The sequence below is a fragment of the Paenibacillus sp. FSL R10-2771 genome (assembly GCF_038000205.1).
GTDB lineage: Bacteria > Bacillota > Bacilli > Paenibacillales > Paenibacillaceae > Paenibacillus_AQ > Paenibacillus_AQ phytohabitans.
Genome location: NZ_JBBOBM010000001.1, coordinates 4,210,018 through 5,132,763 on the forward strand (window position 1 = coordinate 4,210,018; position 922,746 = coordinate 5,132,763).

The following is a 922,746-nucleotide window of genomic DNA, read 5'->3' on the forward strand; positions in this document are numbered from 1 at the left end:
ATGTAGCCTAACAGCTTAAAGGCCTGATAGAGTGCGATGTAAAAAGGCAGTGCCGCCCCGTACAGATCGATCATCACGAGAGCCTGTATGTAAGCCATATCCGGATACAGCTCTGCTGCAAACCCCGCGATCTCCGGCACTACAAATACACATAGAGCAAGTGCAGCCAATCCAAACAGCACAATCACTGCCTTCAAAAAAGTGGTCGACCCTGGTTTGCGTTTCATTGTAAAAGCACCTCACTTCAGAATTGTGAGTTTAATTTACCACATAATTTATCGTTTATCAATATATTTAGATTGAAACATGATATTTAATTATTGTTTATCTGTTACTCATTGGCGGCAGATATCAATAAACTGCTGCAGCGCGGCAGGCAGGGATTCATTCTTACGCGTGCAGACAGCAATATGGTTGCTTAGGTGAATCCCCTCCACATGCACACGGGAGAGCTGCTTCCACTCCACATATTCGTGCACTGCGAGAGAGGAGATGAAGTTTGCACCATACCCCGCGATTACTGAACGGATGGCTTCACCCAGTCCGCTGAATTGCAGTGCGACCTCTGGCGGCTTCAGGCCATAAGTCGTACATAACGAGACAAGGCGCTCTCTTGTTGAGCTGCCCTCCTCCCGCATAATGAACGGCTCCTGCATCATCTCCGGCAGTGAAACCGTACGGTCTGCATAGGGATGGGAAGGGGCTACCACGAACCACAGCTCATCCTCGAAAAGCTCCAGCCATTCGACATCCTCCGGTTTCTCCTTGGCTCCGCCCCCATAGAAGGCAACGTCTGCTTCATGCCGCTGCAATTGCTCAAAGGCCTGCTGGGAGTTCATTGTTGTAATCTCGATCCCAATCCCTGGATGTCCCGCTTTGAATCTGGCAGCCCAGCCGGGAACCAGGAAATTAGCCGGCAGATAAGTAGCGGCGATACGCAGCTTCCCTTTTTTGCCCTGGCGGTAGTCTTCTACAAATTCATCCATTTGTTCCTCATAGGTGAAGAGATTCCCTGCCTGCTTCGCCAGTTCTGTTCCAAAGGAAGTAAGTGAAATACCGCGGCCGCTGGGGTTAAACAAAGGCAACCCCAAATCCTTCTCGAACTTCTTGATTTGGCTGGTAACCGCCGGCTGGCTGATATTGAGCCGTGCAGCCGCTTTCGTGACGCTGCCCGTCTCGGCAACATAATAAAATAGTCTTAGTGCATGCAGGTTCATGCAGATCGCCTCGATTCATAATCAAATTATATGCAAACTACAAAAACATATATTAGTTTTATGAATTATTTTACCTTATATTTAAAACAGATCCAATACAACACTTAACCAAACGGAGGGATTCACATGAAAGAACAGAACAAATGGAGTAAGGTTGACGCGTATTTCAATGACAAGCTGCTGGCGGCAGATCCGGTGCTGGACGCCGTTCTGGGCGCTAATGAAGGTGCAGGATTACCGGCGATTGATGTTGCTCCGAACCAGGGGAAGCTGCTGTATCTTCTGGCTAAAATGAAAGGTGCCGTTAATATTCTGGAGATCGGCACGCTGGGCGGCTACAGCACCATTTGGCTGGCAAGGGCGTTGCCGGAAGCAGGAAGACTGGTTACGCTCGAATTCGAGCATGACCACGTAGTCGTCGCTGAGGATAATCTGAGAATGGCAGGGTTAGCGGATAAAACGGAGGTGATTGAGGGGCCGGCACTTGAGACGCTGGTGACACTTGAAGCCCGGGGTCATGGCCCTTTTGACTTCATCTTCATTGATGCCGATAAACCGAACAATCCCCATTATCTGAAATGGGCATTGAAGCTGGCCCGGCCGGGAGCGGTAATTGTGGCCGATAACGTAGTGCGTGATGGTGAAGTCATTCAGGCAAACAGTTCAGATGACCGCGTACAAGGTGTCCGTCAGTTTATGGATCTGCTCTCCGCCGAGCCGCGAATAGAAGCCACCGCACTGCAGACGGTAGGCAGCAAAGGATACGACGGCTTCGTGCTTGGCATTGTTATTTGAATGTCCTCCCCGGATCGAACGGCGGTGCACTTCATGATCCCTTTGCAAGCTATACAATACAAAAGTGCCCCGCAATATCACAGGGCACTCTTGGCTATCGGTTATTTTAAGTAGAATACATCTTTCAAATTCTTGGACACCGGGCTGTGGTCAGGGTTAGTCTCCATTAACGGCTCCATATACACCCACCACTTCCGGCAAATCTCCGTCTGCGACATCTGATCCCACCGCTCTTCGTCTTCAATCTCTACGTAAGCAAACAGGCTGCCCGTTTCTTCATCCAGAAAAATAGAATAATTATGTGCGCCATGGTTCTTCAGCTCTTCAGCCATATCCGGCCAAAGCTCATCATGACGGCGTTTGTACTCCTCATAAGCATCGGGATAAACATGCATAACACTCGCTTTTCTAATCACTGTTCAGCTCTCCAGACATATAGGGGTGTAGTTATAACTTAAATGAACTATTATATTGAACATTATAAAGCACAAGTGAACTTTATTGAATATAAATAAACACAAATAAACTCGAATATCTGACTTAAATCAAGGAATCCCCTATATCGCTGATCAGATGCCGCTTGAGCTTGTCCGCCTCTGTCTGCTGTAGCCCCTTCGCTACCAGTCTGGCCATTTCTATGGCCCCGGCTTCCGAGAAATGCGTGTTATCCTCTGCTCCCTCAGGAAGGTTAGCATATTGGCCCGGTTCCGCCCACAGAAATACTTGCTTGGAACGAGCCTCACCAAGCTCCTCAAAATATACTTTGCTGAGTGAAGCGAGATCCACAAAGGGTACAGCTTCCCGGACGGCCAGCTGCCTCATAGCTTCAATATAATCCCCGTGGGTATTCCGGATGGCCCCATCCTCCTCGAAGAACCGCCGGTGCATGGGCGCTACAAGCACAGGATACGCGCCGGCTGAGCGCGCAAGATCAATATATTGCTTCAGATAGTGCTGATAGGTTGTGAACGGACCCGCACCTTCTTCTGTTTCCTTCTCATCGTTGTGGGCAAATTGTACAAGCAGGAAGTCGCCCTTGCGCAGTCTTTTGGCTATCCGCAGCAGACGGCTCTCCTCAATAAAGGTTCTGGCGCTTCTGCCGGAACGTGCATGATTCGCCACAGCAATGTCTTCATCCAGGTACAATCCGATCATTTGGCCCCAGCCTGTATAAGGGAATTGCCCCGAGGCCTGATCCGTTACGGTAGAATCTCCTGCAAGAAATAGAGTAGGGATGGAGCTTACCCGGTTAACCGTCACCTGCCGCACACTTGGTGCAGCACCGCCGAAAGCCAGCTTGAGCACACCATCCTCGACATGCACAGCAAAGCTGCGGGTGGTGATCTCACCGGGCCCGGTCTTCAGCTCAAGCAGTCTGAGCCGGCCGAGTCCTTCTCTTACGGTAGTAACGGCGGAGGTGTCCGGTGAACCGATCTCCAGCGTTACGGTGTAATTGCCATTCGGCACATCCATCAGCAGTGTCGGCACCGCAGGAGAGAAATAATCTCCGGGCCATGAATCCTTGAGCTCCTCATTCTTCGAGCCTGCCGGCGCAGCGGCAAAGCCATAACCCTGTTCCATGTCATACAGGCTATCCAATGCGGGTACAAACGAATAGTTAAATATCATACGGGCATCCACCTTTCTTTTCCCGTCTACACTAATTCATCCGGGTATAGAAGACAATCGGACTCTTTTGCCGGTTTTGCACTTTTTTATTCCCGGACAATCTCCTCCAGCACTCTCCCGTCGCCATGCCCGAAATCGATCCCCAGAATTCTTCCCAGCGTTGGCGCAATATCGACCATTTCGATGTCGCCGATAGAATAGTCCTGTTTAATCATGCCGCCGGAGACGACAAAATTGCACCGGTAGCCGCTTTTGTCAGGAGAATAACCATGCGTAGCATAACGAATTCCATGTGCCTGCAAATCGACAACCAGCTGCTCCTCCAGACTCTCATCAAAGGAATAGCCGCGCCGCGCTTCAAGCATTACTCTTGTGGAATGGCTTGCATGAAGACGGTCTAATGTCTCTCTGTGGTATACGCTTTCAACCCCTGACATGTCATTCTGCCTACATTCTTCAATAGCCGTGAGCGCGAGCCGCTCTGCTTCTTCGTCTCCCGGCCGGACATGCAGGTACGCTGAACCTCCGCCGCACTGGAAGTATGCCCGCCATTTCATTACGCCGCCCTCTTCATAGATCAGACCCTTTGCCTGCAAAAGCTTGTTCAAATGCACTTTGTAGCGCACATTGAACTGGCCGTGGTCTCCGAGCACCATAATTACCGTATCCTGCCTGATCCCGGTATCTTCCACAGCCTGCAGGATCTCACCCAGCCGGTTATCCATGCGCAGGATGACTTCTTTCACCTCATCGCTGTCTGTCCCATACAGATGTTTGGCATCATCCAGGTCAATCAGATGCATCATGAGCAGATTAGGCTTGTTGCGCTTAATCGTGTCTATCGCACACTTCGTTGTAAAGTCATCCAGATAAGGCTGGGTAATCCCTTGCCTGATCCGGCCGTATTTCAGCTCCATACGGATGCAGTAGGCGGGACTGCCGCTTCTCAGCACCTTAAGTGCCTGATTCTCACCTTTCAGCGCCCTGATTTCCGGGATATTATACCGGATCGAGGACTTGCCCGAAACCGGCCAGAGGAGTCCGGCGGTACTGAGCCCTGCCTTACGTGCAGCATCATAAATTGTCGGTACCTTGACCGCCTCACGGAACCAGAACCAGCGCTGATCCTCCTCCTTCACGAACGGCTGCAGCGGATTGTTGTGGTGAATGCCGTGCTTGTCCGGATGAACGCCGGTAGCGATGGTGGTATGAACTACATAGGTGAGTGTGGGGTATACGCTCCGCAAGCGGTTGCTGTGGGCACCTTGCTTAATCAGTCTGGATAAATTGGGCAGCCGGCTGGCCAGTTCCCAGTTGTCCTCCGAGAAGGCATCGTAGGAAATGACGATGAGATGTTTAGCTAATGGCGTGCGAGGCGTTGTCGGTTCCATGTCAGTTCCCCTTAGGTAGTGTGATGAAGATGAAGAATCCGATCAGAAACAGCGGAATGATGGATAAAATGCTAAAGCGGGCCTCGCCCGTTAACGTCGTAGTCAGTGACATCAGCGCCGGGCCGAGAATTGCCGCGAACTTGCCGAAGATATTATAGAAGCCGAAGAATTCATTGGAATTCTCCTTCGGAATGATTTTGGCGAAATACGAGCGGCTGAGCGCCTGGATGCCGCCCTGGGCCGAACCGATGAGCGCGCCGAGAATAAAGATATGCCACACTGAGGTGATGAAGAAAGCCGCAATACAGGAAATGATATAAGTGAAAATCCCGAAGATAATCAGCTTGCGGGCAGAGTGGGTTTTGGCCAGATTACCGTAGAGAATCGCACACGGAAAGGCAATGATCTGGATGATGAGCAGAATGCCCAGCAGGGTGAAAGTGTCCAGCGAATCCCCGCCCAGCACCGACGTCGCATACGGCACCACCATTTTAATAATGGTATCTACCCCGTCGATATAGAAGAAATAAGCAATCAGGAATACAAATACAATTTTGTGCTGGCGGATATTCATGAAGGTGTTCGCCATTCTTTTGAAGCTGTTTGCAACCGGATTAGGTTCAGGCTCAATATAGTAGCGCTGCTTCACATCTCTGATCATAGGCACAGTGAGCAGCCCCCACCATAGTGCAGTGATGATGAATCCAATCTGATAGCCGATGGCCTTATCCATCCCCATCATGAAGATCAGCAGCAGACTGATTCCGAACGGAATACAGCTGAAGATGTAACCGAAGGCAAACCCTCTTGTGGATACCTTATCCATCCGCTCATCATCTGTAATATCAACCAGGAAGGAATCATAGAAGATATTAGCCCCGGCAAACCCGACCGCTGACAGAATGTAAAAAGCAATCAGCAGCTGCCATTGTCCGCTATCCGGTGACACGAAGGCCAGGGAAGCCGTAGCAAGCACGCCTACCGCTGCGAAGAAGATAAAGAAGCGCTTCTTCCTGTCCTTGTAATCGGCAATCGTCCCCAGGATCGGACTGAGCACCGCCACCAGAATACTGGCAATGGAATTGAAATAGCCCAAATCCATACTGCTGCCCACAGTGGTGAACATGCCGAAGATAATGGGCAAAAGCGCCGTAGTCACCGCCATCGAGTAGGCAGAATTACCGCAGTCATACAGAATCCATGATTTCTCCTCTTTACTCAGCTTCATCTAATCTTCTCCTCCAATAACCGATTGTTTCAGTTATATCACGCGAACATATGAAGCATGTTAATGGGATGTAAAATCACAGAATCTCTGGCTTGGTGGCAATAGCCTTCCCAATATCCTGCAATATACATGGTCATTATAACCTGAATTACCAATGGATAGGGTGAAAAATATAGATTAAGCTCACTAGATTCACGGAATATATATGGGCAGAGGGCGCTGCAGCAGGATGGAGACTTTTCAGTAAACACTGTAGAGATAAATGTTGTACGTTTTACAACTTTGGATCATTGATAGTTAGGTTTCCAGGAGGATTGTTGTATAAAATACAAGAATAATTCGGCTAAGCCGCTTGAAAAAGGTAAAATCCTGCATTTCATACAACAATTCCGGATTTGGGGCGATATCAGAAGGGAAATGTTGTATTATGTGCAGGATTTCATGACAAGTTATCAGAAATCAGCCACAGAAAGCCGATGAAACGGTAAAACCGCAGCTAAGGCGTCTAAGAACACCAGCAATTGAAACGCCGGGACAATACCTAGTCCGCACATAAAAATGGCACCTGTCCCGGAAGGTCCGGGAAGGCGCCATGCTTTTAATATCAGAAACCGGGCAGCCGTTCACGCCGCCTTCCGTTTGTATACGCGCATCGCAAACAGATATGCGGCAACCAGTATCCCCAGGCACCAGGCAAGTGCAGTCCAGATGTCATGTCCGGCAGGCTGCCCCGCCAACAGGGCGCGGATAGTCTCCACTATGGAGGTCACCGGCTGGTTCTCGGCAAAGGCGCGGACAGCCCGCGGCATAGTTTCAGTAGGCACAAATGCGGAGCTGATGAAGGGAAGGAAGATTAGCGGGTAGGAAAAGGCGCCTGCGCCGTCTACCGATTTGGCGGACAGTCCGGCAATCGCCGCGATCCAAGTCAGGGCCAGCGTGAACAGTGCGAGTATACCGGCCACGGCAAGCCATGATAATACGCCAGCCGGAGAGCGGAAGCCCATAAGGAGCGCTACAAGAATGATGACGGCAACCGAAATCGCATTGGACACGAGTGAGGTCAGCACATGCCCCCAGAGCGCCGCCGAGCGCGCAATCGGCATCGAGTGGAACCGTTCGAAGATGCCGCTCTGCATATCCATGAACAGCCGGTAGGCCGTATAGGAGATGCCGCTGGCAATTGCAATCAGCAGGATGCCGGGCAGCAGGTAATTCACATAGTTGTCCGTGCCGGTCTGAATGGCCCCGCCGAACACATAAACGAACAGCAGCAGCATGGCAATCGGAGTGATGGTGACTGTGATGATGGTATCCAGGCTGCGGATAATATGGCGCATGGAACGTTCAAGCATAACGCTCATATCACTGAAGAAGTGTCTCGCTGTCATTTCCATTTTACTTTCCCTCCCTATTACCGGTGATGGCAAGGAATATCTCTTCTAATGTGGGTTGTTTCTCCACGTACTCCACCTTGTCAGGCGGAAACAGCTTCTTCAGCTCCGTGAGTGTGCCGCTCGCAATAATCCTGCCCTCATGCAGAATAGCGATTTGATCGGCCAGCTGTTCGGCCTCCTCCAAATACTGCGTGGTCAGAAATACAGTCGTGCCCTTAGCGGCAAGCTCTTTGACTGTCTTCCAGACTTCGATCCGCCCTTCGGGGTCAAGTCCGGTGGTCGGCTCGTCGAGGAAGATAAGCTGCGGTTCTCCCACAAGGCTCATGGCGATGTCGAGCCTCCGGCGCATCCCGCCTGAATAGGTTGATACTCTGCGGCTCCCGGCTTCAGTCAGGCCGAACCGCTTCAATAGATCGTCTGCTAGCTGAAGCGGATGGTTCAGGTGCCGGAGCCTGGCGATCATGATCAGATTCTCCCGCCCGGTCAATATCTCATCCACGGCAGCAAATTGTCCGGTCAGGCTGATCGACTGGCGTACATGATCAGGCTTCGATGCGACATCAAAGCCGTTTACGGTTGCACTTCCCCCATCCTGTTTCAGCAGCGTAGTTAGGGTTCTGACAATTGTTGTCTTCCCCGCACCGTTGGAACCGAGCAGAGCGTAAATTTCGCCGCTCCGCACCTCAAAGTCGACGCCCTTCAGAACTTCTATATTATTGAAGGACTTTCGCAGACCTTTCACTTCAATGGCATTGCCCATTTCTGCTTCCCCCGTTCACTTTGTTTAGTCCGTTGCCTTTTTCATGGCCTTGGCTACTTCCTGGTCCACAGATTCCTGATAGAGATCAGCGTAGGTTTTGGAATCTTTGATGAGGTCGTCGCAGAACGCCGCTACGTCATTGCCCGTCACTTCAAGCACCCCTTTCCCCAGTGCAGCGCCCTCCTCAAAAAGATCGACAATCCCCGAGAGCAAGCCATTCCCCTCCGTCAGCTCCACAGGACCGACCTTAAACAGATATTTTTGCAGCTCTTTATAGACAATCTGGTAATCCTGCGGCAGTGCTTTGACACGCGCAACATGCGCCCGCCACTCTTTTTTCCCCTCGATCATATCCCGTATTTTCATTGTATCCTCCTCCTACTTCCCTAATTTCCGGGCAATATTATCATTAAGCTGCTGGCGCCACTTGTCGCGGTAAGACTTTGCCCCTTCTTCACCCGCCAGCGCTGAACAGAAGCCCCGGATATCATCACCTAATACCTCCCGGGCATTCTGGCCGTCCGCCGCCGTTTCTTCCAGCAGGCCAAGCACACCGTCAAGAATGGGCATGAGGTTACGGCCGGTGAAATCAGAATGCGGCCAAAGCTCGGCTTTAATTTTTTCCCAGGCCGTCTGATAATCAGGCGGGAGCTTTTTTACCCGCAACTCAAAAGCCTGGAATTCTTTGGTCATATCTCTGCCGGTGATCTTATCCCAAAAATTCATTGATTTCTCTCCTTTAACTCGTTCATTTTGGATGATACAAACTCCCATTTCCCCCAAAACTTCTGCAGCTCCTCACGCCCCGCATCATTCAGCGCGAAGAACTTTCGCGGCGGCCCCATATCCGAAGGTTTCTTAGTGGTATCGACCAGCTGGCTTTTCTCAAGCCGGATCAGGATGGTGTACACCGTTCCCTCTACAACATCGGTGAAGCCGAGGGCATTCAGCTGCCTTGTGATTTCGTAACCGTAGGTTTCGTTGCGGCTTATAATTTCAAGGACACAGCCCTCAAGTACTCCCTTGAGCATTTCTGTCAGATTATCCAGCACAATTCCTCCTCACTACTCTGTATGACTGGTATTCAGTATTACTTACTACCACTACATAGTAACACATAGTAGCAGATTGTCAATAGCTGTTAATCTGATAATTATGCTAAAGGGCGGATTTGTTTAATCCCCCCTCGTCCGTTAAACTAAAGCTGTATTTAGCGGGCTAAAATGTAACATAAGGAGGCTGCATATGGGACGTGTAATTCTGCAGATGAATGTGACACTGGACGGTTGCTGCGACCACACGCAGGTGATAGCGGATGAGGAGCTCCACCAGTATACGGCGGATTTGATGGACCAGGCCGATGGCCTGCTTATGGGACGTAAAATCTACCAGCTGATGGAAGGCGCTTGGCCAGCCATTGCTATTAGCGGTGAAGGACCCCAATTTATGGTCGACTTTGCACATAAGCTCGACCGGAAACCCAAGTATGTCTTCTCGCGGACGCTGGATCACTTGTCGTGGCAGAACTCTTTTTTGCTAACGGGGACCGTATTAGAGGAAGTGCAGCAGCTTACGGCAGAAGGAAAGAGCCTGATCGTTAACGGCGGTCCCGGCCTGGGCTCCACTCTGGCAGGGCTAGACTTGGTGGATGAATATCACTTCCTGGTACAGCCAATTGTTGCCGGACACGGTCCTAAGTTATTGGGGGAAATCCGTGACCGGCTGGATCTGAAGCTGAGCGGAACCACAACCTTCGGCTCCGGCGTCGTGGTGCTCCACTATACGCCCGTCCGTTAACCGCCTGACTGATCACCGAGTTTATGTAAGACGCGCTTCAGCATAGCATACCTGGTTTCTGCCTTTTCCTTTAGCCTCATATAGAGCTTCGTCGGCTTTCTCCAGCATTTCTGCCGGGGCAGATTCCGGAAAAGAAGAAACCCCTACAGAAATCGTTATCCTTAGCTGGGACTGGTCAGGGAGTACAAAGATGCTGTCTTGAACCGAGGAACGCAGCTTCTCGGCAACCGTAATGCCCTTATCCGCCGTACACCGCAGAAGCAGAACCGCGAACTCTTCCCCTCCTTTGCGCGCACAATAATCGCGTATACGGATACCGGACTGGAGAATATCAGCGAGTTTGGACAGGACCACATCTCCGGCCGCATGCCCGTATGTATCATTAACAACCTTGAAATGATCGATATCTATTAACAGCAGAGAGAACGGTTCATTCTGGAGCGCGCTTATTTCCGCCGTTTTTTTGAAAATCAGATTAAAGGACCGGGGATTATGGAGTCCCGTAAGAAAATCCCGCCGCTCTGCCGCCTCTTTAAACATTTCTAATGCGTCATGGGATTTCTCCAGGTGGTTAATGAGCAGATAATTAAACAGGCATGCCATGAAACAGATCATGTCAAATAAAAGAATCGTGCCTATGTTAGTCCAGCCTACCAGCGGAAGCAGTATACAGGTGGAGAGTATGACCATACCGCAAGCTGCAGCCAGCCACCGGTAAAATGCGGGGATTTTAAGCGAAAAAGCAAAAACGCCCACCAGAAAAGTAATCACGATATTTACAACACCCAACAGGGTCGCTTCATTAATTTGACCAAGGAAAAAAAGCCGGAACAAAGCAATTAAACTTGTCGAAATCATCCCGGTAACAGGCCCGCCAAGATATGTGGATGCCAGGATTGAGACTTGCCGGAAGTCTATAATGGTGCCATCGCCTAAAGGAAAAGCAAAATACAGCTGAACAATGCCAAACAGTCCAAACCCGATTCCGTATAAAGCATGTAATTGAAGCTTGGAGAACGCCCGCTTTCCTTTTAAGAGGGCCAATATCATATCCCCGAAAAAGATAAACGTAGTAAGCAATGAAAAATTGATGAGCAAATTAACAAGCATAACATACCCCTTACAAAATAAGTGATATCCCCTTTTGATTCTATAATGAGGGATAGTTGAAGACACCCCATCAGTATAGCATGGACATTCGTGTAATTCTCTATCAAAATAACCCCCAAAATCGTTTGCATTTTTGTCGAAAGATGGGGTCGTTTTATATAGAAAAAACTTCCTTTAATTGTTAAACTAATTGGAGTCAACTAATACATTAAAGGGGTTTATTATGTCACGTTCAAAAAAAGCTCTCATCATTAGTGCAATTGTTATTTTGTTTGAAATCCTCCTGCTATTATCCTTCCCTTTCCTTGTAGTAATCGCCTTCAATTTCCTTTTCCTTGCCCTCGCCGCCATCCCTGTCTGGTTATTCGGAATGATCTTCCCTCAGAAAGTAATCTGGTGGGGGAATGAGGATCACCGTAACCGGAAGAAGGTTTCAAAGTACGCAGGTATTCAGCTGCTCCTTTGTTTCATTATTGCAATCGTTATTATTCCCAAAACCGAAGATCAGACTTTAAGCGCCGCAGCCCCCTCACCTTCACCAGCTCCTGCGGCCACTACGAAGTCTGTTGCAACAGAGGAGCCGGGTGTCTCAAGAAATACACTTGCCTCCATTCCCACACAGAAACCTGTTCCAACTAAGAAACCCGTTACCACAACCAAACCCAAAGCCACCAACAAACCCGTCACCACAACCAAGCCCAAGGCTACCAACAAACCTGCGGCCACTAAAGCACCTGTCCAGGATGTATATTACAAGAATTGTGATGCTGTTCGGGCGGCAGGAGCTGACCCCATCCGTGCCGGAGAACCAGGGTACTCGCGCAAACTGGATCGGGATGGTGACGGCGTAGGCTGTGAATAAAAATAGGTGAATACACTCAGCAGCATATCAAAGAGGCCCATGCGCAAACCGCATGGGCCTCTCATATTTACATCCCGCCAATAGATCAGATGAGGTTATTGCCCCATCAATATTTTGGCATATGGCGAGTCAATCGGTATCATAATAACCGGCTCATTCTTCAGCGTGGTCACATAACTCTCCAGCGTACGATAGAAGCTATAGAACTCGGGAGACTTTCCATAGGCCTGGTTATAGATTCTGGCGGCTTCCCCTTCTCCTTCAGCAATGATTTTCTTAGAATCAGCTTCGGCCTGGGCCATCAGCTCTCTTGAGGAGCGGTCGGCCTTGGAGGTTATTTTCTTGGATTCCTCGTCACCTTCGGACAGATAACGCGCGGCAATGGACTGGCGGTCCGAAATCATCCGGTTGTACACACTTTGTTTGTTCTCCTCCGGCAGATCCGTACGTTTGATCCGTACGTCAATCACTTCAATCCCGTAATTATCACGGGTTAAGGCGGCAATGACATCATTGGTGATCTCATCGTTAATATTGCCCCGTCCGGTGTCTTCACTGATAATATTCTCATAATTGACTTCCGACAGCTTGCGCCGCACGGAGTTATATACCGCTTCATCAATACGCTGAATCCCGCCGCCTACCGATTGTACGGTTCTCAGGAATTGCGAGGCATTGGTAATTCTCCAGACGGTATAGTTATCAACCACAATCGGCTTCTGGTCCTTCGTCAGAATGCTGGTGGGTGAGCTTTCGTATGTCATCTGATACTTGGGGAGAGCTGAGACATTCTCGATAAAAGGGATTTTCAGCCTCAGTCCAGGCTCCTCAACGGTACGCATCGCTTCACCGAAGCGCAGGACTACCTTGTATTCACCCTCCTTCACTACATACATAGAGCCTGCAAGCAGAATAGCTAGAACAATAGTTGATATCAGTCCGATGATCTGGTTTCTTGTCACTCTGCATCTCCTCCTTGCGGCGTGGCCGAAGCTGCCGGGCTAACCGGAGTGCTGCGCATCAGCTCATTCAGCGGCAGATAATTCACAGTATCGCTATCCGAGTTGGTAATGAAGATTTTGGCGCTAGGTAATATAGTCTCCAGTGTCTCCAGAATCAACCGGCTTTCGGTTACGCTCTTATTGTTGCTATATTCGGCAAATATGGCGTTAAACTGGGCTACATCGCCTTGCGCATTCAGGATACGTGATTTCTTCTCGCCCTCGGCTCTCTCAATCAGCGCCTGCGCTTCACCGCGTGCCTTAGGGATGATATCGTTCTCATATTTCTTGGCGTTGTTAATCTTCGTGTTCTTCTCTTCACGGGCATTGGTAACCTCGCGGAAGGCTTCCTCTACCTGACCGCTCGGCGGCTCAATATCCTGGAATTTGATATCAATGATCTGAATACCGGTGTTGTATTTCTTCTGCAGATCGACGAGCAGCACCCGCACCTTATCCTGAATAACCGTCTTTCCGTCTGTAATGGCATAATCCAGCTTCTCGGAACCAATGACCGCACGGATGGAGGAGCTGGCCGAGTTACGCAGAAATTTGTCCGGGTCATCAATGTTATACAGATAATTGCGGACATTGCTGATCTTCCACTGTACTACAGCATCGGCAGATACGATGTTCTCATCGCCTGTAATCATCATCGCCTCATCTTCAACAGCTACAGCTCCATCTGCCTCCTGGCGGTACCCGATATGTATCCGCTGGGTCAGCTCCGCAGGCACTGTTATCACTTCCTGTATTGGATAAGGCCATTTGAAATGAAGTCCTGCCGAGGACTCGTTGGTGTATTTGCCGAAGGTCAGGATAGCTGCACGTTCCTGCTCCTGCACGGTATAGAATGAAGTTCCGCCAATATAAATCAACACAGCGGCAGCGGCTACCCCTAATCCAATCTTCTTGTACATTCCCGGTTTCAGCTCGGGAAGCTTGCGTCCCGGGATCGGATTATTCCCATCCCCATTCATGAAATTCAAGATGCATCGCTCCTTTTTACGTATTTAAGTCTATATAGAGATACATATACGTAAATAAAACAAAAAAGTCGCAAATTTCGCGACTTTGTTCAATCTTATTGGATTTTACTGCGTTTCTCTTCTTCGCAGTAAGACTAGCGCCGGATATCTGTATGAAGGTTTGCTTTCACAGCAGAAACCAGCCACAGGAATAGCGGAATTCCGATCATATTCACAGGCAGCACATAACGGATCCATACCCCTTTCAGCAGCAGCCCGGCCGGAGGATTCAGAATGATCACCAGCATGGTGAGGATAAACGAGACTGCGGCTACGATCAGGGATATTTTTTTCCAGCTGCCGGTCTTGCCGGTCCACTGGGCCACGCCATAGCTGGTAATGAACATATAGATGGACAGCTTGACAAATATGCAGACCAGCCACACCGCCATCACAAATATATCCATATTCTGAATAAACTCCATCAGATAGACCAGCTTGACCATCTCAAAAAAAGGAAATTGCAGCCTTCCGCTTACAGCCGGACCGAAGGTCATAATGACCCACAATACGCCAAACAGCAGCATTACCGAGGATAAGGCCACTCCCAGCAGCACCGCTTTTCGGGTTCCTTTGCCGGGATGCTCCACAAAGGGAAACAGCATCATGAGCAGAACGGATTCGCCCAGCAGCGAGACCGGTGCCAGGGCCCCTTGCAGGATTGGTCCCGGTCCGGTATCTGCATATACGGGCAGCAGCATCGGCGCATTGAGATTATTGATGGTGAGCGCAAAGGTGAGCGCAAGAATAATCATCAGAATCGGCCCCCACAGCTCACTGACTCTGCCGATGGCTTCAATGCCTCCATGATAGACCGTGTATATAACTACGCCCAGCATCGTTCCGATGACTACCCAGGCAGGTGTTTTATAGAGGACACTCAAGCGTATGAACAAGAATTCATCGCGCAGAATGAGACTGATCACCCAGAACCATTGGAGAATGAACGGAATGACAATCAGCTTGCCGCCCCATTTTCCCAGAATAGTCACACTGTACTCTATCAAGGTCTGCCGGGGATACCGGGAGCTGAGCTTGGACGCAATATAGGTAATGACCAGACCCGCGCCTCCAGCCAGAATGTAGGAAATCCAGGCGTCCTGCTTGGCATAAAGAATCGTTGCTGTCATCGAAATCAGCAGGTTGATCCCGATTTCCAGCATCATAATCATCCAGAACAGCTGCCGGTTGTTGATCTTCATTTCCCTTCACCGCCGTCTCTCGTTGGCAGCAGCGATTGTCCTGTCAGGCCTGTTCCGGTGAGGTTCAGCTTAACGGTAACGTCCATATCAATATCCGGAAAGATCGTATCCCAATCCGCAGCAAGCTTCTTCCACTGATAAGGATGGCGGTGATGAATCGTATCTCCGAAACCGAAGATATCGCATTTGAAATCCTTCTGCACTTTGGTTAAGACTTTCTTAATCCTCGCTTCAAGGTATTGATTCATCCGGGCTTCGACCTTTTGCACATTGTCCGGCCTCGAGAGATTCAGCGGTGAATTATTCTCTTCAATGAACCCTTTTCCCTCCAGCAGAATCCGGAATTTGGGCAGAGCTCCGGTCATAACCGGCGTAATTTGACTCTTGAAGGTGTCCACATTAATGCTCACGGTCTTGCCTCTGGTTGCTCCAGAGAGGGCATCCGCTGCCGCTCCCCCCGGCTTGTCAGCATCAATAGAGTTGATAATTGTAGTGAAATTCCGGAAGGCCAGCCGGTTCGTAATCCAGAGTCTGACCCAGAATTCATCATAATTCAGATATCCCGCCAGCTTCAGCTTCTCATTAAAAACAGCCGCCCCGTATAAACTTAAGGTCGTCTGCGGCGGGCTGTCCTCCGGTGTCTTCTTGTCCGTATTTACTTCCGGAGTTTCAATCGAGAGTGCAGGCATGACGCCGCAACCGGTGCCATTGGCCATGATGAAGAAGTCCAGCAGTGAGCGGCTGATGGGTGCCCCGCTTTTCTCCTGAATCTTCTGCACGGCAATTGCCGGATTGGCTTCAAGCTGATAAGCAATGCTCATCGCCTCCTGCGCAGTCCCGCCCTTGACAACAAAAATATTCGACCGCGGGCGGACCATCGGGCTTCGGCCATACTCGTCCATGATGGAGAAGACCCCCTTCTCCGCCAGCTTCTCCCCGATAAAGATATTCCGCCGGTGTCCCGGAAACAGTACCCGCGAAAGCTTTCTCTGCATATTCTGTTCGGCATCCCTGTTGTTCTTGCCGAAGGCACTTTCGGTCATGAACCCGGATGTGCTGCTCTGTCCTCCGCTTTCCTGACCGCCTGATTTGGATACCAGCGGCAGCACAAGATTGGCCGTAGCCAGATATTCTCCGTTCTCCATCAAGTCCATGCCCCAGCCCAGGACAATCGCCTGGTCGTTCAATTCCTGACGGTCCCAGCAGCCGGTCAGAATCAGGGATAAGGCGAGGAACACAGAGCTTATTTTCCTGAACATATGCCCCCGTCCCTTCCTGCCGGTTATTTGGTGCGTTTGGGGAACCGCTCAGTCTTGCCATTGGCCAGCCATGGCATCAGCCTGCGCATCTTATATTTGGGTGCACGTACAAGCACATCATTCAGATTCTCCATAGACAGCGGCGCATAAGGCGCCATATAAGGTATCCCAAACGGCTTCAGCGTCACCATATGCACCGAAAGCATAATCAGAAACAATACAATTCCATAGAAGCCGAGAATTCCGGCGGCAATGAGCAGAGGAAACCGGAGCATCCGGTAGGCAGCTCCCAGGTTATACAGCGGAAAAGCAAAAGAAGCGATCCCCGTCAGAGACACAATGATTACCATGGGTGTAGATATGATTCCCGCAGCTACTACCGCTTGTCCAATAACAAGGGCTCCGGCAATACTCACCGCAGGCCCTACCTGCTGGGGCAGCCTGATCCCTGCTTCACGCAGACCCTCGAAGATAAACTCCATAATCAGAGCCTCAAACACTGCCGGAAGTGGAACGCCTTCTCTGGCAAAGGCAATACTGACCACGAGCGGTGTAGGCACGACCTGCAGATGGTAAGTGGTCAATGCCACATAAAGGGAAGGCAACAAAAGTGAAGTATGGACGAAGGTATATCTGATCCAGCGCACAAAGGAGGCATACATAAATCTGTCGGTATAATCATCTACAGCCTGCAGCCCGGACCAATAGGTCATTGGAACGATGAGCACAAACGGCGTGTTGTCCGTAATAATAATAACCTTGCCTTCCAGCAGGCTGGAGACCGCCACATCGGGCCGCTCGGTATTCTGAATCTGCGGAAAAGGCGAGAACACGTTATCCTCAATGTATTCTTCGATATTGCTGGAATGAATGATCCCGTCAATTTGGATTTTTTGCAGACGGGCTCTCACTTCCTTGATCAGGCTCTCCTTGACGATACCCTCCATATAGCCGATTACAATATCCGTTTCCGTGATACTGCCGAGTGTCATACTTTCCAGCTTCAGCTTGGAGGAGCGGATACGCCGCCGGAGGAGGGAGGTATTGGTCCGCAGCGTTTCCATGAATGCATCCCGCGGGCCGCGGACAACCTTCTCCGAAGTAGCCTCCTCAATCGAACGTTTCTCCATCTTGATCAGGCTGGCCACCATCGCAAAAGCATTGCCCTCTGTGAAAATAACCGTCTCCCCGCGCAGAACGGCCTGGATGACTTCCTTCGTATCATAGACTATGCGGATTTGCAGCGTCGGAATAAAGACCTCTTTCAGCTCTGCCTCTCTGCCTTCATTGACCTTAGTGCTTCTGCGGAAATGCTCCAGCAGCGGCTGCAGCACAAATTCATCCACGGCATGCGTATCGCACATCCCGTCCACATAGATCAGTGTTGCCCGGTTGGTCCCGTCAATGCTGCAATTCCGGTACATAATATCAGAGCAACCCAGAAACTCCAGCTCCATCCGTTCTACGTTGAACGCAAGATCCGGATACAATCTCTCTGGCTCATTATGCTCTTTGGCTGTTTGTTGTTGTTCCATGCGGCATCCATCCCCCTCCTGTTGGTATTTGCTGGAGGGGACGAAATTATGCATAGATCCAGGACATTCACCGTTTAAGCCAGCTCAGTCCCAATCCCCATTTCTCTCGCCTTTTTAACATAATGCACCGCCACAGCGATATCAAAAACAGCCATGCCCATCGGACAGAAAAGGATTGGATCATCGGCGGCGAATGTACTGAGACTGCGGCGGCAGACGACATCGGCAAGCGTCTGTGTTCCGGAACGGGTCAGCCCCTGTTCCAGGTGAAGCTGCTCGATATCCGTATTCTCCCGGCATACTTCCTCCCAGTCGTCGACGATGATCGCTTTCAGTGAAGCCAGCGCCTCCGGCTTGTAATCACGCAGTGAAACATTCAGCAGCAGCATGCCTTTGGCGGGGGGAATATCAATATACCGGTGATCGGGCACTGTACAGGTGATAAGAATATTAGAATGCAAGTAGACATCCGCCCACGTCTCTGCCACTTCCATCCGCTCCATGTATGGAGATGGAATTCCTGACAAGTCTGCTCCCCGTATATCGTAGATACGGACCCGTTCAATCCGGTCTCCGAACAGAGCCATAACCATCTGACAATGATATTGCCCGATAGGCCCCCAGCCGATAATGCCAAGCTGAATCCGCTCCATTGAACGGCTCTGCAGCACATGGCGGATCATCAGCCCGCTGACAGAAGCCGTTCTGACGATGCTCGGAAGCGGCGAGTTCAGAATAGCTGAGGGCTGGCCCGTACCCTGGTCATTTAATACGATGATACTATGCGCACGCGGGAGACCCGACCTGATATTGTCAGGGAAGCTGGAAATCCATTTGATCCCGGCTGTATTGACATTCCCCCCGGCATAAGCCGGCATGGCAATGATCCGGTTACGGGGATTCTTGTACCTCAGGTAGGGCTTTACCGGCTGCACATAATCACCGGTATGAATGAGGTGCACCGCAGCTTCTGCTGATTCTGCAAGAGCAGCCCAATTCAGGCCCACTGCCCGCAGATCCTGGTCATTTAAGTACAGCAACCTGTCTCCTCCTTATGCGCTCAAGTTAGGAACTCTTCATCTGCTGGCGGCAGCTGTTGTCCGAACTGGCTCTGAACCCAGGAATCCGAGAATACCGTATCGAGATAACGTTCACCCTTATCGTGCAGAATAGCGGCGCAGACAGCTCGGGGAGTGAGCTGCTGCTTCATCTGCCGGATGGCCGCAAGAACTGCCCCGGAGGACGCTCCGGCCAGAATGGATTCCTTCCGCGCAAGCGCCCGGCAGCCCTGAACCATATCGGAATCGTTAACATGCACAATATGGTCAATCAAATCTGTTCTGCAAAAAGGCGGCACAATGCCGGCACCAAGTCCGGGGAACCGCCGTTTCTCCTGATTGCCGCCAAAAATTGCGCTGCCCGCCGCATCAACAGCCACAATCCGGGTCTGCAGCCCGTTGTCCTTCACGTATTCTGCAAGCCCGCGGATCGTCCCGCATGTACTGACAGCACAGAACAGATAATCCACCTGTCCAAGCTCAGTCACGATCTCTTTCATGGTTGTATGATAATGGGACAGATAATTATTGGGGTTCGCATACTGGTTCGGCCAGTAGCTGCCCGGCACCTCCGCGAGCAGCTGCTGCACTCGCTTCAGTCTGGCCGGCAGAAATTCCCCTGTTTCGGGATCGGGACAGGCAACATAATCGATGGTTGCGTCCAGGGCCCTCAGAATCTGAAGATTCATCTCTGTCGTCCTGGAATCCACAACACTGATGAAGCTCATTCCCAGATATTTGCAGATCATAGCCAGGCTGATCGCCATATTTCCCGAACTTGATTCAATGATGACTGTACCCGGCCCGATGAGCCCTTCCTTCCAAGCCTCCCGGATCATCCACAGTGCCGGACGGTCTTTCGCGCTTCCTCCCGGGTTCATCAGCTCCATCTTCGCGTATACGCTGAACCCGCCTCGCGGAAACAGATGGTCCAGCCTGATCAAAGGCGTCTTGCCGATGGCCGACAAGATACCGGTGTCCAGGTTCAGCTCTGCCCTGTCATTGACTCCATCCTTCTGATAATACAGCTTCTTGTTCTTCACCTGTCCGGTCTGGAGCTTCCCGTCCTCTGCTGCCAGAATGACGTCAATATCGTCAAGCAGATGATTGCGGATCATCAGACCGATTTCCGGAATGCATTCCCTGATTTCTTCCCTGATCGCCGGAACTGCGGATGGAACCGCAGATCTGCTCTGGATATACACAGTTAAAGCATTATTGCTGACCTGGACCCGGATCATTGCATCCTGGAGATGACGGTAGACCACCTGTTCAATATCGTAGATACTGATCTTCTCCCCGTGCTTCAGCTCGCGGCCCACCCGTTTGACGATAGATCCGAAGCTCTGCTTCTCCGTCCCGTCTATCTTCACTGTCCTGAAATCCCTTACGACATCATAGGTAACAAAACGGATAGCGGGCAGCAGCCTGCGGACAGCTGAGGTAAGCACCAGGATGCCTTCGCCAACTCCCAGAGGGTCCAGCCCTTCCCCTAATGCCTCAGTTCCGATGACTTCCGCAACAATTCCGTCAGCAAAGATATACCGGCCCAGATCATGCGAATAGTACGCGATTGTGCCGATTTCAATAGACCCGTACGTATCGGTAATGTCCTGCGGCTCAAGGCCGAACAGCCGGGCCATATTCCGCTGCCACTCCACTGTAGCGATCTCACCAACCAGAATGATCTTGCGGATTCCGAGCGAACGCGGATCTTCAGCAGCATATACGATATGGTCCAGAATAGAGGGCATCGTATACAGCAGGTCGGGCTTAAATGCCTGAATCCGCCCGATATGCTGCTCTATCGGCAGCTCGAAGGGGATTGAGCTGTTGACAAGTCCCAGCCGTTCGAAAATGGCCAGCGCCGTATTCGCAGCATGTCCGGTTCCCATATCGGCCAGCGCCCTAGTACATCCGCTTCCTGCAATCAACTCACCGAACAGCTTGGTTTTGATATTGATATAATGGGCGTCATCTTCTTCTGAGTAGACTATAGCCTTACGCCGGCCTGTACTTGTACCCGATGTCCGGTATACGGCGAGCGAAGCATCGGGTGAGCTGCTATAATAATGGGTTTCAAGAATGTCCGAGGTCATCAGGGGAAGGTTCTGCAGACTGTAATTCATAGTCTCACTGCTGCTAATAAGCCCCTTGTACCAGGGAAACTGCCCGATGACTTCAAGTACTTTATCCCGCCAATTGTCCATCAGCATCATGGATGCCTCCTGCTCCGGCTGCATGCCGCAGCCTCTTGGATTCACACCTTCAATAACATATGTAGCAATCTCCCGGTGTGTTCTGCCCATCACGTCTGCCCAATCAAAAGCCCGCTCTCTGCCGTACTATGGCCTATAAGAAGCTACCGGACGGAGGGTTACGATGAAGAAGCAGATCAGCCGGATTTCCAGTAAACTGACGAAGACAAGAGTACTGGCGGAGAAGCCGGAATTAAAGAGGCATATCCCGGACACACGAAGAATGAGCCGGAGTGTTCTGCATGCAATGCTGCAGAAATACCAGATGGTATATATTAAGCCCTGCTGCGGCTCACTTGGCGAGGGGGTTATCCGGGTTGAACAGAGGACACCTGCAAGCCGGGGCAGCTCTGGCGGGAGAGATTCTGTCGTGACGCAAAAATGCACCTACCGCTATCAGGCAGGTACACGGGTGAGCACATTCGCTGATTATGACAAGGCATATCAAGCAATCATGGAGGAGACCGGAGGGAAATCCTATTTAGTACAGAAGGGTATCCGTCTTCTGACATACGGCGGGCGGCCGTTTGATATCCGCGTAATGGTGCAGCGCAATCCTCAGGGAAAGTGGGAAGCTACAGGAGCGGCAGGACGCGTCGCGCATCCGCAGAAGGTGGTTACGAATGGAAGTCAGGGCGGGACCATATATCCGGTCGAGGAACTGCTTGGCGTTCACACCAGCCTGAAGAAGCACAGCGCTCTGATTACGCAAATGAACGAACTTGGCGTGAAGTCTGCCATTCAGTTAAGCTCTGCCTATCCGGCGCTGAATGAAATCGGCGTAGATTTCGCCTTAGACCGGCGGCTTAGCCCATGGATTCTGGAAGTGAATACCGCCCCCGATCCCTGCCCGTTCACCAAACTGAAGGACACCCGTATGCTTGACCAAATGATCAGATACGCCAAAGCCTACGGCCGCACCTATAATCTGAAGTGCATGAAGGCAAAACGCGGGATGAGATGATAGCATGAATCCCGCATTCTGCTCGCCGCCCCTCCGGGCTAAGGCTTCAATGCGCCTCCCGGTAGGCACCCGGTGTACTGCCGGTATATTTCTTGAATACTTTATTGAAGTAATGCTTATTCTCATACCCGACCCGGCGCCCGATCTCGCTAACTGGCAGATCACGGTGGGCACTAAGCAGCTTTTGCGCTTCTTTGATCCGGGTGGCATTCAGATAATTCACAAACGTATCGCCGGTCACCTTCTTGAAGAGGTTGCTGATGTAGTTGGGATGAAGCTTCATCAGGTCGGCCAGATGATCGAGGGAAAGGTCGTTCATATAATTCATTCGGGTATACGCAAGAATCCGTTTGGCATGAGGAGGACAGTCCGTGCTGTCCATAGAGGGAAGATCCCGGTTCACTTGACTCAGCAGACGGGACACCTCCTCCTTGTCCACTGGCTTCAGCAGGTAGTCCACCACGCCGTAACGGAGCGCCCGGCGGGCGTATTCAAAATCATCATATCCCGTAAGAATAATGAAGCGCTCACATAAACCGTTCTCCTTGGCCTCCTCCATCATTTCAAACCCGTTTTTCTCCGGCATATGCAGATCGGTTACCGTAACATCCGGCATGTATTCCTTCATGATCCCAAGAGCCTCGAAGGCGTCGCCGGCCTCCCGGATTTCAGTTCCGACCGGCGCGGCTGCGCCAATCACCTTGACCAGTCCTCCAAGGATGATCGGCTCATCGTCTACTATTAAGATTCGCATGCTCGCTCGCCGCCCCTTTCGCTATGATAATAGTCAAGCAGGTACCCTTGCCCTCCTCACTCTCCAGAACCAGCCGGGAAGCTCCGCCATAGAACGATTTAATCCGCTCGCTGACGTTATACAGCCCCACGCCTCCTTCCGCCTCCTCCCGGGGCTTCACCTCATCTCCCTGGGATAACCGGCTGTGGATCTGCTGCAACCGGTCTTCGGGAATCCCTATGCCGCTGTCCGACACACTTATCCTTATCTCGTCCTCCGTCTCGGCGGCCTGAATGCGGATATGGACAGGCCGGAGCGTCACGGAGGCTCCATGGATGATGCTATTCTCGACCAGCGGCTGGAGGATGAACCTTGGACAGCTCATCTGCTCGGCAGCCACAGCGATATCGACCTCATAGGTCAGTCTCTTCTGCAGCCGCATTTTATGAATATTGAGGTAGAAGACCACAGTCTCAATCTCTTGGGAGAGGACCGTATGATCCTCTTGGGCGGACAGGCTGTACCGCATCAGCTTGCCAAACCAGTACGAGATTTCAGCCACTTCCTGGTCGTTGTTGGATTCCGCCAGCATCCGGATCGTCTCCAGCGTATTATAGAGGAAATGCGGCTTGATCTGGGCCTGAAGGACTTTGTAAGCGGCTTCCTTATTGCGCAGCTCCGCACGGTGGACATTGTTGATCAGCTCATCCATACGCAGGAGCATGGAATTATAAGTCTCGGTGAGGAAACTGATCTCATCCTTGCGGCCCGGCTTGTCTTCCTTGCTGATCGACTGCTTCAGATTATCATCATTCAGGTTGCGCATATGCCGGGCCAGCCGGAGGACGCGCTTAGTGATCGTCGCAGCCAGCGTGTAATAAGCAAAAGACAATAACGCCAGCAGGACGGCGAAGGTGGTAATCATCACGATCTCCTGGCTCCTGATCGAACGGAACACCTCGGATACCTTGCCGATCACGGCGACCCGGACACCCAGCTCCTGAATGAACAGCTGGTTGACGATGACCTTACGGTTGATGAAATACGTCTGCGACTCCTCCGATGCCATTCTTGCCCAGGTTGCAGGATCAACCGCCGAGGGAATGCCTTCCCTCTCCGGCGGCAGAAGCAGCGCGGTCCAATCCCCTCCGCCTGTCGCCCGGTAGAATTTGCGGATCAGCTCACTGCCGACCCGCAGCTCCAGCAGTCCGACAATCTCGGTAAAGTCATGATTATATATGTTCTGATAGAACACCAGCGGGGGTGCTTCGACCTTGGAGTCGGGGAGTATCCATTTGCCCTGTCCCGGCCGCAGCATACGGGTAGCCTCGGCACCCTGTTCATCCAGCGCTGATAGTTCGAGCAGCCGGTCAGTAATGGGCAGCACGCCTTGCTTGGTTATATAGATTCTGAACGTGTCGATCTCCGGACTGATATTAAGCGATTGCAGAATCACCGGATTAATATAACGGTTATAGGCATATATGCTCTCTGAGTCCGTCTCATAGCTGCCGTCCAGATAGTCAGTGACATACGGGTTGTACTGGAGCATCCGCTGGGTGGAATCGATCCGGGCCAGATCCGCCTTCATATTGGAATAGGCCTGCTCCAGTATCTTCTGACGGCTCTCCACAAACTGTCTGCTTACACTGTCATAGAGCTTGCTGTAATAATAATAGCCGAAGGTAACGACCGGAATAAAAATCAGCAGGATATATCCTAATATCATTTTGCGTACAATGCTCACGGCAGCCTGTCCCCCCCCGGTGCCCGACTTCTTTTTTTCTAATCCTACCATGAACATGTAAAACCCGGTAGAGACAGGTCTCTACCGGCAGGAATTCCCTTACTTGAATAATTCTTTTTTCTTCTGATAGGTTGTATTCGCCCAGTCGGTGAGCTTCTGCAGCCCTATGTTCTCTGCATTCTTCAGCATATTCTCATAGGCTGCCACTGCCGCCTCCTCCGATTCTGCCAGATAGATCTTGACCTTCTCATTCTTGACCATCTCGTCAATCTTCGTCTTGATGGTCTTCTCCTGTGAATCCGGCTGGGTCTGGATCAGCCCGATCTCCGGCTTATAGATTCTGACGGACTTCAGATCCATCAGCGCCTGCGTCTTCTGCAGCTCAGGAACATAAGACAGCATGCCCTCGGTAACCCCATCGTTATAGAGATACCACCACTTAATCCCGTTGCTGTTCACAAAATCGGCATCGGACGGATTATATTTGAAGTCGGGGTGGCCCTCTTCATTCCAGGTCCAGTGTACCCCTTCGACTCCGAACATCGTCAGCTTCTTGCCCTCGTCGCTGGCCAGATACTGGATGAATTTGATGGAGGCCTCCGGGTCCCTATTCTTCTTGGTGATGAAGGTTCCGGAGAAGCCGAGTCCTGAGCTGACTACCTTGGCATCCTTCGACAATACGCTTGGCAGCATCTTGAAGGAGAAGTTCCCCTGATTGCTCTTGATCTTGATGTTATCGGTATCTGCGGTGGATACGGTATGGCTATGGGCGAAGGCTTTGCCGCCCGTAGCATATTGATCATCAATCTGGTCATTGGCCAGTGCGAAATTCTCAGCCAGGATATAGCCATTGCGGTACAGGCTATTCATGAACTTGAAGAAGTCCAGCATCTTGGGCTGCCTGATCGCATATTCCACCTTGCCGTCCTGTTCATACCAGCCGTCGAGCAGGGTCTCCGTACCGAACTGGGCCAGGAAATACTGTTCAATCCAGTCCTTGTCCATGATCAGCGGGACCATCTCGGGATATTTCTCCTTGACCATGCCCAGCACCTTGACGAAATCATCCAGGGTCTTGATCGGCGGATTTCCCAGCTCCTTCAGAATATCCTCCCGTACCGCGATGCCCGGGTTGCCGTCGCTGCCTAACGAATATTTACTATTCTTCATCTCCTCCTGGGTCGCAAAGGAATTCCGCACGGTATAGAACTTGCCGTCATCCATGGTATGGATGGCAATCCGGGTCTTGTCAATCTTGAAATCCGGCGCATATTTCTCAATCAGCTCATTCCAGGAATATGACAGCTTCGAGTCGGATAACCGGTCTATGTTGGAAGAGGTGAACACCAGGTCCGGCAGGTCACCGGAGGCAATCATCAGCGGAAGCTGCTTATCATCGGTAGCGACCGTAACCTTGAGCTTCACTCCCGTCTTCTCGGTAATCATGTCGGCGACCGGGCCCTTCCATTCCGTAACCGGGTACCACGACGCATCAATGAACAGGCTCAATTCCTTCACTTCCGCAGGTTTGGCCGGAGAATTCCCGCCTGCTGCTGCGTCCGGACTGACGGACGGGGCGACCTGGACGGCATTTCCTCCGCTGCCGCAAGCGGATAATACGGCAATTGAGAGTGCGGCTGCAACCATCTTGAAGCTTCTGCTTTTGTTCAAGCTAATCCCTCCATGATTGAATTAATAATGGTCTAACCTTTTACCGACCCCAGCATGATGCCATGTACGAAATACTTCTGCAGGAACGGGTACACACAGATAATCGGAACAATGGACACGACCATTGAAGTGACCTGCAAGGAGAAGCTGGTGACACCCGCCGAGACACTGTTGGCTACCGCCAGCGAATCCATCGGAGAGTTGCTCTTGTTGATGACCTCCATCATGCGGAAGGCCAGCGTGCGCAGCTCTTCGGACTGGACGAAATAGGCTGAATCCAGCCAGGAATTCCATTGCCCGACCCCCATGAACAAGGCCATGGTCGCAAGCACCGGTGTTGAGACCGGCAGGATGATGCGGAAGAATATCGTAAGCTCGCCGGCCCCGTCTATATGCGCAGACTCTTTTAGCTCAGCAGGAATCTCGCGGAAGAACGAGATCGCAATGAGCAGGAAGAACGTGCTGAGCATGGACGGGATAATGTACACCGCAAAGGAATTAAGCAAGCCGAGTGAACGCAGCACCACATAATAAGGGATCAGTCCGCCGGAGAAGTACATGGCGAATACGATCACTGTGAAATAGACCTTGCTGAATAACAGATCACGATGGGACAGGCCGTAAGCGACGATGCTGGTGAGCAGCAGTCCGAGCAAGGTGCCGGAAACCGTACGCAGTACGGAGACCAGGAATGCCTTCACCCACTTGGGATCATCCATGAACACCCGGTAATTCTCCAGGGTAAAGTTCCGGGGCCACAGATACACACCGCCCAGCAGCGAGTCCGAGCCTTTATTGAAGGAAGCAATTAACACATAATAGAACGGATACAGCATCGTGAGCATAATAATGAACAATACCACATAGATCACGCTGTCAAAAACAAAATCCTTCTGCCGCTGACTCTTCAGCACAGCCTTTCCTCCTCTCTCTAAAAAAGACTTGAGCCTGACACCCGTTTGGCAATATAGTTACTGGAGAATATCAGGGCTACCGAAATCACTGATTGAATTAAATCTATCGCCGCTGCATAGGAGAACCGCCCGTCGCTTAGCCCCACCCTGAATGCGTAGGTCTGGACAATCTCAGAGGTTGGATTATTGATACTGTTGCCGAACAGGTAGGCCTGCTCGAAGTTGGAGCCCACCAGTCCGCCGCCGAGAATACTTCCGATGGTCAGCACCAGTACAACAACGATGGTTCCCTTCATCCCCGGCAGGGTGATATAGCGGATACGCGCCAGCCTTCCGGCACCGTCAATCTCAGCAGCCTCATAGAGGGAAGGACTGATCCCCGATATCGCCGCCAGAAAAATAATCGTCCACCAGCCCATCTCTTTCCACACCGCACTCCCTACCGCCAGCCCCCAAAAGTAATTCGGACTGGTCAGGAAGGCCAGCGGCTCATCCGTGAAGCCTATCGCCATCAGCGCCTTATTGACCACACCGACATCGGCGGACAGGAAGGCATAGGATACGCCAACCACGACTACCCAGGAGATAAAATGCGGCAGATAGCTGATCGTCTGCACCAACCGCTTGAAGGCCATGTGCTTCACTTCATTCAGCATTATAGCCAGCAGAATCGGCGCCGGGAAGGCGAAGATGACCTTCAGCAGACTAAGGACCAGCGTGTTGCGGACCAGCTTGCCGAATTGATAATCATGCACGAATTCATCGAAATACTCCAAGCCGACCCAGTCACTCGTGAAGATCCCTTTAATCCCGCCGGAGATGCTGTAATCCTTGAAGGCCATCAGAATACCAAACATTGGAGTATAGGCGAAGATCAGCAGATAGATCATGCCCAACCCGACGAACAAATGCAATACCTTCTGTTTTTTGAAACGCTTCCATAAAAACGACCGCCGGCTTCCGCCGGTCCCGGGACTCCTAACCTGTGTTTGCAATTCCATATTCGCTCCTCCCTCGTACCTTTAGTTTACCTTCGAGCCCAGGGAGGGCGTAAGCCAACATTCTTAAGAAAGCGTTATCATTTTTACATGCGGTTATTGAACCGGCGTGGCTATCCATTTAAAGTGCGGTACCGGCTCAGCGATCTATCTTTATTCATCAGATTGCTTTACCCTAGTAGTATCATACTGTTGAAGGATACGGGTGCTGACTATGAACGCTAAGGAATACGGACTCAGCGAGGGTCCGCTGGTGAAGGGGAACGGGTATAAGCCACCCAATCTGCACAGATGGGGACCGGGCGTCCGTGATGTATATGCCCTGCATTATATCGTAAGCGGCAGGGGCTATTTGAAGACAAGCCAGGCGGTTTTTCCTTTGGAGGCCGGCGACAGCTTTGTGATTTTCCCGCAGATGGAGGTGTATTATTACCCTGATCCACAAGACCCGTGGGCGTATTGCTGGATTGAATGTGGCGGAACTGAGGCTTTGCGGTTACTGGATATGATTCATATATCACCGGATCACCCCGTTGTAACGGCTGCTCCGCAGGACCTCAAGCCCATGTTCGATAGAGTCGAGGCGAATGCAATCGAGCCGTATGAACGGGAGCGGTCGGATGCCGGATTTCGCCTGTTGTTAACCTATTACATGGAGTATTATCCAAGCGGACAGGCTTCCCTCAAGAAAGACTATGTAGGTTCAGCCAAGGCATATGTGGAGAGGAACTATTGGAAATCTGCCTTGTCGGTTCTGGATGTTGTAGATTATGTCAAAATCGAGCGCAGCTACTTGTTCCGGCTGTTCAAGAAAGAGACGGGCACCTCCATCTCAGGCTATCTCACCGCCTTTCGGATTCGGCGGGCCTGCGGGCTGCTGGGCGAGTCCCGGTTATCTGTGAAATCCTTGGCTTATTCGGTCGGCTACCACGACCCGCTGTATTTCTCTAAGATCTTCAAGAAGGTTACTTCTTACACGCCGTCACAGTACAGGAAGGTGTATAGGGAGGGGAATGTACTTCCTCCGGCGGATGGGGGTGGGGGGTGAGATTGGCGGATGCCTTGGTGGGCGCGGGGATAACTTACCTGTGCGGGTGAGCGATGTTGGTGCGGGTGCTAAGTTTTTCGCATACATTTGGCCCATACACCTCAGCACCGCCCAATGTGTTCGGTTTTTCGCTTACATTTGGCCCACACGCCTCCGCACTGCCCAATGTGTTCGGTTTTTCGCTTACATTTGGCCCACGCGCCTCCGCACTGCCCAATGTGTTCGGTTTTTCGCTTACATTTGGCCCATATGCCTCCGCAGCGTCCAATGTGTTCGGTTTTTCGCTTACATTCCGCTCGCACGCCCCCGCACTCCCCAATGTGTTCGGTTTTTCGCTTACATTCCGCTCGCACGCCCCCCGCACTCCCCAATGTGTTCGGTTTTTCGCTTACATTCCGCTCGTACGCCCCCGCACTGCCCAATGTGCTCGGTTTTTCGCTTACATTCCGCTCGCACGCCCCCGCACTCCCCAATGTGCTCGGTTTTTCGCTTACATTCCGCTCGCACGCCCCCGCACTCCCCAATGTGTTCGGTTTTTCGCTTACATCCCGGGTTGTACTATTCTTCAGACCAAATCCGGGCTTTGAATGGTACCTATGTACTCGTAGTATGTAACCCGTGGAGATATCCCTCTCGCTACAGGGCGAAATTTCCCCTTATCCACCAGCATACGGCTGTATTTAATAACTGTCGTGTTATGTAGCTCAAGTTCTCTCGCGGCATCACCCGGACGGAGGACACGGTGGTTACGGATGGCTAACCGCATCAGATCTCGTTCAATTCGAGAATAGGATTTGTCTTTTCTTTTATTAGCAGTTCCGGCCGACAAATAAGGAGCCAGAACGTTCCGCATTGTGGAGAGAACAAAAGGCGGATTGTCTTTCATCTCATCCAGCGAGATATAGAGAACCATGTAGTCCTGTGATTGCAGGAAGAGACCGCGATTCAAGTCCATCCGGTATTTGCTCCGGTCCGTGCCATGCGATCCATAATCCATAATCTCAAATGCAATACGCGAGGAACCGACCTTCCACAGTAAATCAATAAAATACGATCTCCCACGCCAGTCCTTAACTTCATATTCCGGATGGAGTCCCTGAAAATATCCAACAAGCGGCCACCACACATATTCCACGAATAAGCGGTTGCCGTAGCTGTGTCCCCGCTTTAGCGCATCAAGCCGCTCCCCCTTTCTTCGTTTCAAATGATTGCTTAACCAATGGTCATGTTCTTCTGTAAATCCCACTCCAATTCCCCCGCTCTGCAATAAAATTAATCTCTAAACGCACAAAACCCCGCCGCCTTCTTAAAGAGAAGGGAGCGGGGCATTCTTTGCCACGTTTACTGCATCTATTACTAGTGTGCCACTTTTGGTCAGCGAACGCAAGATGAAGATCTCAGAAGACCTTATGGTCCAGCTACACAAGTACAATGTGTTCGGTTTTTCGCTTACATTCCGCCCACACGCCTCCGCACTGCCCAATGTGTTCGGTTTTTCGCTTACATTCCGCTCGCACGCCTCTGCACTCCCCAATGTGTTCGGTTTTTCGCTTACATTCCGCCCACACGCCTCCGCACTGCCCAATGTGTTCGGTTTTTCGCTTACATTCCGCTCGCACGCCTCTGCACTCCCCAATGTGTTCGGTTTTTCGCTTACATTCCGCCCACGCGCCTCTGCACTGCCCAATGTGTTCGGTTTTTCGCTTACATTCCGCTCGCACGCCTCTGCACTCCCCAATGTATTCGGTTTTTCGCTTACATTCCGCCCACACGCCTCCGCACTGCCCAATGTGTCGGTTTTTCGCTTACATTCGGCCCTCGCGCCTCCGTACTGCCCATCTCACAAAAAAAGGCTGCTCCCGGCGCGTCTTACCGCGCATGGGGAGCACCCATATTCACGCATCAGAAACAGCCTTGTTCACACTTTGGCAACAGCCCTTATGCTGAAGGCCTGCTTCAGCTTACTCAGCCGGAACGGGTTCCAGCACTGGTTGGAGATCCAGTTGAAGCTCTGGCTCGACCACACTGTCCGGCTGGATCACACTATCCGTGATATCCTGACTGTCCGTTGTTTCCATGAGAGCCGACGAGCCGCCCAGGTATTGCTTGAGCCATTTCAGCGCCGGACGCTCTGATCCGTTAGAATTCAGCAGATGCGTATTCGGTTCCCAGGTCTGATTCTGGATGTAGCCCCAGAGGGTCACGCCTTTCGCCGCAGGATTCTCCCACAGCACAGGGAACTTCTCCTTATATCTGGCCAGCTGTGTATTGTCGTCACCGGTCATATCCAGCTCGGAGACGTAGATAGGCAGGCCTGTTGCGGACAGTTTACCAAGCACAGTATTCATGGTAGAGACACTAACTGTATTCATATTGAAATGATGGCACTGAATGCCGATGCCGTCGATCAGACCTCTGGACTTCAAGTGGTTGATAATCGTCACATATTTATCGGTCAAGCTTGGATCACCAATAATGCCATATTCATTGATGAGCAGCTTGGCGTTCGGGAACGCGGCTCTGGCCTGCTGGAAGGACCAGATCACCCAATCCCAGCCAGTACTTCCGTCGCCGCCGATGGCGTTGCGGTAAGAGGGCTTGGCATGCAGCGGTTCATTGACGACATCCACGAAGGCCGACTTAGGATAACGCTGTCCCGCTGCGGTAATCCATGCGCTGACCTCCGACTTCTGTTCTGCCGCCGACAGGCCGGCAACCCATGCAGGCTCTTGGCTTCCCCAGACCAGTGTATGGAACTTGAAGGGGAGGTTTCTGCTTACCGCATAATTATAGGAAGTATCCGCACCGCCCCAGTTCATATTATTGCGGTTGCCTTCAACCGCTCCCCATTTAGTTGCATTCTCAGGCGTCACCTGATTCCAATAGGTGGCGAAGCTCGCAGGAGCACTGCCTGCAATGATATTCCCCAGGAACTTCGGCCCATTGGTAAGCGCAGCACTGGCGTTCCCCGACATGACGGATGAGAGTAATATGCCGGCTAAAGCCAGCCCGCCTACAAGCTTTTTAATATTGTTCTTCAATTTGAATCCATCTCCTTTGGCGATTATAAGCTCCATTCAATATAATCCACAGAAGCATCCCAGGCTCCATTGTCCGTAGTTACGATCAGCTTAACCTCCTGATTTCCGGTGCCGTGGGCCACATTGGACAAGGTCTGCACGGTAGGTGTGGTTCCGCTGAAGTAGAAGGAGCCAACGGTCACCCCGCCAATTTGCAAATCGACCCTGGCTGCGGCGGAGCTGCTGGAAGCCCCACGGACTGAGATATTATGGGTACCATAGGCAAAATATTGATTGAACGCAGCAGCATCATCATTCCCGTACAACGTTACCCCGCTGAACGGAGAAGTGATCTTGCCCGCATAAGTGCCGCTGAGGGTCATATCCTCTGCTTCCACTTTGCTTCCCGTTCCGGGAGCAGTGGTGCCCGTGGAGAACTGCCAGTAATCCAGATTAAACAGATTGCCCGAGCCTGATCCGGTGAATACCAGGTAGAGTCTGTGAACACCTGTCACATTGCTGACAGGGGTCTCAACCTCTTTCCAGGTCTGCGCGCCTCCGGTAGACGGTACATCAAGCGTGCCTGCGAGTGTGCCTGTTGCGCTATCCAGCCGGATTTCAATTTTGCCGCCTGTGGCGGAGGCCACATTAGCCTTGAAGCTGCTTGCCCCGGAACCGAAATCCGCGTTGCCTACGGCAATCCAGTCCCCATTGTTAATGCTGGTCACATTCATATTGCTTACAGGGCCGCCTGCAGCCTGAGTAGCTTCAGTAGCTATGCCTGCATTCCAGCCGATGGTTTCGGCTTCCACTCTGGTGAACGGATTCAGATTGGCAATCTGGGCAATGCCCGCCATGTCTCCCTGAACCTCCTGAATGTTCCCGTTCGCATTATGGACAAGCTTGTTGATATGCGGTGAGCGGTAGCCTTTGCCATCGCCGAGTACAGCCTTCGCTACGGTCTGGGCATGGTACACTACATACCATTGGTTGTTGAAGTTAAATACCGCATGGTGGTTGTTGCCGCCTACTCCGAAGAAGGTGTACGGATTCTTCAGGAAATGTCCGGTATACGTAAAAGGCCCCATCGGGCTGTTGCTCACCATGTACCCGATTTCACCGGCCGGATAGGCAGCCGGGTGTGTGCCGGAGAAATTGAAGCAGTACGAGTAATAATATTTGCCGCCATACTTATGAATGCCCGAATCCTCGAACATATAAGGGGCATCAATGGTGGATGCGCTTCCAACAATACTCGTCATATCCGCACCCAGCTTCAGCACACGGGCTGTCCGGGGATTGGCTATGGATGCCGGGTCCAAAGTGTTGGGGATACCCCCGCCTGCATACAGATATCCGCTGCCGTCATCGTCCACCAGGACAGCCGGATCAAATAGCCAGGTCACCCCGGACATGCCGGGTGTAGCCCCTGTCACCAGCGCTTTGCCCAGCGGGTCCGACCAGGGGCCAATCGGAGAATTCGCCGTTAACACGCCGATGCCTGATGCACCGTTTGCAAAATACAGGAAAAATTTATCCTGGCCGTTAATTTTTTTCACCGCCGCCGAAGGCGCCCAGGAGAGAGAGGCCCATTTGGCAATGCCGGCGCTGCCGTTGACATTATTGGCTCCGGCCACCGGGATGGCGCCGTGATCTGTCCAGTTCACCATATCCGCCGAGGAGATGACATTGATTTTGTTCAGGGCGCTGAAATCATTGTCCTTCACGGTTCCGTTGCTGTTATAGACGTAAGCATCACTGGACATATAGACATAGACTCTTCCGTTATACGTCAGTGCGAAAGGATCGGCACCCAGCTTGTGATCCATCAGGGGATTGGAATTCCCCGGCTGCTTGGCCGTGGCATTGTTTGCAGCAGACACAGACATCAAGGGCAGACCGTTCAGGAATAACACAAGGGTTACTGCAATGACCAAGAGCTTTTTAAACATCGGCATACCTCCATTAAGATTAATTGGTAATCCCTTTCAATCGGCTGCCGCACAAATAACGGTCGCCCGGCAGCCCCTCCCTTCTAGCATTCTTTGGACAAATCTACTAATATTTGTTATCTGAGATCATCTTAATATAGATTCCGGCTTGGAACAATGTAGTTTTTTGTTTGAAAAGTTGAATTTTTTTGGCGTTTTATCTGCAAAAAAAAAGCCGGAGCAAAAGCGCCAGGCTGCTTCTTCAATATTTACGGTTATCTATCTCCCTACCAGCCAGTTCTTGCGTGTAAATGTCCTCCGGCGTTACCATTCGCTTGGGCAGCGTCCGGCCAGCCATAATCTCTTTGACTGCCTGCATCAGCAGGGGACCCAGCATCGGATTGCATTCGACAACAGCATTAATACTTCCCGCCGCCATCTGCTCAAATGCCCGCCGTGTGCCGTCCACTGAAACTATTATAATATCGCTTCCCGGTACAATACCGGCCTCCTTCATAGCCTCCACCGCACCAATAGCCATATCATCATTATGTGCAAAGAGCACCCGGGGCCACTGCTCCTTCGGCTGCTGCAAAAAAGTCCGCATTACCTCACGGCCGCCGCTTTGTGTGAAATCTGCCGGGGCAGTCATTGTAATCCGGAGGTCCTGCTTATCCCCGAGCATCTTCCGGAACCCGCGCCCACGGTCAATCGACGGTGTCGAGCCTACGGTACCCTGCAATTCTGCGATATGGATGGCTTCGCTATGATGGCGCATCTTATCAATCACATATTTGGCTGCCTTTACCCCTTCTTCATAAAAGTCAGAACCGATAAAAGTGACATAGAGCGAGCTGTTCTCCACGTTGACTGAACGGTCCACAATAATAACCGGAATCCCTGCCTGCCTGATTTCCAGAAGAATCGGTTCCCAGCCGGTCTGAACCACAGGAGCAATCGCTATGACATCAACATCGCTCCGGATAAAGGCACGAATGGCATCGAACTGCTGCTGCTGATCCTGTTCGGCGTTCTTCAGGATGAGGGTAATCCCCGCCTCCCCGGCGGCTTCCCGGATCGAAGCGGTATTGGCCTCCCGCCAGGTACTCTCCGACCCAAGCTGGGAGAAGCCCAGCACAATCGGCTTGGCCATGGCTCTATCTGCCGGCGGCAGCAAGCCGGGATTCACTGCAGGAGAATGATGAGGCATCATCAATGCCTGCGTATTGTTGCCTCCGCTGCCTGAGCAGCCGCCCAGCAGCAGTAACAGCAGCAGAACCAGGCACCCCTTGGCCGTTCTCAACAGGACCCCTCCTTCATATGATAGCGATTACAATTATATAGCAAAAACATGGGGAGACAAGAATTATTTGTCTCCCCATCCAATCTTCTTATTCTTTAAGAGTCAACCGCCTTGAGCTTAACACCCGCTGCAGGAGGATAAAAATGAACAGCAGCAGGCCAATAACAATTTTGGTCCACCAAGAGCTGAGTGTGCCCTCGAAGCTGATAATGGTCTGAATCACACCTTGGATGAGTACACCGAAGAAGGTGCCCAGCACATAACCTACACCGCCGGTCAGCAGTGTTCCGCCAATGACGACAGCCGCGATGGTATCCAGCTCAAAGCCTACGGCATGAAGCCCATAACCCGACAGCATATAAAAGGTGAAGACCACTCCTGCAAGTGCCGAGCACAATCCGCTGAGCGTATAGACAAGCACCTTGGTTCTTGCCACCGGAAGCCCCATCAGCAGAGCCGATTGCTCATTGCCCCCAAGCGCATACACATTGCGGCCAAACCGGGTGTAATGGGCGGTGAAGATCGCCACAGCAACGGCAACAAGAGCAATAATGGCGCTGATCGAGAGAAAGCTGCCGCCCGGCAGCGGGATTCTCGTCTGGGCAATGGCGGTATAGAAGGAATTATCAATGGTAATGGTATCAATGCTGATTACATAACATAAACCCCGGGCCAGGAACATTCCCGCCAGCGTTACAATGAACGGCTGGATTGCAAAATAATGAATGATCGCTCCCATAATGCTGCCAAACAACGCACCCATCAGGAGCACCAGCGGAATAACAACAGCCGGCGGCCACCCCTGCTGCTGCACCAGGCTTGCGGAGACCATGGTCGACAAGGCAATGATAGAGCCGACCGAGAGATCAATGCCGCCTGACAGAATGACAAAGGACATGCCAACGGCCGTAATCAGCAGAAAGGCATTGTCGATAAGCAGATTCATCAGCACCTGCAGGGAGAAGAATCCGGTATACCGGAAGGAACCGGCGGCGAACATGACGAGGAACAGCGCGATGGTGACCACAATCGGAATAAACTTGCGGTTAAGAGACATGACGGGTCACTTCCTTCTCTGCGGGATAATGCCGCGACTTCCAGCGGGCGGCAATAGCGGCCCGGAAGGTATCCGACTGGATCAGGCAGACCGCCAGCACGACCAAAGCTTTGACGACCAGTGTAATTTCCGGCGGGACGCCGATCATATAGATGGTTGTGGTCAGCGTCTGGATAATCAGCGCACCGATTACGGTACCTGTAAGATAAAAACGTCCGCCGTTCAACGACGTCCCCCCAATGACTACTGCCAGAATAGCGTCGAGCTCATACCAGAGTCCGGCGTTATTGCCGTCAGCGCTGGAAACATTCGAGCTGAGCAATAGTCCGGCAATGCCGGCACATAAACCGCAGAATACATACACCGACAGAATAACCCAGCGGGCGCGGATACCGGACATGGAGCTGGCCGCCGGATTGCAGCCCACCGATTCTATAAACAGGCCCAGCGCTGTCTTACGGGTAAGCAGCACGGCAATGACCAGAACCAGGGCTACGACAAATATTGAAAATGGCAGCGCAGCAAGTGAGCCGGACCCGATATAGGCATATTTCGTGCTGGTTACCGTAATAATCTGTCCGCCTGTAACCAGTTGGGCGATCCCCCGCCCTGCAACCATCAGAATCAGCGTGGCTATAATCGGCTGAATTCCGGCCCCGGAGACGAGCAGACCGTTCCATGCGCCAAGCATCAGCGACAAACCTGCTGCCAGCAGCACCGAGGTTAGAATCAGACCCAAGGCATTCGGGTCTGAAGCTTGGCTGATGCTCAGGCAGGCAATGGCGCCGGATATAGCGACAATGGAGCCGACAGACAGGTCGATGCCCTTGGTTGCCACTACCAGTGTCATCCCAATGGCCACCAGAATAAGCGGTGCTCCGAAGTTAAGAATATCAATCAGGCTTCCGTATAAGTGTCCGTCATGGATTGTAATCGAGAAGAAGTCCGGCGAATAGCACAGGTTGAACAGCAGCAGTACAGCCAGAACGCACAGCGGCCAGAATAAATGATGTTTTACCAGTTGGCTCATGGTCGTGTCAGCCTCCCGCAATCGCCTGCATAATTTGCTGCTGGCTCATGTCCTTATCCGAAATTTCCTTCACTTTGCGGCGGTCGCGCAAGATAGCGATCCGGTCACTGACCCGCAGCACTTCCTCCAGCTCGGAGGAGATGAACAGGAATGACATGCCCTGCCGTGAGAGCGTCAGCACCAGCTTTTGAATTTCCGCCTTGGCTCCAATGTCGATGCCCCGTGTCGGCTCATCGAGAATGAACAGCTCAGGCTCCGTCAGCAGCCACCGTGCCAGGAGAACCTTCTGCTGATTTCCGCCGCTTAAATTCTTGATCAGCAGGTCGGGATTCGGAGGATTGATATTCAGCATGCGGATATATTCTCCAGCCATCTCCTCCTGCCGCCTGCGGGAGATGGTCTTGAACGTGCCGTACTTGGCCTGCAGCGCAAGGATAATATTCTCTCTTACCGTCAGATCGCCGATAATCCCCTCTGTCTTGCGGTTCTCGGAGCAGAAGGCGATCCGCCGTCCAATGGCCTCCCGCGGCGAATGTACCCCACCTCCTGATTCCGCCAGCTTCAATTGCCCGGAATCCGGTTTGTCGGCACCGAAGAACAGCCGGGCTGCCTCAGTCCGCCCTGAACCGAGAAGTCCTGCCAGCCCTACTACCTCACCCTTGCGGATCGACAGATCGAACGGCTCAATCCCGCCTTTGCGGCCCAGCCCTTCAGCCCTGATCAGCTCATCACCCAGGGCATCCTTGTATTCTGCTGCCAGACCCGGCAGCTCTTCCAGCAAATTAAGCTCCTTGCCGATCATTTTTAAGACCAGATCCAGCCGGGTTAGCTCCTTAACCCTATATTCACCGACAAGTTCCCCCCCCCGCAGGATGGTTACCCGGTCGCAGATTTCGTACATCTGATCCAAAAAATGCGTGACAAACAATATCGACAAACCATCCTTTTGCAGCTTCCTCATAATGCGGAACAGCTGCTCCACTTCATTCTGATCCAGACTTGAGGTCGGTTCGTCCAGAATCAGTACCTTGGCTGAAATATTCAGCGCTCTGGCGATTGCGATCAGCTGCTGAACCGCTACGGAATACATATGCAGCGGAAGGGTAACGTCGATCTGCAGATTCATCCGTTCCCGGAGCAGCTCCGCAGCGCGCAGATTCATTTCCTTCCATAGAATGCATCCGAATCTCCGCGGCTCTCTGCCAATGAAGATGTTCTCGGAAACGGTCAGATTGGGGCACAGATTGACTTCCTGATATACTGTGCTGATTCCCGCAGCCTGCGATTCCTGCGGGCTGTGCAGGGAAATGGGCGCACCCTCCATTTCTACGCCGCCTTCATCAATGGAATAGACGCCGGTCAATACTTTGATCAGCGTTGACTTGCCGGCACCATTCTCCCCCATCAAGGCATGAACCTCACCAGGGAACAGGCGGAGGTTCACATTAGTCAATGCTTTTACACCCGGAAACCGTTTATGAATCCCGGTCATTTGCAGTATGGGCAGCTGCGTGCTCATGGTTGCATCCACTCCTCATTCTCCATAGAAACGCCAAGGTGGTTGTCCTGCCGCCTTAGCCGCGTTCTATTAGGCTTGCTGATTAATATTCCCGGCCAGCCAGCGCTTCCTTGGCCTGCTCGGAAGTGAAGGTTGATTCCTCAGTCACAATCCGGGCCTCAACCGCCTGGCCGTCAACTACCTTCTGCACCACCTGCATCAGCTGCGGTCCAAGCAGCGGATTACATTCAACGATGAAATTGATTTTACCTTCGCTGGCTGCCTGCATTCCGTCCTTCACCGCATCGACAGAGATTATCTTAATATCCTCGCCCGGCTTCAGCCCTGCCGCCTCTATCGCCTGAATCGCCCCGAGTGCCATATCATCATTATGGGCGTACAGCACATCAATATCCTTATTGGCCTTCAGGAACGCCTGCATAACTTCCTTACCTTTGGCCCGGGTGAAATCGCCGGTCTGAGAGGCAATGACCTTGAGATGCGGATTGCTCTTGATGACTTCGGCAAACCCTGCCATACGGTCATTGGCTGGAGCAGAGCCTGTTGTTCCCTGCAGCTCCACAATATTAACGTCCTCTGAAGCGTCTTTATACTGCTCAGACAGCCACTCACCCGCCTTGCGGCCTTCTTCCACGAAATCGGAGCCGAGGAAAGTAACGTATAGCGAGGTGTCTTTGGAATCTACCGCACGATCGGTCAGAACCACCGGAATTCCTGCAGCCTTTGCCTCTTTAAGTACAGTATCCCAACCGGATTCCACGACCGGGGAGAAGGCAATCACATCCACCTTTTGCTGGATAAAGGAACGGATGGCCTTGATCTGATTCTCCTGCTTCTGCTGCGCATCCGAGAATTTCAGCGTATAGCCTGCTTCCTTGGCTGAATCCTGAATGGACTTCGTATTGGCGCTACGCCAGCCGCTCTCTGCACCCACCTGCGAGAAACCGAGCGTAATGTCCTTGGCCTCCGTCTTGGTTCCGCCATTCGCCGCCGGTGCTTCTGTTGCCGCATTCCCGGCCTTTCCGGTATTCGCCTTGCTCCCCCCATTATTGTTGCCGCATGCTCCAAGCATGACCATAGATAAGGTTAGTGCAAGTACTGCTCCCATTTTCCCGAATCTCTTCATACGTATATATTCCTCCCCCTCGGCATTCACCAGGTTCTGGTGTTCTGCCCATTATAAACCGCTTACAAAAGTCCGTTATACGGGCAGCCTTTGGCGTTTGCTTTCTATTTTTGGCATTGTTCTGTCCACGGGAGGATTTTGTGTATTTTTTTATTTAAAAGGTGTGAATTTTGATTGCGCTTTCTTTTCGGGTATCGGCATCCCAGAATTTGTTATAAACTATATATTGAAGCCAAATCTACTCTACTTGCGAAAGGGAACTTCCGATGATGCGGATCACACACTGGATCTCCTCCAGTCTGAGGGCCAAACTGCTGGCTTTGTTTATTGTGCTGTCCACGATACCGCTGATCGCTGTCGGCCTCATTTCTTACCAGAAATCCTATACTTCCATTTCCAGTCACAGCAAGGCTTCAAGTATGCTTCAGGCTGACATGCTGGGAACGAATATCGATAATCTGTTCAAAGATACCGAGCGGCTGCTGGAGCTCAGCAATAACCCCCAGGTCATCCATTTTCTTTTCTCACAATCTGAAACCTATCAAGAGGCCAAGGCAATTCTGCAGACCTTCACACTCTACCGGGACACCTACAAATATGAGGATGTACTCAATATCAGCCTGATTAATCTGTACGGCAAGGGGATCAGCGAGCGGAGGGGCATTTTTCAATCCAATATTAATCCGCTGCGCAATCCGCATTTCCAGACACTGTCCCAGAACCCCGAGCTCATTCTCCGGATTCCTCCGCCCCTGATTTCCGGTTATGACCGGGTTGATGGCTTCACCTATAGGGATCAGGGCGTCATATCGATCATGACAGCCGTCAAGCAGCGGATCACGCATGAGGTGATCGGATTCATCATTGTGGATCTGAACGATTCCTTCATCAAGGAATTCTGCGACAAGATGACGATTGGTACAACAGGGTTCTTCTACCTGCTCGATCAGCAGAACAACCCCATCTATGTGCCGCCTGTTCAAGAAGCGGCTGTGGCCCTGGTTCAAGAAACGGGATTACCTGCCGGGCAAATAAGCGGGAGCGGGAGCTTTGTGCTTCAGACCGCCGGCCCGCCCTGGTTCATTGTCCATACCTCCTCCCTATCGACGGGCTGGAAGATTATCGGCATGGCCCCGCTGCAGGAGATCGTTGCCGAAGCCAACCGGATCAGGCAGCTGATTATAGTCAGCGTAGGCTTAAGCATCATTTTCGCGATAACGCTTAATTATTTGCTTACGCGGCGGCTGACCAGACCCATCCAGCTGCTGCAGCACAAGATGCGCCTGACGGCAAGCGGCTACCTGGAAGCCAAGGTCAAACCGGACGGCAATGATGAAATTGCCGATCTGGGACAAAGCTTCAACATTATGGTCGAGCAGATCAAAGCGCTGCTGGAGCAGAGCATCCGCAAGCAGCAGCAGCTGCAAAAGGCGGAGCTGCGGACGCTGCAGGCGCAGATCAATCCACATTTTTTATACAATACACTGGATTCCATTGTATGGATGGCTGAAGCGGGGAATAACGATGGGGTCATCCGGATCGTGAAAGCGCTATCCGGGTTCTTCCGGCTTAGCCTGAATAAAGGGCGTGACTGGGTACTGATCCGCTCTGAGCTTGCCCATGCCCAGAGCTACCTGATCATCCAGCAGATGCGTTACCGTGACATTCTGGAGTTCAAGATTGAAGTTGCGGAGGAGCTGCAGGAATATCCGATTCTGAATATGACGCTGCAGCCATTGATAGAGAACGCCCTCTATCACGGGATCAAAAATAAAAGAGGCAAAGGGCTGATCAGCATTAGCGGACATACAGACGCGAACTCCATCATGCTCACCGTAGCCGACAATGGAATTGGCATTCCCGGAGAACGGCTGGCGCAGCTCAGAGAATCTTTCGAGCATCCCATTCAATCGGAGGATCCGGACACCGCTCAGAACGGATTCGGTCTGCAGAATGTACATCAGCGGCTGCAGCTGTATTTCGGAGACGAGTATGGAATCCGCTTGGACAGTTCAGAAGGTTATGGCACACAAATTACCGTTCGCATACCCAAGAACAGGGGGACCCGAAGATGAAAAAGGTTATGCTGGTGGATGATGAGATCCTGATCCGTGAAAGTATACGGGAATCCGTAGATTGGGAGAAAGAAGGCTTTATCTTTTGCGGTGACGCCCCCGACGGTGAGCTTGCACTTCCGGTCATCGAAGAACAGCTCCCCGACATTCTCATTACCGACATCAAAATGCCTTTTATGAACGGGCTGGAGCTGAGCTCTGTCGTCCGGCAAAAGTTCCCAAAAATCAAAATCATTATTCTAAGCGGTCATGATGACTTCCAATACGCCAGGGCGGCGCTACGGCTTGGGGTTGAGGATTATTGTCTGAAGCCGTTCAGCTCTGCGGATCTGCTGCAGCTGCTCCATAGTGTCAGCTCCAGGATTGATGAAGAATTGCGGATGAAACAAAAACAAGCCTATACCCCCGAGAATCTGTTCGCCGATCTGTGCGGAGGACTGATCAGTACCGCTGCCGCCATCGAATCGGCGGAACAGCTAGAGCTGATGATTATGGCCCCTTACTATGCAACTGCCATATTTACGTTAAATCCATCGGATAGCGATGCAGGAACGGGTTCCCCAGGTGCGCCGCAGGATGCCGAAGAGCTGCTCGCAGGCCTGCTGAAGGAGCTGGCAGAAGGCTTCATTTATAAGCGCAGCCGCACTGAAACTGTCCTGATCTATAAAGGCAGTAATCCGGCCCAGATGAGCATCGCCCTGGAAGAGATCTGCGGGATTCTGAAGCAGAAGCTGAGAGCGGCTTGCGGCCTGGAGCTATCCGTCAGTCTGGGTGATGTCCGGGAACGGCTGCAGGGCATTCATCTCTCCTATCTGGAGGCCGAGGATGACCGGATGTTCAAGAAGATGTCCAGACTGAATTCAGCAGCGTTGCTTGATGCATATTTCGATCCATCCGCCAGCGGTATCCTGCTCGACCGGAACCGGCTGATCCAGTTTCTGAAGCTGGGTGACCACAAACAGGTTCCCGCATTTCTGCTGGAGCTCTCTGCGGAGCTCCAGCAGATGAATTGGCAATCCGTGTACGCCTATTACCTGATGAACGACATCACCCTGGAGCTGGTGCAGACGGCTAAGAAATGTTTTCGCGCGGCCCCAAATCCTGAGGAGCTCATTAAGGAATTCCAGACACAGCTGAAGCATATTTCCAATACAGATGAAGGTCTGCATTATTTGAACCGGCTATTGGAGCGGCTATGGGAATGGAGATCCGAGGGGGCAGATAAATATCGTGAGCTGATTGACAAAGTTAAGCATTATATCCGTGAGCATTATGACAAAGAACAGCTCTCCCTTAACGACATCTCCAGTCAGGTCAGGGTCAGTCCCAGCCATCTGAGCAAAACCTTCAGCCAGGCGACCGGACAGACGATCACTGAATTCCTGACGGCCACACGCATGGATAAAGCCAAAGAGCTGCTGAAGTCAACGGGACATAAAACGTTTGAGATTGCGTTTAGTGTAGGCTACAACGATCAGCATTACTTCTCCAATCTGTTCAAGAAAGTAACGGGGATGACGCCTATGGAATATCGCAAGCACGGAAATTCCGGGGACCAGCTTCAGCCCAGCCGTAAAGGAGCGGGGAATTAGTGACTTCTTCCAGAATGCGGATCCGGAATGTCTTTATCCTGCTGCTGGCAGCAGGCTTCATCCTTGGCGGCTGCTCCCGTTCCTCCGGAGCCACTAATATTCCTTCGGAGGAAGCCCTGGACTCTTCATCAAGTCGGAGCGGGGAGCCGCCGCTGACTTTCGGTATTATCTATCCCATGGTGAACGCCACCTATGAAATGATAACAGAGAAAGCAGAAGCTGTGGCAAAAAAGCATAATGTAGAGCTGCTGGTTCAAGCGCCTGACGAAGCCAATCTGGAGCAGCAGATCCGGATTATGGAGACGATGATCAAGCGGGGTGTAGACGGAATCGCCATTGCCCCGGCGGATTCCCTGGCGCTTACCAGCGTTATTAACAAAGCGGTATCCCGGGGGATTCCCGTGGTTTGTTTTGAGTCGGATTCGTCTGCCAGCAGCAGAGAAGCCTTCATCGGGGCTGATAATAGAGCAACCGGCGCTACTATTGGACAGACTGTGGAACGCCTGCTTGGCGGAAAAGGGATGATTCTGGTCGAGTCTGGAATGTCCCGCATGCGGGGCACTCAAGAACGGCTGCGCGGATTGCAGGATTATTTGGCGGAGCATACCGAGATAGATGTACTGGAAATCCGTCATAATGACGGCAGTGAGGACAACGCAGCGTTGCAGCTGGAGCAAATGATCTCGGCCCATCCCCATTTCAGCGCTCTGGTCAGTCTGGATTTCGTGTCCAGCTCAAGCTCTGTCCTGGTCTGGAAAGCCAAAGGCCTGACGCGCTATAATATCGCTCTGGGCCTCACGCCTTCGTTGAAGCAGGCGATGGACAACGGGCAGATTACGCGGGTGATCTCACAGAATGAGCAGAATTGGGGAGAGGATATTATCAACACTCTGCTGCTAAGGGCCAAAGGCATAGCTGTAGCCAAATGGATCAATACGGAAATTACAATCATTGGTGAACAGCCTTAGCCCTCCAAAAAGCGGAGGGCCCGGGGTTCCATATTGACACTGCATCACCCTACTGGGCAGATACATTGATACTGTCTACATTCGGTCCTTCCGTACCGGTAGTCACCACTTTTACCGTATTGGTCCCGGCATTCATGGCTGCCTGAACCGTCTTCTCTGCCCAGGTTGACCAGCTCCCCGTTGCTGCAAAGGCGGTATTGCTGATGACCTTGGTGCCATTCACATATACATCCAGATTTCTTGTACCTGACTCCAGCGCATAGCGGAATTTCACATTCTTGGTCCCTGCAACCGCACAGTACACGCTGTTCCATTGAATTGCGGCATCGGTTGCGGCATTAAAATTGACGTAGCCGCTGCCGGTGTAGCCTGCATTGATCGTTTCTGCTGCAGCAGCCGTCAATGCTGTGTCTGTCTCGGCCTCATAGGTGGTGCCCGTTCCGGTGCCACTTCCGCTGCCAAGTGCAGCTACAAAGGTTGTCACACTTTGGGCTGGAAGCTGGGCCGTGAAGGAACCGTTCGACACATTAATGGATGTCCCGGCGGCTACCTTACGGCCGGCATCTGTGATCCAGGCGGATACGCTCGCTGCCGTGCCATTCTGCAGGACAAAGCTCTGGCTTGCAGCCGAAGTGCCTTTGTTAATGGCCACAATGACCACCTTGTTATCCCCTTTGTAGGCCGAGGTGTAGATGTTTGTATTGGGATTTTTGGTGGCGTCTACCCTTACATATCCGGGCCGGATGAATTTGGAGAATTGTGCCATGCTGTCTCCGCGCTTGCTGATCGTGCCATCCTCATTCATCGGACCGTATTGACGGCGGATGTACCACCACACATAGGCCTGGAAATCCGCCTCTGTCATCGCGTTGTGCATATGATAGGCTACTTCCAGTGCTTCCGGCCAAAGATTGGCCGAGTTATTATTGCTGTTGGGGTAGTAGACTTCTGTCATCCACAGCTCTTTCCCTGTCCCCTTCTGTTTGAAAAGAGGATAAGCAAAGTTGTTAAACGAAGTTCCATACGTATGCGCGCCTAGAATATCCATATTGGCAAGCGCCTGTGAATCATTAAGAATAGGGTCGGACATATTCTTCAGGTAAGAGAATGACTCAGGAGCTATAACCCTGCAGTTGATAGATCCGGCATTATTTTTCATGAAAGTAAGCATTTCTGCGGGAGTCCACCAGGTCCAGGTATGGGCATAATCCGGTTCATTCTGAACCGAAATCGCATACAGCTCCACTCCGTTATTCTTCATGTACGTAACGAAATCGTTCAGATGCTGGGCATAGGCTGCGTACTTGTCGTATCTGAGGCGTTTGGCCGATGTATCGCCATCGTGGTTGAAGGTCTCTGTCATATCGCTTGGGGGATTCCAGGGTGAAGCAAAAACAAGGGCTCCCTTAGCAATAGCTGCCTTCGCCGTATCTAATTCCTTGTACCAGTTATTCTTATTGTCATCCACATAGATTCTCAGAATAGAGAATCCCAGCTGGTTCGCACCATTGCCGAAGGCCGTTTCTCTTTGCGCTGCGGTCAGATCGCCTATCCAGGCAGGGAGGTTGATGCCTCCGAAGCCGCGGATCACCTGTTTCTCGGCTGACAAATTCACGTTCACATCGCTTGCTGCTGAAGCCTTGGGAGGTGCGGGTACCATCATAACAGACAGCACAGTTACACAGGCCAATAAGGTGCACAGTGATTTTTTTACCCTTGAAATCATTAATTCCATCTCCTCTTCGTGTAATCTCGGCCAAACCTTGTTCTTATCACCTCCAGTCCGGTCGAAGCGCAGCTGTACCACTCGTATGCTTGTCCAATTTTCTCACAATACTTGCAAACGCTTCCTTTAACTGTATTATATAAATTATTCGCTGTATAATCCTTGCATATTAACGATAATATATTGCGCGAATGCCTATTATTACATTAAATTACATTAAAGGGAATGTTAGCTATGGATCGGGACATACACTATATTTTCACCCCTATTCAGGAAGAATTGCTGTGCTTTCATAAAACAACAGATACCGAGCTCATTAACCCGGCCTTGCCTTATCACCGCCATGATGCTTACGAAATCTATTTATTTCTGAGAGGCAATGCTTATATGTATCTGGAGCAGTCCTGCTACAAACTGGTCCCCGGCGATTTAATCATTATCAGCCCCGGCGAAATGCACCGTTGTATCTGTATTGACAATCAAATGTATGAACGGATAGGGCTGAATATCAAGAAGTCAGCTTTGGAGAGACTTTCAAGCGGCCGCTCTAATCTGTTAGCCTGCTTTGAATCCCATCCCTTGGGACAGAACAATCTTACCCGGCTCTCGCGGGAGCAGACGGTGTTGTACTGCCGCCTTGCAGACCAATTGATTACTTGCCTGGGCTCGGAGGCATACGGACAGGATCTGCTGGCAGAGTCCTATGCAACCCGCCTGCTTGTGTTCATCAACACCTTGTATCAGTCATCTACCTGCTCATCGAACAATCTTATGCCGGCGCTGGTTAGCCATACGATGACCTACATCAAGGAGCATCTGGCCGAAGCTATCTCCTCTGAGCAGCTGGAGCAGGAGTTTCATTACAGCAGCAAATATATAAGCCGGCTGTTCAGGGAGCATACCGGACTTACGGTACGCTCTTACATTATCGATCAGCGCATATCACTTGCCAAAAGCCACCTGTCTGCCGGCAACTCAGTCGCCGAAGCTTGTGAGCTTTCGGGCTTCAGCGATTATGCCAACTTCATCCGCAGTTTCACCAAGATTACCGGAATCTCGCCTGGAAGATACGCCAAAAAAAACGCAAGCCTCCAGGAGTAGAAGGCTTGCGTTGCTCTATTATAAGACATGGAATTATTCAGAATTTATCAATCTTGTACCAGAACAGCGGCAGCGGGAACCAGCCTGTAGGCGCATCCACTTCCATGCAACGGCTGTGTTGTGACAGCAGAAGCGTCTGAGCCTGCAGCCTGTCAAGGACCACAGCTCCCGGCCGGGCAGACCGCTCAACGCTCACGCCCTCTTCGTCCACCCGCGCCGTCACCGGCTGTCCGTCCATCACTGCGGAGAATTCCCCCGGGACCAGACCTGTAGTCTTGAGCTTCAGCGTCAGATAAGCCTTCAGGACATTGGCGAAATCCAGAATATGATACATATCTGAGTTCTCGGTCACAAAGTCTTCGGCAATACCGCCAAGAGCCTTATTCAGCGGAATCTCATATTCCGGCGCGTACATCGTTATTCGCCCTGCTCTGCTATAGGCCATGTATGCCTTAAGCGTCCGCAGAATGTCGTCCGCCTTCTCCAGCGCGAATTCAGCTATATCATCGCCCGCTTCGTTGACAACCAGATAGCCGATCAGCTTACCCTGATCCAGAACGCCAAGTGCCTTTTGACAGAGGGTGCTGAAAATCAGCGGCAATTGCTCTAAGTTACGTTCAACATAAGCAAGGCGCGAGATGTTCAGGTTATGCGCAAATTCTGCTCCTCCTTCAATCTCAAACAGCGGACTGAAGGATATACCGGTGTCATCCACCTCTCTTAAGCCATGGCGCACATTGGCTTCTGCCACAGTATACTTGAACTTGACACCGCCAAGCGTGAAGCCGAAATACTCATATCTCTGCCGCTGCCCATATAATACAACCATATCGCATGTACCCCGCAGCTCTTCAATCCACAGATTCATAAGCGCTTTCATATGCCCTTCACCGCGCGCACGCGGATGGACCGATACGGTCCCCAGATAGCCGGTCCGCAACGTATCCTCACCTACCCGTAGAGACTCGGGGAACACAGCCACCAGTGCGCGCAGCCTGCCCTGCTCATCCTCAGCAACCTTATGCATGGCCGAAGAATCTACACTTTTGTCATAAGCCTTGGGCATCAGGATTTCAAAATCAAAGCGGAATGCCAGGTTGGCCAAATCTATGTATTCCTCGCGCTCATGCGGAGCTGCCGTTCTGTATTTAACCATTTGCCCCATCCACCCTTTCCCTTCCACTTTACACTCTCTCGCTATATAGATAAACATAAAGCAGCGGAGGTAACGCGTTTTAACGGAACAACACACATTTCCCCGACTCCCTGAAGTATTTGATCAGCCGCTCAATCGGCTCGCGCCCGCACTTCAGCTGCTCTCCAAGACAATCGATACACAGGAAATCCTGGGCATTGCGCGTGACCAGCTTCAGGTAAATCGCCACATCATCCGTCATCAGGGGAACACCGCATTGTCTGCATGTTCTATTCATGTTCACGCCCTTCTCTTCTCTACACCAATTTAGCCCGCACAATCAGACAATCATGGGCTGCAACGACCAGAGCATATCTTTCTCTGAATACGCCAAGCTCTTTATGCTCCCAGCAGTCATACAGGGACAGCGATTTGCCGGAGGCATACGGAAGTCCGAAATCCCAGAATTGCAGCGACATCTCTCTCTGTCCATCGCTCAGGTTGAAGAAGCCGATCGCAAGGTCTCCGTCCGACAATACTTTGACCAGCATGAATACATCATCTGCATGGAACCACTGGGGTTCCGGCTTGATGCGGTAAGCCCCGCGGCTCTCCACATCCTGATTGATCGCGATCAGATCCGGGTTCAGCAGAATATTCCTGGTAGCCTCGTTAGCTTTGCGGATATCGCTGCCAATCATCAGCGGAGAACCCAGCAGGCTCCATAGTGAGAAGTGGGTCTTGTACTCCACATCCGTGCAGCCTCCGATCTGGCTGCCGATGAAGTCGCTGTTGCTGCCTCCGTACATGCCGACTACCAGCATATCCAGATCGTTATGGCAGTAGGCGCCGGTGTAGGCGGCTTTATCCAGCTGCGACAGAGCCAGGGTCTTGATGGATTCCCAGCTGTCCTGGATATCTCCGGTAGAACGGTACATATGCGCGCCGGATTCACGAATCCACTGATAGACGTTGTCCTCGCCCCAGTTGCACGCGGAGAACAGAATGTCTCTTCCGCAGTTTTTAAGCGCCAAGCTCATCCGCTTGTACAGCAGCTCTCCCGACATATGTCTGGGCTTGAAGCAATAGTCATACTTAAGAAAATCCACGCCCCATTCGGCCAGCGATTCCGCATCCTGAAATTCATGCTCGAAGCTCCCCGGATACCCGGCGCAGGTATGTGTGCCTACACAAGAGTACATGCCGAACTTCAGTCCCTTGGAATGAATATAATCTGCAAGCGCCTTCATTCCGCTCGGGAATTTAACCGGATCGGCGACCAGCTTACCATCCTTGTCCCGTTCTTTCAGGCTCCAGCAGTCGTCAATGACAATGTAATCATATCCCGCATCCTTGTAGCCGTCTGCCACCAGAGTATCGGCGGCTTCCCGGATCAGTTGCTCGTTAATATCCCAAGTGAAGGTGTTCCATGAATTCCAGCCCATCGGAGGCGTCAAGCCGAGCTGTTGTTGTTTGTCCATAATTCGTATTCATCCTTTCGCATCATTCCAAATGTAGGTTCCAGAGAAAATGCTGTATTCTTTATGTATTTAATCACACACGAACCTTGTAATCTATAGCTTGACGTTGCTTTCATATCGACGAATGTTGCTTTTATTAAACGTGGAAATCAACGGATTGCAGAACAGGCTGACATGGAACGTAAGTGGAAATTGTACAACTAATTATATGATTTAACGCTACTGTCCGGCAGCAAGTGGAAAAACAGCACTTAATTATCCTGTTTATGCCATAAACCAGGATATCGGATTTATTAGTTGTACTTTTTCCACCTAATGATCTTAGATCGAATCATTCGAGAAAATTAAGTGTCCTTTTTCCACTTCTTTTGCGGAGAGGACATGCTCATGATCCCATCCGGATTTCACCTCATAATAGATCAATAAGTGGTGAGGATCGGTCATTGTTAGTAGGTAGATGATAATTTATTATAGATTTCATATATGAAAGCGTTATCAATATAGAAGGGTTAGGGGAAACAATAGGGGAAACAACGAACAGCGCACTCCTCGGGGCCGTTGAAATTGCTTTTGAAAAAGGGGGATGACAGGCAGACTTAGACTTCCAGGAATAGCAGTCCTGGAAAGCTTCAACGAGGCAATTATACAAAGAGAATACGAAGAGGAGTGAAACGATGCGCAGCCAGAGCATTAGAAGCAATTCTTTCCGGAAATTCCTTTACATTTCGCCCTTTATGGTTTTACTTGCTGTCTTTGCGTATTACCCGCTCTACGGATGGGTATATGCCTTCTTTGACTATACCCCGCCCATTCCGTTGTCCCAATCGCCGTTTGTCGGCTTGAAGTGGTTCCACTCTCTGGTTGAGAATCAGGTGAAGGTCGACCAGTTGCTCCAGGTCATCAAGAACACCTTCGGCATTAGCGGTCTGGGCATTCTCTTCTCCTGGCTCCCGATGATCTTCGCCATCTTCCTGACCGAGATCAAGGCTGTGCGTTTCCGCAAATTCATTCAGACCGTAACCACGCTGCCGAACTTTATCAGCTGGGTCCTCGTCTACTCCCTGGCCTTCTCCATGTTCTCCAGTGAAGGTATGGTCAACGGCTTCCTCCACATGACGGGGCTGTCCGATTCTCCGGTCCTTTTCCTTCAGAGCTCGGATCATGTCTGGCTTACCATGTGGTTCTGGGCTACCTGGAAGACACTCGGCTGGTCAGCGATCCTGTATATCGCCGCCATCATGGGTATTGACGAGTCGCTGTATGAAGCGGCTTATGTGGATGGTGCAACCCGGATGCAGGTGATCCGGCATGTCGTATTGCCAAGCATGATGCCGACCTACTTCGTGCTGCTGATGCTCCAGATTGCAAGCTTCCTGAACAATGGACTGGAGCAATATTTTGTCTTCCAAAATGCGTTTAACAAGGACACTATACAGGTTCTCGATTTATATGTGTATAACCTCGCCATGGGCGGCGGCAGTTATTCCGTCTCCGTTGCCATCAGTATGCTGAAGAGCCTGATTAGTGTGGTGCTTCTCTTTTCGGTAAACGGACTGTCCAAATTGTTGAGAGGAGAGGGCATCGTATGAGTGACAGCCAGACGGGTCTTACGCCAAACAGCCGGGATATAGACATCTCCAAAACGGTCAAAATGCAGGTCAGCGCCACCGACAAAATCATTTCCACCGTCATCTATATCCTGTTCTCCCTCTTCGCCTTCATCTGTGTCTATCCGTTCTATTCGATCATTATCAATACCATCAGCGCGAACGATCTCAGTGCCAAGGGTGAGATTATCTTCTGGCCTAAGGGGATTCATTTCCAGAACTATGTCGATGTATTCAAAATACCGGGCCTCGGCAATGCCTTTGTCATTTCGCTGGCCAGAACGGTAATAGGTACCCTTCTCACTGTCGGCGCTTCTGCCTTCCTGGGATTCATGTTCGCGCAGGAGGATATGTGGGGCAAGAAATTCTGGTACCGCTTCACCATCATTACGATGTTCTTCAATGCCGGGATCATCCCGTGGTATCTGACCATGAGAACCCTGCATCTGACCGACAATTTCCTGGCGTATATTCTTCCGTCCGTGGTAGCTCCATTCTTCATTATCCTGGTCAAAACCTTTGTGGAAGCAACGCCCAAGGAGCTGCAGCAAGCGGCCAGCATTGACGGTGCCGGGATCTTCACGATTTTCTACAAAATCATTCTGCCGATCAGCAAGCCGATCCTTGCAACCGTTGCCATCTTCTCGGCAGTCAACCAATGGAACTCCTTCCAGGACACGCTGCTGCTGGTGACGGACAGCAAATTGTACAGCTTGCAGTTCATTCTGTATAACTACATCAATCAGGCAAGCTCCTTGTCCACTATGGTCAATCTGCAGAATGCCGGATCAACGGCGATGGCAACGCTGGCGACCAAGCAGACCTCTACCTCCATCCGCATGACGGTTACCATTATCGTAGTCGCACCTATTCTGCTGGTCTATCCGATCTTCCAGAGATTTTTTGTCAAAGGAATTATAATTGGTGCAGTCAAAGGTTAGTGCGCTTGCGCCATTATGATACATTAATCATTCGGGGGGGCTACACATGAGAACACACATTAAGCTGGGAAGAAAGTCCGCGCTGTTACTCGGGACGACCATTCTTCTGGTAACAACGGTACTAAGCGGTTGTAGTGGAAATTCCAACAATGCAGGACCTGCTGCCGGGACGGCCGAACCAGGGACACCTGCCCAGTCATCCGATTCGGGTACAGGCATTGATCACAGCAAACCTTTGACCCTTACGGTATTTAACAATGCGGCTAACTACCAGGGCGAGCAGACCGGGTGGTACGGTAAACTGCTGAAAGACAAGTTCAATATCACGCTGAACATTCTGGCTCCGCAGGTGGCCGGCGATCAGCTGTACAAGACCCGATCGGCATCCGGAGACCTCGGGGACCTTCTGATTATTGAGAACAGCCAGCTCGAGGAATTGATTCCGGCGGGGATGATTATGGATCTTACGGACTTGATCAAGAATACAGAGCATCTGTCCAAATATGTAGACAATCACTTCAAGCCGTTCAATGTTGCCTTCGAGAAGCAGAATCCGGACGGTAAAATCTATGCCCTGCCGGCCTTCACCGCCGATACTTCGCCAACCACCTTCTCGGAAGAGCTGCCATACTCCAGCCCGATTCTGCCTTGGGACTATTACAAGGGAATCGGCGCGCCGAAGCTGAATAATCTGAACGATCTGATGACCGCCCTGAAGGACATGCAGGCCAAATATCCGAAGACTCCGGATGGCAAGCCTATTGTTCCGATCACGCTGTGGAAGGACTGGGACGGCGGAAGCATGGAGAATGTCCGCTGGCTCAGCAACTGGTATGGCTACGAGCAGCCGAACGGGACTACAACCATTCAACTGAATGCCAAAGGCGATATCGTTCCGATCGTAGACGACAACAGTATGTACAAGAAGATTCTGCAATTCTACTATGACGCTAACAAGATGGGCCTTGTCGACCCGGACTCTCCTTCCCAGGACTGGAACAAGGTGTCCGAAAAGCTGACCAACAAACAGGTTCTTCTCCTGTGGTACTCCTGGCAGAGAGGCTTCTACAACACGATTGAAAGAGGCAATCAGGGCGACGGCAACGTTGCGGTTCCGATTGCGGACACCCACTTGATCCAGAACAGTGATGCTTACTTCGGGAACGGAAGAGTCTTTGCCATCGGCTCCAAAGCGAAAGAACCGGAACGAATCATGGAACTGATGGACTGGATGTCTTCCCCTGAAGGTCTGCGCTATTACACCAACGGCTTCGAAGGCTTCAACTATGAAAAGACGCCTGACGGCAAATTCAAGCTGACCGAGGTAGGCCAAACGGCATTCCAGGAGAATACCCCTGTACCTGATGAGTACGGCGGCGGCGGTTATCAGGACGGCCAGAGTAAGGTGAACTCGATGATTATGAGTGATTTCGTAGTCGACCCGGAAACCAAGGAGTTCTACAACAGCACCTATTGGGCTTCCACCATTGAAGCCAACAAAACAGCGCTGACTACAGACTGGCAGAAAACCTATGACGCGATCACTCCGACCGAATACTATCAGAAGAACAATATGATCGATATTGTACCTAACATCAATACAAGTCTCGGCTCCGATTCTTCGGACGTCAAGAACAAACGCAGCCAGATTTCGGATTATGTGAAGAACACCTCCTGGAAAATGATCTTTGCCAAGGATCAGGGCGAATTCGATCAGCTCTGGACGAAGCTCAAGAGCGATGTCGAAGGTCTCGGCTGGAATGATGTCTTTGCTGTCGACAAAGAAAGAGCAGACAAAATTGTTAAAATGCGTGCCGATGCGATTGCGAATAAATAAGCGTTGACCGGCAAGGCCAGGTATAAAAGAAAAGGCAGCCCCGGAGCCATGTACATGGCTTGGGGCTGCCTTTTTCGCGCTTAAGTGAGTATATATAAGCTAACTTCTCTAGCCAACCTGACCCCTCTTCGGCTAACAGCCTACCCATATCCAACAAATCGCCTCCTCTTCGGCAACCTGCCTACTCCTAACCAACCAAGCGCCCTCTCATCTCCAACCTGCCCACTCCTATCCAACCATGCGTCCCTTCATCCCCAACCCGCTACTCCTATCCAACCTAGCGCTCCTTCATCGCCAACCTGCTTACTCCTATCCAACCAATCAAGCCCCTCTTCGGCAACTTGCATACTCATCTCCAACCAATCGCCCCTCATCGCCAACCTGCTACTCCTATCCAACCAATCGCCCTCGTCAGCAAGCAAGTGGAAAAACGTATCTTAATTAGGAGGATTCCGGCGTTTGCAGACAAGTAAGTGGAAAAAGAGCATCTAATTTTGCTATTTTCTCCATTTAAGGTGAATTGCGATGAATTAAGTGCTGTTTATACAACTACTGTTGCAGCAAGGGAAATTTGTGTATCAGCAAGTGTATAAAATCCAACTATTTCCTCACAACAACCTCAAGGCCGCGTGCAGTGCAGACTTGTGCGATCGGTGGACGAAAGGTGAGTGATTAGAGGCTGATTAGTTGGCGTTCGGCGGACGTTGGGTGTGTTTTTAGTGGGCGATTGATGGGCAAACGGCGGATAATCAGTACTCAATCAGCACTTAATCAATGCCCGATCAGTACTCAATCAGTACTCGGTCAGCGCTTGGATCAACGCTTGCTCAACGGACAATCAGTGTACGTCCGGCAGGACGTTTCGCCGCTACAATAGCAGCACTTCCAGCGGCATACGAGGTGCCCATTCCGAACGCCCCTAACCATTTAAAAAATAAGCTGCGAGAACTGATACAAGCCGTTCTTCCAGACCGGCCAATCATGATCACCCTGTTCTTCAACCCAGATATGCGGCACCGCATGCTCCGCGAAATAGGCATGCGTCCGGTCGCTGACATACTTGAGGCTGTCCCGATCGCCGCAGGATAACCAGAGCAGGCTAAGCGCTGCGGACGTCTGCTGCGGGTCCGGTACCAGCAGCTCAGGCTCCTTCGTATTGGGAGCCGGGGAGAACGCCCCGATCCAGGCGAACCGGTCCAGTTGGCTCAGACCCATGTTGAGCGATTGCCCACCGCCCATGGATAACCCGGCCAGGGCACGGTGCATCCGGTCCGTCAGGACTGAATAATTCGCTTCTATATAAGGAATGAGATCGTTCAGCAAATCCGATTCAAATGTCGCAAAGGCCTGCACCTTGTCGGGGGCGAAAATATCGCCTTCCGCCCGGTCATTCAGCATCGCCCGGCCGTTAGGCAGCACAACGATCATGGGCTTCAGCAGCTGATCGGCATACAGATTGTCCAGGATGATCTGCGGTTTGCCGTGGGTATACCATTCGTCCTCATCTCCGCCAATGCCGTGGAGCAGATACAAGACGCTGTATTTCTCTGCACTGGAATATCCGGGCGGTGTATACACCCGGGCCTTCCGCGTGTTGCCTACTGTCGCAGAGGGGTATTCTATCATCGTGATCTCGCCACGCTTGATCCCTTCCCGCTCCTGATCATACCCTGGCTTTTGTGTTAAATACTTCGGATTATTCCCGTTCAATGTACCTCATCCCTCTCCTTGAATTTATGTATATCCCATACTTAGTTTATTTAATAAACCAAGTGTGGGAGCCTTGCCCGTTATTCTGCGTTACAGCACAATTTTCACCGGACTATCATCTAGCAATTCAAATGGTCCAGGCGTCATATTTTGATCCGGGCGCTGTTTGCCAAAAAAGTCGTGGTCAAAACGGTAGGCGGAGCCATCCGGTTCCTCGTAGTGCATCTCCGCGTGATAGCTTCTGCCGAGCAGCTCAGTCGTAACTACCGCTGGAGCTGCAGCATGCATCATTTCAGGGCTTTTAATATACAACTGCACCTTGTTTACAGCTGGATCGATTTCGATCTCAACACCGTTGTCGACATAGGCCCTTGCATCCGGCTCATGAGAACTGGGGACCGCGCCTTTCAAATACACATTGCCCTGTATCGCGACAGGAAGTGCCATCCTATCAGGCTGGAACGGCTTTCCGGCTTCCTCCATCGCCGCAATTTCTTCCTTGGTGTATTCCCACCACCGCTTGTGCATGGAGTCCGGGTAATCGTTGTACCCGCCAAGCCCCACAGGATGAAGATAACAGCGGGAGTTATCCGGGATACCGTCCATTACCCGGGTACCGCTATCATCCAGATTTTCTCTTGGAGTGAGTGGGAGATGCTCGAAAAAAGTCATCGGCAGCGGCTCGTTGCGCGGATCGTCATCACCTATAAATAGGTTGTTATAATACTTGTCGTCGCCACCCGTGATATTACTGAACCCGGCAACAGCTGTCTCATGAGGCATATGGTAGGGTGTATAACGGGTAAGCTCGGAACGCACCACAAACCTGCCGGCAAACAGATTATGAACAAACGCACCGCCTTGAGCCATATTGCGAAAGTTCATCGGAGACAGGAACAGGTTGTGATCCACCATATAAGGGCCGTGACAGACCTCTACAAAGAGATCCTCGGACAAATTGTCGTAAAAGGTGTTTCGGCTGATACGGGTGCCCTGCGCCTGCCAATCCAGCCAAAGTGCCCGGTAGCAGCTGTAAATGACATTCCCGCAAATCTGGGTATCCAGTGAAGCATGGAGTTTGATGCCTCCGACTTCTGCACCGTGGAAAATACGTTTATGATGGATATTGTAAATGCGGTTCTGATAGATTTGGCTAAAAGCACCTCCTAGATGCCCTACGATTCCAGCCTGTTCACAGTCATGAATCACGTTGTTGCGGACAATATGGCTTCCAATCCGGTCCTTGTGCCAGTCCTTGCGCAAAGCACTGAAAATAACCTCCTGCTCCCGTTGCGTTCCGCCCTTGATCCGGTTCTCCGACCATTCGTTATGCCCGGTGGTGATTTCTTTGCCGAGGCTGATGCCTGTACATTTGGACTCGCTGATCAGATTATCCTCAATAATCCAGCCCTTGCTCCAATGGGGGCCAATGAGCCCTTCCTGCAAAGCTGTTGGCGGAGCCCACTGGGGTGAGGCCTGCCGGAGTGTGAAGCCCCTGACAGTTATGTAGCTGCGGCCGGTCTTCTCCGGCCAGAAGCAATAAGGGCGCACATTGATTTCCACATTCTCTTTGCGCGGGTCCCTGCCGCCGAAGTTCGCCCATATTGTGGTGGCCGTGGAGCTTACTTCCGCATACCACTGCAGCAGAGAGTCCTCCGCATATTTGGCCTGAGGCCAAACCTGGGGATTGCGCAGCTTGTCAACGCCATCACATTCATATAGAGACTTGCCGTCAAGGTATACCTCTCCCAAATGCGGCTGGAACGCGCCTTCAAACAGCCAGTCCCCGTGCAATTTAACCTTATAGGGGTTGCGGACAACAAACAGGGTGTTCGGTACCTCCGTACTCCAGACGCCGTCCCCTTCATCCGTCCAATCGGCCACAGGCTCAGCACCGGTGATAACCACTTCCCCATCCCCGGCAGACTGATATACAATCCGCTGTTCCTCTGTACCTCCATTGGCCGGGCTGACCCATTCCCTGTATATCCCCGCATGTACTGTAATCGTATCTCCCGGCACCGCAAGAGCCGCAGCACGGGAAACGGAGCAGAATGGCTGTTCCGCCGTACCCGGCGCCTGATCGCTCCCTTGAATGGCAACATGATATTCCATAATCAATTCCTCCTCTTCCTTGCAAGTCTTCTGCATATTAAGGGCGTTATCGTCCACAATGATGATCCCGTTCATTCTTGCGTTCACTCTTCCAGGGAGACGCTGATGCGGATAACAGACCCACTAGCTAGCCTACGTTCACTTCCATGGATACCTGCTTCAGCTCCGGATTCAGGTCCTTATCCTCTGTGAGATCCAGAACCGGAGCACCGTCAATGTCAAAATGCACACGGCGGAGGCCGGAGCTTCGCGGTCCGTCAATTCCCGGTCTCGCATGATAGGCGTTCCAGATGACCCCATCCTCGTCCGTCACGTAAGAATTATGGCCCGGACCGTATTCTCCCGGCACACTTCTGGAGGTCAGCAGCGGATAATTGCCTTTGGTCCAGCTCTCTATATCCAGCAGATCCGCCCCCTTATCTGCAGTCAGGAGACCGACAACATAGGTGGCATCCACCGCTGCGCTGGCAAAGGTCACGTAGAGCTTGTCATCCGAATACAGGGCAAAAGGCCCTTCATCTACAAAGGTATGATTGTTGGCCCACCCATAGTCGGGCCGTGTCAGCAGCACCGGATCACTGGTCAGCTTCCACGGCTCCTGCGGATCGATGGTTGCGATATAGACCCAGGCCCCCAGATCGACAGGCACGAACTGGCGCTCCGACCATGCCGCATAGAGCTTGCCGTTCCACCGGATGACAGTCATGTCCAGAGAAATCGTCTTGCCTGCTTCACACAAATATGTGCCGTCCTTCTTCACTACACGCTCCGGGATGGTCCAGTCCGCCGCGTTCATCGGATGACCACCTGCCCGCAGCTTCATCACATGCGACTCTTCATAGAAGAATCCACCAGAGGTTGCCGCATGAAAAATGTACAGCTCATCTTCAATGACATGGAATTCCGGCGCCCACAGCAGATCGCGAATCTGTTCATGGGTGGACGAATCGAGAATCAGCACCTCTTCAGCCGTTACCAGTCCGGGAATAGTATCCGCTTCCCTCATATACAGCGTATGATTCTGATCCGCATCATTGGTGGCAATGAAATAATATTTCCCCTTCCACTGTGCAATGCAGGGGTCTGCACGGTCAAGTGCGATTGGAAACGGATAATGCTCCTGATGGATCTCCCCGGTAATTCTGTAGGTTCCCGACTGGCTCCAGTCGATGGCGCCCATATTCCAATCCACTTTTTTGGACGCCTGCGTACCATCGCTGTATAAGGCCGTTGCCCGCACAGCCTTCACTTCCTCTACCGAAGCCGCACTTACGCGGTCCGGTACCACGATAGCAATGTTCTCTGGAACAGTAAGCTTGCAGAAGAGTCTGCGGGCTGTCTCTGCGGAGACAGAGATCACATTACGCGGCAGAATCCCTTCAATATCGGCAAGCACGGTATCCAGAGTGAACGGCTTTGCTTTTTCCGGAGCCGAGACATTTTTGAGGCTCATGATGTCGGTCATCCAGCTCTCATACCCCTGACCATATTCATCTATCCAGCTGATCAGGTAACCGTTCCGCTCAGGATCGTATTGGCAGTAGACATCGCTTACAAAGGTATCGGCCTTAAGCTCCAGCAGTCCCACCTCGCTGTATTGCAGTAAATCGGCAGAGGAGAACAACAGCACCTTCCCCTTACTCTCTTCATCGGCTTCACCGTCTGCCTCAGTACGCACGGCAATTACGCCGTAATTCCCGTTAGCCAAGTGGAAAAGATACGGATGATTCAGGCTCTTGGCCCGGAGTGTCCCGTCTTCATTCTCCGTCGCCTTGGCGAACAGAACACCCGAGTTATGATTCAATTCCTGAAACAGAAGCCCGTCTGTGCTGTAAGCCAAGTGCATGCTGTGGGCAAGCCTTGAAGCGTACACCATATCCTCCTGCGGCAGCCTTGTATAGCAAAGGATCTGATTCCGATCCTCGTTTCGTTGTGGTATCATTAATCAATAACCTTCCTTCTTATTGATAATTTCTAATAACCAGCAATACACCTTCCACTGTCATTATTCAGTTACGCTCGTGATACACACTATAAATTATAGAGATTGAGCGAATTTCTAACAATGATATTTACTGACCATTAATTGATCTATCCGAAGGAAGGAGAAGCCAATGCCCACAATACACTACGTTGAATATGACGCTGCGCATCAGCATGATTTCGTGTACAGCATTCCGGAAGGGCTGGATGCCTGGCTTCTTGTACTGACACAGACTCCGGCACTGTTTGAAGTCAATGGGGAATTGAAGGAATTCCCCGCTCATTCTGCTGTCTTGTATCCGCCTAAGCACAGCATCTATTACCGGGCCTGCTCCCGGAAGTATGTGAATGACTGGGTCCGCTTTGATGCGGATGAATCTTATATTACAGAGACCGTCTTACCGGTAGGTACTCCGTTCTCGCTGCCGGACCCCGGCTATTGTCATCAGCTGTTTCAACTGCTGACACTGGAGAACTCCTTCCAGAACGATTACCGGGAGCTATCCATTGACTACCTGTTCCGGCTCTTGTTCAATAAGCTGTCCGAGGCGTCCGAGGACAAGCTGACTCCGCAATATTATAATCTTCTGGAGCTGCGCAAGACGCTTTACAGCAACCCCGGCCACCCTTGGACCGTGTCCTCTATGGCCGGGCATCTGCATATAAGTACAGGCTACCTGCAGACCATATACAAATCCACCTTCGGCATCTCCTGCATGGAGGATGTCATTCACTGCCGGATTCGGCTGGCCAAGGAGAAGCTTGGCTATGGCCAGCACAAAATTGCGGAGATCGCCGCACTCTGCGGCTATGCGAATGTCGAGCATTTCTGCCGGCAGTTCCGGCAGCTTACCGGCTTCTCCCCCCGGGCCTACCGCGAGAAGCTTGCTTCCAAACAGGCTGAAACCCGGCAGGAAGAATAGGCAATTGTAGTTATCTCGGCAGTTTTGCTGGAGCGGGTGCGGGCTAGACGACAAGCAAATGAGAAGCATTAACCAATGCCCCTCATTTGTTGATTACGCCACTATTTGCACACCTTTACTCTGTGGCCGCCTCTGGCAGGTATTCTTAAATTGCCCCCTCCGCCTTCAGTATCCCAGGCTTCCGGGTTCGGTTTCAAGACCCGGACTTAGCCTTGTCTGCGATAACGGAAATAATCGAAATCGGCATAACCGCCGGCTGATTGGGTTGCATAATTGAACAAGCCAATCCGGTAGCCCATGAAATGATCCAGTGTATATTTCATATGCAGCGTCCCGCCAATCGCCTTCCAGACCGCCCCGTCCGCCGAATAGAAGAAATGGGCCTGGTCCACGCTATCCTCGAAATTGAAATCGATTCTTAGATATATCCTGTTGCCGGTGAATGGAATACTCTCCACCGTCTGCGGATAGCCGTCTCCGCTGTTGACGCACATATTCACGCTGAACCCGCCCTGCTTCAAGGCCGCAGCCTCGACCGTCCCGTACCCGTTCTGCAGGGCAACCATACCTGCCTTGTCGCCGGTCTGCATGCCTGAGAGATCAATCAGCGTCTCCGCGCTGCACGCCGGACCTTCGGTCCGCTGGGTCAGTGTATTACGCGCCCGCAGAATGCTGTCTGTTGTGCGTCCGGTGCGCAGACGCAGATAACCCGGCCGCTCGGTGAGCGACCATAGCCCGTTGTCGGGATTATGGTTCCACTGCCAGTTCAGCGCCAGCCGGCCGCTGGTATAATCGAACTCATCACTGATCACCAGCGGCTTCGGCTCACCCGCAGGAAGCTTCGTCCGGAACACTTTAGGTGCTTCACCGTTCTCCCCGATCACCGGCCAATCCTGCTCCCAGCTTACGGGGAGGACGCAGGGAATCCGTCCGACAGCCCCATGATCCTGGAATAGCACCGCGTACCAGTCACCGTCCGGTGTATCGACAATGCCGCCTTGCGCGACACCGTTATTCTGGTAGCCCAGATCATCATCCAGAATAACCTTCCGCTCGTAAGGACCCGGCAGCTCACGGGAACGGTAGCATAGCTGCCGTCTGCGCTGATTGCCGGTTCTCGGCCATTCAATGAAGAACAGATAATAATAGCCGTTCCGCTTATGCGCATGACAGCCTTCAATGCGCAGACCGATGTCTTCCCGTTCGCCTTCCAGCAGCAGCTGATCCGTTCCGCCGGGCTTCACAGCCGTCAGATCCGCTGTCAGCTCCTTGAGCATGATGTCCCCGTTCCCATAGATCACATAATTGCGGTTATCTTCATCCAGCAGCAGAGCCGGGTCATGATGAAGTCCCGGAATCACCGAACGCTCCCAGGGCCCATGCTCAATATCTCCGGTCCGGTAGATATAGAACTGGTCCATATCATTGGAGGAGAAGCATACATAGTAGATTCCTTCCTTATAGCGGAGAGAGGCCGCCCAAGAACCGCTGCCGTATATCCCTTGGCCGTCTTCCAGCCGGTGGGCCTCATGATCCTCGAAGGTGCCATAGACATAATTCACTATTTCCCAGTCGTACAGATTCTCTGACTTCATAATCGGACAGCCCGGCATGGAGTGCATGCTGGTGCTGACCATATAGAATACAGGGCCGACCCGGATAACATCCACATCCGGGACATCTGCCCACATTACAGGATTGGTAATGATCGCGGTATTCAATGCTTTGGCCTCCTTGAAGTTAGTTATGCTTCTGTCGTGAATTTCCAAGCTGCCAGCTTGAACAAGTCCTTGCCGCTCGCGCCTGTGAATACCAGATAGAGTGAATGTACCCCTATGGCTCCATGGACCTCCGTCTTCAGCTCCGTCCATTCTGCCCCGTTCGCCGCAGGCACGGACAGCTTGCCGGCGAGCGGGCCAGCCGGGTCATCCAGATGCAGCTCCAGTACACCGCCGGCTTCAAGGCCCAGAACCGAAACCTGGAACGCTTTTGCTCCCCGGCTCCCGAAGTCCACTCCGGATAATCCGATCCAGCCGCCGTTCTCTATATCCGTTACGATCTGCTCTCCCCCGGCAGTGAGAAATTCTGTCTTCACCCCCGCGCTCCAGCCCATTGTTGCCGCCGGAATGCGTTCATACGGGTTCAGTGTGACAAGCTGCTGCACGCCCTCATAGTCCGCATGAATCTCTTGAATGGACCCGTCCTCAAGATGAGTCAGGCGGTTAAGATGCGTGGAGCGGTAGCCGTTCGCAATCCCTTGTGCCTTGGATAAGGTCTGGGCGTGATAAGCAATATACCAGCTGTCATGAAATTCAAACACCGCATGGTGGTTGTTCCCAGAGACTCCGAAGAAATGTCCCGGGTTCTTCAGGATCGTCCGCTGATATGTCCAAGGACCCATGGGACTGTCACTCGTCATATAGGCGATCTCCCCCGCCGGAGGGCTGCCCTCTGGCCGTTCCCCGTCATAAAAGTTCGAGCAGTAAGTATAGTAGTAGACACCGTTCCGCTTATGAATCCCGGCATCCTCGAACATGAATGGCGCCGGGATCACTTCAGCAGTACCCACTACGCTGGTCATATCCTCACCCAGTCTCATCACCCGGGCTGTGCCCGGCTCTGCGAACTGTCCTTCCGGGACACCGCCTCCGAAGTAAATGTAGCCCTTGCCGTCGTCATCGACCAGAACCGCCGGGTCGAACAGCCAGGTCACATCCGCCACCCCCGGTGTGGAGCGCAGAATCAGCGCTTCCCCGATTGGGTCAACCCATGGCCCCACCGGACTGTCACTTGAGAGAACCCCAATCCCGCTGGCATTATTGGCGAAGTACAGGAAGAACTTGTCCTTGCCGCCAATCACCTTATGAACTGCTGCCGGTGCCCAGGATTGGGTAGCCCACTTCGCAGCGCCCTCCGGTCCGGCCACGGCAATCGCGCCATGATCGGTCCAGTTGACCAGGTCGGCAGAGGAGATGACGGTAATGGTATTGATACTGCTGTAAGAGTTCTCTTTCACCACACCGCTCTCATCATATTCCAGCGCGTCGTTGGTCATGTACAGGTAGACTCTGTCCCCGAATACCAGGGCATAAGGGTCGGCTCCGTATCTGTGCGCTACCAGCGGATTACCGTTAGGGGGTACCTTTCCGGTAGCCTGATTCAATTGAGTTGTCATTTAATTCCCTCCATTGTTGTTAGCGATAAGATGGTTATAACAATTAGGATTGCGAAACCGTCCAGCCAGGTATAATCATCGGCCACGCCTCAGAAGATCACCGAATCAATGGAAGCTTTTTATTCCAGCAGAAGGGCGAAGATCTCCGCATAACGCTCCTCCTGGAGCCTCAGCATTTCTAATGTTGGCGCTTTCAAGTCCGTGCGCTTATCCTGATTACGGAACATGGAGATATCCAGCTCCGTAATCAGGATTTTGAGCCCCAAAAGAGGCGTACAGCTCAAGGGCGCTGCGGATTTCTTCAATGGACGGGCCATAGATATTCCAATGGGCCTGCATGCCTATGCCGTGGACCTCCTGTGAATAACAGCATTGTTGGACAGCTATCTCTATCATAGCGAATTTGTATGCGTTTACCATTACCATACTAAATACATGGACCCTAATAAATTAATGGATCTATCCTTTATCAGACTGGGCCTGTTCACGGAATGCCACCGGCTTCAGTGCCGTCCGTTTCTCAAACTCTCTCAGGAAATGGTGATAGTGCACATAACCCACACTCTCCACAATGCTCCTGACTGTGTCGCGGGTTTCGATCAGCCGCTTCTTGGCTGCTTCTATACGCAGATTGTGAATGTACTCCAGAATGCTGATCCCATGCTTTTTGATGAAGGCCTGGCCCAGGTACACCGGATTGATATAGAAATGCTCGGCAATCTCTTTTACAGTCAAATGCCTGGAATAATGATCCCGCAAGAAGCATTCTACGCGGATAAGCGGATGCTCTGAGTTACGTTCCTTGTGCTGCCGGATATAATTCATACTTGTTGCCAGCGCGCTCTGAAGGGTGGCTTGCAGGGCTTCCAGCGATTTGGGCTCCGTTCTGAAAAAATCAAGCGAACCGATCCACTGATCGTCCGCTCCGCCGAATTCCTTCAGCAATTCCATGCTTCTCAGCATGATATCCATGCTGGTCATCTGTACAACTCCCGGATCTGTCCGGTTCTCCTTGAACACGCTGAACATTTCGTTCAGCTTCTCCTGAACCTTCTGCTCCTGCAGCCTCTCCACAGCGCTTATTATTTCCTCGAGCAACTCTGTGGCAGGGAGATTGTAGTTCACCTGGCCCTCGCCTTCAATGGCCGAATGCACCGGACCGCTTCCGTCTGAATAGAAATAGCGGCGGGCCGCAGCCCCTGCCGCTTCCCTGTAGGAGACAGGCAGCTCGCGGAGTGACTGCACACTCGGCCCGATGCTGACGGAGCCCTTCACACCGCTGCGGATCAGCCCGGCATATAGCTGCTCCGCCAGCCCGGCCGCCCCCGCCGAGCTCTCCACAACCAGTCCGGCCTGATCGCCGGGCAGGTCAATGAACAGGGCACCTGCCGGTCCGGCCAGCTCCCGGCAAAGGTCTGTAATATTGCTGCTATCGCCCTCCACATGCAGATACGTCCAGCCCGTAACGGTCTCATCCAGACGGTCCATCTGCTCGGCCGCCTCCTCTTCAGGCTCGGCCCAGTGGCCCTCAAGCATGCGCGCAATCGCCAGCGGCAGCAGCCGGCTCGCCAGCATGCTCTGCTGCATCCTCTGCTTAACGCGCAGCTCCAGCTCATCCGTAATGTCTGTAAGCACCTTATCCCATTCGGCCTCTACGACCGGCTTCAGCAGATAGTGACTTACCCCATAACGAATGGCAGTTCTTGCATATTCGAATTCGCCGTAGCCGCTGAGAACGACGAAGATCGGCTGCTCCATCTCAAGGCTGCGCACGCGCCTTATCAGCTCCAGCCCGTCAATCCCGGGCATACGGATATCTGTAATCACAAGATCGGGCGAGCTTTGTACAATCGCAGCCAGCGCTTCCTCCCCATTCTCGCAGGCTCCGCAGATTTCAAAGCCCAGCTCTTCCCAATCCGTCTGCGTCCGCAATCCCTCTAATGCGAGGGTTTCATCATCCGCGAGTACCACTTTATACATGAGATCCCTCCACTACCAGATCCAGGCTCAAGTCCTCGGGAATCCGGATGGTAATGACCGTCTGTTCATATTCGGTGCTCTCAATGCTGAACCTGGCTCTGCCGTTATAGTACAACATCAAGCGTTTATACACATTGCGAAGCCCGACATTTTGTCCGGAATCCTGCTCCGTTTCCAGATGGGACTTGATCCATTCCAGCTTCTCCTTCTCGATTCCCTTGCCATTGTCCGTCACTACGATCAGCAGGCCAGCGTTATCCCTCGCCGCGGACACGTGGATTTCCCTTGCCCATTTGACCGACTGCAGGCCATGCTTGCAGGAATTCTCCACCAAAGCCTGTATGCTCATCTTGGGAATCCGGCATTTCAGCACCTCCGGCTCAATATCCAGCACATATGAGAACCGGTTCTGAAAGCGGAACTTCTCAATCTGCAGATACATTTCGATAAAAGAGACCTCTTCCTCTACAGTAATAAGATCATCCTTCCAGCTTAGCAGCCTGCGCATAATCAGCGCCAGATTGCGGATGACATCCGTGACTTGTTCATACTTATATTTCTTGCAAATGACCAATATGGCATTCAGCGTATTGAAGAGGAAATGAGGGTCCACCTGGCTTTCCAGATATTTCAGCTCCGCCCGTACCCGTTCAAGCTCCAGGTCCTTCTTCTGAATCTCCAGCTTATAGACATCATTGATCAGATTGCGGATTTTCCCGGTCATCAGATTGAAGCTGCGGATCAGTCCGCCGATTTCATCCTTCCCCTCATACATATCAATGCTCTCGAACTGTTCATATTTGACCAGCTTCATATGCTTGTAGAGCAATCTGACCCGCAGATTATAGGACCTTATAATCACAATCATGAGCAGGGTAGGGAGAATTATAGTTAATAGAGCAAGAATCAGTGAGATCCTTAGGGCATGGACCATTTCATGATTCACCTTCCGGCCCTCCGGAGTTCCGACCAGACGCCAGCCCTTGGTGTAGGCTGCACTGCTGAGCGTACGGACAATCTGCTTGGATCGCTGATCCAGGCTTGTGTCCACATTCAGCAGAGCATTGGTGTCCAGCGAGTAGAAGGATTGACCCGATGCCAGCACGATCCGGTTCTTCTCATCCAGCAGCTTGAAATCCAGATAATCACGCTCCTTCTGGAACAGCTCCTGCACATTGTTCAGCCGCAGATCAATCCGCAAATACTTATTGTAGGGCTGGCCCGTAAAGTTATCCAGCTTGCGGATCAGGCTGACAAACACCTCCTGCTGGGGCGGATTAAGCGGGTTGGTCCCCTGATAGGAGGTCAGCAATACCTTGTCTGTGCTGCTTGATATTTTGCGGTACCATTCACTCTGCTTATCCTTGTCTGACAGAATAAAATAGCTGCTGCCATTCTGGATCGTCGGATTGGAGGTATATATGCCCATCCAGTAGATATAGGAGTGGAGATTGCTGTACTGCCGCAGCTTGTCCTTGAGAAAATCGTTATAGGCATCATAATAAGCCTCATTATCCGGGTAGGCATAATCCATCATCTCCATATAGGGCCGGTCTGCAGCCACCGTATTGCTGATCGCCACACATTCATTCACGATCTGCATCAGATCATAGACCACCCGGTCTACCGAAATCCCCAGATTCTCCCTCTCCCGTACTTCCACGTTGCGGCTGATCTGCACATAAAAAAGGGCGTTGATGCTGAGTATGGGGACGAGAACACACAGTAAGTAGATAAACAAAAACTTGTATTTGAGCGGAATATCATTGATGAAGGCAGACGGCTTCCGTTTATGCTTCATGCAGTCCCCTCCTCCCCTTGATTTAGCTCTTCTTGTATACGGTAGGCGTAACGCCGTTGAGCGCCTTGAACTTGGCAGCGAACACATCAGCGTCCGCATAGCCCACCCGGCTTGAGATATCGGAAATACCCATATCGGTCCGGCGCAGCAGCTTCTTGGCTTCTTCAATGCGGTATTCATGGAGATAGTCGTTAAAAGAGCTGCCGTAATGCTTCCTGAACCGTTGTCCCAGGTAAGCGGAATTCACATGCAGAACTTTCGCAATATCCTGCAGCTTCAGCTTCTCCTGATAATGCCTGCGGACATACTCCGTCACGGCAGACACTATCTGGTCCTCCCGCCTGCCGTCCGCAGCAGCTGCGAACCATTCTGCAGCCTCGCACAGCTCCTCCTCCGTCTGCCTCTCCAGCAGAGGCAGGCAGCTGGCCGTATACCGGGACGGAAACCATTTTTTCACCCACTGCGCATAGTCTCCCCCTCTGGCAGTAATTTCACGTAGCAGCTCAGCTTTGATATTGGCCAGAAAAGCGTCGATCCATGAGCTTGAAGCCACCTCCGCCGAGAATATCTTGAACACATCGCGGAGTTGCCCGCTCAGGTGCTCAAGCTTCCCTTCAGTGACGGATTGCAGCAGCGATCTTCTCAGCTCTGCCGGAAGCATCGCCATCTGAGTCTTATCCTGCTTCTCGAAGAAGCCGGCCGCTCCGCCCTCCGCGGCATCCGGCCTGCACAGCTCAGCAGCCAGCGCATCCTGATAAGCCGAATTCAGAGCTTCCGGTCCGTGATGCTGAAGGCTTGCCGTGAAACAGACCGGAGTGCTGTACAAGGGACGTATTTCATCCATCCAGCTTGTGAGCATGGCCGGGTCAAGCTCCGGTCCTTCCTGCGGGGACACCAGCAAATATCCATGCTTCCCGCTTCCTGCAGTGAACGGATAGACGCTCAGGCTGCACAGCGGCTCCTTGCCGCCCATGGCAGAGACCTGCTCACGCAGCTGAAGACTGTCAGGCGCTGTTCCATGGACCAGTATACAGCATATCCGCGAGGCGGGGGTGATCCCAAGGCTCTTCATCCCCTTCTGCCGCTCCTCTTCCGTGTTCTCCCGCATCAGGAGCCGGGATACCGTATCCGCCTGCATCAGAGCCGAAAGAGCCTCGCGCCGTGAGGACACCTTGCGCTCCTTATGGATTTGGTCGGTTACGATCTGCAGCGCCTCTGTCAGTTCCTTCTCATCCAGAGGCTTGGTCAAATAGTTGGATACCCCGTACTTAAGCGCCCGCTTGGCATATTCAAAGTCGGCGTAGCCGCTGAAGATAATAAACTTGGGCCGGAAATCGGTTTTGGAAGCTCTTTTTATTAGTTCAAGACCGTCAATTACCGGCATGCGCACATCAGTTATAACCAGATCAGGACGGGTGCTGTGAATCAGCTCCAGCGCGTCCTCCCCGTCCAGAGCCTCACCGCATACTTCAAAGTTTAATTTCTCCCAGTCTACCAGGAATCGCAGCCCTTCCAGCATAAGCGGCTCATCGTCGGCAAACAGTACCTTAAGCATTGGATCACCCTCTTTTTTTAAGTATTTTGAGTTCTGCAAGGCTGACCAGTATTGAACAGGAGAAACCGCTTCGGCTTCACCCGAAACGGTTATATTATCCATATTTTTCTTATATCATTCTAAATGACAATTATTCTTTCACACTTCCCAGGTTCAACCCTACCACGAAATACTTCTGCAAGAAAGGGTAGACGAACAAAATCGGGACAGCCGTAACGATCGTGATCGCGGAACGGATGGAAGCCGGTGTAACCAGGGCCTGCACCTGATTATTCTGGCCTCCCGCAAGCATGGAAGGATCATTGTTCGTGCTCATCGTGGAACCCAGCAGCTTCATCATTTCATATTGCAGTGTGCTTAGCTTAAGATCCGAGGAAGCATAGAGGAAGGTATCGAACCAGGCATTCCATGAACCTACCGCAATGAACAAAGCAACCGTTGCCAGTACAGGAGTACACAGCGGGAAGATGATTTTCCAGAAAATCCGGAAATCCCCCGCCCCGTCGATCTTCGCCGATTCGGTTAGACTGAACGGAAGACCGCGGATATAGGTCCGCATAATGATCAGGTTGAATGCGCTGACCAGACTCGGAAGGATATAGACCATGAAGCTATGCAGCAGGCCCATATTCTTGATCAGGAAGTAGTTCGGAATCAGTCCGGCATTGAAATACATGGTCAGGATGAACAGCAGGCCGATTTTTTTGCGAAAAATATATTGTGGCTGCGCCAGTGCATAAGCCAGCATAGTGGTGAGAAAAACACCGAGCAGCGTTGAGATGACCGTGCGGGATACCGAGATAAATGCGGCATGGTAGATCGTCCCTGAAACAAAGACCGCCTTGTAATTCTCCAGCGTCCACGAACGGGGCCAGAGATAGATTCCACCGGCCAGCGTGTCACTGCCGTCGTTGAACGAAACAGCCATCGTGTGGAGGAATGGATACAGGGTTACAGCAACCACAAAGAGCATGAACAGCGTGTTCAGTGTATGAAACACAACCGGCTCTATGCGGCTTGATCCTTTTGCTACAGCTTTCATAAGGGCTTCCTCCTTTAGATTAACCGCTCTTCGCCGAGACGTTTGGCAGTATAGTTGGCCATGAAGACGAGAATAACGCTGACGATGGTCTTGAAGATCCCTGCTGCCGTAGCCAGAGAATAGTTCCCCATAGAGATCCCGTACTTAATGACGAAGATGTCGATGGTCTGCGAATAGTCTATAGTAAGACCGTTGCCGAGCAGGTACTGAAGTTCAAAGCCGGCATCCAGAATATGTCCAATATTCATAATCAGCAGAATCACAAAGGTTGCTTTAATTCCCGGAAGAGTGACAAAACGCATTTTTTGCAGACGCGTAGCGCCGTCGATGGATGCTGCCTCATACAGGGAAGGGTCAATGGAGGTAATCGCGGCCAGATAGATAATCGTACCCCAGCCTACTTCTTTCCACACGTTGGAAGCCCCGACAATGCCCCAGAAATACTTGCCCTCACTGAGCCACATAATCGGATCTTTGATCAGGTGAAGCTTCATTAGAATGACATTGACAATCCCGTCATCAATCGACAGGGAGGTAGCGACAATACCCGCTGCGATAACCCAGGACAGAAAGTGCGGCAAATATGAAATTGACTGGACGATACGTTTGAAGAACTTGAGTCTAATCTCATTCAGCAGCAAAGCCAGGCCGATAGCCGTCACCGTACCGAGTACAAGATTGATGAAGCTCATGGCAACCGTGTTGCGCAACACCAGCATGAAGGTCTCATCGGAGAATAAGAATTTGAACTGCTGGAAGCCTACCCACTCCTGCTGGCCGAAGGACAGCGCCGGGCGGTAATTCTGAAAGGCCATAATCCAGCCCCAAACGGGTACATAGTTAAAAATAATTAGATAGATGGCAATCGGCACAGACATAAAAATAAGCTGTTTCTGTATCTTTAGCGTCTTCCAGCTGAGGCTCACACCGATTTCCGGATCGACTTTGCTTCTACGGGTCTTCTGTTTCTTGACCTGTTTGTCCAGTACGGCATCAGACATGTAGTATTCCCTCCTGTGTAATCGTTCTCTCCACTCCTATTTAGGAAGAGCGGGAAAGTTCATTTCCCGCTCCGTTTCAAGCCTTAGTGCCGCTTACTTGACGCTCCATTTTTCGATACGCTGCTGGATGCCTTCATTAATCCGGTCTTCGTAGGCCTTGATGTCCAGCTTGTGGATTTTGTCCACATAATCCTGCCATACACCTTCGAACTCTGCCGGACTGGCCATAATGGCTTTGGGCAGGAATTTAACCTGAAGGTCATTCAGCTTGGACTGTGCAAGCTGAGCTGGCGAACCATCCTTAAGCACGATGGAGTACGCCGGGAAGTAGATATTGTTCTCTTTGGGTTCCTTGAAGAATTCAGACCAGGATTTCTTGTTGTACGCCTTCAGAATCTTCTGGTCATAAGGCTTCAGGCTGTCGAAGAATTCCTGTGGCTGCGTACCCGGATCTGCTGCATTTCCGTCGCTGTACGTACCTTGAATTTTAGGCATATAACCGTGCATACCTGTGATTTTGTTAGCTACCTGCCAGCTTGTCTTGTCAGCGTTTGCCCGTTGTTCCGGTGTCCGGTAGAACGAACCGTCCGCATTCACTTCATAATCCTCGCCCTTGACTCCCCATTGGATCGTCTTCTGCCATTCCTCAGTGATCATCTGATCCCAGAATTTGATAATGCGCTCAGGGTCCTTGGCATTGATCGAAATGCCGAAGCCGCGGTTGGTGCCGACTGCTCCGCGGTCACGGTACCATTCCTCAGCACCCGGATAGAGCAGAGGGAAGCCGATGTACGTATCTTCGATTTTGCCCTGGGAGATCAGGGAAGTCTCACCGTCCTGAAAGTTCCAGTGCTGGTCAAACATACCGACGACCTTGCCGCTTGCGATTTTGGCCAGATACTGGTCATAGTTCTGCACGAACGCTTCCTTATCCATCAGCCCTTGAGCGTTAATCTCATTAAGCTTCTTGTAGTAATCCTTGGACATATCCTTGTCGGCAAAAATCTGCGCTACATTGTTGTCTACAATAACCGCTCCGTCATTCGGATGTCCTGACAGATGCTCAGGCGCATTCTGCAGCGGAAACACACGCCAGTCGAAGTTGAGCGATTCGAACCCGATGACATCCGGGTGTTTTTCTTTATATTTGGCAATGATATCGAAATATTCATCAAGGGTCTTAGGCGTTGGATAGCCCATTTCCTCCAGCACCTTCTTTTGCAGCCAGAAGCCTGGTCCCTGGTAAGTCGGTTCAGTAATTTTACCTTGATATACGCCATAGCTTGGCAGTACATAGATGTGTCCGTCACTCTCATCCTTGATCTGGTTCCACACATCGGCATAATGCTTCTTCAGGTTGGGCGCGTACTTCTCAATCAGATCCTCCAGCGGAATGTAAGCTTTGGCATTGATAAGCTTGTCGTCCCCTGACATGATGTCCGGATAGTCACCTCCGGCAATCATGACGCCTAGCTTCTGCTGCAGGTCGCCGACCAGGAATTCCATATTGAAGCTGACCCCGGTTTTTTCTTTCATCAGTTTGAGAATTTTGTTGTCAGGCGTAGGCTGCTGCCCGGGACCACTCATAAATACCGAGAATGTTACCGGAGCATTATCGTCTCCGGCTGCCGCCGGACTGGCGTTTCCTCCACTGGCGTTATCTTTGCTTCCGGTGTTGCTGCTGTTGTTGCCAGAACCACAGCCTGTAAGTGCCAGTGTGAGTGCTAATACACCGGCTGCCGCGGCCTTGGCTGAACGTTTTGCCGTTTTGTGCATGTTGTTATGCCTCCCCTTTTTGGCTAATCGCTTATGCTTATAAATTCTCTTGTTGACATCTCTAATTATACGTTTTCAGAATGCGCTTACAATTCATAAACTATAGTACTTCCCCCCGAAAATTCGATAAAAAGAAAACGCTTGCTTGCTGCGCGGCAACTGAATTTCCGTTCTTTAGTACAGGAGCAGCCAGCGGTTGTTGAGCCGCTCCCGGCATTTCAAATGACTTAATGCACCCGCTGGCGATTACACGGCTGCAGCTATAAATGAAGAACAAGACAGATAGTTTACACCTTTCTCTTGCCTGCGCACATCGGACGGATTGAGGGGCACTTTTGCTCCTCATTTCCTCCTTGTCGCCGACTTTCGGCGGATTGAGGGGCACTTTTGCTCCTCGTTTCTTCCTGACGCCGACTTTCGGCGGATTCAGGGGCACTTTTGCTCTTCGTTTCCTCTTGTCGCCGACTTTCGGCGGATTCAGGGGCACTTTTGCTCTTCGTTTCCTCTTGTCGCCCGCTTTCGTTCCTGAACATCGCCGACTTTCGGCGGAATTAGTGGGATTTATCCCTTTCATTTCCGCGTATCGCCCACTTTCGGCGGAATTAGAGGGATTTATCCCTTTGATTCCCGTGCATCGCCCACTTTCGGCGGAATTAGTGGGATTTATCCCTTTCATTCCCGCACATCGCCCACTTCCGGCGGAATTAGAGGGATTTATCCCTTTGATTCCCGTGCATCGCCCACTTTCGGCGGAATTAGTGGGAATTATCCCTTTCATTTCCGCACATTGCCCACTTTCGGCGGAATTAGAGGGATTTATCCCTTTGATTCCCGTGCATCGCCCACTTTCGGCGGAATTAGAGGGATTTATCCCTTTGATTCCCGTGCATCGCCCACTTTCGGCGGAATTAGTGGGAATTATCCCTTTCATTTCCGCGCATCGCCCACTTTCGGCGGAATTAGAGGGATTTATCCCTTTCATTTCCGCGTACAGCCAACTTCGGGCGGGTCTATTTTATACGCAGAATTTCCTGCATAATCACAGAAAAGGATTGGCGCAAATGCGCCAATCCCAGCACAATCTTCTATAATCATCCATTCTGACCGTATCCTGTTTCCGTAGTCTTCTATAATCAGCTACTCTGCCAGCTTCCTGTTTCCGTAGTCTTCTATAATCATCCACTCTGCCAGCTTCCTGTTTCCGCAGTCTTCTATAATCATCCACTCTGCCAGCTTCCTGTTTCCGTAGTCTTCTATAATCATCCGCTCTGCCAGCTTCCTGTTTACGCAATTTTCTATAATCATCAACTCTGCCAGCATCCAGTTTACGCAATCTTCCATAAACTTCTATCCTGGCAGCTTCCGGCTCACGCTTACCGGGTAAACGTATAAGAGCCTCCCGCTTCCCCTATGAAGAAAACGTAATCCAGGCCCGGGCCTTCGATCCGGCAAGGACCGGATACGGTACATGATACCACCGCTTCCGTAACGAGTCCATCGGCCCACGAGAAGTCGAGGGTATAGCCGCCTCTTGCCCGCAGCCCCTTCACACTGCCCTCGCTCCAGCTTGCAGGCAGCGCGGGCAGCAGTCTGATGCTATCCGTGTGACTCTGCAGCAGCATCTCGGCAATTCCCGCGGTGCCTCCGAAATTCCCGTCAATCTGGAACGGCGGATGGTTGTCGAACAGGTTAGGCAGGGTCGAATGCTCCAGCAATGCCCGTACATTCGTGTAGGCTTTGCTCTCGTCCTGTAGTCTGGCCCAGAAGTTAATGATCCAGGCCCGGCTCCAGCCGGTATGTCCGCCGCCGCTTGCGAGTCTGCGCTCCAGCGTAGTCCGGGCTGCTGCAGCCAGCTCCGGCGTATGCTCCACCGTGAATGCGTCCCCGGGGTACAAAGCAAACAGATGGGAGATATGGCGGTGTCCCGGCTCCACCTCTTCGTAATCCTCCATCCACTCCTGAATCTGGCCGTATTTCCCGATTTGCGGTCCAGGCAGCCGGTCCAGCGCAGAGCGCAGTTCTTCGCGGAATGCCTCGTCCCGGCCGATAATCTCGGCACTGCGGACGACGGCCTTGAACAAAGCTTCAATGATCTGGAAGTCCATGGAGGCTCCGGCGCACAGCACGCCCGATTCTCCGCCAGGCAGCTGATACGTATTCTCCGGCGAGACAGACGGGCAGGTAATCAGCCGGCCAGCCTCATCCTCTATCAGGTAATCCAGCAGGAACTGCGCAGCTTCCTTCATGGTATCGTACGCCTGCGCCAGATAATAACGGTCCTGGCTGAACTGGTAATGCTCCCACAGATGCAGGCATAGCCAGGCCGCACCCAGCGGCCAAAAGGACGCCGGGAGATAGGTATCCTGCGGAGCTGTATCTGCCCAGATGTCCGTATTGTGATGCGCCGTAAAGCCTCCGCAATCGTACATCACCCTAGCCGTCACCCGTCCCGGCTCCCGCATCCGTTCAATCAAATCGAACAGTGGCTCATGGCATTCGGCAAGATTACAGATTTCAGCAGGCCAGTAATTCATTTGCGCGTTGATATTGATCGTGAATTTGCTGTCCCAGGCCGGGGTGAAGCTGTCATTCCAGATTCCCTGCAGATTCGCAGGCAGAGAACCCGGACGGCTGGAGGAGATCAGCAAATAACGGCCATACTGGAAATAGGTTGTGATCAGCCCGTGATCCTCCTCCCCCTGCTGAACCCGCTTCAGCCGTTCGCCGGTCGGCAGCCCGTGTAGCTGCGGGTTCTCGGGGAGCGTCAGCGCAACCCGCCCGTACAAGCTGCGGTAATCCGCAATATGACGGGCCAGCAGCTCTTCATAGGGAACCCGGCTCAGTTCTTCAAGCTGCATCTTGGCATGCAGCGCCGGATCGGGATGGCGGAATGTGGTTCCTGCGGCAAGCAGCAGCGTAACCGAGCTTGCCCCCTCCACAAGCAAATATTCTCCGATATTGCGGCAGGTGCCGTCTTCCGTAACTGCCTTCAATACGGCAGCGAAGGAGCTGCCTCCGCGGCCGCCGCATTCTCCGCCCATCACCAGTCCGCTGTTCTGCCACTTCTCCGTCTTCTCCAGCATTCTCCAGTTCTGGCGGTTGAACCTGGCCTTCAGGGAGATTGCGTTCTTCCGGTCGGAGGTCAACCGAACCACTATGGCCTGATCCGGGAAGCTCGCAAACAGCTCACGGGTATACCGGACCCCGCCGGTTGAATAGCTCACCCGGGATACGCCGCGCTCCAAATCAAGCTCCCGTCTATAATCCGCAGCCGGCTGCTCATGCCCGCTGAACGACAGCAGCAGCTCGCCCAGCGGCAGATAATGGCGCTGCGCTTCCGGCAGTCCCGTCATCGTCATCGCGGCGAGTTCCTCCGCCTCCTTCAGCTTCCCCTCAAGGATCAGCTTGCGGAGCTTGGGCAGATGAGGCAGCGCGTCTTCGTTGTTGCGGTCACGCGGACCTCCGTACCATACGGAATCCTCATTGAGCTGCAGCTTCTCCTCGGCTGCCCTGCCGAAGATCATCGCTCCGAGCCGCCCGTTGCCGATCGGCAGCGCCTCATTCCATTCCTGCGCCGGTTCACTGTACCATAACCGCTGGCTCTGTTCCTTGCTAGTCATCGCTATTCCGCTCCTTCGTATTTAATCGAGCTCTACCAGTGCCTTAATTACCTTAGACTCCGGATTCAGCCAGCTCTCGAACTGGCCGGTCATATCTTCGAATGAGCAGCGGTGGGAAATATAGCTGTCCACCTCAATATAACCGTCAGTAATGGCCCGAATCACCTGTTCAAAATCCTCCCGGGTCGCATTTCTGCTCCCCTGCACGGTCATTTCCCGCGCATGGAAATCCGGATCACTAAAGGTTATATCTCCTTTGACCAAGCCGACATAAGTCAACGTTCCTCCATGCCCAACCAGGCCAAAAGCACCCTCCATCGAGGAGATATTGCCGGTGGAATCAATGACATATGGCAGGAAGTTGCCTTGTGTCAGCCCGGATAGCTGCTCCTTCGGTTCGCGCAAGGCGCTCACTGTATGCTCCGCCTGCGCCCAGCCCTTGCAGAATTCCAGGCGTTCATCGTTGACATCCATCGCAATCACCTGCGCACCGGCATATCTGGCCATCGCCATCACACCCAGTCCGATAGGTCCGGCTCCGATAACCAGCACTTGATCACCTGATCCCAGACCCGAACGCCGCACGGCATGCGCCCCGATAGCCAGGGGCTCCAGCATGGCCGCCTGATCCAGCGTCAGTCCGTCTGTCTTCAATAGATTGCCTACAGGCAAGCTCACCCGCTCACGCATTCCGCCGTCCAAATGAACGCCGAACACTCTCATTTTCTGACAGCAGTTCGTTGTGCCGCTCAGACAGGCCCGGCACTCTCCGCAATGCAGATAAGGAATCACACTTACCTGATCACCGGCCCGCAGCCCTTGCGGATTGTCGCCAATGCGCTCAACCGTCCCGGACAGCTCATGCCCAAGCACACGCGGATAAGTGAAATAAGGCTGATTGCCCCGGTAGGCGTGCAGGTCTGTGCCGCAGATTCCGATCCGCCGGATGCTTACAATGGCTTTTCCGTCCTGAAGCTCCGGCTCCGGCAAATCTTCCCGGTATACGAGCTTCCCGATCTCCTCACAAATAATTCCCTTCATTATAATAAATCTCCGTTCCGGCCTTGCATCACGTTCCACTCCGGCTGGCCGCTCGGCCAGGTTGCCCCGTCGATAGGCTTCAGAATGCCCCGTACCTCTGCCAGTAATTGTTCATCCATCGGCTCATCCGTCCATTTAATATTGTTGCGGATATTCTCCGGTGTCGCGGTGCTTACGAGCGTTGTCGGAATCTGTTCATTCGCTGTAGAGAACTGGACCGCCAGCTTGGCGATGTCCTCTCCGTTGTCCCGGCAATATTCAGCGGCGCGCTGACACGCGGCCTGGATCTCTGCACTCGCCGGATGCCAGTCTGGCACTTTACGGTTGCTGAGCAGGCCCATGGAGATAGGCGAGGCATTAATTAGTCCCGTGCCGCGGCTCTCCAGCAGCGGAAGGAGCTGAAGCAGTGTCGTGTCATTCAGCGAATAGTGGCAGTAGGATAGGATTACATCCAGAGCGGTCCGCGACAACACGGTCTCGAAGATAGGAAGGGGCAGGCCGGTCACGCCGGAATAACGGATTTTACCGGATTGCTTCAACTCCTCAAGCGCTGGAATTCCCTCTTCCATTACCTGTTCCAGAGAGCCGAATTCAATATCATGCAGCAGCAAAATATCCAAATAGTCCGTCCCCAGACGGCCCATACTCTCTTCGGCGCTGCGGATAATCCGCTCTCTGGAGAAATCAAACTCATCCTGGCCGTAACGTCCGGCTTTCGTACTCAGGATGTAGCGGTCCCGCGGTACAGTCTGCAGCGATTCTCCCAGAACAGTCTCCGCTTTCGTCAGGCCGTAATAGGGAGAGACGTCGATGAGGTTGATCCCCATATCAAGCGCCGTATGAACCGTGCGGATTCCTTCTTCCTTGGGAACATCCCGGAATACGCTTCCCAGCGACGATGCCCCGTAGCTTAATACGGAGACTTCCAGCCCTGTATTCCCCAGCTTTCTGTATTTCATAGCGTTCTACCTCCTGTAGTTTGATATTGCACTTAAGATTTGAACTTGTAGCATCATCGTCACTGCGGTGAACATTTGGACTTCCGGCCGCTTCTGTGCTTTTTGTTTATTTCTTTAGTGCTTCTTACTATAGTGAATTCAACTTGTAAAATCTCACAGCATTCGCTCCAAAGACCGGCTCCATCTCTTCCGGTGACAGCCGCTCCTGCAGTGCCGTGCGCAAGATCTGAAGCACCTCATCATAGGTTGCCGCCATCAGACACACGGGCCAATCGCTGCCGAACATCACCCGCTCCGGTCCGAACAGCTCCAGCACCGCATGGATATAAGCCGTGAAATCCTCCTGTGTCCAGCCCTCTGGACCGGCTTCCGTTACCATCCCGGACAGCTTGCAGCAGATACCGGGGTGCTTCGCAATCTCCGCCATCCGGCTTCGCCATGGTTCTAATTGGCCCGCTGCAATCGGGGGCTTGGCCAAATGGTCGATGACCCCTCTTAGACCCGGAACCCGATCCAGCAGCCCTATGAGCTGCGGAAGCTGATCTGCCAGAACCAGCAGGTCCACGGGGACATCCTCGTCCGCAAGAAATGTGAGCGCTTCTATATATGGACGGGTCAAAAGCAGGCCGGGGTCCTCCATCTCCTGGATCATCACGCGTAGACCGGTGAACTTCCGGTGCCTGCAAAGCTGCTGATACTGTTCCTTGAAGGAAGGACTCGCAAGGTCCAGCCAGCCAATCACACCGGCTATGGAATCCGCCTGCTCGCTGAGTCCCAGAATGTATTCCGTCTCCTCCACGGTCGGCGCAGCCTGTACCACAATCGAGTGGCTAATCCCGTGCTTGTGCAAATGCGGTTCAAGGTCAGCGGGCAGATAATCCCGGAACAGCACCGGAATATCCGGTGTAATCCATCCGTAATCGTCCCTGTCTATCTTCCAGTAATGCTGATGAGCATCAATATACATCTCAGCACCTCCATTCCACCTTATTTTAAACATCCGATAAAGGAATAAAAATAGCTTAAACAAACAAATTTATACCTTATTTTGATATGATAAGGATAAGAATTCATAGCCTTAGCTAAGGAGGCCGCGTCATGGAACCGATCCGCAAGCATTTCGACAATGAATTGCCGTTCTCTCTGCTTCTGGACTACAAGGAGACCAAAAGCCCGCAGCGCGAGCTGCCCGACCATCAGCACGACTGGTACGAATTCATATACGTATACGGCGGCAAAGGCACCTTTTTCATCGATCAGACCTTTTATGAAATGCGCCAGGGGGATGTTATCGTCGTTCCCGGAAACACGGTGCACCGGGGATTCCCCGACAAGGAGGAGCCGGTGACCTCTTCTGCCGTATTTTTCAGCCCCGGTCTTGTTCTTAACCATACCTACAGCGAATCTTATGCTTATCTGAAGCTGTTTGACGCGGCCAAGAAGAATAAGCAATACAAGTACACCCTATCTCCTGAACACGCCGGAATCTTACAAAACGATATCGATGTCATCCACGGCGAACGGGAGCAGAGCCGTCCGGACGGCGGACAAGCCCTGACGCTGCTGCTCCATCTCACGCTGCTTCACTTGAACCGCTACTGCCTCCCGCAGGCTGCCGAGCCGGTAACCTCAAGCGCCTTGCTGCCGGACTGGTTCCGTGAGGCACTCAGCTATATCAACGACCACCTGGATCAGCCGCTGGAGCTGTCCGCATTGGCGGGGCGGGCGGCGATCTCTCCGGCCCATTTCAGCCGTGTCTTCAAGCAGCGTCTGGGGATGAATGTGACGGATTACATCGCGACCAAACGGATTTTTGCCGCTAAGGACAGCCTGCTGCAATCATGCTATACCATCGAGCAGATCGCTATGGCCTGCGGCTTCGAGAGCATGCCCCATTTCTACCGTACATTCAAAAAGATCACGAAAGTGACGCCGGCCGCCTACCGGAGAAACAGCAGAACGCATTGAGGGCTTCAAAGTCAAAGGTTCAGGTCTGCTTCCCGGACGGTTACAGCTTCACCCTCATAATTTACAATACAGCTTCCGGCCTGTCCGGCGATCTCTACAGTAAATTGTCTGACCGCCTGCATACCGGCATAATCTCCTGCCCGCTTCCCAATCGTCAAGCTACGGGCCGCTTCGCTCCAGGTCATCAAGATCATGGAATAGGAGCCGTGCTCATAATTGTAGTTATCCCCTTCATCTTCATACAGGGTGAAGGAGACATCCTTGCCGCCGTATACCTTGAGGCTAATCACAGCATCCGGCTGTTCATCCGTATATTGAATCTCCGGGCCAAGCGGAACAATCGAGCCGGCGCGGACGAAGAGCGGAAGTGTCTCCAGACCGGCCTTGGCTTCAATCATCTGACCGCCCTCTATCCGTTCATCGCTCCAGTAATCGTACCATTCCCCCGCCGGCATGTAGACACTGCGCTGCTTACAGACACCCTCTAGCTCACGCGAGCCGGGACCGTAATACATTGCCTCCGTTACGGGAGCTGCCATGAAGGCCGGACCGAACATGAACTGGTCGCCGATCGAATGGACCTGCACATCTTCCCGGTAGTCGAAGGCAAGCGCACGGAACAGGGTATAGCTGCGGTGTGCGACGGCTCCGGCCAGTGAGTAGATGTATGGCATCAGCCTATAACGGAGCTTCAGATATTTCACAAGCGTATCGTACATCAGCTCTCCCTCTTCTCCGAACCGCCACACCTCTCTTGGCGTATCCGTCCCATGGGAACGGAACATCGGCAGGAAGGCCCCTAGCTGGAACCAGCGGACGTACAGCTCACGGTATCCGAGATCGGCAACCCCTTCGTCATAATCCCCGTTCGAGAACCACTGCTCCTTCTGCTTCTTCACGAAAAAAGCGCCGATATCCAGTGTCCAATACGGAGAACCTGTCAGGCAGAAGTTAAGGCCGTCAGCAATCTGCTTCCTCAGCGTCTCCCAATTGGCCGCGATATCGCCTGACCATGTAACCGTGCCGTACCGGTGCTGCCCCGCGAAGGCGGAGCGTGTCAGATTGATCACCCGTTTCTCTGAGGTCGCTGCACGCTGGCCTTCATAGATACCTTTGGAATGCTGCATGGAATAGGCATTGATCAGCCCCGGATCGAGATAACGTTTGGATTCCGAGGTGTTGATCAGCAGGCGCTGCTCCGGTTCCGGCTTCACCGCACCCTTCCAGTCCGCCTCAAAAGGCTCCGTGCAATCGCACCACCAGGCATCGACCCCGTGGGAGAACAGCCCGTCATTGGCCTGCTTCCAGTACAATTCGCGCGCTTCCTCCCGGAAGGCGTCATAAGTAGCCTGATTGCCGAGCAGGAAGCCGCTTTCCTTCATCTCCTCATGGTTGGCCCCGCCCGCGCCCATAATCGGCCAGATGGATACCATGAGCTTGGCATTCATGGCGTGCAGGCTGTTCATCATCTGCGAGGGATCAGGGAAACGTTCGGGATCGAAGGTCTTTTGCCCCCACAGATTCCCCGTCCAGGACTGCCAGTCAAGCACAATACAATCGAGGGGAAGCGACCGCTCACGGTACTCCTGCACGGTGGCAATGAGTTCTGCCTGGGAGATGTACCTTTCCTTGGACTGTACATAACCGAAGGACCACTTGGGAAGCATCGGCGCATCCCCTGTCAGGTAACGGATTCCCCCGGTAATCTGATCGAACTCGGGCCCGTAAATGAAATAATAATCCATTTCTTCATCGGCATCACTCCAGAGATAGGAGCCAAAGGCATCATCATGGAAGGTCATGTACGACCCCGAATCTACCAGAATCCCGTAACCGCGCGTAGATACAAGCACCGGAACAACCGCTTTCATATTCTGCTGATACAAGTATTGCTGCCGGCCCCGGAGGTTCATCATCCCTTCCTCGTGGGAGCCAAGTCCATACAGGGCTTCGTCTTCCTGCCATTCAAATTCCAGCTTCGTATGAAAAGCCTCTCTGTCCAGCCTGCGGTTGACCCCTTCGGCTCTCGCGCGCAGACCATCGGCCCCCTGACCGGTCTCAACCGTATCTGCCGAAGCATCGAAGACCGTATGATAGACCTCTGTCCGCTCCAGGGTTTTGCCGCCTCTGGACGGCTCCCGTGTCAGCAGCCTGCCATCCGCATCCCAATAACTGAACGCGCAGGTTAACTTGTCCACCTTAATCTTAAGAAGCACTGTCGAAATTTCCAGATGGCCGGAGTGTTCCTCAACCGTCCACTCTACACTCTCCGCCTCCGGGCGGCTCACTACCATAAGACTCTCTTTCCCGCTTAGCTCCGCATTCAGGGTATACCGGATTCTGGCAATGCCTGGCGTATACATGGCGATATGCATAATCCCCTCTGTAGTCTCCAGCCTTACGCCATCTGTACCGGAGTGTGTAGCGATCAGATTCACAATAGTTCCACCCTTCATTATGACTTCTTTGATTATAATGATATTATTATTAATATCCGTTATCTAGCATATATTTGTGATTTATAAGCACAATATTGCGATTCGCAGGAGGTAATCATGTACGAACACCGTTACCGTGAGAACAAGCTGCATGGTCAGCCTGAATTCCCGCTTCATATCTACAGGGTAGAGCATCAGGCCCGCGTTCATTCGATTCTACCCGTGCATTGGCATAATGAGATGGAGATCATTTATCTGGCGGAAGGCCGGGCTACCTTCCAAGTCGAGAGCCGGGAATTCACCATTCAGGCAGGCGATGCCCTGATCGTTCACCCGGGGGAACTTCATTCGGGCATGGACACCGTCTCAGGCGGCACCTGTTATTACTCCATCGTGTTCAAATGCTCCTGGCTCTCTTCACCGTATCCGGACCGGGTGCAGTCGTTGTTCCTAGACCCTCTATTGCAGGGGACAACCCGGCTGCCCGCCTTGTTATCTGCTGCAGATGATACTCATACTCCATTGCTCTATCTGATAAAAGAGCTGCTGAACCGCTATGAGCATCAGTCTGCGGCGTATGAACTGAGCTTGAAGGCTCTCCTGCTGCTGTTCATTGCAGACAGTCATCAATACAGGCTCACCGGACAGAATCCGGATCCGGAACCCCGCCACAGGCGCGAATACAACCGGCAAATCAGGGAAGTGCTGAGCTATATGGAGCAGCATTCCCGTGACAGGCTGGAGCTGGATCAGCTTGCCTCCGTTGTATCGCTTAGCCGCTCGCATTTCTGCAAGTTTTTCAAAGCCCAGACCGGCATGCGCCCAATGGAGTATTTGAACTATATCCGCATCAGCCAGGCGGCCAGTCTGCTCCGCAGCGGATCATACAACGTGCTGGAGGCTGCACTGGAGTCAGGCTATCAGCATGTCAGCTACTTCTCGAAGTGGTTCAGGCATTATATGAACATGACGCCTTCAGACTACAAGGCCCGTTATTCTTCCGGGGTGTAGCGGTAGTGCGCTTAGCCTAGCTACCTTCATAGCGGCTCGCTCCCTGCTTCCTGCTCACAGCTTGCAGCAACAAAAAGCAGCACCCGGGAACTTCCAAGTGCTGCTTGTGCATCAAGCCATATTCAGCATATTCTCCGGGTTATTTCAGCGTAAACGAAGCAAGCTGGGCGCCGCCGTTGCCGGTGTACGTGAAATACAGCGCCTGAACGCCGTCCGGAATCGCCACTTCCGCAGTGTATTCTTTCCAGACATTCGTGAACCCTACCGGGATACGTCCGAGTGCCGGGCCGTCCCAGGCCGCTTTCACCTCGAACTCGCCGTGGCAATAACCGCGCACCTTAATGGAGACCCGGGTAACCCCTTCACACTTGAAATATTTAAATCCGGCGGTAGCAGAATCGGTCATATTGGCAATATAGCCGGTCTCTTCATCGCCATCCCTGCCGTCCTGGGTAATCTTCGGGAACCGGCTGTCCATCCAGGCACCAATCGGGCCGAAGCCTCCGGTGTACATCTCCTGATCCTTGCAGAACAAATGGCAGGCCAGATAGGCCGGATATTCGCCGCTTCCTTGGAGCGGGCCTCCGTTCGGACCGCAGGAGGTCATCTCCACCTGGGGGATCGTGCCGTCTGCGCGGAATTCAATCCGCTCAATGCAGCCCTGGCGGGAGAATGCTGTCCCGTTGGTATGGCGGTGGTAGAAGATATACCATTCTCCATTAACCTCTACGATACTGCCGTGGTTATTGCCGCCATAATACATCGGCTGGTCCGCAGGCTTATACGTATCAATATGCAGGTCGCAATTGCTTACAATGACTCCCTGATAGACGAAATCCCGGGTCGGATGCTTACTGGTCGCATAACACAGCTCATGCATCGAGATCGAAGAATAGATCAGGTAGTAGATATCCCCTCTTTTGCGGATAGACGGGGCCTCGAAGAACTCATAGCCTTCAAATCCTGTCCCCCCGCTGTAAGGCTGACTCGGCGCTACGAACACAGGCTCCTCAATAATCGTAAGCATATCGGGACCCAGCACGGTAGCCATGGCGCCGTGTCTGGACTTGTCCCCGTATCCGCAGAAGCCGGTGTACAGGTAGGTGGTGTCTCCTTCGGTCAATACCCCCGGATCAAACTGCGGCTCGTCGCCTTCCCGTTCGCCCAGACGCGTACCGTCACCGTAGGTTACATAGCCGTAGAATTCATATTTGCCGCCCGGCTTGCCGCAGACAGCCACCGATACGACAGGAACCTTGTCCAGTACATAGTAGAGATAATACCGTCCGTCCGGCCCCTTCGTCACATCCGGTGCATAGAGGCACATGCTGCCTTCCGGGTTCAGCGGGTCATCCGTAGTCCGGTAGATCACACCTTCATACTGCCAATCGGCCAGATTGTCCTCAGGAGCAGACCAGCAGGCATAGTCGTTCAGACAGAAGGCGTGTCCGTTAAACCGGTCATGTGAGCCATACACATACACTCTGCCTTCAAATACATAAGGTTCAGCATCCGGAATGTATTCACAGGATGGCAGATACGGATTGAATCCCTGTTGTTGCGTCATTTCTGTTGTCCCCCTAGTTGTTCGTTATATACCTGGATATGTCGGGCTACGCCAGCACCGTCACCTGTATGTCCCTATCCCTTTCAGTATAGAGAAGCCGCTTTAGCGAAGTCCATGACATATAGACACCTAAGATTGATCTATCCTTAGATGATTGGACGCGGCCGGACTCACCTATAAATTTCAAGGAAAACGCTTTAATTTCTATACTGCCGGTTATGTTATACTTTGGGCAAAATGCTATCCATTGGAGGATTGTTATGAATTTTTTCACAGAAGGCTCCTTTTATACGGGAAAATACAGAAACCTGTTCCTTGAGAACGGCCTGTCGCCAGAGGCCATTGCTCAGAGGCTTGAAGATACGTGGAACGAGCTTTTCTACGGCGCTCCCGGGGTCCGAATCTACCATCCTATGGGTGACGATAAGGGATATATCGTAGATACCGGCAATACCGATGTGCGTACCGAAGGCATGTCCTACGGGATGATGATGGCGGTTCAAATGGATAAAAAGGAGGAATTCGACCGGCTCTGGAAGTTCGCCAAGGTCTATATGCAGCATACGGAAGGCCGTTACAAGGATTATTTTGCCTGGCACTGCAAGCTGGACGGCACGCGGCTGTCTCCCGGTCCGGCGCCGGACGGTGAAGAGTTCTTCGCCATGGCGCTGTTCTTTGCATCGGCGCGCTGGGGCGACGGCCCCGAGCCGTTCAACTATTCCGGGCAGGCCAGAATCATTCTCCGCGCCTGTGTACACAAAGGCGAAGACGGAGAAGGCGATCCCATGTGGGACCCTGCAACCCGGCTGATTAAGTTCATTCCCGAGACCCCCTTCAGCGACCCTTCCTACCATTTGCCGCATTTCTATGATTTATTCGCTCTGCAGGCAGATGAAGCGGACCGGGCATTCTGGAGGGATGCGGCAACCCAAAGCAGAGCCTATCTGCATAAGGCCTGCCATCCCGAAACCGGCCTGCCGCCGGAATACGCCAATTATGACGGGACTCCGGCTGAACCCCAGCCGCACGGTGACTTCCGCCACTTCTTCAGCGATGCATACCGGGTCGCCGCCAACATCGGGCTGGACTATGAATGGTTCCGCTGTGACCCTTGGCAGGTGGAGCAGTCTAACCGGATTCAGGCGTTCTTCCGTGACACCAAGCCTGAGGATTACCGGCGTTATACCATTGACGGGCAGCCGTTTGACGAGCTTTCCCTGCATCCGGTCGGCCTGCTGGCTACACTGGCTATGGCCTCGCTTGCAGCCGATGGACCGGATGCCGGGCCTTTCGTCAAGCTGTTCTGGCATACGCCGCTTCGTACAGGGGAGCGCCGGTATTACGACAACTGCCTGTACTTCTTCACTATGCTGGCGCTGAGCGGAAACTACCGGATTTATAGATAGACAGGGAACCCGCTCCTGACAGGGGCGGGTTCTTGTATTTGCTATGCTAGTACGCCATGTCTGCCAGGAGGAGAACGCGATGGCCCTTATACACTATGTTGAGTGTAATACTTCACACGCCGGTAATTTTGTTATTGATGTTCCCGAAGGCTCTCATTGGCTGCTTGTTATTACCAAGACTCCAGCAGAGTTCTGGGTACATGGCGGACTTAAGCTCTATCCCGCTCACAATGTAATCCTCTATCGTCCACAGCAAAAAGTCTATTACCGGGCCAGCGCCGGTCAATTCGTCAATGACTGGATCCGCTTCGAATCCGATGAACCTTATATCACGGAATCTCCGCTTCCTTTTGGTGTGCCCTTTGCGTTAAGTGACCCTGACTACTGCCAAAAGCTGCTTGAGCTGATGGTCAGCGAACACAATTTCAACCGGAATTGCAAAGAATCCTCCATCGATTATCTGCTCCGGACCTTATTCAACAAACTGTGGGAATCCTATTTCCAGGATAATATTACACCTCAATATTACAAATTGCTGAAGCTGCGCACGGCTATTCAGAGCAACCCCGGGGATTACTGGACCGTTTCAAAAATGGCTGATTTTCTCCTCATTAGCCCGGGCTATCTTCAGAATATTTACAAAAAAACATTCGGAATCTCCTGCATGGATGATGTCATCAGCAGCCGGATCCGTATGGCGAAGGAATACCTCATTCACAATGCCCAGAGCATTGCCGATGTGGCTTCAAGGTGCGGATATCAGAATGTGGAACACTTCTGCCGGCAATTCAAGCAAATGACCGGGCATACACCGAGAAATTTCCAGAAGCAGGCTAAACGCTAGAATTGGAGCTCTTCAATCAAACCGGTTTATTCGCGGTTCCTGAAATATTGCTGAACAAGGAAATTCATCATGGCCTCCGGTTGTTGTCGGGAAAACTCCGCCTTGTCTGCAAACAGCATCCCGTACGGCGCGTCCGGGGTATACGGTTCCCACCGGGGTAATTCCGCTCCTGTGGAGTCTGGGCCGTTCGGGTCACCGGAACGGATGAAATGGGCCCAATAATTGCACATCTGCCGGGCCAAATCATAATGCTTGCCGGTAAAAGGCCTCCAGCATTTGGCGAGCGTCTCGAAGAAGAACCAGAGATCCACAGAGTGGAAGGTGCCGGGATTATCCCAGCCCGGTATTTCAGCATCGAAATTATAATAGTAAAGCGGAGTTTCGCTGCCGGTGTCGGCATTGGCCCGCGCAGCAATGCGAATCGCATATTCTATTCCGCTAACCGAAGCTCTCTGTCTGGCTTCCTCTATTGGAACGGTCTGATCTCCGCAAAGCTCGAGGAATGTACCGGCATCCTCACCGAACATGTCTGCGGCCAGCTTCTTGAGCTCGTCGAATGTCCCGGCGTCCGGGGTACTAAAGAACTCCGAGGAGGTATGACCCAGCATTACCGGTACCTTCAAGCGCTTGTTCTGAAGAAACAATTCGAACGGGTTGCCTGTCTGGAATCTCTGGTCAGCAACCGTGCCCCAGAATCCCCCGTACTCTACGGCCTTGTCCCGAAGATAGACCGCATCCAGCTGCCGGGCTTCTGCAAGTGAGGATACGCCCAGGTAATTGAAGAACCGGGTACCGTCATGCTCAGCCTCATGCAGATCACTGCGGTGAGGAGGCAGCAGGGTTCCCGGATACAGCTTTGTGAAAATCCCGCTTTCAACAATCGCCCTCTGAAATAGACCTTCGTTCTGTGGTGAAGTGAGCTGGCTCATGACACTCCCGCCGCCGGCTGACTGTCCGCCGATGGTGATATTGTCCGGATCGCCTCCGAATGCCGCAATATTGCGCTTCACCCAGCGGGTCGCTGCCTGTTGATCGAGGTTGCCAAAGTTGGCGGGCGCCTCCGGCGCTTCCGCTGTTATTTCCGGATGGCAAAGAAATCCGAAGGCATTCAGGCGGTAGTTGATTGTCACTACCACTATGCCTCTGCGTGCAATAGGTTCACCGTCAAATTCCATCTCAGCCGGATGGCCTACCTGCAGGCCTCCGCCAAAATACCATACGTATACAGGGAGCTTCTCGTCCGGAAGTTTAGCTGGTGTCCATACGTTCAGGTACAGACAATCCTCGCTCATTGCGATGTCCGGTTCTACGGCCCATTCGCGGGTATAGATGTTATTATCATCCAGCTCTTGCCTCACCTGCATGGAGACCGCTGCGAACTGGTAAGCATGCAGCACACCCTCCCAGTCTGCAGCCGGCTGCGGCGCCCGCCAGCGGTTGTCGCCTATAGGCGGAGCAGCGAAGGGTATCCCCTTGAAGCTTGTAATCCGGGGATCGGCTGCCGGCAGTCCCTGGACTGTCCCGTTTTCGACTTTTACTATTCTAAGCATGTTACCGGCTCCTTTGTGAAGATGAATTCGTTTTCATTAACTTATACTTGAAATTCTAATTTACCGCCCCATCTAAAACAATGATCTAAGCCAAATCATATTTGATGTATTCTAACATTCGAGTGAATCAGAGTTTATGGCTCCACAAAAAAATCCCCCAACAGGTAAGCCGGCGCGTAAGAACATCTTACAGATGTCTTCGTGCGTTTGGCTTCCGTGAGGAGATTTTGCTGAGGAAGTGGTTATTCCGGAAATCCGCCGCTTAAAAAGATATTCGATCTGCCAGCCGGGACAGCAGCGGCAGCCGTCTTCCCCGCAGCAGCGTGTAGACCGGAGCGATAATTAGAACGGCAAGAAGAATGTAAACCAGATAGTATCCGGCATAGAAAGTGATATAATTGATGCCCGGTATGAAATACAACAGCGGCAGTACGAATTTTATAAGGGTAAAAACAACAATGAGTGTAAGAATCACCTTCAAATGATCCTGCAAATATGTATTCGTGATGAATAAATAAATAACACTGAGAATGACAAAGAAGTAGGACAACTTCAGATACGGACCCACCAGCATTGTATATTCATAACCGCCAGACTTGGAATAAATATTGTACAGAACTGGTACCGCCGCCAGAATATAGAGCATAATCATACCTAGCTTAGCGGTTACCACTGGGCCGGAATCATGGTTACTGCCGGAAGACAATTTGACGCTCTCCTGCTCCGCCTTCCCGGCCGGTTCTTCAGGTTCTGCCGGCGGCAGTTTAACCAGAAACAATACCGTCAGCACGCTGACAACCACTGTATAGATCAGATTGGTTGGCCGTAGAATCTGCGACGGGTGCAGGCATAGCTGGTACAGAATAGATATCAGCTCCACGGACAGAAACATCAGCACCAGACTATGCCTTCTCCCAAACCATATCACGCATACAACTGCAGCTATGGCTGCTACTATCGATATTAAGCCAGCCATACTACCGCTAGAACTTTGGTTGTTGTCGATATAAGCGATAAAGCTATAAAACCGGTTACTGAAAAGAGTGAACAGAAGCTGCAAACCAAATAATACATACACTATCGCATTGAGCTTACCCGGGCGAACTCCGCCTGTTTCCAAAGTCATCTTCCCTTTCAAATATAAGGATATACGACCTTTATTCTCTACTCCAGACGATTTCTCCTGCTTTATTGATCAGACATGCGGATTGTTCATTGTTGATATTTGTGAACCCTTTGCCTGCTCCGGCTTTGAAATCCCGTACCTCTGAGAAAGCAGGCTTTACGATCACATCACCTGCCACATTTTTGAAGCCGTACCCGCCGTCCTTATAAGAAATCATGCCATCGCCATAACCATTAATTTGCTCCGCACCCGGAATGGCAATAATATTCCCATTAGCATCAACAAGCCGCTGCTTGTAATCGTGTTCGCCCCCGCTCAGCGTCAGCACAATATAACCGTCATGGAACTGCCCTACGAACCCATTACCAGTACTGAATTCAGGCTTCAGAATCAACTTTCCTTTGGTATCGAGGAGACCGCTTTTGCCGTTCAATGCCGCGGTAGCAACGCCTTCGGAGAACGAACTCGCAGAGTCATAGATTGGCTTGATTGCCCAATTCCCTTTAGTGTCGATAAAGCCGGTCCGGATGACGCTTTTACCGCCGCTTGTGGTACGTACAGTAACGAGCGCCAGACCATTCGAGAACGACTCGCTATTCTGCAGCCCGGATACGCCTGGTATAACTATTTTTCCACTGTGGTCGATGTACAAGGTTTTGCCTCCGGCTACCTTCGCGAGCCCATCCGAGAAATCATACACACGGCTGTAGATTGCCGGAATGACGATCTTGCCTGCACGGTTCATAAAGCCCATTTTCACTGAAAAGCCGCCGCTTCCCGTCTTGACCATATCCTTGAACCAGGCCAGCCCCTCATAGAACTGTCCCACTTGATAATGCGGCGTATCTAACACCAGTTCTCCTGCCCGGTTCATGAAACCAGCCGTATAGGCGGATGTCTTCACCGGAAGCAGTTCTTCATAACCAAAGTCATACACCGGAGTATTGGAAGTCCGTAGTTGCTCCTGCCCCTGATTATTAACAAATACCGTTTTGCCCTTATCCATGAAGTTGAACCAATACTTCTGCTCCAGCTGCTCCTGGGCATCGCCTGACACGGGACGAAGCTGAATCAGATTTGTCCCGGGAACTGTAGAGTGTCCTTGACCGCCCATGGCTCCTGCCAGCGCCAGATCAATAAACCATGCACCGTTGTAGTTGCGGGGAATCTGCGCCATCAGCTGCGTTTTCGAACCGCCGTCATAATCGAGCAAAGCTGTTTTGGTGCCCAGCCGGACTACGGCTCTGTGCCCTTCCGCATTCTTAAGCACAATTTCCTTATTGCTTACGGACACAAAGGTATAGCCAAACCGCTCCGCTATCGGGCGCAGGGGCACCATAACCACTCCGTCAATCTCAATTGGCCCCTCCGGAAAAAATAAATGCTCGCCCTGGTCAAACACCTCCCAGCGGTCCGCATGGGCATATGCGCTGCCAAGCCCGAAGAAAGCGGCCAGCGCGAACAAACCCGCTGCCAAAACTGCCGCCAGCCGGTGATTCTGAATAAACGAACGATGTGAGTACATAGAATAAATCCCCCTGTGAAATGCTCCGAATGGATGATACTGGAATCTATTCTTTTAGACGCGAGTATTGTGAATTAGTTGCTGAGCTGCAATACTCCGGATTAGCCTACCCTCTATGCACCTGTGACTGGCGGAGGATAACCTGCTCCCGGTTCGGGCCGACAGATACCGTCGTAATCCCCACTCCCAGTTCTGATTCTATATAATCGATATAATCTCTTGCGGCTTCCGGTAAGTCTTCCAGCTTTGTAATCTGCGATATATCGCATTTCCAGCCCGGAAACTGTTTATATACGGGTTTGGCCAGGCTTAACTTATCCTGGTAAGGGAATTCGTCTACGACTTCCCCCCCGATCTCGTATCCCACACATACCGGAATCTCATCTAAATAACCCAGGACATCCAGGTTTGTAAGAGCTACGCTGGTTGCTCCCTGGATTCTGCAGCCATATCGCGTCGCGACCGCATCAAACCAGCCTACTCTCCTAGGCCGTCCTGTTACCGCTCCGTACTCACCGGCATCTCCACCCCGGCTTCGAAGCTCATCGCCTTTGCTGTCTTCCATTTCCACAACGAATGGCCCTGCGCCGACGCAACTGGAATAAGCCTTTGTTACCGCTACGATCTTCTCAATCGAATACGGCGGAAGCCCGGCCCCTACTGAAGCATATCCGGCAAGTGTAGAGGATGAAGTCGTGAAAGGATATATCCCATGGTCAGGATCTCTAAGCGCCCCAAGCTGTCCTTCCAGCAGAATCCCTTCTCCTTTCCGATAGGCATTATGCAACAACGCTGTTGTATCGCACAGGTAAGGAGCGATAGCCTCTGCCTGCTCGCTTAACTTGGCTAACCACTCCTCTACCTGAATCGTTGACTGTCCATAAAGATGCCGGAGCAGTATATTTTTACTCTCCAACAGATTTTCCAAACGTTCACGAAGATAAGCCTTGTTGAATAAGCCGGAGATTTGAATTCCAAGCTTTGCATATTTATCGGAATAGAACGGGGCAATCCCGCGTTTCGTCGAACCGAAGCTGCGGCCTCCTAACCGGTTCTCTTCGAGCTCGTCCAGCAACCGGTGCACTGGCAGTACAATTTGGGCTCTCTCCGATATTCGTAATTGAGGGGCCGGGACTCCTCTAACGGTTAATGATTCCAGTTCATGCAGCAGCACTTCGATATCCACAGCCACTCCGGGGCCGATAACATTCACCACATTGGAATAGAAAACCCCGGAAGGAAGCATCCGCAGCGCGAATTTCCCGAAAGGATTAATTATCGTATGTCCTGCATTGCTTCCGCCTTGATATCTCACCACATAAGATGAAGCAGCTGCCATCATGTCCGTCACCTTCCCCTTGCCCTCATCTCCCCAATTTGCACCCACGATTGCTGTTACTGTCATATTCATAGCCTCCAATCCTAATTTGCTTACAAAACTAATGATAATCTAAGCAAAGTATATTAGAATAATGCATATTAGTAATACTAGGTATAAAGAGAGGTAATATGAATGTCTATCAATTTGGAATGGTACCGAGTCTTCTATTGGATTGCCAGAACTGGCAGCTTATCGCGGGCAGCAGAGCATCTTCATATCACTCAACCGGCTGTCAGCCATACCATTAAACAGCTGGAGAACTCCCTTGGTGGACAGTTGTTCTTCCGCACTGCTAAAGGAGTCATCTTGACCAAGGAAGGCGAGGTACTGTTTCATTACCTGGAGCAGGCTTTCAATTTCGTAGATATCGGAGAAAAGGCCCTTGCAGAGATGAATAACTTGAACAGCGGAGAAATCGCAATCGGGGCAAGTGACACGTTGTGCAAATATTTCCTGTTACCGTATCTGGAGCAGTTTCATGCCCTGCACCCCCGGATCAGAATCCGGGTCACTAACCGGACGACACCAGAGACAATAACGCTGCTTAAGGAAGGAAAAATCGACTTCGGTATAGTCAGTCTGCCTGCCTCTGACAAACAGGTCGAATTCTACGAGAGCCAACCGATCCAGGACAGTCTTGTCGGGGGAAAGGACTTTCAGAATTTGGCGGCAGAAGGCCCGCTTGCCATCGAAGCCCTCCATCACTATCCTCTGCTGATCCTGGAGCCGGGAAGCAGCACAAGACGTTATCTGGATCATTATGCCGCTTCATGTGGAGTAAAGCTGGAGCCTGAATTCGAGCTGGGAAGCGTGGATCTTCTCGTGCAATTCGCCAGCAGCGGATTTGGTCTTGCTTTTGTCGTGCGGAATTACATCACCGAGGAGCTGAAGTCCGGTAAGCTCTTTGAAATCCCTTTGAAGCCACCGGTTCCTGAACGGCGGATCGGAATTGCGACGCTGCGGGGAGTCCCTCTATCGTCGGCGACCCGGGCTTTCTTAGAGCTATTACCTAGAATGACCTGAATACGTTCAGGCAAATCGGGTAGGCAATCATAATCCAATCTTCCACTCCGTGTCTCCCTTTGTTACGCAGGAAATTACATTAAATTTGTATGATTATAATTTTCATATCTTCAATTAATGCCAAAAGCTGTCGATATACATTTGACACCTATTTTTGCGCAGCATATTGAGGAGTGGGAAACATGAAAGACACACAGAGAAACCTATTGGGGAGCATGAAGTTGACGATTCGCATGAAATTATTGATGGGATTTCTGGTTGTGGTTGCACTGCTCGCCTTCGTAAGCACCTATGCCTTAAATCAGATCTATGTAATGTCCGAAACCTCCGAGGAAATCGATCAGGAGTGGATGCCGAGCGTCAGCTTACTTGGCATGATGAATGGTGACATTTCAGATGTGGAGCGGTTGGCTCTTGCCGTCATCGTTGAGACGGATCTGAGTGAAATTGCGAAGATGAATGAAGCTTTGGAGCAGCTCAAAGTCAAAATTGAGGATGAGCGCAAACAGCTGTTTACCCTCATTGAGGGCAGTGACGAAGCGATGGTAATGTATGATGCCTTCAGCACCAACTATGATGCCTATATGGCGAAAATGCCTGCCTTTATCGAATTTGGGTTAGCTAACAACTTTGAGGATGCCAGCAGGCTGCATACAGAGGCTTACCCGTTATGGTATACAGCCAATGACACACTCGCTCAGTTAATTGCCATGGGCAGTGATTTATCGGGACAGGCTACAAAAGATTCACTGTCAGAGGCCAATCGTGCATTCATTATCATTTTGGCGGTGACGATTATTTCCTTCCTGATTGCCTTATTTATAGCCTTCTTCATTGCAGCCATGATATCAAGACCCATTCAGAAAATGAATGCTTCGGCGTTGCTTATAGCGAACGGGGATCTAACCGGTGAAACCATCACACTTAAAAACAAGGATGAGCTCGGTACATTGGCTGCCTCCTTCAATACCATGACTGGTAACTTGCGGGCGATGATTCAATCCGTCTCCATGACTTCCGAGCAGGTAGCCGCTTCTTCGGAAGAATTGCTGGCGAGTGCAGAGCAAAATACGAAAGCCTCCGAGCAAATCTCCGAAACCGTCGAGGAACTAGCCTCTGGTACTTCTAATCAGGTGAAGATGGTGAATAATTCTTCACAGGCAATGAGCGAGATGGCCGATGGTTCGGAGCAGATCGCCCTCCTTGCCCAGAGCGTATCCGTACTCGCTGTAGATGCCGCGAATCAATCGGCTGAAGGCAATAAGGTTATCCGGCAGGCAGTGGACCAAATGGGCTCCGTCCGTACTTCCATATCCTCACTGACCGAGCTGGTTACCGGTCTGGGGGAACGCTCTGCTGAGATTGGCAGTATTACCGGGGTAATCAATACTATCGCAAGTCAGACCAATCTGCTCGCATTGAATGCGGCTATCGAGGCTGCACGTGCAGGGGAACACGGCCGGGGCTTCGCTGTTGTAGCCGGAGAAGTACGTAAACTAGCCGAGGAATCCTCGAAATCCGCGCAAAAAATTACCGATCTTGTCCAGCTGATTGAGAATGATACGAACCATGCAATTCTGGCTGTGAAGGTGAACAGCAATGAAACCGAAGCCGGAATTGAGATTGTTACAGCGGCTGGAGAAGCATTCGAGCATATCTACGAAGCCGTGAACAGGGTCGCTGATGACATTCAGGGAGTAACTGCCGGCTCAGAAGAAATGTCAGCCAGCGCAGATGAAGTGGTCGGATATATAAGCCAGATCTCCAGCATTGCCGGGGAAGCATCCGGCGGGGTTCATAATGTATCTGCTGCAACCGAGGAACAGCTCGCTTCCATGGAAGAGATTGCAGCGTCGGCAGAATTCCTCTCTAAGATGGCAGAAGAATTGCAGGGACAGATCAACAAATTTAAAGTGTAGATAGTCACCATCAAATACTGCTCGTATGGAAAAGAGTCAGAATAAACAATATACTAGCTATACAGTTATTTGTTGAGGTGAATATCCAATGGATGAAATCGATGAATCAAAACAACTTGTATTACAAATCGGCAGTGCCTTGAAAAGGTACAGAAAAGAAAAAAACATGAGTCTGGAGGATTTAGCAGAATCAACGGGCGTAAGCAAACTTACTCTGGGTAATATCGAACGCGGAGAGACCAATCCGACTCTGGCGATGATATGGAAAATTTCAAAGGGCATCTCATTACCGCTGTTGGCTTTGTTCAAATCAGAGGACCCCGTCAGCTTGTACCGGGCAGGCGAAGGGCTCCGGTTTTCGAATGACAATAAGAATTGGAGCATAGAGCCCGTCTTCAAAAATGCCAGCAACGATATTGAAATGTGCCGGGCTTATTTAAACCCTAATAGTTCGTACCATCCTGAAGGTCATCATGTAAATACAACTGAAATTGCAACAGTAATGACGGGTTCTATTGAAATTCAGGTCAATGGAGAGCGTTACACCTTGAATCAATATGATACAATCAGTTTTCGTGCAGATAGTCCTCACTCTTATACCAATAATACGAATAGCGAAACAGTACTCCATATAGCCTTGAAATATGGTTTCTAAAATTCAAAGCCCCACTACAATATGCAACTCTGTATTCCATTTATATATGGGAACGCAGCGTTGCATTTTTGTTTTTAACGAATGTAATAATTTTAAATATTCAGGAATTAAATTCCTTAAAATCGTTAATTATAAAATACTTATTGTCAATTTTAATATATTATATTATACTTTCGTTGTCCGCGCGGATATTATACTATACTGTTCTGGTAGGAGAATGAAGAATGCCGAATAAAAAAAATTCACCATCATCTATTGGGCTGCTAATACTCGGCATTATCATTATTGCAGCTAATTTACGTGCTCCCTTAACCTCAGTCGGTCCTTTAGTAAGCCTTATAAGGGATGACGTTCATATTTCCAATACTTTAGCGGGCCTCTTAACAACGGTACCTCTGCTTACCTTTGCTTTATTATCGCCTCTAGTCCCAAAACTGGGACGGAAGCATGGAGTAGAACTTTTAATCTTGATTGCCCTGATCTTTCTGACTGTTGGTATTGGAGTACGTTCTTTATCTGGCGCTGTAAATCTGTATATTGGAACAGCAATTCTCGGATTCGCCATTGCGGTTTGTAATGTATTATTACCGAGTCTAATCAAACGTAATTTTCCTCACAAAATCGGTTCCATGACTGGTATTTTTGCAATTTCAATGAGTATATCCGGAGCCGTCGCATCGGGAATCAGTATACCGCTAGCCGCGGATGCTGGTTTCAAATGGCAGGGGTCCTTGGGAATATGGGGAATCCTAAGCTTTATATCGATTCTCTGCTGGTTACCTCAAATGAGAAATCATACGAAGCAAACAACCCTGACGGGCCAACAGCAGGCTGGCAATGATGTGAATGTCTGGCGTTCACCTCTTGCGTGGCAAGTGACGCTGTTTATGGGTACGCAGTCCATGATTTTCTATGTACTGATCGCTTGGTTGCCTGAAATTCTACAACAGCAAGGCATTGACTTAAACCAATCAGGATGGTATCTCTCAATTATGCAATTAGCGCTGCTTCCCTTTACCTTTATTGTCCCTGTTATAGCCGGGCGTATGTCAAACCAGCGTTCCCTGGTGGTCATCACAACCATTTTACTTTTGACAGGAACGCTAGGAATGCTTTATGGAAGCTCCAATATCATTTTGTTGTGGATTATAATACTCGGAATTGGCGGAGGCTTCGCCTTTAGCTTATCCATGATGTTTTTCGGGTTACGTACTCATAACGCGCATCAGGCAGCAGAACTGTCAGGCATGGCCCAATCGGTCGGATACCTACTTGCCGCAATCGGCCCTGCCCTTATCGGTTATCTGCATGATGCCACAAACAGCTGGAACCTGCCGCTCTTCATTCTGCTTGGAGCTTCAGTCCTACTCTTCATAGTCGGCATAGGAGCAGCAAGTAACCGTTTTGTAGGCAGCAAGTCAAGTCAACGTGGTTAATGGCGGCCACAAGGATGTACAGCACGTAGAACATTAGCTCAAAAAAACAGCGGCAGTCAAGGATATTATTACATCCATGGCTGCCGCTAAATATGCTTTGTAGCTGGTAATCATTGCTTTATCACTCATAGCTACCCAATCCAAACTCCAACCTTATCTTTTTCATGAAGTGCTACCTTTATCATTTCCAGCGCATTTCTTATTCTGAATTCAATAAAGTCTTTAATATAGTCAGTGTGTTGGCTTATAATATCTAAATTATCTAGCAAAATGAGGAATTCACTTTTCAGCTTTTCTATCTCCTCATTAAATACATAAATATCTGTATCTTTTAAAGAATGTACTAATTCACACCCAAGTTCACTAATTAATTCATTTCCCCAGAGCGTTTTTCTGCATGACTCGAAACCAAATAAATCATTGTGTGGTGCTGGTACCTGAGCTTCCAGGAGATTAGTATCTATTAATATACCTCTTTTTTCAATTAAACTAACTGTCAAACTCATCTAGTCCACCCTTTCAGTGAGTTCACTTCACAACGTTCGGCTGTCACTGCTTCCTGATCTCCTGTTTCTGAAGTTAACGCGTAAAATATTTGGTAATCACTCTCGATAATAGACAAGTGGGTGGATGAAATTTCAAAAAAAACCTTCATCTTGATTGTATTCATCATTATATTTCAAGGGTGTTCGCTTAAGGATAACACTACCGAATATCCCGTACTTCCCTACCCACCAGTTATTGTATGGAATAACAAAGCCTACGTAGTTACTGATGACACAATCGCAGCAGAGCGGATAGGCAAAGAAATCGGAACTGTAAAAAGGTACATCGACCCGGACAAATCCTTGCCGGAGCAGGATGGCGATTCAACCATTGCCCCGAAGGGGAGTCCATTTTATGAAGTTGAGGGCCAGGACGAGGCTTCCGTTATCGCTGTCCAGATTGAAGGAGAGTATAGAAAAGCTTTCAGATAACTGCACGGTAATAATCACTGCTGGGAAGCCGCGGCATCGTCAGCCTTCACACAATCAATGGCGACCACAATCGCAATGATGACGGCCTCCATCTCCTCTTTGAATACTTGAACACTGTAGCTATCGCCCCAGGTGAACCACTTCTTGTTGACCTCACCTATGACGGCTCCGCGTTGGATGACCTGAAAATCCATGTCCCACCAATTCCCATGCACCTCAATGTCAGCCGAATCTATCGTATAGCGTGCTTTCAGGAAAGAAAATTCCTTCTTAATCGTGAGCACCTCCCGGCCGTCCACCTCCACAAAAAACTTCGGTAAAAAGCTGAATACCTTCTTGGTAATCAATGCGACTTCCTCATTTGCTGTATTCATAATAGAGAAAGTCTTAGGAATCCTCATAAAGCTGCCTTCTACATAATAGACATCCTGCTCCTGCTGATTCTTCACCGTAAACTTCTCTCTTAGACTGAACACCTTCTGCTTAATAAAAAGCTCCGTCATCCCCGTCTCCTCCTATGTCATAGAGTCTGATTGTTTTCTGAATACTATAAGTATGAGGCAACTATTTAACATTAACCAGCAATGTAGTCATTGACATACGCCCATGTATACAAAAAAAGCCTGAACCCTATGAACAGGCTCAGGCATTCAGGCATTTCAGTCACCGGCCGGGCTTGATGCCTACTTGAAGGTCTCCCTCCAATTCTCTGCGTTCGTCGCGAGATATAACTCCTTCAATTTGCCGTATTTCTTATACGGACAGCAAAATTCCTTACGCAGTACAAGCAGGCAGGCGTTACAGGAAATACAATCCGCCCTGGTGAGTCCTTCCCCGTGCAGCCAGCGGTTAGGCAAATCCGGCTCGGAAATAAGCGGACGGCACAGCGACAGGAAATCGGCGTTTCCGTTCTGCGCGATCTCTTCCATCCGCTCGATATTACGGTGTCCGCCTACCAGGATAAGCGGAATGGAGAGACGGATATCCTTGATATAATCATAATAATACGACTGCTTGGCAAGCCCGCCAATCTTCGTTCTTGCTTCGGGAATCGGGACCGGTGTAAAGCCTAATTCGTCCTCGGACCGGACGAGACAATCCCACATGCCCCCGCTTACCTCGATGGCGTCGACGCCGGTCGTTGCAATTTCGTCCAGCAGCTCCGGGAAGTTGTCCTTGTTAATGCCGCCTTCTACGTGATCGTCGCAGTTCAGCTTGATGAGGATCGGAAAGTCTCCAACTTCCTCTCTCGCCAGCGCAACGATGTCCCGGATAATGTTCGCCCGCTTCTGCACCGAACCGCCGTACCTGTCAGTACGCCGATTCGTATAAGGGGACAGGAAGGAGCTGAGCAAATAGCCGTGCGCCGCATGAAACTGCACACCGTCGAACCCGGCTTTTTGAACCCGGACAATCGCATTGGCGAAATACCGGATGATTTGCCCGATTTCTTCCGGCTGCAGCTCCCGGGCTTTTTTGATCAGAATCGGAGACTCCACAGCCGAGGGCGCGATGCAGTCCGCCGTTACATAGTGATGCACCTGCCGGCCGGGATGGTTTAACTGCGCGATGACGATGCAGTCCGGATCGGTCTCATGAACGGTGTGCGCGATTTTGGCTACCTCGGGAATGAATTCGTCATCGTAGATGCAATATTGGCCCTCCGTTCTTTTGGCCGTCGGCGTTGCCGCCATGGCGCCGGTAACGATGGTTCCGACTCCGCCCAGCGCCAGATCCTTGTACACCTGCAGAACCGATTGCGATATTCTCCCGTCCGTCGACATTTGGCTCTCACCTGTAGCAGAGCGCACCAGCCGGTTTTTCATGACGAGATTGCCGATTCTTCCTTCGGAATATACCTTATAATGCTGCCTGCTCATGAGTAAGTCCCCCATTCTAATGATTCGCCCTCTGTATTTGATTCTCTTCAATTAACGCAGCGATCGCCTCGGCCGGCGGACCTTCCATACGGTACAGCATTCTGCAAAAGGTTCGTACCGCTTCCATCGCGCGCAGATCGGACAACATCCGGTAATGGCTGTCCGATCCGGCCGTCATAACCGACATGCGGGGCAGCCATTCTTCCCACGCCTTCCAGTAAGGGATAGCGTCAGCCGGTCCTGTCCCGTTGTCATCCAGGCAAAAATAAGGCTCCAGCTCTCCATAGAACGACCCGCCCCGGCAGCGGAAATAATAACAGGACGGTTCTTCCGGTGCATCCAGTGGCGCAATAACGTACCGGTCAAGCCCGTAAGCCTCCTGAACCCGAATGCTTTGTTTCAGCCGCTCGCGCCACGCTGCTTCGGACCCGTTCAACCCCCGTGCACCGGCCATCTCTAGCAACTGCTCCAGGAACAACTCCGGATCTTCGTGCAAATAAGCACGGGCCTCGTCCTGATGGATAAGACGGCCCGCCCATGATTTGGGCTCCGGTGATAACGCGGATAAGAGTGCCGAGTTCACCGCCTGCAGCGCAATCGTTTTTCTATAGAATGTCTCGTCTTGAAGCGCTTCCCGGTAAGGGGTGTGCAAATAAGAATCGAGCATGACGATTGTCTGAACGCCCTCTCCAAGCTCTTGAAGCTGCCGGGCAACTTCGTAAGCGATGCGCCCGCCAAGCGAGAAACCTCCGAGGTCATACGGACCTTTCGGCTGAACAGACATGATGATATGGACATAGTACGCCGCCATCGCTTGAATGCCGTGCAGCGGCTTGCGGCTGGACATCCAGCCCCGGGCCTGGATGCCGTACATCGGACGCTCGGCTTCTTGAGCGATCGGCTTGTAACCGCTGACGATGGCGCTTCCTCCGTGAATCCAAAACACAGGACGTCCGGAAGTGCGGTGATTAAGCGCAATCAGCTCGGGAAATAAGGGCCGTGGGCTGGCGGCTTGGCCGGCGGCTTCAGAGCGCTCAGGCAGCTTAATTGGGGCTGCCTGAGCAGTTGCATGCACTTCTTCTATAGGCTCATATACGGGCAACGTGACAATAGGGAAATGTTCCGCAGGGACCGCGGCCGCCTCTGCGTTCACGGCGGAAGCCAGCCATACCGAAAGCTCCCGCAGGCTCGCGTGCGCATGGATATCCTCCAGGGTAACCGGGACGCCGAACCGGTTATGAAGGTCCCGGACCCATTCGACCCCCGATATGGAGTCCAGCCCAAATTGGGTGAACGGCTCCTCCGCGTCCACATCCCCCGGCAACATGTCGAGAACGCCGGCCAAGCTTACCGCCAGCTCTTCCCTCAGCTTCTCCGCAGTTGCGGTTCCCGCTACAGCGCGGGAATGGCCTTCATCTGCAATGCCCGGCAGCAAGGCTTCGGATAAAGGGCGAAGCGTAATGCCGCCCGGCTTCGCGGATGCCAGGGGAGACACTGCGGGCTCCGCTTCCGGTGATAACCGCTGCACCTGGTGACCAGCCACAGCGTTGTCAGAGTAAGAGCGGGCAGCGGACAGCTCCCCGTTCAGCTCTTCAAGCACATTGCCGTGAAATTGCCGCAGCAAATCAAGCGCCTCGGCCTTAGCCAGACGATGCTGTTTCATCTCATTCAACACATATTGCAGGAATTCAGCCATAGGTCCTCCTTTGACGGATCACGTCTCTTATATTCGATTGGATCTCATCGGCCGCACGGTCGATGCTGATGGAATCGTCCATGATCCGATCCAGCAGCTTGCCATAGAAGCTGCTGTCAAATACATCGCTGCTCAAGCCGCTTGCAGCTGTTGACGCCAGCATACCGGGGGTCCCGGTTCCTGCCGTCATGAGCTCCGCGGCTGCCGGTTCATCCTTATGCGGGACCGGGATCGCAAGCGGCTCCGCCGGCGGCTGTTCCGCCTGAGGCTTTTCTGCCAGTGGCTGACCTTGGCTGCTTCCCCCTCCGCCCTCCGTAAACCAATACCGTTCTCTGGCGAACGGATAGGTCGGCAGGCTGATGCGCTGCGGATGCGGGCCGTCGTAGAGCTGTGACCAATGGAGCTGCATGCCTTTGGTCCACAAGCTCAGCAGCTTGTCGAACTTGCGCTGCCGCATCCACTTGCTCAGAACCTCCTGCATTTCATCGTCGGAGCTGAGTGCGGCGATTGTGTCTTTGTTCTCCTTAACCCGTCCCCGGTATAGACCCGGTGCCTCCGAAACACCGTTGCCGAGAAGCTGCAGCACTGCGCCTAATTCTTCAAGTGTTCCGGCAACGCAGGCAGCTCTTTCTTCCATCGCTTCCCGCCCCGTCTGGAGCGTATAAGCGATCCGGCTCAAGTCTGATTCTTTATACCGTCCTTCCTGAATGGCAGACGCAAGCTGCTGCGCGATCAGCTTAAGCTGATCCCCGCTTCTGGCCGACAGCACAATGAGGCACGGCCTGGATGCATCCGTTCTCTGCTGCGGCACGGTGTACGGATTCGGCATATATTCCTCCACGACAAGATGCGCATTGGCGCCTCCCGCCCCAAACGAAGAGATGCCGGCCCGGCGCGGATATTCCCGCCGGGTGCCGTCAATGGTAAGGACAGGCCGGTTCCAATCGGCAAGCTCCTGCTGGACGACGAACGGCGTGTTACCGAACTCGATGCCCGGATTCAGCGTTGTTGCGTGCAGAGAAGGGACGAGCTGCCGGTGGCGGAGCATAAGCAGCACTTTGGTCAGCCCGGCGATGCCGGCTGCGCTCTCAGAGTGCCCGATGTTGGACTTCACCGATCCTAAAGAGCAGAATTGCTTATCTTGCGTATCCCGTTCAAACGCCCGGGTCAATCCGGTGATCTCAATCGGATCGCCAAGCGCGGTTCCAGTCCCGTGAGCCTCTATGCAGCTAATCGTTCTGGCATGGACATTGGCCCGTTTGAGCGCATCTGTAACGACCTCATACTGGGCCAGCGGGTTCGGGACCGTATAACCGTTCGTCCGTCCTCCCGCATTGAGCATGCTTCCTTTAATAACGCCATAGATGTGGTCGCCGTCCCGCACCGCTTTGTCCAGCGGCTTAAGCACAATGGCGCCTACGCCTTCCCCATCAACGAAGCCGTCCGCTCCGGCACCGAACGACCTGCATTGATCCCCGGAGGACAGCATGTTCATGGCCGACAGCCTTAAATAATGGTTCGGAGACTGAATCAAATTGACACCGCCGGCGATTGCACATTCGCTTGTGCCGTTGTTCAGGCTGTCAATGGCCAGATGAATCGCCGTTAACGAGGAGGAACAGGCCGTATCGACCGCCATGCTCGGGCCACGGAAATTGAACAAATAGGAGATGCGGTTCGCGATGGACCAATAACTGGCACCTGTCGGATAATTCCCGTTCATCGCCCCGACATATACGCCTACCTTGCCGCTGGCGCATAGCGTAGCAGGCGTATAGCCCGCATCTTCTATGCTTGCATAAGCGGTTTCGAGGAATAGCCGTTCTTGAGGGTCCATCTGTTTCGCTTCTTTCGGCGAGATGCCGAAGAACAGCGGATCGAACCGGTCGGACCCTTCAATGAATCCGCCCCATTTGCTGTACATCGTCCCTCTTTTGCCGCGCTGCGCTTCATAATAATCCGCCCAGTCCCAGCGATCCTTGGAAATTTCGGTAATGCCGTGTCTTCCCGCCTTCAGCTGCGCCCAGAATTCACGGATGTTTCCGGCACCCGGATAACGTCCCGACAGCCCAACGATAGCGATATCGGCTGACGCCGTTACGGCGGCGGATGTCCGGGCAGTATTCTGCGGAATCGAAGCAAACCGGCTGCCCGGCCGCGGATTTCCGGCTGCGCCTGCAAGGGCCGGCTCCGGCTGTGGCCCTTGGATACCGCCGTCATTAGGCCGTGCCCCGCCGGTCCCGGATTCATCCGGTCCGAGCAGCACCGCGAGCGTCTCCTGATGGGCCGTCAAGAAATATCCGGCAAGCTCTTCGACTGTCTGATATTCGAAGAACACCGTGCTGTTCACGCTGCTGAACTCTTCACTTAACGCATTCGTAAGCTGCACAACCAGAATGGAGTCGATTCCGTAGTTTTCGAACCGCTCCCTCGGATCGAGCTGTCCGGTTGGCATTTTGAGCACCTCCGCTATGCGCCGGCGCAAATACGCAATTGTCTTCTCCCTCAGCGTGCCTGCGTAACGCTCTCCTGCCCCTGCCTTCACCGGCTGGACGGGCAGAACGCTAACCCGATTCTCCTTGTCCGCCGCCTCGCTTTTCTCTTGAACGGGCTTCACCTGCTGCCGTACCGCGCCATCGCTTTCCGCCATAATAATCTGCTGGCCCCATGCGTGGACAGGCTCAGCAGGAAAATGGACCGAACGGAATCCTTCGTCTTCAAGCACGTTCAGCCACATCCCCGGCGATAAACCGGGTGAGCCCGGTATACGAAGCCGGGCGTCTTCATACCGCCACCACCCATCGAGCAGCCCGAAGGTCAGATGCGTAAACATGGATTGTCCGTGCAGCTCGTTCAGCAGCAGCAGGCCGTTCTTTTTGAGTACGGCTTTGGCGTTGCGCAGCGTGTGGCGAATGTTCTTCGTAGCGTGAAGTACGTTAGCCGCAATGGCGATATCGTATTCGCCCGGAAGAATCTGCTGGCCGGATAGCGGTGACTCGACATTGAATAGCTGATAAGTCAGGAATGGATGGTCCGGTCCATATGTCTCCTTGGCATGGATCAGGAAGGCTTGGGAGATATCGGTATAGCCATATTCCTGAATGTTGTCCGCATATGCCTTCAGCTTGCGCAGGACGCCGGCACTCGTGCCGCCGGTTCCCGCCCCGATCTCCAGAATGCGAATGCGGGCGGACGGATCTAGCTGAATCCGCTGCTTCACATAAGCGGCAACGATATCGCCGAGCACTTCATTGAAAGTGTCCGCCACCGGATTATGCTTATAGACGCCTTCTACGAGCTCCATGGATGAATTCGGAAACATAATATCCGTTGCCGGAAGCTTGCCCGATAAAATATCCGGAAGTGCACGCAGCGCCGTCTCCGCGAGCGCAATCTGCGCCGCCATTCCGCCGAAGGCGAGCCATTCCTTCTTTTTGCGGTCCCAGTCGGACCACAGCGCCTCCATCCTGACATTGGCTGGATACAGCCCCTTGCCGGCACTGTCTTGCTGCACACCCTTTCGCTCTCTAAGCAGCGCAATGCTCGCATCAAGCCATCTTGAATACCGGCCATGTACGCCGTTTCCCTGCACGAAACCGGTATTATCCGCTGCCCGCCTGAACATGCCGGACGCAAGCAGCTGCCCTTCGAGCATCCGGCAGAGCTGCGACTCCATGTCCTGAAGCGCCGCATATCCTTCTCCGGTAAGTCCTGCCGTCGCAGCCTCCGGGTCAGGGAGGACGCGGGCAAGCTGCTCCGCCGATTGAACGCTATTGTCCGGATGCAGGAATAGCTGTTCGTCCTGCGAAATGCCCTCGATCGTAAGGCCCCCAGTGGTCTTGAGCAGAGCCAGCTGATTCAGCGGGCCGGACAGAAGTCCGCCGAGCGCCTCCATCGCCTCCTCCGGCTCAATGGAGCCTATCCCCATCTGTGCCATGCGTTCCTGATAAGCATCGGAAGCAACGACACCAACCCCGCCCCAGTAACCCCAGTTCATCGTTTTGACCGGGTAAAGCGAGCGGGCGGCAAGCTGATGCGCATAAGCATCCATGAATGTGCATCCGGCGGCGTAATTGCTTTGACCCGCCGATTTCATGAAGGCATTCATGGACGAGAAGAACAGAACGAAATCGGGCGTTTCCCCGGCGAGCAGCTCCGCCATATTGACGCTTGTATCGACCTTGGCCGCAAGCGCGGACCGAAAACGGGCTTCGTCCATGTTCGCAAGGCTTTGGTCCGCCAGCACGATGGCCGAGTGAACAACACCGTCAATGCGGCTGAACCGTTTCTTCGCCGCGTCGTAGGCAAGCTGCAGGGAGCTGCGGTCGGATGCGTCCCCGGAAATATAGACAGGTGCTTCACCGAAGGCACCCAACCGGTCAAGCTTCGCCTGGATCAGCTCATCCTTCTCGCGTCGTCCGATCCAGACGATATGCGCCTGCCAGGTGCGGATCATATATTCGCTCCATACCTCGCCGATGCCGCCGGCTCCGCCGATCACCACGTAGACGCCACCTTTTCTGTACAAAATCCGTTCCGGGGTATTATTGTTACTCCGGTTGACCGGAATGAGCTTCTGGCGGAACCACTCGCCGCTTCGGTAAGCCCAGGCGTTGCCCTGCCGGTCTGCGGGCAGCGACAATAGCTCCTGAAGCGGCCACTGACCGCCGGACTCCAGATCGATTAGCCGTACGCTCCAGTTCGGATATTCTTTGGCGAGCGAGCCGATCAGCCCATGCACGCCTGCGTGTGCCGCATCGGCCTCTTCTCTCCGGCCTACGCTCTGCGTGTGTCCGGTAATGACCGTCCAGCCGGTCTTGCTGCCTCCTCCGCCTGCAAGCAGTACGGCCTTGATCAGCTTGAACAGCTGGAAGACGCCGGCTTGCTGCGCGCGGGTCAGCGAAACACCGGGCAGCGAGCCTTCGGCAGCATCCGGCGCAATCCAAACGATATGCTCCGGCATCCCTCCGTCCGCAAGCCGCCGGGCGATCTCTTCGATCGTATCCTCCGGCTGGAACCTAAGTGATTGCGCGTGTGGAAGCAGCTGTTCCAAAGCCGAACTGTTCTTAGGACCGGCATCGCCGACAATCGTTATGCGGCTGTCAGGCTTCGGCCACTCCTGAACCCGTTCGACAGGCACGGTGTCCCATACGGGGTGTAACGTCATAAGAGCGGAATGAGTCTGTCTATCCGCTGCCGCCGTTGCCATAATACTCGGCTCCGTCCGTACAGCGGTTACGGCATCGCCATCCATCCCCCTTACCGAATAGCCCTTCAGACTTGCAATAACACCACCCTGCTCATTGCACAGGTCAATGTCCATCTTCCGTACTTTGCCGCTGGCCGTGTCGCCCCCGCTCCAACGGACATAAGCCCATACGACGGAGGAGTAACGGCCGTAAACGGTCAACTCCTCAAGTGTAAACGGAAGCATCGGCTTCAAGCCGGCGTCCTCCTGCCCGATGCCGTCCATCAGACCGATCGCAGCTTGGAACGCCGCGTCCGTCAAGCTCGGATGCAGAATGAACCGGTCCGCCGAAGGGATGGCCGATGCAGGAAGAACCAGCTTCGCAAGCGCGCGCCCGTCACCCGCATACACGCAATCAACAGCCCTGTGGGCTGCGCCGTACTCAATCCCCATCCTTTGGAACGCCGAATAACAATCATCGGCCGTCAGAACGCGAATGCCGCACTTTGCGCGCAGGGACGCCAATTCCAGTGCAGGAGCAATTTCACTGCCGCTCCATTCCGCACGTCCTTGGCTATAGATGTTATCCCCGCTTGCTCCTGCATTGCCGCCGTAGATCTCGAATGCGATGTCCCCGCTCTCCTGCGGGCGCAGCCCGATATGAACGTTCGACGTCCCTTCGCTGATTGTGCAAGGTCTCACCCAGACCACCTCCTTCAGCCGAAGGCCCACCGGAATGCCTTCATTCCTTCCGCTGGCTTGGGCCGCAGCATAAATGGCCATCTCCAGCTGCGCCGCGCCGGGCAGCACCTTCTGCCCCCTGACGACATGATCGGCAAAGAAAAACTCGGTTCCCGTAAAGGCCGAGCTGTAACGCTGCTCAGAGAAGTCGGATGTATTGGCGTACAGCAGCGGATGCAGCAGCTCACCGGCAGGAGCAGCAGACCCGCTTCCCTCGCCTGCGGAGCCGGTATGACCGCCTCCCGCATCCGCCCCCGGCTTCGGAGACCAGTACCGGTTCTTGGCGAACGGGTATAGAGGGAGGGCAATCCGCCGAGGCTTCCGTCCCTGGTACATGCTGCTCCAATCGACCGAAAGCCCTTGCACCCACCAGTCGAGCAGCTTCGTATACTTTCTTTTGGCAAGCCATGCATCGACCGTGTGCTGCAAATCCTCATCTGCCGTTAAGACGGCCGCTGCGCCGTCATTAATTCTTCCCCGGCCGTAGAACAGATCCCCTGTCGTACGGTCTCCTCTCAGGTAAGCGGCCAGCTTGCTCTCAACCTCGCCTATGCTGTCTGCCAGAAGCGCGAGCCGTTCCTCCATCACCTCCCGGCCGGTCTGCAGCGTATGGGCTATACTGGCCAAGTCGGCATCGGTGAACGCTTCTTCACGAACTGCATCCAGCAGCGCCTGCGCAAGCGCGCGCAGCCGTTCCTCGTTCTTGGCGGACAGCACGATCACCGCAGGCAGCGGATAAGCCGCCGCGGGATCCGCACCCGCCTCTGCGGCAGGAATATATTCCTCCACCAGCAAATGCGCATTGGAACCCCCGGCCCCGAAGGACGATATACCCGCCCTGCGCGGATATTCCCGCACCGAGCCGGACTCACGCAGGACCGGCCGCTTCCATTCCGCCAGCTCCCGCTGTACGACGAATGGCGTTGAGGAGAAATCGATGTTCGGATTGAGCACGGAGGCATGCAGGGACGGCGCCAGCTGCCCATGCTTCAGCTGCAGCAGCACCTTCGTCAAGCCGGCAATCCCGGCCGCGCTTTCGCAATGGCCGATATTAGACTTGGCCGAGCCGATGGCGCAAAATGCCTTATCATCCGTATATGCCGAGAACGCGCCCGACAAGCCCGCGATTTCTATAGGATCGCCGAGCGATGTCCCGGTACCGTGAGCCTCGATGTAACTGACCGTTCTCGGGTCGAACCCCGCCCTGCTCAGCGCCTGCTTGATCACTTCAGCCTGGGCATTGGGATTCGGAACCGAGTACCCGTTCGTTTTGCCGCCGTGATTGATTGCACTTGCTTTGATCACGCCGTAAATCCGGTCCCCGTCCGCAACCGCTTCGGACAACGGCTTGAGCAGCACCGCGCCGACGCCCTCCCCGGGCACGTAGCCGTCGCCGCCTTCGCCGAAGCTTTCGCAGCGGCCCTTGCTCGACACGAATTTCCCCTGCGCAAGCATCAGATATTTGTTCGGATGAAGCGACAGGTTGACGCCTCCGGCAACGGCTACGCCGCACTCCCCTTGCTGGATGCTTTGGCAGGCCAGATGAATGGCGGTCAAGGACGAAGAGCACATCGTATCGACGGCTATGCTGGGCCCCTGGAAGTTATACCAATAGGACACCCGGTTCGCAATCGAAGACGGGCTGCCGGCGTAAGCGATTCTTCTGCCCGAAAGCTGCTCCTGCGCCCCGTACAGCTGGTACTCCTCATACATGACGCCGGCATAAATACCCACCGGAATCCGGCGGTTCAGCTTCCGGTTGAACGCAACCGATTCCCTCGTATAACCGGCGTCCTCCAGTGTATGGTAGACGCATTGCAGAAACAGCCGCTCCTGGGGATCCATTACTTCTGCCTCCAGGGGCGAAATCTGGAAGAACAACGGATCGAACTGATCCATCCCGTCCAGGAAACCTCCCCATTTGCTGTAAGTGGTGCCCAGCTTGTTCTTATCTTCGTCGAAATAAAGGGAGTGATCCCATCTTTCCGGCGGGATCTCCGTAATGCAATCCCGTCCCTGCTGCAAATTGCGCCAGTATTCCGCCACGTCCGGCGCTCCCGGGTAACGTCCCGCTATGCCGATAACGGCAATATCGATTGGACCGCCCTGCCCGTGCTGCCTTAATGACGGGGAAGGGCTGCCTGCCGCCGCCAACGCCGGTGAAACCCGGGAACGGGGCTGCCTCCCTGTAGAAGGCCGGATAAGCCCGGTCACCGGAGGTGCTGTCTTGGCAGCAGCTCTGTTATCATCCGCAGGTGGTCTGCCGGAGCCCAGAAGCTCCTTCAGTTTGGCTTGATGCACCCCGAGGAAATAGTCCGTTAAGGCGGCAAGGTTCTGGTATTCAAAAAATAACGTTTTGGACAAGGGGCCGAACACTTTCTCCAGTTCTCCGGTCAGATCCATCACCATAATTGAATCGATCCCGTACTTCTCCAGCGGGACATGCTCGTCGATCCGGTGGGACGGCAGCTTGATCGCAGACGAGAGCAGCTTTTTAAAATATTGGACCGCCTGCTCCCGGAATGCGGCCGGCAAGTCGGCAGGCGCGGAGGAAACCCCTTCCGCATGCACTTCAGGAGCCTCCAGTGGTTCAGCTTCCCTTGGAGTAGGCATACGTTCCGCTAAATGCTCTGCCAGCTGGCGAATGGTCGGATATTCAAGCAGTTCGACTGGCGTTACCTTGAACCCGACGGCCTCGCCTATGCTCACTGCGGCAGTTTGCATCTGATGCGCATCGAAGCCGAATTCGTCCCAATCGGTATCGATATGAATCTCGCTGCCGGGGACGGTGAGCAACCCGGATACGGCACGGACTGCGGCAGCGAGAATCTTCTGCTTCGTATCGCCATCCGTATTCCGCTTCACAGGAGCTGGCGCCGGGGACGGGGTTGCCCCAACCTTTGAGCTAGCCGCCAGCTTGTGCAAGGCGCTCCGCAATTGTGCCGGCTTGCCTTGGACGACCATGACCTGGCTTCGCTCTGAAGCGAAGGCGCGATAAAAGGCGGAGAAGCCGCTGTCCGTCTGAAGCGGCACGAAGCCGAACGTCTCCCGGAGCCTCTTCACCGTGCTTTCGCTCACGCTCATCCCGCCGTCCTTCCAAAGCGGCCAATTGATAGACAGCGTGCGGCCTTGGCGCTGCCCGGCTGCCGCCAGCTCGCTGCGGTATGCAGCGAATGCATCCATATAGGCATTGGCTGCCGCATAATCGGCTTGACCGGCATTCCCCATGCTGCCCGCAGTGGACGAAAACAGCACAAAAAAGTCTAGCTCGAGATGGCGGGTCGCCTCATCCAGATAGGCTAAACCGGTTACTTTAGGAGCCAGTACGTCCGCAAGCTCCTGTATGCCCTTATTCACGATCAAGCTGTCACGCACGATTCCCGCGCTGTGGATAATACCATGCAATTTGCCAAAGCGTTCCCCGATATCCCGTATAAGGCCGAACATGGCCTGCCTGTCGTTCATGTCGGCCTGCCGGTATTCTGCCCGGACGCCTGTGGCGCGAAGCTGCCGGAGCTGCTCCTCCTTATCCGCATCGAGCGGAGACCGTCCGGTCAGAACAAGCGTTGCCTGCTTGGCCTGCCGGCCTGCCTCTCTGGCGAATAGCCGGCCGAGGCCGCCTGTGCCGCCTGTAATTAAGTACACTCCATTCTCTCTCCACGGCTCAGCCGCAAGCCCGCCGGATGCTTCAAGCTCATCCCACCGTAATACATAGCGGATGCCGTTCTGATAGCGGATTCTCGTGTCCTGCGGGCTTCCGCCGTCGTTCTGCAGCTGAATGGCGAAGTCCGGAGCACTGCTTCCGGCTCCGGCTTCCGCTTCGATCAGCTGAACGGCAAGCTTCGGATGCTCCAGGGCGGCCGTCTGCAGCATTCCTGCCAATCCAGACAGCAGCCGCTCTTCGCCCTTGCCGGAGATGATGAGCTGCACCAGAGCCGAGCCGATGGAAGAATCGTTCGCAACGGCTTGCAGCTCGTTCAGTGCCAGCGCTGCGTACCGGCCGAAACTCAGACAGGTTTCTTCCTCCGCAGCAACCAGATTGCAAATGCGCCAGCGGCGGCTAAGCGGCCTGCCGTTCCAGCAAGCATCCAGGCTGTCTGCCAGCTCTTGCTGCCCGCACAGCATGACGAGATGAAGATCGAACGGTGCCGTTCTGCTGCCCTGATCGGATTGGCCCGCTGTTTGCCCTTCCCAGACGGGCTCAAGCAGCAGCGTTTCCATTGAATCTTCTTCCGCCGGGTGATCCAAAGCACGAACGGAGAAACCTCTGATCTTCACGCATACGGCTCCTTGTTCATCGCATAGGTCGGCATCAAGCTTCCGAACGCCGCCGTACACCTCTCCTTCACCTGAGCGGATGTACACCCACATCGACGAAAGGCATGGACTGATCACCTCCACGTTCTCCACGGCAAAGGGGAGAAGCGGGCGAAGGGGCGCCCGACTTTCTTCCCCGATCAGCAGCCCGAGCGACGCCTGTAAAGCGGAATCCAGCATGCCCGGATGCAGAACGAAGGCATCGCCCGTTCCCCATACCATTTCGGGAAGCTTCAGCCTGGCGAGCACCTGTCCCTTGCCGATATACATTTCTTCCAATCCCCGGTGGGCCGGGCCATACCGGATTCCCATCGCTTCGAACCGATCATAGCTTTCGGAGGCAGTTATCCGCGCTGTACCACATTGCGAGCGGATCGCATGCAAATCGATCACGCTCCGCGCTTCGGATGAAGCCTCCAGCATCAGCCGGCCTTGGCTGTGTACGGCCGCAATGTCCCCGGATTCGGCTGAGGAGCCGGTGATCTCGAAGGATACGCTGCCGTCCTCTTCCGGATACAGCGTGATATGAACGTGAACAGGCTCTTCCCCTGCGGCGAGAGGACGGGACCACGAGACATGCTGAAGCCGGATTCCTGCCGTTCCGGCCCGAAGCGATTGCTGTGCGGCAGCATCTGCCGACTTCTCCAATGCGGCCCGGGCCATTTCGAGATAGGCCGATCCCGGCAGGAGCCGCTGGCCGCTGACGACATGATCCCTGAAGAAAAACTCGTCCCCCGTGAACACGGAGGTGAATTTCTGCCCGGCAAGATCGGACGTATTGTGCTGCAGCAAAGGATGACCCGGCGCTGCCGGACCAAAGCCTTCCGCCAAGCGTGTGCTCAAGACAGGCTTGATGTCAGGAATAGCAAACCTTTCCCGGGCAAAAGGATGTGTCGGCAATCCCGCCAGCCGCTTGGCGGCCGTTTGGCGGTACTGGAGGACAGCCTGTCCCACATCGGTTCCGCCAACCCACAGCTCCGCCAATTTTTTGTATTTCCCGCCCGTCAGCAATTGCTGCAGGAATTGTCTGCCTTCCGCCGTGTCGGCGAGATCAGTGCCTTCCTTCTTGCCGGCCGCTCCGGCATAACGGCCCGTTGCCGGTGCCGGTGCAAGCCGCTGCTCCACGGCCAGATCCTCCAATTGCTGCGTAAGCTTGGCTACGCTGCCGGTTACGGCCGCAAGCCGGTATTCCATCGGGGTTCTGGCTGCTTGATACGTATACAGGAAGCTCCCGATGTCCACGTCAGTGTGTGAACGTAAATACGCATGCACAGACCGGGCGTACTCCCGCAAGCTTGCCTCGCTGGCCGCAGAGAGCATGAACAAGCCTTGTTCCACGGCAGCCGGCCTGTCATACGCCAACGGCACGGCTGCTTCATGCGCCTCAACGACGAGATGCGCGTTCGTGCCGCTGAAGCCGAACGAGCTTACCGCAGCGAGCCGCGACGATTTCGCGTTTAGCGGCCATTCCTGCAGACATGTGTTCACGTAGAAAGGACTGCCTGCGAAATCGATATGCTCATTCTCTTTGCGGAAGTGGATCGAAGGCGGCATCTGCATATGCTTGAAGCTAAGCAGCACTTTTATTAAGCTAAGCACGCCTGCGGCGGCGGTCGTATGCCCGATATTGCCTTTCAGCGAGCCGATGGCACAATACTGTTTGTTCGATGTAAATTTGCCGAACGCATGGCTCAGCGCGTGAATTTCAACCGGGTCGCCCAGCTTCGTAGCCGTTCCGTGCGCTTCCGTATATTGAATATCCTCCACGTTGATTCCATACCGCTCATACACCGATTGCTGCAGCTTGCTCTGGGAGAGGAAGCTCGGCGCCGTAATGCCTGAAGTTTGACCGTCCTGGTTGGTGCCGCTCCCGCGAATAATCCCATAGATCGAATCGTTGTCGCGCAGGGCGTCCTCAAGCCTTTTTAGAATGACGATGCCTGCGCCGTCACCGACGACGATGCCATCCGCATCGTTATCGAACGGGCGGCACATTCCCGTAGGAGACAGCATGCCGGCATTGTTCATGAACAGAAAGGCACCGGGATGGGTATAGATCGTTATTCCGCCGGCAATGGCCAGATCGATAGCGCCATTCCGCAGCTTCTCACAAGCAAGGTCGATGGCGACCAGGGAAGAAGAGCATGCCGTGTTGACCGCAAGCGCCGGACCTTTGAGATCCAGGCAATACGCAATGCGGGCCGCCATAATACTCGTGTCGGTGCCCAGCATAGTATGGTGGGAGTAATCCTGCGCGGAGGGATACCCCATCGAGCCTATGAACGTGCCGACCTGTCCGCCCTGGCGGGCATATCCGGCATCTTCCAGCGCCCGGTAGCATTCCTGCAGAACGATGCGCTGCGCCGCATCCATCGCTTCCGCTTCTTTGGGCGATATATTGAAGAACAGCGGATCGAAGTGCTCGATACCGTCCATAGCGCCATACCGGAGGGGCACAGGCGAGGAGGAATGCGCTTGGATGTAAGCGATCCACTCCGGATTGTCCATCATCCGGGTGCAGTCCTTTCCTTGCGAAACGATCTCCCAGAACTCGTCTTGATTAGCAGCCCCGGCGGTCCGGCACGACAGCCCGATGACGGCGATCCGGCCGGAGACGGACCCTGCAGGGTCCGCCTCCGGCGGCCGGGATACACTCCCCTGTTGCTGCGATTGCTGCACCTTCTCCTCCCGGGAAGGTGCACCGGCAGGCATTCCGGCCGGTCCGGGAACCGGAACGAAGTCCACCGCGGGACCCGTTATTTTTGCCGCGTATTCTGATGGCACCTTCGTTACCGGCCCGGCGGACGGCAGAGCACCGCTTGCGTGCAGCTGCCCGGCGACATAAACGGCCAACGCTTCGAAATGATGGCATTCGACGAGAATGCTGGTCGGAAGTGACAAATCGAAGCGGACGTTGATTGCTTCCAGCAATTCGACCAAATTAACGGACGAGATGCCAAGCTCCTTCAGCGATTCCGCCTCCAGCAATTCTTCCCGGTCCAAACCAAGGACCTGCCCGAATACGAGCACCAAGCTTTCTCTAACCACATCCAGCCTTTCTTCAAGTGAATCCGGCCTATTCCCAGAAATCATAAGATTGCTCCCTTCAACGGTCTCTCCTGCTGCGTTATAGACGTCGGCGGATAGCTCTTCTGCCCGAGATGCTTCATTTCGTTCAGCGCTTCCGCGTACGGGGTTTTGTGCGCGATTCTGATTTCGTTGAACGATTTCAGCTCCGCTTCGGTCATCGCCGTCTCCTTGCAGAGCTTGAACAGGCAGTAGCTGGTCCAGCCCCGCTCGAGCGAGATGGCGTTATTGGCGTAGCTGCGCAGCGAATCACGCGCGACCGGAACTAATCCTTCCGTGTTCCGCTCGCAATCCGGATCGTACAAATAATTGGCGACCCGGGACGAAACGTCGATAATCTCCTCGATAGCCAGGCCGCAGTGCGCCAGCACGCCGGCCCATTCCGCCGCAGTCGCAATCGCAATGCCAATGTCCGCATCAACGATCGGCCCGCGCAGATTCGCGATGAAATCCATCAGCAGCACTTGGCCGTCTTCCGCCAAGGAAGCGGCAATATTCGCGAACAAGGCGGTTTTGTCCGGGATGTGGCAGCACACCTCAATCCCGATGACGAGATCGTAGCAGTCAGGGAAGCGGTCAACCGCGCTGTCCCGGTGATAAATTGCTGCACGGGAGCTTAGATTCAGCCCTTCAATCCGTTTGTTGCCCAGCTCCGCCTGTCCCTTCGAAATGGTATACCCGTGCGCCTGGATATCTGGATACAGCGAAGCGATTTGAATGACATCGGTACCATGGCCGCAGCCGATATCCAGTACGGAGCGGACACGGCGGAAATCCGCTTTATAGAACAATACCTGCCGCAGTTCGATCTGTTTATCCTTGACAAGGGCTGCTTCATCCGGATACCGCTCCGGATTCAGCAGCACCCTGCTCATCGAGAAGCCGGGAATCCGCGATTCGAACGGGCAAAACGTTAAATATTCCTCCTGAAATTCCGCCGAGCGGTCGACGGTGTTGAACGAGTACAGCTCCGCCGCCTTATTGCCGCCGTCCGGCCCCGAAGGAGGCAGGCTTACAGCCGTATGCTGAACGGATACGTTACGGTTCTCTTGCGGCCAACATTTTCTTCTTCTGAAAGGATACCCCGGAGCTGAAACGATTCTGGCGCTTCCGGCTTCGTACAGTTCTGCCCACGGAACCTGCATCCCCCCGGCCCAAAGCGAGGCGAGCTGTAGAAGGTCGTGCTCCCTCACCGCCTTACCGGCTGTCCCGGCAGTGGCGGATGCAGGCGTCTGATGTCCGTGAGTTCCCGAACTTCCGCCATAGATGGCAAGCCCGCCGGGAAGCGTTGCGGCCGTTCCTTCGATATAAGCGCTTAAGCCCTGCACCAACGCTTCTTTCGATGGTGTCACAATCGCAAGACGACATTTCATCGCCTCTCTGCCCACGCTCAGCGTATAAGCCAGGTCGCGCAAAGCGATGTCAGCCGAACGGCCGCTGTCCATATAATCTGCTAATTGCCGGGCCGCCGCCTGCAGGCGTTCATCGTTCTGCGCAGACAAAATAACGGCATAAGCCGCCGGTGAAGGGCACTCCCCCTGCGGCTCCGTTAATGAAGGAATATATTCTTCAATCACGGCATGCGCGTTCGTCCCGCTAATTCCGGTCGTGGATACCGCTCCAAGTCTGGCCTGGCCTGGCCGGGATGTCCATTCCCGCACTTCCTGCGCAATATAAAACGGGCTTTCCTTGAATGAAATCAGCTCGCTCAGCGATTCAAAGCCGGACACCGGCACAATCGTCTTCCGGTGTAGTGCCGTCACCATTGCGATTAGACTGACAACCCCCGAAGCGGCGAAGGTATGACCGATCAGCGGCTTGACGGAACCGACAGCGCAGTGGCCTTTTACATCGCTAAGCTTCCGGAATGCAGACGAAAGAGCCTCCATTTCGATCGAGTCTCCGATCTTCGCGCCAACGCTGTGTGCCATCAAAAAACCGATTTGTTCGGGACGTATGCCGCTGCGTTCATAAATCTGCTTAATCAGCTGCTCCTGGCTTAACGGGTTCGGAGCGGAAATGCCATTCGTCCGGCCGTCATAATTGACACCGCTTGCTTTGATCGTGCCGTAGATGCGGTCGTTATCCGCGATTGCCTTCGACAGCGGCTTGAGGACGACAACTGCCGCCGCCTCGCCCGGAACGAGTCCGTTGGCCCGGCCGTCAAATACGCTGCACGTACCGTCCGGCGACAGCATGTTCGCTTTGCCGAGTCCGGCATACATGCGGGGCGATACGGTTAGGCTGACGCCTCCCGCCACCGCCATGTTGCAGTCCCCGCTCCGCAGCGACAGGCAGGCTTGATGCACTGCTACCAGGCCGGAGGAGCAAGAAGCCGTCAACGTGAAATTCGGCCCTTTCAAATCCAGCTTGTATGCGATCCGTGCCGACAAGGTTGCATTCTGATTGGAGCTGATCTGCCCTTCCCCTCCGGTGACATCAGCATATTGGCTCTCTTCCGCTCCCACATACACACCGCAGAGCTTCCCTCTGATCCGTTCGCCCATGTAGCCCGCATCTTCCAGAGCATGCCAGGCTTCTTCGAGGAACAGCCGCTGCTGAGGGTCCATCAGCTCCGCCTCTTTGGGTGAGATCTCGAAGAACAAAGGATCGAACCGGTCAATATCCGGGATGAACCCTCCCCATCGGGACACGCTGGTTCCCGGCTCCTTGCGGGGATCGCCGCTATATTTCCTCCAATCCCATCGTTCGGACGGTATTTCCGAAATGGCGCTTGTTTCCGTCACAAGATTGCTCCAGAAGGTGTCAATGTCGGATGCGCCGGGGAACCTCCCGCTCATGCCGATGATTGCAACCGGCTCCGGAATACCGGCAGTTGAAGCGCCCTTCGGCACCTGCGCCGCCGGCTGCGGCGAACCGGACGATTCGGATACCAGGGCAGATTTCTGTTCACCGGACACCTCACCGGACACCTCGTTGACAACAGGTTCCAGACTTGCCTGCACATCCGCTTCTTCAGCGCGCAGGTAATAGGACCGGACAGCATTCTCATGGCCCGTAAGCAAATATTCTTTTAGCTTCTCAATCGTCGGATAGGCGTAAAATAACGAAGGCCCGAAGTCGATTTCATACTGCTTGGCCAGCAGCCTGGCGAACTGCGTGAGCGAGATGGAATCGAAGCCATAGTCTACGAGATTCTCCCCGGAATCCAGCTTGTTCAGCGGAATGCTGAGCAGGCTGCCGATATGATTCTTCAGATCACGCTCCATGTACTCCTCCAGTCGGAGAGGACCCTGCGCATACTCCGCTGAGCTCCCTGAGCGGACGAAAGATGCAGGCACGAAGTCCGCTGAAGAGGTACCGGTGCCCAGAAAGCGCCCGATTCTTCTGCTGTCCCCGGCAAGTACCAGATAGCGGCCGCCGGCCCTAGAGATGAGATCACTGAATACAGCAAGCCCTTCTTCCGCTTCAAGATACCGCTGTCCGCTCGCTTTCAGATACATGCCGCTCTGCTCTTCCTCCGAGAAGCCCATGCCCCCGTCTCTCCATAGAGGCCAGCCAACGGCAGCCGTATGGCCGCGCCGCAGCCCCTGCTTCCGCAGCGCGTTCCGGTAATCCGCATAAGCCATCTGGAACCGGTTGGCGGCGGCATAGTCACAGGAACCGAAGTCACCCAGTACGGCAGAGGTTGAAGAGAACAGACAGAAGAAGTCAAGCGGCTCCTCCAGCAGCAGCTCGTCCAGGATAGCCGTGCCCTCCGTCTTCGGAAGAAGCACCTGCCGGAATTCCTCCGCACTCTTCTCCATAACGCTGCGGTTCACCTGGATACCCGCAGCGTGAATAACTCCGTTAATCGGGCCGAACCGTGCTTTGGCCCGGGCGATTCCCTCCTGCATACGCGGAAGATTGCATAGGTCTGCCTGCACGTATTCGACACTGCTGCCCAGTGCCTCCAGTGTCCCGAGCTTCTTCTTAATTGTGTCATCCACAGCCGAACGTCCGGTTAGAATAAGCTGAACCCCGTGCGTCCTGGCGGCGTGCTCGGCGAACAGATAACCAAGTCCCCCGCAGCCGCCTGTAATTAAATAGGTGCCCCCCTTCTTCCATACCGGCTGAACACAGACATGATCTGTTGCCCTGCGTACTGTGCAGACGTTACGCTTACCTTCAACATACAGCACATTCCGTACGCCGGAAGAGCGCAGCTCTGCGCCTATTTGCTCCAGCCAATCCTTCATGCCCGCGTCCTGCCCGTGTAATCCGGCCTCCGCCAGCCATACCCCCATAGACGTATCGGGAAGCACATTCCCAAGCGAGCGCTGTATCCCGATCCACGATTCGGCATAGCAGCGCTCAAGCCCGTTCGCAAAGGCAGCCGCAGCTATTAATTTCCGCACCTCGAACTTCGTAGAGGCAAGTGCCTGAATGGTATGAACAAGTGCAGACGGATCTTGAATATGCTGCGGATTTTCGAGCGGCCACATGTAGAGCAGCGCATCAGCGTTACCATACTTGACGGCTATGTCACGGAAAGCATCAGCCAAGGAGGCGCTATCGTCTCCCCGGGCCCTGTACGTATCCTCAAGCCGCTCGCCGCCGTCTGGTTGTTCGCTCACGAAGACGATGCGTGCAGTAGGTGAGCTAAGCCTCACCGCATTGGATAGAATCTGCTGACTCCGGCGGTCCGACAGGAAGCACACAACCGTTTCAAGCTGAACTTGCCCGGCAGCAGGCATTTCTGCCCCGGTCTCTTCCTCCCAGATTTCCTCAAAGATCATGGGTTCGTCTTGCTCCTGCGGCGCCGGGTGACGATTCGGCCTTTCGGCCTGACTGTTCTTCGGGAGTACCAGCTGCGCACCGGCTGTGTCCATGGCAGGTGCCGCAGGGAAGGGACTTCCCTCCATCCAATACCGTTCTCTGGCAAAAGGATAGGTCGGCAGCGATATGCGCCGCGGCTTAGCCGGCAGACCATCATACAGCCCGCTCCAATCCAGACGAAAGCCCTTGACCCATAGGTCGAGGAGCTTGGCGAATTTGCCGTGCCGAATCCATTTGTCCACGGTTTCCTGCATATCCTCATCCGCCGTCAGCGCCGCCAGCACTTCCTGGTTCGCTTTCACATGACCGTGGTGCAGCTCTGGCTGATAGCCGTCCCCGCGCAGATATTCGTGAAGCCGCAGGTGCAGGTCGGCCATTGATAACGCTGTGAACGCTAACCGTTCCTCCATCTCCTCGCGTCCGACCTGCAGCGTATAGGCGATGTCCGCAAGATCGGCATCAGAATAGCCATTCGTTTCGGCCGCCGCTAGCAGACGCTGGACTCTCTCCTTCAGGCGGTCCCCGTTTCTCGCTGACAGCACAATCAGGAACGGACGGCCTGGTGCAGCCGCTGCGGGTCTTTCGCTCCGAACCTCCGGAACAAATTCTTCAACGATCAGATGGGCATTCGCTCCGCCTGCTCCGAAGGAGGAAATGCCCGCACGGCGCGGAAATTCCCTGCGGATGCCGCCGAGCTCCACAGTCGGCCTTTGCCATTCCCTAAGCTCCTGCTGAACGAAGAACGGAGTCTCGCCGAATGTAATATCCGGATTGGTCTCCTGCGCATGCAGAGTAGGCGCAATCTTGCGGTGCTTCAGTTGAAGCAGCACCTTAGCCAGCCCTGCCATGCCCGAAGCGCTTTCCGTATGGCCGATGTTGGACTTCACAGAGCCTATAGCGCAAAACTGCTTGTCGGACGTTTCCCGTTCGTACGCTTTGGTAAGACCGGAAATTTCGATCGGATCGCCGAGCGCCGTCCCCGTGCCATGCGCCTCCACATACGTAACGGTTCGGGCCGGAACGCCTGAGCGCCGCAGCGCTTCTGAGACCGCCCCGCGCTGAGCATCCGGGCTGGGAACCGTGTAGCCGTTCGTCCGCCCGCCTGCGTTCAAGGCGCTTCCCTTCAGAACGCCATAGATATGATCGCCGTCTGCAAGGGCGGCCTCCAGCGGTTTAAGCACGACTGTGCACACGGTCTCGCCATCGACGAAGCCGTCCGCTCCCGCACCGAACGCCCTGCAGGTATCGCCAGGGGAGAGCATGGTTGCGGCCGACAGCTTCAGATAATGGACCGGGTCCGCGATCAGGTTAACACCGCCGACGACGGCGCATTCGCTCATCCCGCTGTAGAGGCTCTCCAGCGCCAGATGCACAGCCGTCAAGGAAGACGAACAGGCTGTATCGACCGCCATGCTCGGCCCCTGAAAGTTCAGCAGGTATGAGACCCGGTTGGCAATCGACCAGTAGCTGGCCCCTGTCGGATAGCTGCCATTCATCACCCCGGCGAATACGCCGACCTTCCGGCTGGTGCTAAGACTTGCAGGCGTATAGCCCGCATCCTCTACGGAAGCGTAAGCAGATTCAAGAAACAGCCGCTCCTGAGGATCCATCTGGGCGGCTTCCTTCGGCGATATGCGGAAAAACATCGGATCAAAGGCATCGATATCCTCAAGAAAGCCTCCCCACCGGGTATACATCGATCCGCTCTTGCCTTTCTCTTCGTTATAATAACTTCGCCAATCCCACCGCTGCGGCGGAATCTCAGAGATACAGCTTCTTCCCTGCTTCACGTTCTCCCAGAATTCGTTCACCCCGCCGGCCATCGGGAACCGGCCGGATAAACCGATGACCGCGACGTCCCGCACGTACGATGGCTTGGATTCCGAATTTGATACCGTCCTCGGTACGGATTCAGGCTCCGTTACCGTCCTGGAAACAAACCGGCGCTTGGTCATCAAGGATGCCGTAGGTGGACGAAGCGGCGCGGAATGTACAGAAGGCGCGGAACCGGCTCCCGGACCGGCAGCAGAAGCTTCCGGTAATCCGGCTGCCACCGCAATGCCGTTCTCCATGCCGACCAGCTTCCGCAATCCGTCCTCCTGCGTCAGAATGAAATGCTCGACCAGCGAATCAATCGTCCTGTGCTCGAAAAACAAGGTTGAGCTGACCGAAGGTAGCGCTCCGCGCAGTGAATCCGTCAGCTGAACGACCAGAATCGAGTCGATGCCGTAGCTTTCGAACGGTTCTGAGGCGTCGATCCGGTGATCCGGCAGCTTAAGCACGTCCCCGATCAGCCGTTTGAAATAGCTGCGGCTTCGCGCGCGCAGCTCCTCCTCCTCCTGCACACGGGTATCCGCAGCCTCCGCAGCAGCCGCAGGTTGGTTCCTTTGGAAGCTAACGGCTTCAACTTTTGCTGCCGCATGACTCGCCTTTACTTCCTTATGAACCTTTGGACTGCCGTCCGGTTGGGCCTGGAGACGTTGCCTTGCGATCCCGTCACTGTGCGCCGCAATAATCTGCTGCCCCTTGTCATGGGCGGCACCGGCCGGGAAGATGATCCGCCCGAACCCTTCCCCGGCGAGAACAGCCTGCCACGTATCTGGAGCAAGCCCCGGACAACCCGGCGCGCGCAGCGCAGCATCTTCATACGCCCACCAGCCTTCCAGCAGACCGAAGGTGATATGGGTGAACAAATCGCTGCGCGTGATTTCGTTCAGCAGCAGAATGCCCCCGCTCCGCAGCAGCGCCTTCGCATTGCGCAGCGCCGTGCGGATATCTCTGGTCGCATGCAGAGCATTCGCCGCGATGACGACATCGTAGACGCCGGCCGCATACCCCTGCTCCTGAATGCCGTTCTCGGCATTAAAGATGCCATAAGCCAGATAAGGATAACGCGGGCCGTATTCCTTCTCTGCATGCTGAAGAAACGCCCGTGAGAGATCCGTATAGGCGTACTCCTGGATCCGGTCCCGGTAAGGCTCCAGCTTGCGAAGCACCCCGCTGCTCGTTCCGCCGGTCCCTGCGCCGATCTCCAGAATGCGGATCTTTGCGGACGGATTGTGCCTGATACGCTGCTCCACATAGGCGACAGCCGTGCCGGCCAATACGCCGTTGAAGTAATCGGCATGGGGATTGTTCTTATATATTCCTTCGACCAGATGCATGGAGGAATTCGGGAACATGACATCTGTGGCCGGCCGCTGCCCGGTTAGAATATCAGGCAGCGCGCGCAGCATCGTCTCCGCCAGGATAACCTGTGCTTCTAACCCTTCGGTGTCCAGCCATTCCTGCCTGCGGCCGCTCCACTCCTGCCAGAGTGCAGCCGTCTCCTCCTCAGGCAATTCATTCAGCGGATCGGACACTCCAGCGTGCTCCGCAAGCAGTTGTACACTTGCCTCCAGCCACTTACCGAACATCGCCTGCCGCTCCAGCCTGCCGTTAGCAAGGGGGGCAGCGGTTGTACGAAGCTGCTTGAGCAGTAGCCGCGCTATCAGCTGTTCCAGCTCACGGGCCGCCGGCCTGCTCAGCGCTTTGGCCTGCCGGGTCTGCCCTTCCTGGATATCATCCGCCATGTGATGGAATATGCCGGCGCCCGGTGAAGCATCCGCTTGTGCGGAATAGACTGAGGCTGCCTGCCGGACATCGATCATTTCCATAGTCCCGGGGTTCGCCGTCCGGACCAGTGCCATCTGATTCACCGGACCGGCCAGCAGCGACTCCAGCGCAGCCATTGCCTCCGGCGGCTCGATGGAGCCGATTCCCCTGTTAGCCATGCGCTCGCTGTATTCCCGGGATGCGACAGCTCCGACGCTTCCCCAATATCCCCAGTTCATCACCTTGACGGCACACGGCCACACTCCTGCCAAATAGCTGGCATATGCATCCTTAAAAGCGCAGCCTGCGCTATAATTGCTTTGTCCTGCGGATCTTGCAAACGCATTGATGGAGGAGAAGAACAGCACGAAATCGAGCGGCTCGTCCCGGAATACTTGGCCTATCCTCACAGATACATCTACCTTGGCGGCAAGGGCCGCCTGGAAACGTTCTTCGTCCATGTTCGCAAGTAACTGATCCCGCAGCACAAGCGCCGCATGCACAATGCCGTTAATGCGGGAATAGCGCTGCTTGATCTCAAGATAAGCGCGCTGAAAAGACTGCAGGTCGGCCGCATCTGCCGTAATATATCCAGGCGCCGGACCCAGAGCCGCAAGCCGGTCGATGCCGGCTTGAATGCCGGAATCCTTCTCCCGCCTTCCAATCCATATCACATTGGCCTGGTAGGTCCGGATCATATATTCGCTCCACGCTTGGCCGATGCCGCCTGCGCCTCCAATTACCACATACACGCCGCCCTCCTGGAAGAGCGTCGGTTCGGAAGCGGCTTCCTGAATCGGGACGAGCTTCTGCTTGTGCCATTCGCCCGTACGGTAGACCCAGGAATTTCCTTGCGGTTCCGCCGGAAGCCTGAACATGTCTTCAACAGGGAACTCCCGGCCCGCTTCCAGATCGACAGCGCGTATCTGCCAGCCCGGATATTCTTTGGCCATTGACCCTGCCAGTCCGTGAACCCCGGCATGTGCCGTCTTCAGCGGGTCACAGGAATGGATGGGCTGCGACTGCACCGTCACCAGCGTCCATTCCAGCGGCTGGCCGCCATATTTTAATTGAAGAAACGCTTTGATCAGGCGGAATACTTGCAGCACCCCGCGCTCCTGCTCCCCAATCCATGCTTCATCAGCAGGGGATTCGATCGTATTCTCCGCTGCAATCCACACCACATGGCGGACCGGACCCTGCGCCTGAAGCCGCTGCGCAATCATATCCGCCGTTTCTCCCCCCATAAGCTCCATCAGGGAAGCACCGGCAAAGTGCTGCATCACCCGGTCGCGTATCACCCCGGGCGTTCCGATCAGTAATAATCCTTCTCCATCCCGTGTATTGTCCTGCTTCATTGCAGGTTTAACGGCATCCCAGACCGGCAGCAGGCTTAATGTCTGCATCTGCGGCTTCGATGCGCTTGCTGCCGCTCCTTCTTCCTGCTGGCGCAGCGCTTCCGGGCCGGTTTTACGAACCGTGAACCCTTTTAACCGGGCACAGACCTTCCCGCTCCGGTCGCATAAATCAATATCGAATTTGTCGGTGCTCCCGTCTGTCTGGCTTCCATCGCTGTAACGGACATGGGCAACCATCCGGGAAGCGCAGGCTCCCGTCACCTCCAGCTCCTCCAAAGCAAAAGGCAGATAGAGCCCCTGGGCGTCCGCTGCCTTTCCTGCGTCAGCCTCAGCGAGGCGCAGTCCTGCCGACGCTTGAAGCGCCGAGTCGAGCAAGCTCGGATGCAGCATATAGGTATCCTCAGTCCCCGCCAGGCAGTCAGGCAGCGTAAGCTCGGCCAGCACTTGTCCTCGGCCGGTGTGCAGCCTCTCGATCCCCCGGTGGCCGGGCCCGTACCCGATCCCCCTCAAGCGGAAGCTTTCATACACGGTACCGGCATCGAACTGCTGCCCGCTGCAGGCCGCATAAAGGGCGTCCAGGTCTAGATGCGGTGCATCTTCTACCGCATACAGCTCCGCCCGGCCGCTGCTGTAGACCGGCGTACTGCCGTCTTCCCCGTTCCCGTATATGTCGAACATAATTTCATCCCGCTCACCGGGATGGAGTCCGATATGCACTTGAACGGGCTGTGTTCCCGCGATAAGCGGGCGGGGCCACGTTACGCCGGACAGCCGGATGGCTGTCGGCTCGTCCGTCAAGCCTGCAGCCGCGTCTTCTACGGCAGCACGTGCCATCTCCAGCAAAGCGGCGGCAGGCAGCATGGATTGCCCGTTCACCACATGATCCTCCAGATAAAATTCCGCCCCCGTAAACAAAGAAGTATACCGTTGCTCTGCCAGATCCGATGTATTGACATGCAGCAGAGGATGAAGATAAGCTTGCCCGGCACTGCCGCCGGATACATCGGCATGTTCTTGTCCGCCGGCAACCCAATACCGTTCTCTGGCGAAAGGATAGGAAGGCAGCCGCAACCGCCGCGGCAAGAAGCCCGAACCGGTGTAAAGCCGGGACCAATCCACTGCCCCGCCCCTCACCCAGAGCCCGAGGAGCTTGTTCCATTTGCCTTTTGCCATCCAATGATCCACTGCAGCAGCCATATCTTCATCTTGGGCGAGCAATGCCATCATTTCTTTATTGCGTCTGATCCCGTCCCGGTATATGTCCAGGGAGGCTGCCGCAGGGTTTTCTGCGTAAGCCGTCAGCTTCTGCACCGCATCCGTCATCGTCGCCGCCGTAAGCGCCAGCCGTTCCTCCATGGCTTCGCGGCCGACTTGAAGTGTATACGCCAAATGCGGCAAATCCGTATCTGACAGTCCTTTGCAGCGTATCGCCTCGACAAGCCGCTTCGCCTGCTCCCGGAGCCTCTCCTCATCTCTTGCGGATAACAGAATAAGAGCAGGATGCACCGGTGTACCCGCAGACTCCCCGTACATTGCCTCCGTGACGGCCGGTACGTATTCCTGAATAATGATGTGGGCATTAGAGCCGCCCGCGCCGAATGATGACAGGCCCGCTGTCCGCCGGTGCTCCTTCGCCGTTCCGTCCAGGTTAAGCAGTGGTCTTGGCCATTCTGCCAGCTCCCGTTGAACGGTAAAAGGCGTATTCGTAAAATCGATATTAGGATTCAGCACTTCCGAGTGGAGCGACGGCACGAGCTGTTTATGCTGCAGCTGCAGCAGCACCTTGGTGAGTCCGGCAATGCCGGCCGCGCTTTCGGAATGGCCGATATTCGACTTGACCGACCCGATCGCACAAAATTGTTTATCCTGCGTATAGGTCCCGAAGCATTTGGCTAACCCCGCGATCTCAATCGGATCGCCCAGTGAAGTGCCCGTTCCATGCGCTTCGATATACGTGAGTTCCCGGGCATCGAGTCCCGCTTCCCTAAGCGCTTTGCCGATGACCTCCGCTTGGGCGTTCGGATTCGGGACGGTGTAGCCGTTCACCTTGCCGCCGTGATTGACGGCCGTTCCTTTAATCACGCCGTAGATCGGGTCGCCGTCGGCAATTGCCTGATCGAGCGGCTTAAGCAGCACGGCGCCGACTCCCTCGCCGGGCACATAGCCGTCTCCCCCGATACCGAAGCTTTCGCATCGGCCTTTGCTCGACACGAACTGGTTTTGCTCAAGCAATATATATTTGTTCGGATGAACCGATACGTTGACGCCGCCGGCTACGGCCATCTTGCACTCGCCAAGCCGCAAGCTTTGGCATGCCAGGTGAATCGCCGTCAGAGAGGACGAGCACATGGTGGCAACCGCCATACTCGGTCCTTGAAAATTGCAATAATACGACACCCGGTTGGCGATGGATGCCGAATTTCCCGAAAGTGCCACCGCTCTTCCCTGCATCTGCTCGCGAACACCATACAGCTGATATTCCTCGTACATGACCCCGACGTATACGCCCACACTTCCCGTATGATACGGGGCGGAGGCTCCGCCTGTCAGGCGCACATAGCCCGCATCCTCCATCGCTTCATAGACGCGCTCCAGAAAGAGCCGCTCCTGCGGATCCATCGTCTCCGCTTCGCGCGGGGAGATGCTGAAGAATAGCGGATCAAATTCGTCGACACCATCGATAAAACCGCCCCAACGTTCAGTGTTCCGGCCTTCGTTCCCTTGGCGGTGGCGGCTGTTATCCCAGCGTGCAGCCGGAATTCCGGTAATACAATCCCTGCCGTCCTTCAGTACCTGCCAGAACTCCTCCAAGTCCCAGGCTCCCGGGTAACGTCCCGACAAGCCGATAATGGCGATATCCTTTGCGGCAGCCGGCAGACCCGCCGCTTCTGCAGCGGTATCCTCGCTATTACCGCGGTGCAGTCTGCCGGATGGCCGGGAGCGGGGCGTGAGCCTCTTCAACGTGCCGTCTTTTGCAGTCTCAGCCGGAACCTTGGCGGCTGCTGTCTCCTTCAGCCCGGCCGGTTCGCCTGACAATGCGGATATCCTGCCCGGGTAAGCTTTGGTCAGATATGCCGCCAATTCCTGCAAATTCCGGTATTCGAAGAACAGCGTCTTCGGCAGCGTCCCGAATCTTTTCTCCATTTCAGCAGTCAGCTGCATCGCTACGATCGAATCCATGCCGTACTCCTCCAAGGAGGTGACGTCATCAATCCGGCTGACCGGCAGCTTGGTCACTTCGGCCAACAGCTTGGTGAGGTACCGTACTGCAAAGCTGTAAAGCACATCTATTTCGGCCAAAGTCCCGTCAGCACCGGCGCCGGTCTGTTGTTCCCATGTGGCGGACTGCTGCTTATCGATGTCCAGCATACGGGCAGCGTCTCCCTCAAGTACCAGTACATGATCCTTCTGTGCAGCCCATGCCCGGTACAATGCCCGGATGCCGGAGGCCGTCCGCAGAGGAATCAGGCCTTTGCTTCCAAGCAGTGCTGTCTCCGCTTGTGCCTCCAGCCTCATTCCGCCTTCCGCCCACAGCGGCCAGCCAACCGACAGCATCCGGCCGTTCCGCTTGCCGGACTGGTAGAGCGTATTGCGGAACCCGGCATAAGCATCCATGAAAGCGTTGGCCGCCGCATAATCCGCCTGACCGGAATTGCCAAGACTCCCGGCTGCCGATGAGAAGGCGATAACAAAGTCGAGCGGAAAGCCGGTGCTGGCCTCATCCAGATGAACAAGCCCGTCCACCTTCGGTGCCAGCACCTCCTGCAGTTCCGCAGCCGTTTTGTGCATGAGCATACGGTCACGAACCAGGCCCGCGCTATGTACGATGCCGTTCAGCGTGCCATATTCAGAGCGGATGCTGTTCATTAGACTGCAAACTTCCGTAAAGTCGCTGACATCTGTCTTCACGTAACGGACGCGGGTACCGCTTCTGCGCAGCTCGTCAAGCTCCGCCTCCTTTGCCTTGTCCAGCTCGGAGCGTCCAGCCAGTATAATTGACGGGTCGTTAACAGAACGTGCAATTTCCCTGGAAATAATCAGGCCAAGCCCGCCCGCTCCGCCGGTGATTAGATAGACGCCCCCATCTTTCCAAGGCAGGGAATGAGGGGCATCTCCGCCGGAAATGTCAACCGCCTGGCGAATGGCAACATGCCGCTTCCCATGCTCGTAACGGATATGTTCGTACTCCAAATCTGTGCTGTCCTGCTTCAATTTGTACGCGAGGGAACCCGCATTGTCCCCAGGCTCCAGCTCAATCAGCTGCACGGCCAGACCGGTGTTCTCCAGCTGCATCGTTTTCAGCATCCCGAAAAGTCCGGCATACAGCCGGAGCTCACCCTGGTTCGGGACCGCGAGTTGAATAAGCAGTCTCCCCGCCGGAGAGCTTGGGCGTACGCGCTGAAGAAGCTCGAGCAGAGCGGCCGCAGCCCTGCGGTAACTGGCGGCGGTCCCCTCCCCTTCATGAGGGAATTGGACGCATTCTGCATCACCCAGATTGGCACGAAGGGCGGCTAAATCGAACGCCTCCTGTCCGGTCAGGACAAGGAGATGCTTAACGTACGAGCCGGATAATCCATGCGTGAAGGCAGCCGGCCGTTCTTCCCATTCTTTATGCAGCAGCAGTGTGGAAGCCGGTGCTGACTTCGTACCCGTAAGCGTTTCAAGCTCCAGCGGACGAACGGATAAGCCTTTTAGCTGAATGAGCACACTGCCCTGATCATCGCAGAGGTCCAAATCATATTTGAGCAGCGGAGAGCCAGTCCCGCTTCCCGGGCTATAGCGGGTCCAGACCCACATCCGTTCCGTGCAGGCACCGTGAATAACCAGCTCTTCCAGCGCGAATGGAACCAAAGGCTTGCCTGCCGCGCCTGCCGCCGGAGCAAGTCCGATGCAGGCTTGCAGCGCCGCATCCATAGAGCTCGGATGCAGGACATAGGCCTCTGAAGCAGCCGCTTCCGCCGGCAGCGTCAGCCGCGCAAGCGCCTGGCCCTCGCCTAGCTGAAGCCTGTCCACTCCGCGGTGGGCTGCGCCGTATTCGGTTCCCATCGACCGGAACAGCCCGTATAGTGCTGGCGCATCCAGACTATCCTCCGCACATTCCGAGCGAACCCGGTCCAGATCCATCCGGGCGGCTTCTACGGTGCCGGAAGCAATTACCGCAGTTCCCTGACAGTACACAACCGGCTCCTCTCCCGGCGCATGACTAAAGATATCGAATGTAATTTCATTGTCCGTCTCAGGAAAAAGCGCGATATCGACACTTGCCGTTCCTTCGCCTGCGATGAAGGGGTTAGACCAGACAATATGCTTCAACCGGATACGGAGCGGCCCTTCCGGCATTTCGCCGGCAGACATCGCCACAGCGGCCCGGACCATTTCCAGGTATGCTGTGGCGGGAAGCATACGCTGTCCGTTCACAATATGATCTGCCAGAAAAAACTCGCTGCCGGTAAAGACCGTCCGGAAGCGCTGCTCCCGGAAGTCCGAGACATTCTCGTGGAGCAGCGGATGCAGCAAGGACGAAGCGGACAGCCTGGCACCCGCTGGATGGCCGGATACCGGTACCCAATACCGTTCTTTGGCAAAAGGGTACGATGGCAGGCTCAGGCGAAGAGGTACGGATTCACCGTACATCCTCTTCCAGTCGACTTCCCGTCCGTGGACCCATGCGGCGGCAGCGGAAGCCAAGCTTTCAGCAGCCGCCTCCGGAACGAGCCGGTCCTCAGCCGCGTCAAATTCCGACCGGCCAAGCCATACGGAGCCGATGCTGTCTTCTCCCCCTGCCAGCAGGCGCAGCCCGGCGACAAGCTCTGGTAAATCCCTCACCAGGAAGGCAGCGCGTTCTTCCATCGCCTCACGGCCGACTTGAAGCGTGTAGGCCAGCGCATGCAGATCAACGGTGCGGTAATCCGAATCCGGCTGTAAATGGCCGGCCAGCTTGCCGGCATATGCGTGAAGACGTTCCTTGTTTTTGGCGGAGAGCAGTACAAGTGCGGGACACTGGCCGTTCTCACCAAGTGGCGGATTGACCGGGACCGTGCCTGCCGCGTGAGCCGCAGGGTCGTATTCTTCAAGCAGGAGATGGGCGTTGGAGCCGGTGGCTCCAAACGAGCTGATGCCCGCCCGCAGCGGCACGCTTATCTCCTTGCCCTTATCCGTCACAACTGGCCGCTCCCATGCCGCGAGCTTCCGCTGTACATAGAAAGGAGACCGTTCAAAATCGATATATGGATTAAGCTCCTCCGCATGCAGCGAAGGCACCAGCATCCGGTGGTAAAGCTGCAAAATGACTTTCTGAAGCCCGCAAATGCCGGCAGCCGACTCTGCATGGCCGATATTCGATTTTACGGAGCCGACCGAACAGAACTGGGTATCGTCCGTATGGGAGCGGAATGCTCTAACGAGTCCCTCCATCTCTATCGGGTCGCCCAGCGGCGTCCCGGTCCCGTGAGCCTCGATATACGAAACCGACCGCGCGCCGATACCGGCCTTCTGGAGACATTCACCGATCAAATCGGCATGGGCCACAGGGTTAGGCACAGTAATGCCGCTCGCCGAGCCGCCGTGATTGATCATGCTTCCTTTCAGAACAGCATAAATATGATCACCGTCCGCAATCGCCTTGCTGAGCGGCTTGAGCAGAACGGCGCCGACTCCTTCTCCCGACACGTAGCCGTCTCCGCCGCTGCCGAACGTGCGGCAGCGCCCGTCGCTGGCCTGCATGTCCATCATGCCGTAAGTGGCATATTTGGCCGGATGGAGCGACAGATTGACGCCGCCTGCCAATGCGGCTTCGCAGTCTCCGCTCCGAATGCTCTCCATGGCCAGATGAACCGCAGTCAGCGAGGAGGAGCATACCGTATCGACGGCCATGCTGGGTCCATGAAAATTGCAAACATACGACACGCGGTTCGCTATGGGGGCATAGTTCAGCGATAGCGGAAACGGGTGCCCCTGCGCCGCCGCTTCCGCCCCGAGCAGCGCGTAATCCTTATGCATCACACCGACAAATACCCCGACGCGGCGGCGCTGATGCGGCCCTGCCGGTACTGCCAATGAATCCGGCGTATAGCCCGCGTCCTCGATGGTCTCCCAGCAGGTTTCCAGAAACAGCCGCTCCTGAGGGTCGAGCGTCTCCGCCTCTCTCGGCGTAATTCTAAAAAATTGCGGATCGAAGCAATCCGGATCGTCGATGAATCCGCCCCAGCGGGACATCGGCTTCCCCGAGGCGGAACGAAGGCCCGCCAGCCGCTCTGACTTCCAGCGGGAAGACGGAACCTCGCGGATACAATCTTTGCCGGCCGTCAGATTCGCCCAGAATTGTTCCAGGTTCGCAGCGGACGGATATCGCCCGGCCATGCCGATGACCGCGATGTCATCACCGCGAGCAGACGCGTGCGCTGCCGGTTCAGCCGCACCGGAATTCACAGGCCCTACGCCGCCGTCTGCAGCCGGCAGATTCGTGCTCAGCTCCGGCTCCTCCGGACGAAGCTGCTCCGGATAGGCAGCTCCCAAATACTGCGCTAAGCGTTCAACCGTCGGGTACTCGAATAGAAGCGTCGGGGAGATGGCCGTCCCGAGACGGTTCTCCACAGCCTGGGCCAGTGTAAGCATGGAGGCCGAATCAAGCCCCATTTCAAAATAGCCCGCCCGCACATCAATCTGTTTCTCGTCCCGGTCCATCCGCTCCGCAATCAGGCTGACGAGAAAACGGCGTGCGGCGGCAGCCGCGCTCTGAGCCGCTTCCGTTACGTCCGGCAAAGCTTCTTGCGGCTGCCGGGGAAGGAGCTGACCAGGGCCCTCTGCCTCCCCGCCGCGGACCAGCTTGTTCGTAATATTCTTCAGCTCGCCGATTTGCCGGCCATCCCGGTTAAAAAACGCCAGCGTAAACGACAATAGTCCATCCCGTTGAATTACCGATGAATGCTTGACTACGGCCATACAGTTCGCTTGAATCAGCTCCGCAGCACAAAATGATTCGATGTAGACAGGCAGAAACAGCCGCCGGTCCTCCGCCAATTGCGTGAAGTGTGCCCCGGCCCCGACGCAGCTTCCGTCGAGCAGTGCCGGGTGGAACATGAAGCTATCTGCTTCCCCGAGGCTATCCTGCGGGAGATCCAGGTCCAGCAAGAGCGAATCGGCCTCGTCAAACAGCCTTCCTTCCGCCTTCATGAATCCGGAATGTACAAGTCCGAGAGCCCGGCACTGCTCATAGAGCAGCGCCATATCTGTCCTGCTGCCGGCCAAAGAACGGATACGGTCCGCATCGACCGAATGCTCGAACCGCACCGGCGGGCAGCGGTGCATCTCGGCGGTCATGAAAGGCCCGGCGGACTCTTCCTCCGTCCCGGTAATTTCGCCTTCCACCCGGATTTGCCATTGTCCCTTCTGCGCTTCCACACAATGAAGCTGCAGCCGGATCTCCTCGTTCTCCCGGACGGTTACGGGGCGGAAGAGGGTAACCTGGCGCAGCTCCAGCTCTGCGCAATCATATCCCTGCTCCCTGAACCATTGGTAACAGATATCAATGTAAGCCAATCCCGGCAGGATGCCGCTGCCCATCACCTGATGATGGGCCAAGATCGGATGATCGCTTTGAAACCGGAATTCTGTTGTTGTCATCCCGCTTAACCCTCCAGTCTTAATCTCTCTGCTCATCCTCGAATCTCATCAGCCGCTTTGGTCTGCTTCAGCCACCAGTTCGGCTTAACCGCGCCTGCGCCGGCATGCTGTTCAATGGCCTCCTCCGGCAACGGAAGCGGACGGCGGACTGCACTCGGTGCGCGCAGCTCCTCCCAGCTCTCCATGATGACATGCGCGTTCGTGCCTCCGTCTGCAAAACTGTTCAGCGCAGCGGTTCTGCGGCCCGGCCATTCGGCGCAATCCCTGCTGAAATAGAAAGGTGACGCTTCGATATCAAAGTGCTTCATCGGCCTTTGGCCGGACAAATACGGAACTTGCTCTCCATGATTCAGCATCAGCACCACCTTGATCAATCCGGCAATTCCTTCTGCACATAAAGGATGACCGATATTCGGCTTGACCGACCCGATGCCAAGCGGCACTCCGCCGTCCTTGCGGTACACGGCCTGAATTGCCTTCAGCTCCAGCAGATCGGTCACTACCGATCCGGAGCCGTTCGCCTCGATGTAACCGATCTCCTCCGGCCGCTTGCCGCTTCTGGCCAGCGCCTGGCGCATCACTTCCTTCTGTGCCTGCAGGTTCGGTACGGCAGGACCTGCCGTCCTCCCGTCATTGTTCACGGCGGTTCCTTTAATGACCGCGTAGATCCGGTCCCCGTCCTTAACCGCCTGCTCTACAGGCTTGAGCAGCACGACTCCCGCTCCTTCCGACAACACCACGCCCTGCGCGCGGCTGTCAAACACGTGAAAGTTCGGCTCCGGGCTTAAGATGCCCCGCTGCTGAAACAGCCGGTGTATCTTACTGGAGGTCAGCAGGCTGACTCCGCCGACAAGCGCACATTCGATTTCTCCGCTGCGCAAGGCCTGGACCGCCAGATTGAGGCCGACAAGCGCCGAAGAGCAGGCGGTATCCAGGACGAGACTCGGGCCGTGGAGATCGAAATACTGCGAAATGTTGGCGGCCAAATAATTCGACCCGACCGCCAGAATCGGATTCCGGGCTTGAAGCAGACTTGCTTCATCAGGATCATGCTTGCTGCGCGCACCGATGTATACGCCAACTGAACGCTCTTTGATCTCCTCCGGCGTATAGCCTGCATGATGCCATGCCTTGAGGCTTTCTTCGAGCAGCAGCAGTGCCTGCGGGTCCATCGCTTGCGCATCTTCATTCGATAAGCGGAATACAGAAGCCGGCATCGCCCGCGGCCGGCCGAGCAGACCGGCATAATACAGCTCCGGCCCCGGCCAGCGCCCCGCCGGAACAAGGCGGATGGCGGAGCTTCCCTCTGACAGCAGGCGCCAGTAGTCGTCCAGCGTCTCCGCTCCGGGAAAGCGGCAGGACAAGCCGATGACCGCGATATTCGGCGCATCCGTGCACGAATCTATCATTCGGCCTGCGGCAGCAGTCTGCGGCAGCGGTCCTGATAACGGTACCGGCGGCTGCTTCAAAGCGGCAGCCGGTTGAAACAGGCGGCTGTCCCCTTGGCCCGGCAGCTCCATCGCTTCCCTGCTGTGAGCAGCGAACGAATCACCGTGATTGTCTGCAAGCCACGCTGATAAGGAACGGATGCTCGGGTGTTCATATAGGATTGACGGGTCCAGCTCAGTGCCGGCCCCCTGCTTAATAATTCGCAGCACCTGCGCCAGCATAATGGAATCCACGCCATATTCGGCAAAAGGCAGTTCGGGATCAAGCCGCAGCGGGTCAAGCTTCAGCTCTTTCGCGAACACGCCCGTTACGAATGACCGTACCGCCGGCAGCACATTCTCTGCGTCCCGCTCTTCTTGCGGCGCAGGCTTCCTTGCCTCAATCCGGGCATCCCCCAGCTCACGCAGGCTGCGCAGCAGCAGCCTCTCCGGCTTCCAGCGCCGGGGATCGACCACGGCCGGCAGCACAACCGGTCCCTGGCCGCCGGACAAAATACGGTCCAGCATCAGTAAGCCCTCGGCATCCGTATGCGCAAGCATTCCCGTCTGTTCATAAGCACGGCTCTTAACCTCGCCAAGGCCCGTCTCCTTCCAGCTCGGCCACTGGATGCTGATCACCGGGCATTCCCTGCTCCATGCCTGTGCGGCGTAATCCATATACGCATTAGCCATCGCATAATCGCTCTGCCCCGCTGCCAGTGTCGGCACGATCGCTGACACCGACGAGAACAGCACAAAAAACTGCAGGGGCTCCTCTCTCATGCAGCGGTATAAGACATTAAGGCCCTTCACTTTCGGCGCCCACACCTCTTCCATCCTGCCGCCTGATTTGCGGATAAATGCCGGCGTGTCCAAATTGCCCAGTCCGGCGCAATGAAGCACGCCGCCGACCCCGCCCCAGGCCGCCTTCACCTCGCTTATGCAGCGGCGTACGGCCGCCTCGTCGGTCAAATCAAGGGCCAGCACCTTCACCTGAGCCCCGAGCGACTCCAGTTCGCGGACCATCCGTATTTTCTGCCCGGTCGGACTGGCCTCGTCCGCCGTATAGTCATCCCACTGTTCGCGGGGCGGAATGGCTTCGCGTCCTGTCAGCACCAGCCTGCGTACACCCCGGCTTCTGACAAAATGCTTCGCGCATAAGGCCCCAATGCCGCGGGTGCCTCCTGTAATCCATAGCGTATGCCCCTCCGGAAACGGGCCGGGCGCCTCTTCTCCGCAATCCTTAGGCAGCTCAGCCAGGCTGGCGCGGTACCGCATCCCTTCTAGATAGCGTACCTCGGCATCTTCGCTGTCTGTCAGCAGCTCAGCCGCAATCGTCTCCGCCATAACGTGCCCCCCGCAATCCGGCGCGAAGTCGACGTGGCGAGAACGCAGGTGGCTGTATTCACTCTGCAGCATCCGGTATAAACCCGCCCGCATAGCCCCGGCCAGATTGACCGGGCCCTGCTTCTGCCCATGCGTTGCTTCCAGACCCGTGGTCACGCCCAGAAGCATCATGCCGTCACGCGTCCCTTGCTCTATCAGCCGCTGAAGCCAGGGAATCCAGCCATCCGGCTCGTCAGTCTGTTCTTTCCCACAGCCGGTCAAGTCGACGACGTATGAGTAGACATGCTCATCCAGCTCAGAGCGAAGCTCTTCGGAGCCCAGTATCCGGGCAGCTGGCAACTGCCGGGCAAGCCGGAGAGCAAGCGGTCTTGTCTCCTCCGTCGTGAGAATAGCCACAGCTCCGGACAGGCTGCAGATAGATGCTGGCGGTGAACACGGCTCCCACTGCTTTTGCAGCATCCGCATGCTCCGCTCGGCCGGTAGAGCCCCGCCATCACGGCGGGCAGACATAGGCGGCCATCCCTGTTGTCCAACTGCATGATCGTCTGGAACAGCCATTGAAGGCAGCCAGTACCGTTCCTTCGCGAACGGATAAGACGGCAAGCTGAGCCGTTTCGGAACATTGCTCCCATACAACTGTTTCCATTCAATACCGACGCCGTTTACCCAAAGCTGCGCGATTTTTTCCAGCTGTCCTTTGCTCAGCCACCGCTGCAGCAGCTCGCCGAAATCTTCATCCGCCCGGAATACGGAAGCCAGCTCGCTGCTTGGCTTGACCGCCCCCCGGAACACCGATGCAATATTCTTCTCTTTCCCCTGCGCAATTTGTTCGAGCTGAAGGATCAGCTCCCGGCTGCTGCGGGCAACGCAAATCACGCGATCGTTCATCGGCTCGCGTCCCACTTGCAGTGTATAGGCTATAGCTTCAAGGTTCTCTGCATCCAGCCGGCCTGAACCTCCGGACTTTTCAACGGCGGGTGAAGCGTCTTCCTCTTCTATACCCGCCGCCCCTTCGGCAATCCGTTTCGCCACGGCGGCAGCCGAACGAAGCGCCAGGATCGTCTCGCTGCCGAGCTCTATGCCGAAGGCAGTCTTTAATTTATCGTGAAGCTGGATGAAATGGACCGGCTCCAGTCCGTATTCGGACCAGTCCTGCTCCGCATCGATGATTCCGTCCTTCATCTGAATGATGTCCGAGACGATGCTGCATACCCGGTGCTCAGCCGTTTCCAGAATAGCGGCGCCATGCTGCTTCCCGCCCGCTGCCGCCTTCTGTTCAGGCAAGGAGGCTTGCAGAAAAGCAGCCAGCTTGGCGGCATAAGCTTGCAGACGCTCCTTATTTTTGGCTGACAGCGGTATCAAATATAGCCGTTCTCCCGGCTCAAGGCCTGCTGCGTTTACTGGCTTCACCATGTCCGGTTCCGGCATGTATTCTTCAAGGATGATATGGGCATTCGATCCGGTCGCCCCGAACGAGCTGATACCAGCGCGCCGCGGGAAGACCGTCTCCTTGCCGCCGATAACGGCCTTCGGCCGCTCCCAATGCTTCAATGTCCGCTGAATATAAAAAGGTGAGCCGGCAAAATCAATATACGGATTCGGCTCCTCCGCATGGAGTGAGGGCACCAGCTTCTCGTGGTACAGCTGCAAAATTACTTTGTGCAGCCCGCCGATGCCGGCTGCCGATTCCGCATGTCCGATATTGGACTTGACCGAACCGATTGAGCAAAACCCGGTGTCGGATGTGTAATCCCTGAACGCCTTGACAAGCCCTTGCATTTCAATCGGATCACCAAGTGACGTCCCCGTCCCGTGCGCCTCGATATAAGAGATCGTCCGCGCGTCGATGCCCGTTTTGTCCAGGCATTCGCTGATCAATTCAGCCTGGCCGACCGGACTGGGCACCGTAATTCCGCTGACCGTACCTACGTGATTGATGACGCTGCCTTTAATAACAGCATAGATAGAGTCTCCGTCCCGGACCGCCTTCCGAAGAGGCTTGAGCAGCACGGCGCCGGCGCCTTCACTGGACACGTATCCATCCCCGCCCTCGCCGAATGTACGGCATCGGCCGTCGCTGGCATGCATATCCATCAGGCCGTAGGAGACGTATTTATTCGGATGCAGGGACAGATTCACGCCCCCTGCCAATGCAACCTCACACTCTCCGTGCCGGATGCTCTCAGCCGCCAGATGAACCGCCGTCAGTGAAGAGGAGCATACTGTATCGATGGTCATGCTGGGACCGTGGAAATTGCAAAAATAAGAGACCCGGTTAGCAATCGGCGCATAATTGAGCGACAAAGGAAACCTATTGCCCTTCGCCGCCTCTTCCGCTCCAAGCATCGCATAGTCCTTATGCATCACGCCGGCGAATACACCGACCGGCTGCCGCTTATGGCGGCCCCGGGGTTGAACGAGCGTACCCGGTGTATACCCCGCATCCTCAATCGTTTCCCAGCAGACTGTTAAAAACAAACGTTCCTGAGGATCCATCGTCTCCGCTTCCCTTGGGGAGATCCGGAAAAATTGCGGGTCAAAGCAATCCGGATCGTCGATGAAGCCGCCCCAGCGGGACACCGGCTTGCCCGAAGGCGAAACAATATCCTTATAGCTTTCCCATTGCCAGCGGGTGGACGGAACCTGGCGGATACTATCCTTGCCCGACTTCAAATTGTCCCAAAAGGCGGCTAGCCCGTCCGCGTCGGGATACCTTCCGGCCATCCCGATAATAGCAATGTCGCCGTCTGCACCGGCATCTGGCGATGGCAGGGCGTTCGCTGCCGCTTGTTCCCGGCCTTGCGGCTCGCCGGCGGACCTGAAGGACGGGATGTTCCCATACGAATCCTTCACGTACGTTTCCTTCTCGTACGCCTCCTTCCCGTACGTATCCTTCCTGCCAAAACAACCAGAATAGGCCGATGCCAAATAGTCGGCCAGCTGCACGGCCGTCGTATGCTCGAACAGCAGCGTTGGCGGCACAGCGTCTCCGATCTCATTTTCGATGGCATTCGCAATGGCAAGCAGGCCTGCCGAATTCAGACCCAGCTCGTAATAGCCGGCATGGGGATTCAGCTCCTCTTCCGTCTTCTGCAGCTGTTCCGCCAGAAGCTTCCGCACGAGCTTCAGCGCTGCCGCAGCCCCCGCCGCATGGCTCTGCTGCTGTTGTCCGTCCGGGTGAGACTCCCCGATAATAGTTTCCGCTCCCGTATTGTCTTGGCGGATCAGCTTCATTGTGAAGTTCGTCAGCTCCGCTACTTTACTCCCTTGCTTATCGTAATAACTGATCGTCATCGACAGCAGCTCTCCCCTTTGTTGGACGGACGAGGAGAGTACCTTGGCGGCACAGCCGGTCTGCAGCAGTCCCGAAGCGCGGAACGATTCGTAAAATAACGGCAGCAGCAGACCTTTCCCGGTCTGTAATCCACCCTTGAACAAGCCTCCGAGAATCCCGGCCCCGCTTCCGTCAAGGAGTACGGGATGGAACATAAATTTGTCCGCCGTCAGGAGCGCCTCCCCGCTGACAGCCGTTTCCATGATATAGGCTTCGTCTGTTTCCCATAACGTTCCCGCAGCTTTCATGAAACCGGTATGCAAGACGCCGCGCTGCGTCCACTCCTCGTACATCCTGCCCAGATCCCAGGAACGCGCCGGGGCCGACTTGTATTCGTCCGGATAGAGCTTATCGTCGAACAGTACCGGCCTGGTCCGGTGCATTTCTGCCGCTGCATATAAAATTTCCTCACCGGAGCATATTCCGCTGCGCCGGCTCTCGCCCCCGAAGCGTACCGCCCAGCGGCCTTCCGCGGTTTCCGTCACCTGGATGGTGAGCACAATATCCTCGCCGGGCCGGGCGGTCAATGGCTGATGGATAGACAGATTGCGCAGTTCAAGCTCGTTGAACCGGTATTTGTACTTCCGGAAGATTTGATACAGTATATCGATATAGGCCTGGCCTGGCAGAAGCGATTGTCCGCAGACCTGATGATGCCGAATCATCGGATTATTTTGATTAAAGACCAGCTGCTGCTTCATTCGTGATCCTCCTTTAGGCGTACGATTCCCAGATGATCGGTTCGCTCTCCGCTTCACCCGGCTGCGAATCGTCAGTCCCCTCAAGCCCAGTGATACCGCCCGGCCCTCCATCCGGCTCCATAGCCGGCAGCGGCAGCGGACGGCGGAGCGCATCCGGCCCGCGAAGCTCCTCCCAGCCTTCGAGGATGATATGCGCGTTCGTGCCTCCATCCGCAAAACAGTTCAGCGCTGCGGTACGGGGACCCGTCCACTCCTGATGCTCCCTGCTGAAATAAAAAGGCGAAGCGCCGATATCGAAATGCTTCATCGGCGTATGGCCGGACAGGAACGGAACATACCCCCGGCGGTCCAGCATCAAGACAAGCTTAATCAAGCCGGCGATGCCTTCTGCACACAGCGGATGTCCAATGTTGGGCTTGGCAGACCCGATGCAAAGAGGCGGTCCGCCTGCCTTGCGGTACACGGCTTGGGTCGCCTTCAGCTCCAGCAGATCGTTCACCTCCGATCCTGACCCGTTCGCTTCGATGTAGCCGATCTCCTCCGGCTGCTTGCCGCTCCGGGCCAGTGCCTGGCGCATCACTTCTGTCTGCGCCGTATAATTCGGCGCGGCCGGTCCCGCCGTCCGTCCGTCATTGTTCACGGCAACGCCCTTAATGACCGCATAAATCCGGTCTCCGTCTATCAGCGCTTGCGCTACAGGCTTAAGCAGTACGATTCCTGCTCCTTCCGACAGCACCACGCCACTCGCTTTCCCGTCGAAGATATGGAATTGCGGCTCAGGACTCAGGATGCCGCGCTGCCGGAACAGCCGGTGCGATTTATCGGATACGAGCAGACTGACACCGCCGACAAGCGCGCATTCGATCTCGCCGGCAAGCAGTGCCTGTACCGCCACGTTCAAGCCGACGAGCGCCGACGAGCAGGCCGTATCCAAGACCACACTCGGACCCCGAAGGTCAAAATATTGCGAAATGTTAGCCGCCAAATAGTTCGTTCCGACCGCCAGAATCGGATTCCGGGCCTGGAGCAGGCTGGCTTCGTCCGGCTCGTGCCGGCTCCGCGCGCCGATATAGACTCCTATGCTGCGCTCCTTGATCTCTTCCGGCACATAGCCTGCATGATGCCATGCCTTCAGGCTCTCCTCGAGCAGCAGCAGCGCTTGAGGGTCCATCGCGTTCGCGTCTTCCTCGGACAGGCGGAAATGTGAGGCAGGCATCGTGCGCGAACAGTCAAGCAGCCCTGCATAATCAGCTGCTCCACCCGTCCAGTTATCCCGGGTTACCGTTCGGATCGCCGACCTTCCTTCTGACAATAGCCGCCAGTAGCCGTCCGGTGTCTCCGCTCCCGGGAAACGGCAGGACAGGCCGATGACCGCGATATCGGCCGGCCCCGTTCCTGTCCTCACTGCCGTGGCAGGAACGGGGTCTGCCTTTGGTGCGAGAGTCGGTTGAACCGGCTGCTTCTCCCGGCCGTTTAGCGTCGCTCCGAGAATACCCTTGTCCTTATCCGAAGCTTCTTCTTCCGGATTCGTTGCTGCCCCCAGGGAGAACGATGCGCCGTGTTTATCCGCCAGCCATTCCGACAGCAGGCGGATAGTCGGATATTCATATAGTACCGACGGGTCCAGATCAATGCCGGCCGACTGCCGTACGGTCCGCAGCACCTGGGCAAGCATTATGGAATCGACGCCGTATTCGGTGAACGGCGTATCGGGATCAAGCCGCGACTGTGCAAGCTTCAGTTCCTTCGCAAAGATGCCGGTCAAGAGTGCCGACGCGGAATACAGAAGGCCTTCTCTCCCGTCTTGTCCGTTATTATGGGCCGTCCCCTGCCGCACAGGCTGAGACTGCGGTTCCCCCTGCCCGCTCCCCAGGCTGCGCAGCAGCAGCTGTTCCGGCTTCCAGCGCTGCGGATCGATGACGGCCGGCAGCACGACCGGTCCAAGGCCCCGGGCTAGAATACGATCCAGCAGCCTTAAGCCTTCGTCATTCGTATGCGACAGCAGACCACTTTGCCGATAGATCCGGCTCTTCACTTCGCCTATGCCCGTTTCCTTCCAATTGGGCCACTGGACGCTGACAACCGGGATTTCCCCGCGCCATGCCTGTGCCGCGTAATCCATATAAGCATTCGCCATTGCATAATCACTCTGTCCGGATGCAAGCGCCGGCACAATGGACGACACGGACGAGAACAGCATGAAGAACTGCAGCGGCTCGCTTTTCATGCAGCGGAGCAATACATCCAGCCCCGCTGTTTTTGGAGCCAGCACCTCCCGGATGCCGCTGCCTGATTTCCGGATAAACGCCGGCGTCTCCTGATCGACGATCCCGGCGCAATGAAGCACGCCGCCGATCCGGCCCCAGGCGGCTCTGACTTCATCGAAGCAGCGGCGTACCGCCTCCTCATCGGTCAGATCAAGGGACAGCACTTTCACCTCGGCCCCCAGTGCCTCGAGCTCTTTTACGGCCCGGATTTTCCGCCCGATCGCGCTGTCTGCGTCCGCCTCATATGCCTCCCACTGCTGACGGGGCGGAAATGCTTCCCGCCCCGTCAGCACCAGCCGCCTAACACCCCGGCGGTTGACGAAGTGCTTCGCACAGAGCGCCCCTATGCCGCGGGTACCCCCGGTAATCCACAGCGTTTGCCCTTCCGGAAACGAGACGGGCGTAGCTTCTCCGCTATCCATAGGCAGCTCACCCAAGCAGGCGCGGTACCGCGTCCCGCTTAGGTAGCGCACCTCGGCCTCCTCACTATCCGCCAGCAGCTCGGCGGCAATCGTCTCCGCCATAAAAGGCTCACCGCAATCCGGCCCGAAGTCGACATGCCTTGAACGAAGATGACTGTATTCGCTCTGCAGCATCCGGTACAAGCCGGCCCGCACAGCACCCGGCAGATTGGCCGGGCCATTCTCCGCCTCCAGCCCCCGGGTTACGCAGATCAGCGTCAGACCGTCCCGGCTCCCGAATTCGACCAGCCGCTGAAGCCAGGTTATCCAGTCTTCCGCCTCACCGCTCCGCTGCTTCCCGCAGCCGATTAAATCAATGAGACCCGAATAGGCCGCTTGCTCCGGTGCGGGCTTGTCCAGCTCGCCGCACAGCTGCTCGGGGCAGATGATCCGGGCCGGAGCAAGCTTATGCGACAGCAGCAGCGCTAACGGCTTCGTCTCCTCCGACGCCAGAATGGCGACCGTTCCGCGGTTGCTGCCCGGCTCTGCCCGGAGAGGGCAAGGCTCCCATTCCTTCCTCAGCATCCGCAGACTGCGCCCGGCAGGCTCGTCTTCGCCATTACGCTCCGCCTCCTGCCGGTGCTGTTCCGCCGCCGCGATGTCCCCGGCACCTTGTACAGTAGGCAGCCAGTACCGTTCCTTCAGGAACGGATACGTCGGCAGGCTGATCCGCCGGGGCTTGCGGTCCCCATACCATGCGTCCCAGTCCGCCGCCGCCCCTTGCACCCACAGCTCAAGCGCCGGCTTTGCCTTCTTTTGCCGGATACAGCGGTTCATCAGGGGTGTCAGCTCCTGCTCCAGCAGGCGCCGGTCGGTGAGTGCGCAGCCTGTAATCATATCGTCTCCCCCGCCAGCAGACAGGTAACTGTTCAATGCATCAATAACCGCTTTTCTGGAATCCGCCTGAAAAGCAAGCCGTACGTCCATTGCATCACGGCCAGTCTGCAGCGTATAGGCAACATCGGCCAAATCGATCTGCTCCCGGGAAGCGACCACAACAGCCAGGCTTCGGGCGTAGTCCGCCAGCTGCTCACCGCTTTTGGCAGACAGCACGAACAACGGCTGAACGCCCGTCCCGGCGGAAGGTCTCTTGTCGGTATATTCCTCAAGGACAAGATGGGCATTGGTTCCGCTGAAGCCAAACGAACTGACCGCCGTGCGGCGCGGCGCACCTTCGCGGCTCTCCCAGTCCTTCGTCTCCGTATTCACATAGAACGGCGAATCTTCGCAGGAATAATGCTCATTCGGCACCCGGTAGTGCAGCGTCGGGACGAGCTTCTTGTGACGCATAAGCAGCACGGCCTTCTGGATGCCGGCGATGCCGGCTGCCCCGGATGTATGGCCAATATTGCTTTTCACGGAGCCGATAGCGCAATAGCCTTTACGGTTCGTTCGTCCCTTAAATACGGCCGATATTGCCTCAAGCTCGATCGGATCGCCCAGCTTGGTGCCGGTTCCGTGCATCTCCACATAACCGATGCTCTCCGGATCAATGCCGTATTTCTCATAGATATCCCGCACAAGCTCCATTTGGCTGCTCAAGCTCGGCGCGGTGATGCCGTTCGTTCTCCCGTCCTGGTTGATGCCCGATCCGAGAATGACACCATGAATGGAGTCACCGTCCGCCTCTGCGTCTCCCAGCCGTTTCAGGACGATGGCGCCGACTCCTTCGCCGGGTACGAACCCGTTGGCACTGTTATCGAAGGCTTTGCACTGCCCGTCAGGTGAGAGCATGCCCGCATCGCACATCGAAACGTACGTTTCCGGGGTCAAATATAAGCTCACGCCGCCGGCCAGTGCCATATCGGTTTCCCGGTTCAATAACGCCTGGCAGGCCAAATGAACAGCAACAAGCGAGGAGGAGCAAGCCGTATCAATCGGAATCGCCGGCCCCTTCAGGTTCAGGTAATAGGCCAAGCGGGCGGCAGCTATGGCGTAGCTGCTTCCTGTCGTATGGGCAAAGCCAAAGCCGGAAGACATGTCCGCCTTTCCCCTCTCTCTGCACAGCGCGCCGTATTCGCTGCTCATGATGCCGAGATATAGACCGCACTTCATGCCGTCCAGCCGCTGCGGGCTATATCCGGCGTCTTCAAACGCCTTGTACCCTTCCTGCAAAAACAACCGGTGCTGCGGATCCATCCATTCCGCTTCCGTCGGCGATATATGAAAAAAGAGCGGATCGAAATCCGCAAAGTCTTCGAGCATTCCCAGCCATTTGGCATATATTTTTCCTTTTTGAGGATGCGGATTGTAGTAGTTGCCCGTATTCCAGCGCGACGGGGGAATCTCCTTGACGGAATTCCTTCCCGCCGACAAATTGTCCCAATACTGCGGCAAATCGTCAGCCTCCGGATATTTGCCGGACATTCCGACAATCGCGATGGCTTCCCGGCCGGCAACCGTCCGGTCCGCAGGCTTATTCCGCCGCCCGTCTATGTTCGTATACGATTCGGCTGCGGCTGTCTGTCCTTTGCCGGATGCCAGAAGCGCCTTGGCTTCATCCGGCCGGATTTCCTTTCGCATCAGCGCCTGCAATATATGTTCCGCATTCATCGGCATTCCCTCTTTTGCCATAAATTCAATTCCCGAACAAGTTCATAATCCGGTCCCGCACTTCATCCTGAAAGAACGTCTTGGTGTGCATGTCAAGCTCCTGCTGCACAACTTCCGGAAGCTCCCTGCGCAAAGAAGCGGTCAAATGGTCTTTGAGCGTTGTTAAGGATATTCTTGGTTTCTCCGCTAACTGTCTGGCCACGCTGTACGCATGCTCCAGCACTTCATTCCTTGGCAGTACAGGGAACGGAATACCTCTTCTCTGCAGCTCCGCGCCCCGATAGCTGCCTGCGCTGAGGAGCATTTCCTGCGCCAGGCTCATGCCCAGCTTACGGGGTACGATCAGCGTGGAGCCGAAGCCGGGCGTAAAGCCGTATTTCATAAAATTGGTATTGTATACGCTTTCCAAACTAAGAATGACTATATCTGAAAATAACCCGAGCACGAATCCGCCGCCAATTCCGTGACCCTGCATGGCGGATATCACCGGGATTTTGCAATTTAAGGCCAGGCTATACACATCGAGATCGGTGAACCGGGCGCGGCCTTCATGAAGGCTTAGCAGTGACTCACGGGTACCGCCGGAGGCGAAGTAGCTGTCGTATCCGGTCAGAATGACCGCTTTGCCGTCCGAATTGGCATCGATCTCCGCAAAGGCCGACCGCAGCCCGGTGATCAGCTCTCCGGAGAACATATTCCGGTTAGCACGATCCTCCATCGTAATTTGGAAAATGCCTGCTTCCGCTTCATCCAGCCGAACGACCGAAGAGAACATTGCCATCAGACCCCCCAGCTGTATTCACGGTGATAATCCCGGACCTGCACAAGCTCCAGCCGGCCTTTGCCCCGCAGTGCCTGCCAAGCCTCCGGGATCAGCTGTGAATGGGGTTTCGCATTACGGGTTCCGAATTTGATCGCCTGCGTATCCCGCAATAGCTCATCGTATTCCGCCATTGACAGCGGATAACGTTCGCCCAGCGCCCGTTCGATGCCGAAACGCCGCTGCCGCCGCTGGCCTTCCGCCGTCACGACACCGCTATAAAACTCGGAGCAGCATCCCGAGCCGTAAGAGAAACAGCCGATTCGCCCCGGCGTCTCGAAGCTGCCCTGGTCGATGGTGCCGGCGAGAGACAGAAACAGGGTCGCCCCCATAATATTGCCTACCCGCTGGCAATAACTGATTCCCGGCATAACACGCCGGAGGAAATCCTCCTCGATTTCAGCCTGCCCCGCCTTTGCTTCCTTTCGCATCATGGTGCGGTGGGCACCTTTGACCATTCCGCCGAATGGCGTATGGCTGGCCAGATATTGGAACGTACTCCGGTAATCCGCACCGATTACCCGCTTTTTGTATTCATGGAACGTTTGCTGGCAGCAATCCAGGTAGGAGAGCAAGGATAGATCCACATCGCCCGCCTCCGTATCCGGAACGGGGCGGCAGGTATCCATCACTTCATATCCGTAATAACCGTTCGCTCCGATATCGGCTTCGAATACAGCCGGATTCTCGCCGACCAGCACCGCTGCTGCACCGGAGCCTCCGCTCGGTTCAGCGAACGACCAGTCCGCCCCTTCGGCCTCGGCAGCGTCAGCTGCCGAGAACCGGAGATGTCCGTCGCGATCACCAGCGCCTTGGCTCCGGGCGAGGTTTGCGACAATACGAAATTGACGGCCATCTGGAATCCTGCTGTACCGGAATAACAGGCCTGTTTGATTTCGAATAGCCGGCAGTTCCGGCTTAAGCCCAAATAATGATGGATGTAGGTGCTGAGCGATTTGCCGAAATCGATGCCCGATTCCGTGCAAGTCACAAGCAGCTCTATCCGCCCGATCTCCTCCGGTGTCATATCATCGAGGAGCGGTTTGGCGGCGTTGACGCCGAACGTAACTGCATCCTCGTAGGGCATCGCCACCGTTTTTTCCTTCACCAGCAAATTCTCGAACCGGGAGGTGTCCAGGCTGCGGAATTTGGCCAGCTCGAGAACATCCAGGCTGGCTGACCCGCCGTACACATTCATCGCTTCGATTCCAACCGAGACCATCGTATCGCACTCCCATCGTTTATTTTGAAGCTTCCGTATAGCGAAGCTGCTGCAAGTAATGACCGGCTTGGCCGCTGTCGAGCGTCCCCGTGTATACCTTTTCCAATATCTCGTCGACCGACAGCTCGGCCTCAGCCGTGCCCGCGTTAGGCGGACCTTCCTTTTCTGCCTGCGTTTCCTGTACGTATTCCGCAAAATCATACAGTGTCGGATAGGCGTAGATTTGGGTTGCCGTTATTGCTGTACCGAACAGGCGGTTAACCGTCTGAATCCATTCCACGCCGATGACCGAATCCAGCCCCAAATCAACAAATTTCCGGGAAGGATCAATCTCTTCAGGCTTCATATACAAAGCTTCCGCCAAGCTTAAAGCCAGCTGCTTCAGCAGAACCGACGGCCCTGCGGATGGGGCGGACACCGGCGGGTGAAGGACCGCTTCTTCCTTCGGCAGATCAGCAATACGCCCCTCGGATGATGGGGATATCAGCTGGACCAAATACCCGGAAAAATCCCGTAGTGTCGGATACTCATACACTTTCGTTGCCGGAATTTTCGTGCCGTACCGTTTGTTAAGGGTCTGAATCCATTCGACCCCGATAATGGAATCCAGCCCGAAATCAACAAACTTCCCACGCGGGTCGATTTCGCTGCGCTTCATGTAGAGCGCCTCAGCCAAGCTAAGTGCCAGTTCTTCCTGTAACGCGTGCTCGTTACCGGCTTCGCACAGGTCCGGCCTGCGCTGCGGTTCCCTGCTGCTGGACGCTCCGGCAGTAGGGGGCAGCAATTCGGAGGAAGGCTTGAGCGAGATGAACGGTCTGGAACGGTCTGCCGCTTGTACGGTGCTCTTAGACCCGTATTCGGTTACCGGCCGCAACGCTGTTATCCCCCGCAGCTCCGAAACTTCCTGCGTGCGGGCGTCAGCCGTTGAAGCCGTCTGCGGCTCTACATGCGGCTTTGCCGAGGCCGGAGCGGAGACCGCCGGGTATGAACCGGACTCGTACCCAACCGGCGCAGTGTCCGGCGCTTTCGGCTGCTCCGAGGCCACTTTGCCCCTTCTGTCACCAATCCAATACCGCTCCCGCTGGAACGGGTAGGTCGGCAGTCCAATCCGGGGAACGGGAACGCCGGCGTACATCGCCTGCCAATCAAGATCGTAGCCTGCCGCGTACAGCTCCGCCAACGCATGAAGGCCGTTCTCCAGGGCCGCGCCCCGTACCGTTTCTATTTCCCTGATAATGCCCTGTCCCAGCTCTTCGAAGAGCGGTTGACGGCGGAATTTCCCATTCACACCAAGGTGCCCGGCACTGAAATACCCGCCCGAATCGCGTCCTTCAAGCAGCGCCTCAAGCTTATCCTTCATGACTTCCCCGCTCTGAACGACGAAGGCGGCCCGTGCCCCTGCGAAATGCTCCCTGCCGTTCAGCAATGCGGCGCATACTTCGGCGATCCGGTACGATCCTCCATTCCGTTCTAGCCATAGCAGTAAATCTCTCGCCCGGTTCTGTAACGCTTGCTCCGATTTAGCGGAGATGCACAGCAGTTCGTGTGAACGGTCCAGCGGGGACAGAATCTTCCGCTCCGGCGCTTCTTCCACCAGCACATGGGCATTCGTACCTCCGGACCCGAAGCTGCTGACGCCTCCCCTGCGCAGCGGATGACCATCCGGCAAAGGCCAGGACTGCTGCTCCGAGGCAACGAAGAAGGGGGACTGGTCCAGCGAGCAATGCGGATTCAGCACATGAAAATGCAGTGAAGCCGGAATACTCCGGTTCCGCATGCTGACCACAAGCTTAAGCAGCCCGGCGATCCCCGCAGCTCCCTCGAGATGTCCGATATTCGTCTTAATCGAGCCTAAACCGCAGTAAGGCTGCGGGGAATCCTCCGTTTTACCGCCGGACAGCCTGGTGAACGCCTCCTTCAAGCCGCCGATCTCCACCGGATCACCGAGCGAAGTGCCCGTTCCGTGCGCTTCGATATAGCCGACCGTTTCGGGAGCAAAGCCAGCCTTAAGAAGAGCGGCGGCTACCAGATCGGCCTGCTTGGCCGGATTCGGAACCGTAAGTCCGCTGGCCTGGCCTCCATGGTTAACAGCCGTGCCTTTGATAACGGCAAGGATGGTATCCTGATCCCGCAGCGCTTGATCAAGCGGCTTCAGCAGCACCATGCCGGCTCCTTCCCCGCGCACGTATCCGTTCGCTTCGGCATCAAACGTGCGGCAGGCGCCGTCCTTCGACAGCATCCCCGCCTGGTAATAGGTGATGCTGTTGGCCGGGTGGCACATCAGATGGATGCCGCCCACAAGCGCCTGCCCGCATTCTCCATCAGTCATGGAACGTACGGCCTCATGTATGGCTACAAGCGAGCTGGAGCAGGCCGTATCGATCAACAGACTCGGACCATGCAGATTAAAATAATACGAAAGGCGGTTCGGCAGGGCCGCCATAGAAGCGCCGGGACCGTAGTAAACCTCGTGCTTATCCAGCAGCCTCTGATAATCAGAGCCGCTGGCCCCGATAAACACACCCGTATCGCTACCGGCCAGCTCCTTGGCCGGATAACCTGCGTGTTCGAAGCATTCCCAGGCAAGCTCAAGCAGCAGACGCTGCTGCGGGTCAATCCATTCGGCTTCCTTCGGGGAGATCCGGAAAAACGAAGGATCGAAGCCCGAAATATCGTCCAAAAAACCGCCCCTATCGATCCCCCTATGGGATTGAGCCGTATCGACGGAATCCGGCCACTCCCATCTGCCGTCCGGCATACGCCCGACGGCGTTTCTTCCTTCCTGCAGCAGCTCCCACAGTTCATCCAGATTGGACACGCCTCCGGGAAACCGGCAGGCGGCGGCAACGATAGCGATACCGTTATCCGGTGCCGCTTCGCCAATCCTGGCAGCAGCTTGACGCAGGTTCCCGCTATCCGTGCAATCCGGAGCATCAACGGACTTCACAGCGGCAACCTCCTCTTCGGCTTGCGGCTCCTGAGGGGCAGCCTGATCCTCCAAGTAAGCAACGATGAGCTGCGGCGTATTATATTGAAAGAAAAAGGCCGGCTCCAATCGGACAGAAAACTCGTGGCTGATCCGTTCGTTCAGCTCCAGCAGATCCGCCGAATCCAGTCCCATCTCCATCAAAGGCTGGTCCATGGAGAATTCTTGACCGCCCCCCAGGACGAGACCGATAACCTTCGTCACGTAGTCGCGGATCAAGCCGTTTCGGGATGGGACATTTCTGGCCGGCTGCGGCATCTGCACTGCGGGTAACGCTTTCACTTCTTCAGGCGAAGGCGATGCTGCATACTTAAGCTTCTGATGCCGGTGCTGCAAATCGTATTCGATCCAGACGCCTTGACCCTCGTTCGCGGTATCGAGCGGCCGGTAGCCCGGTATCAATTGCTTGATCTCCGCCCCATGCCATTCATGAAATCTTAAATTCGGGTCCGCCGGGCTGCCATGCTCGTTGCGCAGCCGGATATAATCCTCCAGCGGGACCCCGGAATTCCGCGAGTAATTCTTGCACCGGGTAATGCCTGCTACGGTATGTACTCCGCTAATCAGGCTGCATCGCAGCAGCATAAATTCCAGCAGCTGGTCCCCCAAATTCCGGTGCTGCATCCCGGGCAGAATGTTCAGTCCAAGCAGCTGGACTACCGGTCCATTCTCCTCTTGCAGCTCTTCCAACCGGCCGAAGGAAGCCTGCCTCAGCTGCCCGGATGCTCCAATTCTCTGGGAGTATACCGCTCCGGCTATTCTTCCATCCACTTCAAGGACAAGCTGACCCGCCGGGTCCTGCTCCCATCTGCGCCGGATAGAGGAGGGCGGCGTCCGTAGATCCGGCTCCCAGCATGCCTCCTCCAGCTCCTCTAGAGCCGGCATATCGTCCAGACGGGCATACCGGATTCTATAGTCTCTCCGTTCGAACCGGTTCAAGGTAATACGGCCAAAGGGCATCGTCTTTGGATATTTGCGGAAATAATTTGAATCCGGAAACAAGCCCGCCTCGGATGCGGCCATTAGAAACTGCTCTGCACCTACTAGAAGCTGCTGGGAGAAAGCGTGGTAAGCATCGAAATGCAAGCTTTCGCATTTGCTTATATAATCGCGTACAGTCCGCGTCTCCAGGCCGTGTACCTCCAGGATGATTATACCGTCCTTACCCATGACGGATGCCCAGCGTTCCAGATGCTCCACCAGGCTTTGAAACACGTCGGTTCCCGGAATTTCATTCCCTTCCGAATCGGTATACGGCTGGTCGAAACGGACCCGCGAGCGGGCAGCGGCCGACACCTGATCTGCCGGCGGCAGGTAGGGGCGGTCATGATCGAGAAACGAACGGACATGCAGAATATGCTCCGGGTCCCCGATCCCCAGCTCCCTCAAATCCCGGATCACCTGGGCCGGATCGCCAATATTGCCCTTGAGCACCAGATGCTCCGTCCCCTGCAGGGTCAGGCTTGTCGCGTCCAGCGCCTTCCCGTTATAATCGATGCCGATCAGCTTAAGCGGATATTCCTGCAAATGCCGGCCCCGGACCGTTTTATCCCGGATGATGGCATGCATCTTCTTCAGCAGGGAGCCGTCCCCGCATCCCATGTCGGCGATATATTTAGGCTGCTCCGCGAGCGGCTCACGGTTGAATATCGCCAGGACGATTTCCTCCATATCGGAGAAATATTTCTCATGCTGAAATCCGCTGCCCACGACATTCAACGTCCGGTCGATATGCAGCTCATGCCCTTCCCCGTCATGTCCGAAGACTGCCCTGGAATCCCCGAACAGAATCTCGTCCATACTCATGAGCATCGGCCGGTAGGCGGCCATCGCCGCGGTAATGAAAATACGGTCCACCATAAAGCGGCCCGTATCAGTCAGGCAATCCTCTTCCTTAACTTGCGCCAGCCAGCCGTGATGTGAAAAGTAACGCTTAATCTCCTTACGGGTGCGCGCCCCCATGTTCTTCAGCAGCAGCGTGTTGCTTCCGTCTTGCCCGTAGCTTAGCTGGCCGTTTTCTTTCAGTGCCAGGAGGAGCGGAATCACCAGCAAGCCGTCCATAAACCGGGCCATGACCGGGTTCTGCATATCCCACTGCCGCTCCGACCGTTCGATCCAATGCTCCAGTGTGAGCTTGGATGGGTTTCTTTTTAAATATGATTTCATCGGAAAAGACAACAGCGGCACGCCTTCCTCCCGCATCTGTTCATGAACATCGGCCGAAGCCGTGCGGATATAAGCATCCCCTTCGCTTCTCTCCACCCAATGCATCGATTCAAGCATGTTCAGCGCGATGCGTAAAAAACCCTTGTTGGCGTTCAGTTTCCCGGAAAGCTCCTGAAAAGAAACCGGGTCCGTCAAGGACAGCTCCGCGAAAAGTCCCTGCTTGCTGCATGCTGCAATGACGGGAATGGCTACATAGCCATTGCTATAATCGTTCAAAATCGTCAGCATAGATTATTCGTCCTCCCAAGGAAATTGTCCCTTCTCCACATAGCGGTAAATCTTCTCCAGATTCCGGGGGTCCGCGAAAATCTTCTCGTTAGCCGCCAAAGCTAACGGTTTGGATGTCGTCAATATCCCGCGCAGCTCGTTCATATAGGTTTTGTAATGCGCAATCGCGGGTTTCGGCAGCTTCTTGAGCCGGAGTAAATGCCTGCGGAGCAGCATTTCGCTGTCCGGGCCGTACCCGTCCACAATCCCCCACGCATGCGCTTCCTGTACCGGAATCGGCTTCGTTGTAAGGGTCATGTAATGTGCCTTCTGAAAACCCGTCCGCCGAATGAGAAACGGTAATACGCAAGCAGGAAAAAGCCCGAACAGAAGCTCGGACAAGCTGAACTCCGCCTTCTCGTCTGCCAGCACGATATCGCAAGCGGCTGCGAAGCCTACCCCTCCGGCGTTCGCTTTGCCTCTGACATGGGCAATCGTAATGAATGGACCTGTCGCCAGCTTCTGCCACAGGGCATACAAAGGCTCCGGACGATTGTCCAGCGGCTCCCCCGCTGTCAGCTTGGCATGTATACCCTTGAAGTCAGCACCCGTGCAGAAAATACCGTCCATGCCTTCCAGTACAATGACCGACGCACTTTCCTCACATTGCGCCAGGGCGTGTGAGCATTCTTCGACCAACCGGTCGTTTATCGTATTGCCGGCTTCCGGACGGTACAGCTGAAGATAACAGACCTGCCCCTCAACCCGGACCTTAATCGTGTCATAGTTCATGAGGTCCACCTGTATTCCCGGTGATATTCCCGGATTTCCTCCAGAACGAGGCGTGCACTCCCGCTTACAGACTTCAGTGCGCCGGGCAGTACTTCCGGATCAATCTTCAGATTGCGCGTGCCGAACCGAAGCGCGTTCGCAGGCTGGAACAACGATTCATATTCGTCAATCGATAGCGGATAACGCTCATCGAGCTGTTGGCCGATCATGAAACCGCGCTGAAGCTCCTGCCCCTTAGCTGAAGCAACTCCGCTAAAAAATTCGGAGCAGCAGCCGGAGCCGTAAGAGAAGCAGCCGATTCGGCCCGGCGTATCGAGAATTGCATGATCGATCGTACTCGCCAGCGAGAGCAAGGCCGTCGCGCCCATAATATTGCCTACCCGCTGGCAGTACACCATACCGGGCCTGACCCGCCTTTGGAAGTCCGCTTCAATTTCAGGCGGCTTCGCCTGGGCCAGCTTCCGCATCATCGACCGGTGGGCGCCCTTCACCATTCCCCCGAAAGGGGTATGGAAAGCGAGATATTGAAAGGTCTCCCTGTAATCGGCTTCCGGCACCCTTTTTTTGTACTCCCGGAATGTCTGCTCGCAGCAGTCCAGATAAGACATCAAGGATAAGTCGGCATCGCCGGCTTCGCTGTCGGGAACCGGGCGGCAGCTGTCCATCACTTCATAGCCGTAATATCCGCTCGCCCCTACGTCGATCTGAAATACATACGGACGGGAGCTGACCAGCACAGCAACAGCGCCGGCCCCGGCGCTCGGTTCGGCGAACGACCAATCAGCCGTCAGCACCTCCCCCGGCTCCACAGTCATGAAGCGGGAGATATCCGTCGCGACAACGAGCGCCTTCGCACCCGGTGATGCTTGAGACAGCACGAAGCTGATGGCCGTCTGCAGGCCCGCGATGCCTGAGTAACAGGCCTGCTTGATCTCGAATAACCGGCAGTTCCGGTTCAGACCCAAATAATGATGTATATAGGTGCTAATCGACTTGCCGAAGTCGATGCCTGATTCCGTACAGGTGATAAGCAGCTCAATCCGATCCTTTGCTTCCGGCCGCAACGCATCAACTAGCGGCTTCGCCGCATTCACGCCGAATGTGACCGGATCTTCGAACGGCAGCGCGACAGCCTTCTCTTTCATCATCAAATTGTCGAACCGGGTTGTATCCAATCCGCGATGCTTGGCCAGCTGCAGCACGTCCAGAAAGGCGGAGCCTCCATAGATATTCAACGCTTCAATTCCGACAGGCATTCTATTCCTCGCCCTCTCTGCTTTAAGTTTCTTCCTATCTGCTAAGACATATAGCCGTATTCATTCCGCTAGAGCCCGGTCGGGCAGCAGCGCATGACGAGCCCCATCCGTAACGCCTTACGCTTCCAAATCATACTTATGGTGACAGAGCTGCTCGCCTCCTTTCCTTTGGCAGGGCCCCCTTGGGTTCACTGCCGGAACGATACTGCCGCATTCCCCTTTCCCGGACAAAATAAAAAGACCGGACACAGGTGTGTCTAGTCTTTACATATATGTATTGAAATTTGGAATTCATAATGTCGACAGCTTCGCCCTTTCATGCTTCCTTCCGGAAGGCACTACCATTTCTATCCTATGTCCATCGGTTGCCATATAACGTGCCGAAACATCGGTTATACAGCTTCCGGTTTCATTAGCTAAAGTTATTCCTGTACAAGATTCGTTTCCGGCTCCAAAAGGATAATTCCTAAATCGATCGTTCTCCCACCGCCCAACAACTGAAGACTGACCTTCGCGCGCCTTTTGCGTTTGTCAACTTTGGTGACGAGCTCCTCTTTTCCAGTTAAGGGGCCCGACACGACGTTCATACGGGAGTTCTCAAAATACACCCTAGAATTCTCCGCCACATCGTCATGATCGAGCAGCCCCAATATAGGACTAATCTCATCTTCCGGTATTTGCTTAAAATACTGCTCCTCAGAGTTCTCCAAATCATTCATAGCTTGGTGCTTATAGATAAGATCCTTGCGGCTGCAGTAGTTTAATAACCGGTAGACATGGGGGTTCTTCTGAAGGATATAATAGGTAGAGTAATTCATTTGAGTCTGGATGAACACATAGCCCGGAAATAACAGTCTTTCAATTAAATCATATTGACCGGCTCTTCTTTCCGAAATTTGCTTCTTGGGAACGACGCAGCGGAGCAACTCTCCGGAAAATAGCCGCTGCAGAGATGACTTCACACGGTCTTCGCAGCCGTTTCGAACGAATAATACGTACCAGCTCATAATATCCCCCAATAGTAAAAGATTAGAGACAGGCGGACCTTCCGATGAATGAATGCCCGAACTTGTTATAATCAACATATTAGAAAAGAAATTATATAATTGCTATTTTACTCATTATATACCAAAGGTTAGGAGTCTTCAACGATCAGTTACTAGAATCATTGCGCTATTTCTAATTCTTCATTTATTTGCAGCATTTGCTTCTGAACATTCTGATGTTAACAGAAATCCAGTATATATCCCTCATCAAATGTCATAAATTAAAAGGAGAAATCAATGGTCCAAAAAAACACTATCTTTAAAAATACTATCCTTAATAAAATTCCTATCTTAATTTTCATTTGTTTGTTCTTGCTTACTTCTTGTAATAAGGATGCTGAAGTATTTATTGGAACTGTACACACAATAGATATAGAAAATAAAAGACTGCTAGTTATATCTGGCTTAAAAGAAGAGGATTTGAAGAAGAGTTACAAAGAACTTCTCAATTCTAGTGAATACGCTAAGATCATTTGGGTGAGTAAAGTTTCTCCCTCTAAATTCAAACAAGGGGATGAGCTTGAAATAACCTATACTGCAAGTGATGATTCTTATCCGGCACAAGTAACCGCCCAAAAAATCACTAAAATTAGTAATTGATTCAATAAATAAAATCTAGCAGATCAAAGCATCGTTTCTAATAAGAAGCGGTGCTTTTTTGATGTGAGACTAAAGCTACTCACAACCACTATTAGTATTTCGAGAAAGCTGCTCCACACAAAAATTCCCGATGAGGGAATTGCCTCACCGGGAATTTTTTAAAATATTTCTCTAGTTTAAAGCACTTGGCAGAATCGATGCGAAAGCATTCATTTTAATGAGTCGTTCTTATCATCATGCCAATAATCTACTCACCCACACCGGCTATACCCGCAATTCCCGCAAGTCTTACATCCCTCAATATTAATCAGCGATGCACTTCCGCAGGAAGGGCAGAGATCCCGCGAAGCAGTCGCATGGCTATGCGCACCATGGCCCCCGTGCCCATCATCAGTAGCCGCAGCTGGAACACTTGATTTCAGCTCGGCGTTCAGCGCTTCATTGAAATCAAGCTCCAGTGTAGCTGCGATAGGTGCAGGCACGTGATCGTCATGGGCGTTGTTCAGCACATGGGTCTCCAGCGCCTTGGCTACAGCGTCGGCGATGGACTCGACGCGGTTCGCACCGAAGCCGATGGCGCCGGAGCCGCCGATGCCTTTGAGATGCTTAATCAGCAGCTCGACCTTCTCGCCGTGATCCCCGTAACGCAGGAACAGCGAGCAGACGCGGCCCAGAGCTTCCGCCATGGCGAAGACGTCGGAGCCGGCTTTGCCGACGTTCAGGAAGATTTCGGCCGGCGTGCGGTCGAGATCGTTGATGGTGATATACGCCATACCGAATGGCGTGTTGATCTTATAGGTAGCGCCGCGCAGAACCTGCGGGCGTTTCTTGTATTGTTTGTCCACTACATTAGGCGCAGGCTGCGGTGCAGGCGCTGCTGCTACTGTGACTGGAGCCGGAGCAGCTTCAGCTGCCGCTGGCTCAGCTTCAGCAGTCTCAACTGCCGCCGGAGCGTCTTTCTTTTCTTCCTTCTTCGTCGTTTCCAGTACCTGTACGTCACGGCTGCCGTCACGGTAGATCGTTACACCTTTGCAGCCCAGGTCGAAGGCCATTTCGTACAGCTCGGCAGTCTCTTCAACGGTGAAGTCGGACGGGCAGTTCGCCGTTTTGGAGATCGAGCTGTCCACCCAGCGCTGAATGGCAGCCTGTGCACGGATATGATCCTTAGCGGACAGATCCATCGAAGTAACGAAGTATTCAGGGAGCTCTTCACCCGGATGGGCTTCCAGCCATTCCTGGGCAATCGGCACGAACTGCTCGTCATAGCCCAGACGGCTCTGGCGGTAATATTTGAATGCGAAATAAGGCTCGATACCGGTCGAAGTGCCGACCATGGTACCAGTACTACCTGTAGGGGCCTGGGTAATTACCGTAACATTTCGCATGCCATGCTTACGGATGGATTCGCCGACTTCAGGATAGACCTCGGTGATATTACGCATGAAGCCGCTTTGCAGATATTTATCGGTATCAAAAGCCTGGAAAGAACCCTTCTCGCCAGCGATCTCAGCAGAAGCCAGATAAGCTTCGCGCGCCATGAAGCCGTAGAGCTTGTCCAGGAACTCCAGGGATTCCGGGCTGCCGTAACGGATATTCAGCTTGATCATCAGCTCAGCCAATCCCATTGTGCCGAGTCCTACGCGGCGTTCGAGCTTCTGATTGGCTTCATTTTCCGGGAAATGATACGGTGTCTTGTCGATGACATTGTCCAGGAAACGCACGGAATAGCGGGTCGTTGTCGCCAGATCTGCCCAGTCCACGTCGTGATTCTCCGCATCGTAGAACTTGGAGAGGTTGACGGCCGACAGATTGCACACGCCCCAGCCCGGCAGACCCTGCTCACCGCATGGATTGGTGCAGATGATCGGGTTGAAATACCAGCTGTTGGACATCTGGTTGTAATATTCCATGAACACTACACCCGGCTCAGCCGACTTCCAGGCCGATTCGATAATCGTATGCCACACATCGCGTGCTCTTACGGTACGGTAAGGAATGACGCGGCGGCCGTCTGCTTTCCATTTATCCAGATCGCCGTCCCAGATTGTATCGTAATCCGGATCGGTGGTATCCGGGAAGACCAGCTCCCAGTCCAGATCCTCCTTGACGGCTTTCATGAAGGCATTGCTCACGCATACCGACAGGTTGGCATTGGTTACCTGACCCATCGTCTGCTTCACGGTAATGAAGTCCACCACATCCGGATGCCAGTCATTAATCATCAGCATCAGCGCGCCGCGGCGGCTTCCGCCTTGCTCAATCAGTCCGGTCGTATAGCTGAAAAGACCGCCCCAGGACACTGAGCCGCTGGATGATCCGTTCACGCCTCTTACAATCGCGCGGCGCGGGCGCAGCGAGGATAAGTTAATACCTACACCGCCGCCGCGGGCCATAATCTCGGTCATTTCGGAGAGCGTCTGCATGATGCCCCCGCGGCTGTCTTTCGGGGAAGGAACAACATAACAGTTGAACAGCGTAAGCTCCTCGCTTGCTCCGGCACCTGCCGCAATCCGACCGCCCGGTACCAGCTTCCAGTCATCAAGAATAGAGCGGAACTTGCCTGTCCACTCTTCCTGAAGCTCGGGAGTCTGCTCTACGGAAGCCATGGCTGCCGCAAGACGGTCCCACATTTCCTCCGGGGTCTTCTCAATATTCAGTGTCAGCTTCTCCACATCCGATTGCACGAGTTCACCGCTGCGGGTCTTCACCGTAACAATCCGGCCGGTGCGCTCAACAATCTCGCCAACCTCCTTGGTTGGAAATTTCGGATCATCCTTCGTCAGGACAAGCACCACATCGCCTACCTTGGCATTATTGCTGTCCGCGTCCTTCCAGGCATAACGGTCCAAAAATATTTTCTCACTCAGCCCCTCAAGACGCTGCTTGCGTTCCACTGTACTCAATAGAAAAACCTCCCGGATGATTGATAGGTAATACTTCCGTTCCTTGGTGTGGGCTTAGACTTTTTGTAACCCACAACAAGAACTTCCAGCGGCAGGGTAGCCGCAGCCTGCATGTACAGCGGAAGTTCCTCTTGTCAATAACAAATAACCGCAAAAACCCGCGAATAATCAAATTTTCAAGCTTTTGTAACAATATATTGTATACATCAGCTTTTCAACTATACCACATATTGTATCAGAGTTCTTTTTCCAAAAAAGCGGCCCATGGCGGGAATTTCGGAAAAACGGTAAAAGATAGTGGATTTTCTCCCTCTTTCTCGCTTTTTTACAGGTTCCAGATTGATAAGCTTCCGGGCCCGGAAGACAGATTCCGCCACGGATATTCAAGATCCGCGGAAGCCGCCGCAGCACCAGCAGCAGTACCGCTGCAAGGCTCCGCAATATTACTCCACGGCAGCAGCCGGAGGATAGCAGGTTATGAAATCTCTCTTTTACGCGCATACTACTGCTACGCATTTCGATATGAAACCGCGCCGGAGGAGGCTGCAACATGACGCAATTATTCCGCAATTCCTTGCCGCAAGGGGGAAGTACGCCTGCCCCGCTGCTGCCTGTTCCTCTGTCCTTTGAGCGTAACTGGCTGCAGGACCTGGAGTCGAAGCTCGATAAAGGCGGACCCTGGGGAGACTGGAGATTATCCCGGCTGGCCATACAAGGAGAGCAATCGGGACTCGTTACGAGCTTCGATGAGCTGCAGTGTCTGAAGCATCTGTCCGGGTTATCCCCGCTCCCCCACCAGCTGGATACCGCCCATAAGGTGCTGTTTGAAATGTCAGGCCGGGCCATTCTGGCAGACGAAGTAGGGCTAGGCAAGACGATAGAAGCCGGACTGATCCTCAAGGAATATCTGGTGCGCGGGCTCGTAAGTAAAGTTCTGATCCTTGTCCCTGCGTCTCTGGTCCTGCAGTGGGTGCGCGAGCTGAACAGTAAATTCGGTATTTCAGCCGTGGCACAGAAGAAAGCTTACTCCTGGGGCAACGACATTGTTGTCGCCTCCATGGATACGGCGAAGCGTGATCCGCACAAGGAGATGCTGCTGAGCCAGGAATTCGACATGCTGATTATCGACGAGGCCCATAAGCTGAAGAATAAGAAATCAACAAACTATCTGTTCGTACAGCAGCTGCGCAAAAAGTACTGCCTGCTGCTCACCGCCACTCCCGTGCAGAATGATCTCGGCGAGCTGTTCAATCTGATCACATTACTGAAGCCGGGACAGCTCGGGAATCAGGGGGATTTTGCCACCAATTTCGTGGTCGATAAACGCCAGCCTAAGAACGAAGTCCAGCTGAGGGGCGAGCTCTCCAAGGTGATGATCCGCAACCGCCGCGGCGAGGGTCCCGTGAACTTCACGAAGCGCAAAGTGCGCAATATCCCGCTTACCCTCTCTTTAGAGGAGAAAGAATTATATGACGGCGTCACCGCCTTTGTCAAAGACCAATATCAGGAAGCGGGCGGCAATCTCAGCAGCATGCTCTCCCTGGTTACGCTCCAGCGCGAGGTATGCAGCAGCCGGGATGCGGTGTTCGTCACGCTTGTGAATCTGATCAAGAAGCTTCCGGCGGATTCACCGAAACGTGAGCGCATGATGGGGCTGCTCCAGACGATTCGTACTGTTAAGACGAATACCAAAGCGGAGAAGACGATGGAGCTGATCCGCCAAATGAATGAGAAGGTCATCGTCTTCACCGAATACCGCGCGACCCAGGAATATCTGCTGCAATATTTCCGTGAGCATGGACTGCAGTGTGTCACTTACTCCGGCGGGATGAACCGCGGCAAAAAGGACTGGATGATGGACCTCTTCCGCGGGCGCGCCCAGGTAATGATTGCTACGGAAGCAGGCGGCGAAGGGATCAATCTGCAGTTCTGCCACCATATGATCAACTTCGACCTCCCCTGGAACCCCATGCGCGTAGAGCAGCGGATCGGCCGGGTACACCGGCTTGGCCAGGAGAACGATGTAGTTATCTACAATCTCTCTACCGAAGGCACGATCGAGGAGCATATTCTTCACCTGCTGCACGAAAAAATCAATATGTTCGAGATGGTCATCGGCGGGCTGGATGTTATCCTGGAACGCTTCGAGAAGAAGGAGTCGCTTGAGAAAAGCTTATATAAAATCGTCCTCGAAGCCCGCAGCGACGAGGAGCTGCGCAGCGAGCTGGATCAGATCGGCGATTCACTCAGCGAGCTGACCCATGCCAATCTGGATGAAAGCGAGGTGGCTCCTTAATGCTGACCCCTGTGGAAGTACGTAAACAGGTCATGGATTACCTGGAAGCGACAGAGTGTACGATTCTCGAATCCTCTCCGCTGCATGTGACGGTGAAGCTCTCGCCGCGCGCGGACCGGATGCTGACGGACCGCCCTTATTATTGGGGATTCGTGGAGCGCACCGGCGTAGATCCGGAGACCCTGTCCTTCAGCTTCGTCTTCGATCCGGAGAAGTACGATGAACTGGCCGCGCAGGCAGCTGCGCCTGCGGCCCGTCCGCGCGGCGGGGCGGTCCGCCCGGCGGCAGGACCTCTGACGGGCGGCATCGGCGCGGCGGGTGCTGCGGATGCTGAGGCAGGCGCGGAGCCTGGCGCCGCACCGGCAGCTGCACCCGGAGGCGTGGTGCCGCCCGGGGTCTCCGCTGATCCGGAGGACAGCATCCTCGCCCGGTACTTCGGCATCGTCCCGCAGCTGCCGCGCATCGGGCCGGGCATGATCCGCCGCGAGGATGTGACCTACGGCAGCAAGCGCCTGCGGCAGATCTGGTCAGCGGCACGGGATGAGGGCAAATGCCTGCAGCTGTTCGAGGACCCGGGACTCCGGCAGCGGACCACGCTGTTCTCAGCCGCCTACGAGCCTTGGCTTGCCGTCTGCTATAAGGTGGAGATGACCTGTGATCTTAAGCGTGAAGAGCTGCATTTCATCGCGGTGTCACTGACCTCCGGGCTGATTGTTCCGGACTTCGAGGCCCGGCTGGCTTCGCGGGAGCTTACGCCAAGGCTGCCGGAGAATATCCACATCCAGCCTTCCGAGCTGTCCGTTACTGCCGGAGCCGACAGGCTGGAGGGATATCTGACCTCGAAGCTGGCTCTGCTGGATTACACCTGGGCCGAGGAAGCCCGCGAACGCCTGCGTCTAGAGCTGAGCATCGTGGATATCTATTATGAGGAGCTGCTGAAGGAGCAGGATGAGGAGAAACGCCTCGGCATAGAGGAGCAATACAACCGCCGCCGCAAAGAGACCACCTGGCAGTATGAGCCGCAGATTGCAGTTTCTGCCGTAACGTACGGGCTGTTTCACCTGCGCAGCACATAGAATGCGACCCGGCTCGCTAAAAGCAAACAAAAAAACAGCGGAATTCCTGCAGGCTGCCGCGACAGTAAGCAACAGCCTTTTCAAGGCTTGTCCCCTACAATTAAAAGTATGAAGCAGAACCTCCCGGGCTCCGGCTTGCCGGACCCGGTAATTCTTGCGATTAACCTTTGGAACAGGAAAGGTGAACGATAACATGAAAATCAAAGCGAAGCAGAAGGGGCCGCTAGGGCGGCGTACCCGCCTGCTCCTCTGTCTGACTCTCGGGCTGACTCTGTTCGCCGCGAGCGCCTCCCCGCCTCCGGCGCTCGCGTCTATAGGCAGCCGGGCCACTGTCACACAAGCCGTCCTGCAGGAGCTGCTGCCCGGACTTGTGATGACACAGGCGCCCGCATCTGAAACCTTGCAGGATTTCACCCGTCTCACAATTAGCCAATTGTCGGCGGATGCTCCGTTTAAGGAATGGAAGAATGCCGGAACTGAGGTCTATCCACTCGGGCCGGGCACACGCAGCTGGCTGGTCAATGTGATGAACGGGGAGCAGCGGATCGGATATCTCATTATTTCTGCTGCGGACGGGGGCAAATATCTGCTGAGTGAATACGGAGCCGGTACCTATGGTCTCCCTTATAGTATGAGTGATCTGCGCCAGTATCTGGTGCAGGAAGGACTGATTACCTCCTCTTATTCAGGTAAAATAGAACTATCGGCGCTGTACGCTCCGCTGCTGCCGGTCTGGAAGCTCACGCTTGCGGACAAGACGCTGTATCTCAATGCCTCAGTACTGCAGGTACTGCCTTGGAGCCTTAGCCAGGCAAACCGTATCCTGGACGGCCAGCTTGATGCTAATGCCCTGGTGGTGTACACCGGGTCTGGACAACAAGTCCGCACTCCTCTGCCCGCTCTGCTCAGCGGCGGGCAGGATGACCCGTATGCAGATTTAATGTGGCTTACTGCTCCTGAATTGAAGACTATCAGCGAAGGCAGTTTAAATACTTTGCTTAAAAGCCGCGGCAGCCTTGCCTTCCAGTCGACAGGACGCAACGATGCCTTGGGTGCTCCGTTCATGATTACAGGCTGCCAGAGCTGGCTTACGGCCTCCGCCGGAAGTAAGGCGGGTGCTGAACCAGCAGTTATATACGCCGCTGCCGGTCCAGGAGCGAAGCGGTACCTTCCGCTCACGGCCCTCCAGAAGTACGGAACCTTCCACAAGCCGCCGCTGCCGCTATCAGGAGGAACGGCGCTCGGCGCGGCGCCGCATTAATATTGAAGGTTTCAGCGATAATCCTATATACAGCTGTACATGCCAAACAGCCTTCCCTTCAGCCGTGTCAAGCGGCTTTAAGGGAAGGCTGTTTCGGAATTCGGGTGAGCTGCGGCGCTGCTAGGCTGGCTACTCCCGATCCTTGCGGCTCCATTTGCTGCGCCAGACGGACCAGGCGAGCGGCAGCGTGCCGAACCATTTCTCGGCCCAGGGCTGCTTCTCTGCCTTCCGTCTTGCATGTACGGCGCGCGGGTCCTCCATATATATGACTACTTTCTCCGTAATGTATTTGACCAGATCATCTCCGCTGGATGCCATTACTATCCCTCCCATGCAGGCGCTGGCGGGTCGCCGCCTGCTGCCCTGCCTTTTCTCCATGACTTTAGTGTGCTCCAAATCCCCGCTCTCTAAACCGGAACCGCTAACCTTCGTATAGGTTTGGCTGTTAAGGCACAATCTAACAGAGATTCCACCTAAGATACTGATGATGATTCCGGCAGGGAGGTTATTCACTTGAGAATTTCGGAACATTTACAAGAAGATCATGCAGGAGGGGCCTGCCGTCCTGGGCAACATTTCCGGCTAGGGCGAAGGCTGCGGAGGATACTGGCTTCGATAGCGGTGCTGACTCTGCTGACAGCTGGACATGCAGGGACCATCCTGGCCGCCACACCGGGAGTAAACCACTTAACCGACAACCCGTCAGACCGCCAGCATATGCTCGGTCATGACCAGCGGATCATTCTGATTGATGCCGGACACGGAGGGATTGACGGCGGAACCTCACACGGCACCATCCTGGAGAAGGATATTACCCTGGCGATCTCACGCCGGCTGTTTCTCCTGCTGCGCAGTGACGGCTTCGATGCCATATTGAACCGGACCGGCGATTATGCGCCGAGCGATGAGAATCTCTGGCTGCGCAGTAAATCCCGGCACCTGCGTGATCTGGCCCAGCGCAAGGAACTGGCCGAAACGCTGCCGGCGAATGTCGTGGTCAGCATTCATATCAATTGGGCAAAGTCACCCTCCAAGCATGGTCCGCTTGTCTTGTACCGCCAGGAAGGGCGCAGCTTCCTGCTGGCCAGATTGATTCAGGATCAGCTGAACGGGCTGTATGGAATGAAGAATGACCCCAGACAAGGCAAACCCTTCTACCTGCTCAACAAAATAACCGCCACAACGGTTATCGTCGAGGCGGGATTTGTAAGCAGTCCGGCGGACCGCGAGAAGCTGTGTACCCCGAAAGGTCAGGAAGAGATTGCCGAGGCGGTTGCCAATGGAATTGCCGCGTACCTTATGGAAGTGTGACCTGCGAATTCCATTTCCACTCTTCCCGGACAAGCTCGGAGATTCCGATAAACTTAACGCTGTCCTTCATTCCGGCAATGCCGCTGCGGATGCCCGCTGCGGTTTCTTTGCCTTGAATGCCGACATGGCCAATCGTCACGCAGTATCTCTGGCTCAGGGCCCGCTCCTGGACCAGCTTCATCTGCTTAGCCACATGGCCGGCAGAATGCACGTCGTCCAGGAAAATGTGGTTCTCCACTGGCGGGAGCCCCAGCTCCCGGGCCATTCTCCCGGCAACGGAACGATAATTGGTATGGCTGTCTACGAAGAAAAGGCCGCGCTCCTTGCAGACCGCGAGCACAATACCCATCACCCGCTCGTCACCGGTCACCTTGGAGCCCATATGGTTGTTAATGCCGATCGCATAAGGTACATTCTCAAGCGCTGCCTCCACCCGCTGGCGGACTTCTGCATCGCTCATCCTGGTCAGCACCGCTCCTGGTCCAAGCCATTCCGGCTTACCCTGGCGCGGCTCCATGGGCAGATGTACCAGTACATCGAAGCCGAGCTCATGTGCACGGCGTGCATCCTGCTCGCTCGAGGGCAGGAATGGCATCACCGCAACAGTAATCTTGACCGGCAGCTTGAACATCTCCTCCGTGCCCCGCATGTTGTTGCCGAAATCATCGACAATGATAGCCACACGGTTGGGCAACTTCTTATTCTCCGCCTGCCGGTCAACTGAACCGCTGTTTCCGCTGCTGTCTGCATGCGTATCAGTTACCGGACGGAGCGTGGAGACTGCAGCTTCAAGGTTATGGGCAGAGTGCCCACCAGGTTGGGATGCGGCAGATACGGACTGAGGCGCTGACGGAATCAGCGTGGTCATCAGAACAACTACGGCGGCCAAGGGATAGAGAATGATGTGCTTTACGCTGTGCTTGCTTTTCTCCAAAATGGAACACCTCCTTCGTGATTCAACAATTGTTCTCATTGTTTGGCTCACGGAGGATAAATATGTACGCTGAAGTTACGCAATAATTAACAAGGCTTAAACTAACTCCCCAAAACATATAAATTATCCTTTAAGAAACCTTTGCCCCGCGTCGGTCGGCTTCAAGAATCGCCTCCAGCACCTGCTGCGGTGTCACGGCAAACGGCATGTTGGCCATCGGACTGCCCTCGCTGCAGCTCGCCTCGGCGGCATAGAGCAGCCGGTCCTGTGCAACACCCGCTAACCTTAGCTCCGCCAGCGTAACAGGCAGACCTGCCCCCCGGCAGAAATCCACCGCCCCGGTAATCTCGGCTTCCGCTGCTCCTTCAAGGATCAGCTGCACCAGTGTGGTGAACGCCACTTTCTCCCCGTGAAGCACGGTCCGGCATTCCTCAAGCAGCGTCAGCCCGTTATGAATGGCATGGGCCGCTGCCAGTCCGCCGCTCTCAAAGCCGATGCCGCTGAGATATATATTGGCTTCGACAATATGTTCAACTGCAGCTGTCGCGCGTCCGTCAGCTGCATCCTGCAGCGCCTGCGCGCCGTCGGCGAGCAGCGTATCCAGACATGTACGGGCCAGTGCCAGGGCCGCGAGAGTGCCTGTCCCTCCTGCGCTGGTAACTGCTCCGGATCTGCTGCAGGCTCTTGCTTCGTAATACGTCGACAAGGCATCGCCCATTCCGGCAGCAAGCAGTCTTACCGGAGCTTTGGCGATAATCTCCACATCCGCGACCACGATATCCGGACTGCGGCGCAGCGGCAGATACCGGTCGAATTCGCCCGATTCGCTGTAGAGGACCGACAGGGCGCTGCAAGGCGCATCTGTTGACGCTACGGTCGGCACAAGCATCACCGGGAGCCCGGCGAAATGACTGACGGCTTTTGCCGTATCCAGTGTCTTGCCCCCGCCAATACCCACGATGACATCCACACCGCTGCTACCCAGCTCCGCCACAATCTGGTCCACCTGTACTAGACTGCACTCGCCCTTAAATTCACGCAGCAGCAGCGGAATCTGCTCCGACGCGAAGCCCTTGCTGATCTCTTGTCCGTATAAGGAGAGAATATAGGGATCTACAATGGCATAGGCTCCTCTCGCCCCCATCTGCAGGCAATACACCCCCAGTCTCGTAATCTCCCCGCTGCCCTGAATATATTTTGACGGTGAATAGATGATCTGTGACATGATGAATTCCTCCTGTTCTAATTCTTTTCATTCTAAGGAAGAATCTGGAATCCGGCAATGACCAAACTCCGCTGATCCCTATGTTAATTGCAGATACATAAATAGCAGTTATATAAAATGTCAGTCACAGGGCTGCAAAATTAGCAATTGGAAAAACGTATCTTAATTTCGATCTTTTGGACCATCTGAGGCAAGTAAGTGGATAAACGTCATTTAATCTCATGCATTCCCTCCACGCTGAACGATTTGCCGCATTTTAAGTGCCGGTTTTCCAACTGTTGTCTGGTAAGGGCTCTTCCGGTCATGAGCAAGTGTTGAAAATCCACCTATTTCCTGCTGCCGACTTAGCAAGTCCATACTAATGCTGCTGTTCCCGGCGCTTTAGCCGCTTCATAGGAGTTATACACATTGTTCCATTGTATTATTTCCTGATAGGTGAGTTATCACGTGAAACAGCTGCATGCCTGCGTAATATTAGCAAAAAGCCCCACTCCAAAGTGATTTGGAATGAGGCTGTGCGGTAATAAGGTCAGCGTTTGCGGCGTTCAGGCATTTTGCGGGTATCGCCGGTCAGCTCACATGTCTGCGGTCCAAGATTGCCGTGCTCAATCTTAGTGTCAATAAAATCCACAATCTGCTGCAGCGAAGCGATCTGTTCCAGGATCTTCTGTTTATGATTCAGGATCATCTCATGCAGCTCCGGATATTCGGACAGGTCTGAATCAAGAGACAGGTTGAGATATGGCCGCATATCGTCCAGCGACATCCCCGTCTTCTTAAGGCAACTGATCAGCTTCATCATCTCCAGATCCTGATCGCTGTAGATGCGGTGGCTGTTTCCCTTGCGCTGCGCCCGGGGCAGCAGTCCGATCTTCTCGTAATACCGGATGGTATCTTCCGGGATCCCGGTCCGCTCGGCTGTTTCTTTGATCGAATATCCCTGAATGATATTAGCATCAGCCAGACTCATAGGCCCACCTCATTTGAATTGTATGGTCTTCAGTTCATTCTATTGTATAACTTGGAGTCAGCTCCAAGTCAATCGTTAATTTCCGGCCTTGACTTGGAGTCGGCTCCAAGTTATACAATGGGCACCATTCACCATTACATTTCCAAAGGAGCCCTTATTATGACTATACAACAAGCACAACGCACTGCGCTGATCACCGGCGCGAATAATGGAATCGGACTCGCCTTGACCCGCAGAATGCTGGGCGAAGGCTGGGAGATTATCGCGCTCATCCGTTCAGCTTTTCCAGAGGACGATTCCCTTATCCGTGAGGCGCTCAGCAGCAGACAGCTGCGGACGTACAAGGCAGACCTCTCCGATTTCGCCCAGTTGAAGCGTGCCTTGCAGGATATTACAAGCCATGAAAAGCAGATTGATCTGCTGTTCAATAATGCCGGCGGCAGCTTCCCGGAGTTAAGCTTCTCCAGGCAGGGACGTGAGCTGCACTATGAGCTGCAGACGGTTGTTCCGTATATCCTCACGATGGAGCTGAAGCCGCTGATCCTGAAAGGCACACTGCGCACAGTGATTAATACCTCTTCCAACGCTTTTATGATGAAGCGCAAATTCGACCCGGCCGCCCTGGAGCATCCTGCCAAGTTTCAAAAGCTGACCGGTCCTTATGCGGACACCAAGCTTGCCCTATCCTTGTGGACCAGCGAGATTGCCCCGGCGCTTGCGGCGGAAGGCATCCTGATCCGCAGTGCCGATCCAGGCGGCAACAATACGATCCGCGGGGGCAAGAAATCCGGAATTCCTTTTTGGCTGAGACCGGTTATCCGTATGTTCTTCCCGGAACCCACTCATGGAGCTGGCTTGTTATATCAGGCCGCACTCGGCGAGCACAGCCGCAAGCCCGGTGTGTTCCTGATCAAGAATCAGGTGACCCCGCTTAATTTCACAGAGCACAGCAGCTCTATTCTGAAGAACGTCCAGACCATTTATCAGCAGGAGTTCCGCACGGCCGGCAGCAGCTCCTGATTCATTGGGAAGGCTGCACATACCAAAGAGGCTGTCCCATAATCCATAAAACGGATGCTCGGGACAGCCCTCTGTTTTTAAGCAGGATCAACGTGAGCACATAGGCGAACGCTCCGCTTTTTCACCATCAGTCCGTCCTCTCCGCTGTTTAAGCGGAAAAAGCCTCCGGAAGTTTCGTCAGGATCAGCTGCTCTTTCGGTCCCTTAATGCTCAGCTATCCGTCCAAACTCCCGCAGCAGCAGCATATTCTCTATAACAATATGTGCCTTCCACCAGTTCTCGCTGATGGCAAACTCCCGCTCATAACCGGCCCAGGTCCAGGTCAGGTTCCAGACCCCTTCGGGATTTCTGGTCTCCACGATATGATCCAGCTCCTGGTGCATCAGCCCGGCAAGCTCTGCATAACCCGGACTTTGCGGCGACTTCAGGAAAAAGGACGGTCTGCAGCTGTATCCGTTCCATTGCCCCTCATCGCGGCTGATGAGCTGAATGGTCTGCACCTTGACCGCTTCCTTCAAGGAAACGTAGGGGAACTGCTCCTGCAGCTCCGCCCAGGCGATGCATTCCAGCAGCGTGGCAACACATCTCAGCGGATGCATCTCAAGCGCGGGATCTTGCAGGAATAAATCAGTCAATTCACGGGCGATGCCCATCCCCCGTTCATACAGTGCACTGTTCCTGACAGCATACTTCAGGATGAATCCGGCCAATATGGCTGTCGGATTATAGATACTCCGTGCGGTACTGTTCGAATCCGTGTGCCACCAAGGAGCATGCGGGTAATCATTGTTAGAGGCTACCACATTCCTCCAGGTCCGGTCTTCCATGTCCGCACCGCTGTCCAGATACTTCAGAATGCCCTGCACCACCGGATGGCCGCCATTTTCAAATTCCAATTCCAGCAGTCTCTCCACAGCCGTTCCCGCCATGACAGGTGTAGAATCCGGATTCCACGCATCGGCTTCCAGGGCATGTCCGAAGCCCCCGTCTTCATTCTGATAGGCTGATAATGCTTCCAGCACAGGCGGTATTCCGCCTTTTTCAAAGTGAAACTTCCATCTCGCCAGGTCCAGCGGGCGGGCATTGCGGTACATCCATCGCCGTATAACCTCGTAATCCTCCAGCAGCAGCTTCATGAACAATCTCCTTTTGGCAAAATAGTAATGAACCGGCTCTCAGCAAGTGCTATGATTTCATACATATAATTCTAAGAGATTTCCAGTAAAATACAAGAGGACACTCATTGCCAAGGAGGATACATATGACTGAAGATTTCTACTGTGACGAAGTATTAAGCGGCAAAACAGTTGTGCAAAAAGTACTCGAAACGGACAATGTGCTAGCCTACCACCACACCCGGCCCTTTTATCCTGTCCACATTGTGGCTATCCCTAAGCGGCATATCTCCTCGCTTATAACTCTTCAAGACAGTGATAATGACCTGCTGCTTGAGCTTATCGGAGTAATTAAGCAGGTGGCCGCCCAGGTAACCGGGGAGTATGGGGCTTGCAGAGTGAGCACGAACCTTGGAGACTATCAGGATTCGAAGCATCTGCACTGGCATATCAGCCATGGCGAGCCGCTGAGATAAGTCCTACAGCTTCTCCGGATATCCCCCCATCTCCCCCCAGCGGCTGCGCAGCATACGGGCGGCGGCTTTGGGCTGGCGCTGGCGGGTGAACACGCCTTTTTTGTTGCCGTTAATTCTAGTGATGCCCTGCTTGGTGGCAAAATCGGCAAAAGCCCAGACATGCTCCCCGATCACGAAATTCAGCCGGTCAAACACATTGTGGTAACGGGTGAGCAGCTCTTCCTGATACTCCTCGGTGAACATCACCGGAGGGTCCTGATGAAATCCGGCGATGGCATCGGCGCCATATTCGGTCATGATGACCGGCTTGCCGAAATTCCGGTACCAGTTCATCAGCTCCCATTCCACCTGATGCTCCACCAGCTCCAGGGCACCCGGGTCCTGGTACCAGGAGTAGTAACGGTTCACACAGATGACGTCAAAAAACTGCGCCACCTTGCACTTATCCGGCAGCGGCCATTGGACAATCGTAATCGGACGCTGCGGGTCCAGCCTGCGGGCGGTATCAGCCAGCTGGCGGAAATACGGCACCGCTTCGTCCTGGAAGGTGGCCGCTTCGTTGGCAAGACTCCACATGACTACGGATGGATGGTTCTTGTCGCGGGCAATCAGATCGCGGAGAACATCATGATGATGAGCCAGCGTCTCCTCATTAGCCTGATCCGGTGTATACACCTTGTCGTTATAATTGAAGAAAGTGTAGCCTACAGCCGGCACCTCGCCGATCACCACGATGCCTTCACGGTCTGCCAGCTCCAGCAGCTCTTCGGCATACGGATAGTGGGAGGTGCGGAAGGAATTGGCATTAATCCACTTGAGCAGATTGAAGTCCTTCACATTGACCGCGTGATCCAGCCCCTTGCCCCTGATATCACTATCCTCATGCTTCCCGAAGCCCTTGAAATAGAACGGCTCACCGTTGATCAGGAACCGGGTCCCTTCCACCTTAACCGTGCGTATGCCAGTCTGGAGCTGATAATGGTCAGCAAGTTGTCCGTCAGGATGAAGGAGCTCTACGTGAAGTGTATAGAGATACGCGTCCAGCGGCTTCCACAGTCTGGCGCTCTCCACCTGCAAGATGCCTGAGCTTCCCTTCCCGGCGGCAGCTTCCTTGCCGTCCTCGTCCAGCAGCCTGACCCTTACCTCTCCTTCCGGCTGCGAGCAATCCATCGAATATCTGACAAGCCCTGACTCCCCCTGCACATCAGTAGTTACCGTGATATCCTGAATGAACAATCCGGAAGTCCGGTACAGCTTCACAGGCCGGTGTAATCCCGCATAGTTGAAGAAATCATGAAAATATTCCTGCACCCGGTAACCCTCAGGATGCTTCTCATCCTCGAAGGTCTTGATCCGTCCCGGCGGCAGTGTCTGCCAGTTAAGCACATTGTTGACCACGATCGTTACGCGGTTCTCCCGCCCGGGCACTGCAATCCCTGTAATATCCGCTTCAAAAGGCAGGAAGCCTCCTTTGTGGGAGGCCACCTCCACTCCGTTGACCCAGACAACCGCATGATGGCAGGCACTGCCGACCCAGAGCATCATCCGGTCGCCGGACCAGGAACGGGGGACGATGAAGGTCTGCTCATACCACACGTCACCGATGTGGTCGCGCAGCGCCGCATCCTGGGTGATATCGTTGTAGCTGGCCGGAACCGGCATAGGAATGGTATCCTGAAGCGGCTGATTATGCCACTTCTCTTCCCGCCCCCGGTTGCCGGGATCTGCCTTAAAGCGCCAAATGCCGGACAGATCCTTGATTTCGCGCGTCAATGTATCCTTTGGAAACAGCATGGTTTGTCCACTCCGATCTTCTATATATTATCTCTGACTTTCACTTATGCTCAGACTCATGCCCATGCTAGAACAGGCGTCACTGCTCAAGCCGAACAGTAACCCGATACTCTCTTCCTGCTTCATAAGGAAGCACGGCATCCATCCAGTCCTCTCCGTCAACCGTTACCTTCACCGTTCCCCGGCTAATCCGGGCGGGATTAAGCACATGAATCCGGTACGAGGCGGACCGGTATTTCCGCTCCACTGTATACTCCGGCCATTCCGCTGGAATGCAGGGGTCGATAACCAGTCCAATAGCCGTAGCTCTGATCCCGAGCGCATATTCAAGCGTAGTCCAGAGCATCCAGCCTACCGTTCCGGTAGAGACATGATGGCTGGACTTGCCGTAGTTCGGGGAATCCGCCAGGCCGAAATAATAATTCGGCACAAAAATCGGCACCTGCCCGTTCTGCCCGGGCGGATTGCCCGGGTTCGTCGGCAGCGTCCGGCTGATCGTCTGCCAGGCTTCGCTTCCCCGGCCTACGATGCAGTCGGCGAACGCTTTGAACATGGACGCGTGGCAATAGACGGAGCCATTCTCGGTAGTGCCCGCCAGCTTAAGGCTGATCCGGCCCCATTTGGGATTCCAGCCGCTGAACGGCGGCTCCAGCAGCCGGGGTCCGAACGGTGTATCTAAGCTGTCAATCGCAGCTAGGCATTTCGCAAGCCGCTCCCCGCGGGCAATACCGCTCATGATCGCCCAGGTCTGGGTGTTCAGGAACAGCTTGCCCTCTTCATCCTGCGCGGTTCCGAACGGTATACCGTCATCATCGAATCCGGCCACATACCAGCCTCCATCCCAGCAGGTGCGGTTAACGGCATCCGCCAGCTGCCCGGCGAGAGTATTCAGATGCTCTGTATTCTCCTTATCGCCAAGCCGCCCGCAGAAGGGGAGCAACGCCTGAATGGCATAGACCAGCGCCATCGTATTCCAGGCTGATTCCCCGCGGCCCAGCCGCCCCGGTCCGTTAATCGGGTCATTCCAGTCCCCGTCACCCATCAGGCACAGTCCATGCGCTCCGGTCTCACCGGCCATATAATTCACCGCCAGCAGCAGGTGCCGATAGATGGTAGCGCTATCAGAAGATCCCTTGAAGCCCACCTGCCGCAGCAGCAGCTCCGGATCTCCGCACTGGTTCAGCAGTGCCGTCATGCAGATAACCAGCCAGACCGGGCCGTCCGTATGCTTCAGCAGGCACAGATTCTTGGGCGGGGAGCCGTCGGTCATAATCCACTGCTGGATGAAGCCGCTGCTCTCCTGGCCCTGAAGCACAGAGATCATATACTCTGCCGCCCCGGCAGGATCAACCAGCGCATAGCCGAGGGCATCCTGAAGCTGATTGCGGACCGGGCAATAGCTGGACATGCGGTTCGTGCGGGTCTGCATGACGATCTGTTTTTTGAGCCAGATATTCATGAATGCATTCACATCCGCATCCGGTGTCTCCACCCGGAACATGCCGGTGATTCCTTCCCAGTAGTCCTCAGCTTCCTGAAGCAGAACAGCATATCCCTTGACGGCCAGCTCCGCCTTGCTGCTGCGGATCTCTTCCAGGGAAGAGGCGCAGCCCGCTACAAAATGACGCACTGCCTGTTCACCCGGCTGAAGAGTCATGATCTGCTGGAGGGCTCCAAGCGGATTCTCCGCCTCTGCCTGCCGGCCCGAACAGTGCCCCTTCTGCACGGCTGCCGGAAGCTCGTACATATCGTCGCCCCCGAAGAATGCACGCTGGCTGCAGTCATAGGAATCCGCCGGATAATCTGAGTACACGTACACCACGTTGGTATGGTCATCGCATCCGGCCTTCTGTTCATACGTGACATGATAAGGGAAGGAATAGGAGGACAGGATTTGCGATTCCTGATCGAACCGGCATTTGCTGCCCATCACGCCCCCGTTCTCCAGTGAGAACGCCGTGAACAGCGATAAGCTCCTCGGCTTAACGCCCGTATTCGTGAGCGTTACTGTCCAAATCTCCTGCTGGCCCGTGCGTGGTACAAAGACATGAATAGAGGATGTTATCTCCTGGGATACGGAGCGGATCTCGGTACTCCCCAGGCTATGAATACACTCATACGCCTCCGGCTCTGTCTTCAGCGGCTGATAGAACGGCGACCAGGCTTTCCCCGTTTCCTGATCCTTCAGATAAAAGTAGCGGAAGCCTCTGCTGATCGTCCGGTTATGGGGCTGAAATGCAATACTGTCCCCCTGCCCCGTCTGGGATACCTCCATATAATAAGTGTCGTTAAACAAATAGTTGAACCATCTTGCCGGTGTCCGGGGAGTGGTAATGACATAATCTCTCCCCTGATTCCGGAAATACCCGTAAGCACCGCTTTTGTTCAAATGAATTACACACCTTTCCTGTTCTCCTTAAGCTCCTGCTGCCCTGCCCTACACAACACAAGCTGCTATTCCACCAGGTTGGTCCGGTACTGGCCCGGAGTAATCCCTTCCATCTTGCGGAAATAACGGATGAAGTTCGCCGGATTATTGTATTTCAGTTTCATTGCGATCTCGGTGATCGTCAGATCGGTATCCTTTAGCCATCTTTTGGCCACGGTAAGCCGGTATTGCGCCAGATAATCGGTGAAGCTGGTCCCGGTCTCCTGACGGAACACACGGCTGATATACTGCGGATGATAATTCAGCCTGGCCGAGCATTTCTCCAGCGTCAGATCTGTGTCGAAGGCTTCAGCAATCAGCTGCTTCACCTCTTCCGAGATACTGTTGAACTGCGTCTCCTGCCGCTCTTTCAGCAGCCCGATAGCCGGACAAACAATGACCTTCCCGAACCAGGCTTCTATATCACCGGGACTATGCATGCCAAGCAGCTCCTCGAACAGGGAATCCTCCCCTGCCCTCAGCAGATGGTGGGAGATGCCTGCGTCCTGCAGCAGCCGGATCAGATCCATCAGCAGCCGGACCAGCGACATCTGATATTCCTGATGATCGGATTCCTCGCTGGCCAGCGCATTCATCACCTGGGACAGGCGTTCTTCTGCCCGGCCGCTGTCATGTGATTTAATCGCTTCGCACAGCTCATCGGCAATTTTCTTAGGATAGATAATTTCCTTACGGCTTGCCGGCTGCACATCTTCAATGAACAGAATGACCTCTTCCCCGAGACGGGCCCGGTACTTCAGCGCATTCTCCCCTTCTTCATACCCCCGGCCCACTTCAGGCCAGGCTGTACAGGAGCGGCTAATGCCGATGCTGGTCTGCAGCTCAAGATAACGCTTCACGGAAGCCTGTACTTCAGCAGCCCTGGCATACACGGATTCCTTGAAGGCTTCTTCGGACTGCGTACTTGTGCCAGTCAGGATCACCACGGACTCCCGGATGACAATCGGCGGAAGGCGGTCTCCTTCCGGGACCACCTCCAGCGCGATATTGCTGATGGCAAACAGCAGCAGATCCCGGTCCTGCTCTGTAAACCGGCTGCTGTCAAGCCGGTCAACCTGTACAAGCAGCACCCGCATAACTGTCCACTGGCTGGTGTGCCCGTAACCATAGTCCATGAGCCGCTCCTGAATACCCTGGGATCGCGCTTCACCCAGCATCATTTTGCGGACCAGAAACTCCGCCAGCTGCTGCTGCTGTCCTTCAAGCTCAAACTGCAGCTTGGTCTGATCCGAGAGAATGCCCTGTATCCGGTCGGAGATGGCGATGAACTCATCCTTTCGGGGTCTCTGCTCCTTATCAGGCAGCAAGGACGAGTAGATATGCCGCACGGGACTATACATCCGGCGCGAGCCGATCAAAGCTGTAAACACTGTGGCAGCAAGCACACAGAGACTGATCAGGATCGAGGTCCTGCCAATGGCAGTAGCCTGACGGGTAACCGCCTGGGTAGGAACGACCGATACGTACGTCCAGCCGTTATAAGCTGACTTCCGGTAAGAGATGGAGGCCTTGCTCTCATCGGCTATGCCGTTGAATACTCCGGCTGTATCTTCCTTGTCCCGGATTGCAGCGATGTAAGCTTCAGCTGACAGATCCTTATCCAGCAGCGAAGGGTTGGAATGGCTAATCGCCCGGCCATCCTCATCCAGTATGAATACGCTGCCCATGCCCGGCTCATTGGCGATCAGATCGTTCAGCTGCTGGGAGGACAGCACCACCGCGATCATACCCCGGGGTCTGCTCGAATTAATCGGCCATTTCTTGATATTAATGACGGCGTGGTTCAGTTCAACCATGCCGTCGGCCCCCTGGATGCTGGCTGAATTGCCGCTGATCCACACCGATCCGTTAGGCATTCCGGCGAACGGCCGCAGCTTCTCCTTCAGACCCGGCTGGCTGTAAGCATCCATACCGGAATTGGTAATCAGCCAGTCCTGTTCCAGACTGAACAAATAGACATCCTTAATCCCCAGCTCAAACGTCTGGATTGAGGAGAGATTTTTATACAATTCATGGATCATATCCATATCTTTAATGCCGAGGTTAGTCGCAATTGCATTGGTCACTGTCGGCAGCCCCAGAAGCTGCGTGGTGGAGAAATCAATCATCTTAAGCGTCTGCTCCACCCGCAGCTGGCTCTGCCGGAGTACCTGGGAGTTGCGTTCTTCAACCTGCTGAAGCACCGACTGTGAGGAGTAGTGATAGGAATACCACCCTAAGATCAGCACCGGAAAAGCACCGATCACCAAGGTAAGAATGATTAGTTTCAATAAATAGCTGGATATCCGTATTCGCATGACTCACTACCCCCGCAATCGTATGTTGCTTTTATTCTAGCATATGGGGATTCTCAGGCACGTTTATTGCGCATTCGCTTGGTTGTAGGCCGCCGTATATTCTTCAATCACCTTCGCGCCGCCGTCCTGCTCCCATTTCGCGACAGCCTGATTCCACCCGTTCTCGTCCATATCCCCCATGATAAAGCGGACCCGGGCATCATCAATTATTTTGCTAAGCTCCGAGCCCCGTTCGCTGTAGGTATCGGAAATGAATGGCTGAACCGGGTTGACCACAGCGATTTCCGCATTCTTTTTCCACATCTCATCACGTAAATGCACCAGCGAATTACCATAGGTCACCACTTTATCCCTTAGGACAGCCAGCTGGGAGGAATTGCCCATGCCGTATTCAGCCAGCAGCTTGGAGTCGGTGGTCTTGACATAATTCCCGTTATCCAGGGTGAACTGGCGTCCTTCCAGCCCGTTGACCAGCATATTCTGCATATCCTCATCCGACACTTTGTCAAAAAAGTTCAGAACGGCCTTGAGATCTTCCTCTGTCTTCACCGAAGTCTTGGGAATCATGAAGATGCCGTATGAGCCTGAACCGCCGGGACTGCGGAGTCCTTCCGGACCTTCCAGCGCGTTGACCATCGTAATCGTACCGGCTGGCGTAACCTTCTTCACACTCTCTTCAATGCCGTTGGCATCATTCAGATTCGCAATCCACGAGCCTGCTTTGCCTGCGTTAATCATCTGCTTGCCGTCTTTCACCACAGCGAAATCCAGGTTGATGAGCTTCTCATCATACAGCTTTTTGTAGAATTTCATCGTTTCCAAAAAGGCAGGGGACAGATGAGCCGGACTCGCCTTCCCGTCCTTGATCTCCCAGTCCGCCGGACCGCCCATCCAGGTCAGCATAGCCCGCCAGCCCGCTGCCACCTGCTGCTCGGCCAGACCGATCGTATCGGCTTTGCCGTTCTGATCCGGATCCTCCTTCACGAATGCCTGCAGCACTTTATAGAAATCATCCACCGTCTTTGGCTCCTGCAGCCCGAGATTCTCCAGCCAGTCCTTGCGCAGCATCAGGCCGTCACGTGCCAGATCCCGTTCGCGGTAGATCCCGTACACTTTTCCGTCAATGGAAATAGCATTCAAGGCTACTTCGTTCATCCGGCTTAAGTTGGGATAATCCTTCAGGTAAGGACCCAGCTCCCAGAACATGCCGGAGCGTACCGAATTGACAATGTAGGGCAGCTTCTGGTCGAGCACAAGCACGGTGCTGGGCAGCTCGCCCGATGCGATGGTGGCGCTGAGTTTATCCGAATAGGTGGTCGAAGGGACCCAGGTGATTTTGAGATCAGTATTCGTCCGTTCCTCCAGCTGTTTGTAGATTTCACCTTCCGGGTCCATCGGCTCCGGATTGTAGCTGGTCAGCATCATGGACATTTTGTAAGGCCCGGCAGGTGATGCGGTTCCGTCTGCGCCTTGAACGGCATTCTCTTCTTTATTGCTGTTACTGCCGCAGCCGGCTAATGCACCCAGCACCAGAGCTGCCGAGAATGTCGTCAGCGCCAGACTTTTAAAGCCTTTTGCCCCTTTGGTTGTTTTCATGATTGATGTTCCTTCCTTAATATGAGGTGGGTGGTGTAATGCGTCGAACTTGAGAAATGGAATACTCGGCTTGGTCGCGGCTGCGGGGAATGTTTGGACTTCCGGCCGCTGTTAGGTATGGATTTCCTGATTTTTTACCGCTGGCTGCGGTTGAAATCCAAAGCTAAAGGCGGACGCTACCGCTCCTACAGTTCCAAACTTCCCCTCCGCACTACTGCCTTTTATTATTTTCTCAAGTTCTCCTTATTTGGGTGTGTGATAGCAATTTCAAGTGCAGGGCCGTGACTACGGGGAATGTTTGGCCCTCCGGCCGCTGCCCGTCTGCAGACTCCTTGAATTGTAGCGCTGTTCGCGGTGGGAATCCGCAGACTGATGAGGCTTCCGTAGCGATCCGGTAACTCTCCGGAAATCTTGCACATAATACAACATTTCCCTCACCAAATCGGTCAAAATCCAAAATTGTTGTACAAAATACAGGATTTCACCTTTTCCAAGCGGCTTAGCCGGAATATTATTGTATTTCGTACAACAATCGTCCCAAACACCTGGCTATCTGTGAATCAAAGTTGTATAACGTACAACATTTCTCTCTACGCTGCCTCCTAAGAGGACTCAAATCAGCCGGTACGCATCAAGCGTACTAAATTTCCGAAGTGTACTGAATTTCTGTGCTGCCAGTATCACAGCGACTGACCGGTAACGTGTATTGTTATTGTCCAGCTCACCGGCGGCTTCAAACTCCCCCTCCGCACTCCTGCCCTTCATGAACCTTCAGACCTCAGCCCTTCACCGATCCCAGCAAAGCGCCTTTGGCGAAATGCTTCTGCAGGAACGGGTATACGATCAGAATCGGAATCGTGGAGACTACGATGACCGCCATTTTGACAGCCTGGTCCGGTGGGATAAAGTTACTCTCCAGCGAAGACGTATCTCCCAGACTTCCGCCCTGGGACAGCATTACAATCTGCCGCAGCAGCACCTGAATCGGCCACTTGGTTGAATCGTTAATATAGAGAATGGAGCTGAAGTAAGTGTTCCAGTGGCCTACGGCATAGAACAGCGAGAACGTAGCCAGCACCGGCAGGGACAAAGGTATGACAATCCGCACCAGAATGCCGGGATCGCTGGCACCGTCGATTTTGGCCGATTCCTCCAGATCCGGCGGAAGCTGCTGGAAGAAGCTGCGGACAATAATCAGGTTAAAGGCACTGATGGCACCCGGCAGCAGCAGCGACCAGTACGTATCCAGCATCCCCAGCTCTTTGACCACCAGGAAGGTGGGGATCATCCCGCCGCTGAACAGCATCGTGAAGATGACCATGAGCTGGATCGGAGAGCGGAAATCCATATCCCTGCGGGATAACGGATAGGCCATCAGGCAGGTCAGTGTAATGTTGATCAGCGTACCTGCGACTGTGATGAAGATGGTTACTCCCAGGCTTCGCATCAGCGTATTGGTGGAGAAGATATAGTTGTACGCCTCCAGTGAAAACTCTGTAGGGAAGAGAATAAACCCCTTTTCAAGCAGCTCCCGCTGCGTTGCGAATGAACCGGCAACCACATAAATGAACGGAACAATAGTAATGAGCGCAATGACTGCCAGCACGATGATATTGAACAGATCAAACAGGCGGCTCGGCCATGATGTTTCTTTTACCACAATTCTACCTCCTTTCGCTGTTTTTCCTAGAGAATTCCTTCCTCACCGAACCGTTTGGCCAGGAAGTTGGAGCCGAAGACCAGCACCAGCCCGACAACTGACTTGAACAGTCCGACCGCAGTACTGTAGCTGTACTCTCCCTGCGAGATCCCCGTGGTATACACATAGGTATCGAAGACTTCGCCAACCTCCCGGTTGAGCGGATTCAGCATCAGGAAAATCTGTTCAAACCCCGTATCGAGGAAATTGCCCAGCCGCAGGATCAGCAGAATCACAATGGTCGAGCGGATCGCCGGAAGTGTAATATGCCATAGCTGGCGCATCCGCCCGGCTCCGTCTATTTTGGCAGCCTCGTAGAGCTGCGTGTCTACACCCGCCAGCGCGGCCAGGAAGATGATCGTTCCCCAGCCCGTTTCCTTCCACATAACTTCACCGGTGATGAAGGTCCGGAACCAGCCGGGACTAAGCAGGAACTGGATTTTCTCGCCGCCCACAGAGGCAATCGCTTCATTGACCAGCCCTCCCTCGGTTGTGAAGAACAGGTAGGCAATGGAGACGATAACCACCCAGGACATGAAGTGGGGGATATAGACCAGGGTCTGAATTGTCTTCTTGTACGTCTGCGATCTTAATTCATTCAGCATCAGTGCCAGCACAATCGGCAGCGGAAAAAAGAACAGAATATTGTAGGCCGCCAGCACGAACGTATTCTTCAGCAGCTTCCAGAACAGCGGGTCCCCGAAAAAGCGGTCAAAATGCTTCATCCCCACCCATTCGCTGTCGACAAACCCCAGGAAGGGCTGATAGTTCTTGAAGGCCAGCAGGATCCCATACATCGGTACATATTTAAAAGTGATAAAATACAGCAGTCCCGGCAGCAGCATGATATACAGCCAGCGGTTGCGGGCCAGACGCTTCAGCTTCTGCCTGCGGAATACAGCAGACATTGACGGCTTCGAAGCCGCTAATGGATTTCCCATGTTCCTTCCCCATTTCCGGCACCCTTGGATCAGTTATTTTTGTTTATATAAGTGCACTTAAGATTTGAATTTGAAGCTTCATCGTCACTGCGGTGAACATTTGGACTTCCGGCCGCTGTTGTCTCCAGATTTCTTAATTTTGAACCGCTGTTAGCGGTAGAAATCCGGTGACAAAGGCGGTCGCTACCGCTCCTACAGTTCCAAATTTCCCCTCCGCTTCTTTTGCTTTTTGTTTATTTCTTTAGTGCTTATCTAGAACCTGATCCTTCAGTGCATTGAATTGCCCGGTTGCCCGGTTATAAATTTGATACCAGCCATTGTCATCCCATACGGAGAAAGCAAACTGTCCAGCAATAGCCTTGTTCGCGATTTGACGGTACGAATCCAGAAGTGTGTCCGTAATGACTCCCCGGTGCTCGTACCCGAATTCGCCCAGATACACCGGAATGTCATGCACATCGGCGAATTCCCGCTTCACATCGTCCACACGCTTCAGATGATCCGCCAGATTCTGAAAATACGAGTGATAAGTCCCCATAATATAGCGGTCCGTCCCCCCGCCCGGCAGGTCCTGCGGATTGCGGTACGTATCGTACAGCCCCCAGCCGCTGTTGTAGTTGTACCCGCCGAAGATCACAATCCGCTTGGCATGCGGCTGCATGCCGCCGAAGGTATAACCGCGGATCGCCGCATACGCCCGCTTGTTGAGCTCAATGACGCTCGCTTTGGCAGCTGCCCCCGTATTCAGGCTCAGATGCGGTTCATTGAACAATTCGAACACCAGCGTGTCCGGTTCATCCTTGAACAGCTCTGCGATTCCTGTCCAGATGGTCTCCAGCCGCTGCATGTTCGTTTCGAAGGCAGGCTCGCCCTGCACCGCGTTCATTGCCCATTCCTCGTGATGTGCATTCACAATCAGAATGACAGGCGGCTTGCCTGCGCAAGCCCGCTGAACGTTCACATCCTTCAGGACATAGTCCACCAGACGCTTCACTGTCGCCACATTCGGAGCGCTGAAGGAGAAATGCCCCGCTTCATCCGCAGTCGAAGCATATTTATCACCCCGTCCGCCCCAGTTGACCGGAATCCGGATGTTGGTGTACCCCGCCGCAATAAAAGCGTCCACGGCCGCCTTCACATCATCGTAACTCTGGCTGTTCCAGTTCCCTTCAAACGTGTTGCCCAGATTGGTTCCCCTGCCCATAAGACCGGCCATTTCCTCCGCCGTCAACGGAGTGGAAACGGCAGCTCCAGACGATGTCTCCGCCTTCGCACTGGCTCCGCCGGTCAGCAGTGCAATCAACAGAATGGCACAGACCGGCCAGATCATTGCAGATTTGATGCTAGTCGGGAATCTCATTAATCATGCCTCCTCAGGATGGTAATGGTTCAATAGAACGGTATACATCTAATGGAAAGCGTATTCATTTTGCAGCTGGCTAGAGAAAATCCTCTCCGGTCCAGCAGGTTCAGGCAGCAGCTGCTTGCTCTGCCACCAATATAGAGGAGCCTGTGAATTGCCGTCTATAGTCATCTTAGTACCACTGTGTGAAGCCTTGCTGCTGCTGGGTTTGCGGCGCCCGGTTATTCATTACAGACTCTGCTGTTGTCATTATCTAACCTGAGCTTTGGCTTCCCTGGAGTCGGTCCGTTTACAGATATCTCTTCCCAAATGCCCATATGTCTTCTGCCGGACAGCAAAAAGGACCGGCCCGGCCATTCCCTGGCTCCGGGTCAGTCCTTATCCATTCGATTACTTCAGATTGATCTCTTTAATCTTATCCAGCGGAATTTTCGGCTCGCGTGCCTCTGTCAGCAGACCGTTGATTTCCTGCTGCACATCGGTGAGCTGGGTATAGCAGTACCCGCAGATATAATCCACACTCTTGATCGCCTGAGTCAGGCTTGCGAAGCGGTTCAGGAATTCTTCCTCCGATGCCACCTGATGCCCGTATCCCCAGCCCTTATCGGACTGGAAGGCGATCCCGCCGAATTCCGATATAATGATGGGCTGGCCTCTGTACGCATATCCCTCCGCGAATGCATATTTCCATTGATTGCAGGTGGTCTCTTTATTCACGATGGCTTCTTTATTGTCACCGTATCTGCTTAAGAAGCCTTCACCCATTTCAACGTAGTCATGCAGGGTCAGAATATCCGACACGGTATGCTCCCAGCCGTCATTCGTAATCACCGGGCGGTAGGGGTCAATCGCTTTGGTTAAGTGATAAATACCTTCTGTGAATTTCTGCTGCCTCTGGTCGTGCAGAATGTTCGGGACGCCCCAAGACTCATTGAACGGCACCCAGGTAATAATGCTGGGGTGATTATACTGCTGCCGGACGATCTCCAGCCATTCGTTCGTGAAGCTCTCAACGGCGCGGTCATGAAATTCGAACGTTGCCGCCATCTCCGACCATACCAGCAGGCCCTTTACATCGCACCAGTACAGGAAGCGGGCATCTTCAATTTTCATATGCTTGCGTACGCTGTTGTAGCCCATCGCCAGAATATAATCAATATCTGCAACTATCGCTTCCTCGCTCGGCGGTGTCAGGTGGCTCTCTGTCCAGTAGCCTTGATCCAGAATAAGCCTTTGATAGATTGGCGCATTATTAAGCAGCACCTTGCCGTTCCCGATCGATACCTTCCGCATCCCGAAATAGGAATGCACGCGGTCCGCGACTTTGCCGTCCACATAGAGTATAAACTCGACATCATACAGATTTGGCTGTGCCGGTGACCAATAGCTCCGCTTCCAGGGACCGCTTGCCTCATGCAGCAAATCGATTTCCACCGTCTGGCGGGGCCGGTCTATAATCTGGCTTGTGGTCTTAACCGGGACTCCCTTTAAAGTAACTGCAGCCTCCAGAAGGATCTTTCCTGCCGCCGTCTCCAGTCCGTGTACCTGAACATCGAACGAGGCGCTGGAGCGGTCGATATCCGGAGTGATTTTTACAGAATCCAGCCTCTGCTCTTCCACATATTCCAGCCAGACGGTCTGCCAGATTCCGGTGCTCTGCACATAAAAGCATTCAAAATTGTCCTTCGTCCAGCGCTGCTTCCCGCGGGGCTGGGTACAGTCATTACTGTCTTCTGCCTTTAACGTAATGTTATTATCCTTCCCGGATACAAGATAGGGGGTAATGTCGAAGGAAAAAGCAGCATATCCTCCCTGATGACTGCCTGCCAGGATGCCGTTCACCCATACTTTGGCGTGATAATCCACCGCCTGAAAGTGGAGGATCACCCGTCTCCCGGCAGCAGCCTCCGGAATGGACACGGATTTGTTGTACCACACCCGGGGATGAAATTCCTGAAGACCGACTCCGCTTGCCTGCGTCTCGTAAGTATAGGGAACGGTAATGGTATGGGTTGCGTTCAGCTGTTCCTGCCATCTCCCGCTTTCTCCGGTATTCTGGTCATCAAACCGGAAGCCCCATTCACCGTTAAGAGACTGCCACTCCCTGCGGACGAACTGCGGTCTGGGATAATCCTTGATATACGCCTTGGTTGTCATGGTGCTCCCCCGTCCCGTGTGTCAGACCCGGTTCTGAATTCCAGTGCATAGACCGATGCCGGACGCAGCAGACAGTCCTCCGCCCATCTTTCAGCGGAAACCTCGTTAACCTTGCAGGAGATACGGCTTGGCGCAAAGACAGAATTGATCTCCCGTTCAGATTCTCCCGTTATTTCATATACAACTACAGTACCGTCAGCCTCGAATCCGTGCAGTGTGAAGGAAGCCTTCACTTCCTGCAGACTCCGGTTAACGGCAAACACGGTGACTGTATCGCCGGACCCGTTCGTGAACGCTGCGATATCCAGCTCCGGCAGGGCGTCCAGATTGATCGGCGCCGGTTTGCCGGAGCTTACGGAGAAAGTGCCGCACTCCGTATCCACGGGCAGCAGGCGGGAAATATCACGGCCCGCATAGAGCTTCATGACTTCATAGGTTGGCGTGCCATAGACGGTTAACGGGTGCCCGCTCCAGCCCGGCAGCTTGCCGCAGTATTGATCGGCATAATAATCCCCCACCCGGATACAGCCGCCGAGCCATCCGTTCACCAGATCGGAGAAGCTGCCGATATGTACCATCTCACTGGCACGGAGCATCTCGTTCAAATTGGCAGCATTGGCTACCGCAGCGCCCAGCGTGTGTTCGTCCGGCAGCCCTTTGCGTACCGTGTTGGGATAATACATCGTATTGTATTCGGTAATTGCCAGCTTCACATGACCATGCTTCGGATTGGACCGGATCTGTCCCGCCGTCTGTTCTATATTGTAGCGGGTCCATTCCGGGAATGAAGCTATGGCTTTATAGCGTTCTTCTTCCGGAGTATCATGGTCCATTGCAAAACGGTAGTAGCCATGATAGAGATGCAGGGTCAAATAATCGATCTGCTCACCTGCGATATCCAGTACGGTCCGGTTCCATTCCTGATCCGTATGTCCGCAGGCCAGAATAACAAGGGAGGGATCTGCCTGTTCCATGGCTTGAATGAAGGACACGGTCCGCTTGGCGAACTGCTCCGCCGTGGTTGTTCCGACCTGCCAGGGTCCCCACACCTCGTTGCCAATCTCCCAATACTTCACATTATAGGGCTCCGCATACCCGTTCGCGGCCCGCTTCGCTCCCATGGGAGTTTCGATCCCGCCATTGCAGTATTCCACCCACCTCGCTGCCTCCTCCGGCGAGCCGGAGCCGTCATTCACACAGATGAGCGGTTCCACACCGAGCTCCCGGCAGAACCGGATGAATTCATCCGTACCGAAATATTTGCTGGTCCATCCTCCCCATGCCTCATTGAACATGACCGGACGCTCCAGCACCGGACCGACGCCGTGCTCGAAATGATAGGCGCTGATATAGTTGCCCGCCAGCCGCATCATCCCGGCGTTCAGGTCTTTCGTCATTTCGACCACCTTACGTTTTACGGTGCCGATGTGGTCTTCCGGGAGCAGAGAGACATGATCAATCCATAACATGCCGGTAGATACATGATCCCTCCATCTGGGGTGTTCGGCCGGCACATACACACGAAACTCTGCATCTGCGCTGTCCCGGCTGACAGACAGCCTGGCTTCATACTGCTGCCAATTATGGCCCGCCAGTCCGACACGCTCAAGCCCCAGCCGTGCCTGGGTAATCCTGTCTATCGCTTCTATAATAATGTAGTCCAGTTCAACGGAAGCTCTAAGCACCAGCTTGACCGTATACCGCCCTTCTTGGAGAGCGGTCCTCTGGGCGATGCCGGCATAGGCCTCATCATCACTCAGCAGGCGGATGCGCTGGGCGCGGCCCGAATGCTTAGGGGCAGACGCTTCAAGTGCATATCCGGTATTCCGTCCATTCGTATAGGCATACCAGCTTCCCGGCACCCCTGCCGTACTCCCCGGCTCACTTTCGAAATCCATATCCTTCAGCGGATACGCCAGCATGGCTTCCATATGATCGCGGATATCCTCCACGAAATGTCCGAACAGGTACGGGTTGACCGTATGCCCGCTTGGCTGGCTGCAGTCGATCGTTATCGTTGCTTGGTTAGACAATTTCAATCCTCCGTTTCCGATTAACCTTTTATTGAACCAATCATTACCCCTTTAACGAAGTGCTTCTGAACAAAAGGATACATCAGCAGCACCGGCAGGCTGGATACGATAATGACCGCGTATTTAATGCTCTCGGAGAGCAGGATTTTATCCTCCAGCCCGACATTCCCCCCGTCTACAGAGGCAGCCTGGCTGATCATCAGTATTTCGCGCAGCACCAGCTGCAGCGGGTACCGGTCCTCGCTGCGGATATAAATCAGCGCATTGAAGAATGAATTCCAGTGTCCCACGGCATAGAACAGAACCATTACGGCAATAATCGGCTTCGACAACGGCAGAATGATAGTGATCAGCAGCCTCCAGTTGGAGCAGCCGTCGATGTGCGCCGCCTCCTGCAGCTCCCACGGGATACTGGATTCAAAGTAAGTTCTCATAACAATGAGATTGTACGTAGAAATGGCCCCGGGAATAATGAGCGCCCACATTGTATCGACCATCCCGAGATTTTTGACCAGCAGATAACTGGGAATCAATCCTCCGCTGAAGAACATGGTCAGGGTCACAATCAGCATCAGCAGCTTGCGTCCGGGAAGATCCGGTCTGGACAGCGGGTATGCGGCAAGCAGAGTCATCATAATATTGACACTTGTACCAACAACTGTGTAGATCAGCGTATTGCGGTATCCGGTCCAAATTTTATCGTTGTGCAAAATATTGCTGTAGGCTTCCAGTGTCACGCCTTTGGGCAGCAGCCATACTTCCCCGTTCAGTACCCTGGCGGGATCACTGAACGAAGCGCTGACCACAAATAGTAATGGATATAGCACTAAAATAATGATTATTGCTGCGAGCAGGTATACGATAACGTCGAACCGCTTCTCATCGGGTGGGGCTTTTATAATTACATCCTTAGGCATTGCCCGTCTCCTCCTCCATTACCACAGGCTCGTATCCGACGTTTTGCGCGCAAACCGGTTCACCAGCAGGAGCAGCGTCAGGTTAATCAGGGAGTTGAAAAGCCCTATTGCCGCAGTATAGCTGTATTCGCCCTTTAGAATTCCGGTAGTGTATACAAAAGTGGAAATTACATCGCTTGCTTCAAGATTCAAATTATTCTGCATCAGCAATATCTTCTCGAATCCGATGTTCATGAACTGCCCAATATCCAGAATCAGTAAAATAACGATAACCGGGATGATTCCGGGCAGAGAGACATGCCAGATACGCCGGATACGGGACGCGCCGTCCATCTTGGCTGCTTCGTACAGCTGCGGATTAATTCCGCTAAGCGCAGCGATGTATATAATGGATTGCCAGCCCATGTTCTGCCAAATATTTGAGCTGATGAAGATCGTTTTGAACCATGCGGCCGATTCCATGAAGCGGGTCGGCGTTCCGCCAAGCGCCTGAATCAGCATGTTGACCGGGCCGCTCGGTGACAGGAGCACTGTCAGAATGCCCACGATAACAACAACTGAGATAAAGTGCGGGATATAAGTGACGTTCTGCAGTAATTTACTGTATCTCTTGCTGCCGATTTCGTTGATCAGCAGTGCCAGCATAATCGGAACCGGAAAAGCAATCAGCAGGGAGAACAGGTTGATGGACAGCGTATTCCAGAGAAGTCTCCAGAAATAATAGGAGTCAAAAAAACGCTGAAAATGCTCGAATCCCACCCAGCTGCTGCCGAGAATCCCTTTGCCCGGATTAAAATTTTTGAAGGCAATCTGCAGCCCGTACAGCGGGCCGTAATGGAACACTAAATACCAGGTGACCGGGATCAGCAGCATAAGATACAAGTCGTATCTTCTGGTAATTTGCCTGACCAGGCGGCGCCCCGGTTCCCGGCGGAACCGGGGCGCTGCAGCCGTATTATGAATCTCCGCCTTATTCATGAACATCCGCTCCTATCCAATAGGATCAGCCTATTTCTCCATCTTGTCGTAGGCTTCCTGATAAATTTGCTGAAGCTCTTCGACATTCATCTTTTGCAGGGTTGCCTGGAATTCATCCCATTTGTCGAAGCTGAGCGCACCCGCGATGAATTTCGTGCTTTGTTCTTCATAATATTTGTCGATGTCATTGCGCAGCATGTTCACCTTCTGGGCCGTTGCTTCGTCAAACATTGGAGCGGCATAGCGGATTGCCGGCATGTACGGATCCAGCGCCTTTTGCGCTTCCTGCACTTGAGGCGGATTGATATAAGAAGCTACATGCTCACTGATCAGATGCGGCGCCCCTCCGCCGGCGTACGGAGTGATTTTCGGCTGGGTCTCGGAAGTAGAATACTCTTCCTTGTAATAGGGAATCCCGTCCTTCAGCTCATAATGTTCGCCTTCCCGCCCGAACCGCAGCAGCGTCGAGCCTTCGTCGCTATAGAAATAGTCGACCCAGCGCATGGAGATTTCCGGATATTTATTGACTGAAGTAATGGCATACGCCCCAAAGTCACGCGGGATCGGAGCCGTCTGGCTCTGCATCCGGTCTCCGTGCGGACCCGCCGGCGGCGCAATGCCGATATATTGATCCGAGATCGGCAGGAAATTGTTATTCGTCTGGTCGAAGAACATGCCCGTTTTGCCTGAGCCCTGCTTGGCCAGGAACTGGGCCTCCGTATGGGAGAATACTTCCTGGTCCAGCAGCTTATCTGCATACAGCTTGCTCAAGTACATGAGCATTTCCTTGTTCTGTTCGCTGCCCATCCAGATTTCAACCTTATCATTCTCAAGATTGATGTTATAACCGAACTGCTGATCCAGTCCGAACGATCCGCTCATCATCGTCACGACGCTGAGGCCGACGCGCGCGGTCAGCGGCAGCTCATCCTTTTGGCCGTTGCCGTTCGGGTCCTGATCGCGGAAGGCGACCAGCACATCGTACAGCTCATCCGTCGTCTCCGGCACCTTCAGGTTCAGCTTCTCCAGCCAGGCCTGGTTAATCCACTTCTTGTCTGTCCGTGCCGCACTCAGGGTAACGATGCCCGGAATCGCGTAAATATGGCCTTCCGGCGTCGTGATGCCCGCACGGATCTCCGGATACTCATCCATCAGCTTGTTGAAATTCGGGGCATAGTCGCGGATCAGATCCTCCAGCGGAATGAGCTGGCCGCCCGAGCCGTAACGGATGGCCTCCAGTTGGGTGATTCCGGAGCGGTACATCACATCCGGAAGCTCATTGGAGGCGAATAGGAGATTCTTCTTCTCCTGAAAGCCATCGGTTGGTGCTTCAGTGAACTCCACCTGCACATTGCTCAGCTTCTCGTAATCCTGAAAGACCGGCATATCCTTGAAGGGTCCGTTGACGGGAGCGATCCGGGTGAACATACTCAGCTTCACCGGTTCCTGCACGATCGGAAACCCGTCCTTGCTCACCGATTGGTCTGCGGTCGCCTTAGGTGCAGCCTCATTGCCGTTGCCTGCTCCTGAATTGCACCCCGCCATTGCCAGTGCGGCAATGACCATCAGGCTTAGCGCCGTTTTAGTCCGTTGTTTACGCATGTCTGTATAACCTCCTTTTAGATCTCGCTCAACCCATCGTTGTAAGCGCTTCCCTTGATGTGACTTTATTATAGCCGGACACGCAAAGAGGGGAATTCCACATATATGACTTTTTACTACACTTATCTTACCGTTTCATTTCGCAGCAGGCGGATGGCTCACAAAGGCATGCGGCGTCGTGCCGGTCAGCTCCTTGAATACTTTGAAAAAATAATTGTACGTAGTGAACCCGACCTGAATACTAATTTGTTTAACCGTGTATTTTCCGCTTTCGAGCAGTCTGCAGCTTGCATCAATACGGACACGGTTCAAATATTCGGAGAAGGTCGTCCGCGTCTCTTCTTTGAAAATCCTGCTTAAATAAGACGGGTTGAGCCCGATCAGGTCAGCGGTCAGCTCCAGCGTAATGTAACTCTGATAACGTTCCAGAATAAGCTGAACCGCCTGGGACACATGTCTCGAATAGGAGCCTTGCGCCTGTCTCCGGCGGAGCCGGCCCAGCAGACCTTCATAATAAATTATCAGCCACCGTTCCAGCCCGGCTACGCTATTGATATTGCCGAGTTCTTCCCGGGAAGGCAGTCCGCCATCTGCAGCTTCATCTCTTGTTAATGTCTTTTCCCCTATGGCCAGCAGCTCGCTGACAATCATCTGCACACTTGGCGAATGAAGCGGATGCTTCTGGACAGAGGCGAACGCACTGGTAATTGACCGCTCTACCTCTTCCATATCCAGCCGTTCAATGGCTAGAAGCAGCTGCTTCTGATTCCCGATCGTCATCAGGAGGCGGGGATCGTTAAGACTGCTATCCGGCTCCAGCCGTGTAGCAGCGTTATCGAGGACACGTTCAGCCGAACGGTAACTGTCTTCGAGCTTGGACAGGCTGCTGCACATATGGCCTATAGCATAAGTGCATTTCAAATTCAGGAATAGCTCAAGCGAATGGCTGACATTGCTCATCAGCCGGCCAGCTTCGCTGGCGGCAGCCTGCTCGCTCCGTTCTCTGAATGCGAACAGGATGGCCAAACGGCCATTTTCTACATAAACGGCCATCCGCTCGGGCAGATCGCCGAGACTCTGCTGCATTAGTTCTACCGCCTGCCGGACCAGACCGTTAATCTGCACATCACTGCGTGTTTGGGTCAACAGCAGGAAGGGAACGATTTGGACAGCGGCGGCCATATAACAGACCACACCAGGCAGAAGTCCGCTCAGGCGCATGCTCTTCTCAAGTATGGCGGCAGCCTCCGGCTTGCCGGCCAGCAGCTGGAGCGTCTGCTCACGTAAACTTTCAGTTCTGTTGCCCGTATCCAGGCTCCCGTCCTCCAGCCGCAGACCCGATGTTTCGGTCTCCTCCTCCAGCTCCCGGGCAGCCTTCTTCAGAATGGCGATCAGGGATTGGTCATTCAGGCGGTGCTTCAGCAAATAGTCTGCAGCCCCGTTCCTCAGGCATTCCCGCACATAATCATAATCATCATAGCTGCTGAGCATAATTGTCTTTACAGCCGGATACCGCTCCCGGATGGTCCGCTGCAGCTCCACACCATTCATGCCCGGCATATTCACATCTATAATTGCGATATGCGCCTGCAATTCTTCAAGAGCCTGGAGCGCCATTGGACCGCTATAGGCTTCTCCGCAAATCTCAAAACCATGACTCCGCCAATCCGTCATCGTTGACAGATGATGATGTACCAGCGGTTCATCATCCACCAGCAGCACTTGAATCAACATTCAACCTGCCTCCTCTGCGGATCGTTCATCCGTACGAATCTCCGGCAAACGAATGACCACCTTGGTATACAATCCTTCTTCACTGAACAGCGTGATACCGTACGGCTCCCCGTACATTCTGCAGATTCGTTCATGCACATTCCGCACGCCGATTCCGCTGAAGCGCGACGCGCTTCCCTCCCTGCCGGATTCCAGAAGCAGCCGCATTTTCTCCCGCGACATCCCCGGCCCGTTATCCATGATTTCTATGAACAGATCCCCGCCCTCCCCGTATACTCTGATCAGAATAAGTCCGCCTCTGGCCGACGGGACAACCCCGTGCAGGATGGCATTCTCCACAATAGGCTGGAGCATCAGCTTAAGCACCCGGCATTCCAGCAACTCATCATCTTCCACTTGAACCTGAACTGTTATCGGCTCCATATACTTGTATTTCACAATCGACATATAGCAGTTCACATAATCCAGCTCTTCCCTGACGGTAAGAAATTCACTTGAATTCCCCAGCACCCCGCGCATAAGCTCGATTAAAGATCCAGAGACCTCTTCAATATTCGGCACACCGTTCAGATTAGCCAAATACTTGATGGTATTGAGCGTGTTGTACAAAAAATGAGGACGGATCTGTGCCTGCAGTGCCGTAAGCTCAGCTTCACGCTTCGCCTGCTCGCTAATCCGGATATCCTGCATCAGCCGCTTCAGATCATCAATCATGCTGATGAACACAGTGTAGAGTTCACCGATTTCGTCTTTCGAGTTAATCTCCATACGCGGAAAGGATAAATTACCGTCCTTCACCCGCATCATCATCGTTTTGAGCCGCCGGATTTGCAGTGTAGTCCTGGAGGACATCTGCATGGCTCCCAGCAAAACTGCGACAAAGACGATAACTGATACTTCAACCATCAGATTCCGGACCTTCACCGATTCACTCACGAGAGAATCCAGAGGAATAAGCGCCCGGGTAATCCAGCCGGTGTGCCCGGAGCGGCGGCTGACGACAATATAGGACTTACCGTCAATCTTCTGCTCTGCCGCCTCTTGAACAGCTGTTCCCGCAAGCTGCGGAGCGGTATATATCGTTCTTGTCATTTGCGGCGAGAGTGATGCAGGGGCAGAATCAGACTGGTATACCAGCTCCATCTGTTCATCCAGTACATACAGGACACTATCCGCTGTCGGCTTGACGCCATACGTGTTGCGGATGAAATCATAGTTCAAATCCACCATCACCACACCAATGGATTCCCTGTTATACCGGATGACACGGCCGACGGAAATCACATCCGGGCTGCCCTCTTGTTTGAAATAAGCGTGGCGTTCCCCGTTGTTTAACATGTAGTCCATCGCCTGCGTCTGCAGGAAATTACGGTCAACCCAAGGTCCCCCGGTGAAGAAAACCTTACCGTTCAGGCCAATTACAGCGATGCGTGTTATATAAGGCTTATAGCCGATCAGACCTGACAGAAATTCATTAATCCGCTTTTGCTCCAGAAACCACTCATAGCTGATTTCCTCGCTGGGGCTCAGCAATATATCGATTACCGTATTTTTATTCGTAACGGCAACCGTGTTCAGACGATCGATCTCCTCAAACATAAGATTCAGGGATTCGTCGGCTTGACGGATACTGTCCGCAACCGAAGTAATGGCGTTATGCTTAATCGTCTCACGCATATTCAGATAGATAATGGAGGTGATCGTTACAATAGAGAATAGACTGAGCAGTCCGAACGCGATGAATATTTTCCCCTGAATCCCCAGCTTCGGTGATATTTTATTGCGCAGAGCTGTAAATCTCATTCTCGGTCTCTCCTTCACATGAGGGAAATGACTTTCAGTAAGCGCTATCATATTATCAGAAAACAAAACCGTGCCGTTATCCGCCTCCAGCTGAACGGGTATGCAGCGGGGAAGTCTTGTAGTAGGACTTGAATGCCCGGGTAAACGTATACAGGTTGGGATAGCCGAGTGACAAGGCGATTTCCGTGATTGAAGCATCGGTTTCAGCAAGCAGCCGTTTAGCCTTGCCCATACGGATGTTCTGGATGTACTTCTGCGGAGATACGCCGGTCTGGCTTGTAAAAGCACTGGTGAAATAGGATCGGTGTACACCCGCATACGAGGCAACCTGCTGAACGGATATCCCTTCAGTAGCATGGAGGTTCATAAATTCCATACACTCCGATACCCAGCCTGAAGGTGATGGTGTATCAGCCGGGAATGCTCCGGGCATCAGGACGGCCAGCAATTCGCAGGTCTGTCCCTGCAGCTCCAAGGACACAGCCGGGTCCCACCGCCCGTACCTTGTCATTGCCCCGAATATGCGTTCCAGTACTTCCTTAATGCGGGATGTCACCTTACCAAGAGCATACGGCTTCTCAGGCACCATCCCGGTTAGCTTCAGCAGCGGCATCACTCTGCTTCCATCCAGCGCAAGCCAGCTCATCTGCAGCGGTGATTCCGCGGGAATGATGTAATAATGATACGTCTGATCCGGAAACAGACAGAACATGTCGCCCTTTTGCAGTTCAATGTGCTCATCTCCATAGTTAAGGCCAACCTTTCCTTCATACACGAAATGAAGGCTGTAGCACTCGATCCTTTTGGGACCCACCCTGTAGTTCGGCTTAGCCTGACTACGGCCGGCACGGACAGGCCATAGCTGCCCCTCCCTATCCAAATATCCGGGTGAATAGTAGATAAACTCGGCATATTCATATTCGTATTCCTGCAGATTCTGCAACACTCCTGACATATCCCCACTCCCTCCATCTAACAAAATGACAATTCAAATCTAACATCAGGCTATTTAAAAAATGTTGTTTTTTCAATATTATCATAATAGGAGGCGATAACCATTGTCCAGTAGACCTAACATTTTACTAATTACCAGCGATCAACAGCATTGGAATACCATCGGTGCCTTCCAGCCCGAGATTTCCACCCCGAATCTGGACCGGCTGGCACAGCAAGGGACAACCTTCGGCCGGGCTTATTGCCCGAATCCCACCTGCACGCCAAGCCGTTCCTCTATCATCACGGGAATGTACCCGAGCCAGCACGGGGCATGGACACTCGGAACGAAGCTATTGGAGGACCGCCACACGGTAGGGGAAGACTTCAGTGAAGCGGGTTATCAGACCTCGCTGATCGGCAAAGCCCATTTTCAGCCCCTGAAGTCCACGGAGGAATATGAATCGAAGGAAGCTTACCCGCTGCTGCAGGATTTGGATTACTGGAGCAGTTTCCACGAGTCCTTCTACGGATTCGACCATGTGGAGCTTGCCCGGAACCATACGAACGAAGCACATGTCGGCCAGCATTATGCCTTATGGCTGGAAGAACAGGGCTGTCACAATTGGCGGGATTATTTCCTCCCTCCAACAGGGACAATGGACCCGTCTGCAACCTACACATGGCCCATTCCGGAGAAATATCATTACAACACCTGGATTGCAGAGCGGAGCAAGGCCCGCCTGGAAGAGCATCAACAATCAGGAGATCCGTTCTTTCTCTGGGCCAGCTTCTTTGATCCGCATCCTGAATATCTGGTGCCGGAGCCCTGGGATTCGATGTATAACCCTGACACGCTGACTATTCCTTCACTGACGGCCGGGGAACATGACCGGAATCCGCCGCATTTCGGCATGACACAGGAAGACAACCCCGACTTCTCGCAGTTCATGGAAACCGGCTTCGGCATTCACGGGTACCGCTCCCACCTGTATTATGAATACGGGGATAAAGCGCTTCTGACGGATTACGACAAAAAGAAACTGGTAGCGGTCTATTACGGAATGATCAGCATGATGGATAAGTATATCGGCAGCATTCTGGATAAGCTCGATGAACTCGGACTCGCCGGGAACACGCTCGTCGTCTTTACAACTGATCACGGGCATTTCTTCGGACAACATGGTCTGCAGGCCAAAGGAGGATTTCATTACGAGGATTTAATTAAGCTTCCGTTCATCGTCAGATATCCCGGGCATGTTCCGGCAGGCAGACAGACGGATGCGATCCAGTCACTCGTTGACCTGGCGCCTACCTTCTTATCATTTGCCAATCTTCCCGTTCCTTCGTCGATGACTGGTGTGGATCAGAAGGACGTATGGCTGGGCCGCAAGAATCAGGCGCGTGACCATGCCATTTGCGAATTCCGTCATGAGCCTACGACCATTCACCAGAAGACTTATATTGATGCAAGATATAAAATTACGGTCTACTACAATCAGCAGTACGGCGAAATCTTCGATTTAGTGCAGGACCCGCACGAACTTCATAATCTGTGGGACGAGCCGGAACACGGGCAGCTGAAGACTGAGCTTCTGCTGAAATATATTTGGGCGGAGCTGGGCAAGGAACCGCTGCCTATGCCGAGAATTCATCATGCCTGAAGCAGGCCGGTCCATGGAGAAATAAGAAAGCGTGAGCAAGGATTCCTCCCTTCGCTCACGCTTTTTTCAGAATAATATATTTAGTCAGAAAATAACAATGCCTGCTACCGCCGACAGGAGGATCACCGCAAACGGATGCATCTTATATTTGGCAACAAGAACGAGGCATCCGCCGCAGATCAGCAGCGAGCCCGCCATTGTCCAGCTTAACCAGGATCCGCTTTGTCCGCTAAATGCGAAATGAACCGCCGCGTAGAGGATTAAGCCGGTTACAATCGGACGCAGTCCGTAGAATGAAGATCTGACCCAGTCATTGCTCTGCAGCTTCAGAAAGAAGACAGCGATACAAATGACGATAATTAGCGATGGCAGAATAATGCCGACCGTTGCCGCTATCGCTCCCCCCAGCCCTGCTTTGGAGTATCCGATCAGGGTCGCGGTATTCGTCGCGATAGAGCCCGGAGCCATCCCTGCCAAAGAAACAATTTCCTGAAAAGCGCCGCTGCCCATCCATCCTTTTTCGGAAACCTCCCGCTGAATCAGCGTTATAACCGCATAACCGCCCCCAAAAGAAACTAACCCCACTTTAATAAAAACCAGCAACAGCTCCCACAGCATAAGATAATCACCCTTCAGATGTAGTATTCAGGAAACTGCAGGTCACGGCGTTCCTCCGTTCGCACCTTTTCCGTAACTACGCTCATCCCCTGTTTCTTTTTGTACAGAACCACCAGGACTCCGGCTGTCAGCCCGCCCACAATCAGATAAAACGGATGAATCTGGGTGAACAACAGCAAGGCCAGCGATACAGCTACAAGCACAAACGTCGCCGCGTCCAGAACAGAAGCTTTCCACATCTTGCCGGCCGCAACAATAATCAAGGCTGCTACCGCAGCATGAATGCCCTTCAAAGCAGCTTCTACCTTGACGTTGTCTTTGAATAAAAGCCTGAGCCCGCTGAGGAGGAACACGATCAGAAAGGTAGGCAGGGTTATTGCAGTGACGGCAGCCACGGCTCCCGCCACTCCGCCAAGACGATAGCCGATAAACGTTGCGCTATTGACGGCCACCCCTCCGGGAGCGGAACCGGACACGGATATCATGTCACCCATTTCCTCTTCGTTCATCCAGCCCTTTTTTCGTACAATTTCTTCTTCGATGGTTGCAATCATGGCATAACCGCCTCCAAAGGTGGAGGGTCCAATTTTGAAAAATACGCAAAAAATACTCCAAAGCAAATTCATTTTCCTGCCCGCTCTTTGCTTCATTCCAGTTCACCCTTACATTCTTTTCTGCTCTCCCAAGAGATGTCACTTGTATTTTAGCATAATTAATTTCATTTTGGATTAAAGTCATGAATTTTATTGTAAATATTCTGTTAATACTTCATAATCAGAGTGTATAAAGTCTTATTTTCGTTGAATAAAAATCATTTTGGAATTATCTTAGGTATTCCTACTAATAAACTTGGAAATGGAGATAAGCCTGATGCTGCCCCACCCTAATGCGTCTATCAAAAAACAGGTCTATGACCGCATATCCTATCTGGGAACTGCCTCCAAAGCCGATTTGTTGAATGATTTTGCACTGACCAGCAGCAGTATGACACGTCTTCTTGATGACATGTCATCCCAGGGGTTAATTATTGCCTCCGGGCTGGGAACCTCCAAAGGCGGGAGGAAGCCCATCCTGTTCCAGTGTAACCCGGCATACAGGTATCTGTTCGGGCTGGAAATTTCCCGCATTCATTCTTCACTTGGCTTGTATGATATGCATTTCAATCTGCTGTCTATGACCCGGTGGATAATGGATGATCGCATGACGCCCCCGCTGCTCGCGGATCATGTTGCGGACAGTGCCCGGGCTCTTCTGTCGGAGCACGGAATATCGCCAGGCAGCGTTCTGGGGTTGGGGATAGGCGCTGTTGGTCCCTTGAACTCAGAACGCGGGATTATTCTGGAGCCGGAGCACTTTCCGGCCGCCTCCTGGACAAATGTCCCCATCTGCGAAATGCTGGAGGAACGGCTTGAAATACCGGTCAAGCTTGACAATGGCGCAAACTGCGCCCTCATCGGTGAGCACCGGGCTCTCAAGTCCAACAATTATAAGCACATCCTGTATGTACATGCCGGAACAACTATAAGGTTCGCGATGATGTCCGGCGGCCATATCGTTCGGGGAGCCTCCGGCGCAGAGGGTGCGCTGGGTCAGATGATTATCCAGACCAACGGCCCCAGACTGCACGGCAAAGGAAACTACGGAGCCCTTGAAGCCTTCGTGTCTGTTCCGGCGCTGGAAGAGCGTGTACGCACACAGTTAAAGATTGGACGCAGCAGCTTACTAGCGGAAATTTCTCCGGAACAGGTCACCTTTGCCTCCTTATCTGAAGCTCTCCAGCAAGGGGACAAGCTCGTTACTGAACAATTCACGGAATCGTCTGCGTATCTGGGGATCGGGCTGGCTAATCTGATTAATACCCTTCATCCGGAGTGTGTCGTTCTGGGCGGCCCCCTGGTCCGGGCACATCAGCTTGTGTTCGACACTTCGGTTGAGGTCGCCAGGAAGAACACTTATCCCTCCCCCGAGAACAGTCCGTTTTTTACGCAAGGATATCTTAAAGAAGAGGCCGTAGCCACCGGAGCGGCCATCATGCTGCTAAATGACTGGTATGTGGAATAAATAGGAAGACAGGAGGGGATTGCTGTGTCTCTCAATTGCGCTGCCGGTTCTCAGTCCGGTTTAGGTGTCATGTGGAAGACGGTATCAGAGGATTGTAATCTGGCTTGCGACTATTGTTATTACAGTACCTGTGGAGGGAAGCCCGGACCGGCAATTAACCGGATCGATTCTTTCGTTCTGGATAAATTCATCCAGGATTATATGCGGCACAGCTCAGGCAGTGCCACCTTCGCCTGGCAGGGCGGAGAACCGCTGCTGGCAGGTCACGAATTCTTCGAAGAAGTCGTATACCGCCAGGCCCTGCATGCCCCGCCGCATACGGTTATCAGTAATTCCCTGCAGACCAACGCTACACTGATCAGCGGGCGGTGGGCTGCCTTCTTCAAAACTTATCATTTTCTGATCGGAGTCAGTCTGGACGGCCCGCAGCAGATTCATGACTCACGCCGGGTGAATGCCGCAGGCAAAGGCAGTTATAGTCAGGTGATGAACGGCATCGGCCATCTTCGCCGGCACCAGGTTGACTTTAATATTTTGACAGTAATTCATAAAGGCAATGTGGGCAAAGCCCGGGAACTGATGGCGTTCTACCGGGAGCAGGACTTCCGGTTCATTCAGTTTATCCCCTGCATGGACTTCAGAGCCCAGCAGGTTGATCAGCCGGGGGAATATGAAATTTCAGCGGACGAATACGGGGAGTTCCTGTGTGAAGCCTTCGACGAATGGTATCAGGACGGCAAGCCCGAAATATCGGTACGGTTCTTCGATAATATGCTCAGCGTCTACCTGGGCGGGGAAGCGGAATCCTGTGTACACCGCGCTGCATGTCCTTCAAGCCTGGTGCTGGAGCAGAACGGGGACGCCTTCCCCTGCGATTTCTACATCAATGAGGAGTGGAAGGTCGGCAACGTTGCCGAAGATTCCATTGCGGATATGCTTGCCCATCCCAACTTTAGGCGGTTCCACCGGATGAAGCCCGCTCTCCCGGACAAATGTCAATCCTGCGAATGGCAGCGGTTATGTTATGGCGGATGCCCCCGGAACCGGAAATGGAACACGGAGGAAGGCCGCAGCGGTCCCGATTATTTTTGCCAGAGCTATATGCGCATCTACGCTTATGCTGATGAGAGAATGCAGCTTCTGGCAGACCGGCTGCGTCTTCCCAGGGTCATGCCTTAACTTGTTCCGTAATTAATAGTCCACCGCCATTCTGTTTCTTACCTCCCCCTGTGTTAAAATAAGACCAAGTTTGTTGAACCTAAGGATAATTTTGTGCGGGACACATATATATGGATATATTTTCATAAACAGGCCTATACCGCAATAAGTGAAGGAGGGCTATATGAGCAGAAGGACTGCCGGTTCCGGCGGCACATTCACATTCATCAAACAGCTGCTGCAAAAAATCAAAGCCGATGATGTCCAGGGGATCAGCGCACAGCTGACCTATTATCTGATTCTGTCGCTGTTTCCCTTTCTGATCTTCATTATGACCCTGATCGGGTACGCGAATATTTCCCTGGAGGACAAAATCCAGCAGCTGGAACAGGTGATGCCTGCCGAAGCCGTCTCTATTATAGAAGAGATTCTGCAGGATGTGTCCGAGGGACGCAGTCAGGCGCTGTTATCCTTCGGGATGCTGGCTACACTCTGGGCCGCTTCCAAGGGGGTCAATGCAATCATTAAGGGGCTCAATCGCGCTTATGACATTGATGAGAGCCGGGCCTTCTGGAAAATTAGAGGGATCGCCTTCCTCGCTACCCTGACTATCGGTTTTGTCGTACTGCTCAGCATTCTGCTGCTTGTCCTCGGTACCTGGCTCAAGACACAGGTCTTCCTGTTGACCGATCTGCCTTACGGTTTCCAGAAGCTATGGGATCTGCTGCAATACGCCGTGCCGCTGCTGGTCATGTTCATTGTGTTCACCCTGCTCTACTGGATCGCCCCAAGCCGCAGGCTGGCTCTGCGTGAGGTGGTGCCCGGTGCGCTGTTCTCGACCCTCGGCTGGATTATTACATCAGTTCTATTCTCCATTTACGTCAATCAGTTCAGTGATTTCACCAAAACCTACGGCAGTCTCGGAGGTGTAATGATTCTGCTCATCTGGCTGTATATCAGCTCGATTATTATCCTCGCCGGAGGCGAGATCAACGCGATCCTACTCAAACGCAAGGTTGACGGAGCAACGGTAGAATAACCGGATTATCAATATTTTTAACAGCAACTAACTTGGGGCTGCAGCCGCTGGGATCAGAGGGATGCAGCCTCATTCGGCTCGTTTGCCCTGTCATGGGCACATTGTATTCGGGTTTTCGCATACATTCGGCTCGTCCACCCTATCATGGGCACATTGTATTCGGTTTTTCGCATGCATTCGGCTCGTCTACCCTATCATGGGCACATTGTATTCGGTTTTTCGCATACATTCGGCTCGTCTACCCTATCATGGGCACATTGTATTCGGTTTTTCGCATACATTCGGCTCGTCTGCCCTATCATCGGCACATTGTATTCGGTTTTTCGCATACATTCGGTTCATCTACCCTATCAGGGGCACATTGTATTCGGTTTTTCGCAAGGTGTACGATTCCTGTACAACAAGACAGGCAACCCCCCGACGCCCGGGAGATTGCCTGCTTGGAAACAGCTATTAGCTAAGCATCATTTTGCTTCGTATCTCAGTGATACCTCACCGGTTTTCCCTCTTCTCCTGCCGCCGCACCCGGATCACCAAATTCTGTTCCGTCTGCGGGATCCGGCAGATAAGCGCCTTCCTCCTTCAGCCGCTTGCGCAGCACAGCTACATCCACTGCATGCACGTCATAATCCGGCAGATTCGCAGCAAGTGCTGCGGCAATCCCGGCCGCTTCGCCCATCGCCAGACAGACCGGCATCACCCGGACACTCCCCTGCACCTCACGGACACAGGAGATCGAACGTCCCGCGACCAGCACATTCTTCAGTGAACGCGGCGTCAGGCAGCGGTATGGAATGCCGTGCGATTCTCCCGGACCGTAACGTTTAATGACCTCCGGCTTGCCTCCCGCCTGCTTCTCTTCCTTCTCCGTCCCATGGATATCAATGAAGTAGCTGTTGCGGCAGATTTCATCCGCGAAGCTGCGGCGGCTAACGTAATCATCCACACTCAGCACATAGTCTCCGGTAATTCTCCGCGTCTCCCGTACCCCCATCAGCGAGCCGGTGTTGGCTACATAAGAGCTGCCGAACGCAGCAGGCATGAACTCGGCCAGGGCATCCCTATAGACGGAGGCCAGCTTCCTTCCCTGCATTAATGCAGCGGATACGGAGAAGGCATCCGTATTATCCACATCCCATAGATGCCCCGCGTTGAAGCCCACCGTCCGGGGAGCAATGACATTGTTACAGATATGCGAGTCCGGAATCAAGGGGAATTTGCCGGAGCCCAGAATATCGAAGATCGGGCTGGTTTTATTATTGTTATGCAGCAGCGGACCGTTCAGATAAGCATATTCATCGACATTGCCCAAGGTAAAACAGTGCGTGGCAGGCATCAGCTCACCGGTTGCCGTATCACCCTTGAGATATTCCGCTCCCGCCCAGGCCGCTACATCGGCATCGCCCGTGCAGTCAATATAGACCTTGGCCTTCAGCGCCTGCAGTCCATTCTTGCTGGCAGTGATCAGCGCCAGCACATTACCTTCCTCATCCGCCTCCACGGAACCCAGCTGCGTATGGAACAGCACCGTTGCCCCGGCTCCGGCTACCAGCTCATCATAGATGACCTTGAGCTTCTCCGGTTCGATCGGAACCCAGTCCATCGCCTCTTGGCTTACATGCGGCATCTGCGCCTTCAAAGCTTCAAACACCTTCATCGCCAGTCCCCGGTAGATGATCGTCTTCATGTCCGAGAACGGGCACCAGGCCGGCACAAGTCCCGATGTGCCCATTCCGCCCAGGCTGCCTGTTCCTTCGATCAGCAGTGTCCTTGCCCCTTCCCGGGCTGCGGCAGCGGCCGCCGTACAACCCGCCGGCCCGCCGCCTGCAACGATGACATCCCAGGAATCCTGCAGCGGAATCTCACTGCTCCGCATCCTGTAGCTGTTCATTCTTTTACCTCCTAAAATGTTTTCTTTGACTCTATTTCTCCACTGTAGCATACCAGTCATTCACCTCTTTGGTGCTGGCCTCTCCGCCTGCAGCTTTATATTTCTCGGCGAAATCAGCCACGGCATCCGGGGACTCTTCACCGACAATGACTTTGACGGCAAAATCATTAATCATCTGATTCAGCGAAGCATTGTTCTTCGAATATTCCGGCAGGGATGGCGCCAGCGCCAGCGGATCGGCAATTCTTGCTTCCGCCGGAAGCTCATTGTTCAGGTAAGAGAAGCCTGCAAACAGGCGTGCATCCTTCTGCACCCGGGCCTGCCAGTAGATCGGGTACAGCTTCTCGTCTATACCGGTCAGATAATTGCTGGCGTTGCCGCGTTCGTCCGTGAACAGCGGCAGGATCGGGCTGTATACGCCGTCTTTATACGTATGATGTTTGCCTTCTTCACCGATGGCAATCAGTTTGAAGGTTTCTTTTTCCAGCTTGGCGTTGATCCATTTCATCGCATCTTCAGGATGCTTCGCAGATTTCGGAATGAAGGTGATGCGGTCGAACCCGCCGCTCATGCCGAGGCCCATTTGACCGTCTTTGCCTTTGAGGGCAGGAAGATATGCGTATTTGGCGTCAGGGAAGTTCTTGGTCAGGGCATCGGCAATCCCGGGAATGTCGTACCATGGCAGCTGAATAACCCCGATCTTGCCGCTGGTGAATTTCTCCTTCAGGGTAGCATCCTTGTTCACGGCAAACTCCTTATCGAGCAGCCCCTGCTCATACAGATCGGACATATATGTCAGATATTCCTTGAAGCCCGGATGCAGCGGGGCCGGAACCAGCTGGCCGTCCACCGTATTCCAGCTCGTGCCTATTCCGAAGGCACCTGTAATATTCGCCGTTGTTGCCAGTGCACCATCGATTGACATCGGGGCGCCGCTGTTCCCGGTTCCTCCAGGATCTTTCTCCTTGAAGGCCTTCAGCACTTCGGTGAACTCATCCAGCGTAGTCGGCGTCTTCAGCCCCAGCTTATCGAGCCAGTCCTGGCGGATCATCAGATCGGCACCGGCAAATTGTGAGGAGCTGTTGGGAATACCATAGATTTTGCCGTCAATTTTCATTGCATCGAAGGACGCCTGGGAGATGGAAGCTTTGATATTATCGCCGAACTCCTCGATGAGCGGGGTCAGATCCACCAGTGCGCCCATTTTGGCATAATCGGTATACACGGCTTTTTCACCGGAAATGGTAATGACATCATACGGCTCGGCAGAGGAGATCAGCAGATTGAGCTTATCCATCGCCTTGTCGGCGGGAAGCATCTCATACTTCACCTTATAGCCGGTCCGCTCTTCGATCACCTTGGCCAGCGGATACGTATTGTAATCATCCTTCGACCACAGATTAAGCGATTTCAGCTCCGGCTTGGCAGCATTCTCTGACGTTGCCGGTGCGGCAGTTGCTTCTGCAGAAGCTGGTGCTGCTGTTGAAGCGTCCCCCCCGTTACTATTCGTGTTGTTAGAAGAACCACAGGCAGTTGCAGCGAGCAGCAGCCCGGTACTCAGCAGGAGTGACAGCCACTTTGTCTGTTTCATTAAGATAACCCCCTATAAGTTTTGTGAGCTTAAGCTTCCAGTCTTACTTCGTTCAAAATCCGCCTCAGCCTTTAACCGAGCCAATCAGCACGCCTTTGATGAAATACTTCTGCAGGAACGGGTATACGAACAGAATCGGGACCGTCGAAGCGACCACCGTTGCCGCACGTATGCCTTCCGGTGACATGTTCATCAGATCATCCACACTTTTATTGACGGCGTTGGCTGCACTGGCGTCCATCACCACATCCTGCAGATAGAGCTGCAAGGTCTTAAGCGCGGTATCGTTGATGTAGATCATTGGCCCGAAGTAATCATTCCAGTACCCGACGGCATAAAAAAGCGCAATCGTGGCAATCACCGGCATACTGAGCGGCAGAATAATCCGGAACAGAATCGTATACGTCTTGGCTCCGTCAATCCGTGCGGACTCCTCCAGGGCTTCGGGAAGACTCTCATAGTAGCTTTTGATCACCAGCATGTTGAACACACTGATCATTCCGGGCAGGATAAGCACCCACAGATTATTGATCAGATGCAGCTGGCGCATCAGCAGATAATTGGGAATAAGCCCGCCGCTGAACAGCATCGTGAAGATGAACAGCACCATGAAAAAGGAGATGCCCGGCAGATTCCGTTTGGATAACGGATAGGCCGTCAGTGCTGTCATTAAGATGGAGATCAGGGTGCCCACTACCGTGACGCCTACGGATACACAGAACGCCCGGATGAACATTGAGGAAGAGATAACCTCCCGCAGGGTGTCGAGCTGGAAGCCTACCGGCAGAATGCCTACTTTTCCCGAAGTAATCGCCCATTCCTCACTGACCGATTTCGATAATACGTTAACCAGCGGCAGCAGCATCATCACTCCGAGTGTGATCAGGAACAGGTAGACAAAGATATCGAGAAGCCTGTCGCCTTTGGTTCGTTTGGTCATGGATTATACTGTCTCCTTTCCCGCCTACCAGATTCCGCGGTTCAGCAGCTTCCGGCTGATATAATTTCCCGAAACGATGAGGATGAAGCCTACTACCGAGTTGAACAGGCCCACCGCGGTGCTGAAGCTGTAATCCATTTTGCCCAGCCCGATGCGATAGACGAAGGTGCCGATCACATCCGCTGTCTCATAGACTACCGGATTGTACATGGTCAGAATCTGCTCCGTTCCCGCATCGAGCACCGAGCCCAGCCGGAGAATGAACATCAGCACCACAGTCGGCAGGATACCCGGCAGTGAGATATGCAGCATTCTGCGGATTCGCCCCGCCCCGTCAATGGCAGCCGCCTCGTATTGCTCCTGATCGATCCCGGCAATGGCGGCAATGAAGACGATCGCGTTCCACCCTGATTCCTTCCAGCCGGCCGTAAAGACAACCACACTGCGGAAATAATCATTGCTGACAAAAAAGCTGACCGGTTCTCCGCCGAACCACTGAATGATATTATTGACCAGTCCGCCCGAGGTGGAGAGGATGGTGACGAACAAACCGGAAATAATCACCCAGGACAGAAAATGCGGGAGATAAATAATCGTCTGGATCGTCCGTTTGAAGAACATCAGCCTGACCTCGTTCAGCACCAGCGCGATGAGGACCGGCACCGGGAACAGCAGGACAATCTTGTACACACTGATAAGCAGTGTATTCATGAATACCCTTCCGAATTCGTCCGATTGGATAAGCTTATGGAATTGCTCCAGCCCTACCCATTCACTGCCTCTGATGCCCTCGAAAATGTTGAAATCCTGAAATGCGATCAGCACTCCGTACAGCGGTGTATATTTGAAGAGCAGCAGAAACAGCAGACCGGGTATCAGCAGCACATAATAATCCCTGTTTCTCCAGGCGAGCCTCCACTTGCTGGCGGACCTGATTCTCGTTGCCTGAAGTTTGCTCTTCCGGTCCAAATCCGTGACACTCCCACCCAAGTTCATTCACCCCCATCTGTTTGTGAGTTGATTATACTGAGAAACCGGGGGGCGGTTGTAGGTGGTAATCTGATTATTTCTGGTCTTACGCGACTGTATATCAGGCAATCTGCTTATTCTAATGGAACCGCTTTAATTCTGATGTTGATCACAGTTCCTTGGCCGGGCTCCGTTTCAATGGACAAGCCACACCGGTTGCCGGCAAAATATCGTATCCGCTCGTTGACATTATAGAGGCCGAAGGAGCCCGGCATCCCGTCACTGCGCAGCTCGGAGGAAGGCTCCAGCAGCAGCCGTCTGGCCTGCTCCGGACTCATGCCGATCCCGTCATCGGACACCGCCAGAAGGATATCCTCCTGCTCCCGGCGGGCTGTTATGGCGATATTCCCCTGCTTCCTGCGGGTTTTGCGGATACCATGCAGCAGCGCATTCTCCACCAGCGGCTGGAGGGTAAGCTTGGGAATCATATACTGTTCAAGTCCCGGCTCTACTTGGACGCTGAAGGTAAAGGTGGACGGAAAGCGGTTCTGCTGAATCTCCATGAACACCTTGGCCAGATTCAATTCATCGGCAAGGCTGACATTGTCGCGGCCCTGATTCAGGCTGAGCCGGAAATAGCGGGCCAGCGCCTCAATCATCTGGCTGGTATCCTCCGCATCATGCGAAATTGCCGACCAGTTGATCATATCCAGCGCATTATAGAGAAAATGCGGATTAATCTGGGCCTGCAGGGTTCTCAGCTGCGCCTCCCGCTCCTGCATCTTCGCCTGATAGGATTCCTCCATCAGAATGTTGACCTTGTGAATCAGGTGGTCCACACTGCGTTCCAGCAGCCGGAAATCCCCCCCTGGCATCGTCCTTCTGTCCTCCAGCCAGCCGATGCCCTCCTTGCGGATCATCCGCAGTATCATCTGTACTCTGCGCTGCATGTTCTGCACGAGGAACATCAGCAGCACAAACACGAGTACCAGGAACATGACCGTGATCCCTGCCAGCGTGGCAATGCTGGTGAACTGGTTCATTGCCGTTGCCCTATGCGAAATCTCTGATTCAGAGACTTGGGAGATCATTTTCCACCCTGAAGTTCCGATCGTGGTATAGACCACATTAACCTCTTCACGCCCAAGGGTCCGCTTAACGATTCCCTCCTCCGATTGCTTAATCGTATCCAGCAGTTCTTCCGGCAGCATGCTGACTTCCCGCGGACCGTTCTCTCCGGTGCTGTAGATCAGCCGGCCCTCACTATCCAGAAGATAAGGGGCATAGCTGTCCGAGAAATGAAGCTCTGACATGACTTCTGCGATCAGATCCTGGGATACATCCATCACCAGTATGCCGATGGTCTCTTCATATGCCTTCGGATTGCGCAGCATCCTTGCGACAGAGAAAATCTTTTTGTCACCGAAATCGATATAACTCTCCTCATACACCCCGGTCCAGACCATACCGCCCCCGGCCTCCAGCACCTGCCTGTACCACGGATAATGCTCTATCTCAGATAGCGGATACAGATTCACCCGGTCCCCTCCGTACATCCGGGAAGGATCAACAAAAAACCGCAGCCGGAAAATATCCTCATTCTCCTGGGCGGTTTCGGCTAAATTGCGCAGCTCCTTAAGCTGGTTAAGCTCATCGGTGATGCTGTCCTTCTGCTGCAGATTGCTGTAGAGCACCTGGTTCATGAAGACCGAATTGCTGCTGTCACGGATATGATCCAGCTTATAGGTCAGATTCATCCCTGCCTGCTTAAGGGTCAGCTGCATCGTACTGGTGACTTCTTGCTCCAGAATGTCACTGGACCGCTGATAGAAGGAAGCCAGCATGACTGATACCGGCAGCAGAATGAGTATCACATAGGCAATCAGCCACTTTCTCGCCGCAAGAATCCCCTGGCCCAGTCCGGTCAAATAGCTCCAGCCCTTTTTCACTGCACAGCCTCCTTATATGGCATGCTTACATTCCTGTGCGGCCTGATCTTCATAGGATTGCCCCTGCTCATAGACTCTGCTCCCTGTAGGCGCTGGGGGTAATTCCGGTTATTTTCTTGAAAAGCTTGCTGAAATGGCTGGGATCGCTGTAGCCAACGGCATAACAGATTTCGTAGAATTTGTTCTGCGGGTCTCTAAGCAGCTTCTTCGCCTGCTCGATTCTGACCTTGGTCAAATATTCGAACAGCGTTTCGCCCGTTTCCTGCTTGAACAGCAGCCGGACATAGGTCGGACTGAGATAGACGCCTGCCGCAATATCCGCCACTGCCAGATTCTCCGGGTACCGTTCTCCAATCAGCTGACGGACCCGTTCTATCACTTCGCTTGTCTTGCCGCTGCGCTTCATCCCGACGAAATCACAGACCTCAAGCAAATAGGCTTCTGTATATCCCAGCAGATCCTGCATCGTCTCCTGGCGCGCAACCTGTTTCCAGGCGGCCGTCTCGCGTTTTTCCCATTCCTCCGTCATTCCGCCAAGCTCCAGCAGCACCTGGCCGGACTGCAGAATCAGATGCAGACTGACATTCTGCGCATACCGCGCCCCTTGTCCCCGGTTCTGCCCAAGTAGGCTGAAGATGTCACTAAGCTCCGTCTGCAGACGTCCGCGGTCTCCGGATTTCAGGGCAGACCACACCCGCTCCCCCCACTCCGGCTCGTACCGGTAACGCAGATTCTCACCGCGCTCTCCGGACACGATATTGTCCATGGTCAGAATACGGTTTTTGCCCAGATACCACTTCTGGTCAGCTGCATCCCTCGCCTGTTTATAGGAGGACGGGATCTCCGGCAAGTGCTCAACCCCCTCACCGACACCGATGGTTACACTGAGCTTCAGCCATTGCCGCAGATTGCTGCGGATTGATTCTGCCAGCACCAGCAGGTCATTCTCGGGAGATTCGCTGAACTCCTGCGGCTGCAATTGTCCGGCCAGCAGAATCCCGACGTACTCTCCCGGCTCCTTCTCGAAGGTCACGCCGCGCATCTGATTGTCAATCAGCTCCTGGATGATGTTCAGCACCGTATAGGACAGCAGCTGTCTGTCCTGCTCGCTGCGGGTGTCCAGCACCTGCGGCACATCATCGAGCAGAATGACCATGAGGATGTAGCTGTCCGCCGCGAGCTGCTGCAAGCCCAGAAATTCCAGTTTGTCCTGAATATGCGCGGTATGAACACCATCGCTGATTACGGACAGCAGGAACTTCTCGCGCAGCAGCGGCATGCTCTGCGTCAGCTTCACCTGCATCTCCTTGATCCGCTTGCGCTCCTGCGTCTCCGCATCCAGCGCAGCAGTCACCTTGCCCATCACCACCGACAGCTCCTTGCGGCTAACCGGCTTAAAAATATAATCCGCCGCATGCATCTGCAGCGCGGACTTAAGGTATCCGGCATCGTTGTGGCCGCTGATGAAGACGATCTTGGCCTCCGGCAGCAGCGCCCGTACCTCAGCCGCCATGCGGATGCCGTCCATTGACGGCATCTGGACATCCGTCAGCACGATATCCGGCTTCAGCTCCCGGATCAGCGCCAGCCCAGTGTCCCCGTCATCTGCGGTTCCAACCAGCTCAATCCCCTGTGCCGCCCAGTCCACATAGGTCCGCAGCCCGTTCACCACCGAAGGCTCATCATCCACAATAACCAGTGTTTTCATTACCTTGTCCCCTTTAATAGTGAATCTGTCCAGGTTAGACGGAGTTTAACGTTATAATGGTGCATATGGAGAGTAAATGGTTTTTACTGGATTGAATAACCTGCTGACCTGAATTTCTACATCCAAAGTGCATCTCCTGCAAGAAGCCCATAAATAAGGGGCCGACGATGCAAGCAGACCACGAATAACAGCACATAGGCAGCACAAACAGCCGTTCCACCCGGACTCAGAATCCGTTATTTCGGGAAAAACAGCTGTTTTGCCGGCTTCGCGGACTGAGATTCCGCTATGCGCTGAATGATGGGATTAATTCTGGTGTTCTAAGCTGAATAGGCGATTCTCAGTCCGCTTCATCTCTAAATTGGCTGATCGGCAAAATAAGGTCCCTACAGTCCGCCACGGTTTGATGTGAGCGATCAGCATCTCAACTCTACATCACTAATCGCATCTCTCGCTACCACAATCAGCGCCTCCACTCCTAGCATCAATCCCCCCTCTACCCTTCTTCACTCACCGTGTAAGCCAGGCAGGCAAGGGCTTCCGCCTGCTTGAAGCCTTCCCCAATATACAAAGCCTGCGCCCGTTCGTTCTCTGCATTCACACACAGGATGGTGCGCGCATACGACTGTTCTCCCGCGAACCAGAGTGCTGCCCGCAGCAGAATTCTGCCGAGTCCTCTCCCCTGAGCCTCCGGCAATACTGCCAGCGGCCCGATACTCATGGCAGGCTCATCCCCATACTCATCGGCGCAGCCGCGTACAATTCCCACAGCTTTGCCGTTATGGTACAGTATCTGTAAACCGCCTTCGATATAGTCGGCTCCGCTGATCATCTGCTTCACCATCGCTGGTGTGGCGGGCGTCTCGTTGCCCTGAAGCTTAGCGAAACCGGCATTTCGCACTTCACACCAGACGGCTTCATCCAATCCGGCGCGGAAGGGAATGAGCTCGTAACCGGCGGGCAGGCTGACCTCAGGAATATGCGGCTCCTCTCTCACGAGAACATAAGTATACCGCTCCACCGCAAACCGCACGGCTGCCAACACCTCCATCGCCGCAGTATTTACCGCGGGAATAAACAGATTCAGCTTATCCATTCCGGCAGCATGGGGCAGAATCGCCTCCAGCAGATCCTGATATACCTTCACATCTGCGGTGTCCGCATGAAGGATTCTGAATCTGGCCTTGCGCCCTCTGCGGCTGTAATCATTCAGAATGAGCGAGGCTGCTGCGGTAATTTGACCTGAGGAATTGGCAACAATATATGTAGGTTGGTCCGGTGAAAGCCTGAATCCGGCAAGCTCCTCATCGATCAGATAAGAATCATCCAGTTCGTCCCGGTGCTTCCGGCAAAAATTCAAAAACGCCTCCACTCTGCTCTGTTCGAGTGCTTCAGCTTTCATCATTCTCATCCTTTCCCTTTCAGCATTTCCTTTTCTAAAATAACAAAATATTGATTTCGCGCAAAGGATAAAATAACACTATGAAACATTCACTGATTGCAGCCATTACCAAAAGCCTGCTCCGCACTTCGTTATACCACTTCACCCGGGCCCGGAATTTGCCCGCCATGGCTGCACTTGACGCATTATTCGCCCCAGCCGTATTAAGTCCAGATCATGCAGCCGGAGAACGCAGAACTACAGCCCTCCAGATTGAATACGCCGGTCAGCCGGTTGTCCTGAATTCCCATCTGCGCATCACACCTGAAGCAATGGACCCGGACACAACCCCTGAAGAATTCCGTCTCTGCCTTGACCGACATGTCTTCTTGTGGCCGACCTGGCGGGATTGCCTGGCGATGGCGGCGATGTATTCCCGCAGAGAGCCCGGCGAAGTTTTTGCCATCCTAAAATTCGACGCCAGCGAGCTGCTAACCGATCAGTTTGATCGGATCAAGCTGTCCAAATACGATTCCGGCAGCTCTCCCAGATTCCCGCACCGGATGTCCTACCGCAAAAGCTGCGGGATGCTGCTGCCCCTTACAGAGTTCATGTCAACAACCGGGCAGGCGATACCGACCAAACCATCGGAGATCAAGGAAGTGCTGGTCGAAGGACAAATATCCCCGCTCAGCCGGTATTTGCAAACGGTTTATTGTTCGGAACCGCAGCTGGTTCCTGAGATCTGGCAGCCTGTATGTCAACCGCTGACTCTGACGGCACATTAATTGCCGCTAGCCTTGAAACTTATGTCGCATCGTGATATAGTCACGTTATGACATAGTCACGGCAAGACATATTATATTGAAGGCCATGAGTTATGCACAATGAACTGGCGAAGCAGGTGATCGTGTTGTCCACAATGGATAAAGTGCTGAAAAAGTACGTGCCGATGACAGAGACGGCCTTCTATATTCTGTTGTCCCTAACCATACCCCGCCACGGATATGGAATCATCAAGCATGTGGATGAGCTGTCTGAGGGACGGCTTAGACTGGGTTCCGGTACGGTATATGGAACTTTGACGAAGATGAACAAGGATGGTCTGATTGTTGTATTCGCTGATGAAGAGAGAAAAACGGTGTACGAGGTTTCAGATCTGGGGAAAGCAGTAATGCGCGCAGAAATCAGCAGATTAAAGGAACTTCACCGCAATGCCATTACCAGTGAGGAGGAATTTGTATGAAAAGGGTATTTCGGCCCTTCTGGAGCTACGACCTGCCCAAGTCAGAAGCCTGGCTGGCCGATATGGCGAGTCAGGGTTGGGTGCTGACGGAGTGGAACCTGCTGCTGCGGCAGTTTATATTCCGCCAGGATGAGTCGGTTCAGCTTACCTATCAGATCGGTTATGCTCCATCCTCCCAGCCTTCCATGTCTTCCTATCTTGCTGCTGAAGGCTGGAGCAAGCGTCTGCAGCAAGGCAAGTGGAGCGTCTACGAGAATGATCGGCAGCCGTCACAGATTAAGGCCTACCCTTCCCGCAAGGATGTCTTGAGGCGAAACCGCACAATCTCATATATTTTTATGGGAATACTTCTTTATTTGCTGCTCATTGCAATGATTCCGCTGATTGCTCTAAGCTTCTCCTTGACCCAGGATGCTCCGCTTCAGGTACAGCAAAGCCCTATGTGGGCGGTTACCTGGGCCGCAGCAGCCTTGGCTGTGATCCTGCTCGTACTTGCAATCTATTCGATTATTAAACTCCGGGCAGCCAGCAAGGGGTTACTCTTGAATCATGAGGAATTCAAGAAGTCTCACGATCCGCAGAAGCCAGCGGGTGTTACGATGAAGAGGTTGAAGTTAGGCTGGATGTACGCTCCTGACCGGCTGGAGGAATGGCTGGAGGATAAGGAACGGCTGGGATGGAATCTGTATAAAGTCGGCCCTGGAGGCACCCTGTTCCATTTCAGCCAAGGCAGTCCACGTATAATGAAGTATCACGCCGACTATCAGGTCATTGGCGATGAAGAGTATTTCGAGCTGCACCGGCAGGCAGGCTGGCATAAAGTATATAGCTCATCCTCTTCTCTGCAGAAATGGACCCTCTGGAGCCGGGAGGAGTTGGATCGTGCTGAACAACCGGAAATCTACAGTGACCCGTATCACCGCTTGAAGCATGCCCGTAAAATTGCCATCAGCTATACAGCATTGTTTCTTCCGACGATTCTGCTCTACAGCCTGAATGTGACGGCATTTATTGACGGCATGCTGCAAGACGGAATCACCGCTTCCCGGGCATGGAATACTTCACTTATGTTCCTCTGTATCCTTCTCTTCGGCTCGTTCGCAGGCAGAACCTGGCTGTATTACCGGCGGCTTAAGAAGCTGTAGTTATTGCACCGCAACAAAAGGCGTATACCGGAAGTCATGCTCCAAACGGAGCAGGCTTCAAGGATACGCCTTAAGCATTTATACTTACCTTATTTCAGAAGAATTGCGGATATTGCTTGGACATCACCTGTACCCGTTCCAGCAATGTATTGGAATGCTCCATCACAATCTTGCGCATTCCCTCCACGTCACGCTTGCGGGTGGCCGCTACCATCTTCACATGTTTATCAATATCGGATTGCTGCACGCCCTCCATCTTGCCATAGAGCAGACGGATACGGTTATAGTGCGAGGCTACCTCTTCAATCGTGAACCAGGATAGCTCTTCCCCGGCCGTCTGAAAGATCAGCTGGTGGAAACGATTATCCTTGAAGTAAAATTCCCGGAAATATTTCTTATCCATATATTTCTTCTGTTTGTTAATCAGTTCCTGCATCGTATCTGCTACAAGCTCACTGCACTTGCGGATGAATTCATCAATCACGGCAGATTCAAGCGATGTGCGGATGAACCATTCCTCGCGGACCCGCTGCAGATCAATTTTGGAGACTACTGTTTTGCGCTGAGGATATATTTCCACCAGTCCAGACTGTTGAAGGCGGACTACTGCTTCCCGTACCGGTGTCCGGCTTACGCCATAGCGTTCAGAGAGCTTCTGCACACTGACATCCATTCCCGGCTCCAACGTCATATTCATGATGTCTTCTCTTATTTTATTGTAAGTTACATCATTTAGTGAATTACTGTTATTAATAATCTTCAACGGGTTCCCTACACCTTCCTGAACTCACTCCTAGTACATCACGATATATTTTCTCCGCACTGGCAGCATCATAGCTGTAATACAACAGAACATCCAGAATAAACGGCGGGTAGCTGAGTCTATTCAGTTCCTGTGTAAAGGCCATGGCTCCTACTTCACTCAAGGTGCGTATTGTAGAATAATTCTTGAACCCAAGCAGGTTCCATAGCAGAATCTTCTCAGTCCGGGTGTAGATTTCATGTGCAAACTGGTCTTCTACAAAATGAAAAATTTCGTGTCCAAGGATAGTATTCATTATACCAGCTTGCTGAAAAAGTTCAACTAGCGCCTGCTCTTCCTCCTGGACCAGCTCCGCCGCTCTGCGCACAGGCTCCTCCATAATTTCGATTGTGTACGGCGGGGTATAGCAGGCAAATAGCACACGTTTCCCTGTCATAAGCGCACTTTGAAATTCTAGCTTCAGCTTCAATTTGTCCGCGATCACGCGGACATCACGGGTTCCGTATTCACGGATGATCCTCTGTGCATAGGCTTTGCCGCAGGCATTAGCCTTGGCAATCATCTCTGTCTTGGTTTCAAGCAGAATGCGCCGGTTCAGAATGTCCCTGGAAAAAGCGTACAGCCCCCAAGCCTCATCCTCTACTTGCAGCAAATCACGCATCATTACACCCAGCTTCATCTGCACCTGCATGCTGCCCCCATTCTTCATTCCTTCATTAATATGGCTATGAATAATTTCAATAGATTAGCGTCAGCTCTGCTTGACATTGGCAGCGACAACGATAACCTCCGTATCCGGCTCAAACGTGGAAATTTCGATATCCATCAGCAGCTCCAGCTGTTCGAAATCGGAAGCGGTAAAGTCCATCACCCGGGCACCGATACACAGATAGAAGTCCGGCCGGGCAATCAGTTCAGTCTGGTAGACGGCCATAGCCTCCCAGAGCTTTTTGACGGCATTCAGGTAATCTCCGGCAGTTGTCTTAAGGGCCATCGCCCGGCCTCGTTGCACCTTAATGAACCCTTTGGTGTCCAGAATGCGGACTGCACCCGCTTCACCGGTCTTCTCAACCTTTTCGCCGAAAATGCTGACATACCTCGTTTTCTCAAGCAGCTGTGTCCGGTCGATGGAAATACGCATATCCTTCGCGGCCAGCTCGCGGAGCTCCGCTTCATCACATTCCTTCAGCAGCTCGGTCGTCTTCACTTCCGTGGAACCGGTAGCAATCGCGGTAACCTTGGAGGTCTGCGGATCGATATCGATATGGATCTCGATGCTTTCCGGAGTGGCTCCGCTCTGAATCGCCTTGTTCATCGCTTCCATTTTGAGTGCGGCAATCACTTCTTTGGAAGGTGACGGAATGATCCGCTCTACCACGTCCCGCACCATGGACAGGGCAACACCGATGGACGAGATCACCTCTGCATTCTCAGGAATGCTGTATTTCAGACCCATTTTCTCAGAGAAATAGACGATCAGCGAAGCGGCTCCCCCGCCAACTCCCACCAGGGAGATCTGGTCTTTCTCCAGTTTGTATTTCTCGGCCAGCGACAGGATGATCGGTTCGATCTTCGCATACGCTTTTTCCATAATCTGCTTCGCAATATCCTCGACCGTGGTTCCGCAATAATCGGCTAATGCCTGCATCGCCCGTCTGGCGGCTTCCACATTCCCGTAGGAGAAATGCTCCGGCTTCACAAGGCCCAGCACGTTCGCAGCACAGGAATTCGTGATCGTCACACGCTCCCCGTTCTCCAGACGGATGGCGACATAATCTGCCGGATCACCCGGCTTAGGTGAGAAAAATTCCACCTTGGCGCCCTTAATCTTGTCCGGGTCGGTAAATACCGAATAATCCAATCCGCCGATATGTGCCGATCTGGGGCCGACATCCACTACTCCGCTTTTGTTCGCCCGGATCATGGAGCCGCCAGCAACACCGAGGACGCGCACATCCAGTGAATTGACATAGGTCGGATGACCGCCGACGATGGAATAGTCAATGGCCGGACGGCCGTTTTTGATAACCCCGATATTGGTTGTGGTTCCACCCACCTCGAAATACACACCGTTAGAGGCTCTCAGATACATCAAAGACCCCATAACTGAGGCTGCGGGACCCGACAGCATCGTAAGCACAGGACGTTTCTTCATTTCGCTGATTTCCATAACCCCGCCGTCGCCTCTCATGATCATCAGAGGTACATGGACGCCGGCTTCCCTTACAGACTGTTCGGTTGAATTGGCGGTATCCAGCATCTTGGGCAGAATACTTGCGTTGATCGCTGCCGTTCTCGTTCTGCGGGTGAGTCCGTACAATTTGGTGATATCGGATGCCATGGTGGTCGGAATGCCTTTTTTCTCAGCTTCTTTATAGACGAGCTCTTCAGGTCTGCCATTATCTACGCCAAAAGCCATGGAAGGCACAATCACCTGTGCACCCTGACGCTTAAGATCATCGATGACCTGCAGCACGGAGGCTTCGGACATTTTCTTAATATTAATGAAGCTATTGTAGATTTTGATCTCTTTGCTATTGCCCAGATCGATGTTCTGCAGTTTGGTCTGACGTTTGGCCAGCCAGCCTTCAAGACCGCCCTTAGCCATGCCAATGATGCCAACCTGTGCGATATCGCCTTCAATCAGCGCATTGGTTGCCTGCGTTGTGCTGTGTGCAACGAAGACTACATCTTCCGGCTTGATGTTATTTTCCTTCAGACAATTCTGAAAACATTTCACAACACCGGCGGCTACACCTCTCGCATGATCATGCGTAGTCTTGACGGACGATTTCCCGATAATTTCATGTGTTTCGTTGTCGATGGCAACTGCTTTTGTATGTGTTCCACCGACGTCGATCCCCATTCTAACCATTTTACCCATATGATTTCTCCGTTTCTCTTCATTAAATTGTACTGAAGGTTGAATAACCGGCTCCTGACGGACAGGGACGCAGCAGCCGGTTCATTTGGATACAAGCGGTGCTACACCAAATTGCCGTACATGAAGAATACAATCGCGCAGAGAATAATCCCGATAATCCAGCCTGTAGGAATGGACATCTTCATATATTCCTTGGCCGGAACCTTCGTATATCCGAAGCCCCAGGCTACCCAGGATTGGGTAACGTCCAAATGCTGCGGCGCTACTGTAGTGATGGCGAACAAAGGATACAGGAACTGTACAGGCCAGGCTGCGGTAGCCACAACTACTGCCAGAATGGCCGAACCGGAACCGACCAGGTTCATCGGGCCGCGGAAGAAGCCAAGCGGTGTCAGGATGGCGAATACGATACAGAGCAATAACGCCGTCTGAGGCATTGCACCATCAAGCAAGGTTTTGAAATAAGGGGAAGCATAGGTTGCCGCATTATTGAACATGGACAATGTGAGCAAGAATCCGATCATCGGCGCCACATCGATAGCCCCGTCTGCGAATTGCTTAGACAGCATTCTGCAAACGCTTGCAAAACCTCCCTTTAACTTGCCGCAGGTCAGTAAGGCGAACAGACCGGCAACGATAAACCCGAAGATAATCGGAAGCTTGAACACCACCACACCGATTACTGGAAGGATGATGGAAATCCAGGAGATTGCTGGGGCGTCAACCGTAGCTCCGGCATCCGGAGTGGCTGCCCAGGCACGGGAGACCTTCTTGTTCATGGATAGGTTAGATACCACCAGAACAACAATCAGGGAGACAGCCATCGCAATCATGCCGAATTTGAAATATGTATTGTAGTCGTAGCTGGCATAACTTTCATTGGCTGTGGCAAAAATAGCCTGATACTGCTTGAAGTTAACAATGTTCCCGAAGATACCCGCCATAATGGAGCCCATGAAGGAGAACAAGGCAATCGGTGAAGGAATACCCAGCGACAGCATGATCGGCAATACGATTACGGCAATGGAGATTACCGGACCGATACCGGTCATAGAGGTGAAGATTACCGCAGTAACAATACATAAGAGCGACATCGTAATTCTTGGTTTGTCTCCGCCGAGCTCTACCACCTTACGGATCAGCGTTGCAGCAATTCCTGTGTCGATCAAGACTCTGCCGAAGAAGGCGCCGAAGAAGATGTTAACCAGAATCGCTTTACCGTAGTTCTCCGGACCCGTCTGGAAGACGTTCGTCAGGACATCAATAAAGGTCTTGCCCTCCATAACGGAGGTTGGATGAATAGAATTGCCGATCAGGGCAATCGAGGTCCACAGGACCGACATGACGAAGAAACCCACCATGAGGTTATACCCCTTGACGCAATACCACACCAATCCAAAAAATGATAAAACCATAATGAAACCGATTACAACATTAGCCACATCCACAAAATAACCTCCTGTAATAGGAATATATGAATAACATGCTAACATGCTATATATCCTCACTGACATGTTAGTTTGTCTCGGGAAAATATTAACATGTTAGTTGCTCGGGCGTCAATACAATTCTGCGCGGTGAATTCCACTGCCTTGTCAGCCTCAAAAACACTGATAAACGTTGATTCTGCCGGGTGAACCGGTGACTTATCCGCAGGCAAAAAGTGCGATATTAACATGATACCTCCTTATCAGGAGGAGTTACTGTCAGGAAGGACACACGTGGGGATAATTAGTGCTGGGTATGCTGGCGCTAGACCGGGTGGATGATTCGAGGCGGATCGGTGACCTGAGGCTAATAATGACATATGGCGGATGGATGACGTGTGGTGGGAATAGATGGATTGAAACCAGCTGGGTTGGAGCGGTATTGATAAAGGATGGTTAGCTTGGGTTGGGATGAAAAAAGTTGTTGGCGCTTCTGCCGCTGACGGCTGAAGTGAAGCTGGGAGCGCGGTTAGGGGTTGGGTTGGGTTGGGTTGGGTTGGGTTGGGTTGGGTTGGGTTGGGTTGGGTTGGGTTGGGTTGGGTTGGGTTGGGAGTTAGTTGGTTAGTTGAGGTTGGAAGTTTGAGTTATCGAACTATACGTCTATGCTGCCACTACTCCTTGCGGACACCAGAGACGTTATATCCGGAAAATAGGATGTTTTATGAGTCTTGCGGACTGAGATGCACTTATTCCATCAAACTATCGCCCTTTCTTTGCCATTTATCCTAAATAACGCCTCTCCTGTCCGCAAGTCCACCACATAATCGCGTAACGAACAAGCATGTCACATTGATTAAGCTCGTCCTCTGAATAAGATAATTCTGGTCGCAGACCGTACCGAAAAACACTTTAGAATGCACTTATATCCATGTTTGAAATGATTTATTGACCATCTTTACATTGTTCATTTTTGCCCAACTCTTTAAATCCGAGATACCTTTATCTTCATCCTTTGAATACCTGAATGCCATATCCAATGGGACGATCTTCCTCCTGTAAGGTAATATCCCAATAACAGGTTTAAAGTATCCCCTGATCATTATCACTTTAATATCCTTTGAATCAACAATATTCCCGTTTAATATAATTTGCTCATTAGATAAGCATAACTCGGTTAGTTTCTTAAAAAAGGTTCTGTACAATGCAAGTAATAGTAGAACTAAACCCAAAAGAACCACTGTTAACGAAGTGTAGAATACCCCACTCTGATCCCATAATCTCACTACAAGAACAGATTGACTCGATATAATAGCAATCATGCCTATAATGGTTCCAATCCTTGATGGATTTTTAACTGGATACTTTATTTCCGTCAACGTTGTCCCTCCTGGTCAAATCCCTTTTCTTAGAATACCATGCGAAACTCCCGGTGCTAAGCTTCTTTGATTTTCCTTTCAATTACGTAGAATAATAAAAAACCGAACATCAGACCGCTAATTGTATGAGCTGTTGTTCCCGGAGTGATCACAAGGTAGCCCAAAGGTAAATCATAATAAGAAATAGATAGACCCGACCAAAATAATAATGGAAGTAAAGAGACATAGAGTGAAGGAATGCCGAATATACAGAGCTTAAGCCAATTTATTGTCCATTCTCCACTCTTCCGCAGTAATTCAAAGAATCTTAGCAAACCGAGTAATAATCCAAAGAAAATCGGAAAGAGAACAGAAAAGACAACGCTGGTTTCAAGTTGATAGGTCTTAATTGCTTCTTCCTTTAAAAAATGTTGGTATTGTAACCCTAAAACAAAAACTAAGCTCACTACTACTAAGAATCCCAAATAAATAAACAAGTCATTTACCCATACCTTCTTCATTAGTTCACCTCATATTGTTTAGGATCATGACACCTTCAATCCTCTAAAATTTGCACATTCTTAGCTGTTCTTCGCTGGGAGTCTGATAGATTCGGGAATTCGAATAGGTCGAATGCAACTTTTTGACCCTCTTTAAGAACCCGCAAGCCGTTCGGCAGCCCAACAGGGTCTGGTAATATTTCGCTAAAATGAACAAAGACATGGTTGCCGTCCGCCCCGTCTAACATTATCCGCCCGTAACCTTTATCTTCCTTGAACCATTTGACAATCCCCCATCGTCTTTCTCCCATTATAAAAATCCCTCCTTCACATTCATAAAATAATATTAAGTATTCCGCAGATTAGCTGATTAAAATAAGATTCATCCATCCATTTTATTCTAGTAGACTTGCAACTGAATTGGTATAGCTCTCTACCCAATGCGAAAATGGCAACTCATTATCCCAAGTAACCATATTCATTGCTTTTGCACAGCCCCAATCCAAGACTCGTTGATGAAGCATATGTACTTTGATACGTTTTTTTAAGGCTTCCTTTTCTTCTGAACCATCGAAATAAACTTTTAAAAGATGACTAGCGAGTTCGGCTTCACCGTTATCTAAATAGATCGTAATCATCTTTATCAAATCAGAAATAGGGTCTCCAAAATATGAATTAGTGAAATCAAATAAGCCGCTTATTTCCCAGCCCTTCATTCCTGGGTGTATGAGGAAGTTTCCAGGCTTGAAATCGCCCATCACGAAGCTTGGAGAGGTAAAATCATCAAAAGCCTCTTTGGAGTCCTCCATTAATAAATTGGCCCATCTTAAATCTTCATCTGTTATTACTGAATACTTCTTAGCATCTTCTAACCAAAACTTAATTCGATTGTACAGCCATATCGTATAACTTCCCTCAAAGGCAGCAATATTGAGATTATTGGTATCGAGTTCGCCGAAGCGGGTAACTTTCCAGCTATGCAGATCAGCTAAAGTCTTCGCAATTAATTCTGCTATTTTGAACTTGTCTGCTGTACTTAGTGTGATCTTTAGATGTTCTGAATTCATATGTTCGCCTTGTAGGCAAGGCATTAAAAAGTAGCTCCATCCAAATATCTCTTCTGAATCATCGATTATATAGGAGTAGGAACAGTTACATTCGTTCTTTTATGTATGTTTTCTATAAAGTACTTTTCCTCAATAAATTGTCCGGGATACAATGGATTTCCTTTTAGAATAAATTCTCCTTCGTTTGAGGAAACATACATCGTTTGTCCCATAGCACCATTCACAGTTTTTTGGAAAGAAATAAGTTTACCTAAATTAAATTTATCAAGCATCAACTGCATTTGATCGTCATGTACTACCCCTAACTTATTTGATGCAAAAATTATTGCAGCAGTCACATAATGACCTCCTTTTATTTGCCCAGTCTGTTGAGGCTTACATTTCTTCTCTTGCTTGAACCAATCGAATTCCCAGTAAAATTTTCCATGTGTATAATATTACCAAACAAATGTTGCCTAACACAATGCCTATACTGATCCATCTGGACTGACTCCGCCTGTATTCATTTCCAATTCTCCACAACAAAAGACCCGTACATTACCTATAAGGTAAAATGTACGGGTCTTTTGTTGAAATCAGTGATGCGGTCAAGAGGACTCGAACCTCCACGATATTGCTATCACTGGCACCTGAAGCCAGCGCGTCTGCCAATTCCGCCATGACCGCATATTAGGTTGACTTGCTTACGCAGTCACAAGATAGATCTTATCATGCTGGGATTTCAGAGTCAACCTTTTTATCTTTTTTTAATTTTTGATTATTTCCAATAATTTTCAAGATGAATATTGCATTTACTTACCCAAAAGATGTATAATGAGAACAAAGGTTCGCATACTATAAATGAGGTGATTTATATGGCGACTACCAAGAGAAACACCCTAATCACACCAACACTTCCTGAAGATATAACCAAAGACGAATTGTCCCTTGTCAGAAGCTATCTGCTGCTAACGTTTATCCATAAAGTGTTTGAGCGCGATTGCCGAGTTATTGGTAAGAGCGGTCTCTTCAAGACTCCACAGCTCTACATGGAGCTCGTCTCCAGCGCCACGAAGAAGACTTCGCTGATGCTGCAGGAGGTTACCCGTGAGCTTACTTCGCATCAGCTGAAGATCAATACCATCCGCCAGGATCAGCGCGGAGTTACGGCCGAGTATACCTGCCGGGGATACTCCGGGGATATCCATATCCTTTGGCCCGGCTTCCGCAACGAAATGATGCTGCGCATGCGCGCTTATCTCGGGCTGGGTGCCGAGCTTGCCTCCGTTCTTCCCAGAGAAGAACGGGTGGAACAGATGGCCTTGTCCTTCTAGGCAGTTACTGGTTAATCCACAAAGAGCCTCGTCCTATTTACTGGACGAGGCTCTTTGTGTACCTACACTTCCTAGAGGTTCCATATAGTTTGAATTTGAACAAAAGCGGAACCATTCCATTTCCTCATACCTGTCCCGTTGTCCGCAGAGCGAGCCTGAGATTGTTAAATTAACACTACATAGGCATAATTGTTGTACGTATTGCAACTTTGATACCTCGATACCTGGGCATTCGGACAGATTGTTGTATGAAATACAACAATTCCTCCACCAAACCGCTAGAACAAAGAGAGATGTTGCCTTTTATACAACAATTTTGGATTAGGGCCGAATTACGGAGGGAAATGTTGTATTCTGTGCAGGATTTTAATAAGCAATGTGATCTCCGGTACAAATATCGGGATAAGAAATATTTGTGGCAATAGCAGCCGGATGTTCACTATTCTCTGTAGCCACGGCAACCCCAAATTCGAAAAAATCAAAAATTCAATCTGTATCGGGCGCGGCGCTCCTCTACTTAATGACCTTTTCAATCTCCTTCATCCCCGCATCCGGGAACAGCTTCGCCACATGCTCAGCAATCCGTGATTTCGATTCCGCGGGCTTATCAGCGTAACGCGAGGTGACCCATTCTTCCCCGTATACATGCTCACTCATCGCATACCGCCCGACTCCCCAGCCGTACGGACGGCCTTCTTTGTCCTGCTTGTATTCGAATCTGCTCGCTGTAATATAGGTCTGCATCTGCAGATGCGTCATTGCGGTATCGAAGCCCTTGGCCCCGTTTTTCCCGAAGCCGGCCAGCTGCTTAAGCTCATTGGAGAGCAGTCCCTCACTGTGTTCCATTAACACATCCATAATTTGTTTGCTGGGCATGGAGGCTAGTCCATCATCATATCTGGCGTCGAAGTCGTATCCGTCCCTGCGGTAATTGGCGAAGTCAGGGTACCACGCTTTGCTGATAAACCCGGCTTTTTTGTTAAAAAGCTTCGCATAAGCGATCTCGCCCCCTGCGGCAACTTCCTCGCGCCATTCCCACGGCCCTTCCACATCCTTCACGAACCAGTAGCCCGCAGGCGTGCATTCCTGCAGGGAGAAACCATCAATCTCACAGCGGAATAAAGGAAGGAAACCTATCTCACGCACCAGATCGGCTAACTCCCGCGCATTCTTAATTACAGGCAGCTTCATAACGGACCTCCCGGTTCATACGTCCAGCCTTCATCCCCGTGGTAGATCATCAGCTTGGACATACCGCCATCGATATTTATATTCTCCCCGCTGATGAATCCTGCAGCATCACTGCACAGGAAAAGCACCATAACAGCGATATCCGGCGGTGCTCCTACACGTCCGGCCGGGTGCTGCAGCCGGTCCGGCTCCGAATGAACCGGGTCCGCTGCTTCTCCCGTACCATGATAGGCAGTGGTATCAATCCAACCGGGGCTGATCGCATTCACCCTCGCTTTACCGGCCAGACTTACACTAAGGCCGTGGGTCAACGCACCAATGCCGCCTTTGGCGGCAGTATAGCTCTCCGTATCCGGCTGGGACATGCGCTCCCGGCTTGAAGAAATATTCACAATGGACGCTCCCGGAGCGAAATATTCCTTAAGCCGCAGTGTCAAATAATATGGCGCAGTTACCCCGATCCGCTGCACATATTCGAAATCCTCGTAGCTGCACTCCGACAGCAGTCCTTTTTTGCTGATGCAGGCATTGTTAATCAGGTAATCTACGTATCCGAATCTGCTGATAACCTGTGCGGTGAAATCCTCAATGACCGAACGCTCAGCAATATCTCCCGGATAGAAAAACAGCCGCTCCGCCCCATACTGCTCCTCCAGCCAGCGTCCGGCCGCAATATCGGTATCTATACAGGCAACCACCGCTCCCGCCTCCAGCAGCTCCTCTGTAATACAGCGTCCAATTCCGTTAGCACCGCCGGTGACGACAGAGATTTTATTCTGATGGTTCATATGCTCCTCCTTAGGCAGTTCAATGTAAGGGTCCTGCATAATCAGCAAAAGTACGCTCTGCAGCGTACTCAGCTGAGTGTAAAGCTGTATTTAATAACGGCATCTAGCGTATCCCGTTTGCTTTTTACAAAGTATCTGCTTCCGGTCTCGGCTCGCTGAACGGCTGATACAGGTAGTTCCGGTCCAGCTTCACAACACGCTTATTCGGACGCCGGATCATTACCTGGGACTCATCCCAGGCCAGCACAATCCCCTTGACATCATTGCTCTCCAGTCCATCCCGCACAACACGTATCTTTTCACCGGAAATCCGGTAGGCATCCAGCTGTTCATCACTGATCATAATTGTTCTACTCCCTCTCTGTCCTTAGCTTGTCCAATATTTGCCTAAATCGAATCATGAAAAAGACCCAAATGATAAATCATCCGGGTCTAGTTACGATTTGGGTAAGTCTGTATGTCTTATGAAGTTCTTATATCAGCGCTTCATTCTTCTCAAACCAGAAGTCAAGAACTTTAGCGGACATCACCCGTTGTTCCAGATATTCTACCTGATGATCCGTGAATTTCTGTCTCCAGTTGAAGGACAGCTCTTCACACAAACTTGTGATTGTCAGAAGCTCCGACCAAGCTACGTAGCGTTTGTACCAGAAAAACTGAGGATGTTCGATCATATAGGGATACAAATCGTCGAACTCCGTGTGTTTGCAATCCAGCGCACGTTCGAAGTGATCCTTAGCCTCGGTTAGTTTATCAATAAAAAATTGCTCTGTCACCGGTTCTTTCCCCATTGTGACGCCTCCTCTCTCATGTCTATTTTTATTATAAAGGAAAACTTATAGGGTGAAAAGCAGATGTTTCAAAAATAGGCTATGTTCCTGTATTTGTCACTTAAATCTTACCCGAAAGTAATCGTTCCCTCACTAAGTGAGGTAATATCGACAAGCGACTCCAGACGGATACCCTGTTCCCGGATTGTGCGGGCGCCGGCCTGGAAGCTTTTCTCGACCACTACGCCCAGACCCACAAGTTCAGCGCCGGAACGCTGGATAATCTTGATCAGGCCGCGCGCGGCGTCTCCGTTGGCGATAATATCGTCGATAAATAGGATTTTGTCATTCTCCGAGATGTATTGGCGGGACAGCATAATGTCCGTGACAATCCCTTTGGTAAAAGACGGCACCCGTTCGCATAAGGCATCGGGATCAGCGAGCAGCGTTTTTTTGCGCCGGGCAAAGACCAGCGGCACCTTCATCTCATAAGCGGTGGCAAATGCCACGGCAATACCCGAAGACTCCACGGTAACTACTCGTGTCACTCCAGCCTCAGCAAATCTGCGGGCAAACTCCCGTCCCATTTCCATCGTCAGCATCGGATCAACCTGGTGGTTGAGCAGACCGTCCAGCTTCAGCACCTGATCCGAAATGACGACCCCTTCCTCCAAAATCCGCTGTTTCAATATTTCCATGACCTTGAACCTCCATTACCTTTATAATTCCAGACGTTCCACTGTAATACCAGCTTATTCACAAGGCGGAAGTCATGTCCTTCTGTTCCTCATCATAACCTGTACTATGCGGACTGCACAAGGCAATCCTGCCCGCACCGCTATTTAAATCTTCGCAGCATTCAGAGGAGGAGAGCCATGAAGTCCCGAGTCCGCACATTGCAGATCGCTTTCACCTATATTGGCACCATTGTGGGTGCCGGCTTCGCCACCGGCCAGGAAATTCTCCGTTTCTTCACAAGATACGGCCACTGGGCCCTGCTGACCATCCTGTTCTCCACCGCGATATTTATTTGGCTCGGCACCAAAATGATGATTATCGCCCGGCGGATCGAGGCAGACTCCTACGAAGATTTCAACCGCCATCTGTTTGGAGAAAAGGCCGGGGCCAGTATCAGCCTGTTCACCATGATTATTCTGATTGGCGTGAACAGCATCATGCTGGCGGGTGCCGGGGCTATTTTTAAGGAGCATCTCGGAATGCCCTATCAGGCGGGGCTGCTGCTCACCATTCTCGGGTCCTACCTGCTCCTGAAGCGCGGCATTTCCGGAATCCTCCAGATCAACAGCCTGGTGGTCCCATTGATGCTTACTCTGTCGCTGATTATTGTATTTAATACGCTGGGTGTACCCGGTGCAGACCGTTTCCTGTTCCTGCCGACAGACCACAGCTTCTTCAGTGCCTGGATGTCTCCGCTCCTGTATACCGCCTTCAACCTCGGCATGGCCCAGGCTGTGCTTGTTCCGCTGGCCCGGCATACCGAAGACGAGCAGGCGCTTGTACGCGGAGGGATTCTGGGCGGAGCCGGAATCGGGTTCATGCTGCTGGCAGCCCACTTTGCCATGAGCTCACAGATGCCGGGAATTCTGCAGTTCGAGATTCCGATGGGCAGCATCGCCTTCCGGCTGGGTCCCATCGTGCAGACGATTTTTCTGCTGCTGATCTTCATGGAAATCTTCAGTACCTTCGTTGCAGACATCTATGGAGTTAGCGTTCAACTGCAGCAGCGCCTGCCGGTCGCCCCAGCCCTGGTAACCCCGCTGTTAATGCTGGTCTGCTATGTGTTCAGCCAATTCGGCTTCAGTTCCCTCCTCGGGGTGTTCTACCCGATCTTCGGCGCCCTGTGCCTGGTGTGGGCGGTCATGCTGATGCGCGCTCCCATGTCGCAGCCGCCGCGGCCAAGCGGTCCGCCTGCCTCTGGAAGCGGAGGTAAGGGCATCACCATTGTGGCGGTTAAGCCGGTGATCCGGACTACACGGAAATAACCGCAGCAGCAGGTATGATCGCCGCCACCGCTTCGGCCACATGCCGGTGGCAGGTCATCATCACAATCTGCCTGGATACCGACAATTCGCCAAGTAAATCAAGAGCCGCATGCAAGCGGTGTTCATCGAAATTAACAAACAAATCGTCGAAGAACAGCGGCAGGTTCACCTGACTGCTCATGGTCTCCGAAAGAGCCAGCCGGATCGCCAGATACAGCTGTTCCGCCGTCCCCGGCTAAGCAGTCCGCTGTCCAGCAGTCCGGCGTCCTTATGCTCCGCCTTCAGCTCCTTGTGCCCGAGAGTCATTACGATCCGGCGGTACTCCCCATGCGTCAGCTTGGAGAAATATACAGAGGCAAGCTGCAGCACCTGCGGCTGCTTCTCCTGTTCATAGATCCGCCTCGTCCGTCCCATAAGCTCTGCCGCCAGCGCCGTTACCGCATATTGCCCGGCCAGATTACGCAGCGCCGCCCGCTGTTCTTCCAGCTGCTGAAGCACCGAGTCCTCCATGCACCGTCCCCTCAGGTCCTCCCGTTCCTGCAGCAGCTTGCCGCGCTGCTGGAGCAGGAAACTGCGTTCTTCCTCCAGGTTCAATACCGCCTCTTCCGCCGCCAAGCGTTCCTGTTCAAGCACCCGGGCATCCTGATGCTCCAGCAGCCGGAGCAGCTCTGCCTTGCCTTCCTGCTCCCATCCGCCAAACATCGCCAGCTCCCACTGACGTACCGACCGCGTCAGCTCACTATGCCTCAGCCAGGCCGATGAACGGCGCAGGAATTGTTCACCGTCCTCAGCGCCGCCTTCCTGAAGGAGCCTGCTGCTCCGCCCGTTCAGCTCCTCCTGCTCTCTCCGGTTCGCAGCCAGTTCCTCACGAACTTGGGTAAGCCGCGCTTCTATACTCTCCCTGCGCAGCAGCTCTGTCTTCAGTGCCTCCCATTCCCGCTTCCGCAGCTCCAGCCAGGTTAGCAGTGAAAGAGAGTCCGGTGAAGCTTGAGTTGATGCCGGGACTCCGGCAGGAGGTTCAGCTTGGGGCTCCGGCTGCGGGCCTGATTGTGAGCCGGGATGTGCGGGAGCCATCAAAGTAACAGAGGAGTGATCCCTGCGGGCCTCGGCAGCAGCCTCAGTATCTCTAAGCAGAATCATCCCTTCCTGCTCATAAGCAGCGCACTCTGACTCCAGTCCGCTGAGCCGGAGGGATAATTTGCCCTGCTGGCGGAGCAGTTCATTGCCCCGCTCCGCCAGAGCGAAGATATCCGGCAGACCGTCCGGTGAGAGCCCTTCCGGCAGCCCCCGCTGGCGCAGCCATTCTTCATAACGAGCGGCCAGCTCCGTGAAGCTGGCTTCGGCATGGTCCAGCTCCTCTGCCAGTACCCGCTCCTGTCCGGCCAGCACCGCGAGCTCCGTGCGGCAGGCCTCCACCTCAGCGGTCTGCCGTTCGACGCGCTGGCGCCAGGCATTCCACGCCTCCATCAGGCGGCGCAGCTCCTTCATCCCGGCCTCCAGCCCGCCGGCATCTTGTATGCCGCTCTCCGGCTTCGCCCCGGAGAGCAAAAGCCCGCGCAGCCGCAGCATCTCCGCTGCGGCCTTGCCCGCCTCCCCGCCGCCCGGCGCAGGCGGCGTCTGGTCTGCTCTGCTTGCACCGCGCAGAGCGAAGAGCAGTGCAAGGTCCGCTGCGGCCAGCAGGCCGAGCGCGGACCACGCGCTGACCGGCGGCGCGCCGGTCAAGAGCAGCGCAGGCGGCAGCAGCAGCGTAAGCGCTGCGCCCGCCTGCAGGAGGCGCCGGTAGCGCTGCGCCAGGCGCCCGTTCCCGCCGGGGCGGCTATCCCCGGCGGCAGTGCCTCTGCGGCGCGGGACCTCCGCGCCGCCTGCAGAGCCGCCGAGCAGCGCTTCGCGCCAGCGCTCGGCGGCCTGCTGCAGCTCGTCCCACAGCTGCAGCAGTTCACGCGGGCTGCGCGGAGCGAGGCCCGCGAAGTCCGCTGCGCCGCTTGCGTGTTCGCGCGCAAGCTGGCGCTCGGCCGCCTGCAGCGCAGCGCCGGCGGCGGCCGTTCTGGCGCGGAGGCTCAGCAGCTCCGCGCCTCTGGTCTCCATTTGCCGGTCGTACCCGGCAAATGACGCAGCGTAGCGCCGCGCGGCTTCCCGGTCCGCCGCGCTGGCTGCGAAGCCCGCCAGCTCAGCGGCGCTCCAGCCCGCGCCAATGCTGCGCAGGATACGCTGGAGCTGTTCGCCCAGCGCGGCAAGCTCACCCGTCAGCCGCTGCCGCTCCGTGCGCTTGTCCTCATAGCTGCCCCGTCTGCGGTCCAGCGCTTCGAGAACCGGCCCCTGCTGCTCCAGCAGGGAATCAGGCGGGTTCGCGGCAAGCTCAGCCGCAAGCTCTGCCTGCAGCCGTTCCAGGCGGAACGCTGCGCCCTGCAACCCCCGCAGATCACCCTCCAATGCCTTCCAGCGGTCCACTCCAGCTTCAGGGAACGCATCGATCTGCGGAAGCTCTGCCAGCTCAAGCCGGGCTTCAGACCATTTCAGCCACAGCTCACGGATCTCCTGCGCCTTCCGCAGCTTAAGCAGCCGGCCAGCCGCGGTTTCCCGGCTATCTTTCATCTGTAACAGCTTCTGCTCTACCGCTTCCAGAGCCAGGGTATTCTCATTATATCTGGGCAGATAGGAACGGCTCTCCGCTACCTCCCGTTCCAGCTTCTCAATAGACTGCAGAATCTTGGCGGCATCCTGCACCTTGCCCCGTGGCTTATAGAGCTTCTCGGCATCCTGGACCAGGCGTTTCTCCGCCCGCATAATCTCACCGCCGCCGCCCATCCCGGCATGGAACAGGTAGCTGCTCATCTCACCGGACTGCAGCGCGCCAAGCTCCTGCAGCTCGTCCAGCGAGACGGCGAACAGCTGGCGGAACATACTCCGCGAGATGCCGCCCAGCAGGCGGCGCTCCAGCTCAGCCTGCTGCAGCTCCTCAGTGCTTCCATCCGGATGGCTAAGTGTAATCTGCAGCTTCTCTCCTCTTCCAGGTCCTTCACCGCCGGAAGCAAACCGGCGGATCGTCCAGAGGGCGCCTCTATCATCACGCGCATTCAGCACCCCGCCATGTGTTCCGCCCTGCAGCGGCTCATACCGCTCGGCAGGATACGCCCTGCCGGGGATGCCGTACAGCATCGCGCGGATAAACTGCAGGGTAGTGCTTTTGCCGGCTTCATTACGCCCGAAGAGCACAGTGACCCCTTCGTTCAGCTTCATCTCCCGCCGGGCCAGACGGCCATAGCCGTCAATCCGCAAAGACTCAATTTTCATTCAGCATCCCCCCGCTCCCGCCATACAGTCAGGTCCGCCGCTTCCCTGTCACTGTCCTCTTCCTCCGGCATCGCCATATTCACCGCTGATCCGCCGGCTCCGTCTCTTTCCGAGGGTCCGTTGGCCCGGGCAGACACAACCTCTTCTCCTGCCGCAGGACTCTGCGGCACAGTAGCCTGCTCCTCTACTCCGCTGAGCAGCACAATGCCCAGCTCCGCAGCACTGCTTAGCCAGTCCCGCTTCTCTTCGCTCCCTGTGGACATGAGCAATTTGCGCAGCTCCTGATTCTCCATTAGCGGCCTTAGCGCAGTGGAGATCAGCTCCTCCAGCTCCTCGTCGTTCCCGCCGCTACGTCCGGCAAGACGCAGCATTTCTCCGAGAAAGCTGTCCTCCAGCAGCAGACGGCCCCGGTCAATAGCCAGTCCCGTTTCTATAGCGAAGCCTTCGGTCCACACGAGACCTGCATACTCCTTACGTTCCGCACGGACCGTTTCCCGCCGCTGCAGCTCGGCGAGCAGATCATCCGCAGCCCCCTTCTCCGTCAGCACCTTATGTATAGCACCCCGCCCGGTCAGGCGGAATCTTACCACAGACATCAGCTGCGGTGTTTCTTCCCGGAGGTCTTCAACCGCATTCTCAACGGCCCGCGTCCACTCAGCCTCATCCGCCAGACCCTCCACCGGGATCTCACGGACCTGCCAGCGCACACTGTCCAGTTCATGGAAGGTCAGCGACGCAGCACCTTCTGCATCCACATAAACGATATAGCAGCCTTTAGGGCCAGTCTCTTTAATACTTCGCCCCTGAATATTTCCCGGGTAGACAATCGGCGGACGATCGTGCAGAATACTGCGTTTATGAATATGCCCCAGCGCCCAATAGTCGTAGCCCCTGCCGATCAGATCCTTGCGGCTGCACGGAGAGTACGTCTCATGCTGGAGATCCCCGTCCACATTGCCGTGCAGCAGGGCAATGTGGAACAGGCTGCTGCCCGGTTGACGGTTATACCGCAGCGCCGTATTCTCAGTCACTTTGGCAGTTGGATAGGAGATCCCGCTGATCACGGCTACCTCCCTGCCGTCCTCTCTGCTGCGGGCAATAGCCTGTTCCGGCTCATTGCCGCCGAACACCGTAACGTGATCAGGCGGTGCCTCTACCAGACGCGGCCCGTCCAGCGGATCATGATTTCCGTGAATCAGGAACACCTGAATCCCGTGCCGCCCGAGTTCCTCCAGCGCTTCCCGGAACCGGAGCTGACCCTGGAGAGAGGCATCGGAGACATCATAAACATCGCCGCTGATGACAACGAAATCTACCTTTTGCTCTATAGCTACGCCAACAAGCCGCCCGAGGGCGGCGAAGGTGGACTCCCGGAGATAGGAGCGTATAGCCTGCGGGAGATGGGACAGCCCTGCAAACCGGCTGTCCAGATGCAGATCCGCAGCATGCAGGAATCGAAAAGGTATCATACCCTCACCCCTTCATTCCCGGCTGATACTGCAGGTAAGTTTTCTTCAGCTCATTGGCTACCCGGGTCAGGGAATAGAGGCTCTTGGCCTTATCCCAGGCCGAACGGGACAGCTCATAACGGTAGCCGGGATCACTGATCACTTTCTCAAGGGCATCTGCCAGTCCCAGCTCATCATCCGGATTCACCAGCAGCCCGTTGACGCCATCTTCAATCTGCTCGGGAATCCCGCCGACATTCGTTCCGACAAGTGCGAGGCAGCTGAGTGCAGCTTCCGCAAAGACTGACCCGAATGCCTCCGCCCGCGAAGGGAGGACAAAAATATCAAAGAACGGCATGAATTCCTCCGGATGCAGCGTATAGCCGTAAAAGATCGTTTCATTATAAATTCCCAGGTCCTGCGCCAGCTGCTCCAGCTCCGCCCGGCTCGGTCCGTCCCCGATAATATGCAGTACATATTCATGACCCCGCTTTTTGAGCTCGGCACAAGCCTTGAACAGTGTATCTATTCCTTTGGCCGGTACCAGACGGGTAACAGTGACCAGCTGCGGAATATCATTGTCATGCGGCACAGGCTTGAATCTCTTCTCGTCGAAACCGTTGGGAATAACGCCGATGCTGCCGGGCTGATCTATATAAGGAGTTAAATATTCGGCAAAAGCGCGCGAAACCGTCATCAGCCTGTCGCTGACATGCTCCAGCTCGCGGTAAATCGAGACCAGAAACTGATGCTCCAGGCCGCCCTCCTGGATGGCTCCATTCAGAATCAGCTCGCGTTCATAGCTGGAGTGCAGCGTTTGAATTAAAGGAATTTCCGGATATATTCTTTTCATGGCCAGCCCGGCAATCGGGTGATGGGCATGGATCAGATCATAGCTTTTGCTCATCCGCAGCTTCGTCCACCAAATATAATCACGGTAGGTTTGGATATATTTTTGCACAACCGGACTTTCGCCGTACTGTGTCCAGTCAAAGGTTTCAAAGACAATCTCTTCGCGTCCCTTGCCCCGGATCCGTTTGGGCAGCCAGAACAAATCCATCTCCCAGCGGCTGGACCGGAAGCGTTCCTGCAGATAAGGGATCATAGAAGATACACCACCGGGCTGCTCCGGCGGGAAGAATAGCGCTTGCAGCAAGTTCATAAGGTACATCTCCCTTTACAATTGCCCTGATTACGGTGAGACCCGGCAATTATGATATAGTTGTGTATATGTAGAAGTACAATTACAGGTACGCTAAGATCCATACTTTGATTTTATCGGTATCTACCTGAAACAGCAACTAAGATGACAGCTTTACTTATCTTGGATTTTGATTAGAGGAGAATGACGTATGAATGAAGAACGGCTGCCTGCCGCTTACACCGCTGACATTAGAGAGATGCTGGGGGATACGGCAGACGCTTTTCTGGAGAGCTATCATGCACGGCGGACCCAGGGTCTGCGGTTCAATGGTTTAAAAAGCATTTCAGATCCGGGCCGCACAGCTGCGGAACAAGCAATATCCCAATTTAGCCTGTCGCCGATACCTTGGTGTCCGGCAGGATTTTATTATGAAGAGCCTGCACGGCCGGGGAGACATCCTTATCATACCGCCGGACTATATTATATTCAGGAGCCCTCGGCAATGTCCGCAGCTGAGCTGCTTGGACCGCTTCCCGGGGAGACTGTGCTCGATCTGGCTGCCGCACCGGGAGGCAAAACCACCCATATTGCCGCGCTGATGCAGGGACAAGGCTTGCTGATATCCAATGAAATACATCCTGAACGGGCCAAAATACTCGCAGAAAACGTAGAGCGGCTTGGGATAGCTAACGCGCTTGTCACCTCGGCAACCCCGGGGGAACTCTCCAAGCGGTTCCCTGAAGTTTTTGACCGGATTATGCTTGATGCGCCTTGCTCCGGTGAAGGAATGTTCCGCAAAGATCCTGCCGCCGTAAGCGAATGGTCACCGAAGCATGTGGAGATGTGTGTTGCCAGACAGTGGGATATATTGCAGGATGCCTACCTGATGCTGAAGCCGGGCGGCAGTATGGCTTACTCGACCTGCACCTTTAACCGCAAAGAAAACGAAGAGACGATCGAACACTTCATACAGAGCTATCCCGATATGGAGCTGATCGTTACGAAACGGCTGTGGCCTCATTTGGAAAAAGGAGAAGGGCATTTCGTAGCCCTGCTGCGCAAGGCAGTTGTAGAGGATGATGCCGAACCTGCACAGCGTCAGGGCCGCAGCAAACGCGGAGACCGCGGCAAGAACAGTCCGAAAGTAAGCTCCTCGCTCCGGGATGCCTATCAGCAGTTTATAAGCTGGTCGTCGGTAGAACTGCCCGGGTTTGCCGGAAGCGGCGTACCGCTTCTCTTCGGTGAATCCCTGTATCTGCTGCCCGAAGCATTCAATGACCGGCTGCACACCGGCCTGCTCGACGGCCTTAAGGTTCCGCGTGCCGGACTGCATATTGCCCACTTGAAGAAAAACCGGATTGAACCCGCCCACGCTCTGGCCATGGCGCTGAGACCGGATCAGGCGGCGCGGAGCTATGATATGCCTGCCGGGGGTCCGGAAATCCAGGCCTGGCTGCGCGGAGAGAGTCTGCCCGTTCCGGCCAGCCTGCATGGCTGGACACTGGTCAGTGTGGATGGCTTGCCCGTAGGCTGGGGCAAAGCCAGCTCCGGCCAGCTGAAGAATCATCTGCCCAAGGGCCTGCGGATACTGAAAGCCCATATTGATGAGGTTTAGGCTGCTGACCAGTTCAGGGAGCCTCCTTACGCATATGATGTCATTATCCCATGGAGCTCCGCTGAACTACTAACGCGGCAATGGGAACAGACATGAGTCAAGGGAGGAATCAGACATGGGTGCAGTTCCAGGCTTCACATCGACCGGTGCGATTTTGGTGCTCTTCATATTGCTCGTTATCATTTCCCGTTCGTTGTTTGTCTAATTCCGCTTAAGCAGCATAGCGTATAGACACAAGCGGCCCGGCCGTTCCTTTCAGGAGCGGCAAGGCTGCTTTTTTGCGTTTTTTAATTGCACTTTTCATTTGCACTTTTTATTTGCGTTTTACATTTTCACTTTACATTTCCACTTTTTATTTGCGTTTTTCTTTTTATCTGAACGGAACTCCACAAAAAAAAGCACAGCACAGAGCCGCCCAGGCACTGAACCATGCATTATGTGGTCTTCGTCTTCTTCAAGCTTCACTGATTCTGAATGCTATGAAGCAGTCCGGGTTGTGGGAATAGTTATGATTTTCAACACTTAATCATTCCGTCTCTGCTGCTTTGCCAATAATAAGTGGATTATCGTCACTAATTCCGCCCATATTCCCGATATTCTCCAGAGGGAGCGGAATTAAGTGTCTTTTTTCCAACTGCTGCCCTGTTTCCTGAGATTTCCGCATAATTAGATGACGTTTTTCCACTTAGTACACCGCCGGGGCCAATCAGGACAGAAGTCAGGAAGACAGGCAGTATTTCACCAGCGCATCGCGCACGCCATTGTCATTATTCGTTCCGGTAACCGCATCTGCTGCTGCTTTGACTTCAAGCGGTGAGTTGTCCATAGCAACACCCAGGCCGGCATACGTCAGCATAGAGATATCATTATAATAATTGCCGATCGACAGGACCTGCTCCTGGGGAATGCCCAGCTCTGCGGCCAGGTTCTTCAGGGCATTGCCTTTGGAGGCTTCCGGGTGCATGAAGTCCACGAAGAACTCTCCGCTGCGCAGAATGTTGTACTGCTCTCCCCAGGTAGACCATTCCCGCTGCGCTTCATCCAGAATATCAGACTGCGTGAACACGGTGAATTTCACAATCGGTTCGCGGAAATCCTCCCAGGCCGGCAGCGATGCAGGCATAATCCGGAAATGCTCATACATGAAGTTGGCTTCCTTGGTCAAGTTCTCGACATTATCGACATACATATCGAATGCAGTGTTAACGTCGAAATGAATATCATGTTCGCGGCAATACGCAATATACGGATCGAGCCCCCTGGCGTCCATTCCATATTGGTGCAGTACTTTTCGGTCCTTCACACTCACCGTCACCGCTCCGTTATGCCCCAGCACGTACCCCGACAAGCCCATCTCTTCCATGAACGGAATCGAATTCTGCGGGCTGCGTCCTGTACACAATACGATCTGACCGCCCTGGCGGGTAACCTCGGCAATGGCCGCTTTATTCTCGTCACTTAAGTGATGATCATCGTCCAGCAGCGTTCCATCCACATCAAGTGCTATCAGCTTGTATTTCATACTCCACCATCCTTATTTCTCTGTATAATATTTACCTCACTCTGTATCAAAAGCTTACCTAAACCCCATCAACTAAGATTTCGTTTATATCAAAGGTTGTGTAAATTCTTCACCCGCGCAGCTGCCCAAAATCGGCTGAATAGTACGTGAGTCTCGTAGGTACTGTAAGCGAGCCATTGCATTGAACCGATTACGGTATTCAATATACTTAATTGTACTTTGTACAACTAAAACGTCTGATTTACAACCAATACTCTATTTAGTTGTATTTCGTACAATTAAACTGCCATTGCGCCTTGGTTTTCACCCATTTGGGCAGATTTAGTTGTACAGAATACAGTTATAAGACGTAAGCATCCCTTTTCGCTGTTTTTAATTGTACATTATACAACTATCTCTGAATCTCCATTAGGACTGAACACTCACTAGCAGCATTGTTGAATACACTCACTTTTCAGTTCTGAAGTTGCACTAGCTAGTATCCGCTACGGTCCGGCGTACAGTCATTTCAGCTATACTGCATGCAAGCCCAAGCCCCGGCGGTCCGCCGAAGTTGTATTAGCCTTCCACCATTTAGGATCTGGCAATCTGCCAGGTCCGCTCTTCATTTGCTGGATATGGCGCTGCATCACTTTACCCGCCAGCTTATTCCTCCGCCCCGCCCCGGCGCAGCAGCTCCAGCTCTTCAGCAGTCAGCTCCCGGCATGCGCCAAGCGGCAGGCTCTCATCCAGCTTCAGCTCCCCCATCGATACGCGCTTCAGGAAGACAACCTTCTTCCCGACCGCCACGAACATCCGCTTCACCTGGTGGAATTTGCCTTCCGTGATCGTGAGCGAGATATACGACAGCACCTTGCTGCCTCTTTCTCTGCTCAGAATCCTCAGGCTTGCCGGAAGTGTCACATACCCATCCTCCAGCTCCACACCGGCTGCAAAAGCGGCCACATCCGCCGCATCGACCTCACCTTCGACCGTAGCTTCGTAGGTTTTGGGTACATGCTTGCGCGGGGACAGCAGCTCATGAGCCAGCTTGCCGTCATTGGTGAGCAGCAACAAACCCACGGTATCCTTATCCAGCCGCCCCACCGGGAACGGCTCGAACAGCGCATACTCAGCTTTAAGCAGATCCAGAACAGTACGGTCGCGTTTGTCCTCAGTCGCGGACAGGACGCCCGGCGGTTTGTTCATCATCAGATAGATATATTCACGGTAGAGAACCGGCTCACCGCCAACCTCGATCACGTCCTGCCCGGGGTCTACATGAAAGCCGCTGTCTTTGACTACAGCGCCATTCACCGTAATCAGCCCCTGCTTCGCCTGCTTGCGGATATCGCTGCGTGAGCCAATGCCCATATGGGACAATACTTTATCAATCCGCTGCTTCTTATTCGTATTTCCTGCTCCACTCATAATCTATGTCCACCTCCAGCCAGCGGGATATTCGTTCTTGAGCATACCGTCCTGCCATTTGCCCCAGCCTGCGCTGAAGCCGTCAATGCAGACGAGCATGTAACCCTTGGAGGCATGACCGGCCTTAATGGACAGACGTTCCTCCGGAATCGACAAGGTCTCTCCCTTCAGGTAGGAGACAGCTTCACCGCTTGCACTGGACAGCGACACACTTCGGCTGCTCTCCGCAGGATGCAAGGCTGTTGCCAGCGGATGCCCGGGAATGAACCGGCCGCTCTTCATATGTCCGACATACCAGCCCGGACGGATCGTCTTCAGTCCGTCCAGCGCTTCACGCGGCAGCGGCGAGATATACAAGTGATCTCCGAACCATACCGGATATCCGGCGGGCAGCTTCCCAAGGAGCTCCTGAATAAAACCAGCATACACCGCAAGCGATGCTTCTTCTCCGGTTCCCTGGACCTGCCGTCCGGCAGCAGCTCCAGTTTTGCCAAGCCCCCGTCCGCCCTTGCCTGCGCGCCCGTTCTCAGCTTTGCCTGCCGAAGCTTTGGCAGGGGAAGCTGACCTTGTATCCCGGTTACGCGGAGAAACGGATACGGTCGCCTCTTTGAAGTCTGCCCTTGCTTCTATGAGGTCTGTCTTTGCTTCTATGAAGTCTGCTCTCGCCTCTATATCTGCCACTCCAGCTATATCAGGACTTCCGTCATGCCGCAGCACGGCCATGAAGTGTCCTTCGCCCTTGACCTTATGCGGCCACAGCCGCGCAGCTCCCGGCAATGGACCTAATCCGGCAGCAAAAGAACCGCTGCCGCCCACCGGTACCAGCGAGAACTGCGGATGACCGGATAAGAAACCGTCAATCATCTCTTCGTTCTCTTCCAAGGCGAACGTACATGTCGAGTATACGACCGTTCCGCCCGGCTTCAGCGCTGCCGCTGCCGCCGCAAGGATCTCCCGCTGCATACCCGCATATTTGGCCGGAGTTTCCGGTTCCCACTGCTTGACCATATCCTCGTCCTTGCGGAACATGCCCTCACCGGAGCAAGGCGCGTCAATCAGTATCCGGTCGAAGAATCCGGGGAATGCGGCTGCAATTCGCTCCGGGCTCTCATTCAGTACAATTCCGTTACGCACGCCGTACAGCTCCAGATTCTTGGCAAGTGCCTTCGTCCGTTCCGGATGCAGGTCGTTGGTAACCAGCAGACCTTCGCCTTGCAGCTTGGCGGCAATCTGCGTGGATTTGCCGCCGGGCGCGGCACACAGATCCAGTACCCGGTCACCCGGCTGAACGCCAAGCAATTCGACCGGTGCCATGGCACTGGGCTCCTGGATATAGTATAACCCGGCATGATAATACGGGTGTTTGCCGGGTCTGGCTCCCTCTCCGGTATAGAAACCGGTAGGGCACCAGGGAATAGGCTCCAGCCCGAAAGGGGATCGTCCGCGCAGCTCGTCCACAGTAATTTTCAGCGTATTTACGCGGATTCCTCCGTAGGGGGACTGCTTATATGTATCCACAAATTGATCGTATTCAGTTCCCAGCAATTCTTTCATGCGCTCCATGAAAAGCCCGGGCAGTTGTGCCGCCATGATGCCGTCCTCCTGCTCAAATAATCAAGGAACACCCCTGCGGGTGCTCCTAATGTTGCCTTGCTATATTCAATCCGCTCTATGCCTGGGTCTATCCGGCCGCTGCGGCCCCCGGCGCTGGGGAAGCTGCGGCTTAAGAGACTGCGCAGTCATTCCCGCCGCTTCTTCCAGCACAGGGTCAACAATACGGATCGTCAGGTCATAATAGGGAAACGGCTGCTCTTCATAAGCTTCAAGCCGGGCGGCATACTCTCCCACTTCCTGCACGAGCTTCGCCAGATCAATCCCCAAGGTAACCGCCGGATATCCACGCAGTACTTCATAGGACTGCCTCAGCATGATCCGTCCGCCGCGCACATTGGCGTTGCGGAAATGATACAGCCCGACCGCTACCTGCAGCAATGCTTTGTAGAGCGGGTCGCGCTGCTGTTCCAGCCATAGCTCCTCAAGCACCTCATGACATTCGAAGTAATCCCTGTCCCGGTTGAAATAGATCAGATACTCCAGGTACAGCGGCTCATAGGCCATCCGGCTGGCTGCCCTTCTTGGCATTCGAGAGCAGCTCCCGCACATGATCCAGCAGCTCCCGCATAGCGTCCATATCCTGCACCTGCCAGATGGCATTGAACCGCTCCTGGCACTCAATCGCTTCATTCACGAGGTGATAGAAATACAGCTGATGGATGGCTTTGAGCAGTTGGGTCGTCGTATTCGAGTTCTCCTCGAAGGTCTTCTGGGCTTCCAGAATCTCTTCACGGATACTGGACATCTCGCTGTCCAGGATCGATGCCGCTTCCGCTGCCGTCTTCAGGCGGACGCGCATTTCATCCGGCAGGCTCTCGCGGTATTTATAATTCAGCGAATGCTCAATGGTTGCCCAGAAATTCATCGCCAGCGTGCGGATCTGGATTTCGGCCAGTACAATCTTTTGTCCAAGTGCAGTCTGTACCGGGTATCTGATGATCATATGGAAGCTGCGGTATCCGCTTTCCTTGTAGTTGGTGATGTAATCCTTCTCATATAACACTTCAAGGTCCTTGCGGGCGCGGATGTACTCCGCCACTCTGCGGATATCCTCGACGAATTGGCACATAATGCGAATGCCGGCGATATCCTCAATGCCCGTTTCCAGATCCTCCATCTTCACGTTTAACCGCTTAGCCTTTTCGAGTATGCTCGACAGCCGTTTGACACGTCCGGTTACGAACTCAATCGGTGTATATTCTTCTCTTTTCTTGAGTTCCGAGCGCATTGTTTTAAATTTAACCTTCAATTCCTCCACAGTCTGTTCATATGGAAGTAGAAAAGTTCCCCAGTCCCTGACGTCCATCGCCTTGTCCTCCTGTCCATTCATCCTTCAGTGATGATCAGCGCCCACCGCTTCTAGGAGCCCCCGGAAACCGTCCCGCCGCAGCAACTGCCGTAATCCGGCATGCACTTTGCGGTTAACCTCCGGTCCTTCATAGATGAGTGCTGTATAAATTTCGACCAGGCTTGCGCCTGCCCGGATTTTGTCATAAGCATCCTGGGCTGTAAAAATCCCGCCCGAGCCGATAATCGGCAGCTTGCCGCCGGTCTGGCTGTAGATTCTGCGGATAATCTCTGTGGAGCGGTCACGCAGCGGCTGGCCGCTGAGTCCTCCCGTTTCACCGGCTTTGTCACTCTTCAGCCCTTCACGGACAAGTGTCGTATTGGTGGCAATCACACCGTCCATTCCAGCCTCTGTGATTGTATGTACCATATATTCCAGCTCGGCGTCGCTGACATCGGGAGCAATCTTCACCAGCAGCCCTTTGGCTTCTCCGGTCTTCACCCGCTGCAGCTCCATCTCTTCCTTCACCTGGCTAAGCAGGTTCGAGAGCTCGCTGCCATGCTGGAGACTCCGGAGATCCGGCGTATTCGGCGAGCTGATATTGACCACAAAAAAATCACCGTACGGATATAGCGTACGGATACACTGGCGGTAATCCTCATGCGCCAATTCATTCGGGGTGGCCTTGTTGCGCCCGATATTGACCGCTACCGGGATCCTGCGCTTCTTCATCCCCTTCAGACGTTCAGCCATTGCCGCTGCGCCTTCATTGTTGAAGCCCATCCGGTTAATCAGCGCCTTGTCGGGCAATAGGCGGAATAACCGGGGGCTGTCATTGCCCGGCTGGCCCAGCGGCGTCACTGTGCCCACTTCCATAAATCCGAAGCCGATTGAAGAGAAGCCTCCTACCGCTTCAGCATTCTTATCCAGTCCTGCAGCTAAGCCTACCGGTGTGGGGAAATGCACGCCAAACAGATCCACTGCCAGATCAGCAGTCTCAGGAACACCGTACATGAGGCGCATCGCCGCACTTCCGCCGGGAACTAAATTCGCTTTATTTAGTCCGCCTATGACGAGATGGTGCGCCTTCTCCGGGTCCATTTTAAAGAAAATTGGTTTACCAAAATGTCGATACAGCACCGTTCTCGCTCCTTCAAGGGAACCACAAATCGCAGGGCGACTCCCGTATCTATAGGTTTCTTCTTAATTTTATCCGTTTCCGGGTGAAAAGAAAAGTTTTTTGCCGCAGCGATTGTTCCAGCCTGTCCCTCAGAGTATAGTAATTTTCTTGTAAACGCATTACAATGTAAGGGTAGTCACAGATAAAGAGAGAAAGAAGGATGACAATATGTCAACTAAACGCAAACCTCCTACACTGCAGCAGAAAAAAGAAGAGGTTAACCGCAAGGCAATCCTATGGATCAGTGCAAGTCTGGTACTGCTGGTTCTTCTCATTGTCGTTTTGTTTCTCGTAGCAGGGAACTAATTCAACCAATGGTAGACCTTATGGGGGTTGGTCTGATTTGGGGGCGCATCCGAAGGGAACCGGTCCTCCGGCACGACTAGCTCCTCAGGCAGAACCCCTTTACTAATCTGCACTTTCGTGCCCATCGGCACCATCGCGAACAGCTCCTCCACATCCTTCCGGCTCATCCGGATACAGCCCAGTGATTCATCCTTCCCGATGCTTTCCGGTTCATTCGTGCCGTGTATCGCATAATTACTGTCCGAGAGCTGCATGCCCCGGCTGCCGAATTCACCGTTATCACGTCCATTCGGATTGACCACTTTATCCCGGATCACGAAGCTACCCTCAGGCGTCTTCTCCCCGCCCAATCCGACTGCATAGTTCCGCAGAATAATATTGCCGCTGGTTACTGCCAGACGGTGTTTTTGTTTATCCACAATAATTGTGAGCGGTGCTGTAAAAAAGGGCATATCTGCCCCGCCGGCTCCGCTGCCCGCCTCGGTACTGCCCCCGCTTGTCTGACCTTGCCCCGGTGAACCGGCGGCCGGTGTTACGGCAGGTTGCGGAGAGGGGCTTGGCACTGCAGCAAGTCCCGCTGCTGCCCCGCGGAGCGGACTGAACTCTTCCTTCATGAGCGGTGTCGTGCCGCCCAGCCAGTTGGCCGGAAAAGGCTTCACCAGTTCCTGCAGTGAACCGGGAAGGGCTCCTTTGCCCGTCTTATAGGCCCGCATGGCACTCCAGAGCACGGCAAGCTCCTCCTGCTTCTCCTGCCACAGCCCCGCCTGCTTCTTGATTTCCGCCGGATCAGGCGGCTGGCAGTCACAGACAACCGGATTATAGGACTGGTACACTACGCGTCCGTCCCCGCTCTTGGCAAGCGTAGCCGCCAGTGGAAGCTTCTTCTTCCATACCAGCCACTTGCCCGCCCGCTCCATGCTTAGCATCGCCGTGGCGGAAGGCGTTTGTGCCTTCTGCAGGATACCCGCCAGTCCCTGGCCGCCGGAAACGGCATCTGCCCCTACAGCGGTGAAGGACAGGCTTGGCTGAACTGCCGGGGTCTCTTCTTCATCTGATGCCGGCAGCTCAGCCAGGGCAACAGCCGCATTCTCCCCGTCCGGTGCTTCAGAGCTTTCCTGGCTTACCCCCGGTGCCACTGCAGCCGGGATCAGCAACAGCAGCAGAAGCATCAAGGCCAGCAGCACACGGCGTTTCCGCAGCCTGCCTGCCTGGCGTTCCCGGGCGGATTGCAGCAGCCCATCCTCATATTGCTTCAGCATATCGGCCGGCACCTTGCTGTGCTCAAAAGCTTCATACACTTCGCCGGCCTGGTTGAAGCAGTAATTGGCTTTTCCCTGCTGACCGTTCTTATAGTATTCCTTACCGAGCAAGTACCATGCCATCTTGTTATCAGGATGCATCTGCACATATGCTTTAAGATGCTGCGAATTTTTCACATTGGCCTCCGGGAATCTATGATTCAACTTAGTTTCTTTATATTTTATATCGGTCAGGACATTAAAAAAAGACATCTCAAGCCGCATTTATCACGGTCAGGAGATGCCTTTATGTTAATGTAAGGATCAAATACGAGTATCACCCTATATCTGATCCTTACATTAGGTACTGATGAATTGAAGTCCGGACTTAGCCTTCTTTGTTGAACGGCGCATCCGCAATCTTAATGGAGTCTGTTGGACATCCGTCAGCGGAATCCTGCAGGTCATCGAACAAGTCGTCCGGAATCACTACATTCCCGTGGTTACCGTCATTCTCGTAGATCACTTCTGCCAAACCTTCGTCATCGTAATCAAAAATATCAGGGGCCGTCGCGCCACAAGCACCACAAGCGATGCATGTATCTTTTTCGACCCAAGTGTACTTAGCCATTTTATCTCTGCCTCCCGTTAAACAATACAGCCTGCAGTAGCAGCCTGTTATTTTTCTCATATTAATATAAATAGGATACAATTTCAATGAATTTTCAATGTGTTTACAGTATTGCCCTATTAACCGGCCGCATCATGCTGCTATTCCGGGCCAATATCTCAGTCGGTATCCCGGTCCGCGCCGCTAAGATTGTCCTTCTGAAGTGAAGTCCCCCGCTCCTTGTGATTACGCAGCCGCGCCGAGTGGCTGTCGGTGAGCATCCCTGCTGTCAGCACCGCATTCTCGCCGAACTTGTTGCGCAGCATATCCATCGCCTTATTCAGCGATTCCTTCTTCGGCTGCCGTTCGTAATCGAACAAGTCCAGCTGAATGGCGGAATCCTCCTTGAGCGTCAGCCCCTGAAGGGTCACCCCCAGCAGCCGTACCGGCTTGTCGCCCTTCCAGTGGCGCGCGAACTGGTCCAGGGCAGCCTTATAGATGTCTTCAGCGCTCTCTGTAGGTGCCTCCAGCTGGCGCGAACGGGTAATCGTCTTCATATCCGGTGTACGGATCGTTAGCTGCACTCCCGCAGCGACCAGACCCTGCTTCCGCAGCCGCCGCGCCACCTGATCGCTGAGATTCAGCAGGATTGGACGCGCCTCCGCCAGCCCCACCACATCCCGCGGCAGCGTAGTCGTGTGGCCGATGGACTTGCTCTGTTCCCGCTCAGGGTTCACTACCCCGTGATCGATCCCGTTGCCGGCCCGCTTCAGCCACGAGCCCATCACGCCAAAATGTCCGACTAGCATCGCCTCATCCGCTGCCGCCAGCTGTCCAATGCTGTAGATGCCCAGCTTCTTCAGCTTCTCGGCCGTCTTGCTGCCGATTCCGAACATCTCGTTGCAGGGTTTGTTCCATAGAATGGACGGCACATCGCGCAGCCGCAGCACGGATATGCCATTCGGCTTTTTGAGATCAGAGGCAATCTTCGCCAGCAGTTTATTGGGGGCAATCCCTATGGAGCAGGGCAGACCCAGCTCTTCCATAATACGCCGCTGCAGCGCCTCGGCAATCTGCGGAGGGGTCCCGAATTGGCGCGAACCGGTAATATCCAGATAACATTCGTCTATCGATACCGCTTCAAGCAGCGGAGTATAGCTGTAGGCAATCTGCATAAATGCATTCGAGTACTTGCGGTATAAATGAAAGTCCGGCTTAATAAGGATTAAGGATGGACAGATTCGCAGCGCCTTCTGCACCTGCATCCCGGTTGAGATGCCCAGCCTGCGTGCGGCGTAGGAGCAAGTGACGATAATCCCCCGTCTGGACTCCACACTCCCGGCAACGGCCGTCGCTTTACCTTTATACTGCTCCGGATCCTCCGCCTCATGCACCGAGCAGTAAAAGGCATTCATATCCACATGTAGAATAACCCTGCCGCTTGCCGGATAATACTGATCCACATTCTGCATGGTATCGACCTTCTTATCTTCAGGGTTCCATTGTTATTGTCAGCATACCTCTTCACCTTGCGGGAGGTCAACTTGCAGAAGAGCCTCATGTGGCGTTTAAGTGAAAAGTTCTTTGTTACTTTCCCGCGTAAAAATGCTATAATATAAAAATTAATTTCATATATGTGTATGCTAACTACAACTACAACTTAAGCTAATGCTTCCGAGGCCAGTTTTGCACGAAGCGGTTTCAAGGAAGTTATGCCAAACAACACTTTTAGGAGGACACTCATGTCTAAGTCTATCTCCATCTTCGATACTACCCTGCGCGACGGCACTCAAGGCGAAGGGATCAGTCTGTCGGCGGATGACAAGCTGAAGATTGCCCGGAAACTCGACGATCTGGGTGTCCATTATATTGAAGGCGGCAATCCGGGAAGCAACAATAAAGACATCGAATTTTTCAAAAGAGTCCAGGAGCTCCACCTGAATGCCAAAATCACGGCATTCGGCAGCACCCGGCGCAAGAATTCGGTAGCGGAGCACGACGACGGGCTGCAAAGAATGATTGATGCCGGCGTTCCGGCAGCGACCCTGGTCGGGAAGTCCTGGGACTTCCACGTTCATACTGCGCTGCAGACTACCCTTGAAGAGAACCTTGCCATGATCGGCGACTCCATCTCCTACCTGAAACGTCAGGGACTGGAGGTCATTTTCGATGCGGAGCATTTCTTCGACGGGTATAAGAACAATCCCGAATATGCTTCTGCCGTACTCGCCCGTGCCCGCGAAGCCGGAGCCGACTGGCTTGTAATGTGCGATACGAACGGCGGAACCCTGCCGCATGAAATTCAGGAGATCGTCTCCGGCATGGGCATCCAGCTTCCGGGTGCTGCTCTGGGCATTCATACACACAACGATTGCGAGCTTGCGGTAGCTAACACTTTAAGCGCAATCGGTGCGGGTGTACGTCAGGTCCAGGGAACCATCAACGGCTACGGCGAACGCTGCGGTAACGCCAATCTGTGCTCCATCATTCCAACCCTGCAGCTGAAGATGGGGTATCACTGTATCCCGGGAGATTCGTTACCCCAATTAACCAACACCGCCCGGTTCATCAGCGAAGTCGCCAACGTGAACATGCCGGTAAACCAGCCTTATGTCGGAACCGCGGCTTTTGCCCATAAGGGCGGCATTCATGTCTCGGCCATTCTGCGCGATTCGCGCACCTATGAGCATATCGCTCCCGAGCTGGTCGGCAACAAACAGCGTGTGCTTGTCTCTGAACTCGCAGGACAAAGCAATGTGCTGTCCAAAGCCCAGGAGATGGGGCTCAGTCTCGATCCAAGCAGCGAACAGGCCCGCAAGGTTATTGATAAGATCAAGGACCTGGAGCATCAGGGGTATCAGTTCGAAGGGGCGGATGCCTCGCTTGAACTGCTGCTCCGGGAAGCTACCGGGGAGATGAACGAGCTGTTCACCTTCGAGTCGTTCAAGATGCTGGTAGAGAAAACTGCCGGCCGCCCCGTCGTCTCTGAAGCCTTCGTCAAACTGAAGGTCGGCGGCGAGAACCTGTATACTGCCGCAGAAGGCAATGGTCCGGTCAATGCGCTGGATAACGCGCTGCGCAAGGCGCTGCAGACGTATTTCCCGCAGCTTAAGGATATGCACCTCTCCGACTATAAGGTCCGGGTGCTTGACGAGCAGGACCAGACCGCAGCGAAGGTTCGCGTACTCATTGAATCCAAAGACTACGGAGACACCTGGAGCACAGTAGGCGTATCCAGCAACGTGATTGAAGCAAGCTGGGAGGCACTGGTCGATTCTATGCGCTATGCCCTGCTCGGACAGATTTCGCTGGATCATGGCACCCAGGCCAGCAGTGAGCCGAGAGGCTTAGTCAATCACTAACTGCCTTTATCCATAGGTTGTTCAAAATCAAAAGCCCTCCGGTGCGGAAGTACATCCGCACCGGAGGGCTTTGCAGCACCTTGCCGCCGGCCTCGTCAGGAGCCGGTTAAGGCGATAATCTTCTGCTCCAGTTCCTCAGCGGTCAGGACACCCAGAATGATCTCGCTAATTACACCCTTCTTGTCAATTAGTACATTGGTCGGGAATACGGCTCCATTATATTTATCGAAGATCTGGCCTTTCAGATCATACATCACCGGAAAAGCCAGCATGTACTTTTTGACAAACCGTTCTGCATTCGGTTTATAATCCTGGCTGGTAACATTGATGCCGTAAATATCCAGCACATCGCTGTATTTCATTGCCAGCTTGTTCAGCTCCGGAGCTTCCTGCTGACAGGGATCACACCAGGAGGCCCAGAAATTCAGCATTACCGCTTTCTCCCTGGCTCCCCCGACTTCATACCGTTTGTCGCCTTCCTGAAGCATGAATGAAGGAGCTCTCAAGCCTGCGGAAGCACCTGTCTCCGGCTCCGCCTGCTGTTGAAGGACCGCGACCGCTTTCGGTTCAGCCTTGCTTCTATGCTCTATGGCAAGAACGGCCAGAAAAACAATCAGGGCCAGAACAGTCAAATTCCGTTTATGGACTGCTTTCATAGGAGTCAGTTCCTTTGCTTAGAGGATTTTCCTCTATTGTACCCCCACCTGCTGCAGTTTCAAACGTTATTTGCAATAAAAAAAGAGGATTCCGTCAAAGACGAAATCCCATGAAGAGAGAGGGGTGAAGATATGACAGCGAGCCAGGGAATCCCCCAGTCGATCAGACTGAGCTCTTCCGTACAGCATATGCTGGGGAAGCATCTGCTATCCTGTTATCCGCAGGAAGCCTGCGGAATCCTGCTGGGAGCTGCCGCAGCGGGCGGCATGTGTATCGACAACTATGTGCCGGTACGCAACGTAGCGCCTGACCCGCTGCATTCTTTCGTACCTGATCCCGGAGAGTGGATCAGAGCCGTATACCGTGAACCCGCACCTGTCGGATTCTTCCACTCCCATCCGCATGCTGCGCCCTGGCCTTCTCTTGCCGATCTGAACGGCCTGTCTTCGCTGGGGCCTGAGTTCAAGGTATACCTGATCGGCTCTCCGGGAACCGGCCATACCGGTACTCCGCTGCTGAACGGCTTCCTAATACAGCGTACGGACAGCAATGGCTCTGCACAGACAGCTGCCTTACAGCATGTGCCCTTAAGTCCTGCTTAGATAAGCGTACAGATCGCCCAGTGTCTCCACCTGGTTCTTCTGGGAAATCTGCCGGAGATACGCTACCCATAATTTCGCCGTCATTTTGGCATCCTCCAGCGCATGATGACGGCCTTCAATCGGGATCTCGTGGATGGCCAGCAGCTCATCCAGCGTGTAATTACTACGGTGCGGCTCCAGCCAGCGGGCCAGCATCATCGTATCCAGTACCCGGTGGGTCAGCTGGACCTTGGAGGTTTTCCATAAGGCGGCATTCAGAAAAGATTTATCATGTGCACTTCCATGTGCTACCAGTACTCTCTGGCCGACAAAGGACATGAAATTGTGCAGTCCGTCCATCAAAGACGGGGCACTGGATGTCATTTCCTCTGAGATCCCGGTCAGCCTGGTAATATTATCAGGAATAGCCGTCCCGCAATTCACGAGCGTATAGAAACATTCGTCTTCCTTGATCTCTTCCCCTACCACACGGATCGCCCCGAAGGACATAATTTCATCCCCGCCCTGATGGGAGAAGCCGGTAGTCTCAAGATCAAATATAACGGTCTCCAGCTCAGAGAGCGGCGTGTGCAGCACTTCCGGACGCCGTTTTTCGCGCATAAGAGAACGGATAAAAGCCATCTGCTGTGCGGTTTGCTGCGCCGATTCTCCGCCTCTCATGGAAGCGATGGCGGATGGCATTCCGCCTTGTCTCAGGTTATTCCAGAACCCTCCGCCTTTGTTCGGCTCCTTCATGGCTGTCTCCTTTCCGCGGACCGGAGCTGACGCTGCAGGGCCTTGTGCAGGCGCCTGACCAGCAGCAGACTTTCCCGCAGCTCACTTCTGAGCTGCTTATTCTTCAAATCATTCTCGGCATAGTAATCACTGCTTGCTAGCAAGCCGTCCTCCACCGTATAAGGCGTATTCACACGCATCTTCAAGGCAGTCAGAAATGCCCGCCGGATCTCTTCAAGATGCTGGTATTTGTCCAGTTCAGCCAAATGCTCAAGCCTCTTCAGCGTCGAAGAATCCTCTATCCCGTGCAGCAGCGACAAATGCCTGACAATATTGACAAGCGGGATATAAAGCCCGTATTTGACATCAAAACCGCCGGCATAATCGCCAAACCGTTCCGTGAGCACCTGTCCAAGCAGATTAAGCGTTGCTTTATGACGCACGGTATTGCGCAGCACAGCCATCGCCAGTTTGTGATTGTCTGCAAAACCGGCATGAAAAGCTTCCTTCCACCTCGCGGACAATTCTACGCTGCCGGCCACATGGCGCATATCAGAAGCTATGATCAGGTAACGGACAGGCTCCCATTCCAGCTGCTCCATCCATCCCGCCAGCTGATGCTCCCATTCAGGCAGTGTTTTACGCCACAAAGGCTCTGAGCACATCACCTTGCCATCGCATTTCTCGTATCCTGTAGTTTCAAGCACATCGGACAACATGGCTCCAAAGGCTTCGAAATAGCTTTTCTTGAGCCCATCCAGCTCTCCTTCTACAATCAAACCATTATCCTGATCACTCCACAGCGTAGCTTCCTGTCTGCCTGCACTGCCGAATACAATAAAGGAATAGGCGCAGGGAGGCAGGCCATAGCCCGCCTCCTTCATCTGCGCCTCACATATGTGTACCGCGGTTCTTGCAATCTGATCATGCATTGCATTCACCCGGCACATCCATTCCTCAACCGGAATAACGTTTAATTGCTCCAGAAGTACTTTTTGACAAGCGGTACGCCTGGCCTTAAGCTCCTGCGGCGAACCGGCCGTTACGATGGACAAGTATCTTTCATCTTCGTTCCAGTCTGCTGTCTCCATCGAAGCCACTCGGTCCGCCTCCCTATTGAGTAGAAGATATAATTATTTCAAGGGTTTGGATTCCGATTCTGTAATCAGTTTCATTTGTTCAGGATAACCGTAAGTACCATGCTCACTGATATCCAGACCCATCAATTCTTCTTCTTCCGTTACACGAAGTCCGATAACCATCTTCATCACATAGAGGATAATGAAGGACATCACCGCTACGAAAGCAAAGGTTCCGATGACACCAAGCGCCTGTACTCCCAGCTGATGTGCCCCGCCGCCGTAGAACAAACCGGCTTTACCGACACCAACAGTTTCAACAAGCTCAGGTGTTGCGAACAAGCCTGTAGAAATGGCTCCCCACATCCCTGCAATACCGTGAACGGAGAAGGCGTAGATCGGATCGTCGAGACCTGCACGTTCCAGCCACTGTGATGTCATGAACGTGAATGCACCAGCGATAAATCCAATAAGAATTGCTGCCCAAGGTTCTACAAATGCACAGGCACCAGTGATAGCAACGAGTGCAGCCAGAACACCATTCAGCATTGCCGGAATATCCGACTTGCCGAAGTACAGCCAAGAAGCAATCAGTGCCGCCAGACCGCCTGCCGCAGCAGCCAGGTTCGTTGTCAGTGCCACGTGGCCGAAGAATCCGCCCATCGGGGACAATGCACTACCCGGGTTGAAGCCAAACCAGCCGAACCAGAGAATGATAACGCCGAGTACTGTGAATACCTGGTTGTGACCAGGAATGATAACCGGTTTACCTTCTTTATTGAACTTGCCCAGACGGGGTTTAAGGAGGATTGTAGCCACAACAGCTGCAGTTGCACCTGTAAGATGGACAACTGTGGAACCTGCATAGTCCTGCATGCCCAGCTCAGCCAGCCAGCCGCCGCCCCATACCCAGTGAGCTACAACCGGGTAGATCACTACTGAGAAAAGAATTCCGAAGATGATGTATACGCTCAGCTTCGCACGTTCCGCCATACCACCGGATACGATCGCCAGAGAAACCGCTGCGAAAGCCATTTGGAACAGGAATTTAACATTTAGAGTGACATCGGAGAATAACAGGGATTCGAACGAGGAAGCCGTTGTATCTCCACCGTAGAAGAATCCTGTAGTACCGAAGAAGCTATTGCCGTTACCGAAGCCAAGACCAAAGCCCAGAGCCCAGAAACACAAGCTTGCAATGGCCAGTGTCAATACCGTCTTACCGGCAACGTGGCCGGCATTCTTCATCCGGACCGAACCTGCTTCAAGCATTGCAAAACCAGCTTGCATAAAGAATACAAGGATAAATGCCAGGAACGTAAACGCAGTGTCAAGTCCGATTTGCAGATCCGGTGTTGCCGGACCCTCAGCTGCAAATGCGCTGACCGGATAGATCATCAGTGTAACCATGGCCAGGAACATCATCAACATCTTTTTTTTCATACTTTACCCCACTCCCCAATGTTATATTTTCTAACAAAGCGTGAAACTCTTAATGTCATTATAATCAGAAGTCAGGGAAATTGACAAGACTATTTTTTTGAATGTTTTAATTTATTATCGGAAGCTCACGATTTATTCACCGTATGACAATTCCCCCGCCAGATCGCAGATAATCCGCAGAAACCGCCAACTTCCATACCAGTCAAGGATGCAAGCGCATACACTTCGTGTAGGATTCTAGATCTTTCATTATGTATTTTTATTAATATCAGTTAGTAAACATACCTTTTCACTCCGGATTTTACCTGACATCACCCTTGTTTATCTTCAATATAAAATATGTTTAACCGCTTTTCCTAAGCGGCTGAGTATAATATCCGGGATATTTAGGGTTCTTAAGTCTATACATTACATGTCGTGTTATATATCAATCTTGCCTTCCCTGTCTGAATCCCCACCATTATGGAAATCTGTGCTCCCGCACTCCGCAAAGAAGGTATCCCTCATGTAATAAACAGCGAATCTTTCAGAAATTACAGCATATACTTTAAGTAAGTGTGACGTTTGACTGTATGGTTTGCGATTTGGTATCATTAATTATAAGAATAATAAATGAAGCAGAGCACATCGCTGTATTACAGCCTGCCGCTTCGAACGAGGTGAGATGACTTGGAGATATGACCCTTTACCGGATTGGTGAGCTGGCCAAGGCGGCCGGCACAAGTGAACGTACCATTGATTATTATACGAAGCTCGGACTTATTACACCCGAATCAAGAAGCATGAAGAACTACCGGCTGTACAGTCATGAAACCTTGATCAATTTACAACGTATTAATCAGCTAAAGCAGGAGAAATATACATTGGAAGAAATCAAATCCCTGATGGGCAAATGGAACGCAGCTACACCGGAAGCCGAGGTCTCGGGCAAACTGGTTCAGCTTGAGATTCAGATGCAGCAGCTTGAGCGCGAGGTCAAGGCTCTTGAACCGGTAATTAGCGGTTTGAAGCCCGGACAGGCCAACCGGGCATTAGCAGCATTAATTCCGCAAGGTGTTGCCTGCATGGAAGCGATCCGGCTTCTGCTGACGCAGGGGCCGCCAATGTAACAGCTTGTAACTTAAAGTGGAGGAATGAGACATATGATGCCCCTAATGTATCTATTATTAATTATCGCTTTTATCTTCTCCGTGTGGGCGCAGTTCAGGGTCAAGGGTAATTTCAAGAAATGGGCCAAGGTGCCCAACATGAATGGATTGACCGGATATGAAGCCGCACGCCGCATGCTCGACGCCAACGGATTATACGATGTACCCATTGAACCGGTACGGGGCACCCTCTCCGACCACTACGACCCTATCAACCGTGTTGTCCGGCTGTCTGAGCCCGTATATTATGAAAGCTCCATCGCAGCGGTTTCTGTCGCCTGTCACGAGATTGGCCATGCGATTCAGCATAAGGAACATTATCCGATGCTGACACTCCGCCACCGGATGTTCCCGGTTGTTAACTTCGCATCAGGTGTTGCACCCTTTATGCTGCTGGCCGGTTTTATTTTCAGCTCATTGAATCTTATTGGCCTGGGGATCATTTTCTTCTCGGCAGCAGTAGCTTTCCAGCTTGTCACGCTGCCTGTTGAGTTCAATGCCAGCAGCCGGGCACGCCAGATCATGGTCCAGCAAGGCTTCATCCGCAATGAAGAGGAACGCGGGGTCGCCAAGGTCCTGAATGCCGCAGCACTCACGTACGTGGCAGCAGCATTAGTCTCGCTGCTTGAGCTTATCCGGCTGATCCTCATGTTCCTGGGGAACCGCGACTAAGAGCGGACCCTTAGATCATTACAAACAATACCCCGGTAGGCTATGAGCCGACCGGGGTATTGTTTTGCTGTCTGTCTTTGAAATATGTTAGCAGGAAGGTACGGAATGAACGGGCCACCAGCGGCAGCTTGCCGTCCGCCCTGTGAATCAGCCCCACCGTTCTTGTAACCGAGGGTTCAACGACCCGGACCTGCGCCGGCTGCATTGGATTGGTCTGGTAGAACGCCATCTCCGGCAGCAAACTTACTCCCATCCCGGCAGCTACCAGACCGCGGATCGTATCTGTCTCCCCGCCTTCAAAAGCGATCTGCGGCTTGAACCCCGCCTGCAGACAAGCCTGCCATACAATCGGCCGCAGTGAGTAGCCTTGGCTGAATAAGACAAATTTCTCTTCCCGCAGCTGTTCCAGCCGGATCACTTCCTCTCCGGCCAGCGGATGATTCTGCGGCAGAATGGCGAACAACTCTTCAGTCATCACAATATCTCCGGCCACATGCCCGTCATTCTCCGGAAATGGAGAAATGAAGGCCAGATCCACCTCACCCGAAATCACATCCTTAATTAACGACGGATAGGCCCCCTGCTTAAAGCGGAATTTAACATGCGGATAATGACGGCGGAATTCCGCAACAATGGAAGGAATGAGATGGGTCCCGAGACTATGCGGGAAGCCGATGCGGATCTCCCCGCGCTCCGGATCAAGGAATTCATGAACCTCCGCCACTGAACGGTCCAGTTCATTAAGGAGCGACTCTACTCTTTTGCAAAAGAGCTGTCCGACGGGAGTAAGCTGCAGGTTCCTCCCTTTCTGCATGAACAGATCTACACCGAGCTCCTGCTCAAGCTGATGGATCTGGCGGCTTACTGCAGATTGTGCGACATGCAGCTCCTCCGCCGCTCTGGTGACATGTTCCTTTTGGGCAACCTTTAGAAAATACTGCAGCTGTCTAAGCTCCACATCTACACCCTCTCTTATCGTCGGTTTCGTTTGAACACGCGGATCATTAGTCCGTAAATGAAGAAGCCGGCTATCAGACCGCCGATATGGGCCATATAATCTACATGCGGTGTGGCAAACGACATAATAATCCCCATCACCAGGAGGCCGTACAGCGTCTTGCGCGAGCCCTCGTCCATCATCGTTCTTTGCAGTAACGCAATGTAGAGGAATGCTCCATAAACGGCGTAGATGGCTCCAGAGGCGCCTACAGAGACAATCCCGATCTCTACTACTCCGCGGCCGCTGATGGCAACCCCCAGAAGGTTCGCCAGGAACCCGCCGGCCAGATACAGCAGCGCATACCGCCACCAGCCCATCAGCCGCTCCAGGGGAGGCGCAAATACCAGCAGGGCGAAACTGTTAAAGAACAGATGGGCAAACCCGTTATGCAGGAACATGGCCGCAGCGTAGCGCCACAGCTCATCTTTCTCCGGTCCGACATTTACCGTTGCCCCGAACTTCACGAGAGTCTGCAGATTCGTTGAGCCGCCATTCAGCGACAGTACAATGAACATCAGCACATTGGCCAGAATCAGCACACAGGTTACCGGATAATACCGGAGATAACTTTTCCACTTCTCGTATCGTATGAAAATCATAGCACCCATCCTTTTATGTATGTTTGTCCGGCTCGACATTCAGCTTCTAAAAAGATTATAATTTATTGTGGCAGTAACAATCCAATATTGCAATCCAAGGAGGAAACAAGGACATGACGCAAGAAAGAACAGGCGTAGCTACTTTTAAAGGCAATCCCATTACTCTCGTAGGACCTGAACTGAAGGCAGGAGATTCCGCACCCGCATTCGTGGTAAGCAAGAATCTGCTGGAAGATGCTTCACTCGGTGATTATGCCGGCAAAATAAAGCTGATCAGCGTTGTGCCTTCCCTCGACACCGGCGTGTGCGATGCACAGACCCGCCGCTTCAACAGCGAGGCTGCCGGTCTCGGCGATGACGTGGTTATCCTCACTATCAGCACAGACCTGCCTTTCGCTCAGGCACGCTGGTGCGGCGCTGCAGGCATTGACAGTGTAATTACACTCTCCGACCATAAGGAAACCTCTTTCGGACAAGCCTACGGCGTACTGATCAAGGAATTCCGTCTGGATATGCGTTCCATCTTCGTTGTGGACAAGAATGACAAGCTGGCTTATGTTGAATACCTCAGCGAAATGGCGGAGCATCCGGACTATGAAGCTGCCATCTCTGCTGTTCGGGCACTGCTGTAACCGCAAGCGCACCATACTTATACATTTTCAGTCTTACTTTTGTGAAAAAAAGCGGCAGAAGGTCATCCTTCTCCCGCTTTTTGCGTATGATGAGCCCTATTTATTAATGCCCGGCACGGCCTGTACCGCGCTTAGAAACCGCATACAATCTCTGGACAGAAAAGTGCAGCTTGCTCTTAGTCAGCCTTATATTTGCCCAGCTTCTTATCCAGTGACTGGTACAGACGCTGAATGACACGGTAATTGGCACCCAAATCGCCAAGCGATCCTCTGGATGCGGAATACATATCTACGGCACAGCGTACCGGCGAGGTACTCAGCACAGATACGGTGATATCCAGTGTGCGGCCGAACGCCGTTCTCTTCTCCAGGGTGATCTCCCCTACAGACTGTACTTCGTGAAGCACTTTGAATCCAGGAATCTTCTTCAGCGTTGCGGATACTTCATCCCACGCCTTGTCTCTTGAAAGAGTGTAATAACGTGTTTTGAGTGTCGGATCTTTTGCACGGTCGCTTGTTCCGTCATGACTGCGAAATAAACCGACCAAGGTTCTTTTCAACGACAAAATTCTTCCCCCTCTTCAAATCCCAAGTTCATTACTCTAAGTGTAACACTCTTATCCCCGGAACAAAAGAGCATAGCGCACTTTGTCCGGGTAAATAGCCCGGCCAGACAGGGCAGTCCTAACATCCCGCTTCCATTAGCTGGCGGGAACAGCAATGCACTTACAAGTGCTCACAAAAAAACCGGAACACACACCATAAAAGGCACCCTACTCCTGCAGTGAGCAGGTAACAGGGTGCCTTGTCAAAAACAGTAGAAAACCCGCCTATGCCGTCCGGCTGCAGTGTCTTCTGAACCTGCTATAGCAGGTGGGTGACCGCAGAAGTCGTTTTTGAATTCCCCAAGTCCTATAGACAGGGCTGTTCAGCCGCGCTTCATGTAGATCTCCCAAGACATTATCATTGGTTCAAAACAACGAGCAACCATAACGTACATCGCAGGATTTATTAATATTATATTGCGTTTTAACGAAAAAGTAAACCTGTATGCGCTTTAATTAACACTGGAATAAATTTCCGTCAAAATTATTGATCTTTCGGTTACCGGAATGTTAACTCTTCTTGAGGTTAATACCCTCTTCCGCTTCCTCATCATCCTCGTCAGAAGGCATGCCTTCATTCTCGGCTGCTTCCAGCGCCGCCTGCTCTTCAGCCAGCTTCTTCTTCTCCACCTGCAGCTGCAGCTTGTTGTACGTTGCATAGAAGTTAAAGAAAGCAAGCATAGCAATGAATGTAGGAATACAAAGAGCGTAGAGCACCGGATACCGCAGACCTATATAGAGAAGAACCGCTGAACCAATTAGTGTTGAGAATACACGGATCGGCCGGGCGATGGTCAACAGAATGGAGTTGGTCACCACTTCCTTGAAGGTCATCTGGTAATGAACCACGATCGAGAAGAAATTGAACATGGAAACGAACAAAATAATCATCAGCACGAGCATCAGGATACCGACGATTTTGAAATTGGCCATTTGTGTCATGTATACGGTAACATCAACGTACATAATCACGAACAGCAGGGTGTAGATAATACCTCCAAGCATGCTTTTGAAATAATTCTCTTTGTACCCCTGAAAAAAAGTGCGGAATGTGCTTACATCTGTGTTGCCCATCACCCATTTGCGCACCACTGTAAACAACGCCGCCGTAGCGGGAAATACAGTGAATGGCGCGAGTACGCCAAGTACCCAGTTGAGCGTGATCTGCTCATTCGGTCCGCCTGCTTCCGAACCCAGCATAATCATCTTCATAACTCCTGCGAACAGAAACGGAACCGAACACAGTGCCCACAAAATATTACTGAAGGCAATACGTGATATCCATTCTGTGATGCGGTATAAACCGCCCATTGCTCCCTTAAACTCCAATTCCCTTCCTCCTGTCTATCTAGCGCATACTGCGTATCTTAACTATACCCTATTTGACCCGGACTTTTCCAGCGCCCAAGTTTACAAGTTATAGGTAAGTGTCTACGCAAGCTCTGTGATTCGTCCATATATTAGAATCGTAACCACAACAACCACTGTTTAAAGGAGGTTAATCCCATGTCCGCACCCGGTTGCTGCAATCCTTGGACTTCCACCGGCACCATTCTGGTCCTGTTCATCCTGCTCGTCATTATTACCCGCACTTTCATCTAATCGTGCATGATAAGGATAAGGTATTACTCGAAGCATATAAATTCTTATCTCTGCAAAAAAAAGAAGACGAGAACCGCTCGCGGTCGCTCGTCTTCTTCCTATGTCAAACACAATGCTTAAACGTCGTAATCCTGTTTAGCCGGACGGGTGCTTGTGCTGCTTGGGCGGGCCGACGGTTTACGGTCTGCGCTGCGGCTTGCACCGCCATCGCGTCCTGCTCCCGCATCACGGTTGCCTTTGTAGCCGCCGCCGTAGCTGCTGCCGCTGTTGCTGCCATAGCCGCTGCTGTAGCCGCCACGCGTGCTTCCGCCGCTGCTGGCATTATCACGGTTACCGCGATAGCCGCCGCCACTGCTGCTGCCAGTTCCGGAGCCTGTACGGTTGCCGCCATAGCCGCCGCCGTTAGGCTTGCGTCCGCTGCGGATATCGTTCTTGCCTCCGCGGCGTTTCGCGCGGATCGGATCTTCAGGAGTCAGCTCGATTTGCGCATCCTTGTTATCGCCGGTAAGAAGCTTCATAGCTGCGGATAGCAGCTGTACAGAATCATATTGTTCCAGCAATTGAATGGCAATACCTTTGTATTCGTTCAGTTCGCCGCCGTCCTCAACCATTGCCAGCAGACGTTCAGCTGTAATGCGCTGTTTGCCTTCAATAGCCTCAGCCATAGTAGGAAGCGGTTTACGGGTAATGCGGTGACGGGTAACACGTTCGATCAGGTGCAGGTGATCCATTTCGCGAGGAGTTACGAAGGACCATGCAGTTCCTTCTTTACCGGCACGGCCGGTACGGCCGATACGGTGTACATAGCTTTCCGGATCCTGCGGAAGGTCAAAGTTAATTACATGAGTTACACCGGAAACGTCCAGACCGCGGGCTGCAACGTCTGTAGCAACCAGTACATCAATACTGCCGTCGCGGAATTTGCGCATTACAGCATCGCGCTGGTTCTGCGACAAGTCACCATGCAGGCCATCAGCGGAATATCCGCGTTTCTGCAGTCCTTCAGCAAGCTCGTCTACCCGGCGTTTGGTACGGCCGAAGACGATAGCCAGATCAGGGGACTCCATATCAATCAAACGGCTGAGCGCTTCGAACTTCTGGCGTTCAGGAACTTCAATATAAGCCTGATCGATTAGCGGTGCACTGATTTGCTTAGGAATTACGGATACATGCTGTGGGTTCTTCAGGAACTGCTGGGCAAGACGTTGAATGTTAGGAGGCATAGTAGCCGAGAAGAGCATCGTCTGGCGTTCTTCCGGAACGAGCTTGAGGATCGTCTGGATATCCTCCATGAATCCCATATCCAGCATTTCATCAGCTTCATCAAGTACAATGGTCTGTACATCATCAAGACGGATGGTTTTGCGGTTGATATGATCCAGGAGACGTCCAGGAGTACCAATAATAATCTGTGGTTTCTTCTTAAGTCCGCGGATTTGACGGCCGATATCCTGCCCGCCGTAGATGGCCAGTGAACGAAGTCCCTTGAAGCGGGTCAATTTGCCGATTTCTTCTGCTACTTGGATAGCAAGCTCGCGTGTAGGCGTCATAATCAATGCAACAATTTTCTCTTCTTCCCGGGCGATCTTGGAAATGAGGGGAATCCCGAAAGCAGCGGTCTTACCTGTACCCGTCTGTGCCTGGCCGATCAGATCCGATCCGGCCATTGCAAGCGGGATAGCTTGCTCCTGAATGGGTGTTGCTTCCTCAAATCCTAGTTCAGTGATTGCCTGTAGCACTTTTGGCTCCAAGCCGAATTCTGCGAATGTTTTCAAATTATTCATGCTCCTTCTATACAGTGGACATTCCACATGCTTGTCTGTATTCTTAAGTAGCGGTAAACACATTTATAGGCTGTCCAATCATGCCGTATTTCCTGCATGGTTTAGCGCGTATTGGGACAAAAAAAATGTCCTATGATCAGGCCACTACATATACCTGACAACTGTAACTTCGCATTCTAAGCAATGCAAAAATACCATTGTAACGTCCTACTCAAGAATATCCTATACATTATATCACAAACCGGATCAGGAATACCAGTACATTCCTTTCTTTCATTACTTACATTAAACATAGAGGTGAATTTGTTTGTTGAAACTCAGACTATTCGGGAGTTATATGGCCGTAATCTTCGGTTCTGCGATGATTGCCTGCGGCTTCAATCTGTTCCTGATCCCGCACAGACTGCTCAGTGGAGGAGTATCAGGCCTGGCCATGCTGGTCGGTTACTTCACTCCATTTAACATCAGCCTGCTGTATTTACTCTTTAATGTGCCACTGCTTGCCGCCGGCTGGTTCCAGCTTGGACGGAGGTTCATTATCCTCAGTATCCTCTCTGTCGGAGCCACAACCTGGCTGATGACCCTGGTACCGGTGCATCAGGTATCCTCGGATATGCTGCTGGCTTCCGTCTTCGGAGGGGTGCTTGTAGGTGTCGGGGCCGGAGTGTCTTTCCGTGTGGGCGGTTCGTCCGGCGGTTTCGATATTCTGGGCTCGATTATTACACGTTACCGCGATTTCCCGATTGGCAATGTCCTGGTCGGCCTTAACGGGCTCGTTATTCTGGCCGCAGCTTATTTCGATAACAACTGGAACCTGGCACTTGCATCCATGGTCTCCATTTATGTAAGCGGCAAGGTCGTCGATCTGATTCATGTCAGCCACATCAAAGTCACCGTCTATATAGTAACAACCCGGACGGATGAGCTTCTGCAGCAATTGCTGGGGCTTCAGCGCGGTGTCACAAAGATTAAGACGGAAGGTGCTTATTCTCATGTGGAACGGGACATGCTAATGACAGTGACCACACGGTACGAACTCGCAGAGCTCAAACGGATCATCAAAACAAGCGACCCGCAGGCTTTTGTAAACATCGTTGAAACAGTCGGGGTTATGGGGTCTTTCCGCAAAAGATAGGCTCCGAAAAAAATGCGCATATTTTAAAATTGTGATATATTAGTACCACGCAGGACCCTTATCAATTTCATGAAGATTGTGATTTACCCCTCTTTTTTCCAGGCACTTCGTTTTTCCGGGTGGACCCTGAATTCTAATTCAGTTCGATTCGAAAAAGGAAAGGGTGATTTTTGTGGAAATGGAAACGGTAAAACTGTCAGCAATCGTCATGAGGTGGTATCCCGATATGATACCGTTTCTGAAGCAGGACGAACTCAATTCTGTAATCGTTCTGCGTGACGGTCTAAGCATTCTGGAACCGGCAGATGCCATGGATATCATCCATTACAGCATTTGCGAGCATCAGAATTCTGCGTATCTTCACTAAGCAAGCTGCCCTAAGAGCAAGTTTTTATAGTTGCCGCTTCGGATTCGGCCTTCGTGCCGGATCCGAGCGGCATTTACTTTTTAATTCAGCGGTTCAAAATCCGTACATCCCGTTTATAAACAACAAGAGCGGTTTTTTATGACACCAAAAATTACGGGTATTGTTACAAGTCTGTTCTTTTTGAGTGCATCCGTTACTTTATACTTTAAGGGAATGTACATAAAGGGAGCGAATAACGAATGAACATCACCTGGGCATTACTGATGATGGCCCTGGGAGGCGTTGGAGTGCCGAATAACGGCCACGACGCTGATGTGGCAGCAGCACTGCAGAGCGCCATGAATCCCCCCATCGTCGCAGAACACACTACGAATCCAGAGGCAACAGCGATTACACCGGGTGGAGCTGGCAGCACGGCAGCACCCTCACCAAGCGCAACACCAGACGCAGCACTTCATACCGATCCGCAGCCGGATGCACCTAAGGTTAAGGGGATTTATGTAACAGCCTACAGCGCCGGGGGCGAACGCATGGAAACCCTGCTCGCTCTGCTCGACAAGACGGAACTGAATTCCATGGTCATCGATATCAAGGATGACGCGGGTTACATCACATACAAAACGGATAACACAGAGCTCCAGCAAATGGGACATCCCCAGCCGTTCATTGGAGACATCAACAAGCTGATGACACGTCTGAAGGAGCATGACGTATATCCGATTGCCCGGATTGTTGTTTTCAAGGACTCTGTATTGGCCAAGAAGAACAAGGAATTATCCTTTGTAAATACCGACGGCTCAGTCTGGGCTAACAAAGGCGGAGACAGCTTCGTGAATCCTTATAATGAAGCGGTGTGGAAGTACAATGTGGATATTGCCAAAGAAGCCGCGAAGCTCGGATTCAAGGAAATTCAATTTGACTATGTACGCTTCCCTGAAGGCTTCGAGAAACGTGCAGATACATTGAAATACACCAAGAGTGACAGACCGCGTGTAGAAATCATTGCCGACTTTGTCAAATATGCCAAAGCAGAGCTCGCGCCGCTGGGCGTACGTGTATCTGTTGATATTTTCGGCTATGCAGCGTCAGTTCCTGCAGCAGAGGGCATTGGCCAGGATTTCGTCAAAATATCGAAGAATGTGGATGTCATCAGCCCGATGGTCTATCCAAGCCATTACTCTACCGGCTGGTTTGACGTCAAAGATCCGGACAAGGACCCTTATGCTACAATCAAAGGCTCAATGGTCGATACGCACAAGAAGCTTGATCCGCTCGGCAGCTACAAGCCGGTAATTCGTCCATGGATACAGGATTTCACCGCCAGCTGGCTCGGCAGCGGCCATTATGTCAAATACGGCAAAAAGCAGGTTGAAGACCAGATCCGCGCCTTGAAAGACGAGAACGTGGATGAATTCCTGCTCTGGAATGCCAATAACCGTTATACCTCGGAAGTGGATTACGAACAATAAGCTTACAGCAATTATCTGATGTATCCAATCTCCATAAGACATCACCATAAGACGATCCGGAACCCGGCAGCTGCCGGGTTTTTTACTGAGAATTAAGCAAGTACATCCTACAACTACTATTAAGATAACGGGGCACCCACTATTATGAAACAGACTTCTTCCATTAAACAAAAAGCCGGACAGTTTCTGCATATCCTGCTTCCGATCCTTATTACTCAAATCGCCTTGTCAGCCATTACTTTCTTCGATACGAACATGTCCGGTAAATTCGGCACGAACGATCTCGCCGGTGTTGCTATCGGCACAAGCTTGTGGATTCCGATCCAGACCGGACTAAGCGGGATTCTAATGGGAATTACGCCGATTGTCTCCCATCTGATCGGCAGCCGCCGCAATAAAGATGTCGCCCACCAGGTCATGCAAGGCATGTGGCTCTCCTTGCTCGTATCGGTGCTGGTGCTCATTCTGGGCGGATTGGCCTTATCGCCGGTACTCAATTTCATGAACCTGGAGCCAGAGGTACGCGATATCGCATTCCGGTTCCTGCGGGCGATTTCTTTTGGCATCATACCGTTGTTCGGCTATACCGTAGTCCGCAGCTGCATTGACGCACTGGGTCAGACCCGCGTCTCGATGTTCATCACACTGATTGCTCTTCCGGTTAACGTGGGACTCAATTACCTTCTGATCTTCGGTAACTTCGGATTCCCCCGCCTTGGCGGAGTAGGTGCCGGTGTAGCCTCAGCCATTACATACTGGGTAATCTTCCTGATTTCCCTGGTCTTTATCTATCGTGCCGAGCCCTTCAGAGGCCTGCAGCTCTTCCGCAAATTCCATGCCATGTCGCTGGGCAGCTTTAAGGAACTGCTGAAGATCGGTGTACCTATCGGCTTCTCAATCTTTTTTGAAACTGCGGTTTTCTCAGCCGTAACGCTGCTTATGAGCCGCTTTGATACGGTTACTATTGCAGCCCACCAGGCAGCGATCAACTTCGCGTCCACCCTGTATATGATTCCGCTGAGCATCTGTATGAGTCTGACGATACTTGTCGGTTTCGAGAGCGGCTCCGGCCGGCTTAAGGATGCCCGCCAGTACGGATTCATGGGCATTGGTACGGCAGCGGTCCTCTCCCTGCTTACCGCGCTGGTGCTGCTGTTTGCCGGCAGCCATGTCGCCGGGCTATATTCGGATGCACCTGAAGTGATATCGCTAATTCAGCATTTCCTGATCTATGCAATCTTTTTCCAAATCTCCGATGCTATCGCAACTCCAATTCAAGGTGTTCTGCGGGGGTATAAGGATGTTACCCCTGCCTTCATCATTTGCTTCGTTGCATACTGGGTAATTGGTCTTCCGGTTGGCTATCTGCTCGCCACTTATACGGATCTGGGCGCTTACGGCTACTGGATCGGGCTGATTACGGGTCTGGCTATTGGAGCTATTCTGCTGCTGTCGCGGCTCATTCGGGTGCAGCGAAGATTCGCTCTTGAGAAGGCTTGAGTAATTTACAGCTTATATTCGAAAAACAGCCGCAGGCAAGAGGTTAATCCTCCTGTCTGCGGCTGTTCTATTTTACCGGCTTTTCACAAGCAGTTGTACTGCTTCCTTGATGACCTGATCCGGAGTATTTCCCTTTGCCAGCTCCTCCTGAATGCAGTGCTCCAGATTGTCTCCAATAACTGCACCAGCAGTGCGGTCTACGGCGGTTCTGATCGCGGTCAGCTGGGTTACAATCTCCCGGCAATCCTTGCCCTCCTCCAGCATGCTGAGAACACCCCTAACCTGACCTTCTATACGCTTCAATCTGTTTATTATTGCCTTGTCATATTCCACGGTTTCTTCGCCCCTTTAAATGAACAGATTAACTCCCGAATCCTCTGCGGCACCGAGATAGCTGGCAACACCGCCGATCTCTACCCCTTCTATCAATTCTTCCTGTGATATACCCATGATGTCCATACTCATAGAACAAGCCATCAGCTTCACACCGGCATTAAGCGCCCCCTGCATAAGCTGCTCCAGTGAATCTACATTCTTGCGTTTCATCGTGTAGCGGATCAGCCGCGCACCCAGCCCGCCCATATTCATTCTTGATAAGGGTAGCTTACGTGTCCCTTGCGGCATCATCATTCCAAACATTCTGTCGAGTCCGGCTTTCTTCACCTGCGGGGTCTGCCCGCGCCGCAGCACATTCAGCCCCCAGAAAGTAAAGAACATCGTTACCTGCTTCCCCATCGCGGCAGCACCTGAGGCAATGATGAAGGATGCAATGGTTTTGTCCAGATCGCCGCTGAAGACAACCATGGTCGTCCCTTCTGTGACTTGGGGATTCTGCACCTGAAACACATCATCTGCTGTATTCCATGACCCTTTGCGTACCAGCGCCTTCACTTTGCCCTCAGATACATCTACAGATTCCAGGGTGTTATGCGTCTTGCTGCACCACTGCCTGATGTCAGCGGCAAAACCAAAATCCGTTGCAGAAATCTCAACCCTCTGGCCATCTTCCATTGACTTTACTGTCTCATATACTTTGAGTATAGGGCCCGGACATTGCAAACCGCAAGCATCCAGTATAAGACGCTGTTCATTCCCGTGTTCTGTCCGGTTATTCACGGCATTGGCAGGAGCCGCTGAACCGGACGAAGCCTTGCGCTTCCCGGTACTCTGCAGCTGACTTTCTTCCATCACAGCATAAGTCTTATATCCACCGTCAACATTCCTTACCTGATAACCGTTTTGGCTTAGTATTCTGGCAGCAATATAGCCGCGCAGCCCTACCTGGCAGGATACCGCAATTTCCTTATCCCGCGGGATTTCCGTTAGACGCTCTCTCAGCTCTGGCAGCGGAATGTTTATAGAGCCGGGTATATAGCCTGCTGACCGTTCCACTTCTTCCCTCACATCAATGATAAGTCCGCCGCCGTGCGAAAAGTCATCCACCTCATGCCACTGGAGGTTTGCTACAAGTCCCTCCAGCAGATTGGAGGCTACGTAGCCTGCCATATTTACCGGGTCCTTGGCTGAGGAGTATGGAGGAGCATATGACAATTCTATATCGGCCAGCTCATTAGCCTTAAGATTGCCGCGGATGGCTGTGGCAATTACATCGATTCTTTTATCAACACCGGTGCTGCCCGCCGCCTGCGCTCCGTAAATGGCTCCTGTCTGCGGATTGAATAACAGCTTCATGGCTATCGGTGCAGCACCGGGATAATATCCGGCATGGGAATTCGGATGTATATGCACCGCTTCATAAGGTACCCCAAGAGACTTAAGCGTCTTCTCGTTATTACCGGTAAGAGCGGCAGTTAAACCAAAAATCTTAATAATCGCCGTTCCCATTGCCCCATTGTATGAAGCTTCGCGCCCATTAATATGATCTGCGGCGAGACGGCCCTGCCGGTTCGCCCCCCAGGCAAGAGAAACCATGGTATCAAACCCTTGAATACGGTCCTTGACTTCAATGACATCCCCAACGGCATAGATGGCCGGATCACTGGTCTGTAATTGGGCATTTACTTTAACTGCTCCACGGACACCAAGTGCAAGCCCGCTGCTGCGTGCCAGATCATTCTCGGGACTGACACCAATTGCCAAAATCACCATATCGGTACTGAGCACTTCACCGGAGGAGAGGCGCAGCAGGCTGCCCTGTTGTTCAAAAGCTTCTACACCTTCATTCAGCCGCACTTCAACACCATGCAGCCGCATATGCTCTTCCAGCGGGCGGGCCATTTCCGGATCGAGCGGATTGAGAATCTGCTGTCCCCGGTCAATTACAGTTACTTCAAGACCCCGCTCCCGCAGATTCTCCGCCATTTCAAGGCCGATAAAGCCTGCGCCGATAACTGTAGCATGTCGGGGCTTTCGGCGGTCTACATAAGCTTTGATACGGTCGGTATCGGGAATATTTCTTAGGGTGAACAGATTCTCCGCTGCAGAAATACCCTCAATAGACGGCACTATCGGCCGCGCACCCGGAGACAGCACTATAATATTGTATGGAATTTGTTCAACCTCTCCGGTCTTACTATTCCGGCACTCTACCCGCTTATGTTCACGGTCAATCTGCGTGGCCTCAGTAAATACTCTCACATCGATATTGAACCGGGCCCGTATACCGGCAGGTGTCTGCAGAAACAGCTTTTCTCTGGAATCAATAGTTTCTCCGATGTAATAGGGCAGCCCGCAGTTGGCAAAGGAAACATGCTCTCCACGTTCCAGAATAATAATCCGGTCTTCCTCATTCAATCTTCTTAAACGTGCAGCAGCTGACGCTCCTCCTGCTACTCCGCCAATAATGACAATAGTTCTTCCCACTTCTAGTTCCCCCTTATAAATAATACCCCTACGGGTATAAATATATACGGGTGGGGGTATATAGTCAAGTGAGAAAAAGATGTTTTGCTGTAGGTCATGGCACCCGTATATGGAATAATACTATTTATCTTTTCCAGCTCAGAGCAAAGAAATATCGAGTTAAGCATATCCTTCTAATTATGATCACAGGAAAAAGACCGCCTGTCTCCAGGCGGTCTTAAAGGCAATATAATAGTTCCTATTGGGACAAACGGGAAGCCAATTCATACAGATCCGTGTCGAAGTCTTTCTTAGTGTTCACAACTTTATCAATATCAGTAAGAGTCAGTTCACCCTTGATAATTCCGCATGCTTTGTCCGATTCGCCCTCAATCAGCTTGCGGACTGCGAAGTCACCCAGACGGCTGGCCAGGTTGCGGTCACCAGGAGTAGGTGTACCTCCGCGCTGGATATGTCCCAGAACCGTTACACGGGCATCCAGAGAAGCATGGCGGTCCTTGAGCGCCTGTGCCACATCTTCGCCTTTGCCTACGCCTTCAGCAACAATTACAATACTGTGGCGTTTGCCGCGGGCAAAATTGTCCTTCATCCGGTCTGCTACTTCATTCAGGTCATACGGCATTTCAGGCACAAGAATCGTTTCTGCACCGGAGGCAAGACCTGCATGCAGCGCGATGTCTCCGCAATGGCGGCCCATAACTTCCACGATCGAAGAACGCTCATGGGAAGACATGGTGTCACGCAGTTTGTTAATCGCATCTACAACAACGCCTACGGCTGTATCGAAGCCAATCGTATAATCTGTGAAGGAAATATCATTATCGATGGTACCCGGCAGAGCCATGGTGTTAATACCCAGCTTGCTGAGTTTGTTGGCTCCTTTGTAAGAACCGTCACCGCCGATGACTACCAGGCCGTCAATGCCCATTTCATTAAGAATGTCAGCACCTCTCTGCTGGCCTTCAGGCTTCAGGAACTCCAGACAGCGTGCAGATTGCAGAATGGTACCTCCGCGCTGGATAATGTCACCCACACTGCGCAGATCCATTGGGAAAATATCACGGTTGAGCAGACCCTGATACCCGCGCTGAATGCCGAACACTTCAATTCCGAAGTAGATCGCACTGCGGACAACCGCACGTACAGCGGCGTTCATGCCCTGTGAATCTCCTCCACTGGTTAGTACTGCGATTTTTTTTACGTTTGCCATTCTGTTTGTTCCTCCTTAAAATTGCGCCGGATGTCCTCCGTGTCAGAATGAGCCCCGGCAGCATCTAGTGCGACTAATACATGTGTTTGCGTATCCAGCGGCTGTTAACGAAGAAGAATAGCCGGGTCAGCGGGCTTTTTCTCATCAGCCGTTTGGATACAGAGCGAACCTCCCGCTGTTCGCTGACTTTTGGATCGGATAAATAAAGTGCCAAGAGCCCCTCGATGACCATACGATGCATTGAGGTCTCGGGAAGAGTCCGGACATCCTTGCGGGCCCACTCCACGATGGAAGCGATCCGATTCAGCATGGTATCAGTGTCGTCATAATAATTGCAGAAATTGAGGTCACCGCCTGCCCGGTCTTCGTCCTGGTCAATCAGATAATCCAGCATAATGTGCAGTCCGCACACATGCGGAAAGTAAGCAGCACGAATCGAAGCCGATGCGCTTAGGCTTAGCTTGGGATCACATGAGGCCAAAAAAAGCATAAAGACGCCAAGGGTTGAACCGGTTGCGGCTGCAAACTCATTCCACCCGAGATGAGGTGCACGATGGCCCTCTCTCTCCCACCATTCCTTCAGGGCGGCTTCCCTGAGCTCCGGACGAATGTGCTTATAGACCTGAAGATCGGTGTACAATACGGCCAGATCATGAATCTCAGCTGCGGCGGCGGCATATCCGGGAAGCTGAGAGGTCATCTCCTGGCATTTGCGGACCAGCCTGTACAAATATCCGCCGTCATTCTGTTCATTGCGCAGCGCGTAGTAATTCACCGGCTCCGCCTCTGGGTTAATAGCATCAAGCATGGATTGATGCAGCAGCCGGAAATCGGCAGGGTCAAGCGAAGTACTGCGATCACATAGGTTGTCCAAATAATCACTGATCGTCTGATAAGCAACAATTAGCGGAATCAGTATATGTCTCATCGACAAATTGCCGGCGGCATAAATACCGCCGCCTTCGCAATGAAACTGCTTCGTTTCAATGCTGGCAAGCGCTTGCTTGCGGAGCTCGGGATCGGGAATCCCTTCTGCATCCTGGCGCCAGAAATCGAGGCATGCCCGCACTTCCGGCAGCACGTACTTGTAGACCCTGTTCATCAGTCCAATGGGACCGCGCGGACTAAGGTAACGGCCTTGCTCAAATTCATTCAATGACAGTGCCTCCACATTGTTGTCTCCTTATCCAAATCATCATTATTATAATATGCAGAGCGTATTTGTACAAACAACAAAATCACTTTCGCAAAACCTTGAAAGATTCAGAAAAACGTTTTTTAACGTAACCCCTGCCTCACCAGCTTTATGCTATACTATTACCCGTTCGACATTAAATGTATGAGATTAGGCTTATTTCATATCCGGAGGAGTGCAGGTTCATGTATGCAGGACGGAGCGGCGGCCAATATAGCGATCAAAACTGGCTGCGATCCTTTATGTTCACCTTATACGGCACCAGCGTGCTGGTTGTATCCTATTTCCCTTTATTCTATTCACATTTGGGCTTCAGCAGCCCGCAGATGGGTCTGCTCTACTCTGTCGGCCCGCTGATCTCCATTCTCTCCAATCTGTTCTGGAGCATGATGAGTGATCGTCTGGGCACTGTCCGGAAGATCATGGCCCTCCTGCTAGGAGGCCAGCTGGTAACCGCTATCATTCTCGCCAGAGCCGCAGATTTCTCGAGTGTTATGCTTATTTTGTCCGTTTTCTATTTCTTCTATTACCCTGTATTTCCGCTTGCGGACACCATGGCTATCAAAATTGCCCAGCGTCACGGCCGGAACTTCATTGCAATCCGTGTATTCGGCTCGCTCGGGTATTCGTTCTTCGCCCTAACGATCGGTTATGTGCTGAGAGCACTTGGTCCTGAATATAGCGTAGGCATTTGTATCGTGATTGTCGTGACCGCACTGCTTATTACCTTCGGACTGAAGGATGTGAAACGCAGCGAGCCAGCTCCCGCAGATGTAAGCGGGGACGCTTCAGGCAAACCGCTTAAAGGCGGCGGACTCAAAGAAATTCTATTACAAAAAGAAGTGCTGTGGTTCTTCAGCTGTGTCTTTCTGCTCGCTATCGGTTACCGCATGAATGAAGCCTTTTTGACCATCAGCCTCAAGGGAATGAATGCCGGGGATGAGATTATCGGCTGGGCATTGCTGGCTTCTGCTCTTAGTGAGATCCCGATCTTCTTCCTGCTGAGCAAATACGGCGACAAGTTCAAGGAACTGCCGCTGCTTGCTTTCGCAAGCCTGATGTTTGCCTTGCGGTTCCTGTTCATGTCACTGGCTCAGGAGCCGGGAGCTGTAGTTGCCATTCAGGCTATGCACAGCGTCTCCTTCGGCATCTATTATGTAACCGCCGTCCGTTATATCACGCGGATTATCCCGGATCATCTCCGGGCAACGGGAATGGCACTGTTCACGGTTGTATGGTCCAGCGGTGCCGGTCTGCTTAGCGGTACCTTCGGCGGCCTGATCTATCAGGATGCCGGACGGATTGTATTCTATATGGTGGCTACCGGATTCTCAATTCTTGCTTTTATCGGCTTCCTGTCCAAGCATCTGATGGATGTGGGGGGAGGCCCCGACCGGCCGCTCCGGAGAAAAGCCAGGACTCCGCTCTGAGTATTGTATTGTAACAAACTGTAAAGATTATTTGCTTCGTATGCTGGCACTAATAAAATCAGCCATGCTGTTCCCGGGCCCGGGAACAGCATGGCTTTCTTAATTTCCGCTCTTAATTCTCGTTCATCATTCTATAGAAGAAATAAAAAAACACAGTTCCCGGGAGAACTGTGTGCTGCTTAAGTTGCTTGTTGCTACTCATGCAAATGCGTGTTGCATCAAATATATATATTGCGGCTGGCAGAAGCTCTGCCTGACCGTATCTTATAATTTAACTACGTTCGCTGCTTGTGGACCGCGGTTACCGTCAGTAACATCGAATTCAACCGCTTGGCCTTCATCCAAAGTCTTGAAACCGTCGCCTTGAATTGCTGAGAAGTGAACGAATACATCTTCGCCGCCTTCTACTTGAAGGAAACCATAACCCTTTTCTGCGTTAAACCATTTTACTGTACCTTTCAAATGAACAACCTCCTAAAAATACCGCCATATATGGCGTATGCTTACATTATACTCCATCTATACTTGTAAAGCAATCCATCTTTTCCCTGTATTCGTGATTTAATTTGCTTTTCCCTTCTCCGGTGCGTTATCATTGAGCCAAAAGCCAAAAATCGCCAGGGTGGTAATGATAATGATCAAAAAACATGAAATATACAAAACAGACAAATGGAATATGATGACAGTGGAAGTTCAGGGACGTTATATTATCCTCCGTGAAATTTCCGATCAATGGGGAGAAGAAACACATACCTTCATGAGCCGTCCGGCCATGATGCAGTGGGTCAACAACCGCTTCAACAAAGAGTCCTACAAAGACAATGAAGAAGAGTACAAGAATATCATCGCTGCCTTCAAACAGGTATAAGCGGGAATGAACAATGAGAGCCTTGTAATCTATGTAATTGTCGTTCTGTGTCTGGGTGCCGTGCTCGTTATGAGCAAGGACAAGATGCCGCCGCGTCTGAAACGCGGCATGGCCTTAACTGCAGTCATCATGATTGCACTCGCTTTTGTCTTCATTATTTACAGCATGCTCGCATAATTTCACCGCAAGTAACTTTAAGATTAATAATCAGGATTTGGCAGGACATACTAAGCCTACTTTAAGATTCAGGAGGCTGCTGTCATGTCGTTTACTTCCAAATCCCTCCCGCTGCTGCTTGTTCTCGGCCTGCTGCCGGGAAATGTGTCCGCAGCAGTGCCGCAGGCCGAGACTATGTCTGCTGCATCCCATCAACCGAGGAGGATTTCTATGGAACAATTACCTAAGAGAAGTGAAGTACCCGCCGAGAACCGCTGGAAGCTTGAAGATATGTTTGCTTCAGAGGAACAATGGGATGCCGAATACAAGGAAGTGAAGGAGCTAATCACAAGCGCCTCTGACTTCCAGGGCAAGCTTGATTCTCCTCAGGCCCTCAAGAAATGCTTCGAGCTGGACGACAAGCTGTCCCTGCTGACCGAACGCCTCTATGTCTATGCGCACATGCGCCAGGATGAAGATACGGCGGCTCCTAAGTACCAGGCACTCTCCTCAAAAGCCAAGAAGCTGGGCGTTGAAGCCGGGGAAGCTCTTTCTTTTGTCACACCGGAAATTCTGGCCCTGCCAAACGAAACCCTGGACCAGTTCATTGCCGATCCTTCTCTCTCTGACTATACCTTCACCTTAACGGAAATGAAGCGTGAGAAAGCGCATGTCCTCTCCAAAGCGGAAGAAGCATTGCTCGCTCAGGTTGGCACTCTTGCCCAGGCTCCGCAGACTGTGTTCGGCATGCTGAACAATGCGGATCTGAAATTCCCGAAGGTCAAGAATGAAGATGGCGAGGAAGTTGAGCTCACCCACGGAAGCTACATTCAGTTCCTGGAAAGCCCGGACCGTGAAGTGCGCAAGAACGCTTTCAAAGCGGTCTATGAGACCTACGGCAAGCAAAAGAACACCATCGCCGCTACGCTTAGTGCGAATGTGAACAAGAATGTATTTTACTCGCGTGTGCGCAAATACCCTTCCGTGCTGGAAATGTCCCTCTACGGTGACAATATTCCGAAGGAAGTCTACACTAATCTGATCGACACCATTCATGAGAGCCTGCCGCTGATGCACCGTTATATGAAGCTGCGCCAGAAGCTGCTTGGAGTAGATGAGTTACATATGTACGATTTGTTCGCCCCGCTCGTGGACGAATACAAGCTGAATATTACTTTTGAGGAAGCCAAGAAGATCACTAAGGAAGGCCTTAAGCCGCTCGGCGAGGACTACCTAAGCGTGCTGCAGGAAGGCTACGACAAAAGCTGGATTGACGTTTATGAGAATGAGAACAAACGCACCGGCGCATACAGCTGGGGAGCTTACGGCACCCACCCTTACGTGCTGCTGAACCATAATGACAACCTCAACAGCATGTTCACACTGGCGCATGAAATGGGCCACGCCCTGCATTCCTACTATTCAGACACGACGCTGAAATACCGGGATGCCCAGTACACCATTTTCCTGGCAGAGGTTGCTTCGACCACCAATGAAGCCCTGCTGATGGATTATCTGCTGAACAAGTCGACCGATCCGAAGGAAAAAATGTACCTGCTCACCTATTATGCCGACCAGTTCCGCACTACCGTGTTCCGGCAAACGATGTTCGCCGAATTCGAGAAGATTATTCACCAGCGTGCTGAAGAAGGCGAATCGCTTACTCCTCAGGACCTCTCTGCAATCTACTACGACCTGAATGTGAAGTATTACGGTAAGGATATGGTCGTGGATAAGGATATCGAGATGGAATGGGCGCGGATTCCGCATTTCTATAACAGCTTCTACGTCTACAAATATGCTACCGGATTCTCGGCGGCGACCAGCTTCGCCAAACAGATTCTGGAGGAAGGCAAACCGGCGGTAGACCGTTACCTGGGCTTCCTGAAGAGCGGCGGCAGTGATTATTCCATTAATATCCTGACCAAAGCCGGCGTCGATATGTCTTCACCTGAACCGATCCGCGAAGCAATGAGCGTCTTTGAAAGTGTGATTGAACAGATGGAACAGTTGACCAAGTAAGGCAGAAAGCTTAGTATTACAGTAATCCCTTGCCCTTTGCGGGCAGGGGATTTGTATTGTCAATATGGCCCGAGGAGGAAGTACTATGAAATTTCAATGGTCACTTATATTAGGTTTATTCTTTGCACTGCTGACCGCTGTTTTCGCTGTCATGAACGTGGATACGGTACCGGTTAATTTCGGCTTCGACGTTGTCAGCATCCCGCTTATTCTTGTCATTCTTGGCTGCGCGCTGATCGGCGGCGTTGTTGTAGGTTCCTACGGGATTTTCCGCCAATATAAGCTGCAGAAGCAGATTAAAAGCTTGAACGCAGAGCTAACCAAGCTCCGTGATGCAGGCAATGCCATGGATTCTCTGACTGTCCCAAATGATGTCCTCTCTTCAGAAGGATCAGCCCAGATATAACCATACACCGAATAGGAGGAACACCCATTGCTTAACATTCAGCCTAATGAAGAATATATCCTTACCCTGCTCAAAAAACTGCTCGACACCCCCAGTCCCAGCGGCTTCACCGCCCAGGTGATGACTCTTGTGGCCGAAGAAGCGGCTGCACTGAATATTCCGCTGAGCTGGAATGAGAAAGGCGGGGCGATCCTGACTGTTCCCGGACTTGATCCTTCGCGCACCATCGGGATCAGTGCCCATGTAGATACACTGGGCGCAATGGTCCGCTCCATTAAACCAAACGGCTCCCTGCGCTTAACCTCTGTCGGCGGATTCAGCATGCAGAGTATCGAGAATGAGTACTGCACGATTCATACGCGCAGCGGATTAACCTACACCGGTACAATCCTGAGCAGCCACCCTTCCGTGCATGTGTATGCCGATGCGCGCGATTTCAAACGCGTAGAAGAGAACATGGAAATCCGTATTGATGAAGTGGTCTCCACTAAAGATGATGTGCTGAAGCTGGGCATTGCTGTGGGTGATTTCATTTCTTTTGACGCCCGTGCGGTATTGACGCCAAGCGGTTATGTTAAGTCCCGGCATCTCGACGACAAAGCCAGCGTAGCGGCCATCTTCGGCCTCCTGGAGAGCATCCGGCGCGAAGGCTGGAAGCCGCTCCATAACCTGTCCCTGCTGATCTCCAATTACGAAGAAGTCGGACACGGCGCAGCCTGGATTCCGGGCGGGATTAACGAGATGATCGCTGTGGATATGGGCGCTATGGGTGACGATCTGAGCTGCAAGGAGACCGATGTCTCCATCTGTGCCAAAGACTCCTCCGGACCTTATGACTATGCCATGACCAGTAAGCTGATTGAGCTCGCTAACGGGCTGGCGATTCCTTTTGCGGTAGATATCTATCCGCAGTATGGCTCCGATGCTTCAGCGGCGCTGCGTGGCGGGAATAACATCCGGGCCGCGCTGATCGGTCCGGGCGTGCATGCCTCCCACTCCATGGAGCGCACACACAAGCAGGCCGTGCTGAATACTGCTAAGCTGCTTGCCGCTTATGTTGGGGCGCACTGAACTAGAGAAATGGCTGCGGAGTTTGCGGAGAGCTTAGGCTGTGCGGACTGAATCATGGAGACTATGAAGGCTAATGCCATGCTGCGGGGTTTACGGAGAGCTTAGGCTGTGTGGACTGAATCATAGAGACTATGAAGACTAATGCCATGCTGCGGAGTTTGCGGAGGGATGCTTGTGTCGGTGCGATTTGAGTTTGGGGGATGGCTGCAGAGTTTGCGGGGGCACCGCAGGTGGTGGATTGTTGCTACCGCAGTGCTGCTGGTGTTGTTTGCGGTCATCCTGGCTGCGCTTAGGCTGACGGATGATGATGAGCATGAGGTCTTTGACGGCCTCCCTCATAGTTACATCTATGCCGAGAGTTCAGGCGAGATTCAGCTGCATATGATGGCGGTGAAGCCGGAGGATATCGTGCTGCGGCGCGCAGGGCAGCCGCTGCGACAGATTGCCGCCTATGGGATCAATGGCGGCTTCTTCTATGGCGATGACCTGCTGTCCATCGCCATCATGAACGACGTGCCGGTGAACGGCGCACCGCAGGGCTACGGCTCCGGCTGGTTCAACGCGAAGTACGAGCGTGGCACCCTGGTGTGGGATGGAGCCGCGGGAGCGTTCAGCGTACAGGTCGTTGCCTCCGGCGGCGACCTGGCGGTGAGTGACCGCGGCAATTACTGGGCGCAGGGCGGGATCAGCATGAACCTGCAGCATGAAGAGCTGTGGGCAGCTGCGGCGGCCGCAGAGCATCTTCCCTTTGAGGGCGAGCGGCGCCTGCGCTCCGGGCTGGTCTATGACCAGTCCGGCAAGTTGTGGCTGCTCGTCACGAATTCGCTCTGCACGGCGGCGGAGTTCCGCACCGCCGTGCAGCGGGCCGTCCCCGGCGAGGGACGGGAAGGGATCTTCCTCGACGGAGACGGTTCATCGCAGATGAACGCTGACGAGGTGGTGCTGACCGGCGACTCGCGGCCGGTCGTGCAGATGATTGCCGTGGCGGGCGGGAAATAACCGGGGCCCGTGGCCATATCCGGCCATGGGCCTTCCTGCTTGCCACAGCGCTTAAACCTATGCTATAGCGTAATAACCAAAGAGTGCTGTGCCAGTTCCATTCATAACTGGCACAGCACTCTTTCTGTTAACTGTATAAGATAAGCTGAACTAAGGAAAGTATCTGCGGGAGACACGTCTCCCAATTTTTTACTATAGAATAATAATTTTCGGGTGAAGAGGACTGAAAATCCGCTATTTGAGCAGATCCAGCGGATTCGCTGTCCAAGCGGACTCAGTGCCCTTATATGACCGATTATGCCTCATTTAGGGCTTGATGGAATAAGATAACGGATTCTCAGTCCGTATCATCCTCCCAAAGAGTGTTTTTGAAGATATAGCTGCTTCTCAGTCCGCTTCACTCTCAGGTTTGATTTATTAAAAATCGATCCAACAGTAGAATGTAATGTATTGAAATTTACCGGGATGGCACAAGCTCAATTCGCGGCACATCCCCGTTCTTATAGACCGGGATGAGCTGCACGGGGCTTTTGCCGGAGTCAACTTCAGCTATAATCAGATTCTGTTCTGAAGTTTCCTCATGCCTGCGGGGCAGCTTGTTATCAGCTGAAATAGGGTGAGCTATAACTGGTGCAGAGGTATTCTTGTAATATTTGAGCGCCTCTACATTGTGTTCAATGTGTTCATTGGTTTCATCGGTCACATCCGGCCTTCCGAAGAAGAAAACAGCAGAAACAAACATGACACTTAAGCCTATCTCTCTCAGTCGTATGTTCATCATTCACACCTCCGCAAACAGTAAGATCGAAGCCACAATTATTCTATATTTAAGCACATATACACAAAAATATTCTACCATAAATTTACTATATAAGATGCACTTAAGATTTGAATTTGAAGCTTAGTCGTCACTGCGGTGAACCTTTGGACTTCCGGCCGCTGCCCGCCCTCAGATTTCTTGATGATTACCGCTGTTCGCGGTGGATATCCGGTGACTGATTATGCTTCTTTCGCTAGTTGTTTTTTTTGTGCGTCTTGTATAGTACATAGCTATTCCTGGGAAATCTAATGTTGTATTTCCTTCCACAGCGCAAAAAAAAGAAACCCGGCCTCTGAACTTCAGGTGCCGGGTTTCCTATTGCGCGTTTATATCACCATACCTGCTCCAGCTTATCTGCATAGAACATAATAGCCTTGCTGTAACTATGAATACCTGCATCGGCAGAGGTTTCGGACAGCAGCTTAAGCAGTAGCTCCATTGCCTCTGCATGCGCACCCAGATTATGCAGTGTCATGGCGAGGAAGGCTTTGAACTCCGCACGATGCGGAAATTCAAGCACGCCCTGCTCCAGCAGCTCCCGGGACTGTGAGTACGCCCCAAGCGTCCGGTACGTGCTTCCCAGTCCCAGCATTGCACCTGCCTTCTGCTCCTCATCCGGAAGACCATGAGCAAGACTCTGCTCATAATAGGACACGGCCTCGCGTTCCATGCCGAGCACATCATGTGTCCAGGCCAGCTGATAGTACAGCTCGGCATTGCTGTCATCCGCTGACAGCAGCTGAAGCAGCATGACTCTTGCTTCCTCCGCTTGCCCGGAGGTCCGCAGCGCAATGGCAGCTTCGAGAGTATTTGTCACCGGCAGCGACCTCCTTCTACAATTTAACTCTGACAGGGGAAATTAATAACTATATAACTGCTCTTTAGATAACAACCCTTCAAATTACCGGCCAGTTGCTGAGAGACTGGCGGAGATACGACAATCGTCAATTCCCCACACTTGATTCGTTGCCGGCTAAATTGAAACTTCTTAGAGTTAGGAAGCAGCAGTGCGGACATAAATGTTGTACGTTTTGCAACTTTGATTCATGAATAACAAGCTGTTCAGGCGGATTGTTGTACAAAATACAAGAATAATCCTGCCAAGCCGCTTGAAAAAGTTGAAATCCTGCCTTTTATACAACAATCGGTGATTTGGGCCGATAAAATGAGGGAAATGTTGTATTTGGGCAGGATTTTATATCGCAACGAAGGAGAGCAGCAGAGATAGGTTGGTCACAACCTTAACCCAGCCCGAAGCGCTTCAAACCTCACGCCTTACCCGCGATCTTCTCCGCCAGCTCATTCAGATACGTCCAGCGCTCCATCAGGCGCTCCAGCTCCGCTTCGGCCTGCCGCTGCTTATCCACCAGCTCCTGGAGCTTACCGGAGTCGGCAAAGGCCGCCTCCATCTCTGCCGAGATATCTACGAGATGCTGCTCGGCCTGTTCGATGGCCTCGTCGATGCCCTCGTATTCCTTCTGCTCCTTGAAGGTGAATTTCAGCTTCTCGCGTGACGGCGCGGCTGCTGGCGCATTACCGCTCTGCTCTACAGGTGCAGTAGTACTGCGGCCTCCAGCGCCTTCAGACTTACCGGAACCACCACTGCCGGAAGGCACATTCTTTGCCAGCCATTCTTCGTATTCACTATAGTCACCGACATGCAGCCGGATCGATCCGTCCTCGAAGGCAATCAGCTTATCTATGGTACGGTCCAGGAAGTAACGGTCATGCGATACGGTAAAGACTACGCCGGGGAATTCATCCAGATAGTCCTCCAGCACAGCCAGCGTTCCGATATCCAGATCATTCGTCGGCTCATCCAGCAGCAGTACATTCGGCGCTCCCATAAGCACGCGCAGCAGGTAGAGGCGTCTCTTCTCGCCCCCGGAGAGCTTGGAGATCGGGGTCCACTGCATCGCCGGAGGGAACAGGAACCGTTCCAGCATCTGCCCGGCGGTGATGACACTGCCATCGGCAGTCTTGATGATTTCCGCTTCTTCCTTCACATACTCAATCGCGCGCATGCTGAGATCCATATCCTGATGCTCCTGGGTGAAGTAGCCGAGCTTAACGGTTGTCCCCAGCTGAACCTCGCCGCTGTCCGGCGTAAGCTTTCCGGCGATCAGGTTGAGCAGGGTCGACTTCCCGCTGCCGTTCTTGCCGACAATACCCACCCGGTCCTGCGGCACCGCGATATAGGTCAGGTCCTTAATCAGGGTCCGGCCGTCCATGGATTTCGTGAGATCCTGGATCTCAATGATTTTGCGGCCCAGTCTGGTGGAAGCCACGGAAATATCCATCGAGGCAGATGAAGCGCCACCTGTACTCTCCTTCAGCTTCTCGAAGCGGTCGATACGCGCTTTCTGCTTCGTGGATCGTGCTTTGGCCCCCCGGCGGATCCACGCCAGCTCGGTGCGCAGCAGATTCTTGCGCTTCTGCTCCGCCGAGGCTTCGCGCTCTTCGCGGTCAGCCTTCAGCTCCAGGAAGCGGGAGTAGTTCGCTTCATAGCGGTACAGGCTCCCTCCATCCAGCTCCAGCATTACGCTGGCTACGCGCTCCAGGAAATAACGGTCATGCGTAACCATCAGCAGGGCGCCGCGCCGTTTCTGCAAATATTGCTCCAGCCAGGCTACGGAATCCGTATCGATATGGTTGGTAGGCTCATCCAGAATCAACAGCTCTGAAGGCGTAATCAGCGCTGCGGCAAGCGCTACACGTTTGCGTTGACCGCCGGAGAGGTTCTCCATCCGGGCATCAAATTGTGTGATCCCAAGCTTGGTCAGGACAATCTTGGCTTCGCTCTCCAGCTGCCAGGAGCCGGCGGCATCGATGGCCTGCCCGATCCGCACGAGTCTGGCTTCCAGCCCGGAATCGCCCGGATTCTGCTCCAGCAGAGACATAATCTCCATGTACTCCCGCATCGTGGCCAGCTCCGGATCATCTCCGGCAAACACCTGCTGCAGCACGGTATTGCCAGGCTCATACGGCGGATTCTGCGCCAGATACTGTACACGCACGTCATTGCCGATGGCAATCTGTCCGGCGTCCGGTGTATCCAGCCCGGCGATAATCTTCAGAAAGGTCGATTTACCCGTTCCGTTGACACCAATGACGCCAATCTTGTCCCTGTCGTCCATGCCAAAGGATGCATCAAGGAATAATGTTTTCTCCCCGTAACTCTTGGAGAGGTGTTCCACGGTCATAATATTCATCAGTTGTCCTCGCTTGCCTTATATTTATAAACCAGGTCTGGCTGTATCTCTTAGGATTATTCAAACGGAAGGTCACCGAGTGCCGAATTCAAGCTGCCCAGCGCCCCTGTGATGAAGAGGTTCGCAGCAAACTTTGCCCGCTTATACGCATCTTCTTCCGCAAAGCCGGGGTTAAACAGGATATCCATCTTCAGACGGTCCAGCATACCGATATAAGACTGCGCCATCAATTCCGGCTCGGATGCCCCGCCTTCCAGCAGCACCTTCACTACCGCCTGCATATAGGCTTCCATGAACTGCGCCATATAGTCTACCAGCTCAGGATTATTATTGGGTGCGCGGAAGAACAGCTTCGTATGCTGCTTGCGTTCATAATAATAGAACAGATGGTGCTCGGCAATAACGGAGAGCTTATCCGCCAGTCTGGAGCAGGTGCCCAGCTTGCCTTCAAGCTGCTCCAGGAACCCTTCACAATCCCGGCGGGTAACCGCCATGAACAGCTCTTCTTTGCTTTTAAAATATAAATAGACCGTGCCCTTGGCAATTCCGGCACGCTCTGCCACTTCCGACATCTTAGTTTCGTAGAAGCCGCCTGAACCGAAAAGCTCATAAGCGGCATCCAGAATAGCTGCATGTTTGTGTTTGTGTACGGATGCGCTGCTCAACGGTTCACCTCCCAACCTTGTATAATAAAATTGTAGCCGGATAACGTAACTAAGGCCCGCATATCTCCTATCCCGCTCCTATGTAGCTGGCCAGCAGGGCCACCACGCCGCCTATAATTGAACTTACAGCATTCACGGTATCATTGTCCATCCAGCGCCAGCCCCGGGCGTACACGGTCGGCTTACCGCAGTGCATCGAGGCTTCCACCTCGCGGCCGCAGACTGCGCAGCGGTTCATCCGCTGCACCGTTGCCCCCAGCACCGAGTCGGCAAAGGCTCCGGCAAGTCCGCCCAGCAGTCCGGCAAGCGCCAGCGTCAGCAGAGAATGCGCCGGCATGCCGGAGGCTGCCCGCAGCAGCCAGGAGGCCGCGCCGATCAGCGCACCCCCGGCAGCAGCGGCCAGCGTGCCCGGGAGCGATACGCCGCCGGAGGTGCCCGCCTGCAGCACCTTCCCGGTCAGTACAGACCGGGGAGGACGCTTAGCGAGCGTCCCAATCTCTGTTGCCCATGTATCGGAGGTCACGGTAGCCATGACTCCGATAAACAGAAAGCCCCAGATTTCCAGCGGATAAATCGCGTTAAGCAGCACCAGCAGCATGCCAAGTCCGCCGTTGGCGAAGACCTGGCCGGCATCCCGGCGCCCTGTCTTATCATAGGTGGCCTCAAGCTCGGCCTTATTCTCATGATGAAGCTTCGACAGCAGGCTGGAGGAGATGAAGAACAGCAGCAGAATGCCGAACCAGAAGGCATTGCCTGCCCCAAAGTAGATGGTTCCCATCACTATCGCCGCCAGCATGCCCGAGAGGCTCAGCGACTGCTTCCAGTAAGCGGCCCCGGCGACCAGCAGCGCACCGCAGGCCCCGATCAGCCATTGCAGCACTTCAAGTCCTGATAACATCGCCCTAACCGATCAGGCAGGTGCCCATTAGCGTATCGCCCCAGAACAGCTCGAACGAATCGCCGGGCACTACAGGTCCCACGCCAGCAGGAGTTCCGGTGAAGATGATATCATCCTTGCCGAGTCCGTAGCGGTAGGCAATGAATTCAACAATTTTTTGCAGCGAGAAAATCATGTTCTGCACGTTCCCGCGCTGGACCTCAATTCCGTTCTTGCGGACGGTGAAATCCGTTGCTTCCAGCTCCTCCTGCTCCGGAAATGCAATGTAGGGAGTCAGCGGAGCCGCATTCTTGAAGCCCTTGGCTGGTGTCCAGGGCAGGCCTTTTTTCTGCAGATCATTATGCACATCACGGAGCGTGAAGTCGAGGCCCAGCGCCATCACATCCACCAATTCCTCCACACTCATCCCCGGCACATAATCACGCGCAATACGCAGCACCAGCTCACCTTCATAATGGATCAGTCCCGCATCTTTGGGCAGATGGATGATCGCTTTATCAAGCGCAACAGCAGCATGTGACGGCTTCAGGAAGATCAGCGGCTCGGCCGGCACCTGATTGCCGAGTTCCTCCGCATGTAATTTATAATTGCGTCCCACACAGTACACATTATTGACCGCTCTACTCATTGATCGTTCAGCTCGCTTTCTTCTCAGATTATTAGAATGAATAGATCGTTTTAATGGATTAGTCTATATCCTAAGTCAGGCCTGCAGAAAGATATCGCCCCAAATATCCGGGCGGTTCGTACAGATCATGATATCCGAATGCATGGCGGATAAGCGCCGCATCTCCTTAGCTTTATTCACTGTCCAGGCCATGATCTTCACGCCCCGTTCAGCCAGGGATTTCGCCAGAACCGGGCTAAGCCGGTCGGAGCTGATGGATAAGAAGGAGCAGCCCAGCTCATTCAGCTTTTTGGCCGGATCGCCGGACCTGGAATCATAGATCAGACCGGTACGGAACCGCGGGTCCAGCTCCTTAATCCGCTGCAGCGCACCGGCGTCGAAGGAGGTGAGCACCACATCCTCGCGCATTCCCATGGTATTCACCAGATCGATGACCGCTTGCTCAAGGCCAGGGTACATCTCCCCGCTGGTCTTCAGCTCAATGTTAAGCCGCAGTCTGCCTGAAGCCAGGCTGAGCACTTCTTCCAGGGAGGGCACCCGTTCTCCGCGAAAAGCACGCCCTTTCCAGCTCCCCGCATCCAGACGCCGTATATGTTCATAATCCATGTTCTTCACCTTGCCGTGTCCATTGGTCGTGCGGTCCAGCGAATAATCATGGATGACCACAGGCACGCCGTCCTTCGTCAGCTGCACATCAATCTCCATCCACCGCACAAAAGGCAGGGCTATCGCCATCCGGACGGCCGCCAGCGTATTCTCGGGGGCTTTGCCGGAAAATCCGCGGTGGGCGACACACATGTTATTCATCATCATTGGCACCTCCAGCAGAAGTAGGATTTATTGGGCCGACTGCACAACGGTACCATCATTGCGGATCTTGACCAGACCGGAAGATAAGGATTCAACCTTATGCAGCAAAAGCTGTCCGTCCGCCTCATTCATCGGCACCGGTTGTCCCAGCTCAGCATCCATCGGACTCAGCTTAAGGGAACATTGTCCCTCCTTGCTGCATTCCGCCTGGAATACAGCCGTCTCCCAGGTTGCCGGAAGACTGGAACGTGTGAAGATAAAGTTGCCTGTGCTGTAGGCAATCCATTTCCCTTTGTAGGGCTCAATCCCCTGCAGCACATGCGGATGTCCGCCCATCACCAGATCGGCTCCCGCATCGATAAAGCTATGCCCCAGCGTCTGCTGGGTCTTGTCATATTGCTCCATCCGCTCCTTGCCCCAATGGACAACGACTACGACAAGATCGGCTTGTTGCTTGGCAGCGGCAATGGCCTTGAGTGCTTCTGCGCTGTCATAGACAGAGGCGAGGCCCGGCTTGCCTGCTTCGGCCTTCCATTCGATCACCGGCATCACCCGTGTGAACCCGAGCAAGGCTATTTTGATACCCTGCCGCTCAAAATACTGCGCAGAGTAAGCTTCCTTGCTGTTCTTTCCTGCTCCGACATAGGGAATGCCCCGCTTGCTCAGATGCTTCAGGGTATCCAGCAAGCCCTCTTCCCCCTGATCCAGGGTGTGGTTATTAGCCAGATTGACCGCATCTACGCCAGCTGATTTCAGTGCATCCAGCGCTTCGGGGGCACCCTTGAATACAAATTGCTTGTTCGCGGCACCTACACCGCCAGTAGTGATCGGCGTCTCCAGGTTGACCACGGTCAGATCATCCTTTTTGAACATCCCGTCAAGTGCACTGTAAGAATAATCGTACCCCTTCTTCTGCAGCAGCTCCGCTACCTTACCGGCAAAGATAACATCTCCGGCAAAATTCAGCTTCACCGTACCGCCGGAAGAGTTCTCAGGCAAGCCTGATATCAGGCCGCCAGGATTGCCCGTTGTCGCTTGAGGTTCAGCCGTTGCTGCCGCTTCCTTAACCGTTGAAACAGGCGTAATCACGGCTTCCGCAGTCTCCGTAGGCAGCGCAGTGGCCTCCGGTGTTGCTTCTGGTGTTGGCTCCGGACTGGCTGTAGCCTCTGCTGTAGGTGCCACCTCCACAGGAGCTGCCGCTGTTGCAGAAGCTTCAGGCGAAGGTGACGGCTCAGTCACTGCTACCGGAGGAGCTGAACTCTCCTTCTCTTTGTTATCCATGAAAGAATAGGCCAGCAGGCCGGTAATCATCAGAAGCAACACTACATTAAACCATGCCCAGACCGTTCTGCGCCTCTTTTTGCTGCTATGTTTCTTGCTCTGTCTACTGCGTGACCTCGGCGGATACATGAGTACTGGTAATCTCCTTTACCCTTAAAGTGTTTCTATTATAGCATATCTCTTCCGTGTCGCTCCAAAGTAACCCATAGTCTTCCCGCCCCGCGGAGCGTGGCCTTGGCTTCAATGATTATTCCGGCACTTTATAAATTCCCCAATAAAAAAAGGGTGAAGCGCCACTGCTCCGCTCCACCGCTTCCGTTATACCGTTACAGCCGCCGGTTGTTCCGGCAGCTTCTCTAAATGGGCTGCAGCAGTCTCAGCCGTAAGCTTCGCCTGCTTAATGCAGTCCGGCATGCCGATGCCGTCATAGCCGGCGCCAAAAGCATACACACCCGGCAGCTTCTCCTCCAGCTCACTTCGCAGGCCGGCGATCCGGCCTGGATGGCCTACCGGATATTGCGGCATGGAATGCCTGAGCCGGGTAATCTCGGTGAACAGGGGAGCTGCAGTGATCCCCATAATTTCCTTGAGGTCTTTGCGCACCAGTTCAGCCAGCGCCTCATCCGGCAGGTCTACATTCTGTTCATCCCCCGACCGTCCGACGTAACAGCGCAGCAGTACCTTATCATCCGGGCTGGTATGCAGCCATTTCGTAGAAGTCCAGGTACAGGCCGTGATGTTCCGCCCCTCTTTGCGGGGGACCAGGAATCCGGATCCGTCATATTCGGTAACGATATCCTTTTTGGTAAACGCCATGACCACATTAGCCACTGACACATAATTGACAGCATCCAGCGCGGATACATCCACATGCGGACGCAGCAGCTCTGCGGCAGCGAAATTCTGCACGGTTACATAGATATCATCAGCTTGCAGCAGTTCACCGTTGTCCAGCTCCACCTCATAGCGCGGTGCAGCAGAGGCCTCTGCGGATACCCCCGCCCCGCTCCGTACTTTGATGGACACCGCTCCCGTTCCGGTCCGCTGCTGGGCATCCTGCAGATCATGGATCAGGGCATGCACCAGGCTCTGCAGCCCCTGACGGAAAGTCAGGAACGCGCTTTTCTTGGTTCCGGTATGGGTCTCCGCCGGCTTCCTGCCGGTCGTCATCCCGCGGATCAGACTGCCGTACTGGCGTTCGACCTCGCCGAACTGCGGAAAAGTAGCCTGGAGGCTGATCTTGCGCATATCACCGGCATAAATACCGGCGAGCAGGGGCTCGGTCATATTCTCCAGCACCTCTGTACCCAGACGCCGCTCGATCAGGTCACCGAGCGATTCATCCTCGGAGCTGCGGCGCGGCGGAAGTACAAAATCCATCATCGCCCGCATTTTACCGCCAAAGGAGACGAGGCCGCTCTTCAGAAACGGCTTCAGCTCCGTAGGAATCCCCAGAACAAGCCCTGCGGGCATCGGGTGGAGCTTGCCTCGCTGCAATATGTAAGTCTTCTTGGCATTCGGATTCGTGGTCACCAGCTCGTGATCCAGCTCCAGCTCTCTGGCCAGATCAACCATGGCTGTTTTGCGGGCCAGGAAGGAGTCCGGGCCTTTCTCAATGACGAAGCCGTCACGGTGCAGGGTCTCGATTTTGCCGCCAAGGCACTTATCCTTCTCAATCAATATAATTTCCGGCTGAATCCCGGCTTCCCGGTAAAACTTGCGGACGTAGTAAGCGGCACTGAGGCCGCTGAGGCCTCCGCCGATAATTACTACCTTGCGCGGTGAACCGCTCATGATTGCTTCACCTGTAACTGTCCGGCCTTCGTACGCACCACATCGCTAAGCACAGACATATATGCCGGATCGCTGTTCAATGAATCAATCCGCAGCAGCCGCATATCCAGCTCTGAAGCCAAGGCCTGCGCCTCGATATCCAGATCGTACAGGACCTCTAAGTGGTCAGATACGAAGCCAATGGGAGCGGACAGCACATATTTCACCTGAGCTTCAGCCAGCTCACGCAGCGTATCCAGAATATCCGGACCCAGCCACGGCTCTGCAGTTCTGCCCGCGCTCTGCCAGGTGAACTGCCAGGACTCCACACCTGCCTGATCGGCAATGGCTTTGGAGGTTTCCAGCAGCTGGTCACGGTACGGATCGCCCATAGCCAGAATGCGTTCCGGCAGGCTGTGTGCGCTGAACAGTACACGCACTTCATCCCTCGCCGCTCCGGTTTCCTCGAATTCATCCAGCTTCGCGGTCACCCGGCGGCTGAGCACATCAATCAGCTCCGGATGCATATGGTAACTCTCGACAAATTCCATATTAATTCCGCAGGCATCCGCTTTTTCCTTGGCCCGCTTGATATAGGTTCCAACGCTCATCACCGAGTAATGAGGGGCCAGCACAATGCCTATCGCCTGGGTAATCCCATCCCGGACCATCGCCTCCACACCATCTTCAATGAAAGGTCTGGCATGCTTCAGGCCCTGGTAGCAGACATACTGAATCTGCCCGCTGTTCAGCTTGGCCTGCAGGGCCTCCACCTGGCGGTCTGTATTCTCCCTGAGCGGGAACACGCCTCCTACAATGGCTTCGTAGCGGTCCTTCAGCTCTTTCAGCTGTTCAGCGGAAGGTGCATTGCCTCTGCGGATATGCGTGTAATACGCCTCCACATCCTCCAGACTTTCAGGCGTGCCGTACGACATCACGAGTACTCCAATTTTGGTGGTCACGGTTTCCATCCCCTTTTACGAATAATGTCCTGCGCCTGCTCATTTCACAATTCCATTATGCTCATAAAAAACAAAGAGAGCAGCAATTGCTGCTATCTCATGTACCTTGCTTTAATTACGCGAGCGGTCCTGCTGCCTGTTTCAATGCCGCTGCCGAATACTCATGTACATAATCCGTTAATTCCTTAAGTGTGTCCAATGAAGCTTCAGGAAATAATCCATGGCCCAGATTAAAAATATAACCCGGCTGTCTGATGCCTTCATCGATCAGTTCTTTCGTCCGTTCTTTCAATACGTCCATTGGTGCGGTCAGCAGATAAGGATCCATATTGCCTTGAATCGCGAATCCTCCGCCCGTTCTGCGTCTGCCTTCGGTCAGGCTTACACGCCAGTCCAGTCCGATCACATCGGCTTGCAGCCTGGCCAGGCTGGGGAGCAGCTCCCCTGAGCTGACACCGGGGAAATAAATCTTCGGAACGTCCAGATCAGACAGCTCGGCAAAAATCCGGGTGATTGTCGGCAGCACATATGCTTCGAAATCACGCGGGGCCAGCGCGCCAACCCAGCTGTCGAACAGCTGGAACGCCTTGCCGCCGCTTGCGACATGGGCGCGAAGATATGCGATAACCATATCGCCCAGCTTCTCCATCAGCTTCTCCCACACGCGGGGCTGGCTGAACATCATTTCCTTGGTGCGGTGATAGCTCTTGGAGGGCCTGCCTTCAATCAGATAGCTGGCGATGGTGAAAGGTGCTCCTGCAAAAGTGATCAGCGGCACGTCCAGCTCTTTGTCGAGGAGGGCAATCGTCTCCAGAATGTGACCCAGATCCCCTTCCACATCAATCGGCTTCAGCCGGTCGACATCCGCCGCCGAGCGGATCGGATTCTCAATGACCGGGCCAATATTCTTCACGATGTCGAAGTCCACGCCAAGGGAAGCTACAGGATTCATAATGTCGGAATACAGGATGGCCGCGTCCACACCCAGCTTGCGCACAGGCATCAAGGTTACTTCAGCTGCAAGCTCCGGCTGTCTGCAGATCTCCAGCAGCGAGTATTTCTCCTTGATTTTACGGTACTCGGGATCATAACGGCCGGCCTGCCGCATGTACCATACGGGAACGTGCTCCGTGCTCTGCTGTCTGCAGGCGCGGATAAAAGTGTCGTTGTAGGTCATGATAAGATCTCCATTAGATTTGATAGTATATTTAGAAAACACATATCATTATTATGCCCCTTTTGCCAGCGGGTAACAACCGCTTCACCCTTAAGGGAATGACAATCCCATGACATTACTATGACAAGTGTTGCACTGCACGGCTAAAAAACTATGATATACTGATATAATGTCAATTTTTCGTGAACTATTTATCTTTGAATCCCCTGAAAGGAAGTGAAAGCACTTTGAAGAATTGGGAGACCTGGAAAGTCAACCTCATGGTGCTTTGGTTTGGCCAGTTTCTGGTGAATGCCGGCATGACTATGATTACCCCTTTTCTGTCCCTTTATCTCGCCAAAGACCTGGGTGTGACCGGAGATCACGCGATCGGGATGTGGGCCGGACTTATTTTTGCCGCAAACTTCTTGACCTCGTTTATCTTTCAGCCCCTGTGGGGCAAGCTTGCCGACAAATACGGCCGCAAAATCATGCTGCTGCGCTCCAGCTTTGGTATGGCAATTGTTATCGTGCTGATGGGCTTCGCGCAGTCCCCGATGCAGCTGCTGCTGCTCCGCCTGCTGAACGGAACCATCTCCGGCTTCAACCCCGCCTCCATCGCGCTGGTCTCGGGAACCACCCCGAAGCCGCGTATGGGCTTCGCGATGGGACTGATGCAGTCCGGCGCTGTAGCCGGTACGATTCTCGGTCCGCTGATCGGCGGCTTGCTGGCGGACTGGATCGGGTTCCGCCCGATCTTTTATGTCGTGGGTGCGCTCTTGTTCGTCGCCTCCCTGCTGGCGTTATTCCTGGTCAAGGAGAAATTCGACCGGGTGGAAGCTGCGCAGGTGCCGCAGGTCTCTGTGCTCGAAGGCTTCAAGGAGCTGGCTAAGGTTCCGCAGCTGCCGGCACTGTTCGGCGTAACGTTCCTGCTGCAGTTCGCCATGATCAGCCCGATGTCGCTGCTGCCGCTCTACGTGGAGAAGCTGCACGGCTCCGCTGTGAATATTGCCTTCTGGGCAGGCATGGTCAGTGCCGTCACCGGTATTTCGAACATGCTGGCTTCTCCGCTGCTCGGCAAGCTCAGCGACAAGGTAGGCGCCCACCGGATACTGACCTATGCGCTGATTGGCGCGGCGCTGTTCCTCATCCCGCAGGCCTTCGTGACCAGCGTGTGGCAGCTGATCCTCGTCCGCTTCCTGATGGGCGTCTTCATGGGCGGCCTGCTGCCGAGCGTCAACGCCCTCATCCGTTCCTATACGCCCGACGGCAAGGAGAGCCGGGCCTTCGGCTTCAACAGCAGCACACTGGCACTCGGCAATATGCTGGGCGCAGTCATCGGCGGCTTCCTGTCCGGATATATCGGGATCGAAGGGCTGTTCATCATCTCCGGCGCGTTCCTGCTGATTAATACGGTCTGGGTAAGGCTCAAGTTATATAAGAAGACAGAACCCAGGTTGTTCCGTTAACAGACTTTGGTATGCGTGGAGCGTATGGGCTCCGCCTGCAGAGGACAGGCTATTTAACCATCGCCAAGGCTAGTCCGTCGTAGGCCGGCAGCAGTGTGCTGGTCAGGCGGGGATCGCCGGCAATCATCTCATTGAAGCGGCGCATCGCCTGAACGGCAGGTCCGTTCTTCTCCGTATTCAGCGTGCGGCCTCGCAGGAAGATATTGTCCCCGGCAATGATTGCACCCGGCGATGCCAGCCGGATCGCATATTCCAGATAATTCGGATAATTCTCCTTGTCGGCGTCGATGAAGAAGAAATCATACTTTTGGCCCTGCGCTTCGAGCTGCTTCAGGCTGTCCAGTGCGGGGCCGATTTTGTATTCTACCGCGTCCCCGAAGCCCGCCTGCTCCAGATGGCCGTGTGCAAGCTTGCCATAGTCAGCGTTAAGCTCCAGGGAAGTCAGGCTGCCGCTCTGCGATAAACCACGGCATAGGCAGATTCCGCTGTAGCCGCCCAGTGCACCGATCTCAAGTATCCGGGTGGCGCGGGAAAGGGTAACCAGCATTGTCAGCAGTCTGCCGTAGCCTGGAGCGATGGACACCTCCGGCATTCCGTTTGCTGCGATGGCCTGTTTGACTTTTAATAGTAATTCATCCTCTGTATATAGCTGTTCACTGTATTCTTCCTGATTCTGCATATGTATTCTCCTTCAAATTTCATTTTGTGTAGCGTGAACGGGCATTGTGTAGATCTCTTCATTACCCTATACTGATATCTGAACGTTCTAATGGTTCACATTCACATGGAGAGCAAGCTTCTCTTATTGTACTGGCTTTGCGTATTTATCCACAAGTTAAACGGAGTTGAGAGCATTTGGGCAAATTACAATTGATCGCCACCGCCCCCATGGGGCTGGAGGCTGTAGTAGCGCGTGAATTAAACGAACTGGGTTATGAGACCACGGTCGAGAACGGACGGGTATTATTCAGCGGAGATTACATCGACATCTGCCGCTGCAATTTATGGCTGCGCACCTCTGACCGTGTATTGGTCAAAATGGGCCAGTTCCCGGCCAAAACCTTCGATGAGCTGTTCGAAGGCGTCAAAGCCATCAACTGGGAGGACTGGATTCCCGAGAACGGCGAATTCCCGGTAGAAGGCCGCTCCCACAAATCACAGCTGACAAGTGTTCCTGCCTGCCAGGGGATCGTCAAGAAGGCGATTGTCGAGAAGCTGAAGCTGTCCTACCATACCGAGTGGTTCCCTGAGAACGGGCCGCGTTATGTGGTTGAAGTTATTCTGCTGAATGACATCGCGCTGATCACCCTGGACACCACCGGACCGGCGCTGCATAAACGCGGCTACCGCCGCCAGGCCACCGAAGCGCCGCTGAAGGAGACCATGGCTGCAGCCCTGATCCAGCTCAGCCGCTGGAACGGCCACCGGCCGCTGTACGATCCATGCTGCGGTTCCGGTACGATTCTGATCGAGGCCGCGATGATCGCCTGGAATATCGCACCGGGTCTGCGCCGCTCCTTCCCGTCCGAGCACTGGCCGGAGATCCCGCAGCGCCTGTGGGAGGAAGCCCGCGAGGAAGCCTTCGACGCTGTGCGCGACGACTATCCGCTGCAGCTGACCGGCACCGACATTGATCCGGCAGCGATTGAGATTGCCGAAGCCGCCGCCAAGAGCGCCGGACTCTCCGGTGAGATCACCTTCAAGCATATCGCTGCCGCCAAGGCCCGCCCGGAAGGCGAGTATGGCTGTATTATCACGAACCCTCCATACGGGGAGCGGATAAGTAACGATACGGAAGTGGAGAAGCTGACCCGCCAATTCGGCGAGATGATGCTCTATCTGCCAACCTGGTCCTTCTTCGCCATCAGCCCGTATAAGGAATTCGAGCAATACTACGGACGTAAAGCGGACAAGCGCCGCAAGCTCTACAACGGCCGGATTGAATGCCAATACTATCAATACCTCGGTCCGCTGCCTCCGCGTAATTAGCAGTGGCGGTACGGATTTGATTATCAGAGGTGGCACTTAAACAAACTAATAACAAGCCTTAAGCTCCATGCAGCCGGTCTGTGCTGCGGACTTAAGGCTTGTTTCGGTTTTCACTGCTGCTGCGCGCTACGCCAATAGTGCTGCAATATGCAGGCTTGCCATAGGAATAACTCAGCATGGACTGCAAGCCTAGGAGCTGGCTCGGAATGTTGTACAGAATGCAAGATTATCATTGGAACGGCACCACTCGGACCCCGATTGTTGTACAAAATGCAGCATTTCAGCCTAACTGAGCTCTCACTAATTCAGATTGTTGTATTTCGTGCAAGATTTCCGAGTTTCGGACGTCTGCCCATTGCGATTGTTGTATTTTGTGCAAGATTTTTATCTATCGGCCACCTTTTACAGTACCTTCCCCCCACACACGACATAATCCCGCAAAGTTGCGCTTTAGCTCCACATGATTACTCAGATACTAGGTACTGTGCAGGGAACTAAAATAGACAAACGCTCATATCTCAAACAAAACAACCCCCGCAAACTTATGCGGAGGCTGTATTTGTTCTATCACACTATCAAAACAATTCTACCAGACCTGATCTATTTCTTCACTGCCGGCTGTTTGACGAAAGCTTCCGCTTTGGCCAGCACCTCATCTTCTGTCGGAGCACTGATGTAACGGCCGTTGATATAGACAAACGGGCGTTTGCCGCAAGGTCCGCAGTAGGAGATACAGCCTGTTTTGATCTCGGCGTCAGGCGCCATCTTCAGCAGCTTGGGCACGATGCTTTTCATTTTGATATGATTGCACTCGTCACATAATCTTATATCGTTAGCCATGAAGCAACCCTTCTTTATGTCCGTAAAATACGGGCGGATCAATTAGTGATCGCCATGATTTCCTTTAGACGGATTAGTAATAACGAAGCCTTCCTCAGGGAAGTAGAGATAATCAATCTTCACACCGTCCAGCAGCGGCTGGTTCGGATCAAGAATAACATCGATTTCTTTGTCGGTGGAGATGACTACGTCGTTCTCCTTAGGCGTGTCCAGATCCAGGCCGTAGTGGGCATGGTCACCGTGGGAATGCGTAATCGCTACGCGCAGTTTAAGCTCGCTGTTGCCTTCAAGCTCCATAGTTTTCTTTATCACTTTAGCCGCATTGCGGGTAATTTTGACGTTCATTCGATTCCATCTCCCGGGCATCTATAGTTTAAATACTCAATAATTCATTTTAAGGAATATAGGATGTAAAAGCAACCATATTGCTGAAATACATCAGATAGAGCAGTCAAAATTGTCGTAAAACCGTCATCTTAGGCTCTTCAGCGCCGGGTATTTGCGGTCCATCCGCGAGACGAACCAGCCCATCAGCAGCATCGTTACCCCGATGTCATCTATTGGTATGAACGGCATGAAGTCAGGCAGCACCCAGTACAGCAGCGCCGGAATAGTGAACAGCAGCTTATCTCCCATAGTGACGTTCGGTGAAATGATATACTGCCAGGAGCTGCGGAAGATATGAGACCATTGTTTGAGCGACAACAGTTTTCTGAATTTCATTGAGTAGTCCTCCCTGCTTCATTTACTTATATCATTAGAAAAGAGAAAAGGGCACAGCCGCCAAACACCCGTTGAAAGGATTGCGGCCATACCCTTTGCTGTTATCTTACGCAAATTTGCAGAAATCGTTTCATTTTTAACTAAAATTTGACCGAATCATCCCGCTAAACTTTATTCCGTAACCTTGACATCATCGATCCGGGCGGTGCTGGAATGCATCCGGATGCCAATCTTCCCTCCGGCCGGCTGCGCCGCCGTATCGGTCCACTGGATCAGCTGGGTACCGCCGGCAAAAGCCGTAACCGTACTGCCGCTGACCGTCACCTTCAGCTCCGTCCACTGTCCGGGTGTAACGGCAACATCGGCACTGCTTACCATCGTGAGCGTTCCGGCTGTTTTTTTGAACAGCTCCGCTTTGTCGCCTGAATCATTCAGTCGGAACATGTAATAATTCGAGGCATCCGCATACCGGAACAGCAGTCCAGCGTTGCCGAAGGCATTCAGCAGCTTAATTTTGGCCGAATACGTGTAGTTCCTCCAGGAGGCATCGCCGGTATACGCCAGCGCTTCCCCTGACGACGATGTCTGCGTCAAAACTTTCGTACCGTCATCCGCTACGCTCCACGCCCCGCCTGAAGTCGTCCAGCCGCTGTAATTGTTATCCTCGAAATCATCCTGAAGCAGCGTAACCGGCGGTGTGATTGTACCCTGGAACTCGAATACACCGATATCCGGCACGCCGTTATACAGTGTGTTTCCGAAGTAATCGAGACCCCCGTTGCCTGCAACCACCGCCCCGGCATTGATCAGCGGAGAGGTCTGCGCCAGCTTATAACCGTCTGCCGAAGCGAGTCCTGTGGCCGTGCCTGGACTGACGAAGCCGGGATTGCCGGTGATTTTGTTAGGATCGCTGGGAACACCCGAATTCAGCCCGTAGAAGCTGTTGTGATCATACATCATTCTCGGACTGTTCGTGTATTGACCGCTGGCAGCATTATAAAAGATATTATTAGTGTAATAGGCCATTCCTGTATTGCTCGCATGGGTCAGCGCCTTATTCTGCGTTCCCGAACGGTAGATGATATTGTTGTAGATGTACAGATTGCCGCCGCCGTTCACCAGATGGAACACCCCGTTAGCATCCTTATCATTCTGGCTGATATTGTAGCGGAAGATATTATTATTCGTGTTGTTCATGACCAGCAGTGTGCCGCCCTCGTTGTTATAGCTATAGTTATACTGGTAGATGCTGTCGTGCACCTCAATATCAAAGTCCCACGGCTGGCCGTCTCCGCCCAGCATCCGGGTATCGGAGGCCTCGTTGTACTGGAAAATAGCACCCTTGGTATAATAAGCCCACTGCGCCGCAACGACAGTGATATCCTCAAGGTAATTGACGATGGATGTATTCACATCGGTGGCTTCTCCGATGGATTTCGTCTTGTTGTATTCGATCAGCGGCGAGGCGCTGGCTCTGACCAGGATGCCGTCCCGGTGGATTTTCTCCACCACATTGCCCCGGATCACGACATTGCTGAAAGCATCAAACTTATGAGTCCATGCACTATTGAAAAAAGCATCCGTCATCGTCTGAATCCCGGTATCCGCCACGTTGATGATTGTGTTATTCTCGATCAGAATATCGTCCCAGGTGCTCTCCGGTGCGGTATTGGCTCCCCGGGCATGAACATTAATTCCGCCCGTTCTGCGGTCCGTGCCAAAGATATCGTGGATGTCGAGATTGCGGATATAAATATGCCGGAAGTTCCCCGCCCCTGCTCCTTCGCCCACAACGAGCACGCCGTTTCTCCGCATATCCGTGGGCTGCTGTCCGCTTGTAATCTCCAGATTATTGATCTCCCAGTAGGAGACATTGCGCAATCTGACCCCGAAGCCTTCACCGCCCACGGCGGTGTTGCCGAAATCTATCAGCGGCTTCCCCCCGCTCCCATAGCGGTCTACCGTAATCGGATTCCCCTCAGTTCCTGAGCCCTGCAGATCAAGATACTGGTTAGTCCACACACTGCCTGCCTTCAAAAGAATCCGGTCACCCGGGCTGAAGGTAGTGCTGTTCACTTTGCCCAGCGTCTTCCAGGCGGCCGTTTCACTGGTACCGGAGCTATTGTCGCTGCCCAGGGCAGAATCGACGTAATACGTCGTCCCTGCGGCGGCGGCCATAGGTCCTGATGCTCCCGATACCAGACTGAACAGCAGAAATGCGACGATGCCAAGGATGGTCAGCCTGCCCGGCCTGTTTTTGCTTGAATTATGTCTCACAGGGTTACTTGTCATTCTAATCACTCTCCCGCAATTAGTTATAACGCTGCCAATGCTTCACCAAGCCAGGCTCCCTGCCGGACCAGCCCGCGCTGAAGCGCGGTGATATCTACCGTCCGGCTCTGGCTGTCCGTACCGGCAGCCATCGCTGCCGCCATTCCCGCCGCCTGCCCCATAGCGAAGCAGTTGGGCATCACGCGCAGCGAGCCTTGCACCACACGGTCCGAGGAGGCAGCGCGTCCTGCCACCCACACATTATCGAGACCAACCGGCAGCATGCAGCGGTAGGGAACGCCGTGGGATTCGCCGGGTGGCAGATGGTGAATATGCATGGCTCCGCTGCTGCGCGCCATATGGATATCGATGAAATAGCTGTTGCGGGCAATATCATCCGGAAAGGACACCATATTCATGAAATCATCCTGTGTCAGTACATAATCCCCCACAATCCGCCGCGTCTCGCGGATGCCGATCTGCTCTCCGGTTGACACGAGGTGGGCCTGTTCAAAGCCGGGCACGTACGCGCGGAAGAATTCCAGCTGGCGGAGGACCAGCTGGCGTCCTTCGACGGCGCCCCGGGTCAAATCCTCCGCTCTGGAGCCGTCGATGCCGAAGACATGGCCGAAGTTGACGCCGACCAGATAATCGGCAACCCAGGACAGGCCAGAGACCGAATCCCGGCCCTGCGGCAGCTTCCCGTCCGCTTGGGCCTGCTGCACCGCCCGATGAATCTGATCGGTGTCACCGCTTTCATTCAGATAATCCAGGAATCGCTTGCGGTCTACATTAGCCAGCAGGTAACACATCGTCGCCGCCTGAAGCTCACCTGCCTCCCCGCCTTTATGGAACGGCGCTCCTGCCAGGGCGGCCAGATCGGCATCTCCTGTCGCATCAATCACCGTCTTCGCCTTGATGAGGCTCCGGCCGGATTTATTGACGATGACGATACCTTCGATCTTGCGCCCGTCTGCGTCCATCACAGTCTGGCTGGCAATGGTATGCAGCAGCACCCCGGCTCCGCTCTCTGCCACAGCATCATCGTATACACGCTTAAGCACCTCCGGATCGATGGGCACCCAGTCCAGCTCAGTGCCGAAGCGTTCGCGGAATTCCGGTTCACATTCCGCCTTCATCTGCTCCAGCAGCTGAAGTCCGATGCCGCGCACCACCGCCTTCTCCCCGTCACTGTAGGGACAGAAGGCCGGCACCAGGGCAACGGTGCCCATGCCGCCCAGGAAGCCGCGCTGCTCAATCAGCAGCGTCCGCGCTCCGCTTCTGGCGGCGGAAATCGCAGCCGCCACGCCCGCAGGCCCGCCGCCTGCAACCAGCACATCCACTTCATGCGAAATGGCGATTTCTTCCGCAGGTAATCTAAACGTAATTTCACTCATTACAATTCCTCCTTAATACAAGCCTATATAGATTGAAGTTGAATTGATTCCAATGGGGATGTTGTTCATTCCCTTGTCTAGTCTGCTCGTTCCTCGCCCGCGCCCTCTTCAGCCGGCCCGGCTTTGTATTCACTGGGATTTCTGCCGCTGTACTTCTTGAACACTTTGGAGAAATAAGCCCGGTCAGAGAAGCCTAGGGTGTAGGCTACATTCTCCACCGTCTCATGCGGGCGTGCCAGCATCGTGATCGCCATATTCATTTTGTACTGATTGACGTAATCGGTGAAATTGATGCCGGACAGCTTCTTGAAATAGCGGGAGAAGTAGCTGGCATTCAGATGCAGATGCTCCGCCATATCGGTCGAGGTCACCATCTGGTCCACATGCTCCTCCAGAAAGCGGTCCACCTCCTGCAGCCGGATATCCTTCTCCTGCGCCGCCACGGGTGCCAGCGTATGCTGTCTCCACAGATTCCGCAGCTCCCGCTTGGTCAGGCGGGCAGCCTCCTGGATATGAACCGTCTGCTCCAGCTGGGTGAAGAAGTCCTCCTCGGCAAGTCCTCCGGCTTCAAAGGCCATCTGGCGCACAAAATTGCCGCAGGCTTCCTTCACCAGCCGGGGCAGCAGCCTATCCGTGGTGACCTGCTGCGTCCATTGATTGATTGCCAGATCAATCCAGGCGGCATGCCCTTCTTCCAGCGCCAGCGACAGCATCCCGCGTTCCTTATCTCCGCGCCATTCGGCGGTCTGCCCGAAATCCGCCTGTTCATCGAGGACAGCAATAGGAGTAACCGCCTGATAGAAGTTGTGATCGCGGCTGTCCATAAGCGTCTTATACAGCGAGTCGAAGTTCCGCAAGGGCACGGAAGCCCCTGAATAGAACCCCCGCAGGGTAATCTTCAGGTACTGCTCTACCTTGTCCAGCACCGATTGCATAAAATCAGTCAGCCCCGTCCCCGGGCAGCCGGGTTCAGCTACATTCCAGACCAGATAAATGTCTGCGTCCCTGCTCATAATTGGTGTAATGGAAGCTTCTCCGGCGGATAGCTCCAGCGCTATATTGTTCACGGCAAAATGAATCAGCGGAATATCCTTGTACCGGTAACGCTCGGTTACAGAGGCGGCATCCATATGGATAAACCCGTGGCGCAGATAAGGATGCTTCCAGGAGATCCCGAGGCGCTGTCCGAATTCAAGCGTATTCTCCTGATCCGCCGTACCGGACAGCAGCTGCTTGAGGAAGCTCTGCTTCAGCACTTCCTTATTGCGCTCAATCGCCTGGCGGAAGGAATAACGCTCCAGCAGCTCTTCACGGCTCTTGAAGCGGCTCATCGCTTTGCTGAGGCTGCTCTTCAGCTGTTCAGGGGATAATTCATCCTTAATGAGATAATCATCCGCCTCCAGCTGGATGGCCCGCTTCGAGTAATGGAAATCCTCATAGCAGGTCAGGAAGATCAGGCGCACCTCCGGCTTCGTAATACGGAAGGCATCCGCCAGCTCCAGCCCGTCCATGCCCGGCAGGCCGATATCAATAATGACTACATCCGGCAGAGCCGCATGGAACTGCTCCAGCGCATCCTCACTGCTGAAGGCCGAAGCCACCAGCTGCAGCTCCAGTCCCAGTGACCCGAGCAGATATTCTACATATTCCAGCATCGGGACATCATCATCAATCAGCATCAGGGTCATCAAGGGGAACCGCCTCCTTCTCACTGGTTATGGGGATATATAGGGTAAAAGTCATGCCATCATCATCTGTTCTTGCCTGCGCGCTCAGCCGCGCGCGGTATCCGTACAGCACCTGCAGCCGGCGTGCCGTGTTCACGAGTCCGACCCCTTTTTCCGGCCACAGGGCCGTGTCTTCATTTCCTTGCAGCCGCCGGTTCAGACGCTGGAGCTTATCCTCCGGCATCCCCCGGCCGTTATCGCTGATGCTGATCTTCAGCATATCGTCTTCAAACGCTGCCTCGAGCAGGATCGCCGGCTTCGCCGGACGTGCAGAGAAGCCGTGGCTGATGGCATTCTCGACAATAGGCTGCAGCAGCAGCCTTGGCAGCATAACCTCGCCTACCTTCTCGTCCAGCACGCATTCAAAAGCGATATCCAGCCGGTTGCGGATCTGCATCACCTGCACATAGCTGCCCAGCACCTTGCACTCCTCCGCCAGCTCCAGCGGCTTATCTACATGAACGTATACGCGCAGCAGCTTCATCAGCGCATCGATCATCGCGCCATGGGGCTGGTCCCCGGAGAGCAGCAGATCCACCTTGATGGAGTTGAGCGTATTCAGCAGAAAATGGGGCCGGATCTGCGCCGCCAAGGCCTGAAGCTCCAGCAGCCTTTTCTCCTCCTGCTCACTCTCGACCTGCTGCAGCAGCTGATTCATATCATCCAGCATCTGGTTGAAGGCTGAGGACAGCACTGCCACTTCATCCTTGCCCCGGACCGGAATCCGCACCGCGCGGTTGCCGCCGACATACTGCTTAACGCTTGCCCGCAGCAGACTGATCGGCTTATTGATATATCCGGCCCACAGCATGGACAGGATCAGAAACGCCAGAAAGAACAGACCGACGATCGAAATTGAGACCAGAAACTCGCGGTTGATATGGCTGTCGATGGAGCTGCGCGGCGTCTTGCTGGTGAGCAGCCAGCCCACTTTTGGAATACGGACCTCGCTGACCAGCATCTGACTCTCCTTCGGGGTATCCGCTCCGCCCGTGACCGCGATGCTTCTGCCCAGCCCGTCAGCCAGGGAGAGAACGTTGGCGCTATTGCCCGTATCCAGCAGGTTATGAAAATAATGGCTCGGAATGCCCACGTACAGCGTCGCCAGCTTCTCCTGATTCAGCGGATCGGTAATAAAGCGTACAGCGTAATAATAATCCGGTGCAGAGGGGTCGCCGCCGTAGGGGAACCATTGCAGTGAGATCTTCTCCTGCTCATTCAGCTTGCTGCTCTCCTCTAGAAGCTGCTCCGGCAGGCCCGAAAAGACAGGAATATTCTGGTTGCCGATCAGAATCCGGTTCTCCCGGTTGACCAGCATAATCTGCAGATCGGCATCCAGCGACTGCACGGACAATATATTGGCCGTGGTCTTGAGTTTATTGTAGTGGGTATACACTCCGTAGTTCCCGAAGTTCCCGGTGTTTTTTAGGTAACGCAGACTTTCCAGCACGGCCGGATCATATGCCTCAGAGAAATAAACCGAGACAAACGAGATGCTGTCTACGGTTTTTTCGATTTGACTCCCGATAACCTTCAGTGTCTCTTCGCCTGCACGCGAGATTTTATCACTCACATTCTCTCTCACGGAGGTGTACGACCAGAAGGTAACGACAATAAAAGGCAGCAGGATCAGGATCAGGAACGTGAACTGCAGTCTGCGATGGAAAGAAAAACGGCTTAACCATTTCATAATGTATCCACCTTGTACTGTAATGTAAATTCAACGTCCCTATTATAATCCATAATCGCTGCCGCCTTTAGCTTAATTCATTATTTCTGGTTGGCCTGAACCACTTTCTCCACTTCGGCTGTCATTTCAGTCTTGACCTCATCGAAGCTGCGGTTATCCAGGATAAAGCTGGCGAAGCCATTCTCCACAATCGCTTTCAGCTCACTTCCGTAAGGAACGCTGAAGGTATCCGGCATTTGAATATTCGGATCGAACAGCGTTTTGGATAAGGAGGCGGTGTCGATCAAATCTGTATTTTCGCCGAAGAAGCCGTTGATTAGCTCTGCTCCGTCTACACCCTTGAATGCCGGAATTTCTTTCGTGAATTTATAGGATTCCTTGGACATCCAGCGGATGAAATCATAGGAGGCTTCCTTATTCTCCGATTTCGCGCCCATAGCGAGGCCGCCGCCGGAAATATTCGTCATGCCCAGCTCTTCCGTATCCACGGAGCGCGGCAGCGGAGCGTACATCGTCTGGAACTCATGCGGGAATTTCTCCAGATTCAGCGCCGCCCGGACAGCATAGCTTGGTACAGCGAGCATACTGGCATTTCCGGCAAAAAACTGCTGCAGCACATGATAGTTCGAAGCAAGCACATCGGCATACGGTTCAACACTCTTATCTTCCTTCTCCATAGTGCGGCGGAGATTGAAGAAGTACTCGAAGGACGGATCATCGAAAATCGGCTTCAGATCTGCGCTCAGCTGCGGATGCGGCTTCTCGGTGTAAGCGATGATGTTCGGATATTCACCCCAAGTGTGGAAGTAGGTTCCGTAGTGCTCAGGTGTCGTCAGCTTCTTGGCATAGTCGCGGAAGTCATCCCAGGTCCAGCCCATCTCAGGCAGAGACAGCCCGGCTGCTTCCAGATGATCCTTGTTAAAGACTGTCAGCCACTGGGTAGAGCTCGGCAGAATGCCGTATACCTTGTCATCCAGCTTCAGCAGCTTGGAATATTCATCCTCCGGTGTAATACTCTCCTGCTCAAAGAAGGAGTTAAGCGGTTCCACAACACCGCGTGAAGCACGCTCCAGCAGTTCATCCTCATTGCCGGTCATGAATACATCGACCACTTCTCCGCCGGCTACGAGAATATCCAGCTTCTTCATGAAATCAGTACTGTCGCTGTTCTGAACCAGTGATTCATATTCGACTTCCACTTTATCCTGGGATTCGTTATACGCCTGAACGGCCTGGTAGATCGGTTCTTCCGGCTTATCGGCCTTGAACGTGTAGAATTTGATCTTCGCCTTGCCTGCGGGCTGGTCTGTACTGCTGCTTCCGGCAGCCGGATCAGCCGAAGCCGGCGCGTCTGTTGCCGCCGAATTAGTGCTGTTTCCGTTCCCGCCGCATGCGGTAACGGAGAGCATAAGAATCATACTTGCTAATACTAAAGATAGTTTTTTCAAAGCAATTCCCCCTTGATTTGTTGTCTGCAGGCTCATTATACAATCTAAGGCCCGCGCACACCGTGTACAGCTTTGCGGTGTGCGCGTACACTTTTTTGACCTTCCGGTCCGGGCAGCTTTATCTACCCGGAGACATTACTTTAACCTTTGACTCCGCCGATGGCAATGCCGTCAATGACTTGCTTTTGCAGCGCCAGGAACAAGATAAGCAGCGGCAGAATCGCAGCTACGGAAGCCATCATCATGACGGAGATTTGCGTGCCGAACTCTTCCTTGAAGAATTGCATCCCCAGCGGAATGGTGTACAGCTTGGTCGAATTCAGCATAATCAGTGGTCCCTGGTAATCATTCCACGTCCAGATGAACTTGATAATCCCTACCGTAGCCAGGATCGGCCGGCTTAGCGGCAGCACAACACTCCAGAAGATGCGGAAGAATCCGGCACCGTCGAGCTCGGCAGCTTCCAGCATATCATTATGAATGCCGATCATGAACTGGCGCAGCAGGAAGGTGAAGTAACTGGAGAACATCCCCATCAGGATCAGCGCTGCATGCGAATCGTAGAGTCCCAGCTCCTTGATCATAATATAGCGCGGAACGAGTGTCGCCTGCTCCGGAATCATCATGAAGGCCAGCATCAGGGTGAAGATCAGGGTTCTGCCCTTGAAATCAAGCTTGCCGAGCGCATAGCCTGCCATGGCCGATATCACAATTGTAGCTATGGTGGATATCAGGGCGATTTTAATCGAATTCATATAAAATAGTCCAAACGCGACGTCGCCCATCCACACGGCCTTAAAGTTAGCGATCAGATTCCAGTCGGTCGGAATCCACTGAATCGGGAAGGTCCAGACCTCCTTCTCCGTCTTGGAGGCTGCGGACAGCATCCAGACCAGCGGCATCAGAAAGAATACCGAGAGCAGGGCGAACAGGGCCGTAAAGATCAGATTGCCTGTCTTAAATTTTCTCATTGTCATTGCCTTTAGTTCCTTTCGCCGTAGACTAATAATGGACTTTGCGATTCTGTGTCATCCAGGTAATCGACGTAACCAGCATGATGATGAGGAACAGCACCCAGGACATTGCCGAGGCGTAGCCCATTTTGAAGCGCTCGAACCCTTCCTCATAAATCTGGTACACGATTACCGTACTGGAATAGTTGGGACCGCCGTCCGTCAGGAACTTGATCATATCGAAGATTTTGAAGGACGAAATTGTGCTGGTAATGGCCAGGAAAAAAGTAGTCGGACCCAGCAGCGGCAGCGTAATCCGCCGGAACTGTCCGATCCCGCTCGCACCGTCAATCGTTGCGGCTTCATACAGCTCTTCCGGAATATTCGTCATGCCGGCCAGGAAGATGATGATCTGATAGCCCAGCAGCTGCCAGACATAAATAATCATAATGGCGATCAGCGAGAAGCTGGTATCGACCAGCCAGCGCGGCGGATCCGACAAGCCGATCTGCATCAGAATCTGGTTGATCGGTCCTTTGGACGGGTGATATAGCGCCTGCCAGACTGCGGCAATCGCGACGGTTGAACAAATGTAGGGCACGAAGAAGGCTACTTTGAAAAAGGTTTTGGCATACAGCTTCTTATGGATCAGCGCCGAGAGCACCACCCCCAGCAGCATCGTGACCGGAACCGTGCCGATCGTAAACAGCACGTTATTCTTCAGTGCCAGCAGGAAGCGGTTGTCTCTAAACAATTCGACGAAGTTGTCCAGCCCCACAAAGTGAATGGCGGACAAGCCTCCGACCAGATTCCACTCCGTTAAGCTGAGGAAAAGGCTGAACAGCAGCGGGAACACGGCGATCACCAGCATACCGATCACTTCGGGAGCGATAAAGAGCCACCCCGCCAGCTGCTCCCTTCTTTTGCGTGTCCAGTAAGTTTTGGGCTCAGCCCCGGTTGTCTTACGGGTAACAGCAGATTCACTCATTGCATTCTCTCCCCTGCAGTTTCAGCTTGGTTGTCCGGCAGATAGCCGCCTTCTTCCCGGAGACGGGTACGCAGACGCGGGACATCAACGGCATGTACGTCGCCGCCGGTCTGAGCGGCAGCCAGTGCGGCAGCGAGTCCGGCTGCTTCACCCATCGCCAGGCAGACCGGCATCACCCGGACACTGCCGAGCACCCTGCGGTCGCAGGAGATGGAACGGCCGGCGACCAGTACATTGCGCAGTCCGCGCGGCGTAAGGCAGCGGTACGGAATGCCGTGCGATTCGCCCGGACCGTAGAGCGTGATCGCTTGGCTGGACCCGGCGCCGCTCTGCTGCTCCTTCTGTGTGCCGTGCACATCAATGAAGTAGCTGTTGCGGCAGATCTCATCGTCGAAGCTTTTGCGTGAGATGTAGTCTTCCGCCGTCAGGACATAATCGCCGGTAATCCGCCGGGACTCCCGCGTTCCGATCAGCGTGCCTGTGCTCATGACCACCGCGTTGCCGAAGGCTGCGGGGTGGACAGCGGCGAGCATGTCCCGGTAGGCAGCCGCCATCCTGCGTCCTTCAACCAGCGCCCCGGATACAGAGAAGGAATTCGTGTTATCGACACCCCAGAGATGTCCGGCGTTGAAGCCAACGGCACGCGGAGCCACCATGTTGTTGCACAGATGGGTGTCCGGAATTGCCGGGTATTCCCCCGAACGGACCACTTCATGGATCGGGCTGTGCGGGTTCTCCGCATGCAGCTTCGGCCCGTTCAAATACGCGTAATCATCCACGTTGCCAAGGATGAAACAATGGGTAGTCGGCTGAAGCTCGCCGGTCTCTTCGTCCCCCATCTGGCACTCGGCGCCGGCCCATGCGGCGACATCGCCGTCTCCCGTGCAATCGACATAGACGGCAGCGCGGAAGGCCTGCAGGCCGCCTTTGTTCAGGAGGAGTAGTGTGGTGATGTTGCCGTGGTCGTCTCTCTCCACATCCGCAAGCGCGGTCAGGAACAGGATATGCGCACCCGACTCCGTTACGAGATCGTCATACACCCGCTTGAGCTTCTCCGGTTCGATCGGCACCCAGTCCATCGCATCCTCCCGGACATGCGGCATTTGCGCCTTTAAGGTATTGAATACCTTGGCCGCGAGACCACGGTAGACCATCTTCTCTTTATCCGAGAACGGGCACCAGGCCGGCACCAGGCCGGAGGTTCCCATTCCGCCCAGGCTCCCGGTTGCTTCGACCAGCAGCGTCCGCGCCCCTTCTCTTGCCGCCGCAGCTGCGGCAGTGCAGCCCGCAGGTCCGCCTCCGACTACAATGACATCGTAGGAGGAATTCAGCGGGATCTGTTTACTTTTCAGCGTATACGTATCATTCTCCATATGGCCCTCACTTTCCCGGCGGCCGGCCCTCTTTCCGTGAAGCCGTCCGCCACTCTTCTATACGCTAATTTTAGCAAGAGACATTTGCGAGTACGGTATAGCTTTCATACGCCTTGATGTGCATTATTTTGACTATAAAATGCCTAGGCGGGAGACTCAGGGGGGTTGGGGTTGGGGTTGGGGTTGGAGTTGGAGTTGGAGTTGGAGTTGGAGTTGGAGTTGGAGCTGGGGAGTTGGAGCTGGGGAGTTGGCGTTCGAAGTGGAGTTGGAATTAGAGTTCGAGTTCGAGCTTGGGTTCGAGTTTGAGTTAGAGCTGGAGCTGGAGTTGGAGTTCACGCTGGTGTTCGAGCTGGTGTTCGAGTTCGAGTTGGAGTCGGAGTTCGAGTTGGAGCTGGAGTCCGAGTTGGAGCTGGAGCTGGAGTTGATATAGGCCGTTGGAGTAACGTTAGCACCTTGTGTGGGGGGATGTGGAGGAATGGACGTATGTATGCTCTGCGAGCGTGCATTGTCTTTGCGTATACTTAGCAGAACCTCTGCCAGGTTCAACTAGTGATGAGGACTGAGATTCCGCTAAATGATGGAATCAGGCGAAATCGCCTGTCAAACGCACAGATTCCGTTATGTGTCAGAATATCCCCCATCTTGAGCCCGAATGAACAAATTAACGGAATCTCAGTCCGCGTCTCTCCATTAGAGTGCCCACTCCTGCATCACCAGTAACCAATTTTGGCAAGCCACTACCCAAGCGGCTGTCTCCGGAAAAATTAGTTTAACTTATTCGTCCATCCAGCCCACTTCCGGCGGAATCAGGGGCATTTCTGCCCCTCATTTACTCCACCCAGCCCACTTCCAGCAGAATCAGGGGCATTTCTGCCCCTCATTTACTCACCCCAACCCACTCCAGGCGGAACCAGGGGCATTTCTGCTCCTCATTTACTCACCCAGCCCACTCCAGGCGGAATCAGAGACATTTCTGCTCCTCATTTCCCCCTTCTCCCCAGCGAATACAAAAAGAAACCGCCCCTTAAGCGTCGGGGGGCAGCCCGCCCGCTCTTTAAGGAACGATTTCTTTGTGTGCCTATTATTGCGTTTATTATTGCGACTCTTAAACGACTCCATGGACCCGATTGGTCTCCAACCGGCAATACATTAAAAAAAGGATACAGCCGCGGAGGATCGATAGGGAGGATTGCGGCCGTGCCCTTTGCTGCTATCTTACGCAAATTTGCAGAGATTGTTTCATTATTATTTCAAATTTGAGAGTATCGCCCCGAGTATGAGTCCGGTCTCCAGGGCCATATCCTCAAAATCAGCCGCAGGCAGCGGATTCTTGCCTATGCCCAGCTCTACCGTGAATCCCGGCTTGCGGAAGCGCTGGATGAACCAGTCCTTGTATCCGGCATCGCTGCCGGTCAGCTCGACGGCCCGGTAGCCGCTCACCGCCGCAAGCCCCGCTGCCCACCGCTTACTCTCCGGCGGCTCGTAGCCCCGGTAGTTCCAGTAAATCTCTGCACCCTGGCTGTGCAGGGATACGGCCGCATCGCCGGGAATCCGCTCGGTCAGAGCCGCCAGCGCCGCTGCCTCCGGCTCACAGAGCGGCGCATGCCCGCTGTAATCCCGCGGAGCCGGACCGGGAACCTGCCGCCGGTCGCGTTCCTCTTCCCAGTGGGCAGGGAACTGATCGCCAAGATCCACGCCGCGGATGTTGGCCTTCCAGTGGCGGAAGCTGCGCCTGCCGCTGTTCCATTTCATCAGCGCATCGTAATAAGGATGGTCCGGCAGCACACCTTCCTGCACCAGCTCGACACCATCGGGATTCGCCATCGGCACCGCCCATAGCGTCCAGTCCCGGTGCCAGTCCGCCGGCTGATGGCCATGCCACGCGCTGCCTGAAGCAAAAGCTGCTGCGTATTCTTCAATGAAGCGCATCAGAGCAGGCGCTGTAAGCCATTCGTTTGCATGCAGCGCGCCATTCACATGCAGATGCCGTGCGCCGCTGCCGATCCGCAGCAGAGTGATTGGCTTGCCGAGCACGCTGGTGCCGATGGCTTCAGTGCTGACAAAAGGATATTTGCCCGCGAGCCTGGCGGTATCCGCCTCCAGGTCAGCCGGTCCGTATTCACCGCGCAGATAGACTTCCTCACGGCGGGCTGCGGCCGGAATCACAAGCACCTTGCCCGGTATGCATATGCGCCCCGAGCTTACTCCCGGATTCAGCATTTCCAGTTCGTCAATTCCCACACCGAACAGGGAAGCGATGCTGTGTGCATCGTCCCCTTCCTGCACCGCATAACGCTTACGCGGAGCAGACGGCAGGAACAGCACCTGCCCCGGATATAAATAAGGCTGGCTTCCAGCCCATGGATTCCCTTGAATGACATGCTCCGGTGTCAGTCCTTGTCTTGCGGCTATACGGCTTACGGTATCTCCCCTGCGGGCAATATATTGCTGCATATGTCTCATCCTCCCGGCCCTCTTGAGCCGCCGTCCCCTCCAGCCTGTCCGGGTCTCTCCGCGAATACAGGCGGGACACAGCCCTAGCCTAGTATATGAGCAGCAGCTCCATGTCATGAAAGATTTGAACATACAAAAAGCCGGGAATCCCGCTCCCGGCTTGTAACATCCGCCCCGTGATGCCTGGGGGTTTGTCCCTATTCAATTCACCACAGAGAGCATCCCAGCCTACATCGAGGATACCTGCCATACTACAGGGGTACGGCTAATCTGCTCGCCAAGCCAGTCCCGGGCGATCCGCTGGAACATCTCTGCATCGCCGCTGCAGAAGAATTGGTGGATCGGGCTTTCATCCCCGCGCGCCAGCTGGCCTTTGTCATACAGAATGGTGCTGATCTCCCGCGCCGTCTCGTCTGCCGAGCTGATCAGCTTGACTCCCGGCCCCATTACTTTACCGATCGGCTCGACCAGGAACGGATAATGGGTACAGCCCAGAATCAGAGTATCAATCGGCTCGTATTTGATGCCGTTCAGCGACTCTGCTACGGCAAGGTGACTCTCCTCCGAGCGGAACAATCCCTGTTCTACAAAGGGGACAAGCGCCGGGCAGGCCTGGCTGACCACCTGCACGAACGGTGACAGCTGCTTCAGCGCCGCCGTATATGCACCGCTTTTGATCGTACCGATGGTACCGATGACGCCGACCTGGCCATTCTTGGAAGCGCTGATGGCTGCGCGGGCACCGGGGTGAATGACTCCGATCACAGGAATGGCTACCTTGGCGGAGATATAATCAAGAGCTGCCGCTGTTGCCGTATTGCAGGCAATAACAATCATTTTAGGATTAAATTGAATTAAGTAGTCCACGATTTGTTCAGTGAACAATTTCACTTCCTCAGTCGAACGGGGTCCGTACGGAGCTCTCGCCGTATCGCCGAAATAGATGATTTTCTCCCTGGGGAGCTGTCGCATCACTTCCTTGACAACGGTCAATCCTCCCACACCTGAGTCTAATATAGCTATTGCTTGCTGCACGAACACACCGCATCCTTTAACTTGTTTTGTGTAGCTTATGTAAGGCCGGAATAAAGTGTACCAGGATTTCAGCCCCAATTGCAGATAATACCCCATTTACCGGCTTAGTTCAAGTAAGGGATTCATCAGGCACAGCCCCGGGCCGGAACAAGCCCTACCTGGGGAGGGACAGGAACGGCAAAAGCCGCCTCCCGCCAGTCTGCGGAAAGCGGCTCCTCTATTGTTGGGTAAGCTTAGGAAAGCTCGCCTTCACTTTTGCCGTCAACAACCTCTTCAGCTACAGCAATATCCGTGTCTGATTCAGCTTCGATCTCAGCTTCAATGGCTTCCTCTTCCAGCACAGCCTCAGCAATTTCAGCAACTTCATCCGCTTCTGAGGCTTCCACAGCCTCTTCAGCAATTCCGCTTACGGTAGCCGTCTTAGCTTCTTCAACTGTATCTGTGACGGCTTTGCTCCATTCTTTGACTTCACTGACGACCGACACTACAGCTTCTTTAGCCTTGCCGTAGATCTCTGTAGTCTTCTCACTGGCCTGAACAGCGATTTCCTGGACCTTATCGACTGCTTCAGTCGTTCCTTCGGCAATATCCTTACGGAGCTCCTTACCCGGTTTAGGCGCGAACAGCAATGCTGTCACCGTTCCGACCACACTGCCGGCAAGCACACCCCAGAGCAAGCTTTTGGTATCCTTTTTCATCATCAATCTCTCCTTTGGATTCAAAGTGCCTCTGCCCGGCCGCCCGGGCGATCGCCTAGTTCTGGTATATCATAAGCATAGAGAGTTTGTCCTGTGACTGATCATTTGGAGATTTCCGAAGTTTTCTCCTTTTTGTTCGGTGTGATTGCATAACGGCAGCATTGGCCGCCTTCCGCCATACATTCACTGCGGGTAACCTTCGCATCCAGCAATTCCTCGAACAAATGCTGCTCGCACTGGCAGGCCTTGCGGTACTGGGTAGCGACCTGGCGGATGGGACAGTTAAATTCACGCATCACATATGAACCGTCCTCTTCCTTACTCCATTCCGCCATATACCCTCCGGCATTCTGAATCGCTGACAGCTCGGCAACACGCTGCTCAAGATCGCGGTTCTGCATCATAGGGGTGTACTGGGCAAGCATACGCCGCCTGCGGCCTTCAAAAAGCACATTAACCGCATCCAGCCCGCTCCCGTGATCCAGCTCCCGCAGCAGCTCCAGCGCCAGATTGTGATAGCTTTTGGGAAAATGATCTTCCGCCCGCTCGGTAAGCGAGTATACATGCATAGGACGTCCCATGGCCTGGCGCACCACCTTGGTCTTGGCAAGCGACTCCTGCTCCAGTTGAAGCACATGGCGGCGGACGCCCATTTCGGTAATGCCCAGCTCTTCCGCCAGAGCGCCGATTGTCAGCGGCCCTTTCATCTTCAGCAGCGTCATAATCATCCGCCTTGTCGAACCGCTTTCCTGACCCTTCTTCGCCATAAAGGACCTCCTTTCTGTCTGACTACATTCTTTACGTTATGATTACACCGTTACTTCAATTCCCAGCTCCCGGTCCAGATAGCCGCGCACCTCGGAGGCGAACTGTTCCAGCACACCCGGCAGCACCAGCGTCAGCGGATGCAGCGCCTTCCGTTCCCACACATAATAGTCCTGAACCAGAGGCTTGCGCAGGGCTACCAGCGAGGTCAGATCAGGGTAAATCCCGCTGTCACCCAGCACCTTTTCCTCATGAATAATGGAAATAATATCTTCATAGCTCCCGGCATCCCGCATAATGAACCCGTCGATCAGACAGCTGCCCACATCGGTAACCACTTCTACCGCCAGATGCAGGCAGCGTTCCTGTACAAGACCAAGTATCGTACTGCCATCCCAGGAAGATGCCGCGTGCCGGAGACCGTTATTCAGATCAGGGATTTGTTCAAGTATCGTTTCAATTTGCTTACGGTTGACATAATACACAGATGACCCTCCACCCTGCAGTAATTTGTCCTGCCACTCCATAATTGCCGCTACTTCCCGCGTTTGCCCCGGCGCTTCAGCCAGAACAGCATAATGAAGCAAGCCGCCAAAAATACAACCAGATACGTTAACGCTTCCATTGGATACTCAAGCTCACGCATAACCGTCACCGCTTTCCGTACTTAATGGGTTCCAGCCTTGCAGATCATTTGCTGCCTAAATCTCGTAATCCACAGCCACAGAAACATCTTTGACTTCGTTAATGTGGGCGATAACTTCCTTGTGGGCCGGATGAACCTGGTAAGCCTGCAAATCTTCCATGGAGGCTACAACGGTAACCAGGGCAATATCATACGAACGCTCGGAGTGAATCAGATCAGCCCCTACTTCAATAGAGATAAGCTGCGGAATTCTTCCTTCCATGTTGCGTAGAACGGCTACTGTCTCTTGTACTTTGTCCGGGGACCGGTCCTTTAATTTGAAGAATACAATATGCTTGATCATCTATCTCGCTCCCAGCTCTTGATTAATATAAATTTGATTACTAAAAATATATCATAAACAGCAGCATTACTGAAAGAAACTTAGCGCTGCACGAAACGGAGGCATTTGATCTGGACGAAAGCATTGGTGTAATGTTAAAGTCATATACAGCTAAACTAGAAGAATTACCACTTCATTAATTCAGTATATCGGAGGAATTATGCCTAAGAATCAGCAAGAACCACATAAAATTCAGGCCTGGTCTCTGATCAACCGCAAATATCTTGGACAAGGTGTACGTGTCAAAAGATTCCGCCGGCCAAAGCGCAGCCAGATCCGCAACCGCGTTCTGCTGGCCATTCTGATGGCTAAGGACATGAAGCTCTCCAGACTTGCAGAAGAGCTCTCCGTTTCCTCGCGCAGCGTAAGCGCATGGGTGTATGAAGGCCGCATTCCCTCCAGAACCAATCTGGACAAGGTCTGCCGCCTGCTCGGTTATCCGTCCCATATCTTGTTCAATGAAGCTCTTCTGCGGCAGAGTCCGATTGTGTGCCAGCCGACCCCGTCCCGTTTCATGAAAAGAACGATTGCCCGTTCACCGCAAAGCAATGCCATCCTGACCGGACTCTGCATGGTGTATGACTTCTCGGTAACCGATGTCAGCATCTGGATCGGTGTCCATCCCGGCACGTTCCGCAAGTGGCTGCACCAATGCCATCTGCCTACGCTGGCGCTGCAGGAGAAAGCCGAGAATTTCTTCCGGATTCCGCGCCATATCCTGTTCGCCGATTGTGAGCTTCACTAGTGTAACCGCCTGAATAAACATCTGAATAAGGCCCTCCTCCTGTTTGGAGAAGGGCCTCTTGATGGTGCGCTCCTGCACCTGTTTATTTTTTGCGCGCCAGAATGTACCTTAGTATGTATTCATGGGTCCCGCCCTGCGGACTCTCCAGCGGTTCGGTAAATGCACCCGTCTCCAGAATCTCAGTACCGGCAAAATGCCCTCTTAAATCGCCGTCGCTGAAAAAATGGGCATACTTATCTGCCTTATATTCATAAGTGCCCGGTTCAAGCTCCTTCCCACACCCATAATTAGGATCTTCATCGGAGAAGCTGGTGAAATAGAGCAGTCCTCCGGAGCGCACCTGCTCAAGACACGCTTCAATCAGCCTGCGGCGGTCATCCGCCAGGAATAGATGCAGCACGTCATAGCAATACACGGCATCCACCGGATGTTCAAGCTGCAGCTGCAGCGCAGATCCGGCGATAAAGGTTGTCCCGGGATCCCATTCTGCGGCCAGCTCCAGCGCGGCTTCACTTAATTCTATGCCGTAAACGGTAAATTCGGGGGCAAACACTTTGGTGTTCCGCCCGTAACCGGCACCCGGAACCAGGACGGAAGACGCCCCGTCTTCCATAAACCTTTGTTTGGCCCACCCGGCAGTCGGACTGGGCCGGTTCCCCCAGATCATCCCCTCCCGGGCAAACCGCTGACTCCAATACTGTGACATAACGCTTCCTTCTTTCTATCCAGGAAATTGTGATGGTACTTTGGGCTCCCCGCTCCCGTTTCCCTGCTCAGCGGCGCTTACTGCGCATAGCATTCAGCAGCTTCAACCCGGCTTCACCGCTGGAAGTATAATAATCGTACTCTGGAGACTCTTTGGCGTACAAGGCGATTTTGCCTTCAGCATCATAGTGGACTCCCCAGCCGTACTTCTTGGGCAGCATGGAGGCCCGCAGGCAAGGATGATTCTTCGCGAACAGCTCTGCCCAAATCTCCTCCCGGCGTGAATCCCGCTCCTCTTCTGGAATTTCTTTGTGCCGCACATGTACCTGATACAGCAGTTCTTCATGGTTATATTGGTAAGGAGCACCTGCCAGTAGCTGGTATTGAATGACATGAGCGGGCGGAAGCGGCCGTCCCGAGACCGGGATTGTGCCAATTTCTGCCGGGCAATCTTCAGCAACACGGATAAAAGTATCGGTATAGCTCATTTAGAAGCCTCCTTCAGCTGCGGAATATCTTTTTCCTCTATCATAATTCACTCCGCTGCATCAGGCAAAGTCAATGAATACGGCAAAACGGCTGGTCCCCTGTATCCCAGAGAATCAGCCGTCTTGCGGCAGAGCATCTATGAAGTTAACGGTCTACCAGCTGGACTTGGTGATACCGGGAATTTGTCCCTGGAGTGCGAGCTCGCGGAAGACGATCCGGGAAACATGGAATTTGCTTAAGTACCCCCGTGGTCTGCCGGAGACGGTGCACCGGTTTTTTTGACGGGTAGCCGAGGAATCACGGGGCAGCTTCTGCAGCGCCATATAATCTCCCGCCGCTTTCAGCTCTCTGCGTTTGTCCGCATATTTCGCTACCAGCTCCTGCCGCTTCAGTTCCTTGACAACCTTCGATTTCTTAGCCATTGTATGGATCAGCCTCTCTTCTTCTTATTCGTTCAGCGCCGCGCTAAGCGCTTCAAGATTCTGACGCATAACGCCCAAGTAATCCAGATTATTCCTGGTGTCTTCCTCCGTCAGTCCTTCAATCGGATTCAGTACAGCTGTCTTGGCTCCAATTTCCTGGGCAATAGTGTCAGCCACACTGGAGGATACCAGAGTTTCGAAAAAGATCGTTTTTACGTTATTCGCCTTGGCAAATTCTACGATCTCTGCCATTTGAGCAGCGGAAGGCTCCTGCTCCGGTGACAACCCGGCGATAGGCACTTGAGTTAAGCCATATTCACGGGCCAGGTACCCGAAAGCGGCATGCTGGGTAATAAAGTCCCTACGTTTCGTATCCTTCAGCCCGTCTTTGAACTCCTGGTCCAGCTGCTGCAGCTTGGCGATATAGGCTTCGCTATTCATTTTGAAGGCTGCTGCATTCTCAGGCGAGGCTGCGGATAAAGCCGCTTCAATCGTGCGGACCTCCTGGATCGCCATAGCCGGGGCGAGCCACACATGCGGATCAAGGCCGCCGTGATCATGGCCATCTCCGGCATGTGCTTCTTCCCCATGTTCATCCTCGTGGTCATGTTCGTGATCGTGACCAGCCTCGCCGGACACTGTGCCTTCTTCATGGGCATGCTCATGCTCATGCTCATGATCATGGTCATGTCCCTCTTCCTCTTCCGTTCCTTCCATGATTTCCAGCCCTTTACTGGCTTCAATGGTAATCAGTTTGCTGCCGGAAGCCCCGTCCACAACCTGCTGCGCCCAGCCTTCCATACCGGCTCCGTTATAGACAAGCACATCCGCATCAGAAATCTCGGCCATATCCTTAGCGGTCGGCTCCCAGTCATGCGGCTCGGTGCCGGCCGGAATCAGCACTTCCACATCCGCAAGCTCACCGGTAATATTCTTCGTGAATTCATACATCGGATAGAAGCTGACCTTAATATTCAGCTTGTCCGCCGCAGGTACGGTTGTAGCTGCAGCCGCAGAGGACGGGGCGTTAGCAGGGCTGCCGGTAGAAGCAGCATTACCTGCAGTATTGTTTCCGCAGCCGGAGACAATTAGCATAGCGGTGAGAGACAAAACAGCAAGGTGGCGGATTTTGAATTTGGACTTTGATTTGGAATTCATCATATTTTTCGGAGACCCCTTTTCTTAAATGGTAGTAGATTTATGAATGTTGCGGCGGTTTTTCAAGGTAATCAGCCGTTGCACAGCAATGGCAATTAGCAAAAATACGAGCAGAATAAGTGCAATCGTGCCTCCGGGAGGCGTGTTGATATAATACGAAGCCGTTAAGCCGCTAAACACGCCGGTCAAGCCGACAGCGACTGAAATCAGAATGGCTGTGGTAAAACCGGACGCAACCCGCAGCGCAATGGATGCCGGGAGCACAATAAGAGCGGATACCAGCAGCACACCTACAACAGGCATGGCTGCGGCAACGGTCATGCCGGTAAGAACGGCGAACGAGAAGGACAGTAATCCGGTATGGACTCCGCCGATGCTGGCGGTTTCCTCGTCAAATGTCAGGTTGTACAGCGGCCGGCGCAGCACAATGAAGTAGACAAGTCCGGCAGCGGCCACGATGGCAATCAGCTTAAGCTGGGTATCACTCACGGCAACGATGGAGCCGAACAGGTAGGAGCTGAAGCTCTTGGTCAGGTTCTGCTTCAGGCTCATCAGCACGACGGCCAGCGCCAGGCCGGAGGTCATAATGATAGCTACCGGAAGCTCACTGTATGTACGGTAAGAACGGTGCAGCTGCTCGATAACCAGCCCTCCGGCTACGGCCACAGCGAAACCGCTGATGGCCGGGTTCCACTGCAGGACTGAACCCAGGGCCACACCTGCAAGTGAGACATGGGACAGGGTGTCCGCCATCAGCACCTGCCTGCGCAGCATCAGATATACGCCAAGCAGCGGACCAATAATGCCAATCAGGCCTCCTGCCCAAAATGCACGCTGCATGAATTCGTAACCAAGCATGTCCAGCCCTCCTGTTCCTGCCGTTCCAGGCTGATCACCGTATCCAGATAGGATCTTGTCTCTTCCAGACCATGTGTAACCATAATGACGGTGCGGCCATGCTGGCTGACATAATGCCGCATCAGCTTGTAGAAGCCGCTGCGGCTGGCAGTATCCATGCCGGTTGCCGGCTCATCCAGCACCAGCACCTGCGGCTGCTGGGCCAGCGCCCGGGCGATGCAGATCCGCTGCTTCTGCCCGCCGGACAACTCGCCGATTCTGCGGTTGCGGTACTCCCACATATCGACCTGACGCAGGCTGCTCTCCACCAGCGCTTCCTGTTCCTTCGTGAAGCGGCGGAACAATCCCAGCCTGGAGTAGCAGCCGGAACGGACCAGCTCGATGACCTTGCTGGGGAATCCGGCATTGAAGGAGGCAACTTGCTGCGGCACATAGCCAATCACCAGCCCGCCCCCGCCGGTAAGCTCCTTGTTCAGGGAGACCGTTCCGCTCCAGGGCTTCAGCAGGCCCAGCATAAGCTTGAGCAGCGTTGTCTTCGCCGCTCCGTTGGGGCCGGTGATCCCGATGAACTGCCCGGCTTCAATATCCAGCGACAAGCGGTCAATGACCGGCTCGTTCCCGTAGCCGAACACAACATCCCGCATGGATGACAAAATCATAGCGTATCGTCCTCCCTTCTTCATTCAACTTCAGACGGAGCTAATGCACCGGCAAAGTCTATTAACATTCGCAGATAATGAATTTATTCGTAATAATTACGTTTTAACTCCATTGATATTATCGTAATAATTACGATCTGTAAACCCAAAACCGAAAATTAATCGTAATCAAACTGATTAACACTGTAATCTAGGCAGCAAAAAGCCGGAACCGACAGTCCCGATTCCGGCTCTTCCGCGAAATTAGATGCTCTTCTTGCATACCACCGTAACTCCAGATGCCTGTCTTGTATTCCACCCGGATATAAATCCCCTGTATCACCCGAGTTCAATTCTTAAACCCTAACCTTCCGCCCGCTGCACGCTCCTCCTCAGCCCTCTATTCCTGCCCGGCAGCAAGCAGCTCGTCTGCCGGCCATGGCAGCGGATTGTTGAACTCATTCCAGTCCAGCTGCATTTCTTCCGCGCTCAGCAGGCAGCGGTCCAGCCGGGCTTCGATGTCTGCACGGTTCATGCTGACGCCGATGAACACGATCTCGTTCAGCCGGTCGCCCCACTGCCCGTCCCACTTCGCCTTCACATCCGGCTCGGCGGCCAGCACCTCCTGCTGCTGGTCCTCCGGCATCGTCGCCAGCCAATAACCGGCCGGACCGAACTGAATGGACGGTCCCGCCTGGCTGACGGTTGCGGCCAGATCCCCGCGCGCGGCCAGCCATACCAGACCTTTGGCCCGGATTACCTCGGCCGGCCAGTTGCTGAAGAAGAAGCTCAGCCGTTGCGGATGGAACGGCGTTCTGCGCCGGTAGACAAAGGAGGTGATGCCGTATTCTTCCGTCTCCGGTGTATGCTCCTCCTTGCCGAGCTCCGCGATCCAGCCGGAGGACAGACTGGTCTGCTCGAAATCAAACAGACCTGTATTCAGGATCTCTGAAGGGTCGACCTCCGCATTAACCGTACGGATGATCTTCGCGCGCGGTTGAAGCCTGCGCAGCACAGCCTCCAGCTTGTTCAGCTCCTGCTCGTCCACGAGATCGCATTTGTTCAGCAGCAGCACATCGCAGGTCTCAATCTGGTCAATCAGCAGATCAACGATATCCCGGAAGTCGCCATCGCCCGCAGTCATATTGCGGTCAAGCAGACTGTCCCCCGATGCAAAATCATGCCAGAAACGGTTGGCATCGACTACCGTAACCATCGTGTCCAGTCTGGCAAGCTCAGTAAGATCAATATCCAGCTCCGGGTTCGCATAGGTGAAGGTCTGGGCTACCGGAACCGGCTCGCTGATGCCGGAAGACTCGATCAGAATATAATCGAAACGCCCTTCCGACGCGAGATTATTCACTTCCCGCAGCAGATCATCGCGAAGCGTGCAGCAGATGCAGCCATTGGACATTTCCACCAGCTTCTCCTCTGTCCGGGAGAGGGTATTGCCGGATTTTACCAGGCCCGCATCCACGTTCACTTCACTCATATCATTCACAATGACCGCCACCTTCAGGCCATCGCGGTTATGCAGAATGTGATTCAGGAGTGTGGTTTTGCCGGAACCGAGGTATCCGCTGAGTACAGTAACAGGAATTCTCTTCATTGATTTACTCCTTACACAAATTTAGTTTAGGACAGCAGCGCACCCGCCGCCCGTCTATCAGAACTTCTTCCTTCCCAAGGTACGGCTCAGCATGCTTAGCGGGTCTCACGGTGCAGCGTTACACGCTTCAGGCGCGGGCAGTATTTCTTCATCTCAAGCCGTCCGGGCGTGGTTCTCTTATTCTTCGTAGTGGTGTAGTTGCGGTCGCCAGTCTCTGTGCAGGCCAAGGTAACGATTACTCTCACTGAATTCAACTCCCTCTTATTTAATCGTAATTATTACGATTTACACATTCTACATGGTCCGCCTGTCCGCTGTCAACTGGTGATCCGCAAAATTTCAACTCTCTTAGAATTGTGGTCTTTCCTGCGGAGGAATTACGTATAGATGGAATTACAAGTGAAAACGGCTTGGCCTCCTTCAAGAGCGGGGCCGTTTCAGCAGGAAACAGACGGTTGCTCTGGTGAGATGCATCGAAGGTTGTATTACAAAGAAAATATGATTCTTGCAATTCCAAGAACGAAGCGGGAGAGTGAGCCATGAAGATACCTGTGATCATACTGAGCGGATTTCTGGGGAGCGGAAAAACTACTCTGCTGTTAAGTCTGCTGAAGGAGAGCAAGCGGCGGGGGCTGAATCCCGGCGTAGTCATGAATGAGCTGGGGAAAAAGGATGTCGACGGCTATATTCTGCAGGAGAATACCGGCACTAGTGTGGAAAAGCTGCTGGACGGCTGTGTATGCTGCAGCCGCAAGGAAGAGCTGCCGCGCAGCCTGGCCGCCCTGCTGGCGCGCCGTCCGGATATCATCTACATCGAGCTTACCGGCGTAGCGGACCCCGATGAAATTGCCAAATCGCTGCTGGAGATGCCTTTAGCAGACCGGCTGAAGCTGCACTTTACCATCACGCTGCTCGACGCCGAGAATGCGCTGGACTATAACAGCCGCTTCTCCGCCGATAAACAGCTGGTCCGCACTCTGCGCAAGCAGCTCACGGTGGCCGATCTGATTATCGTGAACAAAAGCGATCTGGTCGAACCGGAAACCCTATGGAAAATCGAGAAAATGGTCTATAAGCAAAACTCTGAATCTGAGATTGTTTTTACCCATTACAGCCAGATTAATCTGGCCCCGCTGCTGGCAGGCATCGCCGCCCGTGAACTGCGGAGGCCTGCGCCGCAGCGCGGACCGGGTACTATAAACGGCACATCGCTTAAACGAACCAGTCCTGGCTACGGGGGGAGCGCGACTGCTGTGCAGGAGCCCGAGTCCGGCCCAAGCACCTCCTACTCGCAGGTAGCGGCAGTTACGCTGACCGTTCCGCAGGGGGGAAACGGAAGGATCCGCCGGGAGCAGCTGGAGCTTTTTTTCCGGGAATGGGGAGACAGTCTGCTTAGAGCCAAAGGTCATGTCCAGCTTGCGGAGCAGGATTCCGTACAGCTCGTGCAATATGCGGGACACCGCACAACCTGGGAAGCCTCGCGTTATCCGGGCCAGCCTTACATTGTGTGCATCGGCCTGAATTTGGACGAGAGGGCGGTCAGCCGCCGCTGGGCAGCCTTGTTCAGCTAATATCAGGCGCGGGAAGGAGCCTATGAAGCCTTTGACAACCTTTTCTCCGTTCAAAATACTGCCGCTGCTCATTCCCGCTGCCTTCCTGCTCACGATTTGCATTCTCTGGCTCCCCGGTCATCCGGAGCTGCTTAACAACGGGTATGTGGACACCTTCAAAACAGCGTTTCTCGGCATTCTGCTCGAAGCCCTGCCGTTCGTGCTCCTGGGTGCGCTACTCTCCTCACTGCTCCGCGTCTTTGTTCCGGACGAGATGATCTCACGCTGGATTCCGCGCCATCCGGTTCCGGCTATTCTATTCGGCTGCCTGCTCGGGATCATCTTCCCCGTCTGCGAATGCGGGATGATTCCGCTTGTCCGCCGGTTAGTTCACAAAGGCATGCCGCTCTACGTCGCCATCGTCTTCATTCTATCCGGTCCGATCCTGAATCCGGTCGTCTACGGGGCAACCCTGACGGCTTTCCGTTCCCATCCGGAACTGGCCTATGCGCGGATGGGACTGGCTTTTGCCGTAGCCGCCCTAATCGGCCTTGTCATCTATGCCACCGTCCGCAAATCACCGCTGCGTCTATCCATCCCCCGCGAGGGCGGCGAGGAGCGTCACCGCACTACCCGCGGCGGGCGTTTAGTCGCAGTCTTTGTGCATACGTCGGATGAGTTTTTTGAAATGGGCAAATATCTGATCATCGGCTGTCTGTTAACCGCCGGCATCCAAACCTTCATGAATCACGGCAGCCTGGCCGCTATCGGAGAGCGCCCGCTGGGCTCCTACCTGTTCATGATGGGGCTGGCCTTTGTACTCTCGCTCTGCTCCACCTCAGATGCCTTCGTCGCCTCTACCTTCCTGCATTCCTTCCCGGCCGGATCTCTGCTGGCGTTCATGGTGCTGGGCCCGATGCTCGACTTCAAAAACTCACTGATGCTGCTGTCGCTGTTCAAAACCAGATTCGCGCTTTATCTGTTCTTCCTGATTGTCTCGGCCGTCTTCACCGGCTCGGTGCTGGCTTCACTCTGGCTGTAGCACCCTCACAAACTCAGCATATGCTTCCGATGCAGTTTGTCCGCAGAAACTCAGGGAGCAACCCTCACAAACTCTTAGGAGGTTCCGTATGAATAACGCCCGGAGCATCCGGTTTCACTATTTACTGAGGGCGGTTATTCTGCTCGCCTTCGCCCTCTATATCGGACATCTGGTCCAGCAGGACGCGCTTCATTACTACGTTGCCCCCAAGCTGGCCCGCTGGATCAGACTGTGTCCGGTTCCGCTCTCCCTGATGGCGCTGAGCCTCGGGCTTCAAGCCGTCCTTGGCAAAAGCAGTGTCCTGTGCGACTGTGAGCACCGCCTCCCCCGTTCCGGGCTGGGCAGCTCCGCACTGTACAGCCTGTTCCTGCTTCCGCTGCTGCTCGGGTTTCTCCTGCCTGACCGCGCACTGGGCAGTGCTGCAGCGGCCAGAAAAGGCCTCACCCTGTCTTATACAGCTTCAGAGTCCGGCAGCGGCGCGAAGTTCACTCCCTCTAACCCCTATGAGGCGGAATTTGCCGAGCTGGCCGGCAAGCTGTACGGACAGTCCGTTATTCCTGTATACCCGGAGATTTTCTCCGAGACCCTGGGCGCAATCAACCTGTATAAATCACAGTTTGAGGGCCGGGAAATCTCGGTATCCGGCTTCCTCTACCGCGAGCCGCAGGGTGCGGGCCAGTCCAGCTATGCGGTCAGCCGGTTTCTCGTCCAGTGCTGCACGGCGGATGCCACTCCGTTCGGTATTCTGCTGAAGCCGGGAACACAAATAAGCCTGCCCGCCGATACCTGGATTGAGGTTCGGGGCAAGCTTCATGTGGTGCTCTATCAGGGAGTGGAGACACTGCAGATTACTCCGGAAGTCCTAACCGCAGTTCCTGAGCCGTCCACACCTTATGTATACACTAGTGCCGACGCCGCAGCGGCCTGGGAGGAGCTGCAGCCTTGAGTGCCAGCTTAGATCACCGCATCCAGCGCATCATCGTCATCAATGGATGAACCGGGATTTACGACCTCAATGAGAAGCCGGGCCGGAATACAGATAATCTGCTGTTTGGGCCTGGAGATGAACCCCATATCCAGCGCAATGGTCAGGGGAGCATCCGAGTAAGTCATCTGTATCCCATAGTCGAACACCTTCAGGGTATTGTGACCGAACTTGGTACGGATGTCTATAATCTGTTCTTCCTTGGTCAGGGTTACCGTCTTGTACTCCTTGCCGTTCACTGTAATAACAGCCTTCAGATCTCCCTGTGCATAATGCTCATTGTGATTCGAGAACCACTTATAGCCGTAAATGGAACCGGCGGCAAGCAATACGACCAGGATCATGATGAAATCGCCACGTTTCATGGTTTTCAATGCCGTAACCCTCTCGCTGACTCTTTTATAATCGTAAAAATTACGATCCCTATAAATAATAGTTTAGCCAGGGGAAGATTGTCAACGTCTGCCCAGCCGCTTCAGCAAACTCCGCAGCCACCAGGTAATTCCGGCATAGATCAGCAGTACAATGGCCAGTGTCAGCATCCGCTCCCGGAACGATCCGTCAGCCAGCAGCACCGGCCCCAGCCCATATAGCGTTGTCAGCCCATAGAGTATGGCAAATAAAATATAGATGATCCATCTCATTCCTGTTTGCTCCTCCTCAAGGCTCTGCCTGCTAATTCCGGAGATTAATCGACCATTCCCGCAGAACCCTGTCCAGCTCTTCCACCCGGATCGGCTTGGAGATAAAGTCCTGCATCCCTGCTCGAAGGCACATTTCCTTATCTTCCTTCCGGGCAAAGGCGGTAACCGCAATAATAACCGGGGATAATCCCATCGCCTCGCGGATTCGCCCTGTAGCCTCAATACCATCAAGCACCGGCATCTGAATATCCATAAACACCAGATCATAATGACGTGTGAGCACAGCGTGAACCGCCTGCTCCCCGTTCAGGGCCACATCCGAGGTATAGCCGCGCTTATTCAAATACTTCTGCAGCAGGTGCAGATTCACCGGATGATCCTCGGCAATAAGGATCGACAGCGGACCATATTGCCCCTCCGGATAATCCATATCAAAAATTCCGTTCTTATACTCTTCAGCTGCAAGGATCTCCAGGGGCAGCGGAGGCCCCGCAACCTCCCCAGACGGCATAACCTCAATCGTGAAATAGAACTCCGAGCCCTCATCTTCGGTACTGTCCACACCGATCGCACCATCCAGCAGCTCGACCAGCTTCTTGCTTATGGCCAGCCCCAGTCCGGTTCCGCCGTATTTGCGGTTAATGGAAGGATGCAGCTGGGAGAACGACTGGAACAACAGGCTCTGGCTGTCCTGCGGAATTCCAATACCGGTATCTGTCACCGAGAATCTGAGAATCATTGACCCGGGTTCCCGTACAGGTTCCAGCTTCACGGAAATACCGACTTCCCCTTCTTCCGTGAATTTCACCGCATTGCCGACCAGATTCACGAGGATTTGCCGCAGCCGGATTTCATCCGTTATTACAAGACCGGGAATCTCCGGGTCTGCTTCGCTGCGCAGGGTCAGCCCTTTTTCTTTGACCCGCGGATAAAAGAGTTCACATACATTCTGAATCACTTGCCGGACATCGACCGGCTGCAGATCCAGCGTCATCATACCGGATTCAATCTTGCTGAAATCCAGCACCTCATTCAGAATATGCAGCAGTGCTCCACCGCTTTTATTAATAATCTGCGTGTAGTATTCCTGCTCTTCCGTAAGCTCTGTCCCCGAGAGCAGATCAGCCATGCCAATAATCCCATTCATCGGAGTGCGCAGCTCGTGGCTCATAATGGCCAGGAATTCTGATTTGGCCCGGTCGGCCTGCTCCGCTGATTCCTTGGCACGCACAACCGCCTTCTCCTCGGTAATGTCACGGAATACCACTACCGCACCCTTGCGTTCCCCGTTATCATATAATGCCGTCATGCGGTATTTAACGAGGAAGCTGGAACCGTCCTGTCTCCAGAAAATCCCTTCCTGCTCCCGCTCATAGGAGAGATTAGTCGTAAGCAGCTCTGCGAGGGTCCTATGCCCTCCGCGGTAGAGTTCCCCGTCCATCCAGGTCTGGGCGATCGTCTGCAGCTTGATATTGCTGGCCAGCTCCCCGGGAGCGTAACCCAGCATAATGGAAGCCGCCGGATTAATAAAGACCGTATCCCCCTGCAGATTGATGCCAAAGATCCCTTCCGAAACCGAATTCAATATCAGCGCATGCTCATAACTGAGCTTCTCAATCTGTTCCAGATGCCGTTTGCGTTCGGTGATATCGCTCGTGATCGCAAACACGCCTACCACCTGGCTGTCCAGCAGAATAGGTACATAAATCATGCCAACCTCAACCGTCTGCCCGTCACGGCGGATGATCCGGGTCTCAAAGGTCTGGGCCATCCCCCCGGCAGCGGCAAGAAAACGGTTATTCACAAATGCCAGCTCATCCGCATCAATAATCTCACTGTAGCTTGAATGCAGCAGTGTTTCACGGGAATAGCCGGTGAGCTGCTGCAGACTGGCATTCAGCGACTGGATGCAGCCCTGCAGATCCATTGCACTGATCGCGGACGGATTATATTCGAACAGCGACTTGTACCGGTTCTCGCTTTCCAGCAGCTTCAGTTCATATTGCTTGCGCTCAGAGATATTCCGGGTAACCCCAATCATCTCTGTAATTCCCGGGGTTCCCGTCTCCGTATGCCGCAGCGTAGTCTCCACCCACAGATAAGAGCCGTCCTTGCACAGATAACGGAAGACGATAGGCTCCAGCTTCAAGCCCTTCTTACTATCGTCCAGAAAAGCCTGCACACAGGCAAAATCGTCAGGATGGATATAATCCATCCCATTCGTGCCGACCATTTCTTCCGGAGTATATCCGAACATCTGCTGGCAGACCGGAGAAGCATACAGATATGTCGCCTGTTCATCTGTCGCATTGCGTGAGATAAAGTCCTGAGAATTCTCCGAGATCAGGCGGTAATTCCGTTCGCTGTCGCGAAGCTGTTCTTCCATCCGGTGGCGTTCCGTAACATCCTGCACAATGCCGCGGATCTGCTGAACCTTGCCTGTCGCATCAAGGATAACCTCCCAGTGCGCATAGATCACTTTACGCCCGCCGCTGCCATTCCTGATTCTGAAGGTCGCCTCACCTTGGGTGCCTGACTTCAGTGTATGGTGCAGCTCCTCACGCAGCGCCCCCAGATCATCCTTCACCACACAATCCAGGAGCAGCTGATAATCAATCCGGGTATGACTGCCCTGGCAGCCGCCCATTTCAAAAATAGCCCGCATCTGGCTGGAAACCGTCAACTCCGCATAGACCGAATTCCATTCCCACGAACCCATCTGCCCAAGCTCCTGCGCAGACGCCAGCATCTCCTCATATTTCTTCCGCTCTGTAACATCACGGGCAATGGTCAGTACCTGCTGCACTTCACCTTCACGGTCCCGCATAACCTGAAACGAGCTTTCAATCCAAATGTAATGGCCGTCTTTATGCCTTGCCCGGCGGGTAAAGACATCGTTGTCCGAGTATAGCTTGCCCTGCTCGGTCATCTCTAGCGCGTCAACTTCATGATAATATTCCGGCCTTTTCCTGCCGATCATCTCACTTGCGGAGTAACCCATCACTTTCTCAACAGAGGGAGAAACATATCGCAAGGTTCCATCCGGATCGGCAAAGGAGATCATGTCCGGAGTATTTTGCGTAATCAGCTTGTAGAGCTGGTGATCCTCCTCAATCTTCTTCTCTGCTACCTTGCGTGCGGTAATATCAGTCATCTCCGCAATCAGCTGCAGGGGCCTGCCTGTCGATTCATCAATAATTAAAAATAGATGCAGCGCCACCCAGATGATCTCCCCATCTTTGCGCACAAACCGTTTCTCTTTATCTACAGCCGCGCCGGGACTGCGCAGCAAATACTTCATAATCACGCCGTGATCCACGGTATGCTCATCCTCCGGATAGGCAATATCCAGATAACGCAGATCCTTAAGTTCATCCTCTGTATATCCGAACATCCCGCAAAAGGCAGGATTGGCCATGAGCATTGTACCATTGTCAATGGATACTACCGCATAGCCTATGGAAGAACGTAAATACAAATGCTTAAAAAGTGTGTCAGACAAAGCTCGAGCCTCCTCTGTGAAAGTGGGGGACATAAATTATTATCAGTATACCTTTTTTTCGGAAAATATGCTCCAGCTCTGAAGTCACACCAATAATCAGGCAGTATATTCAATGCGTCAAAAAACCGCCCCGGTCAAGTAAATGACGTCAAGGCGGTTGTTATATGATTTTTATAATATTTGATTGTACCTGATATATGACAGGGCTGGCCTCTATTAGTCCAGCCTCTTGCGCGGCAGCCAGAAGGCACAGAACACGGCAAGCACAAGAGAGCAGCCTGCGAGCAGCCATTTATCGTTATCCCATTCGCTATTTATCAGGCCGAATAAATAAAAGCGGCCGGTCAGCTTGCCTTTGGTCATGAAATCAAGCAGATACCAGGAGAACCCGGCAATGTATCCGGCAGAGATGTTGCCGATCAAGAGCGCAGCCGTCATTCCCGCTGATCCTATCGCAACTGCGGTAATCACTGTCCCGCCGATCATCGGCCACAGTTCAAAATCAGCACCGCTCCCATGCATCCATGTGAATAAGGCAGTCACCACAAGGAAGATATAGAGAACGGTGAGCAGCCAGCGGAAAAGAAATACCGGATGATGCCTTACCCGCTTGGCATAGAGCACTTCACCAATCCCGCCATCCTCCAGCAGGCCCAGGTGGGGGAAGACAATCAATCCCAGAAAGCTGATCAGCTGTTCCCCCAGCTTCGCAGCCTGAACCCTGTTCATCAGTGCCGGCTCCATGAAGAACGGGACGACAGCCAGAAGCACTGCGGACAGGAGCCATGAATAATGTGCAGTCAGCCTGAGGTTGTACCCGGCCAGCGGGCGGATGATCTGCCGGCTCATCTAAGCGCCTCCGCTGCAGATGCCGCCACACTTCCTTTAGCTGTCTTCCTGCTCAGCGTTTTGGCTGAATCCAGCCGGCTGCGGTTTCTTTCCCATAACCAGGCGGCTCCTGCAGCCAATAATACAGAGAGTATTAAATAGAAGCTACGGTTAAGTGCAATCTCATCCGTCCACTTCCAGTATAACTCGTAGTCATTAGGCGAGTTGAAGCGGATGAACAGCCGGTTCAGCCCATAAGAGCCCAACAACGGCAGTACCGATACGAACCACCAGATAATCTGCAGGGCGATGGGTACGATCCCCCGGCGGAACAGCATCGAGCCGAACATCCCGAAGGCAACGGAAACCCATAACGTCGGCAGTAGCCACCATGCTGTGTATCCAAGGAAGATTACAATAGCCTGTCCCGTCTGGCCGGTAAGCCCCAGTGAATATACGGTCTGCCAGCCGCCGATGACAGCCAGGATGAGGTAGATCAAAGAGAGCATGACACCTTGTGCAATAAACTTCGAACCGACATACACCCAAGGCGAAATCCTGCGGCTGTAAATCAATTCATTCATCCGGCTTGAGCGGTCCCGGAGCAGCAGAAAGGCAGACAGAAAGACCGGAAAGATCCCTGCTGGTAGCGAGAGATAATCACTGAAGTAGCGTGCGGCTCCGGGCAGCAATTCACCTGCATCCACCTTAGCGTTATAGCGGGCAAGATCCGCTTCCTGCGCCTTTATGGCTTCATCAACAGACTCAATGGCAGAACCGAATTCCCCCAGCCCTTGCTGGTATATACTTTTCCCGCCCAATTGATTGTTCACTGACTCAGCGATAGTGTATACCTCATCCATAGTATACTTATCCGGATTCTTCAGAACCTCATCCAGCTGGGAGATCGCTGCAGACAGGGCTGTCTTCTCCTTCTCGCTCAGCTTAACCTTGAATGGAAAACCCAGCCTGATCTTCTGGCTGGTTCCGGCATCCAGATTCCAGCCCATTTCCTTCCTCATTTGTTCGGCCAAATCGCGGGTATCCGCCGGCTGCTTCCAGCCGTAATACGGGTGTTCAATAGTACCTACATTCTGCGGCGTACTTATAACCGGGGAACCCAGCTCGCCCCAGGTTTCCTCCGTAGCATAAGAGGTGAAATAGAAGAACACGCTCGCGATAATAAACAGATAAAAAACCAGGCTGCGCAGCGTCATGCGCATCTCTTTGCCGATCAGTGCCATCATACGAAGGATTCCTCCCTGCGCATGAGATGCAGATAAGCATCTTCAATCGACGGCGCGGTCTGCTGTGCCCCTGCATAAGGCTGTTCATCTGCAAGCACCCGCACCCGCATATTCCTTCCTTCCGGCACAGCAGACAGAACCGGGAACCGGTCGCGGTCCCGTTCCCACTCCACCCGGTCAAGCTCGGCTATCCAGACACGGCCGGCGGCGGCGGCAGTCAAATCGCCTATTCTGCCGTGATAACGCAGGCGCCCCTTATGCAGCACGGTCATCTGCTCACAGGTGGACTCCACGTCTTCGACGACATGCGTGGACAAGAGAACAATTCTGCCTTCGGCAAACCGGCTGAGCAACCGCCGGAAACGGATCCGCTCTTCAGGGTCCAGCCCTGCAGTCGGTTCATCCACGATCAGCAGCTTCGGCTCATGCACCATTGCCTGGGCTACGCCGAGCCGGCGCTTCATTCCCCCGGATAATGCCTTCACCTTCGTACGGCGCTGCTCGGTAAGGTTAACCAGCTCCAGCAGCTTGTCTATTCTCCGCTTCCGCTCTGCACAGCCGGATATGCCCGATAGCAGCGCCAGATAATCCATCGCCTCCACTACCGTCATCCCCGGATAAAAGGCGAATTCCTGCGGCAAATAGCCAACCAGTTCCCGGATCCGGGCCTTATCTTTCAAGGCAACACCACCAATCTCCACCGTTCCAGAGGTAGGCTCCAGCAAGGTGGCAAGCAGACGCATCAGCGTGGTTTTACCTGCTCCGTTAGGTCCGAGCAGGCCGTGAATGCCTTCGCCCACCCGGAAGCTGATATCCTGCAGTGCCTGCTTGTTTCCGTAGGTCTTGGTTAAATGATTAATAATTAGCTCCATCCCAGTCTTCTCCCCCGTTCTTACAATTCCCTGTTCACCCGTCATTCTCCGGACTCCACGACAATTCAAGCTTCTCAATCAGCAGACCTGCTGCGATCAGAAGGAGCGACAGCGCCACGCATAGTTCCTTATCAATCTTTCCAATCGAGATCATCAGGGCAAAAACAGCCGTTAGGATTGTGACACATGATATTGTCATTGCCTTGCGCCTGGCCAGCATCCTGCGGTTATGCAGCACTTTCTCTGCATCACGCTTGTCATATTCCAGCAGACGCGCTTTGCGGTAGACCTCATCCAGAAATAACTGTTCCGGTTCGTTTGACCTCACAATCCCACTCCTCCTTTTCGTAAATCTGCCTAAGCTTCTTGCGCGCCCGGTGCAGCAGCACCTTGAAGCTAACCATATTGCGTCGCATTACTGCTGCCGCCTGCTCATAAGACATCTGTCCCACATCCACCAGATAGACCGCCTGGCAGTAATCCGGCTTCATCTGGCGCAGCCTTCTGCGCCATTCCAGGTCTTCTTCACGGATAATAGCCAGCCGCTCGGGATCGTCTGTTCCCTGTGTATGTACGCAGCCGTATCTCTCGAATCCGCCGCGGTCTGCCGGACCATCACCCTGTGACCTGCGGTCTTCAGGATTATGGCTCTCTTCCGCGGTCAAGGTACGCTGTCTGCTGCGCTTGCGGATGGAGTCAATGCTTTTATTGCGCAGGATCGTGAACAGATAGGTTTGGAAGGATGCACGGTGATCATACTTCTCCGGATACACCAGCAGATAAGCGAAACAATCCTGCGCCAGATCCTCGGCCGTATGATAATCTCCGGTCAAGTGGTACGCAAAACGTACCGCCGGCTTCCTGTACTTACACACCAGCCACTCAAAAGCCTCCAGGCTTCCGTCCCGGAACCTGACCAGTACAGCCTCTTCTTCCGCGGAATTATCCTTCGCTTCCTCTGACTCAGGGTCTTCCGCATGTTCTCTTCCGTTTCCGTTCGTCTTACGCCGCCTCCTCTCCCGCTGAGCCATCTACTGGTTATTCGTTTACCTCCGGCAAAAGGTTACAGTCTGTCCGCAAAAAATAACCCCACTAAGTGGGGACCCCAAAACAAAAATTATCCTTACAACAGAAACGGTAATGCCGTCCTAATGAGGGCTGTCGTTTCTTCAAGAAGCTGGATGGAGCAGCAGACTATGGCTTACGCCTGCTGCTGGGCCAGCTGTGAGATTCCTGCAATGATTATTTTCAGGCCTGTACGGAACATGTTATCCGAACCCAGCTCGCGGAATAAGCCATTATGGTGCATACGCTGCACCACGTTCGGTCCTTCTCCGGACAGATGTGCAAGCGAATCCATAAACATTCCTTGCGCTCCGCCCTCCGCTTCCTTCTTCATGGCTGTATCGACTCTGCGTTGCTCATATTTATCGAGTTCAAAAGCAATCACATAGTTCAGCAGGCAGGCAATCGAGGAAAACTTGTCGCTGTCGCTGACGGGATGATGATCCACGATCTGCAGAAGCGAGTTGATTAAGGCCAGATAGTCCGGCTCGGAAGGTACCGTTCTCATTAACAGCTGGGCGGAACACGGATACTTAATCATTACGCTGCGGATCATCGATGCACATTGAAACAGCTGCTCTTCCCACTCTCCTTCGAGCTTAGCAGACTGCAGGGCCTCTTTCGCCACCTCATTGGCGAGCGTCTGAAACAGGCTCTGCTTGCTTTTGAAATGCCAATACAGCGAAGGGGCCTGGATATGCAGCAGATCCGCCAGCTTCCTCATACTGAAATCCTCAATGCCTATTTGGTCAAGCAGCTCCCAGGCTGCCTTGATGATATTTGGTTCGGTAATTTGCAGATTTTTGATTCTCATACGAGCCCTCCCGAGTACAAGCTGTTTCTATTCTAAGCGATCCTGCAAACAGGGTCTACCATCGTTAGATAATTTATGCGGCAGAATAAACTTACATCGTTAGATATTTTCCTTTACAGTTAAAAAAGGCAGTGCTATATTAATCTCACACCGTTAGATTAAGGGTGCAGAGATCCTTACCGGCCGGAGGGGTCAGCTGCTTTCCGATCATTATTCAAGCTTCGCAGGATGACCCATATTAATTTTAAGAGGACGTGTACTGCAATGAATCCATCCGCAACAGAAGCCGCCCTGCAAGGCGGCAGGCCTTTTTCGATCAAACCGCTTATCCCTGTACTCTTCTCGCTCATTGCCGGAATGCTGCTGGTTATGCTGGACAATACCATTATGAATGTGGCCATACCTGAGCTGGAGAATGTATTTCACACCAGCCTAAAGACCATCCAATGGGCGATTACCGGCTACACGCTGGCTACCTCCATGATCATTCCGCTCGCAGGGTGGTTCTCGGACAGATTTACCGCTAAGCGTGTTTTTCTTGTATCTATTCTATTGTTCACTGTCGGCTCCCTGCTGTGTGCAGCGGCCCAGTCCCCGGCTCAGCTGATTGTTTTCCGGATTATGCAGGGTCTTGGCGGCGGCATGGTGGCTCCTATCGGCATGGCCTTATCCTTCAAAATCGCCCCGCCTGAGCGGAGAGGCGAGCTGATGGGCTTCCTCGCCATGCCCATGCTGATCGCTCCGCTGCTCGGCCCCGTGTTATCCGGATGGCTGCTTGAATATGTGAGCTGGCATTGGATTTTCCTGATCAATCTGCCTATCGGCCTGATCGCAATCTATTTAGGGATGAAGTATCTTCCGGTCTCCGAAAAAGGAACCTCCGCCAAGTTGGACATTTGGGGAATGATCCTGTCCCCGCTGGCCTTCTCCAGTCTCGTCTTCGGAGTGCACAGAGGTGGCGCGGAGGGTTGGACAGACTTCTATACATTGCTGCCGCTTACCTTCGGCTTAGTTGCTCTGTCATTATTTATTGTTGTAGAGCTGCGACAGAAGGAGCCGCTGCTTGAGCTGCGCTCCTTCCGTTCCTTCGAGTTCACCAAAGGCATTATTCTGGTCTGGATTAACCAGATCGCGTTATTCGGTTCGATCTTGTTGATTCCTTTATATCTGCAGCAGGTTAGAGGCTTCTCCTCCTTGGAGTCCGGGATGATGATCATCCCGCAGGCGCTGGTCAGCTTCGCCGGCGTTATGGCTGGGGGCAGACTTCTTGACAAATACGGAGCACGGATTCCTGTGTTCTCCGGTCTTGTGCTGCTCTCGGCTGCACTCGTTCTTCTGTCACGGCTGGACAGCGATACGACGATCTATGCGATGATTGGATCCTTCGCCCTTCTGGGACTGGGCCAGGGTCTCACCACCATGCAACTCGGCACCCATGTACTCAAGTCGGCACCCAAAGACCTGATCAGCCGGGTAACCCCGCTGACCACCTCCGCCCAGCAGATTGTCGGCTCCTTCGCCATTGCCATCATCTCCGGTCTATTGTCTTCCAACATCGCTGAGCACATGAGCCAGGCCAGCTCCGCTTCAGCTTATGCCCATACTGCAGCGATGGTTGCAGGGTTCCGCGACACCTTCCTGCTTCCGCTGAGTCTGGCACTTTGCGGGGTTGTATTGAGTCTGTTCCTGCGGAAGCAGGAGCACGGAAGCGGGCAGTGAATAAGGTATTTAAAGAGGCCATCGCGCTACGCAAGTTGATCGGCATGAAGTTAAGTGCATCCGGCTTCGCCTCACATAGCGTACATCACGTATATCACGCATCACGCATATCACGCATATCACGCATATCACGCATATCACGCATATCACGCATATCACGCATATCACGCATATCACGCATATCACGCATATCACGCATATCACGCATATCACGCAAAAAAAGATGCTCCCCTTACCGGGTAGCATCTTTTGCGGCTTCACGTTTCTCATCCCGCCCACATCAGTCCTATAATTGGTGCATTGTCTTCGGTTTTTCGCATACATCCGGCCCATCTGCCCTAACATTGGTGCATTGTCTTCGGTTTTTCGCATACATTCGTCCCATCTGCCCTATCGCTGGTGCATTGTATTCGGTTTTTCGCATACATCCGGCCCATCTGCCCTAACATTGGTGCATTGTATTCGGTTTTCCGCATACATTCGGCCCATCTGCCCTAGAGTTGGTGCATTGTATTCGGTTTTTCGCATACATTCTTCTCATTTACCCTATCGCTGGTGCATTGCTCCACAGCCCCCTAATGAAGTTGGAGTCCTCCCCCATAAAAATGTAGACTGAATACAGGAGGAGGATGAACACAATGGGACACTTAACGGGAACAAGAGAGAAGGCAGCGCAAGAGGTGTTGTCTGGCATTAAGGCAGCGGTGGTTGCCCGAAAATATGGGGTGACCCCAGCGACGGTGAATCAGTGGGTGAGAGATTACCGAGGGGCCCATGGGGAACAAGATCATCCGTATCCCCAGGAGCAGGTGGAGGAACTGAAGCGCCTCCTGGAAGTGGAGCAGAAATACGAGAAGGCCGTCAAGATACTCGGCGAAAAGGAGTTAGAGATTGAGATTCTGCGTGAACTGCTAAAAAAGCCAACCCCTGCTTATCCGAAAAAATCGAGGTAGCCGACATGTTCATTAAGCAGGGGAATACCGCAGCTTTGGTACTGCGTCTCATGGGGCTAGCAGAGTCCACGTACTACGACCGTAAGAAACGCAGGTCACTGTCCCCAAAGGCCGTTCAAGGGGGGCGTGGAAGACCCCAGCCAGGCTACTCCTTTAACGAGTCTGGGGAAAAGATTAGTGACGAGGAGATGGAATGGCTGCTGGAATTAATCGCTGGAGAAGAGCACGTGTACGGGTACAAACTCCTGGCCAAGTGCTTGTGGAACCAGCACCGGTTGAAGCTCAATCACAAGAAAAGCTACCGGCTGTGTCAGGCGCTGGATATCCTGCAGCCCCAGCGTCAGAAGCGCTTTAAGCATCCCCGGAAGCTGCCGGAGAACCGAGTCATTACAGGAGCGAGCCAGCTCTGGCAGATGGACATTAAATACGGGTATGTGGAGGGACGTGACCGGCATTTCTTTGTCCTGAGCATTATCGATGTGTTTACCCGTGTCATCGTCGGCTACCACCGGGGATCGTCGTGTGAGGCCAAGCACGCCTGCCAGACGCTGGCGCGCGCCATGGAGCATCACTGCGCCCCTGACAGCGCTCGCCCTGTGATCCGCACCGACAACGGCCCACAGTTCGTCAGCCACCTGTTTGGCGACATGTGTGAAAGCTGGGAAATGACCCATGAACGTATTCCGCCTCGAACGCCGGATTTAAATGCTTTTATTGAATCATTCCACAGTAATATCGATCGGGATTTGTTCCGCAAAGAGGCATTCGAAACGTTCGAAGAGGCCTATGAAGCGGTGGACCGGTACATGGACTTTTACAACAATCGCAGAATGCATACGAGCCTTCGTAACCTGCCGCCAGCTACCTTTGCAGAGTGGGTGCTGACCCTAGAAGACCGCTCCCGCTTCTTCTGGCCGAGAGAAAAAGCGAAATAAAGAGCATATCTACAACAAGTACTGATTTTATACGGAGGACTCCGGGATAAGGGGGTCGCACCGATTGTACTCGGTTTTTCGCATACATCCGACCCATCTGCCCTAACATTGGTGCATTGTATTCGGTTTTTCGCATACATTCGGCCCATCTGCCCTAACATTGGTGCATTGTATTCGGTTTTTCGCATACATTCGGCTCATCTGCTCTATCATTGGTGCATTGTATTCGGTTTTCCGCATACATTCGGCCCATCTGCCCTAGCGTTGGTGCATTGTATTCGGTTTTTCGCATACATCCCGCTCATCTGGCTACTTTTGGTGGACTCAGAGGGAACTTCACCCCCTGATTTCCCCACAACGCCTACTTTCGGCGAATTCAGGCGCACTTTTACCCCTCATTTCCGTTTGCCGCCCAATTCCGGCAAATTCAGGGGCACTTTTACCCCTTATTTCCGTTTGCCGCCCAATTCCGGCAGATTAGGGGCACTTCTGCCCCTCATTCACCCACCCAGCCTCTTTCCAGCCTACATTCCACCCATTAGCTCAAAAATCAAAATGGCCCGTAATTGCCTGAGCAATTACGAGCCATATTTGTAAAACGGATGCGGTCAAGAGGACTCGAACCTCCACGATATTGCTATCACTGGCACCTGAAGCCAGCGCGTCTGCCAATTCCGCCATGACCGCATATTATGTAGTTCAGTGATTCAATCACCGTAATTAAGAATATACTCTCTTTAAATATAAATTGCAAGCATTATTTATTGGTGATTATTACAGCACTATGAAAGTCCTGCTATCCACTCAATGACCCGCAAATAATATGCATGGAATATTATTGAAATACTTATTATTATAATGTATATTCCTCATATGGATTAATAATATAAGGAGGAATAACATGGATTCTTTAGATTACAAGATCATCTCAGCAATAATGAATAACGGCAGGATCACCTGGTCCGAGCTTGCAGGATTGCTGGGTCTTTCTTCTCCTGCCACTGCAGACAGGGTTCGGCGGCTGGAGGAGCAAGGTGTCATTACCGGATATACGGCGCTGATCGACGCGGAATCTGCCGGTTACGGATTGGCTGCACTGATTGCCGTATCGCTGGAGCGGCCGGAACACCGGCAAGGCTTCATAGAACTCGTGATGAAGCTGCCGGAGGTTCAGGAATGCCATCACACTGCCGGGGATGATGATTACATCCTGAAGCTGCGCTGCCGGGGAACAAGGGATCTGGACAGGATCATCAGCGAGGAGATCAAAGGCCTGCCGGGTATCGTGCGGACCCGCACTACGATTATCCTCGGAACGGTCAAAGAAACTCCGCATGTACCGCTGCCCCCGGCAGAACGTACACCATGAACACATGGCTGGCCCTGTTAAGCGGTCTCAGCTTCGGCTTCATTATTGCCGCTCCTGTCGGCCCGATGTCTCTGCTGTGCATGAACCGTACACTGAAGTCCGGCTTCACTGCCGGTCTCGCCACGGGCGCCGGAATAGCGCTCGCTGACGCCTTCTATGCGCTGGTGACCGTTGCCAGCTTCCGGGTTGTGAATGATTTCACCACCACCTACGCCCTTCCGCTTCGTCTGCTAGGCAGCCTGTTTCTCGGCTACCTGGGGCTGAAGGCGATATGGCCGGGTCCGGCCAAGGCAGAACCGGTAACAGCAGCCGTGCGCAACGGAAATATCTACAGCCTGTCCTCCGCCTGCCTGTTGACACTAGCCAATCCGGCAACACTTCTGTCCTTCATGGCGCTTGCCGCTTCCCTGGGCCAGTCAATCAGCGCCTCCCTGTTTCTTCCGGCAGGTATTGCTCTGGGCTCCTTCGCCTGGTGGCTGCTGTTATCCGGCCTAATCGCCCTTATCAGGGGCAGGCTGTCCGGCAGCTTCAGCCGGTTCCTGAGCCTGGGCACCGCAATCATACTGGTTCTGTTCAGCTTATACGGCAGCTTCACCGTATTGTCCACTTATTGGGGGCAATTGTTATGAAGACCGCCCGCGGTTCCTCTGCTAATCCAGCCTCTGCTTTGCCGCAAGAACAACAGCGTCACTCCCGGCCGCACAGCCCGCTCCAGCTGGTGCATTTCCTGGCCGGATATTTCATTTCCAGAATCGGAGACGCCCTATACACCTTTTGTCTGCCGCTGCTCTCCTACAGGCTGACCGGGTCTGTGCTGGTAATGAGCTCGCTGTTTGCCGTCAGTGTGCTGCCGGTCATACTGTTCGCCCCTTTTGCCGGAGTGATCCTCGACCGGTTCAATCGCAAGCGGCTGATGCTCTGCGCAGATCTGATCCGAATGGGGCTCATTGCCCTCATTCCTATACTGGCACATTACGGACTGCTCGCCATTTGGCATCTGTACGTCATTTCTCTGCTCTTATCCATTGTATCAACAGGTTATGATATAGCGGTTGTAACCCTCATTCCGGCGCTGTCCGGGAAGAATCTTACCCGGGGGAATGCCGGAGTTCAGACAGCAGGCCAGCTGGCCGATATGCTCGGACCGGCGGTCGCTGGCGGATTGGCCTCGCTTATGAGCATTACCTCCATCCTGTGGCTGGATGTCGCTTCCTTCGCGGTCATTCTCTGCGTTCTGTATCGGCTTCCGCAGGAACCCGCACGGACACGCAGCGCCAAGCCTGCTTTTGCCGCCGAAATGTCCCAGGGCTTCCTCTGGCTGATCCGCAGCCCGGTCCAATTGGCCCTCTCTGTACAGGCAGCCATCGGCAACTTCGGCTACAGTGCAGCGTATGCCACCCTGACCTACTACCTGATTACCAATCTTCATTTAACTACAGGTCAAATGGGCATGACTTATACCTTGCTCGCTGCCGGAGGAGTCGCCGGGAGCCTTGCGGTTATATATCTTGACCGTCATTTCAGGCGCGGCCGCCTGATTCCGTTGCTGCTGCTGGCCGGAACCTGCGGATTTGTGCTGGCCGGCTTTGGCGACTCCTGGCTGGCGCCGGGAATCGGCTTCGGCCTGGTTGCTGCCTGCAACACCTCCTGGTCCGTCTTGTCCGCTTCCATCCGCCAGGAGCAGGTTCCGCCCGAGCTGCTCGGCAGAGTGCTGAGCTTCTCCAGAGTCGTCACCCGCACGGCTATGCCGGCCGGTGCATTACTCGGCGGCTGGATGAGCGGTGCATTGGCCCCCGGTGCAGTATTTCTGCTGGCCGCCGCCGCCAAGCTGATCGAGGTGCTTATTGCTGTTGCTTCACCAATCCGCAGACTGTGACTGGTGCCTACGCCAGTACCTTCAGCACATCCTCGATTTTACGCTGATGGGACAGCACACCATAATTCATCCAGGCCATGAAATCAACCTCGTACACGCAGCGGTTGCGCACAGCGGGCAGGCTTCTCCATAGCTGTGTATCGAGCAGCTCCCGGCTTTCACCTTCCTGCTTGTCAAAAGTTATAAACAGATGATCTGCAGTCAGCTCAGACAATTCTTCACGGCTCAGGTTCACACGCTTCTGTCCCCGGGTAAGCCTGCTGACGAATCCATGCCGCTGGAGCCCCAGATCCTCATGCAGAACGCTTGCTGAATATCCCAGCTCATCACAGCCATACAGAGCAACTCCATAAGCGGAAATCCGCAGTAACGCTACCGTCTGTCCCCGGATGCTGCGGCTGAGCATCCGCTTGGCCTGCCGGGCCTGCTGCTCATAATGGCCGATAACTTCCTCCACCCGTTCCGTTCTGCCGAAGACAGCAGCTGCGGAGCGGAGCGTTGCCCGCCAGTCCTCCTGATGGAACGGAAGCCGGAGCAGCGGGGCCACCTGGCGGCATTCCCCCAGCTGCCAGCGCTGAAAGCCGTCATCCAGTATAATCAGCTCGGGCATATACCGGGAGAGTTCTTGCCAGTCTCCGCTCGAAATATCAAAGGCAGGAACCTGATCAAGACCCAGATACTCCTGCTTCCCCCACTGGGCATGACAATATTGCACCACCGGAGTAATCCCCAATGCCAGCAGATAATCCTCCAGAAAAGGGGCAAATACGCGGACTCCCTCCTGATGAAGGTTCCTGTATTGGCCTGGAGTTACTCCAACTGTTCCTTTGAAGCGGCGGTTGAAATAATACTCATTACTGTAGCCGACAGCCAGTGCAACATCATGCAGGCGGTCCCTGGTCAGCAGCAGCTGCTGCTGTGCCCGTTCAATACGCAGTCCATTCAAGTGCTCCAAGGGAATCTGACCGGTAATCTCTCTAAAAAGCTGGGTATATCGCGCACGGCCAATCCCTGCAAGCTCAGCCAGCTGGTCGACAGATAAGGATTCATTGAAATGGTCCTCCATATAGCGGATCGAACGCTCCACCGCCTCATGATCATCCCTGGTCTTCATCGCCGGAGAATTCGCCCGCATGAGCAGCAGCAGGAGCTCCTGAAAACGGGTCTGAGCCGCAAACCATTCAATATCCTCGGCACTCCTGCGGCTATGATAAATGGAATCCAGCAGCAGTACACACTGCGAATAAGGTCTGCAGTTAAGGAATCCCGGCCGGAGCATGCCATCTCCAGACTCCCTTTCCACTCCGTCAGGTTTGCTGTCTCCGGTATGAATAACCTCAAAGCCTATCCGGTAAAAGCTCAGCCCCCGCTCTCCGGCCCGGATTCTGTTTAGTGATCCGGCCTCTATCAGAAATGCGGCACCTTTCTCCAAGGGATATTGCCTGTCATCCGCTTTGAGCCAGCCCTGCCCTTCCGAAACTATAATTAATGTATGTTCCTTGTACACATCTGTCGGTTCATTTCCAGACGGGGACTGGGCAACGGTTTCTATGTTAATCAGGCTATAGAATAGCCTTCTTCCGGTATTTTCCTGTACTAGATCCGCCATTCCACCCCTCCTTATTGAGAATCATTATCACCAACTCAGTGTAAAACAAAAAAGAAGATCTATCAACTGTGCTGATAGACCTTCTTTTCACTTGCTTCATCAAAATTATGTTATTTCACCATTACCTTCAGCAGATCGTCGAGCTTCATCGTATTTGCCGTGATTGCACCGGATTGCCAGTGGGAACGTTCCATTCTGTAGATGTTCCCGTTCTTCACCGCAGGCAGGTTCTTCCACAGAGGGCCATCGAGAATCTGGATCGCCTCCTGATTAGCCGCAGTATCCCAGTCCCCGTTGTCAGGGAATACAATGATGTGATCCGCTTCAAGCGCTGGTATCACTTCTTCGGAAATAATGGACTGATATTCCGTCATCTCAGCAGCCATCGGGACAGGAGTCAGACCGAATTGATCATAGAGCACACCGGTAAAGCGGTTTTTGACTCCAAAAAGAGCAAAGGTTTTGTCCGCGACATTAAGCCGGATTACAGCTACCTTTTCCTGTCCCAGAGCCTGCTGCAGCTTGGCTTTACCCTCGGCTACCTTCTGGTCATACTCAGCAAGCACAGCCTCACCCTTCTCCGGAATACCCAGCGCATCGGCAATCGCTGTGAGCATTAGCCTTGAATCCTGCAGCACGCTCTCCGGCAGACGGTAGGTTGGCGCCACCATGGAATATTGTTCATACTTAGCGGCATCTGCACCGCCATCGGTAATGATCAGATCGGGATTTTTATCGAGCAACGCTTCCATACTGCCGCTAATATCGAATTCAGGCACATCCAGATTCAGATAATCCTGCTTGCCCCAGCTTGGATGATACCACTGCACCACTGGAGTAACGCCTAGTGCCTTCAGATAATCTTCTACATAGATCCCCGCCACCCGCTTAGGATTTACGGGAATTTCTACATCTCCGAATTCTCCGGTAATCGTACGGGTCGCTCCTTCTTCTGAGGCATTATTGCTGCTCTCTGTAGGAGTTGCACTGGCTGCTGCTGCCTCTTCCGCTGTATTCCCTGCTTGGACAGCGTTGCCCTCCGCAGCCTTGTTAGCAGTCCCGCAAGCCGCCAAAGCGGACATTGCCAGCATAAGTACGATTGTCCAGATAAACTTCCGGCCCCGGTTTGTCATTTCTCTTCACTCCTATGTCTGTTTTCATTGATTATCATTCTCATGTAATCTTAATGACAATAGTAGCATGTCCTGATCAGCTTTCAATGCACTTTCTCTGCCAAAATCTTATACAAACTAAGTGTATTGAATTTTGCTGTAAGCGGGAACGACATTGCCGCCCTTGTGTATGGACGGTACCGTTTCAGTGAGAAATAGAAGGATAAGTGATCCTGTGAAACATATAAATTCTTGTAGTTATTAAAAAAATTGACCCCGCCAGCAAGTGGCGGAGTCCATAGTTCATAAACATATATAGCACATACAAGCTGAGGATATCCTTAATATACCATCCGATTGTAAATGGAATGTGTGAGGTAATCCATGAAAATAATAAATATATCCGTGTTCATTATAATCCGCTATCCCCTGTCACCCACGTATCTGTCCCGTCCGGCCCCCATTCCAGCCGCGAACAAGAGCACGCTTGCCGCCGCAAGCAGCGCCAGTGGTGTGTTCCAGCTGTTCGTAGCATCATGCAGCAGACCAAACAATGCGGGTCCCATCGCGGCCAGCAGATAACCGGCCGACTGGGCCATGCCTGACAGCTCACTGGCTTCCTGCGTAGTCCGGGTGCGCAGGCTGAAGAACATCATCGCCAGTCCAAAAGCGAATCCCCCGCCGATTCCAATGCATACCGCCCATACCGCCATCAGCTCCGTGCTGCCCAGCCAGATTCCAAGGATGCCAATGATAAACAGAATAGAAGTAATAACTACCAGCAGGCGCTGATTCTTCATCCGTCCGGCCCAGAGCGGTACAAAGAATGTAAACGGCAGCTGTGCCAGCTGCATCAGTGAGAGAATCCACCCCGCGTGGCTGGAGGACATTCCCCGCTCCCCGAGAATAACCGAAAACCAGGCGATCAGGACATAGTAGAGCAACGACTGCAGCCCCATGAACAATGTAACCTGCCAGGCGAGCGGGGAGCGCCATACGCGCACAGCCGAAGACCGCACGGCGCCTGTACCGCTTGGGCTAAGGCTCTTCATCTGCGGAATCCAGAGCAGTGTAGCCAGCGCAGAGATGATAAACCACAAAGCCAGGGTTCCCCTCCATCCAAGCCCCGCATGGGAGGCCAAAGGAACACTGATTCCTGAAGCAGCAGCTGCACATATATTCATCGAGACCGTGTAGATTCCGGTCATCAGGCCGATGCGGTGCGGGAATTTCCCCTTGATCAGTCCCGGCAGCAGCACATTGCAGACGGCAATGGACAGGCCAATCATTGCCGTACCCGCAAACAAGGTGACGGTTCCGGAAGCCGAACGGACGAGTATTCCCATAGACAGCGTAAGCATAGCCAGCATCAGGATATTGGCAAGTCCCACTTTGCGGGCTAGCTGTGGAGCGAATGGAGATAGTAGCGCAAAGGCCAGTAGCGGCAAGGTCGTGATCGCTCCGGCCAGGGTATTAGACAATCCCAGGTCATCCCGGATTGTCTCCAGGAGAGGTCCGACTGAAGTGAACGGGGCGCGCAGCGCAGCAGCGACACAAATTATGCCGGTGATGAGCATCCACCGGCTGGCGGTATTTGAATCATGCGCGGGCAAACCTGGCTCCGCTATGTTGCTTTTTTGACGGCTGAATTTCATGTTGTTCCTCCAAGGCCGCAGCAAAACACCCGTCAAGCCGGGGGCTTGTCAGGGAATAAAGCTGCTGTATGTAGTAGACTTTCAGATCCATGGCACATGTCGCCATTATATCTCTTTACGCTGGAGGCTGCACAAATTTAAGTTAGTTCCGAGGGTTGACAATACGTCTGAACATCATCCGCAGCAGGAAAAACCGCCGGTCTCCGGGGACCGGCGGCGGCACACATAAGTGAGGCTTAATTAAATCCAGAAGGATTTAGTAATGATTACGAGCAGGATGAACAGAACCAGAATCGCGCCAGTGGAAGTGAATACTCCGCCGTATCCCCCAACATTTTCGCTCATGTTAACTCCTCCTTTATACTTGAATACAGTTAAACTATGTGGAAAAAGCCATTCGCGACTGGGTGAACCGGCAATAAATCAGATGAATTACATGTAATTTTAAACATCTTACCGTTGACAAATCATGTAACCCTCTTTAGTATCCTAAGAATAAGGTTCACTTGAGAATCAATCTCAATAACCAGATACATAACACACTACAGAAAAGAGTGAACAAGAGATGCTGCGTCGTTTTTTCTCCTATTACCGTCCTTATAAGAAGCTGTTTATCCTCGACTTCACCTGTGCGGTAGGTGCCGGTCTGCTGGAGCTTGCTTTTCCCGTAGCGGTCAATAAATTCATTGATGATCTGCTGCCGGGTCAGGACTGGCCGCTGATTCTGATTGCCTGTGTGGTCTTGCTCGGAATTTACGCGCTGAATACGGCAATGAACTATGTTGTCACTTACTGGGGGCACATGCTGGGCATTAACATTGAGACCAATATGCGCAAAAAAATGTTCGATCATATCCAGAAGCTGTCCTTCCGCTTCTTCGATAATAACAAAACAGGTCATCTGCTCGGCAGAATTACCAATGACCTGAACGATATCGGCGAAGTGGCCCATCACGGGCCGGAGGATGTGTTCATCGCTGTCATGACACTGATCGGTGCATTTATTCTGATGGCGGATATCAATCTCCAGCTGGCTGTGATCACCTTCATCATCGTGCCGGTTATGGCCTGGGTCATCATCCATTTCGGCCGCAATATGACGGAAACTTACCATCGTCTGTTCGGCAATGTGGGTAACTTTAATGCCCGGATCGAGGACAATGTCGGCGGGATTCGTGTGGTTCAGTCTTTTGCCAATGAGGAATATGAGAAAGAGCTGTTCGCTGTGGACAACCAGAAGTTCCGCCAGACCAAGCTGATGGCTTATAAGCTGATGGCCAAAAGCTCCTCGGTCAGCTATATGATGACCCGTCTGATTACCATTGTAGTAATGGTCTGCGGCGCCTGGTTCTTCATTCAGGGAGAGCTTGAGATCGGGGAATTCGTCGCTTTCATCCTGCTGGCTAACGTCTTCTTCCGCCCGATTGAGAAAATCAACTCCGTCATCGAGAGCTATCCGAAGGGGATTGCCGGGTTCAAGCGTTATCTTGAAGTCATTGATACCGAGCCCGATATCGCGGACAAGCCGGATGCTGTAGAAGTAGGCTCACTCCGCGGGGATATCAGCTTCAGCAATGTCAGCTTCGGCTATGAAGCGGACCGTACGGTTCTGGCGGATATTAGCCTGAACGTAAACGCCGGTGAAACCATTGCCTTCGTCGGACCTTCCGGCGCCGGTAAAACAACGATCTGCAGCCTGCTTCCCCGCTTCTATGATGTGACCGGCGGAGCCATCTCCATCGATGGGATCGATATCCGCGATATGAAGCTCACCTCGCTGCGGAAGCAGATCGGGATCGTGCAGCAGGATGTGTTCCTCTTCTCCGGCACGATCCGTGAGAATATCGCTTACGGTAAGCTGGATGCAGAGCTGCCGGAGATCTGGCAGGCCGCACGTCAAGCTCACCTGGAAGAGCTGATCAACAGCCTGCCGAACGGGATGGATACCGTTATCGGGGAACGCGGCGTCAAGCTGTCCGGCGGACAGAAGCAGCGCCTGGCGATCGCCCGCATGTTCCTCAAGAATCCGCCGATTCTGATTCTGGACGAAGCCACCTCGGCCCTCGACACCGAGACCGAAGCGGCGATTCAGCAGTCGCTGGCTGACCTGTCCGTGGGCCGCACAACCCTTGTCATCGCCCACCGCCTGACAACGATCAAGAATGCCGACCGGATTATCGTGGTCAGCGAGGACGGCATCTCTGAGGAAGGCCGCCATGAGGATCTGGTGGGCGCCGGAGGCACTTATAGCCGCCTGTATCAGGCGCAGTATAATGCTTAGGAGTACACATTAAAAACCTTGCGAGATGCGGCCTGCGTGCTGCACTTCGCAAGGTTTTTTTCGTTCACGGGCCTCATTCCCGCAACCTCCCGTGAACAGTTTCGTCAATTAGTATATGTAATGCAACTGAAGAAAGGCGGGGGTCTTAGGATGAAAATAAAAATACTCATATTGCTAACGGCTGTTATAGTCCTATGCGGCTGCTCGAGTAGTACTCGGATTAAGGGCGGCTCTGCAATTGATTGGGTGGATTTCCTAAAGTTGAATGGACATTCCTACACCGGATCTTGGGAAAACGTGATTAAGAATCCGGATCAAGTCACCACTGAGACTGTTGGTAAAGTGGACTTTAAAGTCGCGGATGTCGTTACTAATCCTCATTACCAGACGAAGGATGGCGATGCTGCCTTTTTGGAAAAAGGAACTAAGCTATACCGCATTGAAGGCTTTAAGACAGACGAAGTTATTGCCGCTAAAGATGAAACACGCATCGGCGGATACCGCTTATATGTGGAGGATGATTACTCCAATAACCTGCAGCAGCGATATAACGACGTCATTAAACACAATATAGAGCGGGTTGAACTATATCATCAGGATGATGTGAAGCCTTACAAAACTCTAACCGATGATGAAACCAAGCGCTTCATTCACTTGCTGGAAAGCGGAAAAAACACGCAAAATTACAGCCCTCAGAATAAGGACGGTGATCCGGAATATTATCAGGTAGTCCTATATACCAGCGGGCCGTTTGCCTTCTCCTTTTCTCTTGTTGATGACGGTGTGAATGTGTTCTTTTCGCCTTGGGATACCAGAATTGTCGGCGACGAAATCCGAAGTTTATTACAACCTTAGAAACGGCCTATAAAGTACAATCAACCAAACTGCAAGGTTACCTATGCCCCAGTTTGTTCGTTTAAGATTGGCATCTGCTCATCAGCGTTAAGTGTTCTAATCATCAGTCCTGCCCAGAAAACGGATCGCCAGCTCTCTATAAAAGTCGATTGATTCCAGGTAAGCCTCAATATCCACCCACTCATCCGGCTGGTGGGCAAGGCGGTGGTCGCCCGGTCCGTAGATCAACACCGGAAGCCTGCCGTTATCATGCAGCACGGAGCCGTCCGTGTAGTAGGGTACGCCTTGAATTGGAGTTACGTCTCTTGCCGCATCACCTTCTGCTTCTTCAGCAGGGCCTCCCGCTTGGCCCTGCCGCCTCTGCTGCGCAGCAATTTCCAAAGCCGTAGTAATCAAACGCTGGCCGGGATCAGTATAGACCACACTGCGGTCCAACAGCTGCTCTACCTGATAACGGTAGTCCGCATGACGCTGCCGGATATCCTGGAGCTTGTCCTCAATCTCCCGCAGCAGCGGACCATGCTCCAGCGGCGGAACGGTGCGGATATCCACATCGATGGTGCAGGAATCCGGGACCACATTGGTCTGTACACCACCGGTAATCTTGTTCACGGACAGGCTGCTTGAACCAAGAACCGGATCTGTGGCCTGCCACTCCAGAGCATGGCGGTGCAGCAGCGCGATTACCTCCATCATGCCCTCCACCGCATTGAGTCCAAGCTGCGGCATGGAGCCGTGGGCGCTGCGTCCGAAGAGGGAAATGCGCAGCCAGAGGGCGCCTTTGTGGCCGACCGCCACCCGGCTGCATGTCGGCTCGCCGATGACGAGGCCGTCCAGCTCCGGCAGGTCGTGCCTGTGCTGCTCGGCATATAGCCGTGCGCCGCAGCTGTCCACCTCTTCCCCGGCTGTCGCCAGGATGAGCAGATCACCGGCCAGCCGGATGCCGTCCTGTTGCAGGGAAGCTGCGGCGAGCAGCATGGCGGCCAGGCCGCTTTTCATATCCGAGGTGCCCCGGCCATACATCCGGTCCCCCTCAATCACCGCGCCATGCGGGGGATAGCTGCCTGCTGCTTCGCTCCAGGGACTGACCGTATCAAGATGGCCGCAGAACATCAGCTTCCGGTTGCCGGAGCCGGCAATCACCGCCTCCAGGTTGCTCCGTCCCTGCTCCACAATCGTAATGCTGCTGGATATGCCCAGCTCCCGCAACACCTCCTGCAGCAGCAGAGACAGCCTGTGCTCATTGCCGGGAGGATTACAGGTATCCACTTGGATCAGACGCTGCAGAAGAGGCACGGCAAACTCGCGGCTTCTCACATTGATCATAGTTCAACATCCTCCTTGGTTAGGTAGTTTCAATTCAGTTTAGTTCAACTCAGTCCAGTTCATCCTCGTTTCGGCCAAGTTTACAGCACGCCCATCCAGATCATGCATATAACTTATGTTGAAATCTACGTGATCTCCGGGATTTTTGCAGCCGCAAAAGTCACGTTGTCCTGGAGCATACGTATCACTCAGGACAAAACCTTGGCGCCGCTAAACGTATCAGCTTCTTTACCTCCAACATTTCCCGGATGATCGGCTTCCCCAGCTATCGGAGGCATATTGTATTCGGTTTTTCGCATACATTTGGCTCGTTTACTCCATTCGTGGCACATTGTACTCGGTTTTCCGCATACATTTGGCCCGTTTGCTCCATTCGTGGCACATTGTATTCGGTTTTTCACATACATTTGGCTCATCTACTCCATTCGTCGCACATTGTATTCGGTTTTTCGCATACATTTGGTCCGTTTGCTCCATTCGCGGCACATTGTATTCGGTTTTCCGCATACATTTGGCCCGTTTGCTCCATTCGTGGCACATTGTATTCGGTTTTTCACATACATTTGTTCGCAGGCTCTCATACATCGCAAAAAAGCCGCCACCCCGTATAACAATTGGTGTGACAGCTCTTTGAAACGGCTTATTTTTTGGCGATATGGCACTTCAGCAGCTTGCCCTTCACGGTTGTCTCCTTCATCGCCTGCAGCACAAGCGATCCCTTGCCGTTCAGAATATCGACGTAGGTTACGTTGTCCTGGATCGTGATGATTCCGATGTCCGCAGCCGTGATGCCCTCAAGCTTGGCGATAGTGCCAACGAAATCGACCGCGCGGAGCTTCTTTTTCTTGCCGCCGTTGAAGTAGAGCTTCATGATGTCCTGGTTCATGACCTCGGTTTTGCCGGCTTTGCGGACCTGCTGCTTGCCCAGCTTCAGATCGAACGCCGGTTTGGCGTAGGCCACGGCATCATCTGAAGGAGCTTTCATCTCCGGCAGGGTGAAGCCGATGTAGCCTTCGATTTCCTTGACCCATTTGTGCTCGTTTGGCGTAACGAAGGTGATCGCTTTGCCGCTTTTGCCTGCGCGGGCGGTCCGGCCGGTGCGGTGGACGTAGCTCTCTTTTTCGAGCGGGATATCGTAGTTAATGACATGGGTGATGTTCTCGATATCAATCCCTCTGGCTGCAACATCGGTGGCGATCAGATAACGGAACTGGCCCCGCTTAAATGCATTCATGACCTCAAAACGCTCGTCCTGCTCCATGCCGCCGTGGATTTTGTCCACCGGATATTCCAGATCCGCCATCCCGCGGAAGAGGGCATTCACCTGCTCCTGGGTGCGGCAAAAAATAATACAGCTATCCGGATTCTCCACTGTCAGCAGGTCGCTCAGCAGTCCAAACTTGGCAGCTTGTCTCACTTCAATCAGCGCATGCTCAATCGACGCCGTCGTAATTCCGCTGGCTTCGATCTCGATATCCACCGGCTCCGTCATGTACTTACGGCACAGATTCTTAATCACTTCCGGCAGCGTCGCCGAGAACAGCATCGTTACACGTTCCTTCGGCAGCTGCTTGATAATCTTCTCAATCTGCTCAATGAAGCCCATGCTGAGCATTTCGTCCGCCTCATCAATCACCAGATATTTAATCCGGCTAAGATTCAGCGTTCCGCGGTCGATATGGTCGAACACACGGCCCGGCGTGCCAACGACCACATGCGTCTTCTGAGTCAGCTCGATCTTCTGCGGGGCAAAAGGCTGCTTGCCGAACAGCGCTACCGCCTTAATCCGCTTGAAGCGCCCGATATTCGTAATATCCTCACGCACCTGCTGGGCCAGCTCTCGGGTTGGGGTCAGCACCAGTGCCTGGGGTTTGTTCTCATTCCAATCGACCAGCTCACAGAGCGGGATGGCGAAGGCTGCGGTTTTGCCGCTGCCCGTCTGTGACTTCACGATCAGATCCTGCGCCTTCAGCGCTACCGGAATGACCTTCCGCTGCACCTCGGTGGGGTCTACGTACTTCAGAACCTCCAGCGCGCGGATAAGCTCTTCATTCAAACCATAATCACTAAACTGTACTTGTACTTCACTCATATTGTATCCAACCTCTTCTATGCCGATTGTTCCGGTTCAAGCGGGGTTTCCCGCGTTCCATCCATCTTGCGCATTATTCCATTATAACACCTACTCTGCCCCTTGATTCCATTCCTTATGAAATTGCTCCAAAAAAATCAGCATAAACTGATGCCGCTCCTCCGCCAGCTGTTTGCCGTAAGAGGTGTTCATGAGGTCCTTCAGCTTAAGCAGCTTCTCATAAAAATGATTGACCGCCGTTCCCTTGGAATAGTTGCGGTATTCCTCTTTCAGCGAGTCGTCCCTTGGCGGAATTTCCGGATCATAGACCGGACGGCCCTTCGCTCCTGAAAAGACCATTGTACGCGTAATCCCGATCGCCCCCAGCGCATCCAGACGGTCCGCATCCTGCACCACTTGTCCTTCCAGCGTAGACATCGGTGCGCCACCGCCGCCGCTGAACGACATCGTCCCGATGATCTCCATAATCTGCTTGTTTGCAGCTTCATCCGGGAGATGTGCGGCCAGCCAAGTATGTACTTTGAGCAGTCCTGCTTCTTTGGAGGGATTCAGCTTCTCGTCGGCCACATCATGCAGCAGCGCGGCGATTGTGCAGATCACCACGTTGGCCCCTTCCATCCCTGCGATCAGCGCCGCTGTATTGCGCACGCGGTTAGTGTGAAACCAGTCATGGCCGGTGGTATCCTGGCCCAGTTGCTCCTTGGCGAAGTTCTCTGCTTCTGTGATAAGCTCTGTATGATTCATTATGATTGCTCCTTTGTAAAAATAGGGATATGGTGTTGCACAGCTGTCCCTGATCCGCTATAATGTGCAGTAATTAAAAGCTGAAGGGAATTGATTCACATGAACTGCCTGTCCATCATACCGAATCAACTTCATCATCACAAGCAGCGTTAGCACACACCTGAATTCATTCAGGGAGGGCTAACGCATTTCGCGTTTGACCTCCCTGCGGCATATCGAAGCGCGCGGGACCACGGGGTCCGGCGCGTTTTTTATTTTACCGGAATTCAATAACAAGGGAGCTGCTAATGATGCAAAATATTAAAGGAACTTATGATTATTTCGGCCGGGAACAGGCCATCCGCCAGAATGTCCGGACCACACTCCAGGAGCTGTTCGAGCTGTACGGCTTCGAGTCGATGGATACCACGCTGCTGAACGAGCTGGAGCTGCTGACCTCCAAATACGCCGGGGGCGATGAGATTCTCCGCGAAATGTATCAGCTGGCTGATCAGGGCGGGCGCAGACTGGGGCTGCGTTACGATCTGACGATCCCTTTTGCCAAGGTGATTGCCATGAATCCGGGAATCGAGTTCCCATACCGGCGTTATGAGATCGGCAAGGTGTTCCGCGATGGGCCGGTCAAAAAAGGCCGCCTGCGCGAATTCCTGCAATGTGACGCGGACGTCGTCGGCATTGCCGGCCCGCAGGCTGAAGCGGAGCTAATGCAGCTGGCAGCGGAGGTCTTCCGCAGACTGGATATTCCGGTGGTTCTGATGTGGAACAACCGCCGGTTCCTGGGCGAGATTCTGGGCGCGGTCGGCGTTCCGGCGGAGGAGCAGCTGTCCGTGATGCTGACCCTCGACAAGCTGGCCAAGATCGGCAGCGGCGGGGTGCTGGCAGAGCTGACGGACAAGCAGCTGACTGCGGACACGGTTCGGCTGATTTCGGAGCTGCTGGAGCTGGATAACCCGGGGTTCGGGCAGCTGGTGGAGAAGTATAAGCTTGAAGGCCAGCCCGGCGCGCTTGAAGTACTCGCGCTGCAGCAACTGATTGATGCGATTGGGCTTGGCGCCGTTTGCGTCTTCGATCCCTTTCTCTCACGCGGCCTCTCCTTCTATACCGGAACCGTCTATGAAATCTTCGACGCATCCGGCAGCTATACCTCAAGCCTTGGGGGCGGAGGCAGATATGATGCGATCATCGGAAAGCTCGTCGGGCGTGATAATATAGAGTACCCTACGGTCGGCATCTCGTTCGGGATGGAGTCGATCATGGCCCTGCTGGGCGAACGCCCGGCAGATACGGCGGAACGTTCCGGGGTCCTGATCATTCCGATCGGCGGATATCTGCCGGAGGCTCTGGTTGCCGCCGCTGCGCTGCGGGCCTCCGGCATCCGCACGGGCGTAGACACCGGCACGCGCAAGCTCAAAAAAACGCTGGCCGCAGCGAGTGCCAAGGGCATCCGGTATGTCATTATGGTTGGTGAGAGTGAAGCGGCTGAGGGCAAGCTGCGGCTCAAGGATATGACGCTGGGGAGCGAGAGATTGGTTACGGTGGGGGAGGCGGCTCAGTTGATTGCCGGGTAAAGCTTGTTGAGTCTGCTCCAGGTCCAAAGTCACTGTCAGACAGACAAGTTTGCATACGCTCCCCTCACCAGTATCTGAATACAGATGCCGACGGCTGATAGTTGTACGTTTTGCAGGATTGCTATCAGCTTGCTTGACCTCTGGGACTGCTTATTGTTGTAATTTGTGCAAGATTTCAGTCAACCGGTTGCGCTGAGCCGAAAAATGTTGTACTTTTTGCAGGATTTCCGCTCAGTTGGCGGCTGCGTTCACAAATTGTTGTACTTTTTGCAAGATTATCTTCAGATTGGCGCATCCCGGGCGCCGATTGTTGTATTTCGTACAACAATTCCCTAAAACGGGATTTAAAAAGCACCGATTGTTGTATTTAGTGCAGGATTTCTCATAGCTCCGTGCTAAAAAAGTTAAAAAGCTGCCTCCGTACGATTTCCGTACCGGAAGGCAGCTTTTCTATAGCCTGGACTTAACAGCATGAGCTTCGCCTAACTATTCCTACGCCTATTTCCCCTCATTAATCGCCCGGATCAGCTCCAGCGGCAGCTTCGGTACGCGGTCATACGTCAGCAGGCCGTTTATCTCCTGTTCCACATCCGTAAGCTGGGTGTAGCAGTAGCCCTGCACCACCCCGGACAACAGCAGCGGCTGTATCACCGCCCGCAGACGCGCGGCGAAGTCTTCGTCGTTCTCTGCGCCGGAGTAGCCCCAGCCGTCCCAGTCGCTTTTTTTGTAGGCGACACCGCCGAATTCTGTGATGAGAATCGGCTGGTCCGCATACGGGAAGCCTTCTACCGCCAACTTGCGGTTACCCGGCAGGCCGCTGACGGCCAGCTCCACGGAGGAATAGCGCTGCTCAAGCACCTCGCGCCGCCACTCGTAATCGTGGATGTTGAACAGGTCTGTGGCGACCAGCTCCCAGCCGTCATTGGAGACAACCGGCCGCATCCCGTCCAGCGACTTGGTCAAATGGTACATCGCCTGGGCATGCTGCTGCTGCTGTTTGTCGGCGGCGATGTTCGGTACGCCCCAGCTCTCGTTGAGCGGAACCCAGACTACAATGGAAGGATGGTTGTAATCCCGTTCGATGCTCTCCTGCCATTCCTGGGTGAAGCGGCGGACATACTCTTCCGAGTATTCATAGGCATTGGCCGCTTCGCCCCAGACGAGCAGACCCAGCTTGTCACACCAGTACAGGTAACGCGGGTCCTCCAGCTTCTGGTGCTTGCGCGCACCGTTGAAGCCCATCTCCTTGGTCAGCTCGACATCCCGGCGGATCGCCTCATCGCTGGGCGGTGTCAGGTTGCCGTCCGGAAAATACCCCTGATCCAGCACCAGCTTCATGAAATAAGGGCGGTTGTTGAGGCAGAGTCTGCCGCTTTCGACCGAGATTTTGCGCATACCGAAATAACTGGTTACCAGATCCAGCACCTTCCCGCCATCCAGCAGGGTAAAAGTGACATCATAGAGATTCGGCTGCTCCGGCGACCACCAGTGCCCGTGCCCATGGTCATTGAAATCACTGAGGGTAATGCTCCGGGACTCTTCCGGGTTGCGCACAGAGTACATATCACTTGAAATCGGCTGGCCTTCAAACGTGATCTCCACCTGAAGTTTCAGGGAATCACTGTTCAGCTCTCCATTACTGGTTAGCGCACCTTTAATGAAGGAGCGGATTTCAATGCTCTTGCGGTCAATATCCGGCGTCAGCTTCACCTTGCCGAGATAGACGGAGGATACCGCCTCCATCCACACCGTCTGCCAGATCCCCGTTGTCCGGGTATAGAAAATGCTGGCTGAATCGCTTTTCCAGTATTGCTTGCCCCGGGGCAAAGTTACGTCCTTGCTGTAATCCACAGCTTTGACCACCAGAATGTTAGGCTGACCCACAGGCGCGAGTGCGGCGCTGATCCCGGCATGGAACGGCGTATGCCCGCCCTCATGCTTCGCCACCAGTATTCCGTTGACCCAGACGGAGGCCTCATAATCGACAGCACCGAAATGCAGCAGAATCTCCTTACCTGCAAAAGCCTCCGGAATCTCCAGCTCCCGCCGGTACCAGACGATATCATGAAATCCGGGATCGCCGATCCCGCTCAGGCTGCTCTGAAAAGCAAATGGAAGCTGTATCCGCTGAGCCAACGGTTTATTTCCCAGATGCCACTGTTCCCGGCTGCCTACATTGTCATCGTCAAAAGCAAACTCCCACTCCCCGTTCAAATTCACCCAATTGTCGCGTACAAATTGCGGACGCGGATATTCCGCACGTTGCTGATTTGTCATTATTTCATCCTCCAGTTTCCCGTGTGATTAAATTTCATTGCCATCCGGCCTTGCTGCTGCAACCCTTATTAGTCCTTACTGTCACTCCCGGCCATCCATAGAAGCCGCCTGTGCCTTGCGTATGCTGTCCCTGTATTCTTTGGGCGAGATACCGCAGCAGTTCTTGAACACCCGGTTGAAGTGTCGCACATTGCCAAAACCTGTCTCCTCAGCGACCCTGCTGATTTTCTCACCTGTGAAGGCCAGCTTCTTGCGGGCTTCTTCTATCCGGATATGTGTCAGGAACTCGATAAAAGTAACGCCGGTCCTCTGCTTGAACAGATTGCTGAAATATGCCGGGTTCAAATACACCTCGTCCGCCACTTCCTTAAGGCTTAGCGGATGATCATAATGCTGCGAAATGTAGCGCTGGGCGGCGGCAACCGGATCGAGATCCTTCACCTCTCTGGACTTCGCAATACAACCCGTCAGGGTAAGCAGCAATCCGCGGCATTTCTCGGCCAGCTCCTGCCGCGAAGACAGGCTGCACACATCGAACAGCACCTTGCGGATATCCTTTGACCCCAACCAGGATTCGGTAACATTAAGCTCTTCGGATAATTCGTAGTAGTACAGCAGCAGCTTGCAGATTTGCTGATGAATGCTCTCCGGCGATTCTGCCATACTGCACAGCTCTTCAATCATATGTTCAACAATCGGGCCGATGCTGGCCACTCTGCCCCCGGTAATCGACTTCTCCAGCATCTCCCATGACCATTTCAAGGGTCCGCTTCCGGAATGGGGGCGCTCTGTCATTTGGGCATAATCGAGCAGCTTGTCACCGCCTTCGATTAACCGGTATAAGAGGGCAATTCCGGCTTCATTATAAGCTTTCGGAATACCCGGCAGTCCTTCCGCCGGATTACTGACCCCGATGGTTACCGTCAGGTTGGACAAAGAGCGTATCTGTCTGCGGATCAGGTCGCCTAGAGCTCCCGGTGCCGATAAGGAATGCTGCGGCTCAGCTATATTCAGCAAAGCCACGACCTCGGTATCCGATAGCACGAAGCTTATGCCTGTAGCATGGCGGTCAATCATTTCCTGGACTACCTGCTGGATATACAGGAGGAACAGGGAGGCGTCGCCCCGCTGATAACGCTCCTTCTCCACCGAATGCTTATCCAGCTTGATCACCATGCAGATGAAGTAGGGATGCCCGAAGGCAAAACCCATCTCCCGCAGCAGCTGCAGGTCGCTGTCTTCTGTTTTGCCCTTCAGCAGACTCTCGATCAGATGACCGGCCACATGCCGCTTCAGCACAGGCTGGACCTGCCACAGTTCTTCCTTACGCGCCGGAAGCGCCTTGCGCTCGGCCAGTTCCCGCCCCAATCTCTCCAGCACACGCCCCAGCTCCTGGCGTTCGACCGGCTTCATCAGATAATCCTTCGCTCCCTGGCGCATTGACTGCTGCACATAAGCGAACTCGTCATAGCCGCTGACCACGACGGTCATCAGATCCTTGAAACGTCCTCCCGCCATCTGCTGCAGCTGGATTCCGTCCATACGCGGCATTCGAATATCAGTGAGCAGCACTTCAGGCGACAGCTCGGCCAGCTTGTCAAGCGCATCATAGCCGTCAGTGGCTTCACCGACCACCTCCCAGTTCCCCTCCAGGCTGGTGATCATTTTGCGCAGACCTTTGCGGAAGACAGATTCATCGTCAACAATCAGTATTTTAGGCAACTCCGTCATCCTCCCTTGCTCTGCCCTGATGGGTAATAACCGGCAGCTTGAGCACTGCCTTGAAACCCTGATAAGGCATACTCTCCAGCGAAAGACCATATTCATCGCCATAATGCAGCACAATCCGGCGGTGAACATTCAGCAGACCGTTGCCTGAGCGTCCTCCCAGCTCCTGCGTATTCCGCAGATGCAGCCGGAGCGCCTCAAGCGCTTCCGCATTCATGCCGATGCCGTCATCTTCAACGGCGATTCTAAGCACCTGATCGCTGCTGTCTGCAGTCAGCGATATGCGGCCCCGGCCAACACCTTTGTCCAGTGCATGATTAATTGCATTCTCCACCAGCGGCTGGATCATCAGCGGAATGACCTCACAATCCAGCAGCGAAGGTTCGATGGTCATCGTGAAGTGAATGCGTTCTTCATAGCGCATCTGCTGGATTGCCATATATCCGCCGACATGGTCCAGCTCATCCTGAAGCGTCACATGCTCCTTGCGTCCGCTGAGGCTGTAGCGCAGCAGCTTGCTTAGATTGTTGGACATTGTAATAATCTCCGGACTTCCCTCTAGCTCGGCGTACATGCTGATGGAACCCAGTGTGTTGTACAGAAAATGCGGATTAATCTTGCTCTGCAGCGCGGCAATCTGCGCATCCTTCTCCCGGATCTCTGTCTCATAGAGCAGATACCCCAGCTCGCTGAGCTTGGCAAGCATGCCGTTAAATGAATGGCCCAGCATTCCTACCTCGTCCGTACCGCTCACCGGAAAAGCCCTGCTGAGGTCTCCCCGCTCGACACTGCGCATCAGCCGGCTCAGCTTGCGCAGAGGCTGGGTGATCCGGTAGGCGATGAACACATACAGGAGCAGGGCCAGGCCTACACAGATGATGCCAATAAGAATAATGTAGGTGCGCAGAACCTCGGTATCTTTCATCAGACTGGAGACCGGTACAATGCCCACCGTGGTCCAGCCGGTCACTTCAGAAGTTACGTGGGCCATCAGCAGCCCTACCCCCTCTGACTTCACATGTCTTACCCCTTCACTGGCATTATCCGGAGACAGGGAAGGCGCTGCCTGTGGCAGCCCATGATCCTTACCGATGACCAGTTTGCCGGAATCATCCGTAATGTACAGCAGCTCCTTGGCGTCCAGCTTTACTTTGGACAGAATCTCACTGATGAACTTGGGGTCCACATCAATGACGATGTACCCGAGGGTCACCCCGTCATCGAAGCTGCGCAGCTCCCGCACAATGGAGAACGCCTGATACACATTTCCGCCGCTTGAGCTTAAGTCATGTGTAGCAACATACACGGGCTGCCCGTAGTGACCCTTGAACTTGTTCAGCCAGCTGACATTTTCATCGAGCTTATAGGTCGTCACATACTGGCTCTCCGGCATGACCACATAAGAGGCACCGCCGGTGCCGTATAATGAGACACCCAGAATATCTACCCGGCCGTTCAAAAACACCTGAGTGACGAAGCTGTTCAGTCCGCTGATCTCATCCAGTGTCAGAGGTTCGCCAGGAGCACGCTTGGTTGCAAGATATTCGGTAACCTTGGGATACTGATAGGGCATCACGGTCAGCCGGTTCAGCTCATTCATATAGGTGTCGATATTCAGGGTAAGCTGCTTCAGCGTCTGAAGCTGATAATCGCCAACCTTGCGCTCCGTTGTTTCGGTGAAGCGTGCGAAGGCGAAATAGCCCGTCAGCCCCAGCGGCAGCACAATGAATACCACATTGATAAGAATAAGCTTGCGCGCGAGCGCCAGATTCCTGAACCAGCCGCGAAATGATTTCAACCGCATTCTCCCCTTTGATCCCCTTACAGTCATTTCTTCAGCTGAAGGTTAATGCTGTCCACCGCATTTTGCAGAGCCTGCTCCGGGCTTTGCTCCTTGTAGATCATTTTCTCGAATTGCCGGATAATCTCTTCATTAATACTCCACTGCTTCACATTTCTCGGCCAGTAGGCTACGGAGTTGGCGGTATTGGCATAATCACTGCGGAACTTCAGTGCAGCATAAGCTTCGCTCTCCACGACCTTCCGGGAACTCGGCACATGCCCTGCTTCCGCCCACATCACTCCATGCTCCACCGCCCAGCGGGTAAAAATCATAGCAGCATTACGCTTCTCCGCACTCATCTCACTATTGGCCGGAATAGCCAGCGTATGCGAATCTCCCCAGACCGCCGGATGGTCGTAGATGACCGGAACCGGCACCACGCCCAGCTCCAGGTTCTCATCCTGCTCAAAAGCGCCGGTTCCCCACACACCCGTAATCAGCATAGCGGCCTCCCCGTCATAGAACAGCTTGAACGCATCATTAATATCCGGCGGAATCAGCTCCTGCTGATACAGGCTGTTCACGAACTCCAGTGCCTGAAGCGATTCCGTGTTGTTAAAGACAGCCTGCGTACCTTCCGGATTGTAAAAGACACCACCGCCCTGCATCTGATTGTACAGGCTCCACCACAGCCACACGGAATCAATACGTGTGCTGGGCAGAGCCAGCGGAGCCACACCTGGCGGTAACTCTGCCTTCAACTGCTGCAGGAACTCCGTAAATCCCTGCTCTCCTTTGACGATCAGCGGTTTGTCCCCGGCATCCAGCAGCCCTGCTTCTTTTAAAAACTTCTTATTGTAATAGAGCACTAACGTATGCGTATCCAGGGGTACAGCATAATGGGCACCGCCGTAGACCGTGGACTCAGCGATTCTAGTATTGAACTGGCCCCAGTCCAGCCCGGTATCCGCAGCGAGTCCGTCAAGCGGCTCAATATAACCGTTCTGTACGAATTGCGGCAGATTGGTAGCATGGATAATCGCCAGATCCGGTGCATTACCGGACAGAATTGCCGTACGCAGCCGCGAATAATAATCATCAAGCCGGGAATTGATCTGATCGATCCGGATATCCCCGTGCTCCCGGTTGAATTGCTGCACAAGTTCGGTCATGAAAATGTTATCTCCGCCGCTGAATGGAGTCCAATACTCCAGAGTTACCGGCTCAGCGGCAGACTGTGGGGATTCCTCTGCCCCGTCTGTACCGCAGCCGCCCATCACCAGCACCAGAAGCATAGCCAGCAGCAGAATTGAAAGCGCAATCAGTTTGTTCCGTTTGTGTCCGCTAAAGCGTCCCGTATCTCTCATATGATTAAGCCCCCGTCAAGCATGCAATCTATGAATCTACCCGGCTTATTCACTCTTCTGCCATATATCCATATAATCTATACCGAAGCTGCCTTGTCTGTCAAAAAGAATAATTTCATTCGCACCGCCCTGTAATTCCAGCTCCAGTTCAATGAAGGATACCCGGTTTCGTCCCTGAGATTCCGGGGTCAATACGATCGTAGAATCCCCGTTCACCCCTACCTCCAGCTTCGCATCCGGTGAAGCGTTAAGGACAGCTACGGAGACAGTGTAAGTCCCGCTTCCCGGTAGACGGATGTTGCTGAAACGCAGCGCCGCATCACTTCCGCTGAGGGTTGCCGCTGCCCCGCCCGAGGCATACGGGTTATCCTCCGCATCAGCATTCCCCTCCAGCGTCTGGGCTTCACCTTCATAACGCGGAATTTCAATAGCCTTCAGTTCAACTGCGCTTCCCTCCGGCAGCCCAAAGGCTACTGTATTCATCCCGGCTGTGAACGGTATGCTCAGATAGGCGTATCCGGTTTGGCCTCCCCCGGTAGGCGGCAGCTGAAGCTTTGACGGCGTTCCAGCATTCACTGAAACTGCCGCCTCCGCCGGTTCTCCACCCGGATTCACATAATGCGCCAGCAGCGGAGTATCGCTATCTACTGTGGACGGCAGAGACGGGAACTCCAGCCGGTTCCCGCTGCGGATGGCATTCTCAGCCTGGAATACTCCCATTCCAGCGGGAACCTCAAGCGCCGTGCTCAGCGCCAGCGGCTTCCCGAACACAGGTTGGCCGCCATCGTCCCAGTTGACCGGCTGGGCCCGTGCTTTGCGGTTGTTCCAGCCGTCCGCCGCTCCAGTAGTCGCGTGATAGACAATCCACTGCTCGCTGCCATCCGGCGACACCGTAAACGAGTTATGCCCCGGCCCGTACACTCCGGCGGCTTCATCCATTGCCAGCAGCGGCTGCTCCGTCTTGGTCCAGTCTGCCGCCTCCAGCGGATTGCCGCCGGGCTTCAAGGCCAGCAGGCCCAGACTGTAATGCGGTGTCCAGCTGCCCGCGCCGGAATAGACAATGAAGACGCGTCCGTCATGATGAAGGACCGACTGGCCTTCATTGATGTACGGCGGACCTCCAGCCTGCTCCCACGGAAGCAGCGGCTCGCTCAGCAGCACCCTCGGACCGCTGATTGTCAGCGGATCACTCATTGGCGCAATATAGGTGTTCTGCGCAGCGTTGACATCGCCCTCCCAGCCGGACCAGACGAAATACAGCTCATCATCCACTTCCATTGCCAGCCCGTCGATCGCCCACTTGTTGGTATCGTCGGTGACTTGGCCCTTGAAGGTATAATCGCCCAGCGGATCACCGCTGTCCCCCTGCAGCACATACATCCGGTGATTCTCGTTATTTCCATCATCTGCGGCAAAATAGATATACCAGCTGCCCCGGATGTACTGGAGCTCGGGCGCCCAGAGATTCGCCGAGTAGGCGGTCTCCGCCGGCGGATACCATACCACTCTCCGCTCGGCCTGGCGGAAATCCAGGGTACGTGACTTCATCACCATAATATCCGTTCCGTTATGGGTGAAGGTCATGTAATAATATCCATCCTTGTAGATCACGCTCGGATCAGGCGTATCGATCCCGGCAAGTGTGTTCTTAAACGTTCCGCCATGCCCGTTATAGACTTCATCTATCCTGCTATTATTGTGCTGCTGCACTAAATATGCACCTCCCGCCAATATAAGTAACAGAACCGCCGCAAGGGAGTAGACTATTCTACGTGAGTTTTTACCTGTCCATGCCTCGTGCGGTTTCGCTGATTTCATTTCCATCTGCTTCCCTCCAAGGGTTATGGAACAGTTTTATATAAGATGTACAATAGAAATTAACAAAAAGCAGGTAGGAACGAATGGGGAATTTGGAACTATAGGAGCGGTAGCGACCGCCTGAAAGCTTTCCACAGGAAAGCTCGCTACGGAAGCATAATCAGTCACCAGATTTCCACCGCGAAAAAGCGGTTCTAATCAAGAAATCTGGGGACAACAGCGGCCGGAAGTCCAAATGTTCACCGTAGTGACGAATATGCTTCAAGTTCAAATCTTAAGTGCGGACGGAAGTCCAAATATCTACAGTAGTGACGCCTGAGCTTTATGTTAATTTATGAAGTACAGCTTATATCTCCTGTTCTATCACCCGTTATTTCACACCCGAGCTCGTAATCGCCTTAACGAACGACTTCTGGCCGACAATGAAGATAATCAGCACCGGGAGCGCCGCGATGGTAGTCATGGCCATTAATTTGCCGTAGCTCTGGGTGTAGCTTCCGGTAGCCATCATAGCAATCCCTGCGGTGATCGTCCGCATCTCCGGTGAAGTGGTTGCATACAGCGGCCAGACAAAGTCATTATAGATCCCCATGAAAGTGAAAATGCCCAACGTCATCATGATCGACACTGCGGAAGGCAGCAGGATCCTGGCATACAGATCCCATTTGTTCACCCCGTCGATCCGGGCAGCCTCTTCGATTTCTTTCGGGAAGGAGACAAAGAACTGATACAGCAGGAACACGCCGAACGCCCCGGCTGTAGCCGGCAGAATCAGCGCCTGATACGTGTTGATCAGCCCCAGTGTATTGAACTCAATGTACATCGGCAGAAAGGTCAGCACGCTGGGAATCATCAGCGAGGCAATGAACATGGACAGCAGCGTACGGCGCAGCGGCAGATCCGGCAGCCGGGCCAGGGCAAACGCCGCCATCGAATCAATTAGCAGCACGATAGCTGTGCCCACAATCCCTACTGACAGGGAATTGATGATCCAGCGCAGAATCGGCGTATTCATCAGCTCCCCGCTCAGCCCCTGAACGAAATTATCAAGGGTAGGCTTCTGCGGGAAGAAATTCATCCGCCCGGAGAGGGCTTCGAAGTCATTTTTGAACGCAGTGGACAGCATCCACACCAGCGGCAGCAGCACGAACAATGCAATCAGAATGGCCAGCAGCAGCAGGCCGGTTTTTTTGGCTTTTCCCATTTATACCTTCTCCTTCCGGTTCGTAAGACGGAACTGCACGATAGACACCATCATGATCAGCAGCGCCATCAGAATCGCCATTGCGGAAGCTGAGCCGATATCCTTGCGCACGAATGCCTGGTCCAGCACATTGATCAGCAGCACCTTGGTGGTGTCTCCCGGCCCTCCGCGCGTCAGCAGAAACGGCTGGGCATAAATGTTGAAGGACGCGATTGTTGAGGTAATCATCACGAACAGCATCACCGGCCGGATCGAGGGCAGTGTAATTGACACGAACCTGCTCCAGGCGCCCGCCCCGTCAATAGCAGCAGCCTCGTAATAATCTTCAGGCACCTCATTGAGTGCATTTACAAAAATAATCATATTGAACCCGATCGTCCACCAGAGCGTCGTGAGCACCAGCGCAATCCATACCCAAGGCGTAGCCGTCAGCCACGGAATGCCAGTCAGGCCCAGCTTTTGCAGCAGACTGTTAATGAATCCGGCATTGGTATCGAACATCATCAGCCAGATCACGGCCATAACCGAAGCCGACAAGGCATAAGGCAGGAAATAGAACGTCCGGAATAAACCCCGGAGCTTCGCCGGCAGGGCATTGACCAGCATCGCCATCCCCAGCCCCACAACGATCAGCAGCGGCACGGAGTACAGGACAAACTGGAAAGTCGTCCACAGCCCGCGGAAGAAGATACTGTTCTCATAAGTCCCCGGGGTAAAAATCGTTATATAATTCCGCAGTCCCACAAAGGGATGCGCGGCAGACAGCAGCTCAAAGTCCTGCAGGCTGATCACAACACCGTACAGGATCGGAAACAGCAGAAACAATCCGAAGGCTGCAAGATAGGGCAGTATGAACAGAAATGAGGTGAAGCGGGAAGTCCATGTGCTTTTCAAAAGAGATTCCTCCATTCCTTCGTATAAAGAAAAGCGGGAAGCTATTCCGCGCTCCCCGCTTTTGCTTACCGAAAAATCCAATTCATCATGAGCGCTATTTCATCGCCTGACGGGATTTGGCTACAGCATCATCCATGGCCTGCTGCGGTGATTTTTTGCCGAGAATGGCATTGCTCAACTCGCTCCACACCGGCTCAACAATGGTGCCCCAGTTCAGCACATTCGGTGCAAACTGTACAGAGGAGAAGCTCTGGGATACGGTACTCTGGAACTCCATAGCCTTGAATTCTGCACTATCCATAACGGTTTTGGAAGCTACCGCCTGACCGGATTCAGCCCAGTCCAGTGAGTTGCCAGATACATATTTAAGGAAATCACCGATGCCGGCCAGTGTGTTGCTGTCTGTTACAGCCTTTGGAACTACAAAGCCATGTGAGCCTGCATAAATGGCCTGCTTTGCTTTGCCGATCTGCGGCATAACGGCTACGCCATAATTGAGTCCGGCTTCATCAAACTGCGATTTCATCCAGGGTCCGTTGAACTGAATCGCATTCTTGCCCTGCAGGAACAGCGTATTCTCGCCATCCTGCTGCACATTGGCCGGGGAGATGCCCTTGTCGACCATATCACGCAGCCACTGTACCATTTCTACCGCTTCCGGAGAATTGTAAGCTACGTCCGTTCCGTTCCACAGCTCTCCGCCATTCTGCCAGACAAGCGAGGGGAAGATGAACTGCTGCGGCCAAAGGGTAGGCACTACATATCCGTAGATCCCCTTGGATTTATCCGTCAGCTTCTCCACTGCCGCGTCGAATTCAGCACGGTTTGTTGGCGGTGCGGTGACTCCCGCTTTCTCAAACAAATCCTTGTTGTAATACATCACTACGGGATGAATATCGAGCGGAATGGTGTACAGCTTGCTGTCGATGGTAGCGTACTTCACCGGGGCTTCGGCAAAATCAGCAGGATTAATTCCGGCTGTTGCCGCCAGCTCATCTACAGCCTGCAGCTGATCCTTGCTCTGGTAGGTCGGCACCTGATCCACGTGCATAATCATCAGGTCCGGCCGTTCCTTGCCGGTGCTGAGCGCAACATCCAGCTGCTTGTAATACTCACCATTGGGCTGGATCACGAAATTCACTTTGTATTTATCCTGGGAGCTGTTGTATTTATCTACGATTTTCTTCATGAACGGGCCATCCGAGCCGGAGAACGGTGACCAGAACAGAAGCTCTGTCTTCTTGCCGCCGCTGCTGCCTTCTCCCTGCGTCTCCTTGCCGCTGTTGCCGGCGTTTGCGCTGTTGTTCTTCGCATTGTTCCCGCTGCAGGCGGTTACTACCATTGCCAGCATCATAACCATCAGTAATAGTGATGTTACTTTTTGCATGGATCGTTTCATCTGTGTACTCCCCTTTTACCCGGTAATTCAAAGCTGGCTGCGCTTTGATGTCTTTATGTTACCGCCCCAAGGGATCGCAAAAAATGTCCTCAGTCTAGGATCAATGGACATATTTACAGATTGGCGGGCACGCTGCCGGGGTCTAACGTATGAATTCAACGCTCAGAGGTCCGAATCCAACGGCGGCTCCCGGAGAATAAAATCGCCCTGAGGGCACAATTCCTCCACCCTATTCCTTCGCTGCGACACATTGTATTCGGTTTTTCACATACAATAGGCTCGGTTACCCTCGCTGCGACACATTGTATTCGGTTTTTCACATACATTGGGCTCAGTTACCTCACTGCGACACATTGTATTCGGTTTTTCGCATACATTGGGCTCGGTTACCCTCGCTGCGACACATTGTATTCGGTTTTTAACATACATTGGGCTCAGTTACTTTCACAGTGAAGCATTGTATTCGGTTTTTCACATACATTAGGCTCGGTTACCCTCGCTGCGACACATTGTATTCGGTTTTTCGCATACATTAGGCTCGGTTACCCTCGTTGCGACACATTGTATTCGGTTTTTCACATACATTGGGCTCAGTTCCTCTCGCAGTGACACATTGCTTTTACAGCACATTTCCTCCATAACTCACTGCGGGAATCTCATTAATACATCGCATAACTTCCCAGCATAATTACTTAAACTGCACAAAAAAACGGTTGATCAGATATCTCCTAATACATCAAAAAAAAGCTGCCCCACCGGCATAATCACCGGGGAACAGCTGATGTTGAAGAAACAGACCGCAAAGGGCTCTGCTATTTATTAAGTACAACTGGACGCTGCCCTCACTCTATCACGAAGGGTTCGATGCGGCTGAACAAAAAACGCTCACCCTGCAGATATTCTCTCAGGTAAGCCAGTGCATACGTCTGTTCTTCCCGCAGACCGGGGATTTCATCCGGATTAGAGATGTGATGGCTGTAATTTCCGATCATGATCATAACGAAGAAGCATTCCAGCTTCCGTTCATAATCCGGTTCCAGCTCCCGGACACTGCTATATCCCTGGATCAGGCTACCGCGCTGTGCCGGGGAGAGCTCCAGCAGCGCGGCAGCCATATCATAGAGGAAATATCCGTATCCGCAGCGGCCGAAATCGATCGCACGCGGCTGGCCTTGGTCAAAAACTATATTTCCGCTATGCAAATCGCCGTGAATCAAGCCGTAGCTACTGGCGTCAGGCTGCATGGCTTCGAGATCAGTCCGTATTTTCGCGGCAGCAGCCTGATAGAGCTTCCATTGTTCCTCCGTTACCATTACCGCGTGATGCTCCTCCAGCTTGCTCCACTCCAGCTTGAAGCTGTCTGCTCCCCATACCGGGCGGGTGAAGCCGGCAGACGGAACGAACGTTGTGGCCGCTTCGTGCATACCGGCCAGCATGTTCCCCATCCTGAAGATATGATCATCCGGCAGATTGACCTCTACGGGCTCCCCTTCCACCCAGTGCATCACCGTTGCCCAGGCAAGCCGCCGCTCTTCGCATCCAGTCTCCAGGATATAGCCGCCGCCGGAGCTGGCCAATCCTTGCGGGACCACAAAGCCCGCCGTCTGATTGAGATACCGGGTCCATTCCAGCTCCGACAGGATCTCCTCCCGGCTGAAGCGCTCACCATGAATCCGCAGCAGAAAGCTGCCGGAATCTTCTGTCTCAATCCGGAAGGTGACGCTATCCGACATCCCGATAAGCTCAATCCTGTTCCATTCCAGATCATACTCTGCCAATGCCCTGAGTGCTATATTCCTGCCCGATCTCCAGAGGGCCCGCGATGAATCACCCGTACTGCCGCTGTATAAACTATCTTCCGTCATCTTCCTGCCTCCCGCATTGTATGTCTGTAATTATATGGGCGGCTCACCGGATGGACATAGATAATAAACAGCTGCAATTCATTTTTTGCACAAAAAAAGAAAGAGTCCTGTTCGACTCCTTCTCTCTCAATTCAATATGAGCGCTGCTCATATTTGCTTGCTTCCATATACAATCTTCTTGATGCTGTCACCCGACAGGCAAAATTGCTCGGCAAGCTCGGTTACGCTTAAGCCTCCGGCATAATGGTCACGAATGGACTGGTTCCGGGCCGTCAGATAGGTTCTGCCGCCTGAGTTCTCCCCCCACCGTTTCCGTTGTCCCTCGGGCTTGGGGATGTAGAGCATCCCGCCCTGCATATATTTCTGTACTTCCTGCAGCAGCTGCTGCGGTAATACCAGATCTGCATTTACATATTTCATATAGCTCCGCTCCTTTAAAGTAGTTAACTTGTAAAGGCAGCAAAGTCTATAGAACAGACCATTTTAAGCGGCGAATCGTTGCAGCGGAGACTTGCTATCAGCTCTACACAACAACCACTGCCATGTCGTCCATAGACTTTGCGTAGAGCTGAGCATTAATCTTCTCATGAAGCGTCCTCCTTCCATTATCTGACTTGGATTATATTTAATATAGCATACTGAAACTGCGATTTCCCGCTAAAAGTTCCATGCCTTGATAAACAAGGAGAGGCGCCCCATTCAGCCATTGAATAGCTGACAGGACACCTCTGGGGGATTAATTCGTTTTTGTTTTGAGATATTCATCTAAATACTTCTGGTGAAAGCCATCTGTAGGATGTAGTCCTAGAATTTCATACTCCCAAATTGTACGCTGTTGTGAAGGGGAATACAAAACAGCATCATAATTATAATTAATATTAAATTTGCCTGATTGACTTAAATACATAGTTAAATTTGTCCATTGTTGAGGATTGTTTTTGCTGGATTCCGCATTAAGATCAACAAAGCACTTTTCTAATTCACTACACAGGCGGTCATAAATGCGCTCATCTACCCCATAAATTTCAGGAATATTATGACCAAATATCAACTCGTTCCGGGGGGTAGAATTGTAATAAAAATAGACTATTCTTGAACCGGGCAATATCTCAGCATAGAGATGAATTTCGTCCCACTCATCAGGAATGATTCCTACGAGCTTATTGCCTATATGCTGATATAATTCTTCAATTTTTCCCACAGCTACCCTAGCCTCCACTCCAAATTCAACGCTACAACCCAGTTTACACCATAATTCACCATTTGCGGAGTCTTGGGAATGTGGAATGGGTGAGCCGGAATCCCAGGCAAAAAAAGGGACCCCGCCAGCGTCCGGCGGGGTCTAAGTTATATTAAAGGGGGGTTATGTGATTAATATATACCCCGAAGCTTAAAATCAGATGAAGCGCGGGTAAAAATCTGCTGAAACCGGCTTAGATTTTGAACTTCTCTACCAGGACCTGCATCTCCTTGGCGCTCTGCGTATTCTCATCAGCCATGGTGGCCTCATGGAAGGTCTTCTCCACAATATCCGCCGTCTTCTCGGCGATATCCTGCACACCGATCGCGCCTTCATTCACAGTAGCCGCCACTTCATTGACGGCGATGGCGATGCTGGACACCGTTTCGTTCAGGTGATCGGCTGCCTCCTCGAACTGGTTCATCAGCTCATTAATCGTTGAAGCATCGCTGTTATACTGCTGGCTGACTTCGTTCAGCCGCTCATAATCGCCCAGCACATTCTGATCAATGAACGTCAGCATGGCCTCGGAATGTTCAATCATCTGCTCTACGGAGTTGTAGACATTCTTGACGACGCCCTGGATGCCTGCCGCAGTCTCCGACGACTTCTCGGCCAGCTTGCGGATTTCACCCGCCACAACGGCGAATCCCCGCCCGGCATCGCCCGCCCGTGCAGCTTCAATCGCTGCATTAAGTGCCAGCAGATTGGTCTGGCTTGTAATGGAGAGAATCGTATCCGCCAGCACATTGATCTCGTTGATGGCTCCCGATTGCTCTATAGCTTTCTGCATCTCACCACGGACCGAGCCGTAGATCTGTTTGGCATTCTCGGTTGAAGTTACTGCATCATGCTGAAGCGCCAATGCACGCTCCGTAATTTGCCCGGATACACCGGAGCCTTCTTTTACCCGGGTGGAGATCATTCTGACATTATTCTCAATCTCATGAATCGCTGCCGTCATCTCCTGGGTAGATGCCGCCGTTTCTTCCATTCCTGCCGACAGCTGCTCCGTAGTGGCTGAATTATCATGCGCATTCTCTCTGACGTCGATGGACAGCTTCTCCAGCGTCTCCGCATTATCCAGCACTTTCGAGGAAATCGAGATCAGGCTTCCGGCCATCTCACGCAGAACGGCGCGGGTATGGAACATTGCCTTGGCAATGGTGCCTGTCTCATCTTTATTTTTGGTGAGGTATTCATACTGGTTGTCATACTTCAGATCCAGCTCTGCTGTGCGGTTAATCAGCTGGGTAAGCTTGATAATCGGTGAGGAGATACGGGTAGCTACAGTAACCCCAATCAACAGCGTAAGCAGCAGACTTCCCAGTCCGAGCAATAAAATGTAGTTCGTCATTTCGTCCACAGGCAGCATGATCTCCTCCAGATCTCCGGTCAGCACCAGGGTCCAGTGGGTCTCCGGAAGAACGGTGAATGCCGCTTTTTTCTCAGCGCCCTCATACGTGTATTGCACCGTTCCATCCGGTACGGTCTCGCCCACCTTCACACGCTCCACGACCGCTTTGATTGATTCATTCTCAACCACTGAACCAATCTTCGTTTCATCCGGATGGTAGAGGATATTGCCGGTTTCGTCCACCAGATAGGCGTAAGATGAAGGCGCATTAGTCACCTTGGCATCGGCCAAATATTTAATAATACTGTTAGCATTAACCGCCGAAGCGACGAAACCAATCATCTTGCCCCCGCTCTTCACAGGATGGACAAAGGCTAATACGTAGGCTCCGGTAGATTTAGATTTCAAGGTCTCACTTACAACAGCTTCACCTGTCTTGAATACATTCTTCGTGTAGTTTCTTTCGCTGAAATCGGTGCCGACCAGCTTGGTGTCACTGTCAGCTACCGCAATTCCCTTCATATCAGCCACAAACATGTGCTCCAGGTTGCCTGCATCTTTGACTAAGCCCTGAAGCTTCACATTCACTTCATTCTGCAGCGCATCCCCGTTAGTAAGTTCGCCTTTTCCGGCCTGAAGCAGCAGTTCCGCGATCTCGCTTTCACCTGCAACGAGCTGCATGCTGCGCTTTTCTTTATCGATCATTGCCGCAATCGTCTGCGCTTTGTTGGTGTTCACCTGTGCCATAGAAGATTCAGTCAGATTCATGATGGTGCCAGTGGACTTGCTGTACGTAAAAATCCCCATTAATGCTGTAGAAATTAGTGTAACGACAATCATCATAACCGATAGCTTCATACGAATCTTCATAGTTTTCTACACCCTTCCGCCTCTATCTAATCCACTAGTACCTAAACAGCTAAAAACTGTAACATTTATTACAATTACTATCGGATTTCCCACAGAAATAATTAATATTTCTAGACGAATTTTCGGAAATAATATCGCATTTTGTCGAATCATAGTGAAATATAGCTATTTTTATTTATATTCAGCCTGAAAAACCCGCAATTCCCCAGCCGCAGACAGCGGCACTCAAAATGGGGGGAAATATGCGGGATTGCCGGGATATCCTATAACAAAATGCGGCTCTCGGCCGGTGTGGCCTTTGGCCCTTCTGGAGTCAGGGCTTCCGCCTGGTGCAGACGTTTCACTTGGCTGCGGATGAACATGCCGGAGCAGGCAGCCAGAATCTGCTGGAACAGCATGCCGGAAATCACAGGCAGGGCGACGGCCGGCGGGAAGTATTTCACTGCCAGTACTGCACCTGCACTCAGATTGCGCATACCGGAATTGAACTGAACGGCGACGGTATTCTCATAATCCCAGCGGAAGCTGCGTGAGACTACAGCACCGATGATATAACCCAATACGACAGTCACGAAAGTAACGGCAATAATCAGGGCCAGCTTGCCATCCGGATGCTTCAGATACCGTGCAATGCTGGCGCCATTGATCGACACAACGATGAACAGGCCAACTTTGACAAACGGCGCCAGCGGCGGTCCGCAGACTGCCGTAACCTTGCCTTTGCTGAACTGATTGAGCAGCATCCCCGCTACGGACGGCAGCACCACCATGTAGAGCAGTCCCCGCATCATCTCCCCAATCTCAATCTGCACACTCGCCCCCATCAGCAGATACAGCGTGCCGGGTACAACCAGCGGCGAAAGCAGTGTATCGATCAGGATCAGCGCCAGCGTAAGAGCAACATTCCCGCCATGCATCGACACCCAGACCACACTGACCACACCGGTCGGAATGGCGAACAGCAGCACATACCCTGTAACTGTATACGGATCTCCCGGGAAAAAGGCCATCGCTGCCAGCCAGCCGATCAGCGGCATCACAATATGCAGAATAATCAGCAGGATGATGAGCTTCTGCGGTTTAGCCAACACTGCCAGCAAGTCACGGAAATTAGATTTCAGACTGCCGATCAGCGTCATAAAAGCAAAAATCCACGGCACCAGCCAGGTAAACGGCAGCAGCACCGCCTCGTTAAGCACACCAACCACAATGGCTGTAGGTGTGAGCAGCGGCATTATTTTCTCAAGCACAACATTGGAAGATATTAATCCGCGTCTTATTGCACTAAGCATGTTGTATCCCTCTATGTATGGCGGGCCACACATTCCTTCTCTGCAGATTTCTTGGTCTTGGTTAACACCTCTAATGAAATCATAACAGAACCAAGCCGCCCGGAAGAGTGGAAAATTGCCAATTTGCGGAATATCCTACGCCATGCTATTGGCGATCCCCACTACAATCCAGGACAGAATCAATATTATATTCCCCCACAGCAGCAGCTTCTTGGGAGCAGCGAACCCTTTCCACTCTCCGTCCTTAAGTCCCCACGCATTGCTGATGATCAGCGACAATCCGTTGAAGGCAAGCCAGCCCACGACGGAGCCTAGCGGACCGAGTAATGCGGTTGCCTTGGCATAGACACCGAGTGCCAGGAACCACACCGCAGCGGTTAACAGTGCCTTACCGTAGGCCGGGCCTGCACCTTTGGCAAAATAATCCTTATAGGTCCGGTTCTTGATTAACAGGATAAAGGCATACGCGAAGTTGGCGATGAAGCCGCCGGACAGCGTAATTACCCAGGAAATAAGATTGGCGCTAATCCTGGCTGTTCCATCGGCAACGGCAATATCCGCCGCCTGACTCGCATAGGAGAAGCCGATATTCATCGCAGCAGAGCCTAGCCCGGCAGCTGAAGCGATAATCAGGCCTTTGGTCAGGTTAGTACCGGAGCTTGTCCCTTGGCCGGAAGCGGTGATAATCTTTTCTTTGAGCAGGCCGGCCTTGGTAATCACGGCAACGCCAGCCAGCATAATTGCTGTGCCGGTCAGCAGTACCGTAAATGAGCCAGCCGCCGGGATATTGCCGAAGATGAACAGCGGAATCAGCGAACCCAGCGATGCCGATATCCCCATGTTAACACCATAGGTCAGCGAGACACCGATGGAATCAATCGCTTTGCCGAACATAATCGAGCTGATGCCCCACAGGAAACCGCAGAAGGAAGCCGTCCATAGCACATCAGCAGGCGTCTGCCGGATATAGCTGAAGAAGTTGGGCACTTCGATCCAAGTCCAGACAACCGGAATAATTAATATCCCTACCAGCGAGAAAATCGTCCAGAACGCTTCCCAGGAGAACGGCTGGTATTTCTTCATCCCCAGCCCGAAGCTGCCTTGGAAGCAGCAGGCCAGCAGCAATAGTAAAAACCCGTAAATCATGATGAAATCCTCCCAGTCCAAATGTGTTATCTCTATTTCTATAGTAATGAAGCAGAAGGTTTCTGCATTGTTATACAGTTCATGCTGATGATTATACATGAAAGTTTTCATTCATAGTTGAAATAAAGTCAGAAATACCTGTCATTCAAAGTCATTCCCAGCAAAAAGCAGGACCACAGCGGTTGGGCTGCAATCCTGCCTGATATAATGCACAATAATAAGTTCCGCTCATAAGCTCTTCTGCTGCAGCGTCCGGACTATACCCCTTGCGGGAAAAGCGCATCCAGCGCCGGGCAAGGCCGCTTCTCCAGATACTTTTCGAGCGGTGCAGGCATGTTGCTGTACAGATCCTTCAGCGAGGTACCGCTGTAAATATTGCCGATAATAACCGGGTGGCATAGCTCGGAGATCAGAATATCGCCATTGCCGTGCAGGTGAAGCTGCTTCATGCCCTCAATGCAGTGCGGGAAGTAGACACCCGGCTGTTCCTCGAACCCCATAGCCTCCATGAACCGGTCCATACATGTGAAATAGAGGGTGGTATCCGCCGGTTTACGGGCAATCAGCTCGTTCACGGCATTCTTCAGCTGTTCCCGGGCCGCGATCGCTTTCCAGCCGGTATGCCCCATAATAATGCTGTTCTGGATCTCATGCGTTCTTACACCCATGGAATAGACATGATCGCTGATCTCGCGCATATTGTCCTGTGTTTCGTTGAACAGCAGCGTTTCCAGCACAACATTTACATTTGTTTTGGCGAACATGGTGATGTTCTCTCTGATTTTGTTATAAACGCTTGTGTGGATATTGTAGTAAGCAGAGAATGCTTCGGCAGTAGTGAAATTGAAGGATATATGTATCGTAGTCAGTCCTGCATCCACCAGCTGCCCGATCCGCTCTTCATTCAGCAGGCTGCCGTTCGAGTTCAGCTGGGTCTGAATCCCGCGGGAGGTGCAGTAAGCCACAATGTCCACGCAGTCCTGGAACTTCAGCGTCACCTCACCGCCCGAGAGGCGCACACGCTTCAGATTAGGCAGCTCCTCCAGAATGCGGATAACCTCCTTGCCGTTAATGCTCTGTCCATCATTTCTATTGTAAGCGCAGCAGTAATCGCAGCGGAAATTGCAGTTCGAGGTGACCCCGACTTCCAGCCCCTCCAGCTCATAAGTCATCGGTTTATCCAGTTCCAGTGCTTTGTATTTCGTACTCATGCTCTATAGTCCCTCCTATATTTAGAATCGTCAATTTAAAGGTCAACCTTTAAAATTATACAGGTTTGCCCGTCAGGTTAATGTGACATTTGATATCGCCAGCCCGAATATACAAGATGCTGCATAACAAGGAGGACCTGAGGAGGACTCATATAATGAAAGATTTACAATCATATATTCATCAAAAAGACTGCCGCGCGGTCAATATCACCATACGGCAGTCTCTCTTCAGCCAGATTCAAATTTAGCTATCATTGCATGAATACTTGCTGCACATTCTACAATTCTACCGATTCTCCCATTCTGCTGAACACCGGCTGGCCAATGAGACCCAGACGCCAGATGGCAATTCCTTTGAGACCGTAACGTTTGGCCAGGCCAATCTTCGCGTTGACGGAGGAATCATTCTCGCTGAATACTGAAATGCCGAGAATCAGCTTGTCTTTGCTGACCTGCTGCAGGGCCAGCCGGATACCTTCATCCACTTTGTCCATCGGCTCCGGCCCCTTCTCGCCCTCGTAGGCATAGGCCATAATGACCAGATCGTCAGCGAGAGAAGCAAGCGTTTTGTAATCATAACCTTTGTAGGAGCTGTTGAGCGGATGCAGAATCACCGTCAGCTTCAGACTGGCAGCGCGTGCGGCCACGGAGAGATTTTTGACAAAAGCATTATACTGGCTCTGCACAAGCGCCTTATCTCCGGTCAAGCCCAGTCCTTCCAGATCCAGTCCAATGCCCTGGAATCCCTTCTGCGAGGCCAGATCCACGATGCTGGCGATGGTCTGCTGCTGCAGCTGCGGGTCCGCCAGATTCTTGCTCAGTTCCAGAGCTGAGTCACTGGAGTAAACCATCAGATACGGGGCTGTACCTCCCGCTGCTGCATTCTGGACAATGGATTCCGGCGTTACCTCTCCTGCAGCCTCCGGCCACCAGAAATCCTTACCGGTTGTAGTGAATTGACCGGTAGGGTCAATCCGGCTCCAGCCAAAGGCTACCGCATCAAAGCTTGGAATCAGCGACACTTCACTGTAGGCCTTCTGCGCATAGAATCCTAAAGTGTACAGATCCCGCTTGGGCGATGTAATGGATACGGTCTTGGAAGCCTGATTCCAGGAAGCAACCGCTCCAAACTGCTGGCTGAAGAACTTGAGCGGAATCATCGTCGTCCCGCGGATATTCTGCGGCGCTACATCAAGCTTCACTACGGTTCCGTTCACGGATGCATTTTTACTGCCCAGGGTCAGGATAACTTTTGCCGGAGATGCTTCAGCAGCGGACTTCTGCGTCGCGGTAATCTGGCGGGCCGCCTGGTTCCATTCCACCCCAATGCCCAGTGCCTCAGAAATCGCACGGAAAGGTACCATTGTCGTTCCGCTCATGACTACCGGTTCTACCGGAAAGGGCAGCGGATAGCCGTCCAGCAGAATACTGACACCGCCTGGTGCCGCCTGTGCAGCACTTGCAGGGAGTGCCGAGTAGCTACCCAGTGAGATCGCTGCGCATAATACTATTTTAGCCAGATGCTTCATTAATAAGTTCCCCATTCTCTTATAGATAGATTATGAATCTCTCAATCTTACATCCCCTACCATTTTACCAAACCAGGAAATTATAGCAAATTAAGAGATTGTAACTATTGGGAGATTCAATTGTCTGCTATTGAAGTAGGGTAGCTGATGCATAATTCCATTCCACTTACTTCACACTTACATAAACGCGCTCAAAAAGACGCCAACCGCCCGTTCAGCCTCCACATCCACCGCCACTTCGATGAAATGTCCGACCTTCGGCTGCGGCCGCAAATCTGCCACGACCATACCTGAGGTGAACTCTCCCTGATGCTCCACGCGGACCTTCATCCGGCGCGTAGTCACCAGAACCGGCTGCAGCGCAGCCATGAGGGCCAGCGGATCATGCAGCGGCGCACTGTTGATCAGATAATTGGCTTCCCGGTAAAATCTGAAATAGTATTCGAGTGACTCCTCCATGAAGTCTATGATGGACTTGTTCTCTTCGCGCCCATGGCGCTTCAGCAGCTCAAGATGCTCTGAGGTAATCCGTGTCTGCAGTGTAACGTCCAGCCCGATCATCAGCACAGGCAGCCCAGAGGTGAATACACGGTCAGCCGCTTCCGGGTCGCCCCACAGATTAGCTTCGGCCACCGGAGTCACATTGCCCGGCTTAAAGACCGTGCCGCCCATGACCACTACCTTCTTCAGCTTGGAGGTCAACTGCGGGTCCAAATCCAGCGCGAGCGACAGATTGGTCAGCCGTCCGAGCGTTACCAGCACAATCTCACCCGGGTTCTCATCCGCCATCCGCACAATGAACTCCGCCGCTGTCTCCTGCACCGGCACTTGCCGGGAAGGGGGAAGCTGAACGCCGCCAATCCCATTCTCCCCATGCACATGGGTCGAGAAGCCTGTCAGTTCGCGCACCAGTGCCTTGGACGCTCCAAGCGCTACCGGAATGTCGTATCCGGGATCTGCGAGTGCAAGCAGCCGCAAGGTATTATCCGCCGCCTGCTGCACATCAATATTACCAAACACCGTCGTTATCCCCTCAACTACCACTTCCGGTGTGCGGAGGGCATATAGAATAGCCAAAGCATCGTCTATTCCTGTATCACAATCAATAATCATCCGGGTTGTATTGCTGCTACTCATCTCTATCTCTCCCACTCTCTATATATACTTACTCTATCAGCCGTACTGCCCATCTTAACACGGGTCTGCGGTCTGCTCAATAAGCGGTTGTGGTTGAAGCGCATGCCGGGAAGGGGCAGCAAGGGGTGTTCACCGCGAGGTTGGCGGGACACCTTCAATCTTCGCAGACAGCGGTATAACAAGAAATCCGCTACCCCTAAGGGCGCGGATTTCTTGATCGCTGTAAATGTTTTAATATAGCGTCTGATTTATGGTACGCTACCTTTTCGCTGCTTGTAATTGCACAGTATACAACTATATGCCGCAGCTACAAGCATACGTATAAGCTTTATTGCTGAACATAAGGGGCAGCAGCCTGAGTGAACCGCTCCAGCGCTTCGGCAAGAACGGAACGCGGACAGGCCAGATTGATGCGCAGATGGCCTTGGCCTTCCGTTCCGAAGACAGAGCCTTCGTTAAAAGCCACCTTGGCCTCGCGGTACATCAGGTTCTTGAGTCCGTCCGCATCCAGGCCCAGGGCCCGGCAATCGATCCACAGCAGATAGGTAGCTTCGGGTTTCATTGGCTTCACCTGTGGCAAATGCTCTGCGAGGTAGCTGATGGCATACTCCGCATTGCCGCTGATATGCTGCACCAGCTCATCCAGCCATTCTCCGCCTTCATTATAAGCCGCCTCAACCGCCTCCGGCGTGAAGAATGCCGACATATGCAGACTGAGTGCCTTCAGCTTGTACTCGAATTTCCGCTTCAGCTCGGGACTAGAGGTTACGATATACGAGGTTTGCAGGCCCGGCAGATTGAAGGTTTTGGTCGCTGCCAGCGTAGTCAGTGTAATATCCGACAGCTCCGGCGACAGGGACGCAAACGGGATATGCTTGTAGCCCGGCATTGCCATATCGCAATGGATCTCATCCGAGATTACCGTTACACCATACCGCAGGCACAGCTCACCAAGACGCAGCAGCTCCTCCCGCTCCCACACTCTGCCGCCAGGATTATGCGGACTGCACAGCAGCAGCAGCTTGGCGCCGCCGGCCATCAGTTCTTCAAGCTGGATATAATCCATAACATAATGGCCTTCTTCCAGCTTCAGCGGGTTGATCGCCACCTTGCGGTCATTCATCCGGATTACATCATAGAAAGGATAGTAGACCGGCGACTGCAGAATCACCTGATCTCCCGGCTGGCTGAACAGCTCTACGGACAGGCTGAGCGAGGTCACAATTCCCGGAGAATCGGTGATCCATTCCTTCTGAATCTCCCAGTCATGACGGCTGCGGTACCACCCGGCAATCGCCTCCTTGTAGGAGTCACTCGTCACACTATAGCCGTACACCCCTTCCTGTACACGGCGCAGAATCGCTTCCTTCACGGCAGGGGGGCTCTCAAAGTCCATATCCGCGACCCAAAGCGGAAGAATCTCCTTGTCTCCGAACAGCTTCTCGGACTGGTCCCATTTGTATGAGCGGGTATTGCGGCGGTCAATGATACGGTTAAAATCATACTTCAACTAAATCACCCATCCTTTCTGCTTGTCCGTTTATTGTAACATGGAGAGAGACTTCCGGCATCCTGATTCAGTCTGGCGGCTTCGGGCTTACTCCAGCATACGCTTCAGCTTCCCTTACGCAGCCGTTCGAGTGACTGGCCCAGGCGGACCTCCTCCAGCGGCTTCAGCACATAATCCACAATGTCTTGGTCGAAGGCCCATAGGGCATGCTGTTTGCTCTCGGTGACAATCACAATCTGAATATCCGGCAGCTTCTTTTTTACACGTTCGGCTACAACTATTCCCTGCTGGCCGGGCAGTTGAAGATCCAGGAACAGCACATCCGGCTGCAGCAGGACAATTTTGTCCACGACGTTCTCGGGATAGGCCGACATGCCAATTACATTCACTTTACCTGTATGCTGCAGCATGGAAGACAGCTTATAGAGATCCTTCTGGTTCATATCCAGCAGAAATGCCTTGATCACTCGGGTTCCTCCTCCTTCCGGACGGGTGAATTACGCAGTCTATCGGTACAGGTGTCTAAAAAAAGTGCTGTCCCCCGTTTGCTCCAAACGTCAGAGGACAGCCATTGTTATTATTATTTTGCAGCCTTCATTGTTGTCTGAGCTGCTTCTGAAGTGAACTTTACTTGAAGTTTGCCGGCAGCAGGCTGCGCAGATCCTCCATATTTACAACCAGATGAATGTTGTTCATGGTCCGCAGCGAACCGGAGATAATTCCCGCAAGCTGGCCATGTGTATCCAGCAGCGGACCTCCTGACATCCCGCTTGCCACCTGGGCCGAAGTCAGAATCCGGCTTCTTCCATTGATCTCCGCAGCAGGCGTGTTGACAATCCCTTCGGTGATAATCGCTGTATTCTTAAGCGGATAGCCCAGTGCGAATACAGCTTCTCCATGCTTCAGGACGTCCTTACGCAGCGGAAGATAAGCATACGCATTACCCTTCTGCTTCATAGCAGCAGGACTTGGCAATTCAAGAACAGCCACATCCTTAAGCTCATCGAATTTCGTGACTTTGATCGGACTGATAATACTACCATCCGCCATCACCCCTTCCATCCGCTCCGCACCTTTGACCACGTGATACGCCGTTGCTGCTGTTCCTGCCGGAGACAGGATAATTCCTGTCCCCGTGGAACTTGCGGTGCCGTCACTTTTGAGTACCCGCAGATAAAACATGGCTTCATTCGCAATTCCGTAGCTCTGTTCAGCGTTATACACACTTGGTGTGTCGGCGCTGGTAGTGTCTGAATAGAAGAGCACTGCCGAGATCAACGAGAAGATCAGGCTTACGGCAAGCAGTTTTGTTTTCATCCGCCAATCTCCTTCATCAAAGAATTACAAATTATTGCACAACCGACATGATGTCTTTGTAAGCCCAGTGTGTTGCCGGAAGATCCTTGAAGCGTACTGCTGTTACAGCCAGCTTCTTCGTACCGGCAATCCGGTTGATCAGCACTACAGCCTGAGCACGGGTAATCGGTGATCCCGGTTTAAATGTGCCGTCAGGGAAGCCTTGCACATAACCTGCTTTGGACAGGGCATTCACATAATTCTCTGACCAGTGGCCCTTCAGATCCGACTGCTTCGTAATTCCGGTATCTGTAACATCCAGCTTCAGCACTGTAGTCATGATCTTGGAGAACTCGGCTCTCGTCAAGCCCTTCGTTCCGCCGAAGCCGCCGTCCGGATAGCCTTCAATAATGCCTGCCGAAGCGAAGAATCCGGTCAAAGCCTCGTTGCCTGCACTTACATCATTGAACAGGTTTCCTACATTCACGTCTTCCATATCCAGCAGCGGAGCAAGGGATTGGATCAGCTCATATCTGGTAATGGCTGCATTAGGCATAAACAAACCATTCGGATAAGCAGCGATATACTTAATTTCTCCCGCATTGCTCTTCAGGCTGTATTTGGCATTCTCCGCTACATATTCAATGGTAGTCACAGTATCATTTTTATCTGTGATCATTTTGATCGTCATGGTCTTGGTAATCAACAGCTCACCGGTATATTTCGTGCTGTTTACTGTCGGCGTGCTTCCGTCCGTTGTATAGTAGATCGTCTGCCCTTCCGGAGCTGTCAGCTTCAGCTTGCTGTTCTTGGCAATCTTCACTGGAGCTTCACTGTCTCCATTCACCGTCGTAGTACCGGCAATAGCGGTAATCACCGGAACAGGAGTTGGTGTTGGGATCGGGGTCGGCACAACTGCACCGCCACCGCCACCGCCACCGCCGCCGCCACCGCCACCGCTGGAAACTAACAGCGTCCAGGTCCAGGCCGATACCTTGCTGTATTCTTTGCCCGGAACAATGGTGACGGCTTTAACAGTCGTCTTGTCCTTCAGCACAATCGCTTCGCTGTATAACTGAGAAGCTTCCGTAGGATCTGTGCCGTCGAGCGTGTAATAAATTTGGCCGTCCGGCTCCGCTGTTGTCAGCTCTACTTTCACTTCCGTCGAGAAGCTCAGCTCCGCAGGTGTTGCAGTTGGTGCAGCTGCCGAGCCAGGGTATTGCAGTGTAGCCGCATTAACTGTAATGCTTCTGCTCTGTCCTCCGGCTGTTGCCTTCAGCACTGCGCTGCCGCCCTGTTTCAAGCTTCCTGCAGCACCGTTCACATCAGCCCTGGACGGATCAGCACTCCATACCAGTGCTCCGCTGCCGCTCAAGCTGAATGCCGAACCTACACGGTTAATCAGATCCTGCGGGTTCAGTATAACAGCCGCTGAAGCAAGAGTTCCTTCTTCTGTTCCGTCAAAGGCCAGAAGTACCGGATAGAATGTGTTCTGTGCTGTCCAGATTCCGGCATCCAGACCTGCTGGAAGATTCGGGCTGGTAAGCTCTGTGCCAAGCAGCCCCATTGCACTGCTGCTGTTGCCAGCCACTGCTTGGCCATCCAGATTGTAGAAGGCAATATTATTCTTCAGCATTTGTCTGTTGAACAAGGATTGGCTGATGGTTGCATGATCAGACTTCTGTCCGGCAATCCCTCCGAAGAAGGCCTGCAGCGGAAGAATTTTGCCTTTCACTCCAGCTTTCACTTCTCCGGTATTCAGGGAAGAAGTAATCGCTCCGCTCTCCGCCAGACCGACGATACCGCCAGCCCATGCTGTAGACATTCCTTCTGCGTAAATGGCCCCGGCAGAATAGCTGTTCTTGATCTCTCCCGCGTTCAGACCGCTGATCCCTCCGGCTATAGCCTGGGCCGAAGCCACATGGATATCGCCATAGACAATCGACTCAGAAATTGTACCTTCCGCACTGTTCTCACCGGCAATGCCGCCGGTTGCCAGTGTGGCAGTAACATCAATATTGCCTTTGGACACTGCCTGGTGAATCACTCCGGCGTTACGTCCGGCAATTCCGCCTTTACGGCCCTGTCCCGAAAGAGTCACTCCGTCATTAGCAGCCTTCTCAATGAGGCCTAGATTCACACCTGCAGCCCCGCCTGCCGTGGCACTGCCAGCTACAGAACCACTGACGTTAACCTTGCGGATTACTGCACCTGTGTGATTGATCCCTGCAGCAATACCGGAATTTACTGCGCCGGAAATATCCGCTCCGGTAAAGTTAACATTCAGAATCTGGCCATGGTTTTCTTTAATGAATCCGGCCGTCTGCTGCTCAGAGAGTTTCAGTGAAAGTCCGCTAATTGTATGGCCTTGACCGTCAAATACTCCCTTAAAGCTGTCGAATGCGGTCCAAGTGCTTCCGGCAAGATTAATATCCGCCCCAAGCAGGATGGTTGCCAGCTCCGGTTTGTCGTCAGCTGTTCTGTTGAACAGCTTGTAATAATTCAGGCCTGTCTCGTTATAGAACATAACTGCACCCGAGAGCTGCAGCGGAGTCTGAACCGTGATTGTTCCGTCTGTCAGTTCGTTCAGGAAGGAGGTATCATAATCCATAATCCATGTGCCTGAGCTGAGCGGATTAACCGCTGCTGAACTCACGGCGCCAGCTACCGCACCTGCATTGTGGCCTACTGCCTTCAGTCCAGCCGTAAGCGTACCTGTCGTATACGACGAACCGGTAATTTTGCCGTCCCGGAAGTTATAGCCGACCAGTGCGCCTGTAGAGACGTTATTGCCTGCTACATTAACGGAAATCTCCGGAACATTGGCATAGACGCCCGTCAGAGTCCCGTCATTATAACCGGCAAAGCCGCCGTTGTAAGAACGGGTTGAAGACTTCACTCCGACTGTAGAAATCTTGTTCTGCAATGCGTAAGAATTGCTGATGCTGCCGCTTCTCTCCACCGCTGCTGCGAAACCGCCGCTGCGTGTGTCGAAGCCGGTATTGCTGATGTCACCGGAAGCATAAGAGTCCGTAATCGAATAATGATCTACAGAACCCGCGAAGCCGCCGACATAAGAGCCTAATCTGCCGCTGACATTCAGCTTGCCTGCTGCATAGGATTTCTGAATTTGTCCTGCAAGCGTACCATTATCACCCAGAAGTCCGGCAAAACCGCCCGCATAGATGGTATTGTCCTGATTGGTATCGGTGATTTGTACCGGAATATCCGTATGGGTATGCGTAATTTTGATAGTATCCCCCATACCGATTACCCCGCCGGCATGTGTCGCCGGTACAGATTGACCCAGCGTTAACGCTGTGCCAACCGTCAGAGCTTGTCCAGATCCGGCGATCACCTTGCTGTAATGAATCTCGCCGCCTGATCCCCAGCCGACAAGTCCGCCGGCATTATACACTCTGCTGGTATCCGCATGCAGACCGGTCTTCACGATGGTATCTACAATGATACCGCTGCTGTATCCGGCAACTCCGCCTGCATTTACTGTGTTGCCGCCGGTTACATTCAGCCCGGAAGCAACCTCTGAACTATAGATTGAGGCATTGTCGTTCTTGCCTGCCACACCGCCCACATAGAGATCAGCACTATTGTCTGCTCCAGTGACCGTTATCTTGCCGCTTTGAACTTTGGCAATGTAAATGCCGCTGTACAGTGGATAGGCTTTGCCGAAATCATAGCCCCGGTGGATATCATCCGCAGAGACTGTTCCGGCAATCCCGCCGACTGCTGCATCGCCGTTCTTCGCTGCAACCTGAAGATCAGGTGATGCCTCTGCATGGTACAGGATAGAATTCACACTCTCTCCCAGGATACCTCCCGCAGTAATCTCTTCACCTGCGGCCTGCAGAGAAGCATTGAACCGGACATCATGGATCGCCGTATGGACAGCCGATCCGGCAATCCCCCCGATAACAGCCTTCAGGCTGTCACCCGTAGTAGACAGCTTCACGCCTTCAACTGCTGCATGTTCAATGTCAAAGCTGTTTCCCGGATCAATGGACCGGGCCAACATTCCGCCCAGCTTGCCTTCTTTAACGCCTACAACACCACCGGCAGTACCGTTGGCGGTCAACTGCACACCGCTTCCGAAGCCTGTCACTGTGACATTGCTGATGCTGTTTCCGGCATCCGATTGGCCGATGATGCCACCGAGAATCGATCCGAGTCCGCGTGCTTCAAGCGTTCCATCAGCGAAGGTCAGCGTAATATCCTTCGCCTGGCCCGAGGTGAATTGGCCAATGAGTCCGCCGACAGTGGATTCCATCCCCGTAGCCGAAACCCGGTACCGCGAATTCACTTCATGCTCAAGACCTGTTACATCGCCCGTCTGGACTCCGATAAGTCCGCCGACAATCGCATGATCAGCAGCGCTGCCGGTGCTTCCGTCTATATCCTTAATGGTATAAGTCCCGGCTGTGAAATCTGCTGTATTCTCACCGATCAGTCCACCGGCAATGCCGTGGTCAGCAACCGTCTCAATCCGGCTTCCGCCGTCCAGCGTAAGGTGGAGTCCGGTAATACTGCCCGAGTTGCTGCCGATCATCCCCCCGACAATTCCGCCGCTGACCTTCACGCCGCCAAGCAGCTTAAGATCCACATTGTTCACTGTACCCAGGTTCATCCCGGCAAGGACTCCGGTGTACTGGTTGCCCGCAACAGAGAGCGGCTCCAGATTGATATTCTGGACGATCGCCTTCGTACCGATGACTCCGAACAATCCGGAATGAGTGTACACCGGCTGCAAGGTTAAGCCATCGATCAAGTGATTGTTTCCTTCGAAGGTTCCTTCAAAAGGATTGGCTTCCTTGTTGCCGATCGGCACCCACTGCTTGGACTGGATATGGATCGGATTCATGATCGTCACGGTTCTGTCCGTGAAGTCGAATTTGTCGGCTCCGGCAATCGTGCCGTTGACAATTGCTGCCAGACCGGCAAGCTCTGCTTCCGTAGTAATCTGGAAGTTGATAGCATCCTTATCCTTCATGTACCAGTTGATATTGGCATTGACATCATTGCCGATATCACCGCCGGTATTGGCTGCACGGTTTACTTCAGGATATTGGTATACTGCGTTAAACGAGCCATATTTCCATGCGCCTTCAAAGTCCCAGCCTGACAAGCCCGGGAAGACCGTTCTGTCCTTCAGCGTTTCCGAGAGGATCGTAGTCAGCCGCACATGCACATTCAGCCAGCGGTGATTGCCCTCTGCGAAATCAGGCAGGTCAGAGTTGATGTTGAGCGCTTCATCTTTAATGTAATAAGACTTGTAGAGCAGCTCTTTGCTTGCATTGTCATAACGTCCGGCGAAGCCGCCGGCATAAGCGCCCGAACCAGCAGTAACTTCCGCCGCCGAGTATACATTGTTCACTTTACCGTTAGTTATTCTGCCGATGAAACCGCCAACGTAAGAATTGGCTTTGGCAGCTGCTACACTTTTGGCTACATAAGAGTTCTTGATGGTACCGCCGGAGTGTTCCCCGACCAGACCGCCAACATTCGAATATACGCCGTTTGCCGTAACCTTGGAGGAGGTATAAGATTGCTCCACCGTACCGGCTGTGTTTCTGCCGATCAGCCCGCCCAGGTAGACCGAACCGCTTGCTGTTCCAGTTGCATTGCCTGTAACGTCGATATCTACATAGGAGCCGAGAACTGCCCCTGCATTCTCACCAGCCAAGCCGCCAGCCAGTGTGCCTACACCCTCAATGGTCAAGTTGGCATTGGAGTACGTATAGTAGAGAGTTCCTGATGCCGTGTTCACCCCGGCCAAACCGCCGATGATGGAAGAATTGCCTCTGGAGATTACTGTGATTTTATCAGTAATGCTGTTATTGGCAATCAGAGTGCGGTTCTCGCCGACCATCCCGCCCACGATTGAAGTAGGTGAAACAGCGGATACTGTTCCGAGTGTACGCGTATTCTGAATCGTACTAACCGCTGTGGCCGGATTCAATACGGGATCAATTGTCTGGGCATCATTCAAGCCCACAATCCCCCCGATATAAGATGAAACTGCTCCGGCGTTAGCCTTCAGATTCAGAGCACCTATATAACTGTTTGCAATAATTCCTGAAGAACTACCGTGGTTGTACCCTGCCACCCCGCCTGCAGTAGCGCGTGGTGCATTAATCGTCAGATTAACCGTTGTACCTACCAGACGGTCAAGCTTGGAGGCTTCATTGTAGCCGACAATCCCGCCAATATAGGCATCTGTAGCGGCTGGCGCTACCAGAATCAACATGTTTTCCAAATTCACAATTTTGCTGTCACTGTAGATAGCGCTGTTCTCCAGTGTACCCGCCAAGCCGCCGACAGACGGTTTAGCTGCCTGCGCTTGGATGAACGCCTGCGCGTCATCCGCTGCGTTCACCTCCGGATTAGTAATATCCGTAGTTTTCGCAGCCCCAACGATCGCTCCTGCTTTGGATTCCACAGCAGTCAGCGTAATCATCGGGTCATACCCGGGAACATTCAGCACAGCTGACTTCATTCCCGCCCGGTCAGCAGGAGCTGCCGGTCCTTCTGAATGTCCGGCAATCCCGCCGGCTTCAGCACGTACACCATTCGCCTCAATAGACAGCCGGGTAACTGTAGCGTTAACCAGTTGACCGGTATTGAGACCGGTATTACCGCCGAGTACGTTATCCGCACCCGTTGAAGTGATGACTACATTCTCCGCATGATTGAACGGAGCCGCTGCTGCCGAATGGTTCTCACCGAACATTCCGCCAGCTTTTACCGAAGCACCTGTAGCTTTAATTTCAGTACGGCTCGTGTGTCCGTTGAACTGGGCAGCCGAGTTATGCCCTGCGCCGCCGCCGAAGCTGACCTTGTCGGCCTTCAGTTCAACCAGCAAATCCTGTACTTCCGCAGGCACGGCGACAGTGCCGATTACCGCATCCGCAGTAAGCTTACCGGCTGCGCCGCCGATGGTATATCCGCTTTTGCCGGATTCATTCAGGAAGCTGATCCGGGCAGCCTTACCACCCGTCAGAACCAGTGGCTTAGTGTTCACGCCTACAACTCCGCCGAACGTGATGTTATCCTGGCCGTCTGCCGGAGCAGCTACCACAGCTTTCAGAATTAACGTGCTGTAGCTTGCCGAGGAAGCATCTCCGGCAGTTATGTTGTTCATGGTTCCTTGTGCATTACCGGCAATTCCCCCGGCAATCCCGCCTGCAGAAGTTACCTGAAGTGTTGCATATTTAACAGAAGAATCATTCAGGGTACCTTCCAGATAACCGGCGATTCCGCCGATTGTACCATCCGAAGTTATCGCCAGAAGATCGCTTGCGGTTTTGCCTGTTACTGATGATGTAATCGTTCCGCCGGCTTCATACCCTACGATACCGCCGGTGTATACATCCGCTGTCCCTTTTACATTCAATGCACCTGTGGAGGAGGCCTGGCCTATATTCCCGCCGGCATCATAACCGGCAATCCCGCCAGTATAGATTCCTGTTCCTCCGTTAACCGAGACAAGCGCTTTATTCTCAAACACCCCTGCTGCAGCGTTGCTGGTTACCAGTCCGCCTGCAGCATGTCCGACAAATCCGCCAGTGGATACATTTTGTGTACCTGTAGCTGTAATCGGCTGCGTGTTGATGTAAGCATGTGTCCAGGTGAATTTGCTGCCGGTGTATCCGGCAATTCCTCCTGTGTATACATTCTTGCCGCCGTTATTCACTACCGGTGCGGAATTTACAAACGTAATCCCAACCTCCGGACTGACCACCGTACCCGTTGCTCCTACAAGCGCTCCGGCTGCCGAGCCTTCTGCCGCAGGTGCATTAACCGTAACTACACCCTTATTGGTAGTCATGTTAGAGAATACTACGGTATTGTCCACTTTACCGGCAATTCCGCCTGCCACAACCCGGTTTCCGCCGGCGATGGTGACAGAAGCATTATTGATGATCGGAGTATCTTCATCATTCAGACTAAGCGGTCCTGTAGTATGACCAGCAATCCCGCCTGTGGTGAGAACGGCACTGTCAGTACCTTGTGCGAGAATTGCTGCATTATTGACCACTTTTTTGATGATGATGCCTCTGGATGTGCCGTAGCCTAGGATCCCGCCGATATCAGCTGAACCTTGCGCCGTAATGGTTCCGTTGTTGATAGAGTTAGAGATCATACCTTCGCCCATTCCGACAATTCCGCCCGTGAAGGAGCGGTACGGAGAAGCGTGAGTGCTGATACTGATATTGTTGGTAATATCGAAAACGATGCTGCTGCCGCTCATTTTACCTACTGCAGAGCCTGCATATACATCATAGGTTACACCGGTAACAGTGATGGAGCCAGACCCTTCAAAAGTCAGACCGCCGACTGTCCCGCCCTCCATATTTCCTACCAGACCCTGATAGGACAAATTTGTAACGACATTCATATTGGAGATTTTCTTGATTAGACCACCCTCAGTGATCAGAGTACCCTTGAATGGATGTTCGGCTGTACCAATGGGAATCCATTGATAGTTTTTGAGATCCATGTCTCGCGTAATTTCAAGAATTTTGCCTTGCAGACCATTCCCAGTGCCTTCATTAACCAGCTTGGCAACACCCGCAAGCTTATCCTCACTATCAATTTTGAAGGTATCATTGGTAGATATATACCATTCGGTCTTTGCCATGCTGTCCCAGGTCTGCGGATCAGCCTTAGCCATGATTCCGCCGGCAACTGCCGCAACGACAACCACTGCCAGCGCTATTAAATACCCTATAATTGATTTCCGCTTCAAAGCCATTTTGACACCACCCAAATAGTATTATGAATTCCCAGCAGAGTGTGCCCGCACTCCACAATAGGCGGTACGGGCACATTCTTGTTATTGCTTGGCTGTAATCAATTGATCAAGTCTGATAGCAATGGCTGCCGCCTGTTCACGCGTAAGCGGACTGGACGGATTCACCTTGTTGCCTTCCCCAAGGATAATGCCGTTCTTGATGCTCAATGCTACTGCTTGTCTTGCCCATGCGGGAACTTTATCTTTATCGGTGAAACCAGCCAGAATTGCTGTTACTTCTGCATCACTGATCTCAGTGCCTGGGCTGACAAGGGTGAGCAGTCTGCCCAGCATCGTCATGGCTTCCATTCGTGTCAGCGTACCCTGAGGCGCATACTTGCCGCCTTCGAATCCGGTGACAATACCCAGCTGTGCAGCAATGGAGACGCTGCGGTTATACCAGCTGCTGCTGCCGACATCACTGAAGCCTGCAGAAGGTGCCTGCTTGTTCATCAGACCTGCGACGCGCAGCAGAATCGTTGGATACTCTGCTCGGGTCACTTTGCCGGTCGGATCAAAGGTATCTGCAGATTTGCCTAATACGAACAGCTTGGCGGAGGCTGCTGCAATACCGTCCTTGCCCCAGCCTGCAGGCATATCTTTGAAGATCTTCTGATTGCGGATGAAGTAGAGGCTGCCTTCTCCGGTCAATTGCACATTCACTGCCGTACCGCTGCTGTCCAGTTTCCATGGCACAGTAGTCCAGTTACCGGCTGCATCCTTCAGCACAATTGCTGTAATTTCGTTTGCTGCAAGCGGCGAAGGAATGGCGATCTTGGCTGCAAGTGCCGGTGTCCAGCTGCCTGCTGGCAGGTTAGCCGTTACCGTAACACCCTGTCCTGCGGCCATAAGCGTGAAGCCCTGCTGATCGGCTATGGTCTTCATGGCCTGCTGATCGGCAGTGCTGTTCTGGCCAATGCCCACCACAAGCTCACCATTTAATGCGGTAAGATTCTCAGGTTCAAGAACCAAACGACCCATCGGCACCTCTATAATCACTTTCTTCTTCGCTGCAACGGCCTGCTTCACAACATTCTGATCTACATGGATACTGAATGCTTTTGCAGCCGGATCTGCGGAACTAACCGTGAGATCGCTGCCCGCTGCGGCTTCTTTATCCGTAATCCGGATTACCGCTGTAAGCCCATTCCATTCTGTGACAACCGGCTGTCCGTTAACAGTTACTTGTGCGGCTGTATCTGGTGCTTGCTCTTCTACTACGCCTGGTGTGGCAGCTCCGCCACCACCACCGCCGCCACCGCCACCGCCTGTTCCAGCACCGCTGCTGGACCATACAGTTGCTGTAACCTGACCCGCTGCCTTAACCAGCTTATCGGTAGATGTCCGCTTAGCGAGCACGATTACATCACCGTATGAAGCGCTGATTATACCGTCCAGCGGAAGGAGCGGCCAAGAGCTGACATTATCATCGAAGGCCGGCTGCACGGCGCCGGAACGATAAACCTTATACGCAATCTGCTGTCCGGTCATATCCCCGGAGGAAGTAATGGTGATCTTGGTACGGCTGCTGTCTGCATAAATATAAGAAGTGCTGGCTTGAATTGCACCAAGCTTCTCTGGTTTCGGTACGGCTACTGTGGCCGCAACCATGCCTTTGAGCGTTACACCCTCGGACACCTTATACTCTGCTTCAATTAAGCTGGAGCCTGTGGCAAGCGCCGTAACACTGCCTTCTGCCGACAAGGACACTGCATCGCCTACGGCGACTGTATAAGTCAATTTCTGCAGATCCTTATCTGCAATTGGCTCATCCTTGAATTTCGGCTTGCCGGTATTCTCGTCCTGTCCATCCGAGACCTTGAGATAAGCCTTAACTTTGCCTGTTTGCCCTGGCTCCAGGTCCTTTTCCATTCCCTTCAAAACCAGTGCTACAGGAACCTTGTAACCAGCGTTCGTGATATCCACAACCGCTGTGTTCAGATTCTTTGCCTCATCGGAGGCAACAATATTAAGTGCCACGGAAGGCTCATCGGATTTGATCTCCACAGTTCCATTAAAGTCCCCCGTCAGCGGGTCCACCTTAAGGGTAGTAGGAATCTCCACTTCCTTGTATTTGCCATCCGGCTGCAATTGGTTCACTGTATATTTCGCTGTCAGCACAGTTCCTGTTGTTGTAGTTCCTGCTACATGAACAGCGCCGTTTGCGGTACGTTCACCCGTTACCGGCTGATCAAGATACAGAACCGGAGCGATCGTATCTACAGTCATATACAGCATCGTGACCGAGATATCCTTGGTCGTCATGTTTCTGGCTCTCAGTTCAAGAGCGAACGGTCCGTCTGTCTGGAACTGGTCGAGATTCAGAACGCCTTGGCTTCCGCCGCCGGCCTTGTTCGTCAAAGCTACCGACCCGATGGACTTCTCAGCATTAAAGACCTCCACCGTCACATTGGACTGGTCTGAAGTGAGCGTCAGCTTCTGCTTCGTTTCACTGGTCAGCAGGTTAATGTAATTTCCGGTATCCTGCACGGTACCAGATCCGCTTGCCACAGTAAGCTTTGGCAGGCTTGGAACCGGCAGCAGCTTCTTGCTGCTGTTCTGGTGCTCAGCATAGTGATAGTTCTGATTCTTGTCCGCATCTTCAGTTGGAACCGTTGCGGCAGTGACACCGACAACATACTCCGTTCCAACTTCCAGACCGGTATACTTCACCTTGGTCACATCCGTAACCGTTCCTTCAAGGCTGGTTGTATTCACTTCATCCGAAGTGGATAGGGCCTTCCAGCCTCCGATCAGAATACCTTCATATTTACCGGTTGCTGCATTCCAGTAAGGCTGAAGTTCTTCTTCGGTGTACAAAATTTCGCCAAATGGAGAATAAGTCTCCAGCTTGCCGTTCACTTGGACCTGAGCATCAATGACGAAGCTATGCTCGTAAGCGTTATGTCCCGCTTTTTTGGCTCCCGGCTTGAAGGAGAGCGAGAACAGTCCGTTACCGGCAGGTACAACCGAGACGTCACTGACAACCTGCGGTGCAAGCGGATCAACGAGCTCGAATCGCTGCGGTGAAGTCTTCGTGCCGAAGGTTGCGCTGGATTTCAGCTCGGCCCGCAGATAATAATTGCCTTGTCTGAGCAGCCCGCGGATATCCTCGGGATTGCCCATCAGCGATACATTCGTTACATCAATTACTGTACTGCCGCTGGTTATGCCACCACTGACAGAACCGCCGGCGCCAACCGGCACATCTTTGGCAATCAGCATCCCCGGATCTCCCGGTGACAGCACCTCTTGCCCTTCCACGATAGTCTTTTCAGTGGTTACCGCATCTTCAGCCAGGTACAGATTCACTGTATCTCCTTCTGCTGCGTTGGCTACTTTCCAGGATGCCGTGAATTTATTGACATTCGAGTTATCCTTCGCGAGATTCACTTCGCTGAGCTGAGGCAGGGTTGGAACATTCATCAGCTTGGTTTCTACAGCCGAGACTGCAGTAAGCGTCCAGGTTCCGCCTTTCTTAGCTTCATTCTCAGGGATAATAATGTAAGCTCTGCGGATATCCACTTCAGCATTAAGCTTGGATGGATCCGGTGATACATCACTTGCAGGAATATATTGTGTAAAAGCATTAGCTTTAGGATTAGGCTTGTCCGGATTAGCAAAGGTTTCGAATACCACCGGATAATCCTTGCCCGCTGCATCCTGCAGCTTAAATTCCGGCATATCCTTACTGCTGTATTCCATTTCGATAATGGCATTACCGGTTGCAGCCCCCATAGGAATCTCATGGATTCTGCCGCCGTTCTTGACCGTAATGCCGCCTACGCCGACATTAACCGATCCGTTCTCAACAATTTTCACACCTTCTGCTACTTCACGGTAGATAATCTCCTGATTCTCTTCCTCAGCAGCAGGGGCGGCCGAAGTGGCAAGAGTCTCTACACCTTCACCAATAACCATCAGGCGCGGTCCATTATCGGGATCATCCACTACGAGATGAATCATACCTTCCGGCAGCTGATCGCTTGATGTACCGAACTCTATGCCTCCGCTCCAGTAGTAGGTAATACCCAGCGAGATGAAGAGAATGCCGATACTGCCCCATACCTTATCATTGTTGACCCCGAGGAACATACTGGACAGCGGCATTCCACCGACAACCGGTACACTATTCGGAATCTGTACTTTGGAGCCGATATAGCCTTCAAAGTCAGTGCGGTTCTTCTCCAGATTCTGTCCGACGAAGATTCCCGCCTTACCGATGATGATATCCCAGCCGCCGATATCCATAGCTGCCTCTACCCGCACGAACCATGGAGTCACCCATTGCGCTTCAAGCAGCGCTTTGGTGAGCATTGGAAGCCGGTCATCCTTCTCAGCTTCTGCGTCTGCGGAGAAGTCAAGCCGTCCTTCCACCTTGAGGCCGGTACGCTTCACCGTCAGGTCAACATCCCCGAAGAAGTACGCCGGGGCAATCCCGAACCGCATGCCTACGCCAGCTTCAATCGTCAGCGGGAACGGGTCCTGCGCCGTACCGCCGGCAATGGTATCCGCCAGCTCGCGCACTGCACCGCGTACAGCGGTCAGATAGGTTGCACCGGTGACAATAATACCCGGAGCCGGCAATTCAGCCCCAAAGGCGATTACATCCGGAAGAATCCGGCCGTCTTTTACCTTTTTGAGCGAGAATTCAATCTCCACACCCAGCATGTTCTTCAGCTGTGCCGCGAACTCCAGGCCATATTCATTACCAACTCCGCCGCCCTGCACGGCATGCTTGATGGTAACCTTACCGCTGGGAGCATCCGGACCTTTCTTCTTATCCGCGTCTTTCTTCTTATCCGGTCCGAACAAGCCCATCTCCTGATTCAGATCGAAGCCGAGTGAGGCATCTACGCCATAGAAGCCTGCGCTGTTGAATATGACATTCTTAATTTCTGAGTTAATGATCTTCAGGGACAATGAGCCGCCGAAGGAAATCCCATTCTCTCTCAGAATGAAATCATTGAAGGAGAAGCCAAAGCCGTCAATCGCGAAGCTTGGAGCCCCAAACAAAGACTGCTTGTTGAAGTACACATCCCCGATCATGACCTGGCGCAGCGGATTCAGTCTGTCGCCCACACCGCCGATAGCCCATTTCAGACTGCCGTTCTGGCTGTCGTCTTCCGGATTACCGTCATTTCCTTTATCTTCCTTACTGCCTTCTTCCTCTTCATCGTCATCCTCTGGCGTCTCCACCTTGGACGGATTGTAGTTCTCATCTCCAAGGGATTTGGAGAAGCCGTTGAAGAAATCAAGCGTCCATTCGCCCTTATGGAAGACGAAGCCGCTGCTCGCTACACTGAGCGTTCCGTCACCCTTGATGAACAAGGTATCCAGGAAGGGAAGATCGCCCGGAAGGCTGTTTCCGAAGATGTCCAGCTTGCCGCGTACAAAAGCCAGATCCTTGCCTGTATAGGCAACAGCATCATTAATAATTGCCGGTTCTGTCTTGGTATCCACGATGACCTGCTCTTCATCACCCGTGCCGACCTGCTTGATCATTCCGCGGACCGTAACCAGAACCTCACGGTCGAATTCCGGGTCCTCGGATTCTGCTTCTTCCTGGAAGGCTTCAAAATCCTCTTCTGTTGCAAACAATTTGTAGGCATACAGCGGAGTCTCTTTGAGCGCTTCATCATCCATGAATTCACTGATATCAAATTCAGGATCAACCGCCTTGCTGGCTGCTCCGAACAAGGCCTTGGTCTTCTTATACTCGGTGACAGCAGAGTACAGGAACGAGCCGTTCTTAAATGGCTCACCCGGGAACAGCGAGTTCAGCTGATCCAGCAAGTCATCCTTTACAGAGGCGCCGTTCGCGAGGCCGCTGATATCCACAGCTTCCCTGTACACAGCCATAACTCCGGCTTCACGGATCCGCGTCTCATCATTATCTGTAACCAGGAAGGATTGAGGGGTAGTAGTAATATCGTAAAGGGCTGCTACTTCCTCGTCGCCTCCCGCATCGCCTTTATAGTCGATCTCCACTGCGTATTCACCCAGCGGCAGCTCGGGTCCCAGTCCGGATTCCAGCACATTGCCGCCTTCATCAACCCGTTCCCCGCCGCGGTAAGTAATCCGCATGGCACCTGAGAAACCATCGTCTGTAGGCTGCATAACCACTGCATCCTGCACATTCACCTTGTACCGGCTTCCGGATACCAGATCCTTGAGGTACAGGTCAAAGTTCGGTGCTGTGGTTGCATTGCCCGTATTATAGGCTTCAATGTTCGACAGATTCACAGTCAGATATTTCACATCTGAGCTATACAGCTCTGCCGGTGACAGAGCGTATGAATACGTAGCCGTTGCTTCGCCTACCGGCGGCAGCAGAATGAAGTTTGTACGGTTCGACTCATATTGGGCTTTGATGCCTTCATCCTCAATGCCCTCAATCTTGCCCTGTGTTTCCGGGCTTCTCGCGGAAATCATGTAATCCCGCGTTACCGGCCAAGGTCTGCCTTTAGCCTGAACACGGAAAGTCGCAGTGATGGCATCACCCGGCTTGTACTTCGGCTCAATTCCCAATGCAGCTTCCTCAGGAGAGGCTGACTTTTTGAATTCCAGCATTTTGCTGCGGTCATTCTCCAGGACTGGCTTGCCATTTGCGTCCAGGACGTCTTTGCCGCTCTCATCCTGCCTGACGAAGCTGAGACCGCTCTCCAGCGTCATCTCCACTTCGATCTTGGAGTGCTCCATATTGTAGGCCTGCAGATTCTCAACCTCGGCTGTGATCGTGAAGACTCCGTTATCCACGTACTTCGACGGAACCGTCTCCCCTTGTTCCAGCGCAGCCGTAGCCAGCTGTTGAACCTGATCTACATAGCGGATCGAGAACACTTTATCCGGAGCAGTTATTTCTCCAAGTCCATAGACAGTTTCGAAGCTCTGGAAGCCTCCGGCTGCCACTTTATCCGGGTTCCAATAGAAGGCAACGGCGGAGTCCGCCGTGCCGTAATCATTGGTGTCTCTGGTGAAGTCCAGGTTGGGATGTACTTCATAATCCCATTTCGTATTCGCCAGGCCGTTCCAGTGACCGACAATCATTTCATCCACAATATTAATGTTCTGTTCGGCAAAGTTATTGAAGCCATAGGCAACGACATTGGTTGCCTGGGGATTAGTCAAATCCAGCTTGTCGCGCATTACCCAGTAAGAAGGAATCTTGAAGTAAGCTCTGTCCTCTTCAGGGATTCCGGCATTATCCTCCGGATTATGCACCAGCTTCCGCTCTACTTGCAGCGGTGACTTGTAAGCTGTTCCAATCTGGAACTGCGGCCCGTCGTTGCCGCCGACCATCGTATCCAGCAGGATCCGGCTTCCGATCTCTACCTGCGCATTGCTCCGGTTATTCACTTCATAGCGGATGTTGACATTTCCGGAATTGACAGCATCCTTGCTGTCGGTGTAGAGCATCAGAATCTGCTTAATCTCTACGCCTTTAATCTTCCAGATCATCTCCAGCTGCTTCGTGCCATTCGAATTCTCTACCACCTTGGGTGTAGTAGTCTCTGAATAATGACTGTTGTCAAACTTGTACTTATTCCCGTAAATATAATCAGTTCCGTCAATCCGGAACGTCGTGAACGACGTTTCCGGATCATCTCCCTGGAACAGCAAGTTTACGTTGTTGTCATTCTTGCGGATGGGCTGGCCATCCACGGTCCGAATCCCGTAGCGTCCGGTTTCATTATCCACAGTAACCTTAATAAAGTTATTCTCTACAACAGTTGTCTTTGTACTGCTGGCCGCCTCCACAAGCGCATGAAAGCTCTCGGAGGTGGACAGAAATACCATGATTATTGTGAGCATGAGCGCGGTAGCGCGTTTGAGCAGCTTCACCATGTATTCCCCCTGTTTATCTTTCATTTATTTCATGTTGCCAATAAAGAAGGTGGCAAACTCGCGGTCCCGCTCCTGTGTTCTCACGACAATCGTGTACCAGCCTGTTTTCGGGAAGGTGACTTTAAATTGACTGCTCACGAGTTCGTCATAAGTCAGCTTCTGCTTCACCAGCTTCAGCTGTCCTTCGCGGTACAAACCAGGGTAATACAGAATATCAAATGTTCCTGCCTGATTGACCTTGTCTACTCCGGCTACCTTCATATTGTTGTAGCCTGATACCTTAAAGGTAAGTGTATTGGTATTGAACAGTGCAGACTCGCCGGAGGATGCCGAGATTAAGGTATCGTTACCGAAGATCAGCAGTCCGCCATCCTTCACGACCACCACATCCTGATAAACAACCGTCTCATTCCCTACCTGGTCAACCGCCGTATAAGCTACACGCTGGCGTCCAAGCTTGCTCAGATCCAGCCCGCTGACCGATACCTTCACACCCGCTGCTTCCGATACATTATCGGAAACTGTGAAGCCGCCGAGATCTGCGCGGAAGTTAAAGTCCTTCTTGTTCTGGACAATACCTGCTGTTTCGTTATTCAGTGTCAGCTCAGGCGGTGTGTTATCAAGACCCGCTATTGTAACCGGAACCTTGTTCACATTGCCCAGAAGATCCGAGATGGCGACTACCGCTGACCCGCTGCTCTCAAAGGCACGTGAGTAGCTGAACGTTCCATCAGCTTTACTGATCTGATTCGAATACGCCGCTCCGCCCTCAATAGGTCTTACTCCGAAGAACATTTTATTAGGTGCTGTGACGCTGCCGCTAATCGTAACCTTCACTTTACCCTTGGCATATTTCTGTCCGCCGATCGTAACAATCTGATCTGCCGGAACCGCTTTGCCATCCGCATCTACAAAGGTGTAGGCAATTTTATCAGCTTCAGGCGGTGCGGAGAGAATATTCGTAACCTTCTCTTTAATGACTGTCGTATTGCCGTACTCATCTACAACTGTGAAGGAGGCTGTTCCATTCTCAGTCAGTGTAATGCTCTTGGCCTGACTGATAATGTTAATAGCTTTAGCCGAGGCATCTGCCTTCTCAACCGTTACTGTAGTGCCGGTGGAGAATAGTACATTGCCGTTATTATCCTTCACGGTATTGAAGGTGCTGCTGCCGTTCAGGCCATATTGGTAGGAACGGACCACTTTCACCTTCGGAGCTTCTTTGTTAATGTTCTTTACCGTGGCTTCGACGGTATTTGTATTCCCGGCCGCGTCCTTAATCTCAAAGACGAAGGTGCCATTTTCCTTGAAGGTGTAGGCATTTTTGCCGCCATTGTTAGTAATCGTTACAGGCTCAGAGGTGCTCTGAAGATAAGCAACCACATTACCGTTCGTACGCTCCATGTTCGAGTATTCAACCGTTCCCTCTGGAGGCGTACCGTCAATATTCTTCACAACCAGATACAGGGTATCTGTCCGGTCCGGATCACCGAGATCGGTCAGATCGAAGCTGTAATAGCCATTCTCATAGATCTTGAATGAGTTTCCGGTCCGCACAGGCACCGAAGGGTTAATCTTCGAAGGCATCACGCGGATACCCGGCGGAAGCGTGAACTCAATATCTGCCCCAACCGTGGCATTTACCGGACTGTTCACGCTGAGCGTTGCAAGCGCATAGACGGGCTGTTCGGTTGTAGAAGCGCCTTCGATATCAAGCTTGGCCGCTTCACTGATCAACCCGCCCGGTGTTCTGTACTTGACCCACACCTGCAGCTGTGTCGGATCACCAGTCGGAACCTTCACGGCTACGAAGTTGGTATAAGGCTTCCAGTTGATCCAGCTTGCACCGTTATCAGGTGATACCGAATATTCATATCCCGTTTTGTCCTCTGTCTCGAGGCTCAGCTTCACAATCGCGTTGTATCCATCCTTTGCATCACCGGACAGATAGATAAGAGAAGACTTCGCATCGGATACAGGTGCCTCCGGTTTGGAAGATGCTGATACCTTGAAGGTTCCTCCGCTTGCCGTCACAGAGCTGTTGCCTGCCCCGTCAACCGCGAGTACATATAACCGGTATTCAGCAATTTGTCCCGCGTCCAGCGATTTGTCGTCTATGGACACCGAACCGCCTGACGGAACGTCCTTCCATTCTGTAGAGGACTCTGTAGGTACTTCTGCACCTGTTTCTTGTTTGACCCATTTATATTTGCTGACAAGTCCTGTTTTGCTATAGAATTCCGACACGCTGATCCGCGTTTTCTGCTGCGGCAACGGGTAAGCAATAGCATCAGGGCTGAAATACACCACTGGTGCTTCATTGTCAAAATAATAAGCTTTCGAATAGTAATACGTTCTGTCGCTGTGCTTCACCATAAGATGAATGTATTGCGTTCCGTTCAGTTCAGATTTAGCCGGAATAACATAGCTATAGGTGGCTTCACTTACAGAAGCATTAAGTCCCATCGCTGACAGCCTGGAATCCGTGTTATCTTCTGTTGCCTCCGCTGCGGCATCTGCTGCCGGTTCAGTAGCGCCTGCTGAAGCAGCAGGTGTAGTTGCCGGCTCGGCACCGCTCTCTGGTGCCGGAGTTTGTTCAGCCGCCAGCGGGGTCAGTTCAGGCTGAACCGGTCCTTCGGACAGGAGCTTAAGGATAGCCACTGGTCCGATGTTTGCCGTAACTTCCGGTTCTGCCGGAGCATTCGGCTCTGCTGGAGCTTCAGGCTGGGGAGTCTCTTCCCCGCTGCCTAAAGAATTGTCCACGGACAGAGGTTGTATCAGCTCCGTACTTGCTTCAAGGCCTGTATATTCATTGTCGGACTCAGGATGAATAGAGCTGCTGCTGATGGCATAGCCCACATAATCCGGGGTCACTCCGCTGATCTGGAACATAACATCATGACTCCGAACGTAGTCAGGATTAGCTTCCGGTGTGAACTGCGTCGGAATCGTAGCCTCTGAACTCACGACAACCGCCTTTTCCTGTGGTGTCTTGACCGTTTCGTTGCCCGCATTATCGAGTGCCTTCAGATAGAGCCAGTAAGCGCCATCCTCATCAATATCCTCATAGGTAGACCGGGTTACGGTATTCCCGGAGTATGATGTATCGGCCCACTTAATGTCCTGTGGTGAATCCCCGTCCTTCACCCATTGATACTGCACGCTCTTGACGCCGCTATGCGGGTCCTTTACAAGTGCTTGCACAGTGGTGCTGTCCTCGGCGGCCATTGTAATGGCAGGTCCCTGATTGTCCAGCTTCAGGATACCTACTTCATGGGTCCAGTTGGAATCATCCTGTTTGAAATCGTCAACCTTCCAGACACTCAGGTCGCCGTATTGTCCAACAGCGGCCAGCGCCTGATTGTCAGCATAGAAGATTTTATCTGCCTTCGAACCCGGTGCTTCTGCAATCCAGGCATCATACTGCGCCTGATGGCTCGCCACATAAGCTTTTTTCTTCTCGTACTGCATCAATTCTCTGGCTGAATCCCAGGTCATATCCGCTGTCCAGGTATGCAGGTACCATTCCCCGCTGTTTCCTTCCTCGAACGCTTCAGGCGGAGGAGAGAGCAGGTTGGTCTTGTTATTCACTACCGACAGCTGTACATTCTGGAATTCTCCGGGATACAGCTCTTCCGACGGTTGTTTGGCAGAGAGCGCGTAACGCTTGAGTGCCGCGTTATTGTCTCCGGATACAGAAGCAAACGGATCCGCTTTATCCTGACTCCACCAGTAGTAGACAAGTCCAACGGAAGGTGATGCTTCCGCACTCATATTCGAAGGCCGGTAGATTCCGCGGCTCGGCCGTTCTGCACCACGGTCTGCTTCAGTCGGATCAAGGTGGGGTACTTTAATCGAAGGATCATTGGCATCGATCGTTACCTTACCTTTTTTCGAATAGGCTACATCACTCGCGCCCTGTGCCTCGAATCGGTATCCGATAATCGGTTTTGTATTGTCGATGAACAGGTTCGCCCAGTCTATCTTAGAGTTGGCGAGCGAGAAGTCACTGCCGTAAGGATCAATTTTCTCTTCATGTGTTCCATCGAAGTTAGCGGGCTGAATCATCAGGTTGCCTGCGTAATCCTGGATTACATCCGTATCCATATTGATAGGCAAGCTGCCGCCCTTGGCATCATTAGATACGGCAACGGCCTTGAGCAACGGTGTTTCCACAGTTAGTCCGCCAGGTACTGTCATGCGGAAGGTCCAATTTCTTGTATTCTTGCCTGCAACATAATAGGCTTTCATTCCGTTATTGAAAAGAATAAAGGTTTTCTTCTCATCCCAGCCGGTTTTGGCAATTGCCTCTTCCGTCATCTGCAGGGTGAAATCAATAACATCTCCCTTATTCAGCGTAACACCGGTCAGAATCTCCGGTTGAATGCCGTTAGCAGTCTTGGAATACTTCGGACGCACCGCATCCACGATAACGCGGAAGCCGCCCCGATCGAAATCAAACGGGTTCCCGCTTTTATTGTTCAGCCAGGCATTGCTGCTCTTGCTCGGCACAGTGTTGAGATTTATAGTAGCTTTATTCCCTGCCGCATCCCTGAGCACGGCTTCTTTCAATTTATTCTCCAGTGACAGATCCATTGGTGCTCCGCCGGTAGTCCCCCCGGTAATTAGCGGTTTCAGGGGTAGATTGCCGCTGTTATGAAAAGGAACTCCGGTATATCTATAGGAAAGTGTTTTCTGATACGTAGTTAGATTGTCCTCATTAAAGGTAATATTCTGCAGATACTGCTGCTGTCCGGCAGCCGGAAGTCCGGTGTCCGGATCATTAATGAACAGCTTTTGCCGCAGGAAATAATCGGAGTTTGCTTTCACTACCGTAGCCGGTCTGACGGGCTCGTTGAAATTGTAGCTGAGTGTGATGTTCTCATCTCTTTTGACATAAAGCTCTTGCTGATTAATATTCTCGTTCAGCCGTTCTGCTCCGTTGCCGGTGAAGGTATAGCTGTCAATGACGGGACGCTTGAGATCCTGGAACTTGAGATAGAAGCCCCGTACCCCTGCTGCTTCACCGTCGTCATCGCCTTCACCATATACCCATACTTTAATTTTGGAGGTAGGTGTAATACGGGCTGTAGCCGTTTTGTTATATTTCTGGCTACTGCCGGTTCTTTCTTTGATAATATCCCTTCCGTCGATGGTCACCGTAATTGCCGAATGACGTGTCCACAGGAACCCGGAGTGACGCCGCAGAACCGCAAAACCTGTAATCATCTCTGCTTGTCCGCTCTCCGCCATGGCCTTCAATAACGGATTTTTGGCTACGTCAACCTCGAACGTGACCGTTGCTTCATTATCATCGAGACCGGCATAGATATCACCGGTTGTCCAATCCATTCTGGCATCTTTGTCCGTCTCAGTCTGGGCGAAGCCTTCTTCCATATTGTTGTAAAAGTTACCGAAGGCGTTCTCTGCAGGGTAGCTCAGATTCCCCACATGCGCTCCGTTCTTAAACGTTACTTCAAAATCATCACCCGCAGCTTCTGCCAGGCCACTAAAGGAGCCGGGTATTAACGACAACAACATGCTGAGAATCAAACTTAGCGAGGTATATTTCTTCAATCTCCTGCTTATTAACAATGTGATGCTCCCCCTTATTCGTTCATCATTTCCTGTCCGGCGTGTAGCAAGATTCGCTGCAGTTTCTATTAGCTCCCTTAGCTCCCGCATTCTCCTTTCGCTTGCCTTCCCGCGGACCAAAAACAATTAAATTCTAATTACTGCAATTATCATATCTGCGATCCATTCTATCAGGCCGCTCTAAACAATCTCTTAACAATTCTCGACAAAAGTCGTTTCAAATGGTCCTGAATAGGGTAAATGTCCCGAAAATATGAAAAAAGTCGCGTTTTCTTTAAAAAAAATGTCTAAAAACACAAAAAAAGCAGCCCCAGATGAACTGGTGCCGCTTCCTAACATCCCTATATCTTATCGATCCCACAAACCATCCGCTAAAATAAAACCTTTACTTCCCTACCGGAGCCCGGCCAATTGCCGCGCCTACCTTATGCAGGATATCCGCCATGGAGGCAGCATCCTTCACATCATATTCGTCAATGTTCAGCCGCAGCACCGGGCAGGCACTGAACTCGTTAATCCACTGGGAATACCGGCCATGCATATGCTCCCAGTAGGAGACATCGGTCTGAATCTCCATCTCGCGCCCGCGTTCATTGATCCGGGTCAGAATTGAAGGCAGACTGCCTTCAATGTAGATCAGCACGTCAGGATGCGGGAAATACGGAGTCATCACCATAGCCTCGTACAGGCTGGTGTAAGTTTCATAGTCGGTTTTTGACATCGTGCCCTGATCGGCATGCATTTTGGCAAAAATCCCTGTGTCCTCGTAAATCGAACGGTCCTGCACGAACCCTCCGCCCAGCTCGAACATTTTCTTCTGCTCCTTGAAGCGTTCCGCGAGGAAATAGATCTGCAGGTGGAAGCTCCACCGCTCAAAGTCATGGTAGAACTTCTCCAGATACGGATTATGATCTACCTGCTCAAGTGACGTCTGAAACTGCAGGCGTTCCGCCAGAGCTGCGGTCAGGGTCGATTTGCCGACGCCCACCGTGCCGGCTACCGTGATAATTGCATTGTCCGGGATGTTGTATGAGTTCATTTCATAAGCTCCTTTAATTGTTCCGCGATTGCGGCGAAGTCTTCCGGGTTCTCTACAAAGTCCACCTTGTTGCCATCGATGGTAATAATGACCGTAGAGGGTTCGCGGCGGGCCAGTGAAGCCATCGCATCGTCATAATCCTCGATCAGCTGCTGCAGATAAGCAGGCGCAATGATCTCTTCGAACGTACGGGCGCGTTTGGCAATTCTGGCCAGCAGCGTATCCAGATCGGCACGAATGTAGAAGATGATATCCGGCTTCGGAAAATCATCAGTCAGGATATGATAGATCTCCCGGTATTTGTCCCGTTTCGATCCCTTCAATGTCCGTTCCCCGAAGATCAGATTCTTATAAATATGATAATCCGAAATGACCGGCTTACCTTTATCTATGTACTGGGTCGTAGTGTCTTCAAGCTGCTTAAACCGGTTGCAGAGAAAAAACATCTCCAGCTGGAAGCTCCAGTCGTCCATATTCTGATAGAACTTGTCCAGAAACGGATTTTCATCCACGATTTCTTTAATGACCGGAAGCTGCATTTCGCTGGCGAGCATCGTGGCGAGGGTTGTTTTACCGGCTCCAATTGGGCCCTCCACGGCTATAAAAGGTGCATGTTTCATTAACGCTGATTTCCTCCTCAAATACGGACAATGCCGGGTACAGCTTATTAAATTTCGGTGCACAAATCAAATTCCACAAAAAACAGACTAAATCATTGTAACACAGGAGGGCCGGCTATGAACGGTTAATTTTCAAAGAAACTTTCCGCCCTCATACAGCGTCTATATGGAAGGAAATATATTCTTTTATTTACCTATATCAGTAAAAATAACATTGAAGGTAGAGGGTGCTTTTATGAAAAAAAGAAATCTGCTTGTGAGCTTGATCATGGGTCTGACCGCGGTTCTGAGCATTGGTAATCCTGAGACGGGCTCAGCTGCAAGTGCTTCCGGGGTCGCCTCTTATGGAGCCAATTATCTGATTAAGGATGATGGTTCCCTCTGGGTCTGGGGCGACACCAAATCTGTCCCTACACAGGTTCAGGGGTTAAGTGATGTACAAGCTTCTTTTCCCCTGTGGAACAGCGCGCTGGTTACGGCCAGGGACGGCTCTGTCTGGAATTGGGAGACCAACGCCCGGACGTTGGAAATAGAAGTGACTCCGATCGCTGAATTAACGAATATGACGGACTTCTTAAGCCTGGATAGCCGCCGTGTAGCAATCACCGGAGAAGGCAAGGTGTTTATTGCTGTGACGACACCTGACGGTGCGGAGACGACTTCTTTTTCACCAGTCCCCGGTATAGATCAAGTTGCTGCTGTCTCCGGATACAGCGAGAGTAACGGGCAAAGCTATTGGCGGCGTTTCCTGTTCTTGAAGACGGACGGTACAGTATGGACCACCTTTGACGAATTTGCCACCCTCACGCCTGTAGCTAGTCTGACGGACATCACCCAGCTTGAACAGAATTACGCTCTCCGCAAAGACGGCAGCGTCTGGACGTGGCCTATCCAGAATCCCTATGAACCTGAGACTCTTGGCGATGCTTCTAAGCTTAACGCTACCCGCATGCCAGCCTTATCCAGCGTAAGTATTCTGCGCAACAACGGACGTACCCGGCTCGCCATTGACGGGCAATCCCGTTTATGGTTCTGGGGCTCAACGGTCACAGGATACTCCGATGGAACTACTTATGCGGATCAACCCGTTCCCGTCCTTTTCTCAGGAATCAGCAAGGTGACCGATGCTTACATCGTCGAACACTCTATTGTTGCGCTGACCTCAGACGGTAAGGTATACGCGGCTTCTACTGAGACGACCCGGATGTCCCCGGACGCTCCGTTCACTCAGCTCACTTCCGATGTTCAGTCCATGAAGGGCGGCGGAAGACATATTATTATGCAAAAGAAAGACGGAACGCTCTGGGGCTGGGGTGTGAACAAGAATGCTCAGCTCGGATATGGTACCTATGAATTTAATTACCCTGCTCCCGTCCCGATGCAAAAACCGATTTCTGTCACCCTGAATGGTGAATCCGTCGCCTTCACGAACGGGGTAATTACCCGGAACGGGCAGAATTTCATTCCGCTGCGCTCGTTGTTCAGCAAGATGGGGGCCACCGTCGGCTATTCTATGGATAAAGTAGCAACCATCACCGGCACTGCGGAGGGCAAATCGCCGCTATCCATTGTGATTAATACTAAGAGCGGAGCCACGACAGTAAACGGTAAAAGCGTTACGCTGCTTACCCCGCCTTTTGTAGTCAATGGTACAGTCTATCTGCCGCTGCGCTTCATCAGCGAACAGCTCGGGGCCACGGTTGAATGGCTGCCGCAGGAGAGCAGAATTACAATAAGTATGAAATAGGGGGAGCAGCAGTCTATGCAAGTTAACGAATGGTATGTTTATCACATTGTAACCCGGAACAAAATGGACCTTGGGCAGATCATCAGCTTTGACCAAAACCAAAAAAACACCTTATATCACTTCTTTTTTGAGAAGGAACAGATGAACTCCAAGGGTGAAGACTTTATGCAAATTTTGCACGGTCACTATACAAATGACGGATTAAGCATGGATAAAGAGAATGCAGATGTCGTTATTAGATATGCGGACCAGACCATCCGGGCGATAAGAGAAGCACTCGTTGAAATGGTTAGATTGCAGGAATATCCTGAATATCCTTCCCGGTTGTCGTGCTTATATGCTGCGAAGAGCTATGAAGACGCTCTGAAATGGAAAGAAATCTTCGTATCTCATCATCGAAAAGTATTGCAGATCGTTAAACTTCGCGTGAACGGGAGGATCTTTGAAGGTGACGGTACTCTTTTGCCAAAGGAGGATGGCCTCCCTTTCTCCCGCAAAATCGAACAAGCCCGGGAATATTGGAAAGGCAATAACCATAACCAGCTTCCTGAGCTGCTGATTAACGGTATAATCGAAGTCGTCGAAATCATTGATGAATTCTAACGTAGTATAATGGTAGTTAAATAAAACAGCGACAGCCAGGACTTTAATTCCCCGTCCTTTGCTGTCGCTGTTTCAGTTTCCAGGTAAGCCTATTACTGATTTATCTGCTGACACCACTCAGCCGGGCCGGCCCGTTGTACAGGTCAGCTTAATTTCAGATTGTGCTTACCCGACAGGCCCGCCAAACCGCGAAGCCCTAGCCGCACATGCATTTGCCAGCCGGCTCCGCAGCGAAGTCAGCCAATCCGGCTCATTCTCTCCCAGCTCCGCTGCGGATCTCAAGATCCGTGCGTAGCCGTACAAATCGGCGAACCGTCTGCACGCTGCCATGGTGGGTCCGTCCTGCGGCAGCGGGCGGCGGCTGATATAGCCGTTCATGAATATTTGCTTCTTGCGCTCATATTCCTCCGGCGCTGCCTCTCCCTCCAGGCTATCCAGTGCCTGTTCAATATCCATAGCGTACCAGTGGTACATCGCATCATCGAAATCAATGGCGTTGATGTTATCCGAGGCCTCGTCATAGAACACATTGTCGGGCTCAAAGTCATAATGGATCAGCCCGTAATTCTCAGGCGTGACAGGTTGTCCGGCAAAATATTCTTCCAGCAACCTTGCCTCGGCCACAGCCGCTTCTTCCCCGGGAAAATCAGCCAGTACGGACAGAATCCATTCCAGCACAGCTTTGTGCGTCCATCTGCCAGGCTGTACAGGCGTATATTCATTGGACAATTGATGAAGCCGGCCCAGCGCTTCACCATATTTATATACGATGTGATCACTAAGCTCTGTGCTGCCCAGTTGTACCCCAGCTACCCGCTTAAACACGGAAGCGTAGTATGGCCCCCACGGGGTCTGTGCTTCAATAAGCTCCGATCCTGTACGCGAGGATACTGCTTCAAGCGCACCATACCCGTGCTCACGCAGGTAAGCGATGAACTCAAGCTCTGCCAGTATATTCTCCTTCTGCTTCTCAGTTACTGGCGCGAACCGCAGCAATTGGCTATGCCCTGCATTCTCAAACGGATACACCGCATTAGAAGATATCCGGTAATACTGGAACAGATGCAGCGACTCCGGATCATGTTCCCAATTCCCCAGCAGCATCGCCGCCAGTTCCTCATTCTTGTGTAGATATTGTAATTTCAGCATGCATAGCAGCTCCCTATAGGTTAGTCAACAGAGGAAGACGCAGCATTAACTTGAATCACCATTCTTGGGCTCGCAGTCTTCAGCTTTCTGTCTCTATCCTCTGTCCTTTATCTTTACTCATTGTTCTTCGCTGTTCCTTCTTCTGTCTTGCGCTTCTCTCACCGCATCTGCAGCAGCTGCCCGTTCGTATAACCCGGCTGATCTTAATCATGCCGCTCACTCCCTTCACGTTCAAATCATTCTCTGTTCAATGCTACGCCAGATGCAGATTAAGGGCAATGTAACAAACTTTTTTAAGTATGTTTTACAAGTAAATCTCGCCGAAAAGAAGCCAGAACACTTCACATCAGCAGTGTCCCTTCTCCCGCAGCAAAAACTCACTTTAGGGAGTTTTTAGGTTTTTTGTTTCCTTTGACTGTTTTGATTCTTTTGATTCTTTCACTTTCTTCGCTTCCTTCGCTTCCTTTTGGAGCTCAACGGAGCTAAATTGTTGTACTTTTCGCAAGATTTTCGCCCATTTGGCGGCTGCATACAGAAATTGTTGTACTTTTTACAAGATTTGCGTCCATTTGGCTGTCGCATTCACGAATTGTTGTACTTTTTACAAGATTTTAAGCTGATCAGCCGATCAGAGCTTCAAAATGTTGTATTTTGTGCAAGATTCCCCTTATTTAGCCGATTCGCGCCGCGAATTGTTGTATTTTATGCAACATTTCCGGTAGGTCGGCGGATTAGGGGGCAGCAGGTAGTGGTGGGCTGTAAGTAGCGGATAGTACGCTGGGTTGTATTGATGTATTGTACGGTGAACAATATGGCGTGTTGACGCTGAGGTTTAACGTAGGTTGTATGTTGAGTAGTATAGTGTGTTGTATGGTGAGCAGTATCGCGTGTTGTATGGTGAGCAGTATCGCGTGTTGTACGCTGAGCTTTATCGTGGGTCGTATGGTGTGTTGTATGGTGGGCTGTATGCTGACCTTTATGTGGGTTGTATGGTGGTTGTATGTTGAGTAGTATAGTGTGTTGTATGGTGAGCAGTATCGCGTGTTGTACGCTGAGCTTTATCGTGGGTCGTATAGTGTGTTGTATGGTGGGCTGTATGCTGACCTTTATGTGGGTCGTATGGTGGTTCTATGTTGAGTAGTATCGTGGGTTGTATGGTGAACAGTATGGCGTGTTGTACGTTGAGCTTTATCGTGGGTCGTATGGTGGTTGTATGTTGAGTAATATGATGTGTTGTATGGTAAGCAGTATGGCGTGTTGTACGCTGACCTTTATCATAGGTTGTATCGTGGGCTGTATGTTGGCTGTAAGTAGTATAGTGAGCATTTGATGGGCAATACGCAGTGTGCAAACAGTAAACAGCAACCAGCAGATAGCAGGCTACCACAGCTGGCACCTGAGCCTCTCCCCCCTCAAACCGCAAAAAAGCGCCCCATCAGCCGCAGCTGATGGAACGCTTCAATACTAACTTAAGACAATCGTCCGCTGAAATCGCTATACTCGAACTCGCGGATGACCTTGATGCCTTCTTCCTCATTGTAGGAAGCAATGGCCGGCAGGTTCACGCCGTTGAACATATGGTTCTTCACCATGGAATAATGCGCCATGTCGAGGAAGATAAGCTTGTCACCGTATTTCAGCGGCTCCGGGAAGGAATAATCCCCGATTACATCCCCTGCCAGGCAGGTCATGCCACCGAGTCTGTAGGTGTGGGCGAATTCGCCCGGCATTCCGGCACCGATGATGCCTGGACGGTAAGGCATCGCCAGCACATCCGGCATATGGCATTCGGCCGAGGTATCGAGAATCGCGATATCCATACCGTTATGCATCGTGTCGAGTACTGTCGCCACCAGGTAACCGGTGTTAAGGGCAATTGCTTCGCCCGGCTCCAGGTAAATCTCCACGCCATAAGTTTCCTTCATATGCCGAATGCACTTGATCAGCGTCTCCAGGTCATAGTCGGGACGGGTAATATGATGCCCGCCGCCGAAGTTCAGCCATTTCATGCCGTGCAGATACTGGCCGAACTTCTCTTCCACAACCTTAAGCGTACGCTCCAGCGTGTCTGAATTCTGTTCGCACATCGTATGGAAATGCAGCCCGTCGATGCCGTCCAGCTCCTCCGGACGGAAGTTCGGCAGGGTTACGCCCATACGGGAGTAATTGTAGCAAGGATCATACAGCGGAACTTCAATCTCGGAGTACTCCGGATTGACGCGGATGCCGCAGCTGATCTTCTTCGGTGCGTTCTGCACCCGTTCCTTGAACCGGCCCCATTGGTCAAACGAGTTGAACACAATGTGGTCGGTGTAACCGAGCAGCTCATCGAACTCGCGGTCTACATAAGCCGGCGCATACACATGGACCTCTTTGCCCATCTCCTCGAAGCCCAGGCGGGCTTCGAACAGGGAGCTGGAGGTTACGCCATGCAGGTATTTACCTACCAGCGGGTACATGGAATGCATGGAGAAGCCTTTTTGCGCGAGAAGAATCTTCGCTCCGCTCTGCTCCTGCACATAGTTCAGAGTTTCCAGGTTCTTCGTCAGCAGACGCTCGTCCACGAGATAGGCAGGGGACGGCAGCGCGCTGATATCAATATCTATATCTTTATCCTTCATGACTTAAGCCCTAATCCAGCAGCGTCGGCGAGAAATCTTCTTGCCAAGGCAGCCCGTGTTTGTTGAGTGCATCCATGAACGGATCCGGATCGAATTCTTCGATGTTGTGTACGCCCGGTTTGTTCCAGATGCCTTTGATAATCATCATAGCCCCGATCATTGCAGGAACGCCGGTAGTGTAGGAAATGGCCTGGGAGCCAACCTCTCTGTAGCACTCTTCGTGATCGCAGACATTGTAGACATAATAAGTTTTTGGCTGGCCGTCTTTGGTACCTTGAATGATACAGCCGATGTTCGTTTTACCTTTGGTTCTTGGTCCCAGGGAAGCCGGGTCAGGCAGAATGGCCTTCAGGAACTGCAAAGGAATGATCTCTTTACCTTCATAATTAATCGGCTCGATCGAGGTCATGCCAACATTCTCAAGCACCTTCAGGTGAGTCAGGTAGTTCTGCGAGAAGGTCATCCAGAAGCGGATTTTTTTCACGCCAGGGATATTAACAGCCAGGGATTCCAGCTCTTCATGGTACAAAAGATAGATATCCTTCGGACCAATCTCCGGGAGATCGTAGACTTTTTTCTCGGACAGCGGTGCAGTTTCAATCCACTCGCCATTCTCGAAGTAGCGTCCGTTCGCTGTAATTTCGCGGATATTGATTTCAGGATTGAAGTTGGTCGCAAACGGATAACCATGGTCACCGGCATTTGCATCCACAATATCAATCGTATGAATTTCGTCAAAATAATGCTTCTGCGCATACGCCGTAAATACACCGGTTACGCCTGGGTCAAAACCGCTGCCGAGCAGCGCCGTAATTCCGGCCTTCTCGAATCTTTCCTTGTACGCCCACTGCCAGGAATATTCAAATTTCGCGGTATCCTGCGGTTCATAGTTAGCTGTATCTACATAATGCACTCCGGTAGCCAGGCAGGCATCCATGATCGTCAGATCCTGGTATGGGAGAGCGACATTAATCACGACATCCGGCTGGAAGCTCTTGATCAGTTCAATGACTTCTTCCGTGTTGTCAGCATCAAGCTTGGCCGTAGAAATCTTCGTCAGGCCCCCGTCCAGTTTCTCCTTCAGAGCATCGCATTTTGACACCGTACGGCTGGCAATGCAGATCTCTTCGAATACATCCGGGTTCTGGCAGCATTTATGAACAACAACGCTCGCTACACCGCCAGCGCCAATAATTAACGCTTTTCCCAAATTAATAACCCCCTAATTTTGCTTAAGTTATTAGTTATTAGCCTTGCTGCTCTGGATCCGTTTCGTTGTCAGTCGTTTCGTTTCATCAAGCTGAACAGGCTACATCCTATGAAAAATCAACAAGGCTGATTATACAGAAACCTTTTCAATAAATCAATAAAAAACGACAAAAATTGATATGTTCCGTGTAAAATCTGTTGGTTTCTCCATTAATACTCTGTAATTCACAGCAATACACTGGAATGCTTCGTTTTCCTGCGCTTATTAGCTTCATTCAATCACGGGCTCATCAGGAGCACCGGACGATTAACCATGTACAAGGCCAACCGGATAATTGTATCACAGCAGAAGAAATCTTCATACGATTTATTTTAAAATTAAGTGGAAACGGTTGGTCTGCCCTCTCTATTCCGATGAAATCCGCTCACCTCCAAGTGGTTGTGTAAAACTGCAAATACCGCACATTATAGTAACTTACCCCTTTTTCGCGCCGCACTAACTGCTTGACCGGCACAGCTGCGTCAGGAAGTGCCGGCAGCAGCTCCATAGGGTTATTATGTGTAACGCCGGTAATCCAATACTCTGAACGCAGAAATAAACCCCGCAGACCAGGAGTCCGAGGGGCATTATGCTTTTATATAAATTTGCCGTGCATGCGTAATTTCGCCCAACCCATTTGTCGCCATAAGAAAAAGTACAACTGCAAAAGCCAGAGCACCGCAAGGCTGATGCCAATAGCAGATAAGAGAGTGCAGGACTGGAGCTTGGTGATCATTTGAAGCTAACGCGCCAGACTATAACTGCATTTACTGCAACTAAATTCACCATCCGCTGTAAGATATCAAGTTTAATTGCACTCTATACAGTTATATTAGCTGACCTGTCTCAAAAATCATCTTTCGCTGTTTTTAGTTGTACAGAATACAGTTAACCGCCCAAATCCGGTTTTTATCCGTCTTTTAAGTGTACGAAATACAATTATCCACTCCAAGCAAATAAGTACAGGAATAAAAAAAATAAGGAACGGCATCTCTGCCGTCCCATCCATCACAGTTATTATAAACAAGCAAGTCCGTCTTCCGCTTCACCCAGCGTTCCCCCGAACCGGACCGGCTTCCCCTCCGCCAAACAGCCACCTCAGCGCCGGCGGGAACTGCCGGCTGAAGAACATCAGGTCATGGGTTCCCTGCGGATCACACTCCAGCAGTAAATCACCGCCGCCGAAGCCTTGTTCCAGCAGCAGCTGATGCGCCGCCCTGGAGCGTCCGGCCATTTCCTTCTGCGCATTGGTCTTATAGCAGCCTTCCAGCTCTCCGTAGTACATATATATCCGCTGCCCTGCTCTGTCTACGGGATGATCGCGCATGTAGTCCAGGATACCTTCATACCAGAAGGATGCCGATAACAGGCCTATCCGCCCGAACACTTCAGGATAGCGGTAAGAGGCATACAGCGAGATCAGTCCGCCGAGAGAGAATCCGATAATCCCCGTATGCCTGGCTTCTTGCAACGTTAGATAATGGCTGTCGATATAAGGTTTGATCTCCTCGGCCAGTGCCCGCAGATAATCGTCTCCACCGCCGCCGAACGAAGGTGCTCCAGGAGTCACTTCCGGCAGCGGCCACGGGGTATAATCATGATTCCGGTCCTTGGATGCAACGCCGACAAGGATCAGCTCATTCAGCTGCTGCGATCTGAACAAATGGTCCAGGTAATTCGCCGTATGCTTCATTACACTGCCTTCGTCCTGCAGGTACGCTACCGGAAACCGCCTGTGCTCTGTACCGTAGCTGAATGGCAAACGTATAGTCAATTTCCAGCCGTGAACCTCTATGTGAATATACTTTATTCCCATCCTGTGACTTCCCCTTTAGGCCTCCGTCAGCAAGCGGTGCGTTTATCTGGCACGGTTTCTGAACAGCAGGAATATGAAATATGGCACACCGATGATGGAGATTACAATGCCTACCGGCAGCTGAAAGGGAGCGAATACGGTTTTGCCGATAAAATCACCAATAATCACCATCAGCATTCCGATCAGGCCGCACAACGGCACGATGTACCTGTAGGTATTACCGATCAGCCGCCGTGCAATATGCGGAGCAATCAGTCCGACGAAGCCGATGCTGCCCGACACGGACACACAGGCGCTGACCAGTCCGACACAGCACAGCAGCAGAATCTGCCGTTCCCTGCCCACCGCCACGCCCACGCCTTTGACACTGACCTCATGCAGCTGCAGCAGATCGAGCACCGCCGCGCGGCGCCAGATTACCGGAGTCAGAATGAGCAGCCATGGAAGTGTGGAGAGCACCTGTCTCCAGTTCGCATTATACACGCTCCCGGCCAGCCAGACGGTAGCCATCTCGAAATTCTCCGGGTCCATTCGCAGGGAAACATATAGCGTTACCGCACCGAAACCGGAGGCCAAAGCGATCCCGACAAGAATTAATTGCTGCGGGTGGAACTCCCCCTGATTTCTTGCGAACAGGTAGAGAAGAACGATGGAGCACAGGCCCCCTATGAATCCGAACATCGGCATACTCATGACCGAAATCCAGCCGGGCGCTTTCATGGTGCCGCCAACAAAGAACATGAACATGACGACAAAAGCCCCGGCAGCGGCATGAATGCCCAGAATTCCCGGGTCTGCCAGGGAGTTGCGGGTAATGCCCTGCAGTACAGCCCCGGCGATTCCCAACCCGAAGCCGACCAGTGCCCCGAGCAGAATGCGCGGAAGCCGGAATTCGAAGATGACGAGATCATGATCCGCCACAGGATGAATCCGCAGCAGGGTGCGCACGACATCCTTCGCCGATATATCAAAGGTGCCATTGGTCAGACTGACATACATCCCGCAGACAATCAGAACAGAGAGCAGCAGGAACAGCCCCCAGAAGGCCAGTGCCTTCGATTTGGGCTTCATTAACAGCGAGTTCTTCGCGTCCTTAGAATTGTTCGAATCCTTGGAATGTTTACGAATGATGGCCTCCCCCTCTCGTTTTGATCAGATAGAGGAAGAAGGGGACGCCGAACAATGCGGTAACTACACCGACCGGTGTCTCAAACGGAAAGTTAATATACCTGCTGATCAGATCGCACAAGGCCAGGAAGAGGGCTCCGGCAAACGCAGTGAACGGAATGATCTTGCGGTAATCCTGCCCGACCAGAAAGCGTACAATATGCGGAATAATGAGGCCGATAAAAGCGATTTTGCCGGCTATCGCTACGGAAATCCCGGTCAGCAGCACCACACTCAGCATCGTCAGCATCTTGATGGTTCCCACCCGAAGTCCAAGGCCTGCGGCCGTTTCGTCTCCGAGCGAGAGCATCGTCACCGGTTTTGCCATCAGCAGTGCAAGCACCAGACCAGCGGCGGCAAACGGGAGCGCCAGTCTGATCACAGCCGGGTCCATCATATGCAGCCGGGCATTGTACCAGAAGCTGATATTCTGCGACACCTGAAAGTAGACAGCCAGCGCCTGCGAGACTCCGCCGAGGAAGGTGCCGATGATCGTGCCGAGCACTGCCAGTGTCAGCGGCGATACGCCGCCGGGCAGCAGCTTGGCCGTACCAAAGACGAGCAATGCCCCCAGCGCAGAGCCGGCCAGCGAATACACAATCATTGTCATGGAGGAAGCGCCCGGCAGGAATACCATGCACAGCGTAACGGCAAACACTGAGCCGTCGCTGATCCCCATAATGGACGGAGAAGCGAGATAATTCCGCGTCATCCCCTGCATCAGGGCTCCCGACACCGCCAGGAATGCCCCGATCAGCAGCGCTCCTGCTGTGCGCGGGATACGCGATGTCCGCACAATCACATGGTCAATATTCTCAGGATCGGCGTGGAAAATGGCATTCAGCACCGTACCGAAGCTCATTGGCTTCGTTCCGTAAGCTACAGATAACACGCTAATAATAATGATAAGGACAACCCCCAGCACCAGCAGGGAGGCCGTCTTAATTCCGCCTGTCCATTTCATGTCATCCCACTCTTTATGTACATTTGTATTGATAATGATTATCAATTACGAGTATAACGAAGCGGGGTCCCCTGCACCATGGACAAAATGCGGAACAACTATGGACGATTGGCCGGAAGCAGCTGAAGGATCTGCCGCAGCATCCGCAGCTGCGCATATGCGGAATCCTCACGCCAGGGATCAGAGCTCAGGACATGTACGTGATGCCGCTGAACTGCAGGAATCTTCATCCACTGGGGGTCGTTCTGCAGCTTCCTCCACTCCCCAAGCGTGTCATATTCCTGACGGATCAGCATCAGTAAATGGTCCGCTGGCAGCTCCGCGAGCATCGCCGGAGTGACCGGAACATTATATACCTTTGCCTCACACTCATAAGCCGGGTGCAGTTCCAGCTCACGGTACAATATGCTCGCCATTCCCTCGTTGCAGTGCAGGAACAGCTGGCTGCCCAGCATACGGATAACTGTAACCGTCTGCTGGCCCAGCCCTTCGTGCAAGCGGTCTTTAGCGGCGTTCACCTCCCAGTCGAAGGCAGCAAGCCATTGCTCGCGCTGCCACTCTTCACCCAGCAGCCGTGATAATTCGTGAAATTGCCCGCGCCAATCTGCGCTGTCGCTGGTCAGATAATTCACAGGAGCAACCTGCTCCAGCGCTGTCCGTTCATCATCTGCCAGACCTGCCGGGGCCAGGATAAGTTCTGCGTTAGACTGCTTAAGCACTTCAATATTGGCCTGCCAATCCTGATTGTTGCGGTAGGCGCTGATATGGACAGGAATATCGGCGCGGTAGTTCCGGTAGTAATATTCGGTCCATTTCGGATGCAGTGCCGCCGCATATGGAGTGATATTCAGCGGCAGCAGCTGTCCAAGCAGTCCGGGCGTGTAGGCGGCCAGCTTGCGCCGCCGGCTTTTCATATAGACTGCGGGCGGCATGCCGATCATCTTCTTGAATTTGCGGCTGAAATAGAATTCATCGGCATAACCGACCCTGTGGGCGATGTCCCGCAGCTTAACGCCGCTCTCTGCCATCAGGCGCTTGGCCTGCCCGATGCGCAGCTCGGCTGCGTATTCCAGCGCGCTTTTGCCATATTTCTTCTTATACAGGTCAACGAAATATTTGGCGCTGAAATCGGCGGACTGAGCCAACTGCTCTACGGTTAACGCCTCTGTATAATGGGCCTCTATGTACTGCTTCGCCTGCTCCAGCGCCGAATTCGTATCTCTGGGCCGGTGCAGGCTGCGCGCGCGGAGATCATACAGCAGCTCCTGAAAATCAAGCTGTGCCCGGAAGCCGATGCTCTGTTCACCCTGTTCGGAGAGCAGAAACAGCCTGCTGCATTTGGCCGACATCTCTTTCGACGGATGAAACGGCAGCCTGCCGTCCCCCTGGAATAACCGGGTATCCTTAACCGGCAGACAACTTCCGCTATCGCCTGATTTGCCATAACAGTACACATCGAAATAGAAAATATACATCTCCAGCCCCCCGGCCGGCTGCACCGTTCCGCAGGTCTGATCCGGCAGGCAGAGCACCGCTGAACCTGCCGCCAGCTCATACTGGTTGTGATCACTAATGAACTGGACGGAACCTCTGGTCACGACTGCAAGGGCATAAGAGAAAAGCAGCTGCTGTGCGAGATGGACCTCCCCCGTTCCCTTCAGCGCCTGTAAAGACAGAAGCCGGAAAGACAACCGGTCCCAATCGACCGGATCATCTTGGTTATCTATAGAAGTTCTCTGTTGGATAAGTTCCATTACAGTGCACACCACCAAATCTGAACGAATGTTATGAAAACTACCCTTAGTATATTGATAATCATTCTCATTGGCAATGTCACAGGAATTATTTTACCGGTAAGCATTATCCGCTCTTCCCTTGGTCTTGAGTCCGCATAGCCGAAGGCGGCTGCCCGTTCTGTTGTTTGAAGCTTTTGCTGAAGTGAAATTCGTCGCTGTAACCGCAGGCCGCTGCAATCTCCTTCAAGGTTAATCTGGTGTACAGCAGCAGCTTCCCTGCATGCTCATAACGGATTTCACTTAAGTAGCTTTTGGGGCTCCTGTGCAGATATTGCTGAAAAAGACTGCGTAAATACGAGGAGGAAATCCCGTAACGCACCGCCAGCTCGTGAATAAGCAAAGGTTCACTGTAACGGCGTTCAATATCATCCTTGATCCGCAAAAACAGCTCATAGCCCTGCCCCCGGCCCAGCTGGGCATTCGCCTGAACCTGCAGCAATTCGTACATGAGCTCATAGAGCAGGGACTGGGTCATCAGCTGGCTCCCGGTGCTTCCGGGGACCCAATCCGCAGCAATTTTATGGAACATATGACCAAGCTGCTTGCCCTGTTCCCCCTCCGGCTTCAGCATAAACTGCAGCGGCAGCACATCCAGCGGCTCTATCCTGCCCTGATTATCCGCCGAAGGCGACAAGGTATAGAGCGAGAGCAGGATCATTGTGATCCGCAGAGGCTCCTCCCTTCCGCAGCTCATGTCCATAGCCAGCCCCGGCTGCAGATAGAACAGCATTCCCGGCGATACCGGATAGTCTTGGTCCGTACGGAAGATCCCCTGACCTTCCTGAATCCAGTAGAAGCTATGTACATTGATATTCTGGCGGATATCCCTCCAGTGCGGGAACGTGATCTTATCGTGAATCCAGTGAATATCTATGGCCAGATTCTGCACAATTTTCTCCACCCTCTGACTCCCCCGTTTCTGCAGCATCTCTGAAATCAGCATAAGATGTTGATGCGTTTTTGACAAGCTAGTCGTGCTCTTTATGCCATGTCGCTTCCCTTTCTCTACTGCTACACTTAAGGAAATAATGACTTATGTTATAGAGGAGAGACTAAGATGCCCGAACAACGATCCGCCTCACGGAAGGCGCTCGATTACATGCCCTGGATTGGCCCCTCCGCACAGGAGCAGCAAGAGCAGATCCTATACCAGCAGCAGCTAACTACTGAATACTCCTGTACCTTCGGAGAAGCCTGTTATGTCTCACCGCAGGCGGTGGTATTGCCGGATCAGCTTCAGATGGGCGACCGGAGCTATATTGCCGGCGGAGCGATTGTCCGCAGTGCCCGGCTCGTCATGGGCAGCGACTGCTCACTCAACAGCTACAGTGTGCTTTCAGGCGATATTACCATGGGAAACGGCGTAAGAGTTGCTTCACATGCGAGTATGTACGGGTTCAATCACGGATTCGCCTCCACTGATATCCCGGTCTTCCGCCAGCCCTGCACTGTCCAAGGGATTATCATCGGGGACGACGTATGGATTGGAGCCAATGCCGTTATTCTGGACGGTGTGCAGATCGGTTCGCACAGCATTGTCGCCGCCGGTGCCGTAGTTACCAGAGATGTGCCGGCCTACAGTATTGTCGGCGGCAATCCGGCCAGGCTAATCCGCAGCCGGCTGGCCGGGGATACAGCAGCAATTGCCGCGGCAGTTGAACAAAAGGAGGATATAGGGATGACAATGGATGCACAACCCGGAGGAACAGCAGTGAAAGGAGGTACGGATACAGATGCGGCTGATAGAGCTGTAACAGCCGATAGGGACACTGCCGTAAACACGAAACCAGTTACTGAAAGTGTTCCGGCATACAGCCTGCTCTCACAGCAGCTGGCTGACTTCGGCAGGCTGGCAGGAGACCAGCTGATCCCGCTGCTGGAGTACTACTCAGAGTCAACGGGGGAAGAGAAATTCTTCCGCGACCGGCCCGGATATAAGCGGACGGTTAGAGCTTACTGCGATGCGGTGGAGATTGCCGCGATGTTCGGCAGCCTGCCGCCCGGCTGGACGCGGGCAGAGCTTACCGCTGTATTGCAGGGATTCCAGGATGCCGGGACAGGACTGCTGCCCGATCCGTGGTCTCCGCCCGGACCGGAGGATCTGCCTGAGCTGTTAACCGACCACCTCTCCCGGTATCATCTTCTCGCTGTAGGGTACGCGCTGGAAGTGCTCGGTTCTGCCCTGCCCCATCCGGTTACCGTTGCTGAGAATATGGAAACCGCTGCGTTGTATCCGTATCTGAATGATCTGCCATGGGAGGACAATGCCTGGGGCGGCGGAGACTGGATCGACTGCTATGCCACAGGTCTGTACCACAACCTGAAGACATTCGGCTCCCGCAAACGGCCGGATGATCTGTTCGGCTGGCTGGCGACCCATTGCCGCCGGGACTCCGGCCTCTGGGGCCTCCCTACCGCAGAGGAAGGCTGGCTGCAGCCGGTGAACGGTTTCTACCGGCTCACCCGCGCGACCTATGCGCAGTTCGGCCTTCCTCTGCCGTATCCGGAGCGCAGCATCGATACCGTGCTGGCCCACAGCAGGGACCGCCGGTTCTTCCGTGCAGAGGTGCTTAACGCCTGCAACGTGCTGGATGTGGTCCATCCGCTCTGGCTCTGCCTGAAGCAGACCGATTACCGCCGTGGAGAGATCCGCAGCTGGGCGGAGAATATGCTCAGCGAAGTGCTGAAATTCTGGGTTCCGCAGCGCGGCTTCGCCTTCCACTTATCACAGCAGCAGGACACGGGTCTGCAGGGAACCGAAATGTGGCTGAGCATCCTCTATCTGCTGGCTGACCTGTGCGGTGTAAGCTCATCGCTTGGATATACTCCCAAAGGTGTGCACCGCCTGGACCCTGCCTTCTCACTGCCCCCGAGATAGCGGCTTCCATCTCCGCTTCCGCTGTGAATGAACTTCCTCACCAGCTTCAGCCTTCAACACAAACAAACCGCCGCATACCGGAACATCATTCCGGTAAACGGCGGTTTGTTTGCGCTCTTGGGGACCCATCAGTTGATCCGGACCAGCGGCAGGAAGATATCATCAATAATACCGGTGATTGTCTCATCAGAAACAGGTTCATGGGTGGTAAGCAGCTCGTAGCGGAATAAATCGAGGGGAAGCAGAATTACCCGTTCAGGAATGCGGTCCAGACGCACCTCACCCCGTTTCTCGGCATTAGCCAGAATTGTCCCCATGATCGCGTTCAGCTTGCCTCCGGTTTTGGGAGGCATGATCTTCGGCAGCAGCGCAATCAGATCATCGCCGTGATAATCCACCAGCAGGCCGTGGATCGTCTCAGCGCCTAAGCCCTGCAAAGGCCGGGCGAAGCTCTGAAACAGCTGCAGCATATCCGTACGCAGATCGCCTGAATCGGGAGCGGCCAGAGCAGTCTTAGGCATATGCTTCTTAATCGCGGCTGCAACAATCTTGGCTTTATTCGGCCAGCGGCGGTAGAGTGCGGTTTTATTGGTTTGCGCCCGGACCGCAATCCCCTCCATCGTCAGGCGGGCATAACCCGCTTCGCCAAGCTCTTCCCAGGCAGCCTGCAAAATGGCTTGTTCGAGAACCTCCCCGCGGCGGCGTCCGCCTTTGGGCTGATTTTCTTGTTTGATATCGTCCATGTCATTTCCTACTTTCGGGATATTTCAGTATAGACGCGGCTTGCCTCTGGCGGACAAAATGGGCAGAAAATTCTCTTGTTGCATTCTGGCTGCTTTTACTCTATCTTATTCACATAAGGTACGCAACGTACCGTACCTTATTATGTTGAGAGGAGCAATTTTATGTCAGACCAAAGAACCAAGCCCAAGAAAGCACAGAAAGAGAAGCTTGATCCCGCCATTCTTAAAGTAGCCCTCATTCTCGTCTTCGGTGCACTCGCGCCGTTATTCGACTCCACGATGATCAATGTTGCCATCAGGACACTTACTTCAGACCTGCAAAGCTCCGTTGCCGTTATCCAGTGGGTCATTACCGGTTACGTCCTGACCATGGGTATGGCAATTCCGGTGTCCGGCTGGGCTGTCAACCGTTTCGGCGGCAAAAAAGTATACATGTTCTCACTCGCCGTATTCCTGGGCGGTTCGGTCCTCTGCTCCCTGGCCTGGAATCCCGGCAGCCTGATCAGCTTCCGCCTCCTGCAGGGCGTAGGCGCAGGAATATTAATTCCGACCCTGCAAACCGTGCTTGTCCAGACTGCCGGGGGCCGCAACATCGGACGGATCATGTCAATCATCAGCATTCCCACCCTGCTGGGTCCCATTCTCGGTCCCGTGCTGGGCGGGGTCATTATCAACAGCCTGGGCTGGCGCTTTATTTTCTACGTGAATATTCCCATTACCCTTATCGCAATGCTGCTGGCCTGGCGCGGCATTCCGGCGGATGAGCCATCCACACACAAACAGACGCTTGACCTTACCGGTCTGCTGCTGCTGTCCCCTGCTTTTGCTATCCTCATCTACGGGATCGCCCAAATCAGCACCTATGGGGGGCTGCACAGCAGCAAAGTGGTGATTCCCCTGGTGATTGGCCTTGTCCTCATGGCCGCGTTCATTGTCTACGCTTTGCGGACGCGCATAGAACCGCTGCTGGATCTGCGTCTGTTTAAGTCGCGCATTTTCTCAGCATCGAATGTCACCGTATTCCTGTCCGGCATGGTCATGAACGGGGCTTTACTCCTGCTGCCATTATACTATCAGCAGGTACGCGGTGAAAGTGTATTGTCTACCGGAATGATGATGATTCCCCAAGGAATAGGTATGCTGCTCACCAGAAGCTGGATCGGCAGTCTGTCCGACCGCATCGGTTCGCGGATCATCGTCATTCTGAGCCTGCTGGTCACTATATTCGCGACACTTCCCTTTGCCTTCGCCGGTCCGGATACGAATCTGATCCTGCTCGCGGCCGCACTGGTAGTCCGGGGGGCTGCTCTGAACGGACTCCTGATTCCGGTAATGGTATCCGCATATGTTGGGCTGCGCAAGGATCAGATCCCCCATGCCAGTATCTCCATGAGGATCTGCCAGACGATCGGCGGCGCCTTCGGGGCAGCGATTCTGGCCACTGTATCCCAGCACCAGCTGGCCGGGCAATCAGCCTCAAGTCTCCAGAGCATTGCCGGGGCATACGATGCGGCCTTCTGGTGGTCGATTGGCTTTGCCGTGATCGCATTGATTCCTGCACTCATCCTGCCATCACACCGCAGCAGCCCTGCGGCTGGCTGAGGATAAACCTCAAGCAGATATTAAGGCCCAATATCAGCTTCAGCAGCAATATCAGCTTCAACTCCACTATGCCAAACCAAAAACCCCCGGTTCTCCCTGATAAAGCGGAGAACCGGGGGTTTAGATTGCTTTTATCAGGATGTACTGTCTACTGCCCGAAACCGACACGCGGACGTTCCCGTTCTTTGGTCTGCACGTCTACGGCGCGGATCGAGGTGATTGGAATGTAGAGGGTCTGGTACTCCGTGCTGTACTTCACGAACCTCTCATCCAGCTCCTCCAGAACTCCTCCTCTGACACTGGTACCATCCAAAAAATGAATCGTTACTTCCTGCCCTTTCAATGCTGATAACATCTTAATCCGCTCCTTCGTCTACAGATGGGTAATAATTGTGTCGATGATCCCGTATTCCAGTGCTTCCTCAGCCGACATGAAATAATCACGGTCCATGTCCTTCTCCACCTTCTCCGCCAGCTGGCCGGTACGTTCCACCGTAATCTGGACTATCTTGTGCCGGATTTGCAGAATACGTCTTGCGCTGATGGCGATATCACTGGCCTGGCCCTGTGCGCCGCCATGCGGCTGATGGATCATGATCTCGCTGTTCGGCAGCGCGGATCTCTTGCCTGTAGCTCCTGCCAGCAGCAGCAGCGAAGCGAAGGAAGCCGCAAAACCGGTGCAAATCGTATTCACCTGCGGTTTGATTACCTGCATCGTATCATAAATACCAAAGCCGGCGGTAGTCGAGCCCCCTGGGCTGTTGATGAACATCTGGATATCCTTATCCGGCTCATCCGCCGCCAGGAACAGCAGCTGGGCAATAATGCTGTTGGCCAGCCCGTCATCGATTGCCGCACCCACGAACACAATCCGGTCCTTCAGCAGCCGGGAATAAATATCGTAGGACCGTTCGCCTCTGGAAGTCTGTTCAATGACATAAGGTATAATACTCATTAGGTTGTGCCTCCTCTGATCTGTCTTAGTGTATATATCCTGTAGACGGACCAGGGAAGCTTAAAGATACGGGCATGCGGAATTCGGCGGGTATACAAGGATAGCGTATCTTTTACAAAGTGCCATTCGTTTATATAATAGAAGCAATGGCTATATAAGCTAAATACAAGAAAATAACAAAAAGCACAAAGGAGAGGGCCAAGATGACGATTCTTGAACATCACCGTATGCCGGACAGGGCGGATATGGATAAGCAAAGCCTGCAGGAGCTGGGGACTGCGCTACACCGGTATTGCCTGTCGCTGACCCGTTCCCCATTCGACGCTGAAGATCTGGCCCAGGAGACCTGGACCAAGGCACTCGGATACAGCAAGTTCACCTTGAGCCCCAATCCTGAAGCCCTGCTGCTGCGGATTGCCAAAAATACGTGGATTGATGCCGCACGGCGCAAAGGCTCCCTGCTCCGTGCGCTTGAACGTTCAGAAACCCCGGCAGATTCAGCCCTTACACCGGCTGCGCAAGGAGATCGCACCGAAATCGAACTGGCCTTTCAGGCCTTGACCAAGCATCTTTCCCCTTTGCAGCGGACCGCCTTCGTACTCCGTGATGTTCTGGGCTATTCAGCAGCCGAGACAGCCGGAACCTTAAGCACTACCGAAGGGGCAGTCAAGGCGGCTCTGCACCGGGCACGCCTGGCCTTATCCAGGGTCCGGGAAGAACTGGCTGAGAATGAGGGGCCCGCTCTTCCGCCGGATGCTGATTACCGGGCTTATCTACGGGCGCTGGCCCATGCCTATGAGCAGGGTCAAATTCCGTTGATGCTGGAGCTGCTCCGCCAGGAGACTGCCGTAGAAGTAACTGTTGCTGTAAGCACCACCACAGTGCATGCCCTGTATTCCGGAAGCGGAAGCTTCTCCTATCTGAATGGAAGCAGCACCTATGCCGGGCTGCGGATGGCAGCTTAACTTTATTCATTGGAATCTTAGCCCGCACACAAAACTTTAGGAGTGTAGCCAAATGAAGAAGGTACTTGTACTCGGAGGAACGCGGTTTTTTGGTAAAAGACTGGTGGAGCTGCTGCTCCGGGACGGGGACAGCCAGGTAACCATTCTAACCCGTGGTGTAACAGAGGATGATTTCGGTGACCGGGTAACCCGGCTGGCCGTGGACCGGACTGATGAAGCTGCGCTGGAGCGTGCTGTAGGGGATACAGGCTGGGATATCGTCTACGATAATATTTGTTTCTCGCCGGATGAGGCTGCGGCTGCGGTACGGATATTTGCCGGCCGGGCGAAGCGGTATATTCTGACTTCAAGCCTGTCTGTCTATAATCCGCAGCCGGATATCTTGACTGAAGCGGATTTCGATCCTGTACATTATCCGCTGAAGCTGGGCGGGAAGGCCGATTTCAGTTACCAGGAAGGCAAAAGACTGGCCGAGACCGTTCTGCTGCAGACGGCGGACTTCCCGGTGGCCGCGGTGCGGTTTCCAATTGTGCTGGGCACGGATGACTATACGCGCAGGCTGCATTTTCATATAGAGCATGTACAGGCAGGGCAGCCGATCGGCATCCCGAATCCGCAAGCGGAGATCTCGTTCATCCGTTCCGATGAAGCCGCTGATTTCCTGCACTGGCTGGGCAGCTCCACGTTGACGGGTCCGGTGAATGCCTGCTCGGACGGTACACTGACCATCGGCGGAGTTATCTCCATTGTTGAAGCGGCAACAGGTAAACCTGCCATGGTCCGGCGGGAAACCGCAGATTCGGACAGCTCTCCCTTTGGCATCGAAGAATCATGGTTCATGGATACGGCAAAAGCCCGCTCCGCGGGCTTCAGCTTCCTGTCATTATCCGGTTGGTTCCCGGAGCTGGTCACATCGCTGAATCATTCACTTCGCCAGCACCAGTAAATCAGCCTCCGATTCACTCCGCCCGTCTGCGGATGCGGATTCCTCCATCACCCGTAATACTCCAGACTGAGGCCGGTGAACTCCTGCTCCGGTCTTTTTTTCAGTCTCCGCAAACGTTCCGGCTTCTGACTTGGGTTCCGGCTTCTCCGATGTCTGCTCCTTAGTCTTCTCTGGCGCCTCGTCCACTTTCTTCTCTTCCGCCTTCTCGGCTTTCTTCGCTCCTATCTTCGTTTCAGCCTTTGTAGCTGTATTGTCGGCCACTTGTACTTCAGGCCCGTCCGCAATTTTGAACACATTGATCTCCCGGAACAGCCGCTGCGAGATTTCATGAATCTCCTCCGCCTGCCGTGCAATGTCGCTGATCGCCTGATCCTGCTGGGTGCTGGAGGCATTCACTTCCTGTACCCCGGCCGCTGTCTGCTCCGCCACGGAGGCTACGGAATGCACAGATTCGGCAAGGCGTGAGTTGATCGTACGCGTCTGTTCCACCTTCTGGTGAATCTGCCCGATCTGTGTGCTGATGCCCGCAATGGATTCATCGATCGCCCCGAAGGATGCCAATGTCTCTGCCACCTGGTGATCCTGCTGCTCCAGACTTTCTCTGGTCTCCATCATATATCCCTGGAAATCGGCCATGCCGGCCTGAAGCTCCTGGATAATCCGGCTGATATGCACGGAGGAATCATTCGTCTGCACAGACAGGTGTCTGACTTCATCGGCAATAACGGCGAAGCCTTTTCCCGATGCCCCGGCCCGCGCTGCCTCAATCGCAGCATTGAGCGAGAGAATATTCGTCTGCTTCGAAATCTCCGTAATTGAATTGGTGATGCGTGAAATATCCTTGGACTGGTTCACCAATTGCTCCAGCGCCACATAAACCTTGCTGATCGACTCCCGGGAACGCTGTGAAATCTGGCGCAGGGCAGTAACCGTATCTGAACCCTGCTGCGTATTCCGGTTAGCCGTTTCACTGGTCGCCAGCATCACATCTGTATACTCGGTAATATCCTGAACCCCGCGGGCCAGCTCCTCCAGCAGCAGCGTACTCTGCTCAGACTGAACAGCCTGCTGGTCGGCACCCAGCGAAATCTCCTGGATCGTCCGGACAATATCGCGGTTCGTATGCGCGGTAATCGCCGATGACTGCTGAAAAGAATGCGAATAGTCAGCCAGCGAACCCGCAGCAGACAAGGTCTGCCGCAGCATGCCCTGAACTCTGCCCACCATATGATCAAAGTGATGGCTCAGCCGGCCCAGCTCATCATTATACGGGGAGTTGATCTGCTGCCGCAGATCCCCGTCGGCAATCTGCCTGAGTGCAGCCTGCAGCCTGCCGACCGGCGACAGGAACGAGCGGATCAGCAGCCAGGCCAGCACCAGCATGAACAGGAACACTCCGCCTGCAGCATAGGCCACGATTGAGACCGTATCATCCAGCAGTTTAAAAGAAACCCCCTGCGCCTGCTCTGCATTGTCGGCGGCTGCCGTATACAGCTTACCATTTGTCTCAAGCATGGATTGATTCAGCGCAAGTGCCTTCGTATGTATATCATCAATCTGTTCCAATACAGTTAGTGGATCAAGTGTTTCATCCGACATTGCTCCGAGCAGTTCCGTAATGAATTCCCCATATTCTGCGGCCTGAGTGCCCAGAAGTCCAAGCATAGTGAATGCTGGTGTGTCCTGCTCAAATTCCACCTTGGCAAGTTCAGCCAACATCTGCTGCTGTTTCTCCTGTAATGGCTCCGCCAGCTCCAAATCACTGGATTCAGCGAAGGAAGTCTCCGCTCGGTTCAGCTCCTGCAGCAGCTGGGTGATGGTTGAGACTGTAATTCTTTTCTCCATTTCGCTCTTCTGCTGTTCCATAGATAGCTCTACCTGGTTAATTTTATGTCCTTGGTACAGAGCCACGCCCAGAAAAATGAGCGTAATTGTCGAGAAACTTAAGATTAGCTTCCATTTCATCGAAAAGTGCAGCAGGTTCCCCTTCAAAAGTATCATCCCTTCATATCTAGCTTGTCTTTACAATAGGTATATTCTGCTAATATCCTCATTGTAGAAGCCGGATATTAACTGTTCTCTTAGGTTGTGTATGCTGAGCGTAAAGAATATGTTGCGAAACTGTTAACAAAACGTCAATATTTAAGGAAATAGAACCATTGGACGGGGATGTATACCTATGAAACTGGAACGGCTGATCTCTATAATCTATAAGCTTTTGAATCACGAGGTGTTGTCTGCGGCCATACTGGCTGAAGAGTTTCAGGTATCACAGCGGACCATCTACAGGGATATCGATGTAATCTGTGCGGCGGGGTTCCCGGTCGTATCGTATCAGGGGATGAAAGGCGGATATGGTATGATGGACGGCTACAAAATGGATAAAAGTCTGCTCGGCACTTATGACGTCAACGCCCTGATTACTGTGCTCCGCAGTCTTTCTACCGTGTTTGAAGACGGGCGTGCGCAGGGGACTATTGAACGGCTGCAGACCATCGGACCGGAGCATCTGACGCAGAGTCTGTCCGTAGACCTCGACACCTTGCGGACGGAACCCGATGCGCTGCGTCATATACGGACTGCCATCACCGGGCGCATAGTGATCCGCTTCGATTATATCGACACCATGAATGAACGAACGGCCCGTGACATCGAGCCGCTGCGGCTTCATTTCAAATACCGGAACTGGTACATTTACGGATATTGCCGCACCCGCCAGGCTTACCGCGAGTTCCGCCTGTCCCGGCTGATGAATTTGATGCTGACCGGGGATACTTTCGGACCGCACCCGGAGGTGCCGGAAGAGGTTGCTTCCTCAGAGCACGCACGGCAGAACCAGCTGGAGGATGTAGTGATCCGGGTAAAGCCGGAAGCGTTGGCCGACGCGCTGGATCAGTTTCAGCAGATGGACAAGCAGTTTCACGAAGACGGAAGTATGACGATGCGCATTCCGGTATATCAGCCGCTCAGCGCACGCTGGTTATGGGCCATTCTGCTCAGTTTCGGCAGCGGTGCCGAGGTCCTCGAACCCCTCCCCCTGCGCGCCATCATCAAAGAGCATCTGCAAAACGCACTCAAACCTTATGAAGAAGTATGACACGCTGTTGTCAAACTTCTTTTTTTATGATGTAAGCAGACTTAAACACACGAGGAGGACATTATGTTTAATGTAATTCAAGAGATCAATGGGTTGGCTGTTGTGCTCGGGACGCTGGCGTTGTCTTTGGTGGGAGGCCTATGGTTCACTGTGGTTTGGGGCAAGGCGTATGCCTACGCTCTGGGAAAAGAGCATTCGCCAAGTGGAAACGGCGCTGCCGTCCTTAAGGAGGACGGTATCGGTTCAGCGGGAAATGGAAGGAATGTTAATCATACGAAGCAACATATGAACCCTTCTATTTCCAAAGAAAAACCGGCGCTCCGGTTCATCTTGGGTCCCCTCGTATGCGGACTGGTAACAACGGTGGCGATGGCGGTACTGTTCTATGCGTTCGAGATCGAAACCCTTGCCGATGCTCTCATCTTTGGCGGGATTGTCGGAGCAGGACTACTGGCGGCCACAACCGTGAATACCGGGATTAACCCCAACATCCCCCGGCCGCTGGTCTACGGACTGGTTAGCGGGAGCTACTTTTTCCTGTCCGGGCTGATTGTCAGTATAATTCTTGTAGCGATGAGTTGAAAAGTCGATGTTGTTGTACGTTTTGCAACATTAATTCATTGTTACTGGTGTAGCCGTAAGGATTCTTGTACGCGGTACAACAATTTCCCCGTTTAGCCGCTTGGTGAAGGACAATTGATGCCTTTTGTGCAACAGTTTTCGGTCAGGGCCGGTTTTGACGAGGGGAATGTTGTATTTCGTGCAGGATTACTTCAACGAACCACGATCGGTTCTCCAACACTGTTTCACCTTTAAGCTAAGCTGCCTGGTCTTCTTGTGAGAGCCAGGTTCGTACAACAGATCGCTCTAAAATCCGCCGAAAAATAGAATCTGCAGCACTTTGTACAATAGATATCTATGGAATAGGTGAATTTGGGCAGATAGCTGAAAATCAATTGTATGAAATACATCAGAATTGGTTTTAGCGCAGGATAACGCAGAATCTGTTGCAGAAAGTGCACTCAATGATGAGCTAGCTCTACCATTCTCAAGCGGTTACGCCTAGCGGATAGTTGAATATCTTGCAGGGACAGCTCGTTATAACTGTACAAACCGGATTAGGAGAAACTACAGTTAGACTTGAGCGGGAGTCTTCCCGCCATACAAACTGCCATTCATGTAAATCGTCCGTGCAGGTTCCTGTTCGGGCTATATAGTTGTCAGAAGGGGGTGTACAGTAACTATGAGCACTGAAAATTGGATTGCGGCTACATCAAGGGAAGAGTTGCGGAACTGGCTGCTGGTGAACAGCACGATTGAACCCTTTTGCTGGGTCGAAGCCACTATGAAGCCAGTCCCGGGTACGCAGCTGTACCTGGAAGCCGTTGAAGAAGCTTTGTGCTTCGGCTGGATCGATGGAGTGAAGAAGATGAACGCTGAAGCGAAGCTGGTGCAGAGACTGTCTCCCCGCAGCAGACGGAGTTCATGGACCGAGCTTAATAAAGAGCGTGTCCGCCGCCTGGAGAAGCTGGGCTTGATGCGTGAGGAAGGACGGCGGGTCCTTCCTGATATGGATATCCGCTCTTTTAGAATAGACAAGGTTATCGAAGAGAAGCTGAAAGAGGAAACGCAGGTGTATGAGAACTTCATGGCCTTTCCGGCGCTCTACCGGCGGGTGCGGATCGATACCATACAAAGCTATATCCATCAGCCTGAAGTGTATCAGCGCAGACTGGAGAAATTCATCGCAAACACCAGAGCCAATACTATGTACGGCCAATGGCATGATAACGGGCGCCTGCTGGAGTATTAGGTCCTGCACTGCTTGTATTTAGAGAAGTTGGCGGGAGAGTGATTTAGGGGGCTGGCGGGGACTGGCGGGAAATTTGCGGGGATTGGCGGGAGCTGAGCGGAACTCGGCGAGGCCGGGCGGGACTTGGCAGGACTCGGCAGGACTCGGCAGGACTCGGCGGGAGCTGGGCGGGAGCTGGGCGGGACTTGGCGAGGCTGGGCGGGACTCGGCGGGAGCTGGGCGGGACTTGGCGAGGCTGGGCGGGACTCGGCGGGAGCTGGGCGGGACTTGGCGAGGCTGGGCGGGACTCGGCGGGAGCTGGGCGGGACTCGGCGGGAGCTGGGCGGGACTCGGCGGGAGCTGGGCGGGACTCGGCGGCACTCCGCGGGAGCTGGGCGGGACTCGGCGGGAGCTGGGCGGGGGATGAATAGCTTCACGATCGTGTACGCTCGTGAATAGGAATGAGAATCCACTATTTGGGCAAAATAGGTGATTTTTCGGTCTTGCGGACTCAGAATCGCTTACATGGCTGCCAGCTCCACATTTTAGGGTCGAATGAACAAAATAACTGATTCTCAGTCCGTTTGGGCGTTGAATGCAGTGTTTTGGGCAAAATAGCGTCTTCTCAGTCCGCATTCCCCTGCTGATCGCCATCTGCTGAGCTAACGGTCCTGCCACACTGGCGGCCATTCGCTCCAGAACACCACCAGTAATCTGTCTTTCAGGTATGCCTCCGCCATTCTACAATGCCCGGCTTGGTACAATCTCAGAACTAATGAAATGAGTTCATTTCATGCAGAAATTTATGTGTTCGGTTTCAGCTTCAACTGGAAACTTAAAGGATAGTTGTACATTGTACAACTAAAAACCGCGAAAAGGCAGGCTCGCCTCCTATAACTGTATTCTGTACAACTATATCTGCCCGAAGCGGCGTAAACCATCTATAAGGGGCAGTTTAATTGCACGGAATACAACTAAACGAATAATTGGTTGAAAATCAGGCGATTTAGTTGTACAAAGTGCACTTAAGCATACCACGCACCGCATTCCGCATACCATAATAGCGTCACTGCCAACCCTCAAAAGGTTCCTCGTATAAACGAGCAAAAAACAAGCCCCCGTATCCGGAAGCCTGTCCTCATGCACACTTATATCCACACCATGCTATTGCGCGTTCTCATCCATATACATGACTTCCCACAGATGTCCGTCGATATCCTGAAAGCTCCAATTGTACATAAACCCATGGTCTACCGGATCATTGAACGGTTTGCCGCCGGCCCCAAGTGCCTTATGCACCAGTTCGTCCACCTCTGCCCTGCTTGCTGCTGAGAAGGCGAGGATAACCTCCGTGTGTCCGGCAGTATCCACAACCGATTTCGAAGTGAAGGTGTTAAAAAATTCTTTGGTCAGCAGCATGGCAAACGTGTTGTCATTGATGATCATGCATGTTGCGTTCTCATCCGTGTACTGCGGGTTGAACTCAAATCCGAGCGCGGTAAAAAAGTTGATCGAATCCTGCAGATTATTCACCGGCAAATTAACAAAAAGCTGGCCTGCCTTATATCCCACTTTCTAATCACCTCTGCATCCATGGAGTGTGTTCCGCACCATTATAGCATGAACTTGTCTCAGGCAAAAAGTTGCGGATGGCGGTGCGATCGCAGGGGCGGGTGCGATGCGAGGGCTGATGCAGGTGCAGGTGCGATAGCTAGTGCGGATGCAGATGTAGGGTCAGGTGCGTTAGCTAGTGCGGGTGCAGATGTAGGTGCAGTTGCGTTAGCTAGTGCGGGTGCAGATGTAGGTGCAGGTGCGTTAGCTAGTGCGGGTGCAGATGTAGGTGCAGTTGCGTTAGCTAGTGCGGATGCGGGGGCAGTTGCAGATGCGTTAGTTAGTGCGAGTGCGGATGCGGGGGCAGGTGCGTTAGCTAGTTCGGGAGCGGGTGCTGATGTAAGTTAAGGTGCTGATGCAGATGCGCTCGCGAGTGCAGGTGCGAGGGCGGGCGCAGCACCCCGCAGCACCTCCCGGCAAAAAAACTACCGCCGGGCATCAGCCCCGGCGGTACACCCATTCGCCGGCTTTGCAGAGCGCCGCCAGCGCCGGCCCCGCGCTGCCCCGGCGGAGCAGCGCAATATCCGCCGGCGCGCCGGCGGCCAGGCCCGCGGCCTCCGGCAGGGCCATGAAGCCTGCCGGGTGCACGGACGCCATGTCCCAGGCGTCCGGCAGATCGGCCAGGCCCGCGGCGCTAAGGCGCGCGATGTGGCGCAGCAGCATCTGCGCCGAACCGGCCAGCAGCCCGGGCTGGCCGGCGAGATGCAGCCGGCCCTCAGGGGTCAGCACCACGCGGCCGCCGACCGGCGTGTCGTAGCTGCCGGGCGGCAGGCCGGCGAGGGCAACGGCATCGCTGATCAGCAGCGCCCGGCTGCCCTTGACCTTCATCGCAACCTTCAGCACCTCATCAGGGAGGTGGAAGCCGTCGGCGATCAGGGTGCACCACAGCTCATCTTCCGCGAGCTGGGCCCACAGATAATTCGGATGACGCGGCAGCATGGCATGCGCCCCATTGCCGAGATGCGTGGACAGCCGTGCTCCGGCAGCGGCCGCCTCCGAAATCTGTGCCGGGCTTGCCGAGGTGTGCCCGATGGAGACCGTCACGCCCTGCCGCACGCAGTGGCGGATGAACTCCGCACTCCCTTCCCATTCCGGGGACATCGTCACGATGGAGATCCGCCCGCCTGCCGCCTCCTGCCACTGGTCGAACAGGGCCGTACTCGGCGGACGGATATGCTCCAGACTATGCGCTCCGCGCGGACCGTCTTCGGCTGAGAGAAATGGCCCCTCCAGATGGATGCCGCCAATCGTGGCAGCGGCGGCAGCATCCTCTTCACAGGCCCGGGCAATCGCCCGCATTGCGCCGTGAATCGTATACGCAGCACCGGTGATCACGGTCGGATAGCAGGTGGTTATGCCTTCAGTCCACAAGGCGCGGATGGCTTCCTTGACAGCCTCCGCGGTCAGCACCGGATGATTGAAGTCATGGCCTCCATAGCCGTTGATCTGCAGATCTACCAGGCCGGGCGCAGCTACCGGCAGCTCCAGCAGTTCGTCCGGCGGCAGCAGCAGCGGTCCATCCAACGGTTCAATGGCAGCAATAATGCTGCCCTCCAGATGGATACGGACCGGTTCGCCTGTACGGTAATGCAGCGCATCCACAATCATCGCACAACCGCTCCGAAGGAATCCGTGTCCACAAACAGCCGGCAATCCCCGTGGCTGCGCAGGATTGTGGACGGACAGGCCGTGGAGACAGATTCATGCAGCGTGCGGGTAACTGCTCCGCGCTTAGTCGGACCCGGGACCATGCAGAACAGCCACTTGGCAGAGAGCAGTACAGGAATCGTCAAGGTCAGTGCCTGCTGCGGGACCTCCTCCAGACTGGCGAAGCATCCGTCATTCACCTGCTGGGTGCGGCAGGCGGCATCGAGGGTCACCGCTTTGACCAGCCGGGGATCATGAAAATCCGCAACCGGAGGGTCATTGAAGGCCAGATGGCCATTCTCGCCAATGCCGAGGCAGACAATATCGATGGGAGCCTCCGCCAGCAGCCTGCCATAACGCTCACATTCAGCCTCAAGCTCTTCGGCAGGATTGATATAATGAACCCTGCCCGGCTTCACCTTGTCGAACAGCGCTTCCCGGAGGAAGCTGCCAAAGCTCTGCGGCGAGCCTTCCGGGAGTCCGAGATATTCGTCCATATGGAAGGCCGTAATCCGGCTCCAGTCCAGATCCTTGGCTGCGGCAAGCTCGGCAAGGAATTCATTCTGGGAAGGGGCGGCGGCGAAAATAATTCTTACGAAGGTCTTGGACGCCAGCAGCGCCCGGATCGCCGCGGCTGCTTCACGCCCTGCCGCAGATCCCAGCAGCTGCCGGTTCTCAAACACACGGACAAGCATGGAACCTGCCACTTCGGTATGGATTGGTGTCACTTTCAGCATGAGTAGTTCCTCCCTGTGCCTTGTGGTTGTCCGTTCCTTGTTCCTTCCTCACCCCGGAATTCACCCGGAGTGAAGCCTGTATGCAGCTTGAACAGCTTGGTGAAATAGCTTTTGTTCTCGTAGCCCAGCTGCTCGGCGACCTGCTCCACACTTTGCGGAGACTGGTCCAGCAGCTCTTTGGCATGCTCCATCTTGGTGTGGGTGACATAGTGAATGAAGCTCATCCCGGTTTCTTTTTTGAACAGGCGGCTGAAATAGCTCGAATTCAAGTGAGTGTATTCGGCTACCTCCTCCAGCGTAATTTTACGGTTCAGATGCCGGTCCACATACTGCTTCACCTTCTTGATCTCATCCCGCCGTGTCTCCTGGTACATCTCCCGGATCACCGGCAGACGTTCATAGAAGAATTGCAGGGACCACTCTTCCAGGCTGTCAATATGCTCAATGGCAGTGATAGTGTCATGCAGCATCTCCAGGGAGAAGGTCGACTGGAACTGTTGCCGGGCCATCAGCCGCATCTGGTTATCATAGAGCAGCTTGAGCACCCATTCCTTGACCTGGCGCGGAGCAAAGCGCTTCACACGGATATAATCCATCCATTTGGACAGCAGCTCCTCCAGCCGCCCGGCCGATTCCTCCAGGAACGCTTCCCGGATCTCCCGGGAGGCTTCGGTGTAATGCTGAAACAGATCCTCACCGGTGAACGGCTGGAGCTCCTTCAGCCCGGTCAGCCCGCCCGGCTTCAGATAAAAGGCATTCTCCCGCCCCTGTGTAAGCAGCGTTATAATCCCTTCACGGAAATGCCCGCTGCCGGGCGGAATACACAGATATTGAAAGGATGCCCCTACCCCCGGCATGCTCTGAACCGCAGAACGCAGCTTGCCGAGCATGGAGATATGGCCGGCACTTGCGCCATTGCCCATCCCTCCGGTGAAGACCAGCACGCAGTCCCGCCCGCTGTAGGGCAGACATACGGCGGCCGTTCCATCCTGAAGCACCGCTTCGGCGGCGGATTCCACCAGTGCCATTAGCGCAAGATCATCCCGGACCGGCTCCCCGGTACTGCCGCTGACCCGGCATAGAACGGCTACATTCGCTGTCAACTCGGGTACAATCCCCAGCTCGGCGGCATCCGGAAGCCATTCGGTGTCCGGCAGCTCCCGGGCGGCAATCCGCCGCAGCACACTCTGCTTCAGCAGCACCTTTTGATTCTCCGCCATGCTTTTCCATTTCAGCGTCTGGGCTTTGTCCGCATCCCTGCGCCGCAGCTCATCGCCAATCTCCTGCAGCAGACCGGTAATCAGCTCGCGGCTGATCATCTCCTTGAGAATGTAATCGCTCACCATCAGCTTCACCGCCTGCTGCGCATACGTGAAATCATCCATACATGACAGCACCACAACGCGTAAATCTTCGTTCATCAGCTTCAGCTCGCGGATCAGCTCAATGCCGTCCATATAAGGCATGCCAATATCCGTTATCACAATATCCGGCATACCAGCCTGCGCTTTCTCCAGGGCAACCAGACCATTTTTGCAGGCCGAATGAAGGGTCAGTCCAAGCTCGTTCCAGGGAATTACTGCCGAGAGAAAGTCCAGTACCGGATAATCATCATCCACCAGCATCACGCTATACATCGTTCCCACTCTCCCTTTCCTAACCTTGATCCGGAATTTCTTCAGGAAGCACAAACAGGAAGGTTGTCCCTTGTCCGGGGATACTGTCAATGGTAACCTGGAAGGCTGAACCGTAGGTCAGATACAGACGCTCGTATACGTTCGACATTCCAATATGAGCCAGTCTGCTGGACGGCATGGCTTCCAGCTCCGGCGGCTCGGAGCCAACCTCTGCCCGGAGCCGGTTCAGGGTCACCTCATCCATGCCCCGGCCGTTATCTTCAATCGCGATTAGCAGCCGGCTGTCCTGGGTCCAGGTGCGGATCAGAATGCGTCCGCTCTCCTGGCGCAGGCCGTGAATGTAAGCATTCTCGATAACCGGCTGCAGCAGGAAGCGCGGGATTTTCAGCCCAAGGCTCTCCGAGGTGCAGTCTGTATCCAGCGTAACTTCATCGGCCTGGCGGAAATTCAGCAGCTCCACATAACTCCTGACAATATGCAGCTCATCATGCAGAGAAGTATACTCATCGCGCTGTTGAATGGTCATCCGCAGCAGCCGGGACAGCGAGAACAGCAGCTCCGCATTCTCCTCATCCCCCCGCATCATAATGCGCAGGCGGATGGAATTAAGAATATTGAACAGGAAATGCGGATTGATCTGCGATTGCAGCATCGCCAGCTCGGCCTTGCGCTTCTGCGCCTGCTCCACCTTAATCTGTTCGATCATTTTCTCCACCCGGTCCAGCATATGGTCAAAGGACTTGCCAAGCCGCCCAATCTCGTCATACCCGCGCACGCCGGAACGGATGCCAAGCTCACCCTGCTCCACTCTGGCCGCTACGCCGTCCAGCCTGATTACCGGCTTCGTGAACTGACGGACCAGCAGGACCAGGATCAGCAGGAAGAACGCTCCCGATACGATCTGCACGGCTGTACTCCAGCGGTGGGTTGCACTGATCTGGCTGACCGCCTCGCGGTAAGGCGACAGGCTGACGATCCGGTAATTTCCATAGGGAATATCCAGGCTGCTTAGCAGATATTGTTCATTCCGGTAGTCCATGAAACGTGAATCCGCTGTACCCGTCAGTTCATCCGCAAGCGCAAACGGCTGACCCAGGCGCGTCTTGTCCCGGGAGGCCAGTACCGTTCCGTCAGGTGCAATCAGCAGTGTCTCCTGGCCTTTACGGTTATCATTGAAGATCTGGCTGATCCGGCTCTCGGCGATACTGATAATGACCGTCGCATAAGTGGAATTGGAGGACAGCTTGAGATTGCGGGCAATCGTCAGCACCTGCGGGCTGGTCTGGGCAACGGTAGGAATATAGTTATCGAGCACACCTGCCCAGTAGAGATCGAAGACAGGCTGCTGACGGGCTTTTTCCATCCAGGGCTGCTGCAGCAGGGCGCCGACATCCAGCTTGGCGTAAGGATAATTCGAATAATATTGGCCGTCTGAGGTAAGCACGGTGACAAATGTTTTCTCCATCATGGAGGTCACGCTTTCGAGCTTTTCGGTAACCTCTTTGAATTCCAGTACATTCTTGGCTGTATCCGGCTGATGCAGCTTACTGCGCTGCCAATTTTCTTTGAGAATAAGCGTAATCCCGGGATCGAACTGAATGTAATTCGACACCAGCACCATATTGCTGAGAAGGTTCGAGATATACATGCTCTCCTGCTCCAGCGAACGGCGTTCATTCTGAATCACCTGGGAGCGGAGGATGTGCTCGGTATAGGAATTGGAAATATACAGGGTAATGGAGGCGGGAAGCAGCAGACAGAGCAAGGAAGCTACGAGCAGCTTGTTGCGAAAACCGAGTTTCCATCCTTTTGGCAGCAATGGCAATCCCCCCTTCACAATCAGACGATCGTTTTCTTTGCTTCTATCATATCAGCTTTCCGCCTCCAGTAATTCATTTCCCAGTAATATTTCGACAAAATATGACGGTTCGCTTTATTTACTTATTGGCGTCCACGATCTTTTGCAGTTCAGCTTGCGCTTTGCTGACCGTAGTTTCCAGATCCTGCTGTTTCAGGATGTACAGCTCGGTTTCTTTGGTAAAAGCAGTTTCCAGCTCGCCCTGATAGGTCGGCGGTACACTCAGCGGAGCTGGCTTGGCATTCTTGATTACGTAGGCCAGTGAGGTTTCGTCAATCTTGTCCGGGCTCATGGCGGATGCCTTCACTCCGGCGATGTATTGATCGACATCCTGCTTCTTCCAGGCGGAGTATACATTCTGCATCTGCTCACCCTCTGTGGAATACCAGCGGATGAAATCATAGGCTTCCTGCTGATGCTGCGATTTCTCCAGAATGCCCACATAGTTGCCGTTGGCAATACTGACTCCGGCAGGCTGTCCGGCGCTGTTGGAAGGCATCGGTGCAAAGGCAGTGGTGAACGTAGCCGGGAATTCCTCCGATCCGCCCGCTTCTCCAATCATCCAGTTGCCGGTCACAATCATCGCGGCATGTCCGGTGAAGAATTCAGAACGGTAAGCCAGCTTCTGGGAGATGGTATCTGCATAAGGTACAGCCACTCCGGATTCCTCCGCCTTGCTGCGCAGCTCCAGGGATTGTCGGATACCCGCGCTGTCAATATTTACGATGCCGTTATTGACCAGGTTGTTGTCCTTCTCCTGGTTGATGATGGCCAGCTCCCAGTACATCGCCCAGGTATGGAAATAAGTGCCGAAGGTCTTGGATGGCCCGGTACCGCTGGTCAGCTTGGCGGAATAGTCAAGATAGTCATCCCAGCTCCATTCCGTAGGCACAGCCAGTCCAGCCGCATCCAGCTTGTCCTTGTTCAGCAGGACAAAATAATTCTCCAGGGTATCGGGAAGTGCATACACCTGTCCGTCTACGGATGGATCAATCGTATATTCATCCGCCAGCGTGATGCCTTCTTTGCTTATCAGGTCATTCAGCGAAGCCAGCAGTCCGAGTCCCGCACGCTGTGAGTAGTCGGTTGCACCCGGCATGAACACAACGTCCAGGTTCTCGCCGGAAGCAACGAGGAGATCCAGCTTCTTCATCCCGGCCACGGAATCGCCGTTGTCAGCCAGCTCCACGTATTCCAGTGTAATTCCCGGATGGGAATCCTCGTACGCCTGCAGAATAGGTTCCATATCCGCCGCAGGTGACCAGTTGGCGACTTTGATCGTGACAGGTTCTGCAGAAGGTGCAGCACTCTCCGCCGCATCCGGTGCAGCAGTGCTGCTATTAGTGGGAGATGCATTATTAGTGTTGTTCGAATTGCCGCAGCCCGCCAGGGCTACAAGGAGCACGGTGATCCATACCAACGCGAATACATTCTTTTTCATTAATAACACCCCTTCTAATGTGAGTTCTCCCTGCCTATGAAGCTTGTCCGGCAGCTGTTCCTTATCGATGTGTATGCTGAACTTTAAATATTCCTATAGGTTAATCGTAACTGCGGTGAATATTTGGACTTCCAGCCGCTGTTGTCCCCAGATTTCTTGATTTAAACCGCTCTTCGCGGTAGAAATCCGGTGACTGCTGATGCTTCCGAAGTGAGCTTTCCTATGGAAAGCTCTCAGGCGTACGCATTCGCTCTTCCAGTTCCAAAATCCCCCTCCGAACTTATCCTTTTAGTCAGTTTTCAAGTTCAACTCACTGACAGTCACGTCCGCTCCACCCACCTCCGGTTATGCAACTTCCGGGAACTTGCCAGCCTTCACCCCTTCACCCCCCCCAAGGAAATGCCTTCGATGACCTGCTTCTGGCCGAGGATGAACACTACCAGCAGCGGTACAATTGCCGAGACGGAAGCCGCCATGATGAGGGAGTAGAATGCGCCGTTACGGTCAGCGAAGGCATTCATGCCAAGCTGAAGGGTATAGAGCGTCTTGCTGTTCAGGAAGACCAGCGGCGTCTGAAAATCATTCCAGGTCCAGATAAACCGCAGAATGGCATAAGTGGCAATCGCCGGCCGGACCAGCGGAAACAGAATGGAGAGGAAAATACGGATATGGCCCGCCCCGTCGATCTGCCCGGATTCGATATATTCATTCGAGAGTGAGGCGAAAAACTGGCGGAGCAGGAAGGTTCCCAGTACGCTGAACCCGCCCAGCAGAATCAGGCCCAGATGGGTGTCGTACAGGCCGATGGTGCGGAACATGATGAACAGCGGCACCAGCGTGGCTTCCGCAGGAATCATATAAGTGGCCAGCACCACCACAAATAATGCGTTTCTGCCCGGGAAGCGGATTTTGGTGAAGCCGTAGGCGGCCATGCTGGAGACGGCTACGGACAGGAGTGTCGTGAGTGCTGTGACTTTGATGGAGTTCCAATAATACAGGGTAAAGTTCGCTTTGCCAAACCACACAGAGTGGTAGTTGAACGCTGCCCTCCAGGTTTGCGGAATCCATTCGATCGGATATTTGAACACATCAGCCTCCGGCTTGAGCGAAGCGGACAGCATCCATATAAAAGGGAGCAGGAATACGATGCCCAGCAGCGCCATAAGTAGAGTGATAACCGCTTTTCCCCAGTCCAGATTCTTTAATTTCACAGGGGTCCCTCCCTTTCTAGTAATTGACCCAATAGCGCTGTCCCAGCCACTGCAAGCCGGTGATGGCGAGTACGATAACGAACAGAACCATGACCATAGAAGAAGCATAACCCGTCTGGAGATCCACAAATGCGGTCTGATACATGTCATAAACCACAACGGAAGTAGAGTTGGCCGGACCGCCCTCCGTCAGCACCTTGACCAGCGCGAAGGATTTGAAATTGCCGATAATTCCGGTCACCAGCAGGAAAAAGGTCGTCGGCGTCAGCAGCGGAAAAGTAATGGAGCGGAACTGGGCGAACTTCGAGGCACCGTCGATTGTCGCCGCTTCATACAGATCGGCAGGAATATTCTTGATTCCCGCAATGTAGATAATCAGCGAGACCCCGAGGTCTATCCAGATCATCAGCAGCATGACCGATGGAAGCGCATACGAAGGATCGGCCAGCCATTTGGGCGGGTTGTCCACTCCGAGTGCCGACAGGAAACCGTTAACCGGACCGTAGGAGGGATGGAACAGAACCTGCCACACTACTGCGACAGCGACGACACTGGAAATCTGGGGCATGAAATAGATGACCTTGAACGCACCCGGCGCGTAGACATGATTGGTGATAATCACCCCCAGGATCAGCGCTATGGCCATTCCCACCGGTACCGCCAGCAGCATAATGAAATTATTGCCCAGCGACTTCAGAAACACTTCATCCTGAAACAGCTGGCGGAAGTTGTCCAGTCCGTTCCAGCGGATCTTGTCAAACCCGGTGACGAACGACCACTTGGTGAAGCTGAGTATGAAGGAGAAAATCATAGGGATCAGCGTAAATACAATTACTCCGAGCAGCATGGGCCCGGTGAACAGATAACCCATCCATATTTCTTTCCATTTCCGTTTGTTTCGGCGGATGACCGGATTCTCCCGGGACTGTGGCAAGGCAACTGACGTCTTCAAGGCTCTGTCCCCCCTCTTGCGTGATGTTATCTCTCATTATAGAAAAGCAAAGAATTTTACATAAGTCACGATCCTGACCCGTTCAGAAAAATTTTTACCTGCCGTTGTCCCAATCAGCGATTTGCACACATCATGGCATGCTGCTGGCCAAATCAGTCAAAAACGGTGCGGATTTGCGCAAAATAGTTGATTTACTCCGCCTGCCCGCTTTGTTATCTTCTAGGCAAGCACATAATTAGGAGGAATGTAAATGAACGCAAAGTCAGATATTATGTCCGCTTATATGGAAAGCATTGTGGAGCTGCTGAATGAGATACGGAGTGAGCCGAGGGAGAAGCTGGTGCAGGTGGCGGAGCTGCTTGCAGATCATATTGCAGAGGATAAGCTGGTCTATCTGTACGGTCCGGGCGGGCATTCCAACATGAATGCTACCGAGGTCTTCTTCCGCGCAGGTGGCCTGATGCATATCAGCGCTATATTAGATGAAGGCACGATGATCTCGAACGGCGCTCTGCGCTCGATGGCCGTTGAACGTACTCCCGGCTACGGAACACTTGTTATAGAAGATAACCGGCTGGGCGAAGGTGACATCCTCATCCTTGCCAATGCCTACGGCATTAACACCGCCTGTGTCGATGCTGCCCTGGAGGCGCGGCGCCGGGGGGTTACAACGATTGCCGTTACCTCTGTCGGCCATGCCGAAGCTACCCCCAAGAATCATATTGCCCGACATCCTTCGGGGCAGAACCTGTATGAGCTGTGCGACTATGTTCTGGACAGCAAGGTCAAGCCGGGCGATGCTGCACTGCATATTGAGGGAATTGAACCGAAGATGGGCTCGACCTCAACCTTCGCCAACGCTTTCCTGCTGAATTCACTGATGATGACCACGGCTGCCTGTCTCGGGGAAAAAGGGATTGAGGTGCCGGTCTGGCGCAGCGGCAACGCTCCGGGCGGGGATGAATGGAATAACCGCTTCATTGAGCGCTTCAAAGGCCGGGTCCGCTGGCTATGAACATTCCATTGATTCCGCAGCCTCAGGTGGTGCAGAGCCGGGGACCGGAACCGGTCAGCGGCATCCGCGGCTGGACGGTGCAGCTATGGATTCCCGGGAATGATGTCCGGTTATTGGCGGCAACGCAAGGAATATTCGCGGGGGTGACAGAGGTTCAGGAGCCAGGAGGCAGCGCTGTATACGCACTGGTCTCGGAGGGAACCCGCTTCAATCCCCGCATGGCCCGGCGGGTAGAAGGCAAGCATGACGGATACGTATTGATTACAGATACAGACCGGGTTGAACTATACGCGCTCAGCGCTTCCGGGCTTTTCTACGGGATTAAGACACTGGAACAGCTGCTGGATAGCGGCGGAGGCGCCATACCTGCACTGACGGTGGCCGACTGGGCGGATCTGCGGCTGCGCAGCGATTATCTGGATCTGCGCACCGTCTATCCGACCTATGAGCATATGCTGGAGTATATTGCGGAGCTGGCGCGCTATAAGATTAATACACTGATCATCGAATATGAGGACAAGCTGCCGTTCCGGAAGCTGAGCTTCCTCCGCCATCCCGGGCTGGCCTTCACCGAGGAAGAACACAGTCAGCTCCTGCAGAATGCACATGACCATTTCGTCACCGTGATTCCGAAGCAGCAGTCCTTCGGGCATCTGGAATATATTCTGAAGCATCCGGTCTACATCGGGCTGCGCGAGGTCCCCGAGACCGTGTCGGAGCTATGCCCGCACCGCACAGGATCCTTCGAGATGATGGCCGGAATTCTGGAGGAAGTGGCTGCACTTCATCCGCACAGCGATTATCTCCATCTGGGCTGTGATGAGGTCTGGACGCTCGGCACCTGTGAAGACTGCCGGAATTCCGGGCTTACCCCGGAGGCCTCCTTCATCCGCTTTGTCAATCAGCTGGCTGAGAAGACAATCAGCCTCGGCAAAACACCGATGATCTGGCATGACATGATCATGCACGCCACCCTGGACGAGATCGCCGCACTCGACAAGCGTGTCGTAGTGGTGGTCTGGATCTACGGCGGGCACCGGATGAAGGCGGATGCCCGGCTCATTCTCCACAAGCTGCGCGACGCCGGCATTGAGACCATCGGCGCCTCCTCTGTCCGCTGCTGGGATGATAACGGCGACCAGAATTATCCGGTCATTCATAACCGGATCAAGAATGTGCTAGACTGGATTCAGCTGGCGCAATCGGAGCAGCTGGAAGGGATCATTCATACGAACTGGGGATGCCCGTTCTCGCTGGGCAGTCCCTACGGCCTGTTCGAGACCTCGCGTTATCCGGCGTTTTTTGCCGCAGAACAAAGCTGGAATGCCAAGGCGGATATTTCATCCTTCCTGGCCCGTTTTCTGCACCAGTTCCACGGGCTTGATACGAGCCAGCTGAGCGGAGAAGAATGGGCAGATTATGCGGTAACCGACTATTATTCCCTGATTCCGCAGCTGCTTCCGGCTGTGAGGAAGAACCGCCTCACTGCCGAGCTGATCGATGCGATGATTCAGTATGAGATTCCAGCGCAGCGCCGCTCTCCGCTGCATACGTTCCTCTTCCGCGGAGCAATGTCGCCAGGCAGTGAGGAAGTGATTACCTTCCTCCGGGATAAGTACAGAAGCGGATACGGCGATCTATTCAGAGCCAAGCAGCGGATGCAGAGCGTACTTGCAGAGCTGCTCCCTCCGCAGATGGCGGAGCTGTTCATCCGCTCCCGGTTCTACCGGCCGGAATTATTCGAAGCGGACCTGCACGGAATGATCACTGATCTTGAGATGATTGAACAGAAAGCGGGGGATAGCTGATGCCTGATATGCTCGTTAAGTTATATGATCTGCCTGACAATAGTGCGCTGCTGGAACGTCTGCGGGGAGAAGGAATTGCCATCAAACGGGCAATGACCGGGGATAAGCAGGCCATTGTGGATTTTGTCGGCCGCCACTTCACGAATAGCTGGCGGAATGAATGCGAGACGGCCTTCTCGCATCTGCCTGTCCATTGCTATATTGCCGTGAAGCAGGGCGAAGTGATCGGCTTTGCCTGTCACGATGTTGTTGTGAAGAACTTCTTCGGCCCGACCGGCGTGCTGGAGGATTACCGGGGCCTCGGCATCGGGAAGGCACTGCTGCTGGAATGCCTGTCCGCGATGCACCGGAACGGCTACGGCTACGCCATCATCGGCTGGGTCGTGGACGCAGTGCCTTTCTATGAGAAGACTGTCGGCGCGATTGCGGTCCCTGATTCTTTTCCCGGCGTATTCCGCGACTTGATCAGTATGGACTAAAATGCCCCTCTGATACAGCAAACAGCGGCAGCCAAGGACCTAAATGTCCCTGAACTGCCGCTGTTTCATTGTCATTGCAGATGACCTATTCCGCCGAGCTAGCAGAAATCGATAATCGGAAATCCTTTATTTTCTGCCCAAATGCAGGTCGATTGTATCATAAATAGTTAACACATCACCGGACTTCATAATCGCCGCGCTGATCTCTTCCTCAAACGGCTCTTTAATAGCAGACGGCATGCTTCTATGGTCTGAATATGTATTAAGCAGGGCAATGTAATCCGCCGAGGAGAAGCTTCTGGTTAGGTGATACAACTTGAACTGGATATCTTTGAACCCGTAGGTACGCAGATTCTGTGAGATGGCCTGGTATTTTCCCGTATCATGTTCGATTAATTTGGTATTTGAGGGCCTGTACTGCTGGTAAATACGCTGAATATGCTGATGTAATTCTTCATCCTCCCGCGCTGCAAAAGGCCTGTTCCAGAATAAGGCCACTGTTCCGCCCTTCTTCAATAATTCACGAACCTTCGGGTAACCAACGTCCTCTGGAATCCAATGAAATGCAGTAGCGGAGTAAATGAGGTCTACGCTGTCGTCCGGGCCTGTGAATTCTTCAAATGTAGTATTATGCACCCTGAAATTCTTGTGTTCCCGGAACTTTAGTTGTGAGTATTCCGCAAGGTCTGCCCCAAGTTCAATGGCAGCTAATTCACAGCCCGTTTCCAGAAAAGGCCGGGTAGCCTGGCCCGTTCCGATCCCGATTTCAATGACCTTCCCGCCCTGCCCGATCCGGGAATACGCTATAATGTCCCGGAATAATTCCGCACAATAAGCCGGTCTCCATTTATCATAATTCGCCGCATCCTCATTGAATGTTAACCGTTTATCCATACATCCTCCTCCTTCAGTAAATAACCGGCACCATTCCCCCATCCATACGGATTGGAGAGCCTTTAAATGCTGCCGCATAGGGACTGCATACAAAAGCAGCCAGCCTGCCGATCTCCATAGGCTTGATGAAACGCTGTAATTCAGATTGCGGCAGACTTGCAGCCATAAATTTCTTCTCTTTTTCTGCAAACGTCAATTTCTCGTCAGGATACATCCCGTCAATGATTTGCTGCACATTCTCAGACAGTGTAGGTCCAGGCATGATTGTATTAACCGTGACCTCAGTTCCTGCTGTCAGTTTGGACAGACTCTTGGACAAGGACAGCAGCATGGATTTGGTCATTGCATATTGAGGCATTTGTCCTGAAGGCATGACGGCTTCTTCACTGGCGATGAAGAGGATACGGCCGTAGTCTTGTTTCAACATTCCAGGGATATATAATTTCGTTAATCCGTTTGCAGCAAGCACATTCGTACGGAAATACTTCTCCCATATGTCATCGTCAACATCCTCATACTGCATCAATTCATAAATGCCCATATTGTTGATCAGAAGATCAACGCTGGGGAATTTCGCGAATAATGCTTGCCTTTGTGCAGCGTCCACTATATCAGCAGCGGCATTCTGAGGAGTGGTGTCCGGGAAATTCATCTTCAATTCACTGACGGTCCGCTCTGCCTCTTCGTAATTTCGTCCATTGACCAATACGTTAACGCCTTCCTTGGCAAGCTCTATAGCAATGGCTTTCCCTATGCCTTTCGTAGATCCTGTAACTAATGCTGTTGTGTTGTTTAATCCCATATCCATAATTCACTTCTCCTTATTCGAACATTCCTGTGTTCCGGATAGTGATTATTGTACCCCGCCGGGATTATTCAGTAACTAGCCCCATGTGCCAAACTTCTTGTTTAACACGCCAAAAAAATACTGCTCACAAAATGCCGGCATCCGGAAGATGCTCAGCACGCCACTTCGAAGGAGTGTCCCCCTCCCACAGACGGAAAGCACGGTAGAAGGAGTTCTGGTCCTCGTAGCCAAGCAGGTAAGCCACTTCTTTAATATCAAGCGAAGGGTCTGCCAAATACTCCCGGGCCTGCTCATGCCGCGCTTCTGTCAACACCTGCTTGAAGGTCGTATTTTCGTCAGTCAGCCGGCGCTGCAGGGTCCGGCCGCTCATCTTAAGCTGCTTCGCAGCGGCCTGAATGCCGGGGCATCCTCCTGCGAGGCTGTGTTTAATGACCATTTTGACTCTTCCGGTAATAGAGCGGTTGTCATGCAGTTCAACGAGTGACCGGTCCAGAGCGGGTGTCAGGATCTCCAGCAGCTCCTCGTTATACGATACAAAGGGAAGATCCAGATCACTTCGATGCAGCGTCAGCCGGTTACATTGCCCGCCTGCCTGGATTGCACAGCCGAAGTAGGCTTCGAGGACCCGTTCATCGCCCATGGACTGCGTAAATTCGACGGACTGCGCCTTCAAGGGACGGCCTGTCCCCTTCCTCCCAAGCTCCAGAAGAAAGGCCAAAGTGATCCCCGCCAGCACCGGAGGACCGGATGCTTCGGTATTCAGCCATTCCAGTTCAACTGTACAATGCCCGTTCTCCTCCGTGATCCGCAGGCTTTCGGGAGGACACAGCTGCTTGTATCTGGCCATACGTTTCAGAGCATCGCGGTAGTCACGGGCGTGATACGTTGCTAAGACGGCGGGGGGATACTGCGTGGTTTCAAAGGCGGCTGCAAGCTTGATGATCCCCTCTGCAGTGTCCCCGGTGAGCTCGGAATACGCCTGCCAGATTGCGAAATATTGGGCAGTGGTGACTGAGGATTCCGTTGTTATCGATTCAGGCAGCTGTGCATGGCGGGCCACGTCGCGGGAGGCAATTCCTAAGTGATTTATGCCTGCCCAGAATCCCGGAGGTATTCTAATAAGGTCAGAGAGACGGGACTTCATACGTACGGACCTCCTTTTGCCAGTTGTAAATTCATAGCTGTGGTTGTATTAAAGCCATATAAGAATACTCTTATGCCCGTTGCGATGTCTAGAGATGGAATGAAATTCATCCACATTTCTCATTTTGTTTTAACATGCAGGCGTTACAATGGATTCAGATCATAACTAAGTGTGCTCACAAAACCTGTAGGAGGATTAATCATGCCTAATATCTGGATGCATCTCGAATACGGGCAACAGCTGGCCGGGGAATTCCGCAGCCGGTTCCCGTTCTTACATAAGCTTCAGCAGCAGGAACAGTTGTATAATCTAGGCTGTCAGGGTCCGGATTTCCTGCTGTATCATAGTTTTCTGCCCTGGAGCAAGGATGCGGGGGCCCTTCATCTCGGGGATCTGATGCATACGCAGCACTGCGGGCCTGTGCTTATTGATTGCTGGGAAGCTGCGCGGACTCTCGAAGGGCCAGAGGCAGACCAGGCCCGGCTCTACTTCCTTGGCTTCCTGACCCATCATCTGCTGGACCGGAACCTGCATCCGTACATTAACTGGAAGGCAGGCTACAAATTCCGCGATCACCAGCGGTTCGAAATCGATTTGGATACCTTGTTCATGAAACGGCTGCGGGGCGTCAATACCTGGCAGAATGCCGCCTGGACAAGAATAGACGCAGGTCCCCGGCTGCCTGAGCCGGTTCATCATATTCTTCACACCACTGCACTCCGGCACTATCCGGAAGCCATGGGCAAGCTGCCCTCCGAGATCTGGCAGAGCTCCTACCGGGATATGGTGCTGGCTCACAGATGTCTTTATGATCCGAAGGGCTGGAAGAAGGCCCTAGCCTGGGGCCGTACCCGCCGTCTGTTCTCCCGGAAGCTGACTGCCCATGAAGAGCAGCTGGATTATCTGAATGACCGGCACTCCGAGTGGCGGCATTCCGCACTGTATTCCGAGGTCCGGACGGAATCTGTCTGGGAGCTGTGGGAGCAGGCGCTGGAGGAAGGCCGGACCGTGCTCACCGCGCTCGCCGATTGGCTGGAATGTACGGACGCCGCCGCGGCAAGGCACAAGCTCGATCAGTTCATCACAGTACTGGGCGACCGCTCTTATGATACGGGCAAGGAATGCAGCATGAACCTGCAGAACCAATATGCAGAGCCCATCTGGACCAGCCTGCCTGGCAGCTGATCGCAGTCAGCGTCTCATCCGGCTCTGCCGCCGCTTCAACCGGGCAATGAAGCCGCCCAGGGGGCGGCGCGGGGAACGGGTGGGCGCTTGGCAGAAACTTGGGCGCTCCCAGCGGCGCTTCGCAGTAACTTGGCCGCTTCCGGCCGCGCTTTGCAGTAACTTCGCCGCTCCCGGCGGCACCTCACAGTAACTTCATGACCCGTCAGCTGATGATGCGGACTGAAAATCCGCTATTTGAGCAAAACAAGCAGATTTCCCGCCCAACCGGACTCAGTCCGCATACTCTTCATATGGAGGTTTTTTGCTGAAATAACGGAATCTCAGTCCGCTTCAGCGAAAAGGACAAATCATATTACTGGCGCGAAGCAACTACAAAGTTTACTTTGGAACAACATCATCCCGCCCGCTTCCGGCGCCTCCAAACCGAGTTATCGCATATTCCAACTGTATAATCTCCCAAGCAGCCAAAAAGCGCCCGGTTTCCCGGACGCTCCTTGTAATCCATCCTATATTTTTCCTATCATCACGTACTGTTCCTATAATCACTGGTAATGTTCCTATTGTCACGTATTGTTCCTATTATCCCATTGTCGTGATAATTCCGATGCCGTTCCATGCCCGGCTTATATCAACAATTACAAAGGCTCCCTCGGAATAATCTCCGGCGGGGTCTGCGGAATAATTTCCGGCTGCTTCTGCGGAGGAACCTCCGGCGGAATTACAACCGGTCCCGGTTCAGGGATCATGTCCGGCTTCACTTCGGGTACAACTTTCGGTGGAACCTCTGGCGGCAGATCTTTATTCATATCCTCTTACCTCCTTCATTCCTGATACCTATGTATACCCGCTCCACCCCTTCTTGAAAAAAAGCGGATTCGAAACTCCCCAATCTTCCTCTATGCCAGATGTTTAACCTGCGGTTGATCTCCATGAAATATTCGCCTGCTAAGCTCAAGGCAACAAGAATACAGGGAGGGATTCCGATGCGTCTGGCTCTATTCACGGACACGTTTCTTCCGCAGACCAATGGTGTGGCCCGCACGCTTAGCCGGTTAACCGGCCATTTGCACCGCAGGGGGATTGAGCATCTGTTGTTTACCCCTAAATCCGCACCGGAGAGCAGCTACCCAGATCCTGTCCGCCCCATCGCCAGCATCCCGTTTTTTCTGTATCCCGAGTGCAGGCTGGCCTTGCCGGGCATGTCCTCTATTCAAAGTGAGCTAACGGCCTTCGCCCCTGATCTGATCCATCTGGCCACCCCCTTCAACATCGGCTTATCCGGCCTCCGCTATGCCCGCAAACAGCAGCTCCCTCATGTCGCCTCCTACCACACCCACTTCGACCGTTACCTGGAATATTACAAAATGAGAAGAATTGTCCCGCTCTACTGGAAATATATGAAGTGGTTTCACCGTTCCTGCGATGCTGTGCTGGCCCCTTCCCAGGAGACATTAGCCTCGCTGCGCGCAGAGGGCTTCATGAGACTGCGCCTGTGGTCCAGAGGCGTCGACTGCACTCTCTATTCCCCTGAGAAACGAAGTGAAGAGTTGCGGGAGCGGTATGGTATGCGCGCGCCTCTGGTTATGCTCTATGTCGGGAGGATTGCCCCGGAAAAAGATATCGCCACCCTGCTGCTCGCCATGCAGCTTCTGCCGGAATCCGTACGCTCCGGTGTGCAGCTGCTGATTGTCGGAGACGGGCCGCTCCTGCCTGAGCTCAGATCACAGGCACCGGACAACGTAACCTTTACCGGTGCGAAGCATGGCGAAGAGCTGGCGGAGCTGTACGCTTCAGCCGACCTGTTTGTCTTCCCTTCCTGCACGGAAACCTTCGGCAATGTCGTGCTTGAAGCCATGGCTTCGGGGCTGCCGGTCATCGCCGCAGATGCTGGCGGCACCAGGGATCTGGTCGTTCCCGGTGTCACCGGGAATCCGTTCGAACCCCGTAATCCGGCAGCGCTGGCACGCGGGATTAGTATCCTAGCCGCCCAGCATGCACTGCGGGCGTCTATGGGCCGGGAAGGGCGGCGCCTCGCGCTCGGACGTTCCTGGGAGCATATTTTCGACGGATTGATCAAGGATTACGAAGAGGTGATCGAGAGCCGGAAGAGCAAAGGAGGGGCGGGTATTTTCACTGCCTAGTCCAGCTTCGGAAGCTAAGCATCTCTTACCACCATCTGCAATAATTCGGGAGAGCGTTCCTGTTACATTGGGGATGCTTTTTCCTGTTGTTCACTGTTTCTACCAATCACACTCTTGACCGGTGGTATAATGGCGCATATTATACACTTATAACATTAAGGACCTAAATTATGGTATTGGATTGGTGGTGTTTCTTTGGAGCCTGCAGCCACGATTCGCAGTCATTTAGAGGCTTATCTCTCTGCACAGCATATGTCCATTAATCAATTCTCCATACAGACCGGCATTAATTCGGGAACGCTCAGCCGTTTGCTTAACGGCCAGCAGCCGATCGCCATGAGTCATTTGGAATTGATTACCCGGGGGATGGGAGTACCGGAGGACCATTTCTATAGTTTGTATGTGGACGAATGCTTCTATCATTCAGCACCAACCTGGCGGCGACTGCGCCCGTTCATTCTGAGTTCAGCAGCGCTTGGGCGGCTTGACTGTATTGAACTTGTGGTTAGGAATCTGCTCGACAATTTAATCTATGCACCCATGCTGTTTGAAGTGGCCGAAGGCTTATTTCAGGAGGGCCAATGGCAGGCAGCAGCGGTTCTGTACAAGAATGTGAGTGCAAGTGAGAAGTATCAGCATTCCGAACGGCTTGCTATATGCCAATACCGCTTATTCCGCATTTCCATTGGTGACAGCCAAGTCCTCAATCTGCAGGCGGCTCTTCTTTTTGAATGCTATATTGAGCGGTTAGAGGTAGCGGATCAGCTGGATGGGCTGAAACACCTGATGCATGTCTATTATTCACTGCACAAGTGGGACAAGGTAGATGAGCTGGCACTGGAGATGCTCCGTTTGGCTACGCTCAGCTACAATTTCCAGCATCCCTCCGGCCGCAAGGACAGAAGCGAGAAAGCTCCTGAGAAACCGTTATACTTCTACATTCTATATTCCTATCTTATGCGCTCCAGTGTGCAGGAAGAGTATGGGGACTATACAGCGGCTCTGAATCTTATTCCACAATATATGGAGGCAGACTGGATACAGGAAGACAGTGATGAGGTCCGGGAGACGTTAGCTCAATTTAAGCTTTGGGGAACGGCAAACACCCACCTCTACCGTGTAATGGCCGGGCAATATGAGGGGCTGCAGGATTATGTAGACTATATCTCTAACCACGAGGGGCAGGTTTTTACAGCTGTCTATAATATTATTAAATCAGCAAACCGCTACGGATGGAATATAGATTACATTCTTGCCAGGTTTTCCAAGCATGTTCCTTATGAACCTTACAACTCCGGCTTCGGCAAATATAATCATCAGATTATTGCAGACCAGCATGCCAGATTTCTCACTGAGCTAGCCATGTATAATCTGCACAACAAACGGCACGATGGAATTAGCGTAATACTCAAAAGTTTGGAATCATCCGTTAGAATCAATAATGAAAGCCTAATCATTAAATGTGTGAATTTGTTTGAGCAGCACCGGCATGAGGCCAGCGAAGAAGAGCAAGTGCAGTATAAATTTCTAATCAGAGAGGTGCAGGATCCAAATGACCAAAAAGTTCATCATGTTTCTAACTTCGTTTAGTCTGCTACTTGTAATTATTTTACCGGTTGGAGGTATCGGATTCACAACAGATCTTAATAGCTCCCAATTAATTTCTACTATGGGTCATGGTGCGGGTGAGGGTTAGGTCTGTATATATTTGAATATTATTATTAAGAAAATAGTATAACGATACTCCTAAGATGCTCCCGGACCCGGGAGCGTCTTTTTTGCGGAAATAGACTTAAATTTGAAGTATAGTGGAACTGCCAGCAACTAATCAACCGGCGGAGCTCGTTCTGACACCCCTCCTATCCGCGCGGACTTCCCATTCGACTCGCATTACGCGGAAGTGAACGGCCACCGTCTCCACTATATTGACAAGAGCAGCCGCTGGCAGTAGGTGAAGCTATATTTGACTGGATTCAGAAGCTCGATGCCCTATAAAAGCTAGGCTCAGCACAATCCCATAGGGTTACCTGCATCGGGGTCCGGCTGGCCTTTCAGGATTGTCTCATACCGTGACAGCTTCATATTTACCGCTGTAAAAGCCCGGTCCAGCTCCTCCTGTCTGCGCTGAAGCTCGAGCTTGTGGGCTTCCAGAATTGCTTGCCTTTCGGGTATCGTGGAATCTCCTTCTGCGGCTAGGTTAACGATCTGCTTCAGTCCGGCCACTGGCATTCCTGTGGCCCGGAAGCAGGTCATAAGCGAGATCCAGTCCAGATCACCCTGTTCAAAAACACGGTTCCCCTGCCCGTCCCTCTGTAGAGAAGGCAGCAGCCCTTCTTTCTCATAATAGCGGATGGTATGGGCGGGGAGCCCCAGCTTGGCCGCAGCTTCTTTGATCAATATACTCAAAGCAGTCACTTCCCTCAGATCACGGCAGTGATCAAGTTTTTCTTATAGTATAGGGGTAAAAATGCACTTTAAGTCAAGCTGAGCGTTTGAGTACCTGGGTGCCCTGAGCCAGCGTTGTGCTTCCCCTAGCTTCTCAACTGCGGATCGTCCGCTGAATTCCTGCAGCAGAATATCCGCTTAAATCGCGAATCCCACTCCCGTCAGCTTCTCGCTGAGCGTCCACAGCTGCTCCGCATTCTCCCGGTCTACCGCCCAGGGCCATACCCCGGAGCCTTGCACACTGCCAGCCGGGACAGCTTCGGACACATCAACATCCTCACAGTAGACTCCCCCCATACCTGCCAGTTGTTCACTTACTGCGCACCAGATGCCGGTTGCCGCGCCCTGCTCCACTGTCTTCATCCGGTCTGCTCCGGCACTGCCAGCCGGCTGTTCATGCTTCACATCCTGCGCCTCCGGGACCGGCTTGACGCCAAGCTCTTCCGCTTCCAAGAAACGCCCGATGCCGGAGGATGGAATTAATCCCGGGTGCACTGCAAAGGCCCGGATTCCCTGACCCTTAGCCTTCTCATCCAATGCTATGGCGAACAGCACATTTGCCGTCTTCGACTGGGCATAGGCGGTCCATTTGTCATATTCACGGTGGATGAAATTAGGATCGTCCAGATCGACACCGCCCAGGCGGTGTGCCCGCGATGTTACGGATACAACGCGGGCATTGCCTGCCTGCTTCAATGCCGGCAGGAGCCTGGCCGTAAGCTGGAAATGCCCCAGATGGTTGGTGGCAAACTGGGATTCATAGCCCCGGGTATCCCGCGCCAGCGGTGCAGCCATAATGCCGGCACTGTTAACCAGTATATGCAGCGGCCGTCCTGAATCCAGGAAACGCCGGGCGAAGCTGTCGATGGAAGCAGGGTCCATGAGATCAAGGGCTTCAAGCTCCAGACGCGGAATTCCGGCGACTGCAGCCTTGGCCTTGTCCGGTGTCCGTGCCGGTACAATGACTGTAGCTCCGGCACCGGCGAGTACACGTGCAGTTTCCAGGCCAATGCCGGAATATCCGCCGGTTACGATGGCTATTTTTCCGCTCAAATCGAGGTTGCCGATTACTTGTTCCGCCGTAGTCCCGGCACCAAAACTGCTCCCAATCGGAGCTTGGGGTGTTGCGCTGCTATTTATATACTTGTGCATAGTTGTACCTCCTAAGTAAAGTTTCTTTCCAGGCGCATGGCCGGCTACCCGCTCTACATAACTAATAGGAACCGACAAACTCACCTGCCTCAGCGCCTTCGCCTTCATGAACCATCATAATCCTTAAAGTGCACTTTAAAGCAAGCATTCATTTATCCCCTACATTTCCGCCTCCAGCCCTCTCCCCCCAAGATAACGGTGCTTAATCTCCAAAGTAATAACAAAATCGCCCGGAGGACGAATCAAGCGGCACCTCAAAAGTAAAATAACTCGGCTCATCTACCCTATCGTCGGCACATTGTATTCGGTTTTTCGCATACATTCGGCTCATCTACTCTACCATTGGCACATTGTATTCGGTTTTTCGCATACATTCGGCTCATCTACTCTACCATTGGCACATTGTATTCGGTTTTTCGCATACATTCGGCTCATCTACCTTACCATTGGCACATTGTATTCGGTTTTTCGCATACATTCGGCTCATCTCCACTACCATTGGCACATTGTATTCGGTTTTTCGCATACATTCGGCTCGTCTACTCTACCATTGGCACATTGTATTCGGTTTTTCGCATACATTCGGCTCGTCTACTCTACCATTGGCACATTGTATTCGGTTTTTCGCATACATTCGGCTCGTCTACTCTACCATTGGCACATTGTATTCGGTTTTTCGCATACATTCGGCTCATCTCCACTACCATTGGCACATTGTATTCGGTTTTTCGCATACATTCGGCTCGTCTCCACTCTCGTTCTCTTAAGCCCAATCAAGGCGTACGAAGCAGCAGATTGTACCCAGGGTCGGATGCTCCAAATCGCTTCTAAAAAAAAGACCCTCCTCCACCCCATAAGGGATGGAAAAAGATCTTTATTGCTTATTGCTTATTGCTTATTGCCTTTTGCTTATTTCATACCGCCAACCTACACATACGAAGCCAGCGCCCCCTCAAAATAAACAATCTGCGCAATCCGTATATGCAGCGGACGGTCCTCCAGATTGATCTGTATAACTTTAAAATATCAGTAATTTCTATGTCGGGTGATCCGGTTCTATTCGCTATTCACTATTCGCCAATCCACGACCGGTCATCCTGCCAGCTCGCTGGTATACCGCTCGGCGATTTCCTTGAATTTATGCTTGTTCTTCATGAATACCTTCACGATATCAGGATCGAAATGTATTCCGGCATCGCCTACTATAATACCGACCGCCTCCTCATGCGTCATTGCATCTTTATATACCCGCTTGCTCGTAAGCGCATCGTAGACATCGGCTACCGCCATCAGCCGGGCTGACAGGGGAATCTGTTCACCGGCAATCTGCTCGGGATATCCGGTCCCGTTCCATTTCTCATGATGGGAATAGACAATTTCCTTGGCGAAGCGCAGAAAAGTCTCCGGCTTGTCCATAAGCCGTTCTGCCCGCAGAATGGCTTCCCTGCCGAGTGTCGTGTGCGTCTTCATCACTTCGAATTCCTCGCGGGTCAGCGCCCCCGGCTTCAGGAGGATGTGGTCAGGAATGCCCACCTTGCCGATATCATGCAGCGGCGCGGAAGTCACAATCAGGTTAATATGCTCCGGACTCAGCACCTCCGCATATTTTCCCGTCCGGCTTAGCTGGGTGGCCAGCTCTTCAATGTAGAGCTTCGTCCGTTGAATGTGATTGCCGGTCTCCGAGTCACGCATTTCGGCAAGCGCGGCCATCGCCATAACCGAGACTTCCTGGATGAGCGAGATTTCCTTAATCCGCCGGGAGATCTCCGCCTCAAGGAACTCATTCTTGTCCGCAAGGAAATCCTTGGATTGCTTCAGGGTGAGATGCGTTTTGACACGGGATAGCAGAATCGGCGAACTGATCGGTTTCGTAATATAATCTACCGCCCCCAGATCAAATCCCAGATTCTCATCCTCCACCTCTTCCTTAGCCGTCAAAAATATTACCGGAACCTCTCTCAGCTCCCCGTCTTCCTTAAGCCGGCGGCAGGTCTCGTAGCCATCCATAACCGGCATCATAATATCCAGCAGGATCAGATCAGGAGGTGAGGCTTTGGCCACCTGTAATGCTTTTTCCCCGTTGATGGCTACCTTTACTTTGTATTGCTCCTTAAGCAGCCCGCTGAGAAGTGAGATATTGTCCGGCGTGTCGTCAACTACCAGGATTACAGGTCTAGTGTCCAGCATTTATATCAACCTCTGTTCATAATTACTTTCTTGTATTACCGTTTCAATCATTTCTATGGCGGCCTCATATTCGAACCGGTTCAGACAGTCAGCCAGCTGAACCAGCTGCTCTGGCTGCATATATCCTGCAAGCTGGCTACGCACCGAAATGAAATAATCAACGGCTTCGCTGTCACTGTCCATCAGCATTCCGAGCAGCTTCCCGGCCATAGGAGCCAGCGGCTGTGCAACCGATTCCGGATCAAGCTCAGCCATCAGGGCGGCAGAAGGCTCGTCAGACCCCCATTGCCCGCGAATCGCTGTACAGCTCTCCAGCACAGCCGCCTCCAGCCTCAGCACCAGCGCCTCAAGCTTCTCAGGCTGCTCATGATAATTCGGCATTCTGCCCAGCGAATCGGCAAGCTTCTGCACTTCTTTTACCCCCAGGTTCCCGGCAACTCCCTTCAGACTATGAGCCAGCATATACACGGCTTCCTCATCCCCCTGCTTAATGAAGCTGCGGAGCTTCCGGGCGGTATCGCGCTGGCTCTCTGAATATTTCAGCAATAGCTGTATATATAAAGCCTCATTATTTCCGACACGTCTAAGGCCGTTCTCCGTATCAATACCCTCTATGCGGAATCCGGAAGTCCCTTGCGCCTCCTGCGGACGGCCGTGCTCACATTCATCGTAATCCGGCTGCTCCTCCCTGGAAGCATCCGATGTCCACCTGCTGATCTTGGCAAAAAGGATATCCGGATCGACCGGCTTCGCCACATGGCCGTTCATACCTGCCGTGAAGCTTCGTTCCCGCTCCTCCTGCATGGTCCTAGCGGTCATGGCAATGATCGGCAGCTCAGCTTCTGCGGCCCTAATCCTCCGCGCCGCTTCGAACCCGTCCATGACCGGCATCTGCAGATCCATCAGCACCAGCTGATAAGGCTGATCCGCGGACATCTCCTCAATCTTCTGCACGGCTTCCGCTCCGTTGCCGGCAATGTCGATGATCATTCCCTGGCTCAGCAGCAGTTCTTCCGCAATCTGCTGATTAATCTCGTTATCCTCCACCAGCAGTACCCGTACACCGGACAGGCCGTAATCCTTGTCCTTCACACCAGTTGCTTCATCTCTCATTGCCCTTGCCCCTGAGTCTTGCACAGCAGAAATTCCGAACCAGGCGGTGAAGGCGAAGGTACTCCCTTGCCCTTCCTCACTCTCGACCCACAGGCTGCCGCCCATAATCTCCACCAGCTTCCGGCTGATGGCCAGACCCAGTCCTGTGCCCCCGAACCTTCTTGTAGTAGAGCTGTCCGCCTGCGTGAACGCCTGGAACAGCTTTCCTTCACTCTCCTTGCTCATGCCGATCCCTGTATCCCGCACACTGAATTTAAGCTTCGTCATGCTGTCGATCATGCTGATTCTTTCTACCAGAATAACCACTTCACCCTTCTCGGTGAATTTAACGGCATTGCTCAGAAGGTTGGTAAGAATCTGCCCCAGCCGCAACGGGTCGCCGCTGAGCTGGCGCGGAACATCCGGAGGGAGCTGAACGGACATCTGCAGCCCCTTGTCCAGTGCAGTCTGTCCTGAGATATCCACCACATTCCCGATCACATCCGGGAGCTCAAAATCAATATTCTCCAGCTCCAGCTTCCCCGACTCCACCTTGGAGAAATCGAGGATTTCATTAATAATACCGAGCAGTGAGGTTCCGGCATTATGAATCTTGGAGATATAGTCACTTTGCCTGGGGTCCAGCTCTGTCTTCAGCGCCAGATAAGCCATCCCGATAATGGCATTCATCGGCGTCCGGATCTCATGGCTCATATTCGCCAGGAACTGCGATTTGGCAGCTGTCGCCTCTTCCGCCAGATTAAGCGCGGATTTCAGCTCCTCCTCCTTGCGCTTCACTTCAGTGATATCCTCGGACACACTAAGGAGATAGAGGGGCTTCCCCTCTGCATCCAGAATCGGCACCTTCGAAGCCAGCACGTATTTCAGATTGCAGAGCTCGGCATCATCCGTAACAATCTCAATCTCGCTGAAGAGCCTGCCCGTCTCAAGCACCTTCCGGTCACTGCCGTTCAGCTTGCCCGCCAGCTCTTCAGGGTACAAATCGTAATTATCCTTGCCTTCCATCTCCTGCGGAGTCATACCGAGGAAGGAAGCTCCCGCCTGATTTGCCTTGAATATCTTCAAGGATTGCGCATCCTTGACGTTAATCATGACCGGAATATGGTTAATAATCGCATCCAGGAAATTGCGGCTGTTGAGCAGCTCCTTCTCTTTATGCTTCAGATCACTGATATCTGTCAGAATCCCCAGGTACCCGCCCACTGTGCCGTCAGACAACCGGTAAGCAGACAGGGAATAGAGAATATCATGCTCTTCCCCGGTGGCGAAGTTGCGCTGGATCTGCCGGGTCGCCGGCAGTCCGCTGGCCGTCACTTCATCCTTCATCTCACTCAGAATTCCGAAGCCCTCCCGCGAGAGATGCGGCAGCCGGCTCATCGGAGTTCCCGTAAAGACCCTGCGGGATACCTGGAACGCTTCCTCATAGGCCGTATTACAGCCGAGAAAGTTCCCTTCGGCATCCATATAGAATAGCGGATGCGGTAAAGTATCCACCAGCTGGGAGGTGAAATACAGCTGGTCCGACAGCTCTTTTTTGATCCGCTTATATTCCGAGACGTTCTCCTTAATGCCCACATAATGCGTGGTCTGGCCCCGTTCATTCTTAATAGAAGAGATAATGACGGCTTCCGTGTACTCTTCCCCGCTCTTCTTACGGTTAATGAATTCCCCTTGCCATTTGCCTTCAAGTATCAGCGTCTCCCACATATTCCGGTACGTTTCAGCCTGGTTCTTGTCCGACCTCAGAATCGACGGTTTATTGCCGACGGCCTCCTCCTTGGAATAACCGGTAACTTCCGTGAAATAAGGGTTTATGTATTCGATGAGGCTATCCATATCGGTGATTACTATAGACAATGGGGATTGTTCAACCACATCCATGTACAGCCGAAGCTTCTCGCTGTACTCCCTTTCGGTGTCCAGCAATTTTCTCGTATAGGCGATCTGTTTGGCATACAGCCGGACGATGAAATAAGCCATGATAATGATGGTGAAATATAGAAACACATATACAGAGAATCCTTTGAGTATAAAAATCAGTGCCGGATACGCCATGAACAGCACTCCGCTCTTCAAGGTCCGGCTTTCCGTTACGGGCTGGGGTTCGGCAAGCCCTTGCTCCGCTTGTATCGGATACTGGCGCACCAGAATCCAGCTTGCGGCTATGCACACAATGGATAATTTATAGAGTCCGTCTATGAGGTAGCCGGACATAATCCCATTATTCAGCGCCTGGACCAGATCCACGGAGGATACCAGGGCAATGGAGGCAATCAGCAGCTTGAAGCCCGTTGTACGGTATTCCCGCTTCATGTACACCCAGATCAGCATCAGTGAGGCCAGGGTCAGCAGGGGGGCCAGCAGATAGAAGAAGAGGATCAGGGTACGGTAATTCATATCCGCCAAACGGAATGACCCGTCCTGAAAAAAAACAAACCAGATACTGCCCACAATGCATTCCAGCGTTGTGATCTGATCCCACAGCACCTGTAATTTATTGATGCCCTGTCTGAAGATTCCATACATCTGCAGGACTGCAACAAGAATAATCGTTCTTGTAACCGAATAGAGCGTAAGTGCGGTAAGGGTAAAAGTTGACGTGTCGTCAGCTGAGAAATGGAAGCCGTATAACCCTGTCAGCAGCAGTGCATCACAGATCACCCACAGGAAGAACCCGTAACTGATCAGCCGGAAGGGCCTTCTCAGCAGCGCGGGAGGCGGTCCGGATATCCGGTAATACAGACAGGCCAGCATAGGCGCTATGACTGTGACGATTCCAAACATCAGATGATTATCCAGCAGCACTGCTGCCAAATAGGCAACAATGTAGACGGCCAATCCTCCTAACCATGTGTTGGCTTTATGTGTATCCATCTGACGTTACCACCCTTGCCTCAATCAATTTATCATTCTGCAAAAGAAATCTGCGCTTATCTATTCTATACGCAGATGTCATCGTAGCTCTACTCTTTTTTTCGACATTGTTCAGCAAAAAATTTAGCCCTTCCTGTACTCCAAAGGGGAGACAAAAAGGGCTGAGACAAATAATACTATTCATTTACTTTTAATTGGATCTTTTCAGATAATAATCGCTATAGCCAAAGCTTCCGTTCAGCTCTAAGCGGTGGTACCCCTCCTGACGCAGCACACGAATCCGCCGTTCTGCCTGCGGCACTACTTTGGTCACAATCCCGCTGAATTCAAACCATTCACGGAAACGTTCTCCTGCTAGAGAGATAAGCTCGCACAAGTTCTCTTCTGTCTCATAGCGTGAGGCCAAATCCAGCCGCAATACGCCTGTACTCTGCTCATCCCCGTCCACTCCGCTTCTGCAGAAAAATTCAACGGTCCCTGCAGTTGTGCCCGCTAATTTATCCACAACACTGAAGCGTATATAGGCTCTTTTCTCATATTCCCCGAGCCATACCCCGATAATATTCTGCATATCCTTCAGGGTGTTCAACCGGAAATCTGAGCGGCAATTGTCACTGTTAAACAGCAGGCTGGCTTCAGGGTCACTGTAACAGCCCAATAAATCCTCTGCATCCTTCAGTTGTACCTGTCTGAGCCGGAACCGCTTGGTTTCACACACCGGACTGGTTACGTAAGGATCTGATATTTCTATTTTCATGCTAAGCTCTCCTTATGATATGGAATAAATCCATTATAGAGGGCTATATTAGACAGCATTATGTCGCCATTCAGCTATAGGTATCCAGAATCATTCTGGCCCTGGCCAGCAGCTTCTCCCGGAGTGACTCCGGTTCCAGAACAGTGACTTGATGGCTGTGCTGCAGGATAATGCCGAACCAGCCCTGCTCCTCCCCGGGTACCGTAAAGCCCATCACCAGCTTCTGCCCGCGTGTTTCCAGCAATCTGGCATTCGGCAAAGCCTCTTCCAGCAGTACCCGGTACTCTACCGGACAGAGTAGCTTAATATGTATATAGACCCGGTTGTCACCATGCCCAGCCAGCAGCAGCTCCGCATCCCGGTGAACCGCAGTGAATGGTTCAGGCAGAGGCAAGATATCACGCATCCGCGACAACCGGAACAGGCGGTAATCCTCCTGCTCACAGCAATAGGCAAATAAATACCAGGCATACCACTTGTACGTCAACAGCAGCGGTTCTACCCGTTTGCAGGAAGCCTTGAGATGGGCATTCGTATACAGGAACTGGACAGCATGTTTCTCACGGATGGCTTGTTCAAGTACAGCGATGGTTTCGCCGGTCCCCACACCCTCCTGAAGCACCCCGAGATTCAGCTGAAAAGCTTGCGCTGTCGCCGCATTATCCGGCGACAGCGCAACCATTTTCTCCACCGTATCCTGAGCCTGCCTGCTGTCATAGCCGGACACGAAACCTCTCAGCGCTGCCAGAATGTACGCATAGTCCTGCGGCTGAAGCAGCTGCCTGTTCATCTTGAAGCTGTCCATGATGTAGTAGCCCCCGTTCAGCCCCTGCAGCGAACCTACGGGAATCCCGGCCAGACTGATCGCTTCAATGTCCCGCTGAATGGTCCGCGCCGAGACCTCGAACTTCCCGGCCAGCACCCGCCCGCTGACGGTCTCCCGGTTGAGCAGATAGACTACGATGCCCAGCAAACGATTAATCTTCATGGTCAGCTCCACGCTCCATCCTCATCTTCATATGTCCCTTGTAGCTTATCCTGAAGCCCCGGATTTTTCCATGATGCATCTAACTGCTCCCATCAACGGCGAGAGGGGTGTCCAGAAGCCGCTTCACGGCCTCTAAACACCCCTCAGGAATCATTTAAAATGGTTTATTACTGCACTGCTTTGAGCAGTTTGGCTAACATATGCGCCGTTTCCTCACGTGTAGCGGCTGCCTTCGGTGCGAAGCTGACACTGCCGTCAGCGCTCGCCTGACCGGAAAGAATGCCGGCCTGCACTGCAGCAGCTGCGGCTTCCACTGCATAAGGGCTAATCGTCTGCTGATCTGCAAAGGCCGCTGAGCCGCCGTTTGCCGGCAGACTCCATTTTAATGAATCTGACAAACGGATCATCATCACGGCAAGCTGCTCGCGTGTGACCGGTGCCTTGGGCTCAAATCTTCCGTCTCCCGTTCCTTGGACAATTCCGCTCTGATTCGCCCAATCCACAGCGGCCGCATAATAGTCCCCCGGCTTCACATCCGTAAAGCTGCCGGCAGCTGAGGACTCCAGCTCTGCCCCGGCCAGACGGGCCAGGAGCAGCGCGGCATCGCCGCGGCTCAGCTTGTCTTTCAGGCCAAAGTTCTCGGCGGAGACCCCGGTAACAATGCCGCGTGCCGCAAGGTACGTAATGGAATCCTTGGCATAACTGCTAGCCGTATCCACGAATGCAAGCTTATTGTAGCCAACCGCGTACACCGAGAAATGATTCGTGCGGAAGGAGAGCAGGCCGTTCCCCGGATCATAGCTGCTGCCCGGAAGGACAACCAGCTCGCCGCCTGCGCTCACCTGATAGGCAGCAACCGCATTGGCATCTTCACCGGACGCCAGTGTATAAGGGATGCTAACTTCCACCTTACCTTCACCGAAGCTCGAAAGCGTCTGCGTTCCGGCCTGAACCATCAGACTTAGCACCGGCCGGCTGCCAATGATGCTGGCTGAACCTGCCCCTTCCTGACCGGTCAAGGTACTGCCGAGCTCGGCTTTGGCAAGGGTCAGGCTGATATCTTCGTTGCCTGCCGCCGCATGAATGGCGGAGAAGGCAGCCCGGTCGAAGGTAACTGTACCGGGTCCTCCGGTCACACTCACTGCCTCCAGTGAACTGCCGGCAATCTGAGCCCATGCTGCGGCTGGAATCTTCAGCAACACCGCTTCGGCCGCATGACCCGAAATGATATGCAATACAAGCTCCCTTGCACTTGAAGTCTTCAGGGTCTCAAGTGCTGCTGCCACTTCAGCAGCGGTTACCGACAAGCTGAGTTTGCCTTCTGCATCAGCTTGTCCCTTCAGTTCCATGACAGCTTTTCCGCCTTCTATAGTAACTGCAGCAGTTGCGTTTGCAGCCCCTGCTGCAGCTGGTGAGGCTCCGCTTCCACCGGAAGAACCCGCCCCCGGTAAGCTGGCAACCGGACCAGCAGCCGCAACCGTCACCTGAGATTCAGCTACACCGTAGCCGTCTGCACTGTACACCGAGACAACAGCTGTTCCCGCGGCATGCGGTGTTACTTTGCCTGTCTGATCGACAGAAGCGACAGCAGCATTGGAAGAGCTCCAGCTGAGCGTGCCCTCCGTGCCTCCGCCGGCCTGGGCCGTCGCCTTGAGCACTGCTGCCGTTCCTCCGGCTGTCAGAGACAGCGAGGACTGGTCCAGTGTAATTTTCGTCACGTTCAGCTGGTAGACGGCAACCGTTCCCCCAACCTCGTTGGCGACCAGCACGAGCGGCAGTCCGGTCGGACTGGCCGTTGCCGGGATGAAATCAATCCCTTCCGGCCCGGTGTCGGTCTCCAGATTATTCTTAGGCGTGAATTCACGGGAATTGATATAATTCACAAACTGCGGCTGCCCGGGATTGGTTACATCGTAGGTCATCAGACCGCCGATACGCTCTAGTCCGGTGAAGGCCAGCGCCCTTTTCCCGACCATGCCTACCTTGACATATTCAGGTTCCGGCCCTTTTTTGGAGCTGCGGCTGTCAAGTGTCGTGTTGCTGTTGCTTGCATTGAAATAGCCGGGCAGACGTTCCAAAGTAATCTGCTCAAAATCGCTGCCGCTGTCATAAACCTGCGTCATGTCCGCCGCATCCCATACTGAGAAAGAACGGCCTCCGTACAGATAGATGTCCTCATTGCCCATATCCGACATCACTTCTACCCCGTCATATTTCGTGGTGCCGTTCAGGAACTTGGCCGCAGCAGAATCCGGATTCAGCAGGCCTTTCACTTTGCTGATCTTGGTTGCATTCTCCTTGCTGTCCCATTCGGTGGCATCCCCTTCGTTGGCTGTGAACAAATAGGTTTTGCCGTTTACTGTGTATTGGCTGATGCCGTCCGGCATGTAGACTCCTTTAAACGGCACATTCTCCAGATGGATCGTGTTGTCATTTAACAAATCAAGCTTATTCTCCGGCTTGCCTAAATCCTTGAATCCAAGGCCCTTGACCCACAACAGCTTCCCGTAGACAACATCAACCGCGGCAATCGCGTTATTCTCCTGAAGCGAGACATACGCTGTTGCCTGATCCCCGGACAGCTCGATGAACTCCGGCTCCAGATCGCGTATGGCATCCGTCTTGCTCCCTTTCCCGGTAATCAGCTTGGTCTTAGGGTCAACAGCACCACGGAAATGCACAAGGTCATCAATAACCGCGGGGTCGTCGAATTTCACAAGGTTCACTGCTTTGGTAGCCGTATTGATGATCGTTACACTGCCTTCGGGATCACCCGCAAGTGTGCGGGGTTCAGCCTCGTCTGCCGTAAGAATATAACGGCCGTCTTCCGTATATTTGAGCATATCCGGCTGTACGCCGGTTTCATATTGTTCCAGCAGCCTGCCGTCATAATCCAGCACAAGCACTTTACCGTTCTTCAGCGCATCTTCTTCCTGTACAGCAACAGCAATCCGCTTGGTGGCCGTGTTGATATCGACACTCGTCAAGTCACCGTAGCTGAAGCCCCCCGTTTCTGACAGCTGCTCCACATTGATGCTGGTTTCCTTCTCCGGGTGAATGCCATCCTTCAGATTCACGATGTCCACCGATGCCGGATGGGTTGAGCCGTTGACAAGGTAGAATCTCCCGTTATCACGGTTGTACTTAATGATCTCGGCTACACCGCCATCCTCACTGGTCGTACCAACCGCATACCCGCCAATTTTGGTGATGCTGATGACATCCTCCGTAGGCGGAGCAGCCTCAGGTTGGACCGTCAGCGGGAGCATCGCTTCAGCCTTGTTGGAAGGAGCTGCACTGTCGTATACAGAGAAACTCACCGTTGCCGTTCCGGATTTCAGCGGAGTACCGCTAACTGCACCGGATACGGAGTCTATGCTCAGCCCGTCAGGCAGGCCCGCTGCCGTGTAGGAATACGGCTGTGTTCCGCCATATACCGAGAGCGATACGGAATAGGGCGCCCCTGCAGTCGCCTGAGGCAAGGAAGCGGTCGCTATGCCCAGGGCAGGAGCCGTTATCCCCCAGGCGCCATCGGCACTGTTATGCGGCTTCAGCTGATTCATCGCTGCCCCATCCAGCTTATCGAATGAAATCTGCGCAAAATCCGCTTTATTGTTGTCCGTGTCCACGTAATCCGTACGTCGCACTGACTTTTGCTTGGAGGTCCCGCCGGTTTTGCCCGTCGGATAATCCGCCTCATAGCCATCGATCGTAGCACCGTTGTCATTGCCAGCTGTGCCGATCATATCTACATAAGCCGGCGACTTGTCCAGGAACGGATTAGCATTCTCCAGCAGAGCGGAACTGCTAAGAAGGACCACCTTCATGCCTTTATTATTAAAAAGAAGTTCGTCCCAGCTCTGATCCCCCTTGCCGCTGAGGTCACTTTGATAGACGGGATTCAATTTACCGTCCGTAATAAGGTAGGAGGCATGCGCTTTAATGGTACCTGTCAGGGCAAGCTTGCTCCAGGCACCGTTCATGCCGGGATCGGAATACTGCACCGACCAGCCGCTCAGATTCACATCCGAATCTGTAGGATTATATAGCTCAATGAAGCCTTTGGAGAAGTAGCCCTCTGTTGTCCCGGCATCACCGCCGCCGTAAATCTGGTTGACGACAATGTGCGGAACGGCAACATCATAGCTGCCGGAAGCATTATACGGAGTGCCTGGCTGTATCGAAGGGGCGGCGGCTACCGGGCCTGCGCCCCATGCGGATCCGGCCGCAAGCTCTGCGGCGAGGAGAAGAGAAAGGATGGCTTTACTGGATGAATTCAAGTGATTGTCACTCCTGTACTCTATAGTTTATTTTTTAACTACTTTTTTAACTACTATAGGAGACGAGTATTTGCTCACTTGAAGATTTACATAAACTGAATGTAAAGCCGCTGCCGTATACGTGAAATAGCCCCACACAGTGGGGCTGTGGGGGCTATACTTCGAAGATTTTGTAAAATCCTGCACGTAATACAACATTCTCCTCACTATACCAGTCCAAAAACCAATATTGTTGTAGAAAATGCAACATTTCTCCCCCACTTGGCGGTTTAGCAGAACTATTGTTGTATTTCCTACAACAATCCTCCCGAACACGCAGATATTCAGGGATCAAAGCTGCACAACGTACAACATTTATGCCCTTAGTGCTTACTTAAGAGTCTCTACCCTGCCGGAAACGAATCTAGTATAGGGAATGAACGTATCCCGCCAGCCTCACAACGATCTGCCGGTAACATCATCCCTTTGGTTCATACTCATCCACTCACTCCCAAGCAAACCATAGGCATAGGTATCATGCCATCCCGGGTTGCCCTGTTCATCAGGCTTGAAATAACCTGTCTGCAGAAAATGCCCCTCCCGGCGCAGCTTCAGCCGCTCCAGCAGCCGCCATGACGGATGATTGTCCGGATCACAATGCGCGGTTACACGTCTGATTCCAAGTGTACCGAAGCCGTACGCCAGCAGCTCACGGCAAGCCTCTGCCGCATAGCCTTTTCCTTGATAGTTACTGTTGAACACATAGCCCAGCTCCCAGGTCTGAAACTGCGGCGGGTTCTGCTGTTGGAAATACAAGTTCCCGATCAGTCTGCCGCTGTCCTTCAGACATACGGCCCAGAAGGCGTGATCGGTTGCCCGGCGCTCTGCCTCGGCCTTACTTGCAGCCTGGTCATATACGCCGTAAGGCTCGAATCTCACAACCTCTTCCTGCGAGAGATAGGCATGCAGATCGTCCCCGTCTTCTGCTCTGAAGCTCCGTAAGAGTAACCGCTGCGTTTCTAATACATTCATCTTTGTTTCCCCCTGTATGCAGTGTATACTTTCCCTAATTTCAACTTTCGGGTATCTGATCCATATCCATATAGAGCACATTCCAGCGGTGTCCGTCGGGATCAGCGAAGCCTGCGCCGTACATCCAGCCTCCGCCCGCCGCCTTCGGCCTGCCAAAAACATGTCCGCCCGCCTCCTCCGCCTTACGGACAAGTTCGTCTACTTCCTCCCGGCTGGCAGCATCGATAGAGAAGAGAACTTCTGTCCCTTGAGAGGTGTCAGCAATCTCCTGCCCGGTGTATCTGCGGAACGTTGCTTCCGGAACCAGCATCACCAGTACTTTCTGATCCCCGATGACTAGTCCCGCCATCTCATCACTGCCTTCATGCCGCGGATGAAACGCAAACCCCAGCTTGCCGAAGAATTCCCGCGAACGGTTAATATCCTTTACAGGGAGATTAAGCCAAAGCTCTTTGGTCATATGATTCGCTCCTTTTCGGATGAAAGCGCTATTCTGCCACTCTAAACAACATAGTAGCATATCCACAGGAGACTGGGCATACTCAACATCACTTCGTCCATATTTTTACAAACACCCGAAACCTTCCATGGTTATATTCGTCTATATATTCGTCTATATGGAACAGAAGATTAATGCCAGAGCCATGGCAATTACGCTTTTATTGAAAGGATGGGAACGATGAAGATTACCCGGCAAATATTACTCCTCCCCGCACTTGCGCTTGCAATGGCAACGGGCACACCTGCAGTCCCGGCTTCCGCCAAGTCTGTTTCTGAGGTAAAGATCTACTTTACCTATAGCAGTGAGAGCGGTATATCGGGGAGTTCAGCGGGGAACGCACAGATCAAGAATGGAATCTCCTACATGCCTGCCAATCTGGTGAAAGCTACCGGAATTGAGATCCTATGGAACAATGCGGCTAAAACTGCGGCATTCAGCGGCTGGAATAAAAGCTTCAGTGTGCAGCTGGGCAGCTCCACCGGTGTGCTCGACGGGCAGAAGGTTCCGCTAGGCGGCACTCCGTATATGTCAAAACAAGAGCTGTATGTACCTGTTAAATTTATTGCAGCGGCACTTGAAGGGGGACCTGTCCGGTGGGACTCTGCAAAGAAGACTCTGCTGATCAATCATCTGCATATGTACCGCAGCTATTCGGAAACCTTCGAGGGCGGAGTGTATTCCCTATCCCTTGACAGCGGTGAGTTGTACCTCACCACCAAGCAGAACACGAAGCACAAGCTTGCTACGCTGGGCAGAGGTCTGGATGTTATTGACTTCACCTTCGAGCATACACCTGCAGGCCTGACTTTGCTGCGTGTAAGCAATGTTTACGGCGAACCGCATCTGCATGCCGGGTACTACACCTATCTTTTGAAAAATGGCAGTGTCATTCGTCAGGGGCATATAGATACCTACACCTCCTTCGGCACAGCCGCCGAATGGTCTGAGGGGAAGCTGGTATTGAATGACGGGCAGACTTTGCGGCTGATTGAGGATGGAACGGGAGCGGTCAGTGAAACAATTGATTTACCGCACCTGATGGGCGCAACCGTCACGAAAGATGTCTACTATAATGTCGAAGCTGTCTTCAAGGATGTCCTGCTGGTCCGCCCTCTGGATACAGCCCTCCTGACACTCGTCAATCGTACTACCGGCGAGCAAACCCTGCTGTACAAAGAGCTGCTTAGTGCTGAAGGGCAGCTTGATGTGGAGCAAATAGATTATATGTTCCCCGGGGACCATATTAAGTTCACCAAACGTGAGGGCAATGTGTTCACCTTCACGGTTAACTATCTGGACGGCAGCAAAGAAACTGTGCATACCTATACACTGCCTGACAGCGAGAGTGAATAAAACAAATTCAAGACAAGCTAACAAGTGGATAAACGTCAACTAATTCCGGGGAAATCTTCCTAAATGGAGCTGCAGTTGGATAAACAACACTTAATTTAACCCATCTTGCGGGATATCGGAGATATGGGCAGAATTAAGTGATGTTTTTCCAGTTAATGTTACTGTTTGGGTATCGCCAAGATAATTAAGTGACGTTTTTCCATCTAAAAGCTTACTGAAAGGAGTAAACCAGACGAATGAAGAAGTTCATTGTTGCCGCAAGCGTAATTTTCCTCGCTGCCTGCTCATCTGCCGGCCAAGAAGTACAAACCCCGCAGCCGGGTCCCTCTAGTCAATACGTAGAGGTCCGCACTGCGGGGTCCATTGCCTTTCCATGTGTCAAATGGAATGACCGGATTTATCAAATTACGAAAACGCAGGTTACTGATGTAGGGGAACAAATCGGCGAAATCACATTGCAGTCCCTGGAGCCTATCGCAGATACTCCCAACAACTTCTCCACTACTTTCTCTGAAGGCAGCAAGTTATACGCCATTAATGATATCCCTACAGCAGAAGCAATCGCCGTCTTAAACAGTGAAGGTGAATACATTAAAGTCGAGGTGCCCGTCAGGGAGTAAGCCCCATTCTATCCCCGCATACCGCCCAGGCTGGCTCCGGGAGCAAATACCCGCTGTATATTCTTCTGCACCTCAGGGTCGGGGATTAACGGCGGTGCCTGATGCGGCTTCACCCGGGCATCGATAATGATATTATCGCAGGCCCAGTGCTTATGCTCTACCCTGCTGTTCACCCCGTGGATATCATGGGAAGGATTGCTCCGCGTAAAGGTCGCCCACAGGAAATTGTTCAGATGCTCCGACATGAACCCGCTGTCGTCGCACAGAATGATCATCGGGCAGGAATCGGGCGGCCCCTGCTCTGCAATGGCGGCACACAGGCCGGCGATTTCCTCTGCGGCTGACTGATAATCCGCGAACGGCTTGCCTTGCAGCGCCACAACACCCGGCATAATCATCACCGCCGGTCCCCAGCTCTGCTGTGCCTGCAGAATCCCAGGCACTTCCGTGCATAGGCTCCGCTTCTGCCCGCCTACCGCAGCGAATACCACCTTACTGCCGCTGTTGATTCCGGTGCCGGAATAATCCAGTGTATCTATGGTGGTATTCGTCTGGAAATGAATATCGCGGTGCAGATTAATCCGCTCCAGGATATACGTCAGGAAACCTTCAATATCATGCGTGCTGACCGGCTGGTCCTCTTCTGCAGTGATGAACAGATATTTCGCCAGACTGAGCTGTCCGGTTCCGAGAATCCGGTTGGCAATGGTCAGCAGCTCCGCCGGCTGCTTAAGCTGCTGATAAGGCGTATAGCGTTCACTGCCGATGGCGAATAGCAGCGGATGCACTCCCGAGGCATCTACGGCATGTACTTCCTTAACGCCGGGAACCTCAGACTGAATTGCCCCGCCCGTCAGCTCATGAATCAATTCTCCGAAGGCGGTGTCTTCCTGCGGCGGACGGCCGACGACCGTGAACGGGAAGATGGCCCCTCGCTTGGCGTAGACCTTATGCACTCTCATCACAGGAAACGGGTGGGTCAGGCTGTAGTAGCCCAGATGATCTCCGAACGGACCTTCCGGCTTCGTCTCACCGGGATGGATCTCTCCGGTAATTACGAAATCGGCATCACTGCTGATGCAGAATCCGTCCACATAGGTGTAGCGGAAATGGCGTCCGGCCAGCAGCCCGGCAAAGGTCATCTCGCTGAGGCCCTCCGGCAGCGGCATCACCGCCGACAGCGTATGCGCCGGAGGCCCGCCGATGAAGCAGCTCACCTTGAGCGGCTCGCCGCGTTTATTGGCCTGGGACTGATGTATGCCGATGCCGCGGTGAATCTGGTAATGCACACCGACCTCCTTGTTCATCTCGTACTCATTGCCGCTAAGCTGAATCCGGTACATCCCGAGATTGGAGTTCATGATCCCCGGCTTGTCCGGATCTTCCGAATACACCTGCGGAAGCGTGACAAATGCCCCTCCGTCTCCCTGCCAGTGCTTGATCTGGGGAAGATCGGAGATTTGAATCTCCTCGAAACCGGCAGGAGCACTGCCCTGTTTCTTCAGCGGAAGTGCTTTTCTGGCTGCAAGGGCGGTTCCAATGTATTTAAAAGGCTGCTTTAGCGCCTTCATGGGATTGCTGCGCAAAGCGATAACATCCTGGGAGGATTGCCAGGTATCCCGGAAGATGAATTTGCTGCGCTCGATCGTTCCGAACAGATTCGATACCGCACGGTACTTTGAGCCCCGGACATTCTCGAACAGCAGCGCGGGACCGCCCGCTTCATAGACCTTCATATGGATCGCCGCCATCTCCAGATGCGGGTCAACTTCCTCATGTATGCGAATTAAATGCCCGTGCTTCTCCAAGTCAATAATGCATTCTTCCATATTACGATATGACATGCTTCTACCCCGATCCTGTAAAGAATATGAACCTCTATATTATCCGTGAGAGCGCAGCCCAGGTCAATTGCCGCCGGAATGAACCTGGATTAATCACCTGCTGTCTTGCCTTCTTCTATCCAGAGCCTTTATTATACTTGTTAACCGGACTGCTCCGGTAAACATACGGCAAAGGAGACTTGCAGAATGATTATCAAAAAAGTAACCTGGCTGGAGCTCTTCTATGATTTGCTGTTTGTCGCTGCGGTCTCCAAGGCCAGCCATGTGCTTCTGCATGTAGAAGACGAGGTTCTCTCTCTGGAGACACTGGGCAAATTCGTACTGATCTTCATTCCGATTTGGTGGGCCTGGGTAGGCCAGACGCTTTTCGTCAACCGTTATGGACAGGATACGGTGGCGCACCGGATTTTTCTGATCATCCAATTATTCTTCGTGCTGATTATGACAGCCAGCCTGTCTGTGGATTTCGATGCCAACTATCTGCCGTTTCTGATTGGCTATCTCGGACTCCGGATCATGACCGCCGTCCAGTATCACTACGCACATTCCAAAGAAAGCGGCCATCTGCGGAATACTGCCCGTTATTTGGGAACACGCTTTTGGATCGGACTGGTGATTTCGGCGTGTTCGCTGTTCTTCGATTCCTGGCTCCGGTATGCCGTGCTGTACGCCGGGATTGCGCTGGATATTATCCTCCCGCTGACCGGCCGGCGGATTCTTGTGAAGACTCCCGCCAATACGCATCATCTGCTGGAGCGGTTCTCACTGTTCGCTTTAATTCTCCTGGGTGAATCTGTTGTCAGCATTCTTGCCGTACTGCAGTCCAGTACCTGGACCGGACAATCTGTCGGCTTCGCCGCCCTCACCTTCGTGCTGATTATCGCGATGTGGTGGCAGTATTATGACAACCTGGAGAAGAAGGTCGATATGCATATTCAAACAGCCGGACAGACCATTATCTACGGACATCTGTTTATCTATCTGTCGTTATGTATGCTTGCCGCATCGATCCAGCTGCTCTTCCTGAATAAGCTTCATTATGACCTGATGCTGAATCTGCTCTTCGGCTCAGTCCTGCTCTACTTCGCTTCGACCACACTGGTCTTCCATGTCTACAGACATAAGCAGCACCGGCTGGGGGTTAAGCATCTGGCGCTGCTCACCGCTATCCTGATCTGCTTCTACGTGCTGGATCTCGTAATCCATGTTCCGAATGTGCTGATCATGGGCGAGCTGGCGCTGTTCTTCGCGGTGTATGCCAGGATCACAACCTAGACCCGGCTGCCAGGCAGCAGCATGTAAGCACCAGGCCACTTCTCTGGACACGCTCCACAGCACAAAGGCTGTACCAAAGGTCTTCCTGACCCCCGGTACAGCCTCTTCTTGTATTATTTGCCGGTAAACTCAATCTCGTCGTAATCATAATACGCCTGCAGGGTCTGCTGGCGGTCATCCATGAACAACTGGTCGGCTACACCACAGACAAGCTTCGGTATCGCATTCTTCAGGCCGGAGATCGCCGATGCCGATAAGCCGCAGCTGGCCAGGGCCGAATAATTGAAGATGAATATTCCATGCAGCAGCTTGCGGTCTGCCTCATCCCGGCTCTGCAGCGCAAACCCCGGGCTGAGGTACGGATGCGCATCCAGCAGCGCATTCGACGCTCCGGCCGGCGCCTCATAGCGGTCGCGCCAGCGGGCAATATGAGCTTGGACCTGCTGCAGCTCCGGCCGCAGGGCGGGATCACTGAGCAGCCCGGTGCTGACAATCAGGAAGTCGTAGCTGAATTCACCCTTAGGCGTAGTCACTACCGCTTCTTCTCCGGAGGCCGCCACACTAAGCCAGGGAGAACCGAGATGCAGCCGGAAGCCGGGCCAGGCCGCCGCCCGTGCAAAGGTGTCGTTCGTTGGCGGCTGATTATAATTGAAGAAATGCGAGATCACCGCATATTTATCTGCATCCGCTAAGGCATGGAACCGTTCAATCATGCCCGAAACCTCCATCTGGCGGATCGGATTGACATTCGGCAGCTGTTCGCGGCGGACAAACACATGCGCTTCCGCCGCTCCTTCAGTAAGGACGAAGTTAGCATTGTCGAAGGCCGAGGCCCCGCCGCCGAGAATCGCTACCCGCTTGCCGCGGAGAGCGGCGAAATCAATCTTCTGCGAGGTATGTGCATACAGATGCTCCGGCAGATGCTCCGCAATCATCGGCGGGACATGCCACTCGCCTCCGCCTTGGATACCTGTGGCCAGTACGATCTTACGCGCCAGCAGCAGACCGGACGGGGCACCCGCTCCGGCAATCCGCAGCCGGTAGATCCCGTCCTCACCAGGCTCGATCAGCTTAAGCTGCACCTCATTGATCACCGGCAGCTGCAGAATCTGCCGGTACCAGCGCAGATAATTCATCCAGTCGCCGCGGGGGATTTTGCCTAATTCATCCCAGGCCGCTGTTCCCTTCTGCGCTTCCCACCAGGAGCGGAAGGTGAGCGATGGAATGCCCAGATCAATGGAGGTCAAATGCTTGGGTGTGCGCAGAGTCACCATCCGCGCGTACGTTTCCCAAGGACCTTCCAGCCCGTCACTGTTCTCATCAATAATCAGAATGTTGGATATCCGTTCACGCAGCAGGCCGAAGGCTGCGCCCAATCCGCTCTGCCCCCCGCCCACAATCACAACATCATAGACATGGCCTTCGGGATGCTCCAGAGGGCGTACCCAGTCCGTGCCGCCATAGGCAAGGTAGGAAAGATCGGTCTTCACACGTTCATTCAAGGCTTCCAGGCTCATCATCCTCAGACCTTTCGCTGGCATCTTTAGGCTGCGTAATTACGGGCATTTCCGCACTGTATCATACCTATACCTATGGCCACATTATATCTTTAATGCACCGGCTTTGAAATGTTCGTGGCAGGTTTATTGTCATTATAGCTAAAATTTGCGGATTGGTTTGTATAATCGAACAATATTTTATAAATATTACGCATTAAATCTTGACAAAAGATACAACAGCCCGTGCAAGCCGCTTATTCGCGGCATGAAATCTGTCATAACAAAAAGAAGCTGCAACCTCAGCCTTTATGGCCGTGATAACAGCTTCTATAATTATCATATTGCTATTCCGCATCCCTAAGCGTTGTCGTGCCGTTAATATCTACCGTAACCTTAAGGTCGAGCTCTGTACTCCCGATGATATTCCGGCCGGCGAGCTTAGGATATTTCCGGTCAAACTTCTCCTGGATATCAAAAATATCGGTCCCTTTGTCCTTCCATCTCTGAAACAGCGCCAGACAATCGGCTCTGATCTTCGCTGCCATGGACGCCTCCAGCTTCGCAATATTCTCCTCATTCAGCTTCAGCTTCCCCTGGATTAAGGATACATCGGTGTTCAGCTTAAGGATTATCTCCATCTTTAGTATGCCGTCTTTATAATCGAGCCTGGACTTGTAGCGGTTATTCTGCAGCAGCAGGCTCACCGTCTTCGTCCGGTCCTCGGGATTCTGTGTATTGATATTGCCCGATACCTCGTTATCGAGCAGGAAGTTGAAGTAGATGGACTTCTCGCTGCTCAGTCTGCCTACCATTCTATATTCTTTAATCAGCGCCAGTCCGTCCAGGAAATACTGCCCCTTAGTATCCTTATCCTTGGACACATTCATGATCGACATGGAATTCACATGATCGCCGATAATCTTCTGATTCATGAACTCCTTGATGTTCAGCTTGACGCCATAGGAGGTTACGGATGCTTTGTTGCCCAGCATGTCATAGAGATACAGGCCGGTCATAACCTCTTCCTCGTGGTTGGGCTTGATGAAATCCTCTGTCTCTCCTACATACACGCCCAGAAGTGTACGTGTGCTGGATTCCTGCCACCGGTCAAAAATATCAAATGCCTGGTCCAGCCCGCCCGCCGCAAAGCGTTCCGTGAAGAGGATTACTTTGTTGTGGGCAAGGGTAACCGGGGCACTGGTGTGGGTCTCCAGCCGGTTGATTGCATCACCCGGATTCTGGGTCGCTATTTTATATACAATCCGTTCCTCCTGGTTCGCCTCTTTGGAGGAGTTGCGGATGGAGTTCAGCGTCTCAAAATAAAAAACGAGATTCTCCTCCTCATCCTGATCAATCAGAATGGAGGTCACGAATGCGATGTGGTCAAGATCCCTGTAGCCCAAGCAGGAAGCCAGCAGGAGGGGCAGCACCGCCAGCATCAGTGTGACGAGTACTTTTCTGCGGAGCGCCTTGATCATTTTCTGCCCCGGTACAGGAAGGGTTTCGATACTTTGCTCAGCGGTCCCCGGACCAGCACATCCAGATTGGCGGCGCGGAACGATTTCTCGGTGCCCAGCGGGAACAGATACGGATAATCACAGGATCTCAGCGATCCCAAATGGGCCACCAGCAGGATGAATCCCAGATAGAAGCCGTGCAGCCCGAAACAGGCAGACATGATGATAGAGAACACTGCCCATACAGAAATGGCCGAGGTCAGACGCGGATTAATGAACGAGGTAATGGCATAAATCCCTGTCACGACCACTGTAGCCTGGGAAGCCAGTCCGGCGCCGACAGCGGCATCGCCCAGAATCAGGGCACCTACAATGCTGAGCGCTTGTCCGATCTGATGCGGCAGCCGCCGTCCCGCTTCCCGGGAGAGCTCGAAGAACAGGAACATCAGGACCGCTTCCACCACTGTCGGAAAAGGCACCCCCGAACGGGACACGGCAAGCTTGAACACAAACGCAGAAGGAATCAGCGAGAAGTGATGCGTTGTCAGCGCCACATAGAATCCCGGCAGAAGCAGCGATACCAGCACCGAGCCGAATCTCACACAGCGCAGCAGCGTAACAAACAGCCTGTTGGTGGCATAATCATCCGGGGACTGCAGGTTCTCAAAAAAGAAACAGGGCGCGGTCAGTGCAAACGGCGTACCATTCACAATTACGGAGATTCTGCCCTCAAACAGCTTGGCGACTATCGCATCGGGCTTCTCGGTGTATCCTATGGTATCGAACATTGTCTTGCCCGGACTTAAGGCTTCCGCAACATACTGTGCGCCCAGCACGAATTCATTGTCCATAGCCTCCAGCTTCTGGCGGACAGTCGCGACAAGATCCTCCGGAGCCGTCCCCTCCACATAGAGCAGAACCGCCTGCGTCTTCGACTGCTTGCCCAGAATATGGCTTTCGATCTTCAGCGTCTGCGTAGCCATCCGTTTGCGGATCAGGCTGACATTGTTGACCAGCAGCTCATTGAAGCTCTCGTTCGAGCCGACGAGCGACGCTTCGAACTGCGATTTCTCAACCGGACGGGATTCCAGCTTGCGGGCGTCACAATAAACAGCATACTGGAGCTGCTCAAAAATCAGCACCGGATCACCTGCCAGCAGATGCTCAAGCGCCTCGTCCGCATCCCGGACCTCCCCGAATTTAGCGGCATAGATGGCCTTACCCACCTCTTCCCTGCTGGTAATCCCCCCTGACGCCTGCGACAGCGGCTCGATAATATATTGGCTGATATAGGTAGAATCACAAATAGTCTCTATATAAAAGAGAGTAATGACAGCATCGTTCATCACGATATCCCGCTTAATGAAATCAAAGCAGCCGCTTAGTATAGAGGAAAGCTCACTCGCCTGTACGGTCATCCGGGTTCCCGCCCTTCTTAAGTGGTAGGGATAGTATGCCGGATTCCCGGAATAATATTCCTTACAGCGGACCATACTAAAGGTTAAGTCTAAATTTTTCTGAGAGAAGGCGTACTAGTGGGAAGTATGAACTCCAAACATCTGTTTTTCATCATCTGCAGCCTGGCGATTGTCACTCTTAAGACCTTCCCCTCGTCATTCATCCGGCTAGGCGGAAGAGATACCTGGATTGCGATGATTGCCGCTTCAGCCTGTATTCTTGTTTACATGTGGGTTATTCTGACGATTAAGAAGAGGACTAAAAATTATAACCTGCTCGACATCTATGCGAAATCGCTCGGCAAATGGGGCGGCGGCTTTTTTTCCGTGCTGTTTTTGCTGACCCTTCTATTAACTATATTTGAGAGTGCGGGCGCCGAGGCCAGTGTCATTCACACCGGTTTCCAGCTGTTCACGCCTGTATGGGTCTTTATACTGGTGACTGCGGTAGCGACGGTCTATGTGGTCAAAAAAGGGATTGCTTCCGTAACGATTACGACAATTGTGGTGATCTTCTTCATCAGCCTGTCCGGTATGCTGCTCGCCTTCCTGACTCATAAATACAAAGACATGAAGTATATCTATCCGATCCTGGAGCATGGAGTAACCCCTGCACTGCTGCTGAGCACCCTGAAGATTCTCGGCGCACTTAGCTGTGTCACCATTATGATCCCTTACCTGGACAGTGTGCGGGACAAATCCAAGCTGCTCCTGCATACGTCGATTGCCCTGTTGTTCATTATCCAGATGCAGATCTTCTCGATGCTTGGCGTCATTACTACCTTCGGGCCGGACCGTGCGGTCAACCTGCTGTTCCCCAAGCTGACACAGACCCAGATTATCAGCGCCTTCGGCTTCCTGGAGGCCGGTGAGCTATTCGTCATGCTGCAGGTGGTCGCCGGCTGGTTCATCCGTTATATCGTCTGCTTCTTTGCACTGATGGAGCTGATCCGGCTGTCGGGCCTGAAGATCCGGTTCAAGGAGCATTATGTCTGCGCGCTGACGATACTTTTCTCGTACCTGTTCTCGCGGGATTTGTTCGATATGTTCAAGCTGCTCGACTATCTGCTATATATTCAGCTGGCCAATTTCCTGGTCATTCCGCTGATCCTCTATAGTATTTATTATTTCAAAAAGACTCCAGCTCAAGGTTGATTGTCTCCAGCATTCTGCCAATCGTATTTGTATCAAAGAATAAGCCCACACCAGCCGGTTTCGGCTCAGCGGTAAGGTGATTGAAGCGGGCAAAATCCCCGTCCGGCAGGATATGGTACACCCGGGCCTCTTCATGCAGATCAGCCCAGTTCTCAAGCTTGGCCTGCTTGCTTAGATCGACTACATATACGAGCTTCCTGCCGAGATCCAGATACAGATAATCCCCATTCCTGCGCGGCGGCTTAGGCCATCCCGAGCGCAGCAGAACCGGACGGCTGAATTCCTCCTGAGACAGATGAATGCTAATGACTTCCATGGTGCCGGAATCCACAGCAAGCGTCAGATGCGGTGTGAATCCTGCCAGGAAGCGCAGCATCAGGGAATCCTTAAGGGAATCCTCAAACTTCCAGCCCAGCGGGGCCAGCCCAAAGTCCTCCCCTGGCGGATCAAGATACAGCTTATGCAGCAGGGCTTGCAGCTTCTCTATTTCCGGACCTTCACAGGGTTCAAGCTCCGCACGGTTAACGGTATAATTCACAATACTCCGCTTGCCGGCATCCCATACACCGATATCATGATGCCGGTAGAGATCTTCCATTAACGGCAGCGCTGCGGTGCGTGCAGCCCCGAAGAGTGCTTTGGACGCCGGCTTCAGCTTCTGCAGAACCATCCCACTTCCTCTGTCCGCAGCAGTGTACTGCAGAACCTTGTTGAAATGCGGGCTAACCTCTTCCAGCACCCGCTTCGCGGCTTCTTCATTGCGCATAGGGATCGTAATAGACATATTCTCCGTTAGCCAGGCACTGGCAGCTATGAAATATTGCGCGAGTGCAGTCATTTCAGCAGGCTGCTCCTGCGGCTCCATTCTGCGGATACGCTCCTGCTCCGTCACGCTGCTGAAATCGAAAGGCTCCAGCTCCGTGATATACTCAAGTCTCGTATGATTCTGAATCCAGTTAAACACAGACTTACCTCCTCTTAGCGAAAAGTCTCAGACATACATCTCTCAACCTCAGCTATATACTTTGCCTGCTCTTCATCCGGAATCATATGCCCGGACTGTGTAAATTCGACTACAGTGCAGCAGGGCACCAATGTGCGGTACTTCTCCATTACTTCATCTGATATATCCGATGGGATCATAGATTCCGGATTCCTGCCGGCAAACAGCGTGACGGGAATTGCAAGCTGCGGCAGTTGTGCCGAGAAGTCCACTTCACGGGCTTCCCGCCCCATTCCCTGCAAAGCCTCCCGGCGGATATAGTTCAGAAGAGGCACCTGCTGATAGACAAGGCTGCTCCAGAACTCCAACGTTTCAAGGGACATGGCCCTGTGAACCGGCGGTTGATCAACCAGGATAAGGCCCCTCATCTGATCCTGATGCCTTAGGCTCCAGCCAAGAGCATAGGCAGCGCCCCGGGAGAAGCCGAGTACAATATAGTTTGTAAGAAGGCTATGGTTAACTACAGCCTCAATATCGGATAAATGATCTTCCAGATCATAACCTGTATCCGGTGTAGAGCTTAAGCCGCGGCCGCGGAAGCTGAAAGCCACTACATGACCGGTAAATGGCTGAGCAGCGGAATCGCCCGCTCCGCCGGCTCCCACAATCCGCTGACCACGAGCAGGGACGGTGCTTTAGCACCCGGCATCCCGCTCTCCAGCACATGCAATAAAGCAGTTCCATTATGAACAAAATAGCTTTTCATCGTTGTTCCCCCTGCTATGTATGATAAAACTCTTTTTTCTATAATTTCACATTTCGCTTAAACGTACAAGGAATCATATCTATTATTCTGTATAGTAAAAGGCACGCCCCGTATAGAACAGGACGCGCCGGTCTCTTAGAAACGGGCTACAAAGAACTCACGGTTGGCAGGGACGAATTTCTGAGTACGCTGAACATTATCCGCATCAATAATTCTAAGGGTGTAGCTGATAGTTGTCAGAGTGCTGATTGTGTTAAATTGGGCTACACCGAATTCATCGAACTGTGCGGTGGTAACCGTGCCTGAGCTTCTGGTCAACGTAGCCGTCCAGCCTTGCGTTTCATAAGGGACATTGTTGTTATTTACTGCGAGCACGATGAAATTGGTGAGAACCTGTTTGATCCGCCGTCTCTTGGGTCTTACTACCGCCGATGCTTTTGCTTTTTTGGCCATAAGGAGACGTTTTGCCATTAATGCTTTCTTCTCTGATTCTTTCAATTGCTTCACCACTTTCTGTTGGAATACAGTAGTAAATGCAAATGAAGAACCGGCCGACACGCGTTATTGCCTGATATTCATAGAAATGTAGCAGTGTCCTATATAAATAGATTCGTACCCACTGATCACCCGGCCGCATACTATGCTTCCATAGAGGTGATCACATTAATGACTGATAAGTTATGGGTTCAGCATCATGCCGCCAAGCTTAACCGTCCGCTGAAGCAAAAGATCCGCAAGTCCTATACATCCACCGCGAAACCGGCTGCCATTCCGGTCATTATACAGTTCAAGCATCCGCTGACTCCAGCCAGAATGAAGGCACTGCAGAAGCATCTGGGGACACACGCTTTTCCAATTAAACATCAATTGCCTTTGCATCGCGCAGTTGCCTCCCGGGTTACGCTCAAATGTCTGGAGCAGGTATGCTGCTGGAACGGGGTCCACAAGGTCTATCTTGATGGCATCAAAAAAACCACCTTAAATATCGCTACCCCGTCCATTGGTGCCACCGCCGTTCAGCGTTCAAGAGGGCTTACCGGCAAAGGCATCAATATCGCCGTGCTCGATACCGGTGTGTATCCGCATCCCGATCTGACCCGGCCTGTGAACCGGATTATTGCCTTCAAGGATTATATCAATCACCGGAAGTGTCCGTATGACGATAACGGGCATGGCACACATATTACCGGCGATGCCGCAGGGAACGGCTGGTCCAGCAAAGGTAAATACAGAGGGCCGGCACCTGAAGCAGGGATCGTCGGAATTAAGGTGCTGGACAAAAACGGCGACGGTTATGACTCCACCATCATTAAAGCCATTGAATGGTGCATGGCCCGCCGCAAAAAGCTGAAGCTGCGCATCCTGTCCATGTCCTTCGGCGGACCGGTCAGCCCTTCTGCCAAGGACGATATTCTTGTCCAGGCGGTTGAGAAAGCCGTCAAAGCCGGACTCACTGTAGTCATCGCCGCCGGCAACAGCGGACCCGGGCGCAGAACGGTTGAGTCGCCCGGAATCAGTCCCTCCGCCATCACCGTCGGAGCCGTGAGTGACCGCCGGACAGTGACGCAAAAGGACGACCGTATCGCCGTCTACTCCAGCCGAGGACCGGCTCCCGGCGGTAAGGTGAAGCCTGATCTTGTTGCCCCCGGCGATTCGGTGATCTCCCTGCGTGCACCCGGCTCCCAGCTGGTCCGCGAACTGCCGGGAAACAAGGTTGGCAGGAAGTATTTCAAGCTCTCCGGCACCAGCATCTCTACGCCGATCGTGTCCGGTGCAGCGGCGCAGCTGCTGCAGCTCCGCCCTTGCCTGACGCCCGGCCAGGTGAAGTCCTTGCTGAAGCGGAACGCCTTCTCCCTTGGCCTGAAGCCTAATACTGCTGGCAGCGGCGAGATCGATGTGCGCTTCCTGAAGCGCTGCGCCTCTAAGCCTGGCGGCAAGTAGAAACAGCCCTTAAGCATAACGGGAGCAGCCCATTAGCATAACGGGAGCAGCCCGCTTCCGTTTTGCTAATGGGCATTTTTTTATCCCAAATCAACAATGAATGGCCCGCGGTCAAACGGGAGGTAGCTAAATGTTGTACGGATTACAACTCGAATGCAGAGTTACCTGAGAGTTTAGGAGAATTGTTGTACGAAATACAAGAATCTCCCCGTTAATCTGCTGGGCGGAGAGGAAATGCTGTATTTTATACAACAATTTGGGATTTGGGTCGATATTCTAGCGGAAATGTTGTATTTCGTGCAGGATTTTAACTTATACAACAACACCCACAGGTCATCTCTGGTCCAAGCCTCCAGACGGTTCAATCCTTTCACTCAATTATTTCATCCGTTAACGTATTTTCAGAACCATTTCTTTCTCCAAATGCTTAAACCCTAATTTCTCGTACAGCATTCTCCCGTCTGCGGTGTAATCGAGGAATATTTCAGCTATACCGAGGCGTTCAGCCTCTTCAATTAGTGTATGGAGCACACGGGTAAACAAGCCTTGTCTCCTGAACGCTGCAGCAGTATGCACATTATAGAGATATCCTTTTTTACCGGAGGGGTTGCTGACTGTGGGCAGAACTTCATAGGTGCTCATGACTGCAATGGAGATGATTCTGTCCTGCTCAGTAGCGATATAACAAACCAGCCTCCCATTGGCGAGATTCTCCTGAATATAAGCATAAGTCTCTTCCTTGAAATTTGCCGGCAATACGGCATGCGTAACCTCCTCAATAAAAACAAGCCTATTCTCCAAAATGACCGCCGCATCAGCTACAACAGCTTTTCTTATTTCCATAGGTCCCTCCTGAGTATGTATTTAACATCCGCAATTTCTGTCCGGCATTCCGCTGCAGGCTTCGTTATAATTGTAGATAATTCTATTAGCCAACTGGAGTGAGGGTCTATGATTAATATTCGCAAAGCTATGGCCGAAGATGCCGAACAACTGGCTGCGGTTATGAAAAGAACATTTGACCGGGAAATGCAGCGCTGGCTGCCGGGGGAAGCGCTGCAGGACAACAATCTCCGCCCGCCGGGTTATGATTCAATTGAGCAACACAGGTATGCCATAAGAGAAACTGATTATTATGTAATTGAAGACGGCTCGCAGATCATTGGTGGTGCAAACGTACATATAGTAGGCAGACATGCCCGGGTTGACAAAATTTACATCGATCATTCCTATCAAGGCCGGGGTTATGGTTCGAAGATTCTCTCCTTCCTTGAAGAGCAGTATCCTGCAATGCGTACATGGAAGCTGGAAACCTCAAGCAAACAGCTAAGCAACCACTATTTCTATGAAAAATCCGGGTATATGCGAATCTACGAATCCCCGGATGAATACGGCTATATGAAAATAACCGGATCCCTGCCAGCTCCAGAGGAGCAGGGAATCCAGTTTGAAGATCAGCGGCTCTCCGGAGCGGAGTTTGAGAACTGTGCAATGGATAAGGCTGATTTCTACAACATAAATCTTGCGACGGCCAGCTTCAATAACAGCAATCTGCACGGCAGCCTGTTTAGTGACTGCAACCTGAGCGGGTCCCGGTTCACCAATCTTAATCTGACCGGCGTCCTGATTGCCGACTCCAGATTAAGCGGCAGCGAAATTGCGCTGGTGGCACTGGATGGTGTGCATTTCCATGATACGAGTCTGGGTGCTTCCGGTAATCCCGCCCGGTTCGAACGCTGTGATCTGGCAGGAAGTCAGTTCAGCGGCTGTGATCTGTCCGGCGTAAATATCTCGCAATGTGAAATATCCAGCCTGCGGATTAATGATATCCCTGTGGAGAAATTGCTGGAGGCTTATGCGCTTGTGCATAAGTGAGGCCAAAGCTCCTGCACCCAAGCCAGCAGTGTCTCGTCCTCTCCATGGGTGCCGATGCACTGGAAGCCGAGCGGCATACTCCCGATCATTGCAGCCGGCAGACTGATTGACGGCGATCCGGCGAATCCCCAGATGGCAGGCATTCCTGCCCAGCCTGTATTATTCTCCTCTACCTTGGGTGCCGTGCCTCCTTGGGCTGGCGACACCCACAGGTCGATGCCCTCCTGAACCATAAGTTCCTTCAGATCACGCCGCAGAATCATCTGCTGTCCCCGGTACTGCTCCAGCTCCTCATCCGGAATCTGCCTGCCTCTAACGATAGCTTCCTGAACTGGAAGTCCGTATTCCTCCCTATGCTCCGCGAACCAATGCTCATGCTCCCGCGCCAGTTCTCCCTCGATAAACCGAATCATGGCATCTCCATAGATGAATTCATCCTTCCAGGGCATATCCACGTGGCGGACTTGGTAGCCCAGCTGTTCGAGTATCCCTATCTGAGCGATGAAGACAGCTTTTACTTCCGGACTCATTAACTCCATGTACACCCCGGCGGGAACGCCAAGGACCGGCTTGCGGTCAGATATAGCGGGAATGGCTTCCCAATCCGGTACAAGCAGAGCTGCGGCGGCCTCCATACCAGGCAAATCTTGAGTGAAGAAGCCGATGGTGTCAAAAGAAGGCGAGAGCAGCAGCACCCCGTCCAGCGGAACCCGGCCATAGCTCGGCTTGAATCCGACCACGCCGCAGAAGGATGCAGGAGCGATGACTGAGCGCAGTGTCTGGGTACCGACCGCCAGCGGGCAGATTCCCGCAGCAACCGCAGCGGCTGAGCCTGCACTTGACCCGCCGGGAGTATGCGCGGTGTTATGCGGATTACGCGTTGCAATAGGCCCGTTATAGGCAAATTCCTCGGTAACTGTCTTCCCGGCAATCAACGCGCCGAGTAAGCGGAGTCTTAGGACCAAAGAGCCCTCTGGTCCGGTCAGCAGATCCGCGGGTAGCTGCGAACCGGCCCGGGTAGGCAGTCCCTCCACATGCAGCAAGTCCTTAACCGCCACAGGAATGCCGAATAAAGGCAGTTTGCTGTCAGCTTCGCTGTAAGTATGCAGCAGCAGCGCTTTTTCCCGGCCAAGCCGTTGTTCAGCGTCCGCTTCAGGAACAAAAGCGCGGATCTGCGGCTCAAGCTGACCGAACCGCTCCAGGTACAAATTAAGTGATTTCTCAAGCCGGACTTCTGGCTCACCCGTACCATTCATCATCTCTATCAGTGATGATCTGTTAAGCAGCATGATATCAGCTCCATGGAAGATTATGTATAACACCGTCTTAGTTACGCTTAATTTGCAGAATGGTAACAGGATTTTTGTGTTCTCTAAATACAATAAACCAAATAAAAAGCCTCCCTGGCAGATCCGGCACCAAGGCGGCTTTCGAATATTCGTTTATAAGGCTGCACGTGTGGAGGCTATCTGCTAACTTCTTACTGCTTATTTATCCCCGTCCTTCTTATACTCCTCCAGCTTCTGGTTCAGCTGCTTGGCTTCCCTTTTACCGTCAATGTGCATCATTGTGTAAACCATGGTTTTGACTACGAGAATTACGATGACGAACGGCACCAGTACTCCGTTATCGAGCAGCCGGGGACCTGTAGCGAACAGCCACAGCCATAGAATCACAAAAACATCGGCGAGGATAAAACAAATGTAGAAGCTGATTGTCTGTACTTTTTTATCAACCTCATAGGTATTCACCAGTGCATAGCGGAAGCAGGTAAATGCCAAGGCCCCCAGGAACAGCTGCATAAACAGCGAGCCGTTGATCGTCTCCGTAGAACTCAGAGCCAGCACAACCGCCGCAAGTACCGTCAAAAATCCGCAGGCCGTTAACAGATCTTTCACGAAAAAAGATATATATTTACCGGTTGTAATCATGATATTCCCTCCCGAATATTAAGCAGCTCATTTCTTCCAGCACGAATCATCCGCTACAACCCTAATTTTTGTTTAAGCACAGGGACATATTGTCTGGAGATATAGACCTTTTCACCGTTTTGCAGCAGCGCTTCGTATCTTCCATAGAGTACCGGGCTGAGTGATTTGATTCGGGCAACATTCAGGATGGTCGATTTGGATGCTCTGAAAAAATCCCCATGCTCGTAATCCATCTCCAGCTCATACAGCTTCAGCCGGGATTCGTACACCTTCTCGTGGCAATAAATGAACACCTTATGATCCACCGCCTCGAAGTAATACACATCCCTTGGACTAATGATATGCAGCTGCAAATCGCTCATCCCGATCAGCTTTCTGGAGCTGGAGTTCACAGAGTAGATCAGCCTCAGCAAGGAATCATCCGGGTCGTTGCACCTTAGAATAATTTCAGGCTCACCGCCCTCCGGAACGTTCTCAATTGTAATTTTCATCGCCCATCGCCTCCTGCGCTTCTCCTTACAGTTACAGTATATTTTTGCTAAAAGACTTATACAATGGCCTTTGCGCAAGCTGCGCTACAGCCGCTTCAAGCTGCAATTTCAGCAGGTCAGGATACTTGTATACAAAAAGAAACGGCATCACCATCCTTGGATTAGGATAGTGCGCCGTTCAATCTCGGCTTCCGCTGCAATTGCTAATGTACCGCCCAGAGAACGTACGCTATTGCGGTAATTTAGCCCATGTCTCGTTCAGCCACTGTGCAAACTTCTCTTTCTCTTCAAACTGCGGATAATGTGCCGACTCGTCGAACACCACGAACTCCTTATACGGCGCCTCCAGCTCATTCAGATATTTGCGCGCCTCGCTCACCGAGGTCATCAGATCATATTTCCCCATGACAAAATAAACGGGTATATCCATGTGATCCACCAGCTCCGTCATATCATGCTCTGACAATTCTGGCTGCAGTTTAAGCTCCGAGATCGAATTCCCCTTGAAAAAGCGGACGGCGTCCAGCAAATTATACTCCGTTCCGAACAGTAAACCTTTGAAAAGATCGGTGATGTCGTCAATCTGTCTTACTGAACCGCCGTATTTGCTGATTTTGTCACGGGGACTGATCGCGTCTCCTGTTCTAACCGGTTCCCTCAAGTGCTCCAATTCCTCCGCCTCTGCGTTATTGCCGGCAAGCCTCGCCTGATCGATCATGAATTGCAGACTTTCCAGCTCGCTGTTAACCCAATTGGCCGTCTGGCCAATCCCGATATAGGCACTGAACTTGTCCGGCGCCTTGCTTACCGCCTGTGTTGCTATGTATGTACCGTAGGAGTGGCCGATCAGCAGCACTTTCTTCTGGTCAAACTCCCGCTCAAGATATTCAGTGAGGGCCAATAAGTCCTCCACCAATAACTCTGAAGTCAAATTCGAATAATCCTCGGAGAAATGATAGGACTTCCCGCTGCCCCTCTGATCATACTGGACAACCGTGAAATTCTGCTCCAGCAGATTCTGATATTTCCTTACATACGGAGTCTCCGGGACCCCTGGCCCGCCATGTACAAAAATCACCAGCGGATTGCTCCGGTCCTTCCCCCGTATCATCACTTCCTGCCTGGCGCCGTTAATCTTAATCTGCTGCAGAGTACTTATACTGTTGCTTCCTTTAATACCTGGAGTCCATGTCGGAAAGACGAATCCTACTCCAATTAGCAGGACGATTAGCAGCAGGCCAATCATCAATATCCGCAAAGCGGTTCTCCGCTTGCTTCTGTGTTTCTTCAACCTTGAATCCTCCTTAGTATTTTACCAAGTCCTGATTTCCCACCTTATCACAACATTGGCAGATCGAGTATGATCCAAGTCGCTTTCCGGGCGTTGTGAAATAAGATGCCAAAGCTGTGCGGTAATACGGTATAATAACCATTATAGGTCGTGAAGCACACGCCGCCGCAATAGAACGTTTGTCTGGAGCTAGCCTACCGGATACGTTGTATTGCGGCGGCTTTTCTTGTTTTTCGGATCGGATCAGCTCAGCTCAAACTCAGGGGACAAACTATTCGCAAGGGGAGATACGGCAATGTCGAGATTTTATGAAGAATGGCTGCAGGAACAGATTCATGAGGAGACAGGTGCAATACGCTTGGAGCTGCTCCAAAAAGGCCTAGGGCACGGAACCAGAGAATTTCTGCGCACTGTCTGGTTTCCCGCTATCGGATATTTCAATCATCTCTTTCCGGAATGGGAGGTCCGGGATTTCAATAACGGCTACCGCTATTTGGATCTGGCGTATATGCCCGGTGGAGCAAAAGGCGGAATCGAGATCCAGGGCTTTGGCCCTCATGCCAGAGATCTGGATGTCAGAAGATTCAAAGACCTGTGCAGACGGCATTGTCTACTCGCACTGGATGGCATTCAGTCCGCGAACAACCCAAAACCGTCCATAAATCCAAAATAACGGAATCTCAGTCCGCGACTCTCCGCGGCTTTCGGCGGCTTTCGGCGGCTTTCGGCGGCTTTCGGCCACTGTACAAATTCAACTACTGTACTCTCTATATATGATTTTCAGCTCGGCTACAACCGCTAAGTGGCGCCAGATACCCGTCCCTGCCCCGCTGAACATCTTGACTGTTTCAAATCCCGTCTTATCAAAGGTTATCCTACAATTGAGCCTGGGCTGCAATAGTCTCCCCAGGAGAGAGTCCACACTATTCTCCCTAATTTCATTCCTGCAATTTCATTCCCGCATTTTCACCCGCGTTGTTTCTCCCAGATGGTCATCTCTTCCTCCAGCGCAAAGCCAATCCTCCGGTAAAAGGGCTGCATAGGCCCCGTATACGCTTTGACCATGCCCAGCGTCCGCAGACGGTTCAGGCCTTCATATATCACGGCTCTGCCCAGCCCCTGTCTTCTGTAATTCACATGTGTTCCAACCGGTTCGAGCATGCCGATCCTATTCGCTTCATCCACAAAAATATTGCAGAAGGCCACGACCTCTCCCGCAGCGTTCACCAGCGACAGATCCAGCCCGGGGCGGTATCCCGGTGCTTCCCGAAGTCCGCCATAATGCTGCAGCGTCTGCTCCGCTTTCTTCGTGCCTGCATAGTCAAAAGCCATAATATGCCCCTGCGCCTTCGCATGGTCACTGACTTCATCCCCGCAGCAAAGGGTGAAGCCATGGGGAAGGTCTGCCCGGAATTCCTGATCCAGCGCGACCGAAATGATATTATCACTTTCATTGCGCAGCAGCTTATATCCCCGGCTGCGCGCCATCGCTTCCAGCGCGGGCATGAATTTCGGAATGGCCAGCTTAGGGCTGTCCGGACTGGAACTCTTTTCTATGAATCCGAACATTTCGCTCAGTAACTCCTCCTGCGGCTCCAGCGTATCCAGCTGAAAATAGTAGTCCCCGTCACGGCAGACAACGGCGGCCAGCTCACCCGCCTCATCTTCCCACAGTCCTATATGCTGCTCCCAGCCGGGCAACATGCCCGCTCTCTTCTGAATAAAGAATACTTCAAATTCCCAGCGGGCAATGGACCAGCTGTTCGGCCGTTTCAGCCTGGAGTAGACCCGCGAAATATACTCCCGCACCTTCATCATATCTTGCGGAGTATAGGCTCTATATTCTGCTCTCCCTGTTCTCTTAGTCATTTCGTCCTCCAGAGGCTCTGTCATGCCTTCATTCTACGGAACAGGCAGAGAACATTATATACCAAGCTCTTCTAGAATTGTTTTATCTCACAGCAAGAACCCGCAGATCAGCTCTGCGGGTTCTTGGAATATACGATTTTTCGGATGCTGTCTATGGATAATCCATATTGCTCACACAACTGGCTCATGTCCGCGCCTTCACGGAAGCATTTGCGTATCTCCCCGTTCCGGATCTTATAGTAACCGGCTGCACCGGAGCTTTCGCCCCATTTTCTGCGGCTGCTCGGACGGGTGGGGATATACAAGGCTTCCCCATGAATATATTGCTGAATTTCCTTCAGCAGGTGATCTGGCAATAACGTTGCTGCATTTACACATTTCATCTTTGGCCCGCTCCTTAAAATAAAATTGATCTTTTAAGGGCAAAGCCTGTATGAATAACTGTACCTATCTGTTACTTCAGGCGAATACTATCCGCTCCATGCCAAGCTTTCGCCTTAGTTATTCCACAGGCTTTGCATGGAGCGTGCCGTTCACATAGTGGTTCATTCTAAACATGGTCCTTCACCTCCCAGGGCAGCGCTGAGCGCCGCCGTAACAGTTACATTTTATGGATGCAGATCATTACTATTCTAAAATAATACTATCCGTAACACAACGTGGAAGTTTCACTGTCCTTTCGCCTTGAGAAATTAAATATAATTAAACTTTACTGTCTAAAAGTTGGTTTTTTGCGGGAGTCGATTATATAATGGGGTTTATATGGTAAAGAAAGGGTGCTGATAATCCAATGAAATTCTCAGAATACCGTTATGAACGTCCGGATGTGGAGCAATTTAAGACCGATTTCACAACCTTGCTGAAAGGCCTGGAGAATGGCAGTCTGGAGGAGCAGAAGGCTGCGGTTGCCGCCATGAATGAGCTCCGCAGCAAATTTGGTACGATGGAGACACTGGTCAGCGTCCGCCACTCGATTAATACCGAGGATGAGTTCTACAAGGCTGAACAGGATTACATGGACGAGATCGGTCCGGTGGTCCAGGAGTACATAACGGATTATTACAGAGCACTTGTAAATTCCAGGTACAGAGCCGAATTTGAACAGGAATGGGGAACGCAGCTGCTAAGCTTGGCCGAAATTTCCTTGCGTACCTTCAGCCCTGAAGTTATCGGAGACTTACAGCTTGAGAACAAGCTGTCCTCCGAATACGCCCAATTGATCGCCTCAGCCAAAATTAGATTTGACGGTGAAGAGCGTACCCTGGCCCAGCTGATCCCTTATGATTCATCGACTGACCGTTCTGTGCGCCAGGGAGCTTTTGAAGCCAGATATGCCTTCATGTCAGAGCATGAACCGGAACTCGACCGGATTTATGATGAGCTCGTCAAGGTACGGGCCAGCATAGCTGCCAAGCTTGGATACAGCAGCTTTGTGGAGCTGGGGTATGAACGGATGATGCGTACGGATTACAATGCCGGGATGGTTGCTAATTTCCGCAAGCAGGTGCTTGAGAATATCGTTCCTCTTGCAACGAAGCTGAAGCAGCGCCAGAAGGAGCGTCTGGGTCTGGATGAATTGAAATTTTACGATGAGGGCATTAGCTTCAATTCCGGGAATGCTACACCCAAGGGCGATGCTGACTGGATTGTGGCAAACGGAGCGAAGATGTACAAGGAGCTGTCACCGGAAACCGATGAGTTCTTCACCTTCATGCTGGACAACGGGCTGATGGATCTGGTTAGCAAGAAGGGCAAGCAATTCGGCGGTTACTGTACCTACTTCAGCGACTATCAGGCACCGTTTATTTTCTCCAACTTCAACGGAACCTCAGCGGATATTGATGTGCTGACCCATGAAGTGGGGCACGCCTTCCAGGTGTATTCCAGCCGCAACTCCGGTGTTCCGGAGTATGCTTTCCCAACCTTTGAAGCCGCAGAAATCCACTCGATGAGTATGGAATTCTTCGCTTGGCCGTGGATGGACCAGTTCTTCGAACAGGATGCGGACAAATACCGCTTCAACCACCTGGCAGAGAGTCTGTTGTTTATTCCTTATGGTGTCTCTGTCGATGAGTTCCAGCATTTTGTCTATGAGCACCCGGAGGCGACTCCGGCTGAACGTAAGCAGGCCTGGCGGGAAATCGAGCAGAAATATCTGCCCCACCGTGATTATGACGGCAACGTCTATCTGGAGCAGGGCGGCTTCTGGCAAAAGCAGGCGCATATCTACCGTTCCCCGTTCTACTATATTGACTATACGCTGGCCCAGCTCTGCGCCTTCCAGTTCTGGAAACGCTCGAATGAGGATTTCAAATCCGCATGGTCGGATTATCTGCGCCTCTGCAAGGCTGGAGGAAGCCAGTCCTTCACGAAGCTGGTAGAGCTCGCCGGACTGATCTCACCGTTCGAGGACGGCTGCGTCAGCTCCGTCATCGGGGATATTGAGAGCTGGCTGAACAGCATTGATGATAAGGCGCTGTAAGCAGGGAATCTCCTATGGCAACAAAGCCACTGAACAATTAACTTAAATAAAAGATTCTAATAACGAGCCTCTGGAATCACTTCCAAGGCTCGTTTTGCATTCCGGGAAAATGTGCTCCCCCATTTTTCAATTTTTTAGAATAGGATTGTTTATCAGTGGCTCCGTTGTCTTGAGTGGTTTGCTTACTTCACTGAAGATGTTATGCTTACTCTCAAAAGTCCTTAAGGACAGGGGGAAGGCGAGGCTGCGTTTGGACATCAACGATCTAATCACTCTATGGAATCAGGCGAATTGCAAGGTCATAGATATCCGCCGGGTCACAATCAGGGCTGGTGAATCCCCGCTCTCCTATAAAGTGCCTTCCACCCTGTACCGCCAGAGCCAAAGAAAAGGTGCTCCAAGTCATACCTGCCGACAGCACCTTCTCCGTTATTGAATCGGGCGACAATAGCCTGATGGCCGTCGGAACCTCTTTCGGCAAAGGCGGCCACCCGATATACAACGGATTCGGGTTCAAGCCGCCTGCGGAGATTGCAGCGGAAATGGCCGATCCCGGCTGGGCTTCATTCTCTGCGGAGGTCCTGCCCAAGTATGCGGGAGATTATATTATTCTGACCTCCGATTCGGAAACGCTGGATGAACTTCAGGCGGACCCGATCTGGGGAGCACTTCCCGCAGTCAAGAATAATCATGTGTTCTTATGGACAAGCGACCGTTCCGGTTACTGGGACCCGATAGCTATTCTTAGCCAGACCGAAGAATTGGCCGCATGGCTTGCAGGCTTATAATTTATTCGGGAAACAGGTAGCCAAGCTATACCCCAAACCCCAAAAAGCACTCCCGGCCAGTACCAGCGTCGGAGTGCTTTTTGGATGTAATCTATGTATAACAGCTCTATTCCAGCGGCGGCTCCTGCAGGGCAAACAGAGTCTCCACCGGCTTGAAGTAGAGATGGCCGTCCGGCCATGGCTGGAAATGCAGATCCATCCGCGAGTCCGCCCACACTTCCGGAGTTCCGGATGTAGCCAGCTTCCCAAGCAGTACGGGTACCTCCACCACTGCCGGGAACTCCTGATAGCCGAACAGGAGGTTCTCATGTATTCCGATCACCTCGTATTTCGGTCCATGGAAAGCCTGTTCCTCCTGCAGCTGATAGTGGTAATAGACATAGCTCGCTACCCTCTCCGGCTTCAGATGCGCCACTCTTCCGACCATCTGCTCAGGCTTGGTCTTGCGCCGCCAGTGCGCAGCATCCGCTGGCGCATTGAAGTGAAACACATCGATCAGGGGAATCCATTGGCGGGGCTGAGCTTCTCCCGGCCAGTCGGCCAGATACTGCGCCGCCTGCGGCAGCAGTTCTTCCGGCAGGATCGCTTCCTCCATACATTCATAGTAGAGGAACACATTGTGATTCCAGCAGAATCCCGCAGCCGTCATCAGGCGGCCCTCCCGGATCAGCCTTGCCGCTTCGCCGCCGGACCGCAAATAATCCTTGCCCGCTTCGCCTGAATCCTTCAGGCATGCTCTTGCCATTACCCTGATCATATGTTTTGTTCAGCCTCCCGTTCTGCCTGAAACTACTTATTTCTTCTTCTGTGCCTTACCCGCTGCCTGCTGCTGATTTTCTTCCACTCTGAATTTAACGATCCTCGTAATGAGTTCATACGGAAGCGGCTCATGAATCGGAAATTGCACAGAGCCTTTGGCCCCTTTATATTTCGCAAGTTCCTCTTTGAACGCTTCAATTCCCTGCGGTGCCGGATAGAATCCAATGTGATTCTTGAATGCGGCGAAATGCACCAGATTCTTATGCAGGAAGAAGGTCGGCATCTGATAGCTGATCTTCTCTTCTGCCTCAGGCGCTGCCTCCCGGATGACCTTGCGCAAGGTCTGGAGAATCTCCTGGACCTCTGGTGCATAGGCGGAAATATATTGATCGACAGATTCATAGGTGACTTTATTCTTTTCCATCGGGGCCCAACTCCTTCTAGTTCATACTTAAGTTCGTAAGCCATTGCAGGCAAAGCGGAATGAACGCTTCATAATCCTTCAGCGCCTGCAGCGTAGGCAGCACCTGGCTTGTCCCAAGCTCCCGCTCCGCTTCATCCGGGCCTTCCAGCCCCAGCGACCGCCGGATGCTGTAATCCAGCCAGCCCAGCTTCCCGTGGTAACCGCTGCTTAGCACCTCCGGCCAGGGGTCACGCGTCTCTCCCCCATGATTACGGTAAGCCTGAATCAGCGTACAGAAGGCCTCCTTGCGGATGTGACCACTCTCAAAGTCTGACCAATAGAGTGCCACTTCAACCAGCTCCTGCGCCGGGTTGATCCAGCCCGCAGCCTCCCAGTCAATAATAACGGGCCGGCCGTCATGATCCCATAGCACATTCTTCGGGTCCAGATCCCGGTGGCTGATAATCCTGTTGCCATTAAGGATCGGCATAGCAGCATTCACCAATTCCTCATAGCGGTAGAGCTTGTCCAGAGCATCCATAAGGGAAGCGGACCATGGAAGATCCATCACTTGACCTTGTACGGCATACCCTTTCCAATCGGTCTGCAATTGTTCCGCTGTGCTATCCCTATGGAGCTCATTATGGAGCGGAGAGAAGTCTGTGGCATGTATAGCCGCGAGAGCTTCCCCCATAGTGCTGCAGTGCTCCAGCCCCGCGTTGCCTGCAGATATAGAGCGGCCTTGAATCCATGGAAACAGCAGATAATACTGCCCGTCCACTTCATGCATACAGCTCCCCTCATGCAGCAGAGCCGGGAGAGCATTGATTCCATGTCTGCTTGCGAGCTCCGCGGCCTTCTCGGCGGCTGTCAGGTTATTCATCACCGATTCCCGCAGCATAATCTGCGGATTCAGCGCTTTCACTGCGTACTCTGCCTGATCCGTGGTCATCCGGTACATCCGGTGCAGGAACCCGCCGAAGATTTGCTCCGGCTCAGTGCGCAGTGACCCCAAGTTATATGTAGCACATAGCTTTTCAAAATTCAATTTATAATTCGTAAGCATCATCGTCAGTTAGTCCTTCCGGCATAAAAAATCAAATACTCATCCAAGTGGGCTCTCCAATACTCCCCGTCATGTTTCCCTGCTCTTAAGTGATATTCAACCGGCACGCCCTTATCCTTAAGCAGTGTATATAATTGCTCTGCACCTTCATAGAACCGGTAGCTGTCCTCTTCCCCGCAATCCAGGTATACTGCCAGACCCCTTAAATCCCTATCCTTCGCCAAAATAAGCGGATCACGCTCCTGCCGCTCCGCTTCTGTCGGATACAGGAATCGGATCAGGCCGTATTCACCGCCCACCGAAGACCAGTCATCCAGAAACAGCGCCGGACTATGCCCGCCTGCCCTGCTGTAGACATCGCTGTGCAGCAGCGCGGCATGCAGGCTGACAAAACCGCCCATTGAAATACCGCCAATATAGCGCGAATCCCGCTCAGCTATCGTGCTGAAATGCGAATCCACATAATTCACAACATCCTTCACCAGATAATCTTCATACATCCCGTTATAGGTCGTCAGGGGATCACCCGGATCGTTCACTGCATAGGTAGGAGAAGAATTCAGCCCATAGCTGTTATCCATCTGCGGGGAGACGATAATGAGCGGATGGATCTGACCGGCTTGGGCCAGCCTTTCTGCATTCAGATGCAGCCCGAGGCCAGCGATCATATCCGTTTCTTTGCCGCCATAGCCGTGGATGAGATAGAGGACCGGGTAATGCTGCTCCGTGCTGTACCCTACGGGCAGGTAAATACTGAGCCGCATCTTCTGATCCAGCGCCTCACTGTGGAATGTTAAATTTTGAATTCCGGGGGTCTGCAGCGGTGCTGCTGACGCAGTCCCTTCGGCTGCGGCTGCGGACGCTTCCGGGGAAGCTGTCTGGACGGCCGCTGAATCTGTACCGGAAGAACAACTCACAAGCGACATGCAGCATATTAGCATGATTAGCATCGTTAGCACCTTTAGTTTAGACCTGGCATTTCCGCGGCTTTGCATAAATCGCCTCCAATATTCCATTTATCCCACCGAATAATAACGTTTACAATAAACATTATCATATCAATGAATGTTTGTGGTATGACTATTCTGCCGGCTGGAGCTGGATCAAGCTGGAACTTAGTCCGCTTCAGCAAGAATATCCGCTTTGAATAATATTATTCTAGTACAAGCACGTACAAGCATATACAAGCACGAAAGACCGCAGCTTCCGCGGTCTTTCGTACCCCTGTCAATAATCTCCATTCGCATCCCGGTCTGATGAGCGGGAAGATGGTATAAGCCTTAGAGTTATAGCCAGGCTACCCTAGTTAATCTTGGTGAGCAGCCACTTCTGGGCATCTGTTCCGTTGTCGGTCCATTGCTGCACTGCCGCACCATCCGCTGTAGAGGACGAGGAGACATCCATAGCCAGCCCGCTCGCTTTGGATATAAGCTTGTAGTAGCCGCCGCCTACATCGATGATGCTCCAGCGCTGGGCATTGCTGCCATTGTCATTGGCCTGCTGCAGCTGGACTCCGCTCGAAGTAGAGGCATTCGGAACATCCAGCACCTTGCCGCTATGCATCGCAGTAAGCTTGTAGAAGCCATCCCCTGTGCTCTCCACTCTGAACTGCTGGTTGCTGGCAGTATAATTAGTCCACTGGTGCACTTTGGCCCCGTCTGCCGTGGAGACATCCTTCACATCCAGCACTTTGCCGCTTACTTTGGACATTAATGTGTATACTCCGCCGCTGACAATGCCGCTCGATGGAGCGCCTTCCTGATACACACGCACATAGTCAACCAGCATTTGTGCCGGGAAGCTGGTAGCACTGTTCGGTGCGCCCGGCCAATTGCCGCCTACCGCAAGGTTCAGCAGCAGGAAGAACGGTTTCTGGAATTCCTCTGTATTGCCTGTTCCGTTCTCAATATAGAATTGATTGAACTGGTTGCCGTCCACGAACCACTTGATATATTTCGAATCCCACTCCACGCTGTACACATGATACTGGGAGAAATCCAGACTTCCGGACACCTGCCCATATTCGGCATGCCCGCCTGCATCCCAATGCACTGTACCGTTGACGAAGGCGTTATTATTCACCCGTTCCATAATATCCGTTTCCCCGGAGGCCGGCCAGCCGGCCGTGGTGATATTGGAGCCCAGCATCCAGAATGCAGGCCATAACCCCTGGCCTGAAGGCAGCTTGATTCTGGCTTCTATTTTGCCGTAGGTGAAATTCTTGAGGCCCTGAGTCTTGATCCGTGCTGAGGTATAATTCATGCCGCCATAGGATTCCTTCTGCGCTGTAATTACAAGGTTGCCGCCGGTAACCTGCAGATTCTGTGCCCGGTTCGTATAATATTGCAATTCATTGTTTCCCCAGCCGCCGCTGCCGGTGCCGGTCTCGGCAGTCCAGTTGGCGGTGTTCAGGGAAGAGCCGTCGAACTCATCGCTCCAGGCCAGATTCCAGGTTGAAGCTGCGCTGGAATTCCCCGTAGGCACCAGTGCGATCAAAAGCGTGAACAGCAGAAACAAACTTAAGACTTTTCCTCTTCTCAACATCGTTGTCCTCCTCTTTGCTATTCAAGGTTGCCCATCCTATTTCAATGCACGCGTACGTTCGTGCAGTTGAAACCTAACCCAACCGGTTTCGATAATGGCATTTGAGAGCGTCTTCATCCGCTACACCCCATATATATCGTTTTTACTCCCGGTAAGAACTGTAATTTTGACAATTCAGCGAACCCGGCAGAAACAGAAGGAGAAGTGACTGTGTGTAACCTATACACTCTTAATTTCGCAGCAAAAGACCGCTTCCATAGAGGAGCGGCCTGTGCTTATCTTATGCTTTTACCTGCATTTTACTCCATTCCGTGCTCTTCACGGATTTTGTACAAGCCCTGCAGCAGCAGCTCCGAAGGATCGCGGTTCAGCTGCAAATGCGTCAGCAACAGATGAAGCGGGATCGCGCATACGTTGTTCCCGTCAGTGATTGCAGGGAATCCTGCTTCAAAGACCGGGCCGTGCTCCGGGTTAAAGGCCAGGCCTGCATGGACCTGCTCCGGTGCGAACTCTTCACGGACAGCGGCGATGCACATGGGAACCAGCACATTATCAACAACGGCCTTGGCTTCCTCTTCATTCGGAAGAGGTTTAGGCAAGGAGTTGCCTCCCTTGGTCTTCATCAATTCGTGGAAGAAGGAGGCCATCCAGATCTCCGGACTGCTTCCGGACTGGAATCTGCCGGCCAACTCACGAAGGAAGAACCCGCAGTAATAATCATCATTGGCACTGTCCTTGACACGATACACAAACACCGGGCCGTAAGTATCCAAATTCAGAACCTGGCCTTCCACTTCACTGAAACTCATTTTTAGAGCTACAATGCCGTTATGAAAAACAGCCTTCAGCAGCTCGTTCCATTTCTCTTCGGTCATGACCTTCTCGGCAGCTTCTGCTTCACCGTTTGTTGCCTCATTGGTTGTCTCACTGGCTGTCTCATTGGTTGTTTCATTTGTCATAATTATTTTCACCCCGCTTCCTATCATACCATCCTATTGAACAAGGTAACATACCATATCTCTCAACTCAAATGGAAAGCTCTGCCGGCTCAAATGTATGTCCCCAACCAAAAGTGCTATACTAAACAGATGGAGTCACCATTTCATTTCGTAGAAGGGAAGGACAAATATCCATGAATACGAAACAATTGGACAGAATTCACACAGGCAAGGGCTTTATAGCTGCTCTGGATCAGAGCGGGGGAAGCACACCCAAAGCGCTGCTGCAATACGGCATTAAGGAAGACCGCTACTCCGGTGACGAAGAGATGTACGCGATGGTCCACGGGATGAGAACACGCATTATTCAGAGTCCCGCATTTAATTCGGAGCATATCCTCGGCGCTATTCTTTTTGAGAACACGATGGACCGTTTCATAGACGGACAATTAACCGCCGATTATTTATGGGAACAGAAAGGCATCGTGCCTTTTTTGAAAATCGATCAGGGACTGGCCGCGCAGGAAAATGGGGTTCAGCTCATGAAGCCCATTCCCGGTCTTGATGACCTGCTGGAACGGGCAGTCAAGAGGAATATCTTCGGCACCAAGATGCGCTCAGTAATCCATGAAGCTAACGCGGAGGGTATCCGGCAAGTCGTAGAACAGCAGTTTGCTGTCGCGGGGCAAATCGCCGGTTACGGGCTGGTTCCGATTATCGAACCGGAAGTAGACATTCTCAGCCCGGACAAAGCAGAGTCCGAGCAGCTGCTGAAGCGCGAACTGGCCGCCCAATTATCCGCTCTGGAAGAGGGCGTCAAGGTCATGCTGAAGCTGTCTCTTCCAACTGAAGATAATCTGTACAGCGAACTCGCCGCAGATCCGCATGTAGTCCGCATCGTGGCATTATCCGGTGGCTATACCCAGGCAGAAGCGAATGAGAAGCTGGCCCGCCAGCATGGACTCATCGCCAGCTTCTCGCGCGCCTTGTCCCAGGGCCTCAGCGATCAGCAGAGTGACGATGAATTTAATAGCATACTTGCTGCGTCCACCCTTGCGATCTACGAGGCTTCCATAACTTGAAGCCTCCGCTGCTCCGCCTTTTCTCTTAAGTTTCCCACCCAATCTATAGAGTTGCTTGATTAGCAGACGAAGACCCCAGGACTAATGTCCCGGGGTCTCTTTGTTAAATAAGCCAAACATACGACTAGACTAATCCCAAAGCAGTAACCGCCCCATCGCTAAAGGTCCATCGGAACGGAATAAATCTAAAATGTTGTAAGGATTGCAACTTTGAGCCTGCGATGCCTGGGGCTACGGGTGAATTGTTGTATGAAATACAGGAATTCTCCCGCTAAACCGCTTGATGGAGGAGTAATGCTGTATTTCATACAACATATTCCGATTATGGCCGGGTTAGTGAAGAAAATGTTGTACTTTGTGCAGGATTTTGCGATCAATGAGAAGTTTCTCGCGGAAACAGCAGCTATACGTTCTTCAAACGAGCGGCTTCCGCCCGCACAAGTGGCGCTACTTCAGTTCCGAAGAGGCGGATCGCCTCCATGACCTCCGTATGCGGCATGGAGCCATGCGGCACATGCAGCAGGAACCGCGTGATCCCCACGTGCTGGTACAGGTGGATGATTTTGCGGGCAACCGTCACCGGATCGCCAACATATAACGCTCCGTCAAAGCTGCTCGCCGCTTCATAATCCGCACGGTGATAAGGCGGCAGCCCCTTCTCCACCGCCCGGACATTCGTCCTCGCGTGAGTGGACGGGAAGAACTTCTCTAGCGCCAGCTCATTGCTCTTCGCAATGAAGCCATGGGAGTGCGAGGCAATCGGCAGCTGTGACACATCATGACCGGCCTTGGCCGCTGCTTCCTTGTACAGCCGTACATGCGTGGCATAATCCGAAGGATTCACATTGCCGATAATCGCCAGGGCAAACGGCAAGCCCAGTGTGCCGGCACGGACCGCAGACTCCGGACTTCCGGCACTCGCAATCCATACAGGCAGGAGATTCTGCTCCGGACGCGGGTAAATCCCCAGATTATGTATTGCTGGGCGGTGCTTCCCGCTCCAGGTCACCTTCTCCGACTCGCGGAGCTTCAGCAATAAATCGAGCTTCTCGTCAAACAGTGCTTCATAATCCTTCAGATCATAGCCGAATAACGGGAATGACTCCACAAATGAGCCACGGCCTACCATAATCTCGGCACGGCCGTTCGAAATCCCGTCCAGTGTGGCGAAATCCTGAAATACACGCACCGGATCAGCTGACGAGAGAATCATGACTGCACTGGTTAGACGGATTCTGTTCGTCAGCGGTGCAGCAGCAGCCATTAGAACCGCAGGCGATGAAGCTGCAAAATCAGGCCGGTGATGCTCACCTACGCCGTATACATCCAGTCCCACCTGATCCGCGAGCACGATTTCCTCCACCACTTCACGCAGCCGCTGCGCGTGGCTCAGGGTCTCACCGGTATTCACATCAGGCGTTGTCTCGACAAAGGTGCTTATTCCAAGTTCCACTTGTTGTTCCTCCTAAAAGTTATGTTAGCATCTGCTCCATGGGAGTCCCCTTAGCAAAACTTGCTACTTGCTTCGAAAGCATACGCATAGTCAGTAATCCTTATATTTTAAATCTAAATAGTTAAATATTCAAAAACTAAATTTCCGCGCGGCAAAAAACCGGAGTCCTCCGCCGCCTTGGGCTGTCTTGCTGATTAACCTAGGGCGAGTCCGGCATAACCGGTGGTCTGTAATAGCCTTCTGGAGATACATCACCGCTACTCTATAACCTGAAAACAGTCCCGGTTATGTTAACCGGGACTGCAGAAGAATACGCCAATTACTTCACCAGTTCCTCCAGGCTGCCGAATAGATCGCGGACCGATTTCAGCTTCGACTCATTGCCGACCACACAGAAGTAATTCTGCTGCGTCACTGCCTGAAGCAGGCCGGCATATTGCCTGATATCCCCTGAGGTTGTTGACAGAATTTCATTCCGTTCCTGCTGCAGGTCTGCAGCGGTAATCTGCTCGAAATAATGCCGGTCCGCCTGCCGTCCTTGTGCACCGGGACTCAGCGGCTGGTCCACCATCGCCAGCGTACCGATGATCGCCTTCGTCATCTCCTCTTCATCTGCTGCAAATTCCCCGGCAAACAGATATGCCCGGTCATAAATCTCCAGCGTCTCCTGCAAATTCGGATCACGGTAAGAAGTAAACAGGAGCACACCGTCTCTGCGCAGAACGAGATTGCCGCCATAAGCTCCGCCCTTGACCCGGACAGCATTCCACAGGTAGGTCAGGCTGAGGATTCTTTTGAGCACCTGCAGCTTGCCGGAATAAGCAAACCCCAGCTTCGTGAAGTCATACCCTTTGACCACATACTGCACCTGGCTGGCAGACATGAACCCTTCGTTGCCCGCCTGGTCCAGCGCAGACAGCAGCGGCAAGAACTGAACCTGCTGGTCCCGCAGATCCAGCTGCGCCAGGTGTGCAGTGAATTCCGCATACGTATCCAGCGTTCCGGTTACGGACAGTGTTACATTCTGCGTATTGAACAGAAGCCCGCAGATTTCCTTCAGAGTGTCAGCAAGCAGTTCAGCCTGCTGGTCAATCCGGCTGGCCAGCTCTTTGATGAAGCGGTAATAGGCGATACCGCCGAGCTGCTCCTCATGCATCCCTCTATCCGTGAAATAAGAGAGCACCCGGCCGGCTGCGATTTCATTGCCTTTCTGGTTCAGCATTGCTTCCATGCCGGAGGCTTCCCGGCGGACAATCTCCTGCAGCTTGGATAAATTATTCAAGTTGCTATTGTAGAGCAGCTCGTGCAGCAGCTTCAGGGAACCGCCGATGTTGCCTTGCATGACCTTGATGCGGGCGCTGAATTTGGGCTGGTAGCTTCCTTCGCCAGCTGTGCCGGCCCTAAATATCTCATTCTGAAAGCGGATGCCGCCGGTTGTGATCCCGATTTCACTGGTCAGCTCTTCAATGCTGTAAGCCGCAGTCTCCAGTTGCCCCAGTACCCTCGCCAGCAGTTCCAGATAAGGAATCTGTTCTGCCGTCAGAACCCGGGTGTCCCAATACAGCTTAATATAGGCGATGGTTCCCGCAGCCGCTTCATGATGCAGCACTTTGATTCCATCCAGTCTATGCTCCTTAGTGGGCACCCCGGGCGGAGCGCTGCGGTCAATGTCCTGAAGGGACAGCTTCGGAAGCTTCTGCAGATCCTCCGCGGCATCCGGACGGTTCTGCCGGGCCAGCAGCTTCTCCGTATTCAGCACCAGCTCTTCGCGCTGTACCGGCGTCAACGAGGCTTTATATTCAGTCAAACGGCTTCGGGCCGCCGCTTCCTTGTCTGCCGCAAGGGTCTGGGAAGGCTTCAGGACAACGACGCTGCAGTGGTCGCTATTCAGCAGGTAGGTCTCGATCAGCCGCTCGAAATACCGGTTAGCACTTTGTTCGCGGATAGACGCAATTGCAGCTTCATACTCCAGATACGTGGACGGCAAGCCGTCATACAGCCAGGCCTTCATCACTTCCATATTATAGGTCAGGCCCTTCGGGTACTGGTTGAAGTCTGCTTCGCGCAGTTCAAATTCCTTGCTGTTCACCGCAGCCAGCACCAGCTTCTCATCCAGGCCGTCCGCGGCAAGGCGGCTTAACGTCGTTCTGACCAGATTCACGAAGGCCTCCTTGGCGGAGGGATTAGAATGGGTCAAGGCAATGCCAAGCATAGGCTGGACCATACTGTCGGAATAGAAAGAGACGACATCCTTGCCGAGTCCGCTCTCCAGCAAAGCCTGTTTCAGCGGAGCGGCGTTGCTGTCCATCAGCATGCTTTTCAGAATGGCAAAGGCCAGATTCAGCTCCCGGTCCAGGGAGGTTCCGATTACATAGTTCAGGCTCACGTAAGTCTTATCAGCGGCGGTTTCGGTCTCCAGAATGGGATACTCCGCCGTAAGCCCGGTTATTCCTGTCGGCTGCTGCAGGGCAATCCCCGTATCGATATCCTTGCGGTTATACCGGCTGAGATATTCCTCGTGGATTAATTGCAGCCTCGCTTCGATATTCAAGTCTCCATAGAGATAGAAATAACTGTTGGACGGGTGGTAATAACGGCTGTGCGCCTCCAGGAACTGCTCATAGGTCAGCGCAGGGATATGTTCCGGGTCTCCGCCGGAGGAATGCCGGTATACCGTATCCGGGTAGAGCGACTTTTTGATCCGGTCGATTAATACCGTGACGGGTGAGGAATAAGAGCCCTTCATCTCGTTGTAGACGACACCCTTATAGATCAGCTCATCCCCGGAGCGCGGCAGCTCGTAATGCCAGCCCTCCTGCTCAAAAATCTCCCGCTGGCTGTAAATGTTCGGCTGGAACACGCTGTCCAGATAAACCTCCATCAAGTTGGCAAAATCCTGTTCATTCCGGCTGGCCACCGGATACATCGTCTTGTCGCCAAAGGTAAAGGCGTTCAGAAATGTTTTCATTGAGCCTTTCAGCAGCTCTACAAATGGTTCCTTTACCGGATATTTATCCGAGCCGCACAGGACCGAATGCTCCAGAATATGGAACACTCCCGTGCTGTCTGCAGGCGGAGTCCGAAAGCTGACACTGAACACCTTGTTATCATCCTGATTCTGTACGTATAGCAGCCTTGCGCCGCTCTGCTGATGCTCCAGCGTATATACCGAGGATTCGATTTCCCGGATATACTCCTGATGCATGACTTGAAACCCGGAATAGACTTGGCCTGTGATTAAGCTGCTCATAGATTTCCCTCCTTGGTTCAGGGCTGGCCTGATGCCATGAGCTTATCATATCCGGGCTTTCGGGTTCCACTGGGGAATGTGCAGACGCCTCTTTTAACGGAGCCATTCCTCCAAATGCGCTGCCACGAATTCATCATCCGTGAGATGGGGGTAATCCCTGGTGACTCTGCTGATCTCCTCCAGCTGCCCGGGTGAGAGCTGCTCCTCCGGATTCAGGCACCATAAGCCTTCAAGCAGTCCCTGGCGGCGCAGCGCCTCATGAATGCCCGGAATACAACCGTGAAATTGATGGGCCGGATCAAACAAGGCCGCGTTGCTGTCGGTCACCTCAATGCCAAGGGTCAGCCAGCTGGATGACAGGGTAGCCTCATTGCGCATTTTCCGGATCGTATCCAGAAGCTGAACCGCTTTGCTTGTCCAGACCGCCCAGTGACCGAGAAGCCCGCCGACAATTTTCTTCTCCATGGGTTCCCCGTTAACCTTGAAGCGGTAGGTGGTGAGCAGATCCGTAACAATATTATCGTCATTGCCGGTATAGAGAGCGATTTCGCTGCTGCGGCTGGACTCCATCACCGCCCGGACCACATCGAGGCTCTGATAACGGTTGAACGGTGCCATTTTGATCGCGATAACGCCTTCAATCTCTGCAAAGCTCCGCCAAAAGTCAACGCTTAATATCCGGCCGCCCACGGAAGGCTGCAGATAGAAGCCGAAGACGGGAATCACATCCGCCACTCTCCTTGTGCGTTCCAGCAGCTGCTCCTCGCTCCAGTCCTGCAGTCCGCCCATGCTGAGAAGTCCCGCCTCATAGCCCAGACCTGCGGCGAGCTGCGCTTCCCGGACAGCCTGCTCCGTGTCTCCGCATATGCCTGCCACCTTCAGGAAAGGACGGGTAAGGCCGGCACGCTCCACTTCTTCCGCAGCCAGCCTGAGCACCGGCTCCAGCAGCCCGATCCCGGGGTCCCTGATTTCGAACTGCGTGGAATGCACGGCTACAGCAACTCCGCCTGCCCCGGAGGCGATATAATAACGGGTCAATGCCCGCTGGCGGCGCTCATCCAGCTTGCGTTCTGCCGTAAGGGCCAGAGGATGCGCCGGAATCGCCAGACCTTCATGCAGCGCTTCATAGAGCTCCGGAGTTAACGGTTGTCTGCTCGCTCCCATTAATAGTTGCCCTCCCGTTCCTGAAAATGTGTCGGCTTGTTCCAGGTCTCACTGCCCGCAGCCACCCAGTCCGCCACCCAATCGATCATCTGTGCCAGCGATACCCGGGGATATCCGAAGGAAGCCGCGGCCTTCGCAGCATTGCTCAGCAGGGCTTCCGGGGCTTCAGCACCCGTGAAGACAGGCTCAGTTCCCAGCCTGCGGCCGATTTCCGCGGCCGCCCAGCGCAGCGACACCGTCTCCGGTCCGGTGATGTTCATGACATTCGGCGGCGAGCTGCAGCGGAGCAAGGCGCGCAGGGCAAGCTCATTGGCATCCCCCTGCCAGATGACATTGGCGTGTCCCATCGTCAGATCGATGGGCCGCTGCTCCTTAACGGATCGGGCAAGCTCCAGCAGAACGCCATAGCGCAGGTCTATGGCATAATTGAGCCGGTAGATGAACATCGGCGTATTGTTCTTATGCGAGAAATGCTCGAAGATCCGCTCACGCCCCAGACAGGACTGTCCATACTCGCCGTTCGCATTCGGTGAGGTGCGTTCTGTTGCTCCGCCTTGGCCCACCGGCGTGAACGGGTAGACATTGCCTGTCGAGAAGACGACAATCCGCGAATCGCGGAAGCGCTCCGCCACACGCCCCGGCAGATAGGCGTTCATCATCCAGGTGAAATGCTCATTGCCTGTTGTGCCGAATTTATTGCCGGCCATGTACAGGATATTCTTCGTGTCAGGCAGTGCCCGCAGCGCGCTGTCGTCAGACAAATCCGCCGCGATCACCTCCACTCCGGCTTCAATTAATTCTTGCTTCAATGCATCATTCGAGAAGCGGGAGACGCCTATCACCTTCTTGTCCAGCCCTGCCTCCCGGATGGCATTTACGGCCAGCCTGGCCAGACTCGGGCCCATTTTGCCGCCTACTCCGAGCAGCATGATATCCCCGTCGAGCCGGGCGAGCTCCTCCAGCAGTGCGGCAGACGGACGGGCCAGCCGGTCTTCCAGCTCCTGAACAGACCGGATCACAGCTTGCGTTGGCATTTGCATAAGAATTCTCCTTTAGGTGGATAAAATTTATGGTTAGTCCTGCTTGGCTCCGTCCAGCAGCTCCCGGCGAAGCTCTGCCGGCAGCAGGAAATCGAAATCACAGCCCAGATTCGCCTGCAGCACGCGCTCATGGAACAGCAGGCCGTAGCCTCTGTCATAATGGGGCTCCGGCGCCTTCCAGGAAGCCCGCCGCCGGGCCAGCTCCTCATCCGGCACCTTCAGGACCAGTCTTCTCGCTGCAATATCCAGCTCGATTTCATCGCCGTCCTGTACCAGCGCCAGCGTTCCTCCTACAGCCGCTTCCGGCGCCGCATGCACGATCAGGGCGCCGTAGGAGGTGCCGCTGATCCGTGCATCGGAGATGCGGACCATGTCTCTTATGCCGCGCACCAGCAGCTTCTGCGGAATCGGGATCTGCCCGATCTCCGGCATCGCGGGCGCACCTTTGGGGCCGGCGTTCTTGAGCACCAGTACACTGTGCTCATCTACCGCAAGCTCCGGGTCGTCGATCCGCAGCTGAAGATCCGCCGGGCTCTCGAACACCACGGCGCGCCCGGTGTGCCGCTTCAGATGCGCTGATACCGCAGTCTGCTTAATCAGCGCGCCGTCCGGGGCCAGATTGCCGCGCAGCACGGCAATTCCGCCCTCTCTGTCCAGCGGCTCCGCCACGCTGCGGATCACCTCCCGGTCCAGCGTGACCGCCTGGACCAGATTCTCCGTAACCGTCCGCCCGGTTACGGTCAGGCAGCCGCCATGCAGCAGCGGCTCCAGCTCCTTCATCAGCGCAGGCACGCCGCCTGCTTCGAAATACTCCTCCATCTGATATTTGCCCGAAGGCCGCAGATTCAGAATGAACGGCGTCCGGCGGCTGATGTCATCGAATGTCTCCAGCGGCAGCTTCCGGCCCAGCCGCTGGGAAATCGCCACCAGATGGATGATGGCATTCGTGGAGCCGCCGCTGGCCATCGTGACCGTGATGGCATTCTCCATTGCCTCTGCCGTCATGATGTCGCGCGGGCGGATATCCCGCCGCACCAGCTCCACAATCTGCTTGCCGGTCCGCTCGGAGAGATGCCTGCGGCGGCTGTCCGGCGCGGGGATGGCCGCGCACCCCGGCAGCGCCATGCCAATGGCTTCGGCAATCGAGGCCATGGTGCTGGCTGTGCCCATCACCATGCAGTGCCCGTCGCTGCGGCAGATGGCGTCCTCCGCCACCGCCAGCTCCTCGTCCGTAATATTTCCCGCTTTATGCTCCAGCGTGAAGCCGTAGCAGTCGGTGCAGGCACCCAGGCTGCGTCCGCCCAGGCGGCCGTTCAGCATCGGCCCGCCCGTGAGCACAATGGCCGGAATGTTCACACTGGCCGCGGCCATCAGCTGGGCAGGCACTGTTTTGTCACAGCCGCCGAGCAGCACCACCCCGTCTATGGGGTGGCCCTTCATCATTTCCTCCGTGTCCATCGCCATCAGGTTGCGCAGCAGCATCGTCGTCGGCTTGACATATGGCTCGCCGATCGATATCGTCGGGAATTCCATCGGCACCCCGCCAGCCTGCCAGACCCCGCGCTTCACATAATCCACCAGCTCATTAAAGTGCGAATGGCACTTGTTCAGCTCACTGAAGGTATTGCAGATGCCGATGACCGGCTTCCGCAGATCCTCTTCTGTATATCCCATCGACTTTGTAAACGAACGGTGAATGAAGCCCCACAGATCTTTTTCCTGGAAATAGGCTTCACTCTTCAGTCTGCGTCCGGCAGCACCGCTCCCGTCACTGTCCGCCCGGCTGGTTTCCGTATGCTCCTCCATGCTCCATCTCCCTTTGGCTTCCAGCCTGCTGTTGTACAAATTAGACCAGCCCGAGGATTTCCGGTGTCGGCCGGTGAATAATGTCTTCAATGAAATCCTCCGCTACACGCGGCAGCCTGGTTCCCTCCACCGGATCATTGATCCGGTACAAGGCATCCAGCATCTGCTGCGTACCGAAGAACGGATAATCCGAGCCGAACAGCAGCTTGTCCTGCACCCCGTATTCCGCAGCGGAGACCAGTGCATTATAGAATTGCCACGGACGGCTGCCGAGTGCAGACACGTCCATGTACAGGTTAGGATGCTTGCGCACCAGCGAGATGCATTCATCCACCCAGGGGTGACCCATATGGGCTACGATCATTTTCAGCTTCGGAAAAGCCCTGGCAATTGGATCAAGCATCGCCGGGCGGGAAGCATCCAGATATCCCTCCGGGACAAAGGATGTTCCCTGATGCCATAGAACCGGAACGTTCAGTTGCTCCGCCTTAGCATAGAGCGCCATATGCTTCGGATCCTCCGGATAAAAGTTCTGATAGATCGGGGCCAGCTTCAGTCCCTTCAGCCCGAGCTCGCGGACAGCCGTTTCGAACTTGCCTACACAGTCCAGATCATTCGGATCCACGCTGGCAAAACCAAACAGCCTTCCCGGGTCCGTACGGCAGTATTCCGCCACATATTCATTCGGCACCACCAGCCCGGTGGCAGACGCCGCCATCGCCAGTACTATGGCTCCCGAGAATCCTTCCAGGTTGCCCCGGTGCTGCTCCGGTGTAGCCTCAATATTCATATCCGGGCCCCAGGCGCGCTTGATCGCGGCATCCGTAGGTCCGGCCACCATTCCCGGTCCAAACAAATGAGTATGTGAATCAAAAATCATCTCTGCACCTCCTTCAATCTACAATTCACTTCCGTTAGCCAGATGTCCGCCATCTACACGGACCGTTTCTCCCGTCACATACGCCGCTTCGTCTGAGGCCAGGAAGAGAAACACGCTGGCAACCTCCTCTGGAGCCGCTGCCCGTTTCATCGGAGTATGCTCCGAATGGGACGGCAGTCCGCTTTCCTCGCGCAGCCTGCGGTCCAGCGGGGTATCCACGAAGCCCGGCGCCACTGCATTGACCCGGATACCATACGGAGCCAGCTCTACCGCCATAGACTCTGTCAGCAGGATAACGGCAGCCTTGGAAGCATTGTAATGCGCAAGCTCCGCGCTGGCCGATATTCCGTTTTTGGAGCTCATATTAATAATTGCACCGCCGCCGCCCTGGCCAATCATCTGCCTCGCAGCCAGCTGGCCAAGCCTGTACACCGCACGGACATTGATCTCGAAGACTGCATTCCAGTGCTCCAAGGAAATATCGAGAAAGGATTCTCTATAGGCAATTCCTGCATTATTCACAACGATGTCAATTCCGCCAAAATGCGCGAAGGCCCTGGCCGCAGACGCCTCAAGCTGTGCCGGGTCGCGCAGATCGCAGACCTCCGTGGTCCAGCTTCCGCTGTAGTCTGCCAGTTCATCAGCGGCAGTAAGCAGCTCTGCTTCGCTGCGGTCCAGCAGGACCACGCGGGCCCCCTCTTCCAGGAAACGGCGGGCAATCGCCAGCCCGATGCCCCGCCCGGCGCCGGTTACCAGCACTCTTTTTCCAGCCAGCCTCATGATGTAGACACCCCGCCTTCGTGGTTTAGAGTACTCCGTATTTATCATAGACCTGCCGCAGCGTAAAGCCCGCCAGCAGCTCATCGCGTGTATGATTCTCGCGTGTCGCCTTATCCGTCGCCAGTGCGAACACTTCATCAATGATGGCGCCCGGTATCACCACGACACCGTCACGGTCGCCAAAGATAATGTCGCCGGGCTGCACCAGCACACCTCCGCACTGCACGGGAATATCGTAGTCGATAACGATCCCGCGTCCCTGCGAATCTACCGGCTTGGTGCCGGTAGCGAAGACGGGGAAGCCCAGCTCCAGAATTTTGGCTGTATCCCGGATTAAGCCATCCACGATCGCTCCCCGCCCGCCGCGCATCTTGGAGGCCGTTGACAGCAGCTCCCCCCACAGGCCATTCTGCCTGGATTCATTCGTGCAGCCGATCACAATTTCTCCCGGCTTGACGCTGTCTACCGCTTCAATTTCCTTAGTGTAGGGATCTTCGGGCAGATGGTGGATATCCACCGACAGAATGGTTTTCGCACGTCCGGCCACCACCCAGGAGGGATCGACCGGATTGATATTCTCGCGCATCACCTGATTGCGGTAGCCCAGCTGATCCAGCGTATCGGAGATAACCGCCGAATAGAGCGTTTCACACATCGTATCGAATAGCTTCTGATCGTCCATTGTTCATCCCGCCTCTTTAATGTGGTTACATACCTTCAAATCCTGGCATTACCTGTGCAGCTTAACCGGTTGTCCTTCCTGTACGGAACGGTAGGCATTCAATGCGACCTCCGCCGATCTGAGACCATCCAGTCCGGTCACCGGTACCGGCGTGCCTTCCAGCAGTGCCTGCACGAATGCCTGCAGCATCAGTCCGTTCATATCGTCTCCCCAGAAGGACCAGCTGCCTTTGCCGGATGCTCTGCCATACACATTGTTCTTCTGATTGAAGGCATCGATGGAGATGACTCCCTCTGTCCCGATGATCTGCAGGGTTACATCCCCCCAGGTGGGAAATCCGGGATTACGCGACCAGCTCGGGTCCAGAACGCCGAACACGCCATTTGCAAAAGTGACATGCACCATGCCGGAATCATCAATCGTCCGCTTGTGCTCAGGATCGAATAAGGTTCCCGCATAGGCATAGACCTGCTCGACCGGTGAGCCGGTGAACCAATTCATCAGATCCATCACATGTACTGTATGATCCAGCACAGCGCCACCGCCCGAAAGCGAAGGCTCGGCGAACCACGCCGGACCCGGGAACGAGCCTCTGTTGGTTCCTTTAAAAGCTATAATCTCTCCGATCTCCCCCCTGTCAAATGCCTCCTTGGCCCGGACCACCGGGGTTAGAAAGCGGCAGGGAAAAGCGGTCATCAGCTGGACCCCTTTGGCTTCGCAGTCTGCAATCATCCGCTCCATCTCCCCGGCAGAGAGGCCAAGCGGCTTCTCGCAGAGAACATGCTTGCCTGCTTCAGCAGCGGCAAGGGTATGCTCCGCATGATGAACATTCTCCGAGCATATGATCACCGCATCTATCGACGCATCGGCCAGCAGTTCGCGGTAATCGCTGTAGTAAGGGATGGCATGGCGCCTGGCCAATTCCTCTGTCCGCTCTGGCACGGGATCAGCGATTCCGCCTACCGTCACCTCCGGCATCTGTTGAAGACAGGCCAGATAATCATAGGCATGGGCATGGGCGAAGCTGAGCATTCCCACATTGAGACGTCTCATAGAATCCCTCCTTTGGCATCGAGCTTAACGGGAAGTCCGGTTGCCCCTGAGCTCACGGCAGCTTCCGCCCAGCGTACAGCCTGAACGGCATCTTCTGCCGTGACCTTAGGCTCCGCACCGCTGGCAATGCACCGCAGGAAATGCTCCAGCTCTTCATAGTAGGGGTCTTTCAGCAGCACGCTTGCCGGAGTCTCCACGAACCCCGGAGCAGACCCCGAGGCAGCTGCCCGCCGGATATGCACGCTTTCCCCGTCCGGGGTTCCGCCCGAGATAATGACTTCTGCACCGGCATATTCAAACGCAGTATGAAACGCGCCAGGATACCCCCAGAAGGCCTCCAGCTGGGCAAGCGTTCCGTTCCCGAAGCGGAAGGTCGCGGAAGCATAATTCATCGTCTCCGTCCGGTGCTCGAAGGCATACACCTCCTCCGCTTCACCAAAGGTCCCGCGGATATAATCAATATCGTGAATCATCAGGTCCACAATCACGCCGCCGCTCAGCGCCGGGTCGCGGAACCATTCCTGAACCTGGCCGGGATGCGAGCCTGCTCTCTTGGCATGGTAGATGCCGCCCCCGCCTCCGCCATGCTGCCTGATTCCTTCCGCAAGCTGGCTGTAGGCGGGGAAGAAGCGGACCACATGTCCGACAAATAACCGGACACCTTTACCGTTACAGTATTGGACCGCCTCCTCGGCTTCCGCGGAGGTCAGCGCCAGCGGCTTCTCGCAGATCACATGTGCACCGTAGTCCGCTGCCAGCCGTACCATCGGCACATGCAGATAGGTGGGTACAGCTATACTGACCACCTCCGGTTTCTCCCGTTCGAGCATTTCCTGTGCCGACAGGTAATACTTCACACCTGCCAGCAATCCAAGCCTCTCGGCCGCTTCCCCGTTGATATCGCATACCGCGATGAGCTGAGCCTCAGGCATGGACATATATCTGTCCGCATGAATGTTTCCCATCCCGCCGCAGCCGATCACTGCTGTCTTGAGCATTCCGTTTCTCCCCTTTCCGAATGTAACTCCTTATTACAAAAGAACAGCCTGTCCGTATCATCGGGTACGATTAAGCTCCTTACAGAAGCACGGTCTGCCCCGTTACCCTGCTCTCATTGGCCGCTTCCAGAAAGCGGATCAGCTCCAGCGTCACCGCCGGGCTTACGGGCGGAGGCGCTCCCCCCGCCATCAACAGAAACTGCCTTAGCAGATTCTGATGGCCTGCTTCATAGTGCCCGCCCAGCGCATTTACTGCTGTGCTGCCCCGTTCCCTGTGCAGCACAGCAGTGAAATCGGTGCCTCCGGTTACGTTGCCGCGCATGGTGCCGATCCGTCCGTCCCTCCACTGCCCGACTGCCCATTCCTGGGTTTCATTACTCTGGGCTCTCACCGATATGCAGCCTCCGCCAAGTGCCGCGTACAGCATCTCTGCGGTATGAATGCCGTACCAGAATAATCCCGGCTGGGTCGGCTGCAGCTCGAGCGGACCGCAGCAGTCTGCTCCTACAATGGAGCCTGCACTCTCATCCTTCAGCGCCTCATTCAGCGGCCCGCCGAACCGGACCATCGAGCTGGAGAAAACGGGTGTCCCGTAGCTTGCAGCAAGCTCCATGATGGCCCGGGCATCCGCGCTGGTGAGCGCAAGCGGCTTGTCGATGAACACCGGCTTGCCGTAGGGTGCCAGAACCGCGAACTGTTCACGGTGTACTCTTCCGTCTACAGAAGTCAGCAGTACCGCATCCGTTCTTTCGGCTACTTCAGCAATGGAAGCCACCAGCTCGACACCATAGTGCACCTGCAGCTCCCTGCTGATCGCTTCCACCCGTGAGGCGCTTAACGGGAAATCCGCCGAGCCCCCGGCATACCCGCAAGTCAGCCTCCCGCCGGGTACATGCAGCGGATGGGACGCACGGTTCAGCAGCGAAGCATAGATTCTGCTGTGTGAGGTATCCATGCCCACCATACCAATGTTCAGCTCTTTCAACTCTGCACCTCCGCCCGCGTAGACTTGGGTTAACTAGTACTTGCAGCAACTAATGTATTCTGTTCCAAATGGATATTCAGGGATAGTTGTATATAGTTGTATAATGTACAATTAAAAAAGCTCAAAAGGGATGCTTGCATCATATAACTGCAGTCTGTACAACTAAATTTGCCCGAATGGGCCAGAACCAAGGAACAAAGGCAGTTTAATTGTACGAAATACAACTAAACGGATTATTGGTTGAAAATCAGGTGATTTAGTTGTACAAAGTGCAATTAAGCATACCGCATACCGCCCTACCGTTTACCGTTTACAGCTTACCGCTTACCGCCTACTGCCTACCGCTTACCGTTTACCGTTTACCGCAAACGCCCAGACATATGCCGTAATCGGGTCATGGGTTGCCGTGACTCCAAAGAATATTTGGCCCTCCGGCCGCTGTCTGTCCCCAGGTTTCTTGATCTAATCCGCTGTTCGCAGTGGAAAATCTCAGCCAGCTTATGCTTCCGATGCTAGCTTTCCTATGGAAAGCTTTCTGGCGACGCTACCTTCATACAGCTCCAGTTCCAAATTCCCTTCCGCCGCTTTTCCCAGTCCGTATATTATTAAGTTCAATCTATATAGCAGTTAATGAACGCCCCCTTGTGCCTGCGGACAACTTAGATTAACTGTGGTATGCACGTTCCCTTACGAAATGTTCCAGCAGCGCCATGTATGCTTTTCCAACCTCTTCAATGCTATACACCGTTCTTGCCTTCTGCTCGCCCAAGGTCATCAAGCGTTCCCGCAGGGCGTTCTGTTCGAGCAGAAGGGCCACACGCCGGACACATTCCTCTTCATTTCCGGTAGCATACAGCGATACACTCAGCTCATCATCCAGCAGCTCAGGCAACGCTCCGACCTCCGGCACGACAACCGGACACCGGCAGGCCATCGCCTCCAGGACGGTCATCCCGAAGGATTCATTGCTGGTAGTACTGATATACACCCCGCCACTCCCGGCAACCGCAGAATAATAATGGTGCATCTCTTGATAATCCACTTTGGGCAGCCACTCAAAATGCCGGATTCCCAGCTCCTGCACTCTCGCCCGGAGTTTGCCGGTAATTACTTCGGGAGCGGTGTAACCGCCGACAAGCAGGAACTGCAGGTCCGGGAATTGCGCATTCAGCCTGCCTGCTATGTTCATGAAGGACTCCCAGTTTTTATGCCGGTCCAGCTTGCCTACCCACAGAATGGTAGGCGGCCGCTCGCCGGAGAGGGATTCGTATTTGAATAGTTCCGTATCCAGGCAGTTATTGATATGACAAGCATCTGTAATCCCGATTCCCTCCAGCATTTCCTTCATATAGGCAGAGGGCGTGATGACAAAGTGAAAGGGCAGGGTATCCCTGGATTCAGCCAGCTTCCGCAAGGGCTCTTCATAGGTGGTATGCACCTCGTGAATGATCAGCTTCCGTGCTTCCGCCGGGCCCAGCGCTTCATACAGCTCATAGGTATCAATGGTGATGATTACGTCAAAGTCATGCACCTTAATGTAGCTCCTGATTTCATCAGGTGTTCCGAGGATACGGACATGCGCATAGCCTTCAAAAGCGCCGGCCCCGCCGTAGTCCTCAAGAAAAGCAAAATGCACCTCCGCACGGCCGCGCAGAAACTTAAGCCTGTTCGCCAGCTGCGTGGTGACTCCGCCCAGCAGGCAAAATTTGTAGAAATATAGGATTTTCATGATTCCTCCTGACTTGCCATCAAGGCCTGCATCCGGTACAGCGCGGTTGCTCTGGCAAAAAACAGTTCCCCTTCGCCGTCCATCACAAGCAGCCGGGCATCGTCGTCCAGCACCTCAAGCCTGTCCTGGCGCACATCATATTGGAACAGTGTTTTCATTGCGGTTCCGTACAATATGCCTTCCCTGTACAGCAGCTCGTTGCCTCCCCGCCAGAAGTGGGTCATTCCTTCCCAATCCGCCGGGCACACTCTAATAGTCCGTTCCGTCTCCAGCGTTAGCGGATTAAACAGGAAAAGCAGCCCTGCGGTGAGTCCCCATACCTTGCCTTCATCATCCAGCGCCAGCGCCGGGATGGCCTTTTCTCCCGGTACCGGAACGCCCTCCCACACCTTGCAGCGGGTGTTCACATCCCAGATCATCAGGGACGCTTCCGTCCGCTCCGGCGCTATGCCGAGCCCTCCCCAGACAGAGCCTCCGGCGAACAAAAGGTCTTCACTTGCAGTCAGTGACACGATGCTCTGCTGCGGCAGCAGCCCCCTGAATACTTCACGCGCCCCGGTTCCGGGGTGCAGCAGGGTTAGTGCACCTCCATGCCGGCCGTAGGACGGTACGGTTCCGATAGCCAGTTCTTCTCCCGCCCGGGTCCAGGCAAAAGCACGGTCCTGTTCTTCGCCTTGCAGGGAGAAAGCCAGCCTGGGATTAAGGCCGGGATTCCATTCCCGTGACGGGTCATAGGCGAAGATATTCGCTTTGGGGTACACTCCCAGATACATAACGCCGCCAGCTTCCATCATGCCCTCAATCTGCCCGATCCCCCGGCGGGAAACGATTTCCGAGGTGGCCGGATCGTAACTGGCCAATCCCCCGGCGAAATAACCGCCGGTATACAGCTTCCCTTCCCGCCCCCAGGCCAGGGACTGCAGGTGAACCGGCTGCCCCTGCAGCATGAAATCCATGACCGTGTGCCGGTCATGCTCCGGATCATAGATCCAGCAGGTCCCGTCCCTGCGCACACCTGCCAGGCAGCTTGCCTGCGGATTCAACGGATGGCCCTCCAGCCAGCCGTAGTCTCCTGCCGGTTCCGGCATGGCAAATGAAGTAGGGGTAAGCACGCCCGTTGCCAATGCATAACGCTGCAGAACATCATCCTTGATGAAATAGATGTTCCCGTAACGGTCAGGCGGCGACACACTGAGTCCACTTACATGATCGATAGAATTCTCCCATTCGCGCAGCTTCAGATCATAGATATATAATCTAGAACTCGGTGTTATCCGAATTATCAGCTTCCCGTGTACAATATTCAGATCATACACCAGCTGCTCTGTGCGGCTCTCTTCCGGCAGGCTGATTTCACTCCGTTCACCTGTCTCTGTGTCCAGTTCCACAATATGCGGACACCGGGTTCCAGCCCCCACATATAGCTTGCCCTCCCAAGCTTGCATGCACCGGGCATATTGCTCTCCGTCCACCATGGCGCCGTAATCTCTGAACTGTCCCGTGGACGGGTTATATTGAAAGACTTTGCCGCCGGGATAGCAGCCTCCATAGATGTTGCCTGCGTTGTCGGCGGCAAGCCGCCAGGTGTAGAATTCGCCTGGAATCATCTCCCCCAGGTTCTCGATGCCCTGTTCATGCGTAAATCTGTATAGAATCCCGCTGCCGCCGATGTAGATTCCGCTGACCGCCGCAACCACTCCCCAGCAATGATCCGAGCCTTCCAGCGCGAATTGCTGCACTGGCTCGGTACCAGCAGGATCAAGTACAAACAGCATGCAGGGACTGCCGGAGGATACGGCATAGATCCGGTCCTGCCCCTGCCGCTTGCCATAGGCCGATGCCCATACCGCAAGCCCGTTCAGCGGCTCGCCGATCCGCAGCGCCTCCATGATTATTGCCCCTCCCGGGCTTGGGCTGCAGCAGGCTCTGCTTCCTGAACACCGGTTACAGGATAGGCGAGCACTGCTCCCAGCAGCTCTGCAGGAGATTGTGCATACTGTAAGAACGCATCGGCTGAACGCTCCAGGGGGAACACCTTGCTGATCAGCGGTCCTACCTGAATATCGCCTTCAGCGATCAGCCGGATGTATTCCGCCATGTTGCGTCCTTCGGTCCAGCGGACGTAGCCGTAAGGATAATCAATCCCTTGCTTTTCATAGACAGGATCGTAACGGCCCGGACCGCCTGCTCTGGAGATCAGTACCTGCGCTTCCTTCCCGAACATCAGCTCCCGCGAGAAGTCCGCCTTCACATCTCCGACCAGCAGCACCTTCCCCTGGTTCCTCACCCATTCCAGCGCCTGATCGACAAGCCCGCCGGATTTGCCCCCGGCACAGATCATTACGGCATCCGCTCCCATTCCCGCCGTCAATTGTTCCAGATGCGAGCTGACCTGCTCCGGACTCACTGCAATGTGGCGGATGCCAAGGCTCTCGGCGATACTGCAGCGCGCTTCAAGCAGATCATAGACGATGACCCGGCAGCCGGCAGCCCTGGCAATTTGCGCAATCAGCTGGCCGAGAATTCCTGCTCCAATCAGCACCAGCGTCTCGCCGAACTGCAGGTCAGCCTGCCTTACGGCATGCACTGCGATGGCTCCAAGACCCACCGTTGACGCTTCCACCGGACTGACATGCTCCGGAACCGGCACCATGAGATGCTGTGGCATCAGCAGCCATTCCGCGTGTTTCGCATAAGGCCCCCCGTAACAGGCCACCCGCTGGCCAACTGGCCAATGCTCCATTCCCTGTCCACGGGAGCGGATGATCCCTGCCGCACTATATCCGAGAACTATAGGTTTCGGGCGGTGAGCACCATTCATCATCATTTCTGTTCCGGGGCTGATGGCCGAATATTCTGTCTCAACGAGCACGAATCCGTCCTCCAGCACCGGAGCGGGAATCTCAGCCACGTTAATTTCACCATTCTGGGATAGTACCGCCTTCATATAGCCTCTCTCCTCCCGACTGCTTCGCGCAGATTACGGTGCGAATGTTGTTTTCTCTATTTATGCTCTGTTTCTGCTGTGTTTCTGCTCTATTACTGCTCTGTTCTGCTCCATTGTCCGCTTACTCTTTCAGTGCTCCGATCATAACGCCCTTGACGAAATACTTCTGCAAAAACGGATAGATCATCAAAATAGGCACCGTTGCGATAATAATCGTCGCGAACTTGATAGATTCACTGATGCGGAACACCTCATCCTGCGTAACGCCGGCCAGCATATTCTGCGCGGAGGACTGAATCAGAATTTCCCGCAAAATCAGCTGCAGCGGAAACAGATCACGGTCCTGCAAATAGATCATCGCCGAGAACCAGCTGTTCCAGTGTCCCACCGCATAGAACAGCGTCATTACCGCCAGTACAGGCATCGATAACGGCAGCACAATCCGCAGCAGAATGCGGAAGTCATGGGCACCGTCGATTTTGGCCGATTCCACGAGGCTCTCCGGTATGGACTGGAAGAAGGTCCGCATGACGATCAGGTTAAAAGCACTGACCGCGCCCGGCAGCAGCAGCGCCCATCTTGTATCGTACAGTCCGAGCTCACGCACATTCAGATAGGCCGGAATCAGCCCCCCGCTGAAGAACATCGTGAACACGATGAACGCCATGATCAGGCTGCGCCCCTCCAGATTCTTTCTGGACAGCGGATAAGCGCCCAGAGTGGTTAGAACCAAATTGATAAAAGTGCCCGCGATGACATAAATGAACGTATTTCCGTAAGCGGTCCAGATCCGCTGGTCCTCAAAAACCAGCTTGTACGCATCCACATTAAAGCCCTTCGGCCAGAAGCTGATCTCGCCGGCGGCGATTGCATGCGCATCACTGAATGAGGATACCAGTACATACCACATGGGATACAGGAACAGGAAGGAACAGAAGATTAGGAACAGAACATTGCAGCTGTCAAATATCAGTTCCGGAATGCTGCGTTTGATTACCACTGTCTTCCCTCCTAAGAGTTTTGTTAGGATGACTTCACTGATCAGCTTCGTACAAAACTAGCTTCGGAAGCATACGCCAGAGTTTAATGGAGCTATACTTCCTGTGTGAACAGCGCACTTAAACTGGCTTCGGAAGCATAGCTCCCCTCACCATAAGCTGCTCTCGGTGGTCTTCCGGCTGATCCGGTTCGCCAGCACCAGCAGCGTGAAGTTGATCACGGAGTTGAACAGTCCCACCGCCGCCGAGAAGCTGTAATCGGCTTCCATGACACCGCGTCTGTAGACAAAGGTGGAGATGACGTCTGCCGTGACGTAGGTTCCCGGATTATACAGCAATATAATTTTGTCCCAGCCCACATTCAGCAAGGTCCCGACATTTAGAATCAACAGGATCAGCACTGTGGGCAGAATTCCCGGCAGTGTAATGTGGGTAAGCTGCTTCCAGCGCCCGGCCCCGTCCACAACTGCAGCCTCATAGAGGCTTGGGTTAATGCCGGACAAGGCTGCCAGATAGATGATAGAGTTCCAGCCCAGGCTCTGCCACATGCCTGAACCGACATAAATGGTGCGGAACCACTCCGGCAGGATTAGAAACTGAATCGGCTCAGAGATGATTCCAATGCCGAGCAGCAGGCTGTTGATAATGCCTCCGGGCTTCGTGAAGTCAATAATCATGCCGCAGATGACAATTAATGAAATGAAATGCGGCAGATAAGACACCGTCTGCAGGAAGGACTTCAGCTTTTTGATCCGCAGCTCATTAAGCAAAAGCGCAAAGACCAGCGAAGCCGGAAAAATGAACAGCAGCGAATAAAAGCTCATTAGGAAGGTGTTCTTCAGCAAACGGAAGAAATAATAACTCTCAAAAAACTTCTCGAAATTTTTGAAGCCCACCCAGGGGCTGCCGGCCACTCCTGCGAAAGGATTGAAATCCTTGAAGGCGATTATCGCCCCGTACATCGGTTTGTATTCAAAAATGAGGAAATACAGCACAGTGGGCAGCAGCATGAGATAGAGATAACGGTTAGCCATCATACGCTTCAGCGAAAGGGAACTCCGTTTCGTCCGCTGTTTCCTGCTTTTGGCCTTGATTGCATTTACGGGTACTGCCATAGGGGGCTCCTTTCCCGGACAGAGGCGAGGGTACCGGTTATCTTAGTGCCAGGGAGCTGCCGGAATTTCCAGCCCACCCGGCTAAGACAGCCCTGCTCCGCTTATTTTCCTTTAAAACGCTCATATGCAGCCTGATACTGCTTCAGCACCTCGCCAATCCCCATTTGCTCCAGCTGCTTCATGACTTTGTCATAATCCTCGAAGCTCTGGCGTCCCATAATCTGGGCATTGATCGTTTCAGCCACATAGGTCTGAATGTCAGCCATAAGCGGGACCACAGTTTCATTTTCTTCAGCCGTGAATTGTACTGGCGGCAGCTTCGCGTCAAAGTCAATATAATCCTTGTAAATCTCCAGCGGATTCTCCGTTTGCCCGTTCGCTTCACGGATCTGTTCGGCATAACGGGTATCGGCCACTGTAGCCCAGCTTCCGCCGCCGATGGTATGGTTCAGCAGCTCCTGCGTATTGGTCAGCCCGTTCGTAGGATGAGTAACCTCTTCCTTATATACCGGCTCGCCGTTCACCAGATCATAAGACTTGCCTTCCACCCCGAAATTGTTCAGCAGAATACCTTCTTCGGAATACTGGTAGTCCAGCCACTTCATCACTTCTTCGGGATGTGCAGTCTTTGAGGATACTGCAAGTCCATGGGCCGCAGCCTGCCAGCGGAAGGAGACATGGCGCTGATCACCGTTAGGCCCCTTTGGAGGAATGGCTGCTGCAATTTTGAAGGTGTCATGCTTGCCTTCCATCAGCGTTGTGAAGTTCCCCATATAGGACCCCGACCAGCCGAACCAGGCACCGGCCACATCCGTGGTAACCTTCTCGGTCAGCGTCTGGAACGTTGTGTCCACCAGATAGTTCGGGTCCAGCAGCTGTTCTTCATATAGACGGTTCAGATAGGCAACAACATCCTTGAACCGCGGATCATTAGGCCCGAATTTCACTTCACCGTTATCCACGAAGAACCCGTATTCGACACCAAAGGCCGGTGCGAACAGCATCATAATGTTCTCCAGATTGACGGTGACGAGCGGAATTTCATCTTTTTTGCCATTACCATTGGGATCCTGCTCCCTAAAGGCTTTAAGCATGTTATACCAGTCTTCTGTAGTTTGCGGCATCTGGAGTCCCAGCTTCTCCACCCAGTCACTGCGGACCTGAGGGAACATTTGGGTCAAATCCTGGGAATCGAGTACGAGGTTCGGCAGATAATAGATATGCCCTTCAGGCGAGGTGATTTGTCCCCGGATATCCGGGTGGTCATCGAGGAGCTTTTTGAAGTTTGGTGCATATTGGTCAATCAGATCTTCCAGTGGAAGGAGCGCTCCCTGAGCGCCGTATTTGCCGGAGTCCGTCCCCCACAGATCGTTATAGATGATATCCGGAAGCTTGCCGGAGGACATCAGCAGACTGAATGCTTCTGCGCTGGCTTCTGTACTGTGCTGAAAGTTGATATGAACGTTGGTGTTCTCTTCCATTTGCTGAAAGGAGTACTTCTCATTAAAATCGGTTCCCCGGAAATTCCCCCCGCTTGGGGACCAAAGGGACAGCTCCAGCTTGTCCGCCACAATCGGCACCTGAAGGCCGCCAACGGACCGGCTTCCTTCTACAGGAGCAGCCGTCTCACTCTGAGTACCCGAAGAGGCCGATGGTTCAGCGGCGTTGCCTCCATTATTGTTTGACCCTCCACAGGCGGACACCAGTGTAACGAGCAGTGTCAGGACCGGCAACAGCAGAGCTAGCTTCCTTTTAGCAACATTCATAATTCAGCCCCCTATTAATAAGTAAAAGTAAGATAGTTCCTATGAGATATTTACTAACACACGATAAGGGAATCAACAGTACATCAACATTTCGTTTTTACGGAATAGCTATCAGCGCCTTTCCTCTTGATTTTCTCCTTCAGCCTGTACATTTCTCAATAATTGTGACGTTTTTCTCAATCTTGACTTCTTTTTGATTTATATCCAAGCTATTCAGATCTATATTTTCGCATTACTGATATACATCTGATGTATACATTATATTTTCACCTTCCATTGAAGTCAATTAAATTTTGACTATTTATCAGCATTTATGTAATTATACATCACATTGATATTTCATCAATCGAATTTCTCATCATAATATTGTGAAAAAGCTAACATGATTTGATATGAAATATTTCATTATTTTCATTTCATGTTTTCTTTTTACACCACTTCTAGCAGTAACACAGCAAAAAAAGCGTAATAATAGCAGAATCCTGCCATCATTACGCTTAATCACCGATCCAGAACCGCTGCAGCCTCGCTCAGGTGAGCGTGTCCGTTGCCCTATCCGCCTTCGCCCTGTTTTCTTCAGCAATCAGCCGGCCCATTTCCTCATACATAGAGGTCTCATCAATCATTCTGGACCAATACGCATTCAAGAGCTTGCGGAAGCTTTGCAGTACAGCAATAGGAAGCCCCAGATCTCTGAGGTATGAAAATGTTGGAAATAGCTCTCTGTACATCAGATATCTCGAAGGACGGTTCAAATGATCATCCACGGTCATTTCAGCAATCCGTTTGCGTGCCGGAATACTGACCGAACGTTCGCGGATCATCCGCTGCGCCTCTGCCGAAGCCAGGAAGCTGACGAATTGCCGTGCCGCCTCTTTCTGCCGGGAATTCCCCACAACCGCCGCACCGATGGTGACGAGCAGTGTTTTTTGCGGGTCCCTGGCTTTGAGTGTTGGAAGCGGGGCCAAGTCATAATCCAGGGGAAGGTCCTTGAACTCGTTCAGATTGTAGTAGGTCGCCAGGATCATCGATACCTGCTCCTGCACAAACAGCGATATTGTCTCATCCTCGTGATTGCCAGCCAGATATTTGGGGAAGATCTGATGATTGTTCACCAGCCTGCTGTATATATCCAGACTGTTGGCGGTCTCGGGACTCAGTGTGGGATGGTGTCCTCCGTCCTCCGTGATCCGGATTCCGCTCTGCAGCAGAAACACCGAATAGCGGTTCTCGGAGGCGGGTACAAAATACACGGCATGGCGCCCCCGTTTCTCCGACAGCTGCCGTGCCGACTCCATCAGATCATCCCAGGTCCAGTAACTGTCCGGTTCAGGCAGGTCAGCCTCACGGAAATGGGCTTTGTTGTAGCAGAGCACCACGGGAGAGAAGGAAATCGGATAAGCAAACAGCTGTCCCTCATGCAAAAAGGCTTCGCTGGTAATTGGATACAGCCCCGGATCGGGCTCCAGCGCTTCAAGCAGCTCTGCGGACCCGTTCTCGGCCATCTCCTGAAACTGGGTACTGTTGAGGGACAACACATCCAGCATTCCGTTATTCATCAGCTCCAAGGCCGAATTCACATGATCGAAGTCATTCAAGGCGAGCGGCAGAACATGAATCCCGGGATGCAGCCGGTGGAATTCTGCTATGAGATCGTCCAGCTTGAAGTCCTTGGTCAGGGAAGAGCTGCAGCCGAAATGGATGCGAATCCGCTCCCTGACCGACTCCATTACCACGCTGCCCACACGGTCAATCTTCAGAATCAGACCTTCTTGTACAAGGACATCCAGTCCTCTGCGGACGGATTTGTTACTGAGCTCAAACTGTTTGGCCAGCAGGCTCTCGGCAGGAAGATACGCTCCCGGCTGCAGAATACCGCTAAGAATATCTGTTCGGAGCTTGCTTACCATATAATCCAGTCTTTCCCGGAAGGACTGACGTCCTGATTTATTATTCATGTATTATTCTCCCTGCACCACTTAAATTTACATCATCACCTTTTTATTGTGCTTCAACATGGAAAGGTTGTCAAACGCAAATCGGCCTGCTCCTTAACCTTAAGAATTTCTTTTTCCAACAGATTAATGTTGTTGAGGATGCTCTGATCATCCGGGAGATATCCGGAGGCTAACTTGTTATGATGATAGGATAGTTCATATTCATTAAGGTGGTAGTAACACAGGCCCAGCTGCATGTGGGGCAGCCAGGTTCTGGCCACATCATTAGAGATGGCCCAAGGATTAACAGGCGGCGGCGATTCGATAGCCAGCTTATACCAGTACACCGCCTGATGAAATTGCTCCTTTTCCAAAAAGAAATAAGCCAGCCGGCAGCAGAATTCCGGACGGGGAATATCATAGGTGAACGATTTGAAAATCCACTCCTGCTCCTTGTCCCGGTTTCCCATGTGGTAATAACAATCTGCCAATTTCGAACAGACATGAATTATATCTTCTATTGTACGCTGATTAGAGTCTATGAATTGCAGGTAAAAGAGAACTGCCTGTTCATAGAAGCGATGCTGATGCAGCTCCATGGCATAATGCAAAGTATCCCGTGCTGTAAATTCCACCCCGGAGGACAACAGCAGTTCATAAATTCTCAGGTTCCGCTTAGTATCTGAACGGCTATGATTCTTCAGATGAGTAATCACAATATCACTGTCCAGACAGCCTTCTTCTATCGACAAATCCTCATGCACCGCCCCGGTCCACTCGTAATTCCGGGAGCGTCTGACCAGCCTTACGCGCCGGACCTTTAATGTGGCGTTCCCGTATTCATCAAAGTCGCAGTGATAAGGCATAGACACCCGATCAATGTCAGGAGACAGAGAATGTTTGAGCTCCAAAAGCTTCTGCAGCTCCGCAGGCAGCAACACATCATCTGCATCAAGCCATAGGATATAATCCATTGCCGCTTGCGCAAATGAATAGTTCCGTGCCTCGGCGAAATGATGCTTCCACTTATACTCCCGGACATGAGGCGTCCATCGCCCGGCTATTTCTTTGGTGCTGTCCGTTGATCCGGTATCCACAATGATGATTTCATCCACGGCCTCCTGTACAGATTGTATACATCGTTCCAGTGTAGCTTGCTCGTTCCTCACGATCATGCACAGACTAATTGTAATCATCGCGCTCACCTCTTGTTAAGGATTGATCCCTACTCCTAAAGGGGTGGTACCTACCGTTATGCTGGAAGTGACAGTATTTCTGTTCCCGTCGATAACGGAGATCGTATTGCTCCCGGCATTCGCCACATACGCACCATTGGTCAGAGGATTTACCGCTACACCGAGCGGACTGATCCCCACTGGAATGGTGGCGGCAACGGTATTGGTACTTCCGTTAATGACGGACACATTGTTACTGCCCTGATTGGCGGAGTAAATCAGATTAGTGTTAGGATTCAATCCGATGCCGCTTGGTACTATACCTGCCGGAACCGTAGCGATAATGGTATTTGACAAACCGCTGATCACCGAAACATTGCTGCTGTTTGAATTTGTCACATAAATCCGGTTGGTACGGGTATTCACTGTTACTCCTACAGGAACAGCCCCAACAGCAACCGTAGCAATAACGGCATTGGATATTCCGCTGATGACAGAGACATTGTTGCTGCCTGTATTTGCTACATAGATCCGGTTGGTGATCGGGTTCACCCACGCACCGAATGGCCCGGCTCCTACGGCCACACTGGCAATCACTTCATTGCTGCCCCCGTCAATCACCGAGACATTATTGCTCCCTGAATTCGTAACATAAATCCGGTTGGTATTGGGATTTACTCTTACCCCATTTGGTGTAGTCCCCACAGTAACAGTAGCTATAACCGTATTAGTGCTTCCATCTATCACCGAGACATTCCCGCTATCCTCATTGGCTACATAAATCCGGTTGGTTACAGAGTTCACCTCTACACCAAACGGCCCCGCACCAACTGCAATCGTAGCTACAACAGCATTCGTATTCCCGTCTATCACAGAAATATTGTCGCCGCCGTTGTTGGTCACGTACATCAGATTAACCGAGGCGGGCTCCGCTGATCCGGTAGCTCCGGTAACTCCTGTGGCTCCTGTGGCTCCGGTCTCTCCACTCGCACCCGTAGCTCCTGTAACTCCCGCAACTCCTGTAACTCCCGTAGCTCCAGTCACTCCCGTGGCTCCAGTCACCCCATTCACTCCTGTCACTCCCGTAGCTCCATTCGCACCCGTTGCACCAGCCACTCCCGTAGCTCCCGTGGCTCCCGTCACCCCCGTCACTGCTCCTAATAATTCAGCGGAAACCAGCCTGTGCGCCGTCACCAAATTACCCGTAGCGTCTTTTCCCCATGCAGAAATCCGGATCTCATCGTTCACGGAAGCAGATGTGGTGAAAAGAAATTCAAAGGCATTCAAATCCGCGTAATAAGTTCTGGTTATCACTTGATTCGGGGACAGATTCAGAGTTTCACTCACATATAATGTTCTTGTCCCATCCAAAAAATAGCCTTCGACCACAACCGTCGAACTGGAGACACTGCTTCTATTATCGACTTTGACTGTCACCTGCTGCGTAGGCCTTACCCCGGTTGAGGCTGAGACATTGTTCTCAATCGGTCCCGTAGATAATAAGCTCATCGTCACCACTCCCCTTTCACTCAGATTGATATAAAACAATTTTTCAATATAGTAGTATTCGAATTTAATAGTGAAGGTATAGACGTAATGCCTTTTTAGCGCATATTGTTCTTTTGCCTCACTGGAAAATACAAAAAAAACCGATCCAGCCGGATCGGAGTTTGAGTTGTTTCTTATAGCGTATCTCTAAACCTTACTTAACTGCTCAACCGCCTGCTGCTCATCCGCCAGGAAAAAAACATCCTTCCCGTTATTGCATTCATAAATGAAGTCACGCAGACTCCGGCTCGTGTATCCGCTGAAATCTCCTACGATCGCCACCTTCAGCTGATAATTGATGAACTTCTGTAGAATCTCACCGGCCAGCCGGGTCTTCAAATCAAAAAATCTTTCACTCAGCAGAGCTTTATGTATGACTATCCGGTCGCAATCGACTTCATACCGTACCGTTGCCATTAGATCCAGCGCATCCTGGACATCACTGACTAAGGTCTCGCTGCCGCTCACTACGGCTATCGTTTTTCCGCCGTTTACTACTGGTGTTATATTCATTACCAAATCCTCCTAATATGTACTTAGAACTCACATTCCATTATAGACTCAGCATGACCTTGCGGATCCACTCCTCATTCTTCAAAACCTCAGGTTCATAACTCTCCGGATAGGCCGTTGGATAGCGGGATTCGTCCATCAGCACATCCGGCGCAGTCCCGTAGATTTCATTAATCCGGCCTTCAGCGTTGCTGTTCAGGTCCGTTTCGAGTTTAAATATAATCCCGCTGTTCGGCAGAGCGTACCTGTAAGGCTCCATATAGACACAGGCTCCACCCGCCGTATTCGTTCCGGCCACCGTTCCCAGGCCCAGCTTGCGGACAGCGGCCGTGAAGTTGTCTGCTGCCGAGAAGCTGTCACCGTCTGCAAGCACATATACCTTTCCGTCAAAGAGAAAAGAATCTTCCGGCTGCCAGTACTTGGTCACCGTATAAGTGTCCCAGTCCGCAGAGTCTACTCCCGGGAGTTGCTCTTTCTTAACCTCTGTTACGTCATATCTGTCCTTATTGGTCAGAGTAGAGCTGACGAATTGTTTGTACAGGCGAAACCGCAGCCCGAAACGTTCACCGAATAATTTCTTCACGCTTGCGGATTGCTCGTAATCCACGGGCGCTTTTAACAAAGGCTTCAGCAGATTATCCGCCCAATAATCATCATCACCGCCGCCGTTCCTCCTTAGATCAATAATCAGCTTACTGTATTTCCCTCCCGACTTCTTCATGAAATCCTGAATAACCAGTCGGTCCTGCTCCTTATACATATCTGCAAAGCTAAAAATCCTTATATATCCGGTCTGGTCATCCAGCTCAACGGGGATAACATTGCTGTCAGGCTGTTCATTCCGGTATGGCGCCGCATATCCCTTGTACACCAAGAAATCCCCCTTGGCCATCGTGCCATCCGGGCGGACCGCTTCAATCATCCAAGCACCGTTCCCCGGATCAGCACTAAGTAGCGTCTGCAGGTATACCCGATGAAGCGCAGCATCCCAAACTAGATGAAGCCGTGTCTGCAAAGACTTAACATAATCCTCAACATCCAGACCGTTAATTCGCTCAATTATTGAACCTTGCGGAAAAAGAGTCTCTCTCGCCTGATAATCCTGCGCCAGCACATATTTACCCTGCTCATAGTGGATGTCTGCTTTGCTGTGCACATACATCTCCACACCGGCCGCCATGTTAAGCCAGTAGTCTCTGGAGCGGTAGGCTTGTTTATCAATGTTATAGAAGAAAGCAAGCATAGGATTGTACGGCTCATCAAAGACCACCTGTGCATGGCCGGCTTGCCCCAAGAATGTCATGTATTCATAGAACAGCCGGAGAAATTCAGCATTATCGGCAGATTCCCCGGCCCGGGTTATGAATGCCTGACCGATTACGTCCATATTCTCAAGACCTTTATCCTGCTCAAGCGCCTTATCCAGCGGATAAACCTCCTTCACGAGCTTGGCCAGATATTCAAAATCCTCCCGCTTCCGGGCCGCTGTTAATTCAGGCACCTCTTGTTGCGGACCCTCGCGCCATATCGTTCCTATGAAGGCCAGCAGTCCCATAAGTACTAGAAATATCAATAGCAGCACATACTTCCTCATCTTCCGGCCTCCGGCAATATAACAGAATCATTCCAGATAGATTATAACGTTACCGGCAGACTGTGTATGTTAAAAAAGCCGTACACATAGCGTATAATAGACACTACCAAAATTCACAGCAAAGGATATGAGAAACATGAACTTGAGTATGAACTGGATTACGCTCAGAGTGCGCGATCTGGAGGCTTCCCTTGATTTCTATCACAGGATTCTGGGCCTTCCCATTGAGCGCAGATTTGAGAGCAGAGGCAGGCAAATTGTCATGCTGGGTGCAGAAGGACAACCGAAGATCGAGCTTATTCAGGGAAGTGATCCGGCGCTAAAGCCGGAGTGCGGTATTTCAGTAGGTTTCGAGGCAGGTTCACTGGACGAGGCTATGAAGGAGCTTAGTAACGAGGGAATTCCGGTAGCACGCGGACCCGTCTCGCCGAATCCGCATCTGCGGTTCTTTTACATTCTAGACCCGGACGGCTTCGAAGTACAGATTGCGGAGCATTGCTAGCTCCTGTTCTGACAAGCATGATCAAGTTTAATTTCAAGCGAATCAGCAAACTACGGTAATTGAGTATAGGCTAATGCTAATTAATGAGTCGTGCTTAGAGATCGCCGCCGTAGTTTACCCAGTACATAGAGTATTAAATGGAAAAACGTATCTTAATTTCGCTCTTTTGACTAATTTCAGGATTTTAGTTGGAGAAACGTCACTTAATTTCTCACATTCACTCTACTTTATGGCCTTTACCGCAAATTAAGTGCTGTTTATCCAACTGCTGTCCGGCGAGGGCTTCTCTATTCATCAGCAAGTGGAGAAAATCATAACTATTTCCGGCGCTGATTCAGCCCAACCCTCGCCAACGCTGCTCCCGGATGCCTTAGCCGCCTCTTCAGCGATATTCCAACTTTATTATTCACGCCTTAAACGATAAAAAAACGGCATCTCTGCCGTTTCTTGTGTGATGGACTCTCAGGGGCTCGAACCCTGGACAAATAGATTAAGAGTCTACTGCTCTACCAACTGAGCTAAGAGTCCGTATGTGTCTATGTATTCTGATCTACAAGACGATAATCTCTAAGCTGTGAACGCCCGCTCAAAAGATACTTTCATAGTATACTTAATATAACTCCCCTTGTCAACAAATAATTATATTCCCTCTTGCTCAGCCGTTAACTGCTGCAGTACAAAGCCCTGAAGCACCTTGCACTGCGCAGTTTATTTCATATTCAGCTTACCCTCGGACAATCTGTGGACTTACTCTACACACGGTTCTTCCGGATCATCACATAATAAATCGGGAGTCCGGCCAGCGTAATGCCGATCCCCACCAGCGAACGCAGCGGATCACTGATGATCGTGCTGGCCAGAATATAGATTCCGCCTGCCACGCCAAGTATCGGGGTGAACGGATAGAGCGGCACGCGGTAGCGGCCTGGTTCATACGGCATTTTCTTGCGCAGGATGAACACGCCGAACACACCCATCGTAAAGAAAATCCACAGGACAAACACCAGCAGGTCTGTCAGCGTATTGAAAGTTCCCGAGAAGATGTAGATCACCGCCAGCACACTCTGAAAAATAAGCGCATTCGCCGGGGTCTGGAACTTCGGATGAATACTGCTGAGCACCCGGGAAAATGGAATCTGCCGCTTCTCCCCCATCGCCTGCGGCACCCGCGCAGCGGTCATCAGATACCCGTTCAGCGCTCCTAATACGGAGACAATGATGCCTGCTGTAATAAAAGCTCCGCCGCCGCTGCCGAATAGCGCTTCTGCCGCATCTGCACCCGGAGTCTGGGAGGAAATAATCTGATCATAGGGCAGCGCTTTGAACACTGCAATGTTGAACAGTACATATACAGCAATTACAAATATAACGCCGATCGAAATGACTTTTGGCAGTGTTTTGGCCGGATTGTTGATTTCACCCGCCATATTGGTCACGCTGATCCAGCCGTCATACGCCCAGAGTGTGCCCAGAACCGCCGCCCCGAAGCCCGCGCCTGCCGCTGATGCACTGATTCCTCCAAAGCCGGGAGCCAGATCCGAGAACAAGCCTACGCCCACGATGCCCGCTACCGGAATCAGCTTGCCCACAGTTGCCACAGTCTGGATGATTCCGCCGAACCTTGTGGCGATGACATTTATCAGCAGAATGAAAGCCAGAATACCCACGGCCAGCAGCTTCTGCTGCCAGTGATTCAACGGCAGGAAGTAGCCGGAGTATGTGGCAAAAGCAATCGCCAGCGCGGCAACAGAAGCCGGATAGGAGATCACAGCCTGCACCCAGCCGAGCAGGTAGCCGAATACCCCGCCATACAATTCACTTAAATATGTATACAAACCTCCTGACTTCGGAATCGCGGCAGCAATTTCCGCCACGCTCAGCGCCGAAGCCAGTGTAATAATCCCCCCGGCACCCCAGGCCAGGATACTCATCCATGGAGTTCCCGCGTTATTCAGCACAATCCCGGGCTTCAGAAAGATCCCCGATCCGATAATCATCCCTACCACAAGGGCCAGGGCTTGCATGAAGGTGATACTTTTGGTTAACGGCTTCGAATTCATAATGTGATTCATTGTCCTTTCATTCTCAGGTTTTTATTTATCAAACGTCCTCCAGGCTAAATTCAACTCTGCACTCCCCTATTGCACAGGACAAATTTCTGATGAGGGTAATTAAATTCTTCCACCATTACAGAAAAATAATAGCCAGAATGGCATTGTCGCATGGAATAATAAGAAATACCATTACAAAGTTAACAGGCAATGTGAAAATTACCTGCAGCACAAAAAAAGAGCGAATGAATCGCCCCTTCTCCCTGTATGTTCTTATTGCGGAAGCAGCATGCGGAACAGCAGAGCCGCCATCTCCTGTTTGCTCAGCGCACGTAGTGAACCGTAGTCAGACATGCCGTCCGACTCCGTAACCTCCGGTCCATGCAGCTTCCAGCTAACGATTGAACGGACAGCATCGGCAGCCCACTTCGACGTACCCGGTGCAAGCCCGGCGGTAGAACCCGGTACCCTGATCCCCGTTGCTATAAGCAGGCGGTAGACGATTGCTGCCGCTTCTTCGCGCAGAATCGGACGGTCCGGCTCGAACAACCCGTTGCCGGTTCCATTCAGCATGCCAGCCTCGACCGCAGCTTGAATATCCTGTTGGTATGGTGAATTACCGGTGTCCTTGAATAAGGACGGATTCGATGACTCCGGGATGCTCCATATCGTATTAAACGTATGGATGAACGCTCCGCGGGTAACTTTTTGCTCAGGCTCAAACGGCTCCGAAAGCTCCTCTGTCAAGAAGCCCAGTGACCGCAGGCTCAGAATATAGCCGGCATACGGATGATTGGCCGGCACATCCGGAAATCCGGCTGGATTCTCCGGGAGTTTGGACGCATAGCTATATAGATTGGAGTATTTCATATAGAGGATATGGCCCTCATTATCCGCTTTGAAGGCCAGCGGATTCCCCTCCTCATCCACGAACAGCAGCTCGCCAATCTGCTTCAACTGATGACGGCTGAGCACATCACTCACCGTTAGGGTACCGTCTGCGTTTGCTTGAACTTTCGTCAGCAGCTTAATTCTTAGATCGGAGTACAAGCCCTCGAACCTGGCCAGTTCCTCCGCAGCCTGCACCTGATACCCATTCGGTTCATACGGCGATTGTCCCCCTGCATAATAGTGATTCATAAATGCGGTGAACAGATCATTACGCAAATCCTGATTGGTATTGTATGATACGAACACTCCAGTATGCCGGTCAGGCAGAATCCACAGCAAAGAGCTGTAACCTAGAATGTCTCCGCCTTTGGAGATCACCTTCTCCCCTTTCGTCCGGGCCGGGATTACAGGTGATTCAAAGCCATAGGTCGTATCCGGCAGATCGGGATGAATAACCATCCGGTAGGAAGACATCGCCTTAACCGATTCCCCGGACAGGATTACCGTACCGTCAGCAGCCTTGCCGCCATTCAGAAAAGCTTCCATGAATAGCGCCATATCAGATGCGGTTGATAACATGCTGCCTTCAGGCCACTCCGCCGGAGAGAAGCCGTATAGCGGTATAGCGCCGCCCTCCCCGTCATAGGAAGGCACGAGCCGGTATGCCAATTCAGGAGTTACACGGAAGCTGCTTGAATTCATGCCAAGCGGCTTAAACAGATGGTTCTCCACATAGCTCCCGAAGGATTCTCCGCTTACCTGCTGCACGATATAACCCTGTAGTCTGGAAGCGAAATTATCGTACATGTAAGAGGCTCCCGGCTCGCGGACCACAGGAGGAAAGACATCATAGATGCTATCCTTTAAAGAAACCGGCTTACGGGAAGTGTCGTACAGATAGCTGGCGTCGGCAGGTTCGCGTACTTCAAAACCTGTCGTATGCGTCAACAGATGTTCCACCGTTACCGGAGTATCATAAGGACTCGTTAGCGTGTAGCCGTCCAGGTATTTTTCAATATTGTCCTGAAGTGAGATCTTCCCTTGATCGGCCAGCTGCATAATGGCAGCTGCAGTGAACACCTTGGACACGGAGCCGATCCGGAACGTATCCCTGCTTGCATCTACCCCTGACTTCGCTGATTTGCCGGTTACCCCATATCCCTTCGAGATGAGGGTTTCCCCGTCCTGAACGACTGAGACCGCAGCAGCTCCGGCTTTCGCCTTAATATCCGCTCTGGCAAAAAAACCATCCAGAAACGCCTCGACTTCCTTCGCATCATGGGGGCCATTCTGTACATCTGCAGCGGATGCGCGGCTGAGTTCGGCATGCAGTTCGATAGAGGCTGGACTCACTGAAGATTCCGGCTGCTGAGCATAGGCACTTCCCACATTAACACAACCCAGTATAAGCAGAGCGCTTAGAATGCCGGACTTGATACGGGTGTTATCCCTTTTGTTATTCCTTTTGATATTACCTTGTTTCAACTGCAGCCTCTCCCTAATGTCCTTAAATTTGGAGTTCCAAAGGGCGGAGTGAAGTGTCCGTTCCAGCCAACTCCTTCATTGTAGGGGTTCGGGTAAGCACTGTCGTGCGATTCACCTGCTAATTAAGAGGTCTCATGTGACATTGCTGTCACTTGCAGGCTTCAAGCTCCGTAAGTCTCTCTTAAGAACTTCACAGATTGCTGAATGAATTCCTTCAGGACAACGGCATCAATATCGTCCAGCTTATTTACGTATATACAGGCTTTGCCCGCTGTATGCTTCCCCAGCCTCTGCAGCAGCTCTTCCCGCTGGGTATCACCCGCTGCAAAGTATAGGCTGATCTTCGCTTTTCTCGGCGAGAAGCCTACCAGCGGTGCATCCCCTTCATGCCCTGTCGCATACTTGTAGTGGTACGTTCCGAAACCAATAATGCTCGGGCCCCACATTTTCGCCGGATAACCCGTAGTTTCGCTGAAAATATCTAATAATTTATAAGCATCCTCACGTTTCCCCGGACTCTCTATTTGTTCAATAAACTGGGTGACGCTCTGCTCAGTCTCTTTCGTTTTCTGCTCGTACATAGGTGATTCACTCCTTTAATATATGTTCAACACGAACATTCCCCGCCATCCTGTCTCTCCCTGTTAATTTCCCACCACTATATCACATTCTTGTTATTCCATAACAGCAGCTCACTAAGTCAAGTTTGGTTATAAACAAACTCCCCATTGCAACATCCAATCCCTGGAATATACTTAGACGTATCGTGCCAGTAGCCATTGCCATCCTGATTGGCATGTGCTTGTCACAGTGAAAGCGCTTAGATATTTATTTGAGCCATACACGGCACTACTAAATTTTAAGGAGGCATATTATGCTGCACACTCTTGGTAATACCGACTGCTCACCGGCAGAGGTAGGTTATGACGCTTCACGAATCGGTGTTTTGCACAGCCATTTCCAGAATCTGATCGATGACAAGAAGATCCAGGCTGCCTCTTACTGCGTATCCAGATACGGCAAAACATTCATGCACGGTGCCATAGGCCCCCGCTCGTACCGTGAGGACCGGACGGAACCGCTTTTACCGGCAACGGTCCATAATATCGCATCCATTACCAAAGCCATTACCTCAGTAGCCATTGCTAAGCTTGTGGAGGACGGATTCATCCGCTTGGACATTCCTGTCGGGACGATTCTGGAGCCCTTTAACGTAGAGCCATTCAGCAAAATCGATATCTACAGCCTGCTGACCCATACCTCGGGCCTGTTTCCCGACTGTGCCGGCAGCATGATCCCCTACCATAAGTCTTACTGGCAGCTGATCGAAGAGTACTTCGACAAGTATAATCCTGAGGACGGTAAGCCCGACTGGATTTCAGCTGCACTGAGCTGCGGGGTTAATAAAAAGGTTGGCGAGGAGTGGCAATATTGCTCATTCGGCTTCTGTATCCTCGGTGAGATTATTAAGAAAATCACTGGCGTTACCGCCGAGCAGTACATAGAGGAGCAGATTCTGAAGCCGCTCGGAATGAAGGATACGATGTGGGAACCGACTCCGGAGCTGGCTGCACGCTTCATTATAAGAAACGAAAGAAAAGAAAAGCGGCTCCATGACCTGATCCATGGTACTCAGCCAGAGCTCTCTCCGGCAGAAAAGCTGTGGGAGACGGTGTCCAGTACCGGCGGAGGCCTGGTCTCTACACCCGCCGATCTTATCTTGTTCGCCAATATGCTGCTGGGCATGGGCACGCTGGGCGATACCCGGATTGTGGGCCGCAAGGCCGTCGAGAAGCTCACCACCCGCACCCTCTATGGCGTGCCCGATTACTGCTGGGGTAACAATGTCAAAGACCGGAGCTACGGGATTGGACTGGATATGAGACAAGGTCCTGCCTTCCTCTACTCTGAGGGCAGTTACTTCCATGAAGGTGCAGGTGCCTGCTGCATGGCTATCGACCCTGCAGAGCAGCTTGCTGCGGTATGGTTCGTGCCTTTCACTGACGATAACTGGTATGCGGAAGGGCTGTTCAATGTAACCAATATTATCTGGTCAGGACTGATCTAAATGAACCGCCTTAAGCATAACTGGCTTGTTTGCCGCTCGGTAGCGGAGGTGACCTATAAAGAGTGGAGTGCCTACCGCACCCATTCCCTGGTTTCCGTTATCGTCGGCCCTGTATATTTCATGGTGCAATATTTCATCTGGACAGCGGTATATGGCGGGCAAGCTACATTGGGGGGAATGGATCTCCACCAGATGATCCGCTATTTCGGGGCAACGGCGCTGATCGGTTATCTGATTATGGATTTTGCCGACTGGAACCTGTCCATGCTCGTGCGCACCGGCAAGTTTCTGACCTTTCATCTGCGGCCGGTTCATCACCGTTCCTTCGCCTTGTTCCAGAAGCTCGGGCACCGCTTCCTGGGCTTCCTGTTTGAATTTGTGCCCTGCCTTTTCATTTTTATTATTATATTCGGAATCGATATGCGGCCGGCAAGCCTCCCGTGGACACTATTGTCTGTGCTGCTTGCCTTTCTGATGAATTTCTATGTGAACTATACGATTGGCCTGACTTCATTCTGGCTAGTGCAGTCGGGCGGAATCCGCAGCGCGTTCATGCTGGTGTCGGCTATTTTCTCAGGGGCGCTCATTCCGCTCGCCTTCTTCCCGCACTGGCTGCAGGTCATCCAGTTCTTCCTGCCGTTCCAATACATCGCCTACATGCCGGCAATGGTGTTCACCGGGTATTATTCGCTCGGCGGCCTGGAGCTGTCCATTCCGCAGGCGGTAGGACTGCAGGCCGTGGCAGTGCTGATTACTTTTGGACTTAACGAGGTTATCCGCCGCCAGGCCATGAAGCAATTCACGGCTGTCGGCGCGTGAATGCCCTGATGAAAGGACAATTCTCAACATGAAACGGTATCTGGAAGTGTATAAGCAGTGTATGTACTCCGCTGTTCAATCGGCTGCGGCCTACCGGATGAACTTCATCGTCAGCAGCCTGATCACGCTGGCCGGCAACATTCTCTTTCCGCTGGTGACCCTGCTGATCTACAGGGCAGGCACCAGCTTTCCGGGCTGGAGCCTGTATGAAGTACTGCTGATCCAGTCTGTGTTCACCATGTCCAGCGGCCTCTCCAGCCTTGTCTTCGGCGGGGTTCTCTGGACAACCATGTCGCATGTTCGCGAGGGCAGCTTCGAGGTGATTCTGCTTAAACCGCTGAACCCGCTGTTTTTCATTGTGGCCACGACATTTTCTACCGAAAGTATCGGCCTGTTCCTGGGCGGTGTGGCGCTGTTCATCTTCTCAGCCCTGCATGTAGGCGCGATTTCTGCGCTCGCTTGGCTGCAGTTCGCCGGCATGTTCATCGCCGGGACAGCTGTCCTGGCCGGATTATCTCTGATGATGGCCGCGATGTCCTTCAAATGGGTAGGCAATTCGCGAATTTCCGAGCTTGCGGACAGCGTGCTGCAGGTCGGCAAATATCCGCTGCCGATATTCCCTCAGGCTGTTCAGGCCGTAGCCACGATGATCATTCCAGTGGGAATGGTAGGCTTCCTCCCGGCGTCCGCTTTACTGGGACGGGTGCAAGCGAGCGATTTCGCGGCGATTGTGCCCTGCTTTTTATTTATGGCAGCAGCCGTATGGGTATACCGGCATATGATCAGATTGTACGAGGGGGTAGGCGGATGAAGCCGGTTATTGATGTGAAGCATTTGACCAAGACATATACAACCTATAGGCGTGGCGCAGGCATGGGGCAGACCTTCAGGAGCTTATTCCAGCGTGAAGAAGTCCTAGTTCAGGCCGTAAGCGATATCAGCTTCTCCATTGCGCAAGGTGAAATCTGCGGCATTCTGGGGCCCAACGGGGCGGGCAAATCCACCGCTATCAAAATGCTCTGCGGCGCGCTCTACCCCACAAGTGGAGAAATTCAGGTACTGGGTTATTCGCCTGCCCGGGACAGGAAGCGTTATGTCGGCCAAATCGGGGCCGTCTTCGGCCAGAAATCCCAGCTGATCTGGGATATTCCGCCGATCGACAGCTTCAACATGAACAAAGCCATCTACGGGATTACCACTAAGGATTACAACAACCGATTGGAAGAACTGACCGGGCTGCTGGATATAGCTTCTGTGATCGAAAAGCCCACCCGGGTGCTATCCCTCGGTGAACGCATGAAATGCGAATTCGTCATGGCGATGCTGCATGGACCGGACATCCTGTTTCTGGACGAGCCGACTATTGGCCTGGATGTAATCGCCAAGGTCAAGATCCGCGAATTCATCCGCCAGATGAATCAGAAACAGAATATGACCTGTATCCTGACGACCCATGATCTTGAGGACGTGGAAGAGCTTGCCCACCGGGTGATTGTCATTAACCATGGGGAGAAGGTGTTTGATGATTCGCTTCAACGGCTGAAGCTTTTCCTGGGGGAGAAGAAACAGGTTAGTTTTACTTTTGTAGAATCTGCACAGGGCACTGACTTCGACAACACCTACACCAAGGTCATCGAACGGCCGTCTGACTTTCAGATTACGCTTGAGGTGGATACAGCACGGATTTCTATCAGTGACTTCATCGAAAATATCTCCCGGAAGCACCAGTTCTCCGACATCTCCGTCAAGGAACTGCCGATCCAGCAGGTGGTCATGAATATCTATGAGAATGCGAAAGCTTAATGTACAAAAGCAGAATGGGCCGTCACAGGGATGTGATCGGCCCATTCTGTTGTATTCGGGACAACCTCTTACTTCACAGCAGCCAGCTCGGACGCCAGCTTCTCGGCCCCGTCCCGACCGCAATGAACTTTGCGAAGCCCGCTCATGACATCCACGCTGGCACCGGCAACAGGTTATCGGAGCCAAATATACTTATCGTGTTATATATAGTAACATTGAAATTAATTTATTTAATATTTATACATGATTAATGCATAATTATTGATTTATTTTACATAAAAGTAAAAATATCATTTTGACATTTATGATTTATGTCATATATAATTACATTGAATTTAAAATAAAAGGAGGTCACTTATGAATTTTATTCACAAAAGAAGTCTACGTCTCTTCACCGCCCTACTTGTTCTCTTCACCATGTTGTCATTCCCTTCCATCACGAAGGCCGCCGAAGTCAGCGTACCCGGGAAAATTATTCCTAATGTCGTAGTGGTAGGCGTCGGCGGAACGATCACCTCCACTTCGCCTTCCAGAGAACTGTTTCAGACTTACGGCACACCCAAGGTACCGATTAATGATATTATCCAAAGATTACAGCCCGAGCTATCCAAAGTAGCTAATGTCACCAGCACTGAGCTTAGCAACATCAGTTCGGCGCAAACCACCTCCAAGGACTTATATAACCTCACGATCGCTATCGATAAGGAACTGGCCAATCCGGCTGTTAATGCAGTAGTTGTTACTACCGGCACCAACATCATGGAAGAGCTGGCCTACTGGACCGATCTCACCGTCCGCAGTCCAAAGCCCGTTATCTTCACAGGATCCATGAGACAATCCAATACTATCTCCTTCGACGGGGAAGCCAATCTGCTGAATGCTATCCGGCTGGCAGCAAGTCAAAAAACAGCCTATTATGGCACTGTTTTGATGATGAACGATGAATTTTTCGCCGCAAGAGAAGTCACCAAGACAGATGCCCTGCGTCTGGATACCTTTGACGGGGGCCGGTACGGCGCTCTGGGAACGGTAGACGAGAACCGGATTCGTGCCGTTCGTGCTCCAGCCCGCGTCAAGGATGCCGGAACGGATAAGTGGAAAACTCCATTTGATCTCAGCACGATCCAGCCAGAGGACCTGGCTAAGGTTGACGTTGTATACAGCTACACGGAAGCCTCCGCAACCCCCATCACTGCCTTGGCCGATGAAGGGGTTAAAGGGATTGTAACTGCGGGTCACGGTGCCGGCGGTATCTCCACCGCGCAGCAAGCCGCCCGCACAGCGGCAATCGAGAAGGGCGTTTTGTTCGTCAGCGCGACTCGCGCGGGCTCAGGGGCGGTATATGACACTGGAGCCAAAGGAATCATAGGCGCAGGCGACCTGCTCCCGCAGAAAGCGAGAATCCTGCTTCAGCTCGGCCTCACCTTCTCCAAGGATCAGGAACAGATCCGTCAGTGGTTCTCTTCGATCGGCATGCCGGATTTCGATATGAGCAAATAGTCGCCGGCAGTCTAAACGAATTTGCAAAAAACAGCCCTCCCCCCGTCAGAAGACGGAAGGAAGGGCTGTTTTTGTAGTGATTATTCTGCTGTGTGATCCACCGATGCCGCTTGGATATTGCTAAATGCCCAATACTGCGCAGGGACGTCGGACCATTGTGGTGCCGCGCTTGTCAGCGGCGTGATGCCCAGGGCACGGTTGACGATGGTTACGGCCTCCGCTCGGGTTAACGTTTGGTTCGGACGGAAGGTTCCATCTTCGTAACCGGTGATCATGCCCGCTTTGGCCGTCGTTTCAACGGCTGCCTGTGCCCAGTGGCCGGCAATATCGCTGAAGCTGACTGCATTCCCCTGACCGTTAGTAACCAGACGGGACAGAATGGTCGCCATTTCGGCTCTGGTGATCGTTTGGTTTGGTTTGAAGCTTCCGTCAGCGTAACCTTTCATAATACCGCTGCTGCTCACCAGATTAATTGCATTTGTTGCCCAGTGGCCGGCAGCAAGATCTGTGTATGCAACGCCGGAAGTACTGGCTGACGGGTTGAAGGTACGGGCAATGATGCTGGCAACTTCTGCACGGGTAATGCTCTTGCCCGGCTGGAAGGTGCCGTCAGCGTAACCCGTCATATAAGCCTTCACTTGTACCGCAGGATCTTGCGCAAGAACAACTGTAAATGTACTGAATTTATTGACATTAAATTGAATTCCGGACTTGCCGGTTTGGCCGAAGGGTACAATTTCGCCCTTAACCAGTTCTTTGGTGCCGTCGCTATGCTCAATGAAGACCGCCAGTGCCTTCAGCTGTTCTGCAGTTAACGAAGTGTTGTTAATCGGCAGCACCAGCGTCACCGGACGGCTCTGCAGATTGGTATCAATCGTTACCGGACGGCCTACCAGCGTCACCGCCCCACCGCCGGACAGACTTTGAACCTGTGCTTTTGCACGCGCTTCAGCATCTGCACTCTGCTGCTGCGTTTTTAAGGGTACCAGGTTGAAATAAATATCTGTACCAAACCCAACCAGAGAGCTTCCCGGCACCTTCACTTCCGCATTAACCGTGAAGATGTCCAGACTGATTTGATTATCGGCAAACGCCTTGCTTGAAGCGGCTGGAATAGTCATTCTAGTTTCCGCAACCTCATCATTGGCATCAGGAACGATGATTCTGGCAATATTGGAGCCAGCCGCCTTAAGCTCATTAATCGCTCTGAGCGCTTGATCCAATGCGAACGTAATAACATCACTTTTCACACCATTTGCATCCTTCGTACGGCTAACGACAACGGAGGATACATTGGAGCCTTGGGTTGAGCCGTTTTCAACGTTTAGATTAATGGTTTCGGTCTGCGTGCTTGGTGTTGCTACAGGTGCCGCTCCTCCGGAACCTCCAGAACCCGATGCCGGAGGATCTGTTGGCGTGACGGGTACAGGAACGGTTGAGAAGTTCCAGACGGTTTTATCCGCAATCCCCGCAAAGCTGTTCCCTGACTCATCAGTAAATGCACCCGGGTGAATCAATACATAATAGCTGCCGCCCTGCTTCAATATACCGCCTGTATTAATGCTGACGGTAGCATTCGTAACGGAGACAAGCGCCTGATTACCCGCTTTAATCGTCGTTACGATCATATCATCCGCCGCATTCACAATATCAATATTGGCATCCCCGGCTAATACATTCTCGTTAAAGGTCAATGAGAGCGCAGCGGATGTGGATACTTGGGTTGCATTGTCTGCCGGACTATAAGCTGTCACCAGCGGCGCTGCTGTATCAGGCCCGCTGGCTGTTACAAACCGCCAGGCTGTGATGCCTGCAATACCGGCAAAGCTGTTGCCTGCATTATCTCTAAATGCGCCTTCTGTAATCCGGACAAAGTAGCTTGTACCATGCTCCAGATTGTCAGCCGGATTAATAGTTACAACATTATTCTGAATCGTTACGATGTCTGATGCGACGGGAATCGTCACTATCGGATGAATCTCATCTGTACTTTTGAAAATCTCAATGCTGCCTTCCGCTTTCTTTACATTCTCGCTGAAGGTAAGAACCAGATTAGCGCCAAGTGCTACTTCCGTTGCCCAAGGCTCCGGTGAATACGTGCTCACCGTTGGTGAGGTTCTATCTGGTACACCGGTTGTTGTAAAGTTCCATACTCCGCTGTCGTTGATGCCAGCATAGCTGTTGCCTGAAGTATCTTTGAACGTCCCGGTTCCAATCCGTACATAGTAACTTGTACTATACTTCAGATCGTCAGCCGGATTAATCGTCACTACATGATTCTGGGTGGTTACATTTCCGGAAGCAGCGGGAATTGTAGCTACCGGTGCATTATTGGCACTATTGTAGATCACAATGTTGCCTTCTCCCGCCGTTACATTCTCGCTGAAGGTAAGGATAAGATTGGCATCAATCCCCACTTCCGTTGCCCCAGGCTCAGGTGAAAACACGGTTACTGTTGGCGATGTCGTATCTGGTGCAGCAGCTGTTGTAAACTGCCAGGTTGTGCTGTCAGAGATGCCTGCAAAGTAGTTGCCCGCTGTATCTGTGAATGCATCGTCCGTGATCTGAACAAAGTAACTGGTACCATACTCCAGATTGTCAGCCGGATTAACCGTCACTACATCATTCAGGATGGTCAGGTCACTGGCGGAAATCGTAGCTACCGCCTTGTCAGACGCACTGTTGTAGATCACAATGCTGCCTTCACCCGCCGATACATTCTCGCTGAAAGTAAGCACAAGATTGGTCTCAACCCCTACACCTGTTGCACCGTTAGCAGGTAAATACGCGCTTATGGTTGGTGCAGCCGTATCCGGTTCACCGGTTGTTGTAAACCGCCAGGTTGTGCTGTTCGCGATGCCGGCATAATTGTTGCCGGCCGTATCTTTGAATGCCCCGGACCCGATCTTCACAAAGTAGCTTGTGCTGTAGTCCAGCTTATCCTCCGGATTGATCGTTACCACGTTGCCTTGGACCGTTACAATTTCGGAAGTGACAGGAATGGTCACAGCCGGGGTAATGCTATTCGCACTGTTATAAATCTCAATGCTTCCTTCACCTTTCGTTACATTCTCACTGAAGGTAAGGGTCAGGTTCGCGCCAGTGGCAACCTCCGTTGCTCTATCCTCAGGCGAATAAGAGCTCACCACCGGTGGTGTAGTATCCGGCGCCTCTTCTGTTGTAAACTGCCAGGTCCCGCTGTCCGTGATTCCGGCATAATAGTTGCCTGCCGGATCAATGAATGAACCAGCTCCAATATTCACAAAGTAGCTTGTATTGTATTTCAACGGGAAAAACGGATCAATAGTAATCACGCTGCCATCGATCGCTACGTTATTAGAAGAGATCGGAATAATCTGCACCGGTACATCGCTATCCGTACTTTCGTAAATCTCAATGTTGCCGCTCTCCTTCGTTACATCCTCGCTGAATGTAAGCGTCAGATCCGCGTCAATGGCTACTCCCGTTTTTCCCTTATCAGGAGAATAAGCAGTTACAATTGGAGCTGTTTCATCCAGCACGGCTACTGTCGTAAAGCTCCAGGCATCACCTTCAATCGCTACATTCCCAATTTCACTCTCGTTGTAGAACGTATCGCTGTCAATTGTGACTGCATATTTAGTCCCTTTATCCAAATCCTTTTTGGGATTAACCGTTACAGTATTATTCTGTACGGTTACCCTGATGCTGTCGTCCACCGGGATGGTTTCAAACGGAGCTGACAGATCCGAAGCTTTGTAAATGTTAATATTTCCACTGGCTGCTGTCACCTTCTGATTGAAAGTCAGAACCAGCTCAGCATCGGTTGGTATATCTTTCTCAGCATTCTCTGGAGACTGACTTATAACCCGCGGAATGTTGAGAACCGGATAGGACACAATCATCACGCCGGGGTCACCGACTGCGATAAAACGATCTTGCCCGGCAATAAACCCGATGCCGTTAAGTTTTTTAGTCGTGCCTGTAGTCTCAGGGTGCCAAGTCTGGCTTGGATCAGCGGTGTAGTAGACATTCCCGCTGTCTCCCGCTGCCATAAATACGCCGCTTCCGGATGCAACTCCATTCAGATTCACTTGGCCGTCAATGGTTCTGGCCGACCATCTTGAGCTATCCGCAGAGATTACGACCGTTCCGGACGCGCCGACCGCCACGAATAAACCGCTGCCGTAGCTGATGCCGTTCAACAATTTACCGTTCGTTTTGGAATCTTCCGATTTCCACTCCGCTCCATTGGAAGAAGTTACGATGGTACCGCCAGCACCTACAGCCACGTATTTGCCGTTGCCATAGGTAACAGCATTTAAGTGATTCACGGTCTTACTGTCGGAGATCCTCGCCCAGTTGACTCCGTCTGAAGACACTACAATTTTCCCGCTATTGCCTACTGCAACAAAAAGGCCGCTGCCGTAAACAATACTATTAAGTGTAATAGCGTCCACTGAGGTTCCGGCTGTCCAACTAGTACCGTTGTTGCTGGAGGTCAGGATTTGGCCGTTCGAGCCGACCGTTACGAACTTGCTGTTGCCATAAGCAATGCCGTTAATAGCATTAGTAGTGCCGCTAGCAACCTTCGACCAGACCTTACCGTCGGTGGAAGTGCCGATCAATCCATCCGTACCAACGGTAATATAGGTATTATTGGCGTAGGTTACCGTCTTCAGTGCACTGGAGGTGGGGGAGCTGAATTTTTCCCAGCTGCTCGTTCCGCCAGTACTTGCTGTCGCGAAAAATACAGTACCCTCTGAGCTAACTATAAAATAACCAAAATCGGTAGCCTTGATTTTCATCAGATTATCCGTAGCTCCGGCTACTGAAACTGAACTGCTCCAACCGCTCGTTCCGGTGGCTGAATATATCAGTTTGCCTGCATCGCCGGCAATGAAAAATCTGTTGTTTCTGTAAGATACACTATTGAAATCCGACTTAATGCTATTCGTTCCCTTTGTCCATGTGCCCAAAGCGTTCGGGGCGCTTAGGATCTCACCTGCAGCTCCGGCCGCAACAAATACATTGCCGCCATAGCTGATGCCGTTCAAATCATTAGTAGAACCGGAAGTCTGCGGCGTCCAGGCCAGCCCATCCGAAGAGTTAATAATTTTCCCGCCATCGCCAACAGCTACAAACTTGCTGTCACCATAAGCAATAGCGTTCAGATTCACACTAACGCCTGAGGTTGAAGCAGCCCAAGTGACGCCGCCATCGCTAGACGTAATTATTTTGCCTGAATCGCCGACTGCGACTAATCTGCTGCCGCTGTAAACAACTGCATTCAAGTTTTCAGATATATTTTCAGATATGCCTGTAGTCTGAGTGGTCCAGGAAGCACCATCTGTTGACGTTATGACGGTTCCCTTGTCGCCTACAGCAACAAATTTGGCGTTAGCCCCTGAGCCTATATTTATAATATCGTTCAAGTCATTAACTACCCCTGAATTACGGATCGCCCAGGTCGTGTAGTTGCTGAACGTACCCACGCTTCCTCCTTCACCTACCACAACGACTGTATTTGCGCCTATAGTTACTCCCATTACTTTGTTGCCGCTTGGCAGCGGGCTTAGGTTCTCCCAGCTTACCGGAGCTGTATTCTCCGTACCTGCAGATGCGGGCAATGCTCCTGTCACAAATAAACTGATTACGAGTAACAACGAGAAATACTTCTTCAATCCCCTGCTCATTAACAATGTATCGCTCCCCCTTATTCATTCATCATTTTCCGTCCGCTGTATAGCAAGCTTTGCTGCAGTTTGTATACGCTCCCTTAGCTCCCGCATTCTCCCTTCATCTTGCTTATCCGCGGACAAAAAACAATTAAATCTAACTAGAAATTTTCATATCTGCGGTCCATTCTATCAGACAGCTCTAAACAAACTCTTAACAATTCTCGACAAAAAACGCCTCACCAGGTCCTACATGGGGGAAATCTCTCGAAAAAGCGAAAAAAAACTCTCCTCCCCGAAAAAAATGTCTAAAACAAAAAAACGCAAGGAGCTTTCGCTCACATGCGCTTCAGGAACATTTGTATTCTCCGTATACCTAACTCTGATGATCATGTTCGGCATGTTCATTATTGCATTGCTCAACTACCTCAAAAAGAAATAGACCGCCTTAGTCCAAAGGATGCGGTCTATTTCTGCCCGTAGCACCTAAAAGCCTCCGCCCTTAAAAGCGGCTATTGCTCAGAGAGTCGTGTTGACGTTTTCAGTACAAAACCTACAATGAGGATTTCGCGGACTACATGCCGGCAGGTTATTCATCTTCGTCCTTATATTCTTCTTCGTCTCCGAACTTCGTCTTCTCACCGATATCGGCAAACAGCTCGTAGCCATTTTCAGAGCGTGTCCAGTTTTTGATATTATCATAGAAACCAAAGGCGTGATCCAGATCAAAATCAAAGGCTTCAATCGAAATTTCCGCCAGAGCATACAATGAGTCTTCGGCAGCAATGACTATATTACGGAAAGGCCGTCCACGAACCGCACCGTTCCTGTCGCTTAAAGTTATTTTAAAGGCTATGCCTTCATTATTCTTCATCGTTCATCACCTCACTACTAAACTACTAAATCTGATATAAATAATCAACCGTGCTCTCCCAAGATTCCCCATCTTCTGCTATGCTAATAGAAATCCCAATAAGAAGCAGGAGGCACGAACTTGAATGGATGCATTTCAATATGAGCTTACTTCAGAGACTACAATTAATCTGAAATATGAGTATGGAGGCGAGTACTTCACGTTCAGCCTGTACCGGGATGACAGAGGCTGGGTGCTTCACCCCTTTGACGGCATTCTGCTGAGGAATCCGGCAATGTGCTCTCTTGTCGCCCAAGAGCTGTTCAAGCACAAGCCTTTTCAGGTCATGCTGGCAAAAGAGGGAATTCTTTTCACCGATATACGTTCCACTGTTAACCTCGATAATGTGAACACTCCGGTTGCCGCGCGCAATGAGCGGGAGTCCTACGATAACCCGGCTGATGACCTGATGGAATTTGTTCAGCAGCACTCGGTGGAAGAGGTCATTGATTACGAATGTAGTCTCGTCGAGAACCGCATCTCCTTTTATAGAGAAATCCTGCAGCGGATGTTCATGGACAATCTGGGCCCCTCGGATCCGGAATTCCAAAAGGTGCAGGATATTGTACGTATCTACGAACATTCTTTAGATAAGCTATCCAGTCTGAATGGTCCGAACCTCGATGCCGGAAGACGCGGCAGATTCTAAGCTCCTTCACGTATTCATTCAATTCTACTAATCTTATGAAAGGCTGGTTCCAATGACCGCTCAGCTGATAAAGGGACAAAAATGCAACTTAACAAAAGATACGCCTCTCCTTACCCGTATCATCGTCGGAATGGGCTGGCACAATACGGGCTCTGCGGTTGAGGTTGATTTTTCCGCCTTTTTGCTTACGCCATCCCAGAGCGTCTCAAAAGATGAGGACCTAATTTTTTATGGCAACCCTTCTACTCCGGACCAATCTGTATGTGTATTGCAGTCTGATAAAAAAGCCTACGCAGGGTTAACCGACAACACACAAATCGCTGTCAGTCTCAGTCAGATTCCCGCAGAATACGAGCGGATTGCATTTGCACTAACGATCTATGAGGCTGAGAAGCGGCAGCACAGCTTCTCGCTGCTGGACGATGCATATTTACGGATCATCAACGCTGCTGATGGAACTGAGCTTCTCCGCTACAGGCTGGGTAAAGCGTTCACTGTAGAGACCGCGATTGTCGCCGGAGAAATCTACAGATACCAGAATGAATGGAAATTCAGCGCAGTGGGTTCCGGATATGCAGGCGGTTTAGCTGCCCTATGCCAAAGTTATGGGATTTGGGTCAATGACATTCTGCCGTCTGTTCAGCCCGCCAGCCGGGTCGTTCAGCCGCAGCAGTCTCCCCTTATTCTCCCTGAGCTGAGGTCACGGCCTAAACCGGCGGGTAATTTGCCTCCTTCTTCACCAGCTTCACCTCCAGCATCGCCAGCAGCACCGCCAGCCCCTCCATTAAATCCGGGTACCCTCCTGCTCAAGAAACGCGGGGAGCGGATCAATCTGCAGAAAGGGGCAGGATCACTAGGCGAGATTCTGATTAACCTGAACTGGGTGCAGACCCAATCATCCGGCTGGTTCGGCAGCAAAGGTATCGATCTTGATCTCGGTTGTCTGTTTGAATTAAAAAACGGGCTTAAGGGCTCTGTCCAGGCACTCGGTGAGTCCTTCGGCAGCTTGAACAGGCCGCCCTACATTTCCCTGGACGGGGATGACCGCACCGGATCGATCGCCACAGGTGAGAATCTGCGGATTAACGGCCATTATCTTTCCGAGATCAGCCGGATTGTTGTCTTTGCCTTTATCTATGAGGGAATCACGAACTGGTCGCAGGCTGACGCCCGTGTGACTATCAGGCAGCAGAACGGGCCTGAGATCGAGGTCCGGCTGGATGAGCACAACAATAATAAGGGAATGTGTGCCATCGCCATGATTCGTAATCAGCAGGACGAGACCTTCAGCGTGGAGCGGCTCGTAGAATATTTCGCCGGACACGAGGAATTAGATCAGCACTATAACTGGAATCTGAGATGGGAAGCCGGGAGCAAATAGAGGGGCTCGGTTGCGGACCAGAGAGTTCTTATTTCCTTGAAAAACCCTGTTTCGTATTTCTTACGGACACAGATGTACTTATTTGCAGATATTCGGGTGAAATATTGCCAGATGCCATGGGATAAGTACCGTATGGTCCGTTAGCTCGGCAAAATATGCTGATTATCAAAAAGGCAATTCGATAATTCAGCTTACTACACACTCCTACGAAATAAATTGAATTCACTTTTCACTTCGCGTTATAATAGAAGACATAGGTTTTGAAGCACACGCCGCTTTTAATGCTCTCCCCCATCCGAGACTGATTTAAGGAAGAGGTGAGTATTAAGGCGGCTTTTTGGCGAGGGAAAATAGCGCTCAAGGAGGAGCACCGCGAAAAACAATCTTGAGAATGAAAGTAACCACTGGCGAAAGGAGTTACTCGGTAAAGGATTAGGCCATGGAACCGTTGAGTTCCTCCGCACAGTATGGTTTCTGGCAATCGGGAATCTGGATCATTTGTTTCCGGAATGGGAAGTGCGCGACTTCAATAACGGGTACCGACATTTGGATTTGGCTTATATGCCTGGAGGTGTAAAGGGCGGAATTGAGATTCAGGGCTAAGGACCTCATGCCAGAGATCTTGATGTTAGATTGGATATCGCAAGCGGCGGGCAGCAGCGTAATCGTGCCTATCAGCTAAGAGTTTAACTAAGTAACAGGGGTGGGCAGCATGCTAAATTGCCTGATAATTTGATCTGTTCTTATAACGATCTTTAGGGGAGGAATGGTTGCCTGGCGTCAAAACTAGGGAATGGTTTATAAATAATAGTGTTGTATGCAACAACAAATGGCACTATGTCGCTCCGGTCGTGGCAGGTAGAGGCGTGTGAGTGGGCGGGCAAGAGGTGCAGCAGCTTAATTTGTTGCTTGTAGCGGATGGCTGAGTGTTCCCCCCGCTAACCGGGTAGATAGAACACTGGGGAGGCAAGCAGTACTGCAGTGATAAATATGATCTGAATTCCTATGCGCACCGGCAATTTCGGCACAGGCTTGCCGCCGGTTGTCAACTTGTTGCGGGCGGCATAGATATTGGCGGGGAGCATTGCGATAAGAAGCAAAACGAGGCACACTGAAGCAGCTGGTGAGAAAGCGGGCAGAAGGATACCGATAGCTCCGGCAATTTCCAAGATCCCGGTAACCGTCACAATCCATTCTTTCTGCGGAAAAGCAGGCGGCACCATTCCTACCAAATCAGACCGCCGCCGCCCCCAATGAGCAGAAGCACCCATTAGGAGCATTATGGATACTGCCCCTTGAATGGAGGTATGCCAGTCATTCCAATAAGTCACGCCCAGGAAACCAACCACCCGAAACAGCAAAAAGGATAAGATGAGCGTTATAAAAGGAACCATTTCATAATCCTCCCTTAACTTTATTTTTTTAGAATTCCTGCCATAAAGTCCGATACCTCTTTCGCTGCAACAGACTTAGAGGATGGGCGCAGGGATGCCCGCACACGCAGACCCAGTGACAGCAGTACGAACAATTCCGCCGTCTCATCAGGGTTCACGTTTTCTTTGATCACCCCGTGCCTTTGACCCGTTGTAATCCACTGCCTGGAGACTGATACCGACCGCTCATGAAAATGCGCAAGGACTTCCGCTACCGCCGGTTCATTCTCCTTGCCCAGCAAGTATAGAAGAACCTTATTGGTCGCTTCATGGCTGTCTTCCAATCCTGCAAGGCTCCTGGAGATGGCCAGCATTGGCCCGTCGAATGTTTTGTTAAGGCTGCCTGCCACTTCTTCCTCAAAACGTTCATTCACAGCTTCAAGCCGCTCCTCCAGCACCCAGGCAAAAATCTCATCCTTACTCTTTACATAATGGAATATTGCACCCTTCGATAATTGCGATTGCTCCATGATATCCTTTAAGGTGATCGCATGGCAGCTTTTATCCCGCAACAATTCCTTGGTTGCATCCAGTAGTTGCCGGATGGTCTGCTTCCGGCGATCTGAGTTCTTCATGGCGATTCTCCTCCTTCGTTCTGCTTTGACTTTAATTTATCATGATTATACATACCGACCATCGGTTTGTAAACAGAAAAGGGGGCTCAGCTACCCGAGACAAATAAAAAAGAACAGCAGCTCTGCCGTTCTTGGGGATAATCAAGCCATTCTACTCTCAGGCCTAATCTGTATATCTCGCCATTATATATGTACTGTAATATTTGCCGTCTGACAGGATACGGTCCTTCTTCAGTATCCCTTCAACTTCAAAACCAAGGCTTTGGTACAAGCGGATAGCCTTCTCATTGGTTTCCAGAACGCCGCTTAGAATGATTTTGGTTATTCCGTTTGCGTCAGCCCAGGAAATGGACGCCTGCAAAAGGTTTGCGCCTACTCCGAAGCCCCAATATTGTTTCAAGACTCCTACCCCAAATTCCACCTTGTGCTTAAACCGCTGAAGATCATGTCCTTCACACCGGGAATAGCCAATGATTCTGCCGTCCGCTTCCGCAACCAGACATATATTCCGCGGATGGTTCGTATCCCTCTCAATAATTGTTTCAAATCCGGCTTCATCAATAAAAGCTTCTCCCGGCACCCGGTCCATATGCTCGGTCTCCCCGTCAACCTGAAGCCTTACCCCGGACAGAGACTTCGCATCTGCCTTAACTGCTGAACGGATCGTGTAGTTTAAACCTTTGACAAGGTATTCCTGATTATCAATGATCATGGAACTACTCCCTTCTTAAAGAATCATTGACTAGCCGCGAAGAGTACACTGCGTGGAAACTATCCTTGAGTAAAGGCTGGTGCACCCCAGCCCCTCTTCATCAAATCGCAATTTGAAAATGAATGGGCTATCCAATCGTGATCTATTCGTTAGTAATTTGTATCGTTTCATCGGTGATTGTTCTCCCATCGCTCCCTAATGCTTGGATGGCAATTCGATGATTAATGACATCCCAGATATATTCCAGGTTAGATTCCAACCATCTTCTCCATTTATATCGTAACCGACAAGTTCTCTCTCTCCCCAAGCTTCTGTGCCCGTTGGGACCGCCAAAAAAAGAATCGTTTCAACGTTTGTAGCATTTACGGAAACATCCAGTTCGCCGCTGTTCTTCGGAACTATGTACCAACTATCTTTTTTGGGGAAATTAGTTTCAACATTCGATATTCCAGGTGTAGTATCACCCGCCTGGGAAGAGATGCTCCCTTGATTTATAGAAAAGTCCCCGGAGGAACATGCTGTAAGAAGTATAGAGAACGCCATTAATGGGTAATACAGTTTTTTTATCATAGCCTTTTCCTTTCATAAATATTTAGATAGTATCATTACTATCATTAATACTATAGGAGTAAATACTAAAAAACGTCAAACATCATTCGTTTGGCGTTTCTCTTAATATTTCTATTAATAGTATCCGGTTTTAATTAATCCACTGCTCTTATTCGATAGTGAAGTAGTATCTTAAATTCGTGAAGTAGTTATACTCTGGAAAATTTTGCGCGATATATTGTGTTCCCCATTGATTAAGTCGTACCAATGTAACCTTGAGTACCAGCTCTATATTGAACATCAAAAACTACCATACCATGAAAATCCCTGACACTGCATCAACCGCAGTGTTTGTCGTGCATTGTCCGGAATTTGCGACATAGTTCTGGTTGTTCCCACTTGTCAGTTAAATGGGCGCCAATTTGTTGCAGGAAGTCTAGGATGAGTTACGTTATACCATGCATGTGACTTAGATGCTACTGCACCAGATTTTAGTGCTTCTGATTTCCATGATCTGTACCACTCATTTGGTGAGTCATTTTTAGCATAAGTATCAAACCCGATATTGATTAAGGTTCCCGAAGTAGTGAGATACAGCTTAAAAAGGTCGAAGGGGTACTTGTAACGCTTAGAGGCTGTATATTGCATAAATTGTTGGGCTCGAACCCTGGACAAATAGATTAAGAGTCTACTGGTCTCCAAAGTGTTTCATTATAAAACTAATCAATAGGCAAGACAATCATCTTAAACACTTCAAAATATAAAGAAAGTATTATTCAAATTCCTTAATAACTAAAAAGTATGATTTTTCAAAAAATTGGGTATCTTATTTAGCATATTTGAATAATAATTAAACAATCTATTTAACTAACGTTTAAAAACTTAATTTGATTGGAGATATTAAAATGCACTACGGAAGAGAAATCCTTAAAATCCTAAACACCACTTATGCTTTAAATACAAAAATTCTTGAAGAACAAAATACAGATTTGATGAGAAACAAACAGTTTTCTAATCTATTTGAAGCGTATTGGATATCAAACATCAAAATTAAAAATGCTATTGAGCTCCTTGAGATTCTTGAGAATGAGGAGTCATAATTTTCAATCTTCGAGTCATAAGAAGCTCACGCGCCTTGTCTAAAGATTTAATTTCATCTTTCGTAAATCCAAATCCTTTTTCAAGAATAATAAAATTTGTATATTCTAGTATTTCATTAAGTTCTACCTTAGTTCTGAACATGAAATCTAAATGATTAATTTCTTCTTCTTCAACTTCAACATAGGGCAATGGCAATTTTTTAAATTCATTAGGAGTTAGCTCTAACACTCCTCCTCCATAGAACCGTCCAAATAACTCCGTAAAAACCAATGTTAAAGAATTATAAAATGAGAATGTGAAAGATTTAGTTTCAAAGTTCTCTTTCATTGTAATTCTATAAGCTGTATCCGTAACACAAACATCTGCCTCATTAATTATAACTTTGGGATAATGATAAGATCTTTTAAAGAAGAAAGCTTCTGATTTCCATATCGAAGGAATCACAAACCATTTATGTCTATTTTTACATTTATATCTCTCGTGTATTTTTTTTTCTTTAAGTAACATTAAATATTCTTTTACCTCTGAAGAAAATTCATCTTCATCATTTTCAAATGCAATTAAATTAGTAGGGGTTCCTTTTCTTATAAGTTCTTGCAAATCATCAGAGGTAAATTTAATAGAATTTTGAATATATGAACTCTTCTTCACTATTGGTACCGCATACTCGTTTAACTTATATTTATTTAAAATATGTTCTCCAATAATAAAATCCTCATTAGCTGCAGTTACTATACCAGCGGATGACTTACAATAGCTGTTTATAGTTTGCACCCTATCTCTTAAATTATTTATTAATAGATTCAATTTTTTATCTAGCATTAATGATGTCCATTTATCTGTGCCGTTTTCAAATTCATTATTTATAATAGTGGTAAAATTATTATCCACTATATCATCCAAAGAATTTATATTATGGTAATGAAGACCTCGTTTATTAGACTTTTTAGAACCTATAAAAATTATAGTATCTTGTTCTATATTCTCAAAAATAATTTCGTTAAAGGTAAATATTTCAATACATTGGAAAAAAATAGACATTAATTCACGTATAGGTTCGGCATGTTTCACTTGTAGTAATTCAGCCGGTAAAACAAAACAAACAATTCCATCTTCTTTAACCATCTTTATAGATCTGACTAAAAAAGCTGTCCAGATATTCTTAATTTTTGCTGGAAAAATGCCCATGTCTTGCAAAATTTCATTACATATTTCGATTTGATTAGATGATAAAAAATTCTTTTTTATATAAGGTGGGTTACCAATAATAAAGTCATATTTTTTAAAATGATCTTTTTGAAAATCCAGAAAATCGTCATGATAATAGTTTATTTCATGCTTATCTAAACTTTCATTTAAAATATCAGGTATTTTTGATAATTCCGATTTATCAATCTCGACTAAAGACATACTAAGATTGTGTTTGGTATATAACGAAGACTTTCTTATAGACTCTACAAATACCCCATCACCACAACTCGGCTCAAGAACTGAAAGCGTATTATTGAAGCTATACTCTTTAATAAGATAATTAATAATAAAATCCGCTAATGCTGAAGGTGTATAATAGACACCATTTTGCTTTTTAATATTCATTTTTCAGTTTTTCCCCTAAAAGATAGTTCCAATAATCCTGAAATTCAATACTAAGTTCAAAATATGTATCTTTAATCTTAGCATACTTATCAGTGTCATTTTTATATTTGTCTAAGAGTGGTTTAATTCTTTCCAATTGAATTTTTATCCTTGTGATATTCCAGAGCACTCTGTGTCTAACTAAAAATAATTGAAGCTTATCATACATATATTCTGCTAACTCATTTGATGGTTTAATATTACCGTACTTATCCCTAGAAAAGAGTTCTTCGTATTCTTCACTGCAAGGATCAATATAACCAATATTATTAATATACGTTATTCTGTAATCTTCTGAGGGCCAATCATTGCTCTTAAACCTGTTACAAAAAGAGCAGGCATATACTAAATTACTATAATTATTCTCAAGATCAGCAAATTTTGATTTTGGTGCGAAATGATCTATATGATATGCACCTTCTCCACCAACCCAACCATCAAAATCATCACAGTATCCACATCTGTTGTTAAAATCTTTACTCAAATATTCTTTATATCCTCTGTAAACCTTATATTTTTTCTGACATGTACGAACAGGACGGTTGACCCGAAGCTTAATCATTCTTATCATCTCTCAATTCATCGATTAGTTCCTCAGACAACTGTATTAAACGATCAAGCCTAGCATCACTAGACACTTTTTTCATATCACTAGGCAAAGCTTCATACCCATTTGAATTTTTTTCAAGTATATCGTCTATTTCAATCAGCCGTTCCTCTTCTTTTGAGTTTAAGTTGGGATACTTCTTCGTTAAATTAATTAGCTCTTTTTTCAATAATTCAATTCTTTTTTCATAACTTTCTATCTTGGTATTTAGCTTATTTACAAAGAATTCTTTTTCTTTTGAAACAAATTTTTTATCCCTTATGTAATCAGGATCAAGCAATGTATTTTCTGCTTCTGATTCATGAGAAGTTAATATATAAGAAGGAAAATCTTTCATAGTACTCAATAACTCTCTAATTAGGTCAACCCCATTATAATGAACCTTCGATTGCGAACTATTGAGATTATAATCAATAACTACACCTGAAACTCTGGAAGTAATTATATCTTCTATCATCTCTCCAATATCAGCTTTCAATTCAATACCTAAAACTATAAAATCATCCATCATATTCACTTGAAATTGCCTTACCACATCTTCTTCATCGTCAATATATGCTATTCTATACATTATTCCCTACGACTCCTTCATCATTTCTTGTGGGAAATATTAGTTGTAACGAAAACCCTGGTCTTGATCTTACTATCTTCAAATAACCATTGTATTCTTCAACGGTAGATCTAATAATCCACATGCCTAACCCTGTTCCTATCTCCTTGCCAAGTTGATCTCTATTTGTGGTAAATAAAGGTTCGAAAATTTTATTAGGATCATCAATATCTCTTGAAAGACCTGGGCCTGAGTCGGTATAGTTTATGATTATTTCACTCTTTCCTTGTGTTAATTCTATATCAATACTTCTTTCATCTCCAGCATCCGGTCTTCTAAAGGCAGTTAATGAATTAGATATCAAATTGTTAAATATACTATCAAAATCAATTTCGAATATCCTTAGGTAACATTTCAATTTATCAAAAGAAGAGGGGACTTTTAACTTAACATTTTGGAATATAAAAACAGATTCCCATGTATGCTCAAACATTTCGAAATATTTGTATAATTCAATCTTTTTACGTGTTCTTTTATCAATTTTTATCGTATTTAAAGAAAACTCCAACCATTTTTTCAATCTTTCATCTTGTTTTTCCATATCATTTATAAGTACTAAAGGGTTCATGTAAGGTGGTAAATTCTTCAATTCATCTTCTTTTATTAATTTCATTATTATCTTCTTTAAATTCACATTTCTCTGGACGATGTTAGCACTCAAATTATTTAAATCATGAGCAAAAGAGGTCAATGTTAATCCCGTACTTGCTAAAGCTCTTAGTAATTGCAATTCATTTATTAGATCTTTATTTGTTTTTAATTGCGCTAGATAAGACTTAGCGAGTATAGTGACATTTTCTACACTTTTAGAATCTTTATTAATAAAGCTATTTAACCCTTCTTCGGAAATCCCATCATTAATTTTATTAACAATTTGTTGTGCAATTTTATTTGCTTGTTTTTTTTCACGTTCGTCAAAATTCTTAAGACTATGAAGCTTATCCATTGCTCTCATAACATATTGCCTATCATATTCAAACTCTTGAATTATCTTTTTCACTAAGTCCTTTAATGCGGTAAATGCAGTATTTTCTTGAAAGCCTTCACGACTAGATTTATCTTCAAAATTAATATTATCTAGTCTTGATATAGAAATACTCCCAGATACCTGGTTTGGTCTAACTCTCCAAGAGCCTGTTCTATGGCTAGGAGCAGCAGGACTTTTTGCAGCTCTTTCTCCAAGCATCAGCCAATCAAAAGAGCTACCTTCCATTTCACCATAAGGTCGGACTCTAAAATAGTCCCTATATACTTTTATGCCCGCGAAAATATCCATCCATTGTTCTCTTTTAGCGACATCAAAAGATCTATAGTAGAATTTCTTCCTGTCATTACTGGTATAACTTCTTTTCACAAAATAAAAAGTGAATTCAAAATTACCCAAACTATCCAAAACATCCTTATTGTATATTTTCTCATAATTAGGAAGAAGGATGTTCATAGAAGTTACTTTTTCGAACCAACCACTTTCAAAGGTCTTTAGAGTATATGGCTCTTTTTTCATTTCATCTAGATCAAATAAATCCATATCAATTATTTTTAGATCAAATTCATTTCTATGTATAGATATCTTGATAGTTTTATCAGAAAAAACTTTAGCTACAAGCTTATAATCGTAATCATAGTTCAGTAAAGAATTAATTAGTCCGTATTTCGTAGGGAATTCAGAACTTAATAAAAATAAAGCAAATTGAGATTGATCATCTGTCGGAACCAAAAATTCCATGTTTGTGTTAATTCTATCAACAAAATAATCACTCCAAGTATCTCTAACATTCTTAATTCTAATTATAGTTCCATTTTCAAAACTATGATCTTTTAATATACCTTTCCAAGATGGTTCATTTAAGATATTGCTTACCATATATTCAAAATCGAAATTCTCTTCACTTTCAATATTTGCATACACATTTTCTATAGTTATACCAATATTATCAAAATCATCCCAGTTCACACTCCAAAAATATGTTTTATCATTTCCCTCAGGCTTTGTTATCATCTCAGCCTTAGTGCCTAAACGATCTAAAGCAAACCTGCCGATACCTTTCGCCCCAGACTTAACACGTCCATCTTCTCTAATAAAATCTACCTCTTTATTATTTGTACCAATTGTCATCCAATAATCTTCAATGATTTTATTATCCATACCACTTCCATTATCTATTATGTATATAGAATTATCCTTGTCATTCTTAGAATTAAAATCAAAAAACACTATACAAGTAGAAGCCCCTGCATCATATGAGTTTTTAATTAATTCTATAATTGCTCCATCAGCATTACTAACATTTTCACGTCCAATAAGCCTAGCCGTTCTTGCTGATACCTTAAAAGGAATCTGGGCCATTTAGATCACTCCGATCAAAGATAATCTACCCTCATAAGCGAAATATATATATAAACTCAGTATAATATATGAATTCCATTTGAACATTTGAATAACAATTAAACAATGAAACTTATCAATTTCCAGAGGTATAATGTTTAACCTGAACTTCGAAAGTGAATTGAACAAATCCAGATAGGACAACGGATGAGCCCGCTATTTTCTTCACCATTTGGTGCATGTTGTTTTTAGCATGAAATCATTTAGTGTAGAGCGTGGGGATGATTTGTGGATGCTTACTTTCGAAATTCAGGTTTAAATCTCATTAATTTTTTTACTATCAAGAGCATTTATCGACATTAAATATGATCCTTCTCCTAAAATTACTAATATACGCCTAGATACTCTCTACTATATCATAGGAATGGATAGTTTTGGTATAAAAATAAGTCTCCCGTAATTCGGAAGACCTATTTCTCCATAATAAAGACCTACTTTATTAACAAATCATCAAATTAATCGATAGTCGATCATTACCACTTTTTTCAGAAAATCGGTTTCATATGTCAATACTTTATTTCTCATATGATCCCTTCTTGAAACAGTTCAGCACCGTTATAGTTTACCCCTGCCGTACTCAGGAAAGATCCAATATCCAGCTTGAAAGAATGCTTGATTGTGTCCCGGAAGACGGTGACTCGCTCAATGATGGTGCTGAGCATCATTTTCTTTTTCGGGATGGAAGCATTCTTAATACGTTACGCCATACTGGAATATGCTTCTGAAGAGACTCTACTTCTTTCTGGAGGATCTCCCTGGTCTTTAGTTCGACTTCTGCCTTGGCAACCTTGGTCTGTGGCAAGGCTCAGCATAAAGTGAAATATCCGGGACAAACCCTGGATGAAGTTTACACTTATCTGGACCGGCTGGAAGGCTATGATCTGGCCAATGAAATCAAGGATCTAATAAAGGGGGATATCGAACAGGAAATGGCTGCTTTACGAGCAGCACAGACCGAATTGTCCAAGGTGAACAAGCTGTTGGAGAAATTCAAGGAAGAGGTCATCAAGGTACTTATGGGTGAAAGTGAGTTTACTTCAGATGTATTGAATCCACTGATTCTACAGACCAAAGAAAAGCTCCTTGTGCCCAGCATCTATATTTGACTGAGCTCCATTGGCCAGTGTGCCGTCTGCTTTCAGATAAGATTTCTTATTATAAGTCGTGGTTAGCGTATGACCACAATACCCATAGCCGATTATACCAATCAGAAGCATTTTACTTTTGGTCGTATTGAGCACATATTGATTTTCTTCTTTCTTGCTGTTAACGGGATTTGGTGCTTCACGGATTTGCTGAGCCCGTTCCATTACCGTATCGCATGTCCCCCTTGTACATAGGATTGCTGAATTCCCAGCTTTTTCTTCATCAATTACTACTTGAAGCAATTCATGCCACTTATTATTAATGATACAGGAACGTTAGAGAGGTTTTGCGGCTTTCCCCATTTGTCAGTCGTTTTGTTTTTCGATAAAGGCCTAGTAGAAGTTTCTTTGTGTCGTTATATCATCACCCTTCAATTGTCCTTTGCTAGAGCCTTTAGGAAGATAATTGTTTGAATTTCCTCGTAGTGGATTTAGCTATGGAGATAGCAAAAGAACGGCATCTCTGCCGTTCTTTTGAGGGACCTCAGTAATTCGAATCAAATTATTCATCTATCAATAAATTCAATCTTTTTATTGGACCCGATTAATATTTCGGCCAATACCTCAGAATGAATGTATAATGTATCGTATAGTTCATCCAGCCAGCCCAGTATGTCACTTTTTTGGTAAGTCACGGCGAAATTTATAATATTGGCATCAATAAACACTTTTCCTTTACGGCTCGTCATTCTTTCTTATCCTCTGACGCTTCAGCAGTCACCATTAGCGTTAATGCGGCCTCTTGATATTCCCTGGCTTGCTCGGGAGCGATATGTGCCAAGAGGTTCGCTGCCTCCAATAAAGAGAGTTTACCATGCCCCAGAACAGATGAGACAACATTGGTATATCTTTCAAAAGACTCCTCGGTATAAGCATCATCAAACGGACTGGCTGGCAAAGTAAATTTGCTGCGCTGCTCTTTCCACTCCGCATCCGTCAGTTTTAACAATTCTTTTGTGATAGGTAGCTCTAATTCATTCACGCGTCTGGCAACGGCCTCATAAGGAACAGCCGCCATATCTGCAATCACCAAAACAGCCTTCGACTCTTTTAATGTCTTCTTAAGCTTCGGCCACAACAGGCGAATAATCTGCCGAGGCATCATCAGAGCTGCCGCAAATCGATCTGCAGCCCGTTCCGTATCCAACTGTTCGGGTAATAAATGTTCAAAATTCATAACATGCCAAAGCTCATGAGCAGCGGTATAATAACGGGTTCTCAAAGGCTGGTATGTATTAAGCATCACATATTTATCATCGTCAAAACCTACTGTAGCACCAAAAAAAAGAGGGTCCGGGATATTCTGATAAATAACGGGTGCGTGCTCCCGCAATTTCTCTTCGACTCCCGAGCCAATAAAGGTTAGCGCTCCAATTTGTTCAGTAAGCACCTCATATGCAAAATTTTCACCCATCTGTTCAGACTGTTGTTTTATGGAAGACATTACCTTTCCACCTTCACATGTTCCTTTTCCAGTTGACGGCTATTCTGAATAGCATTCAGTAGAATATTCAAATGCCGTTTAGCAATCCGCGAATCCGCTTTCCCCCTTAAACTTAGGGTATATTCCTTCTTCTCCACTTGTTCAGGAGTTAACAATTCTTCTATGGTAATTTCCATCACACCGGCAACTTGCACCATACGCTTGGGCAGGAATTGACGCTCACCGCTCAGAATATGCCCCATCAATGCTTTGCTTACCTCAATTTGATCAGCAAGCCACTGAATGGACTTGTCGTTCGCAGCCATCCATGATTTCACTTTTGCAATTGCCACCTGATTCAATTCATTAGCCATACGAACATACCCCCAATAAAAATTTTACAACATAAAGACCTATTTCTATTTATACGCCAAACTGAGTTTAATGTGTAGACGAATACAAAGTATATGATTACCGTCTACAAATTTTTTATACGTTATAATGAAGACAACAAAAAAACGGCATCTCTGCCGTTTCTTTAGGATGGACTCTCAGGGGCTCGAACCCTGGACAAATAGATTAAGAGTCTACTGCTCTACCAACTGAGCTAAGAGTCCGTAGTATGGTGGAGAATAGGGGGCTCGAACCCCTGACCTCATCGCTGCCAGCGATGCGCTCTCCCAGCTGAGCTAATTCCCCATACGCTTGATTTCGAATCACATTATGTATTCTGAAATCCATTTTGAGCGGTTCGTTCAAATCGCTTTCAAGTTGTTATGTTTCGTAGGCGACTTCTATATAATACAGAAATTCAGCATCAGTGTCAACACTTTTACAAAATTAATTAATTTCTATGCAGAGGCGCTTCACACAGAGGCCAGCCTCACAATATCAAGGCTAGCCCCTTTATGCCAGGAATGGCACATTACCTCTTCACAAAGCCTCCTACAGCCCGTCCAGCTCCTCAGTCCCCTTAGAGAGCAGTCCCTTCAGTTCCTTCATAAACATGTTGATGTCCTTGAACTGACGGTACACGGACGCGAAGCGGACGTAAGCTACCTCGTCTACAGGATAGAGCTGCTCCATGACCAGCTCGCCGATCTGGCGGCTCTCGATCTCGGCCAGGGCGATGCCGCGCAGGCTTTTCTCAACCTCGGATACGATGACTTCCAGACGCTCTACAGAAACGGGACGTTTCTCACAGGCGCGGATGAGGCCACGGAGGATTTTGTCACGGCTGAACTCTTCGCGGCTGCCGTCTTTTTTGATGACAATCAGCGGGGTCTCTTCAATCATTTCGAAGGTGGTGAAGCGGCGGCTGCACAGTTCGCATTCGCGCCTGCGGCGGATTGACTTATTCTCATTGGCTGGACGGGAGTCAAGCACTTTGGTATTGGTGTGATCACAGTAAGGGCATTTCATAAGCTTCATCACTTCCTCATAGTAAGAATGGGTATGCCCCGCTCCTGAAAACCCAGGCTACACGGGGATATGTTAATTTCCAGAAATCACCGTTTATTTGTTGTTATGAATATGGCAAGTCCGGCACATAATACAGTTACCAACCGATAGGAGGTGAACAGCAATGAGCCAAAACAACAGCTCCAATAACCTGGTAGCTCCAAATTCACGCGGTGCCTTGGAACAACTGAAATTCGAAGTTGCCCAAGAACTAGGTATCACCCTCTCCCCAGATGGATACCAAGGCAATAAAACTTCTTACGAAAACGGTTCGATCGGTGGTTACATCACTAAACGTCTTGTAACCCTGGCTGAACAGCAATTGGCAGGTCAATACAAATAACCTGTCTCCATAAGCTTGCCTAAAGAAGTATTGAACGGCCTCCGGGCCGTTTGATGCTTCTTTTTATGTCGGCACAAATGCAATATTTAAAGCAGAGCCTCAGAATTCACTGTAGAGCTCCGTGTATTGGTCATAATAATAAATGACGCGCTGTACATAATGACGGGTCTCGCCGAACGGGATATCCTTCACAGACGCTTCTGTTCCGTCCCACCGGCCTTCATCCAGCCAGCTCTGTACTTTGCCGGGTCCGGCATTATAGGCGGCTATAACCGCTGTCCGGTTGCCGTCAAACTGCCGCGAAAGCGTAGACAAATACCAGGTGCCCAGTTCGATATTGGAGGATGGCTCTTCTTTTAGCCGCTCAAGAGACACATCGGGAAGCTTGGCCTTTTCCAGCGCCCACTTGGCGGTATCCGGCATCAGCTGCATCAGTCCGAGTGCACCCTTTTTGGATTCGCGTCCGGTCTTGAAATTGGTCTCAACGCGGATAATTGACGCCACCAGGAACGGGTCCATCTCATAAGTAAGGCTGTGTTTGCGGATCTCATCTTTATAATGTATCGGATAAAACCACGACATCCAATTGGTGCCCAGGAACAGGATCGCTGTAAAGCCGATAAACAGCAGCAGCAGTACTCTTTTTTTGCGCAGCCACTTCATCATGAGAGGCCCAGCCTGTCCCACAGGCCGGCAACCTGCCGCTCCGTAGCTCCGGGATCACCGCTGTTGTCGATCACATAGTCGGCTTTCCTGCGCTTCAGTTCGATGTCCATTTGCGACTTCAGCCGGTTCTCGGCTTGTTCCAGCGTCATTCCGTTCCGCGCCATGAGCCTGGCCAGTTGGACTCTGCGGGGCACATATACCACAATAATCTGATCGAATAAATTGTCCAGCTGTGATTCATAGAGCAGCGGAATATCCACAATAACCAGCCGTTGCGGATCTTCCTGATCTAACGCATACATACGGTCCTTAATTTCTGTGCGGATCGCCGGATGTGTCAGATTGTTCAAGGTCTGAAGTGCTTCCGGATCCCGGAAAACCATCTCCCCCAGCCTCGCCCGGTCCAGTGTTCCGTCCGGCTGCAGAATCGTCTCTCCAAAAGCCTGTACAGCAGCGGCCAGCACCGGATGTCCGGGGAGCATAACCTCTCTGGCGATGACGTCGGCATCCACCAGAGCAGCTCCCTTAGCGACAAACAGTGCGGACACGGTGCTTTTTCCGGAAGCAATCCCTCCGGTTAAGCCCATAATCATGTACTCACCTCATAATAGCTTCATTATACCCATTGCAATCAATAATAACGCCGGCAGAACAGCCGCATGCTTCATCCAGTAGCTGCCTGACAATCTTAGCCCTGTCTTCATCCCCAATAGCAGAAATGTTCCACTGAACACAGCGATCATCAGCGAGGTCGACACCGGGCTGAACCCGAGCAGCGCAGCACCGAGACCAGCGCCGAAGGCATCCAGCGAGAGCGCAATGCCCAGGACCATAGCTTCCATGGAGGAAATACTCCCGGAAGCATCCATATCGGCGGAAGACGGGGTGCGGAGGATCTGAATGACTACTCCCAGATGCCGGAGCTCCAGTGAGAATACAGCCGGCTTCAGCACCTCTGCCTCTGCCTCAATCGCAGCGGCAGCAGCCGTCTCCAGCAAGGCTTGCCGGTCTGGCAACCCGTCTCCGGCTCCCAGCCCTGCTTCCCCCTGCTCCTTCTCTTTCTGTGTCAGCATCTGGAACAGCGACCAGCAGCCCATCAAGACGAGAATAACCGCTCCGATACTGGAAGCGGCATGCGGTGAGACCACCTTGGCCAGCAGCACGCCGACCTGCATAGACACACAAATGACTACCCCCGAACAGAGCGAGATAATCATAATTGAGAGCAAAGGAATTTTCATTTTACGCAGTCCATATGTAATGCCTACACCAAATCCGTCCAAACTAAGAGCAAACGCAAGCAGCAGCAATGACAACAATGGGCTCAGCACCCGCAATCCCTCCCGTGAAGAACCGGAACCTGGCGGCCTTGTCAGCCGGGTTCCGTTCGCCTTAATCAGCAATCTTCACACATTATATGGGCGGGACGGGCAGTGAGTGCCTGCCTTTTGATGGAGCATGGACAACACCGCTTATAATTTCCTTATAAATCCATTTCATACGCCCGGCTGAATGCTTACCTTATCTGCACCGGTACAGGCTGGCAGCTCGGACAATAATGCGTGCCCCGGCCGCCGACAACACTTTTCTCAATTAACGTTCCGCAGGTAGCGCAAGGCTGATCCTTGCGTCCGTATATGCGGTGCTGATCCTGGTAATTCCCGCTTTCCCCCTGGCCGTTGACATACGACTTCACTGAGGAGCCTCCCGCATTCACCGCCTCTGTCAAGGTTGCAACGATCGCATGATGCAGCCTGGCCAGATGGTCCTCCGAGAGAGAGTTTGCGGTTTCTTCCGGATGAATACCGGCACGGTGCAGGGATTCATCCACATAAATATTGCCGATACCGACAATATATTCCTGATTCAGCAGCAGCGGCTTAATTTTGGTGCTTCTCTTCGAGACAATCTGCTTGAAACGCTCCAGGGTGAACTCTGCATCCAGCGGTTCCTGTCCCAGCTTATTCAGCGGCTTCAGCAGCAGATCCTCACCCGGCTGGAACAGATGCATCGTTCCGAACTGGCGCACATCGGTATAACGCAGCTCCGTACCATCGGTGAAATGGAAAATCACATGAGTATGCTTGTCCAGCGGCTCGCCCTCCCGGTAAACACCGTAACGGCCCTCCATCCGCAGATGGGAGACCATCACAAGTCCATCGAAGACGAACCGCAGGAACTTGCCTCTGCGCTCAACCGTTACTACGCTATGGCCTGCCAGCATATGGGCAAAAGCCTGAATATCATCCGGCCGCTGAATAATCCGCGGCAGCCGGACGGTGACATGCTCTATCTGCTTGCCTGTAATTAAATCATTAAGTGTTCTTCTGACTGTTTCGACTTCCGGCAGTTCCGGCATAATGGCTCACCTCCACTCCATTATACCGGATATCCAGCGGATGCGGGGAGCCTATTTCGCTTCATACCAGTTACTGCCAAAACTTACCTCTGCCTTCAAGGGAACGGACAGCTTCAGCGCTCCGGCCATAACCTCCGGCAGCAACTGCTTCATCTGCTCCAGTTCATCTTCCGGCACCTCGAACACAAGCTCATCGTGCACCTGCAGCAGCATGCGGCTCTTCAGCCCGCGCTCGTACAGGGCCTTGTCCATGTGAACCATTGCCAGCTTGATAATATCGGCAGCCGTTCCCTGGATCGGCGTATTCATGGCGGTACGTTCGGCGAAAGAACGCAGATTGAAGTTCTTCGCATTGATCTCCGGCAGATAGCGTCGGCGCTCCAGCAAGGTGGTCACATACCCCTGCTTGCGTGCCTCGACCACGATATCATCCATATAGCGGCGGACACCCTTGAACACTTCGAAATACTGTTCAATGAACTGGGCCGCTTCCTTGCGCGGAATGTTCAGGTTCTGTGACAGGCCATAATCACTGATGCCATACACAATCCCGAAGTTAACCGCCTTGGCAGAACGGCGCATATTGCTGTCCACCATATCGGCTGTAACGCCGAATACGTCCATCGCGGTCTTCGTGTGAATATCCATGTCTTCTACAAAAGCTTCCTTCATCCGCTCATCGCCGGAGATATGTGCCAGCACCCGCAGCTCAATCTGCGAGTAATCCGCCGCCAGAATCGACCAGCCGGGTTCGGAAGGCACGAACACCTTACGGATCTTGCGGCCTTCTTCCAGCCGGATCGGAATATTCTGCAGGTTCGGGAACTGGCTGCTGAGACGTCCCGTTGCGGCAATCGTCTGCCGGTAGAAAGTATGGACCTTGCCGGTCTCCGGCGAGATTTCCTTCAGCAGGCCTTCCACATAGGTGGATTGCAGCTTGGCAATGGAACGGTATTGCAGGATCAGGCGCACAGCGTCATGGTAAGGAGCCAGCTTCTCCAGTACCTCGGCATCGGTGGAATACCCGGTCTTCGTCTTCTTGACGACAGGCAGGCCGAGCTTCACGAACAGGATTTCCCCCAGCTGCTTCGGTGAATTGAGATTGAATTCTGTTCCGCAGATCGAATAGATTTCTCCAACCAGCCTGGAGATTTGTGCTTCGAATTCTTTGCCGAGCTCTATGAGGTCATCTTTGTTAACCGCAATACCCTGCTTCTCCATATCGGCAAGAATCCGCGAGAGCGGCATTTCCAGATCCTGAAACAGTCCGGTCATCGCGGTCTCTTCCAGCTCCTCCTGCTGCTTCTGCACGATGCCGAGCACGGTTGCGCTCTTGCGGGCTACGTGATTTCCGAGAATCTCAAGCTCCGGTATTCTATATTTGGCCCCTTTGCCGAATACATCTTCATCAGGCGATAAGCGGGGCAGTCCGTATTTGCTCGTGAGGTCATTCAGATTCTGGTTCGCTTCCGTCGGGTCGAGCAGATATGCGGCAAGCTGGACATCATTAGCAGCTCCGGCAAAAGCAATCCCCTGCCAATGCAGCGCCAGATCGGCACGGTGCAGGTCATACCCGCTCTTCGGCGCTTTGTCATCGCCGAGCCAGTCCCGCAGCGGCGCCGCAGCGGCGCTCTTCAGCAGGGCAAACGGCACGAAGTAGTGCTGATCCGGCGAAGACAGCCCGAGACCAATGACCTCTGCACGGTGCGGATTCTCACCATTCGATTCCACATGCAGCGCCGAAATGCCCGGCAGCGCAGCAATCAGGTCAGCCAATCCGGCTTCATCCACTATAGTGATATTAAGCGCTGCTGCTTCCACCGCTGCTGGATCTGAACTGCTGCCATCGGCCGCATGCGAATAAGCGCTCAGTGACAGGCGTTCGAGCAGGGATTTGAATTCGAGCTTAGCGAGTGCAGGACCAGCCGTATCCGTATTGATACCGCTGAAGACCATATCCTCCCAGGCATGCGCCAGCGGAACTTCGCGGTAGATCGTCGCCAGCTTCTTGCTCATGATGGCGCTGTCAGCATGCTCCTCCAGCTTTTCCTTCATTTTGCCCTTCAGCTCACCGGTTCCGGCCAGTACCCCTTCTACTGATCCGAACTGCTGGAGCAGCTTGAGCGCTGTCTTCTCCCCTACTCCCGGCACACCGGGAATATTGTCACTGGCATCGCCCATCAGCCCTTTCAGATCGATGATCTGCTCCGGGGTAAGATCATATTTGTCCCGGATCTGCTGCGGCCCGTACAGCTCTACTTCCGTAACGCCCTTACGGACCAGCGCGACGGTTGTATGCTCTGACGCCAGCTGCAGCATGTCCTTATCCCCGGACACAATCATTACCTGCCGCCCTGCGGCATCCGCCTCGCGGGAGATGGTGCCGATAATATCGTCAGCTTCATAGCCGCCGATCTCAAACTGCGGCACCCCTAATCCCTGCAGCAATTCCTTCAGCAGCGGGAACTGTTCGGACAATTCCGGCGGGGTCTTTTGGCGTCCGCCTTTATAGTCTTCATACCCTTCATGCCGGAAGGTAATCTTCCCGGCGTCGAAGGCCACAATCATATGACTCGGCTTATGCTCTTCAATCAAACGCAGAAGCATCGTCGTGAAACCGTACACCGCATTCGTCTGCTGTCCTGCTGTATTCGTCAGCGGCGGCATCGCGAAAAACGCCCGGTAAATGATATTATTTCCATCAATCAGTATCAGCTTGTCCACTCTAGCACCTCGCCTTTATCTTGCTTACTTCTTATATAGTACCATATGCCCCGCACCAAGTTGAAACATAAGGATGATTGATTTTAGTGAAGCCTATTCATGAAGCCCGCCGGATTCACGCGGGGTCTGCAGCTTATGGCATCCTAAGCAGGATTTCCAATCAGACAGCGCTTTAAAACAAAAAAGGCAAGCCTCCGGGGATGAAGGCTTGCTGTCGTGCCTGATGCTTTTATTGATTCAGATCCGGACGTTTGCCCGTTACAAGATAAACTACGCTCTCGCCAATGTTGGTCGCATGATCCGCGATACGCTCAATATAGCGGCCAACCAGCGTAAGCAGCATAGCTTGATTAACCGACTCGGGCTTCTGAACCATGTAAGTGTACAGTTCATTAATCATTGCACTGTACAGCCCGTCGACCTGATCGTCGTCCTGGGCCATTTTGTAGGCCAGATCCGTATTCTCATCCAGATAGGACTGAATTGCCTCTGAGATCATTACCGTAACAATCTCGGCCATCCGCGGAATATCCACAAGCGGTTTAATCAGCTGCTGCCCTTGGATCCGCATCGTTACCTTAGCCACATCCAGTGCCAGATCGCCCATACGTTCGAGGTCACTGGAGATTTTGAAGGCTACAATGATGCGGCGCAGATCCTTGGCTACCGGCTGCTGGGTGATGATCAGCCGTGAGCCGATCTCCATAATCCGGTCTTCCATCGCATTCAGCCGTAAATCGTTCTTAACAATTTCCTGTGCCCGTACGGTGTCCAGATTCTGCAAAGCAAGTACTGCACCTTCCAGCGCATCCGTAACATGCTCGCCCATCTGCTCCAGCAGACTACGCAGCTCTTCCAGATCTTTATCGAATTCTTTTCTGCGAATCATATTGAAAACGATCCTCCTCAAAAACATATGGTCATATAGAGTGAACTTAAGAATACGCCGTAAAGCATTCTTAAGTTCAGCTTATACCGCTGATTTCCTTCCGGGAACGGATTCCTCTGCCGTTTAACCGAAGCGTCCGGATATATAATCTTCAGTGCGGGAGTCTTTGGGATTCGAGAACAGCAGTTCCGTATCCTGAGCCTCCACGATAACGCCGTTCAGGAAAAATACGGTGCGCCCCGACACCCGGGCGGCCTGATGCATATTATGCGTGACCATTACAATCGTATACTTATCCCGCAGCTCCTGTACCAGCTCCTCAATCTTCAGCGTGGACACCGGATCAAGTGCGGAGGTGGCCTCGTCCATCAGCAGAATATCCGGCTGTACGGCAAGGGCTCTGGCGATGCAGAGACGCTGCTGCTGGCCACCGGACAAGCTGAGTGCAGACTTTTTGAGGAAATCCTTCACTTCCTCCCAGAGTGCGGATTGGCGCAGGCTTTGCTCCACAATGACATCAAGCTCGGCTTTGCCCTTCACCCCATGGAGGCGCGGACCATAAGCTACATTGTCATAAATCGACTTGGGAAAAGGATTGGGCTGCTGGAACACCATACCTACCTGCTTGCGCAGACTTTCCACTTCAATCTCGTCGCTGTAAATATTTTTACCGCCGATGTTTACTGTTCCTTCAATACGCGTTCCGGGAATCATGTCGTTCATTCGGTTTAGGGTACGCAGCAGCGTGGACTTTCCGCAGCCGGAAGGACCGATAAAAGCGGTAACCTGTTTCTCCGGAATTTGCAGATCCACATTCTTCAGCGCGTGAAATGACTCATAGTAGAGATCAAGTTTCTCTATGTCAATGATGGATTTCATTAGTTTCTGTTGTCTCCTTCTCATCATCTTCGTTCCCCATGATAAGCTTTCAGTGTAAATAGAGCTCCAGAGAATTGTTAACGCTGTGTAAAATCAAAATTCAGCAGGACAGGTGTATCTGAAAAAGAACACCGCCATATCAAATGACTGGTGTTCTCTTCTTGTTCACGACCAGCTTATAGCCGACCCCGCGGATGGAATCAATATGCACGGATTCAGGATCAAGCTCAAGCTTCTTGCGCAGCGAGCTGACATGAACGTCTACAGTACGCTGGCCGCCGATATAATCAAAACCCCAGACCGCATTCATCAGATCATCACGCGTCAGAACCACACCCGGCTTCCGGGCCAGATACAGCAGGACTTCAAACTCCTTGGGACGCAGATTAATGCTCTGTCCGCCCAGAGAGACTTCATAACGTTCCGGGTAGATTTCCAGCTGTCCCAGGATAATGGTCGAAGCAGATACCGCCGTTTCCGGTGGGGCTTCCTCGGCAAGACCGGATATCCGGCGCAGGACCGCGCTGACACGGGCCAGTAATTCGGAGACGCCAAACGGCTTGGTTATGTAATCGTCGGCCCCCGATTTCAGGCCCCGGACTACATCTTCTTCGGCATTCTTGGCCGTCAGTACAATGACCGGTGTACGTATGCCCTGTCCACGCAATTTATCCAGAATGTCAATGCCGTTCATGCCGGGCAGCATAAGATCCAGTACGATCAAATCAAAAGGTTCTCTAGTCGCACGGTCATATCCTGCCGTTCCATGATCCTCCACCGTCACTTCATAGCCTTCCTGTGTCAAATTATAAGACAGCAGCCGGGCCAGTGTCGGTTCGTCTTCAATGACAAGCAATCGTTGTGCCATAGGTTCCCCCGTCTTTTCATAGGTTATTAAATTTACAAAACTGCACACATGCACATCATAGCACCACAATGTTAACTTGGTGTAAAATTACGAATTTAATATTACCCCTTTGCCAGCATACAATCAAATCAGGACATACGCCCTATCCACGGGCTAAAGAAGGATGTCCTGCCAGAATTGAATCGTTGCTTGCAGGTTACTCGTTCTCTTCCTGCAGCAGCGGAAGTTCCAGGATAAAAGAGCTGCCGATGCCCAGATCGCTCTCTACTGTAATTGATCCTCTGTGCAGCTCTACCAGATGCTTCACGATGGACAAGCCCAGGCCGGTTCCGCCGGAGCTTCTGGAGCGGGCTTTGTCCACCCGGTAGAAGCGCTCGAAGATCCGCGGCAGATCCTTGCGCGGAATCCCCATGCCCGTATCGCTCACGGTAAAGCGCACACTCTCCGTTCCGTCTGCCTTTTGAACGTTGGCTACGGTTACCCTTACATTTCCCCCGTCCTGCGTGTAGTTAATCGCATTCGAGAGCAGATTCATGAAGATCTGGCGCAGCTTGTCTTCATCCCCCTCGATAAACAGCTCCGCAGGTACATCCGAGCTCAAGGTGATCTTCTTTTTCTCCGCCACCTTGCTGAGTGTTTCCAGCACAGAATCGAAGAACTCGATCAAATGAACCGGCGAGCAGTCCAGCTGGACGCGTTTGGATTCGATTTTGGACAATTCCAGAATATCTCCAATCAGGCGGTTGAGCCGTTCGTTCTCATCATAAATAATCTGCAGGAACGAACGTGCGGTCTTCTCATCCGTAACGCCTCCGCCGAGCAGGGTTTCGGCGAAGCCTTTTACCGCAGCTACCGGTGTCTTCAGCTCATGGGAGACATTCGCGACGAATTCGCTGCGCATTTTCTCCAGACGGCGGATTTCCGTCACCTCCTGCAGCAGGAACAGCATTCCCCGGGTGGAGCCGTCCTGAATCATCGGCACTCCGTCCAGGCGTACAATCCGCTCCACCGGATTATAGATAATACGCTCTTCATGGACCGGTTCATTACGGGATACGCCTTCTTCAATCAGCCGGGTCAGCTCATAATGATGTTTGATTTCTTTGTAGGAATGCCCGGTCATCTCGCTGTTCTTCACATCAAGGAGCCGTTCTGCCGCACGGTTGAGCAGGGCAATCTCCCCTTCGGCGTTAATCATCACGATCCCGCCGGTCATATTATCGAGTACGCTTTGCAGCAGATCCTCGTTGTCGCGGATGGTCTTCAATTGGGCCTGCAGACTGTCTGCCATCGCGTTGATCGCTGTTGCCAGCTGGCCGATCTCGTCCTTGCGCTTCATCGGCACACGGGCATCGTAATCCAGATCGGTGATACGCCGCGCGACTCTGGTAATCTGCTCAAGTGGCGAGGTCATGCTGGAGGCTACCTTATAGCTCACAAAAGTGGCCGCAATAAACAGCAGCACGAGTCCCCCAGCCATAATCATCCACGCCCGGTTCAGTCCTTCCGTCACTGCATCCAGTCCCATGGAGAGCCGGATATATCCGTCGAAGCCCTGGTCAGAGACTACCGCACCAGCTACATAGAGCATTTCGCGGTCCAGCGTATCACTGTAGCGGATTGCCCGGCCAATCCCTTCTTTCGCGGCGAGCAGCTCCTCTTCCCGGGTAGAGTGGTTGTCCATTTCCAGCGGATTGCGCTCCGAATCGCCAATCACCCGGCCTTCCTTCGTAATGAAGGTGATGCGCGATCCTGTCAGTGTGGATATCGTCCGGGCCTGGTCTGTATAGTAATCCATGGCGTCCGGACTGTGCATATCCTTGAACGTAAACGTGCCGGAGAGCAGATTTATTTCCCGGGACATGTTTTCTTCCAGTACGGAAATATGTGAGTCCTTAAACAGCTGGGCCATAGTAATGCCAGCCCCGGTCATGGATATCCCGATCAGGGCCATGAGTATGAATGTAAGCCGAACGCGGAACGGTTTCATCAGTAGTAGTCCTCTTTCTTATCATTGTGTCCTTGTGAACATCCTACCTCCATTTTCGGCAAAATACCAGATCCGGCGGCGATTATCAACGGAGTGTAAAATGGGTTGCATGAACAGATATTATAGTCTTGGAGTAAAAGCTGCTTTAGCACTTGGATGGACGCTCCGCAAACGGACCGTTGTTCTGATCGGAGTAGGAGCAACGTTAGAACTCGCTGTGGACGCTCCTCCGATCGGAGTAGGAGCAACGTTAGAACTTGCTGTGGACGCTCCGCAAACGGACCGTTGTTCCGATCGCTGTTGTTCCCGGATTTTATTTATTCTCCTTAGCGGTGAAAATCCGTGAACAAAGGCGAACGCTATCGCTTCTCCACAATCAGTCCGTCCGCTCCGCTGTTTAAGAGGGGGAAGTTACGGCAAACCTGTAGACCCTTGAATGCTTCAGCCTCAACACCTCAACACCTCAACACCTCAACACCTCAACACCTCAACCCTCAACCCTCAACCCTCAACCCTCAACCCTTAACCCTCCAACCCTCCAACCCTCCAACCCTCCAACCCTCCAACCCTCCAACCCTCCAACCCTCCAACCCTCCAACCCTCCAATCCTCCAATCCTCAACCATCAACCATCAACCCTCCAATCCTTAATCCCCCCATAAAATAATAGAAGACAAGAAATCGCCCCTTTTAAATGGCTGGACCACACACCATTTAAAAGGAGCGATTCTTTTAACACACATTATAGTCTATAGATCAATATTCTTCCTTTAACTGTTATTAATCAGCAACAAATACCGATGCAACCGCTTATTGTAGCTCAGACCAGAAAGGTTTTTATAAAATCCTGCATAAAATACAACATTTTCTTCATTATATTGGCCCAAATTCAAAATTGTTGTACCAAATGCAGCATTTTCTCTTTTACAAGAGGTTTAACGGGAGGATTGTTGTATTTCGTACAACAATCCTTCCGCACATCCAGATACCTAGGGATCAAAGTTGTAAAACGTACAACAATTATGCCTGCAGAGCTTCTTCAGAGTCTCAATTCTGCCGGTAACTAATCAGGTGTGAAGAGAGAAATGAATTATTGCGCTAATCCCACCAGCGATTACTGGCAACTTGTGGGATTGTTAACTAAAGTGTAGTTAGGAGAGATCATTTCGCTTCTAATAAATAGATGAACCAACTTTTGGTGTAAGCACGGAATGCGTCCATTACTGATCCTTCCAGCGCTGAACGGTCAGCGTGACGGTCTGTGCACCGCCCGCCGGAGTTAGCGACCTGTTCGCAATATCCGCCCCGCCGGATGCTGTCTCTACCGAAGCCCAGCTACCGCGCGTCAGCTTATACGTCACTGCTGTTCCTGCCGGAAGGCTCACGGTGATGGAGTATACACCATCGCTGCCTTTAGTCAGCAAGTACGCCGGATCTGCTGCATTCCAGCTGTTGAAAGACCCCGGTAGATAGACTGGCCCGGATGCTGGTGTAGAACCCGGAACGGTCACCCTGAAGGTTATGCTGTCTGCCTGCGGCTCTCCGGTGCTAAGACTTCCGCCGGTCAGACTCGAGCTGCCAACATTAAAGTGATAATTGCTGCCGCCGTTATTATCCCAGGTTCCGCTGCCGTTATTAAAAGCTGCAGTAAGGCCTGTTGCGGTTCCGAGCTGGATGGTAATCGCCTTGTAACCGCTGAATGCGGATGCCTGCATCTGCACCCCAGGTGAGGTCGTCCAGACTGTTGCCCCATCCAGCTTGTAATGAATATAGGAATTGCTGTAGGACGAATTCTTGTAATAGATCGTGGCCGTATTGCCCACCGGCGTGGCAGTTGGCACCGGAGTCGCGGTCGGCGTAGCCGTCGGTGCCGCTGTCGGCGTAGCCGTCGGTGCCGCTGTAGGCGTAGCCGTCGGTGCCACTGTCGGCGTAGCCGTTGGCGCCACTGTAGGCGTAGCCGTTGGCACCGCTGTAGGCGTAGCCGTTGGCGCCACTGTAGGCGTAGCCGTTGGCACAACTGTCGGCGTGGCCGTTGGCGCCACTGTCGGTGTCGCGGTCGGCGTGGCCGTCGGAACAGCCGGAGCGCCCGCCTGGATTTGCCCGGTAGGGGTATAGGTCCAGATGCCGGTGCCGAACAGATAATTGCTGCCGCCGTTGCTGTCCCAGGTACCGCTGCCGTTATTGAAGCAGGCTTCAAGCTGGGTGGCTGCACCGATATTTATCGTGATTTTGTTATAGCCTGCCACTTCAGCCGCAGGAATCGCTACGCCCGGCGCCGTCGTCCAGGTGCCCGCAGCCGGACGGTAGTGAATGTACGGTGTGGTGTAGCCCTTCTTGTAATAGATCGTCACATTATTCCCCGCCGGAGTTGTGGCCACTGCTGCTGCACTCAGTCCGGACAGATTGCCCGAAGCGTCATACGCTTTGACCTTGTATTCATATGTCGTAGAGGAGGACAAGCCGCTGTCTGTATAAGAAGCAGACGGTGATGTACCGATCTTAATGCCATCGCGGTAGACCTCGTACCCTGTCACACGAATATTATCGGTAGCTGCATTCCATGTCAGCAAGGCCGAGGAGGCATTGACCACAGCTGCCTGAAGATTAGCCGGCACAGACGGGGCTTCCGTGTCCGGAACTGCAGGCACATCGGTAATAAACGGATGCGTTCCCTCAACGGTTCCCTGCATGCTCTCGGTATATTTTCCGTTTGCCAATGTGTATTTGCCGGCTCCGACATAGACCTGCTGGATATCGCTTTTCGTTACATTACCCTTAGCGTCTGTGGCTTCAATATAGTAGTCCACCAGCTGGTCACGATAATCCGAGATATAACTGAAATACAGATTGCCGATGTCCGTAGCCGGAACCTTCTGCATGATGGCCTTGCTGCTTGGCTGCCAGTCGACCCCGTTGATATCGGTGCTGAGGTCGCGGACCGTCATCGGGTATTCCGTCCAGGCACCAACCTTGGCAGGGTCAATATTGGATATTCCTGCTGCGGCCAGACCCGCCGGGTCATAGACCTTAAAAGTATTGTCCGCAGCATCTGCCGTCTTGTCGCGGTGTGCCCGGACCTTCACCTTGATATCGCTGATACCGCTGGTGTCGAAGGCGTAGGTATAAATGGAGAACACATTATTGAAATGCTGCAGCGTCCAGCCCTCCGCCTTGCTGACATTCGCGCTGCCCGGATTGTACGGGTAACGCTGCGGCCACCATACGGAGGGGCCGGTTTTGTCTTTGGCCAGCTTTTGCGTAACATAAGGCTTGGAGAAATACAGCGATTGATTGAAGGACAGTGCCGGCTTCACGCTGTCATCCACATTCTCATCGTAATACCCGAAGCCGGAGTCCATCGCCGGGAGCAGGAAATACCAGGCTAATTCAGCCGGATTGGCGCCGCCGGCATAATCGCTTGCGGTGTTCCCTTTGACCGGATAAGAGATCATCCAAGGGTTAAGCTGATTGCCCTCGTAAGTCACCTCGCGGTCAATCGGATTGACCGGCTTCCAGTAATTCGGATGCTCATCCAGCCAGATCTGCTCGGCTGTCTTGGCATAATTCAGGGAAGCCTGCAGCAGGGCGAAGTTACGCTCCAGATAGTGGTACCCCTTCTCGAAGGATACGGTCATGCCTTCTTCGACACCGGACAGATTCTTCTTCGGCGCATAAGAGGTGCCGTTCACCTGATTGAAGCTGGCAAACTGGCCTTTCCAGATGCCGAACGGCAGATGCCAGTGGTACCAGGTCGGATCGGAGGAGGAATCCCGGGTATCAATCCATGAGCCGTCCTGAACATGGACTACATCGGAGGCGGCTGGTGTATTATTGCGCAGATACTCGTCAATTCCCATACCGGTAACACCGCTGCTGGCATAGGTCACATTCCCGGCATTGCGCCAGGTCTCCTCGGAACCTGCCCGGCCCGAAGAATTATCCCCGTCATGCGCGACCACAAAAATCTGCTTCTGCGCGACCAGATTCTCATACGGCTTAAGCACATCTGCTTTTACCTGACCCAGATACCCTTCTTCCCATGACTGCGCCTGTGCAACCGGAACGCCGACCACTTTGGATTCTGCCCCGGTTGCCGGGTCCACATAACGGACCCAATGGGCTGTAGAGGCAAAAGGATACTTGTTATAGACAACCTGCTGTTCGTTGAACATCGGTTCATTCACCCAGGAGCCTACGGTGCTGACATTCTGCAGATCACTGCGGTTGGGCGGTGAGACCATCGTATCCGTGCCGGGACTGTTCAGCAGCGGATAGTCCTTAAGCGTACGGGAGAAATGGTTGTTGCCGATTACGGACCACTGAATGCCGAGCTTTTGCAGGACGGGAATTATCCGTTCAGAGAAACCCAGCTCTGTCGGGAAAAATCCCTTAGAGGACTTGTAGCTGCTTCCGAGAAAATAAGGCTGAGCCAATGTGGCTCCATGATAGATCATATCCTTGAGCAAATAGTCGTTGCCGACCAGCGGACCCATAGAGTGATGCCCGGAGAAATGGATCAGATCGAGCATGTTGCTGCCGTTTGTTGTTTTGAGCTGATCGACGGCGTTCTTCCAGGGAGTACCCCAAGCCGGATTATTGTATCCGCTTACATTACCCTGCTGAATAATACTGTTCACGTTATTTACAACCGAGCCGGACATTGTAACATGCATCTGCGCCTGGGGATAATTGCTGTGCAGCGTGTTAGCCACGCTCCAGGGCCAGGTTAGATAGGCTCCTGTCTTCGCGTGATGTGAATAATAGGAGACCAGATCATCATGCGGCATCGGGGAACCGTTCGGCAAATAATAGGTATATCCCGCAGGAGGGTTCTGCTTCAACTGGATGACTTCACCATCATACGTATAGCGGATCGGACTTCCTGCCGGGGCAGCGTTATAGGAGTTCAAATCATAGTACGCCCAGAAATTCGGCATATGGTTATGGTACACATGCGTAGCGGCAATATCTGCCGAGACATTGGTGACTGTTGCCGGAACAATCAGAAGCATGCCCAGCAGCAGGGCTGTGATTTTGCGCCAATACTTGGATTTCTTCATCAGCAACCAGCTCCTCTCTCTTCAACCACATCAGCTTATTCAAAAGAACGGGGGCGCCGGAATTCATCCTTTGCCCCCTGTCATTCCCTATTGATCCTTCCAGCGCTGCACGGTCAGCGTGACGGTCTGTGCGCCGCCTGCCGGCGTGAGCGCACGGTTCGCAATATCTGCTCCGCCGGATGCTGTCTCTACCGTAGCCCAGCTGCCGCGCGTCAGCTTATACGTCACTGCTGTCCCTGCCGGAAGGCTCAGGGTGATGGAATAGACTCCGTCACTGCCCTTGGTCAGCAGATATGCGGGGTCAGCCGCATTCCAGCTGTTGAACGACCCGGTCAGATAGACAGGCCCGCTCGCTGGAGTGGTGGCCGGAACAGTGACCCGGAAGGTCACGCTGTCCGCCTGAGGTTCTCCGGTGGTAAGACTTCCCCCCACAAGGCTTGAGCTGCCTGCGCCAAAGTGATAATTGCTGCCGCCGTTGCTGTCCCAGGTTCCGCTGCCGTTATTGAACGCTGCAGTAAGTCCGGTCGCGGTTCCGAGCTCGATGGTAATCGTTTTGTAGCCGCTGAATGCGGATGCCTGCATCTGCACGCCCGGCGAGGTCGTCCAGGTGCTTGCCCCATCCAGCTTGTAATGGATATAGGAGTTGGTATAGGCCGTATTCTTGTAGTAGATCGTCGCTGTATTCCCTACCGGAGTGGCGGTTGGCACCGGGGTTGCTGTCGGTGTAACCGTTGGTGTCGCGGTCGGTGTGGCTGTTGGCGTCGCGGTCGGTGCCACCGTCGGTGTAGCTGTTGGTGTTGCGGTTGGCGTTGGCGTTGGCGTTGGCGTTGGTGTTGCGGTTGGCGTTGGTGTCGCGGTCGGTGTCGGCGTCACCGTTGGTGTTGCCGTTGGCATCGATGACGGCGCAACGGGTCCGCCCGCCTGAATATTCCCGGCCCCAGTATACGTCCAGGTACCGGTACCGAATAAATAATTGCTGCCGCCGTTGCTGTCCCAGGTGCCGCTGCCGTTATTGAAGCAGGCCTCCAGCTGGGTGGCCGCACCGATGTTGATGGTGATTTTGTTGTAACCTGCCACTTCAGCCGCAGGAATTGCTACGCCCGGCGATGTCGTCCAGGTTCCCGCAGCCGGGCGGTAGTGGATGTAAGGTGTGGTGTAGCCCTGCTTGTAATAGATCGTCACACTATTTCCGGCAGGCGTGACGATCAGTGCAGCCGCGCTGAATGCCGAGAGGTTGGCGGCGGCGTCATACGCTTTTATCGTATACGAGTAGTTCGTACTGCCAGATAAGCCGTTGTCTGTGTAAGAGGTAGTTGCCGAGGTCCCAATCTTGACCCCATTGCGGTAAATCTCGTAACCTGTAACCCCGACATAATCGGTGGAAGCCGTCCAGGTCACAAGCGCACTGGAGGCATTCTGCACAGTGGCTGTTACATTCGCCGGAACAGACGGCGCCTGGGTATCAACTATTGGCTGCGTCTTGGAGTAGATTTTGGCGGAGTTCGCACTGAGTGTGACTGTAATTTGCTTCCCGGTTGCCCCGCCGGATTGTACGGTTACCGTGTCTGAGGTATTCAACTGGTTAATCAGTACTGTCCCCACAGTCAGAGTACTTTCGGCGCGCAGCGGAATCGTAACGGTCTGCGATCCGCCCGAAGCGTTACTGAATGCGGAGATGACTTCCTGTCCCACATTGGTCCCGCTGTCAATCCGGCGGGAGAACGCGTACAGGTTCTGGGCAGACCACATTTCACGCTGGGTGCCGGTGCGCAGCGCAGGATTATTTTTGCGGATTTCGTTAAGCTTGGCTACATGCTTGTAGGTGCTGGCGTTCTCATTGAAATAATTCTCCACCACGTTGCCGCTTGCATCACGCTTCACCATAGACCAGCGGTTCCACGTATCAGCAATACCGCCAGTCATAATCTGGCCGTTCCCGTTGCCTTTATTCTGTTCTGTACCCTGGAACACCACCGGGGTTCCGCGCACAGTGAAGATGAAGGACAAGGCATTCTGCAGCTTCTCAACACTGCCTCCGGCCTCTGTCAGGAAGCGGTTGCGGTCATGATTATCAATGAAGGTAACCATATGATTCGCATTGCCGTTGTAATAGGAATCGAGAGCCAGTGTACTCTTAATATTGGAATCGAAGGATTGGCCGTAAGCAAAGCTATTCAGCACGGAGAAGAACAGCGGGAAATCAAGCATCCCCCATTCCTTGCTGCTGCCAACCCAGCGGGAGACAAATTCGGCATTGCCGTCAAAATTCTCTCCGAAGGTGTTCACACCCAGCAGCGTCTGCAGCTCCCCGATATCCGTCGGCTTCATCAGCTTGGCGGCATCAACGCGGGCACCATCTGCACCTGTATAATCAAACCAGCCTTTAATCGAGCTGAAGATGGCCTGCTTGGCGGCAGGAACATCGAAGTCGATATCATCCAGTCCGCCCAGATCGTGATTCTCCAAATAATCCTGGGCCCACTGATCATATCGTCCGTCTGCCAGCGACCAGTTGATATCCCCGTTATGGTGATACCAGGCCGGATTATTGAAAGGGGCAACCGGCTGCAACGCCGGGATATCATAATAAGCCTGGGTTCCCAGCATATAATCGCCGATATGGTTCGGAACAACGTCGATGATGACCTTGATTCCGAGCGCATGCGCTGAATCTACCAGCTCCTTCAGCTTCTCTTTTGTACCGAAATAAGGATTGGCCGCATTGGGATCTTTGACATTGTAGCCGTGGTAGGCTGTGTTCTTCCCTGTCCCGTTATTCTCGCGGTTGGTCATCTGCGGCTCGGCAACCGGAGAGATCCAGATCGCCGTATAGCCCATATTATGAATATAGGGGAGCTTATTGATAACTCCCTGCCAGTCTCCACCCTTCATATAACGGAAATCCTCTTCAGAGGTCTCTCCATAGCGGATGGCGGCTCCTGTTGCATTATTGGAGGAGTCTCCGTCATTGAAACGGTCAACCATAATCTGATAAATCGTGTCATTCTCTGTAACCGTACCGATACTGGCCGCTTCAGCCTTAACTGGAGGCAGAACAAATAAATTCATCGTGATCGAAAGAACCATGGATGTGATAAGGACGGGGATAAGCCAATGTTTACGTTTCATTCTTCATCTCCCTCTCATAAATGCGTATGCACAACACTTTCTGCCAAAAAGAACAAGCTACCGTCTACAGCCTCATCTTACTCACTTCAGGGAAACCGGTTTCCCCACTAAAAATTAACATGGACTTGTATGCGCTGTCAAGACATATAAATTGATCTTCCTTAGAACCCGTATCCCATATAGGATAACGATTCTGCAATACGCAGAAAATCCCCCGTTTAGCATCATCCGGCAGCATGCACCTCCGCGGACAGGCACCGGTTTCGATTTCATTTAGAGGCGCACCGCAAAAAGACCCCTTTCATCAAACAGAAAGAGGTCTCACTATCACTGAATAAATATACTATTTTATTCATATCATCCAACAAATCACTGTCACAGGGAGATTGCTAAGCTGTTTATTTAAATACCGGCTCCCGGAACTGGGCCAGCTTGGCCGCGGAATCCTTCTCCACATCGGCATGCAGGCTGTTGCCATGCGCATCCATGGTGACGATAGCGGCGAATCCGTCTACCTGCAGATGCCACATGGCCTCCGGAATTCCGAACTCCATGAAATCAACCGCGTTAACCTTCTTGATGCATTCCGCATAATACTGGGCTGCACCGCCAATAGCGTTGAGATAGACGCCGCCGTGTTCGCCTAATGCCTTCAACGTTTTCGGGCCCATCCCGCCTTTGCCGATTACTGCACGGATGCCGAATTTCTTAATGATATCGCCTTGATAAGGCTCCTCGCGGATGCTGGTGGTCGGACCGGCAGCCTTCACATGCCAGCCCTCATCATCCTTCAGCATAACCGGACCACAGTGATAGATGACAGCACCGTTCAAGTCGACGGGAGCGTCGTGATCCATCAGATATTTGTGCAGGGCATCGCGGCCGGTGTGCATCTCGCCGGAGAGAATAACTACATCACCAACGCGCAGGCTGCGGATATCCTCCTCGCTGATCGGCGTGGTCAGGCGGATTTCGCGCGAACCACCCGATACGGCGGAGCCTGCGGCAGCAGGTTCGATTACCTTGCCGTTACCCGGGATAGCAGCATCAGAAGCAGCTTCCCCAGTTCCTGACAAGATGGCCGGAGCCGCAGGAATCGTTGCATCCTCTGGAATCATGCCCTGCGAAATGCCGTCAGCAGCAGAGACAGCTACCGGTTCAGTTACTTGCACTAAGGCTTCTTCCCCTTCTACAGAAATGCCTGTGCCGCTCTCATAGAGCCATTCCTTAATGTCCCCGGTTGCCGGATTTACCAGTATCCCCTGACGGCGGAAGGCCCAGCAATTATATGCCACCGAGACAAAGAAGCTCGCCGGCAGCCGGTTCATCACTCCGATTTTGCAGCCCAGCAGCGTAACTTCACCGCCGAAGCCCATCGTTCCGATCCCGAGCTTGTTGGCATTCTCCATAATGTAATCTTCCAGCTTGCCCAGATCTTGGGTGGGATTCACATCCTCGACCTTGCGGAACAGCTGCTTCTTGGCCAGCTCATAGCCCGTTGTACGGTCACCGCCGATGCCTACGCCAATGAAGCCTGCACTGCACCCCTGGCCCTGCGCCTGATAGACCGAATGAAGAATACATTTGCGGATGCCGTCAAGATCACGTCCGGCTTTGCCCAGACCCTCCAGCTCTGCCGGGAGACTATACTGAATATTCTTATTCTCGCAGCCGCCGCCCTTCAGAATGAGCCTTACATCAATGCCTTCCTCTTCCCACTGCTCGAAATGAATCACCGGCGTGCCTGCACCCAGATTGTCCCCGCTGTTCTCACCTGTAAGGGAATCTACGGAATTGGGCCGCAGCTTGCCGTTCTTCGTCGCCCGGATTATCGCGCTATGAATATCCTTCTTCATCTCTATCTGATTCACGCCTACCGGCGTATGAATTATAAAAGTCGGCATCCCTGTATCCTGGCAGATCGGCGATACCTGGAGCTCAGCCATGCCGATATTCTGGGCAATCGTGGTCAGTGCCAGTCCGGAGCGGGTCGCCTTGTCTTCCAGCGCACGCCCTTTGGCGACCGCCCGGCGTACATCACCCGGCAAATTCGTGGAGGTCTCTACGATCAGATTATAAATGCTGTCTTCAAAATGCTGCATCTTCATTCAGTCTCCTCTCCATCTGTTTCAAGCTGCCCTAACTCTGTTACAATTAGTTATTATCATATCATATTAAGCCGCTCATGAAAGGGGTTACTTAAAAATTGAACTACCATTTCTCTGCCTATCTCTACCGGCTGCAATATATCCAGCGCTGGAGCCTCATGCGCAGCACCGCCCCGGAGAACGTGGCGCAGCATTCGTTCCAGGTGGCCCTGCTGGCGCACATGCTGTGCACCATCGGCAATGTCCACTTCGGCCGGTCGCTGAACGCCGACCGCGCATCCACAATGGCGTTGTTCCACGACGCCACCGAGGTATTCACCGGCGACATCGCCACGCCGGTGAAGCATAACAACCCGCTGCTGCTGTCCAGCTTCCGCGAGATGGAGCGGGTCGCCGCTGAGCGCCTCGCGGCGATGATCCCGCCGGAGCTGAGCGCAGTCTATGCGCCGCTCCTGCAGCCGCAGGACAGCCCGCCCGGCTCCGAGGATGCCGGACTGCTCCGCTACGTCAAGGCGGCGGATGTGCTCGACGCCTATCTGAAATGCGTCTGGGAAACCGCCGCAGGCAACCGCGAATTCGCGGCCGCCCGGGAGCAGACGGCTGCGAAGCTGCACGGGCTCGCCCTGCCGGAGATGGAGTATTTCCTTACCCATATGGCTCCGGGCTTCGAGCTGTCGCTGGACGAGCTGTCTTCAAGTATGAGTCCTGAGAAGCCGATCGACTAGCCGGAAACCGTGCGGCCTCTTGAAGAATGCAGCATCGCACCGTCCGTTTAGCCCTGCAATACAAATAACCCGCCTCACGGCGGGGTATTTGTATCAAGTTAAGGCATGGCTAACGGCTCATCCAGGCTGTCCCAGTCCTTGAACACCGGCTGCAGCCCTTTTGCCTCGAGCATCTCCATAATTTCCTGCACGCTGCGGTTGTCAGAGATTTCAAACTGCGGGGTGCCGCCTTCCAGAGAATGTCCGCCTACTTCAGTGGATACCCCTGCAGACATCCTGGTGATGCCGAGATGGACCAGATGATCGCGCAGGGCTGCCGGCTCCCGCGTGGACAGTGAAATACCGGAACGCGGCAGAAACAGGCGGTAGGCCAGGATAATCTGCACCAGCGCACGGTCGGTTACATCACTCGCAGGATTAAATTCCCCCAGGTACGGCCGAAAACGGGGAATGGACAAACCGATTTCGCACTCCGGATACTTGTCCTGTAAGTACCTGGCGTGCAGTGCAGTCGCGAGGGCCTCCTGACGCCATTCGTACATTCCCAGCAGGGCTCCGATATTTACCGAGCGGAATCCGGCCAGGCAGCCACGCTCAGGCGCATCCAGTCGGTTGCGGTACACCCGCTTGGGACCCTTCACATGCAGCTGGCGGTAAGTCTCCTGATGATAGACCTCCTGATACAGCGTCAGACCGTCTACTCCTGCCTGTCTGAGGTCAGCGTATTCTTCGGTAGTGAGCGGATTCACTTCAATGCTGACTGAAGAGAAATAGCCGCGGAGCACCTCCACGCAGTCTTTCAGATAACTGACCGGACTTTCATTCCGGGATTCTCCGGTCAGAATCAGAATGTGGCGCAGCCCTGTGGCTGCGATTGTTTCCGCTTCCCGCCGGACCTCCTCCAGTGTCAGTTTTTTGCGCGGAAAATCATAGATTGAGCTAAAGCTGCAGTAGGTACAATGGTTGACGCAGAAATCAGCCAGATACATCGGTGTAAACAGCTGCATCACATGACCGAATTGCGTACGTGTCAATCTATGCGCCTTCTGCGCCATCTCTTCGAGGTAAGGCTCCGCTGCCGGTGACAGCAAAGCCATCAGCCCGTCCTCGTCCAGCCGCTCCAGACGAAGCGCCCGCTTCACATCAAGCGCAGTATACTGCTTCCATACCCCCTCGTAGGGAAGCTTGTCCAGCCGTGTCAGCCTATCATAAAAGCTCATGTCCTTCCTCCCTCTTCATAAACAGCATTAGTCAGGACAGAAATCCGGTCAGCGGCGAAGAAGCTGCGGCTGTCTCTTCCACCGGCCCCAGCCCGGCCAGATAGGCCTTCCGCCCCGCCGACACCGCTTCGCGGAATGCCTCCGCCATCAGCTGCGGGTCCCGGGCGGTGGCAATTGCCGTATTCAGCAGCACAGCGGCTGCGCCCATTTCCATCGCCTCAGCAGCCTCGGAGGGTCTGCCAATACCGGCATCCACGATGATGGGCAGACCCGTTTCTGATATCAGAATCCGGATCAGCTCCTTGGTCTGCAGCCCGCAGTTAGAGCCGATTGGCGCTCCCAGCGGCATGACGGCTGCAGCTCCGGCCGCCTTCAGCCGGAGTGCGGCTGACAGATCAGGACTCATGTAGGGCAGAACTACGAAACCCTCCGCAGCTAGGATTTCCGTGGCTCGGATCGTCTCGGTATTATCAGGCAGCAGATATTTCTGATCATTGATAACCTCAATCTTTACCCAGTCTCCCAGCCCCGCTGACCTTGCCAGCCGGGCAATGCGTACCGCTTCCTCTGCGGTGCGCGCACCGGAGGTATTGGGCAGCAGGGTCATGTGGGAAGGTATATGGCTGATAATATTGTCCTTGCTCTCCGGATCTACCCGGCGCAGGGCAACCGTAATGACCTGTGAACCCGAGCGGGCGATCACTTCGGGAATAAGAGTGTTGCGGCTGTATTTTCCGGTCCCGATGAACAGTCTGCTCGTTAAAGTAACTCCTCCAATAATCAAAGGATCCTGCATCATATCGCCTCCTGTGATAAGTCGTTGCCTTTATCTTAATTGCGTATTGGCGTATTGGCATTCTTGCATCTGCCGCACGCACAGTTACCAGTTACCTAGCCTCCGCCGACAAAATGAACCAGCTCAACTCGGTCACCTTCATTCAGCAATGTAACTTCATAAACCTCTCTGCCGGCAAGCTCACCATTCAGCTCCACAATAACCAGCTTCCCGGTCCACTCAGGCCGGGCCAGAAGATCAGCCAGCGTCCGGCAGCTCTCTTCATACCATCCTCTGCGTCCGTTAACGGTCAAATTCATTCCAGTTCACCTCCTTTGCCCGGTATGGGGGTCATTCAGGACTTCAGCATATGCTGCGGCCTGAACGGATGATCTGTAAGCCTCAGCGGCGCCAGCAGGATCCGTCGCTCCGCATATCCCGGACATTACGGCTATTCCGGCAGCCCCCTTCGACAGAACGATTCCGGTATTGCCCGGTGTGATGCCTCCGATAGCAATCAGCGGTATACTGCTGGAGCGGACAGCCACTTCCAGCTGCTCCAGGCCCCGTTCCTGCTGTCCGGGCTTGCAGGCCGTGGGAAATACATGTCCATACAGACAAAAGTCCGCTCCCTGCTGTCCGGCGCGTGCCGCTTCCTCCGGGGAATGCACCGACCTGCCCAGCCGCAGGCCCGGGGCAATACCGCTCGCCTTGGCAGGCGGCAGGCTGTGCCAGGCCAATTGGACGCCGGCTGCCCCTGCTGCCAGAGCCACATCAATCCGGTCATTAATAACCAGCTTTGAGGGCGGAACCCCCGCTTGCAGCAACCTCTCTGCGGCAGCCAGAAGCTCAAGTGCGGACAGGGCTTTTTCCCGGAGATGGATATAATCCACCATGGTATGTACAGCAGCAGCCAGTCCGGCAAGCTGCTCCGGATTCAGCCTCCCGTCCGAGATCAAATGGATTTCTTTCAGCACCTTCACCTTCCCTTCTATACGGCATTCCGGAAAATACAAAAAGACCGCCCCCTGTATCAGGAAGCAGTCCGGAATATAAGCAGGAATACCGGGTAATCCGTTACCCCCGCTGCATTATTCATTCTCCACTTCCCTACGCTGGTATAAACCAGATCAGGTTCAAAGGGTCCGAACAGATATGTCCGTCTCAGCCTTGCGGCACCCCTAGTGATCGTTCATATTCTATTGTTCTTGCAGTTTGTATATTAGCATATTATTCCTGTAAGAGCTATTCTTTAATAGATTCAATTATTAAGTCCAGCGGGTTTAAGCGGCAAAAAAGCCAGCCTTCCGGCTGACTTTTCATCTGTTGAACGTTTGATTCTTTAAACCAGTATAAACTTATCCGGCTTACAAAGCAGTGCCAATGGTCAGCCGTTAACGATCTCGCCGCCGTTAACATGCATGACCTGACCGCTCACATAAGAGGAATCGTCGGAGGCCAGATATACATAAGCCGGTGCCAGCTCTTCAGGCTGTCCCGGACGCTTCATCGGCTGGGTGCCGCCGAATTCACTGACCTTCTTCGCGTCAAACGTAGACGGAATCAGCGGCGTCCAGATCGGTCCCGGTGCTACCGCGTTCACGCGGATGCCTTTGTCTGCGAGATTCATCGACAGGGAGCGGGTGAAGCTGAGAATTGCTCCTTTGGTGGACGAATAGTCCAGCAGCTGCGGGCTGCCGCGGTACGCCGTGATAGACGTAGTGTTGATGATCGTGGAGCCTTTTTTGAGATGGGGCATCGCTGCCTTGGTCAGATAGAACATGGAGAATATATTCGTCCGGAACGTCCGCTCCAGCTGCTCGGCGGTAATGTCCTCAATGGTCTCCTGCGGATGCTGCTCTGCCGCATTGTTAATCAGGATGTCCAGCTTGCCGAGTCCCTCAATGGTTTTATTAATCAGATCCTGACAGAAGGCCTCAACCCCGATATCACCGGAGATCAGAATACACTTCCGCCCCTCCTGCTCCACCTGGCGCTTGGTTTCTTCCGCATCTTCATGCTCATTCAGATAGGATATCACTACATCTGCGCCTTCTTTGGCAAAATGAACGGCAACCGCACGACCGATTCCACTGTCCCCTCCGGTAATGAGTGCGGCCTTGCCCAGCAGCTTGCCTGCTGCCTTGTAAGCTGAGGTTTCAAACTCCGGAAGCGGGTTCATCTCGCTTTCAATTCCGGGCTGCTGGTCCTGTACCTGCGGAGGCAGGGTTTTGACGGGTTGTTTGCTGGTGTCTGGCATAATCCATTCTCCTTTCGCTGTACCGTTATACTGTTTTTACTAATCATGTTAGGTTGGCTAAAAGTCTGGTGTTTATGCATCATACTTGCCTAGCAAAAATCGCTTTACGTTATTTTACTTACCACATAGGGAAGCCGGCCAAACAGAAAATCTTGAGTCCAACGCGTTCCCGCTCCATTTTAGAGCCTGCAGAAGGAGAGTTATCCTCATGTCCAAAAAATCAAAAAGCATCATCGTTGCCGTCAAAGGTGTCATCCTGTATCAGGGCAGAATCCTCATCGTCAAGCGGGCTGCCGCCGATTCTGCAGGTGCCGGAAGCTGGGAATGTGCCGGAGGCAAAATCGAATTCGGTGAAAGCCTGGAGGCTGCACTGGAAAGAGAAATTCTTGAGGAAACCGGACTGGCGGTTACGACAGAACGTATCCTTTATGCGGTGACCCTGCTCACTGACCCTGCTAGACAGGTAGTGATTATCACCTATTTATGCCGCGCAGCCCGTGGCGAAATCCAGCTCTCGGAAGAGCATACCGATTACCGCTGGTGCACCGTGAGCGAAATGAACGCCCTGCTGCCGCCGCAGATTATCGCTGACTTTCAGGAGCACGGCATTTTTGAGCTGGAAGGGTTGTTACGGTAAGTAATGAACGGTTTCTACAAGAATATTATATATATCCGGACATTTTTATATCCTATACTTTCTCTTGGAAGACAACCATCTTCACTGGAGGGTTCACTATCTGCCATGGGAAATGAAAATGAGATTATACGATTGACTAACGCGACGTTAATCGACGGAACGGGGCGCCAGCCGCTGTACAATGCAAGCATTGAAATTGTTAATGGCCGGTTCGGCATGATTGCCGGGCAAGGGAGCAGCGGGCTGGAGCATGACTCAGTAACGGAGATAGATCTTGAGGGGCTTGTGGTCCTGCCGGGATTTATTCATACCCATGCACACACCAGCTTCAAATTCATACAGAACGAGCCTCTTCACGGGTACCATAAGGAATATTTAGCCGCCTGTCTCTCAGAAGGAATAACCACAATCCGTGACGAGGGGATGACTACAGCCGCAACGCTTGACGATGTGACGGCACACACACAAGCGCTGGACCGCGGATCTTTTCCCCGAATAATCACAACCGGCAAAGTCTTCACGGCTCCCGGCGGGTATGGCGGGCAGGCCCCTATCGGAGTTGGAAGTGCGGATGAAGCCAGATTGAAGGTCCGCGAGGTATTAGAACAAGGGATACATTGTATCAAAACAGCGCTTGAAGACGGTTACGATCCCAGTACAATCGGACTGCCACAGCTGAATCAGGAGCTTCTGGAGAGCATCTGCAGGGAAGCCCGGAGGATGGGGGCTTATGTGTCAGCTCATGTAACCAGTGCACGCAACCTTCAGATTCTGGTGAATGCGGGGATTAACGATGCTGCGCATATGATTTACGACCGGCTGGACGATGACCTGATCCGGCAAATGACAGCCTCCAGTATCCGGATCGTCCCCACACTCACTGTATTGAAGATGTTTCAGGACAAATTCGGCGCCCCTCTGTTAGAACAAGGACTGGATAATGTCCGGAGATTCATCCAGGCAGGCGGAGAGATTGGCCTCGGGGATGATTTCATCGAAGAAATAAGCCCGTGGTATAGACTGGGAATGCCGTGGGAAGAAATTCGTTTATTGGGCGAGGCGGGTCTCACCCCGATGCAGATTATCACAGCCGCCACTTCAACCGGTGCGAAGATCTGCAATCTGGCACATGAGATTGGAACGATTGAACCGGGCAAGAAGGCGAATCTGTTTGTGATTGAGGGCAACCCGCTTACGGATATAGACAATCTCCGGAAAGTCAGATTTGTGATGATGGACGGCAGGGTCGTATCGAAATAGGGGATTATATTGTTTGATTTAAGGCCGCTTCCCACGAGGAAAACGGCCTTTTTTTCATTTTAATATCCCCGTATGGTTCTCAGCAGTCCTGTCTATAGCTGATCCGCCGCTGCCTTCAATGCAATCATCTTGTTCACCGCTGTTACCTCCAGCACCGCCTTCTGCGCATCCGTCAACTACATTTGGCCCTGTTACCTCCATGGAGGCACATTGTGTTCGATTTTTCGCATACATTCGGCTTGATCACCTCCCCGGAAGCTGATTGTATTCGATTTTTCGCATACATTCAGCACGGTTACCTCCGCGGAGGCACCTTGTGTTCGATTTTTCGCATACATTCGTCCCGGTTACCTTCTCGGAGGCACATTGTATTCGATTTTTCGCATACATTGCCCCTCATCCGCTCCCGCTTCCGGGATATTCAGCGGGATTCCTGAGGACAAGAACACATCGTCCTTCAAACGGATCTGCTTCAGTGTCTTACACAACAAAAGGCCCTGGCAGCCTAAGCTGCCAGAGCCTTTGATACTCGCGTTCCTCCCTATAAATCAGGAGCCAGGTTTAAATAAGGCGACGGTACACCATGAAAAAGATCATGATAACCAGCACGACCATCAGCAGCAGGCTCATGGTCCGGATCTTGGCGGTTTCGGCAGAGACATCACGGTTCTCCCGCATTCCGGCCGCAGCCAGGCGCAGGGGTCCGCTCATTATGCCGCCAAGCGCAAACATCGCCAGGAGCAGCACAACAACAACGATCATCCAGGCGACAGAATAGTCACCCTTGGTCATCATATAGCCTCCGGTCAACAGCTGGATAACTAGTCCATACTGGGCAAAGCGGTTGAAGCCGCCGATGGCGCTCAAGGTACCTTCCTTCGCCGGGGCGGACAGCTTCGCCGTCCCGCTCAGAATAAACGGCAATACCAGATAGAAGCCAAGCGCCAGCGTGCCGATCATATGCAGGAAAAAGAAAATACGGTCCATATCAATCTCCTCCGATTACATTGTAGGATTAAATAGCAGCAAAGCCCAATCTCTGCCTGCAAAAAGGGGCTTCAGCAGCCGCCCGCTAACGTTACTTACACAGTTACTGCTGAAGTGACTGCACGGACAGAAGCGGCTGATTTATCCAGAGCAGCCTTCTCTTCTGCCGTAAGCTCCAGCTCGAAAATCTTCTCGATGCCATCCGCACCGAGGAGCGCCGGAATACCCATGAATAAATTATCGTAACCATATTCACCTTCAAGCAGGGCAATTACAGGAATAATCCGTTTCTTGTCCTTGAGGATTGCTTCCGTCATCTGAACCAGTGACGCGGCGGGTGCATAATAAGCGCTGCCGTTACCCAGCAGGCTGACGATTTCACCGCCGCCGACACGGGTACGCTGCACAATCTCAGCAATGCGTTCCGCAGGGATGAGCGTGTCGATCGGAATACCGCCAACACTGGAATAACGCACAAGCGGAACCATATCATCCCCATGACCGCCCAGTACGAAACCGCGTACATCTTCAACCGAAACATTAAGCTCCTGGGCGATGAATGTACAGTAACGCGCTGTATCGAGTACGCCGGATTGTCCGATTACGCGATTCTTCGGAAAGCCGAGTGCATTGTAAGCCACATAAGTCATGGCATCGACCGGATTGCTCAGAATGATCACGATAGATTCGGGGGCTACCCGTTTCACGTTCTCGCAGACCGACTTGACGATGCCCGCATTGGTATTGACCAGATCATCACGGCTCATGCCGGGCTTGCGTGCAATCCCTGCCGTAATAATGACGATGTCGGAATCGGCTGCATCTTCGTAGCTTGAAGTTCCGGTGATCTGGGCATCGAATTTCTGCACAGGTCCGGCTTCCAGCATATCAAGCGCTTTACCTTTGGTCGGATTCTCCAGTTGGGGAATATCGAGCAGCACTACATTGCCAAGCTCCTTCTGGGCAAGCATAAGCGCCGTAGTCGCACCGGTGAATCCGGCACCTACGACAGTGATTTTATAACGTTTGATGGCCACGGGAAGACCTCCTAAGGGTTGGATAGCATACACTTCGTTCATTTCACTTCGCAAGACTGCCCCGGAGCATGAACCAATGATGTTGAATGGGCTGGCAGATGCACAAGCATAAGTATAAGCTGCACGTATGTGCAGCTTATACTTGTTATATACCAGTTAGCCTGCTTATAGATTGCTGATAATCTCGTCAGCAAAGGCGGAGCATTTCAGCTCTGTAGCGCCTTCCATCTGGCGGGCAAAGTCATAAGTAACCGTCTTATTGTTAATCGCGGTGCTCATTCCCTTATAGATCAGGTCAGCCGCTTCCTGCCAGCCCAGATGCTCAAGCAGCATAACGCCGGAGAGAATAACCGAACCCGGATTCACAACGTCCTTATCCGCATATTTAGGTGCTGTACCATGAGTAGCTTCAAAAATAGCATGTCCAGTAATATAGTTAATGTTCGCTCCCGGAGCGATACCGATGCCGCCGATCTGGGCAGCCAGTGCGTCGGAGAGGTAATCCCCGTTCAGGTTCAGCGTCGCGATGACATCGAAATCGGTCGGACGGGTCAATACCTGCTGCAGAGCAATGTCGGCGATAGCGTCCTTGACAATAACTTTGCCGGCTGCTTCGGCTTCCTTCTGGGCAGCATTTGCTGCAGCTTCACCATCACGTTCCTTGATGACATCATATTGGTTCCAGGTGAAGACCTTGTCGCCGAACTCCTGTTCAGCCACTTCGTAGCCCCAGTTCTTAAATGCACCTTCGGTGAATTTCATGATATTGCCTTTGTGTACCAGCGTTACGCTCTTGCGTCCGTGCTTGATGGCATACTCAACCGCAGAACGCATCAGGCGCTTCGAGCCTTCCTCGGATACAGGCTTAATGCCGATACCGGAAGTTTCCGGGAAGCGGATCTTGTTCACGCCCATTTCCTTCTGCAGGAACTCGATAACCTTCTTCACTTCAGCGGAACCTTCCTGATATTCAATCCCGGCATAGATATCTTCAGTATTCTCACGGAAAATAACCATATCCACCAGCTCCGGATGCTTCACTGGTGAAGGAACACCATCGAAATAACGTACCGGACGCAGACATACATACAGGTCCAGCTCCTGGCGCAGCGCCACATTCAGAGAGCGGATACCGCCTCCGATCGGAGTTGTCAGCGGGCCTTTGATGGCTACAATATACTCGCGGATTGCTTCCAGTGTGTCATTCGGCAGCCATTCACCATATGTATTGAAGGCTTTCTCGCCGGCAAAAACTTCGTACCAGGCAATCTGCTTCGTGCCGCCGTAAGCTTTCTCTACAGCCGCATCCAGCACCCGCTTGGAGGCTTTCCAAATGTCACGGCCTGTACCGTCACCCTCGATAAAAGGGATGATCGGCTGATCCGGAACCAGCAGCTTGCCGTCTTCGATTGTAATTTGTTCGCCTTCTGTGGGCAGATCGTACTTTTCCAGTTTCAACATTAGTGGGAATTCCTCCTAAAAGTATGATGTACAAGCAATAATCAATAAGCAGTTGCTGCATATATTATAGTTCATTGTACTAAAGGGGTGGAGCGGCCCGCAAGGGGCCGCCTTGTTATCGTTCGTCTACAGGGACGTATTTCATGTCGGACATGCCGGTATATTCCGCACGCGGCCGGATAATCCGGTTGTCTTCATACTGCTCCAGAATATGCGCAGTCCAGCCCGAGGTCCGGCTGATCGCGAAGATCGGAGTGAACAGCTCACGTTCAATACCCAGCTGTGTATAGACGGATGCCGAATAGAAGTCGACATTCGGTTTGAGCCCTTTCTGCCCCGTAATCAGCTCTTCAACCTTGACCGACATGTCATAGAGCGTAGTATCATTCTTCATCGTGCCCAGCTCATAGGACATCTTCATCAGATGTTTGGCCCGCGGATCTCCGTTCTTGTATACACGGTGTCCGAAGCCCATGATCTTCTCACGGCGTTCCAGCTTGCCTTGGACATACGGCTCAACGGCATCGAGCGTGCCGATTTCCTCCAGCATCTTCATCACGGCTTCATTCGCACCGCCATGCAGCGGCCCCTTAAGCGCGCCAATAGCCGAAGTAACTCCGGAATAGATGTCAGACAGTGTAGCCACAGTTACCCGTCCGGCAAAAGTGGAAGCATTCAGCTCATGGTCTGCATGCAGCACGAGGGCTGTATCCAGCGCCTTGACGGATACGATATCCGGCTGCTCTCCCCACAGCATGTAGAGGAAGTTCTCGGCGATGGTCAGGCCTTCCTTCGGTGCTACCGGCTCAAGTCCCTTACGGATGCGTGCCAATGCGGCAACCACAGTCGGAATCTGTGCCTGAAGCTTCACAGCTTTGATCTGATTCGCTTCACGGCTCATATCATCCGCAGCCTCGTCGTACAGTGCCAGGGCGGATACGGCGGAGCGCAGGGCCGCCATCGTGTTGGCTTCCTTCGGATACAGCTTCATCTGGGCAAGCACCTGATCCGGGATCTGGGCTGAAGCGCTCAGGTCGCGGCGCAGCGTTTCAAGCTCCGGTACCGTCGGCAGATTGCCGAACCACAGCAAATAAGCGGTCTCCTCAAAGGTGGCATTATCCGCCAGATCATCAATATCATAACCGCGGTAAGTGAGCACTCCATCCACAATGGAGCTGATCGATGAGGTCGTTGCAACGATGCCTTCAAGTCCTTTAGTAGCTGTCATAGTATCTCTCTCCTTTGCCAACAAGGGTATATAATGCTGGTTCTAACCTCATGAAAACATTTACATTTTTAAGTATTTCAATTCTCCGCAAAAGGCGTTAGGACAGGGGCTGAAGATTGCAACTATATTTCTGCTGTTTAACCTGTAATAATCATACCGGATTTTGACGGTTATGTGAACAACGTGGGAGCTTTGCAGCGGATCAAATGATTTTATCGGAGAGATAGAAAAAAACTAACGAAAAACCTGTTTCATGATTACGCTTTCAGGTTAGTAAGCTTCTCCATTCTGCCCTTTTCCGTCCCTGCTAGTCTTTTCGCATGCTCTATGAATATACATAAGACGAGCAGTTATTCCTTGTACACCCGTTAGAGTAGGAGGGACCGGATATCGATACACTTGTACTCAAAAGAGTGCTGCGCGGCCTGTGGGTCGTGCTTGCCGCCGCCGTGATCCTGCTGGCTGTTTATGTACTGCTGCCGCTCCTCTATCCCCTGCTGCTGGCCTGGCTGCTGGCTTACCTTATACATCCGCTGGTGCTGATCCTGCGGGGGCTGAAGCTCCCGGGCTGGCTGGCGGTGGCCCTCTCACTGCTTTTTTATATTGGAGGTACGGGCCTCGTACTGACCGCGCTGATTACCCGGCTGGTGAAGGAGCTCATTGTGCTGCTCCAGACCTTCGACCTCCATACAGACCAATGGCGCGAGCTGCTGCTGAAGGTTAGCCGCAACGCCAGCATTCAGAATATTATTAACCAGATCAACCAGTTTTACCACGACAATCCGGGTTACCATGCCACGATTGACAGTAATATCAGCAGAACTACGGAAACTGTAGGCCACGCCATGACACAGCTGATCACCGGATTCTTCAACATGATTCTGGGGCTGATCTCCTCGCTGCCGAGCCTCGGCACGATTCTGATCGTAATCGTACTGGCCGCCTTCTTCCTCAGCACCGGCTGGGAACGGCATAACGCCAAGCTGCTCTCACTCCTCCCCGCTCCGCTGCTGCGGCCGGTCTCGGAGATCTGGAAGGACCTGCGCAAGGCGCTGTTCGGCTACCTCCGTGCCCAGCTCGTGCTGATCTCCGTAACTGCAGTGATCGTAATCATCGGCCTGCTGCTGCTGGGCGTAGACTCTGCCTTCGCCATTGGCCTGACCATCGGCATCGTCGATCTGGTGCCTTATCTCGGGGTTGGCATCGTGATCCTCCCCTGGGCGCTGTATTCCTACATGACCGGGAACCTGGCTCTGGCGGTCGGCCTTCTGGTGCTGTATGGCATCATTCTGATCACCCGGCAGGTCCTTGAGCCGAAGGTGCTGGCCAGCAGCATCGGGCTGGACCCGCTCGCCATGCTGATCGGCATGTTCGCCGGACTTCAGCTGTTCGGCATGCTCGGCCTGATCCTCGGCCCGGTGCTGCTCGTCATACTGGACGCGTTCGGCCGCGCAGGCGTGTTCCGCGCACTGCGCAGCTACATCCTCAGCGGCCGGCTGCATTAGCTTTATACGCCAATACCTCACAAGCTCCTTAAATGCCAGTAGAGCAAATAGCCGGTCACGGTCTGAACCTCCGTCCCCCTACACCGAGCCGTTTGCGCTATCGGCCGCACATTGTATTCGGTTTTTCGCATACATCGGGCCCATTTACTCTATCCGCCGCACATTGTATTCGGTTTTTCGCATACATTGGGCCCATTTGCGCTATCCGCCGCACATTGTATTCGGTTTTTCGCATACATCGGGCCCATTTACTCTATTCGCCGCACATTGTATTCGGTTTTCCACATACATTAGGTCCGTTTGCGCTGTCAGCCGCACATTGTATTCGGTTTTTCGCATACATCGGGCCCGGTCCTTGTTCATCGCATTTCCCACCGCATACTCCTGCATAATCTTCAACATTGCGCTACATCCGGTTCGGCTGCAAGTAGAAAAGCGCTCAGCCGCATTGTCCAGCAGCCGAACGCTTTTCCAAACCTCATTGTCCTTGCGGCGCCCCCGCCTCTACCTGCGGTAGAAGGTGAAGGTGCCGTTTTTCATCTTCTTCTCGATCCATTTCAGCAGAAAAACCCGGTATAGCGGCCGGGTCAGCGGAAATACCAGTGTAAAGCCGATCAGATCCGTGACGAAGCCCGGCAGAATCAGCAGCAGACCACCAAAAAAGATACATAAGCCGTCCAGCATGGTCCGTCCGGGCACCCGTCCTTCCTGCATATGTGTTCTGCTGTCCTGCAGCACTTTTTTGCCTTCAAACCGCATCATGAGCAGACCGATGACCGAAGTGGCCAGCATGATCAGCAGGGTCTTGGGCGCTCCAAGAAAACTTGAGACATAGATGAAACCGAATAATTCCACGGCCGGGACGGCAAATAATGCAGCCCACAGCCATTTGTTCCTGATCATACTGCTCCTCCTTCTTCTTCCTTAAGCGCCGTAGTGATAGCGCGGAACAGCTCAGGCTGCGCCCTGTCGATACGCACAGGCTTCCATTCCTTGTTCAGCCAGACATGGCTCGTCGTGCCGCTGACCAGCAGTTCGCCGGGAAGAGGTTCACTGTCCGCCGGATGCGCCTTACGGGTCCCGGAGCGTCCGGAGGCTCCGGACGCTCCGCCTTCCCCGTGCTCTTCCGCCACACGGCGGATTTCATATTCATAGACAACCCTTAGCGCCGAGAAGGTTGTTAACCGTGCATACACGGCAATAAGATCATCATATCGCGCCGGGCTTTTAAATTGCAAATCTGCAGAGGTCACAGGCAATAACAGCCCCAGGCTCTCAAGTGTGCGGTAGGCAAAGCCCAGTCCGCGGAACATCTCCGTACGCCCGCTTTCAAACCAGGTCAAATAATTGGCATGATAGACCACACCCATCTGATCGGTTTCCTGATAACGCACACGAAATGAAGTTTCATGCCAGCGGCTGGACCACCCCGGTTTATGTGAATTCATATTCATGCTCCTTTCTGTAATGGCAGGCGGGCAGCTAAGCGCTGACTCCGCCGGAAGAGGCCTTCAGCGGCAGCTTGCTGCGTGAGCTCCGGGCGACATAGAACAGCAGAGCCGCGCCGGCCGCCGCACTCAGCATACAGGACAGATTCATAAGGCCGACCCCGCCCTGATTCAGCAGCATTCCGTTCAGCAGATTGCCCAGAATACCGGCAAAGCCGGAGAATACGATGTTAAATACGCTTTGTCCCGTCGCCTGCATCTCCGCAGAGGTAATCTTCGATACATATTCAACTGCAGCAATATAAAAGAAGCCGAAGGATAGGCCGTGCAGCACCTGTACCCCAATCATGACCGATGGATACGGGAAGGCCACCTGAATCCCCCAGCGCAGCACATAGATCAGCGCACCCAGCAGCAGCGTCCGCTCCATGCCCAGCCTGCGGATAACCTTAGAGGCGAAGAACATGGATGGTACGTTAGTGATCGACGCCAGAAACAGGGCGATCCCCGCATAGCTGGTCGAGCCGCCGACCGACTGGAAGGCTAGGACGAAATAAGTACCGAACGCCGTCATCGTCTGGTTCACCAGGAAGCTTCCCCCGAGAAAGGCCAGGAATATACGGTTGCCGAGCAGCTTTTTGACGCCCTGGGAGAAGGACTGGCTCATCATGTGATTCTCTTCCGCCTGTTTCGGCAGGGTGAAGGCAATGGCCACTGCAACGGCATTCAGCAGCAGAAACGGCAGCCAGATCGTGGATACCGAGAATTTAGATACATATTGCCCCCCGGCTATGGCTCCTACAGCGGCTCCTATGCTCATCATCATCCGGATGCTGCCGTAAGTCGATCCGGCTCTGTTCGCCGCTGCTATGGCGTAAGAGTCGGCAATAGGAGCCTGTGTGGAGGAGAAGATCGTGGATACCGTGTACACCAGCATCAGCACAATGAAATACTCCGACCGGTACAGCACCGCAAGCAGCGCCGGAACCGCCACACTCAGAAGAAGCACCAGCCGCGCCTGGTTATATCTATCAGAGATCACTCCCCATAGGGGCTGCACACAGATCGCGATCAGTGTGCCCGTAGCCATCAGCATGCCGATCTGGCTGACGTTAAGTCCGTTCGATTTGAGCAGCAGTGACAAATAAGAGCCGAAGGAGCCCCCGGCGAGTCCCAGAAACAGATAAAACCCGCGCAGCTTCGATATTTTTTCCATTGGAGTTATAAGTCCTCTCTCTTCCTTTTTAACAGAATACCCAACCTTAAGAGCCTCTTACTGCATTAAATAGAGCAGAACATATTATGAGGCGGTGGACAAGTGGGCCAAGTCAATAGATTGCTAAGCAGCAAACCCTGTCTGAAAGATAAACTCAACACAGGCAGAGCCGTCAGCTCAGGCTTCGGCTGGACATCCAGCAACTGGAGCGGTTATGCCATCTCGGGCAAAAAAGGCACTTACCGGCGGATATCGGCCGACTGGATTGTCCCTTATGTAAAACCTACGGTCAAAGCCACGTATTCTTCGGCCTGGATCGGCATCGACGGCTTCCGGAACAGCAGCCTGATTCAGACCGGAACCGGCCATGAATCGGTAAACGGAACCGTCCGGTACTATGCCTGGTGGGAAATTCTGCCCGCTGCCGAGACCGTTATCCCCTTGCCTGTATCTCCCGGAGACCATATGCGTGCTTCCATCGTCAAGCTCAGTCCGGGTAAATGGTGTATCACTCTGCGCAATCTCAGCAAAAACTGGGTTTTCCGTACTGTCCAGCGCTATCAGGGGCCGCAAACCTCTGCCGAATGGATCATGGAAGCTCCCCAGGTGGGACAGAATATCGCACCGTTGTCCAAGGTATCACTGGTAAGATTCACCTGCTGCCGGGTTAACGGATGCAGTCCCAAGCTCAAGGCTCAAGACGGCGGCATTATGGTCCAGAATAAAACGCTGCTGGCCGTGCCGACTCTGCCGGGTCCCCGCGGCGATTCCTTCTCGGTCCGGCGGATCTACCGCAAAAGCCATCCTGCTGTGTACTCCAGAAACCCTATATTTACAAGAACCTGATTGCCCGGTTTCTCAAAACTCTCAATTCAATATATACATTTGCACCGTTTATATCAACCCGCAAGCGGAAACGGCTGTGCCTTCCTGCACAATAAAAAGAGCAGCGGCTAAGAACGCCACTGCTCTAATAGGTGTATTCTGTTAATGCTGCAGAACCTATTCCAGTTCCTAGTCGGCTGGAATCGTGTCTACCTTCACCAGGTTAGTGGAACCGGAACGGCCCAGCGGGATACCTGCAGTAATGACTACAAGATCTCCGGCTTTTACCAGACCGGAAGCTTTACCGCCTTGAAGTGCAGTTTCCAGCAATTCGTCAGTCGAAGTAGCTTCTTTGCCGAATACTGGAGTTACGCCCCAAACCAGCGCCAGCTGACGCATAGTTCTTTCCTGGGTAGTTACAGCAATGATTTGTGATTTAGGACGGTATTTGGAAACCACGCGTGCAGTGTGGCCAGTTACAGTCGAAGAAATGATAGCTTTAGCGTTCAGATCCAGAGCGGAAATCGCTACAGATTGGCTGATCGCTTCAGTTACCGTAGTTTCTTGAGCAATTTGCTGCTTCATGAAGATTTCACGGTGGTTCAGGGCAGATTCCGCCTTCTCAGCAATGCGGGACATTGTGAGTACGGATTCTACCGGATATTTCCCGGCAGCAGTTTCACCGGACAGCATGATTGCATCTGTTCCGTCGAAGATAGCGTTCGCTACGTCACTCGCTTCAGCGCGGGTAGGACGCGGGTTGCGCTGCATGGAATCCAGCATTTGGGTAGCTGTGATTACCGGTTTGCCGGCGATGTTACATTTCTGAATCATCAGCTTCTGAGCCAGAGGCACATCTTCAGCAGGAATTTCTACGCCAAGGTCGCCGCGGGCAACCATAAGGCCGTCGGAAGCTGCCAAAATTTCATCAAGGTTATCGACACCTTCTTGGTTCTCGATTTTGGAGATGATTTGGATGTGGGAAGCGTCGTGCTTCTCAAGCAATGCACGGATTTCCTGAACGTCGCTGGCTTTGCGAACGAAGGAAGCGGCGATAAAATCGATGTCCTGTCCGATCCCAAAAACGATATCATTGGTGTCTTTTTCCGTAATACCCGGCAGGGAGATGGATACTCCTGGTACGTTAACGCCCTTCTTGCTCTTGATTGTACCGCCGTTAACAATACGGGTCTTGATTTCGGTGCCTTGAATGTCGACAACAGTAAGACCGATAAGGCCGTCGTCGATCAGGATAGTCGATCCAACTTGAACATCGTTAGGAAGGTTGTTATACGTGATGGAGATACGGTTCTGGTCGCCCAGGATTTCTTCCGTAGTCAATGTCAGGTATTCGTCCTGAACCAGTTCAATCGGTTCTACTTCCAGCTTACCAGTACGAATCTCAGGTCCTTTGGTGTCGAGCAGAATGGCAACAGTCTTGCCAAGTTCTTTGGAAGCTTGACGGATCGTGTTGATCCGGGCACCGTGCTCTTCAAAATCGCCGTGGGAGAAGTTCAGACGGGCCACATTCATACCAGCCAAAATCAATTTTTTGATATTCTCCAACGATTCACTTGCAGGTCCGATCGTACATACAATTTTACTTTTCCGCATTAGGTTTTCCTCCGTTTTTTCGTTCTCTCTGTCTCACTTTTTCCAACTACAAAATCTACTATAAGGCTTGCTCTCTGTATAGGAACTTTATCACATGTAGTCACATGTACCTTTTATTGCGCCCTTATGAATATTACTGCAAGTTGAAGACAAAATCAATGTTAGTGCCTGTTTTTGCTGTAAATTAAAGTCGAATTTTATAAGAATGCCGTCAAAATAAAAATCACCCCGCAAAGTCTGCAGGATGATTGGAGTGGGAATAAATGGTTAAAGTATTCCGACCGGCTTACGGACAGGAATACACTGGAATATGTCAGAAAGTGCAAATGATAAGTGTAGATTACTCTATAATCTGCACTTCCTCCTCAGGCGCATCCTGTTCCTGGAGGGACTCCGAGAACTCGCCGATTTTGCGGAATTTAAGGTAACGGTCTTCCTTAAGTTCTGCCGAATCCATCACGGATAATTCCTGCAAATGTCGCCATACCGCATCCTTGATTGCCGCTGCCGTTGCCTCGTAGTCACGGTGTGCCCCGCCTTTGGGTTCAGGAATGATCTCCTCGATCACTTCCATCTCCAGCAGGTCAGACGCCGTAATCTTCATCGCTTCAGCTGCCTGCTCCGCTTTGGTTGCATCCTTCCACAGAATGGACGCCGCCCCGTTGGGGGAGATCGCCGAATAGATGGCATGCTCCAGCATCAGGACCCGGTTGCCTACGGCCAAAGCCAAGGCACCGCCGCTGCCGCCTTCGCCGATAACGATGCAGATGACCGGTACGGCCAGCTGAGACATCTCGTATAAATTCCGGGCGATCGCTTCGGACTGTCCGCGTTCCTCTGCCGTATTGCCGGGATAAGCCCCTTTGGTATCGACAATGGTGATAATCGGACGGCCGAATTTCTCTGCCTGCTTCATCAGACGCAATGACTTGCGGAAGCCTTCCGGATGCGCGCTGCCGAAGAAACGCAGAATATTCTCCTTCGTATCCTTACCGCGCTGCTGTCCGATTACGGTGACCGGACGGCCGTTCAGCTTGGCGATCCCGCCAACTACGGCAAGATCATCACCATACAGGCGGTCGCCATGCAGCTCCATGAAATCGGTGAAGATAAGTCCGATCAGATCCAGTGAGGTCGGACGGCCGTGATGCCGGGCCAGATGCATCTTCTGGGCCGGGGAGATATCCGAATATACTTCATTCTCAAGGATGTGGTAACGCTCCTCAAGACGGGCTACCTCATCTTTGAAATCAATACCCTTCTCTTCGCCAAACTGCTTCAGTTCAGCAATTTTCTTGCGCATTTCTACCAGAGGCATTTCAAAAGGCAACTCTCCTGCCAACCTAAAATCCCCCTTTCACATCATGCAGCTCCAGCAGCTTGGTTAACGTGGAGCGCATTTCCTTGCGGTGCACAACCATATCCAGCTGGCCGTGCTGCAAATTGAATTCTGCTGTCTGGAAATCTTCCGGCAGCTTCTGGCGGATCGTCTGTTCAATCACAATCCGTCCGGCAAAACCGAATACCGCACCGGGCTCGGCAATAATAATATCACCCAGGCTGGCGAAACTCGCCGACACCCCGCCTGTTGTGGGATCAGTAATTACGGAAATATACAGGCCTCCGGCTTCGCTGAACCGGGCCAGTGCGCTACTTGTCTTCGCCATCTGCATGAGACTGAGTATGCTCTCCTGCATTCTCGCTCCGCCCGAGGTGGAGAAGATCAGCATCGGAAGTCTCCGCTCTGTTGCTTCTTCAACCGCTCTGGTAATCTTCTCGCCGACTACGGACCCCATGCTCCCGGAGAAGAACTCAAAGTTCATCACCGCTACAATCACCGGATGGCCGCCAATAGTGCCCTGGCCGGTGATTACAGCTTCAACCTGTCCAGTTTTGGACTGCTGTTGTTCCAGCTTAGAGGCATAGCCGGGGAACTGCAGCGGATCAACGGACGCCATTTCGCTGTCAAACTCAATGAACCCTTCAGGGTCCAGCGTCATCGCAATCCGTTCCGAAGCGTTCAGGCGCATATGATAGCCGCAGGATGGGCATATTTTCAAATTCTTCTCCAGTTCCTTGCTGTACTGGATCGTTCCGCATTTGTTGCATTTGTTCATAAGTCCTTCTGGAATCTCACGTTTGGGGCGCTCGCCTTCCGCCGGTCCGCCGCTTCGCTCCAGACGCTCTGAAGGAATGATCGCGTACTTCCGTTTTTTCTGAAATAAATCTTTGAACAAGGGTCGCACCTCTTCAGCCGTTTATTTGCGTAGATAGCAGCTTGCCGCTGTCATGACCGCTCATGTATCTCTAAGTTGTAATTCTCAAGGATGCAGAATCAGATTCAGGACCTCCTGCACTTCTTCAAGCTCTCCTGAAGGAACCAGAATCTCAAACTGCTGCTTGGACATATTAATCGGACGGCATTTTATCAGAAATCCTTCTTCCGTAAGCTTCCTCTGAATCATCTCCGCCACTTTGGCGGTCGGCGCTATATAGATTACCGTCCACATGCCCTGCAAGGCCTCCCTAATCTCAAATCCCAGCCGTATCCTGTATATAATGGAATCATGATAACACAGTTTTCTTTTTTCCCGCAACAGGCTCGGCAGGATGGCTGCTGGACCGGGAGGCCGCTTCCAACAAATGCAAGAGCTGCAATTATGCCTCTCCGGAGGCAGGAGAATAGACCTTCGCCCCTTCGTGGCGGTGGGCAATTCTGGCCGATGCCGCAGCTGCAATCCCGGCTACCAGATCATCAAGAAATACATGAATGCTACCCTTATCATCATTCAATTTGCCGATAATTCCAAGCTTTATTTTGTCCAGATAACCGAAACCTGTCAGCCCGATCATCCCGTATACACCCGTGATGCCTAGCGCCAGAGTCTCGTCCGCCCCGTAGAGCGATTCATCCGCCTCCAGCACTGCCTGAAGCGGCTGCGGCAGCAGCTTCTTCTCCGCCAGCTCATCCAGCGCGACACCTGTCATCAGCGTGTACTGTACTTCTCTTTTGCCCAGCACCGCCTTGACGCTTACGAGGCACTCTTCCTCAGTCAAATCGGGATAATAGGCCGATTGCAGAATATATACGATCTCAGCGATAGAATCAAGCGAAACTCCCCGGCGCTCCAGCAGGTCTGCTGCCAATTGATAGGACATGATGTGATTCCCCTTTCCGCACGGGACAATGCCCTGTGGTTCCCTAATGTATGCGGAAAAGGGCGGAAATGTGCTTATTTTAAATATAAGAAAATATGTTTAAGCTGTATGGGAATTTCCCGGTTCATCCGCTTTTTGCGGCAGAGACCGGAATACTTTGCAGAATCCTGCACAACGTGCAACATTTTCCTCATTTAATGAATGAAAATCCAAAATTGTTGTACAAAAGGCAGCAACTCCTCTTGTCCAGGCGGCTTAGCGGGAGAATTCCTGTATTTGATACAACAATTCTCCCGTACACCCGGCTAATTATGAATCAAAGCTGCAAAACGTACAACATTCTTGTCTGCAGTGCTTACCTGGAAGTCTCTATACTGCCGGCAGCGAATCTAGTGTAAGCAATGAACGTAATCCGCTAACCCCACGGCGATTGATCCGTTAATTATTGGGTTGAATCACATACCTTTGAAGCGGATACCTGAAAGGGATACGTTGTATTGCTGCTTCGGATGCAAAGCCTCCTTAGCGGACGGCAAGCCGTTCCTACCTGATTCTGACGGTTCCGGCTCCCAGCATGCTCTCTATTGCCGCAAACAGCTCCTCCGAGGGCTCGATCCGGTAGCTGTCGCTGAGCGCCAGCACCTTCTGGTTGCGCTCGTAGAACAGCAGCGTCGCGGCTGGTCCCGGATGGGTCTGCAGCAGTGCCTGGAGGCGCGGAAGCAGACCTTTGAGCTCAGCGCCCGGCGTGATCTTGATGAAGACACGCTGGGTGCTCTGCGCTGAGCTTGCGGAGCGCTCAGCAGGTGCAGGCTGCCCCGTGCGCAGCGGGGCAGGGCTTCCCGGCCGCGTAGCTGACGCGGCCGGGGATTGGGGCGCGGCCTGCGCAGCGGCCGCGTTAGCGCGCGCACCGGGCGGCTGTGCCGCCGGTGTGCGCGTGCCCGGTGCAGCGGCTGCGCCAGCTGCACTGCCGCTGCGGGCGCCGGGGCTTCCGGCGCCCGTACGGGCTGCAGGAGCTGCCGCAGGCGCTCCTGCGGGGGCGTTCCGGCCCGCGTAGGCGGGCCGGGCGCCTGCGGCGCTGCGGCGCTGCAGCAGGCCGCGCACGCTGTCCGCGGTGAGCGGTGCCACCTCCTCGGCCAGCAGCTTGAAGCCCTCGTCCTCCTGCTGCACCTTGGCGCGCAGGGCCAGCAGCGCACCCTTCTCGATCAGGCCGCGGCTGCGTTTCCACACCTCGGGGAAGAGTACGACCTCGCAGCGCTCAATCTGGTCTTCCCATTCGACAAAGGCCATCGCCTTGCCGGCCTTTGTCGTAATTTCCTTAACCGACACGACCATGCCGGCCGTCACCGTCATGCTCTCGTCTGCCATTTCGCCAAGATCCATCAGCTTCTGCATCCCCGGCTCCTCCAGCAGGGCCGCACTGTCGTCCAGCGGATGGCCGGACAGGTACAGGCCCAGCAGCTCACGCTCCAGCTCCAGCTGCTGGGTCACGGAGAATTTCGGGATATCCGGATAACGGATTTCCCAGTTCGGCGTCTCAATCAGATCATCGAACAGCTGGATCTGCAGCTCATCGCGCTCCTTGCGCCACTTCGCTGCCGCATCGACAGTCTCATCCAGCATCGCCAGCAGCTGGGCCCGGTGGCCGGGAAGCCGGTCGAAGGCGCCTGTCTGCAGAAGTGATTCAATCACGCGCTTGTTGCAGACGCGCAGATCGACACGGCGGCAGAAATCAAGCAGGCTGTCGAACGGACGCTCCTTGCGGACCGCCATAATATTCTCCACCGCCAGCGTCCCGACATTCTTGACCGCTGCCAGTCCGAAGCGGATATGCCCGCTGCCTTCGCCGGGTACAGGGGTGAACAGCACTCCGCTCTCGTTAACATCAGGCGGCAGCACGCCGACCCCGCTGCGGCGGCATTCCAGTACATACTCTGCCACCTTGCGGTGGGTTCCCATAACCGCGGTCAGCATTGCTGCCATGAACTGCACAGGATAATGCGCCTTGAGATAAGCAGTCTGGAACGCCAGCACGCCATAGGCGGCAGCATGGGCACGCGGGAAGCCGTAGTTGGCAAACCGCACGATCATGTCATACACCTCATTGGCATCCGCCTCCTGATAGCCCTGCTTCAGACTGCCCTCCACAAAGTGGCTGCGTTCCTTGTCCAGCGTCTCCCGCTTCTTCTTGGACACCGCACGGCGCAGCAGATCGGCTTCGCCGAGCGAGAACCCGGCCATCAGGGAGGCAATCTGCATGATCTGCTCCTGATAGACGATGATCCCATAGGTATCGGCCAGAATCGGCTTCAGATCAGCATGAGGATATACGACCTCGAATTCCCCGTGCTTGCCCCCGATGAATTTCGGAATAAATTCCATCGGACCCGGACGGTACAGAGCCACCACGGAGACAATATCCTCAAAACCGCTGGGCTTCAGATCCTTCAGCACCCGCCGTACACCCGCGGATTCCAGCTGGAACACGCCGGTGGTCTCGCCTGCCCCGAGCATCTCGTAAGTCAGCGGATCATGATCCGGGATGAAGCGGAAATCAGGGACGCTGCCGGTCATTTCCTTCACCCAGTTCATGCAGCGTTCAATAATCGACAGGGTCCGCAGCCCCAGGAAGTCCATCTTCAGCAGACCTACACTCTCCAGATGCTCCATGGAGTACTGGGTCAGCGCTGTACTCTCACTGCCCGCCTGGAGCGGAACGGCATCGGTCAGCGGCCCCTTGGAGATGATCACTCCGGCAGCATGCGTTGAGGCATGACGCGGCATGCCTTCAACCTTCATCGCCATGTCGAGCAGCCCGCGGGTCTTCGGATTGGTATCATACAGAGCCTTCAGCTCTGGCGTGCTCTCCAGCGCCCGGGTGATGCTGATGCCGAGCTGGCCCGGAATCAGCTTCGCCGCCTTGTCCACCTCGTTATACGGCAGATTCAGCGCACGGCCTACATCCCGTACAGCTGCTCTTGCCGCCATCGTTCCGAAGGTGATGATCTGCGCCACATGCTCCTTGCCGTATTTGTCCACCACATAGGCAATAACCTCATCACGGCGTTCGTCACTGAAGTCAATATCAATATCGGGCATCGTAATCCGCTCCGGATTCAGGAAACGCTCGAAGAGCAGATTGTATTTCAGCGGATCTACATCCGTAATCTTCAGCGTATATGCTGTAAGACTGCCTGCCGAGGAACCACGGCCCGGGCCGGTAACAATACCATTCCGGTGGCAAAAAGCGATGAAATCCCAGACAATCAGGAAATAATCACTGAATCCCATGCTCTCAATGACGCCCAGCTCATAGGCCAGCCGTTTCTCGGCCGTTTCCTTCTGCTCCGGAGATGCCCACAGCGGCGTATCCGCGTAACGCTCCTCCAGCCCGCTGCGGCACAGCTCACGCAAATAAGCGGCGGCATCCCGCCCTTCCGGCAGAGGGGAATACTCCGGCAGAATATGATTGCCGAACGTCAGCTCCAGATTGCAGGCTTCTGCAATGCGCAGCGTGTTCTCCAGCGCCTGCGGCACATGCGGGAACAGCGAGGCCATCTGCTCGCCGCTCTTGAAGAACAGCTGATCCGTGCCGATCTTCAGACGGTCCTCATCATCCACAGATTTGCCTGTGCCGATACAGATCAGCACATCCTGAACCTCGGCATCTTCCTTGTCCATATAATGCACGTCATTCGTAGCCACCAGGGGAATATCCAGCTCGGCAGCAAGCTGAATCAGCTTCGGATTCACCCGCTTCTGTTCAGGCATCCCATGATCCTGCAGCTCCAGGTAGAAGTCCGCGCCAAAAATCTCCTTGTAACGCAGCGCCGCCTTACGCGCTTCCTCCTCACGCCCATGCAGCAGATGCTGCGGCACCTCTCCGCCAAGACAGGCGCTGAGGCAGATGATGCCCTCGGCATGCGCCGCCAGTGCTTCCATATCAATCCGCGGCTTGTAGTGCTGGCCCTCCAGATGGCCGATGGAGATCAGCTTCATCAGGTTCCGGTAGCCGATCTGGTTCTTCACCAGCAGAATCAGGTGATAGATCGGCTGATCCTTGCGGCTGCCCCGCTCACGGCGCGAGCCTGCGGTCAAATAAGCTTCACAGCCGATAATCGGCTTGATGCCGTTCTCCTGGCAAGCTTTATAGAAAGGGATAGCCCCGTACATCACTCCATGATCCGTCAGCGCCAGCGATTTCATGCCGTATTCGCCGGCCCGGCGCACCAGATCCGTAATGCGCGCCGCCCCGTCCAGTAAACTGTATTCGCTGTGCACATGCAAATGCACGAAAGGGCTCATTATCCCCACTTCCCTTCAGTTCCAAAATCAAAACATAAGATGAAACTATTTTATCATATTAGAGGGGGAACCGCCCATAGAATGGATTAAGAGCATAAGGACAGGCAGCGGATAAGTAATTGCCTGGACCGGGAAGGAGCCTTATGATGAATATTTTCCTGAGCAAAGCCGTCCTCGACTTCTTCATCGCCTTCGGCATTGTATTGGGCGGTTCCCTGCTGGGCGGGATCGGAGCCGTGGTCTCCCTGCAGCCGCCTACGCACACCATGCTGGATATCGCTGACCGGATCAAAATCTGGGCACTGGCCGCCGCCGTCGGCGGAACGATCGACCCGATGCGGGTCATTGAGAGCAACATGCTGGGAGGCAACCTATCCCCCGCCATCAAGCAGATTCTCTATCTGGTCTTCGCCTTTCTGGGCGCTCATATGGGCAGTGAGCTAGTCAAATGGGTGTGCGGCAAGTAGAAACGGAAGGATAATGGATAGCGCTGAGCAGATACATTCATATATTTAAAGGGAGGATGAATCCATGCGCCTGCCGCCGTTTCACCGCTACCGGCGTTTCTCGCAGATTGCTGCCGTTTTTGTGCTGGGAATGATTGTGGGCGCCGTGGTATATAACGCCATTTATCATATGGGGTACAACGTGCTCTGGCTAAGCAATCAGGAACTCCGGATACAGATCGAGGAGTACCGCGATGACATTGACACGCTCAAAAAATACAACAATACCTCCACCGTAATCCGGGAGATTAAGGTCCGCACCGAGGACAGCAAAGTTAAGGAAGGCACCGCTGTGCTGGACACAGTAACTGTTAAGGAAATCCTCAGGAAGCTGGTCAGCGATCTGGAGCCGATGCGCGGGCGCAGCATGTTTGAAATCGATTCCGACGGGAAGCTGGCACGCCTGCTGCTGGACGGCAAAATCTACATTGTACGCGAGAAGGAATACACCGTCAAAATCCGCACTATGCTCGTTATGGAGGGTGTGCTGCAAATCTGGGTGGAGATCGGTCCTTATAAGCGCACCTGAGTCCTAATCATGGTACAATAGTGGGCAAATCATAGAATTGTAGAGATAGGCCGAAGCACTGTTTCCCACCTTCCACTAAGGAGCTGTCTGTCCATGATTATGCTCATCAAGTATCTGCTGTTTGTTCTGCTGGTTGTCTTTATGATCAGCGCCGCGATGTATAGTTTCTCCTCCCGCAGGGCCGTAGACCCGCTCATCAAAGGGCTTAAGCGATCAATTATGAACGTGCTGCTCGGCGCAATGCTGGTAACGCTCTCACTAATGTCGATGTTCATCTTCCGCGGCTCGACGCTTAATGTTGTCATTGAAGCAGCTTTTCTGCTGCTGGGTATCTTCAACATCTTCTCGGGGCTGCGCAGCCACGGGTACTACAGCCGGCTCCGCAGCGGGAGCGGAAGCTGAGTGTTTACGGTGTCCGAACCGGTATCTGAATGGGAATTTTAATCCGGCTATTAATCGGTAGTTCAATCGCTATTTGAATCTTTGCATCGCTATTTGAATCGGTATTTATCTTTGAATCGCTAGCTAATTCGCTGCATCTCCCCACCCGGCTCTCCGGTAAAATCTATGCGAAGTGGAAATTGTACACTTATTTCTGGCCAAGCCGTACCTTTCAGGGAAGCAGTTGGAAAAAAGGCACTTATTTCGTCCGCTTTCCTCCCCTGGTGCAGATTCGGGCGGATTAGTTGTCCTTTTTCCACTTATTGTTCCAAAATCGGGAAGTCCAGGACAAATAGATGCCCTTTTTCCACTTACCTCCCGCTGCTCATAAGAGAGACCTATCCACTCAGTATCCTTGTAACCAGATGTCCAGTCTGTCGCCCACTCAGTGTCCATGTAACCAGATGTCCAGTCTGTCGCCCACTCAGTGTCCATGTAACCGGATGTCCAGCCCGTCGCCCACTCAGTCTCCATGTAACCAGATATCCAGTCCTTCGCCCACTTAGTGTCCCATGTAACCAGATGTCCAGTCCGTCGCTCATATAGTATTCAGCTGTTCAGCTGTTCAGCTTCTTAGCCTCGCAGCCATAATCCAACCAGTTGTTCCATGGCTTGCCGAATAACCCCGATTAGTCTCGAATGCCAAATAGACCAGAGTACTCTCCCGGTAATTACAGGATAGTCTGGTCTATTTAGTCTATATTCGTTTATGTTCGGTTCTGACTCGTCTGTATTCGTTTTATTCGATTCCGACTCGTCTGTATTCGTTTATATTGATTCTGACTAGTTTCTGACTCGTCTGTATTCGTCCTGTATTCATTTTCTGTGCGAAGACTGCATGTATGCCTGCACTATTGCTGAATGTATATACTTGAGCGGTTTAGCCGTGGTCAATCGACTGCAGCATCAGGACGGCCTTGGCCACAATGGTCTCCATATGGCTGATCTCAATCTCCAGCTTGCAGGTACGGCGGCTGATCTCCAGCAGCTTCGGCATGACGATAATGGAATGCTCGATTTGCACCGGGCGGATGAAATAGGTGGACATGTTGTCCAGCACATAGTCATTGCCGGTGATGTCCTTGGCCGCTTTGAATGCGGAAAGGGTCATCAGCGTGGACAATATCCCTTCCGAGATCGTGCCCAGATCCGTCGCCATCTGCGGTGTGATGAAGCCATGGAAGAACAGCTTGCCCTCCTCATCACGCTCATCGGCGAAACCGTTCCAGATCAGATGATCGAAGGTCTCCCCGAGCTGCGGCTGGTTGCTGGCATCGCGCAGACTCTGCAGCACTTCCCTGCGGGTCAGCGACCCGACCAGCTTGCGGTTGCGGTCTACGATCGGCAGGAAGTCGATCCCTTCCCACATCATAATCTGCGCCGCCGAAGCCAGCGAGGTCTGCAGTGCGGCGGTCACCGGGCTGCGGATCATGGCCTTCTCGATGCTCTGCCCTTCTGCGAGATCCTCCACATCGCGGCGGCCCACGATGCCGATGACCCGGTTCCACTCATCGGTCACCGGGAAGCGCTGCTCGCCGCTCGCCAGGGACAATTCGCGTAATTCGCCGACTGTGCTGGAGATTTTGAGCGTATTCAGGCGCGGCTTGCCCTCCACAATATCTTCCACCAGCATAATCTTCTTCTTAATCAGCCGGTCAAAAATCGCCCGGTTAATCATCGAAGCTACTGTAAACGTATCATGCCGGGATGAAATCACCGGCAGGTCCAGTTCATCCGCCAGCGCCTTCACCTCGCGGCTGGTACCGAAGCCCCCGGTTACGAGCACCCCTGCCCCCTGCTCCAGTGCAAGTGAATGCACATCATCACGGTTACCCACGATCAGCAGGCTGTCGGCATCGATATAACGGATCATAGCATCCACTTTCATCGCGCCGATCACATATTTATGAAGATGTTTGTTCAGACCCTCCGCTCCGCCGAGGACATGTCCCTCGACAATGTCAACTACATCCCCAAACGTAAGCTGATCAGAAATATTGCGCGGCTTTTTTTCTACCCGGACCGTACCGATCCGCTCCTTGGTAATGACGATTCCCAGGTTCTCCGCTTCCTTCACCGCACGGTAAGCTGTACCTTCACTGACGCCCATTTCCTTGGCCAGCTTGCGGACGGAAATCTTCGTTCCCACCTTCAGGCTTTCAATATGCTGCAGCAGTTGTTCATGCTTTGTAATGTTATCGCCTTGACCTTCCAACTGTTACACCCCCATACCCCGATCTGTACTATTCTGTACCCATTATAACGCTGGTTACAGCGGAGTACAACAGAACGGGTATGCTTCTTTCAAGAGATATGTCAGCCGTATGACAAGCGATGCCAGAGGCAATTAAGGTACAGCCGCGCTTATGCCCACACACATATAATGCATGCATGAGTACAGCCTTGAATATAGCTATAACACATCATTTCACAAGACATAAATACATTGTATATCCGCACATCCACATTACTGCAAACACAGCAAACCCCCAGTCCGCAGCTTTCGCGAAACAGGGGGTGAGCCGCTGCACCTTGCCTATAGGCCCGGCCAAATTCTATAATCTCTGGGACACCCGGGTTTCTTCGTTCCACTGGCCCTGCCATTGCTCCAGCTTAACCTTGCGGACCGCCTCCAGGCGTTTCTGCTTCTCTTCATCCACTCCGATGATAAAGTGCAGGTGCGAGGCAATCACCAGGAAGGCAAACGCACACCAGATAATACCGAAGCCCAGCACCCAGCCGGGGCCATTCTGAAAAGACAGCTTCGGCAGCGCGTACAGCAGCATCGCCAGAGCCGCCAGCAGATACACGGAATGCTTGAATTTGTTTCTTTTTTTCATTGTCGAACCGCTCCTTCGTTCTAAAGGGTTGTCAGGCTGAATCTGAATCTATATCTCTACTCTATGAACTTCAGGTCCGGATTATGAGACAAGTTGCTAATTTTTCATCCCGCTGATTTCGCTGCCTCCGGGTTTAGTCTAGCCTGAATGCCGGGGGTGTGAGATGATGGAGCCACGAAGAGGAGGAATTTACATTGAATAACATTTGGGGCCAGTCCGAGTACATAATCCGCAAAAAGGTATTCTCCGTCATGGGGGCGAAGCTGCATATTTACAACAGCTCGGAGGAGCTGGTGCTCTTTTCGCAAATGAAAGCGTTCAAATTGAAAGAGGATATAGCCCTGTACACGGACGAGAGCATGGAGAGAGAGCTGCTGCGCATTAAAGCCCGCAAAATGATAGATCTCAGCGCCACCTATGATGTCTATGATTCGGAGACCGGGGAATCTCTGGGCGCACTCCGCCGCAAAGGCCTGAAGTCCATCTTCAAAGATGAATGGGTGATTCTGGACACCGGCGATAACGAGATCGGATTCATTAAAGAGGACAGTGTGTTCATGGCGCTGCTGCGGCGTGTCATTACTCTAATTCCGCAAAAATATAATGTGGAGATCGGCAGCATGGTCATCCCGGCCTTCCGGCAGAACTTCAACCCTTTTGTCACCAAAATCATCGCCGACTTCTCCGAGGACCGCAAAGGTGTGCTCGACAGACGTATTGGCGTAGCTGCCGCGATTCTGCTCTGTGCCATTGAAGGCAAACAGGATTAGAAATAACCGGCCTTAGCATCAAAAAGAGGGTGATTCCGGAGCCAAATGGCCCTGGAATCACCCTCTTGCTATTATCAGGAGGATTCCCCTCCTATAGCGCTTATTGTTGTCCGCCGTACATTTGGGACAGGCTGTCGGTGATGATTTTGTTCACATCCTCGATGACTACACTAAGGCGGCGCTCTGCGTCGAACAGGCGGCGGATCCCGAGATTCAGGTTAAGCACCTCGAACAGCTTCTCCATCTTCTCCATTTCCTCCTGCGGAGGCATCTCTCCGCTCATCATCCGCTGCTGCAGCTCGATCTGGCTCTGACGGAAGTTGTCGAGCATCAGCTTGCTCTCCGGATCTGCTTCGATCACTTTCATCGCGCTGGTGATATCCGATACCTCGGTGCTGTCTTTAATGGCTCTCGCCAGTTCATGTGCCTTGTCAATTACGTTCATTATAAATCCTCCTAAAAGTTTTGTTGTGAGCTACATTTCCTGAGTTACTTCGTACAAAACTCACTTCGCTTAAGCTTTGTGCATCCGCCCAAATTTCGCGGTCACGTTATTTCCCCTCCAGCGGCCAGACTTCTGTCTGTGCGCCTGCACCTGTAGCCTGCACCTGTACTCCACCTGCCGAATGGTTTCACCGCTGCCGGACATTTAATCCGTCCGGCACGGCTTTTTAAAGAATAGGTCAATCACCAAGGGTCAGATGTCTCCATATGATGAATGATATGTAACCCTTAAGATTCATATTGCCGGCATCATGCTGCCTACCGGAAGGAGATCCACGATGTCCCAACTCAAGATCCCGGTCCAAACGGTCCACTCGGGCATCCTGCAGGAAAACGCTGTAATGCTAGGCGACAAATCCATGAAGAGGCTCAAAATACCGGCGCACGGAACAATCCAGCTTACCTTCGGCTCTTTCCGGCAGGAGGTTACCGTTATTCCGGTTCCCAAATCCGACAGCCTGCGCGTAAGCGAAGGGCTGGCGCGGCGGCTGGGCTTAAGGCAGCGCCTCAAGCTTAACGCTTCCTATAGTTCAGGCAGCCGCAATCTGCGGCTGGGGCCGCTGATTGGAGTTCTGGTGAGCCGGGACCATCCCGAGCATCCCGACAGAGTGTTCGGCCAGATCACGATGTTCTGCCGGGAACTGACCAATGCCTGCCATGCACAGGGCGCCTATGTATATTTCTTTACCCCGGAAGCGCTGGAAACGCGCAGCACTACCATCCAGGGCTGGGTATACGATGAGGGCTGGCGGAAGCTGAGTCTTCCTGTGGCCGATGTGATCAACAATCGGCTGACGACACGAAAGGTAGAGAACAAACCTAGCGTACAGCATTTTTTGGCGGATGTAAAATCCCGCTACGGAACTCATTTCTTCAATGAAAAGTTCCTTGACAAGACAGAGGTATTCGAAGCGCTGGCGCAAGATCCCGCCCTGCAGCGGTATTTGCCGGAGTCGCATGCCCTGAACGGCTTCGCCGTATTGAAAAGAATGTGCAGCAATTACCCAAGTGTGTTCCTGAAACCTGTACGCGGCAGCCTTGGCAAAGGCATTCTGCGCATCTCCAAAGAAGACGGCGGCGGCTACCGGCTGCTGTCAACAACACCGCTGGGGACACGCAAGCAGAGCTATCCCAGTCTGGCGAAGCTTTTTGGGTCCATTGCCCCGAAGATGAAAACGACCCGCTACCAGATTCAGCAGGGATTGCCCCTGATGGAGCTTGGACGGCGGCCGGTGGACTTCCGGGCACTCGTACAGAAGAACGGTACCGGCAAATGGGGCGTCACCTCCATTGTGGCCCGGACCGCCGGAAGTAATCACTTTGTCTCTAATCTCGCCCGGGGCGGGACGCTCAGTACGGTCCGCGAAGCCATCGGCAAAAGCAATCTCCCGCCCGGGGCGAAGGAAAGCTCCCAGGTTCAGCTCCCCCGGGCTGCACTGGCAATCGCCAGAGGCGTAGAGACTTATATCCCCGCGCATTTCGGGGAGCTGGGCATCGACCTTGCGCTGGACCAGTCCGGCAGAATCTGGCTGCTGGAGGTCAACTCCAAGCCGTCCAAGAATGACAACACGCCGCTGAACGACCAGAAGATCAGACCCTCCGTCAAACAAATGATTCTATACTGCCGCTATCTGGCCGGGTTGTAAGGAGGACATCATGACAGAAACAGCAATGGGGTTCCTTGGCATAATGACAGACCGCCGCCACGGGAATCCTCCCATCGCAGAGCCGGAGTTCTGCAGTCATCTATGCCGGGCGGCCCCGCTGTATGATCTGAAGGTCCTTGTTTTTCATCCGGAGGGTGTTGCGAAGGATGGCGCTTCAGTCAGCGGATATCTCTGGCAAGGCGGACAATGGGTGCCTGCCCAGGCGCCTCCGCCTGACATCCTGTATAACCGCTGCTTCTACCGGACTCCGGAGGAGAAGCAATCTGCAGCTGCCGCCTTGGCTGTATTATCCCGTTCGCTTCCCTGGTCACGCGGACTGCCGGATAAATGGGGGGTATACGAAATTCTGCGGCGCAGCCGCGCAGCCGCTGCCCTGCTGCCTGAAACGCTGGTCTACAGCGGACGGAAGGCGCTCGGCAACCTGCTGGCCGAAAGGGAATACGGTGTGTTCCTGAAACCCAAAACCGGCTCCCACGGCAAACGCACCCTGCATGCAGTACTCCTCGGCAAACACGAAGGCTGCGGAGTGAGTGTGCGGGGAAGAGACCGGATGAATGAACCTTTTCAATATGTTTTCGGTACGCTGGACGAAGGCCTGAACTGGATCCACCGCTTCATCGGCCAGCACCGCTATATCATACAGCCTTATCTGCATCTCACCGGCAGCGGGGGACAGCCGTTCGATGTGCGTGTGCTTATGCAAAAGAACGGCACCGGCGCATGGACCCTGACCGGCATGGCCGTTCGTCTGGGGGGCCGGGGATCTCTTACCTCGAATCTGCACGGCGGGGGAACCGCGGTTCCCGCTTTGCCCTTCCTGCTAGCCGAATACGGCGCAGCAGGCCGGGACCTGTATCAGGAGCTGATCTCAGCCGCCGCACTCCTGCCTCCCCTGCTGGAAGAATCCTGCGGGAGACTGGGAGAGCTCGGTCTAGACTTCGGCATCGATGCCGGAGGAAGACTGTATCTGCTTGAAGCTAATTCCAAACCAGGGCGCACGGTGTTCCGGCTGACGGGCGACCGCCGGGCTGCTAGGCTCGCCGCTGAGAATCCGCTGCGCTATGCGCGTCATCTGCTGCTTGCACCCTGGCAGCAAACCACAAGCTGCTTCAAAGGCAGTTCCGTTCAACGGGAGAATGATATCAATGGTTCCTAAGGAGGATTCATAAATGGGTCTCACTTTTTGCAATGTTCATTTCACCAAGCAGCCCCAACGAGTGGTCTATGTCTCGGGTGAACTGATGAAAAGCCTGAAATTATCCGGCAAGAAAAACATCCGCCTGCGCCTTGGGAAGGATGCCATACCGGCGATGATCAAGCCGATCAAACGCGCCGGCAAGCATCTCTTCCTGGCCTCGGGAGTGAAGAGCGCAATCAAGATTCCGAAATCAGGCGGCATTTATTTACGCAACCTGCAGAATGATGAGGTCCAGCTCGGACCGCTGGTCGGGGTACTTTCCGATGGGCCCGCCTCAGCGTCACAGCCTTTCGGCTCCCGTACCGGCTTCATCAAGCAGCTGCTGCGCGAAGGCAGCAACAAATGCTATATCTTCGCCTTCATGCCGCGTGATATCGACTGGCAGCAGGAGCAGGTCAACGGATATTTCCTGAGTGCAAGCGGCAAATTCGAGCGTAAAATGGTGCCGCTGCCGGATGTCGTCTACAACCGTCTGCCCAGCCGCAGAGCAGAGACTTCCCCATACATCAACCAGCTGCGCGAGCGTTTCGGACGCAAGAAGATTCCCTATTTCAACTGGAGCTTCTTCAATAAATCGGATGTATACCGTCTGCTGGAGAATGACGGTGCCGCCAACCGCTTCGTGCCTGAAACACACAGCAACCCCAGCACAGAACAGATGCGCGATATGCTGGACCGCCACCACTTTGTCTATTACAAACCTTCCGCAGGCAGTCTTGGACACGGCATCTACCGCCTGACCTACCTGCCCAAGAAGGGGTACTTCGCCCGTTACCGTAAGAGCGGCAAGAATGTGCTGCTGCGCTTCACCAGCTTCGACAGCCTGATGCGCATGCTGCGCGGCCGTCACGGACAGAGCCTGCAGAACTATGTGGTTCAGCAGGGTATCCGGCTGATTGAGATTGACGGCTGCCCGATTGATTTCCGCTTCCATATGCATAAGAACGGCAGCAACCAATGGGTAGTTGTCGGCATCGGGGCCAAGAAAGCCGGCCGGGGCAGTGTCACCACCCACCTGAAGAACGGCGGCGCCCTGCTTACACCGCAGCAGGCACTGGGCCGTGTCTTCGGCGCAAGATCGGATGAAGTGCTGCAGCGCGCCAAAACAACAGCCGTCAAGCTGGCTGAATCCCTGGAAATCCAGCACCGGCATCTGCTCGGTGAGATTGGATTTGATCTCGGGATTGACCAGGATGAGGATATCTGGATGTTCGAGGCCAATGCCAAACCGGGACGCTCTATCTTCCGCCACCCCTCCCTGCGCGCTGAGGGCAAAGCTTCCATTGAGCACATCCTGGAGCATTGTCTGTATCTCAGCAAATTCCGCAGGAGGGATGACTTGTGAACAGCCGTATCCCAGACCCCGGCAAGCCTGTTATCGCCATCCTGACGACCAGTGACCGGCTGAAGCAGTTTCGCGGCAACCGCAATAACTTCCGCGATATTATCCGCACCGGCAAAGAAATGGGTTATCTGGTATATGTTGTAACCGTCCGCGATCTGAAGCTGGAGGAGCGGATGGTGAACGGCTTCGTCCCCTCTGCCAGCGGCAAGCTCTGGTACTCCATTCCTGTCCCGCTGCCGCAGGTGATTTATAACCGGATTCCGAACCGCGTTGAAGAGGAGAAAGCACCGGTCGCCCGTAAAATAGCGGAGTGTCTGGAGCATCCTGAGATCCAGCTGTACAATCCGAGCTTTTTCAATAAATGGAATCTCTTCGAGTGGCTCAAGGAATCCAAAGCAACCTCAAAGCATGTGCCCAAGACCCGCCGCCTGCGCAGTGCAGCTACCCTGACGGCCATGCTGAAGAATCACGACAGTCTCTACCTCAAACCGGAGAACGGCAAAGCCGGCAAAGGGATTATGCGGCTGAGATACCGGATGGATGCTATGCTGCCTTACCGGCTGCAGATCCAGAGCGGCAAGAAGAATACAACCTACAAAGCCGCGTCCCTCGAACGCCTGTGGGCCAGAATCGTCAGGGAAAAAGGAGTATCCCGCTATATCGTGCAGCAGGCCATTGTGCTTGCTGCGCACCACGGGCGTCCCTTCGATCTGCGCGTGCTGCTGCAGAAGAACGGCCGGGGCGCCTGGTCGGTCACCGGCATTGGCGCACGGCTGGCCGGAGCCCGCAGCATCACTACCCATGTGCCGCGCGGCGGCAGCATTGAAGAGCCCTCCAGCATGCTGGAGGGAACCTTCGGGGCGGAGCAGGCGGCGGCCATCCTGAAGAATGTCCCCACTACGGCGCTGCTGATTGCCCGGCAGATTGAACGGGCTTCGGCGACCATGCTGGGCGAGATGTCAATGGACCTCGGCGTCGATGAAGAAGGCGGGCTGTGGTTCTTCGAGGCCAATTCCCGGCCGATGAAATTCGATGAGCCGGCGATCCGCAAGCTGTCGCTGGAACGCATTTTTCATTATGGCCAGCATCTGTCCCGCCAGACCAAGCCCTAATTAAACCCGTAAAGGAAGTGACACCATGCAGATATCCTCACTCTACGACAGCAATCCGGTGCAGTGGAATTCCAGACTATCCGGACTGCTTGAGTTCCTGAGGGAGTATGGGGAGCAGAGGATTACACTTCGCGGCTGCAGGCAGCTGGCCCGGCTGACACCGGAGCAGCTCGCCTTGCCGGGAGTTTCGCTGCTCGTTGCCACTGTCCGGGGTCAGAACGGCCGTCAGCTCGCAGGTGTCAGCTTCGTCTCCGGCTACGGCAAGGAGGCCTGTGTAGTAGCCGTTCATCCCCTGTACCGCAAGAGGCATACCGGCACAGCCCTGCTTACCGCGCAGCTGGAACGTCTTGGACAGCTGGAATGCCATGTGGCCTGCGATAACCCGGCCAGCCTGAAAATGTGCTTCAACAGCGGGCTTGCCGCCGTAGACCTGGTTAACGGCCCTACGGGCAAACCCACGCTGCTGCTGCGGTCTCCCCGGACTGCAGCCGGACCTACTATTCTCCCACAAGAAGGTGAACTCCTGTGCCAGAGCCCGTCTTAGGCATCCTCACGCTATATCTGAATGACGCCAAACAGCTTGAGGAGAAGAGCGTGTACCGGAGGATGATTATTGAAGGCAGCCGGATTGGCCTGGATGTCTTTGTCTTTACCCCCGCAGATGTGCATGTAAGCAAGGAACAGATCCATGCGCTTGTCTATGATGTTAAAAGCGGAACATGGTCGCGCAGGTGGCGCTCCTTCCCCAATATGATCTATGACCGCTGCCGCATTCAGCGCAGCCAGCGGTTCCAGCAGCTGCTGCGCTTCCGCGCGCGGTACGACCACCTGACCTTCCTGAACCGCCCGCTGCGTAATAAGTGGACGGTTCACCAGACCTTTTCACAGAAAAGCCGTTTTCGGCAGCATATGCCGGAGACTCTTCTATATCAGTCTTCCGCCGATCTCCACCGGATGCTGAAGATCAGTCCGGTCGTCTACGTCAAGCCGGTTAACGGCACCGGCGGACGCGGCATCCTGCGGATTGAACGGCAGCGGGAAGGCAAGCACCTCTACGATATCCAGGGACGCCGCCAGAGCCGCCAGATCATCGCGCCCCGCAAGGTGTCGCTGAACCGCCTGGAGTCGATTGTGCGCCAGTGGTGCCTCGGCGGACGGTTCCTCATCCAGCAGGGCATTCCGCTGCGTCTGCCCAGCGGACGGTTCCATGATTACCGGATGCTCGTGCAGAAGAACGGCCAGGGCGTCTGGGAATTCACCGGCATGGCCGGCCGGGTAGGCGCTGCCCGCAGCGTCACCTCGAACCTTCATGGCGGCGGGCATGCGATGCGGGCCGAGGCCCTGCTGAAGCAGTGGCTCGGCAACGAAGAGCGGGCCGACAAGGCCATGCGGACCGCAGAGAAGCTGGGGCTCGAAGCCGCCGCGTACCTCGAAGACAGCTTCGGCGCACTCTGCGAGCTGGCGCTCGACCTCGCGATCGACCGCGAGGGCAAGATCTACGTGCTGGAGGTCAACCCCAAGCCGGCCCGCGAGGTCTTCGCCCGCTCCGGCGACAATAGCACCTACCGCAAAGCGCTGATCCGCCCGCTGGAGTACGCGATGTGGGTGTATAAGAACAAGAACACGCCGAGCTCGGCAAAGACGGTTGAGGAATAGAGGATTAGCTCTGCAACGAACAAAATTTTCCTCCAGGCAAACTTATCGGGTTGCCATGCGATAGCTCCTGCTGCTGCTCTCTGTTCCAGCGAAGGATCTCCTTGTAAGCAAGCTGCTTACTCATGCTAGCTGATGTTGGTTAGGTCAACCTCTGAAGAATTTAAGTGGAAAAACATATCTTAATTTTATCATTTTGGATTATTTTCGGAGTTTAATTGGAAAATGGCATTTAAATTCTCATCCTTCCTTTACTTTGACCGATTTACTGCCAATTAAGTACTGTTTTTCCAACTGCTGTTGGACTTTCACTCCTCCGATTCCTAGCAAGTGGAGAAAATCCATTTATTTCAGGAACACCGGACACCCAGGCTCTAAACAATACTCTTCTAAATTTCTTTAGCCGTCTCTTCACCGTCTTTTTCACAATATTTCTTCTTGCTTAATTTCCTGTACATGAACAAATGCCCCTCCGCAGCTACCGGAGGGACATTTGTTCATTGTAATGCGACAGAATTACCACAGTTAAGAATTTTCTAAATTCATATTCAAGCTTTATCAACTGCAAGAACTTCTGCTGAGCTATTTGCATTCGCAGTTATGCTCGTGATATCTGTCAGTCCCGTTAGTTGCATGGCTTTCGGAGTTGTCGTTTTCGTTGACCCTGGTGTTTCTTTAGTACTGCTTTCCCTATACCCATATTGTTCTGGCACTCGTTGAGGCATTGTCTGTTTCCTTACTTTCCGCCTGGGCAGTCGCTTCGCTTACGCCTTGGACCTGAACCGGTATACCCCGAGGTATGGTCTTATTACCTCCCAATTATTCCGGATTGTTGTATCCCCATGCCCATTCTGCAGAAGTCCACCCACCTGTATTTCATGTACCTGCAAAAAGCCGTGATTCTTACTCATCAGCGGGGCGGTTTGGTTACGGAGGAAGACCAGGCAGCGGACCGGCAATTTAGGGACTTCATCATGTCTGGCGTACGGGCAACCTGACAATCATCGTCGTCCCTCCTCCAGGTGCTCCCTCCACCTCAATGTTCCCCTGATGCAGAGAGACGATTTTTTTGACAATTGCAAGCCCCAGACCGTTCCCGTTGTTGTTTCCGCTGCGCGACTTGTCAGCTTTATAGAATCTTTGAAAGATGGCGCCAGCCTCTTCCGGGGAAATCCCGATGCCATTATCGCTGATGGTGACGGATACTTCTGCTGCACTGCTGTCTAAAGAGATGCGGATCTTTCCGCCTTCAGGCGTGAACTTAATGCTGTTGCTGAGCAGATTCATCCATACCTGCTTCAGCTGATCTTCATCCCCAATGATATGGACAGCTTCCGGCAGCTCCAGATCAATAACGATGCTTCGGGCTGACCATTGCGGCTCACAGGTTACAACGATGGTTCTAATCTGCTCGTCAAGCCGGAAGGAGCCTGTTATGAAGGGATGATGCTCGGAATCCAGGGAAGCAAGCTTCAGCAAATTATCACTTAGCCTCGACAGACGCCCACTCTCCGCAATGATGATATCCAGATAGTCCTTGCGTTCCTCCTCTGCAATCAGATCATTGTTCTGCAGCGCCTTGGCAAAGCCGGAAATAGACGTAAGCGGTGTCTGAATTTCATGCGAAACATTCGATACGAAGTCCTGCCTCATCTGCTCCAGCTGCTTCAATTCTCCGGCCATCTCCACATAGCTTTGTGTCAACTCCCCGATCTCGTCCACTCGGTTCCTTTTAAGATCCACCTCGAAGTCACCTTTGGCCAGTCTTTTGGTAGCATTCGTCAAAGCCTTGATCGGCTCCACCAGATATCTGGCAGCAACAACGATACATACACTTCCCAGCACAAGCACCAGCAGCAGCACAAAGAGTACCATCCGGTTGACGATAGCCTCGTTCCCTGCAGAGTACTGCAGGAACATTGCATGCCACTCCCCCTTGAGCATAAAGGGCATTCCGATGAACGTATCCTTATCTTCCTTGGAGGAACGATAGACCTTCCCCTGCAGCACTTGCCGGACAGCTTCTGAGGTGATGGGTACAGCAGGGCTATCTATGAGCCCGTAAAAAGTATGTTCTCCGGATGGATCGTACAGGTTAATGGGATGTGCCGATATTTTAACCATACTATTCAGGAACTCGTCCGTATCTGTAGGCTTGGCGTCATCATAGCGGTGAATGATCTCCTGGCCCACTGCGAGCATTTCGCTCTGTCCCTTATAGCTTATTTGCTGCTGAAAAACATACAAGCCGATGAAAAAGGAACAGATCAGGCTGAAGATGATGATGCTGAGGAACGTGAGAATGACCCGAACATACAGTGTCTTGATCATGGCTCAGGGATCAGCCGGTATCCCAGACCGCGGGCAGTTTCGATTTGAAAACCCTCGCCATTGCCGCTGAACTTCTCCCTCAGCCGGCTGATATGCACATCTACAGTCCTCCCGTCCCCTTCATAATGGAGTCCCCAGACTTGCTGAATCAGTTGTTCTCTGGTGAAGATCTGCCCGGGATGGCTGACCAGGAGAAACAGAAGATCAAATTCCTTCAAGGGAAGCGTGACCGGTGCCCCACTGCGTGTAACCTGAAAGGTCCGGCGGTTGAGCACCACATTGCCGAGCTGCACGGACTGGGAAGTAACTACCAGTGCGCGTTTGAGCAGCGCTTTTACCCGCATCACCAGTTCCACCGGATCAAACGGCTTGGTCAGGTAATCATCCGTTCCGAGCTGAAATCCTTTCACTTTGTGGGCAGATTCCGCTTTGGCCGTCACCATGAGGAGGGGGAGGTTGGCATCCGAACGCCTGATTTCCCTGCACAGCTCCCAGCCATTCAGTCCCGGCATCATAATATCCAGAATGACAAGATCGATCTGTGAGTCCTCTATGATGGACAAGGCCTTGGTGCCGTCCCCGGCTTCTTCGAGGTCGAACCCTTCTTTGCGCAGATATAGAGACATCAGCTTCCGGATATTGTCATCATCATCCGCGATAAGTATAGTAGCCACGATCATCCTTCTCTCTTAAGCGTTATCCAAACTGCCAGCCGAGCAGATTCCAATAGTAGAAGAAGATCATCAGTACGACAGCCGAAAGCGTCACTAACGTGTAATGCACCCGCTTAAAGGCGGTCCAGTACTTATTTTTCCAAACCAATATAGCCGAGACCAACATTGCTAAGGTCAAGCCCGCCATAATGATTGGCATAACCAAGCTGACAGACAGCAAAGGACTGATACCGCTGAGCTTCTGCATAATGTCCATGGACATAATAACCATAAACAGAGTAATAAAAGATAACAGCGCCCAGCCTGCAGTTCCCGCAGATAATCGGATGGCCCGCTTTTCTGCGAGCGTCATCGCCTTGAACCTGCGTCTGAAGAAGAGGGGTCCGGGCAAAGCGGTGATGAAAATGAATCCTGCGGCACCAAGAAGGATAAGCCAAAACTTACTCTGATCCAAAAGTGGCGTACGCTCCAGCGGCATCTCCGGAGCCATGTCCAGGAGCATATGTGTAACTTTGCCGGACTCATCCGTAAGGAAGCCGATCTGATCGGTCCCTCCTTCAAGCTGAAACAGGTTAAGACCGATGGCTCTGTACAGCTGTTGTTCACTGCCGCTTCCCAAGGATAGCTTATTGTCCGCAATCGTAACATTCAGCTGGGCAAAAAAGTTAAAGAACTTGTCAATATCACTTATGTTGCGGCGTGTAAATTGATAGGAGCCGGCATATTTCTGTACGGATTCCGCGGAAGCGGAGAACTCCGGTTGCTTCACTTCGGGAGCGGGATAATACCGGTTGAAAAAGGCCTGGACCAGATTTGCTGCCGATTCACTGCCTTGACCGCCATTGTAGGATAAGAAAATCCCCAGTTGCTTGGCAGGTGCGAGATACAATTCCGTATTAAACATGGGATCGGAGCCGCCATGAGAGATTAATGTTACCCCGTTCACCCGCTTCTCTGCGAATCCGAGAGCTACTCCCGGCAGGCGCTTATCGAGCTGGAAGGCCGTTGAATGCATGAATGCAGCAGTCTCAGGCTTCAGAATCTGCCCTTTGCCATATTTCCCGTTCTGCAGATGCGCGATCATGAAATGTGCCATGTCTACTGCAGATACGGTGCCCGAGCCGGCAGGACGAAATCCGCCCTCGAAAGTAGGCGTGCCTGGAATAAAGCTGCCGTTCTCGCTATTATACCCTACCACCTGGTAAGGGACGAATGACTCCGGCAATGGCTCCACGACCGTCGAATGTTTCATATCCAGCGGATCGAAGATATACTTCTGAATATAATCATTATAAAGAATACCGCTGACGTCCTCCACGATCATACCTGCAAGCGTGGCTCCATAGTTAGAATAGGCACTCATCTCACCGGGCGGTCTGATCCGGGCCAGCATATGTTTATGGAGTGTCTCCGAGATGGAACCGGGCAATCCGGCAGGATCAGTGACGATCTGATAACCGACTCCGCCCTCTTCAAATCCTGCTGTGTGGGTCATCAAATGGCGCATGGTGATGGGTTCAGGATAAGTAGCAGGAATCTTCACGGATTTCAGGTAGGTGTTAATATCGGTATCCAGATCAATCTTACCTTGTTCAACGAGCTGCATTACAGCAGTCCAGGTGAACAGCTTGGTCGTAGAAGCGATACGGAACATGCTGGTTGCAGGGTCAACCGGAGCCGCTTGCTCCAGATTGGAGCTGCCATACCCTTTGCCCAAAATGATCTTGCCGTCCTTGACGATGGAGATCACCGCTCCCGGAATTTGCAGCCGGTTCATATCCTCTTCCATGATTCCGTCAACGAAAGCAGTCAGACCCGCGATATCCTTCAGATTGGCGGCAGATGCTTCAGTCTGAGGTACCGCTGGCTGAGTTTGAGCCGTCTCGGCCATGGCATGTTTCCCGGGAAATATAAGGCTCACGCTTAACCCGATTACAGCTAATATCGTCAGACCAGCGGCCAGCCTTTTTTGCATAGTTATTACCATATTATCCTCCGCATCATCTTACATATTGTAGGCCGGATAATCATCCGCCTGACACTTATAGAGACTAACAGAGTATTGTGAATAGAACGTTAACAAGACTATAAGCTGTCCATGAGCAGGTTCATTACACGAATCTATGAGCAGGTTCATCTGCGCAAATCCGTGGGCGAACAGGTCGATAAACTTCTTAATGTCTATAGAGTAATCCTGCCTGGGTCCGCATGCATCCTCATGGTGCGAATGGTGCGGATGGTGCGAATGGAGAGAAGTATGGTCACTATTACTCAAAATCCTGCACTAAATACAACATTCCCCTCCTTAAAAGGGTAAAAATTGAAAAATGTTGTATAAAATGCAGCAATTATCCTCCTCCAGGCCGATTATTGGAATAATTGTTGTATTTCGTACAACAATCCTCCAAAATAGCCGGGTATGCATGTAACCGAGTTGTATTTCATACAACATTTCCCTATATACAGACGCCAACTTAAGAATCCCATTCGCTGCTACAGGCCGGAGCTCTGAGACAACAGCACATTCTAAGCAGTTTGCCTAACTTACAAACCTTGCTTGAAAGCTCAGAGCATATTTTCCCGGACAATTCATCAGCTCTTACATCAGCTCTTACATAAACAGCTACAGAAACAACTACACAAACAGCTACACGAACATATCAGGTACTCCCTCCACCGGCTCATAATAACAAATGTATGAATTCTGCATCACCGGACGGAGCAGCCCTTTACGCACCAGCTCCTGCAGCTGCTTACGCGCCGTCCGAAAGTTCAGATTGTATTGCAGCATCACGTCTTTGGGACGTAGTCCCTTGTCCAGGCTCCAAGCCAGTTTAACGATTTCCTTATCCTGCGGGGAGAGGGATTGCCCGGACGGAACCCGGATCAATGAAGGGGCGATGACCATTTGCAGCAGCATGCGGCAGATCTCCGGGCGGTTCTGCACATCATCGAAGGAGAAATGGATAATCCTCCAGCCCAGTCCATTCAAAAAAGTATCCCGGTTAAGCGAATAGCTGAACCTCTCCCGGTCCATATCCTTCACATGGCTCTGATACCCATCGCATTCCAAACCGAATTTCCCGTACGGCGGAAGAAAAGCAAAATCAAGAAATTGCGACTTGCGGTTCCAGTCATACACCTCATATTCAGGATGCAGATGATCCAGATTGCCGAACAGCGGCCACCAGACATTTTGCAGGAATAGCTTCTCGGCATATTGATGCCCCCGTGCCAACCGGCCTCTGCGCTCCCCTGTTCTGACCGATAAATGCTGCTCCATTAGCAGCTGATGTGCATTTTCAAACTCCATAATCAGTTACCTCCCTCTCTCATTTACGCAAAAAAGAACGCCCCTCTGCCAGCAGCAGCTTGGGACGTTCTTCGTCTGAGTTAATTATAAGCCAGCACAACAGGTGCGGCAATCATTTCATTCGATAGTGATTACATTAATTCCTATTCCATACCCTTACATTAATAAGATAGTATACCGTCATAATTAATTGGATGATTATAATAACTATTGGAAGCAGATAGATCATTTCAGCCGAATACTTCGGCATTGTAATAAATACCAACGCATCTTCACTGCCTCCAGCACTTTGCATTTCCACTAAAAGAAACAGAAGTAAGCTGCTTGGGATAACTGTAAATAAGAACCAGGTGATCCGGTCCCTGACTCTCTTCGCCCTACTAAACAATAAACCGTTGAGAAAGCACATGGCGAGGGGAAGAACATACGTTGTACTCAGTAAAATGATTAACTCTGTGCCCCCTCCTCCCTCAATTCTTATCCCGAGAAAATAGATTAAGATCAAATGTATTGCAATTGCTGCTAACATATATAGAATGACTTGGAATACTGTCTTTATGGATTTCTCCATTGTTTATCTCCCTTGCTTAACATGTATTAGGCAAAATGATTATTCTTTGAATGTATATCTGGAATTTCTAATTATGTAAGCCAAGGCGCAAGGAAGAAAAAGAGCACTGTCGTGCTAAAACAGATCAGAAGCAAAAGATGCAGGTTCTTCTCTAATAAGTGTTTTGCGAAGAAAAAGCAGATTACCAGGCACACTAACAATAGAACAATATAAAACGACAGTTGAGTATAGTCGGTTGCTGCCCAAAATAAACCGCCTCCGCCAGCAGAAAAAACTATGCCGATGACTAGAAAGTACATCCCTACTCCCATTAATCCGCTTAAAGCAACGAAAATCAAACTGATAATCATATTACGCTCCTTTGACTTGGTCACTATTCCTCATCGGCCAGATATAATATCAGGAATCTATTGAATATATTCCCTTTACACCGGATTATCGGATTCTCCTCATGATTAGTGTAGATCAACAGAACAACAAAAAAGGAACCGTGATAAACACGGTCCCCCTCGAATCCCTCTAACCCACTATCCTTTATTGAACGCCCTTCTTCTGCATATCCTCCAGGTGGCGCTGATACATCACTTTCTCGGCCTTCTCTGCACCGACTTTGTCCATCTGGCTGATGAAATCGTTGTAGGCGTTGTCGAAATCAGCATCGGTTTCGGACAGGATCAGCTTCGGAATGGTTTTGTTCCAGAGATCCTTCACTTTGCCGTTGATCACACCTTCAGGTGAAGAGCCGTCCGGCTCCAGATTGTCCATGCCCAGGGAATAGCTGTCGAAGTTGTATTTCTCCAGCAGCTTCGCTCCGGCGAATTGCTCCGGCTGCTGCTCCTGGAAATCACGGGCGGACGCATCATCCCACAGTTTACCTGCCCGCATCAGGAGGGTCGAATCATCAAAGCCGTACTGGGCGTTATAAGCGTTGTTGTCCTTAAGCTTCAAGTCCATAATTTCCTGCTTGAATTTCGGCAGGCCGTCAACCATGTCATAAGTCTCGCCTTCAGTACCATAGCGTGCATCAAGCTGTCCTTCATCGGACCAGGCATATTCAGCAAAGCGGATAATCCGTTCCGGATTCTTCGCATTCTTGGTGATGAAGAAGCCCTGCCAGCCCATCAGACGGGAAGCGGCATATCTTGGGTCCTGACCATTCGCCTGAAGTCCGCCGATAATCGAGTATTTATGATCGGCCCCCAGCGTACTTTCAATTTTCGGATTGTATTGGGTGTACATATTGGACATGTACTGCGAAGCTGCGGCATATTGCGCCCCATACAGCTTCTCTTCATACTGCTCCTGCTTATAGATCAGCAGCTGTGAATCGAATAGTCCATTGCGGTACAGCTGATTCATGTAACGGAAGGAATCGATGAAGCCTTTGTTCCGCATCGGGTATTCTACGATCTGCTGATCATCCTTGATGCGTTCCTCCAGCAGATTCGGCGAGAAGGAGCTGATCAGGAAGTTCATTGACAAGCTGCCGCCGAAGCTGTTTTTGGCCACATCGAAGTTCTCCACACCGACCGGACTGATCTCAGGGAATTTCTCCTTTGCCAGCTTGAGGGCGTTCATCAGATCATCTGTCGTCTTCAGCTCCGGACTGCCAATGGCCTTGTAAATATCTTCTCGGAAGAACCATGGACGAATCGGCGTAATCGGCACCCCGCTGGTCAGTCTGTCAGCGGTTTCAAACAGGTTCGGCAAGTACCAGAGCTTCCCGTTAACCGAATGATATTTCACCATGTCCGGGTCAAGCATGGACTTCAGCTCCGGTGCATATTTGTCCATCAGCTCATCCATGGAGTAGACCATGCCATTATTGATCAGCTTGCTTACCGCAGGATTGTTCCAGTCCAGCATGATGGTATCCGGCAGATCCCCGGAAGCAATCATGGTGTTCAGGTAATCGTCATCGTTCCCTGTTGCCAGCTTGCGGTCTATCGTCACACCTGTTTTTTCTGCAGCCAGCTTCATCGCATACTGATCCTTCCACAGATATGCAGATGCCCAGTTCCCGTAGAAATATTGGGTGAATTTAAAAGGTGAGGTGTCTTGCTTCCAGGATTCCGTGCTTCCGGTGTCTGTGCCCGCATTAGCAGGTTCTGCCGAAGCATTCGCTGCCGGAGTAGCCGGCGCATTACCCTCAGCCGCTCCATTTGCATTAGTGCCGGTATTATTAGAACTGCAGCCTGCCAACAGAGTGACGGCGAGTAAAGCAGCGGCCATTCCTTGTGCGCCTTTCTTTCTCATACATTGACCTCCCATAAAATGAAATCTATATACTTAAACGGCCGGAGCCGTTAAAGCCGTTATTAACCTTTGACCGAACCGATCATCACGCCCTGCACGAAATATTTCTGTACGAACGGGTAGGTAAAGACAATCGGCAATGTGGTAATGACCATCGTCGCCAGCTTAAGCGATTGCGCAGAGACTGAACCCAGTCCCAGGTTGCTGGCCATCAGGCTGACATTGCTGTTCGAGCTGATGATCTGCATCAGAATCTGCTGGAGTGTCAGCAGGTTATCATTACCGAATAACATGGCATCATACCAGGCGTTCCAGTGGAACACCGCATTGTAAAGTGCAATCGTCGCCAGCACAGGTTTGGAGACCGGCAGGACCAGCTGCCAGAAAATCCGCAGATCGTTGGCACCGTCAATTTTGGCCGATTCCTCAATTTCCTTGGGCAGTCCCCTGAAGAAGGTCAGCATAATGATGGCATTAAACACATTGAACAGATTCGGGATAATGTAGACCAGGAAGCTCCCTTTTAGATGCAGATACTTGGCTACAACGAGGTAATAAGGAATAATACCGCCGCTGAAATACATGGTGACAATAGCCATCATGAGGAAAATCCTACGCCCCATCAGCTCGGTCTTGGATACGCCATAAGCAAAGGCTGCTGTAAACAATACCGCAGTTGCTGTTCCGGCAAGAGTCCGGGCGATGGTGATGAAAAAGGCATGCCCCATACGTTCATCCTGAAACACGACTTTGTAATTCTCCATGGAGAACACGCGCGGCCAGAAGGCGATCCCCCCACGGGCGGCATCCGTCGGATCGTTAAGGGAAGTAATTACGATATTATAGAACGGATACAGGGTCATAACACAGAGCGCCAGCAGCACCAGCACATTCAGGATGTCAAAGGCTCGTTCCGGCCACCTTTTCGAATACGTTAACATGATGTCCCGCCTCCTAGAACAAGCTCTCTTTAGTGATTTTGCGTGAAGAATAATTGGCAATGTACATCAGCACAAAAGCAACGATGGATTGGAACAGGCCAATCGCAGTACCGTAGGAGAATCTGCCTGTTACGAGACCCGTTTTGTACGAATACACAGACAGTACATTGGCTGCATCCTGGGTCATTGAATTCTGCATCAGATACATCTGGTCAAAGTTCGAATTAATGAGCCCGCCCACCGAAAGGATCAGCAGGATAATGATCGTTGGCTTCAGGGAAGGCAATGTAATATGCCAGATCCGCCGGAACCGGCCCGCACCATCCACAATGGCCGCTTCATACAGCTGGGGATCAATACCGGCAATGGCTGCCAGATAGATAATGGAGTTCCAGCCGATATTTTTCCAGATCTCCGTAAACACAACCAGGGTCAGGAACGTATGGGGACTGCCCATCATCATGGTATCGCTTCCAATTATCCCGGTGCTGACCAGCATTTTGCTGATTACACCAGTCTCCGGGTCCAGCAGGGTGTACATTAAGCCGACTACCAGCACCCAGGATACGAAATACGGCAAATACGTCAGCGATTGAACAATCCGCTTGAATCTTTTGAATACTACCTCATTCAGCAGGATCGACAGGAGGATCGGTGCCGGGAAACCAAATACCAGCTTGGCAATACTGATCTTGAACGTGTTAACCAGTGATTCTGTAAACGTCGGATCATTGAATAATTCCCGGAAATTCGCCAGCCCTGTCCAGGGACTGTGGAGAAACCCCTGAAAAGGTGTATATTCCTTGAAGGAAATAATCACACCATACATCGGGATATAGTTAAAAATGATCATCCATAGTACTGCCGGCAGGGTCAGCAACATCAGATACCGCTGCTGCCAGAACCGCTTGGAGGGCAAACTGCTCATAAGCTACATCCTTTCTTCTCCATTCGATTGCGTTCGACTTCTCATCTTCCTATGGGTTAATTATAAAATGCCGCCTGCCAGGGTTATATATCAAAAATGAACGCGGGTATCAGAATCCCACGAAGTTTGTAAGCGCTATCTAAATAAAAAAGCCCCAAACGCATCATCTGCGATTGAGGCTGACTTATTATCGTCCGGGAAGGATCTGATCCTTAACGCTGTACGAATTCCCTGTACTCTCCGGGTGTCATTCCATAGGCCTGTTTATACAGCAGCCCGAAATACGATGGATTCGGAATGCCGATCTGCTCGGCCACTACAGCTATGCGCTGCTTGGTTGTGCGCAGCATCTCCTCCGCACGTGCGAGCCTGTACTCCTGGATATATTCACTCGGTGTCTTGCCTGTCTTCTTCTTGAAGATCATCCCCAGGTGGTTGGGGGAGACGAATACCTCGCCGGCTAAATAAGCCAGGCTCAGATCCTGATTCCCGTACTGCTCCTCAATCAGAACGATGACCCTGTTAATCAGATAGTCGTCCTTACGGTTCCGCTTCTCTTCCAGCAGCAGCGACATTTCACCGATTACGCCTGCTGTATAAGCTCTCATGTCCGGGAGACGGCTGCTGGCCAGCAGCGCCTCCATATGATTGGCGGCAACTGCTGTGGTAGCTTGGGCAGCGGGCATTGCAAGCGAGGAACAGCTCTCGATCACACCGCCGAGCAAGGAAGCGATATAGGATTTTCCTGCCCCGGGATGCGCGGCAAGCAAGGCGAACAGTTCGTCCATGACCGGTCCGGTTGGGCTCCCGCTCCCGAGATCATACCTCAGTCGCTTGGCCAGCTCCCGGAACTGCCGGGTGAACACCTCAGAGTCCTTAGTGAATTGTTTCCTGGCGAGCTGCTCCCCGTCTGCTGCAACAACTCCGCTCAGGCCATTAAACACCGCGAAGTTAAATGCACTTTGCGATTCCCGGAAGGATTCGCGGATGAGTCCGATATCCTCCCGCGGTGAGCTTATACCGATGATCCACCCCGCTGGATCAACCTGTTCCCGGGCTGTATCCTCCATGATCACTGGCTGCAGATTAAGCACCTGCAGCAGCTTCTCTGCAAGCTGTGCCTGGCCGCTGAGCTCATCCTGCTGCAGGGCGATGAGCAGGACGAGGGCCGCTAGTTCTCCCTGCCCTGCCCCCGCCCCGGCTGAAAGCACAAGCACTTGCCGCCCGAGTACAGTTCCGGCGGTCCGCTCCATCTCCATTGTATCCGGCTTCTGCGGCAGGCCCGGCCGGGAACACAGCCACACAGAGAAGGCGCCCGCTTCCAGATAGCCATTGTCCCGGAGTTCATTAATCGTCTGCTGCTGCGCCTCCGCACCGCCCCGGCCCAGCAGCCAATCCATTACCTGCTGGCGCAGCGAGAGGTGGTGCACCGCATCTTTTTCCAGCCACATGCGCTCCTCTTCACTCCGCTTCAGCAGCTGATCCTCACAGCCTTGGACGACCTTGAGCATCGTGCTGAGCATTTCTTCTTCCCCCACCGGCTTGAGCACATAATCCACCGCGCCGAACCGCAAGGCTTCACGGGCAAATTCGAAATCATCATACCCGGTCAGCACAACGATCCGCACCCCGGGAAGCTGCTCCAGAACAAGCTTGGCCATCTCGATTCCATTCCTGCCGGGCATTTGTATATCTGTGATGATGATATCCGGCCTGATCTCCAGCGCTTTGTCCAATCCCTCGATGCCGTCCGCAGCGGTCTCGATCACAGAGATGCCCATCGACGCCCAGTCCAGAAACTCGATTAACCCTTCTCTCTCCCAGCGTTCATCTTCGACAATAAGCATTTTAAACATTGTTCATCCCCCTGGCTGCAAAAGACAAGGTAATGACCGTTCCAATCCCCTGTCTGCTGTAAAGTTCAATATGCTGGGATTCCCCATAAAAAGCCTGAAGACGTTTGGTTATATTGGCAATGGCAAACCCGCTGCCTCGTGTATTGAGAACTTTGCCTGCAATTACATCCTCGATCATATCCCGCGGCATGCCTACCCCATCGTCGATGATGCGGATGACCACCAGATCTTCTTCGAGTGCTGCTTTGATGATAATGGTACCATGTGAACGCTTAGGCTCAATCCCGTGAATCAGGGCATTCTCAACCAGCGGCTGCAAAATATTCTTCAGTGTATAACAGTTCCTGACCCGCTCCTCCACTTCAAAAACCGCGTCAAACCGGTCTTCGAACCTGAACTTCTGAATCGCCAGATAAGCCCCCACCATATCGAGTTCATTCGCCACCAATGTCTCCGAATTCCCCTTGTTCAGTACCAGCCGGTAGAACTTGGCCATGGAATCTGACAGCTTCACGATATCCGGCGCTTTGGCCTTGCGGGCCACCCAGGAGATCGTCGCAAGCGTGTTGTACAGAAAATGCGGATTGATCTGGGACTCCAGCGCTTTGAGTTCGGCATCTTTTTCGAGCAGCTCGGATTTGTATACGGTTTCGACCAGATCATGGATCCGGGTAGTCATATGGTTGAAGCTCAGTGCCATCTGGGTGAACTCGTCATTCCAGACAACCGGCACCGATACGTCAATGGAGCCTTCCCGCACCTGCTTCATCGCCTTAAGCAGCACCTTCATTCGGGACAGCAGCTTCACTGTCAGATAATACACCAGCAGGCTCAGTATAATGAGCGCGGCAATCAGCACCATGAAGCTGGTCCGGATCGACTGGTTCACTTTATCCACGAAGTTGCTGACCGGAAAAACACCCACAAGGCGAAGATCCGGGCCTGTAAGCGGGACCGAGATCACTATGGACCTGACCCCGCCAACCGTTGCCAGCATATTCAGCCTGCTGTTATCCCCGGGCATCCCCCCGGTGAGCTCATTGATCATCGCATCGGACAGCGGAGTGTTGTTATTGGAGGCAACCTTGTGATTATTGTCGAGGACGAGAACGCTTCCAACCTCCGTGTTGGCATCCTCCAGCGGCTGGAACAGCACGCTTTGTGTCACCTCAATTTCGACCAGACCGTTCACCTCGTTATTGCGACCGGAGAGAATCTTCCGGTTATACGAGAAGACATCCGCTTTGGCCTTCACATCAGGCCTCGTTGTCAGCAGATTCTCCAGATGCAGTCCCCGCCAGTCCGTGGAGTTCTGGACATCCTTCATAAACCGTACATACTCCCCGTCCCCGCGAATCCGGTCCATACTATAGAAGCCGTCGTAAAGCTCGAAGATCTCAGGGATCGTCGGATTGTTCATATAGACATGTATCGAGTGGATGTACGTATTCTGCCGCATAATGTTATCTACAATAGGAGCAACGTTGTATCGGTAGTCCTGAAGCTGAAAGCTCTCATTAATAAAAGCGCTGTCCAGCAGCGTCTGAATCCTGGAATCAAAGGCGATGATCTCTGAAATGTTCTCGATCATGTCCACCTTTTCATCGATCGTGGTTTTGGTCTGCAGCAGATTCTGTTCCATCACGCTCCGCGCCTGGGAGATGGCTGAATTGTACGCCTGCACATAAATGATGACCCCTGTGATGATGGACGAGACCGTTAGAATCAGAACAAAGACCCCAACAAACTTTGAGGTCACACTCCAATTGTGAAAAACCCGGGTGATCCGCTTCATGTAACCTGTTTGCCCCCTATTTGCCTCAACTCCACCCCATCGTAACACCGGGTTCTGGAATAGTAAATTAGGTTTTATATTCAAAAGAGGAGAAGACCTTAGGCGGTTGACTGGGCGGGGGAGGCGTGAGCAGAGGTAGGGGGGATATGTGGGTAGATAGAGGGATGGATGGATAGATAGATAGATATCTAGATAGATAGGGTTAGATAGAGGGTTAGATAGAGGGTTAGATAGAGCGATGGATGGATTGAGAGGGAAAGATAGACGTATGGATAAGCTTTAGCTGATTATTCGTTACTCCCCCCGGGAGTTGTAGCCGCAGCGAAGCCGGTTTCTTAAGCCCGCCGGGCTGATTAGGCATAATTGTTGTACGGAGTACAACTCTGGTCGCCAGTTACCCCTGTGTTTGGGCGAATTATTGTACGAAATACAAGAATAGTTTCTTTAATTGGCTGGGAGACGTGGAAATGCTGCAAAAAGTACAACAATTTTCGATTTCGATCAATCTCACGAGGAAAATGTTGTAATTTGTGCAGCATTTCATAAAGGTGCCTCTGGATCAAAGCGGAGGACTCCTGCGTTGTGTTACTAAGCCGGAGGCCAGTGATTCGCATGGTGAAAAAAGTAAATGATCAAAGCAAACAGCCGCCTCCCTGCCGCTGAATAGCGGTACCCGGAAGACGGCTGAGACCGTAAGCCTAATAGAAATAAATTAACTTAATTGCATAGTGGTAAGGCAGGTGTCATCGCTCTCGAAGGTGGATACTTCGGTCTTGGCTTGTTTCCCGTCATGCGTGACGGTGATCTGAAGCTTCTGGTCGCGCGGGAGCCATAGGTCGATGAACCCGTTAGGCTGGGACTTCAAGGTCTGCTTCATCACTTCCTTGCCTTCGGCGTCTTCAATGTATACGTCGAATTCCTGACCTGCCATTTCCCCCTGGCAGCCGGTCAGGCTGTGTGTTGCGCACGGATGCGTCTTCTGCACATACGGGGCAACCGACAGGAAGAATTCGTTCTCCGGCAAAGCATAGGTGACTTCGTTTGGACCGCCGCTGTCCACGATAAGCTGGGTGGAGGTGATGGAGGCGGACTGGGACGTCAGCGCGCGCGAGCTGTAATCAGACACCATTTGCTTAATATCCTGAGTGGCCGCCTGACTAACCGGCTGGCTGCTGCCCTGTGCCTGCGCCTCTTCGACGTCAGCCGTGTTTCGTTCCCCGCTTCCGGCATAAATAAAGATTCCGATTGCCGCAACAACTGCACATGTACCCGCCACGATTTGTTTTCGCATACTCTATATGTTCATCTCCTTGTGGAATTTCAGCCTTAATACAGAAGAGGACTCATCAGCCCATTTCTTCCCTCAATTCATGTTCCATAAACAGGATATCACGTTTCATTTCCTTCATGCTAGCTCTGGAAATCCGTCCGCTCTCGAACATCAGCTGAATGTTGTCACGCTCCAGCTGAATCCCTGCTCTGGACAGCTCCTGCAGCGCCTCTTCAAACTCCCGTTTAGTGGAGGAAAGTGACTCCGTACGGGTCAATCTCATCTGCCCCCGTTCATAGCGCATGATCAGGGCGCTGACCGCTTCGGGTTCGGTCTCCCCTTCACTTTGCAGCGCTCTCAGCTTCTTCAAGACGTAGGCAAAATTGGCGGACTGCAGCCGGTTCCATTCCTCACGCCGTTCCTGGCCGCTCAGACGCACCTGCTGGATCACTCCTACAATCTCTTCCCAGCTTTTGATTGGAACCAGGTCATTCCTGTACTCCGGATCACGGGTGTGCATGAATAGCTGCTTGTTCAGCCGGTTCAGATAACGGTAGGCCGTGTACGGATTCACCTCCCGCTGCTTCATCGCAGTCAGGGTGTACTCTCTTTGCCACTTGAGCGAAGTAACACCCAGCATCCGCTCCATTTCCTCTGCAGCTTCATTTTTCTTCAGCATGCGGATTCTTGAGGTGTAAGTGCTGATTAAGTGGCTCAGGGCCATTCTCGAATGATCCGTAGCCTGATCGTTTAGACCGGAAACTACGTTGCGCAGAATTTCGATTTTGGCCTCAACCTCTTCGGCATTATGCTCTGCTTCATTTTCTTTGCCGAGCAGCAGCGGCAGCAGATAGTTGGAGGCCAGCAGGGTCCAGAGAATCACACCCGCCGCAAGGAAAATAATCAGATCCCTGGCCGGAAACCGGGTACCGTCATCCAGGAAAAACGGCAGTGACATCGTACTCGCGAGTGTGATCGTTCCCCGGACTCCTGACAGCGTGAGAATGAGGGCTTTCTTGAACTCCAGCTTCCAGTGTCCCCGCGGCTCCTCCCCTTCGGGAATATCCATGATCAGCATCCAGATCAGACGCAGGCCAAGAACGGCCGCTGTTAATAATAACGTGTACAGGATTACCTGGAAATTCCCGATATCCGGATTGTTCCAGACAGTCTGTATGATCTCCGGCAGCTGTGTACCCAGCAGCAGGAAGACCAGGCCGTTCAAGACAAAAATAATGACGGACCAGGTGCTTTTGGACACGATGCTCAGCTTAGCCACCTCGGGATTCATCTGCTTATATCCGAAAGAATGGGCAATACCTGCGCTGACAACGGCCAGGATTCCATTAACCCCCAGCTCCTCTGCCGCCATAAAAATCGCAAATGGAGTCAGAATCTCAATCAGCATATGTAACGTAACGTTCTCCATCCCGAGTCTGCGCAGCCATCGGACTATCCCGTATTTAATCAGCGTGAGCAGCAGCCCCAGCACGACACCGCCGAGTGAAATGGTAATGAAGCTAAGGCTGGCTGTTCTGAGGGAGAATGCCCCGGTGACCATAGCGGCCACGGCAAACTGAAAGGATACCAGACCCGAAGCATCGTTGATCAAGGACTCCCCTTCGAGAATTTGCATCGTCTGATGCGGGATTTTGACCTTCTGCTCCAACGCGCCTACAGCGATGGCATCCGTAGGGGCAAGTGCCGCCGCCAGAGCAAACGCCGCAGCTAACGGTAGAATAGGCAGCAGCCAATGCAGGAAGTAACCCAGGACACCTACCGTCAGGAAGACCAGTCCCAGCGCGAGCAGCAATATGGGCTTCTTCAGCTTCCATAACGCCACTTTATCCGCAAGCCTGCCGTCATTAAACAATAAGGGGGCAATGAAGAGCAGCAGAAACAGCTCCGGATTCAACGTCAGTTCAAAATGCAAAGGCAGCCAGGTCAAAGCCATCCCCAGCACAATTTGAATGATGGGCACGGAAACCGAGGGGATAAACCGGTTCACCAGATTGGACAACGAGACCGCGGCCAGCATCAGCAAAATATATTCAAATAATTCCAAGCGATCAAACCTCCAAGTCTGCACTCACTAGCGCTGCTATTAAAATAAAATTTGTATGTAAACTCAGTATAAACGATCTTTAGGCAAATATCCGCCCCTGCACTATCCGGGCATGCAAGTCAGGCAGCTCAGTTCACAAGCCGGATTGTTGTAAATTTGGCGGTCTGGGGTTGTGATTACGCATTACGTACGCTGTTCCTCAGCAGTCCCTCCGGCAGTAAAGCGGGCTGCCAAAAGCTCAGCTCACAGTGTGCGGACAGCTACAAATTGTTGTATGTAATACAGCTTTGCTCCTGAATAAACCGGGTGCCCGGAAGGATTGTTGTATGAAATACAGGATTATTTCTTATATCGGCTTGGTGGAGGAGGAAATCCTGCTTTTTATACAATAATTTTGGATAATAGCCGATTTAACGGGATAATTGTTGCATTTCGTGCAGGATTTTGCATCAAGTCTAAGCAAATTCGCATTCATTCCGTTTCCTGCAGCAGTCGCGTTGCTCAAACCAGTCTCTATCCACGTATGCAAAATAACCCCACAAAGTGGGGCTGTGGCTTCGATGATTACTCAGGCACTTTGGGGGGCCGAAGGCGGTCTTTAACGTGTACAAAGTCCCCTCTTATTTCATAAGCGGGCCCACCTCAACCTCCATTTGTCCGAGCAGTCCGTCCACGGTAGAGCTTTGCGTGTAGAGCCCGTCCAGCAGCCTCTGGATCTTCGTATCAATCTGCTGCCAGTTCTTATGGCCCGGCGCGATCCGGGCATCCGCGATCTGGTCGAGCACGGCCAGCTGGATGCTCTCCGGCGAAGGTTTGGAAGCCGCTCTCAGGAAGACATCCGATTCAAGCACGGATTTCCGGGACGGGACGAAGTATTGCGCGGTAACGCTCATGGCTTCTGCGCTGGTGATGAACTTCAGGAATTCCGCGGCTTCCGCCGGATGCCTGGTCTCGAATACAGAGACTCCCGCATAGCCGAGTGAAGTTCCTGTACCCTTCACACCTGCCGGCATTGGAACGATATCCCAATCAAAATCAGTAACCGCACGGGCCTTCGAGGTATAGCTGTAACGGTCCGTATACATACCGATCCGGCCGCTGTCGAAGGTTAGCTCATCGCCCGGAAGCGGATGCACCTTGTCCTTGAACATCATATCACTGTAGAGCTGCAGCGCCTCTCTCCCTGCCGGAGAATTCAGCGCAAAAGCCGTTGCACTGCTGTCAAACAGCTCGGCGCCATGCGACCAGAACAGCGGCAGCAGCGCATCCGACCAGTTGTTCCAGTCGCGGACCAGCTTCACGCCGTAAATGCCTTGCTGTGAATCAGTGAGGCTGCGCGCTGCCTTGAGAAATTCCTCGTAGTTCCAGTTCCCTTCCTTATACAGCTCCGTTGGCGTCTTCAGACCCTTCTCAAGAAACAGGTCCTTATTGTAGTAGATCAGCACCGGAGGCGTAGAGAATGGGATTCCGTACAGCCGATCCTCCCGCTTGAAGATGTCAAGTGTAGACGGATAAATATCCGCGTAGTTATATCCGGGATCTTCTTTGACCTCTGCTGCAATGTCCACCAGCTGGCCGGATTCCAGCAGCTGGGGAATCATCCGCTCCGCCAGCCAGCCGGCATCAGGCGCGGTACGGGAGGCCAGCATGATCGACAGCTTTTGCTGATAATCGGCAAACGGAATCGTCATGATCTCTACCTCCATCCCGGGATGGAGCTGTTCATATTCATCCACCAGGCCCTCAACCATTGCCTTCTGCGCATCGTTGCCCCAAATGCTGAACTTCAGCTTCACAGGCTCCTGCACAGCAGCCGCCTCACTTCCTCCTGCTTCTTCACCTTCCACTTTCCCGACAGACGCCCCCCTTCCTGCCCCTGAAGAGCAGCCCGCAGCCATTAATACCGCTATCATAAGGCTTAGCAGCCTTGTCCGCATCATTAATCCTCCTCCTGCCTGTCCCCGGCGGGACCGGCATTGTTCATGGCTTCCCAGTTCATCGGCAGCCGCAGTGAGACCGTTACCCCGCGCTCTGCCGTATGATCAAGAGTTAATCCGTAAGGCTCTCCATAGAGCAGCCGGAGCCGCTGATGGACATTGCGCAACGCAAATCCCTTTTGAATCCGGCCGAAGCCGCCCTGCTCCGTCTCTGTACCGGGCCGGGATTTATTCTGATACAGCTGTTCTTCAAGCTCCTGCATCCGTTCACCGGTTATGCCAAGACCATCATCCTTGACGGACAACACCAAGTCTTCCTCTTCCACCGAAGCCGTCAGGGCAAGCTGCAGCGTGTCCTGGCCCATGGCATGCTCAATAACATTCTCAATCAGCGGCTGCAGAATCAGCTTCGGCACCACGCAGTAATCGAAGGAAGAGTCAATATGGATTACAGCCTGCAGCTTGTCTCCAAGACGCATACCCTGGATTCGAAGATACGCTTCTACGAATCTTACCTCATCCAGAACGTACACCATCTGCTCCTGATGGCCGACCGTGTAGCGCAGCAGCTTCCCGAGACTGGTCACCACACCCGAGAGTTCCCGGGTATTGCCCTGAAGGGCCAGCATGTTCACCATTTCCAGGGTATTGTACAGAAAATGCGGATGAATCTGGCTCTGCAGCGCAAGCAGCTCGGCTTCCCGCTCCTTCAGCCGGGTCTCATAGACCTCTTTGACCAGACGGTCGATCTCGCCGATCATCGTATTGAAGCCTTCGGTCAGCTGCCCGATTTCATCGCTCGTAGTGACCGTCGCCCGCTCCAGGAACAGCCCCCGCTTCACCTGCCTCATCTTCGACTGCAGATGGGCAATCGGCTTAATCAGGCGGTTCGACAGCAGAATCGCCGCCGCATAAGCAGCCATCAGGGCTACGATTGAGACAATCAATGTAGAATTCGTTAGCTCGCGTGCGTCTTCCCGGAGCTGCGTCCGCGGAATCAGTGAGGTCACCTTAAGTCCCGTATATGAAGAGTGGGCAGAGGCTGTAATATAGGATTCACTTGAATCGGGAAGCCCGTCTGGCCCTGAGTACAGCATAACCTGATCCTTGCCGGTAATCTGCAGCAGACCGCTCCCGCTCGAACGCACCGTAGATACAATCGAACCGAACCCCCGTGCCGTCAGATCCACCTTGACGATCCCCAGCATGTCATTCGTATAGGGCTCACGGATAACCCGGGCCACCGAGATAATCCCCTGCTTCGCCTCTGTATAGTAGGCCGCAGCATGCGGCGGCAGGATGGCAAGACCACCGTCTTCCTGCTCAACCGCCTCCATCCAGTCTGCCATGCTGCGGTCCCACCGCTTCCTGACGCTCTGGTCCAGATTACTGAAGATTCCTCCGTCATTGGTGAACACCAGAATGCTCTCAATCTCACCCCGGTCAAAAGCCAGCGAAGAAATAAACAGATTCATCTTCAGCGTCTCATCCGTAGTTAAATAAGTGTTCGCCGAGCCGCTGCCGCTGTGCTTGCGGAGAATCTGCATCATATCCTCATCGTACAGCGGCGTAAGTGTAAGCCGGTCCAGTTCCTTAATGTAATGCTCCAGGTTGATATTAATCTGGCTCACAACCTGATTGGAGAGCTCCACAGTGCTGCGCTCCACACCGGCAGTATATTTCTTATAGCTGATGGTGCCGATCACGAGAAACGGAATCGTAATCAGCAGGCAGAACAATACGATAAACTTGGTGCGCAGCGGCACGTATATTGATTTGTTTGACCCTTTTCTGAATGGCACGCGGACAGCCTCCCCAAATTCTGGTTACCCACTCCAACATAGCATAATTCGAGTCCGAAGTCAGAGACGTTCTCCCTGGCTGGCGCAATAGCTTCCTCTACAAAAATACAGCAGACAGCACACCTCTTAAGGTTGCTGTCTGCTTACGTGCACAAGGCTGCTGTCTGAAGAAGTCCGCTCAGCTATTCTCAAGCTCTCCGGACCAAACCTCCGTCTGCCTCCAGAATTCAGCAGCAGTCAGCGTACCGCTGTGAATCATATAAGCGTAATCCAGCAGATTCGGCAGGCAGGGCAGATCCAGAAGATAACGGCTGAACGCATGCGCGGCGATCTCCGAGGTCTTGGTCACGCTGGCCCGGATGCGCAGCGGACCCAGGGAGAGGCTGCTGATGTCGTCAAGCCGCTTGTTGGTGTATCCCAGCTCCGTGAACTCCAGATCGTGGAACAGCTCATGCGCGAGATGGATGTCTGTGATTTCCTTCAGCGTGAAGGAACGGCCGGGAAGCAGCACACCGGCACACTGCCGCAGTTCTTCCATGGACGATTTATACAGCGTAATGGCGCGCTCCTTGGCCGACAGCTCAATCTGGGCGCGGAAGCGGATCTGCCCGATGGTGCCCTGCCGTTCATTGAGATTGACGCTGATTCCGCGGTCCCGGCAGATGGCCCCGACATCCGTGCCGTAGCGGGCTTTGAATGAAGTGGCCTGCTCCCTGCCGATCGCCAGCGGGCGCTCTACATAATAACGCCGTTTGCTGTGCGGTATTCTGTGAAACAGCAGATCATTTGTGAGTTCGGCATATCCCAGCACACTATCGCTTGGTAGCGTCCGTTCAGCTGTCTTCATCATCCTGTACACCTCCTACTGATAGACGACAGCGAGTATTTCGCTGTTGTCCTCTAGCAGCTGGGTTTCCACTTCGAGAATGGAGAACAGCTGCTCCTTGGTCTGCATCCCGGTCAGATCGAGCATTTTTTCCTTATAGAAGACAAAGGTCTTCGGGATCGTCGCATTAGCGTCCGAATAGATTGTATTCTCCTCCAGGAACGAGGCAAACCGGTCGGCCATATTCTTCTTCAAAAAAGCCAGATGATACGCATTCGTCTTCTTAAATCGCACCACGCCCTCGCGATCCAGCACGCCGACATGGCTGAGCTTCTTCTTCACCAGCCCAAACATGGACTTCTTGATTTCGCCGGACTCGAACAGGAACCATCTGCCGGAGGCCGCCTTCAGCTCCGTCTGACCGGCCGGCTGGCCCAGTGCTTCCGCCGCCGTCAGCATCAGCTCGTTCACGGGCACCTCGCGGCTGGCCAGATCCTTCGAGCGCAGCTCGGTCGAGCCGGTGGCGATGGCCCGCAGAATATTGCGCTGCGAATCGATCTCGATCGTCACGTCAACCGTGGCTTCATTCGCTCCGGACTGGACGATTTTCTCCATAATCTCCGCCCGGATCAGCTTGATATCCCGCTCTGTCGCACCGACCACAGTCTTCTCGATCTGCTCGCGGACCATTGCCATCCCAACGCCGATCGTGGAGATATACGGCGCATTATTGGCGATCTGGTGCTTGAAGCCTTCACTCGCCGCCATTGCCGGAACGAGCACTGCTCCGCTGCCGCCGCCGCCCACCAGCGTAACAAACCCGGTGTCCAGCTCATAATCGCTGATCATCTGATTGACAACCGCCATCACCTTGCGGATGGCAATATCCATTGCTGCCCTTGCTGCGTCTTCCGCAGACATGCCGAGCCGGGAACCCAGCGCCTGCCAGGCTATCCTGGTACTCTCCATATTCCCGCGGGCATAGTCCGTCTCCGGCACATGATTCAGCAGATTCGCCGCACCTGCCAGGGTCAGCGCATATTCATGTCCTCCCGCACCCCGGACGGTGACGTAATCCGGATCTCCCGGACGCGGACTGACGAGACCGATGACAGGCTGCTCCAGATTCTCCTTACCGGTGAAGCATTCGTACTCCAGACCGGCGATATGCGCACTGCGCGGGCCGACATCCGTGATCTTGCCTCCGCCGATCTGGATCATGCTGCCCCCGGCAACGGCGAGCGTCCGTACATCCAGCGAACGCAGATACGTCTTATGTCCGCCTACCTGGGCATTCTCAATCATCACCTTGCCGTTCTTGATCACGGAGATATCTACACTGGTTCCGCCGACTTCGAAGAAAATACCGTCCGATATCTTCTCATACATCAGGGCGCCGGCCACACCGGCCGCCAGCCCTGACAGCATGGTCAGGATCGGACGCTTGCGCACCTCGTCGATGCTCATGACACCGCCATCGCAGCGCATGATCATCAGCTGGGAGGTAATCCCCGCTTCTTTGACGGCCTGCTCAGTCATGTTGGCGGTCTCCATCATCTTCGGAATCAGGCTCGCATTGACGACCGCTGTACGGGTCCGCGTCTTCAGCCCATAGAGCTGGGAGATTTCATGTCCGCCGGTGGCGTACACTCCCCGGCTGCGCGCCGCTTCCATCACTCTCAGCTCGTTGGCCGGATCATCGACACTGTAGGCTTCCGAGGCCACAATAACCTCTGCACCCTGGGCGAGCAGCTGATCAATCGCCGCATCGATGGTTTCCGGCGTCAGTTCCTTCGAATCAATGAACTTGTGATAGGTGGTAAGATATTTACCGGCAGCCAGCTCGATATTCGCCACATTGGTCTCGGAGCGGGCACTGCGGGCATCCAGTCCCGTGCCCATCCCCACGATGCCTACACGGGCAACATCTCCTTCGAGCAGAGCATTGGTGGCCTGAGTCGTCCCGTGGGCGATGAACTTGATGTCACCGGGAAGAATGCCGTTCTCGCTCATAATCCGCTGAATGATCTGGACAATCCCGCTGGCGACTCCGCGTTCATCGTGATGTGTTGTGGGCATTTTGACCTTGGACAACACCTCAAAGGTCTCATTGTCTATCGCAACGGCATCCGTGAAGGTTCCCCCGACATCGATGCCGATCCTGATTTGTTTATTGTTCATAGCAGGTTCTCCTCTCCATGAAGCTTATGTCTCTAATCTGCAATCTGTATTCGCCTAACCAGAGCTTAATCTAGAAAACGGTCAGACCCGCGATAATCATCGAGATCATCACAGCCGCGAACATCCATGGCAGGGTTTTGCGCAGCGTTTCAATAATATCCGTCTTGGTGTAGTCGGCGATCCAGACATTGTGGGAGTTGGTCGGATCGCTGACAGCCTGCAGATTGCTCACGATACGCAGTGCCAGCATAGCCGCAACTGGTGCCATTCCTCCGGCAACAATCAGTGCCGCGATTCCGCTGCCGAGTCCCCAGACGTTAAGCGGTCCACGGTAAATCGCAAGCGGAGACAGCAAAGTGAAGACGAGAATGTACATCAGCGGACTGGTTGGAATAATGCCTTCGATCAGCGGCTGAATCAGCAACGCCACCGGAGGTGCAGTTACCGCGCTGAGCAGCATCCCGATCCCGATCATCAGTCCAAGCGCACCGGCCACATCCTGAATCCCTTCCACCAGCGCACTCGACAGCACATGGATCGGACGCTTCGGTGTGGCGAGCAGCAATGTGACAACCGCCCCCATGAAGACTGCAGAGACAATATCAACCTTCAGGAAAAATACCAGCAGCACCGGAACAAGCGGGCTGATAAGCGCAATGGCTCTTACGTTCTTGGTATCCTGAGCCTGGAATTCCGGCTTGAGCGGCATGGCCCAGGCACGGCGGACCTTGCCGTCTTTGCGGGTATAGTAGACGATCATTATCAAGGCAATGACAATCAGCGGAATAGCGCAGATCAGTGAATACGAAGCAATCGTGTTCGTGGGCACCTTAAGCACATCGGTATAAATCGCCCAGGTGGAGACGTTGAAGACCACGCCGACCGCATTGGCCAGCAGGACAACAAGGCCGCTGACGAACGGCTTCAGACCGGCGGTGAGCATAATGGGAATAGCGATCGTTCCGACGAGAATGACCATGCCCAGCCCGTTGGCAGCCGAGAAGATTACAGACGCGGCGAGGAAAAAGATAAGGGCAATCGCCAGCGGCTTGTCACCGGCCAGCTCCGCAGCTTTGCGGATAATGGTCTTCGTGATGCCGACCTTGCTGAGAATCTGGCCGAACCAGGCACCGAAGATCAGTCCGGCGATGGCGGTAGACAGCTTCATGGCCCCGCCTGCGAGCACACCCTTGGTGATGGTGAAGGTATCCGGGTTATCGGACAGGAGCGGGATACCCGCGATCGCCGCCAGCAGAATCGCCATCATCGGCAGGGCGAGCAGCGTGGTCAGCTTGCGGGTCATCATCAAGCCCACAAACACAATGAATACAAGTAAAATGCCGATAATCTGCACAGTTTCCAAACCAATTCCTCCTAAATTTTTGTGAAATATACGTTGTTATAAGAATTATTGTGCTTAATTACCATTGGAAACCAAGCAAGCTTGGAATCAAATGAACGGTATAGATTAATCTTGAAAATGACAACCTTCCGTATCATGTCCGCGCTTCCCAGTCTTTGAGAGCAACCAGCGTGGGGTGTAAGAAGCTAGTAACAGAGCTATAGCTATAGCAGCAGCAGCAACAGAAACAGAAATAGCAACAGCAACAACAGCAACAGCAGCAGCAACAGCAGCAACAGCAGCAACAGCATTAGCAATAGCATTAGCAATAGCAATAGCAACTGCAGCAACAGCATTTAATTGTATTTCATACAACTAAAAGCTGGCGAAAAGCCGGTTTTACCGGAATAATTGTATTCTGTACAACTAAAAATAACGATAAGTCCCCTTTTGAGGAATATGGGGATTATAACTGTATCAAATGCAATTAAAACCTTCGCAGCGCCATAAACGCTCACTTTAGTTGCACAAAATACAGTTAGAGCTTAGGCGCGGTCCCGTCACAGCCACCAGCCTGCGGCTCTAGCAGAGAGCACGGCGTGCTAATCCGAAAGATTAACAGTTCACTGTACATGACATTATTTTTGCGCACCATGCTCCGTCCGTTACACCTCCAGATAAGCACCATGCGCCACGAGTGTATGCTGCAGTTCCTTATAGTCCACCTGCTGCACGGGGACTCCTTCTTTCACGGCCAATGCCGCCGCAGTACCGCCTGCCTGACCAATTGCCCCCACCGTAGGTGTAGTTCGCACAGCCGCCTGGGCTTCAAAAGTAGCTGAGAGACATCTGCCGACCACAATCAGGTTGTCGATTTCCTTCGTGATCAGGCAGCGGTAAGGGATGCCGTACATCGCCCCCCATTCCAGATGATCCGTTGCGGTTCCCTCGCCGTCCGGGCTGTGAATATCAATCGGATAGCCGGAGTGGGCGATCACATCCGCAAAGGGCTTCACCGACAGAATATCCTGCGCGGTCAGCGTGTACACACCCTTGATCTGGCGGGAGCCGCGGACACCGATGGACGGACCTGTGGAGACTACCACGGACTCTTCAAAGCCGGGAATATACTTTTTCAGAAAAATCTCCAGCTCCCTACACTGCCTGCGCCCTTCAATCTCCGCCTCGCTGAGGCTCCACGGATCTGTGCTGTCCTTGCCCAGAATACGTGTGGTGTTCATAATAATCTCGCCGGGATTGCTCGTCTCGAAGAACAGCACATCCTCTCTCGGAATACTGATCTCGCCGCGCGACTTGGCTTCCCGGAACTGCTTGTCGAAGCCGGCGACAGATAATCTGGCCGCAGAGTCCATCACGGTGATATCAAGGTTCATGCGCGGGAAGTCCTCGCGGTGCTCCCGGATGTACGCCTTGATCTTCTCCGTGTCCACCCCCCTCATCTTCATCTTCAGGGTCATCGGCTGCGACTGCTCATCGGATTCACGCCCTTTGGTGAACGGCACTCCGGACCAGGCAGCCAAGTCCCCGTCTCCGGTAGCATCAATGAACACATCCGCCGTAATCCGGCTAAGCCCCGCCTTGTTGCACAGGGTAAGCGACTCAATGCGTCTGCCGGACACTTCAGCCCCGGCCAGCATCGTATGATACAGCACCTCGCCTCCGCTCTCCTGCAGCATCAGATCCAGCTCGTATTTCATCGCTTCGGCATCGAATGGTGTCACCGAATAAGTGTAGTTAGTCGCATCCGGGATATGCCCCGGTGATTTGCCGAGCGCCTGAAGCCGCTGGATCAGCTCATCAGTGATCCCCTGGATAGCCTGCTTATCTCCGGCATGAAAAGTCATCATCGGCCCGACACCCGCAGCGGTTAGAGTTCCGCCGAGGAAACCTCCTGCCTCTATGATCAGTGTTGCGGCGCCTGCTCTTGCTGCCGCGATGGCCGCGATCGAGCCTGAAACCCCGCCGCCTGCTACAACAACTTCATATTTCCGCATCATTGCTCCTCCTTTTCCCCTTTTAAGTTAACGGTTACATTACAGCTGTTCCCTGTACTGCGTGGGAGTGCTGCCGGTATAGTCCTTGAATACCGCCATGAAATGCTTGGAGCTTAGATAGCCTGATAATTTGGCTACCTCATAGATTTTGAGATTCGTTTCCTTCAGCAGCTGCTTGGCCCGGTTCATCCGGCACTGCGAGACATAATCCGTAAAGTTCTGCCCCGTTTCTGATTTGAACAGTACCGACAGGTACTGGTGATTCAGATGCACCTGCTCCGCCATATATTGCAGTGAAATTTCCTGATCCAGCCGCTGCGCAACCAACTCTTTCACTTTACGGATCAATTGCCTGCCCTTCAGGTCTGCTCCGCCCTCTTCCGGCAGGTCCGCAAGGCCGCTCCGGGTTCCGTGCTTGCGCCTGAAATCCCCCAGTGCCTGGGCCAGCTCCGTGCGGTCAACCGGCTTCAGCAGATAATCGCTGATGCCGTATTTGATCGCCTGCTTCGCATATTCAAAGTCGGCATACCCGCTTAGAATTAGAATGTACAGGTCAGGGTACTGGTCACGGACCCGCCGGATCATCTCCAGACCGTTCATTTCATTCATCCGTATATCCGTAATCAGAACATCGGGCTTCACACTCTTGAGCGCCTCCAGCGCAAGTCTTCCGTTCTCTGCTTCACCCACCACCTGAAAGCCGCCGATAACCTCCTCAATCAAATGTTTGAGGCCCGAACGGATCAGAGCTTCGTCTTCAACCAGAAACAGCTTGTGCAAGCCTATCCCTCCTCATCCACATTGTCCGGGCCTCTGCGCCCGCCTTCGCCGGGCTCCTGAGGTTCACTTCTGGTGAAACGCTTACACTATCAGTATAAATTTTGCATACCTCCAAAGAAACGGTCCACATTCGAGAAAAGGTATGAAATTTCGAGATTTATCCGTACCCGTCCCCGCTGATGCCAAAACGGATGTCCTTAACGCCGGTGATCCGGCAGTAAAGACATCCGTGTGTACTTGCTTTTGTACAAACTATTCCGGGATCTGCTTCCTTACAGGTCTTGCGCTGTGCTGTTGTCGTACAGCCCGATTAATTCATCGAAGGAAGAAATAATAACGTCGGAGCCCTTCAGCTCATCCTGCCGTCCGAATCCGGCGTAGCCGCAGCCAATTACCGTCTGCCCGTTGCCCTTGCCCGCTTCCACGTCAGAGGAACGGTCGCCCACCATCCAGGCACTGCTGATATTGTGGTTGTCCAGCAGGAGTCCAAGCAGCTCAGTCTTGGTTGCCGTTCCTTGTCCGCCTGCACTGTATAAGCCCTCGAACAGCTCCTTCAGCTCATGCACCACTACGATGCTGTGAATATAATCCTCCAGCCCGTTGCTGGCGACGAACAATTTCACTCCGCGCGCATGAAGCGCACGCAGCGTTTCCACTACCTTAGGATACAGAAGGGTCCCTCCGGCTTCCAGTCCTTCAATTTCCAGCTGCAGCAGCAGCTCATCCGCCCGGCGGTGCACCGCCGCGTCCGCTTCCGGCATTACATTCTTCCAGATTTGCGCCAGCAGCATGCCAAGGCTGCCCAGAATGCGCTCCTCCGGCGGAGTAGGCCCGGAATACAGCCCTTCCTCGCGCAGGATATCAAACATTTTATGATAGGCCGGCAATAGCAGGCTCTCCGTCTGGAACAGCGTACCATCCATATCGAATACGATAGCTTCCGGTTTGTTCAATTTCGGCAGCTGCCCGTGCTCTGCCTGTGTCTTTTCTTCATAACTCATAAGGTGACCCATCCCTTCCAAATTGTTCTGCCTCTGACTCTCTAGTTCATCTGGAGCTTCCATAACACGCTTTAATGATATAGGAAAGCAGCACGTATTGTCTACGAACCCAAGAATATGCATTGATTTTATTATTTCATAATGATATATTACATATTGCTATATAACACATTGGTATAAGGAGTGTTTACACAATGAAATTAATCATTCAGTTTCTCAAACAACCCGTAACCATCGTCGGGATTATTACTGCGCTGCTGTTCCAGGTCTTTTTCAGCCTCATCTGGATCACCGGCTACGATCATGTCACTGACCGGGTAGATCAGCTGCCGATCGCCATTGTTAACGGAGACGGCAGTGCAGCCCAGTCCATCGCTGACAATATATCCACGTCCCTTAACTTCGAACAGGTGGAGGGCCTCTCTCTGGCAGAGGCGCAGGACCGGCTCGGGCATCGTTCCCTCCGAATGATTATTGAGCTTCCCCAAGGCTTCACCGCTTCACTAAGCGAGCCTTCGTCCGGGGCCAAGATCCGCTATTATCTGAACGAATCCAATCCGCAGATGGTCTCTAATGTCATGCAGGGCGTAGCGGCCAAAGTCACTGCTGCCATGGATGCAAAGAGCAGTGCTGCGGGACTTGGAGGCGTGCTCACTGCCATGAAGCTGCCGGAGGCAGAAGCCGCAATGATTCGAAGCAGCGCAGCAAGCCGGATCAGCTCCGATATCCAGATTGTGAATCCGGCTACCAACTTCGCTGAAACCATGGTTCCGCTAATGGTCGTTACGGCTTCCTTCACCGGCGCCATGCTGCTGGCCATGAACCTGAGCAAAGTCTCTGCCAGTCTGGCCGCTGCTGCCAGCAAATGGCAGAGGCTTAGCGCCCGGTATGTGCTGATGGCTGGTACTGCACTTGCCGGCTCACTCATCAGCGCTTCACTGCTGCATGTTCTCGGCATCCACTCTTCGCAAGGCTTCCTCAGCCTGTGGATGTTCGAATTAGTCGTCATCCTCTCCTGCATGACGGTCGCCAATCTCAGTCTTGTGCTGTTCGGCGATGCCGGAGCATGGCTGAACATTGCGCTGCTGTCCATACAGATGCTGAGCTCCGGGGCTACGATTCCCCGGGACATACTGTCCCCCTTTTACCAGTCGGTCGGCCAATTCTTCCCTGCTTACTATGCTGTGGACGGCATGCTGGATCTCGTCATAGGCGGTGAGGGCATTCTGCACGACGTGACGGCGCTGCTCTATATCGCTGCTGTTGCTACCGCTGCCAGTGTGCTGCTTACCCTGTTCCGCCGGGAGAAACGCGCAGTCCGGACCGGAGCGGCAGCCAATGCCTGAGTACCTGTGAAGCTTCTCTGGCCCTGACACCTTCGCCAGTTCAAATTGAGTCCGGCAGGACAGATGTGATATGGTAGGAAGGAGAGAGAGGAGCGGCAGACGTTAATGAACATTCAAGATGTAATACTCGGGATTCTAAGTGAGAAGCCCCATTCCGGTTATGATATCAAGCGGCATTTCGAGGAGTATTTCTCCTTCTTCTTCGATGCCAGCTTCGGCACGATCTACCCCACCTTAAGCAAGATGGAGAAGCTGGGTCTGATCTCCAGGGAAGCGGTACGCCAGGAGGGCAAACCGGATAAGAACTTGTTTACAATTACACCTGACGGTGAACTGCACTTCCAGAAGTATTTGCGTCAGCCTGCGGAGAAGGATGTGCTCCGTTCCGACTTCCTGATGCATCTGTATTTCGGGGACATGGCAGATGAAGAGACGATGCACACCCTGCTCCGCGAAGCCCTCCGGGCCAAACAGGAGATGTACGAGGATCTGGAGCATAAGCTGCAGGAGCTGGACAAGATCGGCAAGCTGACGCCCTCCCAGAAGCTCTGTATTGAGCTGGGGCTGGTGCAATACGATGCTTTTATCCGAAGAGTGCAGAGTGCGCTGGAGAGCTGAACTATCAGCATAGCCGCGCATAGACCCGCAAACAACACAAGACGGCAGTCCTCCCTAAGCCTAAGCCCGGGAACTGCCGTCTTTGTTCATGCTATTTAAAAGGGACCGGAGTGCAAACACTGTTAAAGTGCCTGCGCTGCGGTCCCTGCTGTCATTATTTATGGTGCGGTTCAGAACAAAACTTATACGTGGTCGAAGCTTGCAATCAGTTCGTCAAGAACATCTTTGCTGACCATTTTGCCTTTGAAGTTGATCAGGTTCTCGGCACTTCCGGAGAAGATACAAGTAGGTTCATATTTTCTGAGAATGATCTTTTCGCCGTCCACAAAAATTTCGAGCGGGTCTTTTATGTCAATTCCCATCGTTCTGCGTAGTTCAATCGGAATCACGATACGTCCCAGTTCATCTACTTTTCTTACAATACCTGTTGCTTTCATCATTATGCATCCTCCCTTGAAATAACGCTTGATTCATCATTCAGTGTTAAAAGCTATCAAAGCTTCTAAATAGTAGAAATGATTATGCTATATCTGCATTGTAAAGTGCTATTTCTTTCCTGTCAATTTTATTTCTACATCTTTTGATATATATCGACAAATTATTCGACAAAGTTTAGAGCATATTCGACAAAATAATAGCCTGAATCATATTTTATCCAATTTCCTCTCGGATTGACAGTTTTTTATTTAAATTTTAGAAAAAACCTTGATTTTAGTAGTTTTGAGCTTCCGGTTAGCCTACCCGCTGCGACTCCGTTCCTATGTCTGTTCATGTTCATGAACATGTTCATACTCGTTCCTGCTCCCGCTCCCGTTTCCCATCTGCCCTTCTGCCTTTCTACTCTTCTGTTCTTCTGCTCTCAACTTTTACTGTTGTCCATGATCCGCTTCGAGAACAGTTGGATAAAAGGCACTTAATACTGGCTCAAGTCCCTCTGCCGGAACAAGAGTTGGAAAAATGACACTTAAATCATGCCGGGCAAAATAAGATACCTTTTTCCGCTTCCTATATTTACCGGACCGTTACAACGTCTGCTTCGTCTATACACAAAATCGCGGGAATTGAATCGAACAACGGGTTCGGCGGAATCAGACGGTTGATTTCCCTATCAATAAAAATACCCCCTCATATAGCTGGAGTACTATCCTCCAGCCCTTGAGGGGGCGTTTCTTATTACGGGTTAAACCAAAGACCGAAGCTCGAAGAGCCTCGCGGTCTTGCCCGGCGGCAGCGAGACGCTCAGGCTGCCTTCCGCCGGGTTCCAGCTCCATTCGGAGCGCTGCGCCTGCGGATAGGCGCAGCGGGCCTCTGCGGCCTGTCCCTTCAGCTCAGGGACGGGCAGCGTAATTCCCGCTGCATCTCCGGCAATCCGCCATACGGCAATATAACGGATGTCGCCATGGCGCAGGCCGAAGCTGACCCATTCCCCGCGGCTGTCCGGCAGACCGAGCGGCCAGAAGGCGAACGCCTGCGGAATATGGGCACGGATGGATTTGTAATAATCCAGCGCCTCCTTCACCAGGGCTCTGCGCTGCGGCGCAAGCTCGGCCAGATGGCCGCTCTGGTGGACGCGGAGCAGCAGCGCATTAACCATGTTGAAGATGACCTCTTCATCATCGCCTTCGCGCAGCGGATACGACCACACGGCCGATTGCTCCGGCGTCAGCGCCGCCGGGGAGCCTGCGGCAATGGCCGCGTACTGCACATAATCCTCCTGGTCGCTGGTCGACTGGATGCTGTGGCGGCTGAGCATGGCATAGTCCATCCGCATACCGCCGCTGGAGCAGTTCTCGATCACCAGCTGCGGGTAACGGACGAAGATACTGTCCAGCCAGGCCAGATAGGCCCGGTTATGCTGCAAGAGGCCGTCCCCGAAGCTGTCGGCATCTGTCTCTGTGCCGATCCCTGCGTTGATGTTGTAGTCCATCTTAATATATCCGACACCGTATTCTTCCACCAGCCGGGCAATGACGCCATTGGCATGCTCTATGACCTTCGGGCTGCGGTAATCCAGCTGATACCGGCTGCGGTCCTTCACCCGTTTGCCGTGACGCATGAAAAACCAGCTGTCGTCGGTCTCAGCCAGCTTCGGACTGTTGACCCCCATAACCTCCAGCTCCAGCCAGAGTCCGGGAATCATTCCTTTGCTGCGGATATAGTCCAGCACATATTTGATGCCTTCCGGGAAACGCTCGATTGACGGATCCCACTGGCCGACGCCGTCCCACCACTCGCCTGGGGCATACCAGCCCGCATCAATACAGAAGTATTCACAGCCGACATCGGCGGCGGCATCAATCAGCGGCAGCAGCTTCTCCGTCGTCGGGCTTCCCCACAGGCAGTTCATATAGTCATTAAAAATAATCCGCAGCAGCTCATTGTCCTCATTCGGTCTGCGGATGATCCGCCGGTATGCGGTCAGCTGCTCTGCCGCGCCCTGGAAGCCGCCCTGCACAGCGCCTGCGGCCACCGGCACAGAGGTGAATTCTTCACCCGGGGCCAGCTTCAGCCACCAGTGGTTGTCATGCTCCGTAGGCCCGCTGACCAGCAGCGTAAGCTGGTCGTACTGATCAGTCAGCTCCCAGTGCCAGGAGCCGTTGTGCTCAATCTGCCAGAACAGGCTTGTCCCGCTCTCCTTATTCTGCAGTACCGCCATCGGCAGCAGCTCAGCCGCCGACCAGGAGCCGGTATTGCTGGCGGCAATCCGCTTCGAGCCACGGTCGGCCAGATGGGACATACCCAGCTCCGGCAGGCTGTAGCTCTTCCACTGCAGCTCGCTCTGCCAGCCGCTGTGAGCAAGGCTCACTTCGATTTTATCGCCCCGGTCTTTGCTGCCCTCTTTGTCCACTCCAGTAAGCGCAAACGAAGAAATGTATTCTACCGCAGCATCCGCATCCCCTCCATTGCGCAGCACTGTCCAGGAGCGCACAATCTGCACACCTGTATAGAACTGATAATGCTGTACCGCCTTCACTCCTGTCAGCGGATCAACGAGTGTAATCTCCAGCTTGCGTCCCAGAGGATTCATCGTATCGCTGTGCCCGCCATACACCATACGCAGCCCCGGATACGACGCGCGGTGCGTCCGCCCGTGATACTCCGCCCGGTCTTCCCCTGATAGCTGCAGCTCCAGCAGCCGGAAGCCCACCTTGCTCTTTTCTTCAATCCTTCCCGCTTCAAGCGGCACCGCCCCGAAATGCAGCAGCCGCACATCCTGTTCTTCCGTTATTTCAATTGTAAGATAAAGTCCGTTCTCGGCAATATCGATCAGCTTGCTGCTCATGTGTAATTTGGCCTCCTGACAAATGTTGTTGTCTTTGATCTCTTTTGTCTCTTTAGTCTCTTTGGTTTCTTTGGTTTCTCTGCCTCCCTTGATTATGAGGCCTTCTCTTATATTCGTAACTCCTGATTTCTTGCGCTGCTGCATAAGTGGCGAAGTAACGGAGGGAGGTTTGGAATTGGAGGAGCGGCAGCGTCCGCCTTTAGGTTTGGATTTCTACTGCGGCCAGCAGTTTAAATCGGGAAATCCAAACCTAACAGCGGCCGGAAATCCAAACATCCCGCAGTTACATATAGCCACTTCTGCCCGCCACCGCCACAAATCCGCGTTACATATAAAGAAGGCCCCCTCAGTAATAATTCTACTTCGGAGGCCCTCCCGGTACTAAAGCTTTTATTGAGCGGACCCGAATTGAATCCAGGCCTTTTGAATTTCATCAATCGCTTGATCCTTAGTCTTGCTGCCGCCGATATAAGCCTGCATCAATTCACCGAATTTCTGGTGGAACGTATCCAGCGAGTAGTTCACCGACAGGTCGCCGGATTTCTCGGTTTTGAGAATTTCTTCCATTTCCTTAGGCATTTGCAGGTCAGGCATCGGTGCATCCTTGATTGGAGGAATAACCTTAGCTACTGTGGAGAACCAGCTCTTACCGTATTCGGAAGTGTACAGCCAGTTGAAGAATTCAATCGTTTCAGCAGCTACAGCAGAATCCTTGTTGATGCGCAGCGCCTGGTCGGCACCGGTGATGATCTGGGACTGCTCAGCTTTGTCGCTGACAGGGTAGCCGGCGATGCCAAGATCAAAGTCAGGGGTGATTTTCTTGATCGCTTCTTCATCCCATGCGCCTTTACCTGTCATGAATGCTGTTTTGCCTAGGGCAAAGTCACTGACTTCAGCATTGCTGTCGCGTTCCAGCGGCTTGTCCGTTCCGTGTTTTACTGTTGTATCAATGAAAGTGAAGAAGTTGTCCTTCAGCACCGGATGATCTGCGAAGGTCGTTTTGCCGGCGATGAAATCAGCTACGAGTGTCTTAGCGTCAGTACCTGCATCAGTTGCTGCAGCGTCAACGAAGTGTTGGAAGATATGCTTCCATACCCACCACTCTTTGTAGGCGTTCGCAAATGGCGTGATGCCCTTAGCTTCGAGCTTGGTGATGGCGTCATCCATTTCAGCGGTAGTCTTGGGAACTTCAGTGATGCCGGCATCTGCCAGCAGCTTCTTGTTGTACATCAGAACGAACAGGTTGCCTTTGACCGGAAGTCCCAGTACTTTGCCGTCTGTGGAGCTCATGTTGGAGCGGACAGCATCTGTCATCGCTGCTGCCAGCGGTTCATTGGTGAGGTCGGCACTGTATTCAGCGAAAGTATCGATATCGCCGCCAGCGGTAGTCTGGAACACGTCAGGCGTGCTGCCTGCGGCAATTTTGGATTTTAACACCGTATTGTAGTCAGCCTGCATAATTTCCAGATTGATCGTTACATTTGGCTTAACCTTCTTGTATTCAGCGATGTAGGCGTTGAAAGCGTCTGTGTACTCGGGAGATGCGGTAAACATATTAATCGTGACGGGCTTGGAAGAATCTGTAGCTGTATTCTCTGCTCCATTTGTTCCAGCCGTGTTGTTAGCGGCATTATTAGTATTGTTCCCGCCGCAACCGGCCAGCAGTCCGCCGACGAGCAGCAGACTCGCAGATAGTGCCATAAATCGTTTTAACATGATGTTGCCCCCTTTTCCTTATGCATCTTGTGGTCTTGCTCATCATTCTAAATAAAAAGAAAAAGGATAAGAATGTACATAAGTGAACTTATGAGGGTAAAAAAGTGTGTTCATGTAACCGTTTCACTTTTCTACCCCAGGCAGCTGCAGCCGGAATTCAGAAGGTGAACAATCATAGTAATTGCGGAACGCCTTGCTGAAATAGTTCTTATCCTTGTACCCCAGCATTTCGGAAATATCCTGAATTTTGAGGCCGGGATCGGACAGCAGTGCTTTGGCTTTGTCCATTCTCACCTTTTGCACATACTCATGAATGCCGTATCCGTACTGCCCCTTGAACAGCTTCATCAAGTATTCTCTGCTCAGGAAATATTTATCCGTGAACATCGATATCTTAATATCCTCAAAATAATGGTTATCAATGTATGCTTTAATATTTTCCAGCACGCTGCTGCGGTCTCCGGATAATGTCCGGCTGATCTCTCCGGCATAAACGTCGAATATCTGGTTAAGTACACGCTCGAACTGTTCAAAGGAGGCAAAATCGCTGCGGATGCCCAGGGCATTCAGCCCCTTATCCTTGCTGCTGCGGATCTGCGGCGGCACTGCATCCAGCTGTGCAGCAATCTCATTGAGGAGAATAATGAATTCCTGCAGTGTTCTGTCCGCTTCACCAAGTGTGAAATGCTCCGCACTCTTCCACTTGGAGACAAACTCGCTGAAAATGTTTCGCGCATGGTTCACGTTCCCGCTCTCCAAGCTGCTGCGGATCTGCGGCATCCGCCCGGTCAGTGAGGGATTGTCCCTGGACGCCGGCTTCTCCATCATGCTGCCGCCGCTCTGCAGGATCATGCTGTCCTTCATGGTCAGCAGGTCAATCCGGTCCAATGCCTCTTTGGCCTGCTCATAAGAACCGGCAATACTCAGGAGATCGCTGTAGGGATCACCTATTCCACCGGCACAGACGATGCCGAACAGCTCCTTCAGCGTAGATGCGGCCTTCTTCATATGATGCAGAGACAGAAAAGCAGCGTCCGCCCCATATCCGCCTTTCATCGTAAAGATAGCGATAAACTCCCGCTCCCCCTTGGGACTGGCAAAGCTGAACGACTCAAACTGTCCGTCACTGTTCTCATTCATTACATTAGTTACGGCAAAATGCAGCAAATCCCGGTCCTCATGGAATCTTTCTTTACGCACCTGCTCCAGATTAAGCATCCGCAGAATACCTACAGCGAAATGGCTGGCCGCCCCGTCCGCACCGATCAGCGGCAGGAAGGCTTCATTGGACTGGGTTTTGAAGCTGCGGTCTATAATGGACAAATACATCTTCTCCTTCAGCTTCGGCAGAGACATATTGAGTGTAATATTGCGGTTGATGAACTCGCTCTCCCGCTTCCGCTTCGCTTCGAGTATATCCACCGCCTTGCGCAGTGCATGGTTAAGATCGGTACGGTTGACCGGCTTCAAAAGATAATCCACCACCTTGGAGCGGATCGCCTGGCGCGTATATTCAAAATCATTGTAGCCGCTGATCACAATCAGCAGCAGATCCGGGAACTCCTCCTCGGCGATCTGCAGCAGCTGGGCACCGCTCAGCTCCGGCATTTTCATATCCACCAGCACCAGATCGAATTTCTCCCGGCGCAGCATCTCCAGCCCCGCCTGGCCATTGGTCGCCTCCAGTACCTGTCCGACACCCAGCCCCTTCCAGTCCCCCAGAATATTGATCGCTTCGCGCAAAGGCTCCTCATCGTCTATAATCAGCACTTTATACATGTTGTCCTACTCCTCCCCGCGGCAGCCGCATATCCATTTGTGTCCCGTGTTCACTGCTGTGAATGGCCAATCCCGCGTCTTCTCCATATAAGAGCTTGAGCCGGGTGTTAAGGTTCTTAAGCCCAATGCTCTCGTTGCCATCCTCTTCCTCCGCATCCGAATCGCGGTCCTCCCACTGGATCTGCAGAGAGCTCATTACTTGCTCCAGCCGCTCCTCATTGATTCCCGGCCCGTCATCCCGTACAGAAATTACGCTGTGGGTAGCGGTAACATGCGCCTCAATACGGATGGTAACCGTAGTGGATACCTTTTCCAGCGCATGCTTGATGCAGTTCTCCACCAGCGTCTGAATCGACAGCTTGGGAATCCTCAGCTCCATCAGGCTTTCATCCCAGTCGTACACGACCTGCATCCGGCTGCCGAACCGCGCTTTCTGCAGCGCCAGATAACGCTCAATATGCCGCAGCTCTTCCCGGGCCTGCACAACATCCCGCCCGCTGATGCAGTATCTCAGCGTCATGGCCAGATTGTCGACCATCTCGACGATATCATCATTGTTGTTCTTGAGCGCCTTGGTAGAGATGGCCTGCAGCGCATTGTACAGGAAATGGGGATTAATCTCGGCCTCCAGCGCTTTGAGGACCGCGTTTTTTTCCACGATTTTCATTTTATAGCGTTCATTAATCAGTTCATTGGTCTTCTCGACCATCTTATTGAAGTGGCGTGACAGATAGGCGATCTCATCCTTGCCCTCCACCGTTGCCTCGGCATCGAAGCTCCCCGTACTGAAGCGCTTCATCTGCAGCGACAGATTCTTCAGCGGGTGCGTAATTCTATTCGAAGTGACGCTGACCAGCACCACGGACAATACCAGGAACAGCAGGCCGATGAATACATTCAGCTTACGGGTCGTTGTCGCCGCGGCATAGATTTCTGTATACGGAATCGGCTTGACGAGCTTCCAGCCTTCTTTTTGACTGATGTCGTAGATCACCAGGTACTTCTGTTCTTCATCCGACCACGTCACACGCCCGTTCTTTTCCGGTGTCAATTGGTCCAGCAGCCCCGCCTCTCTGCTCCCTTGATAGAATTCCTTATCGTCCACTGTAAAAGGCTCATTATCCGGGCTGATATACATCAGATGCTCTCCGGTGCTGAACGGAATATCTTTCATAATCTCATCGGTCACCGACGAGTTAAGGTATAGGGACAGTACGGCCTGCGGCTCCCTAGACACAATGGAACGCAGCAGCCGGTGATAGCCCATGAAGACCTTGTCCTTGTTAACGGGATAATCCACACTGCTCTCCGCAGCCGGGGCTTCTTCCACAAAAGACTGATAGGAGCGGTTGAACGGACTCGCCAGTGCCCGCTTATACCAGGACAGATTGTCGATCGGCGGATGTTCGGTCACCCGGACGGTAATATTATAGTTCTCCTTGGTGACATAATAATACTTGTGCTCCTTGATCACGTACAGGTATACCGCCTCCAGGTCATTGCGGGAGAAATACAGATTCTTCAGATAATCCTCCACATACATCTTGGAGCCATAGTCCTCTGATTCATGCAGGATGGCATAGGCAAACTCATCATATGAGATCTGCGGCAGGGACAATTGTTCAATTCCGCTCAGGTAACTCTCCAGATTGCGTCCGACCAGCAGCAGATTGTTGCTCGTGCTCGCAATGCTGTTGTTCACCGATTCCTTGCGCAGCATTCCATAGGAAATGTACGTCAATGAGCTTACCACCAGAATGATGATTATAGTGAACAAAAGAATCAGTTTGTTGGCCAGCCTGCGGGAAATGCGCTCCAGTAAAGGCTCAAACAGCTTGTACAGCGTTCGTTTAATCATGTTCTCCGTCTCCCCGCTGGTGTATCAGGCCTCAGTCCCAGACTCATTTTGGTCATCCGGACTCAGTTCACCTTTTTACCCCTAACTGTACTCTTAAATCCATTTTTGAGTATAGGGGTCTGATCTATAATACACAATATAGACTAACCGGAATGGTTATGTGTGGCAAGCCAGGCACAATACTCCCACCCTATAACTCAAGAAGAGGTGCATCCATGTTAAAAACACTCGGCAAAAGATGGCGCGAGAAATTCGAATTCGGAATCTTCACACTCCCGGTTCTGATCTGTATCGCAGTTGCATTCTACATTCCCTTTGCCATGACCATCCGTTATTCGATGACGAAGTGGAACGGGATTTCCAAGCATCCCAAATTCGTCGGACTGGACAACTTCAAACAGATCTTCTCGGGGGATACGAACTTCTCCGATGCGGCCTGGTTCACGATTAAATATGCAATCCTTTACATTGTGATCGTCAACGTGCTGGCGATTCTGCTGGCCGTGCTGCTGGACATGAAGCTGAAGAGCACCTCCTGGCTGAGAGCGGCATTCTTTATCCCTTATATCCTCAGTCTTGTGATTGTCGGCTTCATCTGGAAATTCATCTTCATGCAGGGCTTCAACTCACTCGGTGAGAGCACCGGCTGGGCCATCTTCGACTTAAGCTGGCTCGGGACACCGGGACTGGCGTTCATCTCCATCTTAGGCGTATCTATCTGGCAGTCGATCGGTTTTTATCTGGTCATCTACATCGCCGGTCTGCAGTCTGTGCCGGAGGATCTTAAGGAGGCTGCTACCGTAGACGGCGCAGGTCCGATGAGAAGATTCTTCAGCATTACGCTGCCGCTGCTTGCCCCATCGATTACGATATCCGTCTTCATGGCGCTGACCAATTCGATCAAGGTATTCGACGTCATTCTGTCGCTGACCGGCGGCGGTCCTGGCGGAACCACTTACAGCATCGCTTATGATATTTACCGGGATACGTTCCAGAACAATCTGTACGGCTACGGTACGGCGAAAGCGCTTATCCTGTTCCTGGCAGTACTTGTCGTGACGATCATCCAGCTGACAGTCTTCAAACGGAGAGAGGTTGAGGCATAATGAAAACAAACAACAACAAGGCCGGCAAGATCATACTGGAAGTTGTTTTGGTCATATTGTCTCTGCTGTTCCTGTATCCGCTGTTCCTGACGATTATTAACTCTTTGAAAAGCTTCAGCGAGGTTATGACCGACGTTATCGCGCTGCCGAAGCACCTGACCTTCAGCAACTATTCCTACGTCTGGAAATTCATCAACTATCCGCGGCTGTTCCTGAACAACTTCGTGATTACCGGCGTCGGCCTGCTCGGCATCGTCTTCATCTCCTCCATCGCCGCCTATAAGCTGGCACGGACCAAAACCAGATGGAGCGGTGTGATCTACTTCCTGTGCATTATGCCGATGCTGATCCCGTTCCAGTCGATCATGCTGACTGTGCTGCAGACGGCCAAGAACCTGCATCTGTCCGAGAGTACCTGGGGGCTGGGCCTCTTGTACTGGGGCTTCGGCGCTCCGCTGGCCGTATTTATCTACCACGGCTTCGTGAAGGGAATCCCGACGGAGATCGATGAAAGTGCGACCATTGACGGCGCATCCGGCTTCCGCCTGTTCTTCAGCGTCATCTTCCCGCTGCTGAAATCGGTAACCACCACTATCGTCATCATCGACGTGATGTGGATCTGGAATGACTTCCTGCTCCCGCTGCTGATGGTTAACGGCTCGCCGGATACGAAGACATTGACACTGGCCGCTTACACCTTCGTAGGTCAATATACCTCGGACTGGCAGTATGCCATGACCGCCATGGTAATGGCCGTATTGCCATCCATCGTTGTCTTCATCTTCCTGCAAAAGTACATCGTCAAAGGCGTAGTTGCCGGAGCTGTTAAGGGCTGATCCCTGATCCTGCTCCTCCCCCTCGCCTGAGACAAATAAGGCACGGCTAAGCGGATTTCGCTTGGGCCGTGCCTTTTGCTGTTGTGCAGGATCTACCTATGCGTTTTGTGAGGACGCTGCGTGAACGGACCGTTGTTCCCATCGCTCTTGTGTCCAGATTTTATTTATTCTTCTTAGTGGTGAAAATCTGGACACTGCTGCTGCTTCCGAAGTGAGCTTTCCTGCGGAAAGCTTTCAGGCGGCCGCTGTCGCTGATACACAATCGTTCCGTCCTCTCCGCTGTTTAAGCTGGAAAACATCTAAAAACCTCAAACAAAAAAGTCACCCTGACGGGTGAAACTAGCTGAACTTATGCGGCTTATGGAGCCTGTGCAGCTCATGTAAATTCAAGGGCACTAGTGCCCCTCATTTGCTCCTTTGGCACGTATTCAGGGAAATCAGAGGGATTTATCCCTTCGATTTCCCCATTCCGCCCACTTTCGGCGGAATTAGAGGGATTTATCCCTTTAATTTCCCCATTCCGCCTACTTTCGGCGGAAATAGAGGGATTTATCCCTTTGATTTCCCCATTCCGCCCACTTTCGGCGGAATTAGAGGGATTTATCCCTTTGGTTTCCCCATTCCGCCCACTTTCGGCGGAATTAGAGGAATTTATCCCTTTAATTTCCCCATTCCGCCCACTTTCGGCGGAATTAGAGGAATTTATCCCTTTAATTTCCCCATTCCGCCCACTTTCGGCGGAATTAGAGGGATTTATCCCTTTAATTTCCCCATTCCGCCCACTTTCGGCGGAATTAGAGGTATTTATCCCTTTAATTTCCCCATTCCGCCTACTTTCGGCGGAATTAGAGGGATTTATCCCTTTAATTTCCCCATTCCGCCCACTTTCGGCGGAAATAGAGGGATTTATCCCTTTGATTTGCCCATGCTGCCGACTTCTGTGCCGGATCAGGCACACACTCGTCCTTCAAACGAAGCTGCTCCAAATTCCAAAGAAACTTATCCACAACAGACGAAGATCATAATCCCCTATACAGAACAAAAGCCCGCCCGCCGGCAAGGCGTAACGGACTTTATTCTAGTCGCTCAGATGACTTTACTTTATTTCGCCAATAATGGCCTCTTTTTCTCGTTGCGGCTCAGATGCACTTATCCTGCTGTTTCGGGTCCGAAACGGCGGGAATCAGGAACTTAACGGCTCTCTGTCCGCATGGGCGGATAATGCAGCTTTTCGAGTATAATAACGTCCCTACAGTCCGCACGACCTCCGCCACTCCCTCCCCTTTCAAGCACTCCCATCGTTTGCCTTCTAAGTAAGGACGTATAAAAGAATGGTGCGCCCCATCGTTGCTTCCCAATAGAAGCCATAGTTCGTATGTTACTCATAAATCTTTTACCGCCGTCCACATACTTCGTCCACTCCAGACAATCAGCCGGATATTCCTGCTACTTTACATGCCTTTGCTAATCCACCTCATATACAGTCTACAACCAACCGCTCTTTCTACTCCTCTACCGTCCTTACTCGTCCCAGTATTCTCTCTCTGTTGCATAACACTACACCGTTCATTTCTCTGTCCTGCTCTTATCCACATTTTCTCTATATCGTATATCGGTTTTGGCCTTACCCCTTAGTTCTCCCGTCTGCCGACTACTGCAGCTTCAGCGCAACCCGGTACACCGGTGTAGCCGTAACACTGTGGAACACGGCAATGGCTTCACCCTCGAATACCTTCTCTACCGCCATCGCAGCATCAGCGGCCAAAGTTACGCTGCCTGTGCGGCGCGGTGTGGTTTCCATGATGATCTCGCCTCTGCGGAGGACATCGCGGAACCGGGACAAGCCGATCTCCCAAGGCCGGCCGTTGTAGAAATGATCATGGAATAATTGCCCGCCAGCAAAGGCATAGCCCACATTCCCTGTATAGTCGATACTCAGCAGCACTTCCCCGGTTCCTTGAAGAACATCCTCCGGCAGCCCAAGCGCAAGCTTATGGTCATGAAGCCGCCGCGTGGTAAGCGCGATCTCCTTCAGAGGAACCTGCACATCATAGATCCGGAACCAGCCTTCCGTCCGTCCGCTGATAGCTGCTTCAGCCTGCACCGTGCTCCACTGCGCGGCTGGCACCACTGCTCCACCGGCATATTCACGGAACGTGAAGGCATTTTGCCCGCTGCTAAGGAATTCAATGCCCTCGGGGGTCTGAACAAGCGGAACCTCCGAGAACACAATAAGGTTCTGACCGCCGTCCTCCAGCTCCCACAGCTTTGCAGCATCCTTGGCACTCATCGCGTAAATCCGGACTTCCCGGGCTACGTCACGCTTGATTACGATCATCGAGGACACTTGATGGGGAATAAGCACGTTGTAGCTGCTCCCGCTTCCTTCAATCGTTCCGGCATCTGTAGATACACTGAGAATACCATCCTGCGCATCCAGCAGGAACTCCCCATCCACACCCTCCGGCATCTCGAAAAAATAGGTGACAGCTTCAGCAGATTCCACTGCGGTGACTGGCTGGGCCGTTGCATACTTAAGATTCAGCCCATCCAGTGCGAAGTTGAATGGCAGCAGGAATGCAGCCTTGGGCTTGATGGTCAGCGAACTCCGCTGCGGGAAGCTGATCATCTCCTCCCCAAGCTTAACTTCAAATACAACCTCCTCATGCCCATCCATCTCAACATGATCCTGATAATTGTTAACAAACAGGAAGCCGGACCTGCCATCCGTGCGGACGGCATAACGCAGCGTATGCGCATCATCAGGAGTAACAGCCTCTGCACCTTCCGGAAGCACGGTTGCCATAGGGGCAAGCCGGTCTGCGAATTGGCGGAGGAAATAATGCAGCGGGCGCAGCAGGCCGTTAGACTCACGGATCTGTCCGAACTCGCCAATCGGTGCCTGGAAATCGTACGTCAGCTTAGGCGTTGTGCTCTCGTTCAGGTAACCTGTTCTGCCCACCGGATTCGTGCCGCCATGGAACATATAATAACCGATGAAGTTGCAGCCGCCGGCAAGCTTCATCAGGGTCATGGCCAGTACACTTTCCGGTTCTACCTGGAACCGGGACAGATACCAGGTCTGCATGCCGCCGCCCATCTCGCAGCAGGCAAAGGGATATTTTGTCCGGGGATACGGCGGATTGAACTCTCCCCCCGGCGCCTGATCATCATGGAAATTCACAAATACATATTCAGGTGTCGGTGTCTGTGTTTGACCCGGGTCACTGATGCTCCATGGGGTATAGGCATATCCGCCATACAGCGGCAGGACTTCATCTTCCAGGAACGGCGCCTCGCCCCAGCCGGTGCTGGTATAGATCGGGGCAATCAGGCCCGAATCCACCGCATACTCCTTGAGCAGGCGCATATGTGCTGCACCTTCCTCGCCGCCTAATCCGCCGCTAAGATATTCGTCCCCCTGCTTCGCCGTCTGTTCCCAGAGCGCAGCGGCTGCATTGAATTCATTCTCCAGCTGAATGCCGATCACCGGCCCGCCATCCTTATACATCAGCGCATCAGCCTCCCGGCCAATCTCTGCAAACAATCGTCTTACATAACTCAGGTACCCTTCATCATTGGAGCGGACATCGAATTCCCGCCCGAACAGCCAGTCCGGGAGTCCCCCGTTACGGACCTCGCCATGACAGAACGGACCGACACGCAGGATAACATAGAGCCCGTTATCGTGGCACAGCTCCACAAACTTCCGGAGATTGCGGTTGCCGCTCCAATCGAATTCCCCTTCTATTTCTTCATGATGATTCCAGAAGATATAGGTGGCGATCACATTGATTCCTGACATCTTCATCTGCCGGAGTTCCGTCTCCCAGTCCGCTTCCGGATATCGCGAATAGTGGAACTCCCCGCAGATAGCGAAATAAGGCTTGCCGTTCAGCGCCATGTAGTAATTAGTGAAGCTGATCTGGTCACCCTCCGGGTTGCTTCCCCCGAGTCGCAGGGTCGACGGATAGATTTCCTTCGGGGCAATATGGGCTTGTATCGTATGCTTCATGTGATCGGCTCCTCTGCAATTAGCTTGTTCTCTTCGTTAATATTTATAAAAAAACCACCCCAAAGCTATGCTCTGGAGTGGCTCGGAAGCCGTTACATTAGCTTCACCTTATTAAGCTATTATTTCTGCGCTGCCAGGAAAGCGTCAATCTGGCTCTGCAACTCTGTCTGCACCTTATCAATACCAGCGGATTTCAGCTGTTTGATCAGATCTGCCTGACCTTTATCCAGATCATCAATCAAGCCGTATTCCAGCGGAATGGCATAACGCAGCATCACGTTACCGATGTTGGCTACTTCGTTCTTCACCGGTGTGGAGTCGAAGACGAAGGTTTCAAGCGGGAAGTGATAGATGCTGGACTGCCAGCTGTTGAACATGTTGTCTGCTTCTACCGGATACGCCGAATCTTGACGGTTCAGCGGGGAGTTCCAGCCCCAGTTCGAGAAGCCCGTGTAGTTGGCAGCTGCGGGTCCTGCACTGTATTTCTTGTCGCCATCAGGAATATAGTTGGTTCCGGCAATGCCGTACATCGTCAAGTCATGAATTTCCTTGTCATTCTGCAGCAGGTCGATCAGCATCAGGGAACGTTCCACGTTCTTGGAAGTAGCATGGATCGCCATACCGTTCTGAGTCGAAATTGCTGCGATTTTCTTCTTACCCGGAGTAAGGTCGGCAATCGCCAGCTCCACATCCGGTTTGTCACGGCGCATTTCAGATACGTTCGCTGCTACAGTACCCAGGTTCTGAGCGTAGGAGGAAACTTTTTCAGCTTTGATATCCTGCCATACGTCATTTTTGTTGCTGACTACGTTTTTGGACCATACGCCGTTGTCTGCAAGATCCTTGTAGTAGGTAAGCAGTTCTCTGAATTCAGGTGTGTCATAGATGTTGAAAATTTTGCCGGTTGCATCATCCAGCTTGTAAGCCAGCGGCAGCAGGTTAGCATCTACAAGGTTCCAGTCATTGTTCTGCTCCAGCGTAGCCTGGTCAAGCTCATGCCATTTCCAGCCGTCGGCAGGTTTGGCACCGTATGCAGTAATTCCAGTTTCTTCTTTGGCAACCGTTTTCAAGTAAGTGGCATAGGATTCAAGGCTGTTGATTTCAGGAAGATTGTATTTCTTGCGCAGATCCTCACGGTACAGAACCACTTTATCGGTAACCTCAACGTTGTTGTTCGGAACCATGAAGAGCTTGCCGTCCACTTTAGCTTGCTCCCAATTCACTTTAGGCATCGCTTCCCAAGTCTGCGGCATGTAAGTCGACAGCAGATCATCCGTCAGCTCCAGGAAACCGCCTTTGAGCGCCTGATCGTTATAGAGTGCCCAGTTGGCAGTATACACAAGGTCAAAATCTTCATTAGCCGCAAATTTCAGCGGGTACTTCTGTGTCCAATCCGACCAGTCGAGGAATTCTGTCTCCACGGTGGCATTGATTTTTTCTTTCAATTTCGTGTTCAGCTCTCCGAACACCTTATCGTAGTCCCCCGGCTGGCCGCCGATCAGCAGCATCTTCAGCTTCACTTCTTTGGAAGTGTCCGGAGCGCCGGGATTCGCAGCTGCCCCTTCTGTAGCCGTTGCCGGAGCCTTCGTAGCCTCCGCACCTGTATTGGCGTTGTTATTGCCGCCGCATGCACTGAGAATGGTACCCAGTGCCATCATTGTTGCCAGCGTAACTGTAAGTTTCTTTGTCTTATTTTTCATCATGACCGATGTTCCCCCTAATTCAAAATAGTATTGGGTTTATATTGATAACCAGGTTGCCCTGTGATCATCCTTTGACTGCACCAATTGTAAGTCCGGTTACAAAATATTTCTGGATGAACGGATAAGCAAGCAGGATCGGTCCTGTAGCCACAATGGTCATGGCCATCTTCAGACTCTCCGTAGGCAGATCCGTATTTACAACGGCGCCGGAGGCCATCATCGCCTTGCGCATGCCATCCATATTGCCGAGCATTTTGTAGAGATAATACTGCAGCGGCATCAGCTCTGATTTGGAGATGAACAAGAGTGCGTTGTACCAGTCATTCCAGTAAGCCAGAGCAATGAACAGGCCGATGGTAGCCAGGGCAGGCTTGGACAAAGGCACAATCAGCTGCATGAAAATCCGGAAATCTCCTGCGCCGTCAATCTTGGCGGATTCTGTAATGGCATCCGGGATGCTGCTCATGAACGATTTCATGACGATAATGTAGAACACGTTCATCAGCAAAGGCAGGATCAGCACCAGCAAAGTATCTTTAAGATGCAGATAGTTGACAATCATCAGGTACCAAGGAACCAGACCGCCGCTGAACAGTGTAGTGAAGAAGAAGAAGAAGGAGAAGCGGCCGCGCCATTTGAAATCTCTCCGGGACAGCACATAGGCCGTCATTGAAGTCAGGAACAGTCCGAACAATGTACCAATGGCGGTTACCGATATGGTTATGCCGTAAGCTCTGAGCATTTCCTCCGGGTACTTGAACAGCAGGCTGTAGGCCTCTGTTGAGAAAGCGGACGGGAAGATCTGGAACCCTTTTTCGATAATCGTGCTCTCCTCACTCAAAGAGGAGGACACGACCAGAATGAAGGGGAAGATACAGAATATAGCGAGCACAGTAAGCGTTACGTAGCCGATAATGGACAATATCATCTTGTCTTTATTGCCGCGCTTCCGGATAACCTCCGGAGTTTTCATGTTTGCAGTAGTTGAACTCATTTCGGTTGACCTCCTTTTCCTAGAATAGAGCACGATCCTTATCGTATTTACGTACGGCATAGTTAGCCAGCATGATGGTTACGAAACCAAGCAGGGACTGATAGAAGCCGGCCGCAGCGGACATTCCGATCTCATTGGAAGTGGTCAGTGAGCGGAACACGAAGGTGTCGATGACGTCGGTTGACGAGAACAGCAGGCCGTTGTTGCCGACCATATTGTAGAACATCCCGAAATCCCCGCGGAAGACGTTACCGATAGCCAGCAGCACCAGAATGATCACTGTAGGCATCAGGTTCGGAACCGTAATCTTCATAATCCGCTGGAAAATATTCGCCCCGTCAATCTCAGCTGCTTCATACATCTCGGTATCAATGCTGGTGATCGCCGCCAGATACATGATTGTACCATAGCCCAGCGTCTTCCACGCGGATACGACCACCAGGATTACCGGCCAGTAGGCAGCGGTATTATAGATGTCCACCGGCTGCATGCCGAGTCCTTTGAGCAATACGTTAATGGTACCAACGTCGAAGTTGAACAGGTTGTAGGCAATGGCACCAACCACAACCCAGGAAATGAAGTAAGGCAGGAACAATACCGTTTGGGTGATTTTCCGGAACCATTTGCCGGCAACCTCGAACAGCAGGATCGCCGCAAAGATCTGAACCACGTTGTTCACAACGATAAAAGCAATATTGTACAGCGCCGTGTTTCGTGTTACGCGCCAGGCGTCACCGGAATTGAAGAAGAATTTAAAGTTGTCCCATCCGTTCCAGGGGCTGCCGAAGACCCCGCCGGTGTAGTCGTATTGCTTAAACGCCAGTATAATGCCTGACATGGGTATATAAGCAAAAAGCAGGAAGAACAATACCGCCGGTACAAGCATGAGGAGCAAGGATCTGTACTTCTTCACATCATCCCAGAATCCATGTTGTTTCTGTTTCATCTTGAATCCCCTTTCCATCAATCCCTTTTCTCTATAGCTTTATTATAAAGAAGCGCTTTCCTCGTGTGGATTAAGCCCAGCAACTAAAAGTAATACTTTTTCAACGATCGGTTAATATATACCATTCCCCAAAAACAAAAAAACGTTGCCCCCGGTTGTAATAACCGGACTGGCAACGTTTGGCAGGCTATATTTTCTGTTTCTTGCGGTATTCTCCCGGCGTCATGCCTGTGATCTGCTTAAACTGCCGGTTGAAATAGATAATGTTCTTGTAGCCCATGCGCTCGGCAATCTCATAGATTTTGAGTGTCGGATCTCCCAGCAGCTCGAAGACCCGGCCCGTCTTGCGCTCATTCACGAATTCACTGAAAGGAAGCCCGTACTCTTCCTTGAACAGATAACCCAGATAGTTCGGTGTGAAGTCGAAATGGGCGGCTACCTCCTTCAGGGTAATCTTCTTCTCCAGATTCTCCTCCACATAGTTCATAATCTCATCGATCAGCTTACGCTTCTGCCGCTGCCGCTTCACGTACAGCAGCTCCGACAGCTCGAAGAATCTGCGCCGCATCCAGGACAGGATATCGTGAATCGTCTCGAACTGGAAGAGAATATCCGGCTGATGCGACTCCCACTGCAGCAGCTCATACAGATTCTCGTTCTGCTGCTGCAGATCCGCATGCAGCTTGGAGGTGATGCGGATAATCAGCTCATAGACATCCTTCTTGCCTGCACTCGTGAACAGCTCCAGCAGCTGGTCGTCGATGGCCACCAGATCATATTGAATGATTGCCTCCAGCAGCTTCACCACAGTCTGTTCCATCCGGGCTCCCGGCGTCCCGCGCGGCGAAGATTCCATGTTATCACGGATCAGCCGGTTCTTCCCGAGCAGCCACTTCGCGCTGAGGGCGGCCTGTGCCTGCTGGTAGGATTCGTGGAGTCCCGCTTCGTCCTGGGCATAACGTCCGACACCAACGGTTAGCGTACAGGGTGAAGACTCTGCCATCTTGCGGATTAGCTCGTCCAGCAGGTTCATGAAGCTGTCCTGCGGGAGGCTGCAGAGAATGACAAACCGGTGATGATGAACAGGAATCAGCGTGCCAAGCTTCCCATCCTCTACGAAGGATTTGATCAAGCCCGCCATTTGCCGCGTCTTCACGCGTGCATCCTCCTCGGACAGATCACGCATTTTCCATTCCAGATCATCGATCTCGACAAATGCAGCCGCCGCCCCTTTCACCAAAAGCGGGGTAAGGGCACTGCGCAGATGCGGCTCAGCGGGTTCAGGCGAAGGTTCTTCGAACCAGCGCAGGATAAGCTCCTTGTTCACAAGGGACAAGGCTTCGCTGAAGGAACGGTTCTGCTCCCTCTCCTGCTCCATAGCTGCGCACAAGGAGTCCAGCATTTCGTACAAATCCTTATCTTCAACAGGCTTCAGCAAGTAGCCGGAGGCATTGATCTCAATAGCCTCCTTGGCATAGCTGAAATCCTCATGGCCGCTGATGAAGACGATTTTGACCTTGGGATGGATGACCTTAGCCCTGCGTGCAAATTCCGTTCCGGTCATAATGGGCATCCGTATGTCTGACAGGATAATATCAACCCGTTCCTGCTCCATGATCTTAAGCGCGTTAAAGCCGCTGTTCGCCGTTCCTACTACTGCAATATCGAGCGGGCTTGCCAGCACCCTGCGCCGCAGCCACTCCAGATCGACAGCTTCATCGTCTACCAGCAATACATTGATACTCATCGCAATCATTTCCTCCTGTGTTTGTACAAGATGCTCTGCCCCGTAACCGGTCAGCGAAATTCCTCACAGGTCCTCGTGATCCTGAACCCCGGCAGGGAGAAGCAGCTGGACCGTTGTCCCTCCTCCGTAGAAGCTGGCAATTGTCACACCGTAGGCGTCACCGTATCTGAGCTTGATCCGCTCATTGACGTTCTTCACCCCGTACCCGCCGGACTGTCCCTTGCCCTGCATCATTTTCTTAACGACCTCCGGACGCATGCCGATTCCATTGTCGATAATCTTCAGCTCAATACTATTACCGACCCTCCGGCCTGTCAGACGGATGGCAATGGACTCGCCAAACCAGGCATGCTTGAATATATTCTCTACAAAAGGCTGCAGCAGCAGCTTAATGACCTGCATCTGCATAATCTCCTCGTCCACATCAACATACAGAGTGAAGGCATCCGCATATTTGACCCGCTGGATTTCCAGATAAGTCGCCACCTGCTCCAGCTCCTTCTCCAGTTCAATGTACACATTGCCCTGATTCAGCGTCAGCCGGTAGAAACGTGACAGGCCCTGGACCATCTCCGTGACCTTGCCGATTTCACCCAGATTGGCCAGGCTGCTTATCGTCGAGAGCGTATTGTAGAGAAAATGCGGATTAATCTGCGCCTGCAACGCCTCCAGCTCCGCCTGCTTCTTCTGAATCCCCTGCACATATACGCTGTTGATCAGCCCCTGAATATTGGCGGCCATATCATTGAAGGAGTCCGCAATCTGCACAAATTCATCATTGCCGGAGAATCGGATCCGCTTCTGGAAGTTACCCTCCTGGAAGGAACGGACCAAACCTACGATCCGGCTCATCTTGCGCCCGGAAATACGCGCCACCACGTACCCGATCAGGGTCATGACCAGGAAGCTGAGCGAGCAGGCTGCAATAATGACTTTGCGCAGACGGCCGGCATCCTGGGTCAGATACTTTTGCGGGACGAGCGCCTCAATAACGAAATTACTGCCCGGGATCTGCTCATGCAGACTGAGGAAGTTCTGCCGGCCATCGTCATAATTGGCGGTTCCGCGCTGGAACAGAATCGAACCTGTAGTCTGTTCAACCAGCCGCAGGGTAATCCCCTCTTCCACAGGGAAGGTATCGAAGCCGCCGAACAGATCCTCCAGGGAGACTGTAATGCGCACATAGCCGATCACCGTTTTGTAATCACTGAAGTTGACCAGCCTGCGGACGTGGGAGAGATTACCCAGCTTCTGGTCGGTATCAATCTGCAGCCATAGATTATCGCGCTTCGAATCCTTAAGCGACAGGTACCATTCGCTGTCCGTAATATCCTCAAAGGGCAGAATATAATAATCGCTGTCATAGATCGGCTCATCCAGATTATCGCCCGATACAATATTAAGATCACTGTTCGGGGTATAGAGCATGAAGCGGATCTTGTTCCCGAACAGCTGCAGCGGTGCGGTGATCTGGGGAACAATCTCATCGATCATAGTCAGATAGATCTCAAACGGTGTCCCCTTCTGCTCAAGCGCACGCTGAAACGGCTGGCTGCCGAACAGGTTGTCCGACATCCGCTGAATTTCATCCATCTGATAGCGGATATTGTTCCTTGCCTGCTCCATTCCCGTCTTGATATTGGACTCGGCCATTTCCGTTCTCGAATCGGTCAGCATGGAATAAGAAATGTAGCCGATGAACACATCGGTCAGCAGGACCAGCAGCAGGTAGGGTATCATCATTTTATAAGTGAAGGGCATGTATTTCTTCAGTTTAGGCATCATTCGCGGGACATCCTCTGCATGGAATTCGTTATTTATATATTATCGTTCCACCCGCCGGAAATAAATAGCCGCTCCACAAGTTCACTTCGCGCCTTATGATTATTCCGCAGTCACCTGCAGCACCACTTCCGCAGAGGCCAGTCCCGTGGACACCGCCCGTACCTGGATGGAGCCCGCTTCCGCTGAAGCCTGAATCAAGGCCAGGCACCAGCCGTTAAAAGCACGCCGCAACGGAGACTTATCCGGCTCATGGCTGCTTGGATTGCCGTTGCCGACGCCGAGCAGCCCTCCGGCTCCCGACACTTCAAACCGGATCTCGTTGTCGGCCGCAGGAACGACATACCCCTGCTTGTCCAGGACAGCCACGCGGACCGGGATCGTATCACAGCCATCCGCCCGGCCCTCCAGCCGGTCAGGGAACAACGCGATCTGGTACGGCTGGCCTGCTGTGACTACAGCCTTCTCGGCAATGGCCAGGCCGCCGCGTTTGCCGGTAGCTTTTAACTCACCCGGCTCATAGATGACCTCCCACGATAAATACCCGGTTCTGTCTGCCTGCTGTTCGCCCAGACTTCTGCCGTTCAGACTCAGCTCCACCGTCTCGGTGTTGGAGAATACGCGCACCTCAACCGGCTTCCCCTCCGAGCCCGGCCAATTCCAGTGCGGCAGCACATGAACCATCGGCTCGTCCTTCCACACCGCCTGCATATAGTAATAGCTGTCTTTGGGGAACCCGCAGGTGTCCATCAGCCCGAAATGCGAGTTAATGCACGGCCACAGATAAGGGGTCGGCTCCCCCCGGTAATCGAATCCGGTCCACATGAAGACGCCGGTCAGAAAACGGTGATTCACCAGATCGCTCCACGCCTGCTGCGGAGTGCAGCCCCAGGAAGGAATGTTCGTGCCGTATTCGGAACAGTAGCCCTTGACCGGATCATCTTCGTAGATTCCCCGGGTTGCCGTGTAACTGGCACATTCACTGCCGATCATCAGCCGCTCCGGATATAGCCCGTGGTCACGGATGTCGATATTATGGGTGTCCCGGTGTCCATAATTGTAGCCGGTAATCTCTACCACATCGTTATATCCATTCTCGTTCCAGCCATGGTTCATCGCCGCAGAGGTCGGGCGGGTCGGATCGATCCGGCGGGTCCGATCCGCGAGTGTCTTCAGTATCCGCGCACCTGTCACGGTACCTTCCAGAACCTCCTCATTCTCCAGGTTCCAGATGATTACACAGGGGTGATTCCGGTCCCGGTAGAGCATCCGCTCCAGCTGGCTCAGGCCATCCGGGCTGCTGTCGAGCTTGCGGTTCTCATCCATCACCAGTATCCCCATCCGGTCACACATATCCAGCAGCTCGGGAGTCGGCGGATGATGGGCACTGCGGTAGGCGTTGGAGCCCATCTCCTGCAGCAGTCTAAGCTTGTATTCGATCAGGCTGTCCGGCAGCGCTACGCCGACCCCGGCGAAGTCCTGATGGTTGCATGTCCCTTTGATGAGCAGCGGCTCTCCGTTCAGGAAGAAGCCTTCCTCCGCATCGAAGCGGATGCTGCGGACGCCGAACACCGTATCATACCGGTCTAGCTCTTTCCCTTCATATATAACAGTCGATTCCGCCTTATATAAATACGGCGATTCCGTATCCCAGAGCATGGGCTGCTTCACCTCAAAGCTCTGCTCAATCTCCGTCTCAGCATGCCAGTCCGCAAAGGCATCCGCCGAATGCGCGCAGATCTGCATTCCATCAGCATCATAAATCACCGTGCGCAGCGATACCGGCAGGCACTCAGTATAATCATTGCGGAGGCGTGTGCGGATGTTGACTACGGCCTGCTCTTTGGCCACTTCCGGTGTCGTTATATAGGTTCCATACTCGGCTACATGCAGGCGGTCTGTATTCTCCAGCCAGACATGACGGTAAATGCCGCAGCCCTCATACCACCAGCCTTCACATTCGGTAGCATCTACTTTGACCAGAATGACATTACTGCCTTCCCCGCCATAGCGGAGAACATCCGACAGATCGTAACTGAACCCTATATATCCGCCATGATGCGAGCCGATCAGATGCCCGTTAACCCATACCGTGCTGGTGCCCGATACTCCGTCAAAGCGTACCGTCCATTTACTGCCTGCAGCGTCTGCAGGAAGCTCGAAGGTTTTGCGGTAGAAGCCTGTACCGCCCGGCAGATAACCATGGCTGCCGTCCCTTGCGCCAAGCATCTCATCCGGAACATACTGCTGCTCCACACACCAGTCATGCGGCAGGCTGAGTGCGGTCCATTCCAGCTGCTGCTCACCCATTCCTTTATCATTAAAAGCAATATCCAGCCACTCCCCCTCCCGGAGAGCACCCGTATCTGTAATACCGCCTGTCATTCCACCCTTGACTGCATAAGGAATCTGGAGCTCCCCTTTATAAAAGCCCCAGTTCTCATCAAACTTGACTTTGGTTCTAACGGTTCCCGTTCTCACTTCTGCAAAAACCTCCTTGATGAACTAATATTCATATTGTAGAGTAGATTAGCTTTACGCCGTTAGTACAATGCTAATAATGAATAGCACAAAATGAATATGACTTGGCTCCAATGCAAATAGCCCGAAGAAGAGTCTGCTTCTCCGGGCTATTGAAGTATATCCTCAGCTCTCCCTGTTGCTTCAGAGCTTCTCGCTGACCGCTCCGCCCGCTGTGATCTTCGCATTGAAGGAGAGCTCATTCAGCAGCTTGTAGGTCTCTTTGTTATAGGCTTCACCCATGAAATTGGGCTGTCCGCCAATGATTTTGACCGGAGTAATACTGCTCGTCACCCCGGAATTGCTGACCGTGAAGTTGACCAGCATCGAATGCAGCGTCTTGTCCCCGCCCCGTGTAGAGCGGTTGAACACGAAATTGCCCAGCGAATAGTAGATCGGCTTATGCTTGTAATATTCGATCCCCATCAGACAATGGCTGTGCGCTCCGAGGATAATATCTGCCCCGCTGTCGATCATCTGTTTCGCCAGAGTCCGGGCATACTGTTCAGGGTAGTCCTTGAACTCCTGATTCCAGTGAATATAGACAATGGTATAATCGTTGTCCTTGGCTGATTGCTTAATCGCACTCAGCAGAGGCTCCGCTGTATAGGCGGAAGCTGCACCCGGACTGTTCTTGCCTGCATACCAGGAAGGGTCAGACAATACCCGGCTTACGCCCAGCATGGCGATCCGCTTGCCTTTGACCGTCTTAATGTAAGGTTTAAAAGCCTCTTGTATATTCGCGCCTGCCCCGGTGTGTCCGATCTTATTTCTGTCCAGATGGATCAGCGTGTCGAGCATGGCGGTTTGTCCATAATCCAGAATATGATTATTCGCCAGCGATACTCCGTCAATTCCGGCATAGCTCAGTCCGGCCAATGCTGCCGGCTTGGAGCGGAAGGCAAACATTTTCTCGGCGGCGTCTCCCCGCACCGAGACCGGTGTCTCCAGATTGGCAAAAGCCAGATCGGCCTTCTGCAGCACTGGCGCCACTTTGACGAACGGGAAATTGACCCCGTATTTGGCAATCTGCTCGCCGACAAAACCGTCCAGCAGAATGTCTCCAGCAAAAGCAAGCTGAATCTTGTCCTGCGGAGCAGCCCCTTTGGCACTGAGACCCGCAGCCGGTACTAATAGGAGCAGAATCATAATTATAATGGCATATCTGCGCAAGTTGTCTGGCTCCTTTTCCACAAATTCAAATGGGTTATGAGATATAAAATACTACATACGCTTGATCCGCGCTTGCGGTCCGGTAGAACTCTTTCATAGCCGTGAAATACGTATACATATAGTCAAAAAACTCTTCCGGTTCATCATCATCCACCAGCGGATAAACCCCTTCGTCCAGCATCTGCCGGAATTGATACCGTTCCCGCACATACGACTCTTCTATTCCCTCCAGGGCGGCAGCGGTTTCTTTCACCTGTTCCGGCTCCAGCACAAATACCTCGGCATCGGAATAGTGGCCGGCATAATGCTGGCCATTCATTGGCACAACTGCTCCAAGGGCTGAATCTCCCTCTGTACCCCCGCCGCTTAGTGTATAGTGCAGCGCCTGCCAGGCCTTATCGATATCCAGCTTCGGTTCGATTCCGTGCAGACTGATCTCTTCATCCCGGATGGCCTGAAGCAGCTCCGCAGTTACAGTGATGTAGTTACCAATCATCCCCATGAAGTTGTCTCCTTCTCTCTTCCGTCTTGTGCCTATTCTACTATACCGGAAGGAAACAACCAAATGATGGGGATTATACCTCTACCGTTCTACGCTGGGACTAACCCTGCGCCTTCTTGAGCACCGCCCGGAAGCAGTTCAGGCCGCCCCACTGATCGGTATGCACCGCATCTGCCGGAAGATTGAAATCTGTCTCGCCCCAATACTGAAATCCGGCCTGGAGCAGAATCTCATTCATCCGCGGCAGGTTCACGGTCGGATAATCAAAGGTCAGCACGAGCAGACCTTCTCCATTAAGAGTCCTGTGAAATTCCCGCACCGCAAGCACAGAATCCTGCACGGACAGATGCTCCAGTACCGAGATGCAAAAAATCGTATCGAAGCTCTCATCCTCATACGGCAGTGCGGTAAGATCCGCCTGGGTCAGATGCAGCCGGTTTGTTCTTCTGGCCTGCACCTGCTGGGCTGCCAATTCTCCGATATCATCGGCAATATCCTGCATAATCGCTTCCCGTGACAGAATCCGGGCATCAATATCACAGGCGAAGACCTCTGCGCTATAGCCGGCAAGGTAGAATTTAAGCGGGTGGGATATTCCGCAGGCGGCATCCAGCACCACATCATGCGGTGAAATAAAGTTGGTGCACCATTCGTATTCATAGGGACGGCTCCACCAGGATTCCGGCAAATCATAAATCAGCTTCTCACGGCGTGCATCGGTATTCACAAAAAAACGGGAGACATATGGATGTGTCGGCATGACCAGGACTCCTTTTATGAGGGGATTTCGGTAGTGAGAGTATATTCACGAATCCGTATTTCATGCTATACCCGGAATAACAGACCCGCCGCTCCTGCACAAAAAAACAGGCACCCTCCCTTTAAGGACGGCACCTGTTTCTACTATTAAATCATAGCTGATACTATTCTTCTCATTAAACGTAATACGTGATCAGCTTCGCATCCACGCCGTGCCTCGCAATCAGTCCGTCCAGCATCTTGGACCAATCCTGATCCACCGTGCAACATTCAGGATGAGCTTCGAACCAGGCGACCGAGCGCTTCACCCCTCCGGCGAAGGGGACGGTTGCTTCGAAATCAGGAACAAGGCGTTTGATCTTGCTGTTGTCGAACACGCTGCTCACTGCCTGATCCCCAATCAGCCCATCCGCCGTCCCCGGCGGTGTGTTCGCGGCGATGAAGTCGGTAGAGATATGCACAACCTTCGGTTCTCTGCCTGCGGCCTCGCCGATAGCAGCATAGATCTGATTCCAGTTCAGCACTTCGTCAGAGGTAATATGAATCGCTTCCCCGATCGCCTCCGGGTGACCCAGCAGCCCGACGAACCCTTTGGCAAAATCGGAATTATGCGTCAGCGTCCATAGGGAGGTGCCGTCGCCGTGAATAACAAGCGGCTGGCCTTTGCGGATGCGTTCCACCAGCGACCATGGATTACTCCAGCTGGTCAGTGCCGCCGGAATGGCCGTGTCTCCATACGTATGGGATGGACGGACAATCGTAACCGGGAAGCCGCTGTTCTGATACGCCTCCAGCAGCAGCTGTTCAGAGGCAATCTTATCCCTGGAGTACTGCCAGTACGGATTCACCAGCGGCGTTTCCTCAGTAATGAGATAATTACGCTGCGGCTTTTGATAAGCGGAAGCGGAGCTGATATAGATGTATTGCTTTGTTTTTCCGGTAAATAAGGCAATATCCGTCTGTACATGCTCCGGTGTGAAGGCAATCCAGTCCACCACCACATCGAATTCGTAATCCTTCAGCGCCTCGGCCGACTTCTCCTTATCGCGGATATCACCCTGAATCACCTGCGCGCCTTGCGGCACGAAGCTGCTCCGCTCTCCACGGTTGAACAGATAAAGTTCTATTCCCCGTTCCACTGCCAGCCGGGATACGGCCTGGCTGATGAGTCCTGTACCTCCGATAAATAGAACCTTCATCCTGCATCCTTCCTCTCTTAGTCGGTAATTTAGCCGATAATTTCTTCAATCCGTGTTAATACATCCCCGGTGAGCTCGATACCCGAAGCCTTCACGTTCTCTTCCACCTGCTCCGGACGGCTGGCGCCAACCAGGGCACTGGCTACATTAGGCTGACGCAGAATCCAGGCCAGCGCCAGATTACCTACAGAAATATCCAGCTCAGCGGCAATCGTGCCCAGCTCCTGAACCTTGGCGATTTTTTCCTCCGTGATTCCTTTACGCATCCAGTCGAGCTTAGCGGCCCGGCTATCCTCCGGAATATCGGAGACCGAGCTGTATTTGCCGGTCAGCAGCCCCTGGGCCAGCGGCGAGAATACGACTTGTCCGATCCCTTTGCGCAGGCCCAGCGGAATAATCTCTTTCTCGATATAACGTTCGAACATATTGTAGATCGGCTGGTTGACCACGATATGATCCAGCAGATACCGGTCGGCAACCGCAAGGGCCTCGGCCATCTGCGCCGCAGTCCATTCACTTACGCCTACATAGAGCACCTTGCCCTGCCGGACCAGATCATCCAGCGCCCGCAGCGTCTCTTCAATGGGCGTTTCCGGATCATACCGGTGGCAATACAGCAGATCCACATATTCAGCACCCAGCCGTTTCAGGCTGGCATGACATTGCTCGGTAATATGCTTACGGGACAGGCCGCGGTCATTGGGACCGTCACCCATTACGCCGTATACTTTGGTCGCCAGCACATAGGATTCGCGCGGATAGCTGCTCAAGGTAGCACCCAGCACTTTTTCCGCTGCCCCTTTCTCATACACATTAGCCGTATCAAAAAAATTAACACCCAGGGAGTAAGCGGTTTCAATGGCTCTAACGGCATTGTCCTGTTCTACATATCCTCCGTAGGTCAACCAGCTTCCCAGGCTGATCTCACTGACTTTAAGTCCGGTTCCACCTAATCTGCGGTATTTCATGAATCCTTGCTCCTCTCTGAATCCGGCCCTGTTAACCGGTTGCTCCATACACATGTTCATTCTAGAACAGATTGTATATAATAGAAAGAAGTGAAAAATAGTTTATTATATGTCATCCAGTATAGTTGCTATACTCTGGTATAGTGCCTTGGAACAGGAGGAAATCCCTTGAAAGCAGCCAATTCTGCCAGTAATTACATCCCTAAGAATCCCGTCTCTATTGAATGCAACATAGAAAAAACATTGGAGGTACTAGCCGGAAAATGGGCTTTCCTGGTGCTGAGAGAGCTGCAGGGCGGCACGAAACGCTTCGGCGAGCTGCAGCGCAATATCGAAGGCATCAGCCCGCGCGCGCTGACCAGCACCCTGAGACATCTTGAAGATCATGGTGTACTGGAACGCTGCGTCTACCCGACCGTTCCGGTTACTGTGGAATATACTCTGACCCCCAAAGGTGCGGATCTGCATCAGATCCTTCATGAAATGAAGCTGTGGTCCGCCAAATGGACCTGAGCCCAGCCCATAGCTATTGTTTAGAGAGCATTTCACTGTACAGCTGCCTTACCGATTCTTTCGGCTCAAGCCCCAGCTCATAGTTTAGCAGTTCCTTCATCGCATGATAATGCCGGATCAGGCTGATCCGGTCTTTTTGGCGGAAATAAATTCCCATCAGCAGCTCATGCGCCTCTTCATCAAGCGGTGATTTATCCAGCAGCAGATGAACCCGGTGCATAGCCTCCTCCAGCCGTCCCTCCGCGATAAAGTATCTGCACAGCCTCTTCGACAGCATCACGTAGAATCCGAGCATCTCCGCTCTCTTCGAGCTGCTCCATAAATAATCATCATCCGCGAACAGCTCACCTTGATACAGCTCCAAGATATATTCATATCTGGGTACCCTAAGCGGGGTCAAGGGAGGATTCGACCTGGCAAAATCCTCAAATTCCCATAAATCCCCGGCAGCACCGGCAATCTCCATCCGGTAGCTCCCGCCCTTGAAATGAATTTCCACATGGATTCCCGCTTTTTTGAGTGCAGTCTTCATTTTGTAGATTGTGGTATGCAGATTGGAGTTAGCCTGCACGTCACTGCACTCCGGCCATAGCGCCTGAATAATCTGGCCTTTGGGAACGTAAGCCGGCCCTTTCAGAAACAGGTAGGACATCAGTTCCTTGGACTTATAGGTTCTCCATTTGACCGTATCCTCCCGGCCGCCCGCATTCAGCACATCGAACCCCCCGAAGCTGACAATCCTTGCCTGCTTAAGCGGCATCATCTGTTCTCCGTACAGCCGCCGTTTCTTCTGATAGCGTGTTACTGCCCGGTCAAGCTGTACAGGTGTCGGCGGCTTAAGCAAATAATCCAGGGCTTCAATCCGAAAGGCTTCCACGGCATACGAATCATGTGCAGTCACAAAAATAACCTCCAGATCCCTGAAGCTCTCCAGCAGTATTCCCGCGAGATCCACACCGTTCATCACCGGCATCTCCATATCCAGGAACACAATATCCGGCTGCAGCACCCGTATTTGCTCCAGTGCCTCCTTAGGCCTTTGAAATGCCCCGACAACCTCTACCCGTCCATCCTTTTGCAGCAGGTAATGGAGCACATCCAGTGCCGGTTTTTCATCATCGATAATTACCGCTCTTATCATCCTAATCCTCCAGTGTGCTTCACGAATACGGATAGCCCAATGAAATGAGCTGTGATGTCTGGCAGACAGCTAAGAAATCCAAGAAAAAGGGTGCCCTCAGCAAACGGCACTTAGAGGACACCCGGTTAATGAACAGCCAATCTATATGATGTATTTCATTGCGAATTTGAATATTTTGTGATTTATAAACATTTTATCATGCGCAAATAAGGCTGTAAATCATTGATTTCATATCCTGTCTGAACAGAAAAAAACCGGCATTCCACTAAGAGAATGCCGGCAACAATGAACTGGAAAAAGTGGATTCAAAAACGAACAGCATCATCCGGAGAAAATACTTAATACTTAATAGCCTGCACCAGTGCAGCGACTTCTTCCGCAGTACCCAGCTGCAGTGCCTTGGCAGCCAGCTCCTTCATCTCCGCCGCGGACAGCTTGGCAATCTGGCTGCGTGCCGGCAGGATGGAGGTTGCACTCATACTGAATTCATCGAGGCCCAGACCCAGCAGCAGCGGAATAGCTGTGGCATCTCCGGCCATTTCGCCGCACATTCCCGTCCATTTGCCCTCTGCATGAGCAGCATCAATTACATTCTTGATCAGACGCAGGATGGCCGGATTGTACGGCTGGTACAGGTAGGAGACCCGTTCATTCATCCGGTCAGCAGCCATAGTATATTGAATCAGATCGTTCGTCCCAATACTGAAGAAATCCACTTCCTTCGCGAACTGGTCTGCGAGTACCGCAGTAGAAGGAATCTCAACCATGATACCCAGCTGAATCTGATCCGATACTGCCTTGCCTTCTTCACGCAGCTTAGCCTTCTCTTCCAGCAGCAGATCACGGGCTGCACGGAATTCACCCAGAGTGGCAATCATCGGGAACATGATGCGCAGATCGCCATGCACACTGGCTCTCAGCAAAGCACGCAGCTGGGTACGGAAGATATCCTGGCGGTCCAGACAGAGCCGGATCGCGCGGAACCCGAGGAAGGGATTCATTTCCTTCGGAAGCTCCAGGTATGGCAGCTCCTTGTCGCCGCCGATATCCAGTGTACGGACAACAACCGGCTTGCCTTGCATATTCTCAAGCACGGTGCGGTAGGCATTATACTGAATTTCCTCGGAAGGCAGCTTGTCGCGGCCCATGTATAGGAACTCTGTGCGGTATAAGCCTACACCTTCGCCACCATTGTCAATGACGCCTGCAACATCATTAGGCGTACCGATATTGGCTGCCAGCTCTACATGCTTGCCGTCTGCGGATACCGTAGGCTTTTCGCGGAGCTTTTTCCATTCTGCGATCTGCAGGTCGTACTCCTTCTGCTTGGCTATGTACAAGGCTACTTCAGCTTCGCCGGGATTCACCAGCACATCTCCGCTTAACCCGTCTACAATGATAAGGTCTCCGGCTTTCACCTCAGACATTACATGCTTTGTTCCAACGACTGCCGGTATTTCCAAGGAACGGGCCATAATTGCCGAGTGCGAGGTACGTCCGCCGATATTGGTAGTGAAGCCTTTTACATATTTACGGTTAAGCTGTGCTGTATCTGAAGGCGTCAGATCCTCAGCAATTACAATAACCTCTTCGCTGATTTCCGCCGGGCTGACATAGGAAATTCCCAGCAGATGGTTCAGCACACGCTTGGTTACATCACGCATGTCGGCAGCACGTTCCTGCAGATAGGTGCTTTTCATATTCTCGAACATTTCGATGAACTGGTTAGCGACCTCCTGCAGCGCATAATCCGCGTTAACAGCTTCCTCACGGATTTTGTCCATCACCGGGCTGATCAGCTCCGGATCTTTCAGAATCAGCAGATGGGATTCGAAAATCTCTGCTTTCTTCTCTCCCAGCTCTGCCAGTGTACGCGACTTAATCCGCGCCAGTTCACCCTTCGAAATCTCCAGGGCGCTCTCCAGCTTGACAATCTCAAGCTCCACATCGCTTACGGCGGTCTTCGTGATCGTGTAGTCCGGATGCTTCAGGATAAACGCTTTAGCAACAGCAATACCTGCGGAAGCCGCGATGCCTGAAATCTTAATCATTGAGCTCGCCCAAGCCCTCTTTGATCATTACATCCTGAAGTGCGCCAAGGGCTTCTGCTTCCTGGCCGCCTTCAGTGATCAGGGTCAGGGTATCGCCGCTTTCCAGTCCGAGTGACAATACACCGAGAATGGATTTCAAAGTAACTTTCTTACCCTTTGCTTCAGCAAAAGTATCGGTGTCCTTAAACTTGGTTGCTGTATTGACCAGCGCTGTGGCCGGACGCGCGTGAATTCCGTCTTCGTCGATAATTCTGAATGTTGTTTGCATGCTTCTCTCCAACTCTCTTTATAGTTTTTGGTTTCAGCTATTACTGCAGAATAAACAAGAAAAGGCAAAACCACACCTTTGATAAGGTAGCGGTTTTGCCTGATTTAACAGTAACAACCCGAAAAATATACACTACTTTTTATAACATAACTCTAGCAATATAGCAAATCACTGTGCCTCTCCGCTGTTACAAATAGAATCCAGATGAACGTTCAGCACCCGGATCATCCGCTGTGAATTCAGCCGTTCAGGCTCCAGCATGGCGTGCAGGGCCAGTCCGTCGACCACGGCATACAGCCGCTCAGCTTCACTGTCCTTATCCAGCTCCTGCCGGAGCAGCTCATGCTGGTCCAGATAATCAATCAGCTGGATGACCAGGGGATAGATAGCGTCATGACGCTCATCGTTATGTTCCCCGGCGGACTTGAGATGGAAGATAAACGCGAACCATACCTCCATTTCCGCCATGCTGCCGTCATCCGTAGGAAGCAGCTCCAGCAGCACCCTGGCAACCTGTTCCCTGGGTGGAAGGTCTGTCTGCATGATGTCCACGATCCGTGCAGTGACCCGTTCCTTCACCAGATTCATGGCAAACACCAGCAATTCATGCTGGGTGGAGAAATAATGGCGCAGCGCTCCCAGAGACACACCCGCCTCAGCAGCAATATTACGCACAGTTGCCCCTTTGATTCCCTGATGAATAATGACACGCCAGGTCGCTTCTGCAATATTAGATTTTCGCTCTGAATGATCTACTATTTTTGGCATGCCCATATTGTAGCATAAGCAGAATACGAAACACAATTTAAACAATACGGTTGTATTGTTTAAATTTCGCTGCTATACTTCCGTTATTACCACAAATAATCCTGACAAGAGGTGCTTTATGAATCTGGTAGCATGGGCAATAGTTACGTGCGAAGTATTATTCTGGGTGGTCATTCTTGCCGGTTTCACGGCACGTTATATTTTCAAGCGCAACACGCTGGGCCTGATACTCCTGGCGCTGACTCCGGTGCTGGATATTATTCTGTTAGTCATCTCCGGTGTGGATTTGGCCGGGGGAGCTTCCGCTACGACAGCGCATGCGCTTGCGGCTGTGTATATCTCAGTATCCATCGTGTTCGGCAAAAGCATGATCGCCTGGGCCGACGAACGCTTCCGCTACTATGTCACCAGGCAAGGGGCACAGCCGGTCAAACGGTACGGTATGGAGCATGCCCGCCATTATTTCAAAGGCTGGGTGAAGCATCTGCTCTCTTTTGCGCTCGCCGCAGGCATTCTATATGGACTCATCGTCTGGATTGACGATCCCGCCCGCACGGAAGCGCTGTTAAGCATTCTGACGGTATGGTCCGTTGTAGTCGGCATTGACTTGATCATCACCGTTACCTATTTCATCTGGCCCAGACAGATAAAGGGCAGCGCACGCTGAAACATTTTCCAGACCTTCGTTACAGCTTATTCACGGCTTATTCACCCGCTCTTATATTTTTGACCGTCCGGTTCTCCAGTGTGAAATTCCGGTAGATTCGCTCTCCGCCTTCGCCTGTAGGGGCTTGTGCCAATAATCCTACTTTGATCGTTTCTCCCACCGGTAGGTTAAAGAAGCGCATCATATCAAACCTTACACCATCTGTCGAATAATGAAAAGCGAAGGCATTACCGGATCTGGCGGCCTGCAGCCATACCTCATTGCCGTCGATATTACAGCCGTTTGCATCATCCGAGGTCTGGTTCGTCACTACACTGACTACAGCGTGGGTATCGAAATCTGTCAGCTCAAAGCAGGCTTTGGCCCAGACCGTCAGGTCCTGCATCACCATAATGGAAGAGGAATCGTAGGTATCCCGGAAGTCATGACTAACCTTCACCCGCAGCACGAAATCACCGGACACTTCTGTATAGAAGAAAGGCGCATTGGTCAGACTCTCAGGGGTAAGTCCTTCTTCGGCTATAGCACCGTTGTTGCAGAAAAAGTCGCTGTTAGCAGTGGCTTCTAATATAATAGCATCATCCTCAAACCTGATGTTCCCCTCATTCATCCACTTGTAAGTATTGAAATCCGCTAATGTCATTCATTATTCCTCCCATTTTTGGATAATTCTTATTTATTGCAAACGCATTCTCTTACTATAGCAAAAATGGTAATTCATCTCAAAACTATATTTCGGCAGTATGAAAAGGCCAGCCATGATCGTATTGGATCATGGCTGGCCTTTAGTCTTTATACAATGCATTATAAATCAATTTACAATTAGGACCTGCTCCGTTCAAAATTTCATTTTGAACGGAGTAGAAAACTGTTAATTCAAAAGATGATTTATATTTTCGTCCAAGATTCCGTTAATACTGGAAGCTCAGTATATCTTTTTTCACTTGCAAATTGCGACGTATCCATATCGGAAGTGGCCGAGAACGTTGACATCGCTTGTATAAGTTGTTCAGTTTGAGCCGAAATTGCCGCTTGACTAGCTGCTTCCACATTGTATGAATTATTTTTTAAAAGGCTAGCATTCTTTGCAGCAGCTTGCGTAATTACATTGAACTCAAGCTGGGTTTGGGTCCAATACGTTCCATCTGCGAACGTAACACGTTCCACTTTGTAATATGAACTCGTAAAATAGGAGTTCACCCGGATCTTTTCTCCTGTCTCTTTGATCCGAATCATCAGGTCCATGTTGTCCTGCATCACATCCACTTCCTCTGGACCAACGAGCATTTGGATCGTGTCTACATTACTTGAACTATCAACATCGTAGATTGTATCCTGTCCGTACCCTTTCCCAAACACGTACGTATCGTTTCCGTTACTATTATATGGTGAATTTGAACTCAATCGATCCCCGTACAGTTTGTCATCTCCAGCCCCGCCGTCGAGCACATCGTTTCCGCTTCCCGCATACAGCTTGTCATTTCCTGCCAAACCCTGCATCCAGTCCACATAGCCATCCACTCCTCTCAAACTATCGTCACCTATCGTCCCCTCTGTTATCACTTTCCATTCCAATTGGGTTTGAGTCCACACTGTTCCGTCTGCAAACATAACCCGTTCCACCTTATAATCCGAACTCTTGAAATAAGAGTTCACCCGAATCTTTTCACCTGTTTCTTTGATTCGAATCATCAAGTCCAGGTTATCCTGCAGTACATCCACTTCCTCTGGATTCACCAGCATTTGGATCGTGTCTACATTACTTGAACTATCAACATCGTAGATTGTATCTTGTCCGTATCCTTTCCCAAACACGTACGTATCGTTTCCGTTACTATTATATTGTGAACTTGAACTCAATCGATCCCCGTACAACATGTCATCCCCACTGCCTCCGTCCAGCACGTCGTTTCCGCTTCCCGCATACAAGATGTCATTCCCTGCCAATCCTCGCATCCAGTCCACATAGCCATCCACTCCATACAGGACGTCATGGCCCTCGGTTCCCTCCGTAATCACTTTTGATTCCAGCTGAAGTTGAGTCCACATCGTTCCGTCTGCGAACTTTACTTGTTCTATTTTATATTTCGTGCCACTAAAGTAAGAGTTTACCCGAATCTTTTCGCCCGTCTCTTTAATTCGGATCATTAGATCCATGTTGTCCTGCAGCACATCTACTTCCTCTGGATTCACCAGCATTTGGATTGTATCAACATAGCCGCTTACAGTATCAACATCGTAGATTGTATCCTGTCCGTACCCTTTCCCAAACACGTACGTATCGTTTCCGTTACTATTATATGGTGAATTTGAACTCAATCGATCCCCGTACAGTTTGTCATCTCCAGCCCCGCCGTCGAGCACATCGTTTCCGCTTCCCGCATACAGCTTGTCATTTCCTGCCAAACCCTGCATCCAGTCCACATAGCCATCCACTCCTCTCAAACTATCGTCACCTATCGTCCCCTCTGTTATCACTTTTGATTCCAATTGGGTTTGAGTCCACACTGTTCCGTCTGCGAACGTAACCCGTTCTATTTTGTAGTATGAATTGTTAAAGTAGGAGTTTACCCGAATCTTCTCACCTGTCTCTTTAATTCGGATCATTAGATCCATGTTGTCCTGTAGCACATCCACTTCCTCTGGATTCACTAGCATTTGGATCGTGTCTACATTACTTGAACTATCAACATCGTAGACTGTATCTTGTCCGTACCCTTTCCCAAACACGTACGTATCGTTTCCGTTACTATTATATGGTGAATTTGAACTCAATCGATCCCCGTACAACATGTCATCCCCACTGCCTCCGTCCAGCACGTCGTTTCCGCTTCCCGCATACAAGATGTCATTCCCTGCCAATCCTCGCATCCAGTCCACATAGCCATCCACTCCATACAGGACGTCATGGCCCTCGGTTCCCTCCGTAATCACTTTTGATTCCAGCTGAAGTTGAGTCCACATCGTTCCGTCTGCGAACTTTACTTGTTCTATTTTATATTTCGTGCCACTAAAGTAAGAGTTTACCCGAATCTTTTCGCCCGTCTCTTTAATTCGGATCATTAGATCCATGTTGTCCTGCAGCACATCTACTTCCTCTGGATTCACCAGCATTTGGATTGTATCAACATAGCCGCTTACAGTATCAACATCGTAGATTGTATCCTGTCCGTACCCTTTCCCAAACACGTACGTATCGTTTCCGTTACTATTATATGGTGAATTTGAACTCAATCGATCCCCGTACAGTTTGTCATCTCCAGCCCCGCCGTCGAGCACATCGTTTCCGCTTCCCGCATACAGCTTGTCATTTCCTGCCAAACCCTGCATCCAGTCCACATAGCCATCCACTCCTCTCAAACTATCGTCACCTATCGTCCCCTCTGTTATCACTTTTGATTCCAATTGGGTTTGAGTCCACACTGTTCCGTCTGCGAACGTAACCCGTTCTATTTTGTAGTATGAATTGTTAAAGTAGGAGTTTACCCGAATCTTCTCACCTGTCTCTTTAATTCGGATCATTAGATCCATGTTGTCCTGTAGCACATCCACTTCCTCTGGATTCACTAGCATTTGGATCGTGTCTACATTACTTGAACTATCAACATCGTAGACTGTATCTTGTCCGTACCCTTTCCCAAACACGTACGTATCGTTTCCGTTACTATTATATGGTGAATTTGAACTCAATCGATCCCCGTACAACATGTCATCCCCGCTGCCTCCGTCCAGCACGTCGTTTCCGCTTCCCGCATACAAGATGTCATTCCCTGCCAATCCTCGCATCCAGTCCACATAGCCATCCACTCCATACAGGACGTCATGGCCCTCGGTTCCCTCCGTAATCACTTTTGATTCCAGCTGAAGTTGAGTCCACATCGTTCCGTCTGCGAACTTTACTTGTTCTATTTTATATTTCGTGCCACTAAAGTAAGAGTTTACCCGAATCTTTTCGCCCGTCTCTTTAATTCGGATCATTAGATCCATGTTGTCCTGCAGCACATCTACTTCCTCTGGATTCACCAGCATTTGGATTGTATCAACATAGCCGCTTACAGTATCAACATCGTAGATTGTATCCTGTCCGTACCCTTTCCCAAACACGTACGTATCGTTTCCGTTACTATTATATGGTGAATTTGAACTCAATCGATCCCCGTACAGTTTGTCATCTCCAGCCCCGCCGTCGAGCACATCGTTTCCGCTTCCCGCATACAGCTTGTCATTTCCTGCCAAACCCTGCATCCAGTCCACATAGCCATCCACTCCTCTCAAACTATCGTCACCTATCGTCCCCTCTGTTATCACTTTTGATTCCAATTGGGTTTGAGTCCACACTGTTCCGTCTGCGAACGTAACCCGTTCTATTTTGTAGTATGAATTGTTAAAGTAGGAGTTTACCCGAATCTTCTCACCTGTCTCTTTAATTCGGATCATTAGATCCATGTTGTCCTGTAGCACATCCACTTCCTCTGGATTCACTAGCATTTGGATCGTGTCTACATTACTTGAACTATCAACATCGTAGACTGTATCTTGTCCGTACCCTTTCCCAAACACGTACGTATCGTTTCCGTTACTATTATATGGTGAATTTGAACTCAATCGATCCCCGTACAACATGTCATCCCCGCTGCCTCCGTCCAGCACGTCGTTTCCGCTTCCCGCATACAAGATGTCATTCCCTGCCAATCCTCGCATCCAGTCCACATAGCCATCCACTCCATACAGGACGTCATGGCCCTCGGTTCCCTCCGTAATCACTTTTGATTCCAGCTGAAGTTGAGTCCACATCGTTCCGTCTGCGAACTTTACTTGTTCTATTTTATATTTCGTGCCACTAAAGTAAGAGTTTACCCGAATCTTTTCGCCCGTCTCTTTAATTCGGATCATTAGATCCATGTTGTCCTGCAGCACATCTACTTCCTCTGGATTCACCAGCATTTGGATTGTATCAACATAGCCGCTTACAGTATCAACATCGTAGATTGTATCCTGTCCGTACCCTTTCCCAAACACGTACGTATCGTTTCCGTTACTATTATATGGTGAATTTGAACTCAATCGATCCCCGTACAGTTTGTCATCTCCAGCCCCGCCGTCGAGCACATCGTTTCCGCTTCCCGCATACAGCTTGTCATTTCCTGCCAAACCCTGCATCCAGTCCACATAGCCATCCACTCCTCTCAAACTATCGTCACCTATCGTCCCCTCTGTTATCACTTTCCATTCCAATTGGGTTTGAGTCCACACTGTTCCGTCTGCAAACATAACCCGTTCCACCTTATAATCCGAACTCTTGAAATAAGAGTTCACCCGAATCTTTTCACCTGTTTCTTTGATTCGAATCATCAAGTCCAGGTTATCCTGCAGTACATCCACTTCCTCTGGATTCACCAGCATTTGGATCGTGTCTACATTACTTGAACTATCAACATCGTAGATTGTATCTTGTCCGTATCCTTTCCCAAACACGTACGTATCGTTTCCGTTACTATTATATTGTGAACTTGAACTCAATCGATCCCCGTACAACATGTCATCCCCACTGCCTCCGTCCAGCACGTCGTTTCCGCTTCCCGCATACAAGATGTCATTCCCTGCCAATCCTCGCATCCAGTCCACATAGCCATCCACTCCATACAGGACGTCATGGCCCTCGGTTCCCTCCGTAATCACTTTTGATTCCAGCTGAAGTTGAGTCCACATCGTTCCGTCTGCGAACTTTACTTGTTCTATTTTATATTTCGTGCCACTAAAGTAAGAGTTTACCCGAATCTTTTCGCCCGTCTCTTTAATTCGGATCATTAGATCCATGTTGTCCTGCAGCACATCTACTTCCTCTGGATTCACCAGCATTTGGATTGTATCAACATAGCCGCTTACAGTATCAACATCGTAGATTGTATCCTGTCCGTAACCTTTCCCAAACACGTACGTATCGTTTCCGTTACTATTATATGGTGAACTTGAACTCAATCGATCCCCGTACAGTTTGTCATCTCCAGCCCCGCCGTCGAGCACATCGTTTCCGCTTCCACCATACAACTTGTCATTCCCCACTCCACCCTGCAAAACATCATTTCCACTCGTACCTGTTAACGTAACTCCTGCCGCTCCCACCGCAGGAGTTATAGCATTATTCAAGACATAGTTGTAATCCCACACCGTTCCATCAGAGAAACTTAGCGCTTCAACAACACTACTAGTGGCTCCGAAATAATTGATAATCTTTAGTTTGTCACTAGTCCCTGTAACGACCAGTTCCAGGTTAGTTCCGTTGCGTACGATGGTTATTTCATTAGGCAACAAGCCAGCATTAAATAGCACACGATCGTAATTACCTTCCGTAGAATCACTGTCTATAATAGTGTCGCTGCCGTATCCTTTGCCGAATATGTAGGTGTCGTTGCCGATTCCACCATCAAGATAATCATTACCTGTTCCACCATCTAACGTGTCATTGCCGGATTGCCCGGCGAGATAATCATTGCCCGCTTCACCCATTAGGGTATCGTGGCCCGCTCCTCCAAAAGCGGTGTCGTCACCAGCACCTGCTCTATATTTATCGTTATTTGATGTTCCATAGAAAGTATCCAGTTGATCTGTTCCATTAGTTTCAGTGAACGCATGATTTAATATGTAGTCAACATCCCAGATGTTCCCGTTGGCAAATACAATACTTTCAATTCTTTGCTTCTCGCTCTTGAAAAAGTTCCTGACATTTATCTTGTTAACACTATTATCAATAGATACTACCAGGTCATATTGATCTCTGCTCAACTTCACGTTATCTGGTAAAATGCCTTCACCAAGCAGTATTTTGTCTGTATTCCCTGCTGTAGCATCTTCTTCATAGATTTGAACGGTCCCGCTATCTTTGCCGATCATATAAGTATCATTGCCAAGACCACCGAATAGCGCATCGTTTCCTTTATTCCCATGGAGAATATCATTTCCATCGCCACCGGAGATTGCATCGTCCCATGCTGTCCCTGTTAATAGTTCCCCTTGGGAAGTACCCATAATGCTGCTCTTTAAATTCGATTCTACGATCCAGGCCCATTCAATATTTTGACTCGAAAAATAGTTTCCAAACTTACTCAGTCCAATAGCATCCGCATTATACAATTGTTTGGCCGTGCGCATGAACTCTCCCAGTTGTAGCTTGGCTAAACTACTTCCACCTAGTAAGGAAGACTGCAGCCGAGTCTGCACTCCCGACAAATCCACAACAAACTTATCATTTCCCCATACAATAGATACTTCATCATAAAGAAATGCCAGATGGGTCTGTGCCATTAACTGGGCATATACATTTTCTTTAATATCGTTATAAAATTCTAGAATTGTCCCGGCAGTATCACCGGGTGGAACATACCCAGGTTGGCTAACACCATAATACTTCTCGATAACAACCAGCTTCTGTGCGTCAACAATCCCTCCACGACTATCAGGTTCCACCTGATCTGCACCAGTCCACTTATAGATCATTCGATCAAGCAGGTTATTACGAACCAACAAGTCTGTTTCCGTCTGAAATTGTTGTATCCAGAGTTTAAGTTGACCGCTGGCATCTCTCATCATCGTTTGATGAAAACTATATAAAATCCCACTGCCAGCCACATCGGGCAATAATTGAATAGCCTCTGGCTCTTCCAACCATTCATTTGCCACCGTATCGTAAGGTGCTATTTTTAGACTGTACTCAATCATTGGGTGGTAAGTTTGGTCACTTGTACCGTAAGTTGCTTGTCCAACCTCAATATTTCCAGTCGTTCCGTCTGGCCATTCTAGATTTCCATGATCAACTAGATTAAAAGCTGTAATTCCTCTTTCATTTAACGTTATTAACTCACCCTGACCAGTAATTCCATCTGCATTGTCATCTTGCCATATCCTAAGCTGTTTGAATGCAGTATCTAGCTCATTAATAATTCCGTCACCATTTCCATCCAAATCTAGTAATGCTTCAAAACCACTCTCAGCAAGTGAACCATCACGCAGTTGCGTGTATTGTCCAAATAACTCAGAACCATTATTAATAATTCCATCCTGATTGATATCTCTTACTAGCAGGCCGTCTTCAGGATTAACCCATCCTGTTTTTTCAGCAAATCCATCTCCACCGTGATCAAAATGAACTCCGCCATCATCAATACCCACTGTATTATTATTAGCATTTCCATCCAAATCTAAAATAACCGGCTCAATATAAGCTTTTTGGGGGTTATATAGACTGTCGAATAGAGCGTCTAAGCCATTTCTTACATTAAATTTAGGTGAGTAATTTTCAAGAACACCTGTAATTAGCTCTTTCATATCTATTGTTTTTATAATCTCGTTCGTACTTATATCTGCAAGAGATACTTTTTCAACACACCCCACAAGGTCATTAGAGCTATAACTATATTGTAAGGTTATACTATCTGTCGATCCTTCAAAAACAATCTTAATCTTTCTATTCATTGAGGATATACCTTGACCAGACAGGAATACAACTCTCATGCTGTCATAAGAATGACCATAGATAATCAATTTATCTATCGTATTTTTACTATCTCTTATTTCATTAATAGTATCTTGTCCATTTCCAGCAAAAAACTTGTATGTATCCGATCCATCACCACCTTTTAAGATATCATTACCAGCTCCGCCGACAATAGTATCGTTAGTTGCTCGTCCTTCAATATAATCATTAACATCAGTACCATAAATATATTTTGAATCATAATTACCATTATCATCAAAATAATATTTAAAAGAATCAAATGCGTTATGCTTAGTAATTGGATCTACAGCATTATTAACCTCACGACTATAAGGTAAATATACTTTCTTTCCATAATGCGTTGAAAAAGGTAAAAAACCAAGGCCATATGGTGGATCATTAGGTACAGAAGGGAGTACCGAATTCAGAACCTCTCCTTCAGTAATATAATTCGTTATATTATAGTCAGTATATGGTATAGAAAGAAGATCTTTACCCCTTCCCTGAGTAGGAGCAGCATTAAATAGTACAGTTCTCCCCAGATCACTTCTACGTACATCTGTAAATGTACCTCTTTCTTCATAACTATCTATAAACAATTGCTGTGCCAGTTTACCGCCTAGAGAATGTCCAGCATAATTTAAAGTATAAGTTCCAAGCTTTCCTCCCGATACCTCACTCTTTAATATAGCAGTAGTCGTATTCAATAATTGAATTGCACTTTCATATTCTCCAGTAAGCCATTTTAGATTGAGATTTTCAAGCCAATCTCTTTTTTCATCTGTACCTTTGCAAGCCAGTATCACATCTCCTGTTAATTTCCCATCCCGCATAAGTCCGAAAGAAGCTCCTGTGAAGTATACACCATCAGTAATAGAAAGTACTTTCCATTTTGATGAAGGAACTCCTCGAAACTCATCCATTGTTATAGTTTGATCTTTGTTAAGCTTATAATCTTTCTGATAGATTAATCGACATAATTCCATGAATTGATAATCTGATAATTGAGACATTTTTTACGTCCTCCTAATTAGATGAAGTACAATCAAGTTCAATATCTTTTAGCGTTTTAACTTGGGGTAAGTTAGAGATACGACAAATTTCATCAATATTCTCTTCATTTGTAGAAGCTAAATTGCCTAATGGTTCAGAATACATTTTTTTTTCATCTATATAACTGGTGATATGATATGAAACTATAAGTACATCAGATATCTCTAATTCTTTTATTTTTTTGATTAGCTTGAAATAATCATTTTTGCTCTTTATTTTCTCATCTGCATCATTAAAAACAATAGTTAATTGTAATGTTAAATTCTCCCCCCTTTTTAAAAAGATATCGTCTGGAGAGCTTCTATTCCAATTATGATTAAATAAATTAGGTGCCTCAAAGCGAATTTCATAAGCATAAGCATAGGATAGATAATCCTCTAATACAGGTTTCGCCCAAAGCTTCAATCTATAATCATCCTGTAACTTCAATCCATTTTTCAATTCATGTCCACTAACGCTAAAATAAAGCCCCGTTTCTTCAGAGTAAATACGTCCAGCATATTCCCCTTTAAGGCCATTTTCTCTCATATAAATCACTTTGAATTCTTGATTGTACTTTTCTTTCAAATACGTCTGAGTTTGACGAATTAGAGAACTTTGACCAATGGGTCGATCCAATATAAACATAGTTGCTAACCAAAAATAAGGATTAATTATATAAAAAAATAATATTAATGATCCTATGATAATAATCACTTTTTTTTTACTCATAGTGCTTCTCCCCAATTCACAAAAATATTTCCCCCTCAAAAATCATTATTTCACAAAACTCACCCCCACCACCTGTTCCCCGATCAGTTTCTTCTCCCCCTTATAGCTCAGGTACACCTTCACTTGTAGAGAAGGTGTGGTGAGGTTTGTTGAAATACCCTCTATCTTGTATTTTCTGGAGAGAACAGTGAAGCTGCTTGTATCTTCCGCCGTATTTAATCCGTATTCTTTCGTTGTGATGATCTCTCCGGCATTTTCTAATTGAATGATGATTTTGTGTTCTGTATCAAATGAGTCAAACGACAGTTGTTTCGTTAAGCTTGCCGTAAATTCCATTGTTCCGTTGTAACCAGAGACCAGTTTGGTCTGCGTATTCGAGATATCCAGACTATAAGGACCCACATTCATACCGATAAGCCCAGCAGCTGCAGTTCCCGTATCCTCTACTAATGTGAAAAACGCAGGTCTGACAAAGGCGTCTGCATTACCGCTGGTTCCGGCGACTTCTTTATCATTGATCGCTAGACCAAAGAGCAGTTTTAAATCCGCCAGATTTGTACCCTTAGGCACTTTGCCAGCTAATGATTGAATGGACACACTTCCATACTTCACATTCTGTTCAGCATTTGTTTCATAATCCAGAGGGTAATAGCTTCCATCCTTGCTCTGAAAGTAACCATATAAGGGATTATGAACTAAGGTTCTTTTGTTATTATTCCTCTGAATCATCTGTACTTCCACCAGATCTTCACTCATTCCGGGATACACCAGAACTTTATACATTTGTATTTCTGATTCTCGGCCAGCGATCTTCAGGGAATAGGAATCATTAGCATCATATTGTGGCACTGTATCCATACTATCAATCAGAAATTGACCAATGCTCCGCTCTGCCCCATCTTCATTTACTTGGAGCAGCATATTCACCTCACCTGTGCTCATTGAATACGGTACTTTCCCGATCACCTGCAAGGAGATTGCGGTATCCGGTGAAGTACTGATTACTTTATCCAACACGAGCGGCTGGGCCTCTATGGAAGTATGATTCACAGTATAAGCTGCCTTAAATTCAGGTAACGTTTCGTTTTGACGGGAGCTGCTGTATAATTCAAATTCTGTCACGACTGCATCTTCCCCGTCTACAGGCAGACGGTAAGTTGATATCCTTTTAATTTTGAAATCCCCGTCCTTTGTTGAGAAATACACCCAATCCTTCGCTGTCATCTGCGAATTCTGTAATCCCTGAAGGCTAAATGAGGCAACAGGCCGATACAACTTATCATTCCCCTGTAAAAAGGGTTCTTCCAAGGACAGTTTAAAATCCTGCAGTCCTGCGTTCTTAGGAAGCTGTACCTGAAAAGTCTGGCTAATCTGATCTTGCGGACTTAAACCATTCACCGTTTGAGTATCTGTTAAAGTCCCTTCATAGCTGTATTTCTGGTCTACAGAACCCTTAAGTTTAAACTCTGGTAATTCAATTTTTTGCTGACCATCATTTGTGAGAGTAATCGTACCTTCGACTATTTGGTATTTCCCGTCCATATACCCCATGACGTTACTCACACTTATTGAATACGGTGAACCGTCTTTGAGTGCCGTCTTAGTAATACTATCTACTTTGGTTTGTTCTACTTCTGCGGCCTTGTTAAGCGGTATTTTTAAAAGTGGTTTATACACTGGATGCTCTTCACCGCTCAGTACTTTGGCAATAATCAGGCTCATATTGTATTTGCTTAACGATTTAGGCATATCCGCAGAAAGAGATACTTTCAATTGTTCAAGAGCTTCCAGCGTTTTCTCAGCTGTAGTATCGCTTGGAGTCAGCACATAGGTAATATGGTTTACTTCAACGAAATAAGCCAGACTCGGTGTAACGACACTGAGTTTATTATTATTTTTAAGTATGATTGTTGTTCCTACATCCATTTGGGGCAAATTGGTTTCGGTTATGTATAGCGGGTCTACTTGCAGAGAGAATTGATCTTCATCGGGTCTGATATAATGTCCCTTCTCCATGTTTACAGGAACTGATGTCCAATCTCTGGCTTGTGCCAGCTTAAAAGCATGAAGTGTCAAATTCAGACTGTTTTCTGTCGTAGTCAGGAGTAATTTGAAGTTTTTGGCTTTGGATGCCTTGGGAATGGTCGCATACAAATCAACAGCAGCTTTTTCCTTAGGGTTCAATGTACTGTCATCACTGCCATCTGTCTGAAGCGGATACAGGTCACCTGATTCTGCTTGCAGCCAATAGCTGTATTTAGGAAGCTCAACCGGCTGTGTTCCCCAGCTCTCTTCAAGAAGTGTCAGAGTGTACATCCGGTCATTTGCGGTTTCATAACTAAAGAAATCACTGAGTGATATCCGGATTTGATTATTCTGCAGCACTGATATTTTGCTGTCACCAGATGCTACAGTATTCGAATAATTACTTGGTATCTTAATTGTACCCATCGACTTACTGAAGCCCGCATAAGCAATGTTCCACTCCTTCACATCAAATTGCACGCTGGTAAGCTGCGTCTGATTAGGAACTGTTGCGTAGAAAGTGAAGTCTCTGCTGGATTGCGGCAATACCTTTGTATTTGTCTGAGATTCTTTAACCTGAATGGCATTCCCCGGATTTCCGGCATTTGTCTTCACAGTGATTCCATATCTCAACAAATCCAGAGGGGCTCCGCCTCCGTTAAATAGCCGAACCTTGAAAGACAGCACATTATTCTTGCCCCACTGCACTAAGTAAGGTTCGATAATCTCGATTGAACTATTTTTGTTAACACTTACTTTCCCCACAGTACCGGCTACCACATTCTTACTTTGAGCAGACAAGGCCCCCGGCCAGAACAATAGAGTGATAAGCATGCTTAATAGGATACTGGTTGCAAATTGCTTCTTCATCGTACTTCCCCTTTGTTGTTATCTTAGCGTGAAGCTCTCTTCAGCAACTTTTTTGAGTGGTGACAGGAAGAAATCAATGATTCGTCTTTGCCCTGTCTTTGCCTCTACGGATACAGACATCCCTGGACCCAAACGGATCTGATTCCCGGAAGATGTCTCCGCAGACATCACATTGAGCTTAGCTTTGAAAACAGGTCCAAGCTTCTCATCTTCAAAGGCATCCGGACTCACATAGATAATTTCACCTTGCAGGTAGCCGTATTTCTGAAAGGGAAAAGTATCTACCTTCACATTGGCAGCCTGACCCTTTTTAATAAATCCAATATCCTGATTGGCGATAGTTGCTTCTATAATTAGAGGCGTATCGTCCGGTACAATCGAGATGACGTCCTCCCCTGAAGTCACCACACCACCAATGGTAAAAGAAGACAGCCCGTGCACAGTTCCATCTACTGGTGAAGCTAACTGCTGTAGTTCAAAGCGCTTTTCTGCTTTGGTGAGTTCGGACTCGAGAGTATACAAGGTCTTTTCATTTTCTACAAGTTCATCCAGAACAGTTCTGTTGCGCTGCTTCTGAATGGAGATAACGTTCTCTTCAGCCTCAGCCAGAGCATCCTCTGCTTTGGCAATTTTCTTTTCCTGGGAATCTATCTCTAGTAATGTTTTATTCAAATCATTATCTGCCTGGAGAAGATCCGCACTTTCCGTGAAGTTCTCATCTCCACCGTTTTGTGACTTCATCAAGGCGAGCGCATAGTCTTTGTTGGCTAACTCCAGCGCGGACTGTTCCAAATGAAGCTCCTGCCGGGTCTGGGATACAACGAGTTCCGCTGCTTTAATCTTACTGTCAAACTCCTCATCCCTTGCCTCACGCAGTTGCATCTGCACTTGCAACACTTCCTCTTCATCAACAGCAGAACCCGCCAGGGGAGTTTCTCCCTGTTCTATCCCATCAAATGCTTTGCCTGCAAGTTCTGCTTCCAGCATCGCCTTTTGCAGCTTGGCTACATATAGTTGCTTGACCATCTCCTGAATATCCGCCTCAGAAGTCGTAGAATCGAGTTCAATAAGCAGTTGCCCTTTCTCTACATGTTCCCCTTCGGTTACCATAACTTCCTTGATAGTTCCCCCTTCAAGTGGCTGCAGCACCTTGGTCCGGCCATCCGGAATGACTTTTCCACGGGCCACCGCTACTTCATCAACCTTCCCCAGGTATGACCAAACCAGTACAATAACAAATAAAATAATGATCGTCCAAATCAGCCAGCGTCCAAGTGGCGCCGGAGGAGTTTCTTCAATTTCCACTGCTGCAGGTAAAAACTCATATTCTAACCGATCCGATTTGTGTCCAAACATGTCTATTCCCTCTCCTGCTGGTTGTAGAGATAGTGGTACAGCCCTTTGTTTGCCAGCAAGCTTTGATGTGATCCAGCTTCAATTAGATGTCCTTTATCCAGCACGATAATCTTACTGGCTGTTCTGAGTGTAGAGAGCCGGTGCGCGATAATAATTACTGTACGGCCCGCACAGATTTTCTGCAGATTATTCTGAATGATGCGTTCTGATTCATAATCCAGCGCGGAGGTCGCTTCGTCGAAGATAAGAATTCGCGGGTTCGACAGCAATGCCCGGGCAATAGCTATTCTTTGACGTTGGCCGCCGGATAACCCTTCTCCCCGTTCGCCAACCATCGTATCGTAGCCTTCTGCCAGCTCAATAATAAAGTCATGTGCCCCGGCCAAATTAGCCACCCGCACAATATCTTCAATTCGGGCAGACGGGTTATTTAAAGCGATATTCTCCCGGATCGTTCCGCTGAACAAGTAGTTCTCCTGCAGGACGACACCGATCTGTCGGCGTAACCATGAGGGATCAGCCAAAGAAATATCTACCCCATCAATCAGAATTTTACCGGACTCAGGCACATAGAGCCGCTGGATTAACTTCGACACCGTACTTTTCCCGGAACCACTTCGGCCTACGATTCCCACGACTGTTCCTGGCGGAATAGCAAAAGACAGATCTCTTATAATCTCCGGGCCACCCACTTTATAGCGGAAGGTGACAGCCTCAAAGGCAATCTTCCCCTGAATCCGAGGCAACCTAGTTTTGGATACGGAGACCGCCGGTTCCGGTTTGACCTCAAAAATATCTTTTAATTTGTTAATGGAAATTCCGGTCTGCTGAAAGTCCTGCCACATTTGTACCAGCCGTAATACCGGATCACTTACACGTGAGGCGAGCATCTGAAAAGCAATCAGTTGTCCGACAGATATTGTCCCTGCCAGAACCAAATGTGTGCCATAGAACAAGATAACAAGATTAGAGATTTTTTGTATGAATTGGGCAAGAGAACCCGCCGTACCGGATAACAGGAGTACTTTAAATGTAGCTCTCGTATAATTGGATAGCAGTCCTTCCCACTTCTTCTGAGAAATGGGCTCAAGCGCGAATGATTTGATCGTCTGAATTCCGGACACCGCTTCAACCAGGTAGGATTGAGATTCTGAACCGCGTTGAAATCGTTCCTCTAGCCTGTTACGCAGTAATGGAGTAAAGATTAAAGACAGCAGAGCATATAAAGGCAACGTACCCAACGCAATAAAAGTTAAATTAGAACTGTACGCAAACATGACAGCTATGTATACAACAATAAATAACAGGTCAAGTACAGCCGTAAAAGGCGATCCGGTAAGAAATTGGCGAATATTCTCTAATTCACGGACCCTGGCAATAGTTGCACCTGTTCTTCTGTTCTCAAAATAGGATAAGGGGAGGCGAAACAAATGACTGAACAGCTTTGTGCTGAGAGTTATATCCACACGGCTGGTCGTATGGGTGAAGACATATGTACGGCTGATTCCCAGAATTAATTCAAATGTGATTATAATCAACAGACCAACTGCTAGCACATTCAAGGTCGAGAGTCCATGGTGAACTAGTACCTTATCAATAATGACTTGAGTAATTAAAGGAGAGACAAGCCCGAATAATTGAATGAATAGAGACGCCAGCAGGACCTCCGCAAGTATCTTTTTATGCTTCCATAGCGCAGGTAGAAACCACTTGATTCCGAACTCTTCCGTATGCTCCGTTTTCAATTTAGGAGAGAATAAAATGATGTCGTTGCTCCATTGCCCTATCAATTCTTGTGTAGAGAGAGAAGACGGTTTACCGATCAGCGGATCGAAAATCAGAAATTGATCTTCGTTCACTTTAGCGAGAACCAGATACTCCCCCTCTTTGGTAATCAAAACCGCAGGTAATGGCAGCTTGAATAATCGCTTCAGTTGAACCTTTGCCTTCTTAGATTTTAGACCTAGTTCTGCGGATGCTTTAAGCATCTGCAACGTATTCATCCCATCATCATCAATTGCAAAAGAATGTTTAATCTGCTCGTAATCTGCTGAGATGTTATGGTAATTAGCTACCAGAATTAAGCAGTGCAGCCCAGTATCGATTTTCCTAATCCTCTCCTCTTCGTTGAGCTGAGTACTCTTTTCTTCTAAGACTTCTGCCTTCATCATTTGCACCCTTTGTAATGTAGTCAAATCCGAATTTATACTATATGTAATTAAAACAGGATTTTGGATTAATCATTAACTTTTTGAATGGAAATGATTGTAAACCATGAGAATGTCGGTTTTCCCGAGGGTTGACTGGATTTAATAACTTCAGCTTGCCTACCGGGTAGTTTGCTTTAATCCCCGGGGGTCTTTGTACCTGGATTAGTTAACATTTCTTGATTGTTCATTTTTTCATTACCACTGGATAGGAATTTTGGATTACGGAGATATCAATTAAAAATTTAAATAAATATGTATATTTTCATTAAAATGGAATATATATTATGTTTTATCGGCAACAGTATTAAATAGTTTATACTCATATAACATTTTTTGTTATTATAGTACATTAAACCCTTATGAGTTACAGGAACCTTTCGCATACTTAAATTACCAGGGTAATAAGATGTAGTTCATTAGTAATGTTTTTATTGCATTACCATAAATCATCCCCCCCTCCAAAAAAATCCATTGACTTAAACCATGGTTTAAGTCGTATCCTATTCCTGTCGACAAGTAAACAACCCCATGGAGGTCTCCAGATGAAATATGTTTCCATTAGCGAAGCTGCAGCCCAGTTAGGGATTCCGGAATCAACGATCCGTTATTATGAGAAAAAGGGTTTATTGCCACAGATGGAGCGTGATGAAGCCGGGAGGCGGATATTCTCGGAGAATCGTATTGCTTTCCTTAAGATCATTATTTATCTGAAAAATACGCATATGCCCATCAGCAGTATCAGGCAATATGTGGACTGGATATTAGAAGGGGAGAGCACGACTGAACTCCGGCTTAAAATGTTTCAGGAGCACAAGCAGGCTGTGCTGGCGGAAATTGCACTCATGACAGAATCCTTGCAGGGCATCGACAAGAAAATTGCCCGTTATACAAATTATTTATCAAAATAATGAGAAGAGGTTCTAAAATGAAACTTACAGGAAACACAATCCTTATTACTGGCGGAGGCTCGGGAATCGGTCTCGCTTTTGCCGAACGCTTCATCAGCGGCGGAAATACAGTCATCATTACTGGACGGCGTGAACAGGTCCTACAGGATGCCAAGGACAAGTTCCCCGGCCTGATTACCCGTGTAAGTGATTTGAATATAGAATCCGAGCGTACCGCCTTGTTCGACTGGGTAACTGCGAACTATCCCGAAGTGAATGTGTTAGTGAACAATGCCGGGACCCAGCAGCGCTTCAATGTACTCAAAGCAGATGCGAGAAACAACTGGGCTTATTTCAATCAAGAAATCACAACTAACCTTGAAGCCCCTCTTCATCTGGCTATGCTATTCGCTCCATTATTCGCAGCACGGGAAGCGGCGGCTATCCTCAACGTCACCTCCGGCCTGGCCTTCACACCGTTTGCCATTGGCCCGATCTATTCAGCGACGAAGGCGGCGCTCCATTCCTTCACGATGAGCCTGAGACTCCAGCTCTCTGATACCTCTGTAGAAGTGATCGAGATTGCACCTCCGGCAGTAAATACGGATCTCGGCGGAAGCGGGCTGCATGTGCACGGCGAACCGTTAGATGCGTTCACGGATGGAATCTTCCAGGGATTAGCGGAGGGACTGCAGGAAATCGGCTATGGCACTTCAGTGGACCGGCTGCGCATGTCGCGGGATAAGATCGATGAATACGCGGTCAATATGTATCAGGCAATGAAGAGTTATATTGAATAACATAATCATCGCGCTCATTACGCTTGGTATACAAACAACCCCGCCGCAAATGGACGGGGTTTATTTTTATTGAAACCTGCCGGGTACGGAGGCCGTAGTTAAGGGTAACTAACGATTAAAGCCGCACTGCAATGGCTACTACAACCTAAGAGGAGGAAACAAGATGTTTAAGAAAATTCTTGGTAAAGTCCTGCACTCCGTAGAGCAGTCCAAACATGGCGGTCACCGCAGGCATTCGAGCAGTCATAAAGGGAGGCCAATCTCCAGAAGGCATTCAAGCAGCAGCCACGGATACAAACGGCATTCCTCATCAGACGCCCGCCGCGGAGGAACCGGACATAAATACTATAAGAACCGTTACGGCAGTTCAAGCTGATGTCAGCTTGATTACTTCCTACACATTCATAAGGCGCCTCCCAGCATTTGGCTGAGGGCGCCTTTTTTTGAACAGATATCAACGCAGCAGACTCTTATACAATTCTTCAGCCTCACGAATAAACACAGCCGTGTCCGTATAGGCCTCCTGCTCTCCAAGCAGACGGGACAGCATCTGCAGCATTCCCGGCGACAGCTCCAGCTCTTCCCGCCAGCTCCGCTCCGCCCCTCCCCGTACAGGCTTATAACCGGAATACAGCATGAACAGCATCAGTTGTCCTACATCGTACAAATCCGAGGTGATCTCTGGTGGCCTATGTTCCGGCAGCCCTTTCTCCCTCGGCTTCAGCCGCCCAGGCACGGTATCCGCCTCTCCAATCTTTGCTGCCAATCCGAAATCAATTAAGTACAGGTCTTCATTCTGGAGAATCACATTGGGAATCCGCAGATCCAGGTGAACGTATCCGCGAGAATGGACATGGGCAACCCGCTCCATCAGCTTCAGTGTCGTGGCCAGACACTCCCGCTCACCGTAGACAATCCGCTCATCAAAGATCAGATCCTCCAGCGTCTTCCCCGCAATGTAATCGGTAACCAGCCAATTCGAGCCTTTATATTCAAAATAATCACGGCAAGCCGGAATGTTAGGATGCTCCATTACCCGTAGAATTGTACTCTCTCTGGCAAGCATCGCCCGGCCAACCGCTTTCTTACTGGGTCTGGACTGTTTGAGTGCCAGAGGCGTCCCGTCTTCAGGACTCCGGGTAAGGTACGTCAGCCCGTAGCTGCCTTCTCCCAGCAATGCCTCTATTGTATAATTCCCGCCAATTACAGCCCCTTCCGGGAAGGGATAATCCCGCCAGGCCCGGATGAACCCGCGCCACCGTTCAAATGCCATAACCATTACGCCCCCTCTCCGCTTCCTGCACCAGATAGATTATCAGTAGCAGTATTATCTCACAGATGACGGTATCTGGCACCGGAGTCGAGGCAAGGCAGCACTTAAGCAGGGAGTTAGCTACAGGAAAAAGAGGCTGTCCAACCAGCCCATTTCATGGCTTTGGGAACAGCCCCTTAGTTATGTATCAACAATGTTGTACGTTTTGCAGCTTTGACTCCAAGATACCTGAGGGTTCGCGAGGATTCATGTATGAACTACAACAATTATCACGGGCAAGCCGCTTAGACAAGCAGAAATCCTGCCTTTTGTACAACAATTTCCGGTTAGGCTCGAATTCATGAGCGAAATGTTGTATTTTGGGCAGGATTAAGCTCCTCAGAACACCTTCTTCTTATCCCGTTCCTCAATCAGAATCTGCACAGACTCCTTAAATCTTAGCGCATGCACAATCTCTCGCTCCCGCAGGAACTTGAGGCTGTCCTGCAGATCCACGTCATCCGTCATATCGATCAGCCACTGGTATGTAGCCCGGGCCTTTTCTTCGGCGGCAATGTCCTCGTAGAGGTCAGCCAGCGGATCACCTTTGGCCTGGATATACGCAGCTGTCCAGGGGACCCCTGCTGAATTCTGGTAGAACAGCGCGTGGTCACGCTGTGCATAGTTCGGGCCAAGCCCGGCAGCTTCGAGTTCACTGATCGATGCATCTTTTGTCAATTTATATATCATTGTAGCAATCATTTCCAGGTGTGCAAATTCCTCGGTCGAAATATCGGTCAATACACCGATAACCTTATCCGGTATTGCATAGCGCTGATTCATGTAACGTAGGGCCGCCGCCAGTTCCCCGTCCGCACCGCCGTATTGCTCCATCAGGTAACGCGCCATCCGCACATCGCATTTGCCTACACGCACCGGGTATTGTAGCTTCTTCTCGTAGATCCACATTCGTGTGCTTCCCCCTCCTCAGACTTTTATGTTCTCCGTCCTACGGTTCAGACTTGCCACGGCCAAGGGCTCTGGCTCCATTCCCATGGACACTTGGAGTAGGCGCGCCCGAAATTCTGCAGGGGTCCGTAAAGCTCCTGAAACTGGTTCGCCAGCTTGGTGCGTTCGAAGGTCAACTGATTGAACTGCTCTATGGCCTTCAGATCCTCCGGGTGGGTGTCCAGGTACAGGTTCAGCTCAACAAGTGCGAAATCGAGCACCTGCAGTTGTTCCAGCATTTCATAATAACGGGGTTCGCAAGGATTAGCTTCCATCGCCTACTTCCCTCCTTTGGACTTGGACTCATACGGGCTGAACAGCGCGGGCCACAGCGTTCCGTACTTCAGCGCTTCCGGCAGGGAGAACTGCGGCAGATTCGGGGGCTGAAAATTAATGAATTGGTTCGGCGGTACTACATACGTCTTGAACGGCACCGGCGGACAAGGATCAAACGGTCCCCTGTACGGCGTCCATACACACTCCTGGGAGTTCAATGATCATTCCTCCTTATAGATTAATGGTATACCTTTATTATTCCAGCTCTCACCTTCCTAACTAATTTATGACGGCTCCAGAGAGGAATAGAACCCCTTCGCAAAAAAGGGAACATCAAGCAGCCCTGTAATGGCTTCTTTATGTTCCCGTTAAAATATAGCCGCTATATTGACGATTCTCTCGCGCTTATCTTTATTTTCCTCTTTTCCTCTGCGTCTGTTTTAGTCATGGACAGAGCTTGGTAATAGAATACGGATAATTCGTAGTTAGGTGAATCCCTCAACTCAAAGCCCCGTCTGACGGCATAACAAAATTGTCTTGTTCATTTTCGATAAATCTGACCTTACGCTTTCTGCAGCCGCCGACAAGAACTTTTCACTGTCCAGAATTTCCTAAAGACAATAAAAATTTGGGTCCAAATCCTTTTCCCGCACTTTGGGCAGACCGGAGCCCGTGATCGGAAAGGCTGTCTAACACAACAACATTCTCTGGGTATATTTTCCCGAGCAAGGCCCAAAGCACAAGCGGATTTCCTCCGGCGGAGATCACATGGATGCCTTCCTTATCCGTGACCAGCCCCGGCAAGCCGAGAATAACTGCTGGACGGTGTCCGGTAATATCCGCATATTCTGCGGGGCTTGCTGGCAGCCCGGGTTCAACCTGACCGTTCGGCCGGTACATAAAGCGATGCCCTCTGAAGATTTGACCCAGGTCCACCCGATAGGTAACCCCATCCAGCTCCAAATCATAGTTAAGGAGTACACGATCTTGAACCGTAATCGGGACGATACGTGCTTCGGTAACATGCTGCAATTGCTGTGGATCAGGCTGAGCCAGATTCCATGCTTCCCCCGCAAGGACCTGGCTTCGCGGTGCCGCAAAATACTCCTCTTCCCCGTAGCGGAAAGCAACAGGCACAGCTGCACCTGCAGCATCCGCCAAAACCGTCCATACGGGATACCACTGAAGAAGATAGCCCGGGGCAGTTCCCGGATGTCCGTTCAGACTCGCCGGAAGAATCGTCCCCAGCCGGTATTGGAACCCGTATCCCACAGCGGATAATTCAGGACTTAACCAGCCTTGTGCGTATTCAACCAACGCTTTGTGCGTGATTTTCTTGCTCATAATTGCCGTGAGGAACTTGGCACGCGGTTGTTCAATAAATCTTACTCCTCTGTCGCTGCCTGCCCCCTGCCTGATCTCAATCGGAACCTCTTCCCAATTCTCGAAAGGAAGCAGCGCATCTCTTAGGAGAATGAACTGGTGCAAATATTCATTGAACATCTGCATAACAACAGGTCCTCCAGCCGGACCCATCAATAAATCCGCTACTCTGTGCGTCCAAAGATGGTTCTCGCAATGGCTTCGGAAATACACATTTCCCAGCGTTTGAGGGTCATGCTGTCTGGCAGCTGACTTCTCCACATTATATTCGCGGGCCCAAAGGGACAGCTTTTCCCCAATCTGTCTGGCTTGGCGGGTCACTTCAACTCCGGCTTTTCCTGTAAGTTCCAGCTGACCCAGCGGCAAATCCGCTTCTCTGCCCTCAATCGCCAGATTAGCCTGCAGATTATCCAGCAGCAGCCTGTGATCCGCCGCTTCACCAAGTCTAAGCAGCACAGCTTCCAATAAAATATCCAGTTCTCTTACAATATCCTTGGCTACATATACTCCCTCGGCAAGACGCCAATCTACGCTCCCATCCTCCTGCAATGTAAGAATAGAAGGCTTGGCACGGAGTAACGGAGCAATCTCAACAGAAGTTCCCCACGTAATTTTCTTATTGTCTGCTGTTAAGGTATAGCTTGACATATTTGAACACCTCCAAAGTGATATAAGATGAAGCGGACGGTTACTCGGATATCCCTCCTTTAATACATTTAAATATATCGATCTATTGAGCAAAAAAAATTACATTTCAAACTCTGCTGAAATATAATTTTTAAGTGTTGCTTGGTTTAGCTTATAGATATGATAGGTTCCTTCTTTTCTTACCAGTTCAAGCAGGCCGCACTCCTGCAGTTGCTTCAAATGATGGGAAAGAGTTGAACCCGGAAAGTTCAAATGCTCCCCGATCCCGGAACAGCTGAGTTCCTCATGCTTGCTGAGCAGAGCAACTATTTTCAATCGCGTAGGCTCCCCGAGGGCTTTATATATTTTTACCGCATTTTTTAGCGTGTTGTCGTCAAGCTTCATAGCAGGCCCCCCTTTCCATATATTAATACATTTATATATATCGATATATTAACGATGCATGTAACAAATGTCAAGGTCTCTATATTTATCCCCTTCCAGAAACGCCTATAAAATCAATTATTCTGCTGATGGTCCTGTTAATTACATAAGTTACTTATGCGGGATCGATCGAAGGGATTGTCCGCTGCAGCGAATTCCTAGGACCGATTATTATGATCATGGTCCTGCTTGTCCTGCTCGCCAACGCTAACATTATTCACTTGAAACAGATCCTTCCTGTCTATGTGGATAGCGGTGCGTAAGGTGAAGGGCACTCTCTAGAAAATGTAGCCAGCCCTGATGTAATAATTTTTTGAAATTGAAGTTCTTTACCGGTCACGCCAAAAAGCAGCCCGTCCTTAGACTGGCTGCCAAATGTATTCGTTAACGTATGCAATATAATCCAGCTGCTCTATTCGTTCCAAATAAGCACTTGGACCGGCGTAGGATTATAGGCGTTGCATGGATTGTTCAATTGAGGGCAATTGCTGATCAGCACCATGGAATGGCAGCTGGATTGGAGCTCCACATAACATCCTGGTCCGGATACGCCATCCTCAAACGTTAACCCGCCCTCAGGCGTTACAGGTACATTCATGAAAAAGTTAATGTTCGGAGACAGGTCTCTTTTTGCATAACGGTGGCCTTCCGGAAGTTTGGCAAGCTCCAGCATTTCGTAATAGCGGGGTTCGCAAGTGTACCCTGTTACATTTTAACTGCTTCATTTCAGCAATTGCCCTGCTTACTCTTTATCTTCTTCCGTATCTTCTGCATCCTCTGCGGACTCCGGCGGATTCGCCCGGTGAATATTAATCCGGGTAATCCGCAGCCGGGTGGACTCCTCTACCTCAAAGGTGACGTCGCCGACCACCACCTGTTTGCCTTTGGACGGATTCCCCTCCAGCTCCTTGAACAGCCAGCCGCCAATCGAATCCACTTCTTCATCCTCGATGATGACGCCAGTAAGATCATTCACGTCTTCGATCAGCATGCGGCCTTCAACGGAAATATATTCTCCGCTATACTCCACACTCGGGCGTTCATCCTCGAATTCGTCATGCAGATCGCCGACGATCTCTTCCAGAATCTCTTCGGCGGTCAGCAGCCCCGCCGTCCCGCCATATTCGTCTACGACCAGGGTCAGCTGGGCTTTGTTCTTCTGCATCAGACGGAGCGCATGGCTGATCTCCATCGATTCCGGAACATTCAGAATCGGCCGGACCAGTGAAGCCAGGTCATTCTGCTGCTCCAGCGGTGCGAAGAGAAGATCTGTAATATGGATGAAGCCGATAATCCGGTCCTTATCCTCGAAGGCTACCGGATACCGGGAATGCTTCGTTTCCGTAATGATCCGCATATTCTCCTCCAGCGGGAGATTGCTGTACAGTACATCCATATCCGTACGCGGGAGCATCACTTCACGGGCCAGCAGATCGGAGAATTCGAAGATGTTGTCCATCAGCTTCATCTCATCCTTGTCGATAACCCCGCTTTTCGCACTCTGATTCATCAGGATACGGATCTCCTCTTCAGAGTGGGCAGCTTCGGCTTCACTGGCCGGTTCAACACCAACCAGCCTCAGCAGCGCATTAGCTGACGCATTCAGCACCCAGATGAAGGGCAGGAACACATTATAGAAGAACATCAGTGGAGCGGACAGCAGCAGCGCTGAGCCTTCAGTTTTTTGAATCGCCAGGGACTTCGGTGCAAGCTCACCCAGCACAATATGTAAGAAGGTAATAATCGAGAACCCGATAATCACAGATACCGTAGAGATCAGGGTCTGATCCGATACGCCAAGCTGATACATCAGCGGTTCCACTAGCAGCTCAGAGATCGCCGGTTCTCCGACCCAGCCGAGTCCCAGCGAGGCGAGCGTAATCCCGAACTGGGTGGCAGACAGATACGAATCCAGTCTTTTATTGACCTTCAGCGCATACCCGGCCATTTTGTTGCCTTCGCTGACCAGCTGGGTCAGACGTGACTGTCTGACCTTTACCAGCGAGAACTCCGCCGCAACGAAGATCCCATTCAATAATACGAGCACCAGAACGAGCAAAAGATTAAGCACTAAGCTTCCTATGTCAAATTCCGTATGCACTATAATAACGCCCCATTTCTACAGAGTGATCGCTTTTCTTGTCTTGAAATCAACCTCAGGATAATACATATCGGCTACCAGAAGGTTGGGCCCGCAGCAGCCGGCGGCATCGCAGTAGCAATTCACTTTCTGATTCAGCGGATGCTTAGTCTGCCACTCGGTGAAAATGTCATCCAGCCTGGTGCTGCTGATATTGCCAAATGCGGAAATATCGGCGAAATCTGTTACGAATACATCGCCCGTAAATAAATTTACGTTCACCCGGTTTCTTCCGTCCGGGTCATTGCGCAGAGTAACATTCTTCTCACTGCGCAGTCTGCGCAGCAGCTGCTGGTCTTCCTCGAGGAAGCTGCAGGCGAAGAACGGCAGCGTGCCGAACAGCATCCACATCTCAGTGTCCCGGGAATCCAGCAGGGAATGAATGGCTGCATTCATCTCTTGGAGTGACAATACGGGCAGCTTCGAAGCAAAGCTGGAGGCATACATCGGATGCACCTCATGGCGTCTTGCCCCCATCTCCCCGATCAGCTTGTGGATCTGCGGGAGCTTGGTATGCGTACGGTAATTAATCATCGACTCCGCCGAGATAAGCATACCGTCATTGCTAAGCCGGCGGGAATTCTCCAGCATGGTGTCATACAGACGGTAGGCGGCTTCCTTCGAGACCGGATGCCCGCTGTTCGCGAAGCCCACCTCATGGAAGTCATCCCCGTTAACATAGTTGAAAGAGATATGCATGACATCCAGGTATGGAAGCAGCTGCTCATAACGGGAATACGGCATGGTAAGATTCGAGTTGATCTGAGAACGGATCCCCCGCTCACGTGCATATTTCAGCAGCGGCACGATGGTATTCTCCACCGTTCCGGCACGGAACATCGGCTCCCCGCCGGTGATGCTGATGGTCTGCAGATGCTCTACCTCTTCCAGACGGCGCAGCATATTGGTGAGTGGCAGCAGCTCCCCTTCTTTCATAGTCAGGCTGTCTCCAACTGCGCAGTGCTCACAGCGCATGTTGCACAGATTGGTCACCGTCATCTCTACGCTGGTCAGCACATGCCGCCCGTGCTGGCGAAGAGAGGTAATCGGATCCCAGGGATCGTACTCCGGCGACAGCTCTTGTACAGGTATTGATGATGATGATGGCTCTAATATACTCATTTCTTAATGCTCCTTTAATGCTTATTCCTTATTATTAACCCAAAACAATTGAAAAAGAACGATAACTTACGCTATATCATACCACGACAAGCGAAAAACTGCGCATCTGCCGCCTATTTGCTTTAATTTCAAAAAAACAGCAAGGCTGAGAATACAGCTCCGCAGCCAAGCGGACACCTGTATTCTTTCCTCGCTGCTAACAACGCTAATCAAGTGCTCTTCACTATAAGCTCTCCCCCGTCAGTCACATCAACAATGACCACAGAGAGGGCTTTGCCAAGATCATGCTCATAAGGGGTGACCGGTTCCCCTTCCGGGCCGTTAAGCACACGTACAACGGGTCTGTGCGGTATGCTGGGATCAATCTTGACCACAACACCGCTCTCGCCGGTGCTAAGCTTGACGGTAAGCCCCAGAGGATAGATCGCCACACGGTCTCTGAAAATCTCCAGCTGCTTCTGCTCATACAGCGTGCCGGAGCCGACGTACAGCGCCTCGACCGCCTGATGCGGCAGCATGGCTTTTTTGTATATCCGGTTGGAGGTCATCGCATCATAGGAATCCGCCACACCCAGCCACTTCGCATATTCATGAATCTGCGGACCAGTCAGACCGCGCGGATAGCCGGAACCGTCGATCCGCTCATGATGCTGCAGTGCACAATGGGCCGCGAGCAGCGGGATATTCGGCTCTTCCTTAAGAATCCGGTAACCGATCTCGGTATGCGCCTGCATATGCTTGAATTCATCTTCACTAAGCATCCCGGGCTTCTGAACAATTTTGACCGGAATCTGTGTCTTGCCGATGTCATGCAGCAGCGAACCGAGTCCGATGACCCGCAGTTCTTCCTTGCTGTAGCCATGGGCAATGCCAAGCACCAGTGTGTAGAGGCATACGTTCAGGGAATGCACATACAGATAGTTGTCTGCGGTGTGCATATCCAGCAGCATAATCATCGGATCTTCCTGAGCCGACATATCGTCCAGTATGGAATCCATCACTTTGGAGAATTTCTTATCCAGGTGGTAGAAGCCCTTGGTAATTCCCGAAGCGCCGGACATTTGCTGAAATTGATTTCTGATTACCTTGAGCGCCTGATTTCGCGTCTCATCCTGCAGCATTCCGGGAATCACGACATCTTCCGTGACGGAATCCTCTATATAGATATAGCCGATATCGATCCTAGCGAGCCGCTTGATCAGGGCATCAGTAAGCTCTACTCCATCAGCGAGCAGAACCAGTCCTTCATCATTATAAATTTTTTTACCCAGCTTCATTCCCGCCTGAAGCCGATTCACGGATACTAAACGCACCTTGGCTCACTCCTGCCTTTAACGGTAAATTGCTATTCTGTTTCGGAATCCTTGGGTCAAACGCTGTGCCTATACCGTTACCTTGAGCGACCGGACAAGCGGATGTATGTAAGACTGCCTCTCTTGCCCGGTGATGCTAAGCCGGGTGAGCTTAACGCATAATGAACAGCCAGAAGACAGCCGCAAGTATGAACCGGTAAATCGCGAAATGGGTCGGTCTGATCTTCTGGATCATCCTCATGAACAGAACAACTACCACATAGGACACCACGAAAGAAATCACGAAGCCAATAGCGAAATACCAGATCGTATCATTCGTGAAATTGCGGTAGGAATCCAGCAGTTCATAGCCCGAGGCTGCACACATAATCGGAATCGCGATGAGGAAGGAGAAATCCGCCGAAGCCTTGTAGCTGACCCCGCTGAGCATCCCCCCGGAGATGGTCGAACCGGAACGGGAGAACCCTGGCCAGAGTACGGAAATGATCTGATAGAGCCCGATCGCCAGCGCCTGCCCGTAGGACAGATCATCCAGCTCATGCGCGGTCACGCGAATCTTGCGTTTGTTGACCCATTCCGCGATGATCATCAGAATCCCGCCGGCCACCAGTGCCCAGAGAACCGTAGATGCGCCGAACAGGCTTTTGATGAAATCACGGGCGAAAAAAGCTACGGCGAGCGCAGGCACTATACCCAGCAGCACATGAATCAGGTTCAGGCGTGATGCCGGCATGACTCCGCCTCTGCTTCTGCCGCTGCGGCCGATCCCCAGGAGATTCAGAATCCGCTGGCGGTAGACAATGGCAATGGCCAGAATGGCCCCAAGCTGAATGACAATCTCATACGTCTTCATAATGGAATCCTGCTCGTCAAACCCCAGCAGCTTCGTGGTAAGAATCATGTGTCCCGTTGATGATACTGGAATAAACTCGGTTATTCCTTCTACAATTGCCAGAATTATTGCTGTAATTGTATCCATATAATCCTCCTGATCTAGTCAATGAAACCTGGTGCAGCTATGACTTCTAATGTTTGAATGAATTACGGGATGTATCAGGTGGCCAGGCTCACCCAGCGGGCAACTTCGCTCTCATCGAGACTCCCCGGGCGCTGGAGCTCCATCCGCAGCAGATCGCGCAGAAAATGGGGCAGCAAATATACAGGCTCCCGGCCATTCGCTATACTCTCATACCCTGTGCGGAATGTAAACATATCCAGCGTGCCGACGCTATACTCCCGTTCGTCTTCCAGCTTCTCTCCGCCGACAAAAATCGCAATACCGTTATCATACGGCATGACCCTTGGATCGTACAAGATTTTTAATCCGTCGACAGCCAGACTGCCCAGCATATTCCCCCGGAATCCGTAGCCGTAGATTACCTTGTTGCGGTATTCCTCCATTAGACTCTGTTCCAGCGCAGTGCGGATATCCTTGCCGGTGAGCTGTACAATGCACGGATTAATCGGGGAAGGGCATAGGGCATGCAGCATGCCTGCCGTAATATTGCCCTCCGGCAGGGAGCCGAGCAGCTGCCCGGAATTGACAAGCGAGAAGGAGCTGCCCGTGAAGCGGCGGACAGCCTGTGCCAGCAGGTTGCCAAACGGTGATTCGCCCTGCAGGTCGAGCGGCAGCCCGCGGTCGCTGATGGCAACGGTCTCCAGCAGCACCTCACGGCCGCGCTGCAGGTGAATTGCTGCAGCCGGAGCGATGATCTCTTCAGTCAGCGCGCCATTGACTGCGGTACATTCCCCTTCAGCCAGCCGGAAGGCTCCGTCAGGCTGATCCCGCTCAAATACCAGCCGTCCGAGGTACCGGCCGAATTTGCCGGCGCCGCATACAGCCGTGCCGCCTATCATCTGCGGCTTCTCAAGCATGTGGTGGGTATGTCCGCCCAGAATGGCATGTACACCTTCCAGATTCTCTGCCAGCTTCTGGTCTGCGGGCAGCCCCAGATGAGACAGAATAATTAGGATATCCACTTGCGGTGCCAGCAGTTCACACTGCTCACGCAGCGCTTCTTCAGGGTCCAGCACATCCCAGCCCAGCAGGGAGTAGAAAGAAGTGAACGCTGCCGTGGCACCAGTCAGCCCGATCTTGATCCCGTCCTTCTCCAGGATGGCATGGCGCTGCATCCAATGCGGAGGCTCTCCGGTTGCAGACTCCAGGAAGTTGCAGCACACCACAGGACACTGGATGCCGGTAAATATAGCCGAGAGCATCTCCTGTGAGAAGGTAAGGCCTTCGTTGTTGCCGATAGTTACGGCATCATATCCGGTCAGATTCATAATATCGATGTTAGCCTGCCCCATCGTGCCTTCCGTCTCTACGGCAGCCCTGTCCATATGGTCGCCGATATCCAGCAGCAGCACCGGACCTTCGCCTGCAGCAGCCTTCATTGCAGAAATCTCTGCCGCGACAGGACTCATCATTTCAAAATGGCTATGTATGTCATTGGTATGAAGAATGGTTAATCTTTGCGGCTCAGGCTTCATAAGCTTGCTTCCCTCCCACTGGTACAGCCGTTTATAGTGTAAGCGGCAGGCTTGTGCTCTTCTAGAGTTAGCATAACATTTTCAGGCTCATTATGGTATATTGTAATCATTATAAGCTGTCCTAACTTATGTAATTACGAGGTGATTTAATCATGCATGTGTCCATTCGACTGTTTGCGGGTCTGGCCGAAGTCATCGGCTCCTCTACTCTGACATTTCATGCCCATGAGTCGCCTTTGACAGCCGGCAAACTGAAAGAACTGCTCTCCGCTTCGTATCCCGATGCTGCTCCGCAGATCAATGTATCCCTGGTTGCCGTTGACCGGGAATATGCACCGGATGATACAGAGATTGCCGAAAGCTCCGAGGTGGCATTGATCCCGCCCGTGTCCGGCGGAGAACCTGAAGCTGCCGCTGACGAGATAGCAGACGGCCTGTACAGCATTACTGATCAGCCCTTGAAGGCTGAGCTGCTCCTAGAGAAGGTACAGGATGTTAACCACGGAGCCTCACTCCTCTTTGTCGGCACGACCAGGGAGATGACTGGAGATCAGCAGACAACCGCCCTTCATTATGAAGCTTACGTGCCGATGGCACTGAAGAAGCTGCAGGAGATAGGCCTCGAGATTCAAGAACGCTGGCAGGCTCACTGCGCAATTGCACACCGGATCGGGCTAGTAGGGATCAAAGAAGCCAGTGTTGTCATTGCCGTGTCCGCACCGCATCGCGATACCTGTTATGAGGCCAGCCGTTACGCCATTGAGGCGCTTAAAGCCTCAGTCCCCGTATGGAAAAAGGATATCCGGGATTCAGGCTCACAGTGGCTCGGGAAAGATCCCCAGGCTGAAGAATCCTCCAGCTATAAACAGTACTCCTAAACCATTGAATATTCCCGACTTTGTTGCTATGCTGGAAAAAATCGCTATAGTAAGGTGGCATATTCATTGAGAGTACACGTCATGGATCTAAAACCGGGTGATCATCTGCGGATGGATACCTTCAGCTCACGCGGGCTGCATGTACTCCCCAAAGGATCACGGCTCCAGTTGGAGGAGATCGCCAAGCTGATACAGCATGGCGTAGATTATGTAGATATTGAAACGGTGCAGGAAGAACCCGCACCCTCAAGCAGATCCTCAATCATCCAGGCTGCTTCCGGCAGCTTCGACATCATGATCGATGGTTTTGAATCTCTATATATGGAAGCACTCACTAAGGGAAGCTTCAATCAGTCCGTTGTAGACGATATTCTCCAGCCGACGTTATCCACGCTCGACAAACACAAAGATGTCGTCTCACTCCTTCTGCTGCTTGACCGGGAAGACAATTATACCTACAACCATTCCCTGCAGGTAGGGATGCTATCTTATTATATTGCCTCCTGGCTGGGATATTCCAAGGCGGAGTGTTATGAGATCGGCCGTGCAGGATACCTGATCGATATCGGCAAATGCCGGATCTCCCCTGATATTCTGAACAAACCCGGCAAGCTGACCGCTGCCGAATTCGACGAAATCAAACTACATACGGTTTACGGGCACGAAATCATTCAGAATTCCATGAATGATCCTTTCACAGCTTTAGTCGCCTTGCAGCATCATGAACGTGAAGACGGCTCCGGGTATCCGCACCAGCTTACCAAGAACGATATTCATCCTTATGCCCAGATTGCAGCGGTCGCCGATATATACAGCGCCATGACCTCCCACCGGGTCTACCAGTCCAAGCAGGAGCTGATTTCCGTACTGCGCGAGATCAACTCGCTCAGTTTCGGCAAGCTGAACGGCAAACCGGTACAAGCCTTCATTCAGCATCTAATGCCTAATTTTATCGGCAAACGCGTATTGCTCAGCACCGGAGATATGGGGGTAATTATTATGAACAACCCGCTGGATGTCTTCCGGCCGCTCGTGCAGAGCGAAGGCAAATTCCTTGATCTGTCGCGCGAACGCAAAATTGCGGTCATAGAGATCTATATGGAATAGGCCGGCTACATATACATTCATGCAAAAAGGAGATTCCTGAACCCGGATACGGGTCAGCGAATCTCCTTTTCTTTTAACGCAGGCTATAGCTCTTCACCATTGCTGGCGATGACCTTTTTGTACCAATAGAAAGAGTCTTTCTTCGAACGGTCCAACATCCCGTTACCGTCATCGTCCAGATCCACGTAGATGAAGCCATAGCGCTTCGACATTTCCGAAGTAGACATACTCACCAGGTCAATCGGTCCCCAGCTTGTATAGCCGATCAGTTCCACACCGTCCATAATGGCTTCCTTCATCTGGGCAATATGCTGTCTTAGATAATCGATGCGGTAGCTGTCATGGATGGAGCCGTCCGGCTCAACCTTGTCATACGCCCCAAGCCCATTTTCAACGATAAACAGCGGTTTCTGGTAACGGTCATACATCGTGTTCAGCATAATCCGCAGCCCGGTCGGGTCGATCTGCCAGCCCCATTCCGAGGCTTTGAGATAAGGATTTCTTATCCCGCCGAACAGATTACCCTGCGCCCGCTCGCCTTCAGGACTAACTGACAGCGTGAGGGTCATATAGTAGCTGAATGCCACATAATCCACCGTGTACTGCTTCAGAAGCTCATCATCGCCCGGCTCTTTGTGAAGTTCAATATTGTGCTCTGCAAAATAACGGTCCATATATTTCGGATATTCGCCGCGTGCATGGACATCGGTAAAGTACAGGTTCAGCTGATTCTCATGCTGGTTCAGCCGCACATCCTCGGGATTACAGGTAGCCGCATAGCTCTCCATCCGCGCCAGCATACAGCCCATCCGGGAACCGGGGATAATCTCATGCACCAGCTTGGTAGCCAACGAGCTCGCAATGAACTGGTGATGCAGGGCCTGGTATATCGTCTGCAGCTTATTCCCGGCACGGTCAATGACAACACCGCCGCCGGTGAACGGGCTAAGGGTCATCATGTTGATCTCATTGAAGGTGATCCAGTATTTCACTTTATCCTTATAACGCCGGAACACCGTTTCGGCATAGCGGGTGAAGCAGCCCACAAGTTCGCGGGAGGCCCAGCCGTTGTATTTCTGCGTCAGACCGAGCGGGGTTTCGTAATGCGCCAGGGTAACCAGCGGCTCTATCCCGTATTTATGCAGCTCATCGAATACATCGTCGTAGAATTTAAGACCGGCCTCATTCGGCTGGGCATCATCGCCATTCGGATAGATTCGGGCCCAGTTGATCGACAGACGGAACACCTTGAAGCCCATTTCCGCAAATAAAGCGATGTCCTCTTTGTAGCGGTGGTAGAAGTCGACCCCTTCTCGTTTCGGGAAACGTGCGTTGAATTCGCCGGACAGAATTTGCGCGATCCGCTCGGAGCTGATTTCGATGGCATGATCATTGCTACGCTCTGCTTTGGGCACGTAGGCTACCATATCCGCACTGGACAGGCCTTTGCCACCCTGATCAAAAGCGCCTTCCAGCTGGTTCGCGGCCGTAGCCCCGCCCCACAGGAAGTTATCCGGAAATTTCTGTTTGAAATTAGTCATGTGTATCTCCTTTTTATAAGTCGTAAGTACCTGCTCATTGGAGCACGGGCTCTAGTGTATTAGGGTTAGCAAAGCTTCGCCGTTTGTTACTTCGCTTCCGGTATTCTTCAGAACATCGAGGTATTCTGCCGAGTTGGTGACAATGACCGGAGTCGCTGTTACAAAGCCTGCCGCACGGATAGCTTCCAGGTCAAATTCCAGTAATAGCTGACCCTGCACGACCTTATCTCCCTCTTGTACCTTTTTGTCAAAATGTTTCCCTTTCAACTTCACCGTGTTGACTCCTACATGGATCAACAGCTCTGCGCCGCCATCCGAAGTAATGCCAATCGCATGCCCTGTCGGGAATACCGTGGTTACCGTTCCGTTCACCGGGGAAGTCAGCTTTCCGGAGGACGGCTCGATGACAATGCCTTTACCCATTGCGCCGGAAGCAAAAGCTTCATCGGGCAGACTTTCGAGCGGCTGCAGCGCTCCTGCCAGAGGACTTACCACCATTTCTTTGTCAATCATAGTTGGCGTAGTTGGGTTAACCGGTCCGCTTGAGTTAACAGAAGCTGCTGTATCGGCTGCCGGGTCATCAAACCCAAGCACAAATACCAGAATAGCAGCGAGTACGAAGGCTACAAGTATGCCGATGATTACCCAGATGAATCCGGTTCCGAAATAAGTCGGCAAGGCCAGCAGTCCCGGCAAGGAGAAGGACAGTGCTCTTGCGCCGCCTTGTGCAATAATCGCCCCGCCGATCGCACCGGAGATACAGGCATAGATGAACGGTTTCTTGAGCTTCAGGGTAACCCCGTAGATTGTCGGTTCAGTAATCCCGAAGATGGCTGCCAGTGTGGAAGAACCGGCCAGAGCTTTGAGCTGCGGGTTCCTGGATTTCAGGAATACGCCGAATACTGCACCGGCCTGAGACAGAACTGCTGCGCAGAGTATTGGCAGCATCGTATCATACCCCAGCGTAGCAATGTTGCTGAGCATGATCGGCACAAAGCCCCAATGCACGCCGAAGATCACGAATACCTGCCAGAATGCCCCGGCAATAGCTCCGGCAACCAAAGGACTAAGATTGTACAACCAGGTATAACCGGAAGCCAAACCGTCACTGATCAGTGAGCCTACAGGTCCGAAGGCCAGGAACGTAAGCGGAATTACAATTAGGAGCGCGAACATGGGAACCAGAATATTTCGGACCGATTCATGAATGAACGAACGGAACCATTTCTCCACATAGGATTGTACCCATACCGCCAGAATGATCGGAATTACACTGGAGGAATAGTTAATCAGCACAATCTTGATCCCCAGGAAGTTCAGCGGGTCCGGCGAACCCACAGCAGCAATTACCGAAGGGTATATCAGCGCCCCGGCTACAGCTATGGAGACAAATTGATTGGCTTTGAATTTACGCGCCGCTGTAACTGCCAGGAACACAGGCAGGAAGTAGAACACGCTGTCCGACGCTGCATTGAGAATCAGATACGTACCGCTGGTACCGCTGATCCATTCCAGCGAGAGAATCAGAGCCAGCAGGCCCTTGAGAATCCCTGCGCCGGCGAGCGCCCCGAGAATCGGAGAGAAGATGCTTGAAATAATATCAACCGCTTTGCCGAGTACACTGGTACTTTCGGAGCTGTCGTCATTACCGCTTTTCTCTGCATCCTGCAAAGAGGTTTCCTTCATAATCTGTTCAAACACCTGGCTGACATTATTGCCGATGACGACCTGGAACTGGCCGCTGTTCTCCACCACGGTAATGACTCCCGGCGTTTTTTCAAGCGCTGCTTTATTGGCCTTGCTGTTATCCTTCAATTTGAATCTCAGGCGCGTTGCACAATGGAATACGGAATTCACATTACCTTCTCCGCCAACGAGTGTAATAATCTGTTTGGATAAGTCTTTATTGCTCACTTGGGTATGCTCCTTTATATTTCTCGATTGATTAAACATCGCTGCAGAGGCGGGTTGTGCCAGCAAGTTCTATTATCCCCCCCTGCAAACAAGAAAAACCTGAACTCAGGGCAAAAGGGCGTCAAAAAACGCTAGTTTTGCCATCAGTTCAGGTTTTGCCTGCATTACCAGTTACACCCTGTAAGATGGAAAATATGAAGTTAGAGGGTTCGCTTAGGGAATGTGTTATTCCAGACTGTTACGGTCCGTCACCCGCTGGATGTGAATGGTCAGATAGACATATTCATCCTTGCTTAAGCTCTGGCCATGGGATTTCTCCAGATACTCATTGATCTTGCTTGCACATTCGAAGGCCTTGACATAAGTCTGCCTCACCTGGTTATACAGAAACTCCTCGCCGCTGTTATTGGTCTCCTTCTTCAGGATCCGCATGGAGAAATACTGCAGATGCGTCAGGAACCGCGAGTAATTCAGCGAAGTCTCATCAAGCACCAGCTTGTAGTGATAGGTAACAATATTCAGAATATTCTGCACGATTTCCGTCATCTTGACGGTTGATCTCATCTCATTGCCGCCATCCATTCTGGCATTCACCAGATGCAAGGCAATAAAACCGGCTTCATCTTCACCAAGCGCTAGGCCCGTTGCCTGCTCGATAATCTTAAGGGCATCCAGCCCGATCTCATATTCCTTCTTATAAAAGCGTTTGATTTCGAACAGCATCGCGTTCTTCAGCATGATTCCCTTATCGAAACGCTGCAGCGCAAAATGAATGTGGTCCGTCAGCGTCAGGTACAGGTTATCACTCAGCTCTGTGCCCAGCACCCCGTTCGCATACATCACGATCTCATTGGCCAGCTCCAGATGCACCACTGGAATATCATTCAGCAGCTCCGTCAGCCGTGCCGTGAATTCGTTCTCATTGAGCAGGAAAATCTTGTCCACCTTAGCCGGATCCACATAATCCCCTGCCACCTTGTTGAAGGAAATCCCTCTGCCCATGACAATGACTTCCTTGCCTTTCTGATTCTTGGTCAGAAGTACATTGTTGTTCAGTACCTTCTCGATAATCATCTCTATCTCACCTCCCGCCATATAGTTTGTACAAAAAAAGCCTAAGTTGATCCCAATATCATTAAGAAAATGATACTCGCATCAGCTTAGGCATTGCCCGCGTTACCGGTCACAATCCTGTATTACTGTTATTGTAGCATAAAAAAAAGCGATTTCAAGAACTTTATTTTCCCCGGTTTGAATCCCGGCCTCCAAGGCTAGGCTGATAGCAAAAGATCATTTGGAGGAGATAACCTATGCTTGCAGTTCATCAGCGCCTTGCGGAGCTGTATACTCTTAGTCTGAAGCGGCCGCTGGCCGCAGCGGAACGTGACGAGCAGCAGCACTGCCTTCATGTCAACACGGTGTACTGCTGGGAAATGGCCCGGCTGAATAATGAAGCCATGCTGGCGGCACATACGAAAGACTCTCAGTGGCAGCAGGAGATCAGTGCACAGATGCTGGAGGTCCGGGTAACCGGCAGAGCCGCCAAGCGGCAAGGGTGAATTTCTATAAAAATAACAGCAGCCCTCCCTGCTAATTAAAGTGTGCCGGGGAGGGCTGCTGTCTGTCACTCTGCTATAAGAAGCGGAACTGCGCTTCAATTAAACCGTTATAAATGCCGTCACGCTCGGTAAGCTCGGCGTGATTGCCTTCTTCCTTGATCTCGCCATGATCCAGCACCACAATCTTATCCGCATGGCGGATGGTGGAGAGCCGGTGGGCTACGATGAAGGAGGTCCGGCCCTGAAGCAGCAGCTTCAGCGCTTCCTGGATCTTGATCTCCGTCTCCGTATCGATACTGGCTGTCGCTTCATCCAGAATCAGAATCCGCGGATCGGCGAGCAGCGCCCGGGCGAAGGACAGCAGCTGGCGCTGGCCCATGGACAGTGCGCTGCCGCGCTCTTCAACTTCGGTCTCATAGCCGCCCGGCAGCTTCATAATGAAGTCATGCGCGTCCACTGCCTTGGCAACTTCTTCAATCTCCTCATTTGTAGCATCCAGCCGTCCAAACCGGATATTGTCCCTTATCGTTCCTGAGAAGATGAAGGTATCCTGGAGCACGATCCCGATCTGTTCCCGCAGACTCTGCAGGGTTACATCACGGATATCTCTGCCGTCGATCGTGATATCGCCACTCTTGATATCATAGAACCGGCCGATGAGGTTGATGATCGTGCTTTTACCGGAGCCGGTATGGCCGACGAGGGCAATCGATTGGCCGGCTTTCACATCGAGATCAATGCCTTTGAGTGCGGCGCGGCCTTTTTCATATTCAAATACGACCTTGTTAAAGTGAATGTCTCCCTGAATCTTGGACAGCGGCGTTGCACCCGGCTTATCCTGAACCGCAGGCTGCTCATCGAGATACTCGAAGATCCGCTCCGAGGAAGCCATGGCCACCAGCAGCTGATTGTACATCTGGCCGAGGCGGTTAATCGGGTCCCAGAAGTTACTGACATACGTACTGAAGGCCACCAGGAAACCAACGGTAAGCTCACCGGACTGGATCAGATAAGCCCCGAACCAGAAGAGGATCATCGTTCCGAAGCCGCCGGTGACTTCAATAATCGGACCGAACGCCTGGTTCATTGCCGAAGCCTTGTTCCAGGATTTCCGGCTGTCCATGTTCATGGCATCGAAATAATGCATATTTTCTTCTTCCTGAGTGTAGGCCTGGGTCACGCGAATCCCCTGAATCGACTCATTCAGATGGGAGTTGATCCGGGAATTCTTCATCCGCACATCCTGCCAGGCGATCCGGATCCGCTGCCGCAGCTTGGTGGAGATCAGGAACATAACCGGTACAGTAATCATTACCGCAAGTCCCAGCTTCCAGTTGATCAGCAGCAGAATGACCATAATGCCGACCAGCTGGACGCAGTCGATCATCAGGTTGACGACCCCGTTCGTGAACAAATCCTGCAGCGAGTTGATATCATTCGTCACCCGAACCAGTACTGATCCGGCCGGTCTTTTGTCGAAGAAGTTGAAGGAGAGCTTCTGAATATGGCGGAACAGATCCGAACGCAGATCATAAATGACCCGTTGCCCAATCACATTCGTATACTTAATCCGGTACACACCGGCGATCCATTGAATCAGATATAGCACAATAACACTGGCTGTCAGCGTGTATAGCAGCGTAAGACTTGAGTTGCCGTCCTCGGGAGCAATCGCCTTATCGATTGCCATACTTGTCAGGAACGGAACCGTCAGCTTCGTCACTGTACCCAGAATCATCATTACCGCGACGAGCGGCAGCATCTGCCTGGCATACGGCTTCATATAGCCGAACAGGCGGGTGAACTGCTTCCAGTCAAAAGCCTTGTCAATCACGTCATCATCCTTGTAGACGAAACGCTCCTCCAAAGTCTGTTCCTCTGCCTTGCTGTTATCCTTCTCTAATGCCGCACTTGCGGTCTGCTTGGATGTCTCAAGATTCATGCCGGATCACCTGCCCCTAGTTCATTATCCCTGGCCAAATAATCGGCATATTGAATCCGGTATACATCCTGGTAAGGTCCCGGAACCTCAATCAGTTCCTTATGCGTACCTTGCTGCACCATCTTCCCTTCATTCATAACTATAATCTGGTCGGCATGGCGCAGAGAGGAGATCCGGTGGGCAATGATCAAGGTTGTACGTCCGCGCATAACCTCCTGGAATCCTGCCTGAATCTCATGCTCCGTCTCCATGTCGACCGCGCTGGTCGCATCATCCAGAATGAGAATCCGCGGGTTCTTCAGCAGCGCGCGGGCAATGGCAATCCGTTGCTTTTGTCCGCCGGAGAGGCCCATCCCGCGTTCACCTACCACGGTATCATAGCCCTCCGGCATCTCCATAATGAACTCATGCGCCTTCGCCAGCTCGGCGGCACGGATGATTTCATCCATGCTGACATTTTTGAGTCCATAGGAGATATTATTGCGGATGGAGGAGGAGAACAGGAACGTCTCCTGGAACACCGTCGAGATCTGTGCCCGCAGACTGCGGACCTGGAATTCACGGATATCCACCCCATCGAGCTTGATACTTCCTTGATTCACATCATAAGCGCGCATCATCAATTGGGTAATGGTGGATTTCCCGGAGCCGGTTCCTCCCAGGAATCCGATGACCGCACCTGGCTCAGCATGGAAGTGAATATCCTTGACTGCCGGCATCTTGTTCCCGTAAGCAAAAGTAACATGATCGAAATCCACTTCGCCTTTCACTTCGGACGGTACAAGCTCACTTGCATTCTCTTTATCCTTCACATCAATCTGCTGATTAAGGACTTGAAGCACGCGTTCTCCCGATGCCTTGGACTGGGTATAGTTGTTGATTTGGAAGCCAAGGCCCCATACCGGGCCGATAATATACCAGATCAGGCTGAAGAAAGCGACGAGTTCTCCGAGCGACATATGCTTGTTAATGACCAGTGTACCGCCAACCCCCAGCAATATCGCTACACTGACCGAAGCGAGCAGCTCCATCACAGGGAAGAATTTACTCCATAGTTCGGCGGCAAAAATCTGATTATCCTTATAACGTTCATTACGGTGTGAGAACTTCTCAACTTCGTAAGCCTCTCTGGCAAACGATTTGACTGTTCTCACCCCGGTGACATTCTCCTGTACAGCCGTTGTCAGGGAGCTTAACGCCAGACGCATCTCCTGAAAGGCCGGGTGAATCTTGGATTCGAATCTGAGTGCAACTACAGCCAGGAACGGCATAGTGATCAGAGTAACCAGCGTAAGCTGCCAGTTGATTGTGAACATCATGATGGAACCGAACAAAACCATGAAAAACACATTCAGCAATTGGGCAAATCCGAAGCCGATGAACATCCGGATCGCTTCCAAATCCCCGGTCAGCCGGGACATCAGGTCACCTGTCTTCGCCGTATCATAGTAACGGAAGGACAGGAATTGCAGCTTCTCATAGCAGGCATTGCGCAGCCGGTAGGCCAGAAAATTCCCCAGCCGTCCACCGAAGAAGCCATGGGCAAATTGCAGGCAGGCCTTAACAATAATTACAGCAAGCACACTAAGAGCGAGTACGGGCACCTCAGTAAACTTTAGGGGAACAATAACATCATCAATCAATCTCCTTAACAAATTGGGGGTAATAAGCCCCACTGCAGTTGCGGCCGCCAAACATATAATCGACAGAATCAAATAGTGCAGTTTCTCCCGATAAAAGCCCCGCAGTTGCCTGAGAACATCCATATCTCTCCTCCTTAAAGCTTTACGAAGTAAAGCTACTTCGTAAGCATGGTCTTAGCTTTACGAAGTATAACCCGCTTCGTAAGCATGGTCTTAGTCCCAAAACCTCACATCTTAAGCCACCTTTTTATGCGCTTTCAATTTAGGGACTTTAAGCAGTTTATCACCCATGATTTAATGCGGCAAAGGGGAGAAATGAGCATTTTCCTTGTTTTTTCGGAAAAAACTAGGCTTAAGCAGGTAGTAAAGCCCTCCCATAGCTTTAATTCCTCCTATTTCCTCGTAAATACTGCTCAATTAAGATATAGCAAGATTCAACCCTGCGAAACTGCTTTTTGGCTGTCCGTTAAAAGGAATATTATGTATTAATATTACAAAAGCGTCGCTGTAAGCCTTTAACGGCCCCCTTCCTGCCTGAGGCGGACTGACATTCCGCTAATCGGGCAAATCAGGAGGAATTCGCCTGTCACCCGGACTCACATTCCTTTATTTGATCGCGCGCCCCTCCTTTCAGGCGCGAAAATACAATATAACGGAATCTCAGTCCGTTTCAGCGACAATATGGGTCATTTTGAACAAATAAGCGCTTCTCTGTCCACTTCATCGTGACTACACACACAATCATCGTGTCTACACACAAAAAAACACAAGCAGCAGAGCATAACAGCTATGCTCCGGTGCTTGCGCTAATTCGCTAAATCTATCCGCTAACCCTATTAGTAAAACTTATTCAAAATCTCTTTACGCCATTTGCCTGAACATTAATCCTAATCCTTAACCGGCTTGTAGCTGGCAACAACCACACCCGGGGAGAATCTCAGGGTATCTGTCAAGTGCAGTCCCTGCTCCTTAAGTCCTTCACCGAATAGCCGTTTGCCGCTGCCAAGCAGCACCGGGAATACCATCAGGCGGAATTCATCCACAAGACCCAGGCTGATCAGGCTCTGGACCAGCGTACAGCTGCCGAATACCAAAATATCTCGGCCCGGCTGCTGCTTAAGCTTATTAATCTCCTCCAGCAGGTTGTCCTTAATGAGACTTGAATTGTTCCAGGTGACTTCGGAGAGCGTTGTGGAGACGACATGTTTGGCATAACCGTTCATCATCTCGCCGTATTCCCCGGTCTGCTCCAGCATATTGGGCCAGGCAGCAGCAAATGCCTCATACGTCACACGACCCAGCAGCAGAGCATCGGCATCCTTCAATTCACCGAACTTGTATTTCTCCTGTTCTTCACTACCATAGGCGAAAGTCCACTGCGGATTCTCCATTACTCCATCCAGCGTCATAAACTCTGATACGACCAATTTTCTCATCGGGGCCTCCTTAAGACCGGAAAGATATAACTTACACGGTTGCTCCTGTGTCCACTACATTATTTCACATTGTATAATTCCCCATACCACATAAAAATGCCCACAGATCTTAGACAATATTGCGTCAAGAATCTGTGGGCACGTACTGGATATTGCGTGGTTATAATCGAAGATCGAAGCTCCTGTTAACCGATGGAGCCTTCCATCTCGAATTTAATCAATCTGTTCATCTCTACCGCGTATTCCATCGGCAGCTCTTTGGTGAACGGTTCGATGAAGCCCATAACGATCATTTGCGTAGCTTCAGCTTCAGTCAGGCCGCGGCTCTGGAGATAGAACAGCTGCTCTTCAGAGACCTTGGATACTGTAGCTTCATGCTCAAGCACAATGTTATCATTCATGATCTCATTGTAAGGAATCGTGTCCGAGGTGGACTCGTTATCCAGAATAAGCGTATCACATTTGATATTGGATTTCGCGCCTTCTGCCTGACGGCCGAAGGAAGCGAGTCCGCGGTAAGTCACCTTGCCGCCGTGCTTGCTGATCGACTTGGAGACGATCGTGGACGTGGTATCAGGTGCCAGATGAATCATCTTGGCGCCGGCATCCTGATGCTGGTTCTTACCCGCAACCGCAATGGACAATACGGAACCTTTGGCTCCACGGCCCTTAAGCACGACTGCCGGATATTTCATCGTCAGCTTGGAACCGATGTTGCCGTCAACCCATTCCATTGTCGCATTCTCTTCAGCAACCGCACGTTTGGTTACCAGGTTGTAGATATTCGGTGCCCAGTTCTGAATGGTTGTGTAACGCACACGCGCATTCTTCATGCACAGGATTTCAACGACTGCACTATGCAGGGAGTTGGTGCTATAGATCGGAGCCGTACAGCCCTCAACATAATGCACGAAGCTGTCTTCATCTGCGAGAATCAGGGTCCGCTCGAATTGTCCCATGTTCTCGGAGTTGATACGGAAGTACGCCTGCAAAGGCACTTCACATTTCACACCCTTCGGAACATAGATGAAGCTGCCGCCGGACCACACTGCACTGTTAAGTGCGGCGAACTTGTTATCTGCCGGAGGAATGATGGTACCGAAGAACTTCTTGAACAGCTCAGGGTGATCACGAAGTGCAGAATCCGTATCTGTGAAGATTACACCTTGATCCTCAAGGTTCTTCTGCATGCTGTGGTATACAACCTCAGATTCATACTGTGCCGAGACACCGGCAAGGAATTTCTGCTCCGCTTCGGGAATACCCAGCTTATCGAAGGTTTCCTTGATCTCGGAAGGCACTTCTTCCCACGTCTTACCCTGCTTCTCCGAAGGTCTTACATAATATTGAATGTCCTCGAAATCCAGATCGTCCAGATTGCCGCCCCACTTAGGCATCGGCATCTTGCGGAACTGCTCCAGGGATTTCAGACGGAAATTAAGCATCCATTCCGGTTCATTCTTAATTGCGGAGATTTCCCGGACAATTTCTTCCGTGAGTCCTTTACCAGACTGAAATATCGATTTGTGCTCATCACGGAATCCATACTGGTACTCTTCCATATCAGGCGCTTTCTTAGCCATGGTGTCAGCCTCCTTGTTTCTAATGTTGTGGGTGATTTTCTTCCGTATCTATGCCTTTGCGTAGCGCGTTCCAGGCCAGTGTGGCACATTTGATCCGCGCCGGAAATTTATTAACACCGGACAGGGCTTCAATATCTTCGTAGTCTCCGAAATCTGCTTCTTCACCCTTCATCAGAGAGGAGAAGCTGTCCGCCAGTTCAAGCGCATGCGCTACAGTCTGACCTTTGACCGCTTCCGTCATCATCGAAGCCGACGACATGCTGATTGAACAGCCTTCGCCGCTATAACGGGCGTCCTTGACGACGCCGTCCTCTACCTTAAGCTGAAGCGTAATGCGGTCGCCGCAGGTAGGGTTGTTCAGCTCAATCTTGAGTGCATCATCTTCGAATGAACCACGGTTCCGGGGATTTTTGTAATGATCCATAATTACGCGTCTATATAAGTCATCCAAGTTCATAGGCGAAATACTCCTTTGCCTTGATTAAGCCTTGAACCAGCGAATCTACATCCTGTTCCGTATTATACAGGTAGAAGCTGGCCCGGGCTGTAGAGCTGACCTCCAGCCAGCGCATCAGCGGCTGGCAGCAATGATGTCCGGCGCGGACAGCAATGCCCTCCGCATCCAGCACCGTAGCTACGTCATGCGGATGGACATCGCCAAGATTGAAGGTTACTACTCCTACCTGGCGGTTCCGTGGGCCGTAGATCGTCAGATCACTGATCTCTGACAGCCGCTCCTCCGCATACGCCGCAAGCTGCATCTCATGGCGGTGAATATTATCCAGTCCAACCTCCTGCAGGAAATCAATCGCTGCTCCCAGTCCAACGGCACCCGCAATAATCGGTGTCCCGCCTTCGAACTTCCAGGGCAGCTCTTTCCAGGTCGATTCGAACAGGCCTACATCATCAATCATCTCGCCGCCGAATTCGACAGGCTCCATAGCTTCCAGCAAAGCCTTCTTGCCGTAGAGCGCACCGATTCCGGTAGGCGCCAGCATCTTATGACCGGACAGTGCATAGAAGTCACAATCCAGATCCTGCACATCCACCTTCATATGCGGCGTGCTCTGTGCTCCGTCCACCACAATTACGGCGCCGTTGCGGTGAGCGATTGCTGCAAGCTCTTTGATAGGATGGGTAATCCCCATAACATTGGATACATACGCGATAGCTACGATCTTGGTCTGAGCCGTAATCGTCTTCTCGGCATCCTCCAGTGTCACCGTACCATCCTTCTGCAAAGGAAGGAATTTCAGGGTTGCCCCTGTCTTCTTGGCCAGCTGCTGCCAGGGAATGAAGTTACTGTGATGCTCCATCTGGGTAATCACGATCTCATCCCCCTCCTGCAGGACAGAAGGTCCGTAAGAGGAAGCTACAATGTTAAGTGCGCTTGTAGTACCGCGTGTGAAGATAATTTCTTTGGTACTGCGGGCATTAATGAACTTAGCCAGCTTCTCGCGGGCGCCTTCGTAAGCATCGGTTGCCCGGCTGCCCAGTGTGTGCACCCCGCGGTGAACATTGGCGTTATCCCATTCATAATAAGACTTGACCGCCTCAATGACCTGGCGCGGCTTCTGTGAAGTTGCCGCGCTGTCCAGATACACCAGCGGGTGTCCGTTAATATTCTGATTTAAAATGGGAAATTGCTCCCGAACTCCGCTGCTAATCATTGGCCTAACTTCCTTTCCACAAGAGATTGGAGCTGATTGCGCAGTCCCTCCAGTGGAATTTGCGACACAACAGGAGCCAGGAAGCCGTATATGATCAGTGTTTCTGCGTCATGCCGCGTAATTCCGCGGGACATCAGGTAATAGACTTGCTCGTAATTGACCTGTCCTACGGAAGCGGCATGGCCTGCAGTTACATCATCTTCATCTATAAGGAGGATCGGGTTGGCGTCGCCGCGTGCTTTGGGACTCAGCATCAGAACCTTCTCGGTCTGCTGTCCGTCCGCTCTTGTCGCACCTTTCTCGATCTTCGTAATTCCGTTAATAATGGAAGTGGCCGAATCCCGCATCACTGCGCGGGTAATCATGTCACTCGGAGTGTTTCTGCCAAAATGCTGGGCCTGCGTAGTATAGCTCAGCTTCTGCGAACCGGTACCTACAGCAATTACCTTGGCATCCGAGCTTGAGCCGTTACCCTTCAGCACAGACTTGGTGTCGCTGGCGGTATCGCCATAGTTCATCTCACCGATGATCCATTCGATCGTTCCGTCATTCTCCACTACCGCACGGCGGTAGGTAACATCCGTGGTGTCTAGCCCAAGCTGATGCACCGTGGCATAGCGTACTGTGGCACCTGCACCTACAAATACCTCAACAGCCCCGTTATGCAGACCCGCTTCGGACTTATCTGATACATAATTATCCACGTAGGTTAATGAACTATTAGTATCGGCAACAATCAGAATATGCGGGACAAATGCAGCCTCGGCATCATCCGTTAACAGCACCGCCTGCAGCGGAGTCTCGATGATGACATTCTTCGGAACATAGAGGAATACCCCGCCGTTCCACAGCGCTGCATGCAGTGCGGCGATGGAATGCTCTTCAGGCAATACTGCCTTATGCAGATAACGCTGCACCAGATCTCCATGCTCTCTGACTGCTGTCTGCAGATCGGTGAATATCACGCCTTGCGCAGCCAGCTCAGGAGCCAGACGGGCATATACGGCTCCCGAATTGCGCTGAATGATCAGGCTGCCTTCCTCCTGATCCTTGATCAGAGCGGCAATTGAAGCAGGTGCTTCGCCAAGAGATGTGAAAGTTTGGCTTGCCTTGTACTCTCCGTAGTTGTTAATGTTCCAGCGGTCAATCCGTGTCTTCTCCAGCTTCGGCAGGGCAAGCTCAGCGGCAAGCTCCAGTGCCTTCAAGCGGCTGTCCTTCAGCCAGCCCGGTTCGCCGCTGCTCTGCGATAATTCGCTGAGCTTCAGGGCATCCACGGGAAGAATGGTTTGCGTCGTCATAAGTGGTTTCCTCCTTCCAGCGTTTCTAAGCTTCTTGTCCTACAGTTTCATCTTCAATGCCGAGCTCTTCCTTAACCCATTCATAACCTTCTGCTTCCAGACGTTCTGCAAGCTCAGGGCCGCCGGATTTCACAATCCGTCCCTGCATCATGACATGTACATAATCAGGTTTGATGTAGTTAAGCAAACGCTGATAGTGAGTGATAACCAGGAATCCGCGTTCCGGACTGCGCATGGAGTTCACACCATCGGCAACAATTTTGAGTGCATCAATATCAAGGCCGGAGTCGATTTCGTCAAGAATGACGATCTTAGGGTCCAGCATCATCATTTGGAGAATTTCATTACGTTTCTTCTCACCGCCGGAGAAGCCTTCGTTCAGGTAGCGGTGCAGGAATTCAGGATTCATATCCAGTTCCTTCATCTTAGCTTCCATCAGCCGGATGAAACGGATCAGGGAAATCTCACTGCCCTCTTCACGACGGGAATTAATTGCACTGCGCAGGAAGTCGGAATTGGTTACCCCGCTGATCTCGCTCGGATACTGCATAGCCAGGAACAGGCCGGCACGGGCGCGTTCATCAACCGCCATCTCCAGCAGATCTTCACCTTCAAGCACAGCTGTGCCTTCTGTAACCACATACTTCGGATGACCCATCAGGGCTGAGGCCAAAGTACTTTTACCAGTACCGTTCGGTCCCATGATAGCGTGAATTTCTCCGCCTTTCATTTGAAGGTTGATCCCCTTCAGAATTTCTTTTCCTTCAATCGTCGCTTTCAGTCCCTCAATGACAAAATCTGCTGCCATAATTATTATTCCCTCCATTGATCGATTTGCGAAATCAGAAAGTTGTATTGTCACAGGATTTCCCTGATTACAAGCAATTAGATTTTATATCACATTGTAATTATTATAAATTGAATCAGGTTGATTATCAATGATTCTCACTAATTTTATTACAAAGGTCCGATTTTTACAAATACCGACTTATAATTTTATTACTCTGTCGCCTGTATCTACAGCTAATAATAGTGATTATTGCCCGGGACCGCTCCCCCTGCTGTACTGTTCGACAACCACTGGAGCAGACACGGCATTAGAGACTCTCTTGTCTCCCCCCAGTTCAAGCACAGCAACGATCCGTTCCCGGGGGCGAATTCCAAACGAACTGCACTGCTCCGTGTCATAAATCCATTCCGGAATCAGGCGGCGCAGGTTCCATGGCTCGGACTTGGCCAGCAGCTGAAAGTTCTGGATCAGACAGCACACCGCCGCATAATCCTCTTCCTGCCGGTGAAGATCCGATTCCTCCGTGGCCACGACCATAAGGAATGGTGTTGAAGCTTCCTCTCCAGAGGATCGCAGTTTCCGGGCAGCTTGACCACCCGTTACATAGATAAAACGCCAGGGTTCTCTCATTCCGTCATTAGGCGCCCATACGGCCTCGTTGAGCAGTTTCAGGACGCTTTGCGCAGGAACAGTGTTGAGATCCGGATGTAATCTGTCGTCCTCACCTATTATACTCCAACTCTCCTCTGCAGGCGTTCTTTTCCGGGCCCTCGGCGTCTTCTCAAAGTATCCGATTTCCAGCATCCCGGCGAACCGTTCTCCTTCTTTCAAGCCCATTTTCTCAAAAAATGACCCGCTGCAAAACATGGAATCCGTGTACCACAGCATTCCTAGCCCTTGTTCCCAGCCCAGCAGTTGAACATTCTGCATAATGCTGCAGACGGCGGCGTAATTTTCGTCGCACTGCCGCTGCGTTTCGGCGGATTCAGCGATGAAAATGATGTGGGCGGGAGTAGCAGTGATTTGTTTTTTTAGAAATCCGGTCATCCTGGCAGGAAGGAGTTTTCCCAGATGACTATCCTTCACCTTGGCAATCATGCTCTCAGCCAGCTCTTCACGTGACTCCGGTGTGCCGAAATAAAGACAGCGCCAATGCGGCGTCCCCTCAGCTTCGTACAGGCTTGCCGCCTCATTCAGCAAAGCAACGATCACTTCTTGTTCGACCGGCCTTGCGCTGAATTTCCGGATCGTCCGCCGTTCTCTTATCGCTTGAGACACATTCTCCATCCTTATCCTCCCCGGAAAATTGTTAACATTCAACAATTTTAAATTGTTTACCAGTAAACTATATTTCGCAATATTAGAGCTGTCAATCTAATTATTAGAAAATAGACTGAGCTTTAATAGCTAAACAGTGAAATCGCACGTTAGTTTACAAGTGAATAATTTCGGGGTAGGATAAAGATAATTTTGCATAACAGGGAGATGCCCAGCCTTATGAACTCATCCGAAGGACTTAAGCGGCTGCTGTATGGCCGATTACTCCACTTAACGCATCTAAACGAACAGCTTTTTGCATCCGAGCTCGATGCTTTCACTGATCTTACCCGCCAGTACGGGCTGACTTTCACTTCAAACTCTTTGACGAGCATTCATGTCATTGATTGCATCGGCAACCACGAGCCCATTAACAGCACCTCGATTGCGGAAAAAATGAAATTGTCCAAGGCAAGCATTACAAAAATCAGCGGCAAGCTTCTACAGGAAGGCTGTATTAAGCGCAGCCGGATGAATGACAACAAGAAAGAAGTCTATTTCAGCCTTACGCCCAAAGGCAGGCAGCTCTTCGTCGTTCATGCCGAGATGCATGAAAGCCTTGAGCAGAGCTTTATTCAGGGTTTGAACACCTTCTCGGAGGCGGAACTGCAGGCTTCACTGAAATTTATCCAAACGGTGATTAGTCATAGTGACACAATGATTAATAATGACGAGAGCTCCTAGTCAGTATAAGGCTTACTTAAGATTTGAACTTGAAGCTTAACCGTCACTGCGGTGAACATTTGGAGCTCCTTAAACAGCATCTGATCTAAACTAATAATAACTAATTTTGTAAATCGCTTGCTGATGGTTTGCTTGCAGTGACCCTATTCCGGTATATGCGTATGCTTAGTTGTACTTTGTACAACTAAAACGTCTGATTTCCAGCCAATTATCCGTTTAGTTGTATTTCGTACAATTAAACTGCCTTTGGACCTTGGTTCTCACCCATTCGGGCAGATTTAGTTGTACAGAATACAGTTATAAGATGCGGGCAGCCCTTTTCGCTGTTTTTAAATGCACAATATACAACTATTACTGAATTTCCACTTGGAACTGAATTGAATACATTCATTGCAGCAATATTAAATGAACTCTCTTCTTTAGTTCGTAGCATAAACAAAGCCTCCCGCATGGTATTATCCCAGGGGAGGCTTTGTTTATACTTTTGTCTCAAACTTACACAGCAAGGATTAACCAGCTATCACTCAGCCCAGGAAAGAGCGCAGCATCCATTGGTTCTTCTCAAGATCAGTGCGGATCTTGATGAACAGGTCGGCAGTCGGCTGATCGCTGACTTCTTCCGCCAGTTCGATGCCTTCAGTCAATTCTTCCGCTACTGTAGCGAAATCTTCGATGAGTGCCTGTACCATTCCCCGTGCATCTTCCTTGCCGGTTGCTTCCTGAATAGTGGCAATTTCCAAATATTCTTTCATCGTCGCTGCAGGACTGCCTTTGATACTCAGAAGGCGCTCGGCAACCTCGTCCATTTTGAGCGTGATATCATCGTACAGTTCTTCAAACTTCACATGCAGGGCAAAGAACTGCTCACCTTTCACATACCAGTGATAGTTATGCACTTTCACATAAAGAACGTTGAGGTTAGCTACCTGACGGTTAAGTACTTGTTCCAATGAAGCGGTATTTACTTTGTTTGATGCTTTAGCCATGAGTTGATCCCTTCCTTATCCATATATTTTGCCGGCTGCTTGTCCATCATCCGGCTATGCAGTAGTCTATTCTCCATTTACCCTTCTGCCCGCAGGGCGAAACAAAGGAGGACACGGGACAAGCAGCTTTTTCCCCGCCGCGTCCTGCCGCTTCCGGTCCTAACCCGTAGGATGAGCCAAGAGTCCTTGCCTTATGCTCCGGGACATGTGAAACAACAGGAATTATTATTATTCTTATCCTCAGACAAAAGGAGGGCCGCCGGCCCCCCTGCTGAACACTAATCCAGTCTGCTGTCCTACACCATCAGAAGCAGGGCTTCCGCCCCAGTCATTCCCGGAACGATGCCAAGCTTCTCCGCCTCTATTGTAACGGATTCCAGCGGGGCAGCCAGCAGCTGCGGCAATGTGCGCACCCCTACTGCCCGTGCAGCAATAATCTGCCGGTCACTCAGCGTATTATTGAGCAGTCCTATATCCAGCGCCCCGCACATGATATATCCCCGGCTTGTGCTGATGCTGAGCAGCGTAGTTTTGGGCAGCTTCACTTCAACCCCGACCAGGACATAATCGCCCACCTGTACAGGCTCCAATGTTACCATTTGCAGCACCTCCTATTATCACGTTCCACGATCTAAGTTATGCGTCCTGCTACAACGGCGTGTGGACGATGGTCCTAGTTCCTTTATAAATTAGAGGGGTCATAAGTCCTTAATTCTCTGCCGGAGGGTATATAAATTTTGCTTGTTTAATGGTATAGTTTATATACTTTATAAATACTTAATGAATCGTGTTAAACGATAAAGCTGGGGGATTAATGGACAAGAAACTACAACACACCGACGGCAACTATCTCTTCAATGTTGACATCCTGATTAATGCCCGTACTAACCCGCTTGCACTGCAATACTTACTTGAAATGTTGAACAACAGCGATAAAATCACAGATTTCAACATTAACTCCGGTCTGGAGCTTGGAAGAACTATAGACACTCTGCTGCGCTCGGCAAAGCTGGCTCTAAAAAACGAATCTTACACTCCAACGCCGGTTTCAGTGAAATTGCCAGAGAAGCCTGCGGACAAGCCCGCCGAAAGACCTCCCGTCAAGAAACCGCCTGTTGTGACACCGGCGGAAACGCCGGCAGACGTGTTCGGCAAGATCAGGCAATATATTCAGAATAACCAGCTGGTCCGGCTGAGAGCGAACCGGCACGGGAAGCAGGTATCAATGCCCTGCCGTATTCTGAACTTTGATGAAGGCGCTAACTCGCTAAGCGTGTACCATGTTGACGAGAAGCAGGTGTACACTTTCAATCTCAATGAAATCGACGAATTCCTGTAAGCAAGCCCAAACAAGCACCCGCCCGGGATCCCGGGAACGGGTGCTTGTTTGTTAGTCTTTACGCGAGAAAGCCTCCACGGCAAAGCATATCCAGCCGGCAAGAAAGCATACGCCGCCGATGGGTGTAATGGCTCCAAGAATTTTGATCCCGGAGGTGCTGAGGATATACAGGCTGCCGGAGAACAGAATAATTCCCGCCCCAATCAGCCGGCCTGCCCAGGCAAGCCGGGCACTCTCTCCCCACTGGCCAGCTGTCAGGCCGATAAGAATCAGAGCCAGTGCGTGAACCATATGATACTGGACACCGGTCTCGTACACTTTCAGGTACTCTTCACTGATCACAGCCTTCAGCATATGTGCTCCGAACGCTCCGATTCCCACGGACAGCATAGCCAGCACAGCTCCCCAGGCTACCAATCTTCGTTGCATGGATATACAGCTCCTTTGTCTCTTGAACTCCTCCTATCTTAACGTATCCGCATGGCTGATTTCCAGCAGCAGGATTTACGGATAATTCTGCCGTAATACTTGCTTTTAGAGCCATCTTATGGAAAAGTGGTACTATCAATCTTTTATCCCAAGGAGTGCAGCCCATGGACCATAATCCTCCACCCAAACCGGAAACCGCACCATCCCGGCCCGCAGAATGGGGCTCATCAGAACAGCCAATACCTGCTGATCCAGCATACGTGTATCAGGAGAACAAACGCGACTTCAAGCACTCAGGTCCCGGCATCGCTTCTTTTGTCATCGCTCTGATTACTCTGATCGGTTATGCAATTGCGTTTGTGTATGTCGGTGCAAAGGCTTCCTCCATCATGAATGAGAATAATAAGCTGATTGCCGATTCAGCGGAAGCGATTATGTATTTGGGCTTATCCGTGCTCATCCTGGCTGCTGTTAATGTGATTGGAGCTGTCACCGGCATTGTCGGGCTTACACTCCGCAGACGCCGTAAGGTATTCGCAGTCCTCGGGACCATCATTAACGCCGTTATCCTGCTGGTGTTCATGCTGCTGATTTCCATGGTTCTGGTGAATGCAGGCGCTGCCTAGGCAGGCGTAATGAATTACTCAAAAAACACAGCACCTCCCCATTTACTGGAGACGTGCTGTGTTTGTGTTTTTCAGCTTTTTTTACAGCTTAGAACCGGGCAGTTATAGCTCAAACTCCTCGCTTGAATCTGAAAGACCGCCATTCTGCACACCATAATTATTGGCTACGGCAAGAACGTACACCTTGTATTTAATCCCGCTCGCAACTGCATTTCCGTTCACATCTCTGGCTGCAGCTGCAACTGTCGGATTCGATCCGTTTGGAGCCACGGCCTTATACTGTGAAGCCGGCACTCCGAGCGCATCCGCTGCACCAAACCCTTGCTTGGAAGGGACTACGTATACCCGGTATTCCAGGATATTAGCCTCGTTCGATGATTTGGTGAAGCCGATCAGAAGGTTACCTTTGTCTACACTATAAGTTACATTCGTAACAGAGGTGAGCGGGGTTTTGCCGGCCAGGGTAATTACTGACGATTCTCCGGACAACACGTTCGGGCCCGCATAATTCGCAATTCCGACGGACAACACATACACTTTATAGCTGATTCCATCTTTGATTGTAGTACCGCGCACATCTCTGGCTGAGGCGTCTAAAATTATGCTGGTGCTATTGCCGGATGTACCTGCTGAAGTGTACGTGGAGACATTATTCGCATCAGACAAGCTGAAGCTGCTGTAATAGGAAGTAGGCACCACCAGAATCCGGTACTCTCTGATGTAGGTTTCATCCGAAGCATGAGTAAAGGACACCTTCAGATCACGGCCGTCACCGAAATCGGTAACATCGCTGACAGCTAGGCCGGAAACTGCGCTCACACTTGAGGAATTCAATAACGTAATTACCGATGAACCTGACGAAAGTACACCAGACCCCGCGTAACTTCCGCTTCCAATAGATAATACATACACCCGGTAACTGATCTCATTCTTAAGCAGATTCCCGCGAACATCTCTGGCGGAGGAAGTTAATACCTGGCTGGTCGTGGAGCCCGATGTACCTACTGAGGAATAATTTGCACTTGATACATTATTCGCGTCAGACAAGCTGAAGCTGCTGTAATAGGATGTAGGCACCACCAGAATCCGGTACTGGCTGACATAAGTCTCATCTGAAGCATGGGTGAATGACACCCTCAGATCGCGGCCATCCCCATTATCGTTAACGTCAGTCACACTCAGGTTAGTCACAGCACTCATGCTGAAATCATTCCATAGCGTAATTTCGGCAGAGGCAGGAGAAAGAATATTGGACCCTGCATTCCCCCCGCTTCTGACAGATAAAATATACACTTTATAATTGATTCCGTTCTTCAGCAGCGTCCCGCGCACATCTCTGGTGGACGAGGTCAGCACTAGACTGGTAGAAGAACCGGAAGTGCTCACAGCAGTATAGTTGGCTCCCGATACATTATTCGCCTCAGACAGGCTGTAGCTGCTGTAGTAGGATGTAGGCACCACCAGAATCCGGTACTGGCTGATATACGTTTCGTCAGCGGCATGGGTAAAGGACACCTTGAGGTCACGGCCGTCATTATAGTCGTTAACGTCAGTGACATACAGGCTCGAGATCCCGATGCTGGATAGGGTAACCGGAGACGAAGCAGCGGATAACACATTATTGGCGGTATTGCTGCTGTCAACAGCCATGGCGAATACCCGGTAGCTTACCCCTGTCTGAATCAGTGCTCCGTCTGTATCCCTGGCTCCTGAGGAAAGAATCTGGGTAAGATTAGCACCTGTCTTGGTGACTTGTGTGTAATAGGCACTGACGACAGAATTGGCTTTGGCCAGATTAAAGGCTGAATAGTTCGCCGCTTTAACCACAAATATCCGGTAAGAGCTTATCTTGGTCTCATCTGCCAGCTTGTTGAAGCTGACGGACAGATCGCGCCCGTCACCGTAATCGCCATTATCGGTCACTTGTACATTGCTTATTACCGGTGCAATATTATTGGTCAGAGTAATGGTGGAAGAACTGCCGGAAAGCGCGCTGAGGTTACTTCCTTTGCCTACCGTAAGGACATAAGCTTTATACCCTTGACTGCTTTTAATTACTTCTCCATCTGCCGTTCTCGAAGCAGCTGTCAGTTTAACCACAGGATTGGCGCCTGTTACCATAACTGAGGAGTAATTAGATGCGGGTATAGCCAGTGCTGACGACAGATCAAGCGAATTTCCCGCTTTGACGATCAGAACGCGGTAATGGTCCACCAGGGACTCATCGGCCACCCGGTTGAAGCTGATCTGCAGGTCGCGTCCGTCACCGAAATCACTGATATCCTGCGTGGTTACGCCGGATACCGGAGCAGTATTAACACCGGCCGGTACCGGAGTGGTTACCGTCACAACCTTGGTGGTCTGATTCCAGCCCACTTCCCGGCCCAGCGCTTCACTTACGAACCGCGTCGGAACCATAGTTCTGCCCTTCAAATTCTGACCGGGCACATCCAGGCTTACAGACCGATTATTAATCGTAGCTGTCTTGGAGCCGATCTTCAATATAACCGTTGTATCCTCCTGCACCGCCGTTACAGTCTGCGTCTTCTGATCCCACTTGATAGCGGCATTGAAGGCTTCGAAGATTGCACGCAGCGGCACCATCGTCCGTCCGTTCACCATTACCGGAGGCTGATCCGTAGACAACTGGACTCCGTCAATAATGATGCGGATCGGTGTGACTGCGGCCTTGGCCGGGGCTTGAAATAGTAACGGAACTATCAGCAACCCCACTACAATAGAAATCCATAACTTCTTCACAAACTCATCCTCCCAGATAGGAAAAAAATCTCATCTATTTCTATCTCTTTGACGTAAAATCACGGGTAAAAGTTTCTCGCAAACCGGTTACAATAAAATAATCTTTTGGAGGTTGAATCATGCCGCAGGCAAGTGAAAACGGTAGCGCCCCTTTAATAAGGACACTACCGTTTCCATGGTAAAGATTAGGATAATGGTTGGCGCGAAGCCTATGCATTCTTATCGTGTAAGCTGGCGGTGCCGCTTCGCTGCTCCGTGCTTCACTGATTAACCAGTGAATCCAGTGAAGCATACACATGCGGCCCGAAGCCCTCCGAGGCTTCCCGCTGCGGAATGTTCAGCCTGATGAGATAGCCTTGGCCATCAACTTCCTTCACGGCAACCTGGCGGGTCAGGCCAGAGCCCATTGCGGTAAGATACAAGCGGATGCCGGACATCCGCCGGTCCCGCTCTTCCCGGGTAAGCGCCGTAACCTTGCCTGTAGCCGCAAGTTCAGCCTTCCCCTCCTGCTCTATGGCATCCAGATCGAAATCGGCAGGAAGCTTGATAATTTCGGCGTAATACCCCGGGTCTACCTTCATCGCCAGCTTGCCGCTGGCCGCGTCAAAGCTGAAGATATCGAATACATACAGGGAGTACCCTTCTCCTTCGGCAAGTGCCGCCGTCTTCTCTTCCTCCATCCCTTCCAGTGTCAGCCTGAAGGTCTGCGTATCCGGGAGCGCACTGGCCGCCGGTGCGGCCCCTCCGCCCTCTGCCTTGGACAGGCTGGACAACACACGCTGGACCGCGGTCCCATCGCTTCCGACCACTTTTTCCACATACGCAAAAACAACGGCATCATCCATTTCGAGCAGCTCCGGCGCATCCTCCGTGCCGGCACCCAGCTCAAAGGCTGTGGGTCCTTCTTCAGTCTCAATCTCTACGGAATGATTATCAATCTGTCCGATATAAACGCCGGATCCCTGAATAACCTGTGTCTCTGCAGCTCCGGTAGGACTTGGCGGGAGAGCAGGGCTGGGGCTCGGCGCAGCTGTGCTCTCTACAGGTGCAGATGACGGGCCCGCTGACGGTAGTCCCGGCGCTTCAGCCGGATGATTCCCGCCGCAGGCGGTTAAGGCCAGCATTAGTACAGCGACTGCTGCGATAGCAGTCAGCGAACGTTGTGATCTCATAGCCTTACCTCCTCCATATCTCACGGTAAGCCCTGAGTGTGCTGCTTACCTTATTAACGATTACCCCAAAGGCCGGGGGGCATAAACTTGCCGGACGGGGCTGGGCATCCGCCGTACGCACAGAACCGCAGATTTAATACAATGATGGAGAGCCTTATTCAGCACCTTGAAGGAGTGATTTCCCCTGAGAATCGATATCGGCTGCGGTCCCGGCAAAGAATCCGGTTATCTGGGAATCGACCGCAAGTTATACCCCGGTGTGGATATTGTCTGCGATATTTGCGAGGGCATTCCCCTGCCTGATAATACCGCCGAATTCGTGATGGCCAGCCGGGTAATGCCCTATGTAAACGACTTGTTTGCAGCATTGTCCGAGATTCACAGAATCAGCACGCATAAAGCGGTCATCTGCATTCTCTCACCCTATGCCCATAGTTTTCCGCATATCTCCAACCCTATGTTCAAACAGAAGTTTGACGAATATACACCCCGTTATCTGACCGGCAGCTTTTTTCAGCCTTCTCTCAGCCCAATCTCCCCGGAGATTCCGGACTATCCGGCTCCTGCGCCGCCGTTTGATTTCAGACTGCTGCGGATGGAGCTTTTCTATCAGTATCCTTTTGACGACTCGCTCTATGAGACGGAGGAGCTGGAGGTGCTCAAGACGCTGCAGTCCAATGTCGTCCATGAAATCATGTATCATTTTGCCGTAATTAAGCGGGAGATCAGCCGGGAAGAGCTGGAAGCCATGAGCAGAAAAGTCTATCCGGAACCGCGCGCGCTGTTCGAACGCCGGCTCCGGTCGCAGAACAGACATAATTAATGAAAAAGAATCGCAAATGGACATACAATAATGCCTTGCACCGCACATAGGCTAATACCACACAAGAAAGATGGCACATCGACCTCAAGCAGGAGTCGGTCTGCTTTTTTTCGTTGTCTTCCGATTTGAATTCAGCACTCCCAAAAGGAGGTGAAAATCATTCCTCTAGTCGTTCGGTCTACGGTTAATGCAACAGGTGCCATTACTTTTACAGGCAATACATTGGGGTTAAGCCGGTCCGATACGCTTGGGGTTCCGGGTACCCAGGATAGTATCGGGGCCTTCTCCACGGTGAATACAGCCTCCATATTCGGCACTTATCCTGCTGGCACTACAAATCTGTACCAGAGCAACAGTTCAGCAGCGGTCCTGGTGCTTCCGGCGGGGAGCACGGTCCTGTATGCAGAACTGATCTGGGGCGGTTCCTATGTTAACGGGAACGTCAACCTCACTGCGGCGATCAACAATCCCGTTTCTTTCATAACACCGCTCGGTAACACGGTCAGCGTGTCCCCCGACGCAGCCACTGCCAATTCCGTAGATCTGGGAGGCGGAGCGCTCGCCTATGTCCGTTCCGCCAATGTGACCAGCATTATTCAAGCCTCTGGAGCCGGAACCTATATCACCGGAGGCGTAGTCGGCACCATCGTTATCAACGGTGACGCTACTGCTAATCATGCGGGGTGGACGCTTGCTGTCATCTACCAGAATCCGTCACTCCCTTTCCGCAACATGTCTCTGCGGGCGGGGGCCGTACTTGTCCAGTCCACCTCTGCCCCGGTTGTCACAACGATTACCGGATTTGCCACACCTGTCACAGGAGCACTCGGCGGCCGCATCATGTTCAGTGCCCAGGAAGGAGATGCCAACCGTTCAGGAGATCAGGCGCTCTTCGGGCCCACCTCCGCGACCCAGGTCGCTTTGTCAGGCCCGAACAACTTTGCCAACAACTTCTTCGCTTCACAGATCAATAATGATACCGGCAACCTGAATACCACCGGTACGTTCGGAAACCGCAACCAGACCAACGGCAGTCCCGGCTCCAACATTGTCGGCGGCCGGCAGGGCTGGGATATCACGAACGTGGATGTTGGCGCGCGCCTGGTTAACAATCAGTCCTCGGCTTTGCTGACACTGACTACGTCTGGCGATGCATACGTCGTTAATGCTAACGGGCTGCAGATTGATATCAATGCACCCAGAATCTCATTAACCAAGGCCTCCAATGTCGCCGGTACAATCGTTGGTGATCTGGTCACGTACACCGTTACCGTCAGCAATACCGGCACGGCAAGCGCAGCCAGTGTTGTACTGTCAGACACGCTGCCGCCAGGCCTGACCTTTGTGGCCGGAAGCGTTGTGGTAGCCGGGGTTTCCCGGCCGGCTTTTGACATAACATCCGGCATCCCTCTCGGATCTCTGGCCCTGGGTACTTCAATCACGATTACATATCAAGCCAGGGTTACATCCTTGCCAAGCACACAAATTGTCGCCAACACAGCCAATGCCGCATTTACGTTCCAGAGCGTAGCGGGCGGCCCGATTGTGAGCGGGGTTATTCCCTCCAATACAAGCTCGCTGCCGGTCTATTCTCCGGTTCTTGGCATCGTCAAAAGCGCAAATACGACCAACGCTACCGTCGGTGATCAGATTATCTATACGCTCCAGATTGCAAACACCGGTAATATCGGCGCCACAACTACACTCACTGACAATATTCCTGCGGGCAGCACCTATGTTCCGGGAAGCTTTACGGTCAACGGCACTCCGGTAGCAGGCAATCCCGCCGCCGGCATCCCTATTGGCACCATTGCTGCCGGGGCAACCTCAACTGTACAATTCCGTGTGCTGGTAAACAGTCTGCCATCGCCTCCGCAGCTGGTCGATCAGGCCACGGCAGCCTATAGCTTTATCGTTCCCGACGGCCGGACCGTTCCCGGAACGGCAGCCTCCAACACGCTGACCATACCGGTCAGGCTGCCGAGTGTCGCTATTGTCAAAAGCGCCAGCTTCCCGGATGTGGCCGTAGGTGACACCCTGGTGTATACATCGGTGGTCACTAACAACGGAATTGTCGCAGTCACGAATGCCGTACTCTCTGATCCGATCCCCCCCGGCAGCACCTTTGTGGCGGGAAGTGTCACTGTAGCAGGTAGTGCACGGCCGACTGCTGATCCTGCTTCCGGGATTACCATCGGAACCATCGCTCCCGGAGCCAGTGTAACCGTTACGTTCCAGGTGAATGTCACTTCCGTGCCGGGAAGCGGCCAGCTCTCCAACCAGTCGTCTGCTTCGTACAGCTCAGGAGCATTTAATGCAATCACCCAATCGAATACAACCCTAACCCCTGTATTTCAACCCGTAATCGGTATCGTCAAAAGCGCGAGTCCGGGCAGCGCGACGGTCGGGGGCAATGTGCAGTATACGCTGGTAGTGAGGAACACAGGCAATATCGCCGCAACGGTGAGCTTGACCGACACGATTCCGGCCGGGTCCGTCTTCGTTGCCGGAAGTGTTACGGTGAATGGCGTTGTCCGCCCGGCAGACTCACCCGTTAGCGGAATCCCGCTGGGGTCAGTAGCACCCGGAGCAAGCTTTACGGTGACTTTTCTGACTTCGGTTCAATCTCTGCCGTCTCCGGCAACCTTGACCGACCAGGGAAGCAGCAGCTATACGTACCAGCTGCCCAGCGGACGTGCCCTGTCCGGCGGAAGTGTGTCGAACACGGTTACCATTCCGGTATCTGCACCTAACATCACGCTCCTCAAGAGCGCCAATGTCACCGCTATAGCAGTAGGGGAATATCTCACCTACACCGTATCGGTATCCAACCCCAGCGGTGTGGCGGTTAACAATGTCGTTCTGTCCGATCCCGCCCCTGCCGGGAGCGCCTTTGTAGCGGGAACCGTCACGGTGAACGGGGCTGCTGTACCGTCTGCGAATCCGAATGCCGGGATCGCCCTGGGTACGCTTGCTGCCGGAGCAACGAGTATTGTAGTCTTCCAGGTCAACGCCACTTCTGTTCCAAGCCCGCCTCAGCTGAACAACCGGGCGAGTGCTTCTTTCACAGCGGGTGCATTCAGCGGAACAGCTCTTTCGAACACTATACTTACTCCAGTCTTCACCCCGGTGATTGGGCTAGTCAAAAGCTCCAGCCCTGCACAAGCCTCGGTGGGCAGTCTGCTATCCTTCTCCATATTCGCCAGCAATACCGGCAATATTGCCGCAACCCTGAATCTGACCGACATTCTGCCGCCGCAAACGGTCTTCGAGACCAACAGTGTAAGCGTAGGCGGAACGCCGCTGCCCGGCTTCAGCCCGCTGACCGGAATTCCGGTAGGCCCGCTTGCTCCCGGAGACAGCGTCACCGTCAGTTTTCTGGTTACCGTTACGTCACTGCCGCCGAACCAGCAGGTGGTCAATTCAGCGGCCGCCTCCTATACCTTCACGCTGCCGGACGGACGGCAGCTCGGCGGAAATACCGTATCGAACGCTTTGACTGTTCCCGTCTCTGCCCCCAATGTCAGTGTGGTCAAAAGCGTGAATGCCATCGATGCCGTAACCGGCGACATTCTTACGTTCACCTCCGCGCTGACCAACAACAGTATTACATCTGTCAGCAATATCATTCTCAGCGATCCTCTGCCTGAGAATGCGGCTTTCATTCCCGGAACCGTAATTGTAGGCGGCGTCTCCCAGCCGCTGGCAGTTCCGTCCGCCGGCATTCCAATCGGCAGTCTGGGCCCTGGGGCTTCAATTGCCGTAACATTCGAGGTGAGGATAACAATGCCGATTCCTTCACAGGTCAATAACCAGTCAACCGTCAGCTTCACCTCCGGGGTCTTCTCCGGCTCTTCATCTTCCAACGTCACTACCACACCGGTAACGCAGCCGCAAATTTCTCTGGTCAAAAGCGCCAACGACCTGAACGCCACTGTCGGCGACACGGTCATCTATACCATTCTTGTCAGCAATGCCGGCAACGTTGCAGCCAATGTAACGTTAACCGATAATATTCCAGCCGGCACCGTCTTTGATCCAAACAGTGTCATTGTCGGCGGCTTCCCTCAGCCGGGTGCGGCACCGGATACAGGCATTGCTGTCGGGGTTGTCGCTCCCGGCGCCAGCGTCTCTGTCAGCTTCACCGTCTTCATTGTCTCCCTGCCATCACCGCAGCAGCTGGTGAATCAGGCGGCTTCCACCTACACCTTCACACCGCCGGACGGGCGGCTGCTGAACGGAAGCGCCGTCTCCAACACTGTAACGATCGCTGTCTCCGCTCCTAATCTGGCGGTTGTTAAGAGCACGACTTCAACCTCGGTGGCACTGGGCGATACTATCGCCTATTCGGTAAGCATCACGAACAACGGAATAGACCCGGTTAATAATGTAGTGCTCAGCGATCCAACGCCAGATGGGGCAGCCTTCGTGCCGGGCAGCGTATCTGTAAATGGCGTGCCATTTCCAAATGCCCATCCTTCTACAGGAATTCCCATTGGCACACTGGCATCCGGTGCTTCCGCAATTGTCTCCTACAGTGTTACGGTAACATCGGTACCAGCAGATACTTCGATTGATAATCAGGCGACTGTAACTTACACCTCCGGTGTCTTTACAGGCTCCACCTTCTCGAACCCCGTGGCGGTTCCCGTCTTCCAGCCGAATATCGCCGCTGTCAAAACCGCCAATACCGCGAACGCAACGGTGGGTGATACAGTAACCTACACTATAACTGTCAGCAATACAGGCAACTACGCAGCAAGCCTGACAGTAACGGACAACATCCCAGCCGGGACTACTTTTGAGGAAAACAGTGTTCTGATCAACGGGCTGCCTCTGCCGCAGGCCAATCCCACCACCGGCATCGCTGCCGGAAGCATCGCTCCGGGCGCAACCGTTGCTGTCTCATTCTCGGTGGTGATCACTTCACTGCCTACACCGCAAACACTGGTAAATCAGGGGACGGCAGCCTACAGCTTCACCTTACCTGACGGAAGAACCCTTGGCGGATCGGTGCTCACCAACACACTGACCATCCCTGTCTCGAATCCGAATCTGGCGGTCGTCAAATCGACCACAACCACCGCTACCAATGTTGGCGATACGATTACGTATTCGGTCAGTCTGACCAATAACGGGATCGCTACCGTTAACAATGTCGTATTTACAGATGCCTTACCTGCAGGAACGGCCTTCGTTCCCGGCAGTGTAGTGGTAGACGGCGTCCCTCGTCCGGCTGCTTCACCTTCTACCGGGGTAACCATTGGCAGCGTCGCGCCAGGCGCTTCAGTAACTGTAGTTTTCAGTGTGACTGTAACGTCCCTCCCTGTCTCGGGAGTGCTTAACAATCAGTCATCGGTCAGCTTCACTTCCGGGGCACTGTCCAGTGTTGCCTTCTCGAACATTGTGACCACTCCGGTCTTCCAGCCGATTATTGTGGCAGCCAAAAGCTCTAACTCTGTAAATGCAACCGTTGGAGACACCATTATTTATACTGTCAATGTCAGCAATTCGGGTAACTATGCGGCTGCTGCCACTCTGACCGATACGATTCCTGCAGGTACAACGCTTGTTCCTAACAGCGTGCTGATCAACGGCTTCCCGGCACCGGGTGCAGATCCCGCCACCGGAATCCCTCTGGGTACGGTTGCTGCAGGTGCATCGCTGGCGGTAACATTCTCTGTCGTCATTGCCACACTGCCAGCCAGCCAGCAGCTCAGCAACCAGGCCATCATCGCCTTCAGCTATACGCTTCCTGACGGACGGACCTTCAACCAGTCGGCCAGCTCGAACATCAATCAGATTTCGGTATCATCGCCAAATGTACTCGTTGTCAAAAGCACTACTGTAACCGATGCAGTTCCGGGAGATACCGTTCCATACAGCATCAGCGTTACCAACAGCGGCATAGCGCCGATCAATAATGTTGTACTGAGTGACCCGATTCCGGCCGGCTCTTCCTTTGTTGCCGGAAGCGTAGTTGTGGACGGTACTCCGCTGCCGGGAGCGAATCCGGCTAACGGGATTTCACTGGCAACAGTGGCCCCGGGCGCGACGGTCCTGGTTACATTCAATATTCTGGTCAACTCCTTGCCTAATCCGGCCATCCTGAACAACCAGGCTTCGGTAAGCTTCACTTCCGGTGCATTCTCTGGCGCATCTTATTCCAACAATCTCATTACTCCGGTATTCCAGCCGATCATCGGCATTGTAAAAGCTGCGGATACGGCCAATGCGACGGTTGGGGATACCGTGACCTATTCCTTCAGCGTTACCAATTCAGGCAATCTGCCAGCTGTCGTAACCTTAACAGACTCTATCCCGCCGGGAGCTGTATTCATTCCGAACAGCGTACTGGTCAACGGCCAGCCTGTTCCGGGTGCAGACCCGACTACCGGCATTAATCTCGGCACCGTTGCAGCCGGAGCAACAGTCCTCGTGACAGTCACCCTGCAGGTCACGGTAGCTTCCCTGCCTTCTCCGCAGCAGCTCGTGAACCAGGCCGCCGCCACCTTCACCTTCACACCGCCGGATGGCCGTCTGCTCTCAGGTTCTGCACTGTCGAATACGCTGATTATCCCTGTCTCTTCACCGGACGTAACAGCAGTCAAGAGCACTCCTGCAATCGATGCGGTAGTAGGCGACATTATTACCTATACCATTGTTGTGACCAATAACGGTATCGTTCCCGTCAACAATGTTGTACTGGTTGACCCGATTCCGGCAGGCAGCCAATTTGTCGTTGGCAGTGTTGCCGTAGACGGAGTCTTCCGCCCTGGTGCGAACCCGGCTGCCGGTATAGTCATCGGCACGATTGCCGCCGGGGCGTCCACTACAGTAACCTTCCAGGTTCAGGTCATTGTAATATGACAGAAGGCTCACGGCTTCAACCTGTCGTAAGCAACCAGTCTATGGTCCTATTCAGCTCGGCAGAGGGTATTAACGCCATCACCTATTCCAATACCGTCAATACTCCCGTCGTGGGCCCTGTTCTATCCCTTCTCAAGCTTACGGATCACACGAGCGCCTCCCTGGGGGAGACGCTCGTCTACACCGTATTCGCCAAGAACAGCGGCAATACGTCCGCACTGGTCACCATCGTTGATGTCCTTCCTGCGGGTGTATCCTTTATTGCCAACAGCGTGCTTAGAGACGGAGTCCCCCTTCCGGGGGTCACTCCGTCTTCCGGCATACCGGTAGGCACTCTCTCTCCGCATTCCGGAGTTACGATCGCCTTCCAGGTCATTGTTGTATCGCTCCCGCCTTCTCTGGCCTTGCATAACAGGGCAGTCGGCACCTATTCCTTCTCCACACCCGAAGGACGAACGGTACGCGGGGAAGTCCGCTCCAACCCGGTGATTGTCTCCCTGCTGTCTTATCAGTTGTCCACGCTTCTCTCTGCCAGCACACCCACTACCTTTGTCGGCGATGCCGTGACGTATACACTGCAGCTCAGAAATGAAGGCACCCGGCCGCTGGCCGTGATTATCGCCACCATTCCGGTTCCGGAAGGTGCTATATTCATCCCCGGCAGCGTCATTGCAGGCGGGGTCTACCAGCCCGAGGCCGATCCGGCCCTTGGCATCAGGCTGGGTTCCTTGAGTACAGGCTCGGCTGCCGAGATTTCCTTCCGTGTGCGGGTGGCCGCAATCCCTCCGGACCCGGTATTGCCGGCGAAGGCGTTGGTCACCTATGAGGTCAATGACAACAGGAATACCGCTGAGAGCAATACAGTCCTCATAACGATCGTCCAGCCGGGAGTATCCGCCAGCTTGAAGGTAGATCTCTACAGCGCCGCTCCCGGCGATAATCTGCGGTATGAGTTCACCGTGCGCAACAACGGAAATCTGGCTGTAGAGGCTCTGTTGACCGACTTCATTCCGGCAGGTGTTCTATTCATCTGGGACAGCATTCATATTGACGGTGTTCCCCAGAAGGGAATACGGCCTGCGGACGGCATTCCGCTCGGAACGGTAAGAGCAGGCTCGGCGGTAAGGGTTGATTGTCTCGTATCCATTCCGGGCGCCACCGATATCCGCCAGACTCCGGCCATTCAGAACCAGGGCAGTGTCCAATACACATTCACCCTTCCGGATGGACGCAATGTCCGGCAGATCACCCGGACCAATGCTGTGACTACGCTGCTGTTCTCGCCAATCGTCTCCATTCAAATACAAGGAGAGCCGCCGGTTGTCGAGCCTGGAAGCATTGCCGAATTCCGGATTCTTGTCACCAACAGCGGGAATTATCCCGCAGAGGTCTCTGTGGTCCGGATTGTGCCGCAAGGAGCAGTAATTGATCCGAATATCGTTACCATCAGCACCATCACTGTACCCGAAACCCCGTACAGCGGAACTGTGGCTCTGGGAACACTACAGCCCGGGCAGACCGTCACCCTCACTTATTTTGTGAAAATCAACCTTGATTATATGGGCACATCGCTTCAGGGATCCTCGACCGCCCTATACTTATTCACGATAGACGGACGAAGATACTCCGGCGAAGCCCGCTCGAACAGCTATAAACTGCTCATTGAGGAAATCAGTGAATAATACAGCTCACATATCCCCCATCCCCATGAATATACTTTAGTTACAACCAGCCGCACCCGTCACAAGCGTAGCCTGTACCAATTTCAGAGAATCATGGGAGGTGGTCATCCTTGCCCCAGCCAACCGGTCCATACGCCTTTGTTGTGTCTAAAGAAGACTGGTCCCTTCACCGCAAAGGCCATCAGGATCAGGAGCGTCACCAGCAAAAGGTCAGAGAAGCCATTAAGGACAATCTGCCGGATCTCGTTACTGAGGAGAACATTATTTTGTCGGGCGGCAAGCAGATTGTGAAGGTGCCGATCCGCAGTCTGGATGAATACCGGATTATCTATAATTTCCGCAAGCAGAAGCATGTCGGCCAGGGGGACGGGGAGAGTCAGGTAGGCGATGTGCTCGGCCGCGATTCGCAGTCCGCCCAGCCGGGCAAAGGTGACAAGGCGGGGGATCAGCCCGGGCAGGATACTGTCGAAGCCGAAGTGGATATTGAGGATCTGGAGGATATTCTGTTCCAGGATATGGAGCTTCCCCACCTGAAGCCGAAGGACAAGGAAGAAATCGAGGTCAAATCCATTGTCTTCAACGATATCCGCAAAAAAGGCATGATGTCCAACATCGACAAAAAACGCACACTGATGGAGAATCTCCGGCGCAACGCCAGCAGCGGGAATCCGGGAATTCACAGCATCAGCCCGGACGATCTGCGCTACAAAACATGGGATGACATTACCGTCCCCCATTCCAATGCCGTAATTATTGCGATGATGGACACCTCAGGCTCCATGGGTACTTTTGAAAAATACTGCGCACGCAGCTTCTTCTTCTGGATGACCCGCTTTCTGCGCCGCCAGTATGAGAAGGTGGATATTGTATTCCTGGCTCATCATACCGAGGCCAAAGAGGTCAGCGAGCATGACTTCTTCACGCGCGGCGAGAGCGGCGGCACCATCTGCTCCTCGGCTTACCAGAAGGCGCTGGAGATTATCGACAGCCGCTATCCGCCGGCCAAATACAACATTTATCCCTTCCATTTCTCGGATGGCGACAACCTGACCTCCGACAATGAACGCTGCGTCAAGCTGATCGGTGAACTACTGAAGCGCAGCAACATGTTCGGCTATGGTGAAGTGAACCAGTACAACCGCAGCAGCACACTGATGTCCGCCTACCGCCACCTGAAGCAGGAGCAGTTCATGCATTATGTCATTAAGGATAAGAAGGAAGTCTATCAGGCGCTGAAGACGTTTTTCGGTAAAAAAACTACCGGGGCATAAGCTAAGATGTTTCCCATGGCTTACAGCAACAAGAAGTTGTCAACGTCATGCAGCACGCTTATTTCGGCATTGTTTCCCCCTTCCATCTGCTATCCAGGCCAAAAAGCATCCCCTTGCGAGCTTTTCATCCATCGCAAGGGGATGCTTTTTGCTTTTTGCTTGCTTGTATTTTCCGCAAAATACTCTTGACTGCTATATCGGCGACCGATATAATATGTATATCGGTTGACGATATAGCGTCAGGCGATGTAACGGTGATTGCTATAACGTCAGTTGATGTAACGAATCGTTAATACTAGACTAAGGCAGGTGAGGCATTTGTCAAGAAGCAATGAATACGGGGCGCTGACAGAGGGCGTATATTATATTCTTCTGTCACTGTTCACCCCGATGCACGGCTACGGAATTATGCAGAATGTGAAGCTGCTGAGTAACGGGCGCGTGGAGCTTGGCGCCGGCACGCTGTATGGCGCGCTTGGCACGCTGGTGGAGCGGGGCTGGATTGAGCCGTTGGCGGGCGGGCAGGATTCCCGCAAGAAGGAATACCGGATTACGGAGTCAGGCAGATCTGCACTGCTGAGCGAAATGACCAGGCTCGATGAGCTGTTGTCTAATGGAAGAAAGCTAATAGGAGGCGAACCGGAATGAGTCATGTGGTACGCAAATATTTCGCGGATTTTGAGAAGGAAGAGCAGTGGCTGAATGACATGTCTGCCAAAGGTCTTGCGCTTGTCGAATACTCCTGGGCCCGTTATGTATTTGAAGAGAGCGCCCCGGGGGAATACATCTACAGGCTTGAGTTGCTGGAGGAAGATCCGAAGAAAGCCAAGTCTGCCGAATACCTGCAGTTCATGGAGGAGACCGGAGCCGAGCGTGTGCCAGCCGGCAAAAAGCCGTCGGGCAAGACTGTATATGTCAACCCGCGCTGGGTAATCTTTCGAAGAAAAGCAGCGGAGGGTGCCTTCACCATTTATTCGGATACCGATTCCAAAATTAAGCATTATCAGAGAATATTCCGGTTATGGATTTCGCTCGCGGTGGCGGAGCTGATCATTGGCGTCTTTAATATATCCCTGATGTTTGTGAACAATCCCACCGCCCTCAACAGAATCAACCTTATTATGGGCCTGCTGCTCATCGTTCTGGCCCTGTTCTTCATTTCATTAAGTATGCCTATCCGCCGCAAGATTACCAAGCTGCAAAATGACAAGCTGGTCCGGGAGTGAGCCTTAATGCTCCGCAGAGCGTTCTGCGGTGATGATCCGGGCGTTGGCGGAGTGTTCTGCGGTGACGATTCGACCGTTGCGGGGCGTTCTGCGGTGATGATCCGGGTGTTGGCGGGGCGTTCCAACAGCGCGTTCCCCACTCCGGCTCCATTCAGCTTGTGAAAAGGACTGAGATTCCGTTAATTGACCGATCAGGCTTCATTTGTGGCTCATTTGAACAAGATAACGGAATCTCAGTCCGAATCAGCGGCAATATGAGGCTTTTGGCCAAAATAGCGTCTTCTCAGTCCGCTTCATTCCGACTACGCCATCTGCACCAGTAACTCCCCCACTTGCGCCACTACCACCTCTCCCGCCTGTTTCGCTTTTTCCCGCCCTCCCGCCACATCCGCATCTTCTGCTTCTTCCGATTTTTCCCGCCTCTCACGCCTCTCCCTACACTACCGCTTCTTCCGCCTCTCCCCCCAATTTTTTCATTTCCGGCTTCAATCTAAATTGTGTGACCTTCACGTCCCCGAACATCAACAAAAAGCCGGAAGCAAACGCGCTGCTTCCGGCCGAATTAACTTATTTAACGCACCTTCTCTCTATCCTTGCCCTTATCGGACTCCCCGGCGTTTTTGTTCGCGGCCTCACGGTCCTGCATCATTTCATCCACGGTCTTCACCTTCAGCCGGGCAGCGCCTTCGTTGCCGGCATTCGTCGGGATCAGATTACCGGAAGCTAGGCGTTCCTTCGCTTCAGCGATAGCCGCGCTGTACTGCGGCAGCCAAGGCTCCCCGGCAACCAGCATCTCATCCACCATCTGCCAGATCTCCTTCGGATTACAGACCGCACCGACCAGCGGGTCCATCATGAAGGCCTGGCGCAGCAGCTTGTCATCGCCATGCACGGCTGCTTCCACGGCTAGCCGCTGCACGGAGATGCTTACATTGCAGACAGCCGCCGGGCCCAGCGGCAGGTCGCCGACCAGCGGCATCGAGATACCGTTGCGGTCTACATACCCCGGAGCTTCAATAATGGCATCGTCCGGCAAATTGGAGATGACCCTGTTATTCACCATATTGAAATGACCTCTGTACACGCGGCCCGTCTCAAGTCCTTCTATTATATAGGAGCCATGCTCCTCGCCACGGTTCTCCCGGGTATACTCCAGAGCCGGTTCCTTCATCCAGTTCGGGAAGTCCGTTTCGAACCAGTTGCGGCCTTCTGTGCAGACCCGCAGGTATCCGCCTGTCTCTCCGTTGATCCAGCTGCCCAGATCAATCCAGTCCATAATCTCGCCGCTGCGTTTGCGGTACCAGGGAACATATTCGCTCAGATGTCCGTTCGACTCCGTGCTGTAGTAGCCGAAGCGGCGGAGCATATCGATCCGCACCTTCTCGGTCCGGCTGAATTCCGGATGCTGCTCGAAGGCCTCCAGCAGTCCGGCCGTCAGATCCTTGCCCTCATGCTTCGCAGAGATGTACCAGGTCTGGTGATTGATTCCGGCGCAGATAATATCCACCTGCGACTTCTCCAGCCCGTAGACTTCGGCGATCTGATGATGTCCGTGCTGTACGCCATGGCAGAGTCCGATGGTCCGCACACCGCCATATTTATTGCAGGCCCAGGTGAGCATGGCCATGGGATTCGAGTAATTCAGGAGCAGCACATCCGGCGCAGCCGTCTCCCGGATATCCCGGCAGATCTCCAGCATCTCGGCCATGCCGCGCTGTCCGTACATGATCCCTCCCGCACACAGCGTATCACCTACGCATTGGTCCACGCCGTATTTCAGCGGAATGTCCACATCGGTGGCGAACGCCTCAAGGCCGCCCATGCGGATAGTGCAAAATACGTACCTGGCATCCTTCAGCGCTTCTCTCCGGTCCGTAGTGGGAGCGATCACAATATCCAGGCCGTTCTCCTTAATATCCCGCTGGCACAGCTCGGTGACCATCTGCAGATTATGGCTGTTTATATCCATGAATGAGACTTCAATATTCCGGAATTCCGGTACTGTAAGCAGGTCGCGCAGCAGCCCGCGTGTAAATCCGATACTGCCCGCCCCGATAAAGGTTACTTTAAAAGACATCGTTATCATCCTCCGGCAAAGAATAGTGGGTTCCTGTCCATTGTAGCAAGGAGGCTGCGGGAAGCGTAACCAATATCATGACCACTTTGCCGTTATTGTGTCAACAATTCTCACCTTTAGATCCAGAAACCCATCTATTCCTCACTCCAGGAATGGCGGTCCAGCGAGTTGCGGTATTCGACCGGAGTACAGCCGGTATACTTTTTGAACAGGAGATGAAAATACTGCCTGCTGCTAATGCCCACATAATCGGCAATCTCCGCGACTGGAATCTCACTCTGCCCAAGCAGCATCCGGGCCTTCTCCATTCGCAGCCTGTTCAAGTAATCGGTTAAGGTCTGGCCGGTATGTGTCCTGAAGATCCGCTGCAGATAACCCGGGTGGACATTCACAGTGAGCGCAACTTCCTTGACTTGAATACTCCGGTCATAGTTCTGGTGCAGGAACTCTACCGCGCGCCGTACATAGAGCTGTGAGGGCTGCTGGCTGGCCGGCAGCGATTCCCGCCGCAGTCTGGACAGACGCAGCAGCAATTCCGAGAACAGCAGCTGAACCATACTGTTTCCGCTCTTGCCCTGCTGATCCAGCTCCAGCACCAATGCCTTTAGTACATGAAACACCTCTTCCTGGTCTGACAGCACCAGACTATCGAAGGGACTCTGCAGCAAATCCGCCAGCGTCTCCTCCTCCCGGGCCAGCCTGCCTACCGAGGGGGCTACACCGACGTACTCTGTGAATGCGAACTCCACATTCAGCATCCGGCAGGAGGACCCGTCTTCGACGATCAGCCTGTGCGGAACGCCCGCATCCAGGAGAATCATTTCTCCCCGCTTCAGCCGGAAGGGGGTATGGCCTCCCGATTCATCCCGCACCTCGACCACACAGCTGCCTGAGATGAGATACATAATTTCGGTGGAATTATGCTGATGGTAGGCCATTGTGTAGTTGCTCCACTGCTTGTAATAGTAGGCCAGGAATCGCGGGCTGTAATCCCCGTCAAGCAAGGCCTGCTGAAAAAGACTTCCGTTCAACTCCGGCATCCCGCATGCCTCCTTCGCCAGTATTCATAGCACAAGTGTATCCCTTGAGCTCCGCCAGGACAAGAAGCTGGCCGAAGTCCAATACTGGAATAAATATCTTTATAAGTTAATCATTTCTTGTATGTAAATTAGAATTCCAGGTGAGGATCACATAGATTCAGAGCTCCCTCCTCGCAGATAATCAAAATTTTTTCAGTACTCTCTATTCGCGTTAATGTTGTAAGTATTACAACTTTAGTTCATATAGCCGGGAGTTGTCCGGAGTATTGTTGTATGAAATACAAGAATTGGTTCATTAATTCGATTGGATTAGATAAAATGCTGTATTTAATACAATATTTTTCCATTCTTGCTAATTTGATGAGGAGATTGTTGTATTTCGTGCAGGATTTTCGCTTATTTTTTATGTGCAGCAGAGAGAAGAACGCAGAATAAACAAGAGCAAAGGCACGAAGCGCTCCACTCTTGTTTTCAATAATCCTATCTAAGTGTCTATCCCTACCCTTGTTTTCGATCATCAATGAAGTTTAGTCAGAACATCATTCACCACGCTATACACTCCGCCGCCCTCCGCCATTTCCAGCGCTCCGTTCAACAGGTAGATCCCTGTTTCTTCATCGATCCCGTAATTCGGAAGCTCACCGAACGTACGGACGGCGGTTCTTAAATGATCTTCGTCATCCCACTGGGTAAAATGTACGGACAGCAGCAGCTCAGGGATCAGATTCAAGCCCTTGCGGTGATCAAACAACCTGCTCTCATTATCCTTAGCGGAAATAATACATAGTTCAGGGCTGATTAAAGCTCCCGCCGAGAACCCCGCAACCGGAACGCCGGACTCATACCTCCGTTTAATAGCGCCGCCGATCGCGGTATCTACAATATAATCGGCATACAGGTCCGTATCCCCGCCTCCGATGATAATGCCCGAGCAGGTCTCTATGCTCTGAACAACAACATCCGCAGGTGTAGCGGGCAGCGGCAGATAACGGAACTCTGTTAACCCTGCATCAGCCAGCGGACGCGTATAGACCGGCACGTAATCTTCCCAGCTCTCCCCACGCTCCACGAATAATACAACAACAGGACCTGCGCCTACACCCACTTTACCTTTAAACTTTCTTGCCAGATCCGGCGTAAACGGCGGGCCCCCGCCATTCAGAAATAAGTGCTTATCCATGACATCACCTTCGGTTTTTTACAGACAACTATAACGACAAGTGTAAGTTCTGGCAATAGTACTTCACTTTATCAACTACACACCGGCTTATCCCTGAAAAGAAACCATCGACTGCTTCAGCTTCTCCGCTAACACCTCCAGCTTGCCTGACAGAGCCACCAGCTCCTCGCTCACTATGAATTGCTGTGAAGACATCGAGGCCACCTCCTCCGTTGAGGCACTGGTCTGCTGCACGACCGAGATTACGCTCGCCATGGATTGCCCCAGCTGCTGCCGGTAACCGGTCAGCTCCTTAACAGCCGCCGAAGACTGGCTTAGATAACCGCTGAACACTTCCATCTCCGCCCGCACACTTTCAAAGATAAGCGAAGATTCCCGGACCGAGGTTATCTGCCCGCTGAACAGCGGTGCTGCTTCACTCACTACCTTAACCGTGTTCTCGATATGGCCGCTGATCTCCTCCGTAATTCTGGAGACAGACGCAATTGACTGGCTGGATTGGTTAGCCAGTCCCCTGATCTCATCGGCAATGACATTAAAGCCCCTCCCCGCAGCCCCCGCACGTACAGCTTCAATAGAAGCATTAAGAGCCAGAATATTCGTCTGCTTGTTCATGGCAATCATCGGGGAGAGAATGCTGCGGATCAGCACCATGCTGTCACGCAGCATGGCCGAGTTCTCCTGAATCAGATTCATCATGTTCAGGGCAGATTCGCTTTGATCCACCAGCTTCTTCATCAGCTCCGCTCCCTGATCGCTTACCGCCATGACCTTTCCTGCGGAATCAGCCATGACTGCATTCGTCCCCGCTACTTCGTCCGTCTTGTCTCCCATCAGCTCCACCTTGCGGTTGCTGCTCTCCGCTTCTGCCGCCAGGCTGGCTGCCCCGCCGGCGATCTCGCCGGTTGCGGCAGCCACTTCCCTGGCATGAGTACGGGTCGCACCCGAAGCAAGCACCAATTGCTCGGACGTGGCCAGCACCGCCGCCGCCGAACTGCTGCTCTGGCCGGCCAGCCGGGAGATCTGCTCCATCATCCGGTTGAAGCTGTGTCCCAGCCGCCCGATCTCATCCTGGCCCTTGAAGTTCGTCCGCACCTGCAGATTCCCCTGTTCGCCTTCCTCCATCAGCCGGGCCAGCTTGCCGAGCGGGCGGCCGATCAGCCGCACCAGCACATAACCAATCACCAGCGCAATCACAGCCGCAGCCAGCACAACCAGCAGTGTAATATAGAGCAGCCGGTCTGCCGATTTAGTGAAATCACTCACCGGCGCATAACCCAGCAGTGTCCAGTCAGCTGTCACCAGCGGCTGATAGACGACAAGCTGTGAGCTGCCCTGCTCATCAGCCGCAGTGAAGGATTGCTTCTGCCCTTCAACCCCGGTATCCGCTGCCTGTATGTAAGAAGGCTGTCCGAGCAGCCCGTTATCCGCCCCGTACACAATATTGCCGGCCCTGTCAAGGATGCGGATCTCCCCGGCAAGTCCGATATGCAGATTGGATAATACATCGGTCAGAGCTTTACCCTTCAGCTCAATCAGCATATAATACTCCGCTGCCGGGTTCTGGATATTCCGCAGCAGACGGCCCATTGTCATAGAGGACTCACTGTAAGCATCGAAGAAGCCTTTGGCCCGTGCGGGGAACCAGACGGGGTTGCCTTTGCCGTTATCGATCGCCTTCATGCGGGCAAGAACGCCTTCATCACTGCGCACACCACTGATGCCTGTTGATTTGTAGGATTCAGCATCCACCATGCTTCTTGCGACCAGCCGGACGCCCAGCAGGCGCTCATCGGAGCCCCGGACGGAATCCAGCTTACGGCGGATCCGGTCTTCAGCTGCCACCTTGGCTACCGTTCCGGCACCGGGATTATGGATGGTCTCCATATCTGATTTTAGTGCAGAGTCTACGGCGAATTGTCTTGAAAGCGCTTCATATTCAGCAAACAGGAAGTCCAGCTTGTCCGCCGCCTGCACAATAGACTGTGAGGATGCCGCTGCTACCTCGTTGGTAATGATTCTTTTAGCAGCATAATAGGAGGTTAAGCCCAGCACAGAGGACAATAGCACAATTGTACAGAACAGAATCACAAATAATTTGACGCCAACCGATCTGAAGTTTAATTTCCGCTGCCGTTTCATTCCGCTCTCCCCTTATTTGTTCGGTAAAAAATACAGGTGCAGCCCTTCGTTGACTGCATAAAGGCCGCACCTGTTATTCATAATGAGATCAGCATTTCTTATTATCCTAATTCCATAAAGGCTTACCCCTTGCTCGCCCCTGCGGTCAGACCATCAACAAGCAGGCGCTGCAGGAAGCCGAACAGAATCATTATCGGTACAGAGATCAATACTGCACCCGCTGCGAACAGCGTGAAGTTGGAATTCTGCATCGTATTGACCATATCCCACATTCCGACCGCGACGGTCCAGTTCTCCTTGGTCCGCAGAATCAGCTTGGCGAAGATGAAGTCCACCCATGGGCCGACAAACTGGGTCAGTGCCATATAAGTGATCATCGGGCGGGACAGCGGCAGGATAATCCGTGTGAAAATCCCGAAGTTACTCGCCCCGTCAATCCGCGCGGCTTCATCCAGCGAACGCGGAATCGTATCCAGGAAGCCTTTGGCAATCAAGGTCCCTCCGAGCGGTGCTCCGGCAGCGTACACGATAATCAATGCCAGATGGGTATCCAGCAGATTGAACTCCTTCAGCAGCAGATAGATTGCAATCATACTCATGAAGCCCGGGAACATCCCGAGGATCAGCAGGGTTGACATGGTCGTCTTGCGGCTTTTGAACCGGAACCGGGATAAGGCGTAACTGGTCAAAAGCGTCAGCACCACGCCGATCAGCATGGAGAACACGGCAATCTTGAGCGTATTTGCGTACCAGGTTCCGAACATATAGACCGGTGAAGTGAACAACTCTTTGTAATGAGCCAGTGTAAAATGGTCGGGAATCAGCGTTTTGCTGTATAGGGATTTGCCCGGACGGAAGGATGCCAGAAGAATCCAGAGTGCCGGATAGATCGCAGCAATCGCCAGGATAACCAGAATGATGTAGCTGAGGCCCAAACGAATAAAGCCCGTAAGCTTGCGTCCGATGATCATTGAATCATATCCTCCTCTTTGAATGATTTGGTCCGGCGGTAATTATACAGGGAGAACCCGGCAACAATGATGAAGAGTATAATGCCTATTGCAGAAGCCATATTATTCTTATTCTGATCCAGCGTCAGCTTATACAGCCACGTTACCAGCAGGTCCGTTGACCCGGCATACTGATAGTCACCTTTCACCGGACTGCCTCCGGTCAGCAGGTAGATCGCGTTGAAATTGTTGATATTTCCGGCAAATTGCATAATCAGCGTTGGCGCGGTAGAGAACAGAATCATCGGCAGGGTGACAATCCGGAACTTCTGATAATTCGTAGCCCCGTCCACTTCGGCTGCTTCATACATATCCCGCGGGATTGTGGTCAGCACGCCCATGATGAGCAGCATAGATACCGGAATACCGACCCACATGTTGACGATGATAACCGTGACCTTCGCCCAGAACGGATCCGTCAGCCACGGTAGTCCGCCAAGTCCGAAGTATTTGAGATATTGGTTAATCGGGCCGAACTGCCCGTTGAACAGGTTGCGCATCAGCAGGAGGGAGATCATCTGCGGGACGGCGTAAGGGACGATCAGAATCATTCTCCACAGTCCCTTGAAGCGGATCCCCTTTTGATTGATCAGCAGGGCAACGAGCATCCCGCCGAAGTAAGTAGTTACAGTCGATAGAACCGCCCAGATAATTGTCCAGGTAAGTACTCCATAAAAGGTCTGGCTCCAGGATTTCAGCACCAGCAGGTTACGGAAGGTTTCAAAGCCTACCCAGTCCACCAGCCTGGCCGGCGGGATGTGATCGGGTGCGGCGTAGTTAGTGAAGGCCAGCATGATCATAAAAATAATCGGCATGATGGTAAAGAACAAAATACCGATACCCGGAAGCAGCAAAAAGCTCTGGGCAAATTTGTAATCCAGAATATAGCGTACGGATTGCTTGAATGTATTCGATGGACGACCGGTTTCGCGTTCTGCTCCGATTTTAAGGGCATCCCTAATATTCATGTACCAGACAATCAGGAATAAAACCAAGAACAGCAGGGTAATTAGACTTTCAATCAGAATGACGATGGAATGATCACCGGGAACCATTTTTGCGATGCCCTTAACCTTCTCAAGGCGGCTTGGAGATTCCCCGAGTGTGGTGATGCCCCAGAAGGCCCTGCCCAAATTGGTAATGAAATAGAATAGTGCGGCTGCTTCTACAGCTATGAAAATAAGTCCTTTGATGAATTGGCGGTTATATATTTGTCCCAATCCCATAAAAATGGCCGACAGTACTGCGGCTCTAGCTTTGTATCGCTGCATTTCCCTTCCGTTCTCCTCTCCGCGCGGAATTCAGGAAACTGCCCGCCGCGAGCTATGCGGCGGGCGATTTGATTCCACTGTGTGCTGATGGTTGTTTGTTGCCTCAAGGGCAGCTGATGATTACACTGCCGGAGAGCTGATTTTACTGGGCAGATGCCCCGTTATTCAAATCCTTAATTTGTTCTACTGCTTTGTCCATAGCTGCCTTAGGATCTGCGTTGTTATCCCAAATTTCAGGAAGTGCCGCATTTACCGGGCTCCATACGTTACCCATTTCAGGAATCGAAGGCATTGGCTGGGAGTTCTTGGCCTGTTCAGCAAAAGCGGATATGAACGGGTCGCCGGTGATTTGCGCATCCTGCAGCGCTTCGTTGTTCGTAGGCACGGAACCGACCAATTTGTTCAATGTCAGCTGAGCGTCTTTGCCGGAAGCAAAGCGGGCATACAATTTAGCCGCATTCGGATACTGACTATAAGCGTTGACTCCGAAAATTTTAATCCCGGAGAAAGTAATTGCCGTTTTGCCGTCGATGGTAGGAATCGGAGCAATTCCGAGGTTGTCGCCCAGAGCTTCTTTATAACCGGCAAGCTCCCAAGGTCCAGTGATATCCATGGCCACATCGCCAGTGTTGAACAAGCTGCGCTTGATGTCCGGGTTAATGTCGCCGCTCTTAATCGGCAATATTTCTTTCAGCTTTACAAATTCACTCAGACCTTTGATCGCGCCTTCATTGTTCAGACCGATATCGTCTTTATCCGTACCGTCTTTGCCGAACAGGTAACCGCCGGTTGTAGCGATGAACGGATAGTTGAAGTACATGTTGCCGACTTCCCACATAATTCCGTATCTGTTCTTGGCTTTATCAGTGAACGTTTTACTGAAGGCAATCACGTCATCGAAGGATTTAGGTGCTTCTTTGACCAGGGATTTGTTGTAGAACAGGGCATAGGTTTCTGCCGCTCTCGGATAACCATACAGTTCACCCTCATAGGACGAGCCTACGATGGATGCTTCTGTGTTCTCAGCTTTGGTCTGCTCACCGAAAATATCGTTTGGAAGCAGCAGGCTCGCGCTTGCAGCCTTACCCAGATTATCGTGAGGAATGAGGACAACGTCTGCAGCCAGACCTGACGGGCCATCTTGTGTCAGCTTGCCGACCTGATCGGGCGGTGCTACCTCTTCAATTTTGATGGGAACGTTGTACTGCGCGGTGAACTGCTTGGCGATTTCTTCAGCAAATGCTCTTTCTTCTTTACTCTCCCAGATCACCAGTGATGCGCCGTCTTCAGGTACAATCTCATCTGTTGCCGGAGCATTCCCGCCGTTTGTACCAGCGTTGTCTGTTGCTGCTGCATTATTCGCAGGAGCATTGGTTGCTGCTGCATTTCCCCCGTTATTGTTGTTTGAGCCGCACGCCGTAATCGACATTGCCATAGAGAACGATGCGGTGAGAACCATGAGTTTTTTCAAATTCATTGCTTTTAACCCCTCCCGATTTGTATATCACTTGATTTGAACATGATGCCTCCGACTTTGCGCAAACGATTTCAGAAGACTCAAAAAAAATTCAAGTTTTGCAGATTGACCCTTCCTTATGTGCTCCGCCAAGTTTTAGAAAGCGCTTCATTCCTGAATTCATAATACATCAGCGGGCAAGATTGTTAAAACGTTTGCACAGAGTGTATTTAAGCAAATTCAATGATTTTATGTATATGATTTGTTATTTCCTTCTAATTTCACAGGATTTCTTCAAATATCTCTGTATATCTTATTAATAAAATTTACAAACCGCATTTTTTGCTGTATTTTAGCGAATTATGTAATTTAATTTCCATATAATCTCATTTTCCAGGCTTTGGAAATCGGTTTCCTGCCTGTCGGTATTTGTGCAAATGTTTGTACAAACATATTGAACCTCAATTTATTCCATGCTATAATCCAAAACATTAAGAACGCCCCTGTTCTTCACATAATCCAAAGGCAATGTTACTTCAATTGGGTACAACCTCGGACAAGCTACCCGGCGCCGGTTGTGCCTGTTTGGTATGCGCAGAATCTGAATGATTAGTGCGATTGTGGCACAGCTGCTGTGCTAATCATGCACTTGCCAGATATAGGACTGTGTTTGTAAAATGCTTGCTTCCGGAGCCAGCGCTGGTTTGCCCGGTGTTATTCAGGGGTGTTTGGTTCACTAAACCTTAGGAGGAATTAGTATGTTGTTAGAAGCTGTGTATCATCGTCCGCGCCTCAATTGGTCTTATGCCTACGATCATGAAACGATCCACCTGCGTCTGCGTGCCAAGAAAGGGGATTTAACCGAGGTATTCGCCTGGGCCGGGGACAAGTACGCCTGGGACAACACCAAGGAGTTGATTCCTATGACTCTTTTCACTTCGGATGCGATGTTCGATTACTGGGAGTGCGAGTCCGTCCCCCTTTACCGCCGGTTGAAGTACGGCTTCCTGCTGCAAAAGGGCCATGAGCGCATCTGGATGACCGAAAGCGATTTCCAAACCGAACGTCCCGCCAATCCAAACCGGCTGTTTGAGTTCCCTTATATCAACCGCGGTGACGTGTTCATTCCTCCTGCGTGGGTGAAGGATGCTGTCTTCTATCAGATCTTCCCTGAACGTTTCGCGAACGGCGATTCCAGTCTGAATCCGGACAATGTACAGCCATGGGGCGGCACTCCTAAGCCTGACAACTTCTTCGGCGGTGATCTGCAGGGGGTCATTGACCATCTGGATCATCTTACTGAGCTGGGTATCACGGGCATCTATTTCACACCAATCTTCACAGCTACCACCAACCATAAATATGACACGGAAGACTACATGCAGGTTGATCCGCATTTCGGGGATGTGAAGACGCTGAAAAGGCTGGTCGACGCCTGCCATGAACGCGGTATCCGTGTGCTGCTTGACGCTGTATTCAATCATGCCGGACGTACCTTCGCCCCGTTCGTGGATGTGCTGGAGAAAGGGGAAGCCTCCGCTTATAAAGACTGGTTCCATGTCCGCGAGTTCCCGCTTCAGGTAGTGGATAACATTCCGAATTATGACGCTTTTGCCTTTGAGCCGCTGATGCCGAAGCTGAATACGGAGAATCCTGAGGTTAAGGAATATTTGCTGAAAGTCGCTGAGTATTGGATCCGGGAGGTCGGCATCGACGGCTGGCGCCTGGATGTGGCCAACGAGGTCGATCATGAATTCTGGCGCGACTTCCGCAAGGTGTTGAAGCGTGCGAATCCCGAGGCTTATATTCTAGGTGAGATCTGGCATGAATCCGCGCCATGGCTGGAAGGAGACAAGTTCGATGCAGTGATGAACTACCCGTTCACGGATGCGGTGCTCGACTTCTTCGTGTATGGCAAGCTCGATGCGGAGGGCTTCGCCAACTCCATCGGCAAACAGCTGTCGCGCTACCCGCTGCAGGCCAGCGAGGTTGCCTTCAACCTGCTGGACAGCCACGACACCCCCCGTTTGCTGACGCTCGCGGATGGGGACAAGAATAAGCTGAAGCTGGCTGCGCTGTTCCAGTTCACCTTCATGGGAACTCCCTGCATTTATTACGGGGATGAGATCGGCATGGATGGTGAAGGCGATCCGGACTGCCGCAAGTGCATGGAGTGGAATCCGGCGATGCAGGACCGCAGCCTGTTCAATTATTACCGCAAGCTGATCGAGATCCGCAGCAGCCATCCGGCACTGCGCACAGGAAGCTTCACGTTCCTGGAAGCCGGACCCGGGGGCACCAAGCTGGCTTATGAACGCAGCCTGGGCGATGATCTTATTCTCGTGCTGATCAATACTGAGGAGACCGCGCAGACCTTCCGGGCAGACGTACAGGAACGCTCCTGGAAGAACCTGTTCACCGGCGAACCGCTCCGTGCGGAACGCGGCAAGCTGTCGCTCAAGCTTCCGGCTTACGGTTATGCAGTACTGCAGGCTAATATGGCCTAGCCTCCGTCTCAGGAGCTCCATTCATTGGATTGAGTTATATTCCAGGCAAAGCAAACAGGGTATTCCGCAGCCGTTATGGCTTGCGGAATACCCTGTTTATGTTCTGATCTGATTCGTTGCGCGTGCTATTTGCCGAGCAGCTTGTAAATCACCTGCGCACTCTCTGCACGGGTTAACTGTCCTTGCGGCGCAAAGAGATGATGGTCTCTGCCTTGCACAAGTTTAAGCTCTACGGCAGCATTCACATAAGCATGTGCCCATTCACTGATACTGGAGGCATCCGCGAATAAGACCTGGCCTGTTGAGGATGCCAGAACCTTGCCCTGTTTGAACTCCAGAGCACGGATAATCATCACCGCCATTTCCTCACGGCTGATTGTAGCATCCGGGGCAAAGGCAGTGCTGCTGCGCCCGTTAACAATGCCTGATTGGACGGCAGCGGCTACATAAGAGGAGTACCAGGCATCCGCCCGGACATCAGCGAATAACACTCTCCCTTCCCCTGACAGTCCGAGTGCACGCATCAGCAATGCTGTAAACTCCGCACGCGTCACGTTTCTTGCAGGTTCAAATTCAGCAGCCGATACTCCTGTTGCCACCTGTTTGGCTGCAAGTGATTTAATGGCAGCAGAAGCCCAGTGGGTATCAGGCACATCCTTGAACACTGTATTTATCTGAAGTGCTGCATACTTGCTGAAATGTGTAACTGCAGCAGTAAGTGAACCATCCGCTTGCGCTGCGCCCCCAATATACTTCGGCTCACCGTTATCTCCCAGATAGAACACACCTGTCCATTCCTTAACCGGGTTGCCCTGAAGCTTAAGCGTCAAAGTAACCAGCTGCTTGAACGTTGTAACAGGCAGGCTGGTCCCGTCTTTTTTGATAATCTGCAGTTTAAGGTCGTATACCCCGGAAACAGCAGTAGCAGCCGTGTTCTCCTTACTGAATCTCTTGACTGCATCCTGCGCTGCAGCTTCGCTAAGCGGAGTCAGCTCCAGCAGGATATGTGAACTGTCCGCATCCGCACCTGTAACCATGGCCTGAATATCAGCCAGCACAGCATTCGGGATTGTAACGGACAGCACCTCCGAGTGAATAACCAGCCCGTTATTCCCCAGCAGCTTAGCTGCCTGGACCGGCAGCAGCACGGAAGTCTTGCCCTGATCCAGACTGAGTTCTACTCTGCCATCCTTGCCATTTCGAAGATCCTGCCCACTTATAATCTGTGTACCTGCCGGAACTGCCGTTGGCCCTGGCGTTGGTGTTGGCTTTACCGTTGGCTTTACAACGGAACTAGTTTCGGATTCTGCCGCTGGTGTTGGCGTTGGTGTCAGTGTTGGCAGTACTACAACTGTCTCCGCCGCCAGAATCACGGTACCTCCGTCATCTCTGCCCGGCAGATCAATCGTAATCTTCCGGTCAGCCGATACCTTATACAGCTTACCGCTGTACTCATCTCTTACAGAAGACAATGCCGCAAAAGGCACGGGGATTTCTGCACTCAGACCTTCCTTCTTCGTGTTGATTACCGTAACCACGTTATCGTTCCCGTATTGCTTGTTGAAGGCCAGATATCCCAGATCATCGGAGCCCGCAAGCTTGGTGCGGATACCTTTGGCATATAGCTGCGAATATTCCGCCCTAATGTTCAGCAGCTTCTGATAATGATCATGAAGTCCCTGCTCTGCAGTAAGCTGATCCCAAGGCATATCGCCCCGGTTTTCGCTGAACTCGCCACTTGCCATATCCCCGGCATTTTTACCGGACCGGCCCAGCTCTTCCCCATAGTAAATCACCGGCTGGCCCTTGGCCGTGATCTGCAGCGCGGCAGCGATCTTGAGCTTACCCTTGTCCCCGTCAACGTAGTCCGAGAGGAAACCATCCTCATCATGGCTGCTGAGGAATTGTGCCATCACCCCGGTATTGCTGATCTTCGCTTCGCGCTCCTGCAGATAAGCATCCACAGCATTAATGGTGCCGTCTGCGAACAGCTTGGCCTGATCATTAAAGCTAAAATCAAGCAAACCGTCCATTTGCCCGCTCTGCAGCATGCCGCCGTCATTATCGGCGGTTCCGCCGAAGTATTCGCCGACCATTTTGAAGCCCGGATCTATAGCCGTCAGCGCATTTTTAAATGCTTTCCAGGTTGCGCTCTCCACATGTTTGACCGTATCAACGCGGAAATAGTCGATTGTATCTCCCCGCTCTGTCCGGGCATTATCCAGCCAGCCTGTCTGCCAGGCAATGATCTGCTTGCGTACCGCAGGATCTTCCGTCTTGAAGTCCGGCAATCCGCTGAGCTCGCCTTTGATGACATCCGTATCGGCTTGAACGCCGTCCGTACGCAGCATTCCCGCAAAACGCGCTTTGTCCTCTACAGCCACCTGCGGATTGACGTCATCCTCCTTCAACCCGTAGCCTGTATGATTAAGCACTACATCGACCATAATCTTGATGCCCTTGTCATGCGCCTTCTCGATCAGCTCCTTGAAGGTCTCCATGTCCCCAAGATGCTCATCAAGCTTAGTGAAATCCTTGGCCCAATACCCGTGATAAGCATATTGTTTGCCGCCAAAGCTTAACCCCTGGTTGAAATCAATATTGTCTACAACCGGCGTGATCCAGAGCGTGTTGATGCCCAGCTCCTGCAGATAATCAAGCTTGCCGATCATCCCCCTGAAATCGCCGCCATGATAGGCTTCAAGATGTGCCTTGTCCACATTCTCATTGTTGTCAGGGTCACCGTCCTTGAAGCGGTCGGTCAGTGCGAAATAGATCCGCGCCTCATCCCAGTCGAAATCAAGCTTGGAACCGCTGTAGGTTCTGGCTTTCACCTCGATTTCAGCAGACTGTCTGTGCAGATTGCCATACTGGTCTACAAGCACGATTGGAATGCTTTTGATACCCGCCGGCACGTTATCCTTCACTGCTACGGTCTGCTGCATAAGCTCTGTATCGAATTTGACCTTGGCTGGTCCTCCCAGAGCGGTAAGATCCAGATAAGCGTCTTTATAGGACACTTCCTCTGTGGAGACAGCCTTCACCGTTACTACAGCATTCTCATTGGAGGTTACAGCCGTCGGATTCACCGTTGCCGTAATGTTAACCTCCGGTTTGTGATAGTACAGGGAGGATTCTCCGCCCACCGTGTTGTGCGGGTCGCTGAACTCGCGGGTCACTCCGTCCTTAGTTACGATGAAGGTATACTTATAAATGCCTTCCTCCAGACCGCTCAGCCGGTAGCTGAACCATTCCTTGGCCGGATCATACTCCATCGGATATTCTTTGCCGTTCACCTTCACTTTAATGTCTGTTATCGCAGACACATCGCCGCCGCGGAACAGCTCGTCATCACGGTAAAGGAAGGTTATGGCTTCATCCTGCATCAGCGGACCGCTGATGCCCGGAGTGATTTCCAGCTCTTTGACCATGCTGGTTACATGGACTTTGGTGAAAGCCTCTCCGGGAGTCAGAGCAATATAGCGGTCATCTGAAATATCCTGCTTATTGTCAGGCCACTCCAGACCTTTTATGAGAACAAAGCCTACCTGGGTTGCGTCTTTGCCTACTTCAATCAGAACCATCGAGCTTGCTGAATCTCCTGCGGGCTCGGGGAGCTTCACCTCACCGTCTGTTGCCCCGGTATACCACAGCCATACACTCCAATCCTTATAAATCCTGTCTTCCCGGGTGTAAGTGAACTGCACATACCGTTTGGTTTCTACTGGCGGGCTGGTTACTTCTACAGTCACATTCGCGGACACGCCGCCATAGGTAATGGTAAGGATCGCTGTTCCAGCCTTAATCCCCTTCACCAGCCCTTTGCTTGTCACTGTGGCTACTTCCGGTTTATCGGATGCATACAGCGCTTTGGCGGTCACTTTGCTTGAAGTGCCATCCGCATATTTGGCCGTGACCACAGTCTGATGCGCGGCCCCTTCCTTCAGCGAATAGCTGGCCTGGTCAGTCTCCAGCAGAGACACTACTGCTGCGGCTGCATCCTTGCGGATAATTACAGATGTGAGCGGGTCGAGGGTGATGGAATCCGCCGTCAGGCTGAATCCGCTCTGGTCCGCAGCAGGAATCGCATCGGTCCCGGCTTCGTCATTGTCGGCAAGCACAGTACCGTCACTCAAATTCTCCGGCAAAGAAAGTGTTCTTGTCTTGCTGTCACCGTTCATGAAGACATAATAGATCCCGGTTCCATCCGTTGCCTTGCTTGTATAACCGATCACCAGATCATCCTTCTGCATTTCAGGTGACTCGATAAGCTTGACATTGGAATTCACGAGACTGATGTCGCCCAGCCGGAAAGCGTTGGTAGACTTTCTGAGCTTAATCAGCCCGGCCGTGTATTCTCTGGTCGCATTCTGCACCGGAAAGTTCACTTCATCCGTTGCTGCGGCCCAGTCGAAAGCATTGACCGCATCCGACGAATCGTAGGAATCGTTGATGAAATAACTGACCGATTGATCAGCCGCATCGCGGACTTCGGTATATTTCTGCTCGGGAATCCCCGTAGCCAACCATTGCTTGGTACGCCCGTACTCCTGACCCGCCTGCAGGAATGCGGTACCCTGCGAAGTCAGCAGCAGCATATTCCCAAGCCTGATCCGCTTCTGGATCTCCAGCTCATTCGCCGCGTTCTGCGGATTCTTATGAAGGGCCAGGGCAATGACATCATGGAGCGTCAGATTATCATGCGCTTCAATGTATTGCACGATATCTCCCGGATCATCTGCCGGAACATTGGAAGGCTGCGCTTTGATATTGTTCAAGATCGTCGTCAAGGGGCGCGCTCCGCCCGTAATGAACCGCGGATCTCCTTCGGAGCCGTATCCGGATTTCAGCTCATTGCGGAATTCATCGGAGAATACGCCGACACTGTCCGTCTTATCCATCCATTTCTGATCAGCAGCCTTGCCTTTGAGGGATGGATCAGAAGCCTCGCCCCCGAAGGTAATCCAGCCTTCCCCGATGAACAGGGCCTTGGGATTAATGGTAGCCGCAGCGTCATAAGCAGCCTGAACCGCATCTGCTGTGGCATCGCCCATCATGTCCCACCGCATCCCGTCGATTTTGTACTCCTGGAACCAGTATTTTACGGAATCGACCATCAGCTTCTCGGCCATCTTATGGCTGGTTGCCAGATTGTTGCCGAAGCCGCCGATGAAGTTGCCCGCCGGGTCCTGGAAGGCATAATAATTAGGCACGATGTCATTCAGTAATTCTTTTTTGGCCATATGGGTGTACACAACATCAAGAATGACGCCCATCCCGGCTTCATGCACCGCATCGATCAAGCCTTTCAGCTCTTTGATCCGCTCTTCCGGATCTGCCGGATTGCGGGAATACGCCCCGTCCGGAGAGAAATAGCTGTGCGGATCATAACCCCAGTTATATTCATTGCCTTGAGCTGAATAGTCCAGCTCCCTGTCTTCCATCCCGGTCTCGTCCCCGTAATACCAGGCCATCACCGGAAGCAGCTGAATGTGGGTGACACCCAGTGATTTGATATAATCCAGCTTCGACTCAAAAGCCGCATAAGACCCCCAGCGTTCCCCGCCGAGACTCGACTGGATAGCCGGATCGGAGGTGAAATCCCTGATATGCGCCTCATAGATAATGGCGTCCTCACGATCCTCATAGCCGGCAATGTCTGCAGCCTGGAAGCCCACGGGATTCGTAGCGCTTAAATCCACAATGGCTGCCTTGCCCAGCGTATCACCGCCTGCACCTGCCTCTCCCGCCGTATTCACGGTGAATACAGCCATGGATTTGGCATAGGGATCAAGCACCTGCTTAGTTACTCCCTCATTGGTCACTTCATACTGGTAATAGAAGTCTCTGACATCCTCTGCGCCGGGTGCACCGGTCAGATCAGCAGGAGTCAGCTCCGCCGTCCAGACTCCTTTGTCACCCAGAGTCAGTCCGGCGCGGCCTACGGTGAGATTAGCGTCAGCTTTATCGTAGACCACCGCAGTTACTGAGCTCGCTTTCGGTGCCCAAAGCTTCAGGGTTGCCGACTTGCCGGCCTTATGGTACGTGGCCCCGAGATCGTCACCTGTGTAATTATATAGCTCATCCATCATTCTCCAGCCGGCGGAAGCGGATACAGTTTTGCCTGCATACGTTACACTCAGCGGGATTTTCTTCAGATCAAATGCACCGGTAGTCACTTCAACCGAAGTTGCGCCAGTAACCGCCACACCTGTAACAGGAACAGAGGCTCCTTCCGAGTCCTTTATAGAAATGGCTGTTTGTAAAGCATCCGCCGTGAGCCCGTCCGTTAACGTAAACCCGAGCCATAGTTTGCTTGCGGACAATATATCTGCGGATAACAGCCCAACCGGTGTCTCGCCAAAAGGTGAAGTATAGACGTTCGGGTCATTCTCCTTCACCCACAGCTGATTGTAACGGTCCAGAAAAGCGAAGCTTTTGTTCTCATTGCCCGCCGGACCGTCTTTGTCTCCGTTTGCAGGCTTCATAACGATGAAACTGATAGTCTTGGCATTCTCCTTCAGCGGAATATCCGCATAGGCTCCGAAGGAATCCCTGTGTTCGGGCGCAAAAGGAGTTGCGTCTTTGGGCCACACATTAGACGGCGTCACCACATCATCCCACAGCCACAGGCCGTATTGGCTCTGATTGTTGTCGGCCCGCATATAATGAATCCGCACTGTATTCGCCGGAAGCTCCACCGGTTCATAAGGGGTTACTTTATTCGAGCCCTCCGTGATCCAGACCTCATTGGTCTGCGGGGTACTGATGATGATGGTCTTATCCCCGTCCTCCATTTCCTTAACCCCGGTAGTCCGGTTTACCACGAGGAACGAGATCGTCTTCGCCCCATCCTTCACAGGCAGATCGACATAAGCGCCGTAGGCATCGGTTTGTCCATCAGGGAAAGGAACGGCATCCTTAGGCCAATTCACGGACGGCGATACAACATTGCCCCATGTCCATAACGCCTGACCGGCATAATCACCGGCAGCACGGTGGTAATGAACTCTTATATGTCCGGCAGGAACAGGCACAGCCGTTCCCGGTTCAGCAGGAACCGTATAATGGGCAGACACAGTGTTGTCCTGCGTTTTATACTTGAATGTTACAGGTAATGCGGAGGGAAGCTTAAGCTCCTGCGCCGTATCCGGATAGGAGACTCCACCCGAAGTGTCAGCGCCCGGAAGATAAATCTGGTACGTATAACTGCCGGCAGGAAGTAAGGCCGTCTGCTCATAGACCCCGTCGAAGTCAGGATCGGTTAGCAGTGTACGGGCATCTGCCGGGGAATCATTGTGTTCGTCTCCAAGCACAGTCTGCAGACTGCCGGTCACCCGGGGTAAACGGTCCGCAGGCACCGGTGAATAATACGTGGAATCTGCAACCGCTTTGGTAATGTCATTATAATAAAAGGTTACACTTGTCTCCTCACTTAATGTAATCTGAATGTTGCCGCCCGCATCTGTCCCGTCAGGATCAGTATAGCTGCCATATCCGTAGTTCTCCGTCCACGCACCGTTAAGGGCCACTTTATATTGATAGGTCCCCTGCGGCAGCATGCCGGTGAAGGTGTACAGACCCTCCCCCCTGTAAGTCATTTGGGTTACGGTCGATTTCTCGTTCCAGTCCGCCGTTTCAGCAGGGTCCAGCCCTGTGAACTTACTCTGCAGGTCACCAACCAGCACAACCTTTGTCGTTTCTGCGCTGACTCTGGGCAGGTTTATGCCAAAGCCCGAGCATACAAGAGCGATAACCATCAAGATTGCAAAAGCCTTTTTTATCCGTAAAGCAAATTCCATTCCGTCAATCCCCCCATGAATGTTATGAACTTCAACCGCATGAACGGCAGAATCCCACTCTCCGGTTGCAGGATGTCTGCTGTAAAGATGGCTTGTCAGGCCCAAGCGACCCCGATCCTCCTTGTCAAATTCCAAAATCGTGCCATCACGCCCTCACACCATCACACCATCACACCATCACACCATCACGCCCTCAATTCGCCCTTCCCATTGTGCAAACGTTTGCAATCATTTGTGCACAAACCCTTATCCATTGACTCAGGGCAGCGACATAAATATTCTGCATAAAACCGGACTTTGTAAACGCTTGCTTCATTTCGATTTCATACTAATCCGCCGGTAAAGTTATTGTCAACTAGTAATTTTCCAGAATATTCTCAAATATTTGCTTATAGTTGCACAATAATTAAGTCATTAATTGCATTAATTTGCACACTTCATAATCATCCACATGCTTTCGTTAATAACAAAAAAGCTGAGAAAGTCTAAATAAATCCTTATTTTATAAAGGAATATTGAAAATAAATTAGATATATCATCATCTGCATCAATCTAACAACGTTTGCACAGTTTTGGTGCAATGTCCGGGATGCCTCCAAACTGCCTCCCCCCACGGAAACCACTCCATTCATAAACATCCAGTGAATCCCTGTGGAAAGCTTGTGGCCTGCGCAGAAAAAATGTTCATTTCATCACTTTCTATGCCAGTATTGTGCAACACACCGGGTTTATCTATTTACAATCATCAGCACTTCGATTAATATTACTGTGTAAAGCAAACGGTTCCATAAGGAGGTTTCTATGACAGTTACCATTAAGGACGTGGCCAAGAAAGCGGGAGTTTCTCCCTCCACGGTCTCCCGGGTGTTGTCAGGCCATCCCAGAATCAGCCTAGAAACTTCCCGTAAGGTTAAAGTGATTATGGAGGAAATGGGCTACACCCCGAACATGATGGCCAAAAGTCTCGTTTCCAAGACAACCAACAGTATTTGCATCATTCTTCCGAAACCGGCTGAAGAGCTGTTCTCCAATTTGTTTTTTATGGAATTAATCCGCGGGATCGTCACCCAGTCCAGCCGTTCCGGCTATGATGTGCTGATCAGCTCCGGGGCAAATGAGAAGGAAGAGCTTGAAGCCGTCTCACGCTTGCTCAAAGGACGCCGCGTGGACGGCGTTATTCTGCTGTATTCCCGTAAAGATGATGCGGTGATCGATTTTCTGGAATCAGGCGGCTATCCCTTCGTGCTGGTTGGACGAAGCGACCGCTATGAGGATATATTGTCAGTCGACAATGATAATATCATGGCTGCTTATGATGCAACGAACCACCTTATTTCCATGGGTCATGAACGCATTGGCTTCGTCAGCGGCCCGCCGAATCTTATCGTTTCGCGCGACCGTCTGGAAGGCTACCGTAAGGCAATGCAGAATAAAGGTCTTGAAATGAAGGCGGAATGGATTGTCGAAGGCGAGTTTCTGCAGGACAGCGGCTACCGGGCGATGTCCTTCTTCATGAATCTTCCGAACCGTCCGACGGCACTTGTTGCGGTGGATGATATGGTCTCTTTCGGGGTATTGCGCGGACTGAATGAGCTGAAATACAAGGTCCCTGAGGATCTGGCGATTGTCAGCTTTAACAATATTCCGCTCTCGGAATTGTCCAGCCCGCCAATCAGCAGCATTGATATCGGAATCTATCATCTGGGCTATACGGCCTCACAGGTGCTGATTCAGAGTATTCAGAAGCCGGATAATCATGACGGATATACTAACCGTTTTGTCATTCCCCACCGTTTAATCGTACGGGAGTCATCGATGTATACTCCGGGTAAGCAATGATGCACAAGCAGCAGTGATTTTACATGCAGATAAATGAAGCTAATTACGCTTCATTTATTTTTTGGAGCTTTGTACAAACGTTTGCGCTAAATAGAATCGCACCACATTTGGATAGGATTTTCCGCCCTAGCCAAGCTTTAGCCCACGCCGGGAGCGCTGAGGGTGTTTCGCAGATGGATTGTTGTACGTAGTGCAACAATTCCACCTTCCGAGGGCGTTTTGCAGACAAATTGTTGTACTTTATGCAACATTTCCGCCCAACTGGAGCGTTTTGCAGACGGATTGTTGTACTTAGTGCAACATTTCCGTCCAACTAGAGCGTTTCGCTGACGGATTGTTGTACTTTATGCAACATTTCCCTATTTAACCAACTTTTCTTTTGGATTGTTGTACGTAGTACAACAATTCTGCCAGCCGGAGGCGCTCGCCCGAGGATTGTTGTACTTTATGCAACATTTCCGCCCAACTGGAGCGTTTCGCTGACGAATTGTTGTATCTGGTGCAGCATTTCCGCAATTTAACCAACTTTTCTTTTGGATTGTTGTACGTAGTACAACAATTTTGCCAGCCGGAGGCGCTCAGCCGAGGATTGTTGTACACAGTGCAACATTTCCGCCCACCAATGACGTTTTGCAGACGAATTGTTGTATCTGGTGCAGCATTTCCGCAATTTAACCAACTTTTCTTTTGAATTGTTGTACGTGGTACAACAATTCTGCTAGCCGTAGGCGCTCAGCCGAGGATTGTTGTACTTTATGCAACACTACCGCCCAACTGGAGCGTTTCGCTGACGAATTGTTGTATCTGGTGCAGCATTTCCGCAATTCAACCAACTTTTCTTTTGGATTGTTGTACGTAATACAACAATCCTGCCAGACGGAGGCGCTCCACCGATGATTGTTGTACGTAGTGCAGCATTCCCACCCATTTATTGTGACGCGCCCATTCGGCGCGATTCTCAAAATAGATTATATCCACTTACATTTTAGGAGGTTCATTATGTCAGAAATCAAAGCTTGCCTGTTCGATCTGGACGGTGTACTCGTCGACACCGCCAGATACCACTATATTGCCTGGAGAGAGCTGGCGGAAGAGCTCGGATTCGTCTTCACCGAACACGATAATGAGCGGCTCAAAGGCGTCAGCCGGGCCGCTTCCCTGAATATCCTGCTGGAGATCGGCGGTATCGAGCCTGGAGAAGATGAGAAAGCAAGACTAGCCGAGCAGAAGAACAACCGCTATGTCGAATACATCGCCAAGATGGACAGCTCAGAGATTCTGCCCGGCGCGCTGGACTTCCTGAAGGAATGCCGGGAACACGGCATCAAGGTAGCCCTGGGCTCCGCCAGCAAGAATGCGATGACCATCCTGAACAATACCGGCTTGACCCCCTACTTCGATGCGATCATTGACGGCACGCACACCAGCGCAGCCAAACCTGATCCGGAGGTCTTCCTGCTGGGAGCACAGGCAGTCAATATCGCTCCTGAACACTGCGTAGTCTTCGAGGATGCCGAAGCCGGCGTCCTGGCCGCCACCCGTGCGGGCATGCGCAGCGTCGGCATCGGTTCGCCCGAGACGCTGGGCGCAGCGAATCTGGTGGTCCCTTCTTTGCAGCAGATCAGCGTTGCTGCACTCCGGGAATCTTTTGCTGCCATTTGACGAATATTAACAGCTGCTGCGTAATATGATTCCTTGTCTTCTGCCCTACTCTTTATAAAAGAACTGAAAATGGTCATTAAAATTATGGGGATGAAGCCGCGGAGCGGAAGTTTGGAACTGTAGGAGCGTTAGCGTCCGCCTTTATAATCAGATTTCATCAGCTGAATATCGCTTACTAATAGAGAAATCTGATTATAACAGCGGCCGGAAGTCCAAACATTCCGCGCAGTGGCGACGGAGGCACCGTAATTTTAGTACAACAGGTTTAGTTCATTTTATATACCTCATTCCCCCACCTAAAAGGAGCCAATAACAATGAAACAATACCTCAAAATTGATGAATGGTCCATCATCGAAGAATCCTTTGATCCGCAGACCCAGGAAATTTCCGAAAGCGTATTTAGCATCGGGAACGGGTACATGGGCGGCAGAGCCAACTTCGAAGAACAATACAGCGGGCACAGCCTGCAAGGCAGCTACATGGCTGGTGTATACTACCCTGACAAGACACGGGTCGGCTGGTGGAAAAACGGCTATCCGGAGTATTTTGCCAAAGTCCTCAACAGCACCAACTGGATCGGCATCAACGTTGAAGTTGACGGCATTCCGCTCGATTTGGCAGCCTGCACAGTCAGCGAATTCCGCCGTGTACTTAATATGAAGGAAGGCACTCTCTCCCGCAGCTTCACAGCCACGACCGCAGACGGCAAAGAAGTGAAAGTGGAGAGCATCCGCATCGTCAGCATGGTCCGCCATGAGATTGGCGCGATCCGCTACTCCATCCAGCCGCTCAATTTCTCCGGTGAGATTACCGTGACTCCTTATCTGGATGGCGATATCAAGAACAAGGATTCCAACTACGACGAGAAGTTCTGGAACGAGGTCGAGAAGAAAGCGGAACCGGCGGGCGGACACCTCACCCTGAAGACCAAAAAGCTTGATTTTCACGTAACCTCAGCCTATGTCTATGACATTCTGGTCAACGGCGAACCAACAGCCGCAGAAGCAGAATCTATCGAGCAGGAGAAATATGTAGGCAGCAAAGTAACGATTCCGGTACAGTCCGGCGATCAGGTGGTTATTTATAAGTATGCCGCCAATGTCACCTCCCGCAATTACGGGCTGGGCCAGCTGGTAGACGCCGCACGGACCGCCTTGCAGAGTGCGCGTGAAGCCGGATTTGTAGCGCTTTTGACCGAACAGGCTGCGGCTTGGGGCGATAAGTGGAAGGAAAGCGACATTATTATTGAGGGTGACGTGTCGGCGCAGCAGGCAATCCGGTTTAATATTTTCCAGCTGAATCAGACCTATACGGGCGAAGATGACCGTCTCAATATCGGACCGAAGGGCTTCACCGGGGAAAAATACGGCGGCAGCACTTACTGGGATACGGAAGCTTATTGTGTGCCTTTCTATCTCAGTACCGCCGACTCCTCGATTGCCCGCAATCTGCTGATCTACCGTTACAAGCATCTGGAGAAAGCCAAAGAGAATGCCCTAAAGCTCGGTTACAAAAAAGGCGCACTCTACCCGATGGTGACGATGAATGGTGAGGAGTGCCATAACGAGTGGGAGATTACGTTTGAAGAAATTCACCGCAACGGCGCGATTGCTTACGCAATTTACAACTATGTGAACTATACCGGCGACAAGGCTTATCTCGGCCAATACGGGCTTGAGGTGCTGGTAGAGATCTCCCGCTTCTGGGAAGAACGCGTGCACTATGTGCCGCATAAGGACAAATATGTAATGCTCGGTGTAACCGGCCCGAATGAATACGAGAACAATGTCAACAATAACTGGTATACGAACCGGATTGCCGCCTGGACCATGGAATATACCCTGGAAGCGTTGGCGTACCTGCAAGAGAATGAAGGCACACGTTATGCAGAGCTGGCCGACAAGCTGGAGCTGCTGGAGAGCGAAACGGCGCAGTGGAACGAGATTATCGCCAAAATGTACTACCCGGCTGATGAAGAACGCGGCATCTTCCTGCAACAGGATGGCTTCCTCGACAAGGAGATTATCCAGGTGAAGGATGTGCTGCCGGAAAACCTGCCGCTGAACCAGAAATGGTCCTGGGACCGCATCCTGCGCTCCTGCTTCATTAAACAGGCGGATGTGCTGCAAGGGCTCTACTTCCTGGGAGACCGCTATGATCTGGATACCAAAAAGCGCAACTTCGACTTCTATGAGCCGATCACCGTGCACGAGTCCTCCCTCTCCCCTTGTATCCATGCCATTCTGGCCTGCGAGCTGGGCTACAAAGAGAAGGCTTATGAGATGTATCTGCGCACTTCGCGGCTGGATCTCGATAATTACAATAATGATACGGAAGACGGCTGCCATACGACCAGCATGGCGGGTACATGGATGTCAATCGTACACGGCTTCGGAGGACTCCGGGTGCTGGGCGACCGGCTGACCCTGAACCCTTCCAACCCGGGACACTGGACCTCTTATTCGTTCAAAATCATGTTCCGCGGTTCCCGTCTGAAGGTCACAGTTACCGATGTACAGGTTACGGTTAGTAATGAAACCGATGTTCCGGCATCCCTCACGATTCATGGCAAGGAGTATACGGTGAACGGACTGAGCAGTGTGACTGCTGACGGCTCTTCGGTAACTGTATAACTTCCTGCAGCCCCGGAGGCATTAAGCTTCTTCGGGGCTTTTTTAAATATCTTGAACTTGAAAATTGAATCAGCAAGAAAGGCGGAGAGGAAGTTTGGAAGTGTAGGAGCGGCAGCGTCCGCCTTTGTCACCGGATTTCTACCGCGATCAGCGGTTTAATCAGGAAATCTGGGGACAACAGCGGCCGGAACTCCAAATCTTCCCGTAGCTGAGACAATTGCAGATTTAATTTTTGAATAGCTCAACTATTTCAAAACCACTCAAAGGAGCCCACCCAAATGAATAGAGCCTTTTGGAAAGAAGCCGTAGTCTATCAGATCTATCCCCGCAGCTTCCAGGACAGCAATGGAGACGGAATCGGGGACCTGCAGGGGATCATCTCCCGGCTGGATTATCTCCAGAAGCTGGGCGTCGATGTCGTCTGGCTGTCGCCGGTCTACAAATCACCGAACGATGACAATGGTTATGATATCAGCAACTACGAGGATATTATGGATGAATTCGGTACGCTGCAGGACTGGGAGGAGCTGCTGGCCGGACTGCATGCACGCGGCATCAAGCTGATGATGGATCTTGTGATTAACCACTCCTCGGACGAGCATGCCTGGTTCGCGGAATCCCGCGCCTCCAAGGATAACCCCTGCCGCGATTATTATATCTGGCGTCCCGCCGGACCGGATGGCGCGCTGCCGAACAACTGGAGCTCCATCTTCAGCGGACCGGCCTGGGAGAAGGATGAGGCGACGGGCGAATATTATCTGCATCTGTTCTCGCGCAAGCAGCCGGATCTGAACTGGGAGAATCCGGAGCTGCGGGAAGCGCTCTATAAAATGATTGCTTTTTGGCTGGACAAAGGTGTAGACGGGCTGCGGATGGATGTCATCAACATGATCTCCAAAGTAGAAGGGCTCCCTTCCGCACACCATGAGGGCCTGGCTCCCGGTGAGCTGGCCGGTGGCGGAGAGTATTATATGAATGGACCGCGGGTTCATGAGTATCTCCAGGAAATGAATCGTGAAGTTCTCTCCAAATATAATGTAATGACCGTCGGCGAGACGCCGGGAGCAACTGTAGAAGACGCCATTCTCTATACTGACGAAGATCGGCATGAGCTGCAGATGGTGTTCCAGTTCGAGCATATGGATGTCGACTCCGGCCCGGGCGGCAAGTGGAATGTGGTTCCGTGGACACTGAAGGGGCTGCGCGATATTTTGCACAAATGGCAGGTAGGCTTGGCGGACAAAGGCTGGAACAGCCTCTATCTCAATAACCACGATCAGCCGCGGATGGTCTCCCGGTTCGGGGATGACGGCAAATACCGTGTGATTTCGGCCAAAATGCTCGCTACCCTGCTGCACACGCTCAAAGGTACACCTTATATCTACCAGGGTGAGGAAATCGGCATGACCAACGTGAAATTCCCTGTGCTGGAGGACTACAAGGATATAGAGATTCTCAATATGTACCGGGAAAAGGTTACGGAAGGCGGAGGAGATCATGAGACGGTTCTCCAGGCGATTCACACGAAAGGCCGCGATAACGCCCGTACCCCCATGCAATGGGACGCCTCAACGAATGCCGGTTTCACCGCTGGTACACCTTGGCTCAAGCTCAATCCGCGCTACACAGAGATCAATGTGGAACAGGCGCTGGCCGATCCTGACTCGGTATTCTACTATTATCAGCGGCTGATTAGCCTGCGCAAGCAGCATCTGATCATGGTGTATGGTGAATATGAGCTGCTTTTGCCGGAGCATGAATATATCTACGCGTACACCCGGACACTGGGCGGTGAGAAATGGCTGGTGCTGCTGAACTTCTGTGACACACCGCAGACTGTAGAGCTGCCTGACGAGCTGAACGCCGTAACCGAAACGATTATTGGTAACTATCCGGAGGAGCCGGCGCCCATGGACCGCAGTACGCTGCGTCCGTATGAAGCGAGAGTCTGCCGGTTAGGCTAGTTTTGCCGGAAGCTGACAAACCCCTTGAAATATGACATCATAGGATCATAGACTGTAGGCCGTTGACTGTACCTGTCTCAGATGAGCAGAGAATAACAGGACCAGCCCGTAGGCCGCGTGATAATATGAACTTAAAGGGAGATGGCAAACTTGGAATGGCTGATCCGAATGAAGAATGCGCTGGATTATATGGAGAGCAGAATGACCGGACCGCTGCGGATCGAAGAGATTGCCGCAGTGGCATATGTCTCCCCTTTCCACTTCCAGCGCATGTTCAGCATGCTGACCGGCGTCACCGTAGCAGACTATATCCGCAAACGCAGATTGACTCTGGCCGCTCAAGAGCTGGCCATTTCAAACATCCGGGTGTTGGATGTCGCACTGAAATACGGATATGACTCCCCGGAGTCATTCGCCAAAGCGTTCCGCAAAGCGCATGGGCTTACCCCCTCTGCCGCGCGTGAACCCGGGGTACAGCTCAAAGCCTTCCCGCGCCTCTCTTTCCATCTGTCATTGAAGGGAGATCAGGAAATGGATTACAAAATCGTGAATAAAGAAGCTTTTACCGTTATCGGCAAATCAATGGAGGTTACCTGCAAGGACGGGGAGAATTTCCGCAGAATTCCGCAGTTCTGGAATGAATGCAATGAAGACGGCACATCAGATAAGCTGATTGAGTTCGGCTTACGCGAAGAATGGCTCGGCATCTGTATGAATATGAATATGGAGACGGAAATGCTGTCTTATTGGATCGGAGTTGAAGCAGACGCGTCCACTGACCCGCAGGCGTATGAGACTACAGTGGTTCCGGCTGCGACCTGGGCGGTATTCAAATCCGTAGGAGCTATGCCTGATGCAATTCAAGGGGTCTGGCAGCGCATTTTCCAGGAATGGTTCCCGGGAACGGGCTACGAGCATACAGGCGGACCCGAATTTGAGCTGTATCCGCCAGGCGATACATCAGCAGAGGATTATGTCTGCGAAATATGGATTCCTGTAGTGAAGAAATAATTGTTCAGGCTGTACCGGAAACGGCTTCGTTGTCCCTACAAGGACGATGAGGCCGTTTTTTGCATGTGCGGAGGCTTAGTTGAGATCGGCTACTGAAGAAGCGGTATCCCCGCAAACCTCACAAGCTAGCATTTTTTATTTTGAGATTCCAGGCAGGCTTGGTATAATAAACAGATTATAGGGTCTTAATATAGTGTATTGTCATCCAAGATTGGTGAAGGAGATATTCATGTCTATCGTAAAAATCTTTTCAGACAGCACTTCCGATTTGCCGCAAGGCTGGAAGGAAACGTATGATATCGGCATTGTCCCGTTATATGTAGTTTTTGAAGACGGCACCTTCAAGGATGGTGTAGAGATTACACCCGAAGAAGTGTACCGCCGTGTCGCCGCAAATGGTGCATTGCCCAAGACGGCAGCCCCTTCCCCGGCTGATTTCATTGCCGCTTTTCAGCCGGTCGTGAGCGCTGGCGGAGATATCGTCTATATCAGTCTTTCTTCTTCTTTATCCTCTACATATCAGAATGCCCTGCTGGCCGCAGGCGAGTTCCCTGAAGGCCGGGTACATGTTGTGGATTCCCAGACGTTATGCGGCGGGATCGCCTTGCTGGTCATGAAAGCCGCCCGCGCCGCAGCCAAAGGCCACAATGCGGCCGACATCGCAGCTATGATCGAAGCCTCCCGTGAACGGGTGGAATCCGAGTTTGTCGTCGATACGCTGGATTACTTATATATGGGCGGACGCTGCTCAGGCATGCAGAACTTTATCGGCAGCCTGCTGAAGATCCGGCCTGTACTGCGGCTGGTGGACGGGGCGATTGTACCTGTTGCCAGAATCCGCGGCAAGAAGGAAAAAGCTGTAGAACAGATGCTTCAGCACGCACTTGCGAATGCAGCCGATATGGACAAGGAGCTGCTCATTGTTGCCCATACCCTTGCTGAAGAGGATGCCCGGTATCTGGAGAAGGCACTGCGAGAGCAGACAGGTGTGGATGAAATTGCCGTAATCCATGCCGGCTGCGTGATCGGCAGCCACTGCGGGCCTGCTACAGTGGGTCTCATGTATATGCACTAGAATAATTAAGCTCTACCTTAGACGAATCTTTATCTGCAGCTTATGTAGATAAAGATTCGTTTTTAGTTGTTGCATAGTAAACAAAGTATAGTAAAATCAGAAAGCGGTAATTTCCAATTTTATCTAAATCAAGGGGGCGTAACATGCAGGAGCAGATGGCACGTACGAATAAGACGGCTTGGGAAACGAAAGCATATCAGGCCTGGATTCAGCACCATGGCTCACCTGAGGAACTTGCCGGGCGGTTGAAGCAGGATCCAAGGCACCCGTTGCGGCATTGGCTGAAGTACATAGGCAACCCGGCAGGATTGAAGGTGTTGAACCTGCTCGGCTCTCACGGGATGAAGGCGACTTGTCTGGCTTTGCTGGGTGCTGAGGTTACTGTCGTGGATATATCCGAAGAGAACCGGCTGTATGCCAGAGAAGTAGCGGCAGCGGCGGGTGTTAAGCTGAACTACATCTGTGCAGACGTCTTAAAAATCCCCGGTGAGGACGCTCTGGGAACCTTCGATATTGTCCTGATGGAGTTCGGGATTTTGCATTACTTTACGGATTTAAACGCTATTTTTTCTGTGGTCAGCAGACGGTTAACGGCAAACGGGCGGCTCATGCTGACGGATTTCCACCCGTTCGCCCGGGCATGGATGACAACCCGGAATCTTCAGCATCCTACGGGTAATTATTTTGACGATACACTCAAGGAAGGTGAGGTTGCCTTTGCCAAGCTGCTTCCCGAAGAGGAACGGTCCGGATTAGCACAAGTGGTGACGCGGGGCTGGACTGTGGGCGATATTATCACTTCAGTAGCCTCTCAGGGGCTATATATCCGTACCTTTGAAGAAATCAGGAGTCCAGGGGACCCGAGATTCCCTGAATTCTACACGCTGATTGCGGATCATATTGAGGGGCAGCTGAACCCGCTATATCCTGGAACATCAGGCTAGCAGGCCGGCCGCAAAAACAAACAGCAAGTCTCCTCCCGGAGGCTTGCTGTTTGTTAGGTTAAGCCTGTTCAACTCCCGCTTCCGCTTCAACCTCTTCCTTCACAAAAGGAAGCATGAACCGGAAGATCGATCCCCGGTTCTCTTCGCTCTCCACGAAGATCGTTCCGCCCATCAGCTCCACCAGCTGCTTGCAGATCGCAAGCCCTAGTCCGGTGCCGCCATATTTACGGTTAATGGACGGATGCAGCTGGGAGAAGGACTGGAACAGCAGGTTCAGCTTGCTGTCAGCAATACCTACCCCTGTATCACGGACAGAGAACTCCAGCAGGTATTCCGGCGAGGCCGGCAGCGGAATATTCTTCACCGACAGAGTCACGCTGCCCTGATCGGTGAATTTCAGCGCGTTGCCGACCAGATTGACGATAATCTGCCGCAAGCGGCTGGGATCGGTCGTGACAATATCCGGCACGCTGGTATCCGCCCACCAGCGCAGGGCGAGCTTCTTCTCCTCCGCCTTGGGAGTGAACAGATCAATGATGCCCTCCAGCATCTCACGCAGATCAAATTTCTCCGATTGCAGCGGCATTTTGCCGGCTTCCATCTTGCTGAAATCGAGAATATCATTGAGGATCTGCAGCAGACTGTAGCTGCTGCTGCGCAGAATCTCGGCATAGCTGCGCTGCTCTTCCTCCAGGTTGGTTTCCAGCAGAAGATCAGCCATCCCGATCATGCCGTTCATCGGGGTGCGGATCTCATGGCTCATCATCGCCAGGAAATCAGACTTGGCCTGTGCAGCCTGCTCAGCTGATTCCTTGGCCCGGAGAATCTCCCGTTCGTTCGTAATATCACTGAAGGAGACGACCACACCGCAGATCATGCCTTTATCCAGCAGCGGGGCAATCCGGTAGTTCACGAAGAAGCTGGTCCCGTCCTTGCGCCAGAAGATTTCATCCGCCTTGCTGCGGGTAACGCCATCTTGAATGGTGAGCCGGATGGGACATTCCAGCGGTGAATGCCGGGCTGCACTCCCGCGGATATAGTGAATCATTTCCATCATCGGCAATCCGGCCAGCTCTGACGGCTCATAGCCCAGCATTTCGGCCCCTTCACGGTTGATGAAGATCGTCCGGCCCAGCGTGTCCAGTCCGAAGATTCCCGCCGAGACGGAATTGAGAATCAGACTAAGCCGTCTATCCTCCGCCATCTCAAAAATAAACTCTGAAACCGGCAGTTCCTCCTCTGTCAGCAATTCCTCGTCCGTCAGGGGAGGGAAGTCCGCGCCCTCAAGTCCAATGCGTTCAGCACCGGCAGATTCCTGTCTGCTCATGCGTTCCCAGCTTTGCAGCAGCAGAGAGAGCGGCCGGTTCCCGGTATCATGAATGATGGCAAATACACCGGCAATGCCTTCATCTGTATGAAGCGGCACATACCTTACAGAAACAGCATCGTCACCGGAATTCCCTGCTTTTACTCCGCTTTCTTCTTCCGCTTCCACCATTAACCCGAAGCTGGATGTAATACCGGCCAGAGCAGATGCGAAATAGCCCTCGCCGGGAGGATGCATCCGGCATTCGATCAGCCTGGCTGCATCCTCTGCACTTAAGGTCCGGTTGCTGTCGGCATAACGCCCCTGTCTGTCCAGCACGATAATGAGATCCGGATGATGATCGAACAACGCTCTATAAGCACTTTCTTCAGAAAGTGCCCGGCCCAGGATAGAAGCCCAATCTTTATGCATGGCCCACCTCCTCTGCTGCTTCATTCCTGCTATATTATAGGACCATAGATTGCGGAGAAACTCTGATTATGTAGAAATCTCTGAATTATTTACTATTATAACAAAAAAACCGCTATAGGTCGCCACAAAAACGCCGGATTGGAGCGCTTGTTCAACTAAACAGAAACAATGCCGCCCCTGAAGGGACGGCATTCATCTCATACAATCACAGCGGCTCAGCCTTGCCCGTCAGGCAACATCCTGATGCTCGATATTCCGGATCGACAGATACGCGATTCCCCCACCGACCAGCGCCAGAGAGAGTGAAATCCAGATCAGATTGCCCATCCGGAAGCTCCCGTTTCCGAAGCCGGATGAGATCAGCATGACAATCAGGACGGCGGAGACAATGGTAGCCGGTACGGATTTGCGGCGCATCCCGAAGTATAACGGAATCAGTGCAATGCCTGCCGCGTAGAGCGCATCCGTTCCGGCCTTCAGCAGGTTTGCGGTGATCAGATCCTGTGATACAGTACCCTGAATCACGTCAGACATGAAATAATCAATGCCGGTGAGGATACTGCTGATTGCAATATCAGACAGGAAAATGCTCAGGAACGTAAACAGAAAGACGATAATCAGCTTCGCAGCCAGCAGCATCTTGCGGGGAACCGGGTACATGAACAGCACAGTGATCGTATTATTCTTGTACTCGTCGATTACCAGCTTGCTTATCAATACGGAGGCGAAGATGATAAATGTTGCTTTTACAAAAACGAACACACCATCAAACAAATCAGGATACGTGCTGAATTCCCCTTCGTTAAGCGATGTAAAGGCGATAAGGACCATGAAGCCCAGAATGGCGAGATCGGCAATCAGCACACTTTTGAGAAAATTGAATTTGTTCTTACGCAGCTCCAAACGAATTAGCTTAAGCATTGTGGGCACCTCCCATCAGTTCTACAAAATGATCTTCCAGCGAATGATGTTTCTTGCTCATACTTTCCAGCTCCACATCTGCTTCGGCCAGCGCCTTGCTCAGCTCCAGCTGCGGAATATCATCATAGATCCGGATGGTGCGCGGGTCGAGCACTTTATAATTGGTTAAGCCCAGCTTATGCTCCAGGATGTAGACGGCCTTGGTGCACTCGCCTGTAATCAGCTCAATGTACTGTGTATTCTGGTTACGGATCGTATCCATCGCCAATTGCTCCACCAGCACGCCTTCGCGGATCACGCCGATCGTGTCGGCAATCTGTTCGATCTCGCCCAGAATATGACTGGAGATCAGCAGGGTCATGCCGTATTCCCGGCTCAGCATCCGGAACACCTCGCGCAGCTCCTTGATGCCGAGCGGGTCCAGCCCGTTGATCGGTTCATCCAGAATGAGCAGCTCCGGCTTGGTCATCACCGCTCTGGCAATGCCCAGCCGCTGCTTCATCCCCAGGGAGAATTGCTTCACCGGTTTCTTGTCCACTGCACTCAGCTTCACCAGCTCCAGCGCTTCCTCCATCGCTTGAACATCATAATATCCCATGTATTCACCATGCAGCGCCAGGTTCTCGCGGGCACTCAGCTTGTCGTAGAAGACCGGATATTCAATGATGCTGCCCATGCGCTTTAGCATTTCATAAGAGCGGGGGGTCATTTTGTCTCCGAAAAATTCAATCTCGCCCGCCGTCGGCTTCACCAGATTCGTAATCATTTTCATCACCGTCGTTTTGCCGGCGCCGTTGGGTCCCAGGAACCCGTAAATTTCACCCTGCTTAATCTCCATATTCACGCTGCGTACAATTTCCTTATCCTCATAGACTTTGGTTAAATCCCATGTCCGGAGTATCGTTGTCATGTCCGTTATCCCCTTTGACTTCTTCTTTTTCTTCCTGGTATTTATTCTACAGGGCGGAGTTTGCTTTTTTATTACTTGAATCTTACGAAATTCTTAAGCTGCGTATGGATACGCAGACCGCCCCGCCAGAACCGGAATTATTTCAGAAGGTCAGCCGCTGAAAAGAAAGCGTAAATGCCGTCCGGACGTACGGCTTGCTGCTTAAGGAAATACGGCCGTTCATCTGCTCGGTGAGCCGCTTGGTGATGGTCAGCCCCAGGCCGCTGCCCTGGTAGTCGCGGTTGCGCGAATCCTCCAGGGTATAGAGCCGCTCGAACACCTTGTCCTCATGGCCTTCGGCAATGCCCTTGCCCCGGTCCCACACTTCTATACACACCTGACCGGCATCGCTGTACAGCTTCAGCCCCAGCGCCCCTCCGGCATCACCGTAGGCAATAGCATTCGACAACAGATTGGACAACACGCGGTCCAGCGCATCATCGTTGCCCATCATATAGAGCGGCTCATCCGGTATTTCGATCTGCACATCAGCACCTTTGGCACTGAGAATATCGTAGAAAGCAAGAATATTCCTGCGGCAGACCTCACCCAGCTCCACACGTGACAGCGGGATATCCCGGTCCCCCGACTCCAGCTTGGCCAGATCAAAGAAACGGTTCATCAGCGTAATGACTTCCCCTGCTTTGGCATGAATGGTGCGAAGAATACGTTCCTGCTCCTCCATAGGCATGTCTTTATCATGCAGCAGGGTCTCAATATACCCCAGCACCACCGTCAGCGGGGTCTTCAGGTCATGGGAGATGTTAGCCAGCATACTGCGCATAGACTTCTCCAGCCTGGCCCGTTCTACAGCTCCCTTATGATTGACATCCAGCAGCCGGTTCAGATCGGTCAGCAGGATTTGCAGCTCCGGACTGCTGCTCATCAGAAGCAGCCGTTCATGCGAGCCGCGCTCCACAATACTCTCCAGCTTGGTATGAATATATTTCAGCTGGCGTGCATGCTGCCGCGAATGCATTACTTGCAGTACAAGGACCAGCAGTAGCAGCGCAATGATGATAATGAACAAGGCTGTCATTGCTGCATATCTCCGAGCTTATAGCCGATGCCCCACAGCGTTTTGATATATTCCGGATGAGAGGGATCGTCCTCAATCTTCTCGCGCAGTCTGCGCATATGTACATTAATTACATTCTCATCCCCGAAGTAGTCATCCTCCCAGACCAGACTGTAAATCTGCGCCTTGGTGAATACCCGCCCGGGGCTGCTGACAAACAGCTTCAGGATATGGAATTCCTTGGCGGTCAGCTTCACTTCTTCCCCGTTCTTCTGCGCCGAGAAGTTATCCAGATCGACCGTTAGTCCACGCAGCTTAATCACCTTCGATGCCGGCTGCGGCTCCTCCCCGGCAGACGCCTGACTGCCGGCGGCAGCCTGGCTCCCTTGCGCTGCGTACCCGGCCCGGCGGATCGCCGCCTTCACCCGCGCTGCCAGCTCAATCATCGAGAACGGCTTGGTGATATAATCATCAGCGCCGAAGCCAAGCCCCAGCGCCTTATCTACATCACTGTCCTTCGCTGACATAATCAGCACCGGCACAAGGCTCCCGCTGCGGATCATCTGCAGCACATCCGTACCGCTGCGCTTCGGCAGCATCAGATCCAGCAGTACCAGATCATATGACGGACCGCCCACAAACTTCTTCACCGCCGCCTCCCCGTCAAATGCTGTCTCCACCTCATAGCCCTCTTTAGTCAAATATGAACCTACCATTTCGCTGATTGCCTCATCGTCCTCAATCAGCAGCACCCGCTGCAGCATATTGAACCTCCTGTAATCCTATTTGACGCCGCCTGTAGCAGCAGGCAGCTGTAAGTAACTATCCCCGGCTTCTACAAGCCCGATAATGTAATCTGCGGCCTCCGTCATGGTCTTGCCATCCCTGCCGGTATCACATTCGCTCCAGGCATAATGCCGCTCGGCACTATTGATCAGCACCGTCAGATCATAGCTCTCATACGGCTTGAGGTTGCAGCTTGTACTAAGCTGCTTCTCCCCAAGATAATTGGACAGCACCAGCTTCCGGTAAATGCTCTGCCGGTCTTCAACCGGCAAGCCATAATCGCTGATTTCGATGACAGTACCGTCCAGCATATCTTTTACCAGGTTCTGATTCACCGTATTGATCTCATTCCTGAGATTAAACCCGTATTTGAGGATAAATTCAAATTTATCCTGCCGGCCCAGATCGAAGTCAACAGTGAGTAAATCCTGATTCACGGCCTCTCCCTCGCAGCCCTTCAGGGAGTACTTCAACTGATGCTTCTCCTCCGTCCGTACAAGCTTATCACAGCTGTAAGTCTTCACTTCACGGGGTCCGAAGGCATCCTCAGTGGTATCATAACTCAGCTCCAGCCGTCCGCCTTTATACCGCGTTTCAATAAAGATCGGATCGCCTTCAATCGTATACTGCACTATCCGCTGGCTGCCGCTTCCCCGTTCCATGAAACTGTCCAGCTTGTCCAAATTGCTGATTACGCCGCCGTTAGAGGATATGACATCCTCCTGCTGGTCAATCTTGTGACTGATGGCGGATGAGCCGCCACCATCAAATAACGAGCAGCCTGTAACCAGAACCAGCAGAAGTAGCGCCGGAAGAGCTGCCCTGGACAACCTTTTGAACAGTACAACCATTATTCTCAGCTTGCACAGCAGTTTTGAGACAGGCTTTACTTTCACGGCTGATGACCTCCCTGAAATCATGATCGGATGGAGCTTTTGTTAAAGTATACCAATGCTGCGGGCGCGATTCTACTACATTACTTTTTTATAAAATCATGCCCATAATACAACATTTTGCTTATAAAAGCGGCCGTAATCCGGAATTGTTGTATGGAATGCAGCTTTTCCCCTCCTCTAAGCGGTTTATCCTGACAATTGTTGTATTTCCTGCAACAATCCTCCCGAACACCAGCTATTTGCAATGCCAAGTTGTAGTACGTACAACATTAATGCAAATACAGCTCAACAGATTAACACATCATCAACAGATCAACCCTTGGTTACTCGCACCTTCCCCGCAGATACCGCCAGTTAAGATTCATTTAAGGAATGGCACTTATCATGAGCCTTAAGAACTTAATTGAAGAGGTGGTGCTTCGATATGAAGTCACGCAACACAAGCAACACACGCAATACAGGCAACAATGCACCCCGTCCCGGCAAACGAAAATTATTGATTATAATCCTCGTCATCCTCCTGGGCCTTGGCGCAGTGGTATATCGTCTGGCAGACCGTTATCTGATTGAGCATGTTGAGGTTGTCGTCGCAGACGATACCGCCGGAACCGCTGGTACCGGCAGCACAGGCACAACAACAGCAGCCGCAACAGCTGATGTGAGTGCAACATCGGATGACTGGAATTACAGCAGTGACGATATCCAGGTCAAGATTGATCAGGTCCAGACGGGAAGCGGGTCAGACCAGATCACTTATTTTGTCGCAGATGTGGTCCTGAAGGATGCCGGCAGCCTGCGGTCCGCTTTTGCCGATAACAGCTTCGGTACGAATATTACGGAGGACACCTCGGTGATTGCCTCCGCTAATAATGCGATCTTCGCCATTAACGGAGATTACTACGGCTTCCGTGAAGACGGCGTGATTATCCGCAATGGAACCGTGTACCGGGATGATCCGGTGCGGGATGCGATGGCTCTGTTCGGAGACGGAACGATGCAGACCTATGATGAGGAGGAAGTCTCTTCGTCTGAGCTGCTGGCTGAAGGGGTTACGAACACCTTGTCCTTCGGACCGATTCTGATTCAGGACGGCAAGATCGTCAGTGATTTCAGCAGTGTCAAAATCGATAACAATTTCGGCAACCGTTCGATTCAGGATGCGAATCCCCGGACCGCCATTGGCATGATCGCCCCGAACCACTACGTGTTCGTTGTAGTTGACGGACGCAAGGAAGGCTACAGCCGCGGGATGACCCTTGCCGAGCTTGCTGATGTGATGGAAGGCCTCGGAGCTGCAGAAGCCTACAATCTGGACGGCGGCGGTTCCTCCACCATGTACTTCATGGGCCGGGTCGTGAATAATCCGCTGGGCAAAAACCAGGAACGCGGTGTCAGCGACATACTTTATATTAAGGAGTGAACCCGGATGACTATACTAATCCCCGCCTATGAACCAGATGAACGGCTGCTGGATTTAATTGTGCAGCTGAACGAATATCCGCTAGGACCCATTATACTGGTCGATGACGGCAGCGGCCCGGCTTACCGGGGAATCTTCGAGCGGGCTGCGGCATTCGGCTGCACCCTCCTGACCCATAAGACCAACCTCGGCAAAGGTGCCGCCCTCAAAACAGGCTTCCGTCATATCCAGGAAACCGGACTGCACGGTAATGTGATCTGCGCTGATAGTGACGGACAGCATCTGCCCCATGACATCAAACGGATTGCCGAAACGCTGCTGCTCCAGAGCAAACCCGGCATTGTACTCGGGAGCCGCCGGTTCAGCGGAACCATTCCGCTGCGCAGCCGGTTCGGAAACACCGTGACACGCTCCGTCTTCGCACTAACTACCGGCACCAAAATCTATGATACCCAGACCGGCCTGCGCGGCTTCCCGTTCCAGATGCTGGACTGGCTGTGCCGGATTCCCGGCGAACGGTTCGAATATGAGATGAACATGCTGCTGAGCGCCCACAAAGAGGGTTATACCATTACTGAGGAGTATATAGATACCGTCTATCTGGAGGATAATAAATCCTCCCACTTCCGGCCGCTGATCGACTCCTTCCGGATCTATCTGCCGATTCTGATGTTCAGCACCTCCTCACTGATCTCAGGCCTGCTGGATTTCGTACTGCTGTTCCTGTTCCAGAGCCTGACCCATAACCTGTTCCTGGCTGTCGCAGCCGCAAGATTATGCAGCTCAGTCTTCAACTACTCGGTAAACCGGAAGTATGTATTCAGCGGCGGCCAACAATCGCGCCTCCAGTCACTGCCCAAGTACTTCTCCCTCGTAGTCCTTGTGCTGCTGTTCAATTACGGGCTGCTCTACTTCTATAATGAGAAGCTGATAATTCCGCTGGTTGCAGCCAAGATTCTGACAGAAATCTCGGTCTTCGTATTCAGCTATTGGGCGCAGCGGAAGTTTGTATACTGAATGAGCGCTACACGCAACAGAGCAGCGGCTCTCCTGTGACGGGAAGCGCTGCTCTGTTTTTTCATAGACTGCTGTATTCGTTTATTATTCCTTAGCCAAAGTAACGTCCAGGGGATCAACAAGCAGGCCCTCTTCAACTTTAAATTTACAATTTATTTCGATTCTATTAAGATGCTCGGCATCCCAATAGATGAATACATCGTATTCCCCATCCGGAAAACCAGCACCGAAAACCCCATTTTTCAGCTCAACTGTTTTGAGATAATCCTTTCCGCCAAGACCACTGCCTAATTCAATATAGCCGTCCGGCAGCGGGGTCCCATCATCATATTTCAAAGTGCCGGTAACATTATTAGATGGCAAATGAATTACAAGCTCTTGCGGATCAGACTGCCCGTCCAGCACCGAGAAACTATAATACGGGAATTTGGCATTGTAGATGGAGTACATTTTTTCCGCTAAAATAAGTACCCGGTATGAGCCATCAGGCAAATAGAAATCATACAGGCCATTCTTAATCGTTGCTGCATACAGAAGCGGTGAAGCAGTGCCAACCTCTGTGATCACTAATATACCATTAGCATATGGAGTTCCGTCCTCATTATAGATCTTGCCTGATATTGCTAAAGGTACTTTGATATCAATAGGCCCTGAGGCAGGTTCACCATTAACAATCTTTATCTGTGTACGTAAAGGTATACTTTCTGAATCCTTAGTGTTCAGCGTCTGTATGCTATAGTCGCCATCAGGCAAATAAAGATTGAACTTACCAGCAGTAACATCAACCTTATAAAGCCCGGTATTCACTGCACCCATATTACTTATTTCCAGCCAGCCATCGTGCATCGGGGAACCATCCACGAAGCTAATACTTCCTTCAATTTTGGGTGGCAATGTTATATTCAAATTGCTTTTCCCGTCAATGACCTCAAATGAATGATTAATGGTTAATTGTTTGTTAGTTTCGCCATAGATTAAGACTTCTACATTATAATGACCGTCCGGCAAATATAAGTTAAACTTACCTGCTTGGATTTCGGCACTATACCAGGCAAGCGGTCCGCTGTCTAAGCGCTTTACAATAATTTCTCCATTCTCCACCGCGGTCCCGTCCGAATACTGCATCGTGCCCGCCTGCTGCTCAGGAATGAGGATATGCACCTCTCTATCTGCCTTGCCATTCATAACGTAAAACATATAGTAGAGTGAAATAATCTCCTGTGTAGTTGTGGAACGCATGGAGTAAATCTTGTAGGGCCCGTCCGGCAAATCTATAGAGAATTCACCATTCGTTAGTACAGTGCTGTAAATCATATGATCGCTGTCCCGTTCCAAATACAAGGTACCGGAATCGGCAGCCTTCCCGTCTCCATGCTCAATGACCCCTTGTACAACCCCATGATCTACAATGGGCGGTGTGGGTGCCACCGTTGACCACGGTGTGGATATCGGTGTAACTATCGGCCACGGCGATGGTGACGGTGACGGCGAAGTCGCTGCTGTTGGTGTAGCTGATGAAACCGGCGTTGCTGCCGCTGTCGCTACCGGCGTTGGCTTTGCTGTTGGTACCAGCGTTGTCTTCACTGTCGCTATCGGCGTTGGCTTCACCGTTGGTACCGGCGTTGGCTCTTCGGTTGGTTCCGCCGTTGGTTCAGGCGTTGGTGCTGCTGTTGGCGCCGGCATTTCTGCCGCACTGCCTCCGCCTCCGCCTCCACCCCCGCCGCCAACTAATACGGCCGCTGTTGGAGTTACAGAAGACGCAGCAGCCGTTTTATCAGAACCGGCTATATTGATTTTCACATCTGCCGGAACGTCGCTGCCCACGGTAATTTTCCCTGGCGCATTCTCTATTGTAATGCCCGAAGCGTTGACGACTGCATTCCCGATGTTGCCTTTACCTGAAATTTGTATACCGGCGTTCATTATCATAGACTTGATACTGCTGCTATTGCTCAATTTATTACTGCCCGCTGTTTTATCAATATTGATTGACTCCACAGTGCCCCCGCTGATGTCAATGTTAAGACGTGATGCAAGAATATTCACAGCCTTGAAGTTACCTGTCAAAAGGATACGGGCATCCGCTGGAATTTCACGGGATAACGTGAGGGTGCTGATTGCAGCTCCGGTGAGTGTTTCTACGGCTGCAGCGGACTTGATCTGAAGATCATTGATTTGGGTCTTTCCTTCAGCAACCAGTCTTACACTGCCATTCTTCTTGTCAATACGCACAGAACCCAGTGTAGAATCCGCAAGATGAATACTATTCGCCCCGCCGCCTTCAATCGCGGTGTTACCTCCTACCGTTACATTCAGGAGATGCACATCGCCTTCAGCTATGCCTTCTCCCAGCAGCAGATCTCCAGTAATGTTCATATTACGGAGTGTGATACCTGGCACATTAATTACTACATCACTGTCTACTTCGGACATTCCCGACATCGGACCGTATGTACCCGGCGAATCATAGATGATTACATATTCCCCGGAATCTGCATCGGGCAAGGATAAAGCTCTATCCAGGATGACTACCGTTTCCGCACGGGTTGCATAAGCAAGCGGGCGAAAATTCCCATCGCCGGAGCCTGTCATGATCCCCTGCTCGCTTACAGCCCGGATAGCACTTTTGCTCCAATCAGGACTTCCGGCAATATCCTTAAACTCAGGAGCCGCAGCCGATGCTGTCAGCTTGAGCAACTTGCTGATGATAACAGCCATTTCTTGACGGTTAATCTTCTGGTCCGGCTTAAAGGTCCCATCCGCATAGCCCTGAACGTAACCCGCGGCATTGGCCTGCAAAATACTTGAATAATACCACTTACTGCTGGAGATATCGCTGAAATTAACTTTCTTAGTCTCAGTGAATCCAAAAGCCCTATTAATCAAAACCGTTAATTCAGCCCGCGTGACCGGATGATCCGGCTTAAATTCACCATCCGGGTAGCCGGAGATCAGACCTTGATCCATCCACTTACTGATGTGCTCCTTCGCCCAGTTTCCGCTGAGATCCGATACATTACCCGCAAAAGCTGCGCCGGCCGGCAGTATGGATAGACATACAGCTAGTACTCCTGCGATTACTTTTTTCCTTACCCTTTTTTGAATGAACAAGCTAATACCCCCGACTATGTAGTTATAAAAGCGCACAAATTATAAGTTACCTTCCCTCATCTATTACTTAAGACCTATTAATCCGTTAAAATTATAGCATGATTCCGGTCAATGATTGGTAATATTTTCGGATTTTATTTTTTCCATTCCAAGAAGCAAAAAATGGCCCCAACTCTCCATTTCACCGGAAGGCTGGGGCCGTAGCTGTGTATGACTTTCTTTTCGCCGAAACTAAGCTTAATCTTGATTCCTGATTACAATATCGAACTTCTCATGATACGGATGCATGAATAATTCATACTGAATTCTGCGCTGTTCATGGGACTTCATTAAATACTGAATATCCGTCCCCCGCTCAGCCACATCACGGATTCCCCTTCGCCTCAGCTCGGTCTCCCCATCCGTATATAAGTAGACTTTGAGATCATACAGACTTGGGTCCGTAAAAGCCACGCTCATGCCCTCTACAATATTAATCCTGTTGTCAGAAGATAACAGCGCACTCTTGCTATAATGCGTACCGATGGTATACAGATCCAAGCCGTCCCGCAGCATACGGATGTCTCGCTCCAAAGCAGCCACGTTATGGGCGGCAGGGTGACAGGCGGTCATTTTATCACGATATTGTTCATTGTTATATTCGTAGTCAATCCTTGCGTACCGCCTAAGATCAGATCCGATAATGTAGGGGTCAGTATTGAGAACATTCAAGTTCTCCTGCCCCAAAAGAGTGATCAGATGATGGGCAAACGTCGTCTTTCCCGATGCCCCATGACCCGAAATCCCCACGATCACTCTCTCTGCCTGACTGTTAATCCACTCAGCTATTCTGTGCAATTCCTGATTCATAGCTTCCTCCGCATGTCCTCTATTAGAAGTATCCAATATCCTATACTATCACAAAAGGCGGACCGGGATCGGCTGCTATTATAACGATGTTGACGCTTAAGTTCACCGGTATTCATGTATTCGTCTGCTCCGACAGCAGCAGCCTATTGCCCGTCAAGGTACTTCTCCACCTCAAGGGAAGCCAGCAATAATGGCGCAACACCCATTGGCGCATCAGAGACTATCGCCTCAGAAATGTAGTAATCATAGGAACCGTTCCGGTCCTTGCTGAGTCCTGCCCCGTGGCAGATCTGATGCAGATGAACGCCTTGTTCATCTTCGGTAACCAGATGCGTGAGGATGCCCTCATAGCCTTTCAGCATCGCTTCCTTGAACGAAGGCTCCAGATAACGCAGCCGCAGCGCTTTGGCCATCGCATAGACGAACATGCAGGAGCCGGTGGCCTCGAGGTAATTGCCTTTGCGCCCTGCCTGATCTAGCACCTGATACCACAGGCCGGTCTCCTGGTCCTGAACCTCAAGCAGTGCACCGCACATCCGCTGGAAAATCCCGATGATCGTTCCCCGCTGCGGATGGGTGACCGGGAAATGCTCCAGACAGTCCACGGCGGCCATGGCGTACCAGCCCATCGCGCGGCTCCAGAAGTGGGAAGAGAGGCCGGTGGTCGAGTCCGCCCATTCCTGCTCTTTGGATTCATCCCAGCCGTGATAGAGCAGGCCGGTCCGCGGGTCACGGGTCCGGCGCTCAATCAATAGCAGCTGATGAGCAGCTTCATCTATCAGCTCGGGACGCTGAAATACGGCCCCGTATTCGGCAAGAAACGGCGAAGCCATATATAGTCCGTCCAGCCACATCTGGAAAGGATACACCTTCTTATGCCAGAATCCCCCTTCTGAAGTTCGGGGTTGCCCAATAAGCTGCGCCGCCAGCAGATGAGCCGCTTCAGCGTAACGCGCTTCCCCGGTCTGCGTGTACAGGTAGAAGAGATTCTTGCCCTGGTTGATCTGATCCAGGTTATATTCCTCCAGCGAATAGGAGCGGATCGAGCCGTCCTCCCCGATGAAGCTATCCATATGCCGCTGCATGAAGGAGAGATATTCGAACTCCCCATGCTGCACACCGGCGCGGGCCACTGCCATCAGCAGCATACCGGGCACATAGGCCCAGCGCTCCAGGACATACTCATGTTCCCCGTGTTCATTGCATTGACTGATGAAGGTATCCGCGATTCTGCGGGACAAACCTGACGTTGTTGTTTCTGTGATAGACATCATTATTCCTCCTGTCGCTTATGTTCCAAGCCTAAGTCTGAGCTCAGGCACCGGCAAGCTGCTTCCGCAGCCAGGCATACGCCGGCTCCCCGTGTATTTCATGCCCTCCAACAAAAAAATCCGCCTCCACCTGTCCGCCATGCCCCGCTGCGTTATAGATCGCCTCCAGCCGGTCCAGGGCTTGCTTCGCGCCAGCCGGACCAAACAAAGGGTCGGCATCTCCCGACTCCACGAACAGGCCGCGAGGTGCAATTAACCCAAGCAGATCAGGCATTTCCGCTTCCAGCAAAATGCCCGGAATATAATTATCCAGACAATGATTCCGCGTCAGTATACTGTCCGCAAACGTATTGGCATACCCGCTGACGACCGCACAGGTGAGCCTCTGATCCAGTGCAGCTGTGAAGCCGGCGACCAGCCCGCCGCCGGATATGCCCATAATGCCTACTCGTTCACCGTTAACCTCTTCCCGCGTCAGCAGATAGTCGAGCGCCCGCATACTTTCATAGATCCGGTAGCCTGCCATCGTCTGTCCCGTCATCAGCAGCGCGGAGGATAGGCGGAAGCAGGAATTACGCCCGGGCTCACCGCTCTCCAGATCCTCTGCCAGCCGTCTGTCTCCGAAGCCGAGCACCTCGGGCGCTGCGACCACGAAGCCCTGCTTCACCAGCGAGACGGCAAAATCCTTATGCAGCCCCGGGTCACCCTGCCGCTGCGAGCCGTCCGGATTGAGGCCGGTAATCTCACGGCTGCCGTAGCCATGCCCATGAATAGCCAGAACAGCCGGGCAGGGAGAGGATAACAGCTGCCCCGGAATCAGAAGATACATAGCCATTCTAAGTCCTTCATACGTGGTAATCTCCACACGCTCACGTATATATCCGTTACAGGCTACCCGCTCAAGCAGCACAGGTGCAAGCGCTGCCCGTTCCTCCGGAAAGCCGCCAAGCCGTCCGGTAAAGCTTGCAGTAAGCTTTGCCCGCCACTCCCCGTGTGGAATGTCCTCACGGAAGGCAGCGTCCTGCGCTGCGGAAGCGGTCAATTGCTTCATATATTGTTCCAATGATTCCATCAGGGTTCCTCCTGGTTCTTAATAGCCTTCAGGATGCCAGCCGTCCAGAACGGTCAGAACCCGGTACTCCGCAGCTTCCTCTGCAGTTAACTGGCGCGACCATGCAGCGCGGCTCTCGGGACAGGCCCCTGGCCCGCTGCTGCCGTATTCTTCATAACGGCTGGTCTGCTCCCTGTCCGGCTGCCCCCAGTTATGCCAGCCTTCGCCGGTAACCGATTCGTCCATAACCGTACGGATGAAGGCTACATGTGCATAAGGCCGCCAGGGCCGTCCGAGATACACCTCACTGACCCCTTCGCCGCCGGTAATCCGGCAATTCAGGAATACATAGCCGAATGCAGCTCCCTCCGGTGTTGAAGCGGCTGTAATATAACCTCTGGACCGCTTATTGTGCAGATGGCAGCCCTCAAACAACGCCGTGGCGGCACCGAAAATATAATCAACATCGCCTTCAATATAGCAGTCGTTGTAGTATTGCTTGCCCTGCCCTGTATAGAGTGTATCCTGGTCACCCAGCAGACGAACACGCCGGAACACCGCCTGTCCGGCATCAACAAAGGCGGCCACCGCCTGTCCGGTTCCCGGACCGGAAGCGTTCCGGATGGTCAGATTCTCGGCTGTGAAGCCTTCCGCGAACACATTCAGGGTGCCGCTGCGGAAGGTACCGAGCGGTTCACCGTCCGCTCCCAGAGTGTGGGCATTATCATTCCAGGTAATCACGGTGGAATGCGGGTCCTCCCCCAGCAGCAGAATGGGCGGGGCTTCACGGACGATTGTAATCTTTTCCTCATAAATGCCGGGCTTGATCCGGATGGTTACGGCCTGCTTCTGCTGCGGCGGAATGGAATCCAGCGCCTCCTGCAGACTGCTGTATCCTTCCCCCGGACTCTTCGATACTGTAATTAACATGTGCGGCTCCTTTCATGGCGACCTCTATTTATTCTATAATAACCGTAACGGTTCATATGAGAAGAGGAGATTTATGACCAGCGTGACTAGCCCTAATCCGAAATATCATATAGAAGAAGGACGGTTCAGCATTCAGCATATGAAGCGCAAAGGCATCACTGCGATGCCGCGCCCCCACAGCCATGAACTCACCGAGCTGTACTATCTGACAGAGGGTGAGCGCGTATACTTTGTGGATGACCGGGTCGTTACGGTTCACAAGGGCGAGCTGATTCTGATTCCCGGCCGGGAGCTGCATGCTACTGCAAGCTCCGAAATGGCCGAATTCGAACGGATTCTGATCAATTACGACCCTGATCTGCTGCCCCTTGTGCTGCAAGGTGAAGCCTTGTGGTTTCAGAACCACCGCTACCGTCTGTTCAGGCTGACCCTGCGCGAACAGAATGAGGCGGAGACACTGCTGAACCGTATTTTGGAGGAAGCACGTGTTCAGCGGCCATTGTATGAAGCCATCATCGTAACTTTGTTCACCGAGCTGATGATTCTGCTCCAGCGCTCGGAGAGTACGACACAGGCCGGCGGAACGAAGCACCCGCTGCATCATCTGGTAACCGATGTCGCCACTTACATCCGGGGCCATCACCGCGAAGCGCTTACGCTGGAAGAGACTGCCGGACACTTCTTCATCAGCCCGTCTTACCTGAGTCGCGTCTTTCACCGCCTGACCGGGTTTCATTTCCGCGAATACATTGTTCATGTCAGAGTCCGTGAGGCCCAGCACCTGCTGGCCGGAACCTCCTCGAAGATTCAGGAGATCGCTTCCACAGTCGGCTTCGAGCATCTGTCCCACTTCAATAAAACTTTCAAAAGATCAACCGGGCTGACTCCGCTCCAATACCGCAAGGCATCCAGGTCGCGGGCGTCGTCCAAGTCTGAATGAAGGATAGAAGAATAGCGCGCCTCTCCCGGACATTAGCCTGGGCTCTCCGTGATCACGAGTTCTCCGGACCGGATGAGCTCTACATGGCTGCATTTATGCATCTTCACGGGCTGTGCTTCCTCTGTCCTTAGCCGGATCCGGTCCAGCTTCAGATTGCTGGCGTACCGCAGAACCATTCCCCGCTTGCTTATGGCGCTGAAATTCTCCACCGTCAGCTCAGCAAGCGGCATCTCCGGCAATCCGTTCACCAGCAGCGCAGTTGCCGCACCATGGCAGGTGATATTCCGGAGTGTGATATTCCGGAACTGCGGAGTCTCCTCCGTAACGGGGAAGGACTGCTCATCGTAGCCTTCAGAGCCCTCAACTCCCGCATAGAACATATGGAAAGAAACCGCCTCATGGATAATGCCTGTCATCCGGATATTCTCCATCCGGATATCCTCTACTACGCCGCCTCTTCCCCGGGCGCTTTTGAAGCGCAGCCCGATGTCCGTGCCGATGAACAGGCAATCGCTGACTCTGACCGTATGCACTCCGCCCGACATTTCACTGCCGATCACCACTCCGCCATGTCCGTGATATACCGTACAATGCCGGATCGTAATATACCGGCAGGGCATCCCTGCTCTGCGGCCTTCCTCGTCTTTGCCCGACTTCAGACAGATCGCATCATCCCCTACATCGAACCGGCAGTGCTCCACAAGGGCGTGTGTGCAGGACTCCAGATCCAGGCCGTCCCCATTCTGGGAATACCATGGATTACGTACCTGGATGTGCCTGACCGTTACCTGTTCACAGCCCATAGGATGAAGGCACCAGGCAGGTGAATTCTGAAAAGTGGCTCCCTCCAGCAGCACCCGCTTGCAGTTCCGCAGGCTTAGCAGTGCAGGACGCAGATAGGCCCGGGCAGGCAGATAAGCTTCCATTTCAGTCTGCCCTTCCTCCAGCAGCCGCCGGTAGTAGGCCTCTCCCTCCAATGCTTCTCCAGAAGGCCACCACATCTCATTCTGCTCATCCAGCACTCCCCCGGAGGCGATCAGGCTCTGCCACTGGAGTTCCGTCATCTTGAAGCGTTTTACCGGGCGCCAGGCCTCACCGCTTCCATCGAATATCCCTTCGCCGGTAATGGCTACATCACTGAGATCTTCCCCATCCAGCGGAGCCTGGCAGCGCCAGCCGGCATTCCCCTCATAATGGGAGAAGAGCAGCGGATACAGCGCGAAGTCCGGCTCGAAACATACGAGTGCCCCACGCTCGGCATGCAGATTAATCCGGCTGTGCAGCGTCAGCGGTCCCGTACGCCATATTCCCGGCGGGATGATGACCGTTCCGCCTCCTGCAGCAGTGCAGGCATCAAGCGTATTCTGTATGGCAGCAGTGCACAGCAGCTCTCCTTCTGCTGCGCCATAATCTGTAATCCTGAACGTCCGCTCCGGAATCCGCGGCAGTTCAGGTACAGGATAAGGATTGGAATCCTGCAGGCTGTTCATAGGCTTCTTCCTTCCCGTCTATTCAATTTCTTCATAGCTGAACCAGTCGAAATCGGCATAATTGGTGCTTGGCGCCCCTTGGGAACTGGCATACATGCCAATGTACGCCCCTGTGAATCCTCCGGCCAGGTCCGTGCTGAGCACTCTTCCGTCAGCCCGTTCATGTAATGCCGTCCATGAGCCGAATTCGTCGGCTCTATAATAGAAGCTGTAGTCCTGTCCTCTGGCCTCTGCCTTAAGCTGCACCTTGTCATGCGGATAAGGCGCCGATGCCAGCAGCCGCTCGTCCCCTCTGCTGAGCACAATCAGCTGCAGCACCTGCTTCCCGTCCTCCAGCTTCAATTCATAGCGAAAGTGGTTGTCCGCATTCTGGATCAGGGCAAGTCCGGCGGTTTCACCTGGTGCCCCCGGTTTGAAGACCATTTCAGCTTCTGCTCTGAAGCTTAAGTGCTGCTGGCGTCTTCCAATGAAAGACGGATTGCTGATCTCTGTCAGCTGCTCCGGCTTGAGCTGCAGCCGCAGATGTCCCGGACGTTCAGTGAGGCTCCAGAATTCCCCGCGCGGTGTCCGCAGGAAGTTCCAGATGAGACTGAGTCCGGCTGCATCGAAATCATCACGTGCAGGCAACTGCGGCCACTTCGTTTCCGGCAGATCAGGCGCTGCCGCTTCCAGCTCCAGCACGCCTTTGCCCGGATTCACTACAGGCCATTCATTCTCCCATTTCACCGGGGTCAGGAACGTTTCACGCCCGAGGTTGCGGTAATAGCCGCCGCAGGTCCGGGAAGCAAGACAGAACATCCACCAGTCTCCATGCTGCGTCTCCACCAGTTCTCCATGGCCGACATTCACGATTGGATATTCTCTGCCGAGATGGCGGTGGGTCAGAATAGGATTCGCTTTATGGCCTTCATAAGGGCCGGTCACGTTCCGGCTTCTGGCAATCGTGATAGCGTGGGTATGGCCGGTGCCGCCTTCGGCAATCAGCACATAATACCAGCCGCCGATTTTGTAGACATGGGGTCCCTCCTGCGCATGCCCCACCTTAAGGGCACCTTGCCAGATGCTGAGCTTCGGACCTGTCAGCTTGCCTTGCTCCAGGTCAATCTCCTGCAGCCAAATGTCCATATGCTTCGGATAATCCTGGCCTTCGGGAGGAACACGGTTGCCGGTGTAATATACCTTGCCGTCTTCATCGAAGAACAGGGAGGAATCGATACCCGGTGCATCCTCCAGCCAGACCGGATCTGACCAGTCTCCGGCCGGATCGGCGGCAGTCACATAGAAATTATGCTGATCCTTATTATTGTCCACGTAGGTTGTAATCATATAGAAGAGACCTTGATGATAACGGATGGTAGGGGCCCAAATGCCCATCGACGGAATCGTGTGGTCCAGATTAAGCTGGGACGGACGGTCAAGCACATGGCCAAGCTGGCGCCAGTTCACCAGGTCCTTGCTGTGGAAGATAGGAACACCGGGGAAAAATTCAAAACTCGACGTGACAAGATAATAGTCCTCACCTACGCGGATAGCGGAAGGGTCAGGGTAAAAGCCCGGCAGCACCGGATTGCGGAAAGTTCTCAATACAGAAATCCTCCTTCAAACGAGCAAAATGTAAGCATAACCAATTATAGTTCGTATAAGTTTAACTTTCTTGCTCTTTCTATGCTCTTTTTCCCGTTTTTTATACTTTCATGCTATTTGGGTCTATCTCCCTTCTTGTCAATGAATAGCTTGTCCCACTAGAATAGGTGTAGTAGGATTTACATAAAGGGGCGATCATCTTGGGAAAGAGAAAGAAACTGTATACCCGCTTTTTTATGAGCCTGACCCTGATCTCTGTCTGCTGTATTCTGGTACTGGCTATGGCGATATTCTACTGGTACCGGAATATTTCGATTGATAATGTCGACAAGGCTAACCAGAATGTGCTGTTAAATACTGAAACCGTATTCACGAACTATAAGGAAATTGTTCAGAACTATACGATGGACTTCTATGCCAACCCGAACATCAGTGCCCTGATGCGGAGCGGAGAGACGGACTGGAGTGACCAGCTCTACAGTGTCTTAAGCCAGATTCGCGGTGCGCTGGTCGTTAACCAGTATCTGGAGAACGCCTATATCTTCGGGGAGAAGGAACCTTCTGTCATCTATGAGAACATGCCGCTAAGCCCGGAAGCCAAGCTGGAGCTGGCCCGGAGGATGCGGAGCAGCCGTATTATTGAATCTCCCTTTGTGTGGCAAACCACCCAGAACAACGGCACGCCTGTCACCCTGCTGACCGTCTTTTATAACGACCGGGCCTTTGCAGACAGCGAATATTACGGCGCAGTTGCGCTGACGGTCAATCTCGCCAAGCTCCAGAACAATCTGTTCACTCAAAAAGAAGGCGGAACTACACGTTATGCCGTCATTGACCGGAATGGCGAAATTCTCATGCACAGCACACTCTCCGGCAGCACCTTACATCCGGAGATGCTGAAGCAGGTCGCTGCCTCCACCTCTGAAAGTGGCTCCTTCGTCTATAAGGGCAACGGAGACAAGCAGCTGATTACTTATGTGTATTCCGCGCAGGATAAGCTGTGGTTTGTATCAGAGATGTACTATAAAGACAGCATCCGTGAGCTTGCAAATGCCCGCAATCTGATGATTGGCCTCTGCCTGGCTCTAATACTTGCTGCTGCTCTAACTGCCAACCTGATTTCCCGGCAGATCTATAAACCGATCGGCAGGCTGTTTGGCAGCATCGCTAATATCTCCGGCAATGAAGAAGCCTTGAAGGCCGGCAGTGACCTGGATACCGTGAATCTGGAGCTGGAATCTATAGGTGTGAAGCTGGCACAGCTCAAGAAGGAGAGCGACGGCAGTGCCCTGATGCGCTGGCTGCTCTCCCCGCGCGGTGCGGCAGACCCCTCCGGCGTCCTCCCGATGATGGGCATCGGCGCAACGGAAGGTGCTTATTGTATCTGTGTACTGGCCGTGCTGGAACCGGGACAGACCGGGAATGCCCCGGAACCTGTACAGGAAGTCATTCACCGGATTCAAACTGCATTCTCGGAGCTGGCCGAGGTTCAAATCTTCCGCCCCCATCAAGGGTCGGCCGTCCTTATTCTGAGTGAGCTCTATAGCGGAAGCTTCGGGGATTATGCCCATTACCGCAGTACATGGGAGGAGCTCGCTGCACTATGCCTTAAGTCCGGCGGCCGCTGCGCGTTCGGCATCAGCGGGCTGGAAAGTGATCTGGGCCTGCTGAAGTCCAAATACGCTGAAGCGGCAGACTGCATGCAGTATCTTAAATTCCATGCACAGCAGAATATCATATTCGCCGACGATACCGTCCATCTGAACAGCAGCCCGGTTCCAGACAGTGCGCTTGAGCCGGTACTGCAGGCGGTAAAACAGCCGGAGCTGGCCAGCCACATCCCGCAGGCTGTGGAAAGACTGCTGGCGGTAGCCTGCAGCTACCGTGCAGAGTCTGCTACCGTTGCTGTATCAAGGCTTGCCTTTGAGCTGAACCGTACGGCAGATCTGAGCAGCGGGGGCAACCGCCATTCCGGCTTTCTGGATGATTATCAGCAGGTCTGGCAGATTCAGAGCTATGACAAGCTGCGCGAGTGGATTGAATACAGCTGCAGCGCAGCCGTGGGCCGGATTGTCAGTATGAGTGCGGTGCAGACCCGGAGCATTGCCGCTGAGGCTGCCGCTTATATTAGGGAGCATTATAACGACCCCGCCCTGTCGCTTAATGCGCTGGCCGAGAAGCTGTCAGTCAGCCCTGCCTACCTCAGCAGGCTGATTGCCGAAGAGGTGGACAGCAGCTTCCCGGATTTCGTCAACCAGCTGCGGCTGGAGCAGGCAGAGCTGCTGCTGGTCACGGATCTTACGCTCGATATCCGCGAGATTGCCGGCCGGGTCGGATATAACAGCAGCACTTATTTTACAACCCAGTTCAAAAAGCGTTATGGCATCACACCGTCCAAGTGGAGAATGAATCATATTCTGCAGTCGCAGGAGTAGTGGGGGCTGGAGAGGGATGGATAGGGGGAATGCAACCAGCGGCAGCCAAGGACGGATGAAGTCCTGGGCTGCCGCTGGTTTGTTAAAAGAAGTTTTTCACTCCTTATGAATAAGGTTTACTTCTCCCAAGGGAATTTAAACCCGCCTAATCCATATGTACTATTAATTTGTTTAATATAATCTTGTTTATCAAAGTGAAACGTTTTTGAGTTATTCATTAACTGTTCTCTGCCATCAATGAAAGTCCAAGTTACAATGTCTTTATTCATTTCAATAAATGAATATACTGCCCCACACCCCAGATCAGCACATGCAGGGCATATATATATTGAATTCTTTCCATTGGGGAAATCTGGCTGACTCAATAATATCAACCTTGAAATGTGTTTTTGCTGAAAATCCTCACTGCCCCACCCTAAACATGATACAAAGTCATAATGCTTAGCATACCTATCATATAAGGAATGTCCGTCAACTATAAAGTCCGCAAAACGTATGGGTCCCGGATAACCATCTCTTAGACGCATTTTAAATTCAATTTCCGATTTTTTAATCATCCTCACCTCTTATAATAAGTGCTCATGGAATCAATCTGATTTTATCAATAGTTTATTGAAAATTTGTGTTACCTCTGCATATCCGACGCTCCTAGTGCCCTCCTGCGTAAGAGTACCCATTAATTATTGCGGACTAGGTCCAGCTTTAAGCCATAACACGTCATACCCCATATTCTCAAGTATTTCTAACCCATCACTGAACTCAATTCTGTTTGATCCATTCCACCCATTTTCCAGACCATACACTATAAACTGCTTCACTACTCCCGGGTAATTTAAGTTAAAATCTTCAATATCATCCGAGGCCGTCTTCTTTAAGTGAGCACCAACTAGCAGAGGACTTCCTGAGATTGGGTCATCCTCTTCATATATTCATCACCTATTGGAAATTCTCCGTTTGCAACATAATCTTCTTATCCAAACTCCAATCATTCTTAGCCAGATCCAAAGCTGCGTTCTTGATCAAATTTTCTATTACAAACACTTCAGTTATGTGAGTCTTCTTCCTACTTCCCTCTTACAGCATCTATAATAGCTCTCTTCACATCATCACGGATTAAATGTATAGATTTAATAGACACATCCAATTTTTCTAGAGTTGTATCATTGTACAGCTGCTTTTCACCAAGTGAATTAAGCTCGCCAACCAGTTCGTCACCTAAGGATGGGAGCCCGCTCCGAACCTCTATTATGGAGAAATCATGGTCTTCAGTCTCTACAGCAAAAATCCCTAAACGCCGATACTCTGTATGCACACGACCTCTCATTATTTTATCTCCCTTCAAATTAAAACAATTGAAATTATTTATCTTTTTCTATGCGGAAAAGGATTATTTCCCTATGAACTGTTGTGGATTTTGCCCAAATCTGTTGGCTTATCCTAACTAACTCTCTTACCTTTTACACGGTACAGGTCTGTAAAGACTTAAATGTTGTACATATTACAACTCGGCGACCTATATACCCGGGTGTTGGGGCAGATTGTTGTATGAAATACAACAATTGTCCTGCTAAACCGCCCGGAGGAGGAGAAATGCTGCATTTTATACAACAATTTTGATTTACAGCCGAGATTTTGAGGAAAATGTTGTATTTTATGCAGGATTTTCGCGCCAGCCCCATGCTTTCTTCCTCAAGTCTATCATTTAACTTTTCAATCCACCATTTCATTCTCCACAGCTACGCCTCTAATATAACGTTACATATAAACTGGTGAAAAACACTTTGGCAGATTGCCTAGTGAGGGTTTGCGGTTTGCGGTTTGCGGTTTGCGGTTTGCGGTTTGCGGGTTGCGGGTTACGGTTTGCGGTTTGCGGTTTAAAGTAACCAGCTACCTGTATGCATTAGACTTAACTGCACTTTGTACAACTAAATCGTCTGATTCCCCGCCAAATCTCCGTTTAGTTGTATTTCGTACAATTAAAACTGGCACTTGTTGATAGTTTCTCCCGTTCGGGCTGATTTAGTTGTACAGAATACAGTTATACGATGCAAGCCTACCTTTTCGCTGGTTTTAATTGTACAGAATACAACTATCTCCGAATTTTCAGTTGGAACGCTGAATACATAAATTGCTGCATTGAACGAACTCACCTCTTTAGCTCTGATGTTGTATTTATCTCCATACAAGGCACTTCCCCCCTTTCACATCCCTATTCCCCCGCTTTTATCAGGCATTTAACCATCCCAATTCAGAAAACTTCTGCTTTTTCTGTTTTTTTAAGCCCGCTTATTCCGCATTTTTTAACTTTTTCCCGTTTATTATGATAGCGTTTACATTCTGCGGCGGATTATGATTTGCCTTGTAAAGCGTTCTCCTGAATCACGGGATGAAATGATAACGCTAGCATAAAGGAGTGGACTGTATATGACGCAAGAGGCAACACCCGGCACACCGGGACAGCTTGTCCCGGCTACGCGGACTGTCAGCGCCCGGCGCTTCCGCAAATCCCTAAGGAAGGACAGCTCGCTGTATCTGCTCGCCTTGCCGGGCATCATCATTCTGATTTTATTTGCGTACCTGCCGATGAGCGGACTGATTCTCGTCTTCAAAAACTACAACTTTAACGACGGGATTTTCGGCAGCCCGTGGGCGGGCTTTTCCAACTTCGAGTTTTTCTTTTCCAGTATGGAGGATGCCCTGCGGGCGACCCGCAACACGGTTATGCTGAATGCGCTGTACATGCTGACCGGCACTTTTTTCTCGGTGGCCATCGCCATTATATTGAACGAGCTACGCAGCAAGTGGTTTATCAAAATCACCCAGAGTGTCATGTTCTTCCCGTACTTCATCTCCTGGATCATTATCGGAGCCATCCTGTTCTCTCTGCTCGACTATGACAAAGGGATTCTCAACCAGCTGCTGCAATCGCTTGGCCTGTCGCAAATGGACTGGTATTCGAGCCCGTGGCTGTTCGTGGTCATCCTGGTGCTTGCGAATATCTGGAAAAGTGCCGGCTACGGCGCGATCATCTACTATGCGGTGCTGCAGGGAGTGGATACCTCCTATTATGAAGCGGCCCGGATCGACGGTGCCTCCCGCTGGCAGATTATCACCAAAATCACGATACCCATGCTGATTCCTTCAATCATCCTGATGACACTGCTCGGAATCGGAGGCATGCTGAAGGGCGATCTGAGTATGATCATGGGCGTAACGTTCCTTAATCCGCTGCTGCTGCCCACTACCGATATTATCGACGTCTATGTATACCGCACGGCGATCCGTTCCGGTGAATTCGGCTTCGCATCCGCCATTACGCTCTATCAATCCGTCTTTGGATTCATTCTGGTGCTGGTAGCCAACAAGCTGGCCGGCTGGTATGACAAAGACAGCAAACTATTCTAGGAGACCGATACGATGCAAACTACTGAAAACAAAGGGCTGGTTATTTTCTTCTATGTCTGTATTGCGGTATTCTCGGTCATTTGCCTGGTGCCGTTCGTGCTGGCGGTATCCGGTTCTCTATCTACAGAGTCGAGAATTGCTGCGGAGGGCTATTCCTTCTGGCCCCGGGGGTTCACGTTCGAAACCTATCAATTCTTGTTTGGCTCAAAAGCAGAGCAGATTCTGCGGGCCTACTCCATGTCGCTGGTCGTAACAGTACTGGGCACGCTGACCGCTGTACTGGTGACAACTGCTTATGCCTACGTCATCTCCGTCCGGAATTTCCGGCTGAAGAACTTTTTCGCCTTCTTTGCCTACTTCACGATGCTGTTCAGCGGCGGCACACTGCCGTGGTATCTGCTGAGCACCAAATACTATCACCTTGGCGATACGCTGCTCGGCCTGTTCATTCCCTATGTACTAAGTGTGTTCCTGATGTTCCTGATGGCCAACTACTTCCGCAGCATCCCGCATGAGATTGTCGAGTCGGCACAGATCGACGGGGCAGGCCATCTGCGGATTTTCTTCAGTATTATGATTCCGCTCGGCCGGGTCGGACTGGTGACGATTTCACTCTTTTATGCGCTCCAGTTCTGGAATGACTTCTATCTGCCGCTGATGCTGGTTAACAATCAGGATCTCTATACGATCCAATACCTGATGTACAACATGATGGCGAACATTCAGTTCCTGGCCTCCGGCAATGCCGCACAGGTGGGAGGCGCTATTATTGCCCCGCCGCTGGAGACTGCGAAGATGGCGATGACCTGTCTGACCGTTCTGCCGATCGCTATTTTGTATCCTTTTCTCCAGGGATTCTTCGTTAAAGGTATTATCGTGGGTTCGGTGAAAGGCTGATCCTCCGGACACATTGACCTAATATTGGTTGCATCAGGTGTGTGCTCCCGTGCTCCGACATGTTGTACAATAAGCTTACGGGAGCACCGCCTTGGCAATATAAGCCTCACAGATTAATTCTAATTCAGGAGGGTGTTCATCATGACAAAGAAAAAAGGCTGGTTAAGTTTGCTCCTGGCAACTGTATTCCTGGTAAGCGGCTGTTCGCAGGGCAATAATGAAAGCGCTAACCCTGGTAATACGGACAGCAACAGCAATGGAGGCTCAGCACCGGCAACGGCGGCGGGCAGCGGGACTGAAGGCACAGCTCTGGCGCCGGCCAAGCTGAAGATCGTACTGTACGGGGACGAGTCGAACCGGATGAAGGAGCTGGCCAAGACGGAGTTCTATGATGTGATCAAAACAGAAATCAATGCCGAGGTTGAATTTCAGTTCCTGCCCTGGACGGAATACGGCGGCGGCAAAACGGACCTGATGCTGTCGACCGGCGAAGATTTCGCGACCTATACGGATGCCAACTATATGGTGAAATCTGTCGCCAAAGGGCTCTACACGGACCTCACTCCCTATATCTCTGCAGCAGCAGCGGATTTGAGTGCGGCAGTGGACGAGGCTTCCTTCCGGGCCTTCCAGCTAGAGGGGAAACAATATGCGGTACCTGTAGGCAACAAACCGAATTCCGCTGAATTTTACAGTGTGCTGGTCCGGCAGGATCTGCTGGAGGAAGCCGGAATGACACAGGTCTCCTCCCTTGCGGAGCTTGAGCAATTCTATGATAAAGTCCATGCGCTTCACCCCGAGCTGATCGGATATGCCAACACGGACGCCCGCAGAATGCTGCAATATGACTTCACCGACAAGAATCTGTACTGGCAAAATGATTTCATCGCCCTCGATGAGTCGGCCAAGGATGATCAGATTATCAACTGGTTCGAATCCCCAGAATTCAAGACCTATGCCGGTCTGATGCACGGCTGGTACGAGAAAGGGATCATTCCGAAATACGCCGCAACCAATGTGCCTCAGCTGCAGTCTGACTGGAACTCCGGCAAAGCAATGTTCTGGGCAGGAACCGCAGCACGTCCGTTCGAAGGCGCAGCTACCATCTCGCAGGCAGTGCCTGAAGCCAAGCTGGTCAATTATTTCCTGGGCACCGGCCGTCCAAAAATCAGCAGAGGCACCTACAGCACCGCCTTCTTCGTCTCTGCCGCAGCCAAGGACCCTGAGCGTTATGTCATGTTCTTCAACCTGCTGCAAAAAAACCAGGAGCTGTACGACCTGTTCGCCTATGGTATTGAAGGCACCGATTATACGCTGGATGCTAACGGCCGTCTGACCAAAATCAATACCGATTCACTGATTCCCGATTGGCTGCTGATGAACAAAAACTTCATGCGCTTTGACAACACCGTACCGGATGATTTCATTGCCGATTACAAAGCATGGGATGATGGAGCAATTATCTCCAAGGGCGCAGGCTTCAACTTCGACAATACTCCGGTCAAGAATGAAGAAACCAAGCTGAACGGCGTATTCACCGAATACCTGGCCCCGATCGGCAGCGGCTTCAGTGATTATGATTCTGCTTTCCCTAAGGCCCTTGAGCGGTTAAAAGCGGCCGGTATCGACAAATACATCGCCGAATACCAGAAGCAGTTCTCTGAATGGTATGCGAAGCAGCAATAGAATTCAGCCGCAGCTGCACAGCGGTGTGACGATGACAGCCTTCATATGAACTACCGGCAGCGCGCCCTCCTTATTCGGAGAGGCGCGTTTGTCGCGTTTGTTTGGTGAATTCTTATAGCCGGTGCAGCTTGCGGTACTTCGAGGGGGTTAAACCAAGCTTCGCACTGAACACGCGGCTCAGGTAGAAGCCATTCTCATAACCGCACTGCTGGGCGATGATTTCAATGGACTGTGTGGAATCTTCAAGCAGCAGGCAGGCTTTTTGGAGCCTGATTCCGGTCACAAATTCTGAAGGTGTCGCCTGATAAGCTGCCCGGAACCGCCGTGTTAACTGCACCGGTGTGATACTAAGCGCGGCCGCCAGCTCCTGCATCGTCATAGGGGTGCAGGCATGCTCAAGCAACCATTGCCTTGCCTTCTGCATATCCTGATCGGAACTCTCCCCTTCGGATTGCTCTTCCTCCGCCGCAAAGCTGCGCTCGATATCAAGGAGTCTCCACAAATCCTCCAGCATATGCTTCATTCGTCCAAAGCCCGGCTCCTCCTGAATGCTTCTTCCGATGTTCCTCATATAACGGTAAGTCGACAGCAGACGCTCCACATCCCTGACCGTCCACCTTCCGCCTAGCGTTGCAGCTGCTTCTTCAAGCCCCGGCTTCTCCTCCCATTCGAACTGGATGAAATGAAAGGTTAAAGTTGTCACCGTTCTCCGGTAAAAGGCCGTACCCGGCGGACATACGATGATATCCCCCCATCCGGCTTCTCCCTCATGATCTCCGAACCGGTAGGCGAATTGCCCTTGTTCCACCGCAAATATCGTCCACACAGGATACGTGTCATACTCCAGCAGGAACTGTTCCTTCTTCTCCCAGTACGTATAGGCTACTGGATGAACTGACCAATTAATTCGCATGCACTGCTCTCCCTCCAACCAGTAAATGAAATGAAATAAAGTATATATCAAAAGAAATTATATGCATGTTATTTGATATACAGGTGATTTATTATGAAATTACGGATATATTATCATAACTCAGGGGAGAGATTCAACCATGCGGAAAGAAACGGTAAAAACGGATGTAACCGTTGTAGGCGGCGGTCTGGCAGGAGTATGTGCGGCGATTGCAGCGGCACGTCTGGGGCAGACGGTCGCACTGGTCAACAACCGTCCAGTGCTTGGCGGCAACTCCAGCAGTGAGGTGCGGGTATGGGTGTGCGGCGCTACCTCACACGGCATTCACCGGTATGCCCGGGAGACGGGGATAATGGGGGAGCTGTTTGTAGAGAACCAGTACCGCAACAAAGACGGCAATCCATATTTATGGGATATGGTTGTGCTTGAGGCCGTGCAGGCTGAACCGAATATCCAGCTGTTTCTGAACACGGATGTGCATGAAGCCGAGGCCGGTGAGGAAGCGGACGGCGGGCGGCAGATCCGGTCGGTTACCGGATGGATGATGGGATCAGAGCGGAGCATCCGTTTTGAGAGCCCGGTCTATCTGGACTGCACCGGAGACGGGCTGGTCGGCTTCCTGGCTGGTGCAGAATTCCGGATGGGCCGCGAAGCGCGCGATGAATTGGGCGAAGAATGGGCACCGCTGGTTGCAGATGATATCACTCTCGGCAGCACCCTGCTCTTCTATACCAAGGATGCCGGTCATCCGGTCAAATATATAGCTCCGGCTATGGCCATCGATATTACACAAACGTCAATCACCGAGAACCGCATCATCCGCAGCGGCGACAATGGCTGCGCATACTGGTGGATTGAGTTCGGCGGCGAACAGGATACCGTTCATGATAACGAGGCCATCCGCGACGAGCTATGGTCCATCATTTACGGGATTTGGGACTATATTAAGAATTCCGGTAAATTCGATGCCGGGAATATGACGCTGGAATGGGTCGGTTCGCTTCCGGGCAAACGGGAATACCGCCGCTTCGTAGGCGATTATATCTTGAACCAGAACGATATCCTTGCGCAGCGTGAATTCGCGGACCGGATTGGCTTCGGCGGCTGGTCGATCGATCTGCACCCGCCGCAGGGTGTGTATGCTACCGAATCAGGCTCGAAGCATATGTATTCCGACGGCAGCTACCACATTCCGTTCCGTTCACTGTATTCAGTGAATGTGAACAATCTGCTGATGGCCGGCCGCGACATCAGCGCATCGCATGTCGCGTTCGGGACGACACGCGTTATGGCTACCTGCGCGGTCATCGGCGAAGCTGCAGGCACCGGCGCTGCACTTTGCGCGGCCAGGGGAATTACGCCGCGTGAACTGCATGCGAACCACCTGCAAGACCTGCAGCAGACCATGCTGCGCCAGGATGCATCCGTTCTCGGCCTGCGCAATGAAGACGAATCCGACCTGGCGCTCCAGGCAGCCGTCAGTGCCTCCAGCGAACGGAGCCGGTTCGCAGTAGAGCATCCGGCATTCAGTGTCCCTCTTACGACTGACATCGGCATCACCCTTCCGGTTGATCCTCTGCTTGACGGAATTGAGCTGCTGATCGATGCGAGCGAAGCAGCGGAGCTGACCGTCCAGCTATGGGAGACCGGCCGGCCCGAGAATTATGTTCCGTATGCGCACCTGCAATCCGCATCGGCTTCTGTCAACTCCGGGACGCAGCAATGGGTGAAGCTTGACCTGCGCTGGCAGCCGGAGACGCCGCGCAATGCTTTTCTGATCATCAAGGCTAATGCGGCAATCACCCTGCATATGGCAGATCAGCCGACTTCAGGGATGCTCGCTTATGGGCATAGCAACACACCTGTAGTATCCTTGGATTTCCAGAATCAGCCCGCACAGCCTGTAGTGCTGTGGGACAAAAAGAAATTCGATCACACCGCACCATGCATCCGCCTGTCTGCGCCATCACAAGCCTTCGCTGCGGTCAAAGCAACGGACGGATACCTCCGTCCTTACGGCGGTCCGCACCTGTGGTCCTCTGACCAAATGAACTCCGGCCGCCCGGAATGGCTTGAGCTTTCTTGGAGCGCACCTGCCTCCATCCGCCAGGTGCAAGTCACCTTCAATGACGATGTGAATGAGGACCTGATCAATCTGCATCATCACATCACGCCTTACGAAATCCTGCCAACGCTCGTCAAGGATTATCGTATTGAAGCTTACATGGACGGCAACTGGACGGCAGTCGCCGCAGGAAGTGACAATCACAAGCGCAAGCATGTGCACACACTTGCCGAAGCTGTAACAACTGATCGCCTGCGCGTTGTGATCGGGGCGACTAACGGAAGCCAGTATGCGGAGATTATTGAGGTGCGGGTTTACGAGTAACTGGGTAAAGAAGATAAAACAGCCTAATCCTTTGGCGTAAATGCTCAAGGATTAGGCTATTTGTATCCAAGAAAAGATGAATAAATGAGCTTACGCAGGGTTTATTTTAACAAAAAGCTGTCAGAATTCCCCCACTTCTAAAGTGGCTGGATGAATGACAACGGTTTGGACTTGGATTTTAAAGGGATTTCGGTTATGCTATGGAAGCGAATGTACGTTCCTGTAATGGTCTTGGCCGATTTGTTCGTGGATTGCGACCATAGTTGATTTGGCCAGCCGGAACTTTGTTCTATTTTGCGGACTCGCCTTCGGTTTGAACAGCAAATCGAAGGCGCACCACGTACATAGGAGGCCTTATTGTGCTCAAAGCATTCAAATATCGCCTGGAACCCACAACACAGCAGGCGGAACTATTCGCCAAAACATTCGGTTGCGTACGCAAAGTCTACAATCTCATGCTCCATGACCGTATCGAATCGTACCAAAAGAATCAAGAAACCGGTGAGAAAATCAAGTTCCCGACACCAGCGCAATACAAAAATGAATTTCCCTTTCTTAAAGAAGTCGATAGTTTGGCTCTGGCTAATGCGCAACTCCACCTGAATACCGCCTACCGCCACTTTTTCCAGCAGCCCGCCTCTGGTTTCCCCAAGTGGAAATCCCGCAAAAATCCCGTTCAATCCTACACCACGAATAATCAAAAAGGAACGATTGCAATTCAGGCGGGTCGCTATCTGAAGCTGCCCAAAATGAAGCCGGTACGTATCAAACTACATCGACAACCGGAAGGGGTGATCAAGTCAGCGACGATCTCCCGCACCGCATCCGGCAAGTACTTTGTCTCCCTGCTGTGCGAAACGGACATTCCGCCCAAACCCCAAACGGGTTCGGTGATCGGGATTGATCTCGGTCTTGCGCATTTTGCAATTTTCTCGGATGGAACAAAGGTACCGAATCCGAGAGTTCTCGCCCAAACCGCCGCTACCCTAGCGAAAGCGCAGCGCAAACTATCGCGCCGGGCGCAGCAGGCGAAGAAGGACGGACATCTGCTCAGCGAGAGCCGCAACTACCAGAAGCAGCGAATTCTGGTCGCCAAGCTGCATGAAAAAGTGGCCAACCAACGAAATGACTTTCTGAACAAACTCAGCACGGATCTCGTCAACAACCACGATGTGATCAGTGTGGAGTCGCTGAATGTCAAAGGGTTGGTTCGGAATCGCAGACTTGCCCGGTCGCTTCATGACGCCTCGTGGTCAAGCTTTCTATCCAAACTGACCTATAAAGCGGCGTGGTACGGCAAACAAGTCGTACAGGTGGACCGCTGGTTTCCTTCGAGCCAGCTGTGCTCGGCTTGTGGGCATCCAGGCGGGAAGAAGGCGCTCCACATCCGGGAATGGAGCTGCCCCAGCTGCGGTGTCCACCATGACCGTGACGTCAATGCGAGCTTGAACATTCGAACCGAAGGGCTTCGCCTGCTGCAAGGCACAGGAGTGCGTTAACTGGACCCCGAACCGCAGGGACTGCGGGGATCGCTTGGGTAGGGCGCTGAGCAGATGCGAAGGGAGGGGAGAAGCCGCTCCCTCCATTTGCTTAAGCGCGCAATAAATCTGACCGCTGCTCACGGATGTACGCCGTTTTGAGCAAGTCCGGGTTGTTTCCAAGAAGCCGCCACCTCTATAGGTGAGGGTAGTTCACAGCTTCATACAAGGCAATAAGCACCAGGGACTGTCCGTATGCCATCGGCATGAGGGTAATGTTCTTGTAATGATCCTTATCCATTCCCATCCCGGTTCCGGCCGACACATTCAGTACGGTTCCATCTCCGCTAATATTTTGACATACCGACTGAATGGCCTTGTCTGCCGCAGCCTGATATGAGGAATCCAGAATACCGGCTTTAATGCCTTTTAGGATACCTGCGGCAATTGCGGCCGACCCGGATACCTCTTCATAGCTGGCCCGGTCCTGCAGGACTGTATGCCAAAGACCGGAAGCTGCCTGAAGTGAAACCAAGGCATTGACCTGAGCTGTATACGTATCAATCAGAAACTTCCGGATACCCGGGCTAATCGAATCCTGGCAGGCTTCCAGGTAATCGACGATCCCATAGGTGAACCAGGAATTGCCGCGGCACCAGAAGATGCTGCCGAAATTATCATTACGTTCAAAGCTCCAGCCATGGAAGAACAGGCCGGTATGTTTGTCGAACAGATACTTGATATGGAGCAGAATCTGGTGTTCAGCTTCATGCTGCCACTCCGGCCGGTTGAACTTGCGCCCGGCCTGGTTCAGAAACAGAACCGCCATAAAGAGCGTATCAATCCATAGCTGCCCATTGTGCAAGTGAATTCCATCCCGGTTGCCAATGGCAGTAACCGTATGCTGAAAGCCTCCTTCTTTGGTTTTGGGCAACTCATGAAGGAGCCAATCCGCATGTTCCTGGCATAGCTGTTCCAGTTGGCTGGAAGGCTCAAGTTGATCCAGGAGCAGAACCAGAGCCAGATAAGGAGCTGTTGTATTAATGTTTTTGGAAGGCAGTCCAACCTCCAGATTACGGGAATACCAATTCTGAAAAAATTCCTTATAGCGGTGATCGCCGTAAACCTTCTGCAGCTTGTAAAGACCATAAAGACCGACGCCCTGAGGCCAGTCCCATTCTTCAATTCCGAAATCCCGTTGCACAATCCCTAATTTTGTATCGGCCTGCACCACGGTTTTATCCTTTTCATAGTCGCTACCGCCCAGATTCATAAGCTTATCTACTACCAGCCCAATTTTTTGAAGCAGGTTTTCATTTGTCATGGATTCCTAAGCTCCTTGTCATTCAATATGTTCCGGTTAAATGGTCCGCAGATGCCATTGACTATTAATTTCTTTAATTAACCACATATCGCATTTGGGTGTCCGATCATAGGCCAATAGACCGTTAATTTCTTGCTCCACATCGGTCAACTGCGTATAACAATAACCATAAATAATCTTAGAAGCGTATACAACCTTCATAATTCTTTCATATTCTAGAACAAGATCCTCTGAAGATTGTGCACTGGTATATCCCCAACCATCGTCAGCGCCAGCCTTATAGCTTATACCACCGAATTCAGTTAACAAGATTGGCTCTCCCCGATGCTCATAACCATCTGCATATACACTGCGGGCGGATGGCTTGGAAGCAAGCATCGTTTCCTTCGTGGACAGAATCCGCTTGAATTCTTCATACTTATCGGTCTCATCTGCTCTTCCATGCTGATAATTGTGTACCGCACAAAGGTCAGTTCGTGTCATTTCCCATCCATCGTTCGATATCACTAATCGGGTATCATCCAATGAATGAATAAGACTATACATGGCTAAGCAGTGATACTGCTGCTGTTTATTCGATTTCACCATCGGAATTCCCCAGCTTTCGTTAAGCGGAACCCAGGCAACAATAGACGGATGATTGAAGTCACGGTCAATAATTTCAATCCATTCTTTGGTTAACCGGGCTACAGCATCATTATTGTAAGAGGGGCTGGCCGCGCATTCTCCCCATACAAGGAACCCTATTCGATCTGCCCAGTATAAAAACCGCGGATCCTCTACCTTTTGATGCTTACGGCAACCGTTGAACCCTAATTCTTTAGCTAATTCAATATCTTTCTTCAGGTGCTCATCCGTTGGCGCAGTAAGTAATCCTTCCTGCCAATAACCTTGGTCCAGTACAAGCTTCTGATAATAAGGTTTGTTATTCAGATAGACCATACCATTCTCTGTATGAACTTTCCGCATGCCGAAATACGATTGTATACAATCCACCTCAACCCCATGATCGTACAGCTTCATTTCAACATCGAACAGATTAGGATTTTCCGGAGTCCAGGTCCAGCCGGCGTTATGAAAGTTTGTCCTGAAGATTCTCAAACCAAACAGATCTACCGTTCTACGTGTTATGGGCTGCAGCAATCGTACTCGATCCTGAATAACAGGGACTCCCTGAAAAGAAATACGAATATCCACATCTAATTCCTCTGATCCATATCCCTCAGATTTAACTTCTATTCCAATGCTCCCCCGATCTACATCGGGCTCAAACTTCACCTGATGAATATAAACAGGGTTCACCGCCTCCAGCCACACGGTCTGCCAAATCCCTGTCGTGCGGGTATACCAGATGCTGTCCGGCTTCTCTAACCAGAACTGTTTGCCCCGGGGTATTGTCTCATCCTGCGAAGGGTCCTCAACATGAACAGTCACCTGTTCCTCCTGCCCGGTTAATGCATGCGTAATATCAAAAGAAAATGGAGTGTGTCCTCCCTCGTGCACGCCGATATAATGACCATTCACATACACCCAAGCTCTATAATCTACCGCTCCAAAATGTAAGACAACACGCTTCTTATACCAACCTGGATCAAGTGTGAAATTACGCTTATACCAGACATAGTCATGAAAAGAGGTGTCGTGTATTCCACTTGTAGGGGTTTGAAAAGCAAAGGGAACTTGAATGGTCTGACTGAATTTTTCACTTGGATCATACCATCGCTGTGCAGCTCCAACGTTCCTGTCATCAAATTCAAATTGCCATGCTCCATTTAAGTTAAGCCATGCGTCTCTAACTAACTGTGGACGCGGATATTCCATCCGATGTGACATCTAGCTTCATCTCCTATCCTATTAGTCCCGCAACAATAATAGTTAACTTTTTTTACGAGTTCAACAGTATACCTTCCTCACAAGCAAGCAAATACTATCATGATGAAAGCGTTCTTTCAAGCTTGTATCAACGTTATTCGTGATTTTCAACTTTGTGGTATACAATAATAAATTACCGCCCAACCGGACCCATTATTGTAAACTAAAAAGTTAACAATATGTTATAATGTTAGGCAGCGGCTATATAGACTGTACTTGTATTTTTTCTGTTATGGGATTGCCGTGACTCCAAAGAATGTTTGGCCCTCCGGCCGCTGTTGTCCCCAGATTTCTTGATTTTGAACCGCTCCTAGCGGTAGAACTCCGGGGACAAAGGCGGACGCTATCGCTCCTACAGTGCCAAAATTCTCCTCCGTCACTTTTCCCTGTCTGTATATTTTCAAGTTCTTTATAAAAGCTAGATTGATCCGGGTAAGGAGGTACATATGTTCTTAGAACTCGATGAGAATGGTATTTCTGTTTTGAAAGCACTGGCATCTGACACAAGAGCTTCAATTCTCAAATTATTGTTACATACGCCTCTTAATGTTAGTGAGCTCGCCAAAAAACTAAAATTAAGCAAAGCTATCGTTTCACGCCATATCCGATTACTAGAGGACGCCAAGATAATCAAGCTCCAGGAAAACTTAGAGGTTACCGATAGCAGAAAGAAGAATTTTATTCTTGCTGTTGATCATATTTCCATCAACTTACCAGAAAAACTTCATCTTCCTTTTAATGTGATTACTAATGAAATCAAGCTTGGATACTATTCTAATTTTTCAGTCACCCCTACATGTGGATTAGCTAGCCCAACTAAAGTAATCGGAAAGTTAGATGATCAACGGGCATTCGTATCCAATGACCGGATCGATGCTTCATTACTTTGGTTTGCGGAGGGCTTCGTTGAATATATTATTCCGAATGATTTTAACAAAAATTTTACTGCAGAATTATTAGAGTTATCCCTGGAGCTTTCTTCAGAGTTTCCTGAATCCAACAATAATTGGCCAAGTGATATCGCGTTTTATATAAACGATGTTTTTTTAGGCACCTGGACGGCTCCAGGAAATTTTTCAGATGTACGCGGAAAATTAACACCAACCTGGTGGGATAACAAACTTAGCCAGTACGGCCTTTTAAAACATTTAAGAGTCACCAAGAATGATACCGGAATAGACGGTCAAAAAATATCATCGGTTACACTTGCCAATTTAAAGATCGAAGATTCCCCCTTCATCAAGTTGAAGATTAGTATTGATGATCATTCTAAAAACAAAGGTGGACTTACTATTTTCGGGGAGCACTTTGGAAATTATTCGCAGAATATTCTACTTAAAATATTCTATACCGAAGCAGAATAATGAATGTTTAGGCTATATAAGACGCACTTAAGACTTGAACTTGAAGCTTCATCGTCACTGCGGTGAACATTTGGACTTCCGGCGCTGTTGTCCCCAGATTTCTTGATTAATACCGCTCTTCGCGGTGGATATCCGGTGACGAAGGCGGTCGCTACCGCTCCTGCAGTTCCAAATTTCCACTCCGCTTCTTTTGCTTTTGTTAGTTTCTTTAGTGCTTCTTATATAGGCTTCGAATCTCTAAGGTGCTTACACAAAAAGGCTCTCCATGAACGATATACATCGTTTTGGAGAACTTTTTTATGGATCATATTCTGATACAATATAAGGACAAACCAAATTGGAGGTGCCAGCCCATGCAATGGGAAGAGGTTCGGAAGATTTATCCCAATCAATACGTTAAGCTGCAAATCCTTGCATCACATACCGAAGGCAACACTAAGTTTGTGGATGAAGTCGCACTGATCCGTGCTATTCAAGACCCCCAAGAAGCGACTAAGGAGCAGCTACAATCTAAGGATGGCGTGATTGTGTCACATACCGGAAATGATGATTTGAAGGTTGAGATTCGTGCTTCTAGTAGACCAAGAGTGGCTCCAATGACCAGAATACTTACAGATGAACAAAAGAAGCAAATGACTTCGGTTATCTTCAAAGATGAAGGTGTCCTCTCTCAACTTCAACAAGCTCAAAAGGATCGTAGAGATGGAATTTCCACTTACAGTGACAGCGAAGAGGAGTTTGCCCAGTTACTGAACAAGACCCAGAACGAATAAATAGCCTAACCTCTTAGCATATTCGCTGTGGGTTAGGCTATTTTTGTACAATAACTCATCTGCCCTCTCATGCCGCACTCTTCCCATCATACTCCCTCCCCTCCGCCCATATACATAAGAAGAACGGTTCACAAGCTGGAAGGAGAGATGGATGCATGCCCGGTGATGAGATTAAAGCGCTGGAACGGGCGATTGCCGAGATTACGGAGATTGCTACCGGGTTCGGCCTCGATTTTTATCCGATGCGTTATGAGATATGTCCTGCGGATATCATTTATACCTTCGGTGCCTACGGGATGCCCACCCGGTTCGGACACTGGAGCTTCGGTAAGACTTTTCATAAAATGAAGTCGCAATACGATTTCGGCCTGAGCAAAATTTATGAGCTGGTAATCAACTCAAATCCGTGCTACGCCTTCCTTCTCGACGGCAACTCCCTGGTGCAGAATAAGCTGATTGTCGCCCACGTGCTGGCGCACTGCGACTTCTTCAAGAACAATATGCGCTTCTCGATGTCCAACCGGGATATGGTCGAGAGCATGTCGGCCACCGCTGACCGGATCGCCGATTATTCGGTTACCTATGGAACCGATACGGTGGAGAACTTCATCGATTCTGTGCTGGCGATTCAGGAGCATATTGATCCCAGCCTGATCCAGCCGCGCAAGCTGGGCAAGACCCACCTGCTCGAAGCCAAAATGAAGGAGCGCAAGGATTCCCCTCCCGGCGGTCCCGGTCCTGCAAATGCCTACAGTGAGCTATGGGATCTGGAGAAGAGCGATGTCGCCCCGCCAACGCCGGAAACTGCAGGCAAACGAACCTTCCCTCCCGAGCCGGAAAAAGATATTGTCTGGTTCATCCAGCAATATTCCACCGCCCTCGAAGACTGGCAGCGCGATATCATGACCATGCTGCATGACGAAATGCTCTATTTCTGGCCGCAGATGGAGACCAAGATCATGAACGAGGGCTGGGCTTCCTACTGGCATCAGCGGATCATGCGCGAGCTGGATCTGACGGCCGAGGAAACGGTGGAATACGCCAAGCTCAACTCATCCGTAGTCCAGCCTTCGCGCCAGAGCCTGAACCCTTATTACCTGGGGCTGAAGATCTTCGAGGATATCGAACGCCGCTGGGACCGGGACAAAATGTTCGAGGTGCGCGAGCTGGATTCCGACATCTCTTTTATCCGCAGCTACCTGTCGAAGCAATTGGTTAACGACCTTGACCTCTATGTCTTCGAGAAAAAAGGTCCGGAATGGAAGATCACCGACAAAGCCTGGGAAAATGTGCGTGACCAGCTTGTGCTGGCCCGGGTTAACGGCGGCTCACCGTACCTCGTTGTCCAGGATGCCGACTATGAGCGTAACGGCGAATTGCTGATCGCCCACCGCTACGAGAGCATCGAGCTGGATCTCAAGTACCTGGAACGCACCCTCCCGCATATCTACTCATTGTGGGGCCGCACCGTGCATCTGCAAACTGTTGTGGAAGACAAAAAAGCCCTTTTTACCTATGACGGCAAAAAGGTGCAGCGGAAGTTTATGTAGCGTGTCCTCTTAGCACAGCTCAACCTGAGTCCGGAGAGTACTCTATGATGTATTACAATACTAGCAATTGTACTTTGTGCAGTAGAATAATGCTAATTCCTCTGAAAAACAGCATCTATTGTACTTTGTACAATTGAATTTAGAGAATAGGCTGTTTTTTACTCTAAACGCAGAAATCTAATGCACGAAATACAACAGAATGCAGTTCAGTAACAAATATAGGGGTTTCTAATGTACAAAGTACAACCAGCTTGTAAAAGTGGAATCCCAGCGGGGAATTTGCTCGCGTGATGACCTGTGCTAACACATAACTGCTGGCATTCAGTCAGTTCCGGCTAATTTCCCATGATAAAGTGGTTAGTGGTTGGTGTTTTGGTTGTAGTTTTGGTTGTAGTTTTGGTTGTGGCTGTGGTCACACCCGCCCTGTACGAAGTGCCAGCGGGTGTAGCCGCGGTTTACCGGTTTACAAAATCCAGGCCCGTCTGCACATTGGAATGTGCGCTGCGGGCCTTCCTTGCGGCCGCCACCACCAAGCGGCCGGAACAACAGGACTAATAAGCAGGCAAAGACTGGGCGGTGGGAGTAACGGAGGGGATTTTGGAACTGTAGGAGCGATAGCGTTCGCCTGAAAGCTTTCCATAGGAAAGCTCGCTTCGGAAGCATAAGCTAAGATTGGATTTAAACCGCTGCCCAGCGGTTTAAATCCAATCTTAGCAGCGACCGGAAGTCCAAAATCCCCGCAGTTACGCCTTCACCGCACAGCCTTTGCCTCCGCCGTATTTAGCTCCTATTTTCCCCGCCGCTCAATCACCGGAACATAGATCTCCATCACCGTATCTACCCGCGCATGGCACCGCTCGTCGTAGTACTCAAAGTTCAGCTTGTCCTCGTCATGTACATAACCGCTTTCCGGGAACCATTCCTCGAAGATATATTGCCACGTAGACTTCACCACTTGGGCAAAAGTATCCGGGTTCTCCTCATCGCTGAGATCCACCGGCGGTGTCGTGAATACCGCATACTGCGCAGCAGGCACAACAGCGGTTAGCATTTCCTCAGCCACAAGGCTGAAGTCCTCCACTATAACCCCCAGCAGGTAGACGGCGTTGCCGCCATCGTCTGCCGGAATACATAAGCCAACCTCCCCGTGCTTCAGCGGGTTCAGCTTGGCGTACATTTTATCCTCCAGATTGTCTCCATCATAGTAATACCAGAAGGAAGCGACGTCCTGCGTATAGCTTCCGGCCTCCACGTTCGTTTCGATGCCATAACCAGCCACCCTAAACGCCGGTTTGCTCACCATCACGGGCTCCCTGATATAATCCCCGATTTGGTATACCGATCTGTCCCGGAGATACCCGTCCATCCGTGCCGCATACTGCGAGGGACTATAGCCGAAGGCCTTGCGAAAGGCTTTGGCGAAGCCGCCGGGGGTCTCAAAACCATACTCCAGCGCAATATCCGTAATCCGCCGCCCGCCAAACAGCTCTACTGCTGCCAGGGACAGCCTCCTGCTGCGCACATATTCCATAACCGGCATCTCCCGGCACCGGCTGAACATCCGGCAAAAATGATACAGCGAATACCCCGCCTGTGCGGCAATCTCCTCTGCCGTCAGGTTCTCCCGCAGATGCTCCTCAATATAATCAATACTCCGCTCGATCTCCCTGCTGTAATTCAGGTGCTCCACCAGCCTTTCCCTAACACAAAGCTGATTCCATTATAACAACCGGCAGCCAGCGGGTCAGTTCCAGTTTTGCTGCATTACTCTAGCGGATTAAGGAAGCCTTATCTAATAATCCAGCTGCAAACCTGCGGGCAGCCGCGAAATCCTGCTCATTGGGATGCCCTTTTTTGTCCAGATTGAAGCCCAGCGGGCTGAATTCACCGGGACAGTGGAACTCAGCGATGACATTGCAGCCTTTAGCCGCCAGCTTTGCCTCAACCAGCGCTTGATTCTTGAATACCCCAGATCCGGATGTGCAGAAAATAAAGACATTCTTGTCCCGGAGCGGCATCTTTTTGATGAATTTGAACATCCTGCGGTGGATTTTGGAGGCGTAAATGCCTGAACCCAAGCCAATCAGGTCATATCCGGACAGCATCTCCGGCTTAACGTCCTCCACTTTGGCCAAATCTGCACCCAGCACTTCAGCCATAGCGGCTGCAATCTTCTGTGTGTTCATGCTGCGGCCTGATCTGTAAATAATGATAGTCTTCATAATGACGCCTCAATTCGTTATATTTATAATATGAATGAACATTATTATATTCATTCATTTCAAACCGGAATAAAATGCCCAGTACATCCACTGAACATTTAATAGTGTATTCTGCCGCCGCCAAAAGAAGCCGGAAACCTTTGTCAATGCTGTGTATCCGTCAAGCCTTTCATGATAAACTCGACTAAATAATCCAGAATCTGCGGGAAATAGCTAACCCCGATCTCTTCCTTGTGGATGTCAATATACGGCACGGAGTTGAACAAGGCAAGAATCATGCCGTCCTCCAGATCCTCTCTGATCTTCCCCTTGGTCTTCCAGTGCCGGATTAATTCCAGCGTGCCGCTGTTCATCATTTCATGAATGCCCTCTATACCGCCATGCTCATAGAATTCCTTCTCCAGCTTGCTGAAAAGAGCTTTGTTGTACCATTCCTTCAGGATTGGATTCGTATGGATCCCGCTGTAATTAAGCGCCATGATTTCTTTGAGCACTTTGGCAGGCTCGTCATCCAGATTGACCGAAGACTGCAGGATGCTCCGCTTCAGCTTCTCGTTCTCCTGCAGATAAATATCGATGAACAGCTTCTCCTTCGAGGCGTAATAATTGTAGAACGTGCCTACGGCGAACCCGCACATTTTGGTAATGTCGGAAATATTGGTGTCCTTGAAGCCCTTGGAACTGAACAGCTCTTTGCCGCATCTGAAAATCTCAGCCTTCTTATCTTCCATCTGTAAGCCCTCCGCGCCTGAGTGAATAATATTAAATTCATTCATAATGTAGCACAGCGCTGCTGTCATTACAACACACTTTTAACTCCCCTGAATCGTATCACTTCAAGGGTGAGATGAATAGGCTGTTGTAATTAATTGAATAATGGAGGTACCCTTATGACCTTTGATAACGAATATCCGAACAGTCAAGCTTATCCATCCGCCTATCCTTATTCTCCGCGTAACACTTCCTTCCCTTACTCGCATTACTACCACCATCTGGTCCGCTCAGAACCCGGTCACACCCTTCCGGCAACAGAAAACCAAAGTGTAAAAAATGAATTCGTAAAAGGGCATATGAACGCAGATGTCGGCAGCGGGCAAGGGATTCATGTAGATGCCGGAGGTGAAGTAGGCGGTAAACACGGCATCGGTGTAAATGCCGGCGGCAATGTTAAATACACCGGTGCTGGTATGCATGCAGACGGCCACATCGGCAACACTTCTTATGGAATCCAGGCGCAAGGTAACACCCATCTGGACAGCGGCCAGGGTCTTGGACTTAATGCAGATGCCCAGGCCTTCGGCAAGTACGGGCTGGCTGCCCAGGCAGCTACCCAGCTGGGCGGCGGCCAGGGAGCCAATTTTCATACGGGGGCGCAAGCCGGAGGTGAACATGGTCTGAGTGCAGAGGCCGGCGGCCATCTGGGCTTAAGTCAAGGTGCCGGACTTCAGACCCAATTGCAGCTCGGCGGTGACAATGGGCTCGGTGCCCAGGCCAAGGCGCAGCTCGGCGGCGGTCAGGGCGCAGGCTTAGGCGTTACCGGACAGGTAGGCAAATATAACGGACAATTAGGCTTTACTATTGGCGGCAAGAATCAGGAGGCCAAGGAGCTTCAGGAGTAAGCCGGGCCCGGTCTATCTTTATAAGGGGAATATCCGAGCGAAGTCATGATTATGGCCGGGTATTCCCTTCTATACGAACAGCACATATTTAGCCGTGACAGGAAAAAGGACTACCTTCCGGCAGTCCCCAAGTTCCGTCAAGCTGCGTCCCCGTCAGCGGTTCAGCAGGCTTCCGACATATTTCAGCAGCTCATTGGCGCAGATCGGGCAGTAGTTGTGCTCATCAATCAGGCGGCGGCTGACTTCGTTGATGCGTTTCAGCTGGCTCTCATCCGGCGTTTTGGAGGAGGTGGTGATTTTGACAATATCCTTCAGGTCGGTGAACAGCTTCTTCTCGATCGCTTCCCGCAGCCGGTCATGGTTGTTGTACTCGAACTTCTTGCCTTTGCGGGAATAAGCGGAAATGCGGATCAGGATCTCCTCGCGGAATGCCTTCTTGGCATTCTCGGAAATGCCGATCTGCTCTTCAATGGAGCGCATTAGCCGCTCATCCGGCTCCATCTCCTCATCCGTGAGCGGGTCGCGGATTTTGGACCAGTTGCAGAAGGCTTCAATATTGTCGAGATAGTTCTCGAACAGCGTTTTGGCGGATTCTTCAAAAGAATACACAAATGCCTTCTGCACTTCGCTTTTGGCGAGAATATCGTATTCCTTGCGGGCAATGGAAATGAAGTTCAGGTAACGCTCGCGTTCCTCCTTCGTAATCGAAGGATGCTGGTCCAGGCCGTCCTTGATCGCCCGCAGCACATCCAATGCGTTCATGCACTGCAGGTCGCCTTTGATCAAAGCGCTGGAGATGCGGTTGATAACATAACGTGGGTCGATGCCGGACATGCCTTCGTCCAGGTACTCGGTCTGCATTTCCTTGAGATCGGCTTCCTTGTAGCCCTCTACCTCTTCGCCGTCGTACATGCGCAGCTTCTTGATCAGGTCCATTCCCTGCTTCTTGCTCTCCTTGAGCCGGGTCAGGATTGAGAAGATCGCCGCCGCCCGCAGCGCATGCGGGGCAATATGCACATGCTTCATATCACTCTGGCCGATGAGCTTGGCGTAGATTTTCTCCTCTTCCGAGACCCGCAGATTATAAGGCACCGGCATGACGATCATGCGCGACTGGAGAGCCTCATTTTTTTTATTGGAAATGAAGGATTTATACTCGGTCTCATTGGTATGGGCAATGATCATCTCATCCGCCGAGATTAACGCGAAGCGCCCGGCCTTGAAATTACCCTCCTGGGTCAGCGACAGCAGATTCCACAGGAATTTCTCATCGCATTTCAGCATTTCCTGGAACTCCATTACCCCGCGGTTAGCCTTGTTCAGCTCCCCGTCGAAGCGGTAGGCGCGCGGATCGGATTCCGAGCCGAATTCCGTGATGGTCGAGAAGTCGATACTGCCCGTCAGGTCGGCAATATCCTGCGACTTCGGATCGGACGGGCTGAAGGTCCCGATACCTACCCGTTCTTCCTCCGACAACAGCACCCGGACAACTCCAACCTGTTCGATATCACTCTGGTATTCATTCTTCAGCCGCATCTGGCAGGATGGGCAGAGGTTGCCTTCGATGCGTACACCCAGCTCCCGCTCGATCTCCGGACGCAGCTCCAGCGGAATCAGATGCAGTGGATCCTCGTGCATCGGGCAGCCCGCGATGGCATATACCGCACCTGCATCCGTACGCGAATATTGCTCCAGTCCGCGTTTGAGCAGGGTGACGAGTGTTGACTTGCCTCCACTGACCGGTCCCATCAGCAGCAGGATCCGTTTGCGCACATCCAGCCTCCGGGCGGCGGAATGGAAATATTCCTCCACCAGCTTCTCCACCGCACGGTCCAGCCCAAAGATTTCCTGTTCAAAAAACTTATACCGTTTACGTCCGTTGATGTCCTCGACGCCGTGTGACTTGATCATGTCGTATACGCGGGAATGAGCCGTTTTTGCGGGAGAGGGATCTAGTCTCAGCAGTTCTATATAGTCCTTGAAAGTGCCGCTCCACGCCAAACGGTCGTTCTCAGCCCGATACGAAGCTATACGCTCAAAAATATCCATGGCTCGCTGCCTCCTCTTGCGCTCCTACTTGCTCCACCAAGCTTAGAAAGTGTATTACATACCTATGCGGCGAGCCCGGAATAGTTGACCTCTTTTTTGCTGTGCTATAATAGAGAATCATGATTTCCCTTAAATAATTATGCTGCATTAAGAGCGCAGGAGTGAGTACAATGGCGATCAAACAGGAAACGGAGCTGTATGCTCCTTTGAAGAGTTTTTTTGAGCGGCAGGGCTATGACATCAAGGGTGAGGTACGGACCTGCGACCTGGTGGGCATCCGGGAAGACGAGGATCAGCCGCTGATCGTGGAGATGAAAAAATCGTTCAACCTCGCCCTGCTGCTGCAGGGGGTGGAACGGCTGCGCCTTAGCCCGAACGTCTATCTCGCCGTGGAACGCGTGCGGGATAAGAAGGGCGCGGTGAACCAGCGCTGGGGCGAGCTCAGCGGGCTGTGCCGCCGGCTCGGACTCGGGCTGATCACCGTCGTCTTCTACAAGACGAAGGCCCCGCTCGTCGAGGTGCTCGCGGAGCCGGGCGAGGCGCCGCCGCGGGCCCGCAGCGCTGTACGCCGCCGCGAGCGCCTACTCTACGAGTTCCGCGAGCGCAGCGGGGACTACAACACCGGCGGCAGCACGCGCGTCAAGCTCGTGACGGCCTACCGCGAGAAGGCGCTGCGCGTGGCCGCCGCGCTGCAGGCCCTCGAGGCCGAAGCCGCTGCTGGCGCGGCCGGCCTCGCAGACGGGCGCGCCCCGCTGGGCGGCGCGCCTGAGGCTCCGCGCGGCGTGACCCCCGCCGCGCTGCGCAAGCGAAGCGGCGTGCCGGGCGCCGCCGCCTACCTGCAGAAGAACTACTATGCGTGGTTCTTCCGGGTCGGGCGCGGCCGCTACACGCTCACGGCCGCCGGCACTGCAGCGCTGATCGAATACGCCGCGATCGCGGAGATCAGCGCAGGCAAGCTGTAGGCGGCTTGCCCCGCTGGAGCGGGGACTATGGATTCGCGGCTCACCCTCGGCTGGGGAGTCGCGAATCCATGATTACCGCTCCACCCTCCGGCCCCGCCGCAGCAGCGATGCCGTCCTTAGCATCTTGAACAATCCCGGACGGAGCGCCAAGCTCGCGCTTGTATGTCTTCGTCCTAACGCTGCGGCTTTATTCCAGCGCTTTTGCGCCTAGAATTCACGCAGGAAGGCTCATTCCTATTCTACAGCCACCCAACAAGTGGAATAATAGCACTTAACTTCATGACTTTATCCCGTCAGAACGGTTTAGTTGGATAAAAAGCATCTAATTGATCTGATTTCGAATCGAATGGTCGATTCCGAATCAATAGATGTATTATTTCCATTTAAATTCCTGAAATCTCCAGTTTCAGAAGAATTAAATGCTCTTTTTCCACCTATTCCGTGAGGAAGGGCAGAGCAGAATTGGGCAGAGCAAAAAGGCACGCATACGCATACAGATACAGATACAAAAGGAGTCATCCCGTACGCAGACCCCCTGCGTGGCGAGACAACTCCTTTTTTCCAACCTAGTTCTTTCACTTGTTCTTGTAATCGTTCTTCTAGTCGTTCTTCCAGTCGTTCTTCCAGTCGTTCTTCCATTACTTTCGCGCCAGACTTACAAGTCTCAGCCCTACATCCTCCCACACCAGCAGTCACACCCGCCTTATGCTTTTGGCTTTTCGGCTATCTAACTTTTCAGCTTTCCAGCTACCGTGCCTAAGCAAGCACCGTATACAGCAGCTCCTTCTCCTTAACGGAGGAGCGGCCGGAAGGCAGGATTGAGTTATACTGCTGGATGTTCGTGATAATGACCGGCGTAATTGTGCTGTAGCCTGCCTTCTCGATCTCAACATGATCGAATTCCATCAGCAGATCGCCGACAGACACCTTGGTTCCAGCGGTAACCTTAGGCGAGAAATGTAGTCCCTTCAGCTTCACAGTGTCGATCCCGATGTGGGTCAGCATTTCGGCTCCGCTGTCACTGACCAGACCAATCGCATGGCCGCTCTTCGACAGCGAGAACACCGTTCCGTTGACCGGCGATACCACTCGGCCTTCGGAGGGCTGAATGGCAAAACCCTGACCCATAATTTCTTCGGAGAACGCCGGATCATTCACTTCACTCAGCGGCTTCACTTCACCTGCAATCGGACTGAACACTTCTTCATTAACCATCGTCGGTTCAACCCGCGTTACAGCAGACGTAGCCGTCACGCTTGCTGTTGCCCGAGGTGCTGCTTCCACAACCGGCGCTGCAGCAGCTTCAGGCTCATCTTCAAAGCCCAAAATATAAGTGACGACAGCCGCAACCGCAGCACCAATTGCAAAGCTGATGACCGAATAGACGAAGGTCGCTCCAATAACCATCGGAATCCGGGAGAGCCCGGCAAGTCCGCCGATGACATAAGCTTTGACTTTGAACAAGCTGAGGAACGCACCGCCGACAGCTCCGCCGATCAGGGCAGAGATAAACGGTTTCTTAAGACGCCTATTTACGCCATACATAGCAGGCTCTCTAATCCCCATAAAGGCCGTAATACTTGTGGACATGGATAGAACGTCCCCCCAGACCCCAGCAGCGTAGTACCGTTGGATACAGAATCGCAGCCCCTATTGCTGCAGCAATGTACATATCACTGCCTAGCTTGCGGGCAGCCCGCCCCATCCGGTCCCCACAGCCCTACGATTCTCCCCTTGGGAAGGGCCAGGCTGAGGCCGTCCAGTGCAACCTTCCTTCTGTATCCTTTGGCCAAATTGCTGCACTCCAGTATGTTCTCCATTACATCACTCCTGCTCATCGGAAACTTACAGGTGTGTTATTTCTGCTGGAGCAGAATCATTGATTTCGCTGCATCCTCAAAATCCTTCCGGTCAAACATTCTGGCTGAGAAGATTTCAAAATGGGTGTTATCTATTTCACCATACAAATATTCCACCGTACTTTCCTCCTCGCTAATCCACTTTCCTTCCAATTGCGGGGACAGCTGCACCTTGGTAACCATTCTATTTCCGCCCCCAGGCTCCAGCTCCTCCATAGATTCAGTAATCGCCATCCGGATGAAATGAAGGGTCAACCGGTTTCCGTCCACCTTGGCCTCTTCAAAATAATCATCCGGACCGCCGCCAATCTCAGGAATATATACGTTCGCCAAGCCTGCTTTTTGCGCCGCTTCCCGGATCTCCTGGAGCTGATTCCGGCTGTAGTGCAGCTTGTTGACCGGTTCCTCACATACAAGAGTATCTAAAGCCGTAAGGCCCGTTGCCCCTTTGCCAGCAGCAGGTCCTGCGGCTTCAGCGGTTTCGGTGGGTACAGCCGCATCCGGTGGTTCCGGATTACTGCTGCATCCTCCCATTAGCAATACTGCAATGCAAGCTGCCAACCTATATGTTTTGTTTATTTTCATTCTCTTTCAGCTCCGGTTCCTTGGGTTTGGAATAAATTTGACACTCAGCCCAAGTATAGTTCCTTCTACAACACGATAAGTTTCATATTTTTCCGATTCTAAAGACATCTTTGTAAATTCAGTTCAAAAAAAGAAGGACAACCGCCCGCCATTCCATGGCAAGCAGTCATCCTTCTTCTATATCATGCTCCGGTGATTCCCGTCACTCTCAGCTCCGCGCCGTAAACTCCGATACCGCTTCACTCATCAGATTCATGCCCAGCAGCAGCTCATCCCGGCCGGGGTGGCTGAAGTTAAGCCGGATCCGGTCCGAGCCTCCGCTTACACTGCAGAGCGGTCCGGGCAGAAAGGCTACGCCTTTAGCCAATGAGGCACGCAGCAGTGCCATGGCATCCAGCCCCTCCGGCAGCGACACCCAGAGGAACATCCCGCCAACCGGCATATCATACACGCTGCTTTTCCAGGCCGGGCGTTTCAGAAGCTCGGCCATCAGCTTCAGGCGGGTATTGTATTCCCGGTTCAGCAGGGTGATATGCTCCCGCAGATCAAAGGCGCTTACACTAAGCAGATGATGCAGCAGCCGCTGGTTCAGCGAGCTGGACTGCCAGTCCGCCATCTGCTTCGCAGCGGTCATCATCCCGATCAGCTCGCGGCTTCCCGCCGCCCAGCCCGTCCGCAGCGCCGGCGCAACCGTTTTGCTGAATGAACCGATATACAGCACATGCCCGCCCTCGCTGACATTCTCCAGCGCGTAGAGGGAAGGGTATCTCAGCGAAGGATGCTCATCATATCGCTGGAAATGCAGATCACCGTAAGAATCATCCTCTATAATCAGCACGTTATGCGAGGTGCACAGCTCAAGAATTTCCTTGCGCCGTGCAAGGCTCCACAGCACACCGCTCGGATTGGTAAAGCTCGGCGTGGCAAACAGCATTTTGGGCCGGTGCTGGCGGATTCCGCTGCGCAGATGATCGGGCAGCAGGCCGTCCTTATCCCCCTGCACCGGAATGATCACGGCACCCTGCATCCGCAGCGCCTGCAGAATGCCCGGAGAGGTCGGATTCTCGACCAGCACCCGGTCCCCGGGATCTATATAGACTCTGGCCAGCAAATCGATGGCCTGTTGGCTTCCCGTTGTCAGAAGAACTCCGCCTTCGGCCACATTAACCCCTTTGCCTCCCAGCCAATCTCCGGTAAGCCACTCCCGCAGCGGGCCATAGCCCTCGGGATCACCGTACTGCAGAGCTCCGGCATCTGCCGATATCACCGTCGACGCCGCTTCAGACAACAGCGGCAACGGGAATAATTCCTCCGCCGGCAGCTCTTCCGCCAGCGAGATCAGCGTGCCGCGCCGCGTCTGTTTGCGGATACTCAGCAGTGGTGATGACAATAACGTATGTGCGCGCGCAGAAAATTCATACTTCATACGCTCCCCCCTTTACTCTGGTTTAAGAATATTCCAGCCCGGACGGCATTATGTCGTTATACGGGGATCAGGCGTAGATTTGCTTGTTCTGTCTTGAGAATAGGGCGAACTTCTCGATCGCCTGTGCCCTCGTAGATACTTCCAGCTTAACATAAATCTTGCGCAGATAGTTATCGATCGAGCGGCGGCTGACTTCAATCTCCAGGGCGATCTTATCGTATGTAATTCCTTGCACAATGCGTTCCATAATAAACATCTCTGTCTGTGTCAGCTGCATTACAGCGTCCAGCCCTCTGGAAGAGGTCACCGGACGTAACCCCTTCTCAATCCATTCGAGCGGAATGGAGAGGAAGCCTTCACGGATTCCGCTAATCATCTGCAGCAGCTGATTCGGAGTCGCCCCCTTGGACAGCACTCCGCTTGCCCCAAGCTCCATCAGCGGCTGAAACATTTCTTTATCATTCTCTTCGGTCATAATTATAAAATGGGAGCTCTGTGAGCTCTTCTTCATCTCTGGCAGAACATCCTCTACCGTTCCTTCCGGCATTTGATAATCGCTGAGTACCAGGTCCGGCCCGGTATCGCGCACCATGGAAACGCATTCGCTCCAGGTGGAATACATACCTGCAACCTCCAGCTCTCCCCCTTCTTCCAGAATCAATTTTGTTCCCAACATACTTGTGGGATGACATCCCACGATGACCACCCGCCAGACTTTCATCAATGCCCAGACCTCCTGCTATCTATATAATTTACCAGAATGGAAAGCGCGATAAGCGTTTCCGGTTAACACGCAAGCAAGGAACTATGATGTCTTGTCTGTTCTTCCTACTTTTACCTTGAATACGCCCCTCAGATATTCCAATCTATAGAAATTGTATCGCAGTAGTTTAACAGGATGCAATTACTTTTTCTTGTTTTCACAAGCTCTTTCACTTTTGCGAAAATAGTAAAAGTCTGATAGAATGGGGACTTGAAAAAAAATGGCTTGAGGTGATGAAATGCAACCGCTAGCGGAATCAACCCGGGTACACTCGCGCCGGAGCGCAGAGAGAAGCGGACCTTCCGTAAAATGGTTTCTACTGTTCTGGATTTTGATGATTGCACTCGGCGTTTATGCCGTGTACAGCTACACGAACCATCTGAAAGATCAGGTGCTGAGCGAGCTTGGATCACAAAGCCAGCAGCAGCTTACCGTTTTGAAGACCGATTACGAATCCAAGATCGCCGTCCTGACCGAACAGGTGAAGGAACTGCAGAGCACGGTGCAGACCTTTAATGAATTATTGACCTTCACCAAAGATAACGCCAGCAACAAGACGGACAACAGCAACAAACTGTATACACAATTAAGCGAGGTCAAGAAACAGCTGGATGCGCTTAAGAAAGAGATGGATCTGCTCAAATGATGACTCCTGTCAAAAGAGTAAACCGCTTCTTCATGCTCCTGACCGCGCCGCTCTTCGGACTGCTGCTCTGCCTGTGGCTGTATCAGCCGCCGCTCGACCTCAAGCTCGATACCGGACCCTTTACTGCTGTCTCCGGCCCTGTTAGTGAGACCGCTAAGCTTAAGCGGGATCTGGCCGTAGCCAGGAGCTATGCGTCTTACACCATCGATTCGATCAGCGCCAGTGCCCTGCTGTACAAGCAGACCACGAATGCCATGAATGCGCTGGTCAGTACGGCCGCAGCCCAGACCTCCCGCCCGGAGCGGATCTACAATAACCGGATTACCTCCCGGCTGGGCATACCTGCCGATGTAATTACCAGTGACCGGATTACCATTGAATTGTACCGGCTGAACCCCGGAAACTATAAAGCATACGCGTTAAAGATCAGGCTGAAGGATCCTGCCGCCATGAAGATGAGTCTTGCCGGTGACGGCACTGGCGCATCCGAGACCACCATGCAGGCCGTGAACCGCTATGGTGCATCCGCAGGCATCAACGCCGGCGGGTTCGCCGATCAGAACGGCAAGCGTTATCCGCTGTCTACAACCATTGTCGGCGGCCAGTATTTGTATGGCTTCGAACCCAGCTACAAGGATCTCAGCTTCGTCGGCCTGAATAAGTCCGGGCAGCTGATCGGCGGCAAGTTCAGCAGCCGGGCACAGCTGGATCAGCTGGAGCCCGTTTTTGGCGCCACCTTCGTCCCGGTTCTGCTGAAGAATCACACCAAGACTGTGATTCCGCAGAAATGGCAACTCACTCCTAAGCGTGCACCGCGCACCGTGATCGGCAACTTCAAGGATGATCAGCTGCTCATTCTGGTGGCCGACGGTTATGACGAGAACGGCAATTCCGGGGCTACTCTGGCAGAGCTTCAGGACAAGCTGTATAACCTTGGCGTCATTGATGCCTACAATCTCGATGGAGGCGGATCTTCCTCGCTGATCTTCCGGGGGAAGGTCATCAATAACCCTTCTGACGGCAATTTGCGGCGTGTACCGACGAACTTCCTGTTCTTCAAGTAAGTGACTGGAGTTCGTCAATGCCATTAATCACATTTTCATTTATTTTTGCGGAATGAAAGCGTATAATCAGATTAACGAATAACAGTCACTAACGGAGGTGCACAGCATGTCGTTCTCCCTGACTTTTTGGATCGTGACCCTGGTTTTTCTGCTGTTTCTGGCCGGCATCCTTACTTCTTCCTACAACGACGACAAGACCAAGGGCTTATAAGAGTCCGCTGAGCGTTTACAAAAAAAGGAGCACCGCACTGATGTGCGGCGCTCTTTTTGGTGTGAAGAAAAGCCTTACCCAATCAGCAGCCTGTTACAGGACGCCGTTCAGCGCTTCTCCTATGTAGATAGTAATGCTGTTTTGCACTTACGCGTGTCTTGGCAATTGAGTCATTTCCGAAAGGCAGCTTGCACAAATATAACGGTCTTTATATTCGCTTACGCCTTCCATACCTCCGCAAAAGACACACTTCGGACGATAACGCTCCAGAATGATATGATCGCCCTGAACCAGAATTTCTACAGGGTCGCCTTCATTCATTGAATACCTTTTACGCAGGGACTTAGGCAGAACAATTCTACCCAGCTGATCTACTTTACGTACAACGCCAGCAGGTTTCATATCTAACTTACACTCTCCTGTTCAACTGATAATTAGTAGCTGCTAAGATAAACTTAAGAATGAGAACTTTCATTCTTAAGTTCACTTTCTATACTACTTATTTCGGCACTAATTAACTATTTCGTTACTAAAATGTCGAATCCTGCTGAAAAAAATAAAAATTGATGTCAACTTTTAGAAAAGTTGCGGGAAATCCATCTGCCGGAGTGCTTCATAAACAATAATCGCTGCAGAATTAGATAAATTAAGCGATCTTACTGCTTCGCTCATCGGCATGCGCATTCTGGTTTCCTTGCCGGCTTCCAGAATATCTGCCGGCAGTCCCTTGGTTTCCTTGCCGAACACAAAGAAGTCACCATCCTGAAAGGTGAAATCCGTATAACGCTTCTCAGCCTTTGTGGTGGCGTAGAAGAAACGGCCCTCCTTATACTTCTCAAGTACTTCACTGAAGGAATCATGATACTCAATGGTTACCGCATGCCAATAATCGAGTCCGGCACGTTTCAGTGTTGCATCATCTGTACGGAAACCGAGGGGACGCACGAGATGGAGGTGGGTTCCCGTAGCCGCACAGGTGCGGGCAATGTTGCCTGTGTTCGCCGGAATTTCCGGTTCTACGAGCACAATGTTTAATGCCATAATTCGGATGCTTCCTCTCTGTAGGGTCCTAAAGACGTACTTGGCCCTGTAATGAATTCTTGATGATGGTTCCAGGCACAGGCGCAGCCCGGAAATCCTGAGCTGCGGGCAAGAAGAAGACCCTCCACCGCCAGGCGGAAGGTCAGGAGCGTTCTTTCATTAACCTTGAGTTTGCTGGAAATGCTTCATGAAATCGGCAAGTGCCTTAACACTCTCATGAGGAACCGCATTATAGATGGAGGCACGCAAGCCGCCAACGCTGCGGTGGCCTTTGAGGCCAACGAATCCTTCCGCTTCGGAAGCTTTGATGAACTGCTTCTCCAGCTCCTCCGATTGCATCCGGAACGTTACATTCATAATGGAACGGCTGCCTTCTTCCGCAACTCCGCGGTAGAAGCCGTCACTGCCGTCGATATAGTCATAGAGGAGACCTGCTTTATCACGGTTTTTGGCTTCGGTACCGGCAAGCCCGCCCTGTTCCTCAATCCATTTTAACACTTCATTAACCATATATACAGAGAAGGATGGCGGCGTATTGTAGAGAGAGTTGTTCTTATAATGTGTATCATACCGCAGAATCGTCGGAATATTCGCAGGAGAACTGGAAATCAGCTCTTCCTTGGCGATCACTACAGTGACGCCTGAAGGTCCCAGATTCTTTTGCGCACCTGCATAGATCAGACCAAATTTGTTGATGTCGAAGGAACGGCTCAGAATGTCACTGGACATATCTGCGATTAGCGGAATAGAACCAGCATCCGGATACTCTGCGTATTGTGTCCCTTCAATCGTTTCATTCGAGGTAACATGCAGATATGCGGCATTGTCAGCAGCTTTGATGCTGCTAAGCTCCGGAATCGCCAGGAACTTCTTATCCTCTGAGGATGCGGCAACATGCCCGCCGCCTGTCAGCTTGGCTTCCTTCAGGGCCTTGTCCGCCCAGCTTCCTGTCATAACATAGCTGCCGACCTGGCCTGCAGAGATGAAGTTCATCGGAACCATAGCGAACTGTGTGCTTGCTCCGCCCTGAATGAACAATACCTTGTAGCCTTGCGGATTGCCGAGGAGCGAAAGCAGGCGTTCCTGAGCTTCATTATGCACGGATTCGTATATAGCTCCGCGGTGCGACATCTCCATAATGGACATTCCGCTCTCCCGGAATTCAACAAACTCCGCTTGTGCACGTTCCAATACTGTAAGCGGCAATGCTGCCGGACCGGCATTAAAATTGTATGCTCTCTTGCTCAAAATTGCTCCCACCCTTTCTCTCCTATGAATATGGATATCGCTATGATAGCAGATAACATTAAACAGCAGCAAGTATAATTATTCACATAGGAGGTAAGCTAGACAGGCTTCAGGAGGCAAAAAATTGATAGCTGCGCTTCCAACCCTTGCTGTGACGCGGTAAAATGGTGATGTCAATAAAAACCTCGGGAGAAATTACATGTTTTTCACCCCATAGAATGATCCGTTCCGCAATGAAATCCCCGCTCTCCAGGATTCCGGCACCGCTTGGCTTATGGACGAGCTCCCAATAATAATCAGCCGCCGCGTTCTCCCAGCCCTCCAGCCGGCAATAGAAGGGACGGTCCGGTGCTTCCTTCCATGTAAGACTGTTACCGGACACGCTTAGCAAATTGTCCGTATATGAGGATTCCGGCGCTGCAATCCGGAGTTTGCCCGGCAGCCTCAGCTCATATTCCCCCCCGACAGCCGCGCCGTTGATTCCGACAAAGTTATGAATATATTCCTCTATGCGCAGCGGCTTGTCCCCTACATTCTCAATCCCGTAGGCAATATCCAGCCGGTCCTCATTCAGCGTAATCGTCTTAGTCAGCCGCATACTGTAGCCCCGGCATTCCATCGGCTGGACGGTGTAAGTGACCGAATGCCTGCTGAGCTCTTGATTTATGGTGAAGGGAATAAGCGGATACTTCCCGAAAAAATCGTATGCTTCATCGCTCTGCTTCTGCAGCAGCCCGACCCCGGGCTTCAGGAACCACTCACCGGCAGCGGCATCCTCATAGCCGATTGCCCGGGAAATGGCGAACTCATTGCATAGGCCTATGCCTCCGCTGCCCTGTCCCGGAACCAGACTCTCCGGCACACAAAAGGTATGCCCCCCCTGCTCCAGAGTCACTCCTGTAATAAAACCGCTCCAATCAAACCGGGTGCCGCTATATGCTCCCGGCTCTGCTATCTCCACTGTAAGTATTCCGTTTGATAGAATATGTGCCACTTAATGCCCTTCCTTTCTACTTTCTATGTTTGGCCTATGATCGACCTATGCTTAACCTATGGATTCTAAGCTTACCCGTTACTACGGGGAATACACAAGCTTCCGGCTGCAATTTCCTGCCGGTTTCCTGAAATTACGCTCTTGTCCGCAGCTACTGCACCGTTTATAGGGCATCTCATATGAAAACGCCCGCTCCCGGCGGACCGGCAGAGCAGGCGTCTTAAATTCCTATCGTCCGGCGTTACGCCAGTTCAACCTCCAGCAGATGGACTTGGCCTTCAGGCAGGGCGATCAGCAGGCTACGCGAGATCACAACCCCTTCTGAGACGCGCTGAAGCGTTACCTCAGCCCCGTTCAGCTTCACAGCATGTATTTGGTACTCTCCGTATTCAGCGCTTCCTGAAGCCGTATAGACGACTTTCAGCTCGCGTCCGGCAAAGATAGTTTTGATAGAAGCACGGCCTTCGGCATCAAACTGTTCTTTAACCAGCTTCGGCTGCAGCAGCAGATCGCCCAGCTTGCCTTTGACACCAAACACCTCTGTGACCATTGTCAGCAGCATCCAGCTTGCCGAACCGGTCAGATACGTATACATCCCTCTGCCCTGCTCATTGATATATTCCGGGATACCGGGGTACATCCGGCTGACTTCAAAGTCCGCGCTCAGGCTGTACAGCGAATCGAGTACTTTACGGCCTTCTTTAACAAATCCGCGTTTATACAGCGCGTTTCCGTACATTACAGTCATGTGGCTGAACATGGCTCCATTCTCTTTATGGCCAAAGGCAAAGCCGAACGCACGGCCCAGATTCTGCTGAATGCCCCCGAAGTTGCTGTTCAGCCGGTAGCCGATTTTGTCATCGAACAGATTGCGCTCCACCGCCGAGACAATGCTTGCAATCTGTTCCGGTGCAGCAGCATGACCCAGCAGCGGGAAGACCTGCCCGGTCAGCGTCATACGGGTACCTTCAGCGAACTCACCCTCCACACGTTCCCCGTCATTATTGTAATAGCCGTTGAACCAGCCGTCGCCATGCCCGCTTGCTACCCATTCATTGCGGCGCAGGTGATCGAAGATCCATTCCGCTTTGCGGGCCAGATCCGCTGCAACCTGCTCCAGTTTCAGCTGGGTACGGATTCCGCTAACCTTATTCGGTGCTGCGGCATAGTAGCGGTCCAGCAGCCCGTGTTTGGCAGGGATAGATTCATAATCAATAGATTCGCCAAGCGAATCCAGCAGCAGCTTCATTTCTTCCGCGAGTTCCAGGGTGTCTCCCCCGGTACGTTCCTTAAGCGTGATCAGCAGCCGGGAGAGATCCAGCAGATTGCTGGCATAGAAGGCGGTGAAGGTTACACTCTCACCCCGCTGGGCGGCCATATCCAGGCCGTCATTCCAGTCTGCGCCTTCAAGCAGAATATTGTTATGCTCACCCACATTGAAGAATGGAACCAGGTTCTGCAGCAGGATATGCTCCAGAATGGTGCCTGTATACACTTCACCTGCTGCAGTCCGCAGGCTGCTGCCGGCTCCGGGCTCCCAGGACGTATCGCGTTCCTTGCAGCGGCTCATGAAGGAATCCCGGAAATAGGACTGCTCCTGCAGCAGGAAGTCGAGATCACCGCTCTGATCGAGGTACAGCATCGTAGTAAGGAACGGCCATGCGCCGTGATCCATCCAGACGCGGGGAATATTATTACGGTCCGCTATGAATTCACCAGGCTGCTGCCCGATAATCGTTGCATTACTGCCGTCGATTCTGACACCGGCATAATTGTTCAGCAGCAGGCTGCGCACATCAGCAGGCTCCATGATCAGCAGAGCGAGACAGTCCTGCCAGAGATCACGCCAGCCGCGGCCGCCCCTTCCATAGTCATGATAAGGCAGGAAGGAGTTGCCGTACAGTCTGCGCAGCACGGGCTGCAGAGTAACCCATTTCATCCATTCATCAGCCGCATGATCTCCCGTATGGAACTCTACCGTATTCACTTTTTCTGCCCAGAAGGTCTTATTCTCCTCCAGTAGCGCATCAAAAGCAGCGGTTGAGCCATACTTGGCCATCAAAGCCGGCACGCCGATTCTGTCATTCTCAATCGCAAGTACAACTACATAGGAATGGCTCTGTCCTGGAGCTAGTGTAATCTCGGCAAAACGCAGTCCGCCAAGCGCTTCATACCCTTCCTTGTGTATTCCGCCCCCTTCACCAATCTCCGGAGCCAGATTGCGCACCACCGCTTCCGGCCAGTCCAGGCTTCCGCCTTCACCGATGAACTCCTCCTGCACCGGGAAGAAGCCAACCGGCTGTGCTCCGCCTTCCGCAGCACCAAATACCCCGTAAGAGGTATGATTCACCCGGTGTCCGCGTTCGTCGAAGGAAAGTGCCGGCTGTACCTCCACTCCGTAAGCGGAAGTATAAGTCCGGTTCAGCAGCGAAGTAACATGACGGTGATCCCGCAGATCATCTGCAGAACGCGCATACAGCGGAATGGCAGCCGTTGGAGTCAGCGTGAGCTCCTTCGTGCCGCTGTTTGTCAGCACAACCTTCATCAGCTCTACTTTGTCATTGCCGCAGGGTACGAAGCTCGTGATCTGTGCTCCTACCCCCAGCTCCTTATTGCCCCGGGTCACTTTATGCCATAACAGTCCGGCTTCCAGCAGAGATTCATCAGCACCCTCGCCATATACTGCGGCATTCTGCCGGGCGGAGTCTCCCGTAGCTGACCATGCGCCTTGTCCTTCGATATAAACCCAGAAATTGCGGGAAGCGCGGGAATTATGCAGATCCTCCACAGAGAGCGGCGGAGTAAGGAATGTATTATGACCTGAAGTCACCTGACCATGCAGCTTCGGGCTGACCGAGGACATCATGCCCCCCTCATTCACCAGCGGAAAATATAAAAAACTGCTCCGGTCCGGCTGCTCCAGTCTGAAATCCCCATTATTGCCGGTGAAGCTCCAGCCTGATTTTATCTTGTGATCGTGATTCACTGTATTCATCCTCTCTCTACTACAAAGATAGATTGCATTTTAATGGAACTTTCCGAAATCGGTTTCGTTTTTCATTATTGCATCGTTATAAATCTTTGTAAAGGTTTTTTTCATGTTCTTTGATGTGCAAAATTGTTACCATAAAAGCTGATATTACAGCCTTTATTTGAATCCCACTATTCACGAAACCACTTTCGTTATCGGTCTTATATTTTATATAAATCTGACTTAAACATAGTACAAACACGCCTGAAATTTTACACATCTAAAATACATACAAAATGTAAGCGCTATATATAATCTAGTTGAGATTTTATAGGATATATTCTATTAAATAACACGAAAAATCACGAAATCACGACCACTCATAAGACCATGCCGGACTGGGATCTCCACGCTCCCTAAGTTAGTGAGCTGGAATGAGAATCCGTTATTTGAACAAATCCGGGGGATTCACGGTCAAACGGACTCAGATTCGCTTAAATTAGCATCTCCTCCTCCTTTCAGTCACGAATGAACAACATAACGGAACCTCTGTCCGTTTGGGCCCCGTTAGGGGGCTTTTTGACGAAATAGCGTCCTCTCAGTCCGCGTTAGTTCATTGATGATCCTCCGCCCCGGCCCGATCAGCAACCCAGTTTTTGCAGCAACCCAGCACTTGCAACCGCCCTGTTTCCGTAATGCCGCTATCCTACAATCATTTGTGGCCATACCAGTTACTTCCCCGTACAGATACAGAATAGCTCGGCACAACTGGTAGGCGGGACAGGTACAGCTTTGGTATCCAGAACACAACAGAAAAAGCCCCCGGAATCAAATGATCCCGGAGGCTTCTTCATCAAGCTCTATTCAAGTTAAATTATCTTATACATCAAAGTACAGGGAGTATTCATGCGGATGAACACGAATCGCAACGGCTTGAGCTTCGGAACGCTTCAGAGCGATGTAGTTATCGATGAAGTCCTTAGTGAATACGCCGCCTTCTGTAAGGAATTCGTAGTCAGCTTCCAGAGCGTCAAGTGCTTCGTCCAGTGTACCTGGTACGCTGCGGATCTTCTCTTTGTCAGCATCAGACAATTCGTAGATGTTCTTGTCCAGTGGACCGTAACCCATTTCTTCAGGGTTGATCTTCTTCTTGATTCCGTCCAGACCCGCCATCAGCATTGCGGAGAATGCCAGGTAAGGGTTAGCCGTGGAGTCAGGTGTACGGAATTCGATACGACAGCCCTTAGGTGTTACAGCAGCTACCGGGATACGGACAGCAGCGGAACGGTTACCCTTGGAGTAAACCAGGTTAACTGGTGCTTCATAACCAGGAACCAGACGTTTGAACGAGTTGGTGCTTGGGTTAGTCAGCGCGATCAATGCAGGAGCATGATACAGGATACCGCCGATGTAGTGCAGAGCCAATTCACTCAGGTTAGCATAAGAGCCTTTTTCGTAGAACAATGGCTCGCTGCCGTTGAAGATCGACTGGTGAACGTGCATACCGCTACCGTTATCACCGAACAGCGGTTTTGGCATGAAGGTTGCTACCTTGCCGTATTGGCGTGCAGTGTTCTGCACAATGTATTTGTAAGTCAGGAGATTATCAGCTGTTTTCTTGAGGGTGTCAAAACGGAAGTTGATTTCCGCCTGGCCTGCAGTCGCCACTTCATGGTGATGGCGTTCGATTTCCAGGCCTGCTTCAGCAAGCAAACGGCACATTTCACTGCGGATATCCTGTTGGGAATCCACTGGAGCTACAGGCACGTATCCGCCTTTAACGCCAACTTTGAATGCCAGGTTGCCGCCTTCGTCTTTACGGCCAGTGTTCCAAGCTGCTTCTTCGGAATCAACGAAGTAGGAAGAGCTGTTCATTCCGCTCTCATAACGAACATCGTCGAAGATGAAGAATTCAGACTCAGGTGCGAAGAATGCCGCTGTACCTACACCGCTGGATTGCAGGAACTCTTCAGCCTTCACAGCGATACCGCGCGGGTCACGCTCGTAACGTTCGCCATCCGGTGTGAAAATATCACACATGATGTTAAGCGTTGGGTGAGCTGTAAAAGGATCGATGTATGTAGTGCTTGGATCAGGCATCATTACCATGTCCGACTCTTCAATACCCCGGAACCCTGTAATGGAAGAACCATCAAATGCTACACCATTCTCAAATGTTTCTTCTTCAACTGCGGATGCTGGCAGTGAGATGTGGTGAGCACGTCCACCCAAATCTACAAACCGGAAATCCACCCATTCGATATTGTTCTCCTTGATCGTCTGCAATACTTTTTCAACCGACATGCTTTATTCCTCCCCAAGTTCCGAACATTAGGCCGCTCACAGTATCAAATGTTCTTGTTTTTATTTTTTTGCTGTCGTCATTATAAATCTCAAACCTAACATCGTCAATGCTTATGTCAGGTATTTCTTACGACAATGTAAGATATTCTGACGCTTTGGTGAAAAAACTCCCTTCATCCGATTCCCATGTCACCTTTGTCCTATATTCAATAAAAATAGCCCCCTTCCTCCGCCCAAAGCGGGAGAAGAGAGCCTGTAAGAAGCTAATTCGCACTCTGAAATTTAAACTACCGGGGCTGCTTCCAGTGAAGGAGAGAACTTGCGTCCAACAAGCGGCGCCAGCTTCTCAAGATCTCTAAGCAGGCTGTCGAACTGTTCCGGGAACAGAGACTGTACTCCGTCACCTGTCATGGAATTATCAGGGTCGGTATGCATCTCGATGATCAGACCATTGGCTCCCGCAGCAACCGAAGCCTTGGCCATAGGCGCAACCAGCTCACGGCGTCCGGTGCCATGGCTTGGATCGGAAATCACCGGCAGATGGCTGAGGTTCTGCAGCACAGGAATAGCTGAGAGATCCAGCGTATTGCGTGTGTAGGTTTCAAAAGTCCGGATTCCGCGCTCACATAACATAACATCACGGTTGCCCCCGGCGAGAATGTATTCCGCTGCGTTCAGCAGCTCATCGTAAGTCGCACTGAAACCGCGTTTCAGCAGGACGGGACGCCCGCAGGTTCCCAGCTTGCGCAGCAGGTCAAAGTTCTGCATGTTACGTGTGCCTACCTGCAGAATATCCGCATGCTCTGCACAGATATCCACATACTCCGGCGTCATCACTTCCGTGATGGTCAGCAGGCCGTGGCGCTTGCCGGCTTCGGCCATCATCGTAAGACCTTCCACGCCTACACCCTGGAAGCTGTAAGGTCCGGTACGCGGCTTGAAAGCACCGCCGCGCAGCACCTGGCCGCCGGAAGCTTTAACCAGCCGTGCGATTTCATCAATCTGCTCCGGGGATTCCACGGCACAAGGGCCGCCCATAATGACGAGATTCTCTCCGCCGATCTTCACCCCGCGGATATCGATAACCGTATCCTCCGGATGGAAATCACGGCTTGCCAGCTTATAAGACTTGGTAATCTTCACGACGTTCTCGACGCCCTTCATCTGGCGCAGATGCTCGGCCAGCTTCGGGGTCACGCCGCCGACAAGACCGATTACGGTATGATCTGCTCCCCTTGAGAGATGTACCTGCAAGCCTTCTTTTTCAATTACGGCAATAATATCATTTACCTGATCCTGCGGTGTTTGGTTGGATGTAATAACGATCATATTATAGCTCCCCTTTTTGGACACTTATTCTTATAAACGGGTATAATCAATCAAATTTAATACTATCTCGCTACGACGCGTGTACGCTTTTAAGCACTAAAGTGATTTTACCGCAAGTTTCTGTTCCAGTCAACCCCAATAGGCTATATATAACAAAACCGCTTTGGGACGAAAAAAACGGCAGCACACCTGAATACAGGCCGCACTGCCGCTATACCTATTCTATAAGTTCATTTTTGCTATCAAGTCAGGTAGCACTCGCACTCTTGTTCTTCACAGGCGGTAGAAGCTTCGCCATATTCACGGTGCGTATGATCTCCCAGGTCGCAGGATTTGCTTCGTCATACTGCTCCAGATAATTGATAACTTCCTTGGTAATCGGTGTTGGCGTAGACGCACCTGAGGTTACTCCCACCTTGGTAATCCCCTTCAGCCAATCCCTATTCAGCTCAGATACATCTGAGATCCGGTGAGCCGGTACGCCGGCAATTTCCTCCGACACCTGTGCCAGACGGTTAGAGTTATTACTGCGCGGATCACCGACAACAATGACCAGCTCACACTGGCCTGCCTGCTCCGCTACCGCTTCCTGGCGGACCTGGGTCGCCATACAGATCTCATTATGGACCTCGGCTCCCGGGAAGGTCTCCAGCAGTTTTTTCATAATATGCTTAATATCCCACTGGCTCATGGTGGTCTGATTCGTAATTACAATACGCGAGGAAGGGACCGAGAGACCGGCAATTTCATCTTCCTTCTCAATCAGATGGACATGTTCAGGGGCAATCCCCACCGCACCTTCCGGCTCAGGATGACCTTTCTTGCCGATGTAGATAACCTCGTAGCCCTCTTCAACCTTTTCCTTGATGAGGTCATGAGTCTTTGTTACATCGGGACAAGTGGCATCGACTGTGGTTAACCCTTTGGCCCGTGCTATCTTGCGTACCTCGGGCGACACACCATGAGCAGTGAAAATAACCGTCCCGCTTTCTATTTTATCCAAAATATCCAGACGGTTATGCCCGTCCAGCGTAATGATTCCGTCATCCTCAAAGGAGTTCGTGACATGGCTGTTATGCACAATCATGCCCAATATATAAATCGGCCGTGGCAAATCAAGATTTTGTGCGGCCTGCCGTGCCATTACCATAGCATCGACGACGCCGTAGCAATAGCCCCGGGGAGAAATTTTGATGACTTCCATGATTCACCGCTTTCTGCTGTCAATGACTGCTGTAATAGGAACCGTTTAATTATACCCTATTCCAGCGGCGGGGCAAAGAGAAGCGGCATCCAGATCACAAAAGTCGTCCCTTCCCCCTGCCGTGTGACCACCTCTACAGAACCGCCGTGCTCATCAATTATCCATTTGGCGATGGACAGTCCCAGACCGATCCCTTCGGTAATTCCTCTGGATTCATCCGCACGGTAGAAACGGTCAAAGATATGCGGCACTTCGTCTTTGTCCATCCCGATTCCGGTATCCGAGATACGGATTCCCACCTGGTTCTGATAAAAGACGGCATCCAGCGTAACCTCACCCGCAGGCGTGTATTTAAAAGCATTATCAATGAAGATGAACAGCATCTGCTGCAGATAGTCCTTGTTGCCAAGAATATATTTGCCGTTCAACTGGCCCATTTCGCCCACAGACCACTCCGCCTGACGCGGCAGGAAGGAAGCACGGCGTGCTACTTCGGTCATCATCGGCTCCAGCGCTACCGGCTCTATATCAAAGGTCCGGCCTGTATCCGCTCTGGCCAGAGAGAGCATATCCGCCACCAGCCGGCTCATACGCTTGGATTCATCGGCAATATCCTTCACCGATTCAATGGAGAGCTGGCGGATTTCCGCCTCGGTCATCCGGCTGTCATCCGGTTCCATCTCCCATATCTTCTCCAGCAGATCAATATTTCCGCGAATCGTTGTAAGCGGTGTCCGCAGCTCATGCGAAGCATCCGAGACGAAGCGGCGCTGCGTGGCATAGGCCTCCTCCAGCCCCGTATAGAAGCCTTCCATCCGCCCGAGCATACTGTTCACCGTCTCAATCAGCCGCCCGATCTCATCCTGCGGCCCGTCATATTCAATACGCGAGCTCAAATCCGTCCCGGTCTGTATCCCGTTTGCCGCCTCAATAACCTTGCCGATCGGACTCATTGCTTTGCGGGCCAGGAATAAGCCGAACGTAAAGGCTGCAAACAATGTGGCAAAGGAGCCTACCAGCAGGATATTCTTAAGTGTCAGCAGCAGCCGGTCCTGTTCTCCCGTATATACAGCAACTTGAAGTACAGCAGGAAGCATTCCATCGGTCGTACTCACATCAGTTGATATCTGATAGATCAGAAAGGGATTGCCCTCATAGCTCGCTTTTATAAACCCTTGCTGATTCTTAACTGCAGTCTGGTCGGGGATTTTAAACTTAAGCTCGATATTCTCCATATTGTCATTGGTAAATAATCGTTCCAAGTCGTATATATACATTTGTGCGAACAGATTCTGCCCTTCCGGACCGCCAATCACAAGCTTCAGCTTTCCGTCGCTCCACGCCTGTCCCAGAACAACTTTGTTTGACTGCTCTTTAAGCCGGTCTTTGATGTCACCATAGCTGTAAAAATATACAAACCCGTAAATTGCAGCAGACAAAGCCAGCAGCATAATGGCCAGAATCCCTGAATACCAGGCAGTCAGCCGCAAACGTATAGACATATTAGTCACCTCTTAGGATGTAGCCGGCTCCCCGGATCGTTTGAATCAGCCTTTTGCCGCCATGCTCTTCCGTCTTCTGGCGCAGCATTGCGATGTATACCTCCAGCACGTTGGATTCACCGCTGTAATCGTAACCCCAGATCTTGTCCATAATCAGATCACGGGACAGCACCCGCTTCGGATTCTGCATGAAAAGATGCAGCAGTTCAAATTCCTTCGCCGTCAGCTCCAGACGTTTGCCTGCACGCGTCACTTCACGCGAATCTACATCCAGTGTGATATCCTCATAGGAAACCGCCTGGTCCGAGCCTCCGCCCTGCTCACTTTTGCGCCGGAGCAGTGCCCGTACCCGGGCAAGCAGCTCCTCCAGAGCAAACGGCTTCACCAGGTAATCGTCCGCACCCAGATCGAGCCCTTTGACCCGGTGTTCAATCTCATCCTTGGCCGTCAGCATAAGTACCGGAACACTGCTTCCGCCCTCACGCAGACGGCGGCAGACCTCGAACCCGTCCACTTGCGGCATCATTACATCCAGGATAACCACATCCGGATCACTGTTCAGAACAGCACGCAGCCCATCTGCCCCGTTAGCGGCTGTTTTGACATCATACCCTTCAAAGGCAAGCCCGCGGCGCAGCATGGATATAATTTTCTCATCGTCATCAATAATTAAAATATTCGGTCGCATCAAGCAGCCCCCATTGTTCAGTTCATATATCTATATTGTATCATGAATCCGTTTATCCGCAGCCTATGCAGCAAAAACGGAAGGGTCTCCCCTTCCGCTGCGCTGCTCACCGTCCGGTGTGTTTATTGCTTCTGAGTTTGAGTCGTATCAAAATCATTTTTGTTGCCGATTGTTACCGGAAGATCCAGCTTCTTACCGTCACGAACCACATTCAGTGTCACCTGATCGCCAACTTTGAGCGTCTGGATGTAAGTAATCAGATCCTGGCTGGTGGCATAGTTCGTACCGTTCACACCTGTGATGATATCGTAAGGGCGGAGGTCGGCGGTATACGCTGGAGATTTGAAGACAATCTCGGCGACTACGGAGCCTTCTTTAAGGTCAGTGCCCATTTGCTTAGCGACTTCATCGGTAATGGTCATCAGCGAAGCGCCGATGAATGGTACCGGTTCTTTCGGAATTTCCTGATTGGCTTCCAGTTTCTCTACAACTTCTTTAATGGTATTGACCGCGATAGCAAAACCGATACCCTGGGAGTCTGTGCTAACCGCCACATTCATCCCGATGACCTGACCGTTCATGTTAAGCAGCGGCCCGCCCGAGTTCCCGGGATTAATCGAAGCATCCGTCTGCAGCAGGTTCTTGTAATTGCGTGTGCCGCTTCCGTCTTCTTCATTAATATCAATGCTGCGGCCCTTAGCACTCAGTACACCTGCTGTAACGGTGTGATCAAAGCCCTGCGGGTTACCAATCGCTACAACTTCTGAACCTACCTTAATGCTGTCGGAATCACCGAGCGCCACTGTAGGGAAGTCCGTTCCTTCAATTTTGAGCACTGCCAAGTCCAGATCTTTGCTGGAGCCGAGCAATTTCGCTTCATAAGGTTTGGTATTGCCGTCAACCGTAACCTGAATGACATCTGCATTATCCACCACATGCTGGTTGGTCAGAATATAACCGTCTGAATTATAAATGAAGCCTGTGCCGATTCCATAAGGAGTAAGCTGGGATGAATCCGAATTGTTTGATTCCGGCTGGGATTCTGAATTGGAGCCGGAAGATCCGCTGCCGCCGAACTGATCACCGAAGAAGAACTGGGAGAACGGATCGCTCATATTCGGATTACTGCTGCTTCTGCTGCTTGATTTAACCAGCGTCTCAATTTTGACAACTGCCGGTCCCACCCCATCCACTACGCTGGATACATCACCCGATCCGGTAACCAGTGCTGCTGTGGAAGTGGAAGGCGTAATGGTAGCACTTCCGTTCGCTGTCTTAGCTGCTGTATTCGTAACGGCTGCTGTAACTGCCTGATCGCCTGTGAACCAGTTGCCCCGGTCCGCCATGAACATCGAACCCGATAATACAATCATTCCGGCAAGAAAAGAGATAAGTACCGCCTTGACCGGCTTCTTCGGCTTACGGTTATACTGCCAGCCATTACTTTCCTCAGGAGGGTTACCGCCGCGTCCGCCATTTCCGCCATTTCCGTCATATCCGGTTGTGCGGAGCGAAGTGCTGTATGGTAAAGGCTTGACCGGCTGCGGAGGTGAAATCTCTACACGTTCCGGCTCCCGGCGGTTGTAATGCTGCGGATCTTCACCATTCATCTCATCATTGTTCAAGGATTTGAACGGCCCATAGGAATAGTAGTATGAAGAGCCTGCTTCGGTTGATGAGTTACTGTTACTGTTGTTACTGCCATTGTTGTTAAAGTTACTGCTATCATTACTGTCCCATTCCCGCTGCGGTCCCGGTTCATTATCACGATTAAAGTTGTTCTCACGATTGTAGTTGTTTTTGTTATCGTCCATGTTTTCTTTCCTCCCGCGCCTTGCCGCATCCGGCAAAGTGTTATTTGTTTTCTTGTTCTTATTTTGTACTTTAAACCTTAAGGTCACATTAAAAACAATTTAAGCGGAGATAAAAGATATGAACAATTAAAAGAGAATATGAGGGAGAAGCGCAGGAAATCCGGTTGTTGAGGCCGTTGAGGCAATTGGTGAACGTAGAGGACAAATAAATACCCCGGCGCTATAGCGCCGGGGTATTGCAGGTTACCGCTTCACGCATACGTACAATAGGCATGAATGTTGTACATATTGCAACTTTGCTTCTAGATAACAGGGGTGTTAGGGAGAATTGTTGTACGAAATACAAGAATTGCCCCGTTTAGCCGCTCGAAAGAGATGGAATGCTGCCTTTCGTACAACAATTTTCGATTATAGATGATATATAGAGGAAAATGTTGTATTTTGTGCAGGATTCACTGAACTGAAGGAGCTAACTCTGCGCCCAGCCCTTACGGTGGGCGTAGATAGCCAGCTGGGTGCGGTCATCCAGCTCACACTTCATCAGCAGGTTGCTGACATGCGTCTTCACCGTCTTGATGCTGATATGCAGCTCCTCGCCGATATCTTTATTGGTTTTGCCCTCAGCGATCAGCAGCAGTACTTCCTTCTCCCGCTCGGTCAAGCCGGAAGAGTCGCCCTGTACGGTACGCTGGCGGATGCCCCGGGTCAGTGCCTGCGAGACATCGCCGGTCATCACCGGCATGCCGCGGTACGCGCCTTGCAGCGCGTAGATCAGCTCTTCTGCCGAGACGGTTTTGAGCACATAGCTGACTGCCCCCGCCTCGATCGCGTCTACAACAAGATCATCCTCCAGGAAGCTGGTGAGGATGACAATTTTGAGACCCGGGAATTCGGCCAGCACTGCGCGCGTTGTCTCCGCCCCGTTCATGACCGGCATCATCAAATCCATCAGCACCAGATCCGGCAGGGCCTCATGCCCCAGTTCACGCAGCATGCCAAGCGCCTTATGCCCGTTCTCTGCCTCACCTATAACTTCAAACATCGGATCAAGCATCAGATATGTTTTGAGACCCATCCGCACCATATCATGATCATCCACCAGCAGCACTTTAATGAGACTCATTCTGTACTCCCCCTATCAGGCTCAGATTCGGCATCAACCGGCTCCGGGATGCCCTGCACAAACTTTGGTATATGTACGCGGATCGTAGTTCCCGCCCCCTTGCGGCTGATAATCTCTACCTGGCCGCCGAGCTTCTCGGCACGCTCGCGCATGGTGGTAAGTCCATAGGAGCCCTGTTTATGCTGCACCTGCTCGAAGCCCTGACCGTCATCGCTGATGCTCAGCACAACCTGGCGCGGCACCTCGCGCAGCGACAGGCTGACTACCCGTGCTCCGGCATGCTTCACGATGTTCGCCATCGACTCCTGAATAATCAGGAACAGCTGATGTTCAATCGCCTCGGACAGCTCACCCTGCAGTTCAAGCTCCTTTACTCCCTTGAGCCCGTTCTGGCGGCAGTAATCCGGGAACCATTTCTCCAGCGCCTCGAACAGATTGCGCCCCTCCAGCTCCACCGGACGCAGCTGCGCGATCAATGCCCTCATTTGCTTCTGCGCCATCTGGGACATGCTGATCAGCTGGTCCATGACCGTCTGCCCATGCTCTGCGCTCCGTTCAAGCACTTTAGGCAGCGAAGAAGCGGACATGTGAATCGCAAAAAGCTGCTGGCTCACCGTATCATGCAGATCCCGGGCCATACGCCTCCGCTCTTCCAGTACCGCGCTCTCCGCCGCCTTTTCCTTCTCGATGACTTCCTGTTCACCCAGCTGTTGCAGAAGTTTCATCTTCTTCTCCACAGTATCCATCATGATATTGAATTCGTGATATACCCGGGCAAAAGACTGGTCTTCGCTCTCCGGCATCCGTACGGACAGATTGCCTTTGGCTACCTGCAGCATATTCAGGTCCAGATGGTCGATCCGCCGCTGAATCCGCTGTCCGGCAATATAGCCGATAGTCACGGTGAAGAGCACAATGCCCAGACACAGGTACAGCCACATGCTGGTATCCACCACCCGGATATAGCCCAGGCATGTCCCGGCATACATCAGTCCGGCAGTTACTCCGCCGCTAAGCAGGAAATACACCAGCAGCATCCACTTGGTATTGCTGAAGATCGTCCCCATTTAGCCCACCGTTTTGACTTTAATGTCACCGATGAAGCAGCTGACGTTAATACGGACTTTTTTACCTGCTTCCTTATAATAAGGCGTCTTGCACTGTACATTGCTCATGAACCCGCTGCGCGATTGCTCAAGCACCTGCATATCACCAATGAACGAGCTGCCGATAACCGATACACCAAGATTCATATCATCCGGAATATAAACCTTAATATCACCGACAAAAGCGGAAATGTTGATCTTGGTCTCACCGTAAGGAATTTGCGCATTGGTCAGATCCAGCACTGTATCCCCGATAAACTGCGAAATATTGGTTTGCTTTAGCTGGAAATGCTCACGTCCCATATGGACATCTCCGATAAAAGCCGAGCGGTTCGTCGTTTCTTTGTCCTGCCCGGAATCCTGAAACTCCTCATGCCATTCGCCGTGGCGGCGGGCATGGCGTTCCTGGCGCTCCTGGCGTCTGCGTTCATGGCGTTCCTGCTTCTCCTGCCACCGGGCATCCGCAGAAGAGGAGGGTACTCCCTGTTCTCCGTCTTCATCCTCAGTGTCTTTGTGCAGATAATCATTCCAGTCCCGCCCGTCGGCACCGGCAGATTTGCCGAACTTCTGCTCAAACTGCTCATCGAGCGTCGATTCCAGCGGTGCGGGAGGCTTCGTATCCAGCGGGCTTTTGCCCGGTCCGGGCGGATAGAAATTCGGTGGTGCAGGCGGTGCAGGAGGAACTGGCGGCGTTGTACCCCGCGGCTTGAAAATAACAGCTAAACCGCCGCCGATCAGCATAACCGGGATCAGCATTTTGAAGAAATCGCCTGCCGAGAAGTCAAACCATTCTAAATTCCGTCCCAGAAAAAACACGCCGATGGCCAGAAAGAAAAATCCGCCAAGTGTTGCAGAGAATCTCGAATGCTCATCGTCCGGGGACAAAAAGCGTTTAACCCCTAATATAATCAGAATAACCGGCCAATACGTAGATATCAGTGAACCCAGGCTGAAATCAGTGTAGCCCATCTGTCTTAGCAGGAACAGGCCTCCGAGACCGATAAGGATCAGTCCGCCGAGAACCTGGCTGGTGAACCGTCGTTTCATATGTCATTCCCCCCAGTAGTTAGTGTAACTCTTGCTTCTTCACGCTTATAGTCCTAGTCTACAGGAAGAAAGCTGCGGGGAACAGCGGCGTGAGAAGGAAACAGGCCTCAGTCTCCAGACCGAGACGGCTGGAATATTCCGTTAATTGTATGATGCCCATAAAAAAGCTGCCCTTCCAGCCCATAATCCGGACTTGAGAGGACAGCCTTGACGCTTCAAATGCTCATACCAGCACCCCCAGCATTACTGCTGCGGTTTTTGTACCGGTTTGGAGAACGTGTTGCTCTTAGTAGTTGCACCGTCGTTCTCAACGGCAAACTCAGCGTTGTATTTTTCATTCGGTGTTTTGTAGTTCTCTTGTACCTTTGGTTTCTTGGAATTAGCCACGGAAATCACCTCCCTTTTCCTTCAGTACAGCCCGTCAGAGCTGACGAAAAAGATTATATCGGAAGAGGCAAGTCGCTTTGCCCCAGTCGATATTATGGGAAATGTGACGCCGTATTATGCATGCTTACGTGAAAAATAATTCAAACTCAGTGAGGCCGGTCCGGCCCTTAAATAACCTCTTCCAGCAAATATTGCGGCACTGCATTATAGGTCTGGATTGCATGTCCAAGGCTTTTCAGCATACTCTCCGTGCATTTTCCGTTGCCTCGTTTGATGAGCTGGACAACAACGGTCTTCTTGCCCCATTCCTTATACACCTGCTTGGTGGTGCTGAAATACAGGTCAATCTTCCGCCCTTTAATCGCCGAACCGGTGTCGGCCACAATAGCATATCCGTAACCCGGTATATATAAAATACTTCCCAAAGGCAGAACTTTCGGGTCTGCAGCAATGGTGGATACGGCATTCTTGTCCCGGCGTACCTTGACACCCGAATACGTAATTCCGTACTGCGGATGCTTCGCGGTCTTGCCTGTGGATTCGTATCCGGCCGTATAGCCGGTCGCTGTTACTTTCATTGAAGTGATGATCTGCTCCGGCGCAGGTGCAGCTACCGGTACCGAATCCGGCTGCTTGGCGGCTGCCTTCGCCTTCGGCTTACTTTCCGGCACCTGTGCTGGCTTAGGAGCCTGAACGGTAACCGGCTGTCTTAACCGCGAAGAGCCTCCCAGACGGGATGCAGAACCTGCCTCTTGACGCTGAACCTGAGAATTCGTAGTGACTGCACTAAGTTGTCCTGCAGTGTCTCCCGTCCCTCTTGCCTGTGCCGATTTGCGCGAATCATCCGGGTAGATCCCGGCTGCTGTCAGCAGAAGCACGATGGTGACGAAAAGACACCAAAACCTCTGGTATAAGCCCATTTTGTTCATTAGTTAAACCTCCCCATATAGCGAAGGTTTCCCGTTTCACAAAATTTTATACCTGAAACCGGATAATAGCGGTCCCACGCGGCTTATAACAGAGGTTATTTATTGGTAATTATACGTACTATTAACAGCTTGTGTATGCTTTAGATTATACGTTCCGCAATTTCCTGTCCAAGCGAATCGATGACTTCCTGCAGCGGTTTGGCGCCGATGTCGCCTTCTCCGCGTTTGCGGATCGACACGCTGCCGGCATTCATTTCATTCTCGCCTACAACGAACATATATGGAAGTTTCTCCAGCTGTGCTTCACGGATTTTGTAACCCATTTTCTCATTGCGCAAATCGACTTCGGCGCGGATGCCGCTGCGCAGCAGCTTGGCAGCCACTTCCTTCGCATATTCATCAAAGGCCGAGGATACCGGAATAATCTTCACCTGCTGCGGCGACAGCCACAGTGGCAGCGATCCGGCAAAGTTCTCCAGCAGGAACGCTACGAAACGTTCCATGGTTCCAAGAATCCCGCGGTGCAGGACAACCGGACGGTGCTTCTGTCCGTCATCACCGACATATTCCAGCTCAAAGCGTTCAGGCAGCAGGAAGTCGATCTGTACAGTCGACAGCGTTTCTTCCTTGCCCAATACTGTTTTGATCTGAACATCCAGCTTCGGACCATAGAAGGCTGCTTCGCCTTCGGCTTCGTAGAACGGCAGGCCGGCTTCTTCGACAACCTCACGCAGCATGCGCTGTGCAGTCTCCCACATTTCATCATTGGCATAATACTTCTCTGTATCCTTAGGATCCCGGTAAGAGAGGCGGAAGCGGTAATCTTCAATCCCAAAGTCGCTGTATACCTGCTTGATTAGCTCCAGCACGCGGATGAACTCGCCTTTGATCTGGTCCAGACGGCAGAAGATATGGGAGTCATTCAGCGTCATCGAACGGACACGGTGCAGGCCTGTCAGGGCTCCCGACATTTCATATCGGTGCTGGATACCCAGCTCGGCAATACGGATCGGCAGATCGCGGTAGCTGTGCATCGAGCTCTTATAGATCATCATGTGATGCGGGCAGTTCATTGGACGGAGCACGAACTCCTCATTATCGATCGTCATCTTAGGGAACATGTCTTCCTGGTAGTGTTCCCAGTGTCCAGAAGTCTTGTACAGCTCTACATTACCCAGTACAGGAGTGTAGACATGCTGGTAACCAAGGCTGGCTTCCAGATCTACAATATAGCGCTCCAGAATGCTGCGCAGCTTGGCGCCCTTAGGCAGCCAGATCGGCAGGCCTTGTCCAACCAGCTGGTTGAAGGTGAAGATTTCCAGTTCCTTGCCCAGCTTACGGTGATCGCGTTTCTTCGCTTCCTCCAGCAGGCGCAAATGCTCGTCAAGCTGGGCCTTCTTGATCCAGGCTGTTCCGTATACGCGCTGCAGCATCTTGTTCTTGCTGTCTCCGCGCCAGTAGGCACCGGCTACGTTCATCAGCTTGAACACTTTGATCTTCGCAGTGGACGGCAAATGCGGACCACGGCAGAGGTCGAAGAATTCGCCCTGTTCATAGATTGTAATCACACTGTCTTCCGGCAGCGCCTGGATCAGCTCCAGCTTGTAAGGATCAGCCAGCTCGCCGAATCTGTCCAGTGCTTCCTGGCGGCTCACCTCATGGCGGACAATCGGCAGGTTCTCTGAAACGATACGCTCCATTTCCTTCTCAATCTTCAGCAGATCCTCCGGATTAAGCGGATGCTCCAGATCCATATCATAATAGAAGCCGTCTTCAATGACCGGACCTACTCCGAGCTTAACTTCCATAGTCCCGAACAGGCGTCTTACCGCCTGGGCCATAAGGTGAGCTGTACTGTGACGCATCACTTCCAGGCCTTCCGGGGAATCCAGGGTAACGATCTCTACAAGATCGCCTTCCTGCAGCTGAGTGGACAGATCCACGACGATTCCGTTGATTTTACCTGCTGCGGCATTCTTGCGCAGTCCGCTGCTGATCGAGGCTGCTACATCATCAATGCTGCTGCCATCCGCATATTCCCGGACCGAACCGTCCGGAAGCTTGATATTTACTGACATTTTTCTTCCTCCTAAAAGTTAGCTTCTGCACACAAAAAACACCCGTCCCGCAAAGGGACGAGTGATTGCACCCGTGGTTCCACCCAAATTCGATGCCATTATGCAAAAGCTGCTGCAGAGCAGCGGCATTGCAGAATAGAATCCTTCGTCAGCATGGAGATAACGGCCATGAACCGGCGGTTCTTACTATCCTGCGTAATGATGTCCGTAAACGGACATCCCAGGAATTCATAACCGCAGCTACAAAGGGGTAAATCAAAAGCCGGTACCGGAGGAAATTGCAGCCTGGGGTTTCCTCTCTCTGAAGCGGTCCTGAACATCGATTCATATCTTTGTCGAAGCTGATAACGTGAATTACGGTAATTATAAATCTCAGCTTATCTTCCGTCAAGTGGAACCGGCATGTCATACAAGTCTGAAGCGCCGCCGCCCAAGGCTGTTCATTCTTCTTCCCGGCGTTTCTTACCCGGCAAGCGGCCTGCGCGCTTCAAAGACTCACGCAGCAAGTATTCGATATGTCCGTTTACGCTGCGAAATTCTTCTCCCGCCCAACGTTCCAGCGCTTCGTGCAGTTCGGGATCGATCCGCAGCGGAAAGCTTTTTTTGGCCGCCATAATATTACCGCCTTAGTACAACGAGCCGGCGTTAATGACCGGGCTCGCTCCGCGCTCCGACACAATCGCCACCATCAGATTGTTGATCATCGCCGCTTTGCGTTCTTCGTCCAGTTCAACTACACCGCTCTCTTTGAGTTGGCGGATCGCCAGATCCACCATGCCGACAGCACCTTCCACGATGATCTGGCGTGCAGACAGAATGGCCGAAGCCTGCTGGCGCTGCAGCATCGTACTGGCAATCTCTGTGGAGTAGGCCAGATGGGTCAGGCGGGCTTCGATCACTTCTACGCCGGATAAGGACAGACGCTCCTGCAGCTCCACCGCCAGTTCTTTGGCAATCTCATCGGCATTGGCCCGCAGGGACATGCCAGTCTCATTGAAGTTATCGTAGGGGTATTTGCTTGCCACATGACGCAGCGCCGTTTCACTCTGGATTTCCACGAACGCCATATACTTATCTACATCAAACAGCGCTTTGGCCGAATTAATGACCTTGAATACAATCACCGCAGCAATCTCAATCGGATTACCTTCCACATCATTGACCTTCAGCTTCACGCTGTTGAAGTTGCGGACCCGCAGTGATACGGTCTTGCGGATGCTGAACGGAATGACAGCGAACAACCCGCTGGTTGCAATCGTACCGACATATTGGCCAAAGAAGGTCACGACCACTGACTTGTTCGGCTGAACGACGGTAATACTCGTACATAGAATACCGGCTGCAACAAACAGGATGACAGTCAATGCCACGTATTCCTGAACGGCACCGTAAATCCCGCCCCCGATACAAATGGCAATTAGAGCCACAACCCAGAATCCGCTGACAGGATGCAATGTTTTCTCATTCATAAAGATGCCTCCATTAGATATGTATTTGATATAATTATGATATCACTTTTGGATACAACTGTAAACTACTATTGTAAAAAAATCACTGCCTCTTTGCCGTTTTTCTTTTATAATTTGTCTGACATTACGGATGTTACGAAGCATCAGGATAGACCCATTCATAACTAACAAAGGAAGTGTAACTCATGAGTGTTAAGGATCAAGTACTGGAAATCATTAAAGCTTCAGCAGCTCCTGTAACTGCAGGTGAAGTTGAAAAGCTGTCGGGACTGGAACGCAAAGCGGTCGACAAGGCCTTCACCGAGCTCAAAAAAGAAAATGCGATCGTCTCCCCTATCCGCTGCAAATGGGAAGCTGCAGTGAAATAACGGGACGTATTATGGTCTGGGCTGGACAAGCCTGAGCATCCTCGCAAACGGAAAGGCCCGCGCACAATGTGCACGGGCCTTTTGCCTTATTCAATTGTATTCATATAGAAATCAGGAAGCTTTGTTCTCCAGCATCCGGTAGATAATGACCGCTGCCTGGGCGCGGTTCGCGATACTCTTAGGCGCGAATTTCTGCGCGTCTACACCGTTGACAATCCCCAGCTGGGTCAGCTGTGCTACAGGCTGCTGCGCATAAGCTGCAATCTTGGCCTTGTCAGCAAACTTATTCAGAGCAGCAGGATCAACCGGCTGCAGCTGATCCTTGAGGGCATTAGCGATCATAATCGCCATTTCCTCACGGGTGATCTCACGGCCCGGCTCGAATTTACCGTTGCCTGAACCTCTCACCAAACCGGCGTTTACGGCAGCAGCGATCGTATCTGTATACCAGACACCTTGTTTCACATCAGTGAAAGTAGTTGCTGATGCAGTATTGCTCAAGTTAAGTGAACGAACGAGCATAGTTACGAATTCAGCACGGGTTACACTCTTCACGGGTGCGAAGTTCGTGCCGTCGATGCCTTTTACAATACCTTTAGCCGCCAGTGCATTAATAGCTTCTGCAGCCCACGCTACCTTACCCAAATCCTTGAATGCAGTAACAGGAACGGCCGGGCTCTGTGTTGGAGCTGTGGTTGCAGCCGGAGCCGGAGTAGCTGATGCGGCTGGACTAGGAGAAGCTGATGGTGAAGCAGTCGGTTTAGGTGTCGCCGTTGCTACAGGCCCTGTGCCAGTACCAGGATTAGTACCCGGGTTAGTGCCTGGATCTGTTTCTGGAGCAGCTTTGTTGGTAATCCGTCCTTCAATTGCAGCAGTAATAGCTCCGCCATTGAATTTCTTCACAATATAATCATAGAATACATCCAGATCGATTGGTCCGGCCAGCGATTTACTTGCCTGGGTCAATACCTTATAGTTGTCTCCGCCTGCAGCCATGAAGTTATTGACGACAGCTGTGTAGCTCTTGGACATTTCAATCGGTGTTCCATCACTTTTGGTCAGGTTAACCACACGGCTGGCAACCGGCAGATACATATTGGCCGTATATTTCAGGCCGGAAATTTGCAGTGTCTTGATGTCTGCTGTTCCATCAGCCTTAACTGCCCATTGCTGCTGCAGCAAGGTTTTGATCTGTTCACCGGTAAGCGTCAGCTTCACCAGCGTATTGCCGAAGGGCTGGATTTTGGCCAGATCACCGAAGAGAACATTCCCCTTAGGAAGATCGGCACGGATACCGCCCGGATTCATAAATGCAAAGTCAGCAGGACCAGCAGCACCGTCTTTGAAATCAGCCTGACGCATAGCATCCGCAATCAGGTTGCCCAGGGGAGCTTCCTTCAGATATACATCTGTACGGGTAACTGTGCCATCTGTAGTCCCTACAGGCTTAGCCAGCTCAGGATGCAGAGCCAGATAATGATCAACCAGTGCTTTGGTTTCAGCATCCGGCGTCACATTCTCCTGGAAGGTAGTAATTACTTCAGCAGATTTGCTCTTAACCTCTCCGGTCTCCGGATCGATAGCCAGGCGGATGTCTTCATAGGCAGTACCGTAAGAGTAGGCCTGAACAACCAGTTTGCCGTTCACCATATCATTAGCGTAGGCATGATTGTCACCAGCCACAATAACATCGACCGGAGAATTAGCCGGGAGTGCATTCGCCAAATCTACAGCCTCACCTGTGGATACATTTTTCTTCGTTGCAGCATCAACCTTCGTGGTTGCCGGATCATGGGCAAGCACGACGATCGTGTTGACCCCTTTACCTTTGAGCTCTGCAGCATACTTTTCGATGGCAGCTACTTCTTCCTCAGCACTCAGGAATTTCACACCGGCTGTACCGGCTGGGGATACCTTACTTGGTGTTGCCTTGGTTACTACGCCGATAAACCCGATTTTTACACCACCGATTTCTTTAATCGTGTAAGGCTTGATCAGCGGCTCTCCAGTCTTCATGTCGATCGCATTGGCATTAATGTAATCGAAATTCACAGGTGCATGGACAATGCTCGGGTTAACCGGGTCCGCACCGCCGAAAATTTGTGCCTTCAATGCTTCAACACCCTGGTCGAATTCGTGGTTACCCAAGGTTCCCACATCGAACTTCATCATGTTCATCCATTCAAGGGTCGGCTTGTCACGCTCCATGGAGGATACCGGAGCCGAAGCACCGACGGAGTCCCCGTTGTGGACTAGCAGGGTGTTATCGTATTTGGCACGGGCATTCTTCAGGTAGGTTGCCAGAATCGCCGCAGTTCCTACAGGCTTGCTCTCAGTACCCACAGTTACAAAGGATGTCGTATCCAATTGTCCATGAAGGTCATTGATGCCGAGCAGATGGACTTTGACGCTTCCGCTCAGGTCGAGATTGTAAATCTCGTCACCCCGGAGATTCTGGGTTCCGGTATCGGTAATATTATCATGTTTAGGAAGTGCATTCTTAGCCTTAGGTGAAGAAGTAAAGGTAGCCTTGACATCGCCCTTGATCGGAGCGATCGACCAGTTATTATCGGCCGGCTGGTTAACGTTTCCTGCTTCCTTGATGTAATCCATCAGAATCTGACGATTCTCTTCCAGGGTATCCAGCACCATCGTAAGACCGGCAGCGCCTGTTTTGACACCCGGGAAATTCCCGCCGCCGCTTGCCCGGTAATTGTTAGTCACTACGATGAAGTCCTGATTCATATCCAGCGGCTTGTCATCGTAGGTAATGGAGGTAACCCGCTCAGAAGTGAGGTCATTCACCGTGCCGTCAGGCTTGTATCTTGCATTTTTGGTGACATCTATCGTGTATTTAATTCCGTCGATAACATCGAAATTAAATACGGAGAATGCGGAGTTGAGCAGCGGCTGCTCCGTAGTCACCGCTGGGTCAATACGGTTATAGGCACCAGCGCTCATTTCAACCCATTCTTTTACAGTCTCACCCTTGACCTTAATGGCCTTAAGCGTGTTGTCATAGAGATACAGGTCGCTTGCGCTGCGGATGGTCAGATCTCCCGCTTCGATTTCTGTATACTCATCCGGGTTATTGCGTCCGGCCTTGAAGGGTGCGCCAACGCTCAGGATGGGCATTCCCTGGTAAGCAGCCAGGTTAGGATCACTATTAATCAGCTTCTCAACATAGTTTTTCTGGGCATAGGTTACGATCTGAACCGTCGGATCATCCTGCACCATAGCGAAAAAGCTGTTCATCGGTACATCCGTACGTCCAAGGGGTTGATTGACATAAGCAATCGTAGCCTGGTGATCAGCGGCAACCACTGCATCCAGCTCAGCATCCGGCTCTACGTTTGCAATATTAACCTTGTTCTCCGTTCTGTAGATCGAACGGGTGGATGAAACCGAAGCGCTCTTGTCCACCATAAAGTGTCCGCTGCGCTGTGGGTCCGGAACGATTGCCAGGTCGATGAGACCCAGATTGGCGCCGCCGAATCCCGCCTGAACGGCTGGAACATTGTTGATCTGGCCTTTGGCATTATCGATGCCGGGCAGTACAGCTTTACCCGTAGAATCCTTGAAGGATGCGTCCAGCGCTTCCACAGTCGCAGCCGGGAATACCTTATGGGTATGCGAGAACGTAATGGCATCGATACCTGGCACCAGGCTTAGTGATTTGATGTCATTTTCAGATTTGGTTCCGGGTACTGCATTATTATCATATCCGGTATGTGCCATCGCAACGATAATATCCGCACCGTCTTCCTTCATCTGAGGAATGAATTTAGCGGCCGTTTCAGCGATGTCCTTAGTAATGACCTTACCTTCCAGGTTGACCTTGTCCCAATCCATAATCTGCGGAGTAACGAGACCAATCAGGCCGACCTTAACATGTTGGGTAGCTCCGTTGCTGTCGGTAACTGCCTTGTCGATTATTTTATAAGGAGTGAAATAGTTCGGGTTATTGGAATCATCCTCATCCCCGTCTACGGCATACACATTCGCATTAATAAAAGGAATGTCTGTATACTCATATGTGGCTGAAGTGGCAGAAGTAATGCTCTCCAGATAAGGAAGCCCATAGTTGAATTCGTGGTTGCCGAGTGTCGCAGCATCATAGTTCATGGTATTCAAAGCTGCAATCATCGGATTGATCTGCTTAGTCTTGCCGTCTCCATCAACTTGCTTGGAAGCGTACGTTCCCAGCGGTGTACCCTGAATCAAATCTCCGTTGTCGAGCAAAAGATTGTTAACACCCTTCTCCTCGGCTCTGGCCTGCTTCACCAGCGTAGCCGTCCGGTCCAGTCCTACCGTCAGAGACGGTTGGTTCTTAAAGTAATCCCAGCCCATCACATTGGTATGCACATCTGTAGTACTCATCAGCCGCAGGTTGATCGCGCCTGACGCAGGTTCAGCTGCTGCCTTCCCGGCTCCCAGTACTGAACCGGCAACGACTCCGCCCAGCACCTGCGCTGTAATCACAGCGGTAGCCAATATTGAAGCAATAGGCTTATTCCAACGTTTTTGTACCATAGAATCTTATACCCTCCCAGTTAATCTCTTTAAATTGACCGTCAAAGCGTAACATATCAACTTATTCCTATCTATCAAACTGGGTTAACTAGAATTGCGAATTGTGTAAAATGTAAAAAAGGATATGTTGCATTCATATTTTTATAAGGAGAGGGTTGACTATGGACGAGGGAAAGAACACACATGAAGAATTATTCTGGATCAAAGACGAGAACCGGAACACAAGCCGGAAAGATATCCGCTGGTTTGAGGAAATGCTCACCTTTGATACTTTACGGGAAGCGGAAGAATGGGTTATGAGTGATGCCTATAATAAAATTGGCGGAGACCAGTTTGACGGCTATTGGACTGGTGATCCTAAGCTGGCGTTTGCGCTGGTCTATAACCTGACACGCCTGAAGACTCTGGGCCACGCTTCTTTTAATGATATCTATGCTGATGAAGAGAACCGGGAAGGTCAAACTATATTTAAGGTCTGGGTGAGTTGATGGGGGCTGGTGCCACTACCGGAAAAGCTGAGCGAAGGCAATGAGCTATATGCGAAAAACCGAATACAATGGGCTCGCACGTAGCTAAATGAGCATAATGTATGCGAAAAATCGAATACAATGGGCTCGCACGTGGCTAAATGCGCCTGATGTATGCGAAAAACCGAATACAATGGGCTCTCACGTAGCTCAATGAGCATAATGTATGCGAAATTTCGAACACAATTGACTTCCACGGCTCAATGAGCATAATGTATTCGAAATTTCGAATACAATTGGCTCGCCCGTAGCTGATGCTAGCGGTGCCGGTGGAATAGATGGAAAAAAGACATTGATAAAGAGCCCTCTTACACATCTAATATGTGCTGAAGGGCTATCTTTCGCTTTTACTAAATCTCAAATACTATCTCGTCGCCTGTCTCGCTCTTCTTGAAAGGGTTGATGTATTGTGTGAACCTCAATTGCAATCCTGAAGCATCGTCAGGTAATGGCGGGGAGACAACGTATTTATAGGCAGCATGATCAGATCTGCTCCCCCCACTAATCATCCGGGAGTCATATTGTTCGCTAATGTATAGCTCATAGTGGCTATGTTGATGAGATTTGGATTCAATCTCCGGCTCATTGTCCCAATCTATACTAAGTGTTAGTACACTTGCATTTGTGTATTGCCGTATAGAAGTTAGAGTATAGAACCGCTCCCCTATCACGACTGACTTCAGGATTGCAATGTGTTGTCTAAATCCCGCTGGTTCAATTAATGGTTTATATTGTTTTTCATTCATCATACTTCCAAATAACGACTTTAAGAAATCCTCATAGAGTCCATAAGTCTCTGACCATTTAGAAATATACTCAAACGGAGGATAACCTGGATTATTACCAGAGATTTCCTTCCTTCGCTTTATCAAAGAACAAATTTCTTTATCGATATCGGTAATTCCTTCATCATAGTGATCTGTTGGGCGTTCAAATGATATCCGTTTCATCTTCAGCCTCCCATGAGCTTATTTAAGTGATTTCACATTCAAATATTAACATATAATTGATTGTATGGATAATCGAACCTTTTCCAGACGACAAAGAACGCATATTCAATTGAACAAATGTTGTAGTTAAAATAATAAAAATAAACGGGTAAAAACTACATAAAGTGTAGTTTTTACCCGTTTTCTCACCTTAGTAGGGTAACAACACATCAGGTGTTGTTCTACCCTCTAGTTTTGCATGATGAAGTCATTGTCAATCTTAGCATTGGCGTCCTCGAACGTCCGCAGGATGTCATAACGCGTGTTGCGCTGCGCCGGAATCTTGCCTGCTTCGCGGATCAGCTGGGTAATGGACTCGATGTTGACCTTGTAGGTTGCGCCCGCCGAGGAAACTACGTTCTCCTCGATCATCGTACTGCCGAAGTCATTACAGCCGTATTGCAGGGAAAGCTTACCGACCTCAGGGCCCATCGTGACCCAGGAGGACTGGAAGTTCTTGATATTATCCAACACCAGACGGCTGATTGCCACGGTCTTGAGGTATTCTTCCGGTGTCTGCCGGTCCAGCTTGAGGTTCGTATTATCCGGCTGGAAGGTCCAGGAGATGAAGGCCAGGAATCCTTCGGAGTCATATTTGTTCGCTATGCACTCGTCCTGGGCTTCACGGACACGCAGCAGATGCAGCGCCCGCTCTTCCATACTCTCACCCAGACCGATCACCATCGTGGCTGTCGTGTTCATGCCGATCCGGTGCGCGGTCTGCATGACATCCATCCACTCCCGCCAGGAGCCTTTGAGCCGGCTGATCTTGCGGCGCGTGCGGTCATCGAGAATCTCCGCTCCCCCGCCGGGCAGGGAATCCAGGCCTGCGGCATGAATCTCACGCATGACCTGCTCCAGCGGCAGTCCGGAGACCTCGACCATCTTCATGATCTCTGCCGGTGAGAAGGAATGCATGGTGATCTCCGGGAACCGCTGCTTAATTCCGCGCAGGATGTCCGTGTAATAGCTGAACGGCAGATTCGGGTTCGTTCCGCCCTGCATCAGAATTTCAGTCCCGTTCACGCTGATCGTCTCGGCAATCTTCTGATAGATAGTTTCATCGGGAAGCACATAACCTTCCTCCGAACCCGGTCTGCGGTAGAAGGCGCAGAAGCGGCAATAGACATCACATACATTGGTGTAGTTAATATTACGGCCGATTACAAATGTAGCCAGCGGGTCCGGGTGCCAGCGCTTCATAATAATATCCGCAGCCGCGCCCATTTTCTCAATTTCATTGCTTTCGAACAGCGTGATTGTGTCTTCTAATTGAAGACGTTCACCTTTAAGTGTCTTATCCAGAATAAGATCAATTGCACTCAACGTTCGCAGCCTCCTCTTAATCCTATGAAGTATAGTAGATGAATTTAATTTAAAAAATAAACAAACTCGTTCCCCCATCGTATCACAATCGGATGAGCTTGAAAAATCTTTCGCCAAATAAAACAGCAGCACCCGTTGGCGCTGCTGTTCAATGTATACAGTGATTCTATCTGGCTGCTAAGGTTCCAAGATGCCTATTCCAGCTCGGTGCGCGCGGCCTCCAGTGCCTGCGTAAGATCAGCGATCAGATCGTCCACATGCTCGATGCCGACCGAGAAACGCAGCAGCCGGTCATCTACGCCAACCGCATCCCGGATTTCCGCCGGAATATCGGCGTGAGTCTGTACAGCCGGATAGGTCATGAGCGATTCCACACCGCCAAGACTCTCAGCGAATGCAATCAGGCGGATGTGGCGGAGCAGCGGCTCCACGTATCTGGCATCCTTCACCTTGAAGGAGAAAATCCCGGTGTTGCCGGAGGACTGGCGCTTCTGGATTTCGTATCCCGGATGATCCGGCAGACCCGGATGGAAGACTTCGGCTATGGCCGGATGCTCCAGCAGATAACGGGCGATAGCCAGCGCATTACTCTCATGCCGCTCCATGCGCAGGGCAAGTGTCTTCATCCCCTTCATCAGCTGGTAGCTGTCGTTTGGTGCAAGGACAGCGCCCAGTGAATTATGCAGAATCGCCATTTCTGCAGACAATTCAGCACCTTTGGTCACAATAAGTCCGGCAAGGACATCGTTATGTCCGCCCAGATATTTGGTCGCGCTGTGAACGATGATATCTGCTCCAAGCTCAATAGGGCGCTGGAAGAACGGGGTCAGCAGCGTATTGTCGACAATCGTGAGCAGCCCGTGGCGGCGGGCCCATGTACATACCGCTTCGATATCCGTAATCATCATCAGCGGATTGGTTGGTGTCTCAATGAATACACCCTTGGTGCCCGGCTGGCGCGCAGCTTCCAGAGCATCCAGATCATTCGTATCCACATAGGAGGCACTGATGCCGTATTTGGACAGAATCCGTTCCAGCAGACGGTACGTTCCGCCGTACAGGTCGAGCGAGACAACGAGATGATCACCTTGTCCAAACAAAGCAAACACAGTAGTCAGTGCAGCCATACCCGAGGCGCAGGCGAAGCCGGCATCTCCAGACTCCAGTACCGCTGCCGCATCTTCGAGCACAGAGCGGGTAGGATTTTTGGTGCGGATGTAATCAAAGCCCGTGCTCTGTCCGAGTCTCGGGTGACGGAATGCCGTCGCGTTGTACACCGGATAATTAATCGCCCCTGTCGCGGGGTCCTCCATCGAACCAATCTGTGCCAGTCTGCTCTCAATTTTCAGTTTCTCGTCCATTTCCATTGCCTCCTAAAAGTTTTGTGCGTGTAACCATTGCTTCTATATATAAATAATTTTTTTAAATAAACGCTCCGATATCGTAGGGTGTCTCCTGGTATACATAGTAATTGAGCCAATTAGCGAATAATAAGTTGGCATGGGCGCGCCAGACGGCCGGCGGTGTACGGGTGGGATCATCTTTTGGATAATAGTGCTTCGGAATCTCAATATCCATGCCCTTGGCGATATCGCGGTCATACTCCCATTTCAGGGAGAACGGATCATACTCTGAATGTCCGGTTACAAAAATCTGCTTGCCGTCATGCGCAGAAACCAGGTACACACCGGCTTCCTCTGATTCCGCCAGAATCTGCAGATCCGGATTATTCTCTATATCTTCACGGGAGACGTCGGTGTGACGGGAATGCGGCACATGGAATACTTCGTCGAAGCCCCGCAGCAGTTTCACATTATTATGGCTCAGCGTATGCGGAAACACTCCAAAGCATTTATCCGGCAGACTCACCTTACGCACGCCGAAGTGGTGGTACAGTCCTGCCTGCGCGGCCCAACAGATATGCATGGTCGAGGTTACGTTCTGCTTGCTCCATTCAAAAATCACTTTCAGCTCTTCCCAGTAGTTGACATCCTCGAACTCCATTTGTTCCACCGGAGCCCCGGTGATGATCAAGCCGTCAAAGCGGCGGTCACTGATTTCATCAAAGGTTTTGTAAAAGCTCTTTAAGTGCTCTGCCGAAGTATTCTTCGAGGTATGGGAGCTGGGATGCAGCAGAACAACGTCCACCTGAAGCGGTGAGTTCCCGATAAGGCGCAGCAGCTGCGTTTCCGTGGTTTCTTTGGTCGGCATCAGATTCAGGATGGCGATCCGCAAAGGACGGATATCCTGATGAAAGGCATGGCTTTCATCCATTACAAAAATATTCTCACCGGATAATACTTCTTTGGCCGGAAGACTGTCGGGAATTTTAATAGGCATTGCTGTTTCCACTCCTTAACTGAAATTAGGTTCCGCTTGGCGGTTAAATCTGATGTAAAACAACGAAAAAAGACCTTTCTCGGGCGAGAAAGGTCATATATCTGCAGTCATATGCGCCTCTCTCATCTGCCAGAGAACTTCCGCCGGACGAATAACGTCCTGCAAAGCTTCCGCAAGAATTAGCACCGTGCGTTCACACGCCGGTTGCCGGGTTTCATCGGGCTAGTCCCTCCACCTGCTCTTGATAAGATTTAGCTGTATTCAGTTGGGGTTATTCCAAAGCATCCGCGGATACTTTTCTTAAAATTCACTTTAAATCATGAACCTCCTTTTCGTCAAGTCCATACAATGCTTAAGGGGCCTGGAGAATGAAAAGAATTTCTCTTGAAAGAGCCATACCCCGGCGTTATACTAGACAAGTGTTTCAACCATAAACGGCGAAAAGAAGAGGTGAGAGAAGAATGGAAGGCGACCCGGGCTCGCGAATAAGCGTGCAGAAAGAACAACCACACAGGATTAACATCAGCTTGCCGGCGGCGGGGGCAGTTCTTCTTCATGCTCTCGGACCGTCTTTTGGCCTCCATCCATGATTGTACCACCGGCCAAGCTGATTTTTTCTCTGTGCTTTAATTAGCATATCCCTGGAGAAGACCAGGGACAGAAGGAGTGAATCAGATGAAAATCCGGCTGGTGAACGCAGGGGTTTTTACGACTATTGACAATATTGAGGATACACTTACCGCACCCGCTGAGGGTTTCTACTGGATTGATGCAGATGCCCAGGATCTTGTTGAGCTTCAGCCTTTGTACAATCTGCATGATCTGGCTGTCGAGGACTGTCTCAGTGAAGAGGATCAGCGCCCGAAGCTGGAGATCTATGAGAGCCATTATTTCATCGTAGTCAACAGCATCCGGTTTGATGACGAGGAAATCTTCCTCCGCGCGCTCAACGTATTCCTGGGCAGACACTTCATCATTACCGTTACGAAGCAGAAGATCCATGAGCTGCGCGTCCTGAAGCCCGTCCTGTGGGAGCAGGAGGTCAGTGAACCGGACCGTTTCCTGTACCTGTTAATCGACCTTGTGGTTGACAACTTCTTCTCGGTCGGTGACCGGATTGAAGCGCGGATCGAGAAGCTGGAAGAGGATATCCTCATGCACACCAAGAAATCACATCTCAGCGAGATCATCGGTCTGCGCAGTGAAATTCTCTGGCTGAAGAAGATGCTCGGCCCGCAGAAGGAAGTTATCAACACGCTCAACAAAAAAGACCTCCGCCTGATCGACGATCAGCTGCAGAAGTATTTCAGCGATATTTATGAAAATGCGGTCAAGATCTCTGAAACCTTTGAAACGTACCGCGATCTCATGGGCAACTTACGTGAAGCTTATCAGTCCAGTATTGCTAACCGCGCCAATGAAATCATGAGAGTATTTACGGCAATTACTACGATATTCATGCCGCTGACCGTTATTACCGGTATCTACGGTATGAACTTTGACAATATTCCCGAGACCCATTCCCAGTACGGCTATTATGGAGTCATCGCCGTCATGGTGACGCTCGGCTGCGGAATGCTGGTGATCTTCCGCAAGAAGGATTGGCTATGAAACTAAACGGACGAATACGCAGGACGAAGGCACCGGATACCTCTTGGTATAGGGAAGCCTTCGTCTTTTTGGTATATGGCGGCCACAAAACTACATGTGTCCGGCTGCGCCGGTATCCATGCCGGCAAACAACCGCTCCGTATCCTCGCGCTTGCAGAGCTGACGCTCCGGATTCATGACAGCTGCAGCTCCGGAGGCGATGCCGAACTGAACGGCTCTGCGCAGCGGCCAGCCCCGTTCCAGACTGTACACGAGTCCCGCAACCAGACTGTCGCCAGCGCCTACTACACTGAGTACAGGAACTTCAGGTGCCAGCAGATGCTCGCAGCCGTCTTTGGTAATCAGCAGCGCCCCGTCCCCGCCCAGTGAGACTACCACTACTTCCGTCCGGCCTTCTTCAATCAGCTGCAGTGCGGCTGCCTTCACTTCCTCATCACCGGTTATTGCATGCCCTACCAATTCTTCCAGCTCACGCGCGTTCGGCTTCAGCAGATATACACCGGCATCAGCCGCAAGCTGCAGCGCTTCGCCGGAAGTATCGATAATAACCCTGGCCTTCCAGGGCTTCGCAGCTTCAATGACACGCGCATAGAAATCAGCGGGACAGCCCGGGGGCAGACTGCCGCTGGCTACAAGATAAGCAGGTTTATCCGGCAGCGCCGTTAATTGCTCAAGACACTCCTTCCAGTCGCCTTCGATGAACCGCGGGCCCGGCATGTCGAACCGGAACTGCTGCCCGGTGGATTCCTCCACGACAATCAGATTCTCCCGGGTCTGCCCGCTGATCGGAATCTCCTGATGTCTTACGCCCTCCTGTTCCAGCATATGGTGCAGCAGCTGGCCATGAAGTCCGCCTGAGGCATAGAGTGCAAGGGAATCCCCGCCCAGTCTGTGAATCGCCCGTGACACATTCACACCGCCGCCCCCCGGTTTGTACGAGGCTTCACGGCAGCGCAGCTTATGATCGGGAACAACTTTTCTTATACCCGTACTGGCATCGACGCTAGGATTAACCGTCAACGTTACTATCATATGTCCCACTCCTTATTAACTGCATACAGGTATAGTACCGCTAATCGCCCCTTTCTCCTAATAATTTGCAGGCACTGCCGGCCGCAGATAAAACCCTAAAGCGCACTTCCTCACGGGAAGGGGGAAGCGCGCTTCAGGGTAAGCTCCGGGAAGAAGGCTGCTTCCTACAGGTTCGTCGCCAGCCCCAGACCGGCCGGCTGCTCCCGGCGGAAGCGGATACGGATCAGCCGCAGACGCTCATAGTACATATCGAGGCCTTCTGCGGGGGAGAAATCCTCGCCATAGGCCTTATAGAGGACGGGCTTCAGGAAGGTATCACCGATCAGCTCATAGGCTGTCCATATATTGTTCTGTTCCTGGGAAGTAACTTCACTGAGTTCAAGAGCAATGAGCTTCTCGACGGAATAACCATCCTTCTCCAGTTCTTCTACAGCTTCAAGAACTTCACGGCGGGAGACCCCGCTGAGCCCCTTAAGCTGCTCCATTCCCTGCCCTTCTTCAATCCCCTGAAGCAGTACACGCCGCAGTCTCAGCCGCTCCAGCTGCTTCTTGTATTTCAGCTCCTTCTGTTTGTACAGCCAGGAAACAAAGCTCTCTTCGTCGATCGAATCACTTACCCAGCCCAGCGGATATTGATGCTCACGCTGCACACCGGAGGTAATACTGAGCCAGTCGGCGCCATATTGCGAGGCTTTACCTTCACCTACGCCGGGAATCTGCAGCAGCTCTTCCGCCGTATGGGGCAGAAATGCACTGATCATCCGCAGCAGACGGTTGCTGGCCAGGATGTAAGGTGCCTTGCGTTCGCTGGAAGCCTTCCCCCTGCGCCAGGAGCACAGCTCCTCATATACGGTTTCATTGGCGTACTGCTCACTGTAATACTGCAGCTTAAGCTGCTCCTGACCTCGGCTGTTAAGATGCTCATCTTCATGAAATACACCATCAATCAGGGGGCGGTAACCGTCTCCCATCTTCATTGCAAGCTCATGCCGGTACACACACAGCATTTCATTCCATGAACCGCCTTCATACCATAAGCTGTCACCCATTTCCTGTTCTCCTGAGAAGTCGCGCCAGCCCAGGCGCCACACCCCCTCCTCCTCTCCAATCCACAATTGGGCAAATACCTCCTGATCCACACCTGACATTCTGGACAAACGGTTCATAAATACGATCTGCATATGAATCCCTACCTTCATCGTCTTACAGTATGCATGAGCTTTGTGCGGACCGGATTACCTGCCCCCGCCGATACCGTTTCAGCGGGAAAGATAAGGAACATTTATTGCGCGGAGCCTATAAATTCTTATCTTTGCACAAAAAAAAGCACCTCTCCCACGAAAATCCGTGAAAGAGGTGCTTCCTCTTAAATGCTATACTGTTAAAACCTAGGATACCACATATTGCGAAACAGTCAATGCCTTTTTGTAGGATATTCTACTGTCCGTCAAGCGCCAGCTTCGCAAGGCCAAGCGCACCGGAGAGTCCCGCATTATCCCCGAGCTGAGGAGGGACAATATAGCTGCCGATGGCTTCATTCAGCGCCGGATGCTGCACATATCCGCCAAGCAATTCCTGCAGCTTGGTATGGACCAGCGGGAAGAGCTGGCTCTGCTTCATCACGCCGCCGCCCATCACGATTCTCTGCGGCGATAGGATCAGCACATAGTTCATCAGGGCGTGGGCCAGATAGTGGGCCTCCATCGCCCAGGCCGGATGATCCGATGGCAGCTCGCCCGCAGGCTTGCCCCAGCGCTTGCCGATAGCCGGACCGGCCGCCAGGCCTTCCAGGCAATCGCCATGATAAGGGCAGAAGCCTTCATAGTGATCTTCCGGATGGCGGCGGACCAGAATATGTCCCATCTCAGGGTGGGACAGCCCATGGATCAGCTTCCCGCCGACCACTGCACCGGCGCCGATGCCGGTGCCTACTGTGATATAGAGGCAGCTATCCAGCCCTTGGGCTGCTCCCCAAGTGTACTCGCCCAGGGCGGCTCCGTTCACATCTGTATCGAAACCTACCGGAACATCAAGCTGCTCCGTCACGGCTCCAACGAGATTATATCCGCCCCAGTGGGGTTTCGGTGTGGTTGTAATATATCCGTAAGTAGGGCTGCCGATCACCGGGTCAATCGGTCCGAATGAACCGATGCCAATGGACTCCACCTCTTTAGCGGAGAAGTAATCTAATACCAGCCCCATCGTTTCTTGAGGGGTTGTGGTCGGAAAGCTCACCCGGTCGATAATCGTCCCGTCCTCATTCCCGATTCCGCATACAAACTTTGTTCCTCCTGCTTCAATCGCTCCCAACAATTTCACTGCAGCGTGCTCCCTTCTCCATTACCATCATTAAGTGATTGCTTCCAGACTTTGAAATTCAGCAGCATATAATCCAATCTATCCCCTGATAAAAAATAAGCCGGTAACCTGCCAGCAGGGTAATAAAGCGCTCTCTTGATCCTATTATACGAGGCTTACAGATGTATGACAAGCGGTTGACACACTGTATGCCGTTAAAAAAGATTATACAATTTGAGCCCTTTGTGGTCACTGCATAACCAATCAAAGACGGCTGTGGCCCGAATTTATTCTGATCCATCCCCCCGATTAGTGGATTGAAGGGAAACAATAGACAGAGGAGCCGAATGTATGCGAAAAACCGAATACATTGCGTCATCGTCAAGCCAAACGGGAGAAATGTATGCGAAAAACCGAGTACATTGCGCCATCGTAAAGCCAAACGGATGGAATGTATGCGAAAAACCGAGTACATTGCGTCATCGTCAAGCCAAACGGGGGAAATGTATGCGAAAAACCGAGTACATTGTGCCATCGTAAGCCAAACGGGGGGAATGCATGTGAAAAACCGAGTACATTGCGCCATCGTAAAGCCAAACGGGTAAAATGTATGCGAAAAACCGAGTACATTGTGCCATCGTAAGCCAAACGGGGGGAATGTATGCGAAAAAACTAAGTACATTGCGCCATCGTAAAGCCAACCGGGTGGAATGTATGCCTTGCTTATACTGGTTTTTTAGCATATAAAAAGAAGAACTTCCCAAAATCCCCAAAGATATAGCTTGAAAAACCAACATCCGAGAAAGAAAAGAGGTAATCCCCAGCCATCTATATCTATTAGAGTAGAAGAGATGGGGCTAAAGTTTGAGCCGCTGCTCCGCTTGCTTCTTCTGTTCCCGATAAGTGCGGCAGGCTTCCACCAGCCGCCCGGCGGCCGGGAAATGGGACGCCAAATGAATATGCGCATAAGCAGCCATAATGTTGCCGCTGATGTAGCCCTCCGGCTGACTGCCCCCTCTGCCTTTGCTCTCATAGGCATAAGTCCTGGCTTCGCCGGGAATGTAGCTCATGCCGGAATAATGGAATTCATGGCCGCGCAGTCGCCCGCCCTGCTTCAGCAGCAGGCAATCGTGAAGGGCTGTCACCTCACGGTACCCGAGCGCGGCGCGGCGTTCCTGCATTACGGTGTGCGCCGGAATGATCCCGGCCATCTCATGCACAGCGCCGGAGCGGTCGGTCAGGCTGCGGGCCAGCACCATGTAGCCGCCGCATTCCGCATACAGCGGCATTCCGTCTGCAGCTGCAGCTCTTACGCCGTCCAGGAAGAGTGAATTCGCTGCAATCACAGCAGCGAATTCTTCCGGAAACCCGCCGCCGATATAGATTCCGTCGGCCTCCGGCGGGATTCCCTCTCCGCTCAGCGGGCTGAACATAACCAGCCGCGCACCTGCGCGCTCGAGCAGCTCCAGATTGTCGGCGTAATAGAAATTGAACGCCGCATCCCGGGCTATGGCTATAACCGGCTGGACAGGACGGTGTGCCGGCCTGTTCGTATCCGCCGGCATTATCCGTGCTGCCGGTGAAGACAAGGTTGGCCCTGCTGACACAGGCCGCTCCTGTGATGCAGGCTCCATTGCCGGCGTGCTGCCCAAACCCGGAGTCTCAGTCGCCGTAAACCCCGGCATTCCCGGCTCCAGTATACCCGGGCAGCCCTGCGAGGGCCCTTGCGCCTGCAGCGCCGCAACCGGTTCCGGCGGATACTGCAATGCAGGCGCAGCAGCGGCAAGCTCCAGCAGCCGCTCCAGATCGGTGCCTTCCGCCAGCAGGTCGGCGGCATGCTCGAACAAAGGCTCCAGCTCTCCGCGCTCCACAGCGGGAAGCAGACCCAGATGCCGCTCCGGGATATCGAGACCACCGTCGCGCGGCAGCCAGCCGATGACCGGAATGCCGCAGGCCGCTTCAATCGCTGCCCGGACCATCCGGTAATGGCCCTCACTGCCGCAGCGGTTCACTATAACCGCAGCAATCCGCAGCTCCGGCTCCAGCTGCTGAAAGCCGAGCACAATGGCCGCAGCACTGCGTCCCATGCTGCGGACATCGACTACAAGCAGCACCGGACTGTCCGTCAGGATGGCGATTTCTGCCGTTGATCCGGTGAGTGCTGTGTCCTCTTTGCCGTCATACAGCCCCATCACACCTTCGATGACTGACAGATCCACATCCTCCGATACGCGCAGGAAATATTCCTGCAGATAGCTGCTTGAAGTCATCCAGGAGTCCAGGTTGCGGGAAGAACGGCCAGTGACTGCAGTATGATACGCAGGATCGATATAGTCTGGCCCGCATTTGAAGCCCTGTACCCTCAGGCCGCGCCGGGCAAACGCCCTCATCAGTCCCAGTGTGACCGTTGTTTTGCCGGAGCCGCTGCCCGTGCCTGCTACTACAAAACGCGGGCGTGTCTGCAAGAACGGCTCCCTGTCCTTCATTTCATTCCATGTCTCTCTCACCGCTTCTCCCCCGCTCTAACCGGCATAGACAACCCGCGCTACGGCGATTGTCACATTTCCGCTTTTATGTTTGCGCTGCAGGAGCACCTGCGCACCTGAAGATAACAGTGCGGCAGGCTCACAGACCCCGTACGCTCCGGTCGCTCTGAACACTACCTCCGAAGGATTGTCCAGGGTGACCGTGTTCAACTGGTCCGGTGAATACAACGCCAGCTCCCAGCCGTATTTGGCACAGAGAGCCAGCAATCCGGCCTCATCGCCCTTAATCCCGGCAGTAGCCACATTCCGCACACTGTAGAGCGATAGCCTGAGTTCTGCCAGCGTATGCAGCACTACAGCTTCAAGCTCTTCCGCAGTGGTTCCACGGTTACAGCCCAAACCGAGCACCAGGCTGCGCGGACGATAGACTACAGCGCATTCAGCAAGCACGGCCTCCTCCGGCTCATCTTGATCCGGCAGCCGGTCACTCACCACGATCGCTGCGCTGAAGCGGAAGCCGCTGCTTCGCAGCTCATCCCTGCTGGCGAATACGCGTACATGCTCCGGCAGCACTGCCTCCGGCGGCAGCCAGCCCGGCTCTCCGCTCTCCTGGACAAAAGCTACCGCTTCCCCGTTGACGAGCGCAGCACTGACACTTTTCATACCGGTAAAGCTGTCTGCGCGCCAGCCGTATTCCCGGCCAAGCAGATCCACAGCGAAGGTGCCCTGCACATCAGAAGCCGTTGTAATTACCGGATGACTGCCGAGCAGCCCGGCGATCTGCAGCGTCAGTCTGTTGGCCCCCCCGAGGTGGCCGGACAGCATGCTGATAACATGCTCCCCGCGCTCATCAATGACGATGACGGCAGGATCGGTTCTTTTGTCCTGCAGCAGCGGAGCAATCAGCCGGACCGCGGCGCCCAGCGAGAAGAACAGAATGACGCCTTCGTAATCCCGGAAGAGCCGGGGGAGCAAATCTTTTACCGGCCCCTCAAAAAGCGAAATCTCCCCAGCCCGCATCTCCACCCCGCCGCTATACTTGGCATAACAAAAGACTTCCGTCTCCCCGAGCCCCGCTCCCAGCTTCAGCGCCAGCCCGATGCCGTTTCGCGTGATCGCGACCGCTGCATACCGCCGCTTACTCACCAGAGCCAATTCCTTCCCGGCAGCCATGGGTAAATGCCTTGTCATAGAGCTTGGAGCGGTGCTGATCGCGGTCCGTCAGCCCGGGGTCCAGCGCCCAGCCGGCCAGGATCATGGCATGCATGGTGATACCCGCCTCCCGCAGATCCGGCTCCAAATTCTGCACCGTTGTCCGCAGAATCTGCTGATCCGGCCAGGTGGCCCGCTTCACAACAGCTACCGGTGTATCCGGACTCCAGCCTGCAGCCAGGAATTCTCCGGTCACATGCCCGGCCAGGGAGGCACTAAGAAACAGCGCCACTGTACAGTGATGCTCGGCCAGCTTGCGCAGCTGCTCGCGCTCCGGCACCGGTGTGCGTCCTTCCGCACGGGTCAGAATTACCGTCTGTGTCAGATCAGGCACGGTCAGCTCTGCACCAAGCGCCGCAGCGGATGCAAAGACCGAGCTTACACCCGGCACGATTTCATAGCGGACGCCGCATAGCTTCAGCAGTGACATCTGCTCCAGAATCGCGCCGTACATGGACGGGTCGCCCGTGTGGACGCGGGCTACGCTTTTACCAGACTGTACTGCTGCCGCCATCAGCTCCACCTGCTGCTCCAGATCCAGCCCCGAGCTTCGCAGTACCTCTGCACCGGGCTTCGCACTGTGGATCAGCTCCTCACTGACCAGAGAATCGGCATAGAGCACCAGGTCCGCTGAGCGCAGAATCCGGCTGCCTTTTACCGTAATCAGCTCAGGATCGCCGGGTCCGGCACCCACAATGTATACTTTAGGTTCGAGCACGATATCTGTCATTTGCTCACCACCATCAGACTTAAGTACTCCAGCTCCTTGCCCCGCAGATCCCGCGCATCGCGCCATACCGTTTCGTAAGGCGAGGTTACCTTGGTAACGACGGATGCTTTGCCGGACAGTCCCAGCTCATCCAGCACATCCAGCACCAGATCCAGCACCTTGGCCACCTTGAGGAATACCACCGTCTCGTGATGCAGCAGCGCTTCCTTCAGTGCCTCACGGTCATCTGTCGCCGGGATGATTCCCACCCGCTGATCTCCGTCCGCCAAGGGCTGCTCCAGGGCAGCAGCCGCACCCAGCACCGAGGAAATCCCCGGTATGGAGACGATCGGTACACCGGGATGCAGCTCCTGCATTAACCGGGCCAGGTGAATAAAGGTGCTGAACAGATTAGGGTCACCCTCCGTCACAAAAGCCACATCCCGGCCCTGCTTCAGCTCACTCCAGCACAGCTCCACAGTGCGGTTCCAGCCGCCTGCCAGCAGCACCGGATCTTTCGTCATCGGGAAGATCAGTCCGAGCATGATTTTCTCATCCGGCTTCACATGCATCTCGATGATTTCGTGGGCGTAGGATTTGCCGCCTTTTTTGGTTGCCGGGTAGGCAATCACCGGACATTCCCGCAGCAGCCGGCAGGCCTTGAGTGTAATCAGCTCCGGATCACCGGGGCCGACACCGACACCGTACAACGTCCCGATCGCCCGGGGAGTCAGCCTTTCCTCCAGCTTCAGCTCTTCCTCATCCATAGCATCATAGAGCGCACTTGCGGCCTGCATCGCCGCTTCTGCCAGCTGCGTTTCAGCGGCAATTCCTTCTCCCTCAGGTGCTTCCTGCCCGTCCACAGCCTGTACTGCCCGCTGACTCGCCTCCGTTACATGGGTCTTCATCGCGTATTCCTCCTTTGTTTCTGCTCGCTTCTTGCTTCCTTATATCTGAATATCTAATCTAATCTAATCTAATCTAATCTGATCTAATCTGTTCTGTTCTGATCAGCCTCAACTCTTCCGTCCACTAACCACATACACGGGATTCATACCCTCGAACCGGGTCATGCCGAGAATCGGCTTACCGCGTGATGCCTGAAGCATAGTTACCCCGCAATCCAGGCCTGCCTGCTTCAACGCCTCCATGCTTCCATATAGCGTCTCAATGGTGATCGCTCCAACGACAATCCGCCCTTCCGGCCGGAGTCTCGCGGCGCAGAGCGCGATAATATCCGCCAGCTCCCCGCCGCTGCCGCCGATGAACACTCCATCCGGATCCGGCAGACTCTCTAGGCCCTGCGGCGCTTTTTGATGTATGATCTGGAAATCGGCGCGGAACCTCCGGCGGTTCGCTTCCATGTTCGGCAGATTTTCCGCTCCCTTTTCCAGGGCATAGACCTTGCCGAGCCGGGCAATCCGCGCACATTCCGCCGCAACCGCACCGGAGCCGGAGCCGATATCCCATACCACCGCATCCTCGGACAGATTGAGCTCCGACAGGACGAGAGCCCGGACCTCACGTTTCGTGATGAGGCCTTTCTCCGGCTTCCGCTGCTGGAACTGCTCATCCGGATAAGCGAAGCCGCGCCGCAAAGTGGAGCCGGTTCCCGGCTTTCTGCGCAGGATAACTACATTCAGCGCCGCAAATTCACTGGTCTCCATCTCATCCAGCGTCCAGAAGCGGCAGATTTCTTCCGCTCCCCCCAGCCGTTCGCACACAAACGCTTCATATTCCATCATCCCGAACTCACGCAAATAAGCGGCAATCACCGCAGGCGTATTACTCTCGTCCGTTAGCAGAGCCACCTTGTGCTTGCCGTCTATGCGCTGGGCCAGTCCCTGGATGGGGCGCCCGTGCAGACTGATCAGCTCGGCATCCTGCCAGCTGTCCCCCAGCCGGGCAAACGCGAGCTGCACACTGCTATAGTGCGGAATAACCTCAACATGCTCCGGCCCGAACTTGCGGACAAGATACCCCGCGATGCCAAAAAAGAGCGGGTCCCCCGAGGCCAGAACCACGGTCCGCCGCTCCCTCCACAATCCCTCCAGCTTATCTGTAAAGGGCTTCAGCCCGCCTTGCAGAATGATTTTCTCACCGGTATATCCGCCAAAAAAATTCAATTGCCGTTCTCCGCCGAGCAGCACCTCACTGTTATTCACTTTGCTTAAGCTATCCGGTGTCAGGCCGCCGGCGCCATCCTCACCGATACCGATAACATAGATCAGGTTACCCACAGATCTCCGCCCTTCCCAGCACTCGGCCCTTCATCGTCATCAATACCATTTCCACAACCATGCCCCCGTTCATATGCTTCAGACTTTGTTCACAGGCATGCCGGCACAGGCTCTCAAAAAAAGCGGAATTCCCAGCCTCGGTCATCATATCCACCACCTGCGAGGCAGTATTGGCGGCGGCAATCTCCTTCACCTGCTTGTCATCTGCCCCGGCCTCCGCCGCCACGGCTGCCAGAAATCCGAAGTCAACAGGTGCGTTCTTCGAGTGGATCAGCATGGCACCTTGAGCGACCTTGGAGAATTTACCGGCCATGCCCACAAAGGTAACTTTCTTGATCCCATAGGCCTTGGCATGCTCCAAAGAGAAGCCTACATACTCCCCCATTTGGATAAAAGCTTCCTCCGGAAGCCCGGCAAACATCGCCATCGCATATTTCTCACTGCTGCCGCCGGTGGTCAGAATAATCTGCCCGTTCCCCGTCGCGGCCGCAACCGAAATCGCCTGGACCACACTCGCCTTGTAGGCTTCGGTGGAGAACGGGGTAACCACGCCCCGCGTGCCGAGGATAGAAATGCCGCCGATGATGCCGAGCCGCGGGTTCAGCGTTCTTAGGGCAATCGCTTCGCCTTCCGGCACGCTGATGACCACCCGCATCCCCCGCGCCGCGCCATGCTCCTCCAGCACACCGGACACCGCCTCCAGTATCATCCGCCGCGGCACCGGATTAATCGCCGCTGCTCCGACGGGCACCGGCAGCCCAGGCTTCGTCACCCGGCCGACGCCACGGCCGCCGTCGATCTCCACACCGGGGTGATCCAGCCAGCTCACCGCTGCTTCAATCCAGGCCTGATGCGTCGCATCCGGATCATCTCCGGCATCCTTGACCGTGGCACAGATTGCCGAGTCCGCTCCTTCGCACTGCCAGCCTGTAAGTTCAAAGGAATGCCGGAAGCCCGCCGGGAGATCAATATCCACAGCGGGAAGCCTGTCGCCTGTAATCAGCAGCAGTGCCGCACCCTTGGCTGCGGCGGCGGCACAAGCACCTGTGGTGTAGCCCCTGCGCAGAGGGGCAGCAGGAGTTGAGGAGGCAGGAGCAGCGGAAGGTGACGATGACAGACCGCCTGGTTCCGCACCTCCTGAGTCACCGCCGGACTCCGCAGCTGTGTCCGTCCCTGCCAGCCGGGATAGGGCAGGAGATGTTGGCTGTGCTTGCGGATGAGGTTGCGATTGCAGCTGAGGTTGCAGTTGCAGTTGCGATTGCAGCTGGGGTTGCGGTTCAGCTCCTGCAAGGGTACGGCAGTATTCTTCAATATTTTCCGATTCTCGTTTTGCTGCATACTTTGCATACTCTGTATCATGCTCAGGCCCGCGATTCGCTGCGGACTCCACATCATGCTCAGGCTCGCGATTCGCTGCGTACTCTGCATCATGCTCAGGCTCGCGATTCGCTGCATACTCTGCATCATGCTCAGGCTCGCGATTCGCTGCATACTCTGCATTCTTCTCAGACGCCCGCTTTGCAGTGTACTCTGCCGCGGACTCATTATCATGCTTCACCTCCGTTTCCTCCTATTCTGATCTGCCCGGTTGTCTGCTGTTTCCTCGCTCATGGCAATCCCTCTTTGTGATGATATGCAACCTATTTGGAGCATCGTAGATATATTTAGACACGCCAACAATTAAATAAGCGAGTTCAATCAACAATGCAGTCATTGATGTATTCAGTTCCAAGTGAAAATTCCATAATAGTTGTATACTGTGCAATTAAAATCAGCGAAAAGGTAGGCTAGCATCTTATAACTGTACTCTGTACAACTAAATCTGCCCAAATGGGTGAGAACAAGCAAAAAACAGTAGTTTAATTGTACGAAATACAGCTAAACGGATAATTGGTTGTAAATCAGACGTTTTAGTTGTACAAAGTGCAGTTAAGCATACCTCATAAGCCTAGACATATGGATTAGAACATGTTCATATCCTGTTCGAAACCCGCTCAGACCCAACCCTTATAGAGTTTTGGCCCAGCGCTAGCACAGGTCCCGCTTATTCCTGCGCAGGCCTAATTCAATTCGCCCGCAGCCCGGCGGACCGCCAGCAGACTCAGTGCGTTGACCGCTGCAACGACGATTGTGCTTCCGCCTTTGCGGCCGATATTCGTGATGTAAGGAATGTCGAGCTTGCGCAGCTCATCCTTGGATTCCGCTGCCGAGACGAATCCGACCGGCATGCCGATGACAAGACCCGGCTGCGCTGTGCCTTCTTTTACCAGACGAATCAGTTCCAGCAGGGCAGTCGGCGCGTTGCCGATCACATAGATCCCTCCCGGAGCCTGTGCACAAGCTTTGCGCGTAGCCATAATGGCCCGTGTAGTCCCGAGCGCCTTCGCTTCTTCCATCACATCCGGATCAGAAATATGAACCCTGACTTCCCCGCCGTACCGCTGAATCCGCTCCTTGGCAATGCCCGCCTCCACCATCCGCACATCGGCAATAATCGGCTTGCCCTGCAGAATGGCGCTGATCCCCGCCTCAATCGCCCGCGGGTGAAAAACAAGACTGCGCCCCAGCTCAAAATCGGCAGAAGCATGAATGATCCGCTGTACTATTTTGTACTCCAGCCTGCTAAAGGAATGTTCACCAATCTCTTCAGTAATCATCTGAAAACTCAGACCTTCTATTTCCTGCGGCTGTACTGTCACCGGCTTGAAATCCGTACCAAAATCCACAGTTACCCCTCCTTGTTCATTTGCAGGGCAGTTCTCACGGCCTCCGTAATCTCGTCAAAAGAGTCAAACACCTTCCCGCTCTCTCCAAAGCTCAGCTCCGGCCGCATAATTAAAATGACGTAAAGCCCCATATCCAGCGCGGCATGCAGCTTCTCATCCACCGAGCCTTCCGCCCCGCTCTCTTTGGTAATCATCACCTGTGTGCCATATTGCCGGTAAAGTGCCTCGTTCATCTCTCTGCTAAAAGGGCCCTGAAGCGCAATAATATTCCGCTGCTCAATGCCAAGGGACAGGCATTTCTCCATATTCTCCAGGCAGGGCAGCAGTCTGACCGTCAGCCGGATATCCGGATCTCCCAGCAGCGCTTCCGCAAACACCTCAAGTGTCTTGCCGCCGGTCGTCAGCATAACGGAACCCTTGAGTTCCCTGGCCTTGCGCGCAGCCTCTTCATAGGAATGCACAACGATCAGCCGGGGGTGGCTGTCATAGATAAGACTTTGCCGCTCGTAGCGAAAATAGGGCAGGCCCAGCGCTGCAGCCGCGCCCATAGCATTGGCGTGTGCCTCCAGCGCAAAAGGATGGCTGCCGTCCACTACTGCACGATAGCCGCCCTCCTGCAGCAGCGAGATCATGGCCGGCTTATCCAGCCTGCCGACCCGGGAGCGGATTGCTGCGGCTTCCAGCCGTTCAGCCGCACTGGGCGTTACGACAGAGGCCTGCAGCGGCAGGCCTTGTCGCGACAGGTTCAGGGCCAGCTCCCGGGCATCGCTGGTGCCGCACAGCATGAAGATCATCGCGGCTGGCGCAGATCCCGGTTGTCTGCCGGAGCCGCTGTTCCGGTTACATCATGCCGGTCTTGATGCCCATGGTCATGATCCGCGCGACCGTGATGCCCATGCCTATGATGCCCATGACCGTGATGCCCGTGTCCGTGATGCTCATGCCCATGTCCTCCATGTGCGTGATCCCCGTGATCGTGTTCCTGATGATCGTGGTGTCCATGATCATGTTCCCCGTGCTCATGCCCATGATGTTCATGCCCGTGATGCCCGTGCCCATGATCCCCATGTCCATGCCCCTCCTCACCATGGTGATGATGATGGTGGTGGTGCAATGCCGCTTCATCACGGTACTTGCAGTTATCGCAATTGCTGAAAGACTGTCCCTCCATCGTCTCCTCAATGCGCTCTGTAAGCATATCCACAAGCAGCGGGTGCGTGCCGAGCTGGCGGCCGAGCTGCACTTCAATTTCCGGATGCTCTGCGGCGAAGTGAGAAACCATTTCTGCGAACTGCTTCATCAGCACTCCGGTGAACAGCAGGTACGGCACAACTATAATCTTACGCGCACCCAGTGCCAGGCAGCGTTCAAGCCCATCCGGAAGCGACGGCTTCGTGATAGCGATGAAGCAGCTTTCAACGCTTTGGTAAGACGTTCTTTCCCATAGCAGCCGGCCCAGCTTATAGAAATCACTGTTGGCATCCGGATCACTGCCCCCGCGCCCCATAAGCAGCACGATGGTATCCTTATCCTCTGCTGCAGATGTTGTACAGGCTTGGGCTTCCTGCAAACTCAAGTCTGCAGCTCCGGCTTCATTACTGTGATCCACAGAAACGGCAAGAGAGTCAGCTTCATTACTGTCTTTCACAGAAGCAGAAAGCGGTTCAGCTTCCCGTATCCGGTCCAGCACAATATCGACAGCCCGCTCCTGAACACCCAGCGGACGCCCGTATACAAACTCCACCCCCGGATATTTCAGCTTGGCTTCATCGATCGCCATAGGAATATCCAGCTTGGAATGGCCCGCCGCGAACAATATAATCGGCACAATATAAATTTGCGTCGCACCGCCCTCCACGCATTTGGCAATTCCGCCCGCGATTGAAGGTGAGGCTAGCTCTATGAAGCAGGTCTCAAACTTAAGCTCCGGCTTGCGGGCGGCTAGCTGGCTGGTGAATTGCAGCAGCTCATCATTTCCCGCTTGAATCCGGCTGCCGTGTCCAACCAGTAATACGGTTCTCATCATGCGTACTCCCTCTATGCTGTCATTATTATCTATACTTCCTGCAGTGCTGTTCACCTGTTCTTCAATACTGCCCATTCGTTCATAAAAAGCATGAAACCGCTCCTTCTCCCGGCCTTGCGCAGTATAATGCTCTACTGCCGCTGCTACAGCAGCCACGGCTTCATCTTCATCCATACCTTCCCGGACCAGAGTGCCGGCATGCGCTCCCCGGCCCGACTTCTTGCCGCCCAGATAGAGCTCATAGCTGCCCCGCGAAAGGACCAGCCCGATGTCATCCAGAACAGCCGAGCTGCAGGCCATTCCGCAGCCCGCCACGCTGATATGCAGCTCTTTGGGTACAGCGAGCCCGTGCAGCAGGGTATGCAGGCGGACCGCCGCGCTTAAAGCGCCGCTTCTCCGCAATTCACAGAACCCGCAGGTTTTTACTTTCACATAATCACCGGGTATACTAACGCTCAGTCCTGCCTCTGTAAGCTTCGCGGCCACCTCAGCACGGTCGCCCGGATGGCTCCGCAGCAGAAAATGTCCGTCCTTCGTATAGATCAGCTGCCCCTCATCGCCTGCCAGCTCCGCCAGCAGTTTCATCTGGATACCGCTGAATCTGCGGCTGCCGATGACAGGAGAAACCTCCAGCTCAAAGGTTTCATCAGCGTGTTCCGCCAGCTGAACGGCAGGAATACGTGGACGCTTCACGCGCACAGACGCTGCCAGGCTTAGCGCCGCAGCCTCCTCCGTCCGTCCCCCGTCAGTTGGAGCCATTCTCTCTGACACCAATCGCTCTACCCGTCCGGTTTCACCGGCAGCTGCACCCGGTGCCACTGCTCCATCTATCCGTCCCGCCTCAGCAGCCACACTCTCCACCGCTGCCCCTTCAGACCGTCCCGTCTCGACTGCCACACTCTCCGCCTCAGCCGCAGCCAGCGACCAAGGTTCGGCCGCAGTGCGCAGCCGCTCATGCGGCTTCAGCGCCTGCGTCTGCGCACCTAGATTGTACTTGCGCTCGTATCCGCGCGGCGTAACCATTAGACCCTCGTAGACCACCGTCGCCGAGTTGCCGACGACAACCGTAGAGAGCATGCCGATCTCATGCTCCAGCATCTCCTGCAGCGTAGTGACGATCGTCTGCTGACGGTCACGGTAGGCGCTTTTGACAATGCCGACCGGCGTGGAAGGATCACGGTAACGCAGCAGGATATTGCGTGCTTCTTCAATCTGGCGCGTCCGCTTGCCGCTGCGAGGGTTATAGAAGGCGATCACGAAATCCGCAGCGCCCGCCGCTTCTACACGCGCGGCAATGCTCTCCCACGGGGTAAGATGATCGCTGAGGCTGATTGTGCAGGAATCATGCATGATCGGCGCTCCCAGCAGGGAAGAACAGGACTGGATCGCCGATATTCCGGGGATCACCTCGACCTCTACTCCGTCAGCCCGGTTCCAGCCCCGTTCAATCAGCACCTCGTAGACCAGACCCGCCATGCCGTATACACCGGCATCGCCGCTGGATATTACGGCAATGGTCTGGCCGTCCTCGGCTCGGCGGACGGCCTCCTGCGCCCGGCTGACCTCTTCGGTCATGCCGGTGCCGACAATCTCCTGATGCCGCAGCAGCGGTTTGATCAGATCCACATAAGTGTTATAGCCGATTACAGCCTCACTCTCTTCGAGAGCAGACAGCGCCCGGCCGGTAATATGCTCCAGCGCTCCGGGACCGAAGCCGATAATCAGCAGCTTGCCTTGTTTCTTCATCCTTCTTCCCCCGTTCATGAATACCTGTATTAACTATTCAGCAGCCTGTTTAGTACAGCTTTGAAATCTCCCGCCGTGCGGGGGGCTGGCTGGCCGGCGGTGTGCCGTGCAGGCAGGCTGTACCACAAGTCGGCCAGCAGCGGCAGACCGAGGCCGATGGCCTGCAATTCTTCCGCCCCGGCAAAAATCTCCTCCGGCGTCCCCTCAGCCCGGCACCTCCCCTGATCCAGTACGATAATCCAGTCCGCCCAGCGGTACGCCAAGTTCATATCATGCGTAGCCATAACTACGGTTGTGCCTTTTTCATGTATAAGATCAAGACCCTGGAGCATCTGTGTCTCGGATAACGGGTCCAGATACGAGGTCGGCTCATCCAGCAGGATCAGCTCCGGCTCCATCGCCATTACTCCGGCGAGTGCGGTGCGTTTTTTCTGCCCCAGGCTAAGCTGGTGAACCGGTTTGTCACTCAGCTCCGTCAGGTTCAGCAGTTCCATGACACTGCGGCAGCGCTCAGCTATTGCGGCTTCGTCCATCCCCGTTCCCCGCAGCCCGAAGGACACATCCTCCAGAGGTGTGCTCAATATGAGCTGCTGCTCCGGGTCCTGAAAAACAAGACCCACACTGCGCCGCAGCGCGGCCAGCTCTTTTTTGGCATAGGACAATGTCCTGCCTCCCTGCTGAACCGTACCCTTCTGTGGACGCAGAATGCCGACAGCATGCAGGAACAGGGTCGATTTGCCCGAACCATTGTGGCCGAGCACCGCCGTTTTGCGGCCTTTGGGAATGGAGATGGTTAGTTCACGCAGCGCGGCTTCCTTCGTATCCGGGTAATGAAACACCACCCCGTCAAAAGCCAGACTATATTCCATGTCCATGACGTACTCCTCTAATGTGATTTGGCAAAGCGGTATCGGATAAATGTTGTACGTTTTACAGCTTTGAATCCTGGATACTCCGGCCTTCTGGGGGATTGTTGTATGGAATACAACAATCTTCCCTCAGAGCCAACTAAATGAAGTGAAATGCTGCCTTTTGTACAACAATCTTGGAATACATCCGATATTCCGGGGAAATTGTTGTACTTTGGGCATGATTTCAACAAAGCCAGCAGATTTCCTGCACTAAAATCTTAAATTCAACCCCGCAGCCACAGCCAAAGCTGCGCCAGCGCCAGCACAGCGATCCCGGCATACGCCCGGACCGCATAACGCCGCGGCACAGGCCGCGCGGTATACGGCGGCAGAATGATCTCCCCCGTGAACCCGCGGGTCAGCAGCCCCTGCGACAATCCGTAATAACGGTGCATCGTATTGCCGAAGAGGGCCGCGGTCATGGCCGCAGTCTCCCGCAGCCTGGCCTTATACCCTCTGCGGCCGCCGCGCAGCCTCCGGGCCAGCATCAGCCCGTGCGCCGCATCATTCAGCAGGAACAGGAAGCGGTACATGATCAGCATCAGCTCCAGCACAATCTGCGGCATACGCAGCCTGCGCAGCACCTGCAGAAGCTCGCTGAACGGGGTGGTGAACATTAGGAAGAAGAAGCAGCTCATGCAGGCCGAGACTCTGGCCAGCAGTTCACCGGCCCGCTCCAGCCCTGCTGCCGTGATATATACCGGAAGAGGCGGCCCCGAAATCCGGAATATGCCAGCTTCCCCGGCAGCCGGGTGGCCGAATTCCACGAGCAGCGCCGGTACACTAAGGCAATAGAACAGCAGCGCCGTGCCAAACAACAGCCCGTAGGCGCGATAGGGAATTTTGGCATGCAGGATGCACCAGGACATCATCCACAGCGTAATCACAAGCTGCAGCACCGGATGCACGGTATAGGAGAGCAGGAACATCAGTGCCGCGAACGAGCTTTTCCACATGGGAGACAGCTGCCTCAAGGCATTATTATAAGAAAGGACATCAATTCGTCTGATCACTTGCTGATGCTGTTCTGCTTCGCCTGGCCTTGTTTCCCTTTCAGCAGCCCCAGTGAATATCCGATCACCCCGGCGCCAATCGCCGCCTGCAATGCGAACAGCATACTCTCCGTCTCACCCGGAAGCTCGGTCAGCGGCTTGAACCAGGGTTCATATTCGGGGTTAATCTCTGTGATCACACCCTCGGCAGCATCATCGGCCCCGCCGAAATCACCACTCACGAACAGCAGCGGCAAGACACACAGCAGGACAACAGCCAGCAGCATCAATCCATTTTTCCATTTATTGCTCATTATGCATTTCCCCCTTTGACCTTACGTTTCAGGAGCGACATTTCATTCGGACTGTACGATTTCAGCCAGTTCCACAATAATACGGTCAGCAGCCCTTCGCTGATGGCCAGCGGAATCTGCGTCACGGCAAAGATCCCCCCGAATTTGAGAAAAGACGCCAGGACTCCGCCATCCGCAGCCGGAAAAGCCACCGCAAGCTGGAAGGAAGTCACTACATAAGTCATCAGATCGGCAACCGCCGCTGCACAGAATAAGGCCAGCTTCTCGCGGTCCGGCAGCTTCATCATCAGCTTATAGACTGCATATCCGGCAAAAGGCCCCGCGACCGCCATCGAGAACGCATTCGCCCCCAGCGTAGTGATCCCCCCGTGCGCCAGAAGCAGCGCCTGAAACAACAGCACGATCGAGCCGATCACGCCCATCGGCAACGGTCCCAGCATAACTGCGCCAAGTCCGGTACCTGTAGGATGCGAGCTGCTTCCGGTAACGGAAGGCATTTTGAGCGCCGATAAGACGAAGGTGAACGCCCCTGCCAGACCGAGCAGCAGCTTCAGCTCCGGATTCTCCCTGGTCATCGATCTAAGCCTGATAATCCCGAGTATGAAGAACGGTAAGAACGCCACCCACCAGAACACGGCCCAGCCTACCGGCAGAAACCCTTCCATAATGTGCATAGCCTGGGCCGTTCCCGGTTCATTCAGCATAAAGTACACTGTAAATCCGGCAATCAGCGCCGCAAAACTCCAAAATCCGCGTTTCTTCATTTGTCAGCCTCCAAGTTTCTTTAATATAGCAAACCCAAAAAACTCCCGCCCTTCAGGGTGGGAGTTTATGTACGCAGGTATGATTCGATAGAGGACGCTGCAGAGACGCCTCTTCTCATTAACCTATCCGTACACCGCTCCTATCCGCGTAGAGTCGTGGTGTGCGTAATCAAGGTAGGTCTCCTGGCTTGGAATACGGGCGCTATATCCTTCGTCTTCCCCGGGGTTCTCCCCGAGTGACATCATGAAGTTCAGCTCTTCCTTACAGTGGCGGGACCGCTCGGGACTTGCACCCGATTCCCTGTTATCCCTTGCCTGATCCGGCAAGAGCACCTTGTTACATCGCTAATCCATCCTACATCATAGCGGAACAGGCTCTGCATGTCTGTGATAAAATTGGAGCGGCTGCGAAGGACGCAGTATTCATTTGCTTGTTGGGCAGCGTTCATTTGCTTGTAAGAATATCATTTGAGTAATATAATTATTAACTATATAACCTGAACGTGGAGGCAGCGCATGAAACTTGATCTAACCGAACAATCTTTACCCGTGTACGAAGCGTTATCCAGCGCTGTGCGCCTGCAGATGCTGCGGCTCCTGTCCGAACAGCCTATGAACGTCAAGGAACTGGCCGGGGCGCTGAAGCTCAGCAGTGCCATTATGACGATGCATGTGCGCAAGCTGGAAGCTGCCGGACTGATCCGCAGCCACATGGCTCCCGGGCGCAGCGGACTGCAGAAGATTTGTACACTGGCCGCCGAGAGTGCTGAGATTATTTTCCCCGGACAAGCCAGAACACAGCGCAGAGGCTACCGTAAGGAAATTCCCGTGGGCCACTACTCTGATTTCCAGATTGAACCGACCTGCGGCTTATCTACAACCGAGCGGGTGATTGGCAACTTTGACGATCCGCGGTATTTCTGGGATCAGGAGCGGGTGAATGCGGGCATTCTGTGGTTCGGCAAAGGATTCGTAGAATATAAAATCCCGAACTTCCTGCTGTCCAGCCAGAAGCCGGAGGAGCTGGTCATCACGATGGAGATTGCCTCCGAAGCCCCGTCCATCAATAATAACTGGCCCTCCGACATCACCTTCACACTGAACGGTCAGCGGCTAGGCTTCTGGACCAGCCCCGGCGACTACGGGGACAGCCCGGGCAAATACACTCCTGCCTGGTGGCCTGCGCTCACCAACCAATATGGGCTGCTTAAGCAGCTGCGGATTACTCCGGCGGGCACGTTCATGGACGGTCAGAAGCTGTCAGAGGTTACGCTGGAGCAGGTCGGTATCCGTGATAAGCAGTGGACGTTCAAGGTCTCTGTGGAAGAGGATGCGGAGCATATCGGCGGCCTTACCTTATTCGGCAAGGGGTTCGGCAACTATAACGAGGATCTTGTGTTTGAGCTCTTTTATACAGATGCAGTTGAAGCTTCGGCAAGTGCCAGTCTGGCGGAATGACCCAAACAGGATGGTGCAGCAAACAGCGGCAGCGGGAGACCTAAGGCTCAGGTCCCCCGCTGCCGCTGTTGTGGTTACGGGTGTATTGCAGGACAGCTTTGCAGTTTAATCAGTCACCGGCTGCCACAGGCCGCCGCCCGGCAGCGGACAGCCGCGTGCCTTCAGCCGGGCTACAACCGGTATAATACAGCCGCAGGCAATGCAGGTTACGCCATCCTGCAGCTTGGGACAAGCTCCGCATAGGGCAACCCGCTCGGCGTAGACTTCGTCCGGGGCTGTATTCTCCGGATTGAACATGGAGGAGGCGAGAATCCGGGCAATCTGCGCTTCCGTCACCTTGTACTCTTCCCGGCATCCCTTGCATGCTGAGGTTGTAGTCATGCTGCGCTCCCTCCCGTTAAGCTCCCGGAGTAATTGCCAGTACTGTCACCGACATTGGCGGCAGTTCAACCGTAAGCGTGTCGCCTTCAAGCTGGAAGGCGGTGAACGGCTGCGGTACTACCGCTTCCGGCTGCTCGAAGGTATTGTGGGCATCGATGGAAGACCCTGCAAGTGTAGTGCCGCTTACGGCTGCTGACTGTCCAGCCAGTCCGCGCAGCTCCAGCGGCAATACTGCCGGTGCAGCGTGATTCAGGTTGCACAGGCTGACGTGAATGACGCCCTCTGCCGTTACGGAAGCTGAAGCAGATACTTCAGGAATCTCCACGCCCTCATAGCTGTAAACCGGGCTGTCGATCGTCAGATCCAGCAGCTCCGCATCCTGATGTACTTTATACATATTGAATACATGGTAGGTTGGAGTCAGAAGCATTTTCTCGCCTTCGGTCAGAATTACAGCCTGCAGCACGTTTACAGTCTGGGCAATGTTCGCCATCCGTACACGGTCGCTGTGCTTGTGGAAGATATTCAGGGTCAGACCGGCAACCAGCGCATCACGGATCGTGTTCTGCTGGTAGAGGAATCCAGGGTTCGTACCGGGTTCCACATCATACCAGGTGCCCCATTCATCAACGATCAGGCCCACTCTTTTGTCCGGATCGTATTTGTCCATAATCACACTGTGGCGGGTAACCAGCTCATCCATGAACAGCGCCTTCTTCAATGTGTTGAAATATTCATCCGTTCCATAGCCGGTAGCCGCACCTTTATTAGCCCAATCCGAAGTCGGCAGGGTGTAGTAGTGCAGGGTAAGCGAATCCATGAAGCGGGTGGCTTCGCGCATCAGCACTTCGGTCCAGTTATAGTCATCCGAGTTCGCGCCGCAGGCGATCCGGTGAATTTTGTTATCCCCATAGTTGCGCACATAAGTCTGATATTGGCGGTACAGGTCAGCATAATATTCAGGACGCATATTGCCGCCGCAGCCCCAGTTCTCATTGCCCACGCCGAAGTAAGCTACACTCCAGGCCTCTTCCTGGCCGTTCTTCTGGCGCAGCTCAGCCATCGGCGATACACCGTTAAAGGTCAAATACTCAACCCACTCGGACATCTCCTGAACCGTTCCGCTCCCTACATTGCCGTTGATGTACGGCTCACATTCCAGCATGGCGCAGAGCCGCATGAATTCATGTGTACCAAAATGATTGTTCTCAACCGCACCGCCCCAATGGGTATTGATCATCCGCTTGCGTTCTTCACTCGGGCCAATGCCGTCCTTCCAGTGGTATTCATCGGCGAAGCAGCCGCCCGGCCAGCGCAATACGGGAATCTTCATTTCCTTAAGCGCTTCCACCACATCGTTGCGGATACCCTTCGTGTTCGGAATCGGCGAATCTTCCCCTACCCAGATGCCTTCATAGATACAGCGTCCCAGATGCTCAGCGAAATGTCCATAGATGTTGCGGTTAATTGTGCCTTTGCGGATGTCAGTGTTCAATACAATGCGTTCTGCCATTTCAGTTAACGCTCCTCTTTAAGTTAATATATTTGTTAATCATTTAACACTTATATTAATATTATAGTCAGGCTTCCGCCGGTTCGTCAATCTTTAAATAAAACGTACAACATATATGTATTTATAGACTGCAGAAAAGGAAATTCGAGCCTGCATACGAGGATGAAGCCAGATTCATTTCACTGTCCATACAAAAGATGATATTATGGCAGTGGCAACCAAATAAAACACATGGAGAATACTATGATCAGACCCATATGTAAAGATATGACGATTCTAAGCCAGAAGTCCACACCGGCAACTAAAGAGGATCTGCCGGTGTTAGATGACCTTCTGGATACATTGCGCGCGAATGCAGACCGGTGTGTCGGCATGGCGGCTGATATGATCGGTGTCAATAAGCGCATCATCGCGTTCAGTATCGGACCAGTGAATGTCCCCATGATTAATCCGGTCATCACGGGGCGTAACAGTCCTTATGAGGCTGAGGAGGGCTGTCTCTCACATGATGGCGTACGCAGAACTATGCGCTATGATTCCATTGAGGTAGAGTTCCTCGACCGTAATTTCAAACCGCAGAAGCAGACCTTCACCGGATTTGCGGCGCAGATCATTCAGCATGAGATCGATCACTGCGACGGAATTGTAATCTGAGCCCGGCATATGGTATTCAGTTGTCAGGGATAACACAAAAAGACCCCTATCGCGAGACTTTCGCGAGGGGTCTTCTGCTTATTCAGGAGGCTCTGGCCTGCCTAAGCCTATAACTAAGCTCTTCTCAGCCCAAATCTCCGAGTTCAATCTGTACGATTCCCCGGTCATCCCGGACCTCGGCGATCCCGCCGATCAGATGCATCAGGCTGCCGAACTCCAGCTCATTGAACTTGCGTGCCGCAGTATCCCGCTGCAGTGCCCACAGACAGTCCGCCAGTTCGCAGACCACCGGCACATCGCAGCGGATTTCCGCCAGCTCCCGCGAGAGATGCAGCATATCGAGGTCAGCCTCGATTTTGGCCCGCACGCCTTTGGGCAGCAGATGCAGGTTCTCAATGACACCTTCCACGGTGCCGTATTCGGTCAGCAGCTTGGTGGCTGTTTTCTCACCGATGCCCTTAACGCCGGGATAATTGTCGCTGGTGTCTCCCATGAAGCCCTTCAGGTCAATCACCTGTGCAGGGGTGAGGCCACGTTCAGCAAGGAGCTCCGCCGGATCATACACTTTATAGTTGGAGCGGCCTTTTTTCATAATCACGACCTTGACGCTGTCATTCACCAGCTGCAGCATATCGTGGTCACCTGTGAGAATATAGACCTCTGACTCCCCGCTGTAGCACGAAGCCAATGTACCAATGCAGTCATCTGCCTCATAACCAACCAGACCGATATTCGGCACGCCCAGCTCGGCCACTACCTCTTTCACGAGGTCAAACTGCGGAATCAGCTCCAGCGGCGCATCAATGCGGTTCGATTTGTAGCCGTCATACTTCTCCGTACGGAACGTACCCTTGCCCATATCCCAGCAGCAGACCACATGTGAAGGCTCAAACGTACTCACCGCGTCGAAAAAATACTGCAAAAATCCATACACCGCATTCGTCGGAAGCCCGGCGCTGGTCTTGCGGATATATCCTCCATAAGAGGTAGCATAAAAAGCCCGGAACAGCAGAGCCATTCCATCCACGATCATTACCCGGCCCTTAGTTTCTGTTACTGTGCTCATGTGTAACCTCTCCTTGTGCATACAATTTGCATTGCGCCTCTAGGAGTATTCTATCAGAAAACTAGTAATCTTATAAGAGTGCATCCAGATTCCCACAGCTCCAATCATTGGGAGGCCCGGCCGGAATTAACTACTGTAGCACCAAATCATAGTTAAAAATCCCTTCGGACGCCAGTAAATCTTCAAAGTCTCTCACCGCTAAGGGCTTACTGTACAGAAATCCTTGAATCTCATCGCATTTATAATCAGACAGAAGCTCTAGTTCTTCCATTCGTTCCACCCCTTCAGCTATGACCTTCATACCCAGATTGTGTGCCAGGAAGATTAAAGATGATACAATCGCCTGATCACAATTGCTGCTTATCATTTCACGAATGAAGATCCGGTCAACTTTGAGTGTATCTATTGGAAAATACTTAAAATAACTTAAAGAAGATTGTCCGCTTCCAAAATCATCTATCGCGATATTCACACCGGTTGCTTTGATACTTTCTACGGTTGCTATCATGCTCTCCGTATGTGTCAGAAATCCGCTTTCTGTAATTTCAAGTTCCAGCCTGCGAGGATCTACGTTGGTTTCACGTATAATTCCAGAGAGGATACTTGGAATATCATCCATCATCAGTTGCCTGACGGACAGGTTTACTGAAATACGAATTGCTGACGTTAAATGCTCCTCCCATTTGTTCAACTGTCTGCAGGCAGAGAGGAGCACCCATTCACCAATCGGACAAATGAGCCCCGTCTCTTCAAGGATAGGAATGAAAATCTCGGGGGAGATCATTCCGAATGTGGGATGCTCCCAACGGAGCAATGCTTCAGCGCCCACAATTTTCTGTCTGGGAACATCGACCTGTGGTTGATATACGAGAAAAAATTCTTCATTTTCGAGCGCATGGTGTAGATCTTTCTCAAGCTGCTGCCGATAAAGAGGCTCCTCTGCTTTTGGGACATTGCTGATAAGTTTCCGAGATGACTTCCTGTAAGCAGTTACTCGTAAAAAAAGATAAATACAAATACCGGCGGATACAATGAATTTCAGAATTATTATCAGCATATTCTTTACCTTAATTCCTATAAATCTTGAAACCGTTTAAATTGTCGTACAAATCCTCGGCCATTTGGGCTAAGGAAGCTGAGGATGCTGATATTTCTTCCATTGATGCTAGCTGTTCTTCTGTTGCTGCTGCAATATTCTGCGTGCCGGAGGCAGAAGTTTTGGCAGAAGTATTGATCTCTTCCACCGAACGAAACACTATTTCTGTTCCTGCTGCCAGATCCTGAACTTCATTTGTGACTTCCCTGATCTGGGCGGCGACGTTATCCACAGACTCTTCAATCTGTGCAAATGCTTGCCCTGCCGAATTCACAATCTCGATCCCGCTCTCAACCTCTTTAGACGTGCGTTCCATGGATCGGACAGCTTTGCCTGTTTCCGACTGAATCGTACTGATCAGGACAGATATTTTTTGGGCCGATCCTGCTGATTGCTCAGCCAGCTTGCGGACCTCATTCGCGACAACCGCAAATCCCCGGCCATGTTCTCCAGCCCTGGCCGCTTCGATTGTTGCGTTCAGCGCGAGCAAATTGGTTTGTGCTGAAATCCCTGATATAGTGTCTACAATCTGACCTATCTCTTCTGACTGCTGTTCTAAACCATGAATAATGCTGTTCAGCTCTTCAATCGCCGCATAGATTGAACTCATTTGACTCACAGCTGTATGGACCGCTTCATTTCCCTCCAATGATAGATCTGAAGTCTGTGAGGCTGTTTCAGACATGTTCTGAGCATTCCGTTCAATAAGCTGAATACTGTCCTTCATATGTTCCATTGTTCTGGCCGTTACTTCAACCGCATGAACCTGTTGATCTGCACCTCCCGCTACTTCTTGAACGTTTGCCGCAATATTTTCACTGGCTGTGCTGGTCTGTTCTGCATTTGCCGTAAGCTGCACAGAGAACGCCGCAACCTGCTGCGAAGTCTCTGTAATCTGCCCGAACAGGTTTCTTAATACCTCGAGCATAGTATTGAGAGAATGCGTCAGTTGCCCGAGTTCATCTCTGGAACGATAACTTGCTTCTCCGGTGAAATCTCTGTTCTCCGCTTCTTTCATAAGCTTCTGTACAGCCTGCACCGGTTTTACAATCATCCTTATGATGATAATTCCGACAACAGTGCAGAGCAGACAAAAAGCGATGGACAGGATGTTTGATAACAGAATGCTTTGCTCCCCTTGTTCGCGGACCAAAGTGTTAATGGCAGCGGCACTATCCTTAAGTTTGTTTTCCAATGTGTCACCTAAAGTAACCATTACATTCATTGTGGGTACAACATTATTTTTATAATAATCATAGGCTTCCACATTGCGATTAACAGCCCCCAAAGCAAAGGCTTCCTGCATGGAACGGATGTATACAATAAATTCAGTTTTAATATCTTTTACAAGCTTTTTCTCCTCTTCGGTGATCCCATTCACAAGCATTCTATCCAGAATATTTGAATTCGCATTCACAAGGCTATCGAATTTTATTTTTAATTCGTTCGCCTCTTGATTTGTACTAGTCTGCATGGATTGGAACAGAATGCTTTCCATCGCCCGGTTGCCGGTACGGTAATTTAGAAAATCTGCTTCCGGCACCATCCGATCGAAATACATCGCGTTAGAATTATCAACCATTTTCGTCAACGATACATATCCAAGAGCAGATTGTGCAACCATGGCTACAATAAAGACTCCGATCAACAGAAACAGTTTTGTTGCTACTTTTAGATTACGCACAGTTCTATCCCCTTCCTATCACTTACATCTCCCTTTCATGATAGTGCAGAGGTATTAAAACATTTCTTGTAAAAGTATTAGGAATCTATGTCTTTTCTTCATATTCATTGAATTTATTCAGCGAAAATTTATAGCCTATTCCCCAAACTGTTTTAATATATTTCGGATTTTTTGGATCTAGTTCAATTTTATTTCTGAGCTTCATAACATGCACATCAATTGAGCGTTCATTCACTAATGTATGGATTCCACGCAGATAAATGATCAGTTCCTCCCGCGAGAACACCCGCTCCGGATGGTTATAAAGGAGTTTCATAATTTCAAATTCGGTAAAGGTTGTCTCTACTATTTTCCCTTGAACTTTAATGGACCGGTATTCATGTTCAATAACAATGCTTCTATCTTCCGGTCTGGAAATTGAATGACTTCCATCAGCCTCTTTATAATTTGATCTCTGATACGCTCTCCGTAAAATGGCATTCATTCTGGCTAACAGCTCCTTCATGCTGAAGGGCTTGCATAAATAATCATCCGCCCCGGCGTTTAAGGCTTCGACACGGCTCATGACTTCGGTATTCATAGAAATAATTACGATGGGCACCACAGATTCTTTACGAATCTCTCTGCAAACCTCAATGCCGTTTAAGTCAGGCAGCACTAAATCAATGATCACAAGATCGGGTTGCTTCTCCTCAATAAGAGCAAGTCCTCCGGTTCCTGTATCTACTCTGTAAACAATATTGCCTTCTTCTGCAAGATACATCTTTATCATGTCACCGATAATCATGTCATCCTCAATAAGTATTACTTTCATAATAAAACCCTCTCATGATCAAGTACATCCTTGCTGTCACCAGGATATGCATTATCTAAATAGTGCTGTATAGAAGAGATGATCCCCAGAAGCTCATCCTCCAAATTGTCCAATCCATTCTGGAGATCAGCATCCTGCTCTAGTTCTAATTCAAGCCTCATTGCAGCTGTCAGCAGCCGGTCGGCACACAGATTCCCTGCCACACCCTTAAAGGTATGAAGCATCCGACGATATCCAGTTAAATCGTCATTGTTCAGGGCATCCCGCAGTTGTTCAACAAAAAGCTTATAGTCACGAATAAACACAGTGAACATATAACGTACAATATATTCTTTTCCGCTAACTCTTTGCAAAAGCAATTGATAATCTATTCCTTTGACACGTCTGTTCAGTAACGCAATTAGTGCATCGACCTGAAGCGGCTTGGTCAATACACCGTTCATCCCAATGCGGTAATACATTTCATGCTCTTCCTTTACAGTATTTGCGGTCAGGGCTATGACCGGCAGGTGGTCATACTCGCGGTTCTGCCGTATCTTCTTCGTCACCTCAATTCCACTAAGTTCAGGCATATGAATGTCCAGTAAAAGCAAGTCCCATCCCCCATGTTCCAGTAAAGCCAGAGCCTCCTTACCATCATTTGCTGCGGTTACCTCAAAGCCGTATGAAGTCAGAAGCTCTGTGACAACAAGCTGATTAATTTCGTTATCTTCTGCTAACAGAATTTTCCGCTGAATCCCGGGTAAGGAAAGCTTCCCGCTACCCTTAATCTCATGCGGTGAATCCGGTTCATTCTTGAACAAGGTGTACATGGCCTGGTACAGGCCGTTACGGCTAACGGGCATTAGAATTAGAGCATCCGGCTGCAGACTCGCAGGCAATTTCGAAATCCCATCACGTACCTCTGCCGTTGAAATTGCAACATAGCGAACGGGATGTGTATGATGTATTTTCTGAAGCTGCAGCCAGTCGTTCAACCCTTCCCGCTCATTCATACTTAAATCAACCACAATCACTTCAACAGGCAGATGAGAATAAACAAGATCCGATTGTTCACATGCCGCAACATCAAAGTTCATTGATTCCAGCATAGAGCATAACCCGTTTCTAACCGCAGCATTGTTCTCAATGACAAGAACTTTGGTTTGTGAAAATTCCATCCGCTCCTCCAGCTGAAGCAATTCATCCGGTCGTGCATATTCAAAGGGAATGGTAAAGGAAAACTTACTGCCCTGTCCCGGCTCGCTGCTGATTTCAATATCTCCTCCCATCAGTTCAACAAAGTATTTGCAGATCGGAAGTCCCAGGCCGGTTCCTCCACCCATCTGTCTGGAATAATGTCTGACCTGCATGAAGGGTTCAAACAGATGATCGATCTGATCGCTCGTAAGCCCGATGCCCGTATCTTCTACCGAGAATTCCAAATGAATAATATCTTCTTCATATCTTACGGGTTCAACCTTGACGTATATATGCCCCCTATCCGTAAATTTAATGGCATTGTTTATCATATTGATAAGAATTTGTTCAACGCGCAGAGAATCACCATAGAGCATCTCCGGAATATCCGCCGATGTATCAATAATGAACTTTAGCTGTTTCGATCCGAGAAGCACGGCAAGAATATCCGATAATTCCTGCATCAGCTGATGCAGATTAAAATTAACCTTTTGCAGTTCAATTTTACCGGCCTCAATCTTCGAGAGATCAAGAACATCATTAATAATACCAAGCAAGGTATGGGACGAGGAGAGAATTTTGTTCAAATAATCTTTTTGCACCGGAGACATTTCCTGTCTAGTCAAAAGCTCCGTGAGACCTATGATTCCGCTAAGCGGGGTACGTATTTCATGGCTCATGCGGGCAAGAAACTCGCTTTTTGCCTTATTAGCTTCGTCAGCCGCCCTGCTTTTCTTCACATGGGTAATATCATGCCCAGTGGTTATAACCCCTATTACTTCCTCTTTCATGTTAAAGAACGGAGACAAAGTGACATCATATTGATGTTCTCTCCTGGCTGATCTAAAGCTGTATTCAAATCTCTCCATCGTTCCATTTGAGATGACCTGTCTGAAGTAATAGAGCCATTGCTCAACATGCTCACCCGCTGGCATCTGTTCTGTTATCATTGTCCCAATCAGGCTCTCAGGCGATATTCGAAGCGTCTCGGCCACTTTATTATTTACAGATGTAATTCGTCCCTGCACATCAAACCACACTATGAAATCCTGGGTGCTCTCCACAAGCGAACGGTATAACTCCTCACTCTCTTTAAGCTTCTTCTCTGATTCCATGCGCTGGGAAATATCTATAACAGAGCCGATGATAGCGCCAACGATGTTGTCATAGAAAACTGGATTCAGATTGATAAGCAGCGTATGCTCCTTAAATAATATTTCAAATGTCTGCGGTTCTCCGGCCCAGGCCTTTTCCTTTTGAATCTTCATAAAAATACTTAGATCCTCAGGGAATAAATCCAGTCTATCAAGTGTCTTGCCGACGAGTTCACTGGAGGAAATCCCCAGTTCAACACACAAGGCACCTCCGGCAATTTTATATTTGAATTCTTCATTTTCTCTGGTCAATTTATAGATAAATCCAGGTTGCAGATGAAGAATCTCTAACAGATCGCTTTGCATCTCATCGAACCGTTGCTTCAGCCTCTGGGCATTGCACATATAGAATAACTTTGCCGCGATAAATAACCCGGATGCCTCATACACGGCCAAAAATTGCAGACTGGCGGATAAAGAATGTGAGTTGTCAATATAATTATAAAATAATATCAACAGAAGATTGGTCACGGTGACTAAGATGATCCACTGCTTCCAGAAGGAGTGAATATAGCGGATGGTTATATTGCAAACAATAAAAATGATGGACACATCAATAATCCCCACTATCATCATCTTTATGGATGGCTCATAAATAAGACGGGGAAGGATAATTAACAAAGCCGCCAATGCTGATGCGAATGGGCCGCCAATGGAAGCAGCAATGAGTATGGGGATGGTACTCAGGTCCGCAATCAGGCAATTATTAAAGGGATGACTAACAGCATATATTAGAATGACGCCCACAAGGCCCTGGTATATCCCCACTTTCCAAGTGTAGCCTGTTAAAACCCTCAGATTAATGTTTACCCTCATCATAAAGTGCTCGAAAAAAAACGTAAAAATCGTCAACAGGCAAAAACTGAGAATCAAATCACGAATCAACTCACTACCACCTTATAAATACATTATTGGTTTGTATTTGGCAATTTTAAGATCAACATGATTATATACAAAAAATGTCGAACAATATACACCGTTCGACAAAATGCCACACATTTCAACATTTGTTTGATATTTTACAAACACTTAGTCAGCAGATATAGTCTCTATCACTTTTTCAAAGTCCAGAAGAACAAGCAGCTTCCCCTCGACTTGCACAATCCTCTGACTAAACCCGCGCTGCACTTGTAAGGCCTCAAGAGTCTGATTCATCTTCGCCGGATTAAACTGATTGATTCTCAATGCCTCATGGACATGAAACGCGGCAGCCTTATTATTCTTCATCTCAGCAATAATATATTTGCCCTGTATCTGTCCAGTTCTCCTTGCAGAAGGATACCCGAAACATTTAGCCAGGTCTATGACTGCAATGGCTTCTCCACGAAACTGAATCAGCCCCTCCATGTAAGGATGTGCTAATGGAACTGGAGTAACCGGAATAGTATTAATAACCTCCCTTACTTGCTGCACATACGTACAATACAGATCATTGCCTAGCAGAAACTCAACAATTCCGACTTCTTCTGTATCCGTTACTGGTAATAATCGCCGTACTGTCATTTCCTCGCCCCATTCATTCAATATCATTGACACTATGTATAGATTGAACTTGGAAACTTGAGGAGGAGGAAGGAGTGACGAAGGGGGATTTTGGAACTGAAGGAGCGATAGCAATCGCCTTAGTCTGCGGATTTCCACCGCGAACAGCAGTATAATCATGAAATCTGCAGACAACAGCGGCCGGAAGTCCAAATATTCACCGCAGTGGCGACTGATTCTTCACTCTAAAATCTCAAGTACAATCTATATTGTTTTAACTATAAATCCAAATTGTTATATAACATGTTTATATGCTATTTAATTTCTGTTTGATAAATTAATACAAAATACATATTACCCTTGCAATAAATTCAGGATTGCTCATATGCAGACAAACAATTTGCATCAAAATTTATATATAAGTCTTTGAGGGCATGGATCTGAATCCATAAACAAGGAATGGGATTTCTTTGGGCTGGAGGAAGATATCCAATATAAGCGCGGCAAAGTGTGGAAAGAATTTCAAAAATGTATATGGCTTCGAACAGGGGGACTGGAGACTATTACAATAGCAATCCTGCAACTTTCCGAATGGAATTAGGACTGGTTCTAAGGGATATTCTGGAGGTTTCGTACGTATGCCGTTATCTTCCCCTTGCTGCTTTTTGATGCTCCGGTGATCATACGAAGCAAGGGGACAAGAAAGGGCAGCCAAACATAAACATGATATGGGATCCAGTATTGCTGCAATGCTTAAACAAGAAATAAAAAAGGAAATCTTATGGAACGCTGCATTAATCGCCTGGATCGCACCGAATTTTAGGTGTTGCTCCAGGCTTCAGCGTACTGCTCATCTTTGTAGCCGACTGTAACCTTCTTGCCGTCAGTGACAACCGGACGCTTGATAAGCATCCCGTGGCTGGCGAGCAGCTCAAGCTGCTTATCTTCACTGAGACCGGCCAGCTTGTCCTTCAGATTAAGTTCCTTGTAGACCTCACCGCTCGTATTAAAAAACTTCTTCAGCGGCAGTCCGCTGTTCTTCAGCAGGACGCGCAGCTCCTCCACTGTGGGCGGCTGCTCGGCAATATGCTGCAAGTCCAGCTCATGCCCCTGCTCCTTCAGCCATTTCACTGCGGCGCGGCAGGTGCTGCATTTCGGATATTGATACACCTTCAATTGACTCATATGGTTCTCCTTTTATTATAAGCGCAGCGGCAATGTTGCAGTACGCTGATTATTAGGGCTGCCGGCGCAGCCGCGTTCACGGGCCGGATGGGCCGGAAGTCAAACATTCTCTGCAGCCACGGCTAATCCCCACAGTGGAATTTTCCCGGTTCAATCTAAATAGATGGAAATTGTACATTTATTTAGCGTGAATTAGCAGCTTAATAGGAATTAGTTGGATTTTCAACACTTAATTTGAGCGCATTCGATACTTTTCGGCCAAACCTCTTAGATTAGTTGTACTTTTTCCACTTGTTGGATTTAGAGTGGCGAAACAGCCAAGAATAAGTGCAGCCTCGCACTTATTTCACAATCTCACGCTGGCGCCTGGCTGTACCCGCCAGCGAAATCTTCAGCATCCCCTTATATCACGGCCAGGCTGCTGAGACAGTTATTGCCCTGCACCAGTCTCACGCAGCTTCGCCTGCAGCTGCGCCATATCCGGCGGCAGCGGAGCCTCGAAGACCAGATCGGCATGCGTGACCGGATGCCGGAAGGACAGGCGCACCGCATGCAGCGCCTGGCGCGGAATGGACGCGTCCAGCTCCGCGATCTCCGCCAGCTGCGCCGCTTCCACGGGCGACAGCTCCGCCTCTTTGCTCTCTCCGCCCGGCAGCGTCAGTCTGGCTTCTTGCGTCTCGCCGCCGGGCAGCACCAGCCCGGCCTCCCGCTCTCCGCTGCCCGGCGGAACGAGCCCGCTTGCCGCCTGCCCGCGGGCATACAAAGGGTGACGGTACATGCCGTCACCGATCAGCGGGCAGCCGATCGAGCTCATATGCACCCGGATTTGATGGGTGCGCCCGCTCTCCAGCTTCAGCTCCACGCGCGAAGCCGCGCGCGGATAGACCTCCTTGACCTCGTACCGGGTCAAGGAAGGATAACCATCCGGCGTCACAATCCGCCGGTGCGGCTCCAGCGGGTCGCGGTCGATCGGACCGGCGATGTCGCCGCTCTGCAGAGCGGGAACCCCGTGCACAAAAGCAGCATACCGCTTGTCCACCGTCCCGGCGATCATCTGCTCGGAGATATGCTGATGGCTGTACGGGTTCTTGGCAATGACCAGTACACCGGAGGTCTCCTGGTCCAGCCGGTGGACAGGGCGGAAGCGGACCCGCTCCCCCTTCTCCGCCCAGTAATGCACCACTCCGTTCGCGAGCGTCTCCGTGTAATGGCCATGGGTCGGATGGACAATGATCCCCGCGGCTTTGTTCACGACTAGCAGATGGCCGTCTTCATATAGAATCTCAAAAGGAATCGGCTGCGGCAGGATATCCTCTGACGTTTCTTCCTCCATCCGGATCTCTACACGGTCACCGCTGCTTACCTTGACGCTGATATAGACACGCTCTCCGTTCAGCGTAATCCCGAGGTCTGTCATCTTCAGACGGGACAACAGCTTACGGGAGACATCCATCCGCTTCTGCAGGATGGTTTTGAGCAGCCAGCCGTCTTCATCCGGCGGCACAATATAGGTAATCGGCGGATAGTAGCTGGTCATTTGTTCCGGAACACCTTTTTGCTGCGCACATACTCTACCTCAGCAACCTCCAGCCGTGTATTGGCGGCACGGGCCAGCGCGAAGAAATAATCAGAGAGTCTGTTCAGATAGACAACAGCCTCCGGGTTAATATCTGCACTGCGTCCCAGGGTCACAGCCCGGCGCTCCGCACGGCGGCAGACCGTCCGGCAGACATGCAGAACCGAGGACAGCTGGCTTCCGCCGGGCAGAATGAAGCGCTCCAGTACCGGATTCTCCGCCTGCAGCACATCGATCCAGCCTTCCAGACGCGCGGCCATCTCGCTTTTCACCTTATATTTGTTCTCGCTCAGCTTCACGAACGCCAGGTCCGAACCGCAGTCAAACAGCTCATGCTGAATCTCCAGCAGCTGCTCCCTAACATCCGCGAACCGTTCATCCTCCATCAGACTCCGTGCCTGGCCGACAAAACAGTTCAGCTCGTCTATGGTGCCATAAGCCTCGACGCGGACATCGTCCTTGCCCACACGGCCGCCGATGACTGAGGTTTCCCCTTTATCCCCCGTACGCGTATAGATCGCCATAGTATTTCCCTCCTAAGTTGCAAATCACATAGTAATAGTGTAATCGTTCTTATGTATGTAGGCAAACAAAGATCAGCATTTCTGACATGTAAATAACTCCCTAATGAGCTAATATGGAATGTACCCGATCCCCACCCCGCCTACGGCTTCCGGAAAGTAATACAGTACATCAGGCCTTTGCATACCTCCTTATACTCGATCTCCAGCATATCCTGCGGAATGAGTCCAAGCACCCCTGGCAACTCCTCCCCCTGCTGAAAATACCCCTTAACCACCGGCACCTTCCCGTACGTTCCCTTTACCAGCTTCTCTGTCTCATCGGCAATCATCAGTCTGGTGCCCGGCTTCGCCACCCGGATCATCTCCAGTACCGCAGCTCCCGGATCACTGAAATAATTGATACCGCCGACATGATAGACACAATCGAAGACGTTGTCCTTAAAAGGCAGCTTCTCCGCCTGTCCCTGGAACAGATGTCCCTGAAGCTTCCAGCGCCGCAGATTGCGCACCGCCTGCTTCAGCATTCCGCTGGAGATATCCAGTCCGTACAGCTCTGCCTGTACACCCAGATAGGGGAAATTATCGCCGCTGCCCACCGAGGTCTCCAGCACACGGTCACCTTCCCGCAGTTCAAGCGAAGACAGAAACTGTCCTCTGTAGCTTCGTTCCCCGCCGAATTTCAGGGCGAAATAAGCTTTGTTGGACAGCCGGTAGAAACGGGCTATCCGGTTGTACAGCTCAAGGTACTTTTTGTTGCTGCCCTCGGCATCCGCTTCTCCCAAAAAGGCGAGAAAGCCCTGCTTCAACGGGTACTTACGCCCGCTCTCCGGATTAACGGCTCCCGTTCCTTCGAGCTTCAGCTCATCATACGTATAGGGGTCCCGCAGTATATCGGCTTGTAACATGAATATCATCCTCTTTTTCCGGTACGCTGCAGAAGAGCCCGTACCTTTAGAATCATCGTGAGTATTCATTATATCCCTGCCGCAGGAGTCCTCCATCGGGCCCCGGGTCCACCTCCTCCTCCGCCCCGGGACGTACAAGCATTACAGCAGCCTGAACCCCAGGCAAGGTTCCCCGGCTTCGATCGTCCGCCTCATTCGGGCAAGATATGCCTTCTGGCCTTCCGTAAGCGCGCCCGGATCTGTGTGCACCATATGATAGGTATACGAATAAAGATGCCGGTAATCTATAAAGTAGCCGATCTGAGCCATGAACCCGGTATCTGTGTTACCCCTGCGGTAGCCTTTCATAAAAGAGTGATAAAATGCCAGCACAGCGTCCTTCTTGCCCGCATCTTCCGGCACAGTCTGGGCCATATGATAGACGGCAATGGCAATATCATACGCAAACCAGTGATATTCCGCATCCCCGAAATCTATCACTGTCAGCGAGCTATCATGCACCAGGAAGTTATGCGGATGAAGGTCGCCATGAATCAGGCCGAATTCATTCCCGGAGGTGCCAAGGCGGCTGAATTCTTCCTGGTATACCTTCCACTTTTGCGACAAAAGAGCGTCTGTTTCTATCCTCTCCGCCAGCAGAATTATATTCTCCTGCCAATGTGGATGCGGATGGACTGCCTGGTAGCTCCGGGCACAGGAATGCAGCCTTCCCATCGCCTCTCCCCAGTGCTCGAATAACAGCGGATTCCAAACCGTCTTATCTTCCCGATTCACATGTGTACCTTTAACCTTATGGAACAGAATATAATAAAAAGGCTCTGACACCGGGTAAATATACTTCCCGGACTCCAGGCACAGCGGGCGGATCGCACTCACTTCACTCTCCTGCAAGTAGTTCAGCCATTCCATTTCCGGCAAAATGTGTTCCTTGGGGACCACGCTGTGATCCAGTATTTTGACGACGATATTCTCGGCTCCTGCCCGTTCAAGATCAAATACATTGTCATTATACCCTCCAAGATGCTTGACCGCTTCAGGAGGACAGCCGAGCTCTGTGAACACCTGCTGCCGGATACTCTCTGGAATCATCGCACTCCCCCCTGTCCCTGCAAAAACTGTATCAGCTCCCGGTTGACCCGCTCCGGCTGTTCCATATTGATGCCATGGCCTGAGCCCCCGATCACCTTATAGCGGAAATCCCCGTCCTGAAGTATGCCGATAAAATCCTTCTTATGCTGCAGCTTGTAATCCCCGATCAGAAAATACAGCTTATCCCTGACTATAGCCGCGCGGGCCTTGTCATAGAGCTCAGTTCTCTGGACAAACATCGCCTGTTGGTTATGATTCTTCATGAGCAGCACCACATGCTCGGCCAGTTTAGGATGTTTTTCCGCAAGCCGTGATTCCGGCGAACTGAGCTTATTAAATACCTTAAGCAGATTTTTGCGCGTAGGTACTATTATTTCCGGGAACATCATCAGCAGCGTCTGGATCATGCTTTTTAAAGGAGCCGTGACCATCCCGCCTTCCATACAGACTGCCTTCAACACCCTTCCTGGCTCGTTAATCGCATAATTGAAGGACATGTAGGCTCCATTCGACACACCTGCCACATAGAATTGTTCCAGTTTCAATCCTTCAGCTACGCCGTTAATCCAATCTACCTGATTAAAATCCTGCTTATTGAACCTGGCATCCGGCAGGCTCTTCCCCGGCCCTCCCAGCGTATCCACCGCAATGCAGCAGAAATGCCGGGACAGCTCCCGTATATTCAGCAGCCACATCACCGCCGAATTATCGCCTACCCCATGGAACAGGAGCAGGGGCGGCAAACCGGCCTCTCCCGCCGTTATACAATGTGTTGTCCCGTAAGGAGTCTCGATATCCAGCTCCCGAACCTCCGTCCCCCAGTCCCCGAGCAGCTCATCATAGGAACGGAGAACCTGTTCCTTGCCGGCATCACTTTTAAATACCTTGACCATGGCTAATTCCACCTTTTCGGATATGGGATGGGCTAATGATCTCTTTTCATGAAGCGCAGAACCAGTTCGGTTGAGGGAAAAGGAGCGGCAGCTGTGGTCTGTATCCTCGCTATACCAAGCCCCTGGATGAAGGAGAAATAGGCGACGGCGATTTCCACCGGATCACCCTGGATAATCTCCCCTGCCTCCTGCCCGGCGATGATCAAGGGAACGAGATGCTCGAATGGCTTCATAATCTTCTCCTTCGCAACAAGCTTAGCCGCCTCCGGAATAGCTTCCGAGGTTGCCGTCTGCAGAAGAATGAGCCGGAAGTGCTGCAAGGCAATACTGCCTTGCGACAGGAATGCCTCGGTCAGCCAGGTAATCCGCTCCAGCGGGGTTCCGTCCAGCTCTGCTGCATATTGCACCGACATTCCTGCTCCGTCCGAAGCCAGCTCAACAATTCTGGTGAAGATATCGTCTTTGGATTTGAAATACATATAGACATACCCCTGGCTGAAGCCTGCACTGGCGGCGATATCCTTGATTTTGGTCCCGGCATAGCCTTTCCTGGAGAAGACCTCGACAGCATGATAAATGATCTGCCGGATCGCCTTGTCCGGAGCCAATAGCTCAAAGCCCTCAATGAATTTACGTTCCAGCAATTTGCCGTTGTCGCTCTTGCTGTTATCACTCTTGCTGTTATCACTCACGATTCCCATCTCCCTTATAATGAATGACTGTTCATTCATTATACTGTGAAAGGATATTTATGTAAATTAAAAGAGTAGACCTGCTTTGCCGCAGAAAAGTTATAGCATCCAGCAAATAAGTTCATTCATATATTCAGTACAAACTCACCCTAACGGGTGAATCAATCTGAAGCTTATGCGGCCAATGTAGCCAGTGCAGCTTATGTAGATATTAAGGCCACATCGCGATGCTTCACTCAGACTATTTACTGGGCAGTCTTCGGCGAAATCACACGCCAGAGCTTCTCATTTCCTCCTTTTGCGTGCAAACTGTGAAGTGCTCCTCATTTACGCATCACACCCACTTTCGGCGGATTCAGGGGCACTTTTGCTCCTCTTTCCCGCATCCCGCCTACTTTCGGCGGATTCAGAGGGATTTATCCCTTTAATTTCCCCATCCCGCCCACTTTCGGCGGATTCAAAGGGATTTATCCCTTTATTTTCCCCATGCCGCCCACTTTCGGCAGATTCAGAGGGATTTTTCCCTTTATTTTCCCCATCCCGCCCACTTTCGGCGGATCCAAAGGGATTTATCCCTTTATTTTTCCCATCCCGCCCACTTTCGGCGGATTCAAAGGGATTTATCCCTTTATTTTCCCCATCCCGCCCACTTTCGGCGGATTCAAAGGGATTTATCCCTTTATTTTCCCCATCCCGCCCACTTTCGGCGGATTCAGAGGGATTTATCCCTTTATTTTCAGCATCCCGCCCACTTTCGGCGGATTCAAAGGGATTTATCCCTTTATTTTCAGCATCCCGCCCACTTTCGGCGGATTCAAAGGGATTTATCCCTTTAATTTCCCCATACCGCCCACTTTCGGAGGATTCAGAGGGATTCCTGATACAAGAATAGTTCTGTCCTTCGGATGGATAGCTTCCAATTACGAAAATCATAATCACCTACACGGTGCGACTGTGAGGCGCACTAAAAAACGGACACCTCCCGCAAAGGGAGATGTCCGTTTCAATATAAATCAGCCGGTTAATCGTTCTTACGGTGGCGGCCTCTCATATACTCATTAATCTTCAGGTCCAGCAAGCTGCTGATGGCAATTACATTATCCGAGGTAAAGGAATTCTCCTGTATAAAGAGCTGTTCCATTCTGCTGCGGAGGACCTGTATTTCATTTTCCAGCGAGAGCCTGCGTGCATTTGCATCACCCCTGGGAGGATGTATCCCGCTTCCGGAACTACATTCCCCGCCATAGGAAGGTAAGTAATAATCTGCGCTCAGCACAATCATCCCTCCTAATGTATTATTGCGTGATATCCGGATACCTGATACTGAATTCTTCCTATCCGGACTCTGCGCCCTATTCTAGAATAAGACCTCCATGTAAGTGTATTACAGGTGTTTCTTGTCCTTAGAGTAAAATAATACCATATAGAAGAGTGATCGGCTATAGTTCAATTTACTTCATTCTGTTTGCATTACTCTGCCCGCTCGCGGGCCAGCTGTGAGACAAATGCCCCAATCCGTTCAACTGCTTCGTTCAGCTGGGATACCGAGGTTGCATAAGAGCAGCGGAGGTATCCTTCACCGCCCAGACCGAATACACTGCCCGGAACCGCAGCTACCTTATATTCCAGAAGCAGGCGCTGGGCGAATTGATCGGAGGTCAGCCCGGTGCGCTGAATACTCGGAAAAGCATAGAACGCGCCTTGCGGCTCATGACAGTCCAGCCCGGCATCGCGCAGCCCTTTGACGATCAGCCGGCGCCGCTGATTATAGGAATCCGCCATCCGGTCCTTCTCTTCCATTCCATTGGTCAATGCCTCCAGAGCAGCCACCTGGCCCATCGAAGGCGCGCACATGACTGTGTACTGGTGAATCTTCAGCATCGCGGAGATCAGGTCCGGGTGACCGCAGGCATATCCCATCCGCCAGCCGGTCATGGCGAAGGCTTTGGAGAAGCCGCTGACCAGAATGGTCCGGTCAATCATGCCCGGAAGGGAGGCAAAGCTTACATGATTGCTTCCATAGGTCAATTCAGCATAAATTTCATCGGAAATTACTATGAGATCATGTTTCTCTACCACTTTGGCAATCGGTTCCCAATCCTCACGGCTCATAATCGCACCCGTCGGATTGCTCGGATAGCAGAGAATAAGAATCTTGGAGCGCGGGGTGATCTTGGCTTCCAGATCAGCCGCCGTAAGCTTGAAGTTATTCTCTCCGAAGGTCTCAATACCGACCGGAATCCCGCCGCCGATTGCTGTTATCGGTGAATAAGAGATATAGCAAGGCTCGGGAATCAGAATCTCGTCTCCCGGTGAGATCAAGGCCCGGAGCGCCAGATCTATCGCTTCACTGCCGCCGACGGTGGCGATAATCTGGTTCGCAGGATCATATTGCACCGCGAAGCGGGTCTGCAGATATTCGGCAATGCCTTCTCGAAGCTCCGGCATGCCGGCATTGGAGGTATAACCGGTGAAGCCGCGCTCCAGCGAGTAGACGCAGGCTTCCCTGACATGCCAGGGAGTCTTGAAATCCGGTTCCCCGACACCCAGTGAAATAATATCCTTGCTGCCTGCCGCCAGATCAAAAAACTTGCGGATGCCCGAGGGCTGTATCTGCTGGACCAGCGGGGCCAAATAGGAATTCATCGACTTCGTAATCATGGCATTACATCCTTCACGGAGATATCATCAGACGGTTGTCTTCTTCATGCTCTTCAAAGATGATACCGTCCTGTTTGTATTTTTTGAGCGTAAAGTTAGTTTTGGTAGAGAGTACTGCATCAATCGGCGACAGCTTCTCGGAGACGAAATTGGCGACCTCCCGCAGATTGCGGCCTTCCACTTCGACCAGCAAATCGTATGCGCCGGACATCAGATAGACCGATTTGACCTGCGGATACAGATAGATCCGCTCGGCAATGCCTTCAAAGCCCCGGCCGCGTTCCGGTGTAATCTGAACCTCGATCAGCGCAGTCACGCGTTCATCGTCCACTTTATCCCAATTAACCACAGTCGCATATTTCACGATGACATGATCCTGTTCCATTTGTGCAATTACGGTTTTGACATCTTCTTCTTCCGCACCAAGCAGGGTTGCCATTAAAGCTGTAGAGCTTCGCGCGTCCTCCTTGAGCAGTTCCAGCACTTTCCTCTTCAAATCATTCATTTCCTTCATGCCTTCCCTCCGGATAGTTCGCCAGTCCGGTACCCCTGCATCAGGGCAGAGCGCCTGCGAAAAGAGTTTAGTATTAATATGACACGAAAATGACAGTTCTGCAAACAAAATAACCCCGCCTGGGCGGGGTTACAATGGATCTTTTTATTTGTGTTTCTCTACACCAGCGGACGGCAGTCCTATGCTTCATCCGCCCCGCGTGAGGGTTACATATAGTAAGAACCGTTATTGTGCTGGACATTGGCCTGATGCAGCGGAACATTGGAGGCCTGATTGTAGGCACCGGCTCCTCCTGTTTTCTCTCGCACGAACTGCTGGCATTTCTGCTGGGTCTGCTGGGCAGTCTGAATCTGCTTGTCTACATCCTGACGCAGCGCTTTCCCCGGAGCAGTATACATGTTCATTTGTGACATTTGGTTATACAGCTCTCCCTGAAGTCTGAGCGTATCCATCGTCAAATCATTGAATACCCGGCGTACTGTAGGACAATTCGATTCTGTAGCTGCTGTTGTATATTCACGGACTGTCCGCTTCAAATCAGCCAAAACCGTGTTCAGTAAATCCTCATCTGCCATGAATGGCGTTCCGTTTTGTGCGTACACAGTAAAACCTCCTTAAAGTTTGTGGGATATGCTTCCCGGCATCAAATTTGTGTGCGGCCAGTAATAATTATTGCGGCTGGGTTGGTGCATATTGCTGATGCTGATGCAGCAGCTGTACAAGCATATCCATATGGTGGGTATGACTTTGAATTTGCTGTACACAGATTCCTTGCACCGTGGAGTTTTGAGTGGTTCCGGCTGTAGCGGCCAGCTGCTTAATCAGCAAATCTTCGTTGGAAATGGAATCTGCGATATATTCCAGTTCTTTTCCGCTAAGCGCCTGCATTTGGTTAGATTGCATGTCAGTATTCCCTCCTTCTGGATGTTCAAGCGTTCCTTAGTATGCCGCAGAGCAGAACACTTTATGTGCCAATAAGCGCAAAGCTGCTTCTGCAAAAATCGGATTAACACCTTATAAACCGCGCATGAGCGGCTGCCAAACTGCAAACAATACCTTACCTTGATTATATAAAGGAGCGACCATACCATGAAACTCATCAGCGGGCAGCTGCCCTGGGAGAATACACTGCTTCAACCGCCGGTGTATCCGGTACTAAATGAAGATATTACCTGTGACTGTCTTATTGTAGGCGGCGGCATGGGCGGGGCGACGATGTCCTACCGTATGTCCCTTAGCGGAGCGGATACCGTTCTCATCGATAAAAGAGCAGTGGGCAGCGGAAGCTCCCACGCCAATACGGGACTGCTGCAGATCGCGAACGACAAGTCGCTGACCGCCTGCATGAATACCTTCGGGGAAGAGAACGGCGTGCTGTTCTATAAGCTGTGCCAGCAGGGCGTCCGCGCGATTCTCGACCTGCCGGGCAAGCTGGATATTGATCCGCAGATCATAGAACGCAGCAGTCTGCTGTATGCCAGCGTCCCTGAAGATGTACCCGCCCTGAAGCTGGAAAATGAAAACCTGATCCGGCATGGATTTGATTCTGAATTCTGGGATGAGGATAAAGTACGGTCGCATTATTCCTTCTCCAAACCGGCTGCGCTCTTCTCCCGAGGGGATGCCGAGACCAATCCGCTGCGGACTGTGCACAGCCTGATTGACAAGGCCCACTCCCGCGGAGTCCGCGTCTACGAGCATACCGAAGCCCTTAATTACGAATATAGTGCTGACGGCGTGGTCTGCCATACAGCGAATGGCCGGATTTTTGCGAAAAATGTTGTGTTTGCCATGGGGTATGAAACGCAGGATATGAAAAAGGACCGGGGCGCGGAGCTGATCAATACATATGCCATCATGACGAGGCCTCTTACGGACTTGCCCAAATGGCATGAGCAAAGTCTGCTCTGGGAAACGGCCCGGCCTTATCTGTACTTCCGGACCACACCGGACGGACGGATCATTGCCGGCGGCAAGGATGAACAGCTCACCAGTCCCGAGCGCCGCGATGTCCGTGTGCTCTCCCAATGCCAGCGGCTGCTGGAGGAGCTTGTGGCCCTGTTCCCGGAGCTTCAGG

General features: G+C 52.2%; 703 protein-coding genes, 5 tRNA genes, 1 other RNA gene, 5 pseudogenes and 3 riboswitches (2 of these 717 cut by a window edge). Of the genes and pseudogenes, 181 read left to right on the plus strand and 533 right to left on the minus strand.

All coding sequences use genetic code 11. From position 1 onward, the window contains the following. Together NSU14_RS18395 and NSU14_RS18400 are read right to left on the minus strand one after the other, a co-directional pair. Positions 1-227, minus strand: partial view of a DUF2975 domain-containing protein gene (locus NSU14_RS18395; protein ID WP_039308893.1) — the start only. It extends 262 nt beyond the left edge of the window; the window shows 227 of its 489 coding nt (coding positions 1-227); the start codon lies at positions 225-227; the stop codon falls past the left edge of the window. 108 nt (positions 228-335) lie between these two features. Next, a complete protein-coding gene (locus NSU14_RS18400) occupies positions 336-1,217 on the minus strand; it encodes a LysR family transcriptional regulator (protein WP_340946659.1) in 882 nt (293 codons plus the stop codon). Positions 1,218-1,343: 126 nt separating this feature from the next. Between NSU14_RS18400 and NSU14_RS18405 the strand changes: the two genes are divergently transcribed. After that, on the plus strand, positions 1,344-2,012 hold the full coding sequence (locus NSU14_RS18405) for an O-methyltransferase (protein WP_340946661.1): 669 nt from the start codon (positions 1,344-1,346) through the stop codon (positions 2,010-2,012). A 101-nt stretch (positions 2,013-2,113) separates the two neighbouring features. On the opposite strand, the gene rhaM is transcribed toward NSU14_RS18405, so the two are convergent. The 9 genes from rhaM to NSU14_RS18450 form a co-directional block, all read right to left on the minus strand. Next, positions 2,114-2,428, minus strand: a complete 315-nt coding sequence (gene rhaM / locus NSU14_RS18410; RefSeq protein WP_076246765.1) for an L-rhamnose mutarotase — start codon at positions 2,426-2,428, stop codon at positions 2,114-2,116. A gap of 124 nt (positions 2,429-2,552) precedes the next feature. Then, on the minus strand, positions 2,553-3,641 hold the full coding sequence (locus NSU14_RS18415) for a rhamnogalacturonan acetylesterase (protein ID WP_076246767.1): 1,089 nt from the start codon (positions 3,639-3,641) through the stop codon (positions 2,553-2,555). An 86-nt stretch (positions 3,642-3,727) separates the two neighbouring features. Next, positions 3,728-5,032 carry an alkaline phosphatase family protein gene (locus tag NSU14_RS18420; protein WP_340946663.1) on the minus strand — a complete coding sequence of 435 codons (1,305 nt, stop codon included), beginning with the start codon at positions 5,030-5,032 and terminating at the stop codon, positions 3,728-3,730. A 1-nt stretch (position 5,033) separates the two neighbouring features. Further along, entirely contained in the window at positions 5,034-6,260 is a 1,227-nt protein-coding gene (locus NSU14_RS18425) for an MFS transporter (protein ID WP_039308881.1), read from the minus strand. A 623-nt stretch (positions 6,261-6,883) separates the two neighbouring features. Further along, complete coding sequence (locus NSU14_RS18430) at positions 6,884-7,654, minus strand: ABC transporter permease (RefSeq protein WP_340946665.1); 771 nt, start codon at positions 7,652-7,654, stop codon at positions 6,884-6,886. Between the two features lies 1 nt (position 7,655). Beyond that, positions 7,656-8,414 (minus strand): ABC transporter ATP-binding protein, encoded by a 759-nt coding sequence (locus NSU14_RS18435; RefSeq protein WP_076246773.1) that lies wholly within the window; start codon positions 8,412-8,414, stop codon positions 7,656-7,658. Between the two features lie 24 nt (positions 8,415-8,438). Further along, complete coding sequence (locus NSU14_RS18440; RefSeq protein WP_042135978.1) at positions 8,439-8,780, minus strand: DUF1048 domain-containing protein; 342 nt, start codon at positions 8,778-8,780, stop codon at positions 8,439-8,441. Positions 8,781-8,792: 12 nt separating this feature from the next. Then, on the minus strand, positions 8,793-9,140 hold the full coding sequence (locus NSU14_RS18445) for a DUF1048 domain-containing protein (protein WP_042135976.1): 348 nt from the start codon (positions 9,138-9,140) through the stop codon (positions 8,793-8,795). After that, the gene (locus tag NSU14_RS18450; protein WP_269323273.1) at positions 9,137-9,445 is read right to left on the minus strand and encodes a PadR family transcriptional regulator; all 309 of its coding nucleotides are present in this window, start codon (positions 9,443-9,445) and stop codon (positions 9,137-9,139) included. The genes NSU14_RS18445 and NSU14_RS18450 overlap by 4 nt, the downstream gene beginning before the upstream one ends. A 214-nt stretch (positions 9,446-9,659) precedes the next feature. Here NSU14_RS18450 and NSU14_RS18455 point away from each other — a divergent pair, with 214 nt between their 5' ends. Beyond that, complete coding sequence (locus NSU14_RS18455) at positions 9,660-10,211, plus strand: dihydrofolate reductase family protein (RefSeq protein WP_042135972.1); 552 nt, start codon at positions 9,660-9,662, stop codon at positions 10,209-10,211. 21 nt (positions 10,212-10,232) lie between these two features. Here the strand turns inward: NSU14_RS18455 and NSU14_RS18460 are convergent, their stop codons facing one another. Further along, positions 10,233-11,321, minus strand: a complete 1,089-nt coding sequence (locus NSU14_RS18460; RefSeq protein ID WP_340946668.1) for a diguanylate cyclase — start codon at positions 11,319-11,321, stop codon at positions 10,233-10,235. Between the two features lie 190 nt (positions 11,322-11,511). Between NSU14_RS18460 and NSU14_RS36015 the strand changes: the two genes are divergently transcribed. Then, on the plus strand, positions 11,512-12,183 hold the full coding sequence (locus tag NSU14_RS36015; protein ID WP_445670052.1) for an excalibur calcium-binding domain-containing protein: 672 nt from the start codon (positions 11,512-11,514) through the stop codon (positions 12,181-12,183). A 95-nt stretch (positions 12,184-12,278) separates the two neighbouring features. Here NSU14_RS36015 and hflC read toward each other — a convergent pair whose 3' ends face one another. The 7 genes from hflC to sbnA form a co-directional block, all read right to left on the minus strand. Further along, positions 12,279-13,145: a protease modulator HflC gene (gene hflC, locus NSU14_RS18470; protein WP_042135968.1), complete on the minus strand. Its 867-nt coding sequence runs from the start codon at positions 13,143-13,145 to the stop codon at positions 12,279-12,281. Then, the gene (hflK, locus tag NSU14_RS18475; protein ID WP_336102205.1) at positions 13,142-14,164 is read right to left on the minus strand and encodes an FtsH protease activity modulator HflK; all 1,023 of its coding nucleotides are present in this window, start codon (positions 14,162-14,164) and stop codon (positions 13,142-13,144) included. Before hflK ends, hflC begins: the two co-directional genes overlap by 4 nt. A 143-nt stretch (positions 14,165-14,307) precedes the next feature. Further along, positions 14,308-15,414: a GerAB/ArcD/ProY family transporter gene (locus tag NSU14_RS18480; RefSeq protein ID WP_336102197.1), complete on the minus strand. Its 1,107-nt coding sequence runs from the start codon at positions 15,412-15,414 to the stop codon at positions 14,308-14,310. Beyond that, positions 15,411-16,673, minus strand: coding sequence for a Ger(x)C family spore germination protein (locus NSU14_RS18485; protein WP_340946672.1), 1,263 nt, complete (start codon positions 16,671-16,673; stop codon positions 15,411-15,413). Before NSU14_RS18485 ends, NSU14_RS18480 begins: the two co-directional genes overlap by 4 nt. A 23-nt stretch (positions 16,674-16,696) precedes the next feature. After that, positions 16,697-18,208: a spore germination protein gene (locus NSU14_RS18490; protein WP_340946674.1), complete on the minus strand. Its 1,512-nt coding sequence runs from the start codon at positions 18,206-18,208 to the stop codon at positions 16,697-16,699. Between the two features lie 74 nt (positions 18,209-18,282). After that, positions 18,283-19,248: a 2,3-diaminopropionate biosynthesis protein SbnB gene (locus NSU14_RS18495; protein ID WP_336102194.1), complete on the minus strand. Its 966-nt coding sequence runs from the start codon at positions 19,246-19,248 to the stop codon at positions 18,283-18,285. Between the two features lie 20 nt (positions 19,249-19,268). Further along, on the minus strand, positions 19,269-21,575 hold the full coding sequence (gene sbnA, locus NSU14_RS18500) for a 2,3-diaminopropionate biosynthesis protein SbnA (RefSeq protein ID WP_336102193.1): 2,307 nt from the start codon (positions 21,573-21,575) through the stop codon (positions 19,269-19,271). Between the two features lie 73 nt (positions 21,576-21,648). Between sbnA and NSU14_RS18505 the strand changes: the two genes are divergently transcribed. Beyond that, on the plus strand, positions 21,649-22,488 hold the full coding sequence (locus NSU14_RS18505) for a YheC/YheD family protein (protein WP_042135960.1): 840 nt from the start codon (positions 21,649-21,651) through the stop codon (positions 22,486-22,488). A gap of 46 nt (positions 22,489-22,534) precedes the next feature. Here NSU14_RS18505 and NSU14_RS18510 read toward each other — a convergent pair whose 3' ends face one another. The 5 genes from NSU14_RS18510 to NSU14_RS18530 all read right to left on the minus strand — a co-directional run bounded on the left by NSU14_RS18510 (position 22,535) and on the right by NSU14_RS18530 (position 28,554). Further along, positions 22,535-23,242: a response regulator transcription factor gene (locus NSU14_RS18510; RefSeq protein WP_042135958.1), complete on the minus strand. Its 708-nt coding sequence runs from the start codon at positions 23,240-23,242 to the stop codon at positions 22,535-22,537. Beyond that, positions 23,217-24,968, minus strand: a complete 1,752-nt coding sequence (locus NSU14_RS18515; RefSeq protein WP_042135956.1) for a sensor histidine kinase — start codon at positions 24,966-24,968, stop codon at positions 23,217-23,219. Before NSU14_RS18515 ends, NSU14_RS18510 begins: the two co-directional genes overlap by 26 nt. A 99-nt stretch (positions 24,969-25,067) precedes the next feature. Beyond that, on the minus strand, positions 25,068-26,639 hold the full coding sequence (locus NSU14_RS18520; RefSeq protein WP_336102191.1) for an extracellular solute-binding protein: 1,572 nt from the start codon (positions 26,637-26,639) through the stop codon (positions 25,068-25,070). Between the two features lie 32 nt (positions 26,640-26,671). Then, positions 26,672-27,553: a carbohydrate ABC transporter permease gene (locus NSU14_RS18525; protein WP_340946680.1), complete on the minus strand. Its 882-nt coding sequence runs from the start codon at positions 27,551-27,553 to the stop codon at positions 26,672-26,674. 17 nt (positions 27,554-27,570) lie between these two features. Beyond that, positions 27,571-28,554, minus strand: a complete 984-nt coding sequence (locus NSU14_RS18530) for an ABC transporter permease (protein ID WP_042135954.1) — start codon at positions 28,552-28,554, stop codon at positions 27,571-27,573. 211 nt (positions 28,555-28,765) lie between these two features. On the opposite strand from NSU14_RS18530, the gene NSU14_RS18535 reads away from it, so the two are divergent. Further along, positions 28,766-29,599, plus strand: coding sequence for an AraC family transcriptional regulator (locus tag NSU14_RS18535; protein WP_042135952.1), 834 nt, complete (start codon positions 28,766-28,768; stop codon positions 29,597-29,599). Positions 29,600-30,164: 565 nt separating this feature from the next. On the opposite strand, the gene NSU14_RS18540 is transcribed toward NSU14_RS18535, so the two are convergent. The 8 genes from NSU14_RS18540 to NSU14_RS18575 all read right to left on the minus strand — a co-directional run bounded on the left by NSU14_RS18540 (position 30,165) and on the right by NSU14_RS18575 (position 40,585). Further along, positions 30,165-30,803 (minus strand): hypothetical protein, encoded by a 639-nt coding sequence (locus NSU14_RS18540; protein ID WP_340946682.1) that lies wholly within the window; start codon positions 30,801-30,803, stop codon positions 30,165-30,167. A 757-nt stretch (positions 30,804-31,560) separates the two neighbouring features. Continuing rightward, a complete protein-coding gene (locus NSU14_RS18545) occupies positions 31,561-32,640 on the minus strand; it encodes an endo-1,4-beta-xylanase (RefSeq protein ID WP_340946685.1) in 1,080 nt (359 codons plus the stop codon). Positions 32,641-32,663: 23 nt separating this feature from the next. Beyond that, the gene (locus NSU14_RS18550) at positions 32,664-34,571 is read right to left on the minus strand and encodes a carbohydrate-binding protein (protein WP_340946687.1); all 1,908 of its coding nucleotides are present in this window, start codon (positions 34,569-34,571) and stop codon (positions 32,664-32,666) included. Positions 34,572-34,812: 241 nt separating this feature from the next. Next, the gene (locus NSU14_RS18555; RefSeq protein WP_256703980.1) at positions 34,813-35,853 is read right to left on the minus strand and encodes an ABC transporter substrate-binding protein; all 1,041 of its coding nucleotides are present in this window, start codon (positions 35,851-35,853) and stop codon (positions 34,813-34,815) included. Positions 35,854-35,941: 88 nt separating this feature from the next. Beyond that, the gene (gene yjfF, locus NSU14_RS18560; protein ID WP_042135946.1) at positions 35,942-36,910 is read right to left on the minus strand and encodes a galactofuranose ABC transporter, permease protein YjfF; all 969 of its coding nucleotides are present in this window, start codon (positions 36,908-36,910) and stop codon (positions 35,942-35,944) included. Continuing rightward, positions 36,900-37,940: an ABC transporter permease gene (locus tag NSU14_RS18565; protein ID WP_076246794.1), complete on the minus strand. Its 1,041-nt coding sequence runs from the start codon at positions 37,938-37,940 to the stop codon at positions 36,900-36,902. The genes yjfF and NSU14_RS18565 overlap by 11 nt, the downstream gene beginning before the upstream one ends. 7 nt (positions 37,941-37,947) lie before the next feature. Further along, the gene (locus NSU14_RS18570) at positions 37,948-39,459 is read right to left on the minus strand and encodes a sugar ABC transporter ATP-binding protein (protein ID WP_340946690.1); all 1,512 of its coding nucleotides are present in this window, start codon (positions 39,457-39,459) and stop codon (positions 37,948-37,950) included. 82 nt (positions 39,460-39,541) lie between these two features. Beyond that, positions 39,542-40,585, minus strand: a complete 1,044-nt coding sequence (locus NSU14_RS18575; RefSeq protein ID WP_076246799.1) for an ABC transporter substrate-binding protein — start codon at positions 40,583-40,585, stop codon at positions 39,542-39,544. A gap of 266 nt (positions 40,586-40,851) precedes the next feature. On the opposite strand from NSU14_RS18575, the gene NSU14_RS18580 reads away from it, so the two are divergent. From NSU14_RS18580 to NSU14_RS18590, 3 genes are read left to right on the plus strand one after another with little or no spacing between them, the layout of a single operon-like run. Beyond that, positions 40,852-42,660 carry a cache domain-containing sensor histidine kinase gene (locus tag NSU14_RS18580; RefSeq protein ID WP_231575344.1) on the plus strand — a complete coding sequence of 603 codons (1,809 nt, stop codon included), beginning with the start codon at positions 40,852-40,854 and terminating at the stop codon, positions 42,658-42,660. After that, on the plus strand, positions 42,657-44,252 hold the full coding sequence (locus tag NSU14_RS18585; protein ID WP_042135939.1) for a response regulator transcription factor: 1,596 nt from the start codon (positions 42,657-42,659) through the stop codon (positions 44,250-44,252). The genes NSU14_RS18580 and NSU14_RS18585 overlap by 4 nt, the downstream gene beginning before the upstream one ends. After that, positions 44,252-45,220: a sugar ABC transporter substrate-binding protein gene (locus tag NSU14_RS18590; RefSeq protein WP_231575343.1), complete on the plus strand. Its 969-nt coding sequence runs from the start codon at positions 44,252-44,254 to the stop codon at positions 45,218-45,220. The genes NSU14_RS18585 and NSU14_RS18590 overlap by 1 nt, the downstream gene beginning before the upstream one ends. Before the next feature lie 49 nt (positions 45,221-45,269). Here the strand turns inward: NSU14_RS18590 and NSU14_RS18595 are convergent, their stop codons facing one another. Beyond that, positions 45,270-46,946, minus strand: a complete 1,677-nt coding sequence (locus NSU14_RS18595; protein ID WP_076246804.1) for a carbohydrate-binding protein — start codon at positions 46,944-46,946, stop codon at positions 45,270-45,272. A gap of 234 nt (positions 46,947-47,180) precedes the next feature. Here NSU14_RS18595 and NSU14_RS18600 point away from each other — a divergent pair, with 234 nt between their 5' ends. Then, positions 47,181-48,047 (plus strand): AraC family transcriptional regulator, encoded by an 867-nt coding sequence (locus NSU14_RS18600; RefSeq protein WP_076246807.1) that lies wholly within the window; start codon positions 47,181-47,183, stop codon positions 48,045-48,047. A gap of 37 nt (positions 48,048-48,084) precedes the next feature. Here NSU14_RS18600 and NSU14_RS18605 read toward each other — a convergent pair whose 3' ends face one another. The 3 genes from NSU14_RS18605 to NSU14_RS18615 form a co-directional block, all read right to left on the minus strand. After that, positions 48,085-49,203, minus strand: a complete 1,119-nt coding sequence (locus tag NSU14_RS18605; RefSeq protein WP_076246837.1) for a GNAT family N-acetyltransferase — start codon at positions 49,201-49,203, stop codon at positions 48,085-48,087. Between the two features lie 79 nt (positions 49,204-49,282). Continuing rightward, positions 49,283-49,480 (minus strand): hypothetical protein, encoded by a 198-nt coding sequence (locus tag NSU14_RS18610; RefSeq protein WP_042135931.1) that lies wholly within the window; start codon positions 49,478-49,480, stop codon positions 49,283-49,285. Between the two features lie 19 nt (positions 49,481-49,499). Then, positions 49,500-50,663 (minus strand): glycoside hydrolase family 27 protein, encoded by a 1,164-nt coding sequence (locus NSU14_RS18615; RefSeq protein WP_076246810.1) that lies wholly within the window; start codon positions 50,661-50,663, stop codon positions 49,500-49,502. Positions 50,664-51,397: 734 nt separating this feature from the next. Between NSU14_RS18615 and NSU14_RS18620 the strand changes: the two genes are divergently transcribed. From NSU14_RS18620 to NSU14_RS18630, 3 genes are read left to right on the plus strand one after another with little or no spacing between them, the layout of a single operon-like run. Further along, complete coding sequence (locus NSU14_RS18620) at positions 51,398-52,252, plus strand: ABC transporter permease subunit (protein ID WP_256703880.1); 855 nt, start codon at positions 51,398-51,400, stop codon at positions 52,250-52,252. Then, positions 52,249-53,211, plus strand: coding sequence for a carbohydrate ABC transporter permease (locus NSU14_RS18625; RefSeq protein WP_144026091.1), 963 nt, complete (start codon positions 52,249-52,251; stop codon positions 53,209-53,211). Before NSU14_RS18620 ends, NSU14_RS18625 begins: the two co-directional genes overlap by 4 nt. A 46-nt stretch (positions 53,212-53,257) precedes the next feature. Beyond that, a complete protein-coding gene (locus NSU14_RS18630; protein ID WP_340946699.1) occupies positions 53,258-55,048 on the plus strand; it encodes a hypothetical protein in 1,791 nt (596 codons plus the stop codon). Positions 55,049-55,975: 927 nt separating this feature from the next. On the opposite strand, the gene NSU14_RS18635 is transcribed toward NSU14_RS18630, so the two are convergent. The 3 genes from NSU14_RS18635 to NSU14_RS18645 all read right to left on the minus strand — a co-directional run bounded on the left by NSU14_RS18635 (position 55,976) and on the right by NSU14_RS18645 (position 60,815). Beyond that, positions 55,976-56,758 carry an alpha/beta hydrolase gene (locus NSU14_RS18635; protein WP_076244396.1) on the minus strand — a complete coding sequence of 261 codons (783 nt, stop codon included), beginning with the start codon at positions 56,756-56,758 and terminating at the stop codon, positions 55,976-55,978. Between the two features lie 90 nt (positions 56,759-56,848). Beyond that, positions 56,849-58,873 carry a right-handed parallel beta-helix repeat-containing protein gene (locus tag NSU14_RS18640; RefSeq protein ID WP_340946703.1) on the minus strand — a complete coding sequence of 675 codons (2,025 nt, stop codon included), beginning with the start codon at positions 58,871-58,873 and terminating at the stop codon, positions 56,849-56,851. A 127-nt stretch (positions 58,874-59,000) separates the two neighbouring features. Continuing rightward, the gene (locus NSU14_RS18645) at positions 59,001-60,815 is read right to left on the minus strand and encodes a family 43 glycosylhydrolase (protein ID WP_340946705.1); all 1,815 of its coding nucleotides are present in this window, start codon (positions 60,813-60,815) and stop codon (positions 59,001-59,003) included. A 172-nt stretch (positions 60,816-60,987) separates the two neighbouring features. Here NSU14_RS18645 and NSU14_RS18650 point away from each other — a divergent pair, with 172 nt between their 5' ends. Further along, entirely contained in the window at positions 60,988-61,779 is a 792-nt protein-coding gene (locus NSU14_RS18650; protein ID WP_042135921.1) for a helix-turn-helix transcriptional regulator, read from the plus strand. Between the two features lie 206 nt (positions 61,780-61,985). On the opposite strand, the gene NSU14_RS18655 is transcribed toward NSU14_RS18650, so the two are convergent. From NSU14_RS18655 to NSU14_RS18700, 10 genes are all read right to left on the minus strand, one after another. Continuing rightward, positions 61,986-63,500, minus strand: a complete 1,515-nt coding sequence (locus tag NSU14_RS18655) for a glycoside hydrolase family 43 protein (RefSeq protein WP_340946708.1) — start codon at positions 63,498-63,500, stop codon at positions 61,986-61,988. 23 nt (positions 63,501-63,523) lie between these two features. Then, complete coding sequence (locus NSU14_RS18660; protein ID WP_042135917.1) at positions 63,524-64,954, minus strand: glycoside hydrolase family 43 protein; 1,431 nt, start codon at positions 64,952-64,954, stop codon at positions 63,524-63,526. 119 nt (positions 64,955-65,073) lie between these two features. Then, positions 65,074-65,220: a hypothetical protein gene (locus NSU14_RS18665; RefSeq protein WP_340949046.1), complete on the minus strand. Its 147-nt coding sequence runs from the start codon at positions 65,218-65,220 to the stop codon at positions 65,074-65,076. Next, positions 65,171-65,380 (minus strand): endo-1,4-beta-xylanase, encoded by a 210-nt coding sequence (locus NSU14_RS18670; RefSeq protein WP_336101112.1) that lies wholly within the window; start codon positions 65,378-65,380, stop codon positions 65,171-65,173. The genes NSU14_RS18665 and NSU14_RS18670 overlap by 50 nt, the downstream gene beginning before the upstream one ends. Positions 65,381-65,413: 33 nt before the next feature. After that, entirely contained in the window at positions 65,414-66,934 is a 1,521-nt protein-coding gene (locus tag NSU14_RS18675) for a response regulator transcription factor (RefSeq protein WP_340946711.1), read from the minus strand. Next, complete coding sequence (locus NSU14_RS18680; RefSeq protein WP_340946712.1) at positions 66,927-68,735, minus strand: sensor histidine kinase; 1,809 nt, start codon at positions 68,733-68,735, stop codon at positions 66,927-66,929. The genes NSU14_RS18675 and NSU14_RS18680 overlap by 8 nt, the downstream gene beginning before the upstream one ends. Positions 68,736-68,757: 22 nt before the next feature. Next, the gene (locus NSU14_RS18685; protein WP_336101115.1) at positions 68,758-70,290 is read right to left on the minus strand and encodes a response regulator transcription factor; all 1,533 of its coding nucleotides are present in this window, start codon (positions 70,288-70,290) and stop codon (positions 68,758-68,760) included. 130 nt (positions 70,291-70,420) lie between these two features. Next, positions 70,421-71,332 carry a carbohydrate ABC transporter permease gene (locus NSU14_RS18690; protein WP_042135910.1) on the minus strand — a complete coding sequence of 304 codons (912 nt, stop codon included), beginning with the start codon at positions 71,330-71,332 and terminating at the stop codon, positions 70,421-70,423. Positions 71,333-71,346: 14 nt separating this feature from the next. After that, positions 71,347-72,333, minus strand: coding sequence for an ABC transporter permease (locus NSU14_RS18695; protein ID WP_340946716.1), 987 nt, complete (start codon positions 72,331-72,333; stop codon positions 71,347-71,349). A gap of 93 nt (positions 72,334-72,426) precedes the next feature. Further along, positions 72,427-74,109: an extracellular solute-binding protein gene (locus NSU14_RS18700; RefSeq protein ID WP_340946717.1), complete on the minus strand. Its 1,683-nt coding sequence runs from the start codon at positions 74,107-74,109 to the stop codon at positions 72,427-72,429. A gap of 353 nt (positions 74,110-74,462) precedes the next feature. Between NSU14_RS18700 and NSU14_RS18705 the strand changes: the two genes are divergently transcribed. Then, entirely contained in the window at positions 74,463-75,200 is a 738-nt protein-coding gene (locus NSU14_RS18705) for a hypothetical protein (protein WP_340946719.1), read from the plus strand. 46 nt (positions 75,201-75,246) lie between these two features. On the opposite strand, the gene NSU14_RS18710 is transcribed toward NSU14_RS18705, so the two are convergent. The 5 genes from NSU14_RS18710 to NSU14_RS18730 form a co-directional block, all read right to left on the minus strand. Further along, the gene (locus tag NSU14_RS18710) at positions 75,247-75,429 is read right to left on the minus strand and encodes a hypothetical protein (RefSeq protein ID WP_340946721.1); all 183 of its coding nucleotides are present in this window, start codon (positions 75,427-75,429) and stop codon (positions 75,247-75,249) included. 53 nt (positions 75,430-75,482) lie between these two features. Further along, complete coding sequence (locus NSU14_RS18715; RefSeq protein ID WP_340946723.1) at positions 75,483-77,729, minus strand: glycoside hydrolase family 95 protein; 2,247 nt, start codon at positions 77,727-77,729, stop codon at positions 75,483-75,485. A 21-nt stretch (positions 77,730-77,750) separates the two neighbouring features. Beyond that, complete coding sequence (locus NSU14_RS18720; protein WP_340946725.1) at positions 77,751-78,770, minus strand: zinc-binding alcohol dehydrogenase family protein; 1,020 nt, start codon at positions 78,768-78,770, stop codon at positions 77,751-77,753. Beyond that, complete coding sequence (locus NSU14_RS18725; protein WP_340946727.1) at positions 78,770-79,729, minus strand: aldo/keto reductase; 960 nt, start codon at positions 79,727-79,729, stop codon at positions 78,770-78,772. The genes NSU14_RS18720 and NSU14_RS18725 overlap by 1 nt, the downstream gene beginning before the upstream one ends. A 127-nt stretch (positions 79,730-79,856) precedes the next feature. After that, positions 79,857-80,696: an amidohydrolase family protein gene (locus NSU14_RS18730; protein WP_340946728.1), complete on the minus strand. Its 840-nt coding sequence runs from the start codon at positions 80,694-80,696 to the stop codon at positions 79,857-79,859. A 131-nt stretch (positions 80,697-80,827) separates the two neighbouring features. Here NSU14_RS18730 and NSU14_RS18735 point away from each other — a divergent pair, with 131 nt between their 5' ends. Beyond that, the gene (locus tag NSU14_RS18735) at positions 80,828-81,697 is read left to right on the plus strand and encodes an AraC family transcriptional regulator (RefSeq protein ID WP_340946730.1); all 870 of its coding nucleotides are present in this window, start codon (positions 80,828-80,830) and stop codon (positions 81,695-81,697) included. Between the two features lie 11 nt (positions 81,698-81,708). On the opposite strand, the gene NSU14_RS18740 is transcribed toward NSU14_RS18735, so the two are convergent. After that, on the minus strand, positions 81,709-84,153 hold the full coding sequence (locus NSU14_RS18740) for a glycoside hydrolase family 31 protein (RefSeq protein ID WP_340946732.1): 2,445 nt from the start codon (positions 84,151-84,153) through the stop codon (positions 81,709-81,711). Between the two features lie 99 nt (positions 84,154-84,252). Here NSU14_RS18740 and NSU14_RS18745 point away from each other — a divergent pair, with 99 nt between their 5' ends. Continuing rightward, a complete protein-coding gene (locus tag NSU14_RS18745; RefSeq protein ID WP_052421800.1) occupies positions 84,253-85,146 on the plus strand; it encodes a helix-turn-helix transcriptional regulator in 894 nt (297 codons plus the stop codon). A 139-nt stretch (positions 85,147-85,285) separates the two neighbouring features. Here NSU14_RS18745 and NSU14_RS18750 read toward each other — a convergent pair whose 3' ends face one another. After that, positions 85,286-86,713, minus strand: a complete 1,428-nt coding sequence (locus tag NSU14_RS18750; RefSeq protein WP_042135892.1) for a family 43 glycosylhydrolase — start codon at positions 86,711-86,713, stop codon at positions 85,286-85,288. A 260-nt stretch (positions 86,714-86,973) separates the two neighbouring features. Between NSU14_RS18750 and NSU14_RS18755 the strand changes: the two genes are divergently transcribed. Together NSU14_RS18755 and NSU14_RS18760 are read left to right on the plus strand one after the other, a co-directional pair. After that, entirely contained in the window at positions 86,974-88,119 is a 1,146-nt protein-coding gene (locus tag NSU14_RS18755; RefSeq protein WP_340946735.1) for a glycosyl hydrolase family 8, read from the plus strand. A 79-nt stretch (positions 88,120-88,198) separates the two neighbouring features. After that, positions 88,199-88,963 carry a helix-turn-helix transcriptional regulator gene (locus NSU14_RS18760; protein WP_340946737.1) on the plus strand — a complete coding sequence of 255 codons (765 nt, stop codon included), beginning with the start codon at positions 88,199-88,201 and terminating at the stop codon, positions 88,961-88,963. A 26-nt stretch (positions 88,964-88,989) separates the two neighbouring features. On the opposite strand, the gene NSU14_RS18765 is transcribed toward NSU14_RS18760, so the two are convergent. The 4 genes from NSU14_RS18765 to NSU14_RS18780 form a co-directional block, all read right to left on the minus strand. Continuing rightward, positions 88,990-90,513 carry a carboxylesterase/lipase family protein gene (locus NSU14_RS18765; protein ID WP_340946739.1) on the minus strand — a complete coding sequence of 508 codons (1,524 nt, stop codon included), beginning with the start codon at positions 90,511-90,513 and terminating at the stop codon, positions 88,990-88,992. Positions 90,514-90,775: 262 nt separating this feature from the next. Next, positions 90,776-91,411, minus strand: coding sequence for a hypothetical protein (locus NSU14_RS18770; RefSeq protein WP_340946741.1), 636 nt, complete (start codon positions 91,409-91,411; stop codon positions 90,776-90,778). A 259-nt stretch (positions 91,412-91,670) separates the two neighbouring features. Next, positions 91,671-93,164, minus strand: a complete 1,494-nt coding sequence (locus NSU14_RS18775) for a WG repeat-containing protein (protein ID WP_340946743.1) — start codon at positions 93,162-93,164, stop codon at positions 91,671-91,673. A 106-nt stretch (positions 93,165-93,270) separates the two neighbouring features. Further along, entirely contained in the window at positions 93,271-94,569 is a 1,299-nt protein-coding gene (locus NSU14_RS18780) for an adenylosuccinate synthase (RefSeq protein ID WP_340946745.1), read from the minus strand. A gap of 108 nt (positions 94,570-94,677) precedes the next feature. Between NSU14_RS18780 and NSU14_RS18785 the strand changes: the two genes are divergently transcribed. The 4 genes from NSU14_RS18785 to NSU14_RS18800 all read left to right on the plus strand — a co-directional run bounded on the left by NSU14_RS18785 (position 94,678) and on the right by NSU14_RS18800 (position 99,578). Next, the gene (locus NSU14_RS18785) at positions 94,678-95,568 is read left to right on the plus strand and encodes a LysR family transcriptional regulator (protein ID WP_076244347.1); all 891 of its coding nucleotides are present in this window, start codon (positions 94,678-94,680) and stop codon (positions 95,566-95,568) included. Positions 95,569-95,783: 215 nt separating this feature from the next. Beyond that, positions 95,784-97,487 carry a methyl-accepting chemotaxis protein gene (locus tag NSU14_RS18790; RefSeq protein ID WP_340946746.1) on the plus strand — a complete coding sequence of 568 codons (1,704 nt, stop codon included), beginning with the start codon at positions 95,784-95,786 and terminating at the stop codon, positions 97,485-97,487. 88 nt (positions 97,488-97,575) lie between these two features. After that, positions 97,576-98,142: a helix-turn-helix domain-containing protein gene (locus tag NSU14_RS18795; RefSeq protein ID WP_042135880.1), complete on the plus strand. Its 567-nt coding sequence runs from the start codon at positions 97,576-97,578 to the stop codon at positions 98,140-98,142. Positions 98,143-98,366: 224 nt separating this feature from the next. Beyond that, on the plus strand, positions 98,367-99,578 hold the full coding sequence (locus NSU14_RS18800) for a CynX/NimT family MFS transporter (RefSeq protein WP_340946749.1): 1,212 nt from the start codon (positions 98,367-98,369) through the stop codon (positions 99,576-99,578). A 131-nt stretch (positions 99,579-99,709) separates the two neighbouring features. Here NSU14_RS18800 and NSU14_RS18805 read toward each other — a convergent pair whose 3' ends face one another. Continuing rightward, positions 99,710-100,084, minus strand: a complete 375-nt coding sequence (locus NSU14_RS18805) for a hypothetical protein (RefSeq protein ID WP_076244342.1) — start codon at positions 100,082-100,084, stop codon at positions 99,710-99,712. A 120-nt stretch (positions 100,085-100,204) separates the two neighbouring features. On the opposite strand from NSU14_RS18805, the gene NSU14_RS18810 reads away from it, so the two are divergent. Next, on the plus strand, positions 100,205-100,555 hold the full coding sequence (locus NSU14_RS18810) for a hypothetical protein (protein ID WP_042135878.1): 351 nt from the start codon (positions 100,205-100,207) through the stop codon (positions 100,553-100,555). 14 nt (positions 100,556-100,569) lie between these two features. Here NSU14_RS18810 and NSU14_RS18815 read toward each other — a convergent pair whose 3' ends face one another. From NSU14_RS18815 to loaP, 13 genes and pseudogenes are all read right to left on the minus strand, one after another. Next, the gene (locus tag NSU14_RS18815) at positions 100,570-101,058 is read right to left on the minus strand and encodes an LURP-one-related/scramblase family protein (RefSeq protein ID WP_340946751.1); all 489 of its coding nucleotides are present in this window, start codon (positions 101,056-101,058) and stop codon (positions 100,570-100,572) included. Between the two features lie 180 nt (positions 101,059-101,238). Beyond that, the gene (locus NSU14_RS18820) at positions 101,239-102,435 is read right to left on the minus strand and encodes an NADH:flavin oxidoreductase (protein WP_076244337.1); all 1,197 of its coding nucleotides are present in this window, start codon (positions 102,433-102,435) and stop codon (positions 101,239-101,241) included. 16 nt (positions 102,436-102,451) lie between these two features. Beyond that, complete coding sequence (locus tag NSU14_RS18825) at positions 102,452-104,131, minus strand: thioesterase domain-containing protein (RefSeq protein ID WP_340946752.1); 1,680 nt, start codon at positions 104,129-104,131, stop codon at positions 102,452-102,454. Next, positions 104,124-117,470: an SDR family NAD(P)-dependent oxidoreductase gene (locus tag NSU14_RS18830; RefSeq protein ID WP_340946754.1), complete on the minus strand. Its 13,347-nt coding sequence runs from the start codon at positions 117,468-117,470 to the stop codon at positions 104,124-104,126. The genes NSU14_RS18825 and NSU14_RS18830 overlap by 8 nt, the downstream gene beginning before the upstream one ends. Next, a complete protein-coding gene (locus NSU14_RS18835; protein ID WP_340946756.1) occupies positions 117,467-135,853 on the minus strand; it encodes an SDR family NAD(P)-dependent oxidoreductase in 18,387 nt (6,128 codons plus the stop codon). Before NSU14_RS18835 ends, NSU14_RS18830 begins: the two co-directional genes overlap by 4 nt. Further along, positions 135,850-142,626, minus strand: coding sequence for a beta-ketoacyl synthase N-terminal-like domain-containing protein (locus NSU14_RS18840; RefSeq protein ID WP_340946758.1), 6,777 nt, complete (start codon positions 142,624-142,626; stop codon positions 135,850-135,852). The genes NSU14_RS18835 and NSU14_RS18840 overlap by 4 nt, the downstream gene beginning before the upstream one ends. A 13-nt stretch (positions 142,627-142,639) precedes the next feature. After that, positions 142,640-147,907 (minus strand): type I polyketide synthase, encoded by a 5,268-nt coding sequence (locus NSU14_RS18845; protein ID WP_340946760.1) that lies wholly within the window; start codon positions 147,905-147,907, stop codon positions 142,640-142,642. A 25-nt stretch (positions 147,908-147,932) separates the two neighbouring features. After that, positions 147,933-148,682, minus strand: a complete 750-nt coding sequence (locus tag NSU14_RS18850; RefSeq protein WP_340948965.1) for a polyketide synthase — start codon at positions 148,680-148,682, stop codon at positions 147,933-147,935. A 5-nt stretch (positions 148,683-148,687) separates the two neighbouring features. Next, a pseudogene (locus tag NSU14_RS18855) lies at positions 148,688-149,949 on the minus strand (hydroxymethylglutaryl-CoA synthase family protein). Between the two features lie 19 nt (positions 149,950-149,968). Continuing rightward, on the minus strand, positions 149,969-155,389 hold the full coding sequence (locus NSU14_RS18860) for an AprA-related methyltransferase (protein WP_340946762.1): 5,421 nt from the start codon (positions 155,387-155,389) through the stop codon (positions 149,969-149,971). Positions 155,390-155,392: 3 nt separating this feature from the next. Continuing rightward, a complete protein-coding gene (locus NSU14_RS18865) occupies positions 155,393-156,160 on the minus strand; it encodes an enoyl-CoA hydratase/isomerase (RefSeq protein WP_340946763.1) in 768 nt (255 codons plus the stop codon). After that, on the minus strand, positions 156,157-157,416 hold the full coding sequence (locus tag NSU14_RS18870) for a hydroxymethylglutaryl-CoA synthase family protein (RefSeq protein WP_340946766.1): 1,260 nt from the start codon (positions 157,414-157,416) through the stop codon (positions 156,157-156,159). The genes NSU14_RS18865 and NSU14_RS18870 overlap by 4 nt, the downstream gene beginning before the upstream one ends. A 422-nt stretch (positions 157,417-157,838) precedes the next feature. After that, a complete protein-coding gene (gene loaP / locus NSU14_RS18875; RefSeq protein ID WP_340946768.1) occupies positions 157,839-158,423 on the minus strand; it encodes an antiterminator LoaP in 585 nt (194 codons plus the stop codon). A gap of 276 nt (positions 158,424-158,699) precedes the next feature. On the opposite strand from loaP, the gene NSU14_RS18880 reads away from it, so the two are divergent. Then, positions 158,700-159,062 (plus strand): DUF3221 domain-containing protein, encoded by a 363-nt coding sequence (locus NSU14_RS18880; protein ID WP_340841233.1) that lies wholly within the window; start codon positions 158,700-158,702, stop codon positions 159,060-159,062. Between the two features lie 251 nt (positions 159,063-159,313). Here the strand turns inward: NSU14_RS18880 and NSU14_RS18885 are convergent, their stop codons facing one another. Then, positions 159,314-161,965 carry an adenosylcobalamin-dependent ribonucleoside-diphosphate reductase gene (locus NSU14_RS18885; RefSeq protein ID WP_042135860.1) on the minus strand — a complete coding sequence of 884 codons (2,652 nt, stop codon included), beginning with the start codon at positions 161,963-161,965 and terminating at the stop codon, positions 159,314-159,316. Between the two features lie 550 nt (positions 161,966-162,515). On the opposite strand from NSU14_RS18885, the gene NSU14_RS18890 reads away from it, so the two are divergent. The 3 genes from NSU14_RS18890 (at position 162,516) to NSU14_RS18900 (ending at position 166,598) form a co-directional block, all read left to right on the plus strand. Further along, a complete protein-coding gene (locus NSU14_RS18890) occupies positions 162,516-164,261 on the plus strand; it encodes a DEAD/DEAH box helicase (RefSeq protein ID WP_042135858.1) in 1,746 nt (581 codons plus the stop codon). Next, the gene (locus NSU14_RS18895) at positions 164,261-165,337 is read left to right on the plus strand and encodes a YqhG family protein (RefSeq protein WP_042135856.1); all 1,077 of its coding nucleotides are present in this window, start codon (positions 164,261-164,263) and stop codon (positions 165,335-165,337) included. Before NSU14_RS18890 ends, NSU14_RS18895 begins: the two co-directional genes overlap by 1 nt. Positions 165,338-165,530: 193 nt before the next feature. After that, complete coding sequence (locus NSU14_RS18900) at positions 165,531-166,598, plus strand: hypothetical protein (RefSeq protein ID WP_340946773.1); 1,068 nt, start codon at positions 165,531-165,533, stop codon at positions 166,596-166,598. A gap of 129 nt (positions 166,599-166,727) precedes the next feature. Here the strand turns inward: NSU14_RS18900 and NSU14_RS18905 are convergent, their stop codons facing one another. After that, positions 166,728-166,916: a YqzE family protein gene (locus tag NSU14_RS18905; protein WP_042135853.1), complete on the minus strand. Its 189-nt coding sequence runs from the start codon at positions 166,914-166,916 to the stop codon at positions 166,728-166,730. A 195-nt stretch (positions 166,917-167,111) separates the two neighbouring features. Here NSU14_RS18905 and NSU14_RS18910 point away from each other — a divergent pair, with 195 nt between their 5' ends. Further along, complete coding sequence (locus NSU14_RS18910; protein ID WP_340946775.1) at positions 167,112-167,909, plus strand: N-acetylmuramoyl-L-alanine amidase family protein; 798 nt, start codon at positions 167,112-167,114, stop codon at positions 167,907-167,909. Here the strand turns inward: NSU14_RS18910 and NSU14_RS18915 are convergent. The 3 genes from NSU14_RS18915 to NSU14_RS18925 all read right to left on the minus strand — a co-directional run bounded on the left by NSU14_RS18915 (position 167,896) and on the right by NSU14_RS18925 (position 171,038). Continuing rightward, entirely contained in the window at positions 167,896-168,843 is a 948-nt protein-coding gene (locus NSU14_RS18915; protein WP_340946776.1) for a divergent polysaccharide deacetylase family protein, read from the minus strand. The two genes, NSU14_RS18910 and NSU14_RS18915, sit on opposite strands and share 14 nt — an antisense overlap. Positions 168,844-168,973: 130 nt before the next feature. After that, positions 168,974-170,068, minus strand: a complete 1,095-nt coding sequence (locus NSU14_RS18920) for a glycerol dehydrogenase (protein ID WP_076244301.1) — start codon at positions 170,066-170,068, stop codon at positions 168,974-168,976. A 529-nt stretch (positions 170,069-170,597) separates the two neighbouring features. Then, positions 170,598-171,038, minus strand: coding sequence for a MerR family transcriptional regulator (locus NSU14_RS18925; protein ID WP_042135848.1), 441 nt, complete (start codon positions 171,036-171,038; stop codon positions 170,598-170,600). Between the two features lie 159 nt (positions 171,039-171,197). Between NSU14_RS18925 and NSU14_RS18930 the strand changes: the two genes are divergently transcribed. Beyond that, positions 171,198-172,058 (plus strand): SDR family NAD(P)-dependent oxidoreductase, encoded by an 861-nt coding sequence (locus tag NSU14_RS18930; RefSeq protein WP_042135847.1) that lies wholly within the window; start codon positions 171,198-171,200, stop codon positions 172,056-172,058. 203 nt (positions 172,059-172,261) lie between these two features. Here NSU14_RS18930 and NSU14_RS18935 read toward each other — a convergent pair whose 3' ends face one another. Further along, positions 172,262-173,194 carry a hypothetical protein gene (locus NSU14_RS18935; RefSeq protein ID WP_052421792.1) on the minus strand — a complete coding sequence of 311 codons (933 nt, stop codon included), beginning with the start codon at positions 173,192-173,194 and terminating at the stop codon, positions 172,262-172,264. Between the two features lie 125 nt (positions 173,195-173,319). On the opposite strand from NSU14_RS18935, the gene NSU14_RS18940 reads away from it, so the two are divergent. Next, the gene (locus NSU14_RS18940; RefSeq protein WP_042135845.1) at positions 173,320-173,649 is read left to right on the plus strand and encodes an HIT domain-containing protein; all 330 of its coding nucleotides are present in this window, start codon (positions 173,320-173,322) and stop codon (positions 173,647-173,649) included. A 3-nt stretch (positions 173,650-173,652) separates the two neighbouring features. On the opposite strand, the gene uidA is transcribed toward NSU14_RS18940, so the two are convergent. The 16 genes from uidA to NSU14_RS19020 form a co-directional block, all read right to left on the minus strand. Continuing rightward, complete coding sequence (gene uidA / locus NSU14_RS18945) at positions 173,653-175,443, minus strand: beta-glucuronidase (RefSeq protein WP_340946780.1); 1,791 nt, start codon at positions 175,441-175,443, stop codon at positions 173,653-173,655. Positions 175,444-175,522: 79 nt separating this feature from the next. After that, positions 175,523-177,832 (minus strand): 3-O-beta-D-glucopyranosyl-beta-D-glucuronide phosphorylase, encoded by a 2,310-nt coding sequence (locus NSU14_RS18950; RefSeq protein WP_340946782.1) that lies wholly within the window; start codon positions 177,830-177,832, stop codon positions 175,523-175,525. A 65-nt stretch (positions 177,833-177,897) separates the two neighbouring features. Further along, a complete protein-coding gene (locus NSU14_RS18955) occupies positions 177,898-180,162 on the minus strand; it encodes an AraC family transcriptional regulator (protein ID WP_340946784.1) in 2,265 nt (754 codons plus the stop codon). Positions 180,163-180,252: 90 nt separating this feature from the next. Beyond that, positions 180,253-181,785, minus strand: a complete 1,533-nt coding sequence (locus tag NSU14_RS18960) for an extracellular solute-binding protein (protein WP_340946786.1) — start codon at positions 181,783-181,785, stop codon at positions 180,253-180,255. 612 nt (positions 181,786-182,397) lie between these two features. Next, positions 182,398-182,550: a hypothetical protein gene (locus NSU14_RS18965; protein ID WP_156118595.1), complete on the minus strand. Its 153-nt coding sequence runs from the start codon at positions 182,548-182,550 to the stop codon at positions 182,398-182,400. Between the two features lie 13 nt (positions 182,551-182,563). After that, positions 182,564-183,445 carry a carbohydrate ABC transporter permease gene (locus NSU14_RS18970; RefSeq protein ID WP_042135835.1) on the minus strand — a complete coding sequence of 294 codons (882 nt, stop codon included), beginning with the start codon at positions 183,443-183,445 and terminating at the stop codon, positions 182,564-182,566. Between the two features lie 26 nt (positions 183,446-183,471). Next, a complete protein-coding gene (locus tag NSU14_RS18975) occupies positions 183,472-184,392 on the minus strand; it encodes an ABC transporter permease (RefSeq protein ID WP_269323272.1) in 921 nt (306 codons plus the stop codon). A 274-nt stretch (positions 184,393-184,666) separates the two neighbouring features. Beyond that, positions 184,667-185,785: a glycoside hydrolase family 5 protein gene (locus NSU14_RS18980; RefSeq protein WP_340946789.1), complete on the minus strand. Its 1,119-nt coding sequence runs from the start codon at positions 185,783-185,785 to the stop codon at positions 184,667-184,669. Between the two features lie 393 nt (positions 185,786-186,178). Further along, positions 186,179-187,945, minus strand: coding sequence for a glycoside hydrolase family 2 protein (locus NSU14_RS18985; protein WP_340946791.1), 1,767 nt, complete (start codon positions 187,943-187,945; stop codon positions 186,179-186,181). After that, on the minus strand, positions 187,942-189,978 hold the full coding sequence (locus NSU14_RS18990) for an alpha-L-arabinofuranosidase C-terminal domain-containing protein (protein ID WP_042135827.1): 2,037 nt from the start codon (positions 189,976-189,978) through the stop codon (positions 187,942-187,944). The genes NSU14_RS18985 and NSU14_RS18990 overlap by 4 nt, the downstream gene beginning before the upstream one ends. A 20-nt stretch (positions 189,979-189,998) precedes the next feature. Then, entirely contained in the window at positions 189,999-190,895 is an 897-nt protein-coding gene (locus NSU14_RS18995; protein ID WP_042135825.1) for a carbohydrate ABC transporter permease, read from the minus strand. Between the two features lie 18 nt (positions 190,896-190,913). Next, the gene (locus NSU14_RS19000) at positions 190,914-191,873 is read right to left on the minus strand and encodes an ABC transporter permease (protein ID WP_340946794.1); all 960 of its coding nucleotides are present in this window, start codon (positions 191,871-191,873) and stop codon (positions 190,914-190,916) included. A 30-nt stretch (positions 191,874-191,903) separates the two neighbouring features. Then, a complete protein-coding gene (locus tag NSU14_RS19005) occupies positions 191,904-193,475 on the minus strand; it encodes an extracellular solute-binding protein (protein ID WP_171718399.1) in 1,572 nt (523 codons plus the stop codon). A 135-nt stretch (positions 193,476-193,610) separates the two neighbouring features. Next, on the minus strand, positions 193,611-195,209 hold the full coding sequence (locus NSU14_RS19010) for a response regulator (RefSeq protein WP_340946797.1): 1,599 nt from the start codon (positions 195,207-195,209) through the stop codon (positions 193,611-193,613). Next, positions 195,210-197,012 (minus strand): sensor histidine kinase, encoded by a 1,803-nt coding sequence (locus NSU14_RS19015; RefSeq protein WP_336101910.1) that lies wholly within the window; start codon positions 197,010-197,012, stop codon positions 195,210-195,212. Positions 197,013-197,088: 76 nt separating this feature from the next. Then, positions 197,089-197,967 carry an AraC family transcriptional regulator gene (locus tag NSU14_RS19020; protein ID WP_305954206.1) on the minus strand — a complete coding sequence of 293 codons (879 nt, stop codon included), beginning with the start codon at positions 197,965-197,967 and terminating at the stop codon, positions 197,089-197,091. A 103-nt stretch (positions 197,968-198,070) separates the two neighbouring features. Here NSU14_RS19020 and NSU14_RS19025 point away from each other — a divergent pair, with 103 nt between their 5' ends. Further along, positions 198,071-199,609, plus strand: coding sequence for a sulfatase family protein (locus NSU14_RS19025; protein ID WP_042135818.1), 1,539 nt, complete (start codon positions 198,071-198,073; stop codon positions 199,607-199,609). Positions 199,610-199,693: 84 nt separating this feature from the next. Here the strand turns inward: NSU14_RS19025 and NSU14_RS19030 are convergent, their stop codons facing one another. Together NSU14_RS19030 and NSU14_RS19035 are read right to left on the minus strand one after the other, a co-directional pair. Beyond that, the gene (locus NSU14_RS19030) at positions 199,694-200,227 is read right to left on the minus strand and encodes a chromate transporter (RefSeq protein ID WP_042135816.1); all 534 of its coding nucleotides are present in this window, start codon (positions 200,225-200,227) and stop codon (positions 199,694-199,696) included. Between the two features lie 14 nt (positions 200,228-200,241). Then, the gene (locus NSU14_RS19035) at positions 200,242-200,877 is read right to left on the minus strand and encodes a chromate transporter (protein WP_042135815.1); all 636 of its coding nucleotides are present in this window, start codon (positions 200,875-200,877) and stop codon (positions 200,242-200,244) included. Positions 200,878-201,097: 220 nt separating this feature from the next. Between NSU14_RS19035 and NSU14_RS19040 the strand changes: the two genes are divergently transcribed. The 3 genes from NSU14_RS19040 (at position 201,098) to NSU14_RS19050 (ending at position 204,485) form a co-directional block, all read left to right on the plus strand. Continuing rightward, the gene (locus NSU14_RS19040) at positions 201,098-202,288 is read left to right on the plus strand and encodes an ROK family protein (protein ID WP_076244280.1); all 1,191 of its coding nucleotides are present in this window, start codon (positions 201,098-201,100) and stop codon (positions 202,286-202,288) included. Between the two features lie 24 nt (positions 202,289-202,312). Then, positions 202,313-203,467, plus strand: coding sequence for an anaerobic sulfatase maturase (locus NSU14_RS19045; protein ID WP_340946800.1), 1,155 nt, complete (start codon positions 202,313-202,315; stop codon positions 203,465-203,467). 163 nt (positions 203,468-203,630) lie between these two features. Next, positions 203,631-204,485, plus strand: a complete 855-nt coding sequence (locus NSU14_RS19050) for a YihY/virulence factor BrkB family protein (protein WP_042135811.1) — start codon at positions 203,631-203,633, stop codon at positions 204,483-204,485. Positions 204,486-204,966: 481 nt separating this feature from the next. On the opposite strand, the gene NSU14_RS19055 is transcribed toward NSU14_RS19050, so the two are convergent. The 7 genes from NSU14_RS19055 to NSU14_RS19085 all read right to left on the minus strand — a co-directional run bounded on the left by NSU14_RS19055 (position 204,967) and on the right by NSU14_RS19085 (position 214,938). Beyond that, on the minus strand, positions 204,967-206,376 hold the full coding sequence (locus NSU14_RS19055; protein ID WP_340946802.1) for an FAD-dependent oxidoreductase: 1,410 nt from the start codon (positions 206,374-206,376) through the stop codon (positions 204,967-204,969). Between the two features lie 31 nt (positions 206,377-206,407). Beyond that, complete coding sequence (locus tag NSU14_RS19060; RefSeq protein WP_340946804.1) at positions 206,408-207,967, minus strand: extracellular solute-binding protein; 1,560 nt, start codon at positions 207,965-207,967, stop codon at positions 206,408-206,410. Between the two features lie 64 nt (positions 207,968-208,031). Beyond that, complete coding sequence (locus NSU14_RS19065) at positions 208,032-208,907, minus strand: carbohydrate ABC transporter permease (RefSeq protein ID WP_039309035.1); 876 nt, start codon at positions 208,905-208,907, stop codon at positions 208,032-208,034. 24 nt (positions 208,908-208,931) lie between these two features. After that, positions 208,932-209,876: an ABC transporter permease gene (locus NSU14_RS19070; protein ID WP_039309037.1), complete on the minus strand. Its 945-nt coding sequence runs from the start codon at positions 209,874-209,876 to the stop codon at positions 208,932-208,934. 134 nt (positions 209,877-210,010) lie between these two features. Next, complete coding sequence (locus tag NSU14_RS19075; protein ID WP_340946807.1) at positions 210,011-211,825, minus strand: sensor histidine kinase; 1,815 nt, start codon at positions 211,823-211,825, stop codon at positions 210,011-210,013. Positions 211,826-211,892: 67 nt separating this feature from the next. Further along, positions 211,893-213,533 (minus strand): response regulator transcription factor, encoded by a 1,641-nt coding sequence (locus NSU14_RS19080; RefSeq protein WP_340946809.1) that lies wholly within the window; start codon positions 213,531-213,533, stop codon positions 211,893-211,895. 496 nt (positions 213,534-214,029) lie between these two features. Further along, complete coding sequence (locus NSU14_RS19085) at positions 214,030-214,938, minus strand: GNAT family N-acetyltransferase (RefSeq protein WP_197074353.1); 909 nt, start codon at positions 214,936-214,938, stop codon at positions 214,030-214,032. Between the two features lie 77 nt (positions 214,939-215,015). Here NSU14_RS19085 and NSU14_RS19090 point away from each other — a divergent pair, with 77 nt between their 5' ends. The 3 genes from NSU14_RS19090 (at position 215,016) to NSU14_RS19100 (ending at position 217,305) form a co-directional block, all read left to right on the plus strand. Then, positions 215,016-215,702, plus strand: coding sequence for a DUF7002 family protein (locus NSU14_RS19090; protein WP_336102987.1), 687 nt, complete (start codon positions 215,016-215,018; stop codon positions 215,700-215,702). Between the two features lie 92 nt (positions 215,703-215,794). Continuing rightward, positions 215,795-216,160 (plus strand): PadR family transcriptional regulator, encoded by a 366-nt coding sequence (locus NSU14_RS19095; RefSeq protein ID WP_231575337.1) that lies wholly within the window; start codon positions 215,795-215,797, stop codon positions 216,158-216,160. After that, positions 216,157-217,305 (plus strand): DUF2812 domain-containing protein, encoded by a 1,149-nt coding sequence (locus tag NSU14_RS19100; RefSeq protein ID WP_042135797.1) that lies wholly within the window; start codon positions 216,157-216,159, stop codon positions 217,303-217,305. Before NSU14_RS19095 ends, NSU14_RS19100 begins: the two co-directional genes overlap by 4 nt. A 94-nt stretch (positions 217,306-217,399) precedes the next feature. Here the strand turns inward: NSU14_RS19100 and NSU14_RS19105 are convergent, their stop codons facing one another. The 10 genes from NSU14_RS19105 to NSU14_RS19150 form a co-directional block, all read right to left on the minus strand. Then, entirely contained in the window at positions 217,400-218,068 is a 669-nt protein-coding gene (locus tag NSU14_RS19105) for a GntR family transcriptional regulator (RefSeq protein ID WP_039309052.1), read from the minus strand. Continuing rightward, a complete protein-coding gene (locus NSU14_RS19110; RefSeq protein ID WP_340946813.1) occupies positions 218,055-218,777 on the minus strand; it encodes a hypothetical protein in 723 nt (240 codons plus the stop codon). Before NSU14_RS19110 ends, NSU14_RS19105 begins: the two co-directional genes overlap by 14 nt. A gap of 42 nt (positions 218,778-218,819) precedes the next feature. After that, a complete protein-coding gene (locus tag NSU14_RS19115; protein ID WP_340946814.1) occupies positions 218,820-220,952 on the minus strand; it encodes a hydantoinase/oxoprolinase family protein in 2,133 nt (710 codons plus the stop codon). Between the two features lie 101 nt (positions 220,953-221,053). Beyond that, positions 221,054-222,400 carry a citrate transporter gene (locus NSU14_RS19120; protein ID WP_081956470.1) on the minus strand — a complete coding sequence of 449 codons (1,347 nt, stop codon included), beginning with the start codon at positions 222,398-222,400 and terminating at the stop codon, positions 221,054-221,056. Positions 222,401-223,299: 899 nt separating this feature from the next. Beyond that, a complete protein-coding gene (locus tag NSU14_RS19125; RefSeq protein ID WP_340946816.1) occupies positions 223,300-223,755 on the minus strand; it encodes a hypothetical protein in 456 nt (151 codons plus the stop codon). 56 nt (positions 223,756-223,811) lie between these two features. Continuing rightward, positions 223,812-224,255, minus strand: coding sequence for a hypothetical protein (locus NSU14_RS19130; protein ID WP_340946818.1), 444 nt, complete (start codon positions 224,253-224,255; stop codon positions 223,812-223,814). A gap of 35 nt (positions 224,256-224,290) precedes the next feature. After that, entirely contained in the window at positions 224,291-224,545 is a 255-nt protein-coding gene (locus tag NSU14_RS19135; RefSeq protein WP_340946819.1) for a cold-shock protein, read from the minus strand. An 84-nt stretch (positions 224,546-224,629) separates the two neighbouring features. Next, positions 224,630-225,301, minus strand: coding sequence for a phosphotransferase family protein (locus NSU14_RS19140; RefSeq protein ID WP_340946821.1), 672 nt, complete (start codon positions 225,299-225,301; stop codon positions 224,630-224,632). Positions 225,302-225,366: 65 nt separating this feature from the next. Beyond that, positions 225,367-225,639: a hypothetical protein gene (locus NSU14_RS19145; protein WP_340946822.1), complete on the minus strand. Its 273-nt coding sequence runs from the start codon at positions 225,637-225,639 to the stop codon at positions 225,367-225,369. A gap of 244 nt (positions 225,640-225,883) precedes the next feature. Continuing rightward, positions 225,884-225,967: transfer RNA gene (locus tag NSU14_RS19150), tRNA-Leu, on the minus strand. 188 nt (positions 225,968-226,155) lie between these two features. On the opposite strand from NSU14_RS19150, the gene NSU14_RS19155 reads away from it, so the two are divergent. Beyond that, positions 226,156-226,614, plus strand: a complete 459-nt coding sequence (locus NSU14_RS19155) for a hypothetical protein (RefSeq protein WP_042135775.1) — start codon at positions 226,156-226,158, stop codon at positions 226,612-226,614. 513 nt (positions 226,615-227,127) lie between these two features. Here NSU14_RS19155 and NSU14_RS19160 read toward each other — a convergent pair. From NSU14_RS19160 to NSU14_RS19180, 5 genes are all read right to left on the minus strand, one after another. After that, the gene (locus NSU14_RS19160) at positions 227,128-227,805 is read right to left on the minus strand and encodes an AlkZ-related protein (protein ID WP_340946824.1); all 678 of its coding nucleotides are present in this window, start codon (positions 227,803-227,805) and stop codon (positions 227,128-227,130) included. Next, a complete protein-coding gene (locus NSU14_RS19165) occupies positions 227,802-228,593 on the minus strand; it encodes an SDR family oxidoreductase (RefSeq protein WP_336102992.1) in 792 nt (263 codons plus the stop codon). The genes NSU14_RS19160 and NSU14_RS19165 overlap by 4 nt, the downstream gene beginning before the upstream one ends. A 124-nt stretch (positions 228,594-228,717) precedes the next feature. Further along, positions 228,718-228,936 (minus strand): hypothetical protein, encoded by a 219-nt coding sequence (locus tag NSU14_RS19170; RefSeq protein ID WP_042135771.1) that lies wholly within the window; start codon positions 228,934-228,936, stop codon positions 228,718-228,720. A 130-nt stretch (positions 228,937-229,066) separates the two neighbouring features. Beyond that, a complete protein-coding gene (locus NSU14_RS19175) occupies positions 229,067-229,384 on the minus strand; it encodes a hypothetical protein (protein ID WP_039309077.1) in 318 nt (105 codons plus the stop codon). A 107-nt stretch (positions 229,385-229,491) separates the two neighbouring features. Next, on the minus strand, positions 229,492-230,061 hold the full coding sequence (locus tag NSU14_RS19180; RefSeq protein ID WP_042135769.1) for a xanthine phosphoribosyltransferase: 570 nt from the start codon (positions 230,059-230,061) through the stop codon (positions 229,492-229,494). 177 nt (positions 230,062-230,238) lie between these two features. On the opposite strand from NSU14_RS19180, the gene NSU14_RS19185 reads away from it, so the two are divergent. Continuing rightward, positions 230,239-231,366: a YkvI family membrane protein gene (locus NSU14_RS19185; RefSeq protein WP_336102993.1), complete on the plus strand. Its 1,128-nt coding sequence runs from the start codon at positions 230,239-230,241 to the stop codon at positions 231,364-231,366. Here the strand turns inward: NSU14_RS19185 and NSU14_RS19190 are convergent. From NSU14_RS19190 to NSU14_RS19205, 4 genes are read right to left on the minus strand one after another with little or no spacing between them, the layout of a single operon-like run. Beyond that, the gene (locus tag NSU14_RS19190) at positions 231,353-231,547 is read right to left on the minus strand and encodes an ATP-binding protein (protein ID WP_340946827.1); all 195 of its coding nucleotides are present in this window, start codon (positions 231,545-231,547) and stop codon (positions 231,353-231,355) included. The genes NSU14_RS19185 and NSU14_RS19190 overlap by 14 nt on opposite strands. After that, entirely contained in the window at positions 231,544-234,657 is a 3,114-nt protein-coding gene (locus NSU14_RS19195) for an AAA family ATPase (protein ID WP_340946830.1), read from the minus strand. Before NSU14_RS19195 ends, NSU14_RS19190 begins: the two co-directional genes overlap by 4 nt. Then, on the minus strand, positions 234,654-236,126 hold the full coding sequence (locus NSU14_RS19200) for a metallophosphoesterase family protein (RefSeq protein WP_083705520.1): 1,473 nt from the start codon (positions 236,124-236,126) through the stop codon (positions 234,654-234,656). Before NSU14_RS19200 ends, NSU14_RS19195 begins: the two co-directional genes overlap by 4 nt. A gap of 4 nt (positions 236,127-236,130) precedes the next feature. Continuing rightward, complete coding sequence (locus tag NSU14_RS19205; RefSeq protein ID WP_042135763.1) at positions 236,131-237,267, minus strand: glycosyltransferase family 4 protein; 1,137 nt, start codon at positions 237,265-237,267, stop codon at positions 236,131-236,133. A 190-nt stretch (positions 237,268-237,457) separates the two neighbouring features. Between NSU14_RS19205 and NSU14_RS19210 the strand changes: the two genes are divergently transcribed. Beyond that, the gene (locus NSU14_RS19210) at positions 237,458-238,864 is read left to right on the plus strand and encodes an RsmF rRNA methyltransferase first C-terminal domain-containing protein (RefSeq protein ID WP_340946833.1); all 1,407 of its coding nucleotides are present in this window, start codon (positions 237,458-237,460) and stop codon (positions 238,862-238,864) included. 115 nt (positions 238,865-238,979) lie between these two features. Beyond that, complete coding sequence (locus NSU14_RS19215; protein WP_197073075.1) at positions 238,980-239,069, plus strand: sporulation protein YjcZ; 90 nt, start codon at positions 238,980-238,982, stop codon at positions 239,067-239,069. Positions 239,070-239,390: 321 nt separating this feature from the next. Here the strand turns inward: NSU14_RS19215 and NSU14_RS19220 are convergent, their stop codons facing one another. From NSU14_RS19220 to NSU14_RS19250, 7 genes are all read right to left on the minus strand, one after another. Beyond that, positions 239,391-239,549 (minus strand): hypothetical protein, encoded by a 159-nt coding sequence (locus tag NSU14_RS19220; RefSeq protein ID WP_156118593.1) that lies wholly within the window; start codon positions 239,547-239,549, stop codon positions 239,391-239,393. 33 nt (positions 239,550-239,582) lie between these two features. After that, positions 239,583-240,386, minus strand: a complete 804-nt coding sequence (locus NSU14_RS19225) for a Cof-type HAD-IIB family hydrolase (RefSeq protein ID WP_340946834.1) — start codon at positions 240,384-240,386, stop codon at positions 239,583-239,585. Positions 240,387-241,031: 645 nt separating this feature from the next. Beyond that, positions 241,032-241,796, minus strand: a complete 765-nt coding sequence (locus tag NSU14_RS19230; protein ID WP_042135757.1) for a pseudouridine synthase — start codon at positions 241,794-241,796, stop codon at positions 241,032-241,034. Positions 241,797-241,799: 3 nt separating this feature from the next. Beyond that, complete coding sequence (locus tag NSU14_RS19235; RefSeq protein ID WP_340946835.1) at positions 241,800-243,386, minus strand: RsmB/NOP family class I SAM-dependent RNA methyltransferase; 1,587 nt, start codon at positions 243,384-243,386, stop codon at positions 241,800-241,802. Between the two features lie 69 nt (positions 243,387-243,455). After that, positions 243,456-243,938 (minus strand): DUF309 domain-containing protein, encoded by a 483-nt coding sequence (locus NSU14_RS19240; protein ID WP_305954205.1) that lies wholly within the window; start codon positions 243,936-243,938, stop codon positions 243,456-243,458. Continuing rightward, the gene (locus NSU14_RS19245; protein ID WP_039299775.1) at positions 243,904-244,716 is read right to left on the minus strand and encodes a GTP pyrophosphokinase; all 813 of its coding nucleotides are present in this window, start codon (positions 244,714-244,716) and stop codon (positions 243,904-243,906) included. The genes NSU14_RS19240 and NSU14_RS19245 overlap by 35 nt, the downstream gene beginning before the upstream one ends. 27 nt (positions 244,717-244,743) lie before the next feature. Then, positions 244,744-245,838, minus strand: a complete 1,095-nt coding sequence (locus NSU14_RS19250; protein WP_042135749.1) for a quinone-dependent dihydroorotate dehydrogenase — start codon at positions 245,836-245,838, stop codon at positions 244,744-244,746. 208 nt (positions 245,839-246,046) lie between these two features. On the opposite strand from NSU14_RS19250, the gene NSU14_RS19255 reads away from it, so the two are divergent. Then, positions 246,047-246,184, plus strand: a complete 138-nt coding sequence (locus NSU14_RS19255; RefSeq protein ID WP_171718430.1) for a hypothetical protein — start codon at positions 246,047-246,049, stop codon at positions 246,182-246,184. Here NSU14_RS19255 and NSU14_RS19260 read toward each other — a convergent pair. From NSU14_RS19260 to NSU14_RS19270, 3 genes are all read right to left on the minus strand, one after another. After that, positions 246,181-247,566 carry a L,D-transpeptidase gene (locus NSU14_RS19260; RefSeq protein ID WP_340946836.1) on the minus strand — a complete coding sequence of 462 codons (1,386 nt, stop codon included), beginning with the start codon at positions 247,564-247,566 and terminating at the stop codon, positions 246,181-246,183. The two genes, NSU14_RS19255 and NSU14_RS19260, sit on opposite strands and share 4 nt — an antisense overlap. 244 nt (positions 247,567-247,810) lie before the next feature. Next, entirely contained in the window at positions 247,811-248,053 is a 243-nt protein-coding gene (locus NSU14_RS19265; protein ID WP_036702186.1) for a ferredoxin, read from the minus strand. A gap of 158 nt (positions 248,054-248,211) precedes the next feature. After that, positions 248,212-249,504, minus strand: a complete 1,293-nt coding sequence (locus NSU14_RS19270) for a DNA polymerase IV (protein ID WP_171718432.1) — start codon at positions 249,502-249,504, stop codon at positions 248,212-248,214. Positions 249,505-249,774: 270 nt separating this feature from the next. Between NSU14_RS19270 and cimA the strand changes: the two genes are divergently transcribed. Further along, positions 249,775-251,394, plus strand: coding sequence for a citramalate synthase (gene cimA / locus NSU14_RS19275; RefSeq protein WP_042135745.1), 1,620 nt, complete (start codon positions 249,775-249,777; stop codon positions 251,392-251,394). A 95-nt stretch (positions 251,395-251,489) separates the two neighbouring features. Here the strand turns inward: cimA and NSU14_RS19280 are convergent, their stop codons facing one another. Beyond that, positions 251,490-252,050, minus strand: a complete 561-nt coding sequence (locus NSU14_RS19280) for a TlpA family protein disulfide reductase (protein WP_042135743.1) — start codon at positions 252,048-252,050, stop codon at positions 251,490-251,492. A gap of 132 nt (positions 252,051-252,182) precedes the next feature. Between NSU14_RS19280 and NSU14_RS19285 the strand changes: the two genes are divergently transcribed. Continuing rightward, positions 252,183-252,653 carry a M67 family metallopeptidase gene (locus NSU14_RS19285; protein ID WP_340946837.1) on the plus strand — a complete coding sequence of 157 codons (471 nt, stop codon included), beginning with the start codon at positions 252,183-252,185 and terminating at the stop codon, positions 252,651-252,653. Here the strand turns inward: NSU14_RS19285 and NSU14_RS19290 are convergent. The 3 genes from NSU14_RS19290 to NSU14_RS19300 are packed head-to-tail and all read right to left on the minus strand — an operon-like array spanning position 252,639 to position 255,889. Next, positions 252,639-253,388 carry an exonuclease domain-containing protein gene (locus NSU14_RS19290; RefSeq protein WP_042135741.1) on the minus strand — a complete coding sequence of 250 codons (750 nt, stop codon included), beginning with the start codon at positions 253,386-253,388 and terminating at the stop codon, positions 252,639-252,641. The genes NSU14_RS19285 and NSU14_RS19290 overlap by 15 nt on opposite strands. After that, on the minus strand, positions 253,385-254,458 hold the full coding sequence (locus NSU14_RS19295; RefSeq protein WP_340948966.1) for a DUF294 nucleotidyltransferase-like domain-containing protein: 1,074 nt from the start codon (positions 254,456-254,458) through the stop codon (positions 253,385-253,387). Before NSU14_RS19295 ends, NSU14_RS19290 begins: the two co-directional genes overlap by 4 nt. A gap of 42 nt (positions 254,459-254,500) precedes the next feature. Next, complete coding sequence (locus NSU14_RS19300) at positions 254,501-255,889, minus strand: ammonium transporter (RefSeq protein WP_042135739.1); 1,389 nt, start codon at positions 255,887-255,889, stop codon at positions 254,501-254,503. A 677-nt stretch (positions 255,890-256,566) separates the two neighbouring features. Here NSU14_RS19300 and NSU14_RS19305 point away from each other — a divergent pair. Further along, on the plus strand, positions 256,567-256,998 hold the full coding sequence (locus NSU14_RS19305; RefSeq protein WP_042135737.1) for a MerR family transcriptional regulator: 432 nt from the start codon (positions 256,567-256,569) through the stop codon (positions 256,996-256,998). Positions 256,999-257,031: 33 nt separating this feature from the next. After that, positions 257,032-257,709, plus strand: a complete 678-nt coding sequence (locus NSU14_RS19310; RefSeq protein WP_371916272.1) for a zinc metallopeptidase — start codon at positions 257,032-257,034, stop codon at positions 257,707-257,709. Between the two features lie 40 nt (positions 257,710-257,749). On the opposite strand, the gene NSU14_RS19315 is transcribed toward NSU14_RS19310, so the two are convergent. Together NSU14_RS19315 and NSU14_RS19320 are read right to left on the minus strand one after the other, a co-directional pair. Next, entirely contained in the window at positions 257,750-258,667 is a 918-nt protein-coding gene (locus tag NSU14_RS19315; RefSeq protein WP_039299738.1) for a LysR family transcriptional regulator, read from the minus strand. A gap of 14 nt (positions 258,668-258,681) precedes the next feature. Next, positions 258,682-259,308 (minus strand): rhomboid family intramembrane serine protease, encoded by a 627-nt coding sequence (locus NSU14_RS19320; RefSeq protein ID WP_042135735.1) that lies wholly within the window; start codon positions 259,306-259,308, stop codon positions 258,682-258,684. Between the two features lie 113 nt (positions 259,309-259,421). On the opposite strand from NSU14_RS19320, the gene tpx reads away from it, so the two are divergent. Further along, positions 259,422-259,940, plus strand: a complete 519-nt coding sequence (gene tpx, locus NSU14_RS19325) for a thiol peroxidase (protein WP_042135733.1) — start codon at positions 259,422-259,424, stop codon at positions 259,938-259,940. A 176-nt stretch (positions 259,941-260,116) separates the two neighbouring features. On the opposite strand, the gene NSU14_RS19330 is transcribed toward tpx, so the two are convergent. From NSU14_RS19330 to NSU14_RS19340, 3 genes are all read right to left on the minus strand, one after another. Further along, positions 260,117-260,506: a DUF1499 domain-containing protein gene (locus NSU14_RS19330; RefSeq protein WP_039299722.1), complete on the minus strand. Its 390-nt coding sequence runs from the start codon at positions 260,504-260,506 to the stop codon at positions 260,117-260,119. A 253-nt stretch (positions 260,507-260,759) separates the two neighbouring features. Beyond that, positions 260,760-260,951, minus strand: a non-coding RNA gene (ssrS, locus tag NSU14_RS19335) — 6S RNA. 104 nt (positions 260,952-261,055) lie between these two features. Continuing rightward, positions 261,056-261,874, minus strand: coding sequence for a YesL family protein (locus tag NSU14_RS19340; protein ID WP_076244234.1), 819 nt, complete (start codon positions 261,872-261,874; stop codon positions 261,056-261,058). Between the two features lie 177 nt (positions 261,875-262,051). Between NSU14_RS19340 and NSU14_RS19345 the strand changes: the two genes are divergently transcribed. Further along, positions 262,052-262,147: a hypothetical protein gene (locus tag NSU14_RS19345; RefSeq protein ID WP_039299719.1), complete on the plus strand. Its 96-nt coding sequence runs from the start codon at positions 262,052-262,054 to the stop codon at positions 262,145-262,147. Positions 262,148-262,263: 116 nt separating this feature from the next. Here the strand turns inward: NSU14_RS19345 and NSU14_RS19350 are convergent, their stop codons facing one another. Next, positions 262,264-263,922 (minus strand): DEAD/DEAH box helicase, encoded by a 1,659-nt coding sequence (locus NSU14_RS19350; RefSeq protein ID WP_042135729.1) that lies wholly within the window; start codon positions 263,920-263,922, stop codon positions 262,264-262,266. 346 nt (positions 263,923-264,268) lie between these two features. On the opposite strand from NSU14_RS19350, the gene NSU14_RS19355 reads away from it, so the two are divergent. The 4 genes from NSU14_RS19355 to NSU14_RS19370 all read left to right on the plus strand — a co-directional run bounded on the left by NSU14_RS19355 (position 264,269) and on the right by NSU14_RS19370 (position 268,402). Then, on the plus strand, positions 264,269-265,066 hold the full coding sequence (locus tag NSU14_RS19355) for a YitT family protein (RefSeq protein ID WP_076244232.1): 798 nt from the start codon (positions 264,269-264,271) through the stop codon (positions 265,064-265,066). A gap of 178 nt (positions 265,067-265,244) precedes the next feature. Further along, on the plus strand, positions 265,245-265,433 hold the full coding sequence (locus NSU14_RS19360) for a hypothetical protein (protein ID WP_171718441.1): 189 nt from the start codon (positions 265,245-265,247) through the stop codon (positions 265,431-265,433). 239 nt (positions 265,434-265,672) lie between these two features. Beyond that, complete coding sequence (locus tag NSU14_RS19365; RefSeq protein ID WP_042135725.1) at positions 265,673-266,902, plus strand: putative glycoside hydrolase; 1,230 nt, start codon at positions 265,673-265,675, stop codon at positions 266,900-266,902. Between the two features lie 144 nt (positions 266,903-267,046). Then, positions 267,047-268,402: an MATE family efflux transporter gene (locus tag NSU14_RS19370; RefSeq protein WP_042135723.1), complete on the plus strand. Its 1,356-nt coding sequence runs from the start codon at positions 267,047-267,049 to the stop codon at positions 268,400-268,402. Positions 268,403-268,474: 72 nt separating this feature from the next. Here the strand turns inward: NSU14_RS19370 and NSU14_RS19375 are convergent, their stop codons facing one another. The 4 genes from NSU14_RS19375 to NSU14_RS19390 all read right to left on the minus strand — a co-directional run bounded on the left by NSU14_RS19375 (position 268,475) and on the right by NSU14_RS19390 (position 273,591). Then, entirely contained in the window at positions 268,475-268,735 is a 261-nt protein-coding gene (locus NSU14_RS19375) for a metal-sensitive transcriptional regulator (RefSeq protein ID WP_042235028.1), read from the minus strand. 15 nt (positions 268,736-268,750) lie between these two features. Next, on the minus strand, positions 268,751-271,225 hold the full coding sequence (locus NSU14_RS19380; protein ID WP_340946844.1) for an FAD-dependent oxidoreductase: 2,475 nt from the start codon (positions 271,223-271,225) through the stop codon (positions 268,751-268,753). Between the two features lie 238 nt (positions 271,226-271,463). Continuing rightward, a complete protein-coding gene (pfkA, locus tag NSU14_RS19385) occupies positions 271,464-272,435 on the minus strand; it encodes a 6-phosphofructokinase (protein WP_039299701.1) in 972 nt (323 codons plus the stop codon). A 73-nt stretch (positions 272,436-272,508) separates the two neighbouring features. Beyond that, a complete protein-coding gene (locus NSU14_RS19390; RefSeq protein ID WP_042141005.1) occupies positions 272,509-273,591 on the minus strand; it encodes a tetraprenyl-beta-curcumene synthase family protein in 1,083 nt (360 codons plus the stop codon). 224 nt (positions 273,592-273,815) lie between these two features. Here NSU14_RS19390 and NSU14_RS19395 point away from each other — a divergent pair, with 224 nt between their 5' ends. Continuing rightward, positions 273,816-275,060 carry an MFS transporter gene (locus NSU14_RS19395; protein ID WP_042135717.1) on the plus strand — a complete coding sequence of 415 codons (1,245 nt, stop codon included), beginning with the start codon at positions 273,816-273,818 and terminating at the stop codon, positions 275,058-275,060. Positions 275,061-275,324: 264 nt separating this feature from the next. Here the strand turns inward: NSU14_RS19395 and NSU14_RS19400 are convergent, their stop codons facing one another. Then, positions 275,325-275,522 carry a cold shock domain-containing protein gene (locus tag NSU14_RS19400; protein WP_036725228.1) on the minus strand — a complete coding sequence of 66 codons (198 nt, stop codon included), beginning with the start codon at positions 275,520-275,522 and terminating at the stop codon, positions 275,325-275,327. Between the two features lie 172 nt (positions 275,523-275,694). Here NSU14_RS19400 and NSU14_RS19405 point away from each other — a divergent pair, with 172 nt between their 5' ends. The 6 genes from NSU14_RS19405 (at position 275,695) to NSU14_RS19430 (ending at position 280,582) form a co-directional block, all read left to right on the plus strand. After that, positions 275,695-275,928: a hypothetical protein gene (locus NSU14_RS19405; protein WP_036702226.1), complete on the plus strand. Its 234-nt coding sequence runs from the start codon at positions 275,695-275,697 to the stop codon at positions 275,926-275,928. A gap of 6 nt (positions 275,929-275,934) precedes the next feature. Then, complete coding sequence (locus NSU14_RS19410; protein ID WP_042135714.1) at positions 275,935-276,105, plus strand: hypothetical protein; 171 nt, start codon at positions 275,935-275,937, stop codon at positions 276,103-276,105. 210 nt (positions 276,106-276,315) lie between these two features. Continuing rightward, complete coding sequence (gene pepF, locus NSU14_RS19415) at positions 276,316-278,106, plus strand: oligoendopeptidase F (protein WP_042141004.1); 1,791 nt, start codon at positions 276,316-276,318, stop codon at positions 278,104-278,106. A gap of 85 nt (positions 278,107-278,191) precedes the next feature. Further along, positions 278,192-278,512, plus strand: coding sequence for a LapA family protein (locus NSU14_RS19420; protein ID WP_042135712.1), 321 nt, complete (start codon positions 278,192-278,194; stop codon positions 278,510-278,512). Positions 278,513-278,539: 27 nt separating this feature from the next. Continuing rightward, on the plus strand, positions 278,540-279,583 hold the full coding sequence (locus NSU14_RS19425; RefSeq protein WP_042135710.1) for a M42 family metallopeptidase: 1,044 nt from the start codon (positions 278,540-278,542) through the stop codon (positions 279,581-279,583). Between the two features lie 252 nt (positions 279,584-279,835). Next, positions 279,836-280,582, plus strand: a complete 747-nt coding sequence (locus tag NSU14_RS19430; RefSeq protein WP_340946851.1) for a hypothetical protein — start codon at positions 279,836-279,838, stop codon at positions 280,580-280,582. 457 nt (positions 280,583-281,039) lie between these two features. Here NSU14_RS19430 and NSU14_RS19435 read toward each other — a convergent pair whose 3' ends face one another. The 11 genes from NSU14_RS19435 to hemE all read right to left on the minus strand — a co-directional run bounded on the left by NSU14_RS19435 (position 281,040) and on the right by hemE (position 292,808). After that, positions 281,040-281,363, minus strand: coding sequence for a hypothetical protein (locus NSU14_RS19435; RefSeq protein ID WP_144026086.1), 324 nt, complete (start codon positions 281,361-281,363; stop codon positions 281,040-281,042). A gap of 370 nt (positions 281,364-281,733) precedes the next feature. Beyond that, a complete protein-coding gene (locus NSU14_RS19440; protein ID WP_042135704.1) occupies positions 281,734-282,219 on the minus strand; it encodes a tetratricopeptide repeat protein in 486 nt (161 codons plus the stop codon). A gap of 451 nt (positions 282,220-282,670) precedes the next feature. Further along, positions 282,671-284,614: an ABC-F family ATP-binding cassette domain-containing protein gene (locus tag NSU14_RS19445; protein WP_042135702.1), complete on the minus strand. Its 1,944-nt coding sequence runs from the start codon at positions 284,612-284,614 to the stop codon at positions 282,671-282,673. 56 nt (positions 284,615-284,670) lie between these two features. After that, complete coding sequence (locus NSU14_RS19450; RefSeq protein WP_340946854.1) at positions 284,671-285,279, minus strand: TetR/AcrR family transcriptional regulator; 609 nt, start codon at positions 285,277-285,279, stop codon at positions 284,671-284,673. 67 nt (positions 285,280-285,346) lie between these two features. Next, positions 285,347-286,156, minus strand: coding sequence for a DUF92 domain-containing protein (locus tag NSU14_RS19455; protein WP_340948967.1), 810 nt, complete (start codon positions 286,154-286,156; stop codon positions 285,347-285,349). Positions 286,157-286,181: 25 nt separating this feature from the next. Further along, complete coding sequence (locus NSU14_RS19460; RefSeq protein ID WP_340946856.1) at positions 286,182-286,805, minus strand: fumarylacetoacetate hydrolase family protein; 624 nt, start codon at positions 286,803-286,805, stop codon at positions 286,182-286,184. Positions 286,806-286,880: 75 nt separating this feature from the next. Continuing rightward, the gene (locus tag NSU14_RS19465; protein WP_042141002.1) at positions 286,881-287,612 is read right to left on the minus strand and encodes a glycerophosphodiester phosphodiesterase; all 732 of its coding nucleotides are present in this window, start codon (positions 287,610-287,612) and stop codon (positions 286,881-286,883) included. A gap of 30 nt (positions 287,613-287,642) precedes the next feature. Then, positions 287,643-288,938, minus strand: coding sequence for a CapA family protein (locus NSU14_RS19470; RefSeq protein ID WP_340946858.1), 1,296 nt, complete (start codon positions 288,936-288,938; stop codon positions 287,643-287,645). Positions 288,939-289,214: 276 nt separating this feature from the next. After that, positions 289,215-290,690 carry a protoporphyrinogen oxidase gene (hemG, locus tag NSU14_RS19475; protein WP_340946860.1) on the minus strand — a complete coding sequence of 492 codons (1,476 nt, stop codon included), beginning with the start codon at positions 290,688-290,690 and terminating at the stop codon, positions 289,215-289,217. Continuing rightward, on the minus strand, positions 290,687-291,640 hold the full coding sequence (gene hemH, locus NSU14_RS19480; protein WP_042135693.1) for a ferrochelatase: 954 nt from the start codon (positions 291,638-291,640) through the stop codon (positions 290,687-290,689). Before hemH ends, hemG begins: the two co-directional genes overlap by 4 nt. A gap of 106 nt (positions 291,641-291,746) precedes the next feature. Beyond that, positions 291,747-292,808, minus strand: coding sequence for a uroporphyrinogen decarboxylase (gene hemE, locus NSU14_RS19485; protein ID WP_340946862.1), 1,062 nt, complete (start codon positions 292,806-292,808; stop codon positions 291,747-291,749). A 227-nt stretch (positions 292,809-293,035) separates the two neighbouring features. Between hemE and NSU14_RS19490 the strand changes: the two genes are divergently transcribed. Beyond that, on the plus strand, positions 293,036-294,256 hold the full coding sequence (locus NSU14_RS19490) for an MFS transporter (protein WP_042135690.1): 1,221 nt from the start codon (positions 293,036-293,038) through the stop codon (positions 294,254-294,256). Between the two features lie 49 nt (positions 294,257-294,305). Here the strand turns inward: NSU14_RS19490 and NSU14_RS19495 are convergent, their stop codons facing one another. Further along, positions 294,306-294,935: an O-methyltransferase gene (locus NSU14_RS19495; RefSeq protein WP_076244213.1), complete on the minus strand. Its 630-nt coding sequence runs from the start codon at positions 294,933-294,935 to the stop codon at positions 294,306-294,308. Between the two features lie 176 nt (positions 294,936-295,111). Between NSU14_RS19495 and NSU14_RS19500 the strand changes: the two genes are divergently transcribed. Next, complete coding sequence (locus NSU14_RS19500) at positions 295,112-296,245, plus strand: THUMP domain-containing class I SAM-dependent RNA methyltransferase (protein ID WP_076244211.1); 1,134 nt, start codon at positions 295,112-295,114, stop codon at positions 296,243-296,245. Between the two features lie 600 nt (positions 296,246-296,845). Here NSU14_RS19500 and NSU14_RS19505 read toward each other — a convergent pair. The 11 genes from NSU14_RS19505 to NSU14_RS19555 form a co-directional block, all read right to left on the minus strand. Next, positions 296,846-297,085 (minus strand): DUF1450 domain-containing protein, encoded by a 240-nt coding sequence (locus NSU14_RS19505; protein WP_039308771.1) that lies wholly within the window; start codon positions 297,083-297,085, stop codon positions 296,846-296,848. 42 nt (positions 297,086-297,127) lie between these two features. Beyond that, positions 297,128-297,430, minus strand: coding sequence for a HesB/IscA family protein (locus NSU14_RS19510; RefSeq protein ID WP_039308768.1), 303 nt, complete (start codon positions 297,428-297,430; stop codon positions 297,128-297,130). A 126-nt stretch (positions 297,431-297,556) separates the two neighbouring features. Beyond that, on the minus strand, positions 297,557-297,808 hold the full coding sequence (locus NSU14_RS19515; protein WP_039308765.1) for a hypothetical protein: 252 nt from the start codon (positions 297,806-297,808) through the stop codon (positions 297,557-297,559). 171 nt (positions 297,809-297,979) lie between these two features. Next, positions 297,980-300,100 (minus strand): family 16 glycoside hydrolase, encoded by a 2,121-nt coding sequence (locus tag NSU14_RS19520; RefSeq protein ID WP_340946867.1) that lies wholly within the window; start codon positions 300,098-300,100, stop codon positions 297,980-297,982. Between the two features lie 23 nt (positions 300,101-300,123). Further along, on the minus strand, positions 300,124-301,476 hold the full coding sequence (locus tag NSU14_RS19525; RefSeq protein ID WP_340946869.1) for an FAD-dependent oxidoreductase: 1,353 nt from the start codon (positions 301,474-301,476) through the stop codon (positions 300,124-300,126). Between the two features lie 77 nt (positions 301,477-301,553). Further along, on the minus strand, positions 301,554-303,164 hold the full coding sequence (locus NSU14_RS19530) for a helix-turn-helix domain-containing protein (RefSeq protein WP_336103603.1): 1,611 nt from the start codon (positions 303,162-303,164) through the stop codon (positions 301,554-301,556). Beyond that, complete coding sequence (locus tag NSU14_RS19535) at positions 303,145-304,893, minus strand: sensor histidine kinase (RefSeq protein ID WP_042135677.1); 1,749 nt, start codon at positions 304,891-304,893, stop codon at positions 303,145-303,147. Before NSU14_RS19535 ends, NSU14_RS19530 begins: the two co-directional genes overlap by 20 nt. Before the next feature lie 80 nt (positions 304,894-304,973). After that, positions 304,974-306,341, minus strand: coding sequence for an ABC transporter substrate-binding protein (locus NSU14_RS19540; RefSeq protein ID WP_042135675.1), 1,368 nt, complete (start codon positions 306,339-306,341; stop codon positions 304,974-304,976). 140 nt (positions 306,342-306,481) lie between these two features. After that, entirely contained in the window at positions 306,482-307,318 is an 837-nt protein-coding gene (locus NSU14_RS19545; protein ID WP_039308750.1) for a carbohydrate ABC transporter permease, read from the minus strand. 25 nt (positions 307,319-307,343) lie between these two features. Continuing rightward, on the minus strand, positions 307,344-308,282 hold the full coding sequence (locus NSU14_RS19550; protein WP_340946873.1) for a carbohydrate ABC transporter permease: 939 nt from the start codon (positions 308,280-308,282) through the stop codon (positions 307,344-307,346). Further along, positions 308,279-309,655, minus strand: a complete 1,377-nt coding sequence (locus NSU14_RS19555; RefSeq protein ID WP_340946876.1) for an FAD-dependent oxidoreductase — start codon at positions 309,653-309,655, stop codon at positions 308,279-308,281. Before NSU14_RS19555 ends, NSU14_RS19550 begins: the two co-directional genes overlap by 4 nt. A 247-nt stretch (positions 309,656-309,902) precedes the next feature. On the opposite strand from NSU14_RS19555, the gene NSU14_RS19560 reads away from it, so the two are divergent. Further along, a complete protein-coding gene (locus NSU14_RS19560; protein ID WP_340946879.1) occupies positions 309,903-310,085 on the plus strand; it encodes a hypothetical protein in 183 nt (60 codons plus the stop codon). 815 nt (positions 310,086-310,900) lie between these two features. On the opposite strand, the gene NSU14_RS19565 is transcribed toward NSU14_RS19560, so the two are convergent. From NSU14_RS19565 to NSU14_RS19590, 6 genes are all read right to left on the minus strand, one after another. Next, on the minus strand, positions 310,901-312,109 hold the full coding sequence (locus NSU14_RS19565) for a M14 family metallopeptidase (protein ID WP_042135668.1): 1,209 nt from the start codon (positions 312,107-312,109) through the stop codon (positions 310,901-310,903). Between the two features lie 228 nt (positions 312,110-312,337). Continuing rightward, on the minus strand, positions 312,338-313,144 hold the full coding sequence (gene racE / locus NSU14_RS19570) for a glutamate racemase (protein WP_039308737.1): 807 nt from the start codon (positions 313,142-313,144) through the stop codon (positions 312,338-312,340). Positions 313,145-313,377: 233 nt separating this feature from the next. After that, complete coding sequence (locus tag NSU14_RS19575) at positions 313,378-313,845, minus strand: YtxH domain-containing protein (RefSeq protein ID WP_081969923.1); 468 nt, start codon at positions 313,843-313,845, stop codon at positions 313,378-313,380. Between the two features lie 98 nt (positions 313,846-313,943). Next, entirely contained in the window at positions 313,944-314,609 is a 666-nt protein-coding gene (locus NSU14_RS19580; protein WP_042135667.1) for a helix-turn-helix transcriptional regulator, read from the minus strand. Positions 314,610-314,651: 42 nt separating this feature from the next. Beyond that, entirely contained in the window at positions 314,652-315,092 is a 441-nt protein-coding gene (locus NSU14_RS19585) for a DUF86 domain-containing protein (protein WP_042135666.1), read from the minus strand. Between the two features lie 216 nt (positions 315,093-315,308). Further along, positions 315,309-315,596, minus strand: coding sequence for a Dabb family protein (locus NSU14_RS19590; protein ID WP_039308729.1), 288 nt, complete (start codon positions 315,594-315,596; stop codon positions 315,309-315,311). Positions 315,597-315,795: 199 nt separating this feature from the next. Here NSU14_RS19590 and NSU14_RS19595 point away from each other — a divergent pair, with 199 nt between their 5' ends. Continuing rightward, positions 315,796-316,380, plus strand: a complete 585-nt coding sequence (locus NSU14_RS19595) for a helix-turn-helix domain-containing protein (protein WP_039308727.1) — start codon at positions 315,796-315,798, stop codon at positions 316,378-316,380. A gap of 82 nt (positions 316,381-316,462) precedes the next feature. Here the strand turns inward: NSU14_RS19595 and NSU14_RS19600 are convergent, their stop codons facing one another. The 8 genes from NSU14_RS19600 to rpmG form a co-directional block, all read right to left on the minus strand. After that, a complete protein-coding gene (locus NSU14_RS19600) occupies positions 316,463-317,086 on the minus strand; it encodes a class I SAM-dependent methyltransferase (protein ID WP_076244197.1) in 624 nt (207 codons plus the stop codon). A gap of 67 nt (positions 317,087-317,153) precedes the next feature. Then, positions 317,154-317,573 carry a DUF6157 family protein gene (locus tag NSU14_RS19605; protein ID WP_076244195.1) on the minus strand — a complete coding sequence of 140 codons (420 nt, stop codon included), beginning with the start codon at positions 317,571-317,573 and terminating at the stop codon, positions 317,154-317,156. Positions 317,574-317,726: 153 nt separating this feature from the next. Next, a complete protein-coding gene (gene rpsN, locus NSU14_RS19610) occupies positions 317,727-317,996 on the minus strand; it encodes a 30S ribosomal protein S14 (protein WP_039308720.1) in 270 nt (89 codons plus the stop codon). 24 nt (positions 317,997-318,020) lie between these two features. Further along, the gene (locus tag NSU14_RS19615) at positions 318,021-319,157 is read right to left on the minus strand and encodes a metal ABC transporter substrate-binding protein (RefSeq protein WP_340946887.1); all 1,137 of its coding nucleotides are present in this window, start codon (positions 319,155-319,157) and stop codon (positions 318,021-318,023) included. Between the two features lie 21 nt (positions 319,158-319,178). Then, a complete protein-coding gene (locus NSU14_RS19620; RefSeq protein ID WP_076244191.1) occupies positions 319,179-320,018 on the minus strand; it encodes a metal ABC transporter permease in 840 nt (279 codons plus the stop codon). Continuing rightward, on the minus strand, positions 319,964-320,671 hold the full coding sequence (locus NSU14_RS19625) for a metal ABC transporter ATP-binding protein (RefSeq protein ID WP_039308718.1): 708 nt from the start codon (positions 320,669-320,671) through the stop codon (positions 319,964-319,966). Before NSU14_RS19625 ends, NSU14_RS19620 begins: the two co-directional genes overlap by 55 nt. A 379-nt stretch (positions 320,672-321,050) precedes the next feature. After that, a complete protein-coding gene (locus NSU14_RS19630; protein ID WP_340946890.1) occupies positions 321,051-322,259 on the minus strand; it encodes a GTP-binding protein in 1,209 nt (402 codons plus the stop codon). Positions 322,260-322,354: 95 nt separating this feature from the next. Then, positions 322,355-322,504 carry a 50S ribosomal protein L33 gene (rpmG, locus tag NSU14_RS19635; protein ID WP_042135659.1) on the minus strand — a complete coding sequence of 50 codons (150 nt, stop codon included), beginning with the start codon at positions 322,502-322,504 and terminating at the stop codon, positions 322,355-322,357. 294 nt (positions 322,505-322,798) lie between these two features. Here rpmG and NSU14_RS19640 point away from each other — a divergent pair, with 294 nt between their 5' ends. The 3 genes from NSU14_RS19640 to NSU14_RS19650 all read left to right on the plus strand — a co-directional run bounded on the left by NSU14_RS19640 (position 322,799) and on the right by NSU14_RS19650 (position 325,797). Then, on the plus strand, positions 322,799-323,830 hold the full coding sequence (locus NSU14_RS19640) for a CobW family GTP-binding protein (RefSeq protein WP_171718473.1): 1,032 nt from the start codon (positions 322,799-322,801) through the stop codon (positions 323,828-323,830). 22 nt (positions 323,831-323,852) lie between these two features. Further along, entirely contained in the window at positions 323,853-324,851 is a 999-nt protein-coding gene (locus NSU14_RS19645) for a permease (protein WP_340946892.1), read from the plus strand. Between the two features lie 88 nt (positions 324,852-324,939). After that, complete coding sequence (locus tag NSU14_RS19650) at positions 324,940-325,797, plus strand: TIGR03943 family putative permease subunit (RefSeq protein WP_042135654.1); 858 nt, start codon at positions 324,940-324,942, stop codon at positions 325,795-325,797. A gap of 8 nt (positions 325,798-325,805) precedes the next feature. Here NSU14_RS19650 and NSU14_RS19655 read toward each other — a convergent pair whose 3' ends face one another. The 9 genes from NSU14_RS19655 to NSU14_RS19695 form a co-directional block, all read right to left on the minus strand. Further along, positions 325,806-326,201 carry a NusG domain II-containing protein gene (locus tag NSU14_RS19655; RefSeq protein ID WP_340948968.1) on the minus strand — a complete coding sequence of 132 codons (396 nt, stop codon included), beginning with the start codon at positions 326,199-326,201 and terminating at the stop codon, positions 325,806-325,808. A 90-nt stretch (positions 326,202-326,291) separates the two neighbouring features. Continuing rightward, the gene (locus tag NSU14_RS19660; protein WP_042135652.1) at positions 326,292-326,480 is read right to left on the minus strand and encodes a DUF6954 family protein; all 189 of its coding nucleotides are present in this window, start codon (positions 326,478-326,480) and stop codon (positions 326,292-326,294) included. A gap of 31 nt (positions 326,481-326,511) precedes the next feature. Next, entirely contained in the window at positions 326,512-329,982 is a 3,471-nt protein-coding gene (locus NSU14_RS19665) for a PAS domain S-box protein (protein ID WP_076244183.1), read from the minus strand. A 216-nt stretch (positions 329,983-330,198) separates the two neighbouring features. Beyond that, positions 330,199-330,831, minus strand: coding sequence for a hypothetical protein (locus tag NSU14_RS19670; protein ID WP_042135648.1), 633 nt, complete (start codon positions 330,829-330,831; stop codon positions 330,199-330,201). After that, positions 330,828-332,057 (minus strand): ABC transporter permease, encoded by a 1,230-nt coding sequence (locus NSU14_RS19675; RefSeq protein WP_336101322.1) that lies wholly within the window; start codon positions 332,055-332,057, stop codon positions 330,828-330,830. Before NSU14_RS19675 ends, NSU14_RS19670 begins: the two co-directional genes overlap by 4 nt. Further along, entirely contained in the window at positions 332,054-332,974 is a 921-nt protein-coding gene (locus tag NSU14_RS19680; protein WP_340946899.1) for an ABC transporter ATP-binding protein, read from the minus strand. Before NSU14_RS19680 ends, NSU14_RS19675 begins: the two co-directional genes overlap by 4 nt. After that, the gene (locus NSU14_RS19685) at positions 332,964-333,257 is read right to left on the minus strand and encodes a hypothetical protein (RefSeq protein WP_042135644.1); all 294 of its coding nucleotides are present in this window, start codon (positions 333,255-333,257) and stop codon (positions 332,964-332,966) included. The genes NSU14_RS19680 and NSU14_RS19685 overlap by 11 nt, the downstream gene beginning before the upstream one ends. Continuing rightward, on the minus strand, positions 333,220-333,960 hold the full coding sequence (locus NSU14_RS19690) for an RNA polymerase sigma factor (RefSeq protein ID WP_076244179.1): 741 nt from the start codon (positions 333,958-333,960) through the stop codon (positions 333,220-333,222). The genes NSU14_RS19685 and NSU14_RS19690 overlap by 38 nt, the downstream gene beginning before the upstream one ends. A 170-nt stretch (positions 333,961-334,130) precedes the next feature. Next, positions 334,131-334,808, minus strand: coding sequence for a TetR/AcrR family transcriptional regulator (locus NSU14_RS19695; RefSeq protein WP_340946903.1), 678 nt, complete (start codon positions 334,806-334,808; stop codon positions 334,131-334,133). Between the two features lie 264 nt (positions 334,809-335,072). Between NSU14_RS19695 and NSU14_RS19700 the strand changes: the two genes are divergently transcribed. From NSU14_RS19700 to NSU14_RS19710, 3 genes are all read left to right on the plus strand, one after another. Next, a complete protein-coding gene (locus NSU14_RS19700) occupies positions 335,073-336,527 on the plus strand; it encodes an MDR family MFS transporter (protein ID WP_340946904.1) in 1,455 nt (484 codons plus the stop codon). 638 nt (positions 336,528-337,165) lie between these two features. Beyond that, a complete protein-coding gene (locus tag NSU14_RS19705; RefSeq protein ID WP_052421685.1) occupies positions 337,166-337,480 on the plus strand; it encodes a helix-turn-helix domain-containing protein in 315 nt (104 codons plus the stop codon). Positions 337,481-337,485: 5 nt separating this feature from the next. After that, complete coding sequence (locus NSU14_RS19710; RefSeq protein ID WP_340946906.1) at positions 337,486-338,415, plus strand: IS3 family transposase; 930 nt, start codon at positions 337,486-337,488, stop codon at positions 338,413-338,415. A gap of 603 nt (positions 338,416-339,018) precedes the next feature. Here the strand turns inward: NSU14_RS19710 and NSU14_RS19715 are convergent. Then, positions 339,019-339,102: transfer RNA gene (locus tag NSU14_RS19715), tRNA-Leu, on the minus strand. 214 nt (positions 339,103-339,316) lie between these two features. Here NSU14_RS19715 and NSU14_RS19720 point away from each other — a divergent pair. From NSU14_RS19720 to NSU14_RS19730, 3 genes are read left to right on the plus strand one after another with little or no spacing between them, the layout of a single operon-like run. Further along, positions 339,317-339,784, plus strand: coding sequence for an Lrp/AsnC family transcriptional regulator (locus tag NSU14_RS19720; RefSeq protein WP_042234929.1), 468 nt, complete (start codon positions 339,317-339,319; stop codon positions 339,782-339,784). After that, complete coding sequence (locus NSU14_RS19725; protein WP_340946908.1) at positions 339,781-340,413, plus strand: LysE family translocator; 633 nt, start codon at positions 339,781-339,783, stop codon at positions 340,411-340,413. Before NSU14_RS19720 ends, NSU14_RS19725 begins: the two co-directional genes overlap by 4 nt. Continuing rightward, positions 340,410-341,660: an MFS transporter gene (locus NSU14_RS19730; RefSeq protein ID WP_340946910.1), complete on the plus strand. Its 1,251-nt coding sequence runs from the start codon at positions 340,410-340,412 to the stop codon at positions 341,658-341,660. Before NSU14_RS19725 ends, NSU14_RS19730 begins: the two co-directional genes overlap by 4 nt. Before the next feature lie 7 nt (positions 341,661-341,667). Here NSU14_RS19730 and NSU14_RS19735 read toward each other — a convergent pair whose 3' ends face one another. The 4 genes from NSU14_RS19735 to NSU14_RS19750 all read right to left on the minus strand — a co-directional run bounded on the left by NSU14_RS19735 (position 341,668) and on the right by NSU14_RS19750 (position 346,381). Then, positions 341,668-343,269, minus strand: a complete 1,602-nt coding sequence (locus NSU14_RS19735; protein WP_340946912.1) for a helix-turn-helix domain-containing protein — start codon at positions 343,267-343,269, stop codon at positions 341,668-341,670. 110 nt (positions 343,270-343,379) lie between these two features. Further along, positions 343,380-344,402: an ABC transporter substrate-binding protein gene (locus NSU14_RS19740; RefSeq protein WP_340946914.1), complete on the minus strand. Its 1,023-nt coding sequence runs from the start codon at positions 344,400-344,402 to the stop codon at positions 343,380-343,382. 401 nt (positions 344,403-344,803) lie between these two features. Beyond that, positions 344,804-346,036, minus strand: a complete 1,233-nt coding sequence (locus NSU14_RS19745; protein WP_076244166.1) for a CynX/NimT family MFS transporter — start codon at positions 346,034-346,036, stop codon at positions 344,804-344,806. A gap of 240 nt (positions 346,037-346,276) precedes the next feature. After that, positions 346,277-346,381, minus strand: a complete 105-nt coding sequence (locus NSU14_RS19750; RefSeq protein ID WP_216626667.1) for a YjcZ family sporulation protein — start codon at positions 346,379-346,381, stop codon at positions 346,277-346,279. A 220-nt stretch (positions 346,382-346,601) separates the two neighbouring features. Between NSU14_RS19750 and NSU14_RS19755 the strand changes: the two genes are divergently transcribed. Next, positions 346,602-348,317: an ABC transporter ATP-binding protein gene (locus NSU14_RS19755; protein WP_340946917.1), complete on the plus strand. Its 1,716-nt coding sequence runs from the start codon at positions 346,602-346,604 to the stop codon at positions 348,315-348,317. 150 nt (positions 348,318-348,467) lie between these two features. Next, positions 348,468-349,172 carry a hypothetical protein gene (locus tag NSU14_RS19760; protein ID WP_340946920.1) on the plus strand — a complete coding sequence of 235 codons (705 nt, stop codon included), beginning with the start codon at positions 348,468-348,470 and terminating at the stop codon, positions 349,170-349,172. Positions 349,173-349,268: 96 nt separating this feature from the next. On the opposite strand, the gene NSU14_RS19765 is transcribed toward NSU14_RS19760, so the two are convergent. The 3 genes from NSU14_RS19765 to NSU14_RS19775 form a co-directional block, all read right to left on the minus strand. Beyond that, entirely contained in the window at positions 349,269-350,498 is a 1,230-nt protein-coding gene (locus NSU14_RS19765) for a M20 family metallopeptidase (protein WP_042135629.1), read from the minus strand. Positions 350,499-351,138: 640 nt separating this feature from the next. Beyond that, the gene (locus tag NSU14_RS19770) at positions 351,139-352,590 is read right to left on the minus strand and encodes a DEAD/DEAH box helicase (RefSeq protein ID WP_076244156.1); all 1,452 of its coding nucleotides are present in this window, start codon (positions 352,588-352,590) and stop codon (positions 351,139-351,141) included. A 90-nt stretch (positions 352,591-352,680) separates the two neighbouring features. Next, positions 352,681-353,334, minus strand: a complete 654-nt coding sequence (locus NSU14_RS19775) for an HD domain-containing protein (protein ID WP_076244154.1) — start codon at positions 353,332-353,334, stop codon at positions 352,681-352,683. 287 nt (positions 353,335-353,621) lie between these two features. On the opposite strand from NSU14_RS19775, the gene NSU14_RS19780 reads away from it, so the two are divergent. Then, complete coding sequence (locus NSU14_RS19780; protein WP_336102212.1) at positions 353,622-354,902, plus strand: histidine--tRNA ligase; 1,281 nt, start codon at positions 353,622-353,624, stop codon at positions 354,900-354,902. Between the two features lie 498 nt (positions 354,903-355,400). Here the strand turns inward: NSU14_RS19780 and NSU14_RS19785 are convergent, their stop codons facing one another. The 25 genes from NSU14_RS19785 to NSU14_RS19905 all read right to left on the minus strand — a co-directional run bounded on the left by NSU14_RS19785 (position 355,401) and on the right by NSU14_RS19905 (position 405,736). Further along, entirely contained in the window at positions 355,401-357,179 is a 1,779-nt protein-coding gene (locus NSU14_RS19785) for a glycoside hydrolase family 2 protein (protein ID WP_336102211.1), read from the minus strand. Positions 357,180-357,260: 81 nt separating this feature from the next. After that, positions 357,261-358,901: a response regulator gene (locus NSU14_RS19790; RefSeq protein WP_336102210.1), complete on the minus strand. Its 1,641-nt coding sequence runs from the start codon at positions 358,899-358,901 to the stop codon at positions 357,261-357,263. Beyond that, a complete protein-coding gene (locus tag NSU14_RS19795) occupies positions 358,894-360,705 on the minus strand; it encodes a cache domain-containing sensor histidine kinase (RefSeq protein WP_336102209.1) in 1,812 nt (603 codons plus the stop codon). Before NSU14_RS19795 ends, NSU14_RS19790 begins: the two co-directional genes overlap by 8 nt. Before the next feature lie 29 nt (positions 360,706-360,734). After that, entirely contained in the window at positions 360,735-362,057 is a 1,323-nt protein-coding gene (locus NSU14_RS19800) for an ABC transporter substrate-binding protein (RefSeq protein WP_336102208.1), read from the minus strand. A 45-nt stretch (positions 362,058-362,102) separates the two neighbouring features. Next, a complete protein-coding gene (locus NSU14_RS19805; RefSeq protein ID WP_336102207.1) occupies positions 362,103-363,767 on the minus strand; it encodes a family 43 glycosylhydrolase in 1,665 nt (554 codons plus the stop codon). A 478-nt stretch (positions 363,768-364,245) separates the two neighbouring features. Next, positions 364,246-365,079 (minus strand): carbohydrate ABC transporter permease, encoded by an 834-nt coding sequence (locus NSU14_RS19810; protein WP_042135609.1) that lies wholly within the window; start codon positions 365,077-365,079, stop codon positions 364,246-364,248. Next, positions 365,080-365,973, minus strand: a complete 894-nt coding sequence (locus tag NSU14_RS19815; RefSeq protein ID WP_231575329.1) for a carbohydrate ABC transporter permease — start codon at positions 365,971-365,973, stop codon at positions 365,080-365,082. A gap of 94 nt (positions 365,974-366,067) precedes the next feature. Next, positions 366,068-367,372 (minus strand): ABC transporter substrate-binding protein, encoded by a 1,305-nt coding sequence (locus tag NSU14_RS19820; protein ID WP_340946928.1) that lies wholly within the window; start codon positions 367,370-367,372, stop codon positions 366,068-366,070. Positions 367,373-368,214: 842 nt separating this feature from the next. Further along, a complete protein-coding gene (locus NSU14_RS19825; RefSeq protein ID WP_042135604.1) occupies positions 368,215-369,237 on the minus strand; it encodes a phosphotransferase enzyme family protein in 1,023 nt (340 codons plus the stop codon). Between the two features lie 147 nt (positions 369,238-369,384). Beyond that, the gene (locus NSU14_RS19830) at positions 369,385-369,657 is read right to left on the minus strand and encodes a CD3324 family protein (protein ID WP_042135602.1); all 273 of its coding nucleotides are present in this window, start codon (positions 369,655-369,657) and stop codon (positions 369,385-369,387) included. 316 nt (positions 369,658-369,973) lie between these two features. Continuing rightward, positions 369,974-370,438: an immunity protein YezG family protein gene (locus NSU14_RS19835; protein ID WP_336103294.1), complete on the minus strand. Its 465-nt coding sequence runs from the start codon at positions 370,436-370,438 to the stop codon at positions 369,974-369,976. A gap of 232 nt (positions 370,439-370,670) precedes the next feature. Continuing rightward, the gene (locus NSU14_RS19840) at positions 370,671-372,692 is read right to left on the minus strand and encodes a methyl-accepting chemotaxis protein (protein ID WP_340946933.1); all 2,022 of its coding nucleotides are present in this window, start codon (positions 372,690-372,692) and stop codon (positions 370,671-370,673) included. Positions 372,693-372,967: 275 nt separating this feature from the next. Then, complete coding sequence (locus tag NSU14_RS19845; RefSeq protein ID WP_340946934.1) at positions 372,968-373,996, minus strand: bile acid:sodium symporter family protein; 1,029 nt, start codon at positions 373,994-373,996, stop codon at positions 372,968-372,970. Positions 373,997-374,131: 135 nt separating this feature from the next. After that, entirely contained in the window at positions 374,132-375,253 is a 1,122-nt protein-coding gene (locus tag NSU14_RS19850; protein ID WP_340946937.1) for an L-rhamnose/proton symporter RhaT, read from the minus strand. A gap of 146 nt (positions 375,254-375,399) precedes the next feature. Continuing rightward, positions 375,400-376,353, minus strand: a complete 954-nt coding sequence (locus NSU14_RS19855) for a radical SAM protein (RefSeq protein ID WP_039303158.1) — start codon at positions 376,351-376,353, stop codon at positions 375,400-375,402. 278 nt (positions 376,354-376,631) lie between these two features. Next, a complete protein-coding gene (locus NSU14_RS19860; RefSeq protein ID WP_042135594.1) occupies positions 376,632-377,882 on the minus strand; it encodes a stalk domain-containing protein in 1,251 nt (416 codons plus the stop codon). A gap of 177 nt (positions 377,883-378,059) precedes the next feature. Then, on the minus strand, positions 378,060-379,019 hold the full coding sequence (locus NSU14_RS19865) for a nucleoside hydrolase (RefSeq protein ID WP_340946940.1): 960 nt from the start codon (positions 379,017-379,019) through the stop codon (positions 378,060-378,062). A gap of 328 nt (positions 379,020-379,347) precedes the next feature. Then, positions 379,348-380,529 (minus strand): MalY/PatB family protein, encoded by a 1,182-nt coding sequence (locus tag NSU14_RS19870; protein WP_042135592.1) that lies wholly within the window; start codon positions 380,527-380,529, stop codon positions 379,348-379,350. A 104-nt stretch (positions 380,530-380,633) separates the two neighbouring features. After that, positions 380,634-380,996, minus strand: coding sequence for a LytR/AlgR family response regulator transcription factor (locus NSU14_RS19875; RefSeq protein WP_336103296.1), 363 nt, complete (start codon positions 380,994-380,996; stop codon positions 380,634-380,636). A 160-nt stretch (positions 380,997-381,156) separates the two neighbouring features. Beyond that, positions 381,157-381,846, minus strand: a complete 690-nt coding sequence (locus tag NSU14_RS19880; protein ID WP_336103297.1) for a S1 family peptidase — start codon at positions 381,844-381,846, stop codon at positions 381,157-381,159. Positions 381,847-381,877: 31 nt separating this feature from the next. Beyond that, positions 381,878-390,595, minus strand: a complete 8,718-nt coding sequence (locus NSU14_RS19885; protein ID WP_340946944.1) for a chitobiase/beta-hexosaminidase C-terminal domain-containing protein — start codon at positions 390,593-390,595, stop codon at positions 381,878-381,880. 81 nt (positions 390,596-390,676) lie between these two features. Next, a complete protein-coding gene (locus NSU14_RS19890; RefSeq protein ID WP_340946946.1) occupies positions 390,677-398,506 on the minus strand; it encodes an S-layer homology domain-containing protein in 7,830 nt (2,609 codons plus the stop codon). After that, positions 398,507-404,035, minus strand: a complete 5,529-nt coding sequence (locus NSU14_RS19895) for a hypothetical protein (RefSeq protein WP_340946948.1) — start codon at positions 404,033-404,035, stop codon at positions 398,507-398,509. It lies immediately after the preceding gene. 427 nt (positions 404,036-404,462) lie between these two features. After that, positions 404,463-405,116, minus strand: a complete 654-nt coding sequence (locus NSU14_RS19900) for a deoxynucleoside kinase (protein ID WP_042135585.1) — start codon at positions 405,114-405,116, stop codon at positions 404,463-404,465. Then, positions 405,113-405,736, minus strand: coding sequence for a deoxynucleoside kinase (locus NSU14_RS19905; RefSeq protein ID WP_039303946.1), 624 nt, complete (start codon positions 405,734-405,736; stop codon positions 405,113-405,115). Before NSU14_RS19905 ends, NSU14_RS19900 begins: the two co-directional genes overlap by 4 nt. Before the next feature lie 235 nt (positions 405,737-405,971). On the opposite strand from NSU14_RS19905, the gene NSU14_RS19910 reads away from it, so the two are divergent. Beyond that, positions 405,972-407,483 (plus strand): stalk domain-containing protein, encoded by a 1,512-nt coding sequence (locus NSU14_RS19910; RefSeq protein WP_336100766.1) that lies wholly within the window; start codon positions 405,972-405,974, stop codon positions 407,481-407,483. 15 nt (positions 407,484-407,498) lie between these two features. After that, complete coding sequence (locus NSU14_RS19915) at positions 407,499-408,086, plus strand: DUF2441 domain-containing protein (protein ID WP_336100764.1); 588 nt, start codon at positions 407,499-407,501, stop codon at positions 408,084-408,086. 165 nt (positions 408,087-408,251) lie between these two features. Here NSU14_RS19915 and NSU14_RS19920 read toward each other — a convergent pair whose 3' ends face one another. The 8 genes from NSU14_RS19920 to NSU14_RS19955 form a co-directional block, all read right to left on the minus strand. After that, on the minus strand, positions 408,252-409,235 hold the full coding sequence (locus NSU14_RS19920; protein WP_340946957.1) for a phosphotransferase enzyme family protein: 984 nt from the start codon (positions 409,233-409,235) through the stop codon (positions 408,252-408,254). A 1,469-nt stretch (positions 409,236-410,704) separates the two neighbouring features. After that, positions 410,705-411,841 (minus strand): carboxynorspermidine decarboxylase, encoded by a 1,137-nt coding sequence (gene nspC / locus NSU14_RS19925; RefSeq protein ID WP_336103664.1) that lies wholly within the window; start codon positions 411,839-411,841, stop codon positions 410,705-410,707. A 25-nt stretch (positions 411,842-411,866) separates the two neighbouring features. Next, the gene (locus tag NSU14_RS19930; protein WP_036702452.1) at positions 411,867-413,066 is read right to left on the minus strand and encodes a saccharopine dehydrogenase family protein; all 1,200 of its coding nucleotides are present in this window, start codon (positions 413,064-413,066) and stop codon (positions 411,867-411,869) included. A gap of 1,084 nt (positions 413,067-414,150) precedes the next feature. Then, the gene (locus tag NSU14_RS19935; RefSeq protein WP_340946959.1) at positions 414,151-414,921 is read right to left on the minus strand and encodes an alpha/beta hydrolase; all 771 of its coding nucleotides are present in this window, start codon (positions 414,919-414,921) and stop codon (positions 414,151-414,153) included. 42 nt (positions 414,922-414,963) lie between these two features. After that, on the minus strand, positions 414,964-415,992 hold the full coding sequence (locus tag NSU14_RS19940) for a FecCD family ABC transporter permease (RefSeq protein WP_042135572.1): 1,029 nt from the start codon (positions 415,990-415,992) through the stop codon (positions 414,964-414,966). A 49-nt stretch (positions 415,993-416,041) separates the two neighbouring features. After that, positions 416,042-417,052: a FecCD family ABC transporter permease gene (locus NSU14_RS19945; RefSeq protein ID WP_336103655.1), complete on the minus strand. Its 1,011-nt coding sequence runs from the start codon at positions 417,050-417,052 to the stop codon at positions 416,042-416,044. Positions 417,053-417,150: 98 nt separating this feature from the next. Continuing rightward, entirely contained in the window at positions 417,151-418,806 is a 1,656-nt protein-coding gene (locus tag NSU14_RS19950) for an AraC family transcriptional regulator (RefSeq protein ID WP_340946963.1), read from the minus strand. Between the two features lie 106 nt (positions 418,807-418,912). Further along, positions 418,913-419,749 (minus strand): AraC family transcriptional regulator, encoded by an 837-nt coding sequence (locus tag NSU14_RS19955; protein ID WP_340946965.1) that lies wholly within the window; start codon positions 419,747-419,749, stop codon positions 418,913-418,915. A 156-nt stretch (positions 419,750-419,905) separates the two neighbouring features. Here NSU14_RS19955 and NSU14_RS19960 point away from each other — a divergent pair, with 156 nt between their 5' ends. Continuing rightward, positions 419,906-421,726 carry an acyltransferase gene (locus tag NSU14_RS19960; RefSeq protein WP_340946968.1) on the plus strand — a complete coding sequence of 607 codons (1,821 nt, stop codon included), beginning with the start codon at positions 419,906-419,908 and terminating at the stop codon, positions 421,724-421,726. A 128-nt stretch (positions 421,727-421,854) separates the two neighbouring features. Here the strand turns inward: NSU14_RS19960 and NSU14_RS19965 are convergent, their stop codons facing one another. Beyond that, positions 421,855-422,469, minus strand: coding sequence for a TetR/AcrR family transcriptional regulator (locus NSU14_RS19965; protein WP_340946970.1), 615 nt, complete (start codon positions 422,467-422,469; stop codon positions 421,855-421,857). 162 nt (positions 422,470-422,631) lie between these two features. Between NSU14_RS19965 and NSU14_RS19970 the strand changes: the two genes are divergently transcribed. Continuing rightward, positions 422,632-424,071 carry an MDR family MFS transporter gene (locus NSU14_RS19970; RefSeq protein ID WP_336103659.1) on the plus strand — a complete coding sequence of 480 codons (1,440 nt, stop codon included), beginning with the start codon at positions 422,632-422,634 and terminating at the stop codon, positions 424,069-424,071. Positions 424,072-424,219: 148 nt separating this feature from the next. On the opposite strand, the gene NSU14_RS19975 is transcribed toward NSU14_RS19970, so the two are convergent. Continuing rightward, on the minus strand, positions 424,220-424,426 hold the full coding sequence (locus NSU14_RS19975; RefSeq protein WP_042135564.1) for a hypothetical protein: 207 nt from the start codon (positions 424,424-424,426) through the stop codon (positions 424,220-424,222). Positions 424,427-424,444: 18 nt separating this feature from the next. Continuing rightward, on the minus strand, positions 424,445-425,062 hold the full coding sequence (locus tag NSU14_RS19980; RefSeq protein ID WP_340948969.1) for an ATP-dependent Clp protease proteolytic subunit: 618 nt from the start codon (positions 425,060-425,062) through the stop codon (positions 424,445-424,447). Positions 425,063-425,229: 167 nt separating this feature from the next. Between NSU14_RS19980 and NSU14_RS19985 the strand changes: the two genes are divergently transcribed. Both NSU14_RS19985 and NSU14_RS19990 read left to right on the plus strand, forming a co-directional pair. Continuing rightward, entirely contained in the window at positions 425,230-425,991 is a 762-nt protein-coding gene (locus NSU14_RS19985) for an RNA polymerase sigma factor (RefSeq protein WP_340946974.1), read from the plus strand. 52 nt (positions 425,992-426,043) lie between these two features. Beyond that, entirely contained in the window at positions 426,044-426,937 is an 894-nt protein-coding gene (locus NSU14_RS19990) for an NAD-dependent epimerase/dehydratase family protein (protein WP_042135563.1), read from the plus strand. Here NSU14_RS19990 and NSU14_RS19995 read toward each other — a convergent pair. Further along, positions 426,917-428,902: a methyl-accepting chemotaxis protein gene (locus NSU14_RS19995; RefSeq protein ID WP_340946977.1), complete on the minus strand. Its 1,986-nt coding sequence runs from the start codon at positions 428,900-428,902 to the stop codon at positions 426,917-426,919. The genes NSU14_RS19990 and NSU14_RS19995 overlap by 21 nt on opposite strands. Positions 428,903-429,116: 214 nt before the next feature. Between NSU14_RS19995 and NSU14_RS20000 the strand changes: the two genes are divergently transcribed. From NSU14_RS20000 to NSU14_RS20015, 4 genes are all read left to right on the plus strand, one after another. Further along, positions 429,117-430,034: a helix-turn-helix transcriptional regulator gene (locus NSU14_RS20000; RefSeq protein ID WP_340946980.1), complete on the plus strand. Its 918-nt coding sequence runs from the start codon at positions 429,117-429,119 to the stop codon at positions 430,032-430,034. Between the two features lie 63 nt (positions 430,035-430,097). Next, on the plus strand, positions 430,098-430,616 hold the full coding sequence (locus tag NSU14_RS20005; protein ID WP_076248702.1) for a DUF1761 domain-containing protein: 519 nt from the start codon (positions 430,098-430,100) through the stop codon (positions 430,614-430,616). A 661-nt stretch (positions 430,617-431,277) separates the two neighbouring features. Beyond that, positions 431,278-431,847, plus strand: a complete 570-nt coding sequence (locus NSU14_RS20010; protein WP_340946985.1) for a YdeI/OmpD-associated family protein — start codon at positions 431,278-431,280, stop codon at positions 431,845-431,847. A gap of 226 nt (positions 431,848-432,073) precedes the next feature. After that, entirely contained in the window at positions 432,074-432,253 is a 180-nt protein-coding gene (locus NSU14_RS20015) for a hypothetical protein (RefSeq protein WP_340946987.1), read from the plus strand. A 737-nt stretch (positions 432,254-432,990) separates the two neighbouring features. Here NSU14_RS20015 and NSU14_RS20020 read toward each other — a convergent pair. The 8 genes from NSU14_RS20020 to NSU14_RS20055 form a co-directional block, all read right to left on the minus strand. After that, positions 432,991-433,398, minus strand: coding sequence for a VOC family protein (locus tag NSU14_RS20020; RefSeq protein ID WP_042135553.1), 408 nt, complete (start codon positions 433,396-433,398; stop codon positions 432,991-432,993). 477 nt (positions 433,399-433,875) lie between these two features. Then, a complete protein-coding gene (locus tag NSU14_RS20025; protein ID WP_076242800.1) occupies positions 433,876-435,045 on the minus strand; it encodes an N-acetylglucosamine-6-phosphate deacetylase in 1,170 nt (389 codons plus the stop codon). Beyond that, entirely contained in the window at positions 435,042-435,821 is a 780-nt protein-coding gene (locus NSU14_RS20030) for a glucosamine-6-phosphate deaminase (protein WP_340946991.1), read from the minus strand. Before NSU14_RS20030 ends, NSU14_RS20025 begins: the two co-directional genes overlap by 4 nt. Beyond that, positions 435,815-437,458 (minus strand): response regulator transcription factor, encoded by a 1,644-nt coding sequence (locus tag NSU14_RS20035; RefSeq protein ID WP_340946993.1) that lies wholly within the window; start codon positions 437,456-437,458, stop codon positions 435,815-435,817. The genes NSU14_RS20030 and NSU14_RS20035 overlap by 7 nt, the downstream gene beginning before the upstream one ends. A gap of 19 nt (positions 437,459-437,477) precedes the next feature. Beyond that, positions 437,478-439,277: a sensor histidine kinase gene (locus tag NSU14_RS20040; RefSeq protein WP_340946995.1), complete on the minus strand. Its 1,800-nt coding sequence runs from the start codon at positions 439,275-439,277 to the stop codon at positions 437,478-437,480. A gap of 118 nt (positions 439,278-439,395) precedes the next feature. After that, positions 439,396-440,757: an ABC transporter substrate-binding protein gene (locus NSU14_RS20045; protein ID WP_171718546.1), complete on the minus strand. Its 1,362-nt coding sequence runs from the start codon at positions 440,755-440,757 to the stop codon at positions 439,396-439,398. Between the two features lie 374 nt (positions 440,758-441,131). After that, the gene (locus NSU14_RS20050; protein ID WP_076242874.1) at positions 441,132-441,920 is read right to left on the minus strand and encodes a carbohydrate ABC transporter permease; all 789 of its coding nucleotides are present in this window, start codon (positions 441,918-441,920) and stop codon (positions 441,132-441,134) included. A 64-nt stretch (positions 441,921-441,984) separates the two neighbouring features. Beyond that, positions 441,985-442,839: a carbohydrate ABC transporter permease gene (locus tag NSU14_RS20055; RefSeq protein ID WP_081970463.1), complete on the minus strand. Its 855-nt coding sequence runs from the start codon at positions 442,837-442,839 to the stop codon at positions 441,985-441,987. A gap of 331 nt (positions 442,840-443,170) precedes the next feature. Between NSU14_RS20055 and NSU14_RS20060 the strand changes: the two genes are divergently transcribed. From NSU14_RS20060 to NSU14_RS20070, 3 genes are read left to right on the plus strand one after another with little or no spacing between them, the layout of a single operon-like run. Continuing rightward, a complete protein-coding gene (locus tag NSU14_RS20060; protein ID WP_039305225.1) occupies positions 443,171-443,935 on the plus strand; it encodes a sugar isomerase domain-containing protein in 765 nt (254 codons plus the stop codon). After that, on the plus strand, positions 443,932-445,743 hold the full coding sequence (locus NSU14_RS20065) for a family 20 glycosylhydrolase (RefSeq protein WP_340946998.1): 1,812 nt from the start codon (positions 443,932-443,934) through the stop codon (positions 445,741-445,743). The genes NSU14_RS20060 and NSU14_RS20065 overlap by 4 nt, the downstream gene beginning before the upstream one ends. An 8-nt stretch (positions 445,744-445,751) precedes the next feature. Continuing rightward, complete coding sequence (locus NSU14_RS20070; protein ID WP_340947000.1) at positions 445,752-446,222, plus strand: GNAT family N-acetyltransferase; 471 nt, start codon at positions 445,752-445,754, stop codon at positions 446,220-446,222. A gap of 126 nt (positions 446,223-446,348) precedes the next feature. Here the strand turns inward: NSU14_RS20070 and NSU14_RS20075 are convergent, their stop codons facing one another. The 3 genes from NSU14_RS20075 to NSU14_RS20085 form a co-directional block, all read right to left on the minus strand. Continuing rightward, positions 446,349-447,116, minus strand: a complete 768-nt coding sequence (locus tag NSU14_RS20075; protein ID WP_340947001.1) for a class I SAM-dependent methyltransferase — start codon at positions 447,114-447,116, stop codon at positions 446,349-446,351. Between the two features lie 13 nt (positions 447,117-447,129). Next, positions 447,130-447,924: an SDR family NAD(P)-dependent oxidoreductase gene (locus NSU14_RS20080; RefSeq protein ID WP_340947003.1), complete on the minus strand. Its 795-nt coding sequence runs from the start codon at positions 447,922-447,924 to the stop codon at positions 447,130-447,132. Positions 447,925-448,048: 124 nt separating this feature from the next. Beyond that, the gene (locus tag NSU14_RS20085) at positions 448,049-449,068 is read right to left on the minus strand and encodes an AraC family transcriptional regulator (RefSeq protein WP_340947005.1); all 1,020 of its coding nucleotides are present in this window, start codon (positions 449,066-449,068) and stop codon (positions 448,049-448,051) included. A 201-nt stretch (positions 449,069-449,269) separates the two neighbouring features. Here NSU14_RS20085 and NSU14_RS20090 point away from each other — a divergent pair, with 201 nt between their 5' ends. Next, positions 449,270-450,253 carry a zinc dependent phospholipase C family protein gene (locus NSU14_RS20090; protein ID WP_340947007.1) on the plus strand — a complete coding sequence of 328 codons (984 nt, stop codon included), beginning with the start codon at positions 449,270-449,272 and terminating at the stop codon, positions 450,251-450,253. A 635-nt stretch (positions 450,254-450,888) separates the two neighbouring features. Here NSU14_RS20090 and NSU14_RS20095 read toward each other — a convergent pair. After that, positions 450,889-451,059, minus strand: a complete 171-nt coding sequence (locus NSU14_RS20095; protein WP_340947008.1) for a hypothetical protein — start codon at positions 451,057-451,059, stop codon at positions 450,889-450,891. A gap of 177 nt (positions 451,060-451,236) precedes the next feature. On the opposite strand from NSU14_RS20095, the gene NSU14_RS20100 reads away from it, so the two are divergent. Together NSU14_RS20100 and NSU14_RS20105 are read left to right on the plus strand one after the other, a co-directional pair. After that, entirely contained in the window at positions 451,237-452,394 is a 1,158-nt protein-coding gene (locus NSU14_RS20100; RefSeq protein ID WP_340947010.1) for a glycosyltransferase family 4 protein, read from the plus strand. 195 nt (positions 452,395-452,589) lie between these two features. Next, on the plus strand, positions 452,590-453,984 hold the full coding sequence (locus tag NSU14_RS20105) for a helix-turn-helix domain-containing protein (RefSeq protein WP_336101282.1): 1,395 nt from the start codon (positions 452,590-452,592) through the stop codon (positions 453,982-453,984). A 414-nt stretch (positions 453,985-454,398) separates the two neighbouring features. Here NSU14_RS20105 and NSU14_RS20110 read toward each other — a convergent pair whose 3' ends face one another. The 9 genes from NSU14_RS20110 to NSU14_RS20150 all read right to left on the minus strand — a co-directional run bounded on the left by NSU14_RS20110 (position 454,399) and on the right by NSU14_RS20150 (position 469,661). After that, positions 454,399-454,800: a MerR family transcriptional regulator gene (locus tag NSU14_RS20110; protein ID WP_042135528.1), complete on the minus strand. Its 402-nt coding sequence runs from the start codon at positions 454,798-454,800 to the stop codon at positions 454,399-454,401. 177 nt (positions 454,801-454,977) lie between these two features. Beyond that, positions 454,978-455,991 carry an SDR family NAD(P)-dependent oxidoreductase gene (locus NSU14_RS20115; RefSeq protein ID WP_076242796.1) on the minus strand — a complete coding sequence of 338 codons (1,014 nt, stop codon included), beginning with the start codon at positions 455,989-455,991 and terminating at the stop codon, positions 454,978-454,980. A gap of 1,092 nt (positions 455,992-457,083) precedes the next feature. After that, a complete protein-coding gene (locus NSU14_RS20120) occupies positions 457,084-458,178 on the minus strand; it encodes a response regulator (protein WP_340947017.1) in 1,095 nt (364 codons plus the stop codon). Continuing rightward, on the minus strand, positions 458,179-462,165 hold the full coding sequence (locus NSU14_RS20125; protein WP_340947018.1) for a PAS domain S-box protein: 3,987 nt from the start codon (positions 462,163-462,165) through the stop codon (positions 458,179-458,181). Between the two features lie 190 nt (positions 462,166-462,355). Continuing rightward, entirely contained in the window at positions 462,356-462,922 is a 567-nt protein-coding gene (locus NSU14_RS20130) for a GNAT family N-acetyltransferase (RefSeq protein ID WP_340947019.1), read from the minus strand. 70 nt (positions 462,923-462,992) lie between these two features. Beyond that, positions 462,993-463,910, minus strand: a complete 918-nt coding sequence (locus NSU14_RS20135) for a helix-turn-helix transcriptional regulator (protein ID WP_340947021.1) — start codon at positions 463,908-463,910, stop codon at positions 462,993-462,995. A gap of 167 nt (positions 463,911-464,077) precedes the next feature. Next, positions 464,078-468,190 carry a choice-of-anchor I family protein gene (locus NSU14_RS20140; RefSeq protein ID WP_340947023.1) on the minus strand — a complete coding sequence of 1,371 codons (4,113 nt, stop codon included), beginning with the start codon at positions 468,188-468,190 and terminating at the stop codon, positions 464,078-464,080. Between the two features lie 435 nt (positions 468,191-468,625). Beyond that, entirely contained in the window at positions 468,626-469,201 is a 576-nt protein-coding gene (locus NSU14_RS20145) for a GNAT family N-acetyltransferase (RefSeq protein WP_340947026.1), read from the minus strand. A gap of 40 nt (positions 469,202-469,241) precedes the next feature. Continuing rightward, a complete protein-coding gene (locus NSU14_RS20150; protein WP_340947028.1) occupies positions 469,242-469,661 on the minus strand; it encodes a VOC family protein in 420 nt (139 codons plus the stop codon). A gap of 219 nt (positions 469,662-469,880) precedes the next feature. On the opposite strand from NSU14_RS20150, the gene NSU14_RS20155 reads away from it, so the two are divergent. Beyond that, a complete protein-coding gene (locus tag NSU14_RS20155) occupies positions 469,881-471,056 on the plus strand; it encodes a copper amine oxidase N-terminal domain-containing protein (protein WP_231575327.1) in 1,176 nt (391 codons plus the stop codon). Between the two features lie 236 nt (positions 471,057-471,292). After that, positions 471,293-471,676: a hypothetical protein gene (locus NSU14_RS20160; RefSeq protein ID WP_336102430.1), complete on the plus strand. Its 384-nt coding sequence runs from the start codon at positions 471,293-471,295 to the stop codon at positions 471,674-471,676. 8 nt (positions 471,677-471,684) lie between these two features. Here the strand turns inward: NSU14_RS20160 and NSU14_RS20165 are convergent, their stop codons facing one another. After that, positions 471,685-473,520, minus strand: a complete 1,836-nt coding sequence (locus NSU14_RS20165) for a UbiD family decarboxylase (protein ID WP_340947032.1) — start codon at positions 473,518-473,520, stop codon at positions 471,685-471,687. A 186-nt stretch (positions 473,521-473,706) separates the two neighbouring features. Between NSU14_RS20165 and NSU14_RS20170 the strand changes: the two genes are divergently transcribed. Next, positions 473,707-474,795 (plus strand): low temperature requirement protein A, encoded by a 1,089-nt coding sequence (locus NSU14_RS20170; protein ID WP_042135514.1) that lies wholly within the window; start codon positions 473,707-473,709, stop codon positions 474,793-474,795. Positions 474,796-474,908: 113 nt separating this feature from the next. On the opposite strand, the gene NSU14_RS20175 is transcribed toward NSU14_RS20170, so the two are convergent. The 3 genes from NSU14_RS20175 to NSU14_RS20185 form a co-directional block, all read right to left on the minus strand. Next, positions 474,909-476,312 (minus strand): NAD(P)/FAD-dependent oxidoreductase, encoded by a 1,404-nt coding sequence (locus NSU14_RS20175; RefSeq protein WP_340948970.1) that lies wholly within the window; start codon positions 476,310-476,312, stop codon positions 474,909-474,911. Positions 476,313-476,638: 326 nt separating this feature from the next. Next, positions 476,639-477,772: a Ger(x)C family spore germination protein gene (locus NSU14_RS20180; RefSeq protein WP_076242787.1), complete on the minus strand. Its 1,134-nt coding sequence runs from the start codon at positions 477,770-477,772 to the stop codon at positions 476,639-476,641. Beyond that, positions 477,769-479,169, minus strand: coding sequence for a spore germination protein (locus NSU14_RS20185; protein ID WP_340947036.1), 1,401 nt, complete (start codon positions 479,167-479,169; stop codon positions 477,769-477,771). The genes NSU14_RS20180 and NSU14_RS20185 overlap by 4 nt, the downstream gene beginning before the upstream one ends. Positions 479,170-479,295: 126 nt before the next feature. On the opposite strand from NSU14_RS20185, the gene NSU14_RS20190 reads away from it, so the two are divergent. Next, complete coding sequence (locus NSU14_RS20190) at positions 479,296-480,363, plus strand: GerAB/ArcD/ProY family transporter (protein WP_042140976.1); 1,068 nt, start codon at positions 479,296-479,298, stop codon at positions 480,361-480,363. Here the strand turns inward: NSU14_RS20190 and NSU14_RS20195 are convergent. The 4 genes from NSU14_RS20195 to NSU14_RS20210 form a co-directional block, all read right to left on the minus strand. Further along, positions 480,338-481,327, minus strand: coding sequence for a hypothetical protein (locus NSU14_RS20195; RefSeq protein ID WP_340947038.1), 990 nt, complete (start codon positions 481,325-481,327; stop codon positions 480,338-480,340). The genes NSU14_RS20190 and NSU14_RS20195 overlap by 26 nt on opposite strands. Before the next feature lie 14 nt (positions 481,328-481,341). Beyond that, complete coding sequence (locus NSU14_RS20200; protein WP_340947042.1) at positions 481,342-481,917, minus strand: alpha/beta fold hydrolase; 576 nt, start codon at positions 481,915-481,917, stop codon at positions 481,342-481,344. Then, the gene (locus NSU14_RS20205; RefSeq protein ID WP_340947045.1) at positions 481,917-482,072 is read right to left on the minus strand and encodes a hypothetical protein; all 156 of its coding nucleotides are present in this window, start codon (positions 482,070-482,072) and stop codon (positions 481,917-481,919) included. Before NSU14_RS20205 ends, NSU14_RS20200 begins: the two co-directional genes overlap by 1 nt. Before the next feature lie 135 nt (positions 482,073-482,207). Then, positions 482,208-482,543, minus strand: a complete 336-nt coding sequence (locus tag NSU14_RS20210) for a hypothetical protein (protein WP_052421773.1) — start codon at positions 482,541-482,543, stop codon at positions 482,208-482,210. Positions 482,544-482,738: 195 nt separating this feature from the next. On the opposite strand from NSU14_RS20210, the gene NSU14_RS20215 reads away from it, so the two are divergent. Then, positions 482,739-484,013 (plus strand): S8 family peptidase, encoded by a 1,275-nt coding sequence (locus tag NSU14_RS20215; RefSeq protein WP_340947049.1) that lies wholly within the window; start codon positions 482,739-482,741, stop codon positions 484,011-484,013. A 390-nt stretch (positions 484,014-484,403) separates the two neighbouring features. On the opposite strand, the gene NSU14_RS20220 is transcribed toward NSU14_RS20215, so the two are convergent. Beyond that, positions 484,404-484,856 (minus strand): GNAT family N-acetyltransferase, encoded by a 453-nt coding sequence (locus NSU14_RS20220; RefSeq protein ID WP_052421772.1) that lies wholly within the window; start codon positions 484,854-484,856, stop codon positions 484,404-484,406. Positions 484,857-484,964: 108 nt separating this feature from the next. Here NSU14_RS20220 and NSU14_RS20225 point away from each other — a divergent pair, with 108 nt between their 5' ends. Beyond that, the gene (locus NSU14_RS20225; protein ID WP_340947053.1) at positions 484,965-485,888 is read left to right on the plus strand and encodes a GNAT family N-acetyltransferase; all 924 of its coding nucleotides are present in this window, start codon (positions 484,965-484,967) and stop codon (positions 485,886-485,888) included. Here the strand turns inward: NSU14_RS20225 and NSU14_RS20230 are convergent. From NSU14_RS20230 to NSU14_RS20245, 4 genes are all read right to left on the minus strand, one after another. Next, on the minus strand, positions 485,867-487,177 hold the full coding sequence (locus NSU14_RS20230) for an amidase (protein WP_340947054.1): 1,311 nt from the start codon (positions 487,175-487,177) through the stop codon (positions 485,867-485,869). The genes NSU14_RS20225 and NSU14_RS20230 overlap by 22 nt on opposite strands. Positions 487,178-487,375: 198 nt before the next feature. Beyond that, positions 487,376-487,819, minus strand: coding sequence for a hypothetical protein (locus NSU14_RS20235; protein ID WP_042135502.1), 444 nt, complete (start codon positions 487,817-487,819; stop codon positions 487,376-487,378). A gap of 53 nt (positions 487,820-487,872) precedes the next feature. Then, on the minus strand, positions 487,873-488,310 hold the full coding sequence (locus NSU14_RS20240) for a LytTR family DNA-binding domain-containing protein (protein WP_076242783.1): 438 nt from the start codon (positions 488,308-488,310) through the stop codon (positions 487,873-487,875). A gap of 229 nt (positions 488,311-488,539) precedes the next feature. Then, on the minus strand, positions 488,540-489,556 hold the full coding sequence (locus tag NSU14_RS20245; protein ID WP_340948971.1) for an alpha/beta fold hydrolase: 1,017 nt from the start codon (positions 489,554-489,556) through the stop codon (positions 488,540-488,542). Between the two features lie 340 nt (positions 489,557-489,896). Here NSU14_RS20245 and NSU14_RS20250 point away from each other — a divergent pair. Further along, a pseudogene (locus NSU14_RS20250) lies at positions 489,897-490,229 on the plus strand (transcriptional regulator); the annotation flags it as partial. A gap of 338 nt (positions 490,230-490,567) precedes the next feature. Here the strand turns inward: NSU14_RS20250 and NSU14_RS20255 are convergent. Both NSU14_RS20255 and NSU14_RS20260 read right to left on the minus strand, forming a co-directional pair. Continuing rightward, the gene (locus NSU14_RS20255) at positions 490,568-491,470 is read right to left on the minus strand and encodes a GNAT family N-acetyltransferase (protein WP_336102425.1); all 903 of its coding nucleotides are present in this window, start codon (positions 491,468-491,470) and stop codon (positions 490,568-490,570) included. Between the two features lie 107 nt (positions 491,471-491,577). Further along, positions 491,578-491,853, minus strand: coding sequence for a CD3324 family protein (locus NSU14_RS20260; RefSeq protein ID WP_039305165.1), 276 nt, complete (start codon positions 491,851-491,853; stop codon positions 491,578-491,580). 407 nt (positions 491,854-492,260) lie between these two features. On the opposite strand from NSU14_RS20260, the gene NSU14_RS20265 reads away from it, so the two are divergent. Together NSU14_RS20265 and NSU14_RS20270 are read left to right on the plus strand one after the other, a co-directional pair. Beyond that, positions 492,261-493,952 carry a M3 family oligoendopeptidase gene (locus NSU14_RS20265; protein WP_076242781.1) on the plus strand — a complete coding sequence of 564 codons (1,692 nt, stop codon included), beginning with the start codon at positions 492,261-492,263 and terminating at the stop codon, positions 493,950-493,952. 332 nt (positions 493,953-494,284) lie between these two features. Further along, a complete protein-coding gene (locus tag NSU14_RS20270; protein ID WP_445669824.1) occupies positions 494,285-494,740 on the plus strand; it encodes an ABC transporter substrate-binding protein in 456 nt (151 codons plus the stop codon). A gap of 106 nt (positions 494,741-494,846) precedes the next feature. Here NSU14_RS20270 and NSU14_RS20275 read toward each other — a convergent pair whose 3' ends face one another. The 6 genes from NSU14_RS20275 to NSU14_RS20300 form a co-directional block, all read right to left on the minus strand. Beyond that, positions 494,847-495,485 carry a hypothetical protein gene (locus tag NSU14_RS20275; RefSeq protein ID WP_340947061.1) on the minus strand — a complete coding sequence of 213 codons (639 nt, stop codon included), beginning with the start codon at positions 495,483-495,485 and terminating at the stop codon, positions 494,847-494,849. Positions 495,486-495,533: 48 nt separating this feature from the next. Continuing rightward, entirely contained in the window at positions 495,534-495,923 is a 390-nt protein-coding gene (locus NSU14_RS20280) for an iron chaperone (RefSeq protein ID WP_042135495.1), read from the minus strand. 16 nt (positions 495,924-495,939) lie between these two features. Next, the gene (locus NSU14_RS20285; protein WP_179093429.1) at positions 495,940-496,917 is read right to left on the minus strand and encodes a phosphotransferase enzyme family protein; all 978 of its coding nucleotides are present in this window, start codon (positions 496,915-496,917) and stop codon (positions 495,940-495,942) included. A gap of 56 nt (positions 496,918-496,973) precedes the next feature. After that, a complete protein-coding gene (locus NSU14_RS20290) occupies positions 496,974-497,894 on the minus strand; it encodes an alpha/beta hydrolase (protein ID WP_340947064.1) in 921 nt (306 codons plus the stop codon). 376 nt (positions 497,895-498,270) lie between these two features. After that, positions 498,271-499,512, minus strand: a complete 1,242-nt coding sequence (locus tag NSU14_RS20295; protein ID WP_340947066.1) for an RICIN domain-containing protein — start codon at positions 499,510-499,512, stop codon at positions 498,271-498,273. 299 nt (positions 499,513-499,811) lie between these two features. After that, positions 499,812-500,471 (minus strand): hypothetical protein, encoded by a 660-nt coding sequence (locus tag NSU14_RS20300; protein WP_042140967.1) that lies wholly within the window; start codon positions 500,469-500,471, stop codon positions 499,812-499,814. Between the two features lie 173 nt (positions 500,472-500,644). Here NSU14_RS20300 and NSU14_RS20305 point away from each other — a divergent pair, with 173 nt between their 5' ends. Then, entirely contained in the window at positions 500,645-501,532 is an 888-nt protein-coding gene (locus tag NSU14_RS20305) for a fructose bisphosphate aldolase (RefSeq protein ID WP_171718593.1), read from the plus strand. Positions 501,533-501,935: 403 nt separating this feature from the next. Here the strand turns inward: NSU14_RS20305 and NSU14_RS20310 are convergent, their stop codons facing one another. The 22 genes from NSU14_RS20310 to NSU14_RS20415 all read right to left on the minus strand — a co-directional run bounded on the left by NSU14_RS20310 (position 501,936) and on the right by NSU14_RS20415 (position 530,945). Then, the gene (locus tag NSU14_RS20310) at positions 501,936-502,985 is read right to left on the minus strand and encodes an Atu2307/SP_0267 family LLM class monooxygenase (RefSeq protein WP_340947071.1); all 1,050 of its coding nucleotides are present in this window, start codon (positions 502,983-502,985) and stop codon (positions 501,936-501,938) included. Between the two features lie 319 nt (positions 502,986-503,304). Then, positions 503,305-506,235 (minus strand): insulinase family protein, encoded by a 2,931-nt coding sequence (locus NSU14_RS20315; RefSeq protein ID WP_340947075.1) that lies wholly within the window; start codon positions 506,233-506,235, stop codon positions 503,305-503,307. A gap of 93 nt (positions 506,236-506,328) precedes the next feature. After that, positions 506,329-507,399, minus strand: a complete 1,071-nt coding sequence (locus tag NSU14_RS20320) for a dihydrodipicolinate synthase family protein (RefSeq protein ID WP_076242774.1) — start codon at positions 507,397-507,399, stop codon at positions 506,329-506,331. Beyond that, positions 507,399-508,415 (minus strand): NAD-dependent epimerase/dehydratase family protein, encoded by a 1,017-nt coding sequence (locus NSU14_RS20325; RefSeq protein ID WP_042140966.1) that lies wholly within the window; start codon positions 508,413-508,415, stop codon positions 507,399-507,401. The genes NSU14_RS20320 and NSU14_RS20325 overlap by 1 nt, the downstream gene beginning before the upstream one ends. A gap of 57 nt (positions 508,416-508,472) precedes the next feature. Next, positions 508,473-510,335 carry an IlvD/Edd family dehydratase gene (locus NSU14_RS20330; RefSeq protein ID WP_340947079.1) on the minus strand — a complete coding sequence of 621 codons (1,863 nt, stop codon included), beginning with the start codon at positions 510,333-510,335 and terminating at the stop codon, positions 508,473-508,475. Next, the gene (locus NSU14_RS20335) at positions 510,286-511,125 is read right to left on the minus strand and encodes an amidohydrolase family protein (protein WP_052421767.1); all 840 of its coding nucleotides are present in this window, start codon (positions 511,123-511,125) and stop codon (positions 510,286-510,288) included. Before NSU14_RS20335 ends, NSU14_RS20330 begins: the two co-directional genes overlap by 50 nt. A gap of 18 nt (positions 511,126-511,143) precedes the next feature. After that, positions 511,144-511,905: an SDR family NAD(P)-dependent oxidoreductase gene (locus NSU14_RS20340; protein WP_042135488.1), complete on the minus strand. Its 762-nt coding sequence runs from the start codon at positions 511,903-511,905 to the stop codon at positions 511,144-511,146. 25 nt (positions 511,906-511,930) lie between these two features. Next, entirely contained in the window at positions 511,931-512,587 is a 657-nt protein-coding gene (locus tag NSU14_RS20345) for an RraA family protein (protein WP_042135487.1), read from the minus strand. 48 nt (positions 512,588-512,635) lie between these two features. Then, entirely contained in the window at positions 512,636-513,640 is a 1,005-nt protein-coding gene (locus NSU14_RS20350) for a Gfo/Idh/MocA family protein (protein ID WP_340947084.1), read from the minus strand. Next, positions 513,637-514,638 (minus strand): Gfo/Idh/MocA family protein, encoded by a 1,002-nt coding sequence (locus tag NSU14_RS20355; RefSeq protein ID WP_340947087.1) that lies wholly within the window; start codon positions 514,636-514,638, stop codon positions 513,637-513,639. Before NSU14_RS20355 ends, NSU14_RS20350 begins: the two co-directional genes overlap by 4 nt. A gap of 79 nt (positions 514,639-514,717) precedes the next feature. Beyond that, positions 514,718-515,623 (minus strand): Gfo/Idh/MocA family protein, encoded by a 906-nt coding sequence (locus NSU14_RS20360; protein WP_076242769.1) that lies wholly within the window; start codon positions 515,621-515,623, stop codon positions 514,718-514,720. Between the two features lie 664 nt (positions 515,624-516,287). Then, a complete protein-coding gene (locus NSU14_RS20365; RefSeq protein WP_340947090.1) occupies positions 516,288-517,352 on the minus strand; it encodes a glycosyltransferase family 4 protein in 1,065 nt (354 codons plus the stop codon). Continuing rightward, the gene (locus NSU14_RS20370; protein ID WP_336102948.1) at positions 517,349-519,241 is read right to left on the minus strand and encodes a WD40 repeat domain-containing protein; all 1,893 of its coding nucleotides are present in this window, start codon (positions 519,239-519,241) and stop codon (positions 517,349-517,351) included. Before NSU14_RS20370 ends, NSU14_RS20365 begins: the two co-directional genes overlap by 4 nt. A gap of 2 nt (positions 519,242-519,243) precedes the next feature. Continuing rightward, complete coding sequence (locus NSU14_RS20375; protein ID WP_042135480.1) at positions 519,244-520,299, minus strand: zinc-dependent alcohol dehydrogenase; 1,056 nt, start codon at positions 520,297-520,299, stop codon at positions 519,244-519,246. 121 nt (positions 520,300-520,420) lie between these two features. Next, entirely contained in the window at positions 520,421-521,299 is an 879-nt protein-coding gene (locus NSU14_RS20380; protein WP_042135479.1) for a carbohydrate ABC transporter permease, read from the minus strand. A 147-nt stretch (positions 521,300-521,446) separates the two neighbouring features. Beyond that, positions 521,447-522,412, minus strand: a complete 966-nt coding sequence (locus NSU14_RS20385; protein WP_042135478.1) for an ABC transporter permease — start codon at positions 522,410-522,412, stop codon at positions 521,447-521,449. 101 nt (positions 522,413-522,513) lie between these two features. Beyond that, positions 522,514-524,178, minus strand: a complete 1,665-nt coding sequence (locus tag NSU14_RS20390; RefSeq protein ID WP_336102947.1) for an extracellular solute-binding protein — start codon at positions 524,176-524,178, stop codon at positions 522,514-522,516. 530 nt (positions 524,179-524,708) lie between these two features. Next, positions 524,709-526,136 (minus strand): extracellular solute-binding protein, encoded by a 1,428-nt coding sequence (locus tag NSU14_RS20395; RefSeq protein WP_042135476.1) that lies wholly within the window; start codon positions 526,134-526,136, stop codon positions 524,709-524,711. 53 nt (positions 526,137-526,189) lie between these two features. Further along, the gene (locus NSU14_RS20400; protein WP_042135475.1) at positions 526,190-527,311 is read right to left on the minus strand and encodes a glycosyltransferase family 2 protein; all 1,122 of its coding nucleotides are present in this window, start codon (positions 527,309-527,311) and stop codon (positions 526,190-526,192) included. A 15-nt stretch (positions 527,312-527,326) separates the two neighbouring features. Then, on the minus strand, positions 527,327-528,799 hold the full coding sequence (locus NSU14_RS20405; RefSeq protein WP_042135474.1) for a YVTN family beta-propeller repeat protein: 1,473 nt from the start codon (positions 528,797-528,799) through the stop codon (positions 527,327-527,329). Between the two features lie 186 nt (positions 528,800-528,985). Further along, the gene (locus NSU14_RS20410; RefSeq protein WP_042135473.1) at positions 528,986-529,351 is read right to left on the minus strand and encodes a DUF4180 domain-containing protein; all 366 of its coding nucleotides are present in this window, start codon (positions 529,349-529,351) and stop codon (positions 528,986-528,988) included. Between the two features lie 40 nt (positions 529,352-529,391). Beyond that, positions 529,392-530,945: a S41 family peptidase gene (locus NSU14_RS20415; protein ID WP_340947101.1), complete on the minus strand. Its 1,554-nt coding sequence runs from the start codon at positions 530,943-530,945 to the stop codon at positions 529,392-529,394. Between the two features lie 148 nt (positions 530,946-531,093). On the opposite strand from NSU14_RS20415, the gene NSU14_RS20420 reads away from it, so the two are divergent. Then, positions 531,094-531,447: a VOC family protein gene (locus NSU14_RS20420; protein ID WP_340947103.1), complete on the plus strand. Its 354-nt coding sequence runs from the start codon at positions 531,094-531,096 to the stop codon at positions 531,445-531,447. Positions 531,448-531,902: 455 nt separating this feature from the next. On the opposite strand, the gene NSU14_RS20425 is transcribed toward NSU14_RS20420, so the two are convergent. From NSU14_RS20425 to NSU14_RS20440, 4 genes are all read right to left on the minus strand, one after another. Beyond that, positions 531,903-531,975: transfer RNA gene (locus NSU14_RS20425), tRNA-Lys, on the minus strand. A 224-nt stretch (positions 531,976-532,199) separates the two neighbouring features. Next, on the minus strand, positions 532,200-533,519 hold the full coding sequence (locus NSU14_RS20430) for an APC family permease (RefSeq protein WP_218639431.1): 1,320 nt from the start codon (positions 533,517-533,519) through the stop codon (positions 532,200-532,202). A 252-nt stretch (positions 533,520-533,771) separates the two neighbouring features. Next, positions 533,772-535,874: a serine hydrolase gene (locus NSU14_RS20435; protein WP_083705165.1), complete on the minus strand. Its 2,103-nt coding sequence runs from the start codon at positions 535,872-535,874 to the stop codon at positions 533,772-533,774. 161 nt (positions 535,875-536,035) lie between these two features. Further along, positions 536,036-536,455, minus strand: coding sequence for a DUF1801 domain-containing protein (locus NSU14_RS20440; RefSeq protein WP_076242763.1), 420 nt, complete (start codon positions 536,453-536,455; stop codon positions 536,036-536,038). Positions 536,456-536,748: 293 nt separating this feature from the next. On the opposite strand from NSU14_RS20440, the gene NSU14_RS20445 reads away from it, so the two are divergent. From NSU14_RS20445 to NSU14_RS20465, 5 genes are all read left to right on the plus strand, one after another. After that, on the plus strand, positions 536,749-537,942 hold the full coding sequence (locus NSU14_RS20445) for a serine hydrolase domain-containing protein (protein ID WP_076242762.1): 1,194 nt from the start codon (positions 536,749-536,751) through the stop codon (positions 537,940-537,942). Next, entirely contained in the window at positions 537,943-538,761 is an 819-nt protein-coding gene (locus NSU14_RS20450) for an ABC transporter permease (RefSeq protein WP_340947113.1), read from the plus strand. 28 nt (positions 538,762-538,789) lie between these two features. Continuing rightward, the gene (locus tag NSU14_RS20455; RefSeq protein ID WP_042135468.1) at positions 538,790-539,572 is read left to right on the plus strand and encodes an ABC transporter permease; all 783 of its coding nucleotides are present in this window, start codon (positions 538,790-538,792) and stop codon (positions 539,570-539,572) included. After that, the gene (locus NSU14_RS20460) at positions 539,569-540,564 is read left to right on the plus strand and encodes an ABC transporter ATP-binding protein (protein WP_042135467.1); all 996 of its coding nucleotides are present in this window, start codon (positions 539,569-539,571) and stop codon (positions 540,562-540,564) included. Before NSU14_RS20455 ends, NSU14_RS20460 begins: the two co-directional genes overlap by 4 nt. Positions 540,565-540,921: 357 nt before the next feature. Continuing rightward, positions 540,922-542,064, plus strand: coding sequence for an asparaginase (locus NSU14_RS20465; protein ID WP_052421764.1), 1,143 nt, complete (start codon positions 540,922-540,924; stop codon positions 542,062-542,064). Positions 542,065-542,144: 80 nt separating this feature from the next. On the opposite strand, the gene NSU14_RS20470 is transcribed toward NSU14_RS20465, so the two are convergent. Continuing rightward, the gene (locus NSU14_RS20470) at positions 542,145-547,739 is read right to left on the minus strand and encodes an Ig-like domain-containing protein (RefSeq protein WP_340947119.1); all 5,595 of its coding nucleotides are present in this window, start codon (positions 547,737-547,739) and stop codon (positions 542,145-542,147) included. 286 nt (positions 547,740-548,025) lie between these two features. Between NSU14_RS20470 and NSU14_RS36020 the strand changes: the two genes are divergently transcribed. Then, entirely contained in the window at positions 548,026-548,163 is a 138-nt protein-coding gene (locus NSU14_RS36020) for a putative holin-like toxin (RefSeq protein WP_445669825.1), read from the plus strand. A 147-nt stretch (positions 548,164-548,310) separates the two neighbouring features. On the opposite strand, the gene NSU14_RS20475 is transcribed toward NSU14_RS36020, so the two are convergent. Continuing rightward, complete coding sequence (locus NSU14_RS20475; protein ID WP_340947122.1) at positions 548,311-548,595, minus strand: hypothetical protein; 285 nt, start codon at positions 548,593-548,595, stop codon at positions 548,311-548,313. 124 nt (positions 548,596-548,719) lie between these two features. Here NSU14_RS20475 and NSU14_RS20480 point away from each other — a divergent pair, with 124 nt between their 5' ends. The 3 genes and pseudogenes from NSU14_RS20480 to NSU14_RS20490 all read left to right on the plus strand — a co-directional run. Next, the gene (locus NSU14_RS20480) at positions 548,720-549,283 is read left to right on the plus strand and encodes a hypothetical protein (protein WP_042135460.1); all 564 of its coding nucleotides are present in this window, start codon (positions 548,720-548,722) and stop codon (positions 549,281-549,283) included. Between the two features lie 52 nt (positions 549,284-549,335). Then, entirely contained in the window at positions 549,336-550,664 is a 1,329-nt protein-coding gene (locus tag NSU14_RS20485) for a TerD family protein (protein ID WP_340947125.1), read from the plus strand. Positions 550,665-551,045: 381 nt separating this feature from the next. Continuing rightward, positions 551,046-551,264, plus strand: a pseudogene (locus NSU14_RS20490) (transcriptional regulator); the annotation flags it as partial. 338 nt (positions 551,265-551,602) lie between these two features. Here NSU14_RS20490 and NSU14_RS20495 read toward each other — a convergent pair. The 8 genes from NSU14_RS20495 to NSU14_RS20530 form a co-directional block, all read right to left on the minus strand. Continuing rightward, positions 551,603-552,058, minus strand: a complete 456-nt coding sequence (locus tag NSU14_RS20495) for a DoxX family protein (RefSeq protein ID WP_340947128.1) — start codon at positions 552,056-552,058, stop codon at positions 551,603-551,605. Positions 552,059-552,078: 20 nt separating this feature from the next. Beyond that, complete coding sequence (locus NSU14_RS20500) at positions 552,079-552,672, minus strand: TetR/AcrR family transcriptional regulator (protein ID WP_039305056.1); 594 nt, start codon at positions 552,670-552,672, stop codon at positions 552,079-552,081. Positions 552,673-552,835: 163 nt separating this feature from the next. Beyond that, on the minus strand, positions 552,836-553,384 hold the full coding sequence (locus NSU14_RS20505) for a GNAT family N-acetyltransferase (protein ID WP_340947132.1): 549 nt from the start codon (positions 553,382-553,384) through the stop codon (positions 552,836-552,838). A 195-nt stretch (positions 553,385-553,579) separates the two neighbouring features. Further along, positions 553,580-553,954, minus strand: coding sequence for a hypothetical protein (locus tag NSU14_RS20510; protein WP_340947134.1), 375 nt, complete (start codon positions 553,952-553,954; stop codon positions 553,580-553,582). Positions 553,955-554,992: 1,038 nt separating this feature from the next. Further along, positions 554,993-556,630 carry an Eco57I restriction-modification methylase domain-containing protein gene (locus NSU14_RS20515; protein WP_340947137.1) on the minus strand — a complete coding sequence of 546 codons (1,638 nt, stop codon included), beginning with the start codon at positions 556,628-556,630 and terminating at the stop codon, positions 554,993-554,995. Continuing rightward, positions 556,620-557,153, minus strand: a complete 534-nt coding sequence (locus NSU14_RS20520; RefSeq protein ID WP_340947140.1) for an HNH endonuclease — start codon at positions 557,151-557,153, stop codon at positions 556,620-556,622. Before NSU14_RS20520 ends, NSU14_RS20515 begins: the two co-directional genes overlap by 11 nt. A 70-nt stretch (positions 557,154-557,223) precedes the next feature. Beyond that, positions 557,224-557,847, minus strand: coding sequence for a hypothetical protein (locus NSU14_RS20525; RefSeq protein ID WP_340947142.1), 624 nt, complete (start codon positions 557,845-557,847; stop codon positions 557,224-557,226). Continuing rightward, positions 557,840-560,233: an ATP-binding protein gene (locus NSU14_RS20530; protein WP_340947145.1), complete on the minus strand. Its 2,394-nt coding sequence runs from the start codon at positions 560,231-560,233 to the stop codon at positions 557,840-557,842. The genes NSU14_RS20525 and NSU14_RS20530 overlap by 8 nt, the downstream gene beginning before the upstream one ends. Before the next feature lie 818 nt (positions 560,234-561,051). On the opposite strand from NSU14_RS20530, the gene NSU14_RS20535 reads away from it, so the two are divergent. After that, positions 561,052-561,378 carry a hypothetical protein gene (locus tag NSU14_RS20535; RefSeq protein ID WP_340947149.1) on the plus strand — a complete coding sequence of 109 codons (327 nt, stop codon included), beginning with the start codon at positions 561,052-561,054 and terminating at the stop codon, positions 561,376-561,378. Here NSU14_RS20535 and NSU14_RS20540 read toward each other — a convergent pair. The 6 genes from NSU14_RS20540 to nrdR form a co-directional block, all read right to left on the minus strand. Further along, positions 561,334-561,660 carry a hypothetical protein gene (locus NSU14_RS20540; protein WP_340947151.1) on the minus strand — a complete coding sequence of 109 codons (327 nt, stop codon included), beginning with the start codon at positions 561,658-561,660 and terminating at the stop codon, positions 561,334-561,336. The genes NSU14_RS20535 and NSU14_RS20540 overlap by 45 nt on opposite strands. A 442-nt stretch (positions 561,661-562,102) precedes the next feature. Next, positions 562,103-562,861 (minus strand): ImmA/IrrE family metallo-endopeptidase, encoded by a 759-nt coding sequence (locus NSU14_RS20545; RefSeq protein ID WP_340947153.1) that lies wholly within the window; start codon positions 562,859-562,861, stop codon positions 562,103-562,105. After that, positions 562,861-563,214 (minus strand): XRE family transcriptional regulator, encoded by a 354-nt coding sequence (locus tag NSU14_RS20550; protein WP_340947155.1) that lies wholly within the window; start codon positions 563,212-563,214, stop codon positions 562,861-562,863. Before NSU14_RS20550 ends, NSU14_RS20545 begins: the two co-directional genes overlap by 1 nt. 170 nt (positions 563,215-563,384) lie before the next feature. Next, positions 563,385-563,457: transfer RNA gene (locus NSU14_RS20555), tRNA-Lys, on the minus strand. Positions 563,458-563,463: 6 nt separating this feature from the next. Beyond that, positions 563,464-563,539: transfer RNA gene (locus tag NSU14_RS20560), tRNA-Ala, on the minus strand. Positions 563,540-563,785: 246 nt separating this feature from the next. Next, entirely contained in the window at positions 563,786-564,262 is a 477-nt protein-coding gene (gene nrdR / locus NSU14_RS20565) for a transcriptional regulator NrdR (RefSeq protein ID WP_039305242.1), read from the minus strand. 163 nt (positions 564,263-564,425) lie between these two features. On the opposite strand from nrdR, the gene NSU14_RS20570 reads away from it, so the two are divergent. Beyond that, positions 564,426-564,644 (plus strand): alpha/beta-type small acid-soluble spore protein, encoded by a 219-nt coding sequence (locus tag NSU14_RS20570; protein ID WP_039305013.1) that lies wholly within the window; start codon positions 564,426-564,428, stop codon positions 564,642-564,644. A 99-nt stretch (positions 564,645-564,743) separates the two neighbouring features. On the opposite strand, the gene NSU14_RS20575 is transcribed toward NSU14_RS20570, so the two are convergent. From NSU14_RS20575 to NSU14_RS20630, 12 genes are all read right to left on the minus strand, one after another. Further along, positions 564,744-565,307: a lytic transglycosylase domain-containing protein gene (locus tag NSU14_RS20575; RefSeq protein ID WP_042140956.1), complete on the minus strand. Its 564-nt coding sequence runs from the start codon at positions 565,305-565,307 to the stop codon at positions 564,744-564,746. Continuing rightward, positions 565,307-565,903 (minus strand): dephospho-CoA kinase, encoded by a 597-nt coding sequence (coaE, locus tag NSU14_RS20580; protein ID WP_042135448.1) that lies wholly within the window; start codon positions 565,901-565,903, stop codon positions 565,307-565,309. The genes NSU14_RS20575 and coaE overlap by 1 nt, the downstream gene beginning before the upstream one ends. Positions 565,904-565,912: 9 nt before the next feature. After that, the gene (locus NSU14_RS20585) at positions 565,913-566,641 is read right to left on the minus strand and encodes a manganese efflux pump (RefSeq protein WP_042135446.1); all 729 of its coding nucleotides are present in this window, start codon (positions 566,639-566,641) and stop codon (positions 565,913-565,915) included. A 185-nt stretch (positions 566,642-566,826) separates the two neighbouring features. Then, positions 566,827-567,669 (minus strand): DNA-formamidopyrimidine glycosylase, encoded by an 843-nt coding sequence (gene mutM / locus NSU14_RS20590; RefSeq protein ID WP_340947160.1) that lies wholly within the window; start codon positions 567,667-567,669, stop codon positions 566,827-566,829. Positions 567,670-567,720: 51 nt separating this feature from the next. Beyond that, on the minus strand, positions 567,721-570,393 hold the full coding sequence (polA, locus tag NSU14_RS20595; RefSeq protein ID WP_042135442.1) for a DNA polymerase I: 2,673 nt from the start codon (positions 570,391-570,393) through the stop codon (positions 567,721-567,723). Positions 570,394-570,622: 229 nt separating this feature from the next. Further along, positions 570,623-571,282 carry a phosphate signaling complex protein PhoU gene (phoU, locus tag NSU14_RS20600; RefSeq protein ID WP_042211754.1) on the minus strand — a complete coding sequence of 220 codons (660 nt, stop codon included), beginning with the start codon at positions 571,280-571,282 and terminating at the stop codon, positions 570,623-570,625. A gap of 123 nt (positions 571,283-571,405) precedes the next feature. Further along, a complete protein-coding gene (gene pstB, locus NSU14_RS20605) occupies positions 571,406-572,161 on the minus strand; it encodes a phosphate ABC transporter ATP-binding protein PstB (protein WP_039304980.1) in 756 nt (251 codons plus the stop codon). Positions 572,162-572,300: 139 nt separating this feature from the next. Beyond that, the gene (locus NSU14_RS20610; protein WP_039304977.1) at positions 572,301-573,029 is read right to left on the minus strand and encodes a response regulator transcription factor; all 729 of its coding nucleotides are present in this window, start codon (positions 573,027-573,029) and stop codon (positions 572,301-572,303) included. 196 nt (positions 573,030-573,225) lie between these two features. Continuing rightward, a complete protein-coding gene (gene pnpS / locus NSU14_RS20615) occupies positions 573,226-575,019 on the minus strand; it encodes a two-component system histidine kinase PnpS (protein WP_042135439.1) in 1,794 nt (597 codons plus the stop codon). 1,219 nt (positions 575,020-576,238) lie between these two features. After that, positions 576,239-580,078 (minus strand): carbohydrate binding domain-containing protein, encoded by a 3,840-nt coding sequence (locus tag NSU14_RS20620; RefSeq protein ID WP_340947165.1) that lies wholly within the window; start codon positions 580,076-580,078, stop codon positions 576,239-576,241. An 87-nt stretch (positions 580,079-580,165) separates the two neighbouring features. Continuing rightward, positions 580,166-583,207, minus strand: coding sequence for a carbohydrate binding domain-containing protein (locus tag NSU14_RS20625; protein WP_340947167.1), 3,042 nt, complete (start codon positions 583,205-583,207; stop codon positions 580,166-580,168). A gap of 398 nt (positions 583,208-583,605) precedes the next feature. Then, positions 583,606-585,309: a fumarate hydratase gene (locus NSU14_RS20630; RefSeq protein WP_340947169.1), complete on the minus strand. Its 1,704-nt coding sequence runs from the start codon at positions 585,307-585,309 to the stop codon at positions 583,606-583,608. Between the two features lie 104 nt (positions 585,310-585,413). Between NSU14_RS20630 and yfbR the strand changes: the two genes are divergently transcribed. Then, positions 585,414-586,040 (plus strand): 5'-deoxynucleotidase, encoded by a 627-nt coding sequence (gene yfbR, locus NSU14_RS20635; protein WP_081969912.1) that lies wholly within the window; start codon positions 585,414-585,416, stop codon positions 586,038-586,040. A gap of 98 nt (positions 586,041-586,138) precedes the next feature. On the opposite strand, the gene thiH is transcribed toward yfbR, so the two are convergent. From thiH to NSU14_RS20660, 5 genes are all read right to left on the minus strand, one after another. After that, on the minus strand, positions 586,139-587,260 hold the full coding sequence (gene thiH / locus NSU14_RS20640; RefSeq protein ID WP_340947171.1) for a 2-iminoacetate synthase ThiH: 1,122 nt from the start codon (positions 587,258-587,260) through the stop codon (positions 586,139-586,141). 31 nt (positions 587,261-587,291) lie between these two features. Then, positions 587,292-588,056 carry a thiazole synthase gene (locus NSU14_RS20645; protein ID WP_340948972.1) on the minus strand — a complete coding sequence of 255 codons (765 nt, stop codon included), beginning with the start codon at positions 588,054-588,056 and terminating at the stop codon, positions 587,292-587,294. Positions 588,057-588,151: 95 nt separating this feature from the next. Further along, positions 588,152-588,355, minus strand: coding sequence for a sulfur carrier protein ThiS (gene thiS / locus NSU14_RS20650; protein WP_340947174.1), 204 nt, complete (start codon positions 588,353-588,355; stop codon positions 588,152-588,154). Between the two features lie 6 nt (positions 588,356-588,361). Continuing rightward, complete coding sequence (locus NSU14_RS20655) at positions 588,362-589,051, minus strand: thiamine phosphate synthase (protein ID WP_340947175.1); 690 nt, start codon at positions 589,049-589,051, stop codon at positions 588,362-588,364. A 74-nt stretch (positions 589,052-589,125) separates the two neighbouring features. Next, a riboswitch (TPP riboswitch) is annotated at positions 589,126-589,228 on the minus strand. 194 nt (positions 589,229-589,422) lie between these two features. Next, the gene (locus NSU14_RS20660) at positions 589,423-590,295 is read right to left on the minus strand and encodes an SDR family oxidoreductase (protein WP_039307699.1); all 873 of its coding nucleotides are present in this window, start codon (positions 590,293-590,295) and stop codon (positions 589,423-589,425) included. Positions 590,296-590,503: 208 nt separating this feature from the next. Here NSU14_RS20660 and NSU14_RS20665 point away from each other — a divergent pair, with 208 nt between their 5' ends. Continuing rightward, the gene (locus NSU14_RS20665; RefSeq protein ID WP_042135429.1) at positions 590,504-590,932 is read left to right on the plus strand and encodes an NUDIX hydrolase; all 429 of its coding nucleotides are present in this window, start codon (positions 590,504-590,506) and stop codon (positions 590,930-590,932) included. Between the two features lie 132 nt (positions 590,933-591,064). Next, a complete protein-coding gene (locus tag NSU14_RS20670) occupies positions 591,065-592,192 on the plus strand; it encodes an amidohydrolase family protein (protein WP_340947177.1) in 1,128 nt (375 codons plus the stop codon). 561 nt (positions 592,193-592,753) lie between these two features. Here NSU14_RS20670 and NSU14_RS20675 read toward each other — a convergent pair. The 4 genes from NSU14_RS20675 to NSU14_RS20690 form a co-directional block, all read right to left on the minus strand. Further along, a complete protein-coding gene (locus NSU14_RS20675) occupies positions 592,754-593,179 on the minus strand; it encodes a hypothetical protein (RefSeq protein WP_076242749.1) in 426 nt (141 codons plus the stop codon). Between the two features lie 95 nt (positions 593,180-593,274). Continuing rightward, positions 593,275-594,216 (minus strand): malate dehydrogenase, encoded by a 942-nt coding sequence (gene mdh, locus NSU14_RS20680; protein ID WP_340947180.1) that lies wholly within the window; start codon positions 594,214-594,216, stop codon positions 593,275-593,277. A gap of 165 nt (positions 594,217-594,381) precedes the next feature. Further along, on the minus strand, positions 594,382-595,677 hold the full coding sequence (icd, locus tag NSU14_RS20685) for an NADP-dependent isocitrate dehydrogenase (RefSeq protein ID WP_340947182.1): 1,296 nt from the start codon (positions 595,675-595,677) through the stop codon (positions 594,382-594,384). Between the two features lie 115 nt (positions 595,678-595,792). Continuing rightward, positions 595,793-596,905, minus strand: a complete 1,113-nt coding sequence (locus NSU14_RS20690; RefSeq protein ID WP_042135423.1) for a citrate/2-methylcitrate synthase — start codon at positions 596,903-596,905, stop codon at positions 595,793-595,795. A gap of 389 nt (positions 596,906-597,294) precedes the next feature. Between NSU14_RS20690 and ytvI the strand changes: the two genes are divergently transcribed. Further along, positions 597,295-598,410 carry a sporulation integral membrane protein YtvI gene (gene ytvI, locus NSU14_RS20695; protein WP_039307681.1) on the plus strand — a complete coding sequence of 372 codons (1,116 nt, stop codon included), beginning with the start codon at positions 597,295-597,297 and terminating at the stop codon, positions 598,408-598,410. A 504-nt stretch (positions 598,411-598,914) separates the two neighbouring features. Here the strand turns inward: ytvI and NSU14_RS20700 are convergent. From NSU14_RS20700 to NSU14_RS20710, 3 genes are read right to left on the minus strand one after another with little or no spacing between them, the layout of a single operon-like run. Beyond that, a complete protein-coding gene (locus NSU14_RS20700) occupies positions 598,915-599,313 on the minus strand; it encodes an FxsA family protein (RefSeq protein ID WP_036695825.1) in 399 nt (132 codons plus the stop codon). Continuing rightward, positions 599,310-599,858 carry an acyl-CoA thioesterase gene (locus NSU14_RS20705; protein WP_042135417.1) on the minus strand — a complete coding sequence of 183 codons (549 nt, stop codon included), beginning with the start codon at positions 599,856-599,858 and terminating at the stop codon, positions 599,310-599,312. Before NSU14_RS20705 ends, NSU14_RS20700 begins: the two co-directional genes overlap by 4 nt. Positions 599,859-599,892: 34 nt before the next feature. After that, a complete protein-coding gene (locus NSU14_RS20710; protein WP_042135415.1) occupies positions 599,893-601,074 on the minus strand; it encodes an MFS transporter in 1,182 nt (393 codons plus the stop codon). A gap of 102 nt (positions 601,075-601,176) precedes the next feature. On the opposite strand from NSU14_RS20710, the gene NSU14_RS20715 reads away from it, so the two are divergent. Then, on the plus strand, positions 601,177-601,920 hold the full coding sequence (locus NSU14_RS20715; protein WP_052421761.1) for a G1 family glutamic endopeptidase: 744 nt from the start codon (positions 601,177-601,179) through the stop codon (positions 601,918-601,920). Positions 601,921-602,088: 168 nt separating this feature from the next. Here the strand turns inward: NSU14_RS20715 and pyk are convergent, their stop codons facing one another. The 6 genes from pyk to NSU14_RS20745 all read right to left on the minus strand — a co-directional run bounded on the left by pyk (position 602,089) and on the right by NSU14_RS20745 (position 610,974). After that, complete coding sequence (gene pyk, locus NSU14_RS20720; protein ID WP_039307670.1) at positions 602,089-603,513, minus strand: pyruvate kinase; 1,425 nt, start codon at positions 603,511-603,513, stop codon at positions 602,089-602,091. Between the two features lie 340 nt (positions 603,514-603,853). After that, positions 603,854-604,855, minus strand: coding sequence for an acetyl-CoA carboxylase carboxyltransferase subunit alpha (locus NSU14_RS20725; protein WP_340947187.1), 1,002 nt, complete (start codon positions 604,853-604,855; stop codon positions 603,854-603,856). Position 604,856: 1 nt separating this feature from the next. After that, complete coding sequence (gene accD, locus NSU14_RS20730; protein WP_039307665.1) at positions 604,857-605,750, minus strand: acetyl-CoA carboxylase, carboxyltransferase subunit beta; 894 nt, start codon at positions 605,748-605,750, stop codon at positions 604,857-604,859. Positions 605,751-605,834: 84 nt separating this feature from the next. Further along, a complete protein-coding gene (locus tag NSU14_RS20735) occupies positions 605,835-606,023 on the minus strand; it encodes a hypothetical protein (protein WP_036700684.1) in 189 nt (62 codons plus the stop codon). A gap of 148 nt (positions 606,024-606,171) precedes the next feature. Further along, the gene (locus NSU14_RS20740) at positions 606,172-606,672 is read right to left on the minus strand and encodes a phosphatidylglycerophosphatase A family protein (protein ID WP_039307658.1); all 501 of its coding nucleotides are present in this window, start codon (positions 606,670-606,672) and stop codon (positions 606,172-606,174) included. A gap of 543 nt (positions 606,673-607,215) precedes the next feature. Continuing rightward, on the minus strand, positions 607,216-610,974 hold the full coding sequence (locus NSU14_RS20745; protein ID WP_340947190.1) for a DNA polymerase III subunit alpha: 3,759 nt from the start codon (positions 610,972-610,974) through the stop codon (positions 607,216-607,218). Positions 610,975-611,120: 146 nt separating this feature from the next. On the opposite strand from NSU14_RS20745, the gene NSU14_RS20750 reads away from it, so the two are divergent. The 3 genes from NSU14_RS20750 (at position 611,121) to NSU14_RS20760 (ending at position 612,411) form a co-directional block, all read left to right on the plus strand. Further along, entirely contained in the window at positions 611,121-611,441 is a 321-nt protein-coding gene (locus NSU14_RS20750) for a YtrH family sporulation protein (RefSeq protein ID WP_039309559.1), read from the plus strand. Positions 611,442-611,505: 64 nt separating this feature from the next. Next, entirely contained in the window at positions 611,506-612,009 is a 504-nt protein-coding gene (locus tag NSU14_RS20755; RefSeq protein ID WP_042135408.1) for a hypothetical protein, read from the plus strand. Between the two features lie 93 nt (positions 612,010-612,102). After that, positions 612,103-612,411: a YtpI family protein gene (locus NSU14_RS20760; protein ID WP_076242746.1), complete on the plus strand. Its 309-nt coding sequence runs from the start codon at positions 612,103-612,105 to the stop codon at positions 612,409-612,411. Between the two features lie 919 nt (positions 612,412-613,330). Here the strand turns inward: NSU14_RS20760 and NSU14_RS20765 are convergent. Together NSU14_RS20765 and NSU14_RS20770 are read right to left on the minus strand one after the other, a co-directional pair. Further along, on the minus strand, positions 613,331-614,665 hold the full coding sequence (locus tag NSU14_RS20765) for a DRTGG domain-containing protein (RefSeq protein ID WP_042135406.1): 1,335 nt from the start codon (positions 614,663-614,665) through the stop codon (positions 613,331-613,333). Positions 614,666-615,005: 340 nt separating this feature from the next. Beyond that, a complete protein-coding gene (locus tag NSU14_RS20770) occupies positions 615,006-615,290 on the minus strand; it encodes a hypothetical protein (RefSeq protein ID WP_340947194.1) in 285 nt (94 codons plus the stop codon). A gap of 194 nt (positions 615,291-615,484) precedes the next feature. Here NSU14_RS20770 and NSU14_RS20775 point away from each other — a divergent pair, with 194 nt between their 5' ends. Further along, positions 615,485-616,060, plus strand: a complete 576-nt coding sequence (locus NSU14_RS20775) for a hypothetical protein (protein WP_340947196.1) — start codon at positions 615,485-615,487, stop codon at positions 616,058-616,060. Between the two features lie 100 nt (positions 616,061-616,160). Here the strand turns inward: NSU14_RS20775 and NSU14_RS20780 are convergent, their stop codons facing one another. Further along, positions 616,161-616,505, minus strand: coding sequence for a YlbF family regulator (locus NSU14_RS20780; protein WP_042135401.1), 345 nt, complete (start codon positions 616,503-616,505; stop codon positions 616,161-616,163). Positions 616,506-616,842: 337 nt separating this feature from the next. Here NSU14_RS20780 and NSU14_RS20785 point away from each other — a divergent pair, with 337 nt between their 5' ends. The 6 genes from NSU14_RS20785 to NSU14_RS20810 all read left to right on the plus strand — a co-directional run bounded on the left by NSU14_RS20785 (position 616,843) and on the right by NSU14_RS20810 (position 623,542). Next, positions 616,843-618,210 carry a YheC/YheD family endospore coat-associated protein gene (locus NSU14_RS20785; RefSeq protein ID WP_042135399.1) on the plus strand — a complete coding sequence of 456 codons (1,368 nt, stop codon included), beginning with the start codon at positions 616,843-616,845 and terminating at the stop codon, positions 618,208-618,210. 10 nt (positions 618,211-618,220) lie between these two features. Next, positions 618,221-619,387 (plus strand): YheC/YheD family endospore coat-associated protein, encoded by a 1,167-nt coding sequence (locus tag NSU14_RS20790; protein ID WP_336099978.1) that lies wholly within the window; start codon positions 618,221-618,223, stop codon positions 619,385-619,387. A 13-nt stretch (positions 619,388-619,400) separates the two neighbouring features. Then, positions 619,401-620,774: a YheC/YheD family endospore coat-associated protein gene (locus NSU14_RS20795; protein WP_336099979.1), complete on the plus strand. Its 1,374-nt coding sequence runs from the start codon at positions 619,401-619,403 to the stop codon at positions 620,772-620,774. Beyond that, complete coding sequence (locus tag NSU14_RS20800; protein WP_076242743.1) at positions 620,771-621,886, plus strand: YheC/YheD family endospore coat-associated protein; 1,116 nt, start codon at positions 620,771-620,773, stop codon at positions 621,884-621,886. The genes NSU14_RS20795 and NSU14_RS20800 overlap by 4 nt, the downstream gene beginning before the upstream one ends. Positions 621,887-621,911: 25 nt before the next feature. After that, entirely contained in the window at positions 621,912-622,430 is a 519-nt protein-coding gene (locus NSU14_RS20805) for an N-acetyltransferase (protein ID WP_336099981.1), read from the plus strand. Positions 622,431-622,492: 62 nt separating this feature from the next. Continuing rightward, positions 622,493-623,542: a YheC/YheD family endospore coat-associated protein gene (locus NSU14_RS20810; protein WP_340947200.1), complete on the plus strand. Its 1,050-nt coding sequence runs from the start codon at positions 622,493-622,495 to the stop codon at positions 623,540-623,542. A 969-nt stretch (positions 623,543-624,511) separates the two neighbouring features. On the opposite strand, the gene NSU14_RS20815 is transcribed toward NSU14_RS20810, so the two are convergent. The 22 genes from NSU14_RS20815 to NSU14_RS20920 all read right to left on the minus strand — a co-directional run bounded on the left by NSU14_RS20815 (position 624,512) and on the right by NSU14_RS20920 (position 653,423). Beyond that, positions 624,512-625,870, minus strand: coding sequence for a HAMP domain-containing sensor histidine kinase (locus tag NSU14_RS20815; RefSeq protein WP_042135388.1), 1,359 nt, complete (start codon positions 625,868-625,870; stop codon positions 624,512-624,514). Continuing rightward, a complete protein-coding gene (locus NSU14_RS20820) occupies positions 625,867-626,544 on the minus strand; it encodes a response regulator transcription factor (protein ID WP_340947203.1) in 678 nt (225 codons plus the stop codon). Before NSU14_RS20820 ends, NSU14_RS20815 begins: the two co-directional genes overlap by 4 nt. Before the next feature lie 22 nt (positions 626,545-626,566). Beyond that, the gene (locus tag NSU14_RS20825; RefSeq protein WP_340947205.1) at positions 626,567-628,531 is read right to left on the minus strand and encodes a serine hydrolase domain-containing protein; all 1,965 of its coding nucleotides are present in this window, start codon (positions 628,529-628,531) and stop codon (positions 626,567-626,569) included. A 660-nt stretch (positions 628,532-629,191) separates the two neighbouring features. After that, the gene (locus NSU14_RS20830) at positions 629,192-629,857 is read right to left on the minus strand and encodes a hypothetical protein (RefSeq protein WP_340947208.1); all 666 of its coding nucleotides are present in this window, start codon (positions 629,855-629,857) and stop codon (positions 629,192-629,194) included. Positions 629,858-629,993: 136 nt separating this feature from the next. Next, positions 629,994-630,428, minus strand: coding sequence for a hypothetical protein (locus tag NSU14_RS20835; RefSeq protein ID WP_340947209.1), 435 nt, complete (start codon positions 630,426-630,428; stop codon positions 629,994-629,996). 71 nt (positions 630,429-630,499) lie between these two features. After that, positions 630,500-630,778 carry a hypothetical protein gene (locus NSU14_RS20840; protein ID WP_076242736.1) on the minus strand — a complete coding sequence of 93 codons (279 nt, stop codon included), beginning with the start codon at positions 630,776-630,778 and terminating at the stop codon, positions 630,500-630,502. A 184-nt stretch (positions 630,779-630,962) separates the two neighbouring features. Continuing rightward, on the minus strand, positions 630,963-632,684 hold the full coding sequence (locus NSU14_RS20845) for an extracellular solute-binding protein (protein ID WP_340947214.1): 1,722 nt from the start codon (positions 632,682-632,684) through the stop codon (positions 630,963-630,965). Positions 632,685-632,746: 62 nt separating this feature from the next. Next, on the minus strand, positions 632,747-633,625 hold the full coding sequence (locus NSU14_RS20850) for a carbohydrate ABC transporter permease (protein WP_340947216.1): 879 nt from the start codon (positions 633,623-633,625) through the stop codon (positions 632,747-632,749). Positions 633,626-633,638: 13 nt separating this feature from the next. Next, positions 633,639-634,553, minus strand: coding sequence for an ABC transporter permease (locus tag NSU14_RS20855; protein ID WP_042135379.1), 915 nt, complete (start codon positions 634,551-634,553; stop codon positions 633,639-633,641). Between the two features lie 212 nt (positions 634,554-634,765). Continuing rightward, positions 634,766-636,409, minus strand: a complete 1,644-nt coding sequence (locus NSU14_RS20860; RefSeq protein WP_340947219.1) for a response regulator — start codon at positions 636,407-636,409, stop codon at positions 634,766-634,768. After that, a complete protein-coding gene (locus NSU14_RS20865; RefSeq protein WP_340947220.1) occupies positions 636,402-638,204 on the minus strand; it encodes a sensor histidine kinase in 1,803 nt (600 codons plus the stop codon). The genes NSU14_RS20860 and NSU14_RS20865 overlap by 8 nt, the downstream gene beginning before the upstream one ends. A 712-nt stretch (positions 638,205-638,916) precedes the next feature. Beyond that, positions 638,917-639,495 (minus strand): CueP family metal-binding protein, encoded by a 579-nt coding sequence (locus NSU14_RS20870; RefSeq protein WP_340947223.1) that lies wholly within the window; start codon positions 639,493-639,495, stop codon positions 638,917-638,919. A gap of 55 nt (positions 639,496-639,550) precedes the next feature. Then, positions 639,551-641,539 (minus strand): Na+/H+ antiporter, encoded by a 1,989-nt coding sequence (locus NSU14_RS20875; RefSeq protein ID WP_340947225.1) that lies wholly within the window; start codon positions 641,537-641,539, stop codon positions 639,551-639,553. A gap of 620 nt (positions 641,540-642,159) precedes the next feature. Next, positions 642,160-643,479, minus strand: coding sequence for an ABC transporter substrate-binding protein (locus NSU14_RS20880; RefSeq protein WP_340947227.1), 1,320 nt, complete (start codon positions 643,477-643,479; stop codon positions 642,160-642,162). Further along, the gene (locus NSU14_RS20885) at positions 643,479-645,278 is read right to left on the minus strand and encodes a sensor histidine kinase (RefSeq protein WP_042135374.1); all 1,800 of its coding nucleotides are present in this window, start codon (positions 645,276-645,278) and stop codon (positions 643,479-643,481) included. The genes NSU14_RS20880 and NSU14_RS20885 overlap by 1 nt, the downstream gene beginning before the upstream one ends. A gap of 178 nt (positions 645,279-645,456) precedes the next feature. After that, complete coding sequence (locus NSU14_RS20890) at positions 645,457-646,128, minus strand: hypothetical protein (RefSeq protein ID WP_076242728.1); 672 nt, start codon at positions 646,126-646,128, stop codon at positions 645,457-645,459. Between the two features lie 12 nt (positions 646,129-646,140). Continuing rightward, positions 646,141-648,285, minus strand: a complete 2,145-nt coding sequence (locus tag NSU14_RS20895) for a hydantoinase/oxoprolinase family protein (RefSeq protein WP_340947229.1) — start codon at positions 648,283-648,285, stop codon at positions 646,141-646,143. A 70-nt stretch (positions 648,286-648,355) separates the two neighbouring features. After that, complete coding sequence (locus NSU14_RS20900) at positions 648,356-649,639, minus strand: citrate transporter (RefSeq protein WP_256703768.1); 1,284 nt, start codon at positions 649,637-649,639, stop codon at positions 648,356-648,358. Positions 649,640-649,753: 114 nt separating this feature from the next. Further along, positions 649,754-650,002, minus strand: coding sequence for a hypothetical protein (locus tag NSU14_RS20905; RefSeq protein ID WP_340947230.1), 249 nt, complete (start codon positions 650,000-650,002; stop codon positions 649,754-649,756). Between the two features lie 290 nt (positions 650,003-650,292). Further along, the gene (locus NSU14_RS20910) at positions 650,293-651,645 is read right to left on the minus strand and encodes an FAD-dependent oxidoreductase (RefSeq protein ID WP_340947232.1); all 1,353 of its coding nucleotides are present in this window, start codon (positions 651,643-651,645) and stop codon (positions 650,293-650,295) included. A gap of 36 nt (positions 651,646-651,681) precedes the next feature. Continuing rightward, a complete protein-coding gene (locus NSU14_RS20915) occupies positions 651,682-652,422 on the minus strand; it encodes a response regulator transcription factor (protein WP_042135364.1) in 741 nt (246 codons plus the stop codon). 272 nt (positions 652,423-652,694) lie between these two features. Next, entirely contained in the window at positions 652,695-653,423 is a 729-nt protein-coding gene (locus NSU14_RS20920) for an HAD family hydrolase (RefSeq protein WP_042135362.1), read from the minus strand. A 194-nt stretch (positions 653,424-653,617) separates the two neighbouring features. Here NSU14_RS20920 and NSU14_RS20925 point away from each other — a divergent pair, with 194 nt between their 5' ends. Then, positions 653,618-654,769 carry a YhgE/Pip domain-containing protein gene (locus NSU14_RS20925; protein WP_340947236.1) on the plus strand — a complete coding sequence of 384 codons (1,152 nt, stop codon included), beginning with the start codon at positions 653,618-653,620 and terminating at the stop codon, positions 654,767-654,769. Between the two features lie 105 nt (positions 654,770-654,874). Beyond that, a complete protein-coding gene (locus NSU14_RS20930) occupies positions 654,875-655,387 on the plus strand; it encodes a PadR family transcriptional regulator (RefSeq protein WP_042135359.1) in 513 nt (170 codons plus the stop codon). Positions 655,388-655,569: 182 nt separating this feature from the next. Here the strand turns inward: NSU14_RS20930 and NSU14_RS20935 are convergent, their stop codons facing one another. The 5 genes from NSU14_RS20935 to NSU14_RS20955 form a co-directional block, all read right to left on the minus strand. Continuing rightward, on the minus strand, positions 655,570-655,827 hold the full coding sequence (locus tag NSU14_RS20935) for an AbrB/MazE/SpoVT family DNA-binding domain-containing protein (RefSeq protein WP_025708535.1): 258 nt from the start codon (positions 655,825-655,827) through the stop codon (positions 655,570-655,572). 740 nt (positions 655,828-656,567) lie between these two features. Further along, positions 656,568-658,670, minus strand: a complete 2,103-nt coding sequence (locus NSU14_RS20940) for an alpha-galactosidase (protein ID WP_340947238.1) — start codon at positions 658,668-658,670, stop codon at positions 656,568-656,570. A 390-nt stretch (positions 658,671-659,060) separates the two neighbouring features. Beyond that, entirely contained in the window at positions 659,061-660,386 is a 1,326-nt protein-coding gene (locus NSU14_RS20945) for an ABC transporter substrate-binding protein (RefSeq protein ID WP_039310299.1), read from the minus strand. Positions 660,387-660,509: 123 nt separating this feature from the next. Further along, positions 660,510-662,165: a response regulator gene (locus NSU14_RS20950; RefSeq protein WP_340947242.1), complete on the minus strand. Its 1,656-nt coding sequence runs from the start codon at positions 662,163-662,165 to the stop codon at positions 660,510-660,512. Next, positions 662,158-664,023, minus strand: a complete 1,866-nt coding sequence (locus NSU14_RS20955) for a sensor histidine kinase (protein ID WP_042135352.1) — start codon at positions 664,021-664,023, stop codon at positions 662,158-662,160. Before NSU14_RS20955 ends, NSU14_RS20950 begins: the two co-directional genes overlap by 8 nt. A 215-nt stretch (positions 664,024-664,238) precedes the next feature. Here NSU14_RS20955 and NSU14_RS20960 point away from each other — a divergent pair, with 215 nt between their 5' ends. The 3 genes from NSU14_RS20960 to NSU14_RS20970 all read left to right on the plus strand — a co-directional run bounded on the left by NSU14_RS20960 (position 664,239) and on the right by NSU14_RS20970 (position 667,160). Then, positions 664,239-665,129: a carbohydrate ABC transporter permease gene (locus NSU14_RS20960; RefSeq protein ID WP_042135351.1), complete on the plus strand. Its 891-nt coding sequence runs from the start codon at positions 664,239-664,241 to the stop codon at positions 665,127-665,129. Continuing rightward, positions 665,129-665,965, plus strand: a complete 837-nt coding sequence (locus NSU14_RS20965; protein ID WP_042135350.1) for a carbohydrate ABC transporter permease — start codon at positions 665,129-665,131, stop codon at positions 665,963-665,965. The genes NSU14_RS20960 and NSU14_RS20965 overlap by 1 nt, the downstream gene beginning before the upstream one ends. Before the next feature lie 409 nt (positions 665,966-666,374). Beyond that, on the plus strand, positions 666,375-667,160 hold the full coding sequence (locus NSU14_RS20970) for a hypothetical protein (RefSeq protein ID WP_340947249.1): 786 nt from the start codon (positions 666,375-666,377) through the stop codon (positions 667,158-667,160). Positions 667,161-667,616: 456 nt separating this feature from the next. Here NSU14_RS20970 and NSU14_RS20975 read toward each other — a convergent pair whose 3' ends face one another. From NSU14_RS20975 to NSU14_RS21030, 12 genes are all read right to left on the minus strand, one after another. Next, a complete protein-coding gene (locus NSU14_RS20975) occupies positions 667,617-669,980 on the minus strand; it encodes a beta-galactosidase (RefSeq protein WP_340947251.1) in 2,364 nt (787 codons plus the stop codon). A 119-nt stretch (positions 669,981-670,099) separates the two neighbouring features. Further along, complete coding sequence (locus NSU14_RS20980; RefSeq protein ID WP_042140943.1) at positions 670,100-671,680, minus strand: ABC transporter substrate-binding protein; 1,581 nt, start codon at positions 671,678-671,680, stop codon at positions 670,100-670,102. A gap of 67 nt (positions 671,681-671,747) precedes the next feature. After that, positions 671,748-672,656, minus strand: a complete 909-nt coding sequence (locus tag NSU14_RS20985) for a carbohydrate ABC transporter permease (protein ID WP_039307881.1) — start codon at positions 672,654-672,656, stop codon at positions 671,748-671,750. Positions 672,657-672,696: 40 nt separating this feature from the next. Beyond that, complete coding sequence (locus NSU14_RS20990) at positions 672,697-673,623, minus strand: ABC transporter permease (protein WP_042135342.1); 927 nt, start codon at positions 673,621-673,623, stop codon at positions 672,697-672,699. Between the two features lie 187 nt (positions 673,624-673,810). Then, positions 673,811-675,370 (minus strand): response regulator, encoded by a 1,560-nt coding sequence (locus NSU14_RS20995; protein ID WP_042135340.1) that lies wholly within the window; start codon positions 675,368-675,370, stop codon positions 673,811-673,813. A 63-nt stretch (positions 675,371-675,433) separates the two neighbouring features. After that, on the minus strand, positions 675,434-677,155 hold the full coding sequence (locus NSU14_RS21000) for a sensor histidine kinase (RefSeq protein ID WP_042135338.1): 1,722 nt from the start codon (positions 677,153-677,155) through the stop codon (positions 675,434-675,436). Between the two features lie 99 nt (positions 677,156-677,254). Continuing rightward, on the minus strand, positions 677,255-679,633 hold the full coding sequence (galA, locus tag NSU14_RS21005) for a beta-galactosidase GalA (RefSeq protein ID WP_340947256.1): 2,379 nt from the start codon (positions 679,631-679,633) through the stop codon (positions 677,255-677,257). A 183-nt stretch (positions 679,634-679,816) separates the two neighbouring features. After that, positions 679,817-680,821: a CapA family protein gene (locus NSU14_RS21010; protein WP_445670097.1), complete on the minus strand. Its 1,005-nt coding sequence runs from the start codon at positions 680,819-680,821 to the stop codon at positions 679,817-679,819. Positions 680,822-680,879: 58 nt separating this feature from the next. Continuing rightward, positions 680,880-681,347, minus strand: a complete 468-nt coding sequence (locus tag NSU14_RS21015; RefSeq protein ID WP_340947260.1) for a YfbM family protein — start codon at positions 681,345-681,347, stop codon at positions 680,880-680,882. A gap of 100 nt (positions 681,348-681,447) precedes the next feature. Further along, the gene (locus tag NSU14_RS21020; RefSeq protein WP_039307858.1) at positions 681,448-682,107 is read right to left on the minus strand and encodes a class I SAM-dependent methyltransferase; all 660 of its coding nucleotides are present in this window, start codon (positions 682,105-682,107) and stop codon (positions 681,448-681,450) included. A gap of 175 nt (positions 682,108-682,282) precedes the next feature. Beyond that, the gene (locus tag NSU14_RS21025; RefSeq protein WP_042135331.1) at positions 682,283-683,305 is read right to left on the minus strand and encodes an SDR family oxidoreductase; all 1,023 of its coding nucleotides are present in this window, start codon (positions 683,303-683,305) and stop codon (positions 682,283-682,285) included. A gap of 29 nt (positions 683,306-683,334) precedes the next feature. Continuing rightward, a complete protein-coding gene (locus tag NSU14_RS21030; RefSeq protein ID WP_042140941.1) occupies positions 683,335-684,273 on the minus strand; it encodes an aldo/keto reductase family protein in 939 nt (312 codons plus the stop codon). 168 nt (positions 684,274-684,441) lie between these two features. Here NSU14_RS21030 and NSU14_RS21035 point away from each other — a divergent pair, with 168 nt between their 5' ends. Further along, a complete protein-coding gene (locus NSU14_RS21035; protein ID WP_042135329.1) occupies positions 684,442-684,786 on the plus strand; it encodes a winged helix-turn-helix transcriptional regulator in 345 nt (114 codons plus the stop codon). Positions 684,787-684,799: 13 nt separating this feature from the next. Here the strand turns inward: NSU14_RS21035 and NSU14_RS21040 are convergent, their stop codons facing one another. From NSU14_RS21040 to NSU14_RS21055, 4 genes are all read right to left on the minus strand, one after another. Continuing rightward, on the minus strand, positions 684,800-685,927 hold the full coding sequence (locus NSU14_RS21040; RefSeq protein WP_340947265.1) for a response regulator: 1,128 nt from the start codon (positions 685,925-685,927) through the stop codon (positions 684,800-684,802). A 338-nt stretch (positions 685,928-686,265) separates the two neighbouring features. Next, a complete protein-coding gene (ptsP, locus tag NSU14_RS21045; RefSeq protein WP_340947267.1) occupies positions 686,266-687,978 on the minus strand; it encodes a phosphoenolpyruvate--protein phosphotransferase in 1,713 nt (570 codons plus the stop codon). Further along, positions 687,971-688,246: an HPr family phosphocarrier protein gene (locus tag NSU14_RS21050; RefSeq protein WP_042135323.1), complete on the minus strand. Its 276-nt coding sequence runs from the start codon at positions 688,244-688,246 to the stop codon at positions 687,971-687,973. Before NSU14_RS21050 ends, ptsP begins: the two co-directional genes overlap by 8 nt. Before the next feature lie 168 nt (positions 688,247-688,414). Further along, positions 688,415-689,014, minus strand: a complete 600-nt coding sequence (locus NSU14_RS21055) for a TetR/AcrR family transcriptional regulator (RefSeq protein ID WP_076242854.1) — start codon at positions 689,012-689,014, stop codon at positions 688,415-688,417. 118 nt (positions 689,015-689,132) lie between these two features. On the opposite strand from NSU14_RS21055, the gene NSU14_RS21060 reads away from it, so the two are divergent. Then, entirely contained in the window at positions 689,133-689,681 is a 549-nt protein-coding gene (locus NSU14_RS21060) for a hypothetical protein (RefSeq protein WP_340947273.1), read from the plus strand. A gap of 37 nt (positions 689,682-689,718) precedes the next feature. Here the strand turns inward: NSU14_RS21060 and NSU14_RS21065 are convergent, their stop codons facing one another. The 6 genes from NSU14_RS21065 to NSU14_RS21090 all read right to left on the minus strand — a co-directional run bounded on the left by NSU14_RS21065 (position 689,719) and on the right by NSU14_RS21090 (position 706,358). Next, positions 689,719-690,324: a DUF1349 domain-containing protein gene (locus NSU14_RS21065; protein WP_340947275.1), complete on the minus strand. Its 606-nt coding sequence runs from the start codon at positions 690,322-690,324 to the stop codon at positions 689,719-689,721. 245 nt (positions 690,325-690,569) lie between these two features. Further along, the gene (locus NSU14_RS21070) at positions 690,570-699,185 is read right to left on the minus strand and encodes a calcium-binding protein (protein WP_340947277.1); all 8,616 of its coding nucleotides are present in this window, start codon (positions 699,183-699,185) and stop codon (positions 690,570-690,572) included. A gap of 13 nt (positions 699,186-699,198) precedes the next feature. Continuing rightward, positions 699,199-699,936 carry a hypothetical protein gene (locus NSU14_RS21075; protein WP_340947278.1) on the minus strand — a complete coding sequence of 246 codons (738 nt, stop codon included), beginning with the start codon at positions 699,934-699,936 and terminating at the stop codon, positions 699,199-699,201. Between the two features lie 45 nt (positions 699,937-699,981). After that, positions 699,982-702,831 (minus strand): hypothetical protein, encoded by a 2,850-nt coding sequence (locus NSU14_RS21080; protein WP_340947279.1) that lies wholly within the window; start codon positions 702,829-702,831, stop codon positions 699,982-699,984. A gap of 18 nt (positions 702,832-702,849) precedes the next feature. Next, positions 702,850-704,187, minus strand: coding sequence for an HlyD family type I secretion periplasmic adaptor subunit (locus tag NSU14_RS21085; RefSeq protein WP_340947281.1), 1,338 nt, complete (start codon positions 704,185-704,187; stop codon positions 702,850-702,852). 2 nt (positions 704,188-704,189) lie between these two features. After that, positions 704,190-706,358 (minus strand): type I secretion system permease/ATPase, encoded by a 2,169-nt coding sequence (locus NSU14_RS21090; RefSeq protein WP_340947283.1) that lies wholly within the window; start codon positions 706,356-706,358, stop codon positions 704,190-704,192. Between the two features lie 581 nt (positions 706,359-706,939). On the opposite strand from NSU14_RS21090, the gene NSU14_RS21095 reads away from it, so the two are divergent. From NSU14_RS21095 to NSU14_RS21105, 3 genes are all read left to right on the plus strand, one after another. Then, complete coding sequence (locus NSU14_RS21095) at positions 706,940-707,305, plus strand: MerR family transcriptional regulator (RefSeq protein ID WP_076242715.1); 366 nt, start codon at positions 706,940-706,942, stop codon at positions 707,303-707,305. 17 nt (positions 707,306-707,322) lie between these two features. Further along, positions 707,323-708,084 carry an SDR family oxidoreductase gene (locus NSU14_RS21100; RefSeq protein ID WP_076242714.1) on the plus strand — a complete coding sequence of 254 codons (762 nt, stop codon included), beginning with the start codon at positions 707,323-707,325 and terminating at the stop codon, positions 708,082-708,084. Between the two features lie 163 nt (positions 708,085-708,247). After that, the gene (locus tag NSU14_RS21105; RefSeq protein ID WP_336101263.1) at positions 708,248-708,460 is read left to right on the plus strand and encodes a hypothetical protein; all 213 of its coding nucleotides are present in this window, start codon (positions 708,248-708,250) and stop codon (positions 708,458-708,460) included. Between the two features lie 78 nt (positions 708,461-708,538). Here NSU14_RS21105 and NSU14_RS21110 read toward each other — a convergent pair whose 3' ends face one another. The 12 genes and pseudogenes from NSU14_RS21110 to NSU14_RS21165 all read right to left on the minus strand — a co-directional run bounded on the left by NSU14_RS21110 (position 708,539) and on the right by NSU14_RS21165 (position 720,142). Then, entirely contained in the window at positions 708,539-709,357 is an 819-nt protein-coding gene (locus tag NSU14_RS21110; protein WP_336101264.1) for a serine/threonine protein kinase, read from the minus strand. Between the two features lie 378 nt (positions 709,358-709,735). Next, on the minus strand, positions 709,736-710,305 hold the full coding sequence (locus NSU14_RS21115) for a manganese catalase family protein (RefSeq protein ID WP_039306375.1): 570 nt from the start codon (positions 710,303-710,305) through the stop codon (positions 709,736-709,738). Positions 710,306-710,352: 47 nt separating this feature from the next. Then, complete coding sequence (locus NSU14_RS21120) at positions 710,353-710,619, minus strand: spore coat protein CotJB (protein ID WP_042135308.1); 267 nt, start codon at positions 710,617-710,619, stop codon at positions 710,353-710,355. Between the two features lie 3 nt (positions 710,620-710,622). Continuing rightward, positions 710,623-710,838, minus strand: coding sequence for a spore coat associated protein CotJA (locus NSU14_RS21125; protein ID WP_340947289.1), 216 nt, complete (start codon positions 710,836-710,838; stop codon positions 710,623-710,625). A gap of 376 nt (positions 710,839-711,214) precedes the next feature. Next, positions 711,215-712,651: a hypothetical protein gene (locus tag NSU14_RS21130; protein WP_340947290.1), complete on the minus strand. Its 1,437-nt coding sequence runs from the start codon at positions 712,649-712,651 to the stop codon at positions 711,215-711,217. A gap of 99 nt (positions 712,652-712,750) precedes the next feature. Next, a complete protein-coding gene (locus NSU14_RS21135) occupies positions 712,751-713,035 on the minus strand; it encodes an ArsR/SmtB family transcription factor (protein WP_042135303.1) in 285 nt (94 codons plus the stop codon). A 451-nt stretch (positions 713,036-713,486) separates the two neighbouring features. Further along, positions 713,487-713,747 (minus strand): annotated as a pseudogene (locus tag NSU14_RS21140) (DUF1989 domain-containing protein); the annotation flags it as partial. Between the two features lie 69 nt (positions 713,748-713,816). After that, complete coding sequence (locus NSU14_RS21145; RefSeq protein ID WP_042135299.1) at positions 713,817-715,175, minus strand: hemolysin family protein; 1,359 nt, start codon at positions 715,173-715,175, stop codon at positions 713,817-713,819. An 18-nt stretch (positions 715,176-715,193) separates the two neighbouring features. Further along, the gene (yfkAB, locus tag NSU14_RS21150) at positions 715,194-716,336 is read right to left on the minus strand and encodes a radical SAM/CxCxxxxC motif protein YfkAB (RefSeq protein WP_340947294.1); all 1,143 of its coding nucleotides are present in this window, start codon (positions 716,334-716,336) and stop codon (positions 715,194-715,196) included. A gap of 209 nt (positions 716,337-716,545) precedes the next feature. Further along, positions 716,546-717,649 carry an HD-GYP domain-containing protein gene (locus tag NSU14_RS21155; protein ID WP_042135295.1) on the minus strand — a complete coding sequence of 368 codons (1,104 nt, stop codon included), beginning with the start codon at positions 717,647-717,649 and terminating at the stop codon, positions 716,546-716,548. Positions 717,650-717,800: 151 nt separating this feature from the next. Beyond that, positions 717,801-718,628, minus strand: coding sequence for an undecaprenyl-diphosphate phosphatase (locus NSU14_RS21160; protein WP_042135294.1), 828 nt, complete (start codon positions 718,626-718,628; stop codon positions 717,801-717,803). A gap of 74 nt (positions 718,629-718,702) precedes the next feature. After that, positions 718,703-720,142 carry a bifunctional metallophosphatase/5'-nucleotidase gene (locus NSU14_RS21165; RefSeq protein ID WP_340947296.1) on the minus strand — a complete coding sequence of 480 codons (1,440 nt, stop codon included), beginning with the start codon at positions 720,140-720,142 and terminating at the stop codon, positions 718,703-718,705. 152 nt (positions 720,143-720,294) lie between these two features. Here NSU14_RS21165 and NSU14_RS21170 point away from each other — a divergent pair, with 152 nt between their 5' ends. Both NSU14_RS21170 and NSU14_RS21175 read left to right on the plus strand, forming a co-directional pair. Further along, positions 720,295-721,020 carry a molybdenum cofactor biosynthesis protein gene (locus tag NSU14_RS21170; RefSeq protein WP_340947298.1) on the plus strand — a complete coding sequence of 242 codons (726 nt, stop codon included), beginning with the start codon at positions 720,295-720,297 and terminating at the stop codon, positions 721,018-721,020. 66 nt (positions 721,021-721,086) lie between these two features. Next, positions 721,087-722,127: an HD-GYP domain-containing protein gene (locus NSU14_RS21175; protein WP_042135288.1), complete on the plus strand. Its 1,041-nt coding sequence runs from the start codon at positions 721,087-721,089 to the stop codon at positions 722,125-722,127. An 83-nt stretch (positions 722,128-722,210) separates the two neighbouring features. On the opposite strand, the gene NSU14_RS21180 is transcribed toward NSU14_RS21175, so the two are convergent. The 3 genes from NSU14_RS21180 to licT all read right to left on the minus strand — a co-directional run bounded on the left by NSU14_RS21180 (position 722,211) and on the right by licT (position 726,656). After that, on the minus strand, positions 722,211-723,668 hold the full coding sequence (locus NSU14_RS21180) for a glycoside hydrolase family 1 protein (RefSeq protein WP_340947300.1): 1,458 nt from the start codon (positions 723,666-723,668) through the stop codon (positions 722,211-722,213). A 51-nt stretch (positions 723,669-723,719) separates the two neighbouring features. After that, entirely contained in the window at positions 723,720-725,582 is a 1,863-nt protein-coding gene (locus NSU14_RS21185; protein WP_076242706.1) for a beta-glucoside-specific PTS transporter subunit IIABC, read from the minus strand. A 225-nt stretch (positions 725,583-725,807) separates the two neighbouring features. Then, complete coding sequence (gene licT, locus NSU14_RS21190; RefSeq protein ID WP_042135285.1) at positions 725,808-726,656, minus strand: BglG family transcription antiterminator LicT; 849 nt, start codon at positions 726,654-726,656, stop codon at positions 725,808-725,810. A 236-nt stretch (positions 726,657-726,892) separates the two neighbouring features. Between licT and NSU14_RS21195 the strand changes: the two genes are divergently transcribed. After that, positions 726,893-727,141 carry a DUF7667 family protein gene (locus NSU14_RS21195; protein ID WP_039300213.1) on the plus strand — a complete coding sequence of 83 codons (249 nt, stop codon included), beginning with the start codon at positions 726,893-726,895 and terminating at the stop codon, positions 727,139-727,141. Positions 727,142-727,214: 73 nt separating this feature from the next. Here the strand turns inward: NSU14_RS21195 and NSU14_RS21200 are convergent, their stop codons facing one another. The 9 genes from NSU14_RS21200 to NSU14_RS21240 all read right to left on the minus strand — a co-directional run bounded on the left by NSU14_RS21200 (position 727,215) and on the right by NSU14_RS21240 (position 738,790). Continuing rightward, positions 727,215-729,083, minus strand: a complete 1,869-nt coding sequence (locus NSU14_RS21200) for an ABC transporter ATP-binding protein (RefSeq protein ID WP_081969908.1) — start codon at positions 729,081-729,083, stop codon at positions 727,215-727,217. Beyond that, positions 729,080-730,849 carry an ABC transporter ATP-binding protein gene (locus NSU14_RS21205; protein ID WP_039300219.1) on the minus strand — a complete coding sequence of 590 codons (1,770 nt, stop codon included), beginning with the start codon at positions 730,847-730,849 and terminating at the stop codon, positions 729,080-729,082. The genes NSU14_RS21200 and NSU14_RS21205 overlap by 4 nt, the downstream gene beginning before the upstream one ends. 764 nt (positions 730,850-731,613) lie before the next feature. Next, positions 731,614-732,162 (minus strand): dihydrofolate reductase family protein, encoded by a 549-nt coding sequence (locus NSU14_RS21210; RefSeq protein WP_076242705.1) that lies wholly within the window; start codon positions 732,160-732,162, stop codon positions 731,614-731,616. A 185-nt stretch (positions 732,163-732,347) separates the two neighbouring features. Further along, positions 732,348-733,745, minus strand: coding sequence for a Fe-S cluster assembly protein SufB (gene sufB / locus NSU14_RS21215; RefSeq protein WP_042135281.1), 1,398 nt, complete (start codon positions 733,743-733,745; stop codon positions 732,348-732,350). A gap of 19 nt (positions 733,746-733,764) precedes the next feature. Further along, the gene (sufU, locus tag NSU14_RS21220) at positions 733,765-734,202 is read right to left on the minus strand and encodes a Fe-S cluster assembly sulfur transfer protein SufU (protein WP_042135279.1); all 438 of its coding nucleotides are present in this window, start codon (positions 734,200-734,202) and stop codon (positions 733,765-733,767) included. Continuing rightward, a complete protein-coding gene (locus tag NSU14_RS21225; protein WP_340947301.1) occupies positions 734,189-735,415 on the minus strand; it encodes a cysteine desulfurase in 1,227 nt (408 codons plus the stop codon). Before NSU14_RS21225 ends, sufU begins: the two co-directional genes overlap by 14 nt. Then, a complete protein-coding gene (gene sufD / locus NSU14_RS21230) occupies positions 735,412-736,713 on the minus strand; it encodes a Fe-S cluster assembly protein SufD (RefSeq protein WP_340947302.1) in 1,302 nt (433 codons plus the stop codon). Before sufD ends, NSU14_RS21225 begins: the two co-directional genes overlap by 4 nt. A gap of 25 nt (positions 736,714-736,738) precedes the next feature. Next, positions 736,739-737,521 (minus strand): Fe-S cluster assembly ATPase SufC, encoded by a 783-nt coding sequence (gene sufC, locus NSU14_RS21235; protein ID WP_042135273.1) that lies wholly within the window; start codon positions 737,519-737,521, stop codon positions 736,739-736,741. A gap of 228 nt (positions 737,522-737,749) precedes the next feature. Then, positions 737,750-738,790, minus strand: a complete 1,041-nt coding sequence (locus NSU14_RS21240; protein ID WP_076242702.1) for a nitroreductase family protein — start codon at positions 738,788-738,790, stop codon at positions 737,750-737,752. 210 nt (positions 738,791-739,000) lie between these two features. On the opposite strand from NSU14_RS21240, the gene NSU14_RS21245 reads away from it, so the two are divergent. Beyond that, the gene (locus NSU14_RS21245) at positions 739,001-739,504 is read left to right on the plus strand and encodes a MarR family transcriptional regulator (protein ID WP_340947303.1); all 504 of its coding nucleotides are present in this window, start codon (positions 739,001-739,003) and stop codon (positions 739,502-739,504) included. A 235-nt stretch (positions 739,505-739,739) separates the two neighbouring features. Here NSU14_RS21245 and NSU14_RS21250 read toward each other — a convergent pair whose 3' ends face one another. The 3 genes from NSU14_RS21250 to NSU14_RS21260 form a co-directional block, all read right to left on the minus strand. Continuing rightward, entirely contained in the window at positions 739,740-739,937 is a 198-nt protein-coding gene (locus tag NSU14_RS21250; protein WP_144025972.1) for a hypothetical protein, read from the minus strand. 91 nt (positions 739,938-740,028) lie between these two features. Further along, a complete protein-coding gene (locus tag NSU14_RS21255; RefSeq protein ID WP_039307503.1) occupies positions 740,029-740,490 on the minus strand; it encodes a Dps family protein in 462 nt (153 codons plus the stop codon). Positions 740,491-740,786: 296 nt separating this feature from the next. Beyond that, a complete protein-coding gene (locus tag NSU14_RS21260; RefSeq protein ID WP_039307501.1) occupies positions 740,787-741,089 on the minus strand; it encodes a YunC family protein in 303 nt (100 codons plus the stop codon). A 215-nt stretch (positions 741,090-741,304) separates the two neighbouring features. Here NSU14_RS21260 and NSU14_RS21265 point away from each other — a divergent pair, with 215 nt between their 5' ends. Further along, on the plus strand, positions 741,305-741,829 hold the full coding sequence (locus NSU14_RS21265; protein WP_042135266.1) for a hypothetical protein: 525 nt from the start codon (positions 741,305-741,307) through the stop codon (positions 741,827-741,829). 51 nt (positions 741,830-741,880) lie between these two features. Here NSU14_RS21265 and NSU14_RS21270 read toward each other — a convergent pair whose 3' ends face one another. Beyond that, on the minus strand, positions 741,881-742,258 hold the full coding sequence (locus NSU14_RS21270; RefSeq protein ID WP_076242700.1) for a DUF423 domain-containing protein: 378 nt from the start codon (positions 742,256-742,258) through the stop codon (positions 741,881-741,883). A gap of 164 nt (positions 742,259-742,422) precedes the next feature. On the opposite strand from NSU14_RS21270, the gene NSU14_RS21275 reads away from it, so the two are divergent. Next, on the plus strand, positions 742,423-742,884 hold the full coding sequence (locus tag NSU14_RS21275; protein WP_340947304.1) for a hypothetical protein: 462 nt from the start codon (positions 742,423-742,425) through the stop codon (positions 742,882-742,884). Positions 742,885-742,986: 102 nt separating this feature from the next. On the opposite strand, the gene NSU14_RS21280 is transcribed toward NSU14_RS21275, so the two are convergent. Both NSU14_RS21280 and NSU14_RS21285 read right to left on the minus strand, forming a co-directional pair. Continuing rightward, positions 742,987-745,644 (minus strand): copper amine oxidase N-terminal domain-containing protein, encoded by a 2,658-nt coding sequence (locus tag NSU14_RS21280; protein WP_076242698.1) that lies wholly within the window; start codon positions 745,642-745,644, stop codon positions 742,987-742,989. 260 nt (positions 745,645-745,904) lie between these two features. Then, entirely contained in the window at positions 745,905-746,816 is a 912-nt protein-coding gene (locus tag NSU14_RS21285; RefSeq protein ID WP_340947305.1) for a hypothetical protein, read from the minus strand. Between the two features lie 259 nt (positions 746,817-747,075). Between NSU14_RS21285 and NSU14_RS21290 the strand changes: the two genes are divergently transcribed. From NSU14_RS21290 to NSU14_RS21320, 7 genes are all read left to right on the plus strand, one after another. Next, positions 747,076-747,639: a class I SAM-dependent methyltransferase gene (locus tag NSU14_RS21290; RefSeq protein ID WP_256703750.1), complete on the plus strand. Its 564-nt coding sequence runs from the start codon at positions 747,076-747,078 to the stop codon at positions 747,637-747,639. A 222-nt stretch (positions 747,640-747,861) separates the two neighbouring features. Next, positions 747,862-754,509, plus strand: coding sequence for a DUF7507 domain-containing protein (locus NSU14_RS21295; RefSeq protein ID WP_340947306.1), 6,648 nt, complete (start codon positions 747,862-747,864; stop codon positions 754,507-754,509). Then, positions 754,506-756,191: a DUF11 domain-containing protein gene (locus tag NSU14_RS21300; RefSeq protein WP_340947307.1), complete on the plus strand. Its 1,686-nt coding sequence runs from the start codon at positions 754,506-754,508 to the stop codon at positions 756,189-756,191. The genes NSU14_RS21295 and NSU14_RS21300 overlap by 4 nt, the downstream gene beginning before the upstream one ends. A 110-nt stretch (positions 756,192-756,301) precedes the next feature. Then, a complete protein-coding gene (gene yhbH / locus NSU14_RS21305; RefSeq protein WP_042135257.1) occupies positions 756,302-757,462 on the plus strand; it encodes a sporulation protein YhbH in 1,161 nt (386 codons plus the stop codon). A 318-nt stretch (positions 757,463-757,780) separates the two neighbouring features. Further along, positions 757,781-758,110 carry a PadR family transcriptional regulator gene (locus NSU14_RS21310; protein WP_340947308.1) on the plus strand — a complete coding sequence of 110 codons (330 nt, stop codon included), beginning with the start codon at positions 757,781-757,783 and terminating at the stop codon, positions 758,108-758,110. Beyond that, the gene (locus tag NSU14_RS21315; RefSeq protein WP_076242695.1) at positions 758,107-758,688 is read left to right on the plus strand and encodes a DUF2812 domain-containing protein; all 582 of its coding nucleotides are present in this window, start codon (positions 758,107-758,109) and stop codon (positions 758,686-758,688) included. The genes NSU14_RS21310 and NSU14_RS21315 overlap by 4 nt, the downstream gene beginning before the upstream one ends. A gap of 6 nt (positions 758,689-758,694) precedes the next feature. Continuing rightward, positions 758,695-758,850: a hypothetical protein gene (locus NSU14_RS21320; protein WP_179093425.1), complete on the plus strand. Its 156-nt coding sequence runs from the start codon at positions 758,695-758,697 to the stop codon at positions 758,848-758,850. Positions 758,851-759,259: 409 nt separating this feature from the next. Here NSU14_RS21320 and NSU14_RS21325 read toward each other — a convergent pair whose 3' ends face one another. From NSU14_RS21325 to NSU14_RS21355, 7 genes are all read right to left on the minus strand, one after another. Continuing rightward, positions 759,260-760,765 carry an alpha-glucosidase/alpha-galactosidase gene (locus NSU14_RS21325; RefSeq protein WP_340947309.1) on the minus strand — a complete coding sequence of 502 codons (1,506 nt, stop codon included), beginning with the start codon at positions 760,763-760,765 and terminating at the stop codon, positions 759,260-759,262. 134 nt (positions 760,766-760,899) lie between these two features. Then, positions 760,900-761,796: an AraC family transcriptional regulator gene (locus NSU14_RS21330; protein ID WP_340948973.1), complete on the minus strand. Its 897-nt coding sequence runs from the start codon at positions 761,794-761,796 to the stop codon at positions 760,900-760,902. A 526-nt stretch (positions 761,797-762,322) separates the two neighbouring features. After that, entirely contained in the window at positions 762,323-762,985 is a 663-nt protein-coding gene (locus NSU14_RS21335; RefSeq protein ID WP_340947310.1) for a Type 1 glutamine amidotransferase-like domain-containing protein, read from the minus strand. A gap of 87 nt (positions 762,986-763,072) precedes the next feature. Next, entirely contained in the window at positions 763,073-765,127 is a 2,055-nt protein-coding gene (locus NSU14_RS21340) for a methyl-accepting chemotaxis protein (RefSeq protein ID WP_340947311.1), read from the minus strand. Between the two features lie 122 nt (positions 765,128-765,249). Next, positions 765,250-766,098, minus strand: a complete 849-nt coding sequence (locus NSU14_RS21345; RefSeq protein WP_042135249.1) for a sugar ABC transporter permease — start codon at positions 766,096-766,098, stop codon at positions 765,250-765,252. After that, the gene (locus NSU14_RS21350) at positions 766,095-767,408 is read right to left on the minus strand and encodes a carbohydrate ABC transporter permease (protein WP_042135247.1); all 1,314 of its coding nucleotides are present in this window, start codon (positions 767,406-767,408) and stop codon (positions 766,095-766,097) included. Before NSU14_RS21350 ends, NSU14_RS21345 begins: the two co-directional genes overlap by 4 nt. A 142-nt stretch (positions 767,409-767,550) precedes the next feature. Then, complete coding sequence (locus NSU14_RS21355; protein WP_042135245.1) at positions 767,551-768,885, minus strand: sugar ABC transporter substrate-binding protein; 1,335 nt, start codon at positions 768,883-768,885, stop codon at positions 767,551-767,553. Positions 768,886-769,622: 737 nt separating this feature from the next. Between NSU14_RS21355 and NSU14_RS21360 the strand changes: the two genes are divergently transcribed. Further along, positions 769,623-771,371 carry an alpha-glycosidase gene (locus tag NSU14_RS21360; protein WP_340947312.1) on the plus strand — a complete coding sequence of 583 codons (1,749 nt, stop codon included), beginning with the start codon at positions 769,623-769,625 and terminating at the stop codon, positions 771,369-771,371. Between the two features lie 125 nt (positions 771,372-771,496). Here the strand turns inward: NSU14_RS21360 and NSU14_RS21365 are convergent, their stop codons facing one another. Further along, on the minus strand, positions 771,497-779,173 hold the full coding sequence (locus NSU14_RS21365) for a pullulanase (RefSeq protein ID WP_340948974.1): 7,677 nt from the start codon (positions 779,171-779,173) through the stop codon (positions 771,497-771,499). 801 nt (positions 779,174-779,974) lie between these two features. Between NSU14_RS21365 and NSU14_RS21370 the strand changes: the two genes are divergently transcribed. The 7 genes from NSU14_RS21370 to NSU14_RS21400 all read left to right on the plus strand — a co-directional run bounded on the left by NSU14_RS21370 (position 779,975) and on the right by NSU14_RS21400 (position 790,302). Further along, positions 779,975-781,012, plus strand: coding sequence for a LacI family DNA-binding transcriptional regulator (locus tag NSU14_RS21370; RefSeq protein ID WP_039307469.1), 1,038 nt, complete (start codon positions 779,975-779,977; stop codon positions 781,010-781,012). A gap of 999 nt (positions 781,013-782,011) precedes the next feature. After that, complete coding sequence (gene pgmB / locus NSU14_RS21375; RefSeq protein WP_340947313.1) at positions 782,012-782,674, plus strand: beta-phosphoglucomutase; 663 nt, start codon at positions 782,012-782,014, stop codon at positions 782,672-782,674. Positions 782,675-782,989: 315 nt separating this feature from the next. Further along, complete coding sequence (locus NSU14_RS21380; RefSeq protein WP_042135238.1) at positions 782,990-785,308, plus strand: glycoside hydrolase family 65 protein; 2,319 nt, start codon at positions 782,990-782,992, stop codon at positions 785,306-785,308. A 278-nt stretch (positions 785,309-785,586) separates the two neighbouring features. Further along, positions 785,587-787,272 (plus strand): glycoside hydrolase family 13 protein, encoded by a 1,686-nt coding sequence (locus NSU14_RS21385; RefSeq protein WP_340947314.1) that lies wholly within the window; start codon positions 785,587-785,589, stop codon positions 787,270-787,272. A 150-nt stretch (positions 787,273-787,422) separates the two neighbouring features. Next, positions 787,423-788,283 (plus strand): AraC family transcriptional regulator, encoded by an 861-nt coding sequence (locus NSU14_RS21390; RefSeq protein ID WP_340947315.1) that lies wholly within the window; start codon positions 787,423-787,425, stop codon positions 788,281-788,283. Positions 788,284-788,512: 229 nt separating this feature from the next. Continuing rightward, complete coding sequence (locus NSU14_RS21395; protein ID WP_340947316.1) at positions 788,513-789,358, plus strand: DegV family protein; 846 nt, start codon at positions 788,513-788,515, stop codon at positions 789,356-789,358. 143 nt (positions 789,359-789,501) lie between these two features. After that, a complete protein-coding gene (locus NSU14_RS21400) occupies positions 789,502-790,302 on the plus strand; it encodes a class I SAM-dependent methyltransferase (protein WP_340947317.1) in 801 nt (266 codons plus the stop codon). Between the two features lie 58 nt (positions 790,303-790,360). Here NSU14_RS21400 and NSU14_RS21405 read toward each other — a convergent pair whose 3' ends face one another. From NSU14_RS21405 to NSU14_RS21430, 6 genes are all read right to left on the minus strand, one after another. After that, positions 790,361-792,040: an ATP-binding protein gene (locus NSU14_RS21405; RefSeq protein WP_340947318.1), complete on the minus strand. Its 1,680-nt coding sequence runs from the start codon at positions 792,038-792,040 to the stop codon at positions 790,361-790,363. 228 nt (positions 792,041-792,268) lie between these two features. Continuing rightward, the gene (locus NSU14_RS21410) at positions 792,269-792,961 is read right to left on the minus strand and encodes an ABC transporter permease (RefSeq protein ID WP_042135230.1); all 693 of its coding nucleotides are present in this window, start codon (positions 792,959-792,961) and stop codon (positions 792,269-792,271) included. Beyond that, the gene (locus NSU14_RS21415; protein WP_042135228.1) at positions 792,954-793,871 is read right to left on the minus strand and encodes an ABC transporter ATP-binding protein; all 918 of its coding nucleotides are present in this window, start codon (positions 793,869-793,871) and stop codon (positions 792,954-792,956) included. The genes NSU14_RS21410 and NSU14_RS21415 overlap by 8 nt, the downstream gene beginning before the upstream one ends. Before the next feature lie 142 nt (positions 793,872-794,013). After that, positions 794,014-794,949 (minus strand): sensor histidine kinase, encoded by a 936-nt coding sequence (locus NSU14_RS21420; RefSeq protein ID WP_340947319.1) that lies wholly within the window; start codon positions 794,947-794,949, stop codon positions 794,014-794,016. Then, positions 794,946-795,689 carry a response regulator transcription factor gene (locus tag NSU14_RS21425; RefSeq protein ID WP_076242851.1) on the minus strand — a complete coding sequence of 248 codons (744 nt, stop codon included), beginning with the start codon at positions 795,687-795,689 and terminating at the stop codon, positions 794,946-794,948. The genes NSU14_RS21420 and NSU14_RS21425 overlap by 4 nt, the downstream gene beginning before the upstream one ends. A gap of 21 nt (positions 795,690-795,710) precedes the next feature. Then, positions 795,711-796,610 carry a DUF4362 domain-containing protein gene (locus NSU14_RS21430; RefSeq protein WP_340947320.1) on the minus strand — a complete coding sequence of 300 codons (900 nt, stop codon included), beginning with the start codon at positions 796,608-796,610 and terminating at the stop codon, positions 795,711-795,713. Between the two features lie 424 nt (positions 796,611-797,034). Here NSU14_RS21430 and NSU14_RS21435 point away from each other — a divergent pair, with 424 nt between their 5' ends. Further along, positions 797,035-798,030 (plus strand): phosphodiester glycosidase family protein, encoded by a 996-nt coding sequence (locus NSU14_RS21435; RefSeq protein ID WP_340947321.1) that lies wholly within the window; start codon positions 797,035-797,037, stop codon positions 798,028-798,030. A gap of 6 nt (positions 798,031-798,036) precedes the next feature. Continuing rightward, positions 798,037-799,047, plus strand: coding sequence for a bifunctional glycosyltransferase family 2/GtrA family protein (locus tag NSU14_RS21440; RefSeq protein WP_340947322.1), 1,011 nt, complete (start codon positions 798,037-798,039; stop codon positions 799,045-799,047). Positions 799,048-799,131: 84 nt separating this feature from the next. On the opposite strand, the gene NSU14_RS21445 is transcribed toward NSU14_RS21440, so the two are convergent. The 5 genes from NSU14_RS21445 to NSU14_RS21465 form a co-directional block, all read right to left on the minus strand. After that, positions 799,132-802,158: an S-layer homology domain-containing protein gene (locus NSU14_RS21445; RefSeq protein WP_340947323.1), complete on the minus strand. Its 3,027-nt coding sequence runs from the start codon at positions 802,156-802,158 to the stop codon at positions 799,132-799,134. A gap of 237 nt (positions 802,159-802,395) precedes the next feature. Beyond that, on the minus strand, positions 802,396-803,007 hold the full coding sequence (locus NSU14_RS21450; RefSeq protein ID WP_076242691.1) for a uridine kinase family protein: 612 nt from the start codon (positions 803,005-803,007) through the stop codon (positions 802,396-802,398). A 143-nt stretch (positions 803,008-803,150) separates the two neighbouring features. Then, the gene (locus NSU14_RS21455; RefSeq protein WP_340947324.1) at positions 803,151-804,281 is read right to left on the minus strand and encodes a glycoside hydrolase family 88/105 protein; all 1,131 of its coding nucleotides are present in this window, start codon (positions 804,279-804,281) and stop codon (positions 803,151-803,153) included. Between the two features lie 40 nt (positions 804,282-804,321). Next, a complete protein-coding gene (locus NSU14_RS21460; RefSeq protein ID WP_340947325.1) occupies positions 804,322-805,350 on the minus strand; it encodes a dienelactone hydrolase family protein in 1,029 nt (342 codons plus the stop codon). Between the two features lie 18 nt (positions 805,351-805,368). Further along, a complete protein-coding gene (locus NSU14_RS21465; RefSeq protein WP_042135216.1) occupies positions 805,369-806,259 on the minus strand; it encodes a pectinesterase family protein in 891 nt (296 codons plus the stop codon). A 73-nt stretch (positions 806,260-806,332) separates the two neighbouring features. Here NSU14_RS21465 and NSU14_RS21470 point away from each other — a divergent pair, with 73 nt between their 5' ends. Continuing rightward, a complete protein-coding gene (locus NSU14_RS21470; protein ID WP_340947326.1) occupies positions 806,333-807,199 on the plus strand; it encodes a helix-turn-helix transcriptional regulator in 867 nt (288 codons plus the stop codon). A gap of 32 nt (positions 807,200-807,231) precedes the next feature. Here NSU14_RS21470 and NSU14_RS21475 read toward each other — a convergent pair whose 3' ends face one another. Together NSU14_RS21475 and NSU14_RS21480 are read right to left on the minus strand one after the other, a co-directional pair. Beyond that, entirely contained in the window at positions 807,232-808,689 is a 1,458-nt protein-coding gene (locus NSU14_RS21475; protein WP_340947327.1) for a glycoside hydrolase family 28 protein, read from the minus strand. Positions 808,690-808,707: 18 nt separating this feature from the next. Beyond that, positions 808,708-810,273, minus strand: a complete 1,566-nt coding sequence (locus tag NSU14_RS21480) for a glycoside hydrolase family 43 protein (RefSeq protein ID WP_340947328.1) — start codon at positions 810,271-810,273, stop codon at positions 808,708-808,710. A gap of 200 nt (positions 810,274-810,473) precedes the next feature. Between NSU14_RS21480 and NSU14_RS21485 the strand changes: the two genes are divergently transcribed. Continuing rightward, positions 810,474-812,708, plus strand: a complete 2,235-nt coding sequence (locus tag NSU14_RS21485; protein ID WP_076242687.1) for an AraC family transcriptional regulator — start codon at positions 810,474-810,476, stop codon at positions 812,706-812,708. 116 nt (positions 812,709-812,824) lie between these two features. Here the strand turns inward: NSU14_RS21485 and NSU14_RS21490 are convergent, their stop codons facing one another. Together NSU14_RS21490 and NSU14_RS21495 are read right to left on the minus strand one after the other, a co-directional pair. Beyond that, positions 812,825-813,265: a hypothetical protein gene (locus NSU14_RS21490; RefSeq protein WP_076242686.1), complete on the minus strand. Its 441-nt coding sequence runs from the start codon at positions 813,263-813,265 to the stop codon at positions 812,825-812,827. 506 nt (positions 813,266-813,771) lie between these two features. Next, on the minus strand, positions 813,772-814,032 hold the full coding sequence (locus NSU14_RS21495; protein WP_042135206.1) for a hypothetical protein: 261 nt from the start codon (positions 814,030-814,032) through the stop codon (positions 813,772-813,774). Positions 814,033-815,132: 1,100 nt separating this feature from the next. Here NSU14_RS21495 and NSU14_RS21500 point away from each other — a divergent pair. The 3 genes from NSU14_RS21500 to NSU14_RS21510 all read left to right on the plus strand — a co-directional run bounded on the left by NSU14_RS21500 (position 815,133) and on the right by NSU14_RS21510 (position 818,696). Next, on the plus strand, positions 815,133-816,113 hold the full coding sequence (locus tag NSU14_RS21500) for an ABC transporter permease (RefSeq protein WP_052421752.1): 981 nt from the start codon (positions 815,133-815,135) through the stop codon (positions 816,111-816,113). Positions 816,114-816,125: 12 nt separating this feature from the next. Next, positions 816,126-817,010 (plus strand): carbohydrate ABC transporter permease, encoded by an 885-nt coding sequence (locus tag NSU14_RS21505; protein WP_039304534.1) that lies wholly within the window; start codon positions 816,126-816,128, stop codon positions 817,008-817,010. Positions 817,011-817,151: 141 nt separating this feature from the next. Then, positions 817,152-818,696 carry an ABC transporter substrate-binding protein gene (locus NSU14_RS21510; RefSeq protein WP_340947329.1) on the plus strand — a complete coding sequence of 515 codons (1,545 nt, stop codon included), beginning with the start codon at positions 817,152-817,154 and terminating at the stop codon, positions 818,694-818,696. A 112-nt stretch (positions 818,697-818,808) separates the two neighbouring features. Here the strand turns inward: NSU14_RS21510 and NSU14_RS21515 are convergent, their stop codons facing one another. Next, the gene (locus NSU14_RS21515; protein WP_336101512.1) at positions 818,809-819,609 is read right to left on the minus strand and encodes an AraC family transcriptional regulator; all 801 of its coding nucleotides are present in this window, start codon (positions 819,607-819,609) and stop codon (positions 818,809-818,811) included. A 139-nt stretch (positions 819,610-819,748) separates the two neighbouring features. On the opposite strand from NSU14_RS21515, the gene NSU14_RS21520 reads away from it, so the two are divergent. Continuing rightward, positions 819,749-821,998: an FAD-dependent oxidoreductase gene (locus tag NSU14_RS21520; RefSeq protein WP_042135203.1), complete on the plus strand. Its 2,250-nt coding sequence runs from the start codon at positions 819,749-819,751 to the stop codon at positions 821,996-821,998. Positions 821,999-822,357: 359 nt separating this feature from the next. After that, entirely contained in the window at positions 822,358-823,497 is a 1,140-nt protein-coding gene (gene tnpB, locus NSU14_RS21525) for an IS200/IS605 family element RNA-guided endonuclease TnpB (protein WP_340947330.1), read from the plus strand. 175 nt (positions 823,498-823,672) lie between these two features. Here tnpB and NSU14_RS21530 read toward each other — a convergent pair whose 3' ends face one another. After that, a complete protein-coding gene (locus NSU14_RS21530; protein WP_336103582.1) occupies positions 823,673-824,800 on the minus strand; it encodes a glycoside hydrolase family 88/105 protein in 1,128 nt (375 codons plus the stop codon). Between the two features lie 36 nt (positions 824,801-824,836). After that, a complete protein-coding gene (locus NSU14_RS21535) occupies positions 824,837-826,633 on the minus strand; it encodes a glycoside hydrolase family 2 protein (RefSeq protein ID WP_340947331.1) in 1,797 nt (598 codons plus the stop codon). Between the two features lie 485 nt (positions 826,634-827,118). On the opposite strand from NSU14_RS21535, the gene NSU14_RS21540 reads away from it, so the two are divergent. The 3 genes from NSU14_RS21540 to NSU14_RS21550 all read left to right on the plus strand — a co-directional run bounded on the left by NSU14_RS21540 (position 827,119) and on the right by NSU14_RS21550 (position 830,359). Then, the gene (locus tag NSU14_RS21540) at positions 827,119-828,036 is read left to right on the plus strand and encodes an ArsR/SmtB family transcription factor (protein ID WP_042135193.1); all 918 of its coding nucleotides are present in this window, start codon (positions 827,119-827,121) and stop codon (positions 828,034-828,036) included. Between the two features lie 353 nt (positions 828,037-828,389). Further along, positions 828,390-828,809: a hypothetical protein gene (locus NSU14_RS21545; RefSeq protein WP_197074346.1), complete on the plus strand. Its 420-nt coding sequence runs from the start codon at positions 828,390-828,392 to the stop codon at positions 828,807-828,809. Between the two features lie 155 nt (positions 828,810-828,964). Further along, a complete protein-coding gene (locus tag NSU14_RS21550; RefSeq protein WP_042135191.1) occupies positions 828,965-830,359 on the plus strand; it encodes a SpoVR family protein in 1,395 nt (464 codons plus the stop codon). A 787-nt stretch (positions 830,360-831,146) separates the two neighbouring features. Here NSU14_RS21550 and NSU14_RS21555 read toward each other — a convergent pair. From NSU14_RS21555 to NSU14_RS21565, 3 genes are all read right to left on the minus strand, one after another. Further along, positions 831,147-832,049 (minus strand): AraC family transcriptional regulator, encoded by a 903-nt coding sequence (locus tag NSU14_RS21555; protein WP_340947332.1) that lies wholly within the window; start codon positions 832,047-832,049, stop codon positions 831,147-831,149. 79 nt (positions 832,050-832,128) lie between these two features. After that, complete coding sequence (locus NSU14_RS21560; RefSeq protein ID WP_076242668.1) at positions 832,129-832,581, minus strand: flavodoxin domain-containing protein; 453 nt, start codon at positions 832,579-832,581, stop codon at positions 832,129-832,131. Between the two features lie 143 nt (positions 832,582-832,724). Then, positions 832,725-833,312 carry a TetR/AcrR family transcriptional regulator gene (locus NSU14_RS21565; protein ID WP_042140920.1) on the minus strand — a complete coding sequence of 196 codons (588 nt, stop codon included), beginning with the start codon at positions 833,310-833,312 and terminating at the stop codon, positions 832,725-832,727. A gap of 159 nt (positions 833,313-833,471) precedes the next feature. Here NSU14_RS21565 and NSU14_RS21570 point away from each other — a divergent pair, with 159 nt between their 5' ends. Beyond that, positions 833,472-834,200: a hypothetical protein gene (locus tag NSU14_RS21570; RefSeq protein WP_052421748.1), complete on the plus strand. Its 729-nt coding sequence runs from the start codon at positions 833,472-833,474 to the stop codon at positions 834,198-834,200. Between the two features lie 153 nt (positions 834,201-834,353). Here NSU14_RS21570 and NSU14_RS21575 read toward each other — a convergent pair whose 3' ends face one another. Further along, positions 834,354-836,249: a PrkA family serine protein kinase gene (locus NSU14_RS21575; RefSeq protein ID WP_039304496.1), complete on the minus strand. Its 1,896-nt coding sequence runs from the start codon at positions 836,247-836,249 to the stop codon at positions 834,354-834,356. 170 nt (positions 836,250-836,419) lie between these two features. Between NSU14_RS21575 and NSU14_RS21580 the strand changes: the two genes are divergently transcribed. Next, positions 836,420-837,211, plus strand: a complete 792-nt coding sequence (locus NSU14_RS21580; RefSeq protein ID WP_042135187.1) for a DUF2161 family putative PD-(D/E)XK-type phosphodiesterase — start codon at positions 836,420-836,422, stop codon at positions 837,209-837,211. A 756-nt stretch (positions 837,212-837,967) separates the two neighbouring features. Here NSU14_RS21580 and NSU14_RS21585 read toward each other — a convergent pair. From NSU14_RS21585 to NSU14_RS21605, 5 genes are all read right to left on the minus strand, one after another. Next, entirely contained in the window at positions 837,968-838,801 is an 834-nt protein-coding gene (locus NSU14_RS21585) for a glucose PTS transporter subunit IIA (RefSeq protein WP_340947333.1), read from the minus strand. An 83-nt stretch (positions 838,802-838,884) separates the two neighbouring features. Then, a complete protein-coding gene (locus NSU14_RS21590) occupies positions 838,885-839,031 on the minus strand; it encodes a hypothetical protein (protein ID WP_156118576.1) in 147 nt (48 codons plus the stop codon). Positions 839,032-839,067: 36 nt separating this feature from the next. Next, positions 839,068-839,631, minus strand: a complete 564-nt coding sequence (locus NSU14_RS21595) for a hypothetical protein (protein WP_340947334.1) — start codon at positions 839,629-839,631, stop codon at positions 839,068-839,070. Positions 839,632-839,863: 232 nt separating this feature from the next. After that, positions 839,864-841,081, minus strand: coding sequence for an aminotransferase-like domain-containing protein (locus NSU14_RS21600; protein ID WP_039303393.1), 1,218 nt, complete (start codon positions 841,079-841,081; stop codon positions 839,864-839,866). 67 nt (positions 841,082-841,148) lie between these two features. Further along, a complete protein-coding gene (locus tag NSU14_RS21605; RefSeq protein ID WP_340947335.1) occupies positions 841,149-841,805 on the minus strand; it encodes a response regulator transcription factor in 657 nt (218 codons plus the stop codon). Between the two features lie 277 nt (positions 841,806-842,082). Between NSU14_RS21605 and NSU14_RS21610 the strand changes: the two genes are divergently transcribed. Continuing rightward, complete coding sequence (locus tag NSU14_RS21610; protein WP_039303387.1) at positions 842,083-842,490, plus strand: hypothetical protein; 408 nt, start codon at positions 842,083-842,085, stop codon at positions 842,488-842,490. Then, positions 842,487-843,554 (plus strand): phosphodiester glycosidase family protein, encoded by a 1,068-nt coding sequence (locus NSU14_RS21615; RefSeq protein ID WP_340947336.1) that lies wholly within the window; start codon positions 842,487-842,489, stop codon positions 843,552-843,554. The genes NSU14_RS21610 and NSU14_RS21615 overlap by 4 nt, the downstream gene beginning before the upstream one ends. A gap of 358 nt (positions 843,555-843,912) precedes the next feature. Here the strand turns inward: NSU14_RS21615 and NSU14_RS21620 are convergent, their stop codons facing one another. From NSU14_RS21620 to NSU14_RS21710, 19 genes are all read right to left on the minus strand, one after another. After that, positions 843,913-844,167 (minus strand): AbrB/MazE/SpoVT family DNA-binding domain-containing protein, encoded by a 255-nt coding sequence (locus tag NSU14_RS21620; RefSeq protein ID WP_039303382.1) that lies wholly within the window; start codon positions 844,165-844,167, stop codon positions 843,913-843,915. A 174-nt stretch (positions 844,168-844,341) separates the two neighbouring features. Then, positions 844,342-844,806 carry a tRNA (uridine(34)/cytosine(34)/5-carboxymethylaminomethyluridine(34)-2'-O)-methyltransferase TrmL gene (gene trmL / locus NSU14_RS21625; protein WP_340947337.1) on the minus strand — a complete coding sequence of 155 codons (465 nt, stop codon included), beginning with the start codon at positions 844,804-844,806 and terminating at the stop codon, positions 844,342-844,344. Positions 844,807-844,965: 159 nt separating this feature from the next. Beyond that, positions 844,966-846,057, minus strand: a complete 1,092-nt coding sequence (serC, locus tag NSU14_RS21630; RefSeq protein ID WP_042140917.1) for a 3-phosphoserine/phosphohydroxythreonine transaminase — start codon at positions 846,055-846,057, stop codon at positions 844,966-844,968. Positions 846,058-846,163: 106 nt separating this feature from the next. Beyond that, complete coding sequence (locus tag NSU14_RS21635; RefSeq protein ID WP_340947338.1) at positions 846,164-847,048, minus strand: hypothetical protein; 885 nt, start codon at positions 847,046-847,048, stop codon at positions 846,164-846,166. A gap of 241 nt (positions 847,049-847,289) precedes the next feature. Continuing rightward, entirely contained in the window at positions 847,290-850,034 is a 2,745-nt protein-coding gene (locus NSU14_RS21640; RefSeq protein ID WP_340947339.1) for a GH36-type glycosyl hydrolase domain-containing protein, read from the minus strand. Positions 850,035-850,898: 864 nt separating this feature from the next. After that, positions 850,899-852,323: a type I glutamate--ammonia ligase gene (gene glnA, locus NSU14_RS21645; protein WP_042135170.1), complete on the minus strand. Its 1,425-nt coding sequence runs from the start codon at positions 852,321-852,323 to the stop codon at positions 850,899-850,901. Between the two features lie 282 nt (positions 852,324-852,605). Beyond that, on the minus strand, positions 852,606-853,652 hold the full coding sequence (gene aroF, locus NSU14_RS21650) for a 3-deoxy-7-phosphoheptulonate synthase (protein WP_039303367.1): 1,047 nt from the start codon (positions 853,650-853,652) through the stop codon (positions 852,606-852,608). Between the two features lie 247 nt (positions 853,653-853,899). Next, the gene (locus tag NSU14_RS21655) at positions 853,900-854,856 is read right to left on the minus strand and encodes a 4-hydroxy-3-methylbut-2-enyl diphosphate reductase (RefSeq protein ID WP_042135168.1); all 957 of its coding nucleotides are present in this window, start codon (positions 854,854-854,856) and stop codon (positions 853,900-853,902) included. A 56-nt stretch (positions 854,857-854,912) separates the two neighbouring features. Continuing rightward, complete coding sequence (locus NSU14_RS21660) at positions 854,913-856,358, minus strand: sensor histidine kinase (RefSeq protein WP_336102634.1); 1,446 nt, start codon at positions 856,356-856,358, stop codon at positions 854,913-854,915. A 1-nt stretch (position 856,359) separates the two neighbouring features. Then, on the minus strand, positions 856,360-857,046 hold the full coding sequence (locus NSU14_RS21665; RefSeq protein WP_042135165.1) for a response regulator transcription factor: 687 nt from the start codon (positions 857,044-857,046) through the stop codon (positions 856,360-856,362). A gap of 122 nt (positions 857,047-857,168) precedes the next feature. Further along, a complete protein-coding gene (locus tag NSU14_RS21670) occupies positions 857,169-858,860 on the minus strand; it encodes a S1C family serine protease (protein WP_340947340.1) in 1,692 nt (563 codons plus the stop codon). A 469-nt stretch (positions 858,861-859,329) separates the two neighbouring features. Then, positions 859,330-859,983: a response regulator gene (locus NSU14_RS21675; RefSeq protein ID WP_039303350.1), complete on the minus strand. Its 654-nt coding sequence runs from the start codon at positions 859,981-859,983 to the stop codon at positions 859,330-859,332. Next, entirely contained in the window at positions 859,980-861,050 is a 1,071-nt protein-coding gene (locus NSU14_RS21680; RefSeq protein WP_039303347.1) for a HAMP domain-containing sensor histidine kinase, read from the minus strand. The genes NSU14_RS21675 and NSU14_RS21680 overlap by 4 nt, the downstream gene beginning before the upstream one ends. Further along, positions 861,051-862,136 carry a cell wall-active antibiotics response protein LiaF gene (gene liaF / locus NSU14_RS21685; protein ID WP_336102635.1) on the minus strand — a complete coding sequence of 362 codons (1,086 nt, stop codon included), beginning with the start codon at positions 862,134-862,136 and terminating at the stop codon, positions 861,051-861,053. It lies immediately after the preceding gene. Positions 862,137-862,379: 243 nt separating this feature from the next. Next, the gene (locus NSU14_RS21690; RefSeq protein WP_156118574.1) at positions 862,380-862,523 is read right to left on the minus strand and encodes a hypothetical protein; all 144 of its coding nucleotides are present in this window, start codon (positions 862,521-862,523) and stop codon (positions 862,380-862,382) included. 167 nt (positions 862,524-862,690) lie between these two features. Then, positions 862,691-863,254, minus strand: coding sequence for a 3D domain-containing protein (locus NSU14_RS21695; protein WP_418793975.1), 564 nt, complete (start codon positions 863,252-863,254; stop codon positions 862,691-862,693). A 338-nt stretch (positions 863,255-863,592) separates the two neighbouring features. Beyond that, positions 863,593-865,530, minus strand: coding sequence for a threonine--tRNA ligase (gene thrS / locus NSU14_RS21700; protein WP_171718922.1), 1,938 nt, complete (start codon positions 865,528-865,530; stop codon positions 863,593-863,595). Between the two features lie 440 nt (positions 865,531-865,970). Continuing rightward, positions 865,971-866,144 carry a toxin-antitoxin system HicB family antitoxin gene (locus NSU14_RS21705; protein ID WP_039303331.1) on the minus strand — a complete coding sequence of 58 codons (174 nt, stop codon included), beginning with the start codon at positions 866,142-866,144 and terminating at the stop codon, positions 865,971-865,973. 12 nt (positions 866,145-866,156) lie between these two features. Next, positions 866,157-866,999, minus strand: a complete 843-nt coding sequence (locus tag NSU14_RS21710; protein ID WP_336102637.1) for an SPFH domain-containing protein — start codon at positions 866,997-866,999, stop codon at positions 866,157-866,159. A gap of 185 nt (positions 867,000-867,184) precedes the next feature. Between NSU14_RS21710 and NSU14_RS21715 the strand changes: the two genes are divergently transcribed. After that, positions 867,185-867,367 carry a hypothetical protein gene (locus NSU14_RS21715; protein ID WP_039303325.1) on the plus strand — a complete coding sequence of 61 codons (183 nt, stop codon included), beginning with the start codon at positions 867,185-867,187 and terminating at the stop codon, positions 867,365-867,367. A 111-nt stretch (positions 867,368-867,478) separates the two neighbouring features. On the opposite strand, the gene NSU14_RS21720 is transcribed toward NSU14_RS21715, so the two are convergent. Then, the gene (locus NSU14_RS21720) at positions 867,479-871,900 is read right to left on the minus strand and encodes a bifunctional 2',3'-cyclic-nucleotide 2'-phosphodiesterase/3'-nucleotidase (protein ID WP_340947341.1); all 4,422 of its coding nucleotides are present in this window, start codon (positions 871,898-871,900) and stop codon (positions 867,479-867,481) included. Positions 871,901-872,061: 161 nt separating this feature from the next. On the opposite strand from NSU14_RS21720, the gene NSU14_RS21725 reads away from it, so the two are divergent. Beyond that, positions 872,062-872,388 carry a hypothetical protein gene (locus NSU14_RS21725; RefSeq protein WP_340947342.1) on the plus strand — a complete coding sequence of 109 codons (327 nt, stop codon included), beginning with the start codon at positions 872,062-872,064 and terminating at the stop codon, positions 872,386-872,388. Between the two features lie 389 nt (positions 872,389-872,777). Here NSU14_RS21725 and NSU14_RS21730 read toward each other — a convergent pair whose 3' ends face one another. From NSU14_RS21730 to metA, 4 genes are all read right to left on the minus strand, one after another. Continuing rightward, positions 872,778-873,377, minus strand: coding sequence for a hypothetical protein (locus NSU14_RS21730; RefSeq protein ID WP_042135146.1), 600 nt, complete (start codon positions 873,375-873,377; stop codon positions 872,778-872,780). 228 nt (positions 873,378-873,605) lie between these two features. Then, entirely contained in the window at positions 873,606-874,742 is a 1,137-nt protein-coding gene (mqnC, locus tag NSU14_RS21735; protein WP_042135145.1) for a cyclic dehypoxanthinyl futalosine synthase, read from the minus strand. A gap of 194 nt (positions 874,743-874,936) precedes the next feature. Beyond that, a complete protein-coding gene (locus tag NSU14_RS21740; protein ID WP_042135140.1) occupies positions 874,937-876,103 on the minus strand; it encodes an aminotransferase class I/II-fold pyridoxal phosphate-dependent enzyme in 1,167 nt (388 codons plus the stop codon). 61 nt (positions 876,104-876,164) lie between these two features. Further along, the gene (gene metA / locus NSU14_RS21745) at positions 876,165-877,082 is read right to left on the minus strand and encodes a homoserine O-acetyltransferase MetA (protein ID WP_042135138.1); all 918 of its coding nucleotides are present in this window, start codon (positions 877,080-877,082) and stop codon (positions 876,165-876,167) included. Positions 877,083-877,201: 119 nt separating this feature from the next. After that, positions 877,202-877,333: riboswitch (SAM riboswitch) on the minus strand. A gap of 424 nt (positions 877,334-877,757) precedes the next feature. Here metA and corA point away from each other — a divergent pair. Further along, positions 877,758-878,693 carry a magnesium/cobalt transporter CorA gene (gene corA / locus NSU14_RS21750; RefSeq protein ID WP_042135136.1) on the plus strand — a complete coding sequence of 312 codons (936 nt, stop codon included), beginning with the start codon at positions 877,758-877,760 and terminating at the stop codon, positions 878,691-878,693. A 90-nt stretch (positions 878,694-878,783) separates the two neighbouring features. Here the strand turns inward: corA and NSU14_RS21755 are convergent, their stop codons facing one another. The 17 genes and pseudogenes from NSU14_RS21755 to NSU14_RS21830 form a co-directional block, all read right to left on the minus strand. Next, positions 878,784-879,725 (minus strand): 1-phosphofructokinase family hexose kinase, encoded by a 942-nt coding sequence (locus NSU14_RS21755; RefSeq protein WP_340947343.1) that lies wholly within the window; start codon positions 879,723-879,725, stop codon positions 878,784-878,786. Positions 879,726-879,889: 164 nt separating this feature from the next. After that, positions 879,890-880,906, minus strand: a complete 1,017-nt coding sequence (locus NSU14_RS21760) for an HRDC domain-containing protein (RefSeq protein WP_042135132.1) — start codon at positions 880,904-880,906, stop codon at positions 879,890-879,892. A gap of 256 nt (positions 880,907-881,162) precedes the next feature. Beyond that, complete coding sequence (locus tag NSU14_RS21765) at positions 881,163-882,044, minus strand: ROK family protein (protein ID WP_042135130.1); 882 nt, start codon at positions 882,042-882,044, stop codon at positions 881,163-881,165. Positions 882,045-882,880: 836 nt separating this feature from the next. Beyond that, positions 882,881-884,509, minus strand: coding sequence for a cobyrinate a,c-diamide synthase (locus NSU14_RS21770; RefSeq protein WP_340948975.1), 1,629 nt, complete (start codon positions 884,507-884,509; stop codon positions 882,881-882,883). A 36-nt stretch (positions 884,510-884,545) separates the two neighbouring features. Beyond that, the gene (locus tag NSU14_RS21775) at positions 884,546-885,700 is read right to left on the minus strand and encodes a cobalt-precorrin 5A hydrolase (protein WP_340947344.1); all 1,155 of its coding nucleotides are present in this window, start codon (positions 885,698-885,700) and stop codon (positions 884,546-884,548) included. Next, positions 885,648-886,442 carry a precorrin-4 C(11)-methyltransferase gene (gene cobM / locus NSU14_RS21780; RefSeq protein WP_336102662.1) on the minus strand — a complete coding sequence of 265 codons (795 nt, stop codon included), beginning with the start codon at positions 886,440-886,442 and terminating at the stop codon, positions 885,648-885,650. The genes NSU14_RS21775 and cobM overlap by 53 nt, the downstream gene beginning before the upstream one ends. A 5-nt stretch (positions 886,443-886,447) precedes the next feature. Continuing rightward, positions 886,448-887,197, minus strand: a complete 750-nt coding sequence (cobI, locus tag NSU14_RS21785; RefSeq protein ID WP_042140913.1) for a precorrin-2 C(20)-methyltransferase — start codon at positions 887,195-887,197, stop codon at positions 886,448-886,450. A gap of 249 nt (positions 887,198-887,446) precedes the next feature. Continuing rightward, positions 887,447-888,670: a bifunctional cobalt-precorrin-7 (C(5))-methyltransferase/cobalt-precorrin-6B (C(15))-methyltransferase gene (locus tag NSU14_RS21790; protein WP_042135125.1), complete on the minus strand. Its 1,224-nt coding sequence runs from the start codon at positions 888,668-888,670 to the stop codon at positions 887,447-887,449. Further along, on the minus strand, positions 888,663-889,787 hold the full coding sequence (locus NSU14_RS21795) for a cobalt-precorrin-5B (C(1))-methyltransferase (protein WP_076242845.1): 1,125 nt from the start codon (positions 889,785-889,787) through the stop codon (positions 888,663-888,665). The genes NSU14_RS21790 and NSU14_RS21795 overlap by 8 nt, the downstream gene beginning before the upstream one ends. Before the next feature lie 943 nt (positions 889,788-890,730). Next, on the minus strand, positions 890,731-891,396 hold the full coding sequence (locus NSU14_RS21800; protein WP_042135123.1) for a precorrin-8X methylmutase: 666 nt from the start codon (positions 891,394-891,396) through the stop codon (positions 890,731-890,733). 2 nt (positions 891,397-891,398) lie between these two features. Next, positions 891,399-892,190: a precorrin-6A reductase gene (gene cobK / locus NSU14_RS21805; protein ID WP_042135121.1), complete on the minus strand. Its 792-nt coding sequence runs from the start codon at positions 892,188-892,190 to the stop codon at positions 891,399-891,401. Further along, a complete protein-coding gene (locus NSU14_RS36025; RefSeq protein WP_418793976.1) occupies positions 892,187-893,497 on the minus strand; it encodes a sirohydrochlorin chelatase in 1,311 nt (436 codons plus the stop codon). Before NSU14_RS36025 ends, cobK begins: the two co-directional genes overlap by 4 nt. Further along, positions 893,483-895,168, minus strand: a pseudogene (gene cobJ / locus NSU14_RS36030) (precorrin-3B C(17)-methyltransferase); the annotation flags it as partial. The gene NSU14_RS36025 and the pseudogene cobJ, both read right to left, overlap by 15 nt. 29 nt (positions 895,169-895,197) lie before the next feature. Next, positions 895,198-896,043 (minus strand): energy-coupling factor ABC transporter ATP-binding protein, encoded by an 846-nt coding sequence (locus NSU14_RS21815; RefSeq protein ID WP_144025968.1) that lies wholly within the window; start codon positions 896,041-896,043, stop codon positions 895,198-895,200. Positions 896,044-896,303: 260 nt separating this feature from the next. After that, entirely contained in the window at positions 896,304-897,053 is a 750-nt protein-coding gene (gene cbiQ / locus NSU14_RS21820; RefSeq protein ID WP_340947345.1) for a cobalt ECF transporter T component CbiQ, read from the minus strand. Between the two features lie 35 nt (positions 897,054-897,088). Continuing rightward, complete coding sequence (locus tag NSU14_RS21825; protein WP_042135118.1) at positions 897,089-897,385, minus strand: energy-coupling factor ABC transporter substrate-binding protein; 297 nt, start codon at positions 897,383-897,385, stop codon at positions 897,089-897,091. Then, positions 897,385-898,149, minus strand: coding sequence for an energy-coupling factor ABC transporter permease (locus tag NSU14_RS21830; RefSeq protein ID WP_042135116.1), 765 nt, complete (start codon positions 898,147-898,149; stop codon positions 897,385-897,387). The genes NSU14_RS21825 and NSU14_RS21830 overlap by 1 nt, the downstream gene beginning before the upstream one ends. Before the next feature lie 156 nt (positions 898,150-898,305). Further along, positions 898,306-898,501, minus strand: a riboswitch (cobalamin riboswitch). Between the two features lie 164 nt (positions 898,502-898,665). Between NSU14_RS21830 and NSU14_RS21835 the strand changes: the two genes are divergently transcribed. Then, on the plus strand, positions 898,666-899,607 hold the full coding sequence (locus NSU14_RS21835) for an ArsR/SmtB family transcription factor (protein WP_336102645.1): 942 nt from the start codon (positions 898,666-898,668) through the stop codon (positions 899,605-899,607). A 105-nt stretch (positions 899,608-899,712) separates the two neighbouring features. Here NSU14_RS21835 and NSU14_RS21840 read toward each other — a convergent pair whose 3' ends face one another. Both NSU14_RS21840 and NSU14_RS21845 read right to left on the minus strand, forming a co-directional pair. Then, positions 899,713-899,988: a DUF6171 family protein gene (locus NSU14_RS21840; protein ID WP_336102646.1), complete on the minus strand. Its 276-nt coding sequence runs from the start codon at positions 899,986-899,988 to the stop codon at positions 899,713-899,715. 16 nt (positions 899,989-900,004) lie between these two features. Continuing rightward, entirely contained in the window at positions 900,005-901,501 is a 1,497-nt protein-coding gene (locus tag NSU14_RS21845; RefSeq protein WP_336102647.1) for an alpha-N-arabinofuranosidase, read from the minus strand. Between the two features lie 231 nt (positions 901,502-901,732). Here NSU14_RS21845 and NSU14_RS21850 point away from each other — a divergent pair, with 231 nt between their 5' ends. Beyond that, positions 901,733-902,155, plus strand: a complete 423-nt coding sequence (locus NSU14_RS21850; protein ID WP_340947346.1) for a peptide deformylase — start codon at positions 901,733-901,735, stop codon at positions 902,153-902,155. Between the two features lie 124 nt (positions 902,156-902,279). On the opposite strand, the gene NSU14_RS21855 is transcribed toward NSU14_RS21850, so the two are convergent. The 19 genes from NSU14_RS21855 to NSU14_RS21945 all read right to left on the minus strand — a co-directional run bounded on the left by NSU14_RS21855 (position 902,280) and on the right by NSU14_RS21945 (position 921,572). After that, positions 902,280-903,221 carry a 5'-3' exonuclease gene (locus NSU14_RS21855; RefSeq protein ID WP_042135106.1) on the minus strand — a complete coding sequence of 314 codons (942 nt, stop codon included), beginning with the start codon at positions 903,219-903,221 and terminating at the stop codon, positions 902,280-902,282. Between the two features lie 130 nt (positions 903,222-903,351). Continuing rightward, on the minus strand, positions 903,352-904,278 hold the full coding sequence (locus NSU14_RS21860; RefSeq protein WP_052421746.1) for a putative bifunctional diguanylate cyclase/phosphodiesterase: 927 nt from the start codon (positions 904,276-904,278) through the stop codon (positions 903,352-903,354). A gap of 10 nt (positions 904,279-904,288) precedes the next feature. Next, positions 904,289-906,001 carry a methyl-accepting chemotaxis protein gene (locus NSU14_RS21865; RefSeq protein WP_336102650.1) on the minus strand — a complete coding sequence of 571 codons (1,713 nt, stop codon included), beginning with the start codon at positions 905,999-906,001 and terminating at the stop codon, positions 904,289-904,291. 85 nt (positions 906,002-906,086) lie between these two features. Further along, positions 906,087-906,815, minus strand: coding sequence for a response regulator transcription factor (locus NSU14_RS21870; RefSeq protein WP_340947347.1), 729 nt, complete (start codon positions 906,813-906,815; stop codon positions 906,087-906,089). After that, a complete protein-coding gene (locus NSU14_RS21875) occupies positions 906,812-910,033 on the minus strand; it encodes a response regulator (RefSeq protein ID WP_340947348.1) in 3,222 nt (1,073 codons plus the stop codon). The genes NSU14_RS21870 and NSU14_RS21875 overlap by 4 nt, the downstream gene beginning before the upstream one ends. Before the next feature lie 144 nt (positions 910,034-910,177). Beyond that, the gene (locus tag NSU14_RS21880; RefSeq protein WP_197074344.1) at positions 910,178-910,651 is read right to left on the minus strand and encodes a chemotaxis protein CheW; all 474 of its coding nucleotides are present in this window, start codon (positions 910,649-910,651) and stop codon (positions 910,178-910,180) included. Positions 910,652-911,449: 798 nt separating this feature from the next. Then, a complete protein-coding gene (locus NSU14_RS21885) occupies positions 911,450-911,815 on the minus strand; it encodes an arsenate reductase family protein (RefSeq protein WP_042135100.1) in 366 nt (121 codons plus the stop codon). Positions 911,816-912,245: 430 nt separating this feature from the next. Beyond that, a complete protein-coding gene (locus NSU14_RS21890) occupies positions 912,246-913,352 on the minus strand; it encodes an RluA family pseudouridine synthase (RefSeq protein ID WP_076242640.1) in 1,107 nt (368 codons plus the stop codon). Continuing rightward, positions 913,349-913,915, minus strand: coding sequence for a cob(I)yrinic acid a,c-diamide adenosyltransferase (locus NSU14_RS21895; protein WP_042135096.1), 567 nt, complete (start codon positions 913,913-913,915; stop codon positions 913,349-913,351). Before NSU14_RS21895 ends, NSU14_RS21890 begins: the two co-directional genes overlap by 4 nt. Positions 913,916-914,055: 140 nt before the next feature. Then, positions 914,056-914,820, minus strand: a complete 765-nt coding sequence (locus tag NSU14_RS21900; protein ID WP_063779827.1) for a class I SAM-dependent methyltransferase — start codon at positions 914,818-914,820, stop codon at positions 914,056-914,058. Positions 914,821-914,961: 141 nt separating this feature from the next. Beyond that, positions 914,962-915,909: a phosphotransferase enzyme family protein gene (locus NSU14_RS21905; protein ID WP_076242639.1), complete on the minus strand. Its 948-nt coding sequence runs from the start codon at positions 915,907-915,909 to the stop codon at positions 914,962-914,964. Further along, positions 915,906-916,802 carry an alpha/beta fold hydrolase gene (locus NSU14_RS21910; protein ID WP_076242638.1) on the minus strand — a complete coding sequence of 299 codons (897 nt, stop codon included), beginning with the start codon at positions 916,800-916,802 and terminating at the stop codon, positions 915,906-915,908. The genes NSU14_RS21905 and NSU14_RS21910 overlap by 4 nt, the downstream gene beginning before the upstream one ends. A 32-nt stretch (positions 916,803-916,834) precedes the next feature. Then, on the minus strand, positions 916,835-917,494 hold the full coding sequence (locus NSU14_RS21915) for a TetR/AcrR family transcriptional regulator (protein ID WP_340947349.1): 660 nt from the start codon (positions 917,492-917,494) through the stop codon (positions 916,835-916,837). Positions 917,495-917,821: 327 nt separating this feature from the next. Then, complete coding sequence (locus tag NSU14_RS21920; protein WP_340947350.1) at positions 917,822-918,427, minus strand: hypothetical protein; 606 nt, start codon at positions 918,425-918,427, stop codon at positions 917,822-917,824. Positions 918,428-918,515: 88 nt separating this feature from the next. After that, entirely contained in the window at positions 918,516-918,710 is a 195-nt protein-coding gene (locus NSU14_RS21925) for an aspartyl-phosphate phosphatase Spo0E family protein (protein WP_052422177.1), read from the minus strand. Positions 918,711-918,964: 254 nt separating this feature from the next. Continuing rightward, complete coding sequence (locus tag NSU14_RS21930; protein ID WP_042135087.1) at positions 918,965-920,155, minus strand: aminotransferase class I/II-fold pyridoxal phosphate-dependent enzyme; 1,191 nt, start codon at positions 920,153-920,155, stop codon at positions 918,965-918,967. Positions 920,156-920,168: 13 nt separating this feature from the next. Then, a complete protein-coding gene (locus NSU14_RS21935; RefSeq protein WP_039308379.1) occupies positions 920,169-920,669 on the minus strand; it encodes an Lrp/AsnC family transcriptional regulator in 501 nt (166 codons plus the stop codon). A gap of 206 nt (positions 920,670-920,875) precedes the next feature. Continuing rightward, entirely contained in the window at positions 920,876-921,271 is a 396-nt protein-coding gene (locus NSU14_RS21940; RefSeq protein ID WP_042135086.1) for a spore coat protein, read from the minus strand. A gap of 67 nt (positions 921,272-921,338) precedes the next feature. After that, positions 921,339-921,572, minus strand: a complete 234-nt coding sequence (locus tag NSU14_RS21945) for a hypothetical protein (RefSeq protein WP_039308384.1) — start codon at positions 921,570-921,572, stop codon at positions 921,339-921,341. Positions 921,573-921,758: 186 nt separating this feature from the next. On the opposite strand from NSU14_RS21945, the gene NSU14_RS21950 reads away from it, so the two are divergent. Next, a protein-coding gene (locus NSU14_RS21950) for an NAD(P)/FAD-dependent oxidoreductase (RefSeq protein WP_076242635.1) crosses the window boundary here: on the plus strand, positions 921,759-922,746 show its 5' portion. 251 nt of this gene lie beyond the right edge of the window; only the first 988 of its 1,239 coding nucleotides appear in the window; the start codon lies at positions 921,759-921,761; the stop codon falls past the right edge of the window.

Excerpts from the sequence above, each read along its gene's own strand:
- NSU14_RS20365 (WP_340947090.1), bottom strand. The coding sequence starts at position 517,352 with ATGAAAATCCTATATTTCTACAAATTTTGCCTGCTGGGCGGAGTCACC.
- NSU14_RS19035 (WP_042135815.1), bottom strand. The coding sequence starts at position 200,877 with ATGAAGCAAAGAGCGGGCAGGAAAATGAATTTGCTTTGGAGTATTTTT.
- NSU14_RS20305 (WP_171718593.1), top strand. The coding sequence starts at position 500,645 with ATGAATACGAAACAATTGGACAGAATTCACACAGGCAAGGGCTTTATA.
- NSU14_RS20130 (WP_340947019.1), bottom strand. The coding sequence starts at position 462,922 with ATGAAAATAGAAATATCAGATCCTTACGTAACCAGTCCGGTGTGTGAA.
- NSU14_RS18765 (WP_340946739.1), bottom strand. The coding sequence starts at position 90,513 with ATGCTTAGAATAGTAAAAGTCGAAAACGGGACAGTCCAGGGACTGCCG.
- NSU14_RS19905 (WP_039303946.1), bottom strand. The coding sequence starts at position 405,736 with ATGAAACATGCACCTTTTATAGCCGTGGAGGGCCCAATTGGAGCCGGT.
- NSU14_RS18825 (WP_340946752.1), bottom strand. The coding sequence starts at position 104,131 with ATGGCTGAATTCCTGCAATATGTGTTGAATGAGATGAAACAGCATCGT.
- NSU14_RS18800 (WP_340946749.1), top strand. The coding sequence starts at position 98,367 with ATGCCGAATAAAAAAAATTCACCATCATCTATTGGGCTGCTAATACTC.
- NSU14_RS18730 (WP_340946728.1), bottom strand. The coding sequence starts at position 80,696 with ATGTATATTGATGCTCATCAGCATTACTGGAAGATAGACAGGGACGAT.
- NSU14_RS20515 (WP_340947137.1), bottom strand. The coding sequence starts at position 556,630 with ATGAATATTAAAAAGCAAAATGGTGTCTATTATACACCTTCAGCATTA.
- NSU14_RS21090 (WP_340947283.1), bottom strand. The coding sequence starts at position 706,358 with ATGATGAAGGCAGAAGTCTTAGAAGAAAAGAGTACTCAGCTCAACGAA.
- sbnA (WP_336102193.1), bottom strand. The coding sequence starts at position 21,575 with ATGGGCAGAACACACCGGGAGATTGCTACATATGTTATTGAAGGTGTG.
- NSU14_RS19765 (WP_042135629.1), bottom strand. The coding sequence starts at position 350,498 with ATGATCAATGTGAGAAGCCGCGAGTTTGCCGTGCCTCTTCTGCAGCGT.
- thiH (WP_340947171.1), bottom strand. The coding sequence starts at position 587,260 with ATGAGCTTTTATGATAGGCTGACACGGCTGGACAAGCTTCCCTACGAG.
- NSU14_RS21575 (WP_039304496.1), bottom strand. The coding sequence starts at position 836,249 with ATGGATATTTTTGAGCGTATAGCTTCGTATCGGGCTGAGAACGACCGT.
- NSU14_RS18440 (WP_042135978.1), bottom strand. The coding sequence starts at position 8,780 with ATGAAAATACGGGATATGATCGAGGGGAAAAAAGAGTGGCGGGCGCAT.
- NSU14_RS21180 (WP_340947300.1), bottom strand. The coding sequence starts at position 723,668 with ATGACTAATTTCAAACAGAAATTTCCGGATAACTTCCTGTGGGGCGGG.
- NSU14_RS20440 (WP_076242763.1), bottom strand. The coding sequence starts at position 536,455 with ATGTACGAGCAGAAAACGAAAGAGACTGAGCAGAGCGTCACCCAGTTT.
- NSU14_RS18570 (WP_340946690.1), bottom strand. The coding sequence starts at position 39,459 with ATGAGCACGCAGCTGCCCATACTGCAAATGACCGGGATTCATAAACGG.
- NSU14_RS19810 (WP_042135609.1), bottom strand. The coding sequence starts at position 365,079 with ATGGGAAAAGCCAAAAAAACCGGCCTGCTGCTGCTGGCCATTCTGATT.
- NSU14_RS18645 (WP_340946705.1), bottom strand. The coding sequence starts at position 60,815 with ATGATACCACAACGAAACGAGGATCGGAATCAGATCCTTTGCTATACA.
- NSU14_RS20075 (WP_340947001.1), bottom strand. The coding sequence starts at position 447,116 with ATGGATAAACGGTTAACATTCAATGAGGATGCGGCGAATTATGATAAA.
- NSU14_RS20255 (WP_336102425.1), bottom strand. The coding sequence starts at position 491,470 with ATGACTAAGAGAACAGGGAGAGCAGAATATAGAGCCTATACTCCGCAA.
- NSU14_RS20280 (WP_042135495.1), bottom strand. The coding sequence starts at position 495,923 with ATGGAAAAGAATAAAGTCACCTATGAATCTGTCGATCAATATATTTCC.
- NSU14_RS20170 (WP_042135514.1), top strand. The coding sequence starts at position 473,707 with ATGATTATCAAAAAAGTAACCTGGCTGGAGCTCTTCTATGATTTGCTG.
- NSU14_RS20945 (WP_039310299.1), bottom strand. The coding sequence starts at position 660,386 with ATGTTAAAACGATTTATGGCACTATCTGCGAGTCTGCTGCTCGTCGGC.
- NSU14_RS19000 (WP_340946794.1), bottom strand. The coding sequence starts at position 191,873 with ATGAATAAGGCGGAGATTCATAATACGGCTGCAGCGCCCCGGTTCCGC.
- NSU14_RS18460 (WP_340946668.1), bottom strand. The coding sequence starts at position 11,321 with ATGCTTGTTAATTTGCTCATCAATTTTTCATTGCTTACTACGTTTATC.
- NSU14_RS20160 (WP_336102430.1), top strand. The coding sequence starts at position 471,293 with ATGAAGAAGTTCATTGTTGCCGCAAGCGTAATTTTCCTCGCTGCCTGC.
- NSU14_RS19530 (WP_336103603.1), bottom strand. The coding sequence starts at position 303,164 with ATGACCCTGATGCTGATTGATGATGATGTCCCGATGCTGGAATATGTA.
- NSU14_RS19850 (WP_340946937.1), bottom strand. The coding sequence starts at position 375,253 with ATGAAAACTTTCATGTATAATCATCAGCATGAACTGTATAACAATGCA.
- NSU14_RS21225 (WP_340947301.1), bottom strand. The coding sequence starts at position 735,415 with ATGATTAGCAGCGGAGTTCGGGAGCAATTTCCCATTTTAAATCAGAAT.
- NSU14_RS20150 (WP_340947028.1), bottom strand. The coding sequence starts at position 469,661 with ATGACCAAAGAGCTTTGGCTTAATCTCCCTGTAAAGGATATTAACCGT.
- NSU14_RS19605 (WP_076244195.1), bottom strand. The coding sequence starts at position 317,573 with ATGAGCTATACCGATACTTTTATCCGTGTTGCTGAAGATTGCCCGGCA.
- pstB (WP_039304980.1), bottom strand. The coding sequence starts at position 572,161 with ATGAAATCCATCATTGACATAGAGAAACTTGATCTCTACTATGAGTCA.
- NSU14_RS19170 (WP_042135771.1), bottom strand. The coding sequence starts at position 228,936 with ATGATCAGTGATGAACAGCTGGATGCCTACCGGATTTCCGGTGAAAAG.
- NSU14_RS21120 (WP_042135308.1), bottom strand. The coding sequence starts at position 710,619 with ATGGAAGCTAATCCTTGCGAACCCCGTTATTATGAAATGCTGGAACAA.
- NSU14_RS18610 (WP_042135931.1), bottom strand. The coding sequence starts at position 49,480 with ATGAATAGAACATGCAGACAATGCGGTGTTCCCCTGATGACGGATGAT.
- NSU14_RS19580 (WP_042135667.1), bottom strand. The coding sequence starts at position 314,609 with ATGGCGAAGAAGGGTCAGGAAAGCGGTTCGACAAGGCGGATGATTATG.
- NSU14_RS18585 (WP_042135939.1), top strand. The coding sequence starts at position 42,657 with ATGAAAAAGGTTATGCTGGTGGATGATGAGATCCTGATCCGTGAAAGT.
- NSU14_RS20375 (WP_042135480.1), bottom strand. The coding sequence starts at position 520,299 with ATGAAGGCGGTACTATCCCAGAATGGTGAAATTAACGTGGCTGAGATT.
- NSU14_RS21660 (WP_336102634.1), bottom strand. The coding sequence starts at position 856,358 with ATGTCTATACGTTTGCGGCTGACTGCCTGGTATTCAGGGATTCTGGCC.
- NSU14_RS19800 (WP_336102208.1), bottom strand. The coding sequence starts at position 362,057 with ATGAGAGATACGGGACGCTTTAGCGGACACAAACGGAACAAACTGATT.
- NSU14_RS19365 (WP_042135725.1), top strand. The coding sequence starts at position 265,673 with ATGAACATCACCTGGGCATTACTGATGATGGCCCTGGGAGGCGTTGGA.
- NSU14_RS20610 (WP_039304977.1), bottom strand. The coding sequence starts at position 573,029 with ATGGCACAACGATTGCTTGTCATTGAAGACGAACCGACACTGGCCCGG.
- NSU14_RS19745 (WP_076244166.1), bottom strand. The coding sequence starts at position 346,036 with ATGAAATTCAGCCGTCAAAAAAGCAACATAGCGGAGCCAGGTTTGCCC.
- NSU14_RS18790 (WP_340946746.1), top strand. The coding sequence starts at position 95,784 with ATGAAGTTGACGATTCGCATGAAATTATTGATGGGATTTCTGGTTGTG.
- NSU14_RS20700 (WP_036695825.1), bottom strand. The coding sequence starts at position 599,313 with ATGATCAGGAACAAATGGCTGTGGGCTGCATTATTTGCCGTCCCGGCC.
- NSU14_RS18755 (WP_340946735.1), top strand. The coding sequence starts at position 86,974 with ATGAATTTTTTCACAGAAGGCTCCTTTTATACGGGAAAATACAGAAAC.
- NSU14_RS21105 (WP_336101263.1), top strand. The coding sequence starts at position 708,248 with ATGTTTAAGAAAATTCTTGGTAAAGTCCTGCACTCCGTAGAGCAGTCC.
- NSU14_RS20420 (WP_340947103.1), top strand. The coding sequence starts at position 531,094 with ATGAACTGGATTACGCTCAGAGTGCGCGATCTGGAGGCTTCCCTTGAT.
- NSU14_RS21775 (WP_340947344.1), bottom strand. The coding sequence starts at position 885,700 with ATGACAAGGCATTTACCCATGGCTGCCGGGAAGGAATTGGCTCTGGTG.
- NSU14_RS21600 (WP_039303393.1), bottom strand. The coding sequence starts at position 841,081 with ATGAAGTATGAATTTTCTGCGCGCGCACATACGTTATTGTCATCACCA.
- NSU14_RS21620 (WP_039303382.1), bottom strand. The coding sequence starts at position 844,167 with ATGAAACCTGCTGGCGTTGTACGTAAAGTAGATCAGCTGGGTAGAATT.
- NSU14_RS18605 (WP_076246837.1), bottom strand. The coding sequence starts at position 49,203 with ATGGTTAAATACAGAACGGCAGCTCCGCATGAGCGCGAGGAATACATA.
- NSU14_RS19615 (WP_340946887.1), bottom strand. The coding sequence starts at position 319,157 with ATGATGAATTCCAAATCAAAGTCCAAATTCAAAATCCGCCACCTTGCT.
- NSU14_RS18815 (WP_340946751.1), bottom strand. The coding sequence starts at position 101,058 with ATGACGGAGCTTTTTATTAAGCAGAAGGTGTTCAGTCTAAGAGAGAAG.
- NSU14_RS20825 (WP_340947205.1), bottom strand. The coding sequence starts at position 628,531 with ATGGTAATAACTATGCAAAAAAGGCTGGCCGCTGGTCTGACGATATTA.
- NSU14_RS20710 (WP_042135415.1), bottom strand. The coding sequence starts at position 601,074 with ATGGAAAAAATATCGAAGCTGCGCGGGTTTTATCTGTTTCTGGGACTC.
- NSU14_RS21440 (WP_340947322.1), top strand. The coding sequence starts at position 798,037 with ATGACTATACTAATCCCCGCCTATGAACCAGATGAACGGCTGCTGGAT.
- NSU14_RS21285 (WP_340947305.1), bottom strand. The coding sequence starts at position 746,816 with ATGAGATCACAACGTTCGCTGACTGCTATCGCAGCAGTCGCTGTACTA.
- NSU14_RS18485 (WP_340946672.1), bottom strand. The coding sequence starts at position 16,673 with ATGTTCAGGAAAATAAGCTCTGTGTTCCTCGCCTTATCCCTGATTCTG.
- NSU14_RS20910 (WP_340947232.1), bottom strand. The coding sequence starts at position 651,645 with ATGATGCGGAAATATGAAGTTGTTGTAGCAGGCGGCGGGGTTTCAGGC.
- NSU14_RS19995 (WP_340946977.1), bottom strand. The coding sequence starts at position 428,902 with ATGAAATGGAAGCTAATCTTAAGTTTCTCGACAATTACGCTCATTTTT.
- NSU14_RS20030 (WP_340946991.1), bottom strand. The coding sequence starts at position 435,821 with ATGCTGAAAGTGACACCAATCCATACCGAAGTGGCAGGTTCCATGCTT.
- NSU14_RS20990 (WP_042135342.1), bottom strand. The coding sequence starts at position 673,623 with ATGAAACAGAAACAACATGGATTCTGGGATGATGTGAAGAAGTACAGA.
- NSU14_RS19700 (WP_340946904.1), top strand. The coding sequence starts at position 335,073 with ATGAATCCATCCGCAACAGAAGCCGCCCTGCAAGGCGGCAGGCCTTTT.
- NSU14_RS20955 (WP_042135352.1), bottom strand. The coding sequence starts at position 664,023 with ATGATTAAACGAACGCTGTACAAGCTGTTTGAGCCTTTACTGGAGCGC.
- NSU14_RS18725 (WP_340946727.1), bottom strand. The coding sequence starts at position 79,729 with ATGAAATACAGAAAGCTGGGGAATACAGGGCTGGAAGTCTCCGTATTA.
- NSU14_RS18660 (WP_042135917.1), bottom strand. The coding sequence starts at position 64,954 with ATGACAACTCAATTGAATCAGGCTACCGGAAAGGTACCCCCTAACGGT.
- NSU14_RS20530 (WP_340947145.1), bottom strand. The coding sequence starts at position 560,233 with ATGGCCCAGATTCCTTTTAAGGTATCAGCAAGAACGGCTAGGCTTATT.
- NSU14_RS20315 (WP_340947075.1), bottom strand. The coding sequence starts at position 506,235 with ATGAGCAGCTTAATCACAGGCCAAGTCTATTCCGGGTTTCAAGTCATG.
- NSU14_RS19515 (WP_039308765.1), bottom strand. The coding sequence starts at position 297,808 with ATGAAATTCAGAAAACTGTTGTCGCTCAAACAATGGTCTCATATCTTC.
- NSU14_RS18455 (WP_042135972.1), top strand. The coding sequence starts at position 9,660 with ATGGGACGTGTAATTCTGCAGATGAATGTGACACTGGACGGTTGCTGC.
- NSU14_RS20065 (WP_340946998.1), top strand. The coding sequence starts at position 443,932 with ATGAACATTCCATTGATTCCGCAGCCTCAGGTGGTGCAGAGCCGGGGA.
- NSU14_RS21870 (WP_340947347.1), bottom strand. The coding sequence starts at position 906,815 with ATGAAAGTAATACTTATTGAGGATGACATGATTATCGGTGACATGATA.
- NSU14_RS21345 (WP_042135249.1), bottom strand. The coding sequence starts at position 766,098 with ATGATCATCGGACGCAAGCTTACGGGCTTTATTCGTTTGGGCCTCAGC.
- NSU14_RS19825 (WP_042135604.1), bottom strand. The coding sequence starts at position 369,237 with ATGACGGAAGATAGTTTATACAGCGGCAGTACGGGTGATTCATCGCGG.
- NSU14_RS19820 (WP_340946928.1), bottom strand. The coding sequence starts at position 367,372 with ATGAAACGATCCATGCAAAAAGTAACATCACTATTACTGATGGTTATG.
- cimA (WP_042135745.1), top strand. The coding sequence starts at position 249,775 with ATGTCTAAGTCTATCTCCATCTTCGATACTACCCTGCGCGACGGCACT.
- NSU14_RS18430 (WP_340946665.1), bottom strand. The coding sequence starts at position 7,654 with ATGGAAATGACAGCGAGACACTTCTTCAGTGATATGAGCGTTATGCTT.
- NSU14_RS21200 (WP_081969908.1), bottom strand. The coding sequence starts at position 729,083 with ATGAATCTTGAGACATCCAAGCAGACCGCAAGTGCGGCATTAGAGAAG.
- NSU14_RS19985 (WP_340946974.1), top strand. The coding sequence starts at position 425,230 with ATGACGATTCTTGAACATCACCGTATGCCGGACAGGGCGGATATGGAT.
- aroF (WP_039303367.1), bottom strand. The coding sequence starts at position 853,652 with ATGATCGTTATTACATCCAACCAAACACCGCAGGATCAGGTAAATGAT.
- NSU14_RS20880 (WP_340947227.1), bottom strand. The coding sequence starts at position 643,479 with ATGATGCGGACAAGGCTGCTAAGCCTTATGATAGCGGTATTAATGGCT.
- NSU14_RS19660 (WP_042135652.1), bottom strand. The coding sequence starts at position 326,480 with ATGAGATGGATCATCTATATTTTATTTGCCATACTCTATGGGCTGACA.
- NSU14_RS18670 (WP_336101112.1), bottom strand. The coding sequence starts at position 65,380 with ATGGTAATGGTAAACGCATACAAATTCGCTATGATAGAGATAGCTGTC.
- NSU14_RS21580 (WP_042135187.1), top strand. The coding sequence starts at position 836,420 with ATGGCGATCAAACAGGAAACGGAGCTGTATGCTCCTTTGAAGAGTTTT.
- NSU14_RS20975 (WP_340947251.1), bottom strand. The coding sequence starts at position 669,980 with ATGAAGCATACGATACAAGCCCATATTGCCCCGAAGGAAATCTATCCG.
- NSU14_RS20145 (WP_340947026.1), bottom strand. The coding sequence starts at position 469,201 with ATGAATGTATTAGAAACGCAGCGGTTACTCTTACGGAGCTTCAGAGCA.
- NSU14_RS20390 (WP_336102947.1), bottom strand. The coding sequence starts at position 524,178 with ATGAATGTTGCTAAAAGGAAGCTAGCTCTGCTGTTGCCGGTCCTGACA.
- NSU14_RS21015 (WP_340947260.1), bottom strand. The coding sequence starts at position 681,347 with ATGGGGATGATTGGTAACTACATCACTGTAACTGCGGAGCTGCTTCAG.
- NSU14_RS19510 (WP_039308768.1), bottom strand. The coding sequence starts at position 297,430 with ATGAACGTCAAAATTACCCGCAATGCGGCTAAAGTGATAAAGAAAACT.
- NSU14_RS19975 (WP_042135564.1), bottom strand. The coding sequence starts at position 424,426 with ATGTTATCAGCATTGAAAGGGCAGGAAGTAACGATTCATTTTTTGGAT.
- NSU14_RS18935 (WP_052421792.1), bottom strand. The coding sequence starts at position 173,194 with ATGAAGCTGCTGCTGGAGGATTACGAGGTTATACGGCGATGGATGTAC.
- NSU14_RS19720 (WP_042234929.1), top strand. The coding sequence starts at position 339,317 with ATGGATTCTTTAGATTACAAGATCATCTCAGCAATAATGAATAACGGC.
- NSU14_RS19300 (WP_042135739.1), bottom strand. The coding sequence starts at position 255,889 with ATGAAAAAAAAGATGTTGATGATGTTCCTGGCCATGGTTACACTGATG.
- NSU14_RS19185 (WP_336102993.1), top strand. The coding sequence starts at position 230,239 with ATGAAGTCCCGAGTCCGCACATTGCAGATCGCTTTCACCTATATTGGC.
- NSU14_RS20505 (WP_340947132.1), bottom strand. The coding sequence starts at position 553,384 with ATGATCATTGATAATCAGGAATACCTTGTCAAAGGTTTAAACTACACG.
- NSU14_RS19210 (WP_340946833.1), top strand. The coding sequence starts at position 237,458 with ATGAATGAAGAACGGCTGCCTGCCGCTTACACCGCTGACATTAGAGAG.
- hemG (WP_340946860.1), bottom strand. The coding sequence starts at position 290,690 with ATGAGCGGTTCACCGCGCAAGGTAGTAATTATCGGCGGAGGCCTCAGC.
- NSU14_RS21405 (WP_340947318.1), bottom strand. The coding sequence starts at position 792,040 with ATGCATAAAGATTGGGCTTCTATCCTGGGCCGGGCACTTTCTGAAGAA.
- NSU14_RS21825 (WP_042135118.1), bottom strand. The coding sequence starts at position 897,385 with ATGAGCAATAAATGGAAAAATGGATTGATGCTGCTGGCTGTTGTCCTG.
- NSU14_RS20760 (WP_076242746.1), top strand. The coding sequence starts at position 612,103 with ATGATTATGCTCATCAAGTATCTGCTGTTTGTTCTGCTGGTTGTCTTT.
- NSU14_RS19750 (WP_216626667.1), bottom strand. The coding sequence starts at position 346,381 with ATGAGCGAAAATGTTGGGGGATACGGCGGAGTATTCACTTCCACTGGC.
- NSU14_RS18760 (WP_340946737.1), top strand. The coding sequence starts at position 88,199 with ATGGCCCTTATACACTATGTTGAGTGTAATACTTCACACGCCGGTAAT.
- NSU14_RS20320 (WP_076242774.1), bottom strand. The coding sequence starts at position 507,399 with ATGGGAGCGAGCAGACAACCGTTAACTCCGGAGCTCTATGAAGCGCTG.
- NSU14_RS19320 (WP_042135735.1), bottom strand. The coding sequence starts at position 259,308 with ATGATTTTCATACGATACGAGAAGTGGAAAAGTTATCTCCGGTATTAT.
- NSU14_RS19845 (WP_340946934.1), bottom strand. The coding sequence starts at position 373,996 with ATGCTTAGTGCAATAAGACGCGGATTAATATCTTCCAATGTTGTGCTT.
- pepF (WP_042141004.1), top strand. The coding sequence starts at position 276,316 with ATGGAACAATTACCTAAGAGAAGTGAAGTACCCGCCGAGAACCGCTGG.
- NSU14_RS20665 (WP_042135429.1), top strand. The coding sequence starts at position 590,504 with ATGTCCAAAAAATCAAAAAGCATCATCGTTGCCGTCAAAGGTGTCATC.
- NSU14_RS20070 (WP_340947000.1), top strand. The coding sequence starts at position 445,752 with ATGCTCGTTAAGTTATATGATCTGCCTGACAATAGTGCGCTGCTGGAA.
- NSU14_RS20495 (WP_340947128.1), bottom strand. The coding sequence starts at position 552,058 with ATGGTTCCTTTTATAACGCTCATCTTATCCTTTTTGCTGTTTCGGGTG.
- NSU14_RS19030 (WP_042135816.1), bottom strand. The coding sequence starts at position 200,227 with ATGCTGTGGGAGCTGTTGCTGGTTTTTATTAAAGTGGGGTTAGTTTCT.
- phoU (WP_042211754.1), bottom strand. The coding sequence starts at position 571,282 with ATGATTCGCAGAAAAGAATTCGATAAAGATCTGGAAGAGCTGCGTAGT.
- NSU14_RS19965 (WP_340946970.1), bottom strand. The coding sequence starts at position 422,469 with ATGGACGATATCAAACAAGAAAATCAGCCCAAAGGCGGACGCCGCCGC.
- NSU14_RS20475 (WP_340947122.1), bottom strand. The coding sequence starts at position 548,595 with ATGAAGAATAATGAAGGCATAGCCTTTAAAATAACTTTAAGCGACAGG.
- NSU14_RS19175 (WP_039309077.1), bottom strand. The coding sequence starts at position 229,384 with ATGGGGAAAGAACCGGTGACAGAGCAATTTTTTATTGATAAACTAACC.
- NSU14_RS20570 (WP_039305013.1), top strand. The coding sequence starts at position 564,426 with ATGAGCCAAAACAACAGCTCCAATAACCTGGTAGCTCCAAATTCACGC.
- NSU14_RS21945 (WP_039308384.1), bottom strand. The coding sequence starts at position 921,572 with ATGCAATCTAACCAAATGCAGGCGCTTAGCGGAAAAGAACTGGAATAT.
- NSU14_RS20750 (WP_039309559.1), top strand. The coding sequence starts at position 611,121 with ATGAATATTTTCCTGAGCAAAGCCGTCCTCGACTTCTTCATCGCCTTC.
- NSU14_RS19190 (WP_340946827.1), bottom strand. The coding sequence starts at position 231,547 with ATGAGCAGTCAGGTGAACCTGCCGCTGTTCTTCGACGATTTGTTTGTT.
- NSU14_RS18840 (WP_340946758.1), bottom strand. The coding sequence starts at position 142,626 with ATGAAGCAGCAGCTGGTCTTTAATCAAAATAATCCGATGATTCGGCAT.
- NSU14_RS20865 (WP_340947220.1), bottom strand. The coding sequence starts at position 638,204 with ATGAAGCGGATCACCCGGGTTTTTCACAATTGGAGTGTGACCTCAAAG.
- NSU14_RS21365 (WP_340948974.1), bottom strand. The coding sequence starts at position 779,173 with ATGGAATTTGCTTTACGGATAAAAAAGGCTTTTGCAATCTTGATGGTT.
- nrdR (WP_039305242.1), bottom strand. The coding sequence starts at position 564,262 with ATGAAATGCCCTTACTGTGATCACACCAATACCAAAGTGCTTGACTCC.
- NSU14_RS20785 (WP_042135399.1), top strand. The coding sequence starts at position 616,843 with ATGTCCCAACTCAAGATCCCGGTCCAAACGGTCCACTCGGGCATCCTG.
- NSU14_RS18860 (WP_340946762.1), bottom strand. The coding sequence starts at position 155,389 with ATGCTGACGATTTTGAACGATTATAGCAATGGCTATGTAGCCATTCCC.
- NSU14_RS18565 (WP_076246794.1), bottom strand. The coding sequence starts at position 37,940 with ATGAGCCAACTGGTAAAACATCATTTATTCTGGCCGCTGTGCGTTCTG.
- NSU14_RS21520 (WP_042135203.1), top strand. The coding sequence starts at position 819,749 with ATGCGGAAAGAAACGGTAAAAACGGATGTAACCGTTGTAGGCGGCGGT.
- NSU14_RS19960 (WP_340946968.1), top strand. The coding sequence starts at position 419,906 with ATGCCCGAACAACGATCCGCCTCACGGAAGGCGCTCGATTACATGCCC.
- NSU14_RS21590 (WP_156118576.1), bottom strand. The coding sequence starts at position 839,031 with ATGGAGAACATACTGGAGTGCAGCAATTTGGCCAAAGGATACAGAAGG.
- NSU14_RS19950 (WP_340946963.1), bottom strand. The coding sequence starts at position 418,806 with ATGGAACTTATCCAACAGAGAACTTCTATAGATAACCAAGATGATCCG.
- NSU14_RS18690 (WP_042135910.1), bottom strand. The coding sequence starts at position 71,332 with ATGAAAGCTGTAGCAAAAGGATCAAGCCGCATAGAGCCGGTTGTGTTT.
- NSU14_RS18630 (WP_340946699.1), top strand. The coding sequence starts at position 53,258 with ATGAGAACACACATTAAGCTGGGAAGAAAGTCCGCGCTGTTACTCGGG.
- NSU14_RS18710 (WP_340946721.1), bottom strand. The coding sequence starts at position 75,429 with ATGCTGGCAGAGTTGATGATTATAGAAAATTGCGTAAACAGGAAGCTG.
- NSU14_RS21910 (WP_076242638.1), bottom strand. The coding sequence starts at position 916,802 with ATGGTCAAGGTATTTAAAAGTGATGCCGGCAAGGAACAGGTTCTCCGT.
- NSU14_RS21065 (WP_340947275.1), bottom strand. The coding sequence starts at position 690,324 with ATGACATTAGCGGATTTCAATACTTACAAGTGGATGAATGAGGGGAAC.
- NSU14_RS21935 (WP_039308379.1), bottom strand. The coding sequence starts at position 920,669 with ATGAAGGAAATGAATGATTTGAAGAGGAAAGTGCTGGAACTGCTCAAG.
- NSU14_RS18880 (WP_340841233.1), top strand. The coding sequence starts at position 158,700 with ATGGTCCAAAAAAACACTATCTTTAAAAATACTATCCTTAATAAAATT.
- NSU14_RS18965 (WP_156118595.1), bottom strand. The coding sequence starts at position 182,550 with ATGAAGGGCAGGAGTGCGGAGGGGGAGTTTGAAGCCGCCGGTGAGCTG.
- NSU14_RS18960 (WP_340946786.1), bottom strand. The coding sequence starts at position 181,785 with ATGAAAACAACCAAAGGGGCAAAAGGCTTTAAAAGTCTGGCGCTGACG.
- NSU14_RS21000 (WP_042135338.1), bottom strand. The coding sequence starts at position 677,155 with ATGATGCCTAAACTGAAGAAATACATGCCCTTCACTTATAAAATGATG.
- NSU14_RS19215 (WP_197073075.1), top strand. The coding sequence starts at position 238,980 with ATGGGTGCAGTTCCAGGCTTCACATCGACCGGTGCGATTTTGGTGCTC.
- NSU14_RS19760 (WP_340946920.1), top strand. The coding sequence starts at position 348,468 with ATGAAAATAAAAATACTCATATTGCTAACGGCTGTTATAGTCCTATGC.
- NSU14_RS18435 (WP_076246773.1), bottom strand. The coding sequence starts at position 8,414 with ATGGGCAATGCCATTGAAGTGAAAGGTCTGCGAAAGTCCTTCAATAAT.
- NSU14_RS20410 (WP_042135473.1), bottom strand. The coding sequence starts at position 529,351 with ATGAATATAACACCAGTAGTAAACGGCGGAAAAACGATAGCCGTAGTG.
- NSU14_RS21165 (WP_340947296.1), bottom strand. The coding sequence starts at position 720,142 with ATGAAGCCTGAGCCGCAAAGATTAACCATTCTTCATACCAATGACATA.
- NSU14_RS20675 (WP_076242749.1), bottom strand. The coding sequence starts at position 593,179 with ATGGACCGTATTTTCTTTTTCCTGCATATGATCGGCACGCTGGCGCTT.
- sufD (WP_340947302.1), bottom strand. The coding sequence starts at position 736,713 with ATGACGACGCAAACCATTCTTCCCGTGGATGCCCTGAAGCTCAGCGAA.
- NSU14_RS19050 (WP_042135811.1), top strand. The coding sequence starts at position 203,631 with ATGAGCAGAAGGACTGCCGGTTCCGGCGGCACATTCACATTCATCAAA.
- NSU14_RS20510 (WP_340947134.1), bottom strand. The coding sequence starts at position 553,954 with ATGATAAAAAAACTGTATTACCCATTAATGGCGTTCTCTATACTTCTT.
- NSU14_RS21420 (WP_340947319.1), bottom strand. The coding sequence starts at position 794,949 with ATGACAGCCTTGTTCATTATCATCATTGCGCTGCTACTGCTGGTCCTT.
- NSU14_RS20920 (WP_042135362.1), bottom strand. The coding sequence starts at position 653,423 with ATGAGTTATGAAGAAAAGACACAGGCAGAGCACGGGCAGCTGCCGAAA.
- NSU14_RS19200 (WP_083705520.1), bottom strand. The coding sequence starts at position 236,126 with ATGATACCTTTTCGATTCCTGCATGCTGCGGATCTGCATCTGGACAGC.
- NSU14_RS20025 (WP_076242800.1), bottom strand. The coding sequence starts at position 435,045 with ATGATTGTGGATGCGCTGCATTACCGTACAGGCGAACCGGTCCGTATC.
- NSU14_RS19890 (WP_340946946.1), bottom strand. The coding sequence starts at position 398,506 with ATGAAAGATAAACAGGGGGAATACATGGTGAAGCTGCTCAAACGCGCT.
- cobK (WP_042135121.1), bottom strand. The coding sequence starts at position 892,190 with ATGATCTTCATGCTGTGCGGCACCAGCGATGCCCGGGAGCTGGCCCTG.
- NSU14_RS20395 (WP_042135476.1), bottom strand. The coding sequence starts at position 526,136 with ATGAATAATAAATCAGGACGTCAGTCCTTCCGGGAAAGACTGGATTAT.
- NSU14_RS21710 (WP_336102637.1), bottom strand. The coding sequence starts at position 866,999 with ATGAATGAGAAAACATTGCATCCTGTCAGCGGATTCTGGGTTGTGGCT.
- NSU14_RS21655 (WP_042135168.1), bottom strand. The coding sequence starts at position 854,856 with ATGGAAGTCATCAAAATTTCTCCCCGGGGCTATTGCTACGGCGTCGTC.
- NSU14_RS18615 (WP_076246810.1), bottom strand. The coding sequence starts at position 50,663 with ATGGACAAACAACAACAGCTCGGCTTGACGCCTCCGATGGGCTGGAAT.
- NSU14_RS18420 (WP_340946663.1), bottom strand. The coding sequence starts at position 5,032 with ATGGAACCGACAACGCCTCGCACGCCATTAGCTAAACATCTCATCGTC.
- NSU14_RS19740 (WP_340946914.1), bottom strand. The coding sequence starts at position 344,402 with ATGACAAACCGGGGCCGGAAGTTTATCTGGACAATCGTACTTATGCTG.
- NSU14_RS20415 (WP_340947101.1), bottom strand. The coding sequence starts at position 530,945 with ATGAGGAAGTATGTGCTGCTATTGATATTTCTAGTACTTATGGGACTG.
- NSU14_RS20620 (WP_340947165.1), bottom strand. The coding sequence starts at position 580,078 with ATGAAGAAATCCAAGTATTGGCGCAAAATCACAGCCCTGCTGCTGGGC.
- NSU14_RS18995 (WP_042135825.1), bottom strand. The coding sequence starts at position 190,895 with ATGCCTAAGGATGTAATTATAAAAGCCCCACCCGATGAGAAGCGGTTC.
- NSU14_RS18900 (WP_340946773.1), top strand. The coding sequence starts at position 165,531 with ATGAAAATCAAAGCGAAGCAGAAGGGGCCGCTAGGGCGGCGTACCCGC.
- NSU14_RS21025 (WP_042135331.1), bottom strand. The coding sequence starts at position 683,305 with ATGAAGGTTCTATTTATCGGAGGTACAGGACTCATCAGCCAGGCCGTA.
- NSU14_RS21210 (WP_076242705.1), bottom strand. The coding sequence starts at position 732,162 with ATGAGAAAATTGGTCGTATCAGAGTTTATGACGCTGGATGGAGTAATG.
- NSU14_RS21885 (WP_042135100.1), bottom strand. The coding sequence starts at position 911,815 with ATGAGTCAATTGAAGGTGTATCAATATCCGAAATGCAGCACCTGCCGC.
- NSU14_RS21770 (WP_340948975.1), bottom strand. The coding sequence starts at position 884,509 with ATGAAGGACAGGGAGCCGTTCTTGCAGACACGCCCGCGTTTTGTAGTA.
- NSU14_RS18930 (WP_042135847.1), top strand. The coding sequence starts at position 171,198 with ATGACTATACAACAAGCACAACGCACTGCGCTGATCACCGGCGCGAAT.
- NSU14_RS19655 (WP_340948968.1), bottom strand. The coding sequence starts at position 326,201 with ATGAAACGTGGCGATTTCATCATGATCCTGGTCGTATTGCTTGCCGCC.
- NSU14_RS21470 (WP_340947326.1), top strand. The coding sequence starts at position 806,333 with ATGACCAGCGTGACTAGCCCTAATCCGAAATATCATATAGAAGAAGGA.
- NSU14_RS21435 (WP_340947321.1), top strand. The coding sequence starts at position 797,035 with ATGAAGTCACGCAACACAAGCAACACACGCAATACAGGCAACAATGCA.
- NSU14_RS19940 (WP_042135572.1), bottom strand. The coding sequence starts at position 415,992 with ATGAAGCCCAAATCGAAGGCACTGGCCTTCTGGGGGCTGTTCCTGCTG.
- NSU14_RS19360 (WP_171718441.1), top strand. The coding sequence starts at position 265,245 with ATGGAAACGGTAAAACTGTCAGCAATCGTCATGAGGTGGTATCCCGAT.
- NSU14_RS19410 (WP_042135714.1), top strand. The coding sequence starts at position 275,935 with ATGAACAATGAGAGCCTTGTAATCTATGTAATTGTCGTTCTGTGTCTG.
- NSU14_RS19225 (WP_340946834.1), bottom strand. The coding sequence starts at position 240,386 with ATGAAATACAAGCTGATAGCACTTGATGTGGATGGAACGCTGCTGGAC.
- NSU14_RS18650 (WP_042135921.1), top strand. The coding sequence starts at position 60,988 with ATGCCCACAATACACTACGTTGAATATGACGCTGCGCATCAGCATGAT.
- NSU14_RS20445 (WP_076242762.1), top strand. The coding sequence starts at position 536,749 with ATGCTGCACACTCTTGGTAATACCGACTGCTCACCGGCAGAGGTAGGT.
- NSU14_RS20245 (WP_340948971.1), bottom strand. The coding sequence starts at position 489,556 with ATGATTGGCCTGCTGCTAATCGTCCTGCTAATTGGAGTAGGATTCGTC.
- coaE (WP_042135448.1), bottom strand. The coding sequence starts at position 565,903 with ATGATTATGGGCTTAACCGGAGGGATTGCTTCCGGAAAAAGCACCGTG.
- NSU14_RS19865 (WP_340946940.1), bottom strand. The coding sequence starts at position 379,019 with ATGAGTAGCAGCAATACAACCCGGATGATTATTGATTGTGATACAGGA.
- NSU14_RS21070 (WP_340947277.1), bottom strand. The coding sequence starts at position 699,185 with ATGTCTCAATTATCAGATTATCAATTCATGGAATTATGTCGATTAATC.
- NSU14_RS21490 (WP_076242686.1), bottom strand. The coding sequence starts at position 813,265 with ATGATTAAAAAATCGGAAATTGAATTTAAAATGCGTCTAAGAGATGGT.
- NSU14_RS19945 (WP_336103655.1), bottom strand. The coding sequence starts at position 417,052 with ATGAAATGGACAGGCGGAATTAAGACGGCCTCCCTGCTGGTGCTGGGG.
- NSU14_RS21395 (WP_340947316.1), top strand. The coding sequence starts at position 788,513 with ATGTCTATCGTAAAAATCTTTTCAGACAGCACTTCCGATTTGCCGCAA.
- NSU14_RS21860 (WP_052421746.1), bottom strand. The coding sequence starts at position 904,278 with ATGCTGATAATAATTCTGAAATTCATTGTATCCGCCGGTATTTGTATT.
- NSU14_RS20860 (WP_340947219.1), bottom strand. The coding sequence starts at position 636,409 with ATGTTTAAAATGCTTATTGTCGAAGATGAACGCTGGGAGAGAGAAGGG.
- NSU14_RS18720 (WP_340946725.1), bottom strand. The coding sequence starts at position 78,770 with ATGAAGGGAATTATTTGTGAGGAGATCGGGAAGCTCGTATACCGGGAA.
- NSU14_RS20100 (WP_340947010.1), top strand. The coding sequence starts at position 451,237 with ATGCGTCTGGCTCTATTCACGGACACGTTTCTTCCGCAGACCAATGGT.
- NSU14_RS18490 (WP_340946674.1), bottom strand. The coding sequence starts at position 18,208 with ATGGAACAACAACAAACAGCCAAAGAGCATAATGAGCCAGAGAGATTG.
- NSU14_RS21195 (WP_039300213.1), top strand. The coding sequence starts at position 726,893 with ATGCTTGCAGTTCATCAGCGCCTTGCGGAGCTGTATACTCTTAGTCTG.
- NSU14_RS21245 (WP_340947303.1), top strand. The coding sequence starts at position 739,001 with ATGAACTCATCCGAAGGACTTAAGCGGCTGCTGTATGGCCGATTACTC.
- NSU14_RS21265 (WP_042135266.1), top strand. The coding sequence starts at position 741,305 with ATGGACAAGAAACTACAACACACCGACGGCAACTATCTCTTCAATGTT.
- NSU14_RS19505 (WP_039308771.1), bottom strand. The coding sequence starts at position 297,085 with ATGGCTAACGATATAAGATTATGTGACGAGTGCAATCATATCAAAATG.
- NSU14_RS19640 (WP_171718473.1), top strand. The coding sequence starts at position 322,799 with ATGAAGATACCTGTGATCATACTGAGCGGATTTCTGGGGAGCGGAAAA.
- NSU14_RS20215 (WP_340947049.1), top strand. The coding sequence starts at position 482,739 with ATGACTGATAAGTTATGGGTTCAGCATCATGCCGCCAAGCTTAACCGT.
- NSU14_RS21550 (WP_042135191.1), top strand. The coding sequence starts at position 828,965 with ATGCCCGGTGATGAGATTAAAGCGCTGGAACGGGCGATTGCCGAGATT.
- NSU14_RS19115 (WP_340946814.1), bottom strand. The coding sequence starts at position 220,952 with ATGGGTAAAATGGTTAGAATGGGGATCGACGTCGGTGGAACACATACA.
- NSU14_RS20745 (WP_340947190.1), bottom strand. The coding sequence starts at position 610,974 with ATGAGCCCTTTCGTGCATTTGCATGTGCACAGCGAATACAGTTTACTG.
- NSU14_RS18445 (WP_042135976.1), bottom strand. The coding sequence starts at position 9,140 with ATGAATTTTTGGGATAAGATCACCGGCAGAGATATGACCAAAGAATTC.
- yfkAB (WP_340947294.1), bottom strand. The coding sequence starts at position 716,336 with ATGAGTATATTAGAGCCATCATCATCATCAATACCTGTACAAGAGCTG.
- NSU14_RS20405 (WP_042135474.1), bottom strand. The coding sequence starts at position 528,799 with ATGAGCTTATTATCTACGGGACCGATTGAGAACAATGTCTCAGCCTCA.
- NSU14_RS20780 (WP_042135401.1), bottom strand. The coding sequence starts at position 616,505 with ATGAACGTAATTGACAAGGCACATGAACTGGCGAGAGCCATTAAAGAC.
- NSU14_RS19695 (WP_340946903.1), bottom strand. The coding sequence starts at position 334,808 with ATGAGAATCAAAAATCTGCAAATTACCGAACCAAATATCATCAAGGCA.
- NSU14_RS21085 (WP_340947281.1), bottom strand. The coding sequence starts at position 704,187 with ATGTTTGGACACAAATCGGATCGGTTAGAATATGAGTTTTTACCTGCA.
- NSU14_RS19395 (WP_042135717.1), top strand. The coding sequence starts at position 273,816 with ATGTATGCAGGACGGAGCGGCGGCCAATATAGCGATCAAAACTGGCTG.
- NSU14_RS20500 (WP_039305056.1), bottom strand. The coding sequence starts at position 552,672 with ATGAAGAACTCAGATCGCCGGAAGCAGACCATCCGGCAACTACTGGAT.
- NSU14_RS21890 (WP_076242640.1), bottom strand. The coding sequence starts at position 913,352 with ATGACCAGCTACTATCCGCCGATTACCTATATTGTGCCGCCGGATGAA.
- NSU14_RS20155 (WP_231575327.1), top strand. The coding sequence starts at position 469,881 with ATGAAGATTACCCGGCAAATATTACTCCTCCCCGCACTTGCGCTTGCA.
- NSU14_RS20630 (WP_340947169.1), bottom strand. The coding sequence starts at position 585,309 with ATGCAGCATTTTGAAGACAGCATTTATAATCTGATCGTAGAGACCTCC.
- NSU14_RS20450 (WP_340947113.1), top strand. The coding sequence starts at position 537,943 with ATGAACCGCCTTAAGCATAACTGGCTTGTTTGCCGCTCGGTAGCGGAG.
- NSU14_RS21340 (WP_340947311.1), bottom strand. The coding sequence starts at position 765,127 with ATGAAACGGCAGCGGAAATTAAACTTCAGATCGGTTGGCGTCAAATTA.
- NSU14_RS21680 (WP_039303347.1), bottom strand. The coding sequence starts at position 861,050 with ATGGGGACGATCTTCAGCAATACCAAGTGGATGCTGCTGGTGTATTTC.
- pgmB (WP_340947313.1), top strand. The coding sequence starts at position 782,012 with ATGTCAGAAATCAAAGCTTGCCTGTTCGATCTGGACGGTGTACTCGTC.
- NSU14_RS19910 (WP_336100766.1), top strand. The coding sequence starts at position 405,972 with ATGAAAAAAAGAAATCTGCTTGTGAGCTTGATCATGGGTCTGACCGCG.
- NSU14_RS19290 (WP_042135741.1), bottom strand. The coding sequence starts at position 253,388 with ATGAAGGAGCCGAACAAAGGCGGAGGGTTCTGGAATAACCTGAGACAA.
- NSU14_RS20770 (WP_340947194.1), bottom strand. The coding sequence starts at position 615,290 with ATGAAAAAAAGAAACAAATTCAAGCATTCCGTGTATCTGCTGGCGGCT.
- NSU14_RS19310 (WP_371916272.1), top strand. The coding sequence starts at position 257,032 with ATGATGCCCCTAATGTATCTATTATTAATTATCGCTTTTATCTTCTCC.
- NSU14_RS20180 (WP_076242787.1), bottom strand. The coding sequence starts at position 477,772 with ATGATCAAGGCGCTCCGCAGAAAAGTACTCGTCACACTGATGCTGGCG.
- NSU14_RS20470 (WP_340947119.1), bottom strand. The coding sequence starts at position 547,739 with ATGAGCAGGGGATTGAAGAAGTATTTCTCGTTGTTACTCGTAATCAGT.
- ptsP (WP_340947267.1), bottom strand. The coding sequence starts at position 687,978 with ATGATTAAGATTTCAGGCATCGCGGCTTCCGCAGGTATTGCTGTTGCT.
- NSU14_RS21315 (WP_076242695.1), top strand. The coding sequence starts at position 758,107 with ATGAGTCATGTGGTACGCAAATATTTCGCGGATTTTGAGAAGGAAGAG.
- NSU14_RS19830 (WP_042135602.1), bottom strand. The coding sequence starts at position 369,657 with ATGAAATATGTAAATGCAGATCTGGTATTACCGCAGCAGCTGCTGCAG.
- NSU14_RS21030 (WP_042140941.1), bottom strand. The coding sequence starts at position 684,273 with ATGAAATACCGCAGATTAGGTGGAACCGGACTTAAAGTCAGTGAGATC.
- NSU14_RS19065 (WP_039309035.1), bottom strand. The coding sequence starts at position 208,907 with ATGACCAAACGAACCAAAGGCGACAGGCTTCTCGATATCTTTGTCTAC.
- NSU14_RS21410 (WP_042135230.1), bottom strand. The coding sequence starts at position 792,961 with ATGCTTAAGCTAATTCGTTTGGAGCTGCGTAAGAACAAATTCAATTTT.
- NSU14_RS18575 (WP_076246799.1), bottom strand. The coding sequence starts at position 40,585 with ATGAAGAGATTCGGGAAAATGGGAGCAGTACTTGCACTAACCTTATCT.
- glnA (WP_042135170.1), bottom strand. The coding sequence starts at position 852,323 with ATGTCGGTTGAAAAAGTATTGCAGACGATCAAGGAGAACAATATCGAA.
- NSU14_RS19230 (WP_042135757.1), bottom strand. The coding sequence starts at position 241,796 with ATGAGTGGAGCAGGAAATACGAATAAGAAGCAGCGGATTGATAAAGTA.
- NSU14_RS20225 (WP_340947053.1), top strand. The coding sequence starts at position 484,965 with ATGATTAATATTCGCAAAGCTATGGCCGAAGATGCCGAACAACTGGCT.
- loaP (WP_340946768.1), bottom strand. The coding sequence starts at position 158,423 with ATGAGCTGGTACGTATTATTCGTTCGAAACGGCTGCGAAGACCGTGTG.
- NSU14_RS36025 (WP_418793976.1), bottom strand. The coding sequence starts at position 893,497 with ATGGGCAGTATTGAAGAACAGGTGAACAGCACTGCAGGAAGTATAGAT.
- NSU14_RS21850 (WP_340947346.1), top strand. The coding sequence starts at position 901,733 with ATGGAGAATACTATGATCAGACCCATATGTAAAGATATGACGATTCTA.
- NSU14_RS21665 (WP_042135165.1), bottom strand. The coding sequence starts at position 857,046 with ATGCGACCGAATATTTTAATTATTGATGACGATGAGAAAATTATATCC.
- NSU14_RS19460 (WP_340946856.1), bottom strand. The coding sequence starts at position 286,805 with ATGAGTAGAGCGGTCAATAATGTGTACTGTGTGGGACGCAATTATAAA.
- NSU14_RS21930 (WP_042135087.1), bottom strand. The coding sequence starts at position 920,155 with ATGATTACGAAGTCGATGAATTCCTATTTGGCCCCGCTGGTCCAGCAG.
- NSU14_RS19670 (WP_042135648.1), bottom strand. The coding sequence starts at position 330,831 with ATGAGCCGGCAGATCATCCGCCCGCTGGCCGGGTACAACCTCAGGCTG.
- NSU14_RS21455 (WP_340947324.1), bottom strand. The coding sequence starts at position 804,281 with ATGATGTCTATCACAGAAACAACAACGTCAGGTTTGTCCCGCAGAATC.
- NSU14_RS20185 (WP_340947036.1), bottom strand. The coding sequence starts at position 479,169 with ATGACCGTACAGGCGAGTGAGCTTTCCTCTATACTAAGCGGCTGCTTT.
- NSU14_RS20095 (WP_340947008.1), bottom strand. The coding sequence starts at position 451,059 with ATGAATAAAGATCTGCCGCCAGAGGTTCCACCGAAAGTTGTACCCGAA.
- NSU14_RS21135 (WP_042135303.1), bottom strand. The coding sequence starts at position 713,035 with ATGAAGCTTGACGACAACACGCTAAAAAATGCGGTAAAAATATATAAA.
- hemE (WP_340946862.1), bottom strand. The coding sequence starts at position 292,808 with ATGACCTACAACGACACTTTTATCCGCGCCTGCAGACAGCAGAGCACG.
- pyk (WP_039307670.1), bottom strand. The coding sequence starts at position 603,513 with ATGCGGAAAAGTAAAATTGTATGTACGATCGGACCTGCAAGTGAATCG.
- NSU14_RS21240 (WP_076242702.1), bottom strand. The coding sequence starts at position 738,790 with ATGGAGAATGTGTCTCAAGCGATAAGAGAACGGCGGACGATCCGGAAA.
- NSU14_RS21270 (WP_076242700.1), bottom strand. The coding sequence starts at position 742,258 with ATGCAACGAAGATTGGTAGCCTGGGGAGCTGTGCTGGCTATGCTGTCC.
- NSU14_RS21920 (WP_340947350.1), bottom strand. The coding sequence starts at position 918,427 with ATGATTTTCGTAATTGGAAGCTATCCATCCGAAGGACAGAACTATTCT.
- NSU14_RS21495 (WP_042135206.1), bottom strand. The coding sequence starts at position 814,032 with ATGAGAGGTCGTGTGCATACAGAGTATCGGCGTTTAGGGATTTTTGCT.
- NSU14_RS36020 (WP_445669825.1), top strand. The coding sequence starts at position 548,026 with ATGTCTAAAACAAAAAAACGCAAGGAGCTTTCGCTCACATGCGCTTCA.
- NSU14_RS21730 (WP_042135146.1), bottom strand. The coding sequence starts at position 873,377 with ATGAAACGGATATCATTTGAACGCCCAACAGATCACTATGATGAAGGA.
- NSU14_RS21170 (WP_340947298.1), top strand. The coding sequence starts at position 720,295 with ATGCATGTGTCCATTCGACTGTTTGCGGGTCTGGCCGAAGTCATCGGC.
- NSU14_RS20230 (WP_340947054.1), bottom strand. The coding sequence starts at position 487,177 with ATGCTGCTTAACAGATCATCACTGATAGAGATGATGAATGGTACGGGT.
- NSU14_RS19920 (WP_340946957.1), bottom strand. The coding sequence starts at position 409,235 with ATGCTGAAATTACAATATCTACACAAGAATGAGGAACTGGCGGCGATG.
- NSU14_RS21545 (WP_197074346.1), top strand. The coding sequence starts at position 828,390 with ATGCAATGGGAAGAGGTTCGGAAGATTTATCCCAATCAATACGTTAAG.
- cobI (WP_042140913.1), bottom strand. The coding sequence starts at position 887,197 with ATGGATGAGGAAGAGCTGAAGCTGGAGGAAAGGCTGACTCCCCGGGCG.
- NSU14_RS21275 (WP_340947304.1), top strand. The coding sequence starts at position 742,423 with ATGGACCATAATCCTCCACCCAAACCGGAAACCGCACCATCCCGGCCC.
- NSU14_RS20660 (WP_039307699.1), bottom strand. The coding sequence starts at position 590,295 with ATGCCAGACACCAGCAAACAACCCGTCAAAACCCTGCCTCCGCAGGTA.
- NSU14_RS18505 (WP_042135960.1), top strand. The coding sequence starts at position 21,649 with ATGAAGAAGCAGATCAGCCGGATTTCCAGTAAACTGACGAAGACAAGA.
- NSU14_RS21415 (WP_042135228.1), bottom strand. The coding sequence starts at position 793,871 with ATGACAACGATACTCCGGACATGGGATTTAACCAAAGTCTATGAGGAT.
- NSU14_RS21505 (WP_039304534.1), top strand. The coding sequence starts at position 816,126 with ATGCAAACTACTGAAAACAAAGGGCTGGTTATTTTCTTCTATGTCTGT.
- NSU14_RS18480 (WP_336102197.1), bottom strand. The coding sequence starts at position 15,414 with ATGAAGATCAACAACCGGCAGCTGTTCTGGATGATTATGATGCTGGAA.
- NSU14_RS20370 (WP_336102948.1), bottom strand. The coding sequence starts at position 519,241 with ATGGAGGCGCTGCGGATCGGCGAGCCGCTGAACGGGCTTGCGGTATGG.
- NSU14_RS19110 (WP_340946813.1), bottom strand. The coding sequence starts at position 218,777 with ATGAAGAATGGGGGCAGCATGCAGGTGCAGATGAAGCTGGGTGTAATG.
- NSU14_RS19195 (WP_340946830.1), bottom strand. The coding sequence starts at position 234,657 with ATGAAAATTGAGTCTTTGCGGATTGACGGCTATGGCCGTCTGGCCCGG.
- NSU14_RS18680 (WP_340946712.1), bottom strand. The coding sequence starts at position 68,735 with ATGAAGCATAAACGGAAGCCGTCTGCCTTCATCAATGATATTCCGCTC.
- NSU14_RS18820 (WP_076244337.1), bottom strand. The coding sequence starts at position 102,435 with ATGAGCAGGCAGCATTATAAGGTATATTCCGAAGGAAGAATCGGCAAT.
- NSU14_RS20430 (WP_218639431.1), bottom strand. The coding sequence starts at position 533,519 with ATGAATCACATTATGAATTCGAAGCCGTTAACCAAAAGTATCACCTTC.
- NSU14_RS18740 (WP_340946732.1), bottom strand. The coding sequence starts at position 84,153 with ATGAAGGGTGGAACTATTGTGAATCTGATCGCTACACACTCCGGTACA.
- NSU14_RS20355 (WP_340947087.1), bottom strand. The coding sequence starts at position 514,638 with ATGCTCAAGACAGCAGTGATCGGCTGCGGCGGGATGGGAAACATTCAT.
- NSU14_RS21055 (WP_076242854.1), bottom strand. The coding sequence starts at position 689,014 with ATGCCAAAAATAGTAGATCATTCAGAGCGAAAATCTAATATTGCAGAA.
- NSU14_RS20815 (WP_042135388.1), bottom strand. The coding sequence starts at position 625,870 with ATGATCAAGACACTGTATGTTCGGGTCATTCTCACGTTCCTCAGCATC.
- NSU14_RS20010 (WP_340946985.1), top strand. The coding sequence starts at position 431,278 with ATGAGCACTGAAAATTGGATTGCGGCTACATCAAGGGAAGAGTTGCGG.
- NSU14_RS20985 (WP_039307881.1), bottom strand. The coding sequence starts at position 672,656 with ATGAAAACTCCGGAGGTTATCCGGAAGCGCGGCAATAAAGACAAGATG.
- corA (WP_042135136.1), top strand. The coding sequence starts at position 877,758 with ATGAAAATCCGGCTGGTGAACGCAGGGGTTTTTACGACTATTGACAAT.
- NSU14_RS19095 (WP_231575337.1), top strand. The coding sequence starts at position 215,795 with ATGCACAATGAACTGGCGAAGCAGGTGATCGTGTTGTCCACAATGGAT.
- NSU14_RS18450 (WP_269323273.1), bottom strand. The coding sequence starts at position 9,445 with ATGCTCAAGGGAGTACTTGAGGGCTGTGTCCTTGAAATTATAAGCCGC.
- NSU14_RS21370 (WP_039307469.1), top strand. The coding sequence starts at position 779,975 with ATGACAGTTACCATTAAGGACGTGGCCAAGAAAGCGGGAGTTTCTCCC.
- NSU14_RS19265 (WP_036702186.1), bottom strand. The coding sequence starts at position 248,053 with ATGGCTAAGTACACTTGGGTCGAAAAAGATACATGCATCGCTTGTGGT.
- NSU14_RS20465 (WP_052421764.1), top strand. The coding sequence starts at position 540,922 with ATGAATTTTATTCACAAAAGAAGTCTACGTCTCTTCACCGCCCTACTT.
- NSU14_RS20045 (WP_171718546.1), bottom strand. The coding sequence starts at position 440,757 with ATGAAAAAGAATGTATTCGCGTTGGTATGGATCACCGTGCTCCTTGTA.
- NSU14_RS20050 (WP_076242874.1), bottom strand. The coding sequence starts at position 441,920 with ATGGCGCTGCTGGGCATCGTATTCCTGCTCCCTTTTATATGGATGCTG.
- NSU14_RS19160 (WP_340946824.1), bottom strand. The coding sequence starts at position 227,805 with ATGAAGCTGCCTGTAATTAAGAATGCGCGGGAGTTAGCCGATCTGGTG.
- NSU14_RS20995 (WP_042135340.1), bottom strand. The coding sequence starts at position 675,370 with ATGAGTATCAATGTATTGCTGGTAGACGATGAAGCTGTCGATCTGGAG.
- NSU14_RS18750 (WP_042135892.1), bottom strand. The coding sequence starts at position 86,713 with ATGACGCAACAACAGGGATTCAATCCGTATCTGCCATCCTGTGAATAC.
- NSU14_RS19755 (WP_340946917.1), top strand. The coding sequence starts at position 346,602 with ATGCTGCGTCGTTTTTTCTCCTATTACCGTCCTTATAAGAAGCTGTTT.
- NSU14_RS20120 (WP_340947017.1), bottom strand. The coding sequence starts at position 458,178 with ATGCTGGACACTAGACCTGTAATCCTGGTAGTTGACGACACGCCGGAC.
- NSU14_RS18985 (WP_340946791.1), bottom strand. The coding sequence starts at position 187,945 with ATGACAACCAAGGCGTATATCAAGGATTATCCCAGACCGCAGTTCGTC.
- NSU14_RS19525 (WP_340946869.1), bottom strand. The coding sequence starts at position 301,476 with ATGAGTGAAATTACGTTTAGATTACCTGCGGAAGAAATCGCCATTTCG.
- NSU14_RS19100 (WP_042135797.1), top strand. The coding sequence starts at position 216,157 with ATGAAAAGGGTATTTCGGCCCTTCTGGAGCTACGACCTGCCCAAGTCA.
- NSU14_RS18905 (WP_042135853.1), bottom strand. The coding sequence starts at position 166,916 with ATGGCATCCAGCGGAGATGATCTGGTCAAATACATTACGGAGAAAGTA.
- NSU14_RS21705 (WP_039303331.1), bottom strand. The coding sequence starts at position 866,144 with ATGGCGGCCAAAAAAAGCTTTCCGCTGCGGATCGATCCCGAACTGCAC.
- NSU14_RS20460 (WP_042135467.1), top strand. The coding sequence starts at position 539,569 with ATGAAGCCGGTTATTGATGTGAAGCATTTGACCAAGACATATACAACC.
- sufU (WP_042135279.1), bottom strand. The coding sequence starts at position 734,202 with ATGAACTTGGATGACTTATATAGACGCGTAATTATGGATCATTACAAA.
- NSU14_RS19140 (WP_340946821.1), bottom strand. The coding sequence starts at position 225,301 with ATGAATTCAGAACATCTAAAGATCACACTAAGTACAGCAGACAAGTTC.
- NSU14_RS19520 (WP_340946867.1), bottom strand. The coding sequence starts at position 300,100 with ATGACAAGTAACCCTGTGAGACATAATTCAAGCAAAAACAGGCCGGGC.
- NSU14_RS21475 (WP_340947327.1), bottom strand. The coding sequence starts at position 808,689 with ATGAACAGCCTGCAGGATTCCAATCCTTATCCTGTACCTGAACTGCCG.
- NSU14_RS20235 (WP_042135502.1), bottom strand. The coding sequence starts at position 487,819 with ATGATTACAACCGGTAAATATATATCTTTTTTCGTGAAAGATCTGTTA.
- NSU14_RS18700 (WP_340946717.1), bottom strand. The coding sequence starts at position 74,109 with ATGCACAAAACGGCAAAACGTTCAGCCAAGGCCGCGGCAGCCGGTGTA.
- NSU14_RS19645 (WP_340946892.1), top strand. The coding sequence starts at position 323,853 with ATGAAGCCTTTGACAACCTTTTCTCCGTTCAAAATACTGCCGCTGCTC.
- NSU14_RS21115 (WP_039306375.1), bottom strand. The coding sequence starts at position 710,305 with ATGTGGATCTACGAGAAGAAGCTACAATACCCGGTGCGTGTAGGCAAA.
- NSU14_RS21400 (WP_340947317.1), top strand. The coding sequence starts at position 789,502 with ATGCAGGAGCAGATGGCACGTACGAATAAGACGGCTTGGGAAACGAAA.
- NSU14_RS18400 (WP_340946659.1), bottom strand. The coding sequence starts at position 1,217 with ATGAACCTGCATGCACTAAGACTATTTTATTATGTTGCCGAGACGGGC.
- NSU14_RS21080 (WP_340947279.1), bottom strand. The coding sequence starts at position 702,831 with ATGAAGAAGCAATTTGCAACCAGTATCCTATTAAGCATGCTTATCACT.
- NSU14_RS21835 (WP_336102645.1), top strand. The coding sequence starts at position 898,666 with ATGAAACTTGATCTAACCGAACAATCTTTACCCGTGTACGAAGCGTTA.
- NSU14_RS19345 (WP_039299719.1), top strand. The coding sequence starts at position 262,052 with ATGTCCGCACCCGGTTGCTGCAATCCTTGGACTTCCACCGGCACCATT.
- NSU14_RS19710 (WP_340946906.1), top strand. The coding sequence starts at position 337,486 with ATGTTCATTAAGCAGGGGAATACCGCAGCTTTGGTACTGCGTCTCATG.
- NSU14_RS19010 (WP_340946797.1), bottom strand. The coding sequence starts at position 195,209 with ATGTTGATTCAAGTGCTGCTGGTGGATGATGAACCGCTGGTACATCAT.
- NSU14_RS21570 (WP_052421748.1), top strand. The coding sequence starts at position 833,472 with ATGACCTTTGATAACGAATATCCGAACAGTCAAGCTTATCCATCCGCC.
- NSU14_RS19130 (WP_340946818.1), bottom strand. The coding sequence starts at position 224,255 with ATGAAGAAGGTATGGGTAAATGACTTGTTTATTTATTTGGGATTCTTA.
- NSU14_RS21585 (WP_340947333.1), bottom strand. The coding sequence starts at position 838,801 with ATGTCCACAAGTATTACGGCCTTTATGGGGATTAGAGAGCCTGCTATG.
- NSU14_RS21900 (WP_063779827.1), bottom strand. The coding sequence starts at position 914,820 with ATGTTACAAGCCGATATACTGCGGGACCCCTATACGTATGATGAGCTG.
- NSU14_RS18685 (WP_336101115.1), bottom strand. The coding sequence starts at position 70,290 with ATGCTTAAGGTACTGTTTGCCGACGATGAGCCGCTTATGCTGGAAGGG.
- NSU14_RS19885 (WP_340946944.1), bottom strand. The coding sequence starts at position 390,595 with ATGGCTTTGAAGCGGAAATCAATTATAGGGTATTTAATAGCGCTGGCA.
- NSU14_RS20870 (WP_340947223.1), bottom strand. The coding sequence starts at position 639,495 with ATGCGAAAACAAATCGTGGCGGGTACATGTGCAGTTGTTGCGGCAATC.
- NSU14_RS20935 (WP_025708535.1), bottom strand. The coding sequence starts at position 655,827 with ATGATGAAAGCAACAGGTATTGTAAGAAAAGTAGATGAACTGGGACGT.
- NSU14_RS18775 (WP_340946743.1), bottom strand. The coding sequence starts at position 93,164 with ATGTACTCACATCGTTCGTTTATTCAGAATCACCGGCTGGCGGCAGTT.
- NSU14_RS20850 (WP_340947216.1), bottom strand. The coding sequence starts at position 633,625 with ATGTTAACGTATTCGAAAAGGTGGCCGGAACGAGCCTTTGACATCCTG.
- NSU14_RS19590 (WP_039308729.1), bottom strand. The coding sequence starts at position 315,596 with ATGATCAAGCATATTGTATTCTTCAAATTAAAGGACCGGTCCCCGGAC.
- NSU14_RS19405 (WP_036702226.1), top strand. The coding sequence starts at position 275,695 with ATGATCAAAAAACATGAAATATACAAAACAGACAAATGGAATATGATG.
- NSU14_RS21720 (WP_340947341.1), bottom strand. The coding sequence starts at position 871,900 with ATGGTACAAAAACGTTGGAATAAGCCTATTGCTTCAATATTGGCTACC.
- NSU14_RS20930 (WP_042135359.1), top strand. The coding sequence starts at position 654,875 with ATGAACATTCAAGATGTAATACTCGGGATTCTAAGTGAGAAGCCCCAT.
- NSU14_RS21100 (WP_076242714.1), top strand. The coding sequence starts at position 707,323 with ATGAAACTTACAGGAAACACAATCCTTATTACTGGCGGAGGCTCGGGA.
- NSU14_RS21355 (WP_042135245.1), bottom strand. The coding sequence starts at position 768,885 with ATGAATTTGAAAAAACTCATGGTTCTCACCGCATCGTTCTCTATGGCA.
- NSU14_RS19060 (WP_340946804.1), bottom strand. The coding sequence starts at position 207,967 with ATGAAACAGACAAAGTGGCTGTCACTCCTGCTGAGTACCGGGCTGCTG.
- NSU14_RS20035 (WP_340946993.1), bottom strand. The coding sequence starts at position 437,458 with ATGTATAGCGTGATGCTGGTGGATGATGATTATCCGGTACTGGACTTT.
- NSU14_RS19240 (WP_305954205.1), bottom strand. The coding sequence starts at position 243,938 with ATGCCAAGAAGGGCAGCCAGCCGGATGGCCTATGAGCCGCTGTACCTG.
- NSU14_RS19650 (WP_042135654.1), top strand. The coding sequence starts at position 324,940 with ATGAATAACGCCCGGAGCATCCGGTTTCACTATTTACTGAGGGCGGTT.
- NSU14_RS21740 (WP_042135140.1), bottom strand. The coding sequence starts at position 876,103 with ATGGACGAGAAACTGAAAATTGAGAGCAGACTGGCACAGATTGGTTCG.
- NSU14_RS19420 (WP_042135712.1), top strand. The coding sequence starts at position 278,192 with ATGAAATTTCAATGGTCACTTATATTAGGTTTATTCTTTGCACTGCTG.
- uidA (WP_340946780.1), bottom strand. The coding sequence starts at position 175,443 with ATGCTGTTTCCAAAGGATACATTGACGCGCGAAATCAAGGATCTGTCC.
- NSU14_RS19625 (WP_039308718.1), bottom strand. The coding sequence starts at position 320,671 with ATGATTTTGTCATCCATGCGGGATGTTGTGTTCGGCTACGGGAACGAG.
- NSU14_RS19595 (WP_039308727.1), top strand. The coding sequence starts at position 315,796 with ATGCCTAAGAATCAGCAAGAACCACATAAAATTCAGGCCTGGTCTCTG.
- NSU14_RS18920 (WP_076244301.1), bottom strand. The coding sequence starts at position 170,068 with ATGTCACAGATCATCTATTCACCGTCAAAATATATTCAGGGCAGCGGG.
- thrS (WP_171718922.1), bottom strand. The coding sequence starts at position 865,530 with ATGTCAGTAAATATCAAGCTTCCGGACGGTTCGGTCCGGGAATATGCG.
- NSU14_RS20855 (WP_042135379.1), bottom strand. The coding sequence starts at position 634,553 with ATGAGCAGTTTGCCCTCCAAGCGGTTCTGGCAGCAGCGGTATCTGATG.
- NSU14_RS20740 (WP_039307658.1), bottom strand. The coding sequence starts at position 606,672 with ATGTCCTATCAATTGGCAGCAGACCTGCTGGAGCGCCGGGGAGTTTCG.
- NSU14_RS18830 (WP_340946754.1), bottom strand. The coding sequence starts at position 117,470 with ATGATTTCTGGGAATAGGCCGGATTCACTTGAAGAAAGGCTGGATGTG.
- NSU14_RS20810 (WP_340947200.1), top strand. The coding sequence starts at position 622,493 with ATGATTATTGAAGGCAGCCGGATTGGCCTGGATGTCTTTGTCTTTACC.
- NSU14_RS20080 (WP_340947003.1), bottom strand. The coding sequence starts at position 447,924 with ATGGATATGGGATTAAACAACACAACAGCATTAGTTACAGGATCTACG.
- mutM (WP_340947160.1), bottom strand. The coding sequence starts at position 567,669 with ATGCCGGAACTGCCGGAAGTCGAAACAGTCAGAAGAACACTTAATGAT.
- thiS (WP_340947174.1), bottom strand. The coding sequence starts at position 588,355 with ATGAATTTGACCGTTAACGGACGCAGAGGATGGTATGAAGAGAGCTGC.
- NSU14_RS18735 (WP_340946730.1), top strand. The coding sequence starts at position 80,828 with ATGGAACCGATCCGCAAGCATTTCGACAATGAATTGCCGTTCTCTCTG.
- NSU14_RS21560 (WP_076242668.1), bottom strand. The coding sequence starts at position 832,581 with ATGAAGACTATCATTATTTACAGATCAGGCCGCAGCATGAACACACAG.
- NSU14_RS19990 (WP_042135563.1), top strand. The coding sequence starts at position 426,044 with ATGAAGAAGGTACTTGTACTCGGAGGAACGCGGTTTTTTGGTAAAAGA.
- NSU14_RS19080 (WP_340946809.1), bottom strand. The coding sequence starts at position 213,533 with ATGAAAACACTGGTTATTGTGGATGATGAGCCTTCGGTGGTGAACGGG.
- icd (WP_340947182.1), bottom strand. The coding sequence starts at position 595,677 with ATGTTGAAACTGGAAAAGTACGATCTGCCCACAGAAGGCGAACAAATT.
- NSU14_RS18675 (WP_340946711.1), bottom strand. The coding sequence starts at position 66,934 with ATGTATAAAGTGGTACTCGCGGATGATGAAACCCTCGCATTAGAGGGA.
- NSU14_RS20240 (WP_076242783.1), bottom strand. The coding sequence starts at position 488,310 with ATGAAAATTACAATTGAGAACGTTCCGGAGGGCGGTGAGCCTGAAATT.
- licT (WP_042135285.1), bottom strand. The coding sequence starts at position 726,656 with ATGATTATCGAGAAGGTACTGAACAACAATGTACTTCTGACCAAGAAT.
- NSU14_RS18870 (WP_340946766.1), bottom strand. The coding sequence starts at position 157,416 with ATGCCTGTCGGAATTGAAGCGTTGAATATCTATGGAGGCTCCGCCTTT.
- NSU14_RS19465 (WP_042141002.1), bottom strand. The coding sequence starts at position 287,612 with ATGAATAACATGTGTGTCGCCCACCGCGGATTTTCCGGCAAAGCCCCC.
- NSU14_RS20085 (WP_340947005.1), bottom strand. The coding sequence starts at position 449,068 with ATGAAGTCCCGTCTCTCTGACCTTATTAGAATACCTCCGGGATTCTGG.
- NSU14_RS20895 (WP_340947229.1), bottom strand. The coding sequence starts at position 648,285 with ATGAACAATAAACAAATCAGGATCGGCATCGATGTCGGGGGAACCTTC.
- NSU14_RS18580 (WP_231575344.1), top strand. The coding sequence starts at position 40,852 with ATGATGCGGATCACACACTGGATCTCCTCCAGTCTGAGGGCCAAACTG.
- NSU14_RS20480 (WP_042135460.1), top strand. The coding sequence starts at position 548,720 with ATGGATGCATTTCAATATGAGCTTACTTCAGAGACTACAATTAATCTG.
- NSU14_RS18865 (WP_340946763.1), bottom strand. The coding sequence starts at position 156,160 with ATGAACTATGACACGATTAAGGTCCGGGTTGAGGGGCAGGTCTGTTAT.
- NSU14_RS21020 (WP_039307858.1), bottom strand. The coding sequence starts at position 682,107 with ATGCCGACACATCCATATGTCTCCCGTTTTTTTGTGAATACCGATGCA.
- NSU14_RS19435 (WP_144026086.1), bottom strand. The coding sequence starts at position 281,363 with ATGATGAACATACGACTGAGAGAGATAGGCTTAAGTGTCATGTTTGTT.
- NSU14_RS20940 (WP_340947238.1), bottom strand. The coding sequence starts at position 658,670 with ATGAGCAGCAAGCTGATCGATATTGCCGAGAACGGACTTTATCTTACA.
- NSU14_RS19085 (WP_197074353.1), bottom strand. The coding sequence starts at position 214,938 with ATGATGAAAGCTGAAGCACTCGAACAGAGCAGAGTGGAGGCGTTTTTG.
- NSU14_RS18845 (WP_340946760.1), bottom strand. The coding sequence starts at position 147,907 with ATGAATGCGGAACATATATTGCAGGCGCTGATGCGAAAGGAAATCCGG.
- NSU14_RS18940 (WP_042135845.1), top strand. The coding sequence starts at position 173,320 with ATGACTGAAGATTTCTACTGTGACGAAGTATTAAGCGGCAAAACAGTT.
- NSU14_RS20550 (WP_340947155.1), bottom strand. The coding sequence starts at position 563,214 with ATGGCTAATGAATTGAATCAGGTGGCAATTGCAAAAGTGAAATCATGG.
- NSU14_RS19565 (WP_042135668.1), bottom strand. The coding sequence starts at position 312,109 with ATGCAGCAATATATTGCCCGCAGGGGAGATACCGTAAGCCGTATAGCC.
- NSU14_RS19165 (WP_336102992.1), bottom strand. The coding sequence starts at position 228,593 with ATGAACCATCAGAATAAAATCTCTGTCGTCACCGGCGGTGCTAACGGA.
- NSU14_RS19285 (WP_340946837.1), top strand. The coding sequence starts at position 252,183 with ATGACAGCGAGCCAGGGAATCCCCCAGTCGATCAGACTGAGCTCTTCC.
- NSU14_RS19260 (WP_340946836.1), bottom strand. The coding sequence starts at position 247,566 with ATGGCATGGTACTTGCTCGGTAAGGAATACTATAAGAACGGTCAGCAG.
- NSU14_RS20090 (WP_340947007.1), top strand. The coding sequence starts at position 449,270 with ATGCCTAATATCTGGATGCATCTCGAATACGGGCAACAGCTGGCCGGG.
- NSU14_RS18850 (WP_340948965.1), bottom strand. The coding sequence starts at position 148,682 with ATGTTCTCTTCGGTCGTTCGGCTGGATGAAGCGGAAGCAGGCATTTTC.
- NSU14_RS20400 (WP_042135475.1), bottom strand. The coding sequence starts at position 527,311 with ATGATTACAATTAGTCTGTGCATGATCGTGAGGAACGAGCAAGCTACA.
- NSU14_RS18550 (WP_340946687.1), bottom strand. The coding sequence starts at position 34,571 with ATGTTTAAAAAGCTCTTGGTCATTGCAGTAACCCTTGTGTTATTCCTG.
- NSU14_RS19180 (WP_042135769.1), bottom strand. The coding sequence starts at position 230,061 with ATGGAAATATTGAAACAGCGGATTTTGGAGGAAGGGGTCGTCATTTCG.
- NSU14_RS20965 (WP_042135350.1), top strand. The coding sequence starts at position 665,129 with ATGAAAACAAACAACAACAAGGCCGGCAAGATCATACTGGAAGTTGTT.
- NSU14_RS21460 (WP_340947325.1), bottom strand. The coding sequence starts at position 805,350 with ATGGAATCATTGGAACAATATATGAAGCAATTGACCGCTTCCGCAGCG.
- NSU14_RS20485 (WP_340947125.1), top strand. The coding sequence starts at position 549,336 with ATGACCGCTCAGCTGATAAAGGGACAAAAATGCAACTTAACAAAAGAT.
- NSU14_RS20260 (WP_039305165.1), bottom strand. The coding sequence starts at position 491,853 with ATGAAATGTGTAAATGCAGCAACGTTATTGCCAGATCACCTGCTGAAG.
- NSU14_RS20735 (WP_036700684.1), bottom strand. The coding sequence starts at position 606,023 with ATGTGGACGGTAATCTATATAGCGCCGACCGCCAAAGTGGCGGAGATG.
- NSU14_RS20175 (WP_340948970.1), bottom strand. The coding sequence starts at position 476,312 with ATGAGCCTGGAAGCCTTGAATGAACGTGTGAAGACCGATCTTTCCTAC.
- NSU14_RS20385 (WP_042135478.1), bottom strand. The coding sequence starts at position 522,412 with ATGGCAGTACCCGTAAATGCAATCAAGGCCAAAAGCAGGAAACAGCGG.
- NSU14_RS21300 (WP_340947307.1), top strand. The coding sequence starts at position 754,506 with ATGACAGAAGGCTCACGGCTTCAACCTGTCGTAAGCAACCAGTCTATG.
- NSU14_RS21855 (WP_042135106.1), bottom strand. The coding sequence starts at position 903,221 with ATGAGCACAGTAACAGAAACTAAGGGCCGGGTAATGATCGTGGATGGA.
- NSU14_RS19055 (WP_340946802.1), bottom strand. The coding sequence starts at position 206,376 with ATGAACAGCTACAGGATGCGGAGCAGTGAGATTCCGCTGCAGGATTCC.
- NSU14_RS18405 (WP_340946661.1), top strand. The coding sequence starts at position 1,344 with ATGAAAGAACAGAACAAATGGAGTAAGGTTGACGCGTATTTCAATGAC.
- NSU14_RS19840 (WP_340946933.1), bottom strand. The coding sequence starts at position 372,692 with ATGAAGCTATCGGTTATGATGATTGTCGTTACACTAATTTCTACAGCA.
- NSU14_RS19245 (WP_039299775.1), bottom strand. The coding sequence starts at position 244,716 with ATGGACGTCAGGGACTGGGGAACTTTTCTACTTCCATATGAACAGACT.
- NSU14_RS21510 (WP_340947329.1), top strand. The coding sequence starts at position 817,152 with ATGACAAAGAAAAAAGGCTGGTTAAGTTTGCTCCTGGCAACTGTATTC.
- NSU14_RS18510 (WP_042135958.1), bottom strand. The coding sequence starts at position 23,242 with ATGCGAATCTTAATAGTAGACGATGAGCCGATCATCCTTGGAGGACTG.
- NSU14_RS20980 (WP_042140943.1), bottom strand. The coding sequence starts at position 671,680 with ATGAAAAATAAGACAAAGAAACTTACAGTTACGCTGGCAACAATGATG.
- NSU14_RS18980 (WP_340946789.1), bottom strand. The coding sequence starts at position 185,785 with ATGAGATTCCCGACTAGCATCAAATCTGCAATGATCTGGCCGGTCTGT.
- NSU14_RS18890 (WP_042135858.1), top strand. The coding sequence starts at position 162,516 with ATGACGCAATTATTCCGCAATTCCTTGCCGCAAGGGGGAAGTACGCCT.
- NSU14_RS21715 (WP_039303325.1), top strand. The coding sequence starts at position 867,185 with ATGAGTGTTAAGGATCAAGTACTGGAAATCATTAAAGCTTCAGCAGCT.
- NSU14_RS19280 (WP_042135743.1), bottom strand. The coding sequence starts at position 252,050 with ATGAAAGCAGTCCATAAACGGAATTTGACTGTTCTGGCCCTGATTGTT.
- NSU14_RS19255 (WP_171718430.1), top strand. The coding sequence starts at position 246,047 with ATGTCAACTAAACGCAAACCTCCTACACTGCAGCAGAAAAAAGAAGAG.
- NSU14_RS21110 (WP_336101264.1), bottom strand. The coding sequence starts at position 709,357 with ATGGCATTTGAACGGTGGCGCGGGTTCATCCGGGCCTGGCGGGATTAT.
- NSU14_RS21840 (WP_336102646.1), bottom strand. The coding sequence starts at position 899,988 with ATGACTACAACCTCAGCATGCAAGGGATGCCGGGAAGAGTACAAGGTG.
- NSU14_RS20290 (WP_340947064.1), bottom strand. The coding sequence starts at position 497,894 with ATGTCGCTTGTGAGTTGTTCTTCCGGTACAGATTCAGCGGCCGTCCAG.
- NSU14_RS21040 (WP_340947265.1), bottom strand. The coding sequence starts at position 685,927 with ATGATAAGAGCGGTAATTATCGATGATGAAAAACCGGCACTGGATGTG.
- NSU14_RS20135 (WP_340947021.1), bottom strand. The coding sequence starts at position 463,910 with ATGAAGATTAATCGTTTGCTGGGCATCGTAGTCTATCTGCTCAACCGG.
- NSU14_RS20220 (WP_052421772.1), bottom strand. The coding sequence starts at position 484,856 with ATGGAAATAAGAAAAGCTGTTGTAGCTGATGCGGCGGTCATTTTGGAG.
- NSU14_RS18975 (WP_269323272.1), bottom strand. The coding sequence starts at position 184,392 with ATGTCTGCTGTATTCCGCAGGCAGAAGCTGAAGCGTCTGGCCCGCAAC.
- NSU14_RS20645 (WP_340948972.1), bottom strand. The coding sequence starts at position 588,056 with ATGCAGGATCCTTTGATTATTGGAGGAGTTACTTTAACGAGCAGACTG.
- NSU14_RS21540 (WP_042135193.1), top strand. The coding sequence starts at position 827,119 with ATGTTCTTAGAACTCGATGAGAATGGTATTTCTGTTTTGAAAGCACTG.
- NSU14_RS21530 (WP_336103582.1), bottom strand. The coding sequence starts at position 824,800 with ATGACAAATGAAAACCTGCTTCAAAAAATTGGGCTGGTAGTAGATAAG.
- NSU14_RS19735 (WP_340946912.1), bottom strand. The coding sequence starts at position 343,269 with ATGGCGGATCTAGTACAGGAAAATACCGGAAGAAGGCTATTCTATAGC.
- pfkA (WP_039299701.1), bottom strand. The coding sequence starts at position 272,435 with ATGGCAAACGTAAAAAAAATCGCAGTACTAACCAGTGGAGGAGATTCA.
- NSU14_RS21050 (WP_042135323.1), bottom strand. The coding sequence starts at position 688,246 with ATGCAAACAACATTCAGAATTATCGACGAAGACGGAATTCACGCGCGT.
- NSU14_RS18835 (WP_340946756.1), bottom strand. The coding sequence starts at position 135,853 with ATGAGCAGAGAGATTAAGACTGGAGGGTTAAGCGGGATGACAACAACA.
- NSU14_RS20300 (WP_042140967.1), bottom strand. The coding sequence starts at position 500,471 with ATGACAAATGAAACAACCAATGAGACAGCCAGTGAGACAACCAATGAG.
- NSU14_RS20890 (WP_076242728.1), bottom strand. The coding sequence starts at position 646,128 with ATGATGAAGACAGCTGAACGGACGCTACCAAGCGATAGTGTGCTGGGA.
- NSU14_RS19880 (WP_336103297.1), bottom strand. The coding sequence starts at position 381,846 with ATGAAAACAAAACTGCTTGCCGTAAGCCTGATCTTCTCGTTGATCTCG.
- NSU14_RS20335 (WP_052421767.1), bottom strand. The coding sequence starts at position 511,125 with ATGATTTTTGATTCACATACTCATTTGTTTGGACCGGGAATGGTGGCC.
- NSU14_RS21385 (WP_340947314.1), top strand. The coding sequence starts at position 785,587 with ATGAATAGAGCCTTTTGGAAAGAAGCCGTAGTCTATCAGATCTATCCC.
- liaF (WP_336102635.1), bottom strand. The coding sequence starts at position 862,136 with ATGAAACGACGGTTCACCAGCCAGGTTCTCGGCGGACTGATCCTTATC.
- hflK (WP_336102205.1), bottom strand. The coding sequence starts at position 14,164 with ATGAATGGGGATGGGAATAATCCGATCCCGGGACGCAAGCTTCCCGAG.
- NSU14_RS19550 (WP_340946873.1), bottom strand. The coding sequence starts at position 308,282 with ATGAGTGAATCTGCTGTTACCCGTAAGACAACCGGGGCTGAGCCCAAA.
- NSU14_RS21670 (WP_340947340.1), bottom strand. The coding sequence starts at position 858,860 with ATGGACGATAACAAAAACAACTACAATCGTGAGAACAACTTTAATCGT.
- NSU14_RS18780 (WP_340946745.1), bottom strand. The coding sequence starts at position 94,569 with ATGACAGTAACAGCAATCGTGGGTGCAAATTGGGGAGATGAGGGCAAG.
- NSU14_RS21450 (WP_076242691.1), bottom strand. The coding sequence starts at position 803,007 with ATGAATCAGGAATTGCACAGAATAGCTGAGTGGATTAACAGTCAGGCA.
- NSU14_RS19770 (WP_076244156.1), bottom strand. The coding sequence starts at position 352,590 with ATGAGTGAAGTACAAGTACAGTTTAGTGATTATGGTTTGAATGAAGAG.
- NSU14_RS21565 (WP_042140920.1), bottom strand. The coding sequence starts at position 833,312 with ATGGAAGATAAGAAGGCTGAGATTTTCAGATGCGGCAAAGAGCTGTTC.
- NSU14_RS18425 (WP_039308881.1), bottom strand. The coding sequence starts at position 6,260 with ATGAAGCTGAGTAAAGAGGAGAAATCATGGATTCTGTATGACTGCGGT.
- NSU14_RS20000 (WP_340946980.1), top strand. The coding sequence starts at position 429,117 with ATGAAACTGGAACGGCTGATCTCTATAATCTATAAGCTTTTGAATCAC.
- NSU14_RS21255 (WP_039307503.1), bottom strand. The coding sequence starts at position 740,490 with ATGGCTAAAGCATCAAACAAAGTAAATACCGCTTCATTGGAACAAGTA.
- NSU14_RS21250 (WP_144025972.1), bottom strand. The coding sequence starts at position 739,937 with ATGCTACGAACTAAAGAAGAGAGTTCATTTAATATTGCTGCAATGAAT.
- NSU14_RS20960 (WP_042135351.1), top strand. The coding sequence starts at position 664,239 with ATGTTAAAAACACTCGGCAAAAGATGGCGCGAGAAATTCGAATTCGGA.
- NSU14_RS20790 (WP_336099978.1), top strand. The coding sequence starts at position 618,221 with ATGACAGAAACAGCAATGGGGTTCCTTGGCATAATGACAGACCGCCGC.
- sufC (WP_042135273.1), bottom strand. The coding sequence starts at position 737,521 with ATGGCAGCAGATTTTGTCATTGAGGGACTGAAAGCGACGATTGAAGGA.
- NSU14_RS20205 (WP_340947045.1), bottom strand. The coding sequence starts at position 482,072 with ATGAAAAGCTATTTTGTTCATAATGGAACTGCTTTATTGCATGTGCTG.
- NSU14_RS20835 (WP_340947209.1), bottom strand. The coding sequence starts at position 630,428 with ATGGAGAAATCCATAAAGACAGTATTCCAAGTCATTCTATATATGTTA.
- NSU14_RS19730 (WP_340946910.1), top strand. The coding sequence starts at position 340,410 with ATGAAGACCGCCCGCGGTTCCTCTGCTAATCCAGCCTCTGCTTTGCCG.
- NSU14_RS21725 (WP_340947342.1), top strand. The coding sequence starts at position 872,062 with ATGGACGAGGGAAAGAACACACATGAAGAATTATTCTGGATCAAAGAC.
- NSU14_RS19015 (WP_336101910.1), bottom strand. The coding sequence starts at position 197,012 with ATGAGATTTACAGCTCTGCGCAATAAAATATCACCGAAGCTGGGGATT.
- NSU14_RS18595 (WP_076246804.1), bottom strand. The coding sequence starts at position 46,946 with ATGATTTCAAGGGTAAAAAAATCACTGTGCACCTTATTGGCCTGTGTA.
- NSU14_RS20840 (WP_076242736.1), bottom strand. The coding sequence starts at position 630,778 with ATGATTATCAGTTTGATTTTCGTTGCTTTAAGCGGATTAATGGGAGTA.
- NSU14_RS19235 (WP_340946835.1), bottom strand. The coding sequence starts at position 243,386 with ATGGCGGCACAACTGCCCGGGCTTTTCATGGAGCGCATGAAAGAATTG.
- NSU14_RS21760 (WP_042135132.1), bottom strand. The coding sequence starts at position 880,906 with ATGCAGATCGTATTTATGAACCGTTTGTCCAGAATGTCAGGTGTGGAT.
- NSU14_RS20190 (WP_042140976.1), top strand. The coding sequence starts at position 479,296 with ATGAACTCCAAACATCTGTTTTTCATCATCTGCAGCCTGGCGATTGTC.
- NSU14_RS21830 (WP_042135116.1), bottom strand. The coding sequence starts at position 898,149 with ATGAAGAAACGCGGATTTTGGAGTTTTGCGGCGCTGATTGCCGGATTT.
- NSU14_RS21360 (WP_340947312.1), top strand. The coding sequence starts at position 769,623 with ATGTTGTTAGAAGCTGTGTATCATCGTCCGCGCCTCAATTGGTCTTAT.
- NSU14_RS21335 (WP_340947310.1), bottom strand. The coding sequence starts at position 762,985 with ATGGATAAGCACTTATTTCTGAATGGCGGGGGCCCGCCGTTTACGCCG.
- NSU14_RS18530 (WP_042135954.1), bottom strand. The coding sequence starts at position 28,554 with ATGGAATTGCAAACACAGGTTAGGAGTCCCGGGACCGGCGGAAGCCGG.
- NSU14_RS21010 (WP_445670097.1), bottom strand. The coding sequence starts at position 680,821 with ATGATTCTGCTCCTATTAGTACCGGCTGCGGGTCTCAGTGCCAAAGGG.
- NSU14_RS18925 (WP_042135848.1), bottom strand. The coding sequence starts at position 171,038 with ATGAGTCTGGCTGATGCTAATATCATTCAGGGATATTCGATCAAAGAA.
- NSU14_RS18600 (WP_076246807.1), top strand. The coding sequence starts at position 47,181 with ATGGATCGGGACATACACTATATTTTCACCCCTATTCAGGAAGAATTG.
- NSU14_RS20055 (WP_081970463.1), bottom strand. The coding sequence starts at position 442,839 with ATGGGTTATCTGTTCACCGGGCCCATGCTGCTCGGAGTAATTGTATTT.
- NSU14_RS20755 (WP_042135408.1), top strand. The coding sequence starts at position 611,506 with ATGCGCCTGCCGCCGTTTCACCGCTACCGGCGTTTCTCGCAGATTGCT.
- trmL (WP_340947337.1), bottom strand. The coding sequence starts at position 844,806 with ATGGCATTAAACATTGTGCTCGTAGAACCGGAAATTCCGGCGAACACA.
- NSU14_RS19135 (WP_340946819.1), bottom strand. The coding sequence starts at position 224,545 with ATGGGAGAAAGACGATGGGGGATTGTCAAATGGTTCAAGGAAGATAAA.
- NSU14_RS21845 (WP_336102647.1), bottom strand. The coding sequence starts at position 901,501 with ATGGCAGAACGCATTGTATTGAACACTGACATCCGCAAAGGCACAATT.
- NSU14_RS18625 (WP_144026091.1), top strand. The coding sequence starts at position 52,249 with ATGAGTGACAGCCAGACGGGTCTTACGCCAAACAGCCGGGATATAGAC.
- NSU14_RS19780 (WP_336102212.1), top strand. The coding sequence starts at position 353,622 with ATGATGCAAAATATTAAAGGAACTTATGATTATTTCGGCCGGGAACAG.
- NSU14_RS19090 (WP_336102987.1), top strand. The coding sequence starts at position 215,016 with ATGAAACATTCACTGATTGCAGCCATTACCAAAAGCCTGCTCCGCACT.
- NSU14_RS21350 (WP_042135247.1), bottom strand. The coding sequence starts at position 767,408 with ATGCAGCGATACAAAGCTAGAGCCGCAGTACTGTCGGCCATTTTTATG.
- NSU14_RS20805 (WP_336099981.1), top strand. The coding sequence starts at position 621,912 with ATGCAGATATCCTCACTCTACGACAGCAATCCGGTGCAGTGGAATTCC.
- NSU14_RS20265 (WP_076242781.1), top strand. The coding sequence starts at position 492,261 with ATGAAATTCTCAGAATACCGTTATGAACGTCCGGATGTGGAGCAATTT.
- NSU14_RS19690 (WP_076244179.1), bottom strand. The coding sequence starts at position 333,960 with ATGGCTCAGCGGGAGAGGAGGCGGCGTAAGACGAACGGAAACGGAAGA.
- NSU14_RS20690 (WP_042135423.1), bottom strand. The coding sequence starts at position 596,905 with ATGACAGCTACTAAAGGACTTGAAGGCATCGTTGCAACGACCTCATCG.
- NSU14_RS20545 (WP_340947153.1), bottom strand. The coding sequence starts at position 562,861 with ATGTCTTCCATAAAACAACAGTCTGAACAGATGGGTGAAAATTTTGCA.
- NSU14_RS21380 (WP_042135238.1), top strand. The coding sequence starts at position 782,990 with ATGAAACAATACCTCAAAATTGATGAATGGTCCATCATCGAAGAATCC.
- NSU14_RS21615 (WP_340947336.1), top strand. The coding sequence starts at position 842,487 with ATGATGACTCCTGTCAAAAGAGTAAACCGCTTCTTCATGCTCCTGACC.
- NSU14_RS19600 (WP_076244197.1), bottom strand. The coding sequence starts at position 317,086 with ATGTCACAGTATTGGAGTCAGCGGTTTGCCCGGGAGGGGATGATCTGG.
- NSU14_RS19445 (WP_042135702.1), bottom strand. The coding sequence starts at position 284,614 with ATGAATATTATGACCGTGGAACACCTCTCCAAGAGTTACGGGGAGAAA.
- NSU14_RS18785 (WP_076244347.1), top strand. The coding sequence starts at position 94,678 with ATGTCTATCAATTTGGAATGGTACCGAGTCTTCTATTGGATTGCCAGA.
- NSU14_RS20115 (WP_076242796.1), bottom strand. The coding sequence starts at position 455,991 with ATGCACAAGTATATAAATAGCAGCGCAACACCCCAAGCTCCGATTGGG.
- NSU14_RS19705 (WP_052421685.1), top strand. The coding sequence starts at position 337,166 with ATGGGACACTTAACGGGAACAAGAGAGAAGGCAGCGCAAGAGGTGTTG.
- sufB (WP_042135281.1), bottom strand. The coding sequence starts at position 733,745 with ATGGCTAAGAAAGCGCCTGATATGGAAGAGTACCAGTATGGATTCCGT.
- NSU14_RS19855 (WP_039303158.1), bottom strand. The coding sequence starts at position 376,353 with ATGAGTACGAAATACAAAGCACTGGAACTGGATAAACCGATGACTTAT.
- NSU14_RS19860 (WP_042135594.1), bottom strand. The coding sequence starts at position 377,882 with ATGAAGCATCTGGCTAAAATAGTATTATGCGCAGCGATCTCACTGGGT.
- NSU14_RS21205 (WP_039300219.1), bottom strand. The coding sequence starts at position 730,849 with ATGGATGTTCTCAGGCAACTGCGGGGCTTTTATCGGGAGAAACTGCAC.
- NSU14_RS21610 (WP_039303387.1), top strand. The coding sequence starts at position 842,083 with ATGCAACCGCTAGCGGAATCAACCCGGGTACACTCGCGCCGGAGCGCA.
- NSU14_RS21755 (WP_340947343.1), bottom strand. The coding sequence starts at position 879,725 with ATGATAGTAACGTTGACGGTTAATCCTAGCGTCGATGCCAGTACGGGT.
- NSU14_RS18415 (WP_076246767.1), bottom strand. The coding sequence starts at position 3,641 with ATGATATTTAACTATTCGTTTGTACCCGCATTGGATAGCCTGTATGAC.
- NSU14_RS20575 (WP_042140956.1), bottom strand. The coding sequence starts at position 565,307 with ATGAAGTGGCTGCGCAAAAAAAGAGTACTGCTGCTGCTGTTTATCGGC.
- pnpS (WP_042135439.1), bottom strand. The coding sequence starts at position 575,019 with ATGAAACCGTTCCGCGTTCGGCTTACATTCATACTCATGGCCCTGATC.
- NSU14_RS19915 (WP_336100764.1), top strand. The coding sequence starts at position 407,499 with ATGCAAGTTAACGAATGGTATGTTTATCACATTGTAACCCGGAACAAA.
- NSU14_RS20060 (WP_039305225.1), top strand. The coding sequence starts at position 443,171 with ATGAACGCAAAGTCAGATATTATGTCCGCTTATATGGAAAGCATTGTG.
- NSU14_RS21880 (WP_197074344.1), bottom strand. The coding sequence starts at position 910,651 with ATGACAGTACGGCGATTATTACCAGTAACGGATACAGAAGAAGTCGGA.
- NSU14_RS20340 (WP_042135488.1), bottom strand. The coding sequence starts at position 511,905 with ATGAGGCTGGCTGGAAAAAGAGTGCTGGTAACCGGCGCCGGGCGGGGC.
- NSU14_RS20295 (WP_340947066.1), bottom strand. The coding sequence starts at position 499,512 with ATGTTGAGAAGAGGAAAAGTCTTAAGTTTGTTTCTGCTGTTCACGCTT.
- NSU14_RS19040 (WP_076244280.1), top strand. The coding sequence starts at position 201,098 with ATGCTGCCCCACCCTAATGCGTCTATCAAAAAACAGGTCTATGACCGC.
- NSU14_RS21815 (WP_144025968.1), bottom strand. The coding sequence starts at position 896,043 with ATGGACATGGAATATAGTCTGGCTTTTGACGGGGTGGTGTTTCATTAC.
- NSU14_RS19970 (WP_336103659.1), top strand. The coding sequence starts at position 422,632 with ATGTCAGACCAAAGAACCAAGCCCAAGAAAGCACAGAAAGAGAAGCTT.
- NSU14_RS21895 (WP_042135096.1), bottom strand. The coding sequence starts at position 913,915 with ATGGCGATCTATACGCGTACGGGGGATAAAGGGGAAACCTCAGTCATC.
- NSU14_RS18895 (WP_042135856.1), top strand. The coding sequence starts at position 164,261 with ATGCTGACCCCTGTGGAAGTACGTAAACAGGTCATGGATTACCTGGAA.
- NSU14_RS18795 (WP_042135880.1), top strand. The coding sequence starts at position 97,576 with ATGGATGAAATCGATGAATCAAAACAACTTGTATTACAAATCGGCAGT.
- NSU14_RS20845 (WP_340947214.1), bottom strand. The coding sequence starts at position 632,684 with ATGAGAAAGAAAGGCGCACAAGGAATGGCCGCTGCTTTACTCGCCGTC.
- NSU14_RS21130 (WP_340947290.1), bottom strand. The coding sequence starts at position 712,651 with ATGTCAAGCTATACCTTAACAGCAGACAATAAGAAAATTACGTGGGGA.
- NSU14_RS21325 (WP_340947309.1), bottom strand. The coding sequence starts at position 760,765 with ATGTCTTTTAAAGTAACCTTTATCGGGGCGGGCAGTATCGGATTTACA.
- NSU14_RS20925 (WP_340947236.1), top strand. The coding sequence starts at position 653,618 with ATGAAATTAATCATTCAGTTTCTCAAACAACCCGTAACCATCGTCGGG.
- NSU14_RS20210 (WP_052421773.1), bottom strand. The coding sequence starts at position 482,543 with ATGGCAAAACGTCTCCTTATGGCCAAAAAAGCAAAAGCATCGGCGGTA.
- NSU14_RS19935 (WP_340946959.1), bottom strand. The coding sequence starts at position 414,921 with ATGGGAATAAAGTATATTCACATAGAGGTTCACGGCTGGAAATTGACT.
- NSU14_RS21535 (WP_340947331.1), bottom strand. The coding sequence starts at position 826,633 with ATGTCACATCGGATGGAATATCCGCGTCCACAGTTAGTTAGAGACGCA.
- NSU14_RS19155 (WP_042135775.1), top strand. The coding sequence starts at position 226,156 with ATGGCGACTACCAAGAGAAACACCCTAATCACACCAACACTTCCTGAA.
- NSU14_RS20345 (WP_042135487.1), bottom strand. The coding sequence starts at position 512,587 with ATGGACGATCAGAAGCTATTCGATACGATGTGTGAAACGCTCTATTCG.
- NSU14_RS20525 (WP_340947142.1), bottom strand. The coding sequence starts at position 557,847 with ATGTATAGAATAGCATATATTGACGATGAAGAAGATGTGGTAAGGCAA.
- NSU14_RS19775 (WP_076244154.1), bottom strand. The coding sequence starts at position 353,334 with ATGAATCATACAGAGCTTATCACAGAAGCAGAGAACTTCGCCAAGGAG.
- tpx (WP_042135733.1), top strand. The coding sequence starts at position 259,422 with ATGACGCAAGAAAGAACAGGCGTAGCTACTTTTAAAGGCAATCCCATT.
- rpsN (WP_039308720.1), bottom strand. The coding sequence starts at position 317,996 with ATGGCTAAGAAATCGAAGGTTGTCAAGGAACTGAAGCGGCAGGAGCTG.
- NSU14_RS18805 (WP_076244342.1), bottom strand. The coding sequence starts at position 100,084 with ATGAGTTTGACAGTTAGTTTAATTGAAAAAAGAGGTATATTAATAGAT.
- NSU14_RS19555 (WP_340946876.1), bottom strand. The coding sequence starts at position 309,655 with ATGGAGAATGATACGTATACGCTGAAAAGTAAACAGATCCCGCTGAAT.
- NSU14_RS21675 (WP_039303350.1), bottom strand. The coding sequence starts at position 859,983 with ATGAGTCTCATTAAAGTGCTGCTGGTGGATGATCATGATATGGTGCGG.
- NSU14_RS20795 (WP_336099979.1), top strand. The coding sequence starts at position 619,401 with ATGGGTCTCACTTTTTGCAATGTTCATTTCACCAAGCAGCCCCAACGA.
- NSU14_RS20950 (WP_340947242.1), bottom strand. The coding sequence starts at position 662,165 with ATGTATAAAGTGCTGATTATAGACGATGAGGAGCCTTTGCGCGAAGCG.
- NSU14_RS19205 (WP_042135763.1), bottom strand. The coding sequence starts at position 237,267 with ATGAACTTGCTGCAAGCGCTATTCTTCCCGCCGGAGCAGCCCGGTGGT.
- NSU14_RS19545 (WP_039308750.1), bottom strand. The coding sequence starts at position 307,318 with ATGACAATGAGAAAATTTAAGACAGGCAATCTGATCTTTACGGCCCTG.
- NSU14_RS20350 (WP_340947084.1), bottom strand. The coding sequence starts at position 513,640 with ATGAGACGTCTCAATGTGGGAATGCTCAGCTTCGCCCATGCCCATGCC.
- NSU14_RS21320 (WP_179093425.1), top strand. The coding sequence starts at position 758,695 with ATGCTCCGCAGAGCGTTCTGCGGTGATGATCCGGGCGTTGGCGGAGTG.
- NSU14_RS18745 (WP_052421800.1), top strand. The coding sequence starts at position 84,253 with ATGTACGAACACCGTTACCGTGAGAACAAGCTGCATGGTCAGCCTGAA.
- NSU14_RS19295 (WP_340948966.1), bottom strand. The coding sequence starts at position 254,458 with ATGGAGACAGCAGACTGGAACGAAGATGAAAGATACTTGTCCATCGTA.
- NSU14_RS19630 (WP_340946890.1), bottom strand. The coding sequence starts at position 322,259 with ATGAAGAGAATTCCTGTTACTGTACTCAGCGGATACCTCGGTTCCGGC.
- NSU14_RS21500 (WP_052421752.1), top strand. The coding sequence starts at position 815,133 with ATGACGCAAGAGGCAACACCCGGCACACCGGGACAGCTTGTCCCGGCT.
- NSU14_RS21465 (WP_042135216.1), bottom strand. The coding sequence starts at position 806,259 with ATGTTAATTACAGTATCGAAGAGTCCGGGGGAAGGATACAGCAGTCTG.
- NSU14_RS20455 (WP_042135468.1), top strand. The coding sequence starts at position 538,790 with ATGAAACGGTATCTGGAAGTGTATAAGCAGTGTATGTACTCCGCTGTT.
- NSU14_RS19355 (WP_076244232.1), top strand. The coding sequence starts at position 264,269 with ATGGCCGTAATCTTCGGTTCTGCGATGATTGCCTGCGGCTTCAATCTG.
- NSU14_RS19725 (WP_340946908.1), top strand. The coding sequence starts at position 339,781 with ATGAACACATGGCTGGCCCTGTTAAGCGGTCTCAGCTTCGGCTTCATT.
- NSU14_RS21905 (WP_076242639.1), bottom strand. The coding sequence starts at position 915,909 with ATGATTCCAGAGAGTATCCGGCAGCAGGTGTTCACAGAGCTCGGCTGT.
- NSU14_RS21075 (WP_340947278.1), bottom strand. The coding sequence starts at position 699,936 with ATGAGTAAAAAAAAAGTGATTATTATCATAGGATCATTAATATTATTT.
- NSU14_RS20275 (WP_340947061.1), bottom strand. The coding sequence starts at position 495,485 with ATGGCAAGAGCATGCCTGAAGGATTCAGGCGAAGCGGGCAAGGATTAT.
- NSU14_RS20830 (WP_340947208.1), bottom strand. The coding sequence starts at position 629,857 with ATGGAGTTTGAAAATGCACATCAGCTGCTAATGGAGCAGCATTTATCG.
- NSU14_RS21060 (WP_340947273.1), top strand. The coding sequence starts at position 689,133 with ATGAATCTGGTAGCATGGGCAATAGTTACGTGCGAAGTATTATTCTGG.
- NSU14_RS18620 (WP_256703880.1), top strand. The coding sequence starts at position 51,398 with ATGGTTTTACTTGCTGTCTTTGCGTATTACCCGCTCTACGGATGGGTA.
- NSU14_RS20125 (WP_340947018.1), bottom strand. The coding sequence starts at position 462,165 with ATGGATACACATAAAGCCAACACATGGTTAGGAGGATTGGCCGTCTAC.
- NSU14_RS19005 (WP_171718399.1), bottom strand. The coding sequence starts at position 193,475 with ATGCGTAAACAACGGACTAAAACGGCGCTAAGCCTGATGGTCATTGCC.
- NSU14_RS18715 (WP_340946723.1), bottom strand. The coding sequence starts at position 77,729 with ATGACTAGCAAGGAACAGAGCCAGCGGTTATGGTACAGTGAACCGGCG.
- NSU14_RS21515 (WP_336101512.1), bottom strand. The coding sequence starts at position 819,609 with ATGCGAATTAATTGGTCAGTTCATCCAGTAGCCTATACGTACTGGGAG.
- NSU14_RS20705 (WP_042135417.1), bottom strand. The coding sequence starts at position 599,858 with ATGAATTCACATAAACCGGGGTGGTCCAGCCGCTGGCATGAAACTTCA.
- NSU14_RS20625 (WP_340947167.1), bottom strand. The coding sequence starts at position 583,207 with ATGAAACGTAAACATTGGCTTATCCCCGTCCTTATCACATCCATGGTT.
- NSU14_RS19575 (WP_081969923.1), bottom strand. The coding sequence starts at position 313,845 with ATGATGAAAAAGGATACCAAAAGCTTGCTCTGGGGTGTGCTTGCCGGC.
- NSU14_RS19270 (WP_171718432.1), bottom strand. The coding sequence starts at position 249,504 with ATGCAGAATGTGGATCAGTATTATCCGGCAAGCGGCAGGGTTATTCTA.
- NSU14_RS19900 (WP_042135585.1), bottom strand. The coding sequence starts at position 405,116 with ATGAACTCATACAACATCCCGGACAATGCAATTATCACGGTAGCCGGC.
- yjfF (WP_042135946.1), bottom strand. The coding sequence starts at position 36,910 with ATGTCTCTTAACCGCAAGTTTATTCCGATTGTGGTCACCATCGCGCTG.
- NSU14_RS19675 (WP_336101322.1), bottom strand. The coding sequence starts at position 332,057 with ATGATGGCACTGATCGGCAAAGAGATGCGCATGACGCTGCGCAGCCTG.
- NSU14_RS20165 (WP_340947032.1), bottom strand. The coding sequence starts at position 473,520 with ATGTCATATCGTAATATGGAAGAATGCATTATTGACTTGGAGAAGCAC.
- hemH (WP_042135693.1), bottom strand. The coding sequence starts at position 291,640 with ATGGAAACCGTGACCACCAAAATTGGAGTACTCGTGATGTCGTACGGC.
- NSU14_RS21095 (WP_076242715.1), top strand. The coding sequence starts at position 706,940 with ATGAAATATGTTTCCATTAGCGAAGCTGCAGCCCAGTTAGGGATTCCG.
- NSU14_RS19020 (WP_305954206.1), bottom strand. The coding sequence starts at position 197,967 with ATGTCAGGAGTGTTGCAGAATCTGCAGGAATACGAATATGAATATGCC.
- metA (WP_042135138.1), bottom strand. The coding sequence starts at position 877,082 with ATGCCTATTAAAATTCCCGACAGTCTTCCGGCCAAAGAAGTATTATCC.
- NSU14_RS18535 (WP_042135952.1), top strand. The coding sequence starts at position 28,766 with ATGAACGCTAAGGAATACGGACTCAGCGAGGGTCCGCTGGTGAAGGGG.
- NSU14_RS19785 (WP_336102211.1), bottom strand. The coding sequence starts at position 357,179 with ATGACAAATCAGCAACGTGCGGAATATCCGCGTCCGCAATTTGTACGC.
- NSU14_RS20005 (WP_076248702.1), top strand. The coding sequence starts at position 430,098 with ATGTTTAATGTAATTCAAGAGATCAATGGGTTGGCTGTTGTGCTCGGG.
- NSU14_RS21160 (WP_042135294.1), bottom strand. The coding sequence starts at position 718,628 with ATGGATACAATTACAGCAATAATTCTGGCAATTGTAGAAGGAATAACC.
- NSU14_RS19535 (WP_042135677.1), bottom strand. The coding sequence starts at position 304,893 with ATGAAATGGTTAAGCCGTTTTTCTTTCCATCGCAGACTGCAGTTCACG.
- NSU14_RS18640 (WP_340946703.1), bottom strand. The coding sequence starts at position 58,873 with ATGGAATATCATGTTGCCATTCAAGGGAGCGATCAGGCGCCGGGTACG.
- NSU14_RS19680 (WP_340946899.1), bottom strand. The coding sequence starts at position 332,974 with ATGACGGGTGAACAGGGAATTGTAAGAACGGGGGAGAAGACTGGGATG.
- NSU14_RS18695 (WP_340946716.1), bottom strand. The coding sequence starts at position 72,333 with ATGTCTGATGCCGTACTGGACAAACAGGTCAAGAAACAGAAGACCCGT.
- NSU14_RS19370 (WP_042135723.1), top strand. The coding sequence starts at position 267,047 with ATGAAACAGACTTCTTCCATTAAACAAAAAGCCGGACAGTTTCTGCAT.
- NSU14_RS19305 (WP_042135737.1), top strand. The coding sequence starts at position 256,567 with ATGACCCTTTACCGGATTGGTGAGCTGGCCAAGGCGGCCGGCACAAGT.
- NSU14_RS21260 (WP_039307501.1), bottom strand. The coding sequence starts at position 741,089 with ATGGTAACATTGGAGCCTGTACAGGTGGGCGATTATGTCCTGGTCGGG.
- NSU14_RS19495 (WP_076244213.1), bottom strand. The coding sequence starts at position 294,935 with ATGCAGAATCAGGAAGAATACAGTGAACAGCTATATACAGAGGATGAA.